This is a genomic window from Streptomyces armeniacus (genome assembly GCF_003355155.1).
GTDB classification, from domain to species: Bacteria; Actinomycetota; Actinomycetes; order Streptomycetales; family Streptomycetaceae; genus Streptomyces; species Streptomyces armeniacus.
In genome coordinates this window covers 3,080,036-4,002,781 of the sequence record NZ_CP031320.1, presented here as the reverse complement: position 1 = coordinate 4,002,781, position 922,746 = coordinate 3,080,036, and the positions used below count along the sequence as shown (strand labels likewise).

The following is a 922,746-nucleotide window of genomic DNA, read 5'->3' as shown; positions in this document are numbered from 1 at the left end:
AACTCGCTCGCCATCTGCGCGAACTCGTCGTCCAGCTCGGGGAGTTCGCGGGAGGAGACGGTGCTGACGTCGACCTTGACCTCGGCCTCCTGGCCGGCGGCCGAGCCGCCCTTGAGCTCGGAGGTGAAGGTCGTGGAGCCGCCGGCCTCCAGGCCGGTCACGGCGTCGTCGATGCCCTCGAGCAGCTCGCCGCTGCCGATGGTGTAGTCGACGCCCTGCGCGACGCCGTCCTCCAGCACCTCGCCGTCGACCCGGGCCTCCAGGTCGAGCTTGACGACGTCGCCCTCGGCGGCGGCGCGCTCCACGACGGCGGTGGAGGCGAAGCGCTCGCGCAGCTGCTCGACGGACTTGTCCACGTCCTCGTCGGCGACCTCGGCGGCGTCGACGGTGACCTCGATGCCGGAGTAGTCCGGGATCTGGATCTCGGGACGGATGTCGACCTCGGCGGTGAAGGACAGCAGCTCGTTGTCCTTGAGGTCGGTGATGTCCACCTCGGGCTGGCCGAGCGGGGTGAGCTCACCCTCTTCGACGGCCGACTGGTAGAACTTCGGCAGCGCGTCGTTGACGGCCTCCTCGAGCACCGCACCGCGGCCGAAGCGCTGGTCGATCACCCGGGCAGGGATCTTGCCCTTGCGGAAACCGGGCACGGTGACCTGCTGGTTGATCTTCTTGTACGCCGCGTCGAGGCTGTCCTTGAGCTCCTCGAAGGGCACCTCGACAGTGAGCCGAACCCGGGTCGGGTTCAGGGTCTCCACGGCGCTCTTCACGGTCGGTCTCCTTGGGGGCTGACTGCTTGGGGGTATTTCCGATGGGCGCCCCGTATGCGACACGAAGTATGCGACAGGAATCGCGGACACGACACAGGCACGCGCGTCTCACATAGTACGTGGTCGGGGTGGCCGGATTCGAACCGACGACCTTCCGCTCCCAAAGCGGACGCGCTACCAAGCTGCGCCACACCCCGTCGGTGCGACACGTAGCGTACATGCCGTACGATGCACAGCGTGCCGCTCCGGCCACGATGCCGATCGTGGGTGCGGATCTGCGGCGCAGGCGGGCGTAGCTCAATGGTAGAGCCCTGGTCTTCCAAACCAGCTACGCGGGTTCGATTCCCGTCGCCCGCTCCAGCCATGTGACGGCCCGGTGCCCTCTCCGAGGGAGCCGGGCCTTTGTGGTCCGCGGGACCGCGGTTGTGGTCCGGGCGGGTCAGAACTGGATCTCGTTGAGGGTGTCCGCGATGGAGTCGACGGTGTCGTTGATCGTCGGAGCGGCTCCGGTCGAGGCGACGAAGAAGCCGAAGAGCGCCGCGACGATGGCCGGTCCGGTCTTGATGGAGCCGCCGCGGATCATCACCACCAGGATGACTCCCAACAGCAGCACCACAGACAGTGAAATGGCCACAACTGATCACACCCTTGCGGTCGAACGCCTCACCCGGCCGGGGAGCCCGCCGCCGCCGGCCCCCGTTCGGCTCCATCGTGCCACCAACTGCCCCTGCGGTGGACCCAGGTGACACGTCGTCGCGCCACAACTCGTCGAAAGATGCCCGTTCTGTTCGGGTTTCATCGCTTATGCACGGGCGCGATCTGAGGTGGTTTCACCCGAAGAAACGACACAGGTGCCCCACCGGGGCACACATCCGACACCGGGAATTCACCGGGGTGCATGGCGTATGCAGACACTCGCATTCCGATGATCCCGGCCGCATTGCGCGGACCCGACTCAGGGCGCCTGGAAAAATCATGGGAACGGGTATTCCCCGGGTTACCCGGCTCACAGCGGGGCGCAATCATATGCCCCATTTAAGCCGTACGTAGGGCAACAAAACAGACATCTCCCATCGCACCCGAGCCTTTAGCATCACCCGCAGTGAGGCATTAGCCGGAGGAAACGCAGGTAAACCTGTGGCGAAGGCGACAAGAATTTACGTCCTGCCGGATCGGCAGCTATGGTGCGTCGGATGTTGCACGCTCGTTATGAGCGGGCCCCGCTCCCCCCGGCCCGCCCTGAGACGCCTCCCCCGACGTCAGCGGACCCGCCGCCCAAAGCGCGCGGAGCGTCCGGGGCCAAGCAACGTGATCCCTTTTTCGACAACGCCAAGTACCTGACCATCCTGCTGGTCGGCGTCGGGCACGCGTGGGACCCGCTGCGCGCCGACAGCCGTGCGGCGGAGGCCCTGTACTACGTGGTCTACACGTTCCACATGCCGGCGTTCATCCTCATCTCCGGCTATCTGTCCCGTAGTTTCACGGGGAAACCAGGTCAGCTGAAGCGCCTGGTGACCGGCATCGCGGTGCCGTATCTGATCTTCGAGATCCTCTACACCCTCTTCATGCGCTGGGCGGACGACCCCGAGCGCGACTTCAGCCTCCAGAAGCCCGGCTTCGCCCTCTGGTTCCTCATCGCCCTCTTCGTGTGGCGGCTCACCACGCCGTTCTGGCGGACGATGCGCTGGCCCGTGCCGGTCGCCCTCGCGATCGGGGTGGCCGCGAGCGTCACGCCGGACATCGGCGAGGACCTGAACCTGATGCGGCTGCTGCAGTTCCTGCCGTTCTTCGTGCTGGGCCTGCAACTGCGCCCCGAGCACTTCCAGTTGGCCAAGCGCCGTGAACTCCGGCTGGTGGCCGTGCCCGTGATGGCGCTGACGCTGGTCTTCGCGTACTGGGCCGTGCCGCGGATGAGCAAGGAGTGGTTCCTGCACGACAAGGCGGCGGCGGAGATGGACGTGCCGTCCTGGGCGGGGGCCGCGATGTACCTCGCGCTGTTCGGCTGCGCCCTGGTGCTCACCGCCTGCTTCCTGTCCTGGGTGCCGCGCCGTCACATGTGGTTCACCGTGCTGGGCGGCGGCACGCTGTACGCGTACCTGCTGCACATCTACCCGATCAAGCTGTCCCGCGAGTTCGAGTGGTACGACATGGACTGGGTGGACCACCCGCTGAGCCGTGTCGCGATCACGCTGCTCGCCGTGGTGATGATGACGGTGCTGTGCACGACGCCCGTACAGCGTGTGTTCCGCTTCGCCATGGAGCCGAAGATGACGTGGTTCTTCAGGGAGGACCCGGTCGCCAAGGCCAAGGAGCGGGAGAAGGAACGGGAGCAGCCGCCGGCCGGCGGCTGACCCACCCCCCGTTCCCCTCACCCTCCCGGTCGGCCCCTGACCGCGTCAGCACGCGTCGGCGGTCCCGCGCAGCGCCGCCCGCGCGGGCAGCACCGAGAACGTCACCGCCAGCGCCACGACCCCGCCGACGAACGCGGCGCACAGCAGCGGCGGAGCGTACGGGCTCGACTCGAACAGCCCCTGGGTCATGGGGAACAGCGTGGCCGCCGCGATCGACGCGCCCAGCGCGACCCCGGCCGCCGCCACCATCAGCGCCTCCCACCGCACCATGCGCAGCACCTGCCGCCGGGTGGAGCCGACCAGCCGCAGCGTACGGAGCTCGCGGCGGCGGTCCAGGACGGTCATCACCAGGGTGTTGCCGGCGGCGACCGCCGCGAAGCCGCCGAGTACGAGCGCCATCGTGCGGTTGCCCCAGGCGTTGACGGCCCGGTCGGTGTCCTGCGCCTTGGTCCAGCCGTCCTTGCCGGTGACCTCGCCGAGCCTGCCGAGTGCGCTGCTCACGGCCGCGGGGTCCGCGTCCGGCCGGTCGCGGACCAGGACTTCGCTGTCGTACGCGGAGTCCACGTGGCCCTCCAGCGTCTGCCGCGGCAGCGTCACCGGGGACAGCCCCGAGCCGCGCTGGTAGACGGCGACGACGCGTGCGGTGTGCTCAGTGCCGTCCGGCAGCCGGAGTCCGAGCCGTTCGCCGGCCGTGACCCCGGCGGACTTCGCGACCAGCCGGTCGACCGCCACCGTGCCCTTGTCCAGGCGCGCGAGCGAGCCCTCCCGTACGCCGAGGTCCTGTACGGCGGCGAGTTCCGAGCCGCTGCCCCCGACGCCCTGGGCGTCCGAGGACTGCAGCCAGCGGTCGCCGCCCGAGCCGGCCGGCACCAGCACCTGCGTACGCAGCAGCCCGACCGCGTGCGCGACTCCGGGCGTACGGGCGGCCTGTTCGGCGGCGGTGGCGGGCAACCCGTCCTCGGCGGTGAGGACGTGGTCGGCCACCAGGCCGTCGCGCTGCTGGACGGACACCTGCCGGTCCTCGCTGGTATGCAGGAAGATCAGCGTGGAGCAGAACGCGAGGGCGAGCGCGACGGGGGTGATCGCGGAGGCCAGCCGGCGGGCGTTGGCCCAGGAGTTGGCGGCGGCCAGGGACGACGACGCCGAGCCCGCGCGGAGCGGCAGCCCGAGCACCCAGGCGCACGCCTTCGCGACGTACTGGCTGAGCAGCGCGACGGCCAGCATCAGGGTCAGCACGACGCCCAGCGCGATGTTCGCGGCGTCCTCGCCGCCCTCCGCCGCGGCCAGCCGCGCCAGCACCACGCCGCCGGCGAGCGCGCCGAGGCCCAGCAGCGTACGGATGACGCCCGGCCGGAACCGTTCCGTGGCGGCCTCGGACAGCGCCTGGCCGGGGCGGATCTTCGCGGGGCGGCGGGCCGCCGCGTAGCCGGCCAGCAGGGCCGTGCCGACGACGGTGCCGAGCGCCACCCACACCGGGACGGCCGAGAACCGTATCGTCACCTCCGGCGGGATCGCGCCCCGGTCCCGCAGCGCCCCGAACCACCAGTCCGCCAGCGCCATGCCCGGCAGGCAGCCGAGCACGGCCGCGAGGGGCGCGACGAGCATCGCCTCGGTGGCGACGGAGCGCCGGATCTGCCGCGGCGTCGCGCCGACCGCGCGCAGCAGCGCGAACTCGCGCCCCCGCTGCCCGATGGACAGGCTGACGGTGCCCGCCGCGGTGAACACGGCGGTCATGGCTGCGATGCCACCGAAGGAGAAGCCGAGCGCCTCCAGCGTCTCCTGCGCGTACGCCACCCCCGGATCCTCCACGCCGCCGCGCGCGTCGCCGGTGTGTACGCGGGCGCCGGTGCCCGCGAGCGCCTTGGTCACGGCCGACGCCAGCGCGTCGGTGCCGGTGCCGCGCTCGGGCAGTACGGCGAGGGCGTCGGCACGGCCGGGGTGCCCGGCCAGCGCCTGCGCCTCGGTGTCCGTGAACCAGACGGTGGGCGCGGGCACTTCGGCGATCCCGGACACCCGGAAGGTGCGGTCGCCGTACGGGGTCGTGAGGACCACGCGGTCGCCGGGCCCGGCGTGCGCGGCCCGCGCGGTGCCGGCGTCCAGCACGGCCTGCCCGGCGGCGCGCGGCGCGCCGCCGGCGCTGAGCCGCTCGCCGGTGAAGGCGGTGGAGCCCCAGCCGTGGCCGGTGAGCGTACGTTCGCCGGGCCCTCCGCTGCGTACGGTGAAGCGCACGTCCGGTACGGCGGCGGCGACGCCGGGGGCCGCGGCGGCCTTGCGCGCCCAGGCGGTGTCGAACCGGGCGGTCTCCGGGACGCGTTCGGCGGAGCCGGTGTCCTTGCCGAGGTACGCGTCCTGGTTCGCGGTGACGACGACGGGCGCGTCGCCGTAACGGTGCGCCGGTACGGACGCGTGCGCGCCGGTGTCGGCGAGGAAGCCGCACGCGGAGATGATCATCGCGGCGGTGCAGAGCGCGACGAAGGTGCCCGCGAACGAGGCGGGCTTGAAGCGGATCGCGGCACGCGCGAGGCCGTTGCCCCACAGCCTGCCGAGGGCACGAGGCGGCCCGCCGCGCGCCCTCATGCGGCCGTGCCGGCGGTGGCCGCCGCCCCGTTCGCGGCGTACGCGGTGAGCGACGCCATGCGCGCGGCGATTGCGTCCGCCGGTGCCCGGTCCAGGCTGCCCGCGAAGGCGCCGTCGGCGAGGAAGAGGACGCGGTCGGCGTACGCGGCGGCCGACGGGTCGTGGGTCACCATCACGACGGTCGCGCCGAGCCCGTCCACCGCGGTCCGGAGCAGCCCGAGCACCTCGGCGGCGGTCACGGTGTCGAGCGCGCCGGTCGGCTCGTCGCCGAAGATCACGTCGGGCCGGGTGACCAGCGCACGGGCGATGGCCACGCGCTGCTGCTGGCCGCCGGACAGCTGCCCGGGGCGGCGCCGCGCGAGCCCTTCCAGGCCGACCTGCCCGAGCACGTCGGCCGCGCGGCGGCGGTCCCTGCGATGTCCGGCGAGGCGGAGCGGCAGCAGGACGTTCTGCTCGACGGTGAGCGAGGGCAGCAGGTTGAACGACTGGAAGACGAAGCCGAGACGCGTACGCCGCAGCGCGGTCAGCCGGTTCTCGGACATGCCGGTGATCTCGGTGCCGCCCAGCGCGACGGTGCCGGAGCTGGGCCGGTCGAGCCCGGCGGCGCACTGCAGGAACGTCGACTTGCCGGAACCGGACGGGCCCATCACGGCGGTGAACGTGCCGCGGGCGAGCGCCAGATCGATGCCGCGCAGCGCGTGCACGGCCCCGCTGCCGTGGCCGTAGCGGCGGCTGACGCCGCGCAGCTCGACGGCGTGGTCGCCGCCGTGCCCGTACGCCTCCCCGTGCGTGTGCCCCTGCCCCTGCCCGCCGTGCCCGGGCCCCTGCCCGTCGGCGTACGCGGTGCCCACCGCGCCCCGCTCATCCGTGTGCTTCTTGCGGAGCCCCATGGTCCGTCCTTCCGGGAGTTCGGGAGTGCCGAGCTGACTCCCCGAACGTACGGAGCGGGCACCGGCACCGGCCATGACGGCCGCCGGTGAATACGGGGTGGGGTTAACCCGACGGAGCGGCCCGCGGGTCAGGCGGCGAGCCGCCCGGCACCACGAGTCGGATCCTCGAGTCGACGCCGCGCCACCGCTTGTCACCGGTGAGGACGGCTGCCGCGTCCACGTGCCGGCCCGTCGCGATGACAAGGGCGTCGGGAAGCCGTACAGCGGGCACCTCGGCCCGCAGCCGCGCGGCCTCGTCGGCGATGTCGCGGCATACGGGGAGCACTTCGTCGACGAGGACGTCGACGGCCTCGGCCACCCGGCGGGCCACCGCCGGCCCCTGCCGGTGCGCACCGACGAGCGTCTCGGCAAACACGGACGCCGGAATCACCAGCGAGCGCGCCGCGTCACGCTCCGCGCGCACGGCGTCCCGTGCGTCGGCGTGCAGTGAGTCGTTCGGGTCCAGCACGCCGAGCAGCACGCTCGTATCGAGGACTGCTACGTCCACGCGTCGCGCTCCTGCTCCAGATCAGCCGCCGCGGACAGACCGGCGAACGCGCCCACCACCTGCTCGACCGGGTCCACGTCTCTTATGAGGACGAGCCGGCCGTCTCCCTGGACCTCGACCCGCAGCTCGTCACCGATCCCCAGATGCGCCGCGCGCAGCGCCGCGACAGGCAGGGTGACCTGGTTCTTGCTGGTCACCTTGGTGGTACAGGGCTTCTTCCTTACTTTCCGAGCCATAAAGTAAGGGTACCGCGCCCGTACGCACCCCGCGAGCCGCGAACCGCGAGCCGCTCAGTCGCGGCTGATCAACAGCAGCGCCCGGTCGTCGTTGACGTCCCTGGCGACCGACTCGATCAGGTGCCACGCGGCGCCCGCGAAGCCCGTGCCCACGTACCGGTCCGCCTCGCCCGTCAGCCGGTCGATGCCGTCCGACAGGTCGCGGTCGGAGGTCTCCACCAGCCCGTCCGTGAACAGCATCAGCACGTCGCCCGGCCGCAGCGTGCCCTTGACCGGGTCGAACTGCCCGCCGTCGTACACCCCCAGCAGCGGCCCCTCCCCCGACTTCTCCTCCCACACCCCGGTGCCCGCGGCCCGTTGCAGGGCGGGGACGTGGCCGGCGGAGAACAGCTCGTAGTCGCCGGTGTCCAGATCCAGTACGAGGTGTACGGAGGTGGCGAAGCCCTCGTCCCAGTCCTGCCGCAGCAGATAGCCGTTGGCGGCCGGGAGGAAGGCGTGCGGCGGCAGCGAGCCGAGGAGGCCGCCGAAGGCCCCGGACAGCAGCAGGGCGCGGGAGCCCGCGTCCATGCCCTTGCCGGAGACGTCGGTGAGGACGACCTCCAGCGTGCGCTCACCCGTACCGGTGCGCGCGGCCACCACGAAGTCACCGGAGAACGACTGGCCGCCCGCCGGGCGCAGCGCCATCTCGCGGTGCCAGCCGCGCGGCAGGGCGGGCAGCTTGCTCTGTACGCGGATACGTTCCCGCAGGTCGAAGAGCATCGTTCCGCCGCGCCGCCAGGGCACCCCCACGCGGCTCCGGAACTGCGCGACGAGCAGCCCCGACAGCCCCACGGCGGCCACCGCGAGCACGGTGCCCGGCGTGACACGGCCCGCGCCGTCGCCGTACGGGCCGAGGGCCGCCGCCTCCACCATGAGGCCGACGGCGGCGGCCGCGTAGAGCGCGAGCAGGCTGGCGGGGCGCAGCAGCAGCCCGCCCGCGATGATCGGCAGGACGAGCGCCTCGGGCGCGCACCACAGCGGCTGGTGGACGGTGGCGAGGGTGAGCGCGGGAACGGTGAGCAGCAGCGCGCCGAGGGCGAGCCAGTCGGAGCCCCCGCCGCGGAAGTAGTCGACGGCGGAACGGCGCAGGCTCGTGCGGACCCGGTGCCACGCCTTGTGCGCCTTGGACAACCGGGCCGTCGGAGGAACCTTGTTCGCTCGACGTGCCGCCATGCCCTGTGACCTTATCGACCCCCAGGTGGCGCGTCGATTCCCGGGGCGGCGCGGGGCGTTCGGCTGTATCGTGCGGCGCGGCCGCCCGCGGGGGCCTCGCGGAGGCCCCGACCGGGCCTCCCGGCAGGCCCGGCAAAGCACTCGCCGACCCGCCGAAACCCTTGATAGGCATGGCGCATGACGACTGAACTGCGGGTGCCCCGCGAGGCCGACCTGGACGCGTTCCTGGGGGTGCTCGGCACGGCGTTCGGCGGTGCCCTCCAGGTACCGGAGGAACGGGAGAAATGGCGCGCACTCGCCGAACCCGACCGTTTCCTCGCGGCGTGGGACGAGGACGAAATCGTGGGCACGGCGGGCGCGTTCACCTTCCGCCTCACCGTGCCCGGCGGCACCTCCGTGCCCACCGCCGGCGTCACCATGGTGAGCGTCCTGCCGACACACCGGCGGCGCGGCATCCTCCGCTCGATGATGCGGCGCCAGCTGGACGACGTACGCGCCTGGGGCGAGCCGCTGGCCGTACTGACCGCGTCCGAGCCGGAGATCTACGGACGCTTCGGCTACGGCGTGGCGACCGGGCAGCTGACGGCCCGCATCGACACCTCGAAGGTACGGCTGGCACTGCCCGCCGGCACCGACGACCTGCGGGTGCGACTCGTTGACGCGTACGACGGGGGCGTACGGGAGCGCTGCGAGGCGCTCTACGCCGAACGCGTCCCCCTGCGCCCCGGGATGCTGGCCCGCCGCCCCGGCTGGGAGCGCGTCGCGGTGCACGACCCGGAGCAGCTGCGCGCCGGTGCCTCGCCGATGCAGTGCGTCCTGGTCGAACGGGACGGCGACCTGCGCGGATACGCGCGGTACGCCGTACGCGCCGAATGGGACGCCGCCGGGCCCAAGGGCGAAGTGCTCCTCCGCAACATGGAGGCCCTGGAACCGGCCGCGCTCGGCGCGCTGATGCGCTACCTCTTCGACATCGACCTCACCACCTGGCTGACCATCGGCAACCGCCCGGTCGACGACGCGTGGCTGCACATGGTGTCCGACGTCCGCCGCTGCGAGATCGGCCACCGCGACTCGCTGCACCTACGGCTCGTCGACGTGGGCGCGGCGCTGGAGGCGCGTACGTACGCGGCGCCCGTCGATGTCGTGTTCGACGTGGCGGACGACTTCTGTCCCTGGAACGAGGGCCGTTGGCGGCTGACGGGCGACACGAAGGGGGCGGCGTGCACCCGTACGGACGACGCGCCGGACCTGGCGCTCTCCGTACGGGAGTTGGGCGCCGCGTACCTCGGCGGCGTCACGCTGGGCGCGCTGGCGGGGGCGGGGCGCGTACGGGAAGTGGAGTGGATTGCTACTAGTCTATGTTGTTTGTTGGTCAGATGGTTATAAGAGACAGGAAATCCCGTCGACAGAGGGCCGCGCTGGGCGGTGGTATGTGTCTCGGCCGAACCGCCCCGCTCCCGCCCACCTCCGGAAGGTGACCCATGTGCGCCGCCAAGATGCACGCCGACGAGCCGGACATCGACGTGCCCCTCGTACGACGGCTCGTCGCCGCGCAGTTCCCGCAGTGGGCGCGGCTTCCGGTCACCCCGGTCGACTCATCCGGGACGGACAACGCCATGTACCGGCTCGGCGACGACATGGCCGTACGGCTCCCCCGTACGCGGTTCGCCGCCGACAACGTGGACTTGGAGCAGCAGTGGCTGCCGCTGCTCGCGCCGCGGCTGCCGGTCGCCGTCCCCGCCCCGCTCGGGCGGGGGAAGCCCGGTGAGGGTTACGCGTGGGAGTGGTCCGTATGCCGCTGGCTGGAGGGCACGAACCCGGACGCTGACGCGCTGGCCGGTCCCGACGGGTTGGCCGGTCCCGACGGGTTGGCCGGTGCCGGCGGGATGGCGGGCGCCGGGCAACTCGCCCTCGACCTGGCGGAGTTCATCACCGCCCTGCGCCGCATCGACCCCGCCGACGCGCCCCGCGCGAGCCGCGGCGTGCCCCTGGCCACGCGCGACGAACCGACGCGGAAGGCGCTCGCGGAGCTCGAGGCGCAGGGGGAAGCGGGGGAGCACGCGGCGGGCGGAGACGCGGCAGGCGGGGACGCGGCGGGCGGGCAGCACGGCTCGGACGGCCCGGGCTCGGGCCGCCCCGACTCCGACGGCGCCCACGCGCACGCGCTCATCGACTCCCGTGCCGTGACCGCCGCCTGGGACGCGGCCCTCCGCGCCCCCGCGCCCGACGGCAGCCCGCCCGCCTGGGCACACGGCGACCTGGCGCCCGGCAACGTGCTCGTCACCCCGCAGGGCCGGCTGAGCGCCGTCATCGACTTCGGCGCCATGGGCGTGGGCGATCCCACCGTCGACCTGATGGTGGCCTGGAACCTGCTGCCCGCCCGCGCCCGCGGCACCTTCCGCGCCGCGGTCGGCGCGGACGACGTGACGTGGGCACGCGCCCGCGGCTGGGCACTCTCGATCGCCCTGATCCAACTCCCGTACTACCGCCGCACGAACCCGGTCCTCGCGGCCAACTCCCGCCACGTCATCCGCGAAGTCCTCAAGGAGCACGCCCACGCCGCGTGACGCGGACGGGGCCGGGCAACCACCCGGCCCCGCAAGGGCGTTCAGCGCTGCCCATCAGCCGTCGGCATACGGTCGTCGTCGACACCCGTACGGTGCGCATCGGCACCCGTACGGTCGTCGTCGACACCCGTAGGGTCGTCATCGCCGCCGCCCGTACGGACCGTGCGCGACGGCCGTACGGCCAGCAGGCGGCGTACGGCCGGACTGCCGACCGCCGTGACCAGGAACGCCATCACCGCCGGGATCACCAGCGCGACACGAAGCGACGTGTGCTCGGCGACGTAGCCGAGGACGGCGGGGCCCAGCAGCAGCCCCGTGTACCCGCACGCCGTGACCAGCGCGAGCGCCCGGCCCACCGCGCCGCCCGAGGCGCCGACCGTACTGAACAGCACCGGCACCACCGTGGCCAGCCCGATCCCGGCGAACGCCCAGCCCGTCCACGCGCAGGCCACCCGCAACGGTTCGGGGACGAACGGCGCGGTGAGGATGAGGACGTAGCCTGCGGTGGCGTGCAGCCCGGCGAGCTGGATCGTACGGACGGCGCCGAGCCGGGCCCGTACGGGGTCGCCCAGCAGCCGTACGGTCGTCATGGCGACGGCGAAGACCATGTACGCGAGCGGCGCGATCGCCGGGTCCACGTCCAGCACCCAACGGGCGTGCAGCGCCGCCCAGTCCATCGCCGCGCCCTCGCTCATGTGCCCGGCGAACGCGACAATGCCCAGGAGAGTGACGAGCCCCCAGCGGAGCGCGGTGCCGTTCCCCACGTCTGCGGAATCCGTTTCGGCTTCCGTCTCGGCTTCCGTCTCGGGCTCGCCCTTCGCCGCCTTCCCCTCCGTGGCCTTCCCTTCCGTTGCCTTCCCCTCCGCGGGTGGCAGCAGCGCCCGCGCAGCGGGCAGGAACGCCAGCGGAACGGCCAGCGCCACCGCGATCAGCAGCACCCGCCCGTCGGCCCCCGCCTTCAGCCCCACCGTGGTCAGGCCCCCGGCCGCCGCGCCACCGAGGCTCCACACGCCGTGGAACGCCGACACGATCGGCCTCCCGTAACGGTGCTCGACCTCCACCGAGTGCGCGTTCATGGCCACTTCGATGATCCCGACGCCCAGCCCGAAGAGCACGGCGAGCACGGTGAGCCAGGCGTACGAACCGGCCAGCGCGGGCCCGAGCAGTACGGCGGCCGAAACGGGCCCGGCGGCCCGGCAGACCCGCGCGCTGGACCAGGTGTCGACGAGCCGCCCGGCGATCAGCATGGACGCCAGCGCACCGCCGGACACGAGCAGCAGAACGGACCCGAGCCGGGCGGGCCCGAGCCCGAGCCGGTCGTCCAGCGCGGGCAGTCCGGACGCCCACATGCCCATGACGAAGCCGTTGATCACGAAGTAGCCGAAGACACCGGCACGGGCCCGGCGGGCGACGGGGTCGGGTGCGGGGGGAGGCGGGGCTTTTATGTTCACGCCGAGAGCATAATCACGACCGCGCCCCATCTCCCCGCCGCCCCGGGGGCGGCCACCGGCCCGGCACATGGGAACGGAGCGGAGCAACCACCCACCCAAGCCCGTCCGGCGATTGAGGACGAACCGGAGCGGCCACCCATGGGCACGTGGTCCTATCGGAATGTGGCCACCGGCAGGCCCACCGTGGCCGAGGGCCGTCCTCAAACGCCGGACGGCTGGGACGGGGCACGCGGGGCGAGACAATGAGCGGGTGACCGACGACGCCAGGGCGAGGACCAGCGGGCAGCTACGCGCGCACAACCGCGTACGACTGCTGCGCGCCGTACACGACTGCGGCGCCACCCGTACCCGCTCCCAGCTCACCCGCGAACTGGACCTCGCCCGCGGCACCGTCTCCGTACTGGTCTCGGGCCTCGCCGAGGAGCAGCTCCTCGACGAGGCCCCCGCCGCCGAACACGCCCGCGGCCGCCCGACGCAGGTGCCGGGCCCGCACGCGTACGGGCCGCTCGCCCTCGCCGTCGATCTGCGCGAGGACTCCTGGGACCTGGCCGTCTGCGAACTCGGCGGCCGCCCCGAAACCGTCGTGGACGGCCGCCCGCACGACGGCACCCCCGAGGGCGCGCTGCTGTCGCTGGGCGCCGCGGTCAGGGAGCAGACCGGCGGCCCGGCGGGCGCGCGCGTCGTGGGCGTCGGGATGTCGGCGGCCGGACCCGTACGGGAGGGCAGGCTGCTGGACATCCCGCACCTCGGCTGGCGCGGCGTGGACGTCGCCGCGCTGCTGGCGCTCGGCCCCGGCGCCCCGCCGCTCCACCTCGGGAACGACGCCCGCCTCGCGGGCCTCGCCGAAGCCCGCCGCGGGCAGCTGCGCGGGGTGGGCGTCGGCGTACACCTGCACATCGCGTTCGACCTGGGCGGCGCCCTGCTGGTGGACGGCAGGCCGCTCGCCGGGGCCTCGGACACGGCGGGCGAGTTCGGGCACATGCGGCTGACGGGCGGGCGGCACGAACGCTGCCGGTGCGGCGCGACCGGCTGCTGGGGACTCGAGGTCGGCGGCAACGCGCTGCTCCGCCACCTCGGACTCGAGGCGGGCGGCGGACGCGGCTGGGACACGGCGGAACGCATCCTCGCGCAGGCGCGCACGGAGCATGAGGCACGTACGGCGCGCACCCCACGTACGACGCCAACCGCACCTGCGGCGCACACCCCACCTACGGAGCCCGCCCAGGCCCTCGCCGCCGTCGGGGCGACGGCGCACGCCCTCGGGACCGGCATCGGCAACCTGGTCAACGCCCTCGACCCGGAGGCCGTGACCCTGTCCGGGCTGGGCGTAGAGCTGTACGCGCTCGCTCAGGACACGATCACGGCGGCGTACCTGGACGGCCTGATGGACGTCCACCGGAACGCGCCCGCCCGTATCGCCCCCTCGGCGCTGGGCGGCGACGGCGGACCGCTGACCGGGGCCATGGAGTCCGTCTTCGACGCGTTCCTCACCACGGAGGGCCTGGCGGCGTGGCGTACGGCGCGCGCGCAACGTACGCCACGCACGGCACGCACGCCACGTACGTCGCCCACGGCACAGGGCGCGAGCGCGGCTGCTACGAACCGCCCGGCTTGATCCCCAGCGGCGCGGCGATCTCCGCCTCCATCACCGCTCCGGCCTCCGCCTCCAGCTCGCCGTCGTCGCTCTGCGCGCTGCTGTCCGTGTCGAGGCCGTTCAGCTCGTCGAGCGGGGTGTCCAGCCGTACGTGCGCCACCAGCGACTGGAGGGCGCGCAGGGCGGCGGAGGCGGTCGGACCCCAGTTGGAGAGGTACGAGAACTGCCACCACCACAGCCCCTCGGTGACCCGCCCCGCGCGGTAGTGCGCCATGCCGTGCCGCAGGTCGGTGACCACGTCGGCGAGGTCGTCGGAGATGCGGCAGGCGACGGGCGCGCTGCGCGGCTGGTAAGGGTCGAAGACCTCGGTGTAGACGTCGATCGGCTCCAGCAGGGCCGCGAGCCGCAGCCGCAGCTCGTCGACGTCGGGCTCGGGACCGACGTCGGGCTCGTAGCGCTCGTCCGGCAGGATGTCCTCGTACGCGCCCAACCGGCCGCCCGCGAGGAGCAGTTGGGAGAGCTCCAGCAGCAGGTACGGGACCGCGCTGTCCGGGTCGTCGCCCTTGGCGACCTCCGCGACCGAGACGAGGAAGCTCTCGATCTGGTCGGAGATCTGCACGGCGAAGTCGTTGGGGTCGTCCTTGATCGAGTTCAGCGTGGCGTCAGACATCCAGCGTTCGCCTCCCCTCGAAGGCCCGCCCAAGCGTGACCTCGTCGGCATATTCCAAATCTCCCCCGACAGGGAGACCGCTGGCCAGGCGGGTGACCTTCAGGCCCATTGCGGAGACCAGGCGCGCGAGATACGTCGCCGTGGCCTCACCCTCGAGATTGGGATCGGTGGCCAGGATCAGTTCGGTGACGGAGCCGTCGGCGAGCCGGGCCATCAGTTCCCGTATGCGCAGGTCGTCCGGGCCGACGCCGTCGATCGGGCTGATCGCGCCGCCCAGCACGTGGTACGTGCCCCGGAACTCCCTCGTCCGCTCGATCGCGACGACGTCCTTCGGCTCCTCGACCACGCAGATGACCGCGGGGTCGCGGCGCGGATCGGCGCAGACCCGGCAGCGCTCCTCCTGTGCGACGTTGCCGCACACCGCGCAGAACCGGACCTTGTCCTTCACCTCGGCGAGCACGTGCGTGAGGCGGCGTACGTCGGCCGGCTCAGCCTGGAGGATGTGGAACGCAATCCGCTGCGCGCTCTTGGGACCGACGCCGGGCAGCCTGCCCAACTCGTCGATGAGGTCCTGGACCACGCCCTCGTACACGGATGCTCCCTCCTTTCCCCTCGCCTGCCGACCGCTGCCGATGCCACCCGGCACCGTCTTGCGCGCTCCTGCGCAGTCTTGCGCCGTGCACCGCCGGAGCGGCTCTCCGTACCGTATCCGTACCGTAGTTGTCCCGAGGACTCCCCTGCTAGAAGGGCAGCCCCGGCATGCCTCCGAGGCCCTGCGCGAGCGGGCCGAGCTTCTGCTGCTGGAGCTCCTGGGCGGCGGCGTTCGCGTCCCGTACGGCGGCGACGACGAGGTCCGCGAGGTTCTCGGCCGTCTCCTCCGCGGTCGCGTCCGCCGTGTCCACAGCCTGGGGATCGATCACCAGGCCCTGGAGCTCACCGGAACCGTTCACGGTCGCCTTCACCAGACCGCCACCCGCGGTCCCCTCGACGGGCGTCTCGGCGAGCTCCTGCTGCGCCGCGGCGAGGTCCTGCTGCATCTTCTGGGCCTGCTGCAGCAACTGCTGCATGTCGGGCTGGCCACCACCGGGAATCACGACTGGGCTCCTGGCTCGTCGACGACGTATGTGCTCGCATGAGCCTACGTGCTACGCCGCCGCGGTGACCTGTTCCACGGGGTTTCCGCCACATCGGACCGCCGGTCGTGTACGACACCTGCACCACGCGCGGCGCCTACGGGCGGCCGACGGGCCGCGCGGGGGCACCCGTGCGTGCGCGACGGCCCGTCGCGGACTCCGCCCGTGGCGCGACTGCCCGCCGGATTACGTGACGCGAGCCGCGCCCCTCCTTCCCGTACGACAGGTACGCACGGGCCGCACGCGGGCCTCGCGGGGCACGGTCGTTCGCGCGCCGTGCGACCGGGGGGGCGACGATCGGCGGCACATCGCCCTGTGGGTGAGCCGCGCGTCGGGGCTACTGGTCGTGGTGCAGTTCCTCTATGACCGTCGCGCCCAGCTCGCGGACGATCAGGTCGTGGCCCGACAGGGCGGTCTCGTCCAGGTCGGGGTCGTCCTCGGCGGGCATGTCGTCGTCGAACGGCGGGCGCGGGGCCGGGGCCGACGTCGCGGGGCCGTGGGGCGTCTCCGGGCCGGACGAGGCGGGAGCGGCGGGGGCCGCCTGTGCCGAGGCCAAGGCCTGGCGGGCGCCGGCGGCGCCGCCCGACGCGCCGGAGCCAGGGCTGGTGCTGGTGCTGTCGCCCGGGCCGGGGGACGCCTGGGGCGGCTGCGCCGCGCCCGTACCGGCGCCCCCCGCGCCTCTGGAGTCCGCGGCGCCCGCGGGGCCGCCCGCCCCGGCCGTACCGCCGCCGGCACCCCCGCTCGTACCGAAGCCGCCCGGCGCGCCACCCGGCGACGCGGGCTGTCCGCCGCCACCGCCGAAGCTGCCGAAGCCGCCGCCCGGGGCGCCTCCGCCGGGTGCGCCGCCTCCGCGGCCGCCGCCCTCCGAGGGGCCGTGCCCGGCGCCGCCCGACGGGTCGACGATCGCCTCGACCTTCCACTGGACGCCGAGGGCGTCGCTGAGCGCCTGGCGCAGCACGTCTTCGCTGCCGCCGTTCGCGAAGCTGTCGCGCGCGCCCGCGTTGGAGAAGCTGACCTGGAGGGTGGTGCCGTCGAAGCCGGCGACCTGCGCGTTCTGGCTGAGCAGAATCCAGGTGAAGCGGCGGCGGTTCTTCACGGCCTCGAGGATCTGCGGCCACATCTGCCGCACCTGGGCGGCGCCCTGCGCACTGTCCGTACCCCCGACGGCGGCAGGCGCGGCAGCGGCACCACCCGCGCCCTCCGCGCCCTCCGCGCCGCCGACAGCGGGTGCGGGTGCGGGTGCGCTCGCGGCGCCCGCGTCGACGGGCGGTGCCGGGGCGGCCGGTGAACCGGCGCCCGGCCATGCTCCGGGACGACGCTCGCCCGTCCCTCCTCCACCACCGGGAGCGGCACTGGAAGCGGCACCGGGCCAGGCACCCGGGCGCCGTTCCTCGGCCGCCGGGGCGGGCTCCTCGGGCGGCCGTGCGGCACCGGCGTCGCCGGACGCCGCGCCCGGCCAGGCCCCCGGCTGCCGGGCGGGTGCGCCGCCCTCCGCAGCCGCCGGGGCCTGCGGCGCAGGTGCCGGTGCGGGCGCAGGCGCAGGCGCAGGAGCCGGAGCCGGCGGCTGTGCCGCCTCCGCGGCCCGACTCGCCCCCGCATCAACCCCGTTCGCCCCGGGCATACCCATCGCCCCGGCCGCACCAGCGGCCCCGGCAGCCCCAGCCGCCCCGGCAGCCCCTGGCACGCCCCGTTCGAGCCGGTCCAGCCGTGCCTGCACGGAGCGCTCGTCCCCGTACGCCGCCGGCAGCAGCACCCGCGCGCAGATCAACTCCAGCTGCAGCCGCGGCGACGTGGCGCCGCGCATCTCGGTCAGGCCCGTGTTCACCAGGTCCGCCGCGCGGCTCAGCTCCGCCGCGCCGAAGACCTCGGCCTGGCTCCGCATCCGCTCCACTACGTCGCCGGGCGCGTCGATCAGGCCCTTCTCCAACGCGTCCGGGACCGCCGCCAGGATCACCAGGTCACGCAGCCGTTCCAGCAGGTCGGCGACGAAGCGCCGGGGCTCGTGGCCGCCCTCGATCACCCGGTCCACGATCTCGAAGGCCGCCGCGCCGTCACCCGTCGCGAAGGCGTCCACGACGGAGTCCAGCAGGGCACTGTCCGTGTATCCGAGGAGGGCGGTCGCCATCGCGTACGTGACGCCGTCCTCGCCCGCGCCCGCCAGCAGCTGGTCCATCACGGACATCGAGTCCCGTACGGAGCCGGCGCCCGCCCGTACGGCCAGCGGCAGCACCGCGCCGTCCACCGGGATCGCCTCGCGCTCGCACACTTCGGCGAGATAGTCGCGCAGCGTGCCCGGCGGCACGAGCCGGAACGGGTAGTGGTGGGTCCGCGACCGGATCGTGCCGATGACCTTCTCGGGCTCGGTCGTCGCGAAGATGAACTTGAGGTGCTCGGGCGGCTCCTCGACCACCTTCAGCAGGGCGTTGAAGCCCGCCGAAGTGACCATGTGCGCCTCGTCGATGATGTAGATCTTGTACCGGCTGGAGGCGGGGCCGAAGAACGCCTTCTCCCGCAGCTCGCGGGCGTCGTCGACGCCGCCGTGCGAGGCGGCGTCGATCTCGATCACATCGATCGAACCGGGGCCGTTCCGCGCCAGGTCCCGGCACGACTCGCACTCCCCGCAGGGCGTGGGCGTGGGCCCCTGAACGCAGTTGAGACAACGGGCGAGGATCCGCGCGCTGGTCGTCTTTCCGCAGCCGCGCGGTCCGCTGAAGAGGTACGCGTGGTTGACCCGGTTGTTGCGCAGCGCCTGCTGCAGCGGGTCGGTGACATGTTCCTGCCCGATGACCTCGGCGAAGGTCTCCGGGCGGTAGCGGCGGTACAGGGCGAGGGACGACACAACAACGACGATATAGGCCGCCGCTGACATGTGGGGACGCTCACAGCCAACGCCCGCCCCACCACCCGCGGGGCACCCGGCCGACGGCCCGCCACGCCCCGCGCGCACGCGCACGCGCCGCAGACGCACCGCATCACGCCGCCCCCAGACGTGCTCGTGCCCGCGGCCGCACGCCGTACAGGCCGCGCCCGTACACGCAAGGGCCCCCCACGCACCCGCCAGAGCCCTCCTACCCTTGCTGCCTTCCGGCCCTGGGGGAGTTCAGAGAGATAGCGCCACGTGAGGGGCTGCGCCCACCGTACCCGATGACGGGACCGGGGATCGAGTTCGCGAGCACCCTCCGGAATCTTGTAGTGTTTGCGGCGGAGGATTCGCCTAGTGGCCTAGGGCGCACGCTTGGAAAGCGTGTTGGGGGCAACCCCTCATGGGTTCGAATCCCATATCCTCCGCCCAGCCTTCACCGGGCTGTCACGAAGGCCCCGACCGGTCCGCCGGTCGGGGCCTTCGTCGTGTCACTGGTCACCCGTGCTGATAGTGATCGTGGCGCTCCTGACGCATCCAGCGCCCTCGGCGCTGGCGGCGGTAGCGGCGTTCCCAGCGGCTCTCGCGATCCCGGCGGGCCCGGTACTCGCCGTAGTCGGAAGGCCGCCCACGGCCCCTGCCGCCGCGGACGGAGCGTACGAGAACGAAGGCCAGCAGGGCCGCGGTCACCCACCAGAGGGGGTTGAGGAACCCGAGCCCGAACAGGGCTCCGAAGAGGACGAACAGTACGAGGGTCACGGCGGGCCTCCCCGCGAGCGGAACAGACATCGCTGCCGGGGGCTGGGGCATCACCTGCCAGCGTAGTCCTTCCGGCGCCGATGCGTACTGCCATGCACTGACGACTACTTGACATCCAGTCAGGTCATGTGGCAGCGACCAGCTTCCGGGAGCTCCGGCCGCACGCTGCAATCCTTCGGCCCTCAAGGGCCGTTGACAGGCGAAGTCGCCAGGCGTTAACTGGCGGCACGGCGTAGGACCATACCGCTCCGGATCGTTCGGGCGGACATTCCACCTTCCCGTTTCGCCCGGACCCCGCGGAGCACAGAAGATCCCCGCGATCTGGAGGCCCGGCGATGCTCATGTGGATTCTTCTCCTTCTGCTGATCCTGGTGGTCTTCGGGTTCGGCTTCGGCATGCAGATGCTGTGGTACGTCGCGGTTGCCCTTCTGGTCGTCTGGCTCGTCGGCTTCATGAGGCGCGGGCGCGGCGGTGGCGGGCGCCGGTCCGGCCGCCGTCGCCGGTAATCCACCCCGGCGCCCCTCCCGGCCCCGGCTTCAGGAAGCCGTATGACGCAACGCTTCGACAGGACCCGGCCGCGTCTCCGGTGATCTCAAGCAGTTCGGCGGCAAGGCCAAAACCACCTTCAGCCGCCGGCAACAGATGAAAACGCCCCGGTTGGTGCTCACGCCGCGTGGGCACCAGCCGGCCGGCCCAACGATGAGTGGGCTGACAGGGATTGAGGGACATGAACCATAACGATCAGCGGCTCAAGGGCCCGGGAAGGCAGCAATGGCCATCTTCGTGATCATCGCCGTGCTCGTGGCTGCGACAGCCGCCCTCTTCTACGTCCCACGTGAACGAGCCCGGGGCGGCGGCGAACGCGGTCTCAAGCGCCGCTTCGGACCCGAGTACGAACGCGCCGTCGCCCGCCACAACGGCGATGTGCGGGGCGCCGAGCGGGAGCTCGGCAATCGCGTGAAGCGGCACGGCTCCCTCAAGGAGGCGCCGCTCTCATCCGGGGCCCGCGAACTCTACGTGGCTCGATGGGCCGACATCCAAAGGCAGTTCGTCGCGTCACCGCGCAAGGCCGTCACCGAGGCCGACGCGCTCCTGGCGCACCTCTCCGAGGCCCGGGGCTTCCCCGGCGGTGAGCAGTTCGAGGAGCGGATGGCCGCGCTCTCCGTCCATCACCCCCACCGTGTCCACGGCTACCGCGGCATGCACGCCGCAGTACGCGGCCAGAGAAGCACCGAGGAAATGCGGGAGGCCGTGCTCGAAGCCCACGGCCTCTTCGAGGCACTGGTCACCGAGCATTCGGCCGACTCGGACCAAGCCGTCCACGGGCCCCCGACGACCGCGGCCACGCTCCGTGGGCGTTGACCCAGCGCCACGCGAAGCAAGCGGGCCGGAACTGCGGCGGCCGGGCTCTGGGCTCGGCCGGACCCGCTGACGCCGAGCGGGCGGGCCGGGCACGGCGTGGCGGACGCTGCTCGGAGGTCCAGACCTGGAACATCACCGGCTTCGACGCCGACTCGTCTCGTGGCCTCAGCGGGCATCGGCCCGGCGTAGGGTTATGTGGCGTTTACCACAGCAGCCGCGGCCGTTGACCAAGGATGGCTGCGTGGCACTCGCGATCGACCACACGTGGCCAGGATCCGCATGGCCATCTGGACGGAGCGGCACGTGGACGAAGATCGCAGAATCCGGCTGTGGAACATGATCGCCGAGCACGCGAAGGGCGAGCCGATCACCGCCGCGCACCTCTGCGCCGCGACGATCACCGCCGCCGGAGTCGATGCGGCCGCCCTCAACATCGAGCTCGATGCCGGACAGCGCGAAACCGTCTATGCCAGCGCTCAACTCGCCCTGGACATGGCCGAGCTGACGCTGACCCTTGGCGAAGGCCCCGATGCCTCCTTCCACAGCCCCGCCCTGGTAACGGATCTCGCCGCCGAGGAGTGTGAGACCCGCTGGCCGGTCTTCGCTCCCGCGGCGGTGACGGTCGGCGTACGTGCGGTGTTCGCCTTACCCCTGCGGGTCGGCGGAGTCAGTGTCGGCCTCATGACGCTCTACCGTGCCGAGCCCGGCCCGCTCAGCCGCGATCAGCTGGCCGACGCGCTGGTGCTGGCGGACACGGTCCTGGCTCTGCTGCTTGACAGGGGCCGGGGAGCCCAGCCGGCGGATGGCCGCTGGTCCGAGGAGTTCGGCCCGCGGTATCCCGAGATCCACCAGGCCACGGGGATGATGACCGTACAGCTGGGTGTGACCGCCGCGGTGGCACTGGTGAGACTGCGGGCATACGCCTTCTCGCAGGATCGGCGGCTGAACGAGGTCGCCCGGGACGTGGTGGCCCGGCGGCTGCGCTTCGACGGAAGCGAGCCTCCGTAGTGCGGCACCGGCCCCTTCTCGGCACGGAGCTCACGCGACGGCTCTCACATGGTGCGACACTGCGGAAGTACCGGATGAACGCGGGTGGATGAGATGACACAGGCGCGGCTGACCGAAGTGTTCGTGGAGATGGCGGACACCCTTGTCGACGACTTCGATGTCATCGACTTTCTGTACGGCTTGACCGAGAGGTGTGTGGAGCTGCTGGGGGTAAGCGCTGCCGGGCTCATGCTGACCGATGAGCGGGAAAGGTTGCAGGTGATCGCCGCGTCCACGGAGAGGACCCGCCTGCTGGAACTGTTCCAGCTGCAGACGGAGGAGGGGCCTTGCATCGACTGCTTCCGCAGCGGTGAACCCACGTTGGTGGCGGACCTGCCCGGCGCCGGCCGGTGGCCGCACTTCACCGCCGCCGCGCGCGAAGTCGGCTTCGCCTCCGTGCATGCCCTGCCGATGCGCCTGCGCAGCGAGGTCATCGGCGCGCTGAACCTCTTCGGCACCGAGCCTGCCGTTCTGGGTGAGGAGAAACAGCGCATCGGTCAGGCTCTGGCCGACGTGGCCACCATCGGGCTGCTGCAGCAGCGCGCCATCCAGCACCGCGACGGCGTCACCGAGCAGTTGCAGACCGCTCTGAACAGCCGGATTCTGATCGAGCAGGCCAAGGGAGTCCTGTCGGAACGGCTGGGCCTGGAGGTGGACGAAGCCTTCGGCATGCTCCGCAGGGAGGCTCGCGCACGTAACCGGCAGCTTTCCGATCTCGCCAGGGCCGTTCTGGACGGCTCCGAGGAGCTTCACGTCGAGCCCGATGAGGCTGCCCGCTGAGGTGCCGGTACTCGGCACGGGAAGACGCGAATCCGCGGGCAGCCCAGCCTGGCCACGGGCCGACGGCGGTCCTACAGTGAGTGCTGCGGCCCCAGACCCCGGTCGAGCGCCTGTACGCCGCCTCACGCGGTCGTGTCGGGCGAGGGAACTGGTCCGTCACGAGAGTGGGCAGCATGGCCAGCAGCACATCCAGCGCCACCCAGCAGCGAACCCCGGCCGTACCGCCCGTACCGGAGGCTGCGGCCATTCCGATCGGCGATTCCCGGAGTGCCGTCGGAGAAGTCGGCGCCCTGCGTGCCGAGATCACGCAGTTGCGTGAGGCCATGGACAGCCGCGCAGTGATAGATCAGGCTCGCGGCATGCTGATGGCGCTCGCGCCATGCTCGAGTGAGGCGGCCTGGGACCTGCTGGTGGAGATCTCCCAGCGCAGCAACGTCAAGCTGCGCGACGTCTCAGCCGCGCTCGTCGCATCTGCCGCCGGAGAGCCCTCGCCACCGGAGATACAGAAGGCGTGCCGACGAGCGCTGGCTTGACCCGCGGCAGATCCGTGACCCTGGCCTGGTCCAGGCAGGCCACGGTGGTTAGTCTGGGTTACCTGTCGCTCCAGACCCCGGCGGCGTCCTGCCCGAAGAAGCGCCCATTGACTCAGGTGCCGCTGCGTCGCTCCGGTGGTTGGCTCGCGGTTCAGGAGGACGGCCGGGGACACCCGGCTGGAATCCCACTTCGTGCAACTCCGGCGGTGCACCCCTCTGTCAGTGTGCGTTCGCCCCCAGCACCCGCAAACTCCCGTACGCCGCGTCTGGTCATCCCAGCCCGCGGTGAACGGGGAAAGCCGCGTGGGGCGGGATCACGTGAGGTTGCGGAAATGGACAGCCATGACGACCGCGAGGACTTCGCGGTAAAAGAGCCGGAGCGTCCCGGAGTCACCAGCGTGACGGCCAGTTGGGAACTCTCCTTGATCCTGTCGGCAGGGTGGGCGGTGCCGTTACAGGCACGCTTCCACTACTGCGCCGCGGATCCCTACGCCGTGCGTCTCGACTTCTACCTGGACACCGCCCGGCCGGTGCGTTGGATTTTCGCCCGTGACCTGCTGACGGCAGGGCTGGCCCGCCCGACCGGCCGCGGGGACGTGCGTGTGTGGCCGGTTCCGGACAGGGCCCTGGTCAGCCTGCGCCTGGTATCCGAGCACGGCGACGCCCTGTTCACGGCGGACGCGGCGCCGCTGACCGCGTGGCTGGAGCGCACCTGTCAACTCGTACCGCCGGGCCAGGAGTTCCGCTTCTTTGACCTCGACATGCTGCTGGACCGGCTGCTGAGCGAACCTTGAGAGCCGCGACCGGATCGGCACGTGGTCTCCACGGCCGAGGCCGGCCCAGGCCCAGGCGCGGCTCCCGGGTGGGTCAGGCGTTGAGGTTCGCGCAGGTGTGGGCGGCGGGGAGTTCTTCGGAGAGGAAGACCGTTTGCGCCGTCATCCGGTAGCCCGCCATTCCCTCCCGGAACGTCTCGACGGACTCTTCCGGATGGACGGAGTCGATCACCGCGTGCGGGCCTATCGCGTTGAACTGGTGGCTCACTCCGCGCGGAATCTGCATGTCCACGAAGGAGCAGGGCGGCACGATCAGGTTGTACCGCGTACGTACGACGTCCGCCGGGGTGTCGGGCAGCACGTCCTCGAAGGTGCGGGGCCGGAACGGAGTGACGCCCTCGACGTGCGTCACCTCGAAGGGCGCGAGGCTGCCGACCCGTATACGGGTGTCCGGGCCGGTCATCATGCGTACGAAGCGGAGGCCGGTGTGGAGGTGCATGCGGGAGCAGACGTCCCGTTCCGCGACATCGTGGAAATCCATCAGGTAGCGGTCCGCGAAGAACCCCTCGAAGGGGGTCTCCAGCATGTAGACGTCGCCTTCCTCGAAGGTCTGGGACCGCGTGATTCCGTCGCTGTCCCGGGTGGTCGCCGAGGGATTCCGCTTGGCATTGCGGACGATGGCCGCGAAGGCTTCGACGACGGTCAGGGCGGCGTTCCCGGGGAGTTGCAGCACGGGCGTCACCGCATTGCGGGCCGTGTCGGTGAAGTCGGCCACGTCGTGCACTTCGTCGGCGGAATCGGCATTGCGCTTCATACGTGGCTCGGGCACGCGACTCGGGTCCTTCCGGATGCGGTGCGGTGGCGGCACCGGCGCCGCGGCAAGTCTACGGACCGGCGGCCCCCGTACGGCCGGGCCTCCGGGGCCCCGAGCCCGCGCCCGCGGGGCCCCGGAGCAGACCCAACCGGCGCGTCGGCAGCCCGCTGCCGACCGGGGACCGCGCCATGCGGAGGCCCCGTGGCAGGCGCGGGTGCGATGAGTTCCCGGTGCGGCGGCCGTCTGTCCGGTCATGACTACGCACACCCTTACGACCCCCGAAGCCGATCTCGTCTACGACGTCCGCGGCCCGCTGCCCACCGCCGGCGGGCGTCCGCCGCTGGTCATGATCGGCCAGCCCATGGATGCCAGCGGTTTCGGCGCGCTGGCTGCGCACTTCACCGAGCGGACCGTGATCACGTACGACCCGCGGGGCCTCGGGCGCAGCACCCGCAAGGACGGTCGGGTCGACCACTCGCCCGAGGTGCAGGCGGCCGACGTGCACGCCGTCATCGAGGCGGTCGGCGCGGGTCCCGTCGAGATGTTCGCGAGCAGCGGTGGCGCGGTGACCGCGCTCGCCCTCGTGCCGGCGTATCCCGGTGACGTGAGCACGCTGGTGGCGCACGAGCCGCCGCTCATCACCCTGCTTCCCGACGCGAAGGCGGCGGAGCGCGCCAGGGCCGCCGTACGGGAGGCGTACGAGGGCGGGGGCGCGGGTGCCGGGATGGCGGCGTTCATCGCGATGACGTCGTGGCAGGGCGAGTTCACGGACGACTACTTCGCCCGGCCCGCGCCGGAGCCCGCCGCGTACGGGCTGCCGGCCGAGGACGACGGGTCGCGTGACGATCCGCTGCTCTCCGACCGGTCGTGGACCGTCAGCGGCCACCAGCCCGACACCGGCGCGCTCCGCGCGGCGCCTACGCGGATCGTGATCGCCGTGGGCGAGGAGACCGGGGAGGCCCTCACGGGGCGTACGGCCGTGGCTGCGGCGGAGCTGCTCGGGCAGCGGGCGACGGTGTTCCCGAGCCACCACGGCGGCTTCCTCGGCGGCGAGTTCGGTTACGCGGGGCAGCCGGAGGCCTTCGCACGCAAGCTGCGCGAAGTGCTGGACGAGACCGGCTGATTCCGAAGGGCGGCGCTGCCCGCCGCACCCCTGCAACCGCTTCGCACTACTCTGCGCATATCTGACCGTTTTTCTCCGTTAAAGGAGGGTTTCATGGCTTCGCGTCTCAACCCGTACCTCAGCTTCGACGGCGACGCCCGCCAGGCGCTGGAGTTCTACCAGGAGGTGTTCGGCGGCGAACTGGACCTCAACACGTACGGCGACCTCGGCGGCCAGGAGGGCCAGCCGGACGCCGACAAGATCATGCACGGCATGCTGGAGACCCCGAGCGGCTTCACGCTCATGGGCGCGGACACCCCGCCCGGCATGGAGCACACTCCGGGCAACAACTTCTCGGTGAGCCTCAGCGGCGACGACGACGCCGAACTCCGCGGGTACTGGCAGAAGCTGTCCGCCGGCGGCTCGGAGTCCGTGCCGCTGGAGAAGCAGATGTGGGGTGACGTGTTCGGCATGTGCACGGACCGGTTCGGCATCACCTGGATGGTCAACATCAGCGAACCCCAGGGCTGACCGCGCACGGCCGTACGGCACCCCGCCGTCCGGCGGCCGGCCCCGGTCCGCCCCCGACCCGCCCCCCTCGGCGGTCGGGGGCGACCGGAACCCGCGCGCTGCCGCGCCGCACCTCTTCGCGGGCGGCGCCGCAGCGCGCTCCTCCCCGCCCCGGGTCCTCGGCTCTCGGGGCTGCGCCCCGAGTCCCCCCTCGGTTCCGGTTCTCCGCCGCCACCGGCGACGCGGGGCCCGAACGTACTCGACGTGGTGACGCCGACGGCAGCTCTGGCCACGGAACGAACGGGCGATCTGTACTAGGTCAGCAGGGCGCCGTTTCCGCGTCTGCGCTGCTGGTAGCTGCACTAGCTCAGGGGATGGGAAGCAGTGGAGTGTGACGAAGGCCACATCCCCTTCCGGTGAACCATCCCGGCCGTGATTCGTCCGCACCCCGGCACCGGTCGCCACGGTCCTACGTCGCGTGCGTCCGCTGTGCGAGCCAGCCGGCCATGCCGCGTACGCCGAGGCCGATGGCGCGCTCGTCCGGGGCGAAGTCGGGGTAGTGCGGATAGCTCGTGGTGACGGGTGCGCCGGAGGTGCGGACGCCGAGGAAGGTGTACGTGCCGGGGACACGGTCCAGGAAGAGGGCGAAGTCCTCGCCGTTGAAGGGGAAGGCGGCGTGCAGCCGGGTCACCGCGTCCCGGCCGAGCGTGCCGCGCAGCCGGCGGGCGAGCGCGCCGGCGTCCTCTTCCGGGCAGACCAGGGCCGGGAACGGGTCGGCGGGGAAGCTCACCCGGGCGCGCGCACCGGCGTGCGGCCCGGCGTACGGCTTGGCGCGCGCACCGTCGTACGGCCCGTCGTGCGGCCCGTCGTACCGCTTGGCCAGCCGGCGGATGTCCTCGCGCACCTCCGTGTAGCGCTCCTCGGGCCAGCAGCGGTACACCACGCTCACCTTGGCGCCCTCCGCGCGGGCGCGGAGGGCGACGAAGCGGGCCAGCGGCCCGTCGGGGGTCTGGACGTCGGTGACCATCCGTTCCAGGTCGGCGGGTGTCTGCGGGGGTGTGACCGTGGCGAGCGCGCCGAGTTCGGCGGCCAGCCGCCGTGCGGCGGCGGGCGCGTCCGCGCCCGCGAGGGGCACTTCCGCACGGTCCTGGCCCGGCAGCCCGTAGCCGGGGGTCACGGCGAACTGCCCGACCGGAAACGGTCCGCAGTGCAGCGCGTGGATCTCCTGAACGCCGGCGCGTTCGAGCACGCCCGTCGCGAGCATGGCGCGGGCACCGGCCAGGGTCTCCTCGGCGGGCTGGAAGAAGAACACCACCGTTCCGCCGAGGTGCCGCCGCAGCCGCGCGAGTACGCGTGCGACGCCGACGCCCACCGTGGTGTGGACGTCATGCCCGCAGACGTGGGCGGGCGCCGGGCCGCCGCCGACGATGTCGCCGGGCGGCACCGCGTCCATGTCCGCCCGGTACGCGACCGTACGGCCCGGACGCGCGCCCCGCAGGACGCCGATGACGCCGTGGCCGCCCACACCTGTGGTCACGGACAGTCCGGCCGCGCGCAGTTCGCGGGCGACCAGCCGGGCCGTACGGCACTCGTGGCCCGGCGCCTCCGGGTGCCGGTGGATGTCCCGGCGCAGCGCGATCAGCGTCCGCTCCAGGCGTGCCGCCTCGGCGTCCACCGCCGTCTGCACGACCGTGCTGTGTGCGGGCGCCTCCTCGGCGGCCGCCGTACCCGCCGTGCCCCATACGGCTCCCGCACCGGCCGCCGCCGTACCGGCGAGCACCGTACGGCGCGCGAAAACGTGCTCCTCGGGTTGCTTCACTGTTCCCCCAGTTCGATCCCTCGGGTGGCCAAAAGGCCCTGCCGGAAACGATCGCCGCCGCGGGTGCCGTTGCCCATCCGGGCAGCACCCGTCGGGTGGTGGGGCCGGCACCCTCCGTACGCCTCCCGGGCGGTGCCGTCTCCACCCGCGGTTAGACGCCGTGCTCGCCCTGCGGCCCGATGCCCGCCGCCCGCGGGTGTCCCTAGCCTGAGCACGTGACGGAACGAACCCACGGCCGGCTCCTCCCGGTCCTGCTCGACCGGCCCTTCCCGGTCCTGCTCGACCGGCTCCTGCCGGTCCTGCTGCTCGGCGCCCAGGCCGCGGTCTGGCCCGGTGCCGCGCTGCTGCGCGGTGCCGGGCCGACGGCCGCGGAGCTCCTGGCCGCCGCCCTCGCCTGCGGTCTGGTGGCCGCCGCGCTCGCGGCCCGCCGTACTCGCCCGGTGCCGGTGCTCGTCCTGGTGGCCGCCGTCTGCGCCGTCGGCGCGGGGCCGCTGCCCGCGGGTGCAGTGGCCGTGCTCGGCACGGCGGGCGTCGCGCTGGCCCTGTGCACGGTGGCCGTCGAACGGGACACCGGCACCGCGCTGCTGTGCGTGGCGACGCTCGCGGCGTGGCAGCTCGTGCACGGCATCAGCCTGCACGGTCTCGGCGGCAGCCAGGGCCTCGACCTCGTGCTCACCGCGCTCCTCTACGCCGCCACCACCGGCACGGGGCTGCACGTACGGCGGCTGCGCACCGCCCGGCGGAACGCCGAGCGCCGGCTGCGCCGTGCGGAGGCCGAACGGCACCGTCTTCCCGCGGCGGAACGCGCCCGTATGGAACGCGAGTTGCACGACGTCAGCGCGCACCACCTGACGGCGATCGTGGTGACCGTCGAGGCCGCGCTCGGCCTCCGCGAACGCCGCCCGGAACTGGCCGGGGAAGCCGTACGGTTCGCAGCCGGGACCGGCCGCGAGGTGACCCGCGCGCTGAGTGCCGTACGGGCGCCGGCGCCCTCGGCGGAGGACCTGCCGCTGCCGGAGGAGCGGCTGCGGGAGCTCGTCGCCGGCTTCCGCGCCCTCGGCCAGCCGGTCACCTGCGACATCGAGTCCCTTCCGGAGGGCACCGCGGGGGACGCCGCGTACGGCATCGTCCGCGAGGCGATGACCAACGTCGTACGCCACGCCTCCGGCGCCGCCACCACCGTGCGCTGCACGTACGGGGACGGCGGCACGGAGGTCGTCGTACGCAACGCGCCGCCGGACGCGTCCGGCGGCGGTACGCCGCGCGGCGCGGGGCTCGGCGGCGGGCGGGGTCAGAACCTGCTGCGCGGCCGCGCGCGGGAGGCGGGCGGCACGCTCACGACGGGGCCGACGCCGGACGGCGGCTGGGAGGTACGGGCGGTGCTGCCGGGGCCTACGGCGTCGGCGTCGCCCTCCGTGCCGCGTGCGTACCGCGTCGCGCAGTGCGTCGCCGCCGCGGGACTGTGCCTGCAGCCGCTGCTGCCGTTCCTCGTCATACGGGACGACACGCAGGCGGCCGGGTCCGGAGTGTCCGCCGGCGCGCTCTTCGCGCTGCTCGCCACGGCGCAGGCGCTCGCGCTGCTGTGGCTGCGGCGCGCGCCGCGTACGGCGCTGGGCACCGTGGTCGCGCTGGCCGGGCTGTGGCCGGTGGCGATGGCGGTGAGCGCGTACGCGGGCCCGGTGCTGCTGCCCGTCGGGCTCAGCCTGCTCACGGGGTGCGCGGCCCTCGCCATGGTGGCGGCGCGGCGGGCCGCGGAAAGTGACTCCGTACGGTGCGCGTTCCCGCCGACGGAAAACGACTCCGTACGGTGCGCGTTCCCGACTCCGTACGGAGTCGCGCCGGCCGCCGCCGTCCACGCGGGCGCCGTGACCGCCGCCGTCCTCGACCGCGGCACGGCCGCACCTGTGTGGCTCGTCGCCGTGGCCGCGACCGCCGCCGCGGCGGCGGCGAACGGCACGGCCTGGTACGCCGGTGCCCGCTACGGGAGCCGGCGGCGGACCGCACGGGACACGCACGAGGGGCGTCTCGCCGCGTGGACGGAGGAGGCAGTACGGGACGCGTGGGCCGAACGCCGCCGTATCACCACAGGGTTGGAGACCACCGTGCTGGCACGCACCGCCGAGGTGGTCGAGGAGGCGGAGGCGGGACGGCTCGCGGAGACCGCGGAGCGGGCCCGCGCCGCGCTGGCCGCCATGCGGGCGCTGCTGGAGACCGTACGGGCCGGGGAGCAGCCCGGCGAACTCCGCCCGCAGCCCACGCTCCAGGCCCTCGACCTGCTCGCCCACCAGTGGCGGGCCACCGGCCGCCGGGTGGAGGTGCGGCTCACCGAACGGATGCCGGAACGGCTGCCCGCCGAGGTGGACCTCGCCGCGTACCGCGCCGCCGAGACCGTGCTGGAGGCCGGCGGCGACGAGCCCGCCTCGCTCGTCTTCGACGCCACCGACCGGGCGCTGACCCTCTCCGCGACCGGCGTGCCCCGCGCCACCCGCCGCACCGTACGGGAGCGGCTGGAGGCACGGGCCGCCACGCTCGGCGGCACCCTGACCAGCGAACAGCCGGGCAGGCTCCTGCTGAGCCTGCCCCTGACCACCGTGCCGGACGTCCCGACGGACGCGGCCACGGCCACGGCGGCACCGGCGGCACCGGCAGCACCGGCGGCGCCTGCGCCCGAGGAGGGAACGCGATGACCGTCCGTGTACTGGTCGTCGACGACCAGGTCGTCGTACGGGCGGGCCTCACCGCCGTCATCGACGCCGAGCCGGACCTGACCGTCGTCGGTGAGGCGGGCGACGGCGCCGCCGCGGTGAGCCTCGCCGAACGCCTCACGCCCGACGTGGTGGTGATGGACGTACGGATGCCGGGACTCGACGGCATCGCCGCCACGCGCATCCTCACCGGACGGGAGAACCCGCCCCGCGTTCTGGCGCTGACCACGTTCGACCTCGACGCGTACGTCTTCGACGCGCTGCACGCCGGTGCGTCCGGCTTCCTGCTCAAGGACGTGCAGGCGGCCGAACTGCTGCACGGCATCCGGGTCGTGGCCGCCGGGGAGGGCGTCCTCGCCCCGTCCGCGACCCGGCGGCTCATCGGCCACTACGCCGCCGGACCGCCACGCCCCGGGCAGGACACGGGGCACCTGGACCGGCTCACCGCACGCGAGCGCTACGTCCTCACCCTCATCGCGTCGGGGCTCGACAACGCGGCGATCGCCGCCGAACTCGGCATCACCGTCGGCACCGTCAAGTCCCACGTGAACGCGCTGCTGCGGAAGCTCGAACTGCGCAGCCGGGTGCAGGCGACGATCCTCGCCTACGACCTGGGCCTGGTCCGCGCCAACCCTCCGGGGGCCCACGGCTGACCGCCCCGCACCCCTGCCGCCGCAGCCCGGCCGTACGGTGGCCGGCCGGCCGGCCACCGTACGGCTACACCACCACGAGAGGAATCCGCCCCGATGAGCGCCAGCGCCAGCACCACACACGAGGAGACCGCCGCCATGACCGACTCCGCGCCCGGATCCGGGTCCGGCCCCACGCCCGGCTCCGGGTCCGCCAACTCCCTGACGCGCGCCCTCCGCAGCGCTCTCGGCAGCGTCCTCGCGCGCGTCTACCTCGCCGTCTGCGCGGGCCTGCTCGTCTGGGCGCTCGTCGTGAGCAGCGGCGACAACCCGGACGCCTCCTTCGCCGGAGTGTGGCCGGTGCTCGCGACCGCACCGGTGAGCCTCGTCCTGCTCGTGCTGCCGGACCACAGCTCGATGATCCTCGTCGCCGTCGGCCTCGGCGCCCTGGTGAACGCCGTCGTCATCGGCTGGTGCGCCCGCGCCCTCCGCCGGGGCCTCGGCGGCTCGGACCCGCGGCCCTGAGCCGCCGCCCCGTACACGCACGGACGGGGGCCCCGGCCGCCTCGTACGGTGGCCGGGGCCCGCGCCGTGGACGGCGCGGAGGGGTCAGTCCGCCGGGCGGTACGTCGCGATGATCACGCCGCTGCTGGACGGCTTGGCACTCACCAGCTCGAGCTTCTTCATCGAGGTGTCGTCGGCGAACAGCTTCTTGCGGCCCTCTCCGGCGATCACCGGGTGGATGAGCAGCACCAGTTCGTCGACCAGTCCCTGGTCCACCAGGGAACGCACCAGGCCGGGGCTGCCCGCGACCGAGATGCCCTTGCCCTCGCCGGCCTTGAGCTGCCGGACGGCGGCGGCCAGATCGCCCTTGATGAGGCTGCTGTTGGCCCAGAGGTCGACGTTGTCCAGCGTGGTCGAGGCGACGTACTTGGGCGAATTGTTGATCCAGTTGGCGAACCCCACGTCCTCGCCGCTGGTCACCGTCGGCCAGTAGCCCGCCCACTCGGAGTACGTGACCCGCCCGAGGAGCACCGTGTCGGTGGTCTCCAGCGTGGTGGTGAGCACCTCCCCCATCTCCTCGTCGAAGTCGAACTGCCACTGGTCCGGTGACTCGGCGACACCGTCCACGGAGACGAACAGAGCCGAAACGACCTTGCGCACGATGACAACCTCCGGGTTCTGGCCGGCGCGCGCCCGTGCTGTGCCGGAACGGCGCCCGGGACAGGGCTGGCCTCGATGGCTACGTTCCAGAGACTAGCCGGGCGGGGTGACAACGGACCGGACGCCGATCGGACGCCGGATCCGCTACGCCCACAGCGCCTCCGCCGCCGCGACGCCCGCGAACGCGGCGCCCAGGCCCGCCGTCACCGCCGCGGCCACGTTGGCCGCGGCGAGGAGGCCCGCGCCGTCCTCGGCGAGCCGCAGGGTCTCGTACGAGAACGTGGAGTACGTCGTCAACGCCCCGCACAGGCCCGTCCCCACGAGCAGCTGCACCTGCGAGGACGCCGCCCCCGCCGCGCCCGCGCCCGCGACGAGGCCCAGCAGGAGGCAGCCCGCGACGTTCACGGCGAACGTCCCCCAGGGGAAGACGGTGGCGTGCCGGCGCTGTACGGCGCGGTCGGTGAGGTACCGGAGGGGAGCGCCGACGGCTCCGCCGAGCAGGACGAGCAGCCAGTTCACGTGACCCGCTCCCCGCCTGCAGCCTCCCCGTCCGACACGTCCCCAGCCTCCCCGTCCGCGGTCTCCCGGCCCGCGTACCGGATGACCTCGCAGTCGTCCATGATCACCAGTCCCTCCGCCACCAGCTCGTCGAGCTGCGGCAGGAACGCCTCGACGCGCTCGCGCGAGTCCACGATCACGACCGCCACCGGCAGGTCCTCGCTGAGTGACAGCAGCCGCTGCGTGTGGATCAGCGACGAGGCGCCGAAGCCCTCGATGCCCCGGAACACGCTCGCGCCCGCCAGCCCGGCCTCGCGCGCACGGAGGACGATCTCGGAGTACAGCGGCCTGTGGTGCCACAGGTCGTTCTCACCCACGAAAACGGTGACCCTCGTGGCGGTACCCGTCAGCCGGGTCGACCGGTTGCCGCCGCCCGGGTCCGGCCTGCCACCGCTGTCCCGCCGGTCGTTCCGCCGGGTGTCCCGTCGGGTCATCGCCGCCTCCTCCACACCAGTACGCGGCGGGTCGCCGCCCCCGCGCTCCACACCGCCGCCAGCGCCACCAGCAGCGTGAGACCGAGATACGCCAGCGCCGTACGCGCCGCTCCCACATCCACGAGACGCTCCGCGTCCACCGCGTACGTGGAGAAGGTCGTGAACCCGCCGAGCACGCCCGTACCGAAGAACGGCCGCACCAGCCGGTGCGCCGCCCACACCTCGCTGATCACCACCATGAACACGCCGATCACCGCGCACCCGACGGCGTTCACCGCCAGCGTCGTCCACGGGAACGCGCCGGGCGCGGTCGGCCAGAGCAGCGCGGCGCCGTACCGTGCGGCCGCGCCCGCCGCGCCGCCCAGGGCGACGACCGCCACCACGGGGCCCTGGCCGCGCGCCGCCGGGGCCGGGCGGGCGGCCACCGACAGATCGACGTCGGTCGCGACGCGACCGGATGACCGGCATTCCGGTGACCGGGATTCCACAGACACACGCCTCCTACCCGCAGGGCACCCGTACGGGTGCGTCGACCGCAAGCAGGGACCGTTGGCGGCGGCGGTGCCGCGGTTCGGGTACGGCGGGCCCCACCGCCGTACAGCGGTCCCGGAGACCGCTGTGGACCACAAGGCTAGACGAGCCGCCCCTACGGCGCCCACCCGGCGGGACACCGTAGGGGCGGCGCCGGGCGCCGTACGGATGTGCTTCCCTGAATCGCCTTGAGTCTCCAGCCGCTGGAAGGTCGAGGGTGTTCACGTGAACGACCGCAGCGAGCTGTTCACGATCGGACAGCTCTCCGCTCGTACCGGCATTCCCGTACGCACCATCCGCTACTGGTCCGACCTCGGGCTCATCCCGCCGACCGCCCGCTCAGCGGGCGGCTACCGCTGCTACGGCGTCGAGGACACGGCCCGCGCGGACCTCGTACGGACGCTGCGCGAGCTGGGGCTCGGGCTGGAGACGGTCCGGTGGGTGCTCGACGGGCAGGCGGGGATCGCCGACGTCGCGCGCCAGCACGCCCGCGCTCTGGACGCCGAGATCCGCACGCTCAAGCTGCGCCGTGCGGTGCTGCGGTCGGTCGCCGAACGGCACGACACGACCGAGGAGATGGCACTCATGCACAAGCTCGCCCAGCTGTCGGCGGAGGAACGCACGCGCATCATCGACGACTTCGTCGACCGCACGTTCGCCGGGATCGACCCGGAGGCCCAGGGCGCGCAACTCGCCCACGCCATGCGCACGGTGCCCGCCGAACTGCCCGAGGACCCCACCACGGAGCAGGTCGACGCGTGGGTGGAGCTGGCGGAACTGGTCGGCGACCCGGACTTCCGGCAGCGCGTACGGCAGATGGCGGTGGCGGGCGCGGAAGGTACGCCCGAACCCGCGAGCGCCGACGCACCGGCCGGTACGGCGGGTACGGATGGCCGGGACGGTCCGGCGGGTACGGACAGCCCGGCCGGTCCGGCGCCGCTGCCTTACGACCCCGCGCGCGTCACCGAGCACGCCGGTGCGGCGGTGGCCGCGGGCACCGCTCCGGACGGCGCCGGGGCCCGTACGGTGCTCCACCGCATCGTGGACGCGGACATGCCGCGGGACGAACGGGCGCGGCTCGCGGACCAGGTGGAGACGTTCACGGACCGGCGCGTCGAGCGCTACTGGCAGCTGCTGGGCGTCCTCAACGGCCGTCCGCCCTTCCCGCCCGCCGTGCCGGCCTTCGAGTGGTTCATCGCCGCCCTGCGCGGCGCCTGATCCGCCACCGTACGGTCCGCCGCCACGGCGAACAGCACGTCTTCGCCGTCGCGGGCGACCCAGACCGCCGTCTGCCGAGGAGCCGGGTGGTCTCCCGGTGCAGCCGGCGGGCGGCGGCCGCCGAGCAGTTCCTCGCGCTGCTCACCGGGCCGATGGAGCAGCGGTCGCTGCTCGGCACGCGCGCGGTCCCCGAAACCGAACTGCGGGCCGCCGCCCAGGCCGCCGTCCGCACCTTCCTGCTGGCCTTCGGCCCCGGAGCGGAGCCGGCAGTGGAACCGGCCTGAGCCCCGCGTGGCGGCTACGGACCGCCGCGTCCGCCCCCAGCGGCTGGCCCCAACGCCCCACCTGATGGCGCGGCGCAGCTCGCAGGGAGATCCGTACGGAGCGCGGCCGTGTCGTGCGCGCGTGCGGCGATCAGGTCGGCGGTCTCCTCCGGCGAGAGCGCCGCGGTGTCCAGCCACCAGCCGACTTCGCCCAGTTGCTCGCGCATCGCCCGGTAGTAGGGGGAGAAGTCGAAGTGGACCTGGTGCTCGACGGCCCGCGCGGCGTTGCGCTGCCGGCACACCTCCAGGGGAGGGGCCAGAACGACGAACACGACGGGCCTGGGACGCAGTTCGGCGAGCATGTAGTCCAGCATCCCGGGGTTGTCGATGGCGTACTCGATGACCGGGAAGATGCCGTTGTCGGCGAAATTGTTGGCAAGGGTGCACATGTTGCGGGCGCACAGCCGCAGTTGGCGCGCGGACTCCTCAGCGGGCTGCCCGTTGAAGCCGACCCGGCCCTGGACGACCATGTACGAGAGGACGTCCCCGCTGATGTGCGCCGCACGCGCGTGCCGGGCGGCCACCAGCGGCGCCACCGTCGACTTGCCCGCCCCGGGCATCCCCGACAGGATCAGGCACCCCGCAGACGCCTCCGCACCAGCCACCCGCTCGCTCCCCTCCCGCTCGGCGACGCATCGTCGCACCCCGAACGGCCGCCGTGCACACGGTTTTCGCCGCGACCGGCCCTCCGCGACGGAAGGCGCACGCCCGGAGTAACCTCCCGCCGTGACCGAACCGGATTACGTGCACGCCACCCGTACCTCGTACGACACCATCGCCGCCGACTACGCCCGCCACGCCGCCGGCGAACTCGCCGCCAAGCCCCTGGACCGCGGGATGCTCGCCGGATTCGCGGACCTCGTACGTACGGGCGGTGGCGGCGGTGGCGGCGGCAGCAGCGCCAACGGGGACGGCCCGCTGCCCGTACTCGAGGTCGGCTGCGGCACCGGCCGCGTGACCGCGCATCTGGCCGGGCTCGGCCTCCCCGCCTCCGGCGTGGATCTCTCCCCCGAAATGATCGCCGTGGCCCGGCAGTCGGAGCCCGGCCTGCGGTTCGACGTGGGCTCGATGCTGTCCCTGGACGCGCCGGACGGCTCCCTCGGCGGCGTCGTCGCCTGGTACTCGGTCATCCACATCGAGGAGGAGCAACTGCCCGCCGTCTTCGCCGAGTTCCACCGGGTGCTTGCCCCCGGCGGCCATGTGCTGCTCGCGTTCCAGGTCGGCGACGAACCGCTGCGGCTGACGGAGGCGTACGGCCGCCCGATCGCGCTGGACTTCCACCGGCGCCGCCCGGAGCAGATCGCCGCGCTGCTGGACGACGCGGGCCTGCCCGTACGCGCCCGGCTGCTGCGCGAGGCCGACGACGAGGGCGACTTCACGGAGCGCACCCCGCAGGCGTTCCTGCTGGCACGCAAGCGCCCCACCGCGTAGCGCGCCGGACGGGACGCGCCGGTGAAGCCACCCGTACCGGACGCAGGCCCCCTGGCTCCCCCACCCCCGGAGGCCGTCTGGACCGTGCAAGGGGGTACACGTAACACCACCTCCCACTTGGGTTGTGGACCCCATGTGCCCGGACGTCGCCCTCCGTAGCTTCGTAGACGTGGCGCAGAGAGCGCCCGAGGGGAATGGGGACAACGATGTTTGGTCGCAAGAACGGGGCCGGAACCACCAGGAGCGCCGAGGCGCTGCGTCTCGTCGACGTCACCAAGGTCTACGGCACCGCGGAGAACGCCGTGAAGGCACTGGACGGTGTGAGCCTCAGCCTTCCGGCCGGCAGTTTCACCGCCGTCATGGGGCCGTCCGGTTCCGGCAAGTCCACGCTGCTGCAGTGCGCGGCCGGGCTGGACCGGCCGGACCACGGAGTGGTCATGGTGGACGGCGAGGAGATGACGGGCGGTACGGAGGCTCAGCTGACGAAGTTCCGCCGCCGCCGGATCGGCTTCGTCTTCCAGCAGTACAACCTGCTGCCGACGCTCAACGTTGCACAGAACACCACCCTGCCGATGAAACTCTCCGGCGACCGCGTCAACCGTGCGCGTACGGAGGAGATCCTCGGCCAGGTCGGCCTCGGCGACCGGCTGCACCACCGCCCGGACGCCCTTTCCGGCGGCCAGCGGCAGCGCGTCGCCATCGCCCGCGCGCTCGTCACCGAGCCCAGCGTGATCTTCGCGGACGAGCCGACCGGCGCGCTGGACATGCGCAGCGCGCGGGACGTACTGCAGCTGCTGCAGGAGACCGTACGGCTGCACGGCCGCACTGTGGTCATGGTGACGCACGACCCGGTCGCCGCCTCGTACGCGGACTCCGTGCTCTTCCTCGCGGACGGCCGGCTCGCCGGCCAGATGCAGACGCCCACCGTCGACGCGGTCGCCGAGCGCCTCGCGCACCTGGGCGACGCCGTGGGTGTCACCGGCGACAACACCATGCAGATGGGGGTGTGACCGATGTTCGATCTGGCCTTCCGCTCCGTACGGCAGCGTCCCGGACGCTTCGCCGCCACCTTGCTCTCGGCCTTCCTGGGCGCCGGGATCGTGATGATGTTCAACTCGATGCACGACACCGCCGCGGCGGCCGGCATCGACGACAAGAGCAAGGAGATCCTCAGCCTGACCGGCGGCGTCGTCGGCAGCTACGGCACCCTGCTGGTGTTCTTCGCCGTCGCCTCCACGCTGACCGTGAACGTCCGGCAGCGCGACGAGGAGATCAGCCTGCTGCGCTGCTCCGGCGCCACCCCCGCCCAGATCAAGCGCATGATCATGGGCGAGGCCGCGCTGGTCGGCCTGGCCGGGATGCTGCTGGCCGTGGTGCCCGCGATGATCGCCGGGAACACGCTGCTCAACTCGTTCCAGGACTCCGGGCAGGTCGCGAAGAACGTCGACTACGCCTTCGGGCCGATCGCCCTGTCCGCGGGCCTCCTCATCACGCTGCTGGCCTCCGTGGGCGCCGCCTGGCTCGCCGTACGCCGTGCCACGAAGGCCGCCGCGGGCGGACGCGCGCCGCGCAACCGGCTCCGCAACATCGGCGGCGGCCTCGCGTGCGTCACCGCCCTCGGCAGCTGCGCGAGCACCTTCGCGATCGACGCGGACGAGCCCGCCCTGATGGCACCCGCCGCGTACGGCGCGATCTTCCTGTCGATCGGCTTCGCGGCCCTGTCCCCGGCGCTGCTGCGGACGCTGCTGCGCTGGTTCGCCCGCCCGATCGAGGCCGTCGCGGGCGCCGGCGGCTACCTCACCGTGCACAACATGCGGCAGCGCGCCACGCAGCTGTCCGGCGTGCTGATGCCGATGATCCTCTTCACGGGGGTCGCCGTCGCGACCGTGTACATGCAGTTCATCGAGAGCGACGCGATCGCGGCGTCCGGCGTCGAGAAGTCGGTCGACGACAAGAACCTCGAGTCGCTGAACCTCGTGATCGTCGGGATCATCGTCGCCTTCGCCTGCATCATGCTGATCAACACGCTGTACGCGGCGACGTCGTACCGCGGCCGGGAGTTCGGCGGCCAGCGGCTGGCCGGGGCCACGCCGAGGCAGGTGCTCGCGATGGTCGGCACCGAGTCGGTCGTACTGACGTTCACCGGGGTGTTCTTCGGCACGGTGGCGGGGCTCGCCGGGATCCTGCCGTTCAACATCGTCCGTACGGACACGGTCTGGCCGGACCAGGGCCCCGGCACCTGGCTGGCGGTCGCGGCGCTCGCGGCGGCGGCGACGCTGATCACGAGCATCGGGACGGCGCGGCGTTCGCTGAAGACGCCGGCCGTCGCGGCCGTCACGGTGGCCGCCTGACCGCCGGCCCGGCCGCAACCCACAAGCCCGTCCGGCGATTGAGGACGGACCCCGGCCACAACCGTGGACCAGGTGCTCAGCCACCCACCAAGCCCGTCCGGCGATTGAGGACGGACCCCGGCCACAACGGGCCCGCCGGTGGTCACACCGCTTCGGGACCACCCACAGCCCGGTGGCCATCCAGGTCCGTCCTCAAACGCCGGACGGGCTGACAGTGGCGGGCGGCGGGCCAGAGGTGCTACTCGGCCAGCAGGTTCTGCCCCTGGAGGTCCGACCACAGGCCCGGCGGGATCTCCGCCCCGAAGTCCCGTACGTTCCGGTGGACTTCGTCCGCCGACCGCATGCCGACCACGACGCCCGCCACCGCAGGGTGCCGCCGCGGGAACGCGAGTGCCGCCTGCGGGAGCGTCACGCCGTGCGCGGCGCAGACGTCCGCGATGCGGCGGGCGCGCCGTACGAGTTCCGGCGCGGCGGGCGCGTAGTCGAACGGGGCGTCGTCCGCAGGCCGCGGAGTGGCCAGCAGGCCGGAGTTGAAGACGGAGGCGGCCAGGACGGAGACGCCGCGCTCCGCGCACGCAGGCAGCAGATCGCCACCCGCGCTGTGGTCCAGCAGCGTGTAACGGCCGGACAGCATCACCACGTCCGCGTCCGTCTCGCGTACGAGCCGGGTGAGCAGCGCGCTGTCGTACATACCGGCGCCGACCGCGCCGACGACACCCTGCGCGCGGAGTTCGGCGAGCGCCGGGTAGCCGTCGCGGAGGGCGGTCTCGAAGCGCTCCTCCGCGTCGTGCAGGAACAGCACGTCGATACGGTCGACGCCCATCCGCTCCAATGAGTCCTCGACGCTGCGCAGGATGCCGTCGCGGGAGAAATCCCACACCCTGCGGTGCGTCGCGGGCACCTGGAACGACTCGTCCGTGCGGCCATCCGGGTCCTGCGGTACGAGCAGCCTGCCGACCTTCGTCGAGAGGGTGCACGACTCGCGCGGCCGGTCGCGCAGGAGTGCGCCGGTGCGGCGTTCCGAAACGCCGATGCCGTAGTGCGGCGAGGTGTCGTAGTAGCGGATGCCGCTGTCCCAGGCCGCGGCCAGCGCGGCGGCCGCGGTGTCGTCGTCCAGCGACTCGAAGAGTCCGCCGAGCGGTCCGCCGCCGAAGCCGAGTTCGGTGACGGCCACCGCGCTCTGCCCGAGCCGGTTCGTCCTCATACGCGGACCTCCTGTGTGAGCGCCGCTCCGTACGGCCGCTCCGTACGGCCGCTCCGTACGGCCGTTCCGCACGACCGTTCCGCACGGCCGCTCCGTACAACACCGCGCCGTACGGCCGCACCGTACGAGGGCGCCGACCGCGCCCGCCCCATCGTGCACCGCACGGGCCCCGCCGCCAACCGGATTCCGCGGCCGCGAGGCCCCTCGTCACACCACAGCGCCGACCGTCATCCCATCGCGTGAAATGCCGGGCCGTGCCCTGCTCCGGACGGCCGAAGACAGCCGTGCGCTGCCATTGTTCTGGCGATGACAGACCAGCTGACGCCCCGTTCGGCACGCCCGCGCCCCCGCGTCCTCCCCGACTACCCCTTCCAGAGCCGCTGGTTCGACAGCTCCGCCGGGCGGCAGCACTACGTCGCCGAGGGCCCGCCCGGCGGCGCGCCCGTGCTGATGCTGCACGGCAACCCCACCTGGAGCTACTACTGGCGCCGCCTGATCTCCGGCCTCCGCGCCGACCACCGCTGCGTAGCGCCGGACCTCGGCGGCATGGGCCTGTCGAGCCGTCCGGCGGAGCCGTTCACGGCCGACGGGTTCGACGCCCGTGTGGAGCGCGTGGAGGGACTCGTACGGCATCTCGTACGGGAGGACGGCGCGCCCGAGGACGGCTGGACGGTGGTGGTGCACGACTGGGGCGGACCGCTCGGGCTGCGCTGGGCGTGCAGCCATCCGGAGCGGGTGGCGCGACTGGTCATCCTCAATACGGTGGCGTTCCCGTGGCCGGAGGGGCACCGGCTGCACTGGGGGCTGCGGGCGGTGCACGATTCGGCGCTGCTGGCCCGGCTCAGCAACCGGTACAACATCTTCGCGCGCGCGGTGACGTATCTGGGGCTGCGCAGCCGTATGCCGCGGGCGGTGCGGAAGGCGTATCTCGCACCGTACGGGCGCGCCGGGGAGCGGCGTTCCATCGAGGAGTTCGTGCGGGCGATCCCGCTCCATCCGTCCGACATGGGCTGGGACATGGCGCGGCGCCTGGGCGACGACCTGGACGTGCTCCGCCGTGTGCCGACGCTGCTGTGCTGGGGCATGCGCGATCCCGTGTTCGACGACCGTGTGCTGGCGGAGTGGCTGCGCCGTATGCCGCACGCGCGGCCGCGGCTGTATCCGGAGGCGGGGCACCTGCTCCTCGAGGACGCGCCGCTGCGTGTCACCCAGGACGTACGCGACTTCCTGTCGGCGTCGGCGGCGCCGTCGCCGTCCCCGTCGTCGGGCACGCACGCGGCCGCTCCCCGGGCGCCACGTGCCTGAGGAAGCGGGCATGCCGACGGCGCGGCTTCTCGACGGCGTCGAGCAGGCGGCGCGCACGCACCCGGAAGCGGTCGCCCTGCGCAGCCCTGCCACCGGCGGGCGGCACACGGCGGTGACGTACGGGGAGCTGAGCGCGCGCTGCGACGCGTACACGAGCGCGCTGACGTACGCGGGGCTGCGGCCCGGCACCCGTACGTGTCTGATGGTGCCGCCGGGCCCGGAACTGGCCGCGCTGGCCGGTGCGTTGAGCAGGATCGGCGCCGTACCGGTGCTGATCGACCCGGGCATCGCAAAGCCGGCGGTGAAGGCGTGTCTGGACACGGTGGCGCCGGAGGCGTTCATCGGGGTGCCGCGCGCGCACGCGGCGCGGCTGCTGCTGGGGTGGGCGCGGCGCACCGTACGGCTGTCGATTGTCGTCGGGGGGCAGGTGCCGCGCCTGTACGGCGTCTCCCTCGACCGCCTGTGCGCACTGAGCGCCGCACAGCCCGCCGCACCCGAAGCGCCCGACGCCCCGGAACCGAAGCCGGGCCCGGGCCCGGAACCAGGCCCGGACCCCGTCGCGATGCTCGCCTTCACCTCCGGTGCCACCGGGCTCCCGAAGGCCGTCGAGTACCGCACGCGCCAGCTGTCCGCGCAGCTCCGCATGGCGCGCGACGTGTGGCCGCTGGAGCCGGGCGAGGTGGGCATGTCGACGCTGCCTCCGTTCGCGCTGGGCGGCACGGCGCTGGGGTTCAGCATGGTGGTCCCGGACATGGACTTCCTCCGCCCGGCGTCCGCCGATCCCGCCGTGCTCGTACGGGACATCCGCCGGTTCGGCGTCGCCGGGCTGTTCGCGTCGCCGGTACCGCTGGACCGGCTGGCGCGGCACTGCGCGGCAGAGGGTGTCGTACTGGAGTCGCTGCGGGCCGTCGTGTGCGGCGGCGCCTCCCTCGACCCGCGTACGGCGGAGCGGCTGCGCCCGTGCCTGCCGGCGGACGCGACGGTGACCTCCGTGTACGGCGCCACCGAGGCGATGCCCGTGAGCGCCCTCGACAGCCGTGAACTCCTCGGTGACGTCCGCCGGCTGACGGAGGGCGGGCACGGCACCTGCCTCGGGTGGCCGCTGCCGGGGAATCTCGTACGGGTCATCGGCCTCACCGACGAGGCCGTCCCGGAGTGGCACGACGGGCTGGAGGCGCCGCCGGGCGCCGTCGGCGAGATCACGGTCGCCGGGCCGAACACCAGTGAGCGCTACGAGGGCCACCCCGACCGTACGGCGCTCGCGAAGATCCGTGACGGCGCGCGCGTCGTGCACCGTACGGGGGACCTCGGGCGGTTCGATCCGCACGGCCGGCTGTGGTTCTGCGGGCGGGCGTCGCAGCGTGTGCGTACGGCGGCCGGCGAGCTGTATCCGGAACAGGTCGAGCCGGTCGCCAACACCGTGCCCGCGGTGCGCCGCAGCGCGCTGGTCGGGGTGGGCCCGGCGGGTGCCCAGCTTCCCGTCCTGTGCGTCGAGCCCGAGCGGCGACTGGGGCGGGACGAGCGGTGGAACGTCGTCGTGGAGGTACTGGCGCGGTTCGGGGAGTTCCCGCACACGAGCGGTGTGCGGCAGGTGCTGTTCCATCCGGGGCTGCCGGTCGACGTCCGGCACAACTCGAAGATCGACCGTCCGGAGCTGGCCCGCTGGGCCGCCCGCAGACTGCGCGGAGGGCGGCTGCCGTGAAGGTCCTCGTGACGGGCGGCAGCGGCTTCCTGGGGCGCGCCGTGTGCGCGCAGCTTGCGGAGGCGGGGCACGACGTGCGCTCGCTGAGCCGTACGCCGCACCCGCGGCTGGCCGCTCTGGGCGTACGGCAGCACCTCGACGACGTACGCGACGCGCGCGCGGTGGAGGGTGCCACCGCGGGCTGCGACGCGGTCGTCCACTGCGCGGCCAGGGCGGGCCTGTCGGGGCCCGTGTCCGCGTACGAGGCCGTCAACGTCGCCGGCACCCGCAACGTCGTCGCCGCCTGCCTCCGGAACGGCGTGCCGCGGCTCGTCCACACCTCGACGCCCAGCGTCGTCTTCGACGGCCGCGACCTGGAGGGCGTCGACGAGTCGCAGCCGTATCCGCGCCGGCACACCACCGCGTACGCCCGTACGAAGGCGGCGGCCGAACGGCACGTGCTGGCCGCGGACTCGGACCGGCTGAGCACGGTGGCACTCCGGCCGCACGTCATCTGGGGGCCGGGCGATCCGCACTTCCTGCCGCGCGTCGTACGGCGTGCGCGCTCCGGTCTGCTGCGCCTCCCCGACGGCGGCCGCAAACGGACGGACACCGTGTACGTGGAGAACGCCGCCGCCGCGCATCTGCTGGCGCTTCCCCTGCTGGCGCCCGGCTCGCCCGTCGCGGGCCGCGCGTACTTCCTCAGCCAGGGCGATCCGCGCACCGTCCGCGACGCCGTCAACTCACTGCTCGCCGCGGCCGGTCTGCCGCCCGAGGAGCGGTCCGTGCCGGCGGGTCTCGTACGGGCGGCAGCCGCCGTCGTGGAACCCGTACACCGCGCGCTGCGGCTCGCGGGGGAGCCCGCGCTGACCCGCGGGCTGGTGGACTACCTCTGCGCCGCGCACTGGTTCGACATCTCGGCGGCGCGCCGCGACCTCGGCTACGGGCCGTTCGTCAGCACGGAGGAGGGGCTGCGGCGTACGGCGGCGGAAATCGGCCGCGTGCCCGCCGTCGGCGGGTAGCCGGGGGCGCTGCCGCCTGCGCGCGGTAAAGCGGTACAACACACCTATTCACCCTCTTGTGTTGCATACCTCAATGGAAGCGCGCGAAGACACTGAAACCGATCACGCGACGCTACGGTGGGCCGGTGCTGAAGCGCTCCCAAGCCCGATTGCTGGCCACCTCGGTCCATCTGCCGCCCGGTTACCGGACCATGGCGGAGACCCGGGCGCTCATCGCCGCCGCGGACAGTCCGTTCGTGCCGCCGCCCGGCGCGCTGGAGCTGTCCGGGATCAGGGGCGTCCACGTCAAGGGCGAGCAGGAGCAGTGCTCCGACCTGGCGGCGACCGCCGCCGGCAAGGCACTGGCCGCCGCCGGGACGCCGCTGGACGACGTGGACCTGCTGCTGTTCGCCTCCTCCGGACAGGATCTGATCGAGCCGGCCACCGCGCACATCGTGGCGGCCAAACTCGGCGCCACCTGCCCGGCGTTCGACGTGAAGAACGCCTGCAACAGCGTGCTCAACGCGCTCCAGGTGGCCCGCGCGCTCATCGAGTCCGGGCAGTACCGCACCGTCCTGATCACCTGCGGCGAGGCCCCGACCCTCGCCATCCGCTGGCACCTGCCCGACCTGCGCGCTTTCCGCGCCGCCACGCCCGGCTACACCGTGAGCGACGCCGGCGCCGCCATGCTGCTGACGGCCGGGCCCGCCGGAGAGCGCGAACCTGGCGTGCTCGCCACCGTGTTCAGCGCCGAATCCGCCTCCTGGGACGTGTGCACCGTCGTGGCGGGCGGTTCGATGCACCCGAGGGGTGACGACGAGGACGTGTGCACCCTGCGGCTGAACGGCGACCTGGTGGAGACCGGCCGGCGGCACATGCCCCTCTTCGCCGAACGCCACCCCAGGGAGATCGCGCTCATGCGGGAGAGCGCGTTCGTCGCGGTGCACCAGATCTCCCTGCCGCAGTACCGAAGATGCTGCGCCGAGTTCGGTGTGCCCGAGGAGCGGAGCCTGCCGACCGTCGTCGAGCACGGCAACGTCGCCTCGGCCTCGCTGCCGCTCCAGCTGGCCCTGGCGCAGGAGTCCGGCCGGGCAGGGCCCGGCGACCTGGTCGCCCTGGCCGGGCTGGCCAGCGGCTTCAGCGTCGGGCTGGCGCTGATCCGGCTGTAACGGGCCGCGCCCATACGGCGGTACGCCTCCGTACGGGCGTACGCGCGCCGGCCTCCCTCTGACACTTCTGACGCCCCACGCACACCCCCACCCCGAACTTCCCGAATCCGGAGGGCACTCACCATGGAACAGCAGCAGCCAGTCTTCGACACCCTCGCCGCCCTGCTGGCCGAGCACTTCGATCTCGACCGCGCCCGCCTCACACCCGAAACCACCTTCGGGGACCTCGAGATGGACTCGCTGGCGCTGATGGAGATGCTGGTCGTGGCCGAGAGCGAGCTCGGCATGGTCCTCTCGGACACCGACAACGACCTGGACTCGGACAGCACCCTCGCGGAGGCCGCCGCCCTGATGGAGCGGCTCGGTGTCGGCGGCCCGCGGCCCGCCGAACAGGCCGCGCCGTGACCGGCGCGGCGCCCGGGCGCGTGGACATCGCCGTCGAGCTCGAGCCGTACGTGGCCCGCGGCCTCGACCGCCATCTCGCCGCCGCCCGCCCCTGGTTCCCGCACCAGTACGTGCCCTGGGGCGCCGGGCGGGACTACGACGGCCCGCTGGACGGCGAGCCCTGGCAGCCGGGGCAGTCGGCGCTGCCGCAAGCCGTACGGGAGGCGCTCGTCGTCAATCTGCTCACCGAGGACAACCTGCCCAGCTACCACCACGAGATCGCCCGCCGGTTCACGCAGGACGGCGCCTGGGGCACCTGGGTGCACCGCTGGACCGCCGAGGAGGACCGGCACAGCCACGCCCTGCGGTCGTATCTGACTGTCACGCGTGCGGTCGATCCGGTCGCGCTGGAGGACGCGCGGATGCGCCACCTGGAGCGCGGCTACCGGCTGGAGCAGCCCTCGCTGCTGCACGGCATCGCGTACGTGACCATCCAGGAGCTGGCCACCCGGATCAGCCACCGCAACACGGGCCTGGCGTGCGGCGATCCGGCGGGCGAACGCCTGCTGGCGCGCATCGCCGCGGACGAGAACCTGCACATGGTCTTCTACCGCGACCTCTGCCGGCACGCCGTGGAACTGGTGCCGGACGCCTTCCTGCAGGCGTTCACGGAGGTGGCGCGCACCTTCCGGATGCCCGGCCACGGGATGCCGGGGTTCACCGGGAAGGCCGCGCGTATGGCCGTCGCGGGCATCTACGACCTGCGCTGCCATCACGACCAGGTGCTGCAGCCGCTGGTGCGGGTGCTGGACCTGCTGGAGCGCGGCGGGCTCGGCCCGGCGGGCGAGCGGGCGCGCGACGCGCTCGGCCGCTACCTCGAGGACCTGAACGCCCGCGCCACGCGCATGAGCGCCGCACAGGCCGCACAGGCCGCACAGGCCGCACAGGACACGCAGGACACGCAGCGCGCACAGGCCGCGCACGCCGCACAGGGCGCCGTACAGCCCGCCGTACGGGCCGCCGCCGGGCCGGCCACGGAGTTGCCGTGACCGCCGCGCCACTACCCGCTCAGGCTCCCGCTCCCGAGGTCGCCGTGACCGGCCTCGGCCTGTTCACGCCCGCCGGCCTGACCGTGGACGCCAACTGGGCGACGCTGTGCGCGGGGCGCTCCCTGGCCGCCCGCGACCCCGAACTGGCCGGTCTGCCGGTCGACTTCTCGTGCCGGGTGCCCGAGTTCGACGTCGTCGCCGAGCTGGGGCGCTCCCGTGCGCGCCGCCTCGACCGGTTCGGCTGGCTGGCACTGGCCGCCGCGCGCGCGGCGGTGGACGACGCCGGGCTGGACTCCCGTACGTGGTGCGGGGAGCGGGTCGGTGTCGTCCTCGGGGTGGGGTCCAACAGCCTGGAGACGTACCTCGGCGAGTTCCGGCACCTCGACCAGGGCGGGCCGCACCGGGTGTCCCCGCTGGCGCTGCCGCGCAGTGTGCCGAACATGGCGGCGGGCGAGGTGGCCATCGATCTCGGCGCGGGCGGCCCGTCGTTCACCACGGCCAGCGCCTGCGCGTCGGGGGCGACCGCGCTGGGCGTCGCGCGCGACCTGCTGCGCTCCGGCAGCTGCGACATCGTGCTCACCGGCGGCAGCGAGTCCGCGCGGTCCCCGATGACGGCCACCTGCTTCCAGCGGATGCGCGCCCTGTCACCCCGTCGCGAGCAACCGGAGCTGGCGTCGCGCCCGTTCGACGCCGACCGCGACGGGTTCGTCCTCGGCGAGGGGGCGGCTGTGCTCGTCCTGGAGCGGCAGTCGGACGCGCGGGCACGCGGGGCGCGCACGCGCGCGCTGCTGCGCGGCTGCGGCGCGTCCACCGACGCGTACCACCCCTTCGCACCGCTGCCGGACGGCTCGGGCGCCGTACGGGCGGTGCGCGCCGCGCTGCACGACGCGGGCTGCGTGCCGGAGGACATCGGGCACGTCAACGCGCACGGCACGTCGACGCGGCTCAACGACGCTGCCGAAGCCGCCGCGCTCACCCGCGTGTTCGGCGACCGGCCGCCGCCCGTCACCGCGCCGAAGGGTGTCGTCGGGCACGCGCTCGGCGCGGCCGGTGCGATCGAGGCCGCGTACACCGTGCTGGCGCTGGAGCACCAGCTGATCCCGCCCACGGCCAACTTCGCGCACCAGGACGGTGACCACAAGCTGGACGTCGTGGCCACCGTCCCGCGCCGGGCCGCCATGTCCGCCGCGCTCAACTGCTCCTTCGGATTCGGCGGGCACAACAGCGTCACGCTGTTCACGACGGCGTGAGCAGGGCGCCTCGCAGCAAGGCCCCTCGAGCAGGACCCCTCGTACGGATCAGGTGGGCAGCACGCAGCCCAGCGACGCGGTGGCGAAGGGGTCGCCGGACGCGGTCGGTGCACCGTTGTCCGGATCAACGTTGAAGATGCCCACGTTGTTGCTGTTCTGGTTGCCGGAGAACAGCACCGCACCGGACGGCGACAGGCTGATGTGCCGCGGCCAGGTGCCGCCGCACGGCACGGTGCCCGCGATGCTCAGGGCCGCGCCGCCGTCCTCGACCGCGAACCACGCGACGCTGTCGTGACCGCGGTTGGCGAGGTAGAGGTACCGGCCGTCGGCCGAGACCGCCACCTCCGACGGGTAGTTGCGGGTGCCGGGATCCTCCCCGTCGGGCAGCGTCGGCCAGGTCTCGCCCGGTGTGAGCGCGCCGGTCGAGGCGTCGTACGCGTACGCGGTGACGGTGCTGTCCAGCTCGTTGGCCACGTAGGCGTACGGCTCCGCCGGGTGGAACACCATGTGCCGCGGTCCCGCGCCCGGCGCCGCCTCGGCCTCGGAGAGCGGTTCGAGTGCGCCGCTGTCCGTGTCGAGCCCGTACGTGTAGACGCGGTCGGTGCCCAGGTCGACGGCGAACACGTACGCGCCGTCCGGGTCCGTGATGATCTGGTGCGCGTGCGGCCCCTCCTGGCGCGGGTCGGGCCCCGAGCCCTCGTGCTGTACGAGTGCCGTGCGCGCGCCCAGCGTGCCGTCCGCCGCGATGGGGTGTACGGCGACGCTGCCGGCGCCGTAGTTCGCGCTGAGCAGGTGGCCGCCGGCGGGGTGGACGGACAGGTGGGTGACGTTGGCGCCGCCGGTGGACTGCGCCTCCCCGAGCGGGCTGAGTTTGCCCTCCGCGCCGATCGTGAAGGCGCGTACGGCACCTTCCTCCGCGCCGTTGTGGAGGGCGTACAGCACGTCGCCGGACGTGCCGAGCGCGAGGAAATCGGGGTCCGTGATGTCACCGAAGGCGCTGGTCTCGGTGAGCGCGCCGGTCGCGGTGTCGTAGGTGCAGGTGATGATGCCCCTGCCGTACGTGCCGAGGTACGCGAGCCGCGTCTCGGCCGCGCTCCGCCGGGTGCGCGCGGCCGCGCCCGGTGCGCGCTGTGCGGCGGACGCGCCGCCGGAGGCGGTGGCGCCGAGCACGCCGGTGCCGAGGACGCCCGCGCCCAGGGCGGCGCCGAGGACGGCGCGGCGCCCGAAGCGGCGGGCAGGTGCGGGGGTGGTTCCGGAAGCCGCGGTGGGGGTGCGTTCCGGTGGAGGTGACGACACGTTGCTGCCTTTCACAGAGACGGCATGACATGTACCGACCAGAAGCATGACCCTCCGCGGGAAGCAGGTCCATACCATCCTCCGGCCACGCTCGTGCACACGCGTCACATCGGGCCGCTCCGCGACGTCACTGCTGTGAGGATGACCGAGGGAGGACGGACACCGATGGACGACAACGAGTTCCTGGCCGAGCGCTTCGAGGCCCACCGCACCCACCTGCGCGCGGTGGCGTACCGCATGCTGGGCTCGCTCACCGAGGCCGACGACGCCGTACAGGAAGCGTGGCTCCGGCTCAGCCGCAGCGACTCCGGCGCCGTACGGAACCTCGGCGGCTGGCTCACCACCGTCGTCGGCCGCGTCTGCCTCGACATGCTGCGCGCCCGTACGGCACGGCGCGAGGAGCCGCTGGACGGCCGGCCCTCCGTGCACATGCCGGACCCGCTGATCAGCGGCGCCGACGAGCTCGACCCGGAGCAGCAGACGCTGCTCGCCGACTCCGTCGGGCTCGCGCTGCTCGTCGTCCTGGAGACGCTCTCGCCCGCCGAACGGCTCGCGTTCGTGCTGCACGACCTGTTCGGCGTCCCGTTCGAGGAGATCGCGCCCATCGTGGACCGCTCACCGGCCGCCGCCCGGCAGCTCGCCAGCCGAGCCCGCCGCCGTGTCCGCGGTCAGGCCCCGGCGCCGGACGCCGATCTGGAGCGGCAGCGCGAGGCCGTGGACGCGTTCCTCTCGGCGGCGCGCGACGGCGACTTCGACGCGCTCCTCGCCGTCCTCGACCCGGACGTCGTCCTGCGCGCCGACAGCGGCGCGCTGCGCCCGGCGGCGGTCGTACACGGCGCGTCCGCGGTGGCGGGCGGCGCGGTCACCATGGCGCAGGTCGCGCGTACGGCACGGCCCGCGCTCGTCAACGGCGTCGCCGGGGTGGTCGCGACGGGGCAGGACGGGCAGCCGCTGTCGGTCCTGGGGTTCACGGTCCGCGACGGTCGCATCGTCGCCATCGACGTCCTCGCGGACCCGGAGCGCCTCGCGCGGCTCGACCTGTCGAACCTCACCACGTAGGGCCGCCTCAGGCCGGCCCCGTGAGCAGCTCGTACGCCCGCCGCGCGAGCACCGACGAGTGCGTGTGGCGGCGCGTGGCGATGGCGACGAGCGCCGTCCCCGTGCCGGGCCGGAAGCCGAGGAAGATCTCCTGCCCCATCGTGGCCCCCGCGTGGAAGTACACGGGGCCGCTGTCCGTCGGGTGCTGAAACCAGGTCAGGGTGTGCGTGTGCCGGTGCCCCAGACCGCGCCGCAGCAGCGGCAGCTGTACGGCGGTCAGCTCCGCGTGCAGCGGCGTGTCCTGCGGCCGCAGTTGGGCCTCCAGGAAGCGCAGCAGGTCGCCGGGCGCGGCGCGTACCCCGCCCGCCGCCGTGAACGCGCCGATCTCGAACGGCGGCAGCTCGGTCAGCCCGTCCTTGCGGCGCCCTGTCGCGTCCGTACCGGGCCCCGCGGGAGCGAGCGCGGTGTTGCGCAGGCCGAGCGGCGCCAGGACGCGTTCCGCCATCAGCTCCGCGAACGGCGTGCCGGTGGCGCGGCTGAGGGCGGTGCCCAGAAGGGCGACGCCGAAGTTCGAGTACCGCCAGCGGCTGCCCGGCGCGTGCCGGGGGCGGCTGCGCGCGAACGCGTCCAGGAGGCGTGCCGTGGAGTACCCGGCGTACGGGTTGGTGCCCCAGCGCGGCAGCCCCTGCGGGTAGAAGTCCCAGGGCAGCGCCGGGAGTCCGGAGGTGTGCGCCATCAGGTGCAGCAGCGTGATCGCGTCGCGGTGCGGGTGCGCGGGGGACGGTGCGGGCGCGGGCGGCAGCGCGTACGGGCGCGGGTGCGCGGCGGCGTACGGGTGCGCCGTACGGCGGTGGCGTCCCCGCCCGCGGCCGATGCGCGGCGCGCCCGACCGGCCGGGCAGGTGCGCCACGGCGCGGTCGGACAGCCGCAGGTCGCCGCGCTCCGCCAGCGCGGCCAGCAGCAGCCCGGTGAAGGTCTTGGTGACGGACCCGATCTCGTACCGCAGTTCCTCGCGCGGCACCGCCGGGCACGGCGCCGTACCGCCGGTGACCACCGTACGGTCGCCGGAGCGGCTGTGTGCGAACACGACGTCGGGCGCGTCCACTTCGGCCACGGCCGCACGCAGCCGGTCCGCCGGCGCCGGGTCGCCGGACACGGCGACGTCGGGGACGGCCAGGGACGCGCGCGCCGGACCGGTCGCCTCCGTCACGACGGCGCTCCCGCCAGCGCCGCCATGGCCCGCGAGGTGGCCATGACGGAGGCGAACGCGGCGACGAGCGTGGGGTGGTACGCCACGTCGAACACGTCCGACGGATCACCCGTCGGCAGCGGCCCTCGTACGGGCATCGCGCCGTCCGGGCGCTGCGCCTCCGCGTACCGCTCCCACGCCGCCGCGTCCAGCGTGGGACGCGGCAGGCAGGCGTCCACGACGAGGAGTTCGCCGAGGAGGTCCCAGTGCCCGATGTCCGTCCAGTCGTCGATCCAGACCGGCAGCCACAGCGCGAGGTAGTCGGCGATGTCGGCGGGCAGCGCCTCCGGGTGCTCACCCCAATCGGTGAGGTGGAAGACGGTGTGGGTGATGTCGTACGCGATGTGGTACTCGACGGTCCACGGTTCGGGCGTACGGCCCAGCCAGGTGCGCCGGGCGGCCTCCGCCACGTCGACGCTGGGCGGCAGCCCGGCGCGGGCCTCGACGCGGGACATGCCGAGGCGCCGGTTCGGGTGCATCTCCAGGGCGGCCCAGCTGGCGGACTCGCGGGCGAGCCGGGCGTTCTCCTCGACCTGCCGGTTGCGGTAGCCGAGTTCGCTGAACGGCGTGTACAGCTCCAGCGAAACGGGCGACAGGAACTCCCTGCGCTGCGCCCAGACGAGCAGTTCGCCGTTCTCCAGCAGCTCCCGCCACGCGTAGTCCAGCAGGTCGCGGATGAGCACGGACTGCTGCGAGCCCGCGACGCCCTCCCGGAAGAGCACTTTCCCGATGATGGCGAGCTCACCGAGCGGCTTGAACCGCTCCATGATCTCCAGCCCGGGGGTGTCCGCGTCCGTACGGGCGCGGAAGTACGTGCGGTTCGCCGCGAGCCACTCCAGGGCTCCGACGCCGACGCGGTGCAGGAGCTGCGGGCTGGTCGTGGGCGCGCTGGTCGTCATGGGCGTCCTCCCCCGGGGGCGGTCGTGGCGGTCGGGCCTGTCGTGGTCACGGGTGCGGCGGGCGGCGCCGCGCTGTGGGGCGTACCGGTGGGGGCGTGCCGTACGGGCGGGTGCGGTTCGGTCTCCGTACGGGCGTCAGGCGCCTCCGTACGGTGGTCAGACCCGATCCCCGTGCGGGCGGCGGCGCGGGCGGCGAGCACGCCCGCGAACGCGGCCACCAGCGTGGAGTGGTAGCAGTCCAGGAAGGTGTCCGCGGTCTCCCGTACGGGTGGCGGCCCGTCCTCCGCGACGGCGCCCGCGCCGTTCTGCGCGCCCGCGAACGCGTGCCAGGCCGCGTCCACCGGCACGGCACGCGCGTACGGCTCAGGGAGGCTCGCGGCGACGGCGAGCAGTTCGCCGGTGAGGTCCCACTGCTCGCACTCCACGCAGCCGTCGAGCCAGGACGGCAGCCACTGCGCGAGGTAGTCGCTGACGTCCGCGGGCAGCCGGCCGGGCGCCTCGCCCCAGTTGGTGACGTGGAAGACGTAGTGCGTCAGGGCGTAGCCGGCGTGCACCTCGAAGGCCCAGGGCTCGGCGAGCCCGCCGAGCCAGGTGCGGCGCATCACCCCGGCGTACTCGGCGCCCTCGGCCCCATCGGAGCCGTCCGGCCCGTCGGCGCCGACGCCCAGCCTGCGCAGGGTGTTGAACAGCCCCAGCGCACGGGTCGGTTCGTGCTCGCACAGCCGCCACGCGCGCGTCGTCGCGGCGAAGCGGGCGTACTCCTCGAACGCCGCGTGCCGCAGCCCGGCCTCCGCGAACGCGCCGTAGATCTCCATCGGGTACGTGGCGTGCGGCTCGCCCCGTACGAGGCTCAGGAACAGGTCGCCGCGGCCCGTCTCGCGCCACGCGAAATCGAGCATCTCCCGCGACAGCCGGTGCTGTTCGCTGCCGGGCGGGCTCGCGCGGAGTGTGGACAGGCCGAGTTGGGCCAGTTCGCCGAGGGGCTTCAGGGTGACGTTCCGGTTCACGCCCGGGTCGGTGACACGGTCCGGCAGCCGGAAGTCGCCGAGGTGTGCGTGCAGCCAGGACAGGGCGGCGCGCGACACCCGTTCCAGCAGGGCCGGAGGCGGTACGGGCCCGGGATAGTGCCCGGGCCCGCCGCCCCCGGCTCTGAGCCGGTCCGGTTCGGGCCGCCCGTCCGCCGCCTGCTGATCCGCCGCCGTCATCCGCGCGCCGCCCCGGCGTACGCGGCTGCCGCTCCGTCACCCCGCACGCGCGCCAGCTGCGCGGCCCGCACGTGCAGGGCCACGCGCGCGTCGGCCGCGCCCATGTGGTGGACGAAGTCCAGCCCCGTGTCCAGGCCGAGGGACTCCGGCGTCCCCCGCGTCACGGCCAGCCAGCGGCCCGCGCCGGCCGCCTGCAGCCAGTCGCGGCGGCGTACGGCGCGTACGAAGCCGCGCGCCAGGTCCACCGGGCGGGCGGCGACTGCCTGGGCGAGCGGGGGCACCAGCCCTGGCACGGCGAGCGCGGCCAGCTGCGCGAGCTGATGTGTCATCTGCTGCCAGCTCTGCGCGGCGACCCAGTCGGTGTCCGGTGCGGCACCGTCCGGCGCGCCCGACTCCCCGTCGCCGTACGGTCCTTGACCGGCGTCAGCACCGGCTCCGGTCCCGGCACCGGCCGTCCCGGCCGTACTCCGCGCCCGTCGCAGCGCCGCGCGCATGCCCCAGTGGCTCCAGGCGCTCACCGCGGACCCGCCCGCCTTCGGCGGGAACGCGCCGATCGCCCGCTCGAACAGCACGAGGCCGTCCTCCGTCGGCACCTGGCCCGCCAGCGTGCACGGCGCCAGCGCGTCCCCGCCCAGCACGCGTACGGCCGCCACCGCCACCGGGTCGTCGGTCGGGGTGAGCACCGAGCCCAGCACGTCGAAACGGCCGTCCCCGCCCCGGAGGGCGGAGACGACCGCTGACGCGAACTCCTGCACTACGTCCGGCAGACGGCTCGTAGCGTCAGAACGCTCCGCTTCCACGATCCGCGTCAGCCCTTCTTCGGCCGCGGGGTGGGGGGCGCGAGGAGGGCCTTGCCGCCCGCGAGGAGCAGCAGTGCGCACTCGGCCGAGTCGCGGAACGTGCCGTCGGCCTCTGCTGGGTTCAGCAGCGCCTCTACGTCGTCTGCCATCGTTTCGGTGGGGAGCGTGCGCGTTGTCTCGACCGGCATCATGGATCACTCCTAGAGAGCTCGGTTATGTCCTGCTTGTTCAGTAAAAGTCCTTTATGTCCACTTCGCAAACGGACACGGACCGGACCGCACACAACGGCTCCGACAGCGGACAGCGGCCGACCGCAATCCACTCGCCCCGACTCCCCCGCGCCGAGTAGCGTCTCGAGACCGCCGCTTCCACCGAGGTCTTCGAGGAGCTCCCGCATGCCCGTCGATCCGCCCAGTCAGCAGGTCCCGCACCCGGTGCCGCACACGTACGAGCCGAGCGCGCCGAGCACGCCGGAGCCGCGTACGTACGAGCCGAGCACCGCCGCCGACAGCCACAACGTCATCCAGGTCCGCGGCGCCCGCGAGAACAACCTGGCGGACATCTCCCTCGACATCCCCAAGCGCCGACTCACCGTCTTCACCGGAGTCTCCGGCTCCGGCAAGTCCTCGCTCGTCTTCGGCACCGTCGCCGCCGAGTCGCAGCGCCTGATCAACGAGACGTACACCGCGTTCATCCAGTCGTTCATGCCCAGCCTGGGCCGCCCCGACGTGGACAGCCTGCACAACCTCAGCGCCGCCATCGTCGTCGACCAGGAGCGGATGGGCGCCAACTCCCGTTCCACCGTGGGCACCGCGACCGACGCGTACACGATGCTGCGCATCGCCTACAGCCGCCTGGGCACCCCGCACATCGGCACCTCGACCGCCTTCAGCTTCAACAGCACCGAGGGCATGTGCCCCGAGTGCGAGGGCATCGGGCAGATATCGCAGATCGACCTCGACCAGTTGCTGGACCGCGACCTGTCCCTCAACGAGGGCGCCATCACCGCGCCCGGCTTCGCCGTCGACTCCTGGTACTGGCAGGTGCTCGCCGGGTCCGGCTTCTACGACCCGTCCGTCAAGCTCCGCGACTTCACCGACACCGAGTGGCACGACCTGCTCTACAAGCCCGTCACCAAGGTCCGGGTCGACTCGCACAACATCACGTACGAGGGGCTCGTCAACAAGATCCAGCGCACCTACCTCAGCAAGGACCGGGACTCGATGCAGTCCCACATCAGGGCGTTCGTCGACCGCGCCGTCGTCTTCGCCGACTGCACCGGCTGCGACGGCACCCGGCTCAGCGCCGCCGCCCTCTCCTCGACCATCGGCGGCACGAACATCGCGCAGTGCTCGGCGATGCAGATCAACGACCTGGCCGCGTTCATGCGCGGCATCGACGACGAGTCCGTCGCACCCGTCGTGGCGGCGCTACGGCACACCCTCGACTCGCTCGTCGAGATCGGCCTCGGCTACCTCAGCCTCGACCGCCCCTCCGCCACCCTCTCCGGCGGCGAGGCCCAGCGCGTCAAGATGGTGCGGCACCTGGGCTCCAGCCTCACCGACGTCACGTACGTCTTCGACGAACCCACCATCGGCCTGCACCCGCACGACATCCAGCGGATGAACGACCTCCTGCTGCGGCTGCGCGACAAGGGCAACACCGTGCTCGTGGTCGAGCACAAGCCCGAGGTCATCGCCATCGCCGACCACGTCGTGGACCTCGGGCCCGGCGCCGGTACGGCGGGCGGGCACGTCTGCTACACCGGCGACCTCGCCGGACTGCGCGCCTCCGGCACCCTGACGGGCCGCCACCTGGGGCACCGGGCGCGGCTCCGCGAGAAGGCGCGCGAGCCCCTCGGACAGCTCTCCGTCAGCGGCGCGGACCTGCACAACCTGCGGAACGTCTCCGTGGACATACCGCTCGGCGTGCTCACCGTCGTCACCGGAGTCGCGGGCTCCGGCAAGAGCTCCCTCATCCACGGCTACGTAGCCGGCCGTGACGGCGTGGTCGTCGCCGACCAGGCCCCGATCCGCGGCTCACGGCGCAGCAACCCCGCCACGTACACCGGGCTGCTCGGCCCGATCCGTACGGCGTTCGCCAAGGCCAACGGCGTCAAGGCCGCCCTCTTCAGCGCCAACTCCGCGGGCGCCTGCCCGAACTGCAACGGCATCGGCCTCGTCTACACCGACCTCGCCATGATGGCCGGCGTTGCCTCCGTCTGCGAACAGTGCGAGGGCAAACGCTTCACGCCCGAAGTGCTCACGTACACGCTGCACGGCCGCAACATCAGCGAAGTGCTCGCCCTGTCCGCCGCCGAGGCCCGCGAGGTGTTCACCACCGGGCAGGCCGGCGCCATCCTCGACCGCCTGAACGACGTCGGCCTCGGCTACCTCCGCCTCGGGCAGCCCCTCAACACCCTCTCCGGCGGCGAACGCCAGCGCCTGAAGCTCGCCATCCACATGGCGGAAAAGTCGGCGACGTACGTGCTGGACGAGCCCACCACGGGCCTGCACATGGCCGACGTCGACCAACTCCTGGCCCTCCTGGACCGGTTGGTGGACGACGGCAATACGGTCATCGTCATCGAGCACCACCAGGCGGTGATGACCCACGCCGACTGGCTCCTCGACCTCGGCCCGGGCGCGGGCCACGACGGCGGCGAGGTCGTCTTCGCGGGCACCCCGAAGGACCTGGTCGCGACGGCGGACACGCTGACGGCGCGGCACCTGCGGGAGTACGTGGGCGGCTGACGTACGGCCGACCGCCGGTGGGGCCGCCCCGGTGCGGCCCCACCGGGGCGGCCGGCCCGTCCCCTCAGCGGCGGCGGAGGTGCAGGGTGACCGCCACGGCGACGGCGGTCGCCACGGCCGGCAGCCCTCCCATCAGCGCCGCGGGGTGGAGCAGCGTCCCGACGAAGAAGCCCGGGTCAGGGTCGCCGATCTGCGGGTAGACGCCCGCGACCAGCAGGCCCATGCAGAGCGCCAGACCCAGGACGAACGCGAGGATCGCCGTCACGAAGATGATCAGCCACAGGGACACGCGCGCGTTGACCTGCCGCCGGTGCGCGATCCGGTCCTGCACCTCGGGTACGGGCGCCCAGTCCGCGCCGCGGTACCGCTGCCACACCCTCCGCAGGTCGGCCACCTCGTGGTCCAGGCCGCCCTGGCACCTGCGGTCGTCGAGCTGCGGCAGCGTGTACCGCTCACCCGCCGCGTCGTAGACCACGGCGAACCGCCGCGGAGTCCCCTCCGCCGCGATCTGCCCGGACGGCGGTTCGTCGACCTCTATCCCCTGTACGTCCCGCCACGCCGTCGTACGGGTGCGGAACACGCTCCGTGCCGTCAGACCCTGCTCGTCGCAGAGCGTCACCGCCGTCGGCGCCCGAGCGATCAGGAAGGCCACGAAGCCGAGCAGCGCGGCGAAGAACGCGCCCGTCGCCACCGGTACGGCGACGGGCACGTCGTCCGTGGACATGTCGTAGACCAGGCCAAAGGCGGCCGCGGCCAACGGGACGAGTCCGGCCCAGAAAGCGCCGGTTCCTCCCGTGAAGCGGTACTCGCGGCGCGGGTCGGGTTCGTGTTCGGGCGTCACGGCGGACGACAGTAGCGCCCGGCCCCGGGAGGGGTCCCGGCTTCCTCCCCTCCTGTCCGCTAGGCGCCCGTACGCCTGCGGACCATTTCCCGTTCCTGCTCCGGAAGCGCGTCGACGGCCAGCAGCCGCGGCAGCAGCTCCGGTTCACGCGTGAGCGCGCGGAAGGTGACGGCGACGGTCACATCGTGCTCCGGACGGTGCACGATCTCCACCGGGTCGGCGGCCCGGATGTTCCCCGGCTCGACCACCCGCAGATACGCGCCGGGCAGCGCGGCCTCCGTAAACCGCCTGATCCAGCCGTCCCGCGCCAGCCACCCCTGGAACGTCCCGCACGGCACACGCGGGCACGACACCTCCAGCACGACGTCCGCCCCGACGCGCCAACGCTCGCCTATCAGCGCGCCGTTGACGTCGACGCCGGCGGTCGTGAGGTTCTCGCCGAACACACCCCCGGCGAGCGGCGCGCCCAACTCGGCCTCCCAGCCGTCGAGATCCTCCCGCGCGTAGGCGTACACGGCCTGGTCGGGACCGCCGTGATGCCGTACGTCGTACACCCGGTCCCCGGCCAGCCCGACCGCACCGGTCCCCTTGGGCCCGGGCACGGCCACGGCAACCGGCCCGTCCACGGGCCGCTTGTCGATGCCGGTGTCGCCGGGACCGCCCTTCCACGGGTTGGGGCGGGGCCTGCCGACGTTGACCGAGAGCACCTTCATGCGACGACGGTACGGTCCGCGACACCCGCAGGGCGACGCAATTCCCGCGCGGTCCGGGGCCGCGGCGCCCCTGCCGCTCAGTCGGCGAGCCGCCCCGTCTTCACGTCGTCCACGAACGAGGACCAGCTGGCCGACGGGAAGACGAGCGCCGGACCGTGCGGGACCTTCGAATCCCGCACCGGGACCCCACCGCTGCGCGCCACCGCGGGCGCCCACTCCACACAGTCGCCGCCGTCGCCGTTGCTGTAGCTGGACTTGACCCACACGGCACGGGAGAGGTCCGGAATGCTGCTCATGGCTTTAATGCCTCCATGACGGAGCCGAGGAATGCCGCCGTGTCCGTCGGCGACAGGGCGTACGACCTCAGTAGATCGTACGACCGGCTCCGCGTCACCACGCGTTCCGCGTCTTCGAGCAGCTGGCCCGTGGCGATGCTCTCCTCGTACGCCACCGTGCTGCCGTCGTCCAGCGTCAGCAGATTCAACGTGCCGCCCAGCAGCGCGTGTTCGCCGTGCTCGAAGGGCAGCACCTGGACGACGCTGGAGGGCGTGTCCACCAGCTCGGCCAGCCGCGCCAGCTGTTCCCGCATGACGGCGGGCCCGCCGATCGGCCGCCGTATCGTCGCCTCGTCCAGGACGACGGACAGATGCGGCGCGGGGTCGGCCGCCAGAAGCGTTTGGCGGCCCATCCGGACCGCGACCATCTCACCGATCTCGGCATCCGACGCCCGCGGGTTGCTGACGCGGAACAGCGCGCGGGCGTACCCCTCGGTCTGCAGCAGGCCGGGCACCAACTGCCCGGCGTAGCAGGAGATGGCGCGCGCCCGGGTCTCCAGCTCCATCCGGCGCCGGTACTTGTCGGGGTGCACCTCGTGCCTGGCCAGGGCGTAGAGCTTGCCAAAGAAGCCGTCGGTCTGGAAGGCCGCGTCGAGATGGGCGGGCAGCTCGGGCGGAATCATGTACGCCGCGACCTCGATACGGGCCAGGTGGCTGCGGCTCTGCGGCACGACCGAGGCCAGCCGCTCCAGGCTCATCCCCGCCGCCTCGCGGCGCGCGCGCAGCTCGGCGCCGAACAGGTGGCGGGCACTCCGGTCCGGGGTCAACTCACGCGCTCGTGCTGCTGCCATGCCGACGACTCCTCGTCTCACAACTGAACTGGGACACCAGGGACTTCCGAGACTACGCGCGGAGGGCGACGCTGTCATTACCCAGAGTGATGAACCTGGATCCCCGGCGACTCGCTGCCGACCTGCCGACGGTCCGGGGTGACCCACGCTCACGAGCCGAAGAGGAGCGCCGACATGTCCGAGACCATCCGCCGCTGGTGTGCCTGGGTGAGGGCGCTTCTCGCCCGGTCGCCGTCCGGGCGGCACCGTGCCACCGACGCCGCACCGGCCGCCGCCGTATGCGCCGCGTGCGCCGCATGTCCCGTACGTGCCGTGCGTGCCGTGCGTGCCGTGCGTGCCGTGCGGGAGGCGCCCGTTGCGCCGCCGCTTCCGGAACCACGGGCGCGGCGGCGCGCGTACGCGGACACTGTGCTCGTCCCCGACACGGTGCCGCTCGTACGGCCGTACGTCACCGCCTGCGAACGGCGGAAGCAGCGGCGCGTGTTGCTGCTCGCACCGCAGGGAGTCGAGGCGGGCGCGCTCCGGCGCGCGGCAGCTGGAGCGGTGTCGTGAGCGCGTACGCCCGTACGGGCCGCTCCGCTGCCACCACGCCCGGCGCCGCCGAACACCCGCGCTACACCCGGGCCCTGCCGCGTACGGGACAGAGCGCCGAGGCCGCCCGCGACCTCGTACGGACCGCGCTGAGCGCCTGGGGCCTGGACGGCCTCGCCGACGCAGCCGCGGTGCTCGTCTCCGAACTCGTCGGCAACGCCGTGGAGCACACCGCGTCCCGCCGCGTGCGCGTCACCGTCACCCGTACCGGACGCGACACCGTACGGATCGCCGTCTCGGACACGTCCCGCGCCCTGCCCGTCCGCCGGGAACCCGACGACACCGCCGACCGCGGACGCGGCCTGATCGTGGTCGAGGCGCTCGCCGACCAGTGGGGCATCGACGTGCAGCCATCGGGGAAACGGGTGTGGGGCGAGCTGACGCGGGAGGACGTCTGACGGCGCGCGGCGCCGCCCGCAGCGCGCTCCGTACGGTGGTCGGTTCAGCGCTCGTCGAGCGCGCGGACCAGCTTCGCCGGGGCCACCGTACGGTACGCGTCCTCGATCAGTTCCGTGATCTCGTCCCAGTCCGGGGCACGGCCCGACGCCAGCACGAGGCGTACGCCCAGCCAGCCGCGGCCGCCCACGTAGGGCGGGTGGAAGAACCGTTCGGGGTCCTCCGCGAGGAGCGCCGTCTGGGCGCCCGGAGGGGCGGCGCACCAGAAGCCGGTGTTGCCGTCGCCGTGGTGATCGTCCACCCACGTCAGGAACATCTTGCGGACGAAGAAGCTGGGCGAGCCGTGGCTCAGCCGCTCCGTCGCCTCCGGCAGCGCGAGGCACTCGGCGCGGACGCGCTCGAGCAGCGCCGGTACGTCGGCGGCGGCCGTGTCGGCGCCCATGTCGTCGCCCGTGTTGGCGCCCATGTCGTCGGCCATCTCCGCGGTCCCTTCAGCCGGGCGGCGTGTACGTCCGGTCGTCGTCACCGTACGTGCGCACGTCGTCGTCGTACGCACGGGCTCGCTCCCGTACGAGCGGGGGCAGGTCGCCTGCCGCCAGGTCAGCCAGCGTCGTGTGCTCCAGCACCTGGCGCAAGCTGGTGCGCACGGCGCGCCAGACGTCGGGCAGGGCGGCAGCTGCGCCCGGGTACTCCAGCCCTGTCAGCCGCAGATCGCGCACACTGGCCAACGGGCCGTCCACAGCACGGAGTACGTCGGCGAGGGTCACCTCGCGCGGCTCCGCCGTGAGCAGATAGCCGCCCTCGGGGCCGCGCACGCTGTGGATGAGGCGGGCCTGGCGCAGGTCGCTGAGGATGGTGAAGAGGAACCGTATGGGGATGTCCTGGCGGCCCGCGATGTCGTCCGCCTTCTGCGGACGCTCAGGGGCGCGCGCGAGCTCGGCCATGGCCCGAACGGCGTAGTCGGCCTTCGCTGAGATCCTCACGGCGTCAATCTCTCACGCCCCAAGCCCAGCACCTCCAGCCCGTCCGGCGTTTGAGGACAGTCCGAAACGGCCACCGGCCCGCGGATGCCCCTGATGCTGCGCGACACACGAACCGTCCGTCGTGGCCGAGGGCCGTCCTCAAACGCCGGACGGGCATGATTTGGCTCGCTTTCGCGGCCCAGCGCAGCGTCGTCGTGGACGGGGGCCGTCCTCAAACGCCGGACGGGCTTGGGGGTGTGCCGGACGGGCTTGAGGACGCCCACACGCTGGGTGGACGCCTAGTACGGCAGGTCCGGGCTTGCGGGCGCGGATTGTTCACAGAAATAGTGAACATCCGCCTGCCCCTGCCGGATACCGGAGGTGTCCGTGAAAAACGTCGAAACCGGCCGCAGCCGCCACCGTACGGTGGCGATCGTCGGTGCCGGAGCCGCCGGCGCGCTGGTCGCGACGCAGCTGTGCGAGGCCTCCGTACGGAGGCGCACGCCGCTGGAGCTCGTTCTGATCGACCCCGCGCCGGAGGCGGGACGTGGCACCGCGTACGCCACGCGCGACCCGCGGCACCTGCTCAACGTGCCGGTGGGCGGCATGAGCGGCTACCCCGACGACCCCGGGCACTTCCGGCGGTGGCTGTGCCGTCACGGTGACGAGGGCGTCGCGGACGGCGACTTCGTCTCCCGTTACCGCTTCGGCTCCTACCTGGCCGACACCCTGGGCCAGGCGATCATCGCGGCAAGGGAGTTCGCGGCGGTCACACGGCTGCGTACGCGCGCGACGGCGTGCGACTGGCCCGAACGGGGCGGGCGCGCCCGGCTCGTACTCGCCGACGGGCGGACGGTCGCGGCCGACAGCGTGGTGCTGGCGACGGGGCCCGCGCCGGGCGGGGGCGGCTGGGTGCCGGACGAGCTGTACGCGTCGGGGCGCTTCGTCGGGCGACCGTGGACGGCGGACGGCCCGGTGGACCTGGGGGCAGACGTCGGGGCAGACGTCAGGGCGGCCCTGGGGGCAGACGTCGGGGCGGCCGGGCGCGGGCCGGAAGACGGCCCGAGGGTGCTGCTCGTCGGCGCCGGACTCACCGCCGTGGACCTCGCGTTGAGCCTCGAACGCCAGGGACGGCGCGTCCACATGGTGTCGCGCAGCGGCCTGCTGCCCCGTCGGCACGCCCTCGCGCCGCTGCCGCCCGTACCGGCGCCGCCCGAGCTGGCGGACGGCGCGCCGCCGCCGGGGCTCCCTGCGCTCCGCGCCGCGCTGCGGCGGCATCTCACGGGCGCCCTGCGCCGGTTCGGGGACTGGCGGCCCGCCTTCGACGGGCTGCGCCCGGTGACGGCGCGGCTCTGGCAGGGGCTGTCCGACGACGAACGCGCGGAGGTACTCGAACGCGAGGTGACCCTCTGGAACGTGCACCGGCACCGCATGCCGCCCGCCACCGCCGAGGCCGTCGACCGCGCACGCGCGGCACGCCGGCTGCGGATCAGCGCCGGCCGTATCGCGAACGTCGCGCCCTCCCGCGACGGAAATCGCCACCCTACGGCGCCACTTGACGTCACCCTCACCGACGGCCGGACCCTGCCGGTGGACTGGGTGGTGGACTGCACCGGGCCCGGCCTCCGTACGGACTGCGGCGACGACCCTCTGTGGCGTTCCCTCCTCGACGGCGGACTCGCCGTACGGGGGCCGCTGGGCATCGGTGTGGCGACCGACAGCGGGCGGCTGCGGGACGCGGAAGGGCGGTGTACGCGCGGGCTGTTCACGCTGGGGGCGCCACGGCGCGGTGAGCTCTGGGAGACGGTGGCCATTCCGGAGATCCGTACGCAGGCGGCCGCGATAGCCGACGCCGTACTTCCCGCGCCGCCCCCGCCGCCCGCCCGGCCGGGCGCCACCGTACGGCGGCCGGCGGACCCGTTCGGGCTGCCGGTGTCCACACACTCCGAGGCGGCTGCCGCCTACGCCGGAGGGCTGCGGCGCGTGCTGGCCATGCGGGCGGGCGCGGCGGAGGAGTTCGCGCGGGCGACGGCGCTCGACGGCGGGTTCGCGCTGGGGCACGCGGCGCTCGCGCTGCTCGGGCACGAGTGTGACGCCGGTACGGACGTGCCGCGGCGGCTGGCAGAAGCGCAGCGGAGCGTACGGGACCGGGGTGACGGCAGGGAGCGGTCGTTCGTGGAGGTCGTCACCCGGAGGGTGCACGGCGACGGCGGCGACGAGGCGCTCGTCGCGCACCTGCGGGCGTACCCGGGGGACGCGCTGGCGCTGAGCACGGCGGTGCCCACGATCGCGTTCTCCGGGTTCGACGACCTGGACGAGGAGTTCGCGCGGAAGCTGGTGGAGGAGGCCGCGCCCGCGTACGGCGGGCACTGGTTCCCCACCTCCCTGCTGGCCTTTCTCCGGCAGGGCGAGGAGCGCTACGAGGAGGCGGCGGAGCTCGCCGTACGGGCGCTGGAGGCCGAACCGGCCTCCGGGCACGCCGTACACGCGCTCGCCCACGTGCACTACGAGTCCGGCAACCACGCCGCCGGACGCGACTGGCTCGACGAGTGGATCGTCGGCAGCGGGCGTACGGCCACGCAGCGGGCGCACTTCTCGTGGCACGCGGCGCTGCACGAACTCGCCCTGGACGACGCGGAGGCCGTACGCAGACGGTGGGCGACGCAGCTCGCACCGGCCCCTTCGGACGGGGCGACGGGAGCGGGTGCCGGTGCTCGTACGGGCGCGGGCCCCGGGTCCGCGTCCCCGTCCGCGTCCGCATCCGGCCGCGTACAAGGGCTGCGCGCCCTCGTGGACTCCGGCTCGCTCCTGTGGCGCGCCCATCTGGCACAGGTGTGGCGCGGGCCGCTGCCCGCCGCCGACGTGCTGGCGGCGGTGAGCGGCGCCCAACTGGAGCGGCCCACGCGCGCGTTCGGCGCGCTGCACAGCGCGGTGGCGCTCGCGGCGGCCGGGGACGTGGCGGCGCTGCGGCGGCTGGCGCACCACGCCGAGCAGGCGGACGAGGTGCAGCGCGAGGTGATCGCGCCGCTGTGCCGGGCGTTCGAGGCGGTGGTGGAGGAACGCTGGGACGACGCCGTGTCCGGACTGCGGAGCGTACGGGGCGTCCTGCACCGGGTCGGCGGCAGCGCGGCACAGCGGGAAGTGGTCGAGGACACGCTGCTGTACGCGCTGCTGGCGGGCGGCAGGTGCGACGCGGGGCGGCGGCTGCTGGAGGAACGGCTGGAGCGCCGGCCCTCACCGCTGGACCGGCGGCGGCTCGACCAGCTGCCGGTGCCGCCGCCCGGCTGACTCCGCGCCCGGCGCAGCGGGGTGCACGGCGCAGAAGGGTGCGCGGCGTCGTCAGGGGTGCATGGACGCTCCCTTGACCACCTTGTCGACCTCGCGCTTGTCGCCGTACACGGCGATGCCCGCCAGCACGAGGTCGTCGGTGGCGACGTCGGCGATGGTGGCGCGGTTGGCGTCGTCGTTGTTGGTGGCGAAGACGGACTCGGGGTAGACGGCGGCAACGACGCCGCGGCGCACGGCACGCTGGTGGATCGTCCGCATACGGTCGGCGTCGGTGCTGAGCACCACCACCGGCTGGCGGAACATCGGCAGGTACTTCGTCCCGTCCCCGTCCACGTACGGCTCGCCCATCACGCCGTCGGCGCCGGCGGCGATGCCGCTCGCGACGAACGAGGTGACGTTCAGCTTCTGCCAGTCCTGCAGGCCCTCACGGAGAACGACCGCGATCTTGGTGTCCCAGGCGACCCGGTGCGTGGAGTCGGTGGTGTACGGGGCGTTCCGGCCGTTCAGCGGGTACGCGGCGTCCGGCGTGTTCGCGGTGCTCATGGTTCTGCGGCTCACTTTCGTGCCTCGGGCGGCGGATGCCGGCGGGAGCGCTGAGCTCCCGCCGGCACCCCAGCGTCCGCCGGGCGGCGCCGCCCGGTCTTGTACGAAAGTGACCAGTGCGGCCCCCCGTCAGGCAGGCCGCCCATCAGACGCCACCACCCCTCAGGCACGCCGCCCGTCAGACGCCACCACCCCTCAGGCACGCCTGGCCGCAGACGCCGCCGCCCGCCAAGGCGCCGCCGTCCGTCAGCCCGTGACCGGCCGGAGCCGGTACGCGTACTCGTACTTCCGGTCCGCGTGCAGCAGGTACTTGTCCAGCGGCTTGGCGCCCCAGGAGTCGTTGCCGCCCACGCCCATCTGCCGGAAATTCACGCTGAGCATGATCTCCGCGCGCTGCCGCAGCTCGTGCGGATGCCGCACGCCCTCCAGATCGAACGGGTGCTGGTGCGTCGCGTTCACCTCCAGCACCGGCTCGCCGCGCACCTCCAGCCCGTTGCCGTCGCCGTCGGTGAGCCGCGCCCAGCGGGTGTCCGTGACGTTGCCGGCCTCCTGCGGCCGCAGGTAGCCGGAGGCGCCGACGCGGTCGCCGACGCGTGCGGTGTGCCGGGCGATGAACGCGCTGCGGTGCCGGTCCCAGTGGTTCTCGTGCGGCCCGCGCCCGTACCAGGTGAGCGTCTCGAGCCCGGACGCCACCGTGAGCAGCGCGCCCACCACCGGGATGTCCGGCAGTCCCGCGCCCGGTGTCAGGGCGTGCCGCACCCGCACCTCGCCGTCGCCGCGGATGCCGTACTCGGTGGTCAGGGTGGAGACCGCCGGGCTGGTGGGCAGCGTCGCCGTCACCGTGATGACGGCCTCGCTGTCCGAGGGGCGGCTCAGCCGCACACCGTCCACGGTGAGCTCACTGCCCGCCGTACGCCACGTCCGCAGTGATTCCTGGGCGCCGCGGCCGATGTCGTTGTCCACCGGGGCGCGCCAGAAGTTCGGCACCGGGCCCTGGGCCAGCAGGGTCTGGCCGCGGCTGCGGTAGCGGCTGAGCGTGCCCGCGGCGCGGTCCAGGACAAGGTCGAAGCCGTCGCCCGTGACGGTGATTTCGGTGTCCGTCTCGGTGACCTCGATGGGCGGCCCCGGGTCCGGTTCCGGGGGTTCGGGTGCGTCCCACTCCAGCGCGTGCTGGTCGGCTGCCACGGAGTGCCCGGCTTCCGCCCATGCCGTGTCCTCGCGGAGCACGAAGCTGAGGAGCAGCCAGTGCTCTGAGCCTGCCGGAATGTCGTCCGGCCGGCTGTACGGGATGGTGACGGTGCCGTCGGCGCCTGGAGCGACGCGGGGCGCGGCCATGCTGCCTTGCTGGATCCGTTCACCGTTCCGGCTGACTTCCCAGCGCAGTTCGTAGGCGTCGAGCCCGGTGAACAGATGGAGGTTGCTGACGCGCACCGTGCCCTTCCGGTGATCGGTCAGGGCGGTGCGGACGGTCTGCTGGACCTTCTTCGCTTCGAGCAGTTGCGGCTTCACCCGGCGATCGCTGGTGACGATGCCGTTGGAGCAGAAGTTGTCGTCTGTCGGATAGTCCGGATCCCAGTCCTTTCCGTAGGAGAGATAGGTGCCGCCGGGGTCGCCCGGGATGTCGCGGCGCAGATTCTGGTCGCACCAGTCCCAGATGAAGCCCCCGTGCAGATTGGGGTACTTCTCGAAAACGTCGGTGTACTCCTGGAAGTTCCCCAGGCTGTTACCCATCGCATGCGCGTACTCACAGAGCATGTACGGCTTGGGGTTCCCCGACTTCCCGTACTCCTCGACCGCGTCCGGCGTCGCGTACATGTGGCTCTGCAGGTCCGCGACCTCGCTCATGCCCTCGTAGTGCACCGGCCGGGACGGGTCGCGTTCCCGCGCCCAGTCCGCCATCTTGCGGAAGTTGTCGCCCTGCCCCGCCTCGTTGCCGAGGGACCAGACGATCACGCTGGGGTTGTTCTTGTCCCGCTCCACCATGGAGCGCATCCGGTCCAGGCAGGCCGCGGTCCAGTCGGGGAGGCCGCCGGGCAGTGTGTCGCGGACGCCGTGCGTCTCGAGGTTGGCCTCGTCGATGACGTAGAGCCCGTACTCGTCGCACAGGTCGAGCCAGCGCTGGCAGTTCGGATAGTGCGACGTGCGGACGGCGTTGAAGTTGTGCTGCTTCATCAGCCGGATGTCCCGCAGCATCGTCTCCTCGGAGATGACCTGCCCGGTGTCGGGGTGCATCTCGTGCCGGTTGGCGCCGCGGAACATCACCGGCTTGCCGTTCACCGTGAACTTCCCGTCGCCCCACGCCACCGTACGGAAGCCGATGCGCGTGCGCTGCACGTCGAGCGGCTTGCCCCGCCCGCCCTCCTCGGGCAGCGTGACGACCAGGGTGTACAGCGCCGGGTCCTCGGCAGACCAGGGCGCCGGATCACGTACGGTGCCGCGCAGCTGGAGCTCGGCCGTGCCGTCGGCGGTGAACTCGGCCGTCCCGGCGAGCGGTTCGGCGAAGACGGGCTCGCCCTTCGCGTCGTACAGTGCCGCCTCGACGCGCTGCCGTTCCGTACGGCGCGCACCACCCTCGGGTGCGCGATTCCGGAGGGTGACGTCCGCCAGGAGCTCCGCACTGCTCAGGTCGCCGCTCAACTCTGTGCGCACCCACAGGTCGTGGACGCCGACCTCGGGCACGGAGTACAGGTACACGTCCCGGAAGATCCCTGTCAGGTCGATCATGTCCTGGTCTTCCAGCCAGGAGCCGTCGGACCACCGGTACACCTCGACGGCCAGGGTGTTCTCGCCGTCGGCGCGCAGCCAGGGCGTGAGGTCGAACTCTCCGGGAGTGAAGCTGTCCTCGCTGTAGCCGACCTGCTCGCCGTTCAGCCACACGAAGAACGCGGACTTCACGCCCTGGAACGAGATCAGGGTGCGGCGCTTCCCGCCCCAACCGTCGGGGAGCGTGAAGGTGCGCCGGTAGGAGCCGACGGGGTTGTACGTGGTGGGGACGTCCGGGTACGAGGGCTCCTCGTGGCCCTTCCACGGGTAGTCGATGTTGAGGTAGATCGGGTTGCCGTAGCCGTGCAGCTCCCAGTTGGCGGGGACGGCGAGCTCGTCCCAGCCGCTGTCGTCGTAGTCCGGGCGGTGGAAGCCGACGGCGCGGCGGTCGGGGCTCTCGGCCCAGTGGAAGCGCCACTTCCCGTTCAGCGAACGGTAGTAGGGCGAGCCGGTCACCTTGCCTTCGAGCGCGGCGCCGGTGTTCTCGTACGGGATCAGCGCCGCGCGGTGTGCCTCGCGGTTGACCTGGAACGTGGTCGGGTCGGCGTTCCACTCCGAACCGGGGGCGGCGGCTTTACGGGCGTCCGCCGCGAACGCCGCCCGCTGCGAGGAAGGCACCGCCAGGGCGCCGGCGGCCACGCCGGTGGCGGTCAGGAATCTCCGTCGGGTGGGGGGTCGTGCAGGGCTCATCACATGTCCTCTCTGACCCGATGTGTTCGCTTGGCGGCCTTTCAGCCACCAGGGAAACACTCAAGAACGAACATTTCTGATCCGGTTCACACGGAGATCCCACGTCTGGCGGGACGGGATGTCAATGGCCTGGGCACAGGCGGCGGTTCGAAAACTTTCGGAGGGGAGGTCAGGGAGGAATACAGCCGGGGGCGGCCCGGGGAGCCGGGGGCTCTCCCGGGCCGCCCCCGGAGGGGGGCCGCTGGGCGGCGACCCGTCCCGCGCAACGGGGAGGCCCGCGGGACGCAGGGAGGCGGACGGGGTCAGGTGGTGGCAGTGGCCCGGTGACTGCCCGTCAGGTGGCTGCCGCCGGCTGGGCGAACGGACGGCGGACGGGCGGACCGGGCCGGGTCAGAAGTCGAATACCGAGGTCCCTTCTGCTGCCAGGACGCAGCTGTTGGAGTACGTGCGCTCGAAGTCGACGCGTCTGCCCTCCCACACGCCCTGGGCGGTGACCACCACGGGGTCGTAGACCATGGGGCAGACGATCGGGCCCGAGCCCTTGAGTGCGGAGAAGTCACCCTGGACGGTGCGGAGTTCGGTGCACGCGTCGGCGGGGGCGGGGTGGGTGCCGCCGTCGGTCGGCCGGCAGGAGAGGGTGACGGCGCGCTGCGGCGTGGTGGTGGCCGCGCTGTCGCCCTCGGCGACCGTGAGCGTGAGCGCCGAAGGCGCGTAGAGGGAGGCGGTGTCGGCGGTGGCCGTGCCACTGAGCGCCAAGAGCATCCCCGCGGACAGCAACGGGATCGCCACTGCTGACCTGATCGGATTCCGCATGTCATGAGACCTTCCGTTTGATGTGACGGATTGCGGGGCGAGTCTGTCGAGGAGGGCCACCCGGGCGCACTTCGACCGGTCAAAACCAGTAACGTTGTGTGGCGGCGCGGTGGCGTGAAGTGAGGGCTGATTCCGGCGAGTTGGCACGGGAGCGAGCGGACCACCAGGGGCATCGCGGACATATGCGGGCGCCACTAATGTCACGCACTGGAGGCGCACGGATACGAGCCGTGCGGAAGTTGGCTTGAATCGCTCGCAATGGCCGACAGTCCGCCGTGGGATCACGCCGCGCGCGTTCTGCGTCGCGCATGATCCGCTCCCGCGACGGGGCCGGATACCGAAGCAACGCCGAATAACAGATGCCGAACCGGCACCCTCTCCTCTACGGTGTATGGCGAACGCTTTCCCATACACCGTAGAGGAATCGTATGTGCGCCGTCCCCACCGCCGCCCCACCGCACACCGGCCACCCCAAACGCTGGCTCATCCTCGCCGTCGTATGCCTGGCCCAGCTCACCGTGCTCCTCGACAACACGGTGCTGAACGTCGCGATCCCCTCCCTCACCACCGAGCTCAACGCGTCCACGGCCGACACCCAGTGGATGATCAACGCCTACGCGCTCGTCCAGGCCGGTGTCCTCCTCACCGCGGGCAACGCCGCCGACCGCTACGGACGGAAGCGGATGCTCCTGGCCGGACTCGTCCTCTTCGGGATCGGTTCGCTGCTGGCCGGTTTCGCGCAGACCTCCGCCCAGCTGATCGCCGCACGGGGCGGCATGGGCATCGGCGGCGCGCTCCTGATGACGACGACCCTCGCCGTCGTCGTGCAGATCTTCGACGAGACCGAGCGCGCCAAGGCCATCGGCATCTGGGGCGCGGTGAGTTCGCTCGGCTTCGCCGCCGGACCGCTCATCGGCGGCATCATGCTCGACCACTTCTGGTGGGGCGCGATCTTCCTCATCAACATCCCCGTCGCCCTGCTCGGCATCGCCGCCGTCACCGCCCTCGTCCCGGAGTCGAAGAACCCGGCCGGTGAACGCCCCGACCTCGTCGGCGCGCTGCTCTCCACCATCGGCATGATCGGCGTCGTCTACGCGATCATCTCCGGCCCGGAGGCCGACGGCGGCTGGTTCTCCGCTCCCGTCCTGCTGCCCGCCCTCATCGGTGCCTGCGTGCTCGCGGCGTTCGTCCTGTGGGAGCGCAGCGTTCCGCACCCGATGCTCGACATGCACTTCTTCCGCGACCGCCGCTTCGTCGGCGCCGTCGCGGGCGGCGTCCTCGTCGCCTTCGGCATGGCGGGCTCGCTCTACCTGCTCACCCAGCATCTGCAACTGGTGCTCGGCTACGGTCCGTTGGAGGCCGGACTGCGCACCGCGCCGCTCGCTCTCACGACCGTGCTGCTCAACCTCAGCGGCGTGGGCGCCCGGCTGCTGGCCCGCCTGGGCACCCCGATGGTCCTTGTCGTCGGCATGGGGCTGCTGGCCGCCGGGCTCGCGTCCGTCGCGACCCTCGGCTCGGACTCGTACGGCGGCATGCTCTTCGGGCTGATCGTGATGGGCGCCGGGATCGCGCTGTCGATGCCCGCCATGGCCAACGCCATCATGTCCGCGATCCCGCAGGAGAAGGCGGGCGTCGGGGCCGGGGTGAACGGCACGCTCGCCGAGTTCGGCAACGGTCTCGGCGTCGGTGTCCTCGGCGCCGTCCTCGGCTCGCGGTTCGGCGCGCTCCTCCCGGCGGCGGCCGCGGGGGCGGGTTCGCTGCCGGACGCGCTCGCCGACGCGCGTACGGGCGCGGAGCGGCGCGCGGTGGTGGACGCGTTCGCGGACGCGCTCAGTACGGCCCAACTCGCGGGCGCGGCGGCCGTACTGGCCGGCGGCCTCCTGGCGGCCACGCTCCTGGGCCGCGCCGAGCGCGCGGAACGCGGCGCCGCGACCGCGGGTGAGGCGACCGCGGGTGCGGCGACCGGGCGTCCGGAGGACGGCGCGGAGGAGGACCTGCCGCCACGAGAGGATGCCGCGGCGGGCGCAGAGTCCGTCGAATCGCGGGAATAATCCCCCTCGCCGGGCGGCATAGCATCGGTTCCAACCCGGAATCATGGAGTCCGGATCCCCGCCGCCCACACCACCGCTCGTACCCACCGCCCGCACCACCGCTCGTACCACGCGGGCGCCCTCTCCGCGGACGAGGAAGCAACAAGACGTTGAACTTATGCGCGGGACGCTAAGCCCGGCCGCCCGCCGCGTCAAAAGGGCGCCGTACGCGCGCGAGGCCCCCGCTGGCGCTGCGGGGGCCTCGTGTCCGGACGTTTTCGACCGGGGGAGCGGTCAGCCCTTGCGGGTCTTGACCACCCAGCTCTACCCCTAGGCCTGTCTCGGCAGCGTCCGTTGTGTATAAGGGCCCGTTCATTCGCGGGATTCCTCTTCACGGGTCTCGGTCGGCTGCCGGGCCTGGTCCCGCGGCTTCGGCGGCGGTACGGCGGCCTGCGCCTGGATGGCGGTGATCGCGACGGTGTTCACGATGTCCTGGACGAGCGCGCCGCGCGACAGGTCGTTCACCGGCTTGCGCAGCCCCTGGAGCACCGGCCCGACCGCCACCGCGCCCGCCGAGCGCTGCACCGCCTTGTACGTGTTGTTGCCCGTGTTCAGGTCCGGGAAGATCAGCACCGTCGCCTGCCCCGCCACCTCCGAACCCGGCAGCTTCGTCGCCGCGACCGACGGCTCCACCGCCGCGTCGTACTGGATCGGCCCCTCCACCAGCAGATCGGGACGCCGCTCCCGTACCAGCCCGGTGGCCTGCCGCACCTTGTCCACGTCCGCTCCCGATCCCGAGCTGCCCGTCGAATACGACAGCATCGCGATCCGCGGCTCGACCCCGAACTGGGCGGCGGTGGCGGCCGACTGGATCGCGATGTCGGCCAGCTGCTCGGCGTCCGGGTCGGGGTTGACGGCGCAGTCGCCGTACGCGAGCACCTTGTCCGCGAGGCACATGAAGAAGACCGAGGAGACGACGTCCGCGTCCGGCTTCGTCTTGATCACCTCGAACGCCGGCCGGATCGTCGCCGCCGTCGAGTGCGCCGCGCCCGACACCATCCCGTCGGCCAGGCCCTCCTGGACCATCAGCGTGCCGAAGTACGAGACGTCCGCCACGACGTCGTACGCCAGCTCGTACGAGACGCCCCGGTGCGCCCGCAGCTTCGCGTACAGCTCGGCGAACCGCTCGCGCAGCGGCGACGTCTCCGGGTCCACGATCCGCGCGCTCGCGGCGGGCGTCTCGGGCACCTCGTCGTCGCCCAGGAGGTGCAGGTCGATGCCGAGCTCGGCGGCGCGCTTGCGTACGGTCACGGGGTTCCCGAGGAGCGTCAGGTCGCACACGTGACGCCGCAGCAGCACCTCGGCCGCGCGCAGCACCCGTTCCTCCGTGCCCTCCGGCAGCACCACGTGGCGGCGGTCGGCGCGGGCGCGCTCGATCAGGTCGTGCTCGAACATCATCGGCGTGACCCGGCCGCTGCGCACCACCGAGACCCGGTCCGTGAGCTGCCCCGTGTCCACGTGCGACTCGAAGAGGCCCAGCGCGATCTCCGCCTTCCGCGGGGTCGTCGCCGTCAGCTTCCCCTGGAGCGACAGCAGCTCCGCGGCCGTCGGAAACGAGCCGTGCGACACCGCCAGCACCGGCGTACCGGGTGCGAGCCGGGCGGCCAGCGCCATCGTCTCGTCGCCCGGCAGGGAGTCCAGGGTGAGGATCACCCCGGCGATCGGCGGCGACCCGGCGGAGTGCGCGGCGAGCGAGCCGATGATCAGGTCCGCGCGGTCACCAGGTGTGATGACCATGCAGCCCTCCGTCAGCGCGGGCAGGAACTTCGGCAGGTGGGCGCCGCCGAACACGAAGTCCCGTACATCACGGGCCAGCCCGGCGTGGTCGCCCAGCAGTACCTCGGCGCCGAGCGTGTTCCTGACCTGCGCGACGGTCGGCGCGGACAGTACGGGGTCCTCCGGGATCACGTACACCGGCTCGGGCAGGTGGCCGCCCAGCGCGCGGGCGGCCTCGCGGGCGGCGCTGTCCCGCACCCGGTTGGCGATCATGGCGATCACCTCGCAGCCGAGGGAGGCGTACGCGTGGTGGGCGTTCCGTACCTCGGCGACGACGGACTCGGCGGTCTGGTCGTAGCCGCCGACGACGGGGATGACGGCGGCGCCGAACTCGTTCGCCATGCGCGCGTTCAGCGCCAGCTCGGCGGGGAGGCCCGTGTCGGCGAAGTCCGTGCCGAGGACCAGCACCGCCTCGTAGTCGCGGGCCACCGTGTGGAAACGGTCGACCAGTTGCGAGACGAGCTCGTCGGTGCCCCGCTCCGCCTGCATCGCCGCGGCCTCGTCGTGGCCCAGGCCGACCACGGTGGCGGCGGGCTGGGTGAGCCGGTAGCGGGAGCGCAGCAGCTCGTAGATCGGGTCGGGGCCCTCGTGGGCGAGCGGTCTGAACACTCCCACCCGGTCGACCTGGCGCGTCAGGAGCTCCATGACGCCGAGTTCGACGACCTGCCGGCCGTCCCCCCGTTCGATGCCGGTCACGTACACGCTGCGCGTCACGCGTGCTCTCCCTCTGGTTCCCTCTGGATCCGTCGATGCCGTGGCAGGCGTCCGGTTCTATCCTTGACGGTACCTGCGAGACCGGCTCCGCCGCGCGGCAGGTGTTCGCGTGGTGGACGCCCGGTGCGGGGTGCGTTCAAGACATGAAACAATCTGACCGGCTCATCGGTAGTCCGAAGCTCCAGAAGCGATCACCACGGTGACGGCGGTCACCACGATCACACGATCAGGAGAAGCGAACCTCATGCGCATCGGAGTCCTTACCGCGGGCGGCGACTGCCCCGGCCTGAACGCCGTGATCCGGTCGGTGGTGCACCGCGCCGTGGCCGACCGAGACGATGAGGTCATCGGCTTCGAGGACGGTTTCAAGGGCCTGCTCGAAGGCCGCTACCGTCCCCTGGACATCAACTCCGTCAGCGGCATCCTCGCCCGCGGCGGCACGATCCTCGGCTCCTCCCGGCTCGAACGCGACCGCCTCCGCGAGGCCTGCGACAACTCCGAGGAACTGATCGAGCGCCTCGCCCTCGACGCGCTCATCCCCATCGGCGGCGAAGGCACCCTGAGCGCGGCCCGCATGCTCGCCGACGCGGGCCTCCCGGTCGTCGGCGTCCCCAAGACCATCGACAACGACATCTCGGCCACCGACCGCACCTTCGGCTTCGACACCGCCGTCGGCGTCGCCACCGAGGCCATGGACCGCCTCAAGACCACCGCCGAGTCGCACCAGCGCGTCATGGTCGTCGAGGTCATGGGCCGCCACGCGGGCTGGATCGCCCTCGAGGCGGGCATGGCCGCGGGCGCGCACGCGATCTGCATCCCGGAACGGAACTTCGAGGTCGACGACCTGACCAAGATGGTCGAGGAACGCTTCGCCCGGAACAAGAAGTTCGCCCTGATCTGCGTCGCCGAGGGCGCACACCCGGCCGAGGGCTCGATGCCGTACGAGAAGGGCGTCATCGACCAGTACGGCCACGAGCGCTTCGTCGGCATCGGCAACCGTCTCGCCGTCGAACTGGAACACCGCCTCGGCAAGGAGGCCAAGCCGGTCATCCTGGGCCACGTCCAGCGCGGCGGCGTCCCCACCGCGTACGACCGCGTGCTGGCCACGCGCTTCGGCTGGCACGCGGTGGAGGCGGTGCACCGCGGCGAGTTCGGCAACATGACGGCGCTGCGGGGCACGGACATCCAGATGGTCCCCCTGGCGGACGGCGTCTCCCAGCTGAAGCGGGTCCCGCAGGACCGCATGGACGAGACGGAAGCGGTGTTCTGACGGGTGCCTGAGCCGCGCCCGGCCGCGGGCGCGGGCCGTTGGCGCGGGCCGCGGGCGCGCGGGGTGCCCGAACGGCGCAGCTCGGCACGGAAGCCGTCGTGCGGACAACCGGTACCACACGCTGACCGACACCACCCGTGCCACGGCACGATGGGCCGATGGCACCCACCCCAGACCCGCATTGCCGGCTGCACTCCCACGCCGAGGTCCGCCCGTCCCCCATCGCGGGTTTGGGCCTGTTCGCACGCGCACCCATCGCAGCCGGAACGGTCGTGGCCCGACTCGGCGGCCGACTGGTCTCGGAGCAGGAGCTGCAGGACCTCTTCACCGCAGCCGCGCTCCAGCCGGACCGCCCCTATATCGACACCATCGCCGTGACCGAGACCGAGCATCTCGTCCTTCCGCCCCGCAGCGAGCAGTTCATCGGTTACAGCAACCACGACTGTGACCCGAACCTGTGGTGGGAAGGCCCGTACGACCTCGTGGCCCGCCGCGACATCCCAACGGACGAGGAACTCACCAGCGACTACGCCACCAGCACCTGGGATCCCCAGTTCGTCCTGGCGTGCTCCTGCGGCTCACCGGCCGACTGCCGGGGAACCGTCACCGGGAACGACTGGCAACTACCGGAGTTGCGGACACGCTACGGCAACCACTGGGTGCCGGTCCTTCTGTCCCGGATGCCGTGAAAGGTGGGTGCGTGGAAGATGCGTTCCCCTCATCCTTGACCGGCTGAGTCGCGCTCACTCATCGAGGAAGCGCGAAGCGGAAGGATGCGCATGCGAGACGTGCTGACTGCGTCTGTCGGGGAGTTGCTGGCAGAGGGGGAAGCAGACTGGGTCATGGTGGATTCCCTCATCGGAACCGCCGAGGAGCATGCCGAGGTGCACGGGGGTGACTCCAGAGACATCTCGGTTGAGCTGCTTGGGGAGTTGCTGACCGAAGGGCTTATGGAGATCGGCGATCTCCGCGAGAGCGGGTTCGAAGCCTGGACGTGTTCCGTGGAGGAGTCCCTCGCAAGGTCCAGTACGCGTCGAGCAGGATCTGCTGCCCGGGTTCCTGCCGGGCGATCTCCTCGAACGCCGCAGGGCTGACGGGCAGGCTGCGCCAGTCCGAAGGACTGACCTCCCTCGGCTTCAGCCACACCACACGGGTCTGACCGCGGGGCCCCAGCGTGAAACCGCAGCCCAGGCGCGGCTGTCAGCCGGTGCGTTCCCAGAAGTGGTTCACGATCTCGTCCAGGAATGACTGGCCCGCCGTGGCCGAGGTGGTGGGGCCCGGGGCGGCGCCCCATTGGAGTGAGCCGGTTGCTATGGCCTGGTACGCGGTGTGGAGCGCGCGCAGGGCGGCTTCGACGCGGGGGCGGGGGAGGGGGACCAGGGCGGTGACGTCGTCCGCGTATGCCTGCCAGCGGGTGGAGACCGCGCCGCGCAGGAGTGCGGCCAACTCGTCCGTTCTGCCGGTCAGTTCAAGCAGCGCGGACGGCGGCAGGTCCAGGGCGTTCGCGAGTGCATCGGCCTGGCGCTGGTTGCCGGTCCAGTGGCCCGAGCGTTCCATGTGCTCGTAGTCGTGCGGGGTCATGCCGAGCAGCAGGGCCAGGTCGGCGACGGCCGTGCCGCGTGCCAGGCGGTACTGGCGCAGCGTGCCCGGCGTGCCCAGCAGGTCGGCCGGGGCGCACCACAGCGCCCCGGCCAGCGCGGTCAGTTCGGACTCGTCCGGAACCGCCTCGCCCAGTTCCCAGGCGGCGATGTCCGAGGGGGAGACGCTCCTGCCGTACGCCGCCCGCATGCCGTGCGCGACGTGCGCGGGCGTCATGCCCAGTGCCTCGCGCAGCCGCCGCGCCGCCACCGCGTCGAACGGGGCGGCGGGCGGCGGCTCGTACGGCGCAGGCTCGTACGGCGCAGGCTCGTACGGCGGTGGCTTTCGCATCCGCACACCGTAGGAGCGGGGCGCTCGCCGGGCCACCGTGCGTTCGACCGAAGGTTCGGCTCGTACGTTCCTACAGTCCGGTCCCCATGAGGCGGCTACCGGCCGAAGTAGTGCCCCGCGCCGAGGTCTTCGAGCAGCCCCGGACCCGTCGGCTCCCACCCCAGCAGTTCGCGCGTCAGCGCGCTCGACGCCGGGGCGTCGGTGCCGAGGAAGCGGGCCAGCCAGCCGAAGTGCTCGTCGGTCTCTTCGCCCGGCACTGAGGCAACCGGCAGATCCAGCCGGCGGCCGATCACGCCGGCGATGTCGCGGACCGGTACCCCCTCTTCGGCGACCGCGTGCAGCACCGTCCCGGCCGCGGCCTTCTCCAGCGCGAGGCGGAACAGCGGCGCCGCATCGAGCCGGTGCACCGCGGGCCAGCGGCTGGAGCCGTCGCCGGGGTGGCCGGAGACGCCCTTCTCGCGGGCGATGTCGATGAGTCGGGGGACGAAGCCCTTGTCCCCTTCGCCGTGCACTGTCGGCGGGAGCCGTACGACGGACGAGCGTACGCCGTGGTCGGCGAGGCCGAGCGCCGCGAGCGTGCCGGCGGCCCGTGGTCCCCCGGCCGGTCCGGGGGCGGGCATGTCCCGTTCGGTCGCCGCGTGGCCCGGGGTCAGCCCGACCGTGCCGGAGGTGACGACGAGGGGCCGGCCGGAGCCCTCGAGGGCGGCGCCGAGTGCCTGGATGGCGCTCACATCCGTACGCGCGGCGCCCGCGTAGTCGGTGAAGTCGTGGACGAACGCGAGGTGGATGACCCCGTCGGACGCGGTGGCGCCCGCGCGGAGGCTGCCGAGGTCGTCGAGTGCGCCGCGGTGCACCTCGGCCCCCGCGGCGGCGACGGCCTCGGCCGAGCTGTCGGAACGGGCGAGTCCGAGTACCTCGTGACCCGCGTTGACGAGATCCGGTACGACGGCGGAGCCGATGAAGCCGGATGCGCCTGTGACGAATACGCGCATGGGGACCCTCCGGTTGATCGGCCGCCCGCGGCGTGCGGAGAGCGCGCCGGGACGGCGGGGACCTGCGGCCAGGCGGGCTTCGCGCCCGCCAGCCGATGTCAGTCACTGACGTCAGTGACTGACATGGAGAGTAGCACCCGACGACAGGGACTGTCGTCGCGTAGGATCGGCGCATGAGTCGATGGGAGCCCAACGCGCGCGAGCGGCTCGAACGGGCGGCGCTGGAGCTCTACGGCGAGCGCGGGTTCGACCGGACCACGGTGGCGGAGATCGCCCGGCGGGCCGGGCTCACGGAGCGGACGTTCTTCCGGCACTTCGCCGACAAGCGCGAGGTGCTGTTCTGGGGCGAGACCGCGCTGCAGGACGTCTGCGTGAACGCCGTCGCGGCCGCGCCCGCCGGCGCGGCGCCGATCGACGCGCTGGCCGCGGCCCTCGACGCCGCCGCCGCGCTCCTCGAGGAGCGCCGGGCGTTCGCCCGGCAGCGGCAGGCCGTGGTCGCGGGGAACGCCCGCCTCCAGGAACGAGAGTTGATCAAGCTCGCGTCGCTCTCCGCCGCGCTGGCCGCCGCGTTGCGCGGGCGCGGCGTCACGGAGCCCGCCGCGAGCCTGACGGCCGAGGCGGGCATGGTGGTCTTCAAGATCGCGTTCGCGCGCTGGGTCGACGAGCCCGGTCAGGGCGGGCTGGCCCCGCTCATCCGCGACTCGCTCGCGCAGCTGCGGGCCGTGGCCGGGGGAGAAGACGGACGGTGGGAGGGTCGGCGCGACCACTCGTATGAGGGCCGGCGCGACCACTCGTAAGAGGACCGGCACGACCGCCGGCAAGAGGACCGGGACACGGACCCGTACGAGCGCGAGACCCGGTGAGCGACAGCGAACCGCCGCCCGCGCAGCCGCCCGCTACCCCTTGACGCCCCCTCCCAGTGTGAAACCGCCGCCCAGTCGCCGGGAGATGAGGATGTACAGCAGCAGGACCGGCGTCGAGTACAGGATCGAGAACGCCGCCAGCTCCCCGTACGCGACGACGCCGTAGTTGCCGAAGAAGGTGTAGATGCTGACCGACGCCGGGAGTTTCTCCGGGTCGAGCAGCAGCATGAAGGGCACGAAGAAGTTGCCCCACATCATGATGAAGCTGTAGATCGTGACGACCGTGATGCCCGGCCCCATCAGCGGCACGATGACCCGTACGAGCGCCTGGAACCAGTTCGCGCCGTCCGTCCACGCGGCCTCCTCCAGCACCACCGGCACGCCGTCCATGAAGTTCTTCATCAGCCAGATGGCGAACGGCAGTTGGGAGGTGGCCAGGAAGAACGCCGTGCCGTACATGGTGTCGATGAGGTTGATCTGCACGAACAGGCTGTAGACCGGCACCATCACCGCGGTGATCGGCAGGCACGTGGTGAACAGGACGCCGAGCAGGTACGGGCGGGCGTACCGGGAGCGGTAGCGGGACAGCGGGTACGCCGCCAGCGCCGCGCACACCATGGTCATCAGGGTGCCGCTGCCGCAGATCAGGAAGCTGTTCAGCATCGGCGTGAAGGTGATCTCGTCCGTCCACACGGCCGAGAAGTTGTCCAGGGTCGGCGACGACGGCGGGCTGACCCGCAGTTTCGCCTTCGCGTCCAGGGACGCGAACACCAGCCACAGCAGCGGCACCACGAATGCGGCGGCCATCACCAGCAGCCCCGCGTCCGCGGCGAGCCGCTGCCGCCGCTGCCGGGTGAGCCGGGGCGTGCGGGGCGTACCCGTTACGGCCGTACGCGGCGCGAGCAGCCGGGCGCGCGGGCTCGTACGGGCGGGCGTGGGGGCCGGGGCGGGAGCGTCGGTCATGTGCTCAGACCTCCTCGCGCATGAGGCGCAGGTAGACGACCGAGAAGAGGCCGCCGACCACCAGCAGCAGCAGTGCGACGGCGGTGCCGTAGCCGATCAGCGCCTTGTTGAAGGCCTGGTCGTACATGAACACCGGGAGCGTCTCGCTCCGGTTCCCCGGACCGCCGCGCGTCATCGCCCAGATGAGGCCGAAGACGGAGAGCGTCTGGAGCGTGTTGAGCATGAGGTTCGTGCCGATGGAACGGCGGATCATCGGCAGCGTGACGTGGATGAGCCGCTGCCACGCGTTGGCCCCGTCGATCTGGGCGGACTCCGTGACCTCGTCGGGGATCTCGGAGAGCGCGGCGGAGTAGACGAGCATGGAGAACGCCGTGCCGCGCCAGATGTTGGCGAACGACACCGCCAGGATCGGCAGCGTGAACAGCCAGTTCTGGTCGGGCAGATGGAGGAAGTCCAGCACCTCGTTGAGGGTGCCCCGGCGGTGGAAGAAGGTGTAGAGCAGGAACCCGGCGACGATCTCCGGTACCACCCAGGCGCAGATGACGATGGCGCCCGTGACGGTCCGTACGGTCTTGCTCGCCCGCTGCATGAGCGCGGCCAGCGTGAGCCCCAGCGTGTTCTGCCCGATGATCGACGAGACCAGCGTGAACACCAGGGTGAGGACGACGGCGTTGACGAAGTCCTCGTCGCCGAATGCCCGCGTGAAGTTGTCCAGCCCGACGAACGACGCGTTCGCCTGCCCCGTCAGCTGCAGGTCGGTGAAGGCCAGATAGACGCAGTAGCCGATCGGGCCGATCAGGAACAGCAGCAGGAGGACGGTGCCGGGCGCGACCGGCAGCCAGCGCGCGTAGCGGCGGGCGGACTCGTACGGGCGCCCCTGGCGTACGGGCGGCTCGTCCGGGCGCGGTTCGCGGGGGGCGGCCGGGGCCTTGGTGACGCTCATCGCTTGATCACCGCGCCGTCCGTGATGGAACGGACCTGCTTGTCATAGGACCGGGCTCCTTGGGCCGGGGTCGCGTCCCCCGTGGTCACCTTCTCCATCGCGACCGTGATGGCCTCGGAGACCCGCGGATAGAGGGGGAGCGCGGGGCGGTAGTGGGTGACGTCCACGAGGTCGGTGAAGAACTTCGTACGCGGGATCGCGTTGAGGTACTTGCGGTCCCTGGCGACGTCCTCGCGTACGGCGATCTGCGAGCCCCGGATGCACCACTCGCGGGCGTTCTCCGGCTGCTGGAGGGTCTCGATCATCTTCCAGGCGAGATCGTGGTTGCCGGACTTCTTCGGGATCGACCAGGCCCAGCCGCCGGACATGCTCGTCTTGCCCGGCTCCTGGCCGTTCTGCGTGGGCATCGGGGCCACGCCCATCGTCTCGGACCACTCGGGCCAGGGCGCGCCCCCGGTCTTGATCCACTGCTGGTTGATCCACGAGCCGTCCAGCGCGATGGCCAGCTTCTCCTTGGGGAGGTGGTCGGTCATCACCTGGGTCTGGATGTCGGGGGAGAGGGCGTCGGAGACGTGCGGCCCGAGCTTCTCCTTGAACACCGTGTCGACGAACTCCAGGCTGTCCCGGAAGCCCTCGCTGCCGACGACCCACTTCTTCGACTTCTCGTCGTAGAGCTGGTCCTGGGTGCCGTAGAGCAGCATCTCGAAGCCCTGCATGGCCGCCGCCTCGCCGGCCGCCTTCCCGGTGAAGATGTTGAACGGGGTCACGTCCGGCACGTTCTTCTTCACCGCGCGGGCCGCTTCGAGCACGTCGTCCCAGGTCTTCGGGGCCCAGTCGGTGGGCAGCCCGGCCTTCATGAAGATCTTCTTGTTGAACCAGAGGCCGCGGGTGTCGGTGCCGTCGGGCACGCCGTACGTCTTGCCGTCCTCGGACTCCCCGGCCTGCTTCGCCGTGTCCTCGAACTTGCTCCAGTCGTCCCACTTGTCGAGGTACTTGTCGAGCGGCTGGAGATAGCCGCTCTCGATGTCCGACTGGAGCAGGAAGGTGTCCTCGTAGACCAGGTCGGGTGCGGTGTTGGGGGACCGCATCATGATCTGGATCTTGGTGTAGTAGTCGTTCTGCGGCGCCTGGATCGGCACCAGCTTGACCTTCTTGCCCGGGTTCGCCTTCTCGAACTGCTTCGCGACATACGCGAGGTAGTCGTCCCGCACCGTCACGTTGTTGTCGATGTCCTTGGGGAAGGCGATCTCGACCGTGTTCGGGTCGTCGTCCGGACCGAGGCTGCAACCGGTGAGCACGCCGGCGGTGAGGACGGCGCTGAGCGCGAGAGCCAGCGGAGCGGTGGGGCGCACGGGCAATGACCTCCTAGGCGCCGCGGCCGGGCGGACCTGGGCGGCCCGCCGACATCACGTGGGGCGGTGCGGCTGCTGCCCGGCGACGGTACGAGGGGTCCTAATGACAGGTCAATGGAACGAGCACGAGTTCTCGAAGTCGCGCGGGAAGTCACGGAGGAAGTGGCGGGGGAGCCGTACGGCGAGCCGCCGGAGGTGAAACCGCCCCGTACCGGACCGGGGCCGGTATCCGGTACGGGGCGGTTCGCGCGGAGCCGGTCCGCCCCGCCCGCGGGCGGACCGGCCGTTCGGGGGTACGTCAGCCCGTGTAGCCCGCGAGGATCTTGGAGAACGCCCAGGTGTCCTGCTCGATCCCGCTGCAGTTCGAGCCGGCCTCGCCGCCGCCCTCGCAGGCGCGGTCGCGGTTGACGGCCCAGAAGCTGACCCGGGCGAGCTTGCGGTCCTTCGCCCAGTCCACCATCTGCTGGAAGTCCCCGGGCTTGACGACCTCGCCCTCGACGTCGGTGTGGCCGTTCATGGAGGAGAAGCCGACCTTGCGGAACGCCTGATCATCGGACAGCCCGTACGCGTCCTTGACCATGTCCTTCAGGCCCTCCACCGAGGACTTGGTGGCGGCGACCAGGTCGGTGGTGCCGTCCCCGAAGTCGAACGGCATGACCGCCCAGCCGTCCGCGTCCAGCCCGGCCTCGGCGCCCTTCTTGATGAGGTCCTCGCCGTTGGCGTTCGGGCCTTCGGGCGTGGTGCCGAAGGTCAGATACACCTTGAGGCCCTCGTTCTGGCCCTTGACGATCTTCAGCGCGTCGATGGTCCGCTGCCGGACCTCCTCCGACTCGATGGCGCCGGCCTCGATGTCGATGTCGATCGAACCGAGCCCGTAGGCGTCGATCACCTCCTGGTACGCGGCGGCCAGTTCCTCGGCGCTGCCGCACACCTCCTCGAGCTTGCTGCCGCTCCAGCCGCCGAACGACGGGGTGATGTCGCCGCCGGCCTCCTTGACCGCGGAGATGGTCTGCTCGTCCTGGCCGCCCTTGAGCGGACGCTGGCCGTCCCACGCGGGCGAACAGCCGCCGCCCTGGGCCAGGATGAACGCCATCGTGAGCTGGCTGTTGCCGGTCTCCTGGAGGAACTGGGCGGCGTCCGGCGGGTTGCCCCAGCCGAGGTAGAGGTACGGGCCGTTCATCCCGCTCGGGGCGGCCGCCGCGTCGGGCTTGGCGGCGTTGTCCGCGTCGTCTTCGGGCGCGGCCTGGGCGTTGACGGCGAAGGCGCTTGCGGCGGCGACGGCGGTGGCGAGTCCGAGGGCGATCCTGCTGCGCGTGGAGATGTGGGGGCGCACGGTGACATCCCATCCATGGTGGGGGGCATGGTTCGTCGGCACGCTAGCGGGACGCATTGGTCCAGACAATAGAAACGACAGGAAACCTTCCTTTTTCGGCCGAGGCGCGTTCCCGGTCTCCGCCGCCGGGTCAGTGCGACCAGCGGTAGCAGAACTCGGGGCGCCCCACCTGCCCGTACTGCGGGCGGCGTTCGGCGCGGCCCGCGTCGACCAGGTGCTCCAGATAGCGCCGCGCCGTGATCCGGTTGATGCCGATCGTCTCGGCCGCCGCGCTCGCCGTCAGCCCCTCGTCCTCCGCCGCGCGCAGCGCGTGCGTCACCCGCTCCAGGGTGGGCGCGCTCAACCCCTTCGGCAGCGTGGCCGGTTGGGGCGCCCGCAGCGCCGACAGCGCGCGGTCCACCTCCGCCTGGCTGCCCGCCTCGCCGTCCACCGCGCCCGCGGCGCTGCGGAACTCCGCGTACTGCCGCAGCCGGTCACGCAGCGTCGGGAACGTGAACGGCTTCAGCACGTGCTGTACGACGCCCAGCGACAGCCCCTCCCGTACGACCGCCAGGTCCCGCGCCGACGTCACCGCGAAGACGTCCGTCGTGTGCCCGGCGCCGCGCAACGCCCGCAGCAGCGACAGGCCGTGGCCGTCCGGGAGGTACAGGTCGAGCAGGATCAGGTCCACCGGCAGCCGGTCGAGCATTCGCCCGGCCTCGGCGCGCGAGTGGGCGATGCCCGCGACCTCGAAGCCGGTCACCCGCGACACGTACAGCGCGTGCGCGTCGGCGGCGACCGGGTCGTCCTCGACGACGAGCACCTGTACGGGCTCGGGGCCGGGGCGCCCTGGTCCGGTTCCGGCGGGCGCGCTCATCGGTTGCCCGCCGCGGGCGCCCTGGGCGTGTCCGCCGGAGTGGAAGCGGCGGGCGCGGGCACGGTGGCGGCCCGCCCGCCCCCCGGGGTGGCCGGCTCCGGCTCCGCCGCGCGCAGCGGCAGCCGTACGGTGAACTCCGCGCCGCCGTCCGCCGCTTCGCCCAGCGCGACCGTGCCGCCGTGCCGGTGCGCGATCTGCTGCACGAGGGCGAGCCCGAGCCCGGAGCCGTGCGGGCTCCTGTCGCCGGGCCCCTTGGTGGACCAGCCGCGGCGGAAGACGTCCTCGGCGGCCTCGGGCGATATGCCCTTGCCGCTGTCGGCGACCCGGATCACCAACTGCCCCGCGTCCGCGGACCCTTCCGTCCGCACCGTCACCGTGACCCGCGGCGCGCGCGGCCGCGTACGCGCCGTCGCCCCCGGCGTGCCGGAGGCCCCCTGCGCGGCCGCCTCCACGGCGTTGTCGATGAGGTTTCCGAGGAGCGTCACCAGGTCGCGTGGCGGGAGTTCCGGCGGGACGCTGCCGTCGTCCACGTCGCTGTCCGGGGACAGCACGAGCTCGACGCCCCGCTCGTTCGCCTGCGCCGCCTTGCCCAGCAGCAGGGCCGCGAGTACGGGTTCGGCGACGGCGGCCGTCACCTGGTCGGTGAGGGCCTGGGCCAGTTCGAGTTCCTCGGTGGCGAAGGTGACCGCCTCCTCGTGCCGGCCGAGCTCGATGAGCGAGACGACCGCGTGCAGCCGGTTCGCGGACTCGTGCGCCTGCGAGCGCAGGGCCTCGGCGAAGCCGCGTACGGAGTCCAGCTCCCCGGCGAGAGCCTGCAGCTCCGTGTGGTCGCGCAAGGTGACGACCGTACCGCGGCGTTCGCCGCCGGAAACGGGTGAGGTGTTCACCACGACCACCCGTTCCGCCGTCAGATGCACCTCGTCCACGCGTGGCTCGGCCGCGAGCAGCGCGCCGGTGAGGGGCGCGGGCAGGCCCAGTTCGGCGACGTTGCGGCCGATCACCTCGGACTCGGTGACGCCCAGCAGCTCGCGCGCCCCGTCGTTGATCAGGGCGACGCGCCGCTGTCCGTCGAGCATCAGCAGCCCTTCCCGTACGGCGTGCAGCGCGGCCTCGTGGTAGTCGTGCATGCGGCTCAGCTCGGCCGCGTTCATGCCGTGCGTGTGGCGGCGCAGCCGGGCGTTGACGACGTACGTGCCGGTCCCGCCCAGCGCCACCGCGATCCCCGCGGCCAGCAGCAGCACGGCGACCTGCTCGCGCACCTGCTTGGTGATCGTGTCGACGGCGATGCCGGCGCTGACGAGCCCGACGATGCGGCCGCCGTCCCGTACGGGCGTGACGACGCGTACGGACGGCCCGAGCGTGCCCGTGTACGTCTCGGAGAACGTACGGCCGTCCAGCGCGGGCGCCGTGTGGCCGACGAAGGTGCCGCCTATCTCCTCCGGGTTGGGGTGCGTCCAGCGCTTCCGCTTCGGGCTCATGATGGTGATGAAGGTCACGCCCGTGTCGCGCCGCACCTGCTCCGCGTACGGCTGCAGCGCCTGGCTCGGGTGCTCCGTGCGGATCGCCTCGCGCACCGAGGGCGAGTCGGCGACCGCGCGGGCGGTGGCGGTCGCCCGGTGCCGCGCCGACGCCTCGGCCTGGTGCTGGTCCTTCACGTACGCGAAGACCGCACAGCCCGCGACGAGCGCGGCCACCAGTACGACCTGCATGGCGAAGAGCTGGCCGGCGAGGCTACGGGGACGGGGCACGCGCATCCGGTCAGTGTGCATCCGGAGATGGCTTGAAGTGAATGTGACGTTTCCCGTTGGTTCCGTGCACGTAATGCACGTAACAGTGACCCGTGCCACACGGCGGTGCATAGTCGCCGGGATTCCCGAGCCGCTCAGAACCCCGAGGAGCCGACGTGTCAGGCCAGTCTCCACCCACGCAGAAGCCAGACAGAACGCAGAAGCGGGACAGAACGCACTACCTCTATCTCGCCGTCATCGCCGCCGTCATCGCCGGTGTCGCCCTCGGCTTCGCCGCGCCGGGTGTGGCCAAGGAGCTCAAGCCCGTCGGTGAGGGTTTCGTCAACCTCATCAAGATGATGATCTCCCCTGTCATCTTCTGCACGATCGTGCTGGGCATCGGCTCGGTCCGGAAGGCCGCCAAGGTCGGCGCGGTCGGCGGGCTCGCCCTCGGCTACTTCCTGACCATGTCCACCGTCGCGCTCGCGCTCGGACTCGTCGTCGGCAACATCATCGACCCGGGCAGCGGCCTCGATCTGACGCAGGAGGTACGGGAGGCCGGTGCCGCCGAGGCCGAGGGCGCCAGCGAGAGCACCGCGGACTTCCTGCTCGGCATCATCCCCACGACGCTCGTCTCCGCCTTCACCGAGGGCGAGGTGCTGCAGACGCTGCTGGTCGCCCTGCTCGTGGGCTTCGCGCTGCAGGCGATGGGCTCGGCCGGCGAGCCGGTGCTGCGCGGGATCGGACACATCCAGCGGCTCGTCTTCCGGGTGCTGGGCATGGTCATGTGGGCCGCCCCCGTGGGCGCCTTCGGCGCCATCGCGGCGGTGGTCGGCGAGACGGGCGTGGACGCCCTCAAGTCGCTCGCCGTCATCATGATCGGCTTCTACATCACCTGCTTCCTGTTCGTCTTCATCATCCTGGGCGTGATCCTGCGCGTGGTCGCGGGCGTCAACATCCTGCTGCTGCTGAAGTACCTGGGCCGGGAGTTCCTGCTGATCCTGTCGACCTCGTCGTCCGAGTCGGCGCTGCCGCGGCTCATCGCGAAGATGGAGCACATGGGCATCAGCAAGCCGGTGGTCGGCATCACGGTGCCCACCGGCTACTCGTTCAACCTCGACGGCACGGCCATCTACCTCACCATGGCCTCCCTCTTCGTCGCCGAGGCAATGGGCGACCCGCTCACGGTCGGGCAGCAGATCTCGCTGCTCGTCTTCATGGTGATCGCCTCCAAGGGCGCGGCGGGCGTCACGGGCGCCGGGCTGGCCACGCTGGCGGGCGGACTCCAGTCGCACCGCCCGGACCTGGTGGACGGCGTCGGCCTGATCGTCGGCATCGACCGCTTCATGAGCGAGTGCCGCGCGCTGACGAACTTCGCGGGCAACGCGGTGGCCACGGTGCTCGTGGGCACCTGGACCAAGGAGATCGACCGGGAGCAGATGAACGAAGTCCTCGCCGGCAAGCGCCCGTTCGACGAGCGGACGCTGGTGGCCGACGGGCACGGCGCGGACGCGGACGAGGCCTCCGGCGACCCGGGCCCGGACCCGGGCCCGCTGCCCGAGCAGGCCGGAGAGAGCCCCGACGCGGGCCCCGACCTCACGAAGGAGCAGGAGCCGGCGCGCTGACACGCGGCTGCCGCGGCACGTACGCACGGAAGGGGCGGACCCGCCGACGGGTCCGCCCCTTCCGTTCCGACGCGGCCGGTGTGCGGCCGGCGGCCGCTCAGTCCTGCTGCTCGACCTCGGCGCCCTCGAGCTCGTAGCCGATCGGGCTGTGCTTGAGGAAGCTCTTGACGATGTACGTCTTGGCCTCCGCCTCGAACTCGTCGATGACGACGGGACGGTTCTGCGCGACCTGCTTGGCGAACGGAGAGTCCTCCTGGTGCGCGTAGTAGAGGTCGCCGTCGCCGGTGTTGGCGACGGAGGTGATGTCGATGTCGGCGAACGCCGCCGGAGCGGCGATCACACTCAGCCCGACGGTGAGACCCGTTACGGCCGCCGCACGTGCGAAACGCTTCATGAGTCAGATCCTTCTTCTGGTCCGTTAACCGACTGTGGCGCCCCGCCCGCGTGCAGCGCGGCCCGGCACCGAAGCCAGGTTTGCGGCAGAAGATCCTCTTTGCCGGGTCGCCTCGCGCACGGACACCCGTACCGACGACACGCATTGAGCCGAACGGCCAGGCCCGGTATGCAAATCACAGCCGCGGGCCGCCGGGGCGTACGCGCACCCGCTACGCCTCCGCGCCCAGCGGCCGCAGCCACACCGTCGCCAGCGGCGGCAGGGCCACCGAGAGGGACGCGTCGTGGCCGTGGGCGGCCACCGGCTCCGGGGTGAGCGTGCCGAGGTTGCGTACGTCGCTGCCGCCGTACGCCAGCGCGTCCGTGTTCAGCGCCTCCTGCCAGCCGCGTACGTCCGCCGGGACGCCCACCCGGTAGGCGTGCCGGACGACCGGCGAGAAGTTCGAGACGACCGCCAGCGGCCGCCCCGCCGCGTCGAAGCGGAGGAAGGAGAAGACGTTGTCCTCGGCCGCGTCGCCGTCGATCCAGCGGAAGCCGCCCGGGTCCGTGTCCCGTTCCCACAGCGCGGGCGTACGGGCGTACACCGTGTTGAGTTCCCGCACCAGGTCCCGTACGCCCCTGTGGTCGCCCTCCGCCGAGTACGACGGGTCCAGCAGCCACCAGTCCGGCCCGTGCCCCTCCGACCACTCGGCGCCCTGCGCGAACTCCTGCCCCATGAACAGCAGCTGCTTGCCGGGGTGCGCCCACATGAAGCCGAGGTACGCGCGGTGGTTCGCGCGCCGCTGCCACCAGTCGCCGGGCATCTTCGACACCAGGGCCCGCTTGCCGTGCACCACCTCGTCGTGCGAGACGGGCAGCACGTAGTTCTCCGACCAGGCGTAGACCATGGAGAACGTCATCTCGTTGTGGTGGTACTTCCGGTGCACCGGGTCCTTGGCGGCGTACACCAGGGAGTCGTGCATCCAGCCCATGTTCCACTTGAAGCCGAAGCCCAGGCCGCCGGTGTCGGTCGGGCGGGTCACGCCGTCCCAGGCGGTGGACTCCTCGGCGAGGGTGATGATGCCGGGGCAGCGCCGGTAGAGGGTGGCGTTCATCTCCTGCAGGAAGGCGACGGCGTCGAGGTCCTCGCGACCGCCGTACGCGTTGGGCGACCACTGGCCGTCCTCGCGCGAGTAGTCGAGGTACAGCATGGAGGCGACGGCGTCCACGCGGAGGCCGTCGATGTGGAACTCCTCGCACCAGTACACGGCGTTCGCCACCAGGAAGTTGCGCACCTCGCGGCGCCCGAAGTCGAACTGGAGCGTGCCCCAGTCCGGGTGCTCGGCGCGGACCGGGTCGCCGTGCTCGTAGAGCGGTTCGCCGTCGAACCGGGCCAGCGCCCAGTCGTCCTTGGGGAAGTGCGCCGGCACCCAGTCCATGAACACCCCGATGCCCGCCTGGTGCAGCGCGTCGACCAGCGCGCGGAAGTCGTCGGGGGTGCCGAGCCGCGCGGTCGGCGCGTAGAAGCCGGTGACCTGGTAGCCCCACGAGCCGCCGAAGGGGTGCTCGGCGACCGGCATCAGCTCGACGTGGGTGAAGCCCAGGTCGCGTACGTACGCGGGCAGTTGCTCGGCCAGCTCGCGGTAGTCCAGGCCGTGCCGCCACGAGGGCAGGTGCACCTCGTAGACCGACATGGGCTCGGTGTGCGGCGTGCGGCCGGCGCGCCGCGCCAGCCACTCGGCGTCCTGCCAGACGTGCCGGGAGGCGTCCACGACGGAGGCCGTCGCGGGCGGGCACTCCGTACGGCGCGCCATCGGGTCGGCGCGCAGCGTGCGGCCGCCGTCCCGGCCGGTGATCTCGTACTTGTACAGCGCGCCCTCCCCGACCCCCGGCAGGAACAGCTCCCAGACGCCGCTGGAGCCGAGCGAGCGCATCGGGAAGGCCGTACCGTCCCAGCAGTTGAAGTCGCCGGCGACGCGCACGCCCCGCGCGTTCGGCGCCCACACCGTGAACCGGGTGCCCGCCACGCCGGCGTGCGTCATGGGACGCGCGCCGAGCGCGTGCCACAGCTGCTCGTGCCGGCCCTCGGTGAGCAGGTGCAGGTCGAACTCGCCGAGGGACGGCAGGAAGCGGTACGGGTCGGGGGTGCGCAGCTCGTCGGCGCCCGGCCGGTCGCCGTAGCGGACGAGCAGCTCGTAGTCGGGGATCTCGTGCAGCGGCAGCACGCCGGCGAAGAACCCGTCGCCCTCCTCGTGCAGTTCGGCCCGCAGGCCCTGGGCCCTGGCGAGGACGGTGACCGCCCGCGCGAACGGGCGCAGCACCCGTACGGCCACGCCGCCGCGCACGGAGTGCGCGCCGAGCCAGGCGTGCGGGTCGTGGTGCGCGCCGGCGAGCAGCCGCTCGCGGTCGGCGCGGGGGAGCGGGTCGGCGACGCGTACGCCGCGGCTGCCGCCGTGCGGCTCCAGCGGCTCGCGTGGCTCCTGCGGCGGCTCGTGGTGCGGCGCCGTCGGTGCGTGGGGCGCGGGCCGTACGGGCTGTACGGACGCCGCGGGCGGCGGCGCGTGCCCTACGGCGGCGGGGGCGGGGCCGGGCCGGAAGGTGGCGGAGACGCCGGTCGCGGTCAGGTCTGCGGGGTCGGGGCGGGGTGTCACGTCGGCCTCCGGAGGCGGGTCAGGGCAGCTGGGAGCGGGTCAGGACGGGTCGTGTACGGGTCGGAGCGGAGCGGTTCGGTCAGCCGTCCGCCGCGGCGAGGCGGCGTACGGCGGACAGCGGGATGGGCAGCCAGGCGGGGCGGTGGCGGGCCTCGTACAGCACCTCGTAGACCGCCTTGTCGGTCTCGAACGCGCGCAGCAGCCGCGCGTCGTCCCGCGGGTCGGAGCCGGTGACGTCCGCGTAACCGGCGCAGTACGCCGCCCGGTTGGCGGCGGCCCAGTCGCGGGTCCAGCGCTCGCCCGTGCCCTGCTGGCTGGCGGCGTAGTCGAAGGAGCGCAGTATCCCCGCGACATCGCGGACGACGGGCTGCGGGCGGCGGCGCTCGCTGAGCGGGCGGGCGGGCTCGCCCTCGAAGTCGATCAGGCTCCACAGGCCGTCGCCCGAGCCGCACAGCGCCTGCCCCAGATGCAGGTCGCCGTGTACGCGCTGGGCGCGCCGGGTGTGGCCGAGCCGCGCCAGCTCGGCCACCGCGGCGAACGCGTTCCGCAGCCCCGTACGGTACGGCCGCAGCGCGGGGACGGCCCGCGCCGCCGCCTCCAGCCGGTCGGCCATGTCGCCGGCGAGCCGTTCCAGTTCGGGGCCGCGCAGCAGCGTGGTGGGCAGCGCGTCCGCGAGCGTCGCGTGCACCTCGGCGGTCGCGCGCCCCAGCGCGCGTGCCGAGGCGGTGAAGTCCTGCCGCCCGGCGAGCGCGTGGAGCGCGAGCTGCCAGCCGTCGCCGCTGTCCGGCAGGTACGGCTGCAGCACCCCGAGGGTGAGCGCGGGGCTCTGCGGCGTGGGCGCCGCCTCGAACCACGCCGTGGGCGCCGGCACGCGCGCGCAGCCGCCGCGTGCGAGCGCGAGGGGCAGTTCGAGGTCGGGGTTGAGCCCCGGGTCGACCCGCCGGAACAGCTTGAGGATGTACTCGGTGCCGTAGATCACCGAGGAGTTGGACTGCTCGGCGTCCAGCGCGCGCGGCCGCAGCCCGGACGGGATGGCGGCGCCCGGCGCGGACGCGAAGCGGAGCGGCCCGAGCCGGCCGGGGGAGCGCAGCCGCTCCAGGAGGAGCCCGGTGAGCTTCGGGTCGTGCAGCGCGTCGTAGACCGTACGGTCGCGCAGCGGGCCGCTCGCGGGGCTCCCCAGGGAGGCGGGCGCGAGCTCGGGCGGCAGCACGGACCGTACGCCGAGCAGCAGCTGGTAGCAGTCGGCGGCGTGCTCGGCCCGCTGCCCGTGCTCGCCGGTGTGCCCGTGCCGGGCGCGTACGAGCAGGTGCAGCAGCCCGGGGGCCGCGCCGGTGCCGCCGGCTCCGCAGGGGAGCAGTTCGGTGCCGGACACGAGCGCGAAGCCGCTGATCGGACGGCCCTTCCCGGCGAACCAGCGCTGCCGCGGCAGCCACTCCGCCAGCAGCGGCGCAAGCGACGGGAGCAGCGCGCTCCCGGTGTGCCGCCCTGGAGCGGGGGAGGAACCGGCGTCGGTCGCCGTGAGGGGCAAGGAGCGTTCCGACATGGCGTCCTTTCCCCGGGCACACGAAAGGTACGCGAAAGTGTCCCGGTATGCGGCTTTGGCGTTCCGGCGGTGCGGGACGTGTCGAGTGAGATTCCGTCGAGCGGGTCAATGTGGCGGAAGGTTCCTGCGCGCCGTACGCCCCGTGCCGTACGCCACGCCCCGTACCGCCTGCGCGCCGCCGCACCCGTCGGCGGCACGGTTCGCGGCCCCGGCCGGGCCCGTCCTCGGCCCCGGCTCGGGCCGGCACTGAGAAGCCCCCTCGCGGCGGCTTCTCAGCGTCGCGTCACGGCTCCTGCGCCCCCGCGGGGGACTGCTGCTGGGCGGGCTGCCTGCGCAGCCGGAACCAGTAGAAGCCGTGCCCCGCCAGCGTCAGCAGATACGGCCACTCCCCGATGGGCGGGAAGCGCACGCCGCCGATCAGCTCGACCGGCACCCGGCCCTCGTACGCCCGCAGGTCCAGCTCCGTCGGCTGCGGGAACCGCGAGAAGTTGTTCACGCACACCACCAGGTCGTCGCCGCCCTCATCCGTCAGCGGCGCCTCCCGCAGGAAGGCGAGCACCGCCGGGTTGGACGACGGCAGTTCGGTGTACGTGCCCAGCCCGAACGCCGGGTTCTGCTTGCGGATCTCGATCATCCGGCGGGTCCAGTGCAGCAGCGACGACGGCGAACTCATCGCCGCCTCCACGTTGGTGACCTGGTAGCCGTAGACCGGGTCCATGATGGCGGGCAGCGTCAGCCGGCCCGGGTCGGAGGACGAGAAGCCCGCGTTCCGGTCCGGTGTCCACTGCATGGGCGTGCGTACGGCGTCCCGGTCGCCGAGCCAGATGTTGTCGCCCATCCCGATCTCGTCCCCGTAGTAGAGGATCGGCGATCCGGGCAGCGACAGCAGCAGGGCGGTGAACAGCTCGATCTGGTTCCGGTCGTTGTCGAGCAGCGGGGCGAGCCGGCGCCGGATGCCGATGTTGGCCCGCATGCGCGGGTCCTTCGCGTACTCGGCGTACATGTAGTCCCGCTCCTCGTCGGTCACCATCTCCAGGGTGAGCTCGTCGTGGTTGCGCAGGAAGATGCCCCACTGGCAGCCGGACGGGATGGCGGGGGTCTTGGCCAGGACCTCCGAGACCGGGTAGCGCGACTCGCGCCGCACCGCCATGAAGATGCGCGGCATCACCGGGAAGTGGAACGCCATGTGGCACTCGTCGCCGCCCTCGGCGTAGTCCCCGAAGTAGTCGACGACGTCCTCCGGCCACTGGTTGGCCTCGGCCAGCAGGACGGTGTCGGGGTAGTGCGCGTCGATCTCGGAGCGTACGCGCTTGAGGAACGCGTGCGAGGCGGGCAGGTTCTCGCAGTTGGTGCCCTCCTCGGCGTACAGGTACGGCACCGCGTCCAGCCGGAAGCCGTCGATGCCCAGGTCCAGCCAGAACGTCAGCGCCGAGATCATCTCGTCCTGGACGACCGGGTTCTCGTAGTTCAGGTCCGGCTGGTGCGAGAAGAAGCGGTGCCAGTAGTACTGCTTGCGCACCGGGTCGAACGTCCAGTTGGAGGCCTCCGTGTCGACGAAGATGATGCGCGCGTCCTGGTACTGCTTGTCGTCGTCGGCCCAGACGTAGTAGTCGCCGTAGGGGCCGTCGGGGTCCGTTCTGGACTCCTGGAACCACGGGTGCTGGTCGCTGGTGTGGTTCATCACCATGTCGATGATCACCCGCATGCCCCGCTGGTGGGCGGAGTCCACGAACTCCACGAAGTCGGCCAGGTCGCCGAACTCGGGGAGCACCGAGGTGTAGTCCGCGACGTCGTAACCGCCGTCGCGGAGCGGGGACTTGAAGAAGGGCGGCAGCCACAGGCAGTCGACACCCAGCCATTGCAGGTAGTCGAGCCTGGAGGTGAGGCCCTTCAGGTCGCCGATGCCGTCGCCGTCACTGTCCTGGAACGAGCGGACGAGGACCTCGTAGAAGACCGCGCGTTTGAACCAGTCGGGGTCGCGGTCCTTGGCCGGGGTGTCCTCGAAGGTGTCGGGGACGGGCTCATTGACGATCATGGATTGGGTGACCCTCCATTCGATGGGGACGGTCGCAGCGAGAACACGTGCGCGGGCGCGGGCTCGCGGCCCGGTTCCAGACGTACGTAGTTCTCGGTGCCCCAGTGATAGGACTCGGCGGTGAGCTCGTCGCTCACCTCGATCGGCGCGACCCCTCTCACCTGGGCGGGAGTGAGGCCGAGCGCCGACGTGTCCAACGACACCGTGGCCTCGTGGGTGTGGTGTGGATCAAGGTTGATCACGACGAGAACGGTGTCGTCCTCCGCGCCCGCGCTCCGTTTCGAGTACGCGATGACGTGCTCGTTGTCGGTCGCGTGAAAGTGCGTCCCGCGCAGCCGCCGGAGCGCCGGGTGGCGGCGCCGCAGCGCGTTCAGCGTGCCGATCAGCGGGGCCAGCGACGTACCGGCGCGCTCGGCCGCGGCCCAGTCCCGCGGCCGCAGTTGGAACTTCTCCGAGTCCAGGTACTCCTCACTGCCCTCGCCCGCAGGCGTCGCCTCGCACAGCTCGTACCCGGCGTACACGCCCCAGCTTGGCGACAGCGTCGCGGCCAGCACGGCGCGTACGGCGAAGGCGGGGCGGCCTCCCTCCTGGAGGTAGCGGTGCAGGATGTCGGGGGTGTTCACGAAGAAGTTCGGGCGCATGTACGCGGCGGCCTCGCCGGACAGTTCCTGCACGTAATCGGTCAGTTCCTGCTTGCCGGTGCGCCAGGTGAAGTACGTGTACGACTGCTGGAAGCCGATCTTCGCCAGGGTGTGCACCATGGCCGGCCGCGTGAACGCCTCGGCGAGGAACAGGACATCGGGATCCGAGCGGTTGATGTCGCCCAGCACCTTCTCCCAGAAGACCACCGGCTTGGTGTGCGGGTTGTCCACCCGGAAGATCCGCACCCCGCGCTCCATCCAGAGCCGCAGCACGCGCAGCGTCTCCCGCACGATGCCGCGGAAGTCCTCGTCGAACGCCACCGGGTAGATGTCCTGGTACTTCTTCGGCGGGTTCTCGGCGTACGCGATCGTGCCGTCCGCCCGCGTACGGAACCACTCCGGGTGCTCCTTCACCCACGGGTGGTCCGGCGAGCACTGGAGCGCGAAGTCCAGCGCGACCTCCATGCCCAGCTCCCGCGCCCGCCCGACGAAGTGGTCGAAGTCGTCGAACGAGCCCAGGTCCGGGTGGAGCGCGTCGTGCCCGCCCAGCGCCGAACCGATCGCCCACGGCGAGCCGACATCGTGCCGGCCCGCGGACAGCGCGTTGTTGGGGCCCTTGCGAAACGATTCGCCGATGGGGTGCACGGGCGGCAGGTACACCACGTCGAAGCCCATCGCGGCGAGCGCGGGCAGCCGTTCGGCGGCGGTGCGCAGCGTCCCGGACGCGGGGGCCGTGCCACGGCGTACGACGGCGCCCTCGGACCGCGGGAACATCTCGTACCAGGAGCCGAACAGCGCGCGCTCCCGCTCCACCTGGAGCGTCAGCGCGAGCGACGACGACAGCAGTTCGCGCAGCGGGTAGCGGGCGAGCACTTCGCTCACCTCCGGCGCCAGCGCGGCGCCGAGCCGGGCGGCCGCCGGCAGCGAGGTGTCGCGCAGCGCGCCGGCGGCGGCCTGGACGGCGGGGCGGCCGTCGCTCTTGGGCACGCCCGCGGCGGCGCGCTCGTACAGGGCGGCGCCCTCGACCAGGGTCAGTTCGGTGTCGACGTCCGCCGCGACCTTGATCTCCGCGTGCTGCCGCCACGTGGTCACCGGGTCGCCCCACGCCTCGACGGTGTACGTCCACCGCCCCTCGCAGTCGGGCGTGACGTCCGCGCCCCAGCGGTCGGAACCGGGCGACAGCTCCCGCATCGGTGTCCACGGGCCCGAACGCCCGTTGGGATCACGGAGGACGACGTTGGCGCCGACCGCCTCGTGCCCCTCGCGGAACACGGTGGCGGACACCTGGAACGTCTCGCCGACCACCGCCTTGGCCGGGCGCCGGCCACAGTCGACGAGCGGCTGGACGTCCAGGACGGGAATGCGACCGATCATGGGCTCACCTGGCGGATCTGCGTGGAGGCGGGCGGGTATCCGCCCATTTGTAGCCCCTGCTCCCACGGCGACAGCGCTGCGCCGGTGGCCACGGGGGCGTGCTCACCCGGCTGGCGGTGCGCGACGCGGGGCCGCGGGCCCGCGTGTGTGGATGCCGTGGGGGATGTGCACCGGCCTCGGCACTGCACGGCCATCGGGGCGCCCGGCTGAGTACGGATACTCATGCGGCGTACTCGCGCGGTGCCGCAGAGTGGTCACCGGCGGTCCGGACGGGGCGCGAACATCGGGGAGGGGAACGGAGTGTCAGCTGCGGACGCGGAGGTCTGGCAGGACCTCATCGACCAGGCGGCGAAGCCACGGACGGGTACGCGGCTCGCGTCGGCCGACGGCGGTCCCGGCCCAGGCGCGGCAGACAGGTTGAAGCAGAGCGCCGGGCCGTGGACGAGCGCCGCCGGGGTCGCGGGGGCCCTCCAGACGAGCATGAAGACGGCCAAGGACCGGCTCGGCACGTCGCACCAGGGCGTCTCCGCGGAGGGCAGCGGACTGGCGAGTATCTCGGAGCTGGAAGCCGTCCGCCACTCGTGGGAGCGGCGGCTCGAGGACGCCCGTAAGGAATGCGCCGGGCTGGACCGCAAGCTGCAGTTGGTCGCCAAGGACCACGGCGAGAACGAACAGCGGATCAAGGCGTCGTTCAACGCCCCCGGCAAGGGCGGGCGGTGAGCGCCGTGGTGGCAAGCCGGCTGACCTGGCAGCAACTCAGGGACCTCGACCTGTCCGGGGTCGAAGCCGCCGCCGACGGCTGGCGGAACGCCGGCAGCCGCGCCGGCGCCGCGCGCGGCCGCGTCGACAACGAGATGACCGCGAAGCTGCGCGACTCGCAGGAGGGCGTCGCGGAGAAGGCGGCGGTCAAGCGGCTGACCCGGCTGAGTGAGAACTTCCAGTACGCGTACGTCCAGTGCGGCATGGCCCGTACGGCACTCGACGGTCTCGCGGCTGAACTCAAGCCGCACCAGAACAGCTTGAAGACGGCGCTGGAGGACGCGGCCGGACGCAAGTTCACCGTCCACGACGACGGCTCGGTGAGCTACCCGGCGGCGGGCAGGGAGACCGGCGGACAGAAGCCGCCGGGCGGCTCGGTGACCGGTTCGAGCGGCTTCTTCGACGGCATGTTCGACCTGCCGCAGGCGATGGCGGACCCCAACCCGAACCGTATCCTCGCCCAGGACATCGCCGACCGCATCGCCAGTGCGCTGCGCTCGGCCCGGGAGGTGGACGCGGAGTACGCGGTGGCCATCCGGAGACTCAAGACCCAGCCGGGCCTCGAGGTCACCGACGCGATGTGGACGGACGCGTACCAGGACTCCAAGGCGGCGCGCAGGGCCGCCCACGGCTACCTCGACACCGGCGACATCCCCAACGACGCCTCGCCCGCGGAACGCAAGAAGTGGTGGGAGGGCCTGAGCAAGGAGCAGCAGGACCGGTTCCTGACCCTCTACCCGGACAAGATCGGCAACCTGGACGGCATCCCAGCGGAAACCCGCGACAGCGCGAACCGTACGCATCTTCCGATGCTGATGGGGAAGCTGGAGGGATCGGACGACGAACAGGCGAAGACGAAGCTGGAAGGGCTGCAGGCCATCGACAGCAAGCTGCGCCAGGGCAGCCAGCCGCCGATGTACCTCCTCGGCATCGGCGACGAGGGCAACGGCCGGGCGATCGTCAGCTATGGCAATCCGGACACGTCGAGGAACGTGTCGGCGTACGTGCCGGGCCTGGGCACGGCGCTCGACGCGGGCTTCGCGAACAACGACGTCAAACGGGCGAAGGACACGGCGCTCGCGGCGCATAAGTACGACCCGTCCAGCGCGTCCATCGTCTGGCTGGGCTACGACGCGCCTCAGCTGCCTGCGGACGGTCTGCTGGCCAACCTGGAGGTCATGAGCAAGGGCCCCGCTACCAACGGGGCGCCGGCCTACAACAGCTTCATGGAGGGCATCTCCGCGACGAACGAGAACGCCGACCCGCACGTGACCGCGATCGGCCACTCGTACGGTTCGCTGACCGTGGGCCTCGCCGGACAGGAACCCGGCGGCATCCCGGGCGCCGACGACATCGTGCTGGTCGGCAGCCCGGGCGTGGACGCGGAGCACGCGGACGACCTGGGCGTGGGCAAGGAGCATGTCTTCGTGGGAGCGGCTGAGAACGACCCGGTGACGAAGCTGCCTTCCTTCGACGAAGTCGAGGGCGGCGTGCGCGGATCGGTGCTCGGCCCCGCGGGGTCGTACCTCGGCTATGAGCTGTCGGACATCGGTGACGACGACGTCTGGTTCGGAAAGGACCCGGCCAGCGGGGCTTTCGACGCGAACCGCTTCAGAGTGGCCGACGGCCCGCGTCCCTTCTTCGATGGTGAGGGCGCGACGCCGGCACATTCGAACTACTTCGACCCGCAGGCGGATCCGGAGTCCGTTGAGAACATCGGAGCCATCGTCGCGAACCGGTCAGAATTCACGACGAGGGAGGACCCACGATGAAACTGCGCCTCGGTATGATTCCGCTGCTTTCCATGGCGCTGGCCGGCTGCGGGGTTCTCGACGATTCGGCGAGCTCTACGGAAGGCAGACCGACTATGAACATGCAGCAAGCGGCGGAGTTTGCTGACGGAGTCGTAAAGGGCACCATCGACGCTGTCGTGCCGCCGGTGCAGTGGACGCATGGAGAGTCGACACATGGTGGCTGTGGTGAGGGTGCTGCCGGGACTGGGAGCGTCACTCGGCGCGCTGTGATCATGACGGAAGTCTCCGCGGAGCGCCGCGGCAGTTTCGTGGGCGTGGTCGAGCGCTACTGGAAGAAGCAAGGGTACGAGATCAGGAATGTGCGGAAGCACAAGGAGAGTCCCGCGGTCTTCGCTGCCACCCCGGAGGACTTCCGTATGTCCTTGGTGGTCGGTTACAAGGGGCAGGTCTTCATCGACGTGGTGACGCCCTGCATGACCGAGAGCGAAGTCTCCCCGCCGAAGACGCAGGCCAATGGCCCGGACTACTCCGGTGAGAGGCCACCGACCCCGAACCATCACTCCGACTTCTGGTCGGCGCGTACCCCTGTCGGCTGAGGCGGCGCGCGGCGCGCGGCGCGCGGCGGTCGGTGGACCGGGGGCAGTCTGGCGCGTCGTGGTGCGGGTGTGGGGTGGGGCGACGGTACGTTCGGAAAAATGAAGGCAATTCGGCGCTTTTCGGTACGTCCCGTGTTCCCCGAGCCGCTGCGGCCCCTCGGTGAACTCGCCCGCAATCTCCGCTGGTCCTGGCATCCGGCCACGCGTGAGCTGTTCCGGTCCGCGGACCCCGCGGGGTGGGAGGCCGCGGGGGGTGATCCCGTACGGCTGCTGGGGTCCGTGTCCGCGCGGCGGTTGGAGGAGCTGGCGGGGGACCGGCGGTTTCTGCGGCGGCTCAGTGCGGTCAGCCGCGAGTTGCACGAGTACCTCGGCGAGCCGCGCTGGTACCAGCGCGCGGCCGGCGAGCTGCCCGCCGCCGTGGCGTACTTCTCTCCGGAGTTCGGCATCGCCGAGGCGCTGCCGCAGTACTCGGGCGGTCTCGGCATCCTCGCCGGCGACCATCTGAAGGCGGCGAGCGACCTCGGGGTGCCGCTGATCGGTGTCGGACTGCTGTACCGGCGCGGGTACTTCCGGCAGAGCCTGTCGCGGGACGGCTGGCAGCTCGAGCACTACCCCGTGCTCGATCCGAACGAGATGCCGCTCGAGATGGTGCGCGAGCCGGACGGTACGCCCGTACAGCCCGCGCTGAACCTGCCCGGCGGCCGGTCGATGCGCGCGTACGTGTGGCAGGCGCAGGTCGGGCGGGTGCCGCTGCTGCTGCTCGACTCCGATGTGGAGGAGAACGCGGGCGGCGAGCGCGAGGTGACGGACCGGCTGTACGGCGGGAGCAGCGAGCACCGGCTGCTGCAGGAGATGCTGCTGGGCATCGGCGGTGTACGGGCGGTGCGCGCGTACTGCAGGCTGACCGGCCATCCGGAGCCCGAGGTGTTCCACACGAACGAGGGCCACGCGGGCTTCCTCGGCCTGGAGCGCATCCGTGAACTGACGGCGGAGGGGCGCGGGTTCGACGCGGCGCTGGAGACCGTACGCGCGGGGACGCTGTTCACGACGCACACGCCGGTGCCCGCGGGCATCGACCGGTTCGACCGGGAGCTGGTCGAGCGGCACTTCGGCGACGACGGTGAACTCCCGGGCGTCGACACCGCGCAGGTGCTGCGGCTCGGCGCGGAGAGCTACCCGGGCGGCGACCCCGACGTGTTCAACATGGCGGTGATGGGCCTGCGGCTGGCGCAGCGCGCCAACGGCGTGAGCACCCTGCACGGCACCGTCAGCCGTGAGATGTTCGCCGGGCTGTGGCCCGGGTTCGACCCGGCGGAGGTGCCGGTCGCCTCGGTCACCAACGGTGTGCACGCGCCGACCTGGGTCGCGGACGACGTGCCGCGGGACGCGGCGCGACTGACCGACGGGGAGCTGTGGCAGCTGCGCCGTACGCTGCGCGAGCAGCTGGTGGGGGAGGTACGGGCGCGGCTGTACGCGTCGTGGCGGCAGCGCGGCGCCGCGCACGCGGAGCTGGGCTGGATCGACGAGGTGCTGGATCCGGACGTGCTGACGATCGGCTTCGCGCGCCGCGTGCCCTCGTACAAGCGGCTCACGCTGATGCTCCGGGACCGGGAGCGGCTGACCCGGCTGCTGCTGCACCCCGAACGGCCCGTGCAGGTCGTCGTCGCGGGCAAGGCGCACCCGGCGGACGACGGCGGTAAGCGGCTGATCCAGGAGCTGGTGCGGTTCGCGGACGACCCGGCGGTGCGGCACCGGATCGTGTTCCTGCCGGACCACGGCATGGGCATGGCGCAGAAGATGTACCCGGGCTGCGACGTCTGGCTCAACAATCCGCTGCGCCCGCTGGAGGCGTGCGGCACCTCGGGCATGAAGGCGGCGCTGAACGGCGGCCTCAACCTCTCGGTGCGGGACGGCTGGTGGGACGAGTGGTACGAGCCGGACTTCGGCTGGGCCGTGCCCACCGCGGACGGCGAGGCGGCGCTGGACGAGGACCGGCGGGACGACATCGAGGCCGCCGCGCTGTACGAGCTGATCGAACGCCACGTGACCCCGCGCTTCTACGACCGCACGCCCGTGCACGGCCGTGCCGCGGCCGTCGTACGCGGGCACGGCGGCAACGGCGCGCAGGTGCCGGGCCGTTGGGTGGAGATGGTGCGGCAGACGCTGGACCGGCTGGGGCCGCGGGTGCTCGCCGACCGGATGGTGCGGGAGTACGTCGAGCGGCTGTACGCGCCCGCCGCCCGTGCCCACCGCGCGCTGGACGCCGGCGCGGCGGAGGAGCTGGCGCGGTGGAAGGCGCGGGTGCGCGACGAGTGGCCGCGGGTCGCCGTCGACTATGTCGAGCAGACGGGCGCCGCCTTGGCCGCGCTGGAGCTGGGCGGTTCGCTGACGCTGCGGGTGCGGGTCGCGCTGGGCGGGCTGCGCCCGGACGAGGTGGAGGTGCAGGCGGTCGCGGGCCGGGTGGACGAGTCGGACGCGATGGCGTGGAACGACACCGTACGGGTGCCGCTGAAGCCCGTCGGCGGACCGGACCTGGAGGGGCGCTGGGCGTACGAGGGGCCGCTGGCGCTGGACCGTACGGGACCGTTCGGCTACACCGTACGGATCGTGCCCGCGCACCGGCTGCTGACCGGGGCGGCGGAGCTGGGGCTGGCCGCCGCCCCGCGGGACGATGTGACGCTGTCCGGCGGGGCGGCGGGTGTGCTCACGCGCTGACTCTGGAGCCCTCGGACTCGGCGCGTGAGCGGTCCGGAGTCCTCGGACTCAGCGCGTGAGCCGCGCAGGGGCGCCTCGGGGGCGGGGGCGCCCCTCGGGCGGGCACGGGCCGTACGTCCGCCCGGCCCGTGTCCGCCCGGGGCTCGGTGAGCTGCTCGCAAGGTGAGCCGCTCGCAAGGTGAGCCGCTCAGAGAGGTGAGCCGATCAGAAGGTGAGCCGCCAGCTGTCGAGGTAGCCGGTGTCGCTGCTGTAGACGTCCTGGATCCGCAGTTTCCAGGTGCCGTTGGCGGCCTCCGAGGAGGCGTCGACGGTGTACGTCTCGCGGATGTCGTCGGCCGAGTCCCAGCCGGCGCCCTTGAGCCGGTACGCCGTGCCGTCCGGCGCGAGCAGGTCGAGGACGAGGTCGCCGCGGTAGGTGTGCTTGATGTCGACCGTCACCTTGAGGTCGCCGGGCGCGTTGCCGGAGTCGCCGGTGACGGTGACGGGGGAGGTGACGGCGGGGCCGTTGTCCGGGATGGCGAGGTTGTCGGCATTCTCGAACTCGCCGCCGCCCGGGGTGCCCGGATCGTCCGGCCGGTCGCCGACGTTGACCGCGGCCCAGGCGTGCGCGACGGCCAGCTGCTCGGGGCTGTCCTGCCCGTACAGCTCGCCCGCGGCCGCCAGGGTGTGCGTACGGGCGTTGGCGTACGTCTCGTTGGGCTGCATCTTCTCGGCGAGCGCCTTGAACCAGATCTGCTCGGCCTTGCCGATGCCGATGCCCGTGACGGGCTGGTCGTCGTACGTCGGGCTGTTGTACTCGACGCCGTTGACGACCTTCTGGCCGCTGCCCTCGGACAGCAGGTAGAAGAAGTGGTTGGCGATGCCGGAGGAGTGGTGCACGTCCTCGTTGCCGGCGCCGGCCTTCCAGTAGTCCAGGGAGCTGCCGTCCTTGCTGGGCTGGTCCATGTAGCGGAGGGGCTCGCCGTTGCCGAAGATGTCGATCTTCTCGCCGACCATGTAGTCGCCGACGTCGCGGGGGTTGCCGGCGTGGAACTCGACCGCGGCGGCGAAGATGTCGGAGGTCGCCTCGTTGAGGCCGCCCGACTCGTTGGCATAGACGAGGCCGGCGGTGTTCGAGGTGACGCCGTGGGTCATCTCGTGGGCGGCCACGTCGATCGAGGTCAGCGGGTGCTGGTTCTGGCGGCCGTCGCCGTACGTCATGCAGAAGCAGGAGTCCTGCCAGAAGGCGTTGGCGTACGCGTTGCCGTAGTGCACGTTGCTGGAGGCGCCGACGCCGTCGCCGCGTATGCCCTGCCGCTTGTGCACGTCGAGGTAGTAGTCCCAGGTGAGGGCGGCGCCGTAGTGCGCGTCCACGGCCGCGGTCTGGGTGTTGCCGGGGGTGCCGTCGCCCCAGACGTCGTCGGTGTCGCGGTAGAGCTGGCCGTTGTCGGAGTTGTACGTCTTGTGGCGTCCGCGCGCGGTGTCGTCCATGGTGTACGCGCCGGCGGAGCCGGCCGTGCCGAGCTGGACGGAGCCGGAGTACATGCTGTTGCCGGTGCCTTGGTGCACGGCCTGGTACTCGTACAGCTCCTCGCCGGTCGCGGCGTCCGTGACGGTGTGGAGTTCGCTGGGCGTGCCGTCCTTCTGCAGGCCGCCGGTGACGGTCTCCCAGGCGAGTACGGGCTTGCCGTCGGCCGCCCAGACGACCTTGCGCGGTGCCTCGCTGCCCTTCGCCTTCGGCGTCTCGGGCTTGTGCGCGGCGGGCGCGGCCGTGGACGGCACGGAGATCTCCGCCTCCACGGCCTTGTCGACGCCGGTGACGGCGCCGTCCTTCGCACGGTGCACGATGAGATGGCCGCCGAGGACGGGCAGGCCGGCGTACGTGCGCTCGTAGCGGGTGTGGGTCGTGCCGTCGCGGTTCTTGACGACGTCCTTGACCCGCAGTTCCTCCTTGCCGCCGAGGCCGATCGACTCGGCCGTCACGTCCTGCTTCCGCTCGGCCTGCTGGAGGAGCGCGGCCCGCTGCTCGGGGGTGACCTTCGCGGGCAGGGCGCCGGGGTCGGGCTTGCCCGCGTCGGGCACGGCGCCGGCGGTGCCGCTCTGCAGTCCCACGGCCACCAGAGCGGCGGTGGCCACGAGGGCCGCGGAGGTGGTGGCACGTCTGTGTCTGTGGACACGTCTGACGGAGGTGGATCTCACGCGTAACTCCTTCTCTGCGCGGACACGCGGTGCGTGACCGTGTGGGGTGCCCGTACGGCGGAGGGCGCCGTACGGCCGTTCTGCGGCAGATCAGTTGGAGCGGTACTGCGTGTGGGGGGAAGGACGGCGGCGCGGCGGCCGGGTGGGCCGCGGATGCGGCGCCGAACGGGGTCAGCGTGCCACCGCGGGTCTGGCGTGTCAGGCACGCGACAAGACTTTGGCTGAAATCTGTCCGTTGTACGGGATTTCGTATCCGGTAATCGACAAGCGCCGCCCCGCCGGAGGCTCGGGGCCTCCGGCGGAGCGGCGCTGCGGTACGACTCCGCTACGTGCGATGTGCCGTTGCCACGTGCGGTGCGACTCCTACGTGCCGTGGACTACTTGACGTTCACCGCGGTCCAGGCGGCCTCGACCGTCTTGACCTCGGGGCTGTCCGCGCCGTACAGGCCGGTGGCCGCGGTGACCGTGGCCTTGCGTGCGGCGGCGTAGTCGGTGGTGGAGGTCATCTCCTCGGTGAGGGCCTTGAACCAGATCTGCTCGGCCTTCTCGATGCCGATGCCCTCGACCGTCGAGCCGTCGGAGGTCGGCGAGTTGTACTTCACGCCGTTGACCTCGCGCTCGCCGCTGCCCACGGACAGCAGGAAGAAGAAGTGGTTGGCGATGCCCGAGGAGTAGTGCACGTCGACGTCGCCGGCGCCCTCCTCCCAGAAGTCCAGGGAGTTGCCGTCCTTGCTCGGCTCGTCCATGTACCGCAGCGGGCTGCCGTCGCCGTTGATGTCGATCTCCTCGCCGACCATGTAGTCGGCGACGTCCTCCGGGTTCTCGGCGCTGAACTCGACGCCGGCGGCGAAGATGTCGGAGGTGGCCTCGTTCAGCCCGCCCGACTCGCCCTGGTACTCCAGGCCGGCGGTGTTCGAGGTGACGCCGTGGGTCATCTCGTGGGCCGCGACGTCGATCGACGTGAGCGGGTGCTCGTTGTTCTCGCCGTCGCCGTAGGTCATGCAGAAGCAGCTGTCGTCCCAGAAGGCGTTGACGTAGTTGTCGCCGTAGTGGACGTTGCTGGTGGCGGCCTGGCCGTCGCCCTTGATGCCTTCGCGCTTGTGCACGTTCTTGTAGTAGTCCCACGTCAGCGCGGCGCCGTAGTGCGCGTCCACGGCGGCGGTCTGCTTGTCCGCCGCGGTGCCGTCGCCCCACTTGTCGTCGTCGTCCGTGAACGGCTTGCCCTCGCTGCCCTGGCCGTTCTCCAGGTCGAGGGTCTTGTGGCCGCCGCGGTCGGCGTCGGTCAGCGTGAACTTGCCGTCGGCGTCCGAGGTGCCGAGCTCCACGCTGCCGGCGTACATGCTCTCGCCGGTGCCGTTGTGGATGCCCTGGTACTCGTACAGCTTCTTGCCGGTCTGCGCGTCCGTGATGGTGTGCAGCTCGTTCGGCGTGCCGTCCTTCTGCAGGCCGCCGGTGACGGTCTCCCAGGCGAGTACGGGCTTGCCGTGCGCGGCCCAGACCACCTTGCGCGGCGCCTCGCTGCCCTTCGCCTTCGGCGTGGCGGGCTTCTTGGAGGCGGCGGCGGTGGTGCCGGCCACCTTCACCTCGGCCTCGGTGGCCTTGGTGACGCGCTCGGCCTTGCCGGACTTCGACTCGTGGACGATGAGGTCGCCGCCGAGCACCGGAAGTCCGTCGAACGTGCGGGCGTAGCGGGTGTGGACGGTGCCGTCCTCGTTCTTGACGACGTCCTTGACCTCCAGCCCCTCCTTGGCGCCCAGGCCGATCTCCTTGGCCGTGGCGGCCTTCGCGGCCTCCGTGTCGGCCGCCTTGACCAGCTTGGTGTGCTGCGCCGCGGAGAGCGCCACGGGCGCGCCGCCCGCGTCGGGACCCTGCTGCTTGGGTGCGGAGGCACCCGCCGTGCCCGCCGTGACGCCCGCCGCGACCAGGGCGGCCGTCGCGGCGAGCGCGGATATGCGGTGCTTCTTGCTGAGCGTTCTCACTACGTTCTCTCCTCTGCCATGGGGGACCGGAACCGGCCCGAGGGCTGGATCCGGACAGAACTGAGGTGCGTGTGACGTGTGTCCGTACGCGTGGTTGGTGCCCCGGCAGCCTGCCACCGAGGTCGCGTACATGTCACCAGTGCCTCTTTGGAAAGGAGGACGTTGGCCGGAAATCGTTATGTGCGCACCGCATACCGGGCGGAGGAGCAGACCAGTGCGCGTGCGCGCGCGGCGGCTGCCTCAGGTGTGCCACCTGCCGACGGCGATCTCCGCCGTGATGCCGGGGCCGAAGCCGGCGACCAGTCCGCGGGCCGTGTCCACCGCGGTGCCCTCCGCGAACATCCGGTCCAGCGCGTCGAAGACGACCGAACTGGCGATGTTGCCGCGCTCGGTGAGCGTCGCGCGGCTGAAACGGAACATCTCCCCGGCGAGCCCGAGGTAGTGCGAGAGGTCGTCCAGGATACGCGGCCCGCCCGCGTGGACGATCGCGAAGTCCAGTCCGGTGACGTCCCATTCGTGGTGCTGTACGAGCGCGTGTACGGCCGGCGCGAGCATCCGCATCGTGCCCGGCACGCGCTTGTCCAGCAGGAAGTGGAATCCCGTCTCGCGGACCGCGTACGAGATCCAGTCCTCGGTGTCGGGCACCAGGTGCGAGCTGTTGCGCTCGATGTTCATGCCGATGCCGCCCTCGCCCCGTATCACGACGGCCGAAACGGCGTCCCCGAACAGGCCGTTGGACAGCAGGGAGCCCACGGCCAGGTCGGTGGGCTGATAGCAGAGCGAGCAGAACTCGCAGGAGACGATGAGGACGTTGGAGCCGGGGTACGCCGTGCAGAAGTCGTGCGCCCGGTTGATCGCCGCGCCGCCCGCCGCGCAGCCCAGCTGGGCGATGGGCAGCTGCCGGGTCTCCGGCCGGAAGTGCATCGAGTTGATGAGGTACGCGGTGAGCGACGGCATCATGAAGCCCGTGCACGAGACGTAGACGATCAGGTCGATGTCGTCGGGCACCACCTCCGCCTGCGCCAGCGCCCGGTCCACCACGCGGGGGACGCGGGCCTTGGCCTCCGCCTCGTACACCCGGTTCCGCTCCTCGAACCCGGGGTGCCGCAGCGTCTCGCCGAGCGGCTGCACGAGATGGCGGGTGCGGACCCCGGTGTTCTCGATCAGCCGCAGTACGAGGTCCAGTTGCGGGTGTCCGGCGTGCAGCTCGCGCGCCAGCTGCAGCGTCTCCTCCCGGGTGATCACGTGGTCGGGGACGGCGACGGCCGGCCGGCACAGTGTGGCCATAGACCCTCTCTCTGCTCGGGGTGAGGTGTGCTCCGGGTCCCCGCGGGACGCGGTGGTCACCAGGTGACCGGCAGCGTGAGCGGGTGACGCCAGATGGAGGTGGTGTTCCACGGCACGTCCCCCGGACCGACCGCCAGGCGCAGCCCGGGGAAGCGCGCGACGAGCTTCGAGAACGCCACCTCCAGCTCCATCTCGGCGAGCGGCGCGCCCAGGCAGTGGTGCGCGCCCCAGCCGAACGTCATGTGCGGCACCGACTCCCGTTCCAGGTCCACCTCGTCGGGCCGGTCGAACTTCGCCGGATCGCGGTTCGCGGTGAGGTACGAGACGTGCACCACGTCCCCCTCCCGTACGAGCACCCCGCCCAGCTCCACGTCCTCCGTGGCGACCCGCGGGATGCCGACGCCCTTGCGGAACGGGATGTGCCGCAGCAGCTCCTCCAGTACCCGCGGCAGCCGCGCGGGTTCGGCGCGTACGGCGTCGAGCAGGTCGGGCCGGGTGAGCAGCGTGTAGCTGATGTTCGCGAGCTGGTACGTGGTGGTGTCCTGCCCGGTGATGAGCAGGACCATGGCCATGACGGCCAGTTCGCGGTCGTCGAGCAGCCCGGCGTCGTCGTCGCGGGCCGTGGCGAGCGTGCTGACGAGGTCGTCGCCGGGGGACCGGCGGCGCTCGGCGGTGAGTTCGGTGAAGTACGCGCGCAGCTCGGCCTTGGCCTGTACGGCCGCCTCCCGGCCGCTCTGCACGGTGTTCATCATGGTGAGGGCGTGGCCGCGTAGCCAGGGCCGGGTGTCCTCGGGGATGTCGAGCGCCTCGCAGACCGTGGTGAGCGGCAGTGGCGCGGCCAGCTTCGCGAACAGGTCGGCGGGGGCGCCCGCGTGCTCGATGTCCGCGAGCAGGTCGTCCACGACGCGTTCCGTACGGGTCCGCATCCGGGCCACGTGGCGCGGCGCGAAGCTCTTGGCGACGAGGCTGCGGAGCCTGCTGCTGGCGGGCGGGTCCATCAGGTTGATCGCCTCGGACTGCACGATCGGTTCCGGCGTCATGCGCGGGAAGTCCCGCCCGATCAGCGCGTTCCGGCTGAAGCGGCGGTCGGTGGTGACGGTGCGTACGTCCTCGTAGCGGGTGACGAGCCAGGCCGTGCCCTCGCCGTACTTCATCCGGATACGGGCCACCGGCTCCTCGGTGCTCAACTGCCGGAGCAGCGGGTCGAACTCCAGGGCCTCGGCGTAGTCGAACGGGCAGTCCCACACCTCACCTGCGCTGTTCATGTGCGCTCCTCCCACTTGGCTTCGGATGGGGCGGTGGGACTGTTACCCACATGTAGACATGGGCACATCCGGAATGCCGGTGCATAACCGATAGGGGCACCAATCGCACGTTCGTCGCATCTCTGTCGGCGAGGGGTGTGACCCGGGTCACCAAAGGGAGTTGTCACGCGGCGGGCCGGTCGCCCGTCCAGTTGCCGAACCGCCCCCGGAACGGCCGGGGGCCAGGCGACCGCGCAGCGCCGGGCCGTACGCAGGGCGGCACCGGACGCCGTCGTCAACATGCTCACGGCAATCCCCGCCGACTCGACCCGCGCCGGCCGGCCCGCGACTTCGCGCTCGCCAACCGGCTGCGCACCGAGGGCACCCGCCACCTGTACGAGGCCGCCGAGGCGGCCGGCGTACGCAGGGTCGTCGCCCAGGGGCTGGCGTACGCCCACGACCCGGGCGGCACCGGATCAGGTACGGGCGAGGGCGGCCCCGGTGGGGAACTCGGCGGGCTCGGCGGGCTCGCCGGACTCGGCGAACTCGCCGGCGAGGACGCGCCGTTGTGGCTGCGGCCGCCCAAGCAGTTCGTGACCGTGCTCGGCTCGTCGGCGGCGGGCGCGCCGTGTTCTCCTTCACCCACGCCCACGACGCCGCCACCGTGGTGACCGCGGCCCTCGACAGGCCCGTCACCGGCGCGCGCTACATCGTGGACGACGACCCGGCCCCGGTGCACGAGTGGCTGCCGAGCCTGGCGCGTACGCTCGGCGCACCCGCGCCCAAGTCCGCGCCCGCCGTGCTCGCCCGGCTCGCCGTCGGCGGCTGGGGCGTCGCCTTCATGACGCGGCTGCGCGGCGCCGACAACGCCCGCGCCAAGCTCGCTCTCGACTGGCGCCCCCGCTATGCCTACGGGGAGCGGTACATCGCGGTGCGTACAGCCGCGTCCTGTCACACCAGGCTGTCGCGCCAGGCCTGGTGCAGTTCCGCGAAGCGGCCCGTGCCCGCCGTGAGTTCGGCCGGCGGGCCGTCCTCGACGATGCGGCCGTCGGCCATCACCAGCACCCGGTCCGCGATGTCCACCGTCGACAGGCGGTGCGCGATGACCACAGCCGTACGGCCGCGCAGCACCGTGTCCATCGCGTGCTGCACCGCCCGTTCGCCGGGGATGTCCAGCGACGAGGTCGCCTCGTCCAGGATCAGCACCGCCGGGTCGGCGAGCAGCGCGCGGGCGAACGCGACGAGCTGCCGCTGCCCGGCGGAGATACGGCCGCCCCGCTTGCGTACGTCCGTGTCGTACCCCTCGGGCAGCGCCGTGATGAACTCGTGCGCGCCGATCGCACGCGCCGCCTCCTCGATGTCCGCGCGGGCGGCGTCCGGGCGGCCGATCGCGATGTTCTCCGCGACCGTGCCGGAGAACAGGAACGCCTCCTGCGTGACCATCACGACCGCGCGCCGCAGCGTGGCGGTGTCCAGGTCGCGCAGGTCCGTGCCGTCGAGCAGGATGCGGCCCGCGGACGGGTCGTAGAACCGCGCCAGCAGCTTCGCCAGCGTCGACTTGCCCGCGCCCGTCGCGCCGACGACGGCCACCGTCTGCCCGGCGGGCAGCGTCAGGTCGAAGTGGGGGAGCACCTCGTCGCCCGTGCGGTACGTGAAGCGGACGCCGTCGAAGACGACCTCGCGGCCGTGGACCGCGTCGGCCCGTTCGGGCAGCGGGCGCGGCTCAGTGGGCTCCGGGACGGTCGGGCGCTGCGCGAGCAGGCCGGCGATCTTCTCCAGGGAAGCGGCCGCGGACTGGAGGGAGTTGAGGAACATGCCGAGGTGGTCGATCGGGTCGTAGAGCCGCCGCAGATACAGCGCGGAGGCGGCGAGCACGCCGAGGGCCAGCTCGCCGGCGGCCACGCGGTACGCGCCCCACACCACGATGGCGGCGACGGTGGCGTTGGCGGTGAGCCGGGACGACACGACGTACCGGGCCATCTCGAGGATGGCGTCGCCGTTCACCCGCAGATGCCGGTGGTTGAGCTCCCGGAACGCCTCGTCGTTGGCGGCCTCGCGGCGGAACGACTGCACCGGGCGGATGCCGTTCATCGTCTCCGCGAACTTCACGATGACGGCGGCGATCGCCGTGGACCGCTGCCGGTAGATCCGCATCGAACGGCGCTGGAACGACCGCACCAGCAGCGCCAGCGGCACGAACGACAGCAGCGCGGCGCCGCCCAGGCCCAGGTCGAGCCAGAGGAGCATCACCGAGATGTACGCCACCGAGACGACGACGGTGAGCAGCTCCTGCAGCCCCTCGTCGAGGAGTTCGCGCAGCGACTCGACGTCGGTGGTGGCGCGGGAGATGAGCCGGCCGGAGGTGTACCGGTCGTGGAAGTCCACGCTGAGCGCCTGCGCGTGCTGGTAGATGCGGCCGCGCAGGGCGAGCAGCACGCTCTGGTTGACGCGGGCCGCCGTCCTGATGAACGCGAACTGCAGCAGCCCGGCCGCCAGCGTGCAGAAGAGGTAGCCGACGGCGACGGCGATCAGCGGGCCGTGGTCGTCGTTCTCGCGGAACGCCGGGACGGCGTGGTCGATGGCGTATGCCACCAGCAGCGGCCCGGCCTGCACCGCGGCCTGCTGGATCAGCAGCAGCGTGGCGGCCAGGGCCACGCGGCGGCGGTGGGGGCGCAGGAGCGAGCCGAGGAGCGTACGGGAGGCGCCCTTGGGCGCGGGCAGCACGTCGCGGTCGAACGGGTCGCCGGACGCGGCGTCTTCGGCCGGGCCCGCCGCTTCGGCCGGGCCCCGGGGCGCGGTGCCTGGCCCGGCCGGTTCCGGCCGCGGTGCGCCGTCCGGCTGGTGCGGGTGATCGGCGCCGTCGGGCGTCGCCTGCCCGTCCACGGTCGTCGTCACCGTACGCTCCCCTCGGCTGCGGCGCCCGCCGTACGGGCACCGGGGGCCGGGTCTCGGTCGGAATCAGGAACTGGGCCCGGCCCCGGGTCAAGGCCGGGGTCTGGTCGCGGGTCCGCCGCCGGGTCGCCCGACATCAGCGAGGCGTACTCCGCGCTGCGGTGCAGCAGTTCGCGGTGGGTGCCGACGGCGGTGACCCGGCCGCCGGAGAGCAGCGCCACCCGGTCGGCGAGCAGCACCGTGGACGGGCGGTGCGCGACGACCAGCGCCGTCGTACCCGAAAGCACCTCGCGCAGGGCGGCCTCCACCGCCGCCTCCGTATGCACGTCCAGCGCCGACAGGGGGTCGTCCAGGACGAGGAAGCGCGGGGCGCCGACCACCGCGCGGGCCAGCGCGAGGCGCTGTCGCTGCCCGCCGGACAGCGACAGGCCCTGCTCGCCGACCTGGGTGCCGGCGCCCTCCGGCAGCGCGTCCACGAAGCCCTCGGCCTGCGCGACGCGCAACGCCCGTCTCAGCTCCGCCTCTTCGGCGCCGGGCCCGCCCATCAGGACGTTCTCGGCGACGGAGGCGGAGAACAGCGTCGGCTCCTCGAAGGCGACGGCGACGAGGGAGCGCAGCCGGTCGCGGGGCAGCGCGGTGATGTCGGTGCCGTCCAGGGTGATGCGGCCCGACGTGGCCTCGTGCAGCCGCGGCACCAGCGCGGTCAGCGTCGTCTTGCCGCTGCCGGTGGCGCCGACGAGGGCCATGGTCTCGCCGGATCTGACGTGCAGGTCGATGCCGTCCAGCACGGGCGGTGCGCCGGGCGGCGCGTCGGGGTAGCGGAAGGTGACGCCGCTGAACCGGAGCCCGTCCGCCGCGCCCGCCTTCCGTACGGTGCCCGCGCCCGCGTCCCGTACGGTCTCCGCGCCCGTGCCCGCCTTCCGTACGGTGTCCGCGCCCGCGTCCCGTACGGTGTCCGCCGCGTCCTCCGGGATCCGTTCGTCGACGACCTCGAAGAACCGGTCCGTCGCCGTCGCCGCCTCGTTGCTCATCGCCAGCAGGAAGCCCAGCGACTCCACCGGCCAGCGCAGCGCGAGCGCCGTCGAGAGGAACGCGACCAGGGTGCCCGCCGAGAGGCCGCCGTCCGCGACCTGCACCGTGCCGAGGACGAGCGCGGCGCCGATGGCCACCTCCGGCAGCGCCATGATCAGCGCCCAGATCCCGGCCAGCAGCCGCGCCTTGTGCAGCTCCGTGTCCAGCAGCCGGTCCGAGTGCGCCCGGAACGCCCGCGCCTGGCTGCGGTGCCGCCCGAAGCCCTTGATGATGCGGATGCCGAGAACGGCCTCCTCGACGACCGTCGTCAGGTCGCCGATCTGGTCCTGGGCTCTGCGCGCCGCCACGGAGTACCGCACCTCGAAGATCGAGCACAGCACGGCCAGCGGCAGCAGCGGGGCCAGGATGACCAGCCCCAGGGTCCACTCCTGGAGGAGCATGATGGTGCAACCCGCCACGATGGTGGCGCCGTTGACCAGCAGGAAGGTCAGCGGGAAGGCCAGGAACATGCGCAGCAGCTGGAGGTCCGTGGTGGCCCGCGACAGCAGCTGGCCGCTCGCCCAGCGGTCGTGGAACGAGACCGGCAGCCGCTGCAGCCTGCTGTACAGGTCCGCGCGCAGCGACGCCTCGACGCCCGCCAGCGGCCGCGCCACCAGCCAGCGCCGCAGCCCGAACAGCGCCGCCTCCGCGACGCCGACGGCCAGCAGCAGCGCGCCGCCGAGCCACACCCCGCCGGTGTCCCGGTCCGCGACCGGGCCGTCCACGAGCCACTTCAGGATCAGCGGGATGACCAGACCCAGACACGAGGCGACGATCCCGACGAACGCCGCGCTGAACAGCCGCACCCGCACCGGCCGTACGTACGGCCACAGGCGCAGCAGCGAGCGTACGGCGGACCGCTTCGGGTCCTGCCGCTTGCCGGAATCGGGGGCGGGCGCGGGGGCCTGGGCGTCGGGGGTCGGGGTCGCAGTCATCACCAGCGAGATTACGGTTCGCGACTGACAACTCTCACTCGGTTTTCGGGCCCTTGGCCGTAACCCGCTCCCCGCGTCCGGCCGGGTTCTCCGCCCGCCGCAGATTCCGGATCGCCGGCACGGACAGCAGCGCGACGCACACCACGACCACCATCACGGCGCCGACGAGCAGCACCGTACGCGCCCCGAACAATTCCGCCGCGGGCCCCGCCAGCGCCTGCCCGGCGGGCATCATCGCGAGCGAACCGGCCACTTCGTAGGCGTGGATGCGGTTCAGGATCGGGCCGGGCACCTGCGTCTGGACGGTGGTCGCCCACATCACGCCCCAGAAGGCGATGGACGCGCCGGACACCGCCGTACACGCCATCATGGCCGGCACCGGGAGCTGGGCGCCGACCGCCGCCGGGTAGAGCGCGAAGCCGAACAGGGCGAACGACCCGGCGCGCAGCAGCCGTACGGGGCGCATCCGCATCGCGAGGAGCCCGCCGACCGCTGTGCCCGCCCCCAGCGCGGAGTTGACGAGGCCGAACGCGCCGGCCCCGTGGTCCGGGATGATCTCGGCCGCGGTGAGCGGGACCAGCGGGCCCGAGGCGGAGATCATCAGGACCATCCAGATCACGATCACGCCCCACATCCAGGTGCGCGCCCTGAACTCCCGCCAGCCCTCCGCGAGATCGGCCCGGTACGTCGTACGGCCGCGCCCGCCGTGCCCCTCCGCGGCCGGCGCCAGCCGGAGCAGCAGCAGGCACAGGGCGCTGACCGCGTACGTCGCCGCGTGTGCCGCGAACACGCCGCCGGGCGAGGTGAGCGCGACCAGCATCCCGGCGAGCGCGGGCCCGGCGAGCATCATCAGGGACTCGGCCGTACGGATCGCGCCGTTCGCGCCCTGCACGTCCCGCGCGACCCGGGGCACCGTGCTGGCGACGCCCGGCTGGAACAGCCCGGCGGCGATGCCGTTGACCGCGCCGATGACGCATATCTGCCACAGCACCACGTGCCCGCTGAAGAACAGGGCGGCCGCCAGCCCCTGCGAGCCGACCCGGACCACGTCCGAACCGACCATCAGCGCACGGGTGTCGAAGCGGTCCGCGAAGACGCCGCCGAAGACGACGAACCCGGCGAGGCACACCGAGAACGACGCCAGCGCGTAGCCGATCGCCCCGGCCCCCAGCCCTTCCTGGAGCAGGCCCGCGGACAGCGCGATGGGCAGCATCGCGTCGCCGAGCTTGGCCACGGTGCGCGCGCCGAAGAACAGCAGGAAGTCGCGGGTCCACAGGCCTGGCGGGAGTTCGGTGGCGGGGGAGCTGCCGGTGAGCGCGGGGGCAGGGGTACGGGTCACAAAGTGTCAGTCTCGTTCGGGTGAGCGACGGATGTCCACGCGGTTATCGCCCGGGCGTCCGCAGAGGCCCGGCGCGCAGAAGCAGCACCGCGCGCGCGGGCAGCGGCACCTCCGTGCCCGCGTCGTGCACCGTGCCCGGCGGCCGGGACTGGTCCTCGAGGGAGGTGTCCAGCACCAGTTCGTACGTCTCCGCCCACGGCGGTCCCGGCAGCGGGAACGCGCCGGGGCGCGCGCCCGCGTGCAGCACGCACAGGAAGCTGTCGTCGGTCACCGGCTCCCCGCGGGCGTCTCGCTGCGGAATGCCGTGCCCGGACAGGAACATGGCGAGCGTGCCGCCCGGCGCGTACCAGTCCTCCTCCGTCATCTCCGTCCCGCGCCCCGTGAACCACGCGACGTCGCGCAGCCCCTCCGGACCGTGCGCCCGCCCGGAGAAGAACGCCTTGCGGCGCAGCACCGGATGCGCGCGGCGCAGCCGTACGAGCCGCGCCGTCAGCTCGCACAGCTGCCGCCAGCCGGGCTCGTCGAGCAGCGACCAGTCGAGCCAGCTGATGTCGTTGTCCTGGCAGTACGCGTTGTTGTTGCCCCGCTGCGTGCGCCCCAGCTCGTCGCCCGCGACGAGCATGGGCACGCCGGTGGACAGCAGCAGGGTCGTCAGCAGGTTCCGCAACTGGCGGCGCCGCAGGGCGAGTACGGCCGCGTCGTCCGTCTCGCCCTCCGCGCCGCAGTTCCAGGACCGGTTGTCGTCGGTGCCGTCGCGGCCGTCCTCGCCGTTGTCGGCGTTGTGCTTCCGCTCGTACGACACGAGGTCGCGGAGGGTGAAGCCGTCGTGCGCGGTGATGAAGTTGACCGACGCGTACGGGCGGCGCCCGCCCCACGCGTACAGGTCGCTGGAGCCGGACAGCCGGTAGCCCAGGTCGCGTACGTCGGGCAGGGCGCCGCGCCAGAAGTCCCGCACGGTGTCGCGGTAGCGGTCGTTCCACTCCGTCCACAGCGGCGGGAAGGCGCCGACCTGGTAGCCGCCGCTGCCGATGTCCCAGGGCTCGGCGATGAGCTTCACCCGGCGCAGCACCGGGTCCTGGGCGATGACGGCGAGGAACGGCGAGAGCATGTCCACGTCGTGCATGGAACGGGCGAGGGCGGCGGCGAGGTCGAAGCGGAAACCGTCGACGCCCATCTCCTGCACCCAGTACCGCAGCGAGTCGGTGATCAGCCGGAGCGTCTGGGGCCGGACGACGTGCAGGGTGTTGCCGCAGCCGGTGTAGTCGGCGTAGCGGCGCGGATCGCCGTCGGCCTGCCGGTAGTAGCCCCGGTTGTCGATGCCGCGCAGGGAGAGCGTCGGGCCGTGCTCGCCGGCCTCCGCCGTGTGGTTGTAGACGACGTCGAGGATGACCTCGATGCCGGCGCCGTGCAGCGCCCGCACCATCCGCTTGAACTCGCCGACCTGCTGCCCGCGCGTGCCGGAGGCGGAGTAGCCGGCGTGCGGCGCGAACCAGCCGATCGAGTTGTAGCCCCAGTAGTTGCGCAGGCCGCGCCGCAGCAGGTGGTCCTCGTGCGCGAACTGGTGCACCGGCAGCAGCTCCACCGCCGTCACGCCCAGCCGCGTCAGATGCGCGAGCGCGGCCGGGTGCGCGAGCCCGGCGTACGTGCCGCGCAGCGGTTCGGGGATGCCCGGGTGGCGCTTCGTGAAGCCGCGGACATGCAGCTCGTACAGCACCGAATCGGGCCACGGCGTCTTGGGCCTGCGGTCGTCCACCCAGGTGTCGCGGTCGTCCACGACGACGCCCTTCGGCACGTACGGCGCCGAGTCCCGCTCGTCGCGAACGGTGTCGGCGAGGTCGTGCTGCGGCCAGTCCCGCACGTGCCCGTACACCTCGGCGGGGAGCGCGTAACCGCCGTCCACGGCGCGGGCGTACGGGTCGAGCAGCAGCTTGGCCGGATTCCAGCGGGCGCCGGTCCAGGGGTCCCAGCGGCCGTGCACGCGGTAGCCGTAGCGCTGCCCGGGGGCGACGCCGGGCAGGAAGCCGTGCCAGATCTCGTGTGTCAGCTCGGTGAGCCGGTGCCGGGTCTCCCGCCCCGCGTCGTCGAACAGGCACACCTCGACGCCCTCGGCCTCGCCCGCCCACAGCGCGAAGTTGGTGCCCGCGACGCCGTCCGGGCCGAGATGGTGCCGGGCTCCGAGCGGCTGCGGGCTGCCGGGCCACGCGGTTGTCGGCTCGGTGCCGCCGGGCCGGTCGGTTGCGTGCGCCACGTGTCTTCCTCCACCACCGGCTGTGAGCCTCGGACCTGCGGTCGGCCTTTCCCCGTACGCCGGCGGGTGTCACGGGGGCGTGCCCTGGAAAGACCTGTTCGAGTGACGGAAACTGCGACCGAACGGTGACATCCGTGGTGCTTACGGCCGTACGACGATGTGGTTTTCTGTCCCTGTCTGAAAATCGCGCCCCGCTGACGGCGACCCGGACGACTGTCCGCCGCGCGGATGACGTCCGCCGTGCGGACGGTGCCCGCCGGTGCCGCGCCGCGGCGAGGGAAGCGCCGTCGCGCCCGGGGACGCGGGGCCGGGGGCGCACGCGGGGTGCGCGGTACGTGCGAGCGGGACACAAGGGGGAGCCGTCGTGGATCTCAAAGCCATGCTGAACGCGGACGCGATACGGGACGCGGTACGCGGGGACGGCAGGCGCCGGATCATCGGCAGTTCCGTCGCGGTGCTCGGCCTGCTCCTCGTCCTGCTGCTGCTCGTCGTCACCTCCTGCGGCGGCGACGGCAACTCGGCGGCGGCCGACAAGCAGCGCGAGAAGGAGAAGGCAACGGGCCCCTCGGAGGCCGTGGTCGCGGTCGCGCCCAAGGACGGCGCGAAGAACGTGGCCACGACCGGCGCGCTGGAGGTGACGGCCTCCAAGGGCAAGCTCACCAAGGTGACCGTGAAGGACGAGGAAAACCGCGAGGTGCCCGGGAAGCTCGCCAAGGGCGGCGCGTCCTGGAAGCCGGAGGGGCATCTGCGGACGAAGACGGAGTACACCGTCGACGCGCAGGCCGAGGACTCCGAGGGCCGGGTGTCCGCCAAGCACGCCGTGTTCAGCACCGTCGTCCCGGACGACACGTTCGTCGGGCGCTTCACACCGGACGACGGCACCAAGGTCGGCGTCGGGATGCCCGTGTCGATCACCTTCAACCGGCCCGTCGAGAACCGCGAGGCGGTGGAGAAGGCACTCGAGGTGACCGCCGACCCCGAGGTCGACGTCGAGGGCCACTGGTTCGGGGACGAGCGCATCGACTTCCGCCCCGAGAAGTACTGGAAGGCCGGCACCAAGGTCAGCCTGAAGATGAACCTGAACGGTGTCGAGGGCGCCAAGGGCGTCTACGGCACGCAGCAGAAGACCGTGGACTTCACCGTGGGCCGCAGCCAGGTCAGCGTCGTCGACGTGAAGAAGAAGCAGATGACCGTCACCCGCGACGGCAAGAAGATCAAGACCATCCCGATCACGGCCGGCGCCCCGCCCAACACCACGTACAACGGCAAGATGGTGATCAGCGAGAAGCACGAGGTCACCCGCATGAACGGGGAGACCGTGGGCTTCGGCGACGAGTACGACATCAAGGACGTGCCGCACGCGATGCGGCTGAGCACCTCCGGCACGTTCATCCACGGCAACTACTGGGCGGGCAAGCCCACCTTCGGCTCAGCCAACACCAGCCACGGCTGCGTGGGCCTGTTCGACCTGCGGGGCGGCGGCACGTCGACGCCGGGGGCGTGGTTCTTCAAGAACTCGATGATCGGCGACGTGGTCGAGGTGAAGAACTCCAAGGACGAGACCATCGCCCCCGACAACGGGTTCAACGCCTGGAACATGGACTGGGAGGAGTGGACCAAGTCCTGACGGGGACCGGTCCGGGGGCCGGCGGACGGCGCGCGTACGGACGGCGCGCGTACGGACGGCGCGCCCGCGCCCGCCGTCAGCCCGACGGCGGCACCGGCACCACCGTGAGCACCGCCGACACCACCACGACGGCCGCCAGCGCCACCGACTCGGCCTTCGCGGGCCGCGTCACGCCGACCAGTTCCGGGTCGCCGCGGTCCAGGCCGCGCCGTGCGGTCAGCGCGAGGGCGCTGACCGCAGCGAACAGGCCGAGCTTCACCAGCAGCGTCCGCCCGTACGCCGTGCTGAACACCTCGTCGAGCGGCAGCCGCCGCAGCGTGCTGAGCGTGCCCGTGACGGCGACCGCCGCGAAGGTGGCGGCGGCGAGCCGGGTGTAGCGGCGCAGCAGCGCCCGGACCGCGCCCGGCTCATGACGCCACAGCAGCCCGGCGCGCAGCACGTACACGAGGCCGCCGACCCACAGGGCGGCGGCCGTCAGATGCACGCACGTGAGCAGCGCGCCGACCAGCGGGGTGTCGTCCTCGGGGTGCGCGCGCAGCGCCTCCGCCACGACGACCATCGCCAGCGGTACGGGCGCCCACTTGCGGCGGCCGGTGCCGAAGCAGAGGGCGGCGAGCAGGAAGCCGTTGGCGGCGAGGTGCGCGAGACCGCCCGTACGGGTGCCGTACACCTCGATGTGCTGGGCGGCGCCCGACGCGCTGTTCAGGAACCCGCCGCTGTCCAGCAGCAGGAGCTGCCCCTCCGCGCAGACGACGCCTGCCACGGCGGCCCAGGTCGCCCGGCTGGCCGGCAGCGGACCGGGGGCCTCCGGCACGGCGCGGACCATACGGGCGCCCGCCAGCTCCCCGAGCAGCACCGCCAGCGAGAGATACAGCCCGGAGCGCAGCAGAGCGGCCGATCCGGCGCCGGGCGCGAGCAGTTCGCCCGTACCGGAGGTGGCGAGCGCCGCGCCGTACAGCGCGCCGAGCGCGCCAGCGGCGGCGAGGACGGTGACCAGCAGGGCGCGCTGCCAGGGCCGCAGGGGGCGCCGGGTCCGGCGGGGTCCGGTGCGGGCGTGTCTGCCGGGGCGGTCGGAAAGTGTCACCGCACGATCATCTACATAGTGTCGCCGGTACAGCAAGGTTATGGGACATACGGTGAATTCGGGGACTGTCCGACATGTGCCGTACGGGGCCGCGCCGGACACCGTACGGAGCCCGGACCGGACACCGTACGGGCCTGCCCCGGTCGTGTGAACGGCGGCTAACCTGCCCCGTATGACTGTGAATCTCGAAGTCGCCGAGGGCGTCGGCACCCTCCGTCTCGACCGTCCGCCGATGAACGCGCTGGACATCGCCACCCAGGACCGCCTGCTCGAGCTCGCCGGGGAGGCCACGGCCCGCGACGACGTGCGCGCCGTGGTGCTGTACGGCGGCGAGAAGGTCTTCGCCGCCGGCGCGGACATCAAGGAGATGCAGGTCATGGACCACGCGGCGATGGTCGCCCGGTCCCGCGGCCTGCAGGACGCGTTCACCGCGGTGGCCCGCATCCCCAAGCCGGTGGTCGCCGCGGTCACCGGCTACGCGCTGGGCGGCGGCTGCGAGCTGGCGCTCTGCGCGGACTTCCGGGTCGCGGGCGAGCGCGCCAAGTTCGGGCAGCCGGAGATCCTGCTCGGGCTGATCCCGGGCGCGGGTGGCACGCAGCGGCTGCCGCGGCTGGTCGGCCCGTCGAAGGCGAAGGACATCATCTTCACCGGCCGCCACGTGCGCGCCGACGAGGCGCTGGCCATCGGCCTCGCCGACCGGGTGGTGCCCGATGATGAGGTGTACGCGCAGGCGCACGCCTGGGCCGCGCAGCTGGCCGCCGGGCCCGCGATGGCGCTGCGGGCGGCGAAGGAGTCCGTCGACTCGGGTCTGGAGACGGACATCGACACCGGGCTGACCGTCGAACGGACCTGGTTCGCCGGGCTGTTCGCGACCGAGGACCGCGAGACGGGGATGCGCAGCTTCGTCGAGGAGGGGCCGGGGAAGGCCAAGTTCCGCTGACTCGCGACGGGGGCCGGCGCGCGCCGGCCGCACCGGCGCGCGTCACGCCTTGCGCGCCAGGCCCCCGTACACCGCGACCTCCTCGGGCTGCTCCAGCGGCGTCGCCTCCAGGCGCCACCGCGAGCACGTCACCACACCGGGGCTGAGCACCTGGAGGCCGTCGAGGAACCCGGCGATCTCCTCCGGCGTACGCGGCGTGTAGGGGTTGGCGCCACTGCTCTCGTTGTGGCGGCGCATGGCCTCCACGTACGCGGGGTCGGTCGCCGAACCGTCGTTGACGCCGACGTAGCTGCCCGGTGGCAGGGCCGCCACCAGCCGGCGTACGACGGCGCGCGCCTCGTCGTAGTCCGGGACCAGGCCCAGGATGCCCATCAGCATCAGCCCGACCGGGCGGGAGAAGTCCAGCGTGGCCGCCGCGTCCCGCAGGATCTTCTCCGGCTCGCGGACGTCGGCGTCGACGTAGTCGCACGCGCCCTCCGGTGCACTGGACAGCAGGGCACGTGCGTGCGCCAGCACGAGCGGGTCGTTGTCCACGTACACGATGCGGCAGTGCGGCGCCTGGCGCTGGGCGACCTCGTGCGTGTTGTCCTGCGTGGGCAGCCCGGTGCCGATGTCGAGGAACTGCCGTATGCCCGCCTCGCCCGCGAGATGCCGTACGACGCGGCCGATGAACGCGCGCGACTGGTAGGTGATCTCGCGCATGCCGGGGAAGACGGCGAGGACGCGTTCGGCGGCCTCGGCGTCCACCTGGTAGTAGTCCTTGCCGTCGGCGAGGTAGTTCCATATCCGGGCCGAGTGCGGGCGGGTGTTGTCGATCCCGTCGCCTGCCGGGGTCTCCGTGCCGCTCTCTCTGCCGCCGTCCGCCATGTCCGTTCGCCTTTCCTGTGCGCGCCTGTGCCGTGGTGACCCGTGCCGTCCGGTCAACCGCTTCCGACCGTCCGGAGCCGGCCGCGCCCGCCGTCTCCGCAACCCCGCCGCTGCGCTCTACCCAACGCGCGGCGTGCCGTACCCCCGTGACCGCCCCCGGGACTCCGGTAAAACCGGAACTGTCCTGCGGGGACGGTGACTTCCGCACCAGGTTCTCATCCCGCGCGGGCGCCGCCGTCCGCACTGACCGGGCGTCAGTTCACGAGCAGTGTGCCACCCGGCGTGTCTCCGCACCGCCCGCCGGACACAAGCCGGTACGAGAGGTTCCGGTCGGGGCGGCCGGGTGCGGGCCGGCGCGGGCCGGTGCGGGCCGGCGCGGGCCGGTGGGGTCCCGCTGCGGACGGTGTGCCCGGAACGTGTGGGCCACGAGCGGCTATAGAGACGTCGGCTTCCTGCTGCCCGGCTCGCTCGTGCCCGGCTCGGCCGACCGCGGCACGTTCGCCCTCTTCCTCGGGGTGGCGCTGGGCGTCAGCGCGATCCCGGTGCTCGCCAAGATCCTCATGGAGCTGCGGCTGCTGCACCGCGACACGGGGCAGTTGATGCTGTGCGCGGTGATGGTCGACGACATCGTGGGCTGGGTGCTGCTGTCGGTGGTGTCCGCGATGGCGACCTCCGGCGTACGCGGCGGCGACCTCGCGTTCACGGGCGGCTGCCTGCTCGCGGTCCTCGTCGCCGCCGTGCTGCTGCGTCCGCTGGTGGGCAGGGCGCTGCGGCGCGCCGCCCGTTCACCGGAGAGCGGTCCGACGGTGGCGGTGGTGGCCGTCGTGGTGCTGCTCGGCGCGGCGGGCACACAGGCGATGGAACTGGAGGCGGTCTTCGGGGCGTTCGTCTGCGGCATCGCCATCAGCGGCTCCGGCGCGCTCGACCCCGAACGGCTCGCACCGCTCCGTACGGTGGTGATGTCCGTCCTCGCCCGGCTGTTCTTCGCCACCGCCGGGCTGCGCATGGACCTGACCGCGCTCGCCGACCCGGTGGTCGCGCTGGCCGGGGCGTGCGTGCTGCTGGCCGCAGTGGTGGGGAAGTTCGCCGGGGCCTACGTGGGCGCGCGGCTCACCCGGCTCGGCCACTGGGAGGCGCTCGCCATGGGGGCGGGCATGAACGCGCGGGGCGTGATCGAGGTCGTCATCGCGATGGTCGGGGTGCGGCTGGGCATCCTGACGCCGGAGATGTACACGGTGATCGTGCTGGTGGCCATCGTGACCTCCCTGATGACGCCGCCGCTGCTGCGGGTGACGATGGCCCGGGTGCGGGCGACACCGGAGGAGCGGCTGCGCGAGAGCATGTACGGGGGCGGGGGCCCCGCGCGCGTACCGCACCCGTAGCCGGGCGAACCGCAGGAAACGTACTCGCGGGTACCCTGCGCGCAATCCAGCGGATCGGCCCCGAAGTCCCCGAACTGGAGCCATGATGGTGCCCATGGCGGGAGAGGGAGACGCGTCGAGTCCGACCGAGGCACCGGACGCGGACGGCGGAACGGCGGCCGGAGAACTCGCGCGGAGCGTCCTCGAACTCATCGGCGATCCCACCGAGGGCGAGGTACGGCTGCCCAACAGGCCCGAGTCCGCGAGCACCGCGCGCCGCCTCGCGCACGCCGTCCTCCAGCTGCGCTGGGCGCTTCCCGCCCAACACACCGACCAGGCCGTGCTGCTGGTCTCCGAGCTGGTGGGGAACGCCGTACGGCACACGGGCGCACACGTCTTCGGCCTCCGTATGCAGCGGCGGCACGCCTGGATCCGTATCGAGGTCCGCGACCCGTCCCGTGGCCTGCCCTGCCTGCTGCCGGTCCACGAACTCGACACCAGTGGGCGCGGCCTCTTCCTCGTGGACCTGCTGTCCGACCGCTGGGGCGTCGATCTGCTGCCGCGCGGCAAGACGACGTGGTTCGAGATGCGCGTCACTGCCCCTGCGTGAGGCCTGACGGGCGCCCGGGGCAACGTTGCGCGTCGCGGGTGTTGCGCCTCGTGGCTGTTGCGGATCGCTGCTGTTGCGTCTCGCGGTGTAGCGCGCACGGTCGTGACGCGCGGCACGTGCCGCCGGGCCGTCCGTACGGGACGCACCCGTACGGACGGGCCCCGGACGGCCGCGCTCAGAGACCGCCCGGGTCGGGCACTGAGCACTGCCCCGCAGGCTCCGTTTCCGAACGTGCGAGGGTTGCCTCCCCTGGTACCACGGAACGCCGGGTGTCATGCACAACCGCCCGCTCCCGTACGGAGCGCGGCACGGCGTACGGCACGGCTACGGCACGGCGTACGGCACAGAGCGCGGCGCGTCAGAGCGACCAGCGGACCGGCCGCTCGGGGGCGTAACCGCAGTACGCGCCGGTCGAGACGGCCGCGGACAGATGTTCCGCGAGCTCCGGGTGCTGCGTACGGAGCTTGCGCAGGACATCGCGGACACGGGCGGTCACCGTCTGCCGCGCCCGTTCCGCTTCGTCTCCCAGCCGGCGCGGCCGGCCGCCCAGCCCGGTGGCCCGGCGCAGCTCGTCGAGCAGGGCGGCGCGCTCCTCGTCGAGCGCGGCGGCACGGCGTTCGTCGTCCCGTGCCATGGCGTCGCGGATGCCGTCGTCGAGCCTGCGCACGTGCTCGCGGTACGCGGTGCGCGCCTCCTCGTCGAGTACGGGATCGGCGCCCAGCGCGCGGCGGGAGCGGGTGAGCCCGGGGCCCGCGGACGGGTCGAGCAGCTCGGTGGCCGGGATCTCGGTGCCGGGGCGTGCCAGCAGGACGCGCAGATCGTGCAGGCCCTTGGCGTCGCGGACGTGCACCGTACGGTCCGCGTAACGGAGGGTCCACACCTGCCCGTCGGGCCGGAAGACGTTCGGGGCGGAGGCGTCGGATCCGGTCCGTGCGTCTCCCGTACGGATCTCCTCGGCTGAGGCGAGCGGGGCGGGTGACGCGGCTGAGGCGAGTGGCGCGGGTGACGCGGGCGCCGAGGGTGATGCGGGTGGCGCGAGGCCGTCGAGGGCCGCGCTCATGCCGAGTTCCGCGGCTTCGTCCGCCGCTCCGGCGTACGCCGCCTCAGCTGCCTTAGCCGCCTCCGCCGCGCTGCCTCCGTCGCGTGCGCCGCTTTCGCCGCGTGCCCGCAGGGCGCCCGCGAGGTGCGCCCGCGCCAGTACGGACCAGGGCCGCGCGCCCAGCAGGTCGGCGGCCTCCGCCGCCGCCGTGAACCCCGCGACCGCCGCGTCCCAGCGTCCCTGGGCCGCGTCGACGCGCGCCGCCCAGTGCGCCATCGGCCCCCAGACCACCCCACCGCCGGAGAACACCGCCCACCGGTCGGCGACGGGCGCGATGGCCTCGCGCGCCTGCTCGCACAGCGCGCCGTCCCCGGTGGCGGCGGCGAGCTGCGCGCGGCAGACGAGGAGCATCGGCGCGAAGCGGCACGGCAGTTGCCGCATGGCGGCCTCGACGTCGGGGAACAGCCGCGCGGCGGCCTCCGCGTCGCCCCTGTGCGCCGCGCTGAACCCCTCCAGCACCGCCACGAACGGATCGCCCGGCGTCGTCGTACGCGCGACCGCCTCCGCCGCGTCCGTCCTGCCGCGCAGCAGCTCCAGCGCCCACACCTGATCGCGCCACACGCGGTGCCGGTCGACCTCGCCGACCTGTTCGCCGAGGGCGCGCGCCTCGTCCATGAGGTCGCGCGCCTCCTCGAACCGCCCGCTCAGCGCGGCCAGGCTGCCGCGCCGCGACACCGCCAGGAAACGGTGCCGGGGCAGCCGCGTGCGTTCCGTCAGCGCGACGAACGTGCCGAGCTCGTCGTGGCCGCGCGGGCTGCCCCGCTCCAGCAGCGCGAGGGTGCGCAGGAACGAGGCCAGCGACTCCAGTTCGCGGTCGCCCGCGCGCCGGGCGACGGCGGTCAGTTCGTCCAGTACGGCGATCCGCTCCGCGTCCGTGCCCGGCCCCCACATCGCGTCGTGGTGGGCCAGCAGGCACCAGCCGAGCGTCTCGTCGCCGGCCCGCTCGCGGGCGAGGGCGACGGCCTCGCGGGCCAGCTTCCGCCCGGTGGCCTCGTCCACGGCCCGGTGCGTACGGGCCATGCTGCCCGCCGCCAGCACGCGCGCGGTCAGCGCGGGATCGAAACGGCCTCCGCCGGGCCCGGGTTGACCCCCGTCCGTGCCGTCCGCACCCTCCGCACCCTCCACACCGTCTGTGCCGCCCTCCGGGTGCGCGTCGCGGTCGCGGGTGCGGTCGCGGGCGCGCTCCAGGCCGTCGCGTGCCTCGTCCATGAGGCCGATCTCGCGGTCGGGCGAGTAGTCGGGATTCCCGAGCCGGTGCAGTCCGAGTGCGGCCCGCGCGACGAGTTCCGCGTCGGCCAGCTCGCGGCCGGTGCGCAGCACGGTGGTGAACGTCTCGCGGGCCGCGGTCAGTTCGCCCGCGCGGTCCAACTCGTCGGCGAGCTCGAGTTCGATGGCCGCGCGGTCACGCCCCGGCCCGTGACCGGCGACCTCCAGCGCGGCGCGGTAGTGCCCGACGGCCTCCTCGGCGGCCAGCCGGCAGCACGCGTGCCGGGCGGCGGTGAGCAGGTGCGCGGCGGCCTCGGGGCCGGGCAGCAGCGGTACGGCCAGCCGCGCGTGGTGCGCGCGGGCGGCGGGGCTCAGAGCGGGCACCGCACCGAGCGCCCGTACGACCGCGGCGTGTCCGGCACGGCGGCCGTCCGGGCCGAGCGCCGCGTACAGGCACTCGCGGACGAGGTCGTGTGCGAACGTGTGACGCCCGCTGCCCGCCCGCGTCACCAGCCCGGCGGCGAGCGCCGCTTCGAGCAGCCCGCCGGCATCGCCGGGCGCCGCGTCGCGGCGGGCCGCGTGCGCCGCGGCGAGGAGGTCGGCCGGGAACTCGTGGCCGAGGAGCGCGGCCGTACGGAGCAACTCCGTGACGTCCGGCGGCAGCAGCGCCAGCCGGCGTTCGACGGCGTTCCGTACGCCCGCCCCGACCGGCTCGTCCGCCGCCGCGCCCGGACCGAGCCGCGCGGTCTGCTCGACGAAGAACGGGTTGCCTCCCGTACGCCGGTGCACCTCCGCCGCCAGGCCGTCGCCGGGCGCGCTGCCGGTCGTACGGGCGATGAGCGCGCCGACCTGGGCGACGTCCAGCCCGGTCAGCCGTACGGTCGTGGCGCGCGACAGCAGGGGCAGCAGGAGTTCGCCCGCCGGGTGCCCGTGGCGCTCGGCCTCGACGTCGCGGTACGTGCCGATCACCAGCACCCGTTCGAACCAGGCGTGCCGCGCGACGAATTCGAGCAGCCGCAGCGACGCCGGGTCCGCCCAGTGCAGGTCGTCCAGGACGATCACCGTCGGCCGGCTGCGGGCGGCGCCCGCCAGCAGCGTCGTGAACGCGTCGTGCAGCCGGAACGACGCGCTGTCCGCCCCCGCCGGTCCCGGCCCGGCCGGCGCGGTGGGCGGCACGGCCTCCCCGAGCAGCACCGGGAGGCTGTCGCCCGCGGTACGTGTCGCCGCCGACCACTCGTCCGTCGTCGCGGTCCGCGCGAGATCCCGTACGACCTGGACCCACGGCCAGTAGCCGGGTGCGCCGTCGCCCTCCCAGCAGGAGGCGCTGAGCACGCGCGCGCCGCGCCGGGCGGCGTCCGCGGCGGCCTCCGCGGCCAGCGCCGTCTTGCCGATCCCGGCCTCGCCGGTCACGAAGACCAGACCGCCGTGGCTCTCCAGCACCCGCCCGACCTCGGCACGGAGGACTCCGGCGGGGTGCTCGCGGCCGATGAGGGACGGCCGTGCCGGATGTGTCATCGCCTGCCGCCCACCTCTCCGAATCGTCCGTGCGGCGTGCCCGGGGCGCGGCCCGCGTACGGCCTGCTGCCCGCGCCGTACGGCCTGCCGCCCGTGCCGTGCGGGCTGTGAGATCCGGTCTCACGGCTGTGAGGAAGGTTCTCGCGCCCGAGGGGGTGAGAGCACCGAAGCCTACCGGAGGACCCCTATGGAGACTGATCAGCCGACCGCCGTCGCAGCACGTGAGACGGGTGCGGCGGCACGCGAGGCGGGTGCGGCGGCCCCGTCGGCACGCGGCGCGATGCCCGTGGCCACGGCCGGTGCCCGCGATCCGCTGCGCGTCGCCGTGATCATCGGCAGTACGCGGGAGGGCCGGGCGGGTACGGCGGTCGCCCGCTGGTTCGCCACGCACGCGCGGCGCCGCGACGCGCTGGACGTCGACACCGTGGACCTGGTCGACGTGCCCCTCCCGGCCCGCCACCCCGAGACGGCCACGTCCGAACTCGACGCATGGGCCGCCCGCATCGGACGCGCGGACGCGTTCGTGATCGTCACTCCCGAGTACAACCACGGCTATCCGGCCGGGCTCAAGCACGCCATCGACCTCGTGGACCGCGAGTGGCACGCGAAGCCCGTCGGGTTCGTGTCGTACGGCGGCGTCGGGCAGGGGCTGCGCGCGGTGGAGGGGCTGCGGCTGGTCTTCGCGGAGCTGCACGCGGTGACGCTGCGCGACTCCGTCAGCGTCAACCTCTTCGACGGCGGTGTGGACGAACACGGCTGGATCCGCGAGCACACGGGCGCGGGCGCCGCCGCCGAGACGCTGCTCGACCGGCTCGAGTGGTGGGCGGGCGCGCTGCGCACCGCACGTGCCGCCGAGACGTACGCGGCGTGAGCCCCGCCGCTTCCCGAACCGCCGCTTCCCGAACCGAACTCCCGCCACACGAAAGAGAGATACCGATGACGATCCTGGTGACCGGAGCGACCGGCAACGTAGGACGAAACATGGTCGAGCAGCTCGTACGCGCCGGACAGCACGTGCGCGCCCTCACCCGCGACCCGGCGGCCGCGCGGCTGCCCGAGGGCGCCGAGGCCGTGGCCGGAGACCTCAACGACCCGCCGAGTCTCGCCCGCGCGCTCGACGGCGTGACCGGCCTGCACCTGATCACGATCGGCGGCGCCGGGGGCGAGACCCTCGGCACCGCGCCGGAGATCATGGAGCTCGCCGCGCGCGCGGGCGTGCGCAAGTGCACCGTCCTGTGGAGCGGCACCGAGGGGCCGGTGGAGGAGGCCGTCGAGAAGAGCGGACTGGAGTGGACGATGCTCCAGCCCGTGGAGTTCATGTCGAACATGCGCGGCTGGATCGAGTCCGTACGGGACGAGGGCGTCGTACGCGAACCGTACGGCGCCGAACGCAGCGCCCTCGTGCACGAGGCGGACATCGCGGCGGTCGCGGTGGCCGCGCTCACCGGGGACGGCCACGCGGGGCGGCGCTACGTCGTGACCGGGCCCGAGGTGCTGACCGTGCCCGGCAAGGTACGGGCGCTCAGCGAAGCCCTGGGCCGGGAGCTGCAGTTCATCGAGCTGGACGAGGCGCAGGCGCGCGAGAACATGCGGGCCGCGGGTGCGACCGACGAGGTCATCGACTTCGTACTGGGCTGGCACGCCGATCCGCCGCCCATGGCGTACACGGTGCTGCCGACCGTGGAGGAGGTGACCGGGCGGCCCGCCCGCACGATCGCCCAATGGGCGGAGGAGAACGCCGAGTTGTTCCGTTCCTGAACTCGGGGCGACGTTGCTGATCTCCGGGCCGCGTTGCTGATCACCCGGGCACGGCCGGCTCCGCCGATCTAGGCTGGCGTCGTCGAAGGCGCCGCGGCGCCTTCGACGACGCACGCAACGTTGCACCAACGAGTGTCGGCGCGGGGCGACTGTGAAGGGAGCCGGGAATGGGGCAGTTCAACGGCAAGGGAGCGGTGGTCACGGGCGGCACGAGGGGGATCGGCCGCGGCATCGTGGAACGGCTGGCGGCCGAGGGCGCCACCGTCCTCTTCAACTACGCACGCAGCGCCGAGGCCGCGGCGGACGTCGAACGCGCCGCGGCGGGCGGCGCCGCCGGAGGGAAGGCGTACGGCGTCCGTATCGACCTCGCCAGACAGGGCGCCGCGGGCGAGCTCATGGCAGCCGCGGACGAAGTGCTCGACGGCCTGGACATCCTGGTGAACAACGCCGCCGCGGAGTTCGCCCCGACCCCCCTCGCCGACACCGACGAGGAGCTGTACGACACCGTCATGACCGTCAACGCCCGCTCGACGTTCCTGACGATGCGGCACGCCGCCCGCACCATGCGGGACAACGGGCGCATCATCAACATCTCCACGCTCAACACCACGCGCCCGGCGCCCGGCAACGCGCCCTACGTCGCCAGCAAGGGCGCCGTCGAACAGCTCACCAAGGTCGCCGCGGTGGAGCTCGGCCCGCGCGGCATCACCGTCAACGCCGTCTGTCCGGGCGCCACGGACACCGACCTGCTACGCGGCACCAACCCGGCGGACGCCCTCGAACAGGTCGTACGGATAACGCCGCTGGGCCGCCTCGGGCAGCCCGACGACATCGCCGCCGTGGTGGCCATGCTGGCCGGCCCCGACGGGCGCTGGCTCACCGGCCAGATCATCCACGCGACGGGTGGCATCGGCTGACGCCGTCGCCGACGCGCTTCCCCGTCTCCTGCGCGGCGTGCCGCGCACGCCAGCCCAGCGACGGCTTCCCCTCGGTGTCCGCCATGGCCAGCAGCAGACCGCCCGCGAGCCCGGCGTTCTTGAGGAAGTGGATCAGCTGGTTCTGCCGCGCCTCCTCGTCCTCCTCCTCCCAGAACGGGTGCCCGGCCGCCGTCGTGGGCACCAGGCTGGCCAGCAGCAGCGCCGCGGCCAGCCGCGGGCACTTGCCCAGCGCGAGCAGCGCGCCGGCGCCGACCTTCACCGCGCCGTCCAGCTTGACCAGCGTCTCCCCGTCGGTGGGCACGGAATCCGGCAGCTTCTCGGACTGCTTGCCGAGGGTCTTGTCGAAGAACGGTTCCGCGGCCTTGGCGTGCCCCTCGCTCTGACGCAGGGCATTGACACCGCCGGAGATGAAGATCGCGGCCAGCAGGGGACGGGCGATGCGGCGGAGGATCATGACGGGCACCTTTCGCGGTTAGCGGTCGGTCACTACTCGTACTCGGAACTCTGCCGAGGTACCCGCTCGCGCGCATGTCCACCCCCGCCGGTCCACCGTTGGCGGACCGTACGGCTCGCTCACCGGGCGGACCGTACGGCTCACCGTGACGGTGCTCCCGTACGGCTCACCCTCCGCGTACGACGGCGGCGAAGCGGTGCGCGACCGTGCGCCAGGTCCGTACGGCGGCCGGTTCGTCCCGTTCGGCCGTACGGTGGACCTCCTCGTGGTCGAAGCCCAGCCGGCCGAGCCGTTCCGGCGACCAGTCGCCCACCTGCGCCGCCGGCACCTCCGGGTGGAACTGCACGCCCCACGCCCGCGAGCCGTAGCGGAACGCCTGGTACGGGCAGCGCTCGCTCTCCACCAGCCAGTGCGCGTCCGGCGGCAGCTCGGTGATCGCGTCGACGTGGTGCTCGATCCCCGTCAGCCGTCCCGGCAGACCGCCGAACAGCGGATCGCCCGCGGCCTCCGCGCGGAGCGTCAGCGGCGTGCTGCCGATCTCCGGAGCGCCGTGGTCCGCCCGTACGGTGCCGCCCGCCACCTGGGCGAGCAGCTGTCCGCCGAGGCAGATCCCGAACACCGGAACGTCCGCCGCCAGCGCCTGCTCCACCAGCGCGCGGGTGGGGCGGAGCCAGGGCGCGCGCTCGTAGTCGTCCGGCATGAAGCCGCCGCCGAGGACGACGACGGCCTGGTGGGTGAGGCGCGCGGGGAGCCGTCCCCCGTCGTAGCCGTGCACGACGTCGAGGGTCAGCAGGTCCGCGGCGCCGGTGTCGCTCGTACCGTCCGTGCCGCCGGTGCCGTCCGTGCCACCTGTACCGTCCGCCCCGCCCGGCGCGGCCTCGGTCAGCCACTCGCCGAATCGCTTGGGCCCGCCCCTGGGCCCGTTCTGCACCACGAGCACGCGCGTCATCCTGGCCGCCTCCCTACGCCGGTAGGGTGATCGTATGACTTCCGCGTCCGTGAACGGCGTCAGGATCGGTTACGACGACCACCGCGGCGACCGCGCCGCCCGGGGCGCCGCGGACGGCACCGAGGGCCTGCCGCCGGTGGTGCTCGTCCACGGCCACCCGTTCAACCGCGGCATGTGGGCGCCGCAGGCCGCCGCCCTCGCCGCCGACGGGCACCGCGTCGTGACCGCCGACCTGCGCGGGTACGGCGAGAGCGAGGTCGTGCCCGGCGTCACGCCGCTGGAGGTCTTCGCCCGCGACACCGCCGCGCTGATGGACCATCTCGGTCTGGACCGCGCTGTCCTCGGCGGGCTGTCCATGGGCGGCCAGATCGTCATGGACTTCTGCCGGATCTTCCCCGAACGCGTCAGCGGCCTGCTCCTCGCCGACACCTTCCCGGCCGCCGAGACCCCCGAGGGCAAGGCGTCCCGCAACGCGACGGCGGACCGGCTGCTGGCCGAGGGCATGGACGGGTACGCGGACGAGGTGCTCGACAAGATGGTCGCCCCGTACAACGTCACCGCCCTGCCCCAGGTCGCCGCCGACGTCCTGCGCATGATGCGTACGACGCCTCCGGAGGGCGCCGCCGCCGCGCTGCGCGGCCGGGCCGAACGGCCGGATTACAGCGACCTGTTGACCCGTGTCGCCGTGCCCGCGCTGGTGGTGGTCGGCGTGGACGACGCGTACACGCCGGTCAGCGACGCCGAGTTCATGCACGAGCGGCTGCCCGACTCCACGCTCACCGTCATCCAGGGCGCGGCGCACATGCCGAACCTGGAGCGGCCCGGCGAGTTCAACACCGCGCTCCGTGCCTTCCTCGCCCGCGTGAACGGCACCGGCAAGGGCTGACGCCGGGCCGCCCGTTCCGCAATGGCCCGCCTCAGTCGTTGACGGTGTGGCTCAACGAGAAGTGCTCCAGTACGTCCTCCATCGGGTCATCGATCTGGCCCGTCGAAATCAGCGACACGTGCGGGCCGTTGTGCGCGTTCGTGTGCGTCTCGTCGGCGTACGCGTCCGTGGCCGTCGCACCCGTCACCGCCAGCGCTGCCAGTGCTCCCGCCGGCACGACCGCCGCCCGCCGCCACCACTTCCTCGTTCCGCTGCTGTGCATCGTTCACTCCTCGCCGACGCCTGCGCGCCTCGTCTCCCGTGCCCGCCGCCGAATGGCTCAGCCGAATTGCTCATCTGATGGGCGGATATGAGGTTACGGATCTGCCCGGAGCGGCATGCAGCATGATCGATTCACCAACGGGAATTCACTCTGTGGCGTGAACCGTCAGCCTTGTTCGACGCGGGCGGCGATACCGCAAGGGGCGTGCAGGAAGAGGCGGTCGCACGAGAGGCAGGCCACCTCCGCGGCGACCTCCCAGTCCAGGTCGGAGCCTTCATCGGCAGGCGGGCACAAACCCTTTGGAGGGCGGAAGCGCCGCTGTCTACGGTCGCCCGCATGCCCCGAACCGTCATCGTCGGCGACATCCACGGCTGCTTCGACGAACTCCGCGCGCTGCTCGACAAGATCGGGCTCCGTCCGGACGACCGGCTGGTCAGCGTCGGCGACCTGGTCGACCGGGGTCCCGCGCCCGGCGAGGTGGTACGGCTGTTCCGCGAGCGCCCCAACTCGTTCGCGGTCATGGGCAACCACGAACGCAAGCACGTACGCGGAATCTTCTCCTACGCGCAGGAGATCACCCGCCTGCAGCTCGGCGACCGCTACGCGGAGACCGTCGACTGGATGCGGACGCTGCCGTACTACTTCGAGAACGAGCACGTCCGCGTCGTCCACGCCGCCGTGCGGTCCGGGACCCCGCTGCACGAGCAGCGGGAGGAGATCCTGTGCGGTACGACGCGGGGCGAACGGGACCTCGCCGCGCTGTTCCCGGAAAGCCACTGGCACGACCACTACACCGACGCCAAACCGGTCGTCTTCGGCCATCACGTCACCGGACGGACGCCGTTGGTCCGCGACGGCAGGATCTACGGCCTCGACACCGGCGCCTGCCACGGCTGGAACCTGACCGCCCTGTGCGTCCCCGGCTTCACCCTCCACTCGGTCGAGGCGCGCGCCGACCACTGGGCGTACGTCAGGCGGCGCTGGCAGCTGCCCGTGCTCAAGAGCAGGCCGTGGCGCGACGCGTCGTGGGCGGAGATCGACAAGGCGGTCGCGCGGTACGCGTCGCCGCCCGGCTCGTCGTCGTCGTCCTCCTCCTCCTCGGATGCGCCGCCCGACGCCGCCCTCCGCGACTGGCTCCTGGCGCTGGAGCGGTGGGCCGCGGAGCTGCGTGCGGCGTTCCCCGTCCTGGCCGACGCGGCGCGGCGGGCCGTGGGAGAGCCCACGGAGGCGGAGCTGCGCGCGCATCCTGCCGCGAAGGTGCTGTTCCAGGCCCGCAACGGGCGGCTCGACCAGGACGGCCTGGCCCGGCAGTGCCCCACGCCCGCCCGTACGCTCGGCCTGGCGGCCGCGCTGGGGCTGGCCCTGCCGGAGCCGCCCGGCTGACCCCGCATTAGCATGCGGAAACGTGACCAGCAGCCCCGGCAGCACCCTCACCCCGTTCCGTATCGACATCCCGCAGGCCGACCTCGACGACCTTCACGAACGCCTCGACCGCACCCGCTGGCCCGACGAACTCCCCGGCGTCGGCTGGGAGTACGGCATTCCGGGCGGCTACCTGCGGGAGCTGGCGCACTACTGGCGGCACGAGTACGACTGGCGCGCCGCCGAGGCCCGGCTCAACCGGTGGCCGCAGTACACCACGGCCATCGATGGCGCGAACGTCCACTTCGCCCACATCCGTTCGCCGCGCCCGGACGCGACGCCGCTGCTGATGACGCACGGCTGGCCGGGCTCGATCGTCGAGTTCGCGGAGGTGGCGGGCCCGTTGACGGACCCGGGCGCGTACGGCGGCGCCCCGGCCGACGCGTTCCATCTGGTGCTGCCGAGCATCCCCGGGTTCGGGCTGTCCGGGCCGACGCGGGAACGCGGCTGGGAGTTCCGGCGCGTGGCCACCGCCTTCGCCGAGCTGATGGCGCGGCTCGGGTACGGGCGGTACGGCGCGCAGGGCGGCGACTGGGGCGCCGCCGTCTCGCGCGAGCTGGGCCGGGCGTACCCGGAGCGGATCATCGGCGTCCACCTCAACCTGCTGCCCGGCTCCGGCGCCACCCACGAGCCCGGCCCCGAGGAACTCGGGGCGCTCAGCCCGGCCGAACGGGACCGTACGCTCCGCTCCTGGGCACGCGCACGGGAGTGGCGGCGCGAACGCCAGGGCTACGCGGACATCCAGTCCACCCGTCCGCAGACCCTCGCGTACGGGCTGACGGACTCGCCCGTCGGCCAACTGGCGTGGGTCGCCGAGAAGTTCAAGGAGTGGACCGACTCACGCCACCGCCCGGAGGACGCCGTCGACCGGGACCAGATGCTGACGAACGTCATGCTGTACTGGCTGACCGGCACCGCCGGTTCCGCCGCCCGCATCTACTACGAGCGCGCGCACGCCGCGTACTGGGGCGCCGAACCGGAGCCGTCCACGGCGCCGACCGCGCTGGCCGACTTCCCACGCGAGAACTTCATCCCGCTGCGGCACATCGCGGACCGTACGGACAACATCGTGCGCTGGACGGAGCACGAACGCGGCGGGCACTTCGCGGCGATGGAGCAGCCGGAGGCGCTGGTGGCGGACGTAGGGGCGTTCTTCCGCGAGCTGCGTACGGGTGAGCCCGGCGCTCGGTGAGAGCCGTACTTGCGGGCACGGTGCCTACGGGCGCAGGCCGTTGAGGGCGGTGTGCACCAACTGGTCCGCGTACGCGTGCGTGAGCGGGCCGCTGCGGAGCAGCCACCGGCTGAGCAGCGGGCCCCACACGAGGTCCGCGGCCGCGTCGAGGTCGATGTCCGCGGCGAGTTGGCCGGCCTCCTGGGCGGCGCGCAGCCGGGTCTTCTTCAGCTCCTTCATGGGGCGGTCGAGGCGTTCCGTGTACGTGGCGGCGAGCTCCGGGTCGTGCAGGATCTCGCTGGTGAGGGCGCGCATGGGGCCGTCGTAGCGCGGGTCGTTGAGCTCGTCGACGGTCTTCCGCAGCACCCGCTTGAGGTCGGCCTCGATGTCGCCGGTGTCGGGGAGGGCGCCGGGCGCGGCATCGCCCTCCGTACGCGGTCCGTCGGGCCCCTCGGTGACCGGCAGGAACGCGTCGAAGAGCACTGCACCCTTCGAGGGCCACCAACGGTAGATCGTCTGCTTGCCGACGCCCGCGCGCGCGGCGATCGCCTCGATGCTGAGCTTCGCGTACCCGACCTCTCCGACGAGGTCGAACGCCGCGCTGAGAATCGCCTGCCGGGACGCCTCACTGCGGCGGGTGCGGGGGGAAGTGCCCGTGCTCGTGCCCGTGCCGGACCCCGTGCCGCTGCCGCTGCGGGGAGTGGCGCGGGGAGCGGCCCTCTTGCGTGGTGCCTTCGTCATGCCGCGATCCTAGCAACGCGGCGAGACGAGACGGTCCGTCTTGACTCGGCGCCCGTTGTGCCGCAGAGTGGCTGTCAGTGAGACGAGACGGACCGTCTCGTCTCGCATGTGCCCCGTCCCGCATCGGAGTCGCCCATGACCACCGCCCCAGCCACCCCCGCCGCCCCGGCCCCGGACCCGTCTCTTATAAACATCTGACGCCGGCGACGAAAGCCTAGGGGGAGGTCCACGGGGGAGGCGGAAGCATAAGAAAAAAAGAAAAGAAGTAGAATAAGGACAGACCTGAATAGCATGAAAAAAACCGTACCGCCGCACCGCCCCCGCGCCCCGCCACGAGAAAGGCCGCGCCCGTGTCCGACTCCGCGTTCTCCGCCCGTACGAGAACCCACCGGCGGGTGGCGCCCGTCGCACTGGACGACGACGCGACGCTGCATGCGATGGGCTATCCGCGGAAACTCACGCGGCGCTTCCGCGCGTTCGACAACTTCGCGATCTCGTTCACCATCATCAACATCATCTCGGGCATCTTCTCGTCCTTCGGATTCGGCCTGAACGCCGGTGGGCCGCGCATTCTCATATTCGGCTGGATCGGCGTTTCCGTCATGGTGCTGTTCATCGGCGCCGCCATGGGGGAAATCGCCTCCGCCTATCCGACGAGCGGCGCGCTCTATTTCTCCGCGGGAAAGCTGGCGAAAAAACACAAGGGCGCCTGGTCCTGGTATACGGGCTGGCTGAACTTCGTCGGCCAGGTCGGCGGAACAGCCGCCACCGGATACGCCGCCGCCACGTTCATCCAGGCGTTTCTCGCGATGCAATGGCCGTCGTACGACGTGACGGGCCAGCGGACCGTTCTCATCACCGCCGTGATCCTCGTCTTCCAGGCGCTCGCCAACACATACACGGTGCAGTTGGTCGCCCTCATGAACCGGATCTCCGTGTGGTGGCTGCTGGCCGGCATGGTGGTGATCGTCACCTGCCTCACCGTGGTGCCCTCGCACCACCAGTCGGCGTCGTTCGTCACGCATTTCGCGAACAACACCGGCTTCACGAACGGGCTTTACGGCGCGATGCTCGGACTCCTCGTCACCAGCTGGACGTTCACCGGCTTCGACGGCAGTTTCCACATGTCGGAGGAGACGGTGCAGGCGACGGTCAACGCGCCGCGCGGCATCGTACGGGCCATCGGCTACTCCGCCGTCACCGGCCTGATCCTGATGCTCGCCCTGGTGTACGCGATCCGCGACTACGACAGGGCCGCGAGCGCGTCCGCACCGCCCGTGCAGGTGCTCATCGACGCCCTCGGCACGGGCACCGCGAAGCTGCTGCTGCTCATCGTGATCGGCGCCATGCTGTTCTGCGGCCTGGCCAACATGACCAGCAACACCCGGCAGATCTTCGCGTTCTCGCGGGACGGCGCGATGCCCGGCTCCCACTGGTGGCACTCCGTGTCGCCGCGCACGCGTACCCCCGTCAAGGCGGTGTGGCTGGCCGCTGCCTGCTCACTCGTGCTGGTGATTCCCGGCTGGTGGTCGCACACCGCGTTCACCGCGATCGTCAGCGTCAACGTCGTGGGCCTGTTCCTCGCCTACGGGGTGCCCATCTACCTGCGGCTGCGCCTGGACGACTTCCAGCCGGGCCCGTGGCATCTGGGGCGCTACGGCCGCCTGGTGGGGGCCGTGGCCGTGGTGTGGATCGTGTTCAGCAACGTCCTGTTCATGCTGCCGCACTCCTCCCCCATCACCCCGCGGACCTTCAACTACGCGCCGGTCGCGCTCGGCGTCGTGCTGCTCGTGGCCACCGTGTGGTGGTTCGCCACGGCCCGCAGGCGCTTCCAGGGACCGGTCAGCTACGGCCGTCCGGACGAAGTGGCCGCCATGGACCTGATTTGATCGCCCCCGGCAGTACCCACGACGGTATCCGCGCCGACTTCCCGCAGCACCCGACGAAAGGAAGCACACCCCGTATGAACACCGAACTCACCGTCTCCCGCGCCACGTTGGAGGAATGGCGCCAGGTGGAGGAGTGGGCCGCCGACGAGGCGTGGAACCCGGGCCGCGGCGACACCGCCTGCTTCCACCCCACCGACCCGGACGGCTTCTTCCTCGGCCGGCTGGGCGGACGGCCCGTGTCCGCGGTCTCCGTGGTCACCTACTCCGACCGGTTCGCCTTCCTCGGCTACTACCTGGTCGACCCGGAGCACCGCGGCCGCGGACTCGGCATGGCCACCTGGCGTACGGCGCTGCCGCACGCCGGTGAGCGGACGATCGGGCTGGACGCGGTCCCCGCCCAGGAGGCGATCTACCGGCGCTCCGGCTTCACCTCCGCCTACCGCACGGTCCGCTGCGCGGGCACCCCGCCGCGTACGGACGGCGCGGCGCCGAAGGCCCCCGTACAGCCGGTGACTCCGGACGACCTCGACGCGCTCGCCGCGTACGACCGCCAGTGCTTCCCCGCCGACCGGCGCGCCTTCCTCGGCCGCTGGCTGACCGCGGAGGGGCACACCGCGTACGTGTCGCGGCAGGACGGGCGCGTCACCGGCTACGGCGTCATCCGGAGCGCACGGGACGGGCAGCGCGTCGGGCCGCTGTTCGCCGACAGCCCCGCGGTGGCGGAGGCGCTGTTCGACACGCTCACCGGGCATCTGGACGGGGGCGAAGAGGTGTACCTGGACATCCCCGAGCCGCACGAGCACGCCCAGACCCTGGCGGCGTCACGCGGACTCGAGCCCCGGTCGCACACCGTACGGATGTACACGGGGCCCGTGCCGCCGACCGGCACGGACCGCACGTACGGCATCACCAGCCTCGAACTCGGCTGAGACACACGCCGGTCGTCAGTCCCCGCCGTCGCCCGCGTGCTGCGGCGGGAGGTCGCCCGGCGAGACCCGCTTCTCCACGACCATGGCCGCGATGTGGCGGAGCTTGACGTTCATGTGCTGGGACGCCTGCACCAGCATCTGGAACGCCTGCGGCGACGTCACGCCGTAGCGCTCCATCAGCAGGCCGGTCGCCTCTCCGATCGTCTGGCGGCTTTCGATGGCCGCGCTCAGTGAATCCACGAGCGCGGCCTGTGACATTGCCAGCGCCGCGTGCGCGCTGTAAATGACCGCCGCGTGAATGGCGGACTCGTCGAAGGCCCCGGGCGTTTCCGCGTAGAGGTTCAGCGAGCCCAGGGTGCCGCGTTCGCCCAGCAACTGGCAGGTGACCATGGAACGTACACCCAGTTTCGCGGTGCGCCGCGCGAATCGCGGCCAGCGCTGCTCGGCGAGCATATCGGGGACGATGAGAACCGGCTCGTCCGTGACGTTCTCCAGGCTCGGCCCCTGGTTCTCCTCGAACTGCGCCCGGTCGATTTCCAGCACCCGTGGATCGCTGTACGCCGGGCTCTCCAGCCGCTTGCCGCGCCGCTGCACGGTCACCCCGGCGTGATCGGCGCCGTGTACGACCGTCGGAGCCAGCTCCACGACCTGTTGCAGGGTCTGCTGCTTTGTGGCTTCCCGGTCCAGCTTCCGTGCCATCGACGCGAATACAGCCGCGAGTTCCGTTTCCGCGTGCTGCGCCACCGCCACCCCACCGTCCTCCCGGATCAAGCCCCCGCGCGGTCATCGTACTGGCGGCCGACCGGAAGGAGACGCCGACGGGTCAGGGTGTGGCCGATTCGCCCTGCCAGACGGTCGTGGCATTGCAGAACTCGCGTATTCCGTGTCCGGCCAGTTCCCGACCGTAACCGGACCGCTTCACGCCGCCGAACGGGAATCCGGGGTGGGAGGCCGTCATCCCGTTGAAATAGACGCCGCCGGCCTCCAGGTCGCGTACGCAGCGCCGCCGCTCCTCCGCGTCCTCGGTCCACACGTTCGAACTCAGCCCGAACGGCGTGTCGTTGGCCGTACGGATCGCCTCGTCCAGGTCCGCGACCGGGTACAGCGTGGCGACCGGGCCGAACGCCTCCTCGTGGTGGATGCGCATGTCCGGGGTGACGCCCGCGAGCACCGTCGGCTCGTAGTACCAGCCGTCGGTCAGCCCCCGCGGCCGTCCGCCGCCGCACAGCACGGCGGCACCGTGCGCGCGAGCGTCGTCCACCAGCTCCTCGAGGCTGCGCCTGCCCTGCTCGCTGGAGAGCGGCCCCACATCGGTGCCCTCGTCCGTCGGGTCGCCCACGGTCAGCGCGGACATCCGCGCGACGAAGTCCCGTACGAACGGTTCGTACACCTCCGCGTGCACGATGAACCGCTTGGCGGCGATACAGGACTGGCCGTTGCTCTGCACCCGCGCGGTCACCCCGACGCGGGCGGCGCGTTCCAGGTCGGCGGAGGGCAGCACGAGGTACGGGTCGCTGCCGCCGAGTTCGAGCACCGTCTTCTTCACGGTGTCGCCCGCGGTGGAGGCGACGGCGCGGCCCGCCGGTTCGCTGCCGGTCAGCGTCGCGGCGGCGATCCGCTCGTCCCGGAGGACCGCGTCGACCTCGGACGAGCCGATCAGCAGAGTCTGGAAGCAGCCCTCGGGGAAGCCCGCGCGGCGGAACAGCTCCTCGATGTAGAGCGCGGTCTGCGGCACGTTCGACGCGTGCTTGAGCAGGCCGACGTTCCCGGCCATCAGCGCCGGGGCGGCGAACCGGACGACCTGCCACAGCGGGAAGTTCCAGGGCATGACGGCGAGTACGGGGCCCAGCGGGCGGTAGCGCACCAGGACCGAGACCGCGCCCGAGTCCGCCACGTCGGCCTCCGCGGGGTGCTCGTCGGCCAGCAGGCCCTCGGCGTGCTCGGCGTACCAGCGCATGGCCTTGACGCACTTGGCGGTCTCCGCGCGGGACGCGGCCAGCGTCTTGCCCATCTCCAGCGTGATGGTGCGCGCCACGTCCTCCTGCTCCTCCTCCAGCAGCCGGGCCGCTGTCAGCAGCAGCTTCTTACGGTGCGTGAAGGACGTCGTACGGTGCTCGTGGTACGCGTCCACCGCCGCCGAAAGCCGCTCGGCCACCTCCTCGGCGCTGAACGGGGCGAAGGTCTTGACCGTCTCCCCCGTGGCCGGATTGACGGTTGCGATCGTCGACACGGAAACTCCTCCTCGCGCCGGCGGCGCCGGGCCGGTCCGCTACCAGACCGTCTCGTCGCCGCCGCGCCACTCGATCACCTCGGGGTCGTCCAGGTGCAGCGCGTCCTCGGGGAGCCCGGCGCGGCGCAGGAACTCGTACACGTCGGTGACGCCGTAGGCCAGGCCGAGGATGCGGCCGTACGCCGTGACGCGGCGCCCGCCGCTCTGCGTCGGCGGGTGCACCACGACCGGGGGGCGGCGTGCAGCCATACCTCCAGGCTGCGGCAGCCCGACGGCCCCCGCACCTCGGGCGGCACAGGCCACATCCCTCAGCCCCCGTCCGTCCCGCGCGGCGTCCAGCGCCAGTCCGCGACCTCCGGCAGGTCGTTCCCGTGCTCGCGGATCCAGTCGTGGTGCCGCAGCCGTACGTCCTCCATGCGCTGCCGTACGGCGCCCGCCCGTACGGCCAGCCCCGGCACGCGGTCGATGACGTCCATGACCAGCCGGTAGCGGTCCAGGTCGTTCCGCACCACCATGTCGAAGGGCGTCGTGGTGGTGCCGATCTCCTTGTAGCCGCGGACGTGCAGGTGCGCGTGGCCGGTACGGCGGTAGGCGAGGCGGTGGATCAGCCACGGGTAGCCGTGGTACGCGAAGATCACCGGCCGGTCGGCGGTGAACAGCGCGTCGAACTCCGCGCCCGGCATCCCGTGCGGATGCTCCTCGCGCGGCAGCAGCCGGGCCAGGTCGACGACGTTCACGACCCGTACGGACAGCTCCGGCAGGTGCTCCCGCAGCAGCGCCGCCGCGGCCAGCACCTCCTGTGTGGGCACGTCGCCGGCGGCGGCGAGCACCACGTCGGGTTCGCCGGTGCCGTCATCGGTGCCCGCCCACTCCCAGATGCCGGCGCCGCGCGCGCAGTGCGCGCGTGCCTGCTCCAGGGTCAGCCAGTCGAAGCAGGGCTGCTTGCCGGCGACGATCACGTTGACGTAGTCGCGGCTGCGCAGGGCGTGGTCCGCCACCGACAGCAGGGTGTTGGCGTCGGGCGGCAGATAGACCCGTACGACCTCGGGCGCCTTGTTCAGGACGTGGTCGACGAAGCCGGGGTCCTGGTGCGAGAAGCCGTTGTGGTCCTGGCGCCACACGTGGGAGGTGAGCAGGTAGTTGAGGGAGGCGATCGGCCGCCGCCAGGGCAGCTCGCGGGTCACGCGCAGCCACTTGATGTGCTGGTTCACCATCGAGTCGACGATGTGCGCGAACGCCTCGTAGCAGGAGAACAGGCCGTGCCTGCCGGTGAGCAGGTAGCCCTCCAGCCAGCCCTGGCAGGTGTGTTCGGACAGTGTCTCCATGACGCGGCCGTGCCGGTCCAGATGCTCGTCCGTGTCGAGTGTGCGGTCCTGCCACGCCTTGCCGGTCGCCTCGTAGACGTCCTGCAGCCGGTTGGACTCGGTCTCGTCCGGGCCGACGATCCGGAAGTCCCGGCGCTCGGCCGTGTCCGCCATCAGCCGCGCCAGCATGCCGCCGAGCACGCGGGTCGGCTCGTGCGAGCCGGCGCCCGGCCGCCCGTCCGGGAGCTCGGCGGCGTACGGCTCCAGCGGCGGCATCGGCAGGTCGCGCAGCAGCAGCCCGCCGTTGGCGTGCGGGTTCGCGCCGAGCCGCCGCGCGCCGGCCGGCACGGGGGCGAGCACTCGCGGGCGTGGGGCGCCGTCCGTGCCGAACAGCTCCGCGGGCCGGTAGGAGCGAATCCACTCCTCCAACTGCCGCAGGTGGTCCGCGTTCTCGCGGACGGCGGGCAGCGGCACCTGGTGCGCGCGCCAGGTGTCCTCGACGGGCTGCCCGTCCACCTGCCGCGGGCCGGTCCAGCCCTTGGGCGTACGCAGCACGATCATCGGCCACCGAGGGCGGCGGGTCTCGCCCTCCGTACGGGCCTCGCGCTGGATCAGCGCGATGCGGTCCAGCGCGCCGTCCAGCGCGTGCGCGAGGGCGCGGTGGACGGTCATCGGGTCGTCGCCGGAGACGGTGACCGGCTCGTGGCCGCAGCCGCGCAGGAACGCGTCGAGCTCGGGCTCGGGGAGGCGGGCGAGGACCGTGGGGTTGGCGATCTTGTACCCGTTGAGGTGCAGCACGGGCAGCACGGCGCCGTCGTGTACGGGATCGAGGAACTTGTTCGCGTGCCAGGACGCGGCCAGCGGCCCCGTCTCGGCCTCGCCATCGCCGATGACGCAGACGGAGAGCAGGCCGGGGTTGTCCAGGGCGGCGCCGTACGCGTGCGACAGCGAGTAGCCGAGCTCGCCGCCCTCGTGCAGGGAGCCGGGCGTCTCGGGCGCCACGTGGCTGGGCACGCCGCCCGGGAAGGAGAACTGCCGGAACAGCCGTGCCATGCCCGCGGCGTCACGGGTGACGTCCGGGTACGTCTCGCTGTAGCTGCCCTCCAGCCACGAGTTGGCGAGGACGGCGGGACCGCCGTGGCCGGGGCCCCAGAAGCAGACGGCGTCCAGGTCGCGGACCGTGATCGCCCGGTTGAGGTGCGTGTACACGAGGTTCAGGCCCGGTGAGGTGCCCCAGTGGCCGAGCAGCCGCGGCTTGATGTGCTCGGGCCGCAGGGGCTCGGCCAGCAGGGGGTTGTCCAGCAGGTAGATCTGACCGACCGAGAGGTAGTTGGCCGCCCGCCAGTGCGCGTCGAGGGCCGCCAGCGTCTCGTCGTTCAGCTCGCCGATCGCGGCGGTCCCGGCAGGCGCGGCGGTCCCGGCGGACGACGCGGGGGCGGCTACGTGTGCGGCGGCCGCGGGTGCGGAGGGTGCGGCGGCTGGCATGTCACGCATGAGGGCCTCTCTGCTCGGGACTGGGCACGCGGGGTCGCGCGGGCACGCGTGGCCCGGGGTCGCGGGCGCGTCCTGGGAGTCGCTCGGTCGTGTCGTCGTCACCAGCGTCCCCCGGTGAGCGGCGGCCCGCCATTCGCCGGGGGCACCCGCATGGCGCGTGCCCGCACGGCGCGTACGGCGGACGGGCGCGCGGCGGGTCAGCGGGGCGGCAGGAGGGTGCCGAGCGGGCCCAGGTCCAGGTTCAGGTCTTCGGGGCGCAGGCCGTGCTGCTCGCACAGCTCCGCCATGCGCTCCTGGAGCGTCATCAGCGTCATCCCGACGCGTTCCTCCTGCTCTTCCGTCAGGTCACCCTCGTCGACGCGGTGCAGCGCCGTACGCTCCATCAGCTGCCGCAGCAGCTCCACGAGGGTGAGCACGAGCTTCATCAGGTCGCGCTCCACGCTGTCCGGGTCGGTGCGCAGGCGCTGCGCGGGTCCGGACGCGGCGTGTCCGCCGGGGCGGCGCCCGCCGGGGCCGCCGGGGCCGGCCGGCAGCAGGTCGAACGCGCGGGCTGCGGCCTGCGCCACCTCGCCGATACGGGCGGACGGCGCGGGTGCCGCGGACGCCGCGGGTGTCGCCGTTGTCACGGGGTGCCTCCTTCCGGCGCGGGTCACCAGACGACCGGGCTGTCCGCCGTGACCGAGCGGATCACGGCACGCAGGTCGATGTGCACGAGATCGACGTCGGCCACGGACAGCACCACGTCACCGGTCAGCACCGCGCCGCCGTTGAGCAGCCGGTCCAGCAGGTCGATCAGGGCCACCTGGCGCCCGGCCAGGTCAGGCTCACCGTCGAAGCCCCGCAGCAGCACGTCATCCCGCACGGCCGGCCTCCTCCTCGGTGCCGGCGCCGGGGCTGGGGCTGGGGCCGGCCGGCGCCCGTACGGGTGTCGCGAAGGAGTACGGCGCCCACGGCCCCGTCACCTCGATCCGCACCCCCCGCAGGCCGGCGTCCGCCTCCTCGACGGCGGCCCGGAACGCCTCGGAGCGGTCGAGCGACACCAGGAACGCCTCGTTCGCGACGTTCTGGCCCGCGTCCCCGGCGAGTTCGCCCTGCTGCGGCCGGTGCGTCACCCGGTCCTCCGCGTGCGCGGCCGCGGCGGCGAGTGCCCGCCGTACGCCCTCGCGCGCGGCGCGGAAAGCGTCGTCACGCGAGTTCAGCTGCTCCCTGCGCTGCCGCAGGTACGCGCGCCCGGGGCGCTCGGCGCGGTCCGTACCGTCGGTACCGTCGGTACGGGCTCCGCCGTCGGGCGTCTCCGGGTGCGAGTGGTCGGCGGAGGACGACGAGTCGGCCTCCGGGTCCGCGTACACCTTCACGCCCCACTCCACCCGCCCGTCCAGCCGGTTCAGCCGGTCGCGCAGCTCCGGTCCGGCGCCGCGCAGCATCGCGGCCACGCGCGCGTCGTCGAGGTAGACGGTCGCCAGCCGCAGTGGCAGCACGGTGGTCTGCCGGGCGAGCGCGTCCACCACCGAGTGGTGCGCGCGGGCCAGCTCCTCCAGTTCGCCCAGGTCCTCCAGCCGGGCCCGGAGCGCGTCCTCGCCGTACTCCGCCTCCGGCACGCCGCACACCACGGCGGCCAGCCCGTCGGCGTCGACCGTACGCAGCGGCGCCCCGCCCATGCCCGTGACCGGGCCCAGTGCGATCTCCAGCTCGGGGAGCGCGCGGCCGACGGCGTACGCGTAGCTCAACCGCCCCTGGTCCGGGGCCTGTTCGCGCGTCGGCGTCGGTACGGGCGCGGGCGCGGGTGCGGCTGCCTGCGTCTGCGTCTGTTCGTGGCTGCTCATCCGTGCGTCACCTCCCTTGCGGTTCCCGTGCCGCGCGCAGCTCGGCGATCTCCGCGCGCAGCCGCTCGTTCTCCTCGGTCAGCGACGGCCGGTCCCCGCCGTCGCGTTCCCGCAGCGGCGGGCGTGCCCGGGACGACAGCGACGGGTCGTGCTCCCACCAGTCGATGCCCATCTCCTTCGCCTTGTCGACGGAGGCCACGAGCAGCCGCAGCTTGATCGTCAGCAGCTCGATGTCGAGCAGGTTGATCTGGATGTCCCCGGCGATGACCACGCCCTTGTCGAGCACCCTCTCCAGGATGTCGGCGAGGTTCGCCGAGGACCCTCCCTGGCCGTACGGGGCCATGCCCCGCGCCGGGGACGGGCCCGTACGGTGTGCGACGGATTCGGTCACGGGCGGTGCGCCTCCAACCACTCCAGCTGGTCGAGCAGTTCGTCCTCGCGGCGGTCGAACTCGTCCGCGTCGATACGGCCGTCCACCAGCGCCTGTTCCAGCTCCCGCAGTTCACGCAGTACGGGGGCCGGGTCGTAGTACTCCTCCTCGGCGGCCGCGACCACCTGGTCGAGCACCCACGCGGCACCCCGCACGGGAGCCGCGGGCAGGGTGAGGAGCTGCGTGATCAGTCCCATGGCTGCCCTCCGCCGAGCCTTCAGACAAAGCTGTACGGGGGCAGGGGACCGTGCAGCTTCACCTCGTACTCGTCGCCGCGCCGCGCCGCCTCCGCGCGTACCGTCTCCGTGAACTCCCCGGCCCGCGCCCGTTCCACCAGGAACGACGCGTTGAGGAAGTCCTGTTCGACGGGCGGCGTCTCTGCGTGCAGCACGGCCGCCGGTGCGACCCGTTCCACGAGCGCCACGGCCTCGTCGCCCTTGCGGCGTTCGACCTCGCGCGTGACCAGTTCGCCCAGCGCGATGCGGTCGTCGTGCGCGGTCGGGTTCTGCCGGGTGCGCTCGTTCAGCTGCCGGATCTCCTCCGACTCGCCGACGATCTCGCGCAGCAGACCGTCCTCGTCGCGGGAGACCTTGAGGTTGTACTCCACGCAGCCGTCGACCCGTTGGAGCTGCCCGGTGTATCCGTCGGCGTTCTCCGCGAGCGCCGACGCCACGGACGGTTCGTCCTCCGCGACGAGCCCGAAGCGCATCGGGAGCACGGCGCCGTCCGCCATCAGGCGCTCCAGTACGCCGTGGTGGGCGGCCAGGTCGCGGCGCTTGGCGCGCAGTTCCGCGGGGGCGTCGCTCACCACGGCCTTCAGCGGTCCGCTGGCCAGCGTACGCAGCTCCGCGGGCGGTTCACCGACCCCGTTCAGCCCGTCGAGGCGGACCGGGTGGTCCTGTGCCACGATCGCGTAGACGTAGACACCCATGCCCTACGCCTCCTCCGTCTCCTTGCGGCGGGCCGTACGGCTCGTGCCGGACGAGGACTTGGCGGTACGCCGCTTCTGCGACTCCTCTTCCGGTTCCTCGCCCCGGCCCTTCCCGAGGGAGTCGGTGAACGCCTCGACGGCGCCGCTCAGCGCGCCCTTCGACTTGCCCTTGGCGCCGCTCTCGGTCAGCTCCCCGGGCAGGTCCGTGATCTTGCTGGGGGCCTTGTCGAACGCCTCCAGGTCGAGCCGGTTGCAGGCCTCGGCGAAGCGCAGGTACGTGTCGACGCTGGCGACGACGATGCGCACGTCGACCTTGAGTATCTCGATGCCGACGAGGGACACACGGGCGAACACGTCGATCACCAGCCCGCGGTCCAGGATGAGTTCCAGTACGTCGTAGAGCGTGCCGGAGCCGGACCGTCCGGTCGCGGGCGGTGCGCTCGGCTGCTGCGTTGTCACTGTCATGGCGCGGCTCTCCTTCCGTCAGCGCGTGCCGCGCTGCTGAAGTCCGCATGCGTGTGGGAACGGGTTTCTGCGCTTTCTGCGCTTTCTGCGGTTTCTGCGGTTTCTGCGGTTTCTGCGGTTTCTGCGGTTTCTGCGGTTGACGGTGCGGCTAACGGCGGCCGTTCTCGCGGTCGAGCTGGCCGCGCGCGTACCGGCGGATCCGCTCGTAGCCGAGCAGCCGCCCCGCGTGGTCGAGGTTCACCCGGTAACTCGCCATCACACTGGTGGTGTCGGGGATCCGCTCGATCTCCACGACCTCGACGTGCGCCGTCCAGCCGTCGTCATCCGGTTTGAGTGCGGAGACCGAGTCGGGCGCCCGGCCCAGGAGCTGGGCCAGCTGCTCCGCGGCGGCCCGCAGGGCCTCGGGCGCGGAGGCGCGCTCGTGCGCGCCGCCAGGTCCGCCAGCGCCGGCCGTTTCGCCGGCCGTGGCGTCGGTGCCCATACGGTCCTCCTTCCGCCCGGCCACGTATCCGCTGTCGTTCCGCCTTCCGGAGAAGGGGACGCCGCGCCGTGTACCCGTACGGGCCGGATGAACACATCGGGGCCACCGGTGTCTTCGGACGGGCGGGCTCGTACGCCTCAGGCACGGGCGCCGCTGTCAGTCCCGGTGTCAGTCCCGGGTGGAAGGATCACCACATGGTGATGTGCGACTATTTCTCGGCCCCCGATGACGACACGGCTGTCCGCGTTGACGCCGCGCCGTGTACCCGTACGGGCCGGATGAACACATCGGGGCCACCGGTGTCTTCGGACGGGCGGGCTCGTACGCCTCAGGCACGGGCGCCGCTGTCAGTCCCGGTGTCAGTCCCGGGTGGAAGGATCACCACATGGTGATGTGCGACTATTTCTCGGCCCCCGATGACGACACGGCTGTCCGCGTTCTTGACGAACCCGGCGGCCCGGACACCGAGAGCTTCGACGTGGTGTCGCTCAAGGGGCTCGATCCGGTCGTTCTGATGCCTCAGCTCGAAGCGATCCTGACCGGCTGCACGTATGACGAGGCATCCGAGCGTCCCCGCTCCGGACAGCTGCTCTCCTCCCCCGAGGCCGAGGCGTTCGTCGTCAGCGTGTCCGACACCTTGCAGGAGGCGCTGGCCTCGGCGACGCCCGCCTCCCTCGCCGAGGCCGCCGGGCCGTGGTCCGAGACCGATGAGCTCCGGGAGTACGGAGTCACCGCCGAGACCGCGACCGGCGTGCTGGACGTTCTCTCGGGCCTGGCCGGTCGCGCACGCTCGGCGGGATGCCGCCTGTACTGCCGGTGGGCCCTGTGACCGCGAGATGTTCCGGTGGGCCGGAGCCGCTCCCCTGCCGCCTCGCTCGGTAGCGTGGCCCGGTATGACCGACACCGAGATCGAGATCACCGCAGACCTGGTCCGCGACCTGCTGCGGGAGCAGCATCCAGACCTTGCGGGTCTGGCCGTTCGCGAGGTGGCGGGCGGCTGGGGCAACCAAATGTGGCGCCTGGGAGACGAGTTGGCCGTGCGCATGCAGCGCATGGACCCCACCCCGGAGCTCCAGCTCAAGGAGCGGCGGTGGCTGCCCGAGCTGGCCCCGCGCCTGCCGCTCCCGGTACCGACCCCGGTGCGGTTCGGCGAACCGTCCGAGCGCTTCCCCAAGCACTGGACCGTGATGACATGGGTTTCCGGCGAGCCGCTGGACCACGGCTCGATCAGCCGCGGCGCCCACGCGGCCGACACCCTGGCGGGCTTCCTGCGGGCGCTCCATGTGGAGGCGCCCGCCGAGGCGCCGATCGCGGCGGACCGCGGCGGCCATCCCGTGAACTGCACGGACGGCTTCGAGGAGTTCTTCCGGGCCGTTGTCCCCGACGACATCGCTGCCGGCGTCCGGTCCGTCTGGGACGACGCCGTCGCGGCTCACGCGTGGGAGGGCCCGCCGGTGTGGGTGCACGGCGATCTCCATCCCGCGAACGTCGTCGTCTCGGACGGAACGCTCGCGGGCATCGTCGACTTCGGTGACCTGTCCGCCGGGGACCCGGCGTGGGACCTCGCCGCCGCATGGGTGTTGCTGCCCGCGGGCACGGCCTCGCGGTTCTTCGACACGTACGCACACGCGGACGAGGCGGCGATCCGGCGGGCCCGCGGGCTGGCCGCCATGAAGTGCCTCTTCCTGATGCTCATGGGACAGAACGGAGACCGTGGCCTCCCCGGCGGCAAGCCGAACTGGGGGCCCCCGGGTCGGGCGGCCCTCGACCGTGTTCTGCAGGGCGTCTGACGCCCGCCCGCGGGACCGGTCCCGGGCACTCGTCCTAGCATCGGCCAACGGTCAGCAGCTGCATGCAGCACCCCACGACCGGAGTGGCCTCAATGGGAGTCAAGTGCCTCGCGTGCAACCGACGGTCCGGGCCCAGTTCGCGTAAGCCCGGCCGCCACTACAGATGCAGGGTGTGCTGGAGATACCTGCGCGACCAGCAAGAAGAAGAGGCCGCACGGGAGCGGCTGCCCAAGGTGATGCGGGCGTGGCTGACCGGTGCCCCGCCGTGCCAGGTGAGAACTCAGCACGGGCGACTCGACTCAGCAGATCCGGCATACAGGACCGACCTCATCAGTGTCCTCACCGTGGATGATGCTGTCGGCGACCTCGGTGGCGCGGTCAATGGGGCGCCCCTCAATCATTCGTGTCCGGACAGGCTGGCCAACGGCGTGCCGAGGGGTCTGCGAGCAGAGTTCGACTTCGTGCACCTCAGGTTCGTGAACCTCGAGCCCAGACTACCGAAGGGCTACTCGGACGTGCTGATGCGCGAACGGAGTTACTATCCGGCCCCGGGTTCGGAGCCGGAGATGACCTTCTACGCCGGCAGCGTTTTCCGGAGTCCTGGCGGCGATGTGGTCGTGCGTTGGCGCAAGCTCGCTCACTGGCCTCCGGGATGGGCGAAACACCCGGCCCCGCTGGGGAGTTGACAGGCGGGGTATGGGGTGGGGCAACGCCGTGAAACGGCCCGGAAGCAGCGCCGGACGAAACCTGCGCAGACCATGAAAGACACGCTCAGAGCATCTGGCGGCGCTTGCCCAGCCAGGTCTGGGCGACGATGACCACGACCAGGAACGCGCCGCTGACCACCTGCTGGTAGGCCGAGTCGAGCGAGCCGATCTGGTTGATGACGTTCTGGATCACCTTCAGCAGCAGCACGCCCACCAGCGAGCCGCTGACGAAGCCGAGCCCGCCCGAAAGCAGCGTTCCGCCGATGACGACGGCCGCGATCGCGTCCAGCTCCATCCCGAAGCCGAGGATCGTGACGCCGGACGCCAGCCAGGCCGCGTTGAGGGTGCCCGCGAGGCCGGCGAGCAGACCGGAGAGCACGTAGACGGTGATCTTCGTACGGGCCACGGGCGCGCCCATCAGCGCGGCCGCGTCCTCGTTCCCGCCCACCGCGTACACGTGCTGGCCGAAGCGCGTGCGCCGCAGGACGACGGCGCCCACGACGAACAGCACCACGGTGATCCAGACGGGCGCGCCGATGCCCAGCAGCTTGCCCTGGCCGAGCTTGGCGAAGAAGGCGCCCTTGTCGACGAGGTACGTCTTGGCGCCCTCGTCCGTGACGTTCAGCATGATGCCGCGCGCCCCGAGCATGCTCGCGAGGGTGACGATGAACGGGGCGAGGCCCGCCTTCGCGATCAGCAGCCCGTTGACGAGCCCGATCAGCCCGCAGACCACCAGTGGCAGCAGCAGCGCCACGAGCGTGCCGTACTGCGAGCCCCACGCGGCCAGTACGCCGCCGAGGACGAACACCGAGCCCACGGACAGGTCGATGCCGCCGGTGATGATGACGAAGGTCATGCCGAGGGCGACGACGGCCAGGAACGCCGAGGAGACCGCCATGTTCTCGAAGTTGCCGCCGGTCGCGAAGGAGTCGAAGGACAGCGACGCGATGGCGGTCAGCACGACGAGCGCCACCAGCGCGCCGTGCTGCTGGAACAGCGCGCTCAGCCGCTCGCCGCGGCCGGCGCCCGGCTCGGGCTCGTACGCGGCGGGCGGTGCGGACGCGGCCGCGCCTCCCCCGGCGTTCCCGTCGTCCTTCGTGCCGCCCGTGCCGCCCGTGCCGCCCGTGCCGCCCGTGCCGCCCGTGGCCTTCGTACCGCTCGCGTCCTCCCGTATGAAGGTCACCGCTTGCCCCTTTCCCGCGCCACGTAGACCGCCAGGACGATCACCACGGCCTGGGCGATCTGTGTCCAGGACGGCGGCAGGTCGTGCTTGATGAGGGTGGCCGTGAGCAGCTGGATGAGCACCGCGCCGGCCACCGTGCCGCCGATGCGCACCCGGCCGCCGCTGAGCGGCGTGCCGCCGACGACCACCGCAGTGATGGCGGACAGCTCCATGAGGTCGCCGAGCGCCGTCGGGTCGCTGGCCGACAGCCGCGCGGTGGCCAGGAACCCGGCGATGGCGGCAAGGATGCCGGACAGGACGTAGACGGTGATCAGCACGCGCCGTACGGGCAGGCCTGCCAGCTTGGCCGCCGGGCGGCTGTCGCCGATGGCGAGCAGCTGCCGCCCGAACGTCGTACGCCGCACGGTGAAGCCGACGGCCACGGCGAGCCCGGCGGCGATGTAGACCACGTACGGGATGCCCGCGAAGTCGCCGGAGCCCAGGGACGCCATGGCCGGGTCGTGTACGTCCTTCAGCTGCGGCAGCAGGACGAGCGCGAGCCCCCGGGCGCCGACCATCAACGCCAGTGTGGCCACGATGGGCTGGACCCCGATGAACGCGATCAGCGAGCCGTTGACCAGCCCGACGGCGGCGCCGCCGATGATCACGACGAACAGCGCGACCCAGATCCCGTAGCCCATGTAGAGGGAGAGCAGCGACGTGGAGAGAGCCATGACGGAGCCCACCGACAGGTCGACGCCCTCGGAGCCGATCGCCAGGGCCATGCCGAGGGCGACGATGAGGATGGGCGCGACCTGGATGGCCTGCGTACGGAAGTTCTCGCTGGACACGAAGTGCTCCGTGAACGCGATGTTGAACAGCAGGAGGGCGACGACGCCGCCGTACACGCCGTAGTCCCGCAGCCAGCGCAGGAGTTCGGAGCGGTCGGCGGGCATCGCCTTGCGCAGTGCGACGTCAGCCATGCGCGGTCACCTCCTCGTCGGACGGGTCGGACGGGTCGGACGGGTCGGACGGGTCGGATGGGCCCGACGGGTCACCGGTGCTCTTGTCCGGACCACCCGGCCCGTCCCCCGTCTGCTCCTCCGCGGCCGTGGCCAGCGCCCGCATCAGTTCGTCCTCCGTCACGTCGTCGCCCGACAGTTCGCCGACGACGGAGCCCTCGCGGAGCACCACCACCCGGTCGGAGCCCTCGATCAGCTCCTCGATGTCGGAGCAGACGAGGAGCACGCCGAGGCCGTCGTCGGCAAGTTCGTCGATGAGCTTCTGCACCTCGGCCTTCGCGCCGACGTCGATGCCGCGCGTCGGCTCGTCCAGCAGCAGCACCTTCGGGTGCATGGCCAGCCAGCGGGCGAGCAGCACCTTCTGCTGGTTGCCGCCGGAGAGTTCGCCGACCTTCTGGTGCGGACTGGAGGCCTTGATCCGCAGCCGCTTCACGTACGTGTCCACGACCTCGTCGATACGCGCCTCCGAGACCAGCCCCATCCGGGACATCCGCGGCAGGCACGCGAGTGCGATGTTCTCCCGTACGGACAGGCCCGGCACGATGCCCTCCGACTTGCGGTCCTCGGGCAGCAGGCTGATCCCGGCGCGGATCGCGGCCGGCGTCGAGCCGGACCGCAGCGGTACCCCGGCCACGGTGACCCGGCCCGCGCCGAGCGGCAGCGCGCCGGCGATGGCCTTCGCGGTCTCCGTACGGCCGGAGCCGAGCAGTCCGCCGAGGCCGAGCACCTCGCCCGGGTGGATCTCCAGGGAGACGCCGTGCAGTTCGTGCCTGCGGGTCAGGTTCTCGGCGCTGAGGACCGGTTCGCGCCCGGCCTCGTGCGCGCCGCTGAACCCGGTGACGCCCTCCTTCCGTACGTCGCCCAGCGACCGGCCGAGCATCAGCGACACCAGCTCCACCCGGCCGGTCTCGGCCAGCGGGCCCGTGTGCACGGAACGGCCGTCGCGCAGAACGGTGACCGTGTCGCAGACGGCGTACAGCTCGTCCAGCCGGTGGCTCACGTACACCACCGCGATGCCCTGGTCGCGCAGCCGCCGGATGACGCCGAACAGGGTCTCGACCTCGCGCGGTTCGAGCGAGGACGTCGGCTCGTCCATGATGACGACGCGCGCGTCGACCGAGACGGCGCGGGCCAGCGCGACCATCTGCTGCGCGCCGACGCCCAGCGTGCGCAGGGGCTGCCGGACGTCGACGCGTACGCCGTAGTCCCGCAGGGCGCGGTCCGCCTCCCGGTGCATGCGCGTGAAGTCGATCAGGCCGAACCGGGTGCGGGGCTCGCGTCCGAGGAAGAGGTTGCGGGCAACGCTCATCAGCGGGATGAGGTTGACCTCCTGGTAGATGGTCGAGATGCCGGCGTGCTGCGCGGCGAGTGGGGTGCCGAACGCGGCCGGCTCGCCGAGGTACCGCAGTTCGCCCTCGTCCGGCTGGTGCACGCCCGTGAGGACCTTGATGAGGGTCGACTTGCCGGCGCCGTTCTCGCCGACGAGGGCGTGCACCTCCCCGGCGCGCGCGGTGAACGAGACGTCGTCGAGCGCGAGCACGCCGGGGAAACGCCTGGTGAGCCCGCGCACGGCGAGGACTTCGGGAGGTGACGTCAACGCTGCTCCCCGGTTCAGTACGCCTTGCCGAGGTCGGCCTCGGCGTTGGCCTCGTTGTACGCGCCGTCCTTGATGACGATCTCCTGCCGGACCTCCGAGCCCTTGGTGAACGCGTCGAGGGTCTGGAAGGCGAGGGGACCGAAGCGGGGGTTGGACTCGACGACGCCGTAGATCCACTTGTCGACGATGCGCTGTACGGCGCTCTTCGTGCCGTCGATCGTGACGATCTTGACGTCGCCGGGCTGCTTGCCCGCACCCTTCAGGGCGTTGACGGCGCCGAGGCCCATCTCGTCGTTCTCGGCGTAGATCCCGGTGATCTCCGGCTTGGACTGGATGAGCTGCTCGGTGACGGACTGGCCCTTGCCGCGGGCGAACTCACCGGTCTGCTTGAAGACGACCTTCAGGCCGGGCGCTTTCTCCTTGAGCCGGTCGGTGAAGCCCTTGGTGCGCTCGGTGGTGACGTTGTTGCCCGGGGTGCCCAGGAGGATGGCGATCTCGCCCTTGCCGCCGGTCGCCTTGATCATCTGGTCGGCGGCGCGCTTGCCCTGCTCGGTGAAGTCGGAGCCGATGAAGCTCACGTAGTCCTTGCAGGGCGTCGCGTTGATCTTGCGGTCGATGGTGACGATCGGGATCTTCTTCGCGGCGGCCGACTTGAGGACCGGCTCCCAGCCGTCCGAGTTGAGCGGGGCGATGACGATCAGGTCCGCGCCCTTGGCGATCAGGTCCTGTACGTCGCTGATCTGCTTGGAGAACTTCGACTGGGCGTTGGCCGTCAGCAGCTTCACGCCGCGCTTCTTCGCCTCCGCCTTGATGGAGGCCGTCTCGGCTATCCGGAACGGGTTGGCCTCCTTCTCGGACTGCGAGAAGCCGACGGTGGCGCCCTTGAGGTCGAGCTTCTCGGCGCCGTACGCCTTGGCGGTGCAGGTCTCGGAGCTGCCGCCGTCGGCGACCTCCTGGCCGTTCTGCGCGCTGTCCTTGGCGGAGTCGGCGCCGCTGTCGGCGTCTTCCTCGGACTTGGCGCAACCCGCGGTCAGGGCAAGGCTCGTGGCCAGGCCGACGGCGAGGAGTGTTCTGATGCTGGCGTTACGGGCCTGCGGCTTCATGGGTCCCCCATGTCGACGGGCGGAGCGCGTTGGGGAAGTTTTATATCGTTGGAAGGAGCCTGTAAACAGTCTCGACAGCACGGGACTTGTGGGACTCCCCCGCCGCCCGGCAGCGACCCGTACGGCGCGCGCTCGGTTCCGTACGGGCGCGGACCCGGCAGTACGGGCGCGCTCCCGGCCCCGTACGCACCGAACTCAGTCCCGTACGGGCGTGCCGCCCCGCCCCAGCGTGCTCTCCCGCTGCACCAGTTCGAACCCCGGCTGCAGCTCACGCGAGCCGCGCCCCGGGCCGTCCGCCGCCGCGTCGCCGCCCAGGCTGGCCATCACCGACTCCACCGCGAGCCGCGCGATGGCCTGCTTGTCCGGGGCGATCGTGCTGAGGCTGACGGCACCGAAGCGGCTCTCGGTCACGTCGTCGAAGCCGACGACGGCGATGTCCTCGGGCACCCGCAGCCCCCGCTCGAACATCACCCGCATCGCGCCGATGGCGATCAGGTCGTTGTACGCGAACACCGCGTCCGGCCGCTGCCCGGCGTCCAGCAGCCGCGCCATCGCGGCGGCGCCGTCCTCCCGGCCCCAGCCCTGCGCGAACACCACCATGTCCTCGTCGGCCGCCACCCCGTAGTCCGCGAGCTCCGCCCGCCAGCCCAGCAGCCGCAGGTGGGCGGGCTCGTGGGTGCGGCCCTCGCGGGAGCCGAGGAACGCGATACGCCGCCGCCCGAGGTCGAGCAGGTGGCGTACGGCCGTACGGGCCGCCGCGATGTTGTCGATCGCTATGTGGTCGTACGGCAGGTCGTAGCGGCGCTCGCCGAGCAGCACCAGCGGCGGGTCGTCCGTACGCGAACGCAGGTCCTCCGTCTCCAGCTCGAGCGGGCTGAGGATCAGCCCGTCGATCACGCGGGCCCGGAACCCCTGGCTGACCAGGATCTCCTGCTCCCGCTCGCCGCGCGTGTGGTCGAGCAGCACGGTGTAGTCGTGCTGGGCGGCGACGTCGATGACGGCGCCGGCGAGCTCCGCGAAGTACGGGTTGCCCAGCTCCGGTACGGCCAGCGCGATGATGCCCGTACGGCCTTTGCGCAGGTGACGGGCGGTGAGATTGGGCCGGTAGCCGAGCTCGTCGATGGCGAGCTGGACCCGGGCCCGCATCGCGGGCGTGACGTGCGGATAGTCGTTGACCACGTTGGACACGGTCTTGATGGAGACGCCGGCACGTTCGGCCACGTCCTTGAGGCTGACCTTCAACACTTCCTCCGACGCCGTTTGTCATGTGCCTGGACACAGCGAAGGTGGCGTGCTGTCATGCCAACTGCGCTTGTTTCCAACGTTATACAAGACGATGCGGACAAGCGGCAGGGCAGCAACGACCTGTTCTCTCCGCAGACGGAGGTATCGTGCACCCGCCAACCCCACGTGCCCGACGGCACAGACGCCACTGGATCTCCTGCATCCTCGCCGCTCTGACCCTGATCGCCGTGGCTCCTGGGCAGAGCCAGGGAGCGGACCGGGACGAGCCCGCCGTGGCCCACGGCCTCAAAGGTGAGTACTACACCCACTCCGCCCCCGGCGCCTTCGATTTCCACGAGCTCAAGGCGACCGCGTTCGACCCCTCACTGGACTTCCAGAACCTCGAGCCCCGGCTCCAGGAGCGCACCGGCCAGGCCGACAACGCCAGCGTACGCTGGACCGGCGGGCTGACTCCGGAGAAGTCCGGGGACCACGTCTTCTCCATCATCGGCGACAACGGCTTCCGGCTGTGGGTCGACGGCGAACTCGCCATCGACCACTGGGTGGACGACTGGGAGAAGGAGCAGCACTCCCAGCCGGTCACGCTCGAGGCGGGCAAGACGTACGACATCAAGCTCGAGTTCTTCGAGCACGAGGGCGGCTCCAACCTCCATCTGCGCTGGACCCCGCCCGGCGGCGAGAAGCAGGCGGTCCCGCAGTCCGCGTTCACGCTGCCCGCCGACTTCGACTACGACGGGCCGGTCGCCGCGGCCGTCGCCCCCAGCGGCCGCACCCTCACCATGGACTTCGCGCAGGAACTGGCCGCTCCCCCGCCGTCGTTCGGCGACCACCTCGACACCGTCATCGGCGGCTCGCCGTGGCCGCGCGGCAAGGCCAAGCTCGATCCGGCCGACCCGCGCCGCGTGGTGATCCCGCTGGACGAGCCCGTCGTCGGGCAGGGCGGCACCGCCGAGCTGAAATACGACGGCGAGGGCGGTCTCACCGGCGCCGACGGCGCTCCCGTGGGCGAGTTCTGGACGAGCGGCAGCAACGACTCCGAGCACCAGCTGACGACGCCCTGGGCGAAGGACGTCGACAAGGAGAACCCGCTCCCCGAGTACCCGCGCCCGCAGCTCACCCGCCCCGACTGGCAGAACCTCAACGGCGAGTGGCAGTTCGCCGGCGCCGAGGCCGGGGAGGAGCCCCCGGTCGGCAAGGATCTGGACGAGAAGATCGTCGTGCCGTACCCGGTCGAATCGCAGCTTTCCGGTCTCGAACGGCACGAGGACCGCATGTGGTACAAGCGCGGCTTCAGCGTGCCCGACGGCTGGCAGGTCGGCGACGGCAAGCGGCTCCAGCTGAACTTCGACGCCGTCGACTGGCAGGCCGAGGTGTACGTCAACGGCCAGCGGGTCACCACGCACAAGGGCGGCTACGACCGGTTCAGCGTCGATGTCACCGACGCCCTGAAGGGCACCGGCGAACAGGAGCTGATCGTCGGCGTCTACGACCCGACGGACGCCGAGGACGGCCCGAACCAGCCCGCCGGCAAGCAGCGCCTCGAACCGGGCGGCATCTTCTACACCTCCTCCTCCGGAATCTGGCAGTCCGTGTGGATGGAGCCGGTCGCCGCCGACCGCGCCGAGGACGTCAAGACGACCCCGGACGTGGCCGGAGAGCAGGTCGCCGTCGACGTACGCGGCGTCAAGGACGGCGTGCCCGTCACCGCGGTCGCGTACGACGGCAAGCGCGAGGTCGGCCGGGCGTCCGGCACGACGGGCGGGCAGCTGTCCGTGCCCGTCCCCGACCCGCACCTGTGGTCGCCGGAGGATCCGCACCTGTACGACCTGAAGGTGACCGTCGGCGACGACAAGGTCACCAGCTACTTCGGCATGCGCAGCATCGAGGTCAAGACCATCGACGGCAAGCAGCGCACCGTGCTCAACGGGAAGCCCGTCTTCTCGATGGCCACGCTCGACCAGGGCTTCTGGCCCGAGAGCCTGCACACGCCGCCGACCGACGAGGCGCTCGCGTACGACCTGGAGGCGCACAAGAAGTTCGGCTACAACTCCGTGCGCAAGCACATCAAGGTCGAGTCGGACCGCTGGTTCCACCACGCCGACAAGCTCGGCCTGCTCGTGTGGCAGGACATGCCGTCCATGCCGCGTACGCCCCAGGGCGAGCAGCGCACCCAGTTCGAGCACGAGCTGAAGGAGATGATCCGGCAGCACGACAGCCACCCCTCGGTGATCATGTGGGTGACGTTCAACGAGGGCTGGGGACAGTACGACCAGGCGCGCATCGCCGACTACGCCAAGGAGCTGGACCCCACCCGGCTGGTCAACAACATGTCCGGGCACAACTGCTGCGGCGCCGTTGACGGCGGCAACGGCGACATCTCCGACGCGCACGGCTACCCGAGCGCGCTGCTGCCCGAGCCGGACGGCGAACGGGCCCTGGTCAGCGGCGAGTACGGCGGCCTCGGCCTCGCCATCCCCGGCAACTCGTGGCCGGTCCGGCACACGTACGTCGGCGTCGACCGCGACAAGTACACCGACGAGTACCTGGTCAAGCTCAAGGAGGTCGAGCAACTGGCCGCCTGCAAGGGCAGCAACGGCGCCGTCTACACCCAGATCACCGATCTGGAAGGCGAGTTGAACGGGCTGCTCACGTACGACCGCAGGGTCAACAAGGCCGACACCCCGAAGCTCAGGGCCGCCCACGAGGCCCTGCTCAAGGGCGCGGCCGAGGGCACGCTCACCTGCGACAACCCGTAACCCCCTGACGGGGCCCGCCGGGTCCGCCCTCACGGGGGCGGGCCCGGCACCGTCGGCGCTCCTGCGTACGTCCCGAACGTCCCGTACATCCCCCGTACATCCCCCGTACGTCTCCCGCACCGCCCCCTGCACCGCCCCGCTCGGCCACAGACTCCGTACCTCCCCTCCCTCCATATCCCCGCATCCAGGGAGCGACACCATGTCCATCGACCGACGGCGGTTCCTCCACCGCAGCGCGCTCGCAGCCGGCGCCGCCGCACTCCTCCCGCAGCTCGCCCCGTCCGCGGCGGCGGCGCCCGCGCGCGCCGGCGCGTCGGCGGCAGCGCGTGCGGGCGGCAAGAACCGCCTCGCGCCCGCCGCGTACCGCAAGCTGCCGCTCGGCAGCGTACGGCCGCGCGGCTGGCTCACCGGGCGGCTGCAGCAACTGCTCGACGGCCTCTTCGGCCGCTACGCCGACGTCTCGCACTTCCTCGACTTCGACAACTCCGGCTGGGTACACCCCGACAAGGCCGGCTGGGAAGAGGTCACCTACTGGCTGCGCGGCTACGTCAGCCTCGGCGTCCTCACCGGCGACGAGGCGGCAATCGCCGCCGCGCGCCGCTGGATCGACGCCATCGTGGCCACCGCGCAGCCCGACGGCTTCTTCGGCCCCACCCGGCTGCGTACGGCGCTCAATGGCGGCCCCGACTTCTGGCCGTACCTCCCGCTGCTGCAGGCGCTGCGCAGCCACCAGGAGCACACCGGGGACGAGCGGATCCAGCCGCTCATGCTGAACTTCCTCCGCTACATGAACGCGCAGGGACCCGGCGCGTTCGACTCCAGCTGGGTGTCCAAGCGGTGGGGCGACGGCATGGACGTCGCGTTCTGGCTGCACGAGCGCACCGGCGAGAAGTTCCTGCTGGAACTCGTCGACAAGATGCACAACCACGGCGTCGACTGGGTCGACTGGTCCGATGGTCCTCCCGACCTGCACAACGTCAACATCGCCCAGGGCTTCCGCGAGCCCGCCCAGTACGCGCAGCGCGCGGGCGACGACGAGCTGACCCGCGCCACGTACCGGAACTACACGGCCATCCTGCGCGACTACGGCCAGTTCCCCGGCGGCGGCTTCGCCGGCGACGAGAACTCGCGGCCCGGCTTCGGCGACCCCCGGCAGGGCTTCGAGACGTGCGGCATCGTCGAGTTCATGGCCAGCCACGAGCTGCTGACGCGCCTCACCGGCGACCCCGTGTGGGCCGACCGCTGCGAGGACCTGGCGTTCAACATGCTGCCCGCCGCGACCGACCCGTGGGGCCACGGCACGCACTACATCACCAGCGCCAACAGCGTCGACCTGGACAACGCGCGGAAGACGCAGGGGCAGTTCCAGAACCAGTTCGCGATGCAGTCGTTCCAGCCCGGCGTCGACCAGTACCGCTGCTGCCCGCACAACTACGGCATGGGCTGGCCGTACTTCACCGAGGAGCTGTGGCTCGGCACCCCCGACGGCGGCCTCGCCGCCTCCCTGTACGCGCCCAGCGAGGTCCGTACGGAGGTCGGCGACGGCGTCGCGGTGACCGTCACCGAGGACACCGAGTACCCGTTCAAGGACACCGTCACCCTCACCGTACGCACCGAGTCCTCCGTCGCCTTCCCGCTCCGCCTGCGGATACCCGGCTGGTGCTCCGGGCCCGAACTCGCCGTCAACGGCGAGCCGGTGGCCGCCCCCGACGGGCCCGCGTTCGCCAAAGTGGAACGCACCTGGGCCGACGGCGACAAGGTCACGCTGCGCCTGCCGCAGCGCACGACCGTACGCGAATGGCCCGGCAACCACGGCGCGGTCAGCGTCGACCACGGGCCGCTCACGTACTCGCTGCGGATCGGCGAACGCTACGAGCGCTACGGCGGCACCGACGCCTTCCCCGAGTACGCGGTCCGCGCCACCACCCCCTGGAACTACGCCCTGACCGGCGAAGGTCTCGCCTTCCACGCGGCCTCCGGGCCCCTGGACGGCGACCCGTTCACCCACGACGGCACGCCCGTCCACATCACCGCCGAGGCCCACCGGCTGGCGGAGTGGATCGCCGACGACGAACGGGTCGTCGCACCACTCCAGGACAGCCCGGCCCGGGTGGCGGGCGACGCGGAACCGGAAGAGGTCACCCTGGTCCCGATGGGCGCGGCCCGGCTCCGCATCACGTCCTTCCCCAGGGCCTCCGCGGACGGCAAGGCGTGGACCCCGGAACCGCCGTACCAGCGCCTGCTCAACAAGCACAGCGGCAAGGTCCTCGCCGTAGACGAGATGTCCCTCGCGAACGGCGGCCGCGTCGTCCAGTACGACAACACCGGCACCGGCGACCACGCGTGGCAGCTCCTCGACCAGGGCGACGGCTGGTTCCTGCTCCGCAACGGGCACAGCGGGAAGGTGCTGGGCGTCGACGGCATGTCGACATCGAACAGCGCGCCGATCGTCCAGTACGAGGACAACGGCACGGCGGACCACCTCTGGACCCGCGTGGACGACGCGGACGGCTGGTTCCGTATCCGCAACCGGCACAGCGGGAAGGTGCTGGGCGTCGACGGCATGTCGACATCGAACAGCGCGCAGGTGGTCCAGTTCGACGACACGGGCACGGCGGACCACCTCTGGCGCTTCACCTCGGCCCCTTCGGCCTGATCCCGCCCACGGTCCTTCGCCGGCCCCTCCGCCGAGGAGGGGCCGGCGAGGTGCCGGTGAACCGGCGGCCGCCACCCCATCAAGCCCGTCCGGCAATCGAGGACGGCCACCGGCCACGGCAACGGGCTGGCCGGACGACCAGGCCCATTGCAGCACGTGACCGCCCCGGACCGTCCTCAAACGCCGGACGGGCCAGGGGTGGTGCCGGAGGGACTGGGGTGGTGGCTCATTGGCGTGCGTTGTGGCTTACGGCTCGATTCTTCGCGATGTTCCGTACCTTCCTGGTGACGCCCGACTCGGCCAGCAGGGCGAGTACCGGCGGCGACGTCGACTCCTGGGCAAGGAGACGCTGCATCCAGCGCGTGACTTCTGCCAACTCGCCCGGACTCGGCACGTGACCGTCGTTGACGGACAGGCAGAACACCCAGTCGTGGATACGGCGACGGATGAACTCGCTGTTTCCCGGGTGGAGTCGGTCGGTCTCCGGCAGCAGTCCGGCCGACCACTGCCGGAACTCGGCAGGACCGATCGCCTTCCTCGCAATCCTGTCCACGAGGTCGACCACCGCCGCTTTGGACACCACCTCGATGGGGTCCCGCAGGATCGTGGCCACGATCGCGCCGTCTCGGTCGCGGCTCCGCGAGGAAGCGGTCACCGAGACGACGCGTCCGTAGGCGGACGATCTGACGTGCTCGTCCGCGACGGCTTCGTCGACGTCCACGTCCACGATGCCTGCCTCGGCGAGCAACGCGGCTACGTCGATGCGCAGTGTCATCAGTTCCCCACTTCCCGCAGTGCGGCCTTGGCCACCTCGCGCCGTCCCGTTTCCACCAGATCTACCGGCTGGTTCCCGCCCAATGAGGTGTCCAGCAGGCCGCCGCCCGGTAGCGCTCATGCGCACCGGCCACCCAGTCAAGCCCGTCCGGCGTTTGAGGACGGCCACCAGCCACGCTGGAGGGTTGGCCGGGCGACCGGGGCCAGTGGCAGCACGTGGCCGCTACGGACTGTCCTCAAACGCCGGACGGGCCGGGGGTGGTGCCGGACGGGCTGGGGTGCGCGCGGGGGCGCGGTCAGGGTGTCGGGACGTACCGGCGGGTGGCGGTGGATTGGGACAGGCGGAATAGGGACGCGTCTCGGACGCAGGCCGTCAGCAACCGGTCCGCCGCCCCGTCGTCCAGCTCATCCGGCACCCGGAACCCGCGGAACGCGGCCCGGCCGACGCGTACTTGGAACGTGTGCCTGAGCTCCTCGTCGCCGATGTAGGTCAGCGCTATGCGCCCGGCCCACTCCACCCCGAACTCGAACGGCGCGTGCACGGCCGGGAAGCGGATGTGGTGGTCGGCGACCGAGTCGTGGCCGAGCAGGTAGATGTGGAACGCGAGGTCGTCCTCGTCGTCGAGCCGGGCCACGTCCTCCGGACGGTCCACGCGGAAGGTGCGATCGGGCAGCCCTTCGAAATCCAGCGGCTCGTCCGGGGTGCCCACGACGAATCCCATGGCAGGTGTGATGCCGCAGCGGTGGAAGTTGCGCCAGGCGGTCTTTGACGACTCGAAGCCCGACCCCCACTCGTCGTCATCGCCGTCATCGCCGTCGTCGTCCTCGAGCCCGGGCGGGTCGTCCGCGTCGTAGTCCGCGCTCTCCAGCTCGAAGGTGAACCGCAGGCCGACGTCCGGGTCCAGCCGGCCGCCCCACTCGAACCGGGCAATCCTGTGACCGTCAGGCCACGGGTTCCCCGGGAACCAGATCCGGTCGTCACCTGACGACATGCTCCACATCCTTTCGACATCCACCGCTACAGCCCGGCGCCTGACGCGCGGACAAGGGGGGAGGCGCGGATCAGGGGGACCGACTCCTCCTCGCAGCGCGCGTCGACCCACCGTGGGGCGTCCGCGTCCGTGATCAGGGTCCAGCCCGGGGGGAGCCGGGCCCAGGCGGGGGCCGGGACGGAGAGCTTCGTCGCGTCCGCCAGCACCGCCACCCGGTGGGACCGCGCCGCAACCCGTTCCTTGACGGCCGTCTCCTCCAGCGTCGGTTCGCCGATCCCACGGGCCGGGTCCACCGCGTCCGCGCCGAGGAAGGCCACCGCGAACGACAGCCGGTCCAGGGCCAGTTCGGTCAGCGGTCCGACCAGCCCGTGGCTGAGCCGCCGTACGCTGCCGCCCAACAGCACCACGTCCAGCTCCGGCGCCTCGGCCAGCGCCGCCGCCGTCTCGAGGCCGCGCGTGACGACCAGCCCGCGTGCCGCGGGGACGGCGGCGGCCAGGCGGCGGGCGAGGGCCGCGCAGCTCGTGCCGGCGTCGACGAACACCGCGCCGTTCTCCGGTACCAGCGCGTGCGCCGCGGCGGCGATGGCCTCCTTCGCCTGCCGCCGTACCAACGCGCTCTCCGCGACGGGCCGTTCGTGGAACGCCTCCGGGACCACGGCGCCGCCGTACGTACGGGCGACCTTGCGGTCGCGGGTGAGGCGGCCCAGGTCGCGGCGCACGGTGGAGGGCGAGACGCCGAGTCCGGCGGCGAGTTCGGGCACGTTCGTGGTGCCGGCGCGCAGCAGCGCGAGCAGCGCCTCGTGGCGTGCGCGGGTGCCGCGCCGCGCCTCCGGCGCGCCTGCCGCAGAGCTCCGTTCCGCGGGCTGTTCCGCACCGCCGCCCACTGGCCTGTCCTCCGTCCGTCGAGAGCCGTACGACGCGCGTACGGCTCAAGTACCGTACGTCGCGCGGATCTGCGGCGCGTACGGCGCGTACTCGACGCCCGCGCGGTACGCGGACAGCATCGTGCCGTGGTCCGCGCGGCCCGTGCCCGCGATGTCGAACGCCGTCCCGTGGTCCACCGACGTACGCAGGATGGGGAGTCCGACGGTCACGGAGATGGTGCCGTCGAAGTCGTACGTCTTGGCGGGGATGTGGCCCTGGTCGTGGAAGTGCGAGAGCACGCCGTCGTACCGGCCGGTGAGGCCCTGGTGGAAGACCGAGTCGGCGGGTACGGGGCCGGTGACGTCGAGGCCTTCCGCACGGGCCCGTTCGCAGGCGGGGGTGATGTGCACGATCTCCTCGTCGCCGAACGCGCCGCCCTCCCCGCCGTGCGGGTTGACGGCGGCGACGGCGAGCCGGGGGTGTTCGGTGCCGAAGACGCGCAGGGCCGTGGTGGCCTCGCGGATGGCGCGGCCGACGGTCTCCTCGGTGATCTGGTCGAGCGCCTTGCGCAGCGCGACGTGCCGCGTCGTGAAGAAGATCCGCAGGTGATGGGCGGGAGCGGCACCCGCGACGGCACCCTCCGCACGGCCGCGTACGACGAACATCGTGTCCTGCCGCGTGACCCCGGTCAGTTCGCCCAGCATCTCCGTGTGCCCGAGGTGCTGCGAACCGGCCTGCCAGATCGCCTCCTTGTTGATCGGCCCCGTCACGATCCCTGCCGCCTCGCCGGCCAGCGCGGCACGCGTCGCCGTCTCGATGGCGGCGACGGCGGCGCGGCCGGCCCGCGGGTCGACGGTGCCCCAGTCGGGGAGCCGCGTGCCCAGCACGCCGGTGTCGAGTACGTCGATCACGCCGGGCCCGGCGGGCGCCGTGCCGAAGCCGCCGACCTCGCGCACCTCGGCGTCGACGCCGGCGGCCCGTACGCCCCGGCGCAGTGCTTCGGCGTCGCCCACCGCGACGCCGTGGTGCCCGTCCTCGCCGGTGACGGCGGCGAGCGTACGTGCGGTGATCTCCGGGCCGATGCCCGCGGGGTCTCCGAGGGTGACGGCAAGGACGGGACGAGTCATGGTTTCCTCCTCGTACGAGTGCGCGCGGTGCCTTCCTCGTGGTCCGCGGTGCGCGCCCCGCGGTCCCCCGTACTGCCAGTGCGGCCAGTGCTGCCCGTTCCGCCCGCGCCGTCGCCGTCGCCGACGCCCGCGCCCGCACCCGGACCCGCGCCCGCGCCCGCCGCGTCGAACCACCCGCGCGGTACGGCCGTACGCACGGTGTGCACCTGGCGGCGGGCCGCCGACGCCGCCTGCCGCAGGTGCTCGACGCAGACGGCGGCCGTGCCGGCGTCCCCGACGAGCCCGCCCTTGGTGACGACGGGCAGCCCGGCCCACGGGCCGCCGACGAACGTGCCGGCCACGGCGAGCGGCACGACCTCGTCGGCCACGTCGAGGCCGTCGGCGCCGAGTTCGGCGAACAGCGCCGCCGACACGTCGCCGCCGGTGGCGTAGAGGCCCTCCACGGCGCATCGTTCCATGGCACGGCGCGCCGCGCGGGCCAGCGCGACGGGGAGGGCGGCGCTCTCCTCGGGCCCGTACTCGGCGACGTCCGTGCTCTCCAGCACGGTCGCCAGCAGCACCACTTCGCCGGGCCCGGCGGTGCCGAGCGCCTCGCCGAGCACCCGCGCGGTCGCCTCGGCGTCCGGTACGGCTCCGCGGGCGGTGGCCCGTACGCCACCGCGCTCCGGTACGAGATGGGCGCCGCGTGCGGGCACGGGCCGTACGACGGTGACCGGCTGCTCCGCGCGCAGCCGGGCGAGCTGGGCGCGGGTCAGCGCGGTGGTGGAGCCGGAGACGGCCAGTACGGGTGCGCCGCCCGCGCGTCCCGTGATGCCGAGCGCGCGGGCGAGCGCGACGGAGCCGGGGCCCGGGTCGACGCCGACCCACACCGTGTCCGCGCCTCCTGCGGCGACCGCCGCCCAGGCGGCGCGCGCGAGATGGTCCTCGGTGAGCGCGTCGGCGATGAGCACGTCGGTGCCGGCGTCGAGGTGCCCGGCGACGAGGGCGCGCAGCCGCGCCGGTTCGCCGGTCACGGCGGACAGCGGCAGCCACGCCACGCGCAGGTCGGCCTGCGTCCGGAGCAGGGTGGCGACGTCGGAGGTGGTGACGGGCGTACGGGGGTCGCGGGCCAGTTCGGTCTCCTCCAGCCGGGTGCCGTCGAGGAGTTGGGTGCCCTCGACGGTGTGCCGCCCGGCGGCCGGGTGCGCGGGCGCGCAGAGTGCGACCGTACGGCGCCCGGAACGCTCCCGTACGGCGCGCAGCGCGGCGGCGGCCGACGCGCCGATGTTCCCGCGCAGGGTCGAGTCGACGCGGTCGCACACCAGGGCCGCGGGCCAGCTGCCGTGTACGACGGCGCTGATCCGCGCCGCCGCCTCCTCCGGGGGGCAGTGGCGGCTGTCGGTGCTGAAGACGAGGACGTCGAAGCGTTCCGCGAACTCGCCCACCAACTCCTCTGAGGGCGCGGCCCGTACGGTCACCGCGCGCAGCCCCGCGCGGGCGAAACCGGCAGCGGCGGCGTTCGCGCCCGTCAGGTCGTCGGCGACGACGAGCACGGGGGCGTGCGTGTCGGACCGTACGTGCGGAGGGCGTTCGTTCACAGGAAGGCGCTCGCGATCAGCAGCAGGGGCAGCGAACCCAGCCACACGGCGCTGGTGATGCCGGACCAGCCGCGCAGCGCGCCGGTGCCGTCCAGCCCCGTGAAGCGGGTGACCACCCAGAAGTAGGAGTCGTTGAAGTAGCTCAGCACCATGGAGCCCGCGCAGCACGCGAGCGCGCCGAGCAGCGGCGAGACGTCCAGCCCGGAGAGCAGCGGCGCGGTGACGGACGCGGCGGTGATCATCGCGACCGTGCCGGAGCCCTGGGCGACCCGCACCATGGACGCGATGAGGAAGGGCACCAGTACGCCGGGCAGGTTCCAGGACGAGATGGCCTCGGCCAGCTCGTCGCCGACGCCGGAGTCGCGGAGCACCTGGCCGAGCGCGCCACCCGCGCCGGTGATCAGGATGATGAGCCCGGCCGAGGCGGCTGCCTCCGAGAGCCAGCCGGTGACCTGGGTGCGCGTCGTCCAGCGGGGCAGCAGGACGTACACGGCGAGGACGACGCCGAGGAGCAGCGCGACGACGGGGCTGCCGATGAAGGCGAGGATCTCGGCGGTGGTGGACGGCTTGTAGTCCTCGTCGCCGAGCGCGTTCTGCGCGTTCTGGTCGATGGCGGTGGCCACGGTGTTGGCGACGATGAGGAGGAGCGGCAGGAGCAGCGGGAGTACGGCGAGGCCGACCGGCATACGGTGCGGCTTCGCGCCGGGCGGTGGCGTGCCGAGGGCGGCGGCGGGGTCGGGGACGTCGTGCTCGTGCTCGTCCTCGTGCTCGTCCTCGTCCAGCTCCGCGTCCGCTTCCGGCTCCGGGCCGGCGTTCTTGGCCACGCCACCGCCCGTACGCGGTACGGCGGTTGCGACCCGTCCCGTGCCGCCCGCGCCGCCGCCGTAGACCGCCGTACGGACCTCCTCGCTGATCTCGCTCTCCAGGCGCGGGCCCATCCAGCGCGCGTACAGCACGACCACCGGCAGCAGCACCAGCGTGAACGCCAGCCCCCACAGCACCAGGGCGCCCAGGTCGGCGCCGAGGATGCCCGCGACGCCCAGAGGGCCGGGGGTCGGCGGCACGAGGTGGTGCGTGAGCGTCATGCCGCAGCCGAGGGCGAGCGCGAGGGTGACGTAACCGGCGCGCTTGCGGCGGGCTATGGAGCGGGCGAGCGGGTTCATGATGACGTAACCGGAGTCGCAGAACACGGGGACGGACACGAGCGCGCCCGTCCCGGCCATGGCCCACGGTTCGCGGTCGCGGCCCAGCAGCCGTACGAAGGCGCGGGCGATCGCGTCGGCGGCGCCCGACACTTCGAGGATCTTGCCGACCGCGACGCCCAGGCCGATCACGATGCCGATCGAGCCGAGGGTGTCGCCGAAGCCGGTGGTGATCGACTCCAGTACGTCCGCGGCCGGTGTCCCCGCGACGAAGCCCGTCACGAGCGACGCGATGAGCAGTGCCACGAAGGCGTCGAGCCGGGTACGGAGCACCACCACGACGATTGTGGTGATGCCGAGCACGAGTGCCGCCAAGAGCTGCAGATCCACGCGATCCTCCTGCCATCGGATGTGCTCGGCCACCGGCGAACGCGGGGACGTGCGCCGGGACGTACGCGGGGTGTACGCGGGGACGTACGCCCGCCGAAACGGCGCACGGACGCCGAACGGAGCGCCATCCTGCACCCGCCGAGCTGCGCGGAACAAGCATCGTGCAGCACGAAGTTGCGCGAACCGTGCAACTGGCGTGCGCGGAGCCGCCCCGCTTACGCCCGCCCCCGCCCGAGGTCCGCGAGCCGGGTCAGCGCGGGCAGCGCGCGGGCGATCGCCTGCCGGTCCTCCGCGCTGAGCCGGGCCACGAGCGGAACGAGGTGCCGCGTCCGGTCCGCATGGCGTGACCGGCCGATCTCCCGTCCGGCGGCGGTGATGTGGACGCGTACGGCGCGCCCGTCGTCGGGGTCGGGCCGGCGCTCCACGAGCCCGTCCCGCTCCAGCCGGGTGACCAGCTGGGTGATGCCGGGCTGGCTGATCTGCTCGGTGCCAGCCAGTTCGGTCAGCCGCATCGGGCCGTCGCCGTGGGCCAGCGTGTCGAGCACCGAAAGCGTCGTGAACGGCAGCTTCTCCAGCGCCGGAAGCCGGATGTAGAAGCGGTTGAAGTTCTCGAGGGCCGCGGTGAAGGCGGCCACGTCCAGGTCGTCGTCGAGGTCTTCGTCGTGGGTCTCGGGCATGGCGGAAATATATATCGCAGACTTAATTAAGCTGCTTATGATGTTTGCCGTGTACGAGGACGCAAGGGCGCGGACGCCGGCAGGCGTCACACCTCGTCGGCGCTACGAGAGGGACTGGCATGACAGTGCGCATCGGCATCAACGGCTTCGGACGGATCGGCCGGAACGTCTTCCGCGCGGCCGCCGCCCGCGGCGAGGACCTGGAGATCGTCGCGCTCAACGACCTCGGCGACCTGCCGACGATGGCCCACCTGCTGGCGTACGACTCGGTGCTGGGCCGCTTCCCGGGCGAGGTCACCGTCGCGGACGGACAGCTCCGTACGGCCGGCGGAACGGTCACGATGCTGGCCGAACGCGACCCGGCGCGGCTCCCGTGGGGGAAGCTGGGCGTGGACGTGGTGATCGAGTCGACGGGGGTCTTCACGCAGGCGGACAAGGCCCGCGCGCACGTGGCCGGCGGCGCGAAGAAGGTCGTCATCGCGGCCCCGGCGAGCGGCGAGGACGTCACCGTGGTGCTCGGCGTGAACGAGGACGCGTACGACCCGGAGCGCCACACCGTCGTCTCCAACGCCTCGTGCACCACCAACTGCCTGGGCGTGCTGGCCAAGGTGCTGCACGAGGCCGTCGGCATCGAGTACGGGATGATGACCACCGTCCACGCGTACACGCAGGACCAGAACCTCGTCGACGCGCCGCACAAGGACCTGCGCCGGGCCCGCGCCGCCGGTCTCAACATCGCGCCGACCTCCAGCGGCGCCGCCAAGGCCATCGGGCTGGTGCTGCCCGAACTGCGGGGCCGCCTCGACGCGTTCGCGCTGCGCGTGCCCGTGCCCACCGGCTCGGTCACCGACCTGACCGTCACCACGAGCCGCGGCACCACCGTGGAGGAGGTCAACGCGGCGTACGCGCGGGCCGCGGCGGGCCCGTACGCGGGCGTGCTGTCGTACACCGAGGCGCCCGTGGTCAGCACGGACATCGCGGGCGACCCGGCGTCCTGCGTCTTCGACGCCGAACTGACCGGCGTGGTCGGGCCGCAGGTGAAGGTCGTCGGCTGGTACGACAACGAGTGGGGCTACGCGAACCGGCTCATCGACCTGGCGCTGCTGATCGGCGACTCGCTCTGAGCCGTGAGGGGCCGCGGTCGCCACGGGTCGCACTGAGCGCGCGCTGAACGCCCGCCTGCCGCGCCTCCGTTCACCCGCCGGAGGCGCCGGACGTACCGGACGCGCCGGAGGCGCCGGACGCGCTGCCACCGCCGGTGGTGGTGTCCGGCGCGTCCGACGCCGCCCGCTCCAGCTGGAACGCCTCGTTCCCCAGCCCGATCCGCTCGTACACCGCCGGCCGCTTCGCCCGCAGGAAGAGGCCGAGGACGACGCCGACGGCCGCCGCCAGCGCGAGGATGCCGGGCAGCAGCCAGCGCAGCGAGGACTCGGGGCCGTAGCCGATGAGGACGTCGAAGTCCTTGACGGCGTACACGAAGATGACGGCCAGCCCGGCCGTCGCCAGCCCGGAGCAGATCAGCCGGGGCGCCTGCGCACGCGCCGCGCCGCGGCGTGTGAAGAACGCGATGACGGCCACCGACGCGGCCCCCATCAGCACGATGACGCCGAGCGCGCCCAGGTTGCCCATCCACGTGAACAGCCGCAGTACGGGCGCCGTCGGGTCGCCGTCCGGCTTGTCGTCGGTGACGGCGAAGGCCACCACGACGACCAGCGACACCACGGTCTGCAGCAGCGAGCCGAACGCGGGCGCGCCCGTCGAGGCGGAGGCGCGGCCGACCCGCGAGGGCAGCAGGCCCTCGCGGCCCATGGCGAACGCGTACCGCGCGACGACGTTGTGGAACGCCAGCATCGAGGCGAAGATCCCGGTGACGAAGAAGATGTGCAGCAGGTCCGTGAAGGTGCCGCCGAGCCGCGGGTCGGTCAGCCCGAACAGCAGCCCGGGCGGGTTCTCCTGGGCCGTACCGACAATCCGGTCGGGCCCGGCGGCGACGCCGAGCAGCCACGAGGTGAGCGCGAAGAACACCGCGACGCAGCCGACGCCCAGGAACATGACTCGGGCGACGACGGTCTGCGGGCGGCTGGTCTCCTCGGCGTACACGGGGGCCTGTTCGAAGCCGAGGAACGCGGCGACGCAGAAGCAGAGCGCCGTGCCCAGCCCGGCGCCGCTGAGCGTGTCCGGGTTGAAGGCGTGCACCGACAGCCCCTCGGGGCCGGCGTCGGCGGCGAAGGCGAAGTCCACGACGACGATCAGCACGACCTCGATGAGCAGCAGGACACCGAGCACCTTCGCGTTCAGGTCGATCTTCAACGCGCCCAGCACGCCGGTCAGTACGACCGCCGCCAGCGCGAGTATCCACCAGTCGACGGACAGGTCGAGGTGCTTGTCGAGGAGGGCGGAGGCCTCGAAGCCGAAGATCCCGTAGATGCCCACCTGCAGGGAGCTGTACGCGGCGAGCGCGACGAACGAGGCGGCGGTTCCGGCGGTGCCGCCCAGGCCGCGCGCGATGTACGCGTAGAAGGCACCCGCGTTGTGCACGTGGCGGCTCATCTCCGCGTAGCCGACGCTGAACAGCGCCATCACCACGCCCAGGATCACGAACAGCAGCGGCTGCCCGGTGATCTCCATGACCGCGTACGTCGTGGGCATGACGCCCGCCACCACCATCAGCGGCGCCGTGGCGGCGAGGACCGACAGCAGCAGGCCCGTGGTGCCGATGCGGTCCGCGCGCAGCGCCCGTTCCTGGCCCTTGAAGGTGCTGATCTCGCTGGTGCTGCCGGTAAGCATGGCGGGAGGTGTCCTCTCGGTGGCTCTTCGGGTCGGGTGCGGGGAGGGCTGGGCGGTGCTGGACGGTGCTGTGCTGCGCTGGTGTGCTGGGCCGTACGGGGCCGTACCGTGCCGGTGCGGTACGGGCGGCGGGCCGGGGCGTCAGGCCGCGCCGACCGCCGCCTTCCGCGCCGTGCGGAACGCCTTCCGCGGGTCGCGCCCCGCGTACGACCAGGGCGCGGGCGTCAGCCGGGTGCCGACTCGCTGGAACAGCGCGGCGGCCTCCGCCATGCGCCCCTCGTGGAACTTGGCGTACGTGAGGAAGTTGAGGTCGACCAGGTGCCGCGGGTGGCCGCCCGCCGTGTTGCCCCACTCCAGCCACCAGTCGAAGGCGGCGCGCACCAGGTGCTGCGCGTGCCGCCCCGACCAGTGCTCGGCGGCCGACGCCGCGGCCGGTGCGGGCGGTTCCGGGGCGGCGTACGGGTCTGCGCGGAGGCCGCCCGTGGCGAGCACGCGGAAGCTCTCCGCGTGCGCGACGACGGGCAGCAGCGCGAGCGGTGAGTCGCCGGGCGCCTGCCGTACGGCCTGGTCCGCGAAGTCGTAGACGTCCGGACCGCCCGCCCGCGGGTGCTCCGCCAGCGCCGCCGCCATCAGGTGGTGGGCGTGGTGGTGGCCGGGGTGGCGCTCCCGTACCTGCTCGAAGGCGTGTCGGCAGTCGCCGGCGGTGCCGGTGTGCCGGGCGAGTACGAGCGCGGCCAGCCAGGGGCTGGGGTCGGCGGGCGCGGCGCGCGCGGCGGCCTCGACGGCCTCGTGCGCGGTCTCCGTACGCTGCCTGCCGCACGCGGCGGAGTACGCGGTGGCGCAGGCGAGGAGGACGGCGGCGTCCTTGCTGTCCGGCTCGGCCAGCAGCCACTCGCGGGCCCAGGCCCCGGTGCTGCGGCCCTCGGCGAGGACGGTCAGCCGGTGTCCGCGCCGGTCCCAGTCGTCGCCTGTGGCGGTCAGCAGCTCGCGGGCGGCGGACCAGCGGCCCTGTGCGAGCGCGTCGCGGGCGGCGGCGAGTTCGCCGTCGCCGAGCGCCGGGTCGGGGGCGGTCCCGGCCGAGCGCCAGGAGAAGACGGGTGGAGGCGATGGAGGAGTCATGGTCAGCGGTCACCCAACTGCACTGACAGAGCCACGTCAAGACGGCCCCGTCCGTTCCGGCAACAACCCGGCATACGGCCGCTGTTGACTGCGTGTCAGCAGCTCAGCGGGCTTCCGGTGGTCTCGCGGATCACGCAGACTGGGCAGCTCCGCACGCCGGTACGGCCGGCCGGCCCACCGGACGGCCGGCCGCGCCCGTACTCGTCGACGTCCCGCCACGGGAGGACTCTCCATGAAGGTGACCGCCGCCGTCGCGACCGCGCCCAAGGCACCCCTCGAGTTACGGGAACTCGAACTCGCCGACCCCGCCCCGGACGAGGTACGGGTCCGCCTGGCCGCCACCGGCGTCTGCCACACCGACGCCCTCGTACGCGACCAGGTCTACCCCACCCCGCTGCCCGCCGTGCTCGGCCACGAGGGCGCCGGCGTGGTCGAGGAGACGGGCGCGGACGTACGCGGCGTACGCCCCGGCGACCACGTCGTGCTGTCCTTCAACTCCTGCGGTGCGTGCGACAACTGCGCCGAGGGCGCGCCCTCGTACTGCCGCACCCTCTTCGAGCTGAACTTCGGCGGGCGCCGGCCCGACGGCACCACTCCCCTGCTGGACGGCGGCGAGCCGGTGTCCGCGCCGTTCTTCGGCCAGTCGTCGTTCTCGGAACGGGCGAACGTGGCCGCACGCAGCCTCGTACGTGTCGACCCCGATCTGCCCCTGGACGTGCTGGCGCCGCTCGGCTGCGGCGTGCTCACGGGCGCGGGCGCGGTGTTCAACACGCTGCGCCCGCCGGCCGGTTCCTCCCTCGCGGTGTTCGGCACCGGCGCCGTCGGCGCGTCCGCGCTGCTGGCGGCGCTGGCCTCCGGCTGCACCACGGTGATCGCGGTGGACGTCCTGGAGCCGCGCCTGGAGCTGGCCCGTACGCTCGGCGCCACCCATACGGTCAACGCGGCGGCCGAGGACCCCGTGGCCCGTGTCCAGGAGCTGACGGCGGGCCGCGGCGTCGACTACGCGCTGGAGGCCACCGGGCTGCCGGGCGTGCTGCGGCAGGCGGCCGACGCGCTGGCCCTTCGCGGCACGGTGGGGGTCGTGGGCGCATCGGCGCCGGGCACGGAGACGAGCTTCGAGACGGGGATGTCGCTCACGAAGGGCTGGACGCTGCGCACGATCGTGGAGGGCGACGCGGTGCCGCACCTGTTCGTGCCGCGGCTGATCGAGCTGTGGCAGCAGGGGCGGTTCCCGTTCGACAAGCTGATCACGGCGTACCCGTTCGCGAGGATCAACGAGGCGTTCCACGACTCGGCGACGGGCGCTGCCGTCAAGCCGGTGCTCACCTTCGGCTGAGGGGCGTACGGCCCGAACGGGGCGGCGGCGCGCGCCGCCGTGAACCGGCGCGCGCCGTCAGTCCACCGCCTGCGCCGCCGCCCGCCCCGCCACGCGCCCCGAGAACAGGCAGCCGCCGAGGAACGTCCCCTCCAGCGAGCGGTAGCCGTGCACGCCCCCGCCGCCGAACCCGGCCGCCTCCCCCGCCGCGTAGACCCCCGGCAGGGTCTCGCCGTCCGCGGCGAGCACGCGCGAGGACAGGTCGGTCTCCAGCCCGCCGAGGGACTTGCGGGTGAGGATGTTCAGCCGTACGGCGATCAGCGGGCCCGACTTCGGGTCGAGCAGCCGGTGCGGCGTGGCGACGCGTACGAGCTTGTCGCCGAGATAGCCGCGCGCCCCGCGCAGCGCCATGATCTGGAGGTCCTTGGTGTACTTGTTGTCGATCTCCCGATCCCTGGCGGCGATTTCGCGGCGCAGCTCCGTCTCGTCGATCAGCTTGTCGCCGGTGAGGTCGTTCATGCGGCGGACGAGCGCGGGCAGTTCGCGTTCCACGATGAAGTCGGCGCCGTGGTCCATGAACGCCTGCACCGGCCCCGGCGCGCCCGCCCGCGCGCGGCCGAGCACCTGTCGTACGGACTTGCCGGTCAGGTCGGGGTTCTGCTCCGAGCCGGAGAGCGTGAACTCCTTCTCGATGATCTTCTGGCTGAGCACGAACCACGTGTACTCGTGGCCCGTGCGCATGATGTGCTCCAGCGTTCCCAGGGTGTCGAAGCCGGGGAAGAGCGGCACGGGCAGCCGCTTGCCGGTGGCGTCGAGCCACAGCGAGGACGGTCCGGGCAGGATGCGGATGCCGTGCCGGGACCAGATCGGGTTCCAGTTCTCGATGCCCTCGGTGTAGTGCCACATCCGGTCCCGGTTGATCATCCGGGCGCCCGCAGCCTCGGCGACGCCGAGGAGTTCGCCGTCGACGTGCGCGGGCACGCCGGAGAGCAGCTTCTTCGGCGGGGTGCCGAGCCGTTCGGGCCAGTTGGCGCGTACGAGGTCGTGGTTGCCGCCGATGCCGCCCGAGGTGACGATCACGGCCTGGGCCCGCAGCTCGAACGTGCCGACGCTCTCGCGGCTGCTGGCGGTGCCGCGTTCCGCGTCGCTGGGCGCGAGTACGTCGCCGCTGACGGTGTCCACGCTGCCCGCGCTGCGCGTGAGCCCGGTGACCCGGTGCCGGAACCGCAGGTCCACGAGGCCGCGCGCGGCGCCCTCCCGTACCCGCCGCTCGAACGGCTCCACCACGCCGGGCCCGGTGCCCCAGGTGATGTGGAAGCGCGGCACGGAGTTGCCGTGACCGGTCGCGTCGTAGCCGCCGCGCTCGGCCCAGCCGACCACCGGGAACAGCCGCAGGCCCTGCTGGCGCAGCCAGGAGCGCTTCTCGCCGGCGGCGAAGCCCACGTACGCCTCCGCCCAGCGGCGCGGCCAGTGGTCCTCGTCGCGGTCGAAGCCCGCCGTACCCAGCCAGTCCTGCCACGCCAGCTCGCGGCTGTCGCGGATGCGCATCCGGCGCTGCTCCGGCGACCCGACCAGGAACAGGCCGCCGAACGACCAGTGCGCCTGGCCGCCGAGCGACTGCTCCGGCTCCTGGTCGAGCAGGATCACCTTGCGCCCGGCGTCGACGAGTTCGGCGGTGGCCGTGAGACCGGCGAGCCCGGCCCCGATCACGATCACGTCGGCGTCGTACGCCATGCGTCCCACCTGCTTCCGGGTGTGCGGCTGCGTTGGTGACCGGAGAGTAACCTCTCCGTCGCGGCAACGGCACCCCCGGGACGCCGCTCGCCGCCCGGCACGGGCGGCGGCATAGGCTCGGGTCATGATCCAGCGGTTTCTGGCGACGCTCCGGCTGTGGTTCGCCCCGCAGCGCCTGCAACAGGAAGGCAGCACCCCTGACTACCGCTTCTCCCTCGCGAACGAGCGCACGTTCCTCGCCTGGATCCGTACGGCGCTGGCGCTGGTCGCGGGCGGAATGGCGGTGGACCAGTTCCTCACGGGGCTGGTCTGGGGCGTGCGTACGGCCATCGCGCTGGCCCTGCTCGCGGGCGGGGCGCTGTGCGCGCTGCGGGCCGTGAACCACTGGGTGCGCTGCGAGCGCGCCATGCGCCGCGGCGAGGACCTGCCCGCCACCCGCTTCCCGGCGCTGCTCGGCACGGCCACGGCGCTCGCGGCACTGCTGGTGGTGGCCGCCGTACTGCTGGGGCGTGCGGGCTCGTGAGCACGCCGTACGACGGCGGTGCGGCCGACGAGCAGGACCGCGGCGCGCAGCCGGAACGCACCCGGCTGGCGTGGCGCCGTACGACCCTGGCCTTCGCGGTGGCCGCCGCGCTGGGCATCCGCAGCGTGCTGGACGGCGCGGGCGGCCCGCCGGCGTACGCGGTGGCGGCGCTGGCCGCACTGGTCTGGCTGGCGTTCCTCGCGGTGGCACACCGCCGCATCCGCACCCTCGCGGACAGCCCGTCGGGGCCGGGCGCGGGCCGCGCCATCGCGTGGGCGGCGGTCTGCACGCTGACCCTGACGGTCTTCGGCACGCTGCTGCTGTTCTGACCCGCCGCGCGACGCCCTGCCGCGCGGGCGGCGCGCGGCCCTATGCTGTCGCCAACTCCCCGCCCTCGCGGGGAACTTGACGTGAAGCACCCGAGAGCCCGTGGGGGGACGCGCGATGAGCGGCAGCAGCACGCCCGGGACAGCCGGCGGCACGCCCGCGACCGTCACCGACCCGTACACCGTCGAACTCGCGCCCGGCACGTACGCGTACGTCCAGCCCGACGGCGGCTGGTGCCTGAGCAACGCCGGGTGGGTGACCGACGGCGGCGCCGCCCTCCTGGTGGACACGGCGGCCACCGAGCGGCGGACCCTGCGGCTGCGCGAGACGCTGCTCGGCACCGGCGCTCCCCCGCCCTCGTACGTGGTCAACACCCACCACCACGGCGACCACACCTACGGCAACTCCCACTTCACCCCGGATGCGGCCGTGATCGCGCACGCCGCCTGCCGCGACCAGGTGCTGTCCGTCGGGCACCAACTGCACGCGATGTGGCCGGAGAACGACTTCGGGGACATCCGTATCACGGCCCCCACGATCACGTACGAGGACGAGCTGTCCGTGCACGTGGGCGGCACGGAGGTGCGGCTGATCCACCCCGGCGTCGCGCACACGACCGGGGACACCATCGTCTGGCTGCCGGAGCAGGGCGTCGTCTTCACCGGCGACCTGATCTTCGAGGGCGGCACCCCGTTCCTCCCGATGGGCTCGCTGAGCGGATCGCTGCGCGCCCTGGACCGGCTGCGCGGGCTCGGGGCGCGCACGGTGGTGCCGGGCCACGGGCCGGTCACGGACGCGGGGGCGTACGACCGTACGGAGCGGTATCTGCGGTACGTCGACGAGACCGCCCGCAAGGCGCACGCGGCCGGGCGCACGCCGCTGGAGGCGGCACGGGAGGCCGGTCCGGGCGAGTTCGCCGGGCTGCGGGAGAGCGAGCGGCTGGTCGCCAACCTGCACCGGGCGTACGCCGAGCTGGACGGCAGGCCGGACGGCGTGCCGCTGGACGTCGCCATGGTGTTCGGGGACATGGCGGAGCTGAACGGCGGGAAGCCGGTCGCCTGCCACGCCTGACCGGCCTGACGCGTGCACCCTCTACGCGGCCCCGCTTACGCCGCCCCGGCCCCGCTCACCAGCGCGGCGTCCGCGGCACCGTCCAGTCCGGGCGGGCGACGCGCATCGCCGCGACGTCGTCGCGGTCGCGCATGGTGCCGTCGTCGGCGAGCCACCGCTCGTGCAGGGCGGCGAGGGCGGCGCGGTCGAGTTCGACGCCGAGCCCGGGGGCGTCGGAGACCTCCAGCGCGCCGTCCCGGAAGGTGTGCCGCCGGGTGAGGACGTCCTCGGTCTGCCAGGGGTAGTGCGTGTCACAGGCGTGCACGAGGCCGGGCACGGTGGCGGCGACGTGCGTCATCGCGGCGAGGCTGATGCCGAGGTGGGTGTTGGAGTGCATGGACAGGCCGACGCCGAACGCGCGGCAGATCGCGGCGAGTTCGCGGGTCCTGCGCAGGCCGCCCCAGTAGTGGTGATCGGAGAGGACGATCTGCACGGCGTCGGACGTGAAGGCCTCGGCGATCTCCGGAACGGTCGTGACGCACATGTTGGTGGCCAGCGGCAGCTGCGAGGACGCGGCGACCTCGGCCATCGCGGGGGTGCCGAGCGCCGGGTCCTCCAGGTACTCGAGGACGTCCCGCAGCTCGCTCTCCACCTTCCGCGAGGTCTCCACCGACCAGGCCCCGTTGGGGTCGAGCCGCAGCGGGTGCCCGGGGAACTCGCGGGCGAGCGCGCGCACCGCGGCGATCTCCTCGTCCGGCGGGAAGACGCCGCCCTTGAGCTTGAACGAGCGGAAGCCGTAGTCGTCGGCGAAGCGCCGGGCCTGCGCCACAACCCCGGCCGGGTCGAGCGCGTCGCCCCAGTCGTCCGTCTCGCCGCGCGTGCCGGGGTGGGCGGCCCAGCGGTAGAAGAGGTACGCGCTGTAGTCCACGCGGTCCCTGACCCGGCCGCCGAGCAGCGCGTGCACGGGCAGCCCTAGCGACTTGCCGAGGGCGTCCAGGCAGGCGACCTCGAAGCCGGAGACGACGGAGAGCCGCAGCTTGTCGGCGGTCTGGACGCCGCGCAGCCCGCCCACGTCCACGCCCAGGTCCGCGCCGTCGCCGTCACCCGTGCCCGTACCGCCGCCCTTGCCCGTACCGCACACGGACTCGGCGAGGGCGTCCAGCCCGTTCAGATCGCTGACCGGCAGCCCCGGCAGGGCGTCCGCGAGCGCCCGCGCGTGCCCCAGGTACTTCGTCTCGCCGTACGTCTCGCCGACGCCGGTCGTGCCGTCGGCCGTCACCACCTCGATCACGAGGCGCGCGGCGTACGGCTGGTGCACGCCGTGCGCGTTGAGCAGCGGCGGGTCGGCGGTCAGGACCGGGGTCAGCCGCACCTCTTCGACGAGCGGGCCGCGGCCCGTACGGGCATCCACGCGTGTATCCATACGTGAACCATATTCACGTAGCAGGACCTTGGCCAGAGCGCCTCCGCTTCCCGCGCCGGTCACCGGCCCGCCGCCGGCCCGCTGTGGCTACTGTCTCGGGGCACACCCCTGGACGTCATACCGACCAGTCGGCATGATCGGAGCGGGCCGGACGGTCCGGCAGCCGGAGGAGGAGCGCGCACGATGAGCAAGGACAACCCGCCAGGGCTCGACCTGGAGCGCCTCGCCGACCACCTCGGGCGGGAGCGGCCCGGTCTCGTGCGCGGCCAGCTCGGCGCCGAGGTGATCCAGGGCGGCCGCTCGAACCTCACGTACCGCGTGAGCGACGGCACCTCCCGCTGGGTCCTGCGCCGCCCGCCCCTGGGCCATGTCCTGGCCACGGCGCACGACATGGCGCGCGAGCACCGGGTGATCAGCGCGCTGCACGGCACGCCCGTGCCCGTCCCCGAGACCCTGCTGCTCTGCACCGACGAGGACGTGCTGGGCGCGCCGTTCTACCTCATGGAGTACGTCGAGGGCACCCCGTACCGCACCGCGCGCGAGCTGTCCGCGCTCGGCCCGGAGCGTACGCGTGCCCTGCTGCTGTCCCTCACCGACACCCTCGTCGCCCTGCACGCCCTCGACCCCGGCGCCCTCGGTCTCGCCGACTTCGGCCGCCCGGACGGCTATCTGGAACGGCAACTGCGCCGCTGGGGCAAGCAGTTGGACGCCTCGCGCAGTCGCGAGCTGCCGCGCGTCGACGAACTGCACGCCGCGCTGGGCGCCGCGCTGCCGCCCTCCCCCGCGCCCACCGTGCTGCACGGCGACTTCCGGCTGGACAACGTGCTGGCCGGTGCGGACGGCCGTATCGCCGCGGTGCTCGACTGGGAAATGTCCACGCTGGGCGACCCGCTGGCGGACCTCGGGCTCCTGGTGATGTACAGCGAGCAGCGGGAACTGCCGGACTCGCTGATCTCCAGCACCCGCGGCGCGCCCGGTCATCCGGAGCCGGCGGAGCTGGTCGAGCGGTACGCGGAGGTTTCGGGGCGCGATGTCTCGCGCATCAACTGGTACACCGCGTTCGCGTACTTCAAGCTGGCCGTCATCGCCGAGGGCATCCACTACCGCTACACCCTCGGCCAGACCGTCGGCCACGGATTCGACCGCATCGGCGCACTCGTACCGGTCCTGATCGACAACGGACTCACCACCCTGCAGGAGGGCTAGGCTCTGATGGACTTCGCATTCGACGCCCGTACGGAGGAGCTGCGCCGGCAGCTGCTCACCTTCATGGAAGAGCACATCCGTCCCGCCGAGGCCATCGCCGCCGAGCAGCGCGCCGCGCTCGAATCCCCGTGGGACACGCCGCCGGTGGTGGACGAGCTGAAGGCGGAGGCCCGCAAGCACGGGCTGTGGAACCTCTTCCTGCCCGACAGGACGTACGGCGCCGGGCTGACCAACCTGCAGTACGCGCCGCTGGCCGAGATCACCGGCCACAGCCCGCAGCTCGCCCCCACGGCGCTCAACTGCGCCGCCCCGGACACCGGGAACATGGAGGTGCTGGCGGAGTTCGGCGGGCCCGAGCAGCGCAGGCAGTGGCTGGAGCCGCTGCTGAACGGCGAGATCCGGTCGGCGTTCGCGATGACCGAGCCCGACGTGGCGTCCTCGGACGCCACCAACGTCGAGACCCGCATACGGCGGGACGGCGACGACTACGTCATCAGCGGCCGCAAGTGGTACATCTCCGGCGCGATGAACCCCAACTGCAAGATCTTCATCGTCATGGGCAAGACCGAGCCGGACGCCACGGACACGCGCCGCCAGCAGTCCATGATCCTCGTGCCGCGCGACACCCCCGGCGTCGAGGTGCGCCGCGCGATGCAGGTCTACGGCTACGAGGACCACTGGCACGGCGGCCACGCCGAGGTGTCGTTCGACGACGTACGCGTGCCCGCCCGCAACCTGATCGGCGAGGAGGGCGGCGGCTTCGCCATCGCCCAGGCCCGGCTGGGCCCCGGCCGCATCCACCACTGCATGCGGCTGATCGGCATGGCGGAGCGCGGCATCGAGCTGATGTGCCGCCGGGCCGTGTCGCGTACGGCGTTCGGGAAGCCGCTGGCCCAGCAGGGCGTCGTACGGGAGTGGATCGCGGACGCGCGGGTGCAGGTGGAGCAGCTGCGGCTGCTCGTACTCAAGACGGCCTGGCTGATGGACACCGTCGGCAACCGGGGCGCGCACACCGAGATCCAGGCCATCAAGATCGCGACGCCGCGCGCGGTCGTCGGCATCCTGGACCGGGCGGTGCAGCTGCACGGCGCGGGCGGGGTGAGCCAGGACTTCCCGCTGGCGGAGCTGTGGGCGTCCGCCCGTACGCTCCAGCTGGCCGACGGCCCGGACGAGGTGCACCAGCGGTCGCTGGCACGGCGGGAACTGAAGAAGTACGCGTAACCGCGGCCGATCAGCCCGTCCGGCGTTTGAGGACCCGCCGCCGCGGTACGCAACCACCGCGGCGGGGGTCCGGCGGAACGAGCCACGACGCGCGGGCCGGACGTACGGCCCCCGCCGGAGGCACCTACGGCACTTCCTGCCCGTCCGCCTCCACCGAGATCACCGTGGGCAGTTCGGCGACCCGCAGCCGCGCGCAGCCGTACGGCACCAGCGGCTTGTCGACGACCGGGGCGCCCGTGACGACCGGGCTGTCGGGGGGTTCGCCGGCCGAGCCGTCCCGTGGCTGCCACTCCGGCAGGGCGGCGACCCGCCCGTGGATCGTGACCGGCACGCCCTCGGGGGCGAACGGCACGTCGGGGACGGGGGCGCGTTCGACGTGCCAGTTCTCGAGGCCGCCCCTGCCGCGCGCGTGGAGCCCGTAGTTCCACGAGGACAGCGGCTCCACTTCCCACTCGCCCAGGCCGCGCGGCTCGGGCAGCGGCCGCCACGCCTCCTTGACCGGCACGACCATCACGAGCGGGCCGAGCCGTACGCCGACCGCGTTCCGTTCGCGCCGTACGCGGCGGATCGCCATGGGCAGGCGGAGTTCGAGGACGTCGCCGCTGTGCCAGGTGCGGTGCACGGTGGCGTAGCCGCTCGGCTCGACCGTCAGGGCGTGGCTCTCGCCGTTCAGCCGCAGTTCCGGGGCGTCGCACCAGTGCGGGACGCGCAGCCGGAGGCTGAACGTGACCGGCCGGGACACGTCGACCGTGAACCGCACCGTGTCCTCGAACGGGTAGTCGGTCGCCTCCTCGACCGTCACGTCCGCGCCGCCGAGCCGCGTACGGAGGGTGCTGGGGGCGTACGCGAACACCGCCAGTCCCCGGTCCGCGGGCATCCGCATCCACAGCGCGGCGGCGAACTTGGGCCAGCCCTGGTGGAGGTTGGCGAGGCAGCAGCCGTAGTGCGGTTCGAGGCCGAAGATGTTGGCGTCGTCGGAGCTGTGGGTCCAGCGGCGCTGTGTGACGGTGGCGGCGATCTGGTTGGCCTGCTGGTGGTACTGGTGGGCGAGCATGCGCGGGTCACAGCTCGCCGGCAGGTGGTTGAACGCCACCAGCTCGGCCAGATCGCCCAGTTCGCCCTCGCCGAAGGCGAGCCCGGACTGCTCCAGCGTGTACAGGTACTCGACCACCTGGCAGGTCTCGATGCCCTGGGCGGCCTCCCGCCCGGCCAGCCACTCGTCGCCGGAGAACATGCCGTGCACCTGACCGTGCCAGCGGTCGAGCGCGGCGAGACAGGCGCGCAGTTCGGCGTAGCGTTCGTGGTCGCCGTCCGGACCGGAGCCCGGACCGGAGTCCGGATCGCCGTCAGGATCGGTGTCCTGCGCGCCGTCGAGCAGGGCGTGTACGGCGGGCACCTTGAGGCCCATGGCGACGTTCGGGCCGTGCGTCAGATGGTCGAAGACGGTGGCCCGGCCGGTGATCAGCTCCTTGGTGAGGTAGCCGGTCCAGTCGGCGTTCTGGTCCATCAGCAGCGCGCACAGGTCGAGCCAGCACGGATCCGGGTCCCGGCGGTGCAGCCACAGGGCGGCGAGCACGTTCTCGGTGGCGCGGTAGGCGCCCCAGTTCCGCAGCGGGCGGCCGGCCAGGTGCGCCAGCTGGTACGTGAAGTACCGCGCCATGAACGGCGGCACGCGGTCGTCGCCGGTGGCCTCGGCATGCTGCACGAGGACCTTCAGGGCGACCATGCGCGGCCACCAGTCGTCGTTCGTGGGCGGCCCGAACTGGCCGTCCTCGCGCTGGCTGCCGAGAATCCACTCGATCCACGGCTTCGTCTTGCGCAGCAGGCCCTCGTCGCCGAGGAGGTGCGCCAGCGGCACGAGTCCGTCCAGGTAGTAAGGACCCCGCTCCCAGTCCTCGCCGTCGCCACCGAGCCAGCCGGAGCGAGGGCCCAGGTCCGGCCAGATCTCCTCCACGCGGCCGGTCAGTCCGGCCGCCTGGAGCTCGAGTTGACGACGCAGCCAGCCCTCGGGGCGTATCTCACCGAGGCGTACGGGTTCGTAGCGCATGCCCATGTGCGTTGTGGGTCCTCTCGTGTGGGGGGGTGGCCCGCGGGCGTCAGTCGCCCGCGATGGTCGAGCCGCGGACGACCAGGCGCGGCGGGACGAGTTCGATGCCGCGGGGACCGACGCCGTCTGAACGGGTGCCGGGACCGACGCCGTCTGAGCGGGTGCCGGGGCCGGCGGCGGCGTCCGGCTCGGGTGGCTCGGGCTGTATCTCGGCGAGAAGGCGCTCCGCGGCCCGTCTGCCGAGCTGTTCGAGCTCCATGTCCACCGTCGTGAGCGGAGGCCGGCTGGCCGCCCACATCACCTCCCAGTTGTCGTAGCCGGTGACGGCGACGTCGTGCGGGACGCGCAGGCCGCGTTCCCGCAGCCGGTCGGTGACCGCGCGCGCGAGCTGGTCGGAGGCGCAGACGACGGCGGTGGCCGGGGGCGCCTGGTCGTCGCGCAGCAGGAGGTCGACGGCCTGGCGGCCCCACGGTTCGCTCCACTCGCCGAGCAGCGGTTCCCCGACGAGGTCCATTCCGGCGGCGTCGAGGGCGTCGCGGAGGGCGGCGAGCCGTACCCGCGAGGTGTTCTGGTCGGCGCGCCCGCCGATGTGCGCCACCCGACGGTGCCCGAGCGTACGGAGGTGGTCCACCACGAGTCGTACGCCCGCCGCGTCGTCGGGCACCACCGAGACGTCGTCGGGGTCGGTGGACGGGGCGAGCGCGTAGACGACCGGTACGGGTACGCGGATCGGCTCCCGCGCGTCCGTGGTCTTGCCGGTGACGATGATGCCGTCCACGCGCCGGGCGACGAGCGTACGCAGGTGGTGCTGCTCGCGTACGGAGTCGTGCCGGGCGGTGGCGACGAGCGTGGAGATCTCCCCGACGGTCAGCGCGTTCTCCGCGCCGAGCATGACCGGCATGCTGAACCGCCCCACGTCGTCGGTGCTCAGCAGGCCCACGATGAACGTGCGCCGCATGGACAGCGCGCGGGCGCCGGCGTCGGACACGAAGCCGAGGCGGTCGGCCGCGGCGCGCACCCGCTCCCGTGTGGCGGGGCGCAGCGACCCGGAGTCGTTGAGCGCCTTCGAGACGGTGCTCGGGGAGACGCCGACAGCACGGGCGACATCGACGATGCGCACCGGCCGGCCTTCCTGCTTCATCTTTCCTCCGGTCATTTTCCGGTCGTTCCATCGGACACTACATGGATTGCGTGGTCAATACTCCGACCCGGCTCAACTGCGGGAAAATACATGGCAGACGGAGGGTTGACGGTCTCGGCGAGGGGTCCCTATGGTCGCCGGAAATCGGTTTCCTTGTTTTCTCAGGTTTCCCACGTTTCCCAGATTCCAAGTGTTCCTGTTCGGGGAGTTGAGGCACGAGATGGGACTCACCCGGAGCCGTTTCCTGGCCGCGCTCGGCGCCGGCGGTGCGGCCCTGGCGCTGAACGGCTGCGCCGAGTCGCCGGCGCCCCTCGACGTCACGGGCCCCGCGCTCGCCCGCGACCCCCGGGGCACGCTGCGGCTGTGGATACGCGGCGGGCTGCTCGCCACGGGACAGCGGCTCGTGGACAGCTTCCACGCCGCGCAGGACCGGATACGGATCGAGCTGACGCCCGTACAGGACGGCCAGTACGTCACCAAGCTCGCCACCGCCATACGCGGCGGGCGCGAGCCGGACCTCGTCGAGATGGACGACATCAACTCCGCCCTGTTCATCCACCGCGGCGTGTTCGCCGATCTCACCCCGCTCATCAACGAGTTGCCGTTCCGCGAGCAGCTCAGCCCGGGTCATCTGGCGGTCGGCAAGCGCGACGGACGCTACTACGCGGTGCCGTCCCTCGCCGACAATTCCGCGCTGTGGTGCAACCGGGCGCTGCTGGACCGGGCCAAGGTCGACATCGACGACGCGACCGGCTCGTTCGAGGGCTGCCTGGAGGCGGCCAGGGCCGTGTCCGCGCTGGGCAGGGACACGTATGGCTGGTATCTCTCCGGAAACGGCGCCGGTGCCCTCTCGTTCACCGTGCAGCCGCACATCTGGGCCGCCGACACCGAGCTCGTCACCGGCTCAGTCGGCAGCCAGCGCGGCAACATCGAAGGCAACGAGCCGCTGCGCCGCACCCTCGCCTTCCTGCACACGCTCTGGTCCGAACGCCTCATGCCGCGCGGCGCGTTCTCCGACGACGGCATCCGCTGGGCCACCGACTTCCACGCCGGGAAGGTGGCGATGCTGCCCTCCGGCTACGGAATCGTGTACCCCAAGGCGCCCCGGGCCCTGCGCGACGACCTCGACGTACGGCTCCTGTGCGGCCCGGACGGCGGCCGCGCCTTCTTCGACGGCGGCAGCAACTACTCCCTGCCCAACGGCTCCAGGAACCCGTCCGCCGCCTGGGAGTTCATCCGCTTCAGCCTCGCCCTGAAGCAGCAGCGCGCCCTGCCGGAGACCGGCTACATCCCCGTACGCGCCGACGCGGCGTCGCCCGGCTTCCGTGCGAAGTACCCGCTCGCGGTGCCGCCGCTGGACGACATGGACGCCGGCCACGCGCCGCTCACCCTCGCGTACAACCGCATCTTCAACCAGAGCGACGGCCCCTGGCTGGCCATGATCCGCCGGGCCGTGTTCGGCGGCGAGGTCGGTGCGGCGATGCGCGAGGCGCAGCAGGGCATCGACGAGATCCTGCGACAGGGGGACGCATGAGTACGACGCTCCGCGAGCCGAAGTCCCGTACGGCGCGCGCCCGTAAGGGGTCGCTCACCCACCGGCCGCTGACCGGGCTGCTGCTGGTCTCGCCGGCCATGCTGTTCGTGCTCGTCTTCGTGTTCGCGCCGCTGGCCGTCGCCGTCTTCATCTCGCTGACGGACTTCCCGCTGATCGGCCCGTACCGGTTCGTCGGCCTGAAGAACTACGAACTGGCCTGGTCCGACCCGGTGTTCGGGCGGTCCATCGGCTACACGCTCCTCTACACGGCCCTCGTGACCCCGTTCATCCTGACCCTGGGCTACGGGCTGGCCGTCCTGGTGCGTTCCAACCGGCGCGGCGCCGCGCTCCTGCGCACGCTGTTCTTCCTGCCGTTCGTCATCGGCCTGAGCACCGTCAGCTTCATCACGCTCCTGGAGGCGCAGCCCGGCAGCGGCGCGCTGAACGCGACGCTCAAGGCGCTGGGCCTGACGGACGGCACGACGCCCTGGCTCGTGGACGGGCCGCGCGCGACGGGACTCGTCATCGTGATGGTGATCTGGGGGACGTCCGGGCTGACGATGGTCCTCCTGATGTCCGCGATGCAGGGCATACCGCGGGAGGTATACGAGTCGGCCGAGCTGGACGGCGCGGGCTGGTGGCGTACCGAGCGGCACATCACGCTGCCGATGGTGCGCCGCGCGCTGGCCCTGAGCACGCTGATCTCCGTCGTCGGATCGCTGCTGGCCTTCCCGCAGTTCTACATCCTCACCCAGGGCGGCCCCGGCTCCGAGACGACGACCGTGGTGATGTCCGTCTACCGGCGCGCCTTCGTCGATCTCCAGCTGGGCGCCTCCACGGCGATGTCGCTCATCCTCGTAATGATCACCGCCGTCGTCGCCGGACTGCAGTTCTGGCTGCTCCGCGAGAAGGACTGAGGTGCCATGACCACCACCCTGCCGGACCGGCCCGAGGTCCGACGCCGCTCGCCACGGCCGCAGCGGCCGGCGCCGCCGCGCGACTCCCGGCGGCGCGGCGACACCCGCCTCAGGAACCTGCTGTACGTGCTGGGCGGTACGGGCGCGGCGCTCGTCTTCGTCGTGCCGCTTGCCTTCGCGCTCGTACGCTCCGTGCAGCCCCACGACGTGGTGATGAACAAGCCGAGCCTGTCCACCTTCTTCGACTGGACCACCGGCAACTTCACCCGCATCGTCACCGACGGCATCCTCGGCCGCCCGGTGCTCAACAGCCTCGTCGTCTCGCTCGCCACGGCGGCACTCACCGCGCTGCTCGCGACGCTGGCCGGGTACGGCTTCGCGCGCTTCCCGTTCCGTGCCCGCGGCGCGCTGTTCAGCGCCCTGGTGCTGACCATCATGGTGCCGTTCCAGGCGATCCTGACGCCGCTCTATCTGGAGCTGAACACCCTCGGCCTGACCGACTCGCTGCTCGGGCTGGTGCTCTTCTACACGACGGTCAACCTCCCGTTCGGCGTCTTCGTCATGCGGAACGCATTCGCGGCCGTCCCCACGGAGCTGGAGGACTCGGCGCACGTCGACGGGGCGGGCACGCTGCGGATGCTGTTCTCCGTGCTGCGCCCCATGGTCACGCCGGGCGCGGCCACCGTCGCGCTCTACGCGTTCCTCGCGTCCTGGACGGAGTTCCTGGGCGCCCTGACGTTCCTCACCGACCAGAAGCTGTACACACTGCCGGTCAGCCTCGCCAACCTGCAGCAGGGGACCTACGGCACGGTCGACTTCGGCCTGCTGGCGGCCGGAGCGGTCGTGGCGATGGTCCCCTGCGTCGTGCTGTTCGCAGCGCTCCAGCGCTTCTACGTGGCCGGGCTGGTCGCCGGAGCGGTCAAGGGCTGAGACGGCCTGAACGGGCTAGGGAGCGTCGTCGGAGTCGCCGGCCTCCAAGGCCGTCTCCACGACCACCCGCCCCGTGGTGACCCCGTCGAACACCCGCTGCACCGCATCCGCCGCGCCCGCGAGCGGCACGCGCTCGCTGACGTACGGGCGTACGGCGCCCTCCTGGGCGAGCTTGCTCAGCTCCTCGTGGCAGGCCGAGACCGCAGCCGGGTCCTTCTGGTTGTAGAGGCCCCAATGCAGGCCCAGGATCGAGTAGTTCTTGATCAGCGCGTGGTTGAGCCCCGGCGTCGGCACGGCCCCGCTGGCGAAGCCGAGGACCACGATGCGGCCCTCGAAGGCCACGCACTTCACGGACTTGGCGTACGCGTCGCCGCCCACCGGGTCGTACACCACGTCCGCGCCCCGGCCCTCGGTGGCCTCCTTCACGGCGGCCACCAGGTCGTCCGTACGGCGGTCCACCACCACGTCGCAGCCCAGCTCGCGGGCCGTCTCCGCCTTCGCGGCGCCGCCCACGACGCCGATCACGCGCGCGCCCGCCGCCTTGCCGAGCTGAACTGCCGCGCTGCCCACGCCGCCTGCCGCCGCGTGCACCAGCAGCGTCTCGCCGGACTGCAGCCGCGCCCGCCGGTGCAGGCCGAACCAGCCTGTCTGGTAACCGATGTGGAGCGCCGCGGCCTCCGCGTCGTCCAGCGCCTCGGGGGCGGGCCGCGCGCCCGCCGCGGTGACGACCGTACGCTCGGCGAAGCCGCCCGTTGGCAGCACCGGCTGCGCGATCACCCGCGCGCCCTCCTCCGCCTCGGCGCCCTCGCCGGCCGCCAGCACCTCGCCGCACACCTCCACGCCGGGGGTGAACGGGAGCGGCGGGCGCACCTGGTACTCGCCGCGGCAGAGCAGGGCGTCGGGGAAGTTGATGTTGGCGGCGCGTACCCGCACCAGCAGTTCACCGGGGCCGGGCTCCGGCTCCGGGATGTCCTCGAGCCGCATCACCTCTCGCGGCTCGCCGTTCGTGTGGACGCGCCATGCCTTCACTGGGGGTGCCTCCGCCCTTGCGGTGTGGTTGATTCGTACGGTCACGGCCGCAGCGCGCGCAGCAGCAGGTCCGCCAGGTGGTCGGCGACCTCCTGCGGCGTCAGCGGCCCGTCGGGGCGGTACCAGCTGCCGAGATGGTGAACGGAACCGAAGTGGTAGTCCACCACCAGGTCGGCCGGGGTGGCGGTGCTGAACACCCCGTGCTGCTGTCCCTCCTCGACCAGCGCGCGGAACCGCTCGTGGTACCGGCGGCGCTCCGTGCGCACCTGCTTCTGCTTCTCGGGGCTGAGCTGGTGCATCGACCGGAAGAAAATCATGGCGTCGTCGAGGTTGTCGATGGTTGTCACGACGACATCGGCCGCGGCGTCCCGCAGCCGCTGCTCGACGGGCGCGTCCGCGCACGCGAACGTGTCGAGCCGGTCCTGCTGGAGCCGCAGCAGCCGGCCGTAGATCTCGTGCAGCAGGTCGTCCTTGGAGCCGAAGTAGTGGTAGAGCGCGCCCTTGGTGACGCCCGACGCCTCGACGATCTCCTGAACGGACGTGCGGTCGTAGCCGCGTTCGGCGAAGAGTCGCGTGGCGGCGGCCATCAGGCGGCGCGGCACGGGCTGTTCGCCGGCGGTCACCGCGCCACCTCGGGGTCCGTCTTCGCGTCCGTGCCCAGGGTCTGCTCCAGCTTCTGCTGGAGCCGGTTCATGCTGCCGAGCCAGCGGTCGGGTTCGGCGGCGCGCACCGCGTACTGCCCCGCCGTCTCCGGGTGCGGGAGCACGAGGAACCGGTCCGCGGCGACGGCGTCGAGCACGGCGTCCGCGACGGCCTCCGGCTCGATGGCGGTCGGCGCGAGCACCAGCTCGCCGGTGGGACCGGTGGCGCGCAGCATGTCCGTACGCACGCCCTGCGGGCACACGGCGTGCACGCTGATGCCCCGGTGCCGGTAGGTGACCGAGAGCCACTCGGCGAAGGCGTACGCGGCGTGCTTCGTCACGCTGTACGGCGCCGAGCCGACCATGGTGAGCAGTCCCGCGGCCGAGACGGTGGAGATGAACCTGCCACCGCCGCCGTCCTCCAGCCAGCCGGGCACCAGCTCGCGCGCGGCCCGTACGTGCGCCTTCACGTTGACGTCCCAGGACGCGTCCCACACGTCGTCGGGCGCCTCGGGGCCGCCCTCGGAGGCCACGCCCGCGTTCGCGCAGAACACGTCGACACGGCCGCCGAGCGCCTCGCGCGCCGGGCCGACGACGCCGGAGGCGTCGCCCGGGACCGCGCTGCCGCCGATCTCGGCGGCGACGGCCGCGGCCTTGTCCGCGTCCAGGTCGTTGACGACGACGCGGGCGCCCTCGGCCGCGAACCGGCGGGCCAGCGCCGCCCCGATGCCGCCGCCCCCGCCGGTGACGACCACCCCTGCTTCCCTCAAGGTCTCCACGTCCGTCCGCCGTCCCTCCCGCTCGTCCAGCCTGCCTGCCCGGCGCCGACGAGGCCGCCGGCACCGCGCTCCTGGTCCGGTCCGGATCGCAGACTAACCGGTCGGTATGTCGTCGGGAAAGGCCTCACGGGCCGGGAACGGGGCGCCTGCCTGCCGCGTTCACCATATGAGGCATGACCGCCTCGCATAAGAAAGGGCCCCCAGGAGGGATCCGATCCCGTCTGGTGTACGTCAAACACCTCAGGACGAGTCCCCGGATCCACTCCGTCGGAGGTGGGATGATTGGCCGGTTTCAGAGCACTCGCCGAGCAGGTGCGTGACCAGGAGAGAACGCCTTCCCAGAGGCGCCAGGCGCTGCGCAAGTGCCTGGAGAGATTCGCCCCGTACGGACACCGTGCGACCTGGCACCACCTCTGCACGAGAGCGGGCTTTCCGCCTGACCAGCGGAACCCCGACCCGGAGCTGCTGGTTGCGGCACTGGAGGAGCTCGAGGAGGCCCGTTCGGTGTGGCTGGCCTACGAAGCGGAGGTCGCGGAGCGCCGCAGACGTGAGAAGCAGGACGGCATCAGACAGCCGACCGCCCTGGACGGCTGGCACCGACTGGTGTGGGGAGGGCGCTCCCTGCTCCCCTGCGAGGACCCGACCGCACCGCCGGACACCCGGCTCGCGGTCGTACTGCGGCGGTTGATCACCGCTATGGAGAACTCCGCGAAACCGGACTACCGGCGGATGGCGGGCTCACCGAGCTGAGGCGGCTCCGGCCGCCCCCGGTGACCCCCGGCCGCCCCCGGTGACTCAGCGCACCCGGTACCCCCGGCCGTTGACAGGCCGCACACACCCCAGCATGCTGAGCAAGCGCTTAGTGGCGTATGTGACCGGAGTGCGTGGGAGGTTGTACGGATGGCGGAGCCGCGGATTTTCACGTCGGCCGACGAACTGCGAGCGGCGGTCGGCGAAGAGCTCGGCAGCAGCGACTGGCTGGAGATCGACCAGAAGCGAATCGACCTGTTCGCCGAGGCGACCGGTGACCACCAGTGGATCCACGTGGACCCGGAGCGCGCCGCGGCGGGCCCGTTCGGCACGACCATCGCGCACGGTTATCTGACGCTGTCGCTGCTCCCCGCCTTCGTACCGCAGGTGCTGCGCGTCGAAGGCGTCCGGATGGGGATCAACTACGGCGTGAACAAGGTGCGTTTCCCCGCCACCGTCCCCGTCGGCTCCCGGCTGCGGGGACACGCCGTGCTCACCGACGTCACGGACGTGGCCGACGGCGTGCAGGTGACGGCCAAAGTCACGGTGGAGCGCGAGGGCGGCGAGAAGCCGGTGTGCGTCGCGGAGAGCGTCAGCCGCTACTTCTGGTAGCCGGCCAGGCAGTCGCGCCCGGCCGGTCACACGCCCCTGGGTTCGGCGCCGACCATGCGCAGCACCAGCCCCGCGTACAGCCCGCCGATCTCGTCCGGCGTGCGCGGCCCGCCCGACCGGTACCACCGCGCCACGTCGATGCAGAGCGAAAGCACCGCGAGCGCCGTCCCGTTGACGTCGGCGACGGTGAACTCCCCCGCCGCCACCCCGTCGGACAGGATCGTCCGCAGGATCTCCTCGGTGCGCCGCCGCATCGCGACGATCTCGGTGTAGTGCTCCTCGGCCAGCGCGGACAGCTCGTACTGCACGACGCGCGCGGTGGTGTGGTACTCGGCGTGCCAGCGGACGAACGTACGCACCGCCGCGTCGAGGCGTTCCGCCGCGGTGTCGCCGGTCTCGGCGGCGGCGCCGAGGATGCGTACGGAACGCTCGTGGCCGACCCGGCTGATCTGGTAGAGCAGCTCTTCCTTGGTCCGGTAGTGGATGTAGAGCGCGGCCGGGCTCATCCCGGCACGGCCCGCGATGTCGCGGGTCGTGGTGGCGTGGAAGCCGCGTTCGGCGAACGCCTCCACCGCGCCCAGCAGCAGCCGCCGCGCGGCGTCGGGGGTGACGCTGCCGAACGACTCGTCGGCCGCCTCGTCGGCACCGGCCGCCTCGTCCACCGCATCCGTCATCTCACTCGCCCCGCTTCCGCCGGCCTCTCCCGTTGCACTTCCCGGGCCGGGCGAACACCATACAACGCCGCCTGAGCAGGCGCTTAGCTCTCGCCGCGAGCACCGCGGAGGGCACCGGTGAGCACGGCTGGGGGCGGCCGTACGGGCGCCGAGGTGCCACTATGTGCCGCATGGCCCGTCCTCGCAAGCGGCTGCTCAGCCGTGAACGCATCGTCGCGTGCGCGCTCGCGCTCGTGGACGCCGAGGGACTGCAGGCGGTCTCCACCCGGCGCCTCGCCGCCGAACTGGGCGTGAGCGGGCCGTCCCTCTACAACCACTTCCGCACCAAGGACGAGATCCTGGACGCGGTCGCGGACACCGTGTGCGCGGATGTCGACCTGTCAATGTTCGAGGACGGAACGGGCTGGCGGGAGGCGCTGACGCGGTGGGCACGCTCGTACCGCGCGGCGCTCACCGCCCACCCCAACATCGTGCCGTTCCTCGCCCAGGGCCCCGGCCGGCGGCCCAGCCAGCTGCGGATGGCGGACGCGGTCTTCGGCACGCTGACCGGGGCGGGCTGGTCGCGGGTCCAGGCGACCCATATCGGGGCGATGATGCGGTACTTCGTGGCGGGCTCGGCGCTCGGCTCGTTCGCGCGCGGCTTCGTGGACGACGCGGAGCTGTACGCGCGTGACTACCCGCACCTGGACGAGGCGCACCTGCTCGCGGACTACCAGCAGCGCGTGGACGACGGCGCGTTCGAGACGGGCCTGCGCGCACTCCTGGACGGCCTGGCGCTGCGGCGGAGTTGACGGCTCCGGCGGAGCCGGCGCGGGCCACGGCACGGGCTACGGCTCCGGCGCCGGCTACGGCTACGGCTCGAAGACCACCAGCGCGCGCCCGCCGCGCCCCTCCGTCATCGCCTCGAACGCCGCCGGGATGCCGTCCAGCCCGATCCGCTCGGTGACCAGTGCCGCCAGGTCGAGCCGCCCCTCCCGTACGTGTTCCGCCAGCACCGGCAGATCACGCGACGGCACGCAGTCGCCGAAGACGCAGCCGGACAGCGTGCGGGCGAAGTGGAAGATCTCCAGCGCGGAGAACGACACCTGGTCGTCCTTGCCGCCGATGCCCACCACGGTCGTACGGCCGCCGCGCCGCGTGGAGTTCCACGCCGTACGGATCGCCGCGCCGCGCCCCGCGCACTCGATGGCGACGTCCACGCCGAGGCCGCCGGTCAGCGCGCGGATCTCCTTCGCCGTGGTGTCGGAGGCCAGGACGAAGTCCGTCGCCCCGGCCGCGACGGCCAGCGGCTGCTTGCCCGCGGCGACGTCCACGGCCACGATCCGTTCCGCCCCGGCGATCCGCGCCGCCTGCAGCGTGGCCAGGCCGACCCCGCCGACGCCGAACACGGCCACCGACTCCCCCGCCCGCACCCGCGCGCTGTGGTGCACGGCGCCGTACCCCGTGAGCGCCGCGCAGCCGAGCAGCGCCGCGTCCGCCAGGGGTACGCCGTCCGGCGCGGGCAGGACGGCGTGCGCGGGCACGACCGTCTCCTCCGCGAAGGCGGCGACGCTCAGCCCGGGGTACAGCTCGTCACCGGCCGCCGTACGGGCGTACGGCACGGTGGTGGCGGCGTTCGCGCGCTGGCACAGCCAGGGCTCGGCGAGCTCGGCGCAGAAGTGGCAGCTGCCGCAGGACGGCGCCCAGTTGAGGACCACGCGGTCGCCGGGCGCCGCCGTGCCGACGCCCTCGCCGACCGAGACGACCGTGCCCGCGCCCTCGTGGCCCAGGACGGCGGGCACGGGCTGGCGCAGGGTGCCGTTGGACAGGGACAGGTCGGAGTGGCACACCCCGGCGGCGGCCAGGCGCACCCGTACCTGCCCCGGCCCCGGCTCGGGCAGTTCGATCTCCGTCAGCTCCAACGGGGCTCCGACGGCGGGCAGTACGGCGGCGCGGACCATGCGGGGTGCTCCTCGGCGTTCTCGGGTTTTGTACGGGGCGTCTCTGTCCGGGCTTCTCGGCGTGGGCTGTTCGGTCCGGGCCTCTCGGCGTGAGCCTCTCGGCGTGGGCCGTCAGAACTGCAGCGACTTCGTCTGGAGGTACTCGCTGAGGCCGTGCGCCCCCAGCTCGCGCCCCACGCCGGAGCGCTTGTAACCGCCGAACGGCGCAAGGGGGTTGAAGCGCCCCCCGTTGATGTCGACCTGCCCCGTCTCCAGCCGGCGGGCGAACGCGACCGCCTCGTCCTCGTCCTCGGACCACACGGCGCCGGCGAGGCCGTACACAGTGCCGTTGGCGATCCGTACGGCGTCGTCGAGGTCCTCGTACCGCAGGACCGTCAGCACCGGGCCGAAGATCTCCTCCTGCGCGATCGTCATCTCCGGTGTGACGTCGGCGAACACCGTGGGCCGCACGTACCAGCCGCGTTCGCGCCCCTCCGGCGCGCCGGGGCCGCCCGCGACGATCCGCGCGCCCTCCTCCGCGCCGCGCGCGATGTAGCCGGCCACGCGGTCGCGCTGCCGGGCGCTGACGACGGGGCCCGTACGGGCCGACTCGTCCAGCGGATCGCCGGGCGCGTACTTCGCGGTGGCCTCGGCCGCCAGCCGTACGGCCTCGTCGTACCGGTCGGCGTCGACGAGCATCCGGGTCCAGGCGCTGCACGTCTGGCCGGAGTTGGACATGACGTTCGCGACGCCCACCTTGACGGCGCGGGTGAGGTCGGCGCCGGGCAGGATCACGTTCGCGGACTTGCCGCCCAGCTCCAGCGCCACGCGCTTGACCGCGCCGCCCGCGAGCGCACCGATGCGGCTGCCGACCGCGGTGGAGCCCGTGAACGACACCAGGTCGACGTCCGGGTGCGCGGCCAGCGCCTCGCCCGCGACCGGGCCGAGGCCGGTGACCAGGTTGAACACCCCCGCGGGCAGGCCCGCTTCGTGTACGGCCTCGGCGAACAGCTGGGCCACCAGCGGCGTGTTCTCGGCGGGCTTCAGCACCACCGTGCAGCCCGCGGCCAGCGCGGGCGCGACCTTGGCGACGATCTGGTGCAGCGGGTAGTTCCAGGGAGTGATGGCGCCGACGACGCCGACGGGCTCGTGCAGGACGCGGGAGTTGCCGATCTTCTCCTCGAAGGGGTGCTCGGCCGCGAGCCGCGCGTAGCTGTCGGCGACCTTCACCGGCACGCCCGCGTGCACGGCGCGGGAGAAGCCGATGGGCGCGCCCAGTTCGGCCGTGACCGTACGGGCGATCTCCTCGTGCCGGCCGTTCAGCACGTCGCGGAGGGCGCCGATACGGGCGGCTCGTTCGGCCGTCGGCGTGCCGGCCCAGCCGGGCAGCGCGGCGGCTGCGGCGCGTACGGCCGCGTCCACGTCCTCCGCCTCGCCCGCGGGTACGGCGCCGAGCACCGTCTCGTCGGCGGGGTTGACGACCTCGATGGTGCCGGTGCCCGCGGCCGTACGCCACGCGCCGTCGATGTACATACCGTCGTGTGCCTGCATGGACCCAAACTAGCGGCGCTAGTTTCCGGTGTCAGCCCACCGCGGGGTGCGCTCGGTCACGGCACCGGCGCGCACCGTATGACCGTGGCGTCGTTGACGCGGACACTCCCCTATTCCTATGGTCTCCCATAGGAATCCTTGAAACGGCGGGAGCATGTCGATGACCACCATCGAGCAGGCACGCAAGACGGCGGAGGGGCTGGACCACCTCTCCGGCTTCGGGAACGAGCACAGCAGCGAGGCGGTGCCCGGCGCGCTGCCGATCGGACGGAACTCGCCGCAGCGCGCGCCCCTGGGGCTGTACGCGGAGCAGCTGAGCGGCACGGCCTTCACCGAGCCCCGGGCGCACAACCGCCGCTCGTGGCTCTACCGCATCCGCCCCTCCGCCGCGCACCCCCGGTTCGTACGGACCGGCAACGGCGCCCTGTCCGGCGCCCCCTTCACCGACTCCGCCCCGGACCCGAACCGGCTGCGCTGGGGCCCGCTGCCGGACCCGCCCGCCGGCACCGACTTCCTCGACGGGCTCTGGACCCTCGGCGGCAACGGCGACGCCGCCCAGCGCACCGGCATGGCCGTGCACCTGTACGCCGCCAACTCCCCCATGACCGACCGGGTGTTCAGCGACGCCGACGGCGAACTGCTCATCGTGCCCGAGCGCGGCGGCCTGCTGCTGCGTACGGAGTTCGGGCTGCTGCGTGCGGACCCCGGGCACGTGGCGCTGATCCCGCGCGGCGTGCGCTTCCGCGTGGAGCTGCTGGACGAGTCCGTACGCGGCTACGTCTGCGAGAACTACGGCCGCCCCTTCGTCCTCCCCGACCTGGGCCCGATCGGCGCCAACGGCCTCGCGAACGCACGGGACTTCCTCGCCCCCGTCGCCGCGTACGAGGACGGCGGCGCCGGCGGCGACGCGGACCGGCCGGTCGAGGTGGTCAACAAGTTCTGCGGCAACCTCTGGCGCGCCGAGTACGACCACTCGCCGCTGGACGTCGTCGCCTGGCACGGCAACCACCTGCCGTACGTCTACGACCTGCACCGCTTCAACGTGCTCGGCAGCATCAGCTACGACCACCCCGACCCGTCCATCTTCACCGTCCTCACCTCGCCCTCGGACACCCCGGGGCTGGCGGGCGTGGACTTCGTGGTGTTCGCGCCGCGCTGGCTGGTGGGCGAGGACACGTTCCGGCCACCGTACTTCCACCGGAACGTGATGAGCGAGTACATGGGCCTGATCGAGGGCGCGTACGACGCCAAGGCGGAAGGCTTCGTACCCGGCGGCGGCTCGCTGCACAACATGATGTCGGCGCACGGGCCGGACCGTGAGACGTTCGACAGGGCCAGCACCGCCGAGCTGAAGCCGCAGAAGGTGGACAATGGGCTCGCCTTCATGTTCGAGACCCGCTGGCCGGTGACGGCCACCGCGCAGGCGATGGCCGCCGGCCATCTCCAGAGCGGCTACGACGACGTGTGGCAGGGTCTGGAACGCCACTTCCGGTCATGACGGGAGCATGACCGGAGGCCGCGGGTTCCGAGTCCACAGCCCCCGAGACCGGCTCCCGAGTCCCCGACTCCCGAGTCCGAGTCCCGAGCAACAGGAAGCCGACCGTGACCGTTTTCGCGCCCGACTCGCTCGAACTGAACCGGAAGCTGCCGCTCTGGTATCAGGTCTCGCAGTCACTGCGTGCCTCGATACTCGGGCGCGCGCCGGACGCGCCGCTCCGCCTGCCGACCGAGGACCGGCTGGCGGAGCACTACGGCGTGAGCGTGCTGACCATGCGGCAGGCCCTGAAGGAGCTGGAGACGGAGGGGCTGATCAGCCGCCACCGGCGGCGCGGCACGTTCATCGAACCGGACGCGCACCGCGCCCGTACCGTACGGCTGCTGGGCTCGGTGGACGCCATCGTCGCCCAGCAGTCCGGCGAGGAGACCGAACTGCTGTCGCACCGCCCCGGCGTGGTGCCCACCGAACTCGCCGAATACTTCCCGGACATCGAGGAGACCATGACGTACCGCCGGCTGCGCCGCGACCGGGAGAGCGGCGAGCCGACGAACTGGGCGGAGAACCTGCTGCACCCCGAGATCGCACCGCACGTCGACACCGCGGATCTGGAACGCGGCTGGCCGATGACCAAGGTGCTGCGAGACGGGGTGGGGGTGCGGATCAGCCGGATCACGGACACCGTGGAGGCCCGGCTGGCGGACCCGGAGACGGCGAAGCTCCTCGACGTGCCGCTGCTCAGCCCGATCCTGCACTACACGGGGGTGACCTACGACCACACCGGCCGGGTGGTGGACGTGGCGCGCATTCACTACCGCGGTGACCGCTTCTCGCTCTCGGTGACCGTGGACGCGCGGACGGACTGAACGGGACGGCGGGGGCGTACGTACGGGCTGGCGCACCGGACCGTGGCGCACCGGACCGTACGTCAACGGGGCATGCGGCCCGCCGCAGAACGCAAAAAGAGGGCCGCCAGGACCGTCCCCCTCGGTCCTCGCGTCCCGTGCATGCTCCGTCAGCCGGCCGTACGTACCGCCCGGCCGGCGGTACGTACGCCGCTCAGCCGCGCCCGCCGAAGATCGACCGCCGCAGCCGGCGCAGCGGAGCGAAGAGCGAGACGCGTGCGCGCCGGGTCTTCGCACGGTTCGGCGCGGGGTCGCGCCTGGTGATCTCCCGCATCAGCGTGGTCGCGTCGTCGGTCTCGCCTTGCGGTACGGCGGGACCGGCCAGCACCGATAGATGTCGGTCCAGGCGCGAGCTCGTCGCGCCTGTGCCGCACTTCACGGCTGGCACGCGCGCCCTGCTGCGCACTGTTATCTGTTCCATGTCACTCCCCACCCATACGAGGGCACCCGGCCCGGGCAGAGTAACCCTATCGCCCATCAGCGACACTCCGGTATCCCGGGCACCTGATTCACCTACCCCGCAAGGGCGTTGACGAACGCTGTGCGAAAACGCGCGTGCGGGACCGGGGCACATGCCGGATCATGGCAGGCATGTGTGCCGACCGCCGACCCGCCGACGACAGGAGCCCCGCCCTGCCCACCTCCGCACTGCCCACGCCCACCGAGAGCGCCCTGCCCATCCGGCTGAACGTCGACGACAACGACTCCCCCTCCGACGTCATCGACTCCCTTTTCCTGGGCCGCTTCACGACCGGCGAGCAGCCCTTCGCCCGCAGCCACTCCGTGGATCGGGTGAAGAAGGACCACACCCTGCTGCCGTCCGGCGCCGCCGTCCTGCGGGACGCGCGCGACGACGACCGGGGCACGGTGCTCGCGGAGGGCGAGGGCTGGACGGTGCTGGTGTCGCGCTGGAGCGAGGGCGCCGACGTCACGGTCACGGCGGTCACCGGGGAACTGGCCGAACAGCGGCTCAAGGAGGCCGTGGACGGCGCGGAGGACGAGCCGGAGCCGCAGCCGGAGAACGTCTCGATGGGCTTCTGGTACCACTCGCCGCGCCGCGGCCCGTTCCGCACCAGCCGCACCATCACGGCCGGTGCCTGGGACGAAGTCAGCGGGAACTACACGGCCCCGGTCGCCGACGCCATGGGCGACTTGATGAAGGTCACACCCGACGACATCTCGGGGCGGCTGCTGCTCCTGCACGGTCCACCCGGTACGGGCAAGACGTCCGCTCTGCGCACCCTCGCCCGTTCGTGGCGCGACTGGTGCCAGGTGGACTGCGTGCTGGACCCGGAGCGGCTGTTCAACGACATCGGGTACCTCATGGACATCGCCATCGGTGCCGACGACACCGAGCCGGGCAAGGAGCGCTGGCGGCTGCTCCTGCTGGAGGACTGCGACGAGTTGATCCGCGGCGAGGCCAAGTACGCGGCGGGCCAGGCCCTTTCGCGGCTGCTCAACCTCACGGACGGGCTGCTCGGGCAGGGCCGCAACGTCCTGGTCGGCGTCACCACCAACGAGGACCTGGAGCGGCTGCACCCCGCCGTCGTCCGCCCCGGCCGCTGCCTGGCCCGTATCGAGGTCGGACGGCTCACCCGCGGCGAGGCGGTGAACTGGCTCGGCACGGAGGACGGTGTCGGCCGGGACGGCGCGACGCTCGCCGAGCTGTTCGCGCTGCGGCGCGGCAGCGCGCCGTCGTCGGTGCCGATGCAGCCGAGCCGCGACTCGGGCCTGTACCTGTAGCGGACGCGCGCGGTCCGCGGGGGACGGGCCGTTCCCGCGGACCCGTTCGTCTGTCCGCCCGTTCGCCTGTTCCCACGGGCCCGCTGCCCCACCCCCGAGTGGATCTCTGCCGGCGGGCGTACAACCTACGGGCCGCACCGCGGGTCTCCATGGCGAGAGTTTTCCGTCTGGGGGAAAGGTTCAGACCATGCCTTCTCGTTCCATCCGTATCGCCGCGGCGACGGCGGCTGCCGCCGCCGTCGCGGGTGCGGGCCTGTTCACCGCCGGGCAGAGCGCGGCGGCGGAGCCGTCCGCCACCGCACCGGGCTTCCTGGAGCCCGCCGAGCTGCCGCCGCACCCGTCCTCGTCCTGGCAGGCCGGAGACGTCAGCACCGGGCTGCCCGATCCGCGTCCGTTCTGCCTGGACGACGCGATGCCGTCCGGCGACCGCACCTGGCACCGCACGTACAGCACCGACCTCGACACCGGCGCGACGCAGGTCAGCGTCTCCCTGGGCAGCGAGCAGAAGGCGGCCAAGCTGGCCGCCAAGCTCCGCAAGGGCTACACGAACTGCACCGACGAGTGGCTCGCCGACTACCCGGAGGGCACCGCCTCCTGGAAGGACTACGGCAAGGTCGACGCGCAGGACGGCGCGCAGGTGTACGGCACGTACACCGCGCTCCCCGAGTCCTCGCACAACGTGCACCTGTTCGGCGTGGGACGCGACGGCGCGACCGTGACGGTCGTGTCATGGGGCCAGATCGGCACCCTGGAGGACGCGCCCGTCGCGGACTTCAAGGACACGGTGCGCACGGCGGTCAACAAGCTCTGACCGTACGGCCGCCGCCCCGGTGCGCCGGGGCGTACGGCCGGGGGGCGTGACGCGTCACGCCTGCCCGTACGCCGCGCGCAGCGCGTCCTCCACGGCGGCGCGCGCGGCGGCACGGTCCAGCCCGAGCCGGCGCGCGCGCCGCGCGTACGCCTGCGCCGCCTCGGCCAGTTCACGGTCCGCGGCGGCGCCGGCGGCGGCGACGAAGGTGCCGTTGCGCCCGCGCGTCTCGACCACACCGTCCGCCTCCAGCGCGCGGTACGCCTTGGCGACGGTGTTCGCGGCCAGCCCCAGCTCCCCGGCCAGCCCGCGTACGGTGGGCAGCCGGTAGCCGACGGGGAGGGTGCCGCCGCGGGCCTGTTCGGCGATCTGGGCGCGGAGCTGTTCGTACGGGGCCTCGGCCGCGCCCGTATCGATACCGATCTGCAGGGACACGTGCTCTCCGCTTCCGCTTTTGCTGATGTACGTCTGCCGCGCCGATTCTCCCCCAGCCCACCGCCTATAAGGAATACTCTTCCCGGTACATTTCCTACGTCCGCCCGCTCGTGCTGGCCTTCCTCGGCCGAGGTATCCGTCTTCGCTCCATCATGCTCGCCGACGCGCCCCCCGATCCGCAGACCACGGCCGCATTGAGCACGGCGCCCCCTCCACCACGGAGAGCGGGCCCGCGACGCCCCGGTGGGCCCCGTTGCTCAGGCCGCGGCACAGGCCGGCGGCGCCGCCCCGCCGGCCCTTGCCCGGCGGGACCAGCCCCGCGCCTCGCGCCGCGCGCCCCGCGCCGCGCCTGGTGCCGGACGTGCCGGACCCGGCGCCCGGCCCCGGCGCGGAGGCCGACGACGTGTTCGCCGTCGCCGACGGCTCGGTGACACGCGTACTGCTCACCGGCTTCGAGCCGTTCGGAGGCGAGACGTCCAACCCGTCCTGGGACGCCGTCCAGTCGGTCGCGGCCGAACCGCCCGCCTGGACCGAGGTCACGGCCGTACGGCTGAGCTGCGTCTTCGGCACGGCGGTCGACGAGCTCCGGGAGGCGGTCGCCGCGTACGCCCCGCACCTCGTCCTCTGCGTCGGGCAGGCGGGCGGCCGGCCCGACCTCACGGTCGAGCGCGTCGCCCTCAACCTCGACGACGCCCGCATCCCCGACAACGCCGGCCACCAGCCGCTCGACCGGCCCGTCGTACCGGGCGCCCCCGCCGCGTACTTCGCGTCGCTGCCGGTGAAGGCGTGCGTCGCCGCCGTACGCGCCGCCGGGCTGTCCGCGTCCGTGTCGCAGACGGCCGGTACGTTCGTCTGCAACCACGTCTTCTACGGCCTCGCCCACCTCATCGCCACCGAACACCCCGGGCTGCGCGGCGGGTTCGTGCATGTGCCGTACGCGCCGCAGCAGGTCGCGGGGGCGGCGCAGCCGTCGATGTCCGTACGGGATGTCGCGGCCGGACTGTGCGCCGTCGTCACGGCGGCGATCAGCACGACGGCCGACATACGCAGCGTGGAGGGGGCGATCCATTGAGGCCGCCGCAGCCGCCCGCACCCGAACTCGCCGAGCGCACCGGTGCGTTCGCGGCGCTCGCCCTCGCCAACGTCCGCCGCGAGTGGCCCAACGCGCCCGCCCACCTGTTCGCGGGCCCGGCCGACCTCCGCCCGCCACGCGCGTACCACCCGGCCTTCTACGGCGCGTACGACTGGCACTCCGCCGTGCACATGCACTGGCTGCTCGTACGGCTGCTGCGGCGCTGCCCGGATCGGCTCGACGCCGACGCCGTGATCGCCGTACTCGACGAGCACCTCACCCCCGACGCCCTCGCCGCCGAGGCGTCCTACCTGCGCGCGCACCCCACGTACGAGCGCCCCTACGGCTGGGCCTGGCTGCTCGCGCTGACGGCGGAGACGGCGCGGCTCGCGGCCGAGGCGCCCGTACGCGGACTGCGCGCCGAACGGTGGACGGCCGCCCTCGCGCCCGCCGCCTGTACGGTCGCCGGGCTGCTCCTCGACTGGCTTCCCAAGGCGACGTATCCGGTGCGCCACGGCACGCACGCGAACAGCGCCTTCGCGCTGGGCCTGGTGCTGGACGCCGTACGGGCGCCCGCCGGGCACGGCGGTGAACTGCCGGAGCTGCCCGAGCTGGCCGGGCCCGTGGCGGCGAAGCTGCGCGCCTGGTTCGGCGCGGACGCCGGGGCGTCCTTCCGGTGGGAGCCCTCGGGGCAGGACTTCCTGTCTCCCGCGCTGTGCGAGGCGGACGCGATGCGCCGCGTGCTGCCCGTAACAAATTTCCCCGGCTGGCTGACGGCGTTCCTCCCCGAACCCGGCGGCGCCGACGCCCCGTTCCTCACTCCGCCGCAGGTCTCCGACCCCGCCGACCCGCAGATCGGGCACCTGCTCGGGCTGTGCCTCAGCCGGGCCGCGGCGCTGCGTTCGCTGGCGGCGGCGCTGCCCGCGGGCGACCCGCGGGTACGGGCGCTGGGCGCCGCCGCCGAGGCGCACCTGCACGCGGCGCTCCCGGCCACGGCCTCCGGCGACTTCACCACCGACCACTGGCTGGCGACGTTCGCGGTCCTCGCACTGGACGGAGGAACTTAGCCGCACAAGGCGGGTCAGGCCGTACCGCCGCCGCTCCACAGCTGTCGTGCGCTGCGCAGGTGCGCGAGATAGCGGGCGTAGCCCTCCTCGAACCCGGCGCGGTGCTCCGGCCGTGGTCGCACCGTACGGGCGTGGTCGAGCCAGTCGCGCGTGTCCACCGGCCGGTCCAGCGCGCGTGCCGCCGCCGCGGCGGCGCCGCGTGCGCCGATGGCGTGGTCGGAGGGCAGCAGGATCGGGCGGCCGAGCGCGTCGGCGAACACCTGCGTCCACGCGTCGGACCGGCTGCCGCCGCCGCAGATCGCCAACTGCCCGGTGAGCCCTGCCGCTTCGAGGCAGTGCCGTGCGGCGTACGCGATCGACTCGCACACCGCCCGTACGACGTCCGCCCGTTCGGTGCTCAGGCTCACCCCGGTGAGCTGGCCCCGGGCACGCGGGTCGACGAAGGGCGCGCGTTCGCCGGACTCGGCGAGGAACGGCAGCGCCGAGACGCCCCGCGCGCCGGGCGGGCTCAGCCGCAGCAGCTCCGCGACGTCGTCGATGCCGAGGTGCAGCAGCCGCAGCAGCCAGTCCAGCCCGGCGGTGCCGACCATGGCGGGCATCGCCCGCGAGTACGTGCCGGGGTCCGGCGTGCACAGCCACATGCCCGCCGGCTCCGCGTCCGGGTCGGTGCCGATGTCGGCGCGTTCGCTGAGCACCTGGCAGGCCAGGGTGGTGCCGACGGTGAGCAGACCGTCGCCCGGCTCGGTCAGCCCGCTGCCCAGCAGGCTCGCGGGCAGGTCGAACGGGCCCGCGCTGACCGGAGTGCCCGCGGGCAGCCCCAGCAGGTCCGCGCCGCGCTTGTCGAGGGCAAGCAGGCGGCCGGGCGGGGCCGGTTCGGCCAGCAGGTGCCGCAGCCCCTTGACGCCGCACGCGTCGAGCGCGTCCTCGCGGTACGTACGGGTGCGTACGTCCAGGAACGGCAGCGAGGCGTCCGACGCGTCGACCGTGATCTCACCGGTGAGGCGCTGCGCGACGGCGTCCACGCAGTACCCCGCCACCGCCGCCCGCTCCAGCGCCGCCGGCTCCTCCCGTTGCAGCGTCGCGAGCAGGGGCGCGGGCGAGCCGGGGAAGATCGCCTGCCCGGTCAGCCGGTGCACCTCCGCCGCCGTACCGTCCGCGTACCACTCGCTGACCAGCCCGGACGCCCGGCCGTCCAGCCACGACACGGGCGGCCGTACGGCTCTGCCCTCCGCGTCACGCAGCCACAGCCCGTCGCCCTGCCCGGTGAGGGCCACGGCCGTCACCTCGCCGCCGAGGCCGGCGCGCACCTCCCGTACGACGGTGGCCACGGTGGCGACGACCTCGTCCAGGTCCTGCTCGACGCGCGCGTCGCCCGGGTGCCGGAGGTGGGACGGCGCGTCGGCCTCGATGAGGGCGCGCCCGGCCGGGTCGAAGACCGCGGCCTTGGTCAGTGTGGTGCCGACATCGACGCCGATGATCATGTCTGGCCTCCGGTCACCTCGGGGCTGGCCACGTCGGGGTTGGCCAGGTGCTCAGGCGGCTCGCCGCGGACGTAGCGGTCCACCTCGGCCGCGACGATACGGGCGGCGCGCTCGGCTGTCTGCCGGGTCGCACCGGCGAGATGCGGGGTGGCGACGACGTTCGGGAGACCGCGCAGCGCCCAGCTGGTGGGCGGCGGCTCCACGTCGTACACGTCGAGCGCGACGGCGCCGAGCCGCCCGTCGGCCAGCGCGGCGGGCAGCGGCTCGTGGTCCAGCAGGCCGCCGCGCGCCGTGTTGACGAGGACGGCGCCGTGCGGCAGCAGCGCGAGCCGGTCCGCGTCGATCAGGTGGTGCGTCTCCGGCGTCAGCCGCGCGTGCAGGCTGACCACCGAACTGGCCGACAGCAGCTCGTCCAGGCCGACCAGCGTGACCCCGTCGGCGGCGGCCTGCGCCGCGTCCACCGCCGGGTCGGCCACCAGCACCCGCGCGCCGAACGCCAGCAGCACACGGGCCACGATGCGGCCGATCGCCCCGTACCCGACCAGCCCGGCTGTGCTGCCCGCCAGCTCCAGCCCGGCCTGGTCGTACGCGTACAGGTCGCCGCGCCACCCGCCGGAGTGCAGCTCGGCGCTGGCGTACGGGATGCGGCGCAGCGCCGCGAGGATCATGCCGACGGCGTACTCGGCGGCGGCCGTCGCGTTCCGCCCGGGTGCGTACGTGACGGCGACGCCGGCGCGGGTGGCGGCCTTCAGATCGACGTTCACCGGGCCGCCCCGGCACACCGCGACCAGCCGCAGCCGTGGCGCGGCGTCGAACACCGCGGCGGTGAACGGCGCCATCTGCGTCACGCACACCTCGGCGCCGTCCAGCGCCTCGATGAGCCGCGCCGGGCCGCCACTCGCCTCCTCGACGCCGTCCACCGGCCCGAACGGCTCGACGGGCCAGGGCAGGGTCAGCCGGGTCACCTCCAGTTCTGCGGACGCGCCGGACGCGCCGGACGCGCCGGACGGCGCGCCGGGTGCGGACGGCCCGAGCCGGTCCCGCAGGGCGGACTCCAGCAGCTCGGGGCCCACGAAATGGTCGCCCGCGGCGAGGACTCGCATGGAACGCTCCTTAGCTCTGCTAGCTCTGCTCGTACGCGCTGATGTGGGCGACCTTCGCCGCGCTGGCGGAGGCCGGGTCGAAGTGGTGGCCGAGCCACTCGGAGACGATCCGCTTGGCGAGCTCCGGCCCGATGACGCGGGCGCCGAGAGCCAGCACCTGGCAGTCGTTGGACTTCACGGAGCGCTCCGCGGAGTACGCGTCATGGGCGACAGTGGCACGGATGCCCGGCACCTTGTTGGCGCTGATGCACATGCCGATGCCTGTGCCGCAGACCAGCAGGGCGCGGTCGGCCTCGCCGCGCGCGACGGCCTCGGCGGCCGCGATGCCCAGCGGCGGATACGGGCTGTCGTCCGCGGCGTCGCGTACGCCGTGGTCCCGGATCCCGGTGACGCGGGGGTCCTGGGCGAGCAACTCGCACAGGGCGCTCTTGAGTTCGTAACCGGCGTTGTCCGCCGCGACGGCGATCCTCATGACACCTCCCCGGTGCCGACCGGTGTCCGTGTGCCGGGCGCCGGCCGTTGCCGTGCTTGTTCCGGTTGCCCGGCCTGTTCCGCCGCCAGCACTCCGGCCACGGCTGTGAGCATGAGCGCGAGCGACGTCGCGCCCGCGTCCGGCTCGCCGACGCCCTTGGGGCCGAGCCGCGCGGCTCGCCCCCGGCGGGCGGGCAGCCGCGCGGTGGCGCGGGCGGCGCGGTCCGCCTCGGCGGCGGCCTCGGCCCACGCCTCGGTGAGCGGCACGCCGCGGGCGTGCTGGCCGAGCAGGCTCGCCCGGAACGGGTCCAGGGCGTCCAGCAGCGTCTTCTCGCCGACCGCGCCGCCGCCCAGCTCGCGCAGGGCGTCGAAGGCGCGGTCTACGGCGGCGGCGAGGCGGCCCAGCGTGCCCGCGCCGGTGGTCGGCGCCTCGGGAGCGAGTCCGGCGCCGATCTCGGTGAGCAGCAGCCCGTACAGGGCGCCGGAGGCGCCGCCCGCCGCGTCGGAGAAGGCGGTGCCCGCGCGGAGCAGCGCCTGTCCGACGACGCCCGGTTCGTCCGTACGCGCGCCCGCTTCCGTACGTGCCCCTGCGCCCGTACGCGCGCCCATGTCCGTGCGTGCCCCCGCTTCCGTGCGTGCCCCCGCTTCCGTGCGTGCCCCTGCGCGCGTACGCGCGCCCGCTTCCGTACGCACGCCCGCTTCCGTACGGGAACCCGCCCCCGTACGTGCCGCCTCCTCCGCGCGGGCCGCGGCGAGGGCGCCGCGCAGGCCGCGCACCATGCCCTGGCCGTGATCGCCGTCGCCGCACACCGCGTCGAGCCGGCCCAGCTCCTCCTCGTGCTCCGTGACGGTCGCCAGCGCCGCGGCCAGCGCACGCGCGGCGAGCCCGTCCCGCTCCGTACCGGCCGCCGACTCCGCGGTCTCTCCCACGAGTTCGGGTTCCGGTTCGGGTTCCGGTTCCGGCGGGGCGGCCACGGCCGGGCCGTTCGGGGCGCGCGTGAAGCCGGGGCTCTCGCAGGGCGCGTCGTACAGCTCCGCGAGCTCGTCGTCCAGGACGAGCACCGACAGCGACAGCCCGGCCATGTCCAGGGACGTGACGAACTCGCCGACCTCGGGCCGGTACGGCAGCCGCCCCTCCCGGCGCAGCCGCTCGTCCACGCGGGCGTAGCAGATGAACAGGTCCTCGTACGTGGTCCGGCCGAGCCCGTTGAGCAGCACGGCCACCCGCTGCCCGGCGGGCAGTTCGGCCAGCAGCCGGTCGACGAGGGTGTCCGCGAGGCCGGCGGGGGAGAGCGCGTCGACGGTCGCCGCGCCTGCCTCGCCGTGGATGCCCAGGCCGAGTTCCATGCTGCCGGGCCGCACGGTGAACAGCGGCTCCCGCCGGCCCGGCAGGGTGCAGCCGCCGAACGCGGCGCCGTACGTGCGCGTACGGGAGTTGACCCGCTCGGCGAGCTCCGCGACGCGGTCCAGCGGGTAGCCGCGGTGCGCGGCTGCGGACGCGATCTTGAAGACGAAGAGACCGCCGGCCACCCCGCGCCGTTCCGCCGCCTCCTCGGCGGGACCGCTCGCCACGTCGTCGGTGACCAGGACCGTGCGGGACGGCACGCCCTCCGCGGCCAGCCGGCGGGCGGCGAGCCCGAAGTGCATGACGTCGCCCGCGTAGTTGCCGAAGGAGAACAGCACGCCCGCGCCGCCGTCCACCGCGCGCGCGGTGCGGTGCACCTGCTCGGCGCTGGGGCTGGTGAACACGTCGCCGATGACGGCGGCGTCCGCCAGCCCCGGCCCGACCAGCCCGGCGAACGCCGGGTAGTGGCCGCAGCCGCCGCCGATGACCACCGCGACGCGGCCCTGCTCCGGCGCGGTGCGGCTCATCACGCCGTGCGCGTCGGGCACTGCGCGCAGCGTGCGCCCGTACGCGCTGACCAGGCCGCGGGTCCAGGCGGCCTTGAAGGTGCCGGGGTCTCCGAGCGGACGCATCAGGGCCTCCCGTTCGCGGGGTGGGCGCCGTCGCCGCGGCCGGGGGAGTGGCCTTCGGCGGGCGGCGGCGCGAGGAGCTTCAGCAGGTGTTCACCGACCTCGCCGAGGTCCTGGGCGCGGGCGGTGGTGAGGGCGAGGGCGTCGCTCGCGGGCGGGTAGACGGGGTTGGGCAGCGCGACCACGGTCATTCCGGCGGCGTGCGCTGAGCGGATGCCGTTGGAGGAGTCCTCCACCGCCGCGCACTGGGCGCCGCTGAGCCCGAGCCGGCGCGCGGCCTCCGCGTACACGTCGGGGTGCGGCTTGCCGCGCGGCACCTCGGCGCTGGACACCGTCGTGGTGAACCGGTCGGCGGGGCCGTGGCCGCGGAGCACCGCGTCGATGAGGCGGCGCGGGGCGGAGGAGGCGAGGGCGATGGGGTACCGGCCGCTGATCGAGGACACCAGCCGCTCGGCTCCGGGCAGCAGATCGACCCTGCCGTTCTCGAAGTCCGCCACCATGCCGCCGACCACGTCGTGCTCGGTCTCCTCGGCGGTGCCGGGCCGCCCGGTGTGCCGCCACAGGTACCGCGCCCACTCCGGCGCGCTCATGCCCTGTACGGAGGCGGTGTCGTCGGCGGTCCAGGGGGTGCCGTGCCGCTCCGCGAAGCGGGCCCAGTTCTCCTCCCAGAGGTGCTCGCTCTCGACCAGCACGCCGTCGAGGTCGAAGACCACCGCCTGAAGCGGTTCGTTTCCCATGAAGCATCCCTTCGCGCTGCAGTGGGGCAGCGGCGAGCGCGGTTCGGATTCACCACTCATGTGAAGTTAACACTCTCGGTGAGATGTGGCCAGGCCCCCGAGCCGGAATCCGCGCGAGACGCGGTGTCAGACTGTGGGCTATGAGTACGCGACGCGGAGCGGCCGGCTCCCAGCAGGCCCGTCAGCAGATCATCGCCGAGTACGTGGCCTCCCACGGCTCCGCCGCCGTGAACGAACTCGTCGAACTCACCGGCGTCAGCGTGATGACCGTCCACCGCGACGTGGACGAGCTCGCACGCCGCGGCCTGCTGCGGAAGTTCCGGGGCGGCGTCTCGGCGCAGCCGTCCTCCGTGTTCGAGAGCGACGTGGAGTACCGGCTCGGCGCCCGCCTGGAGCAGAAGCGGGCCATCGCGCGTGCGGCGCTCGATTTCGTCGAGCCCGGCACCTCGCTGATGCTGGACGACTCCACCACCGCCCTCCACCTGGCCCGGCTGCTCGGCACGGCGGCCCCGCTCACGGTGATCACCAACTACCGCCGCGCCATGGACGAGCTCCGCGACAGCCCGGAGCTGCGGCTGATCGCGCTCGGCGGCGAGTACTCGCGTACGCACGACTCGTTCAACGGCCTCTTCTGCATCGAGGCCATCTCGGCGGTCAACGTCGACGTCGCCTTCGTCAGCACCTCCGCGATGTCCGCGACCATGAGCTTCCATCAGGAACAGGAGATCGTGCAGGTCAAACGGGCCATGCTGGCGGCGGCCGGCACCAAGGTGCTGCTGATGGACTCGGGCAAGACCGCGCGGACCGCGCTGCACCAGCTGGCGCCGCTCACGGCGTACGACCACCTCGTGGTGGACGACGGGGTGAGCGGCGAGATGCTCGCGGAGCTGCGCCAGGTGCTGCCGGTGCGGGTCGCCGAAACCGAGCAGAGTTAACATCTTGTCTGGTAACTAAACACCGTCTATGTTCGTGGCGTCCCCCAAATCCGCCTGCCGTGCTCCGGCGCGCTGCGGAGAGCTGAGGAGAGACCTCATGAACGATCCGGAGACTTCCCCCTCACCGGCCGCTCCCGACCGGCTGTACGGCATCGAACGCATCGGCATCCCCCGCCCCCTGGCCTGGGGCTTCGTGGGCGTGTTCCTGTACATGATCGGTGACGGCGTCGAGATCAGCTATCTCACCGACTATCTCCAGCAGTCCGACGGCGGCGGTCTCGCCGGCGGCCAGGCCACCTTCGCCACGGTCACCGTCTACGGCGTCGCCGTCATGATCGCGTCCTGGTTCTCGGGCACGCTGTCCGCGATCTGGGGCCCACGCCGTGTGATGTGGCTGGGCGCGGCCTGGTGGGTCGTGTTCGAGGCGGTGTTCCTCTTCGCCGCCATCCCCAGCCAGAACGTGGCGCTGATCGTCCTCACATACGGCGTGCGCGGTTTCGCCTACCCGCTGTTCGCCTTCGCGTTCCTCGTGTGGGCGCAGACCACCAGCCCGTCGCGGATGCGCGGCTCCGTCGCCGGCTGGTTCTGGTTCGCGTTCACCGGCGGGCTGCCCACCCTGGGCGCGGGCGTCGCGGCGCTCGCCATCGGCCCGTTCGGCATGAGCCTGTACGGCACGCTGGTGCTGTCCCTCGCGCTCGTCGCCATCGGCGGCGCCATCGGCTCGTTCGCCGTACGCGACCCCAGCGGGCTGCGGCCCATCGCCGACGAGACGGTGGCCGAGCCGCGCAGCTACCGGCGGCTCCTCGAGGGCGTCGACATCCTCTGGCGCGACCGGCGCACGCTCTCCGGAGGACTCGTACGCATCGTCAACACCGCGCCGCAGTACGGCTTCTTCGCGATGTTCCCGTTCACCTTCGGCACCGCCGACGGCAACGACGGGTTCCTCACCACCGCCGAGATCTCCACCCTCACGGCCATCACCTACGGCGCCAACATTGCGGCCAACCTCTTCTTCGGCGTCTTCGGCGATTACTTCGGCTGGCGCCGCACCGTCACCCTCTTCGGCTGCGTCGGCTGCGCCGTCGCCACCCCGCTCTGGTACTTCGCGTCCATCGCCAGCGGCAGCCTCGCCGTGTCGATCGTGCTCGGCTGCGTGTACGGGGTGCTGCTCGCCGGGTTCGTACCGCTGTCCGCGCTGATGCCGTCCATGGTCCAGCACAAGGACAAGGGCGCCGCACTGGCCGTGCTCAACTTCGGCGCGGGCGGCGCCGCGTTCGTCGGGCCGTTCCTGGTGACCGTCTTCCACCCGCTGGTCGGCGGGGGCGGCGTCGCGGTCATCTTCAGCGCGCTCTACCTCGTCGTCGGCGTGCTGTCGACGCAGCTGCGGGACGCGAGCGACCCGGGGGAGCGGCGGCGTACGGCAGCGGCTGCGGTACGGGCCGAGAGCGTAGCCTGATGGGTGCCGTACGCGGGGGCCGTACGGGCCGCACCGCCCGTGGCGCCTGCTCAGCCCGTAGCGCCCGCACCGCCTGCTCAGCTCGTAGCACCTGCTCAGTCCGTACCGGCTGCTCAGCCCGTACCGCCCAGGAAGCCGGGGGAGGCCAGTGACCGATCCCGACGTGTCGGTCGGCATCGACCTCGGCACCCAGAGCGTCCGCGCCGTCGCGGCCGACCGCGCCGGGCGGGTGCTCGGGCGGGGCGCGGCGCCACTGGACAGCACACGCCGGGGCGTACGGCACACGCAGTCGCCCGCGCAGTGGTGGCAGGCCACGGCCGCGGCCTGCCGCCAGGCGCTCGCGCCCGTGCCGCCCGCGCGTGTGTGCGCCGTCGCGGTCGACGCCACGTCCGGCACGGTGCTGCTCGCCGGGCCGCGCGGCGAACCGCTCACCGACGCGCTGATGTACGACGACCAGCGCGCAGCAGCCGAAGCGGCAGCCGTCAACACCGCCGGCGCCGACACCTGGCGCCGCCTCGGCTACACGCGGATGGGCGACCAGTGGGCGCTGCCCAAGCTGCTCTGGCTGCTCCGCCACGAGCCCGGCGCCGCGTACGCCTCCGGCGCCGTCCTCACCCACCAGAACGACCACGTGAACCGCCGCCTCACCGGCCACCCCGTGCCCGCCGACAGCAGCCACGCCCTCAAGTCCGGGCTGGACCTCCAGGCGGACGACTGGCCCTGGGACGTGTTCAAGACGCTCGGCATCCCCGAGACGCTGCTCCCGCCCGTCGTACGGCCCGGTACGGAACTCGGCCGCGTGTGCGCCGCCGCGGCGGCCGAGACGGGGCTCCCCGAGGGCACCGCCGTGGTGGCCGGCATGACCGACGGTTGCGCCGCTCAACTCGGCGCCGACGCCACCCGTACGGGGGACGTGAACGCCGTCCTCGGCACCACCCTCGTGGTGAAGGGCGTCAGCGAACGGCTGCCGCGCGACGCGTCCGGCATGCTCTACGCCCACCGTGCCGCCGGCGGCGGCTGGCTCCCCGGCGGCGCGTCCAACGCGGGCGGGCGCGTCCTCAACGCGGCCTTCCCGGGCGGGGACTTCACGCACCTTGACGCGCGCGCGGCGGAGCACGGGCCCGCGGGCGCGGTGGCGTACCCGCTCAGCGGCGAAGGCGAACGCTTCCCGTTCGCCGCACCCCGCGCGCACGCGCTGCTGCTCGGCTCGCCGAGCGGCGAGGCGGAGCGCTACCGCGTACTGCTGGAAGGCGTCGCCTTCGTCGAACGCCTCGCCCTCGACTGCCTCGACCTGCACGGCGTCCCCACCGACGGCACGTACACGCTCAGCGGCGGCGGCGCGTCCAGCGCCGTCTGGTGCCAGGTGCGGGCGGACGTGCTGGGGCGGCCCGTACGGGTCACGGAGCAGGCCGGGTCCGCGTTCGGGATGGCGGTGCTGGCGGGGGCGTACGGGGGGTTCGCGGCGGGGTTCGCGGCGGGCGGCGGCTCCGGCGGCGCGCCGTGTTCGCCGTACGCGGCGCGGCTGGCCGCGACCAGCCGCGCCATGGTGCGCGTACGGGACACGTACGCGCCGCGAGGCGAGGACCACGTACGGATGCTCGCCTCGTACCGGCGCCTCGTCGCCGAACTCCACGACCGGGGCTGGCTGCCCACCGCACTCGCCGACCACGCCACCCACAGGAGCGCGACGTGAGCGAACTTTTCCTCGCCCGGCACGGCCAGACCGTCTGGCACGCCGAGAACCGCTACGCGGGCAGCAGCGACATCGACCTCACGCCGCGCGGGCGCGAACAGGCACGCCAACTCGGCGACTGGGCCGCCGGGATGGCCGCCCGCGGCGAACTCACCGCCGTCCTCAGCTCACCCCTCCGCCGCTGCCGCGAGACCGCCGAACCGGCCGCCGCCGCGACGGGCCGCCCGCTGGAGACCGACGCGCGGCTGCGGGAACTGGACTTCGGGCGCGGGGAAGGGCTCACGCGGGACGAGATGCGGCGGGAGTTCGGCGCGGAGCGCGCGGCGTTCGAACGCGACCCGGGGGCGGTGGCGCTCCCCGGCGGGGAGGACCCGGAGGCGGCGGTCGCGCGAGGTCTGGAGGCGCTGCGGGAGGTGGCGGCGTCGGCGCCGGGGGGCGGGCCGGTGCTGGTGGTCGCGCACAACACGCTGCTGCGGATGTGCCTGTGCGCGATGCTCGGCATCCCGCTGTCGGAGTACCGGCGGGTGCTGCCGGTGCTGGGGAACTGCGCGCTGACGAAGGTTCGTCGGCGCGCGGACGGGTGGTCGCTGCTGTCGTACAACACCCCACCGGCCGCACACCCCAGCCGGTCCGGCGTTTGAGGACGGCCCTCGGCCACCCACCCAGCCGGTCCGGCGTTTGAGGACGGCCCTCGGCCACGATGATGTTGCTGGTCGCCACTGCGTGTCGGCCCCGTGCGGCTTGGTGGCCGCCCCGGTCTGTCCTCAATCGCCGGACGGGCTGGAATTGGCTGGCCTTGTCGGCCGGGGGCCGGGTTCATTGGGGTGGCAGCGTGTTGGCCCCCCGTACGGTCCGGTGGCCGCCCCGGTCCGTCCTCAATCGCCGGACGGGCTTGATGTGGCGCCCGGATCACGTCGCAGACGCGAGGCGGCGGCGTGCCCTCCGCAGGGAGCGGGGGCGTGGGGCGCCGGACCAGGGCGACTTCGTCGCCCGGTCGCCTGCCGTCGAGACCGTCCAGCGCCGCGCGCCCAGCCCCGGATCGTCCAGTTCGTCGCGTGCCAACGGCATCGCCACGGGCGCGCCGGGCAGCGCCCGTACGGCGTACGGCGCGACCGCCGTCTGCGCGTACGCGTTCCGCTGCACGTCCAGATAGATCCGCGACCCCCGCGCCGACTTCCGCTGCTCGACCGTGAGCCGGTCCGGATGCCGGCGGGCGAGCAGCGACGCCGCGTCGCCCGCGAACTCCCGTACGTCGTCGAACGGCGCCCGGCGGTCCAGCGGCACGATGAGGTGCAGCCCGCTCGAGCCGGTGGTCATCAGCTGTACGGGCAGGCCGAGTTCGTCTTCCAGAAGGTCGCAGACCCGCTGGGCGGCCCACCGTACGTCCTCGAAGTCCGCGTCACCGGACGGGTCCAGGTCGAAGATCAGCCGGTCGGGGTGGTCCGGCGCGTCGGCGCGGGAGAGGAAGCGGTGCGGGGTCACGCACGCCTGGTCGGCGAGGTAGAGCAGCGTGGCCTGGTCGTCGCAGACGACGTGAGTGACGGTGCCGTCCTGCTTGGGGAGTTCGACGCGGTGAATCCAGTCGGGGAAGTGCTCGGGCACGTTCTTCTGGACGACGCCGTGCCGCTTGATGCCGTCCGGGTGGCGCACCATCATCAGCGGGCGGTCGCGCAGTTGCGGGAGCATGGCGCGGGAGACCGCGCGGTAGTGCTCGACGAGGTCGCGCTTGGTGAGCCCGTCGTCCGGGAACAGCACCTTGTCCGGGCGGTGCAGTGTGATCTTCCGCCGCCCGGCGCGGATCTCCTGCCGTTCGGTCATGGCACGTACCGCCGTCCAGCGCTCATGCACTCCGGGTGTCCCGCCCGGCCCGGACGAAACCGTCGGCGAAACCGCGACGAAACCGCTCGCGAAACCGTTGACGAGATCGTTCAGGTACGAGGCCCCCGCTCCGCGTCCTCACCAGCGTGGTCACCTCCGCCGAGTCCCCGCCTTCGTCGCCGTCCTCGCCGCCCCCCGATCCGCAGCCGGAGCGGCTGTCCGCCATGGAGACGTGGCGCACGCTGTACCGCCACTTCCGTCCGCACCGCGCCGTCGTCGCCCTCGGCACGCTCTGCTCGCTGATCGGCGCGGCGACCGCGCTGCTCCAGCCGCTCGCCGCGAAGACCCTCGTCGAACGGCTCGACGACAACGGCTCGATCGCCGGCGTACTGCTCGTGCTCACCGCCCTGGTGCTGCTCGGCACCGCGATCGAGGCCGTCGGCGCGTACGTGCTGGAGCGCACCGCCGAGTCCGTCGTGCTGGCCGCCCGGCACACCCTGGTCGGGCGGCTGCTGCGGCTGCGGGTCGCGGAGGTGGAACGGTCCGAGCCGGGCGACCTCATGTCCCGCGTCACCTCGGATACGACGCTGCTGCGCGCGGTCACGACGCAGTCCGTCGTGTCGGCGATCGCGGGCGGGCTGTCGTTCGCCGCGACGATCGCGATGATGGCGTTCCTCGACCCGGTGCTGCTGCTGGTGACGCTCGGCGTGATCGTGCTGATCGGCGGGGCGGTGGCCCTGGTGATGCCGAAGATCGCGCAGGCCACGCAGCGCGCCCAGACGGCGGTCGGCAGCATCTCGACGGCGCTGGAACGGGCCTTCGGCGCCTTCCGCACGCTCAAGGCGTCGGGTGCCGAGCGGCGTGAGATCGCGGCGATCGACGCGGCGGCGCGGGAGGCGTGGCGGCACGGCGTGCGCTCGGCCAAGTGGCAGGCGGTGGCGTCCACTTCGGTGGGGCTGGCGGTGCAGGTGTCGTTCCTGGCGGTGCTGGGGATCGGCGGCGCGCGGGTGGCCTCCGGGGCGACGTCGGTGGCCACGCTGGTGGCGTTCCTGCTGTATCTCTTCTACCTCATCGAGCCCGTGTCGCGGCTGGTCGAGGCGGCCTCGCAGTACCAGGTCGGCTCCGCCGCCATCGCCCGTATCGTGCACGCGGAACGCCTCGCGACGGAGGAGACGGACGGCGCGGAGGAGGAAACCGAGACAGACGGTGACGCGCCCCTCTCCGTCGCCTTCGAGGACGTGACGTTCCGCTACCGCCCCGACCTCCCATACGTCCACCACGGCGTCGCCTTCGACGTCCCCGGCCCCGGCGTCACCGCGTTCGTCGGCCCGTCGGGCGCGGGCAAGACCACCGTGTTCGGGCTGATCGAGCGGTTCTACGAGGCGACGGACGGCCGCGTCCTGGTCGGCGGCACCGACGTACGGGAGTGGCCGCTGCCCCGGCTGCGCGCCGCCATCGGGTACGTGGAGCAGGACGCGCCCGTCCTCGCGGGCACCCTGCGCGAGAACCTCGTGTTCGCCGCGCCGGATGTGTCCGAGGCGGAGATCGGCGGCGTCCTCGTACGGGCGAAGCTGGACGCCCTCGTCGAGCGGCTGCCGGACGGACTGGAGACGGTCGTCGGGCACCGCGGCTCGAAGCTGTCCGGCGGCGAACGGCAGCGGGTGGCGATAGCCCGGGCGCTGCTCAGGAAGCCACGGCTGCTGCTGCTCGACGAGGCGACCTCGCAGCTGGACGCGGTGAACGAGCTGGCGCTGCGCGACGTGGTGACGGCCGTGGCGCGGGACATCACGGTCCTGGTGGTGGCGCACCGTCTGTCGACTGTGACGCTGGCCGACCGGATCGTGGTGATGGACGCGGGGAAGGTACGGGCGGTGGGCAGCCACGTGGAACTGGTGGCGAGCGATCCCCTGTACGGAGAGCTGGCGGCGACGCAGTTCCTGGCGACGTCCGCATGAGCGCGCCGCCGCCCCCCCGGCGGCGTTCGCGGCAGCCAACCCGCCTAACCGACCGTGCCGCTCACCCGCAACTCGCGCCCGCCCGCCGTGCCTTCGGCCGTGTACGTGTCGAGCGCGCCGCGCCGTTCGCCGCCGGGGTGGTCGTACTGACCGGCGAAGACGTGCGTGCCGGGCGGCACCGTCTGCCCTTCCTTGAGCGTCCAGCGGTACACGAGCGCGCCGCCCGCGTACGCCACGAAGGTGTCGAAGCCTGACGCGGGGAGGGTGCGCCAGGAGCCCGTGGAGCTGAGGGTCTTGCCCTTCGTGGCGATGCGCAGTTCGACGGTCAGCGTGCTCAGCCGCTCGCTCGTACGGAGGCTGACTTCGGTCTGCGACCAGTACGCGTTGCTGCCGGGATCCAGCGAACCGTCCGACCGCAGCGGTCCGTCGGCCCGCTCCGCGTCGGGCCCTCCCGTGGGGGCACCGGTGGCGCTGGGGGTGCGTACGGTCGGCGGCGGGCCGGCGGTGGCGCCGCCGGTGCCGTCTTCGCCCTGCTGCGCCCACCACGCCGTGGTGCCGCCGAGGCCGAGCACCAGCAGGACGGCGCCCACCGCGCCCGCCACCCGCGGCCAGGCGCGGGCACCGGCGCGCGGCGGCCGTACGTGCGTGAGCCGCGCGAACCGCGCGAACCGCGGCCGTACGTGCGCGAGCCGCGCGAGTCCGCGGCGTGCGCGGGGCTCCTCGGCCTCCCGCGTGACGCGGGCGAGCATGCGCGCGCGGTCCGGCCGGTGCGCGTCCGCCTCGGCGCGCAACCGGGCGCGCAGACGCCGCCGTTCGGCGGCCTCCACGGTCTCCCCGGTGTCGTCGGTCGCGTTCACCACGTGTACCGTCCTGCCTTTTCGCCGCGCAGCGTCAGCACGTTCTCCACGCTACCCGGCACGTTCCGCGCCGGGGGTTCCGTGAGCTCCGAGGGTTTCAGCAGCCTCTCCAGCTCGGCCATCCCGCGCGATGTCTGACTCTTCACCGTGCCGGTCGAGATGCCCAGGGCGCGGGCGGTGTCCCGCTCCGACACGTCGAGCGCGTGCCGCAGGACGACGCAGGCGCGTCTGCGGAACGGGAGCCGCGCCAGCGCCTGCCGTACGTCCAGCACGGCGGGTACGTCGGTGCCTTCGGCCGGTTCCGCGTGCCGGGACCAGAACAGCGTGATCCGGCGCCTTTCACGTGTGCGGCTGCGAATATGGGAGCGCGCGAGATGGGTGACGACGCCCCGGGCGTACGCGACGGGGCGGTCGGCCGCGCGTACGCGGTCCCACTTGTGCCAGAGCGCGACGAACGCGTCCGCCGCGAGGTCGTCGGCCTCCTCGGGGTTGCCGAGCAACAGGTAGGCCAGGCGGGCGAGTTCGGCGTGATGCCGTTCGAAGAAGGCGTGGAACTCGTCCGTTGGGGAAGGCACGGGTACCCCCTCGCTGTTCGACATTCCGGACCTTGGCCGTGTCTCCGTTCACCCCCGTGCGAGCGGTGACGCTAGCACGGGCCCGGCGGGGCAACAGGGGCGCGACGGACGGCCGATGGCGATTCGACGGCGATTCGACTGCAACGTGGCGGAAGCACATCGGAAACGAGGCGGAAGCGCGCGACCGGGCAACCTTCCCGCCCCCGGCGGCGACCTCAGGGTGCACACCGCAGGCGAAGGAAGGATGGACCGTGACCGAATCCAAGCCCACCCGCGGGGCACGCGCCGGACGCGCCCGCCGGAAGCTGACCACGCTGCTGGCCGTGCCCGCCGTCGGCCTGGGCACCGCGCTGGCCTTCGTCGCGGCGCCCGCGCACGGCGCCGCGGCCTGGGAGTCCTGCGAGCAGTACGGCGAGTGGGAGTCGGGGGGTTACACCCTCTACAACAACATCTGGGGCGAGGGCGCGGGCGCGCAGTGCGTCTCCGCGGAGTCCGCGAGCGACTGGTCCGTGCACGCGGAGCACCCGGACACCGGCGGCATCAAGTCGTATCCGAACGCCAAGCGCGTCGTGAACACCCCGCTGTCCCAGCTCGCGTCGCTCACCAGCAAGTACGAGGTGCAGGTGCCGGCTTCGGGCGCGTACAACACCTCGTACGACATCTGGGACACCGACTACGACTACGAGGTCATGCTGTGGGTCAACAAGACCGGTGCCGTCGGCCCCATCGGCGAGCGCGTCACCACCATGGAGCTGGGCGGCCACACCTGGGACGTGCACAAGGGCAGCAACGGCCAGAACGAGGTCTTCTCCTTCATCCGCACCGAGAACTCCGCCGCGGGCCGGGTCGACGTGCTGCCGGTGCTCGACTGGATCACGGAGCAGGGCTGGTGGAGCGCCGACGAGACGATCGGTGACGTGCAGTTCGGCTACGAGATCACGGCGTCGCCGGGCGGCGCGGACTTCGCGACGAAGGACTTCTCGGTCAGCCACGGCTGACGGGCGGACGGTGCCGCCCGTGCGGGGCGGCACCCCTCGTGTCAGCGCTCGTGACGGCCCGCGTGTCAGCGCTCGTGTCAGCGGCCGCGGACCGCGAAGCGCTCCACCGCGAGCGTGCCTCCGTCGACGCGGGCGCCGAAGCCGTACCGGTACTGGCCGCGGACCCGCGGGTCGTCGAGCCGCGCGTAGCGGCCGACGTCGATGGTGAACAGATACTGCCAGGTGCCGCCGCCCGCCACCGCGTACGCGGTGAGCTCGTCGCGGTGCACGACGCACGCCAGGCGGGCGTTCGGCCCCGGGTAGCCGATCTTCCCGTCGAGCTGGGTGATGCGTGCGCCGGCCTGCTCGCCGTCGATCCGTACGTCCCAACCGGTGCGCCGGAGCCGGTGGTTGTACCAGACCGTCAGATGGTTCCGCGCGTCCTTGACCAGCCCCGCGAACAGCGTGTCCTGGCTCGGCGCGGCCGGCCCGGCGTACGAGCGCTGGGTGACGACGATCGCGGCGGGCGAGGTGTCGGCCACACGGCCGGAACGCAGCAGCGCGAAGGCGGGCGCCCCGTCGGCCGACACGGTGAGCGCGCCGCCGTCGGCCCGTACGGTCCCGGGGCGCCCCTCCGGGTCCGGAGCCAGCACGGTGAACCCGGCGGGGAGCCCGCCGCGGAACTCCTCCTCCGCCAGCACGTGCGGGAAGTTCTCCGTCGTGGGGTGCGGCGGCAGCAGGTCGACGTCGTGCAGGTGCCTGTCCAGGGCGGCCTGCAGCCGCCGCGTACGGTCGGGCAGCCGGCCGGCGAGGTCCTCGGCCTCGCCGGGGTCGGCGGCCAGGTCGTACAACTCGGCCCGCTCGCCGTGCAGATACCGCAGCAGCTTGTACCGGCCGCGGCGTACGGAGGCGGTCGGCGCGCCGGGGTCGTGCCAGTGCGGGTAGACCCAGAACAGGTCCGTACGCCGCGGCACCGCGCCGCCCGACAGCAGGCCCGCGAAGCTGGTGCCGTCCAGGTGCTGGCCCTCCGGCCTCGGGACCTCGGCGGTGTCGAGCAGCGTGGGCATGAAGTCGACGGTGCTGAAGGGGGTCTCGACTACTCGGCCGCCGGGCGCCGCCGGATGGTAGGCGATCATCGGTACGCGGACACCGCCCTCGTACAGCGTCGCCTTGCTACCGCGCAGCGGGGCGCTGGTCGCCACGTCGCTCGCGCCGCCGTTGTCCGACAGCAACAGGATGACGGTGTTCCCGTCGAGGCCGCGCCGCCGCAGCGTGTCCCGTATCGCGCCGACGCCGTCGTCGACGACCTCCAGCATCGCCGCCAGCACCGGGTGCTTCCCCGGCTCGCCCGCGCCCGGCTTCGCCGCGTACTTGTCGACCAGCGGCTGCGGCGCGGCCAGTTTCGTGTGGGTGGCGTAGTGCGACAGGTAGAGGAAGAACGGCTCGCCGTCGTCGCCGGCGCGGCCGATGAAGTCCACGGCCTCCTGGTTGAGCCGGTCGGTGAGGTACTCGTTCTCCTCGCGGGCGGGCAGGTCCGGCAGCATGAAGTACGGGTGGAAGTAGTCGCCGCCGGCGATGTACTTCTGCTCCGAGGCGATGACCTCGTCGAAGCCGTGGGACCACGGGTTGCCGGGCCGGTCGCGCACCGGCCCGTCATAGGTCTCGCTCAGATGCCACTTGCCGATGAGGCCGGTGCGGTAGCCCGCGTCGCGCAGCGTCTCCGGCAGGGTCCGGTGGCCGGTCGGCAGGTGGTCGTCGCCGGTCGCGCCGAGGAACTCCGTGATGCCCACGCGCGCCGGGTACTGCCCGGTCATGATGCTGGCCCGGGTCGGCGAGCAGACCGGCGCCGCGGAGTAGCCCGCGTCGAACCTGGCGCCGTCCGCGGCGAGCCGGTCCATGTGCGGGGTCTCGTTGAACGTGTTGCCGTAGCAGCCCAGTTCCCGCCGGGCGAGGTCGTCGATGAGCACGACGACGATGTTGGTCCTGCCCCCGGCCCCGGCGGCCCCCTCGGCCCCGGCGACACCAGCGCCCGCCGTCGTGGAGGCCGCACCGCCGAGCCCGGCGGCGGCCAGCCCTCGCAGCAGCGTGCGCCGGTCCGGCATCGCAGCTGCCATGACGGAGACCTCCGGTCCGGTTGCCGTGCTCGCCGTTGACCATGCGAACGGCCAGTATCGGAGGGGGAGATCGAGCGCGTCCAGGGGTCCGGCACCGCGGGCATTCCCGTATACGGGGTGGGAAATGCGAGCGGGACAGCCGGGACGGCGTCGAAGCACGGGCCCTGGCGGGCCTTCTCCTGGAGCCGGTCCGACTCGTACACGAGGTCGCCGGTGGCGGCGAGCGTGTGCACGCCCTCCGAGTCCAGCGTGAGAACGCCGGCCGCCTCGCTCCCGTCGACCAGGTCCACGGCGTGGACCACGATGCGGTCCAGGGTCTCCTGCACCGACTGCCCGGACAGCAGATCGCGCGCCGTACGGGCCAGCCTCGTGGCGAACTCCTCCCACGACGGGCCCTGCTGCTCGTGTCCGGGGCTCAGTCTGAGGCGGCTTCCCGCAGGGCGGGCAGGAGTTCGTGCTGTGCGCAGTCGAAGAAGCCGTCCTGGTGCTCGTCGCCGCCGATCTGGACGAGCGCGATGTCGGTGAACCCGGCCTTCCAGAACTCCGACACGGAGGCCACGATCCCCTCCACGTTCGGCCCGCACGGGATGTTCGCGGCGACGTCCTCCCACCGTACGAACTGGGTGGCGGCGGCGAACCCGGCCGGTCCGGGCAGTTCCGCGTTCACCTTCCAGCCGCCCGCGAACCAGCGGAATTGCTCGTGCGCCCGCTGCACCGCCGCGTCCCGGTCGGGGTCCCAGCACACCGGGATCTGCCCGATGCGCCGTTCGCTGCCGCCCGCGCCGACCCAGCCCGCACTGAGCTCGGCGCTGGGCTCGACCGCGATCATCGCGTCCGCGACCGGCGCGAAGCGGCGGATGGACTGCTCGCCGGACACGGCGACGGCGATCGGCACCCGCTCGTCGGGCCGGTCCCAGAGCTTCGCGGAGTCGACGCGGTAGTGCCGCCCGACGTGGTTCACGTGGCCGCCGTCGAACAGCGCGCCGATGATGTCCACCGCCTCCGAAAGCATCTCGTGGCGTACGTTGACCGGCGGCCAGCCGCGGCCCACCACATGCTCGTTGAGGTTCTCGCCGGCGCCCAGCCCGAGGGTGAAGCGCCCGCCGGAGAGCAGCGCGACGGTGGCGGCCTTCTGGGCCACGACGGCCGGGTGGTAGCGCATGATCGGCGCCGTCACGTACGTCATGAGCTCGACCCGCTCGGTCACCTGGGTGACGGCGCCCAGCACGCTCCAGGCGTACGGGGAGTGCCCCTGCGCGTCGAGCCAGGGGGAGTAGTGGTCGCTCATGACCTCGAAGTCGAATCCGGCGCGTTCCGCGGCAGGGGCGTGGCGCACGAGCGCCTGGGGGCCCGACTGCTCGGTCATCAGCGTGTATCCGAACCTCACCATGGTTCCGAGTGTGGCAGCGGTACGGCCCGTACGCGCGCTGTGCCCGCGGCCTCGCGTACGGGCGGCCGTACGAGCGCACGGCGGCGCGGAGCTTCGTTTCCCGCGGCGCCGTACGGGTACCCGGGCGCGAGCCTCCCGGCGGGAGAGCAGATGGGTACCCAGAGGTGCCCAGAGGTCCGAGAGGTGTCGAGAGGTGCAGCCATGCGGGACAGGGACTCCAGGCCCGTCGATGCCGACCCGCGGCTCGGCGACAGGCGGCCGGGCGGCGAACCGTACGACCCGGACCTCGGCGGCTGGGCCGACCCGGACGAGGTGATCGCCGCGGGCCAGCGCACGGGCGGCGCCGACGGTCTGACCGTCGCGGTGGTCGGCGCGAGCGGGAACCTCGGCAGCAGCGTGGTCAGCGCCCTCGCGGACGACCCCCGCGTGGGCCGCGTACTCGGGCTGGCCCGGCGGTCCCCGGGCTGGTGCCCGCCGAAGACCACCTGGGTCGTCGCGGACGTGCTGCACGAGCGGCGGCTGGGCGAGCTGTTCCGCACGGCTGACGCGGTCGTCCAGCTGGCCTGGCTGTTCCAGCCGACCCACCGGCCCACGGTGACCTGGCGGAACAACGTGCTCGGCAGCCTCCGCGTGTTCGAGGCCGTCGCCGACGCCGCCGTACCGTCCCTGATCTACGCCTCGTCCGTCGGCGCGTACTCGCCCGGCCCCAAGAACCGCACCGTGGACGAGTCGTGGCCCACCCACGGCTGGCCGGACGCCGCCTACTGCCGCGAGAAGGCGTATCTGGAGCGCTGCCTGGACAGCTACGAGCGCCAGTACCCGTGGGTCCGCGTCGTGCGGATGCGCCCCGGCTTCCTCTTCAAGCGGGAGTCGGCCACCGAGCAGCGGCGGCTGTTCGCCGGGCCGCTCCTGCCGCGCGGCCTGGTGCGTCCCGGACGGCTGCCGGTGGTGCCCGACCTGCCCGGACTCCGTATGCAGGTGCTGCACACGGACGACGCGGCGGAGGCCGTACGGGCGGCGGTCACGAGCACCGTACGGGGCCCGTTCAACCTGGCCGCCGACCCGGTGGTGGACGCGGCGCTGTTGGCGGAGCTGCTCGGGGCGCGCACCGTACGGGTGCCGGCCGGGCCCGTACGCGCCGGGCTGCGCGCGGCTTGGCGCACGCGGCTGGTGCCCGCCTCGCCGCACCTCTTCGACGCGGTGCTGAGGCTGCCGCTGATGGACTCGGCGCGGGCGCGGGAGGAACTGGGCTGGCATCCGCGGCACACGTCGGCGCAGGCGATCGGGGAGTTCCTGCGCGGGCTGCGGAGCGGCGACGGCATGGACACCCCGCCGCTCACCCCGAAGCTTCCGGGCGGCGGCCGGCTGCGGGAGACGGCGACGCGGCTCCAGGCGCGGCCGTAGCCGTACGGGCGGCGCATGGCCGGTCAGCAGACCGTGCGCGCCGCGTGACCGTACGTGCTCAGCGTGCCTCTCCCGGCGCTGGGGTACCCGCGCGGGGACGCACACGTAACCGACCCCGGAGGTGAGCGGAGTGAAGGCAGCGGTATGGCACGGCAGGCGCGACGTACGGGTGGACGAGGTGGCCGACCCGGCGGTACGGGAGCCGACCGACGCCGTCGTACGCATCACCTCGTCCGGGCTGTGCGGCTCTGATCTGCACCTCTACGAGATCCTCGGCCCCATGATGACCCCCGGCGACATCCTGGGCCACGAGCCGATGGGCATCGTCGAGGAGGTCGGCAGCGCGGTGACTGAACTCGCGCCCGGCGACCGCGTGGTGGTGCCGTTCCAGATCTCCTGCGGCAACTGCTTCATGTGCGAACAGGGCCTCCAGACGCAGTGCGAGACCACACAGGTGCGCGACGCGGGCATGGGCGCCGCGCTGTTCGGCTTCACCAAGCTGTACGGCTCCGTGCCGGGCGCGCAGGCCGAGTACCTGCGGGTGCCGCAGGCGCAGTACGGGCCGGTGAAGGTGCCGGACGGTGCGCCCGACGACCGCTACCTCTTCCTGTCCGACGTGCTGCCCACGGCGTGGCAGGCGGTGGAGTACGCGGAGGTGCCGGAGGGCGGCTCCCTCGCGGTGCTCGGGCTCGGCCCGATCGGCGACATGGCCTGCCGCGTCGCCCTGCACAAGGGCGCGGGCACCGTCATCGGCATCGACCTCGAACCGGAACGGCTGGCGCGCGCCCGCGCCCGCGGCGCCGAGGTGCTGGATCTGCGGCTGCACGACGACATCGCGGGCGCCGTACGCGAACGCACCAACGGGCGCGGCCCGGACGCCGTCATCGACGCCGTCGGCGCGGAGGCGCACGGCAGCCCGGCGGCCAAGCTGCTGCAGACGATGAGCGGCATGCTGCCCGGGAAGATCGCGGAACGGCTCACGGCGAAGGCCGGCGTCGACCGGCTGGCCGCGCTCTACACCGCCATCGACATGGTGCGCCGCGGCGGCACCATCTCGGTGTCCGGCGTGTACGGCGGCGCCGCCGACCCGCTGCCCATGCTGACCCTGTTCGACAAGCAGATCCAGCTGCGCATGGGGCAGGCCAACGTACGCCACTGGGTGCCGGCGATCCTCCCGCTGCTCAACGACGAGGACGTGCTGGGCGTCGACGACTTCGCGACCCACCACATGCCGCTGGAGCGCACGCCGGAGGCGTACGACATGTTCCAGAAGAAGACGGACGGCGCGGTGAAGGTCGTACTCCAGCCCTGACACGTACGGCGCCCGGTCACCGCGGGGGCCGCACCAGCCCGGACTGGTAGGCGAAGACGACCAGTTGGGCGCGGTCGCGCGCGCCCAGCTTCGTCTTGGCGCGCTGCACGTGCGTCCGTACGGTCAGCGGGCTGACGAACAGCTCCTCGGCGATCTCGGTGTTGGACTTGCCCTCTGCGGCGAGCGCCGTCACCTCGCGCTCGCGCGCGGTGAGCGCGGCCAGATGGCCGGGCAGCGACGGGTCGGCGGCGGCCTCGGGCGTGGCCAGGAAGCGGCTGATGAGGGAGCGCGTGGCCGCGGGGGACAGCAGCGCCTCACCGGCGGCCACGGTGCGGATGCCGTCCAGGAGCGCCTCGGCGGAGACGTCCTTGCCGAGGAACCCGCTCGCGCCCGCGCGCACGGCCCGCGCGACGTGCTCGTCCGTTTGGAACGTGGTGAGGATGAGGATACGGGTGGCCCGCAGGCCGTCGTCGGCGCAGATGGCCTCGGTGGCGGCGAGCCCGTCGGTGCCGGGCATGCGGATGTCCATGAGGACGAGGTCGGGGCGGTAGACGCGGGCGAGCGTGACGGCCTTGGAGCCGTCGTCGGCCTCGTCGACCACCTCCATGTCGTCGCACGAGTCGATCAGGATCCGGAACGTCGCCCGCAGCAGGGCCTGGTCGTCGGCGAGCAGCACGCGGATGGTCATCGTGGCCTTCCAGAAGTCAGGAGTGGACGGGGAGTTCGGCGGTCACGGCGAAGCCGCCCCCGGGGCGGCGGCCCGCCTCGAGCCGTCCGCCGGCGGACCGGGCGCGCTCGCGCATGCCGATGAGACCGAACCCGCCGCCGGGAGCGGACGGAACGTGCCCGTCCTCGCCGCCGCCGCCGTCGTCGGTGACGGTGAGGGTCAGCCGGTCGCGGTCGTAGGCGAGCCGGACCCGGGCCGTGCTCGCGGCGGCGTGCTTGGCGACGTTCGTCAGCGCCTCCTGCACGATCCGGAAGGCGGTCAGGTCCACGCCGCCCGAGAGCGGCCGCTCCTCGCCCTCGACCGCGACGGTGACCTGGAGACCGGCGGAGGAGAACGCGTCGACCAGTTCGGGGAGCCGGCCCAGGCCGGGCGGCGGCTCCAGGGTCTCCTCCGGGTCGTCGGACTGGCGCAACAGGCCGACGGTGGCCTTGAGTTCGCGCAGCGCCGAGGCGGTGGTGCCGGTCAGCTCGGTGAGGATCTTCTCGGCCTGCTCGGGCCGGGTGCGGGAGAGATGGGCGGCGGTGCCTGCCTGCGCGTTGGCCAGGGCCATGTGGTGGGCGACGACGTCGTGCAACTCGCGGGCGATACGCACGCGTTCCTCGGCGACGCGCTGCCGCGCCTCCTCCTCGCGGGTGCGTTCGGCGTGCTCGGCACGCGACCGTACGGCGTCCAGATACGCGCGCCGCGCCCGTACCGCCGTGCCGTACACCACCAGCAGCAGAAGCCAGAACGTGGGCGAGACCCCCTTCTCCACCCAGGACTGGTCGCTGTGGTCCGGGAACACGGGCGCGACGAGGATCAGCGCGACGACGCCCAGGTAGTAGCCGTACGTGAGCCGCTCCGGGGTGCGGACGGACAGCTCGTAGAGCGCCACGAGGAGCGGGAGGAGCAGCAGCGGCTGGACCACGTAGTCCAGCCCGACGGCGAGGCCCGCACAGAGCCCGGTGAACACGACGACGTGGCGCGGACGGCTGCGGCGCCACAGCAGCGAGAGGCAGGCGGCGGTCGCGATGGCCAGCCCCGGTGCCCAGCCCGCCCCTTCGCCGCTGATGAACTGCCTGCAGGTGACCACGTACAGCAGCAGCAGGAACGCCGTCTCGACGAGGCGGGGATGGTGGTCGGCGTACCGCCGCCAGCTGGTGAGCATGCGGTTCTCCCTCGGGTGCTGGACCCCATGGTCGGTCACACGGCGGGCGAACGCCCAGCGAGGGCCGCCCGTGCCAGGCACGGACAGCCCCCTCCGGACGGGCCGGTCACACGTGTCGTACGGTGCGCCGGGTCAGACGCGTACGGCCTCCTGCCGGCCGTCGCCGGCCGGTGCGTCCGGCTCCGCGGGTGCTTCGGCCCGGCGGGTGAGGGCCTCGCCCTCCACGTCGACGCGCGGCAGCAGCCGGTCCAGCCAGCGCGGCAGCCACCAGGCCGACTTGCCGAGCAGGGCGAGTACGGCGGGCACGAACGCCATGCGGACGACGATCGCGTCGAACAGGACGGCCACGGCCAGCCCGAAGCCGACCATCACGACCATGGTCTCGCCGCCGGTCATGAAGCCCGCGAACACGCCCATCATGATCAGCGCCGCCGCCCCGACGACCTGGGCGCTGTGCCCGAACCCGGAGACGACGGCCTGTCCCGGCGGCTCCCCGTGCACGTACGCCTCGCGCATCCGCGAGACCAGGAACACCTCGTAGTCCATGGCGAGTCCGAACACGATGCCCACCAGGAAGATCGGCATCATGCTCATGATCGGGCCGGTCTGCTCGACGCCGAAGAGGCCCGCGGCGTGGCCGTGCTGGAAGACGGTGACGATCGCGCCGAGTGCCGCGAGTACCGACAGCAGATAGCCGAGAGCGGCCTTCAGCGGCACCAGTACGGAACGGAAGACCACCAGCAGCAGCAGGAAGGCCAGCCCGACGACGACCGCGAGATACGGGATCAGGGCGTCCTGCATCTTCTGCCCGACGTCGATGTTCAGTGCGGTGGTGCCGGTGACCTCGAAGGCGGCGCCGGTCGCGGACTCGGTCGCGGGGCGCTCGTCGCGGATGGTGTGGACGAGGTCCTTCGTACGTTCGCTGGTGGGCGCGGTCGACGGGGTGGCGGACAGCACCGCGGTGTCCTTCGCCGCGTTGAACCGGGGCGGGGAGACGGAGACGACGCCCTCGGTGCCCGCGAGCTTCCCGGACACCGCGGACACGGCGGCCTTCGGATCGTCGCTGTCGCGCGCGTCCACGACGACGGTCAGGGGACCGTTGAAGCCGGGGCCGAAACCGTCCGCGAGGGCATCGTAGGCGCGGCGCTCCGTGGTCGAGGTCGGCTTGGCCTCGTCGCCGGGCATGCCCAGCTGGAGGTCCATCGCCGGGATGGCGAGCGCGCCCAGGCCGACGACCGAGACCAGCAGGACGGGCACGGGACGGCGGAGTACGAACCGGGCCCAGCGGGTGCCCCTGTTCTCCTTCCCCGTCTCCCGCGCCTCCGCTGCCGGGCCCTGGTCCGTACGAGCGGCCGTGCCGCCCTTGCGGACCCGCCGCGCCAGGACGGCGTCCGGCCAGAAGCCGAGCAGCGCCGGGACCATCGTCAGCGCGATCACCACACCCGTGACGACCGCGCCCGCCGCGCCCAAGCCCATCTTCGTCAGCATCGGCACGCCGACCACCGAGAGCCCGGCCAGCGCGATGACCACGGTCAGCCCCGCGAAGACCACCGCCGAACCGGCGGTGCCCACGGCCAGTCCGGCCGCCTCGTGCGCGCCGCGCCCCTTGGCGCGTTCCTCGCGGTAGCGGGCGACCACGAACAGGGAGTAGTCGATGCCGACCGCGAGGCCGAGCATCATGGACAGCTCGCCGGTGGTCGAGGACAGCCCGAAGACGTTCGCCAGGGCGGTGATCGAGGCCAGGCTGACGGCGACGCCGACGATGGCGGTGATCAGCGGCAGCCCCGCGGCGGCCAGCGAACCGAAGGTGACCAGCAGCACGACCGCGGCGATCATGACGCCCATCACCTCGCCCATGCCGGCGCCGGGCTCGGTCACCAGCACCGTGCCGCCGACCTCGACGGTGAGGCCGCTGTCACGGACCCGCTCGACGGCGCCCTCCAGCTCCTTCTTGCCGGCCTCGCTGACGTCGTCCTCCTTCACGTCGTACGTCACGCTGGCGTACGCCGTGGACCCGTCCTTGCTGACGCCCTGCCCGTCGAAGGGGCTCACGACGTCGGCCACCTGCGGCCCGTCGGCCACGTCGGCCACCAGCCTGTCGACGGCCGCGCGGTTCTCGGCGGAGGTGACCTTCCGGCCGTCCTCGGCGATGAAGACGATCCGTGCGCTCGCGCCCTCCGCCTCGCTTCCGGGGAACCGCTCGTTGATCAGGTCGAACGCCTTCTGCGACTCGATCCCCGGCATCTTGGCCGAGTCGTCGGGGGCCTCGGAGGCGTTCATGGCGCCGAGGGTGACGGCGGCCAGGACCGCCACCCACAGCAGTGCGACGGCACGGCGCCGCCGGAAGGCCCAGCGGCCCAGTCGGTACAGGAATGTCGCCATGGAAGAGGTCTCCGTATCTGGTTCTCGGGAACCTCTCCAGGTTTTCCGGACGGGCCCTGCCCCGTCGTCCTCGGTGCCAAGCGTCGTGGCTACTCACTAACGAGTACCGGGCCGCCCCGGACGTCCTACTCGGCGGCTACGGCACCCCGCGTGATCAGCGGCGCCGCTCCGCCTCCGGCCGCTCGGGCTCCTCGGGCCGGTCCGGCCCTCCGAGCGCGGGCGGCGCCGTCCTCGCCTCGATCTCCCGCCGCTGCCGCGCCGTGACCGGCACCCGCACATGGCCGCTGTGGAACCAGCCGCTGAGGGCGGCCCGTACGCGCCCCGCACGCGATTCGGACTGTCCGCCGGGCAGCGCCCGCGGCTCCTCGCGCACCAGCAGCGCGTACTGCTCCCGCGCCGGCATGCGGGAGTGGCCCTCCACCATGCCGCCCTCGACGGTCTGGTAGACGTCGCCGGTCTCGTCGCCCTCCGTGAACCGGTCCCGCTCGTGCGCCTGCAACGCCGTGCACAGCCGCTTGGTGAGGAGGTACGCGGCGACCGGGGCGACGACGAGGGCCGCGCGCAGCGCCCAGGTGAGGCCGTTGAGGGAGATCTCGAAGAGGTCCGCGATGACGTCGTTGCCGCCCGCGATCAGCAGCACGGCGTAGAACGTGAGGGCGCCGGCGCCGAGTCCGGTGCGTACGGGGCGGTTGCGCGGCCGTTCGGACAGGTGGTGCTCGCCGTGGTCGCCGGTGAGCCACCGCTCCGTGAACGGGTAGACGTACAGCGCCAGGAACAGCAGTCCGGGCAGGATCACCGCGGGCACCAGCACGTTCCACATGACGGTGTGGCCCCACAGCGTCGTCTCGAACGGCGGCATCAGGCGCAGCGAGCCCTCCAGAAAGCCCACGTACCAGTCGGGCTGCGAGCCGGTCGAGACCTGCCCGGGGTCGTACGGGCCGTAGGCGTACACGGGGTTGATCTGCGCGGTGCCGGCCAGCAGCGTCACCACCCCGAACACGGCGAAGAACAGGCCCGTCGACTTGGCCGCGAACTGCGGCACCATCGGCTGCCCCACCACGTTCCGGTTGGTCGCGCCGGGGCGGGCCCACTGCGTGTGCTTGAGCTGTACGACGAGGATGAGGTGTACGACGACGAGCGCGATGAGGATGCCGGGCACGAGCAGGATGTGCGTGACGTACAGCCGCGGGATGATGTCGTGCCCCGGATACTCGCCGCCGAACGCGAAGAACGCCAGATAGCTGCCCACGACCGGGATGGACAGCATGATGCCGTGGGCGATCTTCAGGCCGGTGCCGGAGAGCAGGTCGTCGGGCAGGGAGTAGCCGGTGAACCCCTCCAGCAGCGCCAGCACGAACAGGGTGACGCCGATGACCCAGTTCAGCTCGCGCGGCCTGCGGAAGGCGCCGGTGAAGAAGATCCGCAGCAGATGCAGCCCGATCGCGCTGAGGAACAGCAGCGCCGCCCAGTGGTGGATCTGACGCACCAGCAGGCCGCCGCGTACGTCGAAACTGATGCGCAGCGTCGACGCGTACGCCTCCGACATGTGCACGCCGCGCAGGGGCTCGTAGCTGCCCCGGTAGACGATCTCGGACATGCTCGGGTTGAAGAACAGCGTGAGGTACGTGCCGGTGAGGACGAGCACGACCAGGCTGTAGAGGGCGAGTTCGCCGAGGAGGAACGACCAGTGGTCGGGGAACGCCTTGCGGACCAGCACCCGGCTGCCCTCGGCGACGGGCAGCCGGCTGTCGAGGGCGCGGAGGACGCGCTCGTCCCCGTTCCCCGTACGCCGCTTCTCCGCACGCCGCCTCATGTGCCGCGGTCCTTGTACTGGAAGGTGAACCCCGCCACCCCGGGCGCCAGCAGCCCGAACCCGATGAGGAACAGCCACAGCCCGTACACCACACCCGTCGCCAGCACGGCGAACGCGAGGGCGGTCACGACCGGCGCATAGCTGCGCGGCGGGAAGAAGTCGAGATGCCCCGTCGTCTCGCCGACCGCCGCGCCCTTGCGGTCCTGCGCGCGGCTGCCGTGGCGCGCGTACTGGATCCAGCAGAAGAACGCGACCAGCGCCGACATCAGGCACGACACGGTCAGCGCCGCCGTACCGGCCGGCTCCAGCGAGAACCACGCGTAGACGCCCGCCGTGACCGCGAAGAACAGCGCCACGCCCGCGAACAGCAGCGCCTCACCCTTCATCGCCGCCTCCCTTCCCGCGCTCGCCCACCTCGGGATGGTGCAGGTCGAACGCCGGCGACTCGGAGCGGATACGGGGGATCGCCGTGAAGTTGTGCCGCGGCGGCGGGCAGCTGGTGGCCCACTCCAGCGAACGACCCCAGCCCCACGGGTCGTCCAGCTCCACGCGCCGCCCCGTACGGCTCGTCTTCCAGACGTTGTAGAGGAACGGCAGCGTGGACAGGCCCAGCAGGAACGAGCTGACGGTGGACAGGGTGTTGAGCCCCGTGAAGCCGTCGGCGGCGAGGTAGTCCGCGTACCGGCGCGGCATCCCCTGCTGCCCCAGCCAGTGGTGCACCAGGAACGTGCCCTGGAAGCCGACGAACAGCGTCCAGAAATGGATCTTCCCGAGCCGCTCGTCGAGCATCCGGCCCGTCAGCTTCGGCCACCAGAAGTAGAACCCGGCGAACGTCGCGAACACGATCGTGCCGAACAGCACGTAGTGCAGGTGCGCCACGATGAAGTACGAGTCGGTCAGATGGAAGTCCAGCGGCGGCGACGCGATCAGCACCCCGCTCAACCCGCCCAGCAGGAACGTCACCAGGAACCCGACGGACCACAGCATCGGCGTCTCGAACGACAGCGAGCCGTACCGCATCGTCCCGATCCAGTTGAAGAACTTCACCCCCGTCGGCACCGCGATGAGGAACGACATCAGCGAGAAGAACGGCAACAGCACCGCTCCCGTGGCGAACATGTGGTGCGCCCACACCACCGCCGACAGCCCGGTGATGGCGATGGTCGCGCCGATCAGCGCGACGTAGCCGAACATCGGCTTCCGGCTGAACACCGGGACGATCTCGCTGACCACACCGAAGAACGGCAGCGCCACGATGTAGACCTCCGGATGGCCGAAGAACCAGAACAGGTGCTGCCACAGCAGCGCACCGCCGTTCGCCGCGTCGAAGATGTGCGCCCCGAACTGCCGGTCCGCCTCCAGCGCCAGCAGCGCCGCGCTCAGCACGGGGAACGCGAGCAGCGCGAGGATCGAGGTGAACAGCACGTTCCAGGTGAAGATCGGCATGCGGAAGAGCGTCATGCCGGGCGCGCGCAGACAGATGATGGTCGTGATGAAGTTGACGGACCCGAGGATGGTGCTCAGCCCGGCGACGACCAGCCCCATCGTCCACAGGTCCCCGCCCGTACCGGGCGTGTGCACGGGCCCGTTGAGCGGCGCGTACGCGAACCAGCCGAACGACGCGGCCCCCTTCGAGGTGAGGAACCCGGCGACCACCATGAGACCGCCGAAGAGGAACACCCAGTAGGTGAAGGCGTTCAGCCGCGGAAACGCCACGTCGGGGGCGCCGATCTGCAGCGGCATGACGGCGTTCGCGAAACCGGCGAAGGTCGGCGTCGCGAACAGCAGCATCATGATGGTGCCGTGGATGGTGAACAGCTGGTTGTACTGGTCGTGGTTCATCACCTGCAAGCCCGGACGGGCGAGTTCGGCCCGCATGAACATCGCCATGAGGCCGGCGGCGAGGAAGAAGCCGAACGAGGTGACGAGGTAGAGGTTGCCGATCACCTTGTGGTCGGTGGTCGACAGGAGGTCGAGCACGCGGCGGCCGAGGGGGGTCTGTGCGTTTGTGCCGTCCGTGCCGTCTGTGCCTTCCGAGGGCTCCGCTGCGGAGGTGTGCTCCTGGGCGGCGTCCATCGAGACCTCCGAATCGCGGCGTCATACGGCGGTGCGTGCCCGTGCCGTCCCAGGCCGCGCCCGCGGCCGGTGCCATGGTGCCGAAGCGGGTGGCGGCACTCCGGCCGCCACGCCCGGGAACGCGCCGGGCGTCGCCCGTACGCGCGCCCGAGTCTCCCGCGCGCCGCCGCGCAAACCCCTTGCCAAGCCAGCTGAGCCAAATCAAGCCCGTCCGGCGTGTGAGGACGGCCGTCGGCCACGATGGTGTTGTGCCGGGCCGGGCGCCTGGCCGACCACCGGCCGGTGGGGGCCCGGGTCCGTCCTCAAACGCCGGACGGGCTGAAGAGGGTGGCCGCCCCGGTCCGTCCTCAGACGCCGGACGGGCTGGAACGCGGGGCCTCCGCGCGGAAGGTCAGGTGGGCGTCCGCGACGTCCACATGCAACTGCGTGTGCGGCTCCAGCTCACCGTTGAGCAGCATGCGCGACAGCGGATTGTCCACCTCGCGCTGAATCGTACGGCGCAACGGCCGCGCCCCGTACTCCGGCTGATAGCCGCGGTCGACGAGCCAAGTGACGGCATCCGGCGAGAAGTGGATGCCGACGTCCTGCGCGTGCAGCCGCTGCCGCGTCTCGTCCAGCAGCAGGTTCGTCACCTCGTGCAGCTGCTCCGCCGAGAGCTGACGGAAGATCACCGTCTCGTCGATGCGGTTCAGGAACTCCGGCCGGAAGTGCTCCCGCAGCGGCCGCAGGATGCGTTCCCGGCGCGCATCTTCCTCGGCCTCCGCAGCGCCACCGCCGCCGGTGCCGAAGCCCGGCGCGCCGCCGCGTCCCGTGATCGCCTCGGAGCCGAGGTTACTGGTCATCACGATCACCGTGTTCGTGAAGTCGACCGTGCGCCCCTGCGCATCCGTCAGCCGCCCGTCGTCGAGCACCTGGAGGAGGATGTTGAAGACGTCGGGGTGCGCCTTCTCGATCTCGTCCAGGAGCAGCAGGGCGTACGGGTTGCGCCGCACCGTCTCGGTCAGCTGCCCGGCCTCCTCGTGCCCGACGTAGCCGGGCGGTGCGCCGATGAGCCGGCTGACCGTGTGCCGCTCCTGGTACTCGCTCATGTCGAGCCGCGTCATACGGTCCTCGCTGCCGAACAGCGCCTCGGCCAGCGCGCGTGCCAGCTCCGTCTTGCCGACACCCGTGGGCCCGAGGAAGAGGAAGCTGCCGATCGGCCGGTCCGGGCTGGCCAGCCCGGACCTGGAGCGCAGCACCGCGTCGGCGACGGCGGAGACCGCCTCGTCCTGGCCGACGACCCGCCTGTGCAGCCGTTCCTCCAGGCCCAGCAGCCGTTCCTTCTCCTCGCGGGTGAGGTTGCTGACCGGGATGCCCGTCTGCCGGGACACGATGTCCGCGACGTCCTCGACGGTCACCTCGGTGATCCGGTCGCCCGCCGGCCGGCTGTCCTCCGCCTGCTCGATCCGCTGTTCCACCTGGCCGAGCTGGTCGCGCAGCGCTGACGCGTGCTCGTAGTCCTCGGCGGCCACGGCCTGCGCCTTGTCGCGCTGGATCTGGTCGCGTTCGCGTTCCAGCGCCCGTATGTCGGTGCCGCGGGTGGCGGAGCGCAGCCGTACCCGGGCGCCGGCCTGGTCGAGCAGGTCGATGGCCTTGTCGGGGAGGTAGCGCCCGGTGAGATAGCGGTCGGAGAGCTCCACGGCGGCGACGAGCGTCTCGTCGCGGTAGCGGACCTGGTGGTGCGCCTCGTACCGGTCGCGCAGGCCGCGCAGGATCTCCACCGCGTCGTCGGTGCCGGGCTCCGACACCAGGACCGGCTGGAAGCGGCGGGCGAGCGCCGCGTCCTTCTCGATGTAGCGGCGGTGCTCCTCCAGCGTGGTCGCGCCGACGACGTGCAGTTCGCCGCGGGCGAGCGCGGGCTTGAGCATGTTGCCCGCGTCCATCGAGCCGCCCTCGGAGCCGCTCCCGCCGCCCGCGCCGACGACGGTGTGCAGCTCGTCGATGAAGATGATCAACTCGTCGGTGTGCGCCCGTATCTCGTCGATGAGGCCGCCGAGCCGCTCCTCGAAGTCGCCGCGGTAGCGGGTGCCCGCGACAATGCTGGCGAAGTCGACCTGCACGACGCGCCGCCCGAGCAGGTTGTCCGGCACGTCCCCGTCGGCGATGCGCTGGGCCAGGCCCTCGACGACGGCGGTCTTGCCGACGCCCGCCTCGCCGATCAGCACGGGGTTGTTCTTGCCGCGCCGGGCCAGCACCTCGATGGACTGCTCGATCTCCTCCTCGCGCCCGATCACGGGGTCGATACGGCCCTCGCGCGCCGCCTCCGTCAGGTCACGGCCGTGCTTGTCGAGGTTCGGCGTGTTGCTGGGGCCCGGGCCGTGGCCCGGCGCACGCCGGGGTTCGTGCTCCGGACCGACCCACGGGCCGGGGCGCGACTGGGACTCGCGGCCGAGGTCGTCGCGGTCGCCGGAGTAGTCGAGGCGGCCCGAGTGGAGGAGCCGCCCCGCCGTCGAGTCCTGGTTGGAGGCCAGCGCGACCAGTACGTGCTCGGGCCCGATGTACGTGGCCCCGCGCGCCCGCGCGACATCGTGCGCGTCCACCAGCGCCCGCTTCACGGCCGGGCTCAGCGCGATGGAGTTGCGTGCCGGGCCCTCACCGGCCTGCCGGTCGATCTCCTCGGCCAGCGCGTCCGGGTCGGTGCCGGACCGTTCGATCACGGCGCGGGTGGGTTCGACGGCGAGTGCCGCGCGCAGCAGGTGCTCGGTGCCCAGGTCCGGGTTGCCGTGCCGGGCGGCGTAGTCGGCCGCGTACGACAGCAGCTGCCGGGTCGGCTCGCTCATCAGCCGCGCGAAGTCGAAGCTCTCGGACGGGCGGCGGCCCGGCGACGTGGTGCCGAAGAAGCGCGCGAGGAACTCTCCGAGCGGGTCACGGCCGCCGAAGGGTTCGGGTCCGGTGAATCCACTGCTCATGATCACACTCCTGCGAAGGTCGTGCGCGCTGCCGTTGCAAGTGCGGTTGCAGTTGCTGTCTCAGCCGTCGCTGCTGTCGCTGCCGCTTGCGAAGCCCGTGGGCGCCGAGTCTCCCGCGGACGTTGCGCGAAACGGGGCGTACGGCCGCGGTCGCCCACGGGCATGAGCGCCGATAAGGCGCCCCTCACCCCCGGCTCCTCCCGCACCACGTCCTCCGGCCGCTTGTCGTCGCGCAGCCCCTGGTAGCGCGGGTGGCGCAGCATGCCGTCCCGGGTCCACTCCGTGAACGCGACCTCCGCCACCAGCTCCGGCCGTACCCAGCGCGCCCGACGCTCGGACACCCGGTCGGCGAACGGCGAGCGCGCCGTCTCCAGCCCGTCCATGCGGTCCCGCAGGCGGAGCAGCGTGGACCGGTCGTAGCCCGTGCCGACTTTGCCCGCGTAACGGAGCTGTGTGCCGTCGTAGTAGCCCAGCAGCAGGGCGCCGAAGCCGACCCGGCTGCTCTGCGGCTCCGTGAAGCCGCCGATGACGAACTCCTGCCCGCGCGCGCACTTCAGCTTCAGCCAGTCCGGCGTACGCCCGAACCGGTAGCGGCCCCCGGCGCGCTTCGCGATCAGCCCCTCCCAGCCGTTCGCGCACGCCTGCTCCAGCAGCTCGGGGCCGCCGCTGTTGCGGTGGGTGGTCAGCCGCAGTGGGGCGCGGAACGTCAGCGCGTCCCGGAGCAGCGATTTGCGGGTGCGCAGGGGCAGCCGGGTGGTGTCGCAGCCGTCGAGGGCGAGCAGGTCGAACAGGTAGTAGACGACGGCGACGCCGCTCGCGCGCGCCGCGCGCGGGTTCGTGAGCTGCATCCGCCGCTGGAGCCGCGCGAAGTCCGTACGCCCGTGCGCGAACGCGACGACCTCGCCGTCCACGACGAAGTCGGCGCAGTCCTGCGCGGCAAGGGCGTCCACCAGCTCCGGATAGGTCCGGTTCAGGTGCTGGGCGGAGCGGGACAACAGCCGTACGCGGTCCCCGCTCCGGCTGGCGAGGGCGCGTACGCCGTCCAGTTTGCGTTCGAAGATCCAGCCCTCGCCGAACTCCCGCTGGTCGCTGAGCTTCGCCAGCATCGGCCGCGTGGCCAGCTCCTCGCCGTACGGCGCAGGCGCGAGCAGCCGCCGGTGCTCCGGGGACAGCCCGTCCAGCAGGCCGCTCGCGCTCATGCCCCGGCGCTCCGTGCCTTCGCGCCCTCCTCGGCCGCGACCTGGCGGAGCGTGCGGCCCGTACGGGCGGATTTGGCGCGGGTGGGATCGGGGGTGCCGCCACGCGAGTCCTTGGCATCGGTCTTCGCCTGGTCCTTCCCCCGCGAGTCCTTCTCCTTCTCCTTCACGAGCAGCCAGGACTCGCGGCCGCCCTGGTCGCCACCGCCGCGGAACCTGGTCAGCGCGTAGCTGCCGTGCAGCTTCCCGCCGTCCAGCCGGAACGACACGTGCCCGTCCCGCAGCGCCTCGGCGAACGGCACGGGGCGCTTCCGGCGGTCCCGGGTCAGCGGACGGTACGTCCCCTCGTCCCACACGATGACCGTGCCCGCGCCGTACTCGCCCTCCTCGATGACCCCCTCGAACTCCCGGTACTCCAGCGGATGGTCCTCCGTCGGCATCGCCAGCCGCTTGTCGCCGGGATCGGTGGACGGGCCCTTCGGCACCGACCAGGACGCCAGCACGCCCTCGACCTCCAGGCGGAAGTCGAAGTGGAGGGTGCTCGCGTCGTGGATCTGGACGACGAAGCACGGCGCGTCGCCGGTCTCGTCGGCCGTCTCGCCGCTCCGTGCGGTGGCGGCGTCGCCGCGGGGCTCGGGGGTTCTGTCGAAGCGCCGCTTCGACTCGTATTCGCGGAGCTGCTTCTTGGCGGCCACGGCGTGCTCCTTCCCGTTCGGCCGGGTCGCGGTGCGCACGAGGTGCGCGCGCCGTCAGTCGTACGAGGCCGTGTCAGTCGTACGACAGCGCCTTGACCAGCTCGCCCGCGTCGGGCTCCGGCAGCGCGCGGGCCACGTCGGCCTGCGCGACCATCCCGACCAGTTCGCGGCCGTCGATGACGGGGAGGCGGCGCACCTTGTGCTCGGACATCGTCGCCAGGACCTCCTCGGCCTCGTCGTCGGCACCGATGGTCACGGCCTCGCCCTGCGCCAGCTCACCGGCCGGTGTCGTCTCGGGGTCGCGGCCGGCGCCGAGGACGCGTACGGCGATGTCCCGGTCGGTGAGCACGCCCTTGAGCTTGTTGTCCTGCCCGCAGATGGGCAGCGCGCCGACGCCGAGGCGGCGCATCTTCTCGGCGGCGCGCAGCACGGAATCGTCCGTGCCGATGCATTCGGCGCCGGGTGTCATGATCTCGCGTGCGGTGGTCACGTCGGTTGCTCCTCACGTGTCGGTACGTGTGTGTGGGCGCGCCGTGGCCCTCGCCGTGCCAGTTGGTCGGCACGGCCTTGCCCCTCGTACGGGCCGCAGGTCCGATCCGTACGGCCGGTACGTCCGGTCGCGGGCCCGCCGTCAGCGGCGGCTCCCGAAGCCACCACTGCCGAAACTCCCGCTGCCACCCTCGTGCCAGCGCGGCGGCGGCTCGTCCTCCTCGGGATCCGTCTCGGTGACGCCCGAGTCCCGCACCTCGTGCGGGAACCTCCGCCGCCCGTCGTGCGGCATCTCGTCCGGCCGCAATCGGTGGTCCTCGCTGCCGACGGCCTGCGAGGGCTGCCCCGGCGTCGGACTCGAGGGCCGCATGTCGCCACGCTGCCGCAGCCGCATGCCGTACGCGACGGCGAAGATCAGCACCCCGACGATGACCAGGCCGATCACGAGCGGAGCGATCCCGACCAGGTGGTCCCGGGTCGCGGCGAGCGGTATGAGTGTCCCTGGCGCGTCCATGAACCCCGGGTTCCACGGAACCCGGCCCTTAAGCAGCCCATATCCCTCACCCCGGAGACACATCCAGCCTGTCCGGCGTTTGAGGACGGCCCTTGGCCACGGTGGTGGTGTGTGGGGCCACGGCCTGTGGCGTGCGGACGGTTGTGTGGGCCGGAAGCGGTCGGCTGGTCCCCGGGTGGGTGGCCCGCCGTGCCTCGGTGGCGCTGGGGGTTTGTCCTCAGGCGCCGGTCGGGCTGGGGTGGGTGGTCGTACGTCGGCCACTTCCAGCCCGTCCGGCGTTTGAGGACGGCCCTTGGCCACGGTGGTGGTGTGTGGGGCCACGGCCTGTGGCGTGCGGACGGTTGTGTGGGCCGGAAGCGGTCGGCTGGTCCCCGGGTGGGTGGCCCGCCGTGCCTCGGTGGCGCTGGGGGTTTGTCCTCAGGCGCCGGACGGGCTGGACGGTGGCGTGCCGCCACCGTGCGTGTCACCCGTGCGCGGCGCAGGTCAGAACGCGCGCGTCGCCCCCGCGGCGTGGCGGGATCACGCGGCCGCCGGGAAGCAGTCCCCCGGTGTCGTCGAAGACGATCGTCCCGTTGCAGAGCAGGGTCCAGCCCTGTTCCGGGTGGGACGCCACAGCGTGTGCCGCGTCGTGGTCCGGCCGGTCGGCGGGCGGGCAGGGCGGCTGGTGTGCGCACATCGGGTACCTCCTGGGGTCCTGGGGTCCGCGCCGCGCCGCGCGGTACGTTCCGCGGGCGGCGGCGCGTGTCCGCCGGAGCACCTCCCGCCGTACGGCGGGAGGCGATCGGCGAACGGCCTTGGTGTCGCTGCCTGTTACCCCTACAGACGCCCCGCGTCCCCGAAACTCATCGGCCCCGCCGCGCGCACCCGGGCCCGCGCCCCCGGAGGAGGGCGCGGGCCCGGAGACCGTGGGCCCGGAGCGGGTCATCCCCGCGGCATGGGCCGTTCCCAGTGCCGGTGCGCGGCCACCGCCTCGACGAACGCCTCCGTGAAGGCGTCCGACCCGCTGCCCGCCGTCACCACGCCCCGGTCCACGACCGGCCCGTCGCCGCCCGAACCGCCCGAACCGCCCGACGTGGACGAACCGGACGACGCGACCGCGTCCGGCACAGACGCCGTCGCCACCGCGTCCGGCACCAGTGCCGCGACAACTCCGGCCCCCGACCCGTAGCCGCCGACCGCCTTCCCGTGCCGGTAGGCGTTGCGTACGAAGCGCCGCGCCGCGTCGCCGTGCGCGTCGTCCGGGAGTTGGGTGCCGTCGGGGACGACCACGGCGTCGTACAGCACCGCGGCCACCGTCGGCAGCGCGCGGTCGACGGGCACTTCCTCGCCGTCGCCGCCCGTCACCGTTCCGTCGTGCGGGGCGAGCGCCTCGGCCATCGCGCCCTGGCCGTTCAGGGCGTCCTTGAGCGCGGACAGCCGGTCCGCGGTGACGCCGTCCGTGACCAGCAGCGCGATCTGCCGTGTGCTGATCGAGCCGTCGCCCGTGTTGTTCTCGAAGCTCAGCGCGGGGGAGGGCCGGGGGCTCGGCGTCCCTACGGCGGCCGGGCGCGGTACGCCGATGCCGTCCGCGACCGCCGCGGCCAACTCGCCGTCCACGTGCGCGAGTTCCTCGACCGTACGGGTGCGCACCTGCATCGCCTGCACCTTGCCCAGTTCGAAGCGGAACGCGTCGATGACGTGCCGCCGCTCCCAGTCCGCCAGGCTGTGCCAGAACAGCGCCGGCTGTGTGTAGTGGTCCTCGAAACTCGGGCTCCGCTTGCGGATTTTGCGGCCGTCGACACGTTCGGCCATATGCCGGTACGCGCTGGTGTCCGAGGGGTCGGCGATGGCGGGGCAGCCGCCGCCGAGCGAGTTGGGGGAGTAGCTGGTGCCGCGGTGGATCTGCCCCTGGTGGTAGCCGTCGCGCTGGTTGTTCCGTACGGGCGCCACCGCGCGGTTGACGGGCAGGTGCGGGAAGTTGGGGCCGCCGAGCCGGATGAGCTGCGTGTCGAGGTAGGAGAAGTTGCGTGCCTGCAGCAGCGGGTCGTTGGTGAAGTCGATGCCGGGCACGACGTTCGCGGTGTGGAAGGCGACCTGCTCGGTCTCGGCGAAGAAGTTGTCGGGGTTCCGGTTGAGCACCATGCGGCCGATGGGCCGTACCGGCACCTGCTCCTCCGGGATGATCTTGGTGGCGTCCAGCAGGTCGAAGTCGAACGCGTGCTCGTCCTCCTCCGGCACCAGCTGCACACCCAGCTCGTACTCGGGGTGGTGGCCCGCCGCGATCATGTCCCACAGGTCACGCCGGTTGAAGTCCGGGTCGCGGCCCTGCACTTCCTGCGCCTCGTCCCACACCAGCGAGTGCACGCCCAGCTTCGGCTTCCAGTGGAACTTGACGAACGTCCCCTTCCCGTCCGCGGTCACGAAGCGGAACGTATGCACGCCGAAGCCCTGCATCATCCGGTAACTCCGCGGAATGGCCCGGTCGGACATCAGCCACATGATCGTGTGCAGCGTCTCCGGCTGCAGTGACACGAAGTCCCAGAGGGTGTCGTGCGCGGATGCACCCGTAGGGATCTCGTTGTGCGGCTCCGGCTTCACCGCGTGCACGAAGTCCGGGAACTTGATGCCGTCCTGGATGAAGAAGACGGGGAAGTTGTTGCCCACCAGGTCGTAGTTGCCCTCGGAGGTGTAGAACTTCGTCGCGAAGCCCCGCACGTCCCGTACGGTGTCCGCCGAACCGCGCGGTCCCTGCACGGTGGAGAACCGTACGAAAACCGGTGTCCGTACGGAGGGGTCCTGCAGGAACGCCGCCTTCGTGAACGCGGCGCACGACTCGTACGGTTCGAAGTAGCCGTACGCGCCCGCGCCCCGCGCGTGGACCACGCGCTCGGGAATCCGCTCGTGGTCGAAGCGGGTGATCTTCTCCCGGAAGTGGAAGTCCTCCATGAGCGTCGGACCGCGCTCGCCGCCGGCGAGCGCGTCGTCGGTGTGGTCGACGGTGACGCCCTGGTCGGTGGTGAGCGGGCCGCCGGCGGGGTCGGGCGCGCGGACGGTCTGCAGCTGCTGGTCCTTGGGGTCCCGGGAGTCGGGGGAGTCGTTCATCCGTGGCCCTCCTCGGCTGTGCGTCGTCGTGCTGTCGTGCGCGCCGTCACGTTCGTACGTGGTGTACGTGGCGCCGTACGGGTCCTCGCAAGTCCCGGCGTGCGTCGCGCCGTACGGGCTGCCGTACGGTCGTCGTCGCGTGCCCTACGGCGTCGCCTCTGCCGCCGGAAGCCGCACCTCGACCAGCCCGTCGTTGAGCCGTACGTCGAACGACGGCTGCGGCGCGGTCGCCGGCCCCGCCACGCACGTGCCGTCGGCGATCCGGAACGTGCTTCCGTGCCACGGGCAGGTCACCTGGCCGTCGCCGACCCGGCCCTGCGACAGCGGACCCGACAGGTGCGCGCACCTGTCGGCGAGCGCGTGCAGCTCGCCGGGCCCGTCCGCGTCCCGTACGAGCAGCACCGGCACCTCGCCGACCAGCCGCCGGACGACTTCGCCGCGGGGGAACTGGTCCGGGTAGCCCACCGGGTGCCAGCTCGCGTCGATCAGGTGCGGTATGGCCTCGCTGTGGTTCACGCCCGCGGCCTGCCGGAACGACATGTGGCCGCCGAGGAACCCGCCCGCCGTGGCCGCGGTGAGCCCCGCCAGCCCGAGCAGCCGCCCGCTGCGACCCTTCGTGCGGGCGGCGAGGGAGGCGGCGTACAGGGCGATGGCCGTGGCGTTCGCCGCCGCGTGCACCACGCCGACCCGCTGGTGCTCCGGGAACTGCTCGGCGAAGTCGACGGCCCCGCTGAGGGCGGCCGGCGCGGCGGCCACCAGGCCGGTGGCGATCAGCAGCCGTGCGGCGCGCTCGTTGCCGCGCGTAAGGTCCAGCAGCGCGGCGGACGACCAGGCGCCGACGGGCACCTGTACCAGCGTCGGATGCAGCGCATGCCCTTGCCAGCGGCCGCGCAGCACATCGCGTACGGGGCCGAGGGGGAGCGCCCGGATCCTGTTCCGGATGGGCACGGTGACGCGGTCGAGGGCGTCGGCGCTCTCGAGCGCGTCGATCTTCACGATCGGATTGCGCATGCGGGGCGGGTTGCCCCTTTCACCCCCGGGAAACGTGCGCCGTGCCCGGCCCGCGCGATGCCACGCGCTTGGCCCTGCCCGGCGCGGATATTCGGTGTTCTGCCCGCCCGTGAGGACGCAGGATGGTGCGCATGACCTTGGCCACCCCCGTACTGCACACCGACCGACTGCGACTGCGACCCTTCAACGGTGCCGACGCAAGCTCTCTCTTCGCACTGCACAGCAGCACCCGCGTGATGCGGTACTGGGACTCTCCGCCGTGGAACGAACGGTCCCGCGCCGAGCGCTTCATCGCGAAGTGCGACAAGCTGGCGGACGAAGGCACCGGGGCGCGGGTGGCCATCGACCGTGCTTCCGACGGGGCCTTCGTCGGCTGGTGCGCCCTGTCCGGGTGGGACCCGGGCAACCGCAGCGCGTCGTTGGGCTACTGCCTCGACGAGGCGATGTGGGGCCACGGCTACGCGACGGAGGCCGCGCACGCCCTGCTCCAGTGGGCGTTCGGCACGCTGGACCTCAATCGAGTCCAGTCCGAGACCGACACGCGCAACGTGGCATCCGCCCGGGTCCTGGAAAAGATCGGATTCGTGCGCGAAGGAACCTTGCGGGAAGAGTGCATCGTGAACGGCGAGGTATCCGACACGTGGGTGTTCGGGTTGATCAGGCGAGAGTGGCGGCCGTGAACCCTGCCGATTCCAGCGCGTCAAGCGGTCGTCAAGCCCCTCGCTCCTGAGTGGCGGAAGGCGGAGGATCACTCCGCTGATCCGGAGTTTTTGCGCTGGTTGGCGTTGAAGCGCGCCTTCTTCTGGCGATTCCCGCACGTGTTCATGTCGCACCACTTACGGGTGCGGCTCTGGCTGGTGTCGAAGAAGGCGGCCTGGCAGGTCGGTGACGCGCACAAGGCCAGCCTTCCGTCTCGCTCGCCCGCGATGATGCTGATCGCGTCGGCGGCGATCACGCTGAGGGCGTCTTCCACGCGGGAAGCCGAGCTGAGCTGCCATCGCCGCTTGCCCTCGGGCGTCAGGACGGCCGCGGCCCGGCCCTGAGCGCTGCGGTCGTTGATGACCTGGACAGCGGACGCAGGCAGAGCGTCCTGGACCGCGGCCGCTGTCGCCGCGGCGTGAATCGACTCCCTCAGTTCCCGGGCGAGGTCGAGTTGGGCGGGAGTGCAGGAGTCCACGGCGAGGCCGCTCACCGCCAGCCAGTCGACGAGTCGCTGCGGCGTGGGAATGCGCTCCACGGCGTCGCCATGACGCTCCGTCAGAGTCGCCGTGAAGCTGGTCGCCAGCACGTTGCCGAGGCGGAAGTCAGGGAACCGAGCGCGCATGGAACCACCTTAGCCGGTTGCAAGCCGGTGCGACGACATGCTAGAACCGTCTTAGCCGGTTCTCATTGGTTCGCGAAGGTCACAGCCGGTATCCGCGAAGGCCAGGAGGTGCCATGTCCCGCCCAACCAGCGACGTGCAAGCAGACGTGCAAGCGTTTGAAGCCCACGCACCCGACGCCGACCTCGAAGATCTGCGCGCGCGACTGGCCGCGGCGCGGCTGCCGGAGGCCGAGACGGTCCATCGCGCCGCGCCCGGCTCCCGCCGATGGGAGCAGGGCGTCCCGCTCGCCGACCTCGTCGATGTCGTGAACTACTGGCGCACCGGGTACGACTGGCGGTCGTTCGAGGAGCGCCTCAACCGCATCGGCCAGTTCCGTACGACGATTGACGATCTGGGAATCCACTTCCTGCACCGCCGGTCCCCGCGTGCAGATGCCACTCCGCTGCTCCTGACGCACGGCTGGCCGGACAGCATTGTCCGGTTCATCGACGTGGTGGACGAGTTGGCGGACCCGGAGGACGCGGACGCGCCGGCGTTCCACGTCGTTGTTCCGTCGCTGCCGGGCTTCGGCTACAGCGACAAGCCCGTCGCCGCCGGATGGGGAACCGAGAAGATCGCGGCCGCGTGGGTGGAACTGATGGGGCGGCTCGGCTACGGCAAGTTCGCGGCCCACGGCGGCGACTGGGGAGGGAACATCACGACGGTTCTCGGCGGCAGGTTCCCGGAGCGTGTTCTCGGCATCCACACGACGTTCGCGGAGGCCCCGCCCTGCATGGCAACGGACGGACTGACGGCGGTCGAACGCGAATGGGCCGAGGAGACCCGCGATTTCTGGCGCCACCGCGCGGCGTACGCGAAGCAGCAGGCGACCCGGCCGCAGACCATCGGTTACTCGCTCGTCGACTCCCCGGTCGGGCTTCTCGCCTGGATCCTCGACAAGTTCGCCGAATGGTCGGACACGGAAGACAGCCCGTTCGAGACGATTTCAAGAGACCGCGTTCTTGACGACGTCACCTTGTACTGGCTGACGCGGACCGGCGCGTCGGCGGCCCGCATCTACTACGAAAGCCACAACTCCCTGGATCCCGAACTCCGGGTCGACGTCCCGTCGGCACTCACCATGTATCCGCGCGACGTCGAGAAGTGCCCGCGCCCCTGGGCACGGGAGCGGTACCGGCAGATCGTCCGATGGCGGACGCCCGAGAGCGGGGGGCATTTTCCGTCACTGGAGATTCCCGGCTATTTCGTCAAGGACCTGCGAGAAGGTCTGACGGCGGTACTCGCCGCCAACCGGCTTTCCAGCCCGTCCGGCGTTTGAGGACGGACGGGCTGGGCCGCCGGGTAGTGGCGGGCCACTTGCTTGGTGGCACGTGCTGTCGGTGGCCTTATGCGGCGTCACCGTGGCCGGGGGCCGTCCTCAGTCGCCGGACGGGCTTGAAGAACGCGGGGCCCCGGCGCGCAGGCCGTCCATGACGAGGTCCATGAGCCGGCCGGCGGATGCCATCCCGTCGCCGTGGAGGTCGACGTGCCAGAGGCCGGCGATGGCGAGAAGGAAGTCGTCGGGGGTCACCCCGGGACGGATGGTGCCGGCGTCCTCGTTGGCGCGCAGCAGGAGGTCGACGGCCTCCATCACCGGCCCGTGCCCCGGTTTGGCCGGGCCGCCGGGCCTGCTGGTCACCTTGCCCATCGCGTCGGCCAGACCGGCCTTGGCCATGGCGTGCTGAGCCAGCCGGTCCATCCACTCCCGCAGCGCCCGGTCCGGTGCGCGCGTACGCAGGAGCTCGGCGGCGGCGTCGGCCACCTGCTGGATCTCGTGCCGGTAGACCTCCAGGACCAGGGCCTCGCGGCTGGGGAAGTTGCGGTAGAAGGTTCCCTGTCCGACGCCCGCCTTCTTGGCGATGGAGCTCAGCGGGGCGTCGGCCGAGCGGGTCAGCTCCGTCAGTGCCACTTCGAGGATGCGCTCGCGGTTCCGCTGCGCGTCCGAGCGCAGCGGCGCCTCGGTCCTGTGCTGCTTGTCCTGCGCGTGTTCGTCCTGCACCCGTCCTCCTTCCGCGCACCGTTCTGCCGGGCATCGCTTGCTAAGCGGACAGCAGTCCGCTAACTTTTTCAGAGGGACCGGACAGCTGTCCGGTTCACTCCGTCACAGCGAGGGATACCCCTGTGCGGGTGGCCGGAACCGATCGCTCACCGGCATTCTCCCGCACGGCGCACGCGCCGTGGGATCCCGAGCCCCCACCGCCACGTACTCCGCCTGACGCACATTATCCATGCGAAGGAAGGCCGATTATGGCCCCAGTTCCCGCGCCAGCTCCCGGGACGTCCAGCGTCATCACTCTGAACATCAATGGCGAGAAACACACCCTGCCCGTCGACCACCGCACCACCCTGCTCGACGCGCTGCGCGAGCACCTCGACCTCACGGGCTCCAAGAAGGGCTGCGACCAGGGCCAGTGCGGCGCCTGCACGGTGCTGCTCGACGGCCGCCGGGCCGTCTCCTGCCTCCAGTTCGCGGTGGCCGCCGAGGGGCGTGAGGTCACCACCATCGAGGGCGTGGCCGAGGGGGAGCGGCTGCACCCCGTCCAGCAGGCGTTCCTCGACCTCGACGGCTACCAGTGCGGTTACTGCACACCGGGGCAGATCTGTTCGGCCCTCGGAGTGATCGAGGAGCACGCGGCGGGCTGGCCGAGCGCCGCCACCGCCGACGTGCGTCCGGAAGCGGGACCGCCACCGCTCAGTGCCGACGAGATCCGGGAGCGCATGAGCGGCAACCTGTGCCGCTGCGGCGCGTACGTGTCCATCGTCGAGGCGGTCGCACGGGCGGCCGGGATCGAGGCGGCCGACGCCCACGGGGCCGCAGCGGACCCCGGGACCGCGGACCGCGGGACCGAGACCAAGGGAGCGGTGGCATGAGGGAGTTCGGGTACCAGCGTGCCGCCGACGTCTCCGGCGCGGTCGCGCTGCTCGATGCCGACCCCGACGCGCGCTTCCTCGGCGGCGGCACCAACCTCGTCGACCTGATGAAGACCGGTGTGGAACGGCCCGCGCGCCTCGTGGACGTACGTGAACTCCCCCTCGACCGCATCGAGTCGGCCGGGACGGAACCAGGCACGGAGACGGAAGCGGAGGACGGCGGTCTCCGTATCGGCGCCACCGTCACCAACAGCGACCTCGCCGCACACCCCGAAGTACGCCGCCGCTACCCCGCGTTGGCGGAGGCCGTGCTGGCCGGCGCCTCGGGGCAGCTGCGCAACATGGCCACCGTCGGCGGGAACCTGCTCCAGCGCACCCGCTGCGGCTACTTCGCCGACGTGACCAAGCCGTGCAACAAGCGGGTGCCCGGCAGCGGCTGCCCCGCGATCGAGGGCGAGCACCACAACCACGCGATCCTCGGCGCCTCGCCGCACTGCGTGGCCACCCACCCCTCGGACATGGCGGTGGCGCTCACCGCGTTCGACGCCGTCGTGTCGTACGAGACGGCCGACGGTGCCGGTGAGGTGCCGTTCGCCGACTTCTATCTGCCCGTGGGCGACACCCCGCACCGGGAGACCGCCCTGCCGCCCGGCGCGCTGATCACCGGTGTCACGCTGCCGCCCACTCCGGTGGCCGCCGTCTCGCGGTACCGGAAGGTGCGCGAGCGCGCCTCGTACGCGTTCGCGATCGGCTCGATCGCCGCCGCCCTCGACGTCCGGGAGGGCGTCGTACGCGACGTGCGCCTCGCCTTCGGCGCGGTCGCGTCCCGGCCGTGGCGGGCCAGGGCGGCCGAGCGGGCCCTGACCGGAGGCCCGGCGACGGCCGCCGCCTTCGGGGCCGCCGCGGACGCCGAGCTGTCGGCCGCCGAGCCGCTGCCCCACAACGCGTACAAGGTGACGCTGATGCGCAACCTGGTCGTGGCCGTACTGAAAGAGCTGACCGAGCAGGCCGAGCAGACCGAAGGGGCCGCCCGATGACCACGACGACCCACGCCACCCCGGTGACGGGCGCTGTCGGAACCGCGCACACCCGTGTGGAGGGCCGGGACAAGGTCACCGGAGCGGCCCGCTACGCAGGCGAGTTCCGCTTCGACGAACTCGCCCACGGCTGGCTGGCGTTGTCCACCGTCACGCGTGGCCGCATACGTTCCATCGAGACCGCTCCCGTCCTCGCCATGCCCGGCGTCCTGGCCGTCCTGCACCACGGGAACGCGCCGCGCGTGAACACCGACTACGAGGGCATCGCGGGGAAGCCGGACCCGAGCATCGCGATCCTCCAGCACGACCGCGTGGCGCACGCGGGCTGGCCGGTGGCGCTGGTCGTGGCCGAGACGCCGGAGCAGGCCAGGGAGGCGGCCGAGGCGCTCGTCGTCGAGTACGACGAGGAGCCGCACGACGTCGCGTTCTCCGCCGGGCACCCGGACGCGTACACGCCGGGGGACTCGCCCCTCGGCGCGGCGGACACGTCGAAGGGCGACCTCGACGCCGAACTGGCCGCGTCCGCCGTCGTCGTGGACGCGGAGTACACCACGCCGGAGGAGCACCACAGCGCGCTGGAGCCGCACGCGACGACCGCCCGCTGGGACGGCGGCCGGCTCGATGTCCTCGACTCCAACCAGAGCACCGTCTTCACGGCCATGGAGCTGGCGAACATGTTCTCGCTCGACCCCGCGTCCGTACGGGTGCGGTCCGAGCACGTGGGCGGCGGCTTCGGATCCAAGCTGGTCCGCGCGAACCAGGTGGGCGCCGTGATGGCCGCGACCGTCCTCCAGCGACCCGTACGGGTCGTCATGACACGCCGTCAGATGTTCTCGCTCGTCGGCTACCGCAGCCCCACGGCGCAGCGGGTCAGGCTCGGCGCGGATACCGACGGGCGGCTGCGCGCGTTCGACCACCAAGGGGCGAGCCTCACGTCGACCGTGCACGAGTTCGTCGAGGCGTGCTCCGGGTACGGGCGCGCGATGTACGACGCGGACGCGCACCGCACCACCACCCGGCTCGTACCACTGGACGTGCCGACCCCGACGTTCATGCGGGCCCCCGGCGAGGCACCGGGCTCGTTCGCGCTGGAGTCCGCCCTCGACGAACTCGCCGAGAAGTGCGGCCTGGACCCGATCGAGCTGCGCGCACGCAACGAGCCCGAGGTGGGACCCGTGTCCGGGCTGCCCTTCAGCAGCCACAACCTGCTCGCCTGCTTCGAGGACGGCGCCCGCCGCTTCGGCTGGGCCGGCCGCGACCCGCGTCCCGGCGTGCGCCGCGACGGGCGCTGGCTGCTCGGGACCGGCACCGCGGCGTCTACGTTCCCCGTGATCGCCGGACCGTCCACGGCGGGCGTGACCGCGGAGGCGGACGGGACCTTCACCGTACGGATCAACGCTTCGGACATCGGAACCGGAGCACGTACGGCGCTGACGCTGGTCGCGGCGGAGGCGCTGGGCGCCGAGCCGGCCGATGTCCGCGTGCACATCGCGGACAGTGACCTCGGCTTGGCGATGTTCGCCGGCGGCTCGGCGGGCACCCGCTCCTGGGCGTGGGCCGTGACGCGGGCGGCGAGCGAGCTGCGGGATCGGCTGGCCGTCGGAGGCGCCATTCCACCGGAGGGGATCACTGTACGGTCCGACACCTCCGAACTCCTCGCCACCCTCGCGCAGAAGGAACGGCACTCCTACGGAGCGCAGTTCGCCGAAGTCGCCGTGGACGTCACGACCGGGGAGGTACGCGTACGGCGGATGCTCGGCGTGTTCGCCGCCGGCCGTATCGTCAACCCGCTGACCGCCCGCAACCAGTTCGTCGGCGGGATGACCTGGGGACTGTCCATGGCGCTGCACGAGGAGGCGTTCCGCGACCAGGCGTCGGGCGCCACCGTCGGTGGCGACCTCGCGGGCTACCACGTGGCCGCGCACGCCGACGTACCGTCCATCGAGGCGCACTGGGTCGACGACCCGGATCCGGATGACCCCGTGGGCATCAAGGGCATCGGCGAGATCGGGATCGTGGGCGGCGCGGCGGCGATCGCCAACGCCGTCTGGCACGCCACCGGCGTACGCCACCGCCACCTGCCGATCCGGCCCGACCGCGTCCTGGAGGCGGGCGTCGCGGCAGCGGGAGAGCACGATGCTTGACATCGCCGACGAGCTCAACCGCTGGGTCGAGCAGGGCCGCGGCTTCGCCGTCGCCACCGTCGTGGCGGTGGGTGGCAGCGCGCCGCGCCCGCCCGGCGCCGCCCTCGCCGTCGACAGCGAGGGCACGGCCGTCGGTTCGGTCTCCGGCGGCTGCGTGGAGGGCGCGGTGTACGACCTGTGCGTGCAGGCGCTCCAGGACGGCGAGACGGTGCGCGAGCGGTTCGGCTACAGCGACGAGGACGCCTTCGCGGTGGGGCTGACCTGCGGCGGGGTCGTCGAGGTCCTGGTCACGCCGGTGGCCGCGGACGGGGACGCGTCCCCGTCCCCGTCCTCGGACGGGAACGCTCGTGCGGGCGGGCCGGGGCGGGAGGTGATCGCGGCGGCGCTGTCGGCCGCCGCGGGGCCCGTCGGCGCGGGGCCCGTCGGCGCCGGGGCGGCCGCCGGCCGGGGAGAGGCCACCGCCCTGGCCCGTGTGGCGCGGGGCCCGGCCGAACTGCTGGGCAGGGCGCTGCTCGTGCGCTCCGACGGATCGTACGAGGGTGACCTCGGAGGGCACCCCGAGCTGGACCGTACGGTCGTGCACGAGACGCGCGCCCTGCTGAACGCCGGCCGTACGGGCACGTTCGACCTCTCGGAGGACGGGTCCCACTGCGGGGCGGCCCTCACGGTGTTCGTGGAGTCGAGCGTGCCACCGCCTCGCATGATCGTCTTCGGCGCGATCGACTTCGCCGCGGCGCTCGTACGGGTGGGGAATTTCCTCGGCTACCACGTGACGGTGTGCGACGCCCGTACGGTCTTCGCCACCCGGGCGCGCTTCCCGGATGCCGACGACATCGTCGTCGACTGGCCGCACCGCTATCTGGAGCGCACCGAGACCGACGGCCGTACGGTGCTGTGTGTACTCACGCACGACGCGAAGTTCGACGTGCCGCTGCTGGAACGGGCGCTGCGGCTGCCGGTCGCGTTCGTCGGCGCGATGGGTTCGCGCCGCACGCACGAGGACCGCCTCGCGCGGCTCCGCGAGGTGGGGCTCACCGAACGTGAACTGGCCCTGCTGCACTCGCCGATCGGCCTCGACCTGGGCGCCCGTACGCCCGAGGAGACGGCGCTGTCCATCGCGGCGGAGATCGTCGCCGTGCGGCAGGGCGGCACGGGGGTTTCTCTGAGCCGCACGCGGGAGCCGATTCACCGTGACGGTGGGGCGGTCGAGTCGTACGACGCGGTGGCCTGACGCCCGTCCGCACCCCTCCAAGCCCGTCCGGCGTTTGAGGACGGCCCTTGGGTGTCACCGGGGTGTGGTGGGCCGCTTGCTTGGTGGCACGTGCTGTCTGTGGCCCTGAGCCTCGCCGTCGTGGTCGGGGGCCGTCCTCAATCGCCGGACGGGCTGGTTTTTGGCTGGTGTTGCCGTCCGGACGCAGCCTGCACGGGGGCGTGGCGAGCGTCTGGGGGAATCCTCGGCGCCGTGGTCCTCGAACCACGGCTCCTCGTAGGATCGGGGCATGCCCGCCGAGCAGCCGCCTCCCGGTGACGACCCCGTATCCCGATTGGCGCCACGCGCCTCCCACTCCGACCGCGAGGCCGTTGTGGAGCGCCTTCAGGAGGCCGCGGCGGAGGGCCGCCTCGACATGGCCGAGCTCGACGAGCGCGTGGAGCGGGCCCTGACGGCGAAGACCCACGCGGACCTGGCCCCGCTCACCGCGGACCTTCCGGTACCGGAGGTGCCCGCCCCGGCCGAGCCCCTGGTACTCAAAGGCGGCATGCAGGGCGTCTCCCGCACCGGGCGCTGGAACGTCCCCAGCCACATCACCGTCCGCGGCGGCATGGGCGGCGCCGCGCTCGACTTCACCCGGACCGAATGCCGCCTCTCCGATGTCGAGATCGACGTCAACGGCGAGATGGCCGGAGTCACCATCGTCATCCCCGACGAGTGGGCCGCCGACGTCACCGGGGCGGACCCGGGCATCGGCAACGTGAAGGACAGGACCACCCCGGAGCGTGCCCCGGGCACGCCGCTGATCCGCCTCACCGGTACGGGCGGCATGGCCGGTGTCACGATCCGCCACCCCAACCGGTGGGAACGCCGCAAGCTGCGCAAGAACCCGCCCCGCTGACCGGGGCCGACTGCACGTCGCTGACCGAGGCCAGTCGCACGGCGAGTACCGGGTCAGCCGCACCGCGAGGGCCGGGGCAACGCACGGCGAGGACCGGGTCAACCACCCGCGAGGACCGGGTCAACCGCCCGCCGCGGACAGCCGTTCCCGTTGCGGACCCACCGTGTACCTCGGGTCGTCCGCCGACGCGATGCCCGCCGCGAACACGCCGAAGCGCGTGCACGCCGACCCCGCCAGCAGGGCCAGCCCGCTCGCGACCGACGCCGTCCGGCTGCGGCGCGACAGCAGCGCCGCACCCGCCGCGCCCGCGGCCGTCAGAACCTGCGCCGCGCGCAGCAGCGTGCCCGCGCGGCCCGTGCGGAGGGTTTCCGCGACGGGTCCGAGGCGCCGTTCCACCGCGCGTTCCGCCGCCGCGTCCGCGGCCGCCGCCAGGACGGCGGCGCAGCGGGCCGGGGAGTTCTCCCGGGTGGGGCCCAGCGTCAGGGCCATTCCGGCGGCCGCGGCTGTCGCGGACGCCGCGAAGAGGTACGGGAGTTCGCGGTGCGCCCCGTGCCACGCCGGTACGGCGGTGTCCGCCGCCAGGACCGCCGTGTACGAGGCAAGTGCCGGGCCCAGTGCCGCCGCCCCCGCCGTCGCGGCGGCCCCCGTACGCGGCAGCCGCCCCGTCGTGGCGCACAGCGCGGCGGTGCCCGCCGCCGGACCGTACGTGGCCAGCAGCCACGATCCGACGCTCATCGGCGACGTCGGCTTCAGCACCCGCAGCATGTTCGCGAACCGGGACGGCTTCCCGAGGTCGTGGATCAGCGCGGCGGTGGACAGGGAGACGGCCCCCAGGGACGAGAGTTTCATCGCCTTCGCCGTCGTCGGACGACCCGTGGCGTGCGCGCCGGCGGCGAGGACGGAGCCCGCGCCGGCGAGGCCGCCGAGGAAGAAGTAGCCGGCGATGTCGCGGGCGGACCACGCCGGGGCCTTGATGACGGGCTTGCCGTAGTAGCTCTCGAAGTCCGGGCGCGGCACCATCGGTTCGTCGCCCTTGCGCCGCCCGCCGCGCCACCGGCCGTGCGAACCCGCGCGCCCGCCGCCCCGCTCGTACGTCTCGTGACCCGTCATCACCAACCTCCAGCCCGTGTACGCCCGTTCGGCCGCCCTGGCCGCCCTGGCCGCCCCGGCAGCAGGAACGACAGCGCGAGCCCGCCCGCCAGTGACAGCGCCGCCGCGCCCGCGTGCTTCCACATCGCCGGCAGGTCGCGGGTGGTGACGACGGGGTCCGGCGGCAGCCCGTACACCTCCGGCTCGTCCAGCAGCAGGAAGAACGCGCCGTCGCCGCCCACGCCGTCCTCCGGGTCGTGGCCGTACAGCCGTGCTTCGCCCACCCCGGCCTCGTGCAGCTGGTCGACGCGGAGCGCGGCGCGCTCGCGCAGTTCGTCCAGCGGTCCGAACTGGATGGACTCCGTAGGGCACGCCTTCGCGCAGGCGGGTTCCTGGCCCGCGCCGAGCCGGTCGTAGCAGAGGGTGCACTTGAACGCGCGGCCGTCGGAGGGGCGTTGCTCGATGACACCGTACGGGCATGCCGGTACGCAGTAGCCGCACCCGTTGCAGATGTCCTCCTGTACGACGACCGTTCCGAACTCCGTACGGAACAGCGAGCCCGTAGGGCACACGTCCAGACAGGCGGCGTGCGTGCAGTGCTTGCACACGTCGGAGGACATCAGCCAGCGCACGCCGCCGCTGCCGTCACCGGACGCGGACTCCGCAGGGCTCCCGTCGCCCGCGAGGGGCAGCTCCGTACGGCCGTCGGGCCCAGGGACCTCCGCAGGGAGCGCGGGCTTCGTCTGCTCGATGAACGCGACGTGCCGCCACGTGGAGGCGCCGAGTTCCTGCGTGTTGTCGTACGACATCCCGCTGAGCGACAGGCCGTCCTCCGGGAGGGCGTTCCACTCCTTGCACGCGACCTCGCACGCCTTGCATCCGATGCATACGGAGGTGTCGGTGAAGAAGCCCACGCGGGGCGGTGGTTCGCGGTGGCCCGCGTCGCCCGCGGGGTCGGGTTCGGGGCCGCTGAGCAGACCGTCAGTCATCGCCGGTGCCTCCGTACAGTGCCATCCGTGCCATCCGTGCCATCCGTGCCAGCCGAGTGCCGTCCGTGCCGTATGGGCGAAGGCCGCCCCGCTGAATTCGGTGCCTCATTCCGCCGTCCCCGTCGTCTCCGTGATGCCTGCGCGCTGCCGGTAGTCGGCCACCAGGTGGCGCAGGTCCGGGCCGCGCGGGCGGCGTCCGGGGCGGATGTCGGCGGTGAGCGCTTTGTCCTCCTGGATGTGGGCGTTGGGGTCGAGGGCGATGGCGACGAGCTCGTTCGCCGCGTCGCCGGTGACGACGCCGTTCGGGCCCCAGTGGAACGGCAGCCCGATCTGGTGCACCGTCCGCCCGTGTACGGTCAGCGGCGCGATGCGGTCGGTGACGATGACGCGTGCCTCCACCGCGTTCCGCGCCGTGATGACCGTGGCCCAGCCGGCGTGCCGCAGTCCGCGTTCGGCGGCGAGCGCCGGTGACACCTCGCAGAAGAACTCCGGCTGCAGCTCGCCCAGATACGGCGACCAGCGGCTCATGCCGCCCGCCGTGAAGTGCTCGGTGAGCCGGTGGGTGGTCACCACGTACGGGTAGACGCCGGCGCCCGGCTCGTCGCCGCTGGGGTGGTAGCGGTTGCCCTCGCGCGGGTGCAACTGCCGTACGGGGGAACGCGCCCGTGCCGGGTACAGCGCGTTGGGGAACGGCGAGTCCTGCGGCTCGTAGTGCGTGGGCAGCGGCCCGTCCACCAGCCCGGCGGGGGTGAACAGCCAGCCCTTGCCGTCCGCCTGCATGATGAACGGGTCGTCGCCGCGCAGCGCGTCCGGGCCGAACGCGTCGTCGGGCGGTACGTGGTCGGGTGCCCGGTCGGGGATGAAGTCCGGCACGTCCCAGCCGGTCCACCGCCCCCCGCCGGTGGCGCCCCCGCCGCCGTCACCCGCACCGCCCGCGCTGCCCGCACCACCGTCGCCGCCAACGTCGCTGTCAGCGGAGGCGTCCCACCACACGTACGCCTTCCGCTCGCTCCACGGCGTGCCGTCCGGTGCGGCCGACGCGCGGTTGTAGAGGATGCGCCGGTTCGCGGGCCACGCCCAAGCCCACTCGGCCGCGACCCAGTCCTGCTCGGTGTGCGGCTTGCGGCGCGCGGCCTGGTTGACGCCGTCCGCGTACACACCGCAGTAGATCCAGCAGCCGCAGCGCGTCGAACCGTCGTCCTTGAGCTGCGTGTACGACGACAGGGGCGCACCGTCCGGGCCGTGCCCGTTGATCTCGGCCAGTACGGCCGCCGCCACCGGTTCCCGCAGCGGGCCCTCCACCGGGTAGTCCCAGGTGAGGTCCCGTACGGGCCGGTCCATGGGGTCGTCGGAGTCCGCCAGCTTCGCCTTGATGCGCCGCCCCAGGTGGTACATGAACCACAGGTCGCTGCGCGCGTCCCCGCCCGGCTCGACTGCGGCGTGGTGCCACTGCACCCAGCGGTTGGTGTTCGTGAACGACCCGGACTTCTCCGTGTGCGAGGCCGCGGGGAAGAAGAACACCTCCGTCCCGATGTCCTCCGTACGGAGCTCGCCCGACTCGATCTCCGGCCCGTCCTGCCACCACGTCGCGGACTCGATGAGCGAGAAGTCGCGGACCACCAGCCAGTCCAGCTGCGCCATGCCGAGCCGCTGGAGGCGGGTGTTGGCGGAGCCCACCGCCGGGTTCTCGCCCATCAGGAAGTAGCCCTTGCACACGCCGTCGAGCTGCGCGAGGACCGTTTCGTACGTGCTGTGCGAGCCGGTCAGGCGGGGGAGGTGGTCGAAGCAGTAGTCGTTCGCGGCGGTGGCGGCGTCGCCGTAGTACGACTTCAGCAGGCTGACGAAGTACGCGCGCATGTCGCCCCAGAAGCCCTTGTCCGTACGGCTGCCCGCGACGAACCGGTCCAGGTCCTCGTGCGCGTGGGCGTGCGGCATCGGCAGATAGCCCGGCAGCAGGTTGAACAGCGTCGGGATGTCGCTGGAGCCCTGGATCGACGCGTGGCCGCGCAGCGCCTGGATGCCGCCGCCGGGGCGGCCGATGTTGCCCAGGAGGAGCTGCAGGACGCTTGCTGCACGGATGTACTGCGCGCCGACGGAGTGCTGCGTCCAGCCCACCGCGTACGCGAAGGAACTGGTGCGCTCCCGGCCCGAGTTCGCCGTCAGCGCGTCGCACACCTGCCGGAACGTGTCGCGGGGGACGCCGCAGATCCGCTCGACCGCCTCGGGGGTGTAGCGGGCGTAGTGCCGCCGGAGGATCTGGTAGACGCAGCGTGGGTGCTGCAGCGTCTCGTCGCGGTACGCGGCGGAGTCCGCCTGCGGGCCGCCGGAGCCGTGCGTCTCGGCGCCGCCGGAGGGCTTGACGCGGCGCCGGGTCTCGGTGTCGACGCGGCCACCGCCGTCTGTCCCTGCGACGTCCTCCGCCTCGCCCTGCTCCACGCGCCGCTCGTACTGCTCGTCGCGCGCCCCCGCCGACGCCTGCACGTGGTCCCCGGCGTACTGCCAGCTCGTCGGGTCGTAGTGGTGGCCCTCCTCGTCCAGGCCGGAGAAGACGCCGCCGAGGTCCTCAGTGTCCCGGAAGTCCTCGCTGACGAGGGTGGCGGCGTTGGTGTACGCGAGCACGTACTCCCGGAAGTCCTTCTCCTCCGTGAGCACGTGGTGGATGATCCCGCCGAGGAACGCGATGTCCGTACCCGCCCGTATCGGCACGTGCAGATCCGCGAGCGCACTCGTACGGGTGAACCTCGGGTCGACGTGGATGACGCGCGCGCCGCGCGCCTTGGCCTCCATCACCCACTGGAAGCCGACGGGGTGCGCCTCCGCGTAGTTGGAGCCCTGGATGACGATGCAGTCCGAGTGCTGCTGGTCCTGCATGAACGTCGTCGCGCCGCCGCGCCCGAACGACGTGCCGAGCCCGGCGACCGTGGAGCTGTGGCACACCCGCGCCTGGTTCTCGACCTGGATCACGCCGAGACCGGTAAGGAGCTTCTTGATGAGGTAGTTCTCCTCGTTGTCCAGCGTGGCGCCGCCGAGGCTCGCCATGCCGAGGGTGCGCGCCGTGCGCAGCCCGCCGCTCTCCCACTCCCACGTGCGGCGGCGCGTCTCGACGACGCGGTCGGCGACCATGTCCATCGCCGTCTCCAGGTCCAGCGGCTCCCAGTCCGTGCCGTACGGGCGCCGGTACAGCACCTGGTGGCGGCGCGCCGAGCCGGTGGTGAGCTGGAGCGTCGCCGAGCCCTTCGGGCACAGCCGGCCGCGGCTGACGGGGGAGTCGGGATCGCCCTCGATCTGCACGACCTCGTCATCCTTGACGTACACGCGCTGTCCGCAGCCCACGGCGCAGTACGGGCACACGGACCGCACCACGCGGTCCGCGGTGTCCGTACGGGGCCGCAGGCCCTCCGTGTACGCGGACGTGACGGCCGCCCCGCGGCCCAGTACGTCACCGCCCGTGAGCTGCCGGTACACCGGCCAGTCGCGCAGGACGCCGCGTATGCGGTCGTTCAGGCCGTCGCGCAGGCTGTTGCGCAGGCCGTCGCGTATGCCCACGGCTGGTCCTCCCGCCTCTCCCTGGGCAGCGCGCGGCTGCCGCTCGCTTGGCTCGCTCGGCTGGCCCGGTCCGTAGTCCCCCGGGAACGGCGTCTCATGCGTAACGGCATCCGTATGGCGTGATCCGTACGACGGCGTGATCCGTACGGCGTGCTCCGTACGGTGCGCGATCGCGATCCGTACGGTTGCCGCCCCGTACGGCGTGGATCTGCGGCAGGCTGGCCCCGCGACGGCAGCAGAGCGCACGCGGTGCCGTACGGACCCGTACAGACGTGAGCACACGAGGAGGCCCCATGCCCGACACTCCTACGGAGGCGCCCGCGGACATCGTCGTCACCGGCTGTACGGCACTGGTGCACGGCGCGGAGGGCGGCATCGGCTTTGCGGAGGACACCGCGGTCGTCGTACGCGACGGGGTCATCGACGCGGTCACCTCCGCGCGCGCGGTGGCGGATCTGCCCGCTGCCGAACGCATCGACGCGCGCGGACAGGTGGCGATGCCCGGCCTGATCAACTGCCATACCCACGCGCCGATGGTCGTCTTCCGCGGCATGGCGGAGGACCTGCCGATCGAGGAGTGGTTCAACGACCGGATCTGGCCCGTCGAGACCAACCTCACCGACCGCGATGTCGAACTCGGCGCCCTGCTGGCCTGCGCCGAGATGATCAGCGGCGGCGTCACGGCCTTCGCCGACCACTACTTCGCGATGGACCGCGTGGCCGCCGCCACCGTACGGAGCGGCCTGCGGGCCCATCTCGGCTGGGCGTACTTCTCCTCGCAGGGGCCCGAGGGCCGCGAACGCTCCCTGGACTTCGCCCTCCGCTGGCGGGACGGCGCCGACGGGCGGATCACCACCGCGCTGGCCCCGCACGCCCCGTACACGGTGGACGACGCCGACCTGACGGCCACCGCGGCGCTCGCCCGCGAACACGGCCTGCCGGTGCACCTGCACGCCGCCGAGAACCGGGCACAGACGGACAACAGCCTGGCCCGGCACGGCCGTACGCCCGTAGGGGTGCTCGAGCACTGCGGACTCCTGGACGCGGACGTGCTCCTCGCCCACGGCACGGGCATCACCGAGGACGACCTGCCCGTACTGGAGCGGGCGACGGGACGCGTCGCGGTGGCGACCGCGCCGCGCGGCTACCTCAAGTTCGCGTGGGACACCACGCCCCTGCGGTCACTGGCCTCCATCGGCGTCCCGGTGGGGCTGGCCACGGACGGCGCCGCGTCGAACAACTCCCTCGACGTGTGGGAGAGCATGGCGCTCACGTCGCTGGTGCAGAAGTCCGCGACGGGTGACCCGCGTTGGCTGACCGCCCGCCAGGCCCTCGACCACGCGACCACCCAGAGCGCGCGGGCGGTCGGCCTAGGCGACCGCGTCGGCGCGCTCGCGCCGGGCCGCCGCGCGGACCTGATCCTGGTGGACGTGACGGGCCCGCACGTGCAGCCCGTACACGACCTCGCGGCCGCCCTCGTCCACAGCGCGCGCTCCGCGGACGTCCGTACGACGATCGTGGACGGGCGCGTCCTGATGCGCGACCGGCAGCTGCTGACCCTCGACGTCCCGGAGATCCTCGCGGAACTCCGTACCCGCCTCCCGCACTTGCTCGACCGCGACCACGGCCGCCGTGTCCAGGACTACGACGGCTGAGCGCCCTCCTGCGCCCCCGGCCCCCGCCGTCCTGTCCGCCGGGGAGGGGTCCCGGGAGGTACGGGGTACGAAGGCGTCATGAAGCGTGCTGTGGGGCCGATGACGGCGGCCGCCGTGCTGGCGTTGGCGGGCTGTTCCGAGAGCGTCGGTGACTGCGACGACATGCCCGCGCCGACGCGTTCCGCGGGGAAGCAGCTGCCCGTACGGATCTCGCTGCCGTCTGATCCACCGAGCGCCGGGAGCGGCTTGGAAGTCGAGGCGGCCCTGCCTCCCGAGAAGGAACGCCCCGACCTCTTCGACCAGGTCATGCGCCAGCTGATGACGGACACGATCGACATGGCGGGAGTCATCGGCGACGTACGGCCCGGCGAGTGCGAGCAGGAGAAGAAGGGCAAGGGGGCGTACTACCGCTGCACCGTCTTCTACGAAGGGCTGAAGGCCGAGTGGAAGGTGCAGTTCTCCGACATCGACGCCTCCGGCGGTTGGTCCACGTCCCGCTACCGGGCGTGGCCGGCGAAGGGCGTGCTGACGGCCAAGACCGTCTACGCGGCGTACGGCTGGACCCGCAAGGACGAGAAGGAAGTGCCGCCGCGCTGCGACAAGATGCCCAAGGTCTTCCTCGCCGAGGCCGGCAAGGCCCTCCGCTACGAGTGCCAGAGCATCTCCTACCGCTGCCACAACGGCGACTGGCGCCTGCGGTGGGCGAACGATCCCATCTGGATCGACGACGACGGCCGCGTCGACTTCGGCGAACCGGACCCCGGCTTCGGCGAGCCCGACCCGGGCTTCGGCGACCCGGACTCCGGCTGATCCCGGCTGGACCTCACCCCATGTGATCCACGCCATACGCGGTTCCTGTCAGGAATCGGGGCGCTGTCCCGCTCAACCCACGAAGGGCAGAGCAGAGCGGACTGACGGGAGCATCACATGAAGCACCGCATCGTTGTCCTCGGCGCCGGCTATGCCGGGGCCTACGTGGCCGGGAACCTGGCCCGTCGGCTGTCCCGGTCGGACACCGAGATCACAGTGGTGAACGCCGTGCCGGACTTCGTCCAGCGGCTGCGCCTGAACCAGCTGGCGGCGGGCCGGGACATCGAGGCCCCGCAGCTCGCCGACGTCTTCGCGGGCACAGGGATCCGGCTGCGCGTGGCCCGGGTCACCGCCGTCGACCCCGAGCGCCGTCTCGTGGCCGTGGCCGACGCCTCCGGCGGCGGTGAACTCGGCTACGACACGCTCGTGTACGCGCTCGGCAGCCACGGCGACGTACACGCCGTCCCCGGCGTCGCCGAGCACGCCTTCGACGTCGCCGCGAGGCCCTCGGCGCTGCGTCTGCGCGAGCGCCTGGACGACCTGGAGGGGCTGGGCAACCCGGACATGCGAGGCGGAGGCGGCGGGAGCGTGGTGGTCGTCGGCGAGGGGCTGACGGGCATCGAGACCGCCACCGAGGTCGCCGAGGCACGGCCAGGCCTGTCGGTGGCGCTGGTCGCGCGCGGTGAGCTGGGCGCCCGGCTCTCCGCCGGAGCCCGCGACCACCTGCGCCGGGCGTGCGACCGGCTGGGCATCACCGTTCTGGAGCACGCCGGCGTCGAAGCCGTCGAAGCGACGCGGGTGCTGTGCGCCGACGGCACCGTCCTGGCGTCCGACGCGACCGTGTGGGCGGCGGGCTTCGCGGTCGACCCCATCGCCGCCGCCGGCGGCCTGGAGGTCACCGGGAACGGCCGGATCGTCGTCGACCGCACCATGCGGTCGGTCTCGCATCCGGACGTCTACGCCGTCGGCGACAGCGTCCACACCCTCGCCGACAACGGCCTGCCGCTGCCGATGTCCTGCGGATCGGCCGGGTACACCGGCCGGCAGGCCATCGAGGCGATCGTCGGACGACTGACCGGCCGCGAGATCGCGAACGTCAAGCTGGTCCACCTGTACAACGCCATCAGCCTCGGGCGAACGGACGGGATCTGGCAGTCGGTCGACGGCGAAGGGCAGGCGAAGCCGAAGCACATGGGCGGCCGGAAAGCCGCGCGGATCAAGGCGGCCATCGCGAAGGGGGCGCTGTGGGGCACCTCGCACCCCACCTTCGGCCTGCCCAGGCGCAGGCGCCGCCTGACCGCCACGCCGTACGCTTCCAAGGCTCCGTACGCGTCCGACGCGCCCGACACGTCCGCCGGAAAGAGCGGTCGTGCAGCCGCCTAGGGTGACCCGCATGGACAGCGCGGCCGCTGATCGTTTCGACACCAGCCGGTTCGAGGCCAGCCGGAACCGGCTGGCCTCACTGGCCTACCGGCTGCTGGGCTCCGCCGCCGACGCCGAGGACGCCGTACAGGACGCGTTCCTGCACTGGCAGTCCGCGGACCGGCAGCGGATCAAGGTGCCGGAAGCATGGCTGACCAAGGTCGTCACCAACCTGTGCCTCGACCGGCTCCGCTCGGCACAGGCCCGCCGCGAACGCACCGCAGGCGCCTGGCTGCCCGAACCGCTCCTCGAGGGCGACCCGATGCTCGGCCCGGCCGACACCGCCGAGCAGCGCGAATCGGTCTCTCTGGCCGTGCTGACGCTCATGGAGCGCCTGTCGCCCGTCGAACGGGCCGTCTACGTCCTGCGCGAGGCGTTCTCGTACGGCCACGCCGAGATCGCCGCGATCCTCGACACCACCGAGTCCGCGAGCCAGCAGCACCTTCACCGGGCCCGGCGCCGTATCAGCGACACGCGCCGCGGCGGCGGCGAGGCCGGCCGGGCGGCCGACCGGGCGTCCGCCCGCGGGATCGTCGAGGAGTTCTTCGCCGCCGCCTCCTCGGGCCGCACCGAGCGGCTGGTGGCGCTGCTCACCGACGACGCGACCGCGACCTCCGACGGCGCGGGCCTGACCAGGACGCTGCTGCGGTACGATACTCCGCAGCGCATCGCCGCGATCGCACAGGCCGGATTCAAGCCCGCGTCCGCGCAGCGCCGCTTCGCCGGAGAGACGCCGGCCGCCCATTACGCGCTCGTCAACGGTGCCCCCGCCATCCTGTTCGTGATCGGCGACGAGGTCATCGGCACCGTGACGTTCGACATCACCGGCGGCAGGATCGCAGCCGTGGTCGGCGTCGCCGCCCCGGCCCGCCTCGGCCGTATCACCGAGGCCTGGCGCCGGTACGACGAGCCGGACACGCCGCTCGTCCACCAGTGGTGAACCGGCAGTGGCGGCACCGTCATGTCCGCTCGCGGAAAAGGGCTGGAGGGACGGTGAGCGGGCGGGTAGCTTGCAGTCGACCGTGACACCGCCCGAGGAGGTGAGACCCATGAACGCTGTAGCGATGGGTGCTCCCCCTTCCCGTCACGGCCGGCGACTGACGTAGGTGTCGCCGGGAGCGCCTCGACCACAAGGCACTCCCGAAAGGCACGACCATGCGCGTCACTTCTGAACAGCGTCTCGAAGACGGCGTCCTCGAACGCGAATTCACCCTCGGCGAGATCCCCGGCGTCCTGTGGACGCCCGCGCGCGCCGCCTCCGCCGCGCCCGCTCCGCTGATCCTGATGGCCCACAACAACGGTCTGCCCAAGCGCGATCCCCGGCTGGTGGCACGGGCCCGGCGCACCGCGGTGTACGGCTACGCGGTGGCCACCATCGACGCCGCCGGGTGCGGTGACCGGGCCCGTTCCGCCGCGGAGGAGCAGGCCCGCGCCGACCTGCGCCGGGCGGTGCAGGCCGGTGAACCGGCCGACGAGATCTTCGAGTCCGTCGTCGGCCCGCTGGTCGAAAAGGCGGCCCCGGACTGGCGCACCACCCTGGACGCCCTCCTCGCGCTGCCCGAAGTCGGCGGCCCGGTCGGGTACTCGGGGTGGACCGCCCTCGGCATCCGGCTGGCGGTGACCGAGCCGCGCATCGCGGCCGCCTGCTTCTTCGCCGGGGGTTACGTGCCCCGCGCCCAGCGCGAGGAGGCCCGGCAGGTGACCGTTCCGCTGCTGCTCCTGCTGCAGTGGGACGACGAAGGGAACCCGCGGCAGCGGGCCCTGGACCTGTTCGACGCCTTCGGCACCAGGGAGAAGACATTGCACGCCAACCTGGGCGGGCACACCGGCACCCCGCCGTTCGAGCTGGACGACAAGGCGCGGTTCTACGACCGGCACCTGGGCCGGGCGGCCACCTCGGCGGCCTGACGGTCAGCGGCAGCGGCGCCCGTACTGCCCGTAGGGCGCCGCTGCGTTCACGCCGTCACGACGCACGCCGTCACGACGCACGCCAGCGCGACGCACGCCGCTCGCGACGCACGCCGTCACGACGGCATACGGGCTCACTGACCGGATGAGCCGGCCTGCAGCTGCTTGACCAGCTTCAGCACAAGAGGACGGGAAATCTCCTGCAGATCCCATTTCCCGTCCCGGACGGCCTGGTTGCTGATCCAGAACACCATCAGGTCACCGTTCACGGCGTGCACGTTCACGCCGTACGACCAGTCGTTGCCGCCGGAGTGGGTCGCGAGGTTCCGGTCGGGCATGATGCCCCACCCGTAGCCGCTGGCGTAGCCGTCGTAGCCCGGCAGACCCATGGGGGCGTGGGCTTTGAACATCAGGGCCCGCGCCTCGCGGTCCAGGAGTGTGCCATCGGCCAGAGCGCGGTGGAAGCGGTACATGTCGCGAGCGGTGGACAGCAGACCGCCGTTGCCGCGCAGGTTCCAGTACGGTCCGTCGGCGGCCCACCGCTGGTCCAGCGGCCGCCCCTGGGAGACGCCCCGTTCGTCGTACTCCACCGCGATCTGCTTCCTGTCCCAGCGTGGCAGGACGTAGCCGGTGTGCTTCATGCCGGCGGGAGCGAAGATCTGCTTCGCCAGGAAGCGCTCGTAGTCCGTGCCGGAGACCTTCTCGACGATGGCGGCCAGCAGGCTGAAGCCCAGGTTGGAGTACGCGAACTCCGTGCCGGGCGGGGCGACCAGCCTGGACTTGGCGGCCCCCTCGATCATCTCCTGGCGGGAGACGGGGGCGTAGTCGTCTCCCAGCGCCTCCGGCAGCCCGGAGGTGTGGGTGAGCAGCTGGTGAATCGTGATGTCGCGCTTGTCCGCGGGGACGGGTCCGACGAACTTGCTGATCCTGTCGCTGACCCGCAGCTCGCCCGCCATGTGCAGCTTCATGATCGCCACGGCCGTGAACGACTTGGTGATCGACATGATGTCGTACACCGTGTCGCAGCTCGCGGGGATGCGTTGGGCCCGGTCGGCCATCCCGTAACCGGCGCAGTGCGTGACCTCGCCGCCGCGGGCGGCGACCACCGTGCCGCTCCCGCCGCGGGGGAGGGCCTTGTCGAGGATCGCCTGGATCGAGTCGTCCGTGAGATCAGACGTGGGTGAGGGAGAACCCGGGCCCGCCGAACGGGCGGCTTCGGGGGCGCCGCTGCTGCTGCCGCAGGCGGCCAGTGCCAGGGCGGAAACGAGTGCGAACGCGACGGGAGCACGGAATGCGGACAGCCTCATGAATAGTCCTCGAGTAGCTGCCGACAACGGGCCCGCGAGTTCGCCACGGGACGTCCATGAGGCCGACGTGCCGATAGTACAACGGCCGTACAACGACCGTACGGCGCGCCTGTCGGTGATCCGTAGGCGATGTGTCGGGAGCCGCTGGGACCGTGGGCGTCGAGTTGCCCTCCAGGACAGCCGCAGCCGCCTCAACGGCAAGGGAGACCGCCGCCATGTCGTCCACGCCCTCCGCCCGTCCCTGGGATGTCCACCGGCTGCCGCGTGCCGACGGCCGAGTCTTCCTGGTCACCGGCGGCAACGCCGGCATCGGGTACTTCGTCGCGGAGCAGCTGTCCGCAACCGGAGCCACTGTCGTACTGGACAGCCGGAATCCCGCGAAGGCCGAAGTCGCCGCGGCCTCGATCCGCTCGCGCGTTCCTGCCGCGCGGGTGCGGACCGTACGGCTGGACCTCGCCGATCTCTCGTCGCTCGCAACGGCGGTGGAATCGCTGGACGCGGAACGCCTCGACGCGGTGGTCCACAACGCCGGCGTCGCACTCGACGACCCGCCGCGCGAGGTGACCGGGGACGGTCACGAGCTCATGTTCGGCACGAACCACCTCGGGCACTTCGCGCTGACCCACTGGCTGATGCCGCTGCTGTCGGCCGCACCGGCGGCCCGCGTCGTGACCACGGGCAGCTTCGCGGCGAAGTCCGAACGGCTCGACCTCGACGACCTCCAGTCCCGTGAGGACTACCGGCCCAAGCGCACCTACGGGCGCTCCAAGCTGGCGCAGATGTACTTCGGCCTCGAACTCGACCGCCGCCTGCGCGCCGTCGACAGCACGGTGGCAAGCGTCGTGGCCCATCCCGGCGTCGCGCTGGACTCCCTGACCCCGTCACGGCCGCCGGTCCATGCGCGGACCGCCGGTGCGCGGCTCCTCGGGGCACCGGCCGCGCTGTTCCTCCAGGGCAAGCACGCCGGCGCGTGGCCCGCGGTCCGGGCGGTGCTCGACCCGGCCGTGCGCGGTGGGGAGTTGTGGGGACCGCGCGTCTTCAGCCTGCGCGGCAAACCCCGACGTGTGAACCGGTGTGGAACCACCTCGCCGACACCACCACCGCGGCGCGGTTGTGGGACGCCAGCCACACCCTGACCGGCGTCGCCCCCGCAACCGGCGTTGACCCCACCACCAGCCCCGGATGCCCCGTTATCTTCTTCGCGGTCCTGCAAGAGGACCGCTGGCCTCCGGGCCCGGTATGACTGTTGCCCCCTGTCGAAGGCATGACCTGGGGGGTGGTCCTACGTTGTTGATGGGTCGGATGGGCTGTCGTACGGTCCGGAGGATCCAGTGGCCCTGGGTATGGCTTGGGGGTGGTTGCCTTGTGATGGCTCCCTGTGACACCTGGCCGCCCGGGGCTTCATACCGCCACCGCCCGCCCCCAGACACTACCGCTACGCCTTCGTCGGCATCGTCAGCTGTGTCTAAGGGCCAGCCCCACCCCGAGCCCACCGCGGTGCCGCCACGGCCCGGCGCGACCCGCCGCGTCCCGTACGGCCCGCGCTTACGGGTGCGTCATCCGCAGCACGTCCAGCGCCTCGTCCAGCTGCTCCAGCGTGAGGTCGCCGCGTTCCACGTGCCCTGCGTCGAGCACGGCCTCGCGGATCGTCTTCCGCTCGGCGAGCGCCTTCTTGGCGACGGCGGCGGCGTTCTCGTACCCGATGTACTTGTTGAGCGGCGTCACCACCGACGGCGACGATTCCGCGTACTCCCGCGCGCGCTCCCGGTCCGCCGTGACGCCGTCCACGGTGCGGTCGGCGAGCAGCCGCGCCGCGTTCGCGAGCAGCCGTACGGACTCGAGCAGGTTCTTCGCCATCACCGGCAGCATCACGTTGAGCTCGAAGTTGCCCGCGGCGCCGGCCGCCGCCACCGTCGCGTCGTTCCCGGTGACCTGGGCCGCGACCATCAGCACCGCCTCCGGGACGACCGGGTTCACCTTCCCCGGCATGATCGACGAGCCGGGCTGCAGGTCGGGCAGCGCGATCTCGGCGAGCCCCGTACGGGGGCCGGAGGCCATCCAGCGCAGGTCGTTGCAGATCTTGGTCAGGCCGACGGCGACCGTACGGAGCTGCCCCGAGGTCTCCACCAGCGCGTCCCGCGCGCCCTGCGCCTCGAAGTGGTCGCGGGCCTCGGTCAGCGGCAGCCCGGTCGTACGGGCGGTCTCCGCGATGACCGCGGCCGCGAAGCCCGGCGGCGTGTTGATGCCCGTGCCCACCGCCGTACCGCCCAGCGGCAGCTCCGCGAGCCGCGGCAGCGCCGACCGCAGCCGCTCCACGCCGTACCGCACCTGCGCCGCGTAGCCCCCGAACTCCTGGCCCAGCGTCACGGGCGTGGCGTCCATCAGATGCGTACGGCCCGACTTCACGACGTCCGCGAACTCCTCGGACTTCCGCCCGAGCGCCGCCGCCAGGTGGTCCAGGGCCGGGATCAGATCCCCGGTGACGGCGGCCGTGGCGGCGATGTGGATCGAGGAGGGGAACACGTCGTTGGACGACTGGCTGGCGTTGACGTGGTCGTTGGGGTGCACGGGGGCGCCGAGGCGCTCGGTGGCGAGGGTGGCGACGACCTCGTTCATGTTCATGTTGGAAGAGGTGCCGGAGCCCGTCTGGAACACGTCGACGGGGAAGTGCGCGTCCCAGCGCCCCTCGGCGACCTCCTCGGCCGCCTCCCGTACGGCCGCGGCCCGCTCCCCGTCCAGCACGCCCAGCTCGGCGTTGACGACGGCCGCGGCGGCCTTGATCCGGGCCAGCGCCTCGATGTGCGCGCGCTCCAGGCGCTGCCCGCTGACCGGGAAGTTCTCCACGGCGCGCTGCGTCTGCGCCCGCCACTTCGCGTGCGCGGGCACGCGCACCTCGCCCATGGAATCGTGCTCCGTACGGAACTCGGCGCCGTCCTCCGCGGGGAGCCCGGTGTGTCCAGCGTGTTCGGTCATGGACCCGAATCTACTGCTTGTACCGTCCCGGGCCGACCGGGATGGAGGTCACGAACGGCTGCGCCGGACCGGGGTCGGTGAAGAAGTCGTTCCCCTTGTCGTCCACGACCACGAACGCCGGGAAGTCCTCCACCTCGATCCGCCAGACCGCCTCCATGCCCAGCTCCGCGTACTCCAGGACCTCCACCTTCTTGATGCAGTCCTGCGCCAGCCGCGCCGCCGGGCCGCCGATGGAGCCGAGGTAGAAGCCGCCGTGCGTCCGGCAGGCGTCGGTGACCTGCTTGCTGCGGTTGCCCTTGGCGAGCATCACGTACGAGCCGCCCGCCGCCTGGAACTGCTCCACGTACGCGTCCATGCGGCCCGCCGTGGTCGGCCCGAACGAGCCGGACGCGTAGCCCTCCGGGGTCTTGGCGGGGCCCGCGTAGTAGACGGCGTGGTCGCGGAGGTACGCGGGCATCTCCTCGCCCGCGTCCAGCCGCTCCTTGATCTTCGCGTGTGCGATGTCGCGGGCGACGACCAGCGGCCCGGTCAGCGACAGCCGGGTCTTGACGGGGTGCCTCGACAGCTCCGCACGGATCTCGGCCATGGGGCGCGTGAGGTCGATCCGTACGACGTTCTCCGCCGCCGCCAACTCCTCCTCCGTGGTCTCCGGCAGGAAGCGCGCGGGGTCGGTCTCCAGCTGCTCCAGGAACACGCCCTCCGGCGTGATCTTCGCCAGCGCCTGCCGGTCCGCCGAGCAGGACACGGCGATCGCGACGGGGCACGACGCGCCGTGCCGGGGGAGCCGTACGACGCGCACGTCGTGGCAGAAGTACTTGCCGCCGAACTGCGCCCCGATGCCGATCCGCTGGGTCAGCTCGAACACCTGCTGCTCCAGCTCCCGGTCCCGGAAGCCGTGTCCGGCGGGGGAGCCCTCGCCGGGGAGCTCGTCGAGGTAGTGGGCGGAGGCGTACTTCGCGGTCTTCAGCGCGTACTCGGCGCTCGTGCCGCCCACCACCACCGCCAGGTGGTACGGCGGGCAGGCGGCGGTGCCCAGCGAACGGATCTTCTCCTCCAGGAACTTCATCATCGACGCCTCGTTCAGCACCGCCTTCGTCTCCTGGTAGAGGAAGGACTTGTTCGCGCTGCCGCCGCCCTTCGCCATGAACAGGAACTTGTACGCGTCGCCGTCCGTCGCGTACAGCTCGATCTGGGCGGGCAGGTTGGTGCCGGTGTTCTTCTCGTCCCACATGGTCAGCGGCGCCATCTGGGAGTAGCGCAGGTTGAGCTTCGTGTACGCGTCGTGGATGCCGTGCGAGAGCGCCGCCTCGTCGCCGCCCCCGGTCAGGACCTGCTGGCCGCGCTTGCCCATCACGATGGCCGTGCCGGTGTCCTGGCACATGGGGAGGACGCCGGCGGCGGCGATGTTCGCGTTCTTCAGCAGATCGAGTGCCACGAACCGGTCGTTGGGGCTGGCCTCGGGATCGTCCAGGATGCGGCGCAGCTGGCTCAGATGGGCCGGCCGCAGATAGTGGGAGATGTCGTGCATCGCCTCGGCGGCCAGCGTGCGCAGCGCCTCCGGCTCGACGGACAGGAACGTACGCCCGTCGGCCTCGAAGGTGCGCACGCCCTCGGCCGTGACCAGCCGGTACGGCGTGCTGTCCGGGCCCAGCGGCAGCAGGTCCGTGTAGGCGAACTCCGGGTACGGAGGACGGGAGTCGGCGGAGCTTGCGGAGCCGGCGGAACGGGCGGGACTGGCGGCCATCGGACATCTTCCTCTCGGCAGTGAGCGCGTCCCAGCGTAGAACGCCCGCCGAGTGCGGTCCGCTCCGGGGTAGTCGCGATCTATCGCGTTTGGGTAGGCTGGTGACGTGACTGACTCCCCGCTCGACAAGAGCCCCGGAAGTGACGCCGGGCCGAGCCCGGCGACGAGCCTCGAGAAGCCCGGGAAGGGCGAGAAGGGCGACGGTGAGGCCGCGCCTGCCGCGCCCGCGGCTTCCACCGCGTCCGCGCCCGCCGCGCCCTCTGCGTCCTCTGGGTCCGCCGCGTCCTCTGGGTCTGCGCGCGCTGCGGGCTCCGAGGTGCGCGCCTCGGACGCCGACCGGGACCGCGTTGCGGACATCCTCCGGGAGGCACTCGCGGAGGGCCGGCTCGACACGGACGAGCACTCCGAGCGGATCGACGCGGTCTACGCCGCGAAGACCATGGGCGAGTTGGAGCCGCTGGTCCGCGATCTGCCGCAGGAGCGCCCGGCGGACGACCGGGCGGCGACGGTGGACGAGGGTTCGCACTCCGGGTACGGCGCGAGCGACAACGCCGTGGCGATCTTCAGCGGGGCCACCCGCAGGGGGCGTTGGCGGATCGGCCGCAAGACCAACGCGTTCGCCTGCTTCGGCGGCGTCGAAATCGACCTCACCGAGGCGATATTCGAGCAGCGGCACATTGTGATCAACGCCACTGCCATCTTCGGCGGCATCGAGATCCGGGTCCCGGAGAACGTGACGCTCCGGGGCAAAGGCACCGGGATCTTCGGGGGGTTCGACGTGAAGTCGTACGATTCGCCCGATCCCGACGCCCCTGTCGTTCTCGTGCAGGGCGCGGCGATCTTCGGCGGCGTCGACGCGCGGCCCAAGCGGGGGAAGTTCCTCCGCGATCTGCGCAAGCGCCGCTGAACGGTCCCGCGCCGTACGGACGTTGACGCTCCGGCCCGCAGTCGTACGCCGTACGGGGGTGCGGATCAAGACACTTCGCGCGGCCGGCCGACCCCCTGCCACCGTATGAGTAAGCCTGCGCACAGCGGGTATTGCTCCGGCATCGTCTCTCGTACGGCGGCAGTGTGATCTGCACGATCTGCGTGACCTGCCGTGCGCAGCAAGACGGGTGAAGGTGAATCAATCGACAGATCGACCCGCCGTAGCCGTCTCGTCAGGAGTAGACCGTGCTGCAACCGCCGCATCAGTCACTGCAGGCCGCCACCGTCCCCGCCCAGCGCGCGCCCGCGCGTGGCGATCAGGCCGGCCCCTGGCACTCGGAGGCGGTCTGCCGCCGCGACGAGGCGGGGTTGTTCTTCGCCCCGTCCAAGGAGCCGACTGCGGCGAGACTGTCCCGTGAGCAGGCGGCCAAGCGCGTCTGCGCCGGCTGCCCGGTGCTGGGCGAATGCCGTGAGCACGCGCTGGTGCAGCCCGAGCCGTACGGCGTGTGGGGCGGTCTCACCGCCGCCGAGCGCCGCGTCGTCCTCGCCCGCCGCCGACGGGCCGCCGCAGCGGCGGAGGGCTCGCAAATACGCCGCATCGCCTGAGGCTCTGCGGGCTGAGGCCGTATCGAGGCACTTCGGCCCTGAGTCACAGCGTCTCGGGGCCGCCCGCGTTGGCGGTGATGCGGCGCAGCACCCTGACCGCGGCGGCGTACTCCTCGTCGGTAACCCCCTCGTGGAGTACGGCGCGGATGCCCTCGGTGCGCCCGGCGACGCGCGCACGTCCGGCGTGCCCCTCGCCGGTGAGCGTGAGCCTGCCGTCCGGGCCGGCGGCGACCCAGCCGCGCCCGAGCAGGTCGTCGAGCACCGCCGGATAGGTGGAGACGTCGCCGATCTGCGGCGTCATGTAGCGGCTCAGCTGATCCGTGACCTCCTCGCGGGTCAGCCCGCCCTCGTTTCTGAGCAGGGCGTTGAGCGTCATCCAGTGCCGCTGTGTCACGCCGGCCTTGGCGTGCTCCGCGTTGATGTAGCGGATGACGGCCTCGTGTGCGGCCCCGGTCCAGTAGCCCACCGGGTGCTGGGCGAGCTCTGCGTCGGTATGGTCCATCATGGCGTCCCTCCCTGGCGTTCGATCTGACGCAAACGCTAGGAGTTGAAGCGCAGTTGAAGTCAATGCCCTCCTGTGGTCACGCGCCCGCGTACGCCGCGAGGTGCTCGCCGGTGAGGGTGGAGCGGTCGGCGACGAGGTCGGCGGGCGTGCCCTCGAACACGACCCGGCCGCCGTCGTGGCCCGCGCCCGGCCCGAGGTCGATGATCCAGTCGGCGTGCGCCATGACGGCCTGGTGGTGCTCGACGACGATGACCGACTTGCCCGCGTCGACCAGCCGGTCCAGCAGGCCGAGCAGCTGCTCGACGTCCGCGAGGTGCAGGCCCGTGGTCGGCTCGTCCAGTACGTAGACCAGGCGATCGCCGCCCTTCTCGGACATGTGCGTCGCAAGCTTCAGCCGCTGCCGCTCGCCGCCGGACAGCGTCGTGAGCGGCTGGCCGAGCCGCAGGTAGCCCAGCCCGACGTCGGCGAGTTGCCCGAGGACGCGGTGCGCGGCCGGCGTACGTGCCTCTCCGGCGCCGAAGAACTCCTCGGCCTCGCCCACCGACATCGCCAGCACCTCGCTGATGTCGCGGCCGCCGAGGTGGAGGTCGAGCACCGCCGCCTGGTAGCGCTTCCCTTCGCACTCCTCGCAGGTGGTGGTGACCCCGGCCATCATTCCGAGGTCGGTGTAGACGACGCCGGCGCCGTTGCAGTCGGGGCAGGCACCCTCGGAGTTGGCGCTGAACAGAGCCGGCTTCACGCCGTTGGCCTTCGCGAACGCCTTGCGGATCGGGTCGAGCAGTCCGGTGTACGTCGCCGGGTTGCTCCGCCGGGAGCCGCGGATCGCGGTCTGGTCGACCGCCACCACGTCCGCGCCGGCCGGGACCGAGCCGTGGATCAGCGACGACTTGCCGGAGCCGGCGACGCCGGTGACGACGGTGAGGACCCCGAGCGGGATGTCGACGTCGACGCCCCGCAGGTTGTGCGCCGACGCCCCGCGGATCTCCAGCGCCCCGGTGGGCTTCCGTACCGACTCCTTGAGCGGTGCCCGGTCGTCCAGATGGCGGCCGGTGACCGTGCCGCCCGCCCGCAGCCCCTCGACGGTGCCCTCGAAGCTGACCGTGCCGCCCTCCGTACCGGCGCCGGGGCCGAGGTCCACGACGTGGTCCGCGATCGCGATCGTCTCCGGCTCATGCTCCACGACCAGCACCGTGTTGCCCTTGTCGCGCAGCCGCAGCAGCAGGTCGTTCATGCGCTGGATGTCGTGCGGGTGCAGGCCCGTGGTGGGCTCGTCGAAGACGTACGTGACGTCGGTGAGCGAGGAGCCGAGGTGGCGGACCATCTTGGTGCGCTGCGCCTCGCCGCCCGACAGCGTGCCCGTCGAGCGGTCCAGCGAGAGATAGCCCAGCCCGATCTCGACGAACGAGTCGAGGGTGTGCCGCAGCGTCGTCAGCAGCGGCGCGACCGACTTCTCGTCGACCCCGCGCACCCACTCGGCCAGATCGCTGATCTGCATCGCGCAGGCGTCCGCGATGCTGATGCCCTTGATCTTCGACGAACGGGCCGCCTCGCTGAGCCGCGTGCCGTCGCACCCGGGACACGTGGTGAACGTGACCGCCCGCTCCACGAACGCGCGGATGTGCGGCTGCATCGCCTCCTTGTCCTTGGCCAGAAACGACTTCTGGATCTTGGGGATGAGGCCCTCGTAGGTGAGGTTGACGCCGTCGACCTTCACCTTGACCGGCTCGTGGTACAGGAAGTCCTGCATCTCCTTCTTGGTGTACTTGCGGATGGGCTTGTCCGGGTCGACGAAACCCGACTCGGCGTAGACCCGTACCGTCCAGAAGCTGTCCGACTTCCAGCCCGGGATCGTGAACGCGCCCTCGGACAGCGACTTGGAGTCGTCGTAGAGCTGGGTCAGATCGATGTCGGACACCGCGCCCCGGCCCTCGCAGCGCGGGCACATGCCGCCGGTGCGGTTGAAGGTCTGCTTCACCGTCTTGCGGTCGCCGCGCTCGACCGTGATCGCGCCGCTCGCCCGTACCGACGGCACGTTGAACGCGAACGCGCCGGGCGACCCGATGTGCGGGTCCCCGAGCCGGCTGAAGAGGATGCGCAGCAGCGCGTTGGCGTCGGTGACGGTGCCGACGGTGGAGCGCGGGTTGGCGCCCATCCGCTCCTGGTCGACGATGATCGCCGTCGTCAGCCCCTCGAGCACGTCGACCTCGGGCCGCGCCAGCGTGGGCATGAAACCCTGGACGAACGCGCTGTACGTCTCGTTGATCATCCGCTGCGACTCCGCGGCGATCGTGCCGAACACCAGCGAGCTCTTGCCCGAGCCGGACACGCCCGTGAACACCGTCAGCCGGCGTTTCGGGATCTCGACGCTGACGTCCCTGAGGTTGTTCACGCGCGCCCCGTGCACGCGGATCATGCCGTGGCTGTCGGCGAGGTGGGGCGCGGTGGACCGTGCGCCGGTTCTGGTGGCCTGGCTCATCGTGTCTCCATCTGTGCGGCGGGCTGTACGGCGGGCCGAACCCGTTCGGCGGTGCGAGCGCGGGTGCGCCGGGGCCGGCTCCCAGCTCCGTTGTCCGTGCCCGCCACGCTATGCGCGCCCCGCGGCGGCCCGCTTCTCGAATCCTGACCGGTCCGTGCTCCCGCCGGCCGCACCGCAGTGCTGTGCCACCGTGCCGTGCCGGTGAGCCGGGCCACCAGCAGGGCACGGGTGCGTACCCGGTCGTGTACGGGGGCTTCTCTCCTGTCGTACCGTTCGACGTCGGCGGACACGGGCAGCCGGAGGTCTACGCTGGTCCGGCTGCCTCGTACGCAACCTCGCGGTCGCCGTGACAGGCCGAAAACTCACGGCGATCGCCTGTCAACCGAATCGGATCCCCCGGCAACTCTTGAACAGACCGTGGGGCCGCCGGCCCGCGGCACCCCCCTCGAGGAGGACCCCGCTCCACCGTCCCCGCCGCCTGTCCGCCAGGTGCACACCCCGTGCAGGGCAGCGGCTCCATCCCCAGAACCCAGAGGGCATCTCGTATGAATGCACTTCCGCTGCTGTTGATCGGCCTTGCGATATTCGCGGGTGGGTATGTCCTTTACGCGAAGTTCCTGGGCAACCGGATCTACAAGCTTGACGCGTCCTTCCAGACGCCCGCGCACGAGCTGCAGGACGGCGTGGACTACGTCCCGACCAACAAGTTCGTGCTGTGGGGTCACCACTTCACCTCGGTCGCGGGCGCGGCGCCCATCGTCGGCCCCGCGGTCGCCGTGATCTGGGGCTGGCTGCCCGCGTTCCTGTGGGTCACCCTCGGCACGGTCTTCTTCGCGGGCATGCACGACCTGGGCTCCCTGTGGGCCTCGGCGCGCAACAAGGGCCGCTCGATGGGCACGCTGTCCGGCCGCTACATCGGCAGCCGGGGCGCGACCCTCTTCCTCGTCGTGATCTTCCTGCTGCTGCTGATGGTGGTCGCGGCCTTCGCGGTGGTCATCAAGGACCTGCTGATCTCCACCCCCTCGGCGGTGATCCCCGCCTGGGGCGCGGTCGCGGTGGCGCTGCTGGTCGGCCAGGCGGTGTACCGCTACCGGATGAACCTCGGCCTGGTCACCGTGGTCGGCGTCGTGGCGCTCTACGGCCTGATCCTCCTCGGCGACGCCGTACCGGTGGAGCTGTCCGACCCGATCCTGGGCATGTCCCCGGCGACCTTCTGGATCGTCGCCCTCTTCGTCTACGCCGGCGTGGCCTCCCTGCTGCCCGTATGGGTGCTGCTCCAGCCGCGCGACTACATCAACGGCGTCCAGCTCTTCGTCGGGCTCGGCATCCTGTTCACCGCGGTGCTGCTGAGCGCTCCCTCGGTCGTCGCCCCGGCCGTCAACGACGCCGTGCCCGCGGGCACCCCGGACCTCGTACCGCTGCTCTTCGTCACCATCGCGTGCGGCGCGATCTCCGGCTTTCACGGCATGGTCTCCTCGGGCACCAGCTCGAAGCAGCTGGACAAGGAGACCGACGCACGCTTCGTCGGCTACTTCGGCGCGGTGGGCGAGGGCATGCTCGCGCTCGGCGCGATCATCGCCGCCACCGCGGGCTACCGCAGCCTGGCCGACTGGAAGGAGGTCTACGCGGCCTTCGGCGAGGGCGGCGTCGGGGCGTTCGTCGCGGGCGGCGGCGAGATCGTCCACAGCGGCCTCGGCCTCCCGGCCTCGTTGAGCTCGACGGTCCTGGCCACCATGGCGATCCTGTTCGCCGCCACCACCATGGACACCGGCGTGCGCCTGCTGCGCTTCGTCGTCCAGGAGGCGGGCGAGATCGCGAAGTTGAAGATCAACAACCTCGTCGGCACCTTCATCGCGCTCGCCGCCGGCATGGGACTCACCTTCAGCCAGGGCGCCGAGGGCTCCGGCGGCCTCCGTATCTGGCCGCTGTTCGGCACCAGCAACCAGCTGCTGGCCTCCCTGACCCTGTCCATCGTCGCGGTCATGCTGATCCGCAAGCGGCGCAACCCCCTGCCCGCGCTGGTGCCGCTCGTGGTCGTGTTCGTGATGTCGTTCTGGGCCGCGATCGATCAGCTCGGCGACTTCTACGACGCCCGGGATTGGCTGCTGCTGACCATCGACATCGTCATCATCGTCGCCGCCGTGTGGGTCGCCGTCGAGGCGGTCGTCGCGATGCGGCGGGCGTCCCAGGAGCCGCCGGAGGCCCCTGACGCCGATGTGACGGAGAAGGCCGGGGTCCCCGGGTGACATCTCGCTGGGCCTCGTTCCGGGCCGGGCTGGAGGAGTTCTACGCCGGTCCCTACCGGCGTACCTTCGCCCGCGCCCGGCGCGAGGAGGACGACCTCTTCCGGATGGTCGTCCTCGCGGAGGCACTCGGCGTACCGGATCCGGCGGCGTACTACACCGCCGAGCTGATGCCGGCCCTCTACGAGGACTTCCACGCCTGGCACCGCCGTATGGGCATGGACCGTTCGCCACTGGAGCACGTCGGGTGCTGCTAGACCTCACCACCTCGCGCAGGGTCGTCTTCGTCGGCGGCAAGGGCGGCGTCGGCAAGACGTCCATCGCGGCGGCGCTCGCCCTCGGCCGTGCCAGGGCGGGCGCCCGCGTGTTGCTGGTCTCCACCGATCCCGCCCACAACCTCGGCCACCTCTGGGGCCGTTCCGTGGGCGACGAGCCCACGCGCCTCGCCGGCCCCGGGGACCTCGCCCCCCGGGCGGGGGCCGGGACGGCGGGCTACGTGGACGGGCTGGAGATCGATCCGGAGCGCACGGTCGAGCAGCACCTGACCGCGGTCGCCGGGACGATGCGGCGCATGCTCCCCGAGCGGATGCACGCACCGGCCGCCCGGCACCTCGAACTGGCCCGGCAGGCGCCCGGCACCCACGAGTCGGCGGTGCTGGAACGGATCGCCGACGCGGTGGAGCTCGGGGAGGAGTCGTACGACCTGGTCGTCTTCGACACCGCCCCGTCCGGCCATACGCTGCGGCTGTTCGCGCTGCCCGACCAGCTCGCCTCCTGGACGGAGACGCTGCTCGCCAACCGCGACCGGTCCGAGCGGTTCGGCGCCGCGGTACGCGGTCTCGGCGGCGGCGAGGAGACCGACCGCGACGCCGAACTCCGCCGAATCCTCGTACGCCGGCGCAACCGCTTCTCCCGGCTGCGCGAGGTGGTGACGGACCCGGAGGGGACCGGGTTCGTGGTCGTGCTGACCGCCGAACGGCTCCCGGTCGCCGAGACCCTGGAGGTGTACGAGAAGCTCACCGGCCTCGGTATCGACGTGACCGCGCTCGTCGCCAACCGCCGTTCCCCGGCGGACGCCGGCGAGCTGCTCGCCGGGCGCCGCAGGCAGGAGGACGAGCACCTCGTCCGGCTGCGGCAGCGGGTCCCGGACGTACCGCTGCTCGAAGTGCCGCTGCTCCCCGGGGACCTGGCGGGCACGGAGGCCCTCACCGCGCTGGCCGACCGACTGGGCTCGCGCTCCCCCTGAACCCCGCTTCTGCCGCGGGAGCCCACCACGCCGGGCACCTGGCGCACCCCACTTATACGTGTCCGTGTCCATGCAAGAATCGCTGCGGTGATCGCACGGTGTCGGGGGGGTCGTGTTGTCAGGTGTCGCGCCGCGCACCCGTTGTCCTGCCGAGGAAGGGCCACCGTGCACCGGGCGGAGGGCAGCACAACACCCATGAGGAGCATGCACCATGGCCGTCACCCTGACGCCGTACTTCGACAGAACGGCGCGCAATGAGAGACAGCCCGCCGGCTGTCCACCGCCGCTGCGCCACACCATCCACATCAAGGACGGATCGCAGCCGCAGAGCCGGGTCTTCGCGTACGTGGAGCGCGAACTCCCGCCCGGCGGCATACCCGCGTACCGTGCGGCGCGTAAGGCCGGGGCCCGTTCCTTCGTGCTGTGGGCTGACGAACGCCGGGAGCAACAGCTGGCGCGCCTTGTCACGCAATCGGCACACGGCGGCCGTACGACCTATCAGGTACTGGACGCGCACGGACAGATCACCGGCACGATCACGCGCCGCAACGCGTTCCGAGGCGGAGGGCTGCGTACGCGCTGGACGGTGGCGCAGCCCGGAGGTCCGGAGGCGGTCGGGTACAAGGGACGCCTCTTCTGGTGGCTGGTCTGCTGGCTGATGTCCCCCCTGCTACCGCTGTTCCTCATCGGCGCCCTGTTCGAGAACGGCGATCTCCCCCGCGCCCCGCGGCGCGTGACATGGCGGGCCGGCGGCCGGACGGTCATGGTGCACAAGCCTTCCTCGGAGGCGGTGCTGCTCCACCCGCCCGAGCCGGATCCCCGGGTCGGCGCCGCGCTCGCGGCCCTGCTGCTGTCTTTCAAGGGCTGGTACGGCACGTCCTGGGACGACCGCAAGGAATAGCCCGGCCGGCCGGGCCCGGGAGATGGAAGCGGCCCCGGCCTCGCCGCCGCGGTGGTCAGTGTGCTGATCGGTTCACGCCATCGTCCCGGTCTGGTCCCGAGACCGCCCCGGCGTCCTGGCAGAGGCTAGTGTCCTGGTCACGGGAGTGTGCACCAGTACGAGAGCGCGACAGGCCCGTCCAGCCAGCCACTCACACGAGCACGGGGGAGACACCAGTATGCCGAAGTACCCGAGCACGGCCGTCGGAAGACCTTCGCGGCGGCGGATGCTGCGACTTGCCGGAGGCGGCGTTGCGCTGACCGTCCTGGGAACAGGGGCGAGCGGGTGCCGCGAAGACTCGGCCGACGGAGGGGAGGGCGGGAACGGCGGTGACGGCGGAAAGTCGCCGGACCCCGGGGGCAAGCCGTCCGAGGGAGCGACGGACGAGTACGGGCGGGCCCCCGCGCCGCTGTGGGCGAAGACCACCTCGGCGCGGACCTTCGGGGACCGCGACGAACTCGTGGCCGAGAGCGGCGTGGTGATCGCGACCGGCGACCCGCTCACCGGCCTCGACACGAAGACCGGCAAGGCGAAGTGGCAGCTGAAGGGCGCCGCGATTCCCGGAGCTCCGCTGCTGCTCGGCAACGGCACCCTGTATCTGGCCAGCGGCAAGTACGACGGCACCGTCGTCGGGTACGAACCGGCGTCGGGCAAGGAGACCTGGCGCAGCCGCCTGGACAAGGGATACCGGCAGCCGAGGCCGATCGCGCTGGACGGAAAGCAGGTCTACGTCGTCGCCGAGATCCTCAACAGCGACGGCTCGTCCCACACCAACGTGATCGCCGCGCTGGACAGCGGTACGGGGAAGGTGGTGTGGAAGGAACAGCGGGACCTCGGCACCGAGCAGAACGGCATTCACGCTGCCGTACAGGGCCGCTACCTCGTCTACACCGACTTCAAGGACAACCTCACGGTCCGCGACACCGCCACCGGCAGACAGGTGTGGACCCAGAAGACGGCCAAGACCAACTACGGCTTCTTCGCCGTCCACCAGAACCTCGTCATCGTGCCGCAGGGACAGAAGCTCCAGGCATTCGGCATCTCCGACGGCGCCGAGAAGTGGACCGTGCGGAGCGAGAAGTTCAGCTCCTTCAAGGAGCCGGCCGTCCTGGACGGTGTGCTCTACGTCGCCGACAGCGGCAGTACGCTCTGGGCCCTCGACGCCCAGACCGGCCGCAAGATCTGGCAGTCCAAGGCCCTCATCGACACGGGCGCCCGCGTACCCGCGCGGTTCGTCAAGGCGGGCGGCACCCTCTACGGAGCCACCGACCTCGACAAACAGGGTGGCGTGCACGCGTTCGACGTCAAGACCGGCGCCCTGCGGTGGACGTTCAACGACGACAGCGGCGACCATCACGCGTGGCTCGTGGCCACCGACGGCACCCACCTCTTCGCCCTGCACGGCAAGAAGCTCCACGCCCTCCCCACGTAAGAGGGCGCCCCGGCGGCGGTCAGACGTGGCGCGGGACCCGTGCCTAGACGTTGAAGCGGAACTCCACCACGTCGCCGTCCTGCATCACGTAGTCCTTGCCCTCCATGCGGGCCTTGCCCTTCGCGCGGGCCTCCGTGACCGAGCCCGCCTCCATCAGGTCGTCGAACGAGATGACCTCGGCCTTGATGAAGCCCTTCTGGAAGTCGGTGTGGATCACGCCGGCCGCCTCCGGGGCGGTGGCGCCCTGGCGGATGGTCCAGGCGCGGGACTCCTTCGGGCCTGCCGTGAGGTACGTCTGGAGGCCCAGGGTGCGGAAGCCGACGCGGGCCAGGGTGGCGAGGCCCGGCTCCTCCTGACCGACCGTCTGGAGGAGTTCGAGGGCCTCCTCCTCGTCCAGTTCGACGAGGTCGGCCTCGAGCTTGGCGTTCAGGAACACCGCTTCGGCCGGGGCGATCAGGGCGCGCTGCTCGTCCTTGAAGGACTCGTCGGTCAGCTCGTCCTCGTCGACGTTGAAGACGTAGATGAACGGCTTCGTCGTCAGCAGGTGCAGGTCGTGCAGCGGGGCGGCGCGCTCGGTGCCCTGGGCGATGCCCGCGGCGAACAGGGTGCGGCCGTCCTCCAGGATGGCCTGGGCCTCCTCGACGGCCTTCACCTCGGCCTGCTTGTCCTTCTTGACGCGGGCCTCCTTCTGGAGGCGCGGCAGGACCTTCTCGATGGTCTGGAGGTCCGCGAGGATCAGTTCGGTGTCGATCGTGTCGATGTCGTCGCGGGGGGAGATCTTCCCGTCGACGTGCACGACGTTGTCGTCCTGGAACGCCCGGATCACCTGGCAGATGGCGTCGGCCTCGCGGATGTTCGCCAGGAACTGGTTGCCCATGCCCTCGCCCTTGCTCGCGCCGCGCACGATGCCCGCGATGTCGACGAAGTCGACCGTGGCGGGCAGCACCTTCTGCGAGTCGAAGACCTCTGCGAGCCTGCCGAGCCGGGCGTCCGGGATGCCCACCACGCCGACGTGCGGGTCGATGGTGGCGAACGGGTAGTTGGCCGCCAGCACGTTGTTCCTGGTGAGAGCGTTGAACAGGGTCGACTTGCCGACATTCGGCAGACCGACGATTCCGATCGTGAGCGACACGTGGCGACTTCCCGTAGCGAGTGGACCGTGGCGGAGGACAGCCCGCCGGACGCGGACCGATCCACCAGTCTACGGGCGCGTCCGCCGCGGCCCGGCACGGGAACCGGGGCCGTACGCGTACGGGCACGTCACACCGTACGCGGGCGGGTGCCTCACCCGTTCGGGTCACGATTCGTCGAACAGGCGGACAAGATGATCCTCCCTGCGTGTCCATGCCGGAAACCGGCGGGGTGCGGGCTCTACGTTGGTGCGGTGGAGCCGTACAGCGCGCGTGTGTCCCCGCAGAGTGACCAGCAGGCGGTGCCGGCCGCCCGGCGGCCGCGGCCGCCCCGGCCGCTGAGGCCCGTACACGAGCCGCAGGAGGCGTCCGAGGCGCGCCCGTCGCGCCCGCCCGCGCCGCCCGGCGCACGCCGCCCGCGCGGCGCGCCCGGCTCGGCGGCGCGGACCAGCGGCGCGCGCGGCTCGGTCCTGCACCGTGCGCTGACCCGTACGCCGCCGAAGGAGGCGCTCGCCACCGCCATGTCCCGGCTGCCCGCTCCCCGGCTCACCGCGCTCGGCACCGGCGTGCTCGCCGTGCTGCTCATGACGGTGATCGGTGCGCTGGACGCGCTGCTTCTCGGCGCCTCACCGGCCACCTACGGCGTCTTCTTCCTGCTGGTCAGCGCCGCCTCCGCGGCCTGGGTGCGGCCGGCCGACCTGTACGGGGCGCCAGTCGCGGCACCCCTCGCGTACGCCGCCGGGCTGTTCTTCGTCAGCCCGGGCGGCGAGGGGTTCGGCAGCACCGTGATGGGCCTCGTCTCGGGGCTGTCCCTGCAGGCGGGCTGGGTCTACGGCGGCACGTTCCTGGCCGGGGTGATCGCGCTCGTACGCCGGATCGCGTTCGTACGGCGCCGGCGGGCCGAACGGCGTGCCCGCGCCACAGCGGAACGGGCGGCCTGACCGCTCGGCGTACGGACGTCAGCGTGCCTGGTCCTGGGTGGCGTACGGCGTGACCCCTCCGCGTACGGACGTCGCCGTGCGCGGTCCTCGTCGGCGTACGCCGCTGTCAGCCCGCGCCCTCCGCGCGGACCTTCCCCTTCTCCGCCGCCTCCGTGCGCAGGTCCCGGCGCAGCTCCTTCGGCAGCGAGAACTGCATGTGCTCCTCCACCGGCTGCACGACCTCCAGGTCGTCCCAGCCGCGCTCGCGGAGCCAGTCCAGCACGCCGTCGATCAGCACGTCCGGCACCGAGGCGCCCGACGACAGCCCGACGGTGGTGACGCCCTCGAGCCAGGACTCGTCGATCTCGCCGGCGTTGTCGACGAGGTGGCCCGCGGTGGCGCCGTGGTTGAGGGCGGTCTCCACCAGGCGTACCGAGTTGGAGGAGTTCTTGGAGCCGACGACCAGGACGAGGTCCGACTCGGCGGCGACCTTCTTGATGGCGGTCTGGCGGTTCTGCGTGGCGTAGCAGATGTCGTCGCTGGGCGGGCTGAGCAGGTTCGGGTAGCGGCTCTGCAGCGCGTCCACCGTCTCCATCGTCTCGTCGACCGACAGCGTGGTCTGGGACAGCCAGACGACCTTGTCCGGGTCGCGCACCTCGACGTTCTGCACGTCGTCGGGGCCGTCCACCAGCGTGATGTGGTCGGGCGCCTCGCCGCTGGTGCCGATGACCTCCTCGTGGCCCTCGTGGCCGATGAGCAGGATGTCGTAGTCGTCCTTGGCGAACCGGACGGCTTCCTTGTGCACCTTGGTGACCAGCGGGCAGGTGGCGTCGATGGTGGCCAGCCCGCCGCGTTCCGCTTCGTCGTGGACCTGGGGTGCCACGCCGTGCGCGGAGAAGATCACGATCTCGCCGGCGGGCACCTCGGAGGTCTCCTCGACGAAGATCGCGCCCTTCTTCTCCAGGGTCTGCACGACGTACTTGTTGTGGACGATCTCGTGGCGCACGTAGATGGGCGCGCCGTACTGCTCCAGGGCCTGCTCGACGGCGATCACTGCGCGGTCCACGCCCGCGCAGTACCCACGGGGGGCGGCGAGCAGGATCCGGCGCTCGGCGGGGCGGCTGACAGGCGTTGCGGTCATGGCCACCATCGTACGGGCCGGGTGTCGGCGCCGGGTGCGGGCGGCCCTTTTCGGGCAAGCTGACGGCATGCCTGGAACGGACCGTCTGCGGCGCGAACTCACCACCCGGGACCTGGTCGTCTACGGTCTGCTGTTCATCGCGCCGATGGCGCCCGTCGGTGTCTTCGGGGCGCTGGACGCCAAGAGCCACGGCGTGGTGCCCCTCGTCTACGTGGTGGCCACCGTCGCGATGGCCTTCACCGCGTACTCGTACGCGCGGATGGTGCGCGTCGTCCCGCAGGCCGGGTCCGTGTACGCGTACGCGCGCACCGGTCTGGGCGAGGGGCCGGGCTTCGCGGCGGGCTGGATGGCGATGCTGGACTACCTTCTGATCCCCGCCGTGGCCTACCTCTTCTGCGGCATCGCCATGGAGGAGCTGGTCCCCGAGGTCGACCAGTGGGTGTGGACGGTGGCCGCCGTCGTGGTCACGACGGCGCTGAACCTCGCGGGCGTGCGTACGGCCGCGGTCGTCGGCTTCGTGGTGCTGCTGCTGGAGATCGCGGTGCTCCTGCTGTTCGTCGCGGCGGCGCTGGTGGTGGTCGTACGGGACGGTACGGAACGCGGCTGGGCGTCGCCGTTCACCGGCGACCGCGCCTTCTCGGCGCGGGCGGTGCTGAGCGCGGTCTCGATCGCGGTGCTCTCGTACCTGGGCTTCGACGCGATCGCCAACTTCGTGGAGGAGGCCGCCGAGGGCGCGACCCGGGTGGCGCGCGCCCTGGTGGGCTGCCTGCTGCTGGCGGGCGTGCTGTTCGTGGCGCAGACGTATCTGGTCGCGCTGCTGTCCGACGACTCGTCGCGCGAGCTGGCCGAGCATCCGGAGGATCAGGGCGCGGCGTTCTACGTGGCCGTACGGGAGGCCGTCGGCGGCTGGCTGCACACGACGGTGGCGGCCAGCAAGGCCCTCGGCGCCGCGTTTGCCGCGCTGGCGGCGCAGGCAGCGGCGGGGCGGCTCGTGTTCGCGATGGCGCGGGACGGGCGGCTGCCGCGTCCGCTGTCGAAACTGGCCGAGACCAGCCGGGTGCCGCAGCGCGCTGTGCTGTTGTCGGCGGTCATCACGATGGGGGCCGCGGTGTGGGCGTCGCGCGAGCCGGACGGGCTGGACAGGCTGGTGTCGCTGGTCGACATGGGCGCGCTGACGGCGTTCGCGCTGCTGCACCTGTCGGTGATGGGGTACTTCGGCGTACGGAAGCTGGGGGACGGCCCCGTCCGCCTGCTGGGGGACTGGGTGGTGCCGCTCCTCGGGCTGGCCATCACGATCGCGGTGATCGTGACGGCGAACCGGGACGCGCAGGTGCTGGGCGCCGTGTGGCTCGTCGCGGGGCTGCTGGTGTTCGGCGCGCAGCGGCTGCGCGGCCGTGGCGGGGACGGCGATGGCGGCGGCGGGGGAGTGGGTGCGGGGCGGGAGCCGGAGCGCGAGGGGTGACGGGGATGGGCGGTGTCGGTGACGGGCCGTAGCCTCTCCGTATGGCTCTCCAAACGTCCGCCGAGTCGCCGGTCCCCGTCGGCAAGCTCTCGCAGCTGATCGGCGAATGGATCAACCGGCTCGGCGCGGTCTGGGTCGAGGGGCAGATCACGCAGCTGAACCGGCGCTCCCGGCAGAGCTGGGTGTATCTCACCCTGCGCGACCCCTCGCACGAGATCTCGGTCAACGTCGTCTGCCCGCCCGATGTCTTCGCGCAGGTCGCGGAGACCGTCACGCACGGGTCGCGGGTGGTGGTCTTCGCGAAGCCGTCCTGGTACGCGCCGCGCGGCACGCTGTCGCTGCGCGCCGCGCAGATCCGCCCGGTCGGCGTCGGCGAGCTGCTGATACGGCTGGAGCAGCTGAAGCGGACGCTCGCCGCCGAGGGGCTGTTCGCCGCCGAGCGGAAGAAGCCGCTCCCGTTTCTGCCGCAGTGCATCGGCCTGGTGACGGGCCGGGCCTCGGACGCCGAGCGCGACGTACTGCGGAACGCGACGCTCCGTTGGCCCGCGGTCCGCTTCGAGGTGCGCCAGGTGGCGGTGCAGGGCGCCCGCGCCGTGCCCCAGGTCATCGGCGCCATACGGGAGTTGGACGAGCAGCCCGGGGTGGACCTGATCATCGTGGCGCGCGGTGGCGGCGGCCTGGAGGACCTGCTGCCGTTCTCCGACGAGGAGCTGGTGCGCGCGGTGGCCGCGTGCCGTACGCCCGTGGTGTCCGCCATCGGGCACGAGCGGGACTCGCCGCTCCTCGACCTGGTCGCGGACCTGCGCGCCTCGACCCCGACGGACGCGGCGAAGCGGACGGTGCCGGACGTGGGCGAGGAGCACGAGCGCGTACGGGCGCTGCGCGAACGGGCCTGGCGGGTCGTCAACGGCTTCCTGGACCGCGAGGAACGCGCCCTGGCCGAGGTGCGGAGCCGGCCGGTGCTGGCCGATCCGCACTCGGTAGTCGAGGACCGCGAGGAGGACGTCGCGTCCCTGCTGGGGCGCGCGCGGCGTACGTTCGGGCACCGGCTGGACCGCGCGGAGGACGAGCTGGCCCACACGCGGGCGCGCGTCGTGGCGCTCTCCCCGGCGGCCACGCTGGAGCGGGGGTACGCGGTGCTGCAGCGCGCGGACGGCTCGGTGATCCGCAAGCCGGGTGACGCGGCGCCGGGCGACCCGCTGCGGGCGCGGGTGGCGGAGGGGGAGTTCGGCGTGACGGTGACGGAATAGGCCGCCGCGGCCGGGCGGGGAGCCGTCGGCCGGGCAGGGAGCCGCGGCCGGGCGGCTTGGCGCGGGTCCGGCGGCGGCTTGCCGCGCTGTCACCGGCAGCGCCTAGCCTGGGGCCATGACGACGGATGAGTCCACGCTCCAGTCCACGCTGAGCTACGAGCAGGCGCGCGGTGAGCTGGTCGAGGTGGTGCAGCGGCTCGAGGCGGGCGGTTCGACGCTGGAGGAGTCGCTCGCCCTGTGGGAGCGCGGCGAGGAGCTGGCGCGGATCTGCCGCGAGTGGCTGGAGGGCGCGCGCGCCCGGCTGGACGCGGTGCTCGAAGCCGAGGACGGAGCGGAGGACGGAGAAGACGCCGAGGACGAAGAAGACGCCGAGGACGGAGAAGACGAGTAGGACGGGACCGCCGCCGGCTGAGCCGGCACCGCCCTCGCGGCGCTCAGACGGCCGGCCGCGCGGTCCCGGTCACTTGGTCCTGAGCGCCGTGGCCAGCTCCTTCAGCTGCCCGAACGATGCCGTGCCGGTGACCACCGTCGTGAAGCCGGGCTCCGTACGCACCAGCGCGTCGTACTTGCCGCCCTCGTAGCGGGTCCACTCCTCGCCGCCGATGCGCTCCGTCTTCGCCGTCTTCCGCGCGCCCTGCGTCACGGACTTCACAAACCCGGCCGCGGGCGCGTCGCTCTGCTCCACCGCGGCGTACTCCTCGCCGGGCGTCACGAAGCCGAGGTGCCAGGCCGCCCCCTCCGGGCCGCCGCCCTCGTACCGTACGGAGGTCGCGCGCCACTCCTTGGACAGTCCCTGCGGTGCCGCCACCGGATACGGCGCGGCGCGCCGCGCCGTGCTCACCTCGATGCCGTAACTGACCGTCTTGACCGGGTCCTTGTCCTCGTCGTGCGGGACGAACAGGTAGATCACCCCGGCGGCGAGGGTGATCACGACGAGCGAGATGATCATGTCCCGCGCCGTCTGGGTACCGCGCTTCTTGTCTGCTGCCACCCGCCCATCGTCCCTCATGGGCCCCGCGTGCCCGGCCACGGGGCCCCGGTCGGGGCCCGCTCGGGCTCTCCGCTCAAACGTGGGGCGCACTGCTCATTCTCGTGCGGGCTCGGTACAGTCAGGGAACCCTCGTCCGCGCGGCCGTCGCCGTACAGAAAGGTGCGTCCCGATGTCGGAACACCATCATCTCCCTTCTCCGCTCGAGGTCAGCCCGGAGGCACCCGACCGCAACCTCGCGCTCGAGCTCGTACGGGTCACCGAGGCGGGCGCCATGGCCTCGGGCCGCTGGGTCGGCCGCGGCGACAAGAACGGCGCGGACGGCGCCGCCGTGAAGGCGATGCGCACCCTGGTCTCCACCGTCTCGATGAACGGCGTCGTCGTCATCGGCGAGGGCGAGAAGGACGAGGCGCCGATGCTGTTCAACGGCGAGCGGGTGGGCGACGGGACCGGCGCGGAGTGCGACGTGGCGGTGGACCCGGTGGACGGCACCACACTCACCGCGAAGGGCATGGGCAACGCGGTCTCGGTGCTGGCGGTGGCCGAGCGGGGCGCGATGTTCGACCCGACGGCGGTGTTCTACATGGACAAGCTGGTCACCGGCCCCGAGGCGGCGGAGTTCGTCGACATCAACGCGCCGGCCTCGGTCAACGTGCGCCGCGTGGCCAAGGCCAAGGGCCTGGCGCCGGAGGACGTCACGGTGGTCGTCCTGGACCGGCCCCGGCACGACGGCATCGTCCGGGACATCCGGGAGGCGGGCGCGCGCATCAAGTTCATCTCGGACGGCGACGTGGCGGGCGCGATCATGGCCGTACGGGAGGGGACCGGCGTCGACATGCTGCTCGGCGTGGGCGGCACTCCCGAGGGCATCATCACCGCGTGCGCGATCAAGTGCCTGGGCGGCATGCTCCAGGGCAAGCTGTGGCCCAAGGATGACGAGGAGAGGCAGCGCGCGCTGGACGCCGGGCACGACCTGGACCGGGTGCTGCAGACCGAGGACCTGGTGGGCGGCGAGAACGTCTTCTTCGTGGCCACGGGCATCACGGACGGCGACCTGCTGCGCGGGGTCCGCTACCGCGCGGAGACCGCGTACACGCAGTCGCTCGTCATGCGGTCCAAGTCCGGCACCATCCGCCAGATCGACTCGACGCACCAGCTGGCCAAGCTCCGTGCGTACAGCGCCGTGGACTTCGACCGGGCCCGCTGACCCAACGGGTACGCGGCGGGTGCTCCCGTACGGGCGGGTGCTCCCGTACGGGCGGGTGCTCCCGTACGCGGCGGGGCCCGCGTACGGGGCCGGTTCGAGCGGGTTTGTGAAGGCCTTCACGGAGCTGTGAAGGCGCTCTGAACAGCACGTCATCACTTCGGGTGAATCTTTGGCCGAGTCTTGCGCTCGCAACCCAGAGTTGCCAGTCTGTCGCACACGGTCAACCTGTTGGGGAGGGGCACGTGCCTTTCGGTGAGCAGCCCGCGTATCTGCGTGTCGCCGGCGATCTGCGGCAGAAGATTGTCGACGGAAAGCTGGCGCCCCATACGCGCCTCCCCTCGCAGGCCCGCATTCGCGAGCAGTACGGCGTCTCGGACACCGTCGCGCTGGAGGCGCGCAAGGTGCTGATGGCGGAGGGCCTGGTCGAAGGGCGCTCCGGTTCGGGGACGTACGTCCGCGAGCAGCTGGCCCCGCGGCGGGTCGCCCGCGCCGCGTACCGCTCGGTGGGCGACGCCAGCCCGTTCCGCCAGGAGCAGGCGGACGAGCGGGTCAAGGGCACCTGGGAGGCGCAGAGCGAGCAGGAGGAGGCGACTCCGGCGATCGCGGCGCGGCTGCGCATCGAGCCAGACGAGCGGGTGATGCGCACCCGCTATCTGTTCCGCTCGGAGGGCGAGCCGACCATGCTGTCCACGTCCTGGGAGCCGCTGTCGGTCACGGGCCGCACCCCGGTGATGCTGCCCGAGGAGGGCCCGCTCGGCGGCCACGGCGTGGTGGAGCGGATGGCCGCCATCGACGTGGTGGTGGACAACGTCGTGGAGGAGGTCGGCGCCCGTCCCGGGCTGGCCGAGGAGACGATGGCGCTGGGCGGGGTGCCGGGGCACGCCCTGCTGGTGATCCAGCGGACGTACTTCGCGGGCAGGCGGGCCGTCGAGACGGCGGACGTGGTGATCCCGGCCGACCGCTTCCGGGTCACGTATCACCTGCCGGTGAAGTAAGCGCTGACTGGTCGGGAACGGTCGGGACCGGATCGGATCGGGTGGGCGAACATCTGGCCGAAAGTGTTTGCCCTTTGTGCAAAGTTGAATGCACTGAGTGAGCTCGGACGCGTAGGCTCCGGCATATGCGAAGTGCGAGCGGCGACAGCAGTCCCGTGCTGCCCTGGCTCCTCATACGCCAGGACGGCCACGGCAATCGTTATCGCGTGGGCAGTTATGCCACCCGCGTGGAAGCGGAGCAGATCGCGGACCGGCTCGGCCGCCGGGCCGGCTCCGGTCAGAGGGCCGGGTCCGGTTCGGGCTCGGGCGCGGGCGGTGACACTGACAGCTATCTGGTCGAAAGCCGGGCCCCTGAGGGGGCGGACCGCGGCTGACCGCGTGCAAAATCGGGTATGTGGGTTTTAGTCCTACTTGGCCGGACATTCCCGGCCAAGCGTGTACCCGATCAGGGACGTGGGCGGCGTGGCAGACACCGCTGGACCGGAAGGCGCATCCGAACGCTCCTCCGGTGAGCTCGACGGGACGGCGCCTGCCTCCACGCACGAGGCGGTCTCCTCCCTGCTGGACACACTGCACGTCGGCGTCGTCATGCTGGACGCCAAGGGCCGCGTGCTGCTGTGGAGCCCCGCCGCCGAGGAGATCCTCGGCTGGCCCCCCGGCCGGCTCGCCGGCCGTCACGTCGACACCCTGCTCGCCGCGACCCTCACCGAAACCCCCAACGAGCAGGCCCGCCGCATCTACGACACCCTCCGCCAGGAGCGGAACTGGCGCGGCATCCTGCCCGCCCGCCATCTCGACGGCCACCGCGTCGAGATCGAGAGCCGCGCCTCGCTCCTCTACGACGGCGAGGGTACGGCGTACATCGCCGCCAGCATCGCCGAGATCGGCATGCTCCGCGCGATCGACCAGGACCTCGCCGCGCTCGGCGCCCTCTTCGACTCCTCGCCGCTGGGCATCGCGCTGTTCGACACCAACCTGCGCTATCTGCGCGTCAACGAGGCGCTGGCCCGGCTGAACGGCATGCCCGCCCGCGAGCATGTCGGCAAGACCGTCCGCGAGACGCTGCCGCCCGAAATGGCCGCGGAGATCCACCGGCTGCAGTCCGTCGTCCTGCGCACCGGGCGCCCCGTCGTCGACATGGTGACCTCCGCGCCGGACGGCAGCGGCGCGCGCTCCGTGTCGTACAGCAGGCTCACCGACGACCTGGGCAACGTGCTCGGGCTGAGCTGCGCCGTGATGGACATCTCGGAGCGCCGCGAGGCGCTGTCGAAGATCGAACGGGCCCGGCAGCGGCTGGCGCTGCTCGACCACGTCGGCGTCGCCCTCGGCGACCTCCTCGACGTGCCGCGGATCGCGCGGGCGCTCGCGCACGCGCTGGTGCCGCGGTTCGCGGACTACTCCGGGGTGATGCTGATCAGCCAGCTCGTGCACGGCGGCGACCTGCCCGCGACGGAACTCGTCACCGGGACCCCGCTGCTGCAGCTCGGCGTGGCCGCCAAGCAGCGCGGGCCGGCCGTCGAGCGGATGCTGCGGGTGGGGCAGGACATCGCCTTCGAGACCCGTTCGCACTTCGGCCGGACGCTCAGCACCGGGGAGCCCCATCTCATCGCGTCCCAGGAGGAGTTGAAGGCGGCGACGTTTTCGGGCGACCCGAAGGTGCAGGCCGCGCTCGACCTCGGCATCCACTCGCTGCTGATCGTGCCGCTGCGCGCCCGCGGCATCGTGCTCGGGCTGCTGGTCATCAGCCGGGCCGACGGGCGCGACCCGTTCGACCGTGACGACCTCACGCTCACCATGGACGTCGCCGACCGCGCCGGCACCTCGCTGGACAACGCGCGGCTCTACGCCCGCGAGCGCGAGGGCGCCCTCATGCTGCAGCGCAGCCTGCTGCCGCAGCGGGTGCCCGCGCCGCCAGGCGTCAGCGTCGCGTACCGCTACGTGCCGGGGAGCAGCGGCACCGAGGTGGGCGGCGACTGGTTCGACGTGATCCCGCTGGCGGGCGGCCGGGTCGCGTTCGTCGTGGGCGACGTGATGGGGCACGGGCTGCGGGCCGCCGCCACGATGGGGCGGCTGCGTACCGCCGTACGGACCCTCGCCGGGCTCGACCTGCCGCCCGACGACCTGCTGCGCCGTGTCAACGACCTGGCTGACGACCTCGCGCAGGGCCCCGACGACCCGCTGATGGCCACCTGCCTCTACGCCGTCTACGACCCGTCCACCCGCCGCTGCTCCCTCGCCAAGGCCGGCCATCTCCCGCCGCTGCTGCTGCGGCCGCGGGACGGGGGCGGCTGGCGCGCGGACGCCGTCGAGCTGCCCTCGGGGGCGCCGCTGGGCGTCGGCGGAGTCGACTTCGAGTCGACCGAGCTGGAGGTCGAGGAGGGCTCCGTGCTCGTGCTGTACACCGACGGGCTGGTCGAGCACCGCGGCGAGGACATCACCGTGGGCGTCGAACGCCTCCGCTCCCTGCTCAGCAGCGAAGTCCCCGAGCCCTCGCTCGAGGACGCCTGCGACGAGGTCATCTCCACCCTCGCCTCTCCCGACGGCGCCCGCCCGTCCGACGCGTCCGACGGCGCCCCCGCCGCCGCCCCGGGGACGGCCGACGACGCCGCGCTGCTGATGGCGCAGCTCGGCGGCCTCCCCGAGGGCAGTTCCGCCTCGTGGACGCTGTCCGCGGGCAGTTACGCCGTACGCCGCGCCCGCGCGCTCGTACGCGACACCCTCATCGAGTGGGGCCTGGACGGCATCGTGGACGAGACGGTGCTCCTCGTCAGCGAGTTGGTGACCAACTCGCTGCGCTACGCGCACGGGCCCGTCGGCGTACGGATGGTGCGCGGTACGTCCCTGCTGGTCGAGGTCTCCGATCCGCTGCCCGATCCGCCCCGCGTGCGGAACGCGACGGAGGAGGACGAGGGCGGTCGCGGAATCCAGCTCGTGGCACGGGAATCACGGCGCTGGGGCACGCGGCACGGGGCGCTGGGGAAAACTGTCTGGTTCGAGCTCCCCCTGCCGGGTTAGGAGAGAGGGGGAACCCTGGCGGACGGCAGGGGGATGAAGCACGGAGGTGCGGGAGCGCGCGGATTCTGTCGCAACAGACGGAAATTCGTGCAGTGATCGCGAAGAGCATGTTCCGCACGGCCTTGGCCTGCGAGACTGCTCCGACCGGCACACGCACCGGTGACGGGAAGGGGCGGCGTTGAGTGACATCCCAGTCGAGGCGGCCGGCAAGCCGGACGATGTACGCCGCGCGCTCGCACTGCTGAACGCGGCGGGTGCGCGGATCGGGAACTCACTCGACCTGGAGACAACGGCCCGCGAGCTGCTCGACGTCGCCGTACCGCAGTTCTGCGACCTCGCTTCCGTCGACCTCTACGAGGACGTCCTCGCCGGTGACGAGCCGCACGCCGCCGGTCCCGGCGGCGACGGCAAGCTGCGCCGTGTCGCCTTCGCCAGCGCCGTGTCGGACGCGCCGCTGGCGCTCTCCTCCGACGAGTCCGGGGACGCGAACCCCATCACCGTCGGTTCCACGCACTCGTACGCCTACCACTCCGCCGGTGCGGAGGCCCTGCGTACGGCCCGGGTTCAGCACACGGGCGGGCAGGACGGCTCCGTACCGGCGCAGTTCGGCACCGTGGTGCAGTCCACGCTGTCCGTGCCGATGGTGGCGCGTGAACGGGTGCTGGGGCTGGTGCAGTTCTCCCGCGCCAAGGGCAGCGAGCCGTTCGGCGAACGGGACGGCGCGCTCGCCGCCGAACTCGCCGCGCGCGCCGCCGTCTGCATAGACAACGCCCGCCTCTACCGGCGCGAGCACGAACGCGCGCTCATCCTCCAGCGCAGCCTGCTGCCGCCCGGCAACCCGGAGGCCGCCGGCCTCGACATCGCGTGCCGCTACCTGCCGGGCAATCCGGCCACGGAGGTCGGCGGCGACTGGTTCGACGTGCTCGAACTTCCCGGCCACCGCACCGCGTTGGTCGTCGGCGACGTGATGGGCCGCGGGCTGCGGGCCGCCGTCGCGATGGGCGAACTGCGCACCGCCGTACGCACCCTCGCCCTGCTCGACCTCGAACCGGCCGAAGTGCTCACCGCCCTGGACGAGATCGCGCGCGGACTGGGGGCGCCCTCGTCCGAGGGCAGGGGGCGGCAGGCCCGTACGCAGCGCACGGGGGCCGAGGATCTGGCCGAGGTGTATCTGGCCACGTGTGCGTACGCGGTCTACGACCCGGTAACCCGGCGCTGTACGTTCGCCAACGCGGGCCATCTGCCGCCCATACTGCTCGAACCGGAGGATCCGGGCGGCTCCGCGCTGCTGCTGGAGGTCCCGAAGGGCGTACCGCTCGGCGTCGGCGGCGAACCGTTCGAGCAGATCGAGGTGGAGCTGCCCGACGGGTCGCTGCTCGCCCTCTACACCGACGGCCTCGTGGAGTCCCGCGACCACCCGCTGGACGAGGGCCTGACCGCGTTCCGTACGGCGCTCGTCGACGCGCCGCCCCTCCTGGAGGACGTCGCCGACCGGGTGCTGAACCGGCTCAACGTGCACCACGGCGAGGACGACATCGCCCTCCTCGTCGCCCGCGTGCAGGGCCTGCCCGCCGACTCCGTCGGCGACTGGCGGCTGCCCTCGGAGCCCCGCTCCGTCTCCCGCGCCCGCGAGCTGGCCCGCGACCAGCTCACCGACTGGCACCTCAACGACCTCGCCGACACCACCGAGTTGCTCGTCAGCGAGCTGGTGACGAACGCGCTCCGGCACGGCGAGGGCGAGATCCGGCTGCGGTTGCTGCTGGACCGCACCCTCGTGTGCGAGGTCTGGGACGCGGGCCTGGTCCAGCCGCGCCGCCGGCGCGCCCGCGTGACGGACGAGGGCGGGCGCGGACTCCAGCTGGTCGGGCTGCTGAGCGCGGGCTGGGGGAGCAGACGTACGCCGCAGGGCAAGACCGTCTGGTTCGAACTGCCCCTGCCGGACGGGCGGTCGAAGCCGGTCGATCCGACAGAGGCGCTGCTGAGCCTGTTCTGAGGGGAGCCCCGGCGGCGGGGCGGTCCCGGCGGCGGGGAGCCCCGCCGCGGGGAGCCCCGCCGCGGCCCGGCTAGTCCGCGGACTCGGCCCAGCCCTCCGCCCGGATACGGGCGTTGTCTCGTGGCCGTACGCTCAGGAACACCGGCCGCTCCCCGCGCAGCACCCGGATGTCGTCCACGTACACGCCCCGCCCCTGCTGCTGGGCGTCCGTGGTGTACCGCCAGCGTACGGACGTCACCCCGGCGGGTAGCGGTGCGCTCGCGCGCAGCCAACGGCGCCCGGAGAAGCCCGAGAAGCCGCCCGCGCCGTCCCCGTCGCCCGGCCAGCGGTGCTCGCCGGTACGGAGTTCCAGCGGCACCGGCCGCCAGTTCGCACCGCCGTCGGTGCTGGCCTCCACGGTGCACCGGTCGGTGGACTCCGTGTCGTACCAGAGGCGGAAACGGAGCGACGCGTCCTTCTCCACCGCCCGTACGAGCGGCACTTCGAGCGTCGCCGTCGCCGCGTCGCGCTGCCCGGAGAACCAGGCGGCGCGGCCGGCCTCCGTACGCACCGGCAGCGCGCGGGCCAGATGCCGGGCGGGGGCGCGGCGGTAGTCGCTGGTGGTGCCCCGTTCGCGGGTCGGGTGCACGCGGTTGGTCAGCAGCACGTACAGGCTGCCGCTCAGCGGGTCGCCCACCAGGCAGGTGCCGGTGAAGCCGGTGTGCCCGAAGCCGACCGGGGAGGTCAGGGCGTCCATGTAGAAGCGCTGGTCGAGCTGCCAGCCGAGACCGCGGGCGGCGTCCGTGCCCAGGCCCGGGTTCTGGTTGGTGAGCATCCGGCGCACCCAGTCTTCGCCGAGCACCCGGTGCCCGCCGTACGTGCCGCCGTTGAGCACCATCTGCCCGAACACGGCCATGTCGGCGGCGGTGGAGAAGACGCCCGCGTGGCCGGCGACGCCGCCGAGGTAGTACGCGTTCTCGTCGTGCACGGAGCCGCGCACCATGCCGCGTCCGGTCCCCGGCTGGTACTCGGTGGCCGCGACGCGGTCCAGCCGTTCCGCCGGCGGGTTGTAGCCGGTGTCGGCCATGCCCAGCGGGGTCGTGATCATCTGCTCGACGAGCCGGTCGAGGCTCTTGCCGGACAGCTCCTCGGCGAGCCGGGCGGCGGTGATGAGGTTGAGGTCGGAGTACGTGTAGTCGCTGCCCGGCTCGAACGTCAGCGGCTCAGCGTAGATCGCCGCCATCCGCGCCTCGTTGTCCGGGTACGGGCCCAGGTCGTGCCACGCCTTCATGCCGGTGGTGTGGGTCAGCAACTGCCGTACGGCGATCGCCGACTTGGCCGGGTCGGCGCGGTCGAACTCCGGGAGATAGTGCGCCACCGGCGCGTCCAGGTCCAGCGTGCCCCGCTCGGCCAGGCTGACCAGCACCACGGAGGTGAACAGCTTGGACACCGAGGCCATGTCGAAGATCGTGTCCGGGCGCATCGGCACCCACTCGTCGCGGGGCAGCTCCACGGCCTTCTCGCCCGCCGCGTCCCAGCTCTCGTAGCGCAACGCGTGGCCGCGCGCGGCGTGTTCGACGATCACGCCGTCCCGCGCGGCGAGCAGGACGAAGCCGGGGTGCGACGGGTCGGGGCGGCCGGGGCCGGGCCGCAGGTACTCCTCCGCGGCCGGCACCGCGCGCGCCACGTGCTCCTCGAGCAGCCCCGCCTGCCGCGCGCTGCCCGGCCGCAGGGTGCGCGGCCGGAAGCGCAGGTCGTCCGGCGTCACGGTGGGCGGCCCGGCCGCCGCGTCCGGGCGGGCGGGCACGTCCGCCGCGGCCGCCGGAGCGCTGGCTCCGGACAGGCCGGACAGGACGGCGAAGCCGCCCACGGTGCCCAGGAAGTGCCGACGTCTCATCACGATGCGATGCCCCCATGCTCGTATGTGCTGGTAAGGCCAGGTGCGCGGTTCTTTGGCGCGTACGGGCAGCAGCGTAGTCAGCGGCGGGGCCGCTGTGACCAGGTACGCGCGGACGCCGTTGGTCGGACCACTGGCGGTCGGCGGGCCTTGGCGTCCCGGGGGCCGGACGGGGACGGACGAGGGCCGGACGGGGCCGGGCGGCCTCAGTCGCCGGACGGGCGTGCCGCGGTGACGGTGAGGCAGACGAACAGGGCGCCCATGACACCGACGCCCGCCCACATGGCCTGCTGCCACCCGTCGACGAAGGACTGCTGGGCGGCGTGGACCAGCGCCCCGGCGTGCGGGCCCGTACGGTCCGCGACCTCGACTGCGTTGGCGACACCTTCCCGCGCGGTGTCCGCCGCCTCCGGGGGGATGCCGTGCAGCCTGCCGTCGACGGCGCCGCGGTAGCCCGCGGACAGGAGCGCGCCGAGCAGGGCGACGCCGAGCGCGGTGCCGAGCTCGCGGGTGACGTCGTTGAGCGCGGACGCGACCCCCTGGCGCTCGCGCGGGAGGGAGCCGGTGATGGCCTCGGTGGAGGGCGTCATCGCCAGGCCCATGCCGACGCCCATGGCCAGCATCCCGGGGAGGATGGACGCATAGCCGCCGTCCACGGAGACGAAGGTGGCCATGAGCGCCAGACCGGCACCGGACACGAGGATTCCGGTGGCCATGGTCGAGCGGGCGCCGACGCGCGCGGCCAGCCTGGGTGCCAGACCGGACGCGGCCATCATCAGTACGGCCATGGGCATCAGCGCGAGCGTGGACAGCAGGCCCGACCAGCCGAGCACGGCCTGGAAGAACGGGAAGAGGACCACGGAGATGCCTGCCAGGACACCGAAGACCACCAGCAGCGTGACCGAGCCGCCGGCGAGACCGCGCTCGCGGAACAGCCGTACGTCCAGCAGCGACGCGTCCCGGCGGCGCAGCTCCCAGGCCACGAAACCGGCCAGGGCGGCGAGCCCGACCGCGAGGCCGGTCAGCGTCGCGGGCCCGGTCCAGCCGTGCTCCGGTCCCTCCTGCAGGACGTAGATGAGCCCGACCACCGCGACGGCGGACAGCAGCGCGCCGCCCGTGTCGAAGGGGTGTCCGGACCTCTCGCGGGAGTCGGGCACCGACGTCAGCGTCATGGCCAGGGCCACGGCGACCAGCACCACGGGCAGCACGAACAGCCAGCGCCAGTCCGCGACGTCGACGAGGGTGGCGGACAGGAACATGCCCAGGATGCCGCCGCCTCCGGCGACGCCCGTCCACACGCCGATCGCCCGCCCCCGCTCCTCCGCCGGGAAGGTGGAGGTGATGACGGCCAGGGTGATCGGCATGATCATCGCTGCGCCGACGCCGCTCACCACGCGCGCGGCCAGCATCACCTCGGCCGTCGGGGCCAGGCCCGCCGTGACGCTTGCGACGCCGAAGACGGCGAGCCCGGCGAGCAGCATGGGCTTGCGGCCCAGGCGGTCGCCGACGGCGCCGAGCGGCAGGAGCAGCGCGGCGAGGGCGAGCGTGTAGATGTTGATGATCCACAGGACCGTGCTCTGCGAGGCGTCGAACTCGACGGCCATGTGGGTCTGGGCGACGTTCAGCCCGGAGACCGAGGCGATGACGGCCATCAGCGCGACGGAGACGGCGATCAGGATCGTACGCAGCTGACGCGCGTCCGGTGTGGCCCCGCCGCGCGCGGTGTCTTCCCCGTCGGCGGCTGTCGCCCGCGGAGACCGGTTCGTGTTCATGGAGTCCTCTCGAGACTGGCCCCGGCCGGTCCGGGCCATCTGCGAGCGACGGTAACCACGCTTTGCATTTCGGGCATACAATGTTGCCTATGACGCAAGATGATGGCGAACTGGACAGCCTCGTACGCAAGCGCCTCCGCGCCCTGCGGGTCGCACAGGGGTGGTCCCTGGAGGAGCTGGCCGCGCGTGCCCGGCTCAGCCAGTCCACCCTCAGCCGGATCGAGAACGGTCAGCGCCGGCTGGCGCTGGACAGCCTCGTCACGCTCGCCCGCGCCCTGGACACCACGCTCGACCAGCTCGTCGAGACCGCGTCCGACGACGTCGTCACCAGCCCGATGATCGACGGGTCACACGGCACGATGCGCTGGCCCGTGAAGGCCGACCCCGGCATGACCGTGATGCGTCAGCGGATGACCGAGCCCCCTCCGGACAATCCCGCGCGCATGCGCGCCCACCCCGGCCGCGAGTGGCTCGTCGTCCTGTCCGGCACGGCGGTCCTGATGCTGGGGCACCGGCGCTTCCGCGTCGAGACCGACCAGGCCGCGGAGTTCCCCACGATGCTGCCGCACGCCATCGGCGCCGAGGGCGGCCCCTGCGAGATCCTGGGCATCTTCGACCGCGACGCCCGCCGCGGCCACCAGCGCGGCGACGGCGACAGCGGCTCGGACGGCCCCTGAGGTCTCAACAGCGGGCCCGGTCTGCCGGTTCTGCCGGGTCTGCCGGGTCTCCAGGGTCTGCCGCGTCAGCGCGCCACGCGGAAGCCCGTGTTGCCGCTGGAGCTGTCCGGGGTGTTGCCCATACGGGCCGACGTCCGGTAGCGGAGGCAGTACGACTCGTGGCACAGGTGGGAGCCGCCGCGCAGGACGCGGGTGCCCGTGCCGAAGGCGTCCGCGCACCACTCCCATACGTTTCCGGTCATGTTGAACAGCCCGTACGCGTTCGGCGGGAAGGCGTCCGCCGGGCAGGTGCCCGCGTAGCCGTCGGCGGCGGTGTTGCGGTCGGGGAACGAACCGCGCCAGATGTTCATGCGGTACTCGCCGTCCGGGTCGCGCTCGTCGCCCCACGGGTACGGCTTCCCGTCCAGCCCGCCGCGTGCCGCGTACTCCCACTCCGCCTCGCCCGGCAGCCGTACGCCCGCCCACGCGCAGTACGCGAGCGCGTCGTCGTACGAGACGTGCACCACCGGGTGGTCGCCGCGGTCCGCCACGGACGAGTCCGGGCCCTCCGGGCGGCGCCAGTCCGCTTCGAACACCTGCCGCCACCACGGTGCCTGGACGGCGCCACGGGTGGGCGGGAAGTCGTCCGGGAGGAAGCCGCCGAAGACGAACGACCAGCCGAACCGCTCCGCGTCCGTACGGTGCCCGGTCGCCTCGGCGAAGGCGGCGAACTCGTCGTTCGTCACCGCCGTCGCCGCGATCCCGAACGGGTCCAGGCGCACCTCGCGTACGGGGCCCTCGCCATCCGCCGGGTACGGGCTGGTCTCGCTGCCCATCAGGAACGTGCCGCCCTCCAGCTCCTGCCAGGACCGGTACGGCGCGTCCCCCGCGCCGTCCCCGGTGCGTACGGGCGCGGGCTCCGGCGCGGCCGCCCCCGCGTCCGCGCCGTCGCCCGAGGCGCGGGCGGGTGCGCAGCAGGCGCGCGGCTCGTCGCTCATGGTGCTGTCCTCCGCAGGTGCTCGGTCGGTGGTCCCACCAGCCATTGTGCGGGTACGGACCGCGCACCCGTGCGATCGGGTGCCGCCGGGCAGGCGCGGGCGGCTGTCAGTACGGGCCGTGGCCCGCGCGGTCGGCTGTGTCCGCTGTAACCGCTGCGTTCGCTGCGTTCGCTGTGTCCGCTGTATCCGCCGTGCCCGCCGTGTCCGCCGTGTCCCCGTATTCCCGCCGGAGCTCCGCCAGCCGCTTCCGCAGCTCCCGTACGACCTCCGCGTACGCCGGATCGTCGTAGCGGTTGTGCAGCTCCTCCGGGTCCCGTACGAGGTCGAACAGCTCCCACTCCGGCTCCCGCCGCGCGTCCTCGCCGGTGGCCGCGCCCGCCGCGCCGTGGCCGTGGCCGTGGCCGGGGTAGTGGATCAGCTTGTGCGTACGGGTGCGGACCCCGTACGAGGCGGCCACGTGGTGGCTGTCGTCGAGGTGCATGTAGTAGCGGTAGTACATCGCCGTGCGCCAGTCGGCGACCTCCTCGCCGCGGAGCAGCGGCAGCAGGCTGCGGCCCTGCATGCGGGGGTGCGCCGGGACGCCGGCCAGGTCGAGCAGGGTCTGGGCGTAGTCGACGTTGACGACGATGTCGTCGTTGGCGGAGCCCGGCGGCACCACGCCCGGCAGCCGTACCACCAGCGGGATGCGCAGCGCCGGCTCGTACATGAAGCGCTTGTCGAACCAGCCGTGCTCGCCGAGGAAGAACCCGTGGTCCGAGGTGTACGCGACGGCGGTGCGTTCGGTGAGCCCGGCGGTGTCGAGGTAGTGGAGGACGCGGCCGAGGTTCTCGTCCAGGGCGGCGACCACGCGCAGGTACTCCTTGATGAAGCGCTGGTAGCGCCACTCGCGCTCCTCCGCCTCCGAAAGCCCCTCCGGCACGGGCGTCTTGAGGTCGTCGGGCCCGAGGTCGGACATGCGCATACGGGCCTCGGCGGCGGCGCGGGCGCGGTGCGTGTAGTCGTCGTGCAGGGTGGCGGGCACGGGCAGGTCCTCGTGCTCGTACAGGTGCCGGTGCCGCTCCGCCGGCTCGAACGCGCGATGCGGCGCCTTGTGCTGGATCAGCAGCGCGAAGGGGCGGTCCGGGTCGCGCTTGTCGAGCCAGTTCAGGGCCAGGTCGGTGATGACGTCGGTGACGTAGCCGGGGTACTCGCGCTCGCCGTCCGGGGTGAGGAACACCGGGTCGTGGTAGACGCCGTGCTCCGGCAGGACCTCCCAGTGGTCGAAGCCGCGAGGGTCGCTGTCGCCGCCGTGGCCGAGATGCCATTTGCCGACGATGGCCGTCTGGTAGCCCGCCTCCTGGAGGAGTTCGGGGAAGCCCGGCTGGGTCGCGTCGAAGACGTGGTCCGGGCTCTCCAGCGAGGTCATGCCGTTGACGTGGCTGTACGTGCCGGTCAGCAGGGTCGCGCGGGCGGGCGAGCAGATGGAGTTGGTGCAGAACGCGCTGTCGAAGCGCATGCCCTCCGCGGCCAGCCGGTCGAGGGCGGGGGTGCGGTTGAGCACGCCGCCGTACGCGCTGATGGCGGGGACGGCGTGGTCGTCGGTCATCAGGAGGACGAGATTCGGACGCTCGTCGGGTGCGGGCACGGCTCGGGGCTCCTCTGGTGGACGGGCGGGCGGTGGACGGCGGTTCGCGGCAGGACCGGCGCGGCTACGCTATGCCGAAGTCCTCCCGCCGCAGCAGCGGCTCCACGCGCCGCGCGAACCCGCCCGTACGGAACGGCCGTTGGAGCAGCCCCGGCCGCAGCACCTGCGCCAGCGCCGCCGCGACCATGCCCTGGTCCAGCGCCAGCACGTGGTCGCTGACCCGCCCGGTCCGCACGTCGACGGAGTCCCGGAAGCCGTACCCGTCCGCGTACGCGCCGAAGTCACGGTCGATCCTCAGCAGGTTGGCGACCGCAGGCCCCGGTGCGAACGGCATGGCGAGGAAGGAGGCGTGCGGGGTGACGACGCCCTTGGAGGTGTAGCCCTCGGTCTGCATGCCGAGGGCGTCGACGCCGTACTCGCTGTAGCCGCCGGAGGGGACGGTGGCGGGGGAGAAGCCCCAGTAGCCGTACGCCTCCTCGCGCAGCCCGTGCTCGATCTGGCCGGCCACGTGCCGCCGGTGGTTGAGGCCCCAGGAGCGCGGCGACCACTGCCCCTCCGGCACGAACAGCGGCACCATCAGCGCCTCGAACATCGAGCCGCCCCAGCTCGGCACCGTCTTCCGTCCCCGGTACGTGTAGTGCCCGCGCCACACGCGGACCCCGTCCACCGTGCTCCACTCGCCCTCCGGTTCCTGCTCCTGGCCGGCGCCGGGCGGGAGGGTGCGGAAGGTGTGCCAGTAGTGCTCGCCCGGGAGGCTGCCGTCCGCGATGCCGAGGTAACCGGCCATCCGCGGCTCGGTGTTCAGCGCGCCGTACCAGTGCGGGGTGTACGTGCCGTCGTCCAGGTGGTAGCCGCCGCGCAGCTGGCCGGGGCCGACGGCGGGGTCGTCCGGGTCGTACGGCGTGTAGTAGAAGGACCAGTCGGCGTCCGCGAGCAGCCGCCCGACGCGCGGGCGCAGCTCCGGGTCGGCGTCGGCGGCGATGCGGAGGGCGGCGACCAGCCAGGCGTTGTCGACGGACGACAGGAACGGCCGTACGGGAGCGCCGGTGCCGGGCCACTCGGTGAGGACGCCGCCGGTGCGGGCGTCGTACCAGTTGAGCCAGAAGCCGTGGTGCCGCTCCAGGCGCTCCACGGCGGCGACCGTACGGGCCAGGGCGCGGCGCATCGCCGTACCGCTGATGACGCCGAGGCCGGCGGCGGCCACGGTCGACCAGAGGCCGCAGCCGATGTTGCTGGGCGAGGTATGGACGCTGGGTTCCGGTTCGCCTCCGCTTCCGGTCACGTCGAGGGTGTCGGCGGCGAGGCCGAGGCCGGTGGTCAGGGCCTCCAGCGAGCGGTACGTGTCCCGGAACCAGCGGTGCAGCAGCGCCCCCGTGTCCCGGGGCGGCGTGCCCGGCCCGTACGCGGTGGATCCGTACGCGGTGGCTCCGTACGCGGTGCCGGTCGCGGCACCGAGGGCGAGGGCGGCGGACGTGCCCGCCCCGGCGGCGAGAAGTGTGCGTCGTCTCACGGCTGTTCGGCTCCTTCGTCAGGGGGCGAGTCGGGTCGGCGGATCGGAAGCGGAGTCCGTACGCGTACGGGCCGGCGCGTGCTCGCGCGCCCGCGCGCCGTCATGCCCGCGTGAAGCGCAGCGCGCGGATGCCGGGCATCGGCAGTTCGACGGTGAGCACGGCGTCGCCGTCGCCGTCGGCCGTCACCGGGTCCAGCGCCTCGGCGGGCAGCCGGTCGGCGGCGCGGAGCCGGGACCACTGCCGCTCGTCGGGCCAGTCGCGGCACGCGCCGCCGGACCCGTCCGTTACGCCGGTCCCGGCCGCCAGCCCTTCCCACACCGCCTGGATGTTGCCGTGCGCCGCGTCGACCCGGCGCACGGTGACCACGTAACGCGCCCCCGGCTCCAGCCCGTTGACGCGGACGGTGGCCTCGCGGTGCAGCGCCGCCGAGCCGTCGGTCTTCGTCTGGTCGAGGGTGCCGTTCCACAGCAGCACGTCGAGTGTGGACGCGTCGCCGCCACGCGTGGCCAGCGCCTCGGTCAGCGCCTCCGCGCCGTCGCCGGTCACCGCGGCGGGGATCCGGCCGCCCTCCAGCTGCGACAGCAGGTACAGCGCCCAGAACCGCGGCTTCCGCAGATTGCCCACCGTCAGCAGCCCGAAGCCGCCGTGGAACAGCCGGGGCGGCCTGCCCAGCTCCTCGAAGTGGTCGCTGGCCACCCAGTACGCGAGGCAGTCGGCGGACGCGAGCGCGCTCTTCACGCCGCGCAGCACGAACGGCGCGGCGAACGCGGAGTCGCTGACGCGGTGGAAGTGCGTCGGCGTGACGCCCCACTCCGTCCACAGGATCTCCGGCTCCGGACGGCCCGTGGCCTCGGCGAACGAGCGGGTCTGCGGGCGGAAGTCCAGCGGCGCGTTGCCGTACGTGTGGGTGGAGACGAAGTCGACCGGCACGCCCGCCTCCCGGCAGTGCTCCAGCAGCGGCCCGACCCACTTCGCTGCGGCGGAGGCGGGGCCGCCGACCCGGATGCGTTCGTCGACGCCCTTCACGGCGCGTACGGCGGTCTCGTACAGCAGGTGGTACTGCGCCTGCGTGCCGTTCCAGAAGACCTCCAGATTCGCCTCGTTCCAGACCTCGAACTCCCAGCCGGCCACCTCGTCGGCGCCGTACCGCTCGCGCAGGTGGACCGTCAGCGCCCGGCACAGCTCGCCCCAGCGCTCCCAGCTGCCGGGCACGGAGGCGATGCCCTCGTACGTGAAGATGGTGTACGCGGGGTCGGCCGCCAGCGCGGCGGGCATGAAGGACAGTTCGACCACCGGCCTGAGCCCGGTGGCGAGGAAGCGGTCGTACACCTCGTCCAGGCCGGAGAAGTCGAACGAGCCGTCCTCGCGCACCGCGACGCACTCCGGCAGGAACGTGCCGTGCGCGCGCACCGTACGTACGCCCAGCTCGTCCCGCACGATGGCCAGCGACTCGGCGTACTCCGCCGCCACGTCCGAACCGCCGGGGCCGCCCGGCCCCTCCCGCAGCAGCATGGACAGGTGCTCGGCGCCGATCATCCGGTTCCACACGCCGGGCAGCGGCGCGGGTACGGCGGCGGCGTCGACGGTGACGGTGACGGCGGCGGGGGAGGCGCCGGGCGCCTTGGCGCAGCCGCGCACGGGCTCGTCGGTGAGCGGGCCGGCGCCGGCGTCGGTCCAGGTGGCGACCTTGTACCAGTAGCCGCGCCCGGGCTCGGCCAGCGTGTCGGCGTACGGCGGGTGGGGGACCGCGAGGACGTCGCCGCCCTGGTGGTCCAGCGGGAGGTAGGGGCCGTCGACGGTGTCGGCACGGTGCACGAGGTAGCCGAGCGAGCCCTCCACGGGCCGCCAGTCGAGCAGCACGTGGCCCGTGCCGTCCGCGGAGCGCAGCCCGGCGGGCGCGGGCAGGCCGCCGGTGCCGGCCAGCGGCCGGTCGCTCGGGAGGCCGATGCGCTGTTCCCAGTCGAGCCGGGCGGTGTGCTTCTCGGTCATGGGGGGTTACCTCTCGCTGGGTGGTGGATGCGCATACACGAGGCGGATGGTGGAGCACGGCGGATGTGCGTGACGTACGGGGTCGCGGGACGTGCGGGAGTGGGGGAGTGCGGGACGTACGGGAACAGTGCCCGTACGGGGCCTACTTGAGCCCCGCCGTGGCGATTCCCTGGGTGAAGTGGCGCTGCAGGACGACGAAGACCAGCAGCACCGGCAGTACCACCAGGAAGGCGCCTGCCATGAGGACGCCGTTGGAGCCGTCCGCCTTGGTCGGATCGGTGGCGAAGGTGGCCAGCGCCACCGGCAGCGTGTATTTCTCGGGGTCGTTGGTGGCGACCAGGGGCCACAGGAAGTTGTTCCAGGACTGCAGGAACGTGAAGATCGCCAGCGTCGCGAGCGCGGGTTTCACCAGCGGCATGGCGATGCGCCAGAAGATGTACCACTCGGAGGCACCGTCGATACGCGCCGCCTCCAGCAGTTCGTCCGGAATCGCCAGCATGAACTGCCGCATCAGGAACACCCCGAACGCCCCCGCCGCGAACGGCAGGATCAGCGCCGCGTACGAGTCGATCAGCTCCATCCTGCTCATCAGCACGAACATCGGCATCAGCATCAGATTGCCGGGCACCATCAGCGCGCCCAGCACGAGTGCGAACACCGGCCGTTTCCCGGCGAACCGCAGCTTCGCCAGCGCGTAGCCGAGCATCGAGCAGAACACGAGATTGCACAGCGTGACCACCGTCGCGACGAAGGCCGAATTGAAGAAGTGCTGTGCCATGTCGAGCAGTTCGAGCAGCTCACGGAAGTGTTCCAGGGTCCATTCCGTCGGAATCCACACCGTCGGGCTGGCGCCCAGCTCCTCGTCCGTCTTGAACGCCGAGAGGCCCATCCACACAAACGGAGCCGCCATCACCAGCAGCCCGGCGCAGAGGACCGCGTGCACGGCCCAGCGGCGCGTACGCCGCGCCCGTACGGGCGGGTGCCCGGTCATCGCGTCTTGTCCTTCAGCAGGCGGAGCTGGAGCAGGGTGACGGCGAGGATGACGGTGAACAGCACGTACGCCATGGCGCTCGCATAGCCCATGTGGAAGAAGTTGAAGCCCTCGCGGTACATGTCGAGCGACACCGTGAGCGTGCTGTCGTCCGGGCCGCCGTTGGTCATCACGAAGGGCTCCTCGAAGACGTTGAGAAAGGCGATGCTCGTCATCACGGAGACGTACAGCATCGTCGGCCGCAGCAGCGGCACCGTGATCCGGCGGAACTCCTGCCAGGCCCCCGCCCCGTCTATGCGCGCGGCCTCCCGGACATCCGCCGGAATGGCCTGCAGCCCGGCGAGGAACAGCACCATTGCCGTACCCAGATTGCGCCACACCGCCATCACGATGAGCGACGGCATGGCGAGCGCCTCGGAGCCGAGGAAATCCGGTGCGGTGAGGCCTGCTTCGGCCGCGATTCCCGCGATCAGCCCTTCGCCCGGGTCGAGTACGAAGCGCCATACGACGGCCACCGCGACAATGCTGGTGACGACGGGTGCGTAGAAGCCGACGCGGAAGAACGTACGCATCCGGGCCACACCCGAGTTCAGCAGCACCGCGGCGAACAGACCGGCGCCGACGGTCAGCGGCACCCCGACGACCACGAAATAGCCGGTGTTGAAGAGGGCCTTGAGGAATTTCTCGTCCTCGGACAGCTTCGTGTAGTTCTCGAATCCGATGAATTCTGCCGAGAACGGGTCGGTGACATCCCGCAGCCCGAAGTCCGTGAAGCTCATCGCCAGCGTGGCCAGGATCGGGAATGCCATGAACGTCGCGAACAGCACCAGGAACGGCGTCGAGAACAGCCAGCCCGCGGCGTTCTGCACGCCCAGCCGCCCGCGGCGGCGCCGCGGCCCGGCGGCGGTGCCGGCCGTGGCCTTGGCCGTGGCGGTGGTGGCGGAGGTGGCGGCCATCCGGATCAGTCCACCAGGCTCTCGGTCGCCTTCTGCAGCCACGCGGCGGTCTTCGCCGGGTCCTCGCCCTTCTGGGCGACACGGGCCACCGCCTCGTCGATCTTGGCCGCGAACTCCTCCCACTTCGACAGCGCGGGCACCGGTTCCGAGGTCCGCAGCTGCTTCTCGAAGACGTCCAGCCCTTCCGCGCGCGTGAGTTCGGGCTCGTCCCAGGCCGCCTCGACGGCGGGCAGCGACCTGGCCATCCCGTACCAGTCGGCCTGCTCGGCCGGGCTGGTCAGGTACTCGGTGAACTTCTTCGCGGCGGCCTTGTGCCCGCTGTCCGCGAACGTGACGAGGCTGGAGCCGCCGACGAAGGAGGTGCTCGTCTTGTCGGCGGGGAGCGGCGCCGCCTTCCACTTGCCCTTCAGGCCCGGGTGCTGGTCCTGGATGTTGTTGACCATCCAGGGCCCGGAGACGAACATCGGGGCCTTGCCGGACGCGAAGTCCTTCACCACGTCGTAGCCGGGCGGCGAGCTCTTCGTGGAGAGCCCCTTGTCGTAGTAGTGCGCGTACTCGCTCAGCGCCCGCACCGACTCCGGCGAGTCCAGGGCGGGTTCGCCGTCCTTGTCGAGCAGCTTGCCGCCGGCGGAGTAGAGGAACGGCAGCCAGGTCTGCCAGGCACCGATGCCGGAGGGCTGGTGGTACGTGCCCCACTCGGTGCCGGCCTTGTCCTTGTACGCGGCGGCCAGCGCGCGCTGCTCCCGCCAGTTCGCCGGCGCCTTGCCGACGCCCGCCTCGGCGGCCAGGTCGGTGCGGTAGTAGAGGACGCGGGTGTCGACGTACCAGGGGACGCCGTACGCGGTGCCGTCCGTGACGTTCCCGGCCCAGGCGGCGGGGAAGAAGTCGGCCTTGCGGAAGGTCTTGGTGTCGACGGGCTCCAGCGCGTCGAGCGACGTGAACTCGCCGACCATGGTGCTGCCCATCTGCGCCATGTCCGGCAGCTCCCCGGCGGCGACGGCCGACACCAGCTTCTGGTGCACCACGTCCCAGCCCACGGGCGTGACCTTGACGTCGATGTTCGGGTACTTCTTGCCGAACTCCTCGCCCAGCTCCTGCAGATGCTTCCCCTCCTCGCCCATGCCCCAGACGGTGAGGGTCTGCTTCTCGTCGGCGGCCGTCTGCCCGCCGCTGTCGCCGCCGCAGGCGGAGAGCAGCAGCGCGCCGGCGGCGGTGGCCGCGGTGACGGTGACGGCGACGGTACGGCGGATGAGCTGCATGGAGGGCTCCTCCTCGAGGTCCGGAGCGGCTGGGGCGCGGGCTGCTGTGCGCGGGACCGCCTGCCTGCTGTACGGGCGCCGTGCGGGCGGGCGGCTGCCTGTTCCCGCTTGTGTAAGCGCATACATACTGTGGAAGTGACCGCTCCGCCGTGCAAGTCCCCGGTGGATTACGACTGCGTAACGGAAGCCCCGCTGTGCCCGGCGCCCGCGCCGGTGCTCTTGGCTGTTGCGGCGCGCTTGTCGGCGGCCGCGCCTGCCGCGCCTGCCGGACCTGCCGCGCCTGCCGCGCCTGCCGCGCCCGCCGCGCCCGCCGTGACCGGCGCGCCGCCGCCCGTACCCGCGCCGCCGCCGCGCGTGCCCGTGCACCCGCAGCTGGCCCGCCGTACGACGGAGACCGGCAGCACCATCGACACCGGCTCCCGCTCCCGGTCCTCCAGGCGCGCCACCAGCAGCTCCACGGCCTTCTCGCCGAGCCGCCGCATCGGCTGCCGTACGGTCGTCAGGCCCGGCGTCACCAGCCGCCCCAGCGGAATCCCGTCGAAGCCCGTGACGGTGAGGTCCTCCGGGACGCGTACGCCGCGCCGGCGCAGCTCGGGGAGCGCGCCGACGGCCATCTGGTCGTTGGCGAAGACGACGGCCTCCGGCAGCGCGCGGTCGCCGCCGGTGCGCGGCCCCCGCTCAGGCTCCCGGTTCCGGTCCCGGTCCGGGTCCCGATCCTGGCTCCGGCCACGGCTCTCGTTCCGCTCCCGTGGCCGGTCCCAGTCCGCGCCCCGGTCCAGCAGTTCGCCGATCGCCCGGCGGCCCTCCGCCTGCGTCAGCTCACCCCGTACGTCCGGCTGTGCCGGAACCGGCAGTCCCGCCTCCAGGTGGGCCGCCTGGAACCCGCGGAAGCGCGCCTCGCCGTCGGGGGAGTCCGGCGCGCTGCCGACGAACGCGAGCCGGCGCATGCCGTGGTCCGCGATGAGGTGCCTGGTCAGGGCGAGTTCGCCGTCGAAGTTGGCGACCTCGATGTGGTCGAGGTGGTCCAGCGAGTCGTCCTCGCGCGGCCCGGCGAGCATCACGACGGGCAGCCGCCGCGAGATGATCTCCAGCTCCTCGGTGGGCACCGTACGCGCCAGCACCGCGAAGCCGTCCACGCGGCCCGCGACGTCGGCGACCAGGCTCTGCGGGCCCTCGGCCAGCGAGGCCGCGATCAGCAGCGCGTAGCCGTGCCGCCGGGCGGCGCGCTCCATCCCGCGGATGATCTCGTCGGAGTAGAGCATCTGCTCGGCGTCGTCGTGCTCGGCGTCGGTGTCGTCCAGGTCGGCGTCGGGATCGGCGTAGTCGGGGAAGCACAGCCCCAGCACGCGGGTGTTGCGGCTGGCGAGGCCGCGCGCGTTGCCGCTCGGCACGTAGCCGAGCTCGCGCGCGGCCGCCAGCACGCGGTCGCGGGTGCGGGCGCGTACGGACTCGGGGTTGCGGTAGACGCGCGAGACCGTCGCGATCGAGACGCCGGCCTGATCGGCGACGTCGTACACCGTGGGAGCACTCACCCGACGACGCTCTCCTGCTCTGTTCGGCCCGCTGCGGGGGCAGTGGAGGATGAAAGCGCATTCATCCTAGGTGCTGCCCCCGCCGCCTGTCACTCCCGCCTGCGGATCTTGTTGCCCAGCCAGACCAGCGGGTCGTACTTGCGGTCGGCCGCGCGCTCCTTCAGCGGGATCAGCGCGTTGTCGGTGATCTTGATGCCCTCGGGGCAGACCTCCGTACAGCACTTCGTGATGTTGCAGTATCCCAGACCGTGTTCGTCCTGCGCGGTGGTCTTGCGGTCCAGGCCCTGCTCCTCCGCCGCGTCCAGCGGATGCATGTCGAGCTCGGCGATCCGCATGAGGAAGCGCGGGCCGGCGAACGCGGCCTTGTTCTCCTCGTGGTCCCGCACGACATGGCAGGTGTCCTGGCACAGGAAGCACTCGATGCACTTGCGGAACTCCTGCGAGCGCCCCACGTCCTCCTGCTGCATCCGGTACTCGCCCGGCCCCAGCTCGGCGGGCGCCGCGAACGACGGGACCTCGCGCGCCTTCTCGTAGTTGAACGAGACGTCCGTCACCAGGTCCCGTACGACCGGGAAGGCCCGCAGCGGCGTCACCGTGATGACGTCGGTCCGCTCGAAGACCGACATCCGCGTCATGCACAGCAGCCGCGGCCGGCCGTTGATCTCCGCGCTGCACGAACCGCACTTGCCCGCCTTGCAGTTCCACCGCACCGCCAGGTCGCCGGCCTGGGTGGCCTGCAGCCGGTGGATGATGTCGAGGACGACCTCACCCTCGTTGACCTCGACCGTGAAGTCCTCGAGCCCGCCGCCCTCGGCGTCCCCGCGCCAGACCCGGAAGTGCGCGTCGTAACTGGTGCTCGGACGCTCCCCCGAGGTGCCGCTTTCCACGGTGCCCGGCCACGCTCCGGCGTCGCCGCCGGTGCCCGTACGGTCGTCCGTGGCGGCGCCGCCGTCCGCCGTGCTGTTGCCTGCGCTGCTCGTGCTCACTCCGCCGTCAGCTCCTCGTCCGTCAGATACTTGATCAGCTCCTCCTTCTCGAAGAGCTCCAGCAGGTCCGCGCGGATCGGCGGCGTCTCGCGGCGGCGCAGCGAGATCTGGCCGGTCCCCGCGGCGCCACCGGCCCCCGCCCCGCCCGAGTCGGTGAGCGTGCAGACGAGGTTGGCGCGCCGCCACTCGCGGTCCATGTCCGGGTAGTCGTCCCGGGTGTGGCCGCCGCGCGACTCCGTACGGTTCAGCGCGGCACGCGCCACGCACTCGCTGACCAGCAGCATGTTGCGCAGGTCGATGGCCAGGTGCCAGCCGGGGTTGAACTGCCGGTGCCCCTCCACCCCGGCGTGCTTCGCGCGAGCGCGCAGCTCCGCCAGCCGCTCCAGGGCGCGGGCCATCTCGTCCTCGCGCCGGATGATGCCGACGAGGTCGTTCATGGCCTGCTGGAGTTGCTGGTGGATGGTGTACGGGTTCTCCGGCGTCTCGCCCTCCGCCACCTCCTCCGGGGTGAACGGGCGCAGTGCCTCGGCCGCGGCCCTGTCGATCTCCGCGTCCTCCACCAGCGGGCGTTCGCCCGCCGGGAACGACTCCGCGTGCCGCGCCGCGTACAGCCCGGCGCGGCGGCCGAACACCAGCAGGTCGGACAGGGAGTTGCCGCCCAGCCGGTTCGAGCCGTGCATGCCACCGGAGACCTCGCCCGCGGCGAACAGCCCGGGGACGCCCAGGGCTTCACCCGTGTCCGGGTCGACGTCGACGCCGCCCATCACGTAGTGGCAGGTCGGACCGACCTCCATGGGCTGCGCGGTGATGTCCACGTCCGCCAGCTCCTTGAACTGGTGGTGCATGGACGGCAGCCGCCGCTTGATCACCTCGGCGGACATCCGCGTCGACACGTCCAGGTACACCCCGCCGTGCGGGGTGCCGCGGCCGGCCTTGACCTCGGAGTTGATGGCCCGCGCCACCTCGTCGCGGGGGAGCAGCTCGGGCGGGCGGCGGTGCTTCTCGGGGTCCTCGTACCAGCCGTCCGCCTCCTGCTCGGACTCGGCGTACTTCTCCTTGAACACGTCCGGCACGTAGTCGAACATGAAGCGCTTGCCCTCGGAGTTGCGGAGCACTCCGCCGTCGCCGCGCACCGACTCGGTGACGAGGATGCCCTTCACCGAGGGCGGCCAGACCATGCCCGTCGGGTGGAACTGCACGAACTCCATATTGATCAGCGACGCCCCGGCGAGCAGCGCCAGCGCGTGCCCGTCCCCGGTGTACTCCCAGGAGTTGGAGGTCACCTTGAACGACTTCCCGATGCCGCCCGTCGCCAGCACCACCGAGGGCGACTCGACGACGAAGAACCGGCCGGTCTCGCGCTCGTAGCAGAAGACGCCCGAGACCTTGTCGCCGTCCGGGTCCTTGAGGACGCGGGTGACGGTGCACTCCTGGAAGACCTTGAGGCGCGCCTCGTAGTCGCCCGTCTCCTTGAAGTCCTCCTGCTGCAGCGCGACGATCTTCTGCTGCAGGGTGCGGATCAGCTCCAGCCCCGTACGGTCGCCGACGTGGGCGAGCCGCGGGTACTCGTGGCCGCCGAAGTTCCGCTGGGAGATCTTCCCGTCCTTCGTACGGTCGAAGAGCGCGCCCCAGGTCTCCAGCTCCCAGACCCGATCCGGCGCCTCCTTGGCGTGCAGCTCGGCCATCCGCCAGTGGTTCAGGAACTTGCCGCCGCGCATCGTGTCGCGGAAGTGCACCTGCCAGTTGTCGCCCTCGTTGACGTTGCCCATGCTGGCGGCGATGCCGCCCTCGGCCATCACCGTGTGCGCCTTGCCGAAGAGGGACTTGCAGATGACCGCGGTACGCAGGCCCTGCTCGCGTGCCTCGATGGCGGCGCGCAGCCCGGCGCCGCCCGCCCCCACGATCACGACGTCCCACTGCTGGCGTTCGACTTGCGTCATTTCTTGTCGATCCCTCTCACGTCTTTGGCCTCAGAAGAACCGCGGGTCGTCGAACGCCCCGGTGGCCAGCAGGTACACATAGAAGTCGGCGAGCCCCACGCTGATCAGCGAGGCCCAGGCGAGCAGCATGTGCCGCTCGTTGAGCTTCCCGACCCAGCCCCACATGCGGTATCGCACCGGGTGCTTGGAGAAGTGCCGCAGCCGTCCGCCGATGATGTGCCTGCACGAGTGGCAGGAGAGGGTGTACGCCCAGATCAGCGCGATGTTGGCCAGGAACACCAGGGTGCCGAGGCCCATGTGGCCCCACTCGTAGTCCGCGTTGCGGAAGGCGAGCAGGGTGTCGTAGCTGAGGATCACCGCGACCAGCAGGGCGGCGTAGAAGAAGTACCGGTGCAGGTTCTGCAGGATCAGCGGGAAACGCGTCTCGCCGGTGTACTTCTTGTGGGGTTCGGCCACCGCGCAGGCGGGCGGCGAGGCCCAGAAGCCGCGGTAGTAGGCCTTGCGGTAGTAGTAGCAGGTGAGCCGGAAGCCCAGCGGGAAGATCAGGATGATCAGCGCGGGCGACAGGCCCCACCAGCCGCCGAAGATCTCCCAGTTGGGGCCGCCCTTCATGGGCTCGCAGTTGTCCGCGAGGCAGGGCGAGTAGAACGGGGAGACGTACGGCGCGTCGTAGTAGTCCGCGTTCGCGAACGCCCGCCACGTCGAGTACACGACGAAGGCGAGCAGCCCCAGCGCGGTCGCCGCCGGCGCCAGCCACCACCGGTCGACGCGCAGATGCGCCTCCGGGATGGCGGCGCGCCCGGCGGCGTCACGGACGCCGCCGGGCGCGGGGCGGGGCTCAGGGCTGTCCGGGCCCGAAGACCCGGTGGGTTGTGTTGTTCCGGTGGCCAAGAGTGACTCCGTCGGGGAAAGGGACAGGGGGTGTCGGTCGGCGCACGGGAGGTGACGCTCCCGGGAAACCGGTCGTCAGGGCGCGTGCCGGTCCTTCGCCCCCAGCCCCTCGTCCTCCGCGTCCGCCCACAGAGCGCTGTCGTACGGCGTGTCCGGGATGGTGACCATCTCGGGGCGCTGCGTGGCGGGTTGGTCCGGTGCGGAGGCACGGAGCAGCGCGAGCGACTCCCGAAGATGCTCGGTGTCGCTGCGTACGCGTCGTACCTCCAGTCCGCTGCCGACCTGCTGTTCGAGGCGGCTCACGCTTCGTGTGAGTTCGTCCAGACAGCGCTGGACGGTGGTCAGTTCGTCCTGCAGTGACATGTTCTGCGTACCTCCGCGGGCTGGCGGCCGAATCGGCTCACGCGCATGCGAGTGTTCCTGGTCACACCCCCCTTGTGAAGGGCGCTGCACGGGTTTCCCCCAACGGAGTGCGTATGTTCCCCCCGCGGGTGTCGGTCGCGGGCCGGCCACTGACGCGCCCCGGGCGCCGGAGCGGGGATACGGCGCGGGGGCGCGTACGGGGTCCGCGCGCGCCGCGTGCTCCGCCGCACGGGTGGCGTGGCGGCGGGGCAGCGCCGTGTCGCCGTGCCGTACGGGGCCGCGTCACCTTCAGTGGGGCCGTCGAGCGATATATGTGATGAGCCGCAAAAGCCACCGAAGGTGACCGTCGTACGCGACGTCCGGAGGCGGGGCGTGCGGCAGGCCCCGGAGGTTTGAGCGATGCCAGCCGTGCCCGCCATCGACACCGCCGCCCGGCGCTGTGCCGCCGTACTCACCGCCGTACTGCTGCTGCCACCGCTCGCCGGCTGCACCTCGGACGGCGGCGAGGACCCGAAGGGGAGGAGCGGCGCGGCACGGGACGTACCGTCCGCCGCACGCGAACGCGTCGCCGAGGGCGGCACCCTCCGGTGGGCGGTCGACGAGCCGCCGACGACGCTCAACGTGTTCCAGCCCGACGCCAACAAGGCCACCAGCCGCATCGCGGCCGCCACGCTCCCGCAGCTGTTCACGCTGGACAGCCGGGCGCGGCCGCAGCGCAACGAGGCGTACCTCCGGAGCGCCGAGATCACGCAGCGCGAGCCCCGCCAGACCGTCGTCTACACCCTCGCCGAGAAGGCGCGCTGGAGCGACGGGCGGGCCATCGGGGTGGCCGACTTCAAGGCCCAGTGGAAGGCGCTGAACGGCAGGAACAGCGCGTTCTGGGCGGCGCGCAACGCCGGCTACGAGCGGATCAGGAAGGTCGAGAAGGGCCCCGAGCCGCGCCAGGTCAAGGTCACCTTCGGGAAGCCGTACGCCGAGTGGCAGTCTCTGTTCACACCCCTCTATCCGAAGTCGGTGATGGAGCGGCCCGAGGCGTTCAACGAGGGGGCGCGCACCGGGCTCCCCGTCTCCGGCGGCCCCTTCCAGGCCCGGAAGACCGGCGGCGCCGAAAGCAAGGACAAGACCGCGACGCTCGTACGGAACCCGGAGTGGTGGGGGCCGAGGGCCAAGCTCGACCGGATCCTGCTGCGCGCCGTTCCGCAGGGCGAGCGCCAGGAGGCGCTCGCGGCGGGGGAGCTGGACCTCGCGGAGGTCGACACGGCCGTCGCCAAGCGCATCGCCGCCGCCAGGTCCGGGGGCGCCCACAAAGGGGACGCCGACTCGGGCCGTACGGGGAGCCCGGAGGCCGCGGGGGAGGGGCGCGAGTCGGTGGACGGCGCGCCCGCCGGCGGCCCCGTGGACACGGTGTACCGGCCGCGTGCGGGCATGGTCGCCGTGCCGGACGCGGACGGCGCGACGGAGGACGACAAGAACGGCGACGCCGCCGAGCCCCGCCGCCACCTGCGCGAGTACGCCGTACGCCGGGCCCTCGACCCCGCGTACACGCAGCTTGCGCTGAACGGCGCCAACGGGCCGCTCGCCGACCACCGCGTACGCCGCGCCGTCGCCCGGACCATCGACCGCGAGGCGCTGGCCAGGGAGGCGCTGGGCCGGGCCGGGCTGCCCGCCCAGCCGCTCGGCAGCCATCTGCGGATGCGCGACCAGCACGGCTACCACGACAACAGCGACGCGCTCGGCGGCCGGGACGTGGAGTCCGCGCAGGCGCTGCTGGCCGACGCGGGCTGGAAGGGCGCCACTGTCACCGGGCCGGACCGGAACAAGGATGAGGACACCGAGGCGGACGCCAAGACCGACGACCGCGCGCCCCGCGGTGACCGCGGTGGGGACGGCGACCGCGACAGCCTCGCCGCGCCCGTCACCAAGGCCGAGGCCGCCCGTATCCAGAGCGGCCCGCTCAGCCTCGCCCCCGACGCCGCCGCCCAGCGCGCCGGGCTGCTCGCGCAGCTCGCCCGCGAGGCGGACCGGGCGGCGCGGGACAGCGACTCCGAGAAGCGGGAGCGCCGCGCGCGCGAGGCGAAGAAGGACGCCGGGAACGCCAGGGCGCGAGCCGACGAGATGCGGCTGCTGACGGACGGGCGCGCGTCGGCCGTACGGGTCCGGAAGGGGCAGCCGCTCTCCCTCCGCTTCGTGCTCCCCGCCGGCCCCGGCTCGGAGTCGATCCAGCGCAGCGGGCAGCGGATCGCCCGCACGCTCAACACGGTCGGCATCCGTACCGAGATCGAGAAGATCAAGGACGAGAGCTACTTCCGGGACCACATCGCCTCCGGCGACTACGACCTGGCCCTCTACACCTGGCCCGCCAGCGCCTATCCCGCCACCGACGCCGAGCCCATCTTCGCCAAGCCCACGCCCGCGCAGGACGGCACGCTGACAGTCGAGCAGAACTACACGCGCGTCGGCACCGACCGGATCGACCAGCTTTTCGAGGAGGCCGCGGCCGAGCTGGACGACGGGGAGCGGCAGGATCTGCTGCACAGCGCGGACGCCCGGATCTGGGCGGCGGCCGGCTCCGTACCCCTCTACCAGCGACCGCAGCTCGTCGCCGCCAGGACGAAGATCGTCAACGCCGGCGCGTTCGGCTTCGAGACCCCGCGCTACCAGGACATCGGCTACCGGAAGTAGCCGCTCCGCCCCCGGCGGCCCGGGCCCGGGGCGGCCCCCGCCGCTCCGGGCCCGTACGATGGGTGTACTGGCCGCGGCGCACACACAAGAGATGAGCCCGGCGGGCGCGCGTACCGCACCGGTCGCGCCGCCATCCACCCAACCGGGAGAAGCGCCCTCGCATGCCCACGCGCAACGACATCCGTAACGTCGCCATCGTCGCCCACGTCGACCACGGCAAGACGACCCTGGTGGACGCCATGCTCAAGCAGGCGGGCGCCTTCGCGGCACACCAGCTGGAGTCGGTCGACGACCGGATGATGGACTCCAGCGACCTGGAGCGCGAGAAGGGCATCACCATCCTCGCGAAGAACACCGCCGTCCGGTACCACCCGAAGGGCGGCGGCGAGCCGGTCGTCATCAACATCATCGACACCCCCGGCCACGCCGACTTCGGCGGCGAGGTCGAGCGCGGGCTGTCGATGGTCGACGCGGTGGTGCTGCTCGTGGATGCCTCCGAGGGCCCGCTGCCGCAGACCCGGTTCGTGCTCCGCAAGGCGCTGGAGGCACGGCTTCCGGTGATCCTCTGCATCAACAAGACGGACCGTTCCGACTCGCGTATCGCGACCGTCGTGGACGACACGTACGACCTGTTCCTCGACCTGGACGCGGACGAGGAGCAGATCGAGTTCCCGATCGTCTACGCGTGTGCGCGCGACGGCATCGCCTCGCTGACGCAGCCCGAGGACGGCACGGTGCCGCGGGACAGCGACAGCCTCGAGCCGTTCTTCACCACCCTCCTGGAGACCGTGCCCGCGCCGGTGTACGAGGAGGAGGCGCCGCTCCAGGCGCACGTCACCAACCTCGACGCGGACAACTTCCTCGGCCGCATCGCGCTGTGCCGCGTGAAGAACGGCACCCTGAAGAAGGGGCAGACCGTCGCCTGGATGCGGCGCGACGGCAGCGTGCAGAGCGTGCGCCTCACCGAGCTGCTGATGACCGAGGCGCTCACCCGCAAGCCCGCGGAGCAGGCCGGGCCCGGCGACATCTGCGCGGTGGCGGGCATCCCCGAGATCATGATCGGCGAGACCCTGGCCGACGCCGAGAACCCGGTCGCGCTGCCGCTCATCACGGTGGACGAGCCGGCGATCTCCATGACCATCGGTACGAACACCTCGCCGCTCGTCGGCAAGGGCGGCAAGGGCCACAAGGTCACCGCCCGCATGGTGAAGGACCGGCTCGACAAGGAGCTCGTCGGCAACGTCTCGCTGCGCGTCCTGCCCACCGAGCGCCCGGACGCCTGGGAGGTGCAGGGCCGCGGCGAGCTGGCCCTGGCGATCCTCGTCGAGACGATGCGCCGCGAGGGCTTCGAGCTGACCGTCGGCAAGCCGGAGGTCGTCACGCGCGAGATCGACGGCAAGCTGTACGAGCCGATCGAGCGGATGACCATCGACTCGCCCGAGGAGCACCTGGGCGCGATCACGCAGCTGATGGCGTCGCGCAAGGGCCGTATGGAGACGATGGTCAACCACGGTTCGGGCTGGGTCCGGATGGAGTGGATCGTGCCGTCCCGCGGCCTGATCGGCTTCCGTACGGAGTTCCTGACGGACACCCGCGGCACCGGCATCGCGCACTCCATCTCGGAGGGGCACGAGCCGTGGTTCGGCGAGCTGCGCACGCGCAACAGCGGCTCGCTGGTCGCGGACCGGGCCGGGCAGGCGACCCCGTTCGCCATGATGAACCTCCAGGAGCGCGGCACGATCTTCATCGAGCCGGGCACGCAGGTCTACGAGGGCATGCTGGTGGGTGAGAACTCGCGTTCCGACGACATGGACGTGAACATCACCAAGGAAAAGAAGATGACCAACATGCGCGCGGCCGCCGCCGACACCACGGAGAACCTGGTGCCGCCGCGGAAGCTCTCGCTGGAGCAGTCGCTGGAGTTCTGCCGCGAGGACGAGTGCATCGAGGTGACCCCGGAGACGGTCCGCATCCGCAAGGTCGTGCTCGACCAGCGGGAGCGGGGACGGGCGGCGTCGCGCGCCAAGCGCTGACGGGGTGCTCGCCTGGCCGGATCTCGTACCGTACGGGGGCACTTGCCCGCCGTGTGCGGAGTGCGGGCCGGTGGCCACCGGCGTTCAGGCGTCCTCAATCGCCGAACGGGCTTGAGGTGGCGGAACGGCGTGGGGTGCCAGGCGGTCGAAGACCGCCAGGACCGTGTCCGCCTGGTGGGCCACCTGCGCGGCGACCGGCACCGGCCGCACCCGTGCCGCGTACGGTCCGCACCAGTCCGCGACCAGCCGCCGTACGGTGTCCCGCGCCGGGCCGGGCCCGTCGCCGCCGTCCAGCAGCTGGCACAGCAGGCCCGCGGCGCGCAGCGTGACCCGCTGGCCCGCGATGTCGAGTGAGGCCAGCCGCGCCGTGTTCAGCGGCGGCAGCGGAGGCAGGTCCCTGCCGCGGCTGTCCCTCGCCACGTCCGGGTCCCACAGGTCGGCGATGCCGTCCGCGTGGGTGAGGTACTCGTCGAGCGGCTCCAGCAGCGGGCTGCGGGCGGGCAGTACGGGCCGTACGGACGCCAGCAGCGCGGCCAGTTCGGCTGACTGGTCGCGCAGCCGCGCGCTGATGCCGTGCAGCGTCCGCTCGTACGCGGTGCCCTCGTCCGCGACCCGGTCGTCGGCCCACATCGGCACCTCTATCACCGCCGTCACCGTGCCGTGCCCGTGCGGATGGAACCAGGTGGAGTGCGAGTGCGCGTTGTCGTCCGGCAGCACGCCGTGCCGTTCACGGCCGTCCGGGCCGGGCATGAGGAACACGCCGCGCTCGCGGCTCGGCCAGTAGAACGCGTCGAACGGCCCCAGCTCCAGCGGTATCCCGCGGGCCGCCGCCGACGCGGCCAACGGCCCGGCCAGCCCCGGCACTTCGCGGGTGAGCTGCACCCAGCTGCCACCGATGTCCACACCGTGCAGCGAGCACTGGAGCACCGGCCGGAGCTCGTCCAGCAGGTCCAGCAGCGCCCGCGTCTCCGGCAGCGCCGGTGTCCCCGGCGCCGGCAGCCACTCCGGCTGCCCGGCGAAGTGCGGGCGGAAGGAGTGGCGGTGGTAGCGGGCGAGGTCGTTGTACGGGCCGCGGAGCCAGCCCTCGTTGCGGCGCGCGCCGTCCGGGTCCAGGCAGAGGAGGAAGTGCCAGCGCGCGCCCGCCCGTTCGGGCGGCTGCGGGCCCGCGGACAGCCGGCGGGCCAGTTCGAGGGCGGTGACGCCGCCGACCGGTTCGTTGGCGTGCGCGCCGGCGACCACCAGCACGTCGCGAGGGCCGTGCCCGACGGTCAGCAGCACCAGCGGCGCGCCGAGCCGGGACGTGCCCACCTGCCGTACGGCGCACCGGTCCGGCCGGCGCAGGGCCAGCTCCCGTGCCCGTGAACCCAGTTCCTCGACCGTGCCGAAGACGTTCCCGAACGTTTCCCCCGTGCCGTCCACGATCCCCTTCCGGGCCCCTCGGCGGATGGTGGCGGTGCTGCCTCATTGTGGCCTTGTCAGTACGCCACGTGACGACAACAGTGTCAACGGCGGCTTCACACCACCGGAGGGAGCTGGTCCCCAGTGCGCGCCGTGCGGACACCGCGAGGGGAGCCACGGGCGCGCCCGCGGTGCGGCACCCGTACGGGGGCGGCGTGACCGGGCGCGGCCAGGCCGGGGGCCGGGTACGGCTGCACCCGCTGGCCATGCGCGAGGACCGCGGCGAGTGGATCGTCGGGCGGCTCGAGACGGGCGACTTCGTCGCCATGCCCGCCGAGGGCGTCCGGGTGCTCCGGCTGCTGGAGGAGGGGCTGCCGGTGCCGGAGGCGGCGGCGCGGCTGCCGGACGTCGATGTGGCCGCGTTCGTGGGGGAGTTGACGGCGCTCGGCTTCGTCGCGGAGATCGACGGGCGGCCCGTACGGCAGCCCGCGCCCGCTCCGCCCACCTTTCCCCGGCTGCGTCCGCACCACGTCCGCTGGACGCTGAGCCCGCTGCTGCCCGCGCTGGTCGGGGTCCTGGTGCTGGCCGCGCTCGCGGTGCTGTGCCGGTGGCCCGAGCTCGTACCCTCCTACCGCAGCCTGCTGTGGAGCCCGTACGGCAGCCTCGTGCTGGGCGTCGGCTGCGTGGTGGGCTGGGTGCTGCTGTTCCTGCACGAGTGCGCGCACCTCGCGACGGCGCGCGCGGTCGGGGTGCCCGCGCGGATGCGGCTGGGCACGCGACTGCAGTTCCTGGTGCTGCAGACGGACATCAGCGGCATCGAACTCGCCGGCCGGCGGCACCGGTTGACGGCCTACCTCGCGGGCATCGCCGTCAACCTCGCCGTCGCGGCGACGGCCGTACTGCTCCTCACGGTGACCGCGCCCGGCGCCACCGCGCACCAGGTGCTGGCGGCGGGCGTGTTGCTCGCGGTGCTGCCGCTGCCGTTCCAGCTGATGGTCTTCATGCGGACCGACGTGTACTTCGTGCTGCAGGATCTCACCGGCTGCCGCGACCTCTACGGCGACGGGTTCGCGTACGCGAAATACGTGGCGCGCCGCGCGTACGACGCGGTCCTCCGCCGCCCCGCGGCACGCCCCGACCCGAGCCGGCGGCTGCCCCCACGGGAGCGGCGGGCGGTACGGCTCTACAGCGCCGTCCTCGTGACCGGTACCGCGCTGTGTCTGGCGGTGCTGGCCACGGTGACGGTCCCGGCCGACGCGGCCCTGCTGCTCCAGGCCGCCGGCCGCCTCGGACCGGCGCACTCCGGCCCGGAGAACGCGGACGGCGCGGTGGTCCTGGCGGTCCTGGGCGGGGCGCATCTGCTCTGGGCCCGGACCTGGTGGCGGGGCCGGCGGCAGCGCTGACCGCGCCGTACGGACACGGGGCGGTACGGATACGGGTCCGGCTCCGGCATACGGGCGGTTCCGGCGCGTCCCGGCGCGCGGAAGAGGCCGTAAATCCTACGAATGGTGTTACCTGGTGCCGTGTCAGAACCGGGTCTGCCAGCACTCGCTGCCAGCGGAGGAGCCGTGCCATGAACCGAGCGGCGGTGTCCGGGCCGCCCGCCTCACCAGCCCGGCGGAGGTGCCGGAGGCGGTGGCCCGTACGGGTCGTGACCGCCGGCCGCGTACGGCGGCGGTCCGCCGTACACGGGTGCCGGCTGGGCGCGCTGGGCCAGGGCGATCAGGACGGCCAGGGAGGCGAAGCCGGTGAAGAAGTAGGTGACGACGGAGAGCTGGCCGCGCGTCTCCAGGTCGCCGAAGTGCTGGAGCATCTCCTGCTTCACGATCAGCGAGACGAACAGCACGCTCGTGCCCAGCAGCACGCCGCCCGTCACCAGCCCGAGCGGGCGGGCGAACGTGGCCCGGCTCGCGGCGGCCACGGCACCGGCGAGGGCCAGGAGCGCCACCGCCCAGGCCACCCACGCGCCGGGCGGGGACAGCAGCGAGAGCAGGGTGCGCTCACCGGTCAGGGTCTGCTCGTACGAGTCCCAGTCCTGCCGGTTCCAGTCGTCGATCTCCCAGGCGATCAGGGCGGCCGCGCACGCGCCCAGCAGCAGGAACGCGGTCATGGCGGGACCGGGTGCGGGTCTGCCGGGCGCCTCCTGGGCGGGGTCGCTGACCGGCGCGAAGCCGTAGCCGCCGCCGTAACCGCCGGCACCGCCGCCGTCGGCGGGGCGGCGCCCCGCGATCGCGACGATGACGAGCGCGACACCGAGGGTCACCGCGCCGATGGCGCTGAACAGCGCCTTCGACTTGAGGTCCTCGTCGACGCCCTGCATCCAGTCGGCGTTGAGGTTCCACAGGCTGGGCAGCCGTACGGCCACGGTCAGCACGCCCGTGGCGGTGAGGATGCCGGCCGCGGAGGACGACCGTATGGTCACGGCCGCGGCGACCACGTAGACGACGAGCAGGACGGGGTCGAACGGGGAGCTGGCCCACAGGCCGCTCTCGGCACGGGTGGCCATGCCCGCCCACATCCACCAGACGTCGGAGATCTCACCGGCCTCGTTGAAGTCCCGGATGATCCAGCCGAGGCTGATGACGGCGAGCAGCAGCAGGGCGACCGCGCCGAAGACGCGTGCGCCGCGCGCGAGAGTAAGGCCCTGGCCCATCCGTACTGCCCCCCATGTCCGGCCCGTTGGCGGGAACCCAGCTGGACTCGCAGCCGGACTCGCGGCCGGCTCCGGGCTCTCGGGCCGCCGTCTTCTCCGGCCCTTCAAGCCCTACCCCGGCGCCGCAGGGTCTACCCTAGGTCTACACGCGTCACACGCGCTCCAGCAAGCCCCCCGGGCGAAGGTTGCGAATCCGGGATGTGGCAGGTCTTCCCCGTACGGAGTTCAGAGTCCAACGTCCGTATATCGGTGTCACGTCGACTGTGTTGCAAGTGCGTTAAGGCGCTTGCCGAATAAATGTCCGCTTATGTCCCCTACTTGGGTGCCGTGTCAAGCACGCTGGCACCTCAATCTGCAAAATCTTCGCTCAAGATGCGTGTCAGGTCTCGGCACCGGGGCCAACACCCCTTGACTGCGTACTTATTCACTTGCAAAAGTCCGCTCAACCCACGGCACACCCCGGTGCCATCTGAACGGGTCCGGCGAGCACCACGAGCGCGGGGGCACAAACGCGATGACGAATCCATCCCAGGCTGTGAAGGCCGGGGCCGATACCCCAGGTCCCGACACGGAGAGCCTGAGTACAGAGCCGAAAGGGAAGCCGGAGAAGCCCGGCAAGCCCGGCGCGCTCGTCGGCCGGTCCCCCGGCCAGCTGATGTGGCTGCGCTTCAAGCGCGACCGTACCGGCGTGATCTCAGCTTGTGTAGTGCTTTTCTTCTTCGTGGTCGCGGCCGCGGCACCGCTGATTTCCAAGATCTACGGCAAGGACCCGTACACCCTGTACGGCCAGGACAACGCCCTGCTGGACGACTTCGGGTTCCCGATCGCCCCGAACGGCGGCATGTCCGGGGACCACTGGTTCGGGATCGAGCCCGAGCTGGGCCGCGACGTGTTCATGCAGCTCATCTACGGCATCCGGACCTCGCTGTTCACCGCCGTCGTCGTGACCATCCTGATGGTCATCACCGGTGTCCTCATCGGCCTCGTCGGCGGCTACTTCGGCGGCAAGGTCGACTACTGGCTCGGCCGCGTCACCGACTTCCTGATGTCCTTCCCGAGCCAGCTGTTCTTCATCGCGACGATGCCGATCGTGACCGCGGTCTTCGTCGACCCGGCGGAGGAGACGCCCACTTATCTGCGGGCCATCGCGATGATCACGGTGCTCTGGTTCCTCGGCTGGATGGGCATGGCGCGCCTCGTCCGCAGCCAGGTGCTCACGCTGCGGGAGCGCGAGTTCGTCGAGGCCGCGAAGGTCACCGGCGCCTCGCCCTGGCGGATCATCCGCAAGGAGCTGCTGCCGAACATCTTCACGCCGGTCCTGGTGCAGGGCACGTACATGCTGCCGGGCGCGATCCTGAGCGTGGCGTTCCTGTCGTTCATCGGCGTCGGCTACGTGGAGCCGACCCCCGACTGGGGCCGGATGTTCGCGATCGCCGGAACGATCTACGAGGACGACCCGACGTACATGTTCTTCCCCGGTGTGGCCATGGTGATCTTCGTTGTGGCCTTCAACCTTCTCGGCGACTCCGTGCGGGACGCCTTCGACCCCAAGTCCGGACGTTGATCGTCCACCCGAGGGGGGCTGCCACCCCTGCGCCGGGTCACCGGAGGGCTACAGGGCAGCAGACGGATCCCAACTGACAGGCAGGTGCATTCCCCATCATGAACTCCATTCGATCGCACAGAGCGCGCGGGGCAGTCATCGCCCTCGCGGCCGGCTCGCTGGTGCTCGCCGGCTGCAGTGACGGCAGCAGCGGCGGCAAGGACAAGTCCAACTCGCAGAAGGACGCGAAGTCCCAGTCGCAGGCCGTCGAGTACCTGGACGCCGCGGCCTCGAAGGGCCCGGCCGAGGAGGTCAAGGGAGCCAAGAAGGGCGGCACGATCCGGTCCTACCAGGAGGACGACTTCTCCCACCTGGACCCGGGCGAGATCTACGTCAGCGACGCCGGCCAGCTCGCCGGACTCATCCACCGCGGCCTGACCACGTTCAAGGAAGACGGCAACGGCAAGACCAGCGTCGTCGGCGACCTCGCCACCGACGCGGGCAAGAAGTCCGACGGCGGCAAGACCTGGACGTACACGCTCAAGGACGGCGTGAAGGACCAGGAGGGCGACGAGATCACCTCCGCGGACGTCCGGCACACCATCGAGCGGCTGTACTCCGAGGTCATCACCGACGGACCGCTGTACATCCAGCAGTGGCTCTCCGGCAGCGGCGCCTCGTACCGCAAGGCGCTCCCGGACGGTCCGTACAAGGGCAAGCACCTGCCCGACAGCGTCCTGGAGACGCCGGACGACAAGACGGTCGTCTTCCACTTCAAGGAGTCGCAGCCCGACGCGCCGCAGGCGCTCGCGATGGCCGGCTACTCCATCGTGCCGAAGGACGACGACACCAAGGAGAAGTACGACCAGGGCAAGGGCCTCGTCGCCCTCGGTCCGTACAAGATCTCCGAGTTCAACCCCGGCAAGGTGCTGAAGCTGGTGCGGAACGACCAGTGGGACCCGAAGACGGACCCGAAGCGGCACCAGTACCCGGACGGCTGGCACATCACGTTCAACCACAGCCGCGCCGACCAGACCGAGCGCATCCTCTCCGACCGCGGTGAGGGCAAGAACGCCACGCAGTTCAGCGGTTCGGTGGACTCGAGCAAGGTGAAGAAGGTCATCACCGAGGCCGACAACCGCACCATCAAGGGCTACCAGCCCTACGTGTGGCAGCTGAACATGAACATGGACCGCATCAAGGACAAGCGTGTCCGCGACGCGATCACGTACGCCCTGCCGAACAAGCAGATCCTGGTTCCGGACGGCGGCACGTACGCGGGTGAGCCCGCCGGCGGTCTGCTCGCGCCGACCCTGCCGGGCTACGAGAAGGGCTACGACCCGTACGGCAAGCTCAAGAAGCCGAACGGGGACAAGGAGAAGGCGAAGGAGCTGCTCAAGGAAGCGGGCGTGAAGGAGGGCACCAAGCTCGTCTACGCGTACGCCAACGTCCCGCAGCGCCAGAAGCAGGCCGAGATCATCACCAAGGCCCTCGAGGACATCGGCTTCGACATCCAGAAGAAGGACGTCGACCAGGCCACCTGGTACGAGCAGATGGGCAAGGTCAAGAACGGCTTCGACCTCTACATGACGGGCTGGGGCCAGGACTTCCCGACTCCGTCGACCGTGATCCCGCCGTCGTACGACGGTGACCAGATCGCGGACGGTGCCTCGAACTACTCGCACATCAACGACAAGCACGTGAACGCCGAGATCGACCGCATCCTGAAGATCCAGGACCCGGCGAAGGCGACACCGGAGTGGACGAAGCTGCACAAGTACATCGTGGAGAAGGTCAACCCGGCCGCTCCGCTGTACTACACGAAGCAGCTGCAGATCTACGGTTCGAACATCGGCGGTGCCAGGTACAGCACGGAGCGGAGCTACATCGACGTCACGCGCCTGTTCCTGAAGAAGTAAGCGGTTCATTGCCGGGTTCCCCGGAGGTGCGCGCCGGACGGCGCGCACCTCCGGGGCCGGTTCGGAGCCACCGTCCTCTCCCGTCGAAGCAGCCGTGCTGAGAGCAGCGAACCCCTATGTTGAAATATCTGAGTCGCCGGTTGCTCGGCGCAATCGTCATCCTGATCCTGATCAGCGCATTCACGTTCTTCTTGTTCTTCGCCATTCCGCAGGACCCGGCGATGCTCTCGTGCGGCCGCAACTGCACCGAGGGCAACCTCAAGGTCATTCGCGAGCAGATGGGGCTCAACGATCCCGTTCCCATGCAGTACTGGGAATTCATGAAGGGAATCGTCGCCGGCCGTGACTTCGCCGTCGGACACTGCGACGCACCCTGCTTCGGCGTCTCGTTCGACAGTGAGCGGAACATCTGGGACACCATCATGGACCGTCTCCCGCTCACCGTTTCGCTGACCGTCGGCGGCCTGCTCATCTTCCTGACCGTCGGCATCAGCCTCGGCATGATCGCCGCGCGCAAGAAGGGCACGCTGATCGACAAGACGGTCAGCTCCGCCTCCCTGGTCTTCAGCTCCATGCAGATCTACTTCCTGGGCCCGATCGTGCTGGGACTGCTCGTCTACAACACCGGCTGGCTCACCGCGCCGAAGTACGAGCCGATCTCCGAGAATCCCGTCGCCTGGGCGTCCGGCCTGCTCATTCCCTGGTTCGTGATGTCGCTCATCTTCACCGCGAACTACACACGTATGTCCCGGTCGACGATGATCGAGCAGCTGCAGGAAGACCATGTCCGCACGGCCAAGGCCAAGGGCATGTCACGGAAGTACGTCTTCTTCCGCTACGCCTGGCGCGGCTCCCTGATCCCCATCGTCACGATCATCGGCGTCGACCTCGGCTCGCTGCTCAGCGGCGCCGTCGTCACCGAGTTCACCTTCAGCCTCGCCGGCCTGGGCCGGCTCGCGGTGGACTCCGTCATCGACAAGGACCTGCCGATGACGATGGGCGTGATGCTGGTCGGTGCCGCCTTCATCCTGATCTGCAACATCGTCGTGGACGCCTTGTACGCCTTCATCGATCCGCGTGTGCGGCTGTCCTAGGAGATCGACCCGTGACCACAATCACCAAGACCGAGGACGCACCGTCCCCGACCGGGTCGGACGCCTTCCTGTCGGTACGCGACCTGCACGTCCGGTTCTCCACCGAGGACGGCATCGTCAAGGCGGTGGACGGGCTCTCGTTCGACCTCGAGCGCGGCAGCACCCTCGGCATCGTCGGCGAGTCGGGCTCCGGCAAGTCCGTGACCAACATGACCGTGCTCGGGCTGCACAACCCGGAGCGCACGGAGATCACCGGGGAGATCCTGCTCGACGGTGAGGAGCTCACCGGCGCGCGCGAGAAGACGCTGGAGCGGCTCCGCGGCAACAAGATGGCGATGATCTTCCAGGACCCGCTGACGGCCCTGTCGCCCTTCTACACGATCGGCCGCCAGATCGGGGAGCCGTACCGCAAGCACATGGGCGCCTCCAAGCGCGAAGCGCACCTGCGGGCGATCGAGATGCTGGAGAAGGTCGGCATCCCGAACCCGAAGCTGCGCGTCAACGACTACCCGCACCAGTTCAGCGGCGGCATGCGGCAGCGCGCCATGATCGCCATGGCGCTCGTCTGCAACCCCGACCTGCTCATCGCGGACGAGCCGACCACCGCGCTCGACGTGACCGTGCAGGCGCAGATCCTCGACCTGCTCAAGGACCTGCAGCAGGAGTTCGGTTCGGCGATCGTCTTCATCACGCACGACCTGGGCGTGATCGCGAACGTCTCCGACGACATCCTGGTGATGTACGCGGGCCGCGCCGTCGAGCGCGGCACCACCCGGGAGGTCCTCACGGCGCCCCAGCACCCGTACACCTGGGGCCTGCTGAGCTCCATGCCGAGGATCTCCTCGAACGTGGACGAGGAACTGCAGCCGATCGAGGGCACGCCGCCCAGCCTGCTGAACCCGCCGCCCGGCTGCCCCTTCCACCCGCGCTGCGACTTCGTCGACAAGGTGTCCGGCGAGCACTCCTGCAAGAGCGAACGTCCGGAACTGCCCGCCGGACGGGGAGCGGCCTGTCACCTGACGGCCGAGCAGAAGCGGACCTTCTTCGTCGAGCAGATCAAGCCCCGGCTGGGCTAGGGAGAACGAGACATGAGTGACGAACTCACCCTGACCAAGTCGGAGAGCGCCGCGCCGCGCACCGGCGAGCCTCTGATGGAGGCCGAGGGACTGACCAAGCACTTCCCGATCAAGGGCGGCTTCCCCATCAAGCGGACCGTCGGCGCCGTACAGGCCGTCGACGGGATCGACCTCAACGTGCACGCGGGCGAGAGCTTCGGGCTGGTGGGGGAGTCCGGCTGCGGCAAGTCGACCACCGGGCGGCTGCTCACCCGGCTGCTGGAGCCGACCGGCGGGAAGATCACGTACCGCGGGCAGGACATCACCCACGCCAAGCGGCGTGAGCTGGCGCCGATCAGGTCCGAGATCCAGATGATCTTCCAGGACCCGTACTCGTCGCTCAATCCGCGGCAGACCGTCGGCACGATCGTCGGCGGGCCGATGGAGGTCAACGGCATCAACCCGCCCGGCGGGCGCGAGAAGAAGATCCGCGAGCTGCTGGAGACCGTCGGGCTCAACCCTGAGCACTACAACCGCTTTCCGCACGAGTTCTCCGGCGGCCAGCGGCAGCGCATCGGCGTGGCACGGGCCCTCGCGCTCGAGCCGAAGCTGATCATCGCGGACGAGCCGGTGTCCGCCCTGGACGTGTCGATCCAGGCGCAGGTCGTCAACCTGCTGCAGGAAGTGCAGCGGAACATGGGGATCGCGTTCCTCTTCATCGCGCACGACCTGGCCGTCGTACGGCACTTCTCGCAGCGGGTCGCGGTGATGTACCTCGGGAAGATCGTCGAGGTGGGCGACCGCGAGGACATCTACACGCGGCCGCGGCACCCGTACACGCACGCGCTGCTGTCCGCCGTACCGGAGGCGTCGCTCGACGAGGACGTGGCGGACAACGCCGGGCGCGAGCGCATCCGGCTCGCCGGCGACGTGCCCTCGCCGGTCAACCCGCCCTCCGGCTGCCGGTTCCGCACGCGCTGCTGGAAGGCGCAGGACAAGTGCGCGAGCGACGTGCCGCCGCTGGTCCAGATCGGCGGCAACGCGAGCGGCCATCTCACGGCCTGCCACTTCCCGGAGGAGGGCACCATCGTCAGCCGCGGCAAGGACGTCATCCTCGACGAGGCGCTGGCCTCGCTGGAGGGTGCGCACGACGCGGAGACGGAGAAGGCCGCGAAGGGCGGCAAGACCGACAAGGCCGACAAGGCTGAGAAGGCCGACAAGGACGACTGAACGGGGCGCCCAGGCCACGGGCCTGGGCCGGTGAGCCCGTACGCGCGTGTGCCGCGTACGGGCTCGCGGGTGTCCAACGGCCCGTAAGCCCGCCGCCCGTACCGCCTACACCACGCCCAGCGACCGCTTCAGGAACGCCACCTGGAGCAGCAGCAGATTCTCCGCGACCTCCTCCTGCGGCGTCATGTGCGTCACACCGGACAGCGGCAGCACCTCGTGCGGCCGCCCGGCGGCCAGCAGCGCGGAGGACAGCCGCAGGGTGTGGGCGACCACCACGTTGTCGTCGGCGAGGCCGTGGATGAGCATCATCGGGCGGTACTCGTCGGCGGCGCCGGACAGACCCCGGTCCGTGATCAGGGAGTTGGCGGCGTACGCCTCCGGGTCGTCCTGCGGCGTGCCCAGATAGCGCTCGGTGTAGTGCGTGTCGTAGAGCCGCTGGTCCGTCACGGGAGCGCCCACGACGCCCGCGTGGAACACGTCGGGGCGGCGCAGCACGGCCAGCCCCGCCAGCAGGCCGCCGTACGACCAGCCGCGGATGCCGACGCGGGACAGGTCCAGCGGGTACGTCTCCGCAAGCGCGTGCAGGGCGTCGATCTGGTCGGTGAGGTTGACCGCCGCGAGATCGCGCGAGATGGCCTTCTCCCAGCCGGGCGAGTACCCGGGGGTGCCGCGGCCGTCCACGACGAGCACCGCGAAGCCCTGGTCGGCGAACCACTGCGAGGTGAGGTGCGCGTTGTGCGCCGCCACCACGCGCTGGCCGTGCGGGCCGCCGTACGGGTCCATCAGCACCGGCAGCGGGCCGTCCCCTTCCCGGTGGCCCGTGGGCAGCAGGACGGCCGCCGGGATCTCGCGCTTGCCGACGTGGAGCAGCCGGGGCGCCGCGCCGATCACGGGCTCCTCGGCGTACGACGCGATCGTCCCCAGCGGCTCCGTCTGCCCGTCCTCCGCCAGGCGCAGCACGCTGACCAGGGAGCCGGGACGGTCCAGGGAGGCGGAGGAGAGCACGACCGTGTCCCCGCCGCGTACGGCCGACGCCACGTGCGGCACGCCGTCCGTGGCCAGCCGCTCCCAGCCGCCCTTGTCGCCGCTGCCGCGGAACGAGGCGCGGTACACCCCGATGTCGCCCGGGTCGGCGCGGCCGGTGTCACCGCCCGGCGAGGCGGAGAACAGGATGTCCTCCTCGCCGATGTCCAGCACCGCGCGCACGTGCAGCGCCGCGGAGGTCAGCAGCCGGTCGCCGGCCATCAGCACACGCGCGCCGGCCTCGTCCTCGATGCGAACCAGCCGTCCGTCCGGCGTCCAGGCCGGAACCCCAGCGAAGAGTTCTAGCCAAACCTGGTCGTCCTCCGCGTGCAGCGGCGAAGTGGCTCCCGTCGCCGGGTCGACGGTCAGGCACAGTTGGCTGCGCTGGTCCCTGGCCTGCACGAGGAGCAGCGGCGGACCGTACGCGGACCAGTGGACGCGGGCGAGGTACGGATACCGCACGCGGTCCCAGGTGACCTCCAGCCGGCCCCCGCCGTCCACGTCCAGGAGATGCAGCGTGACCTCGGCGTTCGCCGTGCCGGCAGCCGGATAGGCGATCTCGGTGGGCTCGCGGTCGGGATTGGCGGGATCGGAGATCCACCAGCGGGTGACGGGCGCGTCGTCGGAGCGGGCCACCAGCAGCCGTTCGCTGTCCGGAGACCACCAGTAGCCGCGGTGCCGGCCCATCTCCTCGGCCGCGATGAACTCCGCCAGGCCGTACGTCACCGTGTCCGACTCGGGTGTCGCGAGGGCCTGCTCCGCGCTCCCGTCGGAGGCGACCGTACGCAGTTCCCCGCCCGTGACGTACGCGACGCGGCGGCCGTCGGGGGACGGGCGCGGGTCCACGACGGCGCCCGCGGCGGGGAGTTCGCGCGCGGTGCCGGCGCGCAGCTCCGCGGCGAACAGGCGGCCGGACAGGGCGAAGGCGGCGAGCTCCACGGCATTGTCCGTGGCATATGCGACGATCCCGGCCGATCCCTCCCGGCTGCGCTCCCGCCGCGCCCTTTCCTCCGGGGGCAACTCCTCCTCCGCGCCCTCGAGGAGCACGCCGGGATCGGCCGCCGGGAACTCCTTGCCGTCCGGCAGCTCGCGCACCCACAGCCCGTTCGCCCGGTCAGTGCCGTTGTGTGACCGCAGGAAGACGACGCGGCCGCCGTCGGGGGCCACGGTGAAGGCACGGGGGGCGCCGAGGGTGAACCGGTTGGTGCGCGCGTACTGCCGCGGGAAGGTCATAGCCATGTGGCCGAGCGTAGAGGGTCGCCGACTGGCTTGAATCGAATATGCGCCCCTCCTCTGCCTCCATGCTCCAAGTCATGCTGAAGCACGGATAGTTATGATCCGTTGCGCATGGTGGGTCCCGGGGTATGAAGCATCCGGAGTTCCTTTTCGACCGCGAGTGACAGGAGGTGGACCGCCGTGGCGCTTTCGATTTCGGCGGTGGTGCTGCTGGCGATCATCGTCTTCCTGCTTGTCAAGAAGTCGGGCCTCAAGGGAGGGCACGCCCTCGTGTGCGTGCTGCTGGGCTTCTACCTCGCGAGCACGTCGTTCGCCCCGTCCATCGAGGACCTGTCGACGAACGTCGCGAACATGATCGAGGACATCAGCTTCTGACGCCCGCGGGCGCGGAGCCGTCGTAAGGTCGGGGCATGACCGATGTCCCCGACCGCCGTCTGCTGTTCGTGCACGCGCACCCGGACGACGAGTCGATCAACAACGGCGCCACCATGGCCAAGTACGCGGCCGAGGGCGCCCTCGTCACCCTGGTGACGTGCACGCTCGGCGAGGAGGGCGAGGTGATCCCCGCGGAGCTGGCGCATCTCGCGCCGGACCGCGAGGATGCCCTCGGCCCGCACCGCGTCGGCGAACTGGCCGCCGCGATGCGGGAGCTGGGCGTCACGGACCACCGCTTCCTGGGCGGCCCCGGGCGCTACCGCGACTCCGGCATGATGGGCGCCCCGCAGAACGCGCACCCGGGCTGCTTCTGGCAGGCACCCGTGGACGAGGCGGCCGCGCCGCTCGCCGAGGTGGTCCGCGAAGTACGGCCGCAGGTGCTGGTCACATACGACCCGGACGGCGGCTACGGCCACCCCGACCACATCCAGGCCCACCGCGTCGCCATGCGGGCCGCGGAGCTCGCCGCCGATCCCGGCCACCGCCCGGAGGCAGGCGCCCCGCACGCGGTCGCGCGCACGTACTGGAACTGCGTGGCGCGCTCCGCGGTGGACGAGGGACTCGCCGCGCTCAGGGAGTTGGGCGCGGATCTCCCGTTCCCCGGCATCGTGGACACCGCGGACATTCCGGGTGTGGTGAACGACACGGAGGTCGCGGTGATCGTGGACGGCGGCGAACGCTTCGCCGCGGCCAAGGCCGCGGCAATGCGGGCACATGTGTCCCAGATCGCCGTGGAGGGCGCTTTTTTCGCACTTTCGAATGATCTGGGGCAGCCGCTCTTCGGTGCGGAGCACTACCGTCTCGCGGGTGAACCCGCACCCGAAGGTGCCCCCGCCGGCGACCTCTTCGCCTGGGCGGCGGCGTCGTGACCGCCCGGCACCGCGTTCCCGTCTACGTCGCGCTGGCCGTCCTCGGCCTGCTGACCGGCGCCGCGGGCGCGCTCGTACAGGCCGGATGGGCCGCGGGGGGCGTGCCGTTGGCGCTCGCCGGTGCCGCCGGGCTGTTCTGGGGCGGCGCGCAGCTGACCCGGGGCAAGGCGGGCGCTGCCGTTCCGGCGGCCGGCTGGCTGGTGGCGGTGGTGCTGATGACCATGCCGCGGCCGGAGGGCGACTTCGTGTTCGGTACCGGACTCGGGTCGTATGTCTTCCTGTTCGGCGGGATGCTCATCGCTGTGATCTGTGCCACGCTCGCTCTGCCCGCGGTGCCGGTGCCAGCGGACAAGGGCCGCTGAGACCATCGGCCGGCGCACCCGCTGATGTGGCGATTCAGTGGTCCACGGGCCGGTGTCGGCGGCCCCAAGTATGGTGGTGCGCGCCGGCGAGCCGCTTTCGGACAATCATGACGGCGGCGAATCCAACCGGGAGAACCTGCTTTGAGCCGTGAAACTGACAGTTCGTCCTCCGGGCCCAACGGGCGCGGCGGTCCCGCGTACCCCCCGGGCACCGAGCCGTACGGCTCCGCTGACGTGCCCTCGGGGCCGGCGGACCAGGCGGCCACGGGGCCGGATCCCGAGGCCCGTTCCGACAAGCCGGGCAAGTCCGGCAAGGGCGGCAAGGGTGAGCCGAAGACCGAGACGACGCTGACCACCCGGATCCGCATCAACATCCCCGGATCCCGGCCGATTCCACCCGTCGTGATGCGTACGCCCGTAGGCGAGGGCGGCTCCGCCGAGGAGCGCCCCGGCGCTCCGGGCGCGGACGGCGCGGCGGCGACCGCGGGCGCGGGCGCGGCCGGGGCCGCGGCTTCGATGTCGGGCGGCGGTTCCGACGGCGCGCAGGACGGCGGGGGTTCCGGCGGTCCGGGCGGGTCCGGCGGAGCCGGTGGTTCCGGAGGGTCGGGCAGTTCCGGTGGAGCCGGTGGTTCCGGCGGCGAGTTCAGCAAGGGGACGAGCGACTGGTTCGCGCCGCGCAAGGCGCCGAAGCCGGAGCCCGACCCCGGCCCGGACACGGGCGGCACGCCCGGCGTACCTGGAGCCGGTGGCCGTACGGACCTGCCGTACTTCACGGACGCGCCCGCGGGCCGCGAGCCCCACGACGAGCAGCAGCACCTCGACCCGTACCAGCACCCGTACCAGGATCACCCCGACACCCCGCCCGACGGCTTCCCCGCCGTCGGGCCCGGCGGCGAGGACACATCCGCGGGCATCCCGTACAGCGCCATCTCCGATCTGGCGGACGGCACGCAGGGCGGCCCGCCCACCGGCCCCGTGCCGGGCGTGCCCGGCGCGGTCCCGCCGCCCGGCCAGCCCTCCGGCACGATGGGGCCGCCCCGGCCCGTCGGCCCGACCACCGGCCCGGCGAACGGCGACATGCCGCTCGGCCCGCCGCCGGGCGGTCCGCCCCCGGGCGCTCCGGGCGCGCCGGACGGGGAGCCGCCCGCCAGCTCGACTCTCGGACTCGGCACCGGGCACTCGGCGTTCGGCCCCGAGGGGCCGGTGTCCTCGCTCTACACGCAGGGCTCGGGGCCGGGGCCGCAGGGCGCGCCGGGCGTGCCCGACGCCGGTGAGGGCGGCCCGGGTGGTCCCGGCGGCGCCGGTGGTCTGGGTGGCCCGAGTGGCCCGAGTGGCCCGGGCGGTCAGGGCGGTGACGGCGAACGCATCGCCAGCGACACGCTCGTGAGCGGCATCCCCCGGCTGCCCTCCTCCGAGGGTGGCGGCTTCTCCGCGGGCCCGTCCGGCCCTGCCGCACCGCCCGCGGGCACCGGCGACGTCCGGGACCGCGGCGACCGAGGTGACCGCGACGACGAACGGCCCGCCGCCAAGGGGCGGTCCAAGCTGGTGCTCGTCGGAGTGGGCCTGGTCGGCGTGCTGGGCCTCGCGTACGGCGCCGGTCTGCTCCTCGACCACGCCGACGTCCCGAACGGCACCACCGTCCTCGGCGTCGACATCGGCGGCAAGGAGCGGCAGGCGGCCGTCGACGCGCTGGACAAGGCGCTCGGCGACCGCGGCACCGCGCCGCTGACGGTGGTCGCCGAAGGCAAGAAGAGCCAGCTCAAGCCGAGTGTGGCCGGGCTGACCATCGACACCGAGGCGACCGTACGGAACGCCGCGGGCCGCGACTACAACCCCGTCTCCGTCATCGGCTCCCTCCTCGGCGGCAGCCGCGAGGCCGACGCGGCGGTCGAGGTCGACCAGGAGAAGCTCGAAGCGGAGCTGACCGCCATCTCCACCGAGACGGGCGGCGGGCAGCCCGAGGACGGCATGGTCAAGTTCACCAACGGCAAGGCCGTCGGCGTGCCGGGCAAGCCGCACAAGGGCGTTGACGTGGTCAAGGCGTCGGCGGCGATCGAGGACGCGTACCGCGAACGCGCCGCCACCGGCAAGAACACGCCGATCAGTCTGCCCGTCAGCACGCAGCAGCCGAAGATCGGCGAGAAGGAGATCCAGGCCGCCGTCAACGGCTTCGGCAAGACCGCGATGTCGGGCTGGGTGTGGCTGAAGGCCGGTGACGAGGAAGTGCCGTTCAGCGAGAAGACGATCGGCAAGTTCCTGACGATGCAGCCGGGGGGCGACTCGCTCCAGCCGGTGATAGACCCTGAGGCGCTGCAGGAGACGTACGGGACGGCGTTCGACAATGTGGTCATCGAAGGCGGCGCGGGGACGGTCAAGATGACCCCGAAGCACGCGGCGGCGGCGATGCTCATGGCCCTCCGCAAGACGGCTCCGGAGGAGCCGCAGAAGCGGGTGGCGGAAGTGGACGGCGCCCGCAGCGAGTAGCCCCGCCGGGGGCGGGGCTACTCGCTGGGGCGGCTGGCTCTTATACACCACTGGCCGTGCCGACGCAGGCCTGGGTGTCATGGCTCGGGGTGCGAGGTCACTTCAAACACCAGCGGCCGCAGAGGGTACACCGCGGTGTTTTTTGTTTCCAGGCCGAAGACGGCGTACGGGATAGGGGATGTGTATAGGGGACAGGGACAGGGGGCGGGGCTGCGGCCGGTGCCGCGGCCGCGTGCTCAGTCCCAGTCGCTCGTCTGCTTCCGCTCCCGGCGGTCGCCGGTGTCGAACCACGAGCGGCTCGCCTGGAGCGCGTTGACGGCGACGATCGAGCCCCAGCACACCAGCAGCCCCGTGTTGCCGGCGTTGACCGCCGCGATCGCGGACAGCGGGATGGCCAGGACGAGCGAGGCCACGGCCAGCCCGAGACGCGCGCCGATCCCGTCCGAGAACCCGGACTGCGCCTGCGTCCGCTGCTGGGGGCGGGGGTTGACGCCCCGCGCGACGACCATCTGCTGCTCCGCGAGCTGCCGCCGGACGCGCCGGTCGACCGACTGGTCGAGCTTCTCGAGGAAGGACTCGACCAGCTCCGACTCGTACTCAGTCCCGAGCTCCTTGCGTGTCTGCAAGGTCGCGTCGAGGTCCTTCTTCAACTCCGGGTCGCGAGTATCCATGCGACCACGATACGAACGCGGGGCGGGGCGGACAGTGGAGTTAACCCCCCTATCGCTGCGGGCGGCGGCACCGGGTTGCCCCGTCTGTATAGCGTCATGCAGAGTCGGAGCGCGGTGAAAGATTCCGTGGTGACGGTACGGGCGGGGCGAACGACGGGACGGTGGTGGCGCCATGACCGGCGCGAGCGGGCGGTTGCTGCAGCTGTTCGAGGGGCACCGGCTGACGCCCGCGCAGCGGCGCATCGCCCACTGCATGGTGCGGCGCGCGTCCGACGCGCCGTTCCTGTCCAGCGTGGAGCTGGCGGAGCTGGCCGGGGTGAGCCAGCCGTCCGTGACCCGGTTCGCCGTGGCGCTCGGCTTCGACGGCTACCCGGCGCTGCGCCGGCACCTGCGGGACATGCCCGCCGAGGCGGCGGCCCAGGAGGCGGGCGGCGGCGCCGAGCCGGGCAACGAGTACCAGCAGGCCGTCCTCGCCGAGATCGACAACCTCCGCGACCTTGCCGCGCTGCTTGCCGACCCCACTCCCGTGGAACGCGCCGGACGGCTGCTCGCCGCCTCGCCCGCCCTGCCCGTACTGGGGCTGCGCGCCGCCTCCGCCCAGGCGCGAGGCTTCGCGTACTTCGCCGCCAAGGTGCACCCCGACGTACGGCTCCTCGACGAGGGCGGCTCGATGCTCGGCGACCGTGTCGACGCCGCCGTACGGGCCGGGGCGACCGCGCTGCTGTGCTTCGCGCTGCCCCGCTACCCGCGCGAGACCGTGGCCGCGCTGGACCACGCGCGGGGCGCGGGGCTGCGGGTCGTGACGGTGGCGGACAGCGCGTTCGCACCGGTGGCGCATCCGGCGGACGTGCTGCTGCCGGCGGCCGTGGGCAGGGGGCTGGCGTTCGACACGGCGTGCGCGCCGATGCTGCTGGCACGGGTGCTGCTGGAGGCGATGTGCGACGGGCTGCCGGACGCGCAGGCGCGACTGGAGGACTTCGACGCGCGGGCGGCGGAGCGGGCGCTGTTCGTGGAGTGAGGACGGTTCGGGGGCGGAGGGCGGGGCCGGAGCGCGCGGGCGGGGGTGGTCCGGGCGCGAGGGCCGCGCCCGGACCGCTACGTGCCGCCGGAGCCGGAGCCGGAGCCGGAGCCCCCGGTGCCTGGGCCCGTGCCCGGCCCGCCCGTCCCGCCGTGGGCGCTGCCGTTGCCGCCGGCGCGGCCGTGCGGCGCCGCCGGATCGCGGCCGAGGAAGGCCACCAGCCGGTCGCTCGGATCGGCGTACGGCGGTGCCTCGACCGGCAGCGCGAACAGCGGCTGCCGGTAGCGCGGCTCCGGCACCAGATGCCGCGCCGTACGCAGCAGTTCGGTCGCCAGCGCCGGCGGTATCGGCCGGGGCAGCCCGGTCGCCTGGGCGATGTCCCAGCCGTGCACCGCGATCTCGAGCGCACCCGTACGGGCGACGATGGCAGCCGTCAGCGGCCAGTCCCCGACGGCGACGAGCCGCTCTCCGGCGCAGTCGCCGTCCGGGCCCGGCGCGTGGAGCGCCGACCACGTGCCGAGCAGGCGCGAGGCGCGCGTACGGAACGCCTCGGCCGGATCGCCGTACGGCTCCTCCGCGGGCGCCAGGTCCACGGACCCGGCGTCGATGCCCTCGTGCAGGGCGGCGAGGGAGTCGTTCGTGTGCCGCAGCAGCCTGTGCAGGTCCCAGCCCCGGCAGGGCGTGGCCCGCGTCAGCAGCCCGGGGGTGACGGTGCGCACGCTGCAGAGGGCGTAGCCGATCGCCCTCTCCAGCAGCGCGGTGCTCTCGGTCTCCTCCGGCCCGCTCATCCGGGCGCGGCCGCGGCTCCCGGCGGCCCTCCCTGCCCGCGGGGCGGGCCGGTCAGTAAGCCCCGGTACCGGCTCCGGCGGCGGTGGTACGCGGGGCGGTCGCTGGTCGGCATGGCCGGCCCTCCCTACGCCCCGGCGCCGGCGGACGGGTCCTGCTTCGGCTCCTGCTCCTGGTAGAGCTGGATGTAGTTGCCGTCCGGGTCCTCGACGGTGGCGAGGAAGACCTCGCCGTCCATGTCGGTGACGGGGCGGATCCAGTGCACGCTCAACGTCTCGTCGAGGTGCTTCTCGGAGGCGCGGATGTCGGCCACCTCGAAGTTGACGAGGATGCGTCCGGGCTCGGCGGCCTTCGCGGCGACGTCGTCGCGGCTCTCGAAGATCAGATACGTGCCGCCCAGCTCGAGTCCCAGCATCTCGCCGTCCTTCGCGGCCCCGGGCGCGAACGCCGTGCGGTACCACTCCCAGAGCCGTTCGGGGTCGGTGCTGCCCAGGACGATGCCGCCGAGGTGGGGGTTCTTGTGCGGGGACATGGCCACTCCTTCTGCCGTGCGGTCGGTGCCTTCACCGGTACTGACCGTGGCGTCGGTGAAAACTCATCGGTCCGCGGCCGCCAGCGCGAGCTTGTTCACCACCCACAGGCCGACGCCGATCGCCAGCAGCACTCCCGCCCGTACGTAGACCTCCGTGTCCCGGTCCGCGAGCGGGCTGGCCAGGATCAGCGACGTGACGGCGCCCAGCACCGGCAGCGCGGTGGGCGTACGGAAGTGCGCGTGCTCCACCGTGTCCCGGCGCAGCACCAGCACCGCGACGTTGACCACGAAGAAGACGCACAGCAGCAGGAACGAGGTGGTGTCCCCGAGACCGCCGATCTCTCCCGTCGACACCAGCCCGACGGCGATCAGCGAGACGAAGAGGATGCCCGCGACCGGTGTGCGCCGGTGCGGCAGGATGCGCCCCATGCCGGGCGGCAGCACCCGCTCGTTGGCCATGCCGTAGACGAGCCGGGACGCCATCATGATGTTGATGAGGGCGGAGTTGGAGACGGCGAACAGCGCGATGAGCGCGAAGAGCCTGGGCGGGAAGTCCACGCCGCCCGCCTTCACGACCTCCAGCAGCGGCCCCGACGAGGACTCCAGCGTGCCGGGCGGCACCAGCAGCGAGGAGACCAGCGCCACCAGGATGTAGACGGTGCCGGTGACGGTCACGCCGATGAAGATGGCGCGCGGGAAGGTGCGCGCGGGGTTCTTCGTCTCCTCGGCCATGTTGACGGAGTCCTCGAAGCCGACGTACGCGAAGAACGCCAGCGCCGTCGCCCCCAGTACGCCGCTGACCAGCGCGTGCCCGGTGCCGCCGGTGTCGACCTCGGTGAGCCGGGCCGGTTCGCCGTCGCCGGTCAGCACCGCGTAGGCGCCGATGCCCAGGATCACCAGCAGGCCGGTGACCTCGACGACGGTCAGCACCACGTTCGTCCGTACGGACTCCGAGACGCCGCGCAGCGTGAGCGCGGCGAGCGCGAGGACGAACAGGACGGCGACGAGCGTGGGCGGGATGTCCACGAACTCCTGGAGGTAGTCCCCGCCGAACGCGCGCGCCGCCGCGCTCGCCGAGGCCAGCCCCGAGCACATCACCATGAACGCGATGATGAACGTCAGGAACGGCACCCGGAACGCCTTCTGGGTGTAGAGCGCGGCGCCCGCCGCACGCGGGTACTTGCCGACCAGTTCGACGTACGACGCGGCGGTGAGCAGCGCGACCACGAAGCTGATCGCGAACGGCAGCCACAGCGCGCCGCCGACCTTGCCCGCGACGTTGCCCGTGGTGGCGTAGATGCCGGTGCCGAGGATGTCGCCGATGACGAACAGGATCAGCAGCCGGGGACCGATGGCGCGCTTCAGAGGGGTGGCCGGCTCGTCGGCGGCCGCGGCTTCTGCTTGCGGTGGATTCGGCATGCGAGGACGCGTTCCCACGGCGGCCGGTCTCCACCCCTGCGCGTCACGTGCGCGGGGGTGGAGACCGGCCGCCGTGGGGGGACTCAGGCAATTCTCATCCGCGTTCACTACCCTGCTGCGCCGGGACGGGGAGGACAGAAGGCGACTCCGTACGACGTGGTCGTACGGAAGCACACGAAGCAGGACGAAGAAGCGAAGAAGCACGGACAGACGGAGACAGACGGAGAGGGGAGCGTGCAGTGGGGCGCGGGTCGTATGCGTTGGCGCGGGTGGCGGTGTATCTGCGGGCGGCCGCGGGTGCCTGGTGGTGGACCGGGGTGCTGGCCGCGGGCGTCGGTCTGGCGGTGCCCGGCTGGTCCGGGCGGCGGATCGGGGTGCTGCTGGGGGCGGTGCTGTTCCTGTGCGCCGCGGCGGCCGCGTTCGCCGTACGCCGCCGGCGCTGCCGCGGTCTGCTGGGCGCGCTGACCACCGCCGGGAAGTGGGCGGTGCTGCGGGACCGCGCGGTGACCGTACGGGAGTGGCGGCGGGCGCACCGCTGGTGGCTGGGCCTGGGCTTCCTGGCGGCGGTCGCGTCGTCCGTGGCCGTCCCGGCCGCGGGCGGCGCCGTACTGGCCGGAGCGGGCGCCGGACTGTGGGCGAAGTCCGTCTGGCTCGGGCGCTGGGAGCTGCGCAACGAGCAGCTGCTGTGGGTGCGCCCCGAGTGGGTGGACGGCCGCAGTCCGGCGCGCAAGGAGGTGCGCGGCTGGATGACCACCGGGCCGCTGGCCGGTGACGCCGCGGAGGGCGGCGGCAAGCGGGCGCGGGCACGCGGCCGTACGGCGAAGGGCGGCACGGTGGCCAAAGCGGGCACCGCGCGCGCGGCGCGCACCGGCACGGGGAGCACGGGGAGCACGGGGAGCACGGCCGGGACGGGCACCGCCGGCTCCTGAGCGGAACCGGCGGGCGGGGCGGCGGGGCCGCCGGGCAGCGGGCACTGGGCGGGCCCGCCGCCCGTCAGAGCAGCGCGTCGCGCCGCGCACCGCCCGATTCGGCCACGATGTCGTCGAGGGTCTGCGGCTCGCGTACGGGGAGGAACCGCACCGCGGCCGCCGCCGCACCGCCGTCCTGCCCGTTCGCGCTCTCCCTCTCCCGAGGGGCGTCGTCGCACGTGAAGCCGTAAACCCCCGGCCGGGGCAGCGAGTTGTAGCCGAACGGGTTGGAGAAGTAGTACGCGCCCGTGTCCAGCAGCGCCGCGTGGTCCCCCGCCGCCAGCAGCGGCAGCTCGCGGTCGCGCGCCACCAGGTCGCCCGCGAAGCAGCACGGGCCCGCGATGTCCTGCCGTACGGCCGGTGCGTCCTTCGGCCGCCCCTGCGCGTCGTACGCCCGCACGCGCAGCGGCCACGCGTCAGGCGCGAAGACCGTACGGACCGCGACCTGCGCGCCCGCGTGCGTCACCGCGATCGCGCGCCCGCCGGCCGACTTGGCGTACTCGACGCGTGCCAGCACCGTGCCCGCGCGGGCGAGCAGCGCCCGCCCGAACTCGGTGACCAGCGCGTACCGCCCGTCGAACAGCCCCGGCACCGTACGGGCCAGGTGACGGGCGTACGCGTCGAAGGTGGGCGAGGTCTCGTCGGAGGCGAAGTTCACCGGGAGGCCGCCGCCGATGTCGAGGGTGTCGATCTGCCGGCGCCCGGCGGCGGCGTTGATCTCCTCGGCCAGCTCGTACGTGGCCCGTACGCCCGCCGCCATCGCGTCCAGCGCCATGCCTTGCGAGCCGACGTGGCAGTGCAGCCGGGTCAGCCAGGGGCGCTCGCGGTAGGCGCGTACGACCCAGTCGCGCGCGCCCTCGTCGCGCAGCGCGACGCCGAACTTGGAGGTGGCGGTCGCCGTGCTCATCGCGTCGATGGCGCCGCCGCCCAGCTGCGGGTTGACGCGCAGCCCGAGCCGCGCGGCGGGGGAGGGGCGGAGCGCGTCGAGGCGCGACAGCTCCTGGGGGTTGTCGGCGTTGACGGCGATGCCGAGTGCGAGCGCCTCGGAGAGCTCGGCGCCGGTCTTGGCGGGGCTGTCGAGGACCGTACGGGCGGGGCTCACGCCTGCGGCGCGGGCCAGCGCCAGTTCGCCGGGGCTGGCCACCTCGGCGCCGATGCCGCAGTCGGTCAGCAGCCGCAGTACGGGCACGAGGGCGGCGGCCTTGACGGCGAAGGTGTGCAGGACGTCCTGGCCGTCGGCGGTCACGGCGGCGAAAGCCGTACGGAGGGCGGCGGCCGACTCCCGTACGGACGCCACGTCCAGGAGCGCGGCGACGGGCTGCCGGGCGTCGTCCACCAGGCCCTGGGCGACGGCGGCGCGTACGGCCCGGTCCCGGCGGGCGGCCAGGGCGCCGGCGTGCGCGGTGGCGGGCGCCTCGGGAGCTGCGGATGCGGCGGATGCGGCGGGATGTGCGTGGTCCATGCAGCCACACAAGCACGATGCCGGTGCCGAATCCCAGCGTGGTTGTTGACTGAAAATATTCACTCCGTAGGGTGTATGAATAGAACGCTGACGTTTCCGTCGACGGGAGGCAGGGCCATGTCAGGACCCCGACCGGTACGCGCACCGCGCGGCACCCGGCTCAGTGCACGGGGGTGGCAGCAGGAGGCCGCCCTCCGGATGCTCCAGAACAACCTGGACCCGGAGGTCGCCGAGCACCCGGACCAGCTCGTCGTCTACGGCGGCACCGGGAAGGCCGCCCGCGACTGGGGCTCGTTCGACGCCATGGTGCGCACCCTGGAGACGCTCCGGGACGACGAGACGATGCTCGTCCAGTCCGGCCGCCCGGTCGGCGTCATGCAGACCCACGAGTGGGCGCCGCGGGTGCTCCTCGCCAACTCCAACCTGGTCGGCGACTGGGCGAACTGGGAGGAGTTCCGCCGCCTCGACGCCCTCGGCCTCACCATGTACGGGCAGATGACCGCCGGTTCGTGGATCTACATCGGCACGCAGGGCATCCTCCAGGGCACGTACGAGACGTTCGCCGCCGTCGCCGCCAAGCTCACGCGCGAGGGCCGCACGGCGGACGGCACCCTCGCCGGGACGCTCACCCTCACCGCCGGGCTCGGCGGCATGGGCGGCGCGCAGCCGCTCGCCGTCACCATGAACGGCGGCGTCGCCCTCTGCGTCGAGTGCGACCCCTCGCGAATCGAGCGCCGCAGGGAGCACGGTTACCTCGACGTTCACGCCGACTCCCTCGACGAGGCACTGCGGCTGACGGAGGAGGCGCGGAACGCGCGCCGCCCGCTGTCCGTCGGCGTGCTCGGCAACGCCGCGGAGGTGCTGCCGCGGCTGCTCGCGCGGGGCGCGCCCGTCGACATCGTGACCGACCAGACGTCGGCGCACGACCCGCTCGCGTATCTGCCACTGGGCGTCGAGTTCGACGAGATGGCCGCGTACGCCGCCGCGAAGCCCGCCGACTTCACAGCGCGCGCACAGGAGTCCATGGCCCGGCACGTCGAGGCGATGGTGGGCTTCATGGACGCGGGCGCCGAGGTCTTCGACTACGGCAACTCGATCCGCGGCGAGGCCAGGACGGGCGGCTACGCGCGGGCTTTCGACTTCCCGGGCTTCGTCCCCGCGTACATCCGGCCGCTGTTCTGCGAGGGCAAGGGCCCGTTCCGGTGGGCGGCACTGTCCGGCGACCCGAAGGACATCGCGGCGACCGACCGCGCGCTGCTCGAACTCTTCCCGGAGAACGCCTCGCTGGCCCGCTGGCTGAAGCTCGCCGGGGAGCGCGTGCACTTCCAGGGCCTCCCCGCCCGCATCTGCTGGCTCGGCTACGGCGAGCGCGCGAAGGCCGGCGAACGCTTCAACGACATGGTCGCCTCCGGTGAACTCGCCGCCCCGCTCGTCCTCGGCCGCGACCACCTCGACTGCGGCTCCGTCGCCTCCCCGTACCGCGAGACGGAGGCCATGCGGGACGGCTCCGACGCGATCGCCGACTGGCCGCTGCTCAACGCCATGGTGAACGTCGCCTCCGGCGCCTCCTGGGTCTCCGTCCACCACGGCGGCGGCGTGGGCATGGGACGCTCCCTGCACGCGGGCCAGGTGACGGTCGCGGACGGCACGCAGCAGGCGGGCGAGAAGCTGCGCCGGGTGCTGACGAACGACCCGGGCATGGGCGTCATCCGGCACGTCGACGCCGGATACGAGCGGGCCGAGGAGATCGCGGCGGAGCGCGGCGTACGGGTGCCGATGCGCGAGTCGGGGGGCACGGCGTGACGGGTGCCGGTGCCTCCGGGGGCACGGCTCTCGGGGGCACGGCTCCCGGGGGTACGGCCTCCGGGGGTACGGGCAGGCCGCCGTCGTTCCAGGAGATGTGGCGCGAACTGGCCGCGCTCGGACGGGACTCCCACAGCGGCGGCTACCGCCGCTACGCCTGGACCGCCGCCGACGCCGACTGCCGCGCCTGGTTCACGGCACAGGCGGAGGCGCGCGGGCTGACGTACGAACTGGACCGGAACGGCAACCAGTGGGCATGGCTCGGCGAGCCCCGTACGGGTGCCGGCGCGCGTACGGAGGCGGATCCGGGCGCGCGTACGGGCGCGGATCGGGGTGCGCGTACGGGCGCGGGTGCGGTGGGGGACGCCGTGGTCACCGGCTCGCATCTGGACTCCGTACCGGACGGTGGTGCGTTCGACGGCCCCCTCGGCGTCGTCTCCGCCTTCGCCGCCTTGGACGAGCTCCGCGCGCGCGGAGCCCGGCCCGCCAAGCCCCTCGCCGTCGTCAACTTCGGCGACGAGGAGGGCGCCCGGTTCGGCCTCGCCTGCGTCGGCTCCCGGCTGACGGCCGGGCAGCTCGGCGTGGAGCAGGCGCACGCGCTGCGCGACGGCGACGGCGTCTCGCTGCGGCAGGCGATGGAGGGCGCCGGGTACGACCCGGAGGCCATCGGCCCCGACCCCGAACGGCTCGCGGGCATCGGCGCGTTCGTCGAACTCCACGTCGAGCAGGGCCGCGCGCTCGCGGACACCGCGCACCCGGTCGGCGTGGCCTCGGCCATCTGGCCGCACGGGCGCTGGCGGTTCGACTTCCACGGCGAGGCCAACCACGCGGGCACCACCCGTATCGACGACCGCCGTGACCCGATGCTCACGTACGCCAACACGGTGCTGGCCGCCCGCAAGAAGGCCCGGCTCGCGGGCGCCCTCGCCACCTTCGGCAAGGTCGCCGTCGAACCGAACGGCGTCAACGCCATCCCCTCGCTCGTACGCGGCTGGCTCGACTCGCGCGCTGCCGACGAGGAGACGCTGGCGGCGGTCGTCGCGGAGATCGAGAAGGCCGCGGCGGAACGCGGGGCACGGGACGGCGTCGAGGTGCTGGTCAGCCGGGAGTCGTTCACACCGGTGGTCGAGTTCGCGCACGGGCTGCGGGACCGGATCGCGGAACGGCTGGGGGAGGGCGTACCGGTCCTGCCGACGGGCGCGGGACACGACGCGGGAATCCTGTCCGCGGCGGTGCCGACGGCCATGCTGTACGTACGCAACCCGACGGGGGTCTCGCACTCGCCGGCGGAGTTCGCCGAGGAGGACGACTGCGTGGCCGGGGTGACCGCGCTCGCCGACGTGCTGGAGGGACTGGCGTGCCAGCAGTGACGGACGGATCCGTGCCGGACGATCCCGCTCCCGGCGGTCCCGGACCGGACAGTCCCGATCCGGGCGGTCCCGGGCCCGACGTGACCTACTGGGCCGAGTACGCCTGGCTGAACGGGACCGTCGAGCCCGGCGTCGCCCTGGACGTGGCCGCCGGCCGGATCACCGCCGTACGCACGGGCGTGCACGCGCCCGCCGCGTCCGACGTGCCGCTGCGCGGCCTCACCGTCCCCGGCCTCGCCAACGCCCACAGCCACGCCTTCCACCGCGCCCTGCGCGGCACCGTCCAGGTCGGCTCGGGCACGTTCTGGACGTGGCGTGAGGTGATGTACCAGGTCGCCGCCCGGCTCACCCCCGACACGTACTTCGCGCTCGCGCGCGCCGTGTACGCCGAGATGGCGCTCGCGGGGATCACCGCCGTGGGCGAGTTCCACTACGTGCACCACGCCCGCGGCGGCACTCGCTACGACGACCCCAACGCCATGGGCCACGCGCTGATCGCGGCCGCCACCGAGGCCGGAATCCGGATCACCCTCCTCGACACCTGCTATCTCTCCGCCGGTTTCGGCAAGGCCCCCGGCACCCACCAGCTCCGCTTCTCCGACGGCACCGCGGACGCCTGGGCCGAACGCGTCGACGCGCTCCGTCCCGACCTCCACGCCCGCATCGGGGCCGCCGTCCACTCCGTACGCGCCGTGCCCGCCGGACAGTTGGGCACCGTGGCCCGCTGGGCGAAGGAGCGGCGGGTGCCCCTGCACGTCCACCTCTCCGAGCAGACGGCGGAGAACGACGCCTGCCGCGAGGCGTACGGCCGTACGCCGACCCAGCTGCTCGCCGAACACGGCGTCACGGGCCCGCGTACGACCGCCGTACACGCCACGCACCTCACCGACGCCGACATCGCGCTGCTCGGCGGCTCCGCGACGGGCGTGTGCATGTGCCCCACCACCGAACGCGACCTGGCCGACGGCATCGGGCCTGCCGTCGCGCTGCAACGGGCGGGCAGCCCGCTGTCGTTGGGCAGCGACAGCCACGCCGTCATCGACCTGCTGGAAGAGGCCCGCGCGCTCGAACTCGACGAGCGCCTGCGCACCCGTACGCGCGGCCACTGGACCGCCGCGCAGCTGCTGCGCACCGCGACGGAGCACGGCCACGCGGCCCTCGGCTGGCCCGAGGCGGGCCGCCTGGAACGCGGGGCGCCGGCGGACTTCACGACGGTCGCCCTGGACTCGGTCCGTACGGCGGGCCCGCCGCCCCGGCTGGCGACGGAGGCGGCGGTGTTCGCGGCGGGCAGCGCGGACGTACGCCACACGGTGGTCGGCGGCCGGTACGTCGTACGGGACGGGGTGCACGGGGTGGTCGGCGATGTGGCGGAGGCGCTGCGCACGTCGATCGCGGCGGTGCGGGAGTGAGGGTGCGGCCCGGGAACGGGCCGGCTTCGTCCTCAAACGCCGGACGGGCTGGTTCGGCGGAACGATTGCCCACAACGAGGAGTAGACGATGACCTCGACCATCATTCACGGGATTCGCAGCCTCGTCACCAACGAGGCCGCCCTCGGGCAGCCGCACGACCCCCTCGGGGCCGTCGAGGACGCCGCCCTCGTCGTCGAGGGCGACCGCGTCGTCTGGGCGGGCCGCGAGGCCGACGCGCCCGCCGCCGACGCGGCGCACGACGTCGAGGGCCGCGCCGTCGTCCCCGGCTTCGTGGATTCGCACTCGCACCTGGTCTACGCGGGCGACCGCACGCAGGAGTTCAACGCCCGCATGTCCGGGCGCCCGTACAGCGCGGGCGGCATCCGTACGACGGTCGCCGCCACCCGCGACGCGTCCGACGAGGCGCTGAGCGCCACGCTCGCCCGGCACATCCGGGAGGCGCTGCGGCAGGGCACGACCACGCTGGAGACGAAGTCGGGGTACGGGCTGACGGTGCCGCAGGAGGCCCGTGCCGTACGGATCGCGGCCGCGCTCACCGACGAGGTGACGTACCTCGGCGCGCACATCGTCGCGCCGGAGTACGCCGACGACCCGGACGCGTACGTCGCGGAGGTCACGGGCCCGATGCTGGACGCGTGCGCGCCGTACGCGCGCTGGGTCGACGTGTTCTGCGAGAAGGGCGCGTTCGACGGCGACCAGGCGCGTGCCGTGCTGACCGCGGGCCGGGCCCGCGGGCTGGAGCCGCGCGTGCACGCGAACCAGCTCTCGTACGGCCCCGGGGTGCAGCTCGCGGTGGAGCTGGGCGCCGCCTCGGCCGACCACTGCACGCATCTCACCGGCGAGGACGTCGACGCGCTGGGGCAGGGCGACACGGTGGCGACGCTGCTGCCGGGCTGCGAGTTCTCGACGCGGGCCGAGTATCCGGACGCCCGGCGGCTGCTCGACGCGGGCGCGACGGTGGCGCTGTCGACGGACTGCAATCCGGGGTCGTCGTTCACTTCGTCGGTGCCGTTCTGCGTGGCGATCGCCGTGCGCGAGATGGGCATGACGCCGGACGAGGCGGTGTGGGCGGCGACGGCGGGCGGTGCGCGGGCGCTGCGGCGTACGGACGTGGGGCGGCTCGGCCCGGGTGCGTACGCGGACTTCGCCGTCCTGGACGCCCCGTCGCACGTGCATCTCGCCTACCGGCCCGGCGTTCCGCTGGTGACCGACGTGTGGCGGCGCGGCGTGCGCACGGTCTGAACGGCCGCATACGTCCCGCATACGTCCCGCACACGTCCCGTACACGCGAACGTCCCCGTCCCGGCGAGCGGGACGGGGACGACGGTGTACGGGGGCTCGGCCGCCCGGCGCGAACGCGACCGTGCGGTCACTCCTCGACCATCAGACCCTTGCGGAGCTTGCCGAGGGTCCGCGACAGCAGCCGGGAGACGTGCATCTGCGAGATGCCGAGCTCCTCGCCGATCTCCGACTGCGTCATGTTGGCGACGAAGCGGAGGGACAGTATCCGGCGGTCGCGCGGCGGGAGTTCGGCGATCAGCGGCTTGAGGGACTCGACGTACTCGATGCCCTCCAGGCCGTGGTCCTCGTAGCCGATACGGTCCGCCAGCGCGCCCTCGGTGTCGTCCTCCTCGGGCTGGGCGTCGAGCGAGCTCGCCGTGTACGCGTTGCTGGCGGCCATGCCCTCGACGACCTCGTCGGTGGACAGGCCGAGCCGCTCGGCCAGTTCCTCGACGGTCGGTGCGCGGTCCAGCCGCTGGGCCAGCTCGTCGCCCGCCTTGGCCAGGTCGAGGCGGAGCTCCTGCAGGCGCCGGGGCACCCGTACCGACCAGGACGTGTCCCGGAAGAAGCGCTTGATCTCGCCGACGATGGTCGGCATCGCGAACGTCGGGAACTCGACCCCGCGGCCCGTCTCGAACCGGTCGATGGCCTTGATCAGCCCGATGGTGCCGACCTGGACGATGTCCTCCATCGGCTCGCTGCGGGAGCGGAAGCGCGAGGCGGCGAACTTGACCAGTGCGAGGTTGAGTTCGACCAGCGTGTTCCGCACGTACGCGTACTCGTGCGTGCCCTCTTCCAGGTTCTCGAGCCGCTCGAAGAGGGTCTTGGACAGTGCCCGCGCGTCCACCGGTCCCACCTCGTCGTACGGGGGGAGCTCGGGGAGGTCGAGCTGGTCGAGGAGTTCCTCGACGACAGCCTCCGACGTGGTCGCTGTCGTGTCCGGGCTCGCGTCCGGTTCCGTGGTGAGGGCCGGAACGGCCGGGTCGGCAGAGTCCGATATCCCGTGGTCGAGCCGGGGTGACATGGTGTCCTCCATCATTCTCGGCATATGGCTGCCGGAGCCGTGACGTGCACTACGGAGTGCGGCGCCTCCAAAGCCGACGCGTTTCGGTGTCCCTACTAGGCCTACCCGCTTCCGCACAGGCATGGCAAGTCCCGATTGTCCAAATTTGCACTAATGTGCGGGTTGTTGGGGTACCGGTCCCGGCGGCGAAGGCGTAGGGTTCGAATCGCCTGACGGGGGCAGTAGAGGTGACTCTTTTCGCAATCACAAGGGGTGTGCATGGACCGCGGGATGCCCGGCAGCGCCAGCCGGGGTCGGCTGACGGTCGAGGTACGACACCAGGGCGCCAGCGTCGTGGTGACACCCGAGGGTGAGCTCGATCACCATACCGCCGATCTGCTGCGGGAACCGCTGGAACAGGGCGTCGAGGACGGATACAACCGCCTCGTCGTCGACTGCTCGCGGCTCGAGTTCTGCGATTCCACGGGTCTGAACGTGCTGCTCGGGGCCCGCCTCAAGGCGGAGGCCGAGGGCGGCGGCGTACATCTGGCCGGAATGCTGCCGGTGGTCGCACGCGTATTCGAGATTACGGGTGCGGAGGCGGTCTTCACGGTCCACCCTGATCTGGACAGCGCGCTCGCGAATGTAGCCGAGGCGTAATCCCTGCGTTATACGCATCACACCAGTCCGAGGGAATCCGTGGGTGTTCTCGCGGTCCGGTAGGGCAGGAGACCTCTGAATCTGTCAGGTATTCGGTGAGGTGAACCACTGATGAGCACCACCCGGCCGTACCCGGCGGGCGACTGCGGCCCGGAGCCCGAGGGCGCCGCGACGACCGCTGCCGCGCCGGAGGCCGGGCACGCCGGGACGGGTGCGGGCACCAGCCACGGCCCGGGTACGGGCGTGGGCGCGGTGGGTGCGGGCGGCGCCACGGGCCGTACGGCCGCCGGTGCCGTGGGAGACACCGAGTCCGCCGCCTCCGCCCCCGGTCAGCCACCCTCCGGAACGTCGGGCCGGCCGCTGCGCCAGGTGCGCAGGCTGCGCCTGGTCGGCGCCGCAGGCGCCGTCGCGCGCGCCCGCGACTTCACGCGGCAGGCGCTGCAGGACTGGGGCTGGCTGCCGGCGGCCACCGCCGACCAGCAGGCGGCGGCCGAGGACGTGCTGCTGGTCGTCTCCGAACTCGTGACCAACGCCTGCCTGCACGCCAGCGGCCCCGAGGAACTGCGCATAGGGAGCAGCCCCAAGCTGCTCCGCCTCGAGGTCGTCGACCTGGGCAGCGGCTCGCCCGCGCCGCGCACCCCGCACCGGGCCGGGCGTCCGGGCGGGCACGGGATGTTCATAGTGCAGCGGCTGTGCCTGGACTGGGGCGTCGTACGCAGCCCCGAGGGCACCGGCAAAACGGTCTGGGCGGAGCTCGCGGCACCGAGCTGACCGCCGGGCCACGCTGCTCCCGCGCCTCAGCCCGCGCCGCACCCGCGCCTCAGTCCGCGCTGCCCGTCCTGGTCTCTATCCAGTCCCGCAGCGCGGGCGTCACCCCCGGTTCGCGGAGCAGGCCGCCGCCGTGCGCGCCGCCCGGCACCGTCAGCACCGCGACCGAGGCGCGCGGCATCCCCCGCGCCCGCTCGGCGTGCGCCAGCCCGCGCGAGTGCGCGGCCGGTACGAAGTCGTGCGCCGAGTGGACGAGGAACAGCGGCGCGTCGTCGGCGCCCGACGCGTGCGAGGCCGCCGCCATGTCGCGCCACACACCCGCGCACGCGGCTGCGCGCGCCCCGGCGCCCGGCAGCAGCGCGGGGGAGCAGCCCGCGAGGAGCGTCGCGTTCTCCCGTACGCCGTACTGCCGTCCCGCCCGTATGTGCGCCGCGTGGGCGGCGGCCGTGCCGCCGTCCGTGCCCGTGCCGCCGTCCGTACCCGCACCGCCGTCCGTACGGCCGTCTGCCGCCGGGCCGGGGGCGCCCGCCCGCCAGGCGCGGAGCGGGTCCGCGACGGGCGACAGCGCGGCCACTCCGGCGACCCGGCGCGCGCCCGCGCCGTACGCGCCGACGCTGGTCGCGAGGTGGCCGCCCGCCGACGAGCCGAGCAGCACCAGCCGGTCCGGGTCGACGCCGAAACGGTCGCCGTGCGCGCGTATCCACGCGAGCGCGCCGAGTACGTCGTCGCGCTGGGCGGGCCAGCGGGCGTCGAGGTTGCGGCGGTACTCGACGTCGAAGACGACGAGGCCGCTGTCGGACAGGGACCGGCACCACTCGCGCCAGCCCGGTGCCCGGTCCATGCGCCAGTAGCCGCCGTGCAGGACGACGACGCCGGGGCGGCGCGGCTGGTCGGCGGAGCGCTCCGGGTGCCAGTGGACGGCCATGCGCTGCCGGGCGTGCGTGCCGTAGGCGTACGTGCGCTCCGCGCGGAGGCTCTGCGCGTGCTGCCCGAGCGCGGGCAGCAGCCCGGGGCTCGTACAGAACGCCAGCGCCGCGCACACCGCGATCATCCGCAAGAGTCGGCGCACGGGCACATCGTCACCTCTCCGGGGGTACGGCGCATCCGGAGCGCTCCCGTACGAGCGCCCGGCCGGCCACCGTACGGGCTACGCGCGCGCCTCCGTACGGCTGCCCCGCGCGGCTCCGTACGGAGGCGGCCCGTACAGTGCCCGCCCCGTGCGGTGGCGCACCGTACGGAGCCCGCCCGTACGGTGCGCGGCCGCGTTCAGTGCACGTCGCCCATGAGCCGGATGACCTTCCGCCGGTAGACGAGGAACGCCAGGCCCGCGAGCAGGGCCAGCGCGCCCTGGCTGCCGAAGTACGTCGTGGAGCCGACGGCCTCGTCGCCGACCACCAGCTGGGTCAGGGCGGCCACGCAGTCGCCCGCCGTGACCGCGAGGTACCACAGGCCCATGACCTGGCCCGCGTACTTCGTGGGCGCCAGCTTGGTGGAGACGGACAGGCCGACCGGGGACAGGCACAGCTCGGCGAGGGTCTGGATCAGATAGACCGAGGCCAGCCAGAGCGGCGTGACCCGCTCACCGCCCGAGGCGGCGGCCATCGCGAGCATCATCACGCCGAACGAGACGCCGACGCCGATCAGGCCCATCGCGAACTTGACGGTGGTGGACGGGTTGCGGCTGGCCAGCTTCACCCAGATCGCGGCGATCACCGGCGCGAAGGCCATCACGTACAGCGGGTTCAGCGACTGGAACCAGCTCTCCGGGAACTCCATGCCGAACAGCTCCGACGAGGTGCTGTCGGCGGCGAAGACGGTCATCGTCGAACCCGACTGGTCGAAGATCATCCAGAAGATGGCGGCGGCGATGAAGAACCACACGTACCCGCGCATCTTCTTGTGCTCGTCCGGGGTGACGTCCTTGTCGCGGCGGATGCGCGCGAAGTAGAGGCCCGGCAGCACGATGCCCGCGATGGACAGCGGCCACAGCACCCAGTCGATCGTGAAGGTGCCGGCGAGGGCCAGCGCGGCGTAGAACACGGCGGCGCCCGCCGCGCCGGCGGCGATCCTGCGGACGGCGGTGGAGCGTTCGGCGGCGGACAGCGGCGCGGGGACGCGGTCGCTCTCGGCGCTGAGGTGCTTCGTGCCCATCAGGAACTGCAGCAGGCCCAGCCCCATGCCGGCGCCGGCCATGGCGAAGCCGAGGTGCCAGTCGACCTGCTGGCCGACGGTGCCGATGGTGAGCGGAGCGAGGAAGGCACCGATGTTGATGCCCATGTAGAAGATCGTGAAGCCGCCGTCCCGGCGTGCGTCCTGCGGCCCGTCGTAGAGCTGGCCGACCATCGTGGAGATGTTGGCCTTCAGCAGGCCAGAGCCCGCCGCGATGAGCACCAGCCCGGCGAAGAACGCCGCGTCGAACGGCACGGCCAGCAGGAAGTGCCCGCACATGATCACCGCGCCGCCGATGGCGACCGTCTTGCGGTGGCCCCACACGCGGTCGCCGAACCAGCCGCCGGGCAGCGCCAGCAGATAGACGGTGGCGTTGTAGACGGAGTACAGCGCGGTGGCGGTGGCGGCCTTCATCGCCATCCCGCCGTCGGCGACCTGGGCCGTCAGATAGAGCACGAGCAGCGCGCGCATGCCGTAGAAGCTGAAGCGTTCCCACATCTCCGTCATGAAGAGAGTGGCGAGGCCGCGGGGGTGGCCGAAGAAGGTACGGCCGGCGGGGTCTCCGACGGCTGCCTTCGCCAGACTGGACGCCATGGTGGTGGCTCCTCGTTCGCTCGGGACGCGCGCAGGACGAAAGCGGCGGGGCGCGCCCGGTGGGGGGTTCGTGCGGTGGTGCGAGGCCGGTCTGGGGGAGAGTCCGCGCACGCGAATCCGCGCACGGGCGACCGCGTACGCGCCATCGGCTGCGTACGGGAGTCCGCGCACGGAAAGGGACCCTCGGCGGCTGCGGCGATGTTTCGGCGACGGCCTCTGGAGGGCCTTGACGGTCGTCCGTCCGCTTCGGGCGCCGTTCACCTTACGTCAGGGGTACGGGGGAACACAGGGGAATCGGAAGCGAATGCGAGGGAGATCACAGGTGAAACGGGGTATCTTCCTGCGCATCCAAAGGTGACGTGTCCATTCCACTGTGATTCCAAGGACACCCACGGTGATGCGGCGGCGGGCTCCCCGCACTGGCCGGGGACGATCCACGCGCTGTGCTGCGAGGACTACCATCGGGCCATGACCCGTGTACTGCTCGCCGAGGATGACGCGTCGATCTCGGAGCCGCTGGCCCGCGCGCTGCGGCGCGAGGGATACGAGGTCGAGGTCCGCGAGGACGGTCCCACCGCGCTCGACGCCGGGCTGCGCGAGGGCGTCGACCTGGTCGTGCTGGACCTCGGCCTGCCCGGGATGGACGGGCTGGAGGTCTGCCGCAGGCTCCGCAACGACGGGCACTCCTTCCCCGTACTGGTGCTCACCGCCCGCGCCGACGAGGTCGACACGGTCGTCGGCCTGGACGCCGGCGCCGACGACTACGTCACGAAGCCGTTCCGGCTCGCCGAACTCCTCGCGCGCGTACGCGCCCTGCTGCGCCGCGGCGCCACCGCCGAGCACGTCCCGCCGCCCGCCACCCACGGCGTACGGATCGACGCCGAGTCGCACCGCGCGTGGATGGGCGACGAGGAGCTGCACCTGACGGCCAAGGAGTTCGACCTGCTGCGGGTGCTCGTCCGCGACGCGGGCCGCGTCGTCACCCGCGACCAGCTGATGCGCGAGGTCTGGGACACCACCTGGTGGTCCTCCACCAAGACCCTGGACATGCACATCTCCTGGCTGCGCAAGAAGCTCGGGGACGACGCCGCCAACCCGCGCTACATCGCCACCGTCCGCGGTGTCGGGTTCCGCTTCGAAAAGAGCTGAGTCCAGCCCCGTATGCGCCGCCGACTGATCCAGTCCACGCTCGCCGTGGTCCTCGTGGTGATCGCCGTGTTCGGCGTCTCGCTGGTGCTCGTCGAGTCCCGCACGATCGAGGACAGCGCGCGCGAGAGCGTGCGGTCCGAGGCCGTACGGCTCGTCTCCGTGGTGGAGAGCCGCCTGGTCGCGGGGGAGCGGGTCACCGAGGAGAGCCTGCGCACCACCGTGGACGACGACCGGTACGTCCGCATCGAGGTCCCCGGGCGGCCCGCCATCACCTTCGGCAAGCGCCCCGGCGACGGCGCGATCGAGGTGCGGCAGACCGGCGGGCACGGCGAGACCGTCACCGTGCGGCAGTCCGAGACCGCCGTACGCGACGAGGTCGGGCGCACGCTGCTGATCATCCTCGCGGTGGCGCTGCTCGCGATCGTCGCCGCCGCCATCCTCGCCGTACGGCAGGCGCACCGCGTCGCCGCGCCGCTCACCGACCTCGCCGAGACCGCCGAACGGCTCGGCTCCGGCGACCCGCGCCCCCGGCACCGGCGCTACGGCGTCCCCGAACTCGACCGCGTCGCCGACGTGCTCGACGCCAGCGCCGAGCGGATCGCCCGCATCCTCACCGCCGAGCGGCGGCTGGCCGCGGACGCCTCGCACCAGCTGCGTACGCCGCTCACCGCGCTGTCGATGCGGCTCGAGGAGATCATCGCCACCGCCGACACCCAGGACCCGGAGGAGCAGGCCACCGTCAAGGAGGAGGCCACGATCGCGCTGGCGCAGGTCGAGCGGCTGACGGACGTGGTGCAGCGGCTGCTGACCAACTCGCGTGACCCGCGCTCCGGATCGGCCGTCGCCTTCGACCTGGACGACGTCGTGAAGCAGCAGACGGAGGAGTGGAAGCCCGCGTACCGCGGCGAGGGGCGGGCCATCGTACGGTCCGGCAAGACCGGGCTGCGCGCCGTCGGCACGCCGGGGGCGGTCGCCCAGGTGCTGGCGACGCTGATCGAGAACTCCCTGATGCACGGCGGCGGCACCGTCGCCATCCGCACCCGCGTCACCGGCAACCAGGCGGTCGTCGAGGTGACCGACGAGGGGCCCGGCGTCGATCCCCAGCTGGGCTCGCGGGTCTTCGAACGGACGGTCAGCGGACGCAACTCCACCGGCCTGGGCCTGGCCGTCGCCCGCGACCTCGCGGAGGCGGACGGCGGCCGCCTGGAGCTACTTCAGCAGTACCCGCCGGTCTTCGCGCTCTTCCTGAGCCGGGAGGCCGGCGACCCCGGCACGGCCGCCGGAGCGTGAACCGGCGCCCGCCGCACGCCGTTCGCGAGCCTCGGCCAGCGCCGCCTCCTCGCGCTCGCGTGCCGCGTCGCTGTCCCGGAACACCCAGGTGCGGTACGACCAGAAGCGGAAGACGGTGCCGATGCCGAGCCCGATGACGTTCTTGGCGATGTTGTCGGCGAGCGGCGAGGTGTAGTCGAGGCCGTAGTGCGAGAGGGCGAGCACGCCGTTCTCGATGACCATGCCTATGCCGCTGAAGAGGAGGAAGAGCGAAACCTCGCGGTGGACGCGGCTCTTGTCACTGTGCCGGTACGTCCAGTAGCGGTTTCCCACGTAGTTGGTGCCGATCGCGACCGCCGTGGCGATCACGCCGGAGCGTACGGTGGCGAGCCCGAGGGTGTGGATGCACAGGTTGAAGACCGCCACGTTGACCAGGAAGCCGAAGGCCCCCACGGTGCCGAACTTGGCGAGCTCGCGGACGAGTCGTTCAAGGCGTGAGCGTACGCCGCGCCATTCACTCATAGTGATCGCTTGGTCCCCGTTCCCTCGGCGTCGTCGTACGCTCCGCGTGTGCAGTCGTCCCCTCCGCACATGCTAACCAGCCGGGGACCGTCGCCGCAGCGGCAGTGTGCGGCCCGTACCCGCGGGCCCGTACCCTGGGACCGTGACATTCCCGGTAGTCGGCATGGTCGGCGGAGGCCAGCTCGCCCGTATGACGCACGAGGCGGGCATCCCCCTCGGCGTCCGTTTCAAGCTTCTCTCGGACACCGCACAGGACTCGGCGGCGCAGGTCGTCGGCGATGTCGTGGTCGGTGATCACCGCGATCTGGAAACGCTGCGTAGCTTCGCGCGCGGTTGCGACGTGATCACGTTCGATCACGAGCACGTCCCGACCGGTCATCTGCGCGCGCTCGAAGCGGACGGTGTGCCCGTACGGCCGGGCCCGGACGCGCTCGTGCACGCGCAGGACAAGGGCGTGATGAGGGAGCGGCTGGACGCGCTCGGGGTGCCGTGCCCGCGGCACCGGATCGTGCGGGATCCGGCCGACGTGGCGGCGTTCGCGGCCGAGGGCGCCGTTGGCGGCGGGTCCGCCGGGTCCGCCGGGTTCCCCGTCGTGCTCAAGACGGTGCGCGGCGGGTACGACGGCAAGGGCGTGTGGCTCGTACGGGACGAGGCGGAGGCGGCGGTTCCGTTCCGCGCCGGAGTGCCCGTACTCGCCGAGGAGAAGGTGGAGTTCGTACGGGAACTGGCCGCGAATGTCGTCCGTTCACCTCACGGGCAGGCCGTCGCCTATCCCGTGGTGGAGTCGATCCAGGTGGACGGGGTCTGCGACACCGTCATCGCGCCCGCTCCTGGCCTCCCCGCCGAACGGGCCGTGCGGGCGCAGGAGCTGGCACTGAGGATCGCCGAGGAGCTGGATGTCGTCGGCCACCTCGCAGTCGAGCTGTTCGAGACGGGCGACGGCCGTGTCCTGGTCAACGAGCTGGCGATGCGTCCGCACAACTCCGGGCACTGGACCCAGGACGGCGCGGTCACCTCGCAGTTCGCCAACCACGTGCGCGCCGTGCTCGACCTCCCGCTCGGCGACCCGCGCCCGCGCGCCCGCTGGACGGTGATGGCGAACGTGCTCGGTGGCGACTATCCCGACATGTACACCGCCTATCTGCACTGCATGGCCCGCGACCCGCAGCTCAAGATCCACATGTACGGCAAGGACGTGAAGCCCGGCCGCAAGGTCGGCCACGTCAACACCTACGGCGACGACCTGGCCGACGTGCGCGAGCGCGCGGCCCATGCCGCCGGCTATCTGCGAGGGACGATCCAAGAGTGACCGCACCTTCTGGTCCCGCTGCCTCTCCCGGCCCCGGTCCTGCTGCCTCTCCCGGTCCTGCTGCCTCCCCCGGGCCCGCCGTCGGCATCGTCATGGGCTCCGACTCGGACTGGCCCGTGATGGAGGCCGCCGGGAAGGCGCTGGACGAGTTCGAGGTGGCGTACGAGGCGGACGTCGTCTCCGCGCACCGCATGCCGCACGAGATGCTCCGCTACGGCACCGAGGCGGCGGACCGCGGCCTCCAGGTCCTCATCGCGGGCGCGGGCGGCGCCGCCCATCTGCCCGGGATGCTCGCCGCGGTCACGCCGCTGCCCGTCATCGGGGTGCCGGTACCGCTGAAGCACCTCGACGGCATGGACTCGCTGCTGTCCATCGTGCAGATGCCCGCGGGCGTGCCGGTCGCCACCGTGTCGGTCGGCGGCGCGCGGAACGCCGGGCTGCTGGCCGTCCGCGTCCTCGCCGCGCACGACGCCGGACTGCGGGAGCGGATGCGGCAGTTCCAGGCCGAGCTGAACGAGGAGGCCGCCGAGAAGGGGCGCCGCGTACGGGCCAAGGCCGCGGCCGCCGACGCGGGTTTCGGCTTCGGGGGTGCGAAGTGACCGCCTCCGGTTCTGCCGAGGGGCCCGCCGCCGAGGGTTCCGCTCCGGCTTCCGGTTCCGCCTCCGACGGTTCCGCTCCGGCTTCCGCTTCGCTGCCCCGCGCGCACGAACTGCTCGCCGAGCACCCCGTGTTCGACGGGCACAACGACCTGCCGGCGGCGCTGCGCGAGCAGGTCGCGTACGACCTCACCCGCCGCGACATCGCCACCGACCAGTCCGCGCACCTGCACACCGACATCCCGCGGCTGCGCGCGGGCGGCGTGGGGGCGCAGTTCTGGTCGGTGTACGTGCCGTCGTCGCTGGCCGGGGACGCCGCCGTGAGCGCCACGCTGGAGCAGGTCGACATCGTCCGCCAGCTGGCCGACCGCCACCCCGCGGACCTCGGACTCGCGTGCACCGCCGACGAGTTGGAGGCCGTGCGCGCCCAGGGCCGTATCGCCTCGCTGATGGGCGCCGAGGGCGGGCACTCCATCGGCAACTCGCTCGCGACGCTGCGCGCCCTCCACCGGCTGGGCGTGCGCTACATGACGCTGACCCACAACGACACCATCGACTGGGCCGACTCGGCCACCGACGAGCCCCGGCACGACGGCCTGAGCCGGTTCGGCGAGGAGGTCGTACGGGAGATGAACCGCGCCGGCATGCTCGTCGACCTCTCCCACGTCGCCCCGTCGACCATGCGGGACGCGCTCCGGGTGACCGAGGCGCCGGTGATCTTCTCGCACTCCTCCGCGCGCGCCGTCTGCGACCACCCGCGCAACATCCCGGACGACGTGCTGGAGCGGCTGCGGGAGAACGGCGGCGTGGCGATGGTCACCTTCGTGCCGAAGTTCGTGCTGCCCGAGGCCATCGCGTGGACGGAGCGCGCCGACGAGAACATGCGCGCGCACGGGCTGCATCCGCTGGACACCACCGAGGAGGCCATGAAGGTGCAGCGGGCGTACGAGGCCGCGCACCCGCGCCCGGCCGCGACCCCCGCCACCGTCGCCGACCACCTCGACCACATGCGGGAGGTGGCGGGCGTCGACCACATCGGCATCGGCGGCGACTACGACGGCACGGCGTTCACGCCGGACGGCCTCGGCGATGTCGCCGGTTACCCGAACCTCATCGCCGAACTCCTCGACCGGCACTGGTCCGAGGCCGACCTCGCCAAGCTGACCTGGCACAACGCCGTCCGGGCGCTGCGCGACGCGGAGTCGGTCGCGGCCGGCCTGCGGGAGCGGCGCGGCCCGTCGGTGGCGACGCTCGCACAGCTGGACGGCGCGGCGGCGTCGTAGCGGGTGGGCCGTGGGGCCGGGCGGCTCCGGGCGGCCGCGCCCTGCGCGGCCGTCAGCGGTACTCGTCGGCGAGCGCGGCCAGTTGGTCCAGCTGCCGCAGCGTGTCCGCCTCCGGGACGGTCGGCAGCGTGAACGACACCCGCTCCACGCCCAGTTCGACGTACTCGGCGAGCTTCCCGGCATCCATGGGCACGCTGCACAGGGTCGCCGGCACCCCGCCCTCGCGCTGGTCCGCCAGCCAGGCCGACAGCCGGCGGAGCTCGGCGAGGTCCGTACGCGCCCGCGGCAGCCACCCGTCGCCGTACCGCAACAGCCGCGCCAGCGCCGCCGGGCTCTCGCCGCCCACGTACACCGGCGGATGCGGGCGCTGTACGGGCTTCGGCCAGGAGAAGACCGGGTCGAAGTCGACGTGGCTGCCGTGGAACTCCGCCTCGTCCCGCGTCCAGAGCTCCTTGACCGCGGCGAGCTTCTCGTCGAGCAGCGCCCCCCTGGTGCGCGGGTCGGTGCCGTGGTTCCGCATCTCCTCCCGGTTCCAGCCCGCGCCGACGCCGAACAGGACCCGGCCGCCGGACAGCCGGTCGACGCTCGCCACCTCCTTCGCGACCTGGAACAGGTCGCGCTGGGCGAGCAGCGCCACCGCGGTGCCGAGCCGCAGCGTGGACGTCACGGCGGCCGCGGCGGCCAGCGCCACGAACGGGTCGTACGTGCGGTAGTAGACGCGCGGCAGCTCCCCGCCGCCCGGCCACGGCGTCTCCCGTTTCACCGGGATGTGCGAGTGCTCGGCGAGCAGCAGCGCGTCGAATCCGCGCTCCTCCAGGGCCACCGCCAGCCGGTCCGGACGGATTCCCTCGTCCGTGACAAACGTGTTCACCGCGAACTTCACGACTCAGCTCCTCCATCACGCGTTTCACTGAACGGAACGCCCGAAACCGCTGGACGGTCTACGTCCTACACCGCCGCCCGGCCCCGGTCAATGCGGCCCGGGGCGCGCTCAGCCCGCGTTGCCGTGCAGGATCAGCGCCTCGACGAGGCAGCCGAGCGCGGCGGTCGCGAGCACCGCGCGTACGGCGTTCCAGCGCGTCCAGGGCGCCTCGAAGCGCGCGCGTACGGGCGCGGGATCGGCCGTCTCGCCACCGGCGTCGAGCGCGGCCTCGAGCGCGTCGTTGAGCGGCACGTTGATCCGGAACGTGGTCACCAGCGTCCCCGCGTACAGCGCGCACCCCGCGCCCGCCCACGCCGCCACCGGCCCGTCGCCGAGGTGCAGCACCGCGGCCAGGCCGCTGAACACCAGCGCGCCGAGGAAGGCGGACAGGAACCAGCCGTTCAGGATGCGTACGTTGATCGACCGCACGGAGCGGACGAAGACGGCGTCGTCGACCCGCGCCAGACCGGGCATGACGGCGATCGAGAAGGCGGCGTAGATCCCCGCCATCAGCCCTGTCAGCACGGTCGCCACCGCCAGCGTCACTGCCTGCCACATCGTCGGTCACCTCGCGCGTACGTGCCGTCGGGGCCGGTCGGCGCCCGTACTCCGGCCGTACCCCCGCCAGTCAACCCCGTGCGGCACCCCCCCGGCCATCGCCCCGCGTCTCGCCCTCATGCGCGCGCGTCCAGGGCACACGGCTCCAGCGCTGACCGGCGCGAGCCGGGACCCCTCCCCGCGTACGCGGATAGTGTCCGCCCGGCCGACGACGCACACGGCGCCGGCCGGAGGGCGAGGACGGAAAGGGGGCGGTGCGCCGTGCTCGAGGTGGGTTTCGGCGGCGTCGCACTGGTGCTGTTCGCGGTCGGCGGCTGGCTCTGGGCCGACGTCGAGGCTGCGGCGGGAGCCGCGGTGTGCACGATGGGCCTGGTGTTCGCGGCCGGCGCCGTGCTGCGCTTCCGCGGCAGGCGGGCCCTCCCTCCGTACGCGGCGCCCCCGGTGGGCCCGGACGGCCCGCCGCCCGCCCCCGTGTACGGGGAGGAGGCCGAAGTCACCGGCACACAGGCCGAGTTGTACGGCGGGCCGCGGCCCGACCCGGGCGAGCGGATCGCCGTCTTCGAGGCCCGCCGCCCGTTCCTGAGCTCCACCGGCGGCCTGCTCGTCTCGCTGGGCGTGGCCCTCGGGCTGTGGGTCTTCACGTCCGGCTACGACGACTTCGGCCTCGCGCTGAACCTGGCGCTCTCCGCCTTCCCGCTGTTCGTGCTGATGACCGGCCGGTACGCCGTCGTGGAGACGGTCCCCCCGCCCGGCGGCCGGCGCACGTACCTGGTGTACACGGAGGGCCTGGCCGTCGAGACGGACACCGGGCGCCGCACGGTGCGCTGGGAGGACGTACGCGCTGTGTGGCACCGTCCGGAGACCGCACAGGACTTCGGCTCCCACGTCACCACGTACTCCGACTGCTGCGTCCTGGCGCTCACCGGCACCGGCGAGCCGCTGCCGGTGTACGGCGCGCGGCGCCAGGCCGTACTGTCCGGCCTGATCATCGAGCACACCCGGGACGCCCTCGTACGGCGCCTCGCCACGGCTCTGGAGCAGCACGGCGCGATACGCCTCGGCGACCTCACCCTCTCCGGCGGCGGCGTGTACGACACGGAGGGCCGCTTCCTCCCCTGGAGCCCGGACTGGAGCCTCGGCGGGCTGTCCGGTGCGCGGGGTCCGCAGGTGGTGATCAACACCCGGGACGGCAAGCGCCTGCTCGCCGCTGTCCCCGAACTCCAGGTGGCGACGGCCCTGTTGGGGCGCGAGTCCCACGCCCGTGCCGCCGGGGCGGGCGCTCCCGACGGGGCGTGAGCGCGTGGCCGCCACGGGCGGCGCCGTACGGCTCTCACCGCACGCGATCGCGCCAGGGGCCCTCCGGTGCCAGCGCCGCGACGACGGACGGCAGTCCGGGCGGCTCGAGCCGGTCCGGCAGCGCGTTCAGGCCGCCCCGGGCGACCCAGGCGTACGTGCCGAGGCTGGCCTGTTCGTCGGGGAGCAGGCCCGTCCGCACCAGCGCGGGGCGCTCCGTGGTGAAGCGGGCCACGAAGAAGGTCTCCGCGCCGACGTACCGCTTGCCGTTCCACCGCACGTCGCGCTCGACCTGCACCGGCCGGTCGAGGACCGCGTCCGGGTCCAGCCCGGTCTCCTCGGCGAGTTCACGCCGCGCGGCGGCCAGCGGGGTCTCGCCCGGTTCGATGCCGCCGCCGGGCGGCTCCCAGAGCCACGCGCCGTCGTACGGGTCGCGCCAGTGGAGCAGCAGCACGCGGTGCGCGGAGTCCAGGCAGACGACCCGCGCCGCCGGCCGGTGTGTCGTGTCCACGCCCCGACCCTAGCCGCACCACGCTCCGGCCGCCGCACGCCCCCGGCCGCCGCCGGGACCCGTCCCGGCCGGTGCTTGTTAGCGTGCCGACCCGCTCTCCACCACCTGGAAAGGCAACGCCATGACGGGTGCCGCCAACATGGTGCTCGCCGTCGTAGTGGTCCTGCTGCTCGCCGTCCCCATCGTCGTCGCGGCCCTGAAGGGCAAGTACGGCATGGTCGTCCTCGGGGTGCTCGTCCACCCGTGCTGGTGGGTCGCCGCGATCCGGCTGGCCAAGCCCCACTCGTTCTGGGCACGGCGGTTCTACGACGAGGAGACCCTGCGCGAGGCCCAGCACCGCTACCCGGATGGCCCGCGCCCCCGAAAGCGGTTCGAGGACCGCCCGTGGAGGGCGAGTTGAGGAGAACACCGCGAGGCCCCTCCCGAACCGCGGGGAGGGGCCTCGCGACGAGCGTCACGAACGGGCGTGCGCCTACGGCAGGTTGCGCGCCATCACGATGCGCTGGACCTGGTTGGTGCCCTCGTAGATTTGCGTGATCTTGGCGTCCCGCATCATGCGCTCCACCGGGTAGTCCCGCGTGTAGCCGTAGCCGCCGAGGAGCTGGACCGCGTCCGTGGTGATCTCCATGGCGGCGTCGGAGGCGTAGCACTTGGCGGCGGCGCCGAAGAAGGTCAGGTCCTCCTTCGCGCTGCCCAGCGTGACGCGCTCGGAGCGCGCGGCCGCCGCGTACGTGAGCTGGCGGGCCGCCTCCAGTTTCATCGCCATGTCGGCCAGCATGAACTGCACGCCCTGGAAGTCGCCGATCGGCTTGCCGAACTGCTTGCGCTCCGTGACGTAGCCCTTCGCGTAGTCCAGCGCGCCCTGTGCGATGCCCAGCGCCTGTGCCGCGATGGTGATGCGGGTGTGGTCGAGGGTCTGCATCGCGGTGGCGAAGCCGGTGCCCTCGGCGCCGATGAGGCGGTCCGCGGGGATGCGGACGTTGTCGAGGTAGACCTCGCGGGTGGGTGAGCCCTTGATGCCGAGCTTCTTCTCGGGGGCGCCGAACGACACGCCCTCGTCCGCCTTCTCGACCACGAACGCGCTGATGCCCTTGGTGCGCTTGTCCGGGTCGGTGACGGCCATCACCGTGTAGTAGTCGGAGACGCCCGCGTTGGTGATCCAGCGCTTGACGCCGTTCAGCACGTACGAGTCGCCGTCCCGCACGGCGCGGGTCTTCATGCCGCCGGCGTCCGAGCCGGCGTCGGGCTCGCTCAGGCAGTACGAGAACATCGCGTCGCCCTTGGCCAGCGGCCCGAGGTACTTCTTCTTCAGCTCCTCCGAGCCGGAGAGGACGACCGGCAGGGAGCCCAGCTTGTTCACGGCGGGGATCAGCGAGGAGGACGCGCAGACGCGGGCGACCTCCTCGATGACGATCACGGTCGCGAGGGCGTCGGCGCCCGCGCCCCCGTACGCCTCGGGTATGTGCACCGCGTGCAGGTCGTTGGCGACCAGCGCGTCGAGGGCCTCCTGCGGGAACCGGCCCTCCTCGTCCACCTCGGCCGCGAAGGGTGCGATCTTCGCCTCGGCGAGCGAGCGCACCGAGTCGCGGAGCATGTCGTGCTCCTCGGGCGGCCGGTAGAGGTCGAAGTCAGCCGCTGTGCTGTTCGCTGAGGGCGCCACGGTCTCTCACTCCCCTGTCAGTGCGGCGCCGGAAGAGCGCCGAAGCTAATTACCGTTAAGTAACCCAATTCTAGGGGCCCGGCTCCGAGCCGGCATACGTGAGGTTCATCTCCGGCGCCCCGGTTATGCTCGCGGCAGCGTGTACGCGCCTGCGTGCCACCCCGAAGCCCGCCCGGGCACGCCCCGGCGGACACCGGCGGCACGCCCATCGGAACCCACGACCACCGCGCTCTCGCGGGGAGCAGGAGCAGCACATGGCCACCGCGGCCCGTCCCCGGATCACCGTGATCGGCACCGGATACCTGGGTGCCACGCACGCCGCCGCGATGGCCGACCTCGGCTTCGAGGTGCTCGGCCTGGACGTGGTGCCGGAGAAGGTCGAGATGCTCGCGCGCGGCGAGGTCCCGATGTACGAGCCCGGGCTCGCGAAGCTGCTGCGGCAGCACGTCGAGGGCATCGAGGGTGCGTCCGGGCGGCTCCGGTTCACCACCTCGTACGAGGAGGTCGCGGAGTTCGGCGACGTCCACTTCGTCTGCGTCAACACCCCGCAGAAGCACGGCGAGTACGCCGCCGACATGAGCTATGTCGACACCGCCTTCGAGACGCTGGCGCCGCTGCTGACGCGGCCCGCGCTGGTGGTGGGCAAGTCCACCGTGCCCGTCGGCAGTGCCGACCGGCTCGCGGCCCTGCTGGCCGGGCTGGCGCCCGTGGGCGAGGACGCCGAGCTCGCCTGGAACCCGGAGTTCCTGCGCGAGGGCTTCGCCGTACAGGACACGCTGCACCCGGACCGTATCGTCGCGGGAGTGCGCAGCGAGCGCGCGGAACGGCTGCTGCGCGAGGTCTACGCGGGCCCGCTCGCGGAGGGTTCGCCGTTCGTCGTCACCGACTTCCCGACCGCCGAGCTGGTCAAGACCGCCGCCAACTCCTTCCTCGCCACCAAGATTTCCTTCATCAACGCCATGGCCGAGGTCTGCGAGGCCGCCGACGGCGACGTGGTGAAGCTGGCGGAGGCGATCGGGCACGACGACCGGATCGGCCGCAAGTTCCTGCGCGCGGGCATCGGCTTCGGCGGCGGCTGCCTGCCCAAGGACCTGCGGGCGTTCATGGCGCGCGCCGGTGAACTGGGCGCCGACCAGGCGCTGACGTTCCTGCGGGAGATCGACTCGATCAACATGCGCCGCCGCAGCCACATGGTCGAGCTCACCCGCGACGCGGTCGGCGGCGGCCTGCTGGGCAAGCGGGTCGCCGTGCTGGGCGCCTCGTTCAAGCCGGACTCCGACGACGTACGGGACTCGCCCGCGCTCAACGTCGCCGGACAGCTGCACCTCCAGGGCGCGCAGGTCACCGTCTACGACCCGAAGGGCATGGCCAACGCCCGCGCCCTCTTCCCGACCCTCGGCTACGCGCCGAGCGCGCTGGAGGCCGTACGGGCGGCGGACGTGGTGCTGCACCTCACCGAGTGGCGCGAGTTCCGCGAGCTGGACCCGGAGGTGCTGGGCGAGGCGGTGGCGCAGCGGCACATCCTGGACGGGCGCAACACGCTCGACCCGGCGCTGTGGCGGAAGGCCGGCTGGCGGTTCCGCGCGCTGGGGCGGCCGACGGCCTGACGGGCGGCCCCGGCCGGCACGGCGAGCGGCCCTCGCGGTTACGGGGGCGGGCGGCGCCGGCGCTACGGCCCCGGCGGCACGGCGAAACGGCGGCACGGCGGCCGTTACGGCGTCCCGCGCCGCGCCCGGTACGCCCGCATCTTCGCCCGGCTCCCGCAGACCGCCATCGTGCACCAGCGCCCGCGCCCTCCGGGGCTGCGGTCGTAGAACACCCACTGGCAGTCGTCCGCCTCGCACGCCTTGAGCCGCTGCCAGCCGCCGTCGCCCGCGGCGCCGGCGATGGCCGCCGCGACGCGCGCGGTGAGCCCCGCGGCGCCGGTCAGGCCCGGCGCGGGCCGGAGCGCGGCCGCGCCCTCGCCGTCCACGTGCAGCACGAGCGGGGCGTCGGCGAGGAGCCGGTCCAGCGTACGGGCGCTCGCCTCGGGCAGCTCCGGGCCGGTGTGCGCGAGGCACGCGGCGCGCAGGGCCTCGCGCAGCTCCACGACCGGCGGCAGGTCGCGTTTGGTGAGACCCAGGCCGGTCAACCCGTGCTCGCGGGCGAACTCGGCGAGACCCCGCGGCGCGGTCAGAGCGTCCTGCCCCGTCTCGATGTCGAGCGTGTTCGCCAGCTCCTGCACCAGTGCGAGGGGCGGTGGCGCGGTTCGGTCTCCCACCCTTGCCACGTTACTGGCTGCGGGGCATCATGAGGTAACTGCGTTACCAGTTAAGCAGCCTTGGAAGTAACGCCGCAGGAGGGATCATCATGCCCATCGCCACACTTGGTGTCACCGTGCTGGACTGTCCCGACCCCCGGGCGCTCGCCGAGTTCTACGCCGCCGTGCTGGGCGGGGAGGTCGGAGGCGAGGGGGAGTGGTTCGAGGTGTCCGCCCCGGAAGGGCGGCGGCTGGCCTTCCAGGAGTCGCCCGGGTTCATCCCGCCGCAGTGGCCGAGCACGGAGCACGGGCAGCAGTTCCATCTGGACCTCGACGTGCCGGCCGACAGGATGGACGAGGCGGAGAAGCAGGTCCTCGCTCTCGGCGCGCGGCTCGCACAGGGCGACGACGGCGGGAAGCGCGACTTCCGCGTCTATCTGGACCCGGCGGGGCACCCGTTCTGCCTGTGCGCCACCTGACCCGGCGCAACGGGCGCTCGTACGGGTCCGGCGCTCGTACGGGACCGGCCGCTCGTACGGGCCGCGCCGCGGCGGCCCTCAGCACCGTCCCGGCACGTGAAAGGCCGGCGCCCGCCCCCTGCGTACGGGGGCGGGCGCCGGCCTGCCGCCTGTGCGGCGGCGCGCGGGTGCGCGCGTGGGGGCGTACGTTCAGTCGCCCTTGACGGTGACCTTCTCGTCCGCGTTCAGCTGCGACACCAGCTCCTTGACCTTGGGCATGTCCCACTTCAGCGAGCCCGCCGGCGCGCTTCCCGCGATCGGCATGTTCATCGACGTGCCGTCACCGCCGGTGATGCCCTTCATCGCCCAGAACATCGAGGCCAGGTTCCACAGGCTCATGTCCTTGTCGACGATCAGCGTGTCCAGGCCGGCACCCATCGTCGGGTACAGCTTGAACGGGTTCAGGACCGTCGAGGGCGTCGCGGTCTGGCTGGCGAGCGCGGACAGGAACTTCTGCTGGTTCTTCGTCCGCTCCAGGTCGCTGCCGGCCTCGTAGCGGTTGCGGACGAAGGCGAGCGCCTGCTCGCCGTTCAGGGTCTGCTTGCCCTTCTCGAAGTCGGCGCCCGAGTTCTTGTCCTTGATGTCCCGCGGGATGTCCAGCTCGACCCCGCCGATCGAGTCCACGATCTTCGCGAAGCCGCCGAAGCCGATCTCCGCGTAGTGGTCGATCTTCAGGCCGGTGTTGTGCTCGACCGTACGGACCAGCAGCTGCGGACCGTCCTGCGAGTAGGCGGCGTTGAGCTTGTTCGGGCCGGGCGACTCGTAGTGCTTGCCGCTCTCCGAGCCCGTGAAGTCCGGTATGGTCACCCACGAGTCGCGCGGCAGGCTGACCATGGTGTTCCCGTTGTCACCGACGTGCAGGATCATCATCGAGTCGGTGCGCTTGCCCTCGGCGGAGCCGGTGTGCAGCTTCTTCTTCTCCTCGTCGGACAGGCCCTCGCGGCTGTCCGAGCCGACGATCAGGTAGTTGGTGCCCTCGCCGCTGTCCGGCCGGTCCTCCACCTTGCTGAGGTCGACCTCGCGCTTGAGCTTCGAGTCCGCCCAGAAGTACGTGGCGACGGACCACACCAGCAGCACGGCGAGGAGGGTGACAAGTCCCACCGTTATCCGGCGTTTCCAGTTCGGCCGCGGCCGGCCGCCGGGCCCGTAACCGCCGTCACCTCCGTCGTACCCGCCGGCGCCACCCTGCGGATCGCCCTGCCGGCCGCCGTAGACCTGACCGGGGCTGTACCCCGAGTCGTACGAGCCGTCGCCGCCGGGCCCCTGGCCGTAACCGCCTCTGCTCTGCGGCGGTACTCCGGGGCGCTGCGTGTGGGGCATGACGCGGGTGGGCTCCGGCTCGGGTGCGGCGCTGCCGCGTCCGTACCGGTCGCGCCCTTCGTCGGTCCATCCGTCCGGCCACTGGTTCATGCCCCGTAGTCTGCACGGCTCCACCCGCGCGGACACAGGGCGGGTGCGGATTCGGGCCGAGGCTGTAGCAGAGCTGTCGCAAAGCCGGGGCGCCGGGGTCCCGCCATGTCGCCGCATATGGTGGTGACCATGACCGACCAGGCCACTCAGGCGGAAGGCACGCTTCCGGGCAAGCCGACCTCCGCTTCCCGCACCACCCTGTCGCACATCATGACGGCGAACGAGACCAACCTGCTGGGCACGGTCCACGGCGGCGTGATCATGAAGCTTGTGGACGACGCCGCGGGCGCCGTCGCCGGGCGCCACTCCGGCGGGCCCGCGGTCACCGCGTCGATGGACGAGATGGTCTTCCTGGAGCCCGTGCGCGTGGGCGACCTCGTACACGTCAAGGCGCAGGTGAACTGGACCGGCCGGTCCTCCATGGAGGTCGGGGTACGGGTGCTGGCCGAGCGCTGGAACGAGTCGACGCCCGCCACCCAGGTCGGCAGCGCCTACCTGGTGTTCGCCGCCGTCGGCGAGACAGGCAAGCCGCGCGCCGTGCCGCCGGTCATCCCGGAGACGGGCCGGGACAAGCGCCGCTACCAGGAGGCGCAGATCCGCCGCACGCACCGGCTGGCCAGGCGCCGCGCGATCAAGGAGCTGCGCGAACGGCGGGCGGCCGAGGGCCTGTTGGAGGACTGACGGCGGGCATCCCGTACGGCGTCAACACCCGGCTGTGCGCGGCCTCTTGACCGATTCCGGACACTCTGTATGGTCTAGACTAATGGCGAACGGGAATCCGAATCGACCACTTTCGCAGCCGTCAGTTCACTTCACGGGACGGCTGCTCCCTCACCGCTGGCGGTACATCCGTCTTCGCGTTCGCCCCGCAACTCGACAGAGCCGTCGACGGCTTCCTGTACCCCCCATGGTTGCCGGCCCCCATCCCTGAGCGGCGGCTCTTACCGTGAAGGAGTTGGCATGCACGCGAAAAGAAAACTGGCCGCCGTGATCGGCGCGGGCGTCGCACCGCTCATCGCCGTCTGCCTCCCGGCGAACACGGCCAGCGCGCACGGCTGGGTGACGAACCCGGGCAGCCGGCAGGACCAGTGCGCCAAGGGGACCGTGAGCTGCGGTTCCATCCAGTGGGAGCCGCAGAGTGTCGAGGGCCCCAAGGGCCTCAAGAGCTGTAGCGGCGGCAACGGCCGCTTCTCCGAGCTCGATGACGACAGCAAGGGCTGGAAGGTACACAACGTCGGCAGGTCCCAGACATTCACCTGGCAGCTGACCGCACGTCACCGCACAAGCACCTGGCAGTACTTCGTCGGCAACCAGAAGGTCGCCGAGATCAACGACAACGGCGCGCAGCCGCCCGCCACGGTCAGCCACAACGTCAACTTCGGCGGCATCAGCGGCAAGCAGAAGGTGCTGGCGGTCTGGAACATCGCCGACACCGCCAACGCGTTCTACGCCTGCATCGACGTGAACATCTCCTAGCAGCGGACATCCGGTGCCGCGCGGACCGCCGGCCCTCGGGCCGTGCGGCACCGGAGTTCCCGGGCCCGTCCGCCAGCCATTCCGGCCGCCCCCGTCAGGGGCAGGTCACCTTGTCCCCGGTGACGGCCTGGAAGCCCTTCCCCGACTGGCCGGGCCCGGTGGCCGGCAGGGGCTCCACCGCGCGGACGGCCTTCACCGCGCGGTGGTCCGCGCCGACCGTCACCTTCATCGACGGCCCGCGCCCCTTCTGCTTGTGCAGCTTGGCGCCCGGCAGCGCCGCGGCGAGGGTGCGTACGGAGCGGTTCCAGCGCGGGTCGTACGTGATCACCGTCTGCTTGAGGCCCTTCCGCGCCGCGTTCCGCGGGATGCCGGTGGTGTTGAAGTGGGCCTCGCGCAGCGCCGTGTCCACCTTGTGCCCGAGTCCGGCCGTCGCGGTGCCGTTCTCGACCTGTACGCGGATACGGCCCGGCGGGATGTCGACGGGGACGGCGTTCGGGTTCTTCCCGTCCGCCTGCTTGCCGCCCTTCGTCTCCTGGCTGTCCTCCCGGCCGTCCGCCCCGTTCCGCTGCTTGTGCTCGGCCAGCGGCCGGTCCTCGCGCAGCGCCGCGAAGAGCCGCGCCGACTTCGCCGCGTCCCACTTCACCGTCGAGCCCAGCCCGCGTACCCGGTGGTCCCCGTCCGCGACCGGCACGGACACGAACTCCGACGACGCCGGCGTGAACCCCCGCATCGCATGCCCGAGCGCCAGCATCTCGGAGGTGCCGAAGCCGCGGTCCGCCCGTACGGACTTCAGCATCGTGGACGCCACCTTGTTGAACTTCACCGGGTTCATCAGCACCCCGCTGCTCGTCGCCTTGTCGATGACGGAGGCGATGAACCGCTGCTGCCGCTGCATCCGCCCGAAGTCGGAGGCGCCGTCGAGGTGCCGCGCGCGGACGTACGACAGCGCCTCGGCGCCGTTCAGCTGGGAGGTGCCGGCGGGCAGGTTCAGCCCGGAGTAGCGGTCCTTGAGCGGGCGTACGGTGCACACCGGCACCCCGCCCAGCGCGTCGACGGTGTTCATGAAGCTGCCGAAGTCGACCTCGAGGTAGTGGTCGATGTGCACCTTCGTCATCGCCTCCACCGTGCGGACCGTCAGATGCGGGCCGCCGTGCGCGTAGGCCGAGTTGATCTTCGCGGGGTAACCGGTGTGCCGCTTGCCGGTGCCGTCGTCCTTGTGCTCGGGCAGCTTGACGTACGAGTCCCGCGGGATGCTCACCACGCTCATACGGCGCCGGTCCTCGGACAGATGGACCAGCATCAGGGTGTCCGTGCAGTCACACGAGCCGCCGCCCAGCCGGTACTTCTTGCGCGTCGCCGCGCTCAGCTTGTCCCGCCCGTCCACGCCGACGACCAGGAAGTTCAGGCCCCTGGAGGCGTCCGGCCGGTCCGACAGGCCGGAGAACGGGTCGATCCGCCGCACCCCCTCGTCCAGCCCGCTGACCAGCGCGTGCCCGACGCCGCTGGTGGCCAGCACCAGCGCCGAGGTCGCCATGACGATCCGCAGACCCCAGTGCGGGCGCCGTCTGCCGCGCCGCGCGCCGGTGCGCCGGTCCGCGCGCCGGCCGCGGGGCGGGGGCGCGCCGCGTTCTCCGGTGCGCTGGGGCGCGGCACGGCGCGGGGCCGCGCGGCGCGCGCCTGAGCGGCGGGCGCCCGTGCCGTGCGGACGGTCGTGCGGACGGTCGTGCGGGCCGGTCGGTGTGGGCAATGCGGACCTCCGCGGCTGGGGGGCACCTCCCGGGCCGAAGGCCCAGGGGGCGGGCCGGGTCGTGCTGCGGTCGCACTGTAGACACATACGATCGGCAGACCGGTCCCCACACGCCGCAGGTCCGCGCGGCGGGCACCCGGCTGGCGTCCCGGGGCGTCCCCCGTTCGCGGTAACGTGGCCGCCGTGACTGGATCTGTTCCCCCCGCCGTCTCCGTGATCATGCCGGTGCTCAACGAGGAGCGCCATCTGCGCACCTCCGTCCGGCACATCCTGGAGCAGGAGTACGACGGCGAGCTCGAAGTGGTGATCGCGCTCGGCCCGTCCGAGGACCGTACGGACGAGATCGCCGCCGAGCTCGTACGCGAGGACCCGCGGGTGCACACGGTGCCGAACCCGACGGGCCGTACGCCCGCCGCGCTGAACGCCGCCATCAAGGCGTCCCGGCACCCCGTCGTGGTCCGCGTCGACGGCCACGGCATGCTCTCGCCCGACTACATCGCCACGGCGGTGCGGCTGCTCGACGAGACCGGCGCCGCGAACGTGGGCGGCATCATGCACGCCGAGGGCGAGAACGACTGGGAGCACGCCGTCGCCGCCGCCATGACGGCGAAGATAGGCGTCGGGAACGCGGCGTTCCACACCGGCGGCGAGGCGGGCCCGGCCGAGACGGTGTATCTCGGCGTGTTCCGGCGCGAGGTGCTGGAGCAGCAGGGCGGCTACAACGAGGAGTTCATCCGCGCCCAGGACTGGGAGCTGAACTTCCGCATCCGTGAGGCGGGCGGGCTGATCTGGTTCTCGCCGGAGCTGCGGGTGTCGTACCGGCCGCGGCCGAACGTGCGCGCGCTCGCCAAGCAGTACAAGAACTACGGCCGTTGGCGGCACGTGGTCGCCCGCTACCACGCCGGCTCGATCAACCTGCGCTACCTCGCGCCCCCGATGGCGCTCTGCGCCATCGCGGCGGGCGCGGTGGTGGGCGCCGCGGTGACGCCGTGGGGCTTCGCCGTCCCGGCCGGGTACCTCGCGGCGATCACCGCGGGCTCACTGCCGGCGGGCAAGGGGCTGACGGCGGGGGCGCGCGTACGGATTCCTGTGGCGCTCGCGACCATGCACATGTCGTGGGGCTGGGGCTTCCTCACCAGCCCGCGGAAGCTGGCCCGTCACGTGCGGGCGAGCCGCCGCGACCCGAATCCGTCGGGTAGCCCGACGAGCCCGTCTGGTACCTCCAGCCCGTCCGGCAGCAACTCCAGCCCGTCCGGCGTTTGAGGACGGCCCTCAGCCACTGACGCGCGGCAGCCGCCGGTGGGCGGTCACCGCATCGTGCGCCGGGCGCGGCCCGGGACGGGCCGGGGTCCGTCCTCAAACGCCGGACGGGCTTGGGGTGGCGGACACCGCCTGGGTGTCACCACACGTTGTTCGGGTTCACGTCCATGCAGGCCGTCTTGTCGTTGCCGTTCAGCGAGTCCGCCGTGTCCGGCGCCTTGTTGTCGTCGGTGCCGCCGGCCTCTTCGCCGCCGCTGTCGCCGTCACCCGACGCCTTCGGGTACGCGGTGCCCGTACGCCAGTCCGCGCCGACCACCAGCGTCACCTCGTCAACCGCCGACGAGTGCTTGACCAGCCGCTCGGGCACGCCCAGCGACTCCGCCAGCGCGAACGCGTCCGCGCGCTGCTCCGTGGTCGCGTAACTGATCGTCGTGTCCGCCTGCGACTTCGGGGTCTGGTCGGCGGTCGCCTGGGTGAAGCCGTCCGTGTTCAGCTGGTCCGCGACGGCGCCCGCGCGGCCGGAGACCGGGGACTGGGCCGCGGTGCCGGTGCCGTTCATCACCCGTACGGGGATCTCGGCCTTCGGCCTGGCCGAGTCGGCCGCGTTCGACGGGTCGTCGGGCTTGTCGGACTTCGGCTTCTTCTTGTCCTTGCCGTCGAGCGCGATGTCCTGCCGCACCATCGAGAACAGCTTCTCCGCGTCGCCCGGCTTCGGCTCGACGAAGCTGCCGCCGCTGGAGTACTGCCAGGGCATCGTGGCCATGGTGATACGCGAGGTCGGCACGCGCTTGAGGTCGTTGCCCAGGTCGTAGAGCTTCTTCACGCTGCCCAGGCCGTGGTCGACGGTGAGCGCCTTGGTGGCGGACTCGGCGAGGTTGCGCAGCTTGCCCGGGTCGGTGAGCTTCGTGCCGGCCTTCAGCTGGCGGACCATCGAACTCATGTAGAGATGCTGCGCCTTGGCCCGCCCGATGTCCGTACCGTCGCCGAAGCCGTGCCGCGTACGCAGCCACTGCAGCGCCTGCTCGCCCTGGACGACCGACTCGCCCTTCTCGAGCTTGAGGCCGGACTTGGAGTCCTGGATGTTGTCCTTCACGCAGACCGGCACGCCGCCGACGGCGTCGGCCATGGAGACCACACCGGCGAAGTCGATCATCATGAAGTGGTCGAGGGGCACGCCCGTCAGCGCCTCCCAGGTGGCCACCGTGCAGCCCGGACCGCCGTTCATGAGGCTGGCGTTGATCCGGTCGGAGGTCTCCGGGTAGACCTTCCCGTCCTCCTTGTCGGTGCACTTGGGAATGTCCACCCTGGTGTCGCGGGGGATGGACACGACCGACATGTTGCTGCGGTCAGCCGAGACGTGGAGCAGCATCTGTACGTCCGCCAGCGGCGGCCGGTCGGCGTCCGCGCGGGAGCCGCCCAGGTCGACGTTCTTCTTCGAGGCGCGCGAGTCGGAGCCCAGCAGCAGGATGTTGAGTGGGCGCTGCCCGTCGGCGTTGGGGTCGCTCGGGTCCAGCTTGTGGTCGCCGAGGTTGAGGTCGTCCTTGCCGAGATTGCCGTTGAGATGGCGGTAGTAGAGATACCCCGCGCCCGCGGTGCCGAGGATCAGCAGCGACGTGACCAGCACGAACCACCGGAAGATGCGGCGCTTCAACGAACTCGGGCGTTTTCGCTTCGTACGGCGCCCACCACCGCGGGCCCCGCCGGCCCCGTCGCCTTCGCCGTCTCCCGGCCCGCCCTCGGCGCGGGCGGCCCCTGCGGCGCGCGCGTCGCGCGTACGCCGTCCGTCTCCCTCGTACAGGCCGTCGTCCCAGCCGAGTTCACTGGCAGAGGGCGCGGAGCGCCCCCGGTCGCCACGGGTGCCGTTCTGCTGCCGCACGTGGCCTCCCCGTTCTCATGTGGTGGTGCACCCGGTCGCCTGGCGGAGCGGCTGGGGTCCGGAGTCGTTCCGGGAGCGGCTGCCGGCGCCGGGGCTCCCGCCTCCGTGTGCTTCGCATACGCCGAGTACATCGCGTACGTCGCACACGTCGGGGAGGGCGCCGCCGCGGCAGCCGCTGTCCGGGTCACTTTGCGCAGACGTTCTTGTCGCCGGCGTTGACTTCCTTGACGCCCTCCGGTGTCTTGGCGGGTGCGTCGATCGGCTGACCCGCCTCGGTGAAGTCCTTGCCGAGTGTCAGCTTCATCGGTTCCTCCGGGCCGGCGTCGGCGGACGCCTTCTTCAGCGCCGAGCCGGGCAGGCCCATCATCTTGACCAAGGCCGCGGCCTGGCTCGCCTGGTTGGGCGCGTACTCGAGCCGGGTCTTGGACAGGTTCTCCGACGCGTTGCCCGCGTTGGTGGACAGCGCCACGCCCTCCTCGTTCTGCAGCCAGGTGACCGTCGACTGCGCGGCGCCGACCGGGCCGCCGCCGTTGGTGATGTCCACCCGTACCTCGGAGGCGGGGGCGGGCTTCACCTTGCCCAGGCCGCCGTCGTCCTTCTTGCCGCCCTTGTCCTTCTTGGTCTTGGTGAGCGACTTGTCCTGCTGCAGCATCTTGAACAGCGGCGCGGCCTTCGACTCGTCGAGTACGACCGAGGCCTTGTCCTCCGGGTTGTCGACCACGGGGGCGGTGACGAAGGTGATGTTGTCCGTGTTGACCCGGCGCAGGTCCTTGCCCAGGCCGATGAGCTTCTTGACGCTCCCTATGTTGCTGTCGACCGTGAGCGCCTTGGTCGCGGCCTCCGCGAGGTCGAACAGCTTGCCCGGGTCCGTCAGGGTGTTGCTCGACTTCATCTTCCGGATCATCGCGCTGAGGAACTGCTGCTGCAGCTCGATCCGGCTCAGGTCGCTGCCGAAGCCGACCGAGTGCCGCGTCCGTACGAACGCCAGCGCCTGCTCGCCCTTGATGGTGTGCTTGCCCGCGTCGAGCTTGAGGTGCGACTTCGGGTCGTCTATGTCCTTGGCGACACAGACCTCGACGCCGCCCACCGCGGCGGAGAGCTCCTTCACCGCGTTGAAGTCGGCCATCATGAAGTGGTTGATCTCCACACCGGTCATCTTCTGCACGGTGCGCCAGGTGCAGCCCGGGTCCCTGCCGCGCTGGCCGAGGCTGGTGTTGAAGCGGACGCCCTGCTCGGCGGAGATGGTCTTCGTCGAGCCGTCGTCCTGCTTGGTGGGGCACGCGGGGATGTCGGTGATCATGTCGCGCGGAATGGACAGCGCCGTCGCGTTGGACCGGTCCGCGGAGACGTGCAGGAGGAGCGTCGTATCGGCGTGGCCGACGCTGCCCGCGTCCCCGTAGCCCTTGTTGCCCTTCCCGGTACGGCTGTCGGTGCCGATGATCAGGATGTTGGCGGGGCCGTCCGTGACGGCGGGATTGTCGATGCCCACATCGACCTTGTCGATGTTGTTGTTGAGGTGCTCGAGGTACAGATAGACCCCGCCGCAGCCCGCGACCAATATCAGCGCCGCCGAACCGCCGCCCCAGCGCAGCACTTTCTGCTTGCGGCTCAGCTTCGCCTTCGGTTTACGGCGGCTGGCGTTCGCCGCCCGGCGGCCGCCGCCGCTCCCGCCACCGGCCCCGCCCTGGGGGCTCCGCTGGGACGGAACCTGCAATTCCGTGGTCTCTACGTCGCTCTCCGTGCCGGCCGCAGAGGAAGTTCTTCTCCGCCGTGGGGTGGTGGGGCGGGCTCCGTCGCCGTACGAAACGGGTGTCTCGTCGGCAGCGGGCGTCAGGCGCAGCTCGTAGCTGCCGGTGTTCGGATTGAACACCCATTGATCCGCGGGGTCGATATCGCCCGCGTGCCGCCGGCCATGCGCGTCCACGATTGCGAAATTCCTCCATTATGCCGCTGTCGCCCCGGGGGGCAGACCGGATCGCTCACACTATCCGGCACGTTCCTGGGGGAGCGACGCCGGTGACAAATTCCACTGGATCAGAAGCGGTCAATTCGCCCCATTCCCTGCGCCCTCCTGTGTGCAGACATCGCGAGCGGCTGTGGTGCCGCGGTAAGTTGGCGTGGGTCCGGGTGAAGGGCTCGTGTCATCGGCACCCTCGCCGGCGCTCCCGTCGGCGTCCGGCTCGTCGTCCACCGGAACCGGCAGATCGTCCCTTAGGAGGGTGAACAGCCGGTCCGCGGCGGGCTGTACGAGTTCGTCGCGATTGCCGTCCTGTGCGTACGGGCGGCGCGGCACCGTCAGGAAGCGCACCTGCTCCTCGGGTATCTCCCGCAGGCTGCGCACCAGGTCGTACAGCTCCCGCAGCGAGTCCAGGCCGGTGTCGGCGGTGAGCGCCGAAGTCGCCGCGTTCAGGACGGGATAGAGCTTCGCCGGATTGAGCAGTACGCCGTTGCTCCGGGTCTTCTTCACGAGCGAGCCGAGGAATTGCTGCTGGCGTTCTATTCGTTGCGTGTCGCTGCCGTCGAAGCTCTTGCGCGCGCGGACGAAACCGAGCGCGTCCGCCCCGTACAGGGTCTGCCGGCCCGCGTCCAGGTCGAGATGGGCGTCCTGGTCGTGCACTTCCTCGCGGAGGCAGACCTCGACCCCGCCGAGCGCGTCCACCAGCTCCTTGAAGCCGCTGAAGTCGACGATGAGGTGGTGGTCCACGCGGATGCCGGTGAGCCGCTCCACCGTACGGATCGTGCAGGCGGCACCGCCGTACTCGAACGCCCAGTTGAACTGCGCGAACTGCGGCCGGGTCGTGCCACCGTCCGGCCTGCTGCAGCCCGGTATGTCCACCATCAGGTCGCGCGGCAGCGAGACGGCCGTCGCGTCCGAGCGGTCGGCGGGCAGGTGCAGCAGGATCGTGGTGTCGGCGCGCTCGGTGCCCCCTCGGCCGTACTCCGCGTTGGCGCCGTCCCTGCTGTCCGAGCCGAGCAGCAGGATGTTCTGCACCTCGCCGCCCGCGGCCGCCGGGCGCTCGTTCTCGTGCCGGGCCAGCTCCTCGGCGGTGTCCCGGTCGGTACGGATGTTGCCGTTCAGCTTCTGGTACAGCGCCCAGCCGACTCCGGTCGCGGCGAGCACGAGCACCGACGTGCCGAGCGCGACCCAGCGCAGCCACCGGCGCCGACGGGGCGCCGGCGGTGGTGCCGGCGCGGGCGCGGGCGCCTCGTCGGCGGTCGTCGTGCCGGTGTCGGTCACGTGTGCGTCCATCCCTCGCGATGTCGTCGGTCCGGGGTCGCTCGCGCCGCCGCCGCGACCGCGTGGGTACACGCGTACGGACGCCGGTTAAAGGGACAGACGGTCAAAACGTTGGATTGGTTGTACGGAGGGGCTCGCGAGTCGGAACGCGATCCCCCCGACGGCGTCCACGCCGTCGCCACGGGATCCGCACACGCCCCTGCCCGCGCGCGTACGCCGGGCGCGTGTCCGGACCGGCTGACCTGCCGTCAGTCCGCTGTCGGTACGGGCGTTGTCCGGCTGCCGGTACGGGCGCCGGTACGGGCTCGGTCCGCTGTCCGTACGGATGCCGGTCCCGGCGCCCGTACGGGCGTCAGCGTCCCTCAGCGGTGTGCGTGACCTGCTCACTCTCCGCGCGCTTGGCCAGTTCGGCCGGGTCGAGCCCGGCCGTGTTGCGGCACAGGACGACGGAGGCCCCGGCGGCCAGCGGTGCGTACAGCCCGGCGGAGAGCCCGTCCCAGCTGTCGTACCCGAGCGTCGACAGCAGCCGCGAGCCGGGCGCGAGGCCGCGTACGCCCGCGTCCGCGCGGGCGCGTTCGACCACCTGCGCGCCGCTCAGCTCCCCGGCCTGTGACGGCGAGCCGCCGCCCCGCGCGTCGCCCGGCAGCGCCAGCGCCGCCGCGTCCGGATCGACCGGGACGTACGGCGCGAAGCGGTCACCCTGGCCCGGCACCTCCACCGCGTAGTCGGTGAACCCCTCCGGCGGCTGCGGGAACCGCGCCCCGAGCGGGCGCAGGCTGAGCGCGACACGCTCGCCGCCGCAGGCGCGCGCGGCGTCCAGCGTGTCCGGCCCCGCGACGGCCAGGTCCGCGCCCGCGGGGTCGCCGGCCACGTCGGCGACCACACCGGTGGCCGAGCACGCGAGCAGCCATACGGCGGTCTGCCAGTGCGCGGGCAGCAGCAGCGCGAGCCGGTCGCCCGGCTCGGCGCCGAGCTCGTCCTGCAGCAGATTGGCCGTCTTGGCCACCCAATTGGCGAACGTGGCGACGGAGAGTTCGACGCGTTCGCCGGTGGCGTCGTCGTAGAAGGTCACCAGCGGGCGCGCCGGATCCCGGGCCAGGGCGGAACCCAGCAGGTCGGCGGGGGTGCGGTCGGTGGCGTTCATTGGGGCCAGCGTACGCGGCCGACGGCGCGTCAGCGGCGGTGCGGTGCGGGGCCGGTGGCGGTACGCCGGGCCGACTGGGCGTCAGATCCCGAATGGACAGATATAAACGCGTATGTCCACGATCAGTGTTATGCGCGTACTATCTGCTTCCTCGCTCGGCGCTCTGACATCCGCCGCCCTGCTGCTGACCACGGGCCTGCCCGCCGCTGCCGCCACCTCCGCCCACGCCACGACGGGCACCGCCACGACGGGCACCGCCGCCCTCGGGACCGCCGGCGCCCCCGGGGCGCCCGACCGGGCGCCCCGCATGCCCGGCGCGGGCAGCACCCAGTCGCTCCCGCTCACCTCGCTCACCCCCTCCGACCGCGGCCCGCGTACCGGAGCCGACGGCGCGCTGGGGCTCGCACCGCGCACCGTCAAGCCGTTCTCGCTGCTCGGCGTCGTCTGGGAGGACGCCGACGCCGAACTGACCGGCCGGGTGCAGGTGCGCACCCGTACGGCCGGTACGGACCGCTGGTCCCCCTGGCGCGAGTTGGACACGCACAGCGGCGACGCACCCGACCACGGGCGGGAGGAGCAGACGGGCGGCGCCGCGCGCGGCGCCACCGCGCCGCTGTGGGTCGGCCCCTCCGACGGCGTCCAGGTCCGCGTGGAACGGGCGGCGGACGCGGCCCGTACGGATGGCACGGCGCGTACGGACAGCGCGGCCGAGGGCGCCGCGCACGCCGGAGCCGCGACCGGAGCCGAGGCCGGAGCCGCCCCCGGCGCGCTGCCCGAGGGCCTCCGCCTGGAACTCGTCGACCCGGGCGACACGAAGGCCGCCTCGGGCGCCGCCGAACCCGGCGGCGAGACGGGCGGCGCCGTGATCCCGCCGCTCACCCGCACCGAGACGGACGCCGAGGCCGCGGCGCGCGGCCTGGGCATCGAGTTCGCGGAGGGCGGCAAGCACGTCGGCCCCCGGCCCGGCATCGTCACCCGCAGCGGCTGGGGCGCGAACGAGCGGCTCCGCGAGTCGGGCTACGCGTACGGCAAGACCGTCCGCGCCGCGTTCGTCCACCACACCGCGATGGGCAACGACTACCGCTGCTCACAGGCCCCTTCGATCATCCGCAGCATCTACCGCTACCACGTCAAGAGCAGCGGCTGGCGCGACATCGGCTACAACTTCCTCGTCGACAAGTGCGGCAAGATCTACGAGGGCCGCGCCGGCGGTGTCACCGAACCGGTGCAGGGCGCCCACACGTACGGCTTCAACACGAACACCATGGGCGTCGCCGTCCTCGGCTCGTTCGGCAAGTCCAAGCCGTCCAAGAAGGCGCTCGACGGCGTCGCCAAGCTGACCGCCTGGAAGCTCGGTCTGTACGGCGTCAACGCGCGCGGCAAGACCACCATGACGTCCGGAGGCGGCAAGTACGCGAAGGGCAAGCGCGTGCGGATGAACACCATCTCCGGGCACCGTGACGGATTCAACACCGAGTGCCCCGGCGCCCGCCTCTACGAGCGCCTCGACACGATCCGCGCCACGGCGGGCCGCCTCCAGGGCCGCTGAGGGAATCCCGCCCGGCTCGCCCCGGTCCCCACAGACGCCCCTGCCGTACCCACGGGTACGGCAGGGGCGTCTGTGGGGGAGAATCACCCGGAAGTCCATCGGCCACCCCGGGTGCCGCTCCCGTGCCACCCGCCCGTCCAGGGGGATCTATGCAGGTCAGAGCGTCAGCCGGCACAGAGGCGATCCTGCTGGTCGGGGGCCGGGGCAGCCGGCTGCGGCCGCTGACCGTGAACACCCCCAAGCCGATGGTGCCCGCCGCCGGCGTCCCCTTCCTCACCCACCAGCTGGCCCGCGCCCGCGCCGCCGGTGTCGAGCACGTGGTGATGGCGACCTCGTACCTGGCGGAGGTCTTCGAGCCGTACTTCGGTGACGGCGCCGCGCTCGGCCTGCACCTGGAGTACGTCACCGAGGAGGAGCCGCTGGGCACCGGCGGCGCGATACGGAACGTCGCCTCCCGGCTGTCGTCCGCCCCCGGCGACCCCGTCCTCGTCTTCAACGGCGACATCCTCACCGGCCTCGACATCCGCGCGCTGGTCTCCACCCACACCGAGTCCGGCGCCGACGTCTCGCTGCACCTGACCCAGGTCACCGACCCGCGCGCGTACGGGCTGGTGCCCACCGACGCGTACGGCCGCGTCACCGCCTTCCTGGAGAAGCCGCAGACGCCGGAGGAGATCGTCACCGACCAGATCAACGCGGGCGCGTACGTCTTCAACCGTTCCGTCATCGACACCATCCCGCAGGGCCGTCCGGTGTCGGTGGAGCGCGAGACGTTCCCCGGGCTGCTCGCCGACGGCGCGCATCTGCACGGCATGGTCGACTCCACGTACTGGCTCGACCTCGGCACCCCGGCGGCGTTCGTACGCGGCTCGTCGGACCTCGTGCTCGGCCGCGCGCCGTCACCCGCCGTGCCGGGACGGCGCGGCGAGTGCCTGGTGCTGGACGGCGCCGACGTCGCGGTCGACGCGAAGCTGACCGGCGGTACGGCGGTCGGCGCGGGCGCCGTCGTGGGCCACGGGGCGCGCGTCGAGGGCAGCACGCTGCTGGACGGCGCCGTCGTCGAACCGGGCGCGCGGATAAGGGAGTCGATGGTGGGCGCGGGCGCCCGCGTCGGCGCCCGCGCGGTACTGGACGGCGCGGTCGTCGGAGACGGCGCGGTGGTCGGCGCGGACAACGAGCTGCGCGCGGGCATCCGCGTCTGGTGCGGCACGGAACTCGCGGCCGGGTCCGTCCGGTTCTCCTCGGACCAGTGAGGCGGCGGGTGGTGGCGTGACACGGGGCCGAGGCGCACCGAGGGGCTGGCCGGGCGGCGGCGCGGAGGGCAGCACTGCCCGTACGGGCGGCGCGGAGGGCACGGGGGTGCCGGGACCGCGTACGGCGGGTGCGTCCCGTACGGCGGGTGCGTCCCGTGCGGACCCCGACACGCCCGACGCGCGGCGCAGTTGGGAGCCGCACGGGCCGTACGACCTCGGGCAGAGCCTGCGCGTGCTGCGGCGCGGCCCGTACGACCCCGCGTTCCAGGTGCGGGACGGCGCGCTGTGGCGGGCGAGCCGTACGCCGGCCGGGCCCGTGACGCTGCGCATCGCGCCGTACGGCACGGGCCGCGTCGGCGCCGACGCATGGGGCCCCGGCGCCGACTGGGCACTCGACCGGCTGCCCGCGCTGCTCGGCGCGGACGACGACCCCGGCGCGTTCGTACCGCACCACGACCTGACCCGGGAGGCGCACCGGCGGCACCCGGGGCTGCGGCTCGTCCGTACGGGGCTGGTGATGGAGGCTCTCGTCCCGGCTGTCCTGGAGCAGAAGGTCACCACCCAGGAGGCGTACCGCGGCTGGCAGTTGCTCCTGCGCCGGCACGGCGAACCGGCACCCGGACCGGCCGACGGCATGTACGTACCGCCGGATCCGCGCACCTGGTGCCTGATCCCCTCGTGGGAGTGGCACCGGGCGGGCGTGGACAGCAAGCGCTCGTCCACCGTCATCCGCGCCGCGCGCCGCGCCCGGCGGATGGAAGAGGCCGCCGCGATGGACCTGCCGGCGGCCATCACCCGGCTGTGCGCCATCCCCGGCATCGGCCCGTGGACGGCCGCCGAGACGCTGCAGCGCAGCAACGGTGCCGCGGACGCGGTGACCATCGGCGACCTGCATCTGCCGGGCATCATCGGGTACGCGCTGACCGGGCGCCGAAACACGGACGACGCCGGGATGCTGGAACTGCTGGCGCCGTACGAGGCGGAGGGGCAGCGGCACCGTGCGGCCCGCCTGATCCTGACCACGGGCCGCACCCCACCACGCCGCGCGCCCCGCTTCCCGATCGGCGACATCGCCCGCCTCTGACCCGAAGCGCCCGTTTCAGCCCGTCCGGCGTTTGAGGACGGCCCTCGGCCACGATGCAGGTGTGGGTGGCCTCGTGCGGTCGGGGCCGCGTGCGGGCTGGTGGCCGCTTCGGGCCGTCCTCAAACGCCGGACGGGCTGGGATGGCGGGCCGCGTCAGCGGACCGTCACGAAGTCCGACCCGTCGCGCGGTGGCCGCTCCCGCGGCGGAGCCGCCGCGTGGCCCACCGCGACGGAGCCCATCGGGTCCCAGTCGTCGGGGAGTTCGAGCACGCGCCGTACGACGTCCCGGCAGAACATCGTGGACGACACCCACGCCGAGCCGAGGCTCTCACCGGCCAGCGCGACCAGGAAGTTCTGGATGCCCGCGCCGTTCGCGACGACGAACATCTCCCGTTCGGCACCGGCACGCCGCGCGTCCGGATACGGATGCGCGCCGTCCGCCACGAGGCAGGGCACCACCAGGTACGGCGCGTTCCGCAGCACGTCGCCGCGCCGGACCCGCTTGGCGATGCTCTCCTCGCTCTTGCCGTCGCGCCGCAGGTCGGCGATCCACGCTTCGCGCATCGCGTCCAGCAGCCGCACCCGGGACTCCGGGGACTCCAGCAGCACGAACCGCCACGGCGTCGTGTGGTGCGGCGCGGGCGCCGTCACAGCGGCCGCGACGGCACGCCGTACGGCCGCCGGATCCACGGGCTCGGCGGTGAACTCGCGCACCGTACGGCGCAGGGTCACCGCTTCCCGTACGGCTTCCGAGGTGCCCAGCCGGAACATGTCGTGCGCGGCGTCCCGTACGAGCGCCCGCGCGGGCTGCGTGTCCTCAGGCCCGGCCACGTCGCCGTACGCCGCATCGCCACCCGCGGCATCGCGACCCGCCACGTCCCGACCGGCGGCATCGCCACCCGCCGCATCGCGACCGGCGTCATCACGACTCGCCGCGCCGTCGCGCGCAACACCGTACGGGTCGCGTGCGGCACCGTACGGAACGTGACGCGCCAGCCCCCGTACGACCGCGACCGGCAGCCCGTCCGCCTTGCCCTTCACCAGTTCGCCGGCGGCGGCCAGTTCGTCGCCGACCGCCGTCACCGTGACGCCGAGGGGGTTGCCGAACGCGTCCACGCCGCCGCGCAGATCCTCCAGCACCCGCACCCCGGCGGCCCCGATGGCGACGTCCGTCTGTCCCTCGCGCCACGGCCGCCCGAAGGTGTCCGTGACGACGATCCCGACCTCCGTGCCGAGCGCCTCGCGCAGCCCGTCGCGCAGACGGCGGGCCGACGCGTCCGGGTCCTCCGGGAGCAACAGCACGGTGCCCGCGGGGGTGTTGGACGCGTCCACGCCCGCCGCCGCCATCACGAAGCCGTGCCGGCTCTCGACGATCCGCGCCGGGCCGCGCCGTGCGACGACCCGTACGGTCTCCGCGTCGATCGACGCCTCCCGGTCGGCGGCGCGTACGATCCGGCCCTCCGCCTTGCTCACGATCTTCGACGTCACGATCAGCACGTCGCCGTCGGCCAGCCCCGGCAGCCCGTCGTTCACGGCAGCGTCGGCGATGAGCTTCACCAGGTCGTCGCCGGGCTGCACTTCGGGGATGCCGGGGAGGGCCCACACGCGGTACGAGTTCGGGGTACCGGCCACGGCGGCCCCGGAGGGGGCGGCGCCGGTCGGACCGGTCGGACCGGTCGGACCCGTCGGACCAGCCGGGCCGGTCGGGTCAGTCGGGCCGCTCGGGCCGGCCGAGCCCGTCGGGCCGGTCACGCGCGGACCTCCTCGGCCAGAGCCAGCGCCTCGCGCGCCATCAGCGCGGTGGCTTCGGGGCCGTTCATCATCAGCGGCACGGCGCGGCACCGGATGCCCGCGTCCTCCACCTTCGGTACGGACTCGGCGTCGACCGTGTCGACGAGCCAGCCGTCCAGCAGCCCGGAACCGTAGTGCTGCGCGACGGCCGCCGCGCTCGACTCGACGCCGATCGCGGCGAGCACCTTGTCGGCCATGCCGTGCACCGGCCCGTCCCCGACGATCGGGGACAGCCCGACCACGGGCACCCCGGCCTCCGCGATGGCCTCCCGGATGCCGGGGACGGCGAGGATGGTGCCGACGCTCACCACGGGGTTGGACGGCGGGAAGAGGACGACGTCGGCCTCGGCGATCGCGTCGAGCACGCCGGGCGCGGGCTTGGCCTGGTCGGCACCGACCGGCACGACGGCGTGCGCCTCGACGGACGCACGCAGCCGTACCCAGTACTCCTGGAAGTGCACCGCCCTGCGCTCTCCGTCGAGATCGACGGCGACGTGCGTCTCCACGCGGTCGTCGGTCATCGGCAGCAGCCGTACGCCGGGCTGCCAGCGTGCGCACAGCGCCTCGGTGACCTCGCTCAACGGGTAGCCCGCGCCGAGCATCTGGGTCCGGACGATGTGGGTGGCGAAGTCCCGGTCGCCCAGCCCGAACCAGCCGGGCCCGACGCCGTACGCCGCCAGCTCCTCCTTGACGGTGAACGACTCGTCGTCACGGCCCCAGCCCTGCTCCTCGTTGATGCCGCCGCCCAGGGTGTACATCACCGTGTCGAGGTCGGGGCAGACCTTGAGGCCGAAGAGATGGATGTCGTCACCGGTGTTCCCGATGACGGTGACCTCCGCGTCAGGCGCGGCGGACTTGAGCCCCCGCAGGAACCGAGCCCCACCGACACCCCCGGCCAGAACCACAATGCGCTGCATGCCCACAAGTCTCTCAGCCGCAGGTTGATTCGATGTGGGGTGGTGGCTGGGCGACGGGCGGGCGTCTCAGCCGGAGGCTGAATCCTTCAGGCAGGCCTCAGCCCGAGGCCGAACCCGCCAGCGGGGCCCGGCCCGTGGCGGAGCAGTGCGGCGCGTGCATCGGCATCTCCGTGAGGCCGGGGAAGTAGACGTGCAGACTGACGGCGGGCTCGAGGCTGTCGTTCACCACTTCGTGTACGTATCCCGGTGCGAAGACCCGTTGCGCGCCCGGGCGCAGCGCGCGCGTGGTGGCGCCCGGCTGTCCGGCGGGCGCCCCCGCGTGTTCGGTCAGTTCGCCGCCGAGGACGGTCAGCACGCCGGAGGACGGGCCGTGGTCGTGAGGGCCGCTGCCCTGTCCGGGCAGCCAGCTGAGCAGCCACACCTCGTAGCCGGGCCCGGTGCGCAGCCGGTGGTACCAGCGGGTGGTGGCGTCGTACCGGACGAGCGGCGCCCACGTGTCGCGGTCGGCGGCGATCGTACGGGCGAGGCCGGCGAAGCCGGCGACGGTGCTGGGGTGCGCCGGTGCGGGCTGCAGGAGGTGCGGGAGGGCGAGCGGGTCGCCGGCGATCTGGACGTCGCTGTTCACTGCGGTGTGTGCCTTCACTGGAGGTGCGAACGAGGAGGCCGCGGGGCCGTGGAACCTGCGCGGTCACGGACCTGCGCGGCGGCTACGGCCTGCGGAGCCCGCGACGGCGGGCGGCGGGAGTGGTGGTGCTGTGGTGCCGGCTGGAGTGGGAACTCAACAGCAGCGACAGCGGCAGCCGCGGAGACAGCGGCAGTGCCCGGACGCAGCGCGAAGGGACCCGGCGGGGCGGGTCTGGCTGAGCGAACGGGTCACGGGCATGGGCCCAAGGAGACCGGAACGCCGCGACGGCTGTCAACCGGACGCCGCGTTTGGCGGTAATCATTCACTGCATCCGGTTGCCCTGTAAGGAGAAAGGTTTGTGCGACACGGATCCGGGACAGGTGGCGCAACATCCGCGTGTACAAACGTCGTTGTGGTTCTGTGACCCGACTGTGATCGTCATCGCTTCGGTGCGCGGGGCGGAACGTCACGGACTTCCGCCGCGTCCCTCATTGCGGGGAGGCTGAGGCGGCCGGTTGCCCGGCGTGGCTGTCATAGTTTGTGGAGATTTGAAGACTTTCCGCATGGTCTTGGTTCCGCAGAGTGAATAACGATCCCAATAGCAGATCCCGGCTTGACTGCCCCGGATCAGCGCACTTGTAATTTCACTCGTGTCGTTCATGCGGAATCGATAACGACTGCATCACGGGGAAGCAAAGACAGACGAGGGGCGCGCACATGACCGAGCTGTTCCACCAACTGCTGGTCGAAGAGGCGGAAGAGGAGCTCGGCTGGCAGGAGCGCGCCTTGTGCGCCCAGACCGACCCCGAGTCGTTCTTCCCCGAGAAGGGCGGATCCACCCGTGAAGCGAAGAAGGTCTGCCTTGCCTGTGAAGTCCGTTCCGAGTGTCTGGAGTACGCACTCGCCAACGACGAACGCTTCGGAATCTGGGGCGGTCTGTCCGAGCGTGAGCGGCGACGGCTGAAGAAGGCCGCGATGTGACACTCGCGTCGGCCCTCCGCCCGGCTCCCGCGCCGGGTACCGGGCCGGGCACGGCGCCGGGCGCCGGGCAGCCGCCGTACGAGCCGCCGGCCGCGTGCCCGAGCACACGTCACATCCCCCGGCGCTGAGCTTTGTACGGACCCGGCGGGAGCCGGGCGGTGAGCCGTTAGTGTGGGGCACCGTCCGAGACGTGTCCGCTCCCGTGGAGCGCGCGCGTCCACCGCAGTCCACCCAAACGGGGCCCGTACCTCGATGTCCGTGCACAGTCACTCGGCGGCCCAACACGAGGCGGCCACAGCAGGGTTGGCGGTCACCGCCAACCCACCCGCGTTCCCGCGGCACGTCGTCACCGCCGTCCTCGTCTCGCACGACGGCGCACGCTGGCTGCCGGAGGCGCTGGCCGGACTGGTCGGCCAGGAGCGCCAGGTGCAGAACGTCGTCGCCGCCGACACCGGCAGCGCCGACGACTCCGCCCGGCTCCTCACCGAATCGCTCGGCCCGGACCGGGTGCTCCACATGGCACGGCGTACGGGCTTCGGCACCGCCGTCGACGAAGCGGCCCGTACGGCGGGCGTGCTCACCCCCGACGACCTCCCGTATCTGAAGCGCCCCAGCGGCTGGGACCCGGTCACGCGCACCTGGCGCGACGACGCGTACGACATGCCGGAACTGCCGTACGGCGAGCCCGTCCAGTGGCTCTGGCTGCTCCACGACGACTGCGCGCCCGAGCCGGACGCGCTCGCCGAGCTGCTGCGCGTCGTGGACGCCGACCCGTCCGTGACGATCGCCGGGCCGAAGCTGCGCAGCTGGTACGACCGCAGGCAGCTGCTCGAGGCGGGCGTCACCATCGCCCACAGCGGGCGGCGCTGGACCGGCATCGAGCGGCGCGAGCAGGACCAGGGGCAGCACGACCACGTACGGCCTGTGCTGTCCGTGTCGACCGCCGGGATGCTCATCCGGCGCGATGTGTTCGACAAGCTCGGCGGCTTCGACCGGCGGCTGCCGCTGATGCGCGACGACGTCGACCTGTGCTGGCGCGCGCACTCCGCCGGGCACCGGGTGCTCGTCGTGCCGGACGCGGTCGTACGGCACGCGGAGGCCGCCTCGCGGGAACGCCGCCCCGTCGACTGCGTGGGCCGCGGCGGCGGCGCCAGCCCGCACCGCGTGGACAAGGCCGCGGCCGTCTACACGCTGCTCGCCAACGCCCGTACGGCCGTGCTGCCCTGGGTGCTCGTCCGGCTGGTGCTCGGCACGCTGCTGCGCACCCTCGCGTATCTCGTCGGCAAGGTGCCGCGGCAGGCCGTGGACGAGGTGTCCGGGCTGTTCGGGACGCTGCTGCGGCCGCTGCGCATCGTCGGGGCGCGGCGCAGGCGCGGCAAGCCGGTGGTGAGCCACAGCGATCTGCGCCCCCTGTTCCCGCCGCCCGGCGCGACCGTACGGGCCACTGTCGAGCAGGTCGCGAGCAACTTCGGCGGCCGCTCCGAGCCCGAACTCTCCTCCGGCGGGCGGCACGGCGCCGTCGAGACCGGGCCGGGGGACGAGGATGCGGACTTTCTGGAGGTCGAACAGTTCGCGCGGCTGAAGCGCGTCGCGCACAGGCCCGGTCCGCTGCTGTTCGTCGTGCTGCTCCTGGTGTCGCTGATCGCGTGCCGCGGACTGCTCGGCGGGGGCGCGCTCGCCGGCGGTGCGCTGCTGCCCGCGCCGGCGGACGTCGGCGACCTGTGGGCGCACGTCTACAACGGCTGGCACGCCGTCGGCACCGGCGGCACCGCGAGCGCGCCCCCGTACCTCGCGATCGTCGCCGCCGTCGCCACCCTGTTCTTCGGCAGCACCGGCTTCGCCCTCACGCTGCTGCTCGTCTGCTCGGTCCCGCTGGCCGGGCTGACCGCGTACTTCGCCTCGCGCCCGCTGGCCGAGTCCCGGCTGGTACGCGCCTGGGCCAGCGTCGCGTACGCCTTCCTGCCCGCCGCCACCGGCGCACTCGCCGGCGGCCGGATCGGCACCGCGGTGCTGGCGATCGTGCTGCCGCTGCTGGCGCGCGCGGCGGTCGCGGCGAGCGGCCTGCGCGGGCGCGCGTCCTGGCGCGCGGTGTGGGCGTACGCCCTGCTGCTGACGCTCACCACCGCGTTCACGCCGGTGGTGTGGCCCGTCGCGCTGGTGCTGGCGCTCCCGCTGCTGGCGCTGCGCTGGCGCGAGGGGGAGGCGCTGCTGGGGACGGCGGCGCGCGCGCTGGCCGTCCTGCTGACGCCGCTCGTGCTGCTCGCCCCCTGGTCGCTGACGCTGCTGAGCAGCCCCTCGCGGTTCCTCGACGAGGCCGGGCTGCCGTACGGCAAGGGCTCGGCGGACGCGCTCGACCTGCTGACCCTCACCCCGGGCGGGCCCGGCGCGGCGGGCGGGCTGCTGCTCGCCGGCGTCGTGCTGGCCGCGCTGGCCGCGCTGCTGCGCGCCGACCGGCAGCAGGCGACGGTCGCCGCCTGGGTGGTGGCGCTGACGGGGCTGCTGTTCGCGGCGCTCAGCAACGCCTCCGGCTGGGCCGGACCGGCCACCCTCGTCTACGGCAGCGCGCTGCTGTCGGCGGCGGCGATCGGCGCGGACGGCGCCAAGGAACGCGTCGCCGCCCAGAGCTTCGGCTGGCAGCAGCCGGTCGCCGCGCTGATCGCCGCCGCGGCGGTGGCCGCGCCGCTGATCGCCGCCTTCGGCTGGATGGCGGGCGGCGCGGACGGGCCGCTGTCGCGGCGCGACCCGGTGCAGGTCCCGGCGTTCGTCGCGGAGGACAGCGCGACACGGGACCAGGCGCGCACCCTGGTGCTCGCCGGCGACGGAGCACAGGACGGGCAGCAGGCGTCCGGCAGCGAGGTCTCCGGAGTGTCGTACGCGCTGGTGCGCGGCTCCGGCGCCCGGCTCGGCGACGCCGACCTGGCGGCCGCGGACGGCGCCGACTCGCGGCTCGGCGGCGTCGTCGCCAACCTCGTCGCGGGCTCCGGCGCAGACCAGACCACGCAGCTGGGCGACTACGCGGTGCGCTACGTCCTCGTACAGGACGGTGCCCCGCGCGGGATGAGCCGTACCCTCGACGCCACCCCCGGACTGACCCGGCTCAGCCAGGAGGACGGCAGTGCCCTGTGGCGCGTCGACGCACAGGTCTCGCGGATCTCGATCGTGCCGGGCCCGGAGAAGAACGGCTCGGCGGGAGCGGTCACCAAGCCGGTGGCCGTGGCGGCGTCGCCGGTGGAGGCGCACACGGACGTGCCGTCCGGCCCCGACGGCCGCGTGCTGCGGCTCGCGGACGCGGCGGACGAGGGCTGGCAGGCCACGCTCGACGGCAAGCCGCTGAAGTCCGTGACGGTCGACGGCTGGGCGCAGGGCTTCGAGCTCGGCACGTCCGGCGGCCGGCTGGACCTCACGTACGAGACGCCGGTCACGCACACCGCGTGGGTGTGGGGGCAGGCGCTGCTCGCGCTGGTGGTCGTCGTCCTGGCGCTGCCCGGCCGCCGCCGCCAGATCGACGACGACCTGCCGGAGGCAGGGGCCGCCGCGGCCGTGCCGGCGGAGCCGGTGGCGGGCGAGGGGCGCCGGGCGCGCAGGCTGCGCGCGGCGGCCGAGGCGGCGGGGACGGCCGGTACGGAGGGTGCGGCCGGTACGGCGGCCACGGCGGAGGAGCCGGGAGCGCCGGGCACGGAGCCGGCGGGGGAGCCGCCCGCGTACGCGGTCCCGGAGCCGTCGGCGGACGGCCCGCGGATGCCGCCGCCACCGCCTGTACCGCCGCAGATGCCGCAGGGCGCGCCGTACGTGCCGGAGCAGTCGCGGTACGAGGACGGGCAGTACGGCGGGCAGTACGAGGGCGCCCCGTACGAGGGGTCTCCCTACGAGGGCGCGCAGTACGACGGTGACCCGTACGGCACGCAGCAGTACGACCCCCAGTACGGCGGCACGCCCTACGACCCGCAGCAGCAGGGCGGCCAGTACGGCGGCGCGTACGACCCGCAGCAGCCGTACGCCGACTGGCAGCAGCAGGCGCAGGCGCAGCAAGCCCAGCAGACGCAGCCCTACGGGGCGCCCGGTGACCCGTACGGCTACGACCCGCAGCAGGCCGGCTACGACCCCGCCGACTACGACGGCACCCCGTACGGCAACAGGAGCGAGCAGCAGTGAACCGCACCACCCTCACCCTGATCGGCGCCGTCACCGCGCTCGCCGCGGTCACCGGGGTCGGCGCGCTCACCGTGCCCGACGACGACTCCTCGGACAGCGCGCCGGCCGCCCAGCGGCTGCCGGTGGAGCGGTCCACGCTGGTGTGCCCCAAGCCGACCGAGTCCGACCTGGCGAAGACCGAGTACACCGCGTTCACCCCGAAGGGCAAGGCGGGCGGCGAGGGCAGCGCCGAACTGCTGCCCGCCGAACTGGCCGACCCGGCCGCCCCGGACGACGGGGCCGAGGACGGCGGCAAGGACGGCGAGGACGGCGAGGACCGGGACAAGGAGAAGGACGAGGACAAGGACAAGGAGGAGCAGCCGGGCTCGGCGAAGCCCGTGCTGCCCCTGAAGCAGCCCGGCACCCCGGTCACCGCCGACACGGAACGCGCCGGCGCGCCCGCCCTCATCGGCTCCGCCGACGGCCCGTTCGCACCCGGCTGGACGGTGCAGCAGACCACCACCGTGAGCGCGGGCAGCGGGCGCGGCCTGCACGGCACGTCCTGCGCGGAGGCCGACACGGACTTCTGGTTCCCCGCCGCGAGCAGCGCCGACCAGCGGCAGGACTACGCGCACCTCACCAACCCCGACGACACCGCCGCCGTCGTGGACCTCGAGCTGTACGGCAAGGACGGCCCGATCACCTCCGAGGCGGGCCGGGAGATCACCGTCCCGCCCCGGTCCACGGTGCCCGTGCTGCTGTCCACGCTGACCACGGAGCCCGTGGCCGACCTGGCTGTCCACGCCGTCGTCCGTACGGGCCGGGTCGCCGCGCAGGTGCACGCCGTGGACGACAAGCTGGGCGGCGACTGGCTGCCGCCGACGGGCGTCCCGCGCGCCACCGCTGTGCTGCCGGGCATCCCGGCCGACGCGACGTCCGTACGGCTCGTGGTGCTGGCGCCCGGCGAGAACGACGCCGACCTCAAGGTGCGGCTCGCGGGCCGGTCCGGCCAGATCACCCCCGCCGGACACGAGACGCTCCACGTGAAGCCGGGCGTGGCCACGGCCGTGGATCTGGAGGACGTCACCAAAGGCGAGCCCGGTTCGCTGATCCTGTCGCCATCCGACAGCGGCGACGACACCCCCGTCGTCGCCGCGCTGCGGGTGACGCGGGGCAAGGGCTCGAAGCAGGAGACGGCGTTCATCCCGGCCACTGCCCCCGTCGAGGAGCGGGCCAGCGCGGCCGACAACCGCGCCAAGGGCTCGACGCTCTCCCTGGTGGCCCCCGGCAAGGCCGCGACCGTACGGGTCACCGCGTCCGCGGGCAGCGACGGCGGCAGCCCGAAGAGCGAGACGTACGCGGTGAAGGCCGGCACCACGATGGCCGTCACGCCGCCCCGCCCGTCGGGTGGCAAGGGCACGTACGCGGTGACGGTGGAGCGGCAGTCGGGCGGCGAGGTGTACGCGGCGCGGACGCTCGAGGCGGAGTCGGGCGGCGTGCCCGCCTTCACGGTGCAGTCGCTGCCGGACGACCGGGGCACGGTGGCGGTCCCGGAGGCGGGGCAGGACCTGTCGGTGCTGACGGACTGAGCCGGCGCCCGGGACCGTACGCCGGTCCCGGGCGCGGACGCCGTACGGGAGCGCCGGGAGCGTGCACCGTACGGACGCGCCGGAGCCGTGCACCGTACGGACGCGCCGGAGCCGCGCACCGTACGGACGCGCCGGGAGCGTGCACCGTACGGACGCGCCGGGAACGCGCACCGTACCTAAGCGTGCACCGTACGGACGCGTGCGGCGTCAGTCCTGCCCGTACCGCGGGTCGACGGACTCCGGTGCCATCCCGAGGAGTTCGGCGACCTGCTCGACCACGACCTCGTGGACGAGCAGCGCCCGCTCGTCACGCGACTTCGTACGGATCTCGATCGGCCGCCGGTAGACGACGACACGGTCCGGAACACCGCCGTGCGCCGGGATCAGCCTCCCGAGCGGGACGACGCCGGTGTCGTCGAGCTCGCCGGTGTCCGCGCGCGGCACCTCCTGGACGGCGAAGTCGATGCCGACCAGCTGCGGCCAGTGGCGTTCCAGCCGGTCGGCCGAGTCCCGCACCAGGTCGTCGAACGCCTCGCCGCGGCTGACCGCGAGCGGCACCTGCGGCGGCGCGACCGGTCCGCGCATGCCGCGGCCGTGCCGGTCACGGCGGCGCGTACGGCCGGCGGGGCGCTGGGGAGGGGCGGGGTCGGTCATCCCTCTGAGCGTAGCGTCCGGGGAGGCCACGGCCATGCGCGAGCCGCTCCCGCGGGGAGGAATTCCGACCGCTGATCGCTCCGGGCGTACTCGGTGGCGGAAAAGCGCCGGAATGCGGCTCCGTACGGATCGCGGGGCACCGTACGACGACCGTAATCGGGCACCCAACGACTGTTTTCCGTCGAGTCCGCGTCGGATTTTCATCGGGTTCACGCCACGTTCGCCCCCCGGTTCCGCCCGGGTGCGGAGCACGGCCCGGTGGCCCGTCGCGGCCCGCCCTGTGCCCACGCCGCGGCGGAAGGCCGCGTACCGGAACGACACGGCGGGGTGACGTGCTGGGGAGTCGTCGCAGCCCGCTCAAGAGTGCGGTACCGTCCAACGTCGTGAGTCCTGTACGTCGCTGTTCGCGCACCGCGTGCGGCCGCCCTGCCGTGGCAACGCTGACGTACGTCTACGCGGACTCCACCGCCGTTCTCGGCCCCCTCGCGACGTACGCCGAACCGCACTGCTACGACCTCTGCTCGGAGCACTCCGAGCGGCTGACGGCACCGCGCGGCTGGGAGGTCGTACGGCTCGCACTCGACACCGCGCCGCCCCGGCCCAGCGGCGACGACCTCGAAGCGCTCGCCGACGCCGTACGCGAGGCCGCCCGGACCCGCGGCAGGCCCGAGAACGGCGACGGCCAGGCGCCGGGCCCGGTGGGCCCCGGCGGGCGCGACGCGGACCCGATGGAGGTCGCGCGGCGCGGTCATCTGCGGGTGCTCCGTTCGCCGGAGCCCTGACGGGCCCCCGTACGATTGCGCGCCGCCGAACTCCTGCTGAAGCCGGGCTGAACGGCCGCCGCCCCGGCGGCCCTGCGCGGGTACGGCGGCGGAAGGGCCGGTAGGTTTGGGGATCCGTCGAGGATTCCGGGAGGGCTGCATGGCCGCTGCTGATCTGTCGCAGATCGTGAAGGCGTACGACGTGCGCGGTGTGGTGCCGGACCAGTGGGACGAAGGGCTGTCCGAGCTGTTCGGCGCCGCGTTCGTGAAGGTCACGGGTGCGGACGCGATCGTGGTGGGGCACGACATGCGGCCGTCGTCGCCGGGGCTGTCGCGGGCGTTCGCGCGCGGCGCGGCACGGCGCGGGGCGGACGTCACCGAGATCGGGCTGTGCTCGACCGACCAGCTGTACTTCGCCAGCGGCAGCCTCGGACTGCCCGGCGCGATGTTCACCGCGTCGCACAACCCCGCCCAGTACAACGGCATCAAGCTGTGCCGCGCCGGTGCGGCACCCGTCGGGCAGGACACCGGCCTGGCCGAGATCCGCGCGCTCGTCGAGGAGTGGTCCGCCGCCGGGCTGCCCGCCACGGACGCGCCGGAAGGCACCGTCACCCAACGGGACGTGCTCGCCGACTATGCCGCACACCTGCGCGCGCTGGTGGACCTGACGTCGATGCGCACCCTGCGCGTCGTGGTCGACGCGGGCAACGGCATGGGCGGGCACACCGTGCCCACCGTCCTCGACGGGCTGCCGGTCGAGCTGGACCGCATGTACTTCGAGCTGGACGGCACCTTCCCGAACCACGAGGCCAACCCGCTCGACCCGAAGAACATCGTCGACCTGCAGGCACGCGTACGCGAGACCGGCGCGGACCTCGGCATCGCCTTCGACGGCGACGCCGACCGCTGCTTCGTCGTCGACGAGAACGGCGACCCCGTCTCGCCCTCCGCCATCACCGCCCTGGTCGCCGCCCGCGAGCTGGCCAAGTCGCCCGGCTCCACCGTGATCCACAACTGCATCACCTCCTGGTCGGTGCCCGAGGTCGTCCGCGAATCGGGCGGCGTCCCGGTGCGTACGCGGGTGGGGCACTCGTTCATCAAGGAGCAGATGGCCGCCACCGGCGCGATCTTCGGCGGCGAGCACTCGGCGCACTACTACTTCCGCGACTTCTGGAACGCCGACACCGGCATGCTCGCCGCCCTGCACGTACTGGCCGCGCTCGGCGGCCAGGAGGGCACGCTGTCGGACCTCGTCGCGAAGTACGACCGCTACGCCGCATCCGGCGAGATCAACAGCACCGTGGCCGACCAGGCGGCCAGCCTCGCGGCGGTCAAGGGCGCGTACGCGGGCCGCGACGGCGTCGAACTCGACGAGCTGGACGGGCTGACGGTGACCGCCGCCGACTGGTGGTTCAACCTGCGCGCGTCCAACACGGAGCCGCTGCTCCGGCTGAACGTGGAGGCGCGGGACGCGGCGACGGTCGGCACGGTGCGCGACGAGGTGCTGGAGCTCATCGGGGCGTAGCGGGGCGCGGTGGGGCGTACGGGGCGCGGCCGGGCCGCGCCCCGGGCGGGCGCGCGTGCCCAGGGGCGCCCGTACGGTCGGGCGCGAGTGCCCGGCGGTACCCTGGCCCCACAGTCGCCGTGCGCGCTCGCCTGCCGTGCTTGCCTCCGAAGGGACACACCCCATGCCGCTCGAAGCCGGGCTCCTCGAGATCCTCGCCTGCCCCGCGTGCCACGCGCCGCTGCGCGAGGAACCGGACGCGGGCGGAGAGGGCGGTTCCGCGGGTGCGGAGGGCGCGGAGGGTGCCTCCGGCGGCGAGCTGGTCTGCACGGGCGCGGACTGCGGCCTGGCGTACCCCATCCGCGATGACATCCCCGTCCTGCTCGTCGACGAGGCCCGCCGCCCCGCCTGACGAACCGTTAACGGCACGGCGCCCGATCGGAGGCTCCCACCGGATGCTCGACGAGTCACTGTTCGATGTCCCCGACGCGTTGGCCAGAGCCGATGTGCACGGACTGCTGCACGGCGCGGCCGAATCCGGGGCCCGGGCGCGTACGGCCATACGGCTCGCCGACGACGCCGGACTCGCCGGCCTCCGTCCCGACGGGCGGCCGCGCGCGGTGCTCGTCGCCGGGTACGGGCCGGCCACCAGCTGCGTCGCCGACCTGCTCGGCGCGTTCGGCAACGGCGGTGTGCCCGTCACGCTGCTGCGCCCCACCGGCGCGCAGGCCGCGCCCGCCGCGCTGAGCTGGCCGCTGCCGGGCTGGGCCGGGCCGCTCGACCTGCTGCTGATCGCGACCTCCGGCGGCGAGGAACCGGGCCTGGAGGCGCTGGTCGAGCAGGCGTACCGGCGCGGCTGCACCGTCGTCTCCGTCACCCCCGCCCGTACGACGCTCGCCGAGGCGACCGGGCAGACCCGCGGCCTGACCATCCCGCTGGCCGCCAGCCCCGTACCGTACGAGCCGCCCGCCGCCGTCCAGTCCGGCGGGAGCGGCACCGCCACCGCCGAGCAGCGGACGCAGCCGCCGGTCAGCGCGCCCGGCACGCTGTGGGCGCTCATCACCCCGCTCCTCGCCCTGTGCGACCGGCTCGGCCTGCTCTCCGCGCCGCCCACCGCGCTCCAGGCGCTCGCCGACCGGCTGGACCGGACGGCCGAGCGGTGCGGCCCCGCCGTCGAGACGTACAGCAACCCCGGCAAGACCCTCGCCGCCGAGCTCGCGGGCGCGCTCCCGCTGCTGTGGAGCGAGGGGCAGATCGCGGGGGCCGCGGCGCGGCACTGCGCCACGACGTTCGCCTCGCTCGCGGGGCGGCCGGCGCTCCCCGCGGAGCTGCCGGAGGCGTTCGACGGGCACGGCGCGCTGCTCACGGGCGCTTTCGGGGCGGCCGGTGACCCGGGCGACTTCTTCCGCGACCGCGTGGAGGAGGCGGAGTCGCTGCACACCAGGATCGTGCTGCTGCGCGAGCACGCGCCCACCGGGAGCTCCGCCGTCGTCGCCGCCCGCGATCTCGCGTACGCGCACGACATCCCGCTCAGCGAACTCGAACCGGCCGAGGACAGCGGGCCGTTGGAGGCGGCGGCCGAGCTGATCGCCACCACCGACTTCGCCGCCGTCTACCTCACGCTCGCCGCGGGCGACGCGTCCTGAGCCCGGCCGTGAGCGTCGTCTCCGCAGCTCCCGCCGCCCGCGTCGTCTCCGCAGCGCGCGTCATCCGCGTCGTCTCCGCCGTTTCCGTCCCGTAGCAGCGCCCACAGCGAACAGTCAGGAAGCCCGCACCACCATGGACCGCCTCGAAAACGCCGTGCGCCCCTACGCCTGGGGCTCCACCACCGCCATCCCCGAACTGCTCGGCGTGCCCCCCACCGGCGAGCCGCAGGCCGAGATGTGGATGGGCGCGCACCCCGGCGCCCCCTCGCACCTCGACCGCGGCGCCGGACCGGTGCCACTGTCCGAGGTGATCGAGGCCGATCCGGAACGTGAACTGGGCGCCGCGACCGTACGTGCCTACGGGCCGCGGCTGCCGTTCCTGCTGAAGCTGCTCGCGGCCGCCGCCCCGCTGTCCCTCCAGGTGCACCCCGACCTGACGCAGGCGGCCGAGGGCTTCGCGGCCGAGGAGGCACAGGGCGTACCGGTCGATGCGCCCCACCGGAACTACAAGGACCGGAACCACAAGCCCGAACTCGTCTGCGCCCTCACCCCGTTCGAGGGCCTCTGCGGCTTCCGGCCCGCGGCCGAGGCCGCCGACCTGCTCGCGGGGCTCGACGTCGACGGGCTCAAGCCGTACGTGGACATCCTGCACGCCAGCCCGGAGAACGACGCCCTGCGCGAGGTGCTCACGGCGGTGCTGACCGCCGACCGTGACGAGATCGCCGGGACCGTGGCCCAGGCGGCGGCAGCCGCGGAGCGGCGGTCCTCGGCGGACGCCCAGGCCGCTCCGGACGGACAGGACGGACCACACGGCCCGTACGGCCCGTACGCCTCGATCGCCCGGCACTACCCCGGCGACCCGGGCGTCATCGCGGCGATGCTGCTCAACCACGTACGCCTGCAGCCCGGCGAGGCGCTCTACCTCGGTGCCGGAGTGCCGCACGCGTACTTGGACGGGCTGGGCATCGAGATCATGGCGAACTCCGACAACGTGCTCCGCTGCGGTCTCACCCCCAAGCACGTCGACGTGCCCGAACTGCTGCGGATCGTCCGCTTCGAGAGCAGCCCGCCGGAGATCCTGCGCCCCGAGGCGGACGGCGCCGAGGAGGCATACGCCGCCCCTGTCGGCGAGTTCCGGCTCTCCCGGCTGGTGCTTGCGGCGGACGGGCGGCCACAGACGCTGGCGGGACGCGCACCCGTCATCCTGCTGTGCACCGAGGGCCGCGTCCTCCTCCGCGATGCCGGTGACGGCTCCGAACTCGCCCTGGAACGCGGGCAGTCGGCGTACGCCGCTGCGGAAGACCGGCTGGAGGTCTCCGGCGAAGGTACGATCTTCCGCGCGACAGTGGCCGTTTGACACAGGGCGCCCGGCCGTGGCACCACGGCGCGCGGCGCACGGAGAAAGGGACCCTCCTCGTATGAGTGCATCAGGCGGAACGAAGGCGATCGTCGCCGCGCTGGGCGCCAACCTGTCCATCGCGGTGGCCAAGTTCGTGGCGTTCGCCTTCAGCGGCTCGTCCTCGATGCTCGCGGAGGGCGTGCACTCGCTCGCCGACTCGGGCAACCAGGCGCTGCTCCTCGTCGGCGGCAAGAAGGCGAAGCGGGCCGCCAGCGAGGAGCACCCCTTCGGCTACGGGCGGGAACGCTACGTCTACAGCTTCCTCGTCTCCGTCGTCCTCTTCGCGGTCGGCGGCGTCTTCGCGCTCTACGAAGGCTACGAGAAGATCAAGCACCCGCACGAGATCGACCACTGGTACTGGCCGGTGGGCGTGCTGGTGTTCGCGATCATCGCCGAGACCTTCTCGTTCCGTACGGCCATCCAGGAGTCCAACGAGGTCCGCGGCTCGCTGACCTGGACCCAGTTCATCAAGCGGGCCAAGGCGCCCGAACTGCCCGTCGTGCTGCTGGAGGACCTGGGCGCGCTCGTCGGCCTGATCCTCGCGCTCGGCGGCGTCCTCATGGCGCTGGGCACCGGCGACGGCGTCTGGGACGGCGTGGGCACGCTGTGCATCGGCGTACTGCTGGTCGCGATCGCCGTCATCCTGGCGGCCGAGACCAAGTCGCTGCTGCTCGGCGAGGCGGCCGACGCGAGCCAGGTGGCCCGTATCCGCGAGGCACTGGTCTCGGGCGGCACGGTCACCGGTGTGATCCACATGCGTACGCTGCACCTCGGGCCGGAGGAACTGCTCGTCGCCGCCAAGGTGGCGGTGCAGCACGACGACACGGCGGCGCAGGTCGCGCAGGCGATCAACGACGCGGAGGACCGCGTACGGGAGGCCGTGCCGATCGCCCGGGTCATCTACCTGGAGCCGGACCTGCTGCGCGGGGGCGGGGACTCCGGCGCGGACGCGGACGCAGACGCTGACTCCGAGGCGGGGCCCGGCCTGAAGAAGTAGCGGAGGGGGGAGGCGGTGCGGGGAGCCCCGCACCGCCTCCGATCTTGTTACGGGTCTCGGCTACCGGATCTCGCCCAGCACGGACATGATCGCGTCCCTGTCGGGCGCCGCCAGCAGCCGCTCCCGGTAACCCGGGTCCATCAGCTTCCGCGACAGCAGCGCCAGGATGCGCAGGTGCTCGTCGCCCGCGGCCGCCTCCGGCACGGAGATCATGAAAACGAGCCGCGCCTTCGTACCGTCCAGCGCGCCCCATTCGATGCCCTCGGCGGAGCGCGCGAAGCCGACGACGGGCGCGGAGACCGCGTCCGTCTTGGCGTGCGGGATGGCGATCTCCTCACCGAGCCCGGTGGTGCCCTGGTCCTCGCGGGCGAGGGCGGCCCGTACGAGCTCCTCCGGGTCGGTCACCCTGCCGGTGGTGGCGAGGAGCCCGGCCATCTCGCGGATGGCGTCGTCCTTGGCGGTCGCGGCCAGCTCCTCCTTGACGGTGCTGCGGGTGAGGTGCCCGGAGAGCACTTCGGACGCGTCCGCGGGCTCTGCCGCCGCCGGAGGTGCGGGCTCGTCCGCCGCCTCAGCCGTCTCCGTCGCCGTCTCCGTCGCCGCCGCCGTCGCGGCCGGTCCGGTGCCGCCGCCCGCCAGCGCCGGCTCGGGCACGCTTACGGCCGCCGCCTCCGTTTCCGTCGCGGCCTTCGCGGCGCCGTTCCCGGCCCCGCCGCGGCCGAGCGACATGAGCGCGACGGTCGTCACGCCCGTCACGGCCGTACCGATGACGATGGCGATGAAGAACACCGCCATCCCGTCGATCGCGCCCAGCACCGCGACGATCGGACCGCCGTGCGGCACGTTGTCCTGTACGGAGCCGATGCCCGCGATGGCGCCGGCGACCGCGCCGCCCAGCATGTTCGCCGGGATCACGCGCGCGGGCCGGGCCGCCGCGAACGGGATCGCGCCCTCCGTGATGCCGAAGAAGCCCATGAACAGCGCGGCGTAACCGGTGTCGCGCTCCTGCTGGTCGAAGTACCGGCGGCGCAGCAGCGTCGCCAGGCCCTGACCGAGCGGCGGCACCGGGATCGCCGCCGCACACATGCCCATGACCTCCGGGTTCTTGGACACCAGGCCCGCGCCGAAGAGGAACGCCGTCTTGTTGACCGGCCCGCCCATGTCGAACGCGATCATCAGCCCGAGGATGATCCCGAGCAGCGCCGCGCTCGTGCCGGTCAGGCCGCCGAGCCAGTCGGTGAGGTTCTCGAACACCCAGGAGATCGGCCGGCCGATGACGTAGATGAAGAACAGGCCGAGCGCCGACGTCGCCACGATCGGGATCACGATGATCGGCATGATCGGCTGGACGAACTTGGGGATCGGCGCCTTCTTGATCCACTGAACGAGATATCCCGCCAGGAAGCCGGTCACGATCGCACCGATGAAACCGGCCCCGGACTTGGAGTCGTAGAGCTCACCGGTGTTGGCGATCCAGCCGCCGATCATGCCCGGCACGAGCGCTGGGCGGTCGCCGATCGCGTAGGCGATATATCCGGACAGGATCGGCACCATCAGCGTGAAGCCGATCGTCCCGATGTCGTTGACGTGCTTCCAGAAGGTGTCGTCCGGGATCACCAGGCCGCCGTCGGCCTGCGGGTCGCCGCCGAGGGCGAGCGAGACCGCGATGAGCAGGCCGCCGACGACGACGAACGGGATCATGTACGAGACGCCGTTCATCAGCGCCTTGTAGCCGATGCTGCGGCCCTTGCCGCCGCCCTCGCCGCCGGAGGCGCCCGCTCCGGCACCCGGCCCTCCGTCGCCGCCGCTGAGCACGGGCGCGCGCTGGACCCGTTCGATCAGGCCGTCCGGGTCGCTGATGCCCTCTGCGACACCCACGACCAGCACCCTCTTGCCGGCGAACCGGTCCTGGGCGACGTCCTTGTCGGCGGCGATGATGATGCCGTCCGCGTCTCTGACATCGTTGTCGGTCAGTACGTTCTCGGCGCCGATCGACCCTTGGGTCTCGACCTTCATACCGATACCGCGGGCCTCCGCCGCCTGCGTCAGCTTCTCCGCCGCCATGTACGTGTGGGCGATGCCGGTGGGGCACGCGGTCACGGCGAGCAGCCTCAGCCCGGGCTCGGCCTCCTTCCCCGTCTCATCGCGGGGGTCGGCAGAACTCGTCACGAATATCTCCTTGCATAGCCGGCTCGACGGTGGGGGAGGATGAGTCAACGACCCTACGAGCCGGGGTTCCGGGGCTGAAATCCGACCCATGGTCGCCCTTGAACCCGCCCTAGGCAATCCGCTCGACTGGACGAGCGGTGTAGATTCGTAGAGCACAGACGTCGCTGCTGATGGCGGTCGGGCGGCCCGCGACAACGGGCCTCCGAGGGAGAGAGGGCCTCCGACGGACTGCGCTGTGACCCAGGGAGACGTGTGCCCGTCGACGTGATGTCCGCGTCACATGCCGCACGTCCGCCTCCTGCGCCGCAGCACGGACCAGCAAGCCACACACCTCGACATCCCGAGGAGCAGCCCCGAATGACGACTGCCACTTCCACCACGCAGGACTTCAAGGTCGCCGACCTGTCCCTCGCGGCCTTCGGCCGCAAGGAGATCCAGCTGGCCGAGCACGAGATGCCCGGTCTGATGTCGATCCGCAAGGAGTTCGCCGCGCAGCAGCCGCTCGCCGGCGCACGGATCACCGGCTCGCTGCACATGACGGTGCAGACGGCCGTGCTCATCGAGACGCTGACCGCCCTGGGCGCTCAGGTGCGCTGGGCGTCGTGCAACATCTTCTCCACCCAGGACCACGCCGCGGCCGCCGTCGCCGTGGGCCCGGAGGGCACGCCGGAGTCGCCGCAGGGCGTGCCGGTCTTCGCCTGGAAGGGCGAAACGCTGGAGGAGTACTGGTGGTGCACGGAGCAGGCGCTGACCTGGCCGGGCACCGAGACCGGCGGCCCGAACATGATCCTGGACGACGGCGGCGACGCCACGCTGCTCGTCCACAAGGGCGTTGAGTACGAGAAGGCCGGGTCCGTCCCGGACCCCGCCACCGCCGCGGAGAGCGACGAGCACCGGGTCATCCTCGAGGTGCTGACGCGCACCCTGGCCGACACCCCGCAGAAGTGGACGCAGCTCGCTTCCGAGATCCGCGGTGTGACGGAGGAGACCACGACGGGCGTGCACCGCCTGTACGAGATGCACACCGCCGGCACCCTGCTCTTCCCGGCGATCAACGTGAACGACGCCGTGACGAAGTCCAAGTTCGACAACAAGTACGGCTGCCGCCACTCGCTGATCGACGGCATCAACCGCGCCACCGACGTCCTGATCGGCGGCAAGACCGCCGTCATCTGCGGCTACGGCGACGTGGGCAAGGGCTGCGCGGAGTCGCTGCGCGCCCAGGGCGCCCGGGTGATCATCACCGAGGTCGACCCGATCTGCGCGCTCCAGGCCGCGATGGACGGCTACCAGGTGACCACGCTGGACGACGTCGTCGAGACGGCGGACATCTTCGTCACCACCACGGGCAACAAGGACATCATCATGGCCTCGGACATGGCCAAGATGAAGCACCAGGCGATCATCGGGAACATCGGCCACTTCGACAACGAGATCGACATGGCCGGCCTGGCCGCCATCGACGGCGTCGTCAAGGACGAGGTCAAGCCCCAGGTGCACACCTGGACCTTCAAGAGCGGCAAGAAGATCATCGTGCTCTCCGAGGGGCGACTGCTGAACCTGGGCAACGCCACCGGCCACCCGTCGTTCGTGATGTCCAACTCCTTCGCGAACCAGACGATCGCGCAGATCGAGCTGTTCACGAAGCCCGAGGAGTACCCGACCGACGTCTACGTGCTGCCCAAGCACCTGGACGAGAAGGTCGCCCGGCTCCACCTGGACGCCCTCGGCGTCAAGCTGACCGAGCTGCGTCCCGACCAGGCCGCGTACATCGGCGTCCCGGTCGAGGGCCCGTACAAGCCGGACCACTACCGCTACTGAGCGGCTGACCGGTCCTGCCCGGCCGGCCGGCGCGCGGCGCCCGGCCGGCCCGGAACGGCACACCGGCTCCGGCGGCACCACCGCACAGCGCGGTGGTGCCGCCGCGGCCGTTCGGGGCCCTGCCGCATCCGTACGGCCTTCCGCCGTGCCCGCCCCGCCCGCTGCCGCATCTGTCCGCGGCTCCGCGGAGCCCGTACGGACCCGCGCCGACGCCGTACGGATCCGCGCCGATCCCGTACGGACCCGCGCGTCAGGCGGCCGCCCCCGACGGCGGGCCCGCGCCGCCCACCGCCGTACAGTCCACCTATGCCACGCGGCCGCTACTCGCTCCACGATCCGCACGACCACACCCCCCTCGGCGAAGAACACTTCCACTGCGCCACCGGCCCCTCCGGCTGGCGCTACGTCTCACAGATCACCGACCCCTCCGGCGATCACGCGGGCTCGGTCGACCTCACCCTCGACGCCCTCGGGCGCCCCATCCGTATGGAGCTCCACGCCCGCAGCTGGCAGGTGCGCGGCGCGGCTCTCGACGGCGTCACCTGGGTCCGTACCGACCCCACCGGTACGGAGGCTCAGGAGGGCAACGTCCCCGCGCACTCCTTCACCGGGGCGTCCCCCGCCTTCCTCGTGGCCACCGCCCTCCTGCTGAAACCGGCAGCCGGAGCCCCCGCCACCCGCGTACGCCTCGTCGCACTCACACCCCCCGTCCTCGCCCCCCGCACTCTCGACCAGTCCTGGGCGCTGCTCAACAGCGAAACACACGCCACTGACAACGGCCCCCTGACCGTGGAGAACTACCAGGTCAACGACCTTGAGACGGGGGAGCAGCACACCGTTCACCTCGTCGGCGACGTCGTGCTCGCGGCGCCCGGCATCGAGCTCGAGGACCTCGAGTCCCCGCCCTCGACGTTCAGTTGACGCGCGAGGCGTACCGCCGAAGCGCGCACCCGCTCGCGTCCCTCCCGTACCTGCTCAGGCCGGTGGCACGAACCCGGTACGCGGCTCCGGCGCCGCCTCGTTCCCGCGGTCACGGGCGTCACCCGGCGCGGGCGCGAACACGGCCGCACCGGCGGGCCGTTCGCCACCCGGAGGCGCGAAGCCCCCGCGCGTGGCCGGCGGCCCGGCAGGCCGCTCCGGCAGCCCCGGCCCGACGCCCCCCGGCGCGGGCACCTGCCCCGTACCGGGAGCCACCCCGTACGCCGTGCCCGGCCCGAAGGCCCGCTGCGCGTCCCGCGCCTGCCGCTCGGCGACCACCCCGGCCAGGTAGGCCGCGGCGGGCACGTCCTGCGGCGCCGGAGCGCCGGTGTACGCCACGACGTCCGCCGCGAGCCGCCGCGCCATCGACTCCGCCACGGCGGCGTCGAGCTGCCCGGCCCGCATCAGGTACTGGCGCACCGCCAGCCACAGCCGGTCCGGTACGCGCGACAGGTCCAGCTCCCGGAACTGACCCACCAGCCAGGGCGGTGGCGGCGGTACCCGTACGGCACGCGGCGTCGGCACCCGCTCCCGTACGACCAGCGTGCCCGCGAACACGTCCCCGAGCCGCCGCCCGCGCGCCGACACCAGCGACGCGACGCAGGCGATCACCCCGACGAACAGCTGGATCTCCACGACGCCGATCGCCCCTCGTACCAGCGCGTGCCGGAAGCGGATCGGCCCGCCGTCGTCCTGCACCACGCGCAGCCCGCAGGCCAGCTTCCCCAGCGACCTCCCGTGGCTGAGCGTCTCGACCGCGATCGGCACCCCGACGAGGACGAGCAGGAACAGCGCCACCTGCACTGCGGCCAGCGCGGCGGCGTCCAGTGACGCGGTGGCCGTGAGCAGCACGAGCGAGAGGACGATGTAGGCCGTCCACGCGAGCACCAGGTCGATGAAGACGGCCAGCGCGCGGCTCGGCAGCCGCGCGGGCCGCAGCCCCAGCACGACGGCGTCGCCTGTCACGAGTTCGCTCACCGGACACGTCCTCCCTCGCGGCGCCCCGCAGAGTCACCTGACACGTTGTCTGACTCTTCGCCTTGTCTGAACAGTCTGCCGTCCGGCGCGGATGATCTGCCAAGCTCTCCACATGGATCTCGATGTCTTCGTCTCCGCACGCCGCGCGGAGTGGGACCGTCTGGATGCCCTGGTACGGCGCCGCCGACGGCTGAACGGAGCGGAAGCGGACGAACTCGTCGCCCTCTACCAGCGCACGTCCACACACCTCTCGCAGATCCAGTCGAGCGCGCCGGACCCGGCGCTCATCGGCCGTCTGACCACCCTGGTGGCGCGTGCGCGCAGCGCCGTCACAGGCGCACGCCGGGCCTCCTGGCGGGACGCCGTCCACTTCTTCGCCGCGGGATTCCCCGCCGCCCTCTACCGCACCCGGCACTGGTGGGTGCCGACCGCGCTGCTGTCGGCCCTGGTGGCCGCGCTCATCGGCTGGTGGATCGGCACACACCCGGAGGTGCAGGCGTCGATCGCCGCGCCCGCCGAGCTGCGCGAGATGACCCGGCCCGGCGGCAGTTACGAGTCTTACTACTCGAGCCACCCGGCCACGTCCTTCGCCGCACAAGTGTGGACGAACAACGCACAGGCCGTCGCGATCTGCCTCGTCTTCGGCGCCCTGCTGGGCATCCCGGTGCTCTGGGTGCTGTTCCAGAACATGCTGAACCTCGGCATCGGCATCGGCCTCATGCACTCCGCGGGACGCCTCGACACGTTCCTCGGACTGATCCTGCCGCACGGACTGCTGGAGCTGACGGCTGTCTTCATCGCGGCCGGCACGGGCCTGCGCCTGGGCTGGACCGTGATCGACCCCGGCCCCCGCAGCCGCCGTACGGCTCTCGCGACGGAGGGACGTGCGGCCCTGGGGATGGCGATGGGGCTCGCGGTCGTGCTCTTCGTCTCGGGCGCCATCGAAGGCTTCGTCACGCCTTCGGGACTGCCGACGTGGGGCCGTATCGGCATCGGCGTCGCTGCCGAACTGGCATTCCTCGGCTACGTCTACGGGGTGGGCGGCCGGGCCGCCCGCGCGGGAGAAACGGGTGATGTAGCCGCCTCTGATCGCCCGGCCGAGGTACCCACTGCGGCGTGATGTGCGTACGGCCCCTGTGACCTGCTAGGGTCCTCATCACCCCAGGGAAACCGTTGACACGGTGTCGTGGGGGCAGTAGATTTGAACAGTTGCGCCGAACTCGACGAGATCGGCAGCAAGGGTTAGTATCTCCTGCAGCTTCGAAATGCGAGCCGGTAATTACGGGCTCAGCGAAGAAGCTCCCTCGATTTCTTGGCAGCACATTCCGTCTGCTAGAGTCGAAAACGCAAAACCACGAAGGGAAGCGCCCGGAGGGTCCCGGTGAAACGGGTCCGATGGAAGCGTCCGTTCTTTGAGAACTCAACAGCGTGCTAAAAGTCAACGCCAGATATGTTGATACCCCGCCCCCTGTTTTTGTGGGGGGTATGGGTTCCTTTGAAGAACAACACACAGCGAGGATGCTGTGGACGTGTCCGGGTTATTCCCCTGGACCGTCCCGCTCCCTGTGATGTCAGCTCTCTAGCTTTCTTGCTGGAGGGTTGTGAGGCATTCACGGAGAGTTTGATCCTGGCTCAGGACGAACGCTGGCGGCGTGCTTAACACATGCAAGTCGAACGATGAAGCCGCTTCGGTGGTGGATTAGTGGCGAACGGGTGAGTAACACGTGGGCAATCTGCCCTGCACTCTGGGACAAGCCCTGGAAACGGGGTCTAATACCGGATATGACACACGGAGGCATCTCCTGTGTGTGGAAAGCGTTAGTGGTGCAGGATGAGCCCGCGGCCTATCAGCTTGTTGGTGGGGTGATGGCCTACCAAGGCGACGACGGGTAGCCGGCCTGAGAGGGCGACCGGCCACACTGGGACTGAGACACGAGACATCCGTGCCTGGATCACCGCATGGAACACCGACCCCAAGCCCTACGTGTGGACCAAGACCGCAGACGAGATCCTCGAACGCCTCGCCAGCTATCTGAACAGAATTCCCGACTCAGAAGACTAGGGCCTGTCGTCAAAGTAGCGCCGTCCGCCGAAGGCGGTGCCCACGGCGTCCGGTGCGTGCAGCTGCAAGGCGGAGTGCCGTCCTCGTAGTGGGCTACTCGGACGGTGCGACAACGCAGCAGATGTGCGTGCAGGGCGTCGCGGGCAAGGCGGGACTTTGACGACAGGCCATAGCCGCGGCCGCGATCGGGCTCCGGCGCTGTGCGCGGCGCAGTCCGGGTCCCGCCGGGGCCGGGACTGCGCCGTTGACAAAGCGGAACGCTGCTCCGTAACGTTCTGGAACAGTGCTCCGCTTTCCGTGGCGGGGCCGTGGAAGGGACCCATGCCATGAGCGGATCGCCGCGTCCAGCCGACCTCTTCGCCTCGCCTGCCCCCGTACTCTCGGTCGCCCCGGTGCTGCTGCCGGCCCCCGGCCGCGCCGTGGACCTGGAGATACGCGTCTCCGCGCCCGTGACCGGGAACGACCTGCCCGTGCTCCTCCTCTCGCACGGCCAGGGCTACTCCCACCACCTCTCCTCGCTGAACGGCTACGCGCCCCTCGCCGACTTCTGGGCGGCGCACGGCTTCGTCGTCATCCAGCCCACCCATCTGAGTTCGCGGACGCTGACCCTGGACCCCGCCGACGACCCCGAGGCGCCGCTGTACTGGCGGTCGCGCGCCCAGGACATGACGCGCGTCCTCGACCGGCTCGACGAGGTCGAAGCGGCCGTTCCGCAGCTCGCCGGGCGCCTCGACCGCGGCAGGGTCGCCGTCGCCGGGCACTCGATGGGCGGGCACACCGCGAGCCTGCTCCTGGGCACCCGGCTCACCGATCCGCACGACGGAACGGAGGTGGACCTGGCCGAGCCGCGGATCACGGCGGGTGTGCTGCTCGCGGCGCCCGGCAGGGGCGGCGACGCCCTCAGCGAGTTCGCGGCCGAGAACATACCCGCCTTCCTCACCACGGACTTCTCCACGATGACGACGCCCGCGCTCGTGGTGGCCGGCGACAAGGACACCTCCGGGCATCTGACGGTCAACGGCCCCGACTGGCACGCCGATCCGTACACCCTCGCCCCGGGTCCCAAGACTCTGCTGACGCTGTTCGACGCGGAGCACGGGCTCGGCGGGATCTCCGGATACGACGTCGCCGAGACCACGGACGAGAACCCCGCGCGGGTGTCCGCGGTCCAGCGGCTCACCTGGGCGTACCTCCGCACCCGGCTCTACCCCGGCGACCCCGCCTGGCAGACGGTGAGCGCCGCGCTGACGGCCGGACCGGACGCGGTCGGACGGGTCGACGCCAAGTAGTCCCCTCCGAGCGGACCGAAGAGGCCCGTATCGGGGGCCCGTATCAGGGTGCCGTGGGCCAGCCGCGCAGGCTGAACTGCGGGCCCCCGCCGCTCAGATACGCCGTCAGCGCGGTGTACGAGGACGGCACGCACGCCTCCGGGAGGGCGTCCGTGGACGTCCAGCCGACGTGACTGTGCTTCTCGGGCTCGACGTTGACCGGCTCGCCCGCCCACTCGTACGTCACGAAGACGGTCTTGAGGAAGCCCTCCGGCGCGTCCATGCCCCGCGCGGCGTGTACGACGTGCGCCAGCCGCAGCGACTCGGGTGCGACGGACAGGCCCGTCTCCTCGAGGAGTTCGCGTACGGCGGTCCCCGTCAGCGGCTCGCCCGGCTCCTGCTTGCCGAGGGGCAGGTCCCACAGGCCGGGGGCGAAGCGTGCCCGCGGGCTCCGCCGGAGCAGTACGACCCGCCGCCGCTCGCGGTCGTGCACGATGACGGCCGCGATCAGCCGGGCGGCCGTACCGTCCGACCGGGGGTCCAGGTCCGGCGGCTGGGCTGCGGCGTCGGTCTGCGGCGGCTGGGCCACGGCGGGTCCTCCTCGGTGCGGGCACGGCGCTCGGCGCCGGTCAGCGGACACGGGCGCGCTCGTCAGCGTACCGAGGGCCGTGCGGCAGGCGCCGCGCGTCAGGCCGGAGCCTCCGTATCCGCCTCGGCTTCCGGTTCCGCCTCGGCTTCCGGTTCCGCTGCCGCCTCCGCCTCGGCGGTCCGGCGGCGCAGCAGGAGCAGCGCGATGTCGTCGTGCGCGTCCCGTGCGCGTGCCGGCGCGACGAGCTCGTCCGCCAGCGCGTTCAGGCAGCACGTCTCCTTGCGCGCGCCCCCGTCCGTACGGGCGTCCCGCTCCGGTTCCCGCTCCCGCAGCTTGGCGACCAGGCGTGTCAGCCGGTCGGACAGCATGCGCACCGACTCGTCGTAGTCCTGGCCGCGCCGCTCCACCAGTCCGTCGGTGTACAGCAGCAGCGTCGCGCCCGGCGGCAGCGCGTGCTCCGTCACCGCGTACCCGTCGAACTCGCCGTTCTCGAAACAGCCGAGCGGGATGCCGCCGGGCACGTCCAACTCCCGTACCCGGCCGTCCGGGTCGAGCAGCAGCGGCTGGGCGTGACCTGCCCTGGCGATGCGCAGCAGGTTCCTCGACGCGGTCACCTCCACGGCGGTGCAGGTGGCGAAGCGTTCGGTGTCCAGGTCGCACAGGATGCGGTTGCCGTGCCGCAGCAGCGCGGCCGGGCCGATGCCCTGGGTGGCGTACGCCTGCATGGCGACCCGCAGATGACCCATCACGGCGGCGGACGGGGCGCTGTGGCCCTCGACGTCGCCCACGGTCACGACGACGCGGCCGTCGTCGGAGGGCAGGACGTCGTACCAGTCGCCGCCCACCTCCAGTCCGCCCGAGCCGGGGACGTAGCACACGGCGAGGTCCAGCCCGGGGAGTTCGGGGACGCGATTCGGCAGCATCAGCTGCTGCAGCTCCGTCAGCTGCTCGCGCCGCAGGTCCAGCAGCCGCGCCCGGTCCACGGCCTGTGCGAGGACGCCCGCGGTCGCGTGGCACAGGGCCTTGTCGTCCTCGGAGAAGGTGTGCGGGCGGTTGAAGGCGATCACGCAGACGCCGACGGTCCCCTGGGTGATCACGGGCAGCGTCGCCCACGCCCGCTGGCCGGGGAGCGGCTGGAAGTCGCGGGGGAAGAGGGAGTAGAACGAGTCGGCGGACTCGAGGAACATCGGGCGCCGCATCAGCGTCGCCATCAGCCCCGAATACCGCGACACCGTACGGCCGTTGGAGCGGAGCCGCTCCAGCATGCCCTCCTCGAAGCCGTACGAGCCCGCCAGCTCGAACCTGTCGCGCTCCCGTACGAACAGCGCGAGGTTGCGGGCGCCGAGCACCGGGAGGACGCGGGCGGCCGCGGTGTCGATGACCTCCTGGGTGGAGAGCGCGTTGACGACGCCGCGCGTGACGCTGAGCATGAACTCGCGGCGGGCCGCGTCCCGCGTCTCCCGCAGGTGTTCGTCGGTGCGGTCCTGCACGATGCCGACGAGGCCCTGCGGCCGCCCTTCGGCGTCCTGGGAGACCCGGCCCTCCATCTTGACCCAGCGCATGGAGCCGTTCGCGTGCACCATCCGCTGGGAGACGGTGAGCCGCCCCGATTCGAGGCCCTCCGCCAGCGCCACCTCGAAGGCGCGCTGGTCGTCGGGGTGCAGCGCCTCGTGGAACGTCTCGATCCGCTCGTCGAACTCGTGCGGCCGTACGCCGAGGATGTGGCACAGCCGCTCGTCGCAGCTGATGCGGCCGGTGCTGAAGTCCCACTCGAAGAAGCCGATGTCGGCGCCGGTCATGGCCAGTTCGAGCCGGGTCTTGCGGGAGCGGCTGTCGATCAGGCTCAGGGCGCGGCCGAGCCGTACGCTGCCGGCGTGCTCGACGGAGCCGCCGAGCGCCAGCAGGTGTTCGAGCCGGTGTGCGCAGACGGACGTGATCATGGTGGCGGCCACCACCAGGTCCGGGGTCGGCGGCGTCGGGGCGGTCTGCACGAGCATGGCGCCCAGGCAGCGGTCGTCGACGAGGAAGGGGAAGGCGGCGAAGCCGTACGGCTGCCGGAACAGCGGCACGTCCGGATAGTCCTTGGCGTACTCCTCGAAGCCCCCGTACACGGGCCGCCGCCACTGGATGGACTGCGCGGCGGGCAGCTGCGTGCGCGGGGAGATCGTACGGAAGCGCTCCACCAGGTCTTCCGGGTAGCCGCGGACGGCGGCGAGGCGGAGCCAGCCGTCGTCCTGCAGGAGGTAGATCACGCCGTGTGCGCTGTCGAACTCCCGCAGGCAGCCGTCGAGCGCGACGCTGAGGAGTCTGGACGAGTCGGTGCAGGACAGCAGGCTCAGGGCAGCGCGCTGGACGGACGTGTACGGCCCTTCGAAGCCGCCGTCCTGCGTCATCGCGCTCGGTGTCCCGTCCTCCACCGGCCCCAGTCCTCGCAATCGGCGCACCCGTCCCGGTGCCCCGTACCGTCGGAATTCTTGCGGTTTACACCATTGTGCACGGCACGGCAGCAGGCCGCCGTGACGGAACCGCGCGCTCGCACACGGGGTGCGAGCGCGCGGTTCCGTACGGGTACGGGTACGGGTACGGGATGCGGGGGCGGGCGGGCGTCAGGTGCCGACCGGGTGCCAGACCGTCTTCGTCTCCAGGAACGGCAGCAGCCGGCCCGTGCCCGGGTCGGCGGCCCAGTCCTCGGACGGCGCCGGGCGGAGGACGCGCTTCAGGTTGTCCGCCGCCGCGATCTCCAGGTCACGGGCCAGCTCGGGTCCGGCGCCGGTCAGGTCGATCGCGTTGACGTCCTGGTGCGCGGCCAGCGGCGTGCCCAGCTCGCTCGTACGCCCGGACAGCACGTTGACGACGCCGCCGGGCAGGTCCGAGGTGGCCAGCACCTCGGAGAGGGAGAGGGCGGGCAGCGGGCGCTCCTCGGAGGGTACGAGCACGGCGGTGTTGCCGGTGACGATCACGGGCGCGAGCACCGACACCAGGCCGAGGAACGACGACTCCTGCGGGGCCAGGACCGCCACCACGCCCGTCGGCTCCGGCGAGGACAGGTTGAAGTACGGCCCCGCGACCGGGTTCGCGCCGCCCGCGACCTGGGCGATCTTGTCGGACCAGCCCGCGTACCAGACCCAGCGGTCGATCGCCGCGTCCACCCGCGCCGCCGCCTTCCCCCTGGCCACGCCCTCCGCGGCCACGACCTCGGCGGTGAACTGGTCCCGGCGGCCCTCCAGCATCTCCGCGACGCGGTAGAGGATCTGCCCGCGGTTGTACGCCGTGGCCCCGGACCAGCCGCCGAACGCCTTGCGCGCCGCGGCCACCGCGTCCCGGGCGTCCTTGCGGGACGACAGGGGCGCGTGCGCCAGCCAGTTGCCCTTGGAGTCGGTCACCTCGTACACCCGTCCGCTCTCGGAACGGGGGAACTTGCCCCCGATGTAGAGCTTGTACGTCTTCAGGACGCCGAGCCGCGGTGCCGCGCGCCCCGCGGTCGCCTTCGGTGTGTCAGACATCGAGGTAAGCCTCCAAGCCGTGCCTGCCGCCCTCGCGGCCGAACCCCGACTCCTGGTAGCCGCCGAACGGCGAGGTCGGATCGAACTTGTTGAAGGTGTTGGACCAGATCACGCCCGCCCGCAACTGCTGCGCCATCTTGAGGATGCGCGAGCCCTTCTCCGTCCACACGCCCGCCGACAGCCCGTACGGGGTGTTGTTCGCCTTGGCGACCGCCTCGTCCGGGGTGCGGAAGGTGAGCACGGAGAGCACCGGGCCGAAGATCTCCTCGCGCGCGATGCGGTGCGCCTGCGTGACGTTCGTGAAGACCGTCGGCGCGAACCAGTAGCCGGTGCTGGGCAGTTCGCAGGCCGGGGACCAGCGCTCGGCGCCCTCGGCCTCGCCCGCGCGCGTCAGCTCGGTGATACGGGCCAGCTGCTCGGCCGAGTTGATGGCGCCGACGTCGGTGTTCTTGTCCAGCGGGTCGCCGATCCGGAGGGTGGCGAGGCGCCGCTTGAGCGCGTCCAGCAGCTCGTCCTGCACCGACTCCTGTACGAGCAGCCGGGAGCCCGCGCAGCAGACCTGGCCTCCGTTGAAGTAGATGCCGTTGACGATGCCCTCGACGGCCTGGTCGATCGGGGCGTCGTCGAAGACGATGTTCGCGCCCTTGCCGCCCAGCTCCAGCGTGAGCCGCTTACGGGTGCCCGCGACCGTACGCGCGATCTCCTTGCCCACCGCCGTGGACCCGGTGAACGCCACCTTGTCCACGTCGGGGTGCGCGACCAGCGCGGCGCCGGTGGGCCCGGCGCCCGTGACGATGTTGACGACGCCGCGCGGCAGGCCCGCCTGGCGGCAGATGTCCGCGAAGAACAGCGCCGACAGCGGGGTCGTCTCCGCGGGCTTGAGCACCACCGTGTTGCCGGTGGCCAGCGCGGGCGCGATCTTCCAGGCCAGCATCAGCAGCGGGAAGTTCCACGGGATGACCTGGGCGGCGACGCCGAGCGGCCGCGGGTCGGGGCCGAAGCCGGCGTGCGGGAGCTTGTCGGCCCAGCCCGCGTAGTAGAAGAAGTGCGCGGCGATCAGCGGGAGATCGGCGTCGCGGGTCTCGCGGATCGGCTTGCCGTTGTCGAGGGTCTCCAGCACCGCCAGCTCGCGGGCGCGCTCCTGGACGATGCGCGCGATGCGGAACAGGTACTTGGCCCGTTCGGCGCCCGGCAGCGCGGCCCACTCGGCGTGCGCGGCGCGGGCCGCCCGTACGGCCGTGTCCACGTCCTCCGCACTGGCCTGCGCGACCTCGGACAGCACCTCCTCGGAGGCGGGCGAGACGGTCTTGAACACCTTGCCGTCGGACGCGTCGCGGAACTCGCCGTCCACGAACAGGCCGTAGCTCGGCGCGATGTCCACGATCGCGCGGGACTCGGGCGCGGGCGCGTAGGCGAACGCCTTGGCGGGGCCGGTGCCGGCGGCGGCGCCGGTGCCGCCGGTCACCTGGGGGGTTTCACGTGTCATCTGGGTCAGTCCACCGTCACGTAGTCGGGACCGGAGTAACGCCCGGTGCTCAGCTTCTGGCGTTGCATCAGCAGATCGTTGAGGAGGCTGGAGGCGCCGAACCGGAACCAGTCCGGGCTGAGCCAGTTCGCGCCCGCCGTCTCGTTCACCAGCACCAGGTACTTGATCGCGTCCTTGGACGTGCGGATGCCGCCGGCCGGCTTCACGCCGATCTGCGTGCCGGTGGCGGCGCGGAAGTCCCGTACGGCCTCCAGCATCAGCAGCGTGTTCGGCGGGGTCGCGTTGACGGCGACCTTGCCGGTGGAGGTCTTGATGAAGTCCGCGCCGGCGAGCATCGCCAGCCAGGAGGCGCGGCGGATGTTGTCGTACGTGGACAGCTCGCCGTTCTCGAAGATCACCTTGAGGTGGGCGGCGCTGCCGTCGGGGCGTACGCACGCCTCCCGTACGGCGCGGATCTCCTCGAACACCGCCATGTAGCGGCCGGCGAGGAAGGCACCGCGGTCGATCACCATGTCGATCTCGTCGGCGCCCGCCGCCACCGCGTCGCGGGTGTCCGCGAGCTTGACCGGCAGCGCCGTACGGCCGGCCGGGAAGGCCGTCGCCACGGACGCGACGTGGATGCCGGAACCGGCCAGCGCCTCGCGGGCGGTGGCCACCATGTCCGGGTACACGCAGATCGCGGCGACCTTGGGGGCCGTTCTGTCCGTGGGGTCGGGGCTGATGCCCTTGGCGCAGAGCGACCGGACCTTGCCGGGGGTGTCGGCGCCCTCGAGGGTCGTCAGGTCGATCATCGAGATGGCCAGATCGATGGCGTACGCCTTGGCCGTGGTCTTGATGGAACGGGTGCCGAGCGCGGCGGCGCGTGCCTCGAGGCCGACGGCGTCGACGCCGGGCAGCCCGTGCAGGTAGCGGCGCAGGGCGGCGTCGGACGCGGTCACGTCGGCGAACGGTGAGCCGGTCGCGGCCGGGGCCCCGGAGGGGGTCGCGGGCGCGCCCGCGGACGGGGCCGGTGCGGGGGTGGAGGGCGCAGAGGACATGGTCACCAGACGAGCATATCTACACGCGTAGCGTCCTCTGAAGCGTGCGCTCCGAGATCGATGCCGGACCGCAATGTCCGGCATACGGACGGTCGGGCACAATCACCCTCATGACGAGCGAGCACAAGGGCCCCGAGCGGCGCGAGGGCAGGCGGGAGCGCGAGCGGGAGGGCGGCGCGGTGTCGGAGCGCGAGCGCGAGACGTCGTCTGAGCCGGAGGGGGAGTCCGCATCGGCTTCCGAGCCGGTTTCCGGTTCGGCTTCCGATTCGGCTTCCGATTCGGCCTCCGGTTCGGCTTCCGCAGCTGCCGCGGCCGCGCCGGAGCCGCCGAAGTACGCCGACCGCTGCTACCGGTCGCCCTCCGCCATCGCCGGCGGTGTCGTCCTCATCGCCCTCGCGGTCTGGCTGGGCGCCGACGCGGTGCTGAACGGCACCGGCCGCACACCCGTGACCGCCCTCGCCGGGCTGCTGTTCTTCGTGCCGTCTGTGGTCGCGTACACCCTGCGCCCCGCGGTCTTCGCGGGCGCGGAGGAGATGCGCGTACGGAACCCGCTGCGCACCATCACCGTGCCCTGGCCGTCGGTCGAGTCGCTGCAGGCGGGCTACACGAGCGAGGTGGTCGCCGGCGGCGGCAAGTACCAGCTGTGGGCCATCCCCGTCTCGCTGCGCGCCCGCAAGGGAGTCCAGCGCCACAACGCCCGCGTGCGGGCCGGTGAGCCGCCCGCCCGCGGCTTCCTGGGCATCGGCGGCCAGGCCGTCACCACCGAGGCGGACATGGCCGAGAAGCGCGCCACCTCGGACCAGGCCATCGACGAACTGCGCGAACTCGCCCTGCGCCACGGCGTCGACGGCCCGGACGCCGCCCCGGCGGGCGAGGTCACGGTGCGCTGGGCGTACGAGGTCCTCGTCCCGGCCCTGCTGGGCGCCATCGCCCTGGCGATCCTCTTCGCCACGCGCTGACGCCCTCCCGGCGCGCCGATCGCGCGTCAGATCGTGCCGGGCTCGGCCAGCCACTGAGCGGGCTGCCCGGTGCGGCGGGCGATGGTCGCGAAGTCACGGTCGTAGTGCAGCACCGTTAGCCCGTTCAGCTCGGCCGTCGCGGCGACAAGGAGGTCGACCGGGCCGGCCGACCGGTGCTCGCCGTGCCGGGTCAGCAACTCCTGCACGGTGTGGGCACGCCTCTCGACGCCGTCGGGCGTCGGGCACCAGCCGAAGAGCCGGCCGAGCAACTGCCGTTTCTCCGCGCGGTCGTGGAATGACTTCGCGGAGTACAGCACCTCCAGCTCGGTGAGGTCGCAGAGCCCCAGCAGCCCTTCGCGGAGCGCCGCTCCCCAGCGGTCGTCCAGCGTCTTGTCGAGCAGCAGCCGGACAGCGGCCGAGGTGTCGACCAGATAGGAAACAGTGCTCAACGGCGGTAGTTCTCTTTGTCGAGCAGCACGTCGAAATCACCCTGTGCGCCCATCTCGCGAAGCTCGGCCAGAGCCTGCGCTCTGGTGTGGCGCTTGGCCACCTCGAGCAGCGCGGAGTTCACCGTGTCCTTCTTCGTAGTGGTGCCGAGTATGGCGGCGGCCTCCGCCAGGGCCTCGTCGTCGATCTCGACCAGCAGCTTGGACATGCGACCCCCAATATATGCGGCTAGGGCTCAGTATATATCGCCGCGTCGGCGTGCCAAGGGATCTTCCGCCCTGTCCACCCGGTCCTCGCCGCCGTAGAACTCGTCAGCCTCGGCGCGCAGAGCTGCGGCATCGAGCCGCGGCCTGTGCCGCCATCTGTGCTGCAGGTCGATGACGGGGACAAAGCGCGGACGCAGCGGATTCCGCCGCTCGGTTGCGGTCATGGTGTGAGCGCAGGCGTGTACGTCGGTGCAGGTGGTCCGTACGCTCAGATGCCCGCCGCCGTGCTCAGGTCCGTCTTCAGGGCCGCGAGCGTCTGGCGGGCGCGGGTGCGGGCGTCGGGGAGGGCCGTGGCGTCCTCGACCGGGACGACCGCCTCCAGATAGCACTTCAGTTTCGGTTCCGTGCCGCTCGGCCGGACCACCACGCGTGCCGCGCCGTCGTCCAGCACGTAGCGCAGCCCGTCGGTCGGCGGCAGCGCGGCGGAGCCCGCGGTGAGGTCCTCGGCCGAGGTGACGGGCAGGCCCGCGAGTGACGACGGCGGGCGGCTGCGCAGCCGGTCCATCGCCACGGTGATCAGGGACAGGTCCTCGACGCGTACGGACAGCTGATCGGTCGCGTGCAGCCCGTACTCCACCGCGAGGTCGTCCAGCAGGTCGGTGAGCGTACGGCCCGACTCGCGCAGCTCGGCGGCGAGTTCGGCGGTCAGCAGCGCGGCGGTGATGCCGTCCTTGTCGCGGACGCCCTCGGGGTCGACGCAGTAGCCGAGGGCCTCCTCGTACGCGTACCGCAGCCCGTCCACCCGGGCCAGCCACTTGAAGCCGGTCAGCGTCTCCTCGTACGGGAGCCGCGCCGCCGCCGCGATGCGGGCGAGCAGGGAGGACGAGACGATCGTCGTCGCGAACGCGCCCCGCGCCCGCTTGTGCACCAGGTGCGTCGCGAGCAGCGCGCCCACCTCGTCGCCGCGCAGCATCCGCCAGCCCGACTCCGCGCCCGGGTCGGGCACGGCGACGGCGCACCGGTCGGCGTCCGGGTCGTTGGCGAGGACCAGGTCGGGGGCGGGGTCGGCGGCGCGGGCGGTGGCGTAGGCGAGGTCCATGGCGCCCGGTTCCTCGGGGTTCGGGAAGGCGACCGTGGGGAAGTCCGGGTCCGGCTCGGCCTGTTCGGGCACGGCGATCGGCGCGGGGAAGCCCGCCCGTACGAACGCCTCGTGCAACGTACGGGCCCCCACCCCGTGCAGTGCCGTGTGCACCGTACGGACGTCGCGCGCGGAGCCGTCGGTCAGCACCGCGCGCGTACGGTCCAGATACGCGTCCACGATCCCCTCGTCCAGCGTCTCCCAGCCGCCCTCGGGACGCGGCACCGAGGACAGCGGGCCGACGGCGGCGATCTCGGCGGCGATGTCGGCGTCGGCGGGCGGCACGATCTGCGAGCCCTCATCGAGGTACACCTTGTAGCCGTTGTCGCGCGGCGGATTGTGGCTCGCGGTGACGGTGACGCCGGCGACGGCGCCGAGGTGGCGTACGGCGAAGGCGAGTACGGGCGTGGGCAGCGGACCCGGCAGCAGCGCGGCGCGCAGCCCCGCGCCGGTCATCACCGCGGCGGTGTCGCGGGCGAACTCGGCGCTCTTGTGGCGGGCGTCGTACCCGACGACGACGAGGCCCTCGCCCTCCCCGTGCGTGCGCCGCAGGTACGCGGCCAGCCCGGCCGCCGCCCGGATCACCAGGGCGCGGTTCATCCGCATCGGCCCGGCGCCCAGCTCACCGCGGAGCCCGGCGGTGCCGAACTGGAGCGTGCCGGCGAACCGGTCCGCCAGCTCCTCACCGTCGGCCGTCTCGATGAGCTTGGCCAGTTCCTCCCGCGTCTCCGGGTCCGGATCCTCGGCGAGCCACGCGCGGGCCTGTGCGACGACATCGTTGTGCACGGGGGTTCCTGCCTCTCGAACGGGTCTGGGCCGGGGAACTGTTCCGGGGCGCGCCTCTGGGACGGCCCGTCTGGGGAGACGGGTTCCCGGTCAGATCCGGCCCAGCACCTGCGCGAGCAGAGATCCCATACGGCTGGCGGAGTCGCGGCCCGCCTGCAGGACCTCCTCGTGGCTGAGGGGTTCGCCGGTCATGCCCGCGGCGAGGTTCGTGACGAGCGAGATGCCGAGCACCTCGGCGCCCGCCTCGCGGGCCGCGATGGCCTCCAGGACGGTGGACATCCCGACCAGGTCGCCGCCCATGGTCCGCACCATGTTGATCTCGGCGGGGGTCTCGTAGTGCGGCCCGGTGACCTGCACGTACACGCCTTCGTCCAGGGAGGGTTCGATCTCCTGGCACAGGGCGCGCAGGCGCGGGGAGTAGAGGTCGGTGAGGTCCACGAAGTTCGGGCCGACGATGGGGGAGGCGGCCGTCAGGTTGATGTGGTCGCGGATGAGGACGGGCTGTCCGACCCGCATCCCGTCGCGGAGCCCGCCGCAGCCGTTGGTCAGCACGACGGACTTGCAGCCGGCGGCCACGGCCGTACGGACGCCGTGTGCGACGGCGGCGACGCCGCGGCCCTCGTAGTAGTGCGTGCGCCCCAGGAAGAGGAGCGCGCGCTTCGCGCCCACCTTGTACGAGCGGACCTTCCCGGAGTGGCCCTGCACCGTCGGCAGGGGGAACCCGGGCAGTTCGGTGACCGGGAACTCGTGCTCGGGCTTGCCGAGCACCTCGGCGGCGGGAAGCCAGCCGGAGCCCATCACGAGGGCGACGTCGTGGCTGTCCACCCCCGTGAGCTCCCGCAGGCGGTTGGCGGCTGCCTCGGCGGACGGGGTGCCGTGGTCTTCGGGTGTGCCCGATGTGGGAGATGCGTTCACGCGCACGAGGGTAGCCTGACTGAGCCTACGCGCGTAGAAGGGGCCGCTGAAGTGGATCGTAAACGGCGGGTTCCCGCCACGTTCCCTCTGCATTTCCCCCACATCACAGGGTGCGTTCGGCCCGGTTCGCCCCGTGGACCGGCTCAGCCGTGGTCGAGGCGGTCGCCGCAGTGCGGGCAGACGTAGTCGTCCGCGCCCGGCACCGCGGCCGCGGTCCGCGGCTCGCCCCAGTGCGCGCGGCAGCGGCTGCGGCGGCAGCCGCGGCAGGTGAGCCCGAGCGTCCGGTCCCAGCTGGCGTACACCCTGCACTCGCCGCGCGTACGGAGTGCCGCGAGCTCGCCGGAGTCCGTGAGCTCGCCCAGATACGACCGCCACCGCTCACCGCATTCGGAGCAGGTGCGCACGCCCGGCCCGTGCGCGGTGGCCGGCTCGTCCTTCTCCATTATCTGGATCAGCGGTCTGACGCCCGGCTGCGCCGATCTCCGGTTCCGCCACCGCCCGAGGAGCCCCATCCCGTACCCAGCCCTTCGTCGCCTCGACGTCGAAACGGCCGGGAACGCCCCGGCCGGCCGGGGATCATGCCAGCGCGGGTCCGGGACCGGTCCCGAAGGAGGGGCCGGGCTCGGAGGGCGCCCGGGGAGAGCACTAGCAGGGGCGCTTGCGCAGCTCCATCACGTAGTCGTGCGGGGCGCCGGCCGACTCGGCGGCGTCGGCGAGCTCGCCGAGGTAGCGGGCGGAGGGGAGGCCGCCCTCGTAGCCGTTGAGCACGTAGCACCAGGCCGGCTCGTCGCCGTCCAGGGTGTGCACCCTGACCCGCATCCGGCGGTAGATGTCCAGGCCCACGCCCTCCCAGCGGTCCATGGCGTCCTCGTCCATGGGCGCGATGTCGTAGAGGGCCACGAAGACCTGTGAGCGCGGTGCCTCGACCACCGTCGCCAGGGCGCCCTCCCAGCCCATGTGCTCGCCGCCGAAGGTGAGGCGCCAGCCGTCCAGCCATCCGGTGCCGCGCAGCGGTGAGTGCGGAGCGCGGCGTGACATCAGCCGCGCGTCGAGTGAGCCGGCGTAGGCGGCGAAGAGCGACATGGGTCGAGGGTACGGGAGTGGCCCCCGTGGTTCACCGCACCAGACATACGCCGCAACACGGGCCAGACCGGAATCGCGTAGTCCGGAACCTGGAGGCCCGTTCCGCCCGCTCTCCGGGGGCCGGGCGCGGAGCGCGGCGCGGATGCGGGACACTGGGACATGTGACTCGGATCGTGATCATCGGTGGCGGACCCGGCGGCTACGAAGCTGCGCTGGTGGCAGCGCAGCTCAACGCGGAGGTGACCGTCGTCGACTGCGACGGTCTCGGCGGCGCGTCGGTGCTCACCGACTGCGTGCCGTCCAAGACCCTCATCGCGACGGCCGAGGTGATGACGAACTTCGACTCCTCGCACGAGGAGCTCGGCATCAAGATCGAGGACGACACCCCGCCCATAGAGCAGGCGGCCCGCGTTGTCGGCGTTGACATGGGCAAGGTGAACCGCCGCGTCAAGCGGCTGGCGCTGGCCCAGTCGCACGACATCACCGCGTCCGTGACCCGTTCCGGCGCCCGCGTCATGCGCGGCCGAGGCCGCGTGGAGCCGAACCAGGCGCCCGACGGCTCGCGCCAGGTCGTCGTACGGGCAGCCGACGGGAGCGAGGAGCGGCTGACCGCGGACGCCGTGCTCGTCGCGACCGGCGGCCACCCGCGCGAGATCCCGGACGCGCGCCCCGACGGGCAGCGCATCCTCAACTGGACGCAGCTGTACGACCTGCAGGAGCTCCCCGAGGAACTGATCGTGGTCGGTTCCGGCGTCACCGGCGCCGAGTTCGCGGGCGCGTACCAGGCGCTCGGCTCGCAGGTCACCCTCGTCTCCTCGCGGGACCGCGTGCTGCCGGGCGAGGACCCGGACGCGGCCGCGGTGCTGGAGGACGTGTTCCGGCGGCGCGGCATGAACGTCATGGCGCGCTCGCGCGCGGCGTCGGCGAAACGTGTCGGCGACGGCGTGGAGGTCACGCTGAACGACGGCCGTACGGTCACGGGCACGCACTGCCTGGTCGCGGTCGGCGCCGTCCCCAACACGCGCGACATGGGTCTGGAGGAGGCGGGCGTACGGCTGCACGACTCGGGCCACATCTGGACGGACAAGGTGTCCCGTACGTCCGCGCCGGGCGTCTACGCGGCGGGCGACTGCACCGGCGTCCTCGCGCTCGCGTCGGTCGCGGCCATGCAGGGCCGGATCGCGATGTACCACTTCCTGGGCGAGACGGTGGCGCCGCTGAACCTCAAGACGGTCTCCGCGAACATCTTCACCGATCCGGAGATCGCCACCGTCGGCTACTCCCAGGCCGACATCGACGGCGGCAAGATGGACGCCCGGGTGGTGAAGCTGCCGCTGCTGCGCAATCCGCGCGCGAAGATGCAGGGCATCCGGGACGGCTTCGTGAAGCTGTTCTGCCGGCCGGGCACCGGCATCGTGGTGGGCGGCGTGATCGTGGCACCCCGCGCGAGCGAACTGATCCACCCCATCTCGCTCGCGGTCGACAACAACCTGACGGTGGAGCAGGTCGCCAAGGCATTCACCGTGTACCCGTCGCTGACCGGCTCGATCGCCGAAGTGGCACGGCAGTTGCACAGCCGCAAGGGCGCCGACGGCTGACTCCCGCGCTGCGTATACCACTTCGCAGCGAGTCGTACAAACAACTTCCGATAATTGCCGCAAGGAGCTGAAAGCAGACGGTCGGGGGCGTTACTGTCAGTTTTGTGTTCGCTGCAGAACGTCGCCAATTGATCCTTGAAATGGTCCGGGCCAACGGAGCCGTTTCGCTCCGTGAGCTCGCCCGAGTCGTCCAGACATCCGAAGTGACCGTCAGACGCGACGTGCGCGCGCTGGAGGCGGAAGGACTGCTCGACCGCCGCCACGGAGGTGCGGTGCTGCCGGGCGGATTCACCCGCGAGTCGGGCTTTCCGCAGAAATCCCTGTCCGCCACGGCCGAGAAGACCGCCATCGCCGAACTGGCCGCCGGGCTCGTCGAAGAGGGCGAGGCCGTCGTCGTCGGCGCCGGTACGACCACGCAGGAGCTGGCCCGCCGGCTCGCGCGCGTCGCCGGGCTGACCGTCGTCACCAACTCCCTGCTGGTCGCGCAGGCTTTGGCCCATGCCAACCGGGTCGAAGTCGTGATGACCGGAGGCACCCTGCGCGGCTCCAACTACGCACTGGTCGGCAGCGGTGCCGAGCAGTCCCTGCAGGGCCTGCGGGTCTCCCGGGCATTCCTGTCCGGCAGCGGGCTCACCGCCGAACGCGGCCTGTCCACCTCCAACATGCTGTCCGCCAGCGTCGACCGGGCGCTCGTACAGGCCGCGTCCGAGGTCGTGGTCCTCGCGGACCACACCAAGCTGGGCACCGACACGATGTTCCAGACGGTGCCGACGGAGCTGATGACCCGGCTCGTCACGGACGAGCCGCTGGCCCACGACGACCGCGCCGGGCGGGAGTTGCAGGCCCTGGCCGACCAGGGCGTGCAGATCGCCGTCGCCGGCACGGGGCCGGCGGGCGCGGGCATGGGGACGGAGCGGTCGTTCCAGACGGGCGGCGCGCACGGGGCCGGTTCCGGGCCCGTCGCGGGCGGCGCGTCCGGGCACGGGCCCGGCGCGGGCCGCCGCGAGGGGCCGCTGCCCGGGCAGCGGCGCAACCGGCCGCTGCGGGGCGGCGGGCCCTCCACGCCGCCCACGCTGCGGAGTGCGCCTCCGCCGCCGACGGCTCTGCCGGAAGGGTTCCGCTGACGCGCCGGCGGACGGCCGCCCGGCGTGGTGCGGCCACCCGCCGGAGCACGGCCCGTACGCCGCGCCGCCACGCCGTACGCGGGTGTGGCGGGTGTGGCGGGTGTGGCGCGGGTGCCGCGCGTGCCCGCCGGGCCGGACGGCAGGCTCGGCCCGCCCCGCGGGTCACCTCACCGCTTGTGGGCGACGATCGCGCCGGGGGCCGTCCCGGCCACGTCCGCTGCCGTCGGCCTGACCCCCGCCGCTCGGCACACCAGCTCAACGCCGTGCTCTTCGGCGGTGTCCATCAGGTCGTCGGAGCCCATCGCGGCGAGCGCCCGCCGCACCTCGGGCGCGTCCGGCCCTTCCCCGGTGCCGCCGTCCCAGTCCTCACCGGCGACTATCGCGCCGTCGCGGCGCACCACGAAGCACGTGTCGAGGTACCACCGGCAGAACGAGGCGGCGAAGGTGCCCTCCGACAGCTCCGGGCGGCCGGCCGCCGACGCACCCATGCTGTCCTCGACCACCAGGGTGTGCGGGCCGAGGGCGAACGCGGCGACGATCCCTTCGTTCAGGGAGAGTTCCTCACGCAGGGAGTGCTCCCGCAGCTCCCGCCACGTACCGGTCCTGATCCGCCGTGGCTCGACGCCCAGCCGGGACAGGGCGTCGAGAGGCGCCACGTCGTGGACGACGCTCACGCAGTATTCGGGCTCGGGGCTGTCTATGAGGAGCTTCAGCCATGAGGTGAAGTCCTCGCCCGGCTCCGGACCGCGGTCCGCATGGTCCGGAGCCGGAGCCGGAGGCGGTGCGATCACGGGGTCGTCGCGCATGTGCTCGTGCCAGAGCAGCCCGCCGTCGGCGTCCGCCAGGCAGAGCGACCAGAGCTTGTCGATCAGCCGCCAGGTGAGGACCGTCCCGTCCTGTTCCAGCCAGGGCACCAGCGGGCCGGTCAGCTGTCTGGTCACGCCGTGGCCGGTCCGGGTGTCCGTGGCCGAGATCCGCAGCGAGCCGTCGGGCTCGCGTGTGACCAGGCGGCGCCACTTGTGCTCGCGCACCAGATAGCGCGTGGGGGTGATCTCCGCGGCGGGTGCGGCGTCGTACACGGCCACCATCCCGGTCGGGCCGGTCCGCGAGTTGAACACCGGCATGCCGGGGCCATCGCACAGCTCCAGCTCGCCGCGGTTGTTGACGGTCAGGGACGCCGCTCCCGGCAGCGCGATGTCCGAGACCCAGACGGTCTCGTTCGCCGCGTCCTCCACCTGGACCGCGCCGCCGTCACCGAGCAGAAGCCGCCCGGCCGCTCCCCGGGCCCTGTCGCCCGCCCGCCACAGCACCTCTCCCGTGCGGAACACCGTGACGACGGCGATGCCCCCGGAGTCGTAACCCAGTCTGCACCGGCCGGACGGTGACCTGAGCGGATCGTCCTCGCTCAGCCGCTCATACGGCTTCAGCTCACGCACGCTTCGCTCCCTCTCCCCGCGGCTGCCGCCGGACGACGTGTGCAGTGCCAGGCTCACACGAGGGTCTGACAAGGCCCTCTCCGGAGCCTCTTCGCCGCGGCAGGGGGCCGGAACCGCGGGAGCCGGGGCGGTCGCCCGGCCTTACGGCCAGACCGCCCCGGCTCCTTCGCCGTTCAGACGCTACGAGCGCGTGCGCCCAGGTCCCTGCTCAGTCCCTGGTCAGTCCTGCTCAGTCCTTGATCTCGCAGATGACCGAGCCCGCCGACAGCGAGGCCCCGACCTCCGCGCTGAGGCCCTTGACAGTGCCCGCCCGGTGCGCGTTCAGCGGCTGCTCCATCTTCATCGCCTCGAGGACGACGACCAGTTCGCCCTCCTCGACCTGCTGCCCCTCCTCGACCGCGATCTTGACGATCGTGCCCTGCATGGGGGAGGCCAGCGCGTCGCCGGAGGCCGCGGAGCCGCCCTTCTTGGTGGCCTTGCGCTTGGGCTTCTTGCCGCCCGTGCCCGCTGCCGCCGCCCCCGCGGAGGCGCCCAACGAGGCGGGCAGGGACACCTCGAGGCGCTTGCCGCCGACCTCGACCACGACGACCTCGCGGCTGCCGTCGGCCTCGTCCTCCTCCGTGGCACCCGGAGCGGCGAACGGCTTGATCTCGTTGACAAACTCCGTCTCGATCCACCGCGTGTGCACCGTGAACGGGTCGGCCGTGAACGCCGGGTCGGCGACGACCGCCTGGTGGAACGGGATCGCGGTGGCCATGCCCTCGACCGTGAACTCCGCGAGCGCGCGCCGGGCCCGCTGCAGCGCCTGCTCGCGGGTCGCGCCGGTGATGATCAGCTTGGCCAGCAGCGAGTCCCAGGCCGGGCCGATGACCGAGCCCGTCTCGACGCCCGCGTCCAGCCGTACGCCGGGCCCCGCGGGCGGCGCGAAGGCCGTCACGGTGCCGGGGGCGGGCAGGAAGTTGCGACCGGGGTCCTCACCGTTGATCCGGAACTCGAAGGAGTGCCCGCGCAGTTGCGGGTCGTCGTACCCCAGCACCCCGCCGTCCGCGATGCGGAACATCTCGCGCACGAGGTCGATGCCGGTGACCTCCTCGGTGACCGGGTGCTCCACCTGGAGCCGGGTGTTGACCTCCAGGAAGGAGATCGTGCCGTCCTGTCCCACGAGGAACTCGCAGGTGCCCGCGCCCACGTAGCCGGCCTCCTTGAGGATGGCCTTCGACGCGCGGTACAGCTCCGCGTTCTGCTCGTCCGTCAGGAACGGCGCGGGCGCCTCCTCCACCAGCTTCTGGTGGCGGCGCTGGAGCGAGCAGTCGCGGGTGGAGACGACAACCACGTTCCCGTGCCGGTCCGCGAGGCACTGCGTCTCGACGTGCCGCGGGCGGTCCAGATAGCGCTCGACGAAGCACTCGCCGCGGCCGAAGGCGGCGACCGCCTCGCGAACCGCCGAGTCGTACAGCTCCGGCACCTCTTCCAGGGTGCGGGCGACCTTGAGGCCGCGTCCGCCGCCGCCGAAGGCCGCCTTGATGGCGATCGGCAGGCCGTGCTCGCGGGCGAACGCCACGACCTCGTCGGCCCCCGAGACCGGGTCCTTGGTGCCCGCGACGAGCGGCGCTCCCGCGCGCTGCGCGATGTGCCGGGCGGCGACCTTGTCGCCGAGGTCGCGGATGGCCTGCGGCGGCGGGCCGATCCAGGTGAGCCCGGCGTCGAGGACGGCCTGGGCGAACTCGGCGTTCTCGGAGAGGAAGCCGTAGCCGGGGTGGACGGCGTCGGCGCCCGAATCGGCGGCCGCGGTCAGCACCTTGGCGACGTCGAGGTAGCTCGCGGCAGGTGTGTCCCCGCCCAGCGCGTATGCCTCGTCGGCGGTCCGGACGTGCAGTGCGTCCCGGTCCGGCTCCGCGTAGACCGCGACGCTCGCGATCCCGGCGTCCCTGCAGGCTCGGGCAACCCGGACAGCGATCTCGCCGCGGTTGGCGATGAGCACCTTGCGCACGATGACTCCCTCCTGGAAACAAGGTGAGTTTAGGTATTGGTGACACCACACGCCGAGCGGCTCACAGGGGTGAGCTTGCCCACAGAGTGTGATCCGAGGGCGGCTGCACCCCCGTCATCCCTTGTCTGTACACGGTACGCCGGGTTTTGTGGGCTGCCTGCCGAACGCTGATGTGGTTAAGGTCTCTGTGGCAACAAGCATGGTCATTCCCCTTGTCTTTGTGGAACCCCTACGAACGTGGTGAGGATTCTTTAGCGTTCTGTCCAGGCCCTTGCCGCCACTCTTACCCGTGAGTAGCGTTCCCGGTGCCATGCGTTCGTGCTCGGCTGACGAGAGAAGTAGGGGTGGGTCGGGGTGGCTCGGAGACCCGTAGCCGTGGTTGGCGCGGCCGTGCTGATAGCGGAAGCGTTCGGGATCGTCCTGATCCATCTATTCCTCAGCATGGTCGTGGACGATCAGCAGATGTCTCTAGCCGGACTCGCGCCCCGCTCGATGACGGTCGCGACCGTCATCGGCGGCATTCTCTTCGGCGGCTATCTCCTCGTGTGCGCGGGGGTGTTGCTGCACATGGCGGTCCGCGACCGCGCTCCGCGCAACTTCCTGCGCATCCTGCTCATCAGCGCCGCCGTGGTGCACGGGGTGCTGGGCGCGTTCACCGTCGGGCTGGTCGGCTGGCCCGCGTTCCTGTTCATGATGCTGGTGCTCGGCCTGATCGTGTGGTCGCTGGTGTCGTACGGCGACCCCGAGGGCGGCGCCAAGCGCGAGAACAACGGCGCGCGCGGCAACGGCGGCAACGCGGGCCCGCCGCGTACTACTCCCGAGCCCACAGGTCCGTAACGGCCACCCCGAGCCGCCCGAGCAGCTCGCGCAGCAGCGGCATCGACAGCCCGATGACGTTCCCGTGACTGCCCTCGATGCCCTCGACGAACGGCGCCGACAGCCCGTCGAGCGTGAACGCGCCCGCCACGTGCAGCGGTTCACCCGAGGCGACGTACGCGGCGATCTCCGCGTCCGACGGCGTCCCGAACCGTACGGTCGTCTCCGCGGTCGCGGACGCGCGCGCCCCGCTCACCGTGTCGATCACGCAGTGCCCGGTGCACAGCACACCGGCCCGGCCGCGCATGGACTTCCAGCGCGCCGTCGCGTCCTCCGCGTCGGCGGGCTTGCCGAGCGGCTGCCCGTCCAGCTCCAGCAGGGAGTCGCAGCCGACGACGAGCGCTCCGGCGGCCTCGGGCCGTACGGCCACCGCGTCCGCCTTCGCCTCCGCCAGCACACGCGCCAACTCCCCGGGTGTGTCCGCGGACAGCGCATCCTCGTCGACCCCGCTGACGATCACCTCGGGCGCCAGCCCGGCCTGCCGGAGCAGCCCCAGCCGGGCGGGTGAGCCGGACGCGAGGACGAGACGGCGGGCGGTGCGCGGGGGGTGACCGGTGGCGTCGTTCATGCGCCGATCCTAGGAGAGCGCGCGAAGAGGCCGCCACCGCGGGCGGGCGACGTACACCGGGCGGTCAACGCCCGCCGGTGAGCAGCAGCGCGGCCAGCACCGAGACGGCGAGCAGCCAGCTCAGCCGGCGGAGCATGGTTTGGGCGGCACGGAGTTCCTCCGGCGGCTCGTCGTGGGGGTCAGACCAGAGCATAGGGACGATGGTCGGCCAGAACGGCGCGCAGCGCCTGAGTACGCGTACTCAGGCGCTGCGTTTATTTGTGCTCGGCTCGCCTCCGGGCCCTTGCACCCGGCGTCGACACTCTTCGACGCTGCACTCGGTCGTTCCTCGCTCACTTGGTCTCATCGCTTTCGACACCGGCGCGCCCTTGGCTCGCTCGCTGCACCCATGTCTCGGCTCGCGTCCGGGCGCTTGCGCGCGCCCAACAGGAGATCTCACCTCGGCCGCTCTTCGAGGCTGAGCTCGTTTCCGGCGGGCTCAGGCAGGCCAGAAGGTCGTCCGCCAGGCCTTCGGGCCCGGGTGGGGGACCCGGCTGCGCGGGATGGTGCGGGCCGGGTCGGACCACTCGTCGGCCTCGCGTGCGGCGGTGTCTCCCGCCGCCGCCGCGGCCGCCCGCGCACGGACCACCGCCAGGGCGGCGGCGAGCTCTTCGGGGGTCGGGTTGCCCCGTACGACCTTGATCATGGTGTTGCCCCTCTCCGTGGCTTTCGGCAGCGGACTGGCCGCTTAGAGCGGGATGTTGCCGTGCTTCTTGGGGGGCAGCTGCTCGCGCTTGGAGCGGAGCGTACGCAGCCCGCGGGTGATGTGGCGCCGCGTCTCGGACGGCATGATGACGGCGTCTACATACCCACGTTCGGCCGCCACATACGGATTGAGCAGCGCGTCCTCGTACTCCTCCGTGAGCTTCGCCCGCAGTTCCTCCGTCTGCTCGGGCGAACCGGCCTCGGCGAGTGCCTTGCGGTGCAGGATGTTCACGGCGCCCTGCGCGCCCATCACGGCGATCTGGGCGGTGGGCCAGGCGAAGTTGAGGTCGGCGCCGAGGTGCTTGGAGCCCATGACGTCGTACGCGCCGCCGAACGCCTTCCGCGTGATCACGGTGATCAGCGGGACGGTGGCCTCCGCGTACGCGTAGATCAGCTTGGCGCCGCGCCGGATGATCCCGTCGTACTCCTGGTCGGTGCCGGGCAGGAAGCCGGGCACGTCGACGAAGGTCAGCACCGGGATGTTGTACGCGTCGCAGGTGCGCACGAAGCGCGCCGCCTTCTCGCTCGCGTCGATGTCCAGGCAGCCGGCGAACTGCATGGGCTGGTTGGCCACCACGCCCACAGACTGGCCCTCGACGCGGCCGAAGCCGGTGATGATGTTCGGCGCGAACAGCGCCTGCGTCTCCAGGAACTCGGAGTCGTCCAGCACGTGTTCGATGGCGCTGTGCATGTCGTACGGCTGGTTCGCGGAGTCCGGGATGAGGGTGTCCAGCTCGCGGTCCTCGTCGGAGGTCTCGAGGCTGACCGCCTCGGGGAAGACGGGCGGCTCGGAGAGGTTGTTGCTCGGCAGGTACGAGAGCAGCGCCTTGACGTACTCGACGGCGTCCTTCTCGTCGCCCGCCATGTGGTGCGCGACGCCGGAGGTGGTGTTGTGCGTACGGGCGCCGCCCAGTTCCTCGAAGCCGACGTCCTCGCCCGTGACGGTCTTGATCACGTCGGGGCCCGTGATGAACATGTGCGAGGTCTGGTCGACCATCACCGTGAAGTCGGTGATCGCGGGGGAGTAGACCGCGCCGCCCGCGCACGGGCCCATGATCAGGCTGATCTGCGGGACGACGCCGGAGGCGTGTACGTTCCGGCGGAAGATCTCGGCGAACAGGCCGAGGGCGGTGACGCCCTCCTGGATACGGGCGCCGCCGCCGTCGTTGATGCCGATCACCGGGCAGCCGGTGCGCATCGCGAAGTCCATGACCTTGACGATCTTCTCGCCGTAGACCTCGCCGAGCGATCCCCCGAAGATCGTGAAGTCCTGCGAGTACACGCACACGGGGCGGCCGTCCACGGTGCCGTAGCCGGTCACGACGCCGTCGCCGTACGGGCGGTTGCGTTCGATGCCGAAGGCGACCGAGCGGTGCCGCGCGAACTCGTCCAGTTCCGTGAACGACCCCTCGTCGAGCAGCAGATCGACGCGTTCGCGAGCGGTCAGCTTCCCCTTCGCGTGCTGCTTCTCGACGGCACGCGCGGAGCCCGCGTGCGTGGCCTCCGCCGCCCGCCGCTGAAAGTCCGCGATCTTGCCCGCGGTCGTATGGATGTCGGGGCTTGTCTCCTGCTCGGACACGGCCTGCGGCTCCTACTCGTCTCGGGGGCTACTCGTTCGTAGGTTATCCGTGCGGCCGTTCCCCGTCGCTGCGGCGTTGGACACACCCCCGTTACGCACGGCGTACGTACGGCGCCGCCGCGGGCACCGTACGAGGGCTGCGGCGGCGCCGGGCGTGTTGCTCCACCCGGTGGTCATATGGGGGTCATCCCGTGCTTATCCGGTGGCGACCACCGCCTCGGGGGTGCTCTCGGTGACCGTTGCGTCACCGAGGGCGGCCAGGTGGCGCTCGGCGTCCAGGGCGGCGGCGCAGCCGGTGCCGGCGGCGGTGACGGCCTGGCGGTACGTGTGGTCCACCACGTCTCCGGCGCCGAAGACGCCGGGCAGGCTGGTGCGGGTGGTGGGGGCCCGTACGGCGAGGAAGCCGTGGCCGTCCAGCTCGAGCTGGTCGCGGAACAGCTCGGTGCGGGGGTCGTGGCCGATGGCGATGAAGAGGCCGCCGACGGCCAGTTCGCGGCCGGGGGCGCGGCGGTCGGAAGTGTCGCGGAGGGTGACGCCGTGCAGCCGGGTGTCGCCGTGGATCACGGCGATCTCACTGTTCAGGGCGAACCGGATCTTCGGGTCGGCGTACGCGCGCTGCTGCATGACCGCGGAGGCGCGGAGGGTGCCGCGGCGGTGGACGAGCGTGACGCTGCGGGCGTAGCGGGTCAGGAACGTGGCCTCTTCGAGGGCGGAGTCGCCGCCGCCGACCACGGCGACGTCCTGGCCGCGGAAGAAGAAGCCGTCGCAGGTGGCGCACCAGGAGACGCCGCTGCCGGACAGCTCGTCCTCGCCCGGGAGGCCGAGCTTGCGGTAGCGGGAGCCCGTGGCCAGCACGACGGCACGGGCGCGGTGCACGGTGCCGTCCTCGTCGGTGAGGGTCTTGATGTCGCCGGCGAGGTCGGCGCGTACGACGTCGGTGTCCCGCAGGTCCGCGCCGAACCGTTCGGCCTGCGCGCGCATCCGCTCCATCAGCTCCGTGCCCAGGACGCCGTCGGGGAAGCCGGGGAAGTTCTCCACGTCGGACGTGGTGGTCAGGGCGCCGCCGACGAAGACCGAGCCGCAGAACACCAGGGGGTGGAGGGCGGCGCGCGCGGTGTAGAGGGCGGCGGTGTAGCCGGCGGGGCCGGAGCCGATGACGGCGACGTCGCGTACGGCGTCCTGTACGACATCGCGTACGGCGTCGCGTTCGGGGGCGCTCACCGCTCGGCCCGCCGGTCGTCCGTGGTGGCGCTGCCGGCCGGGACGGTGTGCAGGAGGTTGTTCCCCGACCCCTCGCCGGGGTCCCGTACGCGGTCCTTGGTGGCGGCCGCGATCAGCGCCGCGTCGAGCTCCCTGGGCGTCGCCTCCGGGTGCCCGGCGAGATGCATGGCCGCCACCCCGGCGGTCTCCGCCGCGGCCGCCGAGGTGCCGGTCAGGGTGGTCCGGGCGGTGTCGCTGCAGGCGCCGGCGGTGACGATGTCCGTGCCGGGCGCGAACAGGTGCGCGCAGGAACCGTGGTTGGACCACTTCGGCCGGGTGTCGTCCGGGCCGGTCGCCGCCACCGTGATCGCGGTCGTCTGCCGGGCGGGGGTGACGTCGCAGGCGTCGCCGCCCGTCCCGTCCGCGTCGCCGTTGCCGGCGGCCGCGGTGTACGCGACGCCCCGCACGGTCATCTCGTACAGCTGCAGGTCGAGTACGGAGCCGGGCGGTCCCGAGAATCCCAGGTTGACCACGGCCGGCCGGCCGGACGCGGTGGCCTCGGTGGTGATCCAGTCCACGGCCGTCATGAGGTGCTCCATGGTGGCGGTGCCGTCGCAGCGGAAGGCGCGTACGGAGGCGATGCCGGCCTGCTTGGCGGCACCGTACGAACTGCCCGCGGCGGTCGCGGCCATGGCGGTGCCGTGGCCGTGGCAGTCCGTGCCGGACCGGCCGCCCTCCCGCTGCTCGACGGCGTCGTACGCGGCGCGGGCACGGCCGCCGAACTCCGCGTGGCTGACACGCACTCCGGTGTCCAGGACGTACACGTCGGTGCCGGCCGCGTCGCCGGGGTAGGTGTACGAGGCGTCCAGCGGCAGGTCCGTCTGGTCCAGCCGGTCCAGGCCCCAGGAGGGCGGATCGGGCTGGGTGCCGCCGTCATCCCGCGGGGGCGGCGAGGGCGCGTGCGTGCCCGCGCGGTGCGGGCCGTGTGGCGCGGGCCGCGACGGGCGGGCGGCGACCTCGTACGTGCGGTCGCCCGTCACCGAACTCACGCGGGCGTCCCGGAGATACGCGTCGACCTCCGCCTCGGTGAGGCTCACCGAGAAACCCTGGAGCGCGGAGTGGTAGACGCGGCGGAGCTCGCCGCCGTTGTCGGCGGTCATCTCCTCGGCCCGCCGGGTGACGGCCTCTTCGGTGGCGTCGGTCCCGTGTATCTGTACGACGTGGACGCCGCGTTCGCCGGTCCCCGCGGCGGGGGTGGCGTGCGCGGGGGAGAAGTGCGGTGGCAGGGCCACCGCCGCGGCGGCCGTCGCCACGGCCGCCGCCCGGAGCAGGTGCTTCTTGGTCATGGGGGTCATGGGGTACCTCTCGCAAGGGGGTTCGCCGCCGCGCGGGGCGCGGGCCCGTACGGCCCGGCGCCCCCGCGGGGACGCCGGGCGCTGGGGGACTGGCCGGGGAACTAGAGGTTGGACAGCCAGCGGCGCAGGGATTCCGGCCCGTCGAATCCGACGAGGCGGCTGCCCGCTTCCTCACCGTTCTGGATGTTCAGCAGCGCGGGAATCCCGCGGACGCCCCACTGCCGCTGAAGGTCCGGATTCCGGTCGACGTCGACGCGTGCCCATATCCAGGAGCCGTCGTCCTCGTCGTGGTACCGCTGCAGATATGGCTTCTGCTTCTGGCACCACTGGCACCACTCGGCGGTGAAGTCGAGGACGACCGGCTTTTCCTTCGACATCTCCATGACCTGCTGGTAGTTCTCCGAGGTCACATCGATGACAGTCGGGTCCGCGGCCGGAGCCGGAGCGGCGGCCTGTGAGGCGGCGGGGGAGGCGCCGAAGGCGGGGAGGGCGGCACCGCCCAGCAGCATGACCACCGCGGCGGCCACGACCGTTCCTTTTCTGAGCATGGGTCAATTCCTTTCCTTTGGGGGAGGAAAACCGTGGAGGGATTACGAGTGGGGCGCGTTGTCTCCTTTCCTCGCGGTGGGGAGGCCGCCGGCGACCCAGTCCTCGATTCCCTCGCGGTACTTGCGCACGTGGGTGTAGCCGAGGCGGAGCAGACGGGCGCCGACGAGTTCGCTGTTGCGGCAGGGCACGTTCGCGCAGTACACGACGATGGGCGCGGCGGGGTCGGGCAGCAGCCGCGGCGCCAGTTCGTCGGTGAACGCGGCGGCCTGCTCGTAGGGGAAGCCGGGAATGTTCACGGCGGTAGGCAGATGCTCGGCGCGGTAATAGTCGGCCGGCATGGTGTCGACCACGGTCACCGAGCCCGCGTCGATCTCCTTCTTCAACTCGTCCCTTGTCACCAGGGGAAGCACGTCAACCTCCGGCTTTCGTCAGCGTGATGTCCAATGGCCCGGCCCCGGCGGAAGGCGGGGGACGGCGTGCCGTACGCGCCGTCCGTACGCGGCCCGCGACCGCGTACAGCGCGAAGGCGGCGAGCAGCGAATTGATCGTGGGAATGCCCTGGTCGACGAATTTGCCGACGAGCGCGGCGGCCGCCCAGCACACCAACGACAGCGGCATCCAGTCCTGTTGGTTTCCGGGAAGTACGCCGGCCCGCCGGGCCCGGTCCAACTCGCCGCGGAAGCGCCGTACCACGAAATACTCGGCGATGATGATGCCGGCCACCGGCGGCGCCAAAATTCCGATCGTCTCCAGGAAATCCGTGAACCGGTCCATGATGCCGACCGCGGACAGCGCCGTTCCCGCCGCGCCGATCAGCACGGTCACCGACCGTCTGCTCACCTGCCGTCCGAACAGCACGTCCAGGGAATTGACCAGGCCCAGCGAAGAGGAATACAGATTCCAGTCGTTGATCTTCAGAATCGCGGTCGCCAGGATCAGCGTGCCCAGCACGCCCGACGAGGTGGTGATGATGCCGACGATGTCCGCGGTCCGTGCGGCCTGCGCCAGCAGCACCGCCGTCAGCCCGATCAGGTACTCGCCCAGCGTCACGCTGATCAGCGTCTGCTTGACGACGTCGGCGGGCCGGCGGTTGAACCGGGTCATGTCAGGCGTCATGATCGCGCCGAGGATGAACGCCCCGGACACCAGCGTCGTCCCCTCCGCGAGCGACAGCGCGGGCCCGGGCGGCGGCGCTTCCATCAGGGCGGTCAGGGAGTGGCCGCGCAGGGTGTCGACCACGGAGAACGCGGCGAGGAAGAGGAACGCCGGCACCGTGAGGTACGCGGTCCAGGCCATCATCGAGAACCCGTACACCGTGATGACCGTGATCACGGCCCCGCCGAGCAGCGCCCAGACCCACTGCGGGCAGCCGCCGGCCAGATCGTGCATCCCCTGCGCGAACACCCCGTTCTGCACCCCGAACCAGCCCGCCAGGCTCAGCGCGATGAGCAGCCCGACCAGCGCGGAGCCCTTGCGTCCGAATCCCGACCAGCGGGCCAGCACGGAGGTCGAGAGGCCCTCGCGGACCCCGGCGACGCCCAGCAGGATGGTGACGGTCTCGAGCATCACCGACCCGACGGTGATCGCCAGCACCGCGTCCCAGAACCGCATCCCGAACCCGAGCACGGCGCCGACCAGGAACTGCTGGAAGGACGAGACCTGCCCGAACCGCTGCACGGCCACCGACACCCACGACCGGCGGGCCTCCTCGGGCACCCGGGTCAGCGCGTAGTCGTCCCGCGCCTCGCTGCTCCCGGCGGCCGTACGGGTGCCGCTCTCCGCGGCGGACATCAGCTCACCGTCACCCGTGCCGTGGCGTCCCGGCGCCGTTGCCCGGCCTCCGGCGCGGGCCCCGAACCGTGCTCCCGTACGACGAGGAAGCCCTGCCCGGGGGCGGCGGACCAGGGCAACTCGCCGCCGTAGAAGCGCTCCAGGAATCGCACCCGCTGGTGGTACACGAACATCGACACGCCGCCGTCCCCCGCGCCCTCGGCCGCCGCGATGCCGCCGGAGTCGGCGAACAGCGGCAGCTCGGCCAGGAAGTACCGCACGGCGAGGAGCAGTTGCTCGCGGGTGGGCTCGGCGCCCGGTGCCAGCTTGTGCTCCAGCACCCAGCGGGAGGCGTCCAGGCAGGCGTCGCGGAACCGCCGGTCGCCGTCGAACAGCCCGTTCGCCTCGTCCAGCAGCTCCGCGTACCGCGCGTTCCGCCGCAGCCGGTCCATGCCCCACACCTGTTCGCAGGGGTCGGGCACGGCCAGCGAACGGAGCGCGGTGGCCACCTTGTTGTGGACGTACTGGCCCTGCCGCTGCGCCTTGTGCCGGGCCCGGCCGAGCGGATAGCCCTGGGCCTGCAGGGTGTACGCGGCGACCGTGTCGGGGACGAAGAAGTGGCAGCCGTCGAAGGTGCGCAGGGCCCATTCCGCCAACGCCGTGATGCGGGGGGTGCGGAAGTAGCCGTTGAAGGGGCTGACGCCAATACACACATGGGTGGCCCTGGGCAGTAACTCACCGCATCCCGCGGTAAGTGGTTCAACGTCGAACATAAACTTCCTCCGAACGGAAGAGGGCAAGCCGTGTCACCTTGGGGGGTGCCTTTCGCTGACCGGATCGTCGCGCTCCGGCCTGGCGCCGGGGTAGTGTCACCCGGCTATGCCGCACGGACATATCTCTCCCGTGCGCGCGCATTTCGCTTTTCGCCGGGATGGCTTCGGGAAAGTGTCTACGCGCGTCTTGCTGGCGGCGATCCGTATGCCCTGCAAGGGAGCTCGGTGCGAACTCGGTGCGGATTCGGTGTCCCGCGCAAGAAAAGTCGTCAACGGAACTCCGGCTTTGTTAACTTCAGTTCATGGACTTGCAGCTGCGCCACTTACGGAATCTGTGCGCGATCGCCGCTGCCGGATCCCTCAATAGGGCGGCCGCCGGGCTCGGTCTGCCGCAGCCCGCGCTGAGCCGGCAGGTCCGCCGTGTGGAGGAGCTGCTCGGCGGCGCGCTGTTCGAGCGCGGCTCGGACGGCGTACGCCCGACCGCCCTCGGCGAGACGGTGCTGACGCACGCCGAGACGATCATCCGGCAGTTCGACGAGCTGGGCCACCAGGTGCGGCACCACCAGCAGCACCACCGCCGCACCCTGCGGGTGGCCTGGTCGGCCGGCGCGATGTACGAGCAACTCCTCTACTGCCTGCGCCGGTTGTGCCCCGACGAGCGGCTGCAGATCGTCGCCGCCGGCTCCTCGTACGAGCTGACCCGACTGCTGCGGGACGGCGAGGTCGACGTGGCCCTGCGCGAGCAGTCGACCGACCGGCTGTTCCCGTGCGGCGACGCGGTGGTCGAGGTGCCGCTCGCGCACATCCCGGTTGTCGCCGTCCTCCCCGAGCGCCACCGGATGGCCTCGGCGGCCCGGCTCAGCCTGGCCGACCTCGCCGACGAGGAGTGGATCTCCACGTCCGGGCCCGACCGCTGCCACGACTTCCTCAACCGGCTGTGCGGCCCGTACGGCTTCAGCCCGCGCGTCGCGTACGACATCCCCGTGACCGGCCCCCGCTGCGAAGTCGTCCGGCACCAGCGGTGCGTGACCCTGCTTCAGGTGTCGCGGGCGCTGGCGCCCGGCGTGATCCAGCGGTACCTGCCGGATCTCGAGCTGAGCGTCCGGCACTCGGTGGCGTACCGCAAGGACAGCCGCATCGCCGCGTACGTGCCCGCCCTGGTGGCCCTGCTCGCGCAGGCGTACCGGGTGCGCGCCAGCGTCTGCCTCGCGCCTGGCACGCTGCCTGAGCCGTCCGCGGTGCCGCGGGCCGTCGTGCCGCCGTCCGTCGTGCCGCCGTCCGTCGTGCCGCCGTCCGTCGTGCCGCGGCCCGCCGAGGGCGCCGACCGCACCCGCGTGCCGTAGCGCGCCGCCGCGGGCCATGGGGGACATCGAGATACAGGACCTGCGACTGCTGCGCGCCGTCGCCGACACCGGCAGCCTCAGCGGTGCCGCACGTCAACTCGGCACGAGCCAGGGCAACATCAGCCGCCAGCTGCAGCGCATCGAACGCGTCACCGGCCTCACCCTGTTCCAGCGGCACAGCCGCGGGGCGGCACCCACCCAGGCCGGACGGATGCTGCTGCGCGGCGCCGACACCGTGCTGCCGCTGGTGGACCAGCTCCTGCTGTCGGCCGCGGAACACGCCGCCGAGTACGACGCGGAACGCGATGGCGAGTACGACGGTGAGCACGGCGGCGAGGGCGCCGGCGCACCGCGCACCGGCCGCTCCTTACGGCTCGGCGCCGTCCCCACCACCGTTCTGCCCGCCCTCACCTCCACCCTCGCCACGCTGCTCCCGCAGACGCCGCTGGACCTGCGCCTCGACGAGTCGCCCGAGGTGCTTCTCGGGCTCCTCCGCGGCGGCCGCCTCGACCTGGCCGTCCTGCGCCACTGGCCGGTGCTGGACGCGCCGTTGTCCGGCCGGGTCGACACCGCCGTCATCGCCGAGGAACGGCTCCACGTCGGCGTCGCCGCCCAGCATCCGCTGGCCCGCCGCCCCTGCGTCACCCTCGCCGACCTCCGCGACCTGTCCGGCCAGGGCCCCGGGATCCCCGTACTCGCCGAGGCCGGGCACGGCGCGCTCTGCCGCCACCTCGTCGTCGCCGCCGAGCGCCACGGCATCCGACTGCCCGTCAGCTGCGCCGCCGACCGCACCGACGCGACCGCGCGCGCCTGCGCGATGAGCGCGGTGCTGCTCGGCTACCACGGGCCGGCGCCCGTCCCGGGCATCGTCCACCTCCCGCTGAACGACGACGCCACCCGCTGCCTGCTGCTGCTCGCCTGGCCGGCGGGGGGCGGGCTGGCCCGGCACGGCGCGGAACTCGCGGCGCTGGCGCGCGAGACGTACGGCTGACCGCGGACCGTACGGGGGCGGCGTGCGGGTCGTACGGTCACCGGGGCGCGCGCCCCGTACCGGGACTAGGCTGGCCGTATGACCCGGAAACCGCCCGACGGCCAGGGAAACCGCTGGTCCGACCTTGATCGGCCACCGCTGAACGCCGACTCGCTGCGGCGCGCGCTGGTGCGCCCCGGCAGCATGTTCACTTCCCTCGACGTGCTCGACGAGGTCGGCTCCACCAACACCGAACTCGTCGAGCGCGTGCGCGCCGGGGACGCCGGGGCAGGCGCGGTGCTCGTGGCGGAGGAGCAGACCGCCGGACGCGGCCGGCTCGAACGCAGCTGGACGGCGCCCCCGCGCTCCGGACTCTTCTTCTCCATGGCGCTCGAGCCCGTCGCGCCCGTCGAACGCTGGGGCTGGCTCCCGCTGCTCACCGGCGTCGCGACCGCGACCGCGCTCGCGCGCGCCGCCGGCCTCGACACCTCCCTGAAGTGGCCCAACGACCTGCTCGCCGACGTCGACGGCAGCGAACGCAAGATCGGCGGCATCCTCGCGGAGCGCGCGGGCGAACGCGCCGTCGTCGTCGGCATCGGGCTCAACGTCTCGCTGCGCGCCGACGAACTCCCCGCCCCCGGCGCGGGCTCACTGGCGCTCGCCGGGGCTCAGGGCACGGACCGCGATCCGCTGCTGCGCGCCGTGCTCCGTTCGCTGGAGGAGTGGTACGGCCGCTGGAACGGCGCGGACGGCGACCCGGGAGCGAGCGGCGTTCAGGAGGCGTACGCCGCGGGCTGCGCGACGCTCGGCCGTTCCGTACGCGCGGAACTGCCCGGCGGCGGCGACGTGACCGGCGAGGCCGTGGCCGTCGACGGCGACGGACGGCTGGTCCTCGCCACGTCGGCCGGTATGCAGCGGCCGATCGGGGCGGGTGACATCGTGCACCTGCGCGGCGCTGACGACTGAGGCGGCGCGGTGCGCCGCGGCACGGGCCGCGGCGGGTGGCGGCACGGGCGCCGGTGTGGGTCCGTCCCGGGTGCCGGGTGTGCGTCCGGGGCGTACGGCGTGATGCCGGGCGTGACGGACGTGCCGGAGAGAGAGTGAGCTGGCACACACCTGCCGTATTGTTGGGATTCCGCGTACTCCGATGACAGGGAAGAGAACGGAAGGGCTGTGCACAGGGACGACCGGACCTGGCAAGGGGCGGGCAGTGGCCGTGGATGAGCCGGACACTCCCGGCGGCGAGGCGGCCTCCGCGTCCCCGCACGGCGGCCCCGAGGACGACCCCAGTGCCCTTCGGATCGAGGAGCTGATCCTCGGTTCGCCGCGGCAGTACACGCCGTTTCAGGCGGCCCGCGCCGCGGGTGTGCCGATGGAGCTCGCGTCCCGCTTCTGGCGCGCGATGGGCTTCGCCGACGTAGGCCAGGCCCGCGCGCTGACCGAGGGCGACGTGCTCGCCCTGCGGCGGCTCTCCGGCCTGGTGGAGGCCGGGCTGCTCAGCGAGTCGATGGCGGTGCAGGTCGCCCGTTCGGCGGGACAGACCACGGCACGGCTGGCCGACTGGCAGGTGGACTCGTTCCTGGAGAGCCTCACCGACCCGCCCGAGCCGGGCATGACCCGCAACGAGGTCACGTACCCGCTGGTCCAGCTGCTGCTGCCGGAGCTGGAGGAGTTCCTCGTGTACGTCTGGCGCCGCCAGCTGGCGGCGGCCACCGGACGGGTCGTACAGAACGACGAGGAGGAGATGGTCGACCGGCGGCAGGCGATCGGCTTCGCCGACCTGGTCGGCTTCACCCGGCTGACCCGCCGGCTGGAGGACGAGGAACTCGGCGAACTGGTCGAGGCGTTCGAGACCACCGCCGCCGACCTGGTCGCCGCACACGGCGGTCGGCTGATCAAGGCGCTGGGCGACGAGGTGCTGTACGTCGCCGAGGACGCGGGCACGGCGGCGGAGATCGGGATGCGGCTCATCGAGACGATGGGCAACGACAACACGATGCCGGAGCTCCGCGTCGGCATCGCCTTCGGCACCATGACGACGCGGATGGGCGACGTCTTCGGCAACACCGTCAACCTCGCGAGCCGGCTGACGTCGATAGCGCCGAAGGACACGGTGCTGGTGGACGACGCGTTCCGCTCGGAGCTCACGGCGGCGGGTGACGCGCCGGAGTCGGAGAAGGAGAGCGAGGACCTCTCGGGTTTCCGCTTCGCGCTCCAGCCGCTGTACCGGCGGCCGGTCCGGGGCCTCGGCATCGTCGAACCCTGGCTCCTGACCCGCCGCACCTGACCCCCGGGGGTTCGCCCGCCGCGTACGCGATGCCCCTGCGCAACCTGCCCGGCTCCCCGGGCCGGGATGTGCGTGCGGCATGCGACGGCGGCGCGGTCCCCCAACCCAGGCGTGCGTGCGGTGAGCGACGGTGGCGCGGTCCCGCAATCCAGCCCGTCCGGCGTTTGAGGACGGACGGGGGCGGTCGCCGGGCGGAGGTTCGTCGGGTCCTGGGCCGTCGGCGGCCGTACGCACATCGTGGCTGAGGGCCGTCCTCAATCGCCGGACGGGCTGATGTGGCTCGGGTCCGCCTCGAACGCCGGACGGCTGGGCGGGGCCGAGGGGCGGCCTCGGGGGCGGTGTCGGCGCGCTGGCCCGCCGCGCACGGCGCACGCGGCGTGCGCGATGATGCTCCGCAGCGTGAAGACGTGAGCGGCCGTTAACGGGTGAGGAGCGTGCGATGACGCGGTACGGCGAGTGGGTCGAGGTCAGGACCGGAGCGAGCGACGGTACGAGCGACGGTACGAGCGACGGCGCGAGCGAGGGAGCGGGCGCGGCGCACGTCGCCGAGCTGGTGCTGGACCGGCCGGGGGCGATGAACGCCGTCTCCACCGAGCTGGCCCGCGGCCTCGCCGCCGCCTGCGCGGATCTCGCGCGGGACACCTCCGTACGGGTGGTAGTCCTGACCTCGACGCACGAGCGCGCCTTCTGCGTCGGCGCCGACCTCAAGGAGCGCAACTCCTTCACGGACGCCGAGCTGGGCCGTCAGCGCCCGCACGCGCGGGCCGCGTACACCGGCGTGCTGGAGCTGCCCATGCCGACGATCGCCGCCGTACACGGCTACGCCCTCGGCGGCGGCTTCGAGCTGGCGCTCTCCTGCGACCTCATCGTGGCCGACCCGAGCGCCGTCGTCGGGCTGCCGGAGGTGTCGGTCGGGGTGATCCCGGGCGGCGGCGGTACGCAGTTGCTGCCGCGCCGCGTGGGTGCCGCACGCGCGGCAGAGTTGATCTTCAGCGCGCGCCGGGTCGAGGCGCCGGAGGCGCACGGGCTGGGGCTCGTGGACCAGCTGGTGGGGCCGGGCGAGGACCGTACGGAGGCGCTGGCGCTGGCCGGCCGTATCGCCGCGAACTCGCCGGTCGGGCTGCGGGCGGCCAAGCGGGCGCTGCGTACGGGCTGGGGCACCGGCCTGCGGGCCGGGCTGGAGATCGAGGACGCGGCCTGGCGCAGCACCGCGTTCTCCGGGGACCGGGCGGAGGGCGTGGCCGCGTTCAACGAGAAGCGGAAGCCGGACTGGCCGGGGGAGTAACGCCGGAACGGGGGCGGGACCGGCCGCCCGGCGGGCCCGTCCGCCGTCGGCCGTAGCCGGGGTGGTGCGGGTGCACCGTGTCGGCGTACGGCGGGTGCCGCGCGCGGGCGTACGGCGGGTGAAATACCCGGCGCGCATGACACGGCGCCGGGCGCCGAACACTTCTAGGCTGGGCGCATGGGAGAGGACGCGCGGCTGCGGGCGGTCGTGGAACTGGCGCAGGCCATGGCGGCGGCCCACACGTCGCTCGAGGTCGCGTACGCGGCGGCCGCGGGCGCCCGGGAGGCGATGGGCGGCGCGTTCGCGGCGGTCTCCGTCTGGGAACGGGAGCACGGGCGGCTGCGCGTACTGGTGAACGTGGGCGCGCTCGCGGACGACGAGGCGGAGTACCCGGACGACGAGTCGTACCCGGTGCACGACTTCCCCGAGATCACCGAGTTCCTGCACGAGCGCTGGGCGTGCGGCGGCGGCGAGCCGCACGCCTGGGTGGAGACGGCGGACGGCACCCGCGTCGGCGCACACATCAGCGCGCGCGCCAGCGGCAGGCGGGCGGAGGCGCTGCGGCGCCGCGGCCGCGGCTGCTGCGTGGTGGCGCCGATCGTGCTGCACGGCCGGGCGTGGGGCGAGCTGTACGTCGCGCGGGAGGCCGGCGCACCGGTCTTCCGGCGGGACGACGCCGACTTCGCGTCCGTGCTCGCCGCGATCATCGCGGCCGGGATCGCCCAGAACGAGCGGCTGGAGGAGGTGCGCCAACTCGCCTTCACCGACCCCCTCACGGGCCTCGCGAACCGCCGCGCAGTGGACGCCAGGCTGGACGAGGCGATCGAGCTGCACCGTACGGAGGACGCTGTCGTCAGCCTCGCCGTATGCGACATCAACGGCCTCAAGCGCGTGAACGACGAGCACGGGCACACGGCCGGCGACCGGCTGCTGGAGCGCTTCGGCTCGGTGCTGTCGCTGTGCGGCGCGATGCTGCCGGGCGCGCTGGCGGCGCGGCTGGGCGGGGACGAGTTCTGCCTGCTCGCGGTGGGCCTGCCCGCCGACGAGGTGGTGCGCGCGGCGGACGAACTGTGCCGCCGGGCAGGGGAGTTGGAGCTGGGCGAGGGCGTCGCGTGCGGGGTCGCGTCGACGGGCGACCCGATCGGGCCCGTACGGTCCGCGCGCCGGCTGTTCCGGCTGGCGGACGCGGCGCAGTACCGCGCGAAGGCGGCGCGCGCGGAGAAACCGGTCGTCGCGGGGCGGGACGGCGGCCCGGAGGACCCGGTGATCCGGCTGGCGGACGCCCCGGCCCGGCCGGGGGGTGAACGGCGCCGCTTCAGGGGGAGCGCGCCGCATTGAGGAATCGTTTCCGCTTCACTGTGCTCGGCTCGCCCGGCTGGGGTCGTCGCCTCGGGGCGACCACGCGGCGGAGCCGCGCGGGCACCGCGATTCACCCGGCCGTGACAGATTGCGATTCACTCTCTAGGGTGCCTGAATATGAATATGCACACTGTGGTGGTGGAACCGTCCGGCACGAGCGCCGAGGACGTTCTCGCCGTTGCCCGGGACGGTGCCCGGGTCGAGCTCTCCCAGGAGACCCTGGACGCCATCGCCGCCGCGCGCGGGTTCGTCGACGACCTGGCGGCCAAGCCCGAGCCCGTGTACGGCGTCTCCACCGGCTTCGGCGCTCTCGCCGTCCGGCACATCAGTCCCGGTCTCCGCGCCCAGCTGCAGCGCAACATCGTGCGCTCGCACGCCGCGGGCATGGGCCCGCGCGTGGAGCGCGAGGTGGTGCGCGCGCTGATGTTCCTGCGGCTCAAGACGGTCTGCTCGGGCCGCACGGGCGTACGCCCCGAGGTCGCGCAGACCATGGCCGACGTGCTCAACGCGGGCATCACACCCGTCGTCCACGAGTACGGTTCCCTCGGCTGCTCCGGCGACCTGGCCCCCCTCTCGCACTGCGCGCTGACGCTGCTGGGCGAGGGCGAGGCCGAAGGGCCCGGCGCGGCGCGGGGGTCCGCGCCGGGCGCCGCGGGCGGCACGGGCGCCGCGGAGGGCGCCGTACGGCCCGCCGCCGAGCTGCTCGCCGAGCACGGCATCGCCCCCGTCGAGCTGCGCGAGAAGGAGGGCCTCGCCCTCCTCAACGGCACCGACGGCATGCTCGGCATGCTCGTCATGGCCTGCGCCGACCTGGCGCGGCTGCTGACCTCCGCCGACATCACCGCGGCGCTCACCCTGGAGGGCCTGCTCGGCACCGACCGGGTGCTCGCGCCCGAGCTGCACGCCATCCGGCCGCACCCGGGGCTGGCCGACAGTGCGGCCAACATGCGGAAGGTGCTGGCCGGTTCGGGCCTGACCGGGCACCACCAGGACGACGCGCCGCGCGTCCAGGACGCGTACTCCGTACGGTGTGCCCCGCAGGTCGCGGGCGCCGTACGGGACACGCTCGCGCACGCCCGTACGGTCGCCGGGCGCGAACTCGCCTCCGCCGTCGACAATCCGGTGGTGCTGCCCGACGGCCGAGTGGAGTCGAACGGCAACTTCCACGGCGCGCCCGTCGCTTACGTGCTCGACTTCCTCGCCATCGCCGCCGCGGACCTCGGTTCCATCGCAGAGCGCCGCACGGACCGGCTGCTGGACAAGAACCGTTCGCACGGGCTGCCGCCGTTCCTGGCGCAGGACGCCGGGGTCGACTCGGGGCTGATGATCGCGCAGTACACACAGGCCGCGCTGGTCAGCGAGTTGAAGCGGCTCGCGGTGCCCGCGTCGGCCGACTCGATCCCGTCCTCCGCGATGCAGGAGGACCACGTGTCGATGGGCTGGTCGGCGGCGCGCAAGCTGCGGACGGCGGTGGACAACCTGACGCGGATCATCGCCATCGAGCTCTACGCGGCGGCGCGCGCCGTCGAGTTGCGCGCGGCGGAGGGGCCCGTGCCGGCGCCGGCATCGCGCGCGGTGCTCGCGGCGGCGCGGGACGCCGGGGTCGCGGGCGCGGGCCAGGACCGTCACCTGGCACCGGACATGGCGGCGGCCGAGGCGTTCGTACGGAGCGGCGGGCTGGTCGCGGCGGCGGAGTCGGTAACCGGGCCGCTGGTCTGACGGCGGGGCGGAGCGGGCGCCCGTACGGACGGCGCCCGCGCCCCGCGCGTACCTGCTGAACGGGCGCCGTGCGGCTCAGGTCCGCGCGGTGCGGCTGAGGTGTGCGCCGTGCGGCTCAGGTCCGCGCCGTGCGGCTCAGGTCCGCGCCGTGCCGCGGTCGCGCCGTACGGCACGTGCCGCGAGCAGTCCGAGTCCGGCCGCGCCGACGCCCACCCCGCCGAGGACGTACGGCGTGCTGCCGGTGTCCTCGTCGGCTTCGCCGGACGCCCGGGGCTGCTTGCCGTCCTGGCTCTCTGCCTCAACTGAAGTGCCGGAGTTGTCCGGAGACTGCCCGCTATGTGCGGAATGTCCGTTACCCGGGGCGGCGTGCGCACTGTTCACCGCGCCGGTCGAGGCCATGTCGGATGAGGTGTTCGCCGAGGGCAGGAACCACACGGCGAGCAGCGCCCCCGCCGCGACGACCGCCGTGGCCAGTGGCCTGCGGTGAGCGGTTGCGGTGGGCGGTATGGGCACGGGGAGCCCCCTAGGTGCTGCGAATCGGCAGTGCAGGGGCTGATGTTAGTGACGCCGCGGGTCGTGGGAAAGAAGTGGAGGCCAGGGCGCATACGCTCGCTGCCATGAGCGCTGACACCCCCTCCGGCACCTCGCCCCACGTACGGCTCCGGGTGGAACTCGTCGTGGAGATCGCCGATCCCGCCGCGTTGGCCGGTGCCGCCCGGGAGCAGCTGGCGGCGGACGCACACGTGCCGGACGCGGAGCGCGAGCGCGTCGGCGCGGCCGTGGCGGCGGACCCGGCGGAGGCGCTCTCATATCTCGTCGATCCGTTCGACCTGGTCAAGGGATTGCCGGGAGTTGAGCTGGCGCACGCGAGCTGGGGCAGCGAGCAGCGTGTGTGTGACATGGATGACGCCGGCGATTGGCCGGACGAGGTGTAGCGGCGGACTGGCCGGGCAGGCACCCGGGAGTCCGGAAGATCCCATACCTGTCGGTCACGGTCGTTCAGAGCGGCAGAGGATCACGATCAGGTGTCTTGTCCCACACTTTCCGCAGAGGTGGAACGGATCACAGCGCACCTGCGTATTGATGAGTAGAGCTGGGATACGCTTGTCCGGTTTTCGCCGGTACGGGGGTCTACGGCGGTTGGGGTTCTGGGAGTCTTGGACTCGGCAAGCAGATGGAGAAGCGTGTGATGACGGTGGGGAAGCACCGCAGGGCCGTAGCGGCGGCGGCGATGCTGCTGAGCGGTGCGCTGGCGCTGACCGCGTGCGGCGGCGACGACGGCGGCGACGGGGGGAAGGACGGCAAGGAGAAGTCCGACTCCCAGAGCAAGGCCGACAAGGCGGCTGCCGAGGAGAGCTCCGACGCGCGAATATCCATCGAGCCCAAGGACGGCAAGTCCGGCGCCAGCATCAACACCGGCGGCAAGGTCACGGTCACCAAGGGCAAGCTCGTCGACGTGACCATGACCGCCGCCCAGACGGGCACCGCGGTCGAGGGCTCCATCGCCGCCGACGGCAAGTCGTGGAAGCCGGCCAGTGCGCTGGAGCGGGCCACGAAGTACGAGGTCAAGGCCGTGGCGAAGGACGACGAGGGGCGCGAGGCGCACGAGGCCTCGACGTTCACCACCGTCTCCCCGGAGAACAGCTTCATCGGCTATTTCAAGCCTGATGACGGCAAGACCGTGGGCGTGGGCATGCCGGTGTCGATCAACTTCGACAAGCCGGTCACCAACAAGAAGGACGTCCAGTCGGCGATCAAGGTCAGCAGCACCGGCGGCCAGCAGATCGTCGGGCACTGGTTCAGTGACACGCGTATCGACTTCCGGCCGGAGGACTACTGGAAGCCGGGATCCAAGGTCAGCGTCGATCTGAACCTCGACGGCGTGGACGCCTCCGAGGGTGTCACCGGCGTGCAGGACAAGGAGTTCTCCTTCAACGTCGGCCGGTCGCAGGTCAGCACGGTGGACGTGAAGACGAAGAAGATGACGGTCGTCCGGGACGGCAAGACGGTCAAGACGATCCCGATCTCGGCCGGCAACGCCGAGAACCCCACGTACAACGGCGAGATGGTGATCTCCGAGAAGTTCACGGAGACCCGTATGAACGGCGCGACCGTCGGCTTCACGGACGACGACGGCAAGGGCGAGTACGACATCAAGGACGTGCCGCACGCCATGCGCCTGTCGACCTCGGGCACCTTCATCCACGGGAACTACTGGGGCGCCGACTCCATCTTCGGCTCCGCCAACACCAGCCACGGCTGCGTCGGTCTGAACGACGTCAAGGGCGCGGGCGACAAGAAGCAGGACGGCGCCTGGTTCTACGAGAACTCGATGCTCGGTGACGTGGTCATCGTCAAGAACTCGCCCGACAAGGAGATCAAGCCGGACAACGGCCTCAACGGCTGGAACATGTCCTGGTCCGAGTGGCAGGCGGGCTCGGCCCTCTGAGGCCGGAGCGCTGACGCACTCGCACTCGCGGGCGCAGCGGACGTACGCACGAGGCGGGGCACGGGAGCAACTCCCGTGCCCCGCCTCTGTCGTGCTCCGGCACGCGTGCTCCGGCACGCGCTGCGCCCACGGCGAAGTCGTCAGCCGGGTGTCGCCGCGCTCGCCGCGCGGGCGAACTCCGCGACGAACGCCTCGTCGAACGCCTTCAGGTCGTCCGGCTTCCGGCTTGTCACCAGCGAGTTGGGCCCGCCGCGGCAGACGAAGACCTGCTGGTCGACCCATGTCGCGCCCGCGTTGCGGAGGTCCGTCTGCAGGCTCGGCCACGAGGTGAGCGTACGGCCGTTCACCACGTCGGCCTCGATCAGCGTCCACGGCGCGTGGCAGATCGCCGCGACCGGCTTGCCCGCGTCGAAGAAGCCCTTCACGAACCGTACGGCGGTCGGATCCATCCGCAGGGCGTCCGGGTTCGCGACGCCGCCGGGGAGCACCAGCCCGTCGTACTCGTCCACCGTCGCCTCCTCCACGGTCTGGTCCACGGCGAAGGTGTCGGCCTTGTCGAGATGGTGGAACGCCTGCACGCGGCCGTTGGTCGTGGAGATGAGCCGCGGCGACCCTCCGGCTTCGATCACGGCCCGCCACGGGTCGGTGAGTTCCATTTGTTCGACCCCTGCGGGGGCCACGAGAAAGGCGGCCTTCACGGTCGTCACTCCTCTCCGGCTTACTGAGCTGCGGGTTTCCTCAGTGCCGGGTGTCCCGTACGGGGCGGGTCATGCACGCGCGGGCGCGCTCGCGCTGTGTGCCCGTGCCTTCAGCGGCTGCGGCCGCTTCAGCCGCGCTCGGCCCGTGCGTCCGCTGCCGCCTCCGAGGCATCCGCCGCCTCCGCTGCCCCGGCGGTCCCGTGCGCCACGCCAGCACCGCCCGTACCCGTCGCACTCGCCGCACTCGTCGCCCCCGGCGTCTCCGCCGACCAACTGGCCAGCAGTCGCAGCGCCTCCGCCGACGGCGATCCCGGCTCGGCGTGGTAGGCGATCAGCTCCTGCGACTGGTCCGCGGGCAGCTTCAGCGCCTCGTAGGACAGCGTGAGGCTGCCGACCAGCGGGTGGTACAGGTGCTTCACGCCGTACGACTTGTCCTGCACGTTGTGCGCCGCCCACATGCGGCGGAACTCACCGCTCTTCACCGACAGCTCCCCGATCAGCGCCGTGAGCTGCGGATCGTCCGGGTGGCAGCCCGCGTCGAGGCGCAGCCACGCCACGATGTCGGACGCCTTCTGCTCCCACTCCGGATACAGCTCCCGCGAGTGCGGGTCGAGGAAGACCAGCCACGCCATGTTGCGCTCATGCGGTGCCAGCGCGCGGAAGTCGGTGAGGAGTGCGCAGGCCATCCGGTTCCAGGCGAGGACGTCCATGCGCCGCCCGATGACGTATGCGGGCACGGACTCCATCGCGTCGAGCAGCTGCTGCAGCCCGGGCCGTACGCGCTGGGAGCGCGACTGGGCGCGGCGCGTGCGCCGCTTCGGCTTGGTGAGGTGCGTGAGGTGGTCCCGTTCCGCCTTGGTCAGGCGGAGCGCGGTGGCGATGGCATCGAGCACGCTGGCGGAGACGTTGTGGCTGTGCCCCTGCTCGAGCCGGGTGTAGTACGCGACGCTGACGCCGGCCAGCTGGGCCAGCTCCTCGCGGCGCAGCCCCGGTACGCGGCGCCGCCCGCCGTAGTCCGGCAGCCCGACGTCCTGCGGCTGCAGCCGGGCCCGGCGCGAACGCAGGAACTCGCTGAGCTCGGCACGGGGATCAAGCTGGTCCATACCGCCAGTATGGCCGACCGCCCGCCGCCCGCATTCCCGCCAGCATGACCCCGCCAGTGGTACGCACCGTGTGCGTACGCACAACGGAGGGCTGGGTAACGCGGGCGCGCTCCATCAGCATCGGTACGGGTCCGAGCCGTACGCAGGCCCGCCACCCGCGCGACGCACACCCGTACCGGCGCCGTGACGCACACCCGTACCCGTGCCGTGACGCACACCCGTACCGGCGCCGTGACGCACACCCGTACCCGTGCCGCGACGCACACCCGTACCGCGCCGCGACGCACACCCCTACCGGACGCGGCCGAGACCGCGCTGAGGAGCCACACCCCATGCCAGCCACCACGGCACACGCCTACGCCGCACCCGCCCCCAAGGCGCCCCTGGAGCCCACCACCGTGCCGCGGCGCGCGGTCGGCGAGCACGATGTCCTGATCGACATCAAGTACGCCGGAATCTGTCACTCCGACATTCACCAGGTCGACGAGGACTGGGGACAGTCGATCTTCCCGATGGTCCCCGGTCACGAGATCGCGGGCGTGGTCAGCGAGGTCGGCCCCGGCGTCACGCGGTACGCCGTCGGCGACCGGGTGGGCGTCGGCTGCTTCGTCGACTCCTGCCGCGAGTGCGACAACTGCCGCGCGGGGCTGCAGCAGTACTGCACCGGCGGCGGCATGATCGCCACGTACAACGGAACCGGCGTGGACGGCGAGCCCACATACGGCGGTTACAGCACGCACATCGTCGTCGACGAGCAGTACACCCTGCGCATCCCGGACGGGCTCGCCCTCGACCAGGCCGCGCCGCTGCTCTGCGCGGGCATCACCGTCTACTCGCCGCTGGCCCACTGGAAGGCCGGGCCCGGCAAGCGCGTCGCCATCGTCGGGATGGGCGGCCTCGGGCACATGGGCGTCAAGCTGGCGCACGCGATGGGCGCCGAGGTCACCGTGCTCAGCCAGTCCCTGCGGAAGCGGGACGACGGACTCCGGCTCGGCGCCGACCACTTCCACGCCACCGCGGACCCGGCGACGTTCGAGGAGCTGGCGGGCAGCCTCGACCTGATCGTCAACACCGTCTCCGCGCACCTCGACCTGGACGCATACCTCGGACTGCTCCGGAACGACGGCACCATGGTGAACGTCGGCGCGCCGGAACAGCCGCAGTCCGTCGGCACGTTCTCGCTGCTGGCCGGCCGCAAGTCGCTGGCCGGTTCCGCGATCGGCGGCATCCCGGAGACCCAGGAGATGCTGGACCTGTGCGCGCGGGAGGGCATCGGCGCGGAGATCGAGGTGATCGCGGCGGACCAGATCAACGAGGCGTACCGGCGGGTCCTCGCGGGCGACGTGCGGTACCGCTTCGTGATCGACGCGTCGACGCTCGCCGCGTAGGGGGTTGGCGGTTGGCCCCGGCCGGTGGCCGGTGGCCGGTGGCGCGTGGCGCGTGGCCTGTGGCGCGCCGCCTGGTCAGCCGGTCAGCGTCGGTCAGCCGGCGTCCTGGGGCTTCGTGTGGAACACGTCCCCGGGGCGTGCGACGCGGATCGGACCGTCGTACGCGCTTGCCGCCGCCGACACGGCCTCGTCCGGGTCCGTACCGGGCCACAGGTGCGTGAGCACGAGCCGTCCGACACCGGCCTCCGCGGCGTACCGGCCCGCGAGGCGGGCGCTGAGCAGGAACTCGGCGTCCGCCTCCGGCACGTGCTCCGGGTACGTCGCCTCGGACAGCAGCAGGTCGGCGCCGCGGGCCAGTTCGGGGATGTCCGCGGTCGGGCCGGTGTCGCCGGTGTAGGTGAGGGTGCCGCCGTTGGTGCCGTTGGCGCCCTTGGCGTCGCTTGTTTCGGTCAGGCGGAAGCCCGCGTTCGGTACGTGGTGCGGCAGCGGCATGCTGTCCACGGTGAACGGGCCGATGCCGAACCGGTGCGGACCGGCGTGGAGTTCGCGCAGGTCGTAGGAGTCGGTCAGCATGCCGGGCCGGTCCAGGGCGAGTACGGCGTCGAGTGCGCCGGGCAGCGCGTACACGGGCAGGGGGTGCCCGTTCGGGCCGCCGTCGGGGGAGTCCGCCAACGCCCGTGCGCGCAGCAGGGGGTTGAGGTCCGCGCAGTGGTCCGGGTGGCCGTGGCTGACCAGCACCGCGTCGACCGCGGTGACGGGCATGTGGTCCAGCAGCCGGGGCAGCGTCGCGTAACCGGGGTCGAGCAGCAGCCGGAAGCCGTCGCTCTCCAGCACGTACCCGCTGCATGCCTGGCGGGCGGTCGGCCAGGCGCCGCAACCGCCGAGTACGGTGAGCTCCACGCCCCGGACCCTACCGCCTGTCCCCTCGGGCGGTAGCGGCCACCATTCCAAGCCCGTCCGGCGTTTGAGGACGAACCGGAGCGGCCACGCTGCTGCGCTTGGCCCGTCCGCGTGTGGCCCACCGACGGGTCCGTCGTGGCCGGGGTCCGTCCTCAATCGCCGGACGGGCTCGGTCTGGTGGCCGCGGTCACGGCTGTGACAGATAGTCCGCGATCGCCGCCGGATTCGACGGGGTGGAGATCAGCGCGGCGTACGGCTACCTCGTCCACCAGTTCCTGTCCGGCAACGCCAACCAGCGCACCGACGGCTACGCCGACCACGTCCGCTTCGCCGTCGAGGTCGTCGAGGTCGTCGAAGCCGTCGCCGCCGCGATCGGCGCCGACCGTACGGCACTGCGCGTCTCGCCCGGCAACTCCCTGAACGACATCGCCGAGTCCGCCGTACCCCCGCGCTACCACCGGCTGCTGGCCGCCCTGGACGGGCTGGGCCTGGCGTATCCGCACGTCGTGCAGACCGGCGCGTACGCCGCGCTGGAGGACCTGCGCCCGCGCTGGCGCGGCACCCTCCTGGCCACCTACGACGGTCCGGGGCCCAGCCCCGGCGGCGTCGAGCGGGCGGAACGGGCCCTGCGCGCGGGGCTCGCCGACGTGTACGCGTTCGGGCGGCTGTATCTGGCCAACCCGGACCTGCCCCTGCGCGTCGCCGCCTGCGCCCCGCTCAACCGGATGCGGGGGACGGGCATGTACGGGGGCGGCGCGGAGGGGTGCACCGACTACCCCTTCCTGGAGGCCCGTTCCGAGGGGGACTTCGACGGCAGGTGCGAGATGCCGGCCACGGTGTGACCGGTCAGCGGCCCGTACGGGCGTCAGGTCCCGCGTCCGTACGGGCGTCAGGCCCCCGGGTCCGTACGGGCGTCGGGCCCCGTGCCCGTACGAGCCTGCGGCCCCGGGTCCGTACGGGCGCCCCGCAGGAACGCGTCCAGCAGCGCCGTCTGGCGGTGCGGCGGGTACGCGTCCGGGTCGAACAGCGCGTGGGCGACCAGCCCGTGGGTGAACGCCGCGGCGGCCGCGACCACCTCGTCCGGGTCCGCCGCGGCGGGCAGTTCGCCCTGGCGCTGCGCGTCGGTCACGTGCGTACGCAGGGTGGCGCGCCAACGGGCCAGCCGCGCACGTTCGTTGCGGTGGAAGCCGGGGTCGGCGAGGGCGTTGTCCCAGGAGCTGACCCAGACCCGGTTCATCGCCGCCGACTCCTCGGTGAGGGGCAGCACGTCGAGGAGTGCGGCCCGCAGCGCGGGCAGGCCGCCGGCTTCGGGGCGGCGCCGGGCGCGGGACGCCGTACGGGCTTCGGCCACCTCGAGGGCGTGCTGCACGAGTGCGCGTTTGGTCGGGAAGTAGTGCGTGAGCAGGCCGGTCGAGGCGCCCATCTCGGCCGCGACGGCGCGCAGCGTCAGCCCGCCGAGGCCGCGCTCGGCCAGGACACGCCACACCGCTTCGGACACGTCGGCCCGGCGGGCGTCGTGGTCGCCGCGTGCGGGTGGCATGGGGTCTCCTCTCCGGCCGGACAGCAGCCACAGGCGCGGCCATTGGCGCTTCAGGTGTCACAGCGCTCCAGTGTCACAGTTATAGTACGTAACGAATGTTTGGTACGCACCCGTTGCCGCCGCTCCCACGGCCCCGTCCGATCGGAGACCCCGTGTTCGCCCTCCCGTTGACCGACACCGCCGAGCTGCGGCCTCTGGAGCCGTGGCAGGCCGAGGAGTTCGCCGAGAGCATCGACAGCGCGCGTGCCCATCTCAGCCCCTGGCTGCCCTGGCCCGCGCTCATCACGGACGTGGGCAGCGCCCGCCGCTGGCTGCGCGACTACGCCGACAAGCAGGCCCGCGACGAGGGCCGCATCTACGGCATCTGGGCCGACGGCCGGCTCGTCGGCGGCCTCGTCTTCCGTACGTTCGACGTCGCGAGCGGTGTCTGCGAGATAGGGGCCTGGACCGTTCCGGAGGGCGAGGGCCGCGGGCTCGTGCACCGGGGGGCGCGCGAGCTGATCGACTGGGCGTTCCGGGTGCGGGGCATGAGCCGGGTGGAGTGGCGTACGGTGACCGCCAACGTCCGCAGCACGGCGGCGGCCAGGAGGCTCGGCATGACCCGCGACGGGACGCTCCGGCAGGTGCACGCGCAGGACGGCCGGCGGCACGACGTGGAGGTGTGGTCGCTGCTCGCCGACGAGTGGACGGCCGCGGCGGCGCAGGAACGCGGGGCGGCGTAGGACGCAGGGCAGAACCGGGCGCGGGGAGGGGTTCGCGATGGGGCAGGGGACCGACTGGACCGCTGTGTTCGACGACGGTTACACGCGGCAGGAGCGGCGTGACACCCGGCGGCGGATCTGGCGTGACGTGTACGGCGACGAGTACCCGGAGCAGGCCGACCCGTACAGCTTCACGACGCGCACCGAACTCGACCGCATCGCTGCGGAGACGGGCGTCGGCGACGGCGAGCTGCTCGTCGACCTCGGCTGCGGCCGGGGCGGCACGGGGCTGACCGTCGCGTCTCGTGCGTCGGCGGCCGCTACGGGCACGGCGGCCGGTACGAGCACGGGAGCGGGTACGGGCAGGGGACCAGGCACGGGCAAGGGCGTACGGCTGCTCGGCCTGGACATCTCCGAGGTGGCGCTGCGGGAGGCGCGGGCGGCGGTGGCCCGCTTCCCCGGGCTGGACGCCGCCCATGTGGACTTCCGGCGGGGCGAGTTCGCGGACACCGGGCTCCCGGACGGCGCCGCGCGCGCCGTCATGAGCGTCGACGCGCTGACCTTCGCGCCCGACAAGCAGCGGGCGCTGGACGAGATCCACCGCGTCCTCGCGCCGGGCGGCCGCGCCGTCTTCACCAGCTGGGACTACCACCGCACCCCCGAGGACCGCCCGCCCCAGGTGCCCGACCACCGCCCGCTGCTGGAGCGCGCGGGCTTCCACGTACGGGCGTACGAGGAGACCCCCGACTGGCGCCGCCGGATGCGGGCCGTCAGCCACGGCCTGATCGACCGCCGCGACGAACTCGCCGAGGAGGAGGGCGAGGAGGCCGCCGACGCGGTCGCCGCCTCCGTACGGCATCAGCTGGACCACCAGATTCCGCTGATGTCCCGCCGTGTGCTGGCGGTCGCCGAACGGCGGTCCTGAGCCGTGCCGGACCCGGGACCAGCGCAGGTGGACTTCTGGTTCGACCCCGTGTGCCCGTACACCTGGCTCACCTCACGCTGGCTGGCCGAGGTGACAAAGGTGCGCCCTGTGACGGTGCGTTGGCGCGTGATGAGCCTCCAGGTGCTGAACGAGGGCCTGGAGGTGAACCCGGAGGACCCGGACGGCGAGTGGGGCGAGTACCTGTGGGCGCCTGCGCGGCTGTGCGCGGTCGTGGGGGAGCGGCACGGGTCGGACGCGCTCGGGCGCTACCTCGCCGCGCTGGGCGTACGCCTGCACGAGCGCGGGGAGTGGACGGCGCTTGCGGACGCGCTGGCGGACGCCGGCCTGCCCGCGCACCTGGCCGACGCGGCCTGGGACGAGCGCCACGACGCGGCCGTACGCGCCTCGCACGCGGAGGCCGTGGCGCTCGTGGGCGAGGGCGTCGGCACGCCGGTGACCGCGCTGCGCGACGCGGGCCCGTACGGGCGTACGGCAGCGTTCTTCGGGCCGGTGGTCTCCCCGGCCCCGGCGGGCGAGGCGGCCGGCCGCCTGTGGGACGGCCTGACGGCGCTCGCGGCGGTCCCGGGCTTCTGCGAACTCAAACGGACCCGCACGGAAGAACCCGATTTCACCCGGGAAGTCTGAGCAACACGCCGTCTGTCCCGTGGTAACCCGCTTCGCCGTGCGGCGCCCGCTGGTAGAACTCGGAACGTGCGTGGGTGTCCTGGCAGCCGGGACGCACGTCCGCCGCGGGCGCGGGGCGAGTGATCGCGGAGGCGTGAGTGCCGCAGCTGTCCACGAGGGCTGTGAGCGGGCAATGTTGCACAAGTTGTTGACGCGCCCCTGACATCTCACTACGGTCCCCCGCGAAATCGATTGCACCCGCCGCCCCCACATGGCGGGAGCCGTCGGTACGCCAGCAGGACGGCGTCTCCAGCGCCGTTCTGACCCCCACCTGGAAGGAAGACACCCATGTCGCGAATGTCGCGGACCAAGCACGGAAAGCGCACGAGACGAGGGCTGGTCGGGCTCGCGGGCGGTCTGCTCGTACTCGGGAGCCTGTCCGTGACGGCGTACGCCGGAGGGTCCGACCCGCAGCCCTCGCCGTCGGCGTCGGCGCAGGACTCACGGCACAAGTCGAACGCCGAACTCCTCGCCGCCTGTGAGGTGCCGCCGGAGCACGACCCGGCGATCATCAACACCGTGCACCAGGTCGCCCTCGACCACCAGGTCACCCCCAAGGTGATGCTGGCCGCGTTCGAGGCGGGCTGGGTCGAGTCCCACATGCACAACCTCAACTGCGGCGACCGGGACTCCCTCGGCGTCTTCCAGCAGCGCCCGAGCGCGGGCTGGGGCACGCCGGAGCAGATCCTGGACCCGGTCTACGCGACGACCAAGTTCCTCGAACAGGCCATCCCCAACGACCGGAACAACCCCGGCTTCACCGCCGGTCAGCTGGCACAGAGCGTCCAGCGGTCCGCCTACCCCGAGCGCTACGACCAGAGCGAGGCCAAGGCTCGGGAACTGATCGCCCTCGCTGAGCAGACAGCGAAGTCGGGCTCGTCTGACTGAGCGACAGCTACGCGCGTTGCGCTACGCGCGTCGACACCGTTGACGTGCAGCGATGCGCGGTGACGTGCCGTACCGTCCTGTGCCCGCACGCGGGGCGGTACGGCACTTGGGCCCGACGGCCCGACGGCCCAACGGTCCAACGGCCCAACGGCTCGACGTGCGCGGCCCGGGAGTGGGCGCCAACTCCCCGGCCGCGCACGGCACATGGCGTGGCCGTACGGGCCTGTGGTCGTGCGGCCTGTGGTCGTACGGATTCCGTGGCCGTACGCGCCTGTGGCCGTACGCGCCAGTTGTCTCGACCTCAGGAAGCGGAGCCGCGCACCATCGCGGTGTCACGGTGCCGTTCGAGGAAGTGCCGGAGACCCCTCACCGTCCCGGAAGTCCCCAATTCCGCGCCGGGTTTGGCGGCGAGGCCGGGAATGCCTCCGGCATTGTCCGGCCCGGACGTGTTCTCCGGGCGTGAAAGTGCGATGCCGTCCGGGCCGTCCCGTTCCGTCGTGACGAATTCCGCGACACCGGTGAGGTTCATTCTGGTGACTCCACCCACGGCCCGTACGGCCCCGGAGCACGCGCCTGCCCGTGACCTGGACTTCGCGGACGGCCAGCGCCTCACTCTCGGCGGCACCACGATCCGGCTCCACCACACCCCGGGCCACACGCCGGGCACGGTCTCGCCGGTCATCCCCGTACGGGCGGGCCGCGCGCGCCACACGGCGATGCTCTGGGGCGGCGCCGACCCGCCCGCCACCCGCCCGGAGCTCCGCACCCACCTGGCGTCACTCCACTCGTTCGGCCACCGCATGCGCCGGTCCGGCGTGGACGTGGAGCTCTCCAACCATCCCAACGATCACGGCCTCGGACGCGCCGCCGCCCTCCGCGCCAACCCGCAGGGCCCTAACCCGTTCATCCTCGGCCGCGCCCGTACGGACCGCTTCATGGGGGTCATGTCGACGATGCTCCAGGCCCGCCTCGCCGCCGCACCGGCCACCGCCGCGTCGCCGTCCGCCTGCTGCTGACGGTACCGCGAGCGTTCTGGGCCGAAGCCGCACGGAGCCGGGCGCGGTGGAGGCCGGCCGGGGTACGAGCGGCTGCCGGGCCGCGTAGGCCGTCATGGCGGCAGCACGCGGCCCGCACCGGCACACCGTGTGCCGATACGGGCCGCCCGATACGGGCCGCATCGGGAAGACGTGAACTTCTGGCGACGGCGGGCTGCATCGCGTCCACCGGATCTGCACGGACCGGGCTTCGGGTGAAGCCGGTCAGGCACGCCGTAGCCGGGCGGCTATGCCGTGGCCGACAACGAGGTAGAGGACGGCGGGCAGGCCGTAATTGAGGACGAGGCGTATGTGCTCGTTCTCCATCGTGAAAATGTCCTGTGACCAGCCCGCGAGCCAGTTGGCCATGTCCTGCACGAACTGCACGAAGACATTGGCCTGATTGGCCTCGAGCAGGGAGAGAACGATCCACAGGACCAGAAAACCGGCGGCAATGTCGGCGATCGTATGGACTACGAGGGCTGTCCGCTTCGATGCCGATTCGTTCGGGGCGCCGCTCTGCCGATGGCTGGCCGGAGCAGGCCCGTTGGGGTAACTCATGACGTTCCAATCTCTGTGGGGCAGACGTCCGGGAAACACGGAGAGCGATCACGTGTGTGCGCGCACGGCTCATTCCGCATTTCCCTCTGCGCCGCGTGCTCCGAAGCCGTTACGTAATCCCGGACGTGGACCCGAGGAGAGCAGTTACGAAAAGTCCACGCGAAATCCACAGGAATGGTGTGACGAAAGTGCTCCCTCGCGGCGCAGAGGGAGGTGCGGCCGATTGGTCAACGGCCGTAAGCGGAGTGGAGAGACGCCCCCCCGGTACTCCTCACTCCTCGCTCCGCAGCGCGGGCGGTCCAGGGTCCGACCACCCGGTCTGCACGGCCCCGTCCGCGCTGCGGGCTCGAACCGGTGCGGTACCGGCCGGTGTGGTACCCGGTCGGCGCGGCTGTCCGGCCGGCGCGGCACCATGGGAACAAAAGAAGCAGGGAAGAGCGCTCAATTCCCGTGGGGGCGGGCACCGTTGGGGTGCGCGCAGTCCGGCCGCACAGTCGGGCCGTGCCCGCCCTGGCGCGCACGTACCGACCTCCCTCGACACACCGAAAGGACCGTTTCGCGATGGCATCGAACGAAAGCGGCGACGCGCCGATTTACGACAACCTCATCGGCGAGCAGGGCGACGTGCTCGCCGAGGCCCGCCAGGCCGCGGAAGAGGCACAGCGCGTCGGAACCAATGTGCTTCCCATAAACGAACGCGGCCGCCGAAAACCCGATACGGGCGCTTTCCCCGACCACCCCCAGTCGAACTCACCGGCCCCGAATTCGGCCCCGCACTCATCGGCCCCGCACTCATCGGCCCGGAACTCTCCGGTCCCGGACTCACCGGCCCCGGATCAGAACACAGGGGCGGAGCCCAACCCCCAACCCCACCCCGCCTCTTCGCCGCCGGGGGGCTTCGACCAGCCCTGGAGCCACTGACGCCCGGCGCACCCGGAGGGCTCCGCGCGACCCGTGGGGCGCCGGCGTGCGGCTGGCATTCTGTGCCGCATGACTTCGTTCATGCCGTGGCTGGACCGTACGTCCCGGGCGTTCTGGCGCGTCAACGGCCGTCCCGTCGACCTGGCGGGACGGCACGGCTGGCTGGCCGCCCCGATGCACGACACCCAGACCATCGGCGACGGCTGGCTGCGCGCCGCCGCGGCGGCGCGTGGCGGCACGGTCCGGGAGGACGACGGCGGCGGCCTGCTGGCCGACATGTCGTCGCTCGACGGGCCGGACTTCAAGGCCTCCGCCCTGCGCCCCGAGATCCGTGACTTCTACGAGCACACCTCCGACTGGCGCATGGAGGTGTGGGCCCAGTGGAGCGCCCTGTTCCGGCCCGGCGGCGAGCTCGTCTCACGGTTCTTCGGGCGCCGGGTGCAACAACTCGCCCTGCCGATGCGGCCACTCGACGTCGCCCACGGCATGGACAGCAGGGTGGCCACGATCGTGGGTCCCGACGGCGAACAGCTGGCCGCGGGCTGGATGCGGAAACTGCGCGCCACAGGGGAGTACGTCTACAGCGGCTGCTACGCGCCCCGTACACTGCCGCACTCCCCGCAGCCGAGCGTCCACGTGGCCTTCCCCCTCGAAGCGGGCAACGTCCAGGTGTTCCTGCGCCCACGCGCCACGCGCGACGGCGCACTGGAACTGACCTCTCCCGCAGGCGCCTTCGGCGACAACGGCGCGTACGTGGTGGTGGCACACGACGGCCGCGCGCACGCGGCCCGTGTGCCGATCCACGAGACGTTCCGCGTCTACACGGACAGCGAGGGCACACTCCGCACCGACCACGTACTCCGCCTCTGGTCCGCCACGGCGGTCCGCCTCCACTACAAACTGACCCGGGCCAGGACTCACTCGTGACTCTGCAAGCCCCGTTCTGGCTCACGAACATGGCGACCGTGCCGGCTCCCGCCAACAGCACCCCTGTAGCGGCGGAGCCCGCTTGCCGCCGCTGGGACAAGTCAGTGGTCAAGGCGGGTGTCCGTGGCGTACTCGAGGAGGTTCGCGAAGCGCAGCCATGCGGCCAGGTAGCCGTTCAGCGGTGCGTAGCCCGGACGCATATGACGGCGGATGCCGTGGATGGTTTCGGCCAGTGTCTCGCGTGACGGGCCGTCGAGGTGGCCGAGGCCGCTGAGGTACGAGGACGCGCACGCGTGGAGAGAGGTGTGCAGGTCGGCGAGTTGACGAGCGTGGCTGTCGCTGTAGAGCGTCCCGTCGGGGTAGGGGGACCGCCGGAACGAGGCGTGGTGGTTCGCCACCGCAGCGATGAGTCCCGGACGGGAGGGTGCCGTGTCGCTCGGCCAGCGTGGCCGGCTCCAGCCTTCCGTGTCGGTGCTCCGAGGGGTTCGGCGGCCGGCCGCCTTCTCCGTGCGACGGCGAGCGGCGAAGGCCGCCAGCTCATTGAGCCGGACCGCGCGGCTGGCCTCCAGGGTGTCCAGTGCCCGTAGGAGAGCCGAAGGATCTCTGCGCAGGTCGGGGGAGGGGCACGCGGTCGCCGAGAGGTACGCCCATGTGGCGTTGAAGCCGAGCGGGCAGTAGTGCCCGACGGCACACCTCAGTGCTGTGTACCGCCGGGCGAAAGGCAGTTGTCCGTCGCGGACCCTGCGCGCGTACGTTCCGAAGCCCACGCGGTGATTGTCACCCTTCGGCCGAGGCCACGCCCACCGGGCAGGAGACGCCCTCTTCGGTGTGCTGCAGGAGATCGTTGCGCAGTAACATCGCACAACATCCAACGAGGAAGGGCGAACTCACGTGGTGGACATGAAAGCGGCCGCGCGCAAGGTCTTCGACACATACGACCTTGATGGCGACGGGCAGATAACCGCCAAGGAGTACCAGCAGGTCGTCGCCGAGCTGCGCGGCGAGCACCTCACCGACGAGCAGGCGCAGCAGTTCATCGACGTACTCGACACGGACGGCGACGGCACGATGTCGTTCGAGGAGTTCTGGGCCCCGATGCAGGACAGCGCGGACTGAAGGCAGCGCGGACTGACAACGGGCGACCGGTCACCCCACGCGCGGTGCCGGGGCGGTGGCGGAGGCCCACTTCAGCAGCCTTGCGGGCCTTACGGTGTGAGAGCTACGTGACGGTGGGCGTCCGCGCACCGAATCGGGATCGATCCGCTGGCGAACAGCTCGCCGCGGACCGTGCGATGGGCGGGATCGAATCCCGCGCTCATCCTTCCGCGGGCGCCACGCCCACCGGGCAGGAGACGCCCGTGCCGCCGATGCTGCATGTAACCCGGCCGGGTCAGAGAACAGCAGACGTTGGCGCTCGTGATGCTCAACTCCTGTCCACTGAGGCATGGTTGTCGACGCCGTTCACAGGTCCGTGAAGGGCGGGATGATCCGTACGATGACGATCAGGCTGTCTCGTGGGGCGACGAGGAAGTAGAACCATCCTCCTGCCGCGTCCATGCGTCTTAGGCCGCCGGGGCGAGGTGCATTGCCGAAGTCGCTTACATCGACGCCCATCACGGCTAAGTCGACGAGTTGCCCGGCTAGGCGTTCCACCTCCGCCACGACGTGTTCGGGTACCCCGCCGGCAACGTGCGCATGGTCGGGGTCGTACTCCCAGCGCCAGTCGGCGCTCACCGCGGGTGCAGCGCGAGTGCGGTGTGGGCCTGGTCGAGGATGCGGCCGATCTCAGCTGCCGCCTGCCGTGCCTGCTGCGCGTCGCCGGCGTCTGCGAGGTCTTCCCACCGCCGGAACTCCCCGGCGAGTTCCGGCTGCCGCTGAATGTGCACGTAGACGGACCATTGGGCGATGAAGCGCTGTAGCGGAGCGAGGTCGGCGCCCTGCCGGGACTGGTCCGCCGCCTGGTCGAGTTCGCGTGTGTAGGCCGGGAGCGCGGCAGGCGCGATCTGGGCCAGGGCCTGACGTAGGCCGGACACGGTGGCGGGCGGCTGGGGGACGAGTGGCTGCCCAGCGGCGGAGGTCGTCATGGCTGCTCCCATGGATGAGAGTGTGATGCCTGGGTTCAGCGTAGCGAGTGGGATCAGCCTACGGTCGCCCGAAAGGGCGATGAGGTAGCCGCCCGCTGCCCGGGGCGCTGCTAGCCGTCTGCCGGAGCGATCCCCGTCGGGCACGAACCGCCCTCGGACAGGTCACTTAGCTTGACGCCCGTGCCGCCGATGCCGCAGTAGCCCGCGGGGTTCTTCTCGAGGTACTGCTGGTGGTACGGCTCCGCCGGGTAGAAGGGGCGGGGGGCGGCCGGGAGGATTTCTGTGGTGATCTCGCCGTAGCCCGAGGTCGCGAGGACCTTCTGGTACGCGTCGCGGGAGGCTTCCGCGGCGGACTGCTGGGCCGGGGTGTGGGTGTGGATCGCCGAGCGGTACTGGGTGCCGACGTCGTTGCCCTGGCGGAAGCCCTGGGTGGGGTCGTGGGACTCCCAGAACAGCTTCAGCAGCGACTCGTACGAGACCTTCGACGGGTCGTAGACGACGCGGACCGCCTCGGTGTGGCCGGTGAGGCCCGAGCAGACCTCCTCGTATGTGGGGTGCTCGGTGTGGCCGCCCTGGTAGCCCGCGAGGGTCGTCCAGACGCCGTCCGTCTGCCAGAACTTGCGCTCGGCGCCCCAGAAGCAGCCCAGCCCGAAGTCGGCGGTTTCCAGGCCCTCGGGGTACGGGCCGAGCAGCGCGTTGCCCAGGACCGTGTGGCGGTCCGGGACCGTGTACGTCGGGGCGGGGCGGCCCGGCAGGGCCTCGTCGGGGGTCGGGAGGTGGCTCTTGTGGCGACCGAAGATCATGAGGGCTCCAGGGGAGGGGCGTGCGGACATGGAGCAGCGTCCGTAGAACGTGTACGGCGCGCGTCGAATTCCCCCGGGGGCGTGACCCGGCGGCGGCCCGTGCCCGTACCGGCGGCCCTTCGGACAGGAGGACCGCCGGGAACGGTCATTCCGCGCGTTCCTCCGTGTCCGCCGGGCGGGCAGGGGACGGGACCGGCGCCTTGTCCGACGCTTCACGGCCGGACTCGCCGTCCGCTGCCGCCGGCCGGCCGGACGCCTTGCGGGGCTCCTCCGGAGCCTCCTCGAAGTCGACCCGCTTCATGTGCTTCGTCATCGACTTCATCAGCATCCACACCGCGAGACCGATGACCGCGAAGACGAGGAAGCCAAGGACGCCCGGCGTCACCTTGTTCTCGTCCAGCTCCTTCGCCAGCGGAAGGAGCTGGACCGCGCTGCTCTGCGTCGCACTCATACGTCAATTCTCGCGGATGCCCGCGAAGAGGTCGTCCTCGGGGAGGGACGTGTCCACGAGCGACTTCGCGAGCTCGTACTCCTCCGTCGGCCAGATCTCCTTCTGCACCTCGAGCGGGACCCGGAACCAGCCGCCGTCGGGGTCGATCTGGGTGGCGTGCGCGATCAGCGCCTTGTCGCGGATCTCGAAGAACTCGGCGCACGGGATGTACGTGGTGAGGGTGCGCTCCTTCGTCTGGATCTTCTTCCAGCGCTCCAGCCACTCCCCGTACGGCGACTCCATGCCGCGGGCCAGCAGCCCTTCGTGCAGCGCGACCGTACGGGGACGGTTGAAGCCCTGGTTGTAGTAGAGCTTCTGGGGCTGCCAGGCGGGGCCGGCGTCGGGGTAGCGCTCGGGGTCGCCCGCCGCGTCGAAGGCGGCCACCGAGATCTTGTACGTCATGATGTGGTCCGGGTGCGGATAGCCGCCGTTCTCGTCGTACGTGGTGATGACCTGCGGCTTGAACTCGCGGATCAGCTTCACCAGCGCCTCCGCCGCCACGTCCACGTCCTGGAGGGCGAAGCAGCCCTCCGGCAGCGGCGGCAGCGGGTCGCCTTCGGGGAGACCGGAGTCGACGAAGCCCAGCCAGGCCTGCTTGACGCCGAGGATCTCGCGGGCCTCGTCCATCTCCTTCTTGCGTACTTCGTGGATGTGCTCCTCGATATAAGGATCGCCCTGGAGCTTGGGGTTGAGGATGGAGCCGCGCTCACCGCCCGTGCAGGTCGCGACCAGCACGTCCACCCCCTCGGACACGTACTTCGCCATGGTCGCGGCACCCTTGCTCGACTCGTCGTCGGGGTGCGCGTGCACGGCCATCAGTCGCAGCTGTTCAGTCAAGACTCGATCCTCGTCATCTCGTCACTTCGGACGGCTTCTATAGTGACCGAACCAGCACCCTGGTCTATTCCCGCCCCAACCGAAAGAACAGGACATGGTTGCAGTGCAGCAGAGGCCGCCCGAGGGCCGCTACGGGCGCTCCGCGGACGCCCGTGCGGACCGTACGCTGAAGACCGTGGGCTTCGTGCTGGGCGCCGTGCTGCTGGCGGTGGTCGGCTGGTTCGGATTCTCCTATGTCTCGGGCACGGATGTCAGCGGCGAGCTGATCAAGTTCAAGGTGGTCTCGGACGAGTCGGTCGAGGCCCATCTCGAGATCCGGAAGGACGCGGACGCGCACGGGGTGTGCACGCTGCGTGCGATGGACAAGGAGGACGCCGAGGTCGGACGGAAGGACGTACGGGTCGACTCGGCGGAGAGCCGGATCGACACGGTGGTCACGATGCGTACGACCGGGCGGGCGGCCAGTGTCGAACTGGTCAACTGCGATACGGCACAGGGCGGCTGAGGCCGCGCTCGCGCACGCTTCGCGCACACTTCCTGCACCGCTCGCGTATGGTGCGCACCGGCGCGCGTACGGCTGGCACGGCTCGTACGGCGCCCGCGGTGCGCAAGCCGCGCAACCGCCGGGCCCGGGACCGTCGGTGACGAGAAGTGACCGGACCCTGACTTTCTGTTTCTCCTTCTTCCCTTTTCCGCCGTAATTGTTAGGCTCGTAGTTTCCGCCCGCCCACCAAGGCGCAGCCTGTTGGGTAGGGCGTTGCTTTATATCCCAGCACCGACGAGGAGCGACCTGTGACCCAGACCAGCGACAGCGTCACCTGGCTGACCCAGGAGGCGTACGACCAGCTCAAGGCCGAGCTGGAGTACCTGTCGGGTCCTGCACGCACCGAGATCGCCAAGAAGATCGAGGCGGCTCGTGAGGAGGGCGACCTCCGGGAGAACGGCGGGTACCACGCGGCCAAGGAGGAGCAGGGCAAGCAGGAGCTGCGCGTACGGCAGCTGACGCAGCTGCTCGAGACGGCGAAGGTGGGAGAGGCTCCCGCCGATACCGGGGTGGTCGCGCCCGGCATGGTCGTGACGATCGCCTTCGACGGCGACGAGGACGACACGCTGACCTTCCTCCTGGCCTCGCGCGAGTACGCGAGCTCGGACATCGAGACCTACTCCCCGCAGTCCCCCCTGGGCGGCGGCGTGAACGGGAAGAAGGTCGGCACCGACGTCGAGTACGAGCTGCCGAACGGCAAGATGGCCTCGGTGCGCATCCTGGAGGCCAAGCCCTACCAGGGTTGACCGCACGACGTGGACGACGGGCCGGGCGCAGCACGCGCCCGGCCCCGCTGCTTGCCCCGGCCGACGCCCGATCTGTCGCCGTCGGCCGGCGGCTCAGGCGGTCGCGGACTTGTACTTGCGGACCGCGAGCGTACGGAACAGCGCGATGATCACGACCGACCAGAGCAGCGAGGCCAGCACGGGGTGCTGCATCGGCCAGGCGTCCGGCGTCGGATACCCCGGCGGTATGTTCCCGAACAGCTCGCGGGACGCCTGCACGGTGGCACTGAACGGGTTCCACTCGGCGACGTGCTGGAGCAGGGACGGCATGTTCTGGGAGGGCACGAAGGCGTTCGAGATGAACGTCAGCGGGAACAGCCAGACCAGCCCGCCCGAGGTCGCGGCCTCCGGCGAACGGACGGACAGGCCGATCAGCGCGCCGATCCAGGTGAACGCGTAGCCCAGGAGGAGCAGCAGGGCGAAGCCCGCGAGGACCTTGAGGAGGTTCTCGTGCGTACGCCAGCCGACCAGCACCGCGACGAGCGCCAGCACGACGAGGGTGAGCGCCGTCTGCACCATGTCGGCGAGGGTTCGCCCGGTGAGCACCGCGCCGCGGGCCATGGGCAGGGAACGGAACCGGTCGACGAGGCCCTTGTGCATGTCCTCGGCGATGCCCGCGCCGGCGCCCGCCGTGGCGAAGGTGACGGTCTGCGCGAAGATGCCGCCCATCAGGAACTCGCGGTACGCCCCCGCGTCTATGCCTGCGCCGGGGAGGTTGATGGAGCCGCCGAAGACGTAGCTGAACAGCACCACGAACATGATCGGCTGGATCAGCCCGAAGATGACGACCTCAGGGATGCGCAGCATCCGGATGAGGTTCCGCTTGGCGATGATCAGGGAGTCCGAGACGGACTGCCTGATGCCGCCCTTGGCGAGCGGGGCGGCCGGCGCGACGATCGTGCCTTCCGTGGTGGTCACTTCGCGGTCTCCTTCGCGCCCGTGCCGTCCTGGCCGGTGCCGGTGCCGGTGCCCGCGCCTGTCCCTGCCCCTGCGCCCGCGTCCGGGGCGCCGTTCGTCTCGCTCACCTCGGCCACGTGGCCGGTCAGGGAGAGGAAGACGTCGTCGAGGGTGGGGCGGCGCAGTCCGATGTCGTCTATCTCCACGCCCCTGGCGTCGAGTTCGCGGATGACCTCCGCGAGCAGCTTCGCGCCGCCGGTCACCGGGACGGTGATCTTCCGGGTGTGCTCCTCGACCACCGACTCGCCCTTGCCGAAGCCCTCCAGCACGCCCCGTGCCGTCGCGATGTGCTCCCGCTCGTGCACGACGACCTCGACGCGCTCGCCGCCCGTACGCGCCTTGAGCTGGTCGGAGGTGCCGCGGGCGATGACCTTGCCGTGGTCGACGACCGCGATGTCGTGCGCCAGCCGGTCGGCCTCCTCGAGATACTGCGTGGTGAGCAGGAGGGTCGTGCCGCCGGAGACCAACTCCTCGATCACGACCCACAGTTCCTGCCGGTTGCGCGGGTCGAGACCGGTGGTCGGCTCGTCCATGAACATCACCGGCGGGCTGACGACCAGCGCCGCGGCGAGGTCGAGGCGGCGGCGCATGCCGCCCGAGTACGTCTTCGCCGTACGGTCCGCGGCGTCCGCGAGGTGGAAGCGCTCCAGCAGCGTGGCCGCGCGCTTCTTGGCGTCGCGCGCGGAGAGTTGGTAGAGCTGGCCGACCATCTGCAGGTTCTCCCGGCCGGTCAGATACTCGTCGACAGCGGCGAACTGGCCGGACAGCCCGATGGACCTGCGCACTTCGTTGGGGCGCCTGAGCACGTCGACCCCGGCGACGACGGCCTTGCCGCTGTCCGGCTTGAGCAGCGTGGTCAGCACGCGGACGGCGGTCGTCTTGCCGGCGCCGTTCGGCCCGAGCAGGCCGAGCACGGTGCCCTCGGGGACTTCGAGATCGACGCCGTCCAACGCCTTGACCTCGCCGAACGTCTTGACCAGACCCTCGGCGTAGATGGCGCCTGGCATGTGGCCCCCAATGTCTGGAGTGGTGAGGAAAGGGATTTTACGGACGCCTAATATGTCCGGCATCTGCGGCGCTCGTGGGGTGGCGCCGCCCGCAGATCCACTACTATGCACGACGCGATATATCGCGTCAAGCGACTTGCGACAGTCGCGAAATGTGACTCGCCTGAGTCAGGAATTGTCATGACTGGTCAAGGGTTCGTTTGACCGGAGGTTGGGCGCACCAGGGACGTACCGGGTGGCTGTCGGCCGCGCGTACGAGTGCCCCTTCGGTGGACGCGATACACCTCACGACAGTCGTGAGTCGGGGTGGGCTGTGACTACACGGACGACGGGCATGCCCAGAACAGGAGTCCGCCGGGCGCGGGCTCGTCGTGGCTGAGGGCCGTCCTCAATCGCCGGACGGGCTGGATCGCGTGGCCTGGGCCTTCTCAGCCGATCACCTTGTAGCCCGCCGAGCGCAGCGCGCCGGCCACGTCCGCGCAGTGCTGCGGGCCCTTCGTCTCCAGGCGCAGTTCGACCTCCGCCTCGTCCACGCCGAGCCGGGAGTCGGTGCGTACGTGGCTCACGTCCAGGACGTTCGCGTCCGCCTCGGACAGTTCGTGCAGGAGCGCCGCGAGAGCGCCCGGGCGGTCGGTGAGCCGGAGCCGCAGCGAGAGGTAGCGGCCCGCCGCGGCCATGCCGTGCCGCAGCGTCCGCTGGAGTACGAGCGGGTCGACGTTCCCTCCGGACAGCACCGCCACGACCGGCCCCTCGAACGTGCCGGGAGCGGTGAGCAGCGCGGCCACCGGGCTCGCGCCGGCCGGTTCGACGACCATCTTGGCGCGTTCCAGGCACAGCAGGAGCGCGCTGGACAGCGCGTCCTCGGAGACCGTACGGACCTCGTCCACCAGGTCGTTGATGATCGCGAAGGGCACGTCGCCGGGCCGCCCCACCTTGATCCCGTCGGCCATGGTCGACACGGCGTCCAGTGCCACCGGGGCGCCCGCCGCCAGCGAGGGCGGGTACGCGGCGGCGCCCTCCGCCTGCACGCCCACGATCCGTACGTCCGGGCGCAGTTGCTTGACCGCCACCGCGATGCCGGCCGCCAGCCCGCCGCCGCCGACCCCGACGACGATGGTGCGGACCTCCGGGCACTGCTCGAGGATCTCCAGCCCGACCGTGCCCTGCCCCGCCACCACGTCGGGGTGGTCGAAGGGGTGGATGAACACAGCGCCCGTCTCCCGCGCGTACTCCTGCGCCGCCCGCAGCGTCTCGTCGACGACCTGGCCGTGCAGCCGTACCTGCGCGCCGTAGTCCCGGGTCGCGGCGACCTTCGGCAGCGGGGCGCCGACGGGCATGAACACCGTCGAGCGCACGCCGAGCAGCGAGGCCGCGAGGGCGACGCCCTGCGCGTGGTTGCCGGCGCTCGCCGCGACGACGCCGCGCGCGCGTTCCTCCGCGGGCATGGCGGCGATGCGGACGTACGCGCCGCGCAGCTTGAACGAGCCCGTGCGCTGGAGGTTCTCGCACTTCAGCTGGACCGGGGAGCCGACCAGGGCGGTGAGGTGGCGGCTGCCCTCCAGGGCCGTGGAGCGGGCGACGCCGGACAGCGTCTTCTGGGCGTTGCGGACGTCGTCCACGGATACGGCGAGAGGGGCGAGAGGGGCGGGGGAAGTGCCGGGGTCCCCGCCGGGGCTGTCAACCATGCCGCCAGTCTCGCGCACCATCCCCGGGAGTGCGTGCGGTGAGGGTGCGTACGGGAGCGCGCCGCCCCGCGCCCGCCCCGGGCCCCGCCGCGCGCCGGGCACGTGCCGCACCCGCCCGCGTACGCACCGTGCCGGGGCGCGTACGGGCGGCGCCGCCGCGTACGGCGGTCGTGCGCGGCGGCAGCGCGGCCCCGTACGGCGGACGCTGCGGGTTCTTGCAGGGCGCTACGCCGCGGCGGCCGGGGCGCGTACCCTGTGCCCCACACTTCGGTCGTACGTACTTGGAACTTCCAAAGAAGCGAGCATCCCGGCCATGCCCACGCACCCGGACATGACGACAGACCTTCCCGACAACGACTCCGCTGTCCCCGATGCGGAGATCTCCGAACCACCCGTACTCGACGCCCTGCAGCACCAGGTCGCCGTCTTCGCGCGGCGCGCGGAGCAGACCCGCCTCGGCGGCGTCGGACAGGCCCGCAACTCCATGGACCGCGCCGCGTACCTGCTGCTCAACCGGCTCGACCTGGAAGGCCCCATGGGCGTCAAGGCACTCGCCGCCGGCATGGGGATCGACTCCTCGACCGTCACCCGGCAGGTCGCCCCGCTTGTGGACTCCGGCCTGGTCAAACGCACTTCACACCCCGAGGACGGCCGCGCCGTCGTCCTGCAGCTCTCGCCGCGCGGCATGGCGCGTCTGGAGCAGGTGCGGTCCTCGCGGCGCGAGCTGATGGAACTGCTCACGGACGGCTGGTCCGAGGAGGAACGCACCGTCTTCTGCACGCTGCTCACCCGCTTCAACATGGCGCTGCACGGCGCGCAGAACGCGGACCAGGTGACTCCCGGCTCTTGATTTGATCACTGTGCCTGCCGTCCCATGACAGATGGGGGTAGGTACCGTGCGGATGCCGCAGGCAGGACACGATCCCCGCCGGGCCCGCGACTTCGAGGCGTTCGTCGCAGGCGCGGGCGGACGGCTGCTGCATGCCGCCACCCTGCTCACCGGGGAGCGCTCCGGCGCCGCACCGGCCGCCGAGCGGCTGCTGATCGGCGCGCTGGCCCGTACGTACGCGGGCTGGGACCGGCTGCGCGGCGAGGACCCGTACGACCGCACCCGGCAGGAGCTCGCCGCACGCTTCGCGCGCACCGCCTGGCGCCACCGCAGGCCGCGCGGCGGACTGCTGGACCGGCTGCCGCCGCAGGAGCGGCTCGTACTGGTGCTGCGGCTGTACGAGGGGGTGGCCGAGGAGCAGGTCGCGGCGGCGCTCGGGCTGCCGGTCGAGCGCGTACGCGCGCTGTGCCGGCGCGCGGCGGCGGCCATGCGGAGCCGCCCGCCCGCGCGCACCGGCGGTGCCGCGCCCCCGCCGCGGGGACGGGCGCCGCGGCGTACGCCCGCGCGCACGGCGACGGGCACGCAGCGCGAAGTGGAGGGCGCGGCATGAGCGCCCCCGACCGCAAGGAGGACGAGGTCCGCCGCATGCTGGAGCTGCGGCCCGCACCGCTGCCGGTGGACCTGGCGGCCCGCGCGCTCGTCCGCGGCGAGCGGCAGCTGCGCCGGCACAACACGTGGCGCGCCGTGCTCTGGACGGTGCTGCTCGTCGCCGCGATCGCCTTCACCGTCTGGGCGCTGGCGGCGGAGCCGTGGGTGGCGCGGCCCTCGCAGACCACCCCGCCGTCGTACGACTGGTGAGCGCCGTGCGCGCCCAACGCCCCCTCGGCCAGGGCCCGTTCCTGCCCGTTCTCAGCCGCGCGGCGTGCTCCGCGGGCAGGCCGCGGGCACTCGGCGGGGAGATCGCCGGGAGATCGCCGACCGGCGGAATTCGAGGGGATTGCTGGTAATGCGTGATGCACGCTGACACGGCGGGCGCCGATGACCCGCGGAACCACAACGCAGGGGATAGAGCGCATCATGACTGAGATCAGGTCCGTACAGGTCGCGGACGGCGTTTCGTTCTTCGTGCCGCAGGCGGGGGGTGAACAGTTCTCCGAGGTCGGCTTCATCTACAAGGAGATCTTCGAGGACCGGACGTATCTCCGGCACGGGATCAAACTCTCCGACACGTCGCGGATCGTCGACTGCGGTGCCAATGTCGGCCTCTTCACCCTCTTCGTCAAGCAGCAGTTCCCGGGCGCCCAGGTGCTGGCCATGGAGCCGATTCCGCCGATTTACGAGGCGCTGCAGCGGAACCTCGACGCACACGGCGTCAAGGGCGTCGACACCCGCAGGATGGCGCTCGGCCAGCGGAACGAGAAGGTGCACTTCACCTTCTACCCGGCGGTTCCCGGCAACTCGACCCGTTACCCGGAGCAGAAGAAGGTCGGCCAGGAGCTCACCGTCGAGCAGATCGGCCAGGCCGAGGTCGACCGTGTGATGACGGGCCTCGACGTCGAGGCCCAGGTGGACCGGCTCTCCACGGTGCTGCGGGACTGGGCGCCCGGCGAGCAGATCGACCTGCTGAAGATCGACGTCGAGGGCGCCGAACTCGACGTCATGCAGGGCCTGGACGACGAGGACTGGCTCCGCATCGACCAGGCCGTCATCGAGGTCCAGGACCTCGACGGGCGACTTGACACGATCATTGACACGCTTGACGGCAAGGGTTTCTCGGTGGTCGTGGAGCGCGCCGAACTGCCCGAGGTCTACCGCTACTACATGGTGTACGCCACCCGCCAGCCGTGACGTCCCCGGTCCCGCGCCCCCGCTCGGGCGCGGGACGGGCGCACCCGTCGTACGGGCCGTTGTACGGGCCCGTCGTACGGCGTCCCCCCGTCCCGTATCCGTCCCCGTACGGGAGCGGGGGTCACATCCCCGTCGCGCCCACGTAGTTCTCGGCGAGCATCGTGGACGCCGCCGTGGAGCGGCAGATGTACGCCAGTTGGGCAAGCTGCGCCCGCTGCTCGAACTCGGCGCCCTCCCTGCGGTGCAGCAGCCCCGTCATCCAGGACGAGAAGTCCTGCGCGCGCCAGACCCGCCGCAGGCAGGTGTCGGAGTAAGCGGCCAGCGGGCCCTCGTCGCCGTCCGCGTACCAGCTGATCAGCGACTCGCCCAGCAACTGCGCGTCGGAGACGGCCAGGTTGAGGCCCTTCGCGCCGGTCGGCGGCACGATGTGCGCGGCGTCCCCCGCGAGCAGCAGCCGGCCGTGCCGCATGGTGTCGCTGACGAAACTGCGCATCCCGGTGACGCTTTTCTCCGTCACCTCGCCCTCCGTGAGCTGCCAGCCGTCGTCGGTCGAGAGCCGGATGCGGAGTTCCTTCCAGATCCGCTCGTCCGGCCACTCGGCGAGGTCGGTGTCCGGCGCCACCTGGAGGTAGAAGCGGCTGACCGACGGCGAACGCATGCTGTGCATCGCGAAGCCGCGGTCGTGCCGTGCGTAGATCAACTCGTCGGAGGACGGCGGCACCGCGGCCAGGATGCCGAGCCAGGCGAACGGGTAGTCGCGCTCGTACGAACGCGACTGCGGCGGCCTGCACACCCCGTGGAAGCCGTCGCAGCCGGCGACGAAGTCGCAGTGCAGCTCGTGTATTTCGGCTGCTTCTCCTGTTTCGCCGCCCCGCCGGTAGTGGATCACCGGTGTGGCCGTGTCCGTGCCGGTGACCTCCGTGACGGTGGCCTCGAACTCCACCGTCTCGCCCGCCGCCCGGCGTGCGTCGATGAGGTCGGCGACGACCTCCTGCTGCCCGTACACGGTGATGGACTCACCGGTCAGCTCGTCCATCGCGATCCGGTGGCCGCGCCCGCCGAACCGCAGCTCGAACCCGCCGTGCACGAGGCCCTCGCGCAGCATCCGGTCGCCCGCGCCGACTGCCTTCAGGGCGCGTACGGTGCCCGGTTCCAGTACGCCGGCCCGGACGCGCGCCCGTACGTACGCCTCGTCCTGCCGTTCCAGGACGACCGTGTCGATGCCCTGCCGGTGCAACAGCTGCGCCAGCAGCAGACCGGCCGGGCCGGCTCCGACGATGCCCACCTGGGTGCGCGTACGCATGTGGTCTGGCTCCCCTTCTCCGGCTCTCCGGCCTTTTCGGTACCGTACGGCGGCGTTTACGGCACCGTCCACAGGCCTGCGACTTGAGCCCGGCCCTGCCACGTGAGCCCGACCGGCTTGGGATGGCGGTCAGCCGAGGGCTGTGGTCAGGTCGGTGAGCAGGTCGTCCGCCGCCTCGATGCCGACCGACAGCCGTACCAGGTCGGCCGGAACCTCCAGCGCCGAGCCGCTCACCGACGCGTGCGTCATCAGCCCCGGGTGCTCGATCAGCGACTCGACGCCGCCCAGCGACTCGCCCAGCGTGAACAGCCGCGCCCGGTCGCAGACCCGTACGGCCGCCTCCTCGCCGCCCGCGACCCGGAACGACACCATCCCGCCGAACGCCCGCATCTGCTTCGCCGCGACCTCGTGCCCGGGGTGCGAGGGCAGGCCCGGGTAGTAGACCTGGGTGACCGAGGGGTGGCCGGTGAGGAGGTCCACGATGCGGGCGGCGTTCGCGCTGTGCCGGTCCATCCGTACGGCCAGGGTCTTGATGCCGCGCATCACCAGCCAGCAGTCGAACGGCCCCGCCACCGCGCCCATCGCGTTCTGGTGGAAGGCCAGCTGCTCGCCGAGTTCGGCGTCGGAGGTCACCAGGGCGCCGCCGACGACGTCGGAGTGGCCGCCCATGTACTTCGTCGTCGAGTGCACGACGACGTCCGCGCCCAGCGCGAGGGGCTGCTGGAGGTAGGGGCTGGCGAAGGTGTTGTCGACGACGAGCCGCACCCCTGCCGTACGGGCGATGTCCGCGAGCGCGGCGATGTCGGTGATGCCGAGCAGCGGGTTGGATGGGGTCTCGACCCAGATCGCCTTCGTACGGTCGCGCAGCGCCGCCCGTACCGACGCCGGGTCGGAGGTGTCCGCGACGGACCACTCGACGCCCCACTGCTCGACGACCCGCGCGAACAGCCGGAACGTGCCGCCGTACGCGTCGTTGGGGATCACCACGTGATCGCCGGGCCGAAGCAGCGTACGCAGCAGGCAGTCCTCGGCGGCCAGTCCGGACGCGAAGGCGAGCCCGCGGCGGCCGCCCTCCAGCGCGGCCAGGTTCTCCTCCAGGGCGGTACGGGTCGGGTTGCCCGAGCGGCTGTACTCGTAGCCGCCGCGGAGGCCGCCGACACCGTCCTGCTTGTATGTGGACACCTGGTAGATGGGTGTCACGACCGCGCCGGTGGCGGCGTCGGCGGGCTGCCCGGCGTGGATGGCGCGGGTCTCGAAGCTCTGCGGGAAGCTCTGCTCGTTCATGCCGCCACCGTAATGGGCCGTACGGTGGAGGCGAGCCGAGCATGAACCAGAACGTGTCGAGGGCGCGCCGCCCCTGCCGATCCCTGTCCCGGAGAGTCCGCCGCCATGGAAGCCCTGCTGCTGCTGATCGCACTCACCGCCATCTTCGGTGTCCTGGTGGCACCCGCGCTGCGCCGGCGCCGGCTGGCGCGGCAGGGGGCGCACGGGCTGGCGCAGGCGGCGTCGCCCGCGGGGGGTTACGGTTTCGTGCCCGTCGAGCAGCTCGACGTACGGCTGCCGGGCCCCGACCAGCACCTGGTCGACGCGCTGGAGGAGACCCAGCGGACGCAGGACTGGGAGCCGGTCGCCCGGCTGCTCGCGCTGACCGGCGACGAGTGGGAGCTGCGCTGGCAGCGCGTGCTGTCGATCGCGGGTGCGGCGGCGCTGGAGCTGGCGGAGGCGCGGGCGCGGGAGGCGGCGGAGGACGCCGCGCACCCGGAGGACGCGGCGGCGGGTGCGGCGGGCGCCGGTGACGGGGCGGGCATCTCGTTCAGCAAGGCGCACGCCGTGCGGGACGCGGGCTGGCTGCGGGCGTGGCGCGCGGAGCGCCCGGCGGATCCGGGGGGCGCGCAGGTGTACGCGCAGTTCCTGGTGTGGCAGGCGATGGCCGACACCGGCTCGGCGGACCACCGCATCATCCTGGAGGAGGCCCGTACGGTCTGCCGCGACGCGGTGGAGCTGGCACCGGCCGACCCCACCCCGTACGTGACGGAGCTGCACGTGGGCCGCGCGCTGAGCTACCGGAGGGCCGACTTCGAGGCGCTCTGGTCCGAGGTGACCCGGCGCGCGCCGCACCACATGGGCGCGCATCTGGCCGCGTTGCCGTACTGGTCGGCGCGTTGGAGCGGATCGAAGGAGGACGCGGACGCGTTCGCGCGTACGGCCGCGGCGCACGCGCCGGAGGGCACGCTGCTGCCCGCGCTCCCGCTGTTCGCGGTGCTGGAGCATCTGCCCGAGGTGAACGTGGTGCGCGGGCTGTATCAGAGCGCGGAGATCGAAACGGCCATCGAGGCCGCGGAGTTCGCCGTCGACCAGGCCGAGGGCGACCACCCGGTGCGGCCGCACGTGCTGCATCTGCTGGTGTGGTTCCTGGTGCGGGCCGAGCGGTACGCGGAGGCGCTGGACGCGCTGCAGGTGGTGGACGGTTACGTGGGCGCGGTCCCGTGGGTCGACAGCGCCGATCCGGCGGCGGCGTACGCCACTTACCGCGCGCTCGCGATCGCCGGATGGGAGTCCTCCGGCGGTACGGCGATGCTGCCGAACTGATCGTTGCGGCGGCTTGTGTCAGTGTGCTTGTCACACTACCGACGGGGGTCAGAGCGGAACGTACGCTTGATCTTCTTGCGCGGGACATGCCGATACCCCTCGGAGTCACCCCTCAGTGCAATTTGATAACTCAACTTGACTGGTGAATTCCCAGTTCAGGGGAGGGTATTGTCAAGCTGTGACTGCTCTGACTTGACTATCACTTAGGACTTGTGACAGGTTTCCCACTACGGCTGTTCAGGGGCAACCGGAGGGGGAGGTTGATGAGCCGGAACGTACAACTCCGGATCGTCGGCGCACTCGGCCTCAGGGTCTTCCCCGCGTGTCGCTCAGCCGACCAGTTCAGGCTGTCTCCGGTTGCCGCCCGCACCGGTGAAGGCCGTACGAACGCCCGCTTCCAGGTCTCCGACCTTCCGCTCCGCCCCGTGCGGTCCGCCCTCGCGGCGGCCGCTCACACCACGGCCCCGGTGCCGCTCAACTCCGGTGCCGCTGGGGTGGATCGCGTACGCGTCGGCATGGTTATCGGCTCCGGCAACGGAGCGACCGCTCCGCTCCATCGCGAGCACGTAACACGGCAGTCATTCTGCAACACGGGGGTAACGCAGTAATTAATTGAGAGTTACGGTGCTACGCGTTCGCACCTATTGACGAGCTGTAAATTCCGGGTTCCCCCACCTCGGCCCAGGTGGCGCCCATCTATCGATCTTTCGCGTACAGCGGAGACCGGAGTCCGCATTCCGGATCCCCGCTCGGTTACGTGTATCCGCAATGACCAAGTGGGCCGATCGCGATAAACGACGCCCCCCTTCGGTAACGGAGGGAGACGGTGCGAACACATGGGGAATCGGGGGACGGTTTCACCGTGTGTTGTGAGAGAAAGGCACTGATCCCCTTGACTCCCCAGCGAACCAAAGAGCCGGCGCCTGAACTCCGCCGCCCGAACGGGCAACAGCGGACATGCATGGCGAGCCTTGACTCCTCCCTCACCGTGGTGGCGGCCGACGCCGCCTTCCTGCGGCAGTTCGGCGGCAGCTCCTCCGACATCTTCGGCCGCAACGTGTACGACCTGCTGCACCCCAGCGCGCCCCAGATGCTCGACCGGCACTTCGCCCGGCTCGCCGACGGCCGCCGTACGCACTTCGCCGAGCGCGTGGTGGGCCTGCGCGAGGGCGACAAGGTCTTCTCCGCGGAGATGACCGGCGTCGCCGTGCAGAGCGTGGGCAACTCCCTGTCCTGCGTGATGATCCTGCGCCCGGACGACGCGCCCGTGGACGTGCCGGAGACGGCCCCGCAGCCGGCCCGCCGCAGCAAAGCCGTCTTCTCGCACCTGGACGCACGGATACTCGAGGGCGTCGCCAGCGGCTCGTCCACGGTGCAGCTCGCCGCGCGGCTCTACCTCAGCCGGCAGGGCGTCGAGTACCACGTGGGCCTGATGCTGCGGCGCATGAAGGTGCCGAACCGCGCGGCGCTGGTCGCCCGCGCCCACTCGATGGGGATGCTCACGGTCGGCAGCTGGCCGCCCCGGGTGCTCCCGGACTTCGTGAAGGACGCCAAGTAGGTTCCCGCACACGGGTGCCGGCCCGGCGCCCCCGCCCCTGACCGGGCGGCCGGCCCGGGCCCGCGCCGTACGGGAGCCTGCGCGCCGTACGGAGCCCTCCGTACGGTCACGCCGTACGGAGCCCGCGCGTCCTACGGTCACGCCGTACGGCTCCGCCCGCCAAACCCACCGTGGTTGTGGGGAATTCCCCAAACGCGCGCACTGGAAGATGAGGGTTCCTCACCGGCGCCGCCACCGGCCGGCCGGTGCTCCCGAGTCGGAGCCTGGCGCCATGCGCCGGGGGCAGGGTAAGGGTCTCCCCGGCGCAGCCCGGGGGACGCGTCACAGTCGACAGGGACGGGGTCAACCGGAGTCATGCCGCAGGTATCCGTGGACGCGGGCGTCACGCGCATGCTGCTGTGCAGCGACGGCTCCACCACGATCCTGCTCGAGGCGCTGCTCGACTGCCCGCTTGCCGTGCTCGTCGCGTCCCAGCAGGACGTCCCCGTAGAGGAGTTGCCCGAACGGGCCGTGTCCGCGCTGGGGCTCAGTCCCGGCGATCCCGTCGTCGAACGGAAGTCCACGCTCGTCGCCCCCGACGGCGCGCCCGCCAGCATGAACCTGGTCGTCTTCGCCGCTCCCCCCAGCGGCTGGTCGGGTTCGGCGAGCGACACCGCGCCGCTCGGCAAGCGGCTCCACGAGGCGAGCACCCGGCAGCACCGCGAGGTGCTCTCGTACGGAGTGACCGAGTGGCCGGGCGACGAGGCGGGCGATGAGCCGGATGACGAGGCGGGCCGCCCGTGCGCGTACAAGGAGTCCGTGATCGCCTGCGACGACGGCGTACGGCTCTACGTACTCGAGAAGTTCCACCCCGACCACGTCCGGCTGCCTGCGGACGCCGGGCTGTTGACGGCAACGGGCCGCGACGCGGTGTGAAGCCCGGACCCGCAACGGAGGCTTGAGTGAACGTCCGCACCACCCCCGCCGGCGCCACCGTCTGGCTGACAGGGCTGCCCAGCGCCGGCAAGACGACGCTCGCGCGGGCGCTGGCCGACCGGCTCACCGCCGAGGGCCGCCGTACGGAGGTACTGGACGGCGACGAGATCCGCACGTTCCTCTCCGCCGGGCTGGGCTTCTCCGCCGAGGACCGCGACACCAACGTGCGGCGGATCGGCTTCGTCGCCCAACTCCTCGCCTCCCACGGCGTACTGGTGCTGGTGCCGGTCATCGCGCCGTACGCGCACAGCCGCGAGGCCGTACGCAAGCGGCACGAGGCGGCGGGCACCGGCTACCTCGAGGTGCACGTCGCGACGCCCGTGGACGTGTGCTCGGAGCGCGACGTGAAGGGGCTGTACGCGAAGCAGGCCGCGGGCGATCTGTCCGGGCTGACCGGCGTGGACGACCCGTACGAGATCCCCGCACACCCGGAGCTGCGCGTCGAGGCGCACCGGCAGAGCGTCGGGGAGTCCACGGCGGCGCTGCACGCGCTGCTCACCGAGAGGGGACTGGCGTGACCACGGCATCGACGGCGCGCACGGCGAACGACGGCCCGCAGGACGGGAGTGCGCGGAGCGGGAGTGCGCGGAGCGGCGGGGCGTACGACGTCGCGCGGGACGGCAGCCCGTACGACGGGGCGCCCGACGGCAGCCCGTACGCGCTGTCGCACCTCGACGCGCTCGAGTCGGAGGCCGTGCACATCTTCCGCGAGGTCGCGGGGGAGTTCGAGCGTCCGGTGCTGCTTTTCTCCGGTGGCAAGGACTCGATCGTCATGCTGCACGTGGCGCTGAAGGCGTTCGCGCCGGCGCGGCTGCCGTTCGGGCTGCTGCACGTGGACACCGGCCACAACTTCCCCGAGGTGCTGAAGTACCGCGACGCGGTGACCGCCGAGCACGGCCTGCGGCTGTACGTGGCCTCGGTGCAGGACTACCTCGACGACGGGCGGTTGCGCGAACGCCCCGACGGCACCCGCAACCCGCTGCAGACCGTCCCCCTGCTGGACGCGATCTCCGGCAACCGCTTCGACGCCGTGTTCGGCGGCGGACGCCGCGACGAGGAGAAGGCGCGCGCCAAGGAGCGGGTGTTCTCGCCGCGCGACGAGTTCGGCGGCTGGAACCCGCGGCGGCAGCGCCCCGAGTTGTGGCAGCTCTACAACGGCCGCCACTCGCCGGGCGAGCACGTCCGCGTCTTCCCGCTGTCCAACTGGACGGAGCTGGACGTGTGGCAGTACATCGCCCGCGAGGAGATCGAACTCCCCGCCATCTACTACGCCCACCGGCGTGAGGTCTTCCGCCGCGCCGGCATGTGGCTGGCACCGGGGGAGTGGGGCGGAGCCAAGGACGGCGAGACGCTGGAGACCCGCCAGGTGCGCTACCGCACCGTCGGTGACATGTCCTGCACCGGCGCCGTCGACTCGGACGCCGACACCGTGGAGAAGGTCGTGGCGGAGATCATGCTCTCCCGGGTGACCGAACGGGGCGCGAGCCGCGCGGACGACAAGCTCTCCGAGGCCGCGATGGAAGACCGCAAGCGCGAAGGGTACTTCTGACGATGAGCACGCCCGTGATCCCCGACGCGGAGGACGGCATACCGCCTGCCGCGACTTCGCTGCTGCGTTTCGCCACGGCCGGGAGTGTGGACGACGGGAAGTCCACGCTCGTGGGCAGGCTGCTGCACGACTCCAAGTCGGTCCTCAGCGACCAGCTCGAAGCCGTCGAACGCGTCGATGGCTCCCGCCGACCCCCGGCGCTCACCCGAGGCCTTCGTCGGCATCGTCAGAGTTGCATAACGGCCGGGGCCGGGTCTACCGGGCGGACCAGCCGGGGTCGCGGCCGCTGAGGCCGACGGCGCGGTCGAGCAGGGGCGCGTCGGACGGAACGGGGACCGGCGGGCCGAACAGGCCTTCTCCCTCGCCGGACTCCTCGGCGGACTGCCGCAGGAACTCGAACACGGCCCCGGTGAGGGCCGGGTCGCCCGCGTACGGCTGCCCGGTGGCGCGGGCCAGGTCCCAGCCGTGGATGAGCAGTTCGTCCGCTGCGACCAGCGCGCACACCTCGGCCGGCATGGTCACGCCGCCCGCCTGGGCCTCGCCCGTCCAGGCGGCGGGCTCCTTCCATGCCTCGGCCAGCGCGTCGAGCCGTTCGGGCAGCAGGCGCCGCCACTCCGGGTCCAGCCGGTCGGCCGACCCGGGCGGGGGCGGACCGGCGGGCGACTCGCCGTACGACTTCTCGGCCGCCATCCGGAAGGCGACCGTCAGCCCCATCACGTGCTCGAGCAGGTCCCCCACCACGTAGTCCTCGCAGGGGGTGGGCCGGGTCAGCTGGTCGTCGCCGATCCCGCGCAGCACCGTCTTCAACTCCTCGGCCTGTGCGGTCAGGTCGAGGGCGGGCTTGTTCTCCGACATGTTTCTCCTTCGGTCCGGGTCCGCAGATGCAGACTCCGGGCGGCGCGGAAACTCATCGGTCGCCGGACTCCCGGCCGCGCCGCTTGGGCCGGGCCCGTACGTGCATGCGCTCGCCCTGCCGGCCGAACAGGCTGAGGATCTCCACCGGTTCCGGGCCTGCGTTGCCGAACCAGTGCGGCACCCGCGTGTCGAACTCGGCGGCCTCGCCCGCGCCCAGCTCCACGTCGTGCTCGGCGAGCACCAGGCGGAGCCGCCCGGAGAGCACGTACAGCCACTCGTAGCCCTCGTGGGTGCGCGGCTCGGGCTCGGCCCGAGTGGCCGGGATGACCAGCTTGTACGCCTGGAGCGCGCTGGGCTGGCGGGTGAGCGGGACGGCCGTCATGCCGTTGACCTCTCGCGGCACGCTGCGTACGCGCGGGTCACCCACCTCGGGCGCGCCGACCAGTTCGTCGAGTGGCACCTGGTGGGCCTGGGCGATGGGCAGCAGCAGTTCGAGGCTGGGGCGGCGCTGTCCGGACTCCAGCCGGGACAGCGTGCTCTTCGAGACGCCGGTCTTCTCGGACAGTGCGGCCAGGGTCACGCCGCGCTGCGTACGCAGGCGCTTGAGGCGGGGGCCGACCTCGGACAGGACGTCGGTGATCGCGGTTGTGTCCTCCACCGCTCCATTCCACTCCCTCGTTCCGGAAACAGCAACCCGTGTTGCCGTCACGCGGGGTGCGGGGCCGTGCGCCAGCGCCCGGCGTGTCGCCGGTGGCGGTACGGGCGGGGACGGCGCGCCGGGGAGGCAGTGGCAGCGGGCGGCCCGCGTCTACGTGGCGAACGGCGAGTCGCCGTCCCGCTCCAGCATCTCCCGCAGCAGCGTCTGCGTCGCCGTCGCCGGCTCGGCCCTGGTGACCAGCTGGTCGATCACGTGCCGGTAGAACTCGACGTCCTCGGGATCGTCCGGGTAGGCGGCGCCGATCAGCTGCTCGAGGTAGACGACGTCGGGCAGATCCCGCTGCGGCAGCCGCAGCAGTGTGACGGGCGCGCCCGCGGCGAGGCGGGCGCCGGCCTGGAATGGCAGCAACTGCACGGTGACGTGCGGCAGTTCGCACATCTGGATGAGGTGCCGCAGCTGGTCCCGCATCACCTCCCGGCCGCCGACCGGGCGCCGCAGCGCCGCCTCGTCGATGACGGTCCACAGATGCGGCGGCTGGGAGCCGTACAGGATCGCCTGGCGCCGCATGCGCAGTTCGACACGCCGTCGCAGCTGCGGTTCCGGGGCGTCGGCGTGGCCGAGGCCGATGACGGCGCGTGCGTAGTCCGGGGTCTGCAGGAGGCCCGGCACGAACTGCACCTCGTAGCTGCGCAGTACGTCGGCGGCCTGCTCCAGTCCGAGGTACGTGTGCAGCCAGTCGGGGACGACGTCCTCGAACTCCTGCCACCAGCCGGGGATGTTGGCCTGCCGCGCCAGGGCGAGGACGGTGCTGCGCTCGGACTCGTCGCGCACGCTGTAGATGGTCAGCAGGTCGGCCACGTCGCGCAGCCGGCAGCCGGTGCGGCCCTGTTCGAGCGCGGCGACGAGTGTGGGCTCGGCCCGTATGGCCTCGGCGGCCTCCTCGCGGGTTATGTACTGCGCCTCCCGCAGCGTCCGCAGCCGCGCGCCGAGGACCATCCGCGGTACGGCCGGCCCGGCCTGCCGGTTCGCCAGAACTCGGCCCGCAGGCTCGGTTCCGGTGACCTGAGTGATACGCATCGTCTCGCTTTCGTCCTGCCGACACCCCGCGCCCACCACGTTACGGCTTGCGGCCTGGCAGGCAACCCGCCGGGCAAATGCGACGGGGAGCGGGAGCGCGCCCCGGCTCCCGCGTTGCCACGGCGCGGACGTCACGCGGCGTGTCCCGTACGGGCGTTCGCGCCCGCCGTACGCGCCTCCGGGAGGCGGCCGAGGACCTGTCGGCGGGCCGAACACACCCGGCGCGGGGCCCGCCCGTGCGCCGGTCAGGTCCGCCTCTCCCTTCCGCCGGTCTCTTCCGCCGGTCACGCCAGGCGACGCGGGGTGACCAGGAGGTAACGCCGACGGCGGCTGTCGAGGTAGCGCTCCGCCTCCCAGCCTCGGTCCGCCAGCACACGGGCGCAGGCGGCGAGTCGCTCCGCCGGGCCGTCGCCGTACGCATCGCCGCCCGCCGGGTCCGTGCCCGCGGCGTGCCGCCACTCCACGCGTACGGCGCCGGGTCCGGCGTCTTCGTCGCCCTCCGCCGCGGCGACCCGGTATCCCGTACGGACGCGGCGTCCCGAGGTGTCCACGGCGGACGGCGGGACGCCCGCGGCCTCCAGCGCGAGGGCCACGGCGTGCACGGGGCGCGCCCGTTCCCAGCCGGCCGGGACGGCGCGCGGGTCCGGTGCGGCGGGGCCGGGCGCGGCGGGGGCAGGGCCTCCGGCGCCGCGCGTGTCCGTGCCGGGGCCGGTGCCCGTGCCGGTCACGCGGCGGATCTCCAGCAGCGCGTCCCAGGCCCGGGCCGCCGCGGAGGCGTGCTCGGCCGGGCCGGGGCGCGGGGGCTCGTCCCCGGTGGCCGGGGCGAAGGCGCCCTCCGCGCCCTCCGCGGACTCCGGGCGGCGCGCCGTGCCGGGGGCGGCGGCGAGCACGCTCTCGCGGAGGGCGCGCCCGGCGGCGGTGAGGTAGTACGCGCCGAAGCGCCCGTACGGTCGTGCCAGGCCCAGCCCGGCCAGCTTGCGCAGGGTGGACGCCGCGCCGTGGACCTCGCCGGTGTCCTGGTCGGCGTCGGCCACGGCGCGCCGCTGGGCCCGCGTCAGCGCGGGGCCGGGCGTGTCGTGCGGGTCGCGCGCGTCTCTCGGGTTCCTGGCTGTCATGTGTTCACCCCCAGGGGCCGGGCGCCGTGGAGCCGGGACCCGGGCGCGTTCCACGGTAGACGGCACCACTGTCAGACCGGGCCGCCGTCCCGGGGGTGAGGACGACAGGGCGGCGTCGCACTCCTCGCCCGCGCGCCTCTGGAGGGAGTCGAGCCGCCGTTCCGGGTACGGGCGGACCTTGGTGCAACACCGGTTGTCGTGCACGGACTTCAGCTCGTGCGGACCGTCCGCGTGGTCGCAAAGCTCGCGCTCCCCCGCCGCGTAGCGGACCAGCGGACAGCGGTCGGTCCGCAGCGCCGCGTGGGCGACGGTGGTCCCCTGCCCGCTGCCGCCGTCCCGTCCGGGCTTGCGCCCCGGCGCCACGGTGAGGTCCTGGTCGAGGTCGCCGGTCCGTCACCCGCCGTGCGCGCGGCCCCGGGAAGGGGACGGGCCTGGTCGGGGTCCGGCCACGGCGTACTGGGGCTCGTTCCAGTGTGGGCGAACGCCCGTAACAGCACTGTCAGTTACGGAGCGGACAGTTACGAGCCCAGCGCGGGTCCGGGCACCCCGCGCACCGGCACCGTCTACCGTACGGTCACGCCCGACACCGTCCGGGCGATGACCAGGCGCTGGATCTCGCTGGTGCCCTCGAAGATGGTGTAGATCGCGGCGTCCCGGTGCATGCGCTCGACCGGGTACTCGCGGGTGTAGCCGTTGCCGCCGAGGATCTGCATGGCCTGGGCCGTGACGGTCTTGGCGGTCTCCCCCGCGAACAGCTTCGACATCGACCCCTCGGCCGAGTCGAACGGCTTGCCCGCGGCGGCCATCCAGGACGCCCGCCACACCAGCAGCCGGGCGGCGTCGACGCGGGTGCGCATGTCCGCCAGCTGGAAGGCGACACCCTGGTTGTCGATGATGGGCCGGCCGAACTGGACGCGCGTCTTGGCGTATTCGAGGGCGACCTCGTACGCGGCCCGCGCGATGCCGACGGCCTGCGCGCCGACCGCGGGCCGGGACGCCTCGAAGGTGGCCATGGCGGCGTTCTTCACGCGCTCCCCGCCGGCCTTCGCGCGCTCGCGGGCGCGGGCCAGCCGCTCGTCCAGCTTCTCCTTGCCGCCCAGCAGGCAGTGCCCGGGGACGCGGACGTCGTCGAGGACGACCTCGGCGGTGTGCGAGGCGCGGATGCCGTGCTTCTTGAACTTCTGGCCCTGGGCGAGCCCGGGCGTGCCCGGCGGGACGATGAACGAGGCGTGGCCCTTGGAGCCGAGTTCGGGGTCGACGACGGCGACGACGACGTGGACGTTGGCGATGCCGCCGTTGGTGGCCCAGGTCTTGGTGCCGTTCAGCACCCACTCGTCCTTGGCCTCGTCGTACACGGCGCGGGTGCGCATGGCGGCGACGTCGGAGCCGGCGTCCGGTTCGGAGGAGCAGAAGGCGGCGACCTTCACGTCGTCGGCGTCGCCGTACATCTGCGGTATCCAGGTGCCGATCTGCTCCTCGGTGCCGTTCGCGAGGACGCCGACGGCGGCGAGTCCGGTGCCGACGATGGACAGGCCGATGCCCGCGTCGCCCCAGAACAGCTCCTCCATGGCCATGGGGATGCCGAGGCCGGTGGGGTCGAAGAACTGCTGGGCGTAGAAGTCGAGGGAGTAGAGCCCTATCTTGGCGGCCTCCTGGATGATCGGCCAGGGGGTCTCCTCGCGCTCGTCCCACTCGGCCGCGGCCGGCCGTATGACGTCGGCGGCGAAGCCGTGGACCCACTCGCGGACGGCCTTCTGGTCGTCGTTGAGGTCGAGTGCGAATTCCGGCATGGGGAGCCTCCCCGTTCGTCGGCGGCAAGATAGTTACTATCGGTAACAGCCAGTCTGTTACCAGCCGGTAGCCCATGTCAACTCCCCGGCTGGTCACCGCCTCGCACAGGGCCGCCGACCAGCGGCGGGTGTTACGTTGCGCGGCAGGAGATCACATGCGGGGAGGCTCATCATGGAGACGACACAGCGGGATGACCAGCGCAGCGCCACGGAAAGGCGGCGCGGGGAACTGCTGGAGGCCGCCGACAAGGTCGTCCTGCGCGACGGGCCCAACGCCTCCATGAACGCCATCGCCGCCGAGGCGGGCATCACCAAGCCCATCCTCTACCGGCACTTCGGGGACAAGGGCGGGCTGTACCGCGCCCTGGCCGTACGCCACACCGACGCCCTGCTGGACGCTCTCCGCGCCGCGCTGGACGCGCCCGCCGACCGCCGCGCGCGCGTCGAGCGCACTCTCGACACGTACCTCGCCGCGATCGAGTCGCGACCGCAGGTGTACCGCTTCCTCATGCACCCCGCCGAGGGCGGCTCGTCCGGAGAGCAGGGCTTCGACGTCGGCCAGCACTCCGCGCCGCTGCTGCGGCGCCTCGGCGAGGAGCTGGCCACGGTGATAGCCGAACGGGTCGACCTCGGCACCGGCGGCGAGGAGCAGGCCCGCGTGTGGGGGCACGGGATCGTCGGCATGATGTACGCCGCCGGGGACTGGTGGCTGCGCGAACGGCCCTGCCCGCGCGAGCAGTTGGTGCGCCACCTCGCCGACCTGCTGTGGGGGCGGCTGGCGACGGCGGGCGACCGCAAGGACGGGCCCGGCTTCTGAACGGCGGCCGCCGGGGCGGGGATTCCGGTGCTCCGGTGCTCCGGCGTCCCGGTGTCCAGGCAGTTCAGGGGGTCCCGTACGAGCCCCCCGACGGCGTTTTCCGGACGGCTTTCCCGCCCCCGTTCAGCGTGCCTCCCGTGCCGCTGCCGCCGCCCACGGCGCGCGGCGCACCGCGCGGAGCGTACGGCGGCGGCGCAGCCCGGTGAGCCGGTCCGCGTAGACGGCGCCCTCCAGGTGGTCGCACTCGTGCTGCAGGCAGCGCGCGAAGAAACCCGTGCCCGGGATCCGTATGGGCCGCCCCCGCAGGTCCTCGCCCTCCACCACCGCGTGGTCGTGGCGGACGGTGGGCGCTTCCAGGCCGGGCAGCGACAGGCAGCCCTCCGGGCCCCGTACGGTGCCGCCGCCGGCCTCCGTGAGGCGCGGGTTGACGACGTGGCCGCGGTGCCGGACGTCCTCGTCGTCGGGGCAGTCGTAGACGAACAGCCGCAGCGGTACGCCGACCTGGTTCGCGGCGAGACCCACGCCCTGCGCCGCGTACATCGTCGCGTACATGTCCTCGACCAGCCGGTCCAGCGGCCCGTCGGCGGAGGTGACCTCGCGGCAGGGCGCGTGCAGGGCGGGATCGCCGAACAGCCGTAGCTCTCGGGGAGTTCCGGAACTGCCGGGGATCGTACGGCTTCGCATGCCGCAAGCGTACGAGCCGTACGGCCGGCACGGTGCCGCGGTGCGGAACCGTGCGCAGACCTCGATAGGCTGGCCCCCACCGAGGGGCAAGGAGGAAACAGGACGATGGCAGGTGACACGGAGCCGCTGTCGCCACGGGCGAAGCTGGCCGTGACGGCGGGCAAGGCCGCAGCGGCGGTATCGCGAGCCGCGGGCCGCGGCAGCGGGTCGGTGATCGGCGGCAAGGTGGCGCTCAGGCTCGACCCCGATCTGCTTGCCCGGCTGGCCCGGCATTTGGACGTCGTCCTGGTGTCGGCCACGAACGGCAAGACGACCACGACCCGGCTGATCGCCGAGGCCCTGCGCGCCAACGGCGGCGTGGTCTCGAACGCGCTGGGCGCCAACATGCCCGCCGGGATCACCTCGGCGCTGGCCGGCGGATCGGACGCCCGGTACGGCGTGATCGAGGTGGACGAGAAGTACCTCGCCGGAGTCGCCGGGGACGTGGCGCCGAAGGCGATCGCCCTGCTGAACCTCTCCCGCGACCAGCTCGACCGGGCCGCCGAGACGCGGATGCTGGCGGAACGGTGGCGGGAGGGCCTGTCCGGCTCCAAGGCTGTGATCATCGCCAACGCCGACGACCCCCTGGTGGTCTGGGCCGCCTCCTCCTCGCCCAACGTCGTGTGGGTGGCCGCGGGCCAGGAGTGGAAGGACGACGCCTGGTCGTGCCCGTCGTGCGGCGGCGTGATGCAGCGGCCGGGCGACGACTGGTTCTGCGCCGAGTGCGGGTTCCGCCGCCCCACCCCGACGTGGGCGCTGTCCGGGGACCACGTGCTGGACCCGCACGGTTCGGCGTGGCCCATCCACCTCCAGCTGCCCGGGCGGGCGAACAAGGCCAACGCCACCACCTCCGCCGCGGTCGCCGCCGCCTTCGGGGTGCCCCCGCAGACGGCGCTGGAGCGCATGCACTCGGTGACGGCCGTCGCGGGCCGCTACGACGTGGTGTCGTACCAGGAGCGCGACATCCGGCTGCTGCTCGCCAAGAACCCCGCCGGCTGGCTGGAGACGTTCTCGCTGATCGACCCGCCGCCGTCGCCGGTGATCCTGGCGGTGAACGCGCGCGGCGCCGACGGCACTGACACCTCCTGGCTGTGGGACGTCGACTACTCCCGCCTCGCGGGGCACCCGATCTGCGTGATCGGCGACCGCCGGCTGGACCTCGCGGTGCGGCTGGAGGTCGCGGGCGTCGACTTCCAGGTCTGCGAGACCGCGTCGGAGGCCGTACGGAGGTGCCCGCCCGGGCGCATCGAGGCGATCGCGAACTACACGGCGTTCCAGGACCTGCGCCGCGTCGTGGGCAACTGACGGATTCGGACCCGGGCTGTTTCGGATTGTTTCGGATTGATACGGAGAGCTGGCGAGCATGGCTGACACGAATCTGCGGTTGGTGTGGATCTACCCCGACCTGCTGAGCACCTACGGCGACCAGGGCAACGCGCTGGTCGTGGAGCGGCGGGCGCAGCAGCGCGGGCTGGCGGTGCAGCGCCTGGACGTCCGTTCCGACCAGCAGCTCCCCACGTCCGGGGACATCTACCTGATCGGCGGCGGCGAGGACCGGCCGCAGCGGCTGGCCGCGGAGCGGCTGCTCCGCGACGGCGGCCTGACGCGCGCCGTGGACAACGGCGCGATCGTCTTCTCCGTCTGCGCCGGCTACCAGATCCTGGGCCACGAGTTCGTGAACGACCTCGGCACGCCGCAGCCCGGGCTGGGCCTGCTGGACGTGAAGAGCACCCGCGGCGAGGCGGACCGCTGCGTCGGCGACGTGCTGGGCGACATGGACAGCCGGCTGGGCCTGCCGCAGCTGACCGGCTTCGAGAACCACCAGGGCGTCACCCACCTGGGCCCGACGGCGCGCCCGCTGGCGCACGTACGGCTGGGCAACGGGAACGGCACCGGCGACGGCACCGAGGGCGCCTGGAACGACACCGTCTTCGGCACGTACATGCACGGCCCGGTGCTGGCGCGGAACCCGCTCATCGCGGACCTGCTGATCAAGCTGGCGCTGGACGTGAACGCGCTGCCGCCGGTGGACGACCGCTGGTACGAGGCGCTGCGCGGCGAGCGGATCGCCGCGGCCACGCAGCCCGCCTGACGCACGCACGCCATGGCCGTACGCCGCTGCCCTGCGGCGGCTGCTGCGGCCTGCGCGGGCCGGGCGGTGCGTCGCGGCCGCCCGGGCGGGTGCGTACGGGTGTGAGCGCGCGCGTGCGCGGGTGTGACCGCGTACGGGCCTGAGCGCGCGTACAGGCGTGTGTGCGGCGGGCCCCCGGCGCGAGCGGCGCCGGACGGCGGTTCTACCCTGGTGCGGGCGGACCGCCACGAACCGGGAGAGTACGGATGGGCCACGGCGAACACGGCACGACGATGGATCTGCCGCCGTTCACACTCGGCCGTGGACTGGAGTTCACCGGCGAGCCGTTCTTCCTGACGGGCTGCCTTCTCGCGCTCGCCCTCTACGCCTGGGGCGTCATGCGGCTGCGGCGGCGTGGCGACGCCTGGCCGGTGGGCCGTACGGTCGCCTTCACGCTCGGCGTCCTGACGGTGGCGCTGGTGATGTGCACCGCGCTGAACGAGTACGGCATGGTGCTGTTCAGCGTGCACATGGTGCAGCACATGGTGATCAGCATGCTGTCCCCGATCCTGCTGCTGCTCGGCGCGCCGGTGACGCTGGCACTGCGGGCCCTGCCGACGGCGGGACGCGGCCGTACGGGGCCGCGCGAGCTGCTGGTGTCGGTGCTGCACAGCCGGTACGCGCGGGTCGTCACGCACGCGGCGTTCACCATCCCGCTGTTCATCGCGAGCCTGTACGGGTTGTACTTCACGCCGCTCTTCGACTTCCTCATGGAGTCCAAGCCCGGCCACATCACGATGATGCTGCACTTCCTGCTGGTGGGCCTGGTCTTCTTCTGGCCGATCATGGGCATCGACCCGGGCCCGCACCGGCCCGGATACGTGATGCGGATGCTGGAGCTGTTCGCGGGCATGCCGTTCCACGCGTTCTTCGGGATCGCGCTGATGATGGCGAGCGAGCCGATGGTGGGCACGTACGCCGATCCCCCGTCGTCGCTGGGCGTGACCGCGCTGGACGACCAGACGTGGGCGGGCGGCATCGCCTGGGCGTTCAGCGAGATCCCGTCGGTGCTGGTGCTGATCGCACTCGTCTACCAGTGGTACTTCTCCGAGCAGCGACAGGCCCGGCAGCGCGACCGGGCGGCGGACCGGGACGGCGACCAGGAGCTCGTGGCGTACAACGCGTACCTCGCGTCCCTGCAGGCCCGCGGACAGTAGCGGGACGGCGGTACGCGCGGCGGACGGCAGTACGCGGGACGGCGGCACGCAGCACGGCCGTACGCGGGACAGTAGCGCTTCCGGGCCCGGCCGGTGACGATGGATACCTGACTGACGGTCCGGCGGCGGCCTCGTACCGCCCCACCGTGCCGCAGGGAGGAGGGTGCTGCGATGCCTGGAATGACGGAGATGCCTGGCTCCGCCAAGGTCATGACGGTGTGCACGGTCGTCGGCCTGGTGGTGGTGACGGCGTACACGGTGGCGCTCGGCGGCAGCGGCTGGCTGTGGCTCGCCTGGGTGGTGCTGGGGCTGGTGACGGTCGGCGTCGTCACCACGCGGGGAACCTGAGTGCCGACGCCCGCGCGCCGAGGCGGGACGCGCGGAAGAGGTCCCCGCACTCGCCCGCGCGGTGATCGGCAAGTACATTGCGGCGACACCGTGACCGATGGGGGAAGGCCTGCCGCGTGTTCTACTACCTGCTGAAGTACGTGCTCCTGGGCCCGCTGCTGAGGCTGCTGTTCCGGCCGCGCATCGAAGGGCTCGAGCACATACCGGACGAGGGGGCGGCGATCGTCGCGGGGAACCACCTCTCGTTCTCCGACCACTTCCTGATGCCCGCGATGCTGCGGCGCCGCATCACGTTCCTGGCGAAGGCCGAGTACTTCACCGGGCCCGGCCTGAAGGGCCGCCTCACCGCCGCGTTCTTCCGCAGCGCCGGGCAGATTCCGGTGGACCGCTCCGGCCGGGGCGCGGCGCAGGCCGCGATCGAGGAGGGGCTGGGGGTGCTCGCGAAGGACGAACTGCTGGGCATCTACCCGGAGGGCACCCGCTCGCACGACGGCAGGCTCTACAAGGGCCGGGTCGGCGTGGCCGCCATGGCGCTCAAGGCGGGCGTGCCGGTGGTGCCGTGCGCGATGGTCGGCACGTTCGAACTCCAGCCGCCCGGCCGGAAGATGCCCCGCCTGGGCCGTGTCACGATCCGCTTTGGCGAACCGCTGGACTTCTCCCGGTTCGAGGGCATGGACGAGGACCGTACGGCACTGCGGGCGGTGACCGACGAGATCATGTACGCGATCATGGGCCTCTCGGGCCAGGAGTACGTCGACCTGTACGCCCCGGACGCGAAGGCGGCGGCGCAGGCGCGCGGGGAGGGGAAACAGGGCGGGAAGTAGGGCGGGGGAAACACCGCGGGAAGTAGGGCGGGAGAAACACCGCGGGAAGCAGGGCGGGAGACCGGCGGCTGGAGGAGACCACCCGGACGCGGCCGCTCAACACCGCCGTGTTCCGGCCACGTTGAGGGCCACGCGCGTGCGGCGGCCGGTGGGGTGCACGGAGGTCCGTGCGCCCCGCCGGCCGCCTGGTGCTCCTTACCCGGTGTTACGGGAGTCGCGGCAGGTCCGCCGTTGCCTTGCGCGGGGTGGTCCGCTCCGGGGACTTCTCCGGTTCCGGTGTCGCGTGCGGCTCGCACGTCACGTCGCGGCTGTCGGTCTTGCCGCTCAGCAGGTACGCGTCGACGCGCTTGTTGACGCAGCCGTTCTCCAGGCTGGTGACGCCGTGCGAGCCGGCGTCCTTCTCCGTGATCAGGCGCGAGCCCTTGAGCCGCTTGTGCAGTTCGACGGCTCCGGCGTACGGCGTGGCCGCGTCCCGCTCGGACTGGACCAGCAGGACGGGCGGCAGGCCCTTGCCCGTGCGGACGTCGAGCGGCCGCTGCTGCTTCGCGGGCCAGGTGGCGCAGGGCAGGTTCATCCAGGCGTTGGACCAGGTGAGGAAGGGATAGTCCTCGTGCAGCCGGGAGTTGTCCCGGTCCCACTTGGACCACTTGGTGGGCCACTTGGCGTCGGCGCACTCGACGGCGTTGTAGACGGCGTTGCCGTTCTCGGCCGACTTGTTGCCCTCGGTGTCGGACATGTCCGGGGCGGCGGCGTCGATCAGGGCCTTCTCGTCGCCCTTGAGGTACGCGGACCAGGTGGCGGCGGTGGGCGCCCAGGCGCTGTCGTAGTACGGCGCGCTCTGGAAGAAGCCGAGGAGTTCGGCGGGGCCGACGACGCCGCCGAGCGGTTCCTTCTTCGCGGCGGCCCGCAGCTTCTCCCACTGGGCCTGGACCTTCTCGGGCGTGTCGCCGATGCCGTAGGCGGCGTCGTTCTCGGCGACCCACTTCTTCCAGTCGTTCCAGCGCATCTCGAAGGCGACGTCCTGGTCGAGGTTGGCCTCGTACCAGATCTTCTGCCGGGAGGGGTTGACCACGCTGTCGACGACCATGCGGCGCACGTGGTCGGGGAAGAGGGTGGCGTAGACGGCGCCGAGGTACGTGCCGTACGACACGCCGAGGTAGTTGAGCTTGCGGTCGCCCAGCGCGGCGCGGATGACGTCGAGGTCGCGGGCGGTGTTGGGCGTCGTCATGTGCGGCAGCATGTCGCCGCTGCGCTCGCCGCACCCGTCGGCGTACTCGCGGGCGAGCTTGCGCTGGGCGAGCTTGTCCGACTCGTCGTCCGGAACGGGGTCTGCCTTGGGCGCCTTGACGAACTCCTGCGGGTCCATGCAGGAGATGGCCGCGGAGTGGCCGACGCCGCGCGGGTCGAAGCCGACGAAGTCGTAGGCCTTCGCCGTCTTGGTCCACAGCGGGTTCTTGGTGGTGACGCGGGCGGGGAAGCGCATGCCGGAGCCGCCGGGGCCGCCGGGGTTGTAGACGAGGGAGCCCTGCCGCTCGTCGGCGCCGCCGGTGTTGCGGTGGCGGTTGACGGCGATGTCGATCGTACGGCCCTCGGGGCGCGCGTAGTCGACGGGGACGGTGACGTGGCCGCACTGGATGGGCTTGTCGAAGCCCCAGTCGGCGGGGCAGTCCTTCCAGTCGACGCCCTTGTCCGCGGCGCGTGCGGCGGCGAGCCGTACGCCGCGTGCCTCGGCGTCGTCCGAGCCGGCTCCGGCGCCGGACCGGGGTGCGCCGGCGCGCTGTTCGGAGGCGGTCCCGTCGGCCATGGCCGACGGGACGGTTATCAGGCCGGCGACGAGCGCTCCGGCCGCGAGTGTGCCCGCTGTGGCGAGCACGGAGGTGCGTCTGTTCAACGTGGGAACCCCCCTGAGTCGTTCCACCGCTGGTGACGGCGGTGGTGAGTGTGCGTGGTGGCTTTGCGCAGGATCCTTTCGTCCGGCGGGCGACGCGGGACAGGGCGGCCGTACGTTCTTTGCCAAGTCATGAACATGATCTGCCGTCAGCTCCTGGCGTTATGCCCGGTTTTGGCGTGACTCCGTACGGGGCGAAGTCCGTTCCTCGCAACGCGCTGTTCGGAAACCGGCCTTGACGGGCAGGCCGACGCACAGAATCATCATGCGCGCGTCAATGCACACGGCACACGTGACGCAGCTCCGCATCCTCCCCCCACAGAACATCGGAGCCACACAGTGATACGCAAAATGAAGCGACGTACCGTCATCGCCGCCGCCACGGGCACCGCGCTCGCCGCCACCCTGCTGACCGTGGCCGGCGCGCAGGCGAACGAGCAGGCGCCCGCGCCGGCCGCCGCGCCGGACATCTCCGTCGAGAACGTCCAGCAGCACCTCAAGGAGCTGGACGCGGTCGCCCAGGCGAACGGCGGCAACCGCGCGCACGGCGAGCCCGGCTACAAGGCGTCCATCGACTACGTCAAGGGCAAGCTGGACGAGGCCGGATTCGAGACCTCCGTGCAGGAGTTCGACAAGGGCGGCGCGACCGGCTACAACCTCATCGCCGAATGGCCCGGCGGCAGCGCCGACGACGTCCTGATGGCGGGCGCACACCTGGACTCCGTCAGCGACGGCGCCGGCATCAACGACAACGCCAGCGGCTCGGCCGGCCTCCTCGAGGTCGCGCTCGCCGTCGCCGCGGGCGACCTCCAGCCGTCCAAGCACCTGCGCTTCGCCTGGTGGGGCGCGGAGGAGCTGGGCCTGGTGGGCTCCAACCACTACGTCAGCAGCCTCGACGACGCCGAACTCGGCAAGATCGGCGGCTACTTGAACTTCGACATGATCGGCTCGCCCAACCCGGGCTACTTCGTCTACAACGAGGACCCCGAGCTGGAGAAGGTCTTCACGGACTGGTTCGCGCAGAAGCAGATCGAGACCGAGCCCGCGACGGAGACCGACGGGCGCAGCGACCACGCGTCGTTCCAGGACGCGGGCGTCAAGGTCGGCGGCCTGTTCACGGGCGCGGGCGAGACGATGACGGAGGAGCAGGCCGGCAAGTGGAACGGCACCGCCGGCGAGGCCTTCGACAAGTGCTACCACTCGGCGTGCGACGGCACCGACAACATCAACGCCGACGCGCTCGACGCGAACAGCGACGCCATCGCGCACGCGATCTGGGAGCTCAGCTCCTGACACCCGCGCCGCCCGCCGGGCCGCGCCCGCCGCACCGCACCTGAGCGGAACGCGGCCGGCACGGCACGGCACCCGGCGCAGGCACCACCCCGTACGGCCCGCACGCAGCACGCGTGCGGGCCGTACGGCGTTCCCCGGCCCGTACGGCGCGCACAGCGCGCAAGGCGCGCGGCACCGGTACGCCGACCCGCTGCGTCAGTCCCGCCCGCCCGGCTGCGTCAGTCCCGCCCGCCCGGCCGCCGGCTGCCGGTGTCCGGGCCGCGGTGCTCCGCGGCGATGCCGAAGCGGCGCCGTTCGCCGGCAGCGGACGGCAGGTCGCGGACGGAGGAGACGGTGCTGATCACCCCGTCCTGCTCCGCCTCGCTGAGCGCTTCCAGTCGTTCCAGGTCAGCGGCCGATACGAGGGCCACCAGGGGCTTGCCGTGACGTGTCACCACGACCCTCTCACCGCCGTATACGACGCGGTTGATCAACTCGGCGAGGTCTGCGCGGGCTTGCGTCACCGGAATCTCGTAGGCCATGCTCCCCAGCATAACGTCATGTACGTCCTGTACATTTTTGACAGAGCACAGAGAGCGCTGTCGGCTCTACGAGAGGTGTGGCCATGGAACGACCCCGCACGTCCGGCACCGGGATCACCGCCCGCTACGTCCTGCCCGAGTTCACCGAGCGCACGAGCTCCGGGAGCCGGACGATGGACCCGTACTCCAAGCTCCTCGCCGAGCGGATCATCTTCCTCGGCACGCAGATCGACGACACGTCCGCCAACGACGTGATGGCGCAGCTCATGCACCTCGAACACGCCGCGCCCGACCAGGACATCTCCGTCTACATCAACTCCCCCGGCGGCTCGTTCACCGCCATGACGGCCATCTACGACACGATGTCGTTCGTCACCTGCGACATCGAGACCGTCTGCATGGGCCAGGCCGCCTCCGCCGCCTCGCTGCTGCTGGCGGCCGGCACCCCCGGCAAGCGGCTGGCGCTGCCGGGCGCACGCGTCCTGATGCACCAGCCCGCGTTCTCCGAGCCCATCCAGGGGCAGGCGGACGACCTGGAGATCCAGGCCAGGGAGATGCTGCGGACCCGGGAGCTGATGGAGGAGATGTACGCCAGGCACACGGGCCAGCCGGTGGAGCGGATCCGCGCCGACATCGAACGGGACAAGATCCTCGACGCGGAGGCCGCGAAGGAGTACGGCCTGATCGACCGGATCACCATCTCCCGCAAGCGGTCCGCCGCCGAACGCCTGGCCGGGTGAGCCCGTGCTCCCGCCGGAGCTGCCGCCGCTGCCCGCGCTGACCCGCGCCGAGGGGCAGCTCGTCGACAGCTATCTGGAGGTCCTCGACCTGCTCGGCCGGATCAACCCGGCGCGCGCCCGTGACACGTACGGCGGGCTGCGCGCGGCGCAGGCACTCGTCGGGCGCGCCGCCGCGCTGCGGGACGCGCTGGCCGTGATGCACGAGCGCGGGGAGCGCGAGGTGCACGCGGACGTGCTGGCCCGCGCACTGCGGGTGCTGGACGGGGAGCGCCGCGCGTCCCGGGTGACGCTCCCGCCGGAGCGGCCGGACTGAGCCGCGTACGGACCGAGGCGGGGCGTACGGGCGTACGGCCGTACGGGCGCACCGTACGAGGTGACAGGGCGCCTCAGGACTGAAGCCCCGCGCCGGGGCTACACGACCGGCATGGATGCGCGCAGGGAGACGTCGTACGAGCGGGCCGACCGCAACTTCGTGGAGCTGCTGCAGGAGCTGCGGGTGACGCAGACCGGGGTGCAGATCCTCTTCGCGTTCCTGCTCACGCTCGCCTTCACGGAGCGCTTCCCGGACCTGGACTCGTACCAGCGGGGAACGTACATCGCGACCCTCCTGCTGTCCGTCCTCGCGGCCGTCCTCTTCACCGCGCCCGCCGCGCTGCACCGCGCGCTGTTCCGGCGCGGCGCCAAGCGGCTCATCGTGGACGTGTCGTCGCGGCTGGCCGCGTGCGGCCTGGCCGTGCTGGCGCTGGCGCTGACGGGCGCGGTGACGCTCGTGGTGGACGTGGTGCTGGGCCGCGCCGCCGGGGCGGTGACGGGCGCGCTCGCGCTGCTGGTGTGCGCCGGGCTGTGGGCCGTGCTGCCGTGGACGCTGCGGCTCGGGCTGCGCAGGCGGCACACGCCCGACGAGGGGCGGCAGCGCAGCCCGCGCGGCCCGGTGCCCTGACCCACACGGCCGCGCGGGCAGGCGTACGGCGGCCGGTGCGCCGTACGGCCTCCGCCGCTGCTCAGGCGCCCCGCGGCGCCGTACGGATCACCGCCTCGACGGCCCGCCCCACCTGCTCCGCGTCCAGGTCGGCGCGTGCGGTGAGCCGCAGCCGGGACACGCCGTCCGGCACGGACGGCGGCCGGAAGCAGCCGACCGCGATGCCTTCCGTACGGAGGTCCGCCGCCCACCGGACCGCCGCCTCGGGCGACGGGGCGCGTACGGAGACGACCGCCGCGTCCGGTGCGCGCGCGGTGAGCCCGGCGCCGGTGAGGCGGCGGTGCAGCTCCGCGGCGACGCCCCGCACCCGGTCCGGGCGGTCCGGCTCACCGCGCAGCAGGCGCAGCGCGGCGAGGGCGGCGCCGGTGGCGGCGGGCGCGAGGCCGGTGTCGAAGATGAACGTGCGGGCGGTGTTGAGCAGGTGCTCGATGACGCGGCGCGGGCCGAGGACCGCGCCGCCCTGGCTGCCCAGCGACTTGGAGAGGGTGACGGTGACCACGGTGTCGTACGCGCCTGCCAGCCCGGCCGCGTACGGGCCGCCGCGCCCGCCGTCGCCCAGTACGCCGAGTCCGTGCGCGTCGTCCACGAGCAGCGCGGCGCCGTGTTCGCGGCAGGCGGCGGCGAGGGCAGGCAGCGGGGCGGCGTCGCCGTCGACGGAGAACACCGAGTCGCTGACGGCGACCGCGCGCCTGTCGTGCGCGTCGAGCGCCTTGCGTACGGCGTCGGTGTCGGCGTGCGGTACGACGGCGGTGTCCGCGCGGGAGAGACGGCAGCCGTCGATCAGCGAGGCGTGGTTGGCCGCGTCGGACACCAGCAGCGTCCCGGGCGCGGTGAGGGCGGTGACGGCGGCGAGGTTCGCGGCGTAACCGGAGGACAGCACGAGGGCGGCCTCGAAGCCGCAGAACTCGGCGAGCGCCTCCTCCAGTTCGGCGTGCAGCGCGGTCGAGCCGGTGACCAGCCGCGAGCCGGTCGACCCGGCGCCCCAGCGGCGCGCGGCGGCCGCCGCGGCGCCGGTCACCCCGGGGTGCCGGCTGAGCCCGAGGTAGTCGTTGCCCGCGAGGTCCAGCAGCGGGGAGTCGGCCGGGCGCGGGCGCAGCGTACGGGCGAGACCGGCGCGGCGGCGCTGTTCGGCGGCGTCGTCGAGCCAGCCGAACGGGTCCCTGGGCGGTACGGACATGGGTGGGCGGTCCCTCGGTCGCGGACGGTCGGTGGGCACGGGCGGCGGGCGGACCCGGGCGGGGGCCCGGGCGGCGTACGGTCGGGGAACGGCCGGGGAAGGGGCCCCGGTTTGTCGGCAGTCGATAGAAGGTAGCCCCGCTTGAGGCCGGACAGGGTGTGGCAATACCCACACACGAATCAACCGATCTTGTTGGTTCCCTCCTTTGCCGGGACCGCCGTGGTAAGCGAGTATCTCCGCCATGGACCTGCTGAACGCACTGGTGGACAAGGGGCTGCGGGGCGAATCGCCGACGCGGGAGGAGGCGCTCGCCGTACTGGCGACGTCCGACGACGAACTGCTCGACGTGGTGGCCGCGGCCGGGAAGGTGCGCCGCCGGTGGTTCGGGCGGCGTGTGAAGCTCAACTATCTGGTCAACCTCAAGTCCGGGCTGTGCCCGGAGGACTGCTCGTACTGCTCTCAACGGCTGGGCTCCAAGGCGGAGATCCTCAAGTACACCTGGCTGAAGCCGGAGGAGGCCGCCGTCGCGGCCAAGGCCGGTGTGGCGGGCGGCGCGAAGCGCGTCTGCCTGGTGGCCAGCGGCCGCGGCCCGACCGACCGGGACGTGGAACGGGTGTCGGAGACCATCGCGGCCGTCAAGGAGGCGAACGAGGGCGTCGAGGTGTGCGCCTGCCTCGGGTTCCTCTCCGACGGCCAGGCCGAGCGGCTGCGCTCGGCGGGCGCCGACGCGTACAACCACAACCTCAACACCTCCGAGGCGACGTACGGGGACATCTGCACCACACACGACTTCTCGGACCGGGTGGACACGGTGCGGGAGGCGAAGCAGTCGGGGCTGTCGGCGTGCTCCGGACTCATCGCGGGCATGGGCGAGTCGGACGCCGACCTCGTCGATGTCGCCTTCGCGCTGCGGGACCTGGACCCGGATTCGGTGCCCGTCAACTTCCTGATCCCGTTCGAGGGCACGCCGCTGGCCGACGAGTGGAACCTCACCCCGCAGCGCTGCCTGCGCATCCTGGCGATGGTGCGGTTCGTGTGCCCGGACGCGGAGGTACGGCTCGCGGCCGGCCGCGAGGTACAGCTGCGGTCGATGCAGCCGCTGGCCCTGCACCTGGCCAACTCGATCTTCCTGGGCGACTACCTGACCAGTGAGGGCCAGGAGGGCAAGGCGGACCTCGACATGATCGCGGACGCGGGTTTCGTGGTCGAGGGCACCGACACGACCACCCTGCCGGAGCACCGGGTCGACGAACTGGTCAGTGTGCGCAGGCGCGGCGCGGGCACGGAGCTGCCGCCCAATGCCTGAGCCGGCGCCCATGCCCGGGCCGGGGGCGGCAGCCGAACTGCTCGCGCTCGACCGGCGGCACGTGTGGCACCCGTACGGGCCGATGCCCGGGCGGGAGGCACCGCTGCTGGTCGAGTCGGCGGCCGGGGTACGGCTGCGGCTGGCCGAACCGGTCGAGGGCCGGGACGAGTTGGTCGACGGCATGTCCTCGTGGTGGTCCGCCATCCACGGCTACGGCCACCCGGTGCTGCACGACGCGGCGGTGGAGCAGCTGGGGCGGATGAGCCACGTGATGTTCGGCGGGCTCACGCACGAGCCCGCCGTACGGCTCGCCAAGCGCCTCGTCGACATCACCCCCGAGGGGCTGGAGCACGTCTTCCTCGCGGACTCCGGTTCGGTGTCGGTCGAGGTCGCGGTCAAGATGTGCCTGCAGTACTGGCGTTCCGTGGGGAACACGCGCAAGCAGCGGCTCCTCACCTGGCGCGGCGGCTACCACGGCGACACCTGGAACCCGATGTCCGTGTGCGATCCGGACGGCGGGATGCACCACCTGTGGTCCGGGGTACTGCCGCGGCAGATCTTCGCCGACGCGCCGCCCGCGGGCTTCGACGCCGGGCCGGACCCCGCGTACGCGGCGCACCTGCGGGAGCTGATCGGGCGGCACGCCGACGAGCTCGCCGCCGTGATCGTCGAACCCGTGGTGCAGGGTGCGGGCGGCATGCGCTTCCACTCCCCCGCCTATCTGCGGGTGCTGCGCGAGGCGTGCGACGAGCACGGCGTGCTGCTCGTCCTGGACGAGATCGCCACCGGATTCGGGCGTACGGGTGCCCTGTTCGCCGCCGGGCACGCGGGCGTCACGCCCGACGTGCTGTGCCTCGGCAAGGCGCTGACCGGCGGGACGATGACGCTGGCCGCGACGCTCTGCACGCCGCGCGTGGCCCGCGGGATCTCGTCGGGCGAGGTGCCGGTGCTGGCGCACGGGCCGACGTTCATGGGCAACCCGCTCGCCTGCGCCGTCGCGGACGCGTCGATCGGGCTGCTGCTGGAGCAGGACTGGGCGGGCGAGGTGAAGCGCGTCGAGTCCGGGCTGCGCGAGGGCCTGGCGGCGGCAGCGGACGTGCCGGGCGTGGTGGACGTACGGGTGCTGGGCGCGATCGGCGTCGTCCAGCTGGACCACCCGGCGGACATGGCCGCGGCCGGGCGGGCGGCGGCACGCGAGGGCGTGTGGCTGCGGCCGTTCCGCGATCTGGTGTACACGATGCCGCCGTACGTGACCGGCGACGAGGATGTGGCGCGTATCTGCGCGGCGGTGTGCGCGGCGGCCGGGGCCGGCTGACCGGCGCAGGCGGACAGCGCGCGCGGGGGCGCGGAAGCAGGACCGAGAGCGACGAGAGCAGAGAAGCGGCGGAGCACGATGGCGATCATGGTGGTGACCGGGACGGACACGGGCGTCGGCAAGACCGTCGCCACGGCGGCGGTCGCGGCGGCGGCGCTGCGCGCCGGCCGCTCCGTGGCCGTTCTGAAGCCCGCCCAGACGGGCCTCGGCCCGGCCGAGCCCGGCGACGCGGCGGAGGTCGTACGGCTCGCGGGCGGCGCGGTGACCGCAGCCGAACTGGCCCGGTACCCCGACCCGCTGGCCCCCGCCACGGCCGCCCGACGGGCGGGCCTGCCGCCCGTCGGCCCGGACGCGGTCGCCGAGGCGGCGGTGGACCTGGCCGCGCGGCACGACCTGGTGCTGGTGGAGGGCGCGGGCGGGCTCCTCGTACGGTTCGACGACCGTACGGGTGCCACGCTGGCCGACGCCGCCCGGCTGCTGCGGGCGCCGGTGCTGCTGGTCGCGGCGGCGGGCCTGGGCACGCTCAACGCCACGGCGCTGACGGCGGAGGCGCTGTCGCGGCGCGGCCTGGCGTGCGCGGGCGTGGTCGTCGGCGCGTGGCCGGCCGAGCCGGACCTGGCCTGCCGCTGCAACCTCGCGGACCTGCCCGTCGCGGCCGGCGCGCCGCTGGCCGGGCTGCTCCCGGAGGGCGCCGCGGCGCGCGAGCCGGCCGCGTTCCGTGCGGCGGCGCCGGGGTGGCTGGCGCCCGCGCTGGGCGGCGACTGGCGGGGGCCCGGCGGGGACGGCGGTGCGGGTGCGGGTGCCGCGCTCGTGCCCGAGGACGCGGGGCTGGCGGCCGTACGGCCGTGACGGCGCGCCTCCGTACGGTGCGGTCTCGCGGCCTCCGTACGGCGAGCGCCCGCGCCCCCGTACGGCGAGCGCCCGTACGCACGCCATGGCCCCCCCTCACCGCACGTGAGACGATCCCGTCGCCGTGAGCGCCGGGTCCGTACGGGCGCGGAGACGTGGAGGGTGACGATGTTCGCGATACCCCTGGGGGACGACGGCGCGGAGCTGTGCCCGCTGGAGCCGTGGCAGGCCGCGGAGTTCCTGGCCCACATGGACCGCGGTCGGGAGTTCATCGGGCGGCACAACGGGCTGCCGGACGTCGTCACGGACCTGGAGTCGAGCCGCGCGTACCTCCAGACGTACGCCGACAAGGCCGTCGCCGACACCGGCCGGCTGTACGGCATCCGTACGGACGGCAAACTCGTCGGCGGGGTCCTGCTGCGCACGCTGGACGTGGCGCAGCGCACCGCCGAGGCGGGCTGCTGGCTGGAGCCGTCGGCGGTCGGACGGGGCCTGGTGACCAGGGCCGTGCGCGTGCTCATCGACTGGGCGGTCGAGGAGCGCGGCGTCCACCGCGTCGAGTGGTGGGTGTCGTCGGCGAACGGGCCGAGCATCGCGGTGGCCCGGCGGCTGGGCATGACGCGGGACGGCGTGCTGCGGGAGAGCTACGCGCACCGGGGGCAGCGGCACGACATGGAGATCTGGTCGGTTCTCGCGCCGGAGTGGCGCGCACACCGCTGAGGGCCGAGCCGCCGACGCGCAGGGGCTCCGCGCTCAGAGGCTCCAGGTGCGCAGCTCGTCCGCGATGGCGTACACGTCCGCCGTACCGTCCTTGACCAGGCGCGCCAGGTCGCGGATCTGCTCGGGCGAGGTGGCGACCTTGAGGCCGCTGGCGACCAGGTAGGCGTACGCGACGGCCGAGGCGAACAGCGCGTTGGACCGCTCCAAGGCGGGGACGTGCAGCAGCAGCTGGAGCAGCGCGGCCGCGCGCTCGTGCGGGTCGGTGTAGACGGGCCGGTCGAAGACGGCGGCCTCGTGGCGGCTGACGGCGGCGATGAGCGCGCCGTAGTCGGTGACACGCGGGTCACCGGGAGTCTTCTCTTCAGCGATGAGCAGCCAGGCGAGATCGATGCGGAGTGTCACGTACGGCTGCGGCCTTCGCTCTCCCGGCTGCCGAACTCCTCGGCGAACACCGACTCGTAGCTCTTCATGAAGTCCGCGGCGGCGTCCACGAAGGTGTGCCCCACCTCGCCCGCGTCCCGCTGGACGAGCTCCTCGATATAGCGGTTCACGCTCATGCCCCTCTGCAGAGCCCGCTCGCGCGCGGTCTCCGCGGTCGCCTCGTCCACGCGGACGTTCAGCTGTGTTTTGGCCACACCTTCACGCTAGCGCCGAAACGCTATCGCGACAAGCGGCGGGTACGCGGGCGCGGGAGGGCGCGGACGGAGACGGCGGCGCGTGGTTGCGTACGGGGATGGATGCCGCCCCGCTGGGTAACCGTTCTACCCTCCGCTCCCCCACGGGGAGTTGGCCTGACCTGCCGGACCGACCGACGCGGGAGGCGCGGTGTCCACACCGGTAACGGAGAAGACGTACGAGGACGCGGGGGGCGGTCCGCCCGCCGCCCGCGCGGAGGCACTCACCAAGGCGTACGGCACGGGCGACATGGCGGTGCTGGCGCTGGACGCGGTCGACGTGGCCGTCGCCCGCGGCCGGTTCACGGCGGTGATGGGGCCCTCGGGCTCCGGGAAGTCGACCCTGATGCACTGCCTGGCCGGGCTCGACTCGGTCAGCTCGGGCCGCGTGTGGCTCGGGGACGCCGAGATCACCGGCCTCGGCGAACGGGAGCTGACCCGGCTGCGGCGGGACCGCGTCGGCTTCGTCTTCCAGTCGTTCAACCTGCTGCCGACGCTGTCGGCGGCCGAGAACATCACGCTGCCCATGGACATAGCGGGCCGCAAGCCGGACGGTACGTGGCTGGACACGGTCGTCGACACGCTCGGCCTGCGCGACCGGCTGAGCCACCGGCCCGCGCAGCTGTCCGGCGGGCAGCAGCAACGGGTGGCGTGTGCGCGGGCGTTCGCGTCCCGGCCCGAGCTGATCTTCGCGGACGAGCCGACCGGGAACCTCGACTCCCGGTCGGGCCTGGAGGTGCTGCGCTTCCTGCGGGAGGCCGTCGACCGGCTGGGCCAGACCGTCGTCATGGTCACGCACGACCCGGGCGCCGCGAGCCACTCGGACCTGGTGCTCTTCCTCGGCGACGGCCGGATCGTCGACCAGATGCCGGAGCCGACGGCCGACGCCGTGCTGGAACGCATGAAGCGCTTCGACGTGGTCCGGCACGGCTGACGCGGGCGGGCGCGCCCGTACGCGTACGCGCACGGCCTGTACGGGTGCCCGCCCGCATGCTGGAATTCCGCGCAACGCCCCGCGGCCCGGTGCTGGGATGCCGCCATGGACGATCTCCGGATACGCGCGGCCACCGGCGCCGACACCGACTCCGTACTGGCCTTCTGGAAGGACGCCGCCGAGGGCACGAGCGTCAGCGACGACCGTACGGGCGTGTCCGTGCTGGTCGAGCGCGACTCAGGCGCGCTGCTGCTGGCCGAGCGCGACGGCGAGCTGGCCGGGACCGTCATCGCGGGCTTCGACGGCTGGCGCTGCCACCTCTACCGCCTCGCGGTCCACCCCCGGCACCGCCGCCGCGGCGTGGCGACCGCCCTGCTGGCGGCGGCCGAGGCGCGCTTCACCGCGCTGGGCGGGCGGCGCGGCGACGCCATGGTCCTCGACCGCAACGAGGACGCGCACGCCGCGTGGACGGCCGCGGGCTACGCCCCCGAGCCGCAGTGGAGCCGCTGGGTCAAGCCGCTGCGTTGACCGGCCCGGCCGATCACCGGCTTTGCTGGCCCTTTACCATGAGCTCTCCACCGCACCACCCGCCACTGACGAAAGGTGTGAGCGTCCGCACATGGGCGAGCCTCCCAGTACCGGCTGCACCGCCGGTCCGAGCCATCGAGCACGTCCCCCCGCCCTGACCGACCATGGGACGGAGGTGACCCGATGACCGAAGTGCTCCTCCTGCTCGTGGCGGTCCTGCTCGCCCTGGCGTGCGGCGGCTTCGTCGCGGCGGAGTTCTCGCTGACGACCGTGGTGCGGGCCGAGCTCGAGCAGGCCGTGGAGAACGGCGAGCGGGGCGCCGCCAGCGCCTTCAAGGCCGTCACCTCCCTCACGTTCCAGCTCTCCGGCGCACAGCTCGGCATCACCGTCACCAACCTCATCGTGGGCATGCTCGCCGAGCCGTCCATCGCCCGGCTGATCTCCGGACCGGTGCAGTCCGTGGGCGTGCCGGAGTCGGCGGCGTCCTCGGTCGCCCTGCTCCTCGGTACGGCCATGTCCACCGTCTTCGTCATCGTCGTCGGCGAGCTGGTGCCGAAGAACTGGGCGATCTCGCGGCCGCTGCCGGTCGCCAAGCGCGTCGCGACACCGCAGCGCGTGTTCTCCGCCACCTTCCGGCCGCTGATCCGGCACCTCAACAACAGCGCCAACCGCATCCTGCTCCGGCTCGGCCTGGAGCCCACCGAGGAGCTGGCGTCCGCCCGTTCACCGCAGGAGCTGGTGGCGCTGGCCCGGCACTCCGCCAAGGAGGGCGCGCTGGAGGCGGACACCGCCGACCTGTTCGTCCGCACCCTGCACCTGGCGGAGCTGACGGCGGAGAACGTGATGACGCCGCGCGTCCAGGTCACCGCCCTGGAGGTGCAGGCCACCGCCGAGGATGTGGCCAACGCGACGCGCGCCACCGGCCTGTCCCGGTTCCCCGTGTACGAGGGCAGCCTGGACACCGTCGTCGGCATCGCCCGCGTCAAGGACGTCCTGGCGGTGCCCGCCGCGGAGCGGCCCTCGCGGCCCGTCACGGCGTTCATGCGGGAGCCGCTGCTGGTGCCCGAGTCGCTGACCGTGGACCGGCTCCTGGACCGCATGCCGGGCGGCGAGCGGAGCATCGCCGTCGTCATCGACGAGTACGGCGGCACCGCCGGCGTGGTCACGCTGGAGGACGTCATCGAGGAGGTCGTCGGCGAAGTGCGGGACGAGCACGACCCGCAGGAGACCCCGGACCTGGCGCCCGCCGGCGAGGACCCGGAGGGGCGGCCGCTGTTCGACGCGGACGGCGCCGCCCGTACCGACCAGCTCGAACGCATAGGACTGCGCGCCCCCGAGGGCCCGTACGAGACGCTGGCCGGGCTGGTCGCCGCCGAGCTGGGCCGCATCCCCGTCGAGGGCGACGTACTGCACGTCGCGGACTGGCGGATCGAGGTCGCCGACGCCACCGGACGGCGCGCGGCCCGGGTGCGGCTCACGGGGCCGCTGCCCGCCGATGCGAGCGACGAGGACGAGGGGGTGTGGCGATGACCGCCGTGCAGGTGTTCATCGGGCTGCTGACGCTGGTCGTCAACGCGGCCTTCGTCGGCGGCGAGTTCGCCCTGATCTCCGTCCGGCGCAGCCAGATCGAACCGCTCGCCGAGCAGGGCGACCGGCGGGCCCGCAGCGTGCTGTGGGGCCTGGAGCACGTGTCCGCGCTGCTGGCCACGGCCCAGCTGGGCATCACCCTGTGCAACCTGGTGCTGGGTGTGGTCGCGGAGCCCGTGATCGCGCATCTGCTGGAGCCGCTGTTCCACTCGGTGGGCGTGCCGGAAGGGCTGATCCACCCGGTGTCGTTCGCCATCGCGCTGGCCGTGGCGACGTATCTGCACATGCTGTTCGGCGAGATGGTCCCGAAGAACATCGCGCTGGCCGAGCCGCAGCGCACCGCGATGGTGCTGGGGCCGCCGCTGGTCGCGCTGTCCCGCGCGCTGCGTCCGGTGGTGTTCTCGGTCAACGCGTTCGCGAACGGGCTGCTGAAGCTCATCCGGGTGGAGCCGCGTAACGAGGTCGAGTCGACGTTCTCGGACGACGAACTCGCCCGTATGGTCGCCGACTCCAGCGAGGCCGGGCTGCTGGACGAGCGCTCCACGGAACGGTTGCGGGACGCGCTGGAGCTCGGCCGCAGGCCGGTCTCCGAAGTGGCGCGCCCGCTGGACCGGGCCGTGACGGCGCCGCTGGGCATCAGCCCCGAGGAGTTGGAGCGGCTGTCCGTCAGCTCCGGCTTCTCCCGCTTCCCCGTGGTGGACCGCAACGGGCGGGCGCTCGGCTACCTGCACGTCAAGGACGCGCTGGACGCCACCCCGCGCGAGGAGGCGTTCCCGCTGACGGCGATGCGGCCGATCGCACTCGTACGGGCGACGATGCCGCTCGACGACGTGCTCGGCGCGATGCGCGGCAGCGGCACCCACCTCGCGGCGGTGATCGGGCCGGACGGGCGCGCGGCCGGGCTGGTCACCATGGAGGACGTGCTGCGGCAGCTGGTGGGGCGGCCGCTGACGGGCTGACGCCGGAGTCCCTCCGTACGCGGCGCTCTGCACGGGAGCGGCCCCGCCCCGTACGGGAGCGGCTCGTACGGAGGGCCTCGTACGGAGCGTGATCCGTACGGAGCGGTGTGCCCGGGCGGTGTCCGGGCACACCGCCGCGCCCGGCTATCCTGGGCGGGCCATGGAAAGCACCCCCGCACCGCCCCCGATCAGCAGCTTCGTCGCCGTGGGCGACTCGTTCACCGAAGGCATGTCGGACGCGCTCCCGGACGGTACGTACAGGGGCTGGGCCGATCTGCTGGCCGCCCGGTTCGGCGCCCGTACGCCCGGCTTCCGCTACGCGAACCTCGCGGTGCGCGGCAAGCTCATCCAGCAGATCGCCGAGGACCAGGTGCCCGTCGCCGCGGACATGAAGCCCGATCTGGTCACCCTCGTCGGCGGCCTCAACGACACGCTCCGCCCCCGGTGCGACATGGCCCGCGTGTGCGGGCTGCTGGAGGAGTCCGCCGCGGCGCTCGCGCCGCGCTGCGGGCAGCTGGTGCTGATGCGGAGTCCGGCCCGGCGCGGCCCGGTGCTGGAGCGCTACCGGGACCGGATGGAGCACCTGTTCGCCTTCGTCGACGAGCTGGCGGAACGGCACGGCGCGCTCGTCGTCGACCTGTACGCCTCGGAGCCGCTCGGCGACCCCCGGCTGTGGTCCGACGACCGGCTGCACCTGACCGACGAGGGGCACCGCCGGGTCGCGGAGGCCGTGTGGCAGCGCCTCGGGCACGCGGCCGAGGACGACTGGAACAGCCCGCTGCCGCCCGCCGCCGCGCCGGGCTGGGCCGTACGCCGCCGCGCGGACCTGCGCTTCACCCGCGAGCACCTGGTGCCGTGGATCGTACGGCGGCTGACCGGCCGCTCCTCCGGCGACGGGCGGGCGCCGAAGCGGCCGGAGCTCGGTCCGCTGAGCTGTGAGGACACGCCGTAGAATCCTCGGGTGACTGAGAAGCCCCGCATCCCGAACGTCCTTGCCGGCCGCTACGCCTCCACGGAGCTGGCCGTCCTGTGGTCCCCCGAGCACAAGGTGCGGCTGGAGCGGCGGCTGTGGCTCGCCGTGCTCCGCGCGCAGCGGGACTTGGGCATCGAGGTGCCCGACGGCGCGCTCGCCGCCTACGAGCGGGTGCTGGAGCAGGTCGACCTGGCGTCGATCGCGGAGCGCGAGAAGGTCACGCGGCACGACGTGAAGGCCCGTATCGAGGAGTTCAACGCGCTCGCCGGGCACGAGCAGATCCACAAGGGCATGACGTCGCGCGACCTCACCGAGAACGTCGAGCAGCTGCAGATCCGGCTCTCCCTGGAGCACGTACGGGACCGTACGGTCGCCCTCCTCGCCCGGCTGGGCAAGCTCGCGGCGGAGCACGCCGAGCTGGTGCTGACGGGCCGTTCCCACAACGTGGCGGCGCAGGCGACGACACTCGGCAAGCGCTTCGCGACCGCCGCCGACGAGCTGCTGGCCGCGCACGAGCGGCTGGAGGACCTCATCGGCCGCTACCCGCTGCGCGGCATCAAGGGCCCGGTCGGCACCGCTCAGGACATGCTGGACCTGCTCGGCGGCGACCAGGAGCGGCTGGCCGAGCTGGAACGGAGGACCGCCGGGCACCTCGGCTTCCCGCGCGCGTTCACCTCGGTCGGCCAGGTGTATCCGCGGTCGCTGGACTACGACGTGGTCACCGCGCTCGTCCAGCTGGCCGCCGCCCCCTCGTCGCTGGCGAAGACGATCCGGCTGATGGCCGGGCAGGAGCTGGTGACGGAGGGCTTCAAGGAGGGCCAGGTCGGCTCCTCCGCGATGCCGCACAAGATGAACACCCGCTCGTGCGAGCGCGTCAACGGGCTCGCGGTCGTGCTGCGCGGCTACGCATCGATGACGGGCGAGCTGGCGGGCGACCAGTGGAACGAGGGCGACGTCTCCTGCTCGGTCGTACGCCGGGTGGCGCTGCCGGACGCGTTCTTCGCGTACGACGGGCTGCTGGAGACGTTCCTGACGGTGCTCGACGAGTTCGGCGCCTTCCCCGCCGTCGTCGCCCGCGAACTGGACCGGTTCCTGCCGTTCCTGGCCACCACCAAGGTGCTGATGGGGTCGGTGCGGGCGGGAGTCGGGCGTGAGACCGCGTACCAGGCCATCAAGGAGCACGCCGTCGCGGCGGCGCTGGAGCTGCGCGCCGGCGCCGAGCGCAACGGGCTGCTGGACCGGCTGGCCGCCGACACCCGCGTCCCGCTGGACCGCGGGGAACTGGACGCGCTGATGGCCGACCGGCTGTCCTTCACGGGCGCGGCGGCCCAGCAGGTGGCGGCGGTCGTGGCACGGATCGAGGACGTCACCAAGCGGTATCCGGAGGCCGCCGCGTACACACCGGGGTCGATCCTCTGAGCGGCCCGCCCCGCCGGCCGACCCGCGCCGAACTCGAGGCCGCCCGCGACCGGGTGGTCCCCGACGTGGCGGCGCCGGGGCTGCGCGTGCTGTTCTGCGGGATCAACCCGGGCCTGTACTCCGCCGCCACCGGCCACCACTTCGCCCGCCCCGGAAACCGCTTCTGGCCCGTCCTGCACGCCGCCGGCTTCACGCCGCGACAGCTCGCGCCCTGGGAGGAACGCGAACTCCTCGGCTACGGGCTGGGCATCACCAACGTGGTCGCGCGGGCCAGCGCCCGGGCGGACGAGCTGAGCCACGAGGAGTACGTCGAGGGCGGGCGCGCCCTGGAGGGCAGGGTGCGGCGGTGGCGGCCGCGCTGGCTGGCCGTGGTCGGAGTGACGGCCTACCGGGCGGCGTTCGACGACCGGCGGGCCCAAGTGGGGCCGCAGGAGCGGACGGTCGGCGGCACCAGGATCTGGGTGCTGCCCAACCCCAGCGGGCTCAACGCCCACTGGTCCGCGGCGGACATGGCCGCCGAGTACGGGCGGCTGCGCGCGGCCGCGGAAGACGGGTACGCGGGCGCCGGGGGCTAGGGGACGGCGGGAGGATACGGGCGGCTGAGGCGCGGCGGGATGAGCGCCGGGCCGCCGCCGTGGTGTCCGGCCCGTCAGCCGCGGATCGTCCTGGTCTTCCGGCGGGCGTTCCAGATGTAGTCGCAGCTCGGGCACTGCACCGGGTCGCGCCCGTACCGCCGCCGGTCCGCCTTGGTGATGACCGTGATGGCGGGCGGCGTGAACCGGTGCTCGCACACCGGGCAGGCCAGACCGCCGGGCTGCGGCGGCCCGGAAGGCTCCGGCGACCCCGGCGGCTCCGGCGGCGCCTGCCGTGACGGCCCGCCGATCGGCGCGGCCGAGTCCAGATCCGCCCCTGCCGCGCCCGCGCACTCGGCGTGGCCGAGCCAGCGCCGGTTGCCCGCCGGATCTGTGACCGCCGGATGCCCGACCGGCACGCCGCCCATCAGCTCGCGCAGCGGCTCCTCCTTGAACCCGGCGACCTGATCCGTCTCCCGGAAGGGCCGCCTGCAGAACACGCAGGGCGGCAGGTCCGGCACCCCGCCCGTACGGCCCGTACGGCCCCCGCCCACACGACTCGTGCCGCCCGCCGCGCGGCGGGCGCGCACCTCGACGGCGGCGGCCGCCAGCAGCGCCAGTCCGAGTACGCACACGATGACGACCACCGGGTCCATGCCGCCTCCCAGGCCCGCGTTCCCTGTCCGGAACGCACCGTACGGCCGCCCGCCCGGGACCGGTCCCCGCCGCCTCTCAGCGCTCCTCCCCCACCGCGGCGACCAGCTGCAACGGCTGCTCCCGCCCGTGCCGCGCCATGCCGACGCCCACCCAGCGCCCGCCGACGGACCACCGCCGCAGCGTCGTGACACAGCCGCAGAGGGAGCGGAGCGGCTCCCGTACGGGTTCGCCCGCCTCCGCCCGTAACAGGTGCTCCGTGAGGTCGAGGGTCTCGGGCTCGCCCCAGCGCCGTGAGAGCAGCGTGACGAGCGCGTCGCAGTCGGTGCCGAGCTCCTCCTCGGCCGCGAGCCGGGCCGTGCCGTCGTCCTCCCAGAAGTCCCCGCTGGTGCGCAGCACGGCGGTCTGCGGACCGGGCGCACGTGCCAGCAGCCGGTCTATCTCGGCCAGGTGCTCTGCCAGGAACATGTGTCCAGTAAACCGCCCGGCGCCGGGAGTTGACGTGCCGTCACCCACCGGTGCGGATGTACACGGCACACTCACTCGCCGTGACCTTCCGTACCGGATACGATCCGCCACACATCGACGCGCAGGGAGGCGGACGTTGGGGAGACTCACCGGCGGGGATCCGTCCCTGCTCCGACGGATCAACTCCTCCGTCGTGCTGCGCGCGCTGCGCGGCACCGACGCGCCGCCGTCGCTGACCTTCACGGATCTCGTACAGGGCACCGGGCTGTCCCGGCCGACGGTCGAGGGCGTCGTCGAAGGGCTGATCGAAACGGGCCTGGTGGCGGAGGCGCCGCCGGAGACCTCCCCGTCGGGCGACGCCCGCCGCGGTCGCCCCGCACGCCGCTTCCGCTTCTGCGCGGAGGCCGGTCACCTGCTGGGTATAGAGATCGGCGCGCACCGGATCGCCGCCGTCCTGTCCGACCTGACGGGCCGCACCGTCGGTACGGCCACCCGCGAGGTCGACGAGACGGCCGGCGCCGACGAACGGCTGGAACAGGCGCGCGGCACGGTCGCCGACGTCCTACGCCGGTCCTGCGTGCCGCGGGACTCGCTGCGCGCCGTCGGGGTGGGCAGCCCCGGGATCGTACGGGCGGACGGCAGCGTACGGCTCAGCACGGCGCTGCCCGGCTGGACCGGGCTGCCGCTGGCCGACCGGCTGCGGCGGTCGTTCCGCTGCCCGGTGCTGGTGGAGAACGACGCCAACGCCGCGGCGCTCGCGGAGCACTGGAAGGGCGCCGCCGTCGGCACGGACGACGTGGTGTTCGTCCTGGCGGGGCTCAGCCCGGGCGCCGGGTCGCTGATCGGCGGCCGGCTGCACCGCGGATTCGGCGGCGCGGCCGGCGAGATCGGCGCGCTGCACCTGCTCGGCCGCGAGGCGCGCCCGGAGAACCTCCTGTCCACCACCGGCGAACCGCTGCACCCGCTGGACGAGCCGGCGGTGGCACGGGTGTTCGCCCTGGCGCGGCACGGCGACGTACGGGCCACGGAGGCGGTGGAGCGCTTCATCCGGCGGCTGGTGCACGACGTGGCGGCACTGGTGCTGGCACTCGACCCGGAACTGGTCGTCGTCGGCGGCTGGGCGTACGGACTGGACGGCGTGCTGGAACCGCTGCGCTGCGAACTGGAACGGTACTGCCTGCGTCCGCCGCGGGTCGCCCTCTCCGTCCTCGGCGAGGCGGCGGCGGCCACGGGGGCGCTGCGGCTGGCGCTCGACCACATGGAGGAGCAGCTCTTCGCGGTGGAGACTTAGCCGTACGTGGTGCTGACGGCCGCCGGTTGGGCCGCCGGACACTGTGGCGTCGTGGCTGAGCGCCGTCGCGGCGGGAGAAGCGTCCCGCCTGTGGCGGCGCGCTTGGCTGCCGACTGGCATGCGCCCGTCGTGCGGGAAGAGCTGCCCATGGGCGCGCGGGAGGTGCGGCCCTCACGCGGTGGGGAGGGCCGCAGGTGGTGCGTGGCGGTCAGCTGGCCATCAGGGCGACCGGGTCCGATTCGCCGAAGGTCAGGCGGCACGTGTCGGCGCGGTACGTCGAGACGCCGACCGCCGCCGTACGGCCCGACGCGAAGTACCGCGTCGTGACGACGAGGACGGCCGCGCCCGGCAGCCGGTCGAGCTGGCGGGCGTCGTCCGCCTGGGCCGAGCCCAGCTCGACGGCGCGGTCCTGGCCCTCGAGCTGCAGCTGCCGCAGCTCGCGCAGCACGCTCCGCCCGCGGGTCGCGCCGTCGTCGGAGTCGGCCGCGTCGGGGACGGTGGCGGCGGGCACGTACAGCAGCTCGGTGGCGACCGGCTGGCCGTGGTTGAAGCGGGTCCTGCGCACGGCGTGCACCATGGCGCCCGGGGAGGTGGCGAGGAGCCGTACGACGGGGACGGGCGGTGTGACGTCCGTGCAGTCGTCGGTGTGCCAGGTGTCGTCGGAGATGCCGGGCCAGCTGTCGTCCGCGGGGCCCACGTCGACCCCGATACGGGGCGGTGCGACGGTGGTGCCGACGCCGCGCCTGCGCTGCAGGCGGCCCTCCAGCTCCAGCTGCTCGAGCGCCTGCCGCAGGGTGGCGCGTGCCACGCCGAAGCGGGCGGCGAGGTCGCGCTCGTTCGGGAGGACCTCGCCGACGGCGAACTCGGAGTCGAGCGCCTCGGACAACACAGTCCTCAAGTGCCAGTACTTCGGCTCCGGAACTGTCTCCAGCTGCGTGGTCCCCACCGTTGCCTCCGCAATTGCCGTGTCCAGCGTGTCCAGCCCAGCTCTTTACGTCTGGTTCTTTATTAAAGGTTGTTGCGTATGCCGACGATATGGCCGCGCCGAGGGCTTGGTCAAGACCAATCCCCGACCCAATGCGCGACGGAAGACGGTCGGGAGGTGGTTGCCGTGGTCAACATCCGGTGGAACGATCGATCATCGTTCGGAACGGAGAGGCAACATGGCGCAGCAGAAACGGCGGCCCGTCACCGTCGTCACCGGCGGCAGCCGGGGCATCGGAGCGGCGACCGCGGTCCGGCTGGCACGGGACGGCCACAGCGTCGGCATCGGCTACGAGCGTGCCGCCGAGGCGGCCGAGGAGACCGCGGAGGCGGTACGCGCGGCCGGGGTCGACGCGGTGACCGTGCAGCTGGACACCAGTGACGAGGAGCAGGTCGACGCCCTGTTCACGACGGTCCACGAGCAGCTCGGGCCGGTCACGGGACTCGTCAACAACGCGGGGATCAGCGGCCCGTTGGGCCGCTTCACCGAGACCTCCACGGACGTGATGCGCCGCGTCGTCGAGGTGAACGTGATGGGCGCGCTGCTCTGCGCGCGGCGCGCGGCACTGGCGATGTCCGAGCGGCACGGCGGGCACGGCGGCGCGATCGTCAGCATCTCCTCGGGCGCTGCGACGCTCGGCAGCCCCGGCGAGTACGTGCACTACGCCGCCACCAAGGCCGCGGTGGACGCGATGACGGTCGGCCTCGCCAAGGAGCTCGGCCCGGAGGGCGTACGGGTCAACTCCGTCCAGCCCGGCTCCGTGCTGACGGAGATGCACGCCGCCATGGGCGATCCCGACCGCGCCTGGAAGAAGGCGACGATCACGCCTCTGCGGCGGCCCGGTGAGCCGGACGAGATCGCCAACGCGGTGGCCTGGCTGCTGTCCCCGGAGGCGTCGTTCACGACCGGTGCGGTGCTGCGCGTGGCCGGCGGCCTCTGATCCGCGGCCCGTACGGGTGATGGCGCGCGATCCGTAGGGTGGCGCGCACGCGACCGTACGGGCGCGCCTCAGGGTGCGAGCAGGGCGAGCTTGTCGGGGTTGGCGAGCAGGTAGACGGACTGGACGCGGCCGTCCGCGACGTCCAGCAGGATCGCGCTGTGCGGGCGGCCCCCGCTGGTGACGAGCAGCCCGACGGTGCCGTTGATCTCCACGTACGTGAAGGCGGCGTCCGGGATCTCCTCCTGTCCGACGGCGGCCACGAAGCGGCCCACCTTGCCGGCCGACTCGATGACCCGCAGCGGCGCCTTGGCCTTGCCGCCGCTGTCGCCGACCAGCCGTACGTCCGGGGCGAGTACGGCGAGCAGCCCCTCCAGGTCGCCCGCGACGGCGGCGGCCAGGAACCGCTCGGTCAGGTCGCGCTGCTGCGCCGGGTCCACCTCGAACCGCGGCCTGCGCTCCTCCACGTGCTTGCGGGCGCGGCCCGCCAGCTGCCGTACGGCGGCCTCGCTCCGCTCCAGCGTGGCCGCGATCTCCGCGAACGGGAACCCGAATGCCTCCCGGAGCACGAACACCGCCCGCTCCAGCGGCGACAGCGACTCCAGCACGACCAGCACGGCGAACGACACCGACTCGGCGAGCACGACCCGTTCCGCGCTGTCCGGCACCGGCTCGTCGTGCAGGTCGGTGATCAGCGGCTCGGGCAGCCACGGCCCGACGTACGTCTCGCGCCGCGACTGCACCTGGCGCAGCCGGTCGACGGCGAGCCGGGTGGTGACGCGGGCGAGGTACGCGCGGGGCTCGCGCACGTTCTCGCGGTCGGCGGCCGACCAGCGCAGCCAGCTCTCCTGGACGACGTCCTCGGCGTCGGCGACGCGGCCGAGCATGCGATAGGCGACGCCCAGCAGGAACCCGCGGTGCTCCTCGAAGACATCGGTCGCCGTGTCGCCCGCGGTGGTGTCGTCTCCCCCGGTGGTGTCGTCTGCTGCCACGCGGTCATCCTCGCATCCGGGCGCGCGGCGGCGCGCACACCCCCGTACGGACCGGTCGGTAACACTCTTCCACCCCGCACCTCTTGCTGACATCGTGTCTACCGCAGTGCCCCGTGTCCCCGAAGGAGCCCCGCATGCCCGTCGCCTCCGCGCACGCACCCGTGCCGGCCACCGAGTCCGTCGTCCACGTCCCCGCCGCCGAGGGGCGGCCCGCCTTCGACCTCGCCTACGAGCGGCGCGGCAGCGGCGAACCGGTCGTGCTGCTGCACGGCATAGGGCACCACTGGCAGGCGTGGGAGCCGGTGCTGACGCTGCTCGCCGCCTCGCACGAGGTCATCGCCCTGGACCTGCCGGGCATGGGCGCCTCTCCCGGGCTGCCGCCGGGGCTCTCGTACGACCGGGAGGGCATACGCCCGGCGCTCACCGCCGCCCTGTCCGCGCTCGGCCTCGAACGCCCGCACGTGGTGGGCAACTCGCTCGGCGGGCTGCTCGCGCTGGACCTCGGACTGCACGGCCGCGCCGCCTCGGTGACGGCGTTCTCGCCGGCCGGGTTCTGGACGGAGCCTGAGCGGATCTACGCCTCGTCGGTGCTGCGCGGGATGCACGCGGCCGCCTCCGGCATGCCGGAGGGGCTGGTGGCGCGGCTGGCCCGGTCGGCGGCCGGACGTACGGCGCTGACGAGCACCATATACGCGCATCCCGGGCGCCGTTCGCCGGAGGCCGTCGTCGCCGAGACGGCGGCGCTGCGCGACGCGGAGGGCTTCGCGGCGACGCTGGCCGCGTCGCGCCGCCCCGACACGCTGTTCACGAGCGACGTGCCGGACGTCCCGGTGACGATCGGCTGGGGCGACCGGGACCGGCTGCTGCTGCGGCGGCAGGGCGTGCGCGCCAAGAAGACGATCCCGGGCGCGCGGCTCGTACGCCTGCGGGGCTGCGGGCACGTGCCGATGAACGACAATCCGGCGCTGGTGGCGCGGGTGGTGCTGGACACGGCGCGGGTGGCGTAGGGGATCACGACGCACACGTACGGGAGCGCGCCGCACGTACGGGAGCGCGCCGCACGTACTGAGCCGCTGTCAGCCGGCGGCCGACGCCTCCTCCAGTACGGCCGCGGCCTCCCGGCGGCGGCTCTCCAGCGCGCCGTCCGGGTCGTCCGCGTCCTCCGGACAGGCGTCGAGCACGCGGGCGGCGCGTTCGGCGGCGGCGCCGTTCCGGCCGAGGGCGATCTCCAGCCAGGCGGCGAGGAGTTCGGCGCCCGCGCGCGCGTCGAGCCCGGCCGGGCCGCAGGTGCCGAAGGCGGTGGCGGCGTGCTCCGCGAAGACGACGGCCTCCTGGTACGCGACCCGGTTGATCTCGTACTGCTCGGGCGCGTTCCGCTCCTGGTCCGGCGGGCCGTCGGTGGTCTGCAGCAGGATCTCGGCGGTCTGCTGATAGGTCTGGCCGAGTTCGCCGCGCAGTTCGTTCCGTTCGTCCTCCGACTCGGCGCGCCGCATGCCCCGTTCGACCTGGTGCAGGGCGGCCTCCATGAGGTCGATGGCCTCCGGGACGCGCATCCCGCCGATGGCGATCCAGGCGCGGGAGCGCAGCGCGCGTACGGCGGCGTGGGTGTCGCCCAGCGGGACCCACAGCTGCTCCGCGCGCGCGTACGCCTGCCCTGCCTGGTCGGTCAGTCCGGCGTTCAGCAGGGCGTCGGCGGCGAGATGGGTGAGCATCGCGTGGTCGCCCTGGTCCTCCCAGGCCGCGGCGGTCTCGGCGGAGGCAAGGAACTGCTCGGCGGCGGCGGCCGGTTCACCGGTGCCGGTCAGCGCCTGCCCGAGCCACCAGCGCGCCTGGACGGCGTCGCGGGGGCGGGTGCCCGGGAGCAGGTCGGGCAGGGCGTTCTCCAGTACGGTCGCGGCCTCGGCCCAGCGGTCCAGGCCGAGGTACGCGGCGCCGAGGCGCAGCCGGGCGTGCGCGGCGAGCCCCGGCCCCTCCCGGGTGCCGTCGGCGCCGTCCGCGCCGTCCGCGAGGAGCGCGGCCTCCAGCAGCAGCGCGGGCTCCTCCTCGGGGCGCGACTCCGCGACGGCCTCGGCGAGCGTGAGCAGCACACGTGCGCGCTGGGCGGCGGTCAGGGTGCCGTCGTGCCGGGAGTCGCCGAGGACCGTGCGGAGACCGGCCTCGGCCTCGGCGGCGGCGCCGTCGGCCAGCAGGGCGTTGCCGAGGGCGAGTTCGGCCTCGACGGCCTGCCAGGGGCGCTGCGCCGCGTGGTAGGTGCGGGCGGCCCCGGCGAGCAGCCGGGCGGCGGCGGCAGGGTCGCCGGTCTGCCCGGCGAGGCGGCCGCGTGACTCGGTGGCCTCGGCGATACGGGCGAGCACGCCGGGCTCCGTACGGTGCGGCTCGGCGAAGCCGATGAGCTCCGCGAGTTCGGCGTCGACGGCGGCGGCGTCAGCGGCGTCAGCGGCGTCAGCGGCGGCGTCCGTCTCGTTGCGTTCCGTGCCGCCGGCCGTGTCCGCCGCGTGCCCCGCCCGTCCCGCGTGCTCCCGGGGCGCCGCGAGGGCCGTGGCCCGTATCCGCGCGCGGGAGAGCAGTACCGCCGTCGTCTGCCGCACGCTGGCACGGCCCGCCGTGTGCAGGTTCAGCGCCTCCGTGCACAGGGGGGCGATCCGCCGCAGCGCGTCCTCCGTGTGCCCGGCGAAGGCCGTGGCGAGCGCCGCGCGGGCCTGGCAGGCGACGGCGTCGCCCGGCTGCCCGGCCGCCCGGAAGAGGGCCGCGGCCTCGGCGAACATCCCGGCGCCCGACTCCGGCTCCGTACGGGCGGCCTGCATGGCGTGGTGGTCGAGGAGTTCGGCGCGTTCGCCGTCGCCGAGGGCGGTGTCCTCGCGAGCGATGGCCGCCTCCGCCCGGCGCCAGAAATCGGGCGCCGTAGGGTGCCCCTCGTCGCTGCGGCGGCGTGCCTCCGCGAGGAGCGCGAGCGGGTCGGCGCCCTCGAACGCGGCGTCGCGGCGCGCCGCTTCGGGCCCGCCCTCCGCCTGCCCGTGCGGGGCGGCGCCGCCGAGCGGCGCGAAGCGCAGCCCGAGCGGCAGCAGGGCGGTCACGGGTTCGGCGGCCATGCGGGCGCGGGCGGCCTCGCTGACGGCGGTGGTGCCGTTCCGCCTGTCGAAGGCGAGGGCGACGGCGAGGGCCTCGTCCGCGGCGTGTTCCAGGAGGGTGACCGCGGTCCAGTCCTGGCCCGGCGGGCCCGGTACGGGTTCGGCGGCGTGGCCGAGCCCGGTGAGCCGCCGCAGCAGCAGCGCGACGCACACCGTCCAGTCCAGATAGCCGCCGGGGTCGTCGCCGGGCTCCCAGCGCGCGGCCTGCCCGGCGAGGCCGGTCTGCCCGGCGAGGCCGGTCTGCCCGCCGGTTCTCGTCTGCTCGTCGAGTCTCGTCTGCTCGTCCAGGATGGCCAGCGCGCGCGGCTCGTTGCCGGTGAGCGCGCAGAACTCGATGTGCGCGGCCACCTCGCGCCGCGCGTCCGGCAGTCCGCGCACCATGCGGTAGCCGGTGAGGTGCGCGGCGCGCGCCTCGTCCGTACGGCCGGCGCGGGCCAGCGGGAGGAGCGCGGACGGGAGCACGCCGTACGGGTCGTACGGGCAGCCCTCCGTGCCGTTCAGCAGCGGCTCCCAGATCCGCAGGGCCGCCGCGTCGTCGCCGCGCCGTGCCTGCCAGGCGCCCTGCTCGCTGAGCTCGCAGGCGTGGCAGTCGCTCATCGCGTCGCGGTCGGCGGCGAGCCAGGCGTCGTAGGCACGTGCGGCGCGCGCCGTGTCGCCGGTGTGCAGGGCGAGCGCGAACTCGCTCTGCCGCACGGCGCGTTCGGAGTGCTCCCCAAGGCGGTGGCGGTGCGCGGCCTCCGACTGCCAGCGCTCCAGCACCGCCAGGGGCAGGCCCGGCCGGCCGAGCAGCCCGTCGGGCGCCCACTTGAACAGCCCGTGCAGCCGGTGCGCGGCGTCCTCGCCGAACTCCTCGGGGTGCTCGGCGCGCAGCCGCAGCAGCCGCGCGTACGGCACGAGCGCCTTGTCGGAGTCGGGCCCGTACGCGTCGGCGCCGATCTCCGCGAACAGCGCCTCCACCCGAGGTACGCCGTCACCGGCGGCGGGCTGTGTGCTCGGGGGTCTCGCGGTTCCCGGGGTTCTCGGGCCGCTCCCGGACCCGTCTCCGGCGGCGGGCGGCGTCATCGGCGCTCACCCGGCACATACGGGCGGATCTGTCGGGAGCGCGGCGGTATCCGTACGGAAGTCATCCTGGGAATCCTATGACCGGCGACGGGCGGTGCACCACGGCGCACATACGGCGGGGCCGGACGGGCGGCGCCCTGCAGCCGTCCGTACGGACACCGCGCGGTCATCCGCAGGGCTCTGTCGGGAGCGCGGTCCGGCACCGTACGATCCCGTTTTCCGCCCGCTCTCTGGAGGCCGTTGATGAACCGGGTCGACCCGAACTCAGGCGCCGCAGGCCGCTCCCCCGGCCGCCGCGCGCTGCTGCGCGGCACGCTGGCCGCGTCCGCCGCGCTGCCGCTGTTCTCCGGAGCGGCGCCCGCGCAGGCGCGGTCCGGGCGGCCGGAGGCGCGCTGGGGCGTGCAGACGGGCGATGTGACGTCCGGTTCGGGGCTGGTGTGGGTGCGCGCGGACCGGCCCGCGCGGATGGTGGTGGAGACCTCCGCGACCGAGTCGTTCCACCGGGTGCGGCGCTGGCACGGACCGCTGCTCGGGCCCGGCACGGACTTCACCGGCACGACGGCGCTGCGCGGACTCCCGTCCGGCGAGCAGATCCACTACCGCGTGCTGCTCGAGGACCCCGACGACCCGCGGCGCTCGGGCGAGCCCGTGCACGGCACGTTCCGTACGGCGCCGGGCGGCCGCAGGAGCGGCGCACGCGGCGGCGACGTGCGCTTCGTGTGGTCCGGCGACCTGGCCGGGCAGGGCTGGGGCATCAACCCGGACCGCGGCGGCTATCCGCTGTTCACCGAAATGCGCGCCCTGGACCCGGACTTCTTCCTCAACAGCGGCGACACCATCTACGCCGACGGGCCCATCGAGCCCACCGTGCAGCTGCCCGACGGCGGCGTGTGGCGGAACGTCACCACCGAGGAGAAGTCGAAGGTCGCCGAGACGCTCGCGGAGTTCCGCGGGAACTTCCGGTACAACCTCCTCGCCGGCTCCCTCCGGGAGTTCAACGCGCAGGTGCCCTCGGTCGTGCAATGGGACGACCACGAGGTGCACAACAACTGGTACCCGGGGCAGATCCTGGACGACGAGCGGTACACGGAGAAGGACGCCGACGTGCTCGCCGCCCGCTCGCTGCGCGCGTTCAGCGAGTACTTCCCGGTGCACACGCTGCCGCCGGGCGACAGCGACGGGCGGGTGTACCGGGTGGTGCACCGCGGCCCGCTGCTCGACGTGTTCGTGCTGGACATGCGCACGTACCGGAACGCCAACTCCCCCGGCAGGGAGCCCGACGAGCGGCAGGGCATCCTCGGCGCCGAGCAGCTGCGGTGGCTCAAGCGGGAGCTGTCGCGGTCCCGGGCCGTATGGAAGGTGATCGCCTCGGACATGCCGCTCGGCCTGACCGTCCCGGACGGCGACACCGACTTCGAGGCCGTCGCGCAAGGCGATCCGGGCGCGCCGCTGGGCCGTGAGCTGCAGATCGCGGAGCTGCTGCGGCACATCAAGCACCGGGGCGTCACCGGCACCGTGTGGCTGACCACGGACGTGCACTACACCTCGGCGCAGCACTACGAGCCGTCGCGCGCGGCGTTCCGCGACTTCGCGCCGTTCTGGGAGTTCGTGTCGGGGCCGCTCAACGCGGGCGGCTTCCCCGCGCTGAAGCTGGACGGCACGTTCGGGCCGTGGCAGGCGTTCGTCAAGGCACCGGAGTCGGCCAATGTGCCGCCGTCCGCGGGCGGCCAGTTCTTCGGGCAGGTGGACATCGACGGGGCGAGCGGCGAGCTGACCGTACGGCTGCGAGAGGAGGGCGGCGCGGTGCTGTTCACCAAGACGCTCCAGCCGGGGCGTACGGGGCAGTGAGCGACTGCGCGATACTCGTGGGGTGAGCAGCGGGAGCGGCGGCGATACGGGCGGGGACGGCCGTACGGGCGGCGGGGACGGCTCCCCCGGGGGTTTCGCGTACCCCGGCGTGGGCGGCACCGAGCACGGGCGCGCCCCCGCCGGTTACCGCACGCTGACCCGGCACACCCGGCTGGGCCGCGGCGACGCGGTGTTCCGGGCGGCGGCCGGCGCGGTCGCGGAGTGGCGGATGCACCGCGCGATGGGCGTCGGTATCGAGACGGACGCGCCGCGCGCCGTGCCGGGCGCCGAGGTGACCGTGGCCCTCGGTGCGGGGCGACTGCGGCTGCGCGCGCCGTGCCGGGTGGTGTGGACGGCGGCGGAGGCGCGCCGCGCCGGCTGGGGGTACGGCACGCTGCCCGGTCATCCGGTGCGCGGCGAGGAGGCGTTCCTGGTCAGCAGGGACGCGGCCGACACCGTATGGCTGACGGTGACGGCGTTCAGCAGGCCCGCCACGTGGTGGACGCGGGCGCTCGGTCCGGTGCTGCCGGTGCTGCAGCGGGCGTACGCGCGCCGGTGCGGCGCGGTGCTGCGCCGGGTCGTACGGGAGGAGGGCGGCGGCCGAACAGAATGGCCGAAAACGTAACCAACCCTACGGATATGGCTTTTACTCATCTGTCACGGGGCGTTCGTGGTCGCGCAACACCGGAGAGTGAGGGTGAGTCCATGACCGACGTACCACCGCACACGCCGTCCCGCCGCCCCGGCCGTCCCCGCCGCCGTGACCGTCTGACCGCCGCGCTCCGCCCGCGCTCGGCACGGAGTCACGCACACGCGCCCCCGACACCGCCCGATACGGGCGCCATGGCGCCGGAGCGGCCCGGAACGGACCGTACGACGGCGCTGTGGCGGATGCGGACCACCGTACGGGAGGAGCCCGGTTCGCTGGCGGCGCTGTGCACGGCGCTCGCGGACCGGCGGATCGACATCCTCACGCTGCAGGCACTGCCGCTCGGCCCCCGCCCCGGCGACATCCCCTCGCGGGGCGGCTGGACCGTGGACGAACTCCTGCTGCGCGCCCCGTCGGAGGTCTCCGCGAACGACCTCAAGGAGCTGGTGGCGGCCGCGGGCGGCACCCACACCTGGGCGGAGCGCGCCGTCGCCCACGACCTGGTCGACGCGCCGGCGCAGGCGCTGGCGCTCGCCACCCGTACGGCGCTGGACTCGGCCGAACTCCCGCTCGCCCTGCGGCAGCTGCTCGGCCGCTGCGTCATACGGTCACTGCCCGCCACCACCCTGCGCGGCACGCCGGGCGCCGAAGAGGTGGCGCCGGACGGCGAGTTCGGGGAGCACCGGCTGCGCTTCCCCGACCCGGCGGGCGGCGCGCTGGTCGTGGAGCGGCACGATCCGCCGTTCACCCCGGCGGAGTTCGCCCGCGCCCGCGCGCTCGTCGAGCTGGACGCGCGGCTCGGCGAGGGCCGGGTGCCGCGCCGCCGCGAGGCGCTCGCCCTGTCGGAGGGGCGGGAGATCACCGTACGGCGGGCGGACACGCGTGATCTGGAGGCGGCACGCGCCATGCACGAGCGGTGCTCGCGCCGGACCCTGGCGATGCGCTACCACGGGCCGGTCGGCGACGCGGACCGCTATCTGAACCACCTGCTGTCGCCCCGTTTCGGCCGCACCCTGGCCGCCGAAACGGCCTCCGGGCGGCTCGTGGCGCTCGGCCACCTGCTGTGGGACGGCGACGAGACGGAGGTCGCCCTCCTTGTCGAGGACGCCTGGCAGCGCCGCGGCGTCGGAGTCGAACTCCTGCGGCGGCTCGTCGGCATGGCCGCGGAGACGCGCTGCGAGCACGTGTACGCCGTCACCCAGGCGTCCAACGCGGGCATGGCCGCCGCCATGCGCGCCCTCGGGCTGCCGCTGGACCACCAGGTCGAGGAGGGCACCCTGGTGATCACCGCGCAGCTGGACCGCACGCAGCCGGAGCGGACGCCCGCTCCGCTGCCGCCCGCTCCCGAGCCGGCCGACGGCGGCCGCTGAGCGCCGCGTCGAGGTCGTCCCACAGGTCGTCGGCGTCCTCCAGCCCCACGGACATCCGCAGCAGGCTGTCGCTGATGCCGCCCGCGGACCGGCCGTCCTCGCCGACGACGCGGTGGCTGATCGAACCCGGGTGCTGGATCAGCGAATCGACGCTGCCGAGGCTCACCGCCGGGGTGATCAGCCGTACGCCCGCGATCACCTCGTGCGGGTCGCCCGCCACCTCGAACGCGACCATGGCGCCGCCCAGCCGCGGGTAGTGCACGCGTACGACACGCGGGTCCGCCGCCAGCCGGCGGGCCAGCTCCGCGGCGGTGGCCGACTGCGCCCTCACCCGTACCGGCAGGGTGGCCAGCCCGCGGAGCAGCAGATAGCCGGCCAGCGGGTGCAGGACGCCGCCGGTCGCGAAGCGCACCTGCCGCAGCTGCCGCGCGTACTCCGCGTCGCAGGCGACGACGCCGCCGAGCACGTCGCCGTGCCCGCCCAGGTACTTGGTGGCGCTGTGCAGCACGAGCCGGGCGCCGCTCTCGTACGGGCGCTGCAGCACGGGGGTGGCGAAGGTGTTGTCGGCGAGCAGCGGCACCGAGCCGCAGGAGTGGGCGACGGCGCGCAGGTCGAGTTCGGCGAGCGTCGGGTTGGCGGGGGTCTCGACGAGGACGAGCCCGGTGTCGGGGCGTATCGCGTCCGCGATGCCGGCCGGGTCGGTCCAGGTGACCTCGGTGCCGAGCAGGCCGCCGGCGAGGAGGTGGTCGCTGCACCCGTAGAGCGGCCGTACGGCGACCACGTGCCGGAGGCCCGCCCCGGCCCGTACGAGCACGGCCGCGGTGAGCGCCGCCATGCCGCTGGCGAACGCCACGGCGTCCTCGGTGCCCTCCAGGCGGGCGAGCGCCTGCTCGAAGCGTGCGACGGTGGGGTTGTCGAGCCGGGCGTAGACGGGCGGCCCGTCGGGCAGTTCACCGGTGGCCGCGAACCGGTCGAGCCGGGCGGCCTCGGCGCGGCTGTCGTACGAGGGGTAGGTGGTGGACAGGTCGAGCGGCGCGGCGTGCAGGCCGAGGGCGGCGAGGTCGTCGCGCCCCGCGTGCACGGCCTCGGTGGCCAGTGCGCGGGCGCCGGGTGTCGGCTCCACGGGTGTCGTCTCCATGGGGACGAGTCTGAACACCGGCCGGGAGAATGCGGTGAATCCCCGTGCTACGTTCGGCGGATGCCCGAATCCGTCGCCCTCGACACGGTCGATCTGGACATACTGCGCCTTCTCCAGAACGACGCCCGGACCACGTACCGCGAGCTGGCCGCCGCCGTCGGCATCGCCCCGTCGACCTGCCTGGACCGGGTGGGCAGGCTGCGCCGAGGCGGCGTCATCCTGGGGCACGCGCTGCGGCTCGACCCGGCGCGGCTCGGCCGGTCGCTGGAGGCGCTGCTGTCCGTGCAGGTGCGGCCGCACCGGCGGGAGCTGATCGGGCCGTTCGTGGAACGGATCCGGGCGCTGCCGGAGTCCCGCGCACTGTTCCATCTCACCGGCCCCGACGACTACCTGGTGCACGTCGCGGTGACCGGTACGGCCGACCTGCAGCGCCTCGTACTGGACGAGTTCACCTCCCGCGGCGAGGTCGCGCGCGTGGAGACCCGGCTGATCTTCCAGCAGTGGGACTGCGGACCGCTGCTGCCGCCCGCGTGACGCGGCAGGCCGCACGTATGAGGATGGGCGCATGTCCGACGCGAAGAACCCGAAGAGCACGGCGGCCACGGCGCCGCTCACGCCCCGAGAGGTCGCCGACAGCTATGTCGACGCCCTCGTCGAACTCGACCCGATCACCGGCACGTACCTCGGCGTCCCCGAAAGCCACAGCAGGCTGCCTGACTTCTCGCCCTCGGGGCAGGAGGCGCTGGCCCGGCTGAACCGGGACACCCTGCTGCGACTGGCGGAGGCCGAGGCGCTGCCCGGCGCCGACAGCGACGCGGAGCGGCGCTGCGCGCGGCTGCTGCGGGAGCGGCTGACGGCGGAACTCGCCGTGCACGACGCAGGCGAGGGGCTGCGCATGGTCAGCAACCTCAACTCCCCCGCGCACTCGGTGCGCGGCATCCTCACCGTCATGCCGTCCGAGACCGAAGCGGACTGGGCCGCCGTGGCCCGGCGGCTGCGGGCGGTGCCCGCGGCGCTGGAGGGCTACCGCGCCTCGCTCGAGTCCGGGCTGGCGAAGCACCTGCCGGCGGGGCCGCGCCAGGTCTCGACGGTGATCGGGCAGCTCGGCGAGTGGATCGGCGAGGGGCCGGGCGGCGGCGTCAGCTGGTTCGCCGACTTCGCCGCACAGGGCCCGGAGGCCGCCCGCGACGAGCTGGCGGGCGCCGCGAACGAGGCGACGGGCGCGGTGCGCGCGCTGCGCGACTGGCTGCGCGACGTGTACGCGCCCGGCATCGAGGGGGCGCCGGAGACGGTCGGCCGCGACCGGTACGCCCGCTGGTCCCGCTACTGGAACGGCACCGACCTGGATCTGGAGGAGGCGTATGCGTACGGCTGGGCCGAGTTCCACCGGCTCCTGGCCGAGATGCGCGCCGAGGCGGAGCAGATCCTGCCCGGCGCGGACACCCCCTGGGACGCGCTCCGGCATCTGGACACGCACGGGCAGGCGATCGAGGGCGTCGACGCGGTCGTCGGCTGGCTGCAGTCGCTGATGGACGAGGCGATCGACAAGCTCGACGGCACCCACTTCGAACTGGCCGAGCCCGTACGGCGCGTGGAGTCGCGGATCGCCCCGCCGGGCAGCGCCGCGGCGCCGTACTACACGCAGCCGTCGCTGGACTTCTCCCGGCCCGGCCGCACCTGGCTGCCGACGATGGGCGAGACCCGCTTCCCCGTATACGACCTGGTCACCACCTGGTACCACGAGGGCGTCCCCGGGCACCATCTCCAGCTGGCGCAGTGGGTGCACGTCGCCGACCAGCTGTCCCGCTACCAGACGACGGTCGGCATGGTCAGCGCCAACGCGGAGGGCTGGGCGCTGTACGCGGAACGGCTCATGGACGAGCTGGGGTTCCTCAGCGACTCCGAGCGGCGGCTCGGCTATCTCGACGCGCAGATGATGCGTTCGCTGCGGGTCATCGTGGACATCGGCATGCACCTGGAGCTGGAGATCCCGGCGGACTCGCCGTTCCACCCGGGCGAGCGGTGGACGCCGGAGCTGGCGCAGGAGTTCTACGGGATGCACTGCGGCCGTCCCGCGGACTTCGTGGAGAGCGAGATGGTGCGCTATCTGGGCATGCCGGGCCAGGCCATCGGCTACAAGCTGGGCGAACGCGCCTGGCTGAAGGGCCGCGAGGCGGCGCGCGCGGCGCACGGCGACGCGTTCGACGCGAAGGCGTGGCACATGGCGGCGCTGTCGCAGGGGTCGCTGGGGCTGGACGACCTGGTGGCGGAGCTGTCGGCGCTGTGAGGACCGGCGCGGGCCGCGGCCCGCGCCTCCTGCCCGCGCGCGGTCTCGACGGGGGTCCCTCGCGTATCCGGCAAGGCCGCGGGACGGCGGACCTTCCACGGCAGATCCCTTGCCGTGCCGGGGATTTCACTGCTAGACAGCGCACATGGCCGATGATTCCCCGGACGCCGTGGACTGGCGCATCCTCGATGTCCTCCAGCGGGAGGGCCGCGCCACCTACGCCGAACTGGCGCGCGCCGTCGGCATGTCCGCGAGCGCGGTCACCGAACGCGTACGGCGGCTGGAGGAGTCCGGCGCCATCACCGGCTACTCCGCCGTGGTGGACCCGGAACGGCTGGGCCGCCCGGTGCTCGCGTTCGTACGGCTGCGCCACCCGCACGGCGACCACAAGCCGCTCCACGACCTGCTGGACTCGACGCCGGAGATACTCGAGGCGCACCACATCACGGGCGACGACTGCTTCGTCATGAAGGTCTCGGCGCGTTCGATGCGGCACCTGGAGGAGGTCTCCGGCCGGATCGGGTCGCTCGGCCCGGTCACCACCAGCGTGGTGTACTCCTCGCCGCTCCCCCGCCGCCCGCTCGCCTCCTGAACGGCGCCGCCCGGCCGTTGAGGCGGTCGGCGGGGCTCACCGGGAGCCGGCGCCGGCGCCGTGACGGCCGCGCCCTGGCCGGGGGGCGGCGTTCAGCCGCCGAGCGGCGCCGTGCGGCGGCGTACGGACGAGCCGCCGCGGGTCTTCACCACCTCCAGCTGGGCGGGGATGCGGCGGCGCAGGTCGGGGACGTGGCTGACGATGCCGACGCTGCGGTCGCGCTCGCGCAGCGAGTCGAGCACGTCGAGGACCTCGTCCAGCGTCTCCTCGTCCAGGCTGCCGAAGCCCTCGTCGATGAACAGCGTGTCCAGCGGCGTGCCGCCCGCCTCGTCAGTGACCACGTCGGCGAGACCCAGCGCGAGGGCGAGCGACGCGAAGAACGTCTCGCCGCCGGACAGCGTGGCGGTGTCCCGCTCGACGCCCGTCCACGAGTCGATGACGTGCAGGCCCAGTCCGGACCGGCCGCGGCCCGTCGCGCGCTCCGCGGAGTGCACCAGGGTGTACCGGCCGGCGGACATGTGGGCGAGGCGAGCACTGGCGGCGGCCGCGACCTGCTCCAGGCGGGCGGCGAGCACGTACGTCTCCAGGCGCATCTTCAGCTCGTTCTCCGCGGCGGTGCCCGCGGCGAGGTGCGACAGGCCGGCCACCCGCTGGTACGCGGCGCGGAGCGGCGCGATACGGCGGACATCGGCCGCGGCGCGGGCACCGAGCGCGTCGAGCTCGTCGCAGCGGGTGCGCGCGGCGTGCTCCGCCGCGTGCGCGTCCCGCAGCCGCGCCGCCGCGGCGGCGGCAGCTGCCTCCGCCGCCTCCGGGTCGGCGGGCTCCTCTCCGGCCGCCGCGGCCAGCCGCTCGTCCGCGAGCTCGGCGGCCACCGCGGCCTCCTCGGCCTGCCGGCGCTCCAGCCGCTCCTGCAGCGCCGTCTGCCGCGCCTCGTCCAGCATGGCCTCGGCCGCCGCCTCGGGGGAGCCGAATCCGGCGCGCCGGGCGGCGTCCGCGGCCTGCGTCTCCGCCTCGCCGCGGCGCAGATCCGCGGCCCGCGCCGTACGGGCAGCCTCCGCAGCGGCGGCGAGCCGGGCCGCCAAGTCCTCGAGGGCGGCGGCCCGTTCGGCGACGTCGGCGGCGTCCCCGCGGGCCTGCCGCACCTCTTCGGCGAGCGCGGCCTGCTCGCGCAGGAGCGCCTCGCGGTGCGAGGTGCGGGCGGCCGTACGGCGTTCCGCGTCGTGCCGCTCGCCCGTACGGCGCGCGTGCTCGGCCTCGGCCCGCTCCAGGGCCTCCCGTGCCGCGTGCGCGCCGGCGGCCTCGGCGTGCGCGGCGGCGTGCTCCGCCTCCAGCTCGCCGGCGGCGGCCGCGAGTTCGGCGACGGGGTCGCCTCCGGCTTCGGTGCGGGCGGCGGCGAGCTGCTCTTCGAGGGCACGCAGCCGGTGGTCCGCTTCCTCCCGTACGGCCTCCGCGCTGCGGTGGGCTTCGAGTGCCGCGTCCTCCGCGCGCCGGTCGACGTGGCCGGCGCCCGGCTGTGCGGGGTCGGGGTGTTCGGTGCTGCCGCAGACGGCGCAGGGAGTACCCGGTGCGAGTGCGGCGGCGAGCTCGGCGGCGATGCCGCGCAGCCGGCGCTCCTTGAGGTCGAGCCAGTGCTCGCCCGCGGTGGCGGCCCGTTCGCGGGCGGCCAGCAGCTCGTCGCCGGCGGTGCGCAGCTCGGCTTCCAGCTGGTCGCGGCGGCGGGCGGCGGCCAGTCTGCGGCGGGCGGGGTCGAGCTGCCCGGCGAGGTGCTCGGCGCGGGTGGCGGCGCTCTGCGCCCGCTCGACGCGCGACTGGTGCTCCTGGCGGCGCGGTTCCCAGCCGGACAGCCACTCCCCCGCGTCGCGCAGGACGTCCTCGTCGGCGCGGGACTCCCGTTCCAGCGTGGTGATTTCGGCGTCGATGGCGTGGGCGCGCTGCTCGGCGCGGCGGGCGGAGGCGAGCGCGCCGAGCCGCTGCCGGGTGTCCCGCTCCAGCTCGACGAGCCGGACGTCGTCGGCGCCGCCGTACTCGTCGGGCAGCCGCGCCCGCCCGCGCGTCTCGGCGTCCGCCGCGGCGGCGTGCTCGGCGGCCGCGCGGGAGCGCAGCGCGACGGTGGGGGCGACGGCGGCGGCAGCGCGGGCGCGCGCCAGCCGTTCGGCGTCGTGCCGCCGCTCCCCGGCGGCGGCGGACAGCCGCTCCCGGCGCTGCCGGGCGTCGGCGAACCGCTGCTGGCGGCGCGCCAGTTCGCGGACGTCGTCCAGCCGCCGTACGGCCGCGGCGTGCGCCTCCTCGGCCGTACGGGCGGCGACCGCCGCCGCGTCCCGCCGCTCGCGCGCGCCGGAGCGGGCCACGGCGGCCCAGGCCAGCACGGTGCCGGCGAGCGCCGGGTCACCCGCGCCTGTACGGGTCTCGGCGCCGCCCGTACGGGTGTCCGCGCCCCCGTCCGCCGCGCCGCCGGGTCCGCCGGTGCGCTGGTCCGGCACCCCACCGGCGGCCGTACGGCGGCGCCGCGCGCCGGCGGGAGCGGACGGGCCGGAGGGCCCCGGGCCGAACACGTCCAGGCCGTCGGCCCCGTCCATCGCGACCGGCCCGTCCGCCTCGGCGCCCGGTCCCGCCGCCTGCCTCATCCGGTGTGCGAGTGCCAGCAGCGCCTCGTCCGCCTCGCGCACCTCGTCCTGCGCGGACCGGCGCATCCGGGCCAGCTGCTCCTCCACGGCGGCGAACCGGCCGGTGTCGAAGAGCCGCCCGAGCAGCTTGGCGCGGTCCTCGGCGCCGGCGCGCAGGAAGCGCGCGAAGTCGCCCTGCGGGAGCAGCGCGACCTGGCAGAACTGGTCCCGGCTCATGCCGAGCAGCTGCCCGATCTCCTCTCCGATCTCCTGGTGCGAGCGGCTCAGCGCCCGCCAGTCGCCGCTGTCCGGGTCGTATTCGCGCAACTCGGAGTGCGCGCGCTCGCGGGTGACCCCGGTGCCGGTCTTCTTCGGTCGCGGCTGCTCGGGGCGGCGGGTGATCTCCAGCCGCCGCCCGCCGACGGTGAGGTCCAGCACGACCTGGGTCGGGGTGTGCGGGTCGGCGTGGTCGCTGCGCAGGGTGCCGCCGGGCTGCTGGCGGGTGCCGGGCACGCCGCCGTACAGCGCGAAGCAGACGGCGTCCAGCAGCGACGTCTTCCCCGCGCCGGTCGCGCCGTGCAGCAGGAACAGGCCCGCGGCGCACAGCTCGTCGAAGTCGACGCGCTGGGTGCCGGCGAACGGCCCGAAGGCGGTCAGCGTCAGCCGGTGCGGCCTCATCGGCTCACCCCGTCCTCGGCGCGCTCCAGCCGTGCGGCGTCGAGGGCGTCGCTCAGCAGCCGCCTCTCCCGCGCGTCCACGTCCCGCCCGTGCCGTACGTGGCCCACGAAGTCCTCGGCGACCTGCTGGTCGCTGCGGCCGCGCAGCCGGTCCGCGTAGCTGGACCCCGGCGCCGCGTCGGTCCCTTCGGGGTCGAAGGCGAGGCTGAGGATGTGCGGGAAGCGGTCCGCCAGCCGCGCCATCGGGTCGGCGGGGCGGACCGGGTCGGTGAGGGTGGCCTCGACCCAGGCGTCCTCGTGCCGCTCGTACTCGGGTTTCTCCAGCAGCGCGTCGAGCGTCCCGCGGACGCGCGCGAGCGGGCGCGGCACCGGGCAGAACAGCCGCTCGGCCTGCACCGCTCCCCGCTCGTCGAGGTCGACGAGCCACATCGACTTGCGGTGGCCGGTCTCGGAGAAGGAGTACGCGAGCGGCGAACCCGAGTACCGCACGCGTTCGTTGACGGTCTGGCAGCCGTGCAGGTGGCCCAGCGCGGCGTAGTCGACGCCGTCGAAGACCCCGGCGGGCACGGAGGCGACGCCGCCGACCGTGATGTCCCGTTCGCTGTCGGACACTTCACCTCCGGTGACGAAGGCGTGCGCGAGGACGACGGAGCGGGTGCCGTCCCGGCGGGCGGCGAGGTCGGCGCGCACGCGGTCCATGGCCGCCTCCAGGACGGCGGTGTGGCCGCGCCCGGCGGCGCCCAGCACGCCGCGTACCAGGGAGGGTTCGAGATACGGCAGGCCGTAGCAGGCGACGTCGCCGTGCGCGTCCGCGAGCACGACGGGTGTGCCGCAGTCCGCGGGGTCCGTACGGAGGTGGATGCCCGCTTTCCCGATGAGTCCGGCGGCGACGCCGAGCCGCCGCGCCGAGTCGTGGTTGCCGGAGGTCATGACGGCGGGCACGCCGATGTCGGCGAGGCGGTGCAGCACGCCGTCGAACAACTCGACGGCGGCGAGCGACGGAACGGCCCGGTCGTAGATGTCGCCCGCGACGAGCACGGCGTCGACCCGGTGCCGTTCGGCCGTGTCGACGAGGTGCTCGAGGAAGGCACGCTGGGCGTCGAGCAGGCTGACGCGGTGAAAGCTGCGGCCCAGGTGCCAGTCGGAAGTGTGCAGCAGACGCATGGTCAACGACCTTACGGGCAGGCACTGACAGCGCGTGCGCCGCCCGCGTCCCGCGATGCGCCGTACGCCTCCGCACGCCCCCGCGGCACGCCCCGCGCGGGAGGCCGCGGCCGGCTCAGGACGGCACGCGCGCCTCGGCACGGCTCAGGGCGCGGCGGCCGTCCCGTCCGACCCGTAGGCCTCGCCGCCGAGTTCGAGGCGCGCCGTCCCGGCGGTGGCGTCGGCGAGCCAGCCGCGGAACGCGTCCAGGTCCGCTTCGGGCAGCCCGACGGACAGGGTGACCTCGGCGCCGTAGCTGACGTCGCGTACGGCGCGGCCCGTGGCGCGCAGGTCGTTCTCGAGCCGGCCGGCGCGGTCGTGCCCGACGGTGACCGTCGCGAGCCGGAAGCGGCGCCGCGTGACGGTGCCGACGGCGTCCAGCGCCAAGCCGACGGCGCCGCCGTACGCGCGGATGAGCCCGCCCGCGCCGAGCTTCGTGCCGCCGAACCAGCGGGACACGACCGCCACCACGTACCGCGTCTCGCGCCGGACCAGCATCTGCAGCATCGGCGCGCCGGCGGTGCCGCCCGGCTCCCCGTCGTCGCTCGCGCGCTGGACGGCGCCGTCCGCGCCGAGCACGTACGCCCAGCAGTGGTGGCTCGCCGTCGGATGCTCCGCGCGCACCCGGGCGAGGAAGGCCCGCGCCTCCTCCTCGTCGGCCGCGGGCGCCAGGGCGCAGCGGAAACGGGAGCGGCTGACCTCCGTCTCGTGCACACCCTCGCTGGCCACGGTCACGTACTGGTCCTGCATGCCGTCACCCTACGGTGGCGTACGGGCGGCACCGTGCGACCCAGCGAGTGAGCCCGGCCCGGTGAGTGAGCCAAAGGGCGCGCCGGTGTCGAAAGTGATGAGATCAAGCGAGCGAGGAACGAGCGAACGCAGGTCGAAGGGCGTCGGCGTGCGGCCTCCCCAGGGCGAAGCCCGAGGGGACGGGTATGCCCGGCAGCGAACGAACACGGGAATGCCGCAGGCGGGTCAGCGGGTTGTCCGGGCATGTACGCAGACGCAGCGACGATCCGCAGAATCCTCACCACGGCCGGCGACACCTGGGCGGTGGTCGGCCTGTCGAACAACGAGCGGCGGGCGGCGTACGGCGTCGCCGACGTCCTGCGCCGGTTCGGCAAGCGCGTCGTGCCGGTGCATCCGAAGGCCGAGACGGTGTTCGGGGAGCCGGGGTACGCGACGCTGTCCGACATCCCGTTCCCCGTCGACGTGGTCGACGTCTTCGTCAACTCCGCACTCGCGGGCCCCGTCGCCGACGAGGCGGTACGCGTGGGCGCGAAGGCGGTGTGGTTCCAGCTGGACGTGATCGACGAGGACGCGTACGAGCGGACCCGCGCGGCCGGTCTGGACATGGTGATGGACCGCTGTCCGGCAATCGAGATTCCCCGTCTGGGCTCGGTGGGCTAGCGTCCCGCCATGGCACAGACACGAGCCGCGCGCCCCTACGACGCCCCCGAGATCGTGCGGCTGCGGCGCCTGATGTTCGCCGCGATGCACGGCCGCGACGAGCCGGGCCGCTGGGAGGGCGACGCCGAGGAGGCGGCCCGGCGGCAGCTCTCCGGCCCGCGGGTGGAGCTGGGCTGCTTCGTGGTGGACGGCGACGAGCCGGGCGAGCCACACCTGGCGGCGTGCGCGGTGGGCCGCGTGGAGGAGCGGCTGCCGGCGCCGGGCCACCCGCGGGGCCGGTTCGGGTTCATCTTCAACGTGTGCACGGACGAGCGGTACCGCGGCCGCGGTTACGCGCGCGCCACCACGGAGGCGCTGCTCGCCTGGTTCGCGGAGCGCGGGGTCACCCGGGTCGATCTGCACGCAACGCCGGACGCCGAGAAGCTCTACCGCGGCCTCGGCTTCGCCGAGCACTCGGTCGCGCTGTCCCTGGACCTGTCCCGGCGGAACCCGCCCGCCGGCGGCTGACCCTCGCCGGTCCGCACGGCCGCCGTGACCGCCGTACGGTCAGCCGCCGAGCCCCTCCAGCACCACCGCGCCCGGCAGTTCCGCGAGCGCCTTGCCCGGCACGATGAGCTTGCCGCGGCGGCGCCCGCTGCCGATCAGCACCCAGGGCAGCGCGGTCACCCGCGCGTCCAGCAGCACCGGCCAGCCGTCCGGCACCCCGATCGGGGTGATGCCGCCGTACTCCATGCCGGTCTCGCCGACGGCGGTGTCCTGCGGCGCGAACGACGCCTTGCGGGCGTCCAGCCGGCGGCGGACCGCGCCGTTGACGTCGACCCGTGCCGTGGCCGGCACGAGGCAGGCGGCGAGGGTGCGCTCCCCCGCCCGCTTCGCGGCGACCACGACGCAGTTGGCCGAGGTGTCGAGGAGGTCGGCGCCGTAGGTCTCGACGAACACGGCGGTGTCGGCCTTGTCCGGGTCGGTGTCGACGTACAGCAGCTGCTCCGCTGGCACGGCGCCCGCCCAGGACCGTACGGCCTCGGCGACGGGCGGGCAGAGCTCGTCCAGGCGGTCGGGGGCGGGTGCGGCGGTGTCGAAGTCTCCGATCGGGGCACGCATGCGGCGCACGCTAGCAGGGGGTCAGCGGGGCGGCGGCACCGAGACCGCCATGGTCATCTCGACCGGCTCGGTGCCGTCGTTGCGGTAGCCGTGCGGGAGGTGCGACTCGAACGACGCTGACGTCCCGGCCGGCAGGGCGTACGCGGTGCCGTCCGCGACCAGCGTCAGCTCGCCGGCGGTGACGTGCACCAGCTCGGTGGTGCCCTGCGGGTGCGGGTCGGAGGTGCTGCCCTCGCCGGGCATCAGCCGCCACGACCACAGCTCCAGCGGGCCGGGCGCCTCCACCCCGGCGAGGAGGGTGCTGTGGCTTCCGGCCTCGGTGGACCACAGCCGTACGGCCTGCTCCGCCGGTACGAGCCGGACCTGCGGCTCCTGGTCGAAGTCGAGCAGTGTGGTGATGCTCACGCCGAGCGCGTCGCCGACCTTGACGACGGTGCCGACGCTCGGGTTCGTACGTGCCTGCTCGATCTGGATGAGCATGCCGCGGCTGACTCCGGCCCGCGCCGCCAGCGCGTCCAGGGTGAAGCCGCGCTCCTGACGCCAGCGCTTGAGGTTGCGGGCGAGGGACTGCGTGAGGTGGTCGAGGTCGGTCACTGTCTCCGGTACCGTCCAATATTGTGAATGACAGCGTCTAATGCAATGGACTACGGTGTGCTGGACTTCAGCGTTCATCACACTGTACTGCGAGGAGCACCGATGACTGCGGTTCTGGCCCTGACCACCAGCCTGATGTGGGGGCTGGCCGACTTCGGCGGCGGGCTGCTCACCCGCCGCATGTCGGCGCTCACCGTCGTGGTGGTGTCCCAGGCGCTCGCCATGGCGGTGCTCGGCGCGATCGTGGTCGCGACCGGGGGCTGGAGCGAGTGGGGGCCGCAGCTGTGGTTCGCGGTGGCGGCCGGGGTCGTCGGACCGGTCGCGATGCTCGCGTTCTACCGCGCCCTGGCCCAGGGCCCGATGGGCGTCGTCTCCCCGCTCGCCTCGCTTGCCGTGCTGGTGCCCGTCGGCGCCGGGCTGGCGCTGGGCGAGCGGCCCGGCTGGCTGCAGGCCGTCGGGCTGCTGATCGCCGTCGGCGGCGTCATGCTCGCGGGCGGACCGGAGCTGCGCGGGGCGCCCGTACAGCGGCGGACGCTGCTGCTGACGCTCGTCGCCGCCTTCGGGTTCGGCGCGGTGCTGGCCCTGATCGAGCACGCCTCGACGACCATGACGGGCCTGTTCCTGGCGCTGTTCGTGCAGCGTGTGTGCAACGTGCTGGTGGGCGGCGCGGCGCTGTACGCGCAGGTGCGCCGCGGCACTCCGGCGCTGCCCGAGGACGGGACCGGTGAGCTGGGGCACCCCGGGTACGGGCGGCGGGTGCTGACCGCGGCGCTGCCCGCGCTCGCGTTCGTGGGGCTGGCGGACGTCGCCGCGAACGGCACGTACATGGTCGCCGCGCAGCTCGGCCCGGTCACCGTCGCCGCCGTCCTCGCCTCGCTCTACCCGCTGGTGACCGCCCTCGCCGCACGCGGCGTCCTGAACGAGCGGCTGCGCGCCGTGCAGGCGGCGGGCGCGGGGCTGGCGGTGTTCGGCACGGTGCTGCTCGCCACGGGCTGAGCCCGCCCCGAGCCCGTCCGGCGATTGATGGACGGCCCCCGGCCACAGCGCGGGGTGGGCGGCCCTGGCGGGTCACCACGGCGTACCGATGGGCAAGGCCGGTGGCCGACCTCGGCTCGGTCTCGGGCTGAGGGCCGTCCTCAAACGCCGGACGGGCTGGAAGAACTGGAAGAAGGTACCGGGCGGGCCGTGCGCCTAGAGCTGCCGTACGCCGTACAGCAGCAGCGCGAAGCCCTGGATCACGACGGCGATGGCGAGCAGGACGCGCAGTGTCCGGTTGTTCACGGCGCACCTCCCCGGCAGGCGTGCTTTCTGGCTCCCGGCGCCGGCGGCGCCTCAGTCCAGTGTGCCCGCGTTCCGCTCCACCAACTCGGTCAGCGCGAGCAGTTCCTGCGGCGTGACGCCCTCGGGGATCGGCACGGGCGGCGGGGTGCGCAGCGGCGGCTGCCAGCCGTCCTCGGGGTCCCAGCGGCGTACGACGCGCGCGGGCGCGCCCGCCGCCACCGCGTGGTCGGGCACGTCGCCGCGTACGACGGCGCCCGCCGCCACGACCACGTTGCGGCCGAGCCGCGCGCCCGGCAGGATCACGGCGCCCGCGCCGAGCCAGCTGCCGGGGCCGATCTCGACCGGCGCGGTGCGCGGCCACTGCTTGCCGACGGGCTGCTCGGGGTCGTCGTACGAGTGGTTGGTCGAGGTGATGTAGACGTACGGGCCGCAGAAGACGTTGTCCCCGACGGTGACCGTGGTGTCCGCGATGACATGGCTGCCGCGCCCGAGTACCACGCCGTCGCCCAGCCGCAGCACCGTGTCGGGGCCGAGGTCGAGGTCGGGCATCATCCCGGCGGTCAGCGTGACGTCCTGCCCGATGATGCAGTGGTCGCCGATCTCGATCCAGGGGGCGCCGAAGACGGTGCCCTGCGGGAACGCGAGCCGGCTGCCGGTGCCGAGGGCGCGGAAGGCGTACGGGCCGCGGCGGTCGGCGGTCACGGCACCCAGGCGCTGCGCGCCGTGCCAGACGGCGTGCACGGCACGGGCGGCGAGCGAGTCGAGCGCTTTCCTGAGCGTGGGCACCCGCTCACCGTAACGGCCCGCCCTGAGCCGGGACCTGCGTACGTCTTGTGATCTTCCCCCCACGGCCGCGGTCATGATCTACGGTGCTGAGAGGGTGTGCGGACCGATGCGACAGAGAACGGAAGAGGCGAGGACGATGGCCGGACTGGGTGCGCTGATCGCGAGTGTGGGCGGCCGTAAGCCCGAGGTGGATCCCGAGGCCCTCGTCGCCCCGACGTCCGTGGTGGTGGGCGAGGTGACGCTGCGCGCGGGCGCCAGCGTGTGGTACGGCGCGGTGCTGCGCGGCGACTGCGACTCCGTCACCCTCGGCCGGGACAGCAACATCCAGGACAACTGCACCGTGCACGCCGACCCCGGCTTCCCCGCCGTCGTCGGCGACCGCGTGTCGGTGGGCCACAACGCGGTGCTGCACGGCTGCGTCGTGGAGGACGACGTGCTCGTCGGGATGGGCTCGACGGTCCTCAACGGCGCCCGGATCGGGGCAGGTTCGCTGATCGCCGCGCAGGCGCTCGTACCGCAGGGCATGCAGGTGCCGCCCGGCTCGCTGGTCGCCGGGGTGCCCGCGCGGGTGAAGCGGGAGCTGACCCGCGAGGAGCGCGAGGGCATCAAGGCCAACGCGGCGATGTACGTGGAGCTGGCACGGACGCACCGGGCAGGCGGCCTGGACCGCGAGCCCGGACCGGAGCAGGACGCGCGGGAGCCGCAGGACGCGCACGGCGGACGGGACGCCCAAGGCCCGGAGCGCGGCGCGTAATTCGTTCGACGCGTGCCGCCGGACACGCGATGATCGCAGCATGTTCCGGTACGCCTTCCTCGACGCGACGGCCGCAGCCGCGGTCGCGCCGAAGGCTGCCGTTTTCCTCGTCGCAGCCGCAGACGGCGCCCGACGCTGACCCTTCCCGCAGAGCTTCCGCGGACCCCGCAGGGGGAGGGTCGGCAGGGCCAGGGGTCCCGTCACCAGAACGCTCCGAGGAAGCAGTCCCATGTCCAAGCAGACATACGTGCGCACCAAGCCGCACCTCAACATCGGCACGATGGGCCACGTCGACCACGGCAAGACGACGCTGACCGCCGCCCTCACCAAGGTCCTCAGCGACCGCGGCTCCGGCAGCTTCGTGCCGTTCGACCGCATCGACCGCGCCCCCGAGGAGGCGGCGCGCGGCATCACCATCACGATCGCGCACGTCGAGTACGAGACGGACACCCGGCACTACGCCCACGTCGACATGCCCGGCCACGCCGACTACGTGAAGAACATGGTGACCGGCGCCGCGCAGCTCGACGGCGCGATCCTGGTCGTCTCCGCGGTCGACGGCGTGATGCCGCAGACCGCCGAACACGTGCTGCTCGCCCGGCAGGTGGGCGTCGAGCACATCGTCGTCGCCCTCAACAAGGCCGACGCGGGCGACCCCGAGCTCACCGACCTGGTCGAACTCGAGGTGCGCGAACTGCTGTCCGCGCACGGCTACGACGGCGAGACGCTGCCTGTCGTACGGGTCTCCGGGCTCGGCGCGCTCCGCGGCGAGCCGCGGTGGACGGCGGCGGCCGAGGCGCTACTCGAGGCGGTCGACACGCATGTGCCGGTGCCGGAGCGGTATTTGGACGCGCCATTCCTGCTGCCGGTGGAGAACGTGCTGACGATCACCGGCCGCGGCACGGTCGTCACCGGCGCCGTCGAGCGCGGCACGGTGCGCGTCGGCGACCGGGTGCAGGTGCTGGGCCCCGAGCTGGAGACGGTGGTGACCGGCGTCGAGACCTTCGGCAAGCCGATGGACGAGGCGCAGGCGGGTGACAACGTCGCGCTGCTGCTGCGCGGCGTCCCGCGCGACGCGGTGCGCCGCGGCCACATCGTGGCCGCGCCGGGCAGCGTCACGCCGCGGCGCGACTTCACCGCGGAGGTCTACCTGCTGTCCGCCGCCGAGGGCGGCCGCCGCACGGCGGTCGTCTCCGGCTACCGGCCGCAGTTCTACATCCGCACCGCGGACGTCGTCGGCGACATCCACCTCGGCGACGCGTCCGTGGCGCTGCCCGGCGAGACCGTCACCATGACGGTCCGGCTCGGCCGCGACGTCCCGCTCGAGAAGGGCCTCGGCTTCGCCGTGCGCGAGGGCGGGCGCACGGTCGGCGCGGGCACGGTCACGGCGGTGGACTGACCGGCACGCGGCCCGGCGGCGCGGCCCCGCGCCCGTACGGCATGCCCGTACGGGCGCGGGCCGCCCGTCCCGGCCGCACAATGGGACGGTGTACGCACCCGAGCCCGAGCCAGGTGAGCAGGTCCCCGTAAGCCGGTCGGTGGCGGGCGGGACCGCGAAGCTCATGCCCGACGTCGACCGGCCCCGCGCCTTCCTGCTGACCGTGGACGGCGCCCCGCAGTCGTACGTCGACCTGGACGACCCGCTGCACCTGGAGTTCGAGTACGCGCGGCGGCTCGGCCACGTCCTGGACCTGGCCGAGCCCGAGGGCCCGCTCGACGTGCTGCACCTCGGCGGCGGCGCCCTCACCCTGCCGCGCTACGCGGCCGCCGCCCGCCCCGGCTCCCGGCAGCGCGTCGTCGACTCCGACCGCGCGCTGCTCGCGTTCGTCGCCTGCCGGCTGCCACTGCCGCCCGGTTCCGGGGTGATGCTGGAGGCGGCCGACGCCCGTACGGTGCTCGACGCGCTGCCCGCCGCGAGCACGGACGTGGTGATCGGCGACGTGTACGGCGGGACGCGGATTCCCGCGCACCTCACCACGCTGCCGTACGCGCGCGCCGTGGCGCGGGTGCTGCGCCCGCACGGCGTGTACGCGGGGAACCTGGCGGACGCGGCGCCGTTCCGCTTCCTGGCCTCGCAACTCGCCACGTTCGCGGAGGTGTTCCGGCATCTGTGCCTGATCGCGGAGCCCGCCGTGCTGCGCGGCAGGCGGTTCGGCAACACGGTGCTGCTGGCCTCGCAGACGGAGCCGCCGGTACGGGCGCTGGCGCGGCGTACGGCCGCCGACACGTTCCCGGCGCGGGTCGAGTACGGGCCGTCGCTGCTGCGGATCGCCAAGGGCGGGGCGCCCGTTCAGGACGGGGACGCCGTGCCCTCGCCGGAGCCGCCGGACGGCGCGTTCAGCGTCGGCTGACGCCCGCACCCCGCCCCGTACGCGCTGAGCCGGGCCCGTACGCGGCGGCGCGTCGGCGGGCCCGGCTCCGAGCGGTGCCGGTGCTGTCGTGCTGACGGTGCTGTCGTGCTGGCAGTGGTCAGGACTCAGCCGCGGGGGTCGCCGCCCTCGCCGGGCTCACCGGAGTTGCGCAGGCTGGCCATCATCTTCTTGATGGTGGCGTCCGGCACCTCGTCGTCGACGCCCGCGTCACCGAGGAAGACCCAGATCGCGAGGTCGTGGTTGGCGTTGATCCAGGACACGGTGACGGCCTTGGCCGCGCCCGAGTCGCACTTGCTGTCCTTGGGGGCGCCGGTGATCGTGGCGACGGCGGTGTGGCCCTTGATTCCGTGCTCGTTCGTGAACTTCTTGCCGCCGGACTCCTTCAGCGTCCCCTTCTGCTTCTGGTCGTAGCCGGCGATGGCGAAGTTGGACGCCGCGATCTCGGCGGCCTCCTTGGTGTTCTTGGAGCCCTGGCCGCCCTTGGTGCCCACCATGGCCCGGTTGCTGTCCTTGCACCAGTCCTTCTTGTAGTAGGCCGGTGCGGACATGGCGACCAGGAGCTTGCCCTCGTCGTCCTCGAAGCCCGTGATCATGGACTCGGAGGCGACCTCCCAATCCGCCGACTTCGGCACGTCGAAGGCCGAGAAGTGCTTCGGGTTGATGACCGACTGCCACCCCGGCACCACCGGGTCCGTCGGGTCCTTGGACTCCTCCGCGCTGGGCGTGGCGGAGGGCTCCTTGGCGGACGGCGAGCCCGACGGCACGTTGCCGCCGCCCGCCGTGTCCTTCTTCTCCTTGTCGTCGTCCTTGAGCAGGAAGACGCCCGTGACCACGGCGGCGGCCACCACCGCGACCGCCGTGACGATGGCGATCACGGTCTTCTTCGACCGGCCGTCGCCGCCCTGCGGGGGCTGCGGCCCGCCGGGCATGGCCGGCTGGCCCCACTGCTGCTGCCCCGGGGGCGGCGGCATCTGGGGCGGGTACGGCTGCTGTCCGGGAGGCTGCGGCGGCTGCTGCGGTGCCTGCCCCGGCTGCTGGGGGTAGCCGTATCCCGGCTGTTGGTACGGGTTCGGCTGCTGTGCGCCCGGCTGCTGATACCCGGGCTGCTGATACGGGTTCGGCTGCTGCGGGTTCGAATCGCCCCCGGGCTGCTGGTCTCCTGGCCACATGGCCGGTAACTCTATTGCGCCGCCGCGGCGCGGGCCATGCCCGCCCCTCATTCGGTATCGAGCCGGTACACGGAACGGAACGTTCCCTTACGGACGGGGCGAAACCGTACGGCGTCCCCGCAGCGTACGAACGCCCGCTCCCCTGCCCGGGGTTGGCCGCGACCGGTGGCCGGCTAGTCGTCGCGGGTCGCACTGTGAGCCGCGACCAGTGGCAGGTAGACGGTGTCGAGGATGTCGTCGATCACATCGTCGGTGATCGGCGTTCCGCGGATCATGAACTCGTTGCGCAGCAGGTCGTGCGCGAGGGACATGACGCGCGTACCACGCAGTTCGGGGCGCACTTCGCCACGCTCGATGCCGCGCTGGTAGATCTCGTCGATCAGTTGCGGCCCCGCGTCCACGAGCTGCCGGCCTGCCTCGGCGGCCAGTTCCTGGTTCTTGGTGAGCTCCGCGAGCACGCCGCGGAGCAGTTCGCCGTACTCGGAGTCCATCAGGTCCGCGGTCGCCCGCAGCAGCGCGCGCACGTCCGAGGTGAAGGACCCGGTGTCGGGCGCGGGCAGCATGGTGCGGACCAGCTGGCCATGTGCGTGCACCACGAGCTCGCCGAGGCTGCTCCACCGCCGGTACAGCGCGGCCTTGCTGGTGCGCGCCCTGCCGGCGATCCAGTCCATGGTCAGCGCGGCGTAGCCGCGTTCGACGAGGCCCTCCCGCGCCGCCTGCAGGATCGCGGCCTCCAGTTCGGCGCCGCGCCTGCGCGGCCCCCGGCGGTGGTCCATCGCGCTGCTGGTCATAGCCGTACACGGTAGTGCGTCGCACGTCCCGGCCAATGACACTTGCCCTCCCGATTAGAGAACTCTCAGTTCCCTAATATAGAGTACCTACAGTTTCCTACGTAACTCACAGTGGAGGGCGCCATGCCCGAATCCGACGCGTCCGGCACCGGCTGGAAGAAGCTCGTCACCATCGTCATCGGCATGACGGCACTGCTGATCGTCCTGCTGACGGCTTTCGCCATGCCGGCGGTCAACTCCGGTCCGCACGACATCCCGATCGCCGTCGCCGGGGATCCCGCCGATGCCGGAGAGCTGAGCGCGCAGCTCTCCGACGACCATCCCGGCGCGTACTCCGTGACCACGGTCGCCGGCACCGACGACGCGCGGGAGCTCATCCTCGACCGCGAGGTGTACGGAGCGGTCGATCTCACCGGCACCGAGACCACGATGCTCCTCGCGTCGGCGGCCAGCTCCGCCGTCGCCGCCGACCTCACGTCGCTGGCACGCGAGCTCGGCAAGGACGGCACGACCCCGGTCAAGGTCGACGACATCCGGCCGTTCCCGGACGACGACCCCAACGGCGCCGGACTCTCCGCCGGAGCCCTGCCCGTGGCGCTCGGCGGCTGGATGGCCGCCGTCGTCCTGCTCATGACCGTCCGCGGCGCCCGCTACCAGGCCTGCGGCGCGGCCGGCGTGGCCATCGGCGGGGGCCTCGGGCTCACGGCGATGATGCAGTACGGATTCGGCACCCTGGACGGCAACTACTGGCTCACCGCCATCGGTGCCGCACTCGGCGTATCCGCGGCCGCGTGGACCATTCTCGGGCTCCGGACACTGCTGGGCGGTCCGGGCCTCGCCCTGGGTGCCGTCACCCTCATCCTGCTCGGCAACCCGCTCTCGGGCATGTCCACCGCCCCGGAGCTGCTTCCAGCCGGGTGGGGAACGCTCGGGCAGCTGCTGCCGCCGGGGGCGACCGGTTCCCTGCTGCGCTCGCTCGCCTACTTCGACGGCTCGGGCGCGGCCACACCCCTCGCCGTCCTCAGCTGCTGGACGCTCGGCGGGGCGGCCATGTTCGCGTACGGAAGCCGGCGCGCCGCCCGGCGCGTGGCCGTGACGGAGCCGGGCAACGACGCGTCGAGCCCTGTCGGGTCACCCAGCGCGACGTGACACCGACGGTCCTCGCGACCCCCGGAGTTCTCGGGTGTTGCGAGGACCGTCGGAAGCCGGCGCCGAACTGCTCCGGTGGCCGGAGCAGTTCGGCGCCGGTGCGCTGCCTGCCGGGGCCTGGTGGAGGTGGCGCGGCCGGATGCAGGCCCGGTCCGCGGCAAGGTATGTCACAGCTCCCGCCGTGCCGGACGGATCGCCGTATTCGTCGGTTAGTCTCCCCAGGATGTCCGTCCCTGCCACGCAGCCCCAGGGTCTCCCCGCCCGCCTCTTCCGGGTGCTGCTGTCCCCGTGGTCCCGCTTCGCCCTGCTCGTCGCGCTGCTCGCGACCGCGGCCGGGGCGGTGCTGGCGTACGAGCCGCAGCGCTTCCTGGCGGACGGCTGGCCCGCGCAGCTCTCCGGCGCGGCCGCCGTTGTCCTGTTCGCGGTGGCGTACGGGTCGTGCACGACCGCGTTCGTGCCCCGCCCGTTCCTCAATCTCGCCGCGGGCGCGCTGTTCGGCGCCCAGGCCGGGACGGTCGCGGCGCTCTCCGGCACGGTCATCGGCTCCGGTATGGCCTTCGGGCTCGGCCGGCTGCTGGGGCGGGACGCGCTGCGCCCGCTGCTGCGGGCGCGGGTGCTGACCGCCGCGGACCGGCAGCTGAGCGAGCACGGCTTCCGTTCGATGCTGGTGATCCGGCTGCTGCCGGGGGTGCCGTTCGTCGCCTCCAACTACGGGGCGGCGGTCTCCCGTATGAGCTGGGTCGCGTTCCTGTCGGCGACCGCGATCGGCTCGGTGCCGAACACGGCGGCGTACGTGCTGGCGGGCAGCCGGGCCACCACGCCCACCTCGCCCGCGTTCCTCGCGGCGTTCGCGTTCATAGCGGTCTCGGGGCTCGCGGGCGCGGCGTACGCGTGGCGCAAGCGCACGCGGCTGCGCACCGCCGCGGCCAGGGCGTGACGGCGGCCGCCGCGCGCTGACGGCCGCGGCTCAGCCTCCCGCGGGCGGTGTCCAGGCCGGGTCGCGGCCGGTCGCCGCGAGCAGCCGGTCGAAGGCGGACGCGCCGTCCCCTACGGGCACGGGCTCGCCGAACACCTTCATCTCGCGGGGCAGCGGCCCCAGTTGCCCCAGCAGCTTCTCCAGCTCCGCCACGCACGCGTCGTCCGGCGTGAAGTACGCGCCGGTGGCCCGTGCCAGGTCCCAGGGGTGCACGGTGAGGTCGAGCAGCGCGAGCGAGGCGACCGTACGCGCGGGCATCGCCATCTGCCCCGCCACCCCATCCTCGGCTCCGGGCGCCGCCCACGCCTCCGCCAGCCGCGCGGCCTCCCGGGCGAACTCCTCCCGCCAGCCGCCGTGCAGCCGGTCGGGCGTCTCGCTGAAGTCGGCGTCCTCCTTGACGGCGTACGCCTGGAAGTTGACGACCACGGCGAACAGGTGGTTGAGCAGGGCCCGTACGTCGTACTCGGCGCACGGAGTGGGCCCGCCGAGGCGCTCGTCGGGCACGCCGCGCACCACCGGGACGGCGCGTGCGGCGGCGGCGCCGAACAGTTCACTGATCGTGTGAGTCATGGCGCCGAAACTAGCGGCGGCGGCGCGGCGGCGGCTTGAAGAAACGCGACATAGGATCGCCGTCATGGCCGGTCCGCGACGCGACACCCGGGGCATCGTCGACCCCGCCTCGCTGTTCACGCGCGTGCGCTTCCGCCGCCGTGACCCCGCCCCGGCGCTGCGCCCGTACCTGGAGCACTACTGGCTGATCGACTGGGACCTGTCCGAGCCGTACTGCTCGCACGTCGTGCCGCACCCGTCCGTGAACGTCGTCTTCGAGCGCTTCGCGGGGCAGCCCGACTTCGGTGAGGTCTCGGGCGTCGGGCTGGAGCTGTTCACGCAGAAGCTGGAGGCCACGGGGCGGGTGTGCGGCGTGCAGTTCCGGCCGGGCGGCTTCCGGCCGTTCGCGCCCGGGCACCCGGTGTCGCACTGGACGGGCCGCCGGGTGCCGCTGTCCGACGCGTTCCCCGGCGCCGCGGACGGTGACACCACGCGCGTCCTCGACGAGGACACGGACGACGGGCGGGTCGCGGCGCTCGACGCGTTCCTGCTCGAGTACGGCCCTCGGCCGGACGGCGACGCCGAGCGTGCGATGGACCTCGTCCAGCGCATCCGCGAGGACCGCGAGGTCCGGCGCGTCGCGGCCTTCGCCGCCGGCCAGGGGCTGTCCGTACGGTCCCTGCAGCGGCTGTTCGCGGCGTACGTCGGCGTCAGCCCCAAGTGGGTGCTGCTGCGCTACCGCATCCACGAGGCGCTGGAGCGCGCCGCCGACGGCGCGGAGACGGACTGGGCGGGGCTGGCCGCGGAGCTCGGCTACAGCGACCAGGCCCACCTCGTACGGGACTTCACCGCCACCGTCGGCGTCCCGCCGTCCGCGTACGCGGGCTGAACCGGGCCGCACCGTACGGGTCTCATCGCGCACCGTACGGGTGTCGGCGCGCACCGTACGGGTCTCAGCGCACCGTGAGCACCAGCTTCCCCGCCGTGTGCCCGGCCTCGCCGAGCGCGTGCGCCTTGGCGGCCTCCTCCAGCGGGAAGGTCTCGGCGACCGTGGCCCGCAGCCGGCCCCGCTCGACGAGGGCGGCGATCTCGTTCATCCCGGCGTGGTCAGCCTCGACGATCAGCAGCTCCGTCCGCACGCCGTACTGTTCGGCCTCCGCCCGGAGCTGCTCCGCGTTCATCGGCAGGATGGAGACGAGGACGCCGCCGCGCCGGAGGGTGCGCAGGGAACGGCTGCGGTAGTCGTCGCTGCCGACGGTGTCCAGGACGACGTCGACGTCCGCGACGGCGGAGGCGAAATCGGTCTCCCGGTAGTCGATCAGTTCGTCGGCGCCGAGCTCCCGCAGGAGCTCGTGCTTGCCCGCGCTGGCCGTGCCGATCACGTACGCGCCGCGCGCCTTGGCGATCTGCACGGCCAGGTGGCCGACGCCGCCGCCCGCCGCGTGCACGAGGACGCGCTGGCCCTCCCGTACGTCCGCGGTGTCGGCCAGCGCCTGCCACGCGGTGAGCGCGGCCAGGGGCAGTGCCCCGGCCTGTACGTGGTCGATGCCGGCCGGCTTGCGGGCGAAGGCGCGGGCGGGCGCGGTGACGTACTCGGCGTGGGCGCCCGCACCGTGCGGGTACGGCAGCATGCCGAACACCTCGTCGCCCGGCCGGAACAGGGTGACGCCGACGCCGACCGCCTCGACCACGCCGGAGACGTCCCAGCCCAGGACGAACGGCGGCTCGCCCAGGAACAGGCCCATGGAGCGGTGCTTCCAGTCGGTGGGGTTGAGCCCGGCCGCGTGCACCCTGACGAGCACTTCGCTGATGCCCGGCTCGGGGCGGTCGAGCTCCGTCTCGTGCAGCGTCTCGGGGCCGCCGAGTACGTCCTGGCTGATGGCGCGCATGCGCCGGCTGGCGTTCGCGGTGTCCGCGGTGTGGGTGGTCATGTGACCAGGCTGCCGTGCGGAGACGGACGGGAAAATGGCAAGAAGGTCAATGTTCGATAGGATCGTGCCATGCATCGTGTGGTCGTGCTCGCGCCCGACGGGGTGTACCCGTTCGAACTCGGCATCCCCCGGCGGGTCTTCGGCTCCGCGGACGGCCGGTACGAGGTGGTCACCTGCACCGCCGACGGCGCCCCGGTGCGTACGGACGCCGACTTCACGGTCGTCCCCGACCACGGCCCGGAGGTGCTGCGTACCGCCGACACCGTGGTGATCCCGCCGTACAGCCCGTCCCTGGCAGGCGCGGAGCTGTCCGCGCCGCTGGCCGGCGCGCTCGCCGCCATTCCGCGCTCCGCCCGTACGGTGTCGATCTGCACGGGCGCGTTCCTGCTGGCGGCGGCCGGCCTGCTGGACGGGCGGCCGGCGACCACGCACTGGGCGCTGGCGGGCTGGTTCCGCGAGCTGTTCCCGTACGTGGCGCTCGACCCGGACGTCCTCTTCGTCGACGACGGCGATGTGCTCACCTCGGCCGGTGCCGCGTCCGGCGTCGACGTCTGCCTGCACCTCGTACGGAAGGACCACGGCAGCGAGGTGGCCAACAGCGTCGCGCGGCGCTGCGTCGTACCGCCGTGGCGGGACGGCGGGCAGGCGCAGTACATCGAGCAGCCCGTGCCGGAGTCCACGTCGAGCGGTACGGCCGCGACGCGGCAGTGGGCGCTGGAGCACCTGGACCGGCCGCTGACGCTGGCCGACCTCGCGGGGCACGCGCAGACGAGCGTACGGACCTTCGCCCGCCGCTTCCGCGACGAGGTCGGCGAGAGCCCGGGGCGGTGGCTCATCCGGCAGCGCGTGGCCTGGGCACGGCACCTGCTCGAGTCCAGCGACCTGCCGGTGGACCAGATCGCCGGGCGGGTCGGCTTCGCGACCGCCACCTCCCTGCGGCAGCACCTGCACGCCGCGATCGGCGTCACGCCGCTCGCGTACCGGCGGACGTTCCGTACGGCGGCGCGCTGACGTCCGTACGGTGCGCCGGAACGCCTCCGTACGGTGCGCGCGCACGCCCCCGTACGGTGCCGTGGGTGCGGCGCGCGTCGGGGCGGCGCGTCAGGCCGGGGGCGTCTCCGGCGGGAGCGCCGACGCGAACAACTCCTCCGCCTCCGCGAGGGCCCGTTCGAGGACGGCGGGGTCGGCGGCCAGTCCGGCCGTGAGGGTGTCGACGCCGCGCAGGCCCGCACGGTGCAGCAGCGTCTTCTCGTTGGTGACCCACTCGCCGCGCGCCGCGAGGACGGCGTGCGCGCACTGCGCCGCGGCGGTGGCGAGGGCGCCGGCGACCTCGGTGAGGCGGCCGTACGGGGCGTGGTTGGCCCGCGCGTACGTCAGCGTGGCGCGGGACGTGCCGAGCCAGCGGCCGGCGGCGGCGGTGCGCAGCGGCCCGGGGTACGCGGCGGGGCGCGGCAGTTCGCCGCGCAGCACGCGGTTGAGGGCGAGCTCGGCGACGACGAGGTAGCTGGGGATGCCGGCGAGGTGGAACATCAGCGGCTCGTGGTGGAACCGGCCCTGCTCGGCCTCCGCGAGTTCGTGTTCGACGACGTCGAGGTCGCGGTAGTGGACGTCGACGCGCCTGCCGTCGACCGTCAGCCAGGCGCCGCCGTTGAACACGCCGCCGCCCCAGCCGCCGATCTCGGAGACCTCGCCGGGCCAGCCGAGGGCGCGCAGCGCGTCGGGGTCGAAGCCGCCGCGGTAGTAGACGGCGACGTCCCAGTCGCTGTCCGGCCGGTGGGTGCCCTGCGCCCGTGAGCCGCCGAGCGTGACCGCCCGGACCGCGGGGAGGGCGGCCAGCCGGCCGGCGAGGTGGTCGAGGAAGTCCTGGTCGCGCATGGCGGAGTCCTGGTCGCGCATGGCCCGGCAGCCTAACGGGCCCGCGGCCGTACGGGCCGGGCGGTCCCCACCGGGCGGCCCGCCGCGGGACAACTCGGTGCGGCCACATGGTTGACGGCCCGCGCGGCACATGCTGGACTGAGCAAGTGGTACGCACCAATATCTCAGATGGAACCGTCCGTTCCGACCCCCTGGGCACCCCGGAGGTGCTCCGGCGGCTGCGCGGCAAGCTGATCGTGTCCTGCCAGGCGCTGCCGCACGAGGCACTGCACGGCAGCGCCCTCATGGCCGCCATGGCGCGCGCCGTGGTGGAGGGCGGGGCGGCGGCGGTCCGCTGCAACAGCCCGGAGGACATCACCGCCGTCACGGAGACGGTGCCGGTCCCGGTGATCGGCCTGTGGAAGGACGGCACCGACGGGGTCTACATCACCCCGGGCGTCGCGCACGCCGTGGCGGTCGCCGAGGCCGGCGCCGCCGTCGTGGCGGCGGACGCCACGGACCGGCCGCGCCCGGACGGTTCGGCCTTCGCCGACCTGGTCGCGGCGGCCGGGCGGCGCGGGGTGCCGGTGCTGGCGGACGTGGCGACAGTACGGGAGGGCGCGGCGGCGGTACGGGCGGGCGCGGCGGCGGTGTCGACCACGCTGTCCGGCTACACGCCGGAGACCGCCGCCCGCGGCGGCCCGGACGCGGGCCCGGACATGGAGCTGCTGTCGGCGCTGGTGGCCGAGGTACGGGTGCCGGTGATCGCCGAGGGCCGGATCGCGGAGCCGGGCCAGGTCGCCGAGGCGCTGGACCGCGGCGCGTGGGCGGTGGTGGTGGGCGGCGCGATCACCCGGCCCGACCAGATCACGCGGCGGTTCGCCGCGGCGCTGCGCACGGACGGCGCGGACGGCGCGGAGGATGACGCTCCATGAACAGAAGTGGTTCGCACCATTTTTTGGATCCCGGCAGGGCCCGAGCGAGGAGTGGACATGGTTGCTGAGCACACCGGGCCTGCGGCGCACACCGGAAGCCCCGGAAGGACCGGGAGCCCCGGAAGCGCCGAGCACGACGGCGCCCCTCCCCCGCACCCGTACGGCGTCGGCCGCCGGCTCACCACCCGCCGCGGCCTGCTGGGCTGGGCCGCCGGCGGCGCGGGCGCGCTCGCCGCCACCCCGCTGCTGTCCGGCTGCGGTTCCGCCGCGGGCAGCCCGGCTGCCGCCGGCTCCCCGGCCACCACGGTCGCGCTCTCGGACAACTTCGGCCCGTTCGACCCGATCACGGCGACCACCATCGAGTCCGTGGTGCTCAACTACCACGTGTTCGAGGGCCTCATCGACATCGACCAGTCCGACCGGAAGCTGTTCCTCGCCCTCGCCGAGGACTGGCCGCGCCGGCTCTCCGACCGGCGCTACCGCGTACGGCTGCGCGCAGGCGCCCGCTTCCACGACGGGACGCCCGTACGCGCCCGTGACGTCGTGTACTCGGTGCACCGCACCCGGCATGCGAAGACGTCGTTCTTCGCGCAGTTCATCCCGTACGTGGAGGGCGCCGAGGCCGTGGACGGCCGCACCGTGGACATCGTGCTGAGCGAGCCGAGCGGGCTGCTGCACCAGGCGCTGACGCAGATCCGCGTCGTGCCGGAGCGCCATGTCGAGCGGGTGGGGGACGAGGCGTTCGGCACCCGCCCGGTCGGCTCGGGTCCGTACGCGTTCCAGGAGGCGCAGACGAACCGCTCGGTGCGGATGCGCCGCGCGCCCGGCTACAACGGGCCGCGGCCGGGCCGGCTGGAGCGGGCGACGTTCAGCATCGTCTCCGACAGCCCGGTGCGGATCTCCGCGCTGCGCAGCGGCGACGTCGCCGCCATCGAGGCGCCCTCGGACTTCGACCTCGGCGTGCTGCGCGACGCGGGCCTGCGGGTGCGGGAGCGGCCGGGGCTGCTGATGTCGTTCCTGATGGTCAACTGCGCGCGGCGGGTCTTCGCCGACGTACGGGTGCGCCGCGCGCTGCACTACGCCATCGACAACGAGCGCGTCGTCGAACTCGCCTTCGCCGGCCACGCGCAGGCCCCGACCTCGTATCTGCCGCGCGACCACCCCGCGCACACGCGGGTCTCGCGGCAGTACGGGCACGACCCGGCGAAGGCGCGCCGGCTGCTCGCGGAGGCCGGGCATCCGGACGGGCTGAGCTTCAAGCTCCAGGTGTACGACACCGCGTGGAACCGGGCCGTCGCCACGGTGATCCAGCAGCAGTGGGCCGACGCGGGCATCAAGGCGGAGCTGCTGGTCGGCGGCGAGAACCTGTACTCGGGCGTGTACGGCGGCACGTACGAGGCCATGCTCGGCATCGCCGACCAGTCGGTGTTCGGCTGGGACGCCAACACGCTGCTGTCCTGGCACTACGGCGACACCTGGCCCGAGCAGCTCTTCTACTGGTCGGCGCCGGAACGCGACGAGATCCTCCGGCTGCTGGCCGCCGCCCGCGGCACCGAGGGGCGCGAGCAGCGGACGGCGTGGGCGCGGGCGCAGGAGGTGATCGCGGAGCAGGTGCCGCTGTACCCGATCGCCCACCGGGACGTGGTGACGGCCTATGACCCGCGGCACTACGCCCGGTTCAGCGGGCTGAGCGTGGGCGGCCTGGACGTACGCGGCGCCGTCCCCGCGGGCTCGGCGGCGGGAGGCCGGCGATGAACCGGCTCACCGTGATGGTGCTGAAGCGCCTCTCGTTCTTCCCGCTGATCCTGCTGGCCACCAGCTTCCTGGTGTTCTTCCTGATCGACCTGGCGCCCGGCGACCCGGCGCTCGCGGCGCTCGGCGTGGGCGCGAGCGCGGAGCAGCGCGCGGAGTACACGCAGGCGCACGGGCTGGACGATCCGCTCCCCCTGCGGTTCTTCCGCTTCCTCGGCGACGTCTTCCACGGTGACTTCGGCTTCTCCCTGGTCACCGGCCAGCCGGTGGCGCCGCAGCTGTCGACGGCGGTGCCGATCACCGTGCAGCTCGCCGGGCTGGCGCTGCTGCTGGCGACCGTGGTGGCGCTGGTGCTGGGGGTGCTCTCCGCGCTGTACCGGGGCCGCCGCCTCGACTCGCTGATCCGCGCGGTGTCGGTGGGGCTGCTCGCCGCCCCGGCGTTCTGGGTGGGCCTGCTGCTGATCAACCTGTTCGCCGTACGCCTGGGCTGGCTCCCGTTCGGCGGCTACACCCCGCCGGGCGAGGACCCCGGCCTGTGGGCCCGCGGCCTGGTGCTGCCGGTGGTGGCGCTGGCCATGCCGGTGGCCGGGATCTTCACGCGGATGGTGCGCGCGGCGGTGCTGGACGAGCTCGGCAAGGACTACGTCCGCACCGCGTACGGTCTCGGGCTGCCCCCACGGGTCGTCGTCGGCCGCAACGTGCTGCGCAACGCGCTGGTCACGCCGCTGACGGTGCTGGGCCTGTGGGTCGGCTATCTGCTGGCGGGCGCGGTGCTGATCGAGACGGTCTTCTCGATCCCGGGCGTCGGCCGCCTCCTCGTCCAGGGCGTGCTGAACAGCGACCTGAACGTGATCCGGGTGGTCGCGCTGATCACGGTCGGGCTGTTCCTGCTGGCGAACCTGCTGGTGGATGTCGCCCACGTCCTGCTCAATCCTCGCGCAAGGACCTCCTCTGATGATCGTTAGCCTGCGTCGCGGCCTCCTCAAGCGGGCCTCGCGCCCCGCGAGCTGGTCGCTCTCCGCACCCACCGCCGCGCAGTGGTGCGCGCTGGCCGTCCTGGCGCTGCTGCTGCTCGCGGCCCTCGTCCCCGGGCTGATGGCCGCGCACGACCCCGTCGCGCTCTCGCAGGGCCCGCCGCGCGAAGGCCCGTCCCTCGCCCACCTCTTCGGCACCGACGAGTACGGCCGCGACGTCTTCGCCCGCGTGGTCTGGGCGGCGCGCTCGTCCGTACTGGTCGGGATCGCCGCGCCCGTACTGGCGCTGCTCGCCGGCATCCTGCTCGGCAGCCTCGCGGCGCTGGCGGGCCGCTGGGCCGGCGCCGCCGTGCAGCGGGTGATCGACGTGCTGGTCGCGTTCCCCGCGATCATCCTCGCGGTCGTGCTGGCCAGCGTCATCGGGCCCGGGCTGGTCACCACCATCGTGGTGCTGGGCGCGATCTACACCCCGGCCACGGCGCGGGTCGTACGCGCCAACGTCGAGGCGCAGCTGACCGAGGACTACGTGACGGCGGCGCTGTCCGCGGGCGCCTCACGCGTACGGCTGCTGGTGCGGCACATCGCGCGCAACGCCTTCGCGCCGGTCGTGGTGTTCGCCACCTCGCTGATCGCGGACGCGGTGTTCATGGAGGCGGCGCTGTCGTTCATCGGGGTCGGCATCCAGCCGCCCACCCCGTCCTGGGGCAACGTCATCAACGACGGCCGGGTGCTGGTCTCCTCCGGCGGCTGGTGGGTGACGACGTTCGCGGGTCTGGCGGTGTTCGTGTGCGTGCTTGCGGTCAACCTCGTCTCGGACTGGCTGGCCGACTCGCTGGGGAAGCCGCGCCGTACGGCGCTGCCGGGCGCCGTGCCGGAGGCGGGCGCGGGCACGGACGGGCCGGGTTCCGCCGGAGGCGGCGAGGACCCCGTACGCCCCTGGCCCCGTACGCCCGTCGACCCCGCCGTGCTCGCCGCCCGCGCCCCCGTGCCCGTGCCGGACGCCGAGCCGGTGCTGAGCATCCGCGATCTGCGGGTGTCGTTCCCCGGCTCGCACGGCGACGTGGACGTGGTCGCCGGCGTGCGGCTGGACGTACGCCCCGGTGAAATCGTGGGCCTGGTGGGCGAGTCGGGCTCCGGCAAGTCCCTGACCGGGCTCGCGGTCACCGGGCTGCTGCCGCCGGGCGCGGCCGTCTCCGGTTCGGTCACGTTCCGCGGCCGGGAGATCCTGCCGCTCTCGCCCGCCGAGCGGCGGCCGCTGCTCGGCCACGAGATCGCCATGGTCTACCAGGACGCGCTGTCCTCCCTGAACCCCGCGATGACCGTACGGCAGCAGCTGCGCCAGATCTGCCGCCGCGGCGGCACCCACACCCCCGAGGAGCTCCTCGAACTCGTCGACCTCTCCCCCGCCGCCGTGCTCGGCGCCCGCCCGCACCAGCTGTCCGGCGGCCAGCGGCAGCGCGTGCTGATCGCCATGGGGCTGGCCCGCGATCCGTCGCTGCTCATCGCCGACGAGCCGACGACGGCGCTGGACGAGACGGTGCAGGCGCAGGTGCTGGAGACCCTCGAACGGCTGCGTGCCGAACGGGACCTGGCGATCCTGCTGGTCTCCCACGACCTCGCGCTGGTCAGCGCCCTGGCGCACCGCGTGGTGGTGATGTACGCGGGGCAGGTCGCCGAGACCGGGCCGACGCGGGGGCTGCTGGCCGACCCCGTGCACCCGTACACGAACGGGCTGCTGGCCTCCGTGGTCTCCCTGGAGCGCCGCGAGGAGGAGCTGGCGCAGATCAGCGGCACGGTGCCGTCTCCCGCGCTGTTCGTGCCGGGCTGCCGGTTCGCGCCGCGCTGCATGAACGCCACGGAGCGGTGCGTGAGCGAGCCGCCGCCGCTCGAGCCCGTACCGCCCGTGCCCGCAGCCGCGCCCGCCGGGCGGGGTGGGGCCGCCGACGGAGCCGTCCCGGACGGGGGTCTGGACGGCGGCCGCGGCGCCTCCCCGGAACCGCAGGCACCGCTCGACGGCGGCCATCCCGCCGCCTGCTGGCACCCCATGACCCGCGCACAGGAGGTCCCGCGATGAGCCCGTCAACGGCGACACCCACGGAGGACCCCCCGGCCGCACGGCCGGAGCCCGCGGCCGCGCTGCGTGCGAGCGGCGTCGGCGTCTCGTATCCGGGCGGCCGCCGCCGACCGCCCGTACGGGTGCTGGCCGACGTCGCGCTGGACCTGCGGCCCGGCACGGTGACCGGCCTCGTCGGCGAGTCCGGGTGCGGCAAGACGACGCTCGCCCGCGTACTGGCCGGGCTCCAGCGCCCCACCGAGGGCACGGTCACCCTGGACGGCGAGGACCTGTGGTCGCTGCCGCCGGGCCGCCGTACGGCCGCGCTGGCCGAGTCGGTCGCGATGGTCTACCAGGACCCGGGGTCGTCGCTGAACCCGCGGCTGCCCGTCCGTACGATCGTGCGCGACCCGCTGGACATCCGCCGCACCGGGACGCCCGCCGCGCGGGACCGGCGCGTCACCGAACTCATGGACCTCGTCGGGCTGCCGCCCTCGGCCGCCGGCCGCAGGCCCGGCGAACTGTCCGGCGGGCAGCGCCAGCGCGTGGCCATCGCCCGCGCGCTCGCGCTGGAGCCGCGCTACCTCGTCGCGGACGAGCCGACCTCCGCGCTGGACGTGTCCGTACGCGCCCAGGTGCTGAACCTCCTCGTACGGCTGCGCGCCGAACTCGGCCTGGCCATGGTGTACATCTCGCACGACATCCAGACCGTGCGCCATCTCTCGGACGACGTCGCCGTGATGTACCTCGGGCACGTCGTCGAGCACGGCGCCGCGCCGCTCGTCACGGAGGCGCCCGCGCACCCGTACACGGCCGCGCTGTTCTCGGCCACACCGTCGCTGACCCGGGCGGCGGGGGACCGTATCGTCCTCGACGGCAACCCGCCCTCCGTACGCGCCCGGCCGCCCGGCTGCCCCTTCGCGCCCCGCTGCTGGCGGGTGACCGAGGAGTGCCGCCGCGAGCTGCCGGGGCTGGAGGCGCCCGGCACCGGCCGCGCACCCGTCCGCTGCATCCATCCGCTGCCCGCCCCGGCGCCCGCCACCTGAGCCCTCAGCTGCCTGAGCCGCCCGAACCGCCCGAGCCAGTGTAATTACTATTGTAGTTTGTGCGAGCAGAGGGGGGCATAGGGGATAGGGGTCCGTCGCGTGGGCTCGGAGATGTGGCTTAGGGGCAGGGTCGGCGTACCGGCCGTCGTGCTGGGCATGGTCCTGCTCAGGGGCATGGACGCCCTGGCGTCCTCCTCGCACAACGTCGCCCTGCCCGTGGCCGCGCACGCCACCGCCCCGGACGAGCCCGCCCTGTTCATGACCCGGTTCTGGGTCGCGTGGGCGGTGGGCACGTTCGCCGCCCACTTTGTACTCAAACGCCGGAAGGGCGAAGGCTCGTGGGGCGAGCGGGCGTTCGTGCTCGGCACGTGCGCGATGTCGCTCTCGTTCATCGCGGCGTTCACGGGTCTGCCCGCTCCCCTGCTGGTGCTGGCCGCGGGGGCGGCGGGCTTCGCGGACGGCTGGACCGAGATCGTCTACACCTCACGGCTCCAGGCGGCCCCCGAACAGCAGCGCAGCCGCCTGTTCGGGCTGTCCGCCACCGCGGAGACCACCGGGTTCGCGGTGGGCACCGTGGCCGCCGCCGCGGCGCTCGAGGCGCTGCCCACCCTGGCCGTCGTGAGCGTCTTCCACGGCCTGGCGGTGGCGGGGGCGGTGGTTCTGCTGCTGTTCGCCGCCCGCCGCCGGACGGGCGGGGGCACGACGCGCGAACCATCGGCAGTTGACTCGTCTCACTCCTCACAACCGGTCGACGGACGGTAGACGCTTCCGGGCCGGATCCGCACGGGAAAGGCAGGACAGGCATGGAACGCGTACGGGGGCAGGCCTTCTGCCGGGGACCCGAGCCGGAACGCACCGAGGACGACCCGGAGGACGCCGTACGGGCGCTGCTGCGCGCCGCTTCCGGCCCCGGAGGCGCCGTCGTCACCGTCGCTCCGGACGGCGCCACGGCCACGCAGCCGTATCCCGAACTGCTGGCGCGGGCCCGGCGGCTGCTCACCGGGCTCCGCGAACACGGGTTACGCGGCGGCGACGCGGTCGTACTGTGCGGGCTGCCGCTGGACGAGTTCTTCCCCGCCTTCTGGGCCTGCGTCCTCGGCGGTGCCACACCCGTGGCGATCGCGGAACATCCGGCGCCCGGCTCGCCGGCGTACGAACGCCTGCTGCACGCCGCCGAGTTGCTCGACGGGCCGCTGGTGCTCAGCGACACCGGCGGCGCGGCGGCACTGGCCGGGGCCGGGCTGCGGGTGGCCGTCGCGCGGGACTGTCTGAGCGCGGCGCCCGCGGAGGACCACGTCGAGCCGCGGGGGTCGGACGTCGCCCTGCTGATGCTGTCGTCCGGCAGCACCGGCGTGCCCAAGGCCGCGCGGCTGACCCACGCGGGGCTGGCGGATTTCGCGGCGAGCAGCCGGCGCGTCCTCGGCGTGGCCCCGGACGACACGATGCTGAACTGGCTGCCGGTCGACCACAGCGGCGCGTTCCTCCTCTACCACCTGCTCGCGGTCTTCACCGGCTGCACCAGCGTCCACGCCCCCACCGAACGCGTCCTCGCCGAGCCGCTGCGCTGGCTCGACCTCATCGAGGAGCACCGCGTACAGCACAGCTGGGCGCCGACCTTCGCGTACCGGCTCGTCGCGGACGCGCTGGCCCGCCAACCGGGGGAGCAGCGGGATCTCCGCGGGCTCAAGTCCCTTGTGTGCGGCGGCGAGCAGGTCGTACTCCCGGTGCTGAACGGTTTCCTCGACGCGACGGCGGCGTACGGCGTCGAGGAGCGGCACCTCGTCCCCGTATGGGGGATGGCGGAGACCGTCACAGCCTGCACGTACGGCCGGCTCGACCGTCCGGGGACGGTGCACCGCCTGCTCAAGAGCAGCCTGGGCGGCGAACTGGTACGGGCCGGTGAGGAGACGCCGGAGGACGAGTGCGTCACCTTCGTCGCGGCGGGCGCGCCCGCGCACGGGGTCGCCTTGCGCATCGTCGACGACCGCGGGGAACCGGCGCCGGGCAACAGGATCGGCCGGCTCCAGGTGCACTCGCCGGCCCGCCTCACACCCGGCTACGTACGCGACCCGGAGGCGGACGCGGCGGCCTTCCCCGCCGGACGCGACTGGCTGGACACCGGTGATCTGGCCTTCCTCGACGGCGGACAGGTCGTGATCACCGGGCGGCGCAAGGACGTGATCGTCCTCAACGGGCACAACGTCTACTGCCACGAGGTGGAGGAGGCCGCCGCCGCCGTGGATGGCATACGGCAGGGGGAGATCGCCGCGTGTGGTGTGCCGCGTACGGACAGCGGCACGGAGGAACTGGCCGTGTTCTACGTGAGCCGGGGAACCGACGCTGACGCACGCATCGCGCACGAGGTCAAGGCGGCCCTGTTCACGCGGCTGCGGCTCACGGCGGCGTACGTGCTGCCCGTCCCGCGGGACGAGTTCCCGAGGACACCGGCGGGGAAGGTGCGCCGGGCCGAGCTGCGGGACCGGCTGACCGGAAACGCCCTCCCCCCGGCGGCCCCGCGGGGCGGTGCCGGAAGCACCGACGAGGCGACACGGGCGGTGCAGGAGGAGATCGCGGCCGTACTGGGACAGCCGGTGCGGGCCGGTGTGCCGTTCTACGAACTCGGCCTGAACTCCCTGCTGCTGGTACGCGTCCGCGCCCGACTGGAGGAGCGGTTGGGGACGCCGGTCGCGCAGACCGCGTTCTTCGAGCACCCCACGGCGGCCGCGCTCGCCGCGCATCTGGCCGGGGTCGCGGCGACGGGGCCCGAATCGGCGGACACCGAACCCGTTCCGGAGGAGTCCGACGGTCACCACATCGCCGTCATCGGGCTGTCCCTGCGCTTCCCCGGCGCGGACTCGGTGGAGCGGTTCTGGGCCAACCTGCGCGACGGCGTGGACAGCCTCCGCGTGTTCACCGACGAGGAGCTGGCGGCGGCCGGGCTCTCCCCCGAGGAGCGGAAGGCGCCCGGGCTGGTGCCCGTCGCCGGAGTCCTCGACGGCGTGGACGCGTTCGACGCGGAGTTCTTCGGAATGAGCCCCAGGGAGACCGGACTTACGCACCCCGCGCACCGCCTGTTCCTGGAGTGCTGCCACCAGGCGCTCGAGGACGGCGGGTACGCGGCCCAGGCGCCGGGCACCAGGACCGGGGTGTTCGCCGGCTCGGGCATGAACCTCTACGACCACCAGCACCCCCGGCAGCCGTCGCCGGCCGCGCCCGCCCACGACGGCACGGACCCCGCCTCGGACATGCAGGCCGCCGTCGGGCAGCAGCCGGACTTCCTCGCGTCCCGCGTCGCGTACCGGCTCGGGCTCACCGGCCCCGCCATCGGCGTGCAGACGGCCTGCTCCACCTCGCTGGTCGCCGTACACCTCGCGTCCCAGGCGCTGCTGAACGGCGACGCGGACCTGGCGCTGGCCGGTGCCGCGGCGGTGCACCTGCCGCAGCACACGGGGTACCGCGGCCACCCCGGGTCGATCCTGTCCCCCACGGGGCGCGTACGGGCCTTCGACGCGGAGGCCGACGGCACCGTCGGCGGCAACGGCGTGGCCGCCGTCCTGCTCAAACGGCTCGACCGGGCGCTGGCCGACGGCGACACCGTGCACGGAGTGATCCTGGGCACGGCGGTCAACAACGACGGCGCGAGCAAGGTCGGCTTCACGGCGCCGGGAGTCGCGGGGCAGGTCGACGTCGTACGCGAGGCGCTGCGCAGGGCCGGCGTGCCGCCGCACACGCTCTCGTACGTGGAAGCGCACGGTACGGGCACGCGGCTCGGCGATCCGGTGGAGTTCGAGGCGCTCGGCAGGGCGCTGGACGACGGCACGGGACGTACGGGGTTCTGCACGGTCGGCTCGGTGAAGCCGGGCATCGGGCACCTGGACAGCTGCGCCGGGATGGCCGGGCTGATCAAGACCGTGCTGATGCTGCGCCACCGCACCCTCGTGCCCACGCTGCACCTGAACCGCCCCAACCCCGAACTCCGCCTCGCCGGAGGCCCGCTGGTGCTGGGGACCGAGCGCCGCCCTTGGCCCGCGCCGGACGGCGCGCCGCGCCGGGCCGGGGTCAGCGCGCTCGGCGTCGGCGGGACGAACGCCCATGTGGTGCTCCAGGAGCCTCCGGCGCCGCCCGGCACTCGTACGGACGCCATGGCTCGTACGGACGCCATGGCTCGTACGGGCGTCACGGCTGCGGATGCCGTAGACCTGCCCGTACTGGTCCCGGTGTCCGCCCGCGACGCGCAGGCGCTGGACGAGCTGACCGGCCGGCTACGAGACCGGCTGCGGGACGAGCCGGAGCCCGCGGCCGCGGACGTCGCCCTCACCATGGCGCTCGGCAGGCCGCACCGCACGGCGCGGGCCGCGGCCGTCGGCCGTACCGCCGCGGAGCTGGCCCGAGCACTGGACGAACGGCCGGAGGCGGCCGGTCCGCGCGGTCCCCTCGCGTTCGCGTTCGCGGGACAGGGCACCGCGCGCCGCGGCATGGCGAGCGGCGTCTACGCGGCGTATCCGGCGGCACGCGGCGTCCTCGACCGGTGCGAGGCGGTGTACGCCGAGGAGTTCGGCGGCACGCTGCTGCCCCTGCTCCTGGACGAGACGGGCCCGGAGGGCGGCGCGGACGAGGTCTGGCCCACCGAGACGGCCCAGGCGGCGCTGTTCGCCCACCAGTTGGCGCTCACCGAGGTGTGGCGCGCCGCCGGGGTGCGCCCGGCGCTGCTGCTCGGGCACAGCGTCGGCGAGTACGCGGCGCTGTGCGCGGGCGGTGCCCTGACGCCGGAGGACGGCCTGCGGCTCACCGCGTGGCGGGGCAGGCTCGCGCACACGGCGTGCGAGCCCGGCGGCATGCTCGCGGTGCGCGCCGGCACGGAGCTCGTACGCCGCGTCGCCCAGGCCGCCGGAGCGGAGCTGGCGGCGGTCAACGGACCGCGCTCCCAGGTCATTTCCGGCCCGCCGGAGGCCGTCGAGGAGGCGCGGCGCCTGCTCGACAAGGAAGGCATACGGTGGCGGGCGCTGGCCGTCGACCGGGCGTTCCACTCGGCCGCCGTCGAGCCCGCGCTGCGCGACTTCCGCCGCCACGCCGAGACGGTGCCGTACGGCCCGCTGCACACCCCGCTCGTCACCGCCGCCGACGGCGAACTCCGCCCCGCGGGCTGGACCGTCGGCGTCGACTACCTCTGCCGCCAGGCCCGCCGGCCCGTCCGCTTCGACCTGGCCATGGCCGCCGCCCTGGCCCAGGGCTGCGAGGACTTCGCCGAGATCGGCGCCGGGCAGACCCTCGCCGCGCTCGGCCGGCACTGCGCCCCCGGCAGCCGCTGGCTGAGCGGGCAGGGGCAGGGCACACGGGCCGAGCAGGTGGGCGGGCTGCTGACCGCGCTGGGCTCGCTGTACGTCGGGGGCGCCGAGCTGGACTGGGGCGCCGTCACCGGGAGGGTCACCGGCAGCGGCGGCCGTATTCCTTTGCCCGGGCACCCGCTGCGGCGGTCACAGTGGCCGCCCTGGACCACGCGGACGCAGGCGCAGACGCACGGACAGACGCACGAAGAGACGCAGCCACCGTCACCGGAACCGGAACCGCCCGTCACCACGAAGGAGCCCGCAGTGCCGGACGACCTGATCGACACCGTACGGGAGTTGGCGGCCCGCAGACTCGGGGCCGGGGTGGCGGACGTGGCGCCCGACAGCTCGTTCTTCGAACTGGGCGCGGACTCCCTCTCCCTGATGGGCATGACGACGGACCTGGAGCAGCGGTACGGCGTACGCGTGCCCGTCAGGGAGCTGTTCGACTCGGCCGACACCCCGCGCAGGCTCGCCGAACTCCTGGCACAGCTGCGCGGCGAGGCGACGCCGCCCGCGCCCGCGACCGAGCCCGCCACCGAGCCGCCCGCGCCCGCCGCAGGGCAGCCGGATACGGAGCCCGCCACGGCCCCCGAGGGCACCGCCGGGTACGACGACCTGTTCGGGCGCCAGCTGAAGCTGGCGGAGCAGCTCGTCGACCAGGTGACGGGCGTGATCTCCCGTCAGCTCGACGTCCTCGCCGCCACGGCCGGAACGCCCGCCGCAGCCCGGCCCGTTACCGCACAGCCCGTTACCGCCCAGCCCGTCGCCGCACAGCCCGTCGTCGCCCCCGCGCCGCCGCGCGCCGTACCGGAGAGGCCCGTACAGGCGGCGCCCGCGCCCCCGAGGCCCGCGCCCGCGAGCCCGGAGCCGCCGCCCCCGGCCGCCGGATGCGACTTCAGCCTGTACTTCTTCGGCGACTACCCCGAGGACGCCGCCCACGACAAGTACGCGTTGATCATGGACGCCGGGGAGTTCGCCGACCGGCACGGCTTCCACGCCCTGTGGTTCCCGGAGCGGCACTTCGCCTCCTTCGGGGCGCTGTTCCCCAACCCCTCCGTGCTCGCCGCCGCGCTGGCCGCCCGGACCAGCCGCATACGGCTGCACGCGGGCTCCGTCGTGCTGCCGCTGCACCACCCCGTACGGGTCGCCGAGGAGTGGTCCGTCGTCGACAACATCTCGGGCGGCCGGGCAGGCCTGTGCTTCGCGAGCGGCTGGCACGCCACGGACTTCGCGCTCGCCCCGGAGAACTTCGGCAGGCACCGCGAGGTGATGTACGAGCAGCTGGCGACCGTACGGCAGCTCTGGTCGGGGCAGCCGCTCGCGACGACCGGGGGTGACGGCAAGCCCGTCGAGGTACGCCTGCACCCCCGCCCCGTACAGGAGCAACCCCCCATGTACGCCGCCGTGGTGGGCAACCCGGACAGCTACCGCAAGGCGGCGGCGCACGACCTGGGCATCGTCACCAACCTGATGACGCAGACCGTCGAGCAGCTCGCGGAGAACATCGCGCTGTACCGGCGCACCCGCGCCGAGCACGGGCTCGATCCCGCGGCGGGCCGGGTGGTGGTGCTGGTCCACACGTACCTCGGTGACGATGCCGAACGGGCGCGGGCCGAGGCGTACCGGCCGTTCGTGTCCTATCTGCGCTCCTCGCTGTCCCTCTTCAACCAGGTCACCAACAGCCTCGGCGTCGACGTCGACCTGGACAACGCGCCCGAGGACGACGTGGAGTTCCTGCTCGGGCGCGCGTACGAGCGCTACTGCGCGTCCCGCGCCCTGATCGGCGACGAGGACGGCGCCGCGGAGACCGTACGCGGGCTGGTGGACGCGGGAGCCGACGAGATCGCCTGCTTCGTCGACTTCGGCGTCCCGGCGGACAGGGTCCTGGCGGCGCTGCCGCTGCTCGACCGCCTCCGGCGCCGCGAACAGCCGGAGGAGCGGGGCCAGTCGGCCGCACCCGTACGGACACCACAGCCCGCACCCGTACGGACACCACAGCCGGTCACCGCGACCACAGCCGGGCAGACGACGCTGTCCCCCGCGCAGCGCCGCATCTGGTTCCTGGAGCAGCTGCATCCGGGCACCAGCATGTACCACGAACCGAAGGCCGTACGCCTGGAAGGCCCGCTGGACGTCCCGGCGTTGCAGTGGGCGTTGCAGCAGGTCGCGGACCGGCACCCGGCGCTGCGTACGGTGTTCCGCGACGCCGGCGGCGTGCCACGCCAGGAGATACGCGACCGCATGCCGCTCGAGTGCCCGGTTGACGACCGCAGCGGGATGACGGAGGAGCAGGCGCTGCGGACCGTGCTGGAGACCGAGGGGCGCCGGATCTTCGACCTGGGCACCGGCCCGCTGGTCTCGGCACGGCTGATCCGGCTGTCGGAGGAGCGGCACCTGCTGTTCCTGCTGGCCCACCACATCGTCTTCGACTCCTCCTCCACGGTGGTGCTGGTACGCGATCTCGCCGCCTGCTACCGGTCCTGGCCGCACGGACGTGCCGAGCTGCCGCCCCTGACCGCGGCGGCATCGTCCGTACCGCCGGACCCCGGAGAGGCCGCCGCGTCGCTGGAGTTCTGGCGGGCGGAGCTGAGCGGCGCAGCGGAGCTCTCCCTGCCCACCGACCGGCCCCGCCCGCCGGTCAGATCCGGCGCGGGGGCGAGCCTCACCCACGCGCTGGACGGCGAACTCGTCGGCAGGCTGCGGACGTACGCCCGCTCCCACCGCGCCACCCTGTTCATGACGCTGACCGGCGCCATCGGCGCGGTGCTGGGCCGGTTCAGCGGGCAGCACGACGTGGTCCTGGGCACCGCCGTCGCCGCCCGCCCCGCGGACGCCGAACACCGCGTCGGCCTCTTCCTCGACACCGTTCCGCTGCGTCTGGACCTGGGCGGCGACCCGGACTTCCCGACGCTGCTGCGCCGGGTGCGGGAACGGAGCACCACGGCGTACGAGCACCGCGGTGTCCCCTTCGACGAGCTGGTCGGCGCGCTGAACCCGCACCGCGATCCCGGCCGCAACCCGCTGTTCCAGGTGATGCTGGAGTACGAGAACGAGGGCGAGGCCGACTTCGACCCGCCGGAGCTGACGGCGACGCTCCTGGACATGCCGAGCGCACGCGCGCCGTTCGACCTCAGCGTCTATCTGACGCACCACAGCGGCGGCATCCGGTTCATGGTGGAGTACGACACCGCGCTGTTCGACGAGAGCACCGTGCGGCAGTTCGTGGACTACGTGGAGGAGACGCTGCGCCGCGCCGTCGACGCCCCGGACGCGCCGCTGCGCGAGCTGACGGCGGTCACCGGGGCGGACCGTACGGCGCTGGCCCGGTTCGGGCAGCGGGACGAGCCCGCGCCGGACGCGGAGGACACCCTGCACGGGCTGTTCGAGCGGCAGGCGTGCCGTACTCCGGACGCGGTGGCGCTCGTACACGGCGAAGAGAGCCTGAGCTACGCCCGGCTGGACGCCCGCGCGGACAGGCTCGCGCGGCGGCTGCGGGCACGTGGCGCGGCGCGCGGTGAGCGCGTGGCGGTGCTGCTGCCGCGCGGGCCGGAGCTGATCACGGCGCTGATCGGGGTGCTCAAGAGCGGCGCCGCGTACGTCCCGCTCGACCCGTCCGCGCCTGCCCCGCGGCTCGCCGCCCTACTGGACGACGCCGCCCCGGTCCTGCTGCTGACGGCGCGTGCCGCCGCCGGAGGGAACGCGGAGTTCGGGGAGGGGCTGCCCGTTCAGCTCGTGGAAGACCTCGACGTGGGGGACGGGACGGAGGCAGGCGGCGCGCCCGAGGACGGTCCGCGCCCCGAGGACCCCGCGTACTGCATCTACACCTCCGGCTCGACCGGCCGCCCCAAGGGCGTCGTCGTGCCCCACCGCGGCCCGGCCGGCCTCGTACGGGGACATCTGGCGCGGCATCCGGCACTGCGCACGCTGCAGTGGACGTCCCCCGCCTTCGACGTCAGCGTGCAGGAGATCTTCACGACGCTGGCCGCCGGGGCCCCGCTCGTCCTGATCGACGACGACGCGCGGCACGACCCCGCCGCCGTCGCCGGGACGGTGCGGCGGCACGGGGTGCAGCGGATGTTCATGCCGTGCACGCCGCTGAAGCACCTGCTGCGGACCGGCCCCGAACTGCCGTCCCTGCGCGAGCTGTTCTCGGCGGGCGAGGCGTTGCAGCTCACCGGCGCGTTCCGGGACTTCCTCGCGGCACATCCGGAGTGCGCCCTGTTCAACCAGTACGGGCCCACGGAGGCGTCGGTCGTCGTCACCTCGCACCGCGTCGACCCGGCGGGCGAGGAGTGGCCCCCGATCGGCACGCCGGTCCCGGGGGCGCGGATCCTGCTGCTGGACGGCGCCGGGCAGCCGGTGCCAGCGGGGGCCGTCGGCGAGATCCACGTGGGCGGTGTGCCGGTCGCGTACGGGTACCACGCGCGGCCCGCCGAGACAGCCGCGTCGTTCATCGGCGACGGGGCGGGGGCGGTGCTGTACCGCACCGGAGACCTCGCGCGCTGGCGCCTGGACGGGGCGCTCCAGTTCTGCGGCCGCGCCGACGACCAGGTCAAGATCCGGGGCCACCGGGTCGAACCCGCCGAGGTGCAGGGGGCGTTGACCTCGCTGCCCGGCGTACGTGACGCGGCCGTCGTACCCCGCCGCGACCGGCACGGCGAAGCCGAACTCGTGGCGTACGTGGTCCCCGAGACCCCGGCGGACGAGCCGCACCGGCTGCGCGCGGCGCTCGCGGCGCGGCTCCCCGGCCATCTCGTGCCGGGCCGCTGGGCGCGCCTGGAACGGCTCCCGGTGAACGCCTCCGGCAAGCTCGACCGGGACCGGCTGCCCGAACCGGAGGACGCCGGAGGCGAGGTCGCCGAGGAGCCCGCCACCCGGCTGGAGAAGTCCCTGCACGAGCTGTGGTGCGACGAACTCGGCGCCTCACGGGCGCCGGTCACCTGGTCCTTCTTCGCGCTCGGCGGCCACTCGCTGAGCGCCCTCCGGCTGCTGCACCGGATGGCGGAGCAGCTGGACGTCGAGCTGTCCATGACCGACTTCTTCCGCGACCCGACCATCCGGGGCGTCGCGGCGCGCTGCGAACAGCCGCGCGCCGCCGTGCCATCGGAGTCGAAGCCGGAGCCGGAGCCGGAGGAGACCGCCCGGGAGGAGACCGCCCGGGAGGAGGCCGCCGGGGAGGACTCCCCCGCCGGGCCCGTCGCGGACACCGTGCCGATGACGTCCACGCAGCGCAGGCTCTGGCGCCGGCACCACGCGTACGTCGACCCGGGTGTCTACAACATCGCCCACCGCGTCGACCTGCTCGGCGACCTCGACCCCGACGCCCTCCGGCATGCCCTGGCGGACCTGGTGGAACGCCACGACGCGCTGCGCAGCAGCCAGGCGCTCCGTGACGGGCAGTACGTCGTCGACATCCTGGCCACCGTGCCCGTGGAGCTCCCCGTCACCGATCTCACCGCGCATGCCGGAAACGCCGAGAACGCCGCACGCGTCGAGCAGTGGTGCCGGGAGCAGGCGTCGCCCGCGTTCGCGCTGGAGCGCGCGCCGCTGTTCCGCTTCCGGCTGGCGCGGCTCGGCGGGGACCGCTGGGTGCTGGTGACCGCGTTCCACCACGCGGTCTGCGACGGCTGGTCGATGGGCGTCGTCTGGCACGACCTCCAGGAGTTCTACGCCGCCCGGCGCGACCGTACGGAGGCCAAACTCGCGCCGCCCGCCGTACGGTTCGCGGACTGCGCACGCGCGGAGCACAGGCTGGGCGGCGAACGCCGGGCGGAGCTGGAGAAGTTCTGGCGCACCGAGCTCGACGGCGTACCCCTGCGTACGGAGCTGCCCTACGACCACCCGCACCCGGGCGCGCTGTCCGGCGAGGGCGCCCTGCACTCGTGGGTCGTCGGGGACGGCACACCGGCACGGGTCGCGGACACCGCCGCGCGCCTGGGCACGACTCCGTACGCGGTCCTGGCCGCCGCGTTCGCCACCTGGCTGGCCGGACTGACCGGCGGCACGGGCGGCACCGGCGGCACGGGCGGCACCGCAGACGTCGTGCTGCCCGCGTCCAGCGCGAACCGCCTGCGCCGCGAACGCTCCGACGTCGTGGGCCTGCTCGGCGACGCCGTCCTGCTGCGCGCCCGCATCGGCGAGGCGGCCACCTTCGCCGACCTCGCGACGCAGCTGGGCACGGCGCTGTTCACCGCGCTCGACCACCAGGAGCTGCCGCTGAACGAGGTGGCGGAGCTCGTATCGCCGGGGAGCACCGACGTCCTGTTCCCGAACGTGCTGTTCACCGTGGTCACCACGCCGCCGCCGGCCCTGGAGCTGCCGTCCGTGTCGGCCACGGTGCGCGCCCTGCCGACGTCGGGCGTGGCGCGGAACGAGTTCTACGTCGTACTGGAACCCGGCGACGACACCCTCACCGTCACCGTCGAGTTCTCCACGGACCTGCTGACGCGGGCGACCGTGGAGTCCTGGGGACGGAGCTTCACCGAGGTGCTGGACAGCTGCGCGCGGAACCCCGAGCGCCCCCTGGAGGGCCTGCTGCGCCCCGGTGGCCCAGGGGCCTGAGACGGGCGCGTACGAGCCGCCCGTACGGACTGTCCGTACGGGCGGCTCGTACGACTCGCCGCGGCGCGGCGCGCTACACCAGCAGGCTGACCGCCGCCGCGACCGCGAACCCCGCGACGGACAGCACCGATTCGAGCACCGTCCACGACTTGAGGGTGTCCCGCTCGGAGATCCCGAAGTACTTCGCGACGATCCAGAACCCGCCGTCGTTCACGTGCGAGGCGAAGATGGAACCCGCCGAGATCGCCATGATGACGAGCGCGGTGTGCGCCTGCGAGTAGTCGCCCTGTGCGAGCAGCGGGGCGACGATGCCCGCGGTGGTGACGATGGCGACGGTGGCCGAGCCCTGCGCGACGCGCAGCACCAGCGAGATGAGGTAGGCCAGCAGGATGACGGGCAGGCCCATGTCGTTGAACGTGTCCGCGAGCGCATCCGCGATGCCGCTGCCCGCCAGGACGGCGCCGAAGATGCCGCCCGCGCCGACCACCAGCAGGATGTTGCCGACGGGCTTGAGCGACGCCGTGCACACGGTCTCCAGCGACTTGCGCGACCAGCCGCGGCGTATGCCCAGCAGGTAGAACGAGAGCAGCAGCGCGATCGTCAGGGCGACGAACGGGTGGCCCAGGAACTCCACCACCGAGCGGAACGTGGACGGGTCCAGCGCGATGGACGAGAACGTCGCCGCGAGGATCAGCACCAGCGGCGTACCGATGATGCCGAGCACCGTACCCACGGACGCCGGGGTCTCGACCGGCTTGACGCCCGAGGCGCGCTGGTCGTCCTCGATGGCCTTACGGGACTCCTCGACGGCCTCCACCATGTCCTGCGGCACCTCGACGAAGACGCGTTCGCCGATCCACGCGGCGTACGCCCACGCGGCCAGCACGGCCGGGATGCCGCAGACGACGCCCATCAGGATGACCATGCCGAGGTCGACGTCGAGCAGTCCGGCGGCGGCCACCGGGCCGGGGTGCGGCGGCAGGAACGCGTGCGTCATGGAGAGGCCGGCGAGCAGCGGCATGCAGTACAGCAGGATCGATTTTCCGGAGCGCTTGGCCGCGGCGTACACGATCGGCGCCAGCACGAAGATGCCGACGTCGAAGAAGACGGGGATGCCGAAGATCAGGCCGGTGAGCCCCATCGCGAGCGGCGCGCGCCGCTCCCCGAACAGGCCGAGCAGCCGGGCGGAGAGGGCTTCGGCGCCGCCGGAGACCTCCAGGATGGCGCCGAGCATCGTGCCGAGCCCGATGATGATCGCGACGTGCCCGAGGATGCCGCCCATCCCGGACTCGATGACGGACACCGCGTCGGACTTCTGGACGGTGCCGAAGAGTTCGGTGACGGAGAGGCCCGCGGCGAGACCGACGGCGATGGACACCGCGAGCAGCGCCACGAAGGGCTGCAGGCGGATCTTGATGATGAGGTACAGCAGCAGGGCGATGCCGAGCGCGGCAACGGTCAGCAGACCGCCGGTGCCGTCTATGAGCAGCAGCAGACCACCTGTGTGCGGTGGCGCCTCGGGTTCTGGAGCGGCGATCAGCATGGGGAGACCTCGTTCGTTTCCGGGGGGAGTCCTTGGTGGCGGGCTCCTTGGCGTTCGGGCAGGGCGGATCGCGGCACGGCGCCTCGTGGGGGCGGGGCGGCTGCCGTGCCGGGCTCGTGGGGACGGGTGAGGGCGTGAAGGGGGTGAGGGGCGTGCCCGGCTCAGTCGAGGACGGCGAGCGCGTCGATCTCGATGAGGAGGCCGGCGGGGAGGCCGACGTAGACGGTCGTACGGGCGGCGGGCGGCTGCCGGAGGCCCTGCTCCGCGAAGTACGCGTTGTAGAGCTCGTTCATCTCGGCGAAGTGGCCGGTGTCGGTGAGGTAGACGCGCAGCATCATCACGTCGTCCCAGCCGGCGCCGCCCTCCTCGAGGATGGCCCGTACGTTCTCGAGGGTCTGCCGCGTCTGCTCGCGCAGCGTCGGCCCGGCGGGGGTCGGCGGCTGGCCCTCGACCGCGGGCAGGAAACCGACCTGCCCGGCGACCTGGAGGATGTTGCCCTTCCGCACGCCGTGCGAGAACGCGGCGGGCGGCGTGGTGTGGGTGCTCGGGGTGAGGGCTGTCTTGTCGCTCATGGTGTGGTTCCTGGCTTCCGTGCGATCACTGTGGCTGGGCATGGGGGTTTCGGGGGCCGGTGGCCGCCGCTCACCGGGGTTTCCCGGAGTAGTCGGCGCTGATGGCCTCGGCTGTACGGCGCACCAGCGGGAGGAGCGTGAGGAGTTCGTCGGCTGTGACCACCACGCTGGGCGCCGAGACGGACATCGCGGCGATGGCCCGCCCGTCGGCGCCCCGTACGGGTGCGCCGATGCAATTGATGGACTCCTCGTGGCCGCCGAGGTCGGTGGCCCAGCCCTGCTCCCGTACCTTCGCCAGTTCGGCGAGGAACGCGGCCGCGTTCGGCGTCGAACGGGCGGTGTACGCCGGGTAGTCGAGGCTCTCGGCGACCTCGCGCCGCTCGCGTTCGGGCAGGTCGGCGAGGAGCAGCTTGGCGACGGCGGCGACGGTGATCGCGACGGGCTTGCCGATCCGGGAGTACATCCGTACGGGGTAGCGGCTCTCCACCTTGTCGATGTAGAGCACCTCGTTCTCCTCGTACACGGCGAGGTGGACGGTGTGGCCCGTCTTCTCGTTCAGCCGTACGAGGTGGGGGTGGGCGATCTCGCGCACGTCCAGGTTCTCGATCGCCTCCTGGGCGAGCGCGAAGAGGCGGGCGCCGAGCCGGTAGCGCTGGTCCTGCTGGCGGTAGACGATGCCGTGCTCGTGCAGCGTGCGCAGCAGCCGCAGCGCGGTGGACTTGTGCACGCCGAGCCGCTGCGAGACCTGCTCCAGGTTGGCGGGCCCCTGCGCCAGCAGGGGCAGGATGCTCAGTGCTCGGTCGACGGTCTGACTCACGGTGCGATCGCCTTCTCTGTAGTCCAGCCGGGGCCGAGTCGCAGTGTGCCCCACGCCTCGGCGTCGAGGGCCACGAGGCGGTCGGCGGCGTCGCGGGCGGGCGGTTCGGCCAGGTCACCGGGCACGGTGAGGGCGGCTGCGGCCAGCAGATGCCCGTGCCGCAGCCGGTCACGGAGCGGCAGGCCGCGGAGCGTGGCGGAGAGGAAGCCGGCGGCGAAGGCGTCCCCGGCGCCGACGGACGCGACCACGTCGACGCGGAGCGCGGGGACGCGAACGCGCCGGTCGGGAGCGCGGCCGTCCGCGGCGCCGGAGCCGTGCGCGGCGTCCCGCTCCGGGGCCCCGTCACCGGCCGCACCTCCGCCCCGCTCCGGGGCGACCTCCCGTACGAACGCCGTCGCGCCCTCCGCGCCGTGCTTGACGACCAGCGTCTCCGGCTCCGGCAGCGCGGCGCGCAGGGCGTCCGGGCCGCCCGTGACGCCCCACGCGGCCTCCGCCTCGTCCTCGCCGACGAACACCAGGTCGCAGCCGCGGGCGAGTTCGAGCAGCACCCGCGGATCGGCCGGTGAACGCCACAGGCCGACGCGGTAGTTGACGTCGAACGAGACCAGCGGGCGGCCCTCGTACGGCGCGGTGAGCGTACGGGTCAGCGCCAGGCAGTCGGCGGACAGCGCGGCCGTGATGCCCGTGAGGTGCAGGATGCGCCCGGAGCGTGCGGCGTCGAGGTCGACGGTGCCGGGAGCCATGGCGGACGCGGCGGATCCGGCGCGGTAGTAGGCGACTTCGGCGGTGGACTGCACGGCGGGCTGTACGGCGGCGGGCTGCCCGGCGGTGGTCGCCCGCTCGCCGTCCGTACGGAAGTACACGCCGGTCGGCCGGTGCGGATCGCGCTGGACCGCGCCGGTGTCGACGCCGGCGGCGGCGATCGTACGGACGAGGTGGTCGCCGAAGCCGTCGGCGCCGACCCGGCTGACCCAGCGGGTGCTGTGCCCGGCGCCGGCGAGGGTGCAGGCGACATTGGACTCGGCGCCGCCGATGGCGCGCTCGAACGCCGGCACGTCGGCGAGCCGTCCGGGCCGTGAGGGCAGGAAGGTGACCATGGACTCGCCCAGACAGACGACGTCGACGTGCGGGGGGCTGGTCACGGTCCGTATCGCTCCTTCGGGTGCGGACTCCGGCTCTGGACTCGCCGGGACTCGGCTGACCCGGATCGTGGAGCGGCTCGCGCTCCATTGACCGGGTGTTCGCCGGGATGCTAGACAGCAGTAAGCGTTATGCGCAATGGGTGTTGCATTCCATGCAACAAGATCTTTTCTGGAGCCGCCATGCCTCCCACCGCGGACCTCGCCACCGACCGGCTCGCGGCGCTCGCCGACGACGTGGTCGACCACCGGTACAAGGGCATGCCGCCCGACGCCGCCGGCCGCCGCGTCGGCTCGCTCGCCGGCGACCGCCGCGACCTGTTCACCGGCGGCTTCACCACCCCGGTGCTGGCCCTGTCGGCGGAGGCCGTCGAGCACAACCTGGCCCAGCTCGAGGGCTTCGCCGAACGGCACGGCCTGGCCTTCGCCCCGCACGGTAAGACGTCCATGGCCCCGCAGCTGTTCGCCCGCCAACTGGCGTACGGCGCCTGGGGGATCACCGTCGCCGTGCCGCATCAGGTGCGGGTCTGCCGGGCGTTCGGCATCCGCCGGATCTTCCTCGCCAACGAGCTGGTGGACGCCGCCGCGCTGCGCTGGCTGGCCGGCGAGCTGGACGGCGACCCCGACTTCCGCTTCGTCTGCTACGCCGACTCCGTACGCGGCGTCGAGCTGATGGACGAGGCCCTCCGCGCCGCCGGCGCCCGCCGCCCGGTGGACGTGGTGGTCGAGCTCGCCGCGGGCGAGGGAGCGCGTACGGGCGCCCGTACGGACGCCGACTGCGCCGCCGTCGCCGACGCCGTGGCCGCCGCGGACACGCTCCGGCTGGTCGGCGTCGCGGGCTACGAGGGCGAGGTGCCGGACGCCGACACCGGCCGCGTCACGGCGTGGCTGCGCCGGCTCGCCGCGCTGGCCGCCGCCTTCGACGCGGCGGGGCGGTTCGGCGCGGACGTCGACGAGATCGTGCTGAGCGCGGGCGGCAGCGCCTGGTTCGACGCGGTCGCGGACGTCTTCGGTGAGGTGCCGGAGCTGTCGCGGCCGGTGCTGAAGCTGCTGCGCTCGGGGGCGTACGTCTCGCACGACGACGGCCACTACAAGGAGCTGACGCCGTTCAACCGGGTGCCCGAGGAGGGCGCCCTGATGTCGGCGTTCACGCTCTGGACGCAGGTCGTCTCGCGACCCGCGCCAGGACAGGCGTTCCTCAACGCCGGGAAGCGCGACGCCGCGCACGACCTGCACCTCCCCCGGGCGCACGTGGTGCGCTCGGCCCGCGACGGCTCCGTACGGTCCGCCGCGGGCATCACCGTCACCGGCCTCTCCGACCAGCACACCTGGCTGCGTACGGAGGACGGCGCCGAGCTGGAGGTCGGGGACTGGGTGGGGCTGCGCATGTCCCACCCGTGCACGATCTTCGACAAGTGGCAGCTGATCCCGCTGGTGGAGCCGGACGGCACGGTCTCCGACCTCATCCGCACGTTCTTCTAGAAGGGGCCCGGCAGACATGGACACCGTGATCCGCGGAGCACGCGTCGCCGACGGCTCCGGCGCGCCCTCGTACGAGGCCGACGTCGCGCTCGACGGCGGCCGTATCGCCGCCGTACGCACGGCCGCCGACGGCGGCGCGCGGCTGACCGCGCGGCACACCCTGGACGCGGACGGGCTCGTCCTCTCCCCCGGGTTCATCGACATGCACGCGCACAGCGACCTCGCGCTGCTCCGCGACCCGGACCACTCCGCCAAGGCGGCGCAGGGCGTCACCCTGGAGGTCATCGGGCAGGACGGGCTGTCGTACGCGCCGGTCGACGACCGCACACTGGACGCCGTACGGCAGGCCATCACCGGCTGGAACGGGGACGGTTCGGACATCGACTTCGACTGGCGCTCCGTCGGCGGCTACCTCGACCGGCTGGACCGCCAGGGCATCGCCGTCAACGCCGCCTACCTCATCCCGCAGGGCACCGTCCGCATGCTCGCCGTCGGCTGGGACGACCGCCCGGCGAGCGAGGACGAGATGCGGCACATGCGGCAACTCGTCGCCGAGGGACTGGAGCAGGGCGCGGTCGGGCTGTCCTCCGGGCTGACGTACACGCCCGGCATGTACGCCCCCACCGCCGAACTCACCGACCTGTGCCGGGTCGTCGCCCAGTACGGCGGCTACTACTGCCCGCACCACCGCTCGTACGGCGCGGGCGCCCTCGCCGCGTACGAGGAGATGGTCGGCCTGTGCCGCGAAGCGGGCTGCGCCCTCCATCTCGCCCACGCCACCATGAACTTCGGCGTGAACAAGGGCCGCGCCCCCGAGCTCCTCGCCCTTCTGGACAGCGCCCTCGCGGCGGGCGCGGACATCTCCCTCGACACGTACCCGTACACCCCCGGCTGCACCACCCTCGTCGCCATGCTGCCGAGCTGGGCGAGCGAGGGCGGCCCGGACGCGATCCTGTCGCGGCTGGCCGACGACGACGCCAGCGGGCGCATCCGGCACGCGATGGAGGTCGAGGGCTCGGACGGCTGCCACGGCGTGCCCATCGAGTGGGACACCATCGAGATCTCCGGCGTCTCACACCCGGAACTGCACGCGTACGTCGGCCGTACGGTCGCGGCGAGCGCGGCGGAACGCGGCGAGGAGCCCTTCACCACCGCACGCCGCCTGCTGACGGAGGACCGGCTCGGCTCCACGATCCTCCAGCACGTGGGCCACGAGGAGAACGTCCGCGCGATCATGCGGCACCCCGTCCACACGGGCGGCAGCGACGGCATCCTCCAGGGCGACAAGCCGCACCCGCGCGCGTACGGCACGTTCCCGCAGTACCTGGGCCGGTACGTACGGGAGTTGGGCGTGCTCTCCCTGGAGGAGTGCGTGGCCCACCTGACCGCCCGCCCGGCCGCCACGTTCGACACCCCGCGCACACTGCCGACGGGCATCCCGCACGTGCTGATCGACGGCCGCCCCGTCATCCGCGACGGCCACCGCACGGACACCCTCGCGGGGCGGTCGGTCCGCCGCACCGCGGCCTGAGCGCCTACCCGTCCGAACGGCGCCGGTACGGGTGCCACGACGCCGTCTGCACCGTGAAACCCATCGGCTCGGGGAACGTGATCTCCTGCCCGAACACGCCCTTGCCGGTCTCCACATACTGGCTGCCGTCGAGTTCCAGCACATGCCAGGTGGCGTCGTTCGGATCGATGATCAGGTAGACCGGGATGCCCGCCGCCGCGTAGCGCAGCCGTTTGTCGTCCCAGTCGCGTTTGATCGCGGTGGGGGTCGTGGACACGGTCTCCACCACGGCCAGGACGATCTGCGGGGGCCAGTCGGCGTCGGCGTCGTCCCCGGGGATGTCCTCGGAGCGGATGATGACGGCGTCGGCGCGGGGGCGGTAGTCGTCGGCAAGGAAGAGGCCGCGCTCATACCAGGTCTCGAACGGCTCGGGCGTGTGCCGTACGAGGTTTCGGACCGGGAGGTCGTGCAGATGGCCGGGGTTGGCCCGCATGACCAGCTCGCCGTCGAGGAGTTCAACGTGCAGGCCGTCGGGCAGGTCCAGCTCGTGCCATGCCTTGATGAGCGCGTTCATGCGGGACACGGGAGCCTCCTCGGTGCGTGGCTCAGTGCCAGGGTATGGCACCGCCCGACGCTCCGGCCCCGGTCACGTCTGGCCGTACGCCACCAGGGAGATGCCCACGTAGTGCACCGCGAAGGCGGCAAGTGTGAAGGAGTGGAACACCTCGTGGAAGCCGAACCAGCGGGGTGACGGGTTCGGGCGCTTGATGCCGTAGACGAGACCGCCCGCGCTGTAGAGGACGCCGCCGAGGATGACGCACACCAGCACCGCGATGCCGCCGTTGCGCAGGAAGTCGGGCAGGAAGAAGACGGCGGCCCAGCCCATCGCGATGTAGCACGGCGTGTACAGCCAGCGCGGGGCGCCGACCCACAGGACGCGGAAGGCGATGCCCACGATCGCGGCGATCCAGATGCCCCAGAGCAGGATCTGCTGGCGGCCGTCGGAGAGCAGCAGGATCGTCAGCGGGGTGTAAGTGCCCGCGATGATCAGGAAGATGTTCGCGTGGTCGAGGCGCCGCAGGACGGCGTTGACGCGCGGGCTCCACTCGCCGCGGTGGTAGAGGGCACTGATGCCGAACAGCAGGCAGGCGGTGAGCGTGTAGACGGCGCAGGCGACGCGCCCCGCCGTGGTGTCGGCCAGCGCGGTCAGGAACACCCCGGAGACCAGCGCGGCCGGGAACATGCCCAGGTGCAGCCAGCCGCGCAGCCGCGGCTTGATCGGCGGCACATGCGGGAGGTCCGGCGCGTGCTGTGCGTCCTCTGCCTGCTCTGCCTGCTGTGTGTCGGGCCGCTCCGACGACGGCTCCCCCGGTGCCGGGGGCGGGGGCGTCGTGTCCGGTACGGACGCTGAGGCTGAGGCCGGGGAGGCGTCGGTTTCCGCCATGCCCCCCTGTCCTGCCCATCCTCGCTCGGGCTCGTGCGCGGCAGCAGTCATGCCCTTCAGGCTACCTACGCTCCCGTAGGCAGCCGAACCCCGCCGCCCGCCACTCGGCCACCGCCCGCTGCCCGCCCGCTGCCCGCTCGCTGCCTGTCACCTGCCCGGTAACCCGCGCGACTCCGTGGCGTAACGCCCCGGACCCCGAGGAGTGGCGATGCTCACCTGAGCCTCCCTCTGGACACATGTAACGTCGCGCGCGATGATCAGATGAGCGAGAACGGCACCGGATGAGCGTTGCCACGAATGCATCCGGGTCGTGGCCCCCAAGGGGCAAGCTGTGTTTCACCCCGCAGAAGCGGATATGCGTGCTCATATCCGTACAACCCTCAAACCGTCTGGAGCGATCGTGGCGCGCAGCATTGCGGCTCCCACCACCACCCCGACCAGCCACCAGGAACTGATCTCCTGGGTCAACGAGATCGCCGATCTCACCGAACCCGACCGGATCGTCTGGTGCGACGGTTCGGAGGCGGAGTACGAGCGGCTGAGCGAAGAGCTCGTAGCGAAAGGCACGTTCAGGAAACTCGACCCGATCAAGCGCCCCAACTCGTACTACGCCGCTTCGGACCCGTCCGACGTCGCCCGCGTGGAAGACCGCACGTTCATCTGCTCGGAGCGGGAGGAGGACGCCGGCCCGACCAACCACTGGAAGGCCCCCGACGAGATGCGGGAGATCTTCCAGGGCGAGAACGGCGTCTTCCGCGGCGCGATGCGCGGCCGGACCATGTACGTGGTGCCGTTCTGCATGGGCCCGCTCGGCTCGCCGCTGTCCGCGCTGGGCGTCGAGATCACCGACTCCGCGTACGTCGCCGTGTCGATGCGCACCATGACCCGGATGGGGCAGCCGGTCCTGGACGAGCTCGGCGACGACGGCTTCTTCGTCAAGGCCGTGCACAGCGTGGGCGCTCCGCTCGCCGAGGGCGAGAAGGACGTGCCGTGGCCGTGCAACAGCACGAAGTACATCTCGCACTTCCCCGAGGCGCGTGAGATCTGGTCGTACGGCTCGGGCTACGGCGGCAACGCACTGCTCGGCAAGAAGTGCTACGCGCTGCGCATCGCGTCCGTCATGGCCCGCGACGAGGGCTGGCTCGCCGAGCACATGCTGATCCTCAAACTGACGCCGCCGCGCGGGGAGTCCAAGTACGTCGCCGCCGCGTTCCCGAGCGCCTGCGGCAAGACGAACCTCGCCATGCTGGAGCCGACGACCCCCGGCTGGACCGTCGAGACGATCGGCGACGACATCGCGTGGATGCGTTTCGGCCAGGACGGCCGGCTGTACGCCATCAACCCGGAGGCGGGCTTCTTCGGCGTCGCGCCGGGCACCGGCGAACACACCAACGCCAACGCCATGAAGACGCTCTGGGGAAACTCCGTCTTCACCAACGTCGCCCTCACCGACGACGGCGACGTGTGGTGGGAGGGCATGACCGAGGAGACGCCCGCCCGGCTCACGGACTGGAAGGGCAACGAGTGGACGCCGGAGTCCGGCACCCCGGCCGCCCACCCCAACGCGCGCTTCACCACCCCGGCCGGGCAGTGCCCGATCATCGCGCCGGAGTGGGAGGACCCCAGGGGCGTGCCGATCTCCGCCATCCTGTTCGGCGGCCGGCGCGCGTCCGCCGTACCGCTGGTGACCGAGTCGTTCAGCTGGCAGCACGGCGTCTTCCTGGGCGCGAACGTGGCCAGCGAGAAGACCGCCGCGGCGGAGGGCAAGGTCGGCGAGCTGCGCCGCGACCCGTTCGCGATGCTGCCGTTCTGCGGCTACAACATGGGCGACTACTTCGCGCACTGGATCAGGATCGGCGCGGAGGCCGACGAGTCGAAGCTGCCGAAGATCTACTACGTCAACTGGTTCAAGAAGAACGAGGACGGCAAGTTCGTGTGGCCGGGCTTCGGCGAGAACAGCCGGGTGCTGAAGTGGATCGTCGGCCGGCTGAACGGGGAGGCCGAGGGCGTCGAGACGCCCATCGGCGTACTCCCGACGAAGGACGCGCTGGACACGAACGGGCTCGGCCTGTCCGAGCAGGAGCTGGACTTCCTGCTGGCGGTCGACAAGGACGTGTGGCGCGACGAGGCGTCACTGGTGCCGGAACACCTCAACACCTTCGGTGAGCACACGCCGAAGGAGCTGTGGGACGAGTACCGGGCGCTGGTGGCACGGCTGGGCTGACGGGTCGGCTGTACGGGTCCGAGTCACGGGCGGGAGCGGGCGTGCCCTGCTTCCGCCCGTACGCGTACGAGGCGCGTACGCGTACGCGTACGAGGCTCCGGTGCCGGTGCCGGTGCCGTCACGCGGATGCCGTCAGGCCCAGCGCCGCGGCGTGGATCTCGAGGCGTTCGGCGGCCAGGGCCGCCGCGGCCTCGTCCTCGCGGGAGGTGGCGATCACGAGCGCCATGCCGGCGAGGTTGTGCGCCCGCTGGTGCAGTGCCGTGACGTGGCTCGGGCTCGCGCTCCGCGCGGAGGGCGCCGCGCGCAGCGGCGCACGGCCGCCGCCCAATCGCGCAGACTGGGCCGCGAGAAGCTGACCGGCCTCGTCCAGGTCGGGGCTCGGGGTGAGCGCGCGCAGTTCGTCGGTCACCGTCAGCAGCGCGGTCAGATGCCCGGCGAGGCGGATGTCGAGCTCTTCGTCGCGGGAACGGTGCGGCACATCCGTCTCGGCCATGGTGTGGACCGACGGGTTGCGGATCGGTTCGTACATGGGATGGCCTCCTGGCAAGTTCTGGGAAGCCATCCTAGCTTAGACAATGTCTAAAGTTGACCCGAATCAGTGAACGTCCGGGAATCGACCGCAGCGGGGAACGTACGGTAACACCCGGCCACACACCGTGACTTACGCTGCCCTCGTCCGCCGGTCAGGGCTGGCCGTAGCCGTCCAGGAACGTACCGATACGAGTGACCGCGTCGGCCAGCTCCGGCGCCGCCGGAAGCGTGACGATACGGAAGTGGTCCGGTTCCGGCCAGTTGAAGCCGGTGCCGTGCACCACCATGATCTGCTCGGCCCGCAGCAGGTCGAGCACCATCTGCCGGTCGTCCTTGATCTTGAAGACCTTCGGGTCGAGCCGCGGGAAGAGATAGAGCGCACCCTTCGGCTTCACGCAGGTCACGCCCGGAATCTGGGTGAGCAGGTCGTACGCGGTGTCGCGCTGCTCCAGGATGCGGCCGCCGGGCAGCACCAGGTCCTCGATGGACTGACGGCCGCCGAGCGCGGTGGCCACCGCGTGCTGCGCGGGCATGTTCGCGCACAGCCGCATGTTGGCCAGGATGGTGAGGCCCTCGATATAGCTCTCGGCGTGCCCCTTGGGACCGCAGACGGCGAGCCAGCCGCTGCGGTATCCGGCCACCCGGTAGTTCTTCGAGAGACCGTTGAAGGTCAGGGTGAGCAGGTCGGGCGCGATCACCGAAGTAGGCGTGTGGGTGGCGCCGTCGTAGAGGATCCGGTCGTAGATCTCGTCGGAGCAGACGATCAGCCGGTGGCGCCGGGCGATCTCGGTGAGCCCGCGCAGCATCTCCTCGTCGTAGACCGCACCCGTGGGGTTGTTCGGGTTGATGATGACGAGCGCCTTCGTGCGGTCGGTGATCTTCCGCTCGACATCGGCGAGATCGGGCATCCAGTCGGACTGCTCGTCGCAGCGGTAGTGCACGGCGGTGCCGCCCGCCAGGGAGACCGAGGCGGTCCACAGCGGGTAGTCGGGGGCGGGGACGAGGACCTCGTCCCCGTCGTCGAGCAGCGCCTGCATGGACATCTGGATCAGCTCGGAGACGCCGTTGCCCAGATAGACGTCCTCGACGGAGAGTTCGATGCCCTTGGTCTGGTAGTGCTGCATCACCGCGCGGCGGGCTGAGAGCAGCCCCTTGGCATCGCCGTATCCGTGTGCGTCTCCGACGTTGCGGAGCATGTCCTCGAGGATCTCGGGCGGGCACTCGAACCCGAACGCCGCCGGGTTCCCGGTGTTGAGCTTGAGGACGCGGTGACCTGCCGCCTCGAGCCGGGTCGCCTCCTCGAGCACCGGGCCCCGGATCTCGTAGCAGACATTGGCGAGCTTCGTCGACTGGATCACCTGCATGTTCGCCACTGTACGGGGGGCCTGCCCGGCGCGCCCGGTGTTTTCGGTCACCCCGGGCCTCCTCAGTGGCACTCGGGGTACGGGCCGGGCACGGGCCGCGGGACGGTCAGCCGGGAGACGGAATAGTCGCCAGTCGCTGAATATTGACAGTCACTCCTTTTTTCGAGTTACTGTCAGCAAGCGCCGCTCCAGACGGACACACCGGCTCTCACCCGGAGGCAGCCATGACGACCCCCGCACCCGACCCGCGCCGCTGGTGGGCCCTCGGCGCACTCGGCGCGTGCATGCTCGTCCTCGGCTTCGACCTGACGATCCTCAACGTCGCCCTGCCCGAGATGGCCGCCCAACTCGACGCCGACACCGGCGAGATGCAGTGGATCGTGGACGCGTACGTCGTCGTGTTCGCCGCCACGATGCTGCCCGCCGGACTGCTCGGCGACCGTTTCGGACGGCGCCGCATGCTGATCGCCGGGCTCGTGGTCTTCCTCGCCGGTTCGCTCGCCGGCACCCTCGCGGACACCCCGGCATGGGTGATCGCCGCCCGTACGGGCATGGGCCTGGGCGCCGCGCTGATGACTCCGCTGGCGCTGTCCGTCGTGCCGTCCCTCTTCGAGGGCGCCGAACGCACGAAGGCGATCGGCGTCATCACCGCCGCCGTCGCGGCCGGGATGCCGCTCGGCCCCGTCATCGGCGGCTGGCTCCTCGACAACTACTGGTGGGGTTCGATCTTCCTGATCAATCTGCCGCTCGCCGGCCTCGGCATCGTCGCCTGCGCCCTGCTGCTGCCCGAGACGCGCGACCCGAACTCGCCGCGGGTCGACCCGGTCAGCGCCGTCCTCAGCGTCGCCGGGCTGGGCGCGCTCGTCTTCGGCATCATCGAGGCGCCCGAGCGCGGCTGGGCCGACCCCCTCGTCCTCGGGTGCTTCGCCGCCTCCGCGGCGCTGATCGCCCTGCTCGCGCGGCGCGAGCGGCAGGCCGCGCACCCGATGCTCGACCTCGAACTCCTCGCCCACCGCGGCTTCCTGTGGAACACCGTCGCCGCGACGCTCGTGACCCTCGTGATGGGCGGGCTGCTGTTCGTACTGCCGCAGTATCTGCAGGCGGTGCTCGGTTACGACGCGCTGGGCACGGGCGTACGGCTGATGCCGATGATGGCGGGCCTGCTGGTCGCCGCCCGCGGCGCGGGCCCGCTGGCCGCGCGGTTCGGCCCGCGGCCGGTGGTCAGCGGCGGCCTGCTGACGCTGGCGTTCGCGGCGCTGCTGGGCGCCCGTACGGAGCTGGGTGACGGGTACGCGTTCACCGCCGGCTGGCTGACGGTCACCGGTCTCGGTGTCGGCTTCGCCATGGTGCCGGCGATGGACTCGGCGCTGTCCACGCTGCCGCCGGACCGCTCGGGCAGCGGTTCCGGACTGCTGATGACCATGCGGCAGATGGGCGCCGCGATCGGCGTCGCGCTGCTGGGGAGTCTGCTGTCGGGCGCGTACGAGAGCCGGCTGGACACGGACGGTCTGCCGTCCGCCGCGGCCGCGGCCGCCCGCGACTCGGTGGTCGGCGCGCAGGCGGTGGGCGAGCGGTTGGGTGCGGAGGCGGTGGCCGAGTCGGCCCGTTCGGCGTTCCTGCAGGGTATGGGCCTGGTGCTGGTGGTGTGCGCACTCGCCTCATTGGCCGCGGCGGTGCTTGTCGCGCTGCTGCTGCCGAACCGGCGCCCGGGGTCGAAATCCGTCACAGACGGCATGGACATGGCCCCGGTGGACAGGGATGGCGGACAATGAAAGCCATGACCGCCGCACGTACGAAACCTGCCGTCACCTCCCGGAAACCAGGGCTGCGGGAACGGAAGAAGATCCAGACCCGTAAGGCGATCCGGCAGGCCGCCTACAAGCTCTTCTGCAAGCAGGGTTACGACGCCACGCCCGTCGACCAGATCGCCGAGGCTGCCGAGGTCTCGCCCAGCACGGTCTTCCGGTACTTCCCGACCAAAGAGGACATCGTCCTGACGGACGAGTACGACCCCTTGATCGCGGAGGCTCTGGCGCAGCGGCCGCCGGAGGAGCCGCCGGTGACCGCGTTGCGCGAGGCGCTCTGCGCCATCCTGTCCCGTCAACTGGACGGACGGGAGAACGCCGAGGCCATGCAGCGCATGCTGCTGATCCGGGACGTGCCGGCCGTACGCGCCCGCATGACCGAACACACCGCCGTGACCAGCCGGTTGCTGATCCGCGTGCTGTCGGAGCGCACCGGGCGGCCGGAGGACGACATGGAGCTGCGGGTCGTGACCGGTGCGGTGATGGGTGCGCTGACCGAGGCGATGTACCACTGGATGGAGCACGGGCTGGAGGGCGAGCTCGCCGACCGGGTGTCGCACGCGCTGCTGGTGCTGGAGCGCGGCCTGACGCTCTGAACCGCGGAGCACTGAGCCGCGGAGCACTGAGCCGCGGCGCTCAGGCCGCGCACGTACGCGGGCACGGCGTGGACCGGCACGTACGTACGCGGGTCAGTCCGCGCCGAGGGCGTGCGCCAGGGTGTCCGGTTCGGCGGTGGGCGCGTCGCAGGTGAAGCCGCGGCAGACGTACGCCGCCGGGCGCCCTTCCAGCAGCGGCCGCCCGCGCAGCAGCGGCACCGGCTCCTGCTCACGCTCCCGCTCTCCCTCCGGTCCCTGCTCGGGCTCCCCCACGGCCACCGCCGCGCCGGGTGCCGTCGCGAGCAGCGCCGTACGGTGCAGCGCGTCCCGCGCCGGGTCGCCGTCAGCGCCGACGACGGCGACCTCGCGCGGCCCGTCCAGCGCCGCTTCGGCCGCCGCCAGTCCCCAGCCGATGAAGCGCGGTGCGCGGGCGGCGAGCGCCTTGACGATGCCCAACGCCCGTTCGGCGGCCTCGCGGTGGCGGCTGCTGCCGGTGTAGGCGGCGTAGGACAGCAGGGCGTTCGCCGCCGCCGTCCAGCCGGAGGGGGTGGCGTTGTCGGTCGGGTCCTGGGGGCGGCGGATCAGCCGCTCGGCGTCGTCCGCCGTGTCGTAGAGCGTGCCGTCCTCGCCCGTGAAGTGCCGGAGCACGGCCTCCAGCAGGGTGCCGGACAGCTGGAGCCAGGCGCTCTCGCCGGTGACGGCGTAGAGCGTCAGCATCCCCTCCGCGACATCGCCGTAGTCCTCCAGCACGCCCGCGCTGGGGCCCGCGACGCCGTCCCGTGAGGTGCGGAACAGCCGTCCGCGCTCGTCCGTGTGCACCGCGAGCAGCAGGTCCGCGGCTCCGGTGGCGGCCTCCACCAGGTCGGGGCGGCCGAAGAAGGCGCCGGTCTCGGCGAGGGCGGCGACGGCCAGCCCGTTCCAGGCTGCGACGACCTTCTCGTCCCGCCCGGGGCGCGGCCGCCCCGCGCGCGCGGCGAACAGCCGCTCCCGTACGGAGGCCGCCCGCGCGTCGTCGAAGGGGCCCGCGTCCGCGTCCCCCTCCGGCTCCGTCCCGGCGTCCCCCTCCGGGTCCGCCACGGAGGGCGGCAGCCGGAGCACCGACGCGCCCTCCTCGAACGTCCCCTCCGCGGTGACCCCGAACAGCCGGGCCGCGTACGCTCCGTCGTCCTCCCCCAGCACCTCGGCGAGCTGACCGGGGGTCCAGACGTAGTACGCGCCCTCCTTGTGGCGTCCCGTGCCGTCGTCGCTGTCCGCGTCGAGCGCGGAAGCGAAGCCGCCGTGCTCGGTGCGCAGTTCGCGTACGAGGAAGTCCGCGGTCTCCAGCGCGACGCGGCGGGCGAGGGCGGAGCCGGTGGCGCGCCACAGGTGTGCGTAGACGCGGCAGAGCAGCGCGTTGTCGTAGAGCATGCGCTCGAAGTGCGGGACCACCCACTCCGCGTCCACGGAGTAGCGCGCGAAGCCGCTGCCGAGCTGGTCGTAGATCCCGCCGCGCGCCATCGCCTCGCAGGTCTGCCGCACCATCTGCAGCGCGCCTTCCGAGCCGGTGCGCGCGTGGTGCCGCAGCAGGAACTCCAGCGCCATCGCGGGCGGGAACTTGGGCGCGCCCCCGAACCCGCCGCGCGACGCGTCGAAGTCCCGGGTGAGCCCGAGCAGCGCGGCGCCCAGCTCCTCCGCGCCGGGCGGCAGCGGCCGGTCGTACGCGATGCCGCGCCCGGCCAGATCCCGCACGATCCCGCCGGCCACCTCGCCCACCTCGTCCCTGCGCTCCGCCCAGGCGACGCGTACTCCTTCGAGTACCTGCCGGAACGACGGCATGCCGTGCCGCGGTTCCGGCGGGAAATAGGTGCCGAAGTAGAACGGCTCGGCCCCGGGCGTGAGAAACACGGTCATCGGCCAGCCGCCGTGCCCGGTCGCGGCCTGCACGGCCTCCATGTAGACGGCGTCGACATCCGGCCGTTCCTCACGGTCGACCTTGACCGACACGAAGTGCTGATTGAGGAACTCCGCGGTCACGTGATCGGCGAAGCTCTCGTCGGCCATCACATGGCACCAGTGACACGCGGAGTAGCCGACGGACAGCAGAATGGGCACGTCGCGGCGCTTGGCCTCCTCGAAGGCACCCGGTCCCCACGGCCACCAGTCAACGGGGTTCTCCGCGTGCTGCAGCAGATAAGGCGAGCTCGCACCAGCCAACCGGTTCATACGGCCAGCCTCTCACGCCGCCGCAGCACCGTTCAGACCCCGCGCCGCCCGACGCGGACGGAAGTGGCCTGCTCGCCGATCATGGTCGTCGCTTCCCCCCGTCGGGATCCTGGGTGAAGGACGGCATCTTTGTGTGGTCGGGGTTGCCGTCGTGGCCATGCAGGAGATAGTGCGCCTCGCCCGGGTGGCGTCGTACCCGCGACTGCCGCCAGGCGACGTCGAACGAAAGCCGACGCGGCGGTGTAGCGTGCTTCCGGGCCCGGCGCATCAGGCGCAAGGCACGCCAACTGGTGTGCGGGGACAGAAACTTCTTGGCCGCGAGCTCCGGCTCCCCCCAGCGCCCGCTCTCACCCGATACGTCGAGTAGGTAACCGCGGCCGGGCTCGGCGGGGAGCAAGAACTTGTCCTTCTCGACCGACTCCCAGTCGGGAAGCACGTGTTCAAGACGCAACCGCAGCCTCGGCCCACCGTCTCCAGGCAGTACGGGACGCAACTCGGACAGAGCGCGCAGTCCCGCTGCACACTTCCCTGTACCAGGCGGACCGACAATCACGACCACATGCTCGCCCCGGTCCAATTTCGCGAGCGCTTCGGGAGCAGTGGTGATCTGCTTGCCTTCCTCGTCCTCGGCGACCCAGGCGTGGCGGACAGCGTTGAGTTCCTCTTGAGGCACGGACTCGGTGGGCAATGGCTCCTGCTGGTGCAGATTGATGTCCCGCCCCGCCTGCAGCAACGTCGAGTTGGTGTTGTTGCTGGCGTGGTTGCCGCCGCCGTGTGCCCAATTGCCGGTATGTGTGGTAACTGAGGTCACGGCCCGTTCAAGCCCCCGGATTCCGCGGCGGAACACCGTAGTTGATGCCTCCACTGCCCGCGTCCACGTCGCCAAGCGCCTGCACGATCTGACTACCGCTGTTGTGTTGCGCGCTCAGTGTGGGGGTGTCGGCCAAGGGCGGATTCTGCGGGGCGGGCAGAAGGGTTGCCAGTTCGTCGTCCATGTCCGGGTAGCGGTCCAAGTAGGCGGCGAGCTGCAGGACGAGCCGCTGCTCCAGTTGTCGGCGTACTTCGTCGCGATCTGTCTCGGTGGCACCGGCGAGAGATTGCGCCGCATCGTCAAGCAGTTCCATCTGCCGGTCCGCCGCGGTCTCCCCGTCTCGCCTCAAGAATCGGGCCATGGCTCCGCGTAAGGATTCCCAGCCGCCCCTGGCGATCTCGGTCACCAGGGCGCTCGCTGCAGGCACGGCCAGTGCCATCGCATCCAGTTCTGCGGCCACTGCTCCCCCTCGCTCGGTACGCCTTCACCCTCGACCACCACAGCTTGCGATCGGTCGGGGACGCAGAGCAACACTCTTGGAGGTCATGGCAAACAGGCGCATCTGGTCGAACACGCCACGAACACACACCGACTCGAATAAGCCCTTCCGTGCCCTACTTGACAAGCCTTCCAGGCCCTCATAAAGCGGCTACGGTCGTTAGTTCGATGCGAAATGAGCCACTCCTTTGTATCCATGATAGATTTTGGATATACACAGAAGGGGTCCCATGGGCAAGACACTGATCGAGATCGACGAAGACGCACTGGCTGTAGCGCAGGACGCGTTCGGCACCAAGACGAAGAAGGACACCGTCAACCGCGCCCTGCGCGAGGTCAGTGACCGGGTCAAGCGGCACGAGGCGCGCATGGCAGCGGAACGGATCGCCGCCGAGGCGCTGGACCTCGACGCCTTGGCAGACAAGATCACCTACCGCCCCGGCCCCACCGTCGGCGGTGACCAGGGTCAGGCCGCGTGAAATACCTTGCGGACACCTCAGCGGTGGCCCGCTTCCTTCGACACGGCGCGGACGCCTGGGGGTGGGGAGAAGCGCTGGACTCCGGGCTGGCCGGCATGTGCGAGATCACAGAGATAGAAGTTCTTCGCTCCGCACGGTCATCCGCACATCACAAGCAGATCCAGCAGTATCTGAGTGGGTTCTACGGCTGGGCGCCGATCCCGGACAGCGCATTCCGGCGGGCCCTGCAAGTTCAGCAGATTCTTGTCGATCACGGCGAGCACCGCAGCGCGGGGCCCGTCGACCTCCTTGTCGCGGCGGCGGCTGAACTGTCCGACCTCATCCTCCTGCACTGCGACCGCGACTTCGAGACCATCGCCCGGCACACCGGCCAAGCCACGTTAAGGCTCACGGACAGCGCCCGACCATAACTGCTCGCCCGGCGCCTACCGCTCCACGGGTCCGCTCGGTAACCGAGGACTCCGGGAGTGGCTCGAGCACATGACGGCACAGGCGGGCCATGTGACAGCCCTGGAACGGGGCCGGACGGATGGCGTGTTGGGCCGCGGTAAGATCGCCCGGCGCGGTGTGGTGCGCCGCGCCGCGTTCACAGATGGGCCTCCCTATGGAACCGAGCGACGCTGCCGCCGAGGCGGAACACAGTGAGTCCGACTGCCTCCGGGCGCTGGCCATGGTCAATTACGGGCACTTCACCACCATGCGGGTGGAGGGCTTGCGGGTGCGCGGGCTCTCGCTGCATCTGGAGAGGTTGCGGCGTGACTGCCGTACGGTCTTCGGTGCCGATCTGGAGGCGGAGCAGGTACGCGCCCACCTGCGGAAGGCGCTGGCGGACGCCCCCGATCCGGTCACCGCGCGGGTCACGGTGTGCGATCCCGGCCTCGGGCTGGAGCGACCGGGAGCCGCGGCACGGCCCCGGCTTCTGGTGACCACACGGGCGGCGGGGCTCGCGCCGCTGCCGCCTCTGCGCGTGCGTACCGCGCCGCACCGCCGGGAGGTGCCGGCGGTGAAGCACACCGGGCTTTTCGGTGCGCTGCACCAGCGGGGGCTGGCTCAGCGCGACGGGTTCAACGACGTCCTGTTCACGCAGGGGCCTCCGGACCGGCCCGTCGTGGCGGAGGGTCCGACGTGGAACGTCGGCTTCTTCGGGGGTGGCAGCCTGGTGTGGCCGGCCGCGGACGTCCTGCCCGGTGTCACGACGGCTCTGCTCGCTGAGCACCATTCCGGCGCTCAGCGCACGGAGGAGCTGGGCGTGGAGCAACTGTCCGGGATGGAGGCCGCGTTCGCGACCAACGCCGGTTTCGGCATCCGCCCGATCGCCTCGGTCGACGGGATCGAGTTCGACGTCGAGCACCCGGCGCTGCGGGAGCTGCGGAGCGCGTACGAGTCCGTCCGCCTTGAGGAGATCTGACGCAGCGGAGATCTGACGCGGCGGAGATCTGACGCGGCGGAGATCACGCCGCGGAGGTCTGACGCCGCGTTGACGCGGCCGTGGCGGCCTTCACGCGGCCCCGGCCGGACGACCAGGCCGCGCAGGGTGTCCCCCGCGCGGCGCGTCAGTGCGGTCCCCCGTGCCGTCGCCCCCTACGGCGTCCGCTGCCCGCTCCTCTCGCCGCCCGCGTACTGCCGTGCCAGGCCCACGTACCGCTCCGCGAACTGCCGCCCGCTGGCGGGTGAGTTGACGACGGCGTCCAGCCGGGCCCGTTGCAGCCGCGCGCCGTACCGGTCGCCCTCCGGGGGCCGGTGCAGCAGGCCCGCCATCCAGTCGGAGAACTCCTCGGCCTCCCAGATGCTGGGCAGCCGCCGGTCGGAGTAGCCGTCGAGGAGGGCGCGGTCGCCGTCGGAGTACCACGCGTGGAATGCCTCGCTCAGCACCGTGACGTCCTCCACCGCGAGGTTGAGCCCCTTCGCCGCGGTGGGCGGCACTATGTGGGCGGCGTCGCCGGCGAGGAACAGCGGCCCGTGCTGCATCGGTTCGGCGACGAACGACCGCAGGGCGACGACCGACTTCTCCAGGATCGGCCCCTCGGTGAGCTCCGCCTCGCCGGTGACGGAGAGGCGTGCGTGGAGTTCCTTCCAGATCCGGTCGTCCGGCCAGTTGTCGACCGAGTCCCCCTCCTCCACCTGGAGATAGAGCCGGCTGACCTCGGGGGAACGCATGCTGGCCAGGGCGAAGCCCCGCTCGTGCACCGCGTAGACCAGTTCCTCGGAGGCGGGGGGCGCGGCGGCGAGGACGCCGAGCCAGGCGGACGGGTAGGTGCGGTCGTACGTGGTGAGGTGCCCTTCGGGGATGCTCGGGCGCGTCACTCCGTGGAACCCGTCGCAGCCCGCGACGAAGTCGCAGCTGATCTCCGTCGGCTGCCCGTCGAGCGTGCAGCGCACCGTTGAGGGGCCGTCGTGGGAGAGCTCCGGCACCACGTCGTCGACCTCGAACCAGATCTGCCCGCCCGCCTCTTCACGGGCCGCGATCAGGTCCTTGACCAGCTCCTGCTGGCCGTACACGTACGTGCTGCAGCCCGCGAGCCGTGTGACGTTCAACCGGTGCCGCTGCCCGTCGACCCGCAGTTCGAGCCCGTCGTGGTGCAGTGCCTGCCGGTCGAGCCGTCCGGCGAGGCCGGCGTCCCGCAGCACCTGGACCGAGCCGTGCTCCAGCAGTCCGGCGCGCACGCGCTGTTCGACGTACTGTCTGCTGCGGCGCTCCAGTACAACGGACTCCACTCCCTGCTGGTGCAGCAGATGCGACAGCAGCAGTCCGGCCGGACCTGCGCCGACGATGGCCACCTGTGTCCTGAGCCGATTCACGCCCTACTCCTCGTCTTCTCGATGGCAGCGGCTGGAAATGCGGGGCAGCGGGGCACGCTCAACGGGCCGCCCCGGACGACACCGGGACCCGTCCCGGGAAGTCGGCGCTGAGCAGGCGCAGCAGCGGGGTCGCCTTGACCGCGGTCTCCTCGTACTCGTCGTCCGTGTCGGACAGCGCGACGATGGCGCCGCCCACTCCGTAGCGGACGCGGGACGGGGTGACGACGAGCGTGCGGATGACGATGCTCAGGTCGCAGGCGCCCGAGAGCGAGAAGTAGCCGATGGCCCCCGAGTACACGCCGCGCGGGCCGGCCTCCAGCTCCTCGATGATCTGCATCGTACGGATCTTGGGGGCACCGGTCATCGACCCGCCGGGGAAGGCCGCGCGTACGCACTCGACCGCCGAACTCGACTCCCGCAGCCGGGCGCTGACCGTGCTGACCAGCTGGTACGTGGTCGGGTGGGTCTCCACCTCGAAGAGCTTGGGGACGCTGACCGAGCCGACCTCGGCGGTGCGCCCGAGGTCGTTCCGCACCAGGTCGACGATCATCAGGTTCTCGGAGCGGTCCTTCGGGCTGGTCTCCAGGTCGCGGCGCAGCAGCTCGTCCTCGGCGTCCGAGGCCCCGCGCGGCCGGGTGCCCTTGATCGGCTTCGACTCGGCCATGCCGTCCGCGGAGATCCGCAGGAAGCGTTCGGGCGACGTGCTCAGCACCGAGAGGCAGCCGAAGCGCAGCAGGGAGGCGAACGGCGCGGGGCTCAGGCGGCGCAGGAACTGGTAGCTCTGCCAGGGCTCCACCTCCGTCGCGGCCTCGACCATGTTCGTGAGGCAGACCTCGTACGTCGTACCGGCCGCGATCTCCTCCTGGCAGCGGTCTATGAGCGACAGGTAGCTGTCGCGGTCGTGCCGCAGCCGCAGCGGGGTGGGCACGTTGTCCGGTGCGGTGTACCGCGGCTCCCGGCCGGCCAGTTCCGTCAGCCGCCGCCCGGTGTCGTCGAGCCAGGTACGGGCGGACTCCTCGGCGCCGTCCTCGGCGAGCGCGAGCAGGTACGTGGTGGAGGTGGCGTGGTCGAACGCCACGGCGCGGTCGGCGAAGATCATGGCCGCGTCCGGCTCGTCCGAGCGGTAGCCGCGGTCCCCGCCGCACTCCGCCTTCAGCTCGTAGCCGAGGTAGCCGACCCAGCCGAGGGCGAAGTCGAAGGGCAGCTCGGGGAGTTCGACGTGCAGCGAGCGCAGGTCCTCCTGCAGCCAGGTGAGGAACTCGCCGGGCACCGTCTCGGAGCCGTCGGCCGTCTCGACGGTGACGTGCCGCTCCCAGACGTCGGCCTTGGCGACCCTGGCCAGCGGGCCGGTCGCGTCGCCCATGAAGGAGAACCGGCCGTTCTCCCCGGTGGCCGCGCCGCTGTCCAGCCAGAAGGCGTGGTCCTGCGCCTTGAACAGCTGCTCGTAGACCACCTCGTCCTGCCAGCGCGTGGGGAGGGACCTGGCCAGCACGGTGAGTTCGCGCGTGCCCGCGGGCCGGGTGCCGCTGGGCGCGGTGACGGTCTCGCTCGCCGACGCGGGGGCGGTCAGCTGCGCCGCGCTGCCCCTGCCGAACTTCTGGGCCAGGTCGCGGAAGTTGTGCAGCAGCTGGTGGCCGTACTCCGTGGCGATGGACTCGGGGTGGAACTGAACGCCCCAGAAGGGCCGTTCGCGGTGCCGGAGCCCCATCAGGACGCCGTCGTCGGCGGTGGCCGTCGCCTCCAGCTCGTCCGGCAGATCGGTGACCGCGAGCGAGTGGTAGCGCACGACGGGGAACGGCGTGGGAATCCCGGCGAACAGCTCGGTGCCGTCGTGAAAGACCTCCGAGAGACGGCCGTGCCGCGGCTCCGGGGCACGGCCCACGCGGGCGCCGAAGGAGTGGGCGATGCCCTGGTGGCCCAGGCACACGCCGAGTACGGGCAGTTCGCCGCCGTCGATGATCTCCCTGCAGATTCCGAAGTCTTCCGGCCGGTCAGGACTGCCGGGGCCGGGAGAGATGAGAATGCTGTCGAATTCCTTGAGCATACGGGGATGCCAGCTCGGGTCGTCATTGCGAATGACCACGGGCTCCCGGCCGTTCACCTCGGCCAGATAGTGGAACAGGTTATAGGTGAATGAATCGTAGTTGTCGACCAACAGCGTGCGCATCGTACCTCGCATCCTTCACGTTCTTCGGAAGTCGGACTGGGAGGCCGTACCCAGCAACACGGCGGACCGGTCCACGACTTCGGCGGCCTGTTCCGCGCCCAGGCGCGGGTCGCAGGGGGAGCTGTAGTCCGTAGTCCGTCAAAGTAGCCGCCCCGGACCCCGGACAGGCCATGAGCTCGGTCGATTCTGGGGTCATCCCCAGTTCGCGCGCACCAGCGGGCGCGGGCAGGGGGCATCTGTACGAACACCGTGAGTTCGCCGATGACCGTTCGCACCGCCCGTGCCTTCGATATCGAAGCGCTTTTTCGACTCGGCCGGTCAAACGGCGAGGAAATCGCTGATGTGCTTGTGCCGCGGGGACTTCCCGCACTCCGGAGCCAGGCCAACTTCCCCGAGTCCCGCCGCCATTGGAAACACCTGCGGGGCAAGGACTGGTGATACGCCTAGTCTTTCATCGCCGACCGGCCGGCACCGGGTCGGTACGGCTGGGTACGGACTCGGCACGGCTGAGTACGGGCGCGGTGCGACCGGCCCGCACCGCGCGTCAAGAGGACGTGGCGGCGGAGCCGTTGAGCGGATTCACCTCGAACAGCAGGTGCTCGACGACATCGTCGCCGTACTCGCCCTCGTGCACCTCGATGGTGCGCAGGAGCCGCAGTCCGCGGTCGCACGACTCGGCGATCCGGCGCAGGGCCTCGATGTCGCCCCGGCTGCAGAAGTGCAGCAGCGCGGACCCCTCCGGGGTCGTCCAGTGCGGCGCCTCGATCAGATACCGGCGGTGGGCCTCGTAGCCGGGGTCGATGTACGCCTGGTCGTGGACCGAGTCGAACTCGTAGTCCTCGGGCCCGCGCACGTAGTTGGAATGCCAGAAGATCGTGTCGAAGCGCTCACCGGGGTCGAGGGCCGCGAACAGGTCGCTCTGCACGGACCGCAGCCGGTCCTGCACGCCGTGGCGCTCCGCGTTGCGGGCCGCGTTCGCGGCGGCCTGCGGGTTGATGTCCGAGGCGACCACGCGCTCGCAGCCGGCGAGCGCGCCGAGTACGGCGAGGACGCCGGCGCCGCAGCCGACCTCGAGGAGTGACCCCCGCTCGGGCAGGCGCGTACTGCCGCCGTCCAGGCCCAGGAGTTCCACCGACACGGCCGTGGAGCGGGTGTACACCGGCGGGAAGACATCCTCGAAGAGGTCCCATTCGCGGTCGTACATGGAGAAGGTGCGCGGCCGGTCGGGGCGGGTCTTGGAGAGCCTGCTCCGCTCCAGAGAGCGTTCGAAGCTCCGGAGCTCGGCCGGGTCAGACGTTCCTTGTGACACCTGAGACGGACCTTCCACGAATCGCTGCCTGCTGTATCGGGCGCGACCCGCGCCACTGCTGGAGCACTTCCCGCGCAATCCCCGCGCGGGAAGGTGACGCTACCACGCTCGTACTGCGCGCCGGCAGCGTCCCGGGGCCGTACTCGCGCGCATGTGCCACGACGAAGACAGCGGCGCCTATGCGGAACGCGGCACCGGGGAAGGGGATCTCCAAAAGGAGATCATGCGCCGCCTCAAGAGATTCGCCGACCACTAGTCGCTTGACCATAAATTTCCCCTGGTGCCTGATTGTGCTGCCCCGTTCCGGTCGCCTTGCCCCACTCGGGTCTGCCATGATCCGTTTACCTGGTTGAAGGGGGGAACTTCTACAGGCTCGTGATCTACGGCGCCCTGTGACGACCGCAGTCAACTCTGAGTCACACCATGAATACGCGCCGTACACTGGTGTCACAATCAGGAGCGTCCGCCCGTCAACTGTGCACGTGACACGTGAAAAGCAACGCCCCTCACCCACGAAGGAATGACCGCTTTGACTCGCCGGCCAGGTGTTGGACACCGCATCAGACAAGCCCGGTTGAGAACCGGCCTCTCTCAGACCGAGCTCGCCGGAGCCGACATCTCGCCCAGCTACGTCTCGCTCGTGGAGCACGGCAAGCGAATCCCGAGCGAGGACGTCCTCAAGGTGCTGTCGGAGCGGCTGGGCGTGCCCGTACAGGATCTGCTGGAGGACGCCGAGGAGCACGAACCGCCCGCACCGGCGGCCCCCGGCGCCGACGTACGCCGGGTCGACCTGGTCAGCCGCTTCGTGCAGGCGCGCAAGCAGTGGGAGGGCGGGGACCCCGAGGCGGCGCTGACGCACTTCGCGTCCGTCATGGAGAACGACTCCGCCGCCCAGCACCAGGACGTGCTGCTCGAGTCGCGGCTGTCCGTCGCCGAGATCCTGCACGAGCTCGGCCGTACGGGAGAGGCGCTGGAGGCGCTGCAGTCGCTGCTCGACGATCTGGACGCGGCGGAGACACCGGAGCTGTGGCAGCGCGTCGAGATCACCACGGCCGACCTGCTGGAGCGCACGGGGCAGGTCGGCGAGGCGCTGCAGCACGCGCACGCGGCGTATCTCGCCGCGCAGACCGGCCGGGTGCAGGGACGGGTCAGCCGGCTGCGGGCGCAGGAGGCGATGGTTCGCTGCTGCTACTGGACGGGGAACCTCGGCTGGGTCGAGGGGCTGGATCCGACGGCGGGTGATCCGGAGCAGGCGTACTCGCCGCTCCTGGGCTCCGTACGGCTCTATCAGGCGCTGGTCCTGCGCGAGAACGGGCGGCACGAGGAGGCGATCGACATGGTCGCCTCCTCTGTCGCGCAGCTCAAGCCGATCGACGATCCGGAGCTGTGGGGCCGGTTCACGGTGCTGCACGCCGACCTGACCCTGCTGAGCCGCGGTGACGCGGTCGCGGCACGCGAGTCGCTGGAACGCGCCCGGCAGATGATGTCCTTCGTCAGCGTGACCGAGGTGCCGTACTGGCTGACCGCGGAGGACGCCGCGTGCACGCTCGCCGAGGGGCGGCCGGAGGCGGCAGCGGAGCTGGCGGGGCGCGTCATGCGGGACCGGAACGACCTACGGGCGCACAGCCTGGGCGCGAGTCTGCTGCTGGCCGCACGGGTCCTCGCGGACACCGGGCACACGGAGCGGGCGCGCGCCTGCTGTATCCGTGCGGCGGGTCTGTTCCAGAAGGCGCAGGCGTACCGCTACGCCGCTGTCGCCTGGGAGATGCTGAACGGCCCGCAGGGCCTCGGAGGCCGTACGGCGAACGGACTCGACGCTTCCTGACGCCCGGCCGCGTCATCGGCTCTACGCGCGTCGGTCCCGCGTCCCGCACAAGTCGCCGGCCGTAAGGCACCGGCGTAAGGCACCGGCCGTAAGCGCCGGTTCAACCGACGCGCGGTCAGCTGCGGCCGGACGCGGTCAGACGGCCGCCCAGCCCGCCATCGCCGGGCTCCAGCCGGCCTCGGCGCTGTCCTCGCCCCAGTACCGGATCTCGTCCGGGCGGTACCACGTCGCTATGGCGCACAGGTGGTCGTCGCTCAGCCGGACGTCCGTGACGTGCACCGACGAGACGACACCGTCGGGGTGCTCCAGCCGCACCCGGCCGCGGTCCCCGGGGTGGCCCGCATCGATGCGTCCGGGGTCCACCGTCAGGCCGTAGCCGAGGAGTTGGAGTGCGGCGTCCTTGCGGACCCACATCCGGGTGGCGAGCTTGCCCCTTTCCTTACGGGGTGCGGTGTGGACCGTCTGCCACTCGGAGGAGTGCAGCAGCCGGGACTCGGAGAGGCCCAGATGCGGAGCGGCGGTCTCCACGGAGACGCCCATGCGGTCGATGCCTTCGCCGAGCGCCATCGCCCACAGTCCGTCTGCGGTGATCTCGACCTGGGCACCGAGGCGCTTGCCCGCGGCCACCGCCGGCGGGGCGAGCGCCATCACGTCGGCCATCTCCCGCCGCGTCAGGCCGGCACCGGAGCGGTCGGCGCTCGTGCTCACGCTCGTACCGTGGTTCCCGGGCCACCCGGTCTGAGGCTGGACCGGACCACCGAGGACGTGGATTATCCCGTGACTGGAAAGGCCGTCTTGCACTCTGATCCCCCGTATTGCAACGAAAGGTGGTCGTGCGACTGGTCGGTCGCACCTTCGCTGACTGCCATTGAAGAGGCAGCCGATCCGCATTGCAAGCGCACCCGGGCCGGGTACTCAGTGTTCGCCCAGGCTGCGCGAAGTCTCCTCATCAGGCGCGTACATGACCCCGGCGAGGGCCTACCTACATGTTGACTAGCCGGGCACAGCTTAGTCAGTCGCGGCCACAGCTCAACCATTCGGACTGCAAGATTCTGGCAACAGCCTCGTTACCGGCCAGTTAACCCCCTGCCGACAGCAACTTCCGTACGGATATGGGGTTTTCCCCAGACCCGCTCCGGGAGGATGGGACCCCGCCGGAGGCAGCGCCACGGTCGGCGAGTTCCCCCCGTACTCAGCCGGGTGGCGGCTGCCACGGCACGCGTGTGCCCCGCCCGGCCCTCCGCGGGCCGGCGGGCACACCGCCGCCTCACCGGCGTGCGCGGCCGGCCCGGCACGCGGTACGGGCGGACCGGTTCTCCGACGTGCGAAGCACCTGCGACGTGCGAAGCAGCTGTGAAAGGACGTGGCGATGGCGAGCACGGAGCCGACGGCGGGCACCGGACCGGAGGACGGCGTGTCCGCCGCACCCGGCCTGTCCGCGGATCTCGACGCGTGGACCCGGCGGGTGCTGTCCCGCCACTTCGACCCCGAGAAGGGCAGCCCGTTCTGGCTGGAGCGGCTGCCGACGCTCGGCTTCGACCCGCTGGAGATCACGCGCTACGACGAGCTGGAGCGGTTCGGGCCGTTCGCGCTGGAGGCGCTGCGCAAGACCGAACCGGCCGACCTGCTGCCGCGGGACGTGCCGCGCCCGCTGTCCGGCCGGGTGTACGAGAGCAGCGGAGCCACCGGTTCACCGTGCCGTGTCTTCCACACCGAGGCGATGCGCGCGCACCAGGCGGAGTGGCGCCGGTTCGGGCTGCGGCACGCCGGTTTCGCCGAGGGCCGCACCTGGCTGCACGCCATGCCGAGCGGCCCGCACGCGGGCGGCGAGAACGCCGCGAACACGGCGCGGCTGCACGCGTCGACGGTGTACTCGGTCGACGTCGACCCGCGCTGGATCCGGGAGTTGATCAGGGACGGCCGGCTGGCCGAGGTCAACCGCTACCTGAACCACCTGGTCCGGCAGATCTCCGACGTGCTGGAAAGCACCCGCGTGCACTACCTGGAGACGACACCCGCGCTGTTCCAGGTGCTCGTACGGCAGCGTCCCGAGCTGGTGGCCGCGCTGGACGGGATCGCGCTGGAGGGCACCCAGGTGACGCCCTCCATGTACCGGGAGTTCACGGAGGCGCTGGACGGCGGCCTCATCGGCACCACGTACCGGAACGCGCTCGGGGACGCCATGGGCCTGCCCGCGCGGCTGGGTTCGGGCCCGGACGACGATCTGCTGCCGTACGTGCCGCACTACCCGCAGGTGACCATGAGGGTCGTGGACAAGAAGGACCCCGAGCGGACCGTCGGTTTCGGCGAGGTGGGCCAGCTGCGGATCACGGTGCTGCACGACGACCTGTTCCTGCCGAACGTGCTGGAGCGCGACCAGGCCGTACGGGTCGAGACCTCGGACGACTGGCCCTGCGACGGCGTCGCCAACCTGCAGCCGCTGCAGGTCGCCTGGGACCTGCCCGAGGGAATGTACTGAGCGGAACCGGTCACGTGGTGACGGCCCGCGGCTCTCCGGAGCCGCGGGCCGTCCACCGTTCAGCCGGAGTCCGCCCGCTGTTCAGCCGGGCCGGGTCAGCCGGGGGTGGGGACGCCCACGCCGTACTCGAGGAGCGACGCGATCGCGTCGGCCACCCGCTCCGGGGCGTCCACGTGGACCACCGGGAACGGGAAGTCGATGACGTGCCGCGGCAGCGACGGGCCGAGTACGAGCGCCAGCCGCGTGCCCTGCTCGGCCAGGCCCGAGACGAGCGCCCCGATGTCGGCCGGTTCGGCCACGCAGCGCCCGAACAGGTCCCGTACCTCACCCGCGCCGGTCAGCGTCCCCGGCTCCAGGCAGGAGCAGACGGGCGGTTCGGGGTCGCGGAACTCCAGCCTCCGGAGCCGCTGAACGGCCCTCTCGTGCTCCGTCAGCGCCAGCGGGCTGTGCAGCACCGCGGGGTGCCCGCCCGACAGCCGTACGGCGCCCTCGGGTGCCTCCCCGGCCAGCGCGGTGAGCGCCTCGGCGTCGCCGGTGAGCAGCAGCACCCGGCAGGTGCCGTCGGGTTCGGTGCCGAGCGAGGCGCCGACGCGTACCCGGCGCGGGTCCAGCGCCGCGTACCACTCCGGGTCGCGGTCCCGCGGCAGGAACACCACGGCGCGGGCCTGGCCCGGACCGCGCCCGTCCTGCCGTACGTCCGGCGCGTCCCGTACGTCCGCCACGTCCGTGACGTCCGCGCCCTCCGCTCCGGCTGTGCCTTCCAGGCCGCCCATGCCGCCCATGCCGTCCAGCAGCAGCGCGAACAGCTCCTCGCGCGGCAGCGCGCCCGCCAGGCACCCGGCCGCCAGCGCGCCCGTGCCGAAGCCGCCGAGCACCGCCGGGCGGATGCCGTGCACGCCGAGGACGTCGTGGATGCCGAGCATGGCGGCGGTGAGCGCGACCCGTTCGGCGCGTGCGCGGTCCCGGTGGCCGTCCGCGGTCGCGGGATCCAGCAGGGCGCTCACGCCGACGCCGGCCCACGAGGCGAATTTCGCGTACTGGTAGCGCATCACGGGCGACTGCTCGTGAAAGCCCCCGGCTCCCCGGATTTCCCGCGTCTCGTCGTCGAGCAGTTCGGTGCCGCAGAGAAACGCCAGACTCATTCTTCGACCTCTGGTGTCATCGGGGTGTCCTCAGGTGGCCCCTCGGCGGGGTGGACGGACCCCTCGGCGGGGCTGGACTGCTCGTGACACTAGATCGTGCCCGTGGGGCCGACCAGCGTGCCCTCCCGCGGACGCTCAAGAATCGGGGAAAGACCCAGACTTAGCGCCCTTACGCCCGACCCCCCTTGTGCTGACCAGCCCGGCGCCGTGAATAGTGGCTATTGCCTGATCCATGCCTGATACGTGCCGCGCGCACCCGTTCCGCGCGTGTCCGTGTGCACGCGCCCACGCGCTGTTCCGGAAAGGACGACCCCGTCTGATGACTGCAGCATCCGCAGACGACGGCCTGTGGTGCCGGAGGTTCCACCCGGCACCCGAGGCGAGCCAACGCCTCATCTGCTTCCCGCACGCGGGGGGCTCGGCGAGCTTCTACTTTCCGGTGTCGGCCGCGCTGAAGCCGGAGGTGGACGTGCTCGCCGTCCAGTACCCGGGCCGGCAGGACCGCCGCCAGGAGCCGGGTATCGACTCCGTCGACGTGCTCGCCGACCGGGTCGCCGAGGCGCTGAGCGGCTGGATGGACCGGCCGGTGACGTTCTTCGGGCACAGCATGGGCGCCGTCGTGGCGTTCGAGGTCGCGCACCGTCTGGAGCGCGACGGGAAGCAGCCCGTACGGATCTTCGCCTCCGGGCGCCGCGCACCGTCCCGGCACCGCGACGAGCAGGTGCACAAGCGGGACGACGACGGGCTGGTCGCGGAGCTGCGCGAACTGGCCGGGACGGACGCGCAGGTGCTCGGCGACGAGGAGCTGCTGCGGATGATCCTGCCGGCGATCCGCAGCGACTACACGGCGGTGGAGACGTACGAGAGCGGCGCCGGCAAGACGGTGCGCGCGCCCATCTCCGTACTGGTCGGCGACGACGACCCGAAGACCACCCTGGACGAGGCCGCCGACTGGAAGAAGCACACTTCCGGCGGCTCCGACCTCCAGGTGTTCCCGGGCGGCCACTTCTTCCTCTCGGAGCGTGCGGCCGAGGTGATGGCCGTGCTCCGCGGGCACTTCGCCGCGTCCCGCGCGGACGGTGCGTGAGATGGCCGTGCCAGGGCTCAGGACGAAGCGCCGCGCCGAGGAGCGCGCGCGGCGCACCTTCACCGTACGGTCGGGGGTGAGCGGCGGGCGCGTACGGCTCAGCGCCCTCGACACGATCACCGGCACCCTCTACACCGACCGCGCGTTCTTCTTCCGCGAGACGCTGGACGGTGCCGCGCTGCGCGAGTCGCTCGCCAGGACGATGCGGCACCACCAGGTGCTTGGCGGCCGGCTGGAGCGGGACGCGGACGGCGGGCTGAGCGTCGTCTGCAACGACGCGGGAGCCCTCTTCGAGGAGGAGGACTCGCCGCTCAGCATGGCCGAGCACGAGCACGGGCGGCCCGGACGTCCGTCGCTGCCGCAGCTGCTGCCTCGGGTGCCGCTGTTCCAGATGACGGGCGAGAACCTGCCCACGCTGGCGGTGCGGCTCACGCACACCGCCGGCGGCGGCACGATACTGGGCATCCGCATCAAGCACGTGCTGGTGGACGCGCGCGCGTACGCGACGTTCATGGCGAACTGGTCCTGCGAGCACCTCGGGCGGGACTATCCGGAGCCGAACCACGACCGTGAGCGGCTCGACGAGTTGGGCGCGGACGCGCCGCCGGAGGCCACCGAACGCAGCGAGCGCTTCGTTCTGGCGAGCCGGCGCGCGAAGTTCAGCCTGCTGGCCAGGATCGCCGTCACCGCCCCGCGCATCGAGACCGTGTCCGCGCGGCTCAGCGGCGCGGAGACGCGGGAGCTGAAGGCGGCGGCCATGAACGACCTCGCGGGCACCGGCCGCTGGGTCTCCACCAGCGACGCGGTCGCCGCACACGTGTGGCAGACCGTCGCCGAACTCCGCGACCGGCCGGCCGACGCGAACGAGACGCTCGGACTGATCGCCCAGTTCAGCTCCATACCAGGCGACACGCTGCCGGAGCACTACTGGGGCAACACCATCACCAGCGTCCGGCCCCACATGACGGCCGGGCAGCTGCGCTCCCGCGCGCTGGGCGACATCGCGCACACCGTACGGGAGGGCCTGTCGGGGATCACCGCCGAGAAGCTGCGCGACGAGACGGCGTTCCTGCTCGCGCAGCGGGCCGCGGGCCGGGAGCGGCGGATCATGCCGAGGATGCCGTTCGGGGCGTTCAACGACACCGTGGAACTCAACAACCTGTCCAAGCTGCCGTTCTACGAGATCGACCTCGGCGCCGGAACCCCGTTCTGGTGCGAACCGGCGCGTCTGCCCGTCCCGTGGATGGTGCACTTCCTGCCGACGCCCGACGAGGAGGGCTCGATGAACGTGCACATCAGCATGCCGCGTGCGACGGCCGCCACGTTCCGTACGGAGCGGTGGCAGGAGCGGCTGCACGCGTACGCGCCGGACGGCGTGCCGCAGGGCGGCGCCTGACGGCCCGGTGCCCGTGCCTGCACGGGCAGTTGTGAGGATTTCCCCAAGCGGTGCGGCGGAGGATGGACGGACCGCCGGAAACCCCATCCGGCGGGCACCGCCGCCGCCTGAGAGGAACACGATGACGGCCACCGACACACCCGGAGCCTTCTCCGCCGAAAGCTGGCTCGACACGGACCTGGACGCGTGGACGCGCAAGGTCCTGCGCCGGCAGTTCGACCCCGAGACGGGCAGCCCGTACTGGCTCAAGCAGGTGCCGGAACTCGGCTTCGACCCGCTCGAGATCACCCGCTACGACGAGCTGTCCGCGTTCGGCAACTTCGATCTGAGCGTGCTGCGCGACCTCGACCCGGTCGACATGCTCCCGCAGGCCGTGGAGCGCCCGCTGACCGGCCGCGTCTTCGAGTCGGGCGGCACCACGGGCGCCCCATGCCGGGTGTTCTACACCGAGCGGATGGCCGAGGTCGTCGCCGGCTGGTGGCAGTACAGCCAGGAGACGGCGGGGTTCGAGCCGGGGCGCACCTGGCTGTTCGCCGGCCCGAGCGGGCCGCACCTCATCGGGAGCATGCTGGAGCGCGTGACGCGGATGAGCTCGTCCATCCTGTACGGCATCGACCTCGACCCGCGCTGGGTCAAGGAGCTGATCCGCGGCAGCCGGCTCAACGAGATGAACCAGTACGTGGACCACACCAGCGGGCAGGTCATCGCCATCCTGGACAGCCAGCAGGTGGACTACCTCGAGACGACGCCCGCCATGCTGCAGGTGCTGCTCCGCAAGCGGCCCGACCTGGTGGGGAAGCTCCAGGGCGTGGGCCTCTCCGGCACGCACATCACGACCAAGCAGTACGAGGACTTCAAGGCGGCCATCGCGGGCGACGTGATCTGCGTGCGCTACGGCAACACCTTCGGCTGCGGCATGGGGCTGCCGTACGAGGAGGGCTCCGGCCGGCTGGCGTACGTCTCCAACTACCCGCAGGCCACGCACGCGGTGGTGGACAAGGACGACCCGACCCGCCTGGTGGGCTACGGCGAGCTGGGCCGCGTACGGCTCACGGTGCTGCACGAGGACCTGTTCCTGCCGAACATCCTGGACCGCGACCAGGCCATCCGCCACGACACCGGCCCGCAGTGGCCGTGCGACGGCGTCGCGAACGTGGAGCCGCTGACGAAGAGCAAGTCGGCCCCGGAAGGCCTGTACTGAGCGGCGCGTGCCGACCCGCCACCACGGCCCGCGCACGACCGCCCGCACCGGCTGCCCGCGCACACAGCGCCCGTACACACGACGCGCGCCCGGCTGACCCACGGTCCGCCGGGCGCGTACGCGTACCACGGGGTCAGCGGCTCTCCACCGCCACGTCGAAGTGCTCGTAGTAGAAGCCGAACCGCTCCCGCAGCGCCTCGACGTCCAGGGCGAAGTCCTCCGCGGCGTACTTGTGGCGGCCGCCGCGCTTGCTCTCCGACTCGGCGTAGTCCCGCATCGCCCGCTCGGTGGCGGCGTCCAGCTCGCGGTCCGCCGCCTCGTAGACCCGCTTCATCTCGCCCAGGGGGTCCGAGACGAGGTCGCGGAACTTGATGTCGACGACCCGGTCGCCCGCCTTCTCGTGGTCCCGTACGGCGGCGCGCAGCAGCCGTTCGATGAAGTCCGCGGCGTACTGCCCCACCAGGAGCGGGTCCGGGCGGTCGAAGTAGACGCGGGCGCCGTACGTGACCATGTTGGCGAACGAGATCACCGAGGTGACCGGGTCGCGGTGGGTCTGGACGACGGTGGCGTCGTCGAAGACCGACAGCAGCGGCCCGAGCATCTCCAGGTGGCCCGGCGCCTTCAGCGCCCAGCGGTCGCCGCCGGGACGGCTCCACTGGAGGTACTGCAGGACCCGCGCGAAGTGCCGGTAGCCCGGGGTGTGGTCGGCCTGGGTGTACCACTCGCGGTAGGCCGGCACGAGCGCGATGTTCTCGTACATCGACGAGCAGTGGGAGATCGCCAGCAGCGGGTTCTCCTCCTCCGGCTCGTCGTGCACCAGCCCGTGCATGCTGGCCTGTTCGGGCAGGATCTTGTTGGTGAGTTTCAGCTCCGTACGGCTCGCCGCGATCCGCGGGTCCGGGTCCTTCTGCGCCGCCGTCGGGTCACCCTTGGGCAGCGGGTGGCTGCTCTCCCACAGCGGCAGGCAGCGGAAGCCGCTGTCCTGCCACAGGAGCTTCTGTACGAACGTGGTGCCGGTCCGCGGGGTGCCGGTGACGAACACCGGGCAGGACACCTGCGCCTCGAAGATCTCCGGGTGGCCGGCGGTGAGTTCCTGCAGCCGCAGCCGGTTCACGAGGCTGCCCAGGATCTGGTTGTGCAGCACGAACCGGCCGTTGGTGCTCAGTTGCAGCTCGGTGCGGATGGACCGGCACAGCACCTCGAGCGGCTCGTCCAGCGGCGCGTCGTCCCCGAAGTCCGTCAGCCCGGTCTTGGCCCGTGCCTTGGCTTTCAGCTGCTCCGGGTCGAACTGCCACATCCGCTGCGCGAGCGGTGTGAAGGCGCCGCCGAGCAGCCGCATGGCCGCCGGCAGCTTAGGGCGGGCCAGCGCGGCACCCCGCCCCGTCAGGTCCTGCGGGCGGGGCGGCGCGGAATCGCGCAGCATACGGGCTCCCGTGGTGTCTTCGGCTGCCGTCACTTGGCTGCCTTCTTGTACTTGCTCACGGCGATCGTGCGGAACACGAGGATCAGGACCACGGACCAGCCCATCGAGGCCCACGTGGCGTTCTCCATCGGCCACGACTCCGACGGGACGTACGGGTTGCCGAACATCTCACGGGCCGCCTGCACGGTGGCGCTGAACGGGTTCCAGTTCACGACGTGCTGCAGTGCCCGCGGCAGCGTGTGGGTGGGCACGAAGGCGTTCGACATCATCGTGAGCGGGAACATGATGATGATGACGCCGCTCGCGGCCTCGGGAGTGCGCACCGACATGCCGATGGCGGCGCCGACCCAGGAGAAGGCGTACGCGAGGAACAGCAGCAGCGCGAAGCCTCCGACGGCCTTCAGCAGACCCTCGTGGATGCGCCAGCCGACCAGCAGCCCGATGGTGATCATGACGACGAGCATCAGCAGGTTCTGCACGAAGTCGGCGACCGTACGGCCGGTGAGGACCGCGCCGCGGGACATCGGCAGCGACCGGAACCGGTCCACCATGCCCTTCGTCATGTCCTGCGCGATGTTCGTGCTGGCGGAGATCACGGTGACGAAGAGGATGGACTGGGCGAAGAACCCCGCCATCATGTACTCGCGGTACTGGTCCCGTCCTCCCGCGCCGCTGCCGATGGCGCCGCCGAAGACGTAGGCGAACAGCAGGATGAAGAGCAGCGGCTGCACCAGGTTGAACATCAGCTGCTCGGGCACCCGGAACATCTTGATGATGTTCCGCCGTGCGCAGACGAGCGATTCACGACCGGTCTGGCCGGGGTTGGTGGGGTACGGCGACGCGGAGACCACGGGTGTGCCGGCGTTCGTGTGGGGGGGCATCGTAACGGCCATGGTGTTCACACCCGATTCGTGGTCTGCGTGATGTGCGTGAGCTTGAGCTGGAGAGTGGTCTCTGCCTCACGTATGTCCGCCGCCGCGGGACCGGTCCCGTGGACGGTGGCCTCCCGGCGGGCCTGCCGGGCGTCCTCACCCGTCAGGTAGAGGAACACCTCGTCGAGTGTGGGCCTGCGGAGTCCGATGTCGTCGACGGCGATGTTCCGCTCGTCCAGTTCGTTGATGATGGTGCCGAGCACCTTCGAACCACCGGAGATGGGCAGCGTGATCTGGTGCGCCGACCGGTCGACCGTGGCCTCGCCGGTCGCGAAGCGGCTGAGGAACTCGACGGTCCAGTCGAGCTGTTCGATCGAGCGCACGATCAGCTCGATGCGCTCGTGGCCCGCCAGCCGCTTCAGGTCGTTCGGCGTGCCCTGAGCGATGACCTTGCCGTGGTCGATCACGGAGATGTCGTTGGCGAGGCGGTCCGCCTCCTCCAGGTACTGGGTCGTCAGCAGCAGCGTCGTACCGTTCGCGACGAGCGCCTCGACGGCCTCCCACAGCAGCAGCCGGTTGTACGGGTCGAGACCGGTGGTGGGCTCGTCCATGAACATCACCGGCGGGTTGCCCACCAGGGCCGCGGCCAGGTCGAGCCGGCGGCGCATGCCGCCCGAGTACGTCTTGGACGGGCGGTCCGCGGCCTCCTGCAGGCCGAACCACTCGAGGAGTTCGTGGGCGCGCATCTTGGCGTGCCGGGTGCGCATGCCGTACAGCTCGGCGACCAGCTGGAGATTCTCCCGCCCGGTGAGCAGTTCGTCGAGGGCGGCGTACTGGCCGGACAGGCCGATGTTCAGGCGCACCTTCTGCGGGTCGGCGAACACGTTGTGGCCGGCCACCATCGCGGTGCCCGAGTCGGCGCTGATCAGGGTGCTGAGGATGCGCACCGTGGTGGTCTTGCCGGATCCGTTGGGCCCGAGCAGACCGAGAACGGAACCCGGCGGCACCGAGAGGGCCATTCCGTCCAGGGTTGTGACGTCACCGAATGTTTTCCTGAGACCTTCGGCGTAAATGGCGCCGGGCATGGGATCTCCAGCTTGCTTGTGGGGTGCGGATGGGCGTGCGGACTCAGTCGTCCTGGATTTCGACCCCGTGTTCGAAGATGGCGGAGATCGCCTCCGGGATGGCCCCGGGGTTGTCCACATAGCCGACGGGGAAGGGGAACTTGAGCAGATCCTTGATCAGTGAGGGTCCGACGACGAGGGCGAGCTGGGCGCCGTTGCTCTTCATCCCCTCGTACATGTGCACGTTGCTCATGGGCTCGGCGACGTTCCGGTAGAACATCTCCCGTACCTCACCGGCCGTGGTGAGCACCTTCTGCTCGATGGACGAGCACAGCTTCAACTGCGGGTCGCTGAACGGCACTTCCGAGACCTGCCGGCGCGTCTCCTCGAGGGCGGCCGCGCGCAGCGGCGTGTGAACGGCGATGTTCACGTCCTCGCTGACGGTGACCGTGTGCTCGGGCGCCTCGTCGCGCAGCTTCTCCAGGGCGTCGCGGAAACCGGCGAGCATCAGGACCCGGCTGCGTCCCGTCGGCTCCAGCCCGAAGTCGCCGCCCAGCCAGACGCCTTCGCGCTGCTCGCCGTAGTACCACTCCGGGTCCACGGCGAGCGGGGCGAACACCGTCGCGGCGCCCTGCGCGCGGCCGCCCTCGTGCGGCTCGAGCCGCTGGTTGCCGCGGAACAGCAGCGAGATGAGGTCTTCCCGGGACACAGCGCCCGCGACACAGCTCGCCACCAGCCCGCCCAGACTGAGCCCGCCGACCATGGCCGGGCGGATGCCCTTCTCGACCAGGATGTCGTGGATGCTCAGCTGCGCGGCGGCCAGCCCGACCAGATTGACCCGCACCTGGTGCTCCGGGGAGCCCTCGGCGGCGACATCGGCACGGAGCAGCGTGTCGACATCGAGCCCGGTCCACTTCGCGACGTGCTGGAACGTGTCCCGCACGGAGGCGTTCTCGTCGTAGAACTGGAGGATGCCGTCGGGCTGGTAGTTGAACTGGTTGGAGCCGAAAATGAACGCAAGTGCCATCTGCCACCTCGGTCGGGACGGTGTTTCGGTAGGACAGGCGCGCGGATGGCGCCCGGTTTACTCCGCTACGTAGGTGGAACCGGCCCAGTCGAACGCCAGCAGCTCGTGCCCCTCCACGGAGACCCGGTCCGTGGACGGCTCGAAGTGCTCGTAGCGGTTCGAGCGCATCAGCTTGATCCGGACCGTGACGTCCTCGACACGACGGATCCGCTCCTGCTCAGGAAGGTCCCGGGCGGGACCCCCGCGGAGAATGACGTTCGCCTCGCTCGACCGCATGACAGATCCTTCCTGGAAGCTGACCGATCGCACACGCCAGGTGTTGCCGGAAATCCCTTCACCGACCATTGCAGCAGCCGCGCCTTGAGGAGATCCCTAGTTGACAGGCGGCGCGGCCCTGCCGGGCGCTCAGACGTGCCGTCCCGGCAGGGCGGCGAGGAGGTCCGCGGCGGTGCGGGCCGTGTTGGCGGCGTGGTCCTCCATCATCGTGAAGTGGCTGCCCCGCACGTCCACCACCTGCTGCGCCCGGTCCCACTCCGCCTGCCACGCGTCCGCGTCGTCGCCCAGCGCCTCGGCGGGCAGCGGCGGTTCGGAGGAGCGCAGCAGGAGGACGGGGGTGCTCAGCTCCTCCGGCTCCCACTCCCCCACCATGCGGATGTACCAGCTCATCGCCGTCAGCCGGTCGCTGTCCATCTGCGCGAACATCGACTCGCGCTCGAACATGCCCTTGAGCATCTCGGCGGAGAACCGGACGAACGGCGAGTCCGCGCGCGGCATGTACGTGTCGAGCAGCAGCACGGCGGGCGGCCGTACGCCCTCGCGCTCCATGTGCTCGGCCACGGCGAGCGCGAGGATGCCGCCGGAGGACGAGCCGAGGAGGACGGGCGGTACGCCGCCGGTGCAGGCGAGGGTCGCCTCCGCCTGGAGGCGGGCGATGGCGGCCAGCGACTCGGGCAGCGGCTCGCCCCTGCCGAAGCCCTGGGTGTGCAGGGCCCAGACGTCGCGTTCGCCGCGGAACGCCGAGGCGAAGCGCGCGTACTGGTGCACACCCGCCAGCGCCACGTACGAGCTGAAGCAGACGAGGGGCGGGGGCGTGCTCCCTGCCCCGGCGTCTGTGCCGGTGCCGGTGGTGGCGCTCGTGATCGCGCTGGCATTGGCGCTGGCGCTGGCGCTCGCGAGCTTGACCGGGTCGGCGACGGTGTCCAGTTCGCCGGGGGTGGCGAAGGTCGGGCGCAGCTTCGCGGCGGCCAGCAGGAGTTCGAAGCCGTCGTCGATCCGGTTCGCCTCGGTGGCCTGCCGGAACAGCGCGCCGAGCGTGCCGTCCCGCTGTCCGCCTCCGGTGTCGCCGGTGTCGCCCGGGTCGCCGGCCTGCGCGGCGGCGCCGCCGTCGGCCAGCAGGCCGTCCAGATGGCCGGCGAGGGCCTCGGCCGTGGCCAGGTCGAAGACCAGGGTGGGCGGCAGTCGCAGGCCGGTCGCCGCGACGAGCTGGTTGCGCAGCTCGACCGACGTCAGCGAGTCGAAGCCCAGCTCGGTGAACGACTGGTCGGGCTCGATGCCTTCCGTCGAGGCGTGGCCCAGCACGCCCGCGACCCGGTCCCGTACGAGCTCGAAGAGCGCCGTACGGCGTTCCTCCGCGCCGAGCCCCGCGAGCTCCGCGCGGAGCGTGGGAGCGGAGGCGGGAGCGTCACCGGCGGTCCGCCGGGTCTGCGTGCCGCCGGAGGCGGCGGGGCGGCCGCGCAGGAGCGCGTCCAGCGCGCCGGGCGCGATGCCCAGCGCGGTCAACGCGGGCTCCCCGGAGGCCAGTCCGGCGTCGAACAGCGCCATGCCCTCGTCGGCGGTCAGCGGCCGCATGCCGCCGCGCGCCATGCGGCGCCGGTCGGCGTCGCCGAGCCCGGCGGTGAGGGCGCTGCCGTCCTCCCACACGCCCCATGCGAGGGACGTGGCGGGCAGCTCCAGGGCGTGCCGGTGGGCGGCGAGCGCGTCGAGGAAGGCGTTGGCGGCGGCGTAGTTGGCCTGGCCCGGCGAGCCGAAGGTGGCGGCGGCCGAGGAGTACAGCACGAACGCCGACAGGCCGAGGTCCGCGGTCAGTTCGTGCAGCAGCCAGGCCGCGTCCGCCTTCGGCCGCAGCACCCGGTCGAACTGCTCCGGCGTCAGCGACGTCGCCGTACCGTCGTCCACGACGCCCGCCACGTGCACGACGCCCGTCAGCGGGTGGCCGTCGTCCACCGTACGGAGCAGCGCGCGGAGCGCGTCGCGGTCGGACACGTCGCAGGCGGCGAGCCGTACGTCGGCACCGAGGGCGGTGAGTTCGGCGGCCAGTTCGGAGGCGCCGTCGGCGTCGGGGCCGCGGCGGCCGGCGAGCAGCAGGCGGCGCACGCCGTGCGCGCTGACGAGGTGCCGGGCGACGATACGGCCCAGCGTGCCGGTGGCGCCGGTGACGAGCACCGTGCCGTCGGGGGCGAAGGCCGGGGCGCCGGGATCGTCGGTGGCGGCGTCCGCGGCGTCCGTGGAGTCCGCCGTCCGGGCGAGGCCCGGCAGCAGCAGCTCCCCGTCCCGTACGGCCGTCTGCGGGCGTGCCGCGGCCACCGCGGCGAGTACGGCGGCGCGGGACGCCTCCGTGTCATCGAGGTCGATCAGGTGCAGCCGCTCGGGGTGCTCGGCCTGGATGGAGCGGACCATGCCGCACAGGGCGGCGCCCGCCACATCCCGTACGGGCTCGCCGTCCGCGGCGCTGACCGCGCCGCGGGTGAGCAGGAACAGCCGCGAGTCCGCGAACCGTTCGTCCTCCAGCCAGCGGCGGCACAGCCCGTGCGCCTCGGCGAGGAGGCCGCGCAGCGCCTCCGGCGGAGTGCCCTCACGGGACCGGCCGTCCAGAACGGCGAGCACGGCCTCGGGCATGGCCATCCCGGTGGCGGCGGCCTTCCCCACGGTCTCGAGGTCGGCGTACGTCTCCAGGTGGACGCCCGCCGAGTCCAGCGCCTTCCCGACGCCCCCGTCACCGCCGGCGCCGTCGCCGCCCTGGCCGAGGAGGATCCAGCGGAGTGAGGCGGCGTCCGGGCGCGGTGCGGAGCCGAAGGGCTTCCAGTGGGCGCGCAGCAGGGGCAGTTCGGGGGTGGCGTCGCGGTGCAGCTGCTCGGCGGAGAGCGTCCGCAGGGTGAGCGCGTCGGCGGACGCGACCGGGAGGCCGTCGGTGTCGGTGACGAGGACGGAGAACTCGTTCGGACGGTCCGTCGGCGCCAGCCGTACGCGCAGCGCGGAGGCCCCGACGGCGTGCAGCGTCAGCCCGCTCCAGGCGAAGGGCAGCAGAGCCCCTTGTTCGCTCGGCTCGCCTCCGGCCGCTTGTACCCGGTCCCGACGCTCCTCGGCACTGCCCTCGCTCGTTCCTCGCTCACTTGGCCTCATCGCTTTCGGCACCGGCGCGGCCTTTGGCTCGCTCGCGGCTTCCTCGCTCGGCTCGACCGAGGCGCCGCCCTCCCTCGGGCGCGTGATCAGCGCCTGTACGGCGGCGTCCAGCAGTGCCGGGTGCAGCGCGAAGCGGTCGGCGTCCGCGCGGACCGGTTCGGGCAGGGCGACCTCGGCGAAGATCTCCTCTCCGCGCCGCCACACCGTCTCCAGCCCCTGGAACGCGGGCCCGTAGCCGAAGCCGCCGCCCGTGAACCCCTCGTACAGGCCGTCGGTGTCGAGGCGTTCGGCGCCCGCCGGCGGCCAGGCGGTGAGGTCCGCCGGCGCCGGCGTGGCCGGGTCGGACGGTGCCAGCAGGCCCTGTGCGTGCCGCTGCCAGGGGTCGTCCTGTGCGGCGTCCGACTGCCGCGAGTGGACGCCGAACGTGCGCCGTCCGGTGTCGTCGGGCGGCCCGACGAGCAGCTGGAGGTGTACGGCGCCCTTGCCGGGGATGACGAGCGGTGTCTCCAGGGTGAGTTCGGCGACGACGCCGCAGCCCGTACGGTCGCCCGCGTGCACCGCCAGGTCGAGGTAGCCGGTGCCGGGGAGGATGGCCTGGCCCAGGATGACGTGGTCGGCGAGCCACGGGTGCGTCTGCGTGGACAGGCTGCCGGTGAACACGACGCTGTCGCTGCCGACGGGGGCGACGGCAGCGCCCAGGAAGGGGTGCGCGGGCTGTTCGAGGCCCGCGGCGCCCAGGTCGCCGGTCCAGCGGGCGGTCTCCAGCCAGTAGCGACGGCGCTGGAACGCGTAGGTGGGCAGCTCCACACGCTGTGCGCCGGGCAGCAGCGCGTCCCAGGCGACGGGTGCGCCCCGTACGTACAGTTCGGCCGCCGCGGTGAGCACCGTACGGACCTCGTGACGGTCCTTGCGGAGGGCCGGCGTGAGATACGGGTCGTGCTCTCCGGTGCTCTCTCCGGCCAGTGCGGTGAGCGTGCCGTCCGGGCCGATTTCCAGGAAGCGGGTGATGCCGTGTGCGGCGAGCCAGCCGACGCCGTCTGCGAACCGTACGGGCTCCCGTACGTGCCGCACCCAGTACTCCGGGGAGCAGAGTTCGGCGGCGGTGGCGGGCGCACCCGTGACGTTGGAGACGACGGGGATGCGCGGGGCGGCGAAGTCCACGGTTTCGAGCACCGTACGGAACGCGTCGAGCATCGGTTCCATGAGCGGCGAGTGGAACGCGTGGCTGACCCGCAGCCGCGTCACCTTGCGGCCCAGGGTGTCGCGCACGTGCTCGGCGACGGCGTCGACGGCGGCCTCCGTACCGGAAACCACCGTGGCGCGCGGACCGTTGAGCGCCGCGATGCCGGCCTCGGCCGCGCGCCCTTCGGACAGCGGCCCCTCCGGCAGAGACCCTTCGAGCAGCGGCAGCACCTCGTCCTCGGACGCCTGGAGCGCCACCATGGCCCCGCCCTCGGGAAGCGCCTCCATCAGGCGGCCGCGTGCGGCGACGACCCGGCAGGCGTCCTCCAGGGAGAGCACTCCGGCGACGTGGGCGGCGGCCAGTTCGCCGATCGAGTGGCCGACGAGCTGGTCCGGGACGAGGCCCCAGGACTCCACCAGGCGGTACAGCGCCACCTCGAACGCGAAGAGGGCGGGCTGCGTACGGCCCGTACGGTTCAGGGCGTCGGCGTCGTCGCCGAAGACGACGTCGCGCAGGGGCCGCGTGTCCCCTTCTCCGGCGAGTTCTCCGGCGATTTCGGCGTCGAGCAGCGCGCAGGCCGCGTCGAACGCTTCCGCGAACACCGGGAAGGCGGCGTACAGTCCGGAGCCCATGCCGAGGCGCTGCGCGCCCTGCCCGGCGAACAGGAACGCCGTACGGCCGCCCCGCTGCACCGTGCCCGCCGGGACCTGCGGCGCGGACCCCGGGGGTCCCTCGGCGAGTCCGGCGAGCTGAGCCAGCAGCTCGTCGCGGTCGGCGCCGAGCAGCACCGTACGGTGCTCCCACGCCGTACGTGACACGGCGAGCGAGTGGCCGACGTCCCTCGGGTGCTGACCGGGGTGGTCGGCGGCGTGTGCGAGCAGCCGTGCGGCCTGGTCGCGGAGGGCGGCGGCGGAACGCGCGCTGAGCACCCAGGGGACGAGCGGGGCGCCGCTGTCCGTGGCGCCTTCCGTGTCACCGTCCGTGCCGGGCTCCTCGCCGGTCTCCGGCGCGGTCTCCCGGGGTGCCTCCTCCAGGATGATGTGTGCGTTGGTGCCGCTGATCCCGAACGAGGACACGCCCGCGCGCCGCGGCCGGTCCGTCTCCGGCCAGTCGGCCGCCTCCGTCAGCAGCTCGATGTGCCCGGCGGACCAGTCGACGTGTGAGGACGGCGCGTCCACGTGCAGGGTGCGCGGCAGCCGCCGGTGCCGGAACGCCTCGACCATCTTGATGATCCCGGCGGCGCCCGCGGCGGCCTGCGTGTGCCCGATGTTGGACTTGACGGCCCCGAGCCGCAGCGGCCGTTCCGCGTCACGCTCCCGCCCGTAGGTGGCGAGCAGCGCCTGCGCCTCGATCGGGTCGCCCAGCGTCGTACCGGTGCCGTGTGCCTCCACGGCGTCCACGTCGCCGGGCTCCAGCCCGCCGCTGGCGAGCGCGGCGCGGATGACGCGCTGCTGCGACGGGCCGTTGGGCGCCGTCAGACCGTTGGAGGCACCGTCCTGGTTGACGGCGGAGCCGCGTACGACGGCCAGTACGGGGTGCCCGTTGCGGCGCGCGTCGGACAGCCGCTCGACGAGGAGCATGCCGATGCCCTCGCCCCAGCCCGTACCGTCGGCGGCGTCCGCGAACGCCTTGCAGCGCCCGTCGGCCGCCAGCCCGCGCTGCCGGCTGAAGTCCACGAACAGGCCCGGCGCGGACATCAGCGTCACGCCGCCGGCCAGCGCCAGGTCGCACTCGCCGCCGCGCAGCGCCTGCGCCGCGAGGTGCAGGGCGACCAGCGACGAGGAGCAGGCTGTGTCGACGGTCACCGCCGGGCCCTCGAGCCCGAGGGTGTACGAGACGCGGCCGGACATCACGCTCGCCGAGTTGCCGGTGCCCAGGTGGGCGTCGGCGCCTTCGGCGGGCGCGAGCGGACGGGACGCGTAGTCCTGGTAGTTGGTGCCGGCGAACACGCCCGTACGGCTGCCGCGCAGCGTGTCCGGGGCGATGCCGGCCCGCTCGAACGCCTCCCAGGACGTCTCCAGCAGCAGCCGCTGCTGCGGGTCCATGGCCAGGGCCTCGCGCGGGGAGATCTCGAAGAACGCGGGGTCGAAGTCGGCCATGCCGTCGACGAATCCGCCGTACCGCGTGTAGCTCTTGCCGGGCAGGCCGGGCTCGGGGTCGTAGAGCGCGTCCACGTCCCAGTCGCGGTCGTCGGGCCACGGCGTCATGGCGTCGCCGCCGCGCGCCAGCAGCTCCCAGAACTCCTCCGGGGAGTTCGCGCCGCCCGGGAAGCGGCAGCTCATCGCGACGATCGCGACGGGCTCGCCGGCGTCCACGCGCACCGGGGCCGCGGCGGCGGCGCCGGACGCACCTGTGCCCGGGGCGAGTTCGGCGCGGAGGTGCTCGGCGAGCGCGGCGGGCGTCGGGTAGTCGTAGACGAGCGTCGCGGGCAGCTGCTGCCCGGTGGCGCCGGTCAGCGTGTTCCGCAGCTCCACGGCGGTCAGCGAGTCGAAGCCGAGCTCCCGGAAGGCGCGGGTGGGCTCCACGTCGTCCGGGCTGGGGTGGTTGAGCACGTACGCGATGTGCGCCCGTACGAGGTCCAGCACCGCCTGCCGCTGCTCGTTCTCGCCGAGCCCGGCGAGCTGCCGGGCGAGGCCCTGCCCGTCGTCGGCCTGCCGGTCCCCGGCGGTGTCCGCGGCACGTGCGGCCTGCGCGCGCTGCGCCTCGGGGAGTTCGGCGTACAGGGGGCGGGGGCGGCCGCCCGCGAGCTCGCCGCCGAAGACGTCCCAGTCGATGTCGCTGACGACCACGGCGGTGTCGTCGTGGTCGAGCGCCTGCTGCAGCGCGGAGACGGCCGTCTCCGGGTCCATGGGCCGTACGCCGTGCCGCCGCAGCCGCTGCTCGACGGCGCCTGCGGCCATGCCGTCCTCCGCCCAGCCGCTCCAGGCGACGGCGGTGGCGGGCAGCCCGCGGGCTCGCCGGTCCTCGGCGAGGGCGTCGAGGAAGGCGTTGCCGGGCGCGTAGTTGGCGTGCCCGGAGCTGCCGAACGTGCCGGAGGTCGAGGAGAACAGCACGAACGCCGACAGGTCGAGCCCCGCGGTGAGGGCGTCGAGGTTGCGCGCGCCCTGCGCCTTGACGCGCAGCACGTGGGCGAGGCGTTCGGGGGTCAGCGCGGTGATGACACCGTCGTCGAGTACGGCGGCGGTGTGCAGGACGGCGCTGAGCGGGCGGTCCGCGGGGATGTCCGCGAGGAGCGCGGCGAGCGCGTCGCGGTCGGCGATGTCGCAGGAGGCGATGGTGACGCCGGTACCCGACTCGCGGAGCTCCGCTTCGAGTTCGCGGGCGCCGGGCGCGTCCGGGCCGCTCCGGCTGACCAGCAGCAGGTGCGCGTCGCCGTGCCGGGCGAGCCAGCGGGCGGTGTGGCGGCCGAGCGCGCCGGTTCCGCCGGTCACCAGGACGGTGCCGGACGGCGTCCAGTCGCGCACGCCGGGCAGCCCGCCGGTGCCTGCCCGTACGAGCCTCCGGGCGTGTACGCCTGTGGCGCGTACGGCCACGGCGTCCTCGGTCCCGGCGGCGAGCACGGCGGCGAGGCGGTCGCCGGAGGCAGTGTCGGGGGCGGCGGGAGCGTCGACGAGGCCACCCCAGCGCTCGGGCTGTTCGAGGGCGACGACACGCCCGAAGCCCCATACGAGGGCCTGCTCCAGGTGGCCCGGACCCGGCTCGTCACCGGGCGCCGCGGTCACGGCGCCGGCGGTGGCCAGCCACAGCGGTGCGTGCGAGGCGAGGTCGTCGAGGGCCTGTACGAGGGTCACGGACGCGGCGTAGCCGCACGGCAGTTCCGGCAGGGAGGCGTACGGGGTGGTGTCGAGGCCGAGGAGCGACAGCACCCCGGCGGGGGCCTCCCCGGCGGCGTCGGCTGTGGCGTCGTCGGTCGCGGACCGGAGCGCGTCGGCGTACTCCGTACGGCCGCCCTGCGGGTCCAGCGGCACCGGCACGGGGCGGGCACCGGCCCGTACGAGTGCGTCCCGTACGGAGGTGACGTACGGGTCGTCCTCCCGCCCGGCGGGCAGCGGCAGCAGCCACGTGCCGCGCAGTGCGGGCGCGCCGTCGGTGCCGACGGGCTTCCACACGACGCGGTACCGCCACGAGTCGGCGGTGGCGCCCTCGACGGCGCGCCGCCGGTAGTCGGAGAGCGCGGGCAGCAGCCGGGCGAGGGTGTCGGTGTCGACGTGCAGGGCGCGGGTCAGGGCGGCCACGTCCCGGTTCTCCACCGCGTCCCAGAAGGGGGCGTCGGCGGTGGCGCCGGGCTCCTGCCGGGGGCCCTCCGTGGCCTGCGGCCAGTAGCGGCGGCGCTGGTACGCGTAGGTGGGGAGCTCGACGCGGCGGCAGGGGGCGTCCCCCTCGTTCCCCTCGTCCCCCTGCTCCCCGTCTGCGCGGGCACCGCCGACGACGCCGTCGACGACCGTACGCCAGTCCACCGGGCCGCCTCGTACGGCGAGTTCGGCGGCGGAGGCGAGGAAGCGGTCGGCGCCGCCGTCGTCCCGGCGGAGCGTGCCAGTGATCACCGCGTCGGTGACCCCGGCGGCCTCCAGGGTGTCGCCGACGGCCGTGGTCAGCACCGGGTGCGGGCCGACCTCGACGAACGCGCGGTGCCCCTGCTCCGCCAGCGCCCGTACGGCCGTCTCGAAGCGGACGGTGCCGCGCAGGTTGCGGAACCAGTAGTCGGCGTCCAGCCGCGCCGTGTCCAGCCAGTCGCCGGTCACGGTGGAGAAGAACGGCACGTCGCCGGTGCTCGGGCTGACGTTGGCGAAGCCCGCCGCCAACCGGTCGCGCACCTCGTCCACATGGGCCGAGTGCGACGCGTAGTCGATGGCGACGCGGCGGGCGCGCACGCCGTCCGCCGCCAGCTCCTCCAGCAGCTCCGCGAGGGCGGCGGCGTCACCGGAAACGACCACCGAACGGGGGCCGTTCACGGCCCCGACGGACAGCGCGCCGTCCCAGCGCGCGAGACGCTCCTCCACGTCGGCGAGGGGCAGTGCGACGGAGGCGAGTCCGCCGCGGCCGGCGAGGACCGCGAGGGCCTGGCCACGCCGTACGATGACGCGCGCGGCGTCCTCCAGGGACAGCGCCCCGGCGACGTACGCCGCGGTGATCTCGCCCTGGCTGTGCCCGACGACCGCGGACGGAGTGACCCCCCGCGCACGCCACAGCCGCGCCAGCGCCGCCCCTACGGCGAACAGCAGCGGCTGTACGACATCGACCCGGTCCATCGGGGGCGCGCCGTCGGCGCCCTTCAGCACCTCCAGCACGGACCAGTCGGTGAACTGCTCGACGGCGGAGGCGATTTCGGTGAGCGCCGTACGGAACTCGGCGTCCTCCTCCAGCAGCCGTACGGCCATGCCGTGCCACTGGGGGCCGTGCCCCGGGAACACGAAGACGGTGCCGCCCTCGGTGTCGGCCACCCCGCGCACGACGCCCGGACGCGGGCTGCCGTCCGCGACGGCGTCCAGGCCGCGCAGCAGCGCGTCGTGGTCCCTCGCGACGACGACCGCACGGTGCTCGAACGCGGAACGGGTCGCCGCCAGCGACCACGCGACATCCGCGGGCCGCTGGTCGCGGCCCGCGGGGCCGTGCAGGTGCGTACGGAGGCGCGCGGCCTGCGCGCGGAGGGCGGCGTCTGTGCGGCCGGACACGGCGAAGGGGAGGGGTGCCGCGTCCTGCCCTACGTGTGTGGGGCCACCGGCCTGTGCGTCAGCGTGCGTGCTCCGTGGCTGAGGGCCGTCCTCAATCGCCGGACGGGCTTGATTTTGCTGGGCGCCGTCCGCAGCCGTCGGATTCGGCGGGGGTTCCGGGGACTCCAGGATGACGTGGGCGTTCGTGCCGCTGATGCCGAACGACGAGACGCCCGCGCGCCGCGGGCGGTCCGCGTCCGGCCATGGGCGGGACTCCGACAGCAGCTTCACGTTGCCCGCCGTCCAGTCCACGTGGGTCGACGGCTCCGACAGGTGCAGCGTGCGCGGCAGCTCGCCGTGCCGCATCGCCTGCACCATCTTGATGACTCCGGCGAGTCCCGCGGCGGCCTGCGTGTGCCCGAGGTTGGACTTCACCGAGCCGAGCCACAGGGGCCGTTCGGCGTCGCGGTCCTGCCCGTACGTGGCGAGGAGCGCCTGTGCCTCGATCGGGTCGCCCAGCTTCGTGCCGGTGCCGTGCGCCTCCACCGCGTCCACGTCGCCGGGGGCGAGTTCCGCATTGTCCAGGGCCTGCCAGATCACGCGCTGCTGGGACGGCCCGTTGGGCGCCGTCAGACCGTTCGACGCGCCGTCCTGGTTGACGGCGGAGCCGCGCAGCACGGCCAGTACGGGGTGCCCGTTGCGGCGCGCGTCGGACAGCCGCTCGACGAGCAGCATGCCGGCGCCCTCGCCCCAGCCGGTGCCGTCCGCGTCCTCCGAGAACGCCTTGCAGCGCCCGTCCCGTGCCAGCCCGCCCTGCCTGCTGAACTCCAGGAACAGGGTGGGCGTCGCCATCACCGTCGCGCCGCCCGCGAGCGCCAGGTCGCACTCGCCCGCGCGCAGCGCCTGTGCGGCCAGGTGCAGCGCGACCAGGGACGCGGAGCAGGCGGTGTCGATGGTCATCGCCGGGCCCTCGAGCCCGAGGGCGTACGAGATGCGGCCGGAGACGACGCTGGGCGAGTTGCCGACGCCGTCCTGCGCCTCGGGGTCGCGGGCGGCGCTCAGCAGCGCGGGGTAGTCCAGCAGGTTGGTGCCCGCGAACACGCCCGTACGGCTGCCGCGGAGCGACAGCGGGTCGATCCCGGCGCGCTCGAACGCCTCCCAGGACGTCTCCAGCAGCAGCCGCTGCTGCGGGTCCATGCCGGTGGCCTCGCGGGGTGCGATGCCGAAGAACCCGGCGTCGAAGTCCGCGGCGCGGTCCAGGAACGCGCCCATGGTGGTGTACGCCTTGCCCGGCTTGCCCGGCTCGGGGTCGTACAGCTCCTGGGTGTCCCAGCCGCGTTCGGCGGGCCACTCGGTCATGGTGTCGGTGCCCGAGCGGAGCAGCTCCCACAGTTCCTCGGGGCCGTCGGCGCCGCCGGGGAAGCGGCAGCCGATGGAGACGATCGCGACCGGCTCCCGGTTCTTCGCCTCGGCGGCCTGGAGCCGCTGACGCGTCTGGTGAAGGTCGGCGGTGACCTTCCGGAGGTAGTCGAGGATCTTCTCTTCGTCGCCCATTCCCGCTCCTGTGTGTCCCTCTCGCCCGTGCGGCCCGCGGCCGGTCACGAGATCCCGAGGTCGTTCTCGATGAAGTCGAAGATCTCGTCCGCTCCGGCGGAGCTGATCCGTTCGCTGACGTCGCGGGTGTCCTCGCGGGTGCCGTCCGCCTTGTCGTCGGTGCCGTCCGTGCCGTTCCACCGGGCCGTCAGCGACCGCAGGCGGGCGCCGATACGGGAGCGCTGCGTGTCGTCGTCCGGCACCGCCGCGAGTGCCTGTTCCAGCCGGTCGAGTTCGGCGAGTACGGGCGCGCTTCCGGTGTCCGGGACCACCAGCTGCCCGCGCAGGTGCGTGGCCAGTTCGCGTGCCGTCGGGTGGTCGAACAGCAGCGTGGCGGGCAGTTGCAGGCCGGTGGCGAGGCCGAGCCGGTTGCGCAGTTCGACGGCCATCAGGGAGTCGAAGCCGAGCGCGTTGAACGGGCGGTCGGGCCCGATCTCGTCCAGCCCCGAGTGCCCCAGCACCCCGGCGACCTGCGTACGGACCAGCTGCGTCAGCGTCCGCTCCTGCTCGTCGGCGCCGAGCGCGGCGAGTTCGGCGCGCAGTTTCGCGCCGCCCGCGTCGGCCTCCTGCGGCGCCGCCTGGGCGCCGAGCGCGGCGACCTCCGGCAGCCCGGACAGCAGCGGGCTGGGCCGCAGCGCGGTCAGTCCGGGCGCGAACAGCCGCCAGTCGACGTCGGCGACGGTCGCCGCCGTCTCGCCGCGGCGCAGGATTCCGGCGAGCGCGGCGAGCGCGCGGTCCGGGTCCAGCGGGTGCGCGCCGCCGCGCCGCATCCGTTCGGCGACCTTCGGGTCGACGGCCATGCCGCTGCCTGCCCACGGGCCCCAGGACACGGTGGTGGCGGGCAGCCCCTGGGCGCGGCGCTGCTGGGCGAGCGCGTCCAGGTACGCGTTGGCCGCGGCGTAGTTGGCCTGCCCGAGGGAGCCGATCGAGCCGGCGATCGAGGAGAACAGCACGAACGCGGACAGGTCCTGGCCGCGCGTCAGCTCGTGCAGGTTCCGCGCGGCGGCCTGCTTGGGGCGCAGTACGGCGGCGAGGCTGCCGGGCGTGAGCCCGTCGATCGGGCCGTCGTCGAGCACGCCCGCCGCGTGCACCACGGCGTCCACCGGGTGCTCGGCGAGCAGCGCGGCGAGCGCCGTACGGTCGGCGGCGTCGCACGCGGCGAGCGTCACGCGGACGCCGGATGCGGTGAGTTCGGCCTCCAGCTCGGCGCTGCCGTCGGCGTCCGGGCCGCGCCGGCTGACGAGCACCAGGTGCTCGGCGCCGTGTTCGGCGAGCCAGCGCGCCACGTGTGCGCCGAGCGCGCCGGTGCCGCCGGTGACGAGGACGGTGCCGGAGCACTTCCAGTCGGAGCCGTCGGGCTCGCGGGCGCCTGAGGCGTCCGGTTGCCCGGCGTGCTCGAGCCTGCGGACGAAGAGACCCGAGGACCGTACGGCCGTCTGGTCCTCCGCGTCGGCGCCCTGTGCGCTCTGCGCCCGCCCGCCGTCGAGGACGGTGCAGAGGCGTTCGCCCGCGCGGGCGTCGAACTCGGCCGGGACATCGATCAGGCCGCCCCACAGGCGGGGGTGTTCGAGTGCGGCCACGCGGCCCAGGCCCCACACGGCGGCCTGTTCGGGCGCGGCCACGTCCTCCTGCGGGTGGACGGCGACCGCCCCTCGGGTGGCGCACCACAGGGGCGCGTCGCCGCCGAGGTCCGACAGTGCCTGCAGGAGGGCGGTGGTGGCGGCCAGTCCGGCCGGCACGGCCGCTGCGGAATCCGCGTCCGGTGCCGCGGCGAGCAGCGACAGGACGCCCGCGGCGGCCCCGTGCTCGTCGGTCACCGTACGGAGCCGCTCGGCCAGCGCCGTACGGTCCAGGGCGGCCGGGTCGGCGGTGTCCAGCGGCACCGGCACGACCCGCGCGCCGTGCGCCGTGAGCGCACCGGCGACCGCTTCGGCCCAGGCGTCGCCTTCCAGCGCGGACGGCAGCGGAAGCAGCCACGTACCGGTGACGGACGCGGCGGCGGAGCCGCCCGCCGGGCGCCAGTTGACGTGGTAGCGCCAGGAGTTGAGCGCCGTACGGTCCTCCTCGCGGCGGCGCCATGACGACAGTGCGGGCAGCACTTCGCTGAGCCGCGCGTCGCCGTCCAGTTCCAGCCGGGCGGCGAGCCCGTCCAGGTCGGACTGCTCGACGGCCGCCCAGAAGGCGTCGTCCGCGGCGCTGCCCGTACCGGCGGCCGGTGCGGCGCCCTCGCCGGGCTCCAGCCAGAAGCGGCGCCGCTGGAACGCGTACGTGGGCAGCTCCACTCGGCGCGCGCCCTCCCCGTACAGCGTCGACAGGTCGCCGCCCGCACCGTGCGCGTGCAGCGCGCCCGCGGCCAGCAGTGCCGTACGCACCTCGGGCCGGTCCCGGCGCAGCAGCGGTACGGCGACGGTGGCGGTGGACGGGCCGCTCAGGCTGTCCAGGGCCATCGCGGTCAGCGCGCTGTCCGGGCCGAGCTCCACGAACGCCCGTACGCCGTCCGCCTCCAGCGTGCGGACGCCGTCGCAGAACCGTACGGCGTGCCGCGCGTGCCGCACCCAGTAGTCGGGCGAGCACAGCTCCTCGTCGGTGGCCTGCGCGCCGGTCAGATCGGAGACGACGGGCACGGCCGGCGGTGTGAACCGCACGCCCCGCGCGACCTCCGCGAAGTCCTCCAGCATCGCGTCCATGCGCGGCGAGTGGAAGGCGTGGCTGACACGCAGCCGCGTCGTCTTGCGGCCCTCCTCCGCGAAGTGCGCGGCGACCGCCTCGACGACGTCCTCGTCGCCGGAGACGACCACGGACGCGGGGCCGTTGACGGCGGCGACGGCCGCGCGGTCCTCGTGCCCGGCGAGCCGCTCAAGCACCTCCGCCTCGGTGGCCTGTACGGCGGTCATCGCGCCGCCCTCCGGCAGCGCCTGCATCAGCCGGCCGCGCGCGGCGACCAGCGCGCACGCGTCCGCCAGGGTCAGCACCCCCGCGGCGTGCGCGGCGGTCAGGCCGCCGACGGAGTGGCCGATGAGCACATCCGGATGCACGTCCCAGGAGCGTACGAGCGCGTGCAGCGCCGTCTCGACGGCGAACAGCGACGCCTGCGTCCACGCCGTACGGTCCAGCAGCGCCGCCTCTTCCGAGCCGGCGGGCGCGAACACGGCGTCGCGCAGCGCCGGGCCGCCCAGCTCCGCCAGGTGCCGGTCGAGTTCGCCGCACGCCTCGTCGAAGGCCCGCGCGTACACGGGGAACCGCTCGTACAGCTCCCGGCCCATGCCGGGGCGCTGCGCGCCCTGGCCGCTGAACAGGAAGGCCGTACGGCCGCCGGTGCTCTCGCCCCGTACGAGCTGCGCCGCGTCCGCCGCGTCGCCCTGGGCGAGGGCGCCGAGGGCGTCCAGGAACTCCTGGTGGCCGTCGGCGACGACCACGGCGCGGTGCTCCAGCGCCGTACGGGTGGTGGCCAGCGAGTGGCCGAGGTCGCGCAGGGAGGGCGCCTCGTGCTGTGCGGTGAGGTGCGCCCAGAGGCGCTTCGCCTGGTCGCGCAGGGCGTCCGCGGTCCGCCCGTACACGGGCAGCGCGACGGGCCCCTCCGGGGCGGCGCCCTCGGGCGCGGCGGGCTCCGCGGCGGGCGCGGCGCCCTCCTCCAGCACCACGTGCGCGTTGGTGCCGCTGATGCCGAACGAGGACACGCCGGCCCGGCGCGGCCGTTCGCCGCGCGGCCACGGCCGGGGCTCCGTCAGCAGCTCGACGCGGCCCGACGTCCAGTCGATGTGCGGGGACGGCACGTCGGCGTGCAGCGTACGGGGCAGCTCCTCGTGCCGCATCGCCATGACCATCTTGATGACTCCGGCGGCGCCGGCCGCGGCCTGCGTGTGCCCCAGGTTCGACTTCGCCGAACCCAGCCACAGCGGCCGGTCCTCGTCGCGCCCCTGCCCGTACGTCGCGAGCAGCGCCTGCGCCTCGATCGGGTCGCCGAGTGAGGTGCCGGTGCCGTGCGCCTCCATGGCGTCCACGTCGGCGGGGGACAGCCGGGCGGCGGACAGCGCGGAACGGATGGCGCGCTGCTGGGACTTGCCGCTGGGCGCGGTGAGCCCGTTCGACGCGCCGTCCTGGTTGACGGCGGAGCCGCGCAGCACGGCGAGCACGCGGTGCCCGGCGCGTTCGGCGTCCGAACGGCGCTCCAGCAGGAGCACTCCGACGCCCTCGGAGAAGCTCGTACCGTCCGCGTCGGCGGAGAACGCCTTGCAGCGCCAGTCGGCCGCCAGCCCGCTCTGCTTGCTGAACTCGCCGAAGGTGCCCGGCGTCGCCATCACCGTCACACCGCCCGCGAGCGCCATCGTGCACTCGCCCTGGCGCAGCGACTGCGCCGCCATGTGCAGCGCGACGAGCGACGACGAGCAGGCCGTGTCGACGGTGACCGCCGGGCCCTCCAGCCCGAAGGTGTACGCGACCCGGCCGGAGATGACGCTGCCGGACACACCGGTCCCGATGTAGCCCTCCATGCCGTCCGGGATCGTCGTCAGCCCGGACGCGTAGCCGGAGCCCATGGCGCCGACGAACACACCCGTACGGCTGCCCTTCACGGACGCCGGATCGATGCCCGTGCGCTCGAAGACCTCCCAGGACGTCTCCAGCAGCAGCCGCTGCTGCGGGTCCATGGCGAGTGCCTCGCGGGGGCTGATGCCGAACAGCGACGGGTCGAACTGCCCCGCCCCGTACAGGAATCCGCCCTGCCCGTCCGGCATCCCCGACAGCTGCCAGCCGCGGTCGGCGGGGAACGCGGAGATCGCGTCGCCGCCCTCCGCGACCAGCCGCCACAGGTCCTCAGGGGACTCGACGCCGCCCGGGTACTGGCAGGCCATGCCGACGATCACCACGGGATCGTCGTCGGCCGCCGCGGTGCTCGCCGTCTCGGCGACCGCCTCGGCGCTGCCGACGAGTTCGCCGCGGAGGAAGCCCGCCAGCTCCGTGGGGCGCGGGTGGTCGAAAACGAGGGTCGCGGACAGCCGCAGCCCGGTGGCGGCGCCGAGCTGGTTGCGCAGCTCGACGGCGGTCAGCGAGTCGAAGCCCAGGTCCTTGAACGCCTGGTCGGCACCGACGGCCTCCGCGCCCGGGTAGCCGAGGACGGCCGCCGCACGCTTCCGTACGGTCTCCAGCAGCAGCCGCTCCTGCTCCGGCACCGTCAGCCCCGTGAGCCGCTTCACCAGCGCGGTGCCGCCGTCGCCGGCGCCGCCCGCGACGGTGCGCCGCGAGGCGACCCGCACCATGCCGCGCAGCATCGGCGTGAGCCGCCCGGCGGCGGCCTGCTTGCGCAGCGCGGGCAGGTCCAGCCGTACGGGCGCCAGCAGTGGCTCGTCCACGGCCAGCGCCGCGTCGAACAGCGCCAGGGCCTGCTCGGTGCTGAGCGCGGGCAGCCCGGACGCGGCGATGCGCGCCAGGTCCTCGTCCCGCAAGTGCCCCGTGATGCCGCTGTGTTCGCCCCACAGGGACCACGCGAGTGACGTCGCGGGCAGGCCCCGCGCGTGCCGGTGCTGGGCGAGCGCGTCCAGTGCGGTGTTCGCGGCGGCGTAGTTGGCCTGTCCGGTGCCGCCGAGGATGCCGCCGACGGACGAGAACAGCACGAACGCCGTCAGGTCGTCGCCCCGCTCCAGCGTCAGCTCGTGCAGGTTGAGCGCCGCGTCCGCCTTCGGGCGGAGCACGCCCCGCAGCCGTTCCGCGGTGAGCGAGCCGAACATGCCGTCGTCCAGCACGCCCGCCGTGTGCACCACGGCGCGCAGCGGGTGCGCGTCCGGGACGCCGTCGAGCAGCGCGGACAGCGCCGTACGGTCCGCCGCGTCGCACGCGGCCACGGTCACCTCGGCGCCCAGTTCGCGCAGCCCGGCGGCCAGTTCGGCGGCGCCGGGGGCGTCCTCGCCGCGCCGGCTGGTGAGCAGCAGGTGCCGCACGCCGTGCCGCGTCACCAGGTGGCGCGCCACGAGCCCGCCGAGAGTGCCGGTGCCGCCCGTGACGAGCACCGTGCCCTCCGGGTCCCAGCCCTGCGGCACGGTCAGCACCAGCTTGCCCGTGTGCTTGGCCTGCGACATGAAACGGAACGCCTCGGGCGCCCGCCGGATGTCCCACGCCCGTACGGGGAGCGGCGCGAGGCTGCCCGCCTCGAACAGCCCGGCCAGCTCCGCCAGCATCTCCCCGATCCGGTCGTGCCCGGCCTCCCACAGGTCGAACGCCCGGTACGCGACTCCGGCGTGCGCCTGCGCGACCTGCTCCGGATCGCGGATGTCGGTCTTGCCCATCTCCAGGAACCGGCCGCCGCGCGGCAGCAACCGCAGGGAGGCGTCCACGAGTTCTCCGGCGAGCGCGTCCAGGACGACGTCCACGCCGTCGCCGCCGGTCGCCTCCCGGAACGCCTGCTCGAAGCCGCTGTCCCGGGACGACGCCGTGTGCGCCGCGTCCAGGCCCATGCCGCGCAGCACGTCCCACTTGCCTTCGCTGGCCGTGCCGTACACCTCGGCGCCCAGATGCCGCGCGACCTGTACGGCGGCCATTCCGACGCCGCCCGCGGCGGCGTGCACGAGGATCCTCTCGCCGCCGCGCAGGGCGGCGAGGTCGCACAGCGCGTAGTAGGCGGTGAGGAACACCATCGGGGTCGTCGCCGCCTGCTCGAACGTCCACCCCTCCGGGATACGGGCGATCAGCCGCCGGTCCACGACCGCGACGGGCCCGAACGCGCCCGGTACGAGCCCCATCACGCGGTCGCCGACCGCGAAGCCCTCGACTCCGGGGCCGACTTCGAGGACGGTGCCCGCACCCTCGTTGCCCATGTTGGCGGCGCCCGGGTACATGCCGAGGGAGATCAGCACGTCGCGGAAGTTGAGCCCCGCGGCGTGCACGGCGACCCGTACCTCGCCCTCGGCGAGCGGCTCACCGGCCGCCGGGTGCGGCACGAGCGCCAGCCCTTCGAGGGTGCCGCCGTCGCCCTGCGCGAGCAGCCAGCTGCCGCTGCCCTCCGGCGGGGTCAGCGCGGCGCCCGTACGGGCGGGCGCGAGCCGCGGCACGAGCACGGCACCGCCGCGTACGGCGAGCTGCGGCTCGCCCTCCGCCTCGGCGCGGGCGAGCGCCTCCGGGAGGGCGTCTCGGGAGGCGTCGGTGCCGTCGAGGTCGACGAGGACGAGCCGCCCGGGGTTCTCCTCCTGCGCGGACCGGATCAGCCCCCATACGGCGGCGTCGGCGAGGGCGTCGACGCCCTCCCCCGGCCTGGCGGCGACGGCCCCGCGGGTGACGACGACCAGCCGCGCCTGGGCGGAGCGGTCGTCGTCCAGCCACGCTTGGACTGTCGCCATGACGCGGGTGGCGTTCTCGGCGCTTGCGGCGCCGTCGCTGCTGCCGTTGCTGCTGCCGTTGCACGGCAGCAGCACGGTGCCGGGCTCGGCGGGCAGCCCTCCGATCTCGTCGGCCCCTCCGACGGCGGCGGAGTGCGCGAGAAGCACCCCGGCCAACTCTCCGGCCGCCACGGCGCCCGGCGACGACGCCGCGTGTCCGGCCGCATCACCACCGGCCGTCGCGGATCCCTCCCCCTCGGCCCTGACGGCCGGGGAGGTACCCCCTGAACCCTCACCATGGGAGTCCTCGCCGTTGCGGCGGGAAGAACTTGCTGCTGCCGCAGCAGCGTGCAGGACGTGCCAGCGGGGCGGGTCGGCTGGCTGGGGCGTCGTGTCCAGGTCCGTCCAGGCGACTCGGTGCAGGGCGTCGTCCGTGCGGGGTTCCGCCGCGCGGAGTTGGTCGGTCGAGACCGCGCGGGAGACCAGGGTGCCGACCGACGCGACCGGGCGGCCCTCCTCGTCCGCCAGGTCGAGGGTCACCGCCCCGTCGTCGCCCGGCGCGATCCGTACGCGCAGCTCCGTCGCGCCCACCGCGTGCAGCGCGACGCCGCGCCACGCGAACGGCAGGCCGACGCCGCCGCTCCCGTCGCCCGTACCGGCCAGCTGGCCGTGCAGTGCGGCGTCCAGGAGCGCCGGGTGCAGGCCGAAGCCCGCCGTGGCGGCGTGCTGTTCCTCGGGGAGCGCGACCTCGGCGTACACCTCGTCGCCCTGCCGCCAGGCCGCCCGCAGGCCCTGGAAGGCGTCGCCGTACTGGTAGCCGGCTTCGGCGAGGCGCGGGTAGAAGTCGTCCAGGGGCACGGGTTCGGCGCCCGGCGGCGGCCACGCCGTCAGGTCGGCACCGGACGCGCCCGGAGCACCGGACGCGGCCGGCGCCAGCGCGCCGCTCGCGTGGCGCGTCCAGGGCACGTCCGCGTCGTCGCCCTCGGGCCGTGCGTAGATGTCCAGCGGGCGCCGTCCGGCGGCGTCCGGCGGCCCGACGACCAGCTGCAGCTGCACGCCGCCCCCGCCGCCGGAGCCCGGTCCGGAACCGGCACCGCCCCCGGCACCGAGCACCAGCGGCGCTTCGAGCGTCAGGTCCTCCAGGAGGGGGCAGCCGACCTCGTCACCCGCGCGTACGGCGAGTTCGACGAAGGCCGTGCCGGGCAGCAGCACCGTGCCGGAGATCGCGTGGTCCGCGAGCCACGGCTGGGCTGCGGTGGACAGCCGCCCGGTGAGCAGCACTTGGTCGCCGTCCGCGACGCGTACGACGGCGCCGATCAGCGGGTGGTCGGCGGCGCCCAGACCGGCCGCGGCGGCGTCGCCGAGCGCGGCGGCGCCGCTCATCTTCAGCCAGTACGGCTGGCGTTGGAAGGCGTAGGTGGGCAGCTCGACGCGCCGGGCGCGCTGCCCGGTGAAGACAGCGGCCCAGTCCAGCCGCGCCCCGTACGCGTACGCGCCCGCGAGCCCGGCGAACAGCGCGGCGGCCTCCGGACGGTCCTTTCGCTGGGTGGCGACCGGCACCCGTACGGTGTCGTCGCCCCGCTCCTCCGCGTCGGCGAGGCAGCTCTGCGCCATCGCGGTGAGCGTGCTGTCGGGGCCGACCTCGACGAAGCGGGTGACGCCCTTGGCGGCGAGCGCGTGCACGCCGTCGGCGAATCGTACGGCGTGCCGTACGTGCCGCACCCAGTAGTCGGGGGAGGTCAGTTCGGCCTCGGTGGCGGGGGCGCCGGTGAGGTTGGAGACGACCTGGGTCTTCGGGGAGTGGTACGTGACCGCCGCGGCGACCTGCCGGAAGTCGTCCAGCATGGCGTCCATCAGCGGCGAGTGGAACGCGTGGCTGACGGTGAGCCGGCTGGTCTTGCGGTCCAGGCCGCGGAAGTGCTCGGCGACGGCGGTGACGGCGGCCTCGGTGCCGGAGACGACGGTGGAGCGCGGCCCGTTGAGCGCGGCGAGCGACACCTCTCCCGTGCGGCCTTCCAGCAGCGGCAGCACCTCCGCCTCGGTGGCCTGTACGGCGACCATCGCCCCGCCCTCGGGCAGCGCCTGCATCAGGCGGCCGCGGGCGGCGACGAGGCGGCAGGCGTCGGGCAGCGACCAGACGCCTGCGACGTACGCGGCGGTGAGCTCACCTAGCGAGTGGCCCATCAGGTACTTGGCCTTGAGGCCCCAGTGCGTCAGCAGCCGGTGCAGGGCGACCTCTACGGCGAACAGGGCGGGCTGTGTGTAGCCGGTGGCGTCCAGCGCCCCGGCGTCGTCACCGAAGACGACATCCCGCAGCGGCCGGTCCAGCTCCGCGTCGAGGTGTGCGCACACCTCGTCGAAGGCGGCGGCGAACACCGGGAAGGCCTCGTACAGTTCGCGTCCCATGCCGGCGCGCTGCGCGCCCTGGCCGGAGAACAGCAGGGCGGTGCCGCCCTGCACCGTACGGCCGGTGACGACGCCGGACGGTGTGCCCGTCTCGTCGGGGTCGGCGAGGGCCTCCAGGGCACGGAGGACGGCGTCGCGGTCGGCGTCGTCGGCGACGATGACGGCGCGGTGTTCGAAGGCGGCGCGGGTGGTGGCCAGTGCGTGGCCGACGTCGAGGGCGCGGACGCCGGTGTCGTCACGGAGGCGTGCCAGCAGCCGGGCGGCCTGCTCGCGCAGGGCGGCCTCGCTGCGTGCGGAGAGCAGCCACGGTACGGCGGGCAGCGGCGGCACGGCCCCGGCCGCCGCGTCGGCCTCGGCCCCGTCACCGGCCGCGGACTCCGCTTCCGGTTCCGCTTCGGGTTCCGGTTCGGGCTGCTCGATGACGGTGTGCGCGTTGGTGCCGCTGATGCCGAACGAGGACACCGCGGCCCGCCGCGGGCGGTCCAGCTCGGGCCAGTCACGGGGCTCGCTGAGCAGCCGTACGGCGCCCGCGTCCCAGTCGACGTGTCCGGACGGCTCGCTGACGTGCAGGGTCTGCGGCAGCTTCCCGTGCCGCATGGCCATCACCATCTTGATGATGCCGGCGACGCCCGCGGCGGACTGCGTGTGCCCGAAGTTGGACTTGAGGGAGCCGAGCCACAGCGGCTGGTCGCCGTCCTTCTCCTTGCCGTACGTGGCGAGCAGCGCCTGCGCCTCGATCGGGTCGCCCAGGGTCGTACCGGTGCCGTGCGCCTCGACGGCGTCGATGTCGCCGGGCGCCAGACCGGCGTTGGCGAGGGCCTGTCGGATGACGCGCTGCTGCGAGGGGCCGTTGGGGGCGGTGATGCCGTTGCTGGCGCCGTCGGAGTTGATGGCGGACCCGCGGAGGACGGCGAGCACCTGGTGGCCGTTGGCGCGGGCGTCCGCGAGCCGTTCGACGAGGAGCAGCCCGGCGCCCTCGGACCAGCCGGTGCCGTCGGCGTCGTCGGAGAACGGTTTGCAGCGGCCGTCGGCGGCGAGCCCGCGCTGCTTGCTGAACTCGGAGAACATGCCGGGCGACGCCATGATGGCCACACCGCCCGCGAGCGCGAGGTCGCACTCGCGCGTACGCAGCGCCTGCGCCGCCCAGTGCAGCGCGACGAGCGACGACGAGCACGCGGTGTCGACGGTCACGGCGGGGCCTTCGAGCCCGAAGTGGTAGGCGATACGGCCGGACGCGACGGAGGTGGCGTTGCCGACGAGCAGCATGCCGTGCAGGTCTTCGGGGATGTCGGTGACGCCGACGCCGTAGCCGGAGGTGGCGGCGCCGACGAACACGCCCGCGTTGCTGCCGCGCAGCGTGGCCGGGTCGATGCCGGCGCGTTCGAACGCCTCCCAGGCGGTCTCCAGCAGCAGCCGCTGCTGCGGGTCGGTGGCCAGCGCCTCGCGCGGCGACATCCCGAAGAAGGCGGGGTCGAACTCGGAGGCGTCGTGCAGGAATCCGCCCTCGCGGGCGTAGAAGGTCCCCGGGTTGTCGGGGTCCGGGTCGTAGCCCGCCTCGAGGTCCCAGCCGCGGTCGGTGGGGAACTCGGAGATGGCGTCGCCGCCCTCCGCGACCACCCGCCACAGGTCCTCGGGGGACCGTACGCCGCCGGGGTAGCGGCAGCTCATGGCGACGATCGCGAGGGGCTCGGCGTCCTTCTCCTCGGCCTCGCGGAGCTGCCGCTTGGTGTCCCGCAGTTCGGCCGTGACCCGCTTGAGGTACTCCAGATACTTGTCGTCGTCAGCCACAGCTGTCACTTCCTCAAGGCCGCACGGGAGGTGCGGGGCGAGCGGGCGGTACGGGGACCACGGAACATACGGTCGGCGCGGGGGCCGGTCGCCGGGCGGCTGGTCATAGGCTTCCGAGCTCCTTGTCGATGAGGTCGAACAGCTCGTCCGCGCTGGCGACCGAGTCCAGTTCGGCGTCCTCCGGCTCGGCGGCGGCCGTGCGCCGTACGGGTGCGGCGGCGCCGTCCTGGACCTGTGCGAGCAGGTCCTGGAGCCGTGCGGCGATCCGGGTCCGGTCGTCGTCGTCGACGGACGCGGACGCGAGGGCGCTCTCCAGGCGGTCGAGTTCGCCGCCGACGGAGTCGGCGCCGGAGATCTCCGGCGGCGCGATCTCCTCCAGCAGGTGCCGGACGAGCGCCAGCGGCGTCGGGTAGTCGAAGACGAGGGTGGCGGGCAGCCGTACGGAGGTCGCGGCACCGAGCCGGTTCCGCAGCTCCACGGCGGTCAGCGAGTCGAAGCCCAGGTCCTTGAACGCCTGGTCGGGCTCGATGTCGTCGGCGGACGCGTGCCCGAGTACGGCCGCTGCCTGCGCCGCGACAACGTCGGTGAGCAGCTGTTCGCGGTCGGGGGTGGACAGCGGTGCCAGCTGGTCGGCCAGGGAGGCGCCGCCCGGCGCCGCGCCGCCCGACGGCGACTCGACGGCGCGCCGCTGGGTCGTGCGGACGAGGCCGCGCATCATCGGCGTGACCAGCTCGGGCTGGTCGCGCAGCACGGACACGTCCAGGTTCATCGGGAGGAACACGGGGCGGTCCAGGCCGGCCGCGGTGTCGAGCAGGGCGAGGCCCTGGTCGACGGCGAGCGGCAGCATGCCCGTACGGGCCATGCGCTGCATGTCGGCCTCGCTGAGGTCGCTGGTCATGCCCGCTCCGGGCGCCCAGGCGCCCCAGGCGAGGGAGGTCGCCGGGAGGCCCTGTGCGTGCCGGTGCTGGGCGAGCGCGTCCAGGAAGGCGTTGGCGGCGGAGTAGTTGCCCTGCCCGGCGCCGCCGAAGGTGCCCGCGATGGACGAGAAGACGACGAATGCGGCGAGGTCGGCGTCCCTGGTCAGCTCGTGCAGGTTGGCGACCGCGTCCGCCTTGGGGCGCAGCACCGTGTCAAGCCGCTCGGGGGTCAGCGAGCCGATCACGCCGTCGTCCAGAACGCCCGCCGTGTGCACGACGCCCGTCAGCGGACGGTCGGCGGGAATGCCCGCGAGCAGACCCTTCAGCGCGTCACGGTCAGCGGCGTCGCTCCGTCCCCCGAGATTTACACCTCAGCCTTGGTCGTCGGCTTCTGATGTGTATACGAGACGGCGGGTTGGGGGGGCGTGCTTCCGGTTGTTGCCGCCTGACCGTATGCCTGTCGTCGCCCGGATGACAATTTTCTGTAACCTTCGGCGCACGGAAATCCCCCAGTATGCCGTGAAGGCCCGGTGTCCAGGGTCTGGGACGGGCACGTCGCGGCCGCCGCCCCTGGACTAGATTGCCAGCGGCGACCTGTGACGACGGTGCCGGGGCGTACGGGCGCTCGGGCGCTCCGGCGGGCACACCAGTGCGACGCGAGTGCGGCGTGTGCGGCGTGACACAAAGTGCGGCGGGACACAACGCAACAAGGCGCGACACAGCAACAAGGGGAATGACGGACGTGTCAGGGCAATCAGGGCAGCGGCAGGACGTGGCGGCCGCGGCCCGCATCGTGGTCAAGGTCGGCTCCTCCTCCCTGACCACCCCGGCGGGCGGGCTGGACGCCGACCGGGTGGACGCGCTGGTGGACGTCCTCGCCAAGTACGAGGGCAGGGAGATCGTGCTCGTCTCCTCCGGCGCCATCGCCGCCGGACTCGCCCCGCTCGGGCTGGCACGCCGCCCCCGCGACCTGGCCCGCCAGCAGGCGGCGGCCAGCGTCGGCCAGGGGCTGCTGGTCGCGCGGTACGCCGCGTCCTTCGCGCGCTACGGCCGCCGCGTCGGCCAGGTGCTGCTGACCTCCGACGACACCAGCCGCCGCGCCCACTACCGCAACGCCTACCGCACGCTGGAGCAGCTCCTCGCCATGGGCGCCGTCCCGGTCGTCAACGAGAACGACACCGTCGCCACCGACGAGATCCGCTTCGGCGACAACGACCGGCTCGCCGCGCTCGTCGCCCATCTCGTACGGGCCGACCTGCTCGTGCTCCTCTCCGACGTCGACGGGCTCTACGACGGCAACCCGGCCACGCCCGGCACCTCGCGCATCGCCGAGGTCACCGGGCCCGCCGACCTGGCGGGCATAGAGATCGGCAGCGCCGGCCGGTCCGGCGTCGGCACCGGCGGCATGGTGACCAAGGTGGAGGCCGCCCGTATCGCCGCGGCGGCCGGCGTCCCGGTGGTGCTCACCTCCGCCACCCACGCCGGGGAGGCCCTCGCGGGCGGCGCCACGGGCACGTACTTCCACCCCACCGGGCGGCGCGCACGCGGCAGGCTGCTCTGGCTCGCGCACGCCTCGGTGCCGCGCGGCGCGCTCGTACTGGACGACGGGGCCGTACGGGCGGTGGTGGAGCGCCGCAGCTCGCTGCTGCCCGCGGGGATCGCGCACGTGGAGGGCGGCTTCGCGGCGGGCGACCCGGTGGAGCTGCGCGACGGGGAGGGGCACCCGGTGGCGCGCGGGCTGGTCAACTTCGACGCGAGTGAGATTCCCCGCCTCATCGGCCGCTCCACCCGAGACCTGGCCAGGGAGCTGGGCCCGGCGTACGAGCGGGAGGTCGTGCACCGGGACGACCTGGTGGTGCTGCGCCCGTAGCGGCGTGTCCCTGACGGCCGTCACATCTGTGCGAGATCGGAAAAAGACCGGTCTTTCCGCGGACACCTTCGGCAAAAACGCCACGCGAGGGCTCGCGGACTGGTCAACTTTGTCGCGGGGGCCGTACGGGAAGACGGCCCGGATGCGCAGCACCAGCAGCACTTCAGGAGGCCACCCGGTGAGACGACTGGCCAGCGTCGAGTTGGGTTCGCCCCAGCGGAACGGCGGCACCAGCCCCTGGCCCGTGCCCCGAGGGGAAGCGCATACAGCGGACCGCGAGGCGGCCCGGCTCTGGCACATCACGCTCAGCGTCGCGGGCGAGGAAGCACCCCTCAAGGAGGTGCGGCGCGCGCTCGAACAGCTCGCCCACGACCATCCCTTTCTGCTCACCAGCCGCTACGCCAACGACCACGCCGAGATCCGGTACTGGGAGGAGGCGCGCGACCTGCACGACGCCGCGGCCGTCGCGCTCAGGCTGTGGGGCGAGCACCGCTCCTCCGCCAGCCTGCCGCCGTGGGAGATCGTCGGGCTGGAGGTCGTCGGACGCGAGACGTACCACCAGCGGCTCGCGGCGGGGTACGGTCCGGCGCCCGCGACGCCCGTCGGCGTACACCCGTTCTGAGCCGTGCACGCGCGCACGCGTTCCGGCCGCTTCGGGACGTATCCGGCCGTCTCGGGCCGTGTCGGGTGGTCTCGGGCTGTGTCCGGCCGTCTCGGACCGTGGACCGGGCGCTGGACCGCTCGTCCGCCGTCACTAAGCTTCATCACATGACGCGGATGAGCAGCGACACCCCCGGCACCGACGCATCGCCCGTGACCCAGACCGCCCGGCGCGCCCGCGAGGCCGCGGCCGAGCTGGCGCCGCTGCCGCGTACGGCACGCGACGGCGCGCTGCTCGCCGTCGCCGACGCGCTGGAGGCCCGTGCGGCGGAGATCGTCACCGCCAACGGCGACGACACCGCCAAGGCCCGCGCCGCCGGCACCCCGGACGCCATCGTGGACCGGCTGACGCTCACCCCCGAGCGGATCGCGGCCATCGCCTCGGACGTGCGCGACGTCGTGGCGCTGCCCGACCCCGTCGGCGAGGTCGTCCGCGGCTCCACGCTGCCGAACGGGCTGGAGCTGCGCCAGGTACGGGTGCCGCTCGGCGTCGTCGGGATCATCTACGAGGCCCGGCCCAACGTGACCGTGGACGCCGCCGCCCTATGCCTCAAGTCGGGGAACGCGGTGCTGCTGCGCGGCTCCTCCTCCGCGTACGCCTCCAACACCGCGCTCGTCGGCGTCCTCCGCGACGCCGTCGCCGGTGCCGGGCTGCCCGCCGACGCGGTGCAGCTGGTGCCGGGCGAGAGCCGCGAGTCCGTCAAGGAGCTGATGCGCGCACGCGGCCTCGTCGACGTGCTGATCCCCCGCGGCGGCGCGTCCCTGATCCGTACGGTGGTGGAGGAGTCCACGGTCCCGGTGATCGAGACGGGCGTCGGCAACTGCCACGTGTACGTGGACGAGCTCGCCGACATCGACATGGCGGTGGACATCCTCGTCAACTCCAAGGCGCAGCGCCCCAGCGTGTGCAACGCCGCCGAGACCGTCCTCGTCCACGCCGGCATCGCGGACGCGTTCCTGCCGCGCGCCCTCGCGGCCCTCACAGAGGCGGGCGTGACCGTGCACGGCGACGAGGCGTGGCAGCGGGCGGGAGCGGACGTCGTGGCGGCGACGGACGAGGACTGGGGCACCGAGTACCTCTCGTACGACATCGCCGCCGCTGTCGTGCCCTCCCTGGAGGCCGCGGTCGGGCACATCCGGCGCTGGACGTCCGGGCACACCGAGGCGATCGTCACCCGCGACGCGGCGGCCGCGCGCCGCTTCAGCACGCTGGTCGACTCGACGGCGGTGATGGTGAACGCGTCGACGAGGTTCACCGACGGCGGGCAGTTCGGCTTCGGCGCGGAAATCGGGATCTCCACCCAGAAGCTGCACGCGCGCGGCCCTATGGGGCTGCCGGAGCTCACCTCCACCAAGTACGTGGTGACGGGCGACGGCCACACCAGGGGCTGACCGGCGGCGGGGGTCGTGCGCCGGTTCCGCGGCGCTCGTGTACCGGTCGCGCGCCGGACGCGCGCCGGTCATGCGCCGATTCGCGGACGGATTCCGGCTCTCCCTGCCCAAATCGACCGCATCGGTCTACGCTGGACAGCGTGCCGGACGAAGTGGGGGGCCAGCCGTTCCCGGACGGCGAGGAGCCCGACGACCGCCATCACGGGGAAGCGGACGACGAGTTCGCCTCCGTGGTCTTCGACGAGCACTTCGTGCGGTCAGCCGAAGTGCACGAACCCACCGCGGTGGAACGGATACTCGCCGCGGCCCAGTCTCACGCCGAGACCGAGACCAACCGCCCGTACGACGACAGATACGGCTACGGACCGGGCGGCGAGGGCGAGTTCGACCCCGACGATCCGGACGGCCCGGACATTCCCGACGGGCCCGACGGCCGCGACGGGCCCGGACGGCGCCGCATCACGTACGGCGAGTACGACGACTACCTCCCCGGCTACGGGTACGGCGGGTACGGCTTCGGCGGCTACGGCAGCTACGGTCACGACCCGGCGTACGAGCACGGCGCCGACTTCGGCTACCCGTACGGGCCGCACGACGGCCCGCCGCCCCCGTACCGAGGGCACGCCCGCTGGCAGCGGCCGGTGGCCTGGGTGCTGGCCGTGGTGATGGGGATCGGCGTGGTGGCGCTCGCGTTCGCCGCCGTCTACCGCGGCGCGTCCAGCCAGCGGCAGGATCCGTCGCCGCCGCCCGCGACCAGCGGGGTGGGGTCCGCGCCCGCACCCGACGAGCGGGAACGGGTCTCGCCGGGCGCGCTGCCGTCGGCGTCGCAGGGTGCGCCGGCCGGCGCGGAAGCGGGCTGAGAGCGGCGCCAGCCGGGCTGAGCAGGCGCTCAGGACGCGGGTGCGGTGAGGCGCGTTGCAGGGCGTGCCGCGGGGCTCGCGACGGGTCGGCCAAACTGCAGGAACTTGTCTCGTACCAGTGAGTTTACGAGGGGGCGCGCCGACCTACCCTGTCCTTATGGCCGGGCGTGAAGAACCTCCGCAGGGGCCTCCGGAAGGTAGCCCGGGAGGCGGCGACGACGAGTACGGCTCTCTCGTCTTCGACGAGTCGTTCGTCGAGGCCGCACGCCTTCAGGAGTTCTCCGCGCAGGAGCGGCTGGAGGACGAGGAGCACGCCGCCGTACGCAGCCGCCCCGCCCGCGCCGTCGGCAAGGGGATCAGCGGCTTCAGCGCGTCGAGGCAGGGCATCGTGCTGGTGCTGCTCATCTTGATCGCCTTCGGCACGGCCATCTACATGGGCATCCAGAACCCGTACCCGAGCCCCTCCGGCGGGCCCACCGAGCCGATGCGGCTCACGATGCTGCCGCTGGCGCCGCGGGGCGAGGTGCCTGGGTCCACGCCCGGCGACCTGTTCGAGCACAGCCCGGCCGCCCAGTTCCGTACCGGCGCCGAGGGCGTCACGCTGCCCTCCGCGCACGGCAGCGAGCACTTCTCGGAGAGCCAGGTGCTGGCGGCGCTCACCGGCGCCAAGGACTACGTGGTGGCCAGCTCGCTCGACCCCGCCGTCCTCACGGGGAACGCGGCACGGTCGGTGCGGATCCTGCTCGACCCGGCGCAGCTGGAGCAGTTCGACCAGAGCATCGAGCGGCCCCGCAGCGACGGTCAGCACGCGGCGACCGGCTGGATGGTGCGCTTCGACCCGTCGAAGGTCGCGCTCGCCGACCGCGACATCCGCGTCAACGGCACCCTCGCCGTCGAGGAGACCGGCCCGAACGCGCTCGAAGTGACCGCCGACCACGTCTTCGTCTACGCGCTGCGCCCGGCGGGCGCCGGGGAGGGCGAGAAGGCCGCGGAGAGCGCGTCGCTCTTCACGGTGCGCCGCGAGATGCGGTTCCACTTCGAGCGCGACGACCTGCGGGACCACCAGCTGCACGTGGAGCAGGCCGCCGTCCGGGCCGGGCCGATGGCGTGCACCTCCGACCCGGCCGAGACCCTGACGCCGCTGCTGGCGGGGGAGCGTGCCGAGGACGACGGACCGGCCGGGACCGACCCGTACGCCCGGGGCCCGGGCCGCGGCTCGCTGTGCGGCGTGCTCTCGGAGTCGGCCCAGCCGAACCCGACGCGGTAAGCCGTACGTCCCGTGCGGTGAGCCGTACGCGGCTGGTGCGGCCGGCCGCGCATGCCGCCGGACCCTCGCCGTGGTGCGAGCCCGCCGTGGCGGCGGGACAGGATCGCGGGCTTCGCCCGCGGGCTCCCGCAGGGAGTCGCACCGCTACGCGGTCACTCCTGCGTGCCGTCCGTCTTGCCGCCGCTCCCGCTTCCGCCGCCGTTACCGCCGCTGCCGTTACCGCCGTTGCCGCCGTTGCCGCCGCGGCCTCCCGTGAAGGTGTCGCGGAGCTTGCCGCCGAGGTCGCCGGCGCCGCCCGCGATGTCCCGCACGAGACCCGCCAGCGGGTCCTTGCTGGACTTCATGGAATCGGCGTAGTGGTTCGCGGACTGCCGGAACGAGTCGGACACCGACGAGGTCTTGTCGTCCTCGCGCTTGTCGTAGTGCCCCTCCATGATCCGCTGGTAGTCGCGGCTGCCCGCCCACTTCCGCAGCTCGGCGGCGCGGACGGTGGTGAAGGGGTGGGTGCGCGGCAGCACATTCATGATCTTGAGCACGGAGTCCCGGAGGTCGCCGCCCGCCTCGTACTCGTCCGCCTGCTTCAGGAACGCGTCGACGTTCATCTCGTGCAGGTGATTGCCGCCCGCGAGCTTCATCAGGCCGCGCATCGACGCCTGCAGGTCCTGCCCGACAAGCAGCCCGGCCCGGTCCGCGGACAGCTCCGACTTGCGGAACCACTCGCGCAGCGCCGTCACTATCGCCATGATCGCGACGTTCCCGAGGGGGATCCAGGCGACCTTCAGCGCGAGGTTGGTGAGGAAGAGCAGGATCGTGCGGTACACCGCGTGGCCGGAGAGGGCGTGCCCCACCTCGTGGCCGACGACCGCCCGCATCTCCTCCTCGTCGAGGAGCTCGACCAGCCCGGTCGTGACCACGATGATCGGCTCGTCCAGGCCGATGCACATGGCGTTCGGATTCGGGTCCTGGTTGACGTACATCGGCGGGACCTTCTCCAGGTCCAGGATGTAACAGGCGTCGCGGAGCATGGCGTTGAGATGCGCGAACTGATCGTCGCTCACCCGCACCGAGTCGGAGAGGAAGAGCAGCCGCAGGCTGCGCTCCGGGAGCAGCCCGCTCAGCGCCTTGAACACGGTGTCGAAGCCGGTGAGCTTGCGCAGCGCCACCAGCGCGGAGCGGTCCGCGGGGTGCTCGTACGCCCGGGATGAGATCCCGGGGAAGCGGCGCCGGTCGCGACCGGGAAGGTGCTCGGTGCCGTCCGTGCCGTTCGTCATGGTCGTTCTCCCCCTCGTTCGGCTGGGCCGCCCAGCCTAGGGGGTGAACGGACCGGCGGCCCGTACCGTTCCCGGGTTGGGACAACTGCGGGTTCGGGGGCTGCCATTGACGGCTACGCTCTGTAGGATCCAGGTGGACGAACAGTGGCGGACAAGCGGCCAGTGGCGGACACGCTGATGACCAGGTGACCAATGGGGGGCGCCGTGGTGGTTGAGGTCAGGGTCGTGCTCGAGTCCGGGGGAGAGCCGGGATCGGTGGCCGTCGCCACCGAGGAGCTGCGCCGCCGCCTCGAAGGCCTCAAGGGCCACGAGAACGGCTGGCAGGAGGTGCGGGTCGAGCCCCGCACCGGCGGCCCGCCCACGCAGGGCGCGATCGGCGACATCGTGCTGGGCTTCGTCCTCGGCGAGGTGCTGCCCGCGACGGCCCTGGCGACGGCGGCGTACGTGGTGCGTGCCGTCTACGGCCACTTCCGCACGCAGCCCGACCCGACGCAGCGCGCCGTCCTCAGCGAGCCCGGCCTGCACATCGTCCTCACTCCGGACATGACCCCGGAGCAGCTCGCCCACGCCGAGGAACTGTTCCGGCTGTGGATCGAGCGCCACCGGCCCGGGGAGGCCGAGGGGGAGTGAGCCCGGAGGAGGTCCCCACCGGACGGAACACCGTGTGTGTGCTCGTGGCGGTCGACTCCTACGAGCACCCGCCCTTCGAACCGATCAGGGGCGGCAAGGCCCGGCACAACGTGGACGCCCTGAAGCGCGTGCTGCGAGGGCACGGGCGGCGGTCCCGGCGTACGGTCGCCGTGCACTCCCTGGTCAACCCCGGGCACCCCGACGACATCCGGCTCCTGCTGCGCGAGTTCGAGCGGGAACCGCCCGCGCTGCTCGTCTTCTACTACATGGGCCACGGATATCTGGACCCGAAGGACGAGTACGAGCGGGACAAGCTGTATCTGGCCACCAGCGGCAGTTCGGCGGCGAACATCGCGCACAGCGCGTACGCCTTCCGCGACCTCGCCCTGCACCTCCAGCACATCGGCGCCGACCGCACCGCCGTCATCCTCGACTGCTGCTTCTCCGGGAACTTCCCCACGGACGTACGGCCCGAGGACAAGCACTTCAGCGTGCTCGCCGCCGCCCCGAAGGGCTTCCTCATCTCGCCGGGGCCGCCCGAGGAGCCGATGACGCCGTTCACCGCACAGCTCGTCCGCGCGCTGGAGGAGGAGCCGCGCGGAATGGGCGAGTTGGGGGTGCGGCTGCGGGAGCTGGCGGCGGAGCCGGACAACCGGCCCGTGACGCCGTACATGCCGTGGAGCCCGGTCGAGATCTCCGCCGGGGACGGCGGCCGGACGGTGCTCGTCCCGTACGAGGAGGAGGGTGAGGACGGCCCGCACCCCGAGCCGGGCCCTCCCGCACCGGATCCTGCGCAGCGGCAGCACCCCGGCCTGCGGCCGGGCGTGGCCGCCCGCCGGCTGCGCGCGGCGTTATGGGCGGCCCTGGACCGGCGCCCGGGGCGCCGCCTGCCGCCGCGCCGGCAGGCGATGGCCCTCGCCCTGGTGCTGCTGCTGCCCGTCGGGGCCGCCGTCGCCGTCGTCGCCGCGAACGGGGGCGGCGGCGCGGAGCCCTGCCCCGTGCCGCTGGAGCTGCGGATGGCCACGGCGCCGGAGGAAGTGGAGCCGATGCGGGACCTCGTACGGAAGTTTGAGGGCTCCCCGCAGAACCGGCCCGACGGCCCCGCGTGCCGCGCCGCCCGCTTCACCGTCTACGCGGCCAGCCTCGACGCCCTCACCAAGGGCTTCGGCGACGCCAAGCGCTGGGGCTCCTCCGGGACGCTGACCGAGGTGGGGCCGCAGCCGGACGTGTGGGTCGCCCAGTCCAGCGCCGCCGTCTCGCAGGTGCGCAGCGCCCTGGTGCCGCCGCCCGGCGGTGCGCGGGACGGCTCGCCGGCCCGGCTCAGGCACGACCAGTTCTTCAGGCCGAGCACGCTGATGAACGACCAGCCCGTGCTCGTCGTCACCGGGAAGGCGCGCGAGCGGCTGTCGCTGCCGTCCGCACGCGACGAGCCGGGCCGTACGGACTGGAAGTCCCTCCGGGCCGCCCTGCGCCGCCTGGACGCCGCGGAACGCCCCGCGCTGCTCCGCCCCAACCCCACGGTGTCGGACGTGGGGCTGGCGCACACGCTGGGCATGTACGCGGCGTCCGGCACGGGGGAGTTCGGCACGGACAGCGGGCTGCTGCCGGACAGCGAGGTTGAGTGGCTGGAGACCGAGGTGATCAGCCAGGGCCAGTCCATCGCCGCGAGCGCGCAGGCGCTGTGCACGCTCAGCGGGGACGCTGCCGCCGGGGCGCTCGTCAGCGGCCGCCAGGCGGAGCTGTTCGTACGCGAACCGGACCACTACTGCACGGAGAAGGAGGCCGAGGTCGACGTGCACCGGTACGTCGTCGGGGGCGGCCCGCCGCTCGACCACCAGCTCGTGGAGATCGCCTGGCCCGCCGACGACCGTACGGAACGCGCCGACGCCATCGGGCGGTTCGGCGACTGGGCGCGGACGGAGGACGGGCGCAAGGCGATCGGGGAGGCGCGGCACACGCCGCCCGGCTCGTACCTCTTCGAACTGTCGGACAAGGACGTCGGCGACCGGATGGACCGGTTCCAGGCGGCGCATCCCCCGGTACGGGTCAGCGTCCTCTTCGACGTCACCCGCTCGATGCTGGAGAACGGCCGGTTCCCGGCGGCCAGACGGGCCGTCGAGGAGTCCCTGGGCAGGCTGGGCGAGTCGGACCGGTACCGCGTCACGGTCTTCCCCACCGGCAAGGACGGCTCCGGCACCGACGCCGTGGCGGACTGGACGGCGGTGCCCGAGGACGGCGGCGTCACCCTGCCCGTCAGCCCGTCGCTGCCTGAGGCGAACGGCCGCCAGGCCGACCTGTACGGCACCCTCCGGAAGACCGCCGACGCGGTGGCGGAGGAGGACGCGGGCCGTACGCCCGGGGCCGCGCGGCACGTGATCGTGCTGGTCACGGACGGCGACTACGTGAAGGGCCGTACGCCCCGGGTGCGCGCCCTGGAGGACGTGGCCGGGGAGCTGGGGCAGCGCGACGTACCGGTGATCGTGGCGTCGATGCGCCCGTACGGCTGCGCGGCGGGCCGCGACACCGGGGTGATCGCCGCGGAGTCGGGCGGCGAGTGCGAGTCGTCCGGCGACCTTGCGGCGGAGCTGCCGCGGCACGTGGCGGCGCTGACCGAGGGGAGGCGGACGGGGTGAGGGCGGGCACCGTACGGAGCGGGCGGGGTCGCGGGCGCGGGAGCGGTCACGGAGGCGCGGGGCGTACGGGCGTGGGGCGTACGGGCGCGGTGCGGCGCGCCCTGGCGCTGGCGGGGGCGCTGCTGCTGGCCGGTACGGCCTGCGCGGACGGGGCGCCCGCCGGAGGGGCGGCGCGCGCGGCGCCGGGCGCGGGCGAGATCCGTATCGTCGTCAGCCCCGATCTGACCTCCGGCGGCATCGCCAAGGAGCTGATCGAGGAGGCCGCCGGGCGGCTGGGGCTGGCGGGCCGGGTGAGCATCGTGGAGCTGCCGGACGACTCGGACGGGCAGCGCAGCCAGCTCGTCGCCGCCCTCCAGGCGGGAAACCGGGACCACTACGACATCGTGAACCTGGACGTCACCTGGACGGCCGAGTTCGCCCGGCAGCGGCTCATCGAGCCGCTCGAAGGCGAGCTGGCCGGCCTGGACACGCGGGACGAGAAGGGCATCTGGCAGTCCGTACGCGACACCGTGGAGTACGACGGCAAGGCGTGGGCCGTCCCCTGGAAGACGGACGCCGGGCTGCTCTACTACCGCGCCGACAAGCTCGAGGACGACCCCGGCCTGCGCACCTGGCGGCAACTCGTGGGCACCGTACGGCGCTACGAGCCCTCCGCGGAGGAACGCGGCACGCTGCGAGCGGGCCTGGTCACGCAGCTCGACTCGTACGAGGGCCTCACCGTCAACACCCACGAGGCGGTCTGGCGCAACGGCGGCGAGATCGTCGGCGAGGGCGACGACGTACGGGTCGCGGCGCCGGAGGCCCGGCGCGGGCTGCACGAGCTCGGCGACGCCTTCGACCGCGACGGCGCCGGCCAACTGCCCGTACTCGACCACGAGTCGCTGGAGAGCGACGAGACCCGGACCATCGAACGCTTCCTGGCGGGCGAGGCACTGGCCATGCGGAACTGGCCGTTCGCCATCTCCCGGCTCGAGGAGCACCTGCGGAAGTCCGACAGGCGCGGCTCGGACGGCGGCGCCCCGCGCTACGGCGTCACCGCGCTGCCCGACGGCGACGGCGCCGGCTTCAGCGGGAACGCGGTGCAGGGCGGGTACAACCTGGCGATCGCCGAGGGCAGCCCGGACGCCGGGCACGCGCGCCGGCTGATCGAGGAGATCACCTCGGACGGCGACCTGACGCGGCGGCTGTACGAGGGCGGCTCCGTGCCGGCCCGCAAGTCGGCCATCCCCGGCGGCTGTTCACCGTGGGGCCGTTCGCTCCCGGACGAGGTCCCGCGGGGCACGCTGCGGGAGCAGTACGACGAGGCGCTGTGCTGGTCGATGGAGCACGCGCGGGCCCGCCCCTCGACGTCCCGCTACGCCGCGGTGACCCGGGACATCCAGGACGTGATGACCAAACGCCTGCGGCGCGCGCCCGGCGAGCCGCCCGTGGACGAGCACGCGACACCCGGCGACCTGGAGCGGCTGCTGCGGAAGTCGCTGGCGGGACGCTGACCCGCCCGCGGATACGGAGGCGGATACGGAGGCGGATACGGAGCCGGAGTGCACGGTCGGCGTGAGGCCGTGGGGAACGCACGCATACGATGTTGCCGACAGGTCCCTGCCCGCTCCTTCCTGGATTGGTTCAGCCGACGATGACTTCGATCAGCTCCGCGCACGACACCCTTGTCACCGTCGCCTCCGGCGGCGGCGAACACGGCGGCGGGCACGAAAGCCTCAGCGCGTACGTCATCGGGGGCGGCACGCTGTTCGCCCTGCTCCTGCTGCTGTGGATCACCACCCGCTTCAACAGGGACCGCTGAGCCACGCCTCCGGCGTGTGCTCGCAGCGGCTAAGGTCGGCACGCATGGGAGAGCACATAGTGCCCGGCACGGCCAAGCGGCGGCTCGGCGTGATGGGCGGCACCTTCGACCCCATCCACCACGGCCACCTGGTCGCGGCGAGTGAGGTCGCCGCGCGTTTCCACCTCGACGAGGTGGTGTTCGTGCCGACAGGCCAGCCGTGGCAGAAGAGCCACCAGACGGTGTCACCCGCCGAGGACCGGTATCTGATGACCGTCATCGCGACGGCCTCCAATCCGCAGTTCTCGGTCAGCCGCAGCGACATCGACCGCGGCGGGCGCACGTACACCATCGACACCCTGCGCGATCTGCGGTCCGAGCACCGGGACGCGGACCTCTTCTTCATCACCGGTGCCGACGCCCTGGCCCAGATCCTGACCTGGCGCGACGCCGAGGAACTGTTCTCCCTCGCGCACTTCATCGGGGTGACCCGGCCGGGCCATCCGCTTACCGACCCGGGGCTGCCGGACGGCGGCGTCTCGCTCGTGGAGGTGCCCGCGCTGGCGATCTCCTCGACGGACTGCCGTGCGAGGGTGGAGCGCGGCGATCCGGTCTGGTATCTGGTGCCGGACGGCGTCGTGCGTTACATCAGCAAGCGGCAGTTGTACCGGAACGGGGCGGAGGGGGCGCGGACGTGACAGACGGCTACGGATACGACCCGTATGGCCAGCAGCAGCCGCAGATCCTCGGCTACGACGAGTACGGGCGGCCGATATACCAGCAGGACCAGCAGCAGGCACCGCAGCAGAACGTCCAGCCGCAGCAGCAGCCGTACGGATACGACCCCTACGGCGCGGCCGCCGACAGCGGGCAGCAGCAGCCCGTATACGACGGGTACGACCCGTACGACCCCTACGGCTCGCAGACCGGGCAGCAGCCCGCGTACGACCCGTACGGCCCGGCCGCGGACACCGGGCAGCAGCAGCCCTCGTATCCGTACCCGCAGCAGGGCGGGGGCCAGGCGGGCCAGGATCCGGCCGCGTACTACGGCGGGCAGCCGCAGCAGCAGGCACCGCAGCAGCACGTCCAGCCGCAGCAGCCGCAGCAGGACCAGCAGCAGCCGTACGGATACGACCCGTACGGCACCGCCACCGACACCGGCGGCCGCGTCCCCCGGCAGGCACCGCCGCCCGAGGCGGAACGGTCACGGCAGCAGCCCGAAGGCGGCTACGACACCGAGCAGTTCTCGTTCGTCGAGGAGGAGACCGACGACTCCGAGGACGTCATCGACTGGCTCAAGTTCACCGAGAGCCGCACCGAGCGGCGCGAGGAGGCGAAGCGGCGCGGCCGGAACCGCAAGAGCGCGCTGATCGTGCTGCTCGTGCTCGCCATGGTGGGCGGCCTCGGCTACCTCTGGCAGGCCGGCAAGCTGCCCGGCGTCGACAACGGCTCCGACAGCGGCAAGGCCGCGGCGGGCGAGAAGCGCGACGTGCTGGCCGTACACCTCCTCTCCACCGACAGCGACGCCAGCTCCACTGCCCTGCTCGTCGACAACGACACCGCGAAGAAGGGCACCACCCTCCTGCTGCCCAACTCCCTCGCCGTCTCCACCGCCGACGGCGGGACCACCACACTCGGCAAGTCCGTCAAGGACGAGGGCGCCACCCCGACCCGGGACGCCCTGGACCGGCTGTTCGGCGCGCAGATCAAGGGGACGTGGCGGCTGGACACCCCGTACCTGGAGATCCTCGTGGACTCCGTCGGCGGCATCGCCGTCGACACCGACACCGCCGTGCCGGGCAAGAAGAAGGGCGACAAGCCGCTGGTGGAACGCGGCAAGGCGACGAGCCTGGACGGCCGGGCGGCCGTCGCGTACGCCACGTACAGCGCCACGGGCGAGCAGAAGGCCAAGCAGCTCACCCGCTTCGGGCAGGTCATGGAGGCCGTCCTGAAGAAGGTGTCCAGCGACAAGGCGGGCGCCACCAACACCGTGAAGTCACTCGGCCAGATCCTCGACCCCTCGCTCTCCGAGGAGTCGCTCGGCGCGACTCTGGCGGGGCTCTCGGCGCTCGCGAAGGACGGCGCGTTCGATACGAAGGTGCTGCCCGTCGAGACGAACGGGACGCTCAGCCGGAGCACGAGCGACGGCCTGGTCAAGGACGTGCTCGGCGGCACCGTCAAGAACTCCGACCCGAGCGCCGCACCCACCGTCAGCGTGCAGAACGCCTCCGGCAGCAAGGGCGCCGCGGAGGCGGCACGGGTCGCGCTGGTCAACGGCGGCTTCACGGTCGTCGACGGCGGCCAGGGCGGCGGCAGCGGCGGCACCTCCCAGGTGACGTACGCGAACGCGGCGCAGAAGGCGCAGGCCGCGGAGGTCGCCAAGACGCTCGGACTGCCGGACGGCGCCGTACGGAAGGGGAAGGGCGCGGGCAACGCCGACGTGACGGTCGTCCTGGGCAAGGACTACAAGGGCTGAGCGCCCGTGCGCGTACATGAGATCCTGGGGTCTGTTGCCCGGGCCTGCCGGCCCGGGCCAACCGATCCCGACCGAAAGCTCTGCCTGTGACAGCCACGGACCGTTCCACCGAGCTCGTCAAAGCCGCCGCCCAGGCCGCCGCCGACAAGCTCGCGCACGACATCGTCGCGTATGACGTCAGCGACGTCCTCGCCCTCACCGACGCCTTCCTGCTCGCCTCGGCACCCAACGACCGGCAGGTCAGGTCGATCGTCGACGCCATCGAGGAGCACCTGCTCAAGGAGCACGGGGCCAAACCGGCGCGCCGGGAGGGCGAACGCGAGGGCCGCTGGGTGCTGCTGGACTACGTGGACATCGTGGTGCACGTGCAGCACAGCGAGGAGCGGGTGTACTACGCGCTGGAACGGCTCTGGAAGGACTGCCCCCAGATCGAGCTGCCCGAGGACGCGAAGGCATCACTGGGGCGGGGGGCCGCGCACGCGGAGGAGGCGCAGTGAGCCGCGGGCGGAGAGTCGTCCTGTGGCGGCACGGGCAGACCGCGTGGAACCTGGAGCGCCGCTTCCAGGGGTCGACGGACATCGAGCTGACCGAGGCCGGGCTGGCCCAGGCCCGGCGCTCGGCACGGCTGCTGGCCGGGCTGAAGCCGGACGCGGTCATCGCGTCCGACCTCAAGCGCACGCGGGCCACGGCGGCCGAGCTGGCCGCCGTGACCGGGCTCGAGGTCAGCCACGACGAGACCCTCCGCGAGACGTACGCCGGGGCCTGGCAGGGGCTCACGCACGAGGAGATCGTCGAGCGCTACGGCGACCAGTACGCCGCGTGGAAGCGCGGCGAACCGGTGCGGCGCGGCGGCGGCGAGCTGGAGACCGAGGTCGCGGACCGGGCGGCGCCGGTGATCGAGCGGAGCGTGGAGAAGCTGCCGGACGACGGCACGCTCGTCGTGGTGAGCCACGGCGGCACGATCCGTACGAGCATCGGACGGCTGCTGGGACTGCACCCGAGCACCTGGGAGGCGCTCGGTGGCCTCTCCAACTGCTGCTGGTCCGTGCTCGGCGAGAGCGTGCGCGGCTGGCGGCTGCTGGAGCACAACGCCGGGACGCTCCCGGAGCCGGTGCTCGGCGACGACGACTGAGCGCGGCAGCGGTTGTACGGTCGGGTGCCGAGCGCGGCAGCGGCCGTACGGGCCGTGGCTGAGCGCGGCACGGGCCGTGGGCCTGGGGCGATTTCTCAATCGGGCCCCGCACCCGTTAAGCTTCTGCCCGTTCGCAACACGCGGGGCTATAGCTCAGTTGGTAGAGCACTTGCATGGCATGCAAGGGGTCAGGAGTTCAAATCTCCTTAGCTCCACTCCCGTTCGTCGCCGGTCCCGTCCCTTTCCAGGGGCGGGATTTCGGCTATCAGGGCGCGGCTCTCGTCGTCGCTCGGCGTGTGGACCACCATCCGCGCCTCCGGCATCCCGTTCACCGCGAGGGACACCGACGACATCCGTATCTCGCCGTCCACCGCCGCGTGCCGGAACGTCTTCACCCGCGGGCCCGGCGGCACCACGTCCCCGCTCGTCCACATCCCCACGAACTCCGGACTGGCCTCCGAGAGCCGCCGGATGAACGACTCCCACGCGGGCTCGCCCACGTGCCGCCCGTACGCCCCGCGCAGCATCGCCACCATCACCCGCAGCTCGGAGTCGCGGAACACCAGCGGGCAGTTCTCCCGGTCGCCGGTGAACAGCGTCCACAGCACGTTCCGCACGCCGGCCCGTGCCTGAGGGACCCGGAACACCGCGCGGTACTGCGCGTTGGTGCCGAGGATGTCGTACCGCGAGTTGTAGATCACGGCCGGGAGCGTCTCCACCGCGTCGAGCACGCCCTGCAGTTCGGCCCCCACGCAGTCCGTGGACGGCAGCTGCTCCGGGAAGAACGGCACCTCCGCGAGGTGGTAGAGATGCTCGCGCTCGGCCGCGTCCAGCCGCAGCGTGCGCGCCACCGCGTCCAGCACCTGCGCGCTGGCGTTGATGCGGCGGCCCTGCTCCAGCCACGTGTACCAGGTCACGCCCACCCCGGAGAGCTGCGCCACCTCCTCGCGGCGCAGCCCCGGCGTACGGCGCCGCAGCCCCGGCGGCATCCCCACGTCCGCCGGGGTCACCCGCGCGCGGCGGCTGCGCAGGAAGGCGGCGAGCTCGGGTCTGCGGCGCGCCGCCGTGTTCCGCTGTGCCGTCGTCACCGTCACGCCCCCATCGTCGTGCCCGTGCCCCGTCCCTGCCAGGTGCTGCCACTACCAGCATCAGCGGGCTCTGGTTACCCGTACTGAACAGCCCGAGGGTGGCGTCATGACCCAGACCGCCCCGCCGTCCGCGCCGTCCATCCCCGACGCTGCCAGTAAACGCCACGCCACTGACAACCGGTCCCGCTGGCTGCTGGTGACCGTCCTGACCGGGCAGTTCATGGCGCTGCTCGACGTGTTCATCGTCAACGTGGCGGCGCCCACGATCCGTACCGATCTGCACGCCTCCGGCGCCGGCCTGCAACTCGTCCTCGCCGGCTACACCATCAGCTACGCCGTGCTGCTGATCACCGGGGCCCGGCTGGGCGCCAGGTTCGGGCACGGGCGGGTCTTCCTCCAGGGCCTCGTCCTCTTCACCGCCGCCTCGCTGGCCTGCGGACTCGCCTCCGGCACCGGCCAGTTGATCGCGTTCCGGTTCGTTCAGGGCGCGGGAGCGGCCGTGATGGTGCCGCAGATCCTCAGCCTCATCCAGCGCACGTTCACCGGCCCCGCGCGGGCCCGCGCGCTCGGCGCCTTCGCCGCCGTGATCGCGACCGGCGCCGCCGCCGGCCAGATCGTCGGCGGCGTCCTCGTCAGCGCCGACCTGTTCGGCGCGGGCTGGCGCCCCGCCTTCCTGCTCAACGTGCCGATCGGTGTGCTGCTGCTGGCACTCGGGCTGCGTGTGCTGCCGCGCGAGGAGCGGGAGGCCAGGAACGCCGAGCGGGCCCGCGGCCTCGACCTGGCGGGGCTCCTTCTGCTTGCCGCCGCCGTCTGCCTGTTCACCGTCCCGCTCGTGCTCGGGCAGGAGCGGGACTGGCCGGCCTGGTGCCGGCTCTCGCTCGCGCTGAGCGCCGTGGTGCTGGCCGTGTTCGCCGCGTACGAGACCCGCCTCGCGCGCCGCGGCGGCTCACCGCTCATCGCGCCGAGGGTGCTGCGTGCGCCCGGCATCTCGCTGGCCGTGGTCCGCATCGCCGTCGTCATGGCCGCCAACGCCGGCCTGCTGTTCGCCCTCTCCCTGCACCTCCAGGGCGGGCTCGGTTACAGCGCGCTGCGCACCGGGCTCACGTTCGGGCCCACCGCCGTCGCCTTCGGCGCCGTCGGCCTGCTCTGGCAGCGGCTCCCCGAACGTGTCCTGCGCACCGCCGTACCGGGCGGCTTCGTGCTGGCGGCCGTCTCGTACGCCGCACTGGGCTGGGTGCTGCGGGACGGCGGGGACGGCGGCGTGTGGCTGTTCGCCGCCTTCGCCGGGATCGGCCTGGGCCTCGGCTTCGGCTACAGCCCGACGCTGACCCGCGCCCTGGGCTCCGTACGCCCGCAGGAGGCCGCCGACGCCAGCGGGCTGCTGACCACGGTGACGCAGCTGGGCATGCTGATCGGAATCGCCACCCTCGGCACCCTCTTCCTCAACCGGCTGGAGGCGACCGGAACCTCCGCCGACGCCCTCTGGGCGACCGGTCTCGCGCTCGCCGGGACGTCGGCTCTCGGCGCTCTCGCGGGATTCCTGCGCAGGGCTCGCTGACCGGGGCTCCTGCCAGGGGGAAGAACATGGCAGAATCGTGACGACTGGAAGGGGGGCGGGGCGAACCGGAAGGGACGGAAGCGATGCCTGCCACGGTCCTCCAGTGCCCTGCTTGCGGATCATCGAATGTCGCTCAGATGCTCGGCGACAATGGAGGAGTTTCCTACGTGTGCACGGCCTGTGGCCACACCTGGAGCTGACTGATGGGGGCTCACAGCCGGAAGTGCGACTGGTGCGGCAGTGGGACTCCGATCGTCCGCGATATGGAGCCCGTGAACGCCGAGTTCCAGTACTGGTGCGAGGAATGCGCGCGGGCGCTGATCATAAAGGGCGACCCGATCGAGACGTACCGCGAGCTCGACGGTGAGCCGATCTACGGCCGCCTGCTCGACGAGCACTGCACGCTGAAGCGCTTCTACTCCTTCGCCACGGCCTGACGCGGCGCGGGCGCCGCGCTCTGCCGCGCCGCACCTCCGCCCGCGCTCCCGCTTCCGCCCCGCGGCAGCTCGTACGGCACCGGCCTGCGGAGCGCCCGTACGGCACGCGTCGCCGCGAGCACCAGGAAAGCCGCGCCCGCCAGCGGATAGAGGCCGGAGAGCAGCATCTCGCCGAAGCCCTGGTGGAGTTCGGGCCGCACCCCGCCGACCGCCTTGTGCGGCACCAGCCACAGCGCGTACGTACAGAAGATCAGCGCCGCCAGACACGTACCCGTCCACCAGCGGACGCTCGTACGGTGCAGCGCCTCCGTCCCGAGCAGCAGCACCAGCGGCACGCACCACACCCAGTGGTGCGACCAGGTCACCGGGCTCACCAGGAGCGCCGTGGCGGCGCAGGCGAGCGCGGCCCACGCGGGCGCGTGCGCCAGGCGCCGCGGGCCCGCGAGGAACGCCGCCACGGCGACGGCCAGCCCGGCCGCCGCCACCGCCACGGCCAGCACGGACGCGAGCGTGCCCGGATCCGGGGTGTGCAGCAGCCGGGCGAGGACGCCGCGCAGGGACTGGTTGGCCGTGCCCTCGATGTCGCCGGCCCGGTCGGAGGTGAAGAGCACCTCGGACCAGAAGCGGTGCGAGTCGCGCGGCAGGACGACGGCGCTGAGCAGCGCCGTGGCGAGGAACGCGCCGGTGGCCATGGTCGCCTGCCGGAGCCGCGGGTTCCACACGTCGGTGACCACCCCGGTGTGGCGCAGCCGCCGCCAGCCCTCCACGATCCCGCACAGCGCCAGGAACACCGCGAACAGCGCGGGTGTGAGCTTGATGCCCGCCGCGATCCCTGTCCCCACGCCCGCCCACCGGTGGTCCGGGCGGCGTGAGAGGTCCCAGACGACGAGCGCGGCCAGCAGCAGGTTCACCTGCCCGTAGCGCAGCGTCGTCCACACCGGCTCGCACCAGACGGCGAGCGCGGCGAGCACCAGGACGGCGGCCGGGCGCGGGATGCGCAGGGGGCGGCCGGTGAGCCGGAGGGCGAGATGGACGAGGGCGATCAGCAGGCCCAGGTTGAGCAGGGTCGCGGTGGTCCGCATGTCGTCGATGTCGAGCAGGGTGAGCGGCATGAACAGCAGCGCGGCGAACGGCGGGTACGTCGCGGGCAGGTCGGCGTGTGTCGCGCGCAGCAGGTACAGGTCCTGTCCGCTGCGGGCGGCCCAGCCCTCCGCGCGGTAGACCATGAGGTCGATCATGGAGACGTCCGTCGCGCGCTGTGCGGACCAGAAGGCGGCGAAGGACACGAGACACAGGAGGGCGGCGGCGAAAGTGGGCCGGCGCACGACGTACGACCAGGCTGTGGCGCTGGTCCGGCCGGCGGCGGTCTGCTGAACGATGCTCACGGCGTGCGTCTCTCCAGGATCGCGGTGCGTCGGCGCCCCGACAGTATCGGCCGGCCGTGAACGCCAGGTGGAAGGGGTGTCGGGGGTGCGGAAACACTTTGGCGGACCACTGCCGCGGGCGTGTACAGTAGGCACCGCCGTAGCGGGGACGTCACAGCGCGGACGCCGGGAAACCGGCGGCACCACTGGCCGCGTTTTCCGCACGGACCATTCTTGGGGCTATAGCTCAGTTGGTAGAGCACTTGCATGGCATGCAAGGGGTCAGGAGTTCGAATCTCCTTAGCTCCACGCGATTGCCAGACGACGTGTGCCCGCGCTCAAAGCGGACACACGTCGTCTGCGTTACGGGCCGCTCCCGCTCACGTTCCGGACGCCCCGGACGGCGCGTGGCCCTTGCGGTACCCTGTGCGCATGCGTGCCGTACGCCTTCTGCTTAGCGGGCCGCGCTGAGGACTACCGACCCCTCTGAACGGGGCCGGAATCGGCGCGGCGTCCCCTCCTGTGCGAGGGGATTTTTCATTTCCCGGGCAAGCAGAGACGACCGATGGAGCTTTGAGGACGATGAGCGAGACCACGACCGCCGCCGAGACCGCGGCCCCCCATCGCTACACGGCGGCACTGGCCGCCGACATCGAGGCGCGCTGGCAGGACTTCTGGGAGAAGCACGGCACGTACGAGGCGCCCAACCCCGGTGACGGCGCCCTGGGCGGCGATCCGGAGACGGCGGCCAAGCCCAAGAAGTTCATCATGGACATGTTCCCGTACCCCTCGGGCGCCGGCCTGCACGTCGGCCACCCGCTGGGCTACATCGCCACCGACGTCTACGGCCGCTTCCAGCGGATGACCGGCCACAACGTCCTGCACACCCTGGGCTTCGACGCGTTCGGGCTGCCCGCCGAGCAGTACGCCGTACAGACCGGCACGCACCCGCGGGTGTCCACCGAGGCGAACATCGTGCAGATGCGGGCGCAGCTGCGTCGGCTGGGCCTGGGCCACGACCAGCGCCGTACGTTCGCGACGATCGACACGTCGTACTACAAGTGGACGCAGTGGATCTTCCTGCAGATCTTCAACTCCTGGTACGACGAGGAGGCGGACCGCGCGCGGCCGATCGACGAGCTGGTCGCCGAGTTCGAGTCCGGGCGGCGCCGGACGCCCGAGGGCCGCGCCGAGTGGAGCGCGCTGGACCGTACGGAGCGCGCCGACCTGCTGGGGGACTACCGGCTGGCGTACGCCTCCGACGCCCCCGTGAACTGGTGCCCCGGGCTGGGCACCGTCCTGGCCAACGAGGAGGTCACCGCCGAGGGCCGCTCCGAGCGCGGCAACTTCCCCGTCTTCAAGGCCAAGCTGCGGCAGTGGAACATGCGCATCACCGCGTACGCCGAGCGGCTGCTGAACGACCTGGACTCGCTGGACTGGCCCGAGGCGATCAAGCTGCAGCAGCGCAACTGGATCGGCCGCAGCGAGGGCGCGCGCGTCGACTTCCCGGTCGACACCGCGCACGGCGAGGAACACGCCGCGATCACCGTCTTCACCACCCGGCAGGACACCCTGTTCGGTGCGACCTACATGGTGCTGGCCCCCGAGCACGACCTGGTGTCCGGCGAGGGCCACGCCGCCTCGATCGTGCCGGACGCCTGGCCGGAGGGCACCCACGAGGTGTGGACCGGCGGCCACGCCACGCCGGCCGAGGCGGTCGCCGCGTACCGCGCGCAGGCCGCCGCCAAGTCCGACGTCGAGCGGCAGGCCGAGGCCAAGGACAAGACCGGCGTGTTCACGGGTGCGTACGCCACGAACCCGGTCAGCGGCGAGCGCGTGCCGGTCTTCATCGCCGACTACGTGCTGATGGGTTACGGCACCGGCGCCATCATGGCCGTCCCCGCGCACGACCACCGCGACTTCGAGTTCGCGCGCGCCTTCGAGCTGCCGATGCGCTGCGTCGTCGAGCCCTCCGACGACCGCGGCACCGACCCCGCCACCTGGGACGAGGCGTTCGTCTCGTACGACGCGCGGATTGTGAACTCGGCCGGCCAGCGGGTCGTCCTGGACGGCCTGGGCGTCGTCGAGGCCAAGGCGAAGATCACGGAGTGGCTGGAGGCGCAGGGCATCGGCGCCGGCACCGTCAACTACCGGCTGCGCGACTGGCTGTTCAGCCGCCAGCGGTACTGGGGCGAGCCGTTCCCGATCGTGTACGACGAGGAGGGCGTCGCCCACGCGGTGCCCGAGTCGATGCTGCCGCTGGAGCTGCCCGAGGTCGACGACTACTCCCCGCGCACCTTCGACCCGGACGACGCACACACCTCGCCCGAGACGCCGCTGTCCCGCAACGAGGACTGGGTGAACGTCACCCTGGATCTGGGCCTGGGCGACGGCCCGCGCAAGTACCGGCGGGAGACCAACACCATGCCCAACTGGGCCGGCTCCTGCTGGTACGAGCTGCGCTATCTGGACCCGTACAACGACCAGCGCCTGGTCGACCCCGCCGTCGAACGGTACTGGATGGGCCCGCGCGACGGCCTGCCGAACGGCGGCGTCGACCTGTACGTGGGCGGCTCCGAGCACGCGGTGCTGCACCTGCTGTACGCGCGCTTCTGGTCGAAGGTGCTGTTCGACCTGGGGCACGTGTCCTCGGCCGAGCCGTTCCACAAGCTGTTCAACCAGGGCATGATCCAGGCGTACGTCTACCGCGACAGCCGCGGCATCGCCGTACCGGCCGCCGAGGTGGAGGAGCGTGACGGCGCGTACTTCCACCAGGGCGAGAAGGTCTCCCGGACGCTGGGCAAGATGGGCAAGTCCCTGAAGAACGCCGTCACTCCGGACGAGATCTGCGCGGAGTACGGCGCGGACACGCTGCGCCTGTACGAGCTGGCGACGGGCCCCCTGGACGTCTCCCGGCCCTGGGACACCCGCGCGGTCGTCGGCCAGTACCGGCTGCTGCAGCGGCTGTGGCGGAACGTCGTCGACGAGTCGACCGGCGAGATCGCCGTCACGGAGGACGAGCCGGACGAGGCGACGCTGCGCGCCCTGCACAAGGCGATCGACGGCGTACGGCAGGACCTGAGCGGGCTGCGCTTCAACACCGCCATCGCGAAGATCACCGAACTGAACAACCACCTCACCAAGCAGCCCGAGGTCTCCCGCCGGGTGGCCGAGGGCCTGGTGCTGCTGATCGCGCCGCTGGCCCCGCACGTCGCCGAGGAGCTGTGGCGCAGGCTGGGGCACGAGTCGACCGTCGTGTACGAGGGCTTCCCCGTGGCCGATCCGGCGTACGTCGTGGACGAGACCGTGACCTGCGTCGTTCAGGTCAAGGGCAAGGTCAAGGCGCGGCTGGAGGTGGCGCCGTCCATCACGGACGCCGAGCTGGAGGAGGCGGCGCTGGCGGAGCCGGCGATCGTCGCGGCCCTGGGCGGCTCGCCGGCCCGGAAGGTGATCGTGCGGGCGCCGAAGCTGGTGAACGTCGTTCCGGGGTGACTCCGGGGCGAGTCTGGGGTGGACGTCGTCCGGGGGTGACTCCGGGGCGACGACGGAGGTGCGGTTGCGGGCGGCCGTCGCTTCCCCTACGGGGAGGTTTACGGGGGCCGTCCGGGACGCGCGGAACGCCATGCCGCTCCCGTCCGTTTAGGCTGGAGACGGCACGGGAGACGGCGGCACGGACGAAGGAGCCCGGGTGGAATTCGTCATCGGCGTACTGGCCTTGCTCTTCGTGGTCTTCGTGACCCTGGGCGTCATCGCCGCGGTGCGTGCCGTACGCGCCGTGAAGCGGGGCGTGGAGCGCACCGGTGCGCAGGTCAGGCGGACAGTGGAGGAGACGGCGCTCAAGGCGAAGACCGCGCAGCCGGGACCGGTCGGCGAGGTGGCGCGCGTACGCCTGGAGCTGCGCTCCTCCATCGACAGCACGCGCCTCGCGCTGGAGACCGGGGCGGGCGACGACGCCTCGCTGCGGGAGGCCATCGGGCTGCTGGACCGGCTGCACGACCACGCCCGGCAGGTCGACGGCGAGCTGCGGCTGCTCATGGAGCGGGAGCCGGACCGCGCGCGGATCGCGGAGCGGCTGCCGGACGTGCGCAAGCGGGTCGACACCATCAAGGAGTCCGCTGACTCCCTCCGCTTCGCCGCGCAGGACCGCGCCGGGCAGTACGACGCGGAGGGGCTGTCGGCGCTCCGCGAGCAGATCGAGATCGAGTCGGGCGCGCTGCGCGGGTGGCGGGAGCCGCCGGCGGGCGGGGCGCCCGCGCTGGACGCGGAGCGCACGCCGGACGGCGAGGCCGCGCGCAGACTGCGCGGGCCGGACGCGGCCGAGGCGCTGGAACGGGGCACGGGCGAGGCGCTGGAACGGGGCACGGGCGAGGCGCTGGAACGGGGCACGGGCGAGGCCGGTGCGTCCGGTACGTCCGGTGCGTCCGAGGCGGGGGCGGCTCCGGAGACGGACACCGGCACGGACGCGGGCGCGGACGTGGACACGGAGGCGGGTGCGGGCGCGGCGGGGAAGCAGCCGCGGAAGCTGCCGGACCTCCGCAAGGGGCGCCCGCAGAGCGCTCCTTGAGGGCGCGGAGGGGCCGCCGCGGGCGTTGTACGGACGTCGGGCGCGGGCGTCGTACGGACCCGTCGGGCGCGTCGTACGGACGTCGTACGGAGGCGTCCGGGAGCTCGTACGGGACCGGCCCGGACCTCGTACGGAAGGTAAGCGGAAGCTAAACGTCCGGGCCTGTGCTGCCACTCGCCGACAACGGGAGATAATCTCCGCTTCATGTCCCGCCACGTCGCGATCGTCACTGACTCCACGGCCTATCTGCCACCGGCGGCGCTGGTCGAGCACGGCATCAGCTCCGTTCCGTTGACCGTGGTGCTCGGCGACGAGGCGCTGGAGGAGGGCACCGAGATCTCCGCCCGCTCGCTGGCCGAGGCCCTGCGCAAACGGCGGGCGGTGACGACGTCACGGCCGAGCCCGGCGATGTTCGCGGAGGCGTACCGGGCGGCCGCGGACGGGGGCGCGGACGGCGTGGTCTCGCTGCACCTTTCGGCGGAGTTCTCCGGCACGTACGACGCGGCGCTGATGGCCGCGCGGGAGGCGCCGGTCCCGGTGCGGGTCGTCGACACCGGGATGGTCGCGATGGCGCTGGGCTTCTGCGCGCTGGCGGCGGCGGGCGCCGCGCGGGCCGGCGGCACGGTGGACGACGCCGTGGCCGCGGCCGAGAAGCGGGCCGAGGGCACCTCCGCGTATTTCTATGTCGACACCCTCGACTATCTGCGCCGAGGCGGCCGGATCGGCGCCGCCCAGGCGCTGTTGGGGTCCGCGCTGGCGGTCAAGCCGCTGCTGGAGCTGTCCGAGGGGCGCATCGCCATGCTGGAGAAGGTGCGTACGGCGTCCAGGGCGCTGGCCCGGCTGGAGGAGATCGTCGTCGAGAAGTCCGGCGACGCGCGGGTGGACGTCGCCGTACACCATCTCGCGGCGCCTGAGCGCGCGGAGCAGCTGGCGGAGCGGCTGCGCGGCCGGCTGCGGGGGCTCGCCGACCTCCACGTGAGCGAGGTGGGCGCGGTGATCGGGGCGCACACGGGGCCGGGACTGCTCGGTGCGGTGGTCTCGCTTCGCTGAGGCGGGTGACGGAGTTATCCACAACTCGCTGGTTATCCCCAGGAATTGAGCAAGATCATCTGACTGTGCGGGGACTCCGTAGCGTCCTCGGCATGACCTCTCGATCACACCGTGACACTCGTGGGCCGGGCCACCGCGGCCCGGCCCGGGGCCCCGTTCGGGGCACTGCCCGGGGCGCGCGCCGCCTCCGCCGCCACGTGCCCGCGCCCGTACCGCCCGCGTCCTCGCCGCTGCCCGAGCGCGCCTCGTCCCTGTTCGCGCCACCGCCCCGGTCCGGTGGCGGTGCGTCCGGTGCGGGGGACGGGGCTGAGGGGGAGGGGTGGGCGGCGCCTCCGGCGCCTGATCCGTCCCTTGGGCGGGGCTCTGACCCGTTCCCGCCGCTCCCGGTCCCGTTTCCGTTACCGGAAGCCGACGTGGACGTGGAAGTGGACGCGGATGCGAATGCGGATGCGGATGCGGATGCGGATGCCGAGGCTGGCGGTCCTCCGGGTGATGGACCCTGCGGGCCACCGCCCGTAACTGACGCCGCGCCACCGGCCGTTGGCGTACGCCCTCCGCTGGACCCGGCCGGCGGGGCACACCGCGTGCTGCCGCGCCAGGTGCGGCAGCACGGCCCGCCGCAGCCCGCCCGTACGGCCACGGGCGATGTACTGCCTCGTACGGTCGCCATCTCGGCGGCGCGTGACGCGGCGCGTGACGCGGTGCGGCGGAGCCGTGCGGAGCACGCGGGCGAGCACGGTGAACGGGCGGGCGGAGGCGGCGGAGCATCGGCCGCCTTCCCGCGCACGGACCGCGGCCCCGGCGGCGCTTCCTCGTCGGCACATCACCGTCCTGTCCAGCACCGTTGGCGGCCCCTGGACGCGGACGAGGGGAGTCGGCCGGCCACCACGGGTGGGGAGGCGGACGAGGAGCAGCCGCCCGCACCGTCACGGGCCGCCAGGCTGCGGCTGGCCGTGGGCGAGCGGCTGCCGACGTGGGTGCAGCTCCGCTGCGGAGTGGAGCCGAGGACGATCGTGGCCCTGGGACTTGTGCTGCTGATCGCGGTCGGCTTCGCCGTGCACCACTTCTGGTCGGGCCGTCCGCAGACCGTGCGGGCGCCCGAGGCGGCCACCGGCACTTCCGGGCCGCCGTCCCTCTCGGGGCGCCCCGACAACGCACCGGCGGGCACGGGCCCCGAGCCGAGTCCGGGGAAACGGGTGACGGTCGACGTCTCCGGGAAGGTGCGTGAGCCCGGGGTGCACCGCCTCCCGCCAGGCTCGCGTGTCGCAGACGCCCTTGAGGCGGCCGGCGGCGCGGAGCCCGGCACGGAGACCGGCGCGCTCAACAAGGCGCGCCTGCTTGTCGACGGCGAGCAGATCGTCGTGGGCGGCAGCGGCGCCTCCGCCGCCGGTCCGGCGCCCACCGACGCGCGCGGCAGTCCCGCCCCGGGCGGCCCGGCGGGGCCGGGCGCCGACGCCGGAGCCCGTATCAGCCTCAACTCCGCGACGGCCGAACAGCTGGAGGCGCTGCCCGGCGTCGGCCCGGTCCTGGCCCAGCACATCATCGACTACCGCACGGAGAACGGCGGTTACACCTCGGTCGACGAACTCCGCGAGGTCAACGGCATCGGCGACGCCCGCTTCGCGGACATCGAGCCGCGGGTCAGTCCATGACCGGCGGCACGGGCGCGGGCACGCGTACGGTCACCACGTCCACGTCCACGTCCACATCCACATCCACGCCCGGCATCCCGAGCGGCCGGGGCGGGCGGCGCAGCACCGTGCACACGCTCTCGGGGCACCGGCTCGGCGCCGCCGATCCCCGCCAGGAGGGGCCCACGGATCTCCGGCTGGTCCCGCCTGCCCTCGCCGCGTGGGCGGCGGCGGCCCTCGGCGTCGGGACGACCGGCCGTACGGCCGCGCTGGCGGCGGTGGCATGCGGTGTCGCCGGGGCGCTGCTCGCGGTCCTGTCCCGCCGCCGAGCGGCCACCGCGCCGGGCACGGTGGGCCGGCCGCCGTTCCGGCGCGGCGTGTTCGGCGCAGCCGCGATGACGCTGCTGTGCGCGGCGGCGGCCGCCACGTCCGCCGCGCTCCACGCGGCGGACGTGCACCGCGGGCCGGTCCCCGAGCTGGCCGCCGAATACGCGCACGCCACGGCCGAGTTGACCGTCACCGGCGACCCGCACACCACGCACCCGCAGGTCCGGGGCGCGCGGAGAGAGGAAGGCGTCATCGTCGTGCCGGCGGAGATCCGCCGCGTCACGGCGGACGGCGTGGGCACGGTGGCCGTACGGGCCCCGGTGCTGCTCCTGGTCCACCCACAGGAGCGGGACGGCCCAGCCGGCCCGGCAGCAGGCGCCGACAGCGGCGGCGACGGCGACGGCGACGGCGGCAGCGACGGCGCGGACCGCAACGGCGACGCCGGCTCCCGCCCACCCGCTGCCGGCAGCGCGGAAGGGGCCTGGCGGGGGCTGCTGCCCTCGGCACGCGTGCGGGTCGAGGCGCGGCTCGCTCCCGCGCAGGGCGCCGGGCGGGGCGGACGGGACATCGCCGCCGTGCTGCGCGCACAGGGCACCCGGCCGCCCGAGGTCATCGGCCGCCCGAGCGCGCTCCAGCGCACGGCGGGCGACCTGCGGGCCGGGCTCCGGGAGGCCAGCGACGGCCTCGCGCCGGATCCGCGGGCGCTGCTGCCGGGCCTGGTCGTCGGTGACACCGCACGCATCCCGCACGATCTCGACCAGGCGTTCCGCACCACCGACATGCTTCATCTGCTTGCCGTGAGCGGCGGGAACCTCACCGTGCTGCTGGTGCTGCTCATCGGCCCGCCCGGCACCGCCTCCCGCGCGGAACGGCGGGGGCTGGCCCCGCGTCTGGGCATCCCCCTGCGTACGACCGCCGTCCTCGGTGCGCTCCTCACCCTCGCGTTCGTCGTCGTGAGCCGCCCCGACCCCAGCGTGCTCCGGGCCGCCACCTGCGGGCTCATCACCATCCTCGCGATCGGCACCGGCCGCCGCCGCTCGCTGCTCCCCGCTCTGGCCGCCGCTGTGCTGGTGCTGGTCCTCTGGGACCCGTGGCTCGCCCGCGACTTCGGCTTCCTGCTCTCCGTGCTGGCCACGGGATCGCTGCTGACCGTCGCCCCGCGCTGGGGCGCCGCGCTGCGGCGGCGCGGCGTGCCCGGGCGTCTCGCCGAGGCACTCGCCGCCGCCGCGGCGGCGCAGGCGGCCTGCGCGCCCGTGGTCGCCGTGCTGTCCGCGCACGTCAGCCTGGTCGCGGTCCCGTGCAACCTGCTGGCCGAGTTCGCCGTCGCCCCCGCCACCGTGCTGGGCTTCGCCGCCCTCGCCGCCGCCCCGTTCGGACTGCCCGTGGCCAAGGCCCTGGCCTGGCTGGCCGGTTGGCCTGCCGGAGCCATCGCGCTGACCGCGCGGACGGGCGCGCTGCTGCCCGGGGCCGTCGTGGACTGGCCGGGCAGTTGGACGGGTGCCGCGCTCCTCGCGGTGCTCGTGCTGGCCCTGGCGGTGCTCGCGAGGCGGCTCCCGCGCCACCCGCTGGTGGCCGCCGCCTGCGCCCTGCTCCTGCTGCTCGCCCTGGTCCGCCCGCCCTCGGTGACCCGCCCGCTCACTGGCTGGCCGCCGCCCGACTGGCGGCTGGTGGCCTGCGACGTCGGCCAGGGGGACGCGCTGGCCCTTTCGGCCGGCGACGGCAGCGCGGTGCTGATCGACACGGGACCGGACCCCGATGCCGTAGACCGCTGTTTGCGCGCCCTCGGCATCAGGTCCATCCCGCTCCTGCTGCTCACCCACTTCCACGCGGACCACGTGTCCGGGCTCTCGGGTGCGCTGCGCGGCCGTGCCGTCGGCTCGATCCAGACGACGGGCCTGCAAGAGCCGCGGGACCAGGCAGAGTTCGTGCATCGCACCGCACGGCAGGCGGGCATCCCCGAGATCCGCGCGGCACCGGGGGAGCGGCGTGCCGTGGGCGGCCTGTCCTGGGAGGTGCTGTGGCCGGACCGGGAGGCCCCACCCCGTACGCCCGGGGAGTCCGGATCGGGCGGCTCCGGCGGGGAGTCCGGGGCGAACGACTCCAGCGTCACACTCCTGGTCCGCGCCGGGGACTTGACGGTGTTCCTGCCCGGGGACCTCGAGCCGCCCGCACAGCGCCGCCTGCTCGCGGCGCACCCGGACCTGCCGCGGGTCGACGTCCTGAAAGTCGCGCACCACGGTTCGGCGTACCAGCACCCGGCACTGCTGGAGCGGCTCCGCCCGCGCACCGCGCTCATCTCCAGCGGAGAGGACAACCCTTATGGCCACCCGTCACCGCGTACCCTCGACGCCCTCCGCAGGCAGGGCGCCCTCGTGCTGCGTACGGACCTGTCCGGTGCCCTCGCCGTCACGGACTCGGGAGCGGGCGTGGTGCGCCGTCCTCCGGCGGCCGGCCCGTGACCGTGCCCCCGCGCACCGGGCCCGCGCCCGTGCCCGTGCCCAGCGTGCCCCCGCGCACCGGGCCCGCGCCCGTGCCCGTGCCCAGCGTGCCCCCGCGCACCGTGCCCCGCCCTCTGACCGCGCACCGGGACGGGGCGCCGGGTTCAGCACAGTTGCGCGCTCTGCAGCCCCGCGCAGGAGAGGTGCCCGTGTGTCCGGAGGATGTTCTGCGCCGCGCCGTCGGCCAGGTACCCGAGGAACTCCGAGGCGAGCGAGTCGGCCGGCGGACTCCCGTATGTGTACGCGTACTCGGCCGCCCGGAACGGGTACGTGCCCGCCCGCACCGTCTCCGAGTCCGCCGCGTACCCGTCCAGCCGCAGCAGCGTCACGCCCTCCGCTTTGCTCGCCGCCTGCCGCTCCCCGTAGCCGATGGCGCCCGCCGTCTCCCCGACCGCCGCCAGCACCTGCGCCGTGCTGCTCCGCTCGCAGCGCAGCTGCTTCGCGGCGGGATCGTCCTGGCGTACGCAGTCCTGCGACGACACCCCCGACTCGAAGCCCTTCAGCACGCTCTCCTGGAAGATGCTGCGGGTGCCCGAGCCGCTGCTGCGGCTGACCAGCCGGACCGGCAGGTCGCGGCCGCCCAGTTCGCGCCAGTTGCGGATCTCGCCGCGGTAGAGCTTCCGCAGGTCCCCGAGGGAGATGTCGCGTACGCCCACACCGTCGTTGACCACCATGGCGAACACGGCAACGCCGACGGGGTTCTCCTTCAGCTCCTCGTATCCCGAGGCCCGCCCGTCCGACATGGCCACCATCGGCGGCGCGCCGTCCTTCGCCTTGCGGCCCTCGGCGTCGAGGAGTTGGAGCCCTTCCCTGCTGCCCTCCGCCGCCACCTCGATGGTCGCGCCGGGGCAGTCGGACTCGTACGCCGCCCCGATCTCCTCCATCGCCGGCTGGAGCGCGGTGGAGCCCGTGAGGGTCAGTTCGCCGTCCGCGCAGCCGATCGGCGGCTGGTCCCGGCTCTGGTTCCACCACAGCAGCGACTGCTGGACGCCCACGAGCACGACGAGGAACACGACGACGCCGAGCAGCAGGTTGCTGGGCCGCGGCTGCTGCCGGTTCCGTTTGATGCTGCCCTCGTTGATGGTGCCGCGCAGCTTCACCTTCCGGCCGACGCCGGGCCCGGTGAGCATGACGAGGAGCTTGAAGTGGTGGCCTTTGTTGAGCGGGACCCTGGGGATGTAGATCTTGTTGCCCTCGTGTCTGAGGCCGCGTTCCGCGGTCAGACTCTCCACCAGTTCCTCGGGGTTGGGCTCGGTCACCGCGACGCCCGTGACCGTACGGTCGGTGAAGGTGACGGTGAGGCCGTCCGACTCGTAGCTGTTCTGCCCGATGGCCTTGAGGCCGTCGTTCTCGATCCGGAGCAGCACGAGGGAGCCTTCGGACATCTCCGGGGACTCCTCGAACAGCCCGAGCCGGACGTCCGCTTCGCCGTTCTGCACGTCCCCGCCGATGGCGGTGTCCATCTGCACGCGGTAGCCGATGCGTTTGAGCCCGGGGATCAGCCGCTCATACGCGAGTACGGCAAGGGTCACCAGCACGCCCGCGGTACCCAGTACGTTTTCGGCGTTCAGCCACTCCACCCGTGAACCGTACGAACGTTCTGCGCGGCGCGGGCGCCCGCACTCCAAGCTGTCAGCAGAGGTTCACCCAGAGTACATCTGGGGCTTGTGCTCGCTCAGACGTGCCACTCGCCGTCGGTCATCAGGTGCCGCCCCGGCATCTCGTGCCGCCCCTGGAACGCCTGCACGGCGGTGGGCGTGACCCTGAACCAGACGTACTCGCCGCGCCGCGCCTTCCGCGGGTCCCAGCCGCAGCGTGCCGCGAACGCGTCCGCCGTCTCCGTATCCGCCTCCTCCAGGCTGAACGTCTCCACCGTGCCGTCCACCATCACCACCGCCTCGGTGCTGGCCAAGGAGAGCCGTACCACGCCGTTCTCGCGCAGGTTGCGCCCCGTCGGGTTGTCGGCGCGGGTGGACAGCCAGACCACCGCGCCGTCCCAGTGCAGCGAGAGCGGCACGAGGCACGGCGTTCCGTCGAGGCCGGCCGAGGCCACCCAGACGTCGTGCTCGGTGTCCAGCCGTGCCAGCAGGTCGCGCTTGCGCTCGGCGCCGGTACGGGGCGCGGAAGTGGTGTTCGCCATGCGCCGGAACGTAGCAGTGGCGCAGCCCCCGTGCATCGGGCGCCGGTCGTACCTCTCAGGCCCCAGGCTCAAGGCCCAGACTCAGGACCCGGTCCCAAGGCCCCGGCCGTACGGGCCCCGCCGCCGCGCACGTCCGCGCGGACAGCAGAATGGGCGCGTGAACGACGTACGACACATCCTGGTGTTCCCCGACCGCGACGCGGCGGAGGAGGTGGCCGAGCAGCTGCGCGAGCGGTTCGGCGTACGGGAGGAACCCGAGCTGGTACGCGAGGCGCTGGCCGGCGAGGACGACGCCGAGGACGCGCAGTGGCTGGTGGTGGTCGAGGACGGGGAGGGCCGTTACGCGCCGGAACCGCTCGCGGAGCTGGCGGCGGAGTACGACGGCTGGCGCGAGTGAGGGGCGCGGCGTGCCCGCGCACGGACCGCGCCGCCCGGCGTCCGCCCGTGACCGGCCTGCGTACGGCGCCGGTGTCAGCGGGTCGTGGGATGCTGGACCGCGATGGCCGGAACCCGTAAGACACCCACGACAGACGACCCGCTCGCGCCCGTCACGATCGCGGTCGGGCAGGAGGACCTGCTCCTCGACCGCGCCGTGCAGGAGGTGGTCGCCGCGGCACGCGCCTCCGACGCCGACACCGACGTGCGCGAGCTGGCCGCCCCCGATCTCCAGCCGGGCACGCTGGACGAGCTGACCAGCCCTTCGCTGTTCGCCGAGCGCAAGGTGATCGTCGTGCGCGGCGCGCAGGACCTGGCGGCGGACAGCGTGAAGGACGTCAAGGCGTATCTCGGCGCCCCCGCCGAGGAGATCACCCTGGTGCTGCTGCACGCGGGCGGCGCGAAGGGCAAGGGCCTGCTGGACGCCGCCCGCAAGTCGGGCGCCCGCGAGGTCGCCTGCCCGAAGATGACCAAGCCGGCGGACCGACTGGCGTTCGTACGGGGCGAGTTCCGCGCGGCGGGCCGTTCCGCGACGCCTGACGCGTGCCAGGCGCTGTGCGACGCGGTCGGCAGCGACCTGCGCGAACTCGCCTCCGCCTGCCGCCAGCTCGTCGCCGACGTGGAGGGCGCGATCGACGACGCCGTCGTCGCGCGCTACTACACGGGCCGTGCCGAGGCGTCCAGCTTCACCATCGCCGACCGCGCCGTGGAGGGCCGGGCGGCCGAGGCGCTGGAGGCGCTGCGCTGGTCGCTGGCCACCGGCGTCGCCCCGGTGCTGATCACGAGCGCCCTCGCGCAGGGCGTGCGGGCGATAGGCAAGCTCGCGTCGGCGCCGCGCAACATGCGCCCGGGCGATCTGGCGCGCGAGCTGGGGATGCCGCCGTGGAAGGTGGACCGCGTACGGCAGCAGATGCGCGGCTGGTCGGCCGACGGCGTCTCGGTGGCGCTGCGCGCGGTCGCCCAGGCGGACGCGGGGGTCAAGGGCGGCGGGGACGACCCGGAGTACGCCCTGGAGCAGGCCGTGATCACGATCGCCCGCGCGGCCCGCTCCCGCTGACGGGTCCCTGCCGCGGCAGCTGGTGCCAGTTCAGGAGACGCTCACCGTCTCCCGGCTGTTCCGGTATCGGCGGGCGAGCGGGGGAGCCGCCATGGCGATCAGGGACATGAGGAGGAGGGTGACCGCGAGGGGGCGGCCCAGCATGTAGGCCGGGTCGTCCTGCGACAGGGTGAGCGTCTGGAGGAGCGAGCGCTCCATCAGCGGGGCGACGACGAAGGCGAGCATGAGTGCGGCGCGGGAGAGACCGAACTTGACCATGCCGTAGCCGAGGATGCCCATGGCGATCATCCAGCCGACATCCACGATGCTGTTGCGTGCGGCGAAGGTGCCCACTGCCGCGATGAGGAGTATGAGAGCGACGAGGACGTCACGGGGGATGCGCAGCATGGCGGTGAAGACTCCGACCAGCGGCAGATTGAGCACCAGCAGGGCGACGTTCGCAAGGAACATGCCCGCGACGAGACTCCAGAAGAGATCGGGTTCCTGGTCGATGAACAGGGGCCCAGGTGTCACCCCGTGAATGGTGAAGCCGGCCAGCAGGAGAGCGGTGGGTGCGGCGAAGGGGACCCCCAGTACCAGCAGAGGTACCAACGATCCTCCGGCGGCGCCGTTGTTGGCCGACTCCGGTCCGGCCACTCCTTCGATGGCGCCCTTGCCGAACTCGTCCTTGTGCCGGGACACACGGCGCTCCAGCATGTACGACGCGTAGGTCGACACCGCCGCTCCGGGCCCGGGGAGGAGCCCGAACAGGAAGCCCAGGACGCTGCCCCGCCCCATCGCAGGCGTCGCTCGACGCAGTTCCGCGCGCGTGGGGTAGAGCTCGCGCATGCGTACGGTGGGGAGCTTCGGCACCGTACCGCGGCGTTCGACCAGGAGCATCAGTTCGGCGATGCCGAAGAGGCCGACCGCGACCGGAGTGATCTCCACGCCGGAGATCAGGCTGTCGCTGCCCATCGTGTAGCGCACGCCGCCCGAGGTCTCGTCGACGCCGACAGTCGCGAGAGCCAGTCCGATCCCGGCGGCGATCATGGTGGCGGAGAACGACCCGCCGGAGAGCCGGGACAGGACGAACAGGGCGAAGACCGACAGGGCCAGAAACTCGGGGGCTGAGAACGACAGCGCCAGTTCGCTGACCGGTCCGGCCGCGAGCATCAGCAGAACGACGGCCAGCGTGCCGGCGACGAACGAGCCGATGGCGGACACGGCGAGTGCGGCACCGGCGCGGCCGCGTTTGGTCATCTCGTGCCCGTCGATGGCCGTGACCACCGAAGACGCCTCACCCGGCACGTTCATCAGGATCGAGGCTGTCGATCCGCCGTACTGGGAACCGAGGAAGATGCCGGTGATCATCAGAAGTCCGGCCGCGGGGTCGAGGCTGAAGCTCAGCGGCAGCAGCACCGCCATGGCTCCGACCGGGCCGATTCCCGGCAGCGCGCCGACCAGGCTCCCGACGACGACTCCGAGGAACATCGCGAGGAGAGGGCCTGGGCGCAGGATGGCCTCGAAGCCGGCCATCAGGGAGTTGAGTGCTTCCATCACTGCCCCGATCAGAGATTCGTGCCGTACAGGCCGGCGGGCAGCGGGACTCCCAGCAGGTTCCCGAAGACCAGTTCGGTGACGACGCCGGCGACGATTCCGACGGCGGCGCAGGCCCACCACTTGCGGCCCCCGAGCAGCCGGGTCGCCAGTACGGTGACCACGGTGGCGGTGATGAGATGCCCGACCCACCCCACCCCTACGACATAGCAGGTCAGCGCGCCGACCACGGTCAACAGGCGGACGCGGGGCGGAGAACCACCGAGCGTGTCGGAGCCGACGGGATCCGCGTCGCTTCCGCCCGCGTCGGATGCCGCGACGAGGCGCCCCCTGAGGGTCTGCACGACCAGGGCCGCACCGGAGACGGTGAGGATCACACCGATCAGGAGAGGAAAGAGCCCTGGCCCCGGCCGGGCGGCGTTACCCGTACCCAGCCGGAGGGCTTCGGCCCCGTAGGCGACCCCTCCGAGGGTCAGGAGGGCCGCGAGTACCGTGCGCACCGTACGGGACGGGCCCGGGGGTGACTCGGGAACCGGTTGCGCGGAGGGGCCGGGCTCCGGGCCGGGCTCGGGCTCGGGCTCGGGAGCACCGGAACGCGGGGCCGTCGGCGAACCGCCGACGGCCCCGGCGGCGCGGCTGTTGGCGGACCTGTTCATTTCTTCAGCCCCAGGTCGTCGATGTACTTCTTCGATGTCGCGACGTCGGCGGCCATCCGCTTCTCGAACGCCGCCCGGTCCAGAAAGGCGGGGACGCCGTGGGTCTTGGCCATGAAGTCCGTGAACGCCTTGGAGGCCGTTGCCTTCTTGACGGCTTCGTCGAGTCGGTCGAGGACCTTTTCAGGTACGCCCTTGGGCGCGATGAAGCCCTCGAACCCGCCGAAGGTGGTCTCGTAGCCGGCGTCGGCGAAGGTGCCGACTTCGAGTCCCTTGGGCTTCCGGTCGCCGAAGTAGCCGGTCATCCGCAGGTCGCCCTTCTGCACGTACTGCAGGATCGGCGAGGGCTGCGCGACCGCCGCGTCCAGGGTGCCGTTGACCACGGGCAGAATCTGCTGACCGGCATCGGTGACGACCTGTTCCACCCGGATACCCGCCGCCTTGGTGAACTCCTCGAGCTGGAACCGCTGAACGGAGGAGGCGCCGGGGACACCGACTTTGAGCTTGCTCTTCTTGGCCTTCGCCACGAAGTCCTCGACGGATGTGATGCCGGAGTCGCCGTTCACGAACAGGACGGACGGCACTTCGTTGGTCTGCGCGACCGGATCGATCGAGTCCGGCCCGGTGAAGTTGCTCTTGATCTGCTGCCAGGAGGTGGTCAGGGGCGGGCTTGCGGTAAAGGCGAGCTGGTGTCCGTCGGCCTTCTCGCCGAGGAGCTGGGAGAGGCCGACCATGCCGTTGCCGCCGTCCTGGTTCACCACGGTGATGTTGGTGTCCAGCTCCTTCTCCAGCTCCGCGGCGAGGGTCCGCGCCGTGCTGTCCGGCGCCGAGCCCGCGGGATAGACCACGGTGAGCGTGACGCCCTTGCTGGGGTAGTCGTCGGCGGAGGAGTCGCCGGAGGTGGAAGTGCTGTTCGGGGCACAGGCGGCCAGAAGTACGCTGGCCAGGACACCGGACAGGACTGCGGTGAGGCGTCTCCCGCCGGAACGGGGGCCTGTGCGGGCGATGTGGGTTTCAGCTGCGTGCCGGAGTTCCATCACAAGCTCCTGTCACTGAACGGTTGGCTCCCGAAGCGGGTTACGGCCCCACCGCTGGTAGGGAGTGCTATGACGCCACGGAGTGGCAAGATCGGCGGGGGCCGAGGCCGTCAGCTGCCGCGCGATGTCGTGCAGCGACTCGACGGCGGGGAGGTCCGCCCCGTCGGTGGAGACGAGATCGCACTCCTCGTCGGGGTCGTCGGCCAGGTCGAAGACCCTGTCCAGGGCGACTGCCCGGTCGGTGGTGATGACCTTGTGCCGCCCGTCGGTGACCATGACCCGGGTGCCGAGCTCCGCCGCGGCGGTCTCGCGATGCACGGCCGGCCCGCCCGTCGTTACGTCCTCCAGCAGCGGCCGGAGGCTGCGGCCCTGTCCACCGGGCAGTTGAGCGCCGGCCAGGTCGAGGAGAGTGGCGGGGACGTCGATCAGCTCCACGAGCGCGTCGGAGCTACGACCGCGTGGGTGAGGCCAGTTGTCCGGGGGCCGCATGACGAGCGGTACGCGGATGGCCGGGTCGAGCAACTGGCCCTTCCAGATGAGCCGGTGGTCGCCGAGCATCTCGCCGTGGTCACTGCAGTAGACGATCCAGGTGTCCGCGAGGAGGTCGCGCTGCTGGAGGACGTCGAGGAGCCGGCCCACCCGGTCGTCGATGAAGGACACGTTCGCGAGGTACTGGGTCCGCATCTCCTGGATCTGCCGCGGTGACGCGTCCGGGATCGCGGCGCTGATCGCGTCGGACTCCACCGGGTAGCGGTAGGACAGCGGGCCCAGCGGCATGTCCTCGGGCCGGTAGCGGTCCGCCCAGGGGGCGGGCGGGTCGAACGGGTCGTGCGGGCCGGGCGGTCCGACCCACAGGAAGAACGGTTTGTCGGTGGCGACGTCGTGGAGCCATTCCTCCGCGCGTCCCAGCACCCACCCGTCGATGTGGTCGTCCTCGTCGAGCATGGAGGGGCGGCGGGCGTACGCCTCGAGGGGCCCCGCCTCGGAGCGGGCCATCAGGTCCTGGTGGTATGCCGGGAGAAGCCCTTTGTCACGCAGGTGTTCGGAGTAGGCGCTGGCCCGGAGGTTGCCCTGGCTCATCTTCCCGGTCGTCTCGACGGCTTCGTCGAAGCCGAACCGCCTGAGCAGCTCACCGCTCACCGGGATCTCGAGGTCGTGGAACCAGGTGTAGTGCAGCTTCCCCACTGCGGCGGTGTGGTAGCCGGAGTCGCGCAGGCTGCGGACGAAACTGGGGGCTTCCGGCCACACCGAGGTGTCGTTGTCGAGGCAGCCGTGCTGGTGCGGATAGCGGCCGGTGAAGAAGCTCATCCGGCTGGGTACGCAGATCGGGCTCTGCGCGTAGGTGCGACGGAACCACGTTCCTTCAGCGCAGAGTCGGTCCAGCGTCGGGGTCTCGACCGGGAAGACACCCGCGGAGGCAAGGGCGTCCCAGCGTTGCTGGTCGGTCATGACCAGCACGATATTGGGCTGTCGCATCGGAGCCGGCGAGATCATGCGGGCCTCCGGGGGACACGGTTGAGGCGCAGCTCGTGGGCGCCGTCGGCACGGGTGTACTCGTAGTAGGCGAACCAGTCGTCACCCACCGGTACGAGGTCCAGGTAGCGCAGTGAGCCGGTGCCGTGCGGCGATACGAGAGCCGGCCCGTCGGATGTGCGCGAGGTCCAGTCCTTCAGGTTCGGCGACCAGGCCAGACCGGCCCGCTCCTCGTAGTTCTCGTGCGCCCCGGAACTCCCGTCGTACACGCCGACGTAGCCCCCGGCCGACTCGGCGACGGTGGTGAGCCTGGTCTGGTAGCGGTCCCAGCCGGATCCGACCGGCAGTACGTCCGGGTGCCAGTCGAAGGTGAGGCCGTCGCCGCTGGTGGCCAGCCCTGTCGGGAAGATGGTCGCGCCGGTGACGTAGATGTCGCCCAGGGCGTGGGCCCGCTCGCTGTCCTCGGGCGTGAAGGAGTTGGCGGCGGCGTAGCTGACGTACAGCCACAACTGGCCGTCCACGCTGACCGGCACGGGGTCCTTGACTCCTTCGGTTCCCGTGGTCGCGGCGGTGAGGACCGGTCTGGCCCTGGTGATGTCCAGGAGCTCCGGCCTGTCGGCCTCCACAACGTCGATGCGCCACCGCTTGTCGGCGGGGTCGACGTAGCTGACGTACAGCAGGTAGCCGCCGCCCGGGGCGTGTGCGAGGGCGAAGCGTTCCATGGAGGCGGTGCCGAGTTCGCCCTTCTCGACGGACCAGATGTCCTCGAAGGTGTGTCCGTCGGTGCTGCTCGCCAGCGCGCAGCGCCAGCCGCGGTCCGCACCCTGGCCCCGCGGACGGCGCTCCCGGTAGGTGAGGAGGAAGCGGCCGCTCTCCGGCTCGTGCAGCACGCTCGGGCAGCCGATCCAGTTGCCTTCGCCCGGCTGCGAGGGGGCGAGGATGGTGATGCCGTCTTCCGGATCGAAGTCGAGGACCGGGGAGGAGGGCGGCTGCGTCGTGCGGTCGTTCATGGGAAAGCCCTTCGTCAAGCCGTCAGTGGATGGAATCGGCCGTGCGCCACGCGGGCTGCGGGCCTGGGTGGTCAGGAGGACGTGACGAGCCGGTCCGCCTCACGCAGTACGAGGGCGACACCGCCCAGTGCCCCTGCCTCGTCACCGAGTTCGCCGGGCGCGACGCGCACACTCGCCGAGATGATCTTCAGCGCGTTCCGTTCGAGCGCGGTCCGCAGCGGCGACAGCAGCAGGTCGTCCGCTGCCGCCAGGTCGCCGCCTACGATCACGAGTTCGGGGTTGAGGAGATTCGCGACGCCGGCCAGGGCGCGTCCTAGCAGCAGACCGGTGTCGGAGAGCACCCGGCGGCAGGACCGCTCCCCCTCACGCGCGAGGCGGAGTGCCTCGTCGAGGGTGATCAGCTCTCCGTACTCCGGTTGCAGCGCCCGCAGGACAGCCGGAACGGCTGTGTAGACCTCCAGGCAGCCGCGGTTGCCGCAACGGCACGCGGGCCCGGTCTCGTTGATGCCGATGTGGCCGAGTTCGCCTGCCGCACCGACCGCGCCCCGGAAGATACGGCCGTCGATCATGAACCCGGCACCGACACCGTTGGCGATCTTGACGTAGATGACGTTGCGGCAGCCCTGCCCGGCTCCCCAGACCACTTCCGCCAACGACGCCAGGTGTGAGGTGTTGTCGAGCGCGACGGCGACGCCCAGCCGCCGGCTGAGTTCCTCACCGGCGAGAACGCCCTCCCAGCCCAGCGAATTACTGGATGCGGCCACCTCCCCGGTGAACTGGTTGACGGGTCCCGGCACGCCCAGCCCCGCTCCCACCACCAGATCCATGGACCTGCCGGCGGACGCGACCAGTTCACGCGCGAGATCCGCGGCTCTGTCCAGCCGCTCGGACCAGCCCAGGTGGGACGGCAGTTCCACGACTCCGCGCTGGAGCACCCGGTGGGAGGTGTCGGCCACCACGAGGCGCGCCGTGGCGAGGCTGACGTCGATGCCCAGGATCACACCGAGGTCGGGGTTGAGGGTGAGCATGCCGCCGCGGCGGCCACTCGCGGGCCCGGAGACGGTCGATTCCGAGACAAGCCCGTCGGAGAGGAGTCCGACGATGATCGTGGAGACGGTGGTACGGGACAGGCCGGTCCGCCGTGCGAGCTCCGCCCGGTGGAGCTCACCGTGCTCCCGGAGGAGTTCCAGTACCCGTTCGCGGTTCTGCTCCCGGAGCGACTGCAGGGAGCCCTGTGGCGTGTTTCTCATGATGGCTTGAAGTGTTCCGCCGCCGCCACTTTGCGTCAAGAGAGTGGACACAAAAGTCTGTGGCGAACATTTTTATGTCCAGAGACCTGCACCGGCGCCGCCGGATCCCACCGCTGACCCGTACGGGCGACCGCGACCGCCGGTGAGCGTGTCCGCGTGGCCGGCCCGCCGAGAATGGCGGGTGGACATACTCCCGACGCTACGGAGTGCCCGTGCCCGTCACCCTCGCCCTCTTCACCGCCGACCTGCGGCTGCACGACAACCCGGTGCTGCGCGGGGCCCTGGACGGGGCGGGACAACAGGGCGCGGTCGTGCCGCTGTTCGTGCTGGACGACGGCGTGCGGAAGGCCGGTTTCGACGCGCCCAACCGGCTGGCGTTCCTCGCCGACTGCCTCGGCGACCTGGACGAAGGTCTGCGCGAGCGCGGCGGCCGGCTGGTCGTGCGTACCGGAGACGTCGTCGAGGAGACCTGCCGCGCCGCCCACGAGGCCGGTGTCGACGAGGTGCACCTCGCCGCGGACGTCAGCGGCTACGCCCAGCGGCGCGAGGACCGGCTGCGGCACGCGCTGCGGGCCGAGGGGCGCCGGCTGCGCGTGCACGACGCCGTGACCGCCGTCGTGCCTCCGGGGTCCGTCACGCCGCAGGGCAAGGACCACTTCGCCGTCTTCACCCCCTACTTCCGGCAGTGGCAGGCCCAGCGGCTCCGGAACGTGCTCGGCAGCCCGCGCGGCGTCACCGTGCCGGACGGCGTCAAGTCCGCGCCTCTGCCGTCGCGTTCACGCACGCGCAGTGTCTCCCCGGAGCTTCCCGGGGGTGGGGAGCGGGAAGCCCGCCGGCGTCTGACGGCCTGGATGCGGCGTGGCGTGGACGCGTACGAGGACCGGCACGACGACCTGCCCGCCGACGCCACCTCCCGCCTCTCGCCGCACCTGCACTTCGGCACGCTGTCGGCCGTCGAGGCCGTCCGGCGCGCCCGCGCGCGCGGCGGCCGGGGCGCGGAGGCGTTCGTACGGCAGCTGGCCTGGCGGGACTTCCACCGCCAGGTCCTCGCCGCGCGCCCGCGGGCCGCGCACGCCGACTACCGCACGCACGGCGACCGGTGGCGGCGGGACGAGCGGGCCGCCGACGCGTGGCGGGAGGGCCGTACCGGCTATCCCGTCGTCGACGCCGCCATGCGGCAGTTGCGCCACGAGGGATGGATGCACAACCGTGCGCGGCTGCTGACTGCCGGCTTCCTGACCAAGACGCTCTACGTCGACTGGCGGGTCGGGGCCCGGCACTTCCTGGACTGGCTCGTCGACGGGGACGTGGCCAACAACCAGCTGAACTGGCAGTGGGCGGCGGGCACCGGCACCGACACCCGCCCCAACCGGGTCCTCAACCCGCTGACCCAGGCCCGCCGTTTCGACCCCGAAGGGGCCTTCGTACGCCGCTGGGTGCCGGAGCTGGCCGACGTGGCGGGCAGAGCCGTACACGCTCCCTGGACGCTCGCGGAAGAAGACCGGCCCCGGGACTACCCAGGCCCGATCGTCGACCTCGACGCCGCCCGCGACCGCTTCCGCCGGGCCCGCGGGGCGCGTACCGGTCCCGCCTGAACGCGCGAGGGCCGTCACGTACGAGCCGCCTCCCGTGCGGCCGCCTTGGCGATGTTGCGGGCCATGCCGCCGAAGACCAGCCCGTGGAACGGGGAGACGCCCCACCAGTACGCGTGCCCCGTGAGCCCGTGCGGATGGAACAGCGCGCGCTGGAGGTACACGGTGCGGCCGCGCCGGTCCCGTCCGGTGCGCAGTTCGAGCCACGCGAGTCCCGGCAGACGCATCTCGGCGCGCAGCCGCAGCAGCCGTCCGGGGTCGATCTCCTCCACACGCCAGAAGTCCAGCGAGTCGCCGACCCGCAGCCGGCGGGCGTCCCGCCTGCCGCGCCGCAGGCCGACGCCGCCCGCCAGCCGGTCCAGCCACCCCCGTACGGCCCAGGCCAGCGGGAAGGAGTACCAGCCGTTCTCGCCGCCGATCCCCTCGATGACCTGCCAAAGCGCCTCGGGCGGCGCGTCGACGACCTGTGCGCGCTTGTCGTCGTAGAGGCTGCCGCCCGCCCAGTCGGGGTCGGTGGGCAGCGGGTCGCTGGGGGCGCCCGGTACGGAGGCGGCTGACCAGCTGGTGGTGACCTCGGCGTACTGCACCCGCTTGAGGGCGAGTTCGAGGGCGCGGTCGAAGCCGATCGGCCCGTGGGGCGGGTCCGGCACGTAACGGGCGAGATCCCGCTCGCGGCAGACCACTTCGTGGCGCAGCGACTCCGCGAGCGGCCGGGCGATCGCTCCCGGAACCGGGGTCACGAGTCCGATCCAGAGGCTGGACAGCTTCGGGGTGAGCACCGGTACGGGGACGATGAGGCGTCGCGGCAGACCGGCCACGGCGGCGTACCGCTGCATCATGTCCTCGTACGTGATGACGTCCGGGCCACCGATGTCGAAGGTGCGGCTCACGTCCGGGGGTAGTTCCGCGCAGCCCACCAGGCAGCGCAGCACGTCCCGTACGGCGATGGGCTGGACCGGTGTCCGTACCCAGCTGGGCGTGACCATCGCCGGCAGCCGCTCGGTCAGATAGCGCAGCATCTCGAACGACGCCGAGCCGGAGCCGATGATGACCGCGGCCCGCAGTACGGCGGTGGGCACCCCCGAGTCCAGCAGGATGCGCCCGACTTCCGTCCGGGAGCGCAGATGGGGCGACAGGTCCCGTTCCGGCACATCCCTCGGGGTCAGCCCGCCCAGGTAGACGATGCGCCGCACACCCGCGGCGCGGGCCTGCTCGCCGAAGATCCGCGCCGCGCGGCGGTCGCTCTCCTCGAAGTCCGCTCCGGCGCCGAGCGCGTGCACCAGGTAGTACGCGACGTCGATGCCCCGCATGGCGTCGCGTACGGACGCCTCGTCGGTGACGTCGCCCTTGACCACCTCCGCCCGCCCGGCCCAGACGTGGCCGCGGAGGTTGCCGGGAGTGCGCGCCAGGCACCGTACGGTGTGGCCCGCGGCCAGCAGCTCCGGCACGAGCCTGCCGCCGATGTAGCCGCTGGCCCCCGCCACCAGGCAGCGCAGCCGCGGTGCCTGTTCCGCGCCCCGCTCGTTCACCGGCACCACTCCGATCTCTTCCTCCCCTGTGTTCCCAACCCGGAGATAGCCACTCATAACGGAAGCGGGTATCGAGTGGGCAGGGTGTGATTCCGAGGAGCCGGGCGGCGCCGGACACAGCGATGCCCCCGGAGTGGGTCCGGGGGCATCGGCGCAGCGTGGCGTACTACGCGGTCTGTCCGTGAAGCCGGGGTAGAGGGCCTGGCATGTCCCTCACGGAGGGTTGGATCGTCTCAGCCCTTGACGGAGGCGACCTTGTGCGCGAGCGCCGACTTCTTGTTGGCGGCGTTGTTCTTGTGCAGCACGCCCTTGCTGACCGCCTTGTCGAGCTTGCGGGCGGCCTCGCGGGCAGCGGTGTCCGCCTTCTCGGCGTCACCGGCGGCAACGGCTTCCCGGGTGCGCCGGATCGCCGTCTTCAGCTCGGACTTGACCGCCTTGTTGCGCTGACGCGCCTTCTCGTTGGTCTTGATCCGCTTCATCTGGGACTTGATGTTCGCCACGAAAGAGCCTTCACAGGGTTCGGTGATTCGTACGGTTGCCTACGGGCGTCCGCCCCTGCCGTACCCGGCGGACTGGCGACGGGCTACGGGCGGCGGACACAAGGCACAGTGGGCAAGTTTATCAGCACCCCGCCCCGGCCCCCGCTCAGGTCGCGCTCCCCGGGCCGCCGCCCGCTCATGGGACGATGGGGGGGACGTATATCTACCCGAGAGCCTCCACCGACAGACCCGACAGGACACTGCGTGCCCGCGACCCCTTCGAAAGCGCCGGAGCCGAGCCGTACCGACCCGGCGCTGATCCGTAACTTCTGCATCATCGCGCACATCGACCACGGCAAGTCGACGCTCGCCGACCGGATGCTCCAGCTGACCGGCATCGTCGAGCAGCGCCAGATGCGTGCCCAGTATCTCGACCGCATGGACATCGAGCGGGAGCGGGGCATCACGATCAAGTCCCAGGCCGTACGCATGCCCTGGTCGCCCGGCGCGAACGGGAACGTCGGAAGCGCGGACGGCACGGGCGGCACCGGCGACTCGGGGGTGGCGCACATCCTCAACATGATCGACACCCCGGGTCACGTCGACTTCACCTACGAGGTGTCCCGCTCCCTCGCCGCCTGCGAGGGCTGCATCCTCCTCGTGGACGCCGCCCAGGGCATCGAGGCGCAGACGCTCGCCAACCTCTATCTCGCGATGGAGCACGAGCTCACGATCATCCCGGTGCTCAACAAGATCGACCTGCCCGCCGCGCAGCCCGAGAAGTTCGCCGCCGAGCTGGCCCATCTGATCGGCTGCGAGCCGGAGGACGTGCTGAAGGTCTCGGCGAAGACGGGCGAGGGCGTCGGCGAGCTGCTGGACACGGTTGTCGGGCAGGTGCCGCCGCCGGTCGGCGTCGCGGACGCCCCCGCCCGCGCGATGATCTTCGACTCGGTCTACGACTCGTACCGCGGCGTCGTCACGTACGTGAAGGTGGTCGACGGCAAGCTGAGCAAGCGCGAGCGGATCAGGATGATGTCGACCGGCGCCACGCACGAGCTGCTGGAGATCGGCGCCAACTCGCCGGAGATGACGCCCTCCGAAGGGCTGGGCGTCGGCGAGGTCGGCTATCTGATCACGGGTGTGAAGGACGTGCGCCAGTCCAAGGTCGGCGACACGATCACCCAGCTCAGCAAGGGCGCCACCGAGCCGCTCGGCGGCTACAAGGAGCCCAAGCCCATGGTGTTCTCGGGGCTCTATCCGCTGGACGGCTCCGACTACCCCGAGCTGCGCGACGCCCTCGACAAGCTCCAGCTGAACGACGCCGCGCTGGTGTATGAGCCCGAGACGTCCGCCGCGCTCGGCTTCGGCTTCCGCGTGGGCTTCCTGGGGCTGCTGCACCTGGAGGTGATCCGGGAGCGGCTGGAGCGCGAGTTCGGGCTGGACCTGATCGCGACCGCGCCGAACGTCGTCTACCGCGTCGACATGGAGGACGGCACCGAGCACATCGTCACCAACCCGAGCGAGTTCCCGACGGGCAAGGTCGACAAGGTGCACGAGCCGATGGTGCGCTCCACGCTCATCGCGCCCAGCGAGTTCATCGGCGCGATCATGGAGCTGTGCCAGTCCCGCCGCGGCAGCCTCCAGGGCATGGACTACCTCTCCGAGGAACGCGTCGAGCTGCGCTACCAACTGCCGCTCGCCGAGATCGTCTTCGACTTCTTCGACTCACTCAAGTCCAAGACCCGCGGCTACGCCTCGCTCGACTACGAGCCCAACGGCGAGCAGGCGGCCGACCTCGTGAAGGTCGACATCCTGCTGCAGGGCGACCGCGTGGACGCGTTCTCCGCGATCGTGCACAAGGACAAGGCGTACGGGTACGGCGTGCGGATGGCGACCAAGCTGCGCGAGCTCATCCCGCGGCAGCAGTTCGAGGTGCCCATCCAGGCCGCCGTCGGTTCCCGGGTCATCGCCCGCGAGACGGTGCGCGCGATCCGCAAGGACGTGCTGGCCAAGTGCTACGGCGGTGACATCTCGCGTAAGCGGAAGCTGCTGGAGAAGCAGAAGGAAGGCAAGAAGCGGATGAAGGTCGTGGGCCGGGTCGAGGTGCCGCAGGAGGCCTTCATCGCTGCGCTGTCCAGCGACAGCGACGCCGCGGACGCGAAGGCGAAGAAATAAGAAGGAGCGAGCGGGAGCCGTACGGGACGCCGCGGGGGAGCCGTGGGCGAGGCAGCCGCCGGAAGCGGCCGCGCGCGGCGCCTGTACGGGGATGTGGCGATCCTGTGGTGACCGGACGACTACTCCGGGCGTCCGGTCACGCTCACGTATCGACCCTGCCGCATACCCCTTACGTAAGGGAGCCGTGGCCTCTACTCTGATCACTGCTCTGTAGTTACTCGTGAGTCACAAGCGTGATGTCACACGCACGAACCAGACGTGGGCCCCGGAGGATGTCGTGAGCGACACACAGTCCCTGATCGAAAACCGGCCGCCCTCCGTGGCGACGCTGTTCCTGGAGCGGGTGGCGGCCACGCCGGCCGCGGAGGCCTACCGGTACCCGGTGCCGGGGGCCACGGCGGACGCGCCCGACGAGTGGCACTCGTACTCGTGGGGCGAGGCCGGGGAGCGCGTGTTCGCCATCGCCGCCGGGCTGACGGCGCTGGGCGTACGGCCGGAGGAGCGGGTCGCGGTCGCCTCCGGCACCCGGGTCGACTGGATCCTGTGCGACTTCGGGGTGCTCTGCTCCGGCGCGGCCACGACCACCATCTACCCGAGCACGAACACCGAGGAGACCGCGTACATCCTCGCCGACTCCGACAGCCGCGTGCTGATCGCCGAGGACGCGGCGCAGCTGGCCAAGGCGAGGGAGAAGCGGAGCGAACTGCCGCACCTCTCCCACGTGGTGGTGATCGAGCAAGCGGACGCCGTCGCCGAGCCCGGTGACCCCGAGGGCTGGGTGCTCTCGCTGGACGAGCTGATCCGGCGTGGCACCGCCCACCTGGAGGAGCACCCCGACAGCGTCAAGGACACCGTCGAGGCGCTCCGCTCCGACCAGCTCGCGACCCTCATCTACACCTCGGGCACCACCGGCAAGCCCAAGGGCGTACGGCTGCCCCACGACTGCTGGTCGTACATGGCCAAGGCGATCGCGCAGACCGGGCTGGTGGGCCCGGAGGACGTGCAGTACCTCTGGCTGCCGCTCGCGCACGTCTTCGGCAAGGTGCTCACCTCGGGCCAGATCGAGGTCGGGCACGTCACCGCGGTCGACGGCCGGATCGACAAGATCATCGAGAATCTCCCGGTCGTACAGCCCACGTACATGGCCGCCGTGCCGCGCATCTTCGAGAAGGTCTACAACGGCGTCGCCGCCAAGGCGAAGGCGGGCGGCGCGGCGAAGTACAAGATCTTCCAGTGGGCGGCCGGGGTCGCCCGCGAGTACGGCAAGGTCACCCAGGACAACTACCGCCGTACGGGCACCGCCAGCGCCCCCGCCGGGCTCAAGGCCAAGCACGCCGTCGCCGACCGGCTCGTGTACGCCAAGCTGCGCGAGGCGTTCGGCGGCAACCTCCGCGCCTGCGTCTCCGGCTCCGCCGCGCTCGCCCCGGACATCGGCTACTTCTTCTCCGGCGCCGGCATCCACATCCTGGAGGGCTACGGGCTCACCGAGTCGTCCGCCGCCAGCTTCGTCAACCCCGGCGAGGCGTACCGCACCGGCACTGTCGGCAAGCCGCTGCCCGGCACCGAGGTGCGCATCGCGGACGACGGCGAGATCCTGCTCCGCGGCCCCGGCATCATGCAGGGCTACCACGGGCTGCCCGAGAAGACCGCCGAAGTCCTGGAGGACGACGGCTGGTTCCACACCGGCGACATCGGCGAGCTGTCCGACGACGGCTATCTGCGGATCACCGACCGCAAGAAAGACCTGATCAAGACCTCGGGCGGGAAGTACATCGCGCCGGCGGAGGTCGAGGGCCAGTTCAAGGCGGTGTGCCCGTACGTCTCCAACATCCTCGTGCACGGCGCCGACCGGAACTTCTGCACCGCGCTCATCGCCCTCGACGAGCCCTCCCTGCGGGACTGGGCGCAGGAGCAGGAGACGCTGAAGGACAAGCCGTACGAGGAGATCATCGCCTCGGACGAGGTCCGCGAGCTGATCGACGGCTATGTCGAGCAGCTCAACTCGGGGCTCCAGCGCTGGCAGACGATCAAGAAGTTCCGCATCCTGCCCCGCGACCTGGACGTGGAGCACGGCGAGCTGACGCCGAGCCTGAAGGTCAAGCGGCCGGTGGTGGAGCGGGAGTTCAAGCACCTGATCGACGAGATGTACGAGGGCACGCGGGCGGCGTGACGGCCCTGGTGTGACGTGACCGGAGGCGGGGCGGTGGGCGTACGAGCCCGCCGCCCCGCGGACCGCGTTCAGTCCACCGGTCAGTCCACCAGGTCGCGGACCACCGCGTCCGCCAGCAGCCGTCCGCGCAGGGTGAGCGCCGCGCGCCCGTCGTCGTACGCCTCCGGGCGGAGCAGCCCGTCCTCCAGCGCGCGCCGCGCGGCCCGCGCCCCGGCCGGGGCGAGCAGGCCGAGCGGGCAGCCGTCCACGAGGCGCAGCTCCAGCAGTACGCGCTCCACGCGGCGGTCCTCGGCGGACAGCAGCTCGCGGCCCGCGCCCGGTGAACGGCCCTCCGCGAGGGCCTGCGCGTACGCGGCGGGGTGCTTCACGTTCCACCAGCGCACCCCGCCGACGTGGCTGTGCGCGCCGGGGCCGGCACCCCACCAGTCGGCGCCGGTCCAGTACAGCTCGTTGTGGCGGCAGCGCGCGGGCCCGTCGGCGGCCCAGTTGGAGACCTCGTACCAGTGCAGGCCCGCCGCGCTCAGCGCCTCCTCGGCGAGCAGATAGCGGTCGGCGTGCACGTCGTCGTCCGTCATCGGCACCTCGCCGCGCCGGATACGGCGGGCCAGCGCGGTGCCCTCCTCGACGATCAGCGCGTACGCGGACACGTGGTCAGGGCCGGCGCCGAGCGCGGCGTCGAGCGAGGCCCGCCAGTCGTCGTCGGTCTCGCCGGGCGTGCCGTAGATCAGGTCGAGGTTGACGTGCGCGAACCCCGCCGCGCGCGCCTCCGCGACGCACGCCTCGGGGCGGCCCGGCGTGTGCGTGCGGTCCAGTACCCGCAGGACGTGCCGCCGGGCGCTCTGCATCCCGAACGAGACGCGGTTGAACCCGGCGGCACGCAGCTCCTCGAGGTATCCGGGGTGTACGGACTCCGGGTTCGCCTCGGTGCTCACCTCCGCGTCCGGCGCCAGCCCGAACTCGTCCCTGATCGCGGCGAGCATCCGCCCCAGGTCGGCGGCGGGCAGCAGGGTGGGCGTACCGCCGCCGACGAACACCGTCTCGACGGGCCGCGGATCGTCCCCGAGCACCTTGCGGGCGAGCCGTACCTCGTCGGCCAGCGTGCCGGCGTAGCTCTCGCGCGACGCGAGCGCCCCGCCGGGGCCGCGCAGCTCGTCGGCGGTGTAGGTGTTGAAGTCGCAGTATCCGCAGCGGGTGGCGCAGTACGGCACGTGCAGATAGAAGCCGAGCGGCCGGTCCGCGGCCCCGGCGAGGGCGTGCGCGGGCAGCGAGCCGTCGCCGGGGACGGGCTCGCCGTCGGGGAGTGCGGAGGGCATGAGTGCCATTGTCCGGCATCGTCACCCGAAGGCGTTCCTCCGCCTGCTGAGCAGTGCGGAACGACGCATACGGTCGTTACTCTGGGTGCACACTGCGAAGCGGGAGGCAGCGCGATGTCCGTCGTCGACGAGCGGGTCATACAGCTCTTCGAGCAACTCGAGGTGCCGGAGGGTACAAGGCGGAGCTGTTGCGGGGGGAAATCGTGATGATGGCGGGGCCTGACTGGGTCCAGAACAAGATCGTCCAGTCGGTCGCGGACCAGATCCCGCCCGAGCGATCGGACCGGCTGCAGACGCAGGACATCGCCATCCCCGGCGAGGCGAGCGAGCCGCAGCCCGACCTCGTGGTCTACGAGCAGGGCGCGTTCGAAGGGCTCGGCCGGTCTCGTCCCGGCCGCCGCGGTCACGCTCCTTCTCGAGGTCGTTTCGAAGACCAGCGCGCACCGCGACCACCGGGTCAAGCGCTCGATCTACGCCGCCGGCGGAGTCCCGGCCTATCTGGTCGTCGACCCTCTGGACGCGCGCTGCGTGCTGCTCACCGAGCCCGTGGGCGTGGCGAAGAGGCGGATTACCGCGTGGAGCGCACCATCAAGTTCGGTGAGCCCGTCCCGCTGGATCTGCTCGGGGTGACGCTCGAGACTGCCGGTTTCAGAACGCTGCCCTGACTCCCGCGCCGTCCGCCGGGCTTCCGGCTCACTCGTCACCCACCGTCACGAAGTCGATCAGCTCCTCCACCCGCCCCAGCAGCTGCGGCTCCAGGTCGCGGTACGAGTGGACCGCGCCCAGGATGCGCTGCCAGGCCGCGCCCGTGTTCGGCGGCCAGCCCAGGGCCTCGCAGACGCCCGTCTTCCAGTCCCGCCCGTGCGGGACGCGGGGCCAGCCCGCGATGCCCACCGAGGAGGGCTTCACCGCCTCCCACACGTCGATGTACGGGTGGCCGACCACCAGCACGTCGTCGCCCGTCACCTCGGCGGCGATGCGGGACTCCTTCGAGCCCGGCACCAGATGGTCGACCAGCACGCCGAGTCGCGCGTCCGGCGCCGGCCCGAAGTCCCGCACGATCGCCGGGAGATCGTCGATCCCCTCCAGATACTCGACGACCACGCCCTCGATCCGCAGGTCGTCCCCCCACACCCGTTCCACCAGCTCCGCGTCGTGCCGCCCCTCGACGTAGATGCGTCCGGCGCGCGCCACCCGCGCCCGCGCGCCCGGCACCGCCACCGAGCCCGAGGCCGTACGTCCCGCGCCCGCGGGCGGCGTACGCGTGCCGGGGCGCGGCCGTACGAGCGTGACGACCTCGCCGTCCAGCAGGAAGCCGCGCGGCTCCATCGGGAAGACGCGGTGCTTGCCGAAGCGGTCCTCGAGGGTGACCGTGTGGCCCTGCGCCGTCTTCTCGCAGCGCACGACCGCGCCGCAGAATCCGGTGGTGGCCTCCTCGACCACCAGGTCGGGATCGGGGAGCGCCTCGACCTCGGGGGCGGGCTTCCGCCGCTTCCAGGGCGGGGTGAAGTCGGAGTCGTACTGGCGGCTGCGCATGCGCCCCATTCTTCACAACCGCCGCCCCGCGCACCCCTCAGGTGCGTCAGGTGCGTCAGGTGCGGGTGAAGCGCCGTGCCAGCGCGTCCCGTTGCGCCCGTACGAACGCCGCGTCCACGACCGCGCCGTGCCCCGGCACGTACACCGCGTCCTCGCCGCCCAGCGCCAGCAGCCGGTCCAGCGCCGCGGGCCAGCGCGACGGGTGCGCGTCGGGGCCCGCCTGGGGTTCGCCGGACTCCTCCACGAGATCTCCGCAGAACACGGTCTCGGGTTCCCCGGAGCCCCGGCGGCCCGGTACGAGGACCGCCAGGTCGTGGGCGGAGTGGCCGGGTCCGACGTTGGCGAGCAGCACCTGCCGCCCGCCGCCCAGTGACAGCGTGACCTCGCCGGACACCAGGTGCCGCGGTCGTACGAGCACGTCCACCGCCTCCGTCGCCGCCTCCGGATCCACGCCGTGCCGGACGGCGTCCGCGTACAGCACCTCAGGCGAGTACGGCGAGGTGCGCGCCAGCCCGGTGCCGTCCGGCCCCGTGCCGTCTGGCCGCCGCGCGTCCGCGCCCACCGCCCCGTACACCTGGACCCCGGCGAACGCGGCCGTGCCCAGCACGTGGTCGAAGTGCGGGTGCGTGAGTGCGACGTGTGTCACGGGCAGCCCGAAGCGCGTACGCACGTCCCGCCGGATGCCGGCGCCCTCACGCAGCGTGGCACCGGTGTCGACGACCAGTACGCCGTGCGGCCCGGCGACCGCGCCCACCGTGGCGTCCCAGCCGGGGAGCCTGCGGCGTACGACGTCCTGCGCGAGTTCTTCCCAACCGCCTTCCATGCCAGGGACGCTATCCGCACGGAACGTACGTGTCCCGCTCGCGCCGCCGCGCGATACCGTCGGGTAGGCCGCCTTGCCCCGGCTGTGGTGGACAGCCGTACACTTGCTCAGGGGAAGCTGGCACTCACAGATCACGAGTGCCAGGACGGCAGACCGGAACCACGCTTGTACGGGAGGTGCGCGCGTGCTGAGCGAACGCAGACTCGAGGTGCTGCGCGCCATCGTCCAGGACTACGTGGGGACGGAGGAGCCGGTCGGCTCCAAGGCGCTCACCGAGCGGCACAACCTGCAGGTCTCCCCGGCCACCGTGCGCAACGACATGGCGGCCCTGGAGGACGACGGTTTCATCGCACAGCCGCACACGAGCGCGGGCCGCGTGCCCACCGACAAGGGGTACCGCCTCTTCGTCGACAAGCTCGCGGGCGTCAAGCCGCTCTCCCTGCCCGAGCGCCGCGCCATCCAGAACTTCCTGGACGGCGCGGTCGACCTGGACGACGTGGTGGGCCGTACGGTACGGCTGCTGGCGCAGCTGACCCGGCAGGTCGCCGTCGTGCAGTACCCCTCGCTCACCCGCTCGACCGTCCGCCACGTCGAGCTGCTGTCCCTCGCACCCGCCCGGCTGATGCTGGTGCTGATCACCGACACCGGCCGGGTCGAGCAGCGCATGGTGGACTGCCCGGCCCCGCTGGGCGAGACCACCGTCGCGGATCTGCGCGCACGGCTGAACAGCTGCGTCACCGGCCAGCGGTTCGCCGAGGTGCCCAGGCTCGTGCAGGACCTGCCCGAGGCGTTCGACGCGGAGGACCGGGGCACCATCTCACTGGTGCTCGCGACCCTGCTGGAGACGCTGGTCGAGGAGACCGAGGAACGGCTGATGATCGGCGGCACCGCCAATCTCACCCGCTTCGGTCACGACTTCCCGCTCACGATCCGGCCGGTGCTCGAGGCACTGGAGGAGCAGGTCGTGCTGCTGAAGCTGCTCGGCGAGGCCACGGATTCCGGCATGACGGTGCGAATCGGGCATGAGAACGCCCATGAAGGACTGAGTTCCACGTCGGTCGTATCAGTCGGCTACGGTTCGGGCGAAGAGGCGGTCGCCAAACTCGGCGTGGTGGGACCGACCCGTATGGACTACCCCGGAACGATGGGAGCGGTACGCGCAGTGGCACGTTACGTCGGACAGATTCTCGCGGAGTCGTAAGTGGCGACGGACTACTACGCGGTCCTCGGCGTGCAGCGGGACGCCTCGCAGGACGACATCAAGAAGGCGTTCCGGCGGCTGGCACGCGAGCTGCACCCGGACGTCAACCCGGACCCGAAGACACAGGACCGCTTCAAGGAGATCAACACCGCCTACGAGGTGCTGTCGGATCCGCAGAAGAAGCAGGTCTACGACCTCGGCGGCGACCCCGCCGCGGGCGCCGCGGGCGGAGGTGCGGGCGGCTTCGGCGCGGGCTTCGGGAACTTCTCCGACATCATGGACGCGTTCTTCGGCACGGCGTCGCAGCGCGGCCCCCGGTCCCGTACGCGCCGCGGCCAGGACGCCATGATCCGGCTCGACATCGAGCTGGACGAGGCCGCGTTCGGCACCACGAAGGACATCCAGGTCGACACCGCGACCGTCTGCGGCAGCTGCAGCGGCGAGGGCGCGGCCCCCGGGACCTCGGCGCAGACCTGCGACATGTGCCGCGGCCGGGGCGAGGTCTCGCAGGTCACGCGGTCGTTCCTGGGCCAGGTCATGACGTCGCGGCCGTGCCCGCAGTGCCAGGGCTTCGGCACCGTCGTGCCCACGCCCTGCCCGGAGTGCGCGGGCGACGGGCGCGTACGCTCCCGGCGGACGCTCACGGTCAAGATCCCGGCCGGTGTCGACAACGGCACCCGCATCCAGCTCGCGGGCGAGGGCGAGGTCGGCCCCGGCGGCGGTCCGGCGGGCGACCTGTACGTGGAGATCCACGAGGCGTCCCACCCGGTGTTCCAGCGCCGCGGCGACGATCTGCACTGCACGGTCACCATCCCGATGACGGCTGCGGCGCTGGGCACGAAGGTGCCGCTGGAGACGCTGGACGGGCTGGAAGAGGTGGACATCCGGCCCGGCACCCAGTCCGGCCAGTCCATCCCGCTGCACGAGCGCGGCGTCACGCATCTGCGGGGCGGCGGCCGAGGCCAGCTGATCGTGCACGTCGAGGTGCTGACGCCGACGAAGATGGACCCCGAGCAGGAGGAGCTGCTGCGGCGGCTGTCCCAGCTGCGCGGCGAGGAGCGCCCGCAGGGGCACTTCCAGCCGGGGCAGCAGGGACTGTTCTCGCGGCTGAAGGACGCGTTCAACGGGCGCTGAGGCGCACCGCGTTCGGGTCCGTCCGTCCGACGGCATTCGGTCCGTCCGGCGGTCCGTCCGGCGGTCCGTCCGGCGGGCCGTCCGGTTTGGCGCCGGGGGGCCGTGCCGAGGGGAGCTCCGCTGCGACGGGGGCTTTCCTGTGACGCGACGGTTCCTGTGACGCGGGGTTACGGCAGTTCGCGGCGGCCTGCGTCCGTGAGGGCGCGGTGGCGGCGGAACGCCCCGGTCCGCAGGGTGAGGGGCCGCTCCTCGCCCGCGCGCGCTGCGTGACAGGATGAGGTCATGTCGTCCGGGCTGACCACGCTCTCCGAGCTCACCGAGTACCCCGTCGTACAGGCCCCCATGGCGGGCGGTGCCTCCTGCCCGGCGCTGGCCGCGGCCGTGAGCGAGGCCGGCGGACTCGGCTTCCTCGCCGCCGGCTACAAGACGCCGGAGGCCATGTACGAGGAGATCAAGCAGACCCGGCGGCTGACCGACCGCCCCTTCGGCGTGAACCTGTTCATGCCCCAGCCCGACAACGCCGACCCGGCCGCCCTCGAGGTCTACCGCGAGCAGCTGGCGGGCGAGGTCGCCTGGTACGAGACGGCGCTCGGCGACCCCGACCAGGGCACCGACGACGCCTACGAGGGCAAGCTCGCCATACTGGCCGACGACCCGGTGCCGGTCGTCTCGTTCACCTTCGGCTGCCCGCAGCGCCGCGTGTTCGACAAGCTGGCCAAGGCCGGGACGTTCACCGTCGTCACCGTCACCTCCGCGATCGAGGCCCGTACCGCCGAGTGGGCCGGAGCCGACGCCGTGTGCGTACAGGGCATCGAGGCCGGCGGCCACCAGGGCACCCACCACGACGACCCGCAGGCCGACGGCACCGGCAGCGGCATCGGGCTGCTGTCGCTGCTCACGCAGGTCAAGGAGGCCGTACAACTGCCGCTGATCGCGGCAGGCGGCCTCATGCGCGGCGGCCAGATCGCGGCCGTACTGGCTGCGGGCGCGCAGGCGGCGCAGCTCGGCACCGCGTTCCTGGTGTGCCCCGAGTCCGGCGCGCACGCGCTGCACAAACAGGCCATGACGAACCCGCTGTTCACGCGTACGGAGCTGACCCGCGCCTTCTCCGGGCGGCCCGCGCGCGGGCTCGCCAACCGCTTCCTGCGCGAGCACGGCCCGTACGCCCCGGCCGCGTACCCGCAGGTGCACCACGTGACGTCCGGCCTGCGCAAGGCCGCCGCGAAGGCGGGCGACCCGCAGGGCATGGCCCTGTGGGCGGGCCAGGGCCACCGGCTCGCCCGCGACCTGTCCGCGGGGCAGCTGACGGAGGTCCTCGCGACGGAACTGTCCGTCGCGCGCGAGGGGATGAGCGCGCGAGGCGTGTCGTGACGGGTGTCGTGACCGGTGTCGTGACCGGTGTCGTGACGGCACCGGTCCTGGCTGCCGAGCGGAACTCATGGTGCCTGGGGGCGTCGTGGGCCTCATGACCGCGCCCGTCTTCGTCGCCGGGCCCGACGCGCTCACGGTCGGGCCCGTGGTGCTGGACGGGCCCGAGGGACGGCACGCGGTGTCCGTACGGCGGCTGCGCCCCGGCGAACGCATCGTCCTCACCGACGGCGAGGGCACCGGCGCGTACGCCACCGTGACCTCGGTCAGCGGCAAGGACCGGCTGGAGGCGGAGGTCGAGCACGTACGGACGGAGCCCGACCCGCGGCCACGGCTGACCGTCGTACAGGCGCTGCCGAAGGGCGACCGGGGGGAGTTGGCGGTCGAGACGATGACGGAGACCGGCGTCGACGTCATCGTCCCGTGGGCCGCCGCCCGATGCGTCACGCAGTGGCGCGGCGAGCGGGGGACGAAGTCCCTCGCGAAGTGGCGGACCACGGCGCGGGAGGCGGGCAAGCAGTCGCGGCGGCTGCGGTTCCCGCGGGTCGAGGACTTGGTGACCAGCAGGCAGTTGGCGCAGCGGCTGACGGGGGCGGCGTTCGCGGCCGTCCTGCACGGGGACGGCGGTGCGTCGCTGGCCGGTGCGGAGCTGCCGGCGGACGGCGAGATCGTGCTGGTGGTCGGGCCCGAGGGCGGGATCACGCAGGAGGAACTGGACGCGTTCGCGGACGCGGGCGCGGAGCCGTACCGGCTGGGCCCGAGCGTCCTGCGCACCTCCACGGCGGGCACGGCAGCCTCGGCCCTGCTCCTGGGCCGCTCGGGCCGCTGGTCGTGACTTGACCGTACGTCCCACTTGCGCTGGTGCCCATGCGGCCGGACCCTCGCGACGGTGGCTGGCCGCCGTGGCGGCCGACTTGTTTTTGGCGCGGCTCGCCGAGCGGTGCGCGTAGCGCAAAGCGGCGTCGAGGCGCCTGCGGCGCTCGCGCGCGAAATCTTCCCGCCGCAACGGCGGTTGGCCACGACGGTGTGGGTCCGGCGGCATGGGTGGCGGCCTCAGGTGTACGTCCCACGTGCGGTGGTTCCCTATGCGGCCTCGGGTGTGCGTCACGCTCGCGGGGAGGGGTCCGCGCGGGTGGGGCCGCCCCGGCGGGCCACCGACGTGGTGGCCGCGCCCGCGGCGCCGGGGTTGTGCGGCAGGGGCGGGCGTCGAGCCGGTAGCATCCGCTGCGTACCGAACCACGACCCACAGCGGGAGGCGCCACCGTGGCGGGAGAACCGCAGGCCGACTGCCTGTTCTGCAAGATCGTGGCGGGTGAGGTCCCGGCGACCGTCGTCCGCGACACGGAGACGACGCTCGCGTTCCGGGACATCAACCCGCAGGCGCCCACCCACGTGCTGGTGATCCCCAAGGCGCACTACGCGGACGCCGCCGCGCTGGCCGCCGCCGCGCCGCAGATCACCGCCGACGTGCTGCGCGAGGCGGGCGAGGTCGCGGCGCAGGAGAAGATCGCGGTCGCGGAGGGCGGCCCCGGCACCGGCTACCGCGTGGTCTTCAACACCGGTACGGGCGCGGGCCAGACGGTCTTCCACGCCCACGCCCACGTGCTGGGCGGCCGGGGGCTCAACTGGCCGCCCGGCTGAGCCGGGGCGGCACCCCTTGTCCGTACGCGAGTTGGTGGTTCTCGGGACCGCCAGCCAGGTCCCGACCCGGCACCGCAACCACAACGGCTACGTGCTGCTCTGGGACGGCGAGGGCATCCTGTTCGACCCCGGTGAGGGCAGCCAGCGGCAGATGCTGCGCGCCGGGGTCGCCGCGCACGATCTGACCCGTATCTGCGTCACGCACTTCCACGGCGACCACTCGCTCGGGCTCGCCGGCGTGATCCAGCGCATCAATCTGGACCGGGTGCCGCACCCGGTGACCGCCCATTTCCCGGCGAGCGGCGGGCACTTCTTCGAGCGGCTGCGGTACGCGACGGCGTACCGCGAGACGGTGTCGCTGGTCGAGCGGCCCGTACGGGAGCCGGGCGTACTGGTCGCGGGCCCGCCGTTCGCGCTGTCCGCCGTACGGCTGTCGCATCCCGTCGACACGTACGGCTACCGCCTCGTCGAGCCCGGCGGCCGCCGCATGCTCCCCGAGCGGCTGGCCGCGCACGGCATCACCGGCCCGGACGTCGGACGCCTCCAGCGGGACGGCGCGCTGCGCGGCGTCACGCTGGACGAGGTGAGCGTGCCGCGCCGCGGGCAGCGGTTCGCGTTCGTGATGGACACCCGGCTGTGCGACGGCGTGTACGAGCTGGCCGACGGCTGCGACCTGCTCGTCATCGAGTCGACCTTCCTGGACGAGGACGTCGCGCTCGCCAAGGAGTACGGGCATCTGACGGCCGGGCAGGCGGGCCGTGCCGCCGCGGAGGCGGGCGTACGGCATCTGGTGCTGACGCATTTCAGCCAGCGGTACGACGACCCCGCCGCCTTCGCCGCGCAGGCCCGCGCCGCCGGGTACGCGGGGGAGCTCACCGTCGCCCGCGACCTGGCGCGGGTGCCCGTGCCCCGGCGGCGTACGGCGCCCGGCGTGGCAGACGGGCCCGGCGAACAGCGCTGAGCGCGCGCACCGACGGCACGTACCGCAGCAGCACACACCGCACCCACACCACCGCCGCGCGGTCGTGTGGGTTTCCGCTGCCTTCCTATTGACGGGCCCGTACGGCGCCCGGTAGGAATCAAGGGCCATGCAGCGGTACGTGCGTTTCGCTACGTGGACCAATGCCCGCCCGTGGAGAAGGGTCGAGGATGCAGCCGGTTCGTCGGATTCGTTCGCTGGCCGCCGCCGTGTGCTGTCTCGTGCTGGCCGCCTGCGGCACCACGGGTACGGAGCCGGGTGACGACCTCGCCGTCGCGGATCTCTATCCGCCCGCCCACTCGATCAGCCAGGCGGGCATCCAGCCGTTCATGAAGGAGGTCGAGAAGGGCTCCGAGGGCCGCGTCGGCTTCGACTACCGGTCCTCCGAACAGCTCGTCTCGGCCGAGGACAACCACTGGGCGGTCAAGTCCGGGGCGGCGAGCCTCGGCAACATCCTGTACATGGACAGCCAGCTGCCGCTGCTCTACGTGCCGCAGCTGCCGGGCCTCTTCGAGGACCGGGACGTGGTCGGGGCGTCGAAGGCGTTCTGGGAGTACGTGCGGACGAACCGGCAGCTGCAGGCCACGTTCAAGGAGTGGAACATGCGGCCGCTGTTCTGCTTTACGACCACGAATTACCAGTTGCAGTTCTCGGACCGGTCCGTCGACTCCCTCGACAAGGTCAAGGGAAAGCAGATCCGGGCGGCCGGCAGCATTCTTCCGCATTCCATCGAGGCGACCGGTGCCGTGTCCACGGACCTCAACGCCTCGGAGGCGTACGACGCGTTCAACCGCGGTGTGGTCGACGGACTGAGCCTGTCGGTCACGAGCATGCGCGACTACTCCTTCTACGAACTCATCAAGTCCGCGGTCATCGGCGTCGATCTGGGCGGTTTCCCGGTCTGCTACGGGATGAACCTCGACCACTGGAAATCCCTCGGACCCGAGGACCGGAAGGTCCTGGAGAAGGCCGGCGACCGCGCCGTGGAAACGTCGGCGCGGCGGCTGCACGGGCAGGTCGAGTCGGAAATCAAGCAGTGGCGGCGCGACGGCATCGACGTCCATACAGCGGGACGCGATCCGGAACTGGAGAAGAACCTCGCCGCCGTCGAGGGCGACTGGGTGGACCAGCTGGTCGGCGACGGGATGGAACGCAAGACCGTCGAGGGCGCCGTCGCCCAGTGGAAGCGGCTGCTGGCGAAACACACCGGAAAGTGAACCCGTCGACCGGGCAGCAGATTTCGGGAGAGACACATGGCTGCACACATGGACTCGCAGAATGCCCGGCGTACGGGGAGACGGTCCGCGATCGACCGCGTCCACGACGTCTCGGCGCATCTCGCCGGCGCCGTCCTCATCCTCATCACGCTCATCGTGCTGGCGGGCGTCGCGTCACGCGCGGTGTTCGGGCAGCCGGTGCCCGCGAGCAACGAACTCATCGGCAGCTGCCTGATGGTGGCGCTCGTCTATCTCTCCCTTTCCGCGGCGACGCACATCCGGATCACCGTCGTCACCAGACGTCTGCCACCCGCGTGGACGGTCTGGACGGAACGGGCCGTCCTCGTGTTCTCCGCGGCGGGGCTCGCGTTCGCGGCGTGGGCGGCGCTGAGCATGGCCGTCACCTCGTTCCGTACGGGGGAATCCACGGTGGGGCTCTACACCTTCGACATCGCGCCGTTCCGTCTCCTCATCTTCGCCGGGGTCGTGCTGCTCCTGCTGCGCCTCGTGCGCGAGGGCCGGTCCTGGCTCGCGGAGGAGACGCAGGAAACGCACGAGGCGCACGAGCCAGCACAAGAGCCGCAGCCAGCACAGGGGCCACAGACCGCAGCCGACTCCGCGAAGGACGACTGACATGGTGACCGCCGGCATCCTCGTCGGCCTCCTCGGCCTCGCCCTCCTGCTGGTCATCGGCACGCCCGCCGGCCTTGCCATGCTCATCGCCGGCACAGGCGGGCTGCTGACCGTGTACGGCCCCGACGCCGCGCTGATGTACGTCGGCACGTCGATGTACCGCGAGGCCGCGAACTTCGTGCTCCTCGCCATTCCGCTCTTCCTCTTCATGGGCGCGCTCGGCTCTCAAGGCGGCCTGTGGGAGCGGCTGTTCGCGTGGGCGTACGCCCTGGTGGGCCGGATCGGCGGCGGGCTGGGCATGGCGATCGTGGGTGCCGGGGCGGTACTCGGCGCGGCTTCCGGTTCGTCGACGGCCAATGCGGCGGCGCTCGGCAAGGTGGCCATCAAGGAGTCGCAGCGGTACGGCTACGAGCGCCGGACCGTGCTCGCGTGCATCGCCTCGTCGGCCACGGTCGCGGTGATGATCCCGCCGAGCATCACCCTGATCGTGTACGCCCTCCTGACCGAGACCTCCGTGGCCCGCCTCTTCGCGGCGGGCATCGTGCCGGGCCTGGTCACGTGCGTGGCGCTGATCGGCGTGGTCGCCGTGCTGGCCCGGCTGCGGCCGGAGAGCCTGCCGAAGGGGCCGCGGTTCACCGTACGGGAGCAGCTGAGCCGCACCCGCGAGGTGGCGCCGATCGTCGGCGTCATCGGGCTGGTCATCATCGGGATTTACGTCGGCCTGTACACGCCCACCGAGGCGGCGGCCGTCGGCGTGCTCGGCATCGGCGTGCTGGCGGCGCTGCTGGGGAAGTTGCGGATGCCGCAGCTGTTCGCGGCGGCCCGGGAGGCGGCGGAGACCACGGGCATGATCTTCCTGATCATCGTGGGCGCCTTCGTCTTCGGCCGGTTCATGTCCGCGACGCAGATCCCGCAGGACTTCACCGACGCGGTGTCCGGACTGCCGCTGGGGCCGTATCCGACGCTGGTGATCCTGCTGTGCGTGTACGTCGTGCTGGGCGCGTTCATGGACCAGCTGGCGATCCAGGTGCTGACGATCCCCATCGTGTTCCCGCTGATCGAGACGTTCGGCTTCGACCCGTACTGGTTCGCGATCATCTTCGTGAAGACGGTCGAGATCGGGCTGCTGACGCCGCCGCTCGGGCTGAACGTGTTCGTCATCGCCGGGCTGGCGAAGGTGCCCGTACAGGAGGGGTTCCGGGGGATCTGGCCGTTCCTGATCGCGGACGCGGCGCTGCTGGCCGTCCTGGTGGCGGTGCCGGAGATCACGCTGTGGCTGCCGGACCTGCTGCTGGGCGCGGGGTGACGTGCCGGTCCACGGACGCGTACCGCCACACCCGGCCACGTACCTCATGAAACGTAAGGAGATGGCCCTGGATACCGCGTATCTGCTGCGGCGAGCCGCCGTGATGTTCCCGCACTCGGTGGCGGTGGACGACGGCCGCACCGCGTGGTCGCTGCGACAGCTGCTGGCCCGGGGTGAACGGCTCGCCAACGCGCTGGACGCGCTCGCCGTACCGTCCGGCGCGTCCGTCGGCGTCCTGTCGCACAACCGCACCGCGTACGTCGAGGCCGACACCGCGCTCGCCCTCGGGCGCCGCGTACGGGTCGCTCTCAACGCGCGTCTCCACCTGGAGGACTTCCGCTACATCGCCGCCGACGCGGACCTGCACGCGCTGTTCTACTCCGCGGAGTTCGAGGAGGAGGCCACGGCCCTGCGCGACGAGTTCGGGCTGACGCTCCTCCCGTTCGACGCGCCCGGCGGCGCCGCCGCCTCCCGTACGTCCACGGAGGCGCTGATCGAGGGCACACCCGGGGACGTACGGGTCCGGGAGAGCGCGCCGGAGGGCGCGGCCTGGATCTCGTACACCTCCGGAACGACCGGCCACCCCAAGGGTGTTGAGCTGTCCCACCGCGCGGTCCGCGAGGTCGCGTTCAACCTGCTGCTGGAGCTGGGCCCGGTCACGCCGGGGGAGCGGATCGTGCTCACCCAGCCGATGTCGCACGGGGCGGGCTACTTCGCGCTGCCGTACCTGCTGAGTGGTGCCGGCGTGCACGTCCAGCCCCGGTTCGACCCGGGGGAGGTGTGGGCGCTGTCGCAGCGGCCGGAGGTGCGCACGCTCAAGATCGTGCCGGCGATGCTGGAGCCCATCCTCGCCGCGGAGCCGGGCGCGGAGTCCGCCGCCGGGCCGGGGAGTTGGGGCTACGACACCATCGTGTACGGCGCGTCCAGCATCCCCGGGCCCGTACTGGACCGGGCGGTCGAACGCTTCGGGCCGACGCTCATCCAGGATTACGGCCAGTCCGAGGCGCCCATGACGATCACCTGCCTGCAGAAGGCCGACCATCTCGACCCCGGCGCCCGGCTGTCCGCGGGCCGCCCGTGGAAGACGGTCGCCGTCGAGGTGCGCGGGGACGACGGCGGGCCCGTGCCGCAGGGCGAGACGGGCGAGGTGTACGTGCGTGGCCCGCACCTCATGACCCGCTACCGCAACAAGCCCGAGGAGACCGCCCGCGTGCTGCGCGACGGCTGGCTCCGTACGAAGGACATGGCCGCCGTGGACGAGCGCGGCTTCGTCCATCTGCGCGGCCGCCGCGACGAGATGATCAACTCCGGCGGCTTCAACATCGCGCCGCGCGAGGTCGAGAGCGTGCTCAGCACGCACGACGGCGTCGACGAGGCCGTCGTCCTCGGCATGCCCGACGCGCGCTGGGGCGACGCGGTGACGGCGGTCGTACGGCCGCGTGCCGGCGTCAGCCTCACGGCCGACGAGGTGCTCAGCTTCGCCCGCCCCCGGCTCGGCATGCGCGCGCCGAAGCGCGTCGTGGTCTGGGGCGAGATCCCGCGGAACGCGTACGGCAAGGTCGACCGGCTGACCATCAAGAGCAGGCTTGCGGAAGGAGGTTCACCGTGACCGGCACCGACAGGGGGCACGGTGGGAACGCGACGGCGGCCCGCGACACGGACGAGGTGGTGATCGCCGGCGTCGGCATGCACCCCTTCGGCCGCTTCCCGGAGCTGTCGCTGAAGGACCTGGCGCGCGTCGCCGCCGTACGGGCGCTGCTGGACGCCGGAATCGGCGTCAAGGACGTGCAGGCGGCCTACTCCGCCAACGCCATGGCGGGGATGCTCCAGGGCCAGGAGATGGTCCGCGGGCAGACGGTCCTGCGCGAGATCGGCATCGACCGGATCCCGGTCGTCAACGTCGAGAACGCCTGCGCGAGCGGCTCCAGCGCGCTGGCCCAGGCGGTGCTGACGGTACGGGCGGGCGCCGCCGACGTCGTGCTCGCCGTCGGCTTCGAGAAGATGTACGTCTCCGATCTGGCCGTGACGCTGGACGCGCTGGAGTCGGCGGCGGACCTCGACGTCGTACGCGGCCTCGGCATCCAGTTCACCGCCATCTACGCCATGCGGCTGCGGCGGCTCATCGCCGAGGGCGCGCTGACCATGGACGACATCGTGGACGTGGCCGTCAAGAGCCACGCCAACGGCGCCCTCAACCCGTACGCGCAGCACCGCAAGGAGGTCACCGCCGGACAGGTGCGGGACGCGCGGCGGATCGCCGACCCGCTGACCCTGCTGATGTGCAGCTCCATCTGCGACGGCGCGGCGGCGGCGGTCGTGGCGCGGCGCGGGGCGCTGGAGTCGCGGGGGCCGACCGTACGGGTCGCGGCGTCGCGGGGCGCCTCGGGGTTCACCGCGCGGCCGGAGGGCGAGAGTTCGCTGTCCACGATGTGCGCCGAGGGCGCGTACGAGCAGGCCGGGCTCGGCCCGTCCGACATCGACCTCGCCGAGGTGCACGACGCGATGGCCCCGGCGGAGCTGCTGTACGCGGAGCAGCTCGGCTTCTGCGCACCGGGCGAGGTCTCCTCGTTCTTCCGCGCCGGCTCCACCCGTATCGACGGCTCGCTGCCCATGAACACCAGCGGCGGGCTGTCCTCGCGCGGCCACCCCGTCGGCGCCACCGGGCTGGCCCAGATCGCCGAACTGGTCTGGCAGTTGCGCGGGGAGGCGGGCGCGCGGCAGGTGGAGCGGCCGCGTATCGCGCTGGCGCAGAACAGCGGCGGCTGGCTCGAAGGCGAGTCGGCGGCGGCCAACGTACACATCCTGGAGAGGCTGGAACCGTGGGACTGGAACAGGCCCTGACCCGACCGCCGACCGGCGAACGGGCACGCTTCGACCTCGGGGACTCCGGGGGACCGCGTCTCGTCGGCAGCCGCTGCGGCGACTGCGCCACGGCCGTGTGGCCGGGCCGCGCCGTCTGCCACCGCTGCGGCGGCTGCGACGTACGGGACGTCCCGCTCGCGCGCACCGCCGCGCTGCTGACCTTCACCGAGGTGCACGTGCCGCGCCCGGGGCTGGAGGTCCCGTACACACTCGGCCAGGTACGGGTGGACGACGGCGGCCCGCTGCTCTTCGGCCGGGTACGCGGGCTCGCGGCGGACGCCGAACTGCCGTGCCCCGTCCGCATCGTGGTGAGCGAGGACGGCGGGGACGGGCCGGCGTACTGGTTCGAGCCGGCGCGGTGACGCGGCCGTACGGCGCCAACGGCCCCACCCGGCCGTTCAGCGGGGGAGTATGCGCGCGGTGATCCGCTCCGCCGTCTCCCGTACGAGCTCCTCGAACTCCTTGAGCCGCTCGTCGTTGATGCGCGCCGCCGGGCCCAGCACGCTGAGCGCCGCGATCACGGCGCCCGCCCCGTCGAACACCGGCGCGCTCACCCCGACGGCGCCCGAGACCCGTTCGCCCGCGCTGAACGCCGTACCGCGCTCCGCCACCGCCGCCAGCTGCCGCCGCAGCTCGTCCAGGTCGGTCACGGTCGTGGACGTCATCGGCCGCGGCTCCAACGTGCCCAGCAGCGACTCCCGTTCGTCCCGCGGCATGAACGCCAGCAGCACCTTGCCCGCCGACCCGACGTGGATGCCCGCGCTGGCGCCGAGGCCCGCCGTGTAGCGGATGGCCTGCGGGCTGGGCAGCTCCTGGATGCAGATACGGGAGAGCCCGGCGCGCACGTGCACCGTCACGGTCTCCTGCGTACGGGTCCGCAGCTCCTCGAGGTCGAGGTTGGCGTCGAAGGGGAACCCGGCGTGGCCGCTGACGACGCTGGACATCACGTGGAAGCAGGCCGGGCCCAGCCGGTACTCGCCGTTGGTCTCGTCCTGGAGCACCATGCCCTTCTGCCGCAGCGTGGACAGGATGCGGTACGCGGTGGTCTTCGACAGGCTCGCCTCGGCGCTGATGTCCGCGAGCCGGCGCGGCCCGCTGCCGAGCGCCAGCAGGATGTCTACCGCGCGGGCCACCGACCGTACGGGCGCCTTGGCCCCCGACTCCCCTGAACCGGCCGGTCCGGCCGGTCCGGCCGCCCCGGCAGGCGCCGACTCGTCGGCCCCCGGCTCGACTTCTGACTCCACTGGACCCAGCCCTCTCCTGATGTCGGCGCCCCAATGTAACAAGGCCGGCGGCCCGTTACGGCCGGGCGTCCGGCCCGTACGGAGGGCCTGCCCGCTCCTCCAGTACGGACGTGAACGCCTCGACCACGTCCGCGCGGCCGGCGCCGGGGCCGAGGTAGCGGCGGACGCCGCCCTCCAGCATCCGTTCGATCTCCGCGGGCTCGTCGATCCCGCCCGCGAGGACCGGCACGTCCTCGCCCAGCTCCCGCAGCCGCTCGTGGACCTTCAGCGCGAAGTGCCCGAGCCCGCCGCTGAGGCAGCTGACCCCGACACAGTCCGCGTCCTCGTCCAGCGCCGTGCCGACGATCTCGTCGGTGGCCACCCGCTTGCCGAGGTAGACCACCTCGAACCCGGCGTCGACCAGCGCCCTGGCCACCAGGTTGACGCCCACGTCGTGCCCGTCCAGGCCGACCTTGGCCAGCACCACGCGCCCAGGGCCCGTCATCGGTCGAATCCCGTGCGGGTCGCCGTCACGATCTCCTGCGCCGTCGCCCCGGCGCGCAGCGCGGCGACCGTCGGCGGCAGCAGGTTGGCCGTGCCGGCCGCGGCGTCCTCGACCAGCGCCAGGGCCGCCCGTACGTCCGCGTCCGCCCGGCTCTCCTTGTGCTTGCGCAGCCGCTCCCGCGCGTCCCGCTCGACGTCGGCGAAGTCGATCTCGCCCGTGCTGCGGCCCTCGAACAGCTGCCGGTGCTCCGGGCTCGCGAGCACGTTGTGGCCGGTCATCAGGCGTTCTCCGGCCTCGAGTTGGCGCTGCCGCGTGCCGCGGCCCTCGTCGATGCGCCGCGTGACGTAGCCGTTGTGCAGCGCCTCCAGTGCGCCGCCGTGGTCCGCGATGCGGTCCAGCTCGGCGCGTACCCGCTCGGTCAGCCACCGGTCCAGCTCCGCCAGCTTCGTACTGCCCGCGAACGGGTCGAGCGAGGCCGTCGCCCCGTGCTCCAGCCCGACGACCTGCATCGTACGGAGCGCCAGCGCGGCGGAGTCCGCGGACGGGATGCGCAGCGCCTCGTCGTAGCCGGTCGCGCAGAGGTAGTCGACGCCGCCGGCCATCGCGCCGAGGACGCTGAGCGTCACGCGGGGGACGTTCACCAGCGGCTCGTCGGCGGACTCGAGGCCGTGGGCGTAACCCATGAGCACCATCGGCGGCTGCTCGGGCACGGGGACGCCGTACCGGTCCCGTACGAGCTCGGCCCAGATGGTGCGCGCCGTACGGAAGAGGGAGGCGCAGACGTAAAGGTCGCTCCGTTCGTTGAGGAAGAACATCAGCTTGCCGAGCACGTCGGTGACGGCGTACCCGCGGCGTACGAGCTCGTCCACGTACGCCAGCCCGTTCGCGAACGCGAGCGCGACCCCGAGGACGGGGCCGGCGCCGGCGACGTCGTAGTGGTTGGAGCAGACGGTGAGGGCGGCGCCGGGCAGGCCTTCATCGATCGCGTACGCGACGCAGTCGCAGGCGATCCGTACGGACTGCTCCGGGGTGTGGATCTCGGTCCCGCGCGCCGTGAACTCCTTCAGCGGGTCGTTCTGCATCACCAGCCGTACGTCCGCCGCCCCGCGGTCGCGCAGCACCGACGCCACCATGGCGAGGCCGATGTGGCCGACCGAGTTGGCCAGCATGCCGAGGCTGTCGGCGGCGTCGAGGTCCAGCCGGGAGCAGACGGTGGCGAAGTCGTCGAGCGTCGAACAGGCCACCCCGGCGCGGCCGACCTGGGCGAACGCCAGCTCGTGGTCAGGGTCGTAGCCGAGCTGCGAGGGGAGGTCGGCCGCCAGCAGGAACGACTCGGCGCCGAGCCGCTGGAGCAGGCCCAGGCGCTCGGCGGTCATCAGGGGCGAGCCGAGCCCGGAGTACACCATCCACCGCGGCCGGTACGGCCCCGGCTCCGCGGTGCGGCGCGCGGACCAGACGCCGAGCGCGAGCTCGTCCGGCGAACGGTAGTCGGCGTACGTACGGCGGACGGGCACCTCGCCGTCGTTCGCCGTCGTCGCGGTCGTGTCGTGCGGTTCCGGCATGGGTCGAGTTTCGCACCATGGCACGGCTATTTCAATGAGTGGTACGCAGGGTGATGTCTGCTCGCTTCAGAAGCCCGGCTCGTGTCAGAAGCCCAGCTTGCGGAGCTGCTTCGGGTCGCGCTGCCAGTCCTTCGCGATCTTCACGTGCAGATCCAGATAGACGGGCGTTCCCAGCAGCGCCTCGATGTGCGTACGGGACCTGCTGCCGACCTCCTTCAGCCGCTTGCCCTTCGGGCCGATGACGATGCCCTTCTGGCTGGGCCGCTCCAGGAAGATGTTCGCGTACACGTCCAGCAGCGGCCGGTCCGCGGGGCGGCCCTCACGCGGGACCATCTCCTCCACGACCACCGCGATCGAATGCGGCAGCTCGTCCCGTACGCCCTCCAGCGCGGCCTCCCGGATCAGCTCCGCGACCATGACCTGCTCGGGCTCGTCGGTCAGATCACCGTCCGGGTACAGCGGCGGGCCCTCGGGCAGCAGCGGCACCAGCAGATCGGCGAGCAGCGCGATCTGGCTGCCGTCCACCGCCGACACGGGCACGATCTCCGCCCACTCCAGCCCCAGTTCGGCACCCAGCCGGTCCACGGCGATCAGCTGCTCGGCGAGCGTCTTGGAGTCGACCAGGTCGGTCTTGGTGACCACCGCGACCTTCGGCGTCTTCTTCGCCTCCGCCAGCTCCTTGGCGATATAGCGGTCGCCGGGCCCGATCCGCTGATCGGCGGGCAGACAGAACCCGATCACGTCGACCTCGGCCCAGGTGGTGCGCACGACGTCGTTCAGCCGCTCGCCCAGGAGCGTACGGGGCTTGTGCAGGCCGGGCGTATCGACGAGCACGAGCTGTGCGTCGGCGCGGTGCACGATGCCGCGGACGGTGTGCCGGGTGGTCTGCGGGCGGGTGGAGGTGATGGCGACCTTCGTGCCCACCAGCGCGTTGGTCAGGGTCGACTTGCCCGCGTTGGGACGGCCGACGAAGCACGCGAAACCGGATCGGTGCGGGGTGGCGGTGGCCGGGGTGGCGGAGGGGGCACTCATGCGCACCATTGTCCCCGATGCCGCGGTGCCCCTTTGCCGCACTGCGGCACGGACCGTGGCCACATCAAGCCCGTCCGGCGTTTGAGGACGGCCCCCGGTCACGGCGAAGGGTGCGCTGTGCCACAGGTTTTCGGGTCACCACCGGAAGGTGGCCGCTCCGGTCCGTCCTCAATCGCCGGACGAGCTGAAGCGGTGGGCTCAGCCCGTCGTAAGGGTGGCGCGCGGGGCGCCGTCCAGGCCCGCGAGAAGCACGGGCGTGCCCGCGCCCCCCAGATCCCGTACGGCGTTCAGGTCCTCCTCCGGCACCCCGTCCGCCGCCGTGACCACGGCCGCCGCCTCCAGCGCGCCCGCGCCGGACGCCACGGCCATCGCGACCGCCGTACGCAGCGCGCTGAGCCGCAGCGAGGGCAGCTCGACGGTGCCGGCCACGTACGTACGCCCGTTGTCGTCGCGTACGGCCGCGCCCTCCGCGACGCCGTTGCGGGCGCGGGTGCTGCGGGCGAGGGTGAGGAGTTTGCGGTCTTCGGGGTCCGGGTCCAGGCCCGCGGCGGCGTCGTCACTCATAGCGGTGAGCATATGCGGGCGCCCCCACCGCGTGCTCAGCCGCCCGCTCAGTCGGATGTGGCCCCGGACGGCCCGTCCAGCGGCGTGAGCAGGACGACCGGAATCTCGCGGTCGGTCTTCCGCGCGTACTCGTCGTAGAGCGGGAAGATGCCCGCCATCTGCGGCCACAGGGCCGCGCGTTCGGCCGGGGACGCGACGCGGGCGCGTGCCGTGAACCGGCGGGTGCCGACCTGCACTCCGACGCCGGGGTCCGCCTGGAGGTTCATGAACCAGGCCGGGTCCTGCTCGGCGCCGCCCTTGGAGGCGACCACGACGTACGCGTCGCCCGACGTGCCGTAGATCAGGCAGGTGCGGCGCGGCGTGCCGGTCCGGCGTCCGGTCGTGGCGAGCACGAGGGTGTGCACGCCGTTGTTCTCGTGGCCTTCGGTGCCGCCCGAGGCCAGATACGTGCGGGTGTGTTCGGCGACCCAGTCCCACTGCGAGTCGGTGGCACGGTCGAGGTCTTCGGCGGTGGCCATTGCGGCTGTCCTTCCCGTACGTGTGGTGCGGCCGCGTCAGCCGCCTCTGCCCCTGGGACGGAGCCGCCGCCCCGGTCTCGACATCCTGCCGCGCTTTTTCCGGCGGGCGCCCGAACCGGCCCCGCGGGCGTCCGGCCCGGCGGACGCCCGAGCCGCCCCGGCGGGCGGTCGCGCGTCAGGGGCGGTCCAGTGCCAGCCGCGTGGCCCGGGGGAGGCCCGCGACGACGAGGTCGTAGCTGTCCTCGATCTGCTCCCGCACCCTCTCCGGCGGCAGCGAGCCGTCCAGCGTCACCGTGTTCCAGTGCCGCTTGTTGAGGTGGTACCCGGGGCGGATCGCCGCGTGGGCCTGGCGCAGCTGGACGGCCAGCTCGGGTTCGCACTTGAGGCTGACCCGCAGCGGCTCGTCCTCCAGCGCGCTGATCGCGAAGATCTTCCCCGCCACCTTGAACGTGGACAGCCCCGGGCTGCGCGGGAAGGGGAAGTCCTCGGCGGCGCCGTTCAGGTCCAGGCAGGCGGCTCTGAGCTCGTCGGGTGTCATCGCTCGTCCGCGCCCGGCCCGTCGCCGTTCAGCGCGGCCTCCGTACGCACCGGCTCCACCAGCACCGTGACGATGCGGTTCCGGCGGCCCGCGGGGGACTCGGCCGTCAGCCGCAGCCCGGCCAGCGTCGGGTCGGAACGGTCCTCCGTGACGTCCACCGTGGTCGTCGCGCCCGCGATCGGTACCCGGCCCAGCGACTTCGCCAGCAGGCCGCCCACCGTCTCCACGTCCTCGTCGTCCAGCCCGGCCAGGTCGTACAGCTCGCCCAGATCGCCCAGGTCGAGGCGGGCCGTCACGCGGTAGCACCCCTCGCCCAGGTCCTCCACCGGGGGCAGCTCGCGGTCGTACTCGTCGGTGATCTCCCCGACGATCTCCTCGAGGATGTCCTCGATCGTCACCACGCCCGCCGTACCGCCGTACTCGTCGACGACCACCGCGACGTGGATACGGTCCTGCTGCATCTCCCGGAGCAGGTCACCGGCGTTCTTCGTGTCCGGTACGAACGCCGCCGGGCGCATCGCCGTGGACACCAGCTCGGTCTCCGCCTCGCGGTTGATGTGCACCTTACGGGCGAGGTCCTTGAGGTAGACGATGCCCACCACGTCGTCCTCGCTCTCCCCGACGACGGGGATGCGCGAGAAGCCGGAGCGCAGCGCCAGCGTCAGCGCCTGCCGGAGCGTCTTGTGCCGCTCGATCGTGATCAGGTCGGTGCGCGGCACCATCACCTCGCGTACGAGGGTGTCGCCGAGCTGGAACACGGAGTGCACCATCCGCCGTTCCTCGGCCTCGATCAGCGACTCCTGCTCGGCCAGGTCGACGAGCGCCCGCAGCTCCGCCTCGCTCGCGAACGGGCCCTTGCGGAAGCCCTTGCCGGGCGTCAGCGCGTTGCCGAGGAGGATCAGCAGCTGCGGCACCGGGCCCAGCACGCTGGCGAGCGGCACCAGGACGTACGACGCGGCGGTGGCGGTGTTCAGCGGGTGCTGGCGGCCGATGGTGCGCGGAGAGACGCCCACCGCGACGTACGACACCAGCACCATCACGCCCATCGCGACGCCCAGCGCCTCCCAGGTGTGTGCGAAATAGCGCAGGCAGGCGTACGTGACGAGCACCCCGGCGGCCATCTCGCTGGCCACCCGGAGCAGCAGCGCCAGATTCAGATAGCGCGTCGGGTCGGCGGCGACGGCGGCCAGCCGGGCGGCGCCGCGCCGCCCGGAGCGTACGGCCTCGTCCGCGCGGTAGCTGGTCGTACGGGCCAGGCCCGCCTCGGCGCAGGCGGCCAGCCAGGCCACCACGACCAGGGCGACCGCCGCCGCGATGAGCTGCGTGATCACGAGGTCGTGGTCGGGGCCGGGGACGGCCCCTCGAGCCCGCGCTCGGCGCGCCAGCCGTCGACGATCGCCGCCTGCAGCCCGAACATCTTGGCGCGCTCGCCGGGCTCCTCGTGGTCGTAACCGAGGAGGTGCAGCACACCGTGCACGGTGAGCAGCTGCAGCTCCTCGTCCATGGTGTGCTTCGTCGGCGCATCGGCGCCCTGCTTCTCGGCGACCTCGGGGCAGAGCACGATGTCCCCGAGGAGGCCCTGCGGCGGCTCCTCCTCGTCCCGTACGGGCGGCCGCAGCTCGTCCATCGGGAAGGACATCACGTCCGTCGGGCCCGGCAGGTCCATCCACTGCAGGTGCAGCTGCTCCATGGCGTCGGCGTCGATCGCGATGAGCGACAGCTCGGAGAGCGGATGGATGCGCATCCGGGTCAGGGCGTACCGGCTGATGTCGAGGAGCGCCTGCTCGTCGACGGTGCGGCCGGACTCGTTGTTGACGTCGATCGACATGGGTGCCGTGCCGGGCCTCAGTGTGTGCCGTTGGTGTGCGCGGGCGCGGGCCGGCCGTCGGTGCCGTTCCCGGTCCGCACGTCGTACCGCTCGTACGCGTCCACGATACGGCCCACCAGCTTGTGCCGGACGACGTCCGTGCTGGTCAGCCGGGAGAAGTGGACATCCTCCACGCCTTCCAGGATCTCCTGCACCTGGCGCAGGCCGCTCTTCGTGCCGCCCGGCAGGTCGACCTGGGTGATGTCACCCGTGATCACGATCTTGGAGTCGAAGCCGAGCCGCGTGAGGAACATCTTCATCTGCTCGGGGCTGGTGTTCTGCGCCTCGTCCAGGATGATGAACGCGTCGTTCAGCGTCCGGCCGCGCATGTACGCCAGCGGCGCCACCTCGATCGTCCCCGCCGCCATCAGACGCGGGATCGAGTCGGGGTCGAGCATGTCGTGCAGCGCGTCGTAGAGCGGCCGCAGATACGGGTCGATCTTCTCGTAGAGCGTGCCCGGCAGATAGCCGAGCCGCTCGCCCGCCTCGACCGCGGGCCGGGTCAGGATGATCCGGTTGACCTGCTTGGACTGCAGCGCCTGGACCGCCTTGGCCATGGCCAGATAGGTCTTGCCGGTGCCGGCCGGGCCGATGCCGAAGACGACGGTGTGCTTGTCGATCGCGTCGACGTACCGCTTCTGGTTGAGCGTCTTGGGGCGGATCGTGCGGCCGCGGCTGGACAGGATGTTCTGCGTGAGGACCTCGGCCGGTGCGGCGTGCCCGCCGCCCTCGCCGGCGTCCGCCTTGCGCAGCATCGAGATGGTGCGCTCCACGGCGTCCTCGGTCATCGGCTGCCCGGTGCGGAGCACCAGCATCATCTCGTCGAACAGCCGCTGCACGAGCGCGACTTCCGCGGGGGTGCCGGTGGCCGTGACCTCGTTGCCCCGCACGTGGATGTCCGTTTCGGGGAACGCCGTCTCGATCACACGCAGAAGAGAGTCGCCGGATCCCAGCACGGTCACCATCGGGTGCTTCGACGGCACGGTGAAGCGGGCGGTGTCTTGGGTCGTGGTTGTCTGCGTCATGGGCGGCCTCTGGGGCCTGCTCATCCCTCTCTACGCTGCGTTGTCCCTGCAGTATCAAGCGTACGACGCGGCACCGACAAGGCGGAGTGAATATATTCGCCGGACGGGCTCGACGGCGCCGACGTCCTCCCTCAGGCCCTCAGGACGAGCGGAAGCCGATGGTCGGGACCGCGCGGCGCAGCGGCCACGGGCGGGCGCAGCCCGGCAGCAGCGTGTCCAGGAAGCCGTACCGGCGCAGGGCCGCGGGGTCCTGGTCGTGGTACGACTTCACATGCTGATACCACGCCGCGACCTCCACCCAGCCCGGCGCGGACAGCGACCCGCCGAACTCCTGCACCGACAGCGCGGCCGTCAGCCCCGCGCAGGCCAGCCGGTCGGCGAGCGGCCAGCCCGCCAGGGTGCCCATCACGAAGCCCGCCACGAAGACGTCGCCGGCGCCCGTCGTGTCCAGCGCCGCCACCTCGATGGCCGGCACCTCCGCGGTCTCGCCGGTGCGCGCGTCCACCGCGTACGCCCCGTCCGCGCCCATCGTGACCACGGCCAGCGGCACCCGGTCGGCAAGCCGGCGGGCGGCGGCGCGCGGGCAGTCCGTACGGGTGTAGCGCATCGCCTCCTCCGCGTTCGGCAGGAACGCCTCGCAGCGCTCCAGGCCGGCCAGTGACGCCAGGTCCCAGCGGCCGGTGTCGTCCCAGCCGACGTCGCCGAAGACGCGGCTGCCGCGCTCGGCGGCCCTGGCGATCCACTCCTGGTCCTCGCCGGGCTCCAGCGCGGCCACGCAGGCGCGCGCGGGCGGCGGGCACTCGCGCCCGCCCTCGAGCGCCGGGTCCTTGGGCGGGGCCTCGTGGCCGTGGGAGACCATCGTGCGCTCGCCCTCGTACGCCATCGAGACGGTCACGGGGGAGTGCCAGCCGGGGACGGTGTGCGACATGGACAGGTCGATGCCCTCGCCGAGCTCCAGGGCGTCCCGGCAGTAGTCGCCGTACATGTCGTCGCCGAAGGCCGCGGCGAGCGACGTACGCAGGCCGAGCCGGGCCAGCGCGGTGGCCATGTTGGCGACGCCGCCGGGGCTGGAGCCCATGCCGCGGGCCCAGGACTCGGTGCCGCGCACGGGCGCCGCGTCCAGGCCGGTGAAGATGATGTCGAGGAAGACCGTCCCGGTCAGATACACGTCGCAGTACGGATCGTCCGGCGTCCGCACCGCCGCCAGCGGGTCCAGCCAGCCGGACGGCGGTGGCAGCGGCTGCCCGGGGCGCACCGCGCCGTCGGGCATGCCTGTGCCGTGCCGGCCGGTCCGCCGGTCGTGTGCGTCCTTCCGGCCGTGCCGGTCCTGCGGGTCGTGCGGGTCCTGCGGGTCGTGCCTGTTGCCCGTGCTCACCGTGCTCGCTCCCCTGTCGTGCTACCCGCCCAGTCTGCCTCGCGGCGCGGCCTGTCCGCCTCGTACGGGCCCGGCTCCTCACGCGTACTACCGCGGCGCACCGGTCTCGTACGCCGCACGCTCCCGGCGGGGGCTTCCCCGCCTCAGGTGTACCGCGTCCAGGTGTACCGCGCGGCACTGACAGCGGCGTACGGAACGGCGCACCGCGCGGGGAAACACCGCCGCCCGCCCCGCCGTTGCGTACGGCGGAACGGGCGGGCGCGTGCGGGCGGAGAGCGCGGCCGGGGCGGTCAGTGCCCCCGGTCCAGCCACTCCTGGAGGTGCGGTGACTCGTCGCCGATGGTGGTGGAGTCGCCGTGCCCGGGGCGTACGACGGTGTCGTCCGGCAGGGTCAGCAGCCGCTCCCGGATCGACTCGATGATCGTGGGGAAGTCCGAGAACGAGCGGCCTGTGGCGCCGGGACCGCCGTTGAACAGGGTGTCGCCGGTGAAGACGGTGGTGAGCTCCGGCGCGTGCAGGCAGACCGCGCCGGGCGCGTGCCCCGGCGTGTGGAGCACGGTGATATCCGTGCCCGCGACGGTCAGCACACGGCCGTCGGTCAGCTCGCCGTCGGGGCCGCGGTCCGGGTGCGTCATCGTCCACAGCTGCAGATCGTCCGGGTGCAGCAGGACGGGCGCGCCCGTCTGCCGCGACAGGGTGGGTGCGGCGTTGATGTGGTCGTTGTGTGCGTGGGTGCACAGGATGGCGCGGAGGGTGCGGCCGGCGATGGCGGTGGTGATGGCGTCGGCGTCGTGGGCCGGGTCGATGACCACGACTTGGCGGGGGCGGAGCGGGTGAGCCGGTCGGCCAGGCCCTCCGGGGTGGGCGACTCGAAGATCGTACGCAGCGGCACCTCGGTGTTCAGCAGTGAACGGATCCTGCTGACCAGCCGGGTGGCGAGCAGCGACTGGCCGCCGAGCGCGAAGAAGTCCTCGTCGACGGAGACCTCGTCCAGCTCCAGCACCTCCGCGAACGCCCGGCACAGCAGCCGCTCCCGGGTGTTCCGCGGTGCGCGGCCGCTGCCGGCGAGCGCCAGCTCGGGCGCGGGCAGGGCCTTGCGGTCCACCTTGCCGTTGGGCGTCAGGGGCAGCGCGTCCAGCCGTACGTACGCCGTGGGCACCATGTACTCCGGCAGCAGCGCGGACACCGTGGCCGAGGCCTGCTCCGGCTCCGCCTCCCCCACCAGGTAGCCGACCAGCCGGCCTTCGCCGCGGCCGTCCTTGGTGACATCCACGGCGGCGTCGGTGACACCGGGTGTGCCGCGCAGCGCCGCCTCGATCTCGCCCAGCTCGATCCGGTGCCCCCGGATCTTCACCTGGTGGTCCCGGCGCTCCAGGAACTCCAGCCGGCCGTCCGGGTGTTGCAGCACCCGGTCGCCGGTGCGGTACATGCGGGCGCCCGGCTGCGTCGAGAACGGGTCGGCGATGAACACGTGGGAGGTGCGCCGCGGATCGTTGAGATAGCCGCGGCCCACTCCGGTGCCGCCGACGTACAGCTCGCCCGGCACTCCCGCAGGCAGCGGCTGCAGCCCGTCGCCGAGGACGTACAGGCCAGTGTTGCGTACGGCCGTGCCGATCGGGGCGCGTACGGACACCAGCTCGCGGGAGGTGCGGATCAGGGCGTGCGTGACATCGTCCGAGCACTCCGTCGGCCCGTACGCGTTCACCAGCGGGATGCCGGGGAAGTAGCCGAACCAGCGCTCGCACAGGTCAGAGGGCAGCGCCTCACCGGTGACCACCAGCCGGCGCAGCGACGTCAGCTCCGGGATGCGCGCGCCCTCGTCCCAGCTGTCCAGCGCCGTACGCAGCAGCGAGGGCACCACTTCGAGGACGGTGATCCGCTCCGCGTCGACCAGGCCGAAGAGTTCGGCCGGGTCGGCCGCGATCTGCGGGCCCACGACCCGCAGCCGGCCGCCGCTCACCAGCGGGCAGAGCATCTGCCACACCGAGATGTCGAAGGTCACCGGGGCGTTGTGCACCAGCCCGTCGGCCGCCACCAGGTTCAGGTCCTCCACCTTGGCGAGCAGGTGGTTGATCATGCCGCGGCGGTGCACCATGGCGCCCTTGGGCTTGCCGGTGGAGCCGGAGGTGAAGATGACGTACGCCAGGTCGTCGTCCGCGCCGCGCGGCGGCGGCAGCGAGTCCGGCTCCTCGTACCTGTCGTCCAGGGTGACCACGGGCGGCGCCGCGCCCGCCACCTCCTGCGCGCAGCGGGCGCCCTGCTCGGTGTGTGCCTCGTCGGCCAGCAGCAGGGCCAGTCCCGCGTCCTCGGCCAGCCCGGTGATCCGGGCGTCCGGCGCGTTCACGTCCAGCGGTACGTAACCGGCCCCCGAGCCCAGCACGCCCAGCACGGCGGTGACGAAGCGGGCGCCGGGCGCCGCGAGGACGCCGACCAGCGCGCCCGGTCCGATGCCGCGTTCGGCCAGCGAACGGGACAGCGCACCGGCCCGGCCCGCCAGTTCGGCGTAGCTGAGCTCCGTCTCCCCGTCCCATACGGCCTGCACGTCCGGCATCCGCCGGGCGAAGTCCCGTACGCGCTGGACGACATCGTTCAGTTCGTCCGGGAAGTTCGGCCCGGACGGCATCGCCAGGACCTTCCGCTGCTCGCCCGGCAGCAGCGCGTCGAGCTGGGCGAACGGGCGGTCCGGCTCGTCGACGATCTTGCGCAGGGTGTGCACCAGCCGGTCCGACACCGAGGCGGCCTGTTCGGCGGAGTAGCTGCTGGGGGCGTAGTGCACGTCCAGCCGCAGCCGCTCGCCGGGCAGCGCCATCAGGCTCAGCGGATAGTGCGTGGCGTCCTTGGCCTGCACTCCGGTGACCCGGAGGCCCGGCGCCGGATCGGCCATGGCGTCCGGGTCCAGCGGGTAGTTCTCGAACACCAGCACCGTGTTGAAGAGTTCGCCGGACTGCGCGAGCCGCTGGATCTCGTTGAGGCTCATGTGCTGGTGCGGCAGCAGCTCCGTCTGCTGGTTCTGCAGCTCGGCGAGTATCTGCCCGTAGGACTTGGCGGGGTCCAGGTCGACCCGTACGGGCAGGGTGTTGATGAACATCCCCACCATCGTTTCCACGCCGGGCAGCTCCGGCGGCCGGCCGGAGACCGTGCTGCCGAAGACGATGTCCCGCTGGCCGGTGAGGTTCGCCAGCACCCGGGCCCACGCGCCCTGCACGAGCGTGTTGAGGGTCAGCCCGCGCTCCCGCGCGAACTCGCCCAGCCGGGTGGTGAAGTCCACGGTGAGCCGAGCGATGTGCCGCTCCGGCAGCTCCGCCTTGCCGTCCTGGCTGCCGCCGGGCACCAGCGTCGGGCCGTCCAGCCCGTCCAGCACGCGCCGCCAGGTGTCCTCACCGCCCTGGGTGTCGCGGCTGGAGAGGTGCGTGAGGTAGCTCTTGTACGGCGTCACCGGGGGCAGTTGGTCGCCGCGCCCGCCGTACAGCACGAACAGCTCCTGCACGACGATCGGCATCGACCAGCCGTCGAACAGCATCTGGTGCGCCGTCATCAGCATCCGGTGGGTGTTCTCACCGGTACGCAGCAGCGCGAACCGCAGCAGCGGCGGGCGCGCCACGTCGAAGGCCCGCACCCGCTCCTCGTCGGTTATCCGGTCGGCCTCGCGCTCCTGCTCCGCGGGGGACAGCGAACGCAGGTCGGCCCGCTTCCACGGCAGTTCGATGGCACGCGGGATGAGCTGCACCGGGTCGCCGTTGGAGCGGTAGCGGAACGCCGCGCGCAGATTCGGGTGCCGGATCAGCAGCTCGTCCGCCGCCGCCTCCAGCGCCTCCGCGTCGAGGGGGCCTTCCAGGTCGAGCACGAGCTGGATGGAGTAGACATCCAGCTCCTGGTCCGTGTACGTGGCGTGGAACAGCAGCCCCTCCTGCAGCGGAGTGAGCGGCAGCACGTCACTGAGGTTGGACCGCTTCGCCCTGGCAGAGCTCGGCGGCGGTGCCACAGTGGTGGCGGCGGTGTTCGGCGGCGCATTCACTGGGACCACTCATCCGTCCAGGTTTCGAACTCGTCGAGTTCCTCTTGGCTCAGCGTCAACAGCTCCACGTCCGAGGGTGTGTAGCCGCCCGCGTCGGGGTTGCGCGCGTGGGCGACGAGGACCTCGAGGGCGCGGAACCACCTGTCCGCGATCCCCCGCGCGTCCGCCTCGGTGAGCACCTGTCCCGCCCAGGACCAGGTGGCCACCAGCTGTGTGCCCTCCGGCCGCTCCTCGGCGAGCGCATTGACGTCCAGTACGTGCGGCAGCGGCATGTCGTCGTCCGCGCCGGCCGCGACCTGCCCGGACTCCGGTGCCGGTGTCCAGGGCTCGTGCCGCGCGGCGGGCAGTCGGCCCAGGTAGTTGAAGCCGATCTGGGGCGTGACGGTGGGCGACAGCCCGGCGGAGTCCGGCGCGAGATAGCGCAGCACGCCGAAGCCGAGACCGTGGTCGGGCAGCGAACGCAGCTGCTCCTTCACGGACTTCAGCAGCCGCCCCACCTCCGGGCCGCCGGCCCAGACCTCGTCCCAGTCCAGGCTGTCGATGTCCAGCCGGATCGGGCAGACCGTCGTGAACCAGCCGACCGTACGGCTCAGGTCGACGCCCTCGGCGAACTCCTCCCGCCCGTGGCCCTCCAGGTCCAGCAGCAGTGCGCTGCCGTCGTCCCCGCGCCCGTTGCGCCAGTCGGCGACGGCCAGCGCGAGCCCGGTGAGCAGCACGTCGTTGACCTCGGCGTGGAAGACCGACGGCACCTCGGTCAGCACCGCCCTGGTGGTCTCCGCGCTCAGCTCCAGGCGCAGCGAGCCGCCGGTGTGCACAAGGTCCCGCGCCGCGTCGAGCGGACGGCTGCCCAGCAGGCTGTCCGGGGTGTCCTGCACCTCGTGCCACAGCGGGATCTCCGCCGTGCGCTGCACCGAACGCGCCTCCTCGACGAGGAGTCCGGCCCAGTGCCGCAGCGAGGTCCCGACCGGTTCCAGCTGGGGCCGCTGACCGGCGCGCAGTGCGTCGTACGCGGCGTTCAGGTCCGGCAGCAGGATCCGCCAGGACACGCCGTCCACCGCGAGGTGGTGGAGCGTCAGCAGCAGCCGGCCCGGCGCCGACGGCCCCGCGTCGAACCACACCGCGCGCAGCATCACGCCGTCGCGCGGCGCCAGTTCACGCCGCGCGGTGTCCGCTTCCGCCACCACCTGGCCGGTCACCGCCTCCGGCGAGGACGTGTCCAGGCTCGTACGGCGCAGCAGCCGCGCGGCGTCCACGCTGCCCGGCTCGGAGACCCGCAGCGTCCACTCCGCGCCGGAGCCGCCGAGGCTCAGCCGGAGCGCGTCGTGCTGGTCGACGACCGCCTGCAGCGCGCTGCCGAGCAGCTGCTGCGTCGCGCCGGCCGGGGTGTGCACGACCACCGCCTGGTGGAAGCCGTCCATCGGCCCGCCGAGCTCACGCAGCCAGTGCACGATGGGGGTGAGCGGCAGCTCGCCGACACCGTCGTCCGTGCCGAGCACCACCTGCTCCGCGGCCGTCTGCGCCACGGCCGCCAGCGCGGCCGGAGTGCGGTGCGTGAACACGTCCTGGGCGGTGAGCACGAAGCCCGCCTTGCGGGCCCGGCTGACCAGCTGGATGGAGATGATCGAGTCGCCGCCCAGGTCGAAGAAGCTGTCGTCGGCGCCGACCTTCTCCAGGCCCAGCACCTCGGCGAACGCCCCGCAGAGCGCCTCCTCCAGCGACGTGACCGGCTCCCGGCTGGTGGCGGAGGTGCCGTACTCGGGCTCCGGCAGCGCCCGGCGGTCCAGCTTGCCGTTGCCGGTCAGCGGCAGGTCCGTCATGGGTACGAGCGCCGCCGGGACCATGTAGTCCGGCAGCGCGGCGGCCAGCCGGCCGCGTACCGCCGCGGTGTCCAGCTCCGGTTCGCCGTCCGGTCCGGGGGCGGCGTTCGGCACGGCGTAACCCACCAGCCGGCGTTCGCCGGGCCGGTCCTCCCGCACGATGACCGCGGCCTGCGCGATCAGCGGGTCGGCCAGCAGCGCGGTCTCGATCTCGCCCAGCTCGATGCGGAAGCCGCGCAGTTTGACCTGGTCGTCGGCCCGGGAGACGTAGTCCAGCCGGCCGTCCGGCAGCCAGCGCACCACGTCGCCCGTGCGGTACATCCGGCTGCCCGGCGAACCGTACGGGTCGGCCGTGAACCGGCCGGCGGTCAGCCCGGGGCGGTTGAGGTAGCCCAGGGCCAGGCCGGCGCCGCTGATGTACAGCTCGCCCGTGACGCCGACCGGTACCGGCCGCAGCCCGTCGTCCAGGACCCTCACCATGGTCCCGGCGAGCGGGCGGCCGACTGGCGGCTTCACCGCGCCCTGGAGCGGGTCGCTGATGGTGGCGCAGACGGTCGTCTCGGTGGGCCCGTAGGCGTTGAGCATCCGGCGCCCCGGTGACCAGCGGCCGACCAGCTCCGGCGGGCACGCCTCGCCCGCGGTGATCACGGTGAGCCCGTCGGGCATCGCCCGGTCCTCCGGCCAGGCGGAGAGCACGGTGGGCGGCAGGCAGACCACGTCGATCCGGGAGTCGGCGATCAGCTGGGCCAGCGGCTCACCCGGCGAGCGCTCCTCGTCCCTGGCGAGCACCAGGACCGCGCCGGCCAGCAGGGTGGAGATGATCTCCCAGGCGGCGGCGTCGAAGCTGAGCGAGGCGAACTGGAGCACCCGGCTGTTCTCGTCCACCCCGAAGAGCTGATGCTGCGAGCACAGCACCGACACCGAGGCGTGCGGTACGGCCACGCCCTTCGGGAGCCCGGAGGACCCCGAGGTGTAGATGACGTACGCCGCGTCCATCGGCCGCAGCGGACGGGTGCGGTGCCGGTCCGTGGGGTTGCGCCGGGAGCAGCCGGACATCTCGTAGTGGGTGCGCCGGCTGTTCAGCAGGATCGGCGCGGGCAGGTCGGCGTACCCGGGGTCGTTCGGGCCGGGCAGCGCGGTCAGCTGGGAGGGGTTGCTGAGGATCGCCGCGGGCCGGGCGTCGGACAGCATGTGCGCGATCCGGTCCCGCGGGTACGCGGGGTCCACGGGCAGGTACGCGGCGCCCGCCTTGAGCACGGCCAGTACGGCGGTCACGGTGGCCGCCGAGCGCGGCAGCACCAGCGCCACCGTGTCGCCCGGGCCGACGCCGCGCGCCATCAGGAGGTGCGCCAGCCGGTTGGCCTGCTCGTTCAGCGCGCCGAAGGTGACCGTGTGACCCGCGAACTCCAGTGCCGTGCGGCGCGGATCGGCCGCCACCCGGGCGGCGAACAGGTCGGGAAGCACGCTCGGGGACACCGCCCGGCCGCCGTCGCCCCAGCCGTACAGCAGCTGATCGTGCTCCCCGGGGAGCATCGCGTCGAAGGTGCTGAGCCGGCTGTCCGGCTGCCCGGTCACCTTGCCGAGCAGGCAGACGAGCCGGTTCGCGAGGGTGGCGGCGCCGGTCTCGGAGAAGATGTCCGAGCTGTACTCCAGCTTGCCCTCGATGCCCGCGGGGGAGCCGTCCGCCGCGCGCTGCTCGGTGAGTTCGAAGGCCAGGTCGAAGCGGGCGGTGCCGGTGGGCACCTCGTGCACGGCGGTGGTCAGGCCGGGCAGCCCGAAGTCCGCCGGTGCGTTGTTCTGGAAGGCCAGCATCACCTGGAACAGCGGCTGGCGTGACGTCGAACGGCTGGAGCTGAGCGCGTCCACGACGCTCTCGAACGGCACGTCCTGGTTCGCGAAGGCCGCCAGGTCGGTGTCCCGCGCCCGGCTCAGCAGCTCCCGGAACGTCGGGTCCCCGGACAGGTCGTTGCGCAGCACCATGGTGTTCACGAAGAAGCCGACCAGCTGCTCCAGCGCGGCGTCCGTACGGCCCGCGACCGGGGTGCCGAGCGGGATGTCCGTGGCGTTGCTGACCTTGCCGAGCAGGGTGGCGAGCGCGGCCTGCAGCACCATGAACGGGCTCGCGCCCACGGAGCCGGCCAGTTCGCTGACGGCGCGGTGCAGTTCGGCGCCGATGCCGAAGGAGACGAGGCCGCCCTCGTACGAGTTCACGGCCGGACGCGGATAGTCCGTCGGCAGCTCCAGCTCCTCGGGCATGCCGGTGAGTTCGTGCCGCCAGAAGTCGATCTGCTGGGCCGCGAGCGGGCTGCCGCCCTCGATGTCGTCACCGAGGAGTTCCCGCTGGTGCAGCGTGTAGTCGGCGTACTGCACCGGCAGCGGCTCCCAGCCCGGGGCCGTACCGTGCAGCCGCGCCGCGTAGGCCGTGCTCAGGTCCTGCGCCAGCGGCAGCACCGACCAGCCGTCGCCCGCGATGTGGTGCAGCACCACCAGCAGTACGTGGTCCTGCTCGGACAGCTCGAACAGCTCGGCCCGCAGCGGCAGTTCGTCGGCCAGCCGGAACGGCCGCCGGGCCCGCTCGGTCATCGCGTCCGCCAGCTCGGACTCGTGGGCCAGCCGGCACACCGGCAGCTCCAGGCGGGCGGTGGTGGGGCTCAGGATCAGCTGTTCCGCGCGGCCGTCCGTCTCCGGGTAGACCGTACGCAGCGCCTCGTGCCGGCCGACGACGTCCGTCAGCGCCTCCTCCAGCGCCCGCTTGTCGAGCCGGCCGCGCAGCCGCAGGGCCCGCGGCAGGTGGTAGGTGGCGCTGCCCTCCTCCAGGTGGCTGAGCACCCAGAGCCGCTGCTGACCGTTCGACAGCGGCAGCCGCTCCGGGCGTACGGCCTTGGTGAGCGCCGGCCGTGCCTCCGCGGCGTCGCCGAGCAGCAGGGCCAGCCCGGCCACCGTCGGGGTCTCGAAGACGGTCTTCACCGGGAGTTCGATGCCGCGCAGCACGCGCAGCCGGCTGATCACCCTGGTCGCCAGCAGCGAGTGGCCGCCGAGTTCGAAGAAGTTGTCCTCGGCCGAGACGGTCTCCAGGCCGAGCACCTCTGCGAAGAGTTCGCAGAGCATCCGCTCCTGCGGGTTCCGGGGCGGGCGGCCGCCGGTCGCGGAGCCGAAGTCGGGCGCCGGCAGGGCCTTGCGGTCCACCTTGCCGTTCGCCGTCAGCGGCAGGCTGTCGAGCACGACGAAGGCGCCCGGGACCATGTAGTCCGGGAGCTCGGCGGCCAGCGCCGCCTTCACGTCGGGCACCTGCGCGCTTCCGGCGAGGTAGCCGACGAGTACGGAGGAGCCGCGCGTGTCCTTCGCGACGTTCACCACCGAGTCGGTGACGCCCGGCACGGAGCGCAACGCCGCCTCGACCTCGCCCAGTTCGATCCGGTGTCCGCGGATCTTGATCTGGTGGTCGACCCGCTCCAGGAACTCGAGCTGCCCGTCCGGCCGGTGCACCACGCGGTCGCCGGTGCGGTACATCCGGGCGCCCGGAGTTTCGGCGAAGGGGTCGGGCAGGAAGGTGACGGCCGTCTTGCACGGGTCCTGGATGTAGCCTCGGCCCACGCCGATCCCGCCGACGTACAGCTCGCCCGGCATCCCGGACGGCACCGGGCGCAGGCCGTCGCCCAGAACGTACAGCGTGGTGTTCCGCACCGGGGCGCCCACCGGCGTGCGCGCGGAGGTCAGTTCCTGGCCGGTACGGATGTAGGCGTGTGTGACGTCGTCCGAGCACTCCGTGGGGCCGTACGCGTTGACCAGCGGGATGTTCGGGTAGAGCGCGAGCCAGCGGTGACACAGGTCGGCGGGCAGCGCCTCGCCGGTGACCACGAGCCGGCGCAGGGTCGTCAGTACGGGGCGCTGGGCGCCGGACTCCCACTCGTCCAGCACGATGCGCAGCAGGGACGGCACCACCTCCAGGATGGTGATGCCCTCGGCGTCCACCAGCCCGAACAGCCCCTGCGGGTCGCCGGCCAGGTCGGTGGAGACCACGCGGGTCGTGCCGCCGGTCACCAGCGCCGAGAGCATCTGCCAGACCGAGATGTCGAAGGTCACCGGCGCGTTGTGGACGATGCTGTCCCGCTTGGTCAGCCGGAGGTCCTCCACCTTGGCCAGCAGGTGGTTGACCATGCCGCGGCGGTGCACCATGGCGCCCTTGGGCTTGCCGGTGGAGCCCGAGGTGAAGATGACGTACGCCAGATCGTCGTCCGCGGGCATGCTGCTGCCGGCGGGCGAGGGCGAGATGTTGTTCGGCAGCATGATGGTGGGGTCGGTCTCACCGGCGAGCGCCGGGCGCTGGGACAGCGATCCCGGCGGCGCGTCCAGCTCGATCATCGGGCGGCGCTTGCCCGGAGTCTCGGCGAGTACGCCCCGGGCGTACTCCTCCGCGCCGTTCCCCACCAGCAGCACCCGGGCGCCGCTGTCCGTGAGCAGCCCCGCGCCGCGCGACACGGGCGCGTTGACGTCGAGCGGCACCCAGGCCGCGCCCGCGCCCAGCACGGCCAGCACGGCGGTCACATAGCTGGCGCCGGGCAGCGCCGCGATCGCCACCAGCGAGTTGGCGCTGACCCGCTCCGCGGCCAGCCGGTGCGACAGCATGCCGGCACGTGCCGCCAGCGCGGCGTACGTCAGCTGCTCCACGCCGTCGTTGACCGCGATGGCGTCCGGGGTGCGGCTCGCCACCTGGCGTACGCGGCTGACGACGTCGTCGAAGAAGTATCCGTTGGCGCTGCCGGCACCGACGCCGAGCATGGCGTCGCACTCCGCCGGGCGCAGCGCGTCGATCCGGCCGAGGGGCAGTTCCTCCGGCGCCTGGGCGAACTCCTCGAGATAGCTCAGCAGCCGGCCGTGCAGCTCGGCCAGCTCCTGCTCGGTGTAGAGGCTCGGGTGGGCGTCGACGCGGACGGTCCAGCCCGCGCCGGGCGCGTCCAGGAAGATGATCTGCAGGTCTGGCACCGGCCCGGTGGACACGTTGTGCAGCTGGCCACGGCAGGGGCCGAAGTCCAGGTCCGCGCCGGAGTCCAGGACGTTGACGGTGGGGCCGTACGCGCCGGCGTCCCCGGTGAAGCCGAGCTCGCGGCGCAGCTGGTCGCCCCGGTAGTCCTGGTGGCGCATGGTGCCGCGGACCATCGACGCGGTGTGGCGGAGGAGTTCGGCGCGCTTGATGCCCGGCGGCAGGTGCAGCGGCAGCGGCAGGAAGTTCGCCCGCATGCCCGGCACCTTCTGGGCCGCCGCCGAACGCCGGGCCGGTACGGGCATGGTGAGCAGCACGTCGCTCTCGCCGGTCAGCTGGCGGATGCAGCCCGCGGTGGCCGCGATCAGCAGCGTCGGCCAGGTGACCCGCGCCTCCCAGGCCATCGCCTGCAGCCGCTCCGCCGTACCCGCCGGGATCGGCGCGCTGGCCCGCAGCGTGTGCCGCGCGTGCCCGGGGAGCCGCTGGGACAGCCGGGTCGGCTGCGGGGTCTCCGGGAAGCGCGCGGCCCAGAAGCGGGCGTCCTTGCGGCAGCGCTCGGAGGCGGCGTACTCCGCCTCCTCCTCGACCAGCTGCCGCAGCGGGGGCAGCGGTTCACCGGCCCGGCCGGCGTACAGGTCGGCCAGCCGGGAGTAGAAGAGCGTCCGGCTGAAGCCGTCCATCAGGATGTGGTTCGCCCGGATGAACAGCCTGCTGTACCCCACGTCGAGCAGGTGCAGCTCCGCCGCGTACGCCTGCTCGTCCAGCGAGGAGGGGCGCCGCAGGTCGGCCTGCATGCTCTCGGCGGAGGCCGCCAGCGGGTCCTGGTAGCCGGTGAAGTCCCAGACCCGTATGGGCTGTCCGGTGCCGGGGTGGATGGTCTGCACGGGCTCGCCCGCGCGCTCGGTGAAGCGCGCGCGCAGGGTCTGGGTCTCCTCGAGCACACACTGCCAGGCCCACTCGAGCCGGGCCTGCTCCAGCGGCCCGATCAGGTCGATGTGGTCGGCCATGGTGAAGCCCGGGTTTCCCGAGTCGAGTTGCTGCGCGAACCACATCTCGCGCTGTGCGCTCAGGAGAGGCAGCTCGATCGGGGCGGTATCGCTCATGGTTCACCCACTCCAGAGGAGACGATGTCCGGTGGCAGGCCCAAGTCGCGCTCGTCCAGCCCGTAGACCTCCCGGACCCACTCGGTCCGGTAGACGGTGTCCAGGTAGCGGTCACCGAGGTCGGGTGAGATCGCGACGGCGGTGACGTCCTCACCGGGGCGATGCCGTTCCAGCCACTCGAGCGCACCCCGTACGACGGTGCCGGTGGAGCCCCCGAACAGGAATCCTCCGCGGGCCAGCGCGTGGCAGGTGCGGATGGTGTCCTCCTCGGAGACCAGCACGTAGTCGTCGAGGTAGCTCTCGTCGAACAGCGCCGGGCGTACTCCGGCGCCGAGGCCCGGAATCGACCGCGGGCCCGGCTCGGCGCCGAAGGTCACCGAACCCTGGCTGTCTATGCCGACCACGGTCACGTCGGAGCCGGGCTGGTCCTTGAAGTAGCGGGCGCAGCCCATCAGCGTGCCGGTGGTCCCGGCCCCCACGAAGAGGTACTCGATCGCGGGGAACTGCTTCTCGATGGTGGGCGCCGTGGTGCGGTAGTGGGCCCGCCAATTGTCCGGATTGGCGTGCTGGTTGAGCCAGACGTAGCTCGAGTCCCCCTCGCACAGCGCACGCACGTAGTCCAGCCTGGCGCCCAGGAAGCCGCTGGTCGGCGAGGGCTCGGTGATGACGTGCACCTCGCTGCCGAGGGCCTCGATCACCTGCCGGGTGGACGGGTTCGTACGCGAGTCGACCACGCACACGAAGCGGTAGCCCTTGTTCGCGGCGATCAGGCCGAGCGCCATGCCGAGGTTCCCGGAGGACGACTCGATGATGGTCGAGCCCGGCCGCAGCTGACCGCTCAGTTCGGCCGCGGCCACCATGGAGGCGGCGGCCTTGAGCTTCACCGAGCCGGCGAAGTTGAAGCCCTCGCACTTGAGATAGAGCGGATATCCGTACAGCTCACGCAGGTCAACGAAGAGATCTTCCTCGTTGAACTCCTGCGGTGTTGTGATGACAGGCACAAGCCGACTCTCCCCACTCGGTGTTGTGTCCGTGCTGTATCGAGGCTGAGGCTCGCGGCAGAGCGCCCGCGGCCTCCGGTGCTGCCGCAAGGCGGCACAGCCGGCCGTCCTACTCCCAGCCGACCGCCGGCGTCGCAAACGTGCGCGGTACGCGGACGTGGATGGCCGTGCCGGCCGAGGACTCCCCCTCAGTGCCCAGGGACACTCTGAAGACCGCACTGTGCTGACTGGAACGCATTGGTACGTACTCCCCCGTTACTCATCTATGTGCAGGCAGTGGACCGGTCATGATCCACACACTTCCTGCTCCCCGTGGCCCAAATAGTCACCCGAGCCCCGATCCGCTGTCACAGATTCGCGGTGTCAGGGTCCTGCGGTGGCATGACTTTGCCACCATCGGGCCGTTTTGAAGACTAGGATTTTCCATAGAACTCGCTGAGTGACGGGCGCAGCAGGGGAGTTGATTACCCGTCAGTAAAGCCGTACGAGCCGTCGCCGCGCCTCAGGTCTCGCCCTCCCAGTGCCAGCCGAGCAGCTCATCCTGGGCCAGCATCCTGATCATGATTCGCCGCGCCGCCTCCTTGGCATGATCGGGCGTGTGAGCGCGCAGGTAGAGCACCGTTTGCGCGCTGTCCGTGTCCGTCTCGGCGTAGACGTGTTCGAGCCCGTCCTCCGGGTCGGCCGAGGCGTGCATGAGCTCGCGCACCTGGGTGGCGTCCACGACGGTCTGGCCGCGCAGCAGGCGGCCGGACACTAGGTACATCGTCACCTCTCATGACGTACCCGCTGTGCAACAGTGCTGCCACACTCTCCGCAAGCCTTAGGGCTTGGATCGGGGGTGTCGTAGCATGCAAAGCGCCGGTCAGCGGGGGTTGGCAGCGACCAGTTCATTGGGGGGAGCAGGGCGAATGCTGGGGATTCTCGGGCTCAGTGCGGATGGCGAGAGCGTCTATCGGGCCATGTTGAGTGCTCCGGAGCTCGGCGTGGCGGAACTCGCCGACGAGCTTCACTGGCCGCCGGAAAGAGTCCGGGACGCGCTGGACGAATTAGCGCGACTGTCTCTCACGCGCAGGTCTGATCAACAGCCCAGTGGGCTGCTCCTCGTCGACCCCGAGGTGGGCCTGGAGCATCTGCTGGCACAGCGGCAGTCGGAACTGGCGCAGCGGCAGCACGAGATCACCTCCAGCCGGGTCGCGATCCGGCAGCTAGTCGCGGAATACAGCGCCTCGGTCCAGGACGGACGCAAACTGGACGTAGAACGGCTCGACGGTGTCGACGCCGTACGGGTCAAGCTCGAAGAACTGGCTCACAACTGTACGTCTGAAGTGCTGGAATTCATCACCGGAGGCGGGCAGTCCGAATCGAACCGGGAAGCCAGCCGGCCACTGGACGAGATGCTCCTCCGGCGTGGTGTGAGCATGCGTTCCGTCTACCTGGAAAGCGTCGTCAACCACTCCAGGACGGTGTCGTACCTGGAGTGGCTGAACGAACTGGGCGCGCGCATACGGCTGGCGCCCGCGTTGCCGCTGCGCATGATCGTTTTCGATCGTCAGTCGGCGGTCATTCCGAGCGATCCGGAGAACACCGCCAGCGGAGCCCTGCTGCTGCACGGCACAGCGTTCATCACCGCGCTGTGCTCGCTGTTCGAGCAGACCTGGCAGGAGGCCTCGCCCTTCGGCAGCCCGCCGTCGCGGCACAGCACCACCGGCCTCACGCCGCAAATGCAGACCGTGCTGGGCCTGTTGGCACGCGGGCACACGGACGAGGTGGTGGCCCGGAAGCTGGGCATCTCCGTGCGCACCTCGCGCCGGATCACCGCCGAGCTCATGAGCGAGCTGGGCGCACGCAGCCGCTTCCAGGCCGGAGCCATCGCCGCTGAGCGCGGCTGGCTGCGCCTCACCTAAGCCGCGCGCGGGGTTCGCGTGTCGCCTGCGCATGGTCCGCCTCTCGGTACTTACGGGCACGGCACTCAGCGGAGCCGGAACAGGCGCAGGCTCATCGGCACCAGTACAAGGATCATCAGGGCGATGGAACCGGTCGCGATGGGCAGGGCGTTGGCCACGGCGAAGCTCGGCTCACCCAGGTTGGGCTGGTTGCCCCACAGTTCCCGTACGGCGGCGGACAGCGAGCTGGCCGGGTTCCACTCCACGACGATGCGCAGACCGTCCGGCAGCTTGTGCAACGGCATGAAGGCGCTGGAGAGGAAGGAGAACAGCACGATGACGAGCGCCGAAATGCCGTTGATGGCCTCCACGTTGCGTATGACCAGGCCCAGCAGCGCGCCGAGCCACAGCATCGCGTAGCAGAAGGACAGCAGCAGCACGAAGCCGAGCATGATCGACAGCGGGTCGCTGTCCGTACGCCAGCCCACCAGCAGCCCGACGGCGGTCACCGTGACCATGCTGATCATGGCGGGCACCATGTCCGCCGCGGTGTGGCTCACCAGCACCGCCGGACGGCCCATGGGGAGCGAGCGGAACCGGTCGATCAGGCCCTTGTTCATGTCCGTGGCCACGCCGAGCGCCGTGATGCCCACACAGGTGAGACCGACCTGGGTGTACACCCCGGCCATCACGTAACTCTTGTACGCCACACCGCCCGGGATGCTCAGCACACTGGCGAACAGGTAGCCGAGGATGACCACCATGGCGACCGGCGTCAGCGCGGTGGAGATGATCTTCTCCGGGGTGCGCTTCAGATGGCGCAAGTGCCGTCCGGTCAGCGTCAGGATGTCCGTCAGCCCGGGTGAACCCGCGTTGGGAGTAGTGCTGCTCATTGCGCCTCCTCGGCGGTGGAGCCGCCCCTCTTCGCGCCGGTCAACTGGAAGAATACGTCGTCAAGAGTCGGCCGGCGCATGGCGAACTCGACGACCTCGACGCCGATCGCCTCCAGGGCCGCGGCCGACGCCGCGATGGCGTTCATGCGGTTGTCCAGCTGCACTTGGATGCGCCGGCTCGTGTCGTCCACCATCGGAGTCGCCATGGCCACCCGCGACAGGGCGGAGAGCGCGAGCGGGACGGCTTGCGGATTGGCGAGCAGGATCTCCAGCCACTCGCCACCGACCTTCTGCTTCAACTCGTCGGGCGTGCCCTCGGCGAGCGACCGCCCGGAGCCGAACACCACGATCCGGTTGGCCAGGAAGTCGGCCTCCTCCAGATACTGCGTGGTGAGCAGCACCGTCACGCCCTGCGCCACCTGCTGACGCACCATCTGCCACAGCATCATCCGGCTGCTCGGGTCGAGGCCCGTGGTGGGCTCGTCCAGGAACAGCACGGTGGGGGCGGATATCAGGGAGGCGGCCAGGTCCAGCCGGCGCCGCATACCGCCGGAGTACGTGCCGACCGGACGGTCGGCGGCGCCCTCCAGGTCGAAGCTGGACAGCAGTTCCTCGGTGCGTGCCACGGCACCGCGCTTGCCGAGTTTCAGCAGCTTGCCGAGCATCACGAGGTTCTCGCGGCCGGTCAACAGCTCATCCACGGCGGCGTACTGGCCCGCGAGGCCGATACGACGGCGTACTTCAAGCGGGTCACGCGCCACGTCGAACCCGGCCACTCTGGCGTGCCCCTCGTCGTGCTCGAGCAGCGTGGCAAGAATCCGCACCGTGGTGGTCTTGCCCGCGCCGTTGTGCCCGAGAAGGCCCAGCACCGTACCGCTCTGGACCTCGAGGTTCACCCCCGCCAGCGCCTGGGTGTCTCCGTACCGCTTTCCCAGCCCCTCCGCCTGGATGGCGATCTCCACGGTTCCCCCCTCCCTATTAGTTCTCTCAGCCTGAGAAAAATCCCCGTATCCCCGTACGCCGATCCCCGTGCGCGGCGCCGGATCCCCGCACACAGAGCCGGAATTCGGATGAGGATGAGGTTGTTGCGGAATCTAACAGCGGAGCGTCGCGGACGATGCCCACTATGGGCGATATGTGATGGCAACAGTATGCGAGGGCATGTTGCTGCACCCGTTGTGCCTCTGAGCGCACAAGGGCGGCCTCTACCGTCGGCAAGGGCCCCCACTGGCCACCGCGGACTTCGGCCCCGAAGGTCCAAGTCCGACTCCAGGACGCGGGACCCGTCACGGGGCATGACTGTTGACCGCAGGAGAGCTAATGGCAAGCAAACGCAACTTCGCCGCCGCGCTGGGTGACTGGAGTGCCAACCATCGCAAGACGGCCATCTTCGGCTGGCTGATCATGGTCGTACTGGTCACCGTGCTGGGTGGGGCGGCCGGACAACAGACCATGACCGAGGCGGACTACGGGACGGGCGACTCCGGCAAGGCCGAACGGATCCTCCAGGAGCACGACCTCGCGCCGCCCGCCGAGGAACTGATCCTCGTACACAGCGACGAACTCACGGCCACGGACCCTGAGTTCCGCTCGACGGTGGACAGCGCCGTAGCCGCGATCAAGAAGACCGACTTGGTCACGGCGGTGCAGAACCCGAACACCACCAAGGTGGTGTCCAAGGACAAGCACTCCGCGCTGATCCAGTACGAGGTCAAGGGGGACCCGGAGACCGCGTCCGAGCGCATCCAGCCGGTGATCGACGCCGTCAAGGACACCGAGGAGTCCGCGGACGGCGTGACCCTCGGCCAGTACGGCGCGGCGACCGGCCTCAAGGCCATCAACGACAGCCTCGGCGAAGACCTGCTGCGCGCCGAGATGACGGCGCTGCCGGTGTCCCTCGGCATCCTGCTCGTGGTCTTCGGCGCCCTGGTGGCCGCGCTGCTCCCGCTGCTCCTGGCGGTCACCGCCTGTGTCGCCGCGATGGGACTCCTCGCGGTCAGCAGCCAGTTCGTCCCGGTGGACGGCATGACCACCTCCGTGATGTTCCTGATGGGCCTCGCCGTCGGCGTCGACTACTGCCTCTTCTACCTGCGCCGCGAGCGCGAGGAGCGTACGGCCGGCCGCGACAAGAAGACCGCGCTGCACATCGCCGCGGCCACTTCCGGCCACTCCGTGCTCGTCTCCGGTATCACCGTCGTCGTCGCGATGGCCGGCATGTTCCTCTCCGGCCTGACGGTCTTCGAGGGCTTCGCCATGGCCACCATCGAGGTCGTGCTGATCGCGGTGCTCGGCTCCATGACCGTGCTGCCCGCCGCCATGGCCGCGCTCGGCGACAGGGTGCAGAAGGGCCGTATCCCGTTCGTCAGCAAGCGCCGTGACGCCGCCGTCGCCGCGGGCACGCCGCAGCAGAGCAACAAGCTGCTCCGCGGCGTCCTCGCCCGCCCCGCCCTCTTCGCCGTGGTCGGCTCGGCGATGCTGCTCGCCCTGGCCGCGCCGGCCCTGGGCATGAAGACGGAGAAGCTCGGCACCGACGAACTGCTGCCGCCCGACGACCCGATGGTCTCGGTGGCCCAGCAGATCGGCGACGAGTTCCCCGGTACGCCCTCCCCGGCAGGCGTCGTCATCGAGTCGGACGACATCAAGTCCCCCGAGGTCACCCAGGCCATCGCGGCCTTCAAGAAGGAGGCACTCGCCTCCGGACACGCCCAGAAGCCGATCCAGACCAAGGTGCACGACTCGGAGAACGTCGCCGAGATCAGCGTGCCGCTGGCCGGCAACGGCAGTGACGCCAAGTCCAAGGACGCGCTGGAGGCATTGCGGGGCGAGATCATCCCGAAGGCCTTCGACCCCACCGGCGACACCGTGCTCGTACGCGGCGAACTGGCCTTCTCCGAGGACTACAGCGACGCGCTCAGCGGCAGCATCGTGCCGGTCTTCGCCTTCGTCATGGGCGTCACCTTCCTGCTGATGCTGTTCACGTTCCGCTCCCCCGTGATCGCGCTGACCGCGATCGTGCTGAACCTGATGTCCGTGGGCGCGGCGTACGGCGTGATGGCCGCCGTGTTCCAGCACGGCTGGGGCGACGCGCTGGTGGGCACGGAGGCGCCGGGAGCGGTCGAGTCCTGGATGCCGCTGTTCGTGTTCGTGGTGCTCTTCGGGCTGTCGATGGACTACCACGTGTTCGTCGTGTCCAGGATCCGGGAGGCCCACGACCAGGGCGTCTCCACCCGGGACGCGATCGAGCACGGCATCCGTTCCACCGCCGGTGTCGTCACCAGCGCGGGCCTGATCATGGTCGCGGTGTTCGCGGTGTTCGGCACCCTGGCCATGCAGGACTTCAAGCAGCTGGGCGTCGGCCTCGCCGTCGCGGTGCTGCTGGACTGCACGGTCGTACGGGCCATGCTGCTGCCCTCCGTCATGGCGCTGCTCGGCGAGGCGAACTGGAAGCCCCGGCGCTTCCAGGCCCCCGTCGAGCCGCCGCAAGGGGCGTACGGGGAGCCGGCGCCCTCGCTCCAGACCCAGGCGTTCCAGCCCGCTCCGGGCGTCGCACCGCAGGCCTCGCAGCAGCCGGAAGCCACGGTGCGGCTGCGCGGAGCGCAGCTGCCGGGGCAGGGCCAGCCCGGCCAGCAGCCGCAGCCCGTCGGCCAGCCTCAGGGCGCCGGCCAGCCTCAGCCCACCGGCCAGCAGCCACCCGCCCGTGTGGACAACGACAACACCATGATCATTGTCGACCCCAGCCGGAACGACGATCTGTTCAGGCGCTGACGTACTCCGGCAGATCCAGAGCGGCACGCAGACAAGAAAGAGACAGGGACCACCGTGTTCGAGTTCAGCGTCGTAGGCGGCAAGACCGCCCGCGAGATCATCGAGGGCAGCCGCCCCGAAATCGTCCGTACGGTCCGGGAGACCTACCTGACCCATGACGCGGGCGACTCCGTCAACCCGGACAGCTACTTCCTCCGCTTCCCCGACAAGCCGGACTCCCGGATCATCGCCTTGCCCGCCTACCTGGGAGGCGAGCACGACGTGGCGGGAATCAAGTGGATCAGCAGCTTCCCCGGGAACATCCAGAACGGCATCCCGCGGGCGTCCGCGGCACTGCTCCTCAACGACTACGCCACCGGCTACCCGTTCGCGCTCCTCGAGGCATCCCAGATCAGCGCGGCGCGTACGGCCGCCTCCGCGGTGCTGGCCGCCGAGCAGCTGACCGGTGGCCGTACGGCGGCCCGGCTGACCGTCATCGGGGCCGGCATCATCGCGCGCAACATCCTGGAGTTCTTCCACTCACAGGAGTGGTCCATCGGCGAACTCGTCGTGCACGACCAGTCGTCCGAGTACGCCGAGGCGCTGGCCGGCCACGCCCGTACGGCGCTGGGCGAGTCCGCGTCGGTGGAGATGGACCGGGACAAGGCCATCACCGGCGCGGACCTGGTGCTCTTCGCCACCACCGCGGGCGAGCCGTACGTCGTGGAGCCCGACGCGTTCGCCCCGGGCCAGGTCGTGCTCAACGTCTCGCTGCGGGACATCGGCGCGGAGATCGTGCACGGCGCGTACAACATCGTGGACGACGTCGAGCACTGCCTGAAGGCCAACACCTCGCCGCACCTGGCGGAACAGAAGTACGGCAACCGGGACTTCATGACCGGCACGCTCGCGCAGCACATCCGCGGGGAGGTGCGTACGGACTCGGACAAGCCGGTGATCTTCTCGCCGTTCGGACTGGGCGTACTGGACCTCGCGGTCGGCGCCCACATCTACAGCGCGGCGCGCGCGGCGGGCGACACGGTGGAGATCCAGGACTTCTTCGGCGAGACGACCCGCTGGTAGCCCGACCCCGGCGCTGACCCCGCCCACACCGGGCCGAACGGCCCACCCGTGCCCCGTACGCCTCCGCGGCGTACGGGGCACGGCCGTGCCTACCCGCGGCGACCCACCACGGGCCCGGACGCCCGTACCGCCTGGACGAGCCCCGTGAGCAGCAGGACACCGCCGACGACCATGAGAACGGCGCCCACCTTGGTGAGGGTGAAGACCGGAGTCTCGACGCCCTCGGTGAACAGCCTCAGCGCGAGGCCGACGAGCAGGGTTACGGATCCTTCGGTCAGGTTCCTGGAAGGGCGATTCACCGCTGGGACTCCTTTTGCGGAAGGCATGACGCACGCACGCGCAGTCGGTCTGGAAACCGGGATCATCGTAGGAACGGTGAGGGCAAGAACTCGTCCGTCCTCCGCAGGATCCGGCACTGCATCGTTAGAGGGACACGCGACTGGGCGCCCGAACGCGACCAGGCCCCTTCCGTCATCCGGAAGGGGCCTGGTCGGTGTGGAGCCGCCTGGGGGAGTCGAACCCCCGACCTACGCATTACGAGTGCGTCGCTCTGGCCAACTGAGCTAAGGCGGCACGCTGCGTCAGCCATGGTGGCCGGACCAGCGGCGACAAGTCTACAGGGTTTCCGGGGGTGCCCCGACCCGGGTGGGGACGGCCAGGGCACCCCCGCCGCCTACGTGCAGCGCTTGCCGTCCTCCGGCGCCTTGCCGCTCACCAGGTAGTCCCCGACCGTGCTGTCCACGCACTCGCTGCCCTGCATGAACGCCGTGTGCCCGTCCCCCTCGCGGGTCAGCAGCCGGCCCGAGGACAGCTGGCCGGCGAGCCCCTGCGCCCAGGCGTACGGGGTGGCCGGGTCGCGGGTGGTGCCGATCACGACGATCGGCGGCGCGCCCTTCGCCTGGATGCTGTGCTGCTTGCCGGTGGGCTTCTCCGGCCAGTACGCGCAGTTCAGCGCCGCCCAGGCGAAGCCGCGTCCGAAGACCGGGGAGACCTTCTCGAAGGACTCGACGCCCTTCTTCACGTCCTCCGGGCCGGAGAACGCCGGGGGCAGGTCGAGGCAGTTGACTGCCGGGTTGGCGAACATGATGTTGGCGTACGTGCCGTCCGAGTCCCGCTCGTAGTACGAGTCGGAGAGCGCCAGCAGGTCGCCGCCCTGGCCCTTCATCGCCGACGTCAGCGCCTTGCGCAGATCCGGCCAGAGCACCTCGCTGTACATCGCCTGCACGACGCCCGTCGTGGCCAGCGACTCCGTGAGCTTGCGGGACTCGCCGGTCGGGACGGGCTCGGCGTCGACCTTCTTGAAGAAGGCGCTGAGCCGCTCGCCCGCGTCCTTCGCGTTCTTCTTGCCCAGCGGGCAGTCGGACTGCTTGACGCAGTCCTCGGCGAAGGCGCGGAACGCCGTTTCGAAGCCGCCCGTCTGCTGCCGGTTGACCTCGCGCGCGGAGAGCGACGGGTCCAGCGCGCCGTCCAGGACGAGGCGGCCGGTGCGCTGGGGGTAGAGGCCGGCGTACGTGGCGCCGAGGAACGTGCCGTACGACGCGCCGTAGTACGACACCTTGTCGTCGCCGAGCGCCGACCGCAGCACGTCCATGTCCCGCGCCGCCTCGACCGTCGAGACATGCCCGAGCAGCCCGCTGGACCGCTGCTCGCAGCCCTCGGCGAAGTCCTCGTACGCGGAGACGAGCTTGTCGGTCTCCTTCTCCTCGTCCGGCGTCTGGTCGGTGGTGACGAACTGGTCCATCTCCCGGTCGGAGAGGCACTCGACGGGCTCGCTGCGGGCCACTCCGCGCGGGTCCATGCCCACGATGTCGTACCGCTCGCGCACCTCCGACGGGAAGCCGACCGCCGCTGCCTGCTGCAGGTACTGGATGGCGGAGCCGCCCGGGCCGCCCGGATTGACCATCAGCGAACCGATCCGCTTGCCGTCGCCGCCCGCCTTCTTACGGGACACCGCGAGCTTCAACTCGGCCTCGGGGTCCGGCTTCGCGTAGTCCAGCGGCACCTTCAGGGTCGTGCACTCGAAGCCGATGGTGCCGCACTCGCGCCACTTGAGCTTCTGCTCGTAGTACGGCTTCAGCTCCTCCGGCGTATCCGCGGGCAGCGCCTTGAGCGGTGGTGCGTTGCCGCCCGGCGTACGGCTGGGGCTGGCGTCGGCGTTGTCCTTCTCGTTCCGGTCCTCGTCCGAGTCCCCGGAGGAGCAGCCCGACATCAGCAGCGCGGCGGCCAGGCACGCGGCCGACGAGGTGCGGAGCAGACGCCTGGTGTTCATAGAGCCCTTCCCTGGCAGTACGACGGTCCCAGGAGCGTATCCGCAGCCGGGCTCAACCTTCCCGCAGCGACATCGCCATCGCCTCCACCGCGAGCAGCGGCGCGACGTTCCGGTCGAGCGCGTCGCGGCAGGCCAGGACTGCCTCTATCCGGCGCAGGCTGTGCTCCGGGCGGGAGCGCGCCGCGATCTGCTCGACCGCGTCCCGTACGTCCTCGTTGGCCACCGCGACGGACGAGCCCAACTGGCGGGCCAGCACATCGCGGTAGAACGCCGTCAGGTCGGTGAGGGCGAGGTCGAGGGAGTCCCGCTGGGTACGCGTGGCACGTCTCTTCTGCCGGTCCTCCAGCTCCTTCATCGCGCCCGCCGTGCCGCGCGGCAGCCGCTTGCCCTCGGCGGCGCCGAGGGCGGTGCGCAGCTCGTCGGTCTCCTTCGCGTCGCGGTCCTCGCCGACCTGCTTGGCGTCCTCCGTCGCGGCGTCGATCAGCTCCTGCGCCGCCTTCAGCGCGTCCCCGACGTCCGCCACGCGCTGCGGCAGCCGCAGCACGGCGGAACGGCGCGCCCGCGCCCGTTCGTCCGTGGCCAGCCGGCGGGCCCGGCCGATGTGGCCCTGGGTGGCGCGGGCGGCGACGGCCGCGGCTTCGGGCTCGATGCCGTCGCGGCGGACCAGCACGTCCGCCACCGCCTCGACCGGGGGCGTACGGAGCCCGAGCGTGCGGCAGCGGGACCGGATCGTGGGCAGCACGTCCTCCGTGGAGGGGGCGCAGAGCAGCCACACGGTACGGGGCGCGGGCTCCTCGATGGCCTTCAGCAGGACGTTCGCCGCGCCCTCCGTCAGCCGGTCGGAGTCCTCGAGGACGATGATCTGCCAGCGGCCGCCCGCCGGGGACAGCTGCGCGCGGCGCACCAGGTCGCGGGTCTCCTTGACGCCGATGGAGAGCAGGTCCGTACGCACGACCTCGACGTCCGCGTGCGTGCCGACCAGCGCCGTGTGGCAGCCGTCGCAGAAGCCGCAGCCCGGCCGGCCGCCGAGCGCGCGGTCCGGGCTGACGCACTGCAGCGCCGCGGCGAAGGCGCGGGCGGCGGTGGAACGGCCGGATCCGGGCGGGCCGATGAACAGCCAGGCGTGCGTCATCGAGGAGCCGCTCAGGGCGGGCGGCTCCCCCGCGGCCGCGGCGGTGACGTACGCGTCGGCGTCACGCGCGGCGGCGGTCAGCTGGGCGGTCACCCGGTCCTGACCGACCACGTCGTCCCATACGGCCATGGCTCTCCTGACGTCACACGGCTGCCGCGACGGTGCGGGCAACGCTCACATTGTCCGCGATGCCTCTGACAATCGGTGCCCCGACGGTCGGTGCCCTGACAATCGGTGCCCTGGCGGTCGGCACCGTCACGTGCCCTGACGGTCGCCGCCACGGGCGGTCAGGGCCGCCGGCCGTCAGCGCCTGCGGCGGCGGCCCTCCTTGCGGTCCCCGCCGGCGCCGTTCTGCTGCGCGCCGTCCTGCCGCGCCTCGTCCGCGAACTCGTCGTGCGGGCCGAGCAGTTCGTCCGCGAGGGTCGGCATGTCGTCGAGCGGGGTCTCCTCGGCCCAGTCGGGACGGGGGCGGGGCGGGCCCTCCGGCGTGACCTGGGGCAGCTCGCGGGTGCGCGTCACCTCGTCGCGGGCGTCCGGGGTGTCGGGACGTACGGGCGGCATGACCGTCGTCTCTTCCTCCGGGGCGACGCCCGCGCCCTCATCGGTGCCCGGCACGCTGATGCGCGGCAGCTGCGTGGTGTCCTCGCCGTCCGGGTCACCGGGCCCGGCCTGGGCCGGTGCCTGCGCCTGCCCCTGCTCCGTGGGCTCGACGCGCGGGATCTGAACGGTCTGCGAGGCGTCGTCCGGCAGGTCGGGGCCCTTGCCGCCCCGAGGGCCACCGGAAGCGGGGCCCGTACCGCCGTACTGTATGCCGTCACCGACGACCGGCAGCTGCTCCGTCGACTCGTTGTCCGCGGGCCGCGGGCCTTCCTTACGGGCCGCACCGCCCGCCGTAGCCGCACCGCCCGCCGTACCGGCGCCGCCCGAGGTCCGCGCCTGCTCCGCCCGCAGCAGCGCCTCCTCCGCCTTGCGCTGCTTCTCCAGGCGGCGCTCCTCCGCCTCCGCGCGCAGCCGCTGCTGCTCCTCGGCCAGCCGCCGCAGCCGGTCCTGCTCCTCCTGGCGCTGCTGCTCCTCGGCCTCGCGGCGCTTCCGCTCCTCCTCGGCGATGCGCCGCGCCTCCTCCGCGCGCTGACGCGCCTCCTCGGCCCGGCGTGCCTCTTCGCGCTGCCGCTCCAACTCCTGCTCGCGACGCTTGCGTTCTTCCTCCTCGGCGCGCAACCGCTCGATCTGCGCCTGCCGTTCGCGTTCGAGGCGCTCCTCTTCCGCCTTGCGCGCCGCCTCTTCCTCGGCCCGCCGGCGTGCCTCCTCCTCGGCCGCCTTACGGGCGTCCTCGCGCGCCTTGATCTCGGCCTCGGACAGCGGCAGCATCTGGTCGAGCCGGTGCCGTACGACGGTGGTGACCGATTCGGTCTCCTGCCCGGCGTCCACGATCAGATAGCGCGCCGGGTCGGCGGCGGCCAGCGTGAGGAACCCGGCGCGGACCCGCTGGTGGAACGCCGCGGACTCGGACTCCAGCCGGTCCGGCGCCTCGGTGAACCGCTCGCGGGCCGTCTCCGGCGAGATGTCGAGCAGCACCGTCAGATGCGGAACGAGCCCGTCCGTGGCCCAGCGGGAGATCCGGGCGATCTCGGTCGGCGACAGCTCGCGCCCGGCGCCCTGGTACGCGACGGAGGAGTCGATGTACCGGTCGGAGATGACGACGGCGCCGCGCTCCAGCGCGGGACGCACCACCGAGTCGATGTGCTCGGCGCGGTCGGCGGCGTAGAGCAGGGCCTCCGCGCGGTCGGACAGGCCGGCCGAGGAGACGTCGAGCAGGATCGAACGCAGCCGCTTGCCGATCGGCGTCGCGCCCGGCTCCCGGGTGACGACGACCTCGTGGCCCTTGTTCCGGATCCACTCCGCCAGGACTTCCGCCTGGGTGGACTTCCCGGCCCCGTCGCCGCCCTCGACGGCGATGAAGAAGCCGTTGGCCGCCGGCCCCTGTTCCGTTTCGGTTCCGGTCAGGGCCGCGCGCAGGTCCGTACGGAGCGGCACGCCCTGCCGGTCGTCCGTACGCCCGAGGACGAGCGCCGCGACGGGCAGCAGCAGCGCGCCGACGAGCATCAGCGCGAACGCGGCACCGCCGTGCTCGAAGACGAAGTCGCCGCTCTCCATCCGGTGCGGCCCGATGAGCCCGGCCAGGACGGGGGCGATGAGGGCGCACAGCGCGAGCGACAGACGGACGACGGCGTGCAGGTGCTCGGTCGTACGCGACCGCCGGAATTCCTCGACCTCCTGGTCGAGCAGCGTGTGCCCGGTGTGCGCGGCGACACCGGCGGTGAGCCCGGTGACGAACGACAGGCCCACCACCGTCGCCGTGTCGGGCGTGAGCCCGGTGGCGAGCAGCGCGATGCCGGTGACGGCGATCGCGACGGCGAGCAGGCGGCGCCGGGAGAGCGCCGGGAACGTACGGGGTGCGAGCCGGATGCCGGCTGCCGTACCGCCCGTGAGCCCCAGGACCAGCAGCCCGAACGTCACCGGGCCGCCGCCGAGGTCCGCCGCCTGGAACGCTGCCAGCGCCACGGCCGCCGCGATCGCCCCCGACGTCGCCGCGCAGGCGAGCACGAGCAGCGGAACGGCGCCGGTGCGGCCCTTGTCGGGTGCGTCGCCCCGCTTGGGCCGGCGCAGCCCTTCGAGCGGCGAACGGGGGCGCGGCGTCTCGGTGTCGGGCAGCTCGAGGAAATACAGCACGGACAGCGAGCCCGCGAACAGCCCGGCCGCCACGTACGAGCCGAGGGCCGCCTGGTGGTCGCTGAACCACTCGATGCCGGACCCCAGCAGGTTCCCGATGAGGGTCACCAGGACGAGCGCGGCGGCGGCGATCGGGAAGGCGAGGAAGCCCGTACGGGCCCACAGCCGGCGCAGCGCGTCCTGGTGGTCCGGGAGCGGGCGTACGGCGGCGCCCTCCGGGGGCGGCGCGGGGAGCAGCGCCGGGGCGGCGCTGTCCTTGGCGACGGTCCAGAAGCGCTCGGCGACACCCGTGACGAAGACGGTGACCAGGATCGCGGCGAAGGCGTTGTCCGGTGTCCAGTCGATCCACAGCGGCGCGACGATCAGCGTGGCCGAACGGAAGGCGTCGGCGCCGATCATGGTCCAGCGCCGGTCAAGGGCGCCGCCTGGTGCGGTCAGCGCGGAGACGGGTCCGAGCAGCACCGCGCCGAAGAGGACGGTCGCCAGCAGCCGCACGCCGAAGACGGCCGCGACCGCGAAGGCAACGCCCCGGTAACCCCCGCCCAAGACCTCCGGGCCGCCGGACAGGGGCACGACGATGGCCGCCTGGAGTGCGAGCAGCAGCAGCACGAGGACGGAGAGGACGTCGCCGACTCCGCCGGTGAACTGGGCACTCCACAGCCGCCGCAGCGGTGCGTAACGCAGGAGTGCCCGCACGGCACGCTCGCGGGACTCTGCGGCGAGTGCGTCGTCTGCGGCGGGGCCTCCCGGGGCCACGCCTGTTGGCTGCTCTGCACGCGTCATTCTGCCAGCGTATCGGGAGCGGCCGACAACGTGCGGCGCCGCCCGAACAATTGGGCGGCGCCGCGGGCCCGCAAACACGCCCGCGACGCGCCCCGCGCGGGTGGCGCGGAACGCGTCGCGGGCTCCGGAACTACTCCGCCGCCTGCGCCTTCTTGGCGGCGGTCTTCTTGGCGGGCGCCTTCTTCGCCGTGGTCTTCTTCGCCGCCGTCTTCTTGGCCGCGGTCTTCTTGGCGGGCGCCTTCTTGGCGGGCGCCTTCTTCGCGGTGGTCTTCTTCGCCGCGGTCTTCTTCTTCACCGGCCCCTTGGCCCGCTTGTCCGCCAGCAACTCGAAGGCGCGCTCAGCGGTGATCGTCTCGACGTCGTCATCCCGCCGCAGCGTGGCGTTCGTCTCGCCGTCCGTGACGTACGGGCCGAACCGCCCGTCCTTCACGACCACCGGCTTCTCGCTCTCCGGGTCCGTGCCCAGCTCCTTCAGCGGCGGCTTCGCCGCGGCACGCCCGCGCTGCTTCGGCTGGGCGTAGATCGCCAGCGCCTCGTCCAGCGTGATGGTGAAGAGCTGCTCCTCCGACTCGAGCGAGCGTGAGTCCGTCCCCTTCTTCAGATACGGGCCGTAGCGCCCGTTCTGCGCGGTGATCTCGGTGTCCGACTCGGGGTCCACACCCACCACGCGGGGCAGCGAGAGCAGCTTGAGCGCGTCGTCGAGCGTCACCGAATCGAGGGACATCGACTTGAACAGAGAAGCCGTACGCGGCTTCACCGCGTTCTTCCCGGTCTTCGGCGTGCCCTCGGGCAGCACCTCCGTGACGTACGGGCCGTACCGCCCGTCCTTCGCCACGACCGGCCGCCCCGTCTCCGGGTCGGTGCCCAGCTCGAAGTCGCCGCTCGGCTTGGCCAGCAGCTCCTCCGCGTACTCGACGCTGAGCTCGTCCGGAGGCAGGTCGTCCGGCACGTCCGCGCGCTGGCCCGGCTCGTCGGGGTTGTCAGACGGCTTCTCGACGTACGGGCCGTACCGCCCGACGCGCAGCATGATGCCGTCCCCGACGGGGAACGACGAGATGCCGCGGGCGTCGATGGCGCCCAGGTCGGACACCAGCTCCTTGAGTCCGCCCAGGTGGTCGCCGTCGCCGTTGCCGGAGTCCGCGGCGGAGGCCGCCGGGCCGGCGCCACCGCCGCCCTCGGGGCCGCCCGTACCGAAGTAGAAGCGCCGCAGCCAGGGCACGGACTCGGCGTCGCCGGCCGCGATCTGGTCGAGGTCGTCCTCCATCTTGGCGGTGAAGTCGTAGTCCACCAGCCGCCCGAAGTGCTTCTCCAGCAGCCCGACCACGGCGAAGGACAGGAAGGACGGCACGAGTGCCGTGCCCTTCTTGAAGACGTAGCGCCGGTCGAGGATGGTGCCGATGATCGAGGCGTACGTGGACGGGCGCCCGATCTCGCGCTCCTCCAGCTCCTTGACCAGCGTCGCCTCGGTGTACCGGGCCGGCGGCTTCGTCGAGTGCCCGTCGGCGGTCAGCTCGTCGGCGGTCAGCGGGTCGCCTTCGGCGACCTGCGGCAGCCGCCGCTCGCGGTCGTCGAGCTCGGCGTTGGGGTCATCGGCGCCCTCGACGTACGCCTTGAGAAAGCCGTGGAACGTGATGATCTTGCCGGTGGCGCTGAACTCCGCGTCCCGCCCGTCCACGCTCCGGCCGCCGACCTTCACGGTGACGGACTGGCCGACCGCGTCCTTCATCTGCGAGGCGACAGTCCGCTTCCAGATCAGCTCGTACAGCTTGAAGCGCTCCCCCGTCAGCCCGGTCTCGGCGGGCGTACGGAAGCGGTCGCCTGAGGGGCGGATCGCCTCATGCGCCTCCTGCGCGTTCTTGACCTTGGAGCTGTACGTGCGGGGGCGGTCCGGCAGGTAGTCCGCGCCGTAGAGCTGCGTGACCTGGGCGCGGGCCGCGGAGATCGCGGTGTCGGAGAGGGTCGTGGAGTCCGTACGCATATAGGTGATGAAGCCGTTCTCGTACAGCTTCTGCGCCACCTGCATCGTCACCTTCGCGCCGAAGCCGAGCTTGCGGCTCGCCTCCTGCTGGAGGGTGGTCGTACGGAAGGGGGCGTACGGCGAGCGGCGGTACGGCTTGGACTCCACCGAGCGCACCGAGAACGCGCTGTCCCGCAGGCCCTCGGCGAGGCCGCGCGCCGTGGCCTCGTCCAGGTGCAGCACCTGGGCGGTCGCGCTGGCGGCCTTGAGCTGACCGTCCGAGCCGAAGTCGCGGCCCTGCGCGACGCGGCGGCCGTCGACCGCGGTGAGCCGCGCGCCGAAGGTGCCGGGGTCGGAGGTGTCGCCCGTACGGCCTGTGGCGAAGGTGCCGGTCAGGTCCCAGTACTCGGCGGAGCGGAACGCCATCCGCTCCCGCTCCCGCTCGACGACGAGCCGGGTGGCGACGGACTGGACGCGGCCCGCCGAGAGCCGCGGCATGACCTTCTTCCACAAGACCGGCGAGACCTCGTAGCCGTAGAGGCGGTCGAGGATGCGGCGGGTCTCCTGGGCGTCGACGAGCTTCTGGTTCAGGTCGCGCGGGTTGTTGACGGCTTCCTGGATCGCGTGCTTGGTGATCTCGTGGAAGACCATCCTCCGCACCGGCACCTTGGGCTTCAGGACCTCGCGCAGATGCCAGGCGATGGCCTCGCCTTCGCGGTCCTCATCGGTGGCGAGCAGGAGTTCGTCGGACTCGGCGAGAAGCGACTTGAGCTTCTTGACCTGGTCCTTCTTGTCGCTGTTGACGACGTACAGCGGCTCGAAGTCGTGGTCGACGTTGACGCCGAGCCGTGCCCAGGGCTCGCCCTTGTACTTGGCGGGGACCTCGGCGGCACCGTTCGGAAGATCGCGGATATGCCCCACACTGGCCTCGACAACGTAGCCAGGGCCGAGGTAGCCCTTGATCGTCTTGGCCTTGGCGGGCGACTCTACGATCACGAGCCGGCGCCCGCCGTTCGCGGTCTCGCTGGTCGGGGACAACTTCGCTCTTCTCTCCGGTCGGCTTCGGTATCGCTGCGGAGTGTGACGGTACCTCCCGCCCCCATGTCAAACGGGAAAAGTCCACAACGCCACTCGAACGGTAACCCGACAACCGGCATTCCTGCCGCCCGATGCATCGCCACCGCTCAGCCGGACAGCAACATCCAGACACCGCCACACCCCGAGACCAGCCCGAAGCCCCCGGTCAGCGCCGCGGCGGTGACCTGGCGCACACCCTCCGCGACCGGACGGCCCCGCCACGCGCGTGTCCCCGTCCACATCAGCAGCACGGCGCCGAACACGGTGAAGACCACTCCAGCGAAAACCGCGGGTCCACTCTCCATGACCCGCACCTTCACACGCGTTCCGGACACACGCCCGAACTCCGGATGAACGCCAGGCTGCCGACCGGCCGTCGCGCACGGGACTCTCACGCCGTCACGCTGTCAGGCGGTCACGCCGTCTCCGGGACCGGCAGCAGGAAGCCCTGCTCCACCAGCAGCCGGATCGCCTCCGGCGTACGGTCCCGCAGCCGTACGGGATCCTCGCCCAGCAGCTGCGCGATGGCGTCCAGAATCCGCCCCGCCGGAAGTGACCCGTCGCACACGCCGGCGAAGCCCGCGCCGACGGTGTCCACCTTGGTGGCCCGCCGCATCCCGCGGTGCTGCCGCAGCACCACGTGCTCCGGGTCCTCTGCCCCGGGCAGCCCGACCTGCTCCTGTACGACCTCGTCGGCCAGCTGGAAGTGCCAGGAGAGGAGGGCGGCGTCGTCGGTGCCGCGCAGGAAGTCCTGCCGGTCGAAGTGGGCGCGTACGACCTCGCCGAGCGGCTGCTCCACCGGGTGCGGCCACTCCTCGGCGATGACGGAGGGGAGTTCGGCGGAGGTGGCGCGCAGCGTGATCCAGCCAAAGCCGACGGCCCTGGTGCCGCGCGCCTCGAACTCGTCGAGCCAGGCCTCGTAGCGCGCCGCGTACGCGTCCTGCCCACGCAGGTGGTCCCCGGAGTCGCGCAGCCACAACTCCGCGTACTGCGCCACGTCCTGGACCTCACGCTGCACGATCCACGCGTCGCAGCCGCCCGGCACCCAGCCCGCGACCCGGTCCCGCCAGTCCTCGCCCTCGCGGTGCTCCCAGTTGGCGAGCAGCTGGCAGTAGCCGCCCTCTGACAGGTGGTCGACGGCCTGCTGGACGATCGTGCGGCACAGGTCGTCGCCGCGCATCCCGCCGTCGCGGTACGTCAGCCGGGCGTCGGGGCCGTCGTCCGGGGAGATGACGAACGGCGGGTTGGACACGATCAGGTCGAACGGGCCCTCGTCTGCGACGGGTTCGAAGAGCGAGCCCTCCCGCAGATCCGCCTCCGGCGCGCCGGAGAGCGCGAGGGTGAGACGGGTGATGCGCAGGGCGCGGGCGTTCAGGTCGGTGGCGACGACGCGGGTGGCGTGCTGCGCGGCGTGCAGGGCCTGGATGCCGGAGCCCGTACCGAGGTCGAGCGCGCGGGCGACCGGCGTACGGACGGTGATCCCGGCGAGGGTGGTGGAGGCACCGCCGACGCCGAGGACGACATCGGCCTGCGGCTCGGGCAGTTCGGCGGCGTCCGGCCCGTTCGCGGCGCCCGGGTGCGGGTGACCCGCGCCGCCCACGCCGCCCGCGCCGCCGACGGCGCGGCCGAGGTCGGAGACGATCCACCAGTCCTGCCCGTCCGGGCCGCTGTACGGGCGGATGTCGACGGTGGCGCGTACGGAGTCCTGGGCCTCCCCCGCGTCCGTACCGCCCGTGCCCGAACCGCCCGCGCCCCTGTCGCCCCTGCCCGTACGGACCAGCCAGCCGTCGGCGAGCGCCTCGTCCCCGGGCAGGGCCGCGTACGCCTGCTCCCTGCCGACGGGCTGCTGGAGCAGGAAGAGCCGGACGAGCGTCGCGAGCGGTCCGCCGCCGCGGGTGGCCCGCGAGGCGGGCACGGTCTCGCTGCGGGCGAGGGCCGCGTAGGCGGGGGCGCCGAGCAGCTCCAGCAGTCCGTCGGCGGTGAAGCGGGCGGCGAGCAGCGCGGCACGGAGCCGGGCGGCGGATTCGGGCGTGGGCTCGGGGAGCGGGAGCGGGTGTGTCACGGGACCATTGTGGCGCCCGTGGGACATTCGCGCCGGGGCGCACCGGGGGCGGCGCGCCCGTACGAGCCGTACGCCCCGCCCCCGCGAGCCGTACGAGCCGTACGCCCCGCCCGGCCCCGTACGCCTGCCGTGCGCGCGCCGGACGCCCGCCGCGCCGCCGGCCGGTTACGCGTCCGTCGTCGACCCCGGGGACGGCCGCTTGCAGCCCTCCTGCTTGGCCATCGCCTTGCCCAGATCGCCGGACTGCAGCTTCTGCAGCGACTCGTCGCCGCTCTGGCCCAGCTGGCCGAGCTTGGTCGCGAGTTCCTTGAGCCCGGAGGCGAACTTCGCCTGGTCCTTCGTGTTCATCTTGTCGACGGTCTTCTTCAGCTCGCCGTACTGCCGGGAGAGCCCGTTGAGCTCCTTCACCGCGTCCGTCTGAAGCTTCGAGCCCTTGTCGACCGGCGGCTCGCCCGCGTCGTCGACGGCCGTGGCAAGGGACTTGTACGACTCGGAGATGTCCTGGAACGCCGCCGAGTCGGTCTTCTTGACCTCTTCGGGTGACTTCTTCTGCTGGGACGCCTCATTGATCGAGGTGTTGGCCTGCTGGATCTTGTTGACCTGGGGCTTCACCTGGTCGCAGACCTTCTTGGCCCAGTCGTCGGTCTCCTTGCTGCCGTCGTCTTCGCTGCTGCAGCCGGTCAGCGCCAGTACGAGTGCCGCACCGCCGGACAGTGCAGCCGTGAGCTTCTTGTTCACCGGATGGGTCCCTTCCGTGGCTCTTCCGGCCCGGAACTTACACGCCACGGACGCATCGGCGGTGAGTCGGACGATAGTTCTGTCCCTGGTTGAGCCGTTTGCACCACACGTCCCCGCGCCGGACACACCCCGACAAGCACACACGAAGGGGCGGACGGAGCGTCAACACACTCCGTCCGCCCCGGTGTTAGGGCAGGTCAGCCGCCCGCGGCTAGGACGCCGCGACCGGGTCGCCGGATTTGGCCACCCGTTCGGTGTTGCCTTCCTCACCAACGGCGATTCCGCGCCGCTTGGAGACGTAGACCGCGCCGACGATGATCGCGCCGGACAGCACCGCGATGAGGGCGCGTACACCCGTGCTCTTGTCGTCGCCGTAGCTGAACTGCACGACAGCGGGCGCGATCAGCAGCGCCACCAGGTTCATCACCTTCAGCAGCGGGTTGATCGCCGGGCCGGCGGTGTCCTTGAACGGGTCACCGACCGTGTCACCGATCACGGTGGCCTCGTGGGCCTCGCTGCCCTTGCCGCCGTGGTGCCCGTCCTCGACCATCTTCTTCGCGTTGTCCCAGGCGCCGCCCGAGTTGGCGAGGAAGACGGCCATCAGGGTGCCCGCGCCGATCGCACCGGCGAGGAACGCGGCCAGCGCGCCGACACCGAACGCGAAGCCGACGCAGATCGGCGAGAAGACCGCCAGCAGGCCCGGCGTGGTCAGCTCGCGGAGCGCGTCCTTGGTGCAGATGTCGACGACGCGCCCGTACTCCGGCTTCTCGGTGTAGTCCATGATCCCGGGCTTCTCCCGGAACTGCCGGCGCACCTCGTAGACCACGGAACCGGCCGACCGCGACACCGCGTTGATCGCCAGCCCCGAGAACAGGAAGACGACGCTGGCCCCGAGCATCAGCCCCACCAGGGTGCTGGGCTGGGCGATGTCCAGGACCTTCAGCATCTCGCCCGCGCCCTCGCCGGCCTCGGCCAGCGCCTTGGAGAGCTCGATGCGGTACGAGCCGAACAGCGCCGCCGCGGCGAGCACGGCCGTGGCGATGGCGATGCCCTTGGTGATCGCCTTGGTGGTGTTGCCCACCGCGTCCAGGTCGGTCAGCACCTGGGCGCCCGCGCCCTCGACGTCGCCGGACATCTCCGCGATGCCCTGCGCGTTGTCGGAGACCGGCCCGAAGGTGTCCATGGCCACGATGACGCCGACGGTCGTCAGCAGGCCGGTGCCCGCCAGTGCGACCGCGAACAGCGCCAGCATCAGGGTGCCGCCGCCGAGCAGGAACGCGCCGTACACGCTGAGTCCGATCAGCAGCGCGGTGTAGACGGCGGACTCCAGGCCGAGCGAGATACCGGAGAGCACGACGGTGGCCGGGCCGGTCAGCGACGTCTTGCCGACGTCCTGTACGGGCTTGCGGCTGGTCTCCGTGAAGTAGCCGGTCAGCTGCTGGATCACCGCGGCCAGCACGATGCCGATCGCGACGGCGGTCACGGCGAGCACCTGCGGATTGCCGTCGTGGCCCTGGATCTCCGCGGGGACGTTCTTCAGGTCCGCATAGCTGGACGGCAGATACATGAACGACGCGATGCCGACCAGCACCAGCGAGATCACCGCGGAGATGAAGAAGCCGCGGTTGATGGCGGTCATGCCGCTGCGGTCGGTGGCACGGGGTGCGACGGCGAAGACGCCGATCATCGCGGTGATCACGCCGATCGCCGGGACCAGCAGCGGGAAGGCGAGCCCCGCGTCGCCGAAGACGGCCGTGCCCAGGATGAGCGCGGCGACCAGCGTGACGGCGTACGACTCGAAGAGGTCGGCGGCCATGCCCGCGCAGTCACCGACGTTGTCGCCCACGTTGTCCGCGATGGTGGCGGCGTTGCGGGGGTCGTCCTCGGGGATGCCCTGCTCGACCTTGCCGACGAGGTCGGCGCCGACGTCGGCGGCCTTGGTGAAGATGCCGCCGCCGACACGCATGAACATCGCGATCAGCGCGGCGCCGAGGCCGAAGCCCTCGAGCACCTTGGGGGCGTCGTTCGTGTAGACGAGCACGACGGTGGCGGCGCCCAGCAGGCCGAGGCCGACGGTGAACATGCCGACGACACCGCCCGTACGGAACGCGATCTTCGTCGCCTTGTGCGCCACCGCGGTGAGATCCGCCGATTTCCCGGACTCGCCGTCAGCCGGTGTCGCCTCACGCGCCGCAGCAGCCACACGCACATTGCTGCGCACCGCGAGCCACATACCGATATAGCCGGTGGCTGCCGAGAAACCGGCGCCGACCAGGAAGAACAACGAACGGCCGATCCGTTGCTCCGCGTCGTCGGCGGGCAGTAGGAACAGCAGGAAGAAGACCACCACAGCGAATGCGCCGAGGGTACGCAGCTGCCGTGCCAGATAGGCGTTCGCGCCTTCCTGGATGGCCGCCGCGATCTTCTTCATGCTGTCGGTGCCCTCACCGGCGGCAAGCACTTGCTTGACAAGCACCAGGCCGACGCCGAGAGCCGCGAGCGCTACGACCGCGATCACGATCACGAGACCGCGGTTGCCGCTCGTCAGTACGGCATCAGCGAGGTGCTGGTGCTTCTGAAGTGGGCTGAGATGCCCCGCCATTCGTCCTCCTTGACGTTTGGCACATGGGCGCGCGCAAGCACGCTCAGGCGTCCTGCTGCAAAGATGGTGGACGGATTCTAGGGAGCGGCTCCGGATCAAAACAGAGCGCGACAGCAGCAATTAGCCGCCGGTCAGCGAAGATCGAATGGAGTGCCCGTGAAGAATTCCCTCATTCGAGGGGGTCGGCCTAATTGACGGGGCCGAAGAATGATCTTTTTAACGATCTTTCAGGGGAGGGCCGGAGCAGGCGTCGTGGGCCAGCTCATACGGATGATCCCGCCCTTCTCATCAGCGGTGATCTCAACATCGTCGACGAGTCCGCTGATCACCGCGAGGCCCATCTCGCCGTCGGCCTCCGCCTCCTCGTCCTCGGACGGGGGCTCGGGGATCTCGTCGCGAGCGCCGGGCACGAGCGCGCCGGTGGAACCCGGGGCCTCGTCGCCGACCTCGATGGAAAACTTCTTCTCGTCCTCGATCAGGGCGACCCGTACGGGGCTGTCCACGCCGTTGCTCATGTGCAGGCTCACCGCGCGGGTGCATGCCTCGCCCACGGCGAGCCGCACCTCGTCCAGCACGGCCTCATCGACTCCGGCACGGCGCGCCACGGCGGCGGCCACCAGCCGCGCCGTCCGCACATGCTCCGGAAGCGCGCTGAAACGGAGTTCCACGGTGGCCATGCCATCCCCCTCGTCTACGGGCGGTACAGGTGTGCATCCACGGCTGCCGGGCCCTGTGCCGGGCCCGGCAGCCCTGCTTCCGATGTCTGATCCGGTCGCCCGGCCGGCCGGACGGACGGCAGGGCGAAACGGCGGGTGACCTCAGTCGGTGGCCGCGACGGCATCGTCGACGGAGCCGTGGATCGGGAACACCTTGGTCAGGCCCGTGATACGGAAGATCTTGAGAATGCGCTCCTGGTTGCAGACGAGACGGAGCGAGCCCTCGTGGGCACGCACCCGCTTGAGCCCGCCGACGAGCACACCGAGACCAGTCGAGTCGAGGAAGTCCACGCCTTCCATGTCCACGACGAGGTGGTAGCTCCCGTCGTTCACGAGCTCGACGAGCTGCTCGCGCAACTTGGGCGCGGTGTATACATCAATCTCGCCACCGACCTCGACGATCGTGCGATCGCCAACAGTACGGGTCGACAGGGACAGGTCCACGGATCCTCCAGCACCTTGCTATCGAGCGGTCCGCCCCTGGGTCGTCCCCTGCTGGGGCTCCCCTCCTGTGGTCTCCCGCCCGAGGCGGGCGACGGCAGGGGACGGATCGGCAGCCGCAGAAGCATTCAATCACTTACCAGCAGGGCCGCACGACGCCTTGCGGTCATTGTCCATCGCGGCGGTGACAGACTCGGTGCCGATGGCCAACAATCACGAGCCGCTCACCGTGCTCGAACGTCTCGCTGCCGGTCCGGACCGAGCTACGCGCATCACCCATACGGAGCATGTGCCCCCTCGGATCGGCCGCCATGCGGCATGGCCTGATCAGATCCGGCCCGAAGTGGTCAGCGCCGTTCAGGCGGCCGGGATCGACCGGCCGTGGGAGCACCAGGCGCGCACCGCCTCGTACGCCGTCGAGGGCACCTCGACCGTGGTCGCCACCGGCACCGCCTCCGGCAAGTCCCTGGCCTATCTGGTGCCCACCCTGAGCACGCTGCTGGACGGCGCCGAGGCGCCCAACGGCCGCGGCACCACCGCGCTCTATCTCGCGCCCACCAAGGCGCTCGCCGCCGACCAGCGCCGCGCGATCACGGAACTCGCCGCGCCGCTGGGCACCTCGGTGCGCCCGGCCGTCTTCGACGGCGACACCCCCTTCGAGGAACGCGAGTGGGTGCGGCTCTTCGCCAACTACGTGCTGACCAACCCGGACATGCTGCACCGCGGACTGCTGCCAGGACACGCCCGCTGGTCCTCCTTCCTGCGCGCGCTGCGCTATGTCGTCATCGACGAGTGCCACACCTACCGCGGCATATTCGGCTCTCATGTCGCCCAGGTCCTGCGCCGACTGCGGCGGCTCTGCGCCCGCTACGGCTCCGACCCCGTCTTCCTGCTGGCGTCCGCGACCTCCGCCGACCCGCAGGAGGCGGCCAGCCGGCTCACGGGCGTCCCGGTCACCGCCGTCACCGAGGACACCTCGCCCCGCGGCGAACTGGTCTTCGCGCTCTGGGAGCCGCCGTTGACCGAACTGGCGGGTGAACGCGGCGCGCCCGTACGCCGTACGGCCACCGCGGAGACCGCGGAACTCCTCACCGACCTGGCCGTCCAGGGCACCCGCACCGTCGCGTTCGTACGCTCCAGACGCGGCGCCGAGCTCATCTCGCTGATCGCCCAGGACCGTCTCGCGCAGATCGACCGCAGCCTGCCCGGACGCGTCGCGGCGTACCGGGGCGGCTATCTGCCCGAGGAACGCCGGGCCCTCGAACGGGCCCTGCACTCCGGCGAGCTCCTCGGGCTGGCCGCCACCACCGCGCTCGAACTCGGCGTCGACGTGTCCGGCCTGGACGCGGTCCTCATCACCGGCTATCCCGGCACCCGCGCCTCGCTGTGGCAGCAGGCGGGCCGCGCCGGTCGTACGGGCCAGGGCGCCCTGGCCGTGCTCGTCGCCCGCGACGATCCGCTGGACACGTATCTCGTCCACCACCCCGAGTCCCTCTTCCGGCACCCCGTCGAATCGACGGTGCTCGACCCCGACAACCCGTACGTCCTGGCTCCTCACCTCTGCGCCGCCGCCGCCGAAATACCGCTCACCGAGGCGGACTCGGACCTTTTCGGGCCGGAGTGCCGCGGGCTCCTGGACCAGCTCGGGGAGCGCGGGCTGCTCCGGCGCCGCGGCTCGTCCTGGTACTGGACCAAGCGCGAGCGCGCGGTCGACCTCACCGACATCCGGGGCGGCGGCGGGAAGCCCGTCCAGGTCGTGGAGGAGGGCACCGGGCGTCTCCTCGGCACGGTCGACGCCGGGGCGGCCCACGCGAGCGTCCACGAAGGCGCCGTCCACCTCCACCAGGGGCGCACCTATGTGGTGAACCGCCTCGACCTGGACGACTCCGTCGCCCTCGTCGAGGAGTCCAGCCCGCCCTGGTCCACGATGGCCCGCGACACCACCTCCGTGTCCGTGATCGAGACCGAGACGGAGATCCCCTGGGGCGAGGGCAGGCTGCACTTCGGCTCGGTCGAGGTCACCAACCAGGTCGTGTCGTATCTGCGCCGCAAGCTCATCACCGGCGAGGTGCTGGGGGAGTCGAAGCTCGACCTTCCGCCGCGCACGCTGCGCACCCGCGCGATCTGGTGGACGGTCACCGAGGACCAGCTCGACGCGGCCCGGATCGGCCCGGAGATCCTGGCCGGTGCGCTGCACGCGGCCGAGCACGCCTCCATCGGTCTGCTGCCGCTGTTCGCGACGTGCGACCGCTGGGACATCGGCGGCGTCTCCATCCCGCTGCACCCGGACACCCTCCTGCCGACGGTCTTCGTCTACGACGGCCACCCGGGCGGCGCCGGATTCGCCGAACGGGGCTTCCGCACGGCCCGGGAATGGCTCACGGCCACCCGCGAGGCCATCGCCTCGTGCGAGTGCGAATCGGGCTGCCCGTCCTGCATCCAGTCGCCCAAGTGCGGCAACGGCAACGACCCGTTGCACAAGGCCGGCGCCATCCGGCTGCTCAACCAGCTCCTCGCCGGCGCGGCCTGACACCGCGCCCCCGCCGGGGCGTGCCGATCCCCCGCGAGCCCGCGCCGCACGCACAGACCCCGCACGCGCAGACCCCGCACGGACAGACTCCGTGCGTGCCGACCCCGCGCGGACAGACCCCTTGGGCACGTGCCGTCCTGCCGCTTCGGGCGGCCCCGCACGCGAGCGGGCCCGCGGCGCGTACGGTCCGGCGTGCACGCTCACCGTGAGGTCGGAGACCTCGCCGTCCAACACGCACCGGACCACCCGCGCTCCCTGCGCCTCCGCCACGGTGCGGGCCGCGGCACAGGCCGCTCGTTCTCCCTCCAGGGCCCTGCCGACGGCCGCCAGCGCTGACAGGTCCGCAGCCGCCTCCGCCCGGTGGCGGGCCGCGACGATCTGCCCCAATGCCAGCACGACGCCGAACACCGTGCACAGAGCCGTCGCCGAAACAGCCGCCCACACGGTCGCCGATCCCCGGTCGTCCCGAGCCGCGCTCCTCGCCCAGGCCAGTGCCCGTATGACCCGCGCGGCCATCGCCCGGCTCATCGCACCTCCCCCAGGGTCCACTCCGTCATCGCGACCGCGCTCGCCTGCACCGGCAGGGTCAGCGGGCCCGGGCCCATGGAGCGGGCCTTCACCCGTACTTGGAGGAGCTCTTCGTGCCGGACGACCTCCACGGACGCTCCGTCCGGTGCCGCCGAACGCACCGCCTCGACCACCGCCTCCCGCGACTCGCCCCGCGCCGCCGCGCGGGCGCCCGCCCGCGCACCGTCGACGCACTGGACGAGGGCGACGCCCGCCATGACTCCCCACAGCAGCGCCGCCAGGAGGAACACCAGCGAAGGCACCACCACCGCGGTCTCCGCCGTGACATAACCCCGCTCGTCGCGTACCCGGCCCCATGAGCCGCGCCGCTCACCCCGCGGCATTGAGGGCCTTCTCGATCATCTGCTGCAGGGCACTGCCGACCCCGGCGCTCGTGAGGATCTTGTAGAGCACCGCCGCGAACGCGCACGCGGCGATGGTCCCCACCGCATACTCAGCGGTCGCCATCCCACGGTCGCCGCCCCGCCGGACACACCGTGCCCGGTGCCACCGGCTCCGGACTGACCGGCACACTCGTGCCACCATCTCCGTCCCCTTCATGTGTGATCTGACGTCTTCCTGTGGCGCCGCCTACGGTCCGCGCCACTCGGGTCACAGCAGTGATCTCGCGAGCCCGAGGATCACCGGAGCCACTCCCACGGCCAGGAACGCGGGCAGGAAGCACAGCCCCAACGGCGCGGTCACCAGCACCCCGGCCCTGCGGGCCCGTGCCGCCGCCGCGCGCGACGTACGGGTGCGCGCCTCGTTCGCCAGCCGGGCCACCGGCTCCACGGCGGGCACGCCCGCCGTTCCCGCTCTCTCCATGCTGCGCGCCAGTGCCTCGCAGCCGGGGAGTCCGCCGAACCTCCCCCACACCGCTGCCGGTTCGCCGCCGAGCCGCAACTCGGTCGCCGCCCGCAGAAGGCGATCGCCCAGCGGCCCGCCGAGTGAGCCGCCCACCGCCTCTGCCGCATGGTCGGGGCCGGACCCGGCCGCGAGGCAGGCGGCCATCAGCTCCGCCGCCAGCGGCAACTGGCCGGCCGCCGCCCGCGCTTCGGCCGTCGGGCCTCGGGCGCGCTCGTGCCGACTGCGCCGCAGCCACCACCACGCAGCGCAGGGACCCCCGCCTCCGGCCAGCCATCCGGCGGGGCCACCGACCATCACCACCCCGAAGGCCGCCACCCCGAACACAAGGACCACCTCCCGTACGGGCGCCCCGCGGAGCCATTCCGGTGGGTCAGCCAGCGCTGAACGCCGCGCCGGCTCCCCGCCGGACGGCGGCGCGCCGAGCAGCGCACGGGCCCGACGCCGCGCTGACCACTCCCGCCGCCACGCGGCGGACGTGCCCACACACCCCACGGCCGCCAGCGCCGCGGCCGTCCACAGACTGGGGACGATCTGCGCGCTCACGCCGGCCCACCTCCTTCCGCCGCGCGGACGATCCGCGCCACCCAGGCCAGTCCGGCGAACTCGAGGAGCACGCCGACAGCCAGGCAGCTCAGCCCCGCGGCGCTGTGCAGCAGCATCCGTAACGGGTCGGCGCCCATTGCGCTGCCCAGCAGCAGTCCGAACACGGGCAGCAGCGCCAGCAGCACCGCCGTGGCCCGTGGCCCCGCCAACTGCGCCCTCACCTCGTCCCGTTGGTCCCGCTCGGCGCGGAGCGCTGCCGCTACCCGGTCCATGCCTTCGGCAAGCCCGGCGCCGCTGCCCGCGGCCACCTGCCAGCACGCGGCCGCACCCCGCAGCCCGTCCGCTCCGGGCAGCGCCGCGCCCTTGCGCAACGCCTCCGGGATGTCGCCGCCGAAGCGTGCCGCCGCGAGCAGCGCGGCACCGTGATCACCAAGCCCGTCCGCTCCGGCGGCCAGCAGCGCGCGGTCGGGCGGCGTCCCCGCTCTGAGCTCGCCCGACACGGCCGCGCAGAGGCCGATGACCGCCTCTTCGCGGTCCTCCGCCGCCTTCCTCTCCTGGTGGGCCCTCAGCCGGCGCCGCACCAGCGGCACTGCCAGCGCGCCCGCGACGACCGGCAGCACGGACGCTCCCAGGAGCCCCAGCAGCACACCGCCCGGCAGGCACCACCACTCGTGCCCCACCCGGCCGCCCAGCCGTCGCCGCAGGGATGCCCCGAACTCGCGGACGCGGTCGGGCCGTTCCTCCTCCGGCCGCATCGCTTCTCCGCTGCCCGCGAGCAGCAGCCGTGACCGGCGCAGCCCGTCGTCCCGTGCGGCCATCAGCCACGCGGCCGCGCCCGCGCAGACAGTCGCCACGTACAGCGGAAGGGTGTCCACGCCCGTCACCACGCACCTCCGCCCCGCGCGCAGAGCGCCTCCAGCCGCTGGCGGCCGCGCCCCGGCACGAAGCCCTCCGCGCCCCACACCGCCGCCGGTACGGTCGTGACCAGCCCGTCCCGGTCCCGCTCCAGCACATGGATCTCCGCGATCCTGCGCCGCCCCGAGCGGTCCCGTACGAGATGGACGACCAGGTCCAGTGCCGCCGCCAACTGGCTGTGCAGCGCGGTACGGTCGAGCCCGGCGGTCGCCGCCAGCGCCTCCAGCCGGGCGGGCACATCGGCTGCGGCATTCGCGTGCACGGTGCCGCAGCCGCCTTCGTGGCCCGTGTTCAACGCGATGAGCAGGTCGGTCACTTCGCTGCCGCGGACCTCGCCCACCACCAGCCGGTCTGGCCGCATCCGCAGCGCCTGGCGCACCAGGTCGCGGAGGCTGACGTGGCCGATGCCCTCCTGGTTGGCGACTCGCGACTCCAGCCGCACCACGTGCGGATGGTCGGGCCGCAGCTCTGCCGAGTCCTCGGCCAGCACGATCCGCTCCCGCGGGCCGACGAGGCCGAGCAGGCTGCTCAGCAACGTCGTCTTGCCGGATCCGGTGCCGCCGCTCACGAGGAACGACAGCCGGGCGTCCAGCATCGCCCGGAGCAGCCGGTCCCCGCCCGGCGGCACCGTGCCGGCAGTGATGAGCTCGGCGAGGCGGAACGCCCTGGGCCGCACCACCCGCAGCGACAGGCACGTGGAGCCGACCGCCACGGGCGGCAGCACCGCGTGCATACGGGTGCCGTCCGGCAGCCGCGCGTCGACCCACGGCCGCGCGTCGTCCAGCCGCCGCCCGGTCGATGTGGCCAGTCGCTGCGCGAGCCGGCGCACCGCCGCGGCGTCCGGGAACCGGACCTCCGTCCGCTCCAGCCCGCTCCCCCGGTCGACCCACACCTGCTCAGGGCCCGTGACCAGCACGTCGGTGACCTGCGGATCAGCCAGCAACGGCTCCAGCGGTCCGGTGCCGACCATCTCCGAGCGCAGCGCCTCCACCACCCGCAGCACCGCGCTGTCGCCGAGCAGCCGGCCCTGCGACCGCAGTGCGGCCGCCACCCGCGCCGGGGTCGGTTCCGCCCCGGTCTCCGCGAGGCGCACCCGGACAGCGTCCAGCAGCGCGGGCCCGGTGGCCGGATCCCGGGGCCCGCACAGCTCCACGGCCCCCGTCCCCGCGCTGGTCCGCATACCGGTCGCGACCACGCGGTTTCCGTCCGTGTGGCCCGGCTCGACGCGGCTCATACGGCCACACCTCCAGCGCTGCCGCTGCCAGCCAGCGACCGGTCCCAGAACTCGCGGCAGAAGCGGGCGAGCGCGCCCGACTCCGCGGAACCGGGCGGCTTTCCGTGCTCGACGGACTCCAGCAGTCCGGGCTCCCAGGGGAGTTCACCGGCGAGACCGAGGCCCAGCAGCTTCGCGATCTCTTCCTCTTCCAGTCCTGGGCCGTACGCTCTGCCGCGCCGTCCACCGGAGCCACCGCGCGTACGGACCACGGCGCGGAGGTCCTTCAGCACCATCCTGGTGGCGGAGGCGACCCGGTGCGCCGCGGCGACGGCCCGCAGCTCGGCGGGCACCACCAGCAGCCCGACGTCGAGCTGGGCGAGCGCTTCGGCGACGGCCTCGTCCATCCGGCGCGGGAGGTCCACGACGACCACCCCGGCGTGCCGCCGCGCCGCCTCCAGGACGGACTTCATCGCGTCCCCGGAGACCGCCATGGAGGCGCCGCGGTCCCAGCTGAGCACGCTCAAGTCGTGCAGCCTCGGCAGCGATTCCTCGAGCGCGGCGCCGCCGACGCGCCCACGTGACTCCGCGAACGCCGGCCACCGCAGCCCCTCCGTCCGTTCACCGCCGAGCAGGACGTCGAGGCCGCCGCCCAGCGGGTCGCCGTCGATCAGCATCGTGCGCCGGCGCGTGTGTGCCGCGGTGACCGCCAGCGCGCAGGCCAGGGTGGAGGCTCCGGCTCCGCCGCGGCCGCCGATCACGCCGACCGTCAGCGCGGGGTCTCCGACCCCTTCGGCGGCGTCCGCGATCCGCCCCGCCAGCCAGCCCTCGGCGTCGGGGAGGACGACCACGCCCTCGGCGCCGATCCTGGCTCCGCGCTCCCATACTCCGGAGTCGTCCAGATCGCGGCCGACGAGCAGCACGCCCGCCCGGCGGGCGCCGACGGGCGGGCCCGTGCCCCGTCCCCCGAGACCGCCTCCCGCGCCGGCGCAATCGTCTCCGACCAGAACCAGCGGCGACGTCCGCCACGTGTCCGCGGCGGGCCAACTCGCCCAGCCCACACGGTCCGCAGGGGCACCGTGCGCCACCTGCGCCTCTGCTCCCGCCGCAGCGCACAGCCGCAGCAGGTCGTCGAGAAGGTCCTCGTCCTCCGTGACGATCAGAATGGTTTCGGCCATGATCAAAGCCCTCCACGTTTCGCGAGCCGGGTCCGCGAACTCCCGCGGACCCCGTCGGGAAACACCGTGCGGGCATCCGGAAAAACGTGTTGATCATGGTCGAAAACTGTGGACAACTCGGCGGTTGTGGATAACTCGCTCGCTCATACCGGTGACTTCCAGAGAGCAGCTCACCGATTACACGGAGTTACGTGTTTACTGGAGAGCAAGCGCCGCCGCCGACAGCGAACGACTGGAGGAAAGAGGTCATGATGAACCGGGAAAAGCGTCCGGACATGCGACGACCCCCGCCGGGGGGGAGAGCGGGGGTCGTCCCCACGGCCGACTCGGGGGGGGGAGGAGTCGGGCCGGGTTAGCACGGTCGCGAACGATCCGTGACTTCCATGGTGTACCCGAGAGCCTTCTCAGGCAAACCAACGCGCCCTACCTTACGCCGAATGGTTGGCGCCTATGCTCACACCTGTGGAAATCCCGTCGCTGCCCCGCACTGCCGCGTTCTTCGACCTGGACAAGACGGTCATTGCGAAGTCGAGCACGCTCACCTTCGGCAAGTCCTTCTACCAAGGTGGCCTGATCAATCGCCGAGCCGTACTGCGCACTGCCTACGCCCAGTTCGTCTATCTGGCCGGCGGTGCCGACCACGACCAGATGGAACGGATGCGGGAGTACCTCTCCGCCCTGTGCCGGGGGTGGAACGTCCAGCAGGTACGCGAGATCGTCGCCGAGACGATTCACGATCTCATCGACCCGATCATCTACGACGAGGCCGCCTCCCTCATCGAGGAGCACCATCTCGCGGGTCGCGACGTGGTGATCGTGTCCACGTCCGGGGCCGAAGTGGTCGAGCCCATCGGCCAGCTGATCGGCGCCGACCGCGTGGTGGCGACCCGCATGGTGGTCGAGGACGGCTGCTTCACCGGTGAGGTCGAGTACTACGCATACGGCCAGACCAAGGCGGACGCCATCGCCGACCTGGCCAAATCGGAGGGCTACGACCTGAGCCGCTGCTACGCGTACAGCGACTCGGCCACCGACCTTCCGATGCTGGAGACCGTGGGCCACCCGCACGCCGTCAACCCCGACCGCGCACTGCGGAAGGAGGCCCTCGCGCGCGAGTGGCCGGTCCTCTCGTTCTCCCGTCCGGTCCGTTTGAAACAGCGGATGCCGTCGCTGTCCATGCCGTCGCGTCCCACGATCGCCGTCGCCGCGGCCGCCTTGACGGCCGCTGCCGCAACCGCGGGGGTCGTCTGGTACGCGAATAAGCGCCGAACTCGCCCTGTTTAACATTTATTGAGGTACTGGAGGCATTTGACCCGGAAAGTAAAGTTCCGGGGCAAGGGGTTCCGCTGCCCCCTTGTCCGGAGTACAAAGGAATTAACGGCCCGCGAGACCCGCGGCATCCGAGAGGATCCCGCAACACGCATCAGGCCCCACGGACCGGACGCATGAATACCGGGCACCCACGCGCAGCCGACCCGCGATTCGGGCCAGTCGCACCAGGTGACGGGCAAAGTCCCGACCTGATGGACGATATTTCGTGCACGCACTGGTAACCCGGTGGACATGCCAGCGGCGGTGCTGCCTTGAGAGCAGTGCCGCCGCAACTCTGTCCGGCCGCAACTCTGCCCCGGCGGCTAAGCGGCGCCGCGCTGCATCGCCTCGCACACCGCGGTGCTCTCCCGCACGCCCAGCCCGACGGCGCGGGCGCAGTGCCCGATCCAGTCCGACATGCCGTCCGGCCTGCCCGAGGCGTAGCCGGTGAGGCCGGACGCGTACGCCTCCGCACCGGCTTCCGCGTGCCCGACCTCCGAGGGGCAGACCGCCTTGGGGTCGAGCCCGCTCCCCACCAGGACGATCCGCTCCGCGGCCCGTGCCACCACTCCGTTGTGCGAGCCGAAGGGCCGCAACGACAGCAATTCGCCGTGCACCACGGCGGCCATCACCAGTGCGGGGGCGGCGGATCCGGCGGCCACCAGCTCGGCCAGCCCGTCCAGCCGCGCCGACACCTCGTCGGCGTCCGGCAGGACCAGCCCCAACCCGGCGGGGTCGTCGACCGGTTCGCCCGCCAGCCGGGGCCTGCCCACCGTGTCGTCCGGCGCGGCCCCGCTCGCCGCCACTAGGTGCAGCCGCGCGAGCACGCGCAGCGGTGACTGCCGCCAGACGTCCAGGAGTTGGCCGGCCTCCGCGGTCACGCGCAGCGCGGCGCCGACCGTACGGGCCTCGCCCTCGACCCCGAAGTCGCTGCGCCGGCGCACCTCTTCGAGCGCCCAGTCGGCGCCGTCCAGCGCGGCGGAGCCGCGGGCTCCGCGCAGCGCGGCCTCGGCGCTGACCTCGCTGCTGCGGCGACGCATCACGCGGTGCCCGTAGAGCCGGTCCGTGGCCTTCCGTACGGACTCCACGGCCTCGGCCACTCCGGGCAGTGCTTCCAGCGGGGCCAGCGGGTCCTCGGTGTTACTCATGCGTACGACCCTACGCACCCGCCCGGGCGCGGACGCCCCTCGATCGAGTGGTCTTCTTCACTCGCGCTCACCACTCATTGCGCACGCCTGATTACGCTGACGAACATGAAGATCGCTTTCGTAGGCAAGGGGGGCAGCGGCAAGACCACGCTGTCCGCACTGTTCATCCGCCGTCTCGCCGCGCACGGTGCCCCCGTGCTCGCCGTGGACGCCGACATCAACCAACACCTGGGCGCCGCCCTCGGCATGGCCGAGGCCGACGCCGCCGCGCTGCCCGCGCTGGGGGCCCACCTCCCCCTGATCAAGGACTATCTGCGCGGCGGCAACCAGCGCATCATCTCCGCCGAGACGATGATCAAGACCACTCCGCCCGGTGAGGGCTCCCGGCTGCTGCGCGTCGTGGAGGACAACCCGGTCTACGACGCCTGCGCCCGCGCCGTCCCGCTGGAGGGCGGCACCGTCAGACTGCTCGCGACGGGCCCCTTCACGGAGGCCGATCTGGGCGTGGCCTGCTACCACTCCAAGGTCGGAGCGGTGGAGCTCTGCCTCAACCATCTGGTGGACGGGCGTGACGAGTTCATGGTCGTCGACATGACGGCGGGCAGCGACTCGTTCGCCTCCGGGATGTTCACGCGCTTCGACATGACGTTCCTGGTGGCCGAGCCGACCCGGAAGGGCGTGGCGGTCTACCGGCAGTACAAGGAGTACGCGAGCGACTTCGACGTCGCGCTGAAGGTCGTCGGGAACAAGGTGCAGAGCCGCGACGACCTGTCTTTCCTGCGGGACGAGGTGGGTGACGACCTGCTGGTCACGGTCGGGCACTCGGATTGGGTCCGCGCCATGGAGAAGGGCCGCCCCCGCCCGCTGGCCGAGCTGGAGGACACGAACAAGCTCGCGCTCGGCGTGCTCCACGAGACGGCAGACGGGGCGTACGCACGGCGCGACTGGGACCGCTACACGCGTCAGATGGTCCACTTCCACCTGCGCAACGCGGAGAGTTGGGGCAACGCGAAGACCGGAGCCGACCTGGCCGCCCAGGTCGACCCCGGCTTCGTCCTGCGTGAGCATCCGGCCGCGCAGCCGGCGTGACGCCCGCGGCCGCCGCACCGGCGGCCGCATCCGGCTCGTGCCACGGCTCGTGCTCCGGCGCGAGCCACCGGTACGCACTCCTCCCGGCGCGGGCACGGCCGCCCGCGCCGGCGCGAAGGCCGCACGCGCCCTCAGCACACGCCCCGGCGCCCGGCGCCGAACCCCCGGAGCCCGGCCCCGGACTCGCCGCTCGTCCGCTACGCGCCAGGCTGCGCCGCCGATCCGGAGCTCTTGGCCTTCGTCGTGAGGAAGGACCGCCAGCCGTCCTCCGGTTCCGCGCCGACCGGCAGCGTACGGAGCTTGGCGAGCGTCTTCGGGTCCTGTACGTCCAGCCAGTCGACCAGCTGCCTGAACGAGACGCAGCGGACGTCCTTCTTGCCGCAGACGTCCTCGACGACGTCCTCGATGGCGTCCATGTAGATGCCGTCGTTCCACTGCTCGAAGTGGTTGCCGATGATCATCGGCGCGCGGTTCCCGTCGTAGGCGCGCTCGAAGCCCTGCATGAGGCCGTCGTACATCTGCTCCTCGTACGTGTCGTGCATCGCGGGCGGCCCGTTGACCGTCTGCGACTGGTTGACGAGGAAGTTGTAGTCCATCGCGAGCGTCTCGAACGCGCGCCCCGGCATGGGGACCTGTTGCAGCGGCAGATCCCACATCCCTTCCTCCTTGCCGGGCCAGACCTGTGTGCCGTTGCCGCTGGAGTCGTAGCGGAAGCCCATCTCCTTCGCGGCGGGGAGGAGGTTCTTGCGGCCCTCGAGACAGGGGGTGCGGCCGCCGATGAGCTCCTTCTCGTAGTCGAAGGGGAGCGCCGCCGAGGTCTTCCAGCCGGTCGTCGTCTTCCAGTTCTTGACGAACCACTTGGCCTGGCTGATCTCGCTCTTCCAGTCCTCCGTGGACCAGCTGTCGACGCCCTCGGGGCCGCAGAAGTGCCCGTTGAAGTGGGTGCCGATCTCGCTGCCTTCCAGCCAGGCGCCGCGCAGCTGCTGGAGGGTGGCCTTGATGTTCTCGTCCCGGAGGTAGCCGATGTCGGAGGCACCCGGTCCGCGGCCCGGCGCCTCGTAGCGCTCGCGTTCCTTCTCGGGCAGCAGGTAGATGCCGCTGAGGAAGTACGTCATGGAGGCGTCGTTCTCCTTGGCCACCTTGCGGAAGCGGGAGAAGAGCGCGTTGCCGTCCTCGCCCGCGCCGTCCCAGGAGAAGACGACGAACTGCGGGGGTTTCTCACCCGGTTTGAGCTTGCGGGGCGTCGGCTGGTGCGGCTGTGCCCCGGTGACCGAGGTGGAGCCGTCGCCGATGAGGCGGGGCTGCTGCTCCGCGTTCTGGCCGCCCTCGTGTGTGTCGGGAGCCGCCTTCCGGTCTCCGCCGGCGCTCTCGCCCTCGTGTGTACCGCTGGCACAACCGGCCAGAAGCGTCGTCAGGGCGGTCAGCACCGCCGTATACGCAGCCCAGCGGCGGCTGGCTGTCATGGCTCACCTCATTCTTGTGACTATCCGACCAGCGCATTTATGCGGGTCCAACGTGGCACGTCCAAGAAGAGGGACCGGTATGACAAGCGGTTCTCCATACTTTTTCACCCGACGGACGGAACCTCAGGTGCATCCGTCGCCATCGACTTCTCCAACTCTTTACGATCCATTACGAGTCGTTTACCGATGCTTGAAGTGATGAGTCAGCTACATACCGTGATGTGCCGCCTCCGGAGGAGATGACGGACCCATGTCCGCCCACACCCCCGCCCGCACCGCCACCCGTGGCCCCCTCGGCCCTCTCGGCCGCCTGAACGCCGCAGATCTGTCGGCGTCCGTGACCGTTTTCCTCATCGCACTGCCGCTGTCCCTCGGCATCGCGCTCACCGCCGGCGCGCCCCTGCAGGCAGGGCTGGTGGCAGCCGCCGTCGGCGGCATCGTCGGCGGCCGGCTCGGCGGTTCGCCGCTCCAGATCGGGGGCCCCGCGGCGGGGCTGACGATCGTCACCGCCGACCTGATCCACGTCTACGGCTGGCGCGCCACCTGCGCGCTCACCATCGTCGCCGGGCTGGCCCAACTCGCCCTGGGCTTCCTGCGCGTGGCACGTTCCGCGCTGGCCGTCAGCCCGGCGATCGTGCACGGGATGCTGGCGGGGATCGGCGTCACCATCGCGCTCGCCCAGGTCCACATCGTGCTCGGCGGGGACCCGGAAGAGTCGGCGATCGACAACGCCCTCACGCTGCCGGGGCGGCTCGCCGACCCCCACCCCGCCGCCCTCACCGTGAGCGCGGTGACCGTGGCCGTCCTCCTCGGCTGGCCGTGGCTGCGCCGCAGGTGGGGGCCCGACGGGGCCGCGGGCGCCGTCACCCGCTGGGTGCCCGCCGCGCTCGCCGCGGTCACGCTGGCCACCGCCGTCGCCTCGCTGTCCGGGATGCGGCTGCCGCGCGTGCACCTGCCGTCCTGGCGCAGCCACGCGCTGCCGGAGCAGCCGGAGGGCCCGGTGCTCGGCATGATCGCCGCCGTGCTGACCGTCGCGCTGGTGGCGAGCGTGCAGTCGCTGCTGTCGGCGGTGGCCGTGGACAAGATGGCGGCGAAGCGCACCGGCAGCCAGCGGGTGCCGCCGACCGACTTCGACCGCGAGCTGCGCGGCCTGGGCGTGTCCAACATGGTTTCGGGCGCGCTCGGCGGTCTGCCCGTCGCCGGCGTCGCCGTACGGAGCGCGGCCAACGCGGCGGCGGGCGCCGTGAGCCGCAACTCCGCGATCCTGCACGGCGTGTGGGTGCTGCTCGCCGCCGGGCTGCTCGTCGGGGTGCTGGAGCTGATCCCGCTGGCCGCGCTCGCGGCGCTGGTGATGGTGGTCGGCGTGCAGATGGTGAGCATCACCCACATCCGTACGGTCACCCGGCACCGCGAGTCGCTGGTGCACGCGGCGACGACGGCGGGGGTGGTGCTGCTCGGCGTGCTGCAGGGGATCGCGGTCGGCGGGGCCGTGGCGGTCGCGCTGGCGCTGCACCGGCTGGCGCGGACGCGGATCAGTTCCGAGGTGACGGACGGGGTGCACCGGGTGCGGGTGCGCGGGCAGTTGACGTTCCTGGCGGTGCCGCGGCTGAGCCGTACGCTCGGCCAGGTGCCCGAGGGGGCGGACGCGGTGGTGGAGCTGGACGGCTCGTTCATGGACCACGCGGCGTACGAGACGCTGCAGGAGTGGTGTACCGCCCACGCGTCTCGCGGCGGGAGTGCCAAGCTGACGGGCCGCTACGGCCAGCGGATCGCCGAGCCGGCCACCGGGCACAGCTGCTCCCCCTGGACGCCCTGGCGGAACCACCAGTGCACCCGGCCGCCGGTGGAGCACGCCGAGCACACGCCGCGCCGCGGGCAACTGCTGGGCGGCGTGCGGAACTTCCAGCGGACCACCGCACCGCTCGTACGGGACGAGCTGGCGCGGCTGGCGCGTGAGGGGCAGCGGCCCTCGCAGCTGTTCCTCACCTGCGCGGACTCGCGGCTGATCACCAGCATGATCACGTCGAGCGGTCCGGGCGACCTGTTCACCGTGCGGAACGTCGGCAACTTCGTGCCCCTGCCCGGCGACGACAGCGCCGACGACTCCGTCGCCGCGGCCATCGAGTACGCGGTCGACGTGCTGCAGGTCGAGTCGATCACCGTGTGCGGGCACTCCGGCTGCGGCGCGATGGCGGCGCTGCACGCGGCCGGAGCGGCGGCCGGCGCCCGCGCCGCGCCGGCCGTGCCGGGCGGCCCCGGTACGCCCCTGGGCCGTTGGCTGCGACACGGCGCCCCGAGCGTACGGCGGCTGGCGGCGCAGGGCGGCTCGGCGCCGCGCCTCGCGACCCGCGAGCCGGAAGGGACCGAACTTCTCTGCCTGACCAACGTGGTGCAGCAGCTCGAGCATCTGACCGCGCACGAGTGCGTGGCCCGCCGCCTCGCCGAGGGCGGTCTGGAGCTGCACGGCATGTACTTCCACGTCGGCGAGGCGCAGGCGTACGTGCTGGACCACCCGTACGTGCTCGACCGCCCGTACGTGCCGGACCACCCCGACGCGTCGGGCCGTACGGGCGGCGCCGGCGCGCGGACCGTACAGCCCGCCGTCTTCACGCCCGTACGGCCCGAGGGTGCGCTGAGCGGGCTCAGGGCCCTTCGGGTGCCGCGGACCGGCCGGGCTGAACGGCCGGATCGCACGGCTTGGGAGTGCCCCTGACGCTGAAGGCCGGGCTCACCGCCGGGCCGGGCCGCCCGGCAGCACTCCCGTCCTCGGTCCTGCGTTCACCCCGTACTTGGAAGGAGGATGGTGATGCGTTACATCCTGACCGACGCCGGTTCGACAGGTCTAAACCAATTTTCCGCAGGAACCCTTGTCACGAGGCACACCGGCTGATGAGCTAGGCGCCGGGACACATCGGACACCCGGGAATGGGAGCAGTCGTGAGCAACGAAAGCCTGGCCAATCTGCTCAAGGAGGAGCGGAGGTTCGAGCCGCCCGCCGAACTGGCCGCCCACGCGAACGTGCAGGCTTCGGCCTACGAGCAGGCGAAGACCGACCGGCTGGGTTTCTGGGCCGAGCAGGCGCGCCGGCTCAGCTGGGGCACGGAACCGGCCGAGACGCTGGACTGGTCGAACCCGCCCTTCGCCAAATGGTTCGCCGACGGCAAGCTGAACGTCGCGTACAACTGCGTGGACCGCCACGTCGAGGCCGGCAACGGCGACCGGGTCGCGCTCCACTTCGAGGGCGAGCCCGGCGACACCCGTACGATCAGCTACGCCGACCTCCAGCGCGAGGTCTCCCAGGCCGCCAACGCGCTGACCGAGCTCGGTGTCGCGGCCGGCGACCGGGTGGCGATCTACATGCCGATGATCCCGGAGACGGTCGTCGCGATGCTCGCCTGCGCGCGTATCGGCGCCCCGCACTCGGTGGTCTTCGGCGGCTTCTCCGCGGACGCGCTCGCCACCCGTATCGAGGACGCCGACGCCCGCGTCGTCATCACCGCGGACGGCGGCTACCGCAAGGGCGCCGCCAGCGCGCTCAAGCCCGCCGTGGACGAGGCGCTGACGCGTCCGGGCACCGGCGGCGTACGGAACGTGCTGGTCGTACGGCGCACCGGGCAGCAGGACATCGCCTGGACCGAGGGCCGCGACGTGTGGTGGCACGACCTGGTCGACCGGCAGCCGGAGGAGCACACTCCGGAGCAGTTCGACGCGGAGCACCCCCTGTTCATCCTCTACACCTCCGGCACGACCGGTAAGCCGAAGGGCATCCTGCATACCACGGGCGGCTATCTGACCCAGGTCGCCTACACCCACCACGCCGTCTTCGACCTGAAGCCGGAGACCGACGTCTTCTGGTGCACCGCCGACGTCGGCTGGGTGACCGGCCACTCGTACATCGTCTACGGGCCGCTCGCGAACGGCGCGACCGAGGTGCTCTACGAGGGCACCCCGGACACGCCGCACAAGGGCCGCTGGTGGGAGATCGTCGAGAAGTACCGCGTCACGATCCTCTACACCGCGCCGACCGCGATCCGCGCGTGCATGAAGTGGGGCGACGAGATCCCCGCGAAGTTCGACCTGAGCTCGCTGCGGATCCTGGGCTCGGTCGGCGAGCCGATCAACCCGGAGGCGTGGATCTGGTACAGGCACCACATCGGCGCCGACCGTACGCCCGTCGTGGACACCTGGTGGCAGACGGAGACCGGCGGCATCATGATCAGCCCGCTGCCGGGCGTGACCGCGGCCAAGCCGGGCTCGGCGCAGGTGCCGCTGCCCGGGATCTCCGCCACCGTCGTGGACGACGAGGCGCAGGAGGTGCCGGACGGCGGTGGCGGCTATCTGGTGCTCACGGAGCCGTGGCCGTCGATGCTCCGTACGATCTGGGGCGACGACCAGCGGTTCCTGGACACGTACTGGTCGCGGTTCGAGGGCCGGTACTTCGCGGGCGACGGCGCCAAGAAGGACGAGGACGGCGACGTCTGGCTGCTGGGCCGGGTGGACGACGTGATGCTCGTGTCCGGGCACAACATCTCCACCACCGAGGTCGAGTCGGCGCTCGTCGCGCACCCGAGGGTGGCCGAGGCGGCGGTCGTCGGCGCCACCGATCCGCAGACGACGCAGGCGATCTGTGCGTTCGTCATCCTGCGCGGCGAGGCCGCGGCGGCGGAGGGCCTCGTCGAGGAGCTGCGCCAGCACGTGGCGAAGCAGCTCGGGCCGATCGCCAAGCCGAAGCGGATCCTGCCGGTCGCGGAGCTGCCGAAGACCCGCTCCGGGAAGATCATGCGGCGGCTGCTGCGTGACGTGGCCGAGAACCGCGAGCTGGGCGACGTCACCACGCTCACCGACTCGTCGGTGATGGACCTCATCCAGGCCAAACTGCCGGGCGCGGCCAGCGAGGACTGACCCGGAATACACGGCAGCAGGGGCACCGGGCCGCGGCACTCGCCGTACGCCCCCGGTGCCCCTGCTGCCGTCCGCCCCGCGGCGGCTCGTTAAGCTGGCGGTGCACCAAAGGCGCGCCGGGAAGACTGGTCGGCACTCAGCAGTACGTGTTACGCGTACCGTCGTGCCTGGAGGTCACCCTTGTCTGCGCCGCATCACGAGCCCCGCGACACCGCCGAAAACGACGGCGGGTCCCGCCGTACGCCCGAGTTCCTCGGCCGGCTGCCACTCCCCGAACGCAACTTCGTCGCCGACGCGCTCCGCACCGAGACCACCGGCGGCGTACTCCTGCTGCTGGCCGCCGTACTGTCGCTGATCCTCGCGAACTCCGGCCTCAGCGGCGCCTACGAGGACGTCCGGAACTTCACGTTCGGGCCGCACGCCCTGCATCTGGACCTGACGGTCGCCGAGTGGGCCAAGGACGGCCTGCTGACCGTCTTCTTCTTCGTCGCCGGCATCGAGCTGAAGCGCGAACTCGTCTCCGGCGAGCTGCGCGAGCCGCGGGCCGCCGCGCTGCCCGTCGTGTCCGCGCTGGCCGGGATGGTCGTACCGGCGCTGGTGTACGTCGTCTGCGTCGCGGCGGGTGGCGGCGTGATGGACGGCTGGGCGATCCCGATGGCCACGGACATCGCCTTCGCCCTCGGCGTGCTGGCCGTGCTGGGCACCGGCCTGCCGTCCGCGCTGCGCGCGTTCCTGCTCACGCTCGCGGTCGTGGACGACCTCGGCGCGATCCTCGTCATCGCCCTCTTCTTCAGCGCGGGCATCAGTCTGCTGCCGCTCGCGGGCGCCGCCGCCGGCCTCGTGCTGTTCTGGCTGCTGCACCGCGCGGGCGTACGCGGCTGGTACATCTACGTGCCGCTGGCCCTCACCGTCTGGGCGCTGATGCACGCCAGCGGGGTGCACGCGACGGTGGCCGGCGTCGCGATGGGCCTGCTCCTGCGGTGCAGCCGTACGGAGGAGGAGGCCCGTACGGACGCGCCCTCGCCCGCCGAGCACATCGAGCACCTCGTACGGCCGCTGTCGGCGGGCCTGGCGGTGCCGCTGTTCGCGCTGTTCGCCGCGGGCGTCCCGATCTCCGGGGGTGCGCTCGGGGACGTGTTCACCCAGCCGGAGACGCTGGGCGTGGTGCTCGGACTGCTGGCGGGCAAGACGGTCGGGGTCTTCGGCGGCGCGTGGCTGACGGCAAGGTTCACGAAGGCGGAGCTGAACAAGGACCTCGCGTGGCCGGACGTGTTCGCCGTGGCCGCGCTCTCGGGCATCGGCTTCACGGTGTCGCTGCTCATCGCGGAGTTGGCCTTCGAGGGCGACGCGATGCTCACCGAGGAGTCCAAGGCGGCGGTGCTGGCGGGTTCGGTGCTGGCGGCGGTGCTCGCGGGCGTCGTGCTCAAGCTGCGTGCGAAGAGGTACCGCACCCTGTGCGAGAACGAGGAACGGGACGAGGACGGCGACGGCGTTCCCGACATCTACGAGCTGGGCGACCCCGAATACCACCTGCGGATGGCCGCCATACACGAGGCGAAGGCGCGGGAGCACCGCCGGCTCGCCGAAGTGGCAACGGGCGGCGGCTCGACGGACGATGATGGTCCGGCACGATCTGACTGACAAGTAACTGACAGCCAGGGCAGACAGAGAGACGCAGAACAGAGAGACAGGGAGACACCGATGAGCGCAGCCGACGACGGCCGCAGCCTCGGCCAGCTGGTCGCCTCGGCCACCACCGAGCTGTCCGCACTCGTTCACGACGAGATCGCGCTGGCCAAGGCCGAGATCCGGCAGGACGTGAAGCGCGGGGCGATCGGCAGTGGTGCCCTCATCGTGGCCGCCGTCCTGGTCCTCTTCTCGCTGCCGGTGCTGAGCTTCGCCGCGGCGTACGGCATCCACAACCTGGGGCTCGGGCTCGCGTGGTCGTTCCTGATCGTGGGAGGCGCGTTCATCGTGCTGGCGGCGCTGCTCGGGCTGGCGGCCAAGGTCGTGCTCAAGCGGATCGAGCCGCCGCGTAAGACCATCGCCTCGGCCAAGGAGTCGGCGGCCGTACTGTCGAGCGTCAAGCCGCACCCCCGCGCCGTCACCGATGGGGCGGACGCGCGACGCGGTGTGGACATGGACAAGCCGGCCGCTGTGACACGCTCGTAGCCATGACGCTCCCCGACAGCTCCGCCGAGGTCGTACGAGTCCAAGGGCCCTGGATCCACCGGGACGTGGCGGCCAACGGGGCGAGGTTCCACATCGCCGAGACGGGCGAGGGGCCGCTGGTGCTGCTGCTGCACGGGTTCCCGCAGTTCTGGTGGACCTGGCGGGACCAGCTGACCGCGCTGGCCGGGGCGGGCTACCGCGCCGTCGCGATGGACCTGCGCGGCGTGGGGGGCAGCGACCGTACGCCGCGCGGGTACGACCCGGCCAACCTCGCGCTCGACGTCACCGGCGTCATCCGCTCGCTCGGCGAGCCGGACGCGGCGCTGGTCGGGCACGACCTGGGCGGCTATCTGGCGTGGACGGCGGCCGTGATGCGCCCGAAGCTGATCCGGCGGCTGGCGGTGGCCTCGATGCCGCACCCGCGGCGCTGGCGGGCGGCGATGCTGGGGGACGTACGGCAGACGGCGGCCGGCTCGTACATCTGGGGGTTCCAGCGGCCGTGGCTGCCGGAGCGTCAACTCGTCGCGGACGACGGCGCCTTGGTGGGGCGGCTGATCCGGGACTGGTCGGGGCCGAAGCGCGCGCAGCTGGAACAGGACGACGCCGCGCTGCCGGCGTACCGGCGGGCGATGTGCATCCCGTCGACGGCGCACTGCTCGGTCGAGCCGTACCGCTGGATGGTGCGGTCGATGGCGCGGCCGGACGGCATCCAGTTCAACCGCCGGATGAAGCGGCCGGTACGGGTGCCGACGCTGCATCTGCACGGTTCGCTCGATCCGGTGCTGCGGACGCGTAGCGCGGCCGGATCGGGGAAGTACGTGGAAGCGCCTTACCGCTGGCGGCTGTTCGACGGACTCGGGCACTTCCCGCACGAGGAGGACCCGGCGGCGTTCTCGGGCGAGCTGATCGACTGGCTGCGGGACCCGGAGCCGGACCGCTGACGGTGCCGGACGGCTGACCTGCCGGGGGCCGCGGAGCGCGTACGGGAGACCGCGTACGGTATCGAACATGTGCCCGCCGCATAGGCCAATCGAGTGAAGGCCGCGCGGTTACTGACCTTGAGGCAGGGGCAGAGTCCGGGGTATGGGCTGGACGCACGACTATCGTGACGTGGCACGCAGGCGCACCGCTCCACGGGAGCGGCTCTCCGCACAGCGCGTGGAAGGGATCCTTCACCGACATGAGCGGAATCCCACCCTCGGCATCCCGCACATCCTCCATCGCCGCGCGCGCTGGTTCGGGGCACGCCTGCGGCACACGCGGGGGTGAACCGGCGCACGGACCCGCGCAGGGGTCGCGAAAGGGTGGCGCACGGGAGTGCGTCATTCGCCGGACAGGGGCGCAACTGTTCGCATAGGCTTGAGCGCATACTCCTCAGGAGTACGCCCTCTTCACGCTGCTCCCACAGCTGATCCGCGGCCGCCACAACCTTCGCACCGTCCTGTACACCCGGAAACGCCCTGTTCATCACCGCGTCACTCCGTTGGGTGATCTGGCGCGCACCCATAGTCCGTTCGGGCCATTCAAGATTGGGCCCCGCGGGGGTGTTGCACCCTGCCTGCCTTCCGTAACGTCCTCAACTGGCAACGGTGAATATGCCGCTTGCCGCCGTGGGGGAGCCTCGATTCGGGAGAGGACGGCACCGGCTATGAGCTGGGTAACCGACTGGAGTGCACAGGCAGCCTGCCGCACTACCGATCCGGACGAACTATTCGTACAAGGGGCGGCCCAGAACCGCGCCAAGGCGGTCTGCACCGGGTGTCCGGTGCGCACGGAGTGCCTGGCGGACGCCCTGGACAACCGGGTGGAGTTCGGCGTGTGGGGCGGAATGACCGAGCGGGAGCGGAGAGCGCTGCTGCGCCGCCGCCCTACGGTCACCTCGTGGCGGCGGCTGCTCGAGACAGCGCGCACGGAGTACGAGCGGGACACGGGCGGACTGCCCATGGACCTCGACTCGGTGAGGGAGGAGTACGACAGCTACGCCGTGGCGGCGGGCTGACCATCTGAACCATCCGACCGTGCCGCGAGCCGTTCGCCGATCGCCCGCAGCCCTGTCAGGTCGTGCACGTCTCCGGGCAGCGCGGCCACCTCCGTAACGGGCACCTCCGGGTGCAGCGCCGCGAAGCGGTCCCGCGTGCGGCGTTCGCGCGCGAGCACGCGCATGCGTTCGGCGTGCAGTCGCAGCAGCGCAGCGGCCAGCCGGTCCGCCTTGTCCTGGGCGGCGTCCTGGTTCGCCTTGTCCCGCGCCGGCTGCTCTGTCCCCGCGAACTGCTCCGGCTCCTGCGGCTGTTCCGCCTGGTCGGGCCGTTCAGCGGTGGTGCGCCCGCGGTCCGCGACGCCGCCTTCCTCGAGGCTCTCCGCCGCCGCCAGCGCCCGTTCCGCGCTGAGGCGTCCGGCGTCGCTGCCGTGTACGCGGTTCAGCACGAGCCCGGCGAGCGGCATGTGGTCGGCGGCGAGCCGCTCCACGAAGTACGCCGCCTCGCGCAGCGCGTCCCGTTCCGGAGCGGCGACCACCAGAAACGCCGTGCCCTTCGCCTGGAGCAGCCGGTACGTGGCGTCGGCGCGCGTGCGGAAGCCGCCGAACATCGTGTCCATGGCCGCCACGAACGTCTGCACGTCCCGTAGCAGCCCGGCGCCCAGCAGCTTGTTGAGCGCGCCCGTGAACATCGACAGCCCGGCCATCCCCAGGTGCACGAACTTCATGCCCGCACGGCCGCCCGCCTTGGCCGGCCCGGACAGCAGCCGGATGAACGTGCCGTCCAGGAACGAGCCGAGGCGCTTCGGCGCGTCCAGGAAGTCCAGCGCGGACCGGCTGGGCGGAGTGTCGACGATGATCAGGTCCCACTCGTCGCGGGCCTGCAGCTGTCCCAGCTTCTCCATCGCCATGTACTCCTGGGTGCCCGCGAAGCCGGCCGACAGCGACTCGTAGAACGGGTTCTCCAGGATGGCGCGGGCCCGCTCCGGGTCCGCGTGCGCCTCGACGATCTCGTCGAAGGTGCGCTTCATGTCGAGCATCATCGCGTGCAGCCGGCCGCCCGCGGAGCGGTCCACTCCGGCGACCTCGCGCGGGGTGTTGTCCAGCTCCGTCAGGCCCATCGACTGGGCCAGCCTGCGCGCCGGGTCGATGGTGAGCACGACCGCCCTGCGGCCGCGTTCCGCCGCGCGTACGCCGAGCGCCGCGGCGGTGGTCGTCTTGCCGACGCCGCCGGCGCCGCAGCAGACGACAATCCGGGTGCCGGGGTCGTCCAGCAGCGGGTCGATGTCCAGGGCGGGCACGTCCTCCAGGTCCGAGGTCACTTGTGCACCCCCTGTTCGCGCAGCGCGGCCGAGAGCCCGTACAGGCCCGCCAGGTCGCCGCCGTCCGTGAGCAACTCCAGCTCGTACACCGGCAGTCCCAGCCGGTCGATCTCCGCGCGCTGCGCGCGCTCCAGCGCGACCCGTTCCGCGTGTTCGCACCCCTGCCGCAGCAGCGGGCCGACGAGGCGTTCGGCACGGCCGCCGCGCTGGGCGCCGCCGAGGCCGGCGCGGGAGAGGGCCGCGGCGAGCTCCGTACGGATGTCGTTCTCCGTACGGGCGTCACTTTCCGTACGGGCATCCCCCTCCGTACGGTCGTCGGCCTCCGTACGGTCGCCGGCCTCCGTACGGGTGTCCGCCAGGTCGTCGTCGAGGAGCGGCGGGCGGACCATGTTGACGAGCACGCTGCCCACCGGCAGCCCGGCGGCGCGCAGTTCGGCGGCGCCGTCGACGGTCTCCTGCACCGGCATCTCCTCCAGCAGCGTGACCAGGTGCACGGCCGTCTCCGGTGACTTGAGCACCCGCATCACCGCCTGCGCCTGGTTGTGCACGGGTCCGACCTTGGCCAGTCCGGCGACCTCGTCGTTCACACCGAGGAAGCGCGTGATGCGCCCGGTGGGCGGCGCGTCCATGACGACCGCGTCGTAGACCCGGCGGCCGCGCTTGTCCTTGCGCCGTACGGCCTCGCACGCCTTGCCGGTCAGCAGGACGTCGCGGAGGCCGGGGGCGATGGTGGTGGCGAAGTCGATCGCGCCGAGCTTGCGGAGGGCGCGGCCCGCGCTGCCCAGCTTGTAGAACATCTGGAGGTAGTCGAGCAGGGCTCGTTCGGCGTCGATCGCCAGCGCGTAGACCTCGCCGCCGCCGTGCGCGACGGCGATCTTGCGCTCCTCGTACGGCAGCGCCTCCGTCTCGAAGAGCTGCGCGATGCCCTGCCGCCCCTCGACCTCGACCAGGAGCGTGCGGCGCCCCTCGTCTGCCAGGGCCAGCGCCAGTGCGGCGGCGACCGTCGTCTTTCCGGTGCCGCCCTTGCCCGTGACTACGTGCAGCCTGCTCACGTTTGGAGCCTAAACCGTCGGGCGCGGCGAAGGCCGCCCGGGGAAAGGGCTTAGGGTCGTCCCATGACGAAGTGGGAATACGCGACCGTGCCGCTGCTCGTGCACGCCACCAAGCAGATCCTGGACACCTGGGGAGAGGACGGCTGGGAGCTCGTCCAGGTCGTCCCCGGCCCGACCAACTCGGAACAGCTGGTGGCGTACCTCAAGCGGGAGAAGCAGGCATGAGCGGGAAGGTCGAGCTGAAGCTCGCCGAGCTGGGCCTGAGCCTGCCGGAGGTGCCGGCTCCGGCGGGCGCGTACGTGCCGGCGCTGCGGACCGGGGTTTACGTGTACACCGCAGGCCAGGTCCCGTTCGTGAACGGCGAACTGCCCGCGGCGGGCAAGGTCGGCGCCGACGTCTCGCCCGAGCGTGCCAAGGAGCTGGCGCGGATCTGCGCGCTGAACGCGCTTGCCGCCGTCAAGACGGTGGCCGGTGATCTGGACCGGATCGCACAGGTGGTCAAGGTCACCGGATTCGTGGCCTCCGCGCCGGACTTCACCGGGCAGCCGGGCGTACTCAACGGCGCCAGCGAGCTGCTCGGCGAGCTGCTGGGCGAGAAGGGCCGGCACGCGCGCAGCGCGGTGGGCGTGGCGGCGCTGCCGCTGGACGCGCCGGTCGAGGTCGAGCTCGTGGTCGAGCTGACGGACTGACGGACTGACGGGCGCAGTGCCCGTAGCGGGTGGGGCGCGGCGCCGAGCGCTCTCGAACATCGGCGCGGCGCCCCGTAGCATCCGTTCATGTCCACTACGAACGGCCAGTGGTATCCCGCCGAGTGGCCCGCGCGTATCCGCGCCCTGGCCGCCGGCGAGCTCACCCCCGTCGCCCCGCGCCGCGCCGCGACGGTGATGCTGCTCCGCGACCGCGCGGACGCGCCCCCCGAGGTGCACATGCTGCGCCGCCGTTCCTCCATGGCGTTCGCCGGGGGCGCGTACGCGTACCCGGGCGGCTCGGTCGACCCGCGCGACGAGACGGACGGGGCCGGGGCCCCCGGTACGGAGCGCGAGCTCGGCTGGGCGGGCCCGTCGCGCGCCGAGTGGGCGGCACGGCTCGGTACGGGCGAGGCGGCGGCCCAGGGCATCGTGTGCGCCGCCGTACGCGAGACCTTCGAGGAGGCGGGCGTGCTGCTCGCCGGACCGGACGCGGAGACCGTCGTCGCCGACACCACCGGCGCGGACTGGGAGACGGACCGGGCCGCGCTGGTCGCCCGCGAGCTGCCGTTCGCCGACTTCCTCGCCCGCCGCGGCCTGCTGCTCCGCAGCGACCTGCTCGGGGCATGGGCCCGCTGGATCACGCCGGAGTTCGAGCGGCGCCGCTTCGACACCTGGTTCTTCGTGGCGGTGCTCCCCGAGGGGCAGCGCACACGCAACGCCTCGACCGAGGCCGACCGTACGGTCTGGACCGGCGCGGCCGAGGCCGCCGCGGGCTACGACCGCGGAGAGCTGATGATGATGCCCCCGACCATCGCCACGCTGCGGCAGCTCCAGCCGTACGGCCACGCTGCCGACGCGCTGGCCGCCGCCGCGGACCGGGATCTGACACCCGTCCTCGCCCGGGCCCGCCTGGAGGCGGGCGAGATCGTACTGAGCTGGCCTGGCCACGACGAATTCACGAAGCGAGTCGCCCCGTGACCGAAGCAACCGCCCTGCCCGGACGCCCCCTCGACGGGCCCATCGACGGTTCGGGCACGGCACGTGCCCGGTGCGTGCTGGCGCCCAACCCGTCCGCGATGACGCTGGACGGCACGAACACCTGGATCGTCGCCGAGCCGGACTCCGACCTCGCCGTCGTCGTCGACCCGGGCCCGCTCGACGAGACGCACCTGCGGAACGTCCTCGACACCGTCGCCCGGGACGGCCGCCGCGTCGCGCTGACCGTACTCACGCACGGGCACCCGGACCACTCGGACGGCCTGGCCCGGTTCGCGGAGCTGACCGGCGCGCCCGTACGGGCGGTGGACCCCGCCTTCCGGCACCACGGCGGGGGCGGGCTGGCCGAGGGCGACGTGATCACGGCCGGCGGCCTGGAGCTGTACGTCGTACCGACGCCCGGACACACCGCCGACTCCGTGTGCCTGCACCTGCCCGCGGACGGGGCGCTGCTGACCGGCGACACGGTCATCGGGCGGGGTACGACCGTCGTGGCGCACCCGGACGGGCGGCTGGGCGACTACCTGGACGCGCTGCGCCGGCTGCGCGCGCTGACCGTGGACGAGGGCGTCGGGACGCTGCTGCCCGGCCACGGGCCGGTGCTGTCCGACGCGCAGGGCGCCGTCGAGTTCTACCTCGCGCACCGCGCGAACCGGCTCGCGCAGGTGGAGACGGCGGTCGAGAACGGCCACCGTACGGCGGCCGAGGTCGTCGCGCACGTGTACGCGGACGTGGACCGGTCGCTGTGGCCCGCGGCCGAGCAGTCCGTACGGGCGCAGCTGGACTACCTGCACGAGCACGGGCTGTCCTGACCGGGCTCGTGCGGCGCGCCCGCCTGTGCCGCGTGCCGTGGCGGGCGCCGTGCGCGGGTCAGCGGCTGCGCTTCGCCAGCCGCTCGATGTCCAGCAGGATCACCGCGCGCGCCTCCAGCCGCAGCCAGCCGCGGCCGGCGAAGTCGGCGAGCGCCTTGTTGACGGTCTCGCGGGAGGCGCCGACCAGCTGGGCCAGCTCCTCCTGGGTGAGGTCGTGCACCACGTGGATGCCCTCCTCCGACTGCACGCCGAAGCGGCGCGACAGGTCGAGGAGCTGCTTGGCGACGCGGCCCGGCACATCGGAGAAGACCAGGTCGGACATCGAGTCGTTGGTGCGGCGCAGCCGGCGGGCGATGGCCCGGAGCAGCGCGGAGGCCACCTCGGGGCGCACGTTCAGCCAGGGCTGGAGGTCGCCGTGGCCCAGCCCGAGCAGCTTGACCTCGGTGAGCGCGGAGGCCGTGGCCGTACGCGGTCCCGGGTCGAAGAGGGAGAGCTCGCCGATGAGCTCACCCGGCCCGAGCACCGCCAGCATGTTCTCGCGGCCGTCGGGCGAGGTGCGGTGCAGCTTCACCTTGCCCTCGGTGACGACGTAGAGCCGGTCCCCGGGGTCGCCTTCGTGGAACAGCGCGTCGCTGCGGGCGAGCGTTGTCTCGGTCATGGAGGCGCGCAGCTCAGCGGCCTGCTCCTCATCGAGCGCCGCGAAGAGCGGGGCGCGCCGCAGAACGTCGTCCACGAGTTCTCTCCTTGTCGACCTGCCCATGGGGTCCCTGTGGCACCCCATGATGCCGGACGGTAAAACAGTGCGATCAGTCACAAGTTTGACGCACTCGCCGCGCGGGCCGTACGTCAGGGGGCCGATTGGGCCGCGAATCGCCTACGTGCGGGGCGAATGTCAGTCGTCCCCTCTACGCTGGCCGAGTGTCCGATAGGCCGGTAGAGCGCGGAGGAAGGGGGCCGGGCGGGTGACCACATCTGGAGATTCCGCTGTGGGCGAACACACGCCCGCGAAGAGCACGAAAGCGGCAAAGGGTACGGGCGAGGGGGCGGCGAAGAAGGCGACGGGGAAGCGGGCGGCCCCGAAGAAGGCCCCGGCGAAGACCGCCGCGAAGACCGAGGTGAAGCAGGCGGCCGGGACGAAGGCCGCGGCCAAGCCGGAGTCGCGGCTGGCGATGGTGCGCCGCGCCCGCCGTATGAACCGCGAGCTCGCCGAGCTGTATCCGTACGCGCACCCGGAGCTCGACTTCGAGAACCCGTTCCAGCTGCTCATCGCGACCGTGCTGTCCGCCCAGACCACCGATCTGCGCGTGAACCAGACGACGCCCGCCCTCTTCGCCGCGTACCCCACCCCCGAGGACGTGGCCGCGGCCGATCCGGAGGTGCTGGAGGACCTGCTCCGCCCCACCGGGTTCTTCCGCGCCAAGACGAAGGCCGTGCAGGGGCTGTCCGTCGCGATCCGCGACCGGTTCGGGGGCGAGGTGCCGGGGAAGCTCGCCGACCTCGTGTCGCTGCCGGGCGTCGGCCGCAAGACGGCGAACGTGGTGCTGGGCAACGCTTTCGGCGTCCCCGGCCTGACCGTGGACACTCACTTCGGGCGGCTCGTGCGCCGCTTCGGCTGGACCGAGCAGGAGGACCCGGACAAGGTCGAGGCGGAGATCGCCGAGATCTTCCCGAAGAGCGAGTGGACGATGCTCTCGCACCGGATCATCTTCCACGGCCGCCGCGTCTGCCACTCGCGCAAGCCCGCGTGCGGCGCGTGCGCGCTGGCGCCGCTCTGCCCGTCGTACGGCGAGGGCGAGCTGGATCCGGACAAGGCGAAGAAGCTGCTGAAGTACGAGCTGGGCGGCCAGCCCGGCCAGCGGCTCAAGCCGCCGCCGGACTATCCCGGCCGGCCCGCACCGAGGCTGGAGGGCCGGTGACCGGCGCCGCCCGCGTACGTACGCCGCAGACCGGCGCCCGGTCCGTACGCCTCCGCCGGGGGTGCGTGTGACCCACGCGAGCCACCAGCGGCACAGCGACGGCCCCGTCGTCGTCAGCAGCGAAGGACTGCCCGGCTGGCTGGAGCCCGTCGAACGGGCCGCGCGTACGGTCGAGCCCGCGCAGCTCAGCCGTTTCCTGCCGCCGCCCGGCGGCGAGGGGCGGCCGTCCGCCGTGCTGATCCTGTTCGGTGACGGCCCGCACGGCCCGGAGCTGCTGCTGATGGAGCGGTCGAGCAGCCTCCGTTCGCACGCGGGCCAGCCCTCGTTCCCGGGAGGCGCGCTCGATCCGGAGGACGGCGATCCGGCCGGTGACGGGCCGCTGCGCGCCGCGCTGCGGGAGGCGGAGGAGGAGACCGGCCTGGACCCGGCGGGCGTGCAGGTCTTCGCGACGCTGCCCGCGCTGTACATCCCGGTGAGCGACTTCGTCGTGACACCGGTGCTGGGCTGGTGGCGCAGCCGTACGCCCGTGGCGCCCGTCGATCCGGCCGAGACGGCGCGGGTCTTCACCGTGCCCGTCGACGAGCTGGCGGACCCGGCCAACCGCGCCACGACCGCGCACCCGAGCGGGCACCGCGGCCCGGCGTTCACCGTCGGCTCGGCGCTGGTGTGGGGCTTCACGGCGGGTGTGATCGACCGCATCCTGCACTTCGCGGGGTGGGAACGACCGTGGGACCGGGGGAAGCTCGTCTCACTCGACTGGCACGCGTGAGACGGTGACCTCCGTGCGCGGCGAGATCTCTGCGAGGCTGATGCGGTGAACGTGCTGGACATACTTCTCGTGCTCGCCGCCGTGTGGTTCGCGATCGTGGGATACCGACAGGGCTTCGTCGTCGGCATCCTCTCCGTGATCGGCTTTCTCGGCGGCGGGCTCATCGCGATCTTCGTGCTGCCCGTCCTCTGGGGCGAGGTGACCGACGACGCCTCCCCCGGCACCCTCGGGGTCGTGCTGGCGGTGGCGCTCGTCATCGTCTGCGCCTCCGTCGGGCAGGCGTTCACCACGCACCTCGGCAACAAGCTGCGCCGCTACATCACCTGGTCCCCCGCCCGCGCGCTCGACGCCACCGGCGGCGCGCTGGTCAACGTGCTGGCCATGCTGCTCGTCGCCTGGCTGATCGGCTCCGCGCTGGCGGGCACGGCGCTGCCGACGCTGAGCAAGGAGGTACGCGCCTCCAAGGTGCTGCACGGCGTCTCGCGGGTGGTGCCGGAGCAGGCCAACACCTGGTTCGCGGACTTCTCCTCGATCCTCGCGCAGAACGGCCTGCCGCAGGTCTTCTCGCCGTTCTCCAACGAGCCCATCACCTCCGTCCCCGCCCCCGACCCGAAGCTCGCCAAGGACCCGGTGGTGAACCGCGCCAAGAAGTCCATCGTCAAGGTGGTGGGCACAGCGACCGGCTGCGGCAAGGTCCTGGAGGGCACCGGCTTCGTCTTCCACGACGGGAAGGTGATGACGAACGCGCACGTCGTCGGCGGCGTCGACGAGCCGACCGTGCAGATCGGCGGCACGGGCCCGCTGCACGACGCGAAGGTGGTGCTCTACGACTGGGAGCGCGACATCGCCGTCCTGGACGTGCCGGGGCTGGACGCCCCCGCGCTCAAGTTCGCCGACGACGACGCGTCGAGCAGCGACGGCGCGATCGTGGCGGGCTTCCCGGAGAACGGCGGCTTCGACGTGCGCTCCGCACGCGTACGCGGCCGTGTCAATGCCAACGGCCCGGACATCTACCACCGCGGCACCGTCCGCCGCGACGTCTACTCTCTCTACACCATGATCCGCCAGGGCAACTCCGGCGGCCCGCTGCTGACGCCCGAAGGCGAGGTGTACGGGGTGGTGTTCGCCAAGTCGCTGGAGGACGACGACACGGGGTACGCGCTGACCGCGGACGAGGTGCGGGAGGACGTCGAGATCGGGCGCAAGGCGGAGCGGCAGGTGGACAGCGAGGGCTGCGCGATGTGACCCGGACACCCCTGCCGCCCCCGCACCGCCACCCCGTAGGCTGCACACCATGGCTACGAAGCGCGCGGGCGGCGGCTTGACCGCCCCCCAACAGGCCGCGAAGTTCGTCGGGGTGAGCGTCCTCGCCGGCGCCGTACTGGCCGGGATCGCGCTGCCCGCGGTGGGCCTGGTGGGCCTCGCCGCCAAGGGCTCGGTGGAGGGCTTCGACGAGATCCCCGCCAACATGAAGCGCCCGCCGCTCAGCCAGCGCACCACCATCCTGGACGTGAACGGCGACGAGATCGCCAAGGTCTACTCGCGGGACCGCACCGTGGTCGACCTCAAGAACGTCTCGGCGGAGATGCAGCAGGCCATCATCGCCATCGAGGACTCGCGCTTCTACGACCACGGCGCCATCGACCTCAAGGGCGTGCTCCGCGCGCTGAACCAGAACCGGCAGGCCGGCGAGACCACGCAGGGCGCGTCGACGCTGACGCAGCAGTACGTCAAGAACGTCTTCGTCGAGGAGGCGGGCGACGACCCGGAGAAGATCGCCGAGGCCACGCAGCAGTCCGGCGCCAAGGGCATCGGCCGCAAGATCCGCGAGCTGAAGTACGCGATCAAGGTCGAGGAGACGCTCGGCAAGAAGCAGATCCTGGAGAACTACCTCAACATCACCTTCTTCGGACAGCAGGCGTACGGCATCGAGGCCGCGGCCCAGCGGTACTTCTCGACCTCCGCCAAGGACCTGACCCTCGAGCAGTCCGCCCTGCTGGCCGGGCTCGTACAGTCCCCGAGCCGCTACGACCCGGTCAACGACCCGGACGAGGGCAAGAAGCGCCGCGACATCGTGCTGGAGCGGATGGCGCAGCTCGGCGACATCAGCCGGAAGGAAGCGGAGGCGGCCAAGGACAAGCCGCTCGGGCTGAAGGTCAGCAAGCCGAAGAACGGCTGCATCACGGCAGTCAGCGGCGCGGGCTTCTTCTGCGACTACGTGCGCGAGGTCTTCCTCAGCAACAAGGCGTTCGGCAAGTCGTCGAAGGACCGGGCCAAGCGCTGGAACCAGGGCGGCCTGACGATCAAGACGACCCTGGACCCGAAGGCGCAGCAGTCGGTACAGGACTCGATAGAGGACCACGTCAACCAGGACGACCAGGTCGCGACGGCCGTCAGCATCGTCGAGCCGGGCACCGGCAAGATCCTCGGCATGGGGCAGTCGCGCCCGTACGGCTTCGGCAAGAACGAGACCCAGATCAACCTCTCCGTCAACCGCTCCATGGGCGGCGGCAGCGGCTACCAGCCGGGGTCCACGTTCAAGCCGATCGTCGCGGCGGCGGCGCTGGAGCGAGGCACGAGCGTCTACCAGAAGTACTCGGCGCCGTACGAGATGCCGTACCCGAGCCCGGTCAGCATGTGCGACGGAAAGAAGTGGAGCGGCAGCGGCTCGACCGTCGCGAACGAGAACCGGTCGGAGAAGGGCCCGTACCGGATGAAGGAGGCGACGGCCCTCTCCGTCAACACCTACTTCGTCCAGCTGATCAGCGACATCGGCCTCTGCCCGGTACGGGACATGGCCAACCGCATGGGCCTGGAGCGGTCGGACGGCAAGCAGCTCGAGCAGGTCCCGTCGATGACGCTGGGCGTGCAGGAGATGTCGCCGCTGACGATGGCCGAGGCGTACGCGACGTTCGCCAACAACGGCGTGCACTGCACCCCGATCGCCATCGAGTCGATCACGGACGCACAGGGCAACGCGCTGCGGGTGCCGAAGTCCACGTGCAAGCGCGCGATGTCGGAGCGGACGTCGAAGACCGTCAACTCGCTGCTGAGGGGCGTCGTCGAGGACGGCACCGGCAAGAAGGCCGGGCTCAGCGGGCGGGACAGCGCGGGCAAGACGGGTACGTCGGACGAGCGGTACGCCGCCTGGTTCGTCGGCTACACCCCGAACGCGGCCGGCGCGGTCTGGGTCGGCGACCCGAAGCACGAGCGGCGGATGGTCGACATCACCATCGGCGGGCAGTACCACCCGAAGGTGTTCGGCGGCGGCGTCCCCGGCCCGATCTGGCGCGACGCGATGGCAGGCGCGCTCAGGGGCGAGCCGGCACCGAAGCTGCCGACGGTGCCGATACGGGAAGACAAGGACAAGAAGGACAAGGACGACAAGAAGGACGAGGATCGGGACGACGACGAGGACCGAGACGACCCGAAGCCCCCGGACCCGCCTGACCGGCCCGACTGGCCGGACCCCGGCGACTGGCCCGAGCCGAGCCTTCCGCCGGACATGATCGGCGGCGGCCAGAACGGCGGCGGCAACGGCGGCGGCAACGGCAACGGCGGCTGGCCGCGGTGAGCGGCGCCCGCTGAGGCGTTGAGCTCAAGCTCTGAGGGGCGCTCCCGGTATGGCACGGGGAGCGCCCCTCACGTGCGCGTACGAGGTGTACGAGGTGGTGCGGGGCGGGCGCGCGGGCGTACGTACGGGGTACGCGCGCCGGGTGCCGTACGGGCCCTGGCTCCCGTACGCGGGCCCGCTGCCGTACCGCTCAGCCCGCTCCCGTACGGGCCCCGGGTGCCGTACCGCTCAGTCCGCGAGCCGCCGCTTCACCGCGGCCGCCACCCGGCCGCCCTCGGCGCGGCCCGCCACCTTCGGGTTCACCAGCTTCATCACGGCGCCCATCGCCCGCGGCCCCTCGACCCCGGCCGCCCGCGCCTCCGCCACGGACTCGGCGACGAGCGCGTCCAGCTCGTCGTCGGACAGCTGCTGCGGCAGGTACTCGCTGAGCACCTCGCCCTCCGCCCGCTCCCGTTCCGCCTGCGCGTCCCGGCCGCCCTGCGCGAAGGCTTCGGCGGCCTCGCGGCGCTTCTTCGCCTCGCGGGCGATGACCTTCCGCACGTCGTCGTCGGAGAGTTCACGGGACTCGGTGCCCGCCACCTCCTCCTTGGTGATCGCGGTGAGCGTCATCCGGAGAGTCGCCGAACGCAGCTCGTCCCGCGCCTTGATCGCTGTGGTCAGGTCTTCCTGAAGCTGGGACTTGAGCGTGGTCATGCGGCTCAGTCTGCCAGCACGCGCCACGGGCACCCAGCGCGTTTCGCCGCCGGTCCGGGTGAGTAGTGTGCGGAATTACGCCTTTCCGTGCCGCCGTTGACGCGCGTCGGTTGACGTGTGGGCTGTCGTGCGTCCGTACGGGCCGGACAGGGGCGTGTGGGGAAACACGAACTCAGGAGCACGTATGCGCAATGCCACGAAGTCTGCGCGTCGCTGGGGCATCGGCCTGACCACCGTTGCCGCAACCGTGTCCATGCTGGCGGCCGGTGCCTCGGCACAGGCCGCCGAGGGGAAAGCGGCGGGACCCGAGGGCGTCGGCGCCCAGGGCGCCCACCTGCTCGACGCCGGCAGCGGAGAGACGCTGTGGAGCAAGGACGACACCACGACGCGGCAGATGGCCAGCACGACGAAGATCATGACCGCCATCGTCGCGCTGGAGACCGACGGGGCCCTGGACAAGCAGGTCACCGTCAAGCAGGAGTACCGCGACTACGTCCAGCGCGAGGGCGGCAGCACCGCCGACCTCAAGACCGGCGACAAGCTCACCGTCGGGCAGCTGCTCCCCGCGCTGATGCTGCCGTCCGGCTGCGATGCCGCGTACGCCATCGCGGACGCGCTCGGCAGCGGCGAGTCGCTCAAGGAGCGCACCGACTCGTTCATCGGCAAGATGAACACGACCGCCGACGAACTGGGCCTGAAGAACACCGAGTTCGACTCCTTCGACGGCATCTCCCCGGGCGGCGACAACTACACCACCCCCGGCGACCTGGCCAAGATGGCGCAGCACGCCATGCAGAACGAGACCTTCGCCGAGACCGTGCGGACCACCACCGCGGAGGAGAAGGCCACCAACGGCCGCACGTACACCTGGACCAACACCAACCAGCTGCTCGGCTCGTACGAGGGCGCCATCGGCGTCAAGACCGGCAGCGGCACGGCCGCGGGCCCGTGCCTCGTCTTCGCCGTCGAGCGGGACGGGAAGACGATCATCGGCGTCGTACTCAACAGCGAGAGCGGCGACGCGCGTTACACCGACGCCAAGGCCATGCTCGACTGGGCCTACGGCACCGAGACGCAGCAGATGAAGCTGCGCAAGCTGCCGGCGGACGCACAGCGCGACTGACTCAGCCGATCCAGTTCGGGGTGCCCCTGGGTCGCCCGGACGGCTGAGGGTGAAAGGGCCCGGACCGCGAGCGGCGGTCCGGGCCCGCTGCGTGACCGCCTCGTGACCGTCCGTGCGCCCGGCGTACACGCCCCGCCGCGTGCTCGGGGCGCACGGGCCCGCCGCGTGCTCCCGTCGCGCGGCCCGCGCCCGTGCGCTGCGCGGGGCGCGCCGCGTCTGCGACCATGGACAGCATGCGCGCGCGATACGGAATTCCCCTCGGCATTACGGCACTCGGAGCGGCCTGCGTCGGTTACGCGACCGGGATAGAGGCCCGTTCCTTCCGGTTGCGGCGCGTGTCCGTCCCCGTACTGCCGCCGGGCATGCACCCGCTGCGGGTGCTCCAGGTCTCCGACGTGCACATGGTCCGCGGGCAGCGGAAGAAGCAGCGCTGGCTGCAGGCGCTGGCCGGGCTGCGCCCGGACTTCGTCGTCAACACGGGCGACAACCTCTCCGACCCCGAGGCCGTCCCGGAGGCACTGGACGCGCTGGGGCCGCTGATGGAGTACCCGGGGGCGTACGTCTTCGGCTCGAACGACTACTACGGCCCCAAGCTCCGCAACCCCGCCCGCTACCTCTTCGAGAAGGCCAGCGGCCGGTACGGCCTGAACGGCAACCCGCCGGTCGTGGGCGCCGTACACAACCCGTGGGAGGGCCTCCGCGACGCGTTCGACACCGCCGGCTGGATCGGCCTGTCCAATGCACGCGGGCGGCTCAAGCTGCCCGGCGGCCAGGAGGTCGCGTTCACGGGGCTCGACGACCCGCACATCAAGCGCGACCGCTACGGCGAGGTCGCGGGCGGCCCCGAGCCGGACGCGGACGTGTCCCTGGCAGTCGTACACGCCCCGTACCTGCGCGTCCTCGACGCCTTCACGGCCGACCGCTACCCCCTGATCCTCGCCGGGCACACCCACGGCGGGCAGCTCTGCATCCCCTTCTACGGGGCGCTGGTCACCAACTGCGACCTGGACACGGAGCGCGTGAAGGGCCTCTCCACGCACCGCGCGGGCGGCCACCGCGCCTACCTCCACGTCTCCGCGGGCTGCGGCACCAACCGCTACACCCCGGCCCGCTTCGCCTGCCCCCCGGAGGCGACACTGCTGACCCTGACAGAACGGGAGTGACCCCGGACCGCCACCCCGACCCCAGGCAGGCGGGGCGACGGAAAACCGGATTTCGCGTCCGGCCCGGCCTGGGCTAAGGTGGTCCTCGTTGCATCGGGGTGTGGCGCAGCTTGGCAGCGCGCTTCGTTCGGGACGAAGAGGTCGTGGGTTCAAATCCCGCCACCCCGACAGATGAAACAGAGTTCAGGGCCGGTCTCCCTCACGGGGACCGGCCCTGACTCGTGTTGCTGGGCAACTGGGGAGTCAGTCGGGAGTGGATCTTGAGAAGCCACTGCCCGGGGCGGCTACGAGGTCGCAGCCGCGCGTGCTCTCAGAAGCCGGTTGAGCACCCGTACCGGCGACGTCGGGCGCATGCCGAGCCCGCGCGTCCAGCGCGGCCTACCAGGTCGTCGTAGAGGGCTGCGTGGCGCTCGCAGGCAGCGGCTCGAGACGTGGGGCGTGGCCGGGGCCGCTGAGGGCATGGCGGCAGCGCGCGTTCGGCTCAGGGGTTCCAGTGCATCGACTCGGATACTCGCTCGAAGCGCCGGGCGGCCAGTTCCTGCCTGCGGATCGCCCAGTGAAGTGAAAAGCCCTCCCGGCCCGCGATGCCGGGATGCCAGTCCGCCAGCAGCACCCAGTCCTCGAGGTCCCAGGTCTCGTCCGAGGAAATCGCGGCCGACTCCACGGGGTTCACGTCCATGGATTCCTCCAGGGCGTATCCACCCACCTGCACCCACCCGCCGCGGGGGAATTCATGGCCGTCCAGGTTCCGCAAATCCGAGTGGATGCTTGCGTAGGGGGCCCAGGGGAGGTTCTCACCCCGCCAACCATGGTCAGTGGCCTTCGCCTTCGAGGTGTGGAACGGCAGGGAAATGTCGGCGGTCATGCGGAGTTCGCCCTGTGGGTACTGCTCGGATATCTCCAGGCAATCCGGATCCTCGTCGTAGTACTCGAAGGCAATTACCCGTTCCTCGACGGCCGCGTCCTCGGGGACGTACATCACTTGGCCGCCACCGTCCAGGTCGGGAAATGCGAACAGCAGCAGACGGCCGTCGGGTGGCAGTGCGAGCCCCGTCAACTGCTGTGGCAGGTCTGCGCAGTTGAGGGAGGCGACGAACGGGAACTCGGGGTCCGGGGCGTCGGGGGGAAGCAGCAGGGGGCCGCCATGGCGGCCCACGACGGGCCCGTCTCCGTCCAGTGTCAGGGTCGCACGGGGGAGGGCGGCACCTGTCCACTGTTCCACGATGCCGGAGGGGATTTTCCGCCTCGTCATCTCCGCACGGTACCGGTCCAGTCTGTCCAGCATCTCAGGCGTCATGCGGGAACTGTAGTCTGCCAGTTCACGTTATACAGGCGGTGCGGAAATCCAGCGACCATTGAGGGCTGACAAATCGTTCTTCCGCCTCATTCGATTCACTTGGCGGTCTGTCCGGCGCGGTGCACCGGGAATTGGGGTCACTCGGCAGCGGAGCCGCACTCGTAGTCGTTCAGCGCGTCGAAGGCGGGATTGATGCCCTTGCCGTACAGCGGGCTTACGACGTCGCGGACTTGCGTGCCCGCCTTCAGCTTGCCCGACGAGGTGGCGATCGCCTTGCGGACCGCGCGGAATTCCCCGGCGATGTCTGACGGCGCGCTGGCCTTCATGTTCTTGCCCATGAGGGAGATCATGGCCGCCCTCTGCCGCAGGGCTTTGATGTCCAGCGGCTCGCCCCCGGCGGCCCGGCCCACGTCGGCGCGGAAGGCGACGACGCCGACCTGGTAGGTCTCCAGGTCAAGGCAGAAGGCGGAGGTCTCGGTCGGACTCGGCTCCGCGGTCGGGGAACCGGACGAGGCCGGGGCGGAGGACGGTGGTTCGGAGTCCGGCGAGTTGGAACAGCCCACCATCGTCAGTGCGGCAGCCATGGCGAGGATCCACCTGCGTGGGGGATTCATGGGCGGAGGGTAGCCACTGCAAGCCGGGAGGGGTCCCGGCCCTCGCCTCCGGAGCCGGAGCCCGGGAAGCAGGAGAAGCAGGAGAAGCAGGAGAAGCGGGAGAAGCAGGGGAAGCGGAGAAGCGCGCTTTCCGGCAGCAACACGCGGCTGCGCGAGGCGCGTTGGCCTCAGCTCTCCGGGGCGTACGCCGAAGCTCCCCCGAGCTTCGGACGCTCGGGGGAGCCTGGTGAAGTGCCGTACGGGGCCTGGGCCGTCGTGGTCTTGCCGCGCGCCGCCGAGAAGGGCGGTGCGGGGTCTCCCCCGGTGGGCGGGTCACCTGGGGAGGGGCGACGGGGCCCCGGGGCCTCAGCGGACGATCTCGAGGATGGTCTGGCGCTTCGCGTTGTGGTAGCAGTGCCAAGCCTTGAGCGAGGGATCGGTCTTTTCCAGCGAGTAGCCCCACTTGATGCAGGTGTCCATGTTCGGGGCCAGAACCCTCGTGGCCTTCGTCGCCTCCGCCGCCTGTGCCGTTCCTGCGGTGAGGCCGGAGATACCGGTGAGGGCGGCGACGCCGGCAACGGCAACGAGCGTTTTCGTCAGCTTCTTGCGCATATTTCTCCCCTTGGTGGTTGAGCAAGTGCGCGGTTCGCTTCCGCGCCGGTCAGGCACCTCGTCAGGCAGGGGGCGCAGTGCGGTCGATGCCCAAACCCGCCTATACGTAGGCCACTTGCTCGATCTGGGCCCATCGGACCAGAGAACCAGTCGTACTCTCAAGCATTGTCGGACGTTGTTACTGAGACCTGACAAACAATCGAGACTGATGACTCAGTTCACTCGCCGCGGCCGACCGCCTGGAGGAGGGCCTCAGCACGCGCCAAGCGCGTGTGCGGCGGGCGGTGTTGCCGGACCAGACGTAGACGGCGCTGAGCACGCAGACGAGCAGGCAGACCGTTGCGGTGAGGGCCAGGGACAGCCGGACGAGGAGCGTGAGCGTCATGGCGGCGACACCCCCGCCCCCGTCGGGGGCCGCACTGGAGCGGCCCCGGTACCGGCTCCGGCTGCTGCACCGGCAGAGCGGCGAGCCGAGCTTCCGGGTCGTCGCGCAGCGTACCGGCAAGGCCATCAGCCATACGACCGCGGGGAGGAGTCACCGCGAGGGCGAGACACATAAGGAACTGCTGCTCACGCTGGAGGCGCGGGCCGATCTCGCCGACCGGCTGACGCACCTGCACGAGCAGCTGGGGCGGGAGCGCGGGCGCAACGAGGAGTTGAGCCAGCGCGTCGCCGACCTGGAAGCGGAACGGCGCGAGCACAGCCGGCGCATCGAGCGGTTGCAGGACGAGCTGCGCGAGGTACGGGACGAACGGCTGGCGCTGCTGGAGCAGTTGAGCGGGCTCCACGCCCGCAGGGCGGAGCTGTACTTCACCTGGGCGCGGGACGAGGAAGCCGGCGGCACGGCGCGGAGACCGGCCGTCGCGAGCGGGAACACGAGGTGCGTGAGCTCCGTGAACGGCTCGGCGCCGCGGAGGAGTTGCTGAGAACGGTATGGCCCCCAGGTCCGACGAATCCCCGGACTGACCCGCGCCGAACGGCCACCCGGGCCAGGCCGGCGGGGACTCAGATACGCAGCAGCCGCTCGGTGAGCTGCTCGTACTCCCGCAGGGCGAGCCGGAGTTCCTCGCCGCTCGTGCCCGCCCCGGCCGACTCCGGCTCAGGCTTCGGCTCCGAGCCCGACTCCGAGTCCGACTCCGAGTCCGACTCCGACTCCCCCGGCGCGTCGGCGGACCCGCCCTGCCAGCGGGCGCGCAGGCCCTGCTGCCGCGCGGCGAGCGCGGCGGTCAGCTGCGTGACGGCATCGGCCAGCGCGCTGTCCGCCGCCTCGACCCCCTGGCGCGGATCGTCTGCGAACATCTCGGCGGCGCGGCTGAGGCGCGCGGCCAGCTCGTCCCGCTCGGCGCGCGACAGCAGGCGCTCAGGCTGGTGACCGGGGCGGGGTGCGGAAGAGTCTCGGCGGGGGCGCTGACCTCCGGTCGCGGGCTGCTGGGCGCGCTGCTGGTCGTACATCATCGCGTGCACTTCCTTTCACTGGTGCCGACGGTTCGCTGTGCCGTCCGTCACGTGCGCGCCGGGGTCGGCTTGCTCGTACGGCGGCTCGTACCGCGGCCACGGTCCGCGGGTCCTCGTCGCGGGGGAGGGAGGCCCGGCCGCTGCGCGGGAGCACCCGTCATACGGGCTCCGCCGGGACAGGGCGAAGAGGAGAAGAGAGGGACAGGGGAACGTCGTCCGGGAACTTCGGACGGCACTGGCCTACGCCGCACGCGTCAGTCAACGCCGGGCGCCTCCCCCTGTCAACGGACCGGCTGTACGGCACGTTCCCCGCCGCGGCCCCTCCCGCCCGCCCCCCTGGTGCCCCGCCGCGCTGCCGATGCCCGCGGCGCGACCGGCGGCCGAGGCGACGGCGCCCACCGAGAAGGCCTCGGGCAGCACCGAACGGGTCACCTGCCGGCGGGTGGCGCCCACCGCGCGCATCAGCGCCAGCTCCTTGGTGCGCTGGGCGACGAGCATGGTGAAGGTGTTCGCGATGATGAAGATGCCGACGAAGAGGGCGGGCGGGGCGGCCGCCGCCGGGGATGTGGTTCCCGCCACTCCCCGGCTCCCCGGCGGCCGCGCGGGTCCGCTCGGCCGTACGCTGCCCGTAGTCCCACGGTCCTGCCACGGCGACCGCCGTGACGGCGACCGCGAGTCCGACGGCGGCGGAACCCGCCGTCAGCCGCCAGGTCTGCCGCTGCTGCGGTGTCGCGGTCCGCCAGTGCCGCCGGACCCGTCGAACAGGTCTCCGGACGGCTTCGGCGGTTGCCCGGATAGCGCGATCACGCACCTCGGACCAGCCCCTTTCGCAAGCACACACGTGCGTAGGGGACACTTAATCACCAGAACATGTGTTGATCACGGAGGAGCCTCCCTTGGAGTTCGACGTCGTCATCGAGATCCCGAAGGGGTCGCGGAACAAGTACGAGGTGGACCACGAGACCGGTCGCATCCGGCTGGACCGTCACCTTTTCACCTCGACCGTGTACCCGGCCGACTACGGCTTCGTCGACCACACCCTGGGCGAGGACGGCGATCCGCTGGACGCGCTGGTGCTGCTCGAGGAGCCGACCTTTCCGGGCTGCATCATCAAGTGCCGCGCCATCGGCATGTTCCGCATGACAGACGAGGCGGGCGGCGACGACAAGTTGCTGTGCGTGCCGTCCTCGGATCCCCGTATGGAGCATCTGCGGGACATCCACCATGTGAGCGAGTTCGACCGGCTGGAGATCCAGCACTTCTTCGAGGTCTACAAGGACCTGGAGCCCGGCAAGTCCGTCGAGGGGGCGAACTGGGTGGGCCGTTCGGATGCTGAAGCCGAGGTCGAGGCGTCCGTGAAGCGCCTGGAGGCGCAGGGCGGCGGGCACTGACGGTACGGCCGCGGGCCGTACACCGGTCCGCGGCCTCCGGCCGCTCCTTCCTCAGGAGGACGAAGAGGCCGTGGGGGCGGCGGAGTTGGGGATGTCCTGCTCCGCCCACACGACCTTGCCGGAGCGTGTACGGCATGAACCCCAGCGCCGGCACAGCATGTTGATGAGCTGCAGTCCGCGGCCGCCCTCGTCGCTCACGTCCGCGTGCTGGATCTGCGGCAGGTCCGGGCCGGTGTCGGACACCTCGACCATAAGCCGGTCGTTCCGCAGCAGGCGCAGCCTGCCGGGGCCGCCGCCGTAGCGCAGGGCGTTGGCGACGAGTTCGCTGACGACCAGTTCGCTGACGTCGGACAGGTCGGCCAGGTCCCAGAGTTCCAGCTGCTCGGTGACCAGCTTGCGCGCGGTGGACGCCGCGGTGCCGTCCCCGGGCAGCTCCCAGATGTGCAGCTGGTCGTCCACGCCGGCGCGGCTGGCCGCGACGAGCAGCACGGCCTCGTCGAACCGGCGGTCCACGCCCTGCCCGGACGACATCAGCCCGCACGAGTCCAGTTGCCGCGTGTCCATCCCCGCGGCGGCCTCCCGCAGCCGGCCCAGCTGGATGTCGACGTCGTCGTCGCGCGTCTTGATCAGGCCGTCGGTGTACAGCACGAAGCGGCTGCCGTCGGGCACCGGCAGATGCACCGCGTCGTACGGGATGACACCCGCGCCGAGCGGTGCGCCGACCGGCACGTCGACGTACGAGGCGGTGCCGTCCGCCGCGACCAGCAGCGGCGGCGGGTGGCCGGCGGTGGCGACCGTGTACGTGGCGTCGGCCGGGTCGTACACCGCGCACAGGCAGGTGGCGACCTGCTCGTCCTCCAGGTCGCGGGTCGCCAGGTCCAGCCGCGCGAGCACCCGTTCGGGCTCGATGTCGAGCGTCATCAGCGTGCGCGCGACCGTACGCAGCCGGCCCATGGTGGCGGCGGCGGGCAGCCCGTGGCCCATCACGTCGCCGACGACGAGCGCCGTACGGCCGCTCGGCAGGGCCACCACGTCGTACCAGTCGCCGCCGACGCCCCGCGCGTCGGCGGCCGGCGCGTAGTCGGCGGAGACGGCCAGGCCGGGCGTATTCGGGGTGGCGCGCGGGAGCAGGCTGCGCTGGAGGGAGACGACGTGCTCGCGCTCGCGGCCGTAGAGGCGGGCGTTGTCGATGAACACGGCGGCCCTGGAGGCCAGCTGCTCGGCCAGCGCCAGGTCGGTGGGCGTGAACGGCGGGCTGCTGCCCGCCCGTACGAAGTCGGCGGTGCCGAGCAGCACGCCGCGCGCCATCAGGGGCACCGCCATGTAGCTGTGCACGCCCTTCTCGCGCATCTTCGCGGCGCGGCGCGGAGTGGGCGTGACGCGCCGGAAGTCCTCCTCGGTCATGCCGCTGACGAGGACCGAACGGCGTTCCACCAGGCACCGGTCGGTGAGCAGCGCGCCCGGGTGTATGGCCAGCGAGCCGATCGGGTCCGGCTCCAGGTCCGTCAGCGACTCGACGGCGTGCACGGCGGTCGCGCGGATGGGCGGTATGCCGCCCGCTGCCCGCTGCCCCTCCTCGCCGTGCAGGACGGCCTCCAGCAGGTCCACGGCGCAGCCGTCGGCCAGGCGCGGTACGGCGAACTCGGCGAGCTCCTGCGCCGTACGCTCCAGATCCAGGGTGGTGCCGATGCTGGTGCTGGCGTCGTTGAGCCAGGCGAGACGGCTGTGCGTGTTCAGCCGGTCGGCCAGGGCAGCGGCCGTGCGCCGCCATCGGAACGGCCGGGAAACGTCACCCCATCGGAAGCGGCGCCGCTTGCCGCTGCCGCCGTTCACCGTGCCGGCCTCCCGTCCCGTCCATGGACGACTAGTGGCTCAAGTGTGGCCCCGTGGCTGAGCCGCCGCCTGTCGGGGACGCCATGCTAGCCACGTGCGGCGCGCTGAACCCCCTACTTGCAGCGCTTGGTCCGGGCCGTCTCGCGGTTACCGACAGTGCGTGACATGGCCGACACTTTCGGCACCCGTCTGTCACATCCTGGGCAGGGAATCGGAGCCCGTCAGAAGCCGCGGGTGCGCTTCGCCGCGCGGCGGCCCGGGAGCGGTGTCTCGACGCCGGGCGTCTTCATGAACAGCCGCGCCAGCTCGCCGCCGAGGTTCACGCCGATCGCGATGGCGAGGGCGAGGGCGACCGCGCGTGCCATGTTCTCCATGCCCGGATCCATGTTGCCCTGCGCGATGTTGAGCAGCCCGAAGTACGTCGCGCTGCCCGGCAGCAGCGGCCCGATGGCCGCCGTGACGTACGGCAGCGAGGACGCGAACTGGTACCGCGACATCAGCTGCCCGAAGAGGCCTACCAGACCGGCGGCGGCGAAGGTCGCGGCCACCGGGTTGAGTTCGCCGACGTCGTGCATCGCGCCGTACACCAGCCAGGCCACACCGCCGTTCAGGGTGGCCAGCAGCACGGTGTGACGTTCCTGCTGCAGCAGCACGCAGAACGCCAGGGCCAGCAGCATCGCGGCGAACAGCTGGACTTCCGGGCGCTCTTGGTGCTGCAGCGCCTCCGGGTCGAACTCCGCGCCCAGCTCACCGCCGACGTACAGCACGATCAGCACGCCGCACACGATGCCGACGATGAGGTACACGACTTCCAGCAGCCGGGCCGACGCGGTGATGTAGAAGCCGGTCAGGCCGTCGTGTACGGCGGCCACCAGCGCCCGCCCGGGAATCAGCGCGAACAGCCCACCGGTGATCACCGCGCCCGCCTGGAGCTCCGCGGTCACGCCGCTGTCTATCAGCACCACCGCGACACCCATCGCGGCCGGCGGCATCGCCGCGGCCACGAACTGGTAGAACTCCGGCAGCCCGCGCCCCGCGCAGAACCACGCCAGCCGGTCGCCGAGGATCGCGCCCGCCGCCGCCAGTACGAACACCAGCCAGCCGCCGCCCACCAGCAGCGACGCCGCGCCGGACAGCAGCCCGCTGGCCAGGGACAGCACGCCCTTGGTGAACGGGTGCCGGTTCCGGCGGATGTCGGCGAGCCGCCGGTACGACTCCTCCAGCGTCAGTTCGCCCGTCGTGATGTCCGTGACCAGCTGGAAGACGGCCGCGAGCCGCGTGTAGTCGGTGCCGCGGCGCCGTACGGTACGGCTCAGCGTCACCGGGTCGTCCACCAGCGACGGCTGGTGGGTGATGGACAGCAGCGTGAACGTGACCGTCGGCTCGCAGCGGTCCAGGCCGAACGCGTGCGCCGTGGCGAACATCGCCGCCTCGACGTCCTCGGCGCCCTCGCCGCCCGCGAGCAGCAGCTCGCCGATGCGGAGCGTGAGGTCGAGCACGCGGGGCACCGACGGCCCGTGCTCCTCCCCCTCGCCGCGCCCGGCCCGCTCCGGCGCGGGCCGCTCGGCCAGCGGCAGCCGGATCATCGTCCGCATCCGGTCCTGCCACGGCAGCCCCGGCCGGTCCAGCATGCCCACGACCGGAATGCCTTCCGGCGGGGTGAACGCGCTCGAGAACTCGGTCGGCGGCGAGGCCAGCAGTCCCTCCGGAACGGCGAACTCCGAGGACGGGTGGTCGTCCTCCGGCACCGGCGGCACGGCTAGCCCGGACGGCGGAGTGAACGCGCTGTGCACCTCGTCCGACGACGGCTTGGCGTCCTCGGGCTCCTGCTCGGCTCCGGACCCGCTCGCTCTGGACTCCCCGGCCACTGTCCTCCCGCTCCTCGGTCGTGCGCCCGGCCAACCTGACCGGCGAGTTCCACAACGTCGGGTCCGGTGGCCTCCGTTCCCGGCCGCTGGGCGGGGACGGGGCGATTTACCTCACAGGACCCTGCCTGCTGGCAGCATAAGTTGATTGTCCTGTGCACGCCCGAGGGGCCCGCACCGGGTGCGGGCCCCTCGTCGTGTGCTGCGGCGTGATACGGCCGCCCTGCGCGTTCCGCGGACCGGCTCAGGCGTGCCGGGCCGCGTTGGCGAGGATCGCGTCGCGCAGGTACTCCGCCAGCCCCTGCCGCCGGGCCTCGTACTGGTCCCGGAAGCGGTGGTCCGACACGTACATCTCGCCGAGGCAGCTGTGCAGCTCGCGCGAGCAGTCGTAGTAGTACCGGCAGATCTGCTGCCTGGCCTCCTCGGCCAGGTCCGTCGCGGTCTCGGAGTCCGGCGCGGCGCCGGCGTCCATGGCCTCGACGATACGGCGGTTCCAGTCGTCGACCTCCGTCTGGATCCGCAGCCAGTCCTCCTTGGTGTACGTGGCGATGCGGCGCTGCGACTCGGCGTACGCCTCGGTGTCGCCCCAGCGTTCCTGCACCTCCTCGGCGTAGTCGTCCGGGTCGTGGTCGCCGAAGACCTCGAACTTCTCCTCCGGTGTCAGTCTGATGCCCATCTTGCGTGCCTCCATGGCCTGTTCGACGGCGGCGGCCATCTCCCGCAGCTTCCCGATCCGCGCCTTCAGCAGTTCGTGCTGGCGGCTCAGGTGCTCGACGGGATCCGCGTCCGGGTCGTCGAGCAGTGCGGAGACCTCGTCCAGCGGGAAGCCGAGCTCCCGGTAGAAGAGGATCTGCTGCAGCCGGTCCAGGTCGGCATCGCCGTAGCGCCGGTGCCCCGCGGGGGTGCGCTCGCTCGGTGCCAGCAGCCCGATCTCGTCGTAGTGGTGCAGCGTGCGCACCGTGACCCCGGCGAAACCGGCCACCCGGCCGACGGAGTAGCTCACGTCCGCCTCCTTCTCTCGCGTACGGGCACCACGGTGCTGCCTCACGCTACGTGAGGTGCAAGCCCGCCAGGCGACGCTACGTGCCCAGCGCCCGGTAGCGGCGGGTGGCCAGGGGGAAGAAGACCGCCAGCAGGGCCAGCGGCCACGCCGTCGCCATCAGCACCGCGTGTTCCGTGACCCACGAACCCCCGCCGCCCCAGGACGGGTTGGCGAACAGCTCCCGTACGGCCGCCGCCGTGGCCGACATCGGGTTCCACTCCGCGATCGCACCCATCCAGCCGGGCATCGTGTCCGGCGACGTGAACGCGTTGGAGAGGAACGCGACCGGCCAGATCAGGATCTGCACCGCCTGCACCAGCTCCGGCTTGCCCGCGACCATGCCGAGGTAGATCCCCGCCCAGAGCATCGCGAAGCGCAGCAGGAGCAGCAGGCCGACCGCCGCCAGCGCCTCCCCCGGGCCGCCGTGCCAGCGCCAGCCCATCGCGAGTCCGACGCCCATCAGTACGAGCAGGCTGAGCGCGGACTCCAGCATGTCCACGAGGCTCCGCCCGATCAGTACGGCGGACGGGGCCATCGGCATCGAGCGGAAGCGGTCGATGACGCCCTTGTTGAGGTCCTGGGTGAGCGACACCATCGTCGACTCCAGCCCGAACGCCATCGTCAGCGTGAACATCCCCGGCACCAGATACTCGCGGTAGTCCGCGACCTCCATGCCGCCGCCGAGGAAGTACGCGAACATCACCAGCATCATCACCGGGAAGACCAGCCCGACGGCCACCTGCACCGGCTGCCGCGCCCAGTGCGACAGTCCGCGCCGGGTCATGGTCCAGGAATCGGTCAGTACGTACGCGGTCATACGGCCGCCCCCGTCTTCGTCTCGTCGTCGTCCGTGAGGTGCAGGAAGACCTCGTTCAGCGTGGGCCGGCGCAGTGCGATGTCCTCGGCCCGTATGCCCGCCGCGTCCAGGGCCCGTACGGCCTCGGTGAGCGCCGCCATCCGGTCCCGTACGGGGGCGCTGACCAGGCGCCGGTCGGCGTCCGTCGTCACGTCGTCGGCCTTGGCGGCCATGCCCACGACCGACGCTGCGGACGCGAGCTGCGCCGCGTCGTGCACGACGACGTCGATACGGTCCGCGCCGAGCCCGGCCTTCAGCTGGTCGGCCGTGCCCTCGGCGATGACGCGCCCCTGGTCGACGACGACGATGGCGTCGGCGAGCTGGTCGGCCTCCTCCAGGTACTGGGTGGTCAGCAGGACCGTCGTACCGCCTCCCACCAGGCCGCGTACGGCCTCCCAGACCTCCGTGCGGCCGCGCGGGTCGAGGCCGGTCGTGGGCTCGTCGAGGAAGAGGATCTCGGGTTCCATGATCAGGCTGGCGGCCAGGTCGAGGCGCCGCCGCATGCCGCCGCTGTACTGCGTGACGGCCTTCTTGCCGGTGTCCGCCAGCCCGAAGCGCTGGAGCAGTTCCTGTGCGCGGGCGGCCGCGCGCCGGGCGCCGAGGTGGTAGAGCCGTCCGAACAGCTCCAGGTTCTGCCGTCCGCTCAACTCCTCGTCCACGGCGGCGTGCTGGCCGAGCAGCCCGATGCGGGCGCGTACGGCGCCGGCGTGCCGGGTCACGTCCAGGCCGGCCACCTCCGCGCGTCCCGCGGTGGGCCGCAGCAGTGTGGCCAGGATGCGGACGAGGGTGGTCTTGCCCGCCCCGTTGGGGCCCAGGACGGCCTGCACGGTGGCGCGCGGCACGGTCAGGTCCACGCTGGCGAGCGCGTGCTTGGCGCCGTACTCCTTCCGCAGCTCCTCGACGGCGATCGCGTGGTCGGCGTTCGTCAATGACATCTCCTCCTACGCTGTAGTCAAACTTGACTACCGGCAGGCGAAGATATACCTCGCAGGGAGGCTAGTCAAACTTGATTACTCTTGGCTCCGCCCGATGCCCTGCCCGGTGCTCCGCTTCTTGGCGACCGCCGTGCCCGCCGCCTGCCGGCTGGTGTCCGCGTACGGGTTCTCGGTGCCGGGCGGCAGCACGTCCACCTCGCGGCCGCCCTCACCCGCCATCACGTACGCGCCGTTCTCCAGCCGCTCGATCAGGCCGCGGGTCCACTCGGCGCCGCTCTCCGCGGTGTACACCCAGAGCCGCATGATCTCGCCGATGTGCCCCCACTCCTCCGGGGTGCCGCTCGGCGTCCAGTGCCGCGTGACCTCGTCGCGCCACTCCTCCAGGGCGGCGACCCGCTGCTTCAGCAGCGCGACGGCCTCGTCCCGCGGCAGGTCGACGATGAAGCCGACGGCCGAGGTGAGCATGTCCGGCTTCTGGTCGATGGCGGTGAGGGCGTCCCGCAGGAGCTCCAGGAACACGCGCTCGCCCTCGCCGGTGAGCTCGTACTCCGTACGCGGCGGGCCGCCCGCCGTGCTCGGCGCGACGTCGTGTGCCAGCAGCAGGCCCTGCTTGGCCATCTGCTTGAGCGCGTGGTACACCGACCCGGGTTTGGCGTTGGACCACTCGTGGGCGCCCCAGAACTCCAGGTCGTTGCGGACCTGGTAGCCGTGCGCCCGCCCGTGCTGGCGGACCGCTCCCAGCACCAGCAGCCGGATCGCTGACATCGTCTGCCCGTCACCCTCTCCCCGCCCAGCCTGTGTGTACGGCTGCCAGCCTAATTACGGGAGAGGGGACGGTCAGTCGCGGCCACCGGGTCCGGCGCCGTACGGCCGGGACGGCGGCGGGATCAGAGGCTCCCCGGCGCCCGGGTCAGAGCCCTTCCGGCCGGGGCGCCGCCCCCGTCTCCCACACCAGCTCGAACGCCGTCTTCCCGTCCAGCGTCTCGCGGATGATGTCCGCGTGACCCGCGTGCCGGGCGACCTCGCTGATCAGGCTGAGCAGCATCCAGCGCCAGGAGCGCGGCTCCTTCGGGTTCCACGGGGCCTCCGGGAGCGCGAAGGTGTCGTCGAGCGAGGGCACCGCCCGTACGAGCTCCTCGGTCTCCCTGGCGACCTCGGCGTAGAACCGGAGGACGCTCTCGACGGTTTCGTCGCCCTCCAGCTCGAAGCAGCCCGACCAGTTGGTCTCGTCCCGGTGCACCGCGTGCGGCAGGCCGCGCGCGTCGCGCAGCCAGCCCTGCTCGACCTCGGCGACGTGCTTGACCAGCCCGGCGACGGACAGCGAGCTCGCGCTCGGACTGCTGGCCGCCTGCTCGGGGGTGAGGCCGTGCAGGGCGCGCCGGATGCCGCCGCGCTGTGCTTCCAGGTACGCGAGCAGGGCGCCGCGCTCGTCACCGGTGTTCTCGGCGTCAACCAGGGTGGGCATCGTTCGTCACCTCTCGTCGGGGCCCCACGGTTCCGGGGGCCTTCCGGTGACTCCAAAGCTATGCCGCCCTGCGGTCAGCTTCGGTCCTCAAGGCCCGGCGGAAACGGGGAGCCCCGCGGGAGGATGACGGGAGGATGACGGGAGGACTCAGAACGGGTAGGCGCTGCGCCCGTGCTGGATGGAGATCCACTTCGTGGTGGTGAACGCCTCGACCATCTGCTCGCCGTTCAGCCGCCCCAGCCCGGAGTGCTTCTCGCCACCGAACGGGACGATCGGCTCGTCCGCCACCGTCGAGTCGTTGACGTGCACCATGCCGCTCTCGATCCGGCGGGCCACCGCGATGCCCCGCTCGATGTCGCCGGTGTGCACGGCGCCGCCGAGCCCGTACGGCGTGTCGTTGGCGACCCGTACGGCCTCGTCTTCGCCGTCCACCGGGATGATCAGGGCGACCGGCCCGAAGACCTCCTGCTGCAGCACGGGGGCGTCCGCGGGGACGTCCGTCAGCACGCTGGGCGAGACGACGTTCCCCTCGGTGCCGCCGCGTACGAGGACGGTGGCGCCCTCCTCGATCGTCTGGTCGACGAGGGCGGTGACGCCCTCCGCCTGGCCGGAGTTGATCAGCGGGCCGATGTGCGTGGTGGGGTCCTGCGGGTCGCCGACCTTGAGCGTGTTCACCTTGGCGACGAACTTCTCGGTGAACTCGGCGGCGACGGCGCGGTCCACGACGATCCGGTTGGCCGCCATGCAGACCTGGCCCTGGTGCACGAAGCGGCTGAAGACGGCGGCGTCCACGGCGTAGTCGACGTCGGCGTCGTCCAGCACGAGCAGCGCGCTGTTCCCGCCGAGCTCCAGGATGGCCTTCTTGAAGTGCGAGGCGGCCACGGTGGCGACGTGCCGGCCGACCTTGTCCGAGCCGGTGAACGAGATGACCTTGGGCACCGGGTGCTCGATCAGCGCGTCGCCGATCTCGGCGATGTCGGTGATGACGACGTTGAGCAGGCCCGGCGGAAGCCCCGCCTCCTCCAGCACCTTGGCGACCAGGGCGCCGCCGCAGACCGGCGTGTTCTGGTGCGGCTTGAGCACGACCGCGTTCCCGAGGGCGAGAGCGGGCGCAACCGACTTGAGGGAGAGGAGGAACGGGAAATTGAAGGGGGAGATGACTCCGACGACGCCGACCGGGACGCGGTAGACGCGGTTCTCCTTGCCGTCGACCGGCGACGGCACGATCCGGCCCTCGGCGCGCAGCGCCAGCTGGATCGCCTCGCGCAGGAACTCCTTGGCGAGGTGCAGCTCGAAGGCGGCCTTCAGCCGGGTGCCGCCGAGCTCGGCGATGATCGCCTCGGTGATGTCCTGCTCGCGGTCCTCGATGATGCGCACGGCACGCTCGAAGACGACCCGCCGGGAGTACGGGTTGGTCGCTGCCCAGGCCGGCTGGTGCCGCTCGGCGGCGCGGTACGCCTGGTCGATCTCGTCGGTCGTGGCCACGGTGATCGAAGCGAGCTTCTCTCCGTCGTACGGATTGAAGTCGATGATGTCCCATGAGCCGTTACCGGGGCGCCACTCACCGTCGATGTACTGAAGCGCCAAGTCCGTGAAGTAGGACATGCCATTCCTTCGGGGGATCGGAAAGGGTCCGGGTGCGGGTGTCGATGGCACGTCATCGTACTTGTGTTTTAAGGAAGTTGGCGGATCTTGTGGAGATGATCGCGAGTTCTGGCCGGTGAGTAGCTGAACTCGACCAGCCGCGCCAGCACCTCGTCGTAGCGCTCGACTTCGTCGCGCTTGTCCACGTAGAGGGCGCTGGTCAGCTGCTCCAGATAGACGACGTCGGACAGGTCGGACTCGGGGAAGCGGAGCAGGGTGAAGGCACCGCTCTCGGCGGCGTGGCCGCCGAGTTCGAAGGGGACGACCTGGAGGGTGACGTTCGGGCGCTCGGAGATCTCGGCGAGGTGGCGGAGCTGTGCGTCCATGACGGCGCGGCTGCCGAAGGGGCGGCGGAGCGCGGCCTCGTCCAGGACACAGAGGAACTGCGAGGCGTTCTCGGCGAGCAGCAGCTTCTGCCGCTCCAGCCGGAGGGCGACGCGGCGGTCGATCTCCTCGTCGGGCAGCCCGGTCCGGTGGCCGCTGGCGACGACGGCGTGTGCGTAGTCCTCGGTCTGCAACAGGCCGTGGACGAACTGCACTTCGTACGTGTTGATGTGCGAGGCGGCGCCTTCCAGCCCCACGTACGTCTGGAACCAGCCGGGCAGCACATCGCTGTAACTGTGCCACCAGCCCGCTCTGTTCGAATCGCGGGCGAGGCCGAGCAGGGGCTCGCGCTCGGCGTCGTCGGTCACGCCGTAGAGGGTGAGCAGGTCCTCGACATCACGCGCCTTGAAACTCACCCTGCCCAGCTCCATCCGACTGATCTTGGACTCGGAGGCGCGGATCGAATAACCGGCCGCCTCGCGGGTGACCCCGCGGGCCTCGCGGAGCCGTCGCAGCTGGGAGCCGAGCAGGATACGGCGGACCATGGACCCGCTTGAACTACTCGCCCCGTTCACGCCGTAACTCTCACTACTTGCCGGTCTTGTGTTCATTTCGATTAACCCTCCACCCCTACTAGGGGGGCAGTCTGCCATCTCCGGGCTCCGTTGCGTGCCCGTGTGATTACACATGATGGAAAGTCTCTCGTGCACGTGCATCTGCCCTTGCATCTGCCGTGGGCTTTGTGAACCATGGGGATCGCACAAGTGCACGCGGTGCTAGGGAAGTTGAAGACTCTACGAAACGCACGTCTTGAGCGCCCATCGGGGGAGCACCGAGGACCGGGATCCGCGAGGATCGTCGCTGGCGCAAACGGCTCAGGAGTGGCTCGTCATGGGGACCGATGGATCGACTGTGCTCGAGCCGTTATGGCATGGACTCCCCGCGCTCGACGCCGCGGCGCTCTCCGGATCGGCCTCCTGTGCACTGCCGGCGCGCTACGAAGCGGTGAAGAGCGCCCGGGTGTTCACCCACAAGACGCTCCGACGCTGGGAGCTCAACCGGGAGTTCGACGACGTCGCGCTGGTGGTCTCCGAGCTGGTGACCAACGCGCTGCGGCACGGCCTGCCGGCCAGCGCCCCGCCGGAGGCCGACCCGCCGGTGCGGCTGCATCTGATGCGCTGGTCCTCACGGCTGGTGTGCGCCGTACGCGATCCCAGCGGCGAGGCGCCGCACGCGGCCGCCCAGGAGAAGGAGTTCGACGAGATGGTCGGCTTCGCCGACTGCACAGCCGAGTCGGGCCGCGGACTCTGGCTGGTGGACTCGTTCAGCGACTGCTGGGGGTGGCACAGACTCACCGGCGCGCTGCCGGGAAAGGTCGTCTGGGCGATGTTCCGGTTCGGTCCGGCAGTGTGACCGTGTGAGGGCGCGCACCGCCACGGCCGCCGCCACGGCCGCCGGCCCAAGTGCCGTACGGGGCTGCTCCGTACGGCACTGTTCCGTAGGTACGCGGGGTCGCGTACGCGTCCGTTCTTCCGTACTCAGCTCTGTACGAGGTGGTCGAACTCCCCGTCCTTGACGCCGAGGAGCATCGCCTCCACCTCCGCGGGCGTGTAGACGAGCGCGGGGCCTTCGGGGAAGCGCGAGTTCCGTACGGCCACGTCGCCGCCCGGCAGCTTCGCGAACTCCACACACGTGCCCTGCGAATTGCTGTGCCGGCTCTTCTGCCACTGGACCCCTTGGAGGTCCCTGGCGGCCATGCCGTTGTACGCGTGAGGCACTGGAGTCTCCCGGGTGGCGCTGAGGGCGAGAGATGCCCCTCGTGAAAGCGGGACACCTTCAACTGCCCTGGATCATAACCCCGTTCACGTGCTGATGCATGCGCTAATGCACGTGCACGACACCCTGTTGCGGGGCCATCACAGCCGGTCAGAAGCTTGCGCATATGTCGGAGGCACAAGTGGAGGCAACGCTACCGGTATTGCTGCGGTGGGCACGTACCGGATGACCGACCGTCGGCGTGACCATGGAAATCCCCCCTCCGGAGAAGCCTTCCGAAGAGAAGACGCGATTTGCGGGCGGCTCGCCTCCTGTACCGCCCATCTTTCTGTCCGCACAGGGAAATCGTGTGCGGGCCTTGGTCCGGTCCTTGGCACGAGAGGTGGGAAACGCCCGATCGGCGCAGCATGGACGGAGGAGCGTAATCGGGCGCGGGCAGCAGCTCGGGCGCCGGCGCAAGCGCATACGTACGCGCCGGGGGTAGGACACGGGACACGGGTGAGGCCGACGCCGGGAGGTGGCCGCCATGGCCGCACGCACGGGACGTACGCCGCCGGGCCCAGCCCGGACCCGTACGCACGCCCGGACGCGTGCGCGCACCCGCACCCGCACCCGCACCCGCACCCGCACCCGCACCGTACGGACGCTCGCCCTGGCCGCCGTCACCCTGCTCGCCCTGGGCGCCGCCTGCGACACCTCGCCGGACGAGGACGCGGGCCCCACCGGCGCCCCCAGCACGGGCCCCGTGCGCTCCCCGTTCACGGGCGAGACCGTGCCCCGCGACCGCCCCGTACTGGCGGTGAAGCTCGACAACGCGCCCGGCGCCCGCCCGCACGCCGGGCTCGAGGCGGCCGACCTCGTGCACGTCGAGCTGGTGGAGGGCGGCCTCAGCCGGCTGATGGCCGTCTACTCCGGGCGGCTGCCCTCCGAGGCCGGGCCCGTACGCAGCGCCCGGGAGTCGGATCTGGAGCTGCTGCGGCAGTTCGGCCGCCCGGCGCTCGCGTACTCGGGCGTACGGTCCGCCCTGCAGGACACCCTCGACCGCGCGCCGCTGTTCCCGCTGCCGCCCCCGAAGGCGCCCGGCGCCTACTTCCGCTCCGCCGCGCACGCGCCCCCGCACAACCTGTACCTCCGCCCCGGGCGCGCACTGCGCGCGGCACCCGGCGCGAGCAGCGCCCGGGACATCGGCTTCCGCTTCGGTCCGGCCCCCGAGGGCGGCGCCGCGGAGTCGCACCGGACCGTGCGCTACCCCGCGGCGCGCTTCGGCTTCGACTGGTCGGCGGACCGCGGCCGCTGGCTGGTCTCCATGGACGGCTCCCCGGCCCGTACGGGCTCCGGCGAGCGGCTCGGCGCCGCGACGGTCGTCCTCCAGCAGGTGACCGTACGGGAGTCCCGGTACCGCGACGTGGCCGGCGCGGTCACGCCGTATCTGGAGACGGTCGGCTCGGGGAAGGCGACCGTGCTGCGCGACGGGAGGGCGTACGACACGGACTGGCGGCGTCCGTCGGCCGACGACGGGACCGCCTTCACGCTGCCGGACGGGCAGCGGATGGAGTTCGCACGCGGCCCGGTGTGGATCGTCTACGTGGCACGCTGAGCCGCCCGAGGCGTCCGTGGCCGGCGATGCGCTCGACCGCCACTTGACTTGAAGTGTCGTTTAATTTCTATCGTCGTGCCCGTTCACCCACTACGGAAGGTGCGGACGGTTATGAGCATGGAAATGACGGCCTGGAGCGCGCTGTACCACGCCAAGTACGCGAAGGACGACCAGCGCCCCTTCTCCCGGGCCAGCCTGCGGCGCATCATCCGGTTCGCCCGCCCGCAGCACCGGAAGATCGTCTTCTTTCTGGCGATCAGCAGCGTCCTCGCCCTGCTCACCGTCGCGACACCGCTGCTCGCGGGCCAGGTCGTGGACGCGATCGTGGACGGCTCGGACTCGTCCGTGGTGCTGGGCCTGGCCGGGGTGATCGCGGCCATCGCGCTCGCTGAGGCCGCCGCGGGGATCGGCACCCGCTGGCTGTCCACCCGTATCGGCGAGGGCCTGATCCTCCAGCTGCGTACGGCGGTCTACGACCATGTGCAGCGGATGCCGGTCGCGTTCTTCACCCGGACCCGTACGGGCGCCCTGGTCAGCAGGCTCAACAACGACGTCATCGGCGCCCAGCGCGCCTTCAGCGACACCCTCTCCGGCGTGGTCAGCAACCTGGTCACGCTGCTCCTCACGCTCGTCGTCATGCTGAACATCTCCTGGCAGATCACGCTGCTCGCGCTGGTGCTGCTGCCCGTGTTCGTGCTGCCCGCGCGCCGGATGGGCGCCCGGCTGGCCCGGCTGGAGCGCGAGCGCGCCCAGCACAACGCCGCGATGAGCACGCAGATGACGGAGCGCTTCTCGGCACCGGGCGCGACGCTGGTCAAGCTGTTCGGGCGGCCGGAGGAGGAGTCGGCGGAGTTCACCGGGCGGGCCGCGCGCGTACGGGACATCGGCATCCGTACGGCCATGGTGCAGCACTACTTCATCACCTCCCTCACCCTCGTCTCCGCCCTCGCGCTCGCCCTCGTCTACGGCCTCGGCGGTTACTTCGCGCTGCACGGCTCGCTCGACCCGGGCTCCGTCGTCGCGCTCGCGATGCTGCTGACCCGGCTGTACGCGCCGCTGACCGCCCTCGCCAGCGCGCGTATGGAGGTGATGACCGCGCTGGTCAGCTTCCAGCGGGTGTTCGAGGTGCTGGACCTGAAGCCGCTGATCGAGGAGAAGCCGGACGCGGTGGAGGTGCCGGAGGGGCCGGTGTCCGTCGAGTTCGACGATGTCAGCTTCAGCTACCCGTCCGCCGAGAAGGTCTCCCTCGCCTCCCTGGAGGAGGTCGCCACGCTCGACACCCGCGGCGGCGAGGAGGTCCTGCACGGCATCTCGTTCCGCGCCGAGCCGGGCCAGATGGTGGCGCTCGTCGGCTCCTCGGGCGCCGGCAAGTCGACCATCGCGCAGCTGGCGCCGCGGCTGTACGACACGGACAGCGGCGCCGTACGGCTCGCGGGCACGGACGTACGGGACGTACGCGCCGACTCGCTGCGGCACACCCTCGGCATGGTCACCCAGGACGGGCACCTCTTCCACGACACCATCCGCGCCAACCTGCTGCTGCCCCGCCCCGACGCCACCGACGACGAGGTGTGGGACGCGCTGCGCCGTGCCCGCCTGGACGGGCTCGTCGCCGGGCTGCCGGACGGGCTGGACACCATCGTCGGCGAGCGCGGCTACCGGCTCTCCGGCGGCGAGCGCCAGCGCCTCACCATCGCCCGGCTGCTGCTGGCGCAGCCCCGCGTGGTGATCCTCGACGAGGCCACGGCACACCTGGACTCCACCTCGGAGGCGGCGGTGCAGGAGGCGCTGGCCGAGGCACTGGCGGGGCGCACGTCGGTGGTGATCGCGCACCGGCTGTCGACGGTACGGGCGGCCGACCAGATCCTCGTGCTGGAGGAGGGCCGCATCGTGGAGCGCGGCACCCACGGCGAGCTGCTGGCGGCGGGCGGCCGGTACGAGCAGCTGTACCGCACGCAGTTCAGCGACGAGCCGTACGCGGAGGACGCGGGGGACGCGGGGGACGCGGAGGACGCGGGGGACGCGACGGCCGCCGCAGGCCCGCCCGCCGAGGAGGAGGCGCAGCCGGCCTGACGGCCGCCCGCCACCCGTACTGACCGCCCGTCACCAGCGCACTTCCCGCGCACCCTTCAGCCTCGCCCGACCGGACCAGCCCGGCGGGCGGGGCCGCCGCGCTGCGCGCACGCTGAGCACAGGGCCGCGGGGTGAGCGGCCCGGACCACCCTCGGGAAGGACCTGTGCCGTGCCCTTCAGCCTTGACCGGCTCCGCCGCTGCACCGTGGCCGTCGACCTCGGCGCCGCCCGTACGCGCGTCCACATCAAACAGTCCGGGCTGGTCGTCGACGAGCCGTCCTGCGTCGCCGTCAACACCTACTCCGGCGCGCTGATCGCGGTGGGCGCCGCCGCGGAGCGGATGGCCGGACGCACGCCGGAGCACATCCGGGTCGTGCGGCCGGTCACCGGCGGCATGGTGGTGGACATCGAGATGGCGCAGCGCATGCTGCGCGCGCTGGTCGGCGAGAAGGTACGGCGGGCCTGGCGCCGCCGCCCGACCCTGCGCGCCGCCGTGTGCGTCCCCCACAACGCCGACCCGCTCGCGCGGCGCGCGGCCGTGGAGACGCTGGCCGGGGTCGGCGCGCGGCGCGTCGAGCTGGTGGACGCGCCGACCGCGGCGGGCGTCGGGTGCGGGCTGCCGGTGGAGCAGCCCCAGGCCACCATGATCCTCGTCTGCGGTGCCACCACCACCCAGGTCGCGGTGCTGTCGCTGGGCGCGATCGTCGCCGCGGTGACGGTCCCGATGGGCGGCGACACCATCAACAACGCGCTCGTACAGCATCTGCGGAACCACCACGAGCTGATGCTGCCGAGTCAGGCCGTACGCCCCCTGCACCGCGCGCTCAACAACTCCGCCACCCCCTCCGACGCCCCCACCGAGGTGCACGGGCGGGACGTGGTGACGGGGATGGCCCGTACGATCCTGGTCGACCCGCAGGACGTACGGTCCGCGGTGCAGGCGCCGATGACCGGCCTGCTCGACGCGATCCGCGGGGTGCTGCACCGATGCCCGCCGGACCTGGTCGCGGACCTCGCCGACCGCGGCATGATGCTGACGGGTGGCATGGCGCTGCTGCCGGGGCTGGACGACCGGCTGCGCGAGAACACGGGCATGTCCGTGCACATCGCGGATGAGCCGGCGGGCTGCGTGGTGCGGGGCCTGGCCGCCATGACGGAGGGTGGCGTACGGCCGTTCGCGCCGGGCGGCGGCCGGCCGGACGCCAGGCCGCAGGACAGCGAGCCGCAGGACGCCGACGGGCGGCACGCGGAAAAGCAGACGGCGGAAGCCGGCTGAGCCGGCTCCCGCCGTGGAAGGTCCGCCCGGTGATCCGGGCGGACCTTCTGCTGTATGGGGGGTATGTGGTGTGCCGGGTCGGCCGGCCGGGTCAGCCGCGGCCGGCCGAGCCCGCCTTCGCCTCCGGCATCGGCTCCCGCGCCTGAGCGGCGTCCGGGAACTGGACGCGGGCACCGGGGTGCACCGCGTACGGCGGGGCGGACGGGCGCTTCCCGTGGGTGATCGCGTTCATCGTGTCGATGCCGTAAGCGACTTCCCGGCACACGCGGATCACGGACATCAAGGGTGCGCGCATGGGTTCCTCCTGCTGAACGGCCGGGACGGACCCAGCGTTTCTGCCTGTCGCCGATGGTCGGCTCACCAACGATGGTGCCTTCCACGGAGCCCTTGCGACGACCAAATCAGGGTCCGGACTTTGGCCGATTTAGGCCAGCCTGGCGGAGCGGTCTCCGGTGCCATTTCAGACCACCTCGGACGGGAACATTGCCACGTCAGAAGGGGTTCACCGGCCGTTCCCCGCGCGGGTACCCGGTAGGCCCCCGACGGGCCCCCGACGGGGGGCGGCAGAGGGCGGCAGGGGGGCACGGAGCGGGGGCCGGGGCCGGACATGCGAGAAGGCCCGGCAGAATCTGCCGGGCCTTCTCTGTGCAGTAGCGGGGACAGGATTTGAACCTGCGACCTCTGGGTTATGAGCCCAGCGAGCTACCGAGCTGCTCCACCCCGCGTCGGTAAACACGACTCTACGTCACGCGGGGTCCCGATGGGAAATCGGTGGCAGGAGAGGCGGTCGACGGCCGGAACGCACCCGTGTGCGTCCCGGCCGTCAGAGCCGCGGTATGCCCGCCAGCACGCCGTCGGGAGGCTGTCAGACGCGCTGCCAGAGCGCGGGCACGTTGGGCGGCTCCCAGCCAGGCTGTGCCTGGTGGGCCTGGAGGCAGCGGTACTTGGCGCCGTTGTAGGTCACCTCGTCGCCCGCCTGGTACACCGTGGTGGTCTTCCAGGTGCCGTCCGGATCGCCGGGGCCGGGGTCACCGCCGCCACCGGTCGTGGTGAGGGTGACGCCGTAGACCTGCAGCGCCTCGTTCACCGGCTGGAAGTACGTGGTGCCGCCGGACCGGCAGTTGCCGGAGCCGCCGGAGGTCATGCCCTGTGCCTGGTCACCGGAGATGAACGAGCCACCGGAGTCACCGGGTTCGGCACACACGTTCGTACGGGTCACTCCGTTCACCGTGCCCTGCGGGTACGTGACGCTGGTGTTCAGCTGCTGGACCGAGCCGCAGTGCCAGCCCGTGGTGGAACCGGAACGGCAGATCGACGCGCCGACCATCGCCTGCGTGGAGCCGGCGACCGACTGCGGGCTGCTGTTCACCGTGGGGGTGGAGGTCCAGTTGCTGTTCGTGGCCACGTACGCGTAGTCGTTGCCGGGGAAGCTGGAGCCGCGGAAGGTGCCCTGCGGCTGCCGGTTGGAGCCGGTCGTGGTGGCCCCGGTCTGGCCGCAGTGGCCCGCGGTGACGAAGCCGGACTGGCCGCTCTGCGTCACCGAGAAGCCGATCGAGCAGCGCGAACCGCTGCCGATGTAGTACGCGTCGCCGCCGCGCAGATCGTAGAACGTACGCGGTTTGACGGACGACTTGCGCACCGACACCCGTACCTCGGCCCCTGCCGACTCGGCGAAGCGCTCCGCCGCGGCCGGCTCCGAGCTGAGGAGCACGACGCTGTTGGTGCGCACGTCCACGTACCAGACCGGCGTACCGGCCGGTGCCTTGCGCTTGGCCGCGCGGTCCAGGGCGTCCTTCGCGTCCTCGAGCTCGGCGTAGCTGTGCTCCACCACCTCGGCCTTGGCCCCCTTGGCGGTGATCGCGCGTACGTCGGACCGGTCGGTCGTGGCCACCGTCAGCTTCGCGGTGGCACCCCGCACCCAGGCTCCGGCGAAGTCGTCACCGAGTTCCAGCCGCAGCGACCCGGCGTCCGCGCCGGCCTGACGCTCGTTGGCGAGCCGGGACTCGGCCTCCGCCGGAGTGAGCCCGAGGTCGCGCTGCATGGCCTTCAGCATCCCGGGCGAGACGTCGGGGCTGCCGGCGAAGGCCGGTGGTCGTGGGGATTCAGCGGCCGTGGCGGCTGCGCCCGGCAGCCCGGCCAGGGCAAGCGCGCCGACCGTCACGACGGCCGAACACACACCCATGACGCGTCTGTGGAGCATGCGAGTCTCCTTGGTTTCGGGGGTGCCGAAACCGTAACCGCGGCCACCTCGGCACGAGGAGCTATCAGTCGGCCCCTGCCCTCGTGTTATGGAACGTGAGTCGAACGGCGGAGCTGTGCCGCACGACCGGAGCAACACCGCCGACCCCCGGCCGGCCGTGTCCCTGAACGGCCGTCAGACGCCCCCTGAACGAGGCCCGCGACGGGCCACGGCGTCAGCCCGCCGGCACCGAGGACACCCCGTGGAAGTCCGGGTTCGCGGCCAGCCATTCCACGTAGCTGCTGCTGCGGGCCGCCGCCTCGGCGTGTGCCCCGCGCGCGAGCCGTACGACGGCGGGGGCCGCCGCGGCCGCGGGTGCCTGCGGGTGCCAGCCGATGACGTGACGCCACCTCAGGGGCACGCCTGCCAGCGGTACGGTCACCAGCCCGGGTGTCGGCGGGAACGTCGCGCGGCACAGCCCGACCGCGCGGCCCACCTGCACGAGGTGTACGCAGGACGCGGTGTCCGTCTCGTAGACGCGGGTGGGCGCGAAGCCCGCGCGGGCGCAGGCGGAGGCGAAGCAGTCCGCGAAGCAGCCGTCGCCGGGCACGTCGGTCCACGCCTCGCCAGCCAGCTCGCGCAGCTCCACCTGCGGCCGTCCGGCCAGCGGGTGGCCGGCGGCCAGCATGACGAACACCGGGTCGACGCCGACCTCCCGCCACACCATCCGGTCCGGGGCGGGCGGCGGGCTCTCGCCGCAGGCGCCGACGAGCGCGAAGTCGACGCGCCCCTCGATCACGGACACCGCGATCTCCCGCTCGGACCAGGACGTGTGCGTGGTCACCGGCGCCGCCGGATAGGCGGCGGCCAGCCGGTCCACCAGGCCGCCGAGCAGCGGCCCGTGCGTCCCGCCGAGCCGGAAGCGGGGCATGCCGCCGCCCCGGTGGTTGAACCGCAGGGCCTCTTCCTGCAGTTCACGCACGGTCGGCAGCAGCACCCGTACGCGGTCGAGCACCAGCTCGCCGAGCGCCGTCGGCCGTACGCCGTGCCTGCCGCGCTCGAACAGCGTGCCGCCGAGAGCGCGTTCTATCCGCTTCAGCTGCGCGCTGAGTGCGGGCTGTGCCACCCCGAGTGCGGTCGCCGCCCCGGTGAGGCTGCCTGCCTCGGCGATGGCCCGGATCGTCTTCAGGTGCCGCAGCTCCAGCTCCATGCGCCACAGCTTGGGCGCACGGGCCCGCACGGGCAATACGCCGGACAGCCGTTTGTACGGGGCATCAGCGGGCGTACGCGGGTCAGCGGGCGCCTGCTGCGTCCTCCGGATACCAGCGGAGCTCGACGGTGTTGCCGTCCGGGTCCCCGACGTAGAGCGACTGGCCGTCGCCGCGTGCGCCGAAGCGGGAACCGGGGCCGTCCACGACGGTGAAGACACCCGAGTCCACGACCTCCTGCCAGTCCAGCGGCTCGACGGTCAGACAGATGTGGTCGACGTTGGTCTCGCCGCGCGGCTGCTCGACCAGGTCGATGATGGTGCCGGGGCTGACCCGTACGGACGGGAACGGCGCCTTGCCCGCCCGCCACTCGTCGGCCCGTACGGGCTCCAGGCCGAGCGGGCCGCAGTAGAAGGCGAGGGACCGTTCAGCGTCCTGGACGTTGAGGACGACGTGGTCGAAGCCGGTGACGCGCATGGTGTGCCTCTCTCCGGTGGGTCTCGTGGCTCGGGTACGTGCTCGGTCGGGTACGTGCTCGGGGCGGCGCGCCGGTCGGCCCGCGCCCGTCCTGAAGGTATGCCCCCGCGCCGGTCCGGATGCCGGTAATCGGTTGCCTGCCGGCGCGCACCGTGGGCCAATGCCCGCATGAACACGCCACAACCGACCGCCGGTTCACACGTCCGGATCGGCGCTCTCGTACCGCTGTCACGGCCCGGCTGGACCGAGGCGGGCCGACACCTGCTCGCCGGGCTCGAACTGGCCGCGTACGAGGTCAACGCCGCGGGCGGGATCGGCGGACGGCCGCTCGAACTGGTGGTCCGGGACACCGCTGCCGACCCGGAGAGGGCCGAGGCGGCCGTGGACGAACTGGCCGGGCTGGGCGTGGCCGCTCTCGCCGGTGAGTACCACAGCGTCGTCGCGCGTGCCGCCGCCACCCGGGCCGAGGCCCTCGGCCTGCCGTTCCTCTGCTCGTCGGCGGTTCTCGACGCCCTCACCGAGCAGCCGGCGGACCGGGTCGCGCGCCTCGCCCCGGCGCAGTCCCACGGCTGGCGGATCTACGCGGACTTCCTCCTCGACGCGGGCCACCGCCGTATCGCCGTGGCGGCCCAGCCGAGCGTCTACTGGGCGTCCGGGACCCGCGTTCTGCGGGACCACCTCGCTCCACGCGGCGGCACCGTCGTCGAGCTCGACGCGCCGTCGCTCTCTCCCGCGGCGGTGTGCGACGAACTCGCCGGCAGCGGCGCGACGGCGCTCCTGCTGCTGGCCGGACACCCGGAGCCGGCGCTGCCGGCCGTCCGGGCCGTCCGCCGCGACCGGCGCCTCGCCGAGGTCCTGATCGGTGCTCCGGCCGGGCAGCCGGAGTTCGCCGAATGGGCCGCGCTGCCGGGCGGCGACGGCGCCGCGATCCCGTTCCTGCGCTACCTGCCCGAGCGGCTCGGCCCGCTCGGCGCACGGGTCGGGAAGGCCCTCCGTGAGCGGCTGGCCGCAGCGCCCTCGTTCGTCGCCTACGAGGGCTACGACGCGGTCACCGTCCTCGCCGACGTGCTGCGCTCGCACGGCGCGGACCGTACGCGCACCGCCGCCGTCTGGCCGACCGTCGCGGTCGAGGGCACCCGCGGGCAGATCCGGTTCTCCCGCACGCCGGACAGCAGCGTGTGGCAGTGGGCCTGGGCGCCGGTGCAGGTCGTGGACCGGGACCCGGCGGAGCCCGGCCGCTTCCGGGTCCTGCACACCGGCTGAGGCCGCCGGGGCTGTGTTCCCGCGGTTCCCGCGCTCAGTTCTGCAGGACAACCGTCTCCGGTACGGCGGCCGGCGGCCGTATCAGCAGCGCGGGCTCCCGTGCGCCCGTGCGGTACTCCTGCGGGCTCATCCCGCGCACCCGCTTGAACGCCGCGCTGAGCGCGAACGCGCTGCTGTAGCCGACCTGCCGGGCCACTCCGGCGACCGTCGCGTCCGGCTCGCGCAGCAGGTCGGCGGCGAGCGCGAGGCGCCAGCCGGTCAGGTACGTCATCGGCGGCTCGCCCACCAGCTCCGTGAACCGCCGCGCCAGCGCCGCACGTGAGATGCCGACGCGCGCCGCCAGCGAGGCCACCGTCCAAGGGTGCGCCGGGGTGTCCTGGAGCAGCCGCAGGGCGGGGCCGACCACCGGGTCGCTCTGCGCCCGGTACCAGGAGGACGCCCCCGAGCCGGGCCCGGCCAGCCAGGCCCGCAGTACGTTGACGAGCAGCAGGTCGAGAATCCGGTCGAGGACGAGCTCCTGGCCCGGCGCGTCCTCCCCGATCTCGTCGGCGAGCAGCTTGACCAGCGCCCGGTCCCCGGGTGCGGCCGGCCGCACCAGCAGCGTGGGCAGGGCGTCGAGCAGCCGCCGGCCGATCTCGCGGTCCAGCTGGTACGTGCCGCTGAGCAGCACCGTCGCGCCGTCGGAGCCGTCACCCCAGGTCCGTACGCCCAGCGCCATGGAGTCCGTCACGTCCTCGCCGCCCGTGGTGCTGCACCGCTGGTCGGCGCCGATGACGACCTGTACGGGGGTGTCCGGGCTGTCCGCGACGGTGTACGGCTCCGGGCCCCGCATGATCCCCACGTCGCCGGGCCGCAGCGGCACCGGAGTGCCGCCGTCCGGCACGATCCAGGCCTCGCCGCGCACGACCGTCGCGAGCGCGAGCGGGGCCCGGTCCTCGATACGGAGGGACCACGGCGGGTTCAGCACCGACCGCAGCAGAAACGCCCCTCGCGCCTTCGGCCCGTCCAGCAGTCCGGTGAAGCTGTCCATGCCACGGAGCGTAGACGCCGGGACATGGCGGCGCCCCCGCCTGGAACCCCCTGCCCTCCCCCAGAATCCGTCAGCCCTGTCCGGCGGACCAGACGCCGGTGGCGGCCGTACGGCGCACGTAGTCCGCGAAGTCCCGCGGCTCCCGGCCGAGTGCGCGCCGCACGCCGTCCGTCAGATGTGCGTTGCGGCCGTCCGAGATCAGCTCGAACAAGCCGGCGAAGTCCTGCGGCAGTCCCTCCTCGGCCAGCACCGCACGGAACTGCTCCACCGTGACGGGCACGTACCGCACCTCGCGGCCGATCCCCTCGGAGAGGATCGCGGCCACGTCGTGGAAGCTGAGCAGCCGCGGCCCGGACAGCTCGTAGACCTCCCCGGCGTGTCCGTCCTCCGTGAGCGCGGCGACGGCCACGTCCGCGATGTCCTCCGTGTCGACGAACGCCTCAACGCTGTCGCCGACCGGCAGCGCCAGCTCGCCGCCGAGGACCGGCTCCAGGAAGAAGCTCTCGCTGAAGTTCTGGTGGAACCAACTCGCCCGTACGACCGTCCAGTCCGCGCCCGCCTCCCGCAGCTCGCGCTCGCTGCGCCGCGCGCCCTCCTCGCCCCGGCCGGACAGCAGCACCAGCCGCCGTACGCCGCGGCCCGCGGCGTAGCGCGAGAACGCGCCGACCGCCTCTGCCGCGCCGGGGAAGGCCAGGTCGGGGTAGTAGGTGACGTACGCGGCGCCGACGCCGGCCACGGCCGCCTCCCAGGTGCCCGGGTCCTCCCATACGAACGGCGGGTCGCCGGCCCGCGAGCCGATCCGTACCGGGCGCCCGAGCGCCGTCAGCCGCTCCGCCACCAGGCGGCCGGTTTTGCCGGTGCCGCCGATGACGAGTGTCGTGTCATGTCCGGTCTTCTGGGTGTTCTCGCCGTTCGTTGTCATGACAGCCAGTACACGCGAATGGCCTGAGACGCTCCATGGCCGAAAGACTCGGAAGCATACGTGTGCGTCTACCGGACGGCACCGTTTCATGACTCGCCCCGACGGGACGGAAGGAGGAGCATGGTGCCCTGGTGAGCTTTGAGGCAGCCCGACTCGAGGAGTTGTCACGGTGGCGACGACCGACAGCACAGGGACAGCGGCCGTCCCGCCGGACCGGCCCCGGCTCCCCCGTACGGGCCGCGGGCGGCAGGTGGTGGCCTGGATGACCACCACCGACCACAAGACGATCGGCACCCTCTATCTCGTCACGACCTTCGCCTTCTTCCTGATGGGCGGCGTGATGGCGCTGTTCATGCGGGCCGAGTTGGCGCGGCCGGGGCTGCAGGTCATGTCGAACGAGCAGTTCAACCAGGCGTTCACCATGCACGGCACGGTGATGCTGCTGATGTTCGCGACCCCGCTGTTCGCGGGCTTCGCGAACTGGATCATGCCGCTCCAGATCGGCGCGCCCGACGTGGCGTTCCCCCGCCTCAACATGCTGTCGTACTGGCTGTTCCTGTTCGGCTCACTCATCGTCGTCGGCGGCTTCCTCACACCGCAGGGCGCCGCGGACTTCGGCTGGTTCGCGTACGCGCCGCTGAACAGCGAGGCCAGTTCGCCCGGTATCGGCGCCGACATGTGGATCATGGGCCTGGCCCTCTCCGGCTTCGGCACGATCCTCACGTCCGTCAACTTCATCACCACCATCATCTGCATGCGCGCCCCCGGCATGACGATGTTCCGGATGCCGATCTTCACCTGGAACGTGCTGCTCACCGGCGTGCTGGTGCTGCTCGCGTTCCCGGTGCTGGCCGCCGCGCTGCTCGCGCTGGAGGCGGACCGCGAGTTCGGGGCGCACATCTTCGACGCGGAGAACGGAGGGCCGCTGCTGTGGCAGCACCTGTTCTGGTTCTTCGGGCACCCGGAGGTGTACATCATCGCGCTGCCGTTCTTCGGCATCGTCTCCGAGGTCGTGCCGGTCTTCAGCCGCAAGCCGATGTTCGGCTACATCAGCCTCATCGGCGCGACGATCGCCATCGCGGGGCTCTCCGTGACCGTGTGGGCGCACCACATGTTCGTGACGGGCGGTGTGCTGCTGCCGTTCTTCTCGCTGATGACGTTCCTGATCGCGGTGCCGACCGGGGTGAAGTTCTTCAATTGGATCGGCACCATGTGGAAGGGCTCGCTGTCCTTCGAGACGCCGATGCTGTGGACCATCGGCTTCCTCGTGACGTTCCTGTTCGGCGGGCTGACCGGGGTCATCCTGGCGTCGCCGCCGATGGACTTCCACGTCTCGGACTCGTACTTCGTGGTGGCGCACTTCCACTACGTGGTCTTCGGGACGGTCGTCTTCGCGATGTTCGCCGGATTCCACTTCTGGTGGCCGAAGTTCACCGGGAAGATGCTGGACGAGCGGCTGGGGAAGATCACCTTCTGGACGCTGTTCACCGGCTTCCACGGCACGTTCCTGGTGCAGCACTGGCTCGGCGCGGAGGGCATGCCCCGCCGGTACGCCGACTACCTGGCCGCGGACGGCTTCACCGCGCTCAACACCATCTCCACGGTCAGCTCGTTCCTGCTCGGGCTGTCGATGCTGCCCTTCCTCTACAACGTGTGGATAACGGCGAAGCACGGCAAGAAGATCGAGGTCGACGACCCCTGGGGGTACGGCCGTTCGCTGGAGTGGGCGACCTCCTGCCCGCCGCCGCGGCACAACTTCGTCACGCTGCCGCGCATCCGCTCCGAATCCCCGGCCCTCGACCTGCACCGGCCCGGCCTCGCGCCGGCCGCGGTGACACCCGTACAGGACACCGGCACCCTCACCACCAGGAGAGAGTCATGACCGAGCCCGCCCCCGGCACCCCCGTCCCCGGTCCCGACCGCACCCGCCCGATCGTCGTCGGCACCGACGGCTCCGACCATGCCCGCCGGGCGGTGCTCTTCGCGCTGCACGAGGCGCAGCTGCGCGGCGTGCCCGTACGGGCGGTGTGCGCGTACGACTTCACGCCCGACCGCTACACCGCGTACGGCTGGATGGCCATCCCGAACCCGGCGAGCGACGTCTACACCCACATGCGCGACACCGCGCTGGACGACGTCGGCAAGACCGTCGAGGAACTGCGCCGCGAAGTCGGCGGCCCCGAGGTGGAGGTGGAGATCGTGGCCCAGCAGGGCCGCCCGGCCGAGGTGCTGCTGGAGGAGGCCAAACACGCCGGCCTGCTGGTGGTCGGCTCGCGCGGCTCGGGCCTGTGGGGGCGGCTGACGCTCGGCTCGACCAGTACGGAGGTCGTGCACCACGCGCACATCCCGGTGGTGGTCGTGCCGGCGAAGGGAGAGGAGGGCGGGAAGGGCTGAGGCGTGCGGCTCGTACGGCTTGTACCGCCCGTACGGCTCGTGACGCCCGTACGGCGGCGGGAGTTCAGAGCCGTACGAGCGTGACCTCGGTGGCCTTGACGCTGCTCCAGACGGGGGTGCCGTCGCACAGGCCCAGTTCGGCGGCGGCCGCCGGGGTGATCTCCGCGACCAGGTCCGGGGCCCGCTCGGACGACACGAGGACGCGCAGGCGGCTGCCGACGCTGGTGATCTCCCGTACGGTGCCGGGCCATACGTTGCGCGGGCTGCCGCTGGGGCGTTCGCGGTGCAGCGAGACGGCCTCGGGGGCGATGATCGCCAGCCCGTCGGGGCTGGTTGCCTCCGGCGCCGTGCCCGCCGGCAGCGGGTCGGCGACGGCCAGCCGGCCGCCGCCGGGGAGCGCCAGCCCGTAGTCCGTGACGGCGCCCTGCCAGGCGTTGCGCCCGAGCATCCGCGCCACCCACGGGGACCGCGGGCTGCGCGTGACCTCGGTGGGCGGGGCGTCCTGCACGGCGCGGCCCGCGTCGAGTACGAGCACTCGGTCCGCCAGCGAGACGGCCTCCACCGGGTCGTGGGTGACGATCAGGCAGACCCCGCCGAAGCCCGCGAGATGGGTGCGCAGGGTGTGCCGTACGTGCGCGCGCGTCGTCTGGTCGAGCGCCGCCAGCGGCTCGTCGAGCAGCAGCAGCCGGGGCCGCGCGGCCAACGCGCGGGCGAGGGCGATCCGTTGGGCCTGCCCGCCGGAGAGCTGCGCGGGCTTGCGCCGCGCGAGCCCGCCGACGCCGAGCCGGTCCAGCCAGTCCTGCGCGGTGCGCCGCGCCTCGGCGCGGGAGACGTGGTGCGCGCGGAGCCCGTACGCGGTGTTGGCGAGGGCCGAGAGGTGCGGGAACAGCGCGCCGTCCTGCGGCACCCAGGCGACGCCGCGGCGGTGCGGCAGCAGCCCGGTGACCTCGGTGCCGCCGAGGCGCAGCGCCGCATGGGCGCGCGGGGTGAGGCCGAGGAGGGCGCGCAGGAGGGTGGTCTTGCCGGCGCCGTTGGGGCCGACGACGGCGATGGTGGTGCCGGGCTCGGCGTCGAGGGCGAACCGGAGGAAGCCGCTCATGTCGGCGTGCAGCGACCAGCGTTCGGACGGCGGCTCGGGCGGTGCGTTCTCCAGCGGCCCCGGTGGCGCCGTCTCCGGCGGCACTTCGGCAGGGGCTTCGGCGGGCGCCTCGCGTCGCGAGCGGCCGGACGCGGCGCCCGTCCAGCGCCCGCGCAGCGCGACGAGGACGGCCATCGCGATGGCGAGCAGCAGCAGCGAGACGGAAGTTGCGGCCTCGGGACGGTCCTGGAGCAGCAGATACACCTGGAGCGGCAGCGTCTGCGTGGTCCCCGGCAGGTTCCCCGCGAACGTGATGGTCGCGCCGAACTCCCCCAGCGCCCGCGCCCACGTCAGCGCGGCCCCCGCGGCGAGGCCCGGCGCGACCATCGGCAGCGTGACGGTGGCGAACACCCGCAGCGGCGACGCCCCCAGCGACGCCGCGGTCTCCTCGTACCGGGGCCGCAGCCCGGCCAGCGTGCCCTCCAGGCTGATCACCAGGAACGGCATCGCCACGAACGTCGCCGCAATCACCGCGCCCGAGGTGTGGAACGGCAGCGTGATCCCGAACGTGTCCTCCAGCCACGGCCCGAGCAGCCCTCGCCGCCCGAACGCCAGCAGCAGCGCCACCCCGCCCACCGTCGGCGGCAGCACCATCGGCAGCAGCACCAGCGCCCGTACGAACGCCTTGCCGCGGAACGGGACCCGCGCCAGCAGCCAGGCCAGCGGCACACCCAGCAGCAGCGCCAGGAGCAGCGCCCAGCCGGAGACGAGCAGCGACAGGCTGACCGCCTCCGTGACCTCCGTACTGGTCAGATGCGTGCCCAGATCGCGCCACGGGGTGCGGGCAAGGATGCCGGCGAGCGGCAGCAGCAGGAACGCGACCGCCAGCAGCGCCGGGAGCGCGAGGACCGCGGAACCGCGGGCGCGGGGGCGGCCGTCGCGTCCTCTCACCGTGCTCCCCTCCTCAGGGGTTCTGGTCCTCAGGGCTGCTGTCCTCAGGGCTGCTGGAAGCCCGCGTTCCGCAGGATCTTCCGGGCTTCGGCCGACTTCAGCCACGCCACGAAGGAACGCGCGGCCTCCGGCGCGCCCGACTCGTCGAGGGTGGCCGCGAGGTACGACGCGATCTGGTTCTGCGCGTCGGGGACGGCCACCGCGTCGACCTTGCCGGGCGCGGACGCGGCATCAGTGGCGTAGACGAGGCCCGCGTCGGCCTCGCCGAGTGCGACCTTGCTCAGGACGGCCCGTACGTTCGGCTCCTCGGACACAGGCCGCACCGTGAGGTGCGCGGCGCTGAGCGCCTTCGCGCTGTAGTTGCCGACCGGTACGGCGGGCGCGGCCAGCACCACTTTCAGCTTGCCGCCTGCGAGGTCCTTCAGGGACGTGACGTGCTCGGGGTTGCCCTCGCCGGTGACGATCACCAGCCGGTTGCGGGCGATGACTTCGGGGGTGCCGGTGTCCGCCTCCACCGCGTCCATCGTCCGTTCGTCCGCGGTGACCAGGACGTCCGCCGGGGCGCCCTGCTCGACCTGCGCGGCCAGCTGCTGCGAACCGGCGAAGGAGAACTTCAGCTCCGTGCCCGGGTGTTCCTTCTCGTACGCGGCGCCCAGCGTGCGGAACGCGTCCGTGAGCGACGAGGCGGCCATGACGGTGAGCCGGCCCCCGGAGCCGCCGCCGTCGGAGTCCCCCGTGCCGCCGCACGCGGCGAGCGGCAGCACGAGCAGCGCGGCGAGCGCGCCGGCGGCGCGGCGGGCGCGCGTACGGGGCACGGGCCCGGCTCCTCCGTGCCGGCGGGCCGCCGGCCTCGCGTCAGCCACGGTCGACGTGCACGCTGGTGGCCTTGACCCGCGCGGTGGCCCGCACCCCGACCTCCAGGCCCAGCTCCTCGACGGCCTCACGGGTGAGCAGCGACACCAGCCGGTGCGGGCCCGCCTGGATCTCCACCTGGGCGGCGACGTCGCCGAGCCGTACGGCGGTCACGATGCCGGGGAAGGCGTTGCGCGCCGAGGTGTACGACGGCTCGTCCTCACCGCCGCCGCCCCCGCCGCTCTGCCCGACCTCGACGGCGAAGTCCGCGAGGTCCCGCCCGTCGATGACGCGGCGCCCGGTCTCGTCACGGTGCGTCGCGACGCGTCCGGCGTCGGCCCAGCGGCGCGCCGTATCGGGGCTCACGCCCAGCAGACGCGCGGCCTGCCCGATGGTGTAGGACTGCATACGCGCCACCGTAGGGCTATATTCGCCGCAACTGCAATGCTTCTGGCGCATCACACATGGCAGCTGCGGTTCAACCGGAGGAAACCACGAGACGGCCTACTCGGGCGCGCGCGGCATGCCCAGCGCGTTCATCCAGAGCCGCGTCAGGGTCCGGACAAGCTCCTCGAACGGCACGGGGTCGCCCGCCACGAAGGTCATGTACGCCGTGCGGCTCACCATCGCGTTGATGGCGCGGGCGGTGACGTCGGGGTCGAGCGCGGGGTCGGCCAGCCCGGCCTGCTGCAGTCGTACGACGGTCCGTGCGCTCCGTTCGACGAAGACCTGCGAGCGGCGCAGCCGTACGGCGAGGAACCGCCGGTCGACGGCCGCGGCCTGCTCCAGTGCGGCCATGAGGGCGGCGTTGCGGCGGTACGACTCGAGGTAGGCGCGGTTCGCCGCCTCGACGCCGCGGCGCAGCGCGGCAGGGTCGGCGGACGCGTCGGCTTCGGCGCCGTCCGCGCCCGTGCCGCCGGCGCCGGGGTGCAGCATCTCGTCCTGCAGCTCGGCGAGGACGGCCTCGAAGACCTCCTCCTTGCCGCTGAAGTGCGTGTAGAAGCTGCCGGTGGCCACGCCCGCCTCGGCGGCGATGTCCACGATGCGCGCCTCGAGGTAGCCGTCCCGTTCGAAGACCCGCCGTGCCGCGCCGACCAGCGCGCCGCTCGTACGGACACCGCGCCGCGTACGGCGGGCACGGGGAGGGGTGGAGTTCGGCATGTGCAAAGGCTAGCCGAAACCTTGAATCTGAATCCGGATTCAATTACGGTCGCCGACATGGACACCTCTGCCCCGCACAGCGGCTGGCGCCTGCTGGTCTCCCGCGACGATCTGTCGACCACCACACTCGAAACCGCCCCGGTGCCCGAAGTCCAGCCCGGCGAGGCCCTGTTGCGCGTCGACCGGGTCGGCCTCACCGCCAACAACGTGACGTACGCGGCGCTCGGCGACTCCTTCCGGTACTGGGAGTTCTTCCCCGCGCCCGACGGCTGGGGCACCGTCCCCGTCTGGGGCTTCGCCGAGGTCGTCGCCTCCCGCGCCGCCGGCGTCACGCCCGGCACCCGCGTCTACGGCTACCTCCCCTCCGGCAGCCACCTGCTCGTACGGCCCGGCCGCGCCGACGAGCGCGGCTTCCGGGACGCCGCGCCGCACCGCGCCGAGCTGCCCTCGACGTACAACCGCTACGCGAGCACCACCCACGATCCCGGCTACGCGGCGGACCGGGAGGATCTGCAGGTGCTGTACCGGCCGCTGTTCTGGACGTCGTTCCTGCTGGCGGACTGGCTGGCGGACCAGGAGTTGTTCGGCGCGCGGGCCGTCGTCCTGTCCTCCGCCTCCAGCAAGACCGCGTACGGCACGGCCTTCGAGCTGCGCGAGCACAGGGAGCGGCACGGAACGGCGGAGGGGCCGGACGGGCCGGACGGCCACGAGATCGTCGGGCTCACCTCGCCCCGCAACCGGGCCTTCACCGAGAGCCTCGGCTGCTACGACCGGGTGCTGACGTACGACGAGACCGGCCTCCTCTCCCTCGAACGGCCCGCCGTCTACGCGGACTTCGCCGGGGACGAGGCGCTGACCGCCGCGCTGCGGGCGCACCTCGGCGGCGCGCTCGCGTACCACGTCACCGTCGGCGTCACCCACCAGGAGCCGGCCCCGGCGGGCAGCCTCGCGGAGGCGGGCTCGGGCACGGAGACGCGCGCGAGCTCCGGCACCGGCATGTTCTTCGCGCCCGTGCAGCTGCGCAAGCGCGTCGGCGACTGGGGCCGGGACGGGCTCGGCGAACGGTTCGGCGAGGCGTGGCAGCGCTTCGGCGCGGCCGTCGAGTCCTGGGTCGACGTCATGCACGGGCACGGCGGCGAGGCGCTCCAACGGGTCTGGCACGACGTCCAGTCGGGCCGCAGCACACCCCGTACGGGCCACGTGCTGACGCTCTAGCCCCATCGGTCACGAGCGTGGCGGCGCACCCGCCAAGGCTCACATCTCCGCCGGCTTGAGCACCACGAACTCGGCGCCCGCCGGGTCGTTGCACACGGCCAGCCGGCCGACGCCCTCCGCGTCCTCCGGGCCCATCGTCACGCTGCCGCCGCCGTCTCTGACTCTGGCGATCACGGCGTCGCAGTCCTCGGTGCCGAACACCGGGTGCCAGTAAGCCGAGCCGCCCGTCTGCGTCAGATACTCCGCGGGCAGCTCCACGATGCCGCCGTGCATCAGGTCCTCGCTGCCGTCCTCGGGCATGAGCAGCGTGTACGTCCCCTCGCCGTCGCCCGGCATCGGCATGTCCTGGGTCCGCCAGCCGAACAGCGAGCCGTAGAACTCCTTGGCGGCGCCCGCGTCCGGGGTGCACAGCTCCGTCCACGTCAGGCTGCCGGGCACGTCGACCGCCTCCAGACCGGCGTGCCCGCCCGGCTGCCAGACGGCGAACTGCCCGCCCTGCGGGTCGCTGAACTGGGCCATCCGGCCCTCCCCGTCGATGTCGGACGGCGCGGCCCGCACCGTGCCGCCGCGCTGCTCCACCGTACGGGCCGCCATGTCCGCGTCCCGGGTCCGGAAATAGACGATCCAGGCGGAACGGGCGCCCTCCTCGGTGAGCCCGCCGACCGCGGCGACCGTCTTGCCGCGCAGCTTGAAGAAGCCGTACCCGCTGTCCGGACCGGCGGACTCGAACTCCCAGCCGAACACGGGGCCGTAGAAGGAGGCGGTGGCGGTGATGTCCCGGGAGCCCAGGTCGAGCCAGGCCGGCGAGCCGGGCACGGAGTCAGTGGTGATCATGACGGTTCCCTTCGCAGACCCTGCGCCTGTGAAGCAAGCCTGACACCGGCCACTGACATCCGCGCGTTCAGCTCGGGACCCCCAGCTCAGGGCGCCGCGAGGCCCCCGCTCAGTGCGGCCCCGGCGCGTCGAACTCGGTGCCGCACGGACCCGCCCCGGTGCTCTCGGCCAGCTCGACCCGTTCGCCGGTCATCGAGATGGTGCGGTAGTAGTTGCCGATCCGGTCGGCGGAGGCGCCCACGTAGTGGCAGATGTACGAGCGCCGGAAGCGCTCCGCCGCGCGGTTCGGGCCGGAGCCGTGCACCAGGCTGCCGTTGAAGAACAGCACGTCGCCCGGCTCCATGTCGACCGGCACGGGCGCCAGACCGGGCGGCGGCGGAACGTACTCGCGGGCGAACGACACCCCCGGATCGGCCTCCTCCGGGCAGAACAGGTCCATGCGGTGCGTGCCGGGGACGACCTCCAGGCCGCCGTTCCCGCGGTCGATCGGCTCGCAGGCGATCCAGGCGGCGACGCAGGTGCCGGGCTCGACGCGGAGGTAGAAGTTGTCCTGGTGGAGGGCCTGGCCGCGGGCGCCCGGCGGCTTGAAGTAGAACATGCTCTGCGCCGCCAGCACCTCTTCGCCGAGCAGCTCCTCCAGCACCGTGCGCAGCCGGTCGTCGAGCAGCACGTCACGCGCGAGCTGGTTGAACCGGTGCGGGTGCATGACCCGCGGGTACGCGCGCAGCGGGTCGAACGGCTCGCCCGGCAGCTGCGGCTTCGGCTCGAAGTGTCCGGGGACCCGGCCGCCCGCGTGCACCCCGGCGAACTCCGTGCACAGCGCGTCGGTCTCCGCCCGGTCGAACAGCCCGCGGAGCACGATGAACCCCTGCTCCTCGAACTCCTCGGCCGGCGGGCGGGCCGCGTCGCCCGCAGCGCGCCGGTCGCGTGCGCTCTTCGCCGGAGCACTGCCCGGAGTTACGCTCCCCTGGACGGTCGTCATCGGAACTCCTCTCGCCTCGCCTGGTTCTGCTGCCGTCTACGACGCTAGCTCCGGTGACCGGCCCGGGAGGATGTCCATGAGCGCTGCCCACCTGCCGGATCCTGCTGCCGACGACCCGCCCGCGCCGCCGCCCGGACTTCTGGTGACCGGCTGCTACGACGAGCCGCCCGGCTACGCCGTACGGCGCTCGGGCGGGGCCCGTAACCTGCTGCTGACCTGGACACTCGCGGGCGGCGGCCGGTTCCGGCAGGGGGCGGCGGACGTCGCGGCGCGCCCCGGCGACCTGGTGGTGATCGGGCCGGGCGTGCCGCACGACTACGCGGTCGCGCCCGGCTGCGACCGCTGGGCCTTCTGGTGGGTGCACTGCCAGCCGCGCATCGCGTGGCGGTCCTGGCTGGGCCCGTACGAGTCCGCGGACCGGCTGTACGCGATCACCTCGGTGCCGGGGGACGTACGGGAGCGCATCGACGCGGCGTTCCGCCGCGTGCACGCCGACGCGCGGTGGGCGGGCGCCGGTGCGCCTCCGGAACCGGAGGCGGCGGGGGGCGCGGGGACACGGTTCCGCGCCGTGGCGGCGCAGGCCGCGGCGGCGCGCGAGCTGGCGCTCGGCGGCGTCGAGGAGGTGCTGGTGCTGGCGGCGGCCGCCGCGGCACCCGCCCGTGAACGGGACCAGGGCGCACGGGACCAGGGCGTACGGGCCGACCGCAGCGCCCGAGCGCCCGACGACGTCGATCCGCGCGTGCGCCGGGCGGAGGCGCTGCTGCTGGCCGACCCCGCGGCCCCGCACTCCGTGGCCTCGCTGGCGGAACGGGTGGCGCTGTCGCCGTCGCGGCTGGCGCACCTGTTCTCCGCACAGCTCGGGCACACGCCCATGGAGGCCGTACGGGACGCACGGCTGCGGCACGCGGCGCGGCTGCTGGAGATGACGGACCTGCCCGTGGAACGGGTCGCCGCCGCCTCGGGCTTCTCCGGCCCGTCCCACTTCAGCCGCCTGTTCCGGGCGCGCTTCGGGGCGCCGCCGGGCGCGTTCCGTGCGGGCTTCCGGCGCTGACGTACGGGGAGGCGCGGGCGTACGTACGGGAGCGCGCCCCGTACGTACGCCGCGCGGGCACCGTCGAGTCAGGACTTGATGCTGCCCTCGGTGAGGCCGGTGCGCCAGAAGCGCTGGAGCACGACCATCAGGATCATCAGCGGGATCACGGAGACGAACGCGCCCCCGACGGTCAGCTGATACAGCAGCGGCTGCCGGTCGGCGTAGCCCTGCCAGGACGTCAGACCCAGGGTGATCGGATACAGGTCCGAATTGGAGAGCATGACCAGCGGCAGGAAGAAGTTGTTCCAGATGTGCACGAACTGGAACAGGAAGACCGTGATGAGCGCCGGCGACATCAGCCGGATCACCAGCACCCGGAAGATGGTCAGTTCGCCCGCCCCGTCGATCCGCGCCGCCTCCAGCAGGCTGTCCGGCACGGACGCGACGGCGTAGATCCGGCACAGGTACACCCCGAACGGGCTGACCACGCTGGGCACCAGCACCGCCCAGTACGTGTTGGCCATCCCGACCTCGCTGAACATGAGGTACAGCGGCAGGGCCAGCGCCGTACCGGGGATGAGCACCCCGGCGAGCACCACGTTGAAGACCGTCTCGCGGCCGCGGAAGTCGAACTTGGCCAGTGCGTATCCGGCGGCGGCCGACAGCAGGGTGGCGAGGGCGGCGCCCACGCCCGCGTACAGCACGCTGTTGGCGAACCAGCGCAGATAGATGCCGTCGTCGTAGGTGAGCAGATCGCCCAGATACTCCAGCGGGCGCGGGTTGGCGAACCAGAAACCGAACGTGCCGAAGAGATCGGAGCTGTTCTTGGTCGCGGAGACCATCAGCCAGTAGACGGGCACCAGGAAGTACAGCGCCGCCACGGTGAGCAGCGACATCGTGATGATGCGGTACCGCAGCGGGGCCGCGCCCGGACCGCCGCGGCGCCGCGCGCGCCGTTCGGCCGGACCGCCGGAGGCGGGCCCGGCGGCGGTCCCGGTGCCCGTACCGTCCCCGCCCGTGCCCGCCACGTCCACCGCGCCGGCCGCCTTCGCCGGCCCGCCCGTGCCCGCGGTGCCCGACGGCTCCGCCGGGTCCGCCGTGTCCTCGGTGTCCGCCGCGCTCACTCGTCTCCCACCTTCCCCCGGCGTCCGACCAGGCGCATGAAGCCGAACGAGAGCACGCACGCGACCAGTGCGAGCAGCACGGCCTCAGCAGCGGCCACGTTGTAGTTGTTGGACTGGAACGCCTCGTTGTACGCGTGCACGTTGGGCGTGTAGCCGGTGTCGATGTTGCCGGTGAGCGGCTTCAGCACCAGCGGCTCGGAGAACAGCTGGAGCGTCCCGATGATGCTGAACACCGTGGTGAGCACCAGGGCGGGCCGGATCAGCGGGAGTTTGATGCGGATCGCGACCTGCCAGGCGTTGGCGCCGTCGATCCGCGCCGCCTCGTACAGCTCGTCCGGCACGGCCTTCAGCTGGGAGATCAGGATCAGCATGTTGTAGCCGGTGAACTCCCAGGTCACGATGTTCGCGATGGCCCACAGCAGATTGCCCTCGGAGAGGAAGTTCACGTCGAAGCCCGCGCTGTGGAACATCTCGACGAACGGGCTGATGCCCGGCACGTAGAGGAAGCCCCACAGGATCGACGCGATGACGCCGGGCACGCCGTACGGCAGGAAGAACGCGGTGCGGAAGAACACCACGCCGCGCGCCGACGCCGCCTCCAGCAGCAGCGCGAGCACCGTGGCGAGCAGGATCATCACCGGGACCTGCACGACGCCGAACAGCAGCACACGGGCGAAGCCCTCGAGGAACTGGCTGTCCTCCAGCGCGTGCGTGTAGTTGGACAGCCCGGCGAACACCTCGGTCTCGCCGCCGAGTCCGAGGGCACCGCTGCGTTCCACCTTGAACAGGCTCTGGTAGAGCGCGTAGCAGATCGGAGCGATGAAGGTCGCGAGGAAGAGCACGCAGAACGGCAGCAGGAAGCCCACCGCGGCCCGGTTGCGTGACGAGTGCAGTCGCGAGCGTGCCACGGTCAGGCCGCCTCCACCTTCAGACCCTTGTCCCGCATGTCAGCGATCACCTGCTTCTGCACGGTCTTCATCGCGTCGGTGAACGAGCCCTTGGAGTTGATGGCGTCGGTGAGGGCGTCCGTCATGTGGTTGATCATCGCGACGGTCGTCGGCCCCCACTTCCAGCTGGTGTCCACCGCCTTGTCGGACGCGGCGAACACGTCGTTGTACTTCTGGCCGCCGAAGAAGTCGCTCGGCCGGTCCAGCCGCGAGCCCTCGAAGCCCTTCTTCGCCGCGGGCCAGCCGTAGCCGCCCGCGATCAGCAGGTCGATGCTCTTGGGGTCGGTGTTCAGCCAGACGGCGAAGTCCATCGCCTCCTGCGGGTGCTTCGCCCCGGAGAAGACGGCCGTGGTCGAGCCGCCCCAGTTGGCGGAGGCGCCCGCGCCCTTCTTCCACTGCGGCATCGGCGCCACGCGCCACTTGCCCTTGGTCTTGGCGGCGTTCCCGGAGATCAGCGCGTCACCCCACTGCGCGCTGACCCAGCTGACGACGTCGCTGGACTGGAGCGCCGAGTACCACGGGCTCTGCATCACCGGCAGCGTCTTGACCAGCTTCTGCCGGACGAGGCCCTCCCAGAACTCGGCCACCCTGCGGGTCGGTTCGCTGTCGATGGCGACCTTCCAGGCGTCGCCCTCCGTACGGAACCACTCCGCGCCCGCCTGCCAGGCGAGGCCCGCGAGCCACGGGCCCATGGAGGCCGGGAAGGTGTCGATGTACGCGCCCTGCTTGCGGATCTTCTTGGCCGCGGCCTCGAAGTCGTCCCAGGTGGCGGGCGGTTCGACGTTCCACTTCGAGTACAGGTCCTCGCGGTAGAACAGGCCCATCGGGCCGGACGCCTGCGGGACCGCGTACACCCCGCCGTCGTAGACGACCTGCTCCCACTGCCAGCCGACGAACTTGTCCTTCTGCTTGTCGGCGCCGTACTCGGAGAGCTCCACCAGGCCCTTCTCGAGCAGGAACTCGGGGATGTTCATGTACTCGACCTGGGCCAGATCGGGCGGGTTCCCCGCCTTCAGCGCGGAGTGCATCTTGGCGTACTGCGCGCTGTTGTGCGGCGACACCTTCTCGAGCCTGACCTGGATCTCGGGGTTCTGCTTGTTCCACAGGTCGACGGCCTTGTCGATGCCGGGCACCCAGGCCCAGAAGGTCATCTGGATCTTCTCGCCGGGCTTGCGCTTGCTCGAGGACTCGCCGTCGTCGTCGGAGCCGCAGCCCGTGACGGCCAGTCCGGTGGCGGCGGTCGCCGCCGAGGCGGCGAGCAGGGAACGTCGGGATGTGCCGACCGAGGTCATCATCGTCCTCCAGAGCCGGTCAGAGGGTGAGGTCGGAAATCGGGATGCGCAGGAACGAGATGGTCGAGTAGGCGCTGAAGTCCCCTGTCTCGTAGAGCAGTCCGACGGTGTCCGCGTCGATCCGTACCAGATCGGAGTAGGCCGCGGGAAGCCCGTCGACGGTGTACGCGGACCGCCAGGTGACTCCGCCGTCCGTGCTCGCCCGCACCGTCATCAGGGCGCGCGAGTCGGGGTCGGCGGGGGCGGAGAAGAGCAGCAGGTCGGGGTCGCGGAGCTGGAGCACGCTGGCCTCGACGACCGGCGCGACGAGCCCGGCCTGCGGCCGGAAGGGCAGTTCGAGGGTGGCCCCGCCGTCGGCGGAGTAGGCGTCGGCGCGGTTGCCGGGCGAGGGGGAGTCGTTGCGGGTGTTGAAGTAGACCCTGCCGTCGGGGAGTTCGGCCGCGGTGGTCTCGTTGACGTTGACGTATCCGTCGGTGTTGTCGTCGGTGTAGCCGAGCCGCCAGGTCTCGCCGCCGTCGTCGCTCAGCAGGTCGTGGCCGCCGTTGTAGCGGCCCTCGGTGCCGTTGTCGCCGCCGGTCGGCGGCACCGAGTGGTTGGCGGGGACGACCAGCCGGCCGGTGTGCGGCGCCTCCCGCAGCTCGATCGCGTGGCCCGGCGTCGTCGCGTACCAGCGCCACTCCGGCCGCTTGGTCGTCTCGGTGATCTCGCGCGACGCCGACCAGGTCGCGCCCTCGTCGTCGCTGTGCTGTACGTAGACGCGGCGGCCGTCGGCGGCGGAGACCCGGCCGCGCCGGATGGCGTCCTCGGTCGCCGCGGCGGCGTTGAACACCTCGACGAGGACGACCCGGCCGTCCGCCGTGGCGATCGGCGCCGGGTTGCCCGCGAGGTCGTCGCCGTTCGCCGCGACCACCGTCATCGGGCCCCAACCGGCGCCGCCGTCGGTGGAGCGGCGCAGCACGATGTCGATGTCCCCGAAGTCGTCGTCCGACGCGCGGCGCCCCTCGGCGAACGCCAGCAGCGTGCCGCCCGCCGTCACGACCACGGCGGGAATGCGGAAGCTGGCGTACCCCTCGGTCCCGGCGACGTACGGCACGGAGGTCGCGCGCACGGTCCGTTCCGGTCTCTGTGGTGGGGGTGCTTCTGACGTCATCGGCTTCTCCTGTTCCTGCTCAGCAGCGGATCCAGCAGAGGTAGGACGTCCTGTGTCCGTGGGGGGACAGTAGGTACCCGGATGCCACCCGTCAAGAGAGCCGTCGGCGTCAAGTCGACCGAAACCGGAGGCCGGTCGTAGGATGTTCCGCATTCCCCGCCGTCCCCACCAGTCCACCAGTGCCGCAGGAGGCGCCGTGACCAGACCGGACCGCGCCCGTACGCTGCAGGACCGCATCGTCGAACTCATCCACGAGCAGGGGCTCTCCCCCGGCACCGCCCTGCCCACCGAGCCGCAGCTGATGGCGGAGCTGGGCGCGAGCCGCAACAGCGTCCGGGAGGCCGTCCGCGCCCTGCAGGCCCTGGGGATCGTGGAAATCAGACACGGGAGAGGCACGTTCGTCGGGGAGGCACCGCTCACAGTCCTCACGCCCTCGCTCGCCTTTCACGTACGGACCCGCTCCTCCGCGCCCGGAGTCACCGCGCTCGGCGATCTGGTCGAGGTGCGGGAGCTCATGGAGGTGGGGCTGATCGGCACCGTCGCGGCCACCATAAGCCCGGCCCGGCTCGCTGCCCTGGAGGCGCTGGCCGCCCGGATGGGTGAGGACCCGGAGGCGGACCGCGCGTTCCACGCCCTGCTCTACGAGTCCTGCGGGAACGACCTGGTGCTCCAGCTCATCCAGCTCTTCTGGGGCGTCTACCACGAGGTCGAGAACACCCTCGAGCCGCCGGTCGACCGGGCCGAGGAGATCGTCGCCAACCACCTCGCGATCGTCGCGGCCCTGCGCACCCGGGACGCGGAGGCCGCGCGGGAGGCGATGCGCAGGCACTTCACGGACGTCAGGGCGCGGGTGACGCACGCCGAGGAGCTGGCAACGTCGGCGTCCTGACCGCCGCCCCCGCGGGTCCTCGCCCCACAGCCGCCGTCTTGACACCCGCCGGTGGCCGGATCACGCTGCTGAGACATGGGACGTCCTACGATGGCCGTCCGACCGCGACCGACCTGGAGCGCCCATGCCCCCACCCGCCGCCCGCTTCCCCGCCCCGCTGCGCGGTGTGGTGCCGCCGCTGTGCACACCGCTGACCCCCGCCGGCGAGGTCGACACCCGCTCGCTGCGTGCCCTCGTGGAACACCAGCTGGTGGCGGGCGTGCACGGGCTGTTCGCCGTGGGCTCCACCGGCGAGGCCGCGCACCTCAGCGACGCGCAGCGCCGCACCACCATCCGTACGGTCGCCGAGGCGGCGGGAGGCCGCGCACCCGTACTGGCGGGGGTGATCGACACGTCCACCGCCCGCGTACTGGACCAGGCGCGCGCCGCCGCCGATGCCGGCGCCGACGCGCTGGTCGCCACCGCGCCGTTCTACGCCACGACGCACCCGGCGGAGACGGAGGACCACTTCCGGCGCGTACGGGCGGGCGTGGACCTGCCGCTGTTCGCGTACGACATCCCGTCGGCCGTCCACACCAAGCTGGCCGCACGTACGGTCGGCGCCCTCGCCGCGGACGGCACCCTCGCCGGGCTCAAGGACAGCAGCGGCGACCTCGGCGCGCTGCGCCGGCTGCTCGTGGGGCTGCGGGCGGAGGGTGTGGACAGCTCGTTCAGCGTGCTCACCGGCTCCGAACTCACCGTGGACGGCGCCCTGCTGGCGGGCGCGCACGGCGTGGTGCCGGGGCTGGGCAACGTCGACCCGGCGGGCTATCTGCGGCTGTACGAGGCGGCCCGCACCGGCCGCTGGACGGAGGCCGCGGAGGAACAGGACCGGCTGGCCGAGCTGTTCGGGATCATCGAGGCGGGCGCGGGCGCGGAGATGAGCCACGGCGCGTCGGCACTCGGCGCGTTCAAGGCGGCGCTGGGGCTGCTGGGCGTGATCGAATCCCCGGCGACGGCGGCACCGCAGGCCGCGCTGGACGGCACGGCGGTGGCATCCGTACGGGAGGCGCTGAAGCGGGCGGGTCTGCTCTGACGGCGGCCGCGCGCGCGTAACGGCGCCGCCCCGCACGCGGGTTGGGCGGCGCCGTACGTACGAGGGCGTCAGCCGAGCGGGCCGACCTCCCCCTGGTTCAGCGCGCGGCCGTCACCGTACGTCGCGCGCACGGCGTCGTCGTTGTTGTACGCGGGGTCCGTGAGGTACTCGGCCCAGACCATGAAGTACGTCCACTTCGGCTGCCGCGCCAGATCCTCCGGTGACGGGACCTTCCCGACCTCGGCGAGGGCCATCGGCTTGGAACCGGCGAGCTGCTCCAGGGCGCGGTAGTACGCGTCGGAGGGGAAGTTGTCGGCCCAGGCGTCGACGGAGACGACGTCGACGTACTCGTCACCCGGATAGTACGAGGCGACCTGGTCGACGTCGACGTCCTTGACGTTCCACACCCACACCAGGTTGGTGAGGCCCTTCGTCCGCGTGAGGTAGTCGTGGGTGATCTGGTAGAGCTTGCGGCTGCCGTTCTCGCCGGGGCGCCCGCCCCACCAGGACCAGCCGTCGTTCATCTCGTGGATCGGGCGGAACAGCGCGGGCACGCCCGCGTCCTGGAGCTGCTGGAGGTACGGGACGGCCTCGTCGAGGCGCTTCTTCCACGCGGTGTTGAGTTCGGTGCCGTCCTCGACCAGTTCGTTCCACTGGTCGTCGGACAGGTCGTCCTGGACACCGGTGCCGGGGTCCCAGCCGCAGGACGAGCCTCGGGTGGGCGGGCACACGTGCCAGGTCAGGGTGGCGAGGGAGCCGTTCTGCCACTCTGTCTCGGCCTGGTCGATCATCGTCTGGCGGTTGGCGACGTCGTCGGAGGCGAAGAGGAAGTCGCCGCCCCACAGACCGGGGTAGACGCCCGTGATGTCGTGGACGGCGGAAGTCCACTTCGACGGCTCCGAGTTCGGCTCGCGGTTGTGCTGGCCGGTCACGGTGCTGCCGCCGGATATGGACGTGAGGTAGTCGACGACGTCGGCCGGGTCGGCGGCGGCCTTCGCCTGCGCCTTCGCCTTCGCCTTCGCGTTCGCGTTCGCGTTCGGAGCGACGCCGTCCTGCCCGGACGGCGCCGCTCCGGCCGTGCCGAGCGCGGCGGTTCCGGCGCCGCCGAGGGCCAGCAGGCCCGCGACGCAGAGGGAGAGCGTGCGCTTGCGCATGGGGTTCTCCTGTGGTGTGTGTGGGGGATTGCGCCTGCATGTGCGGGGTGGTGCGGCGGTGCGGTCGTACGAGTGGGGGACCGGGTCAGCCCGGGGGCGGCGCAGCCGTGGAGCCGCGCGGTGTGAGTACGGGCGTGTGGACGGCGCGTGGCTCGGGGCGTGCGCCGCTCAGTACGCCGTAGAGCGTGCGGGCGGCCTCGGCGCCGAACGCGTGGACGTCGCGGCTCATCGCCGACAGGTTCGGGTGGGTCAGCTCGCAGAGCTGCGAGTCGTCCCAGGCGAGGAGCGACACGTCCGCGGGCACGCGCAGCCCCATCTCCGTGGCGACGGACAGGCCGGCGACGGCCATCAGGTCGTTGTCGTAGACGATCGCGGTCGGCCGGTCCGCGGACGCGAGCAGCGAACGCGTGGCGCGCGCGCCGTCCTCGCCCGAGAAGTCGGTCGCCGTCTGCCGCCCCGGCTCCAGCCCCGACTCCGCCATGACCGCGCTGAACGCGCCGCTCCGGATGATGCTGTGCCCCAGCTCGGGCGCGCCCCCGACGCGTGCGATACGCCGGTGCCCGAGCGCCGCGAGATACCGTACGGCCTCCCCGACCGCGCCCGCGTCGTCCGTCCACAGCGCGGCGAACGGCCCTGTCAGCGACGGGTGTCCGACGGCCACCGCCGGCAGCCCGATCCGCGAGAGCTCCGCGATGCGGGGGTCGTCCTCGCGCAGGTCGACGAGGACGGAGCCGGCGATCTGGCCGGACTTCCACCAGTGCCGCTGGAGCTCGATCTCCTCGTCCAGGTCGCGTACGAGCCGGAGCAGCAGCGCGCTGGACCGCTCGGTCAGGACGCTCTCGATGCCGGAGATGAACTCCATGTAGAAGGGCTCCAGGCCGAGTTGGCGCGCCGGGCGGCAGACCGCCAGGCCGACCGTGCCGCTGCCCGCGGCCAGCGAACGGGCGGAGAGGTTCGGCTCCCAGCCCATCGCGCGCGCGGTCTCCAGGATGTGCGCGCGGGTCGCCTCGGACACGCCCGGCTTGTTGTTGAAGGCCAGCGACACCGCGGCCTTGGACACGCCGGCGCGGGCCGCGACGTCCTTGATGGTGAGGCGCGTGGTGCTCATCGCGGCTCCACCGCGAACAGCGCGGCCCGTACGGCCTCCACGGCCGGCGCGCCGTCCGTGTCCGGCGCGTCCCCCGGGTCCCACCCTCGTACGGCGATCGTCGCGCGCTCCCCCGGCAGCAGCGTCAGCAGCCCGCGGTCGGCGGTGGCCTCGGGGCCGAGGCGGTCGGCCTGGAGGAGCAGATCGCGCAGCAACGTACGAGCGGTCACCGTGACCTCCACGGCGTCACCGCGCCGCGCCAGCTCCACGTCGAACCGCGGTGCGGGGTAGGCGAATTCGCGGTCGCGTACGGGGAAGTGCAGCGCGCGCAGCCCGCGCTCGGCGTCCCCCGCGTCCGCGTCCGCATCGGCGTCCGCGACCAGGTACTCCTTCCCCGACCCCGCGTCCGGCACCAGCTCCGCCGGCACCGCCGCCTCCGCGACCGTACGGGCCGCCGCGCCGAGGTCCAGCCGCGTCCCGGCGAGCGTACGGCCGTCTGCGGACATCCGCCGCAGCCGTACGCTCGTACGCCACGCCTCCGCCGACTGGTTGACGGCGACCACCGCCGGGGCCCCGTCCCGGAGCTGGACGGTGAGCAGCCGGTCGGCGTACACCCGGCGCAGTTCGAAGTAGAGCGGCTTGAGCCGCCCGTCCCCGTCGATCGCGGCCCACGAGGTCACCGGCCAGCAGTCGTTGAGCTGCCATACGACGGTCCCCGCGCAGGCCGGCCAGTGCGCGCGCCAGTGCTCGACGCCGGTGGCGATGGCCCGCGCCTGGTTGACCTGGGTGAGGTAGTGCCAGCGGTCGAAGTTCCCGGGCGGCGCGAAATGCCGCTCCAGGCCCCGGTCCAGCTTGCCGTTGCCGTCCGCCGCCTTCTGGTGGTGCAGCATGCCGGGCGAGTCCGGCGCCAGGGTCTCGCCGGGGAGCGCGCGGCGCAGCGTCGCGTACGCGGGCGGCGCCTGCCAGCCGAACTCGGCGGCGAAGCGCGGCACTTCGAGCAGGTAGTCGGTGTAGTCCGTGCGGTTCCAGACCTCCCAGGAGTGGGAAGTGCCGTGTCGCCGGTCGTTCGGGTGGTGGTCCCAGGAGCCGGACCACGGGCTGCCAGGCCAGTACGGGCGGGTCGGGTCGGTCTCGGCGACGACGCGGGGCAGCAGCCCGAGGTAGTAGCCCTCGCCCCAGGAGTCGCCGGCGAGCGGCTCCTCCCAGTCCCAGTCGCGGAAGCCCCACAGGTTCTCGTTGTTGCCGTTCCACAGGACGAGGCTGGGGTGCGGCATGAGGCGTACGACGTTCTCGCGCGCCTCCGCCTCGACCTCCGAACGCAGCGGCTGCTCCTCCGGATAGGCGGCACACGCGAACGGGAAGTCCTGCCAGACCAGCAGGCCCAGCTCGTCGCAGACGTCGTAGAAGGCGTCCGCTTCGTAGATTCCGCCACCCCAGACGCGCACGAGATCGACGCCCGCCTCGCGCGCCTGCGTCAGCCGGGTGCGGTAGCGCTCGGGGGTGATGCGGGACGGGAAGACGTCGTCGGGGATCCAGTTCACGCCGCGCGCGAAGATCCGCTCGCCGTTGACGACCAGCGTGAAGCCGCTGCCCAGCTCGTCGGGAGAGGTGTCGAGCGCGACCGTACGGAAGCCGATGCGGCGCGACCAGCGGTCCAGCGTCCCGCCGTTCTCGTCGCTGAGGGTCAGCTCGCAGTCGTACAACGGCTGTTCGCCGTAGCCACGCGGCCACCACAGGGCGGCGTCGGGCACCTCCGCCGTGACCGTGGCGTGCGTGCCGTCGAAGCGTACGGAGGCCTCGACCGTCGCGGACGCCCCCGGCGCCCCGGGCGTCCCGGACGCCCCTGGCGCCTCCGGGCCGCCGACGCGCAGCTCCGCGGTGAGCGTACGGTCCGCGCCGGACTCCGTACGCAGCACCTCGAACCGTGCTTCCACGCGGCCCGCCCCGGCGCCGTCCACCGTCACCAGCGGGCGTACGTCCGCGAGCCGCGCCGTCGACCAGTGCACCAGCCGGACCGGCTTCCACATGCCGGCCGTGACCAGCGTCGGGCCCCAGTCCCAGCCGAACGAGCAGGCCATCTTGCGGATGTACTGGAACGGTTCCGGATACGCGTTGGGACGCTCACCCAGCCGGTCCCGTACGGCCTCCGCCTCGGTGTAAGCGGAGTCGAAGCGGACGGACAGGGCGGTGCCGGAGGCGGCATCCAGGAGGCCGGTCACGTCGAACCTGTGGCCGCGGTGCATGTTGCGCGTACGGCCGACGGCCGCGCCACCGAGGCTGATCTCGGCGACCGTGTCGAGCCCGTCGAAGACGAGGTCGGTGCGTTCGTGCGGCGTCTCGCGCGGCGGCACCACGGTGTCGTAGCGCCAGTCGGCGCGGCCCACCCAGGCCACCTCGTCCTCGGCCCGGGAGAGGAACGGATCCGGAATCACCCCGGCGGCCATCAGGTCGGTGTGGACGCAGCCCGGGACCCGGGCCGGGAGCTCTGCCGCGCCGTGCCGCAGGGTCCAGCCGTCGGTCAGGGGGATTTCGTCCTGCATGCCAGGGCTCCGTTCATGTGTTTCAGGGGCGTTCACTGTGTTCAAGGGCCTTGCGGGGCTGGGCGGTTCGGCCGGTTCGGCCGGGTTTGATGGGTTTGCCGGGTTCGACGGCCTCACGATTTGACCGCTCCGTCCACCAGCGCGCTCTCCATACGGCGCTGGAGCGCGACGTACACCGAGTACACCGGGACGAGCGTGATGAGGCAGGCCGCGGCGAGGATGCCGTACTGCACCATCGTGGCCGAGACGAGTGACGGCAGTGCGACCTGCACGGTGCGCAGTTCGGGGTCGGGGCCGAGGATGACCAGGCTGAACAGGTACTCGTTCCAGAAGCCCAGGAAGTTCAGGATCGCGACGGTGATGACGCCCGGCGCCGACATCGGCACGTAGATCCGCCACAGCACCGTCCACCGTCCGGCGCCGTCCATCATTGCGCTCTCCTCCAGCTCGGCCGGGATCGTCCGCATGAACTGCGTCAACAGAATGACGGACAGCGGCAGCGCGGTGGCCGGCAGGAAGAGGATCAGGAACGCCTGCATCTGGAACATCTCGAGCTCGATGGCGAGCAGCACCGTCGGCACCAGCGCCGCGAACGCCGGGATGAGGAAGCCGATCCCGAAGATCCGCTCGACCACCGCCGCCGTACGCCCGCCGCTGCGGGCGAGTCCGTACGCCGCGGGGAACGCGAGCGCCAGCGTGATGGCCTCCGCTCCGGCCGTGATCAGCACGGAGTTGCCCAGTGCCGGGCCGAGCGAGGCCAGGTCCCAGGCGTCGGCGAAGTTGTCGAACAGCCACTGGCCGGGGAGGGAGAAGGGGTGCGCGAAAACCTCCGCGTTGTCCTTGAGGGAGGTGGTCAGCAGGTAGTAGAGCGGGAGGAGCAGCAGCAGGGCGTACGACCAGGCCAGCACGTGGCCGGCCAGCATGCCCCTGCCACCGTGGGCGCGGCCGGCCCGGGGGCGGCGCACCCGGGCAGGGCTGACCCGGGCAGGGCTGACCCCGGCGCCCGTAACGGCTCCTGCGGCTGGAGTGGTACGGCGGGACGGCACGGTCGGGTACCTCCTCTCAGTAGTTCTGGCGCAGGACCCTGCGGATGACGACCATGCCCGCCAGTCCCAGGACGAAGAGCAGCACGCCGACCGCCTGGCTGTAGCCGACGTCCTGCTGGAGGAACGCCCGCTGGTACATCAGGTACGACAGCGTGGTGGACGAGGTGCCGGGGCCGCCCTTGGTCAGCATCAGCACCGTGGCCGAGGAGTTGAACAGCGTCCACAGGAACTGGAGCATCGTCGCCACCCCGACGAACCCCTTGCACACGGGGAACGCCACCTGCCACATCCGCCGCCAGTGCCCGGCGCCGTCGAGCGCGGCGGCCTCGTACACGCCGTCCGGGACGCTCGCCAGCCGGGCGGCGAACAGCACGGCGGTGTAGCCGATCCCGGCCCACACGTCGACGAGGATCACCGCGGCGAGCGCCGTCGAGGGGTCGGCGAGCCAGGGGGTGGCGGCGGAGCCCAGACCGGCCGTGCGCAGCAGGCCGTTGACGCCGCCCTCCGGCGCCAGCATCCCCATGAAGATCATCGCCTTCGCGGAGAGCGAGAGCAGGCCGGGCGTGAAGCAGAGCACGCGCAGCACGCGGTGGCCGGGCGGCCTCAGCTGGAGGTAGTAGCCGAGCATGAAGGCGAGCGGGATCATCAGCGGGAGGGCGACGCCGAGTTGGACGCCGGTGTTGCGGAGGGCGTCGTAGAACGCCGGATCGTCGAAGACACGCCGGTAGTTGTCCGTTCCGGTGAACTCGTGCGGCGAGATGAGGCTCGCCCACTTGTTGAGGCTGATCACGAACATCGCGACGACCGGGCCCGCCATGAACACCCCGTACCAGAGCAGCGCCGGCACGGCGAAGACGGTGGGGCCCCACCCGCGCCTCCGTCGGCGTGCGGCGGCGCGGGCGGGGGGTGCGGGGCGACCGTTGGACAACGTTGTCCGGCGCTTGTCCGCAGTCGCCAGGGCGGTGGACATCACTGGGCTCCGGCGTACGCCTGGTCGAGCGCGCCGCAGATCTTCTCCGCGTCGTTGCCGGAACCGTAGGCGAGGCTGGTGGCCTGTACGAGCGGGGTGTTGGCGGCGGCCGGCACGTGCAGGTCGGGCAGCTGGGCGTCGGCCGTACGCTCCGGAAGGTCGTTCACGGCACTGCGCAGCAGCGGGTCCTCCGTCTTGCGGTGCTCGGCGTCCAGCTTGAGCGACGGGTAGACGGAGGCCTCGGCGAGGAACTTACCGGAGACATCCGGCTGGTAGAACCAGCTCACGAACTCCTTGACCGCGTCCTGCTTCTTGTCGCCGTTCGGGCTGATCCAGAAACCCGTGCTGGTGTAGCCGGTGAACGACGTCGGCTGCTTGAACTCCGCGCCCTCCGGCAGCGGCAGCCCGGCCAGCTCGGTCTGCTTCCGCACCTTCTCCGGCAGTTCGATGAACGCCCACGAGCCCTGCGACATCATCGCCGCCTTGCCCGTGTAGTACTTGTTCTGCATCGCGTCGAACGTGAAGCCCTGCGCCTTGTCCACGAAGACGCCGGCGTCGCGCAGTTCGGTGAACAGCCTGATGCCCTTCATCGTCTTCTCGGAGTCGCAGAAGCCGCCCTTCGCGTACAGCTTCCGGCTCTCGGCGGGCGGCGTGTACGACTGGGCTATCTGGAAGAACAGCTTCTGGCCGCTCCAGTCGTTCCCGCCTACGGTCAGCGGTTCGATGCCCGCCTCGCGCAACTTGCCCGCGGCGTCGATGAGTTCGTCCGTGGTGGCCGGGACCTCGGGCACACCCGCCTTCTTGAGCAGCGCGGTGTTGTACCAGACCGGCCAGGAGAACCCGGCGAACGGGAACCCCATCACCTTGCCGTCCGCGTCCGTCCACTCCTCGAGCGCGCGCGGCTCGATCCGGTCCCGCAGGCCCCACTTGTCGAGGTGTTCGTCCACGGGGACGGCGGCACCGTTCCCGGTCCAGCCGAGCGTCTTGTCGTAGACGTTGACGAAGACGACGTCGGCCTCCTTGTTCGCGGCGAGCGAGGTCTCGTACGACTCGTCGAGGTCCTCGCCCGCCTCGACGATCCTCACCTTGATGCCGGTCTCCTTGGTGAACGCCGCGGCCTGCTCGTAGAAGAGCTTCCCGCCCGGCGTCGACTTCAGGTACTGCGACAGCACGGTCAGTTGCCGCGGGTCGCTCTGCGCCGCGTCGTCGCCCTTGCCGCAGCCGCTCAGGGCGGCGAGCAGCGAGAGGGCGCCGACGGCGGCGGTGACTGTTCTGCGGGGCGCGGTCCGGTACGGGCTCATGTGCCGTTGCCTCCTGGTGAGTCGCGGGCGCTCTGACACGGGGTGGTCGGCGTGGCGCTTAACGTAGAGGCCGTTTTGGGGGCCCGTCCATAGACCGGTCTAGCTTTTCTTCACCTTAATTTCCGGGAGTTGGTTTAGCGTTTTGCTGAACCTTGACTAAACAAGCTGGCGCTGGGACAACGGCATCGGCCAGACAAGACGAGACGGTCCGTTCCGCGCGCACCCGCACAGAACGGACCGTCTCGCCCCCACGTCACTGATGGTGCCCGCACACCGTCAGCGCCCCTGCAGGGACCTCACGTTGTCGCCGAAGGTCCACGACTTGGACCCGTCCCAGTTGAGCGACCAGGTCATGAGGCCCTTCAGCCCGCCGCCGTAGTGGTTCCACGCCTGCGCGACCAGAGACGGCGACATGTAGCCGCCCCCGGCGCCCGGTTGCGCGGGCAGGCCCGGCACCTGCTTGTCGTACGGCACCTTGATCGTGGTGCCCTGTACGACCAGCCCGGCGTTCAGGCAGTCGGTCTGCTTGGTGAACCCTTCGACCGTGCCGGCGGAGTACGAGTCGCCGGAGCAGCCGTACATGCTGCCGTTGTAGTACTGCATGTTCAGCCACCACAGGCGGCCGTTGTCCGCGTACTTCTTCACGATCGGCAGATACGCGCCCCAGATCGAGCCGTAGACCACGCTGCCGCCCGTCACGTACGCCGTCTCGGGCGCCATCGTCAGGCCGAAGTTGGACGGCATCCGCGCGAGCACGCCGTCGATGATGTGGATGAGGTTGGCCTGCGAGGCCGACAGCTGGTTGATGTCGCCGCTGCCCGTGAGGCCGGTCTCGATGTCGATGTCGATGCCGTCGAAGTTGTACTCCTTCAGGATCGGCACCACCGTCTCGATGAACCGGTCCGCGACCGCACGCGAACTGAGGTCGATACCGGCCGTCGCGCCGCCGATCGACATCAGGATCGTCTGGCCGGACGCCTTGGCCTCGCACATCTCGGCCGGGGTGGCCACCTTCACCGTCGAGTCCATGCCGTCCTCCCACAGGACGGTGCCGTCCGAGCGGATGACGGGGAACGCGGCGTTCAGCACGTTGTAGCCGTGCTGGGCAATACGGGTGTCGGTGATCGGCGTCCAGCCGAACGGCGGGTGCACACCGTTGGCCGCGCCGTCCCAGTTCTCCCAGTACCCCTGGAGCACCTTCCCCGAGGGCTTCGACTTGACGGCGCAGGTCTCGTCCCGCGCGTCGGCCGCTTGCGCGCCGGCGGTGCGTACGCCGTCCCGTACGCCCTCCCGTTCCGCCGCGCTCGGTGCCACAGCGACGAGCATCTGCACGGCACAGGCCGTCGCCAGGCCGAACCCCAGCAGACGCAGCTTCCGTCCGATCATGCTTGCTCCCTTCTGGCTATGGCGGCCGGCGCGGGGTGAGCTGACAGGAGCAAGCCGAAGTTCCCCTTGCCGGGGCCTTGTCGACTCACGGGAAGCGAGTCACCGGACGGTAAGTTAGTCCAGACCATTCGTCAATAGGTCTGGACCATTCTCGCTCCGACCGCACCCAACTCCCCGCGCCCGCCGGCCCGTTCGTACGGGCGGACCCAGGCGGTACGGCCCGTACGGCCCCTATGCCCCGTGGCCGGTATGCGACGGCGGCGCCAACCAGGCCGCGGCACAAGGCGGATGAGGGCTACGGCGGTGGGCACTCGCACGCGAGAAAGGAGCACCACCATGCACCAGCCCGAACCACCCCCGAGCCTCGCCCCGCACATCCCCGCCGACGCCTACCGGCGCGCGGAAGCCACCGGCCGGCCCGTCGTGATCGTCCAAACCCCCGCCCCGGCGCCCCGCCGCAGCCCCGGCCGCTACCTGGTCCCGCTCGCCGTCGGCACCGGTACGGCGCTCGGCGTCCTGGGCGTCGTCGCCGCGGTACTCGCCCTGCTCCAGTTCGCGGCCGAGACCGTCGCGGTCGTCACGGGCGTCGCCGGACCGCTGGGGATCGGCGGCATCACGGTCAAGCTCGCCCGCAACCCACGGGATTGAGCCCCGTACGGAACCCGCCGCCGTACGGAACCCGACACCGTACGGAGCCCGCCCTGGTCCGTACGTACCGATCCGCCACGGGCCGGCCCGCCGGAGAAGTGGCGCGACGGTCCGTCGAGCGGGCAAGATCGGTGCCGTGAGGGCGCGGTGGAGTGCGCCCTCCGGCGGTCCGCCGTACGGGGAGGCGGCGGCTCCGCCTTCGTGGGACATGACCGACAAGGTGCTCCCCGAGGAGGAGTGCTGTGAGCGGCAGGGTCGAGACACACGAGTTCCAGGCCGAGTCCCGTCAGCTGTTGCGGCTGGTGGTGCACTCGATCTACTCCAACAAGGACGTCTTCCTGCGGGAGTTGATCTCCAACGCCTCCGACGCCCTGGACAAGCTGCGGCTGGAGTCGCTGCGGGACAGCGGCCTCGAGGCGGACACATCCGACCTGCACATCGAGCTGGAGACGGACGCGGGGGCCCGTACGCTGACCGTGCGGGACAACGGCATCGGCATGTCGTACGACGAGGTGACGGGCCTGATCGGGACCATCGCCAAGTCCGGCACGGCGGAGTTCGTCCGCAAGCTGAAAGAGGCGAACGAGAACAAGGACGCCGCCGCCTCCGCCGACCTCATCGGCAGCTTCGGTGTCGGCTTCTACTCCACCTTCATGGTCGCCGACAAGGTCACCCTGGTGACACGGCGCGCGGGCGAACGGCAGGGCACGCGCTGGGAGTCGGCCGGCGAGGGCACGTACGAGCTGGAGACCCTCGACGACGCTCCGCAGGGCACCTCGGTGACGCTGCACCTGAAGCCCGAGGACGCCGAGGACCACCTGTTCGACTACACGGACACGAACCGGCTGCGGCAGATCGTACGCAAGCACTCGGACTTCATCCCGTGGCCCGTGCGGACGACGGTGGAGCGCCCCGCGAGCGACGGGGACGGCGGCGGTGACGGCGACGCGGACGGCGACGCGGACGGCGAGAACCCCGCTCCGGAGCGGACCGTCGAGACGCTCAACTCCATGAAGGCCCTGTGGGCCCGCTCCCAGGACGACATCTCCGAGGACGAGTACAAGGAGTTCTACAAGCACATCAGCCACGACTGGACGGACCCGCTGGAGACGGTCCACACGCGGGCGGAGGGCACGTTCGAGTACCAGGCGGTGCTGTTCATCCCCTCCCACGCGCCGCTGGACCTCTACCAGCAGGGCGGCAGGCGCGGGGTGAACCTGTACGTGCGGCGGGTGTTCATCATGGACGACTGCACCTCGCTGCTCCCCGACTACCTGCGGTTCGTCAAGGGCGTCGTCGACGCGCAGGACCTGTCGCTCAACGTCTCGCGGGAGACGCTCCAGCAGGACCGGCAGATCCAGCTCATGCACCGCAGGCTGGTCAAGAAGATCCTCTCGACCGTGAAGTCGCTGCGGACGAAGGACGCCGAGCGGTACCGCACCTTCTGGCAGGAGTTCGGGCCCGCGATGAAGGAGGGCCTGCTCTCCGACCCGGACAACCGTGAGACCCTCCTCGACATCGCGTCCTTCCCCTCCACCCACGACCCCGACGAGCAGACGGGCCTGCGGGACTACGTGTCCCGGATGAAGGACGGCCAGGAGCACATCTACTTCCTCACCGGTGAGTCCCGCACCCGCCTGGAGAACAGCCCGCACATCGAGGCGTTCCAGGCCAAGGGCTACGAGGTGCTGCTGCTCACCGACCCGGTGGACGAGGTGTGGGTGGAGCAGATCCGCGAGTTCGACGGCACCCCGCTGCAGTCGATCGCCAAGGGCCAGGTCGACCTGGACTCCGGCAAGACGGAGGAGAGCGACGACGAGGCGGGGCGCGAGGAGGAGCAGCGGCGGGAGAAGGAGTTCGCGCCGCTGCTGGGCTGGCTGGGCACCGCGCTGGGCGAGGACGTGAAGGACGTACGGCTGTCCTCGCGGCTGACGACGTCGCCCGCCTGCATCGTCGGCGACGCGCATGACGTCACGCCGAACCTGGAGAAGATGTACCGCGCGATGGGCCAGGAGCTGCCGCGCATCAAGCGCATCCTGGAACTCAACCCCGGCCACCCGCTGACGGCCGGCCTCAAGGACGCCCACGCGGCGAACCCGGAGGACCCGGCCCTGGCGGAGACCGCCGAACTGGTCTACGGGATGGCGCTGCTGGCCGAGGGCGGCGAGCTGTCCGACCCGGCACGCTTCGCACGGACGCTGGCGGCCCGGCTGGCGGCGGGGCTCTGACCCGCCGCCGGTCCGTCCGGCGCGTCCGGATGGTCCGGCGCGTCCGGTGATCGAGGGCGGCTCTGCCGGCGTACGCCGTCACCTCTGGCTTTCGGCAGAGCCGCGCCTCATCCCCAGGTCGCAGGGAGCCGTACGGCACCACCCCCGACAATTGACCGATGACCCCCCGCACGGCCCGTACCACCGGAAGCAGACGCAGCGTCTTCGCGGCACCCGGCGAGTCCACCCGCGGGCGGTGGCGCGCGCTCGGGGAAGTGGCCGGCGGCGCGCTGCTGATGGTGCTGACCCAGCAGGTCGTCCACGAGCTGGGCGACTCGTCGTCCGGCGAGCTGCAGTTCCTCCTCGGCGCGGCCGTCCTCGCGCTGCTCGCCGTACGACGGCGCCTGCCCACCGCGAGCCTGCTGGGCGTGTCCGCCGCCATGGGGCTGCTGCCCGCCGCGGGGCTGCCGGCCGCGGTGACGGCGTACACCGCCGCCAGACAGCTGGCCGCGCCGCGGCGCCGTACGGCCGTGCTGCTGGCCTCGACCGCCCTGACGATGCTGGTCTGCGCCGTCTTCGCGCCGGGTGCGGGGCTGGGCAGCCATACGTTCGGGCTCGCGCTGGGCGGTGTCCTGGCCGCCACCACCCTGATCGTGCCGGGGCTCGTCGGCACCTCGGGCGGGCAGCAGGACCGGCTGCTGGAGGCGCTGCGGGAGCGGGCCGCCGCCGCGGAGTCGGCTCGCAGGCACGCGGACAGCGAGTCCCGTATCCACGAACGGTCCCGGATCGCCGCCGAGATGCACGACCTGGTCGGCCACCGGCTCAGCCTGATCTCGCTGCACACGGGCGGCCTGGAGATGGCGCTCGAGTCGCAGTCGCCCGAGCTGCGCGACGAGGCGGCGCTGGTGCGCCGGGCCAGCGGGGACGCGATGCGGGAGCTGCGCGAAGTGCTGGGTGTCCTGGGCCCGTTGGGCCGGGACACCGGCACGGGCGCCCTGACGGACACCACGGGCACGCGGTCCGACGTCGAGGCGCTGGCCGAGGAGTCGCGCAGCGGCGGCATCCCCGTCGAACTCACCTGGGAAGGCCCCGACCTGCACGACCGCGCGGCCCAGGTACGGCGCGCGGTGCACCGCGTGGTGCGCGAGTCCCTGACCAATGTGCACCGGTACGCCACCGGGGCGCATGTCACCGTGTCGGTCACGCACACCGACGACGCGGTGGACGTCCTCGTACGGAACGGGGCGCCGCCCGTACCCCCGGAGGCGTCGACCGGCCTGGGCTCGGGACGCGGCCTCGTCGGGCTGCGGGAGCGGGTGGCGCTGCTCGGCGGCACGCTGGAGGCGGAGCCGACACCGGCCGGAGGCTTCGCGGTGACGACACGGATCCCGGCGCAGCCCGAGCCGGGGGCGGTCCTCGCCAACGAGGGGGCCGGGCCGGTCGATCCGCTGTCCGAGCCGCTGCCCGAGGCGCACTCAGGCCGTACGGGCGCCCGGCTCCAGCGCCGTGCCGTGGGCGCCCTCACCGGGCTCCTCGGACTCGCGGGCGTGGGCGTGATGATGCTGTTCGGCCTCCTCCTGGTCAGCGAGGCGGCGCCGGAACCGGGCCAGTCCGAGCCCGAGGAGCCGCGCATCGGGATGTCCCGCAAGGAGGTCCAGGACGCCGTCTACCCGGACCAGCCGGAGGTGCGCGCGGCGGCGACGGGCCGGGAGCCGGCCCGCCCGGAGTCCGTGACGTTCTGCATGTACCCGTCGGTGCCGTTCGACGACTACGTACCGCTGGACGGGCCCGCCGACCCGGAGTCCGCGACCCCCGTCGACCCGTACGACCATGAGGGCGCCGGCCGTCTCAGGATCACCCGGTACTGTTTCCGCGGCGACAAGCTGGCCGCGATCGACCGCTTCACCGTGCCGGTGGTGGCGCAGACACCACCGTGGGAGACCCCATGACCGAGCCGCCCTCCTCCGAACGCCGCCCGATCCGGGTCCTGCTCGCCGACGACGAGGAGATGATCCGGCACGGCGTCCGGCTGATCCTGCGCCATGCCCAGGGCATCGAGGTGGTCGGCGAGGCGGCGAACGGCGAGGAGGCCGTACGGATCGCCGCCGAGACCCGCCCCGACGTGGCACTGATCGACATCCGCATGCCCGTGCTCGACGGGCTCGCCACCATCGAGCGGCTGCTCGTGCTCGAGCCCCGGCCGCAGGTCGTCATGCTCACCACGTTCGGCGACGAGGAGAACGTGACGCGGGCGCTGCGCTCCGGTGCCATCGGCTTCCTGCTCAAGGACGAGGGCCCGCAGGAGCTGATCAGCGCGGTACGGGCCGCCGCGACGGGCGACGCGGTCCTCTCCCCCGGCGTCACGGGCACCGTCATCGACCGCATGCTCAACGGCGTTGGCCCGGCGGCCGGTTCAGGCGCGCCCGAAGCGGGGCTGGCGGCGCTGACCGACCGGGAGCGCGACGTCCTCGCGCTGCTGGGGCAGGGCCTCGCCAACGGGGCGATCGGCGAGCGGCTGGGCATCGGCGTGGGCACGGTGAAGACCCATGTCAGCGCCATCCTGGAGAAGACGGGCTCCGACAGCCGGGTCCAGGCGGCGGTGCTGGCGTACCGTACGGGCCTGCTGTCCTGACCGTACGGGCACGCCGCCGTACGGGCCCGCTGTCCTGAACCACGGGGCCTGCCGAGCGCCACCGCCTCTGCCCTTCGGCAGATCCCCCCGTCCGCCCCCAGGACTACGGACGCCCCCCCCCCCGACCTTCGGCAGGCACCCCCTTCACGCCCTCAGGCCGACGGCCCGGACGTGCGGCGCACCGAGGATGAGAAGCACTTCACCTCCTCCTCCCCGTACGTCTGGAGCCGTCATGTCGATGCAGGCAGCAGCCCCCGTAACCGCCCACCCCGCGGCCGCTCCCGCCGCCGCCCGCGCCACCGGGCTGAGCAAGGTCTACGGCCAGGGCGACACCCAAGTCGTCGCCCTGGACTCGGTGTCGCTGGAGTTCGGGCGCGGCAGGTTCACCGCGATCATGGGGCCGTCCGGCTCCGGCAAGTCGACCCTGATGCACTGCATGGCGGGTCTCGACTCGGTGTCCGCGGGCTCCGCACGGATCGGTGACACCGAGCTGTCCAGCCTGAACGACCGCCGGCTCACGCAGCTGCGCCGGGACAGCGTCGGCTTCGTCTTCCAGGCGTTCAACCTGCTGCCCACGCTGACGGCGCTGGAGAACATCACGCTGCCGATGGACATCGCGGGCCGCAAGCCGGACCGGCAGTGGCTGGACACCGTCGTGGCGACCGTGGGCCTCGCCGGCCGGCTGCACCACCGCCCCTCCCAGCTGTCCGGCGGCCAGCAGCAGCGCGTGGCCGTGGCCCGCGCGATCGCGTCCCGGCCGGAGATCATCTTCGCGGACGAGCCGACCGGCAACCTGGACTCCCGTTCCGGTTCCGAGATCCTGGCCTTCCTGCGGGACTCCGTACGGGAGTTGGGCCAGACGGTCGTCATGGTGACCCACGACCCGGTGGCCGCCGGCTACGCCGACCGCGTCGTCTTCCTCGCCGACGGACGGATCGTCGACGAGCTGCCCCGCCCGACCGCCGACACCGTCCTGGACCGCATGCGGCAATTCGAGGCCGCCGCCCGCACCAGCTGATCCCCGCTGCCGGGATTTCCGCCACGTACCCCAGGAGTGGGACCACCATGCTGCGTACAGCTCTGCGCAACCTCTTCGCGCACAAGGCCCGTCTGATCATGACGGCGCTCGCGGTGATGCTCGGCGTCGCCTTCGTCTCCGGCACGCTCGTCTTCGGCGACACCGTCGCCCAGGCCCTCCGCGGCGCCTCCGCCAAGAACCTGAAGGACGTCGACGTCGCCGTACAGGCCGAGCCGGAACGGGAGACCACCGGCAGCGCGTCGGACGACCGCCGGTCCACGGCGCTCACCGGTGAGCTCGCCGGCAGGATCCGCGACGTCCCCGGCGTGGAGTCCGTACGGCCGACCGTCAACGGCAACGCCACCCTCGCGGCCAAGGACGGCAGGCCGCTCAACGCCGACAACAACTGGCAGAACCTGGCCACCAACTACGCCCCGGACACCCCCGGCAGCGACAAGGACAGCCGCTACCCCCTCGCCGCCGGACGCGGCCCCGCCTCGGGCGGCGAACTGGCCCTGGACCGCCGTACGGCCGAGAAGGCCGGCTACGACATCGGCGACACCGTCCGCTTCGCCACCGAGGGGCCCGCGCTCACCGCGAAGCTCGTCGGCACCGTCGACACCGATGACCCGCGCGTGACCGCGGGCGGCAGCCTCGCGCTGTTCGACACCAGGACCGCGCAGGAACTCCTGCTGCGCCCCGGCCGGTTCGACGAGCTGGCCATCGGCTCCGCGCCCGGCACCGACAACCGGCGGCTCGCCGCCGACATCCGCGAGGTGCTGCCCGCCGACAGCATCGAGGCCACCAGCGGTGCGCAACTCGCGGACGAGCAGGCCGACCAGATCGCCGCGGACACCAAGGCCCTCACCCGGCTGCTGCTGGTCTTCGCCGGGATCGCGCTGTTCGTCGGCGTCTTCATCATCGCCAACACCTTCACCATGCTGATCGCCCAGCGCAGCCGCGAGACCGCGCTGCTGCGTGCCATCGGCGCCTCGCGCCGCCAGGTCGTCCGCGCCGTCCTCGTCGAGGCCGGACTGCTCGGACTCGCCGCCTCCGCGGCCGGGTTCGCCCTCGGGCTCGGCATCGCCGCCGCCATGCGGCCGCTCCTCAACGCGGGCGGCGCGGGCCTCCCGGGCGGCCCTCTGGTGGTCGCCACGAGCGCGCTCGTCTGGTCCCTCGTCGTCGGCGTCGGCGTCACCGTGCTCGCCGCCTGGCTGCCGTCCCGCAAGGCGGCGAAGATCGCCCCGGTCGAGGCGTTGAGCAGCGTCGACCAGGCACCGCCGAAGCGCAGCATGGTCCTCCGCAACATCCTCGGCGGGCTGCTCGCCGGTACGGGCGTCCTCCTCATGCTGTACATCTCCACGCAGCGGAACGGCGTCGACAACAACCTCATGATCGCCATGCTCGGTTCGGTCCTCACGCTCACGGGCATGATCGTCCTCGCTCCGCTGCTGTCCCGGCCGCTGGTCTCGCTCGCGGGCGCGCTCACCACCCGGCTGTTCGGCATCAGCGGCAAACTCGCCAAGGAGAACGCCCTCCGCAACCCGCGCCGTACCGCCGCCACCGCGTCGGCCCTGATGATCGGGCTCGCCCTGATCACCGGCCTCAGCGTGGCCGGCAACTCGATGGACGCCGCCCTCAAGGAAGAGTCCCTGCGCGGCCTGACCGCGGACTACAAGGTCTCCAACTCCGCGTACAACGGCATCGACCCCGCCGCCGGCACGAAGGTCGCCCGGGTCCCGGGCGTCGCGGAGGCGGCACCCGTCACCTCCTCGAGCCTGGGCGTACGGGGCGAGTTCGCCACGGTCACCGGCGCGGACCCGGAGCGGCTCGGCAAGGTCTCCGACCTGACGTTCAGCAGCGGCTCCCTCACGGACATCGGCCCCGGCAGGATCGCGCTCTCCGAGGAACTGGCCCGGCAGACCGGCCTGTCGAAGGGCGACACGTTCGAGGGCTCGCTGGGCTTCGGCGAGCAGAAGAAGCGGCTGACCGTCGTCGGCGTCTACGAGCACACCCGCGCCATCCACGAAGCACTGGGCACCCTGGGCGACGTCCTCCCGTACGCCGACGGGCGGAAGCTCGACAGCGTACTGGTCAAGGCCGCGTCGTCCGGCGGGCACACCGGCGGCCTCGACCAGGACATCCGCGAAGCCCTCGGCAACAGCCCGCTCATCCAGGTGCAGAACCCGGAGCAGCTGACCAAGGCGGAGTCCGGCGCGATCGACGTGATGCTCAACATGATGTACGGGCTCCTCGGCATGGCCGTCGTCATCGCCGTGCTCGGCGTCATCAACACCCTGGCCATGTCGGTCTTCGAACGCACCCGGGAGATCGGACTGCTGCGCGCGATCGGCCTCAACGACCGGGGCGTCAGGCAGATGGTGCGCCTGGAGTCGGTGGTGATCTCGCTGTTCGGCGCGGTCCTGGGCATCGGCACGGGCATCTTCCTCGCCTGGGCGGGCGGCAGCCTCACGGCCTCCTCGCTCGTGCTGTACGAGACCGTACTGCCGTGGGCCCGGCTCGCCCTGTTCCTGCTGCTCGGCCTGGCGATCGGCGTCCTGGCGGCGATCTGGCCGGCCCGCCGGGCGGCCCGCCTGAACACGCTGCGGGCGATCAACGCACAGTGACGAGGCGGCGCGTGGGGAGGGTGGGAGCGGAATCACCGCTCCCCCTTCCGTCACCTGCCGTGATACTGCATCTTCTGCGCGGGAGTTTCCCCACATGGGCACATCAACAGCGTTCTCCTTCGGGAGGACGAGGGAGATTTGCCCGTCTTCCGAAGTAGTTCCGGCTCAGCGGGCGCGCCGCTCATGGAGGTTTCGTCGAAGTCGTGGAGGCCTCTCGCCTTGGGGGGACTCGAAATCCTCAACTGACCGTTGCTCAGGGCAACTTGGGCTGTGCAGTCACCCTGCGGCGTGCTTTGATCACGGCGCGATCCCGGCGCTGTCCCGCGCCAACGGGGGGTCGCGTCCGCAGTACACGGTCCGGCCCTCACGAGGGCTGATCCGTGCTGACCAGAACAGCCTGAAGAGAAGGGCATGGATTGCCATGAGCATCGAGACGCGTGAGATCGCCGACGAAGAGCTGGACAACGTGGCCGGCGGCCTCGGGGTCGGTATCGCTGTCGAAGGCCTGCAGATCACCGGGACCCCGGGCCCCGGCGGACTGCCGGTCATCACCGGCAGCGCGAAGTCCGTCAGCCTGACCGTGACGGACATCCAGCTCCCGGGCGCCGGGGCCTGAGCATCGGCTGACAGCGGCCCAGGCGCCGCCCGAACCACCTAGGACGACGACGTGCAGTTCCGCCGACAGGCTCTGGCCAGGCAGCAGCTGCCCGATGAGCTGGAGCTGCCGGTACGGTACGCGCGCCCCCAGGGGCTGCTCGTGCTCGTCGTCGTCCTGCTGATCGTCGGTGGTGGCGGCGCCTGGGCCGTGACCGGCAGCGTCTCCGGGAGGGTCGACGCGCCGGGCATCCTGACGTACGGGCAGGGGAGTCACACCGTACAGAGCCCGGTGGGCGGGCAGGTCACCAAGGTGTACGCGCGGGAGGGCCGGTTCGTGAAGGCCGGGGCGGCGCTCGTCCGCGTCCGCACCCGAGACGGCGACCGCGCCGTCCGCGCGCTCGACGCGGGGCGGGTCAGCTCGCTGCGCGCCGGGCTCGGGACCATCGTCTCGACCGGCAGCCACGTCGCCACCGTCGAACGGACCGGGGAGCAGGAGGGGAAGGCGCGTGAGCTGCGCGCCATCCTGTACGTGCCCGCCGGCTCCGCCGCGTCCGTACCGAAGGGCGCGGCCGTGGATCTCACCGTGCAGTCCGCGCCCAGGCAGCAGTACGGGGTGCTGCGCGGGACCGTCGAGTCCGTCGGCTCGGCACCCCAGTCGCGGGAGCAGATCGCCGCGTTCCTGGGGGACGCGCAGCTCGGCGAGGAGTTCACGCGAGGCGAGCGGCCGGTGCCGGTGGTCGTACGGCTCCGGAAGTCCCCCGGCGCCACGGGCCGCTACGAGTGGTCCACCTCGCGCGGCAGCTCTCACCCGCTCAGTTCCATGACCCTTGCCGACGGTTCGGTCCGCCTCGCCGCACAGCGCCCGGTCGACTGGCTGATCCCGTGACCGCGACGCACCGCGCCGCGCGTGCCCGCGGGCGCGCGAAGGCGAGGCCCGCCACGCGGGTCCGCACCCCCACCGTCCTGCAGATGGAGGCCCTGGAGTGCGGCGCCGCCGCACTGGCCATGGTGCTCGCCCACCACGGCCGGCAGGTGCCGCTGGAGGAGCTCCGCGTCGCCTGCGGCGTCTCACGCGACGGCTCGCGGGCGAGCAACATCCTCAAGGCGGCCCGCAGTTACGGGCTGACCGCCAAGGGGATGCAGATGGAGACCGGGGCGCTGACCCAGGTCGGCGGGCCCGCGATCCTGTTCTGGGAGTTCAACCACTACGTGGTGTACGAGGGTCCGGTTCGCGAGTTCGGCGTGCTCGGCCGCCGCGGTGTGCGTCTCAACGACCCCGACAAGGGCCGCCGTTTCGTGCCCGCCGAGGAGTTCGACGCCGCGTTCACCGGGGTGGTGCTGGTGCTGGAGCCCGGTGAGGGGTTCCGGCCCGGCGGCAGCCGCCGGCACGCGTTCAGCGCCCTCCCCGCGCGGCTGCGCGGCACCACCGGGACGATACTCGCCGCGCTGCTGACGAGCCTGCTGCTGGTCGTGACGGGCGCCGCGGTGCCCGCGCTCACCCGGACCTACATCGACATCTTCCTGACCCGTGAGCTGAGTTCGCTGCTCGGCCCGCTCTTCGCCGCGATGGGCGCGGTCGTGGCGGTGACGGCCGTACTGACGTGGCTCCAGCAGGCGAATCTGCTGCGCGGACGGCTGATCTCCTCGACTCTGGGCAGCGCCCGTTTCCTGCGGCACCTGCTGCGGCTGCCCGCCGCCTTCTACACCCAGCGCTCGCCCGCCGACCTGGTACAGCGCCTCCAGTCGAACGACGCGGTGGCCGAGACGCTGGCCCGCGATCTGACGGCCGCGGCCGTGGACGGGGCCGTGGTGCTGCTCTACGCGGCACTGATGTGGACGTACGATCCGCAACTCACCCTGGTCGGTGTGGGCGTGGCGCTGCTGAACCTGGTCGTGCTGCGGATCGTCGTACGGCTACGGGCCACCCGGACCCGGAAGCTGCGCACCGACATCGCCCGGCTGACCAACACCTCGTACACCGGGCTCCAGTTGATCGAGCCCCTGAAGGCCACCGGTGGTGAGGACGGCTACTTCCGCCGCTGGGCCGGACAGCACGCCACCACGCTGGAGGAGCAGCAGCGGCTCGGGGTGCCCGGTGCCTGGCTGGCGGTGACGGCGCCCGCGCTGGCCACGCTGAACAGCGCGCTGATCCTGTGGCTCGGCGGGCTGCGGGCGGTGTCGGGGGCGCTGTCCGTCGGCCTGCTGGTCGCCTTCCAGGCCCTGGTGGTCCGGTTCAGCGCGCCGCTGGTACGGCTCAACTCGGTGGCGGAGAAGGCGCAGGACCTGGCCGCCGACATGGCGCGGCTGGAGGACGTCGAGAGATACCCGGCGGAGCTTCCCGCCCTTGAGGGCGCCGCCGGGCACGGGGGCACCGCGGACGGCGCCGAGACCCGCCGGCTCAGCGGACATGTCGAGCTCGACGACGTCACGTTCGGCTACAGCCCGCTCGACGCGCCTCTCCTCGAGGGGTTCTCGCTCACCGTCCGCCCCGGCCGGCAGGTCGCGCTCGTGGGCGGCTCCGGAAGTGGCAAGTCCACGGTCTCCCGGCTGCTCTCCGGCCTCTACCGGCCCTGGTCGGGGGCGGTACGGATCGACGGCCGGCGGCTGGAGGACATCCCGCGCGGTGCGCTCGCCGCCTCCGTCTCCTTCGTGGACCAGGAGATCTTCCTCTTCGAGGGGACCGTACGCGACAACGTCACGCTGTGGGACCCCTCGGTGCCCGACGCGGCGGTCGTCGAGGCGCTGCGCGACGCCGAGCTGTACGAGGACGTGATCGCCCGCCGCCCCGGCGGCATCCACGGGCGGGTCGAGCAGGACGGGCGCAACTTCTCCGGCGGGCAGCGGCAGCGGCTGGAGATCGCCCGCGCGCTGGTACGCCGCCCGAGCCTGCTCGTCCTCGACGAGGTGACCAGCGCGCTCGACGCCCGCACGGAGGAGCGGGTGATCGACAACCTGCGGCGGCGCGGCTGCGCCCGGGTGGTGATCGCGCACCGGCTGAGCACGGTGCGGGACAGCGACGAGATCCTCGTGCTGCGGGAGGGGACGGTCGTGGAGTCCGGGACGCACACGGAGCTGCTCGCCGCGGGCGGGGCGTACGCCGAGCTGGTCCGGGAGCGCTGAGATGGCCGACGGCACCGACCCCGTCGCCGCGGTACTCGGCTGCCTCGGCGAGGCCGTCGCACCCGACGGCCCCGGAGGCCTCGACCTGGCGGGACCTCAGGTGCTGTGGCTGGTCACCAGCGGGGCGCTGGACCTCTTCGCGGTGGACCAGCAGGCGGACGGCCCCTGGCAGTTCCTCGGCCGGGCGACGGCGGGCACCCTGCTGCTCGGGCCGGTCGACGGCACCCGGCACACCCTCACCGCACGCCCCGCCGAGAGCTGTGCGCTGCGCCGGATACCGCTCCAGGGGCTGCACCAGCGGGAGGAACCCGGCGACGGGAACCCCGGCCGTACGGAGGAAGCCTTCGCGCTCGGCATCGGGCGCGGCCTCGGGGTGCTCTTCGAGACCCCGCTGGGCGACCGAGCGGCGGACGAGGACCCCGGAGTGCTGTGGATGGACGTGCCGCCGGGGAGCGTACGGCAGGGGCCCGGGGCGCTGCTGGTCGACGGCGAGATGTGGCGGGCGCTCGTCGCGCAGCAGTTCCGGTTGCTGTCCGCGGTGGACCGGTGGATCGAGGAGGCCGAACGGGCGCACCAGGAGCGTACGGCCGCGGGCATCCGGGCCGGTGAGTCCGTACGCGTGCAGGCCGACCAGACGCTGCTGGCCTCGATCGGGACGGACTACGGGCGCGGCCCCCGCGAGCACGGCGACGACGCGACCTACGCGGTCTGCCGGCTGGTCGCCGAAGCGGCGGGAGCCACGCTGCCCGCGCGCAGTGCGATACCCCCGGGCGGTGAACGCGTGGACCCCGTCGAGCGGATCGCCGCCGCCGCCCGCCTGCGTACGCGCGCGGTGCGGCTCACCGGGAGCTGGTGGCGCACCAACTGCGGGCCACTGGCCGGCCACCGTGCCGCCAGCAGCGCGCCGGTGGCGCTGCTGTGGCGGCGCGGCGGCTACGTGGCGGTGAACGCGGCGGGCCGCCGGGTGCGCGTGCGCGCGGAGACCGCCGCCCAGTACGCACCCCGCGCCGTGATGTTCTACCGCCCCCTGCCCGACCGGCCCCTCACCCCGCTGCGGCTGCTCGCGTTCAGCCTGCGCGGCTCCCGCGGCGACCTGCGTACGCTGCTGCTGGCCGGACTGGTCACCGTCGCGCTGGGGGCGCTGGTACCGGTGGCGACGGGACAGGTGCTCGGGGAGTACGTGCCGGCCGCGCGCGACGACCTGATCGTGCTGTTCGCCGTCGCCGTCATCGCGGCCGCCGTGGTCGGCGCGGCCTTCGGACTGCTGCAGAATCTCACCCTGCTCCGGCTGGAGGGCAGGATGGAGGCAACGCTGCAGCCCGCCGTCTGGGACCGGCTGCTGCGGCTGCCGACCCGCTTCTTCGCCGGGCGCTCCACCGGCGAACTCGCCAGTGCCGCAATGGGGGTCACCGCGATGCGGCGACTGCTGGCCGGGGTCGGTCCGGTGGTGCTGCAGTCGGGCACCATGGGCGCGGTCAACCTGCTCCTGCTGCTCCTGCACAGCGTGCCGCTGGCGCTGGGGGCCCTCGGAGTGCTGGCGGTGGTCGCGGGGCTGTTCGCCCTACTGGGGCTGCGTGAGCTGCACTGGCAGCGGCAGCTCGTCGCGCTGACCAACAAGCTGAACAACCAGGCGTACCAGACGCTGCGCGGGCTGCCGAAACTGCGCGTCGCCGGGGCGGAGAGCTTCGCCTACGCCGCCTGGGCGCGGGAGTTCGCGCGCAGCCGCGAACTGGAGCGGCGGGCCGGGCGGATCAGGAACGCGACGACCGTTCTCAACGCCGTCTATCTGCCGCTCTCCTCACTCCTGCTGTTCATGCTGCTCGCCGGGCCGGCGCGGGACACCCTCTCCCCCGCCGCCTTCCTCACCTTCAGCACCGCCCTGACCATGCTCCTCACCTCAGCCACCCAGCTGACCGGCGCCCTGATCTCGGCGACCGCCGCGATTCCGCTGTTCGAGCAGATCCGCCCGGTGCTGCGCGAGGCACCGGAGGTGGCCGAGGACAACGTGCAGCCCGGCCCGCTGACCGGCGCCCTCCAGGCCCGGGGGCTGTCCTTCCGCTACACCGAGTACGGTCCGCTGGTACTGGACGGCATCGATCTCTCCGTACGCCCCGGAGAGTTCGTCGCCGTCGTCGGCCCCAGCGGCTGCGGCAAGTCCACCCTGCTCCGGCTGCTGATCGGCTTCGAGACGCCCCTGCGCGGCGACGTTCTCTACGACGGCCAGGACCTCGCCGCACTCGACCAGGCCGCCGTCCGCCGCCGCTGCGGCGTCGTCCTCCAGCACGCGCGGCCGCTGACGGGTTCGGTGCTGGAGTGCGTCCGCGGCGCCGAGGACTTCAGCGAGGAGGAGGTGTGGCAGGCGCTGGAGTGGGCCGGCCTCGCCGAGGACGTGCAGCGCATGCCGATGGGCCTGCACACCGTGGTCTCCGGGGGCGACACGATCTCCGGCGGCCAGCGGCAGCGGCTCCTGATCGCACAGGCGCTCGTCCGCCGCCCGAGGATCCTCTTCCTCGACGAGGCCACCAGCGCGCTGGACAACACCGCACAGCGCAGGATCATCGAATCGACCCGCGCGCTCGACGCCACCCGCATCGTCATCGCACACCGGCTGTCCACGGTCATGGACGCGGACCGGCTGATCGTCCTGGACGCGGGCCGCATCGTGCAGCAGGGCCCGCCCGCGGCTCTCCTGGGCGATCCGGGCGGCCCGCTGCAGGAACTCGTACGCCGCCAGCTGGAGTGACCGCCTCTACTCGGCGGCGCCCTCGGAGTCCTTGAGGTACGTCAGCACGGCGCGCACCCGCCGGTTGTCGTCGTCCGAGGTGGGGAGGTCGAGCTTGGTGAAGATGTTCGAGGTGTGCTTGATGACGGCGCGCTCGGTGATCACCAGCCGTTCCGCGATCGCGGCGTTGGACCGGCCCTCGGCCATCACCTCTAGCACCTCCAGCTCCCGGGCGGTCAGCCGGCTGATGGTGCGCTCCCGCGCCGTACTGCCGCCGCTGAACAGCCGCGAGATCACCTCGGGGTCCATCGCGGTGCCGCCGCGCGCGACGCGGTGCACCGCGTCGATGAACTCGTCCGGGTCGAACACCCGGTCCTTGAGCAGGTAGCCGATCCCGCCGTTCCCGTCGGCCAGCAGCTCCTTGGCGTACAGCTGCTCCACGTACTGCGACAGCACCAGCACCGGAAGCCCCGAGAGCTCCCGGCGGGCCTGCAGCGCCGCCTGGAGGCCCTCGTCGGTGAACGTCGGGGGAAGGCGTACGTCCACCACCGCCACGTCGGGACGCTCCGCGACGAGGGCCCGGAGCAGGTCCGGGCCGTTGTCCACCGCTGCGGCGATCTCGAAGTCGTACGCCTGGAGCATCCGGATGAGACCGTCTCTCAGGAGAAACTGGTCTTCGGCGAGGACAGCACGCAAGGCAGCTCCATGGTGAGTGTTGTCGGGCCCCCGACCGGGCTGGTGAGAGCCAGCGCGCCATCGAAGGTAGCAAGGCGCCGCTCCAGGCCGCGCAGCCCGGTGCCCTTCATGGGGTCCGCGCCGCCGTCACCGTCGTCCGTCACCTGGGCGCGCAGCATGCCGTCGGAGTACCAGAGGTCGACCTTCACGTTCCGGCAGGCGCCGTGCTTGGCCGCGTTGGTCAGCGACTCGGAGATGGCGAAGTACATCGCGGACTCCACCGGCGCCTCCGGCCGGCCCAGCAGGTCGGCGGTCACCTCGACCTGGAGCGGGCTGTCCATCCCGAGGGCGCGTACGGCGTCGGCCAGGCCGCGGTCCGCCAGCACCGGCGGGTGGATGCCCCGTACCAGGTCGCGCAGCTCGTTCAGCGCCTTCGCGGAGGCGGTGCGGGTGTCGGCGAGGATCGTACGGGCGGCCTCCGGGTCCTTGCTGAGCAGCCGCTCGGCGACGCCCAGGTTCATGCCCATCGCGACCAGCCGGGCCTGCGCGCCGTCGTGCAGGTCCCGCTCGATGCGGCGCAGCTCGGCGGCGCTGGAGTTCACGGCGTCGCTGCGGGTGGCGGTGAGGTGGTGCACCTTGCGGGCCATCTCGGTGGGGCCGAGCAGGCTGCGCGCGAACCGTGCGTGCACCCGCAGCATGGCCGGGCCCATCAGGTACCCGATGAGGATGAACGGGGTGCCGAGGACGGCGGCGGTCAGCGCGGTGCCGCTGTTGTTGACGTTCACCAGCACGTACCAGTCGTTGCCGCCCGCGTCCACGATCGGCTCCCACAGGAAGGGCATCGCGAGGCCGAAGAGGCCGTAGGCGAAGAAGGTCAGCGGCAGCACCAGGATCAGCACGCCCACCACCGGGTTCACCAGCATCCACAGCAGGTCGCGCCAGGTGGCCGGGTCGCTCAGGATGCCCATGGTGCGCTGCAGCCAGCCCTTCGCGCCGGGCTCGGTGTCACGGGCGGGAAGGTACGGGTCGCCGATCTCGACGCCCGACCAGTCACGGGCGCAGCGGCGTTGGATGTTCATCGCCCCGCGTACGGCGATCACCACGGCCGGCACGAGGAAGACGCCGAGGCCGACGCTCAGCAGCGAGATGACGGCCACCAGGATGCTGAAGAGCAGCACCTCGACCGGGGCGAACGCGAGGAGCGCGAGCGTACGCCCCATCGCCCGGAAGGCGCTCGAGGGCCGCAGATCGTCTTTCCGGCTGCCCCCCGGGCCGCCCTGCTGGTCGGTGCTGACGATGCTCATCCCGTGTTCCCCTCATCCGGCGGCTGCGTACCGCTGCGTGCATCCCAGTCTGGGGCCGGGAGCGAGAATTCTCATTGGACCTCCGTGGCGTCTCCCAGGGTGCAGTTAAGTACCCTCCGGAGACTACTAAAGGCCATGGCAAGTACCGCCCGGGCATAGTTGACTTGCCGTCATCGGATCTTCCTGTGTGCGGCCGAAGGAGCCATCAGATGACAGCCCGACGGGTCCTTGCCCCGATGACCCTGGTACTCGGTTTCGCCCTGGTGCTGCTGGGTGGACTCACCCCGGCCTCCGCGACGCCGGCACACCAGGCGTCGCCTCATCGGGTGCCGAACGCCCCCTCCGGGCCGGACGAGTTGGGCGCGAGTCTGGACAGACTGCTGAAGAAGCAGCTGGACGAGTACGACATCCCCGGCGCCGCCGTCTCCGTGGTGTCCCGTGACAAGCAGCTGATGGCGCGGGGTTACGGCGTGCCGGACGCGGACCGGAAGAAGCAGCGGGTGGATCCGGAGCGTACGGGCTTCTTCATGGGCTCGGTCACCAAGGTCCTCACCGCCATCGCCGTGCTCCAGCTCGTCGAGGACGGGAAGGTGGATCTGCGTGCCGACGTCAACAAGTATCTGAAGACCTTCCAGATCAAAGACAAATACCCGGGCAAACCGGTCACACCCCACCATCTGCTGACCCACACCGCCGGTTTCGACTTCAGCATCGTCGGCACGGCCAGCGAGGACCCGGAGGACGCCGGGGACCTGGGCGAGAGCCTGGAGGACAACCAGCCGGAACGGGTACGCGAGCCCGGTGAGGCCGCCGCCTACGACAACTACGGCGTGGCACTCGCCGGTTACGTGGTGGAGCAGGTCACCGGGAAGCCCTTCGAGGAGTACGTCCAGCAGCAGATCTTCGACCCGCTCGGCATGTCCCGTACGACCCTGGACCAGCCGCACCCGAAGCAGGTGGAGGAGGCGCTCGCGCGCGGGCACCGGCCGTCCGACGGCGGCCAGGAGACCGCGAAGGGGCAGTACGGCGCGTGGACCCCGACGGGAGCCGCCGCCGTCTCCACCGCCACCGACATGGGCCGGCTGATGCGCGCTCTGCTCAGCGAAGGCCGGCTGGCGGACAAGCGAGTGCTCGGCGAGAAGGCCGCGAAGGTCCTGGAGAAGCGGCAGTACGGCAACGACAAGCGGCTCCCCGGCATGGCGTACATGCTGGAGGAGCGCCGGCACGACGAGCACCGCTACCTGGTCAAGGACGGCGACATCCCGGGCTTCCACACCAACATGGCGCTGTTCCCGGACAAGAACCTCGGCGTGTACGTCAGTTACAACGGCGACGGCGACACCGGCAAGGCCGCCCTGGCCGCCGACGAGGTCGCGGAGCTGGCCGCCGACCACGTCTACGGCGGGAAGGCCGAGGGCACCTCGAAGTCGACCCTCCAGGAGGACATCGGCCAGTACGAGGGCAGTTACCGCGCCAACCGCACCAGCCACTCCGACTTCACCCGCGCCTCCGCGCTGACCGGCTCGATCGAGGTCTCGGCGGGCGACGACGGCGTGCTGACCACCAACGGCCCGCTCAGCGCCGACCCGGACGTCACCGAGCAGAAGTGGCGGCAGATCGAACGGGGCCTGTTCCAGGAGGTCGACGGCGACACCCGGATCGCCTTCGAGGACGGCCGGCTCACGGTGAGCACCGACACCACGGTCGCCTTCACCAAGGTCGCCTGGTACGAGTCGCCGAAGCTCCACATGCAGCTGCTCATCGGCGGGCTCGCCCTGATCTCGCTGACCATGATCTGCTGGCCGATCATCGCGCTGGTGCGCCGCTCCCGCGACCCGCGCCCCGGACCGCGCGCGGCCCGCCTGCTGGCCTGGGCCAACAGCCTGCTGCTGGGCGGCGTGGCGACCTGCTTCGCGCTGCTGGTGGCGGACTCCAACGTGATGAACCAGACGGTGTTCCTGGGCGACTCGCCCCTGCTGACCGCCGTACCGACGCTGCTCGCCGCCTCCGGCGTGGCCACCGCCGCGATGCTGTGCTGCGCCGTGCTGGCCTACCACCGCCGCTGGTGGGGCTGGGTCTCGCGACTGCACTACTCCCTGACGGGCTTCGCCGCGGTGATCGTCCTGATGCTCGCCGGGAACTACGCGCTGTGGGGCTGACCCCGCAGGCACCGGCTCGGGCCGTGCCGGCCCGCCGCGAGCGGCGGACCGGCGGCTCAGGCCGGCAGGCTCGCGCGCAGCAGCGCCCCGGCGTCGTGCTCCGTCACCCGTGGCGTGGCGTCTGCCTCGGCGAGCACGCCGAGGCAGGCCCGGTAGCCGGTGCCGGGAGCGAGATCGACCAAGTGCACGGTGCTGTGCGGGGCCTGGGGGCCGGACCAGCCCAGCAGCGCGGCCGGGGCGTCCGGGCCGCTGACGGTGAGCAGGTCGGGCCGTACGGCCAGACCATCCCCGGTGGCCTTCAGCGCGGCCTCTTTACGGGCCCAGTAACGGGCGAAGTCGCCCGCCCGGCAGTGCGCCGGGCGGGCGTTGAGGGTGGCGTACTCGCGCTCGCTGAGCGTCCTGGCGACGGTCGCCGCCGCCCGGTCGCGGACGCGTTCCACGTCCACCCCCAGCGGGGTGCGGCGCGCCATCGCGACCGCGACCCGGTGCGGCGTGTGGGAGAGCGAGAACTCCCAGCCGGCGGTGCTCTCCGGCCCCGCACGGCCCGCACGGCCCGCCCGTTCCGCAAGCCGCGGCTTGCCGTGCGGGCCACCGCAGCGTGCGCACTCCGCGTCGAACGCCAACTCGGCCGGTGGCAGGCGCAGTTGCGCGCCCAGCACCAGCCGGGCCAGGACGTGCGCCGTCAGATACAGCGCACGGCCGGCCGGATTGCGCAGCCGCTGCCAGTGCGTACGCTCGCGCGCGTCCAGCAGACCGACGGCCGCGGTCGCGGCGGCACCGGCGTTCTCCCCGCCGGCGGCGGCGAGCAGGCCGTGGGACGCGCTCGCGTCGGCCCACCAGACCTGGCACTCGCCCGCGGCCAGCGGTGGCACCAACCGCATCCCGCAGCCGCCTCAGGCGTGGCCGGCCAGCAGCACCCGGTGCATGGGAGCGTCCAGCAGAGCGATCCTGCGCAGGCCGGCGTCCGCGAGCCACTTGTCGTAGTCCAGCACGGTGAACGCGTCACCGCCGCCGGTGGCGAGCATCGACGCGGCGAACAGCCGGGAGAACTTGTTCTGCGTGGAGCCGTCCTTGTCCTCGTCGACGATGTGGTCGGCGATCGCGATGACACCGTCCTCCGCCAGCGCCTTGGAGGTCTTGAGCAGCAGCTCGTGCGCCGACTCCGCGGTCTGCAGGTGGAAGATGTTGACGAACAGCGCGAGGCTGCTGTCGTTGCCCCAGTCGTCGTTCCAGAAGTCGCAGATCTCCGGACGGAAGCGGTCCGCGACGCCCAGCCGCTCCGCCTGCTCCCGGGCGATGGGGACGATCCGCTCCACATCGAGGCCCCGCGCGCGGAGTTCGGGGAACTCGTTCAGCAGCAGCTGGCTGTAGATGCCCGTGCCGCAGCCGACGTCGATCATGCTGCGGCCGGCACCGGAGGTCCAGCCGTGCTCCCGCAGGCCCTTGGCGAGGACCTGGGTGATGGGCGGCGCCCAGAAGTTGATGCCGTGGACGAGGGAGGTGTAGTCCTCCTCGGATATCTGGTTGAGCTCCTGGGTGCCGCTGCGCACGTTGTCGGCGAGGTTGCGCCAAGCGTTCCAGGCGACCTTGCGGTCGTGCGTGATCTTCCCCGCGAGGCTGTAGAGGCCGCCCGGTGCGAACACCCCGTGCAGCTCCGGCGGGAGGCTGTAGACCGGTTGTCCGTCGTCACCGCGGACGCGGCCCAGGATGTCGTACGCGTGCAGGCCGTCCAGCAGTACGCGCGTGGCCCGCAGGTCGGTGTCCAGCCGCTCGGCGATCTGCGCGGCGGTGGCCGGACCCTCGGTGAGCACGGCGAACGCGCCCAGGTCCTGGGCGGCTTCGACGACGCCGGGCGCCCAGATGCCCACGAGGTGCTCGTACACCCGGTGTGCGGCCTGCACTTCTCCGTCGCCCCCCGCGGGCAACAGCGTCGTGTCCACGAGCGGCGTGTGGTTGGCGGATGCGGTGGTGGCTGAGGTATTCACGGTCGGAACTCCTTGTCGGACTCGGGCAGGTGGAAATGGGTACGGCTGACCGCGCCGCCGCGTTGCCGGGCGGCCAGGGGAATGCCGTTCACAGGACGATGCCGCCGTCCACCTGCAGCACGGATCCGGTGATGTACGAGGCCTTCTCGGAGGCCAGGAAGGACACTGTCTCGGCGACTTCGTCGGCGCTGCCGAAGCGGCCGAGCGGAATGGCGGCGATGGAGCGCTCGCGCTGGGCGTCGTTGAGCGCGTCGGTCATCGCGGTCTCGATCATGCCGGGCGCGACGGCGTTCGCCCGGACGCCGTACCGTCCCGCCTCCTTGGCCAGGGCCCGGGTGAGCGCGATGATGCCGCCCTTGGAGGCGGAGTAGTTGCCCTGTCCCGGGTTGCCGTAGACACCGGAGACCGAGGAGAGGGTGATGATCGAGCCGGACTTCCGCTTGACCATCGGGAACAGCACGGCCCGGCAGACGTGGGCGACGCCGTCCAGGTTCGTGTCGACGACCTGGTGCCAGTCCTCGTCGGACATCATCAGCAGCGGCTTGTCGCGGGTGATGCCCGCGCTGGTCACGGCCACCGCGATGGGGCCGAACTCCCGTTCCGTACGGGTGACCCAGTCGCGTACGGCCTGGGCCTCGCTGACGTCGACGCGTTCCGCGAGGCTGTCCACGCCGATGTCGGCCAGCTCCTTGCGCAGCTGTTCGGCCGAGTCCTCGTCGGAGCGGTAGCAGAAGCTGATCCTGAATCCGTCCCGGGCGAGACGCAGCGCCGCGGCCCGCCCGATGCCCCGGGAGCCGCCGCTGACGAGTGCGACGGCCGGTTTCTCCGGTGTGCTCACTGGTTAACTCCCCCCGTTCTGTGCCGGCAGCCGCAGCACGGCGCAGGCGATCATGCCGTACTCGTCCACGGAGGTGATCACCGCGAACCGGTCCGCAGCCTCCGCTTCCTCCGCCGCCCGTACGAGCAGCGTGGTGAGCTGGAAGATCCCGGAAACGGCGGCGGTGTCCCCCAGCAGTTCGTGTCCGCGCCCGCGCGCGGTGACCGGCTCGCCGAAGACCTCGGTCAGCAGCCGGCGTTCGTCCGCCCCGAGCGGCCCGGGAAGCTCCCCGGCCGTCGCCGCCCACACCTGGTCGGGCGTCACCCCGGCCTCACCCAGCGCATGGGCGATGCTCTCCCGCAGGGTGGCGGCCGGATCGTCGCGCACGTCCGCGCGGATGTCGATGGCGAGCAGTTCGGCGAGTGCCGTACGGGCGTGGCCCTCGGCGCCGTCCGGCTGCGCGGCGGCGCCGGCGCCCTCCGACTCCCCGGCGGCCGGCTCCAGCAGCAGCATCGCGCAGCCCTCACCGAGCAGGGCACCCGGCCGGTCGCCCCGGTCGTCGTCCGCGCCCCTGCTGTGCCGGTCGATCCAGGCGCGGCTGCGGGAGTACTCCTCCACCGCGCCCACGAGGGCACGTTCGGTGCGTCCCGCGGCGAGCAGCCGGCGCGCGTAGCCGAGCGCGAGCAGCCCGGACATCCGGCCGCCGGCCACCGTGGAGTTCGGCCCCTTGAGGTCGAACCGGATGGCGGTGGCCGCCGCGGCGCAGTTCATCAGGGTGTTCGGCATCCGGCGGGGGTCGACGTCGTACGGCTTGGCCTCCTCGAACGAGGCGCGCACGAAGTCGTGCTGGGACTGCGCGCTGCCGAGCGTGGTGCCCAGCACCAGCGCGGTGCCCGCGCCGGCCGGGACCGGGTTCTGCGCGGCCTCCGCCTCCGCGAAGAGCTCCCGGACCGCGGTGACGGCCAGCCCGGTCACCCGGTCCATGCTGCGGGTGCTGGCCTTGCCCAGCACGGCGCGTATGTCGAAGTCCGGGACCAGGCAGGCCCGTTCGTCCGGGCTCTGCCAGGTCTCCGCGTCCACCGGCGAGTCGGTGCTCCTGCCCTCCCGGACACCGTCGGTGAACGCGGCATGGCCGATGCCGTACGGGGACACGGCAGACCAGGCGGTGATGACCGGTCCCCGCACCCGCTGAGCGGCTGGGGCGGTGCTCATCAGCTTGCCTCCTCGTACCGGCCCAGCACGACGGAGGCGTTGTTGCCCCCGAAGGCCAGGCCGTTGTTCATGACCACCCGCAGCGGCGCCTCGACGGCGTCGTTGGGCACACAGTCGATGCCGCATTCCGGGTCGGTCGTACGGTGGTTGACGGTGGGCGGGATGAAGCCCCGGGACAGTGCGATGGCGGAGGCCGCGGCACCCAGCGCGCTGGCGGCGCCCATGGAGTGCCCGAGCATGGACTTCAGTGCCACGGTCGGCGGCGGCCCGTCCTCGAACAGCTCGCGGATCGCGCGGCTCTCGGTGACGTCGTTCGTACGCGTGCCGGTGCCGTGCGCGGACACCAGGTCCACGTCCGCCGGCTTGACCCCGGCGTCCTCCAGGGCGAGCGCCATGCAACGGGTGACGCTCTCCTGGTCCGGCGCCGTCGGGTGGTGCGCGTCGCAGTTCAGGCCGTAACCCAGGAACTCCGCGTAGATGTGGGCGCCGCGGGCGACCGCCGAGTCCAGCGGCTCCAGCAGCAGTACGCCCGCACCCTCCGCGGTGAGCAGGCCCTCGCGGTCGGCGTCGAATGGCCGGCAGCGGTCCGACGCGACCAGCCCGAGCCGGGAGAACCCGGCGAAGGTACGCCGCGCCAGCGCGTCGGAGCCGCCGACCAGCGCGTAGTCGGCCTCACCCGAGCCGACCGCGTCCAGCCCGTCGCCGATCGCGTAGTTGCCCGCCGCGCAGGCGGTGCCCAGTACGGAGGGCACCGCGCGCGCCAGGCCCAGCTCGCGTACGACGGACAGCGCCAGCCGGTGCGCGGGCAGCCGGCGTACGGCGTTGCGGTTCAGCCGCTCCGGCCCGTCCGCCACCTCGGCCTCGACGAGCTGGTCCAGCTCCCGTGCCTCACCGTCGGTGGTGCCGACGGTGACCAGGCCCGGACGGTCCCGCAGCTGAGCCGGCTCCAGGCCGGCGTCGGCCATCGCCATCCGGGCGGCGGCGATGGAGAACTGGCTGGCACGGCCCAGCTCGTCGAGCGGGGTGTTGTGCACCCAGCGCTCCGGCTCGAAGTCGGTGACCTCGTGGGCGACTTGCTGCCGGAAGTCGGTCGAGTCGAACAGCGTGATGGGACCGGCACCACAGCGCCCCTCGCGGAGCGCCGTGGTGAACTCGTCGACCCCGTTGCCGATGCTGCTCAGGACGCCGATGCCGGTCAGCACCACACGCTGGGCAGTCATCGGGCCTCGGCCCGGGACAGGACCTCCAGGACGGCCTCGAAGTTGACCATGTTCGGGAGTTCGTCCTGCTCGATGGTGACGCCGAAGGTCTTCTCCAGCGCGGAGAGCACTTCGATGGCACCGAGCGAGTCCGCGTCGTAGTCCTCCTTGAACAGGCCGGTGCGGGTCAGCTCCTCCTCCAGCTCCAGGGACTCCACGAGGATCTCGCGGACCTTGGCCTCGGTGGCTTCGTCGATGGTGACAGGCATGTCTGTCTTCCTCCGGTTGGATTGCCCGGTGTGCCGCGGCCGTTCCGCGGTGTTTCCGGTGTGTGTGGTGTGTGTGGTGTCGCGCGACGCTCCGCGGCCCGTGCGGGCCGGGGTCGCGGGTCAGTTGCTCGCGTTGATCAGGCTGGCCGGGCGCAGGTCCGTCCAGTGCTGCTCGATGTACGCCAGCGCGCTGGCCCGGTCGGTGTCCGCGAGGACGGTCGTCCAGCCGGCCGGCACCTCGGCGAAGACCGGCCACAGGCTGTGCTGGCCCTCGTGGTTGACCAGCACGTGGAACGTGCCGTCCTCGTCGTCGAACGGATTGCTCATCTCGTGTCCACCCCTTTTCTGTCCGAACGCGGTCTCGCCGCGGGATCTCTCTGTCAGCGGTCGAGTGCGGCCATGAGCACCGAAGCGATCTGCGGGACGGAGTCCGGGCTCAGCATCCCCTCGTGGTCCGCGTCCACTTCGTGCCGGATCACGCTGCCCTCCACGTGCTCCTTCCAGGCGGTCTCGTCCGGGGCGCCGGCGCCGACGTCCCGGGTGGCCGCGAAGAACAACATGTCGCCGCGGTAGCGCCCGGGCAGGTGCGCCTCGCCCATGCCGCTCAACCGCCGGATGACCGTCACCATGTTGGCCAGCTGCTGCGTGCTCAGCTCGGCCAGCGGGTTCGCGCTCCGGGCGAGCAGGCTCAGCACGCTCTCCGCCGTCAGCTCCGGAATCCCGGCCGGGTCCAGCCCGCACCGCCGCAGGATCTCCGCGTACACCTCGGCGTCGCCGTGTACGGGCTCCGCACCGGTCGCGGCGGCGGGGAACCCGTCGAGGTTCGCCAGCAGCGCGACCTCTTCGCCCGACTCCTGCAGCTGCCGCGCCATCTCGTGCGCGACGAGCGCGCCGAAGGACCAGCCGAGCAGGTGGTACGGGCCGTCGGGCTGGATGCGCCGCACCTCGGCGAGGTACTCCGCGGCCATCTCCACCACGGTGCCGGGCTGCCCGCCCGTCTCCAGGATCCCGCCGGCCTGGAAGGCGTACACCGGCACGCTGTCGTCCAGCGCGCCGCCCAGCTCCATGAACGGCCAGCCGAGACCGCCGCCGCCGTGCACGCAGAACAGCGGCTGCCGGCTGCCGCGCGGCCGGATCTGCAGCACCCTGGCGAAGGCGTCCGCGTCCGGCGCGGCCCCCTGCTGGGTGGTGGCCACCGCGGCCAGGCCGGCCACCGTACGGTGCACGAACACGTCCGCCGGGGTCAGCCCCACGCCCCGGTCACGCGCCCGGCCGACCAGCCGGATGGACCGGATGGAGTCGCCGCCCAGCTCGAAGAAGTCGGCTTCCGCACCGACCTGTTCGACCCCGAGTACATCCGCGAAGACCGCGCACAGCGTCTCCTCCAGCGGCGTCTGCGGGCCGCGCCCGCCGGTCGTGGCCACCGGCTCCGGCGCGGGCAGCGCCTTACGGTCCACCTTGGCGTTGGGCGTGAGCGGGAACTCGGCCAGCTCGGTGAAGGTCGCCGGGATCATGTGGGCGGGCAGCTCGACCGCCAGATGGGCGCGCAGGTCACGGGCCTCGACCGAGGCGTTCTCGCCCTGGCCCCCTTGGTCTCCCTGGCCCTGCGGGTCCTGCGGCACCACGTACGCCGCCAGCCTCGGCGTGCCGGAGCTGTCCGTACGTACCGTCACCACCGCACGGTTGACCTGCGGGTGGCTGAGCAGCGCGGCCTCGATCTCGCCCAGTTCGATGCGGAAGCCGCTGACCTTCACCTGGTTGTCGCCCCGGCCCAGGTAGTCCAGCAGCCCTTCGGAGGTCCAGCGCACCAGGTCGCCGGTGCGGTACATCCTGGCCCCCGGCTCGGCCGCGAACGGGTCGGCGATGAAGCGCTCCGCCGTCAGCGTCAGCCGGTTGTGGTAGCCGAGGGTCACCGCGGCGCCGCCGATGTAGAGCTCGCCGGTGACGCCGGGCGGCACCGGACGGAGCCACTCGTCCAGGACGTACACGCGGTTGCCCGCCAGCGGCTTGCCGATGAGCGGGTTGCCGGAGCTGTCGATGTCCGCCGCGGTGGACCAGATGGTCGTTTCCGTGGGCCCGTACAGATTCGTCAGCCGCTGGGTCGCGCCCTGTACGGCCGCCGCCAGCGCGGGCGGTATCGCCTCGCCGCCGGTGAGGGCGTGCAGGCCGTTCAGCGCCTCCGGGTACTCGTCGACCAGCGTGTGCCAGAGGGTCGGCGTCGCCTGGAGCACCGTCGCCCCTGTGCTGAGCAGCAATTCGGCCAGCTCCATCGGGTCGCGCACGGTGCGGTTGCCGGCCAGCACCAGGGTCGAGCCCGCCAGCAGCGGCGCGAAGAGTTCCAGGTTGGCGATGTCGAAGCCGAAGGTCGTCACGGACACGAAGCGGTCGTGCGCGTCGAGATCCAGCATTCGCCCGAGCTCGGTGAGGAAGTTGGTGAAGGAGCCCAGCGGCACCACCACGCCCTTCGGGCGGCCCGTCGAGCCGGAGGTGTAGATGACATACGCGGTGTGGTCCGGAGTCGGCAGGCCACCCGGGCGGTCGGCGGCCGTCAGGTCCGTGCCGGGCATCCGCAGCAGCGTGCGGCGTACCTCCGGCTCGTCCAGGCACAGCTGCGGGTGGGACGCCAGCTGCGGCAGCTCACGGGCCACCGAGGTCTCGGTGAGGACCAGCACCGGGGCGGCGTCGTCCAGCATGTAGCCGATCCGGTCCGGCGGATACACCGGGTCGATCGGCAGGTAGGCGGCGCCGGACTTGAGCACGGCCAGCGCCGCGACCACCATCGACGCCGAGCGCGGCAGCGCGATGGCGACCAGCGTGCCCGGGCCCGCGCCGCGCGCGATCAGGGCGTGCGCCAGCCGGTTGCTGCGCTCGCCCAGCGCACGGTACGTCAGCACGCCGTCGTCGCTGATCAGTGCGATCTGCGAGGGCGCCGCCGCCGTACGCGCCTCGATCCGTGCCGCCAGCGGCTCGCCGGCGGGGTGCGCGGGCGCGCCGTTCCAGGTGCCGAGCAGCCGCTCGGCCTCGCCCGGCAGCATCGGGGTGACGCTGCCCAGGTGCAGGTCCGGCTCCCGGGTGAGCGCGTCGAGCAGCATGCAGAGCCGGTCGGCCAGCAGCTGCGCGCTCTCCTGGGTGAACAGGTCGGCGCTGTACTCCAGCCGGCCGGTCATGCCGCCCGGCGCGTCGGCTCCGGCCGCGGGTACGGGCTGCCGCTCGGCCAGTTCGAAGGCGAGGTCGAAGCGGGCGCTACCGGTGCGGGCCGAGTCCGCGGTGGCCCGCAGGCCCGCCAGCTCGAAGGTCGCCGCGTCGTTGTTCTGGAGCGCGAACAGCACCTGGAACAACGGGTTCCGGGCCATCGAACGGCTCGGCGCGAGCACGTCCACCAGCCGCTCGAACGGCACGTCCTGGTGCTCGAAGCCGGCCAGATCGACCGTACGCACCCGGTCCACCAGCTCCCGGAAGGTGGGATTGCCGCTGACGTCGGCCCGTAGCACCAGGGTGTTGACGAACAGCCCGACGAGGTCGTTCAGGGCCTCGTCCGTACGGCCCGCGATCGGCGTGCCGAGCGCGATGTCGTCCTGCCCGCCGAGCTTCGCCAGCAGCGTGCTGAGCGCCGCCTGTACGACCATGAAGAGGCTGGCCCCGCACTCCTGCGCCAGCTTGGCGGCGCGCGCGTGGGCCGCCGGGTCGATGTGGAAGTCGACCGTGCCGCCGCGGTACGACGGCATCGGGGGCCGCGGGAAGTCCGTGGGCAGCTGCAGCTCCTCCGGCATGTTCGCCAGCGCCTGCCGCCAGTAGTCCAGCTGCCGGCTGGCGGCGCTCCCCGGGTCCTCCTCACGGCCGAGCAACTTCCGCTGCCAGAGGGTGTAGTCGGCGTACTGCACCGGCAGCGGTTCGAAGGCCGGCGGCGCGCCGTCCAGCCGCGCGGTGTAGGCGCGGCTCAGGTCGCGGGCCATCGGCGCGTTGGACCAGCCGTCCGCGGCGATGTGGTGGATCACCGTGACCAGCACGTGTTCCGTCTCGGACAGCGCGAACAGCCGTGCGCGGAGCGGGAGTTCCACGGCGAGGTCGAAGCCCTGGCGGGCAAACTCGGTGATCTGTTCCGTGAGCTCCCCGGGCGTGACGTCCCGCACCGGCAGCTGGACGGGCGGGTTCTCCAGGATGCGCTGGTACGCCGTGCCGTCCGTCTCCGGGAAGACCGTGCGCAGCGTCTCGTGCCGGGCGACGACGTCGCCCAGCGCCGCGGCCAGCGCCGCCCGGTCCAGGGCGCCGTCCAGCCGCAGCACCCACGGCAGGTTGTACGTGTCGGCCGGCCCCTCCAGCCGGTTGAGGAACCACATCCGCTGCTGGGCGGGCGAGAGCGGGATCAGCTCAGGCCGCTCGGCGGGCGTGAGGGCCGGGCGTACGGTTGTGAGCCGGGTACGGGCGCGGGCGCGGGTCCGAGTACGGGCCCTGCTGCGCGCCCGAGTGTGGGCGCCGTACCCGTAAGCACGGGCCTCCCGCCCGGGCCGCGCGCCCCGCCGCCCGGGCGGGACCCGCGCGGGGTAAGCATGGTACCAATCGCCCGCAAGGATACGTCCCATCCGCAACAGCCCCCTTCTCTCCGCGCCCCCCGCCGCGATCACGTACTGCCCCCGCACCTCCCGGTACCGCAGCAGCTCCGCCGCCACCGGCTCCAGCACCCGCGACCGGCCGCAGCCCGCCGCCAGGCGCCGCAGCCTGCGCTCCTCCTCCTGCCCGTACGCGCGCGCCGGGCCCCGGGCCGCCGCCCGGCACCCCCACGCGAGCAGCGGGCCGCCCAGGGCGCCGCCGAGCACCAGGGCGACGGGCAGCCACAGTTCGCCGTCGTAGCTGCCGAACACGGCGCCCACCAGCCAGATCAGGCCCAGCACCTGCACCGCCAGCAGCAGTCCCTGCCCCGCCATCGCCGCGGCCCACCACGGCGGCCGGTGCAGCCGTACGGGGCCGTGCCACCCGCCGTCCGCCACCGGCGCCGAAGCGGGCTCCGCTCCGTTCTCCGCATCCGGCTCCGCTTCCATGTCCGCCTCCGGCGCCTCAGCGACCTCCGCGACCACCGCGTCCAGCGCCTCCGGCAGCCCCTCGGCGCCGCGCCACGCCGCGTCCCGTACGGTCTTCCGCCACGCCTCCGGCAGGCCCGTGACCGCGCGGGCAGCCAACTCCCGTACGGCCTGCGCCAGTACCGGCCGCGCCACGCGCGGCGCGCCCTCCACGGCGCCCTCCGCCGCACCCTGCACCGCGCCGGCTCCCTGCCGCCGCCCGGGAGCGGTCCCCGTCCCGGCACCCGTTCCCGCCCCTGCTCTGGCTCCGTTTCGGCTTCCGCCACCGGCTCCGGTTCCACGCGCGGCGGCACCGCCGCCCGGCTGCTGCTGACGCTCCTGCCGCCGCGTGTCGTGCCACCGCACGAGCTGCGACCACGGCGTCCCGCACGAACGCTCCGCGTGCCGCAGCCAGGCCCGTTCGGCGGCCTGGCCCGCCGCCACGGCGCCGACGGCGGAGGCCAGCCGGTCCTCGAAGTCCTCCCGCGCCTGCTCCGTGAGGCCGACCGGACCGGGCGCGTCCGGGTCCGCGTACGCGGGCCGCAGCCGCGCCGCCGCGCCGTCCAGGTCCGCCGTCAGACGCCGCGCCGGGGCCTCGCGGGCGGCGGCGAACGCGCCCAGCTCCTCGCGCAGTTCCGTGATCCCGTCCCCGGTGAGCGCGGACGTGGCCAGCACCCGCGCGCCCGGTTCACCGTGCTCGCCGAGCGCCACCCCGTCCTCGTCCAGCAGCTGCCGCAGGTCGTCGAGTACGGTGTCGGTGGCGTCGCCGGGCAGCCGGTCGGTCTGGTTGAGCACCACGAAGGTGACCTCGGCGTAGCCCGCCAGCGGCCGCAGGTAGCGCTCGTGCAGGACGGCGTCCGCGTACTTCTCCGGATCGACCACCCACACCACCGCGTCGACCAGCCGCAGCAGCCGGTCCACCTGCTCGCGGTGGCCCTCCGCGACCGAGTCGTGGTCGGGCAGGTCGATCAGGACGAGCCCGTGCAGTCCCGCGTCCCGCACCCGGCGCCGTACGACGGGTGCGATGCCGAGCCGGTCCAGCAGTCCGTCGGCGCCGCCTTCCCGTTCCGCTTCCCAGGTGCAGGCGATGGGCTGTGCGGTGGTCGGCCGCCGTACTCCCACTTCGGAAAGGGCGCGCCCGGCAAGCGCGTTGAACAGAGAGGACTTTCCGCTTCCGGTCGCGCCGGCGATCGCCACCGTGGTGTACGCCCGGGACAGGCGCCCGCGCGCCCCCGCCTCCTCCAGTACGCGCAGGGGTTCGGCGAGCACCTTCCCCTCCAGCCGCGTCCTGGACAGGCCGACGAGTTCGCGCAGAGCGCCGAGCCGGCGCAGGAGGGCGCTGTCGCCGACGCCGCCGACCGAGCCGTACGGGTCGGGGATGTCGCGGGTTGTGCCGGCCGTACGCGGTGTCCGCGGAGTGTTCGCGTCCGCCGCCTCCGCGGCCTCGGCCGAACGGCCCTTCGCGGGCGGCGCCGTACGTTCCGCGCTCGCGCCCGCGCCCGTACCGGCGCCCGCGTGCCCGTGCGCGCTGCCCGCACACCGGTCCGCGTCCCCGTCGCGCTCCACGCCCCTGTCCACACCCCTGTCCGCGCCCTTCTCCACGCCGCCATCGCGGCCGCGCGCGCGGTGGCCGTCCGCGTCGTCCTCCGCACGCACACCGGCATCCGTACGGTGGCCATTTGCACGTTCTCTGCGCCGCGCCTCCAGATCCGCTTCCGCATGCGGAGCGCGGCGGGCGATCAGGCCGTCGTCCCAGCCGCCGCGTTCCACGGACGCCGCGCCCGGTGCCTCGGCGGCGGGCTCCGCCTCGTCCGCTGCTCCGGCCGTCCCGCCGCCCTCCGGACGGAACACCTGCGCGGGCGCCTCCGGCCCCTCCCCCGCGTCGGGCCACGGCTCCGCCTCCGCGGCGTCCTGCTCCACGCCGTCCGGGCCCCCCTCCGTACGGGCGCCGGATCCGGTACGAGCACCGGTTCCCGTACCGGCGCCACGCCCCGTACCGGAACCGCCTGACGAACCGTCCGCACGGACATCCGCAGACGACATGACCGTCACCTCTCCTTCTGCGTCGGGGACTGCGGCGCCTTCCCCGCAGCCACGGCCCTGCGGACGGCGGAGTACGCCGCGATCAGTTCCACTTGCGGTTCCGGAGTGGCCCCGGCCTCGTCGAGCGGCGCGAGCCAGCGGTCGCGCTCGCCATGCAGCACCCGGTCCACGCACGTGTCGAGTACCGTCTCGGCTTTTCCCCGCAGCCGTACGGCGCGCTCCTCGCCCAGCGACGCGGTCAACGTCTCGTCCACGCCGCGCGCCCGGCGGCCGCCGAGCAGGGCGACGGCCAGCAGGCCCATCGTTTCTTCGGCGTCGGCGGCCGGGCCGCGCTCCGACGTACGGGTCTCCTCCTCCGCGAGTTCGTCCACGCAGCGCTGCCAGCGCCGTACGAACACGCCGATCCGGCCCCTGCCGTCCTCCCCCACCGCGCCACCGGCGCCCGCGCCCACCGGGGCACCGACCGGAGCGCCGGGTTCACGGCGCCAGGCAGCGGCCACCCGTTCGTCCGCCGCCGCGACAGTACCCACGAGCAGCGCCGTCAGCCCGTCCGCGAACGCGCCCAGCAGCTCACCACCCCCGCTGTCCAGCGGGAAGCCGTGCCAGTGCGCCGCCACGTCGCCCGCCAGGAGCTCGCCGTCGGCGATGCGCCGGCGCACGCGCCGGGACGCCTCGTCGAAGGCCTCCTCCACGTGGTGCCGCAGCCGTACGGCGGTGGCGTGCTGCGACGCGGCGGCGTTCGCCAGCGCGGTGACGCGGGGGCGAAGCGAGCCGAGTGTGCCCGCCGCCGTACGGCCCGCGGCCGCCGCCCGCGCGTCCGGATCGCCGGCGCACCGGGCGAGCCAGTCGCGCAGCCCGGCGACCGCGGTCATCGGCAGCAGCCCCGAACCGCCCGCGGACTCGGGCAGTTCCGGGACGGTGAAGCAGGCGACGGCGCCCATGCCCTCGCGCTCCAGCATCTTGGTGTACTGCTCGGACACCTCGTCGGCCATCTGGTGCGGCACCCGGTCGAGCACAGTGGCGAGGGTGACGTCGTACTCCTTGGCCGTACGCAGCAGATGCCACGGCACCGCGTCCCCGTACCGCGCCGCCGTCGTCACCAGCACCCACACGTCGGCGGCGCAGATCAGCTGCGCGGCGAGGTCGCGGTTGCCGACGACGAGGCAGTCGATGTCGGGCGCGTCGAGCAGGGCGAGGCCCCTGGTCAGGGCGGGGTCGGTCTCGATGCGCAGGGCGTACGGCGCCCCGTGCGCCTGCCGCCCGCGCTCGCCGTCCCGGTCGTCGCGGCGGTCGTGACGAGCGGCGCGGTCGCCGCGATCGCCGCCGGCGCCGCGCTCCAGGCCGCAGGGGTCCGCGGAGTGCTCGCCGAAGTCCTCCCCAAGGTGTTCGCCGAAGTCCTCGATGTCCTCGATGTCGAACAGCACGTCGTCGTCCCCGCCGCCCTGCTCCTGCCGGCTCTCCGCGCGGGGTCTGCGCACCCGGCCCAGCGCGGGCAGCACCCGGTCCCCCTCGAACCAGTACGCGTCGTCGGGATGGCAGACGAGCACGGGCGTCCGCGTCGTCGGCCGCAGCACTCCGGCCTCACTCACCCGCCGCCCGACCAGCGAATTGACCAGCGTCGACTTCCCGGCCCCGGTCGAACCGCCGACCACCGCGAGCAGCGGCGCCTCGGGGGCGCGCAGCCGGGGCATCAGATAGTCGTCGAGCTGAGCCAGCAAGTCCGTACGGGAACGCCGCGCGCCATCAGCACCGGGCAGCGCCAGCGGGAAGCGTGCGGCGGCGACGCGCTCCCGTAGCACGCTGAGCGCGTCCAGCAGCTCGGGCTGTACCTCCAAGATCGCCACACGGGAAGAATGCCCAATTTTGAGCGGTTTTTGAAGCGCATCCGCCTCGCATCACGCGAAAATACATCGCATTCGCCCCCCGATCGACGCATTCACCCCGTGTGGCCCACACGACAGACACACAGCAGCCATAACGAGTACGCAACACCCACCCCACACGGCGCGAAAAACGCTGCAGAAATCGCACCAGCCTGCGAGTATCGGACCGCTTCACTGAACCTCCACAACCTGCCGGTGGTCGTGAAGCAGGATGGACGAGCAGCACCGCCCCCTATCCTTGACCCCGCCATGGTCAACACGGGGGCACGCAGCCCGACCGCGACCGATACCGGCCCCCGTAGCTCAGTGGATAGAGCAGGCGCCTTCTAAGCGCTTGGCCGCAGGTTCGAGTCCTGCCGGGGGCACCCAGGAGATGGCTGGTCAGCGGCGGTTTCTCCCGCCGACGGCACCAGCGTGCGGGGCGTCAGGCCGCCCCGCACGGCGGCCGCGGCCATCCGACCCGGCCTCCTGAGCTGAACCTTCCGGCGGGACCTGGATGGGTAGCCGACTTCCGGAGGAAGCGTCGTAGATCACGCACCGGCCGGCTGAAGGGTTGCGTCGGACAGGTCGACAGTCGGGGTCTTCGACGGCCCCGCGCGTCGCTGGCGCTCTTCGCACTCGGCGAGCAGGTCACGACAACTGCGGTCAAGCCGGTCATCACGTTCACGAACATCCTTGCGTAATTCCTTGCTGCTCTCGTCCCCACCCTTCCGCGAGCTGACCAAGCAGGCGCTCCTGACGTCGTCGCTCGCCCTGCTTGATCTCCAGCTGAACGCGGCCTGCCCGCTACCGGGCTTCCTTCCCGGGAATGGGAGTGGCACAACTGGACTCCATGGCAGCAATCTGCGCTCGGGGGGACGCTGGCGGCGCCGGAGCCGAAGACGTGAACCGAAGAACCAGTCCAGTTCGGGCGTCGACGAGGATCTTCTCGCTGCCCAGAGCACCTTCGGGCGTCGCGCGGGACCCAGCGGTACTGCGACGGGTCTCGTTTCATGCGGGTGACTTGAACAGACGCCGAAACCCCATCGGGCTCCCGCTCGCGCATACGGCTGGTGACTGACCGTATGCCAATAGATGAGACGGTCAACTGTGGGGGATGAGAAGGAAGTTCTGGATATTTCCACGAAGGATCTGAAGTCGGCGGCGCCGACGTTCCGGACGCAGAGCGGGGCGTTGCTGAAGGCGGCTCAGACGTTGGGGGCGAAGTTGGATGCGTTGGGGCAGCTTGGGGTGGGGAGGAGGAAGTCAGGGAGTTCGCTGAGAAGTACGGGACCCAGCGTGCGGCTATCGAGGACGCGGTGGGGACTCTCGTTCAGGGGCTGGCGAGCATTCATGTCGCGATGACGGACATGTCCGATGGGCATGTGGACAACGAGGACGCGATCCGGGGGATGTTCAACAGGCAGCAGGTGCCCCACTGGCTGCCCGGTCAGCGGGAGTGGCATCCGCCGATGGCGGCGCCGAGTTCGCCTTCTCGTACGACGCGGAGCTACGCCTCACAAAGGTCACCAACCCGCAGGGCCTGCACTGGTCCTACGAGTACGACCCGCCGGACGCCTCACCACCGAAACGGACTTCAACGGCCGGACACTCACCTACGCCTACGACCCTGCGGGCCGGCTGATCACCCGCACGAACGGCGCAGGCGAGACGCTCTCCTACGCGCGCGACACCCTCGGCCGGGTCCAATGCGTCACCGACTCCGAAGGCGCCGAAACCACCTACACGTACTCCTCCAGCGGCCACCTGACTCAGGCCGCCAACCCGAATCACACCCTCACCTGGGAGCACGACCCCCTGGGCCGCGTCCTGGCGGAGACGGCCGACGGCCGCACAACGCGGTACGCACGCGATGACCTCGGTCGTACGGCCCGCCGCACGACGCCCAGTGGTGCCGTCTCGCGTTGGGATTGGGACGCGGCTGGCCGCCCGACGCAACTCATCACTGACGCCGGGACGCTGGAATTCAGCCGCAATCCCCTCGGCGAGGAAGTCTCGCGCCGCATCGGCCCGGGCCTAAGGGCATACGGAAGGACCGGCGGTTACAGTTCGTGAGTGCCGACGGAGCGTGGAACGCGGTCGCAAGAGCTGAGCAAGGGGAACCGCAACACGCTCGGGCTTGACAGGGAATCTCATTGGCCCGGTCCCGCGTCGACCGGAACGTGCTGAGATGCTGTGGCTCCTGCCGGCGCACCCAGGAGTTGGCAGATTGCGCGCCCGCCCAGGCGGCATTCTTAGGCGGGAGTGTGCGCGGCGTCGTCCGCGCGGGCCGCGGTCCGGGCGAGTGCGGGGGTGCTCGTTGTCGGTGAGGGCTGGGGTGGTGGGGTGGCGGTGGGGCCCAGGGTTGTGGCCGTCAGCGTGATCAGCGCTGCCAGTGCCACCGCTGCTGCTTCGTGCAGCTGGCACAGTGCCGCGCCCGCGGCCGCGCCGAGGGTGATGAGGGCTACGGCCCCGCCTCGGCGGAGTGCCCCCTGGCCGCGGGCCGTTCCCAGGCGGGAGTCTGCCGCGAGGCCGGTGAGGGTGGAGGTGACGACCACGGTGGTGACGTCCTTCACCCCCAGGTGGCGGGCCGTCGCCGCCTGCGCGCCCATGGCCAGGGCGAGGGTTGACGCCAGCAGCGCGCGGGTGGCGGGGACGCCCAGGCCGGCCGCGGCCATGCCCGCCGCCGTGGCGGCCAGGGTCAGGCCGACGCCGCCCAGCAGAACCGTGCACCTGCGCGTCCAGCCCGGGGTCGCCGTGCGGAGCACCCGTCCCGCCGCGGCCGCGCCGGCGAGGAAGGACAGCAGCGCGGCGCACGGGCCGAGTACGGGCAGCTCCGTCGAGCCTGTGGCCGCCATGCCGAGGATGACCACGTTGCCCGTCATGTTGCCCGCGAACACCTGGTCCAGGCGCAGGTATCCGACCGCGTCGACGACGCCCGTGGCGAAGGTGAGCGCGAGCATCAGGGCGAGGGGGGTCGCACGCCACCGTCGGACGAGGCGGACAGTGCCGGGCCGGGCGTCCGCGCGGACAGTGCGGCCGGTGCCGGACGTGCCCTCGCGGCCGGTGCCGGACCCGCCTCCCCCGCGGCCAGTGCGGCCACTGCCGCGGGTACGGGACGTGGCCCTCGTACGGCCCGTGCCCCGCGTCGCGCCCCCACCGCCCGTGCCCGGCGTCCCTGTGCTCACCGTCCCGCCGCGTAGCCCTGGGCGCCCCGCGGGTTCGCCGCCGCCTGGAGGGCGCCGCTGGACGGGTCGCGCGTGACGACCGACAGCCGGCCCTGGCTCCACGGTCCGGAGACGGTCACGTCGTGGCCGCGTGCGCGCAGTTCGCCGATGGCCGCCCGGTCCGCCCGTGCCTCGATCACCAGTCCCCGGGGCGTCCACGTCCTCGGCCAGAACGAGCCCGGTACCGCGGTGGTGTGGAACGCGGGTGCGTCGATCGCCTCCTGCGGGTCCATGCCGAGGGCCAGCGTGCGTACGAGATAGAGGAGTTGCCACTGGTCCTGCTGGTCGCCCCCGGGTGAGCCCAGCGCGGCCACGGGGCTGCCGTCGCGCAGCAGCAGGGTGGGGGTCAGGGTCGTACGGGGCCGCCGTCCCGGTGTCAGGCGTGCCGGGGCCGCCGGGTCCAGCCAGGTCATCTGGAGCCGTGTGCCCAGCGCGAAGCCGAGGCCCGGCACGGCGGGCGAGGACTGGAGCCAACCTCCCGACGGTGTGGCGGAGATGATGTTCCCCCAGCGGTCGACGACGTCGATGTGGCAGGTGTCGCCCCGCGTCTCCCCCGTCTGCTGGACGGTGGGTTCGCCGACGCCGCCCTCGCCGTCGGCCCGTACGGTGTGCTGCCGGGTGACGAGCGGCGGCGTGTACGGGGTGACGCCGATGTCGCCGGGTCTCAGCGCGGTTGACGCGGCGGCGCTGATCAGGCCGGCGCGCTCCTTGCTGTACCGGGGGGACAGCAGGCGGCCCGCCACGGCCTCCGCTTCCGCCGGGTCGAGATGCCCGTAGTACGCCTCCCGGTCGGCCATGGCGAGCTTCAGGGCCTCGGTGATGGTGTGGATCCCCGTGGCCGTGGACGGGTTGATCGACTCGTCGTCGAAGTGGTCGAGCACGGTGAGGGCCTGCAGCAGTACGGGGCCCTGGGACCACAGGCCCGCCTTCGCCACCGTCGTCCCCCTGAACTCCGCGGTGACCGCGGATTCGAGGGACGGATGGAAGTCGGTGAAGTCGGCGGCGGTGATCACTCCGGCGTGGTGCCCGCCCGAGGAGTGCCGGTGCGGCCTGGCCGCGAACTCCGCCGCGGTGGCCGCCACGAACCCCGTTCGCCAGATGTGCCGCGCGGAGCCGATCCGTGCGGTCCGGGTCCCGCCGGCGCCCGCGCTGATCAGCCGGCGCAGCGTACGGGCGTACGCGGGGTTGACCAGGGTCTCGTACGCCCGCGGGACCCGTCCTCCGGGCATCCACTGCTCGTACGACGTGGGCCAGTGCGTACGGAAGAGGTCCTCCACCGTGGCCAGGACGCGCGCCAGTTGGGGTACGACCGGCACTCCGTGCTCCGCGTAGTGGATCGCGTACGCCAGGACGTCGGCGAGCTCCCACGTACCGGACTCGGCGAGCAGCCACAGCCAGGAGTCGACGGCGCCCGGGACGGCGGCGGCCAGGGCGCCCGCGCCCGGGACGTGGTCCAGCCCTTGGGCGCGGAAGTGCTCGATCGTGGCTCCCCGCGGGGCGTGGCCCTGGCCCGCGAGGACGCGCGGGGACGGGTCCGCCGCGGTGGCGAGCACGGCGACGAGGTCGCCGCCGGGCCCGTTGAGATGGGGTTCGGCCACGTGCAGTACGAAGGCGCCGGCGGTGGCCGCGTCGAAGGCGTTGCCGCCCCGCTCCAGTACGGACTGGGCGGTCGCGGAGGCCAGCCAGTGCGTCGACGCGCACATGCCGAAGGAGCCGCGCAGCGTGGGGCGCGTCGTGTGGGGCGTCCTGTCAGGGTGTACGTCGGTCGGTGACGGTTGTTGACCGGCCATGTCTGTCGCGTTCCGTTCCTATGGCGCGTGGTGCGCGGCGTGGTGGTCGGCGAGGACGTCGCCGCCGAAGTCGGTCTCCGGGTCCCGCCACACGGCGTGGGCGTGGTTGACGCCGCGGTGGATGTTGGTCCACTCGATGAGCAGCCGCGGGCCCTGCAGCCGGTAGTAGTGCGGCTCGCCCGGCACGGTGGAGCCGGCCCAGGCGAGGTGTACGGCGTCCAGCGCGGCCGGGTCGTCGTAGCGGGGCAGCGGGGACACCCCGTCCGGGACGCGGTCGAGGTAGGTGCCGAGCAGGGCCCGCAGCAACTCGCGCTGCGCCGCGTCGAGTTCGGCGCCCGGTACGCCCTTGGGCGGCGGGGTGAGGGACAGCGCCCGCCGGTTTGCACCGTCGAGGCCGGTGGCCGGCTGCTCGGCGCGGTCCGGGATGTGCCCGCCGGGGCGCCAGAGTTCGCTGCGCTGCACCACGCGGTCGTCGACGCGGGTGCTGTTGCCCGCCACGATGTCGTCCGGGGCGCGTGCCAGCAGCACCGCGCGGGCGGCGTACTCGGGGCGCAGGGAGCGGACCAGTTCGCGGGCCATGTCCTCGGCCGTGCCCAGCGGGCGCAGCGTCGCGCCGCCCAGCAGCGGCGACGCGGCCGGGTCGGCGCCCAGGAAGCACGGCGTGGCGGCGGCGACGCGCCCGTCCACCACCAGGTTGTTGAGCGAGACGTGGTGGCCGCCGAACCGCCATCCCCACGGCCGCGTCCCGCCGGGCTCGCCGAAGACCCGCAGGTAGTACATGCCGGGGTCGCGGGTGCGTTCCCGGCCCCAGTTCACCGAGAAGTCCTCGACGTGGTCGAGGACGTTCTCCAGGCCGAGCACGGTGGCGACGGTGTTGTACCCGGCCTCGGACAGCCCGCTCGCGACCAGCCGCATCAGCAGCCGGTGCTGGGCGGGGCGCTGCTGGTGGAAGGTGAGGCCGCCGTGGTCGGTGGGCGTGTAGAACCAGCGGGTACGTTCGGCCTCCGCCGCGCCGCCGGCGCCCGGCGGCGGCCCCACGGCCGTCCTGCGCTGGTGCGCGTCGAGGGAGTCCAGCCACTCCCGGGCGGCCTCGGCCATCCGGTGCGCGACCTCGCGCCCGGCGTCGGTCATGCCGCGTCCACGCCGAGGAACTCGCGTACCCAGCGGCCGACCGTGTCCGCGAACTCCACCGCGATCCCGTGCCGTCCGCCGTCGATCGAACGCAGCGCGGCGTTCGGGATCCGCTGCTCCATCAGGACGGCGCCGTCGTAGGGCGCCAGCCGGTCCGCCGTGCCGTGCACGATCAGGGTGGGCGCGGCGATCTCCGCGAGGCGGTCCCGTACCTCGTGCTGCCGGGCGACCTCGTGGCGGCGTGCGCTCTGCTCGGGCGTACGGGCGGTGAGCGTCCGTACGGGGCGGGCGCGCAGCTCGGCCTGGCCTTCGGGGGTGAAGAAGAACTCGGGGGCGGCTTTCTGCCGCTCCTCGTGGGTCATGTTCAGGAGTTCGTCGATCGCCTCGCTGCCGATGGCGAAGCTCGGCGTGGTCGCGACCAGTACGAGGGACGCGACCCGTTCGGGATGCCGGAGCGCCGCGTGCTGCGCCACGGCGCCGCCGAAGGAGGTGCCCAGCAGGTGCGCGCGCCGCAGCCCCAGCGCGTCCAGAAAGGCGGCGAGGTCGTCGGCGAGGACCTCCAGCGTGTACGGGACCGGCGGGTTCACGGTGATCCCCGAGTCGCGCTGGTCGTAGGAGACCGCCCGGATGCCCGCGCCGAGTCGCGCGCGGAGCGTGGCGAACTGGGTGCGGTCGCTCTCGCCGCCGTGCACGAGCACGAGCGGCGGCCCCTCGCCCTCGTCGATGAACCCGACTTCGAGCTCACCCGCTCGTACGGTGGAACCGGCCGGTCCGGCGGATTCGCGCCCTGCCTGCTGCGTTGCCACCGCTGACCTCCTTGGCGAGGTGGGACGTGGACGTAGACGCTCATACGATTTGAGACGAGCGTATCATCTAATGCCTGACGGCGGATGTGACGAGCGCCGCTACTCGCCGAGTCCCGGGACCGGGGTGCTCGGAGGTCGGGGTGCCGTCGCGGAAAGCGGCGGGGCGCACGCGGACCCGGGCGCACGCGGACCCGGGCCGGCGCCCCGCCGGCGCCCGACGGTGCGTCAGCCCGCCCGCACCCACCCGCGCAACGCGCCGCGGTAGGCCTCGCTCAGCCGGCTGATGACCTCGCGGCGGGACAGGCTGGTCTCCTGCAGCAGGTCCTGGACCTCCCGCGGGTCGAACATCATGTTGCTGAGGAACAGGGCGTATTCGAGTATCTCGTCCGAGAGGCCGATGTCGTCGAGCAGTCCCCGCACCGGCTCGACCCAGGCGTCCCGCGTGGCGGTGATGATCTCGTTCCCGCTGTGCAGCCGCTCCAGATAGCCCCGCCGGGACCGGAGCTGCACCAGCGCCGGGCCGTGCTCGGCGAGAAGATCCACCCACCTGTCCACGACGGCGTCGAACAGCGGCCGCCCTTCCGCGGTCGACGCCGTGCTGAAGTCGCGGAGCTCCTCGACGACGCTGAGCACGTACGCCGCGAGCACGTCGTCCACCGACGAGTAGTAGCGGTACGCGGTGGCCGGGCCGATCTCCGCGCGGGACGCGACCGCCTGCATGGAGAGCTGGTCGGGCGCCTCGCGGGCGAGCTCGCCGACGGCCTCGAGGAGGCGCCGGCGGTTGCGGCGGGTGTCACTGCGCAGCTTGCGCTCCCCGCGTGGGGCGGCCTGCTGATCGGCCACGGGCCTCCTCCACCTCTTCTCCGCCTCTGCTGCGTCTCTTCCGTGTCTCTCCGAAGTGCAGGGAAAGGGTATCTCGCCGCCGGGTACGGTGCGTTCGACAGGTCGCACTGCGCGGTACGGCGTACGCGCACCCGGCGCCGTCAGGCCCCCGCGGCACCGAGGTGGCGGACGATGCGGTCCAGCCCGGTCCGCAGGTCGTCCTCGGAGGCCGCGAACGAGATCCGTACGTGCCCCTCGCCCGAAGGACCGTACTCGGCGCCGGCGCGGACCGTCACCCGCCGCTCGGCGAGTTCGCGTACGACCGCCTCGGAGGGCCGGTCCGCGTCGTAGCGGAGGAAGCCGTAGAACGCCCCCTCCGGCGGCACCAGGTGCAGCCCGCGCACGCCGGACAGCCGCTCGACCACGAGCTCGCGGCGCCGCCGGTACGTGTCGGTCATGGCGTCGACGACGCTGTCCGGCAGGCCGAGGGCGGCGAGGACCGCGTACTGGACCGCCGTGTTCAGCGAGCCGTTGTGGGTCCGGTGCACGTGGGCCGCCGCGTCCACCACCTCGCGCGGCCCGGCGAGGCACCCCACCGCCAGCCGGTCATCGCGTACGTCTTGGAGAACGTCCGGACGTACACCGTCCGGTCCCGCAGCTGCTCGACCTCCAGCGCCGAGGTCAGGGTGTGACCGGGGTATACGAGGCGGTGGTACGCCTCGTCGCTGACGAGCGGCACCTCCCCGAGCCGGCGGGTGTCCGCCGCGGCCGCGCGGTCCCAGCCCGGAGCGATGGAGACGCTGCCCGTCGCCGCATCAATGAACATGATGGGACTCCACTCTTAAGTGAGATATCTTCCTCACATGAAGGAATCATAGCCCTCACGGCGTCCGGCAACAATGACTCGTACCGCCGGACCGCCTGACCAGTCCGGAGTGAGCGCATGCCCCTGACCGGCGAAACCGCCCTGCGGGCAGCGAGTTCGCGCCGCTGCTGCGCGACATCAGGGAACGGCGGCTGCTCGACCGGCGCACCGGCTGGCACGCGCGAACCATCGCGGTCACCGCGCTCGGCCTCGCCACGAACCGCCGCATCGGGCTCATCCACGGCAACCTGCTGCTCGGCATGAGCTACGCGTGGTGGAACGACAAGCACAACCGCCACCACGCCAACCCCAACCACATCGGCAAGGACCCCGACGTCGCCGCCGGCGTCCTCGTCTTCGCCGCGCTCCACCAGGCCCTGTTCGGGCTGCACTTGGGCATGGCCTTCGCGCCCAACCACAAGCGGATGGAGATGCCCGACCCGTACGGCGAGAAGCGGGGCCACCTGCGCCGCCAGGCCCTCACGTCCCGGCCTACGCGGAGACCGGCCTCGTCGACTCGTACCGCCAGGCACTGCGGCACATGTACGAAGTGGGGGAGCCGCTGCGTGCCGACATCTGACGCCCGGCGCCACGCGTCCCGGCCGCCCTGGAGACGTATGACGATCCGGGTCGTCATCGTGACGCGCTGCTCGCCCACTCCGTGACGCGCCGCCTCATCGCGAAGACGGTGCAGACGCACGTGAGCCGCGTCCTCACCAGGCTGGACCTGCGCGACCGCGCCCAGGCGGTGGTCTTCGCGTACGAGTCGGGGCTGGTGACCCCGAGCGGGTAGCCCGCCCCGCTCCCCTCCCCGGGCGGCGTCGTCATCCGGAGGCGGCGCCGCCTGGTCCTGAGGGACTGGTGCCCGTACGTCCTGGTGCAGCCGCACCGGGTGCACGTGGGTCCTGGTGCCGACGACTCGGGCCGCGTTCCGGCGGATCGTGGACTGACGGGGGCCGGACGCGGTCCCGCTGCGGGCCGCACCTCCTCCACCCCCTACGGCGGTAGCACCTCCACTTCGGCTCCCGGGTGTGACGCCCGGCGCACAACCGCCCCCGCACACTCCACAACGTCAGCAGGAAAAGCTCGCGAAAGGGCGAAAAATGAGGCTACGCAGCGGCAAGCGACACAAGGCGGACAAGGAACCGGAGGCGCCCGAGGCGCCGGAGGTAACGGGCGACCCCGGGCTCGCCGTCGAGCTGCGCGGTGTCGAGCGGCAGTACGGCCGCGGCGCCGGCGCCGTACACGCCCTCGCCGGCGTCGACCTCGCCCTCCCCCGCGGCACGTTCACCGCGGTCATGGGCCCGTCCGGGTCCGGCAAGTCCACCTTTCTGCAGTGCGCCGCAGGCCTCGATCGGCCCACCGCGGGCTCGGTCCGCCTCGGCGGCACGGAGATCACCGGCATGAGCGAGAACGAGCTCACCGAGCTCCGCCGCAACCGCCTCGGCTTCGTGTTCCAGGCCTTCAACCTGCTGCCGTCCCTCACCGCGGAGCAGAACGTCCTGCTGCCCGTGCGTCTCGCCGGGCAGAGGCAGGACCGCCGCCGGGCGGCCGAGGTGCTCGCGCAGGTCGGGCTCGCCGACAAGGCGCGGCGCCGGCCGGGCGAGCTGTCCGGCGGCCAGCAGCAGCGCGTGGCCATCGCCCGCGCGCTGGTGACCAGCCCGGACGTGGTCTTCGCCGACGAGCCCACCGGCGCCCTGGACACCGGTACGGCCGCCGAGGTCCTCGGCCTGCTGCGGCACGCCGTCGACCGGATCGGCGCCACCGTCGTGATGGTCACGCACGACCCGCCCGCCGCCGCGTGGGCGGACCGCGTGCTCTTCCTCGCCGACGGCGCGTTCGCCGGTGTCCTGGAGCGCGGTTCGGCGGAGCAGGTCGCGGCACGGATGACGCAGCTCACGGCCCGTACGGCCGCCACGGGCGCGGGCACGGGCGCGATGGCGGGGGCGGTGGCATGAAGCGGCCCAACGGGCTCGCCCGCGCAGCCGTCCGCTTCAAGCCCGCGTCGTTCGCGGGGACCTTCGTCGCGCTGCTGATGTCCGCGCTGATCGTCTCGGCCTGCGGCATCCTCCTCGAGACCGGCCTGCGCGCGTCGGTGCCCGCGGAACGGTACGAGAAGGCGCCGGTCGTCGCGGCGGCCGACCAGTACGAGTACGTCGTCACGGGCAGCGGCGAGGACCGCGAGGAGGAGGCCGTCCCGCTGCCGGACACGGCACGCGTGGACGCCGGGCTGGTGGACAAGGCCGCGAAGGCGCCCGGCGTGGCCGCCGCCGTACCGGACTTCACCCTCCCGGTACGGGCCGGGGACAGCGCGCTTACCGCGCACGGCTGGGGCTCGCACGCCTTCACCGGCACCGAACTCACCTCCGGGAACGCGCCCCGTACCGGCGAGGTCGTACTCGACGCGGGTGCGGCGCGCGCCGCGAAGGCCGCCGTCGGCGACACCGTCGCGCTCGACACCGCCACGGGGCAGCAGGACTTCCGCGTCGCGGGCATCGCCGAGGCCGGCGCCGGGGACAAGGCCCGGGACGCCGGCGCCGAAGGCACCACCGCCTGGTTCGCCGACGCCCAGGCCCCCGCGCTCGCCGGCCACCCCGGCAAGGCGGACGCCATCGCCGTACTGGCGGAGCCCGGTACCGGCACCGACGCCCTCGCCGGCGCCGTGAAGAAGGCCCTCGACGGCTCCGGCGCCGAGGTGAACACCGGCGCCGACCGCGGCGCCGTCGAGGACCCGGGCCTCGGCTACGCCAAGGACACGCTGTTCGGCATCGGCGGCTCCTTCGGCGGCATCGCCGCCATCGTCGCGGTGTTCACCGCGGCCGGGACCGTCGCGCTGTCCGTCGCCCAGCGGGCCCGCGAGTACGCGCTGCTGCGCGCCGTCGGCGCCACCCCGCGGCAGATCCGCCGCGCGGTCGCCTCCGAGGCGGTGCTTGTCGCGCCGCTCGCCGGCATTCTCGGCTGCCTGCCGGGAATCGGGCTCGCGCACTGGTGGTTCGGGCAGCTGCAGGACCGCGGCGCGGTCCCGGAGGCCCTGGACGTGCACGTCTCCGGGCTGCCGCTCCTCGCCGCCGTCGTCGTCGGGCTGCTCACCGCGCTCGGCGCGGGCTGGGGGGCCGGGCGCCGGCCCGCGAAGATCAAACCGGGACAGGCGCTCACCGAGGCGTCGGTGGAACGGCTGCGGCCGGGCGTGATCCGTACGGTGCTGGGCATCGCCGCCCTCGTCGGCGGCACCGTCCTCACCGGGGTCGCCGCCAACTCCGCGGGCGACGACGCGGCCAGCGCCGCACTCGGCGTCGTCATGTGCTTCATGCTCGCCGTCGGGCTGCTCGGCCCGCTGGTGGCGCGGCTGTGCGCGGGCCTCTTCGGCCTCCCGCTGCGCGGCGCGGGCCCGTCCGCGCACCTAGCGGCGGCCAACTCCCGTACGAACGCCCGCCGTCTGGCCTCCGCGATCACCCCGATCGTCCTCGCCATGGCCTTCGCCTCGACCCTGGTCTTCATGCACACGAGCGAGAACCACGCCGCCGACGAGCAGCTCCGCGCGGGCATCACCGCGGACCACGTGGTCACCGACCCGGCCGGGCTCCCGGTGGACGCGGCGGAACGCGCCGCACAGGCGCCCGGCGTGGACTCGGCCGTCGGCCTGCTGAACACGCAGGTGCTGGTGCCGGTCGGCTCCGGCGAGTTCAAGGCGCTCCAGGGCGCGTCGGCCCAGGGCGCCACCGGCTCCGGCGCCGAACTCGCCCAGGTGCAGGACCTGGACGTACGCGACGGCAAGCTGGACCGGCTCGGCAAGGGCCGTATCGCCATCGACCGGACCCTCGCGACCTCGGCGGACGTCGGCGTCGGCGACCGGCTCCCGCTCTTCCTCCCCGACGGCACCGAGGCGGACCCCGAGGTCGTCGCGGTCTACGCCCGCGGCCTCGGCGTCGCCGGAGTCACCATGGACCGTGCGTCCCTGGCCGGGCACGTCAGCTCGGGCTTCGACAGCACGCTGCTCGTACGGGGCGGGGACGCGGCGTCGCTCGACAGCCTGGGCGAGGTCACCGACGCCTCCGGCTATGCCACCGAGAAGAGCCTCGACGCGAAGCTGGGCGCCTGGTCCAACAACATGATGGCCGTGGTCCTCGGCGGCTTCGCCGCCATCGCCGCCGTCAACACCCTGGTGATGACGGTCCTCGACCGCCGCCGCGAACTGGACACGCTGCGGCTCATCGGCTCCACCCGCCGCCAGGTGCTCCGGATGCTCCGCTGGGAGAGCCTGCTGGTCTCCACGGTCGGCGTCATCCTCGGCTCCGCGATCGCCGCGGCCACGCTGATCCCGATGATGAACGGCCTGACCGGCGAAGCACCGTACGTGCCCCCGCTGCTCTACGGCGCCTTCGTGGCCGCCGCCGGCGGCCTGGCCCTGCTGGCGGTCACGCTGCCGGCGCGGGCGGCGATGCGGCGCACGTCGTAGGGCGTACGTACGGGGCGGGGCCGGGGGCCGCCGTGGCCGCCGGGCGCTTGGGCCCCCGGGAGGCGTCGGCCGCTCAGCCGGCCGGCCGCAGGCAGAAGGGGTGTCCGGCCGGGCTGGTGTAGATCCGGCTGCCTTCCTCCGGTTCCGGCCGGACGTCGTCGGTGGGCCGCAGCCTGCCCGCGCCGGATTCGACCGCCAGCCGGTCGGCGGCCGCGAGGTCGTCGACGGCGAAGTCGAGGTGCATCTGCTGGGAGTTGCCGTCCGGCCAGACCGGCGCGGTCTGCTCGGGGGCCGACTGGATCACGAGCACCGGAACGCCGGGGGCCTGGATGAAGTGATTCGTCGGCGTCCGGGTGAGCGAGCCGCCGAGCAGCCGGTGCCAGAAGGCGCTTTCCGGCTCCGGTTCGGCGGCGTCGATGACCACGGAACTCAAGGTGATGTTCACGGTGTTGTCCTCTCCTGCGTGCTCTTCGTGCCCTTCATGTCTGTGGAAGCCGGGAAGCCGCTCCGCAGTAACATGAACCTGACTCCGGAACAGTACACAAACGGAGTCGGACTCACGTTATGGAGGACCCATTGCCCCCGTCACGCCCGCTGCGCGCCGACGCCCGGCGCAACCGCGAGGCACTCCTCGCCGCGGCCCGGGACGCCTTCCTCGTCGGCGACGCCGACGCGCATGTCGAGGAGATCGCCCGCAGAGCCGGGGTGGCCGTCGGGACGCTCTACCGCCACTTCGAAACACGCGAAGCCCTCGTCGAGGCGGTCTACCGCAAGGAAGTCGACGAACTGTGCGCCGCTCCCGCGGAACTCCTGAACCAGCACGAGCCGGACGAGGCCCTGCGGCGCTTCCTCCTGCTGCTCGTGGACCACGCAGCCGTGGGCAAGGGGATGGCCGTCGCCCTGGAGCGCATCACGGCGACGGACTCCCCGTTCTTCGACAACGCCCGCACCCGGATGGCGAACGCCCTTACACAACTGCTCGACGCGGGCGTCACGGCCGGCACCCTCCGCGACGGCGTCACCGGCACCACTCTGCTGCGCGCCCTGGGCGGCATCTGCGGGATGCGCGCCACGGAGGGCTGGCAGGACGAAGCCAGACAGATCACCGCCATCCTCCTCGACGGCCTGCGCTCCGACGCGCCGCGGGCGCGCTGAGCCGAGTGCCGTGCGTTGCCGCGCCGGAGACCCGCCGGTCCTCGAGCGCACGGTTCTCTGCCCGCCTGCTGGGTGGCTCAGAACGGTGCAGAGGGAGCGCTCTATTTCGGGCCTCGGGACTGGACCGTGGAAGGATTCCGGGAGGCTTACTTCGACCGGGAGCCGTGGCGCCCGTCGGTGTGCGTGCCGATTCTCTTCGACCGAGCTGACTCCGGTCGCGAAGGTGCTCTACGGGCAGCTGCGGACTCCCGCGCGCTGGGTGCCGCACGCGGATACGGCATCCACACTGGCCCGCAGCCGGCCGGGGTGGGTCAGGTGATGTCGTAGGAGAGGTCGAGCAGGTCGTCGTCCGACAGGCGCTGCTTGAACGACGTGAGTTCCGGGCCCTGGGGGTTGAGGCTTTCCGCGACCTTCAGGCCCGAGTAGACGGCGGTCTCCTGGAGGTCGGTGACCGTCGTGTAGCTGCCCGCGAAGTACAGGTTCCGGTCGCCCTGGAAGGCGAGCATGTCGCGGGCCGCGGCGAGGCTGCGCGGGGTGGACAGCGGGTGCCGGAAGCGGCGGGCGGCGAGGAGTTCGGCGGGGTCGGCGGCGCGGGAGGCGGCCCAGCTCTTGAAGATGCTCGGCTTGGTGGCGGGGTCGTCGGTGCCGTAGTACGCGCCGATCCAGATCGACGTCTCGCAGTTGGGGCCGCCCGCGGCGGCGTTCTGGACGGACCAGTAGTCCCGGTCGGCGGGCATGTAGCAGGGGTCGCGGTGGATGACGAGGCGCGTGGGGCTGTACTCGTGCAGCTTCAGCAGCTCCGTGATGTGGCCCAGGTCCGGGAGGCCGGTGAAGAAGTCCTTCGCGACGGGCGGCGGTGCGCTGACGACGACCGCGTCGTACGGGCCGTGGCGGCCGGAGGCGGTACGGACGTGCCAGGTGCCGGACTGCTCCTCCAGGCTCTGTACGCCGGCGCGGGTGAGGACGGTGGTGTTCTCGCAGGCGTCGAGGAGCGTCCGCAGGTAACCCTCCAGCCCCACGGTGGAGTTGTACGTGTGGACGGGCTCGAAGATGGTGGCGGGGAAGGTCTTCGCGAAGGCCGACAGGTGGGCGCGCGCCGACTGGGTGCGTACGAGTTCGATGTCGCCGCACGTCAGGGAGGCCAGCCAGGGGGTGAGGACGTCGCGCTTGTAGCCGTCGTCGATGTCGAGCCCGTCGAGCCACTCCCCCATGGTGGTCTCCCACCGGACGTCCGGTTCGGTCATCCGCCGCGCCTCCTTGGTGAAGGCGAGGAAGCGGAGCGCCCCGGGGAGGTCGTCCAGGGCGTGTTCCGAACCGAAGCGGGACTTGCCGGTGGCGGCGTCGAAGACGGTGAGGCTCGCCGGGCCCTCGATCACCTGGCTGGTGTCGGGGTCGTCGGTGCGGGCGCCGATCTCGGCGAGGAACGACCAGTACAGCGGGTGCGTGTTCGGGTGGAAGAACTCGGCGCCGATGTCGACCGCGTAGCGCTTGTCCCCCTCGGTGACGGACAGGGTGTCGACGTGGCCGCCGATCTTGTCGCGTGACTCGAAGAGGTCGACGCTCCATGCGGAATCGCAGAAGTACGCGGTGGCGATGCCTGAGGTGCCCGCGCCGACGACCGCGAGCCGCTTGTCCGGCGCGGCACGGCGACGTTCCCCTTCCGGCCGGCTCGCCGGCAGCCTGCCCGCTGTGAGCAGCCCGAGGGAGGCGGCGCCCAGAGCGCCGTGCCGCAGGACCGAGCGACGCCTCAACGGCCGTACAGAAACCGGCATGTGACCCCTCCGCATGTTTGGTCTGAACCTTTCCGGAGGGGCCCGATGGTAATGGCGCGGGACGGGTCGCGATAGGCGGTGCGGGAGGCCGGCGGAGAACGCTCCCAACCGCGGCCCACCCCGCGGCCCCACCCGCGGCCGTACGGCTCGGACTCAGCCGCGTGCCGCCGGTTCGAGCGGCAGGTGGCAGGCCGCCAGGTGCTGCGGCCCGTACGGCGCGGGCTCGTCGGCCGGTACGGCCTCGGCGCACACCTCCTCGGCCTTCCAGCACCGGGTGCGGAAGCGGCAGCCCGACGGCGGGTCGGTCGGCGACGGCACCTCACCGGAGAGCACGATCCGCTGCCCGCCGTCCGCCCGCTCCGTCGGCGGGCGGGGCGCGGCGGACAGCAGCGAGGCGGTGTACGGGTGGCGGGGTGCGGTGAAGACCTCCTCCGCCGGGCCCGACTCGACCACCCTGCCGAGGTACATGACCGCCACCCGGTCGGCCACGTGCCGTACCACGGGCAGGTCGTGCGAGATGAAGACGTACGCCACGCCCAACTCGGCCTGCAGGCCGGTCAGTACGTTGAGCACCTGGGCCTGCACCGAAAGGTCGAGGGCCGACACGGGTTCGTCGCACACGATGACCTCGGGGTTGAGCGCCAGCGCACGCGCGATGCCGATACGTTGCCGCTGCCCGCCGGAGAACTCCTGCGGGGAGCGGCGCGCGTCGACCGCCCGCAGCCCCACCATCTCCAGCAACTCGTGCACCCGCCGCTCGCGGTCCGGGCGCGGCACCAGGTCGGGGTGCGAGCGCCACGGCTCGGCGATCAACTCCCCGGCGGTCAGCCGGGGGTTCAGGGAGGCGAACGGGTCCTGGAAGACCATCTGCACCCGGCGCCGCCACGCCAGCAGTTCCCGGCCGCGCAGGGCGAAGGGGTCCACGCCGTCGTAGCGCACCGTGCCCGCGTCCGGTCGCTCCAGCATCAGCAGGACACGGGCCAGCGTGGACTTCCCGCACCCCGACTCGCCGACCAGGCCGAGCGTTTCGCCGCGCCGTACGGTGAGGTCCACCTTGTCCAGGGCGTGCAGCCGGGTGCTGCCCGACGCGCTGCGCGGCACCCGGAAGGTCTTGGACAGGCCCCGCACCCGGAGCAGCGGTCCGGCGGCGGTGCTCGGTCCCGCAGCGGTGCTCTCCGTGCTCTCGGCGCCGTCCGCCGTGCCTTCGGTGTTGGCGGTCTCAGGCATCGGCCAGCTCCTTCCAGTAGTGGCAGGCCGACGCCCGGCCCGGCCCGGTCGCGGACAGCGGCGGCGCTTCCGTGGCGCACCGGTCGCGCGCCAGCGGGCAGCGGGTGCGGAACGCGCAGCCGTCCGGCACCGCCGCCGGCCGCGGCGGACTGCCCTCGATCGACGGCAGGGTGGTGCCGCGCGCGTGTCCCGCCGGCACCGAGTCCAGCAGCCCGCGGGTGTACGGGTGCCGCGGGGCGCCGAACACCTCGGCCACGGGGCCGGACTCCACGATGGCGCCGGCGTACATCACCGCGACCTGGTCGGCCTGTTCGCTGACCACCGCCAGGTCGTGCGTGATGAGGACGAGCGCCATACGCGTTTCCCGGCGCAGTTCCGCGAGGAGTTCCATGATCTGGGCCTGCACGGTGACGTCGAGCGCGGTGGTCGGTTCGTCGGCGAGCAGCACCGAGGGCCGCAGTGCCACCGCCATGGCGATCAGCAGCCGCTGCCGCATACCGCCGGAGAACTGGTGCGGATACGCCTTCGCCCGCAGCCGCGGCTCCGGGATCCCGACCCGCTCCATCAGTTCGACGGCCTTCTCCCCGGCGGTGCGCCGTGAGGCGCGCTCGTGGATGCGGAAGGGTTCGGCGAGCTGCGAGCCCACCGTGTACACGGGGTTGAGGGCGGTGAGCGCGTCCTGGAACACGACGGCCAGCTCCGGCCCGGCGAGGGCGCGCCGCTCCCGTGGTGCCAGCCGCAGCACGTCACGGCCCCCCAGGAGCACCCGGCCGCCGACGACTTCGGCGACCGGGTCGAGGAGACCGGTCACGGCCTGCACCGTCATGCTCTTACCGCAGCCGGACTCGCCGAGCAGGGCGAGGGTCTCCCCGGAACGGACGGAGAAGCCGACGTCCCGTACGACCCGCACCGGCCCGGTGGGGGTGCGGAGTTCGACCGACAGGCCGCTGACGGCCATCGCCGCCGCGTCCGTACCGGCCGCGTCCGTACGGCCCGCGTCCGTACGGCCCGCGCCCGCGCCCGCGCCCGTACGGCTCACGCCCGCGCCGTCCGTACCGTGCCCGTTCATGCGTGCTCCTTTCCGGCGCCTGCGGCCCCGCGGCCGCGGCGCCCGCGCTTCGGCACGGTCAGCCGCCAGCGCTGTGCGGGGTCGCCGGCGATCCTGGCCCAGCCGGCGAGCACGGTCATCGCCACGGTCGTGCCGACGATCGCCAGGCCCGGGAACACCGCGGTCCACCAGGCGTTCTGCAGCTCCTGCCGGCCCTGCGCCACCATCAGTCCCCAGGACATGTCCGGTGGCTGGATGCCGATGCCGAGGAAGCTCAGCGAGGACTCGGTGAGCATCACGAAGCAGAAGTCCACGGCGGCCACGGTGAGCAGTGTCGGCAGGACGATCGGCGCGACGTGGCGCCGTATGATCGCCCAATTGCCGGTGCCGAAGGTGCGTGCCGCGTCGACGAACAGCCTGCTGCGCAGCTCCGCCGACTCCGCCCGCGCGGTGCGCAGGTAGACCGGGATACGGGCGAGGGCGAGCACCGCGACGATGTTCGCGACGCTCGGGTCGAACACGTACAGCACCACCACGGCGAGCAGCAGCGACGGGAAGCTGAGGATCACGTCGGCGACGCGCATCGACACGGTCTCCCGCCAGCCCCGGTGGAACCCGGCCCACATGCCCCACAGCGAGCCGACGCACAGCGACAGCAGGACGGCGGGGACCGCGACCGACATGGTCGTACCCGCCGCGACGATCAGCCGCGCCAGGACGCTGCGTCCGAGCGAGTCGCTGCCGAGGACGAACTCCCAGCCCTCGCCGGTGGAGAACGGCCGCAGGTTCACCGCCCGCAGGTTCTGCTCGCGGGCGAGGTCGCCGAGGAGCGGCGGCCCCAGGACGGCACACAACCCGACGAGGAGCAGTACCGCGCAGGCCGCCGTCGCCATGCGGTCCGCCACCAGCAGGCGCAGCGGCCCGTGCCGGCGGGCAGCGCCGTCCGCGGGTCCGGAGCCTTCGGATTCGGCGCGCGCGGGGAGTTCGCCGTCCGCGGACTCGGTACGGGAGCCCGCGGACCCGGCCGTCTTCTCGGTCTCGTGATGCGTGCTCACGTCATCGCCCCTTGTCTGACCCGCGCGTCCAGCAGCGCGTAGCAGCTGTCGATGAGGATGTTCAGCGCGAAGATCGTCAGCGAGGTCAGCAGCACCGCCGCCTGCAGCACCGCGAAGTCGCGCTGGAGGATGGAGTCGATCATCAGCTTGCCGATGCCCGGCCAGCCGAAGATGGTCTCCACCACCACGGCGCCGTTGATCAGCCCCACCGTCAGGTCTCCGGCGACGGTGAGCGCCGGGGCGCCGGCGTTGCGCAGCGCGTGCTTGAAGATCACCCGCTGCTCGCTGGCCCCCTTGCTGCGTGCCACCTTGATGTACGGCTCGGACAGCGCGGTGACCATCGCCCCGCGCACCACCTGTACGAGGACGCCGAACGGCCGGATGAGCAGCGTCGTCACGGGCAGCACCCAGGCCGCCGCGCCGACCGTCCCGGAGGTCGGCAGCCAGTCGAGGGTGACCGCGAAGACCAGTACGCCCATGATCGCGAACCAGAAGTCCGGGGTGCTCGCCGCCGTGGAGGACAGGAAGCCGGCGATCCGGTCTGCGGGCGAGTTCGGCCGGTACGCCGCCAGGCTGCCGACGACCACCGCGCCGGCGATCGCCAGCAGCATGGTGGTGCCTGCCAGTTGGAGCGTGGCGGGGAACGCCCGCAGCACGGCCTCCGACGCGGGCTGCGCCGTACGCAGCGACTCGCCGAAGTCGAGGTGGGCGAGCTGCGCGAGGTAGTCGCCGAACTGCACCACCAGCGGGTCGTCGAAGCCGTGCTGCGCGGAGAACGTCTCCCGCATCTCCTGCGTGGCGCTGAGCGGCAGGTACAGGTTGGCCGGGTCGCCGGTGAGGCGGGCCAGGAAGAACACGCCCAGGACCACCACCAGGAGCGGGATCAGGCTGGAGAGGATCCGGTGTCTCAGAAAGGTCAGCATCGTGGTCCCTCAGCCCGCCGGGTGGATCTCGGCCAGGTGCATCTCGTCGCCGCTGGCCGAGTCGGGCACGTACGTGACGTCCGGTGCCAGCGCGATGATGCCCGTCATGTGTGCCAGGACGGCATCCCGTACGACCTTCTCGCCCTGGTACGCGAGGGCGTCGGCGAAGCCGGTCTCCCGGTCGCGGCCGGCGGCGCGTTCGGCCCGCTGGATCCGCTCGTCCAGACCCGGGGTGCCGTAGCTGCTCTGCGCGCCCTTGCTGCCGTAGATCTGGTCCATGGTGAACGCGGCGTCGCCCGCCTGGTTGCCGTGCTGGGCCTGGAGCAGGGTCGGGCCTGCGTCCCGTGGGAACGGCCGGAGCAGGTATTCCGTCCAGGCGTTCACGTCCAGCATCTTCACCTCCACCTTGAGCCCGGCCTCCGACAGCGCGCTCTGCACCACCTCCATGGCCTCCGCGGCCTTGGGGTAGATGCCGTTGCGGCCGATGATCGTGATCTTCTTGTCGACGGGTACGCCGTCCGAACGGGCCTCGTCGATCAGCGACTTGGCCCGCTGCTTGTCGTGGGGCCACGCCTTGATGTCCGGGTTGTGGCCGGTGACGCCGTCCGGGACGAGCTGGCCCGCGGGCTTGCCGAGTCCGGCGAAGACGGAGGCGACGAGGCCCTTGCGGTCGATTGCGTAGTTGATGGCCTGGCGCACCCGCAGGTCGTCCAGCGGCGCCTTGCCCGCGTCCATGCGGAGGTACGAGGTCTCGTTGTTGGGGTACTCCACGGCGTGCTCGCCGGCCCCGTCCGCGGGTGCCAGGCCCACCGCGACATCCGCCTCGCCGCTGCTGATCATCGCGGCCCGTACGCTGCCCTCGGCGCGCCAGGTGTACAGCGCCGCGGCGTAGTCGGGGGCCTTGCCCCAGTAGCCGTCGTACCGGTCGAGCCGCAGGTTGATGCCCTGGTTCCAGGTGTCGATGCGGTACGGGCCGGTGCCGACCGGCTCGCGGACCTTGGCCTTGGCGTCCGTGCTCGTGGGCACCATCTCCACGAAGGACAGCCGCAGCGGCAGGATCGGGTCCGGCTCCTCCGAGGTGACCTGGAGCGTCGTGCCGTCGACGGGGGTCGCGGTGATCTCGCTGTCGCCGAAGACGTAGCCGTCGACGTTGCACTCGATGCCGGAGTCGACGGTGCGGCGGACGGAGAAGGCCGCGTCCTTCGCGTCGAACGCCGACCCGTCGTGGAACGTGACGCCCTTGCGGAGGGTGAACCGCCACGTGGTCGGCGACGTCTGCTTCCACCCGGTGGCGAGCTTGGGTTCGAGCTCGCCGGTCTTCGGGACGCGTTCGGCCAGCGGCTCGGTGATGTTGGAGCGTACGACGCGGCCGGTGGCGGTCAGCGAGGCATCGCACGGCTCCAGTGTGGGCGGCTCCTCGGGCAGCACGACCTGGGCGGTGTCGGCGCCGGCGGCCGATCCGGAGTTGGCGACCGTGCACCCGCCCGTCAGCAGTACGCCCACCGCGACGAGCACGGCGGCGCGCCGGCCCGGCGGTCCGGTGGCCACGGGTGGCCGGCGGAGAGGGGGTTTCATCGTTCCTCGATCCTCCTTGGTGGCGCAGGCGGCACCGGTGGTGCGGGCGGCGCGTGGCCGCGCGGTGCGCGGGCGGGTACGCGGCAGACGCGGCGGGGATGCCGTACGCGGCGCGGGTGCCGTACGCGGCGGGGCCCGCCTGCGCGGGCGGCGGGCGCCTCAGCCACCGATGCCGTCCAGGGCGGCGTGGCCGCGGTCGATGAGGGCGGCGAGCTCTGTACGGTGCTCCGGCGTCACCTCCGCCAGCGGCGGCCGTACGGGTCCCGCCGACCGGCCCTGGACCGCCAGGCCCGCCTTGACCAGGGCGACCGCGTAGCCGTTCGTGGTGTGGCGCAGCCGGGTCAGCGGCACGTAGAACTCGCGCAGCAGGGTCTGCTGCGCGGCGTCGTCGCCGCGCAGGAACGCGTCGTGGAAGGCGCGGGCGATCGCCGGGGCGAAGGCGAGGGTCGCCGAGGAGTACGCGCGGGCGCCGACGGCGGCGTAGGCGGCGGCGAAGACCTCCGCGGTGGGCATGCCGTTGAGGAGCGCCAGCTCGCCACCGGTGGCGGTGTGGATGCGCTGCAGCAGCTCCACGTCGCCGTACCCGTCCTTGAACGCCACCACCTGCTCGAGGCCGGCCAGCTCCGCCACCGCCTCGGGGGTGAACACGGCGGTCGAGCGCTGGTACGGGACCAGGGGCAGCCCGGTCGCCGCGGCGATCTGCCGGTAGTGCGCGACGAGCCCGGCGGGCGGGCCGGCCTGGAGGTACGGCGGGAGGATCAGCACGCCGTCGGCCCCGGCGCGCTCGGCGGAGCGCACGTACTCGACGGCGAGCCGCGTACCGCCGCCGGCACCCGCGTAGACGGGCACCTGGCCGGCCAGATGTGTGACCGCGGCGCGTACGAGCGTGCTGTGCTCGGCCACGGTCAGCGACGCGAACTCGCCGGTGCCGCACGCGACGAACAGCGCGCTCGGCCCGGCCTTGACCATCTCGGCGAGATGCTGCTCGAAACGCGGGAGGTCCAGCTCGCCGTCGTCGCGCCGGAACGGGGTGACGGGGAAGCCGAGCAGCCCGCTCAGGGGGTTGGCCGGGGGTTGCTGGGGGCGCACCATGAAGCCTCTCCTCAATCGCGTCCACATATGGAGACGCTGTCTATCCTTGTGGACGGAGTAAATGCGGCTGGTGCTGGTGCGTCAAGAGATGTGAACGGGAAATTCCGTGGCGGCGCCCCGCGCGGAAACCGTTCGGAAGGCCCCCGGGCCCCCAACTCGCCTACGGGGTACGGGCGGAGCGCCCGGCACCGGCCGCGCGACGGACTCACCGGTCACACGTCGCCCCGGGGCCGCGGCCGGGTGCGGCATCATGCTGCGCATGAGCCACTCCGACCCCTCCGACCGCTCCGGCAAGCTCGCCCACCGGCTGGTGCCCATGACCGGCCGCGACCCGGAGGAACACGGACGGGCCTCGTCGCCACTGGAGCTCCTGTTCGACCTCACCTTCGTGGTCGCCGTCGGCACCGCCGCGTCCCACTTCGCCGAGATGCTCGCCGCGGGGCACCACGGGCAGGCGGTCACCGCGTACGTGCTCGCGATGTTCGCGATCAGCGTCGCGTGGATCAGCTTCAGCTGGTTCGCCTCCGCGTTCAGCACGGACGACTGGCTCTACCGCGTGCTGACGATGGTCCAGATGATCGGCGTCGTCGTGTTCGCGCTCGGCCTGCCGGCGATGTTCCACTCCGTCGAGGAGGGCGAGCACCTCGAACTCCGGGTGATGGTGCTCGGCTACATCGTGATGCGCGTCGCGATGGTGCTGCAGTGGTGGCGCGCTTCCCGGCAGTCCCCCACCCACAGCGCCGTGGGGAAGGCGAACATCCGCTGGACCGTGCTCGCCCAAGTCGGCTGGACCGTGGTGGCGTTCACGCATCTGCCGCTCGCCGCCGTGTTCGTCTGCTTCGCGGTCCTCGGCGTACTGGAGCTGGCGCTGCCGGTCCTCACCCAGGGCAGCGCGGGCGGCACCCCGTGGCACCCCCACCATGTCGCGGAGCGGTACGGCCTGTTCGCGATCATCGTTCTCGGCGAGGGCGTCATCGGCACCGTCGCCTCGTCGTCCGACCTCCTCGGCGGCGCGGACGGCACGCACTGGACCGGGAACGCGGTCGCCGTCGTCGTCGCCGGCGTCGGACTGACCTTCGGCATGTGGTGGGTGTACTTCATGACCCCGTTCGGCGACGTCCTCGTACACCGCCGCGGCCGCGGCTACCTCTTCGGCTACGGCCACATCCCCCTGTTCATGGGCATCGCCGGCGCCGGCGCCGGGCTGCACGTGGCCGGCCTCCACCTGGAGCACCACGCGAAGCTCGGCGAGACGGCCGTGACCCTCTCGCTGGCCCTCCCGGTCGGCCTCTACCTGCTGATGGTCTACCTGCTGCACACCCTGCTGCTGTCCTCGGCCGACCCCTTCCACCTGCTGCTGATCTCCGCCACGCTCGCCGTGCTCCTCGCGGCGGTCCTGCTGTCGGCGGCCGGTGCCCCGATCGCGGTGTGCCTGCTCGTGGTGATGCTCGCCCCGTACGTCACCGTGCTCGGCTACGAGACGGTCGGCCACCGCCACCAGCAGGCGATGCTGGACGCGCTCGGCGGGCAGCGGCAGCACTGACCGGGCACGAAAGCCGCCGCCGTACGGCGAGTTGGAAGGCGCCGCCTCGAGCGGCGGCTCGGACGGCGGGCTGAACGGCACGTGGCGCGGCGGGACCGCCGTGCCAGAATCAGCCGAGTGCAGATCGGCGTGCTGGGATCATTCGAGGTTCGCACGGACGACGGCGTCCCGGCCGACGTGCCGGGCGCCCGGCTGCGCGGGCTGCTGACCGCCCTCGCCCTCGAACCGGGCCGCGCCGTCCCCAAGGCGGCGCTCGTCGACTGGATCTGGGGCGAGCGCCCGCCCGCCGACGCGGCGAACGCCCTCCAGCGCCTCGTCTCCCGGCTGCGGAAGGCGCTGCCCGAAGGGGCCGTCGAGAGCCGTACGGACGGCTACCGGCTGGTGGTGGAACCCGGCGCCGTGGACGCCGTACGGTTCGAGCGCCTCGTCGGCCAGGCGCGCGAGAACCGCGAGGACGGGGAGCGGCAGCGGGTACGGCTGCTGCGCGAGGCCCTCGCGCTGTGGCGCGGTGCGGCCATGCAGGACGTCGGGCTCCAGGACAGCGCGGCGTTCGACGCGGCGGTCACCCGGCTCGAAGGGCTGCGCCTGACCGCGCTGGAGGACCGGTTCGACGCGGAGGTCCGCCTCGGCCACGGCGCGGAGCTGATCACGGAGCTGACCGACCTGGTGGCCGCTCATCCCGTACGGGAGCGGCCGGCCGCCGCGCTCATGCGCGCCCTCGTCGCGGCCGGACGGGACAGCGACGCGCTGCTCGTGTACCAGCGCACGCGCGAGGCACTGGCCGACGCGCTGGGCGCCGGCCCCTCGCCGGAGCTGTCCGCGCTGCATGTCGCGCTGCTGCGGGGCGAGTTGGGGCGGCGGGAGGAGAACCGGCGGACCAACGTGCGGGCCGAGCTGACCAGTTTCGTCGGCAGGGACTCCGACATCGCCGACGTCGCCGGACTCACCGCGGCACACCGCCTCACCACGCTGACCGGGCCGGGCGGCTCCGGAAAGACCAGACTGGCCACGGAGACCGCGCGCAGCCTGCTCGGCGAACCGCCGGACGGCGTCTGGCTGGTGGAGCTGGCCGCCGTCGGCGCAGGCGGCGACGTGGCGCAGGCGGCGCTCGACGGGCTCGGCCTCCGGGACGCCCTCCTCGGCGAGGCGCCGAGCGCCGAGCCTGCGGACCGGCTCGTCGCCGCGCTGCGCGAGCGCGAGATGCTGCTGATCCTGGACAACTGCGAGCACGTGATCGGGCCCGCGGCGGCGCTCGCCCACCGGCTGCTCGGGGAGTGCCGGCGGCTGCGGATCCTGGCGACGAGCAGGGAACCGCTCGGCATCACCGGCGAGGCGCTGTGGCCGGTCGTGCCGCTGGCCCTGCCGGACGGGGACGCAGGCCCCGACGAGACCGCGTCCGCGCCGGCCGTACGGCTGCTGCGGGACCGGGCGGGCGCCGTACGCAAGGATCTCGCGGCCGACGCCGCGGGCACCGCCGACACCGCCGACGCCGCCGACGCCGCCGACGCCGCCACGCTGGCGACGATGGCGCGGATCTGCCGGGCGCTGGACGGGATGCCGCTGGCGATCGAACTGGCCGCGGCCCGGCTGCGCACCATGTCCCTCGACCAGCTCGCCCACCGGCTCGACGACCGGTTCCGGCTGCTGACCGGCGGCAGCCGTACGGCACTGCCGCGGCACCGCACGCTGCGCGCGATGGTCGACTGGAGCTGGGAGCTGCTCACCGGCGCCGAACGGGCGGTCCTGCGCAGGCTCTCGGTGTTCTCGGGCGGAGCGGGCCTGGAAGCGGCCGAACGGGTCTGCGCCGCCGCGGGGGCGCATGAGGAAGTGGACGCGGTGCCGCGGGAGGACGCGGTGCCGCGGGAGGACGCGGTGCCGCGGGAGGACGTGTTCGAGCTGCTCACCGCGCTGACCGAGAAGTCGCTGCTGGTCGCCGGGGGCGAAAGCGCACCGCGCTACCGGATGCTCGGCACCATCAAGGAGTACGCCGCCCAGCGGCTCGCGGAGGCGGGCGAGTCGGACCTGGCGCGCCGCGCCCACCTCGCGTACTTCACCGAGCTCGCCGAGACCGCGGACACGCACCTCCGCCGCGCCGGCCAGCTGGAGTGGCTCGCCACGCTCGAGGCCGAGCACGACAACATCGGCGCGGCGATGCGCGGTGCGCTCGCCGCCCGCGAGGCGCCCGAGGCGATGCGGCTCGCGGCGGGCGCCGGCTGGTACTGGTGGCTCGGCGGGCGCAAGGCCGAGGGCATCGAGCTGATCATGGCGGCCACGAGGACGCCCGGCGAAGTGCCCGACGACATACGGGCGATGGTGTACGGGATGGTCGTACTGTTCGAGACGTCCGGGCTGGGCGACGAGCACAACGCCGAGGAGTGGATCCACCAGGCGTACCGGCTCAGCCACGCCGGCTACGGCCGCTACCCGATGCTGGCGCTCATCGGCGCGATGGAGCGCATGCTGGCGGGCCCGGACGCGCTGGTGTCCGCGTTCGAGCCCCTGCTGGACGACGCGGACCCGTGGGTGCGCGCGCTGGCCCGCTTCCAGCTCGGCAAGATGCGGATCGTGCGCGGCGACGCCGGACCGGAGGCGGACGCCCATCTCGAGCTGGCGCTCGCCGAGTTCCGCTCACTCGGCGAGCGGTACGGGATCTCGCTGGCCCTCACCGAACTCGCCAACCGGATCGCCATGCGGGGCGAGTTCGCCCGCGCCTGCGAGCACTTGGAGGAGGCGGTCGCGGCCGTCACCGAGATCGGCGCCGTCGACGACGTCATCCATCTGCGGTCCCGGCAGGGGCAGCTGTACTGGCTGCTGGGCGACGAGGACTCCTGCACGGCCACCATGGCCGAGGCCGAACGGTGCGCGGAACAGGTCACCTGGCCGGCCTCGCTCGCCGCGCTCGCCCTCTCGAAGGCGGAGCTGGCCCGCTGGCGCGGCCACCGCGAGGAGGCCCGCCGGCAGCTCGGCACCGCGACGGCGCTGCTGGGCGACGAGGCGGAACTGGCGCCCGTACGCGCGATGGTCCACGACCTGCTCGGCTATCTCGCCGACGATCTCGACGAGGCACTTACGCACCGCGTCGCGGCCTTCCAGGCGGCGTCCGAGACGGACGGCGCCTTCCTGATCGCGTACGCCCTCGTCGGGGTCGCGGACCTGGCGCTCCGCCGCGAGCAGTACGAGCAGGCCGCGCGGCTGCTCGCGGCGAGCGCCGCCGTGCTCGGGCTGCCGCACCCCGGCCAGCCGGACGCGGCCCGGATCGAGGAGGCGGCGCGGAACCGCCTCGGCGACGCGCGGTTCGCCGAGGCGGCTCGGGAGGGTACGCGCACGAACTGGCGGCAGCTGGTCGCGGTCACGCTCGCCTGGTGAACGTGGAGCGCGCCCACAGATAGCCGACGAGCGCGATCCCGGCGCACCAGGCGACGGCGGTCACCGCGTCGCCGCCGGACGGTTCGCCGGCGAGCAGCCCGCGCATGGTCTCGATGACGGGCGTGAAGGGCTGGTACTCCGCGAACTGCCGCAGGCCCGGCCCCATCTTCTCGGCGGGCACGATCGCGCTGCTGAAGAACGGCAGCATGACCAGCGGTACGGAGGCCATGCCCGCCGTCTCCGGGGACTTCGCCGCCAGCCCCAGGGCGACGGTGAGCCAGCCCGCCGCGAAGCCGAGCAGCACGACGATGCCGGCCACGCCGAGCCAGTCGAGGAGCCCCGCCGACGGGCTGAACCCCAGCAGGAACGCCACCCCGACGAGGGCCGCGATGGCGATCAGGTTGGTGAGCAGACTGGCGATGACGTGACCGGTCAGGACGGCTCCGCGGGAGACGTCCATGACCTTGAACCGGTTGATGATGCCCTTCGTCATGTCGGAGTTCACCGCGGTCGCGGTGGCACCCAGCCCGTAGCAGACGGCCAGCAGGATCAGTCCCGGCGTGCCGTAGTCGATGTAGTCGACGCCGACGCTGAAGGCGTCGCCCATCATGTAGACGAACATCAGCATCATGATGATCGGCATCAGGACCGCGTTGAACACCGAGGTCGGATTGCGGGCGAGGTGCGTGAAGTTGCGGCGCAGCATCACGATCGAGGGGGACTTGGTGCTCATTCCGCCGCCTCCGTTGAGTGGCCCGTCAGGGCGAGGAAAACGTCGTCGAGGTCCGGTGTGTGGACGGAGAACTCCTCGGCGCTGATGCCGTACTCGTCGAGCCTGTCCAGCAGGGCACGCAGCGACTTCGTACCGCCGTCGCCGGAGACCCGCAGGGCCAGCGCCTCGTCGTCGCGCGTGGAGCCGGTGAAGACCCGTGCGGCGGCGTCGAGTTCGGCGGCGGTTGCGAACCGGAGCCGTACGTGGGTGCCGGGCACCTGGCGCTTGAGGTCGTCGGGGGTGCCCTGGGCGACCAGGCGGCCCCGGTCGAGTACGGCGATACGGTCGGCGAGCTGGTCGGCCTCCTCGAGGTACTGGGTGGTGAGGAAGACGGTCACGCCGTCGGCCACCAGCTCGCGGATGATCTCCCACATCGTGCGGCGGCTGCGCGGGTCCAGGCCCGTCGTCGGCTCGTCCAGGAAGATGATCCGCGGCCCGCCGACCAGCGTCATCGCCAGATCCAGCTTCCGGCGCATGCCGCCGGAATAGGTGGCGGCCTGGTTCCGCGCCGCGTCGGCCAGGTCGAACCGCTCCAGCAGTTCCGTACGGACCCGTCTGCTCTCCCCGGAGCCCAGGCCGTGCAGATCCGCCATCAGCCGCAGGTTCTCGTGCCCCGTCAGCAACTCGTCCACCGCCGCGAACTGGCCGGTGACCCCGATCAGCGCGCGCACCTCCTTGGTCTCGGTCTCGATGTCGTGCCCGGCGACGCGTACGGTGCCACCGTCCGCCTTCATCAGTGTGGTCAGCACGTTGACCATCGTCGTCTTGCCCGCGCCGTTCGGGCCAAGCAGGGAGAAGACCGTGCCCGCGCGCACCTCCACGTCGATGCCGTCGAGCACGGTCCTGTCCCTGAACGCTTTCCGCAGCCCCGAGGCTGAAATCGCTGAACTCGTCATGCGCCCACTGTCGGGACCCGGCCTGTCACGCCCCTGACACCGGCCTGACACGGCCCGTACGGCGGTGTCAGCGTCCGGGGCCGGGGCACACTGGCCCGCATGAATGCCTCTCCGTACACCGAGGTTGACGCGTACGGCACGTCCGGTGCCGGGCCTGTCTGGGTGGAATCGCTCGGCGGCCCTCTGATCGTCGTCCCCGTCTCCGCGCTGACCGCCTGGCACGGAGCCACGGAGACCGGGCTCGTCGGAGGAGACGCGACCGCGCCGGACGACTACGACCGGGCCTGCGCGGTCGGCGGCCTGGCCGGCGTGATCCCCGTCGGGCAGGGCGGCGCGCAGGCGCTGGTGCTGGCGGACGAGCCGGCCACCACCTGCTATCTGCCGGAACACCGGGCGTTCCTGCGCTGGTTCGCCGCCCGGTCGGCGGCCGGGCTGCGGGCCGCGGCCGAGGCCGCCCTCGCGGACCCCGCCACCTCCTGGGAGGAGTGCGGCACCTGGGTGTCGGACGGTACGGGCGTGCTCATGGACTCCGTGGAGGCCGGCGCCGGACTGGACTCCGAGGCGCCCGGCGGCGGGATGCCCGAGCAGGCACCGGTCCCGCTGCCCGCCGGCCGCTGGCGGGTGCGCGCCACCCACACCGGGCCGGGCGGGGAGAACCAGGCCGGCCTGGTCCAGCTCCTCCCCGCGGAGGGCTGAACCGGCCGCCGCCCGGGACGAGTTACGCGTGGCGGGCGGTTGTGGGCCTACCGGGCCGGTCCCGCCAGGACCTCCGTCGCGGCGCGGCCCGAGGCGGCCGTGGCGCCGTGGGTGAAGATCTGGACCGCTCCCTGGGCCGTGGCGCCGGCGCCGGGCAGGCCCATCTCCACGACGATGGCGTCGGGCCGCGCCGTGACCAGGTCCGCAAGGGCGCGGCCCATCCACGCGTGGCGCGCGGCGTCCCGTACGACGACCACCAGCGGGCGTCCCGAAGCGGGCGCCAGGGCGCTTTCCTGGAGCGCGGCGGCGGGCGTACGCAGCTGGTCCTGGTGCAGCCGTACGGACGTGGCCCCCGGCAGCCGTTCGGGCAGGCGCGAGGCGACGCCCCACGGGGTCTCCTTGCCGATGGCCAGGTTGGTGGTCGGCACCAGCTCCACCACGTGCGGCGGCGCGGCCAGCGGGAGGGCGTCGTGGACGGCGCCGGTCAGGCGGATGGCGCGGCGGGCGGCGATGTAGCCGATGTCGCCGCCCGTACGGCCGACGGCGGCCGTACGGCTCAGCTCCGCCGACCAGGCGGCGAACGCCCGTACGCGCTCCGCCGCCTGTACGAGCCGCGCCTCGGTGAGCTCCCCGGCGGTCACCGCGTCGGCGAGCGCCCCGGCGAGGAGCTGGGCGGTGGCCTCCTCCGCGCTCTCCCCGCCGACGCAGACGGCGTCGGCGCCGGCGGCGACGGCCCGTACGGCCGCCCCGTCGATGCCGTAGCGGTCGGCGACGGCGCCCATCTCGATGGCGTCCGTCACCGTCAGGCCGTCGAAGTCGAGTTCGCGGCGGAGCAGGTCGTCGAGGATGCGGCTGCTGAGGGTGGCGGGGAGGTCCGGGTCGTAGGCCGGTACGAGGAGGTGGCCGCTCATGACGGCGCGGGCGCCCGCGTCCATCGCCGCGCGGAACGGGGGAAGCGCCTGGGCGGCGATCTCGTCGAGGTCCGCGTCGTAGCTGGGCAGGCCGTGGTGGGAGTCGACGGCGACGTCTCCGTGGCCGGGGAAGTGCTTGGCGCAGGCGGCGACGCCGGCCGACTGGAGTCCGCGGATCCACGCGGCGGCCTGCCGGGACACCACCTTCGGATCGGCGCCGAAGGACCGGACGCCGATGACGGGGTTGTCGGGGTTGGAGTTGACGTCGACGCTCGGCGCGTAGTTGAGGCTGATGCCGGCGGCGTGCAGCTCGCGGCCCAGGTCGGCGGCGACGGCCTCGGTCAGTTCGGCGTCGTCGACGGCGCCGAGCGCGCAGTTGCCGGGGCGGCTGGAGCCGGTCGCGGACTCGATCCGGGTGACGTCCCCGGCCTCCTCGTCGATCGCGATGATCAACTCTGGGTTCTCCGCGCGGAGTTGCCCGGTCAGCCGGGCGACCTGTTCCGGTGAGGCGATGTTGCGCGAGAAGAGGACGACGGACGCCAGGCCCTCGCCGATGTCGCGCAGGACCCACTCGGGCGCCTCGGTGCCCACGAAACCGGGCTGGAGGACGGAGAGCGCGAGTCGGCGCAGCTCCTTGCCTTGCTTGCTGGAGGACATCGACCGCGCCTCTCGAGTAGTGCCCGCACCCCGGTAACGGTGGGGTTCGTTTGGTATAGACCAAGTATCAGTCCAGGTCAGTCGGCGCTGTCAAGATGCGGCCGCCCAAGACTCCGGCCGCGCGGGCAAGTTCGGTGACCGGGGGGCGAATCAGCGCCGAATGTCGGCGTTTTGGCCAACTGGTCGGCTCAAAATATGCTGTTGACATAGGTCATTGGTCTAGTCCAAGTTGTTCACGGGGCGAGAGTTCAGCAAGGGGCGGATGCGACAACGCATGGCCCCGTTGCCTCACTTGCGCAGGCCCGCAACGTCAGTCGACCCCGGCGTGCACGGTCTGCGACGGACACCGATTCGCACGGACGGACGCCGGTTCCGCAGGGGGCCCACACCGGAACGTCCGGCCCGTACCACCCACGACCACCACTCCTCCGGGCTGTCAGGCGCGCTGACGCCCCTTCCTTCCAGACGCCGACGGGCGACGGCGCGTTCCGCCGCGCCCGGAACCGGTGTCCTCCGCCCGGCTCCGTTGCCCGGAGCCCGCAGGCGACCGCGCCACGGGCCGTACGGCCCCCGGGCGCGACAGAACAGCGACGAGTCTTGGAGCACAGCAATGCCAAGGACCGATGGCTACCTCCACCGATCCCCTTCAGACATCCCGTACTTCAGCGCGGACGGCGAGACGTACCTGGCGCGTACCCAGCTGCGGGACCTCCGGAAGACACAGCCCCTCAGAGTGCTGACCGAGGAGGACTTCGCCTTCTGGCAGACCTATGGCTACGTCGTCGTCAAGGAGGCGATCCCCGCCTCGGCGGCGCGGCGCCTGCTGGACTTCGCGTGGGACTTCCAGGGCCTCGCCCCGGCCCGGCCCGGCACCTGGTACGAGGACCGCGAGTTCCGCTCCGACCTGGACCGGGACCTGTACGTCTACGGGTTCGTGGAGGCGTACCACCACCAGCTCATCTGGGACAGCCGGCAGACGCAGCGGGTCTACGACGCGTTCGCCGACGTGTGGGACTGCGACGAGCTGTGGGTCACGCTGGACCGGCTCAACCTCAACCCGCCCAACGTGCGGAACCGCTCACGCGACCTGATCGCGCCCACGGACAAGGGGTTCGACATCGAACTCCACTGGGACGTCGACACCACCCTCGGCATCCTGCCGCAGCGCGTACAGGGCAGCATCGCCCTCACCGACACCAGCCCGGAGACCGGCGGCTTCCAGTGCTGCCCCGAACTGTTCCGGCGGTTCGACCGGTGGAAGGCCGGGCAGCCGGACGACCGGGACCCGATACGCCCGGCCGTCGACCGGTCGGAGCTCCCCGTCGTACGGCCGGAGCTGAAGGCCGGCGACCTGATCATCTGGAACGGCCTGCTGGCACACGGCGTCGCGCCCAACACCTCGGGGGACGGGGTCCGTTCGGTCCAGTACCTCTCGATGATGCCCGCGCTGGAGTCCCACGAGGACCTGCGGCGGTCCCGTATCGACTCGTGGCGCCACCTCACGACCCCCGGCTGGAACGCGACGCTGCTCGGTGACGCCGTGCGGCACGAGTCCCTGAGGTACGGCACCGCCTCGCTGAACGAGCTGGGGGCCAGACTGCTCGGCCTCGAGTCCTGGAGCGGGCGGCAACTCGACGGGCCGACGGGGGAACCGGCATGCGCCGAATCTGTCTGACGCTGCCCACCAACAGGGCCTGCCCGGCGACGGTCGCGGCGGTCGGCGGGGAAGCGGCGTACGCCGTACGGCACTTCGGCGCCGAGGTGCACCTGCTGATCCTGGACTCCTCGGAGGCGTTCGAGGAGCACGCGGCGGCCGTACGGGCGCTGGAGCCCGTGGCGGGGGTCGTCGTGCACCACTTCGACGAGGCGGGGCAGCGGGACTTCCTGCGGCGCGTGATCCGGCGGACGCCCGGGATCACCAAGAGCGACCTGATGCTCGATCTGATGCTCCCGGCCGGCGTCTCCTACGGCGCCTGCACCAACCGCGCGTTCCTGATCGCCGCCGCGCTCGGCTGCGAGTCCGTGCACCGCAGGGACTCCGACAGCCGCTACCAGACGCTGCACGGCAAGCCCGTGCTGCCCGTCCACCACGAACTCGCCTCGCTCGGCGAGCGCGCGGCCGACGCAGCGCACACCGTCTCCGAGACCGCCCTGGACCCGGAGCACGCGCACAAGCGAGTGGCGCTGGTGGGCGCCTCGTTCGTCGGTGAACTCTCCGTGGACATCGGCGAGATCCGCCGCCTCGACCCCGCCGTCTACCACGACGTGGTCAGCCTGTGGGCGCCCGGGGGCTGGCCGGACGACGCGAAGCGGCAGCTCGTCGACGAATCCTTCCGGGGCGCCGGCTCCGAGGCGTTCACCCGCGACCACTCGACGCTGACCGTGGTCGACCCCATGCGCGTGGACATGTGCAACATCGCCTTCCACGGCGTACACGAGCAGGTGCCGCTGCCGCCCGCGACCGACACCATCGGCAGCGACTACTTCCTCTTCCACCTCGTACACGCCGCCGCCCTGCCCGGCGTGCTGCACAACCGGCACATCGTGAACTTCCACACCGCGGAACGCAGGACCGGGCCGGGATTCACCGCGTACCAGACGCGGTTCACGAAGTTCCTCCTGTCGATGCTCTACTTCCACCACGTCTACGACCGGCTCGCCGAGGCCGGCGGCGCGCTGCTCGACGCCGACGGCCGCGTACGGGCCTCCGCCGTGGCCGCGTTCGCCCGCGAGAGCACCGGGCTGGACCAGGCCGGGAACGTACGGCGGCTGGACGCGCTCGACACCGCGTACCGGAAGCTCGGCGGCCGGTACGCCGAGTTCGCCGGCCTGCTGGCGGCGCGCCGCGAACGCCTCCTGGACGAAGCACGCCGCGACATCGAGGACTTCGCGCTGCTGACGGAGGCGTGGGAGGCGCTCGTCCACACCAGCAGAACCACGCCGCTGCGCGCGGACCCGGGGCCGCCGGGGACGGCACCGGACCAGGAGTCTTCGGTGACGGCACCGGAACCGGGGCTGCCGGAGTGAGCGCCGCGATGGAACCGCGGGAGAACACGCCCCTCCACACCGCCCTGGCAGCCGCCACCGACGACCGGATCACCTTCGACCTCGCCGGAATCGAGGCGGGCTACGACACCCTGCGGCGCGAACTGCCCGGCGTACGCGTCCGCTTCGCCGTCAAGGCCTGCCCCGTCGACGAGGTGCTCGCCTGCCTGGCGGCGAAGGGCGCGGGCGCCGACGCGGCGAGCGTCCCCGAGATGGAGCAGGCGCTCCGCGCGGGCGTGCCGGTCGGCCGCATGCACTACGGCAACACCGTCAAGTCCGACGAGAACATCGCCGACGCGTACCGGCTCGGCGTACGGGACTTCGCGACGGACAGCGTGGAGGACGTGACGGCCCTCGCCGTCCACGCGCCCGGCTCACGCGTCTTCTGCCGGCTGGCGACCAGCGGGGACGGGGCGCTCTGGGGGCTCAGCGACAAGTACGGCTGCTCCCCCGCCGACGCGCTGCTCGTACTGGAGACCGCGCGGGACCTGGGGCTGACGCCCGCGGGGCTGTCCGTGCACGTCGGTTCGCAGCAGATGACGGCCGAGGGCTGGCACAGCGCGTTCGAACAGCTCGCGGACGTCCTCACGGAGCTGCGGCGGCGCGGGATCTCACTCGACCACGTCAACCTGGGCGGCGGCCTGCCCGCGCTCGGCTACCTCGACCGGCACGGCAGGCCGCTCGACCCGCCGCTGGACAAGATCTTCGCGGTGATCCGCGAGGGGACGCGGCACCTGGGGCGGATTCCCGGGCACCGCCTGGCGTTCGTCATGGAGCCGGGACGCCATCTCGTCGCCGACCACGGGGCGATACGTGCACATGTCTCGCGGCTGTCCGCGCGGCGCGGGCCGGACGGCGAGCGGCGCTGGTGGCTGTATCTGAGCTGCGGCAAGTTCAACGGGCTGTACGAGATGGACGAGCTGCGCTACCGGCTCGTCTTCCCCACCCACCAGATGGCGGGCCGGGAGACCGAGCACGTCCGTGCCGTCGTGGCCGGTCCCACCTGCGACAGCGACGACGCCTACGCGCACGACAGCGGGCTGACCCCCGTGCCCAGGGCGCTGGCGTCGGGCGACCCGGTGTGGGTGCTCTCCTGCGGCGCGTACGCGACCAGCTACATGACGCGGGGCTTCAACGGCTTCAGCCCGCTCCCGTACACCTGGACCGGCCCCGCCGGCCGCCCCGACTCCCGTACGGAGCCGGGCGGATGAGCGGCGACGACATACGCGTGCGGCCCCTCGCCGAGGCGGACTGGGACGGCGTCGCGGCGCTGGAGTCCCGTACGTACGCGGGCCTCGGACTGTCGGAGGGGCGCGCCGCGCTGGAGTCCAGGGGGCGCGTGTCGCCGGGCACGTGCTTCGCGCTCGTACAGGGGCCGCGGCTGGCGGGGTACGTGCTGGCGCTCCCGTACCCGCTGTTCCGGTACCCGGACCTGGAGCGTGCGGAGGCGGCGGCGGTGAAGTCGGCCCGGCCGTCCAACCTGCACCTGCACGACCTGGTCGTGGAACAGGGCCTCCGGCACCGGGGACTCGGCGGGCGGCTGCTGCGGCACCTCACCGCGACGGCCCGGTCGTGCGGGTACGAGCGGATCTCGCTGCTCGCCGTCGGCGGCAGCGAACCCTTCTGGTCGGCGCAGGGGTTCGCCGTACAGGAGGGGGTCGTGCCGCTGGGGTACGGGCCGGGCGCCGCGTACATGTCCAGAGCGGTGCGGGCCGGCGGGCCCGACGCGGGGGCCACGCGCGACGGCCGGGCGGAACCGACGGGTCCGCCGGGCGGGCCGTCTTCACGAAAGGAAACATGTTGCTGACGCAGGTGCTGCGGCCCCGGACTTCGTTCCACCGGAGCCAGTTGGCGATCGCCGCTCTCTTCTGCTCACTCGGGTTCCAGTACGCCACCTGGGCGGCGCGGATCCCCGCCCTCAAGACGGAACTCGGCCTCACCGCCGCGGAGGTGGGCCTGCTGCTGATGGCGGCCGGGGTCGGCGCGGCAGTGTCGTTCCCGCTGGTGGCGGTGTTGATGAGGCGGCTGGGTTCACAGCGCCTCGCGCTGGCGTCCACCCTCGGCCTGGCGGCGCTGCTGCCCGCCCTGGCCGCGGCGCCGGACTACTACACGGCGCTGGCCGTCCTGCTCTGCGACGGACTCCTCGTGGGCTGCCTGAACGTCGCGATGAACGCGCAGGGCGCCGCGCTGGAGACCCGTCACAAGCGCAACGCGATGGCCCGGCTGCACGCCACGTTCAGCGGCGGCTCGCTCCTCGCCGCACTCCTCGCGTCCGGCGCGACCGGGGTGACCACGTCGGTCGCCGCGCACTTCGGGGTGGCCGCGGCGATCCTCCTGCTGCTGCTCGCCACGGCGTGGAGGGGGCTGCTGCCGGAGGACGGCGCGGCCGGGGACGGACCGGCCGCGAACGAACCGGCCGGAGACGAACCGGCCGCGGACGGACCGGCCCGGGACGAACCGGCCGCGGGCGAGCCCGTACGGGAAGCGGCGCCGAAGCCCGGCGGCCGCCGCGGCCGGCCCCTGCCGTCCCGGCTGACGCTGTGGATGTGCCTCGCCATGGCCTTCGGCACGGTGACCGAGGGCGCCGTCAACGACTGGTCCGCCCTCTACCTCGAGGACGTCGCGCACGCGTCCGCCGAACTGGCGCCGCTGGGCATCGCCGTCGTCTCCGGCATGATGGTGCTGGCCCGCCTCTTCGCCGACGGCTGGCGCAGCCGCTGGGGCGACGGGCGCATCGTCCTCTACGGCAGCGCGCTGGCGGGCGCGGGGCTGGCCCTCAGCCTGCTGAGCGGCGGCGTGGTCCCGGCCCTTCTCGGCTTCGCCTGCGTCGGCCTGGGCATCGCGGCCGTGACGCCCTGCGTGTACGTGGCCGCGGCGGCGCAGGGCCCGGAGGCGCTGACCCTGGTGGCCGCCATGGGTACGACGGGACTGCTCGCCGGGCCGCCCGCCATCGGCTTCATCGCGAACGCCGGCAGCCTGGTGTGGGGCATGGCCGCCGTCGCCGCCTCGTCGCTCCTGGTGTCCCTGGTCAGCACCCGCATCCGCTGGGCGCCGGCGGCCGGCTGACACGCCGTCATCGCCTCAGGCGTGCGTCATCGCGTCAGGCGGGCGTCATCGCGTCAGGCGGGCGTCATCGCGTCACGGGCGCCGGCGCAGGCCGTCCGTCAGCAGGTCGAGCATGCGGCCCGTCTGCTCCGGCGTGTTGGTGGCCGCCGTGGACAGGAAGACGCCGAGGAGCATCCCGGTGACGTCCTGGGGGTCGACGTCCTCCCGGAGGGTGCCCGTACGCGCTCCGGCGGAGAGGATCGTTCCGATGGCGGCGGAGAGCCGTTCCCTCGTGGCCGGGGTGGGGATGCGGCCCGAGGCCCAGCCGGTGCGGAGGGTGTCGGCCATGCCGCGCTTCGTCGCGACGAACGCGGCGTACCGGTCCATCCAGGCGCGCAGCGCCTCCTCGGGCGGGTGCCGGTCGAGGAGGGCGGGGGCGCTGTCGGTGACGTCGTCGAGTTCGGCGGCATAGACGGCCTCGACGAGTGCCTCGCGGGTGGGGAAGTGCCGGTACAGCGTGCCGATTCCGACGCCGGCCGCGCGGGCGATGTTCTCCAGCGGAACGGTGTCGCCGTCCGCCGTGAACGCGGCCTGTGCGGCGGCGACGAGCTTCTCGCGGTTGCGCCGCGCGTGCGCGCGGAGCGGGCGGTCCCCGGAGCGTTCGCCGGGGCGGTCTTCGGTACGGCTCTCGGTACCGCTCTCGGGACGGTCTTCTGGACTGCTCTCTGGCCCAGCCAAAGCGGAGGCACCTCCGATAGTGCTACAGTCGGCATAGCGGAGGTTCCTCCGCTTCCCCTATCGTCTCACGGGACGGAGTCTCCATGCCTGCCACCGGCACCTCAACCGAGACCACGGCCACCGGCGTGCCGCGCCCCGGCGGACCCGGGACGCTCGCCGGCCGCACCGTCTCCCGTATCGGCTACGGCGCGATGCAGCTCGAACGGCTCGACGGCGACCGCCGTACCGCCCTCGCGCTCCTGCGCCGCGCGGTCGAACTCGGCGTCGACCACGTCGACACCGCCCAGTTCTACGGCGACGGGTACGTCAACGGCATCGTCCGGGAGGCGATCCGCCCCGCCGACGGCGTCCTCGTGGTCACCAAGGTCGGCGCCGACCCCAATCCGGGCGGCGCCGTCCCGCTGCGCCCGGCGCAGCGGCCCGAGGAGCTGCGGGCGAGCGTCGAGGCCAACCTCGCCGGCCTGGGCACCGACCGGCTCGCGGTCGTGAACCTCCGGCGGCTCGACACCGGCCCCGGGCTGCGAGCCGAGGGCGACCAGGTGGTCGACGTCGACGACCAGTTGGCGGCGCTGACGGAGCTGCGCGACGAGGGGAAGATCGGCGCCATCGGGCTGAGCAGCGTCACCGGGGACGTGCTGCGCCGGGCGCTCCCGGCGGGCATCGCCTGCGTCCAGAACGCGTACAGCCTCGTGACCCGCGACGGCGAGGACATGCTGGAGCTCTGCGCCGCCGAGGGGATCGCCTGGGTGCCGTTCTTCCCGCTCGGCAGCGCGTTCGCCGGCTTGCCGAAGGTGACCGACGAGCCGGCTGTGCACGCCGCCGCCGAGTCCCTCGGCGCCACGCCGGAACAGGTCGGCCTCGCCTGGCTGCTCCGGCACTCCCCGAACGTCCTGCTCATCCCCGGCACCGCGGACACCGGCCACCTCGAGGCGAACACCGCCGCGGGCACGCTCGCCCTCGACGGCGCGCACCTCGCCGCACTGGACGCCGTACCGTCCCGTACGGCGTCGGACCTGCGGCTGGGCTGACCCGTACCCCTCGCGCTCAGGCGGGGCGCTCAGGCGGAGTCCGCCAGGGCGGCGGGCCCGTGCCGGAAGCCGGGGTCGACCTGGGTGGCGAGGTCGGCACCGGTGGCGGCGTTGGCCCAGGATTCCGCGTTGCGCAGGTGGAACTCGACGGCGTGCCGCTGGAAGGCGTCCCAGTCCTTCGTACGGGCGTCGAGCGCGGCGCGCAGCTGGTCCAGGGTGTGGGCGTTGTGCGGTTCCAGCTCGCCCCCGGCGCGGCCCTGTTCCCGTGCGCGCACGAAGGTCGACTGCTCGCAGTACGCCAGCAGGTCGCCGCCGACGTGCTCCTTGAGGAAGAGCAGGTCGTCCTCGCCGGTGACCTTGTTGCCGACGACGGCCAGGGGGATGCCGAACTCCCGTGCGTGGTCCCGGTACTGGCGGTAGACCGAGACGCCCTTCCGGGTCGGCTCGGCGACCAGGAACGTCATGTCGAACCGCGTGAACAGCCCGGAGGCGAACGCGTCCGCCCCGGCGGTCATGTCGACGACGACGTACTCGCCGGGGCCGTCCACCAGGTGGTTGAGGTATAGCTCCACCGCGCCGAGCTTCGAGTGGTAGCAGGCCACCCCGAGGTCGCTCTCGTCGAACTCGCCGGTCACCATGAGCGGGACGCCGCACACCTCCTGTACGTGCGTCCCGTGGATCCCGTCGTCGCCCAGCAGCCGCAGCAGCCGCGAACCACGGCCGGGCGGCGTGGTCTTGATCATCGCCTCGCGCGAGGTGATCAGGGGGTTCGCGCCGCGGAGGTGGTCCTTGATCTCGCCCAGCCGCGCGCTCAGGGGTGGGGCCGTGAACTCCTCGTCCGCGCCGAGCCCGAGCGCCTCGGCCAGATGCTGGTTGATGTCGCCGTCGACGGCGACGACGGGCGCGCCCGAGCGCGCGAGACGGCGGGCGAACAGCGCCGACAGCGTGGTCTTTCCGCTGCCGCCCTTGCCCACGAACGCGACACGCACGGTTAACCACCCCTGTTGGAAATGAATGTCATGTGGCAGGTTTAACGGGGTGGTTGATCGCGTGTCAAATCCCCGCCGGCCACGCCGAATCAAGCGAGCGAGCCGAGCACGGTCAGACGTGAACTTCCCGTCACCGCCCGGCCAACTCCGTGCGCGGGGACACCCCCTGGGCCGCCGGCCGTCGCATACTCGCTGAGGTCCGTCCGGTACACCCCAGGGAGGCAGACGCATGGCCCTCACCACTCGCCGCAGAGCCCTCACCACCCTCGGCGCAGCCCTCGCGGGCAGCGTCGCGCTGCCCGCGTACGCCCAGGCATCGGGGCGGCCACGCGGCCCGCGCCCGCTCGTACGCGCCCACGCGCACAACGACTACGAGCACCCCCGGCCCCTCCTCGACGCCCTCGACCACCGCTTCGGCAGCGTCGAGGCCGACATCCACCTCGTCGGCGGACAGCTCCTCGTCGGCCACGACCCGATCGACCTGGACCCCGCCCGCACCCTCGAGTCCCTCTATCTCGCGCCGCTCGCGGCCCGCGTCAAGGCCAACCACGGCTCCGTGTACGAGGGCCACCGCGCGTCGCTGCAGCTGCTCGTCGACCTCAAGACCGAGGGCGCGGCCACGTACGGCGCGCTCGACCGCGAACTGGGCCGGTACCGGCGCCTGTTCAGCACGTACGCGCAGGGCCGTGTGTTCCGCGGGCCCGTGACGGTCGTCGTCTCCGGTGACCGCGCGGCACGCGCGCCCATGGAGGCGCAGACCGTACGGCGTGCCTTCTACGACGGCCGGCTCGCCGACCTCGGCACCTCCGCGCCCGCCTCCTTCATCCCGTTGATCAGCGACAACTGGACGCTCAACTTCACCTGGACGGGCGCCGGCACGTTCCCGGAAGCGGAGCGCGCGAAGCTGCGCGGGATCGTCTCGGCGGCCCACGGGCGCGGGCAGAAGGTGCGGTTCTGGGCCACGCCCGACGTGCCGGGGGCGGCGCGCGACGCGCTCTGGGGCGAACTCGTCGCGGCGAACGTCGACTACCTCAACACGGACGACCTCGCGGGGCTGGAGGCGTTCCTCGACGCGCACGAGCCGCGCCGTACGTAAACCACAAGGCACCGTTCAGGTACCTGCCACCGTGCGGCCACGGGTGATCAGCAGTGTTGCGGGCGACACAGCGCCCCGCGGACGGAGATCACCATGGACCGGGCAGGCAGCCCCAGCCGCTTCGGCAGACGCACGCTGCTCCAGACCGCCGTCGCCGTACCGGCCGCCGGTGCGGTGACGGCGGTCGGTACGGCGCAGGCGGCGGAAGCGCAGGCGCAAACCCAGGCACAAGCGCAGGCGCAGGCGGCGGGCAGGGGGCGCGGTGGCGACAGCGAGAGCCCGCGCTTCGTGATCGCCGTACTCCCCGACACGCAGTACCTCTTCGACGCCGACAGCGCCGACCCGGAGCCGCTGCGCGAGACGTTCCGGTATCTCGTCGCCGAGCGCGGCGAGGCCAACATCGCGTTCATGACGCACCTGGGCGATGTCACGGAGCACGGCACCGAGGACGAGATCACGCTCGCCGCCGCCACCTTCCGCACCATCCACGGCAAGGTGCCGTACAGCGTCCTCGCGGGCAACCACGACGTCACCGGCGCCGACGACCAGCGCGGCGACAGCGCCTACCTGGACGCATTCGGTCCGGAGCGCTACCGCTCCATGCCGACGTTCGGCGGCGCCTCCGACGACGGCTACAACACGTACCACGTGCTGCGCGCCGGCGGCCGCGAGTGGCTGGTGCTGGCCCTCGACTGGCGCGTGTCGGACAAAGGGCTGCGCTGGGCGCAGGGCGTACTCGACCGGCATCCGGAGCTGCCCGCCGTCCTCACCACCCACGACATCGCCTTCCCCGCGGGCGACGGCGAGGCGCGGCTGTCGGACCACGGGCGGCGCCTGTGGGACGGGCTGATACGCGGCAACGACCAGATCTTCCTCGCGCTCGGCGGCCACTACTGGCCGCCCGGCCGCACCGTGCTCACCAACGACGCGGGCAACGCCGTCCACGTGCACATCACCAACTATCAGGACCGCTACTACGGCGGCGGCGCGATGATCCGCCTCTACGCGTTCGACCTGGTACGCGGCGCCGTCGACGTGGAGACGTTCTCGCCCTGGTTCCTGGCCCGCGACCCGCGGCGGCGGACGCCGCTGGCGGCGGAGACGGTCGAACTTACCGGCCCCGACGACCGGTTCAGCCTGGCCATCGACTTCGCCGAGCGGTTCGCGGGCTTCGCACCCGTCGTACCGCGCCGCCCGCGCCCGCCGTCCGCCGTGCTGCCCCGCGGCACGGTCGCGTACTGGCGCTTCGACTCCGCCGGGCTCGACGGCGGCGGCCGTACGGGCAGGCCCGTCGCGGACGGCAGCCGCGCCCGCGACCTCAGCGGCAACGGCAACCACCTCACCGTACGGCGGCTGCACGACGGTCCCGCCGAGCTGCTCACGTGGTCGGACGGGCACCACGGGGACCAGCCTGCGCACGCCAGCCTCCGCTTCGACGGCGGCAAGAACCCGGACCGGGGCGCGATCCTGACGACGGCGGCGGACGCACCGCTGAACAGCGCCACGTTCGACTCGGGCTACACCATCGAGACGTTCATCCGGCTCCCCGACCCGTTCGAGGGCGACCACGCGTGGATGGGCATCCTCAGCTGGGAGGGCCGCAACGGCGACGCGGGCAAGACCACCGGCTGGTCCCCCGACGAGCCCACGTGCAGCCTGAACCTGTCGCCGGAGCGCTTCCTGCAGTACGTCGTCTACCCGCACCGGCAGGACGCCGACCCCACGTCGTGGAGCCACACGCTGCCGGCGGGCCGCTGGACGCACATCGCCGTCGTCAACGACGGCCGCCGCACGGTCGTCTACGTCGACGGCTCGCCGATCGCCCGCAACCCGGCACAGCCGTCGACCGGCATCGCGACGCTCGGCAAGCCGTTCGTCATCGGTGCCACGCAGTTCGACGAGCGGTACGAGCAGGGCTTCTACGGCTGGATCGGCGACACCCGCATCGTGTCCCGCGCGCTGGACCCGAAGCACTTCCTCACCCACTCCCCCTGAAGCGTGCGGGCCGGTCCGGCGGCCCGGCGGTCCGGCGGTCCGGCGGTCCGGCGGCGCGCAACGCGCCGTCAGACCGCGAAGACCTGCGCGTCGTCCGCGAACGCCTTGAACTCCAGGGCGTTGCCCGCCGGATCGAGCAGGAACATCGTCCACTGCTCGCCGGGCTGCCCCTCGAAGCGCACGTACGGCTCGATGACGAACGGCGTGTCCGCTGCGCGCAGCCGCTCGGCGAGGGTGTGGAACTCCGGGACGGTCAGGAGCAGTCCGAAGTGCGGCACCGGCACGTCGTGCCCGTCGACCGGGTTGTGGCCGCGGCGGGCACCGCCGTTGTCCGGGACCTGGTGCGTGACGAACTGGTGGCCGTGCAGGTCCCAGTCCACCCACGTGTCGGCGCTGCGGCCCTGCTCCAGGCCGAGCACGTCGCCGTAGAAGTGCCGCGCTGCGGCGAGGTCGTCGACCGGTACGGCCAGGTGGAAGCGCGGGAGCGGGGTGTCGGGTGCGGTCACGGTGTGGTTCCCTCCTGTACGGGGCGGGGTTCGAACGGGCCGTTCAGAGCGTCAGGATGTCCGGGCGGTCGCGGCCCCCGCACGGGACCGCCGGCCAGCGCGGGTCGTGCACCAGGGTGCGTACGCCCTCCGCCCGTACGAGTGCGGTGTCCTCGGTCTTCCAGCCGCCGCCGCTGGGGTTCCACGCCACGACCCCGCCCTCCGGCAGGAGTTCCTCCGAGGTGTGGTGCGCCGGGAACTCGCGCGGCTGCGTGCCGGAGAAGCCGCCCTGGTGGTGCCGGTGCCACTCGTCGGCGGGGAGGCCGTTCGCGGCGTACGCGGCCACGCCCGCGCCGAAGACGTCGCCGAGGCGCGCGCCCGGCAACGAGGCGTCCAGGAAGGCACGTTCAACCTCCAGCAGCCGTGCGTAGTCCCGCCGTCCGGCCTCGGACGGCGCGCCGAACGACACCGTCCGCGTGATGCTCGCGATGAGGCCGTGCCGGCGCGCGCACGCGACGAGCATCAGCCGTCCGGTGGCCGCGCGGTCCGTGGGCAGCGGGTGGCGGTGCAGGGCGATGCGTTCGTCGGCCGCCGCCAGCAGCACCACCGGGTCGAGGCCCCGGTCCAGCAGCGCGTGCGCCAGTGCGGCGGCGGCCTGCCGTTCCGTACGGCCCGGTGCCAGCCCGTACGCCGTGTCCGTCGCCGCCTCCGCCGTGTCCCGGGCGACCTCGGCCAGCAGCTCCTGCTGGTGGCCGGTGAGCACCCGGCGGACGCGCGCGATCTCCGCCGCCAGCGGCACGTCGTGCGGCCCCGGCCGGTCCGAGCCGGTGCGTGGCCCGGTCGGCAGCCCGGCGTCGCGGTTCTCCCACCACGGGACGGTCCGCCAGTCGGCGGCGAGCCCGGCGAGTTCGGTGTCGCGCAGCCGGGGTGCCTCGATGGCGTTGGCGGCGACGGCGAGTTCGCCCGTCGCGGCCGTCAGCAGCACGGTGAAGCAGGCGCTGTCCAGGGTCTGCGGCACGTGCACGCGGGCGCCCAGCAGCCAGGCCAGGGTGGCCGGTTCGCGCAGCACCAGTGCGTCGAGGCCGTGCCGGGCGGCGAGTTCGCAGAGCCGGTCGCGCTTCTCCGGGAAGTCCGGCGCCCCCGGGAAGGCGGCGCTCACCGCCGGGCCCCCTGCCGTACCGCGTGCGCCGCGAACGGCTGGCTGCCCTCCGCGTACACGGTGTCGCCCTCGACCCGTACGCGGGTGGGCGTGCCGTCGAAGCCGGTCAGTTCGCGCCCGGCCCGTTCACGCACGCCGTCCCCCGTACCGTCCCCCGTCCCGTACAGCTCCAGCCGCCACGGCCGGTCCGGCAGGTCGTCCGTCGAGCGGACGGCCGCGTCCACGTCCAGCCGCGGCAGCCAGCAGCCGTCGCGCACGAGGACCGGCATGTCCTCCAGGGCGACGGTGCGTTCGGCGTATCCGGGTCCGGTGTGGCGCTCGCCGGTGAGCAGGTCCGTCCAGCCGCCCTCCGGTACCCAGAAGCGGCGCCGGACCGGCCCCGGCCCGTCGTCGAAGACGGGCACCACCAGCAGGTCCGGGCCCAGCAGGAACGCGTCGTCCACGGTCGCGGCCACGGGGTCGCCCGGGAACTCCAGGCCCAGCGGCCGCATCAGCGGCCAGCCGTGCGCGGCGGACTCGTGCGCCGTCTGCCACAGGTACGGCAGCAGCGCGTAGCGCAGCCGCACCCAGCGGCGCGCGATCTCCAGCGCCCGGTCGCCGAACGCCCACGGCTCGCGCGGCCGCAGCCCGTGCGCGCGCATCAGCGGGGACAGGGCGCCCAGCTGCGTCCAGCGCACGTACAGCTCCGGGGTCAGCTCCGGCCCGAAGAAGCCGCCGATATCGTGGCTCCAGAAGCCGGGCGCGCTGAGGGCGTACGAGAGGCCGCCGCGCACCGTCGAACGCATCCCCGCGACCGTCGACTCCGCGTCGCCGCCCCACTGGCCCGGGTAACGCTGCGAGCCCGCCCAGCCCGAGCGGCCCCACACCAGCGCGTTGCGGCCGGTGCGGGCGGCGATCGCGGCGGAGACGGCGCCGTTGTAGCGCAGCGGGTAGAGGTTGTGCGCGTGGTGGGCGGGGGTGCCGTCGGCCGGGACCGTGCCGTCGGGCAGGCCCTCGCCGAAGTCGGTCTTGAACACGGCCACGCCGTCGGCGAGGAAGTCCGTGTGCAGGTCCTGCCACCAGGCGGCGGCCTCCGGGTTGGTGAAGTCCAGCAGGGCGCGCGGCCGTCCGTCGGGCGTGGGGGTGCCGGCCACCTGGGCGGGTTCGCCGTCGGCGTCCCGTACGAGGTAGCCGCGTGCGCGGGCCTCCGCGTGCCGGGGTGAGGCGGGGTCGAGGTAGGGCAGCTCCCACAGCGACAGCCGCAGGCCGCGCTCGCGCAACCCGGCGACGAACTCGGCGCGGTCGCCGAAGCGTTCGGTGTTCCAGATGAAGTCGCAGTTCAGCCGGTCGACCACGAGCCAGTCCGGGTCGAGGTGCAGCACGTCGCAGGGCACCTCGTGCTTCCGCATGGTGTCGCCGACGTCGTTCATCTCGGCGGCGCTGTGGTAGCGGCAGCGGCCCATCCAGTAGCCGAGGGACCACAGCGGGGGCACGGCGGCGCGGCCGGTCAGCCCGGTGTACCGGGACAGCCGGTCCTTCGGGTCGGGCGCGCCGATCACCCACAGGTCGAGCGCCTCGTCGTGCACGGTCAGGCCGAGCACGTCGGGTCGCCGGTGGCCGACGTCGGCGGTGACGACGGCGCCCGTGTTGAGGAAGCCGAGGTAGCCGCTGGTGGAGTGCCAGACGGGCACCGGCTTGTACGCCATGCCGGTGCCGGTGCCGAGCGCGTCCTCGACGCGGAGGCGGAGCCGCTGGCCGTTCTTCACCAGCGGGCCGAACTGCTCGCCGAAGCCGGTGATCCGCTCGTCGGGGCCGAGTTCGAGGTTGAGCACGGTGCCGGCCTCCCCATCCGAGCCCGCCTCCGCGGCCAGTACGGGCGGCGCCATCGGGAACCCGGCCACCTGCCGCAGCCGCTCCCCCGTACGCAGCAGCGTGCGCCCCGTCGCGGTGTCCTCCACGGCGAGGGCGAACGGCCGCCGGGCCACGCGCACCCGCAACCGCCCGGTCTGCAGCACCGTCTCCGGCGTGCCGCGCCCGCCGCCGTCCGACGCCACATCGGCCGTACGCACACGGGGCGCGGGCCCGTACCCCTGCCCGCCGTCCAGCACGATGCCCAGCCAGCCGGGCTCCTCGTCCAGCACCCGCGCGCCCTCCGGCGCGAGGGTGATCCGGACCGCGTCCTCGCTGCCGAAGGCGACCCGCAGCACGAAGCCGCGCGGGTCGAGCGGCGGCACGGGCAGCTCCGGAAGGTTGGGCATGGTCGTCTCGATGCCCTGCCCGTCGGGTGGCTCGCCGGTCAGATAGCCCGGTGTGCCGGGCAGTTCGAGGCAGCGCACGGCGCGTACGGCGCACTCCACGCCGCCCTCGTACGGGCGCACCGCGGTGATCTCACGGAGCAGGTACACGTGTCACTCCTTGACCGAGCCGGCGGTCATCCCGGCGATGAAGAACCGCTGGAGGAAGATGTAGCCGACGACGAGGGGCAGCGACGCCACGACGACGCCGGTGAACAGCAGCGGGTAGTTGGTGAGGAACTCGCCCTGGAAGTTCAGCAGGGCCAGCGGCAGGGTGCGCTTCTCGGGGTCGTTGATGAACAGCAGCGGGTACAGCAGCTCGTTCCAGTGGATGACGAGCAGGAAGATCGCCGTGGCGGCGAGGGACGGCAGGGACAGCGGCAGCGTGATCGAACGGTACGTGCGCCACGGCCCGACGCCGTCGAGCGCGGCGGCCTCGTAGATCTCCCGCGGCAGCGTCCGCATGAAACCCGCGAGGATGAACACGGCGACGGGCAGCGTGGTGACGATGTTGATCAGGACCAGTCCGGTCAGGCTGTCGGTCAGCCCGAGCACGTCGAAGAGGACGAACTGCGGGATCATGTTGGCCTGCGCGGGCACGGACATGCCGAGCACGAGGAAGCCGTAGATGGCCCAGCCCGGCCAGCCGGGTATCCGGGCCACCCCGTACGCGGCCAGGCTGCCCAGCAGCAGCGTCAGCGTCACGGAACAGGTGCTGACGACGGCGCTGTTGGTGAACGCGGTGCTCAGGTCCGCGCTGCCCAGCACCTCGCTGTAGTTGCCGAACCGCCACTCCTCGGGCAGCGAGAAGGGGTTGCTGAACAGGTCCGAGGTGGACTTGAAGCTGCCGGCGAGCATCACCAGCAGGGGCACCAGGACGAGCGCCGCGTACACGCCGAGCAGTGCGCGCCGTCCGATTCGGGATCCCATCTCACGCTCCTGACTGGGTGAGTTTGACGGTGCGCCGCTGGATCACCGTGACGAGGGCGATCAGCGCCATGAAGACGATCGACTCGGCGGCCGCGTAGCCGAACTCGGAGTTGGCGAACGAGGTGTAGATACGGGTCGACAGGATGTCCAGCGACCCCTGCGGCGGATTCCCGCCCAGCCCCAGCACCAGGTCGAACGCCTTGAACGACTGGATGGTGGTGTACGCGATCACGATGCCGGTCGCCGGGGCGATCATCGGCCACGTCACGTGCCGGAACCGCTGCCACCGGCTCACGCCGTCGATCGCGGCGGCCTCGTACAGCTCCCGCGGGATCTGCTGGAGGCCGGCGATGAAGATGACCATCATCTGGCCGGTGTGGAACCAGATCTGGGTGAGCGCCAGGAAGTAGATCGCCTTGCCGTCGTCACCGAGGTACGAGCTGGTCAGCGCGTCCAGCCCGACGCTTTCCAGGGCGCGGTTGGCGAGCCCGAAGTTGGGGTCGTAGATGAACTTCCAGACGAACGCGACCGACACGCTGGACAGGATCGTGGGCAGGAAGAACACGGCGCGCAGCAGCGTCGAGGAGCGGCTGTTGCGGGTGAGCATGGACGCCAGGACGAGCGAGAACAGGGTCTGGAAGACCACGACGACCAGCATGAACTTCAGGCTGTTCGTCATGGCGTTGGAGAACAGGTCGTCGCCGCCGGCCAGTTGCCGGAAGTTGTCGAGGCCGACCGAGTCGTACTCCGCGCTGTAGCCGTCCCAGTTCGTGACGGCGTACTGGAACGCCTGCACCGTGGGGATCGCGAAGAAGATCACGTACAGCACGAGCGCGGGCAACGGGAACAGAAAGAACGCCGGGTGCCCGTACCGCCGCTTCAGTCCGCGGGCGCGCCCCGGTCCGCGCTCGCGGGACGGCGGGCGGGCCGCGGGCGCGGGGCCGGTCTTCACCGGGCTCGGGCTGGGGGCGCTCACTTGCGCCGCCGCTGGTCCACGACCCGCTGCGCGGCCTCGGCGGCCTTGCCGGGCGATGTGCCGGTGAGCACCTTCGCGCAGGCGCCCTCGACGGCGTTGAGCATGTCGATGTCCTCGATCTGGTAGCGCGGGGCGAGCATCGTGCGCTTCTCCAGCCAGTGCTGGGTGTCGCGCAGGTCCTTGTTCTCGTACGTGACGCCGGTGACCGTCAGATGCTGCGCGGTGCCGTTCGCGTACCGGGTCGCCACCGACGGCGTCGACAGGTACTCGACGAAGCGCAGGGCCGTGGTGGCGTGCTTGCTCGCGGCGTTCACGCCGAGGATGAACGTCGCGTTGTGGGTGCCGACGTAGCGCGGCCGCTCGCCCTTGGCCACCGTGATCGGCGGGACGAGCGCGATGGGGAACTCCGCGTCCAGCTGCCGTACGGCCGCCATGTGGTACGAGCCGGTGGCCAGCATCGCCGCGGAGCCGCGCGCGAACATCTGCTGCGCGGGCTCGACCTGGGTGCCGGCCGCCTTCCGCTGCACGAACGGGCGCAGCTGCGCGTACTGCCCGAGGATGCGCAGGAACCAGTCGTCGGTGACCTTCGCCTTGCCG

At 72.6% G+C, this 922,746-nt stretch carries 757 protein-coding genes, 9 tRNA genes, 1 other RNA gene, 12 pseudogenes and 1 other annotated feature (2 of these 780 only partly in view); of the genes and pseudogenes, 366 read left to right on the top strand and 413 right to left on the bottom strand.

Annotated elements, in window-relative coordinates:
- Both tig and DVA86_RS17255 read right to left on the bottom strand, forming a co-directional pair.
- Nucleotides 1–767, bottom strand: the 5' portion of a protein-coding gene (tig, locus tag DVA86_RS17260) for a trigger factor (protein ID WP_208879449.1). Its footprint begins 712 nt before the window's first position; only the first 767 of its 1,479 coding nucleotides appear in the window; the start codon lies at nt 765–767; its stop codon lies beyond the left edge, outside the window.
- 120 nt (nt 768–887) lie between these two features.
- Nucleotides 888–964, bottom strand: a tRNA-Pro gene (locus DVA86_RS17255).
- An 89-nt stretch (nt 965–1,053) separates the two neighbouring features.
- Here DVA86_RS17255 and DVA86_RS17250 point away from each other — a divergent pair.
- Nucleotides 1,054–1,127 (top strand) — tRNA-Gly (locus tag DVA86_RS17250).
- Between the two features lie 79 nt (nt 1,128–1,206).
- On the opposite strand, the gene DVA86_RS17245 is transcribed toward DVA86_RS17250, so the two are convergent.
- Nucleotides 1,207–1,401 (bottom strand): hypothetical protein, encoded by a 195-nt coding sequence (locus DVA86_RS17245; RefSeq protein ID WP_208879447.1) that lies wholly within the window; start codon nt 1,399–1,401, stop codon nt 1,207–1,209.
- Between the two features lie 559 nt (nt 1,402–1,960).
- Between DVA86_RS17245 and DVA86_RS17240 the strand changes: the two genes are divergently transcribed.
- Entirely contained in the window at nt 1,961–3,118 is a 1,158-nt protein-coding gene (locus DVA86_RS17240; RefSeq protein ID WP_245996720.1) for an acyltransferase family protein, read from the top strand.
- Nucleotides 3,119–3,163: 45 nt separating this feature from the next.
- Here the strand turns inward: DVA86_RS17240 and DVA86_RS17235 are convergent, their stop codons facing one another.
- The 5 genes from DVA86_RS17235 to DVA86_RS17215 form a co-directional block, all read right to left on the bottom strand.
- Nucleotides 3,164–5,695, bottom strand: a complete 2,532-nt coding sequence (locus tag DVA86_RS17235) for an ABC transporter permease (protein WP_208879443.1) — start codon at nt 5,693–5,695, stop codon at nt 3,164–3,166.
- Nucleotides 5,692–6,585, bottom strand: coding sequence for an ABC transporter ATP-binding protein (locus DVA86_RS17230; protein ID WP_208879442.1), 894 nt, complete (start codon nt 6,583–6,585; stop codon nt 5,692–5,694). Before DVA86_RS17230 ends, DVA86_RS17235 begins: the two co-directional genes overlap by 4 nt.
- Nucleotides 6,586–6,688: 103 nt before the next feature.
- Nucleotides 6,689–7,132 (bottom strand): type II toxin-antitoxin system VapC family toxin, encoded by a 444-nt coding sequence (locus DVA86_RS17225; RefSeq protein ID WP_208879441.1) that lies wholly within the window; start codon nt 7,130–7,132, stop codon nt 6,689–6,691.
- Entirely contained in the window at nt 7,123–7,368 is a 246-nt protein-coding gene (locus tag DVA86_RS17220; RefSeq protein WP_208879439.1) for an AbrB/MazE/SpoVT family DNA-binding domain-containing protein, read from the bottom strand. The genes DVA86_RS17225 and DVA86_RS17220 overlap by 10 nt, the downstream gene beginning before the upstream one ends.
- Before the next feature lie 54 nt (nt 7,369–7,422).
- Nucleotides 7,423–8,580, bottom strand: a complete 1,158-nt coding sequence (locus DVA86_RS17215) for a PP2C family protein-serine/threonine phosphatase (RefSeq protein ID WP_208879438.1) — start codon at nt 8,578–8,580, stop codon at nt 7,423–7,425.
- A gap of 177 nt (nt 8,581–8,757) precedes the next feature.
- On the opposite strand from DVA86_RS17215, the gene DVA86_RS17210 reads away from it, so the two are divergent.
- Both DVA86_RS17210 and DVA86_RS17205 read left to right on the top strand, forming a co-directional pair.
- Nucleotides 8,758–9,966 carry a GNAT family N-acetyltransferase gene (locus DVA86_RS17210; RefSeq protein ID WP_208879437.1) on the top strand — a complete coding sequence of 403 codons (1,209 nt, stop codon included), beginning with the start codon at nt 8,758–8,760 and terminating at the stop codon, nt 9,964–9,966.
- A gap of 95 nt (nt 9,967–10,061) precedes the next feature.
- Entirely contained in the window at nt 10,062–11,147 is a 1,086-nt protein-coding gene (locus DVA86_RS17205; protein ID WP_208879435.1) for an aminoglycoside phosphotransferase family protein, read from the top strand.
- 41 nt (nt 11,148–11,188) lie between these two features.
- Here the strand turns inward: DVA86_RS17205 and DVA86_RS17200 are convergent, their stop codons facing one another.
- Nucleotides 11,189–12,598 (bottom strand): MFS transporter, encoded by a 1,410-nt coding sequence (locus DVA86_RS17200; protein ID WP_222623327.1) that lies wholly within the window; start codon nt 12,596–12,598, stop codon nt 11,189–11,191.
- A 250-nt stretch (nt 12,599–12,848) separates the two neighbouring features.
- Between DVA86_RS17200 and DVA86_RS17195 the strand changes: the two genes are divergently transcribed.
- Nucleotides 12,849–14,213, top strand: a complete 1,365-nt coding sequence (locus DVA86_RS17195; RefSeq protein ID WP_222623326.1) for an ROK family protein — start codon at nt 12,849–12,851, stop codon at nt 14,211–14,213.
- Here the strand turns inward: DVA86_RS17195 and DVA86_RS17190 are convergent.
- From DVA86_RS17190 to ffs, 5 genes are all read right to left on the bottom strand, one after another.
- Nucleotides 14,194–14,862 (bottom strand): DUF5063 domain-containing protein, encoded by a 669-nt coding sequence (locus tag DVA86_RS17190; protein WP_208879431.1) that lies wholly within the window; start codon nt 14,860–14,862, stop codon nt 14,194–14,196. The two genes, DVA86_RS17195 and DVA86_RS17190, sit on opposite strands and share 20 nt — an antisense overlap.
- Nucleotides 14,855–15,454 carry a recombination mediator RecR gene (recR, locus tag DVA86_RS17185; protein WP_208879429.1) on the bottom strand — a complete coding sequence of 200 codons (600 nt, stop codon included), beginning with the start codon at nt 15,452–15,454 and terminating at the stop codon, nt 14,855–14,857. The genes DVA86_RS17190 and recR overlap by 8 nt, the downstream gene beginning before the upstream one ends.
- 148 nt (nt 15,455–15,602) lie before the next feature.
- Nucleotides 15,603–15,929: a YbaB/EbfC family nucleoid-associated protein gene (locus DVA86_RS17180; RefSeq protein ID WP_222623426.1), complete on the bottom strand. Its 327-nt coding sequence runs from the start codon at nt 15,927–15,929 to the stop codon at nt 15,603–15,605.
- Between the two features lie 403 nt (nt 15,930–16,332).
- A complete protein-coding gene (locus tag DVA86_RS17175; protein WP_208879427.1) occupies nt 16,333–18,834 on the bottom strand; it encodes a DNA polymerase III subunit gamma and tau in 2,502 nt (833 codons plus the stop codon).
- A 196-nt stretch (nt 18,835–19,030) separates the two neighbouring features.
- An RNA gene (gene ffs / locus DVA86_RS17170) (signal recognition particle sRNA small type) lies at nt 19,031–19,125 on the bottom strand.
- Between the two features lie 73 nt (nt 19,126–19,198).
- Between ffs and DVA86_RS17165 the strand changes: the two genes are divergently transcribed.
- Nucleotides 19,199–19,283, top strand: a tRNA-Ser gene (locus DVA86_RS17165).
- Between the two features lie 70 nt (nt 19,284–19,353).
- On the opposite strand, the gene DVA86_RS17160 is transcribed toward DVA86_RS17165, so the two are convergent.
- Nucleotides 19,354–19,614, bottom strand: coding sequence for a hypothetical protein (locus DVA86_RS17160; RefSeq protein ID WP_208879425.1), 261 nt, complete (start codon nt 19,612–19,614; stop codon nt 19,354–19,356).
- Nucleotides 19,615–19,955: 341 nt separating this feature from the next.
- On the opposite strand from DVA86_RS17160, the gene DVA86_RS17155 reads away from it, so the two are divergent.
- The 6 genes from DVA86_RS17155 to DVA86_RS17130 all read left to right on the top strand — a co-directional run bounded on the left by DVA86_RS17155 (nt 19,956) and on the right by DVA86_RS17130 (nt 24,130).
- The gene (locus DVA86_RS17155) at nt 19,956–20,120 is read left to right on the top strand and encodes a hydrophobic protein (RefSeq protein WP_425470845.1); all 165 of its coding nucleotides are present in this window, start codon (nt 19,956–19,958) and stop codon (nt 20,118–20,120) included.
- A 265-nt stretch (nt 20,121–20,385) separates the two neighbouring features.
- Entirely contained in the window at nt 20,386–20,976 is a 591-nt protein-coding gene (locus tag DVA86_RS17150) for a hypothetical protein (protein ID WP_245996719.1), read from the top strand.
- Between the two features lie 279 nt (nt 20,977–21,255).
- Entirely contained in the window at nt 21,256–21,984 is a 729-nt protein-coding gene (locus DVA86_RS17145; protein WP_208879423.1) for an ANTAR domain-containing protein, read from the top strand.
- 93 nt (nt 21,985–22,077) lie between these two features.
- Nucleotides 22,078–22,803 (top strand): GAF and ANTAR domain-containing protein, encoded by a 726-nt coding sequence (locus DVA86_RS17140; protein ID WP_208884806.1) that lies wholly within the window; start codon nt 22,078–22,080, stop codon nt 22,801–22,803.
- A 173-nt stretch (nt 22,804–22,976) separates the two neighbouring features.
- Nucleotides 22,977–23,336, top strand: a complete 360-nt coding sequence (locus DVA86_RS17135; protein ID WP_208879421.1) for an ANTAR domain-containing protein — start codon at nt 22,977–22,979, stop codon at nt 23,334–23,336.
- Between the two features lie 332 nt (nt 23,337–23,668).
- Nucleotides 23,669–24,130 carry an SsgA family sporulation/cell division regulator gene (locus DVA86_RS17130; protein WP_208879420.1) on the top strand — a complete coding sequence of 154 codons (462 nt, stop codon included), beginning with the start codon at nt 23,669–23,671 and terminating at the stop codon, nt 24,128–24,130.
- Nucleotides 24,131–24,203: 73 nt separating this feature from the next.
- Here DVA86_RS17130 and DVA86_RS17125 read toward each other — a convergent pair whose 3' ends face one another.
- Nucleotides 24,204–24,938, bottom strand: a complete 735-nt coding sequence (locus DVA86_RS17125) for a hypothetical protein (protein ID WP_245996717.1) — start codon at nt 24,936–24,938, stop codon at nt 24,204–24,206.
- A 238-nt stretch (nt 24,939–25,176) separates the two neighbouring features.
- Between DVA86_RS17125 and DVA86_RS17120 the strand changes: the two genes are divergently transcribed.
- Both DVA86_RS17120 and DVA86_RS17115 read left to right on the top strand, forming a co-directional pair.
- Complete coding sequence (locus DVA86_RS17120) at nt 25,177–26,046, top strand: alpha/beta fold hydrolase (RefSeq protein WP_208879418.1); 870 nt, start codon at nt 25,177–25,179, stop codon at nt 26,044–26,046.
- 93 nt (nt 26,047–26,139) lie between these two features.
- Nucleotides 26,140–26,556 carry a VOC family protein gene (locus DVA86_RS17115; protein ID WP_208879417.1) on the top strand — a complete coding sequence of 139 codons (417 nt, stop codon included), beginning with the start codon at nt 26,140–26,142 and terminating at the stop codon, nt 26,554–26,556.
- A gap of 448 nt (nt 26,557–27,004) precedes the next feature.
- Here the strand turns inward: DVA86_RS17115 and DVA86_RS17110 are convergent, their stop codons facing one another.
- Nucleotides 27,005–28,354, bottom strand: a complete 1,350-nt coding sequence (locus DVA86_RS17110; protein ID WP_208879416.1) for a M20 metallopeptidase family protein — start codon at nt 28,352–28,354, stop codon at nt 27,005–27,007.
- Nucleotides 28,355–28,569: 215 nt separating this feature from the next.
- Between DVA86_RS17110 and DVA86_RS17105 the strand changes: the two genes are divergently transcribed.
- The 3 genes from DVA86_RS17105 to DVA86_RS17095 all read left to right on the top strand — a co-directional run bounded on the left by DVA86_RS17105 (nt 28,570) and on the right by DVA86_RS17095 (nt 32,213).
- Nucleotides 28,570–31,041: a sensor histidine kinase gene (locus DVA86_RS17105; protein ID WP_245996715.1), complete on the top strand. Its 2,472-nt coding sequence runs from the start codon at nt 28,570–28,572 to the stop codon at nt 31,039–31,041.
- Nucleotides 31,038–31,712 carry a response regulator gene (locus DVA86_RS17100; protein ID WP_208879414.1) on the top strand — a complete coding sequence of 225 codons (675 nt, stop codon included), beginning with the start codon at nt 31,038–31,040 and terminating at the stop codon, nt 31,710–31,712. The genes DVA86_RS17105 and DVA86_RS17100 overlap by 4 nt, the downstream gene beginning before the upstream one ends.
- A 93-nt stretch (nt 31,713–31,805) precedes the next feature.
- The gene (locus DVA86_RS17095; protein ID WP_245996710.1) at nt 31,806–32,213 is read left to right on the top strand and encodes an SCO4225 family membrane protein; all 408 of its coding nucleotides are present in this window, start codon (nt 31,806–31,808) and stop codon (nt 32,211–32,213) included.
- An 84-nt stretch (nt 32,214–32,297) separates the two neighbouring features.
- Here the strand turns inward: DVA86_RS17095 and DVA86_RS17090 are convergent, their stop codons facing one another.
- From DVA86_RS17090 to DVA86_RS17075, 4 genes are all read right to left on the bottom strand, one after another.
- Nucleotides 32,298–32,852 (bottom strand): dihydrofolate reductase family protein, encoded by a 555-nt coding sequence (locus DVA86_RS17090; protein WP_208879412.1) that lies wholly within the window; start codon nt 32,850–32,852, stop codon nt 32,298–32,300.
- A gap of 144 nt (nt 32,853–32,996) precedes the next feature.
- Nucleotides 32,997–33,371 (bottom strand): fluoride efflux transporter CrcB, encoded by a 375-nt coding sequence (crcB, locus tag DVA86_RS17085; protein ID WP_208879411.1) that lies wholly within the window; start codon nt 33,369–33,371, stop codon nt 32,997–32,999.
- A complete protein-coding gene (locus tag DVA86_RS17080) occupies nt 33,368–33,844 on the bottom strand; it encodes a DUF190 domain-containing protein (RefSeq protein WP_208879410.1) in 477 nt (158 codons plus the stop codon). Before DVA86_RS17080 ends, crcB begins: the two co-directional genes overlap by 4 nt.
- Nucleotides 33,841–34,275, bottom strand: coding sequence for a fluoride efflux transporter FluC (locus DVA86_RS17075; RefSeq protein WP_245997654.1), 435 nt, complete (start codon nt 34,273–34,275; stop codon nt 33,841–33,843). Before DVA86_RS17075 ends, DVA86_RS17080 begins: the two co-directional genes overlap by 4 nt.
- A 325-nt stretch (nt 34,276–34,600) precedes the next feature.
- On the opposite strand from DVA86_RS17075, the gene DVA86_RS17070 reads away from it, so the two are divergent.
- Together DVA86_RS17070 and DVA86_RS17065 are read left to right on the top strand one after the other, a co-directional pair.
- Nucleotides 34,601–35,593, top strand: coding sequence for a helix-turn-helix domain-containing protein (locus tag DVA86_RS17070; RefSeq protein WP_208879409.1), 993 nt, complete (start codon nt 34,601–34,603; stop codon nt 35,591–35,593).
- A gap of 86 nt (nt 35,594–35,679) precedes the next feature.
- Nucleotides 35,680–35,877, top strand: a complete 198-nt coding sequence (locus DVA86_RS17065) for a TetR/AcrR family transcriptional regulator C-terminal domain-containing protein (protein WP_342776361.1) — start codon at nt 35,680–35,682, stop codon at nt 35,875–35,877.
- Nucleotides 35,878–35,891: 14 nt separating this feature from the next.
- Here the strand turns inward: DVA86_RS17065 and DVA86_RS17060 are convergent, their stop codons facing one another.
- The gene (locus DVA86_RS17060; protein WP_245996708.1) at nt 35,892–36,521 is read right to left on the bottom strand and encodes an AAA family ATPase; all 630 of its coding nucleotides are present in this window, start codon (nt 36,519–36,521) and stop codon (nt 35,892–35,894) included.
- Nucleotides 36,522–36,642: 121 nt separating this feature from the next.
- On the opposite strand from DVA86_RS17060, the gene DVA86_RS17055 reads away from it, so the two are divergent.
- The 3 genes from DVA86_RS17055 to DVA86_RS17045 all read left to right on the top strand — a co-directional run bounded on the left by DVA86_RS17055 (nt 36,643) and on the right by DVA86_RS17045 (nt 39,698).
- Nucleotides 36,643–37,347, top strand: coding sequence for a class I SAM-dependent DNA methyltransferase (locus tag DVA86_RS17055; protein ID WP_208879408.1), 705 nt, complete (start codon nt 36,643–36,645; stop codon nt 37,345–37,347).
- 206 nt (nt 37,348–37,553) lie between these two features.
- Nucleotides 37,554–38,357: an ABC transporter ATP-binding protein gene (locus DVA86_RS17050; protein ID WP_208879407.1), complete on the top strand. Its 804-nt coding sequence runs from the start codon at nt 37,554–37,556 to the stop codon at nt 38,355–38,357.
- Nucleotides 38,358–38,360: 3 nt separating this feature from the next.
- On the top strand, nt 38,361–39,698 hold the full coding sequence (locus tag DVA86_RS17045; protein WP_208879406.1) for an ABC transporter permease: 1,338 nt from the start codon (nt 38,361–38,363) through the stop codon (nt 39,696–39,698).
- Nucleotides 39,699–39,936: 238 nt separating this feature from the next.
- Here the strand turns inward: DVA86_RS17045 and DVA86_RS17040 are convergent, their stop codons facing one another.
- Nucleotides 39,937–40,902 (bottom strand): aldo/keto reductase, encoded by a 966-nt coding sequence (locus DVA86_RS17040; RefSeq protein ID WP_208879405.1) that lies wholly within the window; start codon nt 40,900–40,902, stop codon nt 39,937–39,939.
- Between the two features lie 306 nt (nt 40,903–41,208).
- On the opposite strand from DVA86_RS17040, the gene DVA86_RS17035 reads away from it, so the two are divergent.
- The 7 genes from DVA86_RS17035 to DVA86_RS17005 all read left to right on the top strand — a co-directional run bounded on the left by DVA86_RS17035 (nt 41,209) and on the right by DVA86_RS17005 (nt 48,741).
- Nucleotides 41,209–42,207: an alpha/beta fold hydrolase gene (locus DVA86_RS17035; RefSeq protein WP_208879404.1), complete on the top strand. Its 999-nt coding sequence runs from the start codon at nt 41,209–41,211 to the stop codon at nt 42,205–42,207.
- Between the two features lie 10 nt (nt 42,208–42,217).
- The gene (locus tag DVA86_RS17030; RefSeq protein WP_208879403.1) at nt 42,218–43,909 is read left to right on the top strand and encodes a fatty acid CoA ligase family protein; all 1,692 of its coding nucleotides are present in this window, start codon (nt 42,218–42,220) and stop codon (nt 43,907–43,909) included.
- Nucleotides 43,906–44,910, top strand: a complete 1,005-nt coding sequence (locus DVA86_RS17025) for an NAD-dependent epimerase/dehydratase family protein (protein ID WP_208879401.1) — start codon at nt 43,906–43,908, stop codon at nt 44,908–44,910. The genes DVA86_RS17030 and DVA86_RS17025 overlap by 4 nt, the downstream gene beginning before the upstream one ends.
- Before the next feature lie 125 nt (nt 44,911–45,035).
- Nucleotides 45,036–46,058, top strand: a complete 1,023-nt coding sequence (locus DVA86_RS17020; protein ID WP_245996705.1) for a 3-oxoacyl-ACP synthase III family protein — start codon at nt 45,036–45,038, stop codon at nt 46,056–46,058.
- A gap of 123 nt (nt 46,059–46,181) precedes the next feature.
- Nucleotides 46,182–46,463, top strand: coding sequence for an acyl carrier protein (locus DVA86_RS17015; protein ID WP_208879399.1), 282 nt, complete (start codon nt 46,182–46,184; stop codon nt 46,461–46,463).
- Nucleotides 46,460–47,491 carry an acyl-ACP desaturase gene (locus tag DVA86_RS17010; RefSeq protein ID WP_208879397.1) on the top strand — a complete coding sequence of 344 codons (1,032 nt, stop codon included), beginning with the start codon at nt 46,460–46,462 and terminating at the stop codon, nt 47,489–47,491. The genes DVA86_RS17015 and DVA86_RS17010 overlap by 4 nt, the downstream gene beginning before the upstream one ends.
- Entirely contained in the window at nt 47,488–48,741 is a 1,254-nt protein-coding gene (locus tag DVA86_RS17005; RefSeq protein WP_208879395.1) for a beta-ketoacyl-[acyl-carrier-protein] synthase family protein, read from the top strand. The genes DVA86_RS17010 and DVA86_RS17005 overlap by 4 nt, the downstream gene beginning before the upstream one ends.
- A 48-nt stretch (nt 48,742–48,789) precedes the next feature.
- Here the strand turns inward: DVA86_RS17005 and DVA86_RS17000 are convergent, their stop codons facing one another.
- Nucleotides 48,790–50,037 (bottom strand): lactonase family protein, encoded by a 1,248-nt coding sequence (locus DVA86_RS17000; protein WP_245996703.1) that lies wholly within the window; start codon nt 50,035–50,037, stop codon nt 48,790–48,792.
- 165 nt (nt 50,038–50,202) lie between these two features.
- Between DVA86_RS17000 and sigJ (DVA86_RS16995) the strand changes: the two genes are divergently transcribed.
- The gene (gene sigJ / locus DVA86_RS16995; RefSeq protein ID WP_208879391.1) at nt 50,203–51,096 is read left to right on the top strand and encodes an RNA polymerase sigma factor SigJ; all 894 of its coding nucleotides are present in this window, start codon (nt 50,203–50,205) and stop codon (nt 51,094–51,096) included.
- A 7-nt stretch (nt 51,097–51,103) separates the two neighbouring features.
- Here the strand turns inward: sigJ (DVA86_RS16995) and DVA86_RS16990 are convergent, their stop codons facing one another.
- The 5 genes from DVA86_RS16990 to DVA86_RS16970 are packed head-to-tail and all read right to left on the bottom strand — an operon-like array spanning nt 51,104 to nt 55,377.
- Nucleotides 51,104–52,285 carry a serine hydrolase domain-containing protein gene (locus tag DVA86_RS16990; protein WP_425470844.1) on the bottom strand — a complete coding sequence of 394 codons (1,182 nt, stop codon included), beginning with the start codon at nt 52,283–52,285 and terminating at the stop codon, nt 51,104–51,106.
- A complete protein-coding gene (locus DVA86_RS16985; protein ID WP_208879389.1) occupies nt 52,282–53,223 on the bottom strand; it encodes a DUF6895 family protein in 942 nt (313 codons plus the stop codon). Before DVA86_RS16985 ends, DVA86_RS16990 begins: the two co-directional genes overlap by 4 nt.
- On the bottom strand, nt 53,220–54,428 hold the full coding sequence (locus DVA86_RS16980; RefSeq protein WP_208879388.1) for a DUF6895 family protein: 1,209 nt from the start codon (nt 54,426–54,428) through the stop codon (nt 53,220–53,222). Before DVA86_RS16980 ends, DVA86_RS16985 begins: the two co-directional genes overlap by 4 nt.
- Nucleotides 54,425–55,228 (bottom strand): hypothetical protein, encoded by an 804-nt coding sequence (locus tag DVA86_RS16975; RefSeq protein ID WP_208879386.1) that lies wholly within the window; start codon nt 55,226–55,228, stop codon nt 54,425–54,427. Before DVA86_RS16975 ends, DVA86_RS16980 begins: the two co-directional genes overlap by 4 nt.
- A gap of 8 nt (nt 55,229–55,236) precedes the next feature.
- A complete protein-coding gene (locus tag DVA86_RS16970) occupies nt 55,237–55,377 on the bottom strand; it encodes a hypothetical protein (protein WP_245996701.1) in 141 nt (46 codons plus the stop codon).
- A gap of 246 nt (nt 55,378–55,623) precedes the next feature.
- On the opposite strand from DVA86_RS16970, the gene DVA86_RS16965 reads away from it, so the two are divergent.
- Nucleotides 55,624–57,981, top strand: a complete 2,358-nt coding sequence (locus tag DVA86_RS16965) for an ATP-binding cassette domain-containing protein (protein WP_208879385.1) — start codon at nt 55,624–55,626, stop codon at nt 57,979–57,981.
- 64 nt (nt 57,982–58,045) lie between these two features.
- On the opposite strand, the gene DVA86_RS16960 is transcribed toward DVA86_RS16965, so the two are convergent.
- The 4 genes from DVA86_RS16960 to DVA86_RS16945 all read right to left on the bottom strand — a co-directional run bounded on the left by DVA86_RS16960 (nt 58,046) and on the right by DVA86_RS16945 (nt 60,661).
- A complete protein-coding gene (locus tag DVA86_RS16960; protein ID WP_208879383.1) occupies nt 58,046–58,822 on the bottom strand; it encodes a PH domain-containing protein in 777 nt (258 codons plus the stop codon).
- A 59-nt stretch (nt 58,823–58,881) separates the two neighbouring features.
- The gene (locus DVA86_RS16955; protein WP_208879382.1) at nt 58,882–59,535 is read right to left on the bottom strand and encodes an MOSC domain-containing protein; all 654 of its coding nucleotides are present in this window, start codon (nt 59,533–59,535) and stop codon (nt 58,882–58,884) included.
- A gap of 77 nt (nt 59,536–59,612) precedes the next feature.
- The gene (locus DVA86_RS16950; RefSeq protein ID WP_208879380.1) at nt 59,613–59,831 is read right to left on the bottom strand and encodes a DUF397 domain-containing protein; all 219 of its coding nucleotides are present in this window, start codon (nt 59,829–59,831) and stop codon (nt 59,613–59,615) included.
- Complete coding sequence (locus tag DVA86_RS16945) at nt 59,828–60,661, bottom strand: helix-turn-helix domain-containing protein (RefSeq protein ID WP_208879379.1); 834 nt, start codon at nt 60,659–60,661, stop codon at nt 59,828–59,830. The genes DVA86_RS16950 and DVA86_RS16945 overlap by 4 nt, the downstream gene beginning before the upstream one ends.
- A 174-nt stretch (nt 60,662–60,835) precedes the next feature.
- On the opposite strand from DVA86_RS16945, the gene DVA86_RS35345 reads away from it, so the two are divergent.
- Entirely contained in the window at nt 60,836–61,213 is a 378-nt protein-coding gene (locus DVA86_RS35345; protein WP_245996700.1) for a hypothetical protein, read from the top strand.
- On the top strand, nt 61,210–61,650 hold the full coding sequence (locus DVA86_RS35340; RefSeq protein ID WP_245996694.1) for an ATP-binding protein: 441 nt from the start codon (nt 61,210–61,212) through the stop codon (nt 61,648–61,650). Before DVA86_RS35345 ends, DVA86_RS35340 begins: the two co-directional genes overlap by 4 nt.
- A gap of 44 nt (nt 61,651–61,694) precedes the next feature.
- On the opposite strand, the gene DVA86_RS16935 is transcribed toward DVA86_RS35340, so the two are convergent.
- Both DVA86_RS16935 and DVA86_RS16930 read right to left on the bottom strand, forming a co-directional pair.
- On the bottom strand, nt 61,695–62,126 hold the full coding sequence (locus DVA86_RS16935) for an MmcQ/YjbR family DNA-binding protein (protein WP_245996691.1): 432 nt from the start codon (nt 62,124–62,126) through the stop codon (nt 61,695–61,697).
- A 13-nt stretch (nt 62,127–62,139) separates the two neighbouring features.
- On the bottom strand, nt 62,140–62,631 hold the full coding sequence (locus tag DVA86_RS16930) for an RrF2 family transcriptional regulator (RefSeq protein ID WP_208879377.1): 492 nt from the start codon (nt 62,629–62,631) through the stop codon (nt 62,140–62,142).
- 366 nt (nt 62,632–62,997) lie between these two features.
- On the opposite strand from DVA86_RS16930, the gene DVA86_RS16925 reads away from it, so the two are divergent.
- Nucleotides 62,998–65,898, top strand: a complete 2,901-nt coding sequence (locus DVA86_RS16925) for an FAD/NAD(P)-binding protein (protein WP_245996688.1) — start codon at nt 62,998–63,000, stop codon at nt 65,896–65,898.
- Between the two features lie 51 nt (nt 65,899–65,949).
- On the opposite strand, the gene DVA86_RS16920 is transcribed toward DVA86_RS16925, so the two are convergent.
- The 3 genes from DVA86_RS16920 to DVA86_RS16910 form a co-directional block, all read right to left on the bottom strand.
- The gene (locus DVA86_RS16920; protein ID WP_208879376.1) at nt 65,950–66,441 is read right to left on the bottom strand and encodes a DUF2000 domain-containing protein; all 492 of its coding nucleotides are present in this window, start codon (nt 66,439–66,441) and stop codon (nt 65,950–65,952) included.
- 246 nt (nt 66,442–66,687) lie between these two features.
- Complete coding sequence (gene lacZ, locus DVA86_RS16915; protein WP_208879375.1) at nt 66,688–69,894, bottom strand: beta-galactosidase, LacZ type; 3,207 nt, start codon at nt 69,892–69,894, stop codon at nt 66,688–66,690.
- A 390-nt stretch (nt 69,895–70,284) separates the two neighbouring features.
- Nucleotides 70,285–70,707 carry a subtilase-type protease inhibitor gene (locus DVA86_RS16910; RefSeq protein ID WP_208879374.1) on the bottom strand — a complete coding sequence of 141 codons (423 nt, stop codon included), beginning with the start codon at nt 70,705–70,707 and terminating at the stop codon, nt 70,285–70,287.
- 428 nt (nt 70,708–71,135) lie between these two features.
- Here DVA86_RS16910 and DVA86_RS16905 point away from each other — a divergent pair, with 428 nt between their 5' ends.
- Entirely contained in the window at nt 71,136–72,758 is a 1,623-nt protein-coding gene (locus DVA86_RS16905) for an MFS transporter (RefSeq protein WP_208879373.1), read from the top strand.
- A 351-nt stretch (nt 72,759–73,109) separates the two neighbouring features.
- Here the strand turns inward: DVA86_RS16905 and pta are convergent, their stop codons facing one another.
- Entirely contained in the window at nt 73,110–75,287 is a 2,178-nt protein-coding gene (pta, locus tag DVA86_RS16900; protein WP_208879372.1) for a phosphate acetyltransferase, read from the bottom strand.
- Nucleotides 75,288–75,531: 244 nt separating this feature from the next.
- Here pta and DVA86_RS16895 point away from each other — a divergent pair, with 244 nt between their 5' ends.
- From DVA86_RS16895 to DVA86_RS16885, 3 genes are all read left to right on the top strand, one after another.
- Nucleotides 75,532–76,557, top strand: a complete 1,026-nt coding sequence (locus tag DVA86_RS16895; RefSeq protein ID WP_208879370.1) for a 6-phosphofructokinase — start codon at nt 75,532–75,534, stop codon at nt 76,555–76,557.
- A gap of 158 nt (nt 76,558–76,715) precedes the next feature.
- The gene (locus tag DVA86_RS16890) at nt 76,716–77,246 is read left to right on the top strand and encodes an SET domain-containing protein (protein ID WP_208879368.1); all 531 of its coding nucleotides are present in this window, start codon (nt 76,716–76,718) and stop codon (nt 77,244–77,246) included.
- A gap of 90 nt (nt 77,247–77,336) precedes the next feature.
- Nucleotides 77,337–77,651 carry a hypothetical protein gene (locus tag DVA86_RS16885; RefSeq protein ID WP_208879366.1) on the top strand — a complete coding sequence of 105 codons (315 nt, stop codon included), beginning with the start codon at nt 77,337–77,339 and terminating at the stop codon, nt 77,649–77,651.
- Between the two features lie 106 nt (nt 77,652–77,757).
- Here the strand turns inward: DVA86_RS16885 and DVA86_RS16880 are convergent, their stop codons facing one another.
- Together DVA86_RS16880 and DVA86_RS16875 are read right to left on the bottom strand one after the other, a co-directional pair.
- The gene (locus DVA86_RS16880; RefSeq protein ID WP_245996685.1) at nt 77,758–78,486 is read right to left on the bottom strand and encodes a helix-turn-helix transcriptional regulator; all 729 of its coding nucleotides are present in this window, start codon (nt 78,484–78,486) and stop codon (nt 77,758–77,760) included.
- Nucleotides 78,487–78,581: 95 nt separating this feature from the next.
- Entirely contained in the window at nt 78,582–79,478 is an 897-nt protein-coding gene (locus DVA86_RS16875; protein ID WP_208879365.1) for an SDR family oxidoreductase, read from the bottom strand.
- A 173-nt stretch (nt 79,479–79,651) separates the two neighbouring features.
- Between DVA86_RS16875 and DVA86_RS16870 the strand changes: the two genes are divergently transcribed.
- On the top strand, nt 79,652–80,275 hold the full coding sequence (locus DVA86_RS16870; protein ID WP_208879363.1) for a TetR family transcriptional regulator: 624 nt from the start codon (nt 79,652–79,654) through the stop codon (nt 80,273–80,275).
- Between the two features lie 99 nt (nt 80,276–80,374).
- Here DVA86_RS16870 and DVA86_RS16865 read toward each other — a convergent pair whose 3' ends face one another.
- The 6 genes from DVA86_RS16865 to DVA86_RS16840 all read right to left on the bottom strand — a co-directional run bounded on the left by DVA86_RS16865 (nt 80,375) and on the right by DVA86_RS16840 (nt 87,542).
- Nucleotides 80,375–81,304 carry a carbohydrate ABC transporter permease gene (locus tag DVA86_RS16865; protein ID WP_208879361.1) on the bottom strand — a complete coding sequence of 310 codons (930 nt, stop codon included), beginning with the start codon at nt 81,302–81,304 and terminating at the stop codon, nt 80,375–80,377.
- A 4-nt stretch (nt 81,305–81,308) separates the two neighbouring features.
- Nucleotides 81,309–82,247, bottom strand: a complete 939-nt coding sequence (locus DVA86_RS16860) for a carbohydrate ABC transporter permease (protein ID WP_208879360.1) — start codon at nt 82,245–82,247, stop codon at nt 81,309–81,311.
- A complete protein-coding gene (locus DVA86_RS16855) occupies nt 82,244–83,599 on the bottom strand; it encodes an extracellular solute-binding protein (protein WP_208879358.1) in 1,356 nt (451 codons plus the stop codon). Before DVA86_RS16855 ends, DVA86_RS16860 begins: the two co-directional genes overlap by 4 nt.
- Nucleotides 83,600–83,897: 298 nt before the next feature.
- Complete coding sequence (locus DVA86_RS16850; RefSeq protein WP_245996684.1) at nt 83,898–84,932, bottom strand: chitinase; 1,035 nt, start codon at nt 84,930–84,932, stop codon at nt 83,898–83,900.
- Nucleotides 84,933–85,062: 130 nt separating this feature from the next.
- Nucleotides 85,063–85,788 carry a response regulator gene (locus DVA86_RS16845; protein ID WP_208879355.1) on the bottom strand — a complete coding sequence of 242 codons (726 nt, stop codon included), beginning with the start codon at nt 85,786–85,788 and terminating at the stop codon, nt 85,063–85,065.
- On the bottom strand, nt 85,785–87,542 hold the full coding sequence (locus DVA86_RS16840; protein WP_208879353.1) for a sensor histidine kinase: 1,758 nt from the start codon (nt 87,540–87,542) through the stop codon (nt 85,785–85,787). The genes DVA86_RS16845 and DVA86_RS16840 overlap by 4 nt, the downstream gene beginning before the upstream one ends.
- A 149-nt stretch (nt 87,543–87,691) precedes the next feature.
- On the opposite strand from DVA86_RS16840, the gene DVA86_RS16835 reads away from it, so the two are divergent.
- Nucleotides 87,692–89,140: a cation:dicarboxylate symporter family transporter gene (locus DVA86_RS16835; RefSeq protein ID WP_208879351.1), complete on the top strand. Its 1,449-nt coding sequence runs from the start codon at nt 87,692–87,694 to the stop codon at nt 89,138–89,140.
- Between the two features lie 97 nt (nt 89,141–89,237).
- Here DVA86_RS16835 and DVA86_RS16830 read toward each other — a convergent pair whose 3' ends face one another.
- The 5 genes from DVA86_RS16830 to DVA86_RS16810 all read right to left on the bottom strand — a co-directional run bounded on the left by DVA86_RS16830 (nt 89,238) and on the right by DVA86_RS16810 (nt 97,756).
- On the bottom strand, nt 89,238–89,534 hold the full coding sequence (locus DVA86_RS16830; RefSeq protein WP_208879349.1) for a hypothetical protein: 297 nt from the start codon (nt 89,532–89,534) through the stop codon (nt 89,238–89,240).
- A 211-nt stretch (nt 89,535–89,745) separates the two neighbouring features.
- A complete protein-coding gene (gene glgB / locus DVA86_RS16825) occupies nt 89,746–91,977 on the bottom strand; it encodes a 1,4-alpha-glucan branching enzyme (RefSeq protein ID WP_245997651.1) in 2,232 nt (743 codons plus the stop codon).
- A 265-nt stretch (nt 91,978–92,242) separates the two neighbouring features.
- Nucleotides 92,243–93,706, bottom strand: coding sequence for a maltokinase N-terminal cap-like domain-containing protein (locus DVA86_RS16820; protein ID WP_208879345.1), 1,464 nt, complete (start codon nt 93,704–93,706; stop codon nt 92,243–92,245).
- A gap of 283 nt (nt 93,707–93,989) precedes the next feature.
- A complete protein-coding gene (gene treS / locus DVA86_RS16815) occupies nt 93,990–95,741 on the bottom strand; it encodes a maltose alpha-D-glucosyltransferase (RefSeq protein WP_208879343.1) in 1,752 nt (583 codons plus the stop codon).
- The gene (locus DVA86_RS16810) at nt 95,738–97,756 is read right to left on the bottom strand and encodes an alpha-1,4-glucan--maltose-1-phosphate maltosyltransferase (protein ID WP_208879341.1); all 2,019 of its coding nucleotides are present in this window, start codon (nt 97,754–97,756) and stop codon (nt 95,738–95,740) included. The genes treS and DVA86_RS16810 overlap by 4 nt, the downstream gene beginning before the upstream one ends.
- Before the next feature lie 300 nt (nt 97,757–98,056).
- Here DVA86_RS16810 and DVA86_RS16805 point away from each other — a divergent pair, with 300 nt between their 5' ends.
- The 4 genes from DVA86_RS16805 to glgP all read left to right on the top strand — a co-directional run bounded on the left by DVA86_RS16805 (nt 98,057) and on the right by glgP (nt 103,580).
- Nucleotides 98,057–98,476, top strand: a complete 420-nt coding sequence (locus DVA86_RS16805) for a hypothetical protein (protein WP_208879340.1) — start codon at nt 98,057–98,059, stop codon at nt 98,474–98,476.
- Nucleotides 98,473–100,287: an alpha/beta hydrolase gene (locus DVA86_RS16800; protein ID WP_245996683.1), complete on the top strand. Its 1,815-nt coding sequence runs from the start codon at nt 98,473–98,475 to the stop codon at nt 100,285–100,287. Before DVA86_RS16805 ends, DVA86_RS16800 begins: the two co-directional genes overlap by 4 nt.
- A complete protein-coding gene (locus DVA86_RS16795) occupies nt 100,284–100,865 on the top strand; it encodes a hypothetical protein (protein ID WP_245996680.1) in 582 nt (193 codons plus the stop codon). The genes DVA86_RS16800 and DVA86_RS16795 overlap by 4 nt, the downstream gene beginning before the upstream one ends.
- A 99-nt stretch (nt 100,866–100,964) precedes the next feature.
- Nucleotides 100,965–103,580: an alpha-glucan family phosphorylase gene (gene glgP / locus DVA86_RS16790; RefSeq protein WP_208879336.1), complete on the top strand. Its 2,616-nt coding sequence runs from the start codon at nt 100,965–100,967 to the stop codon at nt 103,578–103,580.
- A gap of 204 nt (nt 103,581–103,784) precedes the next feature.
- Here the strand turns inward: glgP and DVA86_RS16785 are convergent, their stop codons facing one another.
- The 4 genes from DVA86_RS16785 to DVA86_RS16770 form a co-directional block, all read right to left on the bottom strand.
- Nucleotides 103,785–105,758: a M4 family metallopeptidase gene (locus tag DVA86_RS16785; protein WP_208879335.1), complete on the bottom strand. Its 1,974-nt coding sequence runs from the start codon at nt 105,756–105,758 to the stop codon at nt 103,785–103,787.
- A 377-nt stretch (nt 105,759–106,135) separates the two neighbouring features.
- A complete protein-coding gene (locus DVA86_RS16780; RefSeq protein ID WP_245996678.1) occupies nt 106,136–107,737 on the bottom strand; it encodes a M4 family metallopeptidase in 1,602 nt (533 codons plus the stop codon).
- Between the two features lie 240 nt (nt 107,738–107,977).
- Nucleotides 107,978–109,024, bottom strand: a complete 1,047-nt coding sequence (locus DVA86_RS16775) for a type III polyketide synthase (RefSeq protein ID WP_208879331.1) — start codon at nt 109,022–109,024, stop codon at nt 107,978–107,980.
- A 56-nt stretch (nt 109,025–109,080) separates the two neighbouring features.
- A complete protein-coding gene (locus DVA86_RS16770; RefSeq protein WP_208879329.1) occupies nt 109,081–110,289 on the bottom strand; it encodes a cytochrome P450 in 1,209 nt (402 codons plus the stop codon).
- A 191-nt stretch (nt 110,290–110,480) separates the two neighbouring features.
- On the opposite strand from DVA86_RS16770, the gene DVA86_RS16765 reads away from it, so the two are divergent.
- On the top strand, nt 110,481–110,939 hold the full coding sequence (locus DVA86_RS16765; RefSeq protein WP_208879328.1) for a hypothetical protein: 459 nt from the start codon (nt 110,481–110,483) through the stop codon (nt 110,937–110,939).
- A 280-nt stretch (nt 110,940–111,219) separates the two neighbouring features.
- Here DVA86_RS16765 and DVA86_RS16760 read toward each other — a convergent pair whose 3' ends face one another.
- The 4 genes from DVA86_RS16760 to glgX all read right to left on the bottom strand — a co-directional run bounded on the left by DVA86_RS16760 (nt 111,220) and on the right by glgX (nt 118,753).
- Nucleotides 111,220–113,163, bottom strand: coding sequence for an ABC transporter ATP-binding protein (locus tag DVA86_RS16760; protein WP_245996677.1), 1,944 nt, complete (start codon nt 113,161–113,163; stop codon nt 111,220–111,222).
- Nucleotides 113,160–115,166 (bottom strand): ABC transporter ATP-binding protein, encoded by a 2,007-nt coding sequence (locus DVA86_RS16755; protein WP_208879326.1) that lies wholly within the window; start codon nt 115,164–115,166, stop codon nt 113,160–113,162. The genes DVA86_RS16760 and DVA86_RS16755 overlap by 4 nt, the downstream gene beginning before the upstream one ends.
- Nucleotides 115,167–115,200: 34 nt before the next feature.
- Nucleotides 115,201–116,442 carry an MFS transporter gene (locus DVA86_RS16750; RefSeq protein ID WP_425470988.1) on the bottom strand — a complete coding sequence of 414 codons (1,242 nt, stop codon included), beginning with the start codon at nt 116,440–116,442 and terminating at the stop codon, nt 115,201–115,203.
- Between the two features lie 106 nt (nt 116,443–116,548).
- Entirely contained in the window at nt 116,549–118,753 is a 2,205-nt protein-coding gene (gene glgX / locus DVA86_RS16745; protein ID WP_208879323.1) for a glycogen debranching protein GlgX, read from the bottom strand.
- A gap of 382 nt (nt 118,754–119,135) precedes the next feature.
- Between glgX and DVA86_RS16740 the strand changes: the two genes are divergently transcribed.
- Nucleotides 119,136–120,380 (top strand): L,D-transpeptidase, encoded by a 1,245-nt coding sequence (locus DVA86_RS16740; RefSeq protein ID WP_425470987.1) that lies wholly within the window; start codon nt 119,136–119,138, stop codon nt 120,378–120,380.
- A gap of 76 nt (nt 120,381–120,456) precedes the next feature.
- On the opposite strand, the gene DVA86_RS16735 is transcribed toward DVA86_RS16740, so the two are convergent.
- Nucleotides 120,457–121,464, bottom strand: a complete 1,008-nt coding sequence (locus DVA86_RS16735) for a CopD family protein (RefSeq protein WP_208879321.1) — start codon at nt 121,462–121,464, stop codon at nt 120,457–120,459.
- A gap of 172 nt (nt 121,465–121,636) precedes the next feature.
- On the opposite strand from DVA86_RS16735, the gene DVA86_RS16730 reads away from it, so the two are divergent.
- Nucleotides 121,637–122,404: an enoyl-CoA hydratase/isomerase family protein gene (locus DVA86_RS16730; RefSeq protein WP_208879319.1), complete on the top strand. Its 768-nt coding sequence runs from the start codon at nt 121,637–121,639 to the stop codon at nt 122,402–122,404.
- Between the two features lie 42 nt (nt 122,405–122,446).
- Here DVA86_RS16730 and DVA86_RS16725 read toward each other — a convergent pair whose 3' ends face one another.
- Nucleotides 122,447–123,271: an SAM-dependent methyltransferase gene (locus DVA86_RS16725; protein WP_208879318.1), complete on the bottom strand. Its 825-nt coding sequence runs from the start codon at nt 123,269–123,271 to the stop codon at nt 122,447–122,449.
- Between the two features lie 416 nt (nt 123,272–123,687).
- Between DVA86_RS16725 and DVA86_RS16720 the strand changes: the two genes are divergently transcribed.
- Together DVA86_RS16720 and DVA86_RS16715 are read left to right on the top strand one after the other, a co-directional pair.
- A complete protein-coding gene (locus DVA86_RS16720; RefSeq protein WP_245996675.1) occupies nt 123,688–124,653 on the top strand; it encodes a cation:proton antiporter in 966 nt (321 codons plus the stop codon).
- Between the two features lie 82 nt (nt 124,654–124,735).
- Nucleotides 124,736–125,242 (top strand): ATP-binding protein, encoded by a 507-nt coding sequence (locus DVA86_RS16715; RefSeq protein WP_208879316.1) that lies wholly within the window; start codon nt 124,736–124,738, stop codon nt 125,240–125,242.
- Nucleotides 125,243–125,600: 358 nt separating this feature from the next.
- Here the strand turns inward: DVA86_RS16715 and DVA86_RS16710 are convergent, their stop codons facing one another.
- Nucleotides 125,601–129,062, bottom strand: coding sequence for an AAA family ATPase (locus tag DVA86_RS16710; protein WP_208879314.1), 3,462 nt, complete (start codon nt 129,060–129,062; stop codon nt 125,601–125,603).
- Between the two features lie 280 nt (nt 129,063–129,342).
- Between DVA86_RS16710 and DVA86_RS16705 the strand changes: the two genes are divergently transcribed.
- The 3 genes from DVA86_RS16705 (at nt 129,343) to DVA86_RS16695 (ending at nt 131,737) form a co-directional block, all read left to right on the top strand.
- Nucleotides 129,343–129,933, top strand: a complete 591-nt coding sequence (locus DVA86_RS16705) for an NADPH-dependent FMN reductase (RefSeq protein ID WP_222623425.1) — start codon at nt 129,343–129,345, stop codon at nt 129,931–129,933.
- Between the two features lie 65 nt (nt 129,934–129,998).
- Nucleotides 129,999–130,820 carry an NAD(P)H-binding protein gene (locus DVA86_RS16700; protein ID WP_208879312.1) on the top strand — a complete coding sequence of 274 codons (822 nt, stop codon included), beginning with the start codon at nt 129,999–130,001 and terminating at the stop codon, nt 130,818–130,820.
- Nucleotides 130,821–130,987: 167 nt separating this feature from the next.
- Nucleotides 130,988–131,737, top strand: coding sequence for an SDR family NAD(P)-dependent oxidoreductase (locus DVA86_RS16695; protein WP_208879310.1), 750 nt, complete (start codon nt 130,988–130,990; stop codon nt 131,735–131,737).
- Here DVA86_RS16695 and DVA86_RS16690 read toward each other — a convergent pair.
- Nucleotides 131,709–132,212, bottom strand: a complete 504-nt coding sequence (locus DVA86_RS16690) for a DoxX family membrane protein (RefSeq protein WP_208879308.1) — start codon at nt 132,210–132,212, stop codon at nt 131,709–131,711. The two genes, DVA86_RS16695 and DVA86_RS16690, sit on opposite strands and share 29 nt — an antisense overlap.
- A gap of 166 nt (nt 132,213–132,378) precedes the next feature.
- Nucleotides 132,379–133,161 carry a type 1 glutamine amidotransferase gene (locus DVA86_RS16685; RefSeq protein ID WP_208879307.1) on the bottom strand — a complete coding sequence of 261 codons (783 nt, stop codon included), beginning with the start codon at nt 133,159–133,161 and terminating at the stop codon, nt 132,379–132,381.
- A gap of 34 nt (nt 133,162–133,195) precedes the next feature.
- Here DVA86_RS16685 and DVA86_RS16680 point away from each other — a divergent pair, with 34 nt between their 5' ends.
- Nucleotides 133,196–134,047 (top strand): alpha/beta fold hydrolase, encoded by an 852-nt coding sequence (locus DVA86_RS16680; RefSeq protein WP_208879305.1) that lies wholly within the window; start codon nt 133,196–133,198, stop codon nt 134,045–134,047.
- A gap of 31 nt (nt 134,048–134,078) precedes the next feature.
- On the opposite strand, the gene DVA86_RS16675 is transcribed toward DVA86_RS16680, so the two are convergent.
- Nucleotides 134,079–134,309, bottom strand: coding sequence for a hypothetical protein (locus tag DVA86_RS16675; RefSeq protein ID WP_208885623.1), 231 nt, complete (start codon nt 134,307–134,309; stop codon nt 134,079–134,081).
- Nucleotides 134,310–134,645: 336 nt separating this feature from the next.
- On the opposite strand from DVA86_RS16675, the gene DVA86_RS16670 reads away from it, so the two are divergent.
- A complete protein-coding gene (locus tag DVA86_RS16670) occupies nt 134,646–135,692 on the top strand; it encodes a metallophosphoesterase family protein (protein ID WP_208879304.1) in 1,047 nt (348 codons plus the stop codon).
- A gap of 22 nt (nt 135,693–135,714) precedes the next feature.
- Entirely contained in the window at nt 135,715–136,923 is a 1,209-nt protein-coding gene (locus DVA86_RS16665) for an epoxide hydrolase family protein (RefSeq protein ID WP_208879302.1), read from the top strand.
- A 24-nt stretch (nt 136,924–136,947) separates the two neighbouring features.
- Here DVA86_RS16665 and DVA86_RS16660 read toward each other — a convergent pair whose 3' ends face one another.
- Nucleotides 136,948–137,643: a TetR/AcrR family transcriptional regulator gene (locus DVA86_RS16660; RefSeq protein WP_208879301.1), complete on the bottom strand. Its 696-nt coding sequence runs from the start codon at nt 137,641–137,643 to the stop codon at nt 136,948–136,950.
- A 437-nt stretch (nt 137,644–138,080) separates the two neighbouring features.
- Here DVA86_RS16660 and DVA86_RS16655 point away from each other — a divergent pair, with 437 nt between their 5' ends.
- Complete coding sequence (locus DVA86_RS16655; RefSeq protein WP_208884780.1) at nt 138,081–139,532, top strand: amino acid permease; 1,452 nt, start codon at nt 138,081–138,083, stop codon at nt 139,530–139,532.
- A gap of 74 nt (nt 139,533–139,606) precedes the next feature.
- Complete coding sequence (locus DVA86_RS16650; protein ID WP_208879300.1) at nt 139,607–140,461, top strand: GNAT family N-acetyltransferase; 855 nt, start codon at nt 139,607–139,609, stop codon at nt 140,459–140,461.
- A 15-nt stretch (nt 140,462–140,476) separates the two neighbouring features.
- Here DVA86_RS16650 and DVA86_RS16645 read toward each other — a convergent pair whose 3' ends face one another.
- From DVA86_RS16645 to DVA86_RS16590, 12 genes are all read right to left on the bottom strand, one after another.
- On the bottom strand, nt 140,477–141,211 hold the full coding sequence (locus DVA86_RS16645; RefSeq protein ID WP_208879298.1) for a GAF and ANTAR domain-containing protein: 735 nt from the start codon (nt 141,209–141,211) through the stop codon (nt 140,477–140,479).
- A 73-nt stretch (nt 141,212–141,284) separates the two neighbouring features.
- A complete protein-coding gene (locus tag DVA86_RS16640; protein WP_245996669.1) occupies nt 141,285–142,691 on the bottom strand; it encodes an NADP-dependent succinic semialdehyde dehydrogenase in 1,407 nt (468 codons plus the stop codon).
- A 39-nt stretch (nt 142,692–142,730) separates the two neighbouring features.
- A complete protein-coding gene (locus DVA86_RS16635) occupies nt 142,731–142,940 on the bottom strand; it encodes a hypothetical protein (protein ID WP_208879297.1) in 210 nt (69 codons plus the stop codon).
- Nucleotides 142,941–142,999: 59 nt separating this feature from the next.
- On the bottom strand, nt 143,000–145,489 hold the full coding sequence (locus tag DVA86_RS16630; RefSeq protein WP_245996665.1) for a phosphoketolase family protein: 2,490 nt from the start codon (nt 145,487–145,489) through the stop codon (nt 143,000–143,002).
- A gap of 197 nt (nt 145,490–145,686) precedes the next feature.
- Entirely contained in the window at nt 145,687–146,115 is a 429-nt protein-coding gene (locus tag DVA86_RS16625; RefSeq protein ID WP_208879296.1) for a gas vesicle protein K, read from the bottom strand.
- A 23-nt stretch (nt 146,116–146,138) separates the two neighbouring features.
- Nucleotides 146,139–146,351: a gas vesicle protein gene (locus DVA86_RS16620; protein ID WP_245996662.1), complete on the bottom strand. Its 213-nt coding sequence runs from the start codon at nt 146,349–146,351 to the stop codon at nt 146,139–146,141.
- A complete protein-coding gene (locus DVA86_RS16615) occupies nt 146,341–147,312 on the bottom strand; it encodes a GvpL/GvpF family gas vesicle protein (protein ID WP_208879295.1) in 972 nt (323 codons plus the stop codon). Before DVA86_RS16615 ends, DVA86_RS16620 begins: the two co-directional genes overlap by 11 nt.
- A 7-nt stretch (nt 147,313–147,319) precedes the next feature.
- Nucleotides 147,320–147,655 (bottom strand): gas vesicle protein, encoded by a 336-nt coding sequence (gene gvpJ / locus DVA86_RS16610; protein WP_208884775.1) that lies wholly within the window; start codon nt 147,653–147,655, stop codon nt 147,320–147,322.
- Nucleotides 147,656–147,699: 44 nt separating this feature from the next.
- Nucleotides 147,700–147,939: a gas vesicle protein GvpG gene (locus DVA86_RS16605; protein WP_208879293.1), complete on the bottom strand. Its 240-nt coding sequence runs from the start codon at nt 147,937–147,939 to the stop codon at nt 147,700–147,702.
- Between the two features lie 20 nt (nt 147,940–147,959).
- Nucleotides 147,960–148,673 carry a GvpL/GvpF family gas vesicle protein gene (locus DVA86_RS16600; RefSeq protein WP_208879292.1) on the bottom strand — a complete coding sequence of 238 codons (714 nt, stop codon included), beginning with the start codon at nt 148,671–148,673 and terminating at the stop codon, nt 147,960–147,962.
- 3 nt (nt 148,674–148,676) lie between these two features.
- Nucleotides 148,677–149,138: a gas vesicle structural protein GvpA gene (locus DVA86_RS16595; protein WP_208879291.1), complete on the bottom strand. Its 462-nt coding sequence runs from the start codon at nt 149,136–149,138 to the stop codon at nt 148,677–148,679.
- A 148-nt stretch (nt 149,139–149,286) separates the two neighbouring features.
- A complete protein-coding gene (locus tag DVA86_RS16590) occupies nt 149,287–149,619 on the bottom strand; it encodes a gas vesicle protein GvpO (protein WP_208879289.1) in 333 nt (110 codons plus the stop codon).
- Between the two features lie 385 nt (nt 149,620–150,004).
- On the opposite strand from DVA86_RS16590, the gene DVA86_RS16585 reads away from it, so the two are divergent.
- Nucleotides 150,005–150,448, top strand: coding sequence for a hypothetical protein (locus DVA86_RS16585; protein ID WP_208879287.1), 444 nt, complete (start codon nt 150,005–150,007; stop codon nt 150,446–150,448).
- A gap of 64 nt (nt 150,449–150,512) precedes the next feature.
- On the top strand, nt 150,513–151,409 hold the full coding sequence (locus DVA86_RS16580; protein ID WP_208879286.1) for an aminoglycoside phosphotransferase family protein: 897 nt from the start codon (nt 150,513–150,515) through the stop codon (nt 151,407–151,409).
- A 771-nt stretch (nt 151,410–152,180) separates the two neighbouring features.
- Here the strand turns inward: DVA86_RS16580 and DVA86_RS16575 are convergent.
- The 5 genes from DVA86_RS16575 to DVA86_RS16555 form a co-directional block, all read right to left on the bottom strand.
- Nucleotides 152,181–153,122: an ABC transporter permease gene (locus DVA86_RS16575; RefSeq protein WP_245997650.1), complete on the bottom strand. Its 942-nt coding sequence runs from the start codon at nt 153,120–153,122 to the stop codon at nt 152,181–152,183.
- Nucleotides 153,123–153,295: 173 nt separating this feature from the next.
- Nucleotides 153,296–154,261, bottom strand: a complete 966-nt coding sequence (locus tag DVA86_RS16570; protein WP_208879284.1) for an ABC transporter permease — start codon at nt 154,259–154,261, stop codon at nt 153,296–153,298.
- A complete protein-coding gene (locus tag DVA86_RS16565) occupies nt 154,254–155,897 on the bottom strand; it encodes a sugar ABC transporter ATP-binding protein (protein ID WP_208879282.1) in 1,644 nt (547 codons plus the stop codon). Before DVA86_RS16565 ends, DVA86_RS16570 begins: the two co-directional genes overlap by 8 nt.
- Nucleotides 155,898–155,911: 14 nt before the next feature.
- A complete protein-coding gene (locus DVA86_RS16560; RefSeq protein ID WP_208879280.1) occupies nt 155,912–157,000 on the bottom strand; it encodes an ABC transporter substrate-binding protein in 1,089 nt (362 codons plus the stop codon).
- 195 nt (nt 157,001–157,195) lie between these two features.
- Entirely contained in the window at nt 157,196–158,242 is a 1,047-nt protein-coding gene (locus DVA86_RS16555) for a LacI family DNA-binding transcriptional regulator (protein ID WP_208879278.1), read from the bottom strand.
- A gap of 23 nt (nt 158,243–158,265) precedes the next feature.
- Here DVA86_RS16555 and DVA86_RS16550 point away from each other — a divergent pair, with 23 nt between their 5' ends.
- Together DVA86_RS16550 and DVA86_RS16545 are read left to right on the top strand one after the other, a co-directional pair.
- Nucleotides 158,266–161,001: a PA14 domain-containing protein gene (locus DVA86_RS16550; protein ID WP_208879277.1), complete on the top strand. Its 2,736-nt coding sequence runs from the start codon at nt 158,266–158,268 to the stop codon at nt 160,999–161,001.
- Nucleotides 161,002–161,200: 199 nt separating this feature from the next.
- Nucleotides 161,201–163,657, top strand: coding sequence for an RICIN domain-containing protein (locus tag DVA86_RS16545; RefSeq protein WP_208879275.1), 2,457 nt, complete (start codon nt 161,201–161,203; stop codon nt 163,655–163,657).
- Between the two features lie 226 nt (nt 163,658–163,883).
- Here the strand turns inward: DVA86_RS16545 and DVA86_RS16540 are convergent, their stop codons facing one another.
- From DVA86_RS16540 to DVA86_RS16505, 7 genes are all read right to left on the bottom strand, one after another.
- Nucleotides 163,884–164,432 carry a hypothetical protein gene (locus DVA86_RS16540; protein WP_208879274.1) on the bottom strand — a complete coding sequence of 183 codons (549 nt, stop codon included), beginning with the start codon at nt 164,430–164,432 and terminating at the stop codon, nt 163,884–163,886.
- Nucleotides 164,433–164,727: 295 nt separating this feature from the next.
- Entirely contained in the window at nt 164,728–165,423 is a 696-nt protein-coding gene (locus tag DVA86_RS16535; protein ID WP_208879273.1) for a hypothetical protein, read from the bottom strand.
- A gap of 26 nt (nt 165,424–165,449) precedes the next feature.
- Nucleotides 165,450–166,307, bottom strand: a complete 858-nt coding sequence (locus tag DVA86_RS16530; RefSeq protein WP_208879272.1) for a DeoR/GlpR family DNA-binding transcription regulator — start codon at nt 166,305–166,307, stop codon at nt 165,450–165,452.
- 45 nt (nt 166,308–166,352) lie between these two features.
- Entirely contained in the window at nt 166,353–167,414 is a 1,062-nt protein-coding gene (pdxA, locus tag DVA86_RS16525) for a 4-hydroxythreonine-4-phosphate dehydrogenase PdxA (protein WP_208879271.1), read from the bottom strand.
- Nucleotides 167,411–168,991 (bottom strand): four-carbon acid sugar kinase family protein, encoded by a 1,581-nt coding sequence (locus tag DVA86_RS16515; RefSeq protein ID WP_281279303.1) that lies wholly within the window; start codon nt 168,989–168,991, stop codon nt 167,411–167,413. The genes pdxA and DVA86_RS16515 overlap by 4 nt, the downstream gene beginning before the upstream one ends.
- Complete coding sequence (locus DVA86_RS16510; protein WP_245996653.1) at nt 168,988–170,523, bottom strand: GntP family permease; 1,536 nt, start codon at nt 170,521–170,523, stop codon at nt 168,988–168,990. Before DVA86_RS16510 ends, DVA86_RS16515 begins: the two co-directional genes overlap by 4 nt.
- A gap of 215 nt (nt 170,524–170,738) precedes the next feature.
- Nucleotides 170,739–171,200, bottom strand: a complete 462-nt coding sequence (locus DVA86_RS16505) for a MarR family winged helix-turn-helix transcriptional regulator (protein ID WP_208879270.1) — start codon at nt 171,198–171,200, stop codon at nt 170,739–170,741.
- A 119-nt stretch (nt 171,201–171,319) separates the two neighbouring features.
- Between DVA86_RS16505 and gap the strand changes: the two genes are divergently transcribed.
- Entirely contained in the window at nt 171,320–172,324 is a 1,005-nt protein-coding gene (gene gap / locus DVA86_RS16500; protein ID WP_208879269.1) for a type I glyceraldehyde-3-phosphate dehydrogenase, read from the top strand.
- A gap of 70 nt (nt 172,325–172,394) precedes the next feature.
- Here gap and DVA86_RS16495 read toward each other — a convergent pair whose 3' ends face one another.
- Together DVA86_RS16495 and DVA86_RS16490 are read right to left on the bottom strand one after the other, a co-directional pair.
- Nucleotides 172,395–173,987, bottom strand: coding sequence for an APC family permease (locus tag DVA86_RS16495; RefSeq protein WP_208879268.1), 1,593 nt, complete (start codon nt 173,985–173,987; stop codon nt 172,395–172,397).
- 141 nt (nt 173,988–174,128) lie between these two features.
- Nucleotides 174,129–175,106, bottom strand: coding sequence for a hypothetical protein (locus DVA86_RS16490; RefSeq protein ID WP_208879267.1), 978 nt, complete (start codon nt 175,104–175,106; stop codon nt 174,129–174,131).
- A gap of 232 nt (nt 175,107–175,338) precedes the next feature.
- On the opposite strand from DVA86_RS16490, the gene DVA86_RS16485 reads away from it, so the two are divergent.
- Entirely contained in the window at nt 175,339–176,442 is a 1,104-nt protein-coding gene (locus tag DVA86_RS16485) for an NAD(P)-dependent alcohol dehydrogenase (RefSeq protein ID WP_208879265.1), read from the top strand.
- 57 nt (nt 176,443–176,499) lie between these two features.
- Here DVA86_RS16485 and DVA86_RS16480 read toward each other — a convergent pair whose 3' ends face one another.
- Nucleotides 176,500–178,155, bottom strand: a complete 1,656-nt coding sequence (locus DVA86_RS16480) for an FAD-binding dehydrogenase (protein ID WP_208879264.1) — start codon at nt 178,153–178,155, stop codon at nt 176,500–176,502.
- A 124-nt stretch (nt 178,156–178,279) separates the two neighbouring features.
- Between DVA86_RS16480 and DVA86_RS16475 the strand changes: the two genes are divergently transcribed.
- The 3 genes from DVA86_RS16475 (at nt 178,280) to DVA86_RS16465 (ending at nt 180,076) form a co-directional block, all read left to right on the top strand.
- Nucleotides 178,280–178,678 carry a YidH family protein gene (locus DVA86_RS16475; protein WP_208879262.1) on the top strand — a complete coding sequence of 133 codons (399 nt, stop codon included), beginning with the start codon at nt 178,280–178,282 and terminating at the stop codon, nt 178,676–178,678.
- Nucleotides 178,675–179,007, top strand: a complete 333-nt coding sequence (locus tag DVA86_RS16470; RefSeq protein ID WP_208879261.1) for a DUF202 domain-containing protein — start codon at nt 178,675–178,677, stop codon at nt 179,005–179,007. The genes DVA86_RS16475 and DVA86_RS16470 overlap by 4 nt, the downstream gene beginning before the upstream one ends.
- A 115-nt stretch (nt 179,008–179,122) precedes the next feature.
- Nucleotides 179,123–180,076, top strand: a complete 954-nt coding sequence (locus DVA86_RS16465) for an MBL fold metallo-hydrolase (protein ID WP_208879260.1) — start codon at nt 179,123–179,125, stop codon at nt 180,074–180,076.
- 55 nt (nt 180,077–180,131) lie between these two features.
- Here DVA86_RS16465 and DVA86_RS16460 read toward each other — a convergent pair whose 3' ends face one another.
- Complete coding sequence (locus DVA86_RS16460) at nt 180,132–181,478, bottom strand: glucarate dehydratase family protein (protein WP_208879258.1); 1,347 nt, start codon at nt 181,476–181,478, stop codon at nt 180,132–180,134.
- Between the two features lie 183 nt (nt 181,479–181,661).
- Here DVA86_RS16460 and DVA86_RS16455 point away from each other — a divergent pair, with 183 nt between their 5' ends.
- Both DVA86_RS16455 and DVA86_RS16450 read left to right on the top strand, forming a co-directional pair.
- The gene (locus tag DVA86_RS16455; protein WP_208879257.1) at nt 181,662–182,684 is read left to right on the top strand and encodes a phosphotransferase family protein; all 1,023 of its coding nucleotides are present in this window, start codon (nt 181,662–181,664) and stop codon (nt 182,682–182,684) included.
- A 6-nt stretch (nt 182,685–182,690) separates the two neighbouring features.
- Nucleotides 182,691–183,905, top strand: a complete 1,215-nt coding sequence (locus tag DVA86_RS16450) for an acyl-CoA dehydrogenase family protein (RefSeq protein WP_208879256.1) — start codon at nt 182,691–182,693, stop codon at nt 183,903–183,905.
- Between the two features lie 124 nt (nt 183,906–184,029).
- Here the strand turns inward: DVA86_RS16450 and DVA86_RS16445 are convergent, their stop codons facing one another.
- Both DVA86_RS16445 and DVA86_RS16440 read right to left on the bottom strand, forming a co-directional pair.
- Nucleotides 184,030–185,958 carry a glycoside hydrolase family protein gene (locus DVA86_RS16445; protein ID WP_208879254.1) on the bottom strand — a complete coding sequence of 643 codons (1,929 nt, stop codon included), beginning with the start codon at nt 185,956–185,958 and terminating at the stop codon, nt 184,030–184,032.
- Nucleotides 185,959–186,001: 43 nt separating this feature from the next.
- Nucleotides 186,002–187,108, bottom strand: a complete 1,107-nt coding sequence (locus DVA86_RS16440; protein WP_208879252.1) for a LacI family DNA-binding transcriptional regulator — start codon at nt 187,106–187,108, stop codon at nt 186,002–186,004.
- Nucleotides 187,109–187,313: 205 nt separating this feature from the next.
- Here DVA86_RS16440 and DVA86_RS16435 point away from each other — a divergent pair, with 205 nt between their 5' ends.
- Genes DVA86_RS16435 through DVA86_RS16425 form a run of 3 tightly spaced genes read left to right on the top strand, consistent with a single transcriptional unit; the run spans nt 187,314 to nt 190,474 of the window.
- Complete coding sequence (locus DVA86_RS16435) at nt 187,314–188,627, top strand: ABC transporter substrate-binding protein (RefSeq protein WP_208879250.1); 1,314 nt, start codon at nt 187,314–187,316, stop codon at nt 188,625–188,627.
- Nucleotides 188,624–189,544 (top strand): carbohydrate ABC transporter permease, encoded by a 921-nt coding sequence (locus tag DVA86_RS16430; RefSeq protein WP_208879249.1) that lies wholly within the window; start codon nt 188,624–188,626, stop codon nt 189,542–189,544. The genes DVA86_RS16435 and DVA86_RS16430 overlap by 4 nt, the downstream gene beginning before the upstream one ends.
- Before the next feature lie 6 nt (nt 189,545–189,550).
- Nucleotides 189,551–190,474: a carbohydrate ABC transporter permease gene (locus tag DVA86_RS16425; protein WP_208879247.1), complete on the top strand. Its 924-nt coding sequence runs from the start codon at nt 189,551–189,553 to the stop codon at nt 190,472–190,474.
- Between the two features lie 15 nt (nt 190,475–190,489).
- Here DVA86_RS16425 and DVA86_RS16420 read toward each other — a convergent pair whose 3' ends face one another.
- Genes DVA86_RS16420 through DVA86_RS16410 form a run of 3 tightly spaced genes read right to left on the bottom strand, consistent with a single transcriptional unit; the run spans nt 190,490 to nt 192,923 of the window.
- A complete protein-coding gene (locus DVA86_RS16420; RefSeq protein WP_208879246.1) occupies nt 190,490–191,503 on the bottom strand; it encodes an NADPH:quinone oxidoreductase family protein in 1,014 nt (337 codons plus the stop codon).
- A 41-nt stretch (nt 191,504–191,544) separates the two neighbouring features.
- Nucleotides 191,545–192,090: a TetR/AcrR family transcriptional regulator gene (locus DVA86_RS16415; protein ID WP_208884771.1), complete on the bottom strand. Its 546-nt coding sequence runs from the start codon at nt 192,088–192,090 to the stop codon at nt 191,545–191,547.
- A 32-nt stretch (nt 192,091–192,122) separates the two neighbouring features.
- Nucleotides 192,123–192,923: an SDR family oxidoreductase gene (locus tag DVA86_RS16410; protein WP_208879245.1), complete on the bottom strand. Its 801-nt coding sequence runs from the start codon at nt 192,921–192,923 to the stop codon at nt 192,123–192,125.
- A gap of 282 nt (nt 192,924–193,205) precedes the next feature.
- Here DVA86_RS16410 and DVA86_RS16405 point away from each other — a divergent pair, with 282 nt between their 5' ends.
- Together DVA86_RS16405 and DVA86_RS16400 are read left to right on the top strand one after the other, a co-directional pair.
- Complete coding sequence (locus DVA86_RS16405) at nt 193,206–193,673, top strand: hypothetical protein (protein ID WP_208879243.1); 468 nt, start codon at nt 193,206–193,208, stop codon at nt 193,671–193,673.
- A 150-nt stretch (nt 193,674–193,823) separates the two neighbouring features.
- Entirely contained in the window at nt 193,824–194,285 is a 462-nt protein-coding gene (locus DVA86_RS16400) for a MaoC family dehydratase (RefSeq protein WP_208879241.1), read from the top strand.
- 26 nt (nt 194,286–194,311) lie between these two features.
- On the opposite strand, the gene DVA86_RS16395 is transcribed toward DVA86_RS16400, so the two are convergent.
- Complete coding sequence (locus tag DVA86_RS16395; protein WP_208879239.1) at nt 194,312–194,959, bottom strand: TetR/AcrR family transcriptional regulator; 648 nt, start codon at nt 194,957–194,959, stop codon at nt 194,312–194,314.
- A gap of 170 nt (nt 194,960–195,129) precedes the next feature.
- On the opposite strand from DVA86_RS16395, the gene DVA86_RS16390 reads away from it, so the two are divergent.
- Nucleotides 195,130–195,750 carry a TetR/AcrR family transcriptional regulator gene (locus tag DVA86_RS16390; RefSeq protein WP_208879238.1) on the top strand — a complete coding sequence of 207 codons (621 nt, stop codon included), beginning with the start codon at nt 195,130–195,132 and terminating at the stop codon, nt 195,748–195,750.
- Nucleotides 195,751–195,810: 60 nt separating this feature from the next.
- Here the strand turns inward: DVA86_RS16390 and DVA86_RS16385 are convergent, their stop codons facing one another.
- Both DVA86_RS16385 and DVA86_RS16380 read right to left on the bottom strand, forming a co-directional pair.
- Nucleotides 195,811–196,899: a zinc-binding dehydrogenase gene (locus DVA86_RS16385; RefSeq protein WP_208879236.1), complete on the bottom strand. Its 1,089-nt coding sequence runs from the start codon at nt 196,897–196,899 to the stop codon at nt 195,811–195,813.
- A gap of 111 nt (nt 196,900–197,010) precedes the next feature.
- The gene (locus tag DVA86_RS16380) at nt 197,011–198,429 is read right to left on the bottom strand and encodes an aldehyde dehydrogenase family protein (protein ID WP_208879235.1); all 1,419 of its coding nucleotides are present in this window, start codon (nt 198,427–198,429) and stop codon (nt 197,011–197,013) included.
- Between the two features lie 160 nt (nt 198,430–198,589).
- On the opposite strand from DVA86_RS16380, the gene hmgA reads away from it, so the two are divergent.
- Together hmgA and DVA86_RS16370 are read left to right on the top strand one after the other, a co-directional pair.
- Nucleotides 198,590–199,927, top strand: a complete 1,338-nt coding sequence (gene hmgA / locus DVA86_RS16375) for a homogentisate 1,2-dioxygenase (protein ID WP_208879233.1) — start codon at nt 198,590–198,592, stop codon at nt 199,925–199,927.
- A 104-nt stretch (nt 199,928–200,031) separates the two neighbouring features.
- A complete protein-coding gene (locus DVA86_RS16370; protein WP_208879231.1) occupies nt 200,032–200,790 on the top strand; it encodes a GntR family transcriptional regulator in 759 nt (252 codons plus the stop codon).
- 193 nt (nt 200,791–200,983) lie between these two features.
- Here the strand turns inward: DVA86_RS16370 and DVA86_RS16365 are convergent, their stop codons facing one another.
- Entirely contained in the window at nt 200,984–201,250 is a 267-nt protein-coding gene (locus DVA86_RS16365; RefSeq protein WP_208879229.1) for a hypothetical protein, read from the bottom strand.
- A 170-nt stretch (nt 201,251–201,420) separates the two neighbouring features.
- On the opposite strand from DVA86_RS16365, the gene DVA86_RS16360 reads away from it, so the two are divergent.
- Nucleotides 201,421–202,572, top strand: coding sequence for a DUF5925 domain-containing protein (locus tag DVA86_RS16360; protein ID WP_208884769.1), 1,152 nt, complete (start codon nt 201,421–201,423; stop codon nt 202,570–202,572).
- 187 nt (nt 202,573–202,759) lie between these two features.
- Nucleotides 202,760–203,383 (top strand): hypothetical protein, encoded by a 624-nt coding sequence (locus DVA86_RS16355; protein WP_208879228.1) that lies wholly within the window; start codon nt 202,760–202,762, stop codon nt 203,381–203,383.
- A gap of 54 nt (nt 203,384–203,437) precedes the next feature.
- Here the strand turns inward: DVA86_RS16355 and DVA86_RS16350 are convergent, their stop codons facing one another.
- The gene (locus DVA86_RS16350; protein WP_208879226.1) at nt 203,438–203,815 is read right to left on the bottom strand and encodes a GntR family transcriptional regulator; all 378 of its coding nucleotides are present in this window, start codon (nt 203,813–203,815) and stop codon (nt 203,438–203,440) included.
- Nucleotides 203,816–204,242: 427 nt separating this feature from the next.
- On the opposite strand from DVA86_RS16350, the gene pcp reads away from it, so the two are divergent.
- Nucleotides 204,243–204,887: a pyroglutamyl-peptidase I gene (pcp, locus tag DVA86_RS16345; protein ID WP_208884767.1), complete on the top strand. Its 645-nt coding sequence runs from the start codon at nt 204,243–204,245 to the stop codon at nt 204,885–204,887.
- Nucleotides 204,884–205,954 carry a DUF2891 domain-containing protein gene (locus DVA86_RS16340; protein WP_208879224.1) on the top strand — a complete coding sequence of 357 codons (1,071 nt, stop codon included), beginning with the start codon at nt 204,884–204,886 and terminating at the stop codon, nt 205,952–205,954. The genes pcp and DVA86_RS16340 overlap by 4 nt, the downstream gene beginning before the upstream one ends.
- Nucleotides 205,955–205,968: 14 nt before the next feature.
- Here the strand turns inward: DVA86_RS16340 and DVA86_RS16335 are convergent, their stop codons facing one another.
- The 5 genes from DVA86_RS16335 to DVA86_RS16315 are packed head-to-tail and all read right to left on the bottom strand — an operon-like array spanning nt 205,969 to nt 211,720.
- Nucleotides 205,969–207,435 (bottom strand): FGGY-family carbohydrate kinase, encoded by a 1,467-nt coding sequence (locus tag DVA86_RS16335; RefSeq protein WP_208879223.1) that lies wholly within the window; start codon nt 207,433–207,435, stop codon nt 205,969–205,971.
- Nucleotides 207,432–208,538, bottom strand: a complete 1,107-nt coding sequence (locus DVA86_RS16330) for a 2-hydroxyacid dehydrogenase (protein WP_208879221.1) — start codon at nt 208,536–208,538, stop codon at nt 207,432–207,434. The genes DVA86_RS16335 and DVA86_RS16330 overlap by 4 nt, the downstream gene beginning before the upstream one ends.
- 19 nt (nt 208,539–208,557) lie before the next feature.
- Nucleotides 208,558–209,010, bottom strand: coding sequence for a ribose-5-phosphate isomerase (locus DVA86_RS16325; protein WP_208879219.1), 453 nt, complete (start codon nt 209,008–209,010; stop codon nt 208,558–208,560).
- Complete coding sequence (locus DVA86_RS16320) at nt 209,007–210,986, bottom strand: dihydroxyacetone kinase family protein (protein WP_208879218.1); 1,980 nt, start codon at nt 210,984–210,986, stop codon at nt 209,007–209,009. The genes DVA86_RS16325 and DVA86_RS16320 overlap by 4 nt, the downstream gene beginning before the upstream one ends.
- Nucleotides 210,986–211,720, bottom strand: a complete 735-nt coding sequence (locus tag DVA86_RS16315; protein ID WP_208879216.1) for an HAD family hydrolase — start codon at nt 211,718–211,720, stop codon at nt 210,986–210,988. Before DVA86_RS16315 ends, DVA86_RS16320 begins: the two co-directional genes overlap by 1 nt.
- A gap of 140 nt (nt 211,721–211,860) precedes the next feature.
- Between DVA86_RS16315 and DVA86_RS16310 the strand changes: the two genes are divergently transcribed.
- The 4 genes from DVA86_RS16310 (at nt 211,861) to DVA86_RS16295 (ending at nt 216,445) form a co-directional block, all read left to right on the top strand.
- The gene (locus DVA86_RS16310) at nt 211,861–212,655 is read left to right on the top strand and encodes a DeoR/GlpR family DNA-binding transcription regulator (protein ID WP_208879214.1); all 795 of its coding nucleotides are present in this window, start codon (nt 211,861–211,863) and stop codon (nt 212,653–212,655) included.
- A 97-nt stretch (nt 212,656–212,752) separates the two neighbouring features.
- Nucleotides 212,753–214,111 carry an MFS transporter gene (locus tag DVA86_RS16305; RefSeq protein ID WP_208879213.1) on the top strand — a complete coding sequence of 453 codons (1,359 nt, stop codon included), beginning with the start codon at nt 212,753–212,755 and terminating at the stop codon, nt 214,109–214,111.
- A 148-nt stretch (nt 214,112–214,259) separates the two neighbouring features.
- Entirely contained in the window at nt 214,260–215,804 is a 1,545-nt protein-coding gene (locus DVA86_RS16300) for an FGGY-family carbohydrate kinase (RefSeq protein WP_208879211.1), read from the top strand.
- A complete protein-coding gene (locus DVA86_RS16295; RefSeq protein ID WP_208879209.1) occupies nt 215,801–216,445 on the top strand; it encodes a histidine phosphatase family protein in 645 nt (214 codons plus the stop codon). The genes DVA86_RS16300 and DVA86_RS16295 overlap by 4 nt, the downstream gene beginning before the upstream one ends.
- 268 nt (nt 216,446–216,713) lie before the next feature.
- Here DVA86_RS16295 and ligD (DVA86_RS16290) read toward each other — a convergent pair whose 3' ends face one another.
- Nucleotides 216,714–217,622, bottom strand: a complete 909-nt coding sequence (gene ligD / locus DVA86_RS16290) for a non-homologous end-joining DNA ligase (protein WP_208879207.1) — start codon at nt 217,620–217,622, stop codon at nt 216,714–216,716.
- A gap of 224 nt (nt 217,623–217,846) precedes the next feature.
- Here ligD (DVA86_RS16290) and DVA86_RS16285 point away from each other — a divergent pair, with 224 nt between their 5' ends.
- On the top strand, nt 217,847–219,577 hold the full coding sequence (locus DVA86_RS16285; RefSeq protein WP_208884765.1) for an ABC transporter ATP-binding protein: 1,731 nt from the start codon (nt 217,847–217,849) through the stop codon (nt 219,575–219,577).
- A 44-nt stretch (nt 219,578–219,621) separates the two neighbouring features.
- On the opposite strand, the gene DVA86_RS16280 is transcribed toward DVA86_RS16285, so the two are convergent.
- Together DVA86_RS16280 and DVA86_RS16275 are read right to left on the bottom strand one after the other, a co-directional pair.
- Nucleotides 219,622–220,434 carry a hypothetical protein gene (locus DVA86_RS16280; RefSeq protein ID WP_245996651.1) on the bottom strand — a complete coding sequence of 271 codons (813 nt, stop codon included), beginning with the start codon at nt 220,432–220,434 and terminating at the stop codon, nt 219,622–219,624.
- On the bottom strand, nt 220,431–221,033 hold the full coding sequence (locus DVA86_RS16275) for a SigE family RNA polymerase sigma factor (protein ID WP_208879205.1): 603 nt from the start codon (nt 221,031–221,033) through the stop codon (nt 220,431–220,433). The genes DVA86_RS16280 and DVA86_RS16275 overlap by 4 nt, the downstream gene beginning before the upstream one ends.
- A gap of 227 nt (nt 221,034–221,260) precedes the next feature.
- On the opposite strand from DVA86_RS16275, the gene DVA86_RS16270 reads away from it, so the two are divergent.
- Nucleotides 221,261–222,007, top strand: a complete 747-nt coding sequence (locus DVA86_RS16270) for a GH12 family glycosyl hydrolase domain-containing protein (RefSeq protein WP_208879204.1) — start codon at nt 221,261–221,263, stop codon at nt 222,005–222,007.
- A 77-nt stretch (nt 222,008–222,084) separates the two neighbouring features.
- Here the strand turns inward: DVA86_RS16270 and DVA86_RS16265 are convergent, their stop codons facing one another.
- On the bottom strand, nt 222,085–224,100 hold the full coding sequence (locus DVA86_RS16265) for a sulfatase (RefSeq protein ID WP_208879202.1): 2,016 nt from the start codon (nt 224,098–224,100) through the stop codon (nt 222,085–222,087).
- Nucleotides 224,101–224,515: 415 nt separating this feature from the next.
- Nucleotides 224,516–225,490 carry an LLM class F420-dependent oxidoreductase gene (locus DVA86_RS16260; RefSeq protein WP_208879201.1) on the bottom strand — a complete coding sequence of 325 codons (975 nt, stop codon included), beginning with the start codon at nt 225,488–225,490 and terminating at the stop codon, nt 224,516–224,518.
- A 201-nt stretch (nt 225,491–225,691) separates the two neighbouring features.
- Here DVA86_RS16260 and DVA86_RS16255 point away from each other — a divergent pair, with 201 nt between their 5' ends.
- Together DVA86_RS16255 and DVA86_RS16250 are read left to right on the top strand one after the other, a co-directional pair.
- Nucleotides 225,692–226,894 (top strand): NAD-dependent epimerase/dehydratase family protein, encoded by a 1,203-nt coding sequence (locus DVA86_RS16255; RefSeq protein WP_208879200.1) that lies wholly within the window; start codon nt 225,692–225,694, stop codon nt 226,892–226,894.
- A 130-nt stretch (nt 226,895–227,024) separates the two neighbouring features.
- A complete protein-coding gene (locus tag DVA86_RS16250; RefSeq protein WP_208879199.1) occupies nt 227,025–228,206 on the top strand; it encodes an alcohol dehydrogenase catalytic domain-containing protein in 1,182 nt (393 codons plus the stop codon).
- A gap of 16 nt (nt 228,207–228,222) precedes the next feature.
- Here DVA86_RS16250 and DVA86_RS16245 read toward each other — a convergent pair whose 3' ends face one another.
- The 14 genes and pseudogenes from DVA86_RS16245 to DVA86_RS16180 form a co-directional block, all read right to left on the bottom strand.
- Nucleotides 228,223–228,894, bottom strand: a complete 672-nt coding sequence (locus tag DVA86_RS16245) for a response regulator (RefSeq protein WP_208879197.1) — start codon at nt 228,892–228,894, stop codon at nt 228,223–228,225.
- A gap of 16 nt (nt 228,895–228,910) precedes the next feature.
- Complete coding sequence (locus DVA86_RS16240) at nt 228,911–230,080, bottom strand: sensor histidine kinase (protein ID WP_208879196.1); 1,170 nt, start codon at nt 230,078–230,080, stop codon at nt 228,911–228,913.
- A gap of 132 nt (nt 230,081–230,212) precedes the next feature.
- Nucleotides 230,213–232,462 (bottom strand): MMPL family transporter, encoded by a 2,250-nt coding sequence (locus DVA86_RS16235; RefSeq protein WP_208879194.1) that lies wholly within the window; start codon nt 232,460–232,462, stop codon nt 230,213–230,215.
- 154 nt (nt 232,463–232,616) lie between these two features.
- Nucleotides 232,617–234,275 (bottom strand): cytochrome bc1 complex cytochrome b subunit, encoded by a 1,659-nt coding sequence (gene qcrB, locus DVA86_RS16230; RefSeq protein WP_208879193.1) that lies wholly within the window; start codon nt 234,273–234,275, stop codon nt 232,617–232,619.
- On the bottom strand, nt 234,272–234,661 hold the full coding sequence (ctaF, locus tag DVA86_RS16225) for an aa3-type cytochrome oxidase subunit IV (RefSeq protein WP_208879191.1): 390 nt from the start codon (nt 234,659–234,661) through the stop codon (nt 234,272–234,274). The genes qcrB and ctaF overlap by 4 nt, the downstream gene beginning before the upstream one ends.
- Nucleotides 234,651–236,351 carry an aa3-type cytochrome oxidase subunit I gene (gene ctaD / locus DVA86_RS16220; protein WP_208879190.1) on the bottom strand — a complete coding sequence of 567 codons (1,701 nt, stop codon included), beginning with the start codon at nt 236,349–236,351 and terminating at the stop codon, nt 234,651–234,653. Before ctaD (DVA86_RS16220) ends, ctaF begins: the two co-directional genes overlap by 11 nt.
- A 347-nt stretch (nt 236,352–236,698) precedes the next feature.
- The gene (locus DVA86_RS16215; RefSeq protein ID WP_208879188.1) at nt 236,699–239,299 is read right to left on the bottom strand and encodes an ATP-dependent Clp protease ATP-binding subunit; all 2,601 of its coding nucleotides are present in this window, start codon (nt 239,297–239,299) and stop codon (nt 236,699–236,701) included.
- A gap of 191 nt (nt 239,300–239,490) precedes the next feature.
- A pseudogene (gene ligD / locus DVA86_RS16210) lies at nt 239,491–240,498 on the bottom strand (non-homologous end-joining DNA ligase); the annotation flags it as partial.
- Nucleotides 240,495–241,190, bottom strand: a complete 696-nt coding sequence (locus DVA86_RS16205) for a DNA polymerase ligase N-terminal domain-containing protein (protein ID WP_208879183.1) — start codon at nt 241,188–241,190, stop codon at nt 240,495–240,497. The gene DVA86_RS16205 and the pseudogene ligD (DVA86_RS16210), both read right to left, overlap by 4 nt.
- A 73-nt stretch (nt 241,191–241,263) precedes the next feature.
- Nucleotides 241,264–241,680, bottom strand: a complete 417-nt coding sequence (locus DVA86_RS16200) for a CBS domain-containing protein (protein WP_208879181.1) — start codon at nt 241,678–241,680, stop codon at nt 241,264–241,266.
- A gap of 141 nt (nt 241,681–241,821) precedes the next feature.
- Entirely contained in the window at nt 241,822–242,193 is a 372-nt protein-coding gene (locus DVA86_RS16195) for a DUF6479 family protein (protein WP_208879179.1), read from the bottom strand.
- Nucleotides 242,194–242,656: 463 nt separating this feature from the next.
- Nucleotides 242,657–242,869 (bottom strand): DUF5999 family protein, encoded by a 213-nt coding sequence (locus DVA86_RS16190; protein ID WP_208879178.1) that lies wholly within the window; start codon nt 242,867–242,869, stop codon nt 242,657–242,659.
- Nucleotides 242,870–243,114: 245 nt separating this feature from the next.
- The gene (locus tag DVA86_RS16185) at nt 243,115–245,274 is read right to left on the bottom strand and encodes a catalase (protein WP_208879176.1); all 2,160 of its coding nucleotides are present in this window, start codon (nt 245,272–245,274) and stop codon (nt 243,115–243,117) included.
- 144 nt (nt 245,275–245,418) lie between these two features.
- The gene (locus DVA86_RS16180; protein WP_208879175.1) at nt 245,419–246,285 is read right to left on the bottom strand and encodes a Rieske (2Fe-2S) protein; all 867 of its coding nucleotides are present in this window, start codon (nt 246,283–246,285) and stop codon (nt 245,419–245,421) included.
- A 131-nt stretch (nt 246,286–246,416) separates the two neighbouring features.
- Between DVA86_RS16180 and DVA86_RS16175 the strand changes: the two genes are divergently transcribed.
- Nucleotides 246,417–246,965 (top strand): GNAT family N-acetyltransferase, encoded by a 549-nt coding sequence (locus tag DVA86_RS16175; RefSeq protein WP_208884763.1) that lies wholly within the window; start codon nt 246,417–246,419, stop codon nt 246,963–246,965.
- A gap of 68 nt (nt 246,966–247,033) precedes the next feature.
- Here DVA86_RS16175 and DVA86_RS16170 read toward each other — a convergent pair whose 3' ends face one another.
- A complete protein-coding gene (locus DVA86_RS16170) occupies nt 247,034–247,609 on the bottom strand; it encodes a CGNR zinc finger domain-containing protein (RefSeq protein ID WP_208879173.1) in 576 nt (191 codons plus the stop codon).
- 113 nt (nt 247,610–247,722) lie between these two features.
- Between DVA86_RS16170 and DVA86_RS16165 the strand changes: the two genes are divergently transcribed.
- The gene (locus DVA86_RS16165; RefSeq protein ID WP_208879172.1) at nt 247,723–248,928 is read left to right on the top strand and encodes an epoxide hydrolase family protein; all 1,206 of its coding nucleotides are present in this window, start codon (nt 247,723–247,725) and stop codon (nt 248,926–248,928) included.
- A gap of 99 nt (nt 248,929–249,027) precedes the next feature.
- Here DVA86_RS16165 and DVA86_RS16160 read toward each other — a convergent pair whose 3' ends face one another.
- Complete coding sequence (locus DVA86_RS16160) at nt 249,028–249,648, bottom strand: TetR/AcrR family transcriptional regulator (protein WP_208879171.1); 621 nt, start codon at nt 249,646–249,648, stop codon at nt 249,028–249,030.
- Nucleotides 249,649–249,896: 248 nt separating this feature from the next.
- Here DVA86_RS16160 and DVA86_RS16155 point away from each other — a divergent pair, with 248 nt between their 5' ends.
- From DVA86_RS16155 to DVA86_RS16135, 5 genes are all read left to right on the top strand, one after another.
- Nucleotides 249,897–250,520 (top strand): 2Fe-2S iron-sulfur cluster-binding protein, encoded by a 624-nt coding sequence (locus tag DVA86_RS16155; RefSeq protein ID WP_208879169.1) that lies wholly within the window; start codon nt 249,897–249,899, stop codon nt 250,518–250,520.
- The gene (locus DVA86_RS16150; RefSeq protein WP_208879168.1) at nt 250,517–251,557 is read left to right on the top strand and encodes an FAD binding domain-containing protein; all 1,041 of its coding nucleotides are present in this window, start codon (nt 250,517–250,519) and stop codon (nt 251,555–251,557) included. Before DVA86_RS16155 ends, DVA86_RS16150 begins: the two co-directional genes overlap by 4 nt.
- Nucleotides 251,554–253,701, top strand: coding sequence for a xanthine dehydrogenase family protein molybdopterin-binding subunit (locus DVA86_RS16145; protein WP_208879166.1), 2,148 nt, complete (start codon nt 251,554–251,556; stop codon nt 253,699–253,701). Before DVA86_RS16150 ends, DVA86_RS16145 begins: the two co-directional genes overlap by 4 nt.
- Nucleotides 253,694–254,932: an XdhC family protein gene (locus DVA86_RS16140; RefSeq protein WP_208879165.1), complete on the top strand. Its 1,239-nt coding sequence runs from the start codon at nt 253,694–253,696 to the stop codon at nt 254,930–254,932. Before DVA86_RS16145 ends, DVA86_RS16140 begins: the two co-directional genes overlap by 8 nt.
- A 268-nt stretch (nt 254,933–255,200) precedes the next feature.
- On the top strand, nt 255,201–255,812 hold the full coding sequence (locus DVA86_RS16135) for a DUF1707 SHOCT-like domain-containing protein (protein WP_208879163.1): 612 nt from the start codon (nt 255,201–255,203) through the stop codon (nt 255,810–255,812).
- Nucleotides 255,813–255,932: 120 nt separating this feature from the next.
- Here the strand turns inward: DVA86_RS16135 and nrfD are convergent, their stop codons facing one another.
- The 3 genes from nrfD to fdh all read right to left on the bottom strand — a co-directional run bounded on the left by nrfD (nt 255,933) and on the right by fdh (nt 261,382).
- Complete coding sequence (gene nrfD, locus DVA86_RS16130) at nt 255,933–256,922, bottom strand: NrfD/PsrC family molybdoenzyme membrane anchor subunit (protein ID WP_245996646.1); 990 nt, start codon at nt 256,920–256,922, stop codon at nt 255,933–255,935.
- The gene (locus tag DVA86_RS16125; RefSeq protein ID WP_208879162.1) at nt 256,922–257,890 is read right to left on the bottom strand and encodes a 4Fe-4S dicluster domain-containing protein; all 969 of its coding nucleotides are present in this window, start codon (nt 257,888–257,890) and stop codon (nt 256,922–256,924) included. The genes nrfD and DVA86_RS16125 overlap by 1 nt, the downstream gene beginning before the upstream one ends.
- A 105-nt stretch (nt 257,891–257,995) precedes the next feature.
- A complete protein-coding gene (gene fdh / locus DVA86_RS16120; protein WP_222623424.1) occupies nt 257,996–261,382 on the bottom strand; it encodes a formate dehydrogenase in 3,387 nt (1,128 codons plus the stop codon).
- Nucleotides 261,383–261,729: 347 nt separating this feature from the next.
- Between fdh and DVA86_RS16115 the strand changes: the two genes are divergently transcribed.
- The 5 genes from DVA86_RS16115 to DVA86_RS16095 all read left to right on the top strand — a co-directional run bounded on the left by DVA86_RS16115 (nt 261,730) and on the right by DVA86_RS16095 (nt 267,231).
- Complete coding sequence (locus tag DVA86_RS16115; protein WP_208879160.1) at nt 261,730–263,091, top strand: amidohydrolase; 1,362 nt, start codon at nt 261,730–261,732, stop codon at nt 263,089–263,091.
- 78 nt (nt 263,092–263,169) lie between these two features.
- Nucleotides 263,170–263,901, top strand: a complete 732-nt coding sequence (locus DVA86_RS16110) for a hypothetical protein (RefSeq protein ID WP_208879158.1) — start codon at nt 263,170–263,172, stop codon at nt 263,899–263,901.
- A gap of 117 nt (nt 263,902–264,018) precedes the next feature.
- Nucleotides 264,019–265,284 (top strand): NAD(P)/FAD-dependent oxidoreductase, encoded by a 1,266-nt coding sequence (locus tag DVA86_RS16105; protein WP_208879156.1) that lies wholly within the window; start codon nt 264,019–264,021, stop codon nt 265,282–265,284.
- Between the two features lie 10 nt (nt 265,285–265,294).
- Nucleotides 265,295–266,263, top strand: a complete 969-nt coding sequence (locus DVA86_RS16100) for a sigma-70 family RNA polymerase sigma factor (RefSeq protein WP_208879154.1) — start codon at nt 265,295–265,297, stop codon at nt 266,261–266,263.
- Nucleotides 266,264–266,478: 215 nt separating this feature from the next.
- Entirely contained in the window at nt 266,479–267,231 is a 753-nt protein-coding gene (locus tag DVA86_RS16095) for a dienelactone hydrolase family protein (RefSeq protein WP_208879153.1), read from the top strand.
- 134 nt (nt 267,232–267,365) lie between these two features.
- On the opposite strand, the gene DVA86_RS16090 is transcribed toward DVA86_RS16095, so the two are convergent.
- Complete coding sequence (locus DVA86_RS16090) at nt 267,366–268,538, bottom strand: serine hydrolase domain-containing protein (protein WP_208879151.1); 1,173 nt, start codon at nt 268,536–268,538, stop codon at nt 267,366–267,368.
- Nucleotides 268,539–268,753: 215 nt separating this feature from the next.
- Here DVA86_RS16090 and DVA86_RS16085 point away from each other — a divergent pair.
- Nucleotides 268,754–269,781, top strand: a pseudogene (locus DVA86_RS16085) (SDR family NAD(P)-dependent oxidoreductase).
- A 302-nt stretch (nt 269,782–270,083) separates the two neighbouring features.
- Here the strand turns inward: DVA86_RS16085 and DVA86_RS16080 are convergent.
- Both DVA86_RS16080 and DVA86_RS16075 read right to left on the bottom strand, forming a co-directional pair.
- A complete protein-coding gene (locus tag DVA86_RS16080; protein ID WP_208879149.1) occupies nt 270,084–271,511 on the bottom strand; it encodes a class II fumarate hydratase in 1,428 nt (475 codons plus the stop codon).
- Between the two features lie 10 nt (nt 271,512–271,521).
- Nucleotides 271,522–273,255, bottom strand: coding sequence for a fumarate hydratase (locus tag DVA86_RS16075; RefSeq protein ID WP_245996639.1), 1,734 nt, complete (start codon nt 273,253–273,255; stop codon nt 271,522–271,524).
- A 106-nt stretch (nt 273,256–273,361) separates the two neighbouring features.
- Between DVA86_RS16075 and DVA86_RS16070 the strand changes: the two genes are divergently transcribed.
- Both DVA86_RS16070 and DVA86_RS16065 read left to right on the top strand, forming a co-directional pair.
- Complete coding sequence (locus tag DVA86_RS16070) at nt 273,362–274,162, top strand: DUF1707 SHOCT-like domain-containing protein (protein WP_208879147.1); 801 nt, start codon at nt 273,362–273,364, stop codon at nt 274,160–274,162.
- Nucleotides 274,163–274,428: 266 nt separating this feature from the next.
- Nucleotides 274,429–274,788, top strand: coding sequence for a WhiB family transcriptional regulator (locus DVA86_RS16065; RefSeq protein WP_208879146.1), 360 nt, complete (start codon nt 274,429–274,431; stop codon nt 274,786–274,788).
- A gap of 43 nt (nt 274,789–274,831) precedes the next feature.
- Here the strand turns inward: DVA86_RS16065 and DVA86_RS16060 are convergent, their stop codons facing one another.
- Nucleotides 274,832–275,293, bottom strand: coding sequence for a MarR family winged helix-turn-helix transcriptional regulator (locus tag DVA86_RS16060; RefSeq protein ID WP_208879145.1), 462 nt, complete (start codon nt 275,291–275,293; stop codon nt 274,832–274,834).
- 76 nt (nt 275,294–275,369) lie between these two features.
- Nucleotides 275,370–277,769, bottom strand: a complete 2,400-nt coding sequence (locus DVA86_RS16055; RefSeq protein WP_208879143.1) for an excinuclease ABC subunit UvrA — start codon at nt 277,767–277,769, stop codon at nt 275,370–275,372.
- Between the two features lie 545 nt (nt 277,770–278,314).
- On the opposite strand from DVA86_RS16055, the gene DVA86_RS16050 reads away from it, so the two are divergent.
- The 5 genes from DVA86_RS16050 to DVA86_RS16030 all read left to right on the top strand — a co-directional run bounded on the left by DVA86_RS16050 (nt 278,315) and on the right by DVA86_RS16030 (nt 283,630).
- The gene (locus DVA86_RS16050) at nt 278,315–280,015 is read left to right on the top strand and encodes a carbon starvation CstA family protein (protein ID WP_208879141.1); all 1,701 of its coding nucleotides are present in this window, start codon (nt 278,315–278,317) and stop codon (nt 280,013–280,015) included.
- Nucleotides 280,012–280,269 (top strand): cory-CC-star protein, encoded by a 258-nt coding sequence (locus tag DVA86_RS16045; protein WP_132046568.1) that lies wholly within the window; start codon nt 280,012–280,014, stop codon nt 280,267–280,269. Before DVA86_RS16050 ends, DVA86_RS16045 begins: the two co-directional genes overlap by 4 nt.
- Nucleotides 280,260–281,258, top strand: coding sequence for an ArsA family ATPase (locus tag DVA86_RS16040; protein WP_208879140.1), 999 nt, complete (start codon nt 280,260–280,262; stop codon nt 281,256–281,258). Before DVA86_RS16045 ends, DVA86_RS16040 begins: the two co-directional genes overlap by 10 nt.
- A gap of 211 nt (nt 281,259–281,469) precedes the next feature.
- Complete coding sequence (locus tag DVA86_RS16035) at nt 281,470–282,159, top strand: hypothetical protein (protein ID WP_245996637.1); 690 nt, start codon at nt 281,470–281,472, stop codon at nt 282,157–282,159.
- A 217-nt stretch (nt 282,160–282,376) separates the two neighbouring features.
- Nucleotides 282,377–283,630: a PQQ-binding-like beta-propeller repeat protein gene (locus DVA86_RS16030; RefSeq protein WP_208879138.1), complete on the top strand. Its 1,254-nt coding sequence runs from the start codon at nt 282,377–282,379 to the stop codon at nt 283,628–283,630.
- Between the two features lie 43 nt (nt 283,631–283,673).
- On the opposite strand, the gene ychF is transcribed toward DVA86_RS16030, so the two are convergent.
- Nucleotides 283,674–284,762, bottom strand: a complete 1,089-nt coding sequence (ychF, locus tag DVA86_RS16025; RefSeq protein ID WP_208879137.1) for a redox-regulated ATPase YchF — start codon at nt 284,760–284,762, stop codon at nt 283,674–283,676.
- 273 nt (nt 284,763–285,035) lie between these two features.
- On the opposite strand from ychF, the gene DVA86_RS16020 reads away from it, so the two are divergent.
- On the top strand, nt 285,036–285,701 hold the full coding sequence (locus DVA86_RS16020) for a DUF6542 domain-containing protein (protein ID WP_208879135.1): 666 nt from the start codon (nt 285,036–285,038) through the stop codon (nt 285,699–285,701).
- A gap of 106 nt (nt 285,702–285,807) precedes the next feature.
- On the opposite strand, the gene DVA86_RS16015 is transcribed toward DVA86_RS16020, so the two are convergent.
- Nucleotides 285,808–286,821: a 4-hydroxy-3-methylbut-2-enyl diphosphate reductase gene (locus DVA86_RS16015; protein ID WP_425470841.1), complete on the bottom strand. Its 1,014-nt coding sequence runs from the start codon at nt 286,819–286,821 to the stop codon at nt 285,808–285,810.
- Between the two features lie 67 nt (nt 286,822–286,888).
- Between DVA86_RS16015 and DVA86_RS16010 the strand changes: the two genes are divergently transcribed.
- The 3 genes from DVA86_RS16010 (at nt 286,889) to DVA86_RS16000 (ending at nt 289,924) form a co-directional block, all read left to right on the top strand.
- The gene (locus tag DVA86_RS16010) at nt 286,889–288,283 is read left to right on the top strand and encodes an APC family permease (protein WP_208879132.1); all 1,395 of its coding nucleotides are present in this window, start codon (nt 286,889–286,891) and stop codon (nt 288,281–288,283) included.
- 41 nt (nt 288,284–288,324) lie between these two features.
- Nucleotides 288,325–289,533 carry an exodeoxyribonuclease VII large subunit gene (gene xseA, locus DVA86_RS16005; RefSeq protein WP_208879131.1) on the top strand — a complete coding sequence of 403 codons (1,209 nt, stop codon included), beginning with the start codon at nt 288,325–288,327 and terminating at the stop codon, nt 289,531–289,533.
- Between the two features lie 115 nt (nt 289,534–289,648).
- On the top strand, nt 289,649–289,924 hold the full coding sequence (locus DVA86_RS16000) for an exodeoxyribonuclease VII small subunit (protein ID WP_208879130.1): 276 nt from the start codon (nt 289,649–289,651) through the stop codon (nt 289,922–289,924).
- Nucleotides 289,925–289,993: 69 nt separating this feature from the next.
- Here the strand turns inward: DVA86_RS16000 and DVA86_RS15995 are convergent, their stop codons facing one another.
- Nucleotides 289,994–290,542: a DUF4245 domain-containing protein gene (locus DVA86_RS15995; RefSeq protein WP_208879129.1), complete on the bottom strand. Its 549-nt coding sequence runs from the start codon at nt 290,540–290,542 to the stop codon at nt 289,994–289,996.
- Nucleotides 290,543–290,693: 151 nt separating this feature from the next.
- On the opposite strand from DVA86_RS15995, the gene glpX reads away from it, so the two are divergent.
- From glpX to DVA86_RS15970, 5 genes are all read left to right on the top strand, one after another.
- Nucleotides 290,694–291,728: a class II fructose-bisphosphatase gene (gene glpX, locus DVA86_RS15990; protein ID WP_208879128.1), complete on the top strand. Its 1,035-nt coding sequence runs from the start codon at nt 290,694–290,696 to the stop codon at nt 291,726–291,728.
- 242 nt (nt 291,729–291,970) lie between these two features.
- Nucleotides 291,971–292,723 carry a GntR family transcriptional regulator gene (locus DVA86_RS15985; RefSeq protein WP_208879127.1) on the top strand — a complete coding sequence of 251 codons (753 nt, stop codon included), beginning with the start codon at nt 291,971–291,973 and terminating at the stop codon, nt 292,721–292,723.
- 125 nt (nt 292,724–292,848) lie between these two features.
- On the top strand, nt 292,849–293,097 hold the full coding sequence (locus DVA86_RS15980; RefSeq protein ID WP_208879126.1) for an SPOR domain-containing protein: 249 nt from the start codon (nt 292,849–292,851) through the stop codon (nt 293,095–293,097).
- An 88-nt stretch (nt 293,098–293,185) separates the two neighbouring features.
- A complete protein-coding gene (locus DVA86_RS15975) occupies nt 293,186–295,738 on the top strand; it encodes a SpoIIE family protein phosphatase (RefSeq protein WP_245996634.1) in 2,553 nt (850 codons plus the stop codon).
- A 178-nt stretch (nt 295,739–295,916) separates the two neighbouring features.
- Nucleotides 295,917–297,731 (top strand): ATP-binding SpoIIE family protein phosphatase, encoded by a 1,815-nt coding sequence (locus DVA86_RS15970; protein WP_208879125.1) that lies wholly within the window; start codon nt 295,917–295,919, stop codon nt 297,729–297,731.
- A gap of 70 nt (nt 297,732–297,801) precedes the next feature.
- Here the strand turns inward: DVA86_RS15970 and DVA86_RS15965 are convergent, their stop codons facing one another.
- Together DVA86_RS15965 and DVA86_RS15960 are read right to left on the bottom strand one after the other, a co-directional pair.
- Nucleotides 297,802–299,607: a serine hydrolase domain-containing protein gene (locus DVA86_RS15965; protein WP_208879123.1), complete on the bottom strand. Its 1,806-nt coding sequence runs from the start codon at nt 299,605–299,607 to the stop codon at nt 297,802–297,804.
- Nucleotides 299,608–299,813: 206 nt separating this feature from the next.
- Complete coding sequence (locus DVA86_RS15960) at nt 299,814–301,379, bottom strand: MFS transporter (protein ID WP_208879121.1); 1,566 nt, start codon at nt 301,377–301,379, stop codon at nt 299,814–299,816.
- A gap of 80 nt (nt 301,380–301,459) precedes the next feature.
- Between DVA86_RS15960 and DVA86_RS15955 the strand changes: the two genes are divergently transcribed.
- Entirely contained in the window at nt 301,460–302,056 is a 597-nt protein-coding gene (locus DVA86_RS15955) for a helix-turn-helix domain-containing protein (protein WP_222623324.1), read from the top strand.
- Between the two features lie 65 nt (nt 302,057–302,121).
- Here the strand turns inward: DVA86_RS15955 and DVA86_RS15950 are convergent, their stop codons facing one another.
- The 12 genes from DVA86_RS15950 to DVA86_RS15890 all read right to left on the bottom strand — a co-directional run bounded on the left by DVA86_RS15950 (nt 302,122) and on the right by DVA86_RS15890 (nt 317,075).
- Nucleotides 302,122–303,033 carry a formylglycine-generating enzyme family protein gene (locus DVA86_RS15950; protein WP_208879119.1) on the bottom strand — a complete coding sequence of 304 codons (912 nt, stop codon included), beginning with the start codon at nt 303,031–303,033 and terminating at the stop codon, nt 302,122–302,124.
- Nucleotides 303,034–303,139: 106 nt separating this feature from the next.
- Entirely contained in the window at nt 303,140–304,657 is a 1,518-nt protein-coding gene (locus DVA86_RS15945; protein WP_245996632.1) for a sulfatase family protein, read from the bottom strand.
- Nucleotides 304,658–304,721: 64 nt separating this feature from the next.
- A complete protein-coding gene (locus DVA86_RS15940) occupies nt 304,722–306,167 on the bottom strand; it encodes a glucoamylase family protein (protein WP_245996630.1) in 1,446 nt (481 codons plus the stop codon).
- Nucleotides 306,168–306,267: 100 nt separating this feature from the next.
- Nucleotides 306,268–308,157, bottom strand: coding sequence for a GH39 family glycosyl hydrolase (locus DVA86_RS15935; RefSeq protein ID WP_208879117.1), 1,890 nt, complete (start codon nt 308,155–308,157; stop codon nt 306,268–306,270).
- A 142-nt stretch (nt 308,158–308,299) separates the two neighbouring features.
- Nucleotides 308,300–309,148 carry a carbohydrate ABC transporter permease gene (locus tag DVA86_RS15930; protein WP_208879115.1) on the bottom strand — a complete coding sequence of 283 codons (849 nt, stop codon included), beginning with the start codon at nt 309,146–309,148 and terminating at the stop codon, nt 308,300–308,302.
- Nucleotides 309,145–310,104, bottom strand: coding sequence for a carbohydrate ABC transporter permease (locus DVA86_RS15925; protein WP_208879114.1), 960 nt, complete (start codon nt 310,102–310,104; stop codon nt 309,145–309,147). Before DVA86_RS15925 ends, DVA86_RS15930 begins: the two co-directional genes overlap by 4 nt.
- Nucleotides 310,105–310,109: 5 nt before the next feature.
- Nucleotides 310,110–311,363, bottom strand: a complete 1,254-nt coding sequence (locus DVA86_RS15920; RefSeq protein ID WP_208879112.1) for a sugar ABC transporter substrate-binding protein — start codon at nt 311,361–311,363, stop codon at nt 310,110–310,112.
- Between the two features lie 167 nt (nt 311,364–311,530).
- The gene (locus DVA86_RS35335; protein ID WP_245996627.1) at nt 311,531–312,895 is read right to left on the bottom strand and encodes a LacI family DNA-binding transcriptional regulator; all 1,365 of its coding nucleotides are present in this window, start codon (nt 312,893–312,895) and stop codon (nt 311,531–311,533) included.
- An 89-nt stretch (nt 312,896–312,984) separates the two neighbouring features.
- Nucleotides 312,985–313,782: a succinate dehydrogenase/fumarate reductase iron-sulfur subunit gene (locus tag DVA86_RS15905; RefSeq protein ID WP_208884750.1), complete on the bottom strand. Its 798-nt coding sequence runs from the start codon at nt 313,780–313,782 to the stop codon at nt 312,985–312,987.
- A 95-nt stretch (nt 313,783–313,877) separates the two neighbouring features.
- Nucleotides 313,878–315,821 (bottom strand): fumarate reductase/succinate dehydrogenase flavoprotein subunit, encoded by a 1,944-nt coding sequence (locus DVA86_RS15900; protein ID WP_208879111.1) that lies wholly within the window; start codon nt 315,819–315,821, stop codon nt 313,878–313,880.
- 30 nt (nt 315,822–315,851) lie between these two features.
- Nucleotides 315,852–316,712 carry a hypothetical protein gene (locus DVA86_RS15895; RefSeq protein ID WP_208879110.1) on the bottom strand — a complete coding sequence of 287 codons (861 nt, stop codon included), beginning with the start codon at nt 316,710–316,712 and terminating at the stop codon, nt 315,852–315,854.
- Between the two features lie 75 nt (nt 316,713–316,787).
- A complete protein-coding gene (locus DVA86_RS15890) occupies nt 316,788–317,075 on the bottom strand; it encodes a hypothetical protein (RefSeq protein ID WP_208879108.1) in 288 nt (95 codons plus the stop codon).
- Between the two features lie 399 nt (nt 317,076–317,474).
- On the opposite strand from DVA86_RS15890, the gene DVA86_RS15885 reads away from it, so the two are divergent.
- Together DVA86_RS15885 and typA are read left to right on the top strand one after the other, a co-directional pair.
- The gene (locus tag DVA86_RS15885; RefSeq protein WP_208879106.1) at nt 317,475–319,757 is read left to right on the top strand and encodes an ABC transporter family substrate-binding protein; all 2,283 of its coding nucleotides are present in this window, start codon (nt 317,475–317,477) and stop codon (nt 319,755–319,757) included.
- Between the two features lie 161 nt (nt 319,758–319,918).
- The gene (gene typA, locus DVA86_RS15880) at nt 319,919–321,790 is read left to right on the top strand and encodes a translational GTPase TypA (RefSeq protein ID WP_208879105.1); all 1,872 of its coding nucleotides are present in this window, start codon (nt 319,919–319,921) and stop codon (nt 321,788–321,790) included.
- An 84-nt stretch (nt 321,791–321,874) separates the two neighbouring features.
- Here the strand turns inward: typA and DVA86_RS15875 are convergent, their stop codons facing one another.
- Complete coding sequence (locus DVA86_RS15875) at nt 321,875–323,209, bottom strand: M14 family zinc carboxypeptidase (protein ID WP_208879103.1); 1,335 nt, start codon at nt 323,207–323,209, stop codon at nt 321,875–321,877.
- Between the two features lie 194 nt (nt 323,210–323,403).
- Between DVA86_RS15875 and DVA86_RS15870 the strand changes: the two genes are divergently transcribed.
- Nucleotides 323,404–324,591 carry a zinc metalloprotease gene (locus DVA86_RS15870; protein WP_208879101.1) on the top strand — a complete coding sequence of 396 codons (1,188 nt, stop codon included), beginning with the start codon at nt 323,404–323,406 and terminating at the stop codon, nt 324,589–324,591.
- Nucleotides 324,592–324,794: 203 nt separating this feature from the next.
- Here the strand turns inward: DVA86_RS15870 and DVA86_RS15865 are convergent, their stop codons facing one another.
- Nucleotides 324,795–325,841 carry a hypothetical protein gene (locus DVA86_RS15865; RefSeq protein ID WP_208879099.1) on the bottom strand — a complete coding sequence of 349 codons (1,047 nt, stop codon included), beginning with the start codon at nt 325,839–325,841 and terminating at the stop codon, nt 324,795–324,797.
- 514 nt (nt 325,842–326,355) lie between these two features.
- On the opposite strand from DVA86_RS15865, the gene DVA86_RS15860 reads away from it, so the two are divergent.
- The 5 genes from DVA86_RS15860 to DVA86_RS15840 all read left to right on the top strand — a co-directional run bounded on the left by DVA86_RS15860 (nt 326,356) and on the right by DVA86_RS15840 (nt 332,682).
- On the top strand, nt 326,356–327,405 hold the full coding sequence (locus DVA86_RS15860; RefSeq protein WP_208879098.1) for an ABC transporter permease: 1,050 nt from the start codon (nt 326,356–326,358) through the stop codon (nt 327,403–327,405).
- Between the two features lie 98 nt (nt 327,406–327,503).
- Entirely contained in the window at nt 327,504–329,303 is a 1,800-nt protein-coding gene (locus DVA86_RS15855) for an ABC transporter substrate-binding protein (protein ID WP_208879096.1), read from the top strand.
- A gap of 116 nt (nt 329,304–329,419) precedes the next feature.
- Complete coding sequence (locus DVA86_RS15850) at nt 329,420–330,397, top strand: ABC transporter permease (protein ID WP_208879094.1); 978 nt, start codon at nt 329,420–329,422, stop codon at nt 330,395–330,397.
- A gap of 11 nt (nt 330,398–330,408) precedes the next feature.
- A complete protein-coding gene (locus DVA86_RS15845; protein WP_208879092.1) occupies nt 330,409–331,473 on the top strand; it encodes an ABC transporter ATP-binding protein in 1,065 nt (354 codons plus the stop codon).
- Between the two features lie 12 nt (nt 331,474–331,485).
- A complete protein-coding gene (locus DVA86_RS15840) occupies nt 331,486–332,682 on the top strand; it encodes an ABC transporter ATP-binding protein (RefSeq protein WP_208879090.1) in 1,197 nt (398 codons plus the stop codon).
- Nucleotides 332,683–332,787: 105 nt separating this feature from the next.
- Here DVA86_RS15840 and DVA86_RS15835 read toward each other — a convergent pair whose 3' ends face one another.
- Nucleotides 332,788–334,944, bottom strand: a complete 2,157-nt coding sequence (locus DVA86_RS15835) for a S9 family peptidase (protein WP_425470839.1) — start codon at nt 334,942–334,944, stop codon at nt 332,788–332,790.
- A 177-nt stretch (nt 334,945–335,121) separates the two neighbouring features.
- On the opposite strand from DVA86_RS15835, the gene DVA86_RS15830 reads away from it, so the two are divergent.
- From DVA86_RS15830 to DVA86_RS15815, 4 genes are all read left to right on the top strand, one after another.
- The gene (locus DVA86_RS15830) at nt 335,122–335,316 is read left to right on the top strand and encodes a hypothetical protein (protein WP_208879089.1); all 195 of its coding nucleotides are present in this window, start codon (nt 335,122–335,124) and stop codon (nt 335,314–335,316) included.
- A 35-nt stretch (nt 335,317–335,351) separates the two neighbouring features.
- Entirely contained in the window at nt 335,352–336,245 is an 894-nt protein-coding gene (gene mshB / locus DVA86_RS15825; protein WP_208879087.1) for an N-acetyl-1-D-myo-inositol-2-amino-2-deoxy-alpha-D-glucopyranoside deacetylase, read from the top strand.
- Entirely contained in the window at nt 336,242–336,607 is a 366-nt protein-coding gene (locus DVA86_RS15820) for a DUF6113 family protein (protein WP_245996626.1), read from the top strand. The genes mshB and DVA86_RS15820 overlap by 4 nt, the downstream gene beginning before the upstream one ends.
- Nucleotides 336,608–336,748: 141 nt before the next feature.
- Entirely contained in the window at nt 336,749–339,091 is a 2,343-nt protein-coding gene (locus DVA86_RS15815) for a peptidoglycan binding domain-containing protein (protein ID WP_208879086.1), read from the top strand.
- A 236-nt stretch (nt 339,092–339,327) separates the two neighbouring features.
- Here DVA86_RS15815 and DVA86_RS15810 read toward each other — a convergent pair whose 3' ends face one another.
- A complete protein-coding gene (locus DVA86_RS15810; RefSeq protein WP_208879084.1) occupies nt 339,328–339,762 on the bottom strand; it encodes a hypothetical protein in 435 nt (144 codons plus the stop codon).
- Between the two features lie 172 nt (nt 339,763–339,934).
- Between DVA86_RS15810 and DVA86_RS15805 the strand changes: the two genes are divergently transcribed.
- On the top strand, nt 339,935–340,780 hold the full coding sequence (locus DVA86_RS15805; RefSeq protein ID WP_208879082.1) for a MurR/RpiR family transcriptional regulator: 846 nt from the start codon (nt 339,935–339,937) through the stop codon (nt 340,778–340,780).
- 77 nt (nt 340,781–340,857) lie between these two features.
- Here the strand turns inward: DVA86_RS15805 and DVA86_RS15800 are convergent, their stop codons facing one another.
- The 3 genes from DVA86_RS15800 to DVA86_RS15790 form a co-directional block, all read right to left on the bottom strand.
- Nucleotides 340,858–341,568, bottom strand: coding sequence for a TIGR03086 family metal-binding protein (locus tag DVA86_RS15800; RefSeq protein WP_208879081.1), 711 nt, complete (start codon nt 341,566–341,568; stop codon nt 340,858–340,860).
- Nucleotides 341,569–341,693: 125 nt separating this feature from the next.
- Nucleotides 341,694–342,098 (bottom strand): VOC family protein, encoded by a 405-nt coding sequence (locus tag DVA86_RS15795; protein WP_208879079.1) that lies wholly within the window; start codon nt 342,096–342,098, stop codon nt 341,694–341,696.
- A 63-nt stretch (nt 342,099–342,161) separates the two neighbouring features.
- Nucleotides 342,162–343,517, bottom strand: a complete 1,356-nt coding sequence (locus DVA86_RS15790; protein ID WP_208879078.1) for an APC family permease — start codon at nt 343,515–343,517, stop codon at nt 342,162–342,164.
- A 269-nt stretch (nt 343,518–343,786) separates the two neighbouring features.
- Here DVA86_RS15790 and DVA86_RS15785 point away from each other — a divergent pair, with 269 nt between their 5' ends.
- Nucleotides 343,787–344,446, top strand: a complete 660-nt coding sequence (locus DVA86_RS15785; RefSeq protein ID WP_342776360.1) for a hypothetical protein — start codon at nt 343,787–343,789, stop codon at nt 344,444–344,446.
- A gap of 64 nt (nt 344,447–344,510) precedes the next feature.
- On the opposite strand, the gene DVA86_RS15780 is transcribed toward DVA86_RS15785, so the two are convergent.
- Complete coding sequence (locus DVA86_RS15780; RefSeq protein ID WP_208879076.1) at nt 344,511–345,947, bottom strand: type III PLP-dependent enzyme domain-containing protein; 1,437 nt, start codon at nt 345,945–345,947, stop codon at nt 344,511–344,513.
- A gap of 117 nt (nt 345,948–346,064) precedes the next feature.
- Between DVA86_RS15780 and hutU the strand changes: the two genes are divergently transcribed.
- The 4 genes from hutU to hutI all read left to right on the top strand — a co-directional run bounded on the left by hutU (nt 346,065) and on the right by hutI (nt 351,793).
- A complete protein-coding gene (hutU, locus tag DVA86_RS15775; RefSeq protein ID WP_208879074.1) occupies nt 346,065–347,750 on the top strand; it encodes a urocanate hydratase in 1,686 nt (561 codons plus the stop codon).
- A gap of 95 nt (nt 347,751–347,845) precedes the next feature.
- Entirely contained in the window at nt 347,846–349,120 is a 1,275-nt protein-coding gene (locus DVA86_RS15770) for an allantoate amidohydrolase (protein ID WP_208879073.1), read from the top strand.
- A gap of 80 nt (nt 349,121–349,200) precedes the next feature.
- A complete protein-coding gene (locus DVA86_RS15765) occupies nt 349,201–350,529 on the top strand; it encodes a formimidoylglutamate deiminase (RefSeq protein ID WP_208884743.1) in 1,329 nt (442 codons plus the stop codon).
- 88 nt (nt 350,530–350,617) lie between these two features.
- Nucleotides 350,618–351,793 carry an imidazolonepropionase gene (hutI, locus tag DVA86_RS15760; protein WP_208879072.1) on the top strand — a complete coding sequence of 392 codons (1,176 nt, stop codon included), beginning with the start codon at nt 350,618–350,620 and terminating at the stop codon, nt 351,791–351,793.
- 127 nt (nt 351,794–351,920) lie between these two features.
- Here hutI and DVA86_RS15755 read toward each other — a convergent pair whose 3' ends face one another.
- On the bottom strand, nt 351,921–352,868 hold the full coding sequence (locus DVA86_RS15755; RefSeq protein WP_208884742.1) for an RNA polymerase sigma factor SigF: 948 nt from the start codon (nt 352,866–352,868) through the stop codon (nt 351,921–351,923).
- Between the two features lie 246 nt (nt 352,869–353,114).
- Here DVA86_RS15755 and DVA86_RS15750 point away from each other — a divergent pair, with 246 nt between their 5' ends.
- A complete protein-coding gene (locus DVA86_RS15750) occupies nt 353,115–353,495 on the top strand; it encodes an STAS domain-containing protein (RefSeq protein WP_208879071.1) in 381 nt (126 codons plus the stop codon).
- Nucleotides 353,496–353,789: 294 nt separating this feature from the next.
- Nucleotides 353,790–354,266 carry an ATP-binding protein gene (locus DVA86_RS15740; protein WP_208884741.1) on the top strand — a complete coding sequence of 159 codons (477 nt, stop codon included), beginning with the start codon at nt 353,790–353,792 and terminating at the stop codon, nt 354,264–354,266.
- A gap of 49 nt (nt 354,267–354,315) precedes the next feature.
- Here the strand turns inward: DVA86_RS15740 and DVA86_RS15735 are convergent, their stop codons facing one another.
- Entirely contained in the window at nt 354,316–355,332 is a 1,017-nt protein-coding gene (locus DVA86_RS15735; RefSeq protein WP_208879070.1) for an alpha/beta hydrolase fold domain-containing protein, read from the bottom strand.
- Nucleotides 355,333–355,529: 197 nt separating this feature from the next.
- Nucleotides 355,530–357,026, bottom strand: coding sequence for a peptide MFS transporter (locus DVA86_RS15730; RefSeq protein ID WP_208879069.1), 1,497 nt, complete (start codon nt 357,024–357,026; stop codon nt 355,530–355,532).
- A 468-nt stretch (nt 357,027–357,494) separates the two neighbouring features.
- Between DVA86_RS15730 and DVA86_RS15725 the strand changes: the two genes are divergently transcribed.
- Nucleotides 357,495–358,175, top strand: coding sequence for a response regulator transcription factor (locus tag DVA86_RS15725; protein ID WP_208879068.1), 681 nt, complete (start codon nt 357,495–357,497; stop codon nt 358,173–358,175).
- Between the two features lie 12 nt (nt 358,176–358,187).
- Nucleotides 358,188–359,465, top strand: coding sequence for a HAMP domain-containing histidine kinase (locus DVA86_RS15720; RefSeq protein ID WP_208879067.1), 1,278 nt, complete (start codon nt 358,188–358,190; stop codon nt 359,463–359,465).
- On the opposite strand, the gene DVA86_RS15715 is transcribed toward DVA86_RS15720, so the two are convergent.
- Nucleotides 359,385–359,966, bottom strand: a complete 582-nt coding sequence (locus DVA86_RS15715; RefSeq protein ID WP_208879066.1) for a GtrA family protein — start codon at nt 359,964–359,966, stop codon at nt 359,385–359,387. The genes DVA86_RS15720 and DVA86_RS15715 overlap by 81 nt on opposite strands.
- Nucleotides 359,967–360,072: 106 nt before the next feature.
- Between DVA86_RS15715 and DVA86_RS15710 the strand changes: the two genes are divergently transcribed.
- From DVA86_RS15710 to DVA86_RS15700, 3 genes are all read left to right on the top strand, one after another.
- A complete protein-coding gene (locus tag DVA86_RS15710; protein ID WP_281279301.1) occupies nt 360,073–361,275 on the top strand; it encodes a 5-(carboxyamino)imidazole ribonucleotide synthase in 1,203 nt (400 codons plus the stop codon).
- A gap of 92 nt (nt 361,276–361,367) precedes the next feature.
- A complete protein-coding gene (gene purE, locus DVA86_RS15705) occupies nt 361,368–361,874 on the top strand; it encodes a 5-(carboxyamino)imidazole ribonucleotide mutase (RefSeq protein ID WP_208884740.1) in 507 nt (168 codons plus the stop codon).
- Between the two features lie 92 nt (nt 361,875–361,966).
- Nucleotides 361,967–363,154, top strand: a complete 1,188-nt coding sequence (locus DVA86_RS15700; RefSeq protein ID WP_245997644.1) for a dipeptidase — start codon at nt 361,967–361,969, stop codon at nt 363,152–363,154.
- A 52-nt stretch (nt 363,155–363,206) separates the two neighbouring features.
- Here DVA86_RS15700 and DVA86_RS15695 read toward each other — a convergent pair whose 3' ends face one another.
- Both DVA86_RS15695 and DVA86_RS15690 read right to left on the bottom strand, forming a co-directional pair.
- The gene (locus tag DVA86_RS15695) at nt 363,207–364,037 is read right to left on the bottom strand and encodes an LLM class F420-dependent oxidoreductase (RefSeq protein ID WP_208879060.1); all 831 of its coding nucleotides are present in this window, start codon (nt 364,035–364,037) and stop codon (nt 363,207–363,209) included.
- 108 nt (nt 364,038–364,145) lie between these two features.
- Nucleotides 364,146–364,634, bottom strand: coding sequence for an anthrone oxygenase family protein (locus DVA86_RS15690; RefSeq protein WP_208879058.1), 489 nt, complete (start codon nt 364,632–364,634; stop codon nt 364,146–364,148).
- Nucleotides 364,635–364,895: 261 nt separating this feature from the next.
- On the opposite strand from DVA86_RS15690, the gene DVA86_RS15685 reads away from it, so the two are divergent.
- Entirely contained in the window at nt 364,896–365,930 is a 1,035-nt protein-coding gene (locus DVA86_RS15685; RefSeq protein WP_208879056.1) for a hypothetical protein, read from the top strand.
- 34 nt (nt 365,931–365,964) lie between these two features.
- On the opposite strand, the gene DVA86_RS15680 is transcribed toward DVA86_RS15685, so the two are convergent.
- Nucleotides 365,965–366,438 carry an NUDIX hydrolase gene (locus DVA86_RS15680; protein WP_208879055.1) on the bottom strand — a complete coding sequence of 158 codons (474 nt, stop codon included), beginning with the start codon at nt 366,436–366,438 and terminating at the stop codon, nt 365,965–365,967.
- A 121-nt stretch (nt 366,439–366,559) separates the two neighbouring features.
- Here DVA86_RS15680 and DVA86_RS15675 point away from each other — a divergent pair, with 121 nt between their 5' ends.
- Entirely contained in the window at nt 366,560–366,838 is a 279-nt protein-coding gene (locus tag DVA86_RS15675) for a hypothetical protein (protein ID WP_208879054.1), read from the top strand.
- Between the two features lie 72 nt (nt 366,839–366,910).
- Here DVA86_RS15675 and DVA86_RS15670 read toward each other — a convergent pair whose 3' ends face one another.
- The gene (locus DVA86_RS15670) at nt 366,911–368,032 is read right to left on the bottom strand and encodes an acyl-CoA dehydrogenase family protein (protein WP_208884739.1); all 1,122 of its coding nucleotides are present in this window, start codon (nt 368,030–368,032) and stop codon (nt 366,911–366,913) included.
- Nucleotides 368,033–368,352: 320 nt separating this feature from the next.
- Between DVA86_RS15670 and DVA86_RS15665 the strand changes: the two genes are divergently transcribed.
- A complete protein-coding gene (locus DVA86_RS15665; protein ID WP_208879052.1) occupies nt 368,353–369,705 on the top strand; it encodes a UDP-glucose dehydrogenase family protein in 1,353 nt (450 codons plus the stop codon).
- Between the two features lie 104 nt (nt 369,706–369,809).
- Here DVA86_RS15665 and DVA86_RS15660 read toward each other — a convergent pair whose 3' ends face one another.
- A complete protein-coding gene (locus DVA86_RS15660) occupies nt 369,810–370,358 on the bottom strand; it encodes a CGNR zinc finger domain-containing protein (RefSeq protein ID WP_208879051.1) in 549 nt (182 codons plus the stop codon).
- An 89-nt stretch (nt 370,359–370,447) separates the two neighbouring features.
- Here DVA86_RS15660 and DVA86_RS15655 point away from each other — a divergent pair, with 89 nt between their 5' ends.
- A complete protein-coding gene (locus tag DVA86_RS15655; RefSeq protein ID WP_208879049.1) occupies nt 370,448–370,816 on the top strand; it encodes a VOC family protein in 369 nt (122 codons plus the stop codon).
- Between the two features lie 189 nt (nt 370,817–371,005).
- Here DVA86_RS15655 and DVA86_RS15650 read toward each other — a convergent pair whose 3' ends face one another.
- Nucleotides 371,006–372,265, bottom strand: coding sequence for an LCP family protein (locus DVA86_RS15650; protein WP_208879047.1), 1,260 nt, complete (start codon nt 372,263–372,265; stop codon nt 371,006–371,008).
- A 129-nt stretch (nt 372,266–372,394) separates the two neighbouring features.
- Between DVA86_RS15650 and DVA86_RS15645 the strand changes: the two genes are divergently transcribed.
- Together DVA86_RS15645 and DVA86_RS15640 are read left to right on the top strand one after the other, a co-directional pair.
- The gene (locus tag DVA86_RS15645) at nt 372,395–372,946 is read left to right on the top strand and encodes an acyl-CoA thioesterase (RefSeq protein WP_208879045.1); all 552 of its coding nucleotides are present in this window, start codon (nt 372,395–372,397) and stop codon (nt 372,944–372,946) included.
- A gap of 279 nt (nt 372,947–373,225) precedes the next feature.
- Nucleotides 373,226–373,741 carry a lytic polysaccharide monooxygenase auxiliary activity family 9 protein gene (locus DVA86_RS15640; protein WP_208879044.1) on the top strand — a complete coding sequence of 172 codons (516 nt, stop codon included), beginning with the start codon at nt 373,226–373,228 and terminating at the stop codon, nt 373,739–373,741.
- Between the two features lie 94 nt (nt 373,742–373,835).
- Here DVA86_RS15640 and DVA86_RS15635 read toward each other — a convergent pair whose 3' ends face one another.
- A complete protein-coding gene (locus tag DVA86_RS15635; protein ID WP_342776359.1) occupies nt 373,836–375,488 on the bottom strand; it encodes an LCP family protein in 1,653 nt (550 codons plus the stop codon).
- A 183-nt stretch (nt 375,489–375,671) separates the two neighbouring features.
- On the opposite strand from DVA86_RS15635, the gene DVA86_RS15630 reads away from it, so the two are divergent.
- Nucleotides 375,672–376,751: a glycosyltransferase family 2 protein gene (locus DVA86_RS15630; protein WP_281279300.1), complete on the top strand. Its 1,080-nt coding sequence runs from the start codon at nt 375,672–375,674 to the stop codon at nt 376,749–376,751.
- 136 nt (nt 376,752–376,887) lie between these two features.
- Here DVA86_RS15630 and DVA86_RS15625 read toward each other — a convergent pair whose 3' ends face one another.
- The 4 genes from DVA86_RS15625 to DVA86_RS15610 all read right to left on the bottom strand — a co-directional run bounded on the left by DVA86_RS15625 (nt 376,888) and on the right by DVA86_RS15610 (nt 383,006).
- Nucleotides 376,888–378,624, bottom strand: coding sequence for an LCP family protein (locus tag DVA86_RS15625; protein ID WP_245996620.1), 1,737 nt, complete (start codon nt 378,622–378,624; stop codon nt 376,888–376,890).
- 184 nt (nt 378,625–378,808) lie between these two features.
- Complete coding sequence (locus DVA86_RS15620) at nt 378,809–380,548, bottom strand: LCP family protein (protein ID WP_208879040.1); 1,740 nt, start codon at nt 380,546–380,548, stop codon at nt 378,809–378,811.
- A gap of 120 nt (nt 380,549–380,668) precedes the next feature.
- Nucleotides 380,669–381,862, bottom strand: a complete 1,194-nt coding sequence (locus tag DVA86_RS15615; RefSeq protein WP_425470838.1) for an LCP family protein — start codon at nt 381,860–381,862, stop codon at nt 380,669–380,671.
- Between the two features lie 352 nt (nt 381,863–382,214).
- Nucleotides 382,215–383,006, bottom strand: coding sequence for a TIGR03089 family protein (locus DVA86_RS15610; RefSeq protein WP_208879037.1), 792 nt, complete (start codon nt 383,004–383,006; stop codon nt 382,215–382,217).
- Between the two features lie 130 nt (nt 383,007–383,136).
- On the opposite strand from DVA86_RS15610, the gene DVA86_RS15605 reads away from it, so the two are divergent.
- From DVA86_RS15605 to DVA86_RS15595, 3 genes are all read left to right on the top strand, one after another.
- On the top strand, nt 383,137–384,555 hold the full coding sequence (locus tag DVA86_RS15605; protein WP_208879036.1) for a peptidoglycan recognition protein family protein: 1,419 nt from the start codon (nt 383,137–383,139) through the stop codon (nt 384,553–384,555).
- A 149-nt stretch (nt 384,556–384,704) separates the two neighbouring features.
- A complete protein-coding gene (gene manB, locus DVA86_RS15600) occupies nt 384,705–385,808 on the top strand; it encodes a mannose-1-phosphate guanylyltransferase (RefSeq protein WP_208879034.1) in 1,104 nt (367 codons plus the stop codon).
- A gap of 106 nt (nt 385,809–385,914) precedes the next feature.
- Nucleotides 385,915–386,892 (top strand): DNA-3-methyladenine glycosylase family protein, encoded by a 978-nt coding sequence (locus DVA86_RS15595; protein WP_425470986.1) that lies wholly within the window; start codon nt 385,915–385,917, stop codon nt 386,890–386,892.
- Nucleotides 386,893–387,045: 153 nt separating this feature from the next.
- Here DVA86_RS15595 and DVA86_RS15590 read toward each other — a convergent pair whose 3' ends face one another.
- The 3 genes from DVA86_RS15590 to DVA86_RS15580 all read right to left on the bottom strand — a co-directional run bounded on the left by DVA86_RS15590 (nt 387,046) and on the right by DVA86_RS15580 (nt 390,225).
- On the bottom strand, nt 387,046–388,524 hold the full coding sequence (locus DVA86_RS15590; protein WP_208884733.1) for a coenzyme F420-0:L-glutamate ligase: 1,479 nt from the start codon (nt 388,522–388,524) through the stop codon (nt 387,046–387,048).
- A gap of 116 nt (nt 388,525–388,640) precedes the next feature.
- Complete coding sequence (cofD, locus tag DVA86_RS15585; RefSeq protein ID WP_208879032.1) at nt 388,641–389,600, bottom strand: 2-phospho-L-lactate transferase; 960 nt, start codon at nt 389,598–389,600, stop codon at nt 388,641–388,643.
- Between the two features lie 97 nt (nt 389,601–389,697).
- Nucleotides 389,698–390,225, bottom strand: a complete 528-nt coding sequence (locus DVA86_RS15580) for a cysteine dioxygenase (protein WP_208879031.1) — start codon at nt 390,223–390,225, stop codon at nt 389,698–389,700.
- A 717-nt stretch (nt 390,226–390,942) separates the two neighbouring features.
- Between DVA86_RS15580 and DVA86_RS15575 the strand changes: the two genes are divergently transcribed.
- The 3 genes from DVA86_RS15575 (at nt 390,943) to DVA86_RS15565 (ending at nt 396,926) form a co-directional block, all read left to right on the top strand.
- Entirely contained in the window at nt 390,943–391,206 is a 264-nt protein-coding gene (locus DVA86_RS15575; protein WP_208879029.1) for a WhiB family transcriptional regulator, read from the top strand.
- A gap of 252 nt (nt 391,207–391,458) precedes the next feature.
- The gene (locus DVA86_RS15570) at nt 391,459–395,358 is read left to right on the top strand and encodes a glycosyltransferase family 2 protein (protein ID WP_208879027.1); all 3,900 of its coding nucleotides are present in this window, start codon (nt 391,459–391,461) and stop codon (nt 395,356–395,358) included.
- On the top strand, nt 395,355–396,926 hold the full coding sequence (locus DVA86_RS15565; protein ID WP_208879026.1) for a DUF5719 family protein: 1,572 nt from the start codon (nt 395,355–395,357) through the stop codon (nt 396,924–396,926). The genes DVA86_RS15570 and DVA86_RS15565 overlap by 4 nt, the downstream gene beginning before the upstream one ends.
- Nucleotides 396,927–397,133: 207 nt before the next feature.
- On the opposite strand, the gene DVA86_RS15560 is transcribed toward DVA86_RS15565, so the two are convergent.
- Nucleotides 397,134–397,580 carry a metallopeptidase family protein gene (locus DVA86_RS15560; protein ID WP_208879024.1) on the bottom strand — a complete coding sequence of 149 codons (447 nt, stop codon included), beginning with the start codon at nt 397,578–397,580 and terminating at the stop codon, nt 397,134–397,136.
- 335 nt (nt 397,581–397,915) lie between these two features.
- Here DVA86_RS15560 and DVA86_RS15555 point away from each other — a divergent pair, with 335 nt between their 5' ends.
- The 6 genes from DVA86_RS15555 to DVA86_RS15530 all read left to right on the top strand — a co-directional run bounded on the left by DVA86_RS15555 (nt 397,916) and on the right by DVA86_RS15530 (nt 403,887).
- Entirely contained in the window at nt 397,916–398,362 is a 447-nt protein-coding gene (locus DVA86_RS15555; protein ID WP_208884731.1) for a DUF3499 domain-containing protein, read from the top strand.
- Between the two features lie 139 nt (nt 398,363–398,501).
- Entirely contained in the window at nt 398,502–399,866 is a 1,365-nt protein-coding gene (locus DVA86_RS15550; RefSeq protein WP_208879023.1) for a phosphomannomutase/phosphoglucomutase, read from the top strand.
- 163 nt (nt 399,867–400,029) lie between these two features.
- On the top strand, nt 400,030–400,257 hold the full coding sequence (locus DVA86_RS15545) for a Trm112 family protein (RefSeq protein WP_208879021.1): 228 nt from the start codon (nt 400,030–400,032) through the stop codon (nt 400,255–400,257).
- Between the two features lie 43 nt (nt 400,258–400,300).
- The gene (locus DVA86_RS15540; protein WP_208879020.1) at nt 400,301–401,491 is read left to right on the top strand and encodes an SIS domain-containing protein; all 1,191 of its coding nucleotides are present in this window, start codon (nt 400,301–400,303) and stop codon (nt 401,489–401,491) included.
- A gap of 133 nt (nt 401,492–401,624) precedes the next feature.
- Nucleotides 401,625–402,848 (top strand): mannose-6-phosphate isomerase, class I, encoded by a 1,224-nt coding sequence (gene manA, locus DVA86_RS15535; protein ID WP_208879019.1) that lies wholly within the window; start codon nt 401,625–401,627, stop codon nt 402,846–402,848.
- Between the two features lie 61 nt (nt 402,849–402,909).
- Nucleotides 402,910–403,887: a cation diffusion facilitator family transporter gene (locus DVA86_RS15530; RefSeq protein WP_208879018.1), complete on the top strand. Its 978-nt coding sequence runs from the start codon at nt 402,910–402,912 to the stop codon at nt 403,885–403,887.
- Nucleotides 403,888–403,947: 60 nt separating this feature from the next.
- Here DVA86_RS15530 and DVA86_RS15525 read toward each other — a convergent pair whose 3' ends face one another.
- A complete protein-coding gene (locus tag DVA86_RS15525; RefSeq protein ID WP_281279299.1) occupies nt 403,948–406,053 on the bottom strand; it encodes a fructose-specific PTS transporter subunit EIIC in 2,106 nt (701 codons plus the stop codon).
- A 357-nt stretch (nt 406,054–406,410) separates the two neighbouring features.
- Between DVA86_RS15525 and ahcY the strand changes: the two genes are divergently transcribed.
- On the top strand, nt 406,411–407,874 hold the full coding sequence (gene ahcY, locus DVA86_RS15520) for an adenosylhomocysteinase (RefSeq protein WP_208879016.1): 1,464 nt from the start codon (nt 406,411–406,413) through the stop codon (nt 407,872–407,874).
- A gap of 306 nt (nt 407,875–408,180) precedes the next feature.
- A complete protein-coding gene (locus DVA86_RS15515) occupies nt 408,181–408,795 on the top strand; it encodes a hypothetical protein (RefSeq protein WP_208879014.1) in 615 nt (204 codons plus the stop codon).
- A 54-nt stretch (nt 408,796–408,849) separates the two neighbouring features.
- Here DVA86_RS15515 and DVA86_RS15510 read toward each other — a convergent pair whose 3' ends face one another.
- Entirely contained in the window at nt 408,850–409,830 is a 981-nt protein-coding gene (locus DVA86_RS15510) for an RDD family protein (protein WP_208879012.1), read from the bottom strand.
- A 112-nt stretch (nt 409,831–409,942) separates the two neighbouring features.
- On the opposite strand from DVA86_RS15510, the gene DVA86_RS15505 reads away from it, so the two are divergent.
- Both DVA86_RS15505 and DVA86_RS15500 read left to right on the top strand, forming a co-directional pair.
- Nucleotides 409,943–410,950 carry a stage II sporulation protein M gene (locus tag DVA86_RS15505; RefSeq protein ID WP_208879011.1) on the top strand — a complete coding sequence of 336 codons (1,008 nt, stop codon included), beginning with the start codon at nt 409,943–409,945 and terminating at the stop codon, nt 410,948–410,950.
- A 536-nt stretch (nt 410,951–411,486) separates the two neighbouring features.
- Nucleotides 411,487–411,793: a sequence feature (16S ribosomal RNA rRNA prediction is too short), on the top strand.
- A gap of 425 nt (nt 411,794–412,218) precedes the next feature.
- Nucleotides 412,219–413,181, top strand: a complete 963-nt coding sequence (locus DVA86_RS15500; RefSeq protein WP_208879010.1) for an alpha/beta hydrolase family protein — start codon at nt 412,219–412,221, stop codon at nt 413,179–413,181.
- 43 nt (nt 413,182–413,224) lie between these two features.
- Here the strand turns inward: DVA86_RS15500 and DVA86_RS15495 are convergent, their stop codons facing one another.
- The 5 genes from DVA86_RS15495 to deoC form a co-directional block, all read right to left on the bottom strand.
- Nucleotides 413,225–413,749 (bottom strand): NUDIX domain-containing protein, encoded by a 525-nt coding sequence (locus DVA86_RS15495; protein WP_425470837.1) that lies wholly within the window; start codon nt 413,747–413,749, stop codon nt 413,225–413,227.
- Nucleotides 413,750–413,847: 98 nt separating this feature from the next.
- Nucleotides 413,848–416,166 carry a SpoIIE family protein phosphatase gene (locus tag DVA86_RS15490; protein WP_208879008.1) on the bottom strand — a complete coding sequence of 773 codons (2,319 nt, stop codon included), beginning with the start codon at nt 416,164–416,166 and terminating at the stop codon, nt 413,848–413,850.
- Between the two features lie 189 nt (nt 416,167–416,355).
- Complete coding sequence (locus tag DVA86_RS15485) at nt 416,356–417,252, bottom strand: aldehyde dehydrogenase family protein (RefSeq protein WP_208879006.1); 897 nt, start codon at nt 417,250–417,252, stop codon at nt 416,356–416,358.
- A complete protein-coding gene (locus DVA86_RS15480; protein WP_208879004.1) occupies nt 417,245–418,738 on the bottom strand; it encodes an aldehyde dehydrogenase family protein in 1,494 nt (497 codons plus the stop codon). The genes DVA86_RS15485 and DVA86_RS15480 overlap by 8 nt, the downstream gene beginning before the upstream one ends.
- A gap of 5 nt (nt 418,739–418,743) precedes the next feature.
- Entirely contained in the window at nt 418,744–419,775 is a 1,032-nt protein-coding gene (gene deoC / locus DVA86_RS15475) for a deoxyribose-phosphate aldolase (RefSeq protein WP_208884728.1), read from the bottom strand.
- 110 nt (nt 419,776–419,885) lie between these two features.
- Between deoC and DVA86_RS15470 the strand changes: the two genes are divergently transcribed.
- Nucleotides 419,886–420,734 (top strand): PH domain-containing protein, encoded by an 849-nt coding sequence (locus DVA86_RS15470; RefSeq protein WP_208879002.1) that lies wholly within the window; start codon nt 419,886–419,888, stop codon nt 420,732–420,734.
- A 26-nt stretch (nt 420,735–420,760) separates the two neighbouring features.
- Here the strand turns inward: DVA86_RS15470 and DVA86_RS15465 are convergent, their stop codons facing one another.
- From DVA86_RS15465 to DVA86_RS15435, 7 genes are all read right to left on the bottom strand, one after another.
- On the bottom strand, nt 420,761–421,183 hold the full coding sequence (locus DVA86_RS15465) for a PIN domain nuclease (protein ID WP_208879000.1): 423 nt from the start codon (nt 421,181–421,183) through the stop codon (nt 420,761–420,763).
- Nucleotides 421,180–421,389 carry a type II toxin-antitoxin system VapB family antitoxin gene (locus DVA86_RS15460; RefSeq protein ID WP_208878998.1) on the bottom strand — a complete coding sequence of 70 codons (210 nt, stop codon included), beginning with the start codon at nt 421,387–421,389 and terminating at the stop codon, nt 421,180–421,182. Before DVA86_RS15460 ends, DVA86_RS15465 begins: the two co-directional genes overlap by 4 nt.
- Before the next feature lie 27 nt (nt 421,390–421,416).
- On the bottom strand, nt 421,417–421,611 hold the full coding sequence (locus DVA86_RS15455; RefSeq protein WP_208878997.1) for a hypothetical protein: 195 nt from the start codon (nt 421,609–421,611) through the stop codon (nt 421,417–421,419).
- A 44-nt stretch (nt 421,612–421,655) separates the two neighbouring features.
- Nucleotides 421,656–423,311 (bottom strand): phospho-sugar mutase, encoded by a 1,656-nt coding sequence (locus tag DVA86_RS15450; protein ID WP_208878995.1) that lies wholly within the window; start codon nt 423,309–423,311, stop codon nt 421,656–421,658.
- A gap of 90 nt (nt 423,312–423,401) precedes the next feature.
- The gene (locus DVA86_RS15445) at nt 423,402–424,226 is read right to left on the bottom strand and encodes a purine-nucleoside phosphorylase (RefSeq protein ID WP_245996616.1); all 825 of its coding nucleotides are present in this window, start codon (nt 424,224–424,226) and stop codon (nt 423,402–423,404) included.
- 143 nt (nt 424,227–424,369) lie between these two features.
- Nucleotides 424,370–424,669, bottom strand: coding sequence for a hypothetical protein (locus DVA86_RS15440; protein ID WP_208878992.1), 300 nt, complete (start codon nt 424,667–424,669; stop codon nt 424,370–424,372).
- Between the two features lie 202 nt (nt 424,670–424,871).
- Entirely contained in the window at nt 424,872–425,309 is a 438-nt protein-coding gene (locus DVA86_RS15435) for a gamma-glutamylcyclotransferase family protein (RefSeq protein WP_208878991.1), read from the bottom strand.
- Between the two features lie 152 nt (nt 425,310–425,461).
- On the opposite strand from DVA86_RS15435, the gene DVA86_RS15430 reads away from it, so the two are divergent.
- Nucleotides 425,462–426,907, top strand: coding sequence for an NAD(P)H-quinone dehydrogenase (locus DVA86_RS15430; protein WP_208884726.1), 1,446 nt, complete (start codon nt 425,462–425,464; stop codon nt 426,905–426,907).
- Nucleotides 426,908–427,047: 140 nt separating this feature from the next.
- Nucleotides 427,048–428,031, top strand: coding sequence for a DeoR/GlpR family DNA-binding transcription regulator (locus tag DVA86_RS15425; protein WP_245996615.1), 984 nt, complete (start codon nt 427,048–427,050; stop codon nt 428,029–428,031).
- 167 nt (nt 428,032–428,198) lie between these two features.
- Here the strand turns inward: DVA86_RS15425 and DVA86_RS15420 are convergent, their stop codons facing one another.
- Entirely contained in the window at nt 428,199–429,467 is a 1,269-nt protein-coding gene (locus tag DVA86_RS15420; protein ID WP_208878988.1) for a DUF6461 domain-containing protein, read from the bottom strand.
- Between the two features lie 229 nt (nt 429,468–429,696).
- On the bottom strand, nt 429,697–431,457 hold the full coding sequence (locus DVA86_RS15415; RefSeq protein WP_208878987.1) for an acetyl/propionyl/methylcrotonyl-CoA carboxylase subunit alpha: 1,761 nt from the start codon (nt 431,455–431,457) through the stop codon (nt 429,697–429,699).
- A gap of 390 nt (nt 431,458–431,847) precedes the next feature.
- On the opposite strand from DVA86_RS15415, the gene DVA86_RS15410 reads away from it, so the two are divergent.
- On the top strand, nt 431,848–432,294 hold the full coding sequence (locus DVA86_RS15410; RefSeq protein WP_245996614.1) for a hypothetical protein: 447 nt from the start codon (nt 431,848–431,850) through the stop codon (nt 432,292–432,294).
- On the opposite strand, the gene DVA86_RS15405 is transcribed toward DVA86_RS15410, so the two are convergent.
- The 10 genes from DVA86_RS15405 to DVA86_RS15365 form a co-directional block, all read right to left on the bottom strand.
- Entirely contained in the window at nt 432,269–432,901 is a 633-nt protein-coding gene (locus DVA86_RS15405) for a Maf family protein (protein WP_208878984.1), read from the bottom strand. The two genes, DVA86_RS15410 and DVA86_RS15405, sit on opposite strands and share 26 nt — an antisense overlap.
- A 64-nt stretch (nt 432,902–432,965) precedes the next feature.
- Nucleotides 432,966–433,094: a morphogenic membrane protein MmpB gene (gene mmpB, locus DVA86_RS35955; RefSeq protein WP_281279298.1), complete on the bottom strand. Its 129-nt coding sequence runs from the start codon at nt 433,092–433,094 to the stop codon at nt 432,966–432,968.
- A gap of 285 nt (nt 433,095–433,379) precedes the next feature.
- Nucleotides 433,380–433,586, bottom strand: a complete 207-nt coding sequence (locus tag DVA86_RS15400; protein ID WP_208878983.1) for an acyl-CoA carboxylase epsilon subunit — start codon at nt 433,584–433,586, stop codon at nt 433,380–433,382.
- A gap of 42 nt (nt 433,587–433,628) precedes the next feature.
- A complete protein-coding gene (locus DVA86_RS15395) occupies nt 433,629–435,224 on the bottom strand; it encodes an acyl-CoA carboxylase subunit beta (protein WP_208878981.1) in 1,596 nt (531 codons plus the stop codon).
- Between the two features lie 195 nt (nt 435,225–435,419).
- Entirely contained in the window at nt 435,420–436,445 is a 1,026-nt protein-coding gene (trxB, locus tag DVA86_RS15390; protein ID WP_208878980.1) for a thioredoxin-disulfide reductase, read from the bottom strand.
- Nucleotides 436,442–437,770 (bottom strand): S8 family peptidase, encoded by a 1,329-nt coding sequence (locus DVA86_RS15385; RefSeq protein ID WP_208878979.1) that lies wholly within the window; start codon nt 437,768–437,770, stop codon nt 436,442–436,444. Before DVA86_RS15385 ends, trxB begins: the two co-directional genes overlap by 4 nt.
- Nucleotides 437,771–437,880: 110 nt before the next feature.
- Nucleotides 437,881–438,327, bottom strand: a complete 447-nt coding sequence (locus DVA86_RS15380; RefSeq protein WP_208878977.1) for a thioredoxin family protein — start codon at nt 438,325–438,327, stop codon at nt 437,881–437,883.
- A gap of 42 nt (nt 438,328–438,369) precedes the next feature.
- Nucleotides 438,370–438,738: a rhodanese-like domain-containing protein gene (locus tag DVA86_RS15375; protein WP_208878961.1), complete on the bottom strand. Its 369-nt coding sequence runs from the start codon at nt 438,736–438,738 to the stop codon at nt 438,370–438,372.
- Nucleotide 438,739: 1 nt separating this feature from the next.
- Nucleotides 438,740–440,119: a purine-cytosine permease family protein gene (locus DVA86_RS15370; RefSeq protein WP_208878960.1), complete on the bottom strand. Its 1,380-nt coding sequence runs from the start codon at nt 440,117–440,119 to the stop codon at nt 438,740–438,742.
- A complete protein-coding gene (locus tag DVA86_RS15365; protein WP_208878958.1) occupies nt 440,119–440,871 on the bottom strand; it encodes a tRNA-dependent cyclodipeptide synthase in 753 nt (250 codons plus the stop codon). Before DVA86_RS15365 ends, DVA86_RS15370 begins: the two co-directional genes overlap by 1 nt.
- A gap of 302 nt (nt 440,872–441,173) precedes the next feature.
- On the opposite strand from DVA86_RS15365, the gene DVA86_RS15360 reads away from it, so the two are divergent.
- The 7 genes from DVA86_RS15360 to hutH all read left to right on the top strand — a co-directional run bounded on the left by DVA86_RS15360 (nt 441,174) and on the right by hutH (nt 449,834).
- On the top strand, nt 441,174–442,214 hold the full coding sequence (locus DVA86_RS15360; protein WP_208878957.1) for a LysR family transcriptional regulator: 1,041 nt from the start codon (nt 441,174–441,176) through the stop codon (nt 442,212–442,214).
- Between the two features lie 16 nt (nt 442,215–442,230).
- Entirely contained in the window at nt 442,231–443,205 is a 975-nt protein-coding gene (locus tag DVA86_RS15355) for a LysR family transcriptional regulator (RefSeq protein WP_208878956.1), read from the top strand.
- Nucleotides 443,206–443,283: 78 nt separating this feature from the next.
- The gene (locus DVA86_RS15350) at nt 443,284–444,150 is read left to right on the top strand and encodes a biotin--[acetyl-CoA-carboxylase] ligase (RefSeq protein ID WP_208878954.1); all 867 of its coding nucleotides are present in this window, start codon (nt 443,284–443,286) and stop codon (nt 444,148–444,150) included.
- A 244-nt stretch (nt 444,151–444,394) separates the two neighbouring features.
- Nucleotides 444,395–445,471 (top strand): adenylate/guanylate cyclase domain-containing protein, encoded by a 1,077-nt coding sequence (locus tag DVA86_RS15345; protein WP_208878953.1) that lies wholly within the window; start codon nt 444,395–444,397, stop codon nt 445,469–445,471.
- A gap of 439 nt (nt 445,472–445,910) precedes the next feature.
- A complete protein-coding gene (locus DVA86_RS15340) occupies nt 445,911–446,756 on the top strand; it encodes an enoyl-CoA hydratase/isomerase family protein (protein ID WP_208878951.1) in 846 nt (281 codons plus the stop codon).
- A 177-nt stretch (nt 446,757–446,933) separates the two neighbouring features.
- Nucleotides 446,934–448,094, top strand: coding sequence for a GGDEF domain-containing protein (locus DVA86_RS15335; protein WP_208878950.1), 1,161 nt, complete (start codon nt 446,934–446,936; stop codon nt 448,092–448,094).
- Nucleotides 448,095–448,238: 144 nt separating this feature from the next.
- Nucleotides 448,239–449,834, top strand: a complete 1,596-nt coding sequence (gene hutH / locus DVA86_RS15330; RefSeq protein ID WP_208884725.1) for a histidine ammonia-lyase — start codon at nt 448,239–448,241, stop codon at nt 449,832–449,834.
- A gap of 135 nt (nt 449,835–449,969) precedes the next feature.
- On the opposite strand, the gene DVA86_RS15325 is transcribed toward hutH, so the two are convergent.
- Nucleotides 449,970–450,347, bottom strand: coding sequence for a hypothetical protein (locus DVA86_RS15325; protein ID WP_208878949.1), 378 nt, complete (start codon nt 450,345–450,347; stop codon nt 449,970–449,972).
- 104 nt (nt 450,348–450,451) lie between these two features.
- Between DVA86_RS15325 and DVA86_RS15320 the strand changes: the two genes are divergently transcribed.
- Both DVA86_RS15320 and DVA86_RS15315 read left to right on the top strand, forming a co-directional pair.
- On the top strand, nt 450,452–450,769 hold the full coding sequence (locus DVA86_RS15320; protein WP_208878948.1) for a hypothetical protein: 318 nt from the start codon (nt 450,452–450,454) through the stop codon (nt 450,767–450,769).
- Between the two features lie 239 nt (nt 450,770–451,008).
- Nucleotides 451,009–452,283 carry a L,D-transpeptidase gene (locus DVA86_RS15315; protein ID WP_208878946.1) on the top strand — a complete coding sequence of 425 codons (1,275 nt, stop codon included), beginning with the start codon at nt 451,009–451,011 and terminating at the stop codon, nt 452,281–452,283.
- 140 nt (nt 452,284–452,423) lie between these two features.
- Here the strand turns inward: DVA86_RS15315 and DVA86_RS15310 are convergent, their stop codons facing one another.
- Both DVA86_RS15310 and DVA86_RS15305 read right to left on the bottom strand, forming a co-directional pair.
- The gene (locus tag DVA86_RS15310) at nt 452,424–452,981 is read right to left on the bottom strand and encodes a type 1 glutamine amidotransferase domain-containing protein (RefSeq protein WP_208878945.1); all 558 of its coding nucleotides are present in this window, start codon (nt 452,979–452,981) and stop codon (nt 452,424–452,426) included.
- Nucleotides 452,982–453,109: 128 nt separating this feature from the next.
- Nucleotides 453,110–454,084, bottom strand: coding sequence for a helix-turn-helix domain-containing protein (locus DVA86_RS15305; protein WP_208878943.1), 975 nt, complete (start codon nt 454,082–454,084; stop codon nt 453,110–453,112).
- A gap of 332 nt (nt 454,085–454,416) precedes the next feature.
- On the opposite strand from DVA86_RS15305, the gene DVA86_RS15300 reads away from it, so the two are divergent.
- The gene (locus DVA86_RS15300) at nt 454,417–455,472 is read left to right on the top strand and encodes an NAD(P)-dependent alcohol dehydrogenase (RefSeq protein ID WP_208878942.1); all 1,056 of its coding nucleotides are present in this window, start codon (nt 454,417–454,419) and stop codon (nt 455,470–455,472) included.
- Between the two features lie 93 nt (nt 455,473–455,565).
- On the opposite strand, the gene DVA86_RS15295 is transcribed toward DVA86_RS15300, so the two are convergent.
- On the bottom strand, nt 455,566–456,372 hold the full coding sequence (locus DVA86_RS15295; protein WP_208878941.1) for an MBL fold metallo-hydrolase: 807 nt from the start codon (nt 456,370–456,372) through the stop codon (nt 455,566–455,568).
- A 212-nt stretch (nt 456,373–456,584) separates the two neighbouring features.
- Here DVA86_RS15295 and DVA86_RS15290 point away from each other — a divergent pair, with 212 nt between their 5' ends.
- Nucleotides 456,585–457,214: an oxidoreductase gene (locus DVA86_RS15290; RefSeq protein ID WP_208884724.1), complete on the top strand. Its 630-nt coding sequence runs from the start codon at nt 456,585–456,587 to the stop codon at nt 457,212–457,214.
- A gap of 47 nt (nt 457,215–457,261) precedes the next feature.
- Here the strand turns inward: DVA86_RS15290 and DVA86_RS15285 are convergent, their stop codons facing one another.
- Nucleotides 457,262–457,912: a TetR/AcrR family transcriptional regulator gene (locus tag DVA86_RS15285; protein WP_208878940.1), complete on the bottom strand. Its 651-nt coding sequence runs from the start codon at nt 457,910–457,912 to the stop codon at nt 457,262–457,264.
- 152 nt (nt 457,913–458,064) lie between these two features.
- Between DVA86_RS15285 and DVA86_RS15280 the strand changes: the two genes are divergently transcribed.
- From DVA86_RS15280 to DVA86_RS15265, 4 genes are all read left to right on the top strand, one after another.
- Entirely contained in the window at nt 458,065–458,634 is a 570-nt protein-coding gene (locus DVA86_RS15280) for a GNAT family N-acetyltransferase (RefSeq protein WP_208878938.1), read from the top strand.
- 37 nt (nt 458,635–458,671) lie between these two features.
- Nucleotides 458,672–459,538, top strand: a complete 867-nt coding sequence (locus DVA86_RS15275; protein ID WP_208878937.1) for a class I SAM-dependent methyltransferase — start codon at nt 458,672–458,674, stop codon at nt 459,536–459,538.
- Nucleotides 459,539–459,541: 3 nt separating this feature from the next.
- Entirely contained in the window at nt 459,542–460,183 is a 642-nt protein-coding gene (locus tag DVA86_RS15270; protein WP_222623323.1) for a DsbA family protein, read from the top strand.
- A 327-nt stretch (nt 460,184–460,510) separates the two neighbouring features.
- Nucleotides 460,511–461,110, top strand: coding sequence for a hypothetical protein (locus tag DVA86_RS15265; RefSeq protein ID WP_208878934.1), 600 nt, complete (start codon nt 460,511–460,513; stop codon nt 461,108–461,110).
- 301 nt (nt 461,111–461,411) lie between these two features.
- Here the strand turns inward: DVA86_RS15265 and DVA86_RS15260 are convergent, their stop codons facing one another.
- Nucleotides 461,412–461,639 (bottom strand): hypothetical protein, encoded by a 228-nt coding sequence (locus DVA86_RS15260; RefSeq protein WP_208878933.1) that lies wholly within the window; start codon nt 461,637–461,639, stop codon nt 461,412–461,414.
- Between the two features lie 4 nt (nt 461,640–461,643).
- On the opposite strand from DVA86_RS15260, the gene DVA86_RS15255 reads away from it, so the two are divergent.
- Entirely contained in the window at nt 461,644–462,126 is a 483-nt protein-coding gene (locus DVA86_RS15255) for an MBL fold metallo-hydrolase (protein WP_208878931.1), read from the top strand.
- A gap of 243 nt (nt 462,127–462,369) precedes the next feature.
- Here DVA86_RS15255 and DVA86_RS15250 read toward each other — a convergent pair whose 3' ends face one another.
- A complete protein-coding gene (locus DVA86_RS15250; protein ID WP_208878929.1) occupies nt 462,370–462,705 on the bottom strand; it encodes a hypothetical protein in 336 nt (111 codons plus the stop codon).
- 990 nt (nt 462,706–463,695) lie between these two features.
- Between DVA86_RS15250 and DVA86_RS15245 the strand changes: the two genes are divergently transcribed.
- Nucleotides 463,696–464,553 carry a hypothetical protein gene (locus tag DVA86_RS15245; protein WP_208878927.1) on the top strand — a complete coding sequence of 286 codons (858 nt, stop codon included), beginning with the start codon at nt 463,696–463,698 and terminating at the stop codon, nt 464,551–464,553.
- Nucleotides 464,554–464,654: 101 nt separating this feature from the next.
- On the opposite strand, the gene DVA86_RS15240 is transcribed toward DVA86_RS15245, so the two are convergent.
- Nucleotides 464,655–464,951, bottom strand: coding sequence for a hypothetical protein (locus tag DVA86_RS15240; RefSeq protein WP_208878926.1), 297 nt, complete (start codon nt 464,949–464,951; stop codon nt 464,655–464,657).
- A gap of 502 nt (nt 464,952–465,453) precedes the next feature.
- Between DVA86_RS15240 and DVA86_RS15235 the strand changes: the two genes are divergently transcribed.
- Nucleotides 465,454–465,669, top strand: a complete 216-nt coding sequence (locus tag DVA86_RS15235; RefSeq protein ID WP_425470985.1) for an EF-hand domain-containing protein — start codon at nt 465,454–465,456, stop codon at nt 465,667–465,669.
- A gap of 345 nt (nt 465,670–466,014) precedes the next feature.
- Here the strand turns inward: DVA86_RS15235 and DVA86_RS15230 are convergent, their stop codons facing one another.
- The 5 genes from DVA86_RS15230 to mca all read right to left on the bottom strand — a co-directional run bounded on the left by DVA86_RS15230 (nt 466,015) and on the right by mca (nt 468,767).
- Nucleotides 466,015–466,287 (bottom strand): hypothetical protein, encoded by a 273-nt coding sequence (locus DVA86_RS15230; RefSeq protein ID WP_208878923.1) that lies wholly within the window; start codon nt 466,285–466,287, stop codon nt 466,015–466,017.
- Nucleotides 466,284–466,637 carry a hypothetical protein gene (locus DVA86_RS15225; protein WP_208884722.1) on the bottom strand — a complete coding sequence of 118 codons (354 nt, stop codon included), beginning with the start codon at nt 466,635–466,637 and terminating at the stop codon, nt 466,284–466,286. Before DVA86_RS15225 ends, DVA86_RS15230 begins: the two co-directional genes overlap by 4 nt.
- Before the next feature lie 110 nt (nt 466,638–466,747).
- The gene (gene msrA, locus DVA86_RS15220; protein WP_208878921.1) at nt 466,748–467,440 is read right to left on the bottom strand and encodes a peptide-methionine (S)-S-oxide reductase MsrA; all 693 of its coding nucleotides are present in this window, start codon (nt 467,438–467,440) and stop codon (nt 466,748–466,750) included.
- Nucleotides 467,441–467,585: 145 nt separating this feature from the next.
- The gene (locus DVA86_RS15215) at nt 467,586–467,891 is read right to left on the bottom strand and encodes a hypothetical protein (protein ID WP_208878919.1); all 306 of its coding nucleotides are present in this window, start codon (nt 467,889–467,891) and stop codon (nt 467,586–467,588) included.
- 3 nt (nt 467,892–467,894) lie between these two features.
- A complete protein-coding gene (mca, locus tag DVA86_RS15210; RefSeq protein ID WP_208878917.1) occupies nt 467,895–468,767 on the bottom strand; it encodes a mycothiol conjugate amidase Mca in 873 nt (290 codons plus the stop codon).
- Between the two features lie 94 nt (nt 468,768–468,861).
- Here mca and DVA86_RS15205 point away from each other — a divergent pair, with 94 nt between their 5' ends.
- Nucleotides 468,862–469,272, top strand: a complete 411-nt coding sequence (locus DVA86_RS15205) for a DUF4307 domain-containing protein (protein WP_208878915.1) — start codon at nt 468,862–468,864, stop codon at nt 469,270–469,272.
- Between the two features lie 287 nt (nt 469,273–469,559).
- Complete coding sequence (greA, locus tag DVA86_RS15200) at nt 469,560–470,057, top strand: transcription elongation factor GreA (RefSeq protein WP_208878913.1); 498 nt, start codon at nt 469,560–469,562, stop codon at nt 470,055–470,057.
- Between the two features lie 93 nt (nt 470,058–470,150).
- Here greA and DVA86_RS15195 read toward each other — a convergent pair whose 3' ends face one another.
- The 3 genes from DVA86_RS15195 to ilvA form a co-directional block, all read right to left on the bottom strand.
- Nucleotides 470,151–471,014 carry an ABC transporter permease gene (locus DVA86_RS15195; protein ID WP_281279297.1) on the bottom strand — a complete coding sequence of 288 codons (864 nt, stop codon included), beginning with the start codon at nt 471,012–471,014 and terminating at the stop codon, nt 470,151–470,153.
- The gene (locus DVA86_RS15190; protein WP_208878912.1) at nt 471,011–472,060 is read right to left on the bottom strand and encodes an ATP-binding cassette domain-containing protein; all 1,050 of its coding nucleotides are present in this window, start codon (nt 472,058–472,060) and stop codon (nt 471,011–471,013) included. Before DVA86_RS15190 ends, DVA86_RS15195 begins: the two co-directional genes overlap by 4 nt.
- A gap of 428 nt (nt 472,061–472,488) precedes the next feature.
- Entirely contained in the window at nt 472,489–473,745 is a 1,257-nt protein-coding gene (gene ilvA, locus DVA86_RS15185) for a threonine ammonia-lyase (RefSeq protein ID WP_208878910.1), read from the bottom strand.
- A gap of 313 nt (nt 473,746–474,058) precedes the next feature.
- Here ilvA and DVA86_RS15180 point away from each other — a divergent pair, with 313 nt between their 5' ends.
- The 4 genes from DVA86_RS15180 (at nt 474,059) to DVA86_RS15165 (ending at nt 476,422) form a co-directional block, all read left to right on the top strand.
- Complete coding sequence (locus DVA86_RS15180; protein WP_208878908.1) at nt 474,059–474,595, top strand: MarR family winged helix-turn-helix transcriptional regulator; 537 nt, start codon at nt 474,059–474,061, stop codon at nt 474,593–474,595.
- Nucleotides 474,596–474,641: 46 nt separating this feature from the next.
- Nucleotides 474,642–475,184 carry a sigma factor-like helix-turn-helix DNA-binding protein gene (locus DVA86_RS15175; RefSeq protein WP_425470834.1) on the top strand — a complete coding sequence of 181 codons (543 nt, stop codon included), beginning with the start codon at nt 474,642–474,644 and terminating at the stop codon, nt 475,182–475,184.
- Nucleotides 475,181–475,432: a hypothetical protein gene (locus tag DVA86_RS15170; RefSeq protein WP_208878905.1), complete on the top strand. Its 252-nt coding sequence runs from the start codon at nt 475,181–475,183 to the stop codon at nt 475,430–475,432. Before DVA86_RS15175 ends, DVA86_RS15170 begins: the two co-directional genes overlap by 4 nt.
- Nucleotides 475,433–475,651: 219 nt before the next feature.
- Complete coding sequence (locus tag DVA86_RS15165; RefSeq protein WP_208878903.1) at nt 475,652–476,422, top strand: FkbM family methyltransferase; 771 nt, start codon at nt 475,652–475,654, stop codon at nt 476,420–476,422.
- A gap of 121 nt (nt 476,423–476,543) precedes the next feature.
- Here DVA86_RS15165 and DVA86_RS15160 read toward each other — a convergent pair whose 3' ends face one another.
- Together DVA86_RS15160 and DVA86_RS15155 are read right to left on the bottom strand one after the other, a co-directional pair.
- Nucleotides 476,544–477,725: a 4-hydroxybenzoate 3-monooxygenase gene (locus DVA86_RS15160; RefSeq protein ID WP_208878901.1), complete on the bottom strand. Its 1,182-nt coding sequence runs from the start codon at nt 477,723–477,725 to the stop codon at nt 476,544–476,546.
- 129 nt (nt 477,726–477,854) lie between these two features.
- Nucleotides 477,855–479,009: a cystathionine gamma-synthase gene (locus DVA86_RS15155; protein ID WP_208878896.1), complete on the bottom strand. Its 1,155-nt coding sequence runs from the start codon at nt 479,007–479,009 to the stop codon at nt 477,855–477,857.
- A gap of 105 nt (nt 479,010–479,114) precedes the next feature.
- Between DVA86_RS15155 and DVA86_RS15150 the strand changes: the two genes are divergently transcribed.
- From DVA86_RS15150 to DVA86_RS35325, 6 genes and pseudogenes are all read left to right on the top strand, one after another.
- Nucleotides 479,115–480,314, top strand: a complete 1,200-nt coding sequence (locus tag DVA86_RS15150; protein ID WP_208878895.1) for a hypothetical protein — start codon at nt 479,115–479,117, stop codon at nt 480,312–480,314.
- A gap of 961 nt (nt 480,315–481,275) precedes the next feature.
- A complete protein-coding gene (locus DVA86_RS15145; protein ID WP_208878889.1) occupies nt 481,276–481,872 on the top strand; it encodes a helix-turn-helix transcriptional regulator in 597 nt (198 codons plus the stop codon).
- Nucleotides 481,873–482,226: 354 nt separating this feature from the next.
- Nucleotides 482,227–482,787, top strand: a complete 561-nt coding sequence (locus DVA86_RS15140; RefSeq protein ID WP_208878888.1) for a hypothetical protein — start codon at nt 482,227–482,229, stop codon at nt 482,785–482,787.
- Between the two features lie 26 nt (nt 482,788–482,813).
- Nucleotides 482,814–483,365, top strand: coding sequence for an adenylyl-sulfate kinase (gene cysC / locus DVA86_RS15135; protein WP_208878886.1), 552 nt, complete (start codon nt 482,814–482,816; stop codon nt 483,363–483,365).
- 143 nt (nt 483,366–483,508) lie between these two features.
- Nucleotides 483,509–484,396, top strand: coding sequence for a sulfate adenylyltransferase subunit CysD (cysD, locus tag DVA86_RS15130; protein ID WP_245997639.1), 888 nt, complete (start codon nt 483,509–483,511; stop codon nt 484,394–484,396).
- A gap of 47 nt (nt 484,397–484,443) precedes the next feature.
- A pseudogene (locus tag DVA86_RS35325) lies at nt 484,444–484,638 on the top strand (hypothetical protein); the annotation flags it as partial.
- A 13-nt stretch (nt 484,639–484,651) separates the two neighbouring features.
- On the opposite strand, the gene DVA86_RS15125 reads toward DVA86_RS35325, so the two are convergent.
- The 5 genes from DVA86_RS15125 to DVA86_RS15105 form a co-directional block, all read right to left on the bottom strand.
- A complete protein-coding gene (locus tag DVA86_RS15125) occupies nt 484,652–485,251 on the bottom strand; it encodes a TIGR03086 family metal-binding protein (RefSeq protein ID WP_208878882.1) in 600 nt (199 codons plus the stop codon).
- A 52-nt stretch (nt 485,252–485,303) separates the two neighbouring features.
- On the bottom strand, nt 485,304–485,909 hold the full coding sequence (locus DVA86_RS15120) for a helix-turn-helix domain-containing protein (RefSeq protein ID WP_208878880.1): 606 nt from the start codon (nt 485,907–485,909) through the stop codon (nt 485,304–485,306).
- 150 nt (nt 485,910–486,059) lie between these two features.
- Nucleotides 486,060–486,986 carry a DUF5753 domain-containing protein gene (locus DVA86_RS15115; protein WP_208878879.1) on the bottom strand — a complete coding sequence of 309 codons (927 nt, stop codon included), beginning with the start codon at nt 486,984–486,986 and terminating at the stop codon, nt 486,060–486,062.
- A 284-nt stretch (nt 486,987–487,270) separates the two neighbouring features.
- Nucleotides 487,271–488,101 carry a hypothetical protein gene (locus DVA86_RS15110; RefSeq protein WP_342776358.1) on the bottom strand — a complete coding sequence of 277 codons (831 nt, stop codon included), beginning with the start codon at nt 488,099–488,101 and terminating at the stop codon, nt 487,271–487,273.
- A gap of 563 nt (nt 488,102–488,664) precedes the next feature.
- Nucleotides 488,665–489,891 (bottom strand): acyl-CoA dehydrogenase family protein, encoded by a 1,227-nt coding sequence (locus tag DVA86_RS15105; protein WP_208878877.1) that lies wholly within the window; start codon nt 489,889–489,891, stop codon nt 488,665–488,667.
- A gap of 172 nt (nt 489,892–490,063) precedes the next feature.
- Between DVA86_RS15105 and DVA86_RS15100 the strand changes: the two genes are divergently transcribed.
- Nucleotides 490,064–490,708 (top strand): TetR/AcrR family transcriptional regulator, encoded by a 645-nt coding sequence (locus tag DVA86_RS15100; protein WP_208878875.1) that lies wholly within the window; start codon nt 490,064–490,066, stop codon nt 490,706–490,708.
- Nucleotides 490,709–490,831: 123 nt separating this feature from the next.
- On the opposite strand, the gene def is transcribed toward DVA86_RS15100, so the two are convergent.
- Nucleotides 490,832–491,392, bottom strand: a complete 561-nt coding sequence (gene def / locus DVA86_RS15095) for a peptide deformylase (protein WP_208878873.1) — start codon at nt 491,390–491,392, stop codon at nt 490,832–490,834.
- Nucleotides 491,393–491,497: 105 nt separating this feature from the next.
- On the opposite strand from def, the gene DVA86_RS15090 reads away from it, so the two are divergent.
- From DVA86_RS15090 to DVA86_RS15070, 5 genes are all read left to right on the top strand, one after another.
- The gene (locus tag DVA86_RS15090; RefSeq protein ID WP_208878871.1) at nt 491,498–492,736 is read left to right on the top strand and encodes a MurT ligase domain-containing protein; all 1,239 of its coding nucleotides are present in this window, start codon (nt 491,498–491,500) and stop codon (nt 492,734–492,736) included.
- 58 nt (nt 492,737–492,794) lie between these two features.
- Nucleotides 492,795–493,523, top strand: a complete 729-nt coding sequence (locus DVA86_RS15085) for a type 1 glutamine amidotransferase (RefSeq protein WP_208878870.1) — start codon at nt 492,795–492,797, stop codon at nt 493,521–493,523.
- 245 nt (nt 493,524–493,768) lie between these two features.
- Complete coding sequence (locus DVA86_RS15080; protein WP_208878868.1) at nt 493,769–494,719, top strand: cytochrome c oxidase assembly protein; 951 nt, start codon at nt 493,769–493,771, stop codon at nt 494,717–494,719.
- Between the two features lie 180 nt (nt 494,720–494,899).
- On the top strand, nt 494,900–495,067 hold the full coding sequence (locus DVA86_RS15075) for a hypothetical protein (RefSeq protein WP_208885621.1): 168 nt from the start codon (nt 494,900–494,902) through the stop codon (nt 495,065–495,067).
- Nucleotides 495,068–495,183: 116 nt separating this feature from the next.
- A complete protein-coding gene (locus DVA86_RS15070; protein ID WP_208878867.1) occupies nt 495,184–495,891 on the top strand; it encodes a lysophospholipid acyltransferase family protein in 708 nt (235 codons plus the stop codon).
- Nucleotides 495,892–496,096: 205 nt separating this feature from the next.
- Here the strand turns inward: DVA86_RS15070 and DVA86_RS15065 are convergent, their stop codons facing one another.
- Nucleotides 496,097–497,782, bottom strand: coding sequence for an alpha/beta hydrolase (locus DVA86_RS15065; RefSeq protein WP_425470833.1), 1,686 nt, complete (start codon nt 497,780–497,782; stop codon nt 496,097–496,099).
- A 348-nt stretch (nt 497,783–498,130) separates the two neighbouring features.
- On the opposite strand from DVA86_RS15065, the gene DVA86_RS15060 reads away from it, so the two are divergent.
- Nucleotides 498,131–499,072, top strand: a complete 942-nt coding sequence (locus tag DVA86_RS15060; RefSeq protein ID WP_208878866.1) for a M28 family metallopeptidase — start codon at nt 498,131–498,133, stop codon at nt 499,070–499,072.
- Between the two features lie 218 nt (nt 499,073–499,290).
- On the opposite strand, the gene DVA86_RS15055 is transcribed toward DVA86_RS15060, so the two are convergent.
- On the bottom strand, nt 499,291–499,593 hold the full coding sequence (locus DVA86_RS15055) for a type II toxin-antitoxin system Phd/YefM family antitoxin (RefSeq protein ID WP_208878864.1): 303 nt from the start codon (nt 499,591–499,593) through the stop codon (nt 499,291–499,293).
- Nucleotides 499,594–499,676: 83 nt separating this feature from the next.
- Here DVA86_RS15055 and DVA86_RS15050 point away from each other — a divergent pair, with 83 nt between their 5' ends.
- From DVA86_RS15050 to DVA86_RS15040, 3 genes are all read left to right on the top strand, one after another.
- Nucleotides 499,677–500,333, top strand: a complete 657-nt coding sequence (locus DVA86_RS15050) for an ATP-dependent Clp protease proteolytic subunit (protein WP_208878863.1) — start codon at nt 499,677–499,679, stop codon at nt 500,331–500,333.
- Nucleotides 500,334–500,337: 4 nt separating this feature from the next.
- Entirely contained in the window at nt 500,338–500,646 is a 309-nt protein-coding gene (locus tag DVA86_RS15045; protein ID WP_208878862.1) for a hypothetical protein, read from the top strand.
- Between the two features lie 111 nt (nt 500,647–500,757).
- A complete protein-coding gene (locus DVA86_RS15040; protein WP_208878861.1) occupies nt 500,758–501,273 on the top strand; it encodes a DUF6328 family protein in 516 nt (171 codons plus the stop codon).
- Between the two features lie 61 nt (nt 501,274–501,334).
- On the opposite strand, the gene DVA86_RS15035 is transcribed toward DVA86_RS15040, so the two are convergent.
- Complete coding sequence (locus DVA86_RS15035; protein ID WP_208878860.1) at nt 501,335–502,489, bottom strand: 8-amino-7-oxononanoate synthase; 1,155 nt, start codon at nt 502,487–502,489, stop codon at nt 501,335–501,337.
- A gap of 241 nt (nt 502,490–502,730) precedes the next feature.
- Between DVA86_RS15035 and bioB the strand changes: the two genes are divergently transcribed.
- The 4 genes from bioB to DVA86_RS15015 all read left to right on the top strand — a co-directional run bounded on the left by bioB (nt 502,731) and on the right by DVA86_RS15015 (nt 506,679).
- Entirely contained in the window at nt 502,731–503,795 is a 1,065-nt protein-coding gene (gene bioB / locus DVA86_RS15030; RefSeq protein ID WP_208878858.1) for a biotin synthase BioB, read from the top strand.
- Nucleotides 503,788–505,110 (top strand): adenosylmethionine--8-amino-7-oxononanoate transaminase, encoded by a 1,323-nt coding sequence (locus DVA86_RS15025; protein WP_208878857.1) that lies wholly within the window; start codon nt 503,788–503,790, stop codon nt 505,108–505,110. Before bioB ends, DVA86_RS15025 begins: the two co-directional genes overlap by 8 nt.
- Before the next feature lie 78 nt (nt 505,111–505,188).
- Nucleotides 505,189–505,959, top strand: a complete 771-nt coding sequence (bioD, locus tag DVA86_RS15020; RefSeq protein ID WP_208878856.1) for a dethiobiotin synthase — start codon at nt 505,189–505,191, stop codon at nt 505,957–505,959.
- Nucleotides 505,960–506,127: 168 nt separating this feature from the next.
- Nucleotides 506,128–506,679 (top strand): GNAT family N-acetyltransferase, encoded by a 552-nt coding sequence (locus DVA86_RS15015; RefSeq protein ID WP_208878854.1) that lies wholly within the window; start codon nt 506,128–506,130, stop codon nt 506,677–506,679.
- A gap of 33 nt (nt 506,680–506,712) precedes the next feature.
- Here DVA86_RS15015 and DVA86_RS15010 read toward each other — a convergent pair whose 3' ends face one another.
- A complete protein-coding gene (locus tag DVA86_RS15010; protein ID WP_208878853.1) occupies nt 506,713–507,081 on the bottom strand; it encodes a fic family toxin-antitoxin system, toxin component in 369 nt (122 codons plus the stop codon).
- Entirely contained in the window at nt 507,078–507,314 is a 237-nt protein-coding gene (locus tag DVA86_RS15005; RefSeq protein WP_208878852.1) for an antitoxin, read from the bottom strand. The genes DVA86_RS15010 and DVA86_RS15005 overlap by 4 nt, the downstream gene beginning before the upstream one ends.
- Before the next feature lie 190 nt (nt 507,315–507,504).
- On the opposite strand from DVA86_RS15005, the gene DVA86_RS15000 reads away from it, so the two are divergent.
- The 7 genes from DVA86_RS15000 to mug all read left to right on the top strand — a co-directional run bounded on the left by DVA86_RS15000 (nt 507,505) and on the right by mug (nt 514,328).
- The gene (locus DVA86_RS15000; protein WP_245996608.1) at nt 507,505–508,287 is read left to right on the top strand and encodes an ABC transporter ATP-binding protein; all 783 of its coding nucleotides are present in this window, start codon (nt 507,505–507,507) and stop codon (nt 508,285–508,287) included.
- Nucleotides 508,288–508,392: 105 nt separating this feature from the next.
- A complete protein-coding gene (locus DVA86_RS14995; RefSeq protein ID WP_208878850.1) occupies nt 508,393–508,815 on the top strand; it encodes a GNAT family N-acetyltransferase in 423 nt (140 codons plus the stop codon).
- A 183-nt stretch (nt 508,816–508,998) separates the two neighbouring features.
- Nucleotides 508,999–510,345, top strand: a complete 1,347-nt coding sequence (locus DVA86_RS14990) for a hemolysin family protein (protein ID WP_208878848.1) — start codon at nt 508,999–509,001, stop codon at nt 510,343–510,345.
- Nucleotides 510,342–511,361 (top strand): hemolysin family protein, encoded by a 1,020-nt coding sequence (locus DVA86_RS14985; protein WP_208878847.1) that lies wholly within the window; start codon nt 510,342–510,344, stop codon nt 511,359–511,361. The genes DVA86_RS14990 and DVA86_RS14985 overlap by 4 nt, the downstream gene beginning before the upstream one ends.
- 160 nt (nt 511,362–511,521) lie before the next feature.
- Complete coding sequence (locus DVA86_RS14980; RefSeq protein ID WP_208878845.1) at nt 511,522–512,313, top strand: SGNH/GDSL hydrolase family protein; 792 nt, start codon at nt 511,522–511,524, stop codon at nt 512,311–512,313.
- A gap of 9 nt (nt 512,314–512,322) precedes the next feature.
- A complete protein-coding gene (purB, locus tag DVA86_RS14975; protein ID WP_208878844.1) occupies nt 512,323–513,753 on the top strand; it encodes an adenylosuccinate lyase in 1,431 nt (476 codons plus the stop codon).
- 65 nt (nt 513,754–513,818) lie between these two features.
- Entirely contained in the window at nt 513,819–514,328 is a 510-nt protein-coding gene (gene mug / locus DVA86_RS14970; protein ID WP_245996601.1) for a G/U mismatch-specific DNA glycosylase, read from the top strand.
- Between the two features lie 74 nt (nt 514,329–514,402).
- On the opposite strand, the gene DVA86_RS14965 is transcribed toward mug, so the two are convergent.
- Entirely contained in the window at nt 514,403–514,981 is a 579-nt protein-coding gene (locus tag DVA86_RS14965) for a hypothetical protein (protein WP_208878842.1), read from the bottom strand.
- A 76-nt stretch (nt 514,982–515,057) separates the two neighbouring features.
- Nucleotides 515,058–515,447, bottom strand: a complete 390-nt coding sequence (locus tag DVA86_RS14960; protein WP_208878841.1) for a hypothetical protein — start codon at nt 515,445–515,447, stop codon at nt 515,058–515,060.
- A 136-nt stretch (nt 515,448–515,583) separates the two neighbouring features.
- Between DVA86_RS14960 and DVA86_RS14955 the strand changes: the two genes are divergently transcribed.
- The gene (locus DVA86_RS14955; protein ID WP_208878839.1) at nt 515,584–516,738 is read left to right on the top strand and encodes an ROK family protein; all 1,155 of its coding nucleotides are present in this window, start codon (nt 515,584–515,586) and stop codon (nt 516,736–516,738) included.
- A gap of 208 nt (nt 516,739–516,946) precedes the next feature.
- Here the strand turns inward: DVA86_RS14955 and DVA86_RS14950 are convergent, their stop codons facing one another.
- Entirely contained in the window at nt 516,947–517,684 is a 738-nt protein-coding gene (locus tag DVA86_RS14950) for a GntR family transcriptional regulator (protein WP_208878837.1), read from the bottom strand.
- A 217-nt stretch (nt 517,685–517,901) separates the two neighbouring features.
- Here DVA86_RS14950 and DVA86_RS14945 point away from each other — a divergent pair, with 217 nt between their 5' ends.
- The gene (locus DVA86_RS14945) at nt 517,902–518,663 is read left to right on the top strand and encodes an SDR family oxidoreductase (protein WP_208878836.1); all 762 of its coding nucleotides are present in this window, start codon (nt 517,902–517,904) and stop codon (nt 518,661–518,663) included.
- Between the two features lie 68 nt (nt 518,664–518,731).
- Here DVA86_RS14945 and sigJ (DVA86_RS14940) read toward each other — a convergent pair whose 3' ends face one another.
- The gene (gene sigJ / locus DVA86_RS14940; protein ID WP_245997636.1) at nt 518,732–519,547 is read right to left on the bottom strand and encodes an RNA polymerase sigma factor SigJ; all 816 of its coding nucleotides are present in this window, start codon (nt 519,545–519,547) and stop codon (nt 518,732–518,734) included.
- A 239-nt stretch (nt 519,548–519,786) separates the two neighbouring features.
- Between sigJ (DVA86_RS14940) and DVA86_RS14935 the strand changes: the two genes are divergently transcribed.
- Nucleotides 519,787–520,659: an alpha/beta fold hydrolase gene (locus DVA86_RS14935; protein ID WP_208878834.1), complete on the top strand. Its 873-nt coding sequence runs from the start codon at nt 519,787–519,789 to the stop codon at nt 520,657–520,659.
- Between the two features lie 69 nt (nt 520,660–520,728).
- Here DVA86_RS14935 and DVA86_RS14930 read toward each other — a convergent pair whose 3' ends face one another.
- Nucleotides 520,729–523,737: a tetratricopeptide repeat protein gene (locus DVA86_RS14930; protein ID WP_208878833.1), complete on the bottom strand. Its 3,009-nt coding sequence runs from the start codon at nt 523,735–523,737 to the stop codon at nt 520,729–520,731.
- Nucleotides 523,738–524,085: 348 nt separating this feature from the next.
- On the opposite strand from DVA86_RS14930, the gene DVA86_RS14925 reads away from it, so the two are divergent.
- The 3 genes from DVA86_RS14925 (at nt 524,086) to DVA86_RS14915 (ending at nt 527,709) form a co-directional block, all read left to right on the top strand.
- The gene (locus tag DVA86_RS14925) at nt 524,086–525,690 is read left to right on the top strand and encodes an alkaline phosphatase D family protein (RefSeq protein WP_208878832.1); all 1,605 of its coding nucleotides are present in this window, start codon (nt 524,086–524,088) and stop codon (nt 525,688–525,690) included.
- A gap of 109 nt (nt 525,691–525,799) precedes the next feature.
- Complete coding sequence (locus DVA86_RS14920) at nt 525,800–526,315, top strand: DUF1990 domain-containing protein (protein WP_208884707.1); 516 nt, start codon at nt 525,800–525,802, stop codon at nt 526,313–526,315.
- An 80-nt stretch (nt 526,316–526,395) separates the two neighbouring features.
- On the top strand, nt 526,396–527,709 hold the full coding sequence (locus tag DVA86_RS14915) for a GNAT family N-acetyltransferase (protein ID WP_208878831.1): 1,314 nt from the start codon (nt 526,396–526,398) through the stop codon (nt 527,707–527,709).
- Here DVA86_RS14915 and DVA86_RS14910 read toward each other — a convergent pair.
- Entirely contained in the window at nt 527,624–528,847 is a 1,224-nt protein-coding gene (locus DVA86_RS14910) for a trans-sulfuration enzyme family protein (protein ID WP_208878830.1), read from the bottom strand. The genes DVA86_RS14915 and DVA86_RS14910 overlap by 86 nt on opposite strands.
- A gap of 60 nt (nt 528,848–528,907) precedes the next feature.
- Between DVA86_RS14910 and DVA86_RS14905 the strand changes: the two genes are divergently transcribed.
- From DVA86_RS14905 to DVA86_RS14895, 3 genes are all read left to right on the top strand, one after another.
- On the top strand, nt 528,908–529,381 hold the full coding sequence (locus tag DVA86_RS14905; RefSeq protein ID WP_208878828.1) for an Lrp/AsnC family transcriptional regulator: 474 nt from the start codon (nt 528,908–528,910) through the stop codon (nt 529,379–529,381).
- A 31-nt stretch (nt 529,382–529,412) separates the two neighbouring features.
- Nucleotides 529,413–531,134, top strand: coding sequence for a DUF885 domain-containing protein (locus DVA86_RS14900; RefSeq protein ID WP_208878826.1), 1,722 nt, complete (start codon nt 529,413–529,415; stop codon nt 531,132–531,134).
- Between the two features lie 145 nt (nt 531,135–531,279).
- Entirely contained in the window at nt 531,280–531,726 is a 447-nt protein-coding gene (locus tag DVA86_RS14895; RefSeq protein ID WP_208878824.1) for an Lrp/AsnC family transcriptional regulator, read from the top strand.
- Nucleotides 531,727–531,818: 92 nt separating this feature from the next.
- Here DVA86_RS14895 and DVA86_RS14890 read toward each other — a convergent pair whose 3' ends face one another.
- From DVA86_RS14890 to DVA86_RS14880, 3 genes are all read right to left on the bottom strand, one after another.
- Nucleotides 531,819–535,007 (bottom strand): AAA family ATPase, encoded by a 3,189-nt coding sequence (locus DVA86_RS14890; protein WP_208878822.1) that lies wholly within the window; start codon nt 535,005–535,007, stop codon nt 531,819–531,821.
- Nucleotides 535,004–536,170 (bottom strand): exonuclease SbcCD subunit D, encoded by a 1,167-nt coding sequence (locus DVA86_RS14885; protein WP_208878821.1) that lies wholly within the window; start codon nt 536,168–536,170, stop codon nt 535,004–535,006. The genes DVA86_RS14890 and DVA86_RS14885 overlap by 4 nt, the downstream gene beginning before the upstream one ends.
- 144 nt (nt 536,171–536,314) lie before the next feature.
- A complete protein-coding gene (locus DVA86_RS14880; protein ID WP_208878819.1) occupies nt 536,315–536,959 on the bottom strand; it encodes a YigZ family protein in 645 nt (214 codons plus the stop codon).
- A gap of 243 nt (nt 536,960–537,202) precedes the next feature.
- On the opposite strand from DVA86_RS14880, the gene DVA86_RS14875 reads away from it, so the two are divergent.
- Both DVA86_RS14875 and DVA86_RS14870 read left to right on the top strand, forming a co-directional pair.
- The gene (locus tag DVA86_RS14875; RefSeq protein WP_208878817.1) at nt 537,203–537,619 is read left to right on the top strand and encodes a CoA-binding protein; all 417 of its coding nucleotides are present in this window, start codon (nt 537,203–537,205) and stop codon (nt 537,617–537,619) included.
- Nucleotides 537,620–537,628: 9 nt separating this feature from the next.
- Nucleotides 537,629–538,126 carry a GNAT family N-acetyltransferase gene (locus DVA86_RS14870; RefSeq protein WP_208878816.1) on the top strand — a complete coding sequence of 166 codons (498 nt, stop codon included), beginning with the start codon at nt 537,629–537,631 and terminating at the stop codon, nt 538,124–538,126.
- 39 nt (nt 538,127–538,165) lie between these two features.
- Here DVA86_RS14870 and DVA86_RS14865 read toward each other — a convergent pair whose 3' ends face one another.
- Complete coding sequence (locus DVA86_RS14865; RefSeq protein WP_208878814.1) at nt 538,166–538,720, bottom strand: YbaK/EbsC family protein; 555 nt, start codon at nt 538,718–538,720, stop codon at nt 538,166–538,168.
- Between the two features lie 21 nt (nt 538,721–538,741).
- Nucleotides 538,742–539,314 (bottom strand): helix-turn-helix domain-containing protein, encoded by a 573-nt coding sequence (locus DVA86_RS14860; protein ID WP_208878812.1) that lies wholly within the window; start codon nt 539,312–539,314, stop codon nt 538,742–538,744.
- A gap of 102 nt (nt 539,315–539,416) precedes the next feature.
- Here DVA86_RS14860 and DVA86_RS14855 point away from each other — a divergent pair, with 102 nt between their 5' ends.
- On the top strand, nt 539,417–540,310 hold the full coding sequence (locus DVA86_RS14855) for a DMT family transporter (RefSeq protein WP_208878810.1): 894 nt from the start codon (nt 539,417–539,419) through the stop codon (nt 540,308–540,310).
- A gap of 336 nt (nt 540,311–540,646) precedes the next feature.
- Here the strand turns inward: DVA86_RS14855 and DVA86_RS14850 are convergent, their stop codons facing one another.
- On the bottom strand, nt 540,647–541,456 hold the full coding sequence (locus tag DVA86_RS14850; protein ID WP_208878809.1) for an acyltransferase: 810 nt from the start codon (nt 541,454–541,456) through the stop codon (nt 540,647–540,649).
- 61 nt (nt 541,457–541,517) lie between these two features.
- Here DVA86_RS14850 and DVA86_RS14845 point away from each other — a divergent pair, with 61 nt between their 5' ends.
- The 3 genes from DVA86_RS14845 to DVA86_RS14835 all read left to right on the top strand — a co-directional run bounded on the left by DVA86_RS14845 (nt 541,518) and on the right by DVA86_RS14835 (nt 544,486).
- Complete coding sequence (locus DVA86_RS14845) at nt 541,518–542,135, top strand: gamma carbonic anhydrase family protein (RefSeq protein ID WP_208884705.1); 618 nt, start codon at nt 541,518–541,520, stop codon at nt 542,133–542,135.
- Nucleotides 542,136–542,364: 229 nt separating this feature from the next.
- Entirely contained in the window at nt 542,365–543,534 is a 1,170-nt protein-coding gene (gene tuf, locus DVA86_RS14840) for an elongation factor Tu (RefSeq protein WP_208878808.1), read from the top strand.
- Between the two features lie 163 nt (nt 543,535–543,697).
- Nucleotides 543,698–544,486: a spermidine synthase gene (locus DVA86_RS14835; protein WP_208884703.1), complete on the top strand. Its 789-nt coding sequence runs from the start codon at nt 543,698–543,700 to the stop codon at nt 544,484–544,486.
- 125 nt (nt 544,487–544,611) lie between these two features.
- Here the strand turns inward: DVA86_RS14835 and DVA86_RS14830 are convergent, their stop codons facing one another.
- Together DVA86_RS14830 and DVA86_RS14825 are read right to left on the bottom strand one after the other, a co-directional pair.
- On the bottom strand, nt 544,612–545,676 hold the full coding sequence (locus tag DVA86_RS14830; protein ID WP_208878807.1) for a DUF8017 domain-containing protein: 1,065 nt from the start codon (nt 545,674–545,676) through the stop codon (nt 544,612–544,614).
- 173 nt (nt 545,677–545,849) lie between these two features.
- Entirely contained in the window at nt 545,850–546,467 is a 618-nt protein-coding gene (locus DVA86_RS14825; RefSeq protein WP_208878806.1) for a TetR/AcrR family transcriptional regulator, read from the bottom strand.
- 123 nt (nt 546,468–546,590) lie between these two features.
- Between DVA86_RS14825 and DVA86_RS14820 the strand changes: the two genes are divergently transcribed.
- Both DVA86_RS14820 and DVA86_RS14815 read left to right on the top strand, forming a co-directional pair.
- On the top strand, nt 546,591–547,616 hold the full coding sequence (locus DVA86_RS14820; protein ID WP_208878805.1) for a hypothetical protein: 1,026 nt from the start codon (nt 546,591–546,593) through the stop codon (nt 547,614–547,616).
- 223 nt (nt 547,617–547,839) lie between these two features.
- Entirely contained in the window at nt 547,840–548,553 is a 714-nt protein-coding gene (locus tag DVA86_RS14815) for a TVP38/TMEM64 family protein (protein ID WP_208878804.1), read from the top strand.
- Nucleotides 548,554–548,583: 30 nt separating this feature from the next.
- On the opposite strand, the gene DVA86_RS14810 is transcribed toward DVA86_RS14815, so the two are convergent.
- Nucleotides 548,584–549,162, bottom strand: a complete 579-nt coding sequence (locus DVA86_RS14810; protein WP_208878803.1) for a TIGR03086 family metal-binding protein — start codon at nt 549,160–549,162, stop codon at nt 548,584–548,586.
- Between the two features lie 64 nt (nt 549,163–549,226).
- On the opposite strand from DVA86_RS14810, the gene DVA86_RS14805 reads away from it, so the two are divergent.
- Nucleotides 549,227–550,030, top strand: coding sequence for a DUF6597 domain-containing transcriptional factor (locus DVA86_RS14805; RefSeq protein WP_208878802.1), 804 nt, complete (start codon nt 549,227–549,229; stop codon nt 550,028–550,030).
- A gap of 64 nt (nt 550,031–550,094) precedes the next feature.
- On the opposite strand, the gene DVA86_RS14800 is transcribed toward DVA86_RS14805, so the two are convergent.
- Nucleotides 550,095–551,072 carry an NADP-dependent oxidoreductase gene (locus DVA86_RS14800; protein WP_245996600.1) on the bottom strand — a complete coding sequence of 326 codons (978 nt, stop codon included), beginning with the start codon at nt 551,070–551,072 and terminating at the stop codon, nt 550,095–550,097.
- A 69-nt stretch (nt 551,073–551,141) separates the two neighbouring features.
- On the opposite strand from DVA86_RS14800, the gene DVA86_RS14795 reads away from it, so the two are divergent.
- Complete coding sequence (locus tag DVA86_RS14795; RefSeq protein ID WP_208878801.1) at nt 551,142–552,083, top strand: GlxA family transcriptional regulator; 942 nt, start codon at nt 551,142–551,144, stop codon at nt 552,081–552,083.
- 90 nt (nt 552,084–552,173) lie between these two features.
- On the opposite strand, the gene DVA86_RS14790 is transcribed toward DVA86_RS14795, so the two are convergent.
- Nucleotides 552,174–552,968 carry a nucleotidyltransferase domain-containing protein gene (locus DVA86_RS14790; protein ID WP_245996595.1) on the bottom strand — a complete coding sequence of 265 codons (795 nt, stop codon included), beginning with the start codon at nt 552,966–552,968 and terminating at the stop codon, nt 552,174–552,176.
- A 170-nt stretch (nt 552,969–553,138) separates the two neighbouring features.
- Between DVA86_RS14790 and DVA86_RS14785 the strand changes: the two genes are divergently transcribed.
- The 7 genes from DVA86_RS14785 (at nt 553,139) to DVA86_RS14755 (ending at nt 571,577) form a co-directional block, all read left to right on the top strand.
- Nucleotides 553,139–553,861, top strand: coding sequence for an N-acetylmannosamine-6-phosphate 2-epimerase (locus DVA86_RS14785; RefSeq protein WP_245997635.1), 723 nt, complete (start codon nt 553,139–553,141; stop codon nt 553,859–553,861).
- A gap of 57 nt (nt 553,862–553,918) precedes the next feature.
- The gene (locus DVA86_RS14780; protein WP_208878797.1) at nt 553,919–555,616 is read left to right on the top strand and encodes an ABC transporter substrate-binding protein; all 1,698 of its coding nucleotides are present in this window, start codon (nt 553,919–553,921) and stop codon (nt 555,614–555,616) included.
- Entirely contained in the window at nt 555,613–556,578 is a 966-nt protein-coding gene (locus tag DVA86_RS14775) for an ABC transporter permease (RefSeq protein WP_208878796.1), read from the top strand. The genes DVA86_RS14780 and DVA86_RS14775 overlap by 4 nt, the downstream gene beginning before the upstream one ends.
- Nucleotides 556,568–558,661 carry a dipeptide/oligopeptide/nickel ABC transporter permease/ATP-binding protein gene (locus DVA86_RS14770; protein WP_208878794.1) on the top strand — a complete coding sequence of 698 codons (2,094 nt, stop codon included), beginning with the start codon at nt 556,568–556,570 and terminating at the stop codon, nt 558,659–558,661. Before DVA86_RS14775 ends, DVA86_RS14770 begins: the two co-directional genes overlap by 11 nt.
- On the top strand, nt 558,658–559,686 hold the full coding sequence (locus tag DVA86_RS14765; RefSeq protein WP_208878792.1) for an oligopeptide/dipeptide ABC transporter ATP-binding protein: 1,029 nt from the start codon (nt 558,658–558,660) through the stop codon (nt 559,684–559,686). The genes DVA86_RS14770 and DVA86_RS14765 overlap by 4 nt, the downstream gene beginning before the upstream one ends.
- 99 nt (nt 559,687–559,785) lie before the next feature.
- Nucleotides 559,786–560,448 (top strand): hypothetical protein, encoded by a 663-nt coding sequence (locus DVA86_RS14760; protein ID WP_245996586.1) that lies wholly within the window; start codon nt 559,786–559,788, stop codon nt 560,446–560,448.
- Nucleotides 560,449–560,489: 41 nt separating this feature from the next.
- Nucleotides 560,490–571,577, top strand: a complete 11,088-nt coding sequence (locus tag DVA86_RS14755; protein ID WP_208878790.1) for a non-ribosomal peptide synthetase/type I polyketide synthase — start codon at nt 560,490–560,492, stop codon at nt 571,575–571,577.
- Between the two features lie 73 nt (nt 571,578–571,650).
- On the opposite strand, the gene DVA86_RS14750 is transcribed toward DVA86_RS14755, so the two are convergent.
- The 4 genes from DVA86_RS14750 to DVA86_RS14735 all read right to left on the bottom strand — a co-directional run bounded on the left by DVA86_RS14750 (nt 571,651) and on the right by DVA86_RS14735 (nt 575,660).
- Nucleotides 571,651–573,120: a GntP family permease gene (locus DVA86_RS14750; protein WP_208878789.1), complete on the bottom strand. Its 1,470-nt coding sequence runs from the start codon at nt 573,118–573,120 to the stop codon at nt 571,651–571,653.
- A gap of 161 nt (nt 573,121–573,281) precedes the next feature.
- Nucleotides 573,282–573,692, bottom strand: coding sequence for a RidA family protein (locus DVA86_RS14745; protein WP_208878787.1), 411 nt, complete (start codon nt 573,690–573,692; stop codon nt 573,282–573,284).
- A 70-nt stretch (nt 573,693–573,762) separates the two neighbouring features.
- Nucleotides 573,763–574,509 (bottom strand): IclR family transcriptional regulator, encoded by a 747-nt coding sequence (locus DVA86_RS14740; protein WP_208878786.1) that lies wholly within the window; start codon nt 574,507–574,509, stop codon nt 573,763–573,765.
- A complete protein-coding gene (locus DVA86_RS14735) occupies nt 574,506–575,660 on the bottom strand; it encodes a sugar kinase (RefSeq protein WP_425470984.1) in 1,155 nt (384 codons plus the stop codon). The genes DVA86_RS14740 and DVA86_RS14735 overlap by 4 nt, the downstream gene beginning before the upstream one ends.
- Nucleotides 575,661–575,831: 171 nt before the next feature.
- On the opposite strand from DVA86_RS14735, the gene DVA86_RS14730 reads away from it, so the two are divergent.
- Together DVA86_RS14730 and DVA86_RS14725 are read left to right on the top strand one after the other, a co-directional pair.
- Nucleotides 575,832–577,130 (top strand): alanine racemase, encoded by a 1,299-nt coding sequence (locus DVA86_RS14730; protein ID WP_208878784.1) that lies wholly within the window; start codon nt 575,832–575,834, stop codon nt 577,128–577,130.
- Nucleotides 577,131–577,146: 16 nt separating this feature from the next.
- Nucleotides 577,147–578,661 carry an N-acyl-D-amino-acid deacylase family protein gene (locus tag DVA86_RS14725; RefSeq protein ID WP_208878782.1) on the top strand — a complete coding sequence of 505 codons (1,515 nt, stop codon included), beginning with the start codon at nt 577,147–577,149 and terminating at the stop codon, nt 578,659–578,661.
- Between the two features lie 4 nt (nt 578,662–578,665).
- Here DVA86_RS14725 and DVA86_RS14720 read toward each other — a convergent pair whose 3' ends face one another.
- Together DVA86_RS14720 and trhA are read right to left on the bottom strand one after the other, a co-directional pair.
- Nucleotides 578,666–579,214 carry a Uma2 family endonuclease gene (locus tag DVA86_RS14720; RefSeq protein WP_245997631.1) on the bottom strand — a complete coding sequence of 183 codons (549 nt, stop codon included), beginning with the start codon at nt 579,212–579,214 and terminating at the stop codon, nt 578,666–578,668.
- Between the two features lie 72 nt (nt 579,215–579,286).
- Nucleotides 579,287–580,084 carry a PAQR family membrane homeostasis protein TrhA gene (trhA, locus tag DVA86_RS14715; RefSeq protein ID WP_208878778.1) on the bottom strand — a complete coding sequence of 266 codons (798 nt, stop codon included), beginning with the start codon at nt 580,082–580,084 and terminating at the stop codon, nt 579,287–579,289.
- A 400-nt stretch (nt 580,085–580,484) separates the two neighbouring features.
- On the opposite strand from trhA, the gene DVA86_RS14710 reads away from it, so the two are divergent.
- On the top strand, nt 580,485–582,308 hold the full coding sequence (locus DVA86_RS14710) for a phosphoenolpyruvate carboxykinase (GTP) (RefSeq protein WP_208878776.1): 1,824 nt from the start codon (nt 580,485–580,487) through the stop codon (nt 582,306–582,308).
- Nucleotides 582,309–582,426: 118 nt separating this feature from the next.
- On the opposite strand, the gene DVA86_RS14705 is transcribed toward DVA86_RS14710, so the two are convergent.
- Nucleotides 582,427–582,837: an SCO4983 family protein gene (locus tag DVA86_RS14705; RefSeq protein WP_208878774.1), complete on the bottom strand. Its 411-nt coding sequence runs from the start codon at nt 582,835–582,837 to the stop codon at nt 582,427–582,429.
- Between the two features lie 154 nt (nt 582,838–582,991).
- Nucleotides 582,992–584,203, bottom strand: a complete 1,212-nt coding sequence (locus DVA86_RS14700) for a pyridoxal phosphate-dependent aminotransferase (protein WP_208884696.1) — start codon at nt 584,201–584,203, stop codon at nt 582,992–582,994.
- Nucleotides 584,204–584,427: 224 nt separating this feature from the next.
- On the opposite strand from DVA86_RS14700, the gene DVA86_RS14695 reads away from it, so the two are divergent.
- Together DVA86_RS14695 and DVA86_RS14690 are read left to right on the top strand one after the other, a co-directional pair.
- A complete protein-coding gene (locus DVA86_RS14695) occupies nt 584,428–585,975 on the top strand; it encodes an MFS transporter (RefSeq protein WP_208878773.1) in 1,548 nt (515 codons plus the stop codon).
- Between the two features lie 5 nt (nt 585,976–585,980).
- Nucleotides 585,981–586,604 (top strand): TetR/AcrR family transcriptional regulator, encoded by a 624-nt coding sequence (locus DVA86_RS14690; protein ID WP_208878771.1) that lies wholly within the window; start codon nt 585,981–585,983, stop codon nt 586,602–586,604.
- Nucleotides 586,605–586,697: 93 nt separating this feature from the next.
- On the opposite strand, the gene DVA86_RS14685 is transcribed toward DVA86_RS14690, so the two are convergent.
- From DVA86_RS14685 to DVA86_RS14675, 3 genes are all read right to left on the bottom strand, one after another.
- Nucleotides 586,698–588,806 (bottom strand): thioredoxin domain-containing protein, encoded by a 2,109-nt coding sequence (locus tag DVA86_RS14685; RefSeq protein WP_208878769.1) that lies wholly within the window; start codon nt 588,804–588,806, stop codon nt 586,698–586,700.
- 79 nt (nt 588,807–588,885) lie between these two features.
- The gene (locus DVA86_RS14680; protein ID WP_208878768.1) at nt 588,886–589,617 is read right to left on the bottom strand and encodes a hypothetical protein; all 732 of its coding nucleotides are present in this window, start codon (nt 589,615–589,617) and stop codon (nt 588,886–588,888) included.
- Nucleotides 589,618–589,624: 7 nt separating this feature from the next.
- Nucleotides 589,625–590,077, bottom strand: a complete 453-nt coding sequence (locus tag DVA86_RS14675; RefSeq protein ID WP_208878766.1) for a hypothetical protein — start codon at nt 590,075–590,077, stop codon at nt 589,625–589,627.
- Nucleotides 590,078–590,345: 268 nt separating this feature from the next.
- Here DVA86_RS14675 and DVA86_RS14670 point away from each other — a divergent pair, with 268 nt between their 5' ends.
- From DVA86_RS14670 to DVA86_RS14660, 3 genes are all read left to right on the top strand, one after another.
- Nucleotides 590,346–590,594, top strand: a complete 249-nt coding sequence (locus DVA86_RS14670) for a type II toxin-antitoxin system VapB family antitoxin (RefSeq protein WP_208878764.1) — start codon at nt 590,346–590,348, stop codon at nt 590,592–590,594.
- Nucleotides 590,591–591,004, top strand: a complete 414-nt coding sequence (locus DVA86_RS14665) for a PIN domain nuclease (RefSeq protein WP_208878762.1) — start codon at nt 590,591–590,593, stop codon at nt 591,002–591,004. The genes DVA86_RS14670 and DVA86_RS14665 overlap by 4 nt, the downstream gene beginning before the upstream one ends.
- Nucleotides 591,005–591,198: 194 nt before the next feature.
- A complete protein-coding gene (locus DVA86_RS14660; RefSeq protein ID WP_208878760.1) occupies nt 591,199–592,002 on the top strand; it encodes an aminotransferase class IV in 804 nt (267 codons plus the stop codon).
- A gap of 173 nt (nt 592,003–592,175) precedes the next feature.
- On the opposite strand, the gene DVA86_RS14655 is transcribed toward DVA86_RS14660, so the two are convergent.
- The 3 genes from DVA86_RS14655 to DVA86_RS14645 all read right to left on the bottom strand — a co-directional run bounded on the left by DVA86_RS14655 (nt 592,176) and on the right by DVA86_RS14645 (nt 596,869).
- A complete protein-coding gene (locus tag DVA86_RS14655) occupies nt 592,176–593,393 on the bottom strand; it encodes a 4-hydroxybenzoate 3-monooxygenase (protein ID WP_208878758.1) in 1,218 nt (405 codons plus the stop codon).
- 58 nt (nt 593,394–593,451) lie between these two features.
- Complete coding sequence (gene pabB / locus DVA86_RS14650) at nt 593,452–595,560, bottom strand: aminodeoxychorismate synthase component I (protein WP_208878757.1); 2,109 nt, start codon at nt 595,558–595,560, stop codon at nt 593,452–593,454.
- A gap of 544 nt (nt 595,561–596,104) precedes the next feature.
- A complete protein-coding gene (locus DVA86_RS14645) occupies nt 596,105–596,869 on the bottom strand; it encodes a 50S ribosomal protein L11 methyltransferase (RefSeq protein WP_245996581.1) in 765 nt (254 codons plus the stop codon).
- Nucleotides 596,870–597,389: 520 nt separating this feature from the next.
- Here DVA86_RS14645 and DVA86_RS14640 point away from each other — a divergent pair.
- Nucleotides 597,390–598,694 (top strand): helix-turn-helix domain-containing protein, encoded by a 1,305-nt coding sequence (locus tag DVA86_RS14640; RefSeq protein WP_281279292.1) that lies wholly within the window; start codon nt 597,390–597,392, stop codon nt 598,692–598,694.
- Nucleotides 598,695–598,829: 135 nt separating this feature from the next.
- Here the strand turns inward: DVA86_RS14640 and DVA86_RS14635 are convergent, their stop codons facing one another.
- Nucleotides 598,830–599,402 (bottom strand): 4-phosphopantetheinyl transferase family protein, encoded by a 573-nt coding sequence (locus tag DVA86_RS14635; protein ID WP_208878754.1) that lies wholly within the window; start codon nt 599,400–599,402, stop codon nt 598,830–598,832.
- Nucleotides 599,403–600,063: 661 nt separating this feature from the next.
- Between DVA86_RS14635 and DVA86_RS14630 the strand changes: the two genes are divergently transcribed.
- Nucleotides 600,064–601,173: an arylcarboxylate reductase gene (locus DVA86_RS14630; RefSeq protein ID WP_245996575.1), complete on the top strand. Its 1,110-nt coding sequence runs from the start codon at nt 600,064–600,066 to the stop codon at nt 601,171–601,173.
- Nucleotides 601,174–601,268: 95 nt separating this feature from the next.
- On the opposite strand, the gene DVA86_RS14625 is transcribed toward DVA86_RS14630, so the two are convergent.
- Nucleotides 601,269–602,315 (bottom strand): hypothetical protein, encoded by a 1,047-nt coding sequence (locus tag DVA86_RS14625; RefSeq protein WP_208878752.1) that lies wholly within the window; start codon nt 602,313–602,315, stop codon nt 601,269–601,271.
- A 319-nt stretch (nt 602,316–602,634) separates the two neighbouring features.
- Here DVA86_RS14625 and DVA86_RS14620 point away from each other — a divergent pair, with 319 nt between their 5' ends.
- The 3 genes from DVA86_RS14620 (at nt 602,635) to DVA86_RS14610 (ending at nt 605,999) form a co-directional block, all read left to right on the top strand.
- Nucleotides 602,635–603,402 carry a thioesterase II family protein gene (locus tag DVA86_RS14620; RefSeq protein WP_208878751.1) on the top strand — a complete coding sequence of 256 codons (768 nt, stop codon included), beginning with the start codon at nt 602,635–602,637 and terminating at the stop codon, nt 603,400–603,402.
- 1 nt (nt 603,403) lies between these two features.
- Nucleotides 603,404–604,798 carry an acyltransferase gene (locus tag DVA86_RS14615; RefSeq protein ID WP_208878749.1) on the top strand — a complete coding sequence of 465 codons (1,395 nt, stop codon included), beginning with the start codon at nt 603,404–603,406 and terminating at the stop codon, nt 604,796–604,798.
- Between the two features lie 121 nt (nt 604,799–604,919).
- On the top strand, nt 604,920–605,999 hold the full coding sequence (locus DVA86_RS14610; protein ID WP_208878748.1) for a phenylacetate--CoA ligase family protein: 1,080 nt from the start codon (nt 604,920–604,922) through the stop codon (nt 605,997–605,999).
- A gap of 133 nt (nt 606,000–606,132) precedes the next feature.
- Here the strand turns inward: DVA86_RS14610 and DVA86_RS14605 are convergent, their stop codons facing one another.
- The 8 genes and pseudogenes from DVA86_RS14605 to DVA86_RS36280 form a co-directional block, all read right to left on the bottom strand.
- On the bottom strand, nt 606,133–607,455 hold the full coding sequence (locus tag DVA86_RS14605; RefSeq protein WP_208878747.1) for a sulfotransferase family protein: 1,323 nt from the start codon (nt 607,453–607,455) through the stop codon (nt 606,133–606,135).
- Nucleotides 607,452–608,303, bottom strand: coding sequence for an ABC transporter permease (locus DVA86_RS14600; protein WP_245996573.1), 852 nt, complete (start codon nt 608,301–608,303; stop codon nt 607,452–607,454). The genes DVA86_RS14605 and DVA86_RS14600 overlap by 4 nt, the downstream gene beginning before the upstream one ends.
- A gap of 17 nt (nt 608,304–608,320) precedes the next feature.
- A complete protein-coding gene (locus DVA86_RS14595) occupies nt 608,321–609,379 on the bottom strand; it encodes an ATP-binding cassette domain-containing protein (protein WP_208878744.1) in 1,059 nt (352 codons plus the stop codon).
- 43 nt (nt 609,380–609,422) lie between these two features.
- Nucleotides 609,423–610,385, bottom strand: coding sequence for an acyltransferase domain-containing protein (locus tag DVA86_RS14590; RefSeq protein ID WP_208878743.1), 963 nt, complete (start codon nt 610,383–610,385; stop codon nt 609,423–609,425).
- Between the two features lie 57 nt (nt 610,386–610,442).
- A complete protein-coding gene (locus DVA86_RS14585) occupies nt 610,443–610,661 on the bottom strand; it encodes a DUF5988 family protein (RefSeq protein ID WP_208878742.1) in 219 nt (72 codons plus the stop codon).
- A gap of 129 nt (nt 610,662–610,790) precedes the next feature.
- On the bottom strand, nt 610,791–622,172 hold the full coding sequence (locus tag DVA86_RS14580; RefSeq protein WP_208878741.1) for a type I polyketide synthase: 11,382 nt from the start codon (nt 622,170–622,172) through the stop codon (nt 610,791–610,793).
- Between the two features lie 44 nt (nt 622,173–622,216).
- Complete coding sequence (locus DVA86_RS14575) at nt 622,217–633,709, bottom strand: type I polyketide synthase (RefSeq protein ID WP_208878740.1); 11,493 nt, start codon at nt 633,707–633,709, stop codon at nt 622,217–622,219.
- 103 nt (nt 633,710–633,812) lie between these two features.
- A pseudogene (locus DVA86_RS36280) lies at nt 633,813–634,973 on the bottom strand (type I polyketide synthase); the annotation flags it as partial.
- Between the two features lie 386 nt (nt 634,974–635,359).
- Here DVA86_RS36280 and proB point away from each other — a divergent pair.
- The 5 genes from proB (at nt 635,360) to DVA86_RS14545 (ending at nt 640,675) form a co-directional block, all read left to right on the top strand.
- Nucleotides 635,360–636,496: a glutamate 5-kinase gene (gene proB / locus DVA86_RS14565; RefSeq protein ID WP_208878739.1), complete on the top strand. Its 1,137-nt coding sequence runs from the start codon at nt 635,360–635,362 to the stop codon at nt 636,494–636,496.
- Between the two features lie 142 nt (nt 636,497–636,638).
- Nucleotides 636,639–637,118, top strand: coding sequence for a hypothetical protein (locus tag DVA86_RS14560; protein WP_425470831.1), 480 nt, complete (start codon nt 636,639–636,641; stop codon nt 637,116–637,118).
- 155 nt (nt 637,119–637,273) lie between these two features.
- Complete coding sequence (locus tag DVA86_RS14555) at nt 637,274–638,548, top strand: glutamate-5-semialdehyde dehydrogenase (protein WP_208884691.1); 1,275 nt, start codon at nt 637,274–637,276, stop codon at nt 638,546–638,548.
- A 140-nt stretch (nt 638,549–638,688) separates the two neighbouring features.
- The gene (locus tag DVA86_RS14550) at nt 638,689–639,408 is read left to right on the top strand and encodes an SCO2584 family spore wall biosynthesis protein (RefSeq protein ID WP_208878738.1); all 720 of its coding nucleotides are present in this window, start codon (nt 638,689–638,691) and stop codon (nt 639,406–639,408) included.
- A gap of 157 nt (nt 639,409–639,565) precedes the next feature.
- Entirely contained in the window at nt 639,566–640,675 is a 1,110-nt protein-coding gene (locus DVA86_RS14545) for an SCO2583 family membrane protein (RefSeq protein WP_208878737.1), read from the top strand.
- Between the two features lie 152 nt (nt 640,676–640,827).
- On the opposite strand, the gene DVA86_RS14540 is transcribed toward DVA86_RS14545, so the two are convergent.
- The gene (locus DVA86_RS14540) at nt 640,828–641,946 is read right to left on the bottom strand and encodes a M48 family metallopeptidase (RefSeq protein WP_208878735.1); all 1,119 of its coding nucleotides are present in this window, start codon (nt 641,944–641,946) and stop codon (nt 640,828–640,830) included.
- 204 nt (nt 641,947–642,150) lie between these two features.
- On the opposite strand from DVA86_RS14540, the gene DVA86_RS14535 reads away from it, so the two are divergent.
- The 9 genes from DVA86_RS14535 (at nt 642,151) to DVA86_RS14495 (ending at nt 650,812) form a co-directional block, all read left to right on the top strand.
- Entirely contained in the window at nt 642,151–642,576 is a 426-nt protein-coding gene (locus tag DVA86_RS14535) for a hypothetical protein (RefSeq protein WP_208878733.1), read from the top strand.
- Nucleotides 642,573–645,209, top strand: a complete 2,637-nt coding sequence (locus DVA86_RS14530) for a vWA domain-containing protein (protein ID WP_208878731.1) — start codon at nt 642,573–642,575, stop codon at nt 645,207–645,209. Before DVA86_RS14535 ends, DVA86_RS14530 begins: the two co-directional genes overlap by 4 nt.
- Before the next feature lie 71 nt (nt 645,210–645,280).
- A complete protein-coding gene (locus DVA86_RS14525) occupies nt 645,281–646,702 on the top strand; it encodes an extracellular solute-binding protein (RefSeq protein ID WP_208878729.1) in 1,422 nt (473 codons plus the stop codon).
- Nucleotides 646,703–646,842: 140 nt separating this feature from the next.
- Entirely contained in the window at nt 646,843–647,010 is a 168-nt protein-coding gene (locus tag DVA86_RS14520; protein ID WP_208878728.1) for a hypothetical protein, read from the top strand.
- A gap of 44 nt (nt 647,011–647,054) precedes the next feature.
- Nucleotides 647,055–647,687 (top strand): nicotinate-nucleotide adenylyltransferase, encoded by a 633-nt coding sequence (gene nadD / locus DVA86_RS14515; RefSeq protein WP_208878726.1) that lies wholly within the window; start codon nt 647,055–647,057, stop codon nt 647,685–647,687.
- Nucleotides 647,684–649,465, top strand: a complete 1,782-nt coding sequence (locus tag DVA86_RS14510; protein WP_208878724.1) for an LCP family protein — start codon at nt 647,684–647,686, stop codon at nt 649,463–649,465. Before nadD ends, DVA86_RS14510 begins: the two co-directional genes overlap by 4 nt.
- Before the next feature lie 86 nt (nt 649,466–649,551).
- Nucleotides 649,552–649,962 carry a ribosome silencing factor gene (gene rsfS, locus DVA86_RS14505; protein ID WP_208878723.1) on the top strand — a complete coding sequence of 137 codons (411 nt, stop codon included), beginning with the start codon at nt 649,552–649,554 and terminating at the stop codon, nt 649,960–649,962.
- Nucleotides 649,920–650,597, top strand: a complete 678-nt coding sequence (locus DVA86_RS14500) for a histidine phosphatase family protein (RefSeq protein WP_425470983.1) — start codon at nt 649,920–649,922, stop codon at nt 650,595–650,597. The genes rsfS and DVA86_RS14500 overlap by 43 nt, the downstream gene beginning before the upstream one ends.
- 142 nt (nt 650,598–650,739) lie before the next feature.
- Nucleotides 650,740–650,812, top strand: a tRNA-Ala gene (locus DVA86_RS14495).
- Here DVA86_RS14495 and DVA86_RS14490 read toward each other — a convergent pair.
- Complete coding sequence (locus tag DVA86_RS14490) at nt 650,804–651,685, bottom strand: helix-turn-helix transcriptional regulator (protein ID WP_425470982.1); 882 nt, start codon at nt 651,683–651,685, stop codon at nt 650,804–650,806. The genes DVA86_RS14495 and DVA86_RS14490 overlap by 9 nt on opposite strands.
- A 106-nt stretch (nt 651,686–651,791) precedes the next feature.
- Between DVA86_RS14490 and DVA86_RS14485 the strand changes: the two genes are divergently transcribed.
- Complete coding sequence (locus DVA86_RS14485) at nt 651,792–653,243, top strand: MFS transporter (RefSeq protein ID WP_208878718.1); 1,452 nt, start codon at nt 651,792–651,794, stop codon at nt 653,241–653,243.
- A 203-nt stretch (nt 653,244–653,446) separates the two neighbouring features.
- A complete protein-coding gene (locus DVA86_RS14480) occupies nt 653,447–653,680 on the top strand; it encodes a hypothetical protein (protein ID WP_208878716.1) in 234 nt (77 codons plus the stop codon).
- Here the strand turns inward: DVA86_RS14480 and DVA86_RS14475 are convergent.
- Entirely contained in the window at nt 653,659–655,059 is a 1,401-nt protein-coding gene (locus tag DVA86_RS14475) for a glycosyltransferase 87 family protein (protein ID WP_425470981.1), read from the bottom strand. The genes DVA86_RS14480 and DVA86_RS14475 overlap by 22 nt on opposite strands.
- Before the next feature lie 221 nt (nt 655,060–655,280).
- Between DVA86_RS14475 and DVA86_RS14470 the strand changes: the two genes are divergently transcribed.
- The 6 genes from DVA86_RS14470 (at nt 655,281) to DVA86_RS14445 (ending at nt 665,075) form a co-directional block, all read left to right on the top strand.
- A tRNA-Ala gene (locus DVA86_RS14470) sits at nt 655,281–655,353 on the top strand.
- A 273-nt stretch (nt 655,354–655,626) separates the two neighbouring features.
- Nucleotides 655,627–658,536, top strand: coding sequence for a leucine--tRNA ligase (locus tag DVA86_RS14465; RefSeq protein ID WP_208878714.1), 2,910 nt, complete (start codon nt 655,627–655,629; stop codon nt 658,534–658,536).
- Nucleotides 658,537–658,732: 196 nt separating this feature from the next.
- Nucleotides 658,733–659,608, top strand: coding sequence for a hypothetical protein (locus DVA86_RS14460; protein ID WP_208878713.1), 876 nt, complete (start codon nt 658,733–658,735; stop codon nt 659,606–659,608).
- A 204-nt stretch (nt 659,609–659,812) separates the two neighbouring features.
- Entirely contained in the window at nt 659,813–660,658 is an 846-nt protein-coding gene (locus DVA86_RS14455) for a DegV family protein (protein ID WP_208878711.1), read from the top strand.
- Nucleotides 660,659–661,242: 584 nt separating this feature from the next.
- Nucleotides 661,243–662,310 carry a ComEA family DNA-binding protein gene (locus tag DVA86_RS14450; protein WP_245996571.1) on the top strand — a complete coding sequence of 356 codons (1,068 nt, stop codon included), beginning with the start codon at nt 661,243–661,245 and terminating at the stop codon, nt 662,308–662,310.
- Nucleotides 662,307–665,075 carry a ComEC/Rec2 family competence protein gene (locus tag DVA86_RS14445; RefSeq protein WP_208878709.1) on the top strand — a complete coding sequence of 923 codons (2,769 nt, stop codon included), beginning with the start codon at nt 662,307–662,309 and terminating at the stop codon, nt 665,073–665,075. Before DVA86_RS14450 ends, DVA86_RS14445 begins: the two co-directional genes overlap by 4 nt.
- Nucleotides 665,076–665,218: 143 nt before the next feature.
- On the opposite strand, the gene DVA86_RS14440 is transcribed toward DVA86_RS14445, so the two are convergent.
- Both DVA86_RS14440 and DVA86_RS14435 read right to left on the bottom strand, forming a co-directional pair.
- On the bottom strand, nt 665,219–666,694 hold the full coding sequence (locus DVA86_RS14440) for a substrate-binding domain-containing protein (RefSeq protein WP_208878707.1): 1,476 nt from the start codon (nt 666,692–666,694) through the stop codon (nt 665,219–665,221).
- A 95-nt stretch (nt 666,695–666,789) separates the two neighbouring features.
- Nucleotides 666,790–667,254, bottom strand: a complete 465-nt coding sequence (locus DVA86_RS14435) for a pyridoxamine 5'-phosphate oxidase family protein (protein ID WP_208878705.1) — start codon at nt 667,252–667,254, stop codon at nt 666,790–666,792.
- A 157-nt stretch (nt 667,255–667,411) separates the two neighbouring features.
- Between DVA86_RS14435 and DVA86_RS14430 the strand changes: the two genes are divergently transcribed.
- Both DVA86_RS14430 and holA read left to right on the top strand, forming a co-directional pair.
- Nucleotides 667,412–667,651, top strand: coding sequence for a hypothetical protein (locus DVA86_RS14430; RefSeq protein WP_208878703.1), 240 nt, complete (start codon nt 667,412–667,414; stop codon nt 667,649–667,651).
- Between the two features lie 102 nt (nt 667,652–667,753).
- On the top strand, nt 667,754–668,746 hold the full coding sequence (gene holA, locus DVA86_RS14425; RefSeq protein ID WP_208878702.1) for a DNA polymerase III subunit delta: 993 nt from the start codon (nt 667,754–667,756) through the stop codon (nt 668,744–668,746).
- Between the two features lie 30 nt (nt 668,747–668,776).
- Here the strand turns inward: holA and DVA86_RS14420 are convergent, their stop codons facing one another.
- The 6 genes from DVA86_RS14420 to DVA86_RS14395 form a co-directional block, all read right to left on the bottom strand.
- Nucleotides 668,777–670,282, bottom strand: a complete 1,506-nt coding sequence (locus DVA86_RS14420) for a tripartite tricarboxylate transporter permease (protein ID WP_208878700.1) — start codon at nt 670,280–670,282, stop codon at nt 668,777–668,779.
- Nucleotides 670,283–670,293: 11 nt separating this feature from the next.
- Nucleotides 670,294–670,938, bottom strand: a complete 645-nt coding sequence (locus tag DVA86_RS14415; protein ID WP_208878699.1) for a tripartite tricarboxylate transporter TctB family protein — start codon at nt 670,936–670,938, stop codon at nt 670,294–670,296.
- Nucleotides 670,935–671,972, bottom strand: a complete 1,038-nt coding sequence (locus DVA86_RS14410) for a tripartite tricarboxylate transporter substrate binding protein (protein ID WP_208878698.1) — start codon at nt 671,970–671,972, stop codon at nt 670,935–670,937. Before DVA86_RS14410 ends, DVA86_RS14415 begins: the two co-directional genes overlap by 4 nt.
- A gap of 12 nt (nt 671,973–671,984) precedes the next feature.
- Nucleotides 671,985–673,448 (bottom strand): sulfatase family protein, encoded by a 1,464-nt coding sequence (locus DVA86_RS14405; protein ID WP_281279291.1) that lies wholly within the window; start codon nt 673,446–673,448, stop codon nt 671,985–671,987.
- Nucleotides 673,449–673,462: 14 nt separating this feature from the next.
- Nucleotides 673,463–674,455 (bottom strand): hypothetical protein, encoded by a 993-nt coding sequence (locus DVA86_RS14400; protein ID WP_208878696.1) that lies wholly within the window; start codon nt 674,453–674,455, stop codon nt 673,463–673,465.
- Between the two features lie 71 nt (nt 674,456–674,526).
- Nucleotides 674,527–675,705, bottom strand: coding sequence for an ROK family transcriptional regulator (locus DVA86_RS14395; protein WP_208878695.1), 1,179 nt, complete (start codon nt 675,703–675,705; stop codon nt 674,527–674,529).
- Nucleotides 675,706–675,917: 212 nt separating this feature from the next.
- On the opposite strand from DVA86_RS14395, the gene DVA86_RS14390 reads away from it, so the two are divergent.
- On the top strand, nt 675,918–677,300 hold the full coding sequence (locus DVA86_RS14390; RefSeq protein WP_208878694.1) for a cryptochrome/photolyase family protein: 1,383 nt from the start codon (nt 675,918–675,920) through the stop codon (nt 677,298–677,300).
- Between the two features lie 14 nt (nt 677,301–677,314).
- Here DVA86_RS14390 and DVA86_RS14385 read toward each other — a convergent pair whose 3' ends face one another.
- Together DVA86_RS14385 and rpsT are read right to left on the bottom strand one after the other, a co-directional pair.
- A complete protein-coding gene (locus DVA86_RS14385) occupies nt 677,315–678,883 on the bottom strand; it encodes an SDR family oxidoreductase (RefSeq protein WP_208878693.1) in 1,569 nt (522 codons plus the stop codon).
- Nucleotides 678,884–679,059: 176 nt separating this feature from the next.
- On the bottom strand, nt 679,060–679,326 hold the full coding sequence (gene rpsT, locus DVA86_RS14380) for a 30S ribosomal protein S20 (protein WP_208878691.1): 267 nt from the start codon (nt 679,324–679,326) through the stop codon (nt 679,060–679,062).
- A gap of 243 nt (nt 679,327–679,569) precedes the next feature.
- Here rpsT and lepA point away from each other — a divergent pair, with 243 nt between their 5' ends.
- Together lepA and DVA86_RS14370 are read left to right on the top strand one after the other, a co-directional pair.
- Nucleotides 679,570–681,480 carry a translation elongation factor 4 gene (gene lepA, locus DVA86_RS14375; protein WP_208878689.1) on the top strand — a complete coding sequence of 637 codons (1,911 nt, stop codon included), beginning with the start codon at nt 679,570–679,572 and terminating at the stop codon, nt 681,478–681,480.
- A 277-nt stretch (nt 681,481–681,757) separates the two neighbouring features.
- Nucleotides 681,758–683,650: an AMP-dependent synthetase/ligase gene (locus DVA86_RS14370; protein WP_208878688.1), complete on the top strand. Its 1,893-nt coding sequence runs from the start codon at nt 681,758–681,760 to the stop codon at nt 683,648–683,650.
- 80 nt (nt 683,651–683,730) lie between these two features.
- Here the strand turns inward: DVA86_RS14370 and hemW are convergent, their stop codons facing one another.
- Nucleotides 683,731–684,963 carry a radical SAM family heme chaperone HemW gene (gene hemW / locus DVA86_RS14365; protein ID WP_208878687.1) on the bottom strand — a complete coding sequence of 411 codons (1,233 nt, stop codon included), beginning with the start codon at nt 684,961–684,963 and terminating at the stop codon, nt 683,731–683,733.
- 114 nt (nt 684,964–685,077) lie between these two features.
- On the opposite strand from hemW, the pseudogene DVA86_RS14360 reads away from it, so the two are divergent.
- Nucleotides 685,078–685,628: pseudogene (locus DVA86_RS14360) on the top strand (Uma2 family endonuclease).
- A 28-nt stretch (nt 685,629–685,656) separates the two neighbouring features.
- Here the strand turns inward: DVA86_RS14360 and DVA86_RS14355 are convergent.
- Nucleotides 685,657–686,499 carry a DUF3097 domain-containing protein gene (locus tag DVA86_RS14355; protein ID WP_208878685.1) on the bottom strand — a complete coding sequence of 281 codons (843 nt, stop codon included), beginning with the start codon at nt 686,497–686,499 and terminating at the stop codon, nt 685,657–685,659.
- A 55-nt stretch (nt 686,500–686,554) separates the two neighbouring features.
- Nucleotides 686,555–687,322 carry an MBL fold metallo-hydrolase gene (locus DVA86_RS14350; RefSeq protein WP_208878683.1) on the bottom strand — a complete coding sequence of 256 codons (768 nt, stop codon included), beginning with the start codon at nt 687,320–687,322 and terminating at the stop codon, nt 686,555–686,557.
- 184 nt (nt 687,323–687,506) lie between these two features.
- Between DVA86_RS14350 and hrcA the strand changes: the two genes are divergently transcribed.
- From hrcA to DVA86_RS14290, 12 genes are all read left to right on the top strand, one after another.
- Nucleotides 687,507–688,523 carry a heat-inducible transcriptional repressor HrcA gene (hrcA, locus tag DVA86_RS14345; RefSeq protein WP_208878681.1) on the top strand — a complete coding sequence of 339 codons (1,017 nt, stop codon included), beginning with the start codon at nt 687,507–687,509 and terminating at the stop codon, nt 688,521–688,523.
- A complete protein-coding gene (dnaJ, locus tag DVA86_RS14340) occupies nt 688,524–689,657 on the top strand; it encodes a molecular chaperone DnaJ (protein WP_208878679.1) in 1,134 nt (377 codons plus the stop codon).
- A 282-nt stretch (nt 689,658–689,939) separates the two neighbouring features.
- Nucleotides 689,940–691,028, top strand: a complete 1,089-nt coding sequence (locus tag DVA86_RS14335; protein WP_208878677.1) for a nitronate monooxygenase — start codon at nt 689,940–689,942, stop codon at nt 691,026–691,028.
- Nucleotides 691,029–691,122: 94 nt separating this feature from the next.
- The gene (locus tag DVA86_RS14330) at nt 691,123–691,860 is read left to right on the top strand and encodes a 16S rRNA (uracil(1498)-N(3))-methyltransferase (protein ID WP_208878675.1); all 738 of its coding nucleotides are present in this window, start codon (nt 691,123–691,125) and stop codon (nt 691,858–691,860) included.
- A 428-nt stretch (nt 691,861–692,288) separates the two neighbouring features.
- Nucleotides 692,289–692,666: a histidine triad nucleotide-binding protein gene (locus DVA86_RS14325; RefSeq protein WP_208878674.1), complete on the top strand. Its 378-nt coding sequence runs from the start codon at nt 692,289–692,291 to the stop codon at nt 692,664–692,666.
- Nucleotides 692,667–692,682: 16 nt separating this feature from the next.
- Nucleotides 692,683–693,627, top strand: a complete 945-nt coding sequence (locus DVA86_RS14320) for a ribonuclease Z (protein WP_208878672.1) — start codon at nt 692,683–692,685, stop codon at nt 693,625–693,627.
- 188 nt (nt 693,628–693,815) lie between these two features.
- Entirely contained in the window at nt 693,816–694,862 is a 1,047-nt protein-coding gene (locus DVA86_RS14315) for a type 2 periplasmic-binding domain-containing protein (protein ID WP_208878670.1), read from the top strand.
- A 36-nt stretch (nt 694,863–694,898) separates the two neighbouring features.
- A complete protein-coding gene (locus DVA86_RS14310) occupies nt 694,899–695,495 on the top strand; it encodes a TRAP transporter small permease (RefSeq protein WP_208878669.1) in 597 nt (198 codons plus the stop codon).
- 1 nt (nt 695,496) lies between these two features.
- Complete coding sequence (locus DVA86_RS14305; RefSeq protein ID WP_208878667.1) at nt 695,497–696,801, top strand: TRAP transporter large permease; 1,305 nt, start codon at nt 695,497–695,499, stop codon at nt 696,799–696,801.
- Nucleotides 696,802–696,862: 61 nt separating this feature from the next.
- Nucleotides 696,863–698,410 carry an AMP-binding protein gene (locus tag DVA86_RS14300; protein WP_208878665.1) on the top strand — a complete coding sequence of 516 codons (1,548 nt, stop codon included), beginning with the start codon at nt 696,863–696,865 and terminating at the stop codon, nt 698,408–698,410.
- On the top strand, nt 698,407–699,642 hold the full coding sequence (locus DVA86_RS14295; RefSeq protein ID WP_222623321.1) for a thiolase family protein: 1,236 nt from the start codon (nt 698,407–698,409) through the stop codon (nt 699,640–699,642). Before DVA86_RS14300 ends, DVA86_RS14295 begins: the two co-directional genes overlap by 4 nt.
- Nucleotides 699,621–700,025 carry a Zn-ribbon domain-containing OB-fold protein gene (locus DVA86_RS14290; protein ID WP_208878664.1) on the top strand — a complete coding sequence of 135 codons (405 nt, stop codon included), beginning with the start codon at nt 699,621–699,623 and terminating at the stop codon, nt 700,023–700,025. The genes DVA86_RS14295 and DVA86_RS14290 overlap by 22 nt, the downstream gene beginning before the upstream one ends.
- A 36-nt stretch (nt 700,026–700,061) precedes the next feature.
- Here DVA86_RS14290 and DVA86_RS14285 read toward each other — a convergent pair whose 3' ends face one another.
- The 16 genes and pseudogenes from DVA86_RS14285 to DVA86_RS14210 all read right to left on the bottom strand — a co-directional run bounded on the left by DVA86_RS14285 (nt 700,062) and on the right by DVA86_RS14210 (nt 723,558).
- Nucleotides 700,062–700,907: an IclR family transcriptional regulator gene (locus DVA86_RS14285; protein WP_208878662.1), complete on the bottom strand. Its 846-nt coding sequence runs from the start codon at nt 700,905–700,907 to the stop codon at nt 700,062–700,064.
- A 55-nt stretch (nt 700,908–700,962) separates the two neighbouring features.
- Nucleotides 700,963–701,391, bottom strand: coding sequence for a cobalamin B12-binding domain-containing protein (locus tag DVA86_RS14280; RefSeq protein ID WP_208878661.1), 429 nt, complete (start codon nt 701,389–701,391; stop codon nt 700,963–700,965).
- Nucleotides 701,388–702,953 carry a methylmalonyl-CoA mutase family protein gene (locus DVA86_RS14275; RefSeq protein WP_208878659.1) on the bottom strand — a complete coding sequence of 522 codons (1,566 nt, stop codon included), beginning with the start codon at nt 702,951–702,953 and terminating at the stop codon, nt 701,388–701,390. The genes DVA86_RS14280 and DVA86_RS14275 overlap by 4 nt, the downstream gene beginning before the upstream one ends.
- 84 nt (nt 702,954–703,037) lie before the next feature.
- Entirely contained in the window at nt 703,038–703,994 is a 957-nt protein-coding gene (gene era / locus DVA86_RS14270; protein WP_425470828.1) for a GTPase Era, read from the bottom strand.
- A 189-nt stretch (nt 703,995–704,183) separates the two neighbouring features.
- Entirely contained in the window at nt 704,184–704,561 is a 378-nt protein-coding gene (locus tag DVA86_RS14265; protein ID WP_208878655.1) for a cytidine deaminase, read from the bottom strand.
- Between the two features lie 35 nt (nt 704,562–704,596).
- Complete coding sequence (locus tag DVA86_RS14260) at nt 704,597–705,067, bottom strand: nitroreductase family deazaflavin-dependent oxidoreductase (RefSeq protein WP_208878654.1); 471 nt, start codon at nt 705,065–705,067, stop codon at nt 704,597–704,599.
- A gap of 175 nt (nt 705,068–705,242) precedes the next feature.
- Entirely contained in the window at nt 705,243–705,605 is a 363-nt protein-coding gene (locus DVA86_RS14255; protein ID WP_208878653.1) for an MmcQ/YjbR family DNA-binding protein, read from the bottom strand.
- Nucleotides 705,602–706,936 carry a hemolysin family protein gene (locus DVA86_RS14250; RefSeq protein ID WP_208878650.1) on the bottom strand — a complete coding sequence of 445 codons (1,335 nt, stop codon included), beginning with the start codon at nt 706,934–706,936 and terminating at the stop codon, nt 705,602–705,604. The genes DVA86_RS14255 and DVA86_RS14250 overlap by 4 nt, the downstream gene beginning before the upstream one ends.
- Nucleotides 706,933–707,433, bottom strand: a complete 501-nt coding sequence (gene ybeY, locus DVA86_RS14245; protein WP_208878648.1) for an rRNA maturation RNase YbeY — start codon at nt 707,431–707,433, stop codon at nt 706,933–706,935. The genes DVA86_RS14250 and ybeY overlap by 4 nt, the downstream gene beginning before the upstream one ends.
- A gap of 17 nt (nt 707,434–707,450) precedes the next feature.
- A complete protein-coding gene (locus DVA86_RS14240) occupies nt 707,451–708,497 on the bottom strand; it encodes a PhoH family protein (protein WP_208878646.1) in 1,047 nt (348 codons plus the stop codon).
- A 139-nt stretch (nt 708,498–708,636) separates the two neighbouring features.
- Nucleotides 708,637–709,767: a PfkB family carbohydrate kinase gene (locus DVA86_RS14235; RefSeq protein WP_208884684.1), complete on the bottom strand. Its 1,131-nt coding sequence runs from the start codon at nt 709,765–709,767 to the stop codon at nt 708,637–708,639.
- A gap of 395 nt (nt 709,768–710,162) precedes the next feature.
- Nucleotides 710,163–710,690: pseudogene (locus DVA86_RS14230) on the bottom strand (MBL fold metallo-hydrolase); the annotation flags it as partial.
- 29 nt (nt 710,691–710,719) lie between these two features.
- Nucleotides 710,720–713,803, bottom strand: a pseudogene (locus tag DVA86_RS14225) (non-ribosomal peptide synthetase); the annotation flags it as partial.
- 80 nt (nt 713,804–713,883) lie between these two features.
- Nucleotides 713,884–721,788, bottom strand: a complete 7,905-nt coding sequence (locus DVA86_RS14220; RefSeq protein ID WP_208878637.1) for a non-ribosomal peptide synthetase — start codon at nt 721,786–721,788, stop codon at nt 713,884–713,886.
- A complete protein-coding gene (gene sbnA, locus DVA86_RS14215; protein ID WP_208878635.1) occupies nt 721,785–722,789 on the bottom strand; it encodes a 2,3-diaminopropionate biosynthesis protein SbnA in 1,005 nt (334 codons plus the stop codon). The genes DVA86_RS14220 and sbnA overlap by 4 nt, the downstream gene beginning before the upstream one ends.
- A 502-nt stretch (nt 722,790–723,291) precedes the next feature.
- Nucleotides 723,292–723,558: a hypothetical protein gene (locus DVA86_RS14210; RefSeq protein WP_208878634.1), complete on the bottom strand. Its 267-nt coding sequence runs from the start codon at nt 723,556–723,558 to the stop codon at nt 723,292–723,294.
- A gap of 139 nt (nt 723,559–723,697) precedes the next feature.
- Between DVA86_RS14210 and DVA86_RS14205 the strand changes: the two genes are divergently transcribed.
- A complete protein-coding gene (locus DVA86_RS14205) occupies nt 723,698–724,693 on the top strand; it encodes a helix-turn-helix transcriptional regulator (RefSeq protein WP_208878633.1) in 996 nt (331 codons plus the stop codon).
- A gap of 65 nt (nt 724,694–724,758) precedes the next feature.
- Here the strand turns inward: DVA86_RS14205 and DVA86_RS14200 are convergent, their stop codons facing one another.
- Complete coding sequence (locus tag DVA86_RS14200; protein WP_208878632.1) at nt 724,759–725,565, bottom strand: ABC transporter permease; 807 nt, start codon at nt 725,563–725,565, stop codon at nt 724,759–724,761.
- On the bottom strand, nt 725,562–726,527 hold the full coding sequence (locus DVA86_RS14195) for an ATP-binding cassette domain-containing protein (RefSeq protein WP_208878630.1): 966 nt from the start codon (nt 726,525–726,527) through the stop codon (nt 725,562–725,564). Before DVA86_RS14195 ends, DVA86_RS14200 begins: the two co-directional genes overlap by 4 nt.
- Before the next feature lie 358 nt (nt 726,528–726,885).
- Here DVA86_RS14195 and DVA86_RS14190 point away from each other — a divergent pair, with 358 nt between their 5' ends.
- Nucleotides 726,886–729,330, top strand: coding sequence for an MMPL family transporter (locus DVA86_RS14190; RefSeq protein ID WP_208878628.1), 2,445 nt, complete (start codon nt 726,886–726,888; stop codon nt 729,328–729,330).
- Nucleotides 729,331–729,384: 54 nt separating this feature from the next.
- Nucleotides 729,385–730,392, top strand: coding sequence for a 2,3-diaminopropionate biosynthesis protein SbnB (sbnB, locus tag DVA86_RS14185; RefSeq protein WP_208878626.1), 1,008 nt, complete (start codon nt 729,385–729,387; stop codon nt 730,390–730,392).
- A gap of 89 nt (nt 730,393–730,481) precedes the next feature.
- Here the strand turns inward: sbnB and DVA86_RS14180 are convergent, their stop codons facing one another.
- The 12 genes from DVA86_RS14180 to bldG form a co-directional block, all read right to left on the bottom strand.
- Nucleotides 730,482–730,691: a DUF5708 family protein gene (locus DVA86_RS14180; protein ID WP_208878625.1), complete on the bottom strand. Its 210-nt coding sequence runs from the start codon at nt 730,689–730,691 to the stop codon at nt 730,482–730,484.
- 197 nt (nt 730,692–730,888) lie between these two features.
- Nucleotides 730,889–730,965 (bottom strand) — tRNA-Thr (locus DVA86_RS14175).
- Nucleotides 730,966–731,065: 100 nt separating this feature from the next.
- Entirely contained in the window at nt 731,066–732,661 is a 1,596-nt protein-coding gene (locus tag DVA86_RS14170) for an alpha/beta hydrolase (protein ID WP_208878624.1), read from the bottom strand.
- A gap of 52 nt (nt 732,662–732,713) precedes the next feature.
- The gene (locus DVA86_RS14165) at nt 732,714–733,922 is read right to left on the bottom strand and encodes a DNA polymerase III subunit delta' (protein WP_208878622.1); all 1,209 of its coding nucleotides are present in this window, start codon (nt 733,920–733,922) and stop codon (nt 732,714–732,716) included.
- 174 nt (nt 733,923–734,096) lie between these two features.
- Nucleotides 734,097–737,306: a dTMP kinase gene (gene tmk, locus DVA86_RS14160; RefSeq protein ID WP_208878620.1), complete on the bottom strand. Its 3,210-nt coding sequence runs from the start codon at nt 737,304–737,306 to the stop codon at nt 734,097–734,099.
- Between the two features lie 130 nt (nt 737,307–737,436).
- Nucleotides 737,437–740,301: a type I DNA topoisomerase gene (gene topA / locus DVA86_RS14155; protein WP_208878618.1), complete on the bottom strand. Its 2,865-nt coding sequence runs from the start codon at nt 740,299–740,301 to the stop codon at nt 737,437–737,439.
- Between the two features lie 146 nt (nt 740,302–740,447).
- Nucleotides 740,448–740,645 carry a hypothetical protein gene (locus DVA86_RS14150; protein ID WP_208878617.1) on the bottom strand — a complete coding sequence of 66 codons (198 nt, stop codon included), beginning with the start codon at nt 740,643–740,645 and terminating at the stop codon, nt 740,448–740,450.
- Nucleotides 740,646–740,755: 110 nt separating this feature from the next.
- Nucleotides 740,756–742,429 (bottom strand): DUF7059 domain-containing protein, encoded by a 1,674-nt coding sequence (locus DVA86_RS14145; RefSeq protein WP_208878615.1) that lies wholly within the window; start codon nt 742,427–742,429, stop codon nt 740,756–740,758.
- 138 nt (nt 742,430–742,567) lie between these two features.
- Nucleotides 742,568–743,140 (bottom strand): small secreted protein, encoded by a 573-nt coding sequence (locus tag DVA86_RS14140; RefSeq protein WP_245996564.1) that lies wholly within the window; start codon nt 743,138–743,140, stop codon nt 742,568–742,570.
- A 211-nt stretch (nt 743,141–743,351) separates the two neighbouring features.
- Nucleotides 743,352–745,742, bottom strand: coding sequence for a sodium-translocating pyrophosphatase (locus DVA86_RS14135; protein ID WP_208878612.1), 2,391 nt, complete (start codon nt 745,740–745,742; stop codon nt 743,352–743,354).
- A 227-nt stretch (nt 745,743–745,969) separates the two neighbouring features.
- Entirely contained in the window at nt 745,970–746,419 is a 450-nt protein-coding gene (locus DVA86_RS14130) for an ATP-binding protein (protein WP_208878610.1), read from the bottom strand.
- Nucleotides 746,420–746,560: 141 nt separating this feature from the next.
- The gene (bldG, locus tag DVA86_RS14125; RefSeq protein ID WP_208878608.1) at nt 746,561–746,902 is read right to left on the bottom strand and encodes an anti-sigma factor antagonist BldG; all 342 of its coding nucleotides are present in this window, start codon (nt 746,900–746,902) and stop codon (nt 746,561–746,563) included.
- Nucleotides 746,903–747,101: 199 nt separating this feature from the next.
- On the opposite strand from bldG, the gene DVA86_RS14120 reads away from it, so the two are divergent.
- Nucleotides 747,102–749,429 (top strand): DEAD/DEAH box helicase, encoded by a 2,328-nt coding sequence (locus DVA86_RS14120; RefSeq protein WP_245996562.1) that lies wholly within the window; start codon nt 747,102–747,104, stop codon nt 749,427–749,429.
- Nucleotides 749,430–749,639: 210 nt separating this feature from the next.
- Here DVA86_RS14120 and DVA86_RS14115 read toward each other — a convergent pair.
- The 7 genes and pseudogenes from DVA86_RS14115 to ssd form a co-directional block, all read right to left on the bottom strand.
- Nucleotides 749,640–749,945: pseudogene (locus tag DVA86_RS14115) on the bottom strand (Rv3654c family TadE-like protein); the annotation flags it as partial.
- Nucleotides 749,946–749,953: 8 nt separating this feature from the next.
- Entirely contained in the window at nt 749,954–750,340 is a 387-nt protein-coding gene (locus tag DVA86_RS14110; protein WP_208878605.1) for a TadE family type IV pilus minor pilin, read from the bottom strand.
- Complete coding sequence (locus tag DVA86_RS36275; protein WP_425470827.1) at nt 750,327–750,464, bottom strand: DUF4244 domain-containing protein; 138 nt, start codon at nt 750,462–750,464, stop codon at nt 750,327–750,329. Before DVA86_RS36275 ends, DVA86_RS14110 begins: the two co-directional genes overlap by 14 nt.
- Nucleotides 750,465–750,608: 144 nt before the next feature.
- On the bottom strand, nt 750,609–751,406 hold the full coding sequence (locus DVA86_RS14100; RefSeq protein WP_222623320.1) for a type II secretion system F family protein: 798 nt from the start codon (nt 751,404–751,406) through the stop codon (nt 750,609–750,611).
- Nucleotides 751,403–752,224 (bottom strand): type II secretion system F family protein, encoded by an 822-nt coding sequence (locus DVA86_RS14095; RefSeq protein WP_208884683.1) that lies wholly within the window; start codon nt 752,222–752,224, stop codon nt 751,403–751,405. The genes DVA86_RS14100 and DVA86_RS14095 overlap by 4 nt, the downstream gene beginning before the upstream one ends.
- A 62-nt stretch (nt 752,225–752,286) precedes the next feature.
- Complete coding sequence (locus tag DVA86_RS14090) at nt 752,287–753,501, bottom strand: TadA family conjugal transfer-associated ATPase (RefSeq protein ID WP_208884680.1); 1,215 nt, start codon at nt 753,499–753,501, stop codon at nt 752,287–752,289.
- Nucleotides 753,502–753,551: 50 nt separating this feature from the next.
- Nucleotides 753,552–754,712: a septum site-determining protein Ssd gene (ssd, locus tag DVA86_RS14085; protein WP_208878603.1), complete on the bottom strand. Its 1,161-nt coding sequence runs from the start codon at nt 754,710–754,712 to the stop codon at nt 753,552–753,554.
- Nucleotides 754,713–755,162: 450 nt separating this feature from the next.
- On the opposite strand from ssd, the gene DVA86_RS14080 reads away from it, so the two are divergent.
- Complete coding sequence (locus DVA86_RS14080; protein ID WP_208878601.1) at nt 755,163–755,996, top strand: HAD family hydrolase; 834 nt, start codon at nt 755,163–755,165, stop codon at nt 755,994–755,996.
- Nucleotides 755,997–756,346: 350 nt separating this feature from the next.
- Here the strand turns inward: DVA86_RS14080 and DVA86_RS14075 are convergent, their stop codons facing one another.
- On the bottom strand, nt 756,347–757,171 hold the full coding sequence (locus tag DVA86_RS14075) for a Fic family protein (RefSeq protein WP_208878600.1): 825 nt from the start codon (nt 757,169–757,171) through the stop codon (nt 756,347–756,349).
- A 105-nt stretch (nt 757,172–757,276) separates the two neighbouring features.
- Between DVA86_RS14075 and DVA86_RS14070 the strand changes: the two genes are divergently transcribed.
- Nucleotides 757,277–758,260: an ATP-binding protein gene (locus tag DVA86_RS14070; RefSeq protein WP_208878599.1), complete on the top strand. Its 984-nt coding sequence runs from the start codon at nt 757,277–757,279 to the stop codon at nt 758,258–758,260.
- Nucleotides 758,261–758,457: 197 nt separating this feature from the next.
- Here DVA86_RS14070 and DVA86_RS14065 read toward each other — a convergent pair whose 3' ends face one another.
- Nucleotides 758,458–759,723: a polysaccharide deacetylase family protein gene (locus DVA86_RS14065; protein WP_208878597.1), complete on the bottom strand. Its 1,266-nt coding sequence runs from the start codon at nt 759,721–759,723 to the stop codon at nt 758,458–758,460.
- Nucleotides 759,724–759,973: 250 nt separating this feature from the next.
- Between DVA86_RS14065 and DVA86_RS14060 the strand changes: the two genes are divergently transcribed.
- The 6 genes from DVA86_RS14060 (at nt 759,974) to DVA86_RS14035 (ending at nt 768,796) form a co-directional block, all read left to right on the top strand.
- A complete protein-coding gene (locus tag DVA86_RS14060) occupies nt 759,974–762,436 on the top strand; it encodes a SulP family inorganic anion transporter (RefSeq protein ID WP_208878595.1) in 2,463 nt (820 codons plus the stop codon).
- 224 nt (nt 762,437–762,660) lie between these two features.
- The gene (gene acs, locus DVA86_RS14055) at nt 762,661–764,625 is read left to right on the top strand and encodes an acetate--CoA ligase (RefSeq protein WP_208878594.1); all 1,965 of its coding nucleotides are present in this window, start codon (nt 762,661–762,663) and stop codon (nt 764,623–764,625) included.
- Between the two features lie 180 nt (nt 764,626–764,805).
- Nucleotides 764,806–766,266 carry a Na+/H+ antiporter NhaA gene (nhaA, locus tag DVA86_RS14050; RefSeq protein WP_208878592.1) on the top strand — a complete coding sequence of 487 codons (1,461 nt, stop codon included), beginning with the start codon at nt 764,806–764,808 and terminating at the stop codon, nt 766,264–766,266.
- A gap of 60 nt (nt 766,267–766,326) precedes the next feature.
- Nucleotides 766,327–766,797 (top strand): phage holin family protein, encoded by a 471-nt coding sequence (locus DVA86_RS14045; protein WP_208878591.1) that lies wholly within the window; start codon nt 766,327–766,329, stop codon nt 766,795–766,797.
- Between the two features lie 2 nt (nt 766,798–766,799).
- Nucleotides 766,800–767,738 carry an alpha/beta fold hydrolase gene (locus DVA86_RS14040; RefSeq protein WP_208878589.1) on the top strand — a complete coding sequence of 313 codons (939 nt, stop codon included), beginning with the start codon at nt 766,800–766,802 and terminating at the stop codon, nt 767,736–767,738.
- 707 nt (nt 767,739–768,445) lie between these two features.
- Entirely contained in the window at nt 768,446–768,796 is a 351-nt protein-coding gene (locus tag DVA86_RS14035) for a WhiB family transcriptional regulator (RefSeq protein ID WP_208878587.1), read from the top strand.
- Here DVA86_RS14035 and bagB read toward each other — a convergent pair.
- Entirely contained in the window at nt 768,775–770,094 is a 1,320-nt protein-coding gene (bagB, locus tag DVA86_RS14030) for an ATPase BagB (protein WP_208878585.1), read from the bottom strand. The genes DVA86_RS14035 and bagB overlap by 22 nt on opposite strands.
- Nucleotides 770,091–771,146 (bottom strand): ATPase BagA, encoded by a 1,056-nt coding sequence (gene bagA / locus DVA86_RS14025; RefSeq protein WP_208878583.1) that lies wholly within the window; start codon nt 771,144–771,146, stop codon nt 770,091–770,093. Before bagA ends, bagB begins: the two co-directional genes overlap by 4 nt.
- Nucleotides 771,147–771,209: 63 nt before the next feature.
- Here bagA and sp36 point away from each other — a divergent pair, with 63 nt between their 5' ends.
- The 4 genes from sp36 to DVA86_RS14005 all read left to right on the top strand — a co-directional run bounded on the left by sp36 (nt 771,210) and on the right by DVA86_RS14005 (nt 773,643).
- Nucleotides 771,210–771,371 (top strand): Sp36 family protein, encoded by a 162-nt coding sequence (gene sp36 / locus DVA86_RS14020; protein ID WP_208878582.1) that lies wholly within the window; start codon nt 771,210–771,212, stop codon nt 771,369–771,371.
- Nucleotides 771,368–771,835 carry a RidA family protein gene (locus tag DVA86_RS14015; protein WP_208878580.1) on the top strand — a complete coding sequence of 156 codons (468 nt, stop codon included), beginning with the start codon at nt 771,368–771,370 and terminating at the stop codon, nt 771,833–771,835. Before sp36 ends, DVA86_RS14015 begins: the two co-directional genes overlap by 4 nt.
- Before the next feature lie 87 nt (nt 771,836–771,922).
- The gene (locus DVA86_RS14010) at nt 771,923–772,813 is read left to right on the top strand and encodes an NUDIX hydrolase (RefSeq protein ID WP_208878578.1); all 891 of its coding nucleotides are present in this window, start codon (nt 771,923–771,925) and stop codon (nt 772,811–772,813) included.
- Nucleotides 772,810–773,643 carry an MBL fold metallo-hydrolase gene (locus DVA86_RS14005; RefSeq protein ID WP_208878576.1) on the top strand — a complete coding sequence of 278 codons (834 nt, stop codon included), beginning with the start codon at nt 772,810–772,812 and terminating at the stop codon, nt 773,641–773,643. Before DVA86_RS14010 ends, DVA86_RS14005 begins: the two co-directional genes overlap by 4 nt.
- A gap of 58 nt (nt 773,644–773,701) precedes the next feature.
- Here DVA86_RS14005 and DVA86_RS14000 read toward each other — a convergent pair whose 3' ends face one another.
- Complete coding sequence (locus tag DVA86_RS14000; RefSeq protein ID WP_121518139.1) at nt 773,702–774,376, bottom strand: Crp/Fnr family transcriptional regulator; 675 nt, start codon at nt 774,374–774,376, stop codon at nt 773,702–773,704.
- Between the two features lie 253 nt (nt 774,377–774,629).
- On the opposite strand from DVA86_RS14000, the gene nth reads away from it, so the two are divergent.
- The 4 genes from nth to DVA86_RS13980 all read left to right on the top strand — a co-directional run bounded on the left by nth (nt 774,630) and on the right by DVA86_RS13980 (nt 779,902).
- Nucleotides 774,630–775,559, top strand: a complete 930-nt coding sequence (gene nth, locus DVA86_RS13995) for an endonuclease III (RefSeq protein WP_208878574.1) — start codon at nt 774,630–774,632, stop codon at nt 775,557–775,559.
- 67 nt (nt 775,560–775,626) lie between these two features.
- Nucleotides 775,627–776,328 (top strand): NUDIX hydrolase, encoded by a 702-nt coding sequence (locus DVA86_RS13990; RefSeq protein ID WP_208878572.1) that lies wholly within the window; start codon nt 775,627–775,629, stop codon nt 776,326–776,328.
- A gap of 45 nt (nt 776,329–776,373) precedes the next feature.
- The gene (locus DVA86_RS13985) at nt 776,374–777,573 is read left to right on the top strand and encodes a MarP family serine protease (RefSeq protein WP_208878570.1); all 1,200 of its coding nucleotides are present in this window, start codon (nt 776,374–776,376) and stop codon (nt 777,571–777,573) included.
- Nucleotides 777,574–777,622: 49 nt separating this feature from the next.
- The gene (locus DVA86_RS13980) at nt 777,623–779,902 is read left to right on the top strand and encodes a transglycosylase domain-containing protein (RefSeq protein ID WP_208878568.1); all 2,280 of its coding nucleotides are present in this window, start codon (nt 777,623–777,625) and stop codon (nt 779,900–779,902) included.
- A gap of 228 nt (nt 779,903–780,130) precedes the next feature.
- On the opposite strand, the gene DVA86_RS13975 is transcribed toward DVA86_RS13980, so the two are convergent.
- The gene (locus DVA86_RS13975) at nt 780,131–780,595 is read right to left on the bottom strand and encodes a GatB/YqeY domain-containing protein (RefSeq protein ID WP_208878567.1); all 465 of its coding nucleotides are present in this window, start codon (nt 780,593–780,595) and stop codon (nt 780,131–780,133) included.
- 184 nt (nt 780,596–780,779) lie between these two features.
- Here DVA86_RS13975 and DVA86_RS13970 point away from each other — a divergent pair, with 184 nt between their 5' ends.
- The 3 genes from DVA86_RS13970 to DVA86_RS13960 all read left to right on the top strand — a co-directional run bounded on the left by DVA86_RS13970 (nt 780,780) and on the right by DVA86_RS13960 (nt 783,049).
- Nucleotides 780,780–781,718 (top strand): D-alanyl-D-alanine carboxypeptidase family protein, encoded by a 939-nt coding sequence (locus DVA86_RS13970; RefSeq protein ID WP_208878566.1) that lies wholly within the window; start codon nt 780,780–780,782, stop codon nt 781,716–781,718.
- 233 nt (nt 781,719–781,951) lie between these two features.
- The gene (locus DVA86_RS13965) at nt 781,952–782,881 is read left to right on the top strand and encodes a metallophosphoesterase (protein WP_208878564.1); all 930 of its coding nucleotides are present in this window, start codon (nt 781,952–781,954) and stop codon (nt 782,879–782,881) included.
- 94 nt (nt 782,882–782,975) lie between these two features.
- Nucleotides 782,976–783,049 (top strand) — tRNA-Pro (locus DVA86_RS13960).
- A 313-nt stretch (nt 783,050–783,362) separates the two neighbouring features.
- On the opposite strand, the gene DVA86_RS13955 is transcribed toward DVA86_RS13960, so the two are convergent.
- From DVA86_RS13955 to DVA86_RS13945, 3 genes are all read right to left on the bottom strand, one after another.
- Nucleotides 783,363–784,178, bottom strand: coding sequence for a DUF1963 domain-containing protein (locus DVA86_RS13955; RefSeq protein WP_208878562.1), 816 nt, complete (start codon nt 784,176–784,178; stop codon nt 783,363–783,365).
- A 137-nt stretch (nt 784,179–784,315) separates the two neighbouring features.
- Nucleotides 784,316–784,792 carry a hypothetical protein gene (locus DVA86_RS13950; protein WP_208878561.1) on the bottom strand — a complete coding sequence of 159 codons (477 nt, stop codon included), beginning with the start codon at nt 784,790–784,792 and terminating at the stop codon, nt 784,316–784,318.
- 345 nt (nt 784,793–785,137) lie between these two features.
- Nucleotides 785,138–785,383: a hypothetical protein gene (locus tag DVA86_RS13945; RefSeq protein ID WP_208878560.1), complete on the bottom strand. Its 246-nt coding sequence runs from the start codon at nt 785,381–785,383 to the stop codon at nt 785,138–785,140.
- 383 nt (nt 785,384–785,766) lie between these two features.
- Here DVA86_RS13945 and DVA86_RS13940 point away from each other — a divergent pair, with 383 nt between their 5' ends.
- Nucleotides 785,767–786,309, top strand: a complete 543-nt coding sequence (locus tag DVA86_RS13940) for a hypothetical protein (protein WP_208878559.1) — start codon at nt 785,767–785,769, stop codon at nt 786,307–786,309.
- Nucleotides 786,310–786,388: 79 nt separating this feature from the next.
- Here the strand turns inward: DVA86_RS13940 and DVA86_RS13935 are convergent, their stop codons facing one another.
- On the bottom strand, nt 786,389–786,838 hold the full coding sequence (locus DVA86_RS13935) for a hypothetical protein (RefSeq protein ID WP_245996554.1): 450 nt from the start codon (nt 786,836–786,838) through the stop codon (nt 786,389–786,391).
- A 342-nt stretch (nt 786,839–787,180) separates the two neighbouring features.
- A pseudogene (locus DVA86_RS13930) lies at nt 787,181–787,387 on the bottom strand (FtsX-like permease family protein); the annotation flags it as partial.
- A 347-nt stretch (nt 787,388–787,734) separates the two neighbouring features.
- Here DVA86_RS13930 and DVA86_RS13925 point away from each other — a divergent pair.
- Nucleotides 787,735–788,229 carry an inorganic diphosphatase gene (locus DVA86_RS13925; protein ID WP_208878555.1) on the top strand — a complete coding sequence of 165 codons (495 nt, stop codon included), beginning with the start codon at nt 787,735–787,737 and terminating at the stop codon, nt 788,227–788,229.
- A gap of 51 nt (nt 788,230–788,280) precedes the next feature.
- Here DVA86_RS13925 and DVA86_RS13920 read toward each other — a convergent pair whose 3' ends face one another.
- The 9 genes from DVA86_RS13920 to DVA86_RS13880 all read right to left on the bottom strand — a co-directional run bounded on the left by DVA86_RS13920 (nt 788,281) and on the right by DVA86_RS13880 (nt 798,738).
- Nucleotides 788,281–790,062, bottom strand: a complete 1,782-nt coding sequence (locus DVA86_RS13920; RefSeq protein ID WP_208878553.1) for an ATP-binding SpoIIE family protein phosphatase — start codon at nt 790,060–790,062, stop codon at nt 788,281–788,283.
- Between the two features lie 221 nt (nt 790,063–790,283).
- Complete coding sequence (locus DVA86_RS13915; protein ID WP_208878552.1) at nt 790,284–791,930, bottom strand: threonine/serine exporter family protein; 1,647 nt, start codon at nt 791,928–791,930, stop codon at nt 790,284–790,286.
- A 241-nt stretch (nt 791,931–792,171) separates the two neighbouring features.
- Nucleotides 792,172–792,930, bottom strand: coding sequence for a MerR family transcriptional regulator (locus DVA86_RS13910; RefSeq protein WP_208878550.1), 759 nt, complete (start codon nt 792,928–792,930; stop codon nt 792,172–792,174).
- Between the two features lie 76 nt (nt 792,931–793,006).
- The gene (locus DVA86_RS13905) at nt 793,007–793,786 is read right to left on the bottom strand and encodes an ABC transporter permease (RefSeq protein WP_208878549.1); all 780 of its coding nucleotides are present in this window, start codon (nt 793,784–793,786) and stop codon (nt 793,007–793,009) included.
- Complete coding sequence (locus DVA86_RS13900; RefSeq protein ID WP_208878547.1) at nt 793,783–794,760, bottom strand: ATP-binding cassette domain-containing protein; 978 nt, start codon at nt 794,758–794,760, stop codon at nt 793,783–793,785. Before DVA86_RS13900 ends, DVA86_RS13905 begins: the two co-directional genes overlap by 4 nt.
- A 75-nt stretch (nt 794,761–794,835) precedes the next feature.
- Nucleotides 794,836–795,525 carry a PadR family transcriptional regulator gene (locus DVA86_RS13895; RefSeq protein WP_208878545.1) on the bottom strand — a complete coding sequence of 230 codons (690 nt, stop codon included), beginning with the start codon at nt 795,523–795,525 and terminating at the stop codon, nt 794,836–794,838.
- A 145-nt stretch (nt 795,526–795,670) separates the two neighbouring features.
- Nucleotides 795,671–796,225, bottom strand: a complete 555-nt coding sequence (locus tag DVA86_RS13890; RefSeq protein WP_208878544.1) for a DinB family protein — start codon at nt 796,223–796,225, stop codon at nt 795,671–795,673.
- 147 nt (nt 796,226–796,372) lie between these two features.
- On the bottom strand, nt 796,373–797,830 hold the full coding sequence (locus tag DVA86_RS13885; RefSeq protein WP_208878542.1) for an aldehyde dehydrogenase family protein: 1,458 nt from the start codon (nt 797,828–797,830) through the stop codon (nt 796,373–796,375).
- Nucleotides 797,831–797,898: 68 nt separating this feature from the next.
- The gene (locus tag DVA86_RS13880; protein WP_208878540.1) at nt 797,899–798,738 is read right to left on the bottom strand and encodes a helix-turn-helix domain-containing protein; all 840 of its coding nucleotides are present in this window, start codon (nt 798,736–798,738) and stop codon (nt 797,899–797,901) included.
- Between the two features lie 346 nt (nt 798,739–799,084).
- On the opposite strand from DVA86_RS13880, the gene DVA86_RS13875 reads away from it, so the two are divergent.
- Nucleotides 799,085–799,606, top strand: coding sequence for an ATP-binding protein (locus DVA86_RS13875; protein ID WP_208878536.1), 522 nt, complete (start codon nt 799,085–799,087; stop codon nt 799,604–799,606).
- A 125-nt stretch (nt 799,607–799,731) separates the two neighbouring features.
- Here DVA86_RS13875 and DVA86_RS13870 read toward each other — a convergent pair whose 3' ends face one another.
- Nucleotides 799,732–799,971: a DUF397 domain-containing protein gene (locus DVA86_RS13870; RefSeq protein WP_208878535.1), complete on the bottom strand. Its 240-nt coding sequence runs from the start codon at nt 799,969–799,971 to the stop codon at nt 799,732–799,734.
- Nucleotides 799,972–800,495: 524 nt separating this feature from the next.
- Here DVA86_RS13870 and DVA86_RS13865 point away from each other — a divergent pair.
- The 3 genes from DVA86_RS13865 to mreB all read left to right on the top strand — a co-directional run bounded on the left by DVA86_RS13865 (nt 800,496) and on the right by mreB (nt 804,915).
- Nucleotides 800,496–801,566: a DUF3048 domain-containing protein gene (locus tag DVA86_RS13865; RefSeq protein ID WP_208878534.1), complete on the top strand. Its 1,071-nt coding sequence runs from the start codon at nt 800,496–800,498 to the stop codon at nt 801,564–801,566.
- A gap of 111 nt (nt 801,567–801,677) precedes the next feature.
- Entirely contained in the window at nt 801,678–803,639 is a 1,962-nt protein-coding gene (locus DVA86_RS13860; protein ID WP_208878532.1) for an ABC transporter ATP-binding protein, read from the top strand.
- A 169-nt stretch (nt 803,640–803,808) separates the two neighbouring features.
- Entirely contained in the window at nt 803,809–804,915 is a 1,107-nt protein-coding gene (mreB, locus tag DVA86_RS13855) for a rod shape-determining protein (protein ID WP_208878530.1), read from the top strand.
- A 91-nt stretch (nt 804,916–805,006) separates the two neighbouring features.
- Here the strand turns inward: mreB and DVA86_RS13850 are convergent, their stop codons facing one another.
- The 5 genes from DVA86_RS13850 to DVA86_RS13830 form a co-directional block, all read right to left on the bottom strand.
- Nucleotides 805,007–805,210, bottom strand: coding sequence for a hypothetical protein (locus tag DVA86_RS13850; protein WP_208878529.1), 204 nt, complete (start codon nt 805,208–805,210; stop codon nt 805,007–805,009).
- A gap of 356 nt (nt 805,211–805,566) precedes the next feature.
- Nucleotides 805,567–805,640, bottom strand: a tRNA-Met gene (locus DVA86_RS13845).
- Nucleotides 805,641–805,780: 140 nt separating this feature from the next.
- Nucleotides 805,781–807,115: a carbohydrate-binding protein gene (locus DVA86_RS13840; RefSeq protein WP_208878527.1), complete on the bottom strand. Its 1,335-nt coding sequence runs from the start codon at nt 807,113–807,115 to the stop codon at nt 805,781–805,783.
- 214 nt (nt 807,116–807,329) lie between these two features.
- The gene (locus tag DVA86_RS13835; RefSeq protein WP_208878525.1) at nt 807,330–808,304 is read right to left on the bottom strand and encodes a LysR family transcriptional regulator; all 975 of its coding nucleotides are present in this window, start codon (nt 808,302–808,304) and stop codon (nt 807,330–807,332) included.
- 82 nt (nt 808,305–808,386) lie between these two features.
- Nucleotides 808,387–808,779, bottom strand: coding sequence for a VOC family protein (locus tag DVA86_RS13830; RefSeq protein WP_208878523.1), 393 nt, complete (start codon nt 808,777–808,779; stop codon nt 808,387–808,389).
- Nucleotides 808,780–808,947: 168 nt separating this feature from the next.
- Here DVA86_RS13830 and DVA86_RS13825 point away from each other — a divergent pair, with 168 nt between their 5' ends.
- Nucleotides 808,948–810,042, top strand: coding sequence for an ABC transporter substrate-binding protein (locus DVA86_RS13825; protein ID WP_208878521.1), 1,095 nt, complete (start codon nt 808,948–808,950; stop codon nt 810,040–810,042).
- A gap of 34 nt (nt 810,043–810,076) precedes the next feature.
- Here the strand turns inward: DVA86_RS13825 and DVA86_RS13820 are convergent, their stop codons facing one another.
- Together DVA86_RS13820 and DVA86_RS13815 are read right to left on the bottom strand one after the other, a co-directional pair.
- A complete protein-coding gene (locus DVA86_RS13820) occupies nt 810,077–811,072 on the bottom strand; it encodes an AraC family transcriptional regulator (RefSeq protein WP_208878520.1) in 996 nt (331 codons plus the stop codon).
- Nucleotides 811,073–811,142: 70 nt separating this feature from the next.
- Nucleotides 811,143–811,994 (bottom strand): NmrA family NAD(P)-binding protein, encoded by an 852-nt coding sequence (locus DVA86_RS13815; protein ID WP_208878518.1) that lies wholly within the window; start codon nt 811,992–811,994, stop codon nt 811,143–811,145.
- Between the two features lie 169 nt (nt 811,995–812,163).
- Here DVA86_RS13815 and ctaD (DVA86_RS13810) point away from each other — a divergent pair, with 169 nt between their 5' ends.
- Both ctaD (DVA86_RS13810) and DVA86_RS13805 read left to right on the top strand, forming a co-directional pair.
- Entirely contained in the window at nt 812,164–813,876 is a 1,713-nt protein-coding gene (gene ctaD, locus DVA86_RS13810; protein WP_245996552.1) for an aa3-type cytochrome oxidase subunit I, read from the top strand.
- Nucleotides 813,873–814,388 carry a universal stress protein gene (locus DVA86_RS13805; protein ID WP_208878517.1) on the top strand — a complete coding sequence of 172 codons (516 nt, stop codon included), beginning with the start codon at nt 813,873–813,875 and terminating at the stop codon, nt 814,386–814,388. Before ctaD (DVA86_RS13810) ends, DVA86_RS13805 begins: the two co-directional genes overlap by 4 nt.
- 64 nt (nt 814,389–814,452) lie before the next feature.
- Here the strand turns inward: DVA86_RS13805 and DVA86_RS13800 are convergent, their stop codons facing one another.
- The 4 genes from DVA86_RS13800 to DVA86_RS13785 all read right to left on the bottom strand — a co-directional run bounded on the left by DVA86_RS13800 (nt 814,453) and on the right by DVA86_RS13785 (nt 818,430).
- On the bottom strand, nt 814,453–816,417 hold the full coding sequence (locus DVA86_RS13800) for an ABC transporter permease (protein ID WP_208878515.1): 1,965 nt from the start codon (nt 816,415–816,417) through the stop codon (nt 814,453–814,455).
- Between the two features lie 44 nt (nt 816,418–816,461).
- Entirely contained in the window at nt 816,462–817,232 is a 771-nt protein-coding gene (gene modA, locus DVA86_RS13795) for a molybdate ABC transporter substrate-binding protein (protein WP_208878512.1), read from the bottom strand.
- 40 nt (nt 817,233–817,272) lie between these two features.
- Complete coding sequence (locus DVA86_RS13790; RefSeq protein WP_208878511.1) at nt 817,273–817,677, bottom strand: TOBE domain-containing protein; 405 nt, start codon at nt 817,675–817,677, stop codon at nt 817,273–817,275.
- A gap of 96 nt (nt 817,678–817,773) precedes the next feature.
- A complete protein-coding gene (locus DVA86_RS13785) occupies nt 817,774–818,430 on the bottom strand; it encodes a TetR/AcrR family transcriptional regulator (RefSeq protein WP_208878510.1) in 657 nt (218 codons plus the stop codon).
- 57 nt (nt 818,431–818,487) lie between these two features.
- Here DVA86_RS13785 and DVA86_RS13780 point away from each other — a divergent pair, with 57 nt between their 5' ends.
- A complete protein-coding gene (locus DVA86_RS13780) occupies nt 818,488–819,645 on the top strand; it encodes a DUF2855 family protein (RefSeq protein WP_208878508.1) in 1,158 nt (385 codons plus the stop codon).
- A gap of 39 nt (nt 819,646–819,684) precedes the next feature.
- Here the strand turns inward: DVA86_RS13780 and DVA86_RS13775 are convergent, their stop codons facing one another.
- Together DVA86_RS13775 and DVA86_RS13770 are read right to left on the bottom strand one after the other, a co-directional pair.
- Nucleotides 819,685–820,479, bottom strand: coding sequence for a VOC family protein (locus tag DVA86_RS13775; RefSeq protein WP_208878506.1), 795 nt, complete (start codon nt 820,477–820,479; stop codon nt 819,685–819,687).
- Between the two features lie 109 nt (nt 820,480–820,588).
- Complete coding sequence (locus DVA86_RS13770; protein ID WP_208878505.1) at nt 820,589–821,461, bottom strand: phytanoyl-CoA dioxygenase family protein; 873 nt, start codon at nt 821,459–821,461, stop codon at nt 820,589–820,591.
- Between the two features lie 76 nt (nt 821,462–821,537).
- On the opposite strand from DVA86_RS13770, the gene DVA86_RS13765 reads away from it, so the two are divergent.
- A complete protein-coding gene (locus DVA86_RS13765) occupies nt 821,538–822,512 on the top strand; it encodes a helix-turn-helix domain-containing protein (protein ID WP_208878503.1) in 975 nt (324 codons plus the stop codon).
- A gap of 68 nt (nt 822,513–822,580) precedes the next feature.
- Here the strand turns inward: DVA86_RS13765 and DVA86_RS13760 are convergent, their stop codons facing one another.
- The 4 genes from DVA86_RS13760 to DVA86_RS13745 all read right to left on the bottom strand — a co-directional run bounded on the left by DVA86_RS13760 (nt 822,581) and on the right by DVA86_RS13745 (nt 827,007).
- Nucleotides 822,581–823,390 carry a carbohydrate ABC transporter permease gene (locus DVA86_RS13760; protein ID WP_208884677.1) on the bottom strand — a complete coding sequence of 270 codons (810 nt, stop codon included), beginning with the start codon at nt 823,388–823,390 and terminating at the stop codon, nt 822,581–822,583.
- 224 nt (nt 823,391–823,614) lie between these two features.
- Complete coding sequence (locus tag DVA86_RS13755; RefSeq protein WP_222623319.1) at nt 823,615–824,526, bottom strand: carbohydrate ABC transporter permease; 912 nt, start codon at nt 824,524–824,526, stop codon at nt 823,615–823,617.
- Nucleotides 824,527–824,528: 2 nt separating this feature from the next.
- A complete protein-coding gene (locus DVA86_RS13750; RefSeq protein ID WP_342776357.1) occupies nt 824,529–825,860 on the bottom strand; it encodes an ABC transporter substrate-binding protein in 1,332 nt (443 codons plus the stop codon).
- A gap of 16 nt (nt 825,861–825,876) precedes the next feature.
- Nucleotides 825,877–827,007: a sialidase family protein gene (locus DVA86_RS13745; RefSeq protein WP_208878501.1), complete on the bottom strand. Its 1,131-nt coding sequence runs from the start codon at nt 827,005–827,007 to the stop codon at nt 825,877–825,879.
- Between the two features lie 196 nt (nt 827,008–827,203).
- Between DVA86_RS13745 and DVA86_RS13740 the strand changes: the two genes are divergently transcribed.
- Both DVA86_RS13740 and DVA86_RS13735 read left to right on the top strand, forming a co-directional pair.
- Nucleotides 827,204–827,896 carry a FadR/GntR family transcriptional regulator gene (locus tag DVA86_RS13740; protein WP_245996549.1) on the top strand — a complete coding sequence of 231 codons (693 nt, stop codon included), beginning with the start codon at nt 827,204–827,206 and terminating at the stop codon, nt 827,894–827,896.
- A 124-nt stretch (nt 827,897–828,020) separates the two neighbouring features.
- On the top strand, nt 828,021–828,971 hold the full coding sequence (locus DVA86_RS13735; RefSeq protein WP_208878498.1) for a dihydrodipicolinate synthase family protein: 951 nt from the start codon (nt 828,021–828,023) through the stop codon (nt 828,969–828,971).
- Nucleotides 828,972–829,039: 68 nt separating this feature from the next.
- Here the strand turns inward: DVA86_RS13735 and DVA86_RS13730 are convergent, their stop codons facing one another.
- The 7 genes from DVA86_RS13730 to DVA86_RS13700 form a co-directional block, all read right to left on the bottom strand.
- Nucleotides 829,040–830,125, bottom strand: coding sequence for a glycoside hydrolase family 26 protein (locus DVA86_RS13730; RefSeq protein ID WP_208878496.1), 1,086 nt, complete (start codon nt 830,123–830,125; stop codon nt 829,040–829,042).
- Between the two features lie 85 nt (nt 830,126–830,210).
- Nucleotides 830,211–831,233, bottom strand: coding sequence for a LacI family DNA-binding transcriptional regulator (locus DVA86_RS13725; protein ID WP_208878495.1), 1,023 nt, complete (start codon nt 831,231–831,233; stop codon nt 830,211–830,213).
- Entirely contained in the window at nt 831,230–833,752 is a 2,523-nt protein-coding gene (locus DVA86_RS13720) for a glycoside hydrolase family 2 protein (protein ID WP_208878494.1), read from the bottom strand. Before DVA86_RS13720 ends, DVA86_RS13725 begins: the two co-directional genes overlap by 4 nt.
- A 113-nt stretch (nt 833,753–833,865) precedes the next feature.
- Nucleotides 833,866–834,675, bottom strand: coding sequence for a carbohydrate ABC transporter permease (locus tag DVA86_RS13715; RefSeq protein ID WP_208878492.1), 810 nt, complete (start codon nt 834,673–834,675; stop codon nt 833,866–833,868).
- Between the two features lie 139 nt (nt 834,676–834,814).
- Nucleotides 834,815–835,768, bottom strand: coding sequence for a carbohydrate ABC transporter permease (locus DVA86_RS13710; RefSeq protein WP_208878490.1), 954 nt, complete (start codon nt 835,766–835,768; stop codon nt 834,815–834,817).
- Complete coding sequence (locus tag DVA86_RS13705) at nt 835,768–837,069, bottom strand: ABC transporter substrate-binding protein (protein WP_208878488.1); 1,302 nt, start codon at nt 837,067–837,069, stop codon at nt 835,768–835,770. The genes DVA86_RS13710 and DVA86_RS13705 overlap by 1 nt, the downstream gene beginning before the upstream one ends.
- Before the next feature lie 276 nt (nt 837,070–837,345).
- A complete protein-coding gene (locus tag DVA86_RS13700) occupies nt 837,346–838,452 on the bottom strand; it encodes a chitinase (protein WP_208884673.1) in 1,107 nt (368 codons plus the stop codon).
- A gap of 339 nt (nt 838,453–838,791) precedes the next feature.
- Between DVA86_RS13700 and DVA86_RS13695 the strand changes: the two genes are divergently transcribed.
- The 10 genes from DVA86_RS13695 to DVA86_RS13650 all read left to right on the top strand — a co-directional run bounded on the left by DVA86_RS13695 (nt 838,792) and on the right by DVA86_RS13650 (nt 854,047).
- Entirely contained in the window at nt 838,792–839,103 is a 312-nt protein-coding gene (locus DVA86_RS13695) for a hypothetical protein (protein WP_208878487.1), read from the top strand.
- 242 nt (nt 839,104–839,345) lie between these two features.
- On the top strand, nt 839,346–841,331 hold the full coding sequence (gene htpG, locus DVA86_RS13690) for a molecular chaperone HtpG (RefSeq protein WP_208878485.1): 1,986 nt from the start codon (nt 839,346–839,348) through the stop codon (nt 841,329–841,331).
- Between the two features lie 158 nt (nt 841,332–841,489).
- Entirely contained in the window at nt 841,490–843,259 is a 1,770-nt protein-coding gene (locus DVA86_RS13685) for a sensor histidine kinase (RefSeq protein WP_208878483.1), read from the top strand.
- Nucleotides 843,256–843,942, top strand: a complete 687-nt coding sequence (locus tag DVA86_RS13680) for a response regulator (protein WP_208878481.1) — start codon at nt 843,256–843,258, stop codon at nt 843,940–843,942. The genes DVA86_RS13685 and DVA86_RS13680 overlap by 4 nt, the downstream gene beginning before the upstream one ends.
- Nucleotides 843,943–844,174: 232 nt before the next feature.
- Nucleotides 844,175–844,960, top strand: coding sequence for an ABC transporter ATP-binding protein (locus tag DVA86_RS13675; RefSeq protein WP_208878479.1), 786 nt, complete (start codon nt 844,175–844,177; stop codon nt 844,958–844,960).
- A gap of 47 nt (nt 844,961–845,007) precedes the next feature.
- Nucleotides 845,008–847,587, top strand: a complete 2,580-nt coding sequence (locus DVA86_RS13670) for an ABC transporter permease (protein WP_208878477.1) — start codon at nt 845,008–845,010, stop codon at nt 847,585–847,587.
- 421 nt (nt 847,588–848,008) lie between these two features.
- Entirely contained in the window at nt 848,009–848,203 is a 195-nt protein-coding gene (locus DVA86_RS13665) for a hypothetical protein (protein WP_208878475.1), read from the top strand.
- Nucleotides 848,204–848,254: 51 nt separating this feature from the next.
- Nucleotides 848,255–849,070, top strand: a complete 816-nt coding sequence (locus DVA86_RS13660; protein ID WP_208878473.1) for an HlyD family efflux transporter periplasmic adaptor subunit — start codon at nt 848,255–848,257, stop codon at nt 849,068–849,070.
- Nucleotides 849,067–851,304 (top strand): NHLP family bacteriocin export ABC transporter peptidase/permease/ATPase subunit, encoded by a 2,238-nt coding sequence (locus tag DVA86_RS13655; RefSeq protein WP_208878471.1) that lies wholly within the window; start codon nt 849,067–849,069, stop codon nt 851,302–851,304. Before DVA86_RS13660 ends, DVA86_RS13655 begins: the two co-directional genes overlap by 4 nt.
- Before the next feature lies 1 nt (nt 851,305).
- Nucleotides 851,306–854,047, top strand: a complete 2,742-nt coding sequence (locus DVA86_RS13650) for an NHLP bacteriocin export ABC transporter permease/ATPase subunit (protein ID WP_208878469.1) — start codon at nt 851,306–851,308, stop codon at nt 854,045–854,047.
- A 6-nt stretch (nt 854,048–854,053) separates the two neighbouring features.
- Here DVA86_RS13650 and DVA86_RS13645 read toward each other — a convergent pair whose 3' ends face one another.
- Both DVA86_RS13645 and DVA86_RS13640 read right to left on the bottom strand, forming a co-directional pair.
- Nucleotides 854,054–854,722 (bottom strand): LuxR C-terminal-related transcriptional regulator, encoded by a 669-nt coding sequence (locus tag DVA86_RS13645; protein WP_208878468.1) that lies wholly within the window; start codon nt 854,720–854,722, stop codon nt 854,054–854,056.
- On the bottom strand, nt 854,686–856,005 hold the full coding sequence (locus DVA86_RS13640; protein ID WP_208878467.1) for a sensor histidine kinase: 1,320 nt from the start codon (nt 856,003–856,005) through the stop codon (nt 854,686–854,688). The genes DVA86_RS13645 and DVA86_RS13640 overlap by 37 nt, the downstream gene beginning before the upstream one ends.
- A gap of 209 nt (nt 856,006–856,214) precedes the next feature.
- Between DVA86_RS13640 and DVA86_RS13635 the strand changes: the two genes are divergently transcribed.
- The gene (locus tag DVA86_RS13635) at nt 856,215–858,164 is read left to right on the top strand and encodes a serine hydrolase domain-containing protein (RefSeq protein ID WP_208878465.1); all 1,950 of its coding nucleotides are present in this window, start codon (nt 856,215–856,217) and stop codon (nt 858,162–858,164) included.
- A 56-nt stretch (nt 858,165–858,220) separates the two neighbouring features.
- Here DVA86_RS13635 and DVA86_RS13630 read toward each other — a convergent pair whose 3' ends face one another.
- The 9 genes from DVA86_RS13630 to DVA86_RS13590 form a co-directional block, all read right to left on the bottom strand.
- Nucleotides 858,221–859,045: a 4'-phosphopantetheinyl transferase family protein gene (locus DVA86_RS13630; RefSeq protein WP_208878464.1), complete on the bottom strand. Its 825-nt coding sequence runs from the start codon at nt 859,043–859,045 to the stop codon at nt 858,221–858,223.
- A 12-nt stretch (nt 859,046–859,057) separates the two neighbouring features.
- The gene (locus DVA86_RS13625) at nt 859,058–860,149 is read right to left on the bottom strand and encodes a methyltransferase (RefSeq protein WP_208878463.1); all 1,092 of its coding nucleotides are present in this window, start codon (nt 860,147–860,149) and stop codon (nt 859,058–859,060) included.
- Between the two features lie 88 nt (nt 860,150–860,237).
- Entirely contained in the window at nt 860,238–860,987 is a 750-nt protein-coding gene (fabG, locus tag DVA86_RS13620; RefSeq protein WP_208878461.1) for a 3-oxoacyl-[acyl-carrier-protein] reductase, read from the bottom strand.
- Between the two features lie 3 nt (nt 860,988–860,990).
- Nucleotides 860,991–862,178: a beta-ketoacyl synthase N-terminal-like domain-containing protein gene (locus DVA86_RS13615; protein ID WP_208878459.1), complete on the bottom strand. Its 1,188-nt coding sequence runs from the start codon at nt 862,176–862,178 to the stop codon at nt 860,991–860,993.
- Complete coding sequence (locus DVA86_RS13610) at nt 862,178–863,398, bottom strand: beta-ketoacyl-[acyl-carrier-protein] synthase family protein (RefSeq protein ID WP_208878457.1); 1,221 nt, start codon at nt 863,396–863,398, stop codon at nt 862,178–862,180. The genes DVA86_RS13615 and DVA86_RS13610 overlap by 1 nt, the downstream gene beginning before the upstream one ends.
- Nucleotides 863,395–863,646 (bottom strand): acyl carrier protein, encoded by a 252-nt coding sequence (locus DVA86_RS13605; protein WP_208878455.1) that lies wholly within the window; start codon nt 863,644–863,646, stop codon nt 863,395–863,397. The genes DVA86_RS13610 and DVA86_RS13605 overlap by 4 nt, the downstream gene beginning before the upstream one ends.
- Before the next feature lie 120 nt (nt 863,647–863,766).
- Nucleotides 863,767–863,973 carry an MbtH family protein gene (locus DVA86_RS13600; protein ID WP_208878454.1) on the bottom strand — a complete coding sequence of 69 codons (207 nt, stop codon included), beginning with the start codon at nt 863,971–863,973 and terminating at the stop codon, nt 863,767–863,769.
- A 53-nt stretch (nt 863,974–864,026) separates the two neighbouring features.
- Nucleotides 864,027–870,743: a non-ribosomal peptide synthetase gene (locus tag DVA86_RS35935; RefSeq protein ID WP_208878452.1), complete on the bottom strand. Its 6,717-nt coding sequence runs from the start codon at nt 870,741–870,743 to the stop codon at nt 864,027–864,029.
- Between the two features lie 5 nt (nt 870,744–870,748).
- Nucleotides 870,749–872,578: a dynamin family protein gene (locus DVA86_RS13590; RefSeq protein ID WP_208884671.1), complete on the bottom strand. Its 1,830-nt coding sequence runs from the start codon at nt 872,576–872,578 to the stop codon at nt 870,749–870,751.
- Nucleotides 872,579–872,918: 340 nt separating this feature from the next.
- Between DVA86_RS13590 and DVA86_RS13585 the strand changes: the two genes are divergently transcribed.
- The 3 genes from DVA86_RS13585 (at nt 872,919) to DVA86_RS36445 (ending at nt 874,681) form a co-directional block, all read left to right on the top strand.
- Nucleotides 872,919–872,991: transfer RNA gene (locus DVA86_RS13585), tRNA-Arg, on the top strand.
- 1,073 nt (nt 872,992–874,064) lie between these two features.
- Nucleotides 874,065–874,250, top strand: a complete 186-nt coding sequence (locus DVA86_RS35290) for an RHS repeat domain-containing protein (RefSeq protein WP_245997839.1) — start codon at nt 874,065–874,067, stop codon at nt 874,248–874,250.
- On the top strand, nt 874,247–874,681 hold the full coding sequence (locus DVA86_RS36445; protein ID WP_245997617.1) for an RHS repeat domain-containing protein: 435 nt from the start codon (nt 874,247–874,249) through the stop codon (nt 874,679–874,681). The genes DVA86_RS35290 and DVA86_RS36445 overlap by 4 nt, the downstream gene beginning before the upstream one ends.
- A 179-nt stretch (nt 874,682–874,860) precedes the next feature.
- On the opposite strand, the gene DVA86_RS13575 is transcribed toward DVA86_RS36445, so the two are convergent.
- The 6 genes and pseudogenes from DVA86_RS13575 to DVA86_RS36105 form a co-directional block, all read right to left on the bottom strand.
- Nucleotides 874,861–875,568, bottom strand: coding sequence for a YoaK family protein (locus tag DVA86_RS13575; RefSeq protein WP_208878451.1), 708 nt, complete (start codon nt 875,566–875,568; stop codon nt 874,861–874,863).
- 221 nt (nt 875,569–875,789) lie between these two features.
- A complete protein-coding gene (locus tag DVA86_RS13570; protein ID WP_208878449.1) occupies nt 875,790–877,622 on the bottom strand; it encodes a gamma-glutamyltransferase family protein in 1,833 nt (610 codons plus the stop codon).
- Between the two features lie 18 nt (nt 877,623–877,640).
- The gene (locus DVA86_RS13565) at nt 877,641–878,753 is read right to left on the bottom strand and encodes a DUF3500 domain-containing protein (protein ID WP_208878447.1); all 1,113 of its coding nucleotides are present in this window, start codon (nt 878,751–878,753) and stop codon (nt 877,641–877,643) included.
- Nucleotides 878,750–879,559: an alpha/beta fold hydrolase gene (locus DVA86_RS13560; protein ID WP_208878445.1), complete on the bottom strand. Its 810-nt coding sequence runs from the start codon at nt 879,557–879,559 to the stop codon at nt 878,750–878,752. The genes DVA86_RS13565 and DVA86_RS13560 overlap by 4 nt, the downstream gene beginning before the upstream one ends.
- 225 nt (nt 879,560–879,784) lie before the next feature.
- The gene (locus tag DVA86_RS13555) at nt 879,785–880,402 is read right to left on the bottom strand and encodes a TetR/AcrR family transcriptional regulator (protein WP_208878444.1); all 618 of its coding nucleotides are present in this window, start codon (nt 880,400–880,402) and stop codon (nt 879,785–879,787) included.
- Nucleotides 880,403–880,542: 140 nt separating this feature from the next.
- A pseudogene (locus DVA86_RS36105) lies at nt 880,543–881,207 on the bottom strand (pyridoxal phosphate-dependent aminotransferase).
- A gap of 140 nt (nt 881,208–881,347) precedes the next feature.
- Here DVA86_RS36105 and DVA86_RS13545 point away from each other — a divergent pair.
- From DVA86_RS13545 to DVA86_RS13530, 4 genes and pseudogenes are all read left to right on the top strand, one after another.
- Nucleotides 881,348–881,826: pseudogene (locus tag DVA86_RS13545) on the top strand (fatty acid desaturase); the annotation flags it as partial.
- 93 nt (nt 881,827–881,919) lie between these two features.
- Nucleotides 881,920–882,039, top strand: a pseudogene (locus tag DVA86_RS13540) (LuxR C-terminal-related transcriptional regulator); the annotation flags it as partial.
- Between the two features lie 310 nt (nt 882,040–882,349).
- Nucleotides 882,350–883,204: an ABC transporter ATP-binding protein gene (locus DVA86_RS13535; RefSeq protein ID WP_208878443.1), complete on the top strand. Its 855-nt coding sequence runs from the start codon at nt 882,350–882,352 to the stop codon at nt 883,202–883,204.
- Nucleotides 883,201–885,702 (top strand): FtsX-like permease family protein, encoded by a 2,502-nt coding sequence (locus DVA86_RS13530; protein WP_208878441.1) that lies wholly within the window; start codon nt 883,201–883,203, stop codon nt 885,700–885,702. Before DVA86_RS13535 ends, DVA86_RS13530 begins: the two co-directional genes overlap by 4 nt.
- A gap of 73 nt (nt 885,703–885,775) precedes the next feature.
- Here DVA86_RS13530 and DVA86_RS13525 read toward each other — a convergent pair whose 3' ends face one another.
- On the bottom strand, nt 885,776–886,147 hold the full coding sequence (locus DVA86_RS13525) for a VOC family protein (RefSeq protein ID WP_208878440.1): 372 nt from the start codon (nt 886,145–886,147) through the stop codon (nt 885,776–885,778).
- 131 nt (nt 886,148–886,278) lie between these two features.
- On the opposite strand from DVA86_RS13525, the gene DVA86_RS13520 reads away from it, so the two are divergent.
- Nucleotides 886,279–886,857, top strand: coding sequence for a TetR/AcrR family transcriptional regulator (locus DVA86_RS13520; protein ID WP_245996543.1), 579 nt, complete (start codon nt 886,279–886,281; stop codon nt 886,855–886,857).
- 311 nt (nt 886,858–887,168) lie between these two features.
- Here the strand turns inward: DVA86_RS13520 and DVA86_RS13515 are convergent, their stop codons facing one another.
- The 7 genes from DVA86_RS13515 to DVA86_RS13485 all read right to left on the bottom strand — a co-directional run bounded on the left by DVA86_RS13515 (nt 887,169) and on the right by DVA86_RS13485 (nt 895,549).
- Nucleotides 887,169–888,608: an FAD-dependent oxidoreductase gene (locus DVA86_RS13515; RefSeq protein ID WP_208878436.1), complete on the bottom strand. Its 1,440-nt coding sequence runs from the start codon at nt 888,606–888,608 to the stop codon at nt 887,169–887,171.
- 174 nt (nt 888,609–888,782) lie between these two features.
- Nucleotides 888,783–889,856, bottom strand: coding sequence for an ABC transporter ATP-binding protein (locus tag DVA86_RS13510; protein WP_208878434.1), 1,074 nt, complete (start codon nt 889,854–889,856; stop codon nt 888,783–888,785).
- Nucleotides 889,849–890,814, bottom strand: coding sequence for an ABC transporter ATP-binding protein (locus DVA86_RS13505; RefSeq protein WP_425470980.1), 966 nt, complete (start codon nt 890,812–890,814; stop codon nt 889,849–889,851). The genes DVA86_RS13510 and DVA86_RS13505 overlap by 8 nt, the downstream gene beginning before the upstream one ends.
- Before the next feature lie 107 nt (nt 890,815–890,921).
- Nucleotides 890,922–891,959, bottom strand: coding sequence for an ABC transporter permease (locus DVA86_RS13500; protein WP_245996542.1), 1,038 nt, complete (start codon nt 891,957–891,959; stop codon nt 890,922–890,924).
- Nucleotides 891,956–892,882: an ABC transporter permease gene (locus tag DVA86_RS13495; RefSeq protein WP_208878431.1), complete on the bottom strand. Its 927-nt coding sequence runs from the start codon at nt 892,880–892,882 to the stop codon at nt 891,956–891,958. Before DVA86_RS13495 ends, DVA86_RS13500 begins: the two co-directional genes overlap by 4 nt.
- A gap of 9 nt (nt 892,883–892,891) precedes the next feature.
- Complete coding sequence (locus tag DVA86_RS13490; RefSeq protein ID WP_208878430.1) at nt 892,892–894,457, bottom strand: ABC transporter substrate-binding protein; 1,566 nt, start codon at nt 894,455–894,457, stop codon at nt 892,892–892,894.
- A gap of 159 nt (nt 894,458–894,616) precedes the next feature.
- Nucleotides 894,617–895,549, bottom strand: coding sequence for a 5-dehydro-4-deoxyglucarate dehydratase (locus tag DVA86_RS13485; RefSeq protein WP_208878428.1), 933 nt, complete (start codon nt 895,547–895,549; stop codon nt 894,617–894,619).
- Between the two features lie 259 nt (nt 895,550–895,808).
- On the opposite strand from DVA86_RS13485, the gene DVA86_RS13480 reads away from it, so the two are divergent.
- Together DVA86_RS13480 and DVA86_RS13475 are read left to right on the top strand one after the other, a co-directional pair.
- Nucleotides 895,809–897,092, top strand: a complete 1,284-nt coding sequence (locus DVA86_RS13480; protein WP_222623318.1) for a low temperature requirement protein A — start codon at nt 895,809–895,811, stop codon at nt 897,090–897,092.
- Nucleotides 897,093–897,209: 117 nt separating this feature from the next.
- Nucleotides 897,210–900,458, top strand: a complete 3,249-nt coding sequence (locus tag DVA86_RS13475) for an ATP-binding protein (RefSeq protein WP_208878427.1) — start codon at nt 897,210–897,212, stop codon at nt 900,456–900,458.
- Here DVA86_RS13475 and DVA86_RS13470 read toward each other — a convergent pair.
- A complete protein-coding gene (locus DVA86_RS13470; protein ID WP_208878425.1) occupies nt 900,442–901,191 on the bottom strand; it encodes an ABC transporter permease in 750 nt (249 codons plus the stop codon). The genes DVA86_RS13475 and DVA86_RS13470 overlap by 17 nt on opposite strands.
- The gene (locus tag DVA86_RS13465; RefSeq protein WP_208878423.1) at nt 901,188–902,126 is read right to left on the bottom strand and encodes an ATP-binding cassette domain-containing protein; all 939 of its coding nucleotides are present in this window, start codon (nt 902,124–902,126) and stop codon (nt 901,188–901,190) included. The genes DVA86_RS13470 and DVA86_RS13465 overlap by 4 nt, the downstream gene beginning before the upstream one ends.
- Nucleotides 902,127–902,225: 99 nt before the next feature.
- Between DVA86_RS13465 and DVA86_RS13460 the strand changes: the two genes are divergently transcribed.
- On the top strand, nt 902,226–902,822 hold the full coding sequence (locus DVA86_RS13460) for an Imm21 family immunity protein (RefSeq protein ID WP_208878421.1): 597 nt from the start codon (nt 902,226–902,228) through the stop codon (nt 902,820–902,822).
- A gap of 47 nt (nt 902,823–902,869) precedes the next feature.
- On the opposite strand, the gene DVA86_RS13455 is transcribed toward DVA86_RS13460, so the two are convergent.
- Nucleotides 902,870–904,390 (bottom strand): glycoside hydrolase family 3 protein, encoded by a 1,521-nt coding sequence (locus DVA86_RS13455; RefSeq protein WP_208878419.1) that lies wholly within the window; start codon nt 904,388–904,390, stop codon nt 902,870–902,872.
- 610 nt (nt 904,391–905,000) lie between these two features.
- Between DVA86_RS13455 and DVA86_RS13450 the strand changes: the two genes are divergently transcribed.
- Genes DVA86_RS13450 through DVA86_RS13430 form a run of 5 tightly spaced genes read left to right on the top strand, consistent with a single transcriptional unit; the run spans nt 905,001 to nt 910,501 of the window.
- Complete coding sequence (locus DVA86_RS13450) at nt 905,001–906,065, top strand: phytanoyl-CoA dioxygenase family protein (RefSeq protein WP_208878418.1); 1,065 nt, start codon at nt 905,001–905,003, stop codon at nt 906,063–906,065.
- Nucleotides 906,047–907,417 carry a DUF6271 family protein gene (locus tag DVA86_RS13445; RefSeq protein WP_208878416.1) on the top strand — a complete coding sequence of 457 codons (1,371 nt, stop codon included), beginning with the start codon at nt 906,047–906,049 and terminating at the stop codon, nt 907,415–907,417. Before DVA86_RS13450 ends, DVA86_RS13445 begins: the two co-directional genes overlap by 19 nt.
- A gap of 8 nt (nt 907,418–907,425) precedes the next feature.
- Nucleotides 907,426–908,646 (top strand): type III PLP-dependent enzyme domain-containing protein, encoded by a 1,221-nt coding sequence (locus tag DVA86_RS13440; RefSeq protein ID WP_208878414.1) that lies wholly within the window; start codon nt 907,426–907,428, stop codon nt 908,644–908,646.
- The gene (locus DVA86_RS13435; RefSeq protein WP_208878412.1) at nt 908,643–909,242 is read left to right on the top strand and encodes a GNAT family N-acetyltransferase; all 600 of its coding nucleotides are present in this window, start codon (nt 908,643–908,645) and stop codon (nt 909,240–909,242) included. The genes DVA86_RS13440 and DVA86_RS13435 overlap by 4 nt, the downstream gene beginning before the upstream one ends.
- A complete protein-coding gene (locus DVA86_RS13430; protein WP_208878411.1) occupies nt 909,233–910,501 on the top strand; it encodes an MFS transporter in 1,269 nt (422 codons plus the stop codon). Before DVA86_RS13435 ends, DVA86_RS13430 begins: the two co-directional genes overlap by 10 nt.
- A 72-nt stretch (nt 910,502–910,573) precedes the next feature.
- Here DVA86_RS13430 and DVA86_RS13425 read toward each other — a convergent pair whose 3' ends face one another.
- Nucleotides 910,574–911,218: a TetR/AcrR family transcriptional regulator gene (locus DVA86_RS13425; protein WP_208878409.1), complete on the bottom strand. Its 645-nt coding sequence runs from the start codon at nt 911,216–911,218 to the stop codon at nt 910,574–910,576.
- A gap of 83 nt (nt 911,219–911,301) precedes the next feature.
- Between DVA86_RS13425 and DVA86_RS13420 the strand changes: the two genes are divergently transcribed.
- A complete protein-coding gene (locus DVA86_RS13420; RefSeq protein ID WP_208878408.1) occupies nt 911,302–912,246 on the top strand; it encodes an aldo/keto reductase in 945 nt (314 codons plus the stop codon).
- Between the two features lie 29 nt (nt 912,247–912,275).
- On the opposite strand, the gene DVA86_RS13415 is transcribed toward DVA86_RS13420, so the two are convergent.
- Entirely contained in the window at nt 912,276–913,235 is a 960-nt protein-coding gene (locus DVA86_RS13415; protein ID WP_208878406.1) for an ATP-binding protein, read from the bottom strand.
- A 229-nt stretch (nt 913,236–913,464) separates the two neighbouring features.
- Between DVA86_RS13415 and DVA86_RS13410 the strand changes: the two genes are divergently transcribed.
- Together DVA86_RS13410 and DVA86_RS13405 are read left to right on the top strand one after the other, a co-directional pair.
- Nucleotides 913,465–914,331, top strand: a complete 867-nt coding sequence (locus DVA86_RS13410) for a phosphatidylinositol-specific phospholipase C/glycerophosphodiester phosphodiesterase family protein (protein ID WP_208878405.1) — start codon at nt 913,465–913,467, stop codon at nt 914,329–914,331.
- Between the two features lie 93 nt (nt 914,332–914,424).
- Entirely contained in the window at nt 914,425–916,326 is a 1,902-nt protein-coding gene (locus tag DVA86_RS13405; protein ID WP_208878404.1) for a LamG-like jellyroll fold domain-containing protein, read from the top strand.
- 68 nt (nt 916,327–916,394) lie between these two features.
- Here DVA86_RS13405 and DVA86_RS13400 read toward each other — a convergent pair whose 3' ends face one another.
- The 6 genes in view from DVA86_RS13400 to DVA86_RS13375 are tightly spaced (at most 43 nt apart) and all read right to left on the bottom strand, a layout consistent with a single transcriptional unit that may run on beyond the window.
- Nucleotides 916,395–916,832, bottom strand: a complete 438-nt coding sequence (locus tag DVA86_RS13400; protein ID WP_208878402.1) for a VOC family protein — start codon at nt 916,830–916,832, stop codon at nt 916,395–916,397.
- 43 nt (nt 916,833–916,875) lie between these two features.
- On the bottom strand, nt 916,876–917,970 hold the full coding sequence (locus DVA86_RS13395) for a M24 family metallopeptidase (protein WP_208878401.1): 1,095 nt from the start codon (nt 917,968–917,970) through the stop codon (nt 916,876–916,878).
- Nucleotides 917,967–920,354, bottom strand: coding sequence for a glycoside hydrolase family 31 protein (locus DVA86_RS13390; RefSeq protein ID WP_208878399.1), 2,388 nt, complete (start codon nt 920,352–920,354; stop codon nt 917,967–917,969). Before DVA86_RS13390 ends, DVA86_RS13395 begins: the two co-directional genes overlap by 4 nt.
- 3 nt (nt 920,355–920,357) lie before the next feature.
- Complete coding sequence (locus tag DVA86_RS13385; protein ID WP_208878398.1) at nt 920,358–921,173, bottom strand: carbohydrate ABC transporter permease; 816 nt, start codon at nt 921,171–921,173, stop codon at nt 920,358–920,360.
- 1 nt (nt 921,174) lies between these two features.
- On the bottom strand, nt 921,175–922,149 hold the full coding sequence (locus DVA86_RS13380) for a carbohydrate ABC transporter permease (protein ID WP_245996540.1): 975 nt from the start codon (nt 922,147–922,149) through the stop codon (nt 921,175–921,177).
- Nucleotides 922,146–922,746 carry the final stretch of an ABC transporter substrate-binding protein gene (locus DVA86_RS13375; RefSeq protein ID WP_208878397.1) on the bottom strand. It continues 731 nt past the right edge of the window, so only the last 601 of its 1,332 coding nucleotides appear in the window; its start codon lies off the right edge, out of view — the gene reads right to left on this strand; its stop codon occupies nt 922,146–922,148. Before DVA86_RS13375 ends, DVA86_RS13380 begins: the two co-directional genes overlap by 4 nt.

Bases quoted from the DNA above. Each gene is read 5' to 3' on its own strand.
- DVA86_RS14800 (WP_245996600.1), bottom strand. From the start codon at position 551,072: ATGACCACCCACACCGCGGACACCGCGAACGCCAGCCGGCGCATGCGC.
- DVA86_RS16545 (WP_208879275.1), top strand. From the start codon at position 161,201: ATGTCCATCGACCGACGGCGGTTCCTCCACCGCAGCGCGCTCGCAGCC.
- DVA86_RS15795 (WP_208879079.1), bottom strand. From the start codon at position 342,098: ATGTCCCCGCACAAGAACCCCCACCTCGGCGGCATCGTCCTGGGCAGC.
- DVA86_RS16110 (WP_208879158.1), top strand. From the start codon at position 263,170: ATGAAGCGTGCTGTGGGGCCGATGACGGCGGCCGCCGTGCTGGCGTTG.
- DVA86_RS14890 (WP_208878822.1), bottom strand. From the start codon at position 535,007: ATGAGGCCGCACCGGCTGACGCTGACCGCCTTCGGGCCGTTCGCCGGC.
- DVA86_RS15265 (WP_208878934.1), top strand. From the start codon at position 460,511: ATGTCGCGAATGTCGCGGACCAAGCACGGAAAGCGCACGAGACGAGGG.
- DVA86_RS35935 (WP_208878452.1), bottom strand. From the start codon at position 870,743: ATGTCGTCTGCGGATGTCCGTGCGGACGGTTCGTCAGGCGGTTCCGGT.
- DVA86_RS14310 (WP_208878669.1), top strand. From the start codon at position 694,899: ATGGCTGCACACATGGACTCGCAGAATGCCCGGCGTACGGGGAGACGG.
- DVA86_RS16865 (WP_208879361.1), bottom strand. From the start codon at position 81,304: ATGACCGACGCTCCCGCCCCGGCCCCCACGCCCGCCCGTACGAGCCCG.
- DVA86_RS14640 (WP_281279292.1), top strand. From the start codon at position 597,390: ATGACCGCTTTGACTCGCCGGCCAGGTGTTGGACACCGCATCAGACAA.
- DVA86_RS16675 (WP_208885623.1), bottom strand. From the start codon at position 134,309: ATGCACAGCAGCGGAACGAGGAAGTGGTGGCGGCGGGCGGCGGTCGTG.
- DVA86_RS14985 (WP_208878847.1), top strand. From the start codon at position 510,342: ATGACCGCCGTGCAGGTGTTCATCGGGCTGCTGACGCTGGTCGTCAAC.
- DVA86_RS13600 (WP_208878454.1), bottom strand. From the start codon at position 863,973: ATGAGCAATCCGTTCGACGACGAGGACGGCACGTTCCACGTGCTGGTC.
- DVA86_RS16605 (WP_208879293.1), bottom strand. From the start codon at position 147,939: ATGGGACTGATCACGCAGCTCCTCACCCTGCCCGCGGCTCCCGTGCGG.
- DVA86_RS13640 (WP_208878467.1), bottom strand. From the start codon at position 856,005: ATGAGCATCGTCAGCACCGACCAGCAGGGCGGCCCGGGGGGCAGCCGG.
- DVA86_RS13420 (WP_208878408.1), top strand. From the start codon at position 911,302: ATGCCTGCCACCGGCACCTCAACCGAGACCACGGCCACCGGCGTGCCG.
- DVA86_RS16095 (WP_208879153.1), top strand. From the start codon at position 266,479: ATGCGCGTCACTTCTGAACAGCGTCTCGAAGACGGCGTCCTCGAACGC.
- DVA86_RS14805 (WP_208878802.1), top strand. From the start codon at position 549,227: ATGGCCGGTCCGCGACGCGACACCCGGGGCATCGTCGACCCCGCCTCG.
- sp36 (WP_208878582.1), top strand. From the start codon at position 771,210: ATGACGAAGTGGGAATACGCGACCGTGCCGCTGCTCGTGCACGCCACC.
- DVA86_RS13950 (WP_208878561.1), bottom strand. From the start codon at position 784,792: ATGAATCCCCCACGCAGGTGGATCCTCGCCATGGCTGCCGCACTGACG.
- DVA86_RS14685 (WP_208878769.1), bottom strand. From the start codon at position 588,806: ATGAACCGGTTGGCTGGTGCGAGCTCGCCTTATCTGCTGCAGCACGCG.
- DVA86_RS13505 (WP_425470980.1), bottom strand. From the start codon at position 890,814: ATGGCCGTCAGCGGCCTGTCGGTCGAACTCCGCACCCCCACCGGGCCG.
- tuf (WP_208878808.1), top strand. From the start codon at position 542,365: ATGTCCAAGCAGACATACGTGCGCACCAAGCCGCACCTCAACATCGGC.
- DVA86_RS16425 (WP_208879247.1), top strand. From the start codon at position 189,551: ATGACCACCACCCTGCCGGACCGGCCCGAGGTCCGACGCCGCTCGCCA.
- DVA86_RS16875 (WP_208879365.1), bottom strand. From the start codon at position 79,478: ATGCGCGTATTCGTCACAGGCGCATCCGGCTTCATCGGCTCCGCCGTC.
- DVA86_RS15250 (WP_208878929.1), bottom strand. From the start codon at position 462,705: ATGAGTTACCCCAACGGGCCTGCTCCGGCCAGCCATCGGCAGAGCGGC.
- DVA86_RS15900 (WP_208879111.1), bottom strand. From the start codon at position 315,821: ATGACGCAAGTCGAACGCCAGCAGTGGGACGTCGTGATCGTGGGGGCG.
- DVA86_RS14830 (WP_208878807.1), bottom strand. From the start codon at position 545,676: ATGTGGCCAGGAGACCAGCAGCCCGGGGGCGATTCGAACCCGCAGCAG.
- trhA (WP_208878778.1), bottom strand. From the start codon at position 580,084: ATGGCGGAAACCGACGCCTCCCCGGCCTCAGCCTCAGCGTCCGTACCG.
- DVA86_RS15085 (WP_208878870.1), top strand. From the start codon at position 492,795: ATGGCTGACACGAATCTGCGGTTGGTGTGGATCTACCCCGACCTGCTG.
- ssd (WP_208878603.1), bottom strand. From the start codon at position 754,712: ATGGCCGAAACCATTCTGATCGTCACGGAGGACGAGGACCTTCTCGAC.
- DVA86_RS14825 (WP_208878806.1), bottom strand. From the start codon at position 546,467: ATGACCAGCAGCGCGATGGACCACCGCCGGGGGCCGCGCAGGCGCGGC.
- DVA86_RS16105 (WP_208879156.1), top strand. From the start codon at position 264,019: ATGAAGCACCGCATCGTTGTCCTCGGCGCCGGCTATGCCGGGGCCTAC.
- DVA86_RS16630 (WP_245996665.1), bottom strand. From the start codon at position 145,489: ATGCGTGACATGCCAGCCGCCGCACCCTCCGCACCCGCGGCCGCCGCA.
- DVA86_RS15965 (WP_208879123.1), bottom strand. From the start codon at position 299,607: ATGAGACGTCGGCACTTCCTGGGCACCGTGGGCGGCTTCGCCGTCCTG.
- DVA86_RS14480 (WP_208878716.1), top strand. From the start codon at position 653,447: ATGGGGGCTCACAGCCGGAAGTGCGACTGGTGCGGCAGTGGGACTCCG.
- DVA86_RS14305 (WP_208878667.1), top strand. From the start codon at position 695,497: ATGGTGACCGCCGGCATCCTCGTCGGCCTCCTCGGCCTCGCCCTCCTG.
- DVA86_RS15145 (WP_208878889.1), top strand. From the start codon at position 481,276: ATGGCGAGCCTTGACTCCTCCCTCACCGTGGTGGCGGCCGACGCCGCC.
- DVA86_RS14910 (WP_208878830.1), bottom strand. From the start codon at position 528,847: ATGGAGACGACACCCGTGGAGCCGACACCCGGCGCCCGCGCACTGGCC.
- DVA86_RS15440 (WP_208878992.1), bottom strand. From the start codon at position 424,669: ATGGAGAAGGACGAGCCGGCCACCGCGCACGGGCCGGGCGTGCGCACC.
- DVA86_RS16215 (WP_208879188.1), bottom strand. From the start codon at position 239,299: ATGAGCAGTGGATTCACCGGACCCGAACCCTTCGGCGGCCGTGACCCG.
- DVA86_RS15370 (WP_208878960.1), bottom strand. From the start codon at position 440,119: ATGTCCGCCGCGGAGAGCGGCACCCGTACGGCCGCCGGGAGCAGCGAG.
- DVA86_RS15360 (WP_208878957.1), top strand. From the start codon at position 441,174: ATGGACTTGCAGCTGCGCCACTTACGGAATCTGTGCGCGATCGCCGCT.
- DVA86_RS14520 (WP_208878728.1), top strand. From the start codon at position 646,843: ATGACTTCGATCAGCTCCGCGCACGACACCCTTGTCACCGTCGCCTCC.
- gvpJ (WP_208884775.1), bottom strand. From the start codon at position 147,655: ATGGCCCCGTACGGCCAGGGAGGGTCCTCGGCGAACCTCGCCGACATC.
- DVA86_RS13460 (WP_208878421.1), top strand. From the start codon at position 902,226: ATGAATGCCTCTCCGTACACCGAGGTTGACGCGTACGGCACGTCCGGT.
- ilvA (WP_208878910.1), bottom strand. From the start codon at position 473,745: ATGGTTGACAGCCCCGGCGGGGACCCCGGCACTTCCCCCGCCCCTCTC.
- DVA86_RS13440 (WP_208878414.1), top strand. From the start codon at position 907,426: ATGGAACCGCGGGAGAACACGCCCCTCCACACCGCCCTGGCAGCCGCC.
- DVA86_RS16480 (WP_208879264.1), bottom strand. From the start codon at position 178,155: ATGGCGTACGACGCCGACGTGATCGTGATCGGGGCCGGGCTCGCCGGT.
- proB (WP_208878739.1), top strand. From the start codon at position 635,360: ATGACGGACGTGTCAGGGCAATCAGGGCAGCGGCAGGACGTGGCGGCC.
- DVA86_RS16860 (WP_208879360.1), bottom strand. From the start codon at position 82,247: ATGAGCGTCACCAAGGCCCCGGCCGCCCCCCGCGAACCGCGCCCGGAC.
- DVA86_RS14040 (WP_208878589.1), top strand. From the start codon at position 766,800: ATGACGCTCCCCGACAGCTCCGCCGAGGTCGTACGAGTCCAAGGGCCC.
- DVA86_RS14435 (WP_208878705.1), bottom strand. From the start codon at position 667,254: ATGGCGAACACCACTTCCGCGCCCCGTACCGGCGCCGAGCGCAAGCGC.
- DVA86_RS15805 (WP_208879082.1), top strand. From the start codon at position 339,935: ATGACCGGCGCGAGCGGGCGGTTGCTGCAGCTGTTCGAGGGGCACCGG.
- DVA86_RS16980 (WP_208879388.1), bottom strand. From the start codon at position 54,428: ATGACGGCGGCGGATCAGCAGGCGGCGGACGGGCGGCCCGAACCGGAC.
- DVA86_RS13775 (WP_208878506.1), bottom strand. From the start codon at position 820,479: ATGATCACCACTGACTCCGTGCCCGGCTCGCCGGCCTGGCTCGACCTG.
- DVA86_RS13485 (WP_208878428.1), bottom strand. From the start codon at position 895,549: ATGGTGCGCCCCCAGCAACCCCCGGCCAACCCCCTGAGCGGGCTGCTC.
- DVA86_RS16395 (WP_208879239.1), bottom strand. From the start codon at position 194,959: ATGACGGATGCGGTGGACGAGGCGGCCGGTGCCGACGAGGCGGCCGAC.
- DVA86_RS15570 (WP_208879027.1), top strand. From the start codon at position 391,459: ATGTCCGTGCACAGTCACTCGGCGGCCCAACACGAGGCGGCCACAGCA.
- DVA86_RS13465 (WP_208878423.1), bottom strand. From the start codon at position 902,126: ATGACGAGTTCAGCGATTTCAGCCTCGGGGCTGCGGAAAGCGTTCAGG.
- DVA86_RS16265 (WP_208879202.1), bottom strand. From the start codon at position 224,100: ATGGCAGCTGCGATGCCGGACCGGCGCACGCTGCTGCGAGGGCTGGCC.
- DVA86_RS16435 (WP_208879250.1), top strand. From the start codon at position 187,314: ATGGGACTCACCCGGAGCCGTTTCCTGGCCGCGCTCGGCGCCGGCGGT.
- DVA86_RS14660 (WP_208878760.1), top strand. From the start codon at position 591,199: ATGGAACCGAGCGACGCTGCCGCCGAGGCGGAACACAGTGAGTCCGAC.
- DVA86_RS14275 (WP_208878659.1), bottom strand. From the start codon at position 702,953: ATGCCGGAACCGCACGACACGACCGCGACGACGGCGAACGACGGCGAG.
- DVA86_RS14795 (WP_208878801.1), top strand. From the start codon at position 551,142: ATGCATCGTGTGGTCGTGCTCGCGCCCGACGGGGTGTACCCGTTCGAA.
- DVA86_RS17215 (WP_208879438.1), bottom strand. From the start codon at position 8,580: ATGGCGGCACGTCGAGCGAACAAGGTTCCTCCGACGGCCCGGTTGTCC.
- DVA86_RS15275 (WP_208878937.1), top strand. From the start codon at position 458,672: ATGGGGCAGGGGACCGACTGGACCGCTGTGTTCGACGACGGTTACACG.
- DVA86_RS15545 (WP_208879021.1), top strand. From the start codon at position 400,030: ATGCCGCTCGAAGCCGGGCTCCTCGAGATCCTCGCCTGCCCCGCGTGC.
- DVA86_RS14615 (WP_208878749.1), top strand. From the start codon at position 603,404: ATGGCCGTGCCAGGGCTCAGGACGAAGCGCCGCGCCGAGGAGCGCGCG.
- DVA86_RS14820 (WP_208878805.1), top strand. From the start codon at position 546,591: ATGCCCGAATCCGACGCGTCCGGCACCGGCTGGAAGAAGCTCGTCACC.
- DVA86_RS13730 (WP_208878496.1), bottom strand. From the start codon at position 830,125: ATGCGCAAGCGCACGCTCTCCCTCTGCGTCGCGGGCCTGCTGGCCCTC.
- DVA86_RS17040 (WP_208879405.1), bottom strand. From the start codon at position 40,902: ATGAGGACGAACCGGCTCGGGCAGAGCGCGGTGGCCGTCACCGAACTC.
- DVA86_RS14405 (WP_281279291.1), bottom strand. From the start codon at position 673,448: ATGCGACAGCCCAATATCGTGCTGGTCATGACCGACCAGCAACGCTGG.
- DVA86_RS13900 (WP_208878547.1), bottom strand. From the start codon at position 794,760: ATGTCATTGACGAACGCCGACCACGCGATCGCCGTCGAGGAGCTGCGG.
- DVA86_RS14885 (WP_208878821.1), bottom strand. From the start codon at position 536,170: ATGCGTCTGCTGCACACTTCCGACTGGCACCTGGGCCGCAGCTTTCAC.
- DVA86_RS16310 (WP_208879214.1), top strand. From the start codon at position 211,861: ATGAGTACGCGACGCGGAGCGGCCGGCTCCCAGCAGGCCCGTCAGCAG.
- DVA86_RS16460 (WP_208879258.1), bottom strand. From the start codon at position 181,478: ATGGATACACGCGTGGATGCCCGTACGGGCCGCGGCCCGCTCGTCGAA.
- DVA86_RS15530 (WP_208879018.1), top strand. From the start codon at position 402,910: ATGAGTGCATCAGGCGGAACGAAGGCGATCGTCGCCGCGCTGGGCGCC.
- DVA86_RS15260 (WP_208878933.1), bottom strand. From the start codon at position 461,639: ATGAACCTCACCGGTGTCGCGGAATTCGTCACGACGGAACGGGACGGC.
- DVA86_RS35345 (WP_245996700.1), top strand. From the start codon at position 60,836: ATGTCCGAGACCATCCGCCGCTGGTGTGCCTGGGTGAGGGCGCTTCTC.
- DVA86_RS15810 (WP_208879084.1), bottom strand. From the start codon at position 339,762: ATGGATACTCGCGACCCGGAGTTGAAGAAGGACCTCGACGCGACCTTG.
- DVA86_RS16595 (WP_208879291.1), bottom strand. From the start codon at position 149,138: ATGACAGTGACAACGCAGCAGCCGAGCGCACCGCCCGCGACCGGACGG.
- DVA86_RS15665 (WP_208879052.1), top strand. From the start codon at position 368,353: ATGGCCACCGCGGCCCGTCCCCGGATCACCGTGATCGGCACCGGATAC.
- DVA86_RS15435 (WP_208878991.1), bottom strand. From the start codon at position 425,309: ATGTCGCTCTTCGCCGCCTACGCCGGCTCACTCGACGCGCGGCTGATG.
- DVA86_RS16015 (WP_425470841.1), bottom strand. From the start codon at position 286,821: ATGACCGCAACGCCTGTCAGCCGCCCCGCCGAGCGCCGGATCCTGCTC.
- hmgA (WP_208879233.1), top strand. From the start codon at position 198,590: ATGACCACCATCGAGCAGGCACGCAAGACGGCGGAGGGGCTGGACCAC.
- DVA86_RS14590 (WP_208878743.1), bottom strand. From the start codon at position 610,385: ATGGCACTTGCGTTCATTTTCGGCTCCAACCAGTTCAACTACCAGCCC.
- DVA86_RS15035 (WP_208878860.1), bottom strand. From the start codon at position 502,489: ATGTCCGTACCGCCCAGGGACCCGTTCGGCTGGCTCGACGACGCCGCC.
- DVA86_RS13530 (WP_208878441.1), top strand. From the start codon at position 883,201: ATGAAGCGGCCCAACGGGCTCGCCCGCGCAGCCGTCCGCTTCAAGCCC.
- DVA86_RS14880 (WP_208878819.1), bottom strand. From the start codon at position 536,959: ATGCAGGACCAGTACGTGACCGTGGCCAGCGAGGGTGTGCACGAGACG.
- msrA (WP_208878921.1), bottom strand. From the start codon at position 467,440: ATGATCTTCGGTCGCCACAAGAGCCACCTCCCGACCCCCGACGAGGCC.
- DVA86_RS14540 (WP_208878735.1), bottom strand. From the start codon at position 641,946: ATGACGAACGGCACGGACGGCACCGAGCACCTTCCCGGTCGCGACCGG.
- DVA86_RS13710 (WP_208878490.1), bottom strand. From the start codon at position 835,768: ATGTCCACCGCCCTGGCGACTGCGGACAAGCGCCGGACAACGTTGTCC.
- DVA86_RS14585 (WP_208878742.1), bottom strand. From the start codon at position 610,661: ATGCGGTCGAGCGAGGCGAACGTCATTCTCCGCGGGGGTCCCGCCCGG.
- DVA86_RS14150 (WP_208878617.1), bottom strand. From the start codon at position 740,645: ATGGAGAGTGGACCCGCGGTTTTCGCTGGAGTGGTCTTCACCGTGTTC.
- DVA86_RS15025 (WP_208878857.1), top strand. From the start codon at position 503,788: ATGCCTGAGCCGGCGCCCATGCCCGGGCCGGGGGCGGCAGCCGAACTG.
- DVA86_RS14110 (WP_208878605.1), bottom strand. From the start codon at position 750,340: ATGCCGCGGGGTGAGCGGCGCGGCTCATGGGGCCGGGTACGCGACGAG.
- DVA86_RS14545 (WP_208878737.1), top strand. From the start codon at position 639,566: ATGGCCGGGCGTGAAGAACCTCCGCAGGGGCCTCCGGAAGGTAGCCCG.
- DVA86_RS15165 (WP_208878903.1), top strand. From the start codon at position 475,652: ATGACTGAGATCAGGTCCGTACAGGTCGCGGACGGCGTTTCGTTCTTC.
- DVA86_RS14855 (WP_208878810.1), top strand. From the start codon at position 539,417: ATGACTGCGGTTCTGGCCCTGACCACCAGCCTGATGTGGGGGCTGGCC.
- DVA86_RS16335 (WP_208879223.1), bottom strand. From the start codon at position 207,435: ATGATCATCGGCGTCGATGTCGGCACCACACTGACCAAGGCCGCGGTC.
- DVA86_RS16030 (WP_208879138.1), top strand. From the start codon at position 282,377: ATGCCGAAGTACCCGAGCACGGCCGTCGGAAGACCTTCGCGGCGGCGG.
- DVA86_RS16725 (WP_208879318.1), bottom strand. From the start codon at position 123,271: ATGGCGGACGGCGGCAGAGAGAGCGGCACGGAGACCCCGGCAGGCGAC.
- DVA86_RS15300 (WP_208878942.1), top strand. From the start codon at position 454,417: ATGCCAGCCACCACGGCACACGCCTACGCCGCACCCGCCCCCAAGGCG.
- DVA86_RS16260 (WP_208879201.1), bottom strand. From the start codon at position 225,490: ATGGTGAGGTTCGGATACACGCTGATGACCGAGCAGTCGGGCCCCCAG.
- DVA86_RS17230 (WP_208879442.1), bottom strand. From the start codon at position 6,585: ATGGGGCTCCGCAAGAAGCACACGGATGAGCGGGGCGCGGTGGGCACC.
- DVA86_RS13890 (WP_208878544.1), bottom strand. From the start codon at position 796,225: ATGCCCACCCTGGTTGACGCCGAGAACACCGGTGACGAGCGCGGCGCC.
- DVA86_RS15860 (WP_208879098.1), top strand. From the start codon at position 326,356: ATGACGAATCCATCCCAGGCTGTGAAGGCCGGGGCCGATACCCCAGGT.
- DVA86_RS14315 (WP_208878670.1), top strand. From the start codon at position 693,816: ATGCAGCCGGTTCGTCGGATTCGTTCGCTGGCCGCCGCCGTGTGCTGT.
- DVA86_RS13865 (WP_208878534.1), top strand. From the start codon at position 800,496: ATGGCCGCACGCACGGGACGTACGCCGCCGGGCCCAGCCCGGACCCGT.
- DVA86_RS13965 (WP_208878564.1), top strand. From the start codon at position 781,952: ATGCGCGCGCGATACGGAATTCCCCTCGGCATTACGGCACTCGGAGCG.
- DVA86_RS14200 (WP_208878632.1), bottom strand. From the start codon at position 725,565: ATGAGCAGCACTACTCCCAACGCGGGTTCACCCGGGCTGACGGACATC.
- DVA86_RS13470 (WP_208878425.1), bottom strand. From the start codon at position 901,191: ATGAGCACCAAGTCCCCCTCGATCGTGATGCTGCGCCGCAACTTCACG.
- DVA86_RS16150 (WP_208879168.1), top strand. From the start codon at position 250,517: ATGAGGGAGTTCGGGTACCAGCGTGCCGCCGACGTCTCCGGCGCGGTC.
- DVA86_RS16245 (WP_208879197.1), bottom strand. From the start codon at position 228,894: ATGACCATCCGCGTGCTGCTCGCCGACGACCAGGCCCTGCTGCGGGCG.
- DVA86_RS14815 (WP_208878804.1), top strand. From the start codon at position 547,840: ATGTCCGTCCCTGCCACGCAGCCCCAGGGTCTCCCCGCCCGCCTCTTC.
- DVA86_RS17100 (WP_208879414.1), top strand. From the start codon at position 31,038: ATGACCGTCCGTGTACTGGTCGTCGACGACCAGGTCGTCGTACGGGCG.
- DVA86_RS15125 (WP_208878882.1), bottom strand. From the start codon at position 485,251: ATGTCGGAGAACAAGCCCGCCCTCGACCTGACCGCACAGGCCGAGGAG.
- DVA86_RS15610 (WP_208879037.1), bottom strand. From the start codon at position 383,006: ATGAACGCCACCGACCGCACCCCCGCCGACCTGCTGGGTTCCGCCCTG.
- DVA86_RS16165 (WP_208879172.1), top strand. From the start codon at position 247,723: ATGTCCCGCCCAACCAGCGACGTGCAAGCAGACGTGCAAGCGTTTGAA.
- DVA86_RS14865 (WP_208878814.1), bottom strand. From the start codon at position 538,720: ATGCGTGCCCCGATCGGAGACTTCGACACCGCCGCACCCGCCCCCGAC.
- DVA86_RS16185 (WP_208879176.1), bottom strand. From the start codon at position 245,274: ATGAACGACTCCCCCGACTCCCGGGACCCCAAGGACCAGCAGCTGCAG.
- DVA86_RS16540 (WP_208879274.1), bottom strand. From the start codon at position 164,432: ATGACACTGCGCATCGACGTAGCCGCGTTGCTCGCCGAGGCAGGCATC.
- DVA86_RS13510 (WP_208878434.1), bottom strand. From the start codon at position 889,856: ATGCCTGAGACCGCCAACACCGAAGGCACGGCGGACGGCGCCGAGAGC.
- DVA86_RS16000 (WP_208879130.1), top strand. From the start codon at position 289,649: ATGACGACGGATGAGTCCACGCTCCAGTCCACGCTGAGCTACGAGCAG.
- DVA86_RS16690 (WP_208879308.1), bottom strand. From the start codon at position 132,212: ATGATCCTCCGCCGCATCGCCCGTCCCCTGCTGGCCGCGATCTTCATC.
- DVA86_RS14260 (WP_208878654.1), bottom strand. From the start codon at position 705,067: ATGGCCACCGCCGAAGACCTCGACCGTGCCACCGACTCGCAGTGGGAC.
- DVA86_RS16430 (WP_208879249.1), top strand. From the start codon at position 188,624: ATGAGTACGACGCTCCGCGAGCCGAAGTCCCGTACGGCGCGCGCCCGT.
- DVA86_RS15225 (WP_208884722.1), bottom strand. From the start codon at position 466,637: ATGACGACCTCCGCCGCTGGGCAGCCACTCGTCCCCCAGCCGCCCGCC.
- DVA86_RS16445 (WP_208879254.1), bottom strand. From the start codon at position 185,958: ATGGGCATGCGCTACGAACCCGTACGCCTCGGTGAGATACGCCCCGAG.
- DVA86_RS13445 (WP_208878416.1), top strand. From the start codon at position 906,047: ATGCGCCGAATCTGTCTGACGCTGCCCACCAACAGGGCCTGCCCGGCG.
- DVA86_RS17235 (WP_208879443.1), bottom strand. From the start codon at position 5,695: ATGAGGGCGCGCGGCGGGCCGCCTCGTGCCCTCGGCAGGCTGTGGGGC.
- DVA86_RS13680 (WP_208878481.1), top strand. From the start codon at position 843,256: ATGACCGAGCCGCCCTCCTCCGAACGCCGCCCGATCCGGGTCCTGCTC.
- hutU (WP_208879074.1), top strand. From the start codon at position 346,065: ATGTCAGGACCCCGACCGGTACGCGCACCGCGCGGCACCCGGCTCAGT.
- DVA86_RS16560 (WP_208879280.1), bottom strand. From the start codon at position 157,000: ATGAAGCCGCAGGCCCGTAACGCCAGCATCAGAACACTCCTCGCCGTC.
- DVA86_RS14750 (WP_208878789.1), bottom strand. From the start codon at position 573,120: ATGCTGATCGCCGCTCCAGAACCCGAGGCGCCACCGCACACAGGTGGT.
- DVA86_RS17180 (WP_222623426.1), bottom strand. From the start codon at position 15,929: ATGCAGCAGTTGCTGCAGCAGGCCCAGAAGATGCAGCAGGACCTCGCC.
- DVA86_RS15885 (WP_208879106.1), top strand. From the start codon at position 317,475: ATGCCAGCCGTGCCCGCCATCGACACCGCCGCCCGGCGCTGTGCCGCC.
- DVA86_RS16305 (WP_208879213.1), top strand. From the start codon at position 212,753: ATGAACGATCCGGAGACTTCCCCCTCACCGGCCGCTCCCGACCGGCTG.
- DVA86_RS16705 (WP_222623425.1), top strand. From the start codon at position 129,343: ATGCCCGTGGCCACGGCCGGTGCCCGCGATCCGCTGCGCGTCGCCGTG.
- DVA86_RS14255 (WP_208878653.1), bottom strand. From the start codon at position 705,605: ATGACACCCGACGAGCTCAGAGCCGCCTGCCTGGACCTGAACGGCGCC.
- era (WP_425470828.1), bottom strand. From the start codon at position 703,994: ATGGTGCGCATGAGTGCCCCCTCCGCCACCCCGGCCACCGCCACCCCG.
- DVA86_RS15835 (WP_425470839.1), bottom strand. From the start codon at position 334,944: ATGGCTATGACCTTCCCGCGGCAGTACGCGCGCACCAACCGGTTCACC.
- sigJ (WP_208879391.1), top strand. From the start codon at position 50,203: ATGGACGACAACGAGTTCCTGGCCGAGCGCTTCGAGGCCCACCGCACC.
- DVA86_RS16285 (WP_208884765.1), top strand. From the start codon at position 217,847: ATGGAGACGTGGCGCACGCTGTACCGCCACTTCCGTCCGCACCGCGCC.
- DVA86_RS14560 (WP_425470831.1), top strand. From the start codon at position 636,639: ATGCGCAGCACCAGCAGCACTTCAGGAGGCCACCCGGTGAGACGACTG.
- DVA86_RS13430 (WP_208878411.1), top strand. From the start codon at position 909,233: ATGTTGCTGACGCAGGTGCTGCGGCCCCGGACTTCGTTCCACCGGAGC.
- DVA86_RS16490 (WP_208879267.1), bottom strand. From the start codon at position 175,106: ATGACTCCTCCATCGCCTCCACCCGTCTTCTCCTGGCGCTCGGCCGGG.
- DVA86_RS13750 (WP_342776357.1), bottom strand. From the start codon at position 825,860: ATGATGACCTCGGTCGGCACATCCCGACGTTCCCTGCTCGCCGCCTCG.
- DVA86_RS16125 (WP_208879162.1), bottom strand. From the start codon at position 257,890: ATGACTGACGGTCTGCTCAGCGGCCCCGAACCCGACCCCGCGGGCGAC.
- DVA86_RS15930 (WP_208879115.1), bottom strand. From the start codon at position 309,148: ATGACCGGGCACCCGCCCGTACGGGCGCGGCGTACGCGCCGCTGGGCC.
- DVA86_RS15305 (WP_208878943.1), bottom strand. From the start codon at position 454,084: ATGGACCAGCTTGATCCCCGTGCCGAGCTCAGCGAGTTCCTGCGTTCG.
- DVA86_RS13695 (WP_208878487.1), top strand. From the start codon at position 838,792: ATGCACCAGCCCGAACCACCCCCGAGCCTCGCCCCGCACATCCCCGCC.
- DVA86_RS14135 (WP_208878612.1), bottom strand. From the start codon at position 745,742: ATGGCGGGGCATCTCAGCCCACTTCAGAAGCACCAGCACCTCGCTGAT.
- DVA86_RS15190 (WP_208878912.1), bottom strand. From the start codon at position 472,060: ATGCCAGGCGCCATCTACGCCGAGGGTCTGGTCAAGACGTTCGGCGAG.
- DVA86_RS16965 (WP_208879385.1), top strand. From the start codon at position 55,624: ATGCCCGTCGATCCGCCCAGTCAGCAGGTCCCGCACCCGGTGCCGCAC.
- DVA86_RS15540 (WP_208879020.1), top strand. From the start codon at position 400,301: ATGCTCGACGAGTCACTGTTCGATGTCCCCGACGCGTTGGCCAGAGCC.
- DVA86_RS16635 (WP_208879297.1), bottom strand. From the start codon at position 142,940: ATGGCTGCACGCCGCCCCCCGGTCGTGGTGCACCCGCCGACGCAGAGC.
- pabB (WP_208878757.1), bottom strand. From the start codon at position 595,560: ATGCGCACGCTGTTGGTCGACAACTACGATTCATTCACCTATAACCTG.
- ligD (WP_208879207.1), bottom strand. From the start codon at position 217,622: ATGACCGAACGGCAGGAGATCCGCGCCGGGCGGCGGAAGATCACACTG.
- DVA86_RS15850 (WP_208879094.1), top strand. From the start codon at position 329,420: ATGTTGAAATATCTGAGTCGCCGGTTGCTCGGCGCAATCGTCATCCTG.
- mshB (WP_208879087.1), top strand. From the start codon at position 335,352: ATGACCGATGTCCCCGACCGCCGTCTGCTGTTCGTGCACGCGCACCCG.
- ybeY (WP_208878648.1), bottom strand. From the start codon at position 707,433: ATGTCGATCGACGTCAACAACGAGTCCGGCCGCACCGTCGACGAGCAG.
- DVA86_RS16135 (WP_208879163.1), top strand. From the start codon at position 255,201: ATGCCCGCCGAGCAGCCGCCTCCCGGTGACGACCCCGTATCCCGATTG.
- DVA86_RS13980 (WP_208878568.1), top strand. From the start codon at position 777,623: ATGGCTACGAAGCGCGCGGGCGGCGGCTTGACCGCCCCCCAACAGGCC.
- DVA86_RS14705 (WP_208878774.1), bottom strand. From the start codon at position 582,837: ATGTACGAACCGATCCGCAACCCGTCGGTCCACACCATGGCCGAGACG.
- DVA86_RS14265 (WP_208878655.1), bottom strand. From the start codon at position 704,561: ATGCTCACCGCTATGAGTGACGACGCCGCCGCGGGCCTGGACCCGGAC.
- DVA86_RS15980 (WP_208879126.1), top strand. From the start codon at position 292,849: ATGCGAAGTGCGAGCGGCGACAGCAGTCCCGTGCTGCCCTGGCTCCTC.
- def (WP_208878873.1), bottom strand. From the start codon at position 491,392: ATGCGAAGCCGTACGATCCCCGGCAGTTCCGGAACTCCCCGAGAGCTA.
- DVA86_RS16080 (WP_208879149.1), bottom strand. From the start codon at position 271,511: ATGACCGAACACGCTGGACACACCGGGCTCCCCGCGGAGGACGGCGCC.
- DVA86_RS15550 (WP_208879023.1), top strand. From the start codon at position 398,502: ATGGCCGCTGCTGATCTGTCGCAGATCGTGAAGGCGTACGACGTGCGC.
- DVA86_RS14090 (WP_208884680.1), bottom strand. From the start codon at position 753,501: ATGCGGACCAGCGCGGGGACGGGGGCCGTGGAGCTGTGCGGGCCCCGG.
- DVA86_RS14835 (WP_208884703.1), top strand. From the start codon at position 543,698: ATGCCCGACGTCGACCGGCCCCGCGCCTTCCTGCTGACCGTGGACGGC.
- DVA86_RS16055 (WP_208879143.1), bottom strand. From the start codon at position 277,769: ATGAGCCAGGCCACCAGAACCGGCGCACGGTCCACCGCGCCCCACCTC.
- DVA86_RS13665 (WP_208878475.1), top strand. From the start codon at position 848,009: ATGAGCATCGAGACGCGTGAGATCGCCGACGAAGAGCTGGACAACGTG.
- DVA86_RS15405 (WP_208878984.1), bottom strand. From the start codon at position 432,901: ATGAACGACGCCACCGGTCACCCCCCGCGCACCGCCCGCCGTCTCGTC.
- DVA86_RS14400 (WP_208878696.1), bottom strand. From the start codon at position 674,455: ATGAACGACCGCACGACGCAGCCGCCCTCCTCCCCGGTCCTCGACTTC.
- DVA86_RS15335 (WP_208878950.1), top strand. From the start codon at position 446,934: ATGGGAGAGGACGCGCGGCTGCGGGCGGTCGTGGAACTGGCGCAGGCC.
- DVA86_RS13970 (WP_208878566.1), top strand. From the start codon at position 780,780: ATGCGCAATGCCACGAAGTCTGCGCGTCGCTGGGGCATCGGCCTGACC.
- DVA86_RS16585 (WP_208879287.1), top strand. From the start codon at position 150,005: ATGGTGATGTGCGACTATTTCTCGGCCCCCGATGACGACACGGCTGTC.
- deoC (WP_208884728.1), bottom strand. From the start codon at position 419,775: ATGTCCTCTGCGCCCTCCACCCCCGCACCGGCCCCGTCCGCGGGCGCG.
- DVA86_RS15960 (WP_208879121.1), bottom strand. From the start codon at position 301,379: ATGAACACGAACCGGTCTCCGCGGGCGACAGCCGCCGACGGGGAAGAC.
- DVA86_RS15840 (WP_208879090.1), top strand. From the start codon at position 331,486: ATGAGTGACGAACTCACCCTGACCAAGTCGGAGAGCGCCGCGCCGCGC.
- DVA86_RS14790 (WP_245996595.1), bottom strand. From the start codon at position 552,968: ATGCGCGACCAGGACTCCGCCATGCGCGACCAGGACTTCCTCGACCAC.
- DVA86_RS15955 (WP_222623324.1), top strand. From the start codon at position 301,460: ATGTTGCCTATGACGCAAGATGATGGCGAACTGGACAGCCTCGTACGC.
- DVA86_RS14445 (WP_208878709.1), top strand. From the start codon at position 662,307: ATGACCGGCGGCACGGGCGCGGGCACGCGTACGGTCACCACGTCCACG.
- DVA86_RS15890 (WP_208879108.1), bottom strand. From the start codon at position 317,075: ATGTCACTGCAGGACGAACTGACCACCGTCCAGCGCTGTCTGGACGAA.
- DVA86_RS16845 (WP_208879355.1), bottom strand. From the start codon at position 85,788: ATGAGCGCGCCCGCCGGAACCGGACCAGGGCGCCCCGGCCCCGAGCCC.
- DVA86_RS13815 (WP_208878518.1), bottom strand. From the start codon at position 811,994: ATGACAACGAACGGCGAGAACACCCAGAAGACCGGACATGACACGACA.
- DVA86_RS14070 (WP_208878599.1), top strand. From the start codon at position 757,277: ATGAAGATCGCTTTCGTAGGCAAGGGGGGCAGCGGCAAGACCACGCTG.
- DVA86_RS14695 (WP_208878773.1), top strand. From the start codon at position 584,428: ATGACGACCCCCGCACCCGACCCGCGCCGCTGGTGGGCCCTCGGCGCA.
- pdxA (WP_208879271.1), bottom strand. From the start codon at position 167,414: ATGACTCGTCCCGTCCTTGCCGTCACCCTCGGAGACCCCGCGGGCATC.
- DVA86_RS15245 (WP_208878927.1), top strand. From the start codon at position 463,696: ATGACTTCGTTCATGCCGTGGCTGGACCGTACGTCCCGGGCGTTCTGG.
- DVA86_RS15560 (WP_208879024.1), bottom strand. From the start codon at position 397,580: ATGACCGACCCCGCCCCTCCCCAGCGCCCCGCCGGCCGTACGCGCCGC.
- DVA86_RS14010 (WP_208878578.1), top strand. From the start codon at position 771,923: ATGTCCACTACGAACGGCCAGTGGTATCCCGCCGAGTGGCCCGCGCGT.
- DVA86_RS14780 (WP_208878797.1), top strand. From the start codon at position 553,919: ATGGTTGCTGAGCACACCGGGCCTGCGGCGCACACCGGAAGCCCCGGA.
- DVA86_RS16275 (WP_208879205.1), bottom strand. From the start codon at position 221,033: ATGTCGAACAGCGAGGGGGTACCCGTGCCTTCCCCAACGGACGAGTTC.
- DVA86_RS16330 (WP_208879221.1), bottom strand. From the start codon at position 208,538: ATGCGAGTCCTCGCCGCGGGCGACCATTTCGTGGGCCCCGAGCTGCTG.
- DVA86_RS15105 (WP_208878877.1), bottom strand. From the start codon at position 489,891: ATGCCGGAATTCGCACTCGACCTCAACGACGACCAGAAGGCCGTCCGC.
- DVA86_RS15090 (WP_208878871.1), top strand. From the start codon at position 491,498: ATGGCAGGTGACACGGAGCCGCTGTCGCCACGGGCGAAGCTGGCCGTG.
- DVA86_RS15755 (WP_208884742.1), bottom strand. From the start codon at position 352,868: ATGGAGGACACCATGTCACCCCGGCTCGACCACGGGATATCGGACTCT.
- DVA86_RS15485 (WP_208879006.1), bottom strand. From the start codon at position 417,252: ATGTCTGACACACCGAAGGCGACCGCGGGGCGCGCGGCACCGCGGCTC.
- DVA86_RS14980 (WP_208878845.1), top strand. From the start codon at position 511,522: ATGGAAAGCACCCCCGCACCGCCCCCGATCAGCAGCTTCGTCGCCGTG.
- DVA86_RS16050 (WP_208879141.1), top strand. From the start codon at position 278,315: ATGAATGCACTTCCGCTGCTGTTGATCGGCCTTGCGATATTCGCGGGT.
- DVA86_RS13565 (WP_208878447.1), bottom strand. From the start codon at position 878,753: ATGACCGACGCCGGGCGCGAGGTCGCGCACCGGATGGCCGAGGCCGCC.
- typA (WP_208879105.1), top strand. From the start codon at position 319,919: ATGCCCACGCGCAACGACATCCGTAACGTCGCCATCGTCGCCCACGTC.
- DVA86_RS16710 (WP_208879314.1), bottom strand. From the start codon at position 129,062: ATGACACATCCGGCACGGCCGTCCCTCATCGGCCGCGAGCACCCCGCC.
- DVA86_RS14725 (WP_208878782.1), top strand. From the start codon at position 577,147: ATGGACACCGTGATCCGCGGAGCACGCGTCGCCGACGGCTCCGGCGCG.
- DVA86_RS13735 (WP_208878498.1), top strand. From the start codon at position 828,021: ATGCCCCCACCCGCCGCCCGCTTCCCCGCCCCGCTGCGCGGTGTGGTG.
- DVA86_RS13760 (WP_208884677.1), bottom strand. From the start codon at position 823,390: ATGTCGCTGCTCACCGTGGCGGCGCTGTACTTCCTGGTGCCCGTCTAC.
- DVA86_RS16505 (WP_208879270.1), bottom strand. From the start codon at position 171,200: ATGCCCGAGACCCACGACGAAGACCTCGACGACGACCTGGACGTGGCC.
- DVA86_RS16590 (WP_208879289.1), bottom strand. From the start codon at position 149,619: ATGGGCACCGACGCCACGGCCGGCGAAACGGCCGGCGCTGGCGGACCT.
- DVA86_RS13835 (WP_208878525.1), bottom strand. From the start codon at position 808,304: ATGGAGCTGGAGCTGCGGCACCTGAAGACGATCCGGGCCATCGCCGAG.
- DVA86_RS36275 (WP_425470827.1), bottom strand. From the start codon at position 750,464: ATGGCGACCGCTGAGTATGCGGTGGGGACCATCGCCGCGTGCGCGTTC.
- DVA86_RS13495 (WP_208878431.1), bottom strand. From the start codon at position 892,882: ATGCTGACCTTTCTGAGACACCGGATCCTCTCCAGCCTGATCCCGCTC.
- DVA86_RS13830 (WP_208878523.1), bottom strand. From the start codon at position 808,779: ATGCGCGTCACCGGCTTCGACCACGTCGTCCTCAACGTCCAGGACGCT.
- DVA86_RS15170 (WP_208878905.1), top strand. From the start codon at position 475,181: ATGAGCGCCCCCGACCGCAAGGAGGACGAGGTCCGCCGCATGCTGGAG.
- DVA86_RS13765 (WP_208878503.1), top strand. From the start codon at position 821,538: ATGAGCGCTGCCCACCTGCCGGATCCTGCTGCCGACGACCCGCCCGCG.
- holA (WP_208878702.1), top strand. From the start codon at position 667,754: ATGGCCGGAACCCGTAAGACACCCACGACAGACGACCCGCTCGCGCCC.
- DVA86_RS16955 (WP_208879382.1), bottom strand. From the start codon at position 59,535: ATGAAGGTGCTCTCGGTCAACGTCGGCAGGCCCCGCCCCAACCCGTGG.
- DVA86_RS14130 (WP_208878610.1), bottom strand. From the start codon at position 746,419: ATGGCCACCGTGGAACTCCGTTTCAGCGCGCTTCCGGAGCATGTGCGG.
- DVA86_RS17095 (WP_245996710.1), top strand. From the start codon at position 31,806: ATGAGCGCCAGCGCCAGCACCACACACGAGGAGACCGCCGCCATGACC.
- DVA86_RS15115 (WP_208878879.1), bottom strand. From the start codon at position 486,986: ATGCGTATCACTCAGGTCACCGGAACCGAGCCTGCGGGCCGAGTTCTG.
- DVA86_RS13840 (WP_208878527.1), bottom strand. From the start codon at position 807,115: ATGCTCCACAGACGCGTCATGGGTGTGTGTTCGGCCGTCGTGACGGTC.
- DVA86_RS13385 (WP_208878398.1), bottom strand. From the start codon at position 921,173: ATGGGATCCCGAATCGGACGGCGCGCACTGCTCGGCGTGTACGCGGCG.
- DVA86_RS15640 (WP_208879044.1), top strand. From the start codon at position 373,226: ATGCACGCGAAAAGAAAACTGGCCGCCGTGATCGGCGCGGGCGTCGCA.
- DVA86_RS15770 (WP_208879073.1), top strand. From the start codon at position 347,846: ATGTGGCGCGAACTGGCCGCGCTCGGACGGGACTCCCACAGCGGCGGC.
- DVA86_RS15925 (WP_208879114.1), bottom strand. From the start codon at position 310,104: ATGGCCGCCACCTCCGCCACCACCGCCACGGCCAAGGCCACGGCCGGC.
- DVA86_RS16615 (WP_208879295.1), bottom strand. From the start codon at position 147,312: ATGAGCAGCCACGAACAGACGCAGACGCAGGCAGCCGCACCCGCGCCC.
- DVA86_RS16535 (WP_208879273.1), bottom strand. From the start codon at position 165,423: ATGTCGTCAGGTGACGACCGGATCTGGTTCCCGGGGAACCCGTGGCCT.
- DVA86_RS14610 (WP_208878748.1), top strand. From the start codon at position 604,920: ATGACGGCCACCGACACACCCGGAGCCTTCTCCGCCGAAAGCTGGCTC.
- DVA86_RS15075 (WP_208885621.1), top strand. From the start codon at position 494,900: ATGACGGAGATGCCTGGCTCCGCCAAGGTCATGACGGTGTGCACGGTC.
- DVA86_RS15995 (WP_208879129.1), bottom strand. From the start codon at position 290,542: ATGAGGGACGATGGGCGGGTGGCAGCAGACAAGAAGCGCGGTACCCAG.
- DVA86_RS15645 (WP_208879045.1), top strand. From the start codon at position 372,395: ATGACCGACCAGGCCACTCAGGCGGAAGGCACGCTTCCGGGCAAGCCG.
- DVA86_RS17115 (WP_208879417.1), top strand. From the start codon at position 26,140: ATGGCTTCGCGTCTCAACCCGTACCTCAGCTTCGACGGCGACGCCCGC.
- qcrB (WP_208879193.1), bottom strand. From the start codon at position 234,275: ATGAGGCGGCGTGCGGAGAAGCGGCGTACGGGGAACGGGGACGAGCGC.
- DVA86_RS16170 (WP_208879173.1), bottom strand. From the start codon at position 247,609: ATGCGCGCTCGGTTCCCTGACTTCCGCCTCGGCAACGTGCTGGCGACC.
- DVA86_RS14065 (WP_208878597.1), bottom strand. From the start codon at position 759,723: ATGACAGCCAGCCGCCGCTGGGCTGCGTATACGGCGGTGCTGACCGCC.
- DVA86_RS16380 (WP_208879235.1), bottom strand. From the start codon at position 198,429: ATGCAGGCACACGACGGTATGTACATCGACGGCGCGTGGCGTACGGCC.
- DVA86_RS16360 (WP_208884769.1), top strand. From the start codon at position 201,421: ATGTGTGCCGACCGCCGACCCGCCGACGACAGGAGCCCCGCCCTGCCC.
- DVA86_RS17050 (WP_208879407.1), top strand. From the start codon at position 37,554: ATGTTTGGTCGCAAGAACGGGGCCGGAACCACCAGGAGCGCCGAGGCG.
- DVA86_RS16175 (WP_208884763.1), top strand. From the start codon at position 246,417: ATGACCTTGGCCACCCCCGTACTGCACACCGACCGACTGCGACTGCGA.
- DVA86_RS15575 (WP_208879029.1), top strand. From the start codon at position 390,943: ATGACCGAGCTGTTCCACCAACTGCTGGTCGAAGAGGCGGAAGAGGAG.
- DVA86_RS14990 (WP_208878848.1), top strand. From the start codon at position 508,999: ATGACCGAAGTGCTCCTCCTGCTCGTGGCGGTCCTGCTCGCCCTGGCG.
- DVA86_RS15055 (WP_208878864.1), bottom strand. From the start codon at position 499,593: ATGGCCTACGAGATTCCGGTGACGCAAGCCCGCGCAGACCTCGCCGAG.
- DVA86_RS13610 (WP_208878457.1), bottom strand. From the start codon at position 863,398: ATGACTGCCCAGCGTGTGGTGCTGACCGGCATCGGCGTCCTGAGCAGC.
- DVA86_RS14465 (WP_208878714.1), top strand. From the start codon at position 655,627: ATGAGCGAGACCACGACCGCCGCCGAGACCGCGGCCCCCCATCGCTAC.
- ctaF (WP_208879191.1), bottom strand. From the start codon at position 234,661: ATGAAGGGTGAGGCGCTGCTGTTCGCGGGCGTGGCGCTGTTCTTCGCG.
- DVA86_RS15920 (WP_208879112.1), bottom strand. From the start codon at position 311,363: ATGCAGCTCATCCGCCGTACCGTCGCCGTCACCGTCACCGCGGCCACC.
- DVA86_RS14945 (WP_208878836.1), top strand. From the start codon at position 517,902: ATGGCGCAGCAGAAACGGCGGCCCGTCACCGTCGTCACCGGCGGCAGC.
- DVA86_RS17220 (WP_208879439.1), bottom strand. From the start codon at position 7,368: ATGGCTCGGAAAGTAAGGAAGAAGCCCTGTACCACCAAGGTGACCAGC.
- DVA86_RS15365 (WP_208878958.1), bottom strand. From the start codon at position 440,871: ATGTTCGACGTTGAACCACTTACCGCGGGATGCGGTGAGTTACTGCCC.
- DVA86_RS14915 (WP_208878831.1), top strand. From the start codon at position 526,396: ATGACCGACGTACCACCGCACACGCCGTCCCGCCGCCCCGGCCGTCCC.
- DVA86_RS16670 (WP_208879304.1), top strand. From the start codon at position 134,646: ATGCCCCGAACCGTCATCGTCGGCGACATCCACGGCTGCTTCGACGAA.
- DVA86_RS14165 (WP_208878622.1), bottom strand. From the start codon at position 733,922: ATGGCCGTATGGGACGACGTGGTCGGTCAGGACCGGGTGACCGCCCAG.
- DVA86_RS13490 (WP_208878430.1), bottom strand. From the start codon at position 894,457: ATGAAACCCCCTCTCCGCCGGCCACCCGTGGCCACCGGACCGCCGGGC.
- DVA86_RS14895 (WP_208878824.1), top strand. From the start codon at position 531,280: ATGGCCGATGATTCCCCGGACGCCGTGGACTGGCGCATCCTCGATGTC.
- DVA86_RS14080 (WP_208878601.1), top strand. From the start codon at position 755,163: ATGCTCACACCTGTGGAAATCCCGTCGCTGCCCCGCACTGCCGCGTTC.
- DVA86_RS15060 (WP_208878866.1), top strand. From the start codon at position 498,131: ATGAAGCGACGTACCGTCATCGCCGCCGCCACGGGCACCGCGCTCGCC.
- DVA86_RS16730 (WP_208879319.1), top strand. From the start codon at position 121,637: ATGACTGTGAATCTCGAAGTCGCCGAGGGCGTCGGCACCCTCCGTCTC.
- DVA86_RS14555 (WP_208884691.1), top strand. From the start codon at position 637,274: ATGAGCAGCGACACCCCCGGCACCGACGCATCGCCCGTGACCCAGACC.
- DVA86_RS15140 (WP_208878888.1), top strand. From the start codon at position 482,227: ATGCCGCAGGTATCCGTGGACGCGGGCGTCACGCGCATGCTGCTGTGC.
- DVA86_RS16455 (WP_208879257.1), top strand. From the start codon at position 181,662: ATGAGCAAGGACAACCCGCCAGGGCTCGACCTGGAGCGCCTCGCCGAC.
- DVA86_RS16315 (WP_208879216.1), bottom strand. From the start codon at position 211,720: ATGGGAAACGAACCGCTTCAGGCGGTGGTCTTCGACCTCGACGGCGTG.
- DVA86_RS16890 (WP_208879368.1), top strand. From the start codon at position 76,716: ATGGCACCCACCCCAGACCCGCATTGCCGGCTGCACTCCCACGCCGAG.
- DVA86_RS14905 (WP_208878828.1), top strand. From the start codon at position 528,908: ATGCCCGAATCCGTCGCCCTCGACACGGTCGATCTGGACATACTGCGC.
- DVA86_RS15715 (WP_208879066.1), bottom strand. From the start codon at position 359,966: ATGAGTGAATGGCGCGGCGTACGCTCACGCCTTGAACGACTCGTCCGC.
- DVA86_RS14700 (WP_208884696.1), bottom strand. From the start codon at position 584,203: ATGCAGGTGATCCAGTCGACGAAGCTCGCCAATGTCTGCTACGAGATC.
- DVA86_RS17045 (WP_208879406.1), top strand. From the start codon at position 38,361: ATGTTCGATCTGGCCTTCCGCTCCGTACGGCAGCGTCCCGGACGCTTC.
- DVA86_RS16550 (WP_208879277.1), top strand. From the start codon at position 158,266: ATGTGCCTGGACACAGCGAAGGTGGCGTGCTGTCATGCCAACTGCGCT.
- DVA86_RS13940 (WP_208878559.1), top strand. From the start codon at position 785,767: ATGGCGGCGACACCCCCGCCCCCGTCGGGGGCCGCACTGGAGCGGCCC.
- DVA86_RS14810 (WP_208878803.1), bottom strand. From the start codon at position 549,162: ATGACTCACACGATCAGTGAACTGTTCGGCGCCGCCGCCGCACGCGCC.
- DVA86_RS17140 (WP_208884806.1), top strand. From the start codon at position 22,078: ATGACACAGGCGCGGCTGACCGAAGTGTTCGTGGAGATGGCGGACACC.
- DVA86_RS15865 (WP_208879099.1), bottom strand. From the start codon at position 325,841: ATGGGCCAGGGCCTTACTCTCGCGCGCGGCGCACGCGTCTTCGGCGCG.
- DVA86_RS16920 (WP_208879376.1), bottom strand. From the start codon at position 66,441: ATGAGCACCGCGAACACGCCGGACGCCGCGTACCCGCTGAACGGCCGG.
- DVA86_RS16970 (WP_245996701.1), bottom strand. From the start codon at position 55,377: ATGGCAGACGACGTAGAGGCGCTGCTGAACCCAGCAGAGGCCGACGGC.
- DVA86_RS15470 (WP_208879002.1), top strand. From the start codon at position 419,886: ATGACGAGCGAGCACAAGGGCCCCGAGCGGCGCGAGGGCAGGCGGGAG.
- DVA86_RS16580 (WP_208879286.1), top strand. From the start codon at position 150,513: ATGACCGACACCGAGATCGAGATCACCGCAGACCTGGTCCGCGACCTG.
- DVA86_RS13880 (WP_208878540.1), bottom strand. From the start codon at position 798,738: ATGGTCCGCCGTATCCTGCTCGGCTCCCAGCTGCGACGGCTCCGCGAG.
- DVA86_RS16880 (WP_245996685.1), bottom strand. From the start codon at position 78,486: ATGCGAAAGCCACCGCCGTACGAGCCTGCGCCGTACGAGCCTGCGCCG.
- DVA86_RS16475 (WP_208879262.1), top strand. From the start codon at position 178,280: ATGATCCAGCGGTTTCTGGCGACGCTCCGGCTGTGGTTCGCCCCGCAG.
- DVA86_RS15350 (WP_208878954.1), top strand. From the start codon at position 443,284: ATGACCCGGAAACCGCCCGACGGCCAGGGAAACCGCTGGTCCGACCTT.
- DVA86_RS13635 (WP_208878465.1), top strand. From the start codon at position 856,215: ATGACAGCCCGACGGGTCCTTGCCCCGATGACCCTGGTACTCGGTTTC.
- DVA86_RS13785 (WP_208878510.1), bottom strand. From the start codon at position 818,430: ATGCCGAACTCCACCCCTCCCCGTGCCCGCCGTACGCGGCGCGGTGTC.
- DVA86_RS16700 (WP_208879312.1), top strand. From the start codon at position 129,999: ATGACGATCCTGGTGACCGGAGCGACCGGCAACGTAGGACGAAACATG.
- treS (WP_208879343.1), bottom strand. From the start codon at position 95,741: ATGATCGTCAATGAGCCCGTCCCCGACACCTTCGAGGACACCCCGGCC.
- DVA86_RS14280 (WP_208878661.1), bottom strand. From the start codon at position 701,391: ATGACGGGCCCTGGGCGCGTGGTGCTGGCCAAGGTCGGCCTGGACGGG.
- DVA86_RS13575 (WP_208878451.1), bottom strand. From the start codon at position 875,568: ATGCTCGCGCTCACCTTCGCCACGGGCGTCGTCGACGCGGTCGGATAC.
- DVA86_RS13705 (WP_208878488.1), bottom strand. From the start codon at position 837,069: ATGAGCCCGTACCGGACCGCGCCCCGCAGAACAGTCACCGCCGCCGTC.
- DVA86_RS16655 (WP_208884780.1), top strand. From the start codon at position 138,081: ATGGGCTATCCGCGGAAACTCACGCGGCGCTTCCGCGCGTTCGACAAC.
- DVA86_RS16810 (WP_208879341.1), bottom strand. From the start codon at position 97,756: ATGATCGGTCGCATTCCCGTCCTGGACGTCCAGCCGCTCGTCGACTGT.
- DVA86_RS17155 (WP_425470845.1), top strand. From the start codon at position 19,956: ATGTGGATTCTTCTCCTTCTGCTGATCCTGGTGGTCTTCGGGTTCGGC.
- DVA86_RS13955 (WP_208878562.1), bottom strand. From the start codon at position 784,178: ATGACGCCTGAGATGCTGGACAGACTGGACCGGTACCGTGCGGAGATG.
- DVA86_RS16320 (WP_208879218.1), bottom strand. From the start codon at position 210,986: ATGCGTCCGCTCGGAGACCCCGGCACCTTCAAGGCCGCCTGGACCCGC.
- DVA86_RS15720 (WP_208879067.1), top strand. From the start codon at position 358,188: ATGCGCCGCCGACTGATCCAGTCCACGCTCGCCGTGGTCCTCGTGGTG.
- DVA86_RS14625 (WP_208878752.1), bottom strand. From the start codon at position 602,315: ATGAGTCTGGCGTTTCTCTGCGGCACCGAACTGCTCGACGACGAGACG.
- DVA86_RS14875 (WP_208878817.1), top strand. From the start codon at position 537,203: ATGTACGCAGACGCAGCGACGATCCGCAGAATCCTCACCACGGCCGGC.
- DVA86_RS16035 (WP_245996637.1), top strand. From the start codon at position 281,470: ATGGCCGTCACCCTGACGCCGTACTTCGACAGAACGGCGCGCAATGAG.
- DVA86_RS13825 (WP_208878521.1), top strand. From the start codon at position 808,948: ATGAACACGCCACAACCGACCGCCGGTTCACACGTCCGGATCGGCGCT.
- DVA86_RS15110 (WP_342776358.1), bottom strand. From the start codon at position 488,101: ATGACAGCCAGGAACCCGAGAGACGCGCGCGACCCGCACGACACGCCC.
- DVA86_RS16235 (WP_208879194.1), bottom strand. From the start codon at position 232,462: ATGGCGACATTCCTGTACCGACTGGGCCGCTGGGCCTTCCGGCGGCGC.
- DVA86_RS16190 (WP_208879178.1), bottom strand. From the start codon at position 242,869: ATGTGCGCACACCAGCCGCCCTGCCCGCCCGCCGACCGGCCGGACCAC.
- DVA86_RS15385 (WP_208878979.1), bottom strand. From the start codon at position 437,770: ATGACCAAGAAGCACCTGCTCCGGGCGGCGGCCGTGGCGACGGCCGCC.
- DVA86_RS16010 (WP_208879132.1), top strand. From the start codon at position 286,889: ATGCCTGGAACGGACCGTCTGCGGCGCGAACTCACCACCCGGGACCTG.
- DVA86_RS15400 (WP_208878983.1), bottom strand. From the start codon at position 433,586: ATGATCAAGGTCGTACGGGGCAACCCGACCCCCGAAGAGCTCGCCGCC.
- ahcY (WP_208879016.1), top strand. From the start codon at position 406,411: ATGACGACTGCCACTTCCACCACGCAGGACTTCAAGGTCGCCGACCTG.
- DVA86_RS17150 (WP_245996719.1), top strand. From the start codon at position 20,386: ATGGCCATCTTCGTGATCATCGCCGTGCTCGTGGCTGCGACAGCCGCC.
- DVA86_RS14765 (WP_208878792.1), top strand. From the start codon at position 558,658: ATGAGCCCGTCAACGGCGACACCCACGGAGGACCCCCCGGCCGCACGG.
- DVA86_RS17210 (WP_208879437.1), top strand. From the start codon at position 8,758: ATGACGACTGAACTGCGGGTGCCCCGCGAGGCCGACCTGGACGCGTTC.
- DVA86_RS14385 (WP_208878693.1), bottom strand. From the start codon at position 678,883: ATGAGTGGCTATCTCCGGGTTGGGAACACAGGGGAGGAAGAGATCGGA.
- DVA86_RS15180 (WP_208878908.1), top strand. From the start codon at position 474,059: ATGCCCACGCACCCGGACATGACGACAGACCTTCCCGACAACGACTCC.
- DVA86_RS16355 (WP_208879228.1), top strand. From the start codon at position 202,760: ATGCCTTCTCGTTCCATCCGTATCGCCGCGGCGACGGCGGCTGCCGCC.
- DVA86_RS13570 (WP_208878449.1), bottom strand. From the start codon at position 877,622: ATGGCCGGTCAACAACCGTCACCGACCGACGTACACCCTGACAGGACG.
- DVA86_RS13770 (WP_208878505.1), bottom strand. From the start codon at position 821,461: ATGACGACCGTCCAGGGGAGCGTAACTCCGGGCAGTGCTCCGGCGAAG.
- DVA86_RS15100 (WP_208878875.1), top strand. From the start codon at position 490,064: ATGGAGACGACACAGCGGGATGACCAGCGCAGCGCCACGGAAAGGCGG.
- DVA86_RS13405 (WP_208878404.1), top strand. From the start codon at position 914,425: ATGGACCGGGCAGGCAGCCCCAGCCGCTTCGGCAGACGCACGCTGCTC.
- DVA86_RS13745 (WP_208878501.1), bottom strand. From the start codon at position 827,007: ATGACGTCAGAAGCACCCCCACCACAGAGACCGGAACGGACCGTGCGC.
- DVA86_RS15425 (WP_245996615.1), top strand. From the start codon at position 427,048: ATGGTCCGGGCCAACGGAGCCGTTTCGCTCCGTGAGCTCGCCCGAGTC.
- DVA86_RS14330 (WP_208878675.1), top strand. From the start codon at position 691,123: ATGACCGCGCCCGTCTTCGTCGCCGGGCCCGACGCGCTCACGGTCGGG.
- DVA86_RS16895 (WP_208879370.1), top strand. From the start codon at position 75,532: ATGCGCATCGGAGTCCTTACCGCGGGCGGCGACTGCCCCGGCCTGAAC.
- DVA86_RS14850 (WP_208878809.1), bottom strand. From the start codon at position 541,456: ATGACCGCGGCCGTGGGGGGAAGATCACAAGACGTACGCAGGTCCCGG.
- DVA86_RS14965 (WP_208878842.1), bottom strand. From the start codon at position 514,981: ATGGACCCGGTGGTCGTCATCGTGTGCGTACTCGGACTGGCGCTGCTG.
- DVA86_RS15800 (WP_208879081.1), bottom strand. From the start codon at position 341,568: ATGAGCGGGCCGGAGGAGACCGAGAGCACCGCGCTGCTGGAGAGGGCG.
- DVA86_RS13820 (WP_208878520.1), bottom strand. From the start codon at position 811,072: ATGGACAGCTTCACCGGACTGCTGGACGGGCCGAAGGCGCGAGGGGCG.
- DVA86_RS16450 (WP_208879256.1), top strand. From the start codon at position 182,691: ATGGACTTCGCATTCGACGCCCGTACGGAGGAGCTGCGCCGGCAGCTG.
- DVA86_RS15355 (WP_208878956.1), top strand. From the start codon at position 442,231: ATGGGGGACATCGAGATACAGGACCTGCGACTGCTGCGCGCCGTCGCC.
- DVA86_RS15505 (WP_208879011.1), top strand. From the start codon at position 409,943: ATGGATCTCGATGTCTTCGTCTCCGCACGCCGCGCGGAGTGGGACCGT.
- DVA86_RS15320 (WP_208878948.1), top strand. From the start codon at position 450,452: ATGAGCGCTGACACCCCCTCCGGCACCTCGCCCCACGTACGGCTCCGG.
- DVA86_RS17120 (WP_208879418.1), top strand. From the start codon at position 25,177: ATGACTACGCACACCCTTACGACCCCCGAAGCCGATCTCGTCTACGAC.
- mmpB (WP_281279298.1), bottom strand. From the start codon at position 433,094: ATGCTCTGGTCTGACCCCCACGACGAGCCGCCGGAGGAACTCCGTGCC.
- DVA86_RS14015 (WP_208878580.1), top strand. From the start codon at position 771,368: ATGAGCGGGAAGGTCGAGCTGAAGCTCGCCGAGCTGGGCCTGAGCCTG.
- DVA86_RS14395 (WP_208878695.1), bottom strand. From the start codon at position 675,705: ATGAGAAACACGCCACAGGGCTCCCTGCAGTCGCTCCGGGAGCAGAAC.
- DVA86_RS16325 (WP_208879219.1), bottom strand. From the start codon at position 209,010: ATGAGGATCGCCGTCGCGGCGGACAACGCCGGTTACGAACTCAAGAGC.
- DVA86_RS14730 (WP_208878784.1), top strand. From the start codon at position 575,832: ATGCCTCCCACCGCGGACCTCGCCACCGACCGGCTCGCGGCGCTCGCC.
- tmk (WP_208878620.1), bottom strand. From the start codon at position 737,306: ATGACGCGTGCAGAGCAGCCAACAGGCGTGGCCCCGGGAGGCCCCGCC.
- DVA86_RS16145 (WP_208879166.1), top strand. From the start codon at position 251,554: ATGACCACGACGACCCACGCCACCCCGGTGACGGGCGCTGTCGGAACC.
- DVA86_RS14355 (WP_208878685.1), bottom strand. From the start codon at position 686,499: ATGCGCAGCCGCCAGTACGACTCCGACTTCACCCCGCCCTGGAAGCGG.
- DVA86_RS13410 (WP_208878405.1), top strand. From the start codon at position 913,465: ATGGCCCTCACCACTCGCCGCAGAGCCCTCACCACCCTCGGCGCAGCC.
- DVA86_RS14960 (WP_208878841.1), bottom strand. From the start codon at position 515,447: ATGTTCCTGGCAGAGCACCTGGCCGAGATAGACCGGCTGCTGGCACGT.
- nadD (WP_208878726.1), top strand. From the start codon at position 647,055: ATGGGAGAGCACATAGTGCCCGGCACGGCCAAGCGGCGGCTCGGCGTG.
- DVA86_RS16600 (WP_208879292.1), bottom strand. From the start codon at position 148,673: ATGGGTGTCTACGTCTACGCGATCGTGGCACAGGACCACCCGGTCCGC.
- DVA86_RS16390 (WP_208879238.1), top strand. From the start codon at position 195,130: ATGGCCCGTCCTCGCAAGCGGCTGCTCAGCCGTGAACGCATCGTCGCG.
- DVA86_RS15780 (WP_208879076.1), bottom strand. From the start codon at position 345,947: ATGGACCACGCACATCCCGCCGCATCCGCCGCATCCGCAGCTCCCGAG.
- DVA86_RS14600 (WP_245996573.1), bottom strand. From the start codon at position 608,303: ATGCCCCCCCACACGAACGCCGGCACACCCGTGGTCTCCGCGTCGCCG.
- DVA86_RS15460 (WP_208878998.1), bottom strand. From the start codon at position 421,389: ATGTCCAAGCTGCTGGTCGAGATCGACGACGAGGCCCTGGCGGAGGCC.
- DVA86_RS15855 (WP_208879096.1), top strand. From the start codon at position 327,504: ATGAACTCCATTCGATCGCACAGAGCGCGCGGGGCAGTCATCGCCCTC.
- DVA86_RS13935 (WP_245996554.1), bottom strand. From the start codon at position 786,838: ATGATGTACGACCAGCAGCGCGCCCAGCAGCCCGCGACCGGAGGTCAG.
- DVA86_RS16255 (WP_208879200.1), top strand. From the start codon at position 225,692: ATGCGGGACAGGGACTCCAGGCCCGTCGATGCCGACCCGCGGCTCGGC.
- DVA86_RS17135 (WP_208879421.1), top strand. From the start codon at position 22,977: ATGGCCAGCAGCACATCCAGCGCCACCCAGCAGCGAACCCCGGCCGTA.
- bioB (WP_208878858.1), top strand. From the start codon at position 502,731: ATGGACCTGCTGAACGCACTGGTGGACAAGGGGCTGCGGGGCGAATCG.
- DVA86_RS14235 (WP_208884684.1), bottom strand. From the start codon at position 709,767: ATGCCCGACGGCGCGGTGCGCCCCGGGCAGCCGCTGCCACCGCCGTCC.
- DVA86_RS15235 (WP_425470985.1), top strand. From the start codon at position 465,454: ATGAAAGCGGCCGCGCGCAAGGTCTTCGACACATACGACCTTGATGGC.
- DVA86_RS15455 (WP_208878997.1), bottom strand. From the start codon at position 421,611: ATGACCGCAACCGAGCGGCGGAATCCGCTGCGTCCGCGCTTTGTCCCC.
- DVA86_RS15050 (WP_208878863.1), top strand. From the start codon at position 499,677: ATGGAACGACCCCGCACGTCCGGCACCGGGATCACCGCCCGCTACGTC.
- DVA86_RS16415 (WP_208884771.1), bottom strand. From the start codon at position 192,090: ATGGCCGCCGCCACGCGACTCTTCGCCGAACGCGGCTACGACCGCACG.
- DVA86_RS13975 (WP_208878567.1), bottom strand. From the start codon at position 780,595: ATGACCACGCTCAAGTCCCAGCTTCAGGAAGACCTGACCACAGCGATC.
- DVA86_RS17145 (WP_208879423.1), top strand. From the start codon at position 21,256: ATGGCCATCTGGACGGAGCGGCACGTGGACGAAGATCGCAGAATCCGG.
- DVA86_RS15150 (WP_208878895.1), top strand. From the start codon at position 479,115: ATGGAAGCCCTGCTGCTGCTGATCGCACTCACCGCCATCTTCGGTGTC.
- DVA86_RS14770 (WP_208878794.1), top strand. From the start codon at position 556,568: ATGATCGTTAGCCTGCGTCGCGGCCTCCTCAAGCGGGCCTCGCGCCCC.
- DVA86_RS16840 (WP_208879353.1), bottom strand. From the start codon at position 87,542: ATGCGCGTGCCCCGTCCCCGTAGCCTCGCCGGCCAGCTCTTCGCCATG.
- ctaD (WP_208879190.1), bottom strand. From the start codon at position 236,351: ATGGACGCCGCCCAGGAGCACACCTCCGCAGCGGAGCCCTCGGAAGGC.
- DVA86_RS14925 (WP_208878832.1), top strand. From the start codon at position 524,086: ATGAACCGGGTCGACCCGAACTCAGGCGCCGCAGGCCGCTCCCCCGGC.
- DVA86_RS13605 (WP_208878455.1), bottom strand. From the start codon at position 863,646: ATGCCTGTCACCATCGACGAAGCCACCGAGGCCAAGGTCCGCGAGATC.
- DVA86_RS14900 (WP_208878826.1), top strand. From the start codon at position 529,413: ATGTCCGACGCGAAGAACCCGAAGAGCACGGCGGCCACGGCGCCGCTC.
- DVA86_RS17240 (WP_245996720.1), top strand. From the start codon at position 1,961: ATGTTGCACGCTCGTTATGAGCGGGCCCCGCTCCCCCCGGCCCGCCCT.
- DVA86_RS14205 (WP_208878633.1), top strand. From the start codon at position 723,698: ATGCTGGGGATTCTCGGGCTCAGTGCGGATGGCGAGAGCGTCTATCGG.
- DVA86_RS16570 (WP_208879284.1), bottom strand. From the start codon at position 154,261: ATGGCTGACGTCGCACTGCGCAAGGCGATGCCCGCCGACCGCTCCGAA.
- DVA86_RS16685 (WP_208879307.1), bottom strand. From the start codon at position 133,161: ATGACGCGCGTGCTCGTGGTGCAGAACGGGCCCAGGGGCGGGCCCAAG.
- DVA86_RS16240 (WP_208879196.1), bottom strand. From the start codon at position 230,080: ATGCTCACCAGCTGGCGGCGGTACGCCGACCACCATCCCCGCCTCGTC.
- DVA86_RS16365 (WP_208879229.1), bottom strand. From the start codon at position 201,250: ATGGAACAGATAACAGTGCGCAGCAGGGCGCGCGTGCCAGCCGTGAAG.
- DVA86_RS14620 (WP_208878751.1), top strand. From the start codon at position 602,635: ATGACTGCAGCATCCGCAGACGACGGCCTGTGGTGCCGGAGGTTCCAC.
- DVA86_RS14350 (WP_208878683.1), bottom strand. From the start codon at position 687,322: ATGGAAGGCGGTTGGGAAGAACTCGCGCAGGACGTCGTACGCCGCAGG.
- DVA86_RS13675 (WP_208878479.1), top strand. From the start codon at position 844,175: ATGTCGATGCAGGCAGCAGCCCCCGTAACCGCCCACCCCGCGGCCGCT.
- DVA86_RS16115 (WP_208879160.1), top strand. From the start codon at position 261,730: ATGCCCGACACTCCTACGGAGGCGCCCGCGGACATCGTCGTCACCGGC.
- DVA86_RS15315 (WP_208878946.1), top strand. From the start codon at position 451,009: ATGGAGAAGCGTGTGATGACGGTGGGGAAGCACCGCAGGGCCGTAGCG.
- DVA86_RS14755 (WP_208878790.1), top strand. From the start codon at position 560,490: ATGGAACGCGTACGGGGGCAGGCCTTCTGCCGGGGACCCGAGCCGGAA.
- DVA86_RS13450 (WP_208878418.1), top strand. From the start codon at position 905,001: ATGCCAAGGACCGATGGCTACCTCCACCGATCCCCTTCAGACATCCCG.
- DVA86_RS15935 (WP_208879117.1), bottom strand. From the start codon at position 308,157: ATGACCGAGAAGCACACCGCCCGGCTCGACTGGGAACAGCGCATCGGC.
- DVA86_RS16660 (WP_208879301.1), bottom strand. From the start codon at position 137,643: ATGACGAAGGCACCACGCAAGAGGGCCGCTCCCCGCGCCACTCCCCGC.
- DVA86_RS15725 (WP_208879068.1), top strand. From the start codon at position 357,495: ATGACCCGTGTACTGCTCGCCGAGGATGACGCGTCGATCTCGGAGCCG.
- DVA86_RS15205 (WP_208878915.1), top strand. From the start codon at position 468,862: ATGGTTGCAGTGCAGCAGAGGCCGCCCGAGGGCCGCTACGGGCGCTCC.
- DVA86_RS14580 (WP_208878741.1), bottom strand. From the start codon at position 622,172: ATGGGCGACGAAGAGAAGATCCTCGACTACCTCCGGAAGGTCACCGCC.
- DVA86_RS15015 (WP_208878854.1), top strand. From the start codon at position 506,128: ATGTTCGCGATACCCCTGGGGGACGACGGCGCGGAGCTGTGCCCGCTG.
- DVA86_RS16680 (WP_208879305.1), top strand. From the start codon at position 133,196: ATGACTTCCGCGTCCGTGAACGGCGTCAGGATCGGTTACGACGACCAC.
- DVA86_RS15655 (WP_208879049.1), top strand. From the start codon at position 370,448: ATGCCCATCGCCACACTTGGTGTCACCGTGCTGGACTGTCCCGACCCC.
- DVA86_RS14485 (WP_208878718.1), top strand. From the start codon at position 651,792: ATGACCCAGACCGCCCCGCCGTCCGCGCCGTCCATCCCCGACGCTGCC.
- DVA86_RS17035 (WP_208879404.1), top strand. From the start codon at position 41,209: ATGACAGACCAGCTGACGCCCCGTTCGGCACGCCCGCGCCCCCGCGTC.
- DVA86_RS13435 (WP_208878412.1), top strand. From the start codon at position 908,643: ATGAGCGGCGACGACATACGCGTGCGGCCCCTCGCCGAGGCGGACTGG.
- DVA86_RS16950 (WP_208879380.1), bottom strand. From the start codon at position 59,831: ATGAGCAGCATTCCGGACCTCTCCCGTGCCGTGTGGGTCAAGTCCAGC.
- hemW (WP_208878687.1), bottom strand. From the start codon at position 684,963: ATGCCCTCCGCACTCCCCGACGGCGAGCCCGTCCCCGGCGACGGCTCG.
- DVA86_RS13790 (WP_208878511.1), bottom strand. From the start codon at position 817,677: ATGCAGTCCTACACCATCGGGCAGGCCGCGCGTCTGCTGGGCGTGAGC.
- DVA86_RS15340 (WP_208878951.1), top strand. From the start codon at position 445,911: ATGACGCGGTACGGCGAGTGGGTCGAGGTCAGGACCGGAGCGAGCGAC.
- DVA86_RS13895 (WP_208878545.1), bottom strand. From the start codon at position 795,525: ATGTCAGCGATCCGGCTGCTGGTGCTGGGAGCGGTCCGCCAGCACGGG.
- DVA86_RS14220 (WP_208878637.1), bottom strand. From the start codon at position 721,788: ATGAGCGATACCGCCCCGATCGAGCTGCCTCTCCTGAGCGCACAGCGC.
- DVA86_RS13480 (WP_222623318.1), top strand. From the start codon at position 895,809: ATGAGCCACTCCGACCCCTCCGACCGCTCCGGCAAGCTCGCCCACCGG.
- DVA86_RS14670 (WP_208878764.1), top strand. From the start codon at position 590,346: ATGGGCAAGACACTGATCGAGATCGACGAAGACGCACTGGCTGTAGCG.
- DVA86_RS15480 (WP_208879004.1), bottom strand. From the start codon at position 418,738: ATGACACGTGAAACCCCCCAGGTGACCGGCGGCACCGGCGCCGCCGCC.
- DVA86_RS15500 (WP_208879010.1), top strand. From the start codon at position 412,219: ATGAGCGGATCGCCGCGTCCAGCCGACCTCTTCGCCTCGCCTGCCCCC.
- glgP (WP_208879336.1), top strand. From the start codon at position 100,965: ATGAAGGCAATTCGGCGCTTTTCGGTACGTCCCGTGTTCCCCGAGCCG.
- DVA86_RS14630 (WP_245996575.1), top strand. From the start codon at position 600,064: ATGGCGAGCACGGAGCCGACGGCGGGCACCGGACCGGAGGACGGCGTG.
- DVA86_RS16485 (WP_208879265.1), top strand. From the start codon at position 175,339: ATGAAGGTGACCGCCGCCGTCGCGACCGCGCCCAAGGCACCCCTCGAG.
- DVA86_RS13860 (WP_208878532.1), top strand. From the start codon at position 801,678: ATGAGCATGGAAATGACGGCCTGGAGCGCGCTGTACCACGCCAAGTAC.
- DVA86_RS13615 (WP_208878459.1), bottom strand. From the start codon at position 862,178: ATGAGCACCGCCCCAGCCGCTCAGCGGGTGCGGGGACCGGTCATCACC.
- DVA86_RS14410 (WP_208878698.1), bottom strand. From the start codon at position 671,972: ATGGAACTCCGGCACGCAGCTGAAACCCACATCGCCCGCACAGGCCCC.
- DVA86_RS13945 (WP_208878560.1), bottom strand. From the start codon at position 785,383: ATGCGCAAGAAGCTGACGAAAACGCTCGTTGCCGTTGCCGGCGTCGCC.
- DVA86_RS17015 (WP_208879399.1), top strand. From the start codon at position 46,182: ATGGAACAGCAGCAGCCAGTCTTCGACACCCTCGCCGCCCTGCTGGCC.
- DVA86_RS13455 (WP_208878419.1), bottom strand. From the start codon at position 904,390: ATGTCCTCCAGCAAGCAAGGCAAGGAGCTGCGCCGACTCGCGCTCTCC.
- DVA86_RS14845 (WP_208884705.1), top strand. From the start codon at position 541,518: ATGGCCGGACTGGGTGCGCTGATCGCGAGTGTGGGCGGCCGTAAGCCC.
- hutI (WP_208879072.1), top strand. From the start codon at position 350,618: ATGACCTCGACCATCATTCACGGGATTCGCAGCCTCGTCACCAACGAG.
- DVA86_RS14595 (WP_208878744.1), bottom strand. From the start codon at position 609,379: ATGCCCGGCGCCATTTACGCCGAAGGTCTCAGGAAAACATTCGGTGAC.
- purE (WP_208884740.1), top strand. From the start codon at position 361,368: ATGGGCTCCGACTCGGACTGGCCCGTGATGGAGGCCGCCGGGAAGGCG.
- DVA86_RS15690 (WP_208879058.1), bottom strand. From the start codon at position 364,634: ATGTGGCAGGCAGTGACGCTGGCGGTGGCGACCGTGCTGACAGGGCTG.
- DVA86_RS16770 (WP_208879329.1), bottom strand. From the start codon at position 110,289: ATGAACAGCGCAGGTGAGGTGTGGGACTGCCCGTTCGACTACGCCGAG.
- DVA86_RS14060 (WP_208878595.1), top strand. From the start codon at position 759,974: ATGTCCGCCCACACCCCCGCCCGCACCGCCACCCGTGGCCCCCTCGGC.
- DVA86_RS16795 (WP_245996680.1), top strand. From the start codon at position 100,284: ATGAAACTGCGCCTCGGTATGATTCCGCTGCTTTCCATGGCGCTGGCC.
- DVA86_RS15670 (WP_208884739.1), bottom strand. From the start codon at position 368,032: ATGCTCCGCGACTCGGTGCGCTCGCTCGCCGAGGCGAAGATCGCACCC.
- DVA86_RS17205 (WP_208879435.1), top strand. From the start codon at position 10,062: ATGTGCGCCGCCAAGATGCACGCCGACGAGCCGGACATCGACGTGCCC.
- DVA86_RS15215 (WP_208878919.1), bottom strand. From the start codon at position 467,891: ATGAGTGCGACGCAGAGCAGCGCGGTCCAGCTCCTTCCGCTGGCGAAG.
- DVA86_RS13905 (WP_208878549.1), bottom strand. From the start codon at position 793,786: ATGACCGCGTACGTACTGACCGATTCCTGGACCATGACCCGGCGCGGA.
- DVA86_RS13780 (WP_208878508.1), top strand. From the start codon at position 818,488: ATGGACACCTCTGCCCCGCACAGCGGCTGGCGCCTGCTGGTCTCCCGC.
- DVA86_RS16180 (WP_208879175.1), bottom strand. From the start codon at position 246,285: ATGCGCAATCCGATCGTGAAGATCGACGCGCTCGAGAGCGCCGACGCC.
- DVA86_RS16465 (WP_208879260.1), top strand. From the start codon at position 179,123: ATGAGCGGCAGCAGCACGCCCGGGACAGCCGGCGGCACGCCCGCGACC.
- DVA86_RS13725 (WP_208878495.1), bottom strand. From the start codon at position 831,233: ATGAGCACCACGCGCCTCACCATCAAGGACGTCGCGGCCCGCGCCGGC.
- DVA86_RS14745 (WP_208878787.1), bottom strand. From the start codon at position 573,692: ATGAGCGACAAGACAGCCCTCACCCCGAGCACCCACACCACGCCGCCC.
- DVA86_RS16775 (WP_208879331.1), bottom strand. From the start codon at position 109,024: ATGGCCACACTGTGCCGGCCGGCCGTCGCCGTCCCCGACCACGTGATC.
- DVA86_RS13670 (WP_208878477.1), top strand. From the start codon at position 845,008: ATGCTGCGTACAGCTCTGCGCAACCTCTTCGCGCACAAGGCCCGTCTG.
- DVA86_RS15515 (WP_208879014.1), top strand. From the start codon at position 408,181: ATGCCACGCGGCCGCTACTCGCTCCACGATCCGCACGACCACACCCCC.
- DVA86_RS15750 (WP_208879071.1), top strand. From the start codon at position 353,115: ATGGACCGCGGGATGCCCGGCAGCGCCAGCCGGGGTCGGCTGACGGTC.
- DVA86_RS16155 (WP_208879169.1), top strand. From the start codon at position 249,897: ATGGCCCCAGTTCCCGCGCCAGCTCCCGGGACGTCCAGCGTCATCACT.
- DVA86_RS16090 (WP_208879151.1), bottom strand. From the start codon at position 268,538: ATGAGGCTGTCCGCATTCCGTGCTCCCGTCGCGTTCGCACTCGTTTCC.
- DVA86_RS13720 (WP_208878494.1), bottom strand. From the start codon at position 833,752: ATGCAGGACGAAATCCCCCTGACCGACGGCTGGACCCTGCGGCACGGC.
- DVA86_RS16905 (WP_208879373.1), top strand. From the start codon at position 71,136: ATGTGCGCCGTCCCCACCGCCGCCCCACCGCACACCGGCCACCCCAAA.
- nrfD (WP_245996646.1), bottom strand. From the start codon at position 256,922: ATGACGGGTCACGAGACGTACGAGCGGGGCGGCGGGCGCGCGGGTTCG.
- DVA86_RS14300 (WP_208878665.1), top strand. From the start codon at position 696,863: ATGGCCCTGGATACCGCGTATCTGCTGCGGCGAGCCGCCGTGATGTTC.
- DVA86_RS16945 (WP_208879379.1), bottom strand. From the start codon at position 60,661: ATGGCAGCAGCACGAGCGCGTGAGTTGACCCCGGACCGGAGTGCCCGC.
- manA (WP_208879019.1), top strand. From the start codon at position 401,625: ATGGACCGCCTCGAAAACGCCGTGCGCCCCTACGCCTGGGGCTCCACC.
- DVA86_RS14720 (WP_245997631.1), bottom strand. From the start codon at position 579,214: ATGAACGCGCTCATCAAGGCATGGCACGAGCTGGACCTGCCCGACGGC.
- DVA86_RS16400 (WP_208879241.1), top strand. From the start codon at position 193,824: ATGGCGGAGCCGCGGATTTTCACGTCGGCCGACGAACTGCGAGCGGCG.
- DVA86_RS16100 (WP_208879154.1), top strand. From the start codon at position 265,295: ATGGACAGCGCGGCCGCTGATCGTTTCGACACCAGCCGGTTCGAGGCC.
- DVA86_RS17080 (WP_208879410.1), bottom strand. From the start codon at position 33,844: ATGACCCGACGGGACACCCGGCGGAACGACCGGCGGGACAGCGGTGGC.
- DVA86_RS16885 (WP_208879366.1), top strand. From the start codon at position 77,337: ATGCGAGACGTGCTGACTGCGTCTGTCGGGGAGTTGCTGGCAGAGGGG.
- DVA86_RS14190 (WP_208878628.1), top strand. From the start codon at position 726,886: ATGGCAAGCAAACGCAACTTCGCCGCCGCGCTGGGTGACTGGAGTGCC.
- DVA86_RS13685 (WP_208878483.1), top strand. From the start codon at position 841,490: ATGACCCCCCGCACGGCCCGTACCACCGGAAGCAGACGCAGCGTCTTC.
- DVA86_RS14870 (WP_208878816.1), top strand. From the start codon at position 537,629: ATGGCACAGACACGAGCCGCGCGCCCCTACGACGCCCCCGAGATCGTG.
- DVA86_RS16495 (WP_208879268.1), bottom strand. From the start codon at position 173,987: ATGCTTACCGGCAGCACCAGCGAGATCAGCACCTTCAAGGGCCAGGAA.
- DVA86_RS15730 (WP_208879069.1), bottom strand. From the start codon at position 357,026: ATGGCGTCCAGTCTGGCGAAGGCAGCCGTCGGAGACCCCGCCGGCCGT.
- DVA86_RS14935 (WP_208878834.1), top strand. From the start codon at position 519,787: ATGCCCGTCGCCTCCGCGCACGCACCCGTGCCGGCCACCGAGTCCGTC.
- DVA86_RS13630 (WP_208878464.1), bottom strand. From the start codon at position 859,045: ATGCGGTTGGTGCCACCGCTGGCCGCGGGCGAGTGCCAGGTCTGGTGG.
- DVA86_RS17130 (WP_208879420.1), top strand. From the start codon at position 23,669: ATGGACAGCCATGACGACCGCGAGGACTTCGCGGTAAAAGAGCCGGAG.
- DVA86_RS14420 (WP_208878700.1), bottom strand. From the start codon at position 670,282: ATGGAAGCACTCAACTCCCTGATGGCCGGCTTCGAGGCCATCCTGCGC.
- DVA86_RS14120 (WP_245996562.1), top strand. From the start codon at position 747,102: ATGGCCAACAATCACGAGCCGCTCACCGTGCTCGAACGTCTCGCTGCC.
- DVA86_RS16650 (WP_208879300.1), top strand. From the start codon at position 139,607: ATGAACACCGAACTCACCGTCTCCCGCGCCACGTTGGAGGAATGGCGC.
- DVA86_RS14075 (WP_208878600.1), bottom strand. From the start codon at position 757,171: ATGAGTAACACCGAGGACCCGCTGGCCCCGCTGGAAGCACTGCCCGGA.
- DVA86_RS15285 (WP_208878940.1), bottom strand. From the start codon at position 457,912: ATGCCACCCGCACGCGGCGACCACGACGCCCGCCGGGCCGACGTGTCC.
- DVA86_RS16385 (WP_208879236.1), bottom strand. From the start codon at position 196,899: ATGGTCCGCGCCGCCGTACTGCCCGCCGTCGGAGCCCCGTTGGAGCTG.
- DVA86_RS14690 (WP_208878771.1), top strand. From the start codon at position 585,981: ATGACCGCCGCACGTACGAAACCTGCCGTCACCTCCCGGAAACCAGGG.
- DVA86_RS15040 (WP_208878861.1), top strand. From the start codon at position 500,758: ATGGATGCGCGCAGGGAGACGTCGTACGAGCGGGCCGACCGCAACTTC.
- DVA86_RS17190 (WP_208879431.1), bottom strand. From the start codon at position 14,862: ATGTCTGACGCCACGCTGAACTCGATCAAGGACGACCCCAACGACTTC.
- DVA86_RS16820 (WP_208879345.1), bottom strand. From the start codon at position 93,706: ATGTCGGAACGCTCCTTGCCCCTCACGGCGACCGACGCCGGTTCCTCC.
- DVA86_RS15380 (WP_208878977.1), bottom strand. From the start codon at position 438,327: ATGCTCAGAAAAGGAACGGTCGTGGCCGCCGCGGTGGTCATGCTGCTG.
- gap (WP_208879269.1), top strand. From the start codon at position 171,320: ATGACAGTGCGCATCGGCATCAACGGCTTCGGACGGATCGGCCGGAAC.
- DVA86_RS13650 (WP_208878469.1), top strand. From the start codon at position 851,306: ATGGCCGACGGCACCGACCCCGTCGCCGCGGTACTCGGCTGCCTCGGC.
- cofD (WP_208879032.1), bottom strand. From the start codon at position 389,600: ATGCAGCGCATTGTGGTTCTGGCCGGGGGTGTCGGTGGGGCTCGGTTC.
- DVA86_RS16755 (WP_208879326.1), bottom strand. From the start codon at position 115,166: ATGACTGCGACCCCGACCCCCGACGCCCAGGCCCCCGCGCCCGCCCCC.
- xseA (WP_208879131.1), top strand. From the start codon at position 288,325: ATGGCTCTCCAAACGTCCGCCGAGTCGCCGGTCCCCGTCGGCAAGCTC.
- DVA86_RS14170 (WP_208878624.1), bottom strand. From the start codon at position 732,661: ATGAACACCAGGCGTCTGCTCCGCACCTCGTCGGCCGCGTGCCTGGCC.
- DVA86_RS16830 (WP_208879349.1), bottom strand. From the start codon at position 89,534: ATGAAGCGTTTCGCACGTGCGGCGGCCGTAACGGGTCTCACCGTCGGG.
- DVA86_RS14035 (WP_208878587.1), top strand. From the start codon at position 768,446: ATGAGCTGGGTAACCGACTGGAGTGCACAGGCAGCCTGCCGCACTACC.
- DVA86_RS16075 (WP_245996639.1), bottom strand. From the start codon at position 273,255: ATGGCCGCCAGTCCCGCCCGTTCCGCCGGCTCCGCAAGCTCCGCCGAC.
- DVA86_RS16935 (WP_245996691.1), bottom strand. From the start codon at position 62,126: ATGGCCGACGACATGGGCGCCAACACGGGCGACGACATGGGCGCCGAC.
- DVA86_RS14995 (WP_208878850.1), top strand. From the start codon at position 508,393: ATGGACGATCTCCGGATACGCGCGGCCACCGGCGCCGACACCGACTCC.
- DVA86_RS14145 (WP_208878615.1), bottom strand. From the start codon at position 742,429: ATGTCCCACGGGCGCCACAATGGTCCCGTGACACACCCGCTCCCGCTC.
- DVA86_RS13535 (WP_208878443.1), top strand. From the start codon at position 882,350: ATGAGGCTACGCAGCGGCAAGCGACACAAGGCGGACAAGGAACCGGAG.
- DVA86_RS16695 (WP_208879310.1), top strand. From the start codon at position 130,988: ATGGGGCAGTTCAACGGCAAGGGAGCGGTGGTCACGGGCGGCACGAGG.
- DVA86_RS14335 (WP_208878677.1), top strand. From the start codon at position 689,940: ATGTCGTCCGGGCTGACCACGCTCTCCGAGCTCACCGAGTACCCCGTC.
- DVA86_RS13850 (WP_208878529.1), bottom strand. From the start codon at position 805,210: ATGCGCGCACCCTTGATGTCCGTGATCCGCGTGTGCCGGGAAGTCGCT.
- DVA86_RS14415 (WP_208878699.1), bottom strand. From the start codon at position 670,938: ATGAACAGGTCCGCCAACAGCCGCGCCGCCGGGGCCGTCGGCGGTTCG.
- sigJ (WP_245997636.1), bottom strand. From the start codon at position 519,547: ATGCTCGGCCGCGTCGCCGACGCCGAGGACGTCGTCCAGGAGAGCTGG.
- DVA86_RS15650 (WP_208879047.1), bottom strand. From the start codon at position 372,265: ATGAACCAGTGGCCGGACGGATGGACCGACGAAGGGCGCGACCGGTAC.
- DVA86_RS15080 (WP_208878868.1), top strand. From the start codon at position 493,769: ATGGGCCACGGCGAACACGGCACGACGATGGATCTGCCGCCGTTCACA.
- DVA86_RS13875 (WP_208878536.1), top strand. From the start codon at position 799,085: ATGGGGACCGATGGATCGACTGTGCTCGAGCCGTTATGGCATGGACTC.
- bioD (WP_208878856.1), top strand. From the start codon at position 505,189: ATGGCGATCATGGTGGTGACCGGGACGGACACGGGCGTCGGCAAGACC.
- DVA86_RS15790 (WP_208879078.1), bottom strand. From the start codon at position 343,517: ATGCCGAATCCACCGCAAGCAGAAGCCGCGGCCGCCGACGAGCCGGCC.
- DVA86_RS16715 (WP_208879316.1), top strand. From the start codon at position 124,736: ATGATGGTGCCCATGGCGGGAGAGGGAGACGCGTCGAGTCCGACCGAG.
- DVA86_RS14455 (WP_208878711.1), top strand. From the start codon at position 659,813: ATGTCCCGCCACGTCGCGATCGTCACTGACTCCACGGCCTATCTGCCA.
- glpX (WP_208879128.1), top strand. From the start codon at position 290,694: ATGTCGGAACACCATCATCTCCCTTCTCCGCTCGAGGTCAGCCCGGAG.
- DVA86_RS15675 (WP_208879054.1), top strand. From the start codon at position 366,560: ATGACGGGTGCCGCCAACATGGTGCTCGCCGTCGTAGTGGTCCTGCTG.
- DVA86_RS14240 (WP_208878646.1), bottom strand. From the start codon at position 708,497: ATGACGCAGACAACCACGACCCAAGACACCGCCCGCTTCACCGTGCCG.
- DVA86_RS15160 (WP_208878901.1), bottom strand. From the start codon at position 477,725: ATGCGTACGCGCACCCAGGTGGGCATCGTCGGAGCCGGCCCGGCCGGT.
- DVA86_RS13885 (WP_208878542.1), bottom strand. From the start codon at position 797,830: ATGTCCTACTTCACGGACTTGGCGCTTCAGTACATCGACGGTGAGTGG.
- DVA86_RS15605 (WP_208879036.1), top strand. From the start codon at position 383,137: ATGCGCGTACTATCTGCTTCCTCGCTCGGCGCTCTGACATCCGCCGCC.
- lacZ (WP_208879375.1), bottom strand. From the start codon at position 69,894: ATGAGCCCTGCACGACCCCCCACCCGACGGAGATTCCTGACCGCCACC.
- DVA86_RS15950 (WP_208879119.1), bottom strand. From the start codon at position 303,033: ATGAGCGACGAGCCGCGCGCCTGCTGCGCACCCGCCCGCGCCTCGGGC.
- DVA86_RS16060 (WP_208879145.1), bottom strand. From the start codon at position 275,293: ATGATGGACCATACCGACGCAGAGCTCGCCCAGCACCCGGTGGGCTAC.
- DVA86_RS14045 (WP_208878591.1), top strand. From the start codon at position 766,327: ATGAGCGCAGCCGACGACGGCCGCAGCCTCGGCCAGCTGGTCGCCTCG.
- DVA86_RS16140 (WP_208879165.1), top strand. From the start codon at position 253,694: ATGCTTGACATCGCCGACGAGCTCAACCGCTGGGTCGAGCAGGGCCGC.
- DVA86_RS13805 (WP_208878517.1), top strand. From the start codon at position 813,873: ATGACCGAGCCCGCCCCCGGCACCCCCGTCCCCGGTCCCGACCGCACC.
- DVA86_RS13715 (WP_208878492.1), bottom strand. From the start codon at position 834,675: ATGCTGGCCGGCCACGTGCTGGCCTGGTCGTACGCCCTGCTGCTGCTC.
- DVA86_RS16870 (WP_208879363.1), top strand. From the start codon at position 79,652: ATGAGTCGATGGGAGCCCAACGCGCGCGAGCGGCTCGAACGGGCGGCG.
- DVA86_RS16985 (WP_208879389.1), bottom strand. From the start codon at position 53,223: ATGACGACCAGCGCGCCCACGACCAGCCCGCAGCTCCTGCACCGCGTC.
- DVA86_RS16195 (WP_208879179.1), bottom strand. From the start codon at position 242,193: ATGGACGCGCCAGGGACACTCATACCGCTCGCCGCGACCCGGGACCAC.
- DVA86_RS15155 (WP_208878896.1), bottom strand. From the start codon at position 479,009: ATGAACGAGCAGAGCTTCCCGCAGAGCTTCGAGACCCGCGCCATCCAC.
- DVA86_RS17030 (WP_208879403.1), top strand. From the start codon at position 42,218: ATGCCGACGGCGCGGCTTCTCGACGGCGTCGAGCAGGCGGCGCGCACG.
- hutH (WP_208884725.1), top strand. From the start codon at position 448,239: ATGCACACTGTGGTGGTGGAACCGTCCGGCACGAGCGCCGAGGACGTT.
- DVA86_RS16440 (WP_208879252.1), bottom strand. From the start codon at position 187,108: ATGACCGGAGGAAAGATGAAGCAGGAAGGCCGGCCGGTGCGCATCGTC.
- manB (WP_208879034.1), top strand. From the start codon at position 384,705: ATGCAGGTCAGAGCGTCAGCCGGCACAGAGGCGATCCTGCTGGTCGGG.
- DVA86_RS16910 (WP_208879374.1), bottom strand. From the start codon at position 70,707: ATGCGGAATCCGATCAGGTCAGCAGTGGCGATCCCGTTGCTGTCCGCG.
- DVA86_RS14775 (WP_208878796.1), top strand. From the start codon at position 555,613: ATGAACCGGCTCACCGTGATGGTGCTGAAGCGCCTCTCGTTCTTCCCG.
- DVA86_RS14095 (WP_208884683.1), bottom strand. From the start codon at position 752,224: ATGGCCGCACGGGACGACGGGCTGCGCCGGTCACGGCTGCTGCTCGCG.